This window comes from Bacillus sp. TH25, from assembly GCF_016650935.1.
Taxonomy (GTDB): domain Bacteria; phylum Bacillota; class Bacilli; order Bacillales; family Bacillaceae_G; genus Bacillus_A; species Bacillus_A mycoides.
On sequence record NZ_JAEKEU010000009.1, the window covers coordinates 173015 to 1095760 of the forward strand.

The window sequence follows — 922746 nt, forward strand, 5'->3', positions numbered from 1 at the left end:
TACCGCAAAGATTTCAACATCCTCCTTATATTTATCATACAAACGAACTAGATCAGGAGCCTCCATTTCACATGGACCACACCATGATGCCCAAAAATTAATAACATATGGTTTTCCCTTTGCATCATTTAACGAATAAAGCTTCCCATCTAATCCTTTTAATGTTATGTTCGGCGCTTTAAATCCCACTTGTGGTAATACTTCCTTCTCTTGTAACTCCGCTTGTTTCGCTTTTCTTTCTTTTTCTTCTTTCTTAGTATTATAAAAGTTAACTCCTGCCCAAATTAGTGCCCCAGCTAGTATAATAGCAATTAGTTTCTTCACTTTTCTTCCTCCTCATTTCTAAAATCCCGTAAATCCGCCGAATAGACGAATAAAGAACGCTGTAATTTTCGTCATTTGATTTGTATATAATAAAACCCCTGTTAAAATCATCATTCCACCTCCGATTTTCATCATGACATTGGCATAAGTAACAATCCATTTTACCTTTCCAATAAAAAATGCCATCACGAAAAACGGAACTGCAAAGCCAAGAGTATATGCCGTAATATAAAGAAGCGCACTTTCAGGATTGGTCGCCCCGAGCATAAGCACTGCAGAAAATATCGGACCAACACACGGTGTCCATCCTGCTGCATATGTCATGCCGACCAAAACTGAGCGAATATATCCTGTCGATTTACTTCTATACTGCACTTTTTTCTCTGCCATAAGCCACTTAGGCTGAAACAATCCAGTCATAAATAACCCCATCAAAACAATAAAAATCCCACCAATTTGCTGAATCAATCTTTGATTAGATGAAAAAGTAATCCCAATCCAACTCACCGATAAACCTAACGCATAAAATATAACCGAGAAACCGATCATAAAAAATACTGTATGTATAATCGCTGACTTTTGCATAATCCCACGATTTTCTTTTAAATCTTGAATAGACACACCTGTAATATATGATAAATAAGATGGATATAGCGGTAAAGAACATGGTGATATAAATGAAAGTATCCCAGCCCCTACTACTAGCCAAATTGTTAAATCCGCCGCATTCATTTTATCCCTCCTAAATACACTACAATGCGTAGTGTTAATTATTAAAAAAAGAGGCTATATGCACTCTCCGACAATAAGTACAATCGACATACAAAATAGCCCTAACGTTACATATACTGAATTTGTATGTAATGGCATATTCAGCTTAACAACTTTCTCATTCAACACTTGCTCAATTCGTAAATTAATTGCGGTTTTCGCAAACGACGCTGTAATACATTGATTTTCCATCGTCTTTATTTTAATTAACTTTAATAATGCACTACCTAGCTCAAATGAAGATTTCATTTTTTGCATCGCATATTTATCTGCTGATAGCTCTTGATATACATGATAACGCTGCAACATCCCTTTTAATATAGGAATATACATCATTCCCTCAGCTAACAATGTAAAGAAAAATAACTTTAATGGATCTCGATTTTTTTGATGATATTCCTCATGTAATACAACCGCATCAATTTCTTCCTCAGAAAATGCCTGAAACATTCCTTCTGAAATGACAATTTTCGGTCGAAATAATCCAATTGTAAATGCCGTAATCTGTAACGTTGATAATACGTACACTTGCTTTCCTTTTCTAGTAATAGACACGAGATTTCTTTTCAATCTTTTACTATAAAAAAATTGCTTCCAAATTCTTTTACTCATAATGATTACAGTAAATAACAGTAATCCGGCTATCGTTATACGAAGTATTGATAGTTCCCTCATATGTTTTTGTAATTCAAATAAACAAAATTGAGAAAGGAAAAATGCTTTATTTTGAAAAAGAAATGGGTATGTAACGTAGTATACTAACATGCTTAAAAAAAGCACACTAATAGTCACTGCTAACAAAACGATTTTACGCATTTGCCACTTCATTTTATCGGTCCTCTTTTTTTAGCCGACTTAATTTCTCTTCTAATTTTTTTATTAAAGATGGATCAGCTTGTTCTAACTCATCTATCATATGGTTCACAACAAGATCTCCAAATTCACCCATTAATTCCTGTGTCATTTTCTTCGTTTGATTAGATAAAAATTCTTCCTTCGTTTGTGTAGTACGATACATACCACTTCTTTTCACAATATGCTTTTCTAAATGTGCTTTCTCTACTAATCTGTTCATAACTGTCATTACAGTATTAAAATTCACCGGGGATTCTTCACTTAATCTCTGTTGCACATCTTTAATGGTAATACCCTCAGTAGCCCAAACAATTTCCATTATTTTCGCTTCAAGCGGTCCGAAAAAGTGATTTAACCCTTGCTCATTTAACTTGTAGTTTTGAGTAAACATCGTATGGCCCCTTTCACACTACAGATTGTAGTATAAAATATATAGAAGGTCAAACATAAATGATATTAACTGATACTTAAATGCATTCTAATCTCCACTAATTAGTTATCTGTACCACGTTCGATTCATTGTAAACCTAACTTCTCTCCAAATGTATCATAGAGATAATATTCTAATATTTGCACACTAAATTTCTCATTACGCCCAAGTGCAAATAATTCCCGATCTTTAGCTACGATAGTATCTAATGGAATCACCACATTATCCACTATTTTTGTAATTTCAATTATATTACTTTCTACGTTTACTTCTGTTTTAAATTCAATATTTTCTAATACTATATGTGAACGTCTTCCTGATGCAAAAAAAGTAAAGTTAGGGTTTTTAAAAATTCCAATTTCACTCTCTAACGGATATAAATATTTATAAATTATATCTCTGTGTCCATCTTTTATTATTTTTTCATCTTTTTCATCATCTAAATATTCTTTCACCTTCGCTGCGAACTCAAATCGAAAATCCACTCTTTCACGCTCCCTCTTTTTAGTCTACGCCAATAAATATATTAATATAATTTAACTATATTATAAAATAAGTTCCTATAAAAAGTAAAAAACACTTTTGTAAAACTTTTGGTATTCCCTGTACTTTTTAAATATAAATACTCTTTCAACATTCATTAGTACGTCGTTATATTCATTTAAACATATTGTTCCCATATTTTGAAACAATATTTTCCAGTATTATATATCAATAAAGTGAAACTTTAATCAATGGGGGGTGTTCATCCCCCATTGATTATTAGCCCACACCAATCGGGTGTTTACGGGCAGCAGGGCTCCCACCTAACTGCTTTGCTCCAATCGAATTTTGAGGCGGGAGTTTACTGCCCGCAAATAGCGGGATAAACTGCTTCTAATTCCTTTCTATCCACAGCTATCGACTCCTTATGCTATTTCAATATATTGTTCACTTTATTTCCCCTTATTCATTAAATCACAGAAGGAATGTAACTCCCCACTATCGAATTTTTACATAACAAATATTATTAGGTGGTGCTTTACTATGAAATTAGCTGTCATTGGTGGCGGTGATTTACAAGATCCAAATCACTTGCATATTAATGAACGACTTATAGAATTAACGAATAAACAATACCCAAAAGTATTATTCATTCCTACAGCTAGTCGTGATGATGAAGGATATATAAAGTTATTTTTAGAAACGTTTGAAAAGCAATTACATTGTGAGGTTCAAATTTTACGCATTTCAACCGAAACACCTACTAAATATGAAATAGATGAGATGATTCATTCTGCCGATTTAATTTACCTTGGCGGTGGAAATTACGTTCACATGCTTGAACAATGGAAAGAACATAAACTAGATGAAAAGTTACTATTTGCTTTAAAACGTGGAACACTTATTGCAGGATATAGTGCCGGTGCTATGTGCTGGTTCACATCTAGCATTCGTTCAGATTATGAAGGTTCCGGTTATATAGAAAGTAGTGGCTGGGGTATTGTTAACAAAAGATTTTGCCCCCATTACAATCAATTAAATAGAATGAATGCCTTCCATACGTTTTTACAAACTCACCAAGGTAATATAGAAGGTATTGCATTAGAAGATAATTGCGCTTTATATATTACAGAAGGTTCATTTGAAATTATCGGTGAGCCAGATACAGCTTGGGAGTTTTATATGAATAATGGAGAACTCATTAGACAACATTTTGACATAACTTTAAAAAGTTATTTATAAGCATTCATAAAAAAATGTCCCTAAGTATAATGACTTAGGGACATTTTCATCTTTTAACTCACTAATCGTGTAATTCGTTTCTTCTGCCATGAAAGCTTATAATATGCATACTGTAATATTAAGCTAACGATGAATGCAGCTGGATACCCAATCCATATCCCTTCTATTCCAAGGCTCGTATGGTAAGAAAGATAATACGCCACAGGTACTTCAACAAGCCAAATTGATACAACACTGATTACAGTTGGCCATAGTACAGTACCACTTGCTCGCATTGTCGCACTAATAATTTGTGCATGACCGAAAATTAAGTAGCTCCATAATGTAATCATGATTAGACTATGAGCAATGTCAATTGTATTTTGACTTGTTAAAAATAGTGCTAAAATATCTCTTGAGAACAAGTAAATAAGAGATATTAATACACCACCAATGATATAATTCATAATAATTCCGGCCTTAACAACTTTCTGCAATCGATCAAATTGGTTCGCACCAATTGATTGCGCTGCAAAAATTGATACTGTAATACCGAGGCTAACCGCTGGCATTTGTACATAACTTGCAACTTGGTTCACAACGCCATACGCCGCTGTTGCATCTGAACCGTACCGATTTACAAATGCGATTACCGCGATCTCTGATAATGAAACTAATATCATATTAATACTTGCTGGAATACCGAGGCGTAACAATAATTTTAATAACTCCCAGTCCATACGAAGATATTTTCTTACTGTCCCGTCTAATTGTAGTGGATGATTTTTCTTCTTTAAATACACTAGCATGACAATAAACGTAATAACTGTAGATATAACTGAAGCATAGGCTGCTCCGTAAACATCTAATTTCGGAGCTCCTAACCAGCCAAAAATCAGAATTGGTAATAAAATCATATTTAGCGCTGTACTTACGATTAAAAAGTAAAATGGCGTTTTAGAATCTCCTGTACCTCTCATAAATGTTGTATATGCAAAATATAAAAATAATACTGGCATAGATATAAATAAAATTCTTGCGTAATGCACACTTATTCCAATAATGTTTTCTGGCGTTCCCATAAGGCGCATAATATCCATCGCAAAAATACTACCTATTATCGCCAACACGACTCCGATAATAAAAGTAAACGTAAGCGTCGTACCAACGATAGCTTTTAAGCGCTCCTCATTTTTAGCACCAAATGCCTGACCAATTAAAATTGAACTACCAGAACCAATTCCAATTACAAATGAAACGAGTAGGAAAAATAACGGGAAAAATGCCGATATAGCTGCTAGATCATTTACGCCAAGCCATCTTCCTACTACTACCATTCCAAATAACTGTCCAACTGATTGTAATACATTACTTAAAAGTAACGGCACTAAAAACATGGACATCGATTTCCATATCGGCTTATGTTCTGTTTCTGACTTCTGTGACTCTACACCTTCTTTATTGTTATCTGTAGGTGGTTTCAAATTTCATTTCTCCTTTTATTTAAAATCTGCACGGTTAAATCCGTGCTCAAATAATTGTAATTACTCCAACCATTTCTATACTGTTTGCTCGTCAAAGTAATTGCCTCTTCCACTCACTATTTTCAAATTCATCATAGAACTTTAACATATTTTTCGTATCTGTAATCCTCTATCTCTTTGTATAGTTGTTTTTATTATGTGCATCTATTCACTTTCTTCTCTTCATTCTTATAACTTCACCCAATATTGGCTTCCATCAGCTGTTCTATCTAAAAAACCATATTCGATTAAATATCTTCTCAAAGTTACAAAATCCGGATATATATTTTCTAAAACTGTATTTACTTCTTTTTCAGTATACTTTTTATTACTATCGAATTTCTTCACTAAATGACGTAATATAATCAATTTACGCTTTTGCTTTTTCGGAAATTTAGAAAGCGGTCCATCCAAACCTTCTGTAAAATGCGCTGTTAAAACTTCAGCATTTTCTTCCTCTGTAATATTGTATCTATCATCCACCATCGTAGCTGTTCTATGAATCGGTACAAATTTAGTTTGAACTTTTGATTTTTCTTCTGACAATTCCATTAACGCTAAAAATACTTTCGCTTGCTTCATTTTCTCGCGCAATGTAAATCGATGATTGCGAATCGTCGATGTGCTCCCGCCATCCATTTCTTTTACAATCTCTTTATCGTTAAGTCCCATATGGAAAAACTGAACCATTTTCTTTTGCAAATCAGTTAAGCCTGTAAACTTTTTATCAAGATTTAATAAATATTCAAACATAGATGTATGCTCATTTTGAATATGCAACTGTACAAACTTCTCTGCTTCATACAAAACTTGATTTTCTTGATAAATAACCCCTTTAATAAACGTTTCTCCACAAGCTAAACAAATATATTCTTCTGCTACCTCGTCAAACACATACCCTTTCTTTAATTCCTCTACCGATGCATCCCAAAACTTCTCTGAAATACCATTCACACTAAACACTCCTTCAAAACGTTTATTTAAAAACTAAACAAATCACAATAACGTTTATTACCACTTCACCATCTTAACATAACACAAACAAACATTTCAACGTTCCGTTTACCCATTTTATAAACTTTCATAAAAAAATCTATTAAATAAATTAAAAAAGGACTTAAAGCAACGAAAAGCGAATGTATTTAATAAATGAATTACTATAGAATGTGAAACAAACCATGACTATTCTGCACGACCCTTGGTTTACTGTTAAACAAATCGCTCGAAATACATATGCGATTAGTGAATATGGACATTGAGAGAAAGTACATTCCTTCCTACTTATAGGCGATACTACCGCACTTCTTATTGATACTGGACTAGGTATCGATAATATGAAACGTATAACGGACCAACTAACAAGCTTACCAATTACAGTTGTCACAACACACGTTCATTGGGATTATATCGGTAGTCACTCACAATATGAAAAACTCTATGTACATGCTTTAGAAGAAGATTGGCTCATTAACGGTATAAAAGGGCTTCCTATCGCTCAAATCCGGAAAGACATCGCTCGTGATATTACTTTACCTACCCCTAAAACATTTCAACCTGAGACATTCAAGCCATTTCAAGGAACACCAACAAAATTACTAAAAGATGGAGATATTATTGATATCGGAAATAGGAAAGTTCAAATTATACATACTCCAGGTCACTCACCGGGGCATATTTGCATATACGTTTATGAAACTGCGTTTTTATTTACAGGAGATTTACTTTATGAAGGCACGATTTTTGCATTTTATCCATCGACAAATCCTGTAGACTTAGTTCAGTCTCTAAACAAAATTACAAACTTCTCTCCTATTAAACAAATTTACGGTTCACATCATACACTTGGTCTTTCTCCTACTATATTGAAAGAAGTAAAATACGATATTCAATATTTAAGTGATAACAACCTCGTTCAACATGGAACCGGCATTCACTCATTCCAAAACTTCAGTATTCAATTTTAACTACAAAAAAGGTGTTTCCACATATAGAAACACCCTTTTTACCTTTTATATATTTTATAAACAACTTCCACTAAAACTTTACTCGCTTGTACAAATACATGTTTTCGCTTTCCATCCTCAACGAATCTATTTGAGCAGCCATTCATAATCATCATACAACTAATTATGACTAGCACTACACTTCTATTCTTGTTAGTCACTTTATGCCACTCCACTATTAAAAACTTCATTTAAATTTATCCTATCAAAAAATTTTACACGAATAATAAACCGAAAGAATATGCAATTCTGCATATTCCCACGTTTTATTACGATGTTATGATTTAATTTAGTTAAAGAACACGTATAACGAGGTGACTAACTTGAAGTTTAAAGCGAAAAAAAATCCATTTCACGTCATTTTTATTACATTATTTATAATTATTTTTTTCATTTCGCTATTCTTCCAAAACGAAAATTCTATTTTTTTCACTCTTATGATGCTGTTAAATATCGTGAATCTCTCTTCATTCTATTTCTCTCACTACAACATAACGGAATCTTCTCTTATTGTAAAACACGGTTTCATATTACGTACTGAAATTCCATTTGAAAATATCCGTCACATTAAATACTCTGGCAAAACACTCCGTTCAGAAAAATGGACTAGGCAGCAATTAGAAATTGATTATAATTTATTTGACTCTGTGACAACTTTCGTACCACAAGAAGAAGAAAAATTCATTTCACTCTTAAAGGAGAACTGTCCGAATATGAAAGTAATGAATACGTCTTCTAACAAATAATATCTTTTGGAGCTTGCAGTAGTACAAGTGGCGGAAACATAAATAAATATCAAAAAAAGCCAAGATTCTAAATTAAGAATCTTGGCCTCTTCTATTATTCTTTCGGAGCAATCATTTTTTTCGGATCTACAATCTCATCAAATTGCTCTTCTGTTAGTAGTCCAGATTGCAATGCTGCTTCTTTTAAAGTTAACCCTTCTTTATGGGCATGCTTTGCAATTTTCGCGGCATTTTCATACCCGATATGTGGGTTTAGCGCTGTTACAAGCATTAATGAACGATTTACATTTTCATTAATTACTTCTTCATCTGCTTCAATACCAACTGCACATTTATCATTAAACGAAACGGTTGCATCCGCTAATAAGTGAGCAGATTGCAGGAAGTTGTAAGCAATAACTGGTTTGAATACGTTTAGCTCAAAATTACCTTGGCTCGCAGCAAATCCGATTGTTGTGTCATTCCCCATAACTTGTGCTACAACCATTGTTAATGCTTCACTTTGCGTTGGATTTACTTTACCTGGCATAATAGAGCTTCCTGGTTCATTTGCAGGGATAATAATTTCCCCAAGACCACTTCGTGGACCACTTGCAAGCCAGCGCACATCGTTAGCTATCTTCATTAAATCAGCAGCTAATGCTTTTAATGCTCCATGTGCAAATACAACTTCATCATGGCTCGTTAACGCATGGAATTTATTTGGTGCAGAAACAAATTGTTTACCTGTAAACAGACTAATTTCTTCTGCTACCATCTCACCAAATTTAGGGTGCGCATTAATTCCAGTTCCAACCGCAGTACCACCAATTGCTAATTCTTTCATATATGTATTGCTATCTGCAATCATACGCTCTGTTTTTTCAAGCATACGGTGCCATCCGCTAATTTCTTGTCCTAACGTTAAAGGTGTTGCATCTTGTAAATGCGTACGGCCGATTTTAATAATATGTTCAAATGCAGTTACTTTTTCTGCTAATGTTTCTTTTAATTTTGTAATAGCTGGCAATACATGATTTTCTACCGCAATTACACACGCTACATGAAGTGCCGTTGGGAACGTATCATTTGAACTTTGAGACATGTTCACGTCATCATTCGGATGAATATGTACGTCAGATCCCTTTTCTTTCAAAATTTGATTACCGCGGTTTGCAATTACTTCATTTACATTCATATTCGATTGTGTACCACTACCGGTTTGCCATACGACAAGTGGAAAATGTTCATTCCATTTTTCTGCGATAACTTCATCAGCAGCTTCCACAATTGCTTGTGCTTTTTCTTCTGATAACTTCCCTAATTTTTGATTGCTAATCGCTGCACTCTTCTTTAAAATCGCAAATGCTTTTACAATTTCAAGTGGCATATGCTCTGTTCCAATCGGAAAATTTTCCTTACTACGCTGCGTTTGTGCTGCCCATAATTTATCAGCTGGAACTTTCATTTCTCCTAATGTATCTCTTTCAATTCTGTACTCCATTTTTTCATCCCCTTGAAAATAAAATACCTACATTTCTCATTTTAACAGACTTCCCTTCAAATGATAAGAATTCTCACTCGTATATATAAAAAAAATACCTTCTGCCATCGCAGAAGGTATTTTTTTATGATGCTTGCTTTCCTTTTTCAGCGTCATCTACATACCAAATGAATTTTCCTGTATATCCGTAAATAACTGCCAAAATTAATGAAACAAAGCTTAACCACATAAACGGAACATATGAGAACGTTGCTACACCTAAAATACCAGCCATAAAAATACCATTATCCGACCACGGAACCATACCAGAAGTTAACGTTCCACCTACTTCTGAGTTACGCGCTAATACACGGCGGTCTATTTTTAATTTATCATAGCTATCTTCCATAATTTTCGGTGTTAAAATAAGTGATACGTACATCGCACAACCAAATATATTAGCTAAGAATGCCACAATTAACGTAGACAACGTTACATTACCTGCAGAATTTAATTTCTTCTCAAATTTTGATACGATTACTTTTAAAACTCCTAGCTTTTCAAGTAGTCCACCAAAACCTAAGCCGAAAATAATAACGGCTACTGAACTAAGCATACCGTTAATTCCACCACGGTTTAATAACTTATCGACAAACTCGACACCAGATTGAATTGAGAATCCGTTATATGCTGTTCCAATTGCCTCTCCAAAGTGCATCCCTTGGAAAAGAGTTGCCCAAATTGCACCAATTAAAGCTCCCATAGCAATTGTTGGCATAGAAGGTTTCTTCAGCGCCAATAGCACAATAACGATTACAGCAGGAACAAGCATCCATATTTTAATATCAAATTGCTTTAATAAAGCTTCTTTTAAAAACTCTACTCTATTTAAATCTACATTATCCCCGCCATACATCCATCCAGCAACAGTAAACATAATGCTGGTAATAATAAAAGCTGGAACGTCTAATACGAGCATAGCTCGAACGTGAGCAATAACATCTACTTTTGCCATAGAAGCTGCAAGAACTGTGCTATCAGAAAGTGGTGATAATTTGTCTCCGAAATAAGCTCCTGAAAGAACTGCCCCCGCAACAAGCGGAAGTGGTAATCCAAGCCCTTCACCAATTGCCATCATAGCAATACCAGCTGTTCCAACTGTTCCCCATGATGTTCCTGTCGCGATAGAAGTTATTGAACAAATAATTAAAGTTGCCAATAAGAATATGCTAGGATGAATGAATTCTAATCCATAATAAATTAATGTAGGTACAACCCCACCAGCAATCCATGTTCCAATTAAAGCTCCAACTGCAACTAAAATAAGAATTGCTTCTAATCCATTAGAAATCCCTTTCGTAATTGCATCTTGCAATTCTTGATAACGAAATCCTAATCTTAATCCAAGCGCAATAACTAAAAACCATGAAATAAATAGCGCTAATTGAATTGGGAGATCAAAAATCGTTTGGAAGGAAAAGACGACAGCAAGAAATAGGCATAAAAGAATAATAATTTCTAGCATCGATGGTAATCTTACACTTTTCATTTTTTTCTCTCCTTACAAGTCGATAACATGATGTATGTAGTCTTACGTGTATGTAGTATACAATTAGCGAAGACAAAACAAAATTTTCATATTATTTCGATTTATTTTTTCAGTATAATATATTCACAACCCTTTCTATTGTAAAAGTAGATTGCGCTTTTCGCAATGAAAAATATAAAAAATGTTGTATTTTTATTTATTTAGATAAAAACACCTAATGAAATAAAAATTTAATCAATGAGGGTTTTATCCATCCCCACTAATTATTAACCCATAATAACCTTTTTAATATTTGCCTCAACAAAACTTTTTACTACCGCTTTCACCTCATATGTAATAATATATTTCCACATAAAAAAAGAGCACACATCATTTAATCGATGCATGCCCCTCTTTTATTTATACATATTTTGTATCTCTTCTTTATTTTTAAGTATTTCCGAAAACTTATCGCTACAACCTTTCGGAAATAAAACTCCGAGTCCATATGAATGCCCAAACTGAAAATGAGGGTATTTCACCTTGACCTCATCCCAAAACTTATACACACCGAAATCACCGTTTTTAACTTCAATATCATGAAATAATACAATACCGTTTTTCGCAACTTTAGGTAACCATGTTTTATAATCATGAGAAACAGCTTCATACGTATGATAGCCATCAATATGCAAAAGATTTATCGTTTCATCTTGAAACTCATCCAGAGCATCATCAAAAGTAGACCGAATTAAATTCCCTATATTCAGGTAGTTATCCCTCACCACTTTTTCTACTATTTGAAAAACCCCTTCTCCATATGGACCTGTATGCCCATCTCCAGCCCAAGTATCTACAGCAAAACATTTTGTGGCTAACCCACCATCTTTTACCCCCTGGCAAAAACTAAAAAAGGAAGCACCTAAATGCGTACCTAACTCAACTAAAGTTGCTGGTTCTTCAAATCTTACTAAATCATATGCGAAATCTAAATGCCCACTCCATGCAGATTGTGACCGAATAATAGGACTAAAATTTTCAAATTCAAACGATGGTTTATGAGTAACCCAGTTCATCACGTATCTCCTTATACACATATTTTTAACAAACCAAATTACTCTTATCTTTATTTTTTTGGCGTCGCGATTATGATTATATTTCATAAAAAGATGAAGAATTACCCCATTCTTATTGGGGTAAAGCATCATATACATATGGATTTGCTGGCTTCTTAATCTTCTCTACTTTACTTATTTTCACAAGTGGAAATAGCATTCCTTAGAACCAGAAGCATTGAAAAACTTGGATGAACGATATGGAGATCAAATAACTGAACTTGTATTTATCGGCATCGATATGAATCGTTCTATTAACAGAAAAAGAAATGAAACAAGATTGAAATACATTTGTTGATCCTATTCCCGCTTTTACTTTCACTTCATAATAAAAAAGCTTCCGTAGCATGGAGCCTTTTTCACTTTGTAGTACTCTTATTTAACATATTTGCTTTAATAAGAAACACAATTGTACCTAAAACAATTAAGATAGCATATACGATACCAACTACATCACCTATTTTTTCTAAGCCAAACGGTAATAGTATAGTAGCAACTCCGACTATATAGGAAAACACACCTGAAAGCTTCGCTAATTTATTTTTATCTCCAACAAACGTTTCTTCCTGATAGCCTGCCAACAAAAACAATCTCTTTTTCACATGTATTTGATAGCCTAAAAAAATGATAAGTAATCCAACAAATAAACAAACCAAAAATCCTGCTAGCATATAACTCCCCCCCTACGATATTTTACTATACACAAAAAAAGATGATCGTTCTTAATAAAATGAAACTTTAATCAGTGGGGGTTTTTCCATCCTCCACTGATTATTAGCCCTCACCAATTGGACTTTTACGAGCAGCACGACTCCCACCTAACTTCCTCGCATTCGCCGAATTTCAAGGTGGGAGTCTTACTGCCCGTTAATGCGGGATAAACAATTTTATTTTTAATTAGAAATTTCAGTTTATTGATATTCCATTCTGTGATATATTGCATATTGTATCCAATATATTTTTTTAAAAAGGAGGACTTATATATTTTATGGATTCAAATCGTTTAAAAGGAATTATTATGGTTGTAATCGGTGCTTGTTTATGGGGCTTATCCGGAACAGCTGCGCAACAACTTTTTCAATATGAAAACGTTTCTACTGAATGGTTAGTTACAATCCGTTTGCTTATATCCGGTGCTATTTTGCTCATTATGTCATCATTCGGAGCGAACAAAAAAGAAATATTTGGAATTTGGAAACAAAAGTCTGATGCAAATAAGATAATTTTGTTCGGTCTTTTAGGCATGCTTGCTGTACAGTACACGTACTTCGCTTCTATTAAAGAAGGAAACGCTGCTGTTGCAACTTTGTTACAATATTTAGCCCCTATATTTATCACTGTATACTTACTTTTCAAATGGAGCGTTCGTCCATCAAAAATTGATTATATTTCAATTACCCTCTCATTAGTAGGGACTTTTCTCCTATTAACAAACGGTTCTGTTCATAACTTAGCTGTATCTACACCTGCTATCATTTGGGGCATTTTATCTGGACTATCTCTTGCATTTTATAGTTTGTATTCAAAAGAATTGTTAGAAAAGTGGTCTTCATCCATTATCGTTGGATGGGGGATGATCATTGGGGGGATTGGCGTAACGATTTTACACTTTATTTCCACAAACGAATTCATTTTATTATCAACTATGAAATATGTAAAACTAAGTACCCTCCCGCTCATTACATTTGTCGTCATTTTCGGGACACTCATCGCATTTTATTTATACTTAGATAGCATAAGATACCTTACGCCTAAAGAAACAACATTATTTGGCTGTACAGAACCACTCGCAGCTATTATTTCTTCTGTGCTTATTTTGCACGTACCGTTTCAATCTTTTCAGTTATTAGGTGCTTTTTGTGTAATTGTAATGGTGCTCATATTAAGCCAAAAACCGGATAAAGGAAAACCAAAATTAAAGCTTGTTAATACGAAAAAGAAACATATACAATGAAAGGATTGAATTCACTATGCCTGTCCCTCAAAATTATAAAAAACCAGGAAGAGTTTCAGCAAAGTCACTCGTTTTAAATCAACTGCAAGATTGGATTATAGAAGGTGTTTTACGACCTGATGAAAAAATAAATGATGGGGAATTGGCAGAAGCACTAGGAGTAAGCAGAACACCTGTTAGAGAAGCTTTACAAATTTTAGAGCTTTCTGGATTAGTTGAAATGGTACCTGGGCAAAAAACGAAAATCGCGCCTATTAAGTTAGACGACGTATCTATCATTTATGAGACGATAGCTGGTCTTCACTCAATTATAGGAAAGCAAGCACTGCAAAAAGTTATAGACGCTGATATTAAACTACTTTCCGAGATAAATGATGCTTTTCAACAATCTATACATGAAAAAGATTCAAAAAAAGCTTTAGAACTAGATATACGATTTCACAATACAATTACTTCTATTGCTAAAAACCGATATATTGAACCTTTTCTAGAAAATATGCAACTTCACATTTTACGCCTTGAATATTTATTTTTCCAAAACTTCGTGCCTGCAAGTCAATCTATTAAAGAACATCACTCTATAATTCAAGCACTACAAAAACAGGATGAAAAACGAATGGAACAAATGATGTCTCAAAACTGGCTCCGTCCAATGAAAGAAATACAAAAAATAATTTCTATGAAATAATAAAGCTGGTTACACAAAAGTGTAACCAGCTCCTTCTTTAATAATCTATGTGCTATGCCTGAATATTTGCGTAATCTTCAATATGCTCGTACTCTTTTTCCAATTCCTCTAAAGACAGCTCGTATAATTGTCGGTCGCGAATCTTAAACACCCCTGCTCCAATTAACTCATCAATTAAATGTCTCTTACGATTTTCAACAGCAAAACGGAGTTGACTACTCATCTTTTAAAAAACTCCTTTCTACGATCATTGAAAATGATAATCTTTATCAATTACCACTTTTGATTATAAAAGATGATTCTTAATAAGTAAAGTAATCTTATGAAATATTTACCTTACAAAGTATTTGTGGCCACATTATATATATGTATGCCACGCGAAAAATGTTATGACATTTTTTCATACCCTTTTTCTTTCATACTTTGCAAGTTGTCTCATTATGGTTAAATTCACCTTCTATTTCAACTTGAATGGTGACATGTTCTACATGAAATTTCCCCTTTAATACATCCGTTGCTTCTTTCAATACGCTTTGCGTTTCATTACCTTCGATAATAAGATGGCAAGTTAATACTTGAAAATCTGATGTTACAGACCATATATGTAAATCATGAACTTCTTTTACAATAGTAATATTTAATAATGTATTTTTCACCTCTTCAGCATCTATGTGCTGCGGTGCACCTTCCATTAATATATGAACTGTATCACGTGTTACACGCCATCCACTTATAATGACTAAAATAGACACAAGAATACTAGCAACCGCATCTGCAGCAGTCCATCCAAAAAATTTAATAAATAACGCAGCAATAATCGCTCCAACTGAACCTAATAAATCGCCTAGTACATGTAAGAACGCACTTCTTAAATTTAAATTACCTTTCACATCTCCGCCTCTCATTAATATCCAAGCTGATACAATATTAATAAGCAGACCAAGCACAGCAATAATGAGCATTCCATTACTAGCGATTTCAACTGGTTCCTTAAAACGACGAATTGCTTCAATAAAAATATATACTGAAATGACAATAAGAACGACACCATTACATAATGCCGCTAACATTTCGACTCGCTTATACCCATATGTTTTCGCGGCCGTTGCCGTTTTTTCCCCAAGCTTGAACGCAAGTAAACTTAAAGCTAAGGATACTGCATCACTTAACATATGCCCTGCGTCAGACAATAGTGCTAAGCTATTTGTTACAAATCCGCCAATAACTTCAGCAATCATAAAGCTTGTTGTTAATAAGAAGGCAATTAATAACGCTTTTTTATTTTTTGAATGACCGTGATCATGTGAGTGTCCCATACAAATACTCCTTTAAGTGCAATATCTGTATGTTAGTATGAAACACATTCCCTATCTTTATCCCCCATTAACGCCCGATAGTGAATGCTACTAATCCGTAGAAGATGAACAATACCCCACTGATTAAAGTTTCACTTTATCCCGCTTCCTCTGTATACAAACTTCGCTACTTTTCAAACAAGTCCTTTTTCTCAACTAAAAACAAGACTACTTCTTTTTTATTTTCATATTGTTTACTAATGAAAGAATTTTTAAGGGGGTTACAAAATTGAAACGACTATTTCTCTGCATGGAGCGTGAACTTGTTGTAGTAAAAGAACAATATGGTAACTATGAAACCACATATCCTTTACAAAATATGCAACCTACCTGTATTGCCGTGGATCCATTCCAAACGAATCGTGTATATTGCGGGACATTTGGACGAGGTTTATGGCTAAGTGACGATGGCGGAGATGCCTGGAGACCGATTGGTGATTCTTATCGTTATTTTGATTTTCCGAAAGAGGATGGTATTTTACATTCTTCAATTACTTCCATTACGATAAGCCCTAATGAACAAGTTAACGGATATGGCGTCGTTTATGTAGGTACAGAACCTAGTGCTTTATTCCGTTCAGAAAATGGTGGTGAAACGTGGACTGAACTTAAAAATATGAAATCATTATTATCTTCCTATACGTGGGCTTTTCCGCCTAGACCTTTTACCCATCACGTACGCTGGATTACAGTTGATCCAAACAATCCAAATACACTCCATGTTTCAATCGAAGCTGGTGCTGTTATTCAAAGTAATGATAAAGGGCATACATGGATTGATAAAAAATTCGGTGCTCCTATCGATGCTCATCAATTACTCATGCACCCTGAAGCCCCAAATCGCCTTTATGCATCATGTGGTGACGGATTTATGGGCGGACCTGATCGCGCATATCTTGAAAGTTATAATAGCGGAAACAGCTGGATCTCATACAGTGAAGGACTTGAACATCATTATTTATACAGCATGGCTATCGATCCGGCTGATTGCGATACAATTCTCGTTTCTGCCGCACCGAGTGCTGATTTAGCTCATCACCGTATTCCTTATGAATCTTATATTTATCGTAAAACGAAAGAGACTCCGTTCCAGCAAGTACAGCAAGGTCTACCCTCTGCAATTGGTACAGTCATTTCGATGTTTGCTACAAATCCGGCCGAACCACATACGTTTTACACTTTAAATAACAATGGCATCTTTCAATCCACTGATAGCGGTGAAACGTGGGAACAACTAAATATTCCATGGAAAGATGAATATAAAACGCAGCATCCGCATGCGTTACTCGTTACTAATTCTTAACGAAAAAGAGACTGCCTAATGTTTTTAGGCAGTCTCTCTTTTATTTCTTTAAATCAATTACGATATCATCTAGAACAATATCTTTACTCTTCGCTTCTTTTTTCGGCACTTCAATTTTCTTCTCGATTCCATTAATAAATTCCACTCCACCAAAGTTTTCTGGTGTATGCACTCGTAAGTTCACATGAGGTGTAACGATAAGCTTTGTTGCATTTTCGTTCAACTTTTGGAATGTAGCACTCCAACTACTTTTATGCGGTTCTGCTACTGTACTACTTCCGCCATTTCCTTCACCTGCATATCTATTTCCTAAATCATCTTTTATTTCTAACTCAACATCCGCACTATCCCATATACTTCTTAATGCCTTAGATTCTTCTTGATTATAAAAAACGATAAATGACATCGGGGTTACTTCCATTTTGTCTATGTTTACTTTTATTAATTCATTTTCAGTACTTCCTTTAAGTTTCATTTCTTTACTTTCCATAGCATTTAAAGACAGCGCAAAATTCCAATCCCCTTTTATTGATTGTTTTCCATCTATTGTTTCTATTTTGTCTATCTCCCACTTGATATTTGCAACATTCATTTTTTTACCATCAACATCACTTGCTGTACTCATACCCACATACTTTTTATCCCCTATTTTTGTAATTTTAGAGCTACCAGTCATACCATTAAAACTTACAACCTGTAAGGATTCAAGGATGTTTGGATTTTCTCCTAAATCTCTATCACTTTCAATAGAATACGTTATTGTTACAGTTCTCCCGTTAAAAACAGCATCATTGAGTGTAACTTTAACCCCATTACTCTCTTTCGTCATATTCAATTCAGTCGAAAACTCTTTATAATTTTCATGTACCCCTGTTCTACCATTATCTAAAAATCGGAATATGTCACCTACAATTGGCAATCCCCCGGCATATGTAGGAAACCCAATACCAAGCGTTGCAACTGATAATCCTACTAAAATAGATGCAGCAGCAACACCTTTTTTCCAACTTTTCATCTTTTTCTTCGTACGTATCGATTGTTTTACATTGCGTTTTACTTTTTCTTTTTCAATTTCAGAAGCCTCAATTTCCTCAAGTTCTTTTTCATCTATATCAATGTCATTTAATAATTCATAAATGTCTTTCATATTGCACTACCTCCAAAACTAATATTCGTAGCATTTTGTTGTAGTTTCTTTTTTCCCCGGTACACACGATTATCAATCGCTGCCCTGGTTAATCCTAATTTGTCACCGATTTCCTCTGTCTTCATACCGAGGAGATATTTCATAACGAACACCTTTTGATCTAAAGGTTCCAATTGATTAATAAGCTTCAATAACTCTTCCCTATCTTCCATAACGATTAATTCATCTTCTGCCGATTTTTCTGTACTAATATGAAACTCATCTGAAATAATTTCTACTGTTCTAGTCGCTTTCCGGTAATAATCAATCGCCTTAAACTTTGCAATCGCTGCAATCCATTTTTTAAAATCATTCGGCTCTCCATGAAATTTATTTGCATTATTCCAAATGGAAAGAAATATATCGTTAACACATTCCTCTATGAGTCCATCATTTTGAACCGGAAGAAGAACTTTGTGCGTTATCCCCTTTATGAGCGGTAAGTATGTATCGACAACAAATTCTAGCGCATCTTCCTTCTGCCGCTGTAATCTTTTTATAAAATTTTTCTCATTTGATTTCATGTAGCGATTCCCCTTATTTTTTTGTAAAAGCTTTTACACCCTATATAACGTCTAAAAAAATATTTTCTCTCATCTTTTTTATTTTTTGTATGTAATGGAATACTTTTCCTTAGCCATTGTCTCATATAAATATAAGCTTGAAGAAAATTTTCTCAAGTCTGTAATTCAATTAGTGTAGTACACTATTTATGCAGACACTCTTTAACCTGGTGTACATTTCATTTAATTAATCTACTTTTATAATTTTAAATTAGGAGATGAGATTTGTATGTGTGGAATTACAGGTTGGGTAGATTGGAAAAAGGATCTTTCAAATGAACATGTTATTTTAGAAAAGATGGCGAATAGTATTCAGCATCGCGGTCCTGATGCTGAAGGATTTTGGTTTTCACCTCATGCGGCTTTTGCACACCGACGTTTAATTGTTATTGACCCAGAAGGCGGGACGCAGCCAAAAACATTCCGTGCCGGTGATTATACGTATACTCTTACTTATAATGGAGAAATTTATAATTTTCGTGAGCTGAGAGAGCAGCTTCAAAAACGTGGGCATGCATTTGAAACTCACTCAGATACAGAAGTGTTACTACATGCTTATTTAGAATGGAAAGAAGACTGCGTACAACATTTAAACGGAATTTTCGCTTTCGCCTTATGGGATGATCAGAAGCAACAACTGTTTTTAGCACGCGATCATTTAGGTGTAAAACCACTTTTTTATTCGGAAAGAAATGACAGTATTATTTTCGGATCTGAAATAAAAGCGTTATTAGCTCATCCATCTGTTCCTGCTGAAATTGATGCGGATGGAATAAATGAAATATTTGGATTAGGCTTATTTCGAACTCCAGGATGTGGCGTCTTTAAACATATTCAAGAAGTTCGTGCTGGACATTCTATAACATTCACACGTGATAAAAAAGTAGTTAAGAAGTATTGGAATTTAGAAAGTAAGATCCATACAGACTCTACCCAAGACACATCTTCTCATATTTTATCTATTTTACAAGATACAGTAAAAAGACAATTAATTGCCGATGTTCCTCTCGTCTGTATGTTATCAGGCGGATTAGACTCTAGCGGTATTACTGCACTGGCAGGTAAAGAATTTGCAGAGGAAAACAAAACACTTCACACGTATTCAATTGATTTTGTAAACAGCGCAAAAGATTTCGAGCTGACATTTGCTCGTACTGGTTTAGATGCTCCTTGGGTAAAACGCGTTTCTGAACATGTAGGGACATCGCACCATGATATTATTGTGAATGCTGAAGAGTTAGCAAATCACTTATTCGTTCCCCTTCACGCGAAAGATTTACCGAGTGCTGGCGAAATGGAAACTTCACTTTATTTACTATTTTGCGAAATGAAAAAAGATGCAACCGTAGCTTTATCTGGAGAATCTGCTGATGAAGTATTCGGGGGATATCCTTGGTTTCATCAAGAAGAACTATTATATGTAGATAAGTTTCCGTGGTTAACAAACTGGAAAAACACATCTTCTCTATTATTAAACGACGTAACAACTCAATGTAATCCTGAGCAGTATATTAATAAACGATTCCATGAAGCTGCTCTTGAAGTACCTACTCTTGAAGGTGAAAGTAAAAAATCCGCGAAACAACGTCAAATGTTTTATTTATTTTTAACACGATTCCTTCCGTTCTTACTCGACCGTAAAGACCGTATGAGTATGGCTGTAGGATTTGAAGTTCGTGTACCGTTTTGCGATTATAGACTAGTTGAATATTTATGGAATGTTCCTTTCAATATTAAAAGTATTGATAATATCGAAAAGGGAATTTTACGTAGAGCGCTGAAACCGGCTTTACCTGATGATGTGCGAAATAGAAGAAAAAGCGCTTACCCTACTTCACAGGATCCACACTATTTACAAACAATCCGCAATTTAACGCTTGATATGTGCAGCAATAAAAACAATCCTGTTTTCTCACTCATTAACCATTCCATATTACTTGCAATTGCTGATCAAAGTAACAAAGAGATTACCAATTTTGAAGCAAGAAGTGCTATGGAGTATATGCTACAAGTAAATGAATGGTTAAAAACGTATCATATTCATATTGCTTAACAAAAAAGAGTTCAAGGACAAAAACCCTTGAACTCTCTTTCATTTATTAATTGGCACATTGTCTATTTTCAGTATCGATGGACCATCCAATAATAGTGGCACAATCTCTACCTTTCCACTGAAGTACATTTGTTAATACAGGCTCAATCTGTAAACAAGATCCGTCGTGTAATATTTCTACTAAAGATTGATCATCATCAAACTTTCGTTTATCACATTCTAAAATACCATCCGTTGCCATTACAATGTGATTCGTTCCTTTTTCTAATCCCCTTATCCCTGATGTAAAACAAGGTGTATTCGCTGCAAAAATATTTTTTCTTCCTATATACTCATAGTTCTTACGCTTATTTAGCCTACCTTTTCCATTCTTCGTTTGCTCTGAATGGAATAAATACGCGAAGCAATCACCAACTGATAGCCAATATAAGAACTCGCCTTTTCGTAAACAAATTAAACATGCAAGTTCCTCATCATCTTGGTCACATTTCTCGATAAAGAGCTCATCTGTAAATAACGCTAATAAATACATATGTGTATGATGAAAAGCTAAATGGATTGGGTATGAAAATAACTCTTTTAGTTTTTCTTCTCTTTCTGAAATCGCTTCTATTATATAATGTATATTTTTCGTTTTATGATGTGTATCAAAAATCATAACAAATTCAAATGCTAATTTCGGATCCCACCAAGCTAGCACTGCATCTCCTCTTTCATATGCATCACTCTCTTGATTTCCTCCATATACGCCGACTGAAAGAGGACCACATTTTTCAACATGTATTTGATCTACATACATCTTTTCATGACTAATCCATTTAAATGTATTCACAGCTATCATCCTCTCTCTTGCTAAATGTATACCTTTACACATAGATTACCTTATATTTCAATAAAAATAAACTTTTTCAACATTTTTAATGAAAATACAAGGATTTTACTTCTGAATCAACGAATATATCTTACTATACGATATAAAAATAGGAGGATTTATCATTATGAAAGACATTAATCAACATTGGGAAAGTATTTATTATCACTTACGATATGAATATGAAGACAACCTTTCTCACCAAGCTATTCGTATTTTACAAATCGTTTCTCGTGAGAAAGATATAACAATTGGAAAAGTTGCTACTGAGCTTAGTCTCTCTCATAACACAGCATCTGAACACGTAAAGCGCCTTATTCAAAAAGGATTTATTATAAAAGAAAGAAACAAACACGATGAAAGGGTTGTAAACCTTACTTTAACGAAAGAAGGCATTGAAGTATTAGAAAAGCATACTTTACTAGATAAAGAAAAGATAAAAATATTAGAATCACAGTTATCAAAAGAAGAGCAACAACTAATAGAAAAAGCCTTTTCGTTATTAGCGAAGGAGGCAAAATATGCATTTCCTCGTTAAAGTAATCGTTTCGGCACTTATTATCGGCGTTATTACTGAAGTCGCTAAACATTATAGTACGATAGGCGGCTTTATTGCTGCCCTTCCACTCGTTAGTTTACTAAGCCTATTTTGGATTTCTTTCGAAGGTGGGAGTAAACAAGAATTAAGTCAATTCGCTTTAGGCGTATTATATGGATTTCCTGCATCCGCACTACTATTATTTATTGTTTATATCGGTTTAAAGAACTCCTTTTCACTTAGTACATCTATACTCTTCGGCATATGTGCCTGGTGTATCGTCTTTACTTGCCAAAAAATATTTCAAGCTTAGGGGGAATTACTATTAATAGATCAGTAGAGATATTTGGACAAACTGTAGAAGTATATATAAGAGGTAACAGTAAACAAACTGTAGTCATTCAAACAGGAATGAGTTGCTCATTTTATGATTGGCTCCCTATTATAGAAGAGCTTTCACAACACTTTACAGTTGTTTCATACCATCGCCCAGGTTACGGAAAAAGTGAGCTAGGAAATACTCCACGTACAGCAAGGCAAGTTACAAAGGAACTACATATGTTACTAAACAAACTCCATATTCACAAGCCAATCATTCTAATCGGCCATTCCTATGGAGGGTTATGTGCACAACATTTTGCAATGTTACATGAAGATAGGCTGCAAGCACTTCTTTTAGTTGATTCTACTTCCATGAACTTACACCGATTAGATGAGCTTCATTTACCAGTTTCTGATGATATGTGGCTACAAAAATATCATACTTACTCCAACATGGATGCAGATGCACTTTATAATGAACTAAAATCTATGCTCGTCAATACAACAAAACAGCATATCAAATTTTCTACCTCTCCTTCATTATATAAAGCGACAGCTTCTGAACTGTCCGAGTGGAAAAATTGTGCTCGCTCAATAAAAAAACAACATAAAACATTAGAAATACCATTAATTTTTATCGGTAGAGATCCTCAATATTCTATTGCTCAATTAATTGAGGGCGGTATGCCAAAAGAAGAAGCTACACAACTTGAAGATATGTGGCAAGAACTTATTCGTGAACAATTAAATCTCTCAATAAACAGCCAATACATTTTGGCTGAACATGCTAGTCACGGGATAGAAAACGATCGTCCAGATGCTATCATTGAAGCCATTCACTTATTGTAAATAAAAAAAGGAAGCAACTAAAGCTGCTTCCTTACTTATCTATTCATAGTCTTCTTCATCATCGACTTCTTCATAATACGAACTCCCATTGCTTACATATATAGGACCGTTCGCAACATCAATACGTAGTACCCATGCCCACGGCACAGCTAAACGTTTATGTATTGCTCTCCAAAAGTTCATTGATTTTCTTTCGTACTCCTGGAACTCCTGAAGTAACTCTTTATAGGAGGAACCGTCTAACTGAATATTTGCTTCTAATAAACGAGAATGGGCATAGTACTGTAACTCTAGTTCAGCAGCAATCTCCATTTCTTCTTCCGTTGCCATACCTATAATTGCTCCATCTGCTGGTGCGATTTCATATACGTTGTGAACTTCAATAAGCCCTTCTTTCTCTTTCTCAAACATGTAAACAGCCTCCTTTAACCAATATTTTTTATGTTACAAAGTCATACTTCTACAATACCTTCTCCCTTTCCTCTTTTTTTGATAAACTTTTACAAATTATTTATCTGATAATCTGTAGACTGTATTCTTTCAGCAGAACTGAAACAATTATTATCAAAAGTTAATTTATACACATCAGGCATATGAAGGGTTTTCCAAAACTGAAAACCATATTTCGAATCAAAATAATTCATTAGTAATACCATAATATTCCCATGAGTACCTATTACAATATTCTTACCTTTATATTTTTTTAATATACTTTGCATACATATTACAGCGCGTCTTTGCGCTACATCATTTGATTCTCCGCCTTCGTATGCAAAAGTCCAGTCTTCCCATACCTTCTGAATAGCATCGTTAAAATCTGTTACTGGCTCTTTACTTAATAACCTTTCCCGTAAATCTTCTTCCAGTTGTATTGATAAATTATATGTATTCGCAATTCCTTGCACGGTTTGAATCGCCCTTTTATACGGGCTAGAAATAACAACATCAATGTTTTTGTCCTTTAACAAACTTGTTACATTACCTGCATCAATCTCTCCTTCTTCAGATAAGGGACGTTCCCTTTCTTCCTTTGTATATGTAGAGTGAGCGTGGCGAACGAAATATACTGTAGTCATTATTCAACTTCCTTTCTTAGTTTCAATCTATATTCCATGCAGTAAATAGGAAATCCTGTATCATGAATAGAAAAGAGCGCCTTTTAAAAAGCGCTCTTTTGTTTACATAATAAAATTATTCCATTATAACTTTCTTCTGAATTCTTCATCTGTTATAGCATCTTGAATAAAATAATCTATATTATTTCTCAGCTTTTGATATGCAACTTGATCTTCTATATCGTTAAACATAATTACAACTTCTACCTTATTCCCTTTCTTATCTGCAGTATACAAACTTTTTGTCAATACGAATGCGGTAGAACCACCTTTTTGACCAGCATATTCCAACTTACTATTTTCAACTGTTCCTTTAAAAACATTATCAATTTCATCTTGCATTGATTTTGGAAAATAATTTCTACTATTTATCTTTTTCATTAAACTCAAATAATCTTTAGCATTTGCACTCACTAATCGATCTGACCAAATACGCTGGAATTCCATATCTATTTTTAATGGTATATCACGTTTCTTCCATTCACTTTCATCTTTCATCCATTCATGTATTTGTAACACGTGTTTATTATATTCATCATTAGACATGTTACGTATCATTTCTAACGATTGATTTTCTGGCTCATTAAGCTCTTTTTCTACATACCCTCTCATATATAGTGAAGCAGTATACGAAGAGAACTTGTCATGACTAGTAAGTTCTAACTCTTTTAAACTATCATTTACTCTTTCTATCCCGAGTTTCTCTAATAAATATGTTGTATTTGCATTAGAACTATAATGAATCATCCGATACGATAAACTTAACTAAATCTATACAATTCAATCAAATTCACACAAGTTAGTGCTTCATCGTGTTCTCGCAACCCCGAAGGGACGAGGGGTATAACACTCCACACGAGGCAGTATCGTTACCTCCTATTATCAAGCATTTATTTTACCCATCTTGATAAATTTATCGACGCATTTACATCCCTATCGTGATGGCTATTGCATGAAACACAACGCCACTCACGTATTTTTAAACTCCACTGTCCTTCTGGTTGAACTGAATGGTCGTATTTTACTCCGCAACATGAGCAAATCTTGCTTGAGGCGAACCATTTATCAGCTTTTACATACTCAATGCCATACTTCTCGCACTTGTATGATAAACATTGAAAGAAGAAGTTTAATTTTTGAAATGAAAATGCTTTCGATAGTTTTTTGTTTTTTAACAGGTTTGAGATAGATAAGTCTTCCACAACAATCCTCATTGGTTTGGTTTTCACCAATTTAGCTGTTGCTTGATGGATATGGTTATTTCGGATATTCGTAATTTTCCTAGATAACCGCAGGTGCTCGGTTTTAGCTTTTTCATATCCGGCAGATTGAATTTTTACACCTTTTTTAAATCTCCTAGACATATCTCTTTGTGCTGACTTTTTCCTTTTCAAAAGCTTTTTAACCTTAGCATCTTTGTTTATATTTCGTTCTTTCAGACCATTAGAAGCTACAAAAAGCTCTTTTAAACCAACATCCACACCAATCGACTCATTGGTTAGTTCTTGTAATGCAAAGTCTTCTTGGAATCCTACACTAATCCACCAGTGACGACCGTCAAATGTAACTCTTGGATTGGATGTTTTTTTGTTTCTTGGTAGTTGTTGGCTTGTTTTCACTTCTCCAATGGACTGAATATGAACTACTTTCTTTCCTATAATCAGTCTTTCATAATTGGCATAAAATCCTTGGATTAAATCTTTTTTGGATTTATAAGAAGTGTGATAACCATTTTTGTACTTTTTGAACGAATTTTTTCTCGCCTTATCAAAATCTTTTGAAGCCTGTTTGGGAACTTGTGCGTTGATGTCATTTAACCACTCATATCTCTTTCGCTTCTTGATCTTTGTAAATCGTTTCTGTAAAGCTAACTGTGAAACAGATTTTCCAAATAGCTTATAATATCTATCACTCATTCTTTTACAATAGTTATAAGCGAATCTTGCAGCACCAGCATGGTTTCTAAGCACTTTTTCTTGTTCAGACGTTGGAATTAGCCTGACTTTCTTCGCCAATATCATCAGAATTTAACTCCTTTAATGAAAGATTGGTTCTTCTGAATAGTAGCGTGTTCCACCAGCATTCTCCTAAGACTACTAGGATACAAACCTGTTAATTCCGATACTTGACTGACTCGTGAAAATTTCATTATTATTCTCACCTCATTGAACCTAACATAGCACGTATGTTCGATAACTTCAATAAAGTTTGATAGATTCAATAAAATTTATCTTGTTCAACTAAGGGCGCAATTCCTTAGCCAGTTCTCTTATGAACTTCTCATGTTTTCACATGAGCGCAGACTATATGTTTATCTACTTAAAGATAGAGGATTTTTCCACCACCATAGGCTTGTGATGTACTCTCGTCAGTTATACGAGATAGTCGTTGAACGTTCATCTTATCAATTTTGACTTAGATGATTCGAGGCGGAAGCCCCATTGTTCTAGTGTTTAGGATTTAACCTTGCACGATCTGATTGATTTTTTCTGCTTTCGCGACATTCACGCTCGCTATTTCTAGCCACGTTGTAGTTCAATCAGCTTTAGGGATTGCCCGCAGTTAACCCTCACTACTAGCCAATCACTTGACTAGCAGGGCTTACTGATATATTTACTTAACTTTCGTTATAATTGGTTAAATAAATCGTAACAGTTAGTTACCCTTTTGCAACTTCTTCTAAAGCGATCTGCCCACTTTTCACTAATTCTCTCGCTTTAGCATCTTCTAACCAACCAGGATGCGCTCCACCATCAGTGTTTTTAACATAATATTTTTCTAAATCCTGCAATGAAATTTGTTCATCTCGACTTATTTTTCCTTCTGACACTTGCTTAGCAAATTCAACTGCTATTACGATTTTTGCCATACTTGCTAATGGTAATTTTTTATTTTCATTTACAGATGTTACTACTTCACCGTTTTTTCTAATAAGTAATGAACATGTTTCATCACCTTTATGTTCTTTTATGTAGTTTAATACGTAATCAGGATCTTCTTTTGACAAATAGTACTTCATAATAACAAAGAAAACTATAACAGCTACTACAATCACTCCTGCAACAATTCCTATAATCTTTAATATGTTCACAATATGCCCCCTTCTATATAATAATTATAACGAATCGAATTACAAAATTATACAAAATAGAGTAACTCTTCCTAAAACAGAAAGAGTTACTCTATTTCACATGATGTTATTTGTCCATTTAACGTAACGATTATATTTGAGTCGTCACTTTCTTTAACGCTATTTAGTCGATTTGAGTTAGGAGGACCAATTACAACTGACTCCTTAATTGGCGAAAGGTCCTTTCCTAATTTTTCTGCACTTACACCGTATGCAGCTTGAAATACTTCTGGCGGTGTTAATCTAAGTATGTCTGATCCCTCTGCTGTTTCAAACTGATCGTTATTGAAGAACAAATGTAATTGTACTTCTTCTGTTACCGCTGTAATCCAATGCCACCATCCCATTGGAATAAAGACAGTTTGCCCCGCTTTCACATGATAATTTTGCAATTGATTCGTTTCGGGATTTAAAATGGATGTAACTGCTTCTCCTGATACAACAACATCTAATTCCCACGCATTCGGATGCCAATGTGGTTCCCGCATATGCCCTTTCGTCATAAATAAATCAACAAACGCCCCTCCTATCATCGCAGGTAACTGCGTTGAGGTAACTTCATATGCAACGTTTTTCTCATCTCTTTTAAAAAAGACATTTTTTCTCGAATCAAAGAAAAGATTTGGCGTTCCTGAGCTTTTCTTTAAATTTTTATTATCTGTAACATAACCTGAATTACTCATTTTATCCCTCTTTTCCACTCCGAACATTTCCATCTGCACACTGTATCGTATGGAAAAAATGTATGTATGTGCCTAATCATTCACATAACAAAAAAAACATGCCTTCATGATGAGAGCATGTTTTGTGATTTTTTTCACATTGTTTAGTTAAAAAATAAACTTTTTACTTACCATGATGTAACATTAAATCACTGAGTTCTTCTTCAATGTGATTTAATTTCGCAACGCCTTCTTTCCATTTATGAATATAACGTGAAACCCCAACGAAAAATAAAATAATAATTGTGGAAAGAATAATACCATACACGATTGCTACAGTACTCATAGTTACACTTCCTTGTAATTAGTTATGTTTTTATTATAAACCTTTTTCTTTTAAAATACTTCGATTTCAACTTTTTGTAACAAAATTGATTTTTCTAATATTTCGTTCATAAAAATGGCATATTTTTCACAAATTATACAAAACTTCACCATATGTACTATTACCACATGAGTTATATTGTTAAATAGGAGAAAGTGAAATTTTAGTCAGTACGGGGTATCTATCCACACTGATTATTAGCCCGCACCAACCAGGATTTTACGGACCATTACTGTGGGATAAAGGGGATGAAATACTATGACGACTTGGTTTATTGTAATGTTAGTTGTATTTGGAGCATTTAAAATTATTGTTTCTAGCCTTCCTAACTCTGCTATTGAATCCATTATTAGCAGGTACGAAACACATCCACAACTTGAAGAAGAAAATGTGACTGTTACAATCAATGGAAATAACTTAGAAGGCGAAAAGAAATCCAAAATTATTCATGATTTTAACGAAGGATTATTTTTAGATCGCTATTATGCACCACCACACAATGAAGGCACTCCTTTAATTATCAATGCAAAACGTGGCAAAAAAGATTTTACATTTTATATTTATAGTCATGAAGAGCATGTTGATGTAGTAAAACAACATAAAAAGAAGGTAGTTGCTTATAGTTTACGCTCTAAAAACCTTCAAAATAATGATATGTTCGTGTCAGCTGATTTAGCTTAATACTCATATATTAGAAGAAGGAATCCACGTGCCATGGATTCCTTCTTTCCTATTTACTGAAAAATAAGCTCTGTCTTCAAACTATCTTTCGGTAACAACCATCCTTTTTGTTCTATACTCTTCATTAATAATTCTCTTTGTTTTGTTGCAATACTTTCCTCATTTGTTTTAAACGACACTTCTATTACGAAATCATCTTCTATTTTCCCTGTATTACTTAGTGGCCAAACTTCAATATTCGTTTTTATATTTTCAAACTCCCCTGTATACCGTTTCATTAATACAGGACCGTAAATACGAGAATTCTTGAGCATTTCTTCTCCCCAATTCGTATACAACCATTTGTTCATTTTCCCTGGCAACTTTTCTATTAACATGTTTTGAGCGGCTCGTTCGTTTGGTAAATCAAGTACTCCATACCCTTTAGCGCTGTAACTTTTCTTATTTGAAATACTTAACGTTTTTTTCTCAAATCCCCAATCTATTTCCGCCTCATAATTATCAGTTTTACTATCAAATCCATCCTTTTTAGCCACTTCTAGTGCTTCTTGAATTACACCATTTTGAATAGGATATCTTTTTTTATATGTTAGCTCAAAATCTTTACTAAATTCTTTCTTTCGAATTCTCGCAAACCAACCTTCATTACTTAAATTTTTATTTGCCGTATCTAAAAATTGCACCTGTATTCTTTCATAATTTGTACCAGCCTGAAAATATTCTAGTACCTCTTGATTCACCTCTTTGTTATAACCTAATACTTGTTCTGGCTTTAATAATAATTTCACTTCAAAACTAGGTTTCATCGGACTGGCGGCAAAGCCTTCCTTAACGTTATAAAGGAAACCACAAAAGAAAATGCTTACGAATACAAATACTTTTTTCATATACCTATCTCCTTTACATTTTAAATGACTTCTATACGTTCCATAGTAAGTGAATACACATTTTCATATCCTGCTATGCTAAGCTTTTCCTGCAATCGATCCGTATCCTCTTTCAAAGCATGTACTAACACCGTATGTTCTGGTAATAGTGTATTTAACATTTCCTTAACGTCACTTATACTTTGATGAACTTTATATGGAACTCGCTTCACCCTACATTCTTTACCTACACGTTCCTTCAAAAATTTTTCTGCAAAACTTCCTTTAGCAATATGTCCAGTAAAGATAATGGAATTTCGTTCTTCATGCCTAAGTTGTTCATAATACAACTGTGCTCGTTTCGTTTGCATATTCGCATCACTCATTACAACTATTCCGTAACTATTTTGCATACAAATGTCATTATCCATAACTATTATGTTTCTTTTTAAACTCTCCAGAACCCGTTCAAGTTTTTCATTATTTTTTAACCAATCTTTATATATGAACATCTCTTCAAATCCAGCAAAAATTTCTTTATCTACTATAATTGGAAGTTCTTTATATCGTTCATATAAATACAATACTATATCTTGCGCCCTACCAAGTGAGGGCAGTGGTAGTAATGCCGTTCCTTTATTTTGAGCAACTCGTTCAATTTCTGCACATAATTCGTCTACTCGTTCCTTTTGTGAAACATCATCAGTGTGATAAGCGGCATCTACAATTGCAATTTTTATATCGCTTCGCAAATCTTCAGGTAAATTAGCTCGTAGTATATTAGATTCTGCTGAATAATCACCAGAATAAAATACGTATGTATTACACATATCCACTAAAAACCAAACAGCTCCTAATACATGCCCACTATACCCCCATTGAAACCGCAACGTTGGTGTAATCTGTATCCATTCATTTGGATTACTAATCTCATCAATACATACATAATTTAGATCTTTAATATTTTGATCGTTATAAGGTAAATTCCACCCTTTTGAAAAATTGTAGTTTCCCCATTTTTCAAAATAAGCTGGAAGTTGCTCCTTCGTATAACGAGTCGTCCAAATTTTTTTCTTATATCCATACTTCGTCAATAAAGGTAAACCCATCGTATGGTCTTCATGAATATGTGATAAAAATACTGCATCCAAAAATGGAACAACTTCTCTTTCTATTTTAGGATAACTATCCTCATATGATCGATTAATACCACAATCAAATACTATTTTTGTCTCTTTATTTTTTACAAAATAGCAGGAACGACCGTATTCTCCCGCTCCTCCCCATACTTCCATCCTCATCATACTACCCCTTTTCGTTTTTGCTCCATATGTTGCAGAAGTAATAAGCACATTGTTGTAAGCCCAACAGAAACAACAGCCATTGCCATTCCTATAGATACTTCTCCTTGTTCAAATTGAGCAAAAATAAACGTGGCTGACGTTTCTACTGATGGAGGTAGTACGAGAAGCGATGCTACTAACTCTCTTATCGAAATCGTAAATGTCATCGCCCATCCAGCAAGAATTCCTGGAATAATAAGCGGCAATATTATTTTTCTGAAAATATAAATATAATTCCCAGAAAAAATACTTCCTGCCTGTACAAGAGAATCATCAATTTGTCCGAGCGATGCTTTTACATACTGCACCGTATAAGGTAAAAAGAGAACAACATACGTTACGATAACCATGACTGGTGTATTGTAAATTGACATAGGCATATAGGGTGAATTCCAAAATAAAATAAGCCCTACAACCATCACTATTCCTGGTACCATATTCGGTAACATGCCGCACATATCAAGCCATTTTTCAGAGGACTTTTTCCCCTTTCGAATCATAAGCGCCAAAAATACGCCAATAATTACAGCAACAATCGCCGTTACGAGTGAAAAAAGAAAACTGTTCCATAAAGCTTCTAATCCCGGAGAACCAATTGTAAATAATGCTTCATAATGGCTTGTTGTAAAGTTATTAAAATGTAAGCCACCGCCTCTTAACTTCGACAAAGAAGCAATAAGTATAGAAAAGTATGGGATTCCAATTGCTACTATTAGTAAGCCAATTACATAAACCCATGCTATAACGCGCGCAAATATAGACAAAGTATACCTTTTAGATTTCACACCTTTTCCACTAACCATTGCATATGTATACTTTCGATTCAATACATTTTGCATATACCAAATGAGCATACACGCACTAAGTAATAAAGAAGATAATGCTGTGGCACTGCCAAAATCAATCGGCCAACTAGAGATAAATTTATGAATCTCAGATGTTAACACATGGAATCCTATTCTACGTCCGAATGTAGCTGGTGTTCCAAATTCAGCAATCGTCTTTACGAAAATGAGTAAAGCACCCATTACATAACTTGATAACAATAACGGTAGTATTATTTTTCTTAAACGATAGAAAAAACTTCCACCATGAACTGCTGCAGCTTCTTCTTTACTACTCCCAATCTGAAGTAACGTGTTTTTCAACATGAAGTAAAGGAATGGGAATAAGTGCAGACTCATAATTAAAACCATACCGCCTAAACTAAAAAACGATGATGAAATCGGCTTTAAAGCCGGAAAAAATTGTTCAAAATAACCGTTAGGTTGCATGAACAAAATCCATCCCATCGATCCGATATAGGGTGGGGTCATAAATGGTATCATAAAAACAATATCTAACTTACTATACTTTCCTACATCTGTTTTACTCATAATGAACGCCAATGGAAACGCAAATATTGTAGCTCCTATTACAACGAGTACACCTAGAAGCATCGAATTTAGAAAAATCCCAGCTAATCCACCACTCTGCATGACTTCAAAAGGCTTTAAAAAATTCCAACTGCTATTTTCATATACACTAGAAAATAAAATGAGAAAAAGCGGAATGACGATTAACATCGCCACAAGTAACAACGCTACTGTCATTCCAACTTGTCTTACTGATACGAATCGATTTACCATGTAATCACCATCTTATTGAAATACTTTCTTAAATTGTTTTGCTATTTCATCTTGTTCTTTCTCAACTGTTTTCCAATCAATATTTAATACTGGAATCTCTTCTACATTCGGTCTATTTTCAGCTTTTATATCTTTTCTACCTGGCAACAAATACGCTTTAGAAACTTGTTTTTGCACATCATCTGATAATAAATAATCAATAAACTCTTTTGCACCTTCTACATTTTTACTATCCTTCATAATGCCTGCTGCACGTGGACTAATGACTGTTCCGCTTTTTGGATATACGATATCAACCGGTTCACCCTTTGCTTTTGCACTGTACGTCATATAGTCAACACCCGCAATTACCATATCTTTCGCACCTGTTACAACTGGGTCTAACGCTTCTTGGTTTGCCCCAGCTACTGTAACTTCATTTTTCTTAAGCTGTTCAAATAAATTCCATCCATCTTGTCCATTCTTTTTCACATATCCTGTTACAAAGTCTAAAGCTGAACCTGAAAGTGCTGGATCTGGAAGATTCACTTTCCCTTTCCATTCTCCTTTCGTTATATCGCTCCAATCTTCAGGTGCTGTCTTCACATTTTTTGTGTTATACACAATTCCTAATGCTGAAGCACTATATCCAAAATAATGTCCTTTATCATCCGACCATTCAGAACGAAGCTTATCAGCTTGTTTTGCTTCTTTATAAGCTAACGTTTGCCCATCTTTTTTTAATCCTTCCATCGCTGGTAAAGAAGCAAGTACGACAACGTCAACGACTGGATTTTTCTTTTCAGCCTCCATTCTTGCTAAAATCTTACCTGTTGTTCCTTGAAACATTTCTACTTTTATCCCTGTTTTCTTTTCAAAGTCCTTTTGAATTTTTTCTGCTAATCCTTTTGGTCCTGCACTATATACAACAATTTTCTTTTCATTAGCGTTTTTATTTTTTGCATCTACACTGCCTGTCTTTGAGCTACAACCTGTTACTACAGCAGAAAATAGTAAAGTACATACAAATAAAGACTTAAGCGAACTGAATTTCTTCATACGATTCTCCCCCTATATGATGAATACATTTTTTTGGTACATATAACGATACCGGTTTACCAACGCTTAGCTTACTATTGTGATAAGCTGTCCATACACCGAGTGTCCCCATGTTTACTTTCACTTCATAACGTTCTCCTACATATGTAACGTGCTGAACTTCACCTGTATACATTTCGCACAAGTCATTTTTTGTCCAGCTCACATGCTCTGGACGAATCATTTTTTTCCCCTCTACAAGCCAATTTGCCTTACCAACAAATTTTGCAACAAATTCATGAGACGGTTTCACATAAATGTCTTCTGGTGTTCCTTTTTGTAATACTTCACCCTGTTTCATGACAATAATTTGGTCTGACATTGACATAGCTTCTGTTTGATCATGTGTTACATACAATGCCGTTAAACCAATTGAATGAACGATGTCCATAAGTTCTAATCGCATTTCTTCTCGCAAAATTGCATCAAGCGCACTTAACGGTTCATCGAACAAAATAAAATGAGGTTTCGTTACAATTGCTCTAGCAAATGCGACACGTTGCTGCTGTCCACCTGAGAGTTCATGCGGATATCTTTTCTCCATACCTTGCAAACGAACTCGCTTTATCGCATCTTCTACCTTTTCTCTTAATTGATTCGTTTGCTTTGTAGCCCTTAAACCAAATGCAACATTTTCAAATACAGTCATATGCGGCCATAAAGCAAAATCTTGAAATACCATGCCGATATTCCGCTCATGAGGAGATGTTTTTATCTTTTTAGCAGAAGAATACATGCACTTATCTCCAAAATATATTTCACCTTTATCCGGTTCTTCAAGTCCTGCAATCATTCTAAGTAAAGTCGTTTTCCCGCATCCTGAAGGTCCTAAAAGTGTGGTGAATTCCCCTTTTTTCATTACAATCTGTAACGGCTTTAACGCCTGTGTTTTCCCAAATGCCTTTTCTAATCCATGAATTTTAATATCCATCGTTTCACCTCTCTCCCCTCATTCTTAACCTGCTTTCATTCTATCTGGAAGTTTTATACTGAATGTTAATGTACTGTAAAGATTAAATTAAAAAATCTCTAATAAACTATTTATTTCTATAGATTTTTTCTATAGTTAGAAGAAAAAGGGGCCAACTTATCATGAATCTCTTAAAATTAGAAATTGTAGTGCTTATTAAGAAATACAAAAAGCTTACTATTGTTGCAGAAAAACTTGGCGTTAAACAACCTACTATTACGTTTCATATAAAAAGCTTAGAAGAGGAACTTGGTGTGCCTTTATTTGAATTACGTTCCGGAAGGTATTTCTTAACAGAAGCTGGTGAAGCGTTGCATCATTATGCTTGTAAAATAGATGCACTTATGAAAGAAGCTAGGCGGGTCACACAAGAATTTAAAGATTTTAATAAAGGCGCTATAACAATTGGTGCTAGTTATGTACCAGCGACTTATCTTTTACCAGAAGTTGTTCACCAATTTCAATGCGAATTTCCAAATATAAAAATAACACTCATAGTAAAAACAGCTCCTGAAATTCGAACGATGCTACAAAATCATGAAATTGATCTCGGGATAATTTCTGCGGCACCTTTTGACGAACCACTTCTAAAACAAATGAATGTAATGCCTGATACACTTGTTCTTGCCTTTTCCAAAGAACATCATCTTTCTAAAAGAACAAATGTATCATTACAAGATATCGAAAAAGAACGTATATTATTGCATCGTAACCCATCTACAACGAGAGATTTACTTACACAATGGACGTTAGCACATAACATTACATTCCAATCAGAAATTGAACTAGATTCATTAGAAACGATGAAACAAATTTTAAAATATGGTAATGGGGTTGCCTTTATTTCAAAACTTGCTATTGAACAAGAAGTACAACGAAATGAGCTATGCTGTATACCGATCCCAGGATTTGAATTTCAGCGTAATATTTATACCATTCATCATGAGGACAGGTGGAATTCAAAAATAATTTCTTTTTTACTACAAAGTATCACTTCTTTTGCAGCAAAAAGTTAAAAGGCTGTCGTTATACACGACAGCCTTTTTAACTATATCTCTATTTATTTTTCTTTTCCTCAATTTTCACTTGTGCCTCTTCAGCCTTATCTAATGCTTCTGACACTTTTTTCTCTTTTTCTTTTACTTCATCTATACTATCGACAGCTTTAATTAGTTTATCGATTCCTTCTTCATTTACTTTTTTTCGTTTCGCTACTCTTTCATTTACTTTTTCTTCAACGTCTTTTGCTTTTTGAAGCATATTTTCTGCATTTGATTTCACAGCCTTTTCAAGTGCATCATCTTTTTTCTTTTGCAACACTTCATTCGCATCGTCTTTCGTTTCTAAATACTTACCATCTTTTAATGCTGTTGCACCGTGATCTAGTAACTGAGCGACTTCTTTATACGCCTTCGCTTCATTTCCTGATTTTTCTTTTTCCGCTTTTTCAAACCACATAATTGCATCACTATATTTTTCATTTTTCAATGATTGCATACCTGTTTCAATATACGTGTCATAATTACTACATCCAGTCATTACGACTAACAGAAAAAGCATAACAAAACTTAATTTTTTCATGATGTTTTCTCCTTTTCTTTGCCTGCTCACTTTACTGTAACATACATGAAAAGGAGTTTCAAAAACTAAAATACTAATTTGGTCATTTTTATATTGTTAAAATTTTCTTTTAAGCCGATACATCCACTTGTTTTTTCGCCATATGCTGCTTTACTCCAACTAATACAACTAACAATAATCCTCCACCTAATGTCATCATAACAATGCTAGTTGGCAGCATATCTAATAATAATCCATATACAATCATACCGAGCGGCGCGATTGCAGTAGCAATAGTTTCAAGTAGGCCGAATACACGCCCTAAATAGCTTGGATCTGTCGTCTTTTGTATATGTACTTGCATCGGGATATTTACGATCATCATTGACATACCAGTTAACATCATAAAAACGATATAGTAAATAAAACTTGCTACTTTCGGAATGGTAACTAACAACGGGAAGACTGTACATAAACTCAAACCCGCAAATAAAAACAGCCCAATATAAATAGAACGAAACGGATTATTCACTTCTTTACGCACTGATAAAGCAATCGCACCAATTAGCATCCCGACTGCTAGCATTCCCTCTACAACTCCGAGTTGTTTCGAGGATAAATGCAAGTTTTGAATAACAATATATGGAAGTGAAACGAAAAGTGCACTCGCAAAAAAGTTAACCCATAAAGCAATTTTCATTAGTCCATATATTTCATGCTGCTGTTTTACATATGAGAAACCCTCTTTTATACTCGTCAAGAAATGCTCCTTATTTTCAGCCACTTCTTTTTTATATAAATCAAATACGATAAATAATTGTACAATAACTGCTAAAAAGAATGTAATGCTATTTAACAGAAAGAACGACTTAATTGAAAAGAAACCAAATACAACTCCGCCAATAATCGGCGCTAAAATATTTGATAAAGAAGCTGCCGTCTGGTTCAAAGCACTCGCTTTTTGAATACGCCCTTCATCAACTAAATTAGGAATAGATGAAGTAAACGCAACAGAATAAAAACTTGCGCAAATTGATAATAATGCTGCTGATACATAAATAAAAAGGAGTGATGGTCCAAGCATTATTGTAAGAATAAACATAATAAGCATCGTTAAGCTACTTAATAAATCAGTGCCAATGACAAGCCATTTTCGATTGACGCGGTCAGCTACAGCACCTGCAATCGGTCCACAAATCATTCTTGGTATTGATCCGCAAATAAGCGTAATCGCAAATCCCATTCCTGAGCCCGTTGTCTTTAATACGTATAGCCCCATTGCAAACGTATAAATACCCGCCCCTAACAAAGACGTCATCTTTCCAATCATCATTAAAATAATATTTCTCGTTGCAATCTTCATTTTCCAATCATTTTGACCTATACTTACATCTTCCATTATGACACTCTCCCCTTAAAAGTTAAATTGTGTTAAACTTATTATATAATCAACTTTCCAATTTTCACAACAAAAAGTTAAATTATATTTAACTTTTTAATTATAAAGGAGCAATGTTATGGCAACTCTCGGCGAAAAAATTAAGGCGTTACGAAAAGAAAAAAAGCTTACGCAAACCGAGCTAGCAGGTTCGGAACTGACAAAAAGTATGCTTAGTCAAATTGAAAATGGAAAAGCTACACCTTCTATGAAAACATTACAATATATCGCTAATAAACTTGGATGTGAAACGAGTTTTTTACTAGAAGAAGATGATGCAGAAATCGTAGAACTTATTCAAAAAATGGAGCAACTTATAAAAGCTAATAAATGTGATAAGGTGTATGAAACTTTACTTCCTATCGTTCAAAAGGAACTCCCTCTCACTTTAAATACTGCCCGATTGTATAAACAATTTATTACTGGAGCAGCTATAATGAAAGATTGCAACATTGAATCTTTCGTTGAAAAAGCAACTTCTATTTTTGAAAAATATACTTTATACAGAGACAGTACTGAAACAAAATTAACATTCTCTTATACGTTATTCTCACGTGAAAAGTATGAGGAATGTTTGCAACTTATTGCTCGTATTCGAGATGATTATGAAGCGAACCATTTAGAAATGGATCTTATTATACATATCAGATTGTGCTTAAAAGAAGCCATTATTTTACTCGCATGTGGCAAATATGAGGAATGTGAAAAAATCATATTAGAAGCATTAGCATTTTCAAAAAAACATCAAGTGTATTATAAAACAGATGAATTTTATCGCATATTATCTTATCAAAAAGTCATGACGGCTGATAAAGAACAGTATTTACATTACATTAAGAAATCTGAGCAATTCGCCATTTTTACTGAAGACACTTTATCCGTTGCGATCGTAGATATATTAAAAGCGTATTACTACAACACGATTACTAAAGAATATACAATTGCATTAGAACATGTAGAACAATTTCGAGAAAAACTAAAAGACGAACCGATTTTCCAAGAGGATGGATTGTATTACCTCGAAACCGGAAAAGCTTTGTACGGATTAAAAAAATACGAGGAAGCTCTGAAAGCTTTTCAACATGCTAAAATACCAGATTATATGATGCATCCACTTGATCAAGCATGGCTTACAACGGCAGGTGCATATCGTGCCCTTTGTTATGTAAAACTTAACGATAAGCAAAGAGCTCTTGAAGAAGCAACAGAAGCAGCTCAAAAGATACAACCTTATCCGGATTCCATCTTTTCTTCTTTTATTAAAGAAACATTACAAATAATACAAAAACTTTAAGAATGTCTCGAAATGGTATATTATTCCTCCTTTTTAGCAAAGATAATAATAATGGGAGGAATATAAATGAATATACAACGCGCAAAAGAGCTTTCAGAGTCATCAGAAGAAGCCAATGTCAGTTTTCAAGGCATGCCTGTTATGATTCAACACGTTGACGAAAACAACGAAACCGCCCGCATATATGAAGTAACAAATCCAAGACGCGAATTAACAGTTCCAGTTAATAGCTTAGAGGAAATATAAAAAATGCCACTTCTTTTTTTGAAGTGGCATTTTTCTTACTTTAGATTACTTAATATAAATCCCTTCTATCCTCTGTTTTACAACACCTAAAAAAAATAAGAATCTTCTACTTCTTTTCTGTTTTTAACCTGCTAAAATACAAACTATGAATTAATTATTCGCACTATACATTAAGGGGGAAAAATAGTGAAATATGATTTAGAAAAAAACAAGCCCTATTATGCAGTTATATTCACTTCAAATCTATCAAATGATACAACAGATTATAGTACCGTTTCCGAAAAAATGGAGGAACTTGCGAAACAGCAACCTGGATTTTTAGGTGTCGAAAGCGCACGTGATAATTCGGGACTCGGCATTACAATTTCTTATTGGGAGTCACTTGAAGCAATTGAAAATTGGAAAAAGAACGCCTTACATAAAGAAGCGAAAAAAAGAGGCCGTGAGCAATGGTATGAAAACTTCCACCTGCGCATCTGCCTTGTTGAGAAAGAATATAAGTTTCATAGAGGTACATTGTAACTATGAAGAAAAAACTAGCTCTCGTTGTTGTTCATGAAATATACGGTGTGAATGATCATATGCAGCACGTTATAGACCGCTTCACTTCATCTAATATAGATGTATTTTGTCCTAACCTTCTACAATTACAAAATGCATTTCATTATAGTGATGAAGAAAAAGCATATCAGTATTTTATGAATCAAATTGGATTTGATGATGGAAAAGAGCAAATTGAAGAACTCATTACTAGCCTTTCCAGTAGTTACACACATATTGGACTTATCGGTTTTAGCGTTGGAGCGACAATTGCTTGGCTCTGTAGTAACAATCCCAGAATAGATTTTATCATTGGGTGTTACGGTTCCCGTATACGTGACTATGTTCATATTAAACCTACATGTGCTACCTTACTTATTTTCCCTGAACAAGAAGCTAGTTTTTCAGTCCCCTGCTTAATGAAAGCATTGCAGCAACAAAGCAATCCGCTATTAGAAATAAAACAACTACATGGCGAACATGGATTTTTAAATCCATACACAGAAAAATATAACAAGCAATCTACAAAAGATTCATTTCTTATGAAAACTATGTTGTAAAGGAGTTTCAAATGCCACTAACATTACTATTACTCATATTCATAATAATTCCCTTCATTTCAGCATTAGCTCTCATTTTTATGACGGTTAAAAAAGGAACTTTTCTAAACCGACCATACTTACAATCATTCATCGTATGTGCTCTATTTTTTACGAATTGGATATTATATTTAATAAATTTTTATTCATTACTACCTGAGAAAGTTAGTCGATTTATATTTCTACCTATTTGGTTTTCCCTTTGCGTTTTAGGATTTATCGTTTTCGCACGCGAATGGAAGAACAATCGTGTTTTTTCCATATCTATCGGTTTTCTTTCTTTTATTAGTTTTCTATTTGGATTATTGTTGTTAGTTCTTTCGGGAATGTGACTGTGAAATGGTAGTAAAAACCTAATCACTTTATTTCATTAACAGCTTTGACCTGAACTTGGTATAATACCAAGTTCGGGTCTATTAATTTCTCCTTAATTTTTATGTAATTATTATATCTCATCTATTTTACACTCTCTTCTTGAAATCATTCCACAGTCTTTTAAACTTAGAAATTCATAGTATCAAGGAATTGTTCAGCTGCTTCATTCTCCTCAATATACTTTTGAAGTCGTATATTCATGATCCCCATATAATCATACCAATTTTAATGAATTCATTAATCACTTTTTAACAATTGAACTATCTTATCTTAAACAAATTGAAACTATATGGCATTTTCTTAATGATTGTAAAACCATTGTAAAAATTATAAATCTTTATATCTTATTATTTACACGTACAGTTAAATAGATTATTCTCTTTATTGAGAAGGCCTCTCAATAATAAAATAACAGGGAGAAAAACATGAAAACAAAAATTTTTTCTATTATTACAGCTTTAACTTTAATGACATGTTTCGCTATACCAACATTAGCAGCATCTAGTAGTTACAGTTTTAAAATGGACTATCGAGTGGTGGATGGTAGTAAAAACAAACAGTTCCACACACTGTCTAAAGGAAGTGTATATATCAATGGGAGCGCATATATATTCTACTGATGGAGGAGCGATGGGACCTTACGATGTAAAATATACTCTGTACAGATCTGCATGGGGTCTGGACCCTAGTTATGGAACAGTTAATGGCGGCATAAATAAATCTTTCTCTGGTGCATACAATGTTGATACAAATTCAAATGAATACTACTTATTTATTTGGAAAACAAATGACGATGGACAGAATGTAAAAGGGAACGGAAAAATATCTAATTAAAATATTGCTACTAAACTATGAGGGATTTTAAACATGCTAATTGACTTTGATGGTTTTATTCTTATTGGAGCATTTATTATATGGTTATTTTTACTCCTCTTTTTTAAGTTACACCTAAAAAAGAGGAACATGTACTTACTATTTTTTTCAATATTTTATTTGTACCTTTGTGTAGTACTTAATTATACTCAATTCCCAATTATTATAGATGAAAATATGAAAAAAGAAATTGGACAAAATGTTTGGAGAGATGCTAATTTTATACCATTCAACACGGAGCATTTCGCTATAACAACATCATTACTTAATATACTACTAACAATTCCTTTTGGCTTTGGTTTTCCTTACATAAAAAAGACGAATTTCAAACAAGTTGTTTTATCAGGAATTGTCTTAGGGTTCTTGTTAGAAAATCTACAACTTTTATCAGCACTTTATGCCGGATTCACTTTTCGATATGTCGATATAAACGATGTAATTTTTAATTGTATGGGTGTCATTTTAGGGTATGGTATATCAAAAGGCTTTACCCTTGTGTATAGAACATTTATACACAAACTTGATATTAAATTGAATTCCTTTTTAAGATATATTTATGAAACGAACAATTCCTCAACATGACTTCCCTTTTACATTAGCATGTTCTATAACGTTTTATAGAACATTATAAAGCAAGAAAAATAGAAGAAAGAAAAGCCAACATTCAACTTTTCTTCCTTCTATTTTTATCTTTAGATTTCACTGTTACTGATTCACAAGGTGTGTAGTAAATTTGAGGTGTCGCCTTATCAACCACCATCATAAACGTAATAAAACCGATAATAAAGAAAATGAATACCGTTAATAAAATAGCGCCTATCGTTAAAAGTATCATAACACCACCCCTATATATTTCATGTTATTACACCTTTCGCTATTATATGAGCTGAATCCTTTTTAGAAAAATAAACGTAACAAAATAATTACAATGACTCCTGTTAATACTGTTCCTAATAAACTACGAGTATATATCGCTACGAAGAATGTCGGGATTGCCGCAATGATATAATCCCACTGCACTGTCTCATGCATAAATAATACTTGTGCTAAAAGTGCTGCTAATATCGCAATTGGTATGTAATTTAACCATTTTAAACCCCAGTCTGGAATTTGTAGTTTACTAAATACGAGAAGAGGTAAAATACGTGGTACGAGTGTGACAGCTCCGGCTGCTAGTAAAAGGAATAATACGTCCAATCTTACTTCCATTTTTCAATCACCACCCCGATTGTCGCAGCTAAAAGTGTTGCGATAATAACTGCTATACTATCTGGCATAAATAAGTGTGAAACGTATGCGATAATAATCGCTACAATTGCAACAGTAAGATGAATTGCTAGTTTCGGTTTGCTACTTATAAGCTGAAGAACAAATAGTCCGATAAACATTGCTGGTAATGCATAATCCATCCCGTACGTATGTGGATCTGGTATCCATTCACCAAAAAGCCCGCCGATAATCGTAGCGATAATCCAATTTAAATATGCTGTTACATTAAGCCCCATCATCCATTTCTCGCCTAAATAGCCTTTTTGCGCTGCTTGTTGCACTGCAACACCGAAAGTTTCATCTGTAATTTGCGAACCAATTATTAAGTTTTTAAATAGAGGAATCTTTGTGAAATAAGGTGCGAGTGCCGCACTCATTAATAAATGGCGTAAATTAACAAAGAACACGGTAAAAATAATTGCGGAAGCAGGAGCACCAGCTGCATACATACCAGCTAATATAAATTGGGCAGAACCTGCATAAATTAAAGTGGACATAAAAGCAATTTCAATGATGGAGAAACCAGCTGTTTTCGCAATTACACCAGCCGCTATACCAATGCTCAAATATCCAAATACAGTTGGTAAACAATCCTTTACACCTTGCTGAAATGAATCATCGCTCTGCAGTGTCATATGTGCTTGAGCTTTATTCACCATTATCTCCCTCCATTTCTTCTATAGTACGTTTTCCTGTTACGACATGAACTAAATCTATGTTTTCACGCCATAATGTATCTAATTTATCAGCTCCAAACTCCTTCGTAATCTCTTCCACCATAATGTCGTGCCGAACATATTCTGTAGCGACGAGAACTAAAGCTGGATCATACGTTGTAACGGCCCATGAAGTGCTATCATTTGAAAAGTTAGCAATTAATACTTCTTCCCCATCACGCGCGATAACAGTTAAATGACCACCCATTCTCTTTTCAACGACGTGAGGCGTCATATAATTATGGTGAAATGTCGCTCCTATTTTTGTTTCTGGAGCACCAAATAAAATTGAAAAAATATGTACGCCTTCCGCTTTCTTTTGATGAATCAATGGCTCAATCTCTTGCACTTGATCTTCCCATACAGAAATCCATAACTCTTCTTTTGCTCTATTAATTATATTGCATATTTCTTTCAAAACACGATCATTTGAGCGAATATGCGAAATCACATCAATTTGTCGCTCTTGTTCTAAACAATTTAATTTTCGGTCTAGAAATTCAAAGGACTTTTCAAAATCTTTTCGCATTCGATCCATTAATTCCGTAGCTGGCACTGGTACATATTTCACTGGTTCAGAAGGAACTAAATGTACTGCACCTTTATCCATCAACTTGCCAAGTACTTCATAAATCATTGAACGGGGTACTCCTGTTTGTTTACTAACTTCATAACCTGTTACTGGGGAATGTTTTAATAAACCAATATACGCTTTACATTCATACTGGGAAAAACCTAACTTTTGTAACTCCTTTATTATTTCATCCATCGGTAACCCCTCACAATTTATATAGCTCTAATTTCAAAACGACGATTTCACTTTCCATTAGTAGTTATTGTTATACCTACTAATATAAAAAAGAAGCCTCTACAAGTCAACTGACAATTCCGAATTTTCATCCGAAATAAAAAGCCTTCTTTTGAAAGGCTTTTTGTACATAATGAATTATTTCAACTGTAGAGCATTTGATATATTACCCTCCAAATGCTCACGTAAGGTTGAACCTGTATACTCTTCTCTAAATACACCTGCTCTCACGAATAAAGGAATCACTTCACTAAAGAATAAATCCAATGATTTTGGAGGACCGCCTGGAATTGCAATAAATCCATCTAGTGCCCCTGCTTCAAATCTTTCCATAATTTGCTTACAAACATCTTGTGGTGTGCCAATAGCGACCCAATGAGCAGAACCAACAACTTCTGGTCGTTCTAGTATTTGCTCAACAGTTGGTTCATTTTTTATGATGAAATTCCGTAATAATTCGGCATGTGTTTTACTACGTACAGCTTGATTTCTACTTGGTAGCATATGTTCAGTAACCTTACTTTCTAATGATATCCCTCTAACATCTAATCCGAGAACCATTTCGAGTAAAGCGTACCTCTTCTCTTTTGTAAGGTGTTGATGAGCTTGCCTGTGCATTTCTAGTGCTTCTTCATATGAATCACCAATAAAGAAATATAAACCAGGTAATACACGTATATCATCTTGCTTTCGGCCATGCTTTTCTGCTCTTCTTCTTAAATCTTGACGAAGTTCGATTCCTGATTCTACATCTGGCATTGCGGCAAAAATCGCATCCGCAACAGAAGCAGCGAAATTCCGGCCTGACTCTGAAGCACCTGCTTGAAATAAAGGCATTTCCCCAGAAATATGTTGTGGGATATTAAGTGGACCTTTCACCTCAAAATGCTCACCACGATGCTCAATTGGCTGTACCATCTCTCTAATTACATCTGCGTTGTCTTCTTTCAAAACTTCATAAGGATGACTCCTCCAAAGTTTTCTTACTAACTCTGTACATTCTGCCGCTTTCGCGTATCGTTCCTCAGATGGTGGCATCCCTGTCTCACCAAAGTTTTCAGCACCATCAATTGATGTGACAATGTTCCATCCTACTCGGCCGTTACTAATCCAATTTAAAGATTGTAGTTGCCTCGCTAGTATATATGGTGGATAAAATGATGTTGACGCGGTCGTAACCACTCCAATCTTTTCTGTTGCATACGCAATAGCAGTAAAAAGTAATGTTGGATCTAAAATTACATTCCCCTTATTACGTGCAATTAAATCTGGATGTGCCACTAAATAATCCGCTTTAAAAACAAAATCTAACTTAGCTTTCTCTGCCAGTTGTGCTAACTCTACTTGTTCATCGATTCCTGAATCAAACTTATTCTCTTGTTCTTTCTTTCTAGAAATCAAACATAACCCAATGCAAAGTTGTTTTTTTGTAGACATATATACACACCTTCCCCTTAGTTTTTAATTCACCTAGTTAAACAAGTGCCGCTAACATAACAGATTCCATTATTTTTAAACTTAATAATGATATTGATAATCATTATCATTTTATGATGTAACTGAAACAAAAGCAAGAACAAAAAAAGACTCCCGCTATCGGGAGTCCTTTATCTCAATATTTCATTTGCTTCTTTTTCATAAATTTTATCAAATGAAGTCATAATACGTTGCGATGCTTGAATCATTTTTTGACTCGACATAAGATCTGCCATCTCTTTCGTCATATCCACATTTGAATTTTCTAGCATATGATTTTTTACTATTCCTGTTCCGTTCGGTAAATCAGCGAGGTTACCTTCTGCTAGTGTAAAACTTTTATTTTCTCGTTGCACAAGGCGAGCATTCGTTTCTGCATCTACTGTTTTCGTTTGCAAGCGGCCAATATTATTTTGTGTTACTTCATCGTATAATGTACCGTCTGCTTGTACAGCTACCTTTGCTCCTTCTGGAATACGAATACGTTCATTATTCTCACCCATTACGAAAGCACCAGATGCTGTTTGTAAATAACGATCACTATTTAATGTAAAACTACCGTCTCTCGTTAAAAATGTTTCATCATTTTTAGATGTAACGAAAAATGATGATGTGCCAGCCGCACCGTCGTCTAAAAAGAAATCTGTAGCACTATTTGTCATTTGTATATTTCCTTGCACTAAGTTCACATGCGTCGCAGCTGGTACTACAGCGTAATCAACCGAACCGATATTTGTCATCGCGCCGTCACCGCGGCGATATGTGTCTTGTACATCAAATACTTTAGAAGTCATATTTTCTGCTTTAAATCCTGTGGTTTGGGCATTTGCGACGTTATTCGAATGAACATTAATATGCTGCATGTAATTCATCATACCCATAGAACCTATATAAAGACCGTTCATACTTGTTTGAATAAGGCAAGCGCCTTATTCTTCACCTCTTTTCTTACGATGTTTGTAACATTTGTTTTGCTAAATGTTCAGCTGTAGCGATATGTATATGTTGCTTCACGTCTTGTCCGTCTGTCATTAATACAATTGGAGCCGATGAAACTGCTGGAATTTTCAACAATTCACCACTACTCGCTGTTTCATCAAATTTCGTAAATACGATTCCATCAATATGAATATCTTTAAAATTCGTAATGATTTCAATCATATCTTTACTTTTCATAGAAGCAGATAACGTTAAACAAATATAATCTGGCTCTACTTGCCCCATCGTCTCAATCATTTCTTCAACCGTATCTGACGTACGATAATTCTTTCCAGCCGTATCTATTAAAATATAATCGACGCGAGCTTCTTCTTTAAAATAAGTAAGTGCCCTTGCCATTGCGGGTTCATCACGCACAGCGATAACTTCTGATCCAATTGTTTTCACGTAATCTTGCAGTTGCTGTACCGTTCCGATGCGAGAGTGGTCTGTTGTAATAAAACCAACCGTTTTTTTCTTACCGTGAAACTGCCACGCCATTTTCGCAAGTGTCGTCGTTTTTCCAACGCCAGTTGGACCGATTAATGCAATTGTTTGTACCTCTTTTTCAAATACGTTTTCAGTATTGAAATGAGATCTCATATCTTCCAATATGTATCCGATGACTTCTTCTTCTGTAATCATCGTTGCATTCTCAAACTTCACTTTTAATTTTTCAGCATATGCATGGATGAAATATTGTTCCACATCGTTTTGTTCTAACATCCGAATTACTTTTTGAATAATAAATGGTACAGATTCCTGTTTTTCTTTTTTTATAACTACTTCTTCTTTCTTTACAGGAATAGCTTGTTTCACAACAGGCTGTTTTTTGGCTACTTTCGTCTCCTCCGTACGTTTCACAACGACAATACCTTTTTCAAACAGTTGTAATAGTTTCTCTTTTTTTCTTGCCCATTCTTCACTATTCCCTGTTTGCATCGCTGCGTATGACATAGAAGTCGTTACGTTTTCTAAATTGTGCAAGACAGATTGAATTCCATTCACCTTCACGATTTCTTCTGAAGGTTCACCTACAACATCCATTAATTGTTCATGAAATTGAGTTGTTCCTTCGCTATTTTCATCCTGTTTACCTTCAGGAAAAGCGACTAACATTTCATAATTCTTTTTCCAAAAAAACGGGATATTTCGTTTTACACTTTCATCGACAACGTAGTAATAATCTGTACCATATTGGTCAAATAATTTTCGATACAATTCATTTTTCGAAGCTGCTTTTATTCGCATTAACGCTTCTTTTTTTTCTGTACTTTCCATTACTTCACCTCCTACTATTCAATATAAGCAATTTGATCTACAACAATTTCTGGTGCCAATTCACTAATACATAATACTTTAGCTTCTATTTGATAACGTTCAAGAAGTCTCACAATCGCAAATCTGAAATCTTTTCTGCGTGTTAATAATACTGGCTCTCTTCCCATTAAACGCGCTTGTTTGAAAACGCGCTGTACTTGCTCTACTACTCTCGTTTCTAAATCTAAATCCCAGTTTAATAAATAACCTTGGTATGAATTATTAACAACATCCGCATCCAACTCAAGCGAATCAGCGAAAAGCGCTGCATAAATTTTCCCGTCAGGATTTTTCGCACTCTCACAAATAACTTTTGAAATACATTCACGAACAAACGCCGTTACACCATCAACATGGTTTTGATAAATTTCTTTCCCGTCAATAATACCTTCAATAATTGTCGGTAAATCACGGATTGAAATTCCTTCTTTCAGAAGCTGCTTAATAACATTTTGAACGAGTGATAAATCGATTTCTTTCTTCTTAATTTCTTCTAATAAAACGCCATTATCATTTTCAAGCGAGTGAATCAAGTCTTTCACATGTTGACGCTGAATTAACTCATGAAGGTTACGTCTAACGACAACATCTAAATGCGTAATTAAAATGCTAAGCGGCTCTAACACTTGATAGCCCTTCATTTGTGCATCTTGTACCATATGCTCCAAAATCCAATATCCATCTTCACCAAAAATTGGATCTTTCGCTGGTTCTGCATCTAAATCAGCCATTACGTTCGGCGTTTTCAGTGCTAGTAAATAACCTGATTTTAAAACACCTTCAGCAGCTTTCGCACCTTTAATACGAATAATGTAACGTCCGCGCGGTCTAAAACTCGTATTATCTTTAAAGTTAATTCCAGGAACGTTAATACCAAGATCAGTAATAATCGACTTCCTCATAAGAACAACTTTATCACGAGCTGTTTCCCCGTTTATCTTCTGCTTTACAAGTGCCGCTAAATCTAAACCGAGCTCTACAATAATTGGATATTTATCTGTAAAGACTCCGAATGAATCTTCCACTTGTTGCAGTTGCTCTTCATCACCTTGAATCATTTCTAATTCTTTTTGAAGCTCGTCTTCTTTTTCTTTCTTTATTCGCTTTTTATTACGAACTCCTAAGAAAATAATCGTGCCTCCAACGAGAGCAAATGGTAAAAATGGTAGCGGTGTAAAAACACCCATTGCGATAAATAAACCACCGAGTGCATATACAACAACTTCATGCGCTAATAACTCTTTAAAGATTCCTTCAGTTACTGTATCAGCTGAACCGTCAAATACACGCGTTACGATAATACCTGTTGAAATCGCAAGCATTAACGAACCGATTTGGTTTACAATTCCGTCACCGACAGTTAACTGTGTATAGTGAATAGCCGCATCTGCAAAGCTCATTCCTTGCTGCATCATACCAACAATTAAACCGAAAATAATGTTTACAAATAAAATGACAATCCCGAAAATAACGTCCCCTTTAATGAACTTTCCGGCACCATCCATCGCTCCGTAAAACTCTGTTTCCATATTTAATTTTTTTCGTTTCGCCTGTGCATCTTTTTCTGTAATAAGACGCTGATTCAAGTCAGCATCGATAGACATTTGTTTCCCTGGTAAAGAATCAAGTGTAAAGCGAGCTGCTACTTCAGCTGTACGAGACGCACCGTTTGCAACGATAAACTGGAATATGATTAAAACTATAAAAATAACGATACCAATTAATAAGTTCCCGCCAATTACGAACTGACCGAACTCTTCAATAACATGACCCGCATTTCCGTCTGTTAAAATCGCTCGCGTCGTCGAAACGTTAATCGATACGCGGAAAATCCCGATTAATAACAACATCGTTGGAAATGACTTTAATTCATCCCACTCGTTAATACTTGTAGCTCGCATATAAATAAGCACTGACATACTTAGTAGAAAAACGATAACGATATCAAGTATAAATGGTGGAAGTGGAATTAAGAGCGCCACAACGAATGACGCTGCTAAAAAGATAGAAAAATAGGTTCTTGCAGAATCCATCTTAAACAAAGAGATCCCCTCCAAACGCGCTATTATACTTCAAGTTCGTTCGTTTGAATTAAATAGCGCATAACTTCAATTACAGCTACGTATAAATCTTCTGGAATCGTCTCGTCTTCCTCGACTTGATAATATAAAGAACGAGCAAGCGGACGGTTTTCCACCATTGGTATTTCTTGTTCACGGGCAAGCGTTCGTATATATAGTGCGAGCTCATCTTCCCCTTTTGCAACGACAATAGGCGCTGCATCAACTTGTTTATTGTAACGAAGCACAACTGAAATGTGCGTCGGGTTGTTCACAATAAACGTTGCACCATCCATCTTCTTCGCAATTGTCCCTTGCAAGATGGCATGCATAAAGTTTTTTCGTTTCCCCTTTACTTGTGGGTCCCCTTCATTATCTTTATGCTCCCTTTTCACTTCTTCTTTTTTCATCTTAATATCTTGTTCGTACTCCCATTTTTGATAAATGAAATCAATAATAGAAAGAACGATTAAAATAATTAAAATGGCTAAAAAGATAAATTTAATTTGGCTAATAATCTCAGTAAGTGACGCTGTCCAGTTAAATCCAATCATACTAACAATCTTCTCTAAATTCTTTTTAAAGAGAACGTACGAAACGTAACCGATTAATCCCATATAAAACAGTGATTTCAAAATATCTACTAAACTTTTACGACTAAACAATCTCGTAAAATAGTTTTTCGGATTAATACGTGATGCTTTCGGCTTAAGTACTTTAGAAGAAAATAAGAAACCAACTTGAATCATATAATTGAACAAATGAAAAGCATATACAAGTATTAATATAGGAGCCGATACTTTCAGAAGTAATATGCCCATTAAATAAAAATACTCTGTCGAATCTGTATTTTTTCCAATTTGATCAAACAGTACCGCTACGGAATGTGCAATCTCATAGCCGAGCCAATCTCCGAAAAAGTAAACGACAACTGCTAATACAAGAATGGAAAACAAATTATTTAAATCTTTACTCCGGGCGATATTCCCTTCTTCACGCGATTTTTTACGCTTCTGCGGGGTGGCCTTTTCTGTTTTATTATCCTTTGCCATGCGTGTCCCCCTACTTCGTTAAGAAAAAGTTAAATAGTTTCGTATACTCTTCCAGTAATACGTCTGTCATATTTTTAAACACATAACCGAGCATCGGTACACTCATCGCAATAAACAAAATACCACACGTTATTTTAATTACGTACGCATTCATAAAAACGTTTAATTGCGGTGCATTTTTTGCGATTAAAATAAGGACGAAATTAATAATGAATAGACTGCCCATAAGTGGCAAAGCAATTTCAACCGCTGATGTAATTGCAAATAATAACGTTGCAAGTAGACTATCTAAAAAACTAGTCGTCAACAATTTTGAAATCGCCTCTGTATATTGAAACGACTTTAAAATCGTGGCAACGAAATAGTTAATGCCGCCCAGTGAAATAAAAATAATAAGAAAAAATATATCAAAAATTGTTGATAGCAAAGTGGACTGTGACCCTGCATTTACATCAAATAAACTCGCCTGTGATAAACCGATATCAAAGTCTAAAATATGCCCTGCCATTTTCGGAATGTTCCACAGCATCTCTACAATTTTTGAAAGTGATAACCCAATTACAATTTGCGTTCCTGCATAAGCTGCTACATCCCAAACTGTCTTTATATGAGAGACATCCACTTGATCTGCCACTGTAATCGAAAGAGCGAGTCCAAATGTAACCTTTGCCATCGCCGGAATTGATCGACCTGAGAAAAACGGTAGAAAATATAAAAATGAAGTAATGCGACAAAACGCAAAAAACGTCGCCGCCCATAATTCCATATTCATTTCAGTTCACCTATCTTAGTACGAACGCAATAGCGATGGGATTTTATCAAATAAATCTAAAATAAGCATCGTTAACTCTTGAAACATCCACGGACCTAAAATGATAATAACGAGTACAATACTCGCCATTTTCGGTAAAAACGTCAGCGTTTGCTCTTGAATTTGCATCATCGCCATAATAACCGCGATAATAATAACGACAATCATACTTACAACGGCAATCGGCATTAAAATCATAACCCCTTTATAAAAAAAGGTTTGGAAAATATCTATAATTGGTGACGTATTCATTTATATGACTCCTATCACATAGCATCAAACGCTTCAGGCGACCGTCTTAAACATAATATCGACGATTTTTGTATATCCACCTAAATATACGAAAACGAGTATTTTAAATGGTAAACTTAAAATCATCGGCGGTACCATCATCATCCCAAGGTACATTAAAAGTGTACTAATAATTAAATCAATAAAGACAAACGCTAAATAAATGAACATCCCTGTAAGTAACCCTTTTTGAATTTGCGTTAACGTAAAGGATGGCACAAGCGTAAACAATGAAAGATCCTTTAAATCTTTCGGCAACTCTTCTCCACGCACTTTTAGCATCATTTTCAAATCATGCTTATACGTATGCTTCGACATATAATCTTTCATAATCGGAGCTGTCGTTTCCGCAGCTTGACTTACTGTTATTTTTTCTTTCGTCATCGGGTCCCACACATCACTCTTTAATTGACCAAGCACTGGCTGCATTGTAAACAGCGATAAAAATAATGCGAGTCCAACAAGCACTTGGTTCGGTGGTAAATTCATAACCCCAAGCCCTTGACGAGTAATCCCAAGAACAATCATAAAATAAGTAAAATGCGTAAATAAAAGAACGATAGAAGAAGATAATGATAGAAGGGTAACGAGCGCGAATAGTTGTACACTTGAATTACTCGTAAACTCTTTTCCATTTTCGAAATTAATAAAGCCGTTCGGGGCTGCATACGCTGGATTTACAAAAACAAATGAAAAAATAATAGAAAATGCGAAAATAACGGCAAATAACGATAACTGTTTCTTTATTCTCATGATGGATCCTCTACTTTTTTCGTTTCACTCTTCACCGCGTCTTCTAGCGCTTGTTGAAACTGATTTCCTGTTCCTGTTAATTGCACAGATTGTACACCATTATTACTTATAACAGTAAACACTTGCTTCCCGTCCACTTCAAATAAAAAGGCGCTCGTTTGATGATTTAAATAAACACCGTCTTTCACTTGAATATGGCCGTTTTCACCTTGCTTAAAAAACTGCTGTTTGCGCGTCTTTTTCGTCATATAATATGCACCATAGCCGAGCGCACCAAACAGTAAAACGACTTGAAATAAGGTCGTCATATACGACATATGACTCCTCCTCTACTCTTTATCCTGCATTTGATTTTGCGCCTTCATAAGCGCCGCGTGTTTCTTGTCAGCTTCAATTTCAGAAATAATAATGCCAAACTTCTCGTCCATTACTATAGCTTCACCAATACCGACCTTCATATCACTTAAATATACATCTACTTTATGACCTAAATTTTTCTCTACTTCAAGAACATCGCCAACTTTTAATTGTTTCACATCGCCAAGCTGAATCGATGACTTCCCAAGCTTTACACCAAGTTCAATCGAAATATCCGAAACGGTATCAATATGCGCTTTACCTGCTTCATTTCGCTTCCCTGCAAATTCTTCTAATCCCATTAATGACACAGGAGATACTTCATGCTTCATATGGATCCTCCTACTCTATAAAACTTTTAAATAGGAGCGCCTTACGCGTTCCATCTTTCCCGATAAAACAATTAAATTTATGCTTTCCATCTACATAACCACGTAGTTGGTCTGAAACCTTTGTATGAAGCGGAATAATATCGCCTTCTTCAATTTTCTCAATCTCACCAATCGTCATCTTTTGCTCACCAATCGCAACGTGAACAGGTTTGTACACTTGATTTACTTTCACTTCTACTTCAGACGTATACTTTTTACGCTTATCCGAAGAATGTTCGACAATATTTTCAGACGTTAACTTATCCATAATTTCTTCAACAGATAAGAACGGAATACCGATACGAACTGTCGTATTCCAAAACTCTGTTTTCATATTTACATTCAGTAATGAAATAATATCGCTTGGCGTTGTAATCTTCAGCGCATTCGGATCTGTCTCCGTCGTTACAAACTTCGGTTCAATCGCAACAACGCTTTCAAATGATTGCTCTAAATTTTTACAAAGAAGCAAGAATATATTATCAAGCGTTAAAAATTCAAACGCCGTTAGCGGTCTACGCATCGTAAAGTTACGCTTACTATCTCCGCCAAGCCAGCATTCATGAATATATATAACGAACGCTAAATCAATCTCAATAACAATTTCTCCAAGCTCTGGTAAACCGAGATCTATCACGCAATATAAATAATAATCTTTCGGCATTTTCTCCACATACTCACTCGTAAATGGAACTTGCTCAACCGTTGAAGGCTCTAGTTCAATTGGAATACGCATACGAGCTGACAACGTCTGTGACGTCTGCTTTCCAAATGTAGACGCAATCGCCTGCAAACTACGTAAATGTTCAACACCAAACTTCTCTGGTCTATTAAAATCATACTCTTGAAATTTATCTTGCTTCCCTGCTTCTTGTGCGAAAGCTGGCATTTCCTCGCCTTCATTTACCGCCTTCAGCAGGGCATCAATTTGCTCTTGGCTTAATTTTTCGCCACTCATGACAATCCCCTTCCCTACCTTTTCAATTCAACGATTTCAACGTACATTTTCCCATTCTTCGTCAAAATCTTTCCGGTTCCAATCTCTTCATTTTCAAGCATAAGACGCACCGTATTTTTCGTTGAATTTTCAAGACGATACAATGTACCTTTCGTAATATGAAGCAGATCTTCAATTTTCTTTTTCGTATTTCCGATTTCAAAATAAATTGTTAACGGAATATCATCTTGTAATTTCAAATCTAGCCAACTCCCATATCATGTTCACGAAAATTTCATGTTCTCTCTATATATGAAATTTCTTATTTTGAAACGTCGATATTTAATATTTTTTTAATATATCCTTGCGTTTCTTTAAATGGCGGTACGCCTCCGTACTTTCTCACATTACCAGGACCAGCATTATAAGAAGCAAGCGCCAATACTAAGTCACCGTTATTTTTCTTTAAATAACCACTTAACTCTTTCACGCCGCCTTCAATACTTTCAGCTGGTGAAAATGGATTTTTTATACCCATCTCTTTCACATTCGCTGGCATAAGTTGCATAAGCCCCATCGCCCCTGCATGTGACACCGTCTTCGGATTAAAATTAGACTCCACTTCAATCATTTTTTGAATTAACGTTTTCGGAATTCCATATGTACGACTAGCGCGATCAATAATATCCTCATACTTACCTTCATTGGAAGAACGTATTTTTTGAATATTATACTTCTTCGTTAATTCCCACGTATCAGCAGCCTCATTTTTCGTTTCTGGGAAACGTCGTTCAAACTCTTTTTGTGCGACTTGCACTTCATCTACTTTCTTCGTTTCAGCTTTCTCCGTCTCCTCAGGCTTACTCGCTTCCTCTACTCTATTAATAGATTCTTCCGGTTTATTAACAACCGTTTCTATTTTCGTAGATTGTACCGGCTGACTCATATCCTCTACTTTTGCCGGCTCTTTAGCAACTTTCGACTCCTTCGCAGGTTCACTCTGCAATTGATCTTGAAAACGACTACTAACGAACGCCTGCGGACTACTTAACTTTTGCTGAATTTGTCCTTTTTTATATGCAAGAACTTCTTTTACTATATTTCCAACTACCATAATATCACCTTTTCGGTAAACAAAGATAATCTAATATTAGAGTTTTTTTAAAAAGTTTGCAATAATCCTTTTAATAATATTTTAATAAAAAAATGAATAGATTGTTAAACTGTTATTTTTTTATATTCATTAATTCGAATTTTTAGTTGACACCCGTTGTAGCAAGGATTACAATAAATCTCGAAATCGATTTTTTCGCATATTACCGTTTTTCAATTTGCAGAAAAGTCAATATAAAAAAATGGGGGTTCTTAACATGAGAATTAATACAAACATTAATAGCATGCGTACTCAAGAGTACATGCGCCAAAACCAAGCAAAAATGAGCAACGCTATGGACCGTTTATCAAGCGGTAAACGTATCAACAACGCTTCTGACGATGCAGCAGGTCTTGCAATCGCAACTCGTATGCGTGCTCGTGAAAGCGGGCTAAGTGTAGCTGCTAACAACACACAGGACGGTATGGCACTAATCCGTACTGCAGATTCAGCAATGAATTCAGTATCTAACATCTTACTTCGTATGCGTGATATTGCTAACCAATCTGCAAATGAAACAAACACAGATGCGAATAAAATTGCTTTAAACAAAGAGTTTTCTCAATTAAAAGAGCAAATCACTTATATCGCAGAAAACACACAATTTAATGATAAAGATTTACTAAAAGGCGATAACGTTATTAAAATTCAAACACTTGATTCTGATAAAGCCAGCAAACAAATTGATATTAACTTAAATGCTGTTACCCTTAATAAACTAGGTCTTAATGACGTAAACATTGGTTCTGATAAACTAGAACAAAAAGATTTAGATATTGTTACAGCAGCAATGTTACGAGTTAAAACTCCAAATGCAAATGCTACAGTTAGGGATAAAGACGTTCAAGATGCTAAAGAAGCATTCGATAAGGTCAAAGGATTTATCACAGACAAAACTCAGGTTACAGAAGTTGAAAATGCATTTGCAGCTTATGCTACGGCAGATACTGCAGGTAAAGATGCTGCTGCTACACTTATTGACACTAAATTTGCTGCTGCTGCCACTTTACCTGCAGCAGGCGCAGCAACTAGTGCAGACGCACTAACTGCTGTTAAACAAATTGATGATGCGTTAACAATGGTTGCTTCTAACCGAGCAACTCTAGGTGCTACATTAAACCGTCTTGACTTTAATGTAAACAACCTTAAGAGCCAATCTTCTGCTATGGCTTCAGCTGCTTCTCAAATCGAAGACGCTGACATGGCGAAAGAAATGTCTGAAATGACTAAGTTCAAAATCTTGAACGAAGCTGGTATCAGCATGCTTTCTCAAGCAAACCAAACGCCACAAATGGTTTCTAAATTATTACAATAAGCCATTTGATTTAGTTTCCTGAATAAACCTCTCTGCTTGCGGAGAGGTTTATTTTTTCTATATAGATAGATTAAAAGATTTTTTTTAGCTTAAAGAGAAGCTCTAGCCATATTTAGTAGCGGTCAGGGCCTATTTTATCCTCGTTCCGTGTATGAAAACAAAAAGATAAAGTGAGCATAAGCCCCTTTTTCTTTTCATAACCGTTTATTAACTTTAGAACACTAACTATATCAATCTATAAGGAGTGTCTATTATGCGTATTGGTACGAATGTTTTGAGTATGAATGCTAGGCAGTCGTTGTATGAGAATGAGAAACGTATGAATGTTGCGATGGAGCGTTTAGCGACTGGTAAGAAGTTAAATGATGCATCTGATAATCCAGCTAACGTTGCGATTGTGATTCGTATGCATGCGAGAGCGAGTGGTATGCGCGTTGCGATTCGTAATAATGAAGATGCGATATCGATGCTTCGCACAGCGGAAGCTGCTCTTCAAACTGTGACGAATATTTTGCAGCGTATGCGTGATTTAGCTGTTCAATCTGCGAACGGTACAAATTCAAATAAAAACCGTGATTCACTGAATAAAGAGTTTCAATCTTTAACAGAGCAAATTGGCTATATTGGCGAGACAACTGAGTTTAATGATTTATCTGTATTCGATGGACAAAGCCGTCCTATTACGTTAGACGATATCGGTCATACAGTAGATATCACGAAACATATTCCCCCTTCCCCTAAACAACATGACATCAAGATTTCAACTGAACAAGAAGCAAGAGTGGCGATTCGTAAAATTGAAGAAGCTTTACAAAATGTATCACTTCATCGTGCTGATCTCGGTGCGATGATAAATCGTTTGCAATTTAATATGGAGAATTTAAATAGTCAAAGTACAGCGTTAACCGATGCTGCTTCTCGAATTGAAGACGCGGATATGGCGCAAGAGATGAGTGATTTTTTAAAGTTTAAATTGTTAACTGAAGTTGCGCTTAGTATGGTTTCACAAGCAAATCAAATTCCACAAATGGTTTCGAAGTTACTACAATCTTAAATATAACCTTTAAAACTATTGAAATAACTCCATAAAAAATAAAAAGTGGGATACATACGTGCTATGTATCCCACTTTTATATTAACCTATCCTTTATAAATAATATCCTCTGCTAAAGAATTAAACATTTCCCCAACGAGTGAATCTTCATCATATACACACGAGCCATTATTCTCTTCACGCTTCGCAAACGGTATTTGGGCGATTACTTCTGTTTGCAGTTGTTCTGCTAACATTTCGCCGCCACCTTTTCCGAAGAGGTAGTTTCTTGAGCCATCTTGTTCTTCGTAATATGCCATATTTTCAACGATACCTAAAATATCGTGTTTCGTATGTTTTGCCATTACTCCTACTCTAGATGCAACAAATGACGCTACGTTATGAGGCGTTGTAACGATAATTTCCTTCGCTTGTGGAATCATCGCAGCGACATCAATTGCAACATCTCCTGTTCCAGGTGGTAAATCTAGAAGGAGATAGTCTAACTCTCCCCAGTGCGTGTTCGCAAGGAAGTTTTGAATCCATTTGTTTAACATTGGGCCGCGCCACATAACGGGGTTATTACCTTCTGTGAAGAATCCCATCGACATAATTTTAACACCGTGACTTACGACCGGGATTGCGGTTTGATCGATCATTGTTGGCTTTTCATTCGTTTCCATCATAGCCGGGATGCTGAACCCGTATATATCTGCATCTAAAATCCCAATCTTTTTCCCCATACGTGCTAACGCAGTAGCAAGATTAATCGTCACAGTTGATTTTCCGACGCCTCCTTTTCCGCTTGTTATAGTAATAAAACGCACCCCTGAATCGGGTCGCAGCATACTAGGCATGCCTGTTTCTGTTCTAGCCTCTTTCTTTAAAGACGCTGTTAATGTTGCTCGTTCTTCTGATGTCATTGAACCGAATGTTACGGAAACTTTTGATGCCTCAATATTTCGAAGAGATTCTTCAATATCTTGTTGAATTTTTGCTTTCAACGGACAACCTTGAATTGTTAAAACTACTTCTAGCCCAACTTCTGCACCATCAATTTGTATATTCCTTACCATGTTTAATTCCACAATACTTTTGTGTAACTCTGGATCTTCTACATGGCTTAAAGCGTTCATAATCTGTTCGTGAGTAATCATCATTCACATTCCTTCCATTGTAATTATTTTACCTCGTGAAAAAAGTCTCCGCTTTTCCCACCCGTTTTTTGTACTAAATATGTTTCTTTTATAACCATCGTTTTATCAATAGCTTTGCACATATCGTAAAAAGTAAGGGCGGCAATCGATACGGCAGTTAATGCTTCCATTTCTACACCTGTTTTCCCACTACATTTTACTGTCGCTCGTATGATCAACTCATACCCATCGGTTTTCTTTTCATAACGGAACGTAAAGTCTGTTCCTTGGATTAATATCGGGTGACACATAGGGATTATATCCGATGTTTTTTTAGCACCAATTATGCCAGCCACTTGTGCCACTTGAAGCGGATCACCTTTTTTCAATCCACCACTTTGAATTGCTTGAAATAGTTCATTTGATAAAGAAATTGTACTTTGCGCAACAGCTGTACGTGTTGAAATATCTTTTTGAGAGATATCAACCATTTTGGCTCTGCCCTCTTCATTCCAGTGCGAAAATTCACTCATAATGATCCTCCTTAACGTATGAAAGATTTAATGCTCGAATAGAAAAAATTAACCTCCACTTACAGGCGGGATAAACGCGACGGTATCTCCAGGTTTTACAACATCTTCGTCCGTTACAAATTCTTCATTGATTGCTGCCATAACTTTATCTAGCGTCTGTAATTGATAGTGATCTTTCAGCCATTTTTTCAATTGATGAACATTCATCTCTCGTTTTTCTATTATTTCTAATCTCTCTGAGCCGACTTCTTCTCGTAAATTTGCGAACAGTAAAATTGTAATCATTCTCTCATTCTTCTTTCTTTGGTTTTCCTTCTGGATATGGAGTATTTTCAAGTTGATCTCCAATCCACTCCGTTCCATCTTCCCAAAATTCTTTTTTCCAAATGGGGACGATTCTCTTTATACGTTCAATTGCGTATTCATTCGCTTCGTACGCTACTTTACGATGTGGGGACGATACTGCAATGACAACGGCGATATCCATTATTTCTAGTCGTCCTACTCGGTGCGTAATTGCTATTTTTGCATCCGGCCACTGTTTCTTAATTTCTTCTCCAATTGCAGTAAGCTTTTTTACCGCCATCGGTTTATATGCTTCATACTCAAGATGTAACGTTCGTTTTCCTTTCGTTACTTCTCTAACCGTTCCAATAAAAGTTGTAATTGCTCCCGCTTCGCGTCTTGCTACTTTATCCGTTACTTCTTGAGCTACAATCGGATTATCTACAATTTCAAATCGTGCTTGTCCCATCAAAACCTCTCCCCACTTTACGGAATGTCCAAGGCCATTCACTACCTTCGTTATCTTCTAATAAAAGAACGTCTACAAACATCCCTTTCTTATATCCTCTCGTACCACCTAGTAATACGATAAAAATGTTTGATTCTACTAATGAAGAGACGGAACTAGATTTATCAAATCCTGATGGATAAGCGATTAGTTGTCCTTCGTTATACTTCAGCTTACCTCGTACAAATCTTGTAAATGGATTAGGTTTTAGAAAGTCTTCTCCGAGCATTGCTTTTTCTCGTTTTACATGTGGTGTTTCGCTAAACATATACGCACGAATGCTAGGTCTTACAAATAATTCAAAGCCTACGTAACAAGCAGATGGATTACCTGATAATCCGAATAATAATTTTCCTTTTAATTGTGCTACGGTCGTGACGCTACCCGGCCGCATAGCAACTTTGTTGAAAAGAACTGATGCGCCTAATTTTTCGTATATAGCTGGCAAATAGTCATAATCCCCTACTGAAACACCACCAGTTGTAATTAACATATCAACTTCGCTTAACGCTCTTTTCACTGCTTCGTAGCACGTATTCAAATCATCGCTAAACTGTCCAAAATACTTTACTCTTCCACCTGCTCTTCGAATTTGAGACGATATCATATACGTATTACTATTTCGAATTTTCCCAGGTTGTAGTTCTTCATTTACATCGAGAAGCTCACTTCCAGTCGCTAATAGTCCTATGACTGGCTTTTTCGCGACGGGCACTTCGCTATAACCGAATGTAGCAAGAAGAGCAGAAATACCTGGATTAATGTAACAACCCCTTTTTGCGAGAACGGTTCCTTTACGTGCATCTTCACCTTGAAAGGATATATTATCCCCTTCTTTAAATGAGCGCCTCACTTCCATATAGCTTTTTCCGATATTCTCATATTGACGATGACGAGTCAGTTCTAGCATGACGACCGCGTTACATCCTTTCGGAATTTGTGCCCCTGTCATAATTCGAACTGCTTGAAACGCTCCTACTTCTTTAGGAAATACGGAACCTGCTCCAATTTCACCGATGACTTCAAATACGATTGGATTCTCACGACTTGCTCGCGAAGTATCTTCTACCCTAATAGCAAATCCATCATATGGTGAGCGGTCGAAAGAAGGCACATCGTGATCAGCTACTAAATCGTCTGCTAATGTACGTCCGTATGCTAATTCCAGTGGTACTAGTTCTTTTACACCATAATTAGCAAATGCCATCACTTTATGAACAGCCTCTTCAACTGTAATTGGCACTCTTCTTTCCATCATTACCAATCCCTCTCTATTATCCTAATAACCGATAGTATAGTTGTTTCGCTTTTTGAATTTCATTCGTGCCATGAATAAATACACGACCATCATGAAAAATGACGATCCGATACTCTTCTAATTGGCAAGAGAGCAAATACGGATTTCGATCTACTTTCCCGTGTTTTTTTAATACTTTTTCTAAATCGTCAAAGTTGTAATGATTATTATGCGCCGGTCTAATTTGAACTGTATTTCTTCCGCATAAAACAGCTGTCTTCGTTTGATTTTCGTATGATAAATAAGGATAAGTTCTATTTGTTCCGCACGAAGGACAGCCTTCCGTTTTGATTTTTCCTAGTTTGATAGAATGATATTGATTACTCCATATATCAAACATTAAAAATGTTTTCCTAACTGCTTCGTAATCTTCTACTAAAATTTTGAATGCTTCTGCCACTTGGTACGCTGAGACGATTTGAACAGCTGGACTAATAATTCCAACTGTGTCACACGTTGCCCCTCCTGTGACAGGAACACTTTTCAGTACACAATGTAAGCACGGTGTTTTCTTCGGAATAATTGTATAGCTCATGCCATAACTTCCGACACAAGAACCGTAAATCCAAGGGATATTGTGTTTTTGTGATGTGTCATTGATCACAAATCGAATATCGAAATTATCTGTGGCATCAATAATGACATCGACACCACCTAGTAAAGCTTCCATATTATCTACTCTTGCATCCATGACAAGAGCTTGAATTTGTACTTCTGAATTAATTTTTTGTAAACGATTCTGTGCTGCAATTGCTTTTGGCAACTTTTCTATCGCATCTTGTTCAGCGTAAAGTTGTTGCCGCTGTAAATTGCTCCATTCTACGTAATCGCGATCAATAATCGTTAATTTTCCGATACCTGCACGTACAAATGACTCTGCACTGGCACTTCCTAATGCACCTGCCCCTACTATTAACACATGCTTATTTCTAATCTTCTCTTGCCCTTCTTTTCCAATAGGAGTGAACAACTGTTGTCGTGAATACCGCTCTATCATGAGATAACCTTCCTTTCATCTGAAAATCAACTTCATATACTGTTATTTTTTCAATACATCTTTCTCGATAACACTTTGTTTCTGATAACAAGAAAAATAAGCGAATCCAACAAATCCCGCTCCGCCAATTACATTTCCGATAAAGACTGGCACAAAGTTTTTCGCAAGATCCATCCACGTAAGGTGCCCCGCAAAAATAACTGCTGAAATGACAAACATATTTGCTACTACTTGCTGAAATCCAATGACGACAAATGCCATAATCGGAATCCATATTCCAACAATCTTCCCAATTAAATCGTTCGTTCCATATGCTAACCAAATTGCTAGGCAAACGAGCCAGTTACAACCAATTGCTAAAATTAACGTTCTCCCGAAAGATTCATGTAACTTATCTTGAGCTATCGCTATCGTTTTATTTAAATACGCACCCTCTGTAAGCCCGCCAAGATGACCGAAACAATACGCTACGAAAAGTGCACCTGCGAAGTTAGTTAAAGTGATCCACGCCCAATTGTTTAACACATGTTTCAATGAAATTTTCCGTGCATAAAGTGCCATGGCCATTGACATCATATTTCCTGTAATTAATTCTCCTCCCGCCAAAACTACGAGCATAAGTCCGATTGGAAAAACCGCTCCTCCTATAAAATTGACTAAACTTCCCCATTGCTCCGGTACATTACCTAGAACACGAATATTAAGTAAAAATCCTAACGAAATGAATGCTCCTCCTAAAAAGCCAAGAATAAGCATTGCGGATAGCGGTTGCCTTACCTTTTGAACACCGGATTCAATCACAAGCGCCGCGATTTGTTCCGGTTTGTGAAATGCCATAACCAATTCCTCCATTTTTTTCATCTAAAAAAAGCAGCACCAAAAACCCTTAACATCGTAAGGATTTTTGAATGCTGCTTAATCTCTCTGCATATCTCTTACAGAAATATCAATCATCATTTTTACTATACTTATAGAAAGTGTACAAAACTTGCACATTTCCCACTATTTACGTTAACAAAGAGAATCCATATTCATAGTAGTTTCTCAGCCACCGATATGCGACATTTCAATTTTCGGCATTGTTTTTTTATTCGTATCGCTTAATCGTTCATCTGAATAACGGTCTGAACGATTATTCCAAATGTCACGAATACCATTAGTAATCTCCTCATCCGTATATCCAGAGCGAAGTAATTCTTTAAGATCGTTTCCTTTAGAAGCAAACAAACATGTATACAATTTTCCTTCTGCGGAAATACGTGCTCTTGTACATGATGAACAGAACGAATCTGTTACAGATGAAATAATTCCTATTTCTTCATCACTACCGATATAGCGATAACGTGTCGCAACCTCACCAGGATAGTTCGCTTCAATACGTTCAAGCGGCATCACTTTATGAATCATCTCTACTATTTCTTGCTTAGAAACTACTTCGCCTAATTCCCAGCCGTTATAATTACCGACATCCATATATTCAATAAATCGTAAAATATGCTTATTTTCTTTAAAGTACTCTGCCATCTGAACGATGTCTTGCTCATTTTTCCCTTTTTGAACAACCATGTTCATTTTAATTTTCATTCCGACTTCCGCTGCAGCCTGTATTCCTGCCAGAACCGTTTTTACTTTACTTCTATTCCCATTTAAATAAGAGAAACGCTCTTCGTCCAAAGAATCCAAACTAACTGTCACACGAGATAAACCGGCCTTATATAAATCAGGAGCAAATTTTTTAAGTAATGATCCATTTGTCGTTAAACCAATATCCTCTACTCCTTCAATTTCGTTTAACCGTTGTATGAGTTCAGGTAGGCCTTTTCGGAGTAAAGGCTCTCCCCCAGTAATGCGTAACTTTCTTACACCTAAAGAAACGAAAATACGTGTAATCCTTTCAATTTCATCAAAAGATAAAATTTTATCATTAGACAAAAAAGAATAATCACGACCAAATATTTCCTCCGGCATACAATATCGACAGCGAAAATTACAACGATCAGTAACCGAAATACGCAAGTCCTTTAAAGGACGATCCAATTTGTCTAATGTAACAGATTTCATATTTATTGCCTCGTTTCTACTTATTTATATTTACAATCCGCTCTGGATGCGTATATACATTTAAAGATTTATTACGAATGAAGCCTATTGTAGTAATCCCTAACTGCCCCGCTAGCTCTAATGCTAACTCAGTTGGAGCTGATTTTGACAATATTACTTCACAGCCAATTTTCGCAACTTTCAATAGAATTTCAGAAGAGATACGTCCGCTAAAAACAATAATTTTATCACCAATCGAAATGTTATTTTTTAAACAATAACCGTAAATTTTATCTAAAGCGTTATGTCTTCCTATATCCATCCGGCTTAAAATAATTCCATTCACATCACATAAAGCTGCATTATGAACGCCGCCTGTATGTTGAAACGTAGACGCAGATTGCTGCATATCATTCATTAACCTAAAACAATCCTCGGCAGAGATTTTTACGCGAATATCATTCATTTTTTTCGCAGTCAGCGCATCGTTTGCGAAAACAAACCCTTGCCTACTCATTCCACAGCATGAAGTGATATAACGTTTGTTTTGCATGTCACGATAATAAGGATTGATTTTCGTCGTTTTCACATGTACATAACCTTCTTTTTCTTGCACCCATATTTCATCAACATCTTCATACTTCCGGATAATGCCTTCAGAGGCTAAAAAGCCGATTACCATATCTTCAATATACTCTGGAGTACTAACCATTGTAACAAATTCCTGGCCGTTAATTTTAACCGTAACAGGAAACTCTGTTACAATGCTGTCCTCTATATGTTTAAATTCCCCTTGCTCATATTTGAAGATTTCCCGTTCCACCTGAATCGATTTCACGATGAGTATCCTTCTCTCACGTTATATTTTTATCAAAGACAAACACCGAAACTGCAATATCTTCATCTACTTTCATATCAGAAAACAGATGAACTAATTTCGCCCCAACAAGTTCTTCTAAATGTTCACGAGAATTAGCAGCATACACTTCTTGAATCATTTTCGTTCGAGCCATATGAACCATTTCCGCGCCCTCCATAGTTCCCGAAATGAATTTCTCTGTAGGTGTCAAATTCCCATAAAGTGTAGCAATCGCCATATTTTCAGCAAATACAGTATGAATTCGTTCCGGCCCTTTTCCGAATAAATCCTTTCGAAGCTTTCGTATCATATCATTAAATTCATGCACCATTTTTGACATACTCTCATTCCTTCCTAGTTATTCCATCACAACTATTTTAACAAAATGATCATTTCGTCTAAACTATTTAATAATGAGACGAAATGGATCATCTTTTACAATTATCTCAAGTACGCAAACAACATATGAAATACTATTATTGTTGCTTATCTATTCTTCTTTTAACCCTTTACCCATACCTTTTAAGAAATGAAGACCAAATCCGATAGCACGATTAATATCTGGATCCTTCAGTACTTTCATAAGGTCTAATATTCCTACTTTTTTATTACTTTGCAAATGCTGATTTCCTTCATCCATACCTGTCAATACGCTACCTATAAGCTTTTTCGTAAGTTCCGGATCAAGTTCTGTTAAAGCTCCTGCAGCGCCCATCATATTATTAATTAAATTTGTAACTGGTTCACGAGTGACTTGGCCTAGAACGATTTTTGCGATTGGTTCTTTCGCTTTCAGCATAGAATTTGCTGCTTCCAGCATCCCAATGTCATTTAATTCACCTACTATATTAAACATTTGATTTAAAGCATCTTCATTATTAGCTAGCAGTTCTTTTAAAGCTTCGAGTTTTTGTTGTTTAAGTTCTTCCTCAGTTAGCTCCTGCTTCTGGATCGCTTGAATAGGTGCTGCCATATTCTTTTCTCCTCCCTAGTTATCCCGCTATTTGCGGGCAGTAAGACCCCTACCTCAAAATTCAATGAAAGCCAAGAAGTTAGATGGGGGTTGGGCTGCCCGTAAAAGCCCGATTGGTGAAGGCTAATAATCAGTGAGGGATAAAGAACCCCCCACCTGATTAAAGTTTCACTTTATCCGTTAAATGTACGTATCCTGGACGAGCCCACTTGCGATTTACCTCAATGCCGTTTTGAGGATGACGCTTTTTATTACGTGGGTTCGTTTTTGGCATCGGATTTTCACCTTCTACTTGTAACACTTCCATACGCACTTTCGTTTGTTTATATGCAGGCGTATTCGTACGTTGATCGACCGCAGGACCTGTTAAGAAATTAATCGCCGTTTCATTATCTGTCGAGTTCATCGGTAAATACAGTTCATTCGCTTTTACACGATCCGTTACAAGTGCACGTAATTTAAGTGCTCCGAATGGAGAAACAAGGCGTACTAACGAACCAGTTTTCACTCCACGTTCCCTTGCTAACTCTGGAGAAACTTCAACGAAAACACCTGGTACTTTCGATTGAATACCAGTTGATTTATTTGTCATGTTCCCTTCATGGAAATGTTCAAGCATACGACCGTTATTAATGTGAAGATCGTATTCTGCTGGAAATTCAGCAGGACGTACCCAATCAGCTATCGCAAAACGAGCTTTTTTGTCCGGGAAGTTAAATCCATCTTTAAATAGCAGCGGCGTATTCGTTCCATCAAAACTTCCCCAGTGGAAACTGTTCCACCCTTCAAGCACTTCATAGTTTGCGTGTGCGAATAGTGGTGATAAGCTTGCCATTTCAGCAAAGATTTCACTTGGATGATTATAATTCCAGTTTGCGCCTAACTTATTAGCAATTGCCTGCACGATCCACCAGTCTGGTTTCGCATCTTCTAGCGCCGGCAGTACTTGATATAACCTTTGTACACGACGCTCAGTATTTGTAAAAGTACCTTCTTTCTCAAGAGATGGCGCTGCTGGTAATACTACATCAGCGTATTGAGCTGTTTTAGAAAGGAACACATCTTGAACGACAAAGAATTCAAGACTTGATAACACTTCATGTACGTGATTTGCGTTAGAGTCTACGAGAGCCATATCCTCTCCAACAAGATACATAGCTTTCATTTTCCCTTCATCAATTGCGTGAAGCATTTCAATGTTATTTAGACCTGGTTTATTATCAATTTTTACTCCGTAAGCTATTTCAAATTTCGCACGTTCTACATCATCAGTAACGTGTTGATATCCCGGAAGCCAACCTGGGAGAGTTCCCATATCACAAGCACCTTGTACGTTATTATGACCTCGAAGTGGATATGCACCAGCACCTGGACGGCGATAATTTCCTGTTGCAAGAAGTAAGTTTGAAATCGCAGCGGAAGTATCTGAGCCACCCGTATTTTGCGTTACACCCATACCCCAAAGAATACACGTACCATTTGCATCACGAATCATCTCGGCCATTTGAACGAGAGTTTCTTTTGAAATACCTGTAATCTCTTCTGCATATTCAAGCGTATATTTTTTAAGACTATCTTTGAAATCTTCAAAGAAGTTTACATTCTCGTCGATGAACTGCTGATCGTGCCAACCTTGATCGATCATATATTTTGTAACAGCCATTAACCATACTTGATCTGTCCCTTGCTTTGGACTAATAAAGATATCTGAACGCTCTGCCATTTCAGTTTTACGAAGATCTGCGACAATTAGTTTTTGACCGTGAAGTTTATGCGCACGTTTCACACGAGTCGCTAACACAGGATGACCTTCTGTTGGATTACAACCGACGATAATAACAAGACCCGATTGCGCGATATCTTTAATCGTCCCTGCATCTCCACCCATACCAATTGTACGGAACAATCCATCCGTCGCTGGTGATTGACAATAACGTGAGCAGTTATCAATATTGTTCGTTTCAAACACTTGTCGTGCTAATTTTTGAATAACATAATTATCTTCATTCGTAATTTTAGAAGAAGAAATAAAGCCGATAGAACCTTTACCGTACTCTTCTTTAATAGAGCCCATTTTATTTGCCACTACATTAAGCGCTTCTTCCCAAGTTGATTCCACGAACACTCCATTTTTACGAATTAAAGGTTTCGTAATTCGTTTTTCGGAATTCACGAAATCCCAACCAAACTTTCCTTTTACACAAGTAGAAATCGCATTAACTGGTGCTTCAGAAGATGGTTGCACTTTTAAAATTTCACGGCCCTTCGTCCACACTTCAAATGAACAACCTACACCACAAAACGTACATACTGTTTTCGTCTTCTTCGTACGAGTATCGCGCATTGCAGCTTCTACTTCTGACACAGCGAAAATACCGCTATATCCAGGTTCAACCTCTTTAATAAGATCGACCATCGGCTCAAGAATATCCGGCTTCAGCCCAGTCATAAATCCAGCTTCACCAAGCATCGATTTCTCCATTAATGCATTACAAGGACAAATTGTTACACATTGACCGCAGCTTACACATGAAGAATCGTTAATATCTACTCCTTCATCCCAAATAACACGAGGACGCTCTGCCTCCCAATCAATAGATAACGTTTCATTTACTTGTAAGTTTTGACACACTTCTACACATTGACCACACGCGATACATTGATTCGGGTCATAGCGATAAAATGGATGAGACATATCAACTTCGCTTGCATCAACTTTTGGCTCGTAAGGATATTTTTGATGCTCAATTTCCATTAATTCTGCCGTATTATGCAGTTTACAATTCCCGTTATTGTTGTCACAAACCGTACAGTACAGTAAATGATTTTCTAATAAGCGATCCATCGCCTCATGTTGTGCTGCCTTCGCACTAATAGAGGCTAACTCAATATTCATGCCGCTCGTCACTACAGTTGAACAGGATCGCACAAGCTTTCCATTCACTTCTACAATGCAAGTATCACACGTTTGAATCGGATCCACTTCCGGCACGTAACAAATTTGTGGATGTTCAATTCCGTTCTCATTAACGATGCCTAGTACCGTTGAACCAGGCTCAGCACTATATTCTTTGCCGTCAATTGTAATATGAACCATGCTGTCGTTCATGGTTACTCCCCCTTTTTGAGAATAAAAAAAACTCCACCACGAAAATATACGCACCACATTTTTGGCACGTTATCATCATGGTGGAGTAGTTTATTAGCACATCTTGCTAAAATACCAGTCCATTTATTCATAAATAAAATGATAGATTCATAACAGGTCATATCACGATTCCATCTTTAACACTATAATTATAGCGTTAAATCGAAAAATACACAATATAATTATTATTGAAAAGGACAAAGCACATAATGCTCTGACCTTTGTATTACATTTTAGAATTATTCTGAGATGACTTACTTCCCGGTGCAAACCAACCAATTAGTGCAATAGCAACTAATACTCCGTAGAAGATTAAAGTCCAAGTTGTACTGTGCGGGAAATCATGGTCTAAGATACCAATATCCTCGTGGGCAAGTGTAATTACAGCGAGTTTTACACCGACCCAGGCAACAATTGCGTATGCTGTTGTTTCCAATGCTGGACGTTTCTCAAGTAATTGTACAAACCAAGTTGCCGCAAATTTAATTAAAATAAGCCCGGCAATCCCTCCGAGAAGTACAACTATGAACTGGCCTCCATCCATACCACCGAAATCTTCTAGCGGTGAATCTGGAAGACCAAGGGCAAGAGCAACTGCGGCTAATATTGAATCGATCGCGAAAGCAAGGTCAGCTAATGCAATCTTTCCTACTGTGAACCAGTAGCTTTTACCTGCCGCTTCCTTTTCATCGTCCTTATGAATATTTTGATTGTCTTTTCCGAATTGCACCTGAATGACATGCTTCAATCCTAAATAAAGAAGATACGCTGCTCCTATTGCTTGTATTTGCCAAACATTTGCAATAAATGAAATCGCAAATAGAGCTGCAAATCGAAAAACAAAGGCCATAATGATTCCGTAATTTATAGCTCTTTTTTTCTCTTCTTCGGGTAAGTGTTTCGCAATAACTGCTAGGACAAGGGCATTGTCAGCCGATAACAATCCTTCTAATCCAATTAGAATTAATAATGCCCAAGCGTACTCTAGCCATATTGAATCCATCTGCTTCTCTCCTTTCTAAAACTAAAATCAGATAAGGTCTTTGCTCATTAGAATTTCCTATTAAGCCAAATTAAATGCTAAAACATTTTGACAGTTACTTTGCTGTCCTCTATTTGTTATAATTTCAACAAAAAACAAATCTAGATTGTGGTTTTCTTAGAAAAGGTGACGCTACATTGTGCTTAAAAACTTGATGAATTCATCTTCACTTACAGGTTTACTGTAGTAATAGCCCTGAATTAGATAACATGCATTACGTTGTAACACTGTTAATTGTTCCTTCGTTTCTACCCCTTCTGCGATCACTTTCATGTTTAAAGTATGCGCTAGTGAAATAATGGTATGAATAATTTCATTTCCATCAGTAGAATTTCCGATCCTATTAACAAATTCTCTTGGAATTTTTAAGGTATCAATTGGATACAAAGGGAGATATGCTAATGAAGAATACCCTGTGCCAAAATCGTCAATTGATAAATGTACACCATATGATTTTAATGCTTTTAACTTCGCTAACGTTTCTTTTTCATCTACCATTGCTATCCGCTCAGTTAATTCTAAATCGATCGAACTAGCAGGTACCCCTACTTCTTCTATAGTAGATATGATTGTTTGAACAAAGTCCTTCTGTTCAAACTCTATAGCTGATAAATTTATCCCCATTTTTAGATTTGAATAGCCCGCAGAATGCCATTCTTTCAGTTGTCGACACGCTTCCTGTAACGTCCATTTCCCAATTGAAATAATCTGCGATGTTTCTTCCGCGATAGGTATAAACTCAAAAGGTGAAATCAGCCCCAGCTCTGGATGTTGCCAACGTATTAAAGCCTCTGCACCAATAACCATACCAGCCTTACTATCAACTTGTGGTTGATATAATAGAAACAACTCATTATTTTCTAATGCATTAGGTAAATCCTGTTCTAATCGTAATCGTCTTGTTATTTTTTTTGATAATGTCTCGTCATACATGCAAACAGCATTATTACCTTTTTCCTTTGCACTATACATAGCAATATCAGCATGTTGTAAAAGTGTAGTAGTATTTATTCCTCCAAATGGATACACTGCTATTCCTATACTAAGAGATAAGTAAAAGCTATGCTGATTTACTACAAATGCTTCTTCAGTTATACGAAATAGAGTTTCACACAAATCCAATAGCTGTTGCTCTGTATGGTTATGGACTATGATTGCAAACTCATCTCCCCCTATTCTCGCTAGAGGAATAGCCGGTGACAGACATGTCCTAAAACGTTTAGCAACTTCTTTTAAAACACTGTCACCAATTGAATGTCCCAGTGTATCATTAATAGTCTTAAAACGATTTAAATCTATATACAAGAGTCCAAATTCACCCTGCGTTTTTCGTGCACGCTCAATGGATTTTTCTAATTCTTTTTGGAAGAATATTCGATTTCCAATCTCCGTCACTGTATCATGGAATGCTAGATAGTTTATCTCATCTTGTTGTTTCTTCATTCTCGTAATGTCTTTTACCATTACATAACTCCCAAAAGTTTGTCCTTCTATCATAATAGGAACAATGGTGACGTACCAAAAATGAATGTCCTTCTCATTATTATTTTTCACACGTAATTGTAACGAAGCCGAACTGCATCGTTTCCCTTCCTGTAGAGCTGCTTCCAATTCAGATCTATCTTCGTCTAAAAAAATCGAGAAGCACTCTTTACCTATTAATTCATCACTGTTTTTTCCTAATAACATACTTCCAGCCTGGTTTATATTTAACACAGTACCATTTGAATTAATCGTTAAAATAGGATCTGGATGATACTCATATAATGACTTAAATCTCTCTTGATTTTTGACCAAGTCATTGGATTTGTTTATTAAATCTTCTGTTCTTTGAGATACTTTTTGTTCTAATTGATTATTAAACACTTTTAACATTTCGGTTAAATCGCTGTTTTGCATTCGTACGATAGTATGACGAATCAGCACAAATACAAATGCAATACAATTCCCAGTAATAAGTGTAGCCGAGGAAGTTTGCTCTTTAAGAGTAAAACCAATTAATACCGCAACTGCAAGATAAGGAAATATAACAAGAAGTTTCTTCCCAAATGTGGGATCGATAATGAAATAATTCCTTCTAGAAGATGCATTCTTCGGTATAGCAGCAGCAATAGCAATTAATAATAGGAAAACTCTATACAAACACCTTAATAATATAAGTGAACGATCTGACAAATCATCTTGTAAGTAAAAATACAAGTAGTCCGTAATAGCCAATCCAGTTAATACGAGAATAAAAATAAATAATTTACTTTTCGCATTAAAAATAGCTGGTCGAAAGATCAGGCTAATTCCTAGTAAAAGAAGCAATAAATCTATAATCGGAAAAATAAATGAAAGAAAAACATCTCCAATTGATAAGAATAAGATATTTGCAGAAGGTTTATTAAATAGGTACCACTCTAATGTAAAAATAGCAGTAACAACAATACATAAATCACAAAGTAAATACGCCTTTTCCCACTTGTTACATTCCATAATGATTTTATAAAAGAATGCAAAGAGAAAGAAGAATAAGAAAAACAACAAAAACACATCAGAGATATTAAAATTTTGTATCGGCAATTCTACATTAAGTACTTGAAAAGCGGATATAAAATTCCCTATCAAGAAACACCCTATTGCAATAGTAATGCAAACCCAGAATACTCCTAACTTAATTTTTCTGGATAATATAGAATACAGTAATGAGATAAATACAGTAGTTTCAACAACTAAGGATGATAGTCGGATATTAAAATCTGATACGAAATATTGATTCGGAAAAACAAATAAAAATATATAGCAAAAGCTTATATAGAATATTAGAGCTATTGTTAATAAGATAAATTGCAAATGTGAATGTTTAAGCAATATATTCACCTTCTTAAGTCTTTCATCATTTTTTAAAAATTTGTTTCTAATTATTATTCATATTATGACCATTTCAAAAGATTTCTTTCAAAATAAAGCAGCCTTACATTACACCTGCAAATATTTAATAATTCCATAACAGGAATTACAAAAAAATATGAACAGCTATGTCCTTAACACTATCAATTATTGTTATACGAACTATTTATGTAACAAGTTTATTTAATAGCTAATTAGTTCAAAGAATGTTTTCTTTGAACTAATTGTATACTGCCCATCTGAATCATATAACTTAACTATTTTTAAATTAAAATTTCACGTAAAAATAATGAATGTAGGTGTATGCCCCTATCTATTTATCTTTTTTCTTCATAACTTCTATAGTATTCATTAAGTACGCTAACTTAAACACCGATTTATTTATAATCCTTAATAACTCGGCACCAGTATACACTATAAAACTAAAACACATTACAAATAACAAAACTATACTTTAGCAATTTATAAATTTCATATTCCTAGAATTACTAAACTTTCTTTTACCTATTACAATCTATATTCAGATACATTATTTCCTTTCCATTCATAATAATCTAAAACCCCTTCATAAATGGCTTCTGCTGCAATCTGTCTGCCGTTTGCCGTAGATAGTTTACTGTAATCGATACCATTATCTATAAAAGCCAGTTCCGTTAACACAGCTGGCATGTCGTTTTCTCTTATAACATGAAGATCTCCATGTTTAACGCCTCTATCACGTGTTTGAAGAGCCTCTACTAAACGTGTTTGAATTTTTTCCGCTAACACACGACTTTCTTCCACATGAGGATTTGTTTTTTCGGATTCAGAAGATTTATAGTAGTATGTTTCTGTCCCTTTTGCATTACCATTAAAAGCATTTGCATGAATGCTTATAAAGATATCCCCCTCATTTTGCTTAGCAAATTTAACACGTTCCTGTAAAGAGCTTTTTTGGTCATGTCCAGGTCTAGTATCAGATTCACGAGTTAGTAAAACTGTAAATGGTGTATGTTTTTCGAGCAATTGTTGTAGGCGTAAGGAAGTGTCTAATACGATTTTACTTTCAGGCAATCCTTTTGTGGACTTTCCGGGATCTGCACCACCATGTCCAGGATCAATAATGATTGTTTTACTTTCTAAAGGGTTTTTCGGACTGTATTGAAGGGTATCTGTTTTGGCAGTAAGTTGTGCGGCTTCTGCACGTGTTATGAATTTATTTGGTTGCCAACCGTTATCTGTACCAACAGAAATCTTTAAATCAATTAAAATATTGGCAAATTTTTCACCCCAATGTCCTTTTAAATCATCAAATTTACTTTGCCCATTACTATTTGTTCTATCTTGTAGCTTATATGCATTTACTAACATTGTTGCCATTGCAGCACGAGTAACTTTTCCAGAAGGATTAAATATTCCATTTCCTTCACCTTTAATTATTCCTGCTTTTTCAGCAGCAGCAATATACGGCGTTCCCCAGTGGTTTTGTGAATCTGTAAAAGATGGTTTTGCATTTAAGTCAATATGTATACCAAGGGCCTTTGTCATAATTGTTGCCGCAGAAGCCCTATCTAATGTATCACTTGAACCAAAAGTTCCATCTGGATAACCACTCAATACTTTTTTATCAACTAAATAATTAACGGATTTGTCAGCCCATGCAGGAACATCTTGGAATTTATGAGTATTTGCAAATGCACTAGATGAGTAGGATAGTAGACTTCCAGCAAGAATTCCTGTAGCAATTAATTTTTTCTTCAAAATTTAGCACCTCTAAAAAATTATTACAAGTTGGTAAATATATCATTTATAGTTAATCTTTAAATAATACGACCTAGAATAAAGAATAGATTAAATCCGCGTTATCCCTATATTAAAGATATCAAATACAAATCGAACTATTATTCCGAAAAGAATCCTGAGACATACACTTATAGATAGAAACTATTAAATATATTCACCAACGTCGTGTAACCAGTATAGTTACTCATATGTACGAGTGTCAATTAAAAAAACCTTACATTTTTGTAAGATAACCATGTTAATTATGTAGTAAGTAATTATTATATAATGTGAATAATTACTCGGTATAATAAAATAGTAATCTTATATTTTAAACAAATATTAATTATCTTGGTAGGCAAATAACTTATAACAGCCACCTTTTTGGCTATGCTTTGGAATCCTACTTTACTCTTCAATTCTCCGTATTAAAAGTTTGTTGATGAAATGTAATAACAACTGTACGATTATACAACCTATTCACCTCAATTAAATCAGTTAAATATTGAGGAAGAGTCGGTTTATCTTTAAAATCATTATGTATTAAGTCCTTTCACAGTGACAATACGCATATTCCCAGTATTTTTCTGATGACAATACTACAAAGTAAGACCTAGCTCCTTCCTTTTGTAAAAATTTTTGATTTACTAAAATTAATTGTAACTTTTCCTCTGTCCGAAACAATTCCATACAAAACAAAAGGGAAATACATATACACTATGTATCTCCCTTTTATTTTGTACCCAATTTTTTTATTGTGTTACGGTCATAACTTGTCCACTACGGTCAACCATAATTTTCATTTTTCCGTCTTGAGCGTTATATAACCCTAGCTTATGTAGATCTTGTTTGCATTCTTTTACGAAGTAAGGCAATGTACGAATTTGATCGATATCCGAGCTCGTAATGAAATGAATTAAATGATGCGTCATCTCTTTAATATCATGAACGAGTTCTTCCTTCTCTCGTTTTAATCTTTCATTTTCAGCTCGTAATGAATGTAATTCACCTTCAAGACCACGTGCATTCTTTTCATCTTTTGAACGCTCTGCTGCCATACTGGAAAGCTTATAGATTCCCTCCATGAACTGATGCAATTCGTGTTCTCTCTTTTCACTACATTGACTAATTGTTTCAAAGTTATCCACGATGCCAGATATAACTGTTACGAGGCTTTTTTCATCATCTTCATTTCGAACGTCTTCAATTACTTCCTGCTTACTTTCTTGTTTTGTCTCAGCAATTGTCTCTTTTACAGGTGCATATTTACGTTTTCGCCCCGGCTTTTGTTTTTCAATATTTTCAAACGGGATTTCTTGTTTTTTTAATTTATAATACGTATTTTGCAATTGACTTTCCGTTTTTCGAAAAAGATTCAATTCATTTTTACTAACATATTTTGAAATATTTGCGATGTTTAAGCCATGACGTTGACAAAATTGATACACTTCATACAATAATTCTAGTTCAGACTTCAACCAAGTAATCGCTGATTTTTCATATTCTCGCATACCGCCATTTTTTTCTATATCTATTTGAAATAATACCATTCTATTATATAAATCGATTAGCTCTTCATACCTGATTTGGAATTGTTTCTCTATTTTTTTAAATTCCGCCTCTAATTTCATATCGTTCGTTTTATTATTTGACATGTTTTGTAAAAGACTTAATACATTGATTGCTGTGTGGTGATACATAATATGTGTCACTCCCCTCATCTTTTCACAATTCTCATCTGACTCCCATGTCTTTTAAGAAAATAGAAATTTCCACATATCCATATTATAACATTTCGAAATTATCTGTCAAATAATTAACATACAAAAAGGTATAAAAAGTATCGAAATAAAAAATGATTTTTAACAAATATTTAAAAATAAAAATAGCTAAGCAAAATATTATATCAGAAAAATTCTACTTAATTATATTATATGGTATTTCTAATATGTTTTCACCGAAAAAGCTTGCATCACCACGAAATCTTATAGATGAAATAATTGAACATCATGTAAGAAAACCCTCACCTTTATAGTAAAGGTGAGGGTTTTACACAACGCTAACTAATTAACCGAAAGAATGACCATTATTACCACGGTGGCTACAGAAAAACAAAAATATCTCAGAAACACTCAACCTTTCTGTCTTTACACACATGGCTGGCTCCTCTCTTCCAACTAAAAGAAGCTTTATAGTACTAACTTATCAACTAGCCCGATTAATTCTTGGATATCTGGCTTACTTACTTGAGCATTCGCTCCTACTGCTTCACCTTTATGGAATAATTCATTTGTAATTAATGAAGAGAAAATAATGACTGGTAATTGATTCATTACTTCACTATCCTTAATTACTTTCGTTAAATGATGTCCATCCATTTTCGGCATTTCAATATCTGTAATAAGCAGGTGAATATGTTCATACATTTTTTCACCTTGCTCTTTTGCTAATTTTTCAATTTGCGCTAACGCTTCCGCCCCATTGCTGAAGAAGTTCATTTTCGTATATCCAGCTGATGATAATGTTTCTTCTAGTATTTGACGAAGCATCGCTGAATCTTCTGCAATATAAATAACTTTTTCAGCTCGATCAGTTTTTTGTTCTAACCCTGAAAGTGATTTATTGTCATAACCAGTACCGCTAATTTCACATACAATTTTTTCATAATCTAATAATAAGATGATTTTCCCATCTAGCTTTACAATTCCAGATGTCGTTTCTTCTAGTCCCATAGATAATGAAGCTGGTTCATCAATTTGTTCCCATGAAATACGTTGAATACGATGCACTTCATCAACACGGAAAATAACTTTCATTTGGTTTAATTCTGAAATGATAAATTTCGTTTGATCAAGTGGTTTTATAGATTTTAAATTAAGAGCCGTTGCTAAGTTAATAACAGGTAAAATTTCACCACGTACTTGAACAACACCTTCAACTGCATGATGAGATTCTGGCACAGTTGTAACAGGGAATGGATTAATAATTTCACGCACTTTCATTACATTAATACTAAATAAATTTTCACCAACAGTGTACGTTACGATTTCTAATTCGTTTGTTCCGCTTTCTAATAAAATACTTTGTGCTTGTGACATAAAGGTGTCGCTCCCCTTCCATTAATTCCGTATATTTAATTATTAAGCTTTATTAAAACCGAAAAGTCAACTACCTATATGAAAAATATAGATAGTTGAATGATTCTCACAGTTTTAAAGTAGAAATACTACCGGTAAAACTTAATCTTGTATAAACGAAGCAAGTGCCTCTAGTAACACTTCTTGTGCTCCTACAATTTCTGTCGGCATCGCTTCCCATTTTTTTGAAAGCTCTGTTTCCACTCTCATTCTTAGCTCTGGACCCATTTCTCCTAGCACATATTCTTTCGTCGCTATATCAACATCAAGGAGTGCAAGTGCATATAATTCCGGATCGTTTATTTTTTTAAATAATTGTTTCAATACCGCCGGTGCTATATGTTTTAACTTTTCAATGTGAATTTCCTTATCCGAAAATAGTAACTCATATTGAATAAACGTAACATTTTCTTTAATCACTTTAAAATAGCAATTATTTTTTTTATCATTTACAAAATAACCGTTCGGATCTGCAATAATACTCTCTACTTGACGTATTAAATTAGGTAAACTACTCGCCGCCATTACAGTACGTTGCTCAACCTCACTTGGCGAAATGAATGTAACGCGATACTTATTCTGCGCCATCCTCCTCACCTCTCCTTTTATATAAACTTAGTCTAATTGTACAATATCTTAATTAATCTAAATCTATTTCAAATCAATGCTTCTAGACTCGGATAAATCCTCTCTCCCAAAAGTGAAGAGGCACCACCTAAACACTTGGCTTTCGGCCTCTTCAACTGCCTTAGAACCAATCCATACCTCTCGTCTTACAATGTACGAGCCGCTCATAGGCAACTGACCGCTACTACACTCAGCTAGGTCCTCGCCCCTCTTCAACTAACCTAGAACCACTCCATATCTCTGTTCTCACAATGCGCGAGCCACTCATAAGCACTAACCGCTACTACTCATCGCTAGGCCCTCTCTCAAAACCTTAAAAGAAAGCTTTTAAGCCCCTTTCAACAGCTCAATGTTATTGAACCAAAAAGCAAGCTGCTGATCCGTAATATCCGGCAACATAACGAAAAACTCACGGCACTTCATCTCATCTTTAAACAGTTGATACTTCCAAACACTATCGCTACCAATACTTACGAAATAAAACTCGTGTATACAGCCAATGATTGCTTGTTTTTCACCAAACGAATATGGAGGCACTTGTTTGATTTCAAATTGATCTGGTAAATATATATGCTCTTCTCGTTCTATTTTTAACACTTGCTCAGCAAGCTCACGTTTATTTTCGAAAAAAGGCAATTGTAAAATTCGCTCTTGTCTTGTCATACGAATATAAAACCCTTTCTACTACGTTACAATTTTTCTTTACGATTTATTATCGAATTAAGTTCACAACTTCATTTAATACTTCATCTGAAATTTTGATTACTTTCGCATTTCCTTGGAATCCGCGTTGGTATAACATTAAATCAACGAATTCTACAGATAAATCTACGTTTGCACCTTCTTGTGCACCACCACGTATTTTTCCTGCACCGTTTTGGCCAGATGCACCAAGTGCTAAAATACCAGTTGTATTCGTCGCCGTATAGTTACCATTACCCGTTTTCATTAGGCCGCCTTCGTTCGGGAACATCGCAACAGCTAATTGGCCAGCAGCTTTCATACTTCCATCAGAATATTTTACCATCACGTATCCACCGTCAGCAATAAAGCAATCTTTAACAGTTGCTGCTGCTCTACCATCTACACCTGTTACTGATAATGTTTTATCTGTCGGATGATTCGTTAACTGACTTAGGTCTAGTTTTATATTGCCGCCATTAAATGGAATATTAGCCGATTGCTCTTTCGGACTTGGATTTCCAACAGCATCAAATGTCATATTACCGCCTGCACCTGGAACATCTTCAAATGTTGTTGCTTTTTTCGAATCATTACGCATCTGTACTTTATATGAATAATTATGTTCGCTCGTTTGTGTAAACTCTACACGCATTGTCCATGTATTACCAGCATTATCATATACAGGTATCTCTTGTGCAATTGCTTTTGCATCAGCTGGAATATTCCCTCCAACTACACCTTTTGATGTTCGAATACCACCAATTGCCGTTCCCATTGGAATTTGCAACGGTCCTGGAATACCAGATAAATCAACTTCACCAGTCGCGGCATTTGCAGGATAAGCAAATACATATTGTCCTTCTGTATTCGTAATATAGTAATCTGAAGATATTGCAAACGTACCTTTACGCGTAAATTCCATATTTCCGCCTTTTGAATCACCTACTACGAAGAAACCATTACCTTCCATTGCTGCTTGCGTTTTACCACCCGTTAAAGTAATTGTACCATCGCTATAATCTGTAACCGTTCCGCTCAATTTTACACCGTTACCGATACTTTTTGGATTTGTTCCAGCATATTTATCGTCGGCTTTTGCACCAATTGAATTGTTATATAGTAAATCATCAAACATTGCTTTTTGTTTTTTATAACCAACTGTTTGTGCATTGGCAATATTATTTGAAGTTACACTTAATGCATTTTGTGTTGCATTCATCCCTGTAATACTTGTATATAACGCTTTAATCATAACGTATGTACACTCCTTATGAATTTGTAGTTTTTACTTCTTCAGTTACTTTTTGATCGTCTTTCTTTGCATCTTCTGGATTCGTTTCTCCAATCGGTTTATCAGACACCCTCTCAACAAAGCGAAGAGATACAATCTTATTATCAATAACGAGCTGTACATCATTATTTTCCGCAAGGCGAACTGTCTCTACTTGACCAGTTACTTTTTTACCGTCACCGTCGATCCCTCTTACGTATTTCCCTAAAAACTTCATTCCGCCATCAAGCGCTGTCGAATACATCGTCGTTCTTAAAGAATCAACTGCTTTTGTCATATTTTGCACTTGTTCCATAAGAGATAACTGCGCTGTCTGATTCATCATTTGATTCATATCCATCGCATTGAATGGATCTTGGTGCTGGAAACTTGATAAAAATAATTTTAGAAAATCATCTTTCCCCATTACACCAGGAGTCTTTTGCTCTCCTGCTGAAACTCCATTTGTTTGTTGAACTGGCGATTGTACACCGTTAACAGGTACATTACTTTTTTGCGCTCCTGCTTGTAACGGAATATGATTTGTACTCGTTGTATTTAATCCAACTGTTGGCACGCTTTATTCCTCCAATAATCCCGCAAATTCTTTTGACTGTTGTTTCTCATGTTTCGTATTTGCTAATTTTTGTTTTTGTCTTTGCTCTTGCTCTCGCTGTTCTTTACGATTTTCATCTTTTTCTGAATAACTAATTTGAATATTAATTTCTTTTTCTTTTAACTTTAGCTTCAATTCGTCAAAAATTATTTCAACACGCTTTTTCGCATCGTGTTTTTCCATTTCTACATGGACTTCAATTTGATCTCCATGCTTTTTCATAAATACAGTTAATGAACCAAGTTTCTCTGGATTTAGCTGGAATAAAACACGTTCTTGTTTCACTACAAACTTTTGCAGAGCCTCTACTTGTGCTTCCATTTTCTTGCCTAAGTCAGGTAATGTAACCTTCTCAGCTCCACTATTTTGTTTTCCTATTTGATCAGTCCCAGTTGCTTTATTTAATAACTCAGCTCCGGCCGAACTTGAGTCATTTAACTGATCGACTTTTGGTAACTCTACCTTCACATCATCGCTCTCTGCTTTCGGGAGTTCTACTTCCTTAGACTCCTCTTGTTTCTTTGCAATATTACAAGTTTCTGATTCTACGACTTTTAATACTTGCAACGTCTGCTCTGGCATCGTCACCTTGTCTAGCGCCATTTGCATTGTGTCTTCTAAACATATGGCATTTTTAATATTCATGTTAGAAAAAAGCTCTTGTAATTGCTGTAATTCAGCTGCGGGCAATTCGTTCAGTTTAATATTTCCGTATTCTTTATATAACGCCTGTATTTTTTGTATGTATTGATATAACAATTCTGGCTGCACACGCAATTGCTCAATTGCAACCATCTGCTCAGATACAGCTAACAATAACTGTTCTGTCTCTTTCTTTTCTTCTTTCTTTACAATCGGCTCTTCTTTCGTTACCGTTTTTTTTGCGAGAATATATTCTTTCTTCTCTTCTTCTGGTGCTTCTTCTCGTTTCGTTTTCTCCGTTTTCGGCTGTTTTTTATTTTCAATTCTCATTGTATTATCGAATGAAGAATTTTCATTTTTCGATTGTACTTCTAGCCCTTTTTCTTTTTGCGGAGGTAAACTTTGCTGCACCGGTAATACAAACTGTATCACTACATCCACCTCATCCGTTCATACACATTTTTAAATCAAGAAGCATTTTTTCTTCCAGCTTTTCTTTTACTTTCGCAAGCTTCTTACAATCTTCTTCATACATTTCATCAATGACACGTTCTTTTTCTTTTATTTGCTCTAAAAAGCTTTCATTTTTTTGAATAAAACCTTCTGTTTTTTTAATTTTTCGATTCCATTCTTCTATTCTTTCAGGTGAAAATGTATGTGATGAAAGCATACCAGCCATAATACGTTGTCCCGTTTGTACAACCTTATTGCGTGATTTCACAACATATAGATCATATTCTTTTTTTTGTTCTATTTTTCTTTTTTCAGCTGTTAGTTCGTACACTTCTTTCAAGATATGTTCTTTCTCTTGATTAATCTGCAATTTAATCGTGTCGTACTGCTGCTTATCCACCCGTTTTCATAGCCCCTTCCTATTATAACGTTACCTTTTTCTATTATATAGTTTTTTTACAAAAAAATCTGTGAAATATTAAAATCAAAAAAATAAGACCTCAAAGGGCGAGGTCCTATACAATATGGTGCATCGCTTGGACAACATCTTCAAACTGAAAACTATCCGTTCGACCTTGTTTTAAAAACGTATTTATAGCTTCTACTTTATTTTTACATTTAAAAATATAAGCATTTTCTTCATTCTCTTGAATTGTTCCAAGTTTAAAATACAATTCATTCTCTTTATAAATAGATAGAATTTTTCTCATTTCATTTGCAAGTTGCCAATGATTCGGCGATACGATTTCTTCCATAATCCTACTTACCGAATCTAATACCGAAATGGCAGGGTAATGACTAAGAGTTGCGAGCTCACGTTTTAATACAATATGTCCATCTAAAATACCACGAGCTAAATCTGGTACAGGACCATTTAAATCATCACCATCAACTAACACTGTATAAATACCTGTTATTGACCCTTTTTGCGTTTTTCCTGATCGTTCTAATAACTTTTTCATATAACTTTCCATTAACAGTGTTTTACCACCGATCGGTAATTCCTTTACCGCAATATCAACACTTCGGCGTGCATCAGCAAAACGAGTAACAGAATCCATCATAAGTAGTACGTTATTACCTTGGTCACGGAAATATTCAGCAATAGATGTTGCAAGCTTAGCCGCACGAAGTTGCATAAGGTGACTTTCATCTGACGTTGCTACAACAACGACACTTTTTTTCATACCTTCTTCGCCTAATTCTTTTCGAATAAAGTCTTTTACTTCTCGGCCACGTTCTCCTACTAAACTAATAACGTTAATATCAGCTTTTGCGTTTTTCGCAATCATTCCAAGCAAGGTAGATTTACCAACACCCGATCCTGCGAAAATACCAATCTTTTGACCAATCCCAATCGTTAACATGGAATCAATCGATTTAATTCCCGTTTCAAATACATCTGTAATTTCTTCACGCTCAAATGCATGAATCGGCGGTGCATCTAATTTTATTTTTTGTAGTGGAATGTTTTCAGTGTTCTCATTTAACACTTCACCATTCGCACTTAACACTTTCCCAAGTAAATGATTACCACGAGGTACAACAACATCTTCTTCAATTAATTTAACTGCATCTCCGTAACATACTTTTTCTGTCTGTCCAAATGGAAGTAGCATATTATTTTCTTTTTCAATCGCAATTACTTCACATAAGACACTATGTTCTCCAACGAGACAAACATCGCCAATCTTCGCTTTTGGACCTTTCGCTACAAAAAACTGCTCTTGTACACTATGAACTTTGCCAACTTTCGTATAAAACGGTGTTTCAATAAATGTATTCCATTTATTATGCTCATTCATTAGCTCGTTGTTCATACGTTTTGCTCCTCAAACAACTTCTCTTCTTCCCATTTATGACGAAGCTTCGCAAATATCGGTGCAAATTTAAATTCAAAAAACTCTTTCTCTTCTTCCAGAACAAATTCGCCAAACTGTAAAGAAAAATCATACTTCCATTCTACTAATTGTAGTAGCCAATACTCTTTCGTATTTTCTTTCTCTTCTTGTATACGTTCAAATGTTTCTGGATGAACCGTTATAATTAATTTTTCAAATGAAGTAGGCAATGTTTGCACGATGCCTGTTAAAATCGGCAAAACGTCTAATAAGCGCGAATCTACCGCTTGATTCACTACTTTTTCTGCTAACTGAAAAGATTGATTCCATAATAACTCTGTCCATTCGTATGCTGTTTCTTGTTGTTCTTTTTGAAACTGTATACGCGCTGCTTCCATCTGTTCCATTTGTTCATGAATATGCATTTGAAACTGTTCTTTATCTTGCAACAACTGCTGACGCTCTCGTTCTAGCATTTGCTGCTGCTGCCTTAGCTGATTCATTTCAATATGTAATGCATCTTGCTGTGCAAGAAGTTCTGCATGATCCACTTGTATCTCTTCTTCAATGTGAACTGATACTGGTTTCGGAAATTGTAATTCATACGTTTCTTCAGAAAAAGAAACAGAATTCTTCGGAATTCTGTTTTTAAATAAGGACATCATCTTCACCTCTTTGAACGATAATTCTTCCTTCTTTTTCTAACTTTTTCACCGTACCTGTAATCGTTTGTTGTGCTTTTTCAGCATCCGTCATCTTAAGCGGTCCTAAGCCATCTAACTCTTCAAGAATCATCTCTCTACGGTTTGAAGACATACATGTAAATAGTTTCTCTTTAATTTCTTCTTTTGCAATTTTAAGTGCTTTCGCGATAACACCGTTATCTGTAATTTCCTCTAATACACGGCGAAGCGCAAGATCCTCAAGACCAAGTAAGTCTTCAAAGACAAACATATTTTCTTTAATTTTCTCAGATAACGCATAATCGACTTCATCCAGCTTTTGAAAGACTGTTTTTTCAACACCTCGTGAAACATTATTTAAAATGTTCACTATTGTTTTCAATCCATCTGTTTTATTAATAGCACTAAATGCCATATTATTTAATTTTGCTTTTAATAACTCACCAATTTGATTAATTAATTCACCATCTACTTGTTCAAGCTTTGCAATACCCATTACCGTCTCTACACGTTTATGATCTGGTAATCTCTCAATTAATTGAGAAGCAAGTTGCGGCTTAATATAAGAAGCAATAATCGCTATAGTTTGTGGCGATTCATCATTAAGCACTGTAAGCAGTGGCTCTAAATCTGTAAGTGAATTTAAGAATTCAAATGGATTATCTTTGTTGTACCAAAGGTCTTCCAATAATTTTTCCAGATCTTCTTCTGGCATATTTTTAAATATACGACGAATGTATTCTTTATCTGGAGTTACTAAATTCAATTCTTTTACATTTAGTTCATACAAAAACTCCCCTAATACATTTTCTAACGTTTCTGGTTTATATACACGAAACTTCGCGATTTCACGAAGTAATACTTCTTTTTCCTCAGCCGTCATATATTCAATGACTTTTGCTGCCACCTCTTCGTTTAATGTACGAATGAGGATGGCAGCTTTCTCTTTGGAGGAGATTTCATCTAACATTGTTTTTCCTCCCTTACTGTCCGTTTAACCATTTTTTAATTACTTTTGCAGTACCTTCTACATGCTCTTTCGTAGCTTCCTGCACTTGATCATCTAATGTAGGCTCTGATGGTTCTACTGGCTCTGGTTTTGGTTCTGGTACTATTTTTTCTTCAGGAATTTCAAAAATACTTTCACTACTAGCAGCAACTTCCTCTTCTGCTAAGTATTCTTCATATTCCTCTTCTTCTCTCTTTTTCTTACGTCTTGCTAAGAAGAACCATACTAGGCCAATTAGTGCTAGCAAGCCAGCTGTAATTCCACCGAATAACCACCAGTTCATACCACTTTTTTCTGGCTCTTTCTCTTTTTCAACTTTCGGCTGGTCGAACTGAACAGTTACAACGTTAACTTGACCGTTTGTAAAGTTTCCATTCGGATCAGCTTGAAGCCCAGCTGCTGTGCCAATCGCTTCTTTAAATGTTGTCATATCAATTTTTCGTTTTACTAACGTATCGTTATCTACCCATACAACAACATTTGTTTTTGTTAATTCTGGATGTTTCTTAATCGTTTCAACTGTTTTATCTATTTCATAGTTTTCAATTTTGTTACCATTTTTATTATCGTAGACAACTTTACCGTTTTGATTATTGTTCGTACCGTAGTTCGGCACTTCACCGTTCGCTGTAATACCCGCACCTTGCTTCGTATCTGCTCCTTCTTGCGCAGTAGAGCTTTCCTCTTGCTCTTGTTTACTGCGAAGTACACCTTTATCGCCATATTTTTCTGACTGACGTGTAACTTCATCGTAGTTTACAGACACTTTCGTATTCACTTTATATTCATTTGATTTAAACATCGTCATTAACGTTGCGTCAATATCTTGCTTTAATTTACCTTCAATTTGATGCTGCATCTCTACTTCCTTTTCATAAGAAGAGGAGCTGTTAGAATGCGCTTCATCTGCTCCTTTTGAGATGATACCTTTTTTACTATCAATAACACTTACTTCTTCTGCTTTCACGCCAGGAACTGCCGCACTAATCATTTGCTGTATACCAGCAACTTGATCAGCTGTTAATAATTGTCCACGCTTCACACCAACAGTAATCGCCGCTGTTCCTTTTGCTTTTTCTTCATCAAAAATTGTTTCTTTTTCAGGTAATGTAATTTGCACATTTGCCGTTTCAATCGTCGCAAAATTTCGTACAATATCTTGCTCCAATTGCTTTTTCGTACCGACAATCTGTTTCATTTTCTTATCTTGTTCACTTGAACCGAGCGAGCTTTCTAATAAAATTTCCTCACCGCTTTTTGAATTAAACGGTAAGCCCATTCCATTCATTTCTTTTCGAACCCATGGAGCATCATTCTTTTGCACTCGAATCGAACCATCGGCTGCTAATTGGTAATCAACACCTAGCTTCGATAATTCTGCTGTAATCTCTTGCTTATCTGTATCATTTAAATTTTGATATACAACAACATATTTATCTGGCAAGGTGAAGTATAAAAGTGCTCCTGTTGCAATCGCTAAAAGCGCAGCACCAATCACTAACTTATGCCACGTTTTCAACGATTGGAAAACATTTTTTATCTTTTCCATTTAAATACACCCGTCCATTTTCCTAAATTTGCATATTAATTAGTGACTTATAATTTTCAATAAGATTATCGCGTACGAGAGCAGCTGTTTTCATTTGTGATTCAGCTTTCTTCTGCTGAATTAAAACGTCATGCGTTTCTCCTACCCCTTTTGTCAGTAAATCATATACTGCTGTTTGGGCATTATTTTGCGTTTGATTCATATCTTCCAATAAATCAATAAACTTTTTGCCTTCAACTACAGATGTTTCTGAAGTTTTCTGTGTGCCAATCGGCTGAATCGCTCCAAATGGCTGTGTATTTAACATTGGTTGAATTTTCATATTTCCCCTCTTCCCTCTTATCCTCGGCCGATTTCTAAATCTTTATCGAGCATTTTTTTGTTCGCATTTAATACACTTGTATTTGCTTCATACATTTTTTGAGCAACCATTACATTCGTCATCTCAGCTGTCACATCAATGTTCGGATAACGTACATATCCTTCTTCATTTGCATGCGGATGCGTCGGATCATACACAAGATTTTCATTTCGATCCGTTTCAATACTTTTTATTTTCACTCCGTTAGTAGGAGCTCCATCTAGCATACTTGCAAAATTATTGTTTGATTCTAACACCACACTTCGACGGTGATACGGCTCTGCACCCGGTGCTCCCGTCGTATTTGCATTTACGATATTGTTAGAAGTAACTTCCATCCATTTTCTCGCTGTAGTTAGCCCTGAACCACTTGCATTAATTGCCTGAAACATCTTTGTCTCTCCTTTTACTATTAACGTCCACGTGCTGCTTGGTTAATAGCGTATTGCGTATTAATTGCATTAATTGAAACACCGTATAATTGGTTTGTTTTCATTAAATCTAGCATTTCTGTCGTTACATCAACACTGTTTCCATCTTTATTCGTTTGCATTGATTTCGTTTGAATCTTTGCGTATGTATTTTTCGTATTTGCTGTCGGTAAGTGCATTACATTCGTTTGATATAAATCTGGATTACTCTTTAAATCCGCAGCATTTTTTTTGTATAATGCACTGCTCATATTCATTTTCTCAGCAAATGTTACATCTTGTGCTTTATAGCCAGGTGTATTCGCATTTGCAATATTACTAGAAACGGTATTTCGCTTCGTTACTAAATAGTTCATATAATGACTTACATCACTAACTAAATCTGGCATATTCCACACCCTTCCTTTTCCATCATGCTCGTTTAGCGCATGATCATCCACTGATGGAAGTTTCACTTTATTATTCATTTTCCTATATGTATTTATTTATTAAAATATTATCTATTATGTACCCTTACATATTTTATTCCATTTTTCCATTGTTGTCTTTAGAAAAATACAAAAATATAAAAAAGAATATAAAAAACTGTATACGCGTAGTAATCCATGTAACATTTTGATATATAAACAATAAAAAAGAGCTTCCATGCACTTCTCTCTATAAAATAAAGACATCTTATTTTTCATTGTTTGGATTATTACCATTCTTTTTATTACAGTCATAAAGTGAAACCTCAATCAGCGGAACGCCTTATTCAAACAATGGAATGGATCCCCTTTTAAAAGGGGTATCCATTTCCATACTTTCCTATTAAAATTTACCGTAAAACAAATTCGCTTTCATTCGTCCATCATTTGTCATAATCATTTCTTCCAAAATCTTTTGCTTATCTCGAATATGCTGTGCTGCCTTAATTATTAATGGACTCACTTCCGCTGCAACATCTGCGCGCGTCTCTTCATCCAATGTCATCATCCAGCGATTTAACATTGCACTCTTCTCAGCAAATTCCCCATCTGATACTTGCAATTCTCCGATTTCATTAAAACAGCCGACAAACGCTCGATAAATATCATTGTTCATTTTCAAGTGCTCCGCGGTAACCGTCTATTAAATCTTGTAACACTTGCACAATCGCATCCATATCGTTCGCTTCACGAGTTACTTTCATCGTCTGAATTTGAATGCTAATCCAATCGTATAAACCAAATAGACTATCGTATAAATCTTTCGTAATCTCAGGGTTTAATTGAAGCTTTAACTCTTCAAAGATACGTTCTAATTTTTCAAGAAGCGCGTCTCCTTCTTGTAATTTAAAACTATTTAAAAGTTCTTCTAAATTACGAAACTCAACGATACATCTTTCATAAATAAAAATTGTGTTTTTAATTGGATTACTCGTCATAATATCATTTTGCATATAACGTTGCCATGCTTGCATACGATCACTTCCTCAACTTTCATTAATCATCACTTTTTTGTTTTGTCATTGCTTTAATTGTTTTTAGTTGGCTATCTAGCGCAGCTAATGTACTTTCTAGCTTTTGATACTTCTTCACAATCTCATCTTGTTTTTGCAGATTTTGTGTTTCAATATCCTTAATCTTTTTATCTAGATCACTTACACGTGAATCGATATTTTTTACTCGCTCTCCGACTACACCTTTATCACCAAATAGTTTATCAAGTGGATCTTCCATCATCTTCCCTAAACCGTTAGAACCAAAGAAAAATTGTTTCGCTGCATCCGGCTTGTCTTTTAACGCTTGTGTTAATTGTTCATCATTAACTTCCATCGTCCCGTCTTGCTTTAATTGAATTCCAAATGAAAACAAATAATTACCATCTTGAGAAAATGTTACGACATTATTCATCGCTTGACGTACACTTTGCATAATGGCTTGACCTTGGAAAGCTCCACCTTTTCCAGCAAAAATATCTATTGTAGAAACAGCTTTATTATAATCCGCTACCATCTTTTTAATAACATTCGATGCATCTGTTACGTTTGAGTCACTCACTGTAAACTTCAGATCTATACCTTTTGCTTTTGGATCTGTTGTTGTACCTGCATCTGTTTTTTCATCTACTTTTGACTCCGTCACTTTTAGTAATTCAATTTTCACGCCAGGAAGAGCTTCAATTGTATTGGTAAAACTTTCAGCTCCAATACCATTAATACTATATTTGGCATTTTGCGCTTCATTAATTGTATTGACTGCTGTACCATCCGCCTTAGCTAAACCAATATCTTGAAACAGTGTAGAAGTGTTCCCCGAAAAATCAATTTTCCCATCTGTTCCTTCTTTTTTCGAGGACATAAAAATTTTATCTCCAAGTGTATAAGCCGATACGCTATAATCTCCATCATTAATTTTATTTATTAAATCTTTATATGTCATATCAGTTGTTACTTTTAGATCTTTACCGCCTAGTTTTAATGTTTCATCTTTAGGAAGTTTTGCATTTATATCAGTAATAGGATTAGAAGCTATTTGATGACGCTGTGCAAGCTGTGTAATCGTCATATTAAAAGTTCCTGCAATCGCGCCACCATCAGCTTTTACATTAATATAACCGTCTTGTGTTGTTGTAACTTTTTTCTCATTCCCTTTAAAAGCCGCTAAGTTTTTAAAAGTTTGTGTGAAAGAACTAAATTCTGATTTTAAGCTTGTATATAATAGTTTATCTTGTGAAAGTTGGTTCTTTTCATTAGTATATGGTGTTTTCCTCATATCTAACGCTTGCATTTCTAATTCTACAAAGTTAGAAGTATCGATCATATTATTTCCGAGGTTCCAAATCTGTTGTCTACCACCAATACCTGTTAACGTCCCTGCCATATTTCTCACTCCTTATTGTTTACATGTAATCTAAAATGCTCGTTTTACTCATCGTACTAACTGCTTTAAGCGTTGCTTCATAAGTTGCATTAATATACGCTAGGTCAGAAATTGCTACCGCTAAATCAACATCTTCAATTTCTTTACGATTTTCTTGAAGCGCTAAATTTTGCTCGCTTAAAATTGTTTTAAACGTCTCCATCGTGTTCATAGTTGAACCAACTTCAGTTGTACGGTTAATGACGCTATCTAAGTTTTTCTTATTTTCTCCTAATAACGGTTGCAAAGCTTTTTGATCACCTTTATTCAGCGCTTCACTCATCTGTTTTAACGTTTTTATAACTGGTGATAATAATTCTTCTCCGTTACGAAATGCTTTTAAATCATAACCATCATTTAGCTGCCAGTTCACATCATTTTTTCCGCCTTGATACGTACCATCTTCTGTGAATGGAACTTGTTCAGCACTATCCCCACCGAAAATATAACGACCTTGCTCTTTCGTATTCGCTAAATATACAACTTGTTTTAAAATTTGCTCAATCTCTGCACCGATTGCCTTCAATTCTTTTTCACTATTCGTCCCATTTAGCGCTTGTACTGTTAATTGATCCGCTCTTGTTAAAGATTTAAAAACACCTTGTAATGTATTTTCAGTTTGTGTTAATACATTTTTCGAATCCGCTAAATCTTTTTGCATTTGTTCAATATTTGCTAACGAATGCTGAATCGCAAATGATTTACTTGCCGCAAGTGGGTCTTCGCTCATAAGAAGATTTTTCTTCCCAGAAGTTACTTGATTTCGATGATATTGCTGTTGCACATTCAAATCCATCATCTGATTCTTTGCCCAGTTTGCATTTTGAAACGTAGATACTCTCATCTCTATCTTCTCCTTTATCTATATTTGAATTGGCGTAGAGAAGCAAGCAACCGCAACTATGTACGGCTCTCCGCTTCTACACTGCGATGGATACTCTCTTCCCTCATAAAAGGGAGCTTTGTCATTTTTATTTAACACGAGAGCGATACATTTACTAAACATGGCTTTCCTCTTAGCTAACTTACCCTTCAACCATCTCATATCTCTGGTCTCACATCGCTCGGTCCACTAAAAGGCTCTGTCCGCTTCTACCCTGCGCCGGACCCTCTCTTCCATCACAATAAAAGCTTTTTCGATCCTTCTACATGTTATCTAATAATCGAAAACAAACTATCAAACACTTCATTCATCGTCGTAATAGCTTTAGAGTTTGCGACAAAATATTTTTGGAAGGCCATTAAATTTACCATTTCCTCTTCCATATTTACGCCTTCAATACTCATTTTTTCTTGTTGAATACCTTCTAATAAATCTTTATGAATATTTTGATAAGCATTTACTGCACTTTTATCAGAAGCTACACCAACTATAAATTGGTCTAATGCTTGTTTATAAGAAAGACCTTCTTTATAATCTCCATCTGTAATTCCTGCTAGTTTATTTGCTGTTTCAGCGGAGATTTTCATTTTCGAAACATCTTTTGCGAATTCAGGGTTTAACTGAATATCTTTCGCATGATCTCCAACGAAGAAATCTTTTCCCATCACTGTATTCACTTGACCTTTTACAGAACTCATTAATTCTTCAAGGTTTTTCTTATAACTAGCAATCTTCGCTTTCGTATCTATTGCTGCTTGAATTGCTCCACCACTTAAAGGAATATCCGATCCATAAATTGCAACAGACATTGGTTCTTTTTCTTTATTTAATTGAAGTGGATATGTATCTTGTCCATTTACTGTTAAAGCACCATTCATTCTAACACTTGCGATATTAGGATTCATAGATTCATAAGATACTTCTATATTGGCATACTTAGACATCTCTGTAATGATGCGATCACGTTCGTCTAAAAGTTGATTCGGTACTTGCGTGCCAGCTTGTCCGATTTTTTTATTCGCTTCTGCTAAACTAGCACCAAGACGATTAAATTCATTCACGTGTGCTTCAATATCTTCTGTCGTCTGTGCTTCCGCTGTATCCAAGTTTTTCGCAAGGCGATTTATCTGACTTGTGAACTTCCCAGTTTCAGAAACTAATGTATCGTAATAGTTTGGTTGTTCTGGATTTTTTGCAACTTCACGAAAAGCATTGAAGAATCCATCCATTAAACTAGATAATGAATTTTTCCCCGTCGTCCCTACCATAGACTCTACTCGTGATAAAGTAGAATTCATATATGCGTAGTAAGAGAACTGTGACAACTGATCATTAAATTGCTTCGTTTTCACTTCATCTGTAATACGGTCAACTCCTAATGTTTGTACACCATAACCTATTCTCTGTTCAGGCGTATGACCGTTACTTGCTCCAACAGATCCGTAATTTACCATTTGACGAACATAACCTGGCGTATGAATGTTAGATAAGTTTTGTTTTGTCGTTTGTAATCCCATTTGGGCCGCTAGCATACCAGATAACGGCGTATTATAATCAGATAATCTCATAATGCTTCACTTCTCCTTTACAATAGTTCATTCATAAAGATTTGCGAATTATTGTTTTTCTCCAAATTGTATTCAGAAACGGAATCCACAATACTTTCTGTAGTTTTTAATAGTACGTTTAAGTAATATTGATTTTTCAAAAGAATCATTTTTACATTTTCTTCTAATTCATTTAAACTTTTTTGTAATTCTTCCATTTTTTCATTTTCTTCCTGTGAAAAATACGAAAATAGCGAACGCATACGCAACGGTTCAACTTGTTTTTCTTTACAAAGCTGAACAACCATTTCCTCAAAAGATCGCGATAATCCTTTAACACCTTCTATGTACTGCAATTGCTCTACTTGCAACTTTTGAACTGCATTTACATTTTTATTTTTTAAATTCTCATATATTTGTTCCCCAAGCGTTTGAATATTTTCATATGCCTTTTGAATAATAACGAGCTTTTCATATAATTGTATGTACATATAGCTTCCTTTCCTTTACAAGACTAAATTTACAATCAAACCATGAATTTCTCCAATTTGATTTAACATTTCTAAATGCCCTGTTTTCGTATTAATTAAATTCATAACATCTTCTAACTCAGTTAATCCCATTTCAGCTTGTTTTACGATCGTCATTTTCTGCGAATATCCGTAACGCGGATGACGAGACATAACATCTTTATACTGCAATACGTTATCAACGTAAAAATTCAAAAATGATTTTACAGTATTTTTGTATTCCATTACATTATCGAGCGTTAACTCTAATTCGATTTTCTCTTTAATTTCTCCAATGTTATCAACAAGTGCTTCCATTTGTTCTAACAATTTATCGTTTTTCGGATCTGCATGCAAATTATCCGAAAAAGCAAGTCCTGTCCTGACATTTGCTTCTTTCGGCATTTGAGTAGCAGGCGGTATATGCGATAAAATTGGATTATGCGAGATAGAACGCAGCATATATATCACCTATTTATTTTTTATTTCCTTCTAAACTTAATCGTAAAATCTAGTTATTTATAATTATACTCTGTACAATGATATTTTGCAGTTATTTTTTATAGAAGATATGTTACAATTTAGCATGAGGTGGCACAAATCTATGAATATTTTTCTTTGTGGTTCAAATCAATTAACAGCATTAGATCAGGAAGAAATAAAAAAATTTTTAATTGACTATGCTCACAAACATAAAATTTACATATTATGTTATAAATCTATTGAAAATGAGGTTCTTCGTTTCTTCATTGAAAACGAAAGACTTGCTCAAAATTTATGTCTTTACACACTACAACCGTTACAAGTATTAACAGACGAATTTCAAGAAGTCGTTGATTACTTAAAAAAACACGGAGCCGAGTATATTGCTTTTGATCATCCTTCCGACTCCATTTATCGATCAGATTATATGTTTTTTGTAAAGCAAATTGTCGAAGATACCGATTTAGTTCTCTGTTTTTATAACGGAGATAAACATACGTCTGTCATTCCCGTTGACGTTGCAAAAGAAGCAGGAATTGATGCTGTTATTTATGATTTACCAGGCTTACATGAAAAGCAGATGAAAAAAAGCTTTGAACAAAAAATTCGTATGATGTAAAGGGGGAGGCACAATATCGTTATTGTGCCTATTGTAAATATGAAAACTGAACAAGATTATGATTATTTTATCACGAGTTTTAAACAACAATTTAATATGGATATTGCTTCCTATAAACAAGATAGAATGCGCCGAAGAATCGATGCTTTCATTTCGAGAAAAGGTTTTGAAAATTACACAAACTTTTCAAATCATTTACGTACTGATCAAACGTTATTTTTAAGTTTTATTGACTATATTACAATTAACGTATCAGAATTTTTCAGAAATAAAGATCGCTGGCAAACGTTAGAGACGAAAGCTCTACCAAAGCTACTTGAACAAAATAACGGTAAATTAAAAATTTGGAGTGCTGCTTGCGCTGCCGGTGAAGAACCATATACACTTTCTTTAATATTATCGAAGCATCTAGCTCCGTTTCGTTATGACATTCAAGCAACGGATCTTGATTTTCATGTTTTAGAAACTGCAAAACGTGGTCAATATACAGAACGCTCTTTGAAAGAATTACCTAATGATTTAAAACAACGTCATTTCACAAAAGAAGATGATACATATATATTGCATCAAAATATTAAACAGCAAGTTACATTTAAACAACATGATTTATTAATGCAGACATTTGATACGAACTACGATTTAATCATTTGTCGAAATGTAATGATTTACTTTACAGAAGAAGCAAGAGTAAAGCTCTATGAAAAGTTTAGTCGTTCATTACGAAAGGGCGGCGTACTATTCGTTGGTAGCACTGAACAAATTTTAACACCTGAACGCTACAATCTTCAGCGCTTTGATACATTCTTTTACGAAAAAGTATAAAAGAAGGTCGTCATAATTAAAATGACGACCTTTTTTTATTATATAATACGAATCAATATGATACCTATAACCCACATGAAGAGAAATAGAGCCGTAACAGACCATTTATGCTCTTGAATCGTATGTTTCAACGCATGAGATAATTGCGTCATATTCATTTCTGCAAGTGCTCTCCACACGCTCACATCACGTTCTTTAGAAATACGATCTGTACCGCTAATTAAGATTGTTTCATTAGACAATTTCGTCATGTAAGCTGTAATAACCGTTATCATTAAATTTATATTTCCTTCTGAAGAATCACTTTCCACTCTAGAAATGAGAGCACTTACGTCAAGTAAAGGAATATGTACTTTTCGCCCGAATGAAAGCTGTACTTCAGCGAAATCATACGTCCCATCGAGTAACGGAATATCTTTTATATACGCTTGCTTAATAATCCCTTGTAAACTTCTAACAATTTGTTCATATATTTTTTCCGATTGCTTTCCTTCCTCGGACAACATATGTAACTTTGAAAACAACTGCAACACCGTATCCATTTCCTTAGAAAGCATTTCTTTTACAATCTTTCCATCACCTAAACTTGCAAGCAAAATCCCTATTTCATTGTTTTTCGAAATGATTTTGGGCTGCCCAGTAAACACAAGGTTACTCCGCTTTCGTTCTTTCTGAATTTCATGTTCTGAAATAGCTGCAGGCTGTTTTAATGGTTGTAGCGTCTTATTTTGAATTGTCGTACGTTTAATTTCCATTTAAGCGCCTCCACTACTATCAAATTATTAGCCCCATTCTTTATTACTCTTTAAAACTAAAAACAGTACAAATAATCCTGACATAACAGCAAACACATTAGAAGCCTGTACTCCCTGCTCACTTTTTTCCTCTTTCTTTTCTTGTTGTTCTTCTATTTTCTCTTTCTTTTTAGAAACGACTTGATTGTCATTTCCGCTTTTTTTCTCTTTATGAACCTTCACATTATTTACTTCCTTGTTGTCTGTTAACGACTTTTTTATAACGTAGTTGATTTCCTCTTTTTCTTTCAACGGCTCTTTTATATAAGAGTTCACTTTCTCTTCTTGCTTTGGAATTTGAACAACTGGAAGTTTTTCTTCTGGAAGCGGCATCTCTATTTTCGGATCTTCCTGCTTCTCAATTTCTTTCTTATCTTCTACTTCATTTTGATTCTCTTGCTCTTCTATCTTTTCATCATCTTTCACTTTTTGTTCGATGATAGAAACGATATATTCACTCTCTGTCACAAGTTTGTTACCTGCCCCATCTGTTACTTCCACAATAAGTTGATGCGGCCCATCAGGTAAAGCTTCTGTTATTTCAAATATTTTCTGCCAATCCATGTCGCGTTTATTATAGTCTAATAAAAAAGTAATATCGTTACCGTCTTCTTTTCCTTTTAATATAACGCGCACTTCTTTAACAACCGATTCTATATCTACCGTTTGTACTCGTATATGAACGGATTCTCCCTTTTTCCGTTCAATTAAGTTCCCTTTTGCCTCATCAATACTAACTTTCTCTAACTTTGGCAATTCTTTATCTATAGTTGGTGCTTCATTGTTTATACGAATGAGCGGGACATTTAATTCGTTCTCTATTACTTCTTCCTTCTCATCTTCTTTATAGCTTTCAACGAGCCTAAGGTTCCAATCACCTTGTAAATCATATATTCCGGCCTTATAATTAGCGATCCATCGCTTCGTTTCTTCTTCATACTCAAAAGATATTATTCTCTCTTGTCTGTACTGCTCACCATTTTTTTGTAATTGTAATATGCCTTTTACACTTTGAATGTTTTTTTCATTTGATTCTACAGCAATCCGCACTTCTTCGCCAACCTTTAGCTCCTGCTTATTAACTGTAATAACCCCTCGGTCTGTTTCTATCGTTCTTTCTTCTTTTTTTTCTTTCCCTTGCTCATTTTCTACTGCTTTTTTTTCATCTTCAACCGAGGGCATTTCCACTTGTTCCGGCTGTTCCTGAACTTCTTTATTTTTTCCCTCTTGGTCATTCATTTCGCTTATATTTTGATCTTGTACACTTTTTTCTTCTGCCCGCCCTTGTGATGGTAAAAATATACATATATGTAAGAATAGCCAACTAACTAGAAAAAACTTTACGTTTTTCATCTATTTGTTCAAACTCCTATTTTCACGCCTTATAGCGATTTCGTCACTTTTACTCCGAAAAATCCATCTACATTTACAAGTTCTCCATACGCCACTAATACATCGTTCACATAAATTTGAATCGGTTCATCAATATCTTCATCAAGTACGACCGCTTCATTTTCTTGTAGACTTAAAATATCTTGAATTGTTCTCACTGTACTTCCAAATACAAATTTAACATTCATTTCTACATTTTGTAGAATAGATGTATCCATATATACTGGCTCAACTTGCTTGACTTCTTTATATTCAATTGGCTGTACGACTGGTGCAGGAATTTCTTCCTCTTCAACAACTTCCTCAACTATTTCTTCTTGCTCTTCCACCATCGGATATAGAAGTCTTCTAACCATTTCTTTCGCTTCTGATATCGGTAGTATTTGATACATCTTTGATTGAAGGAGATCACCAATTTCAAGATTAAAAGTAATTTGAACGAGTTCGTCAACTGCCATCGACTCTCCCAAATATTCCATTTCTTCTTTTAAAGAAACAAATTTAACGTCTGGTGGTGTCATATCCATTTTTTCTTTAAACATTTCTGACATCGCTGTTGCAGCATGCCCCATCATTTGGTTCATAATTTCTTTAATGCCACTTAACTCTAATTCACTTAGCTCTTTCTCCGGATCAATTTCACCCGTTCCCATCATCATTAAATCTACCATTGTTAAAGCAACATCTTTCGTAAATACGAATACATTCTCATTCTTTAGTCCTTCAACAAAATCGACATTTAAAATAACAAACGGAACCGGTACTCCTTCATAATGACGAACATTAATCGCCTCTACATTTGGTGTACTAATAGTGACAGGCTGATTTAAAAGCGTCGATAGTACTGTTGAAGCCGAACCAATTGAAATATTCGCAATTTCACCCAGTACATCTTTCTCTTCTTGTGTTAACTGTTCTTTTTCCACATGCTCTTCTACAATCTCAGTTTCCTGCACTTCCGCCGGCTCATCTATTTCTTCTTCCACACCACCAGATAATTGTAACAATTTATTTATCATTCGCTTCGCATGTTCAACTGAAACAACCTGTACAAGCTGAGAATTCACAAGATTATCTATTTTTAATTCAAACGATACTTTAACAACCATATTATTCCCATTAATACCAGAAATCTTCTCCATCTCTTCTGTAAGTTGCACAACTTTAATTGTTGGCGGAGACATGTCTACCGTATCTTGGAAGAATTCTGACATAGATGTTGCTGCGAATCCCATCATTTGATTCATAGCTTCTTGTACTGCACTTAACTCTAATTCACCAAGCTCTTTTCCCTCTTCAACTTCACCTGTTCCCATCATCATTAAATCAGCAATAGATAAAGCAACATCTTGCTTTAAGACAAGAAGATTTTCCATATCTAATCCTTTTGTGAAATGGATATTTAATACAACATGTGGAATTTCAACATCACTTGTATCATATAAATCTACCAATTCTACTTGAGGAGCAGTAATACTTACTTGCCTATTTAAAATTGTTGATAATACAGTCGAAGCTGAACCAAATGATATATTAGCGATCTCACCAAGAATATCGCATTCTTGAGGCGTTAAATGTTCATTTTCTTTTTCTAGCACAATTGTGCCAGTATCCCCTTTTGTGTGTTGCTCAGGCATTTTTCCTGCCTCCTCATTTTTGTTTTTCTATCAAATGATTTAAACTCTCTATTACACTCGTTATATTTTACCAAACTTATCATCCGAATTGTGAACATGTATTTATTTCCACAATATGTGTAAACGACGGTTTTCATATACTTATATTATTAGTTCTACCCAAAAAGCTCCCCAATTGTATACAAGTGGGGAGCTTCCTTCATTCCTATTATAAACCTTCTGGGTTTAAAATGAGGACCACTCGTCCATCACCGAGAATTGTCGCACCAGAGAAATAGTTAGAGCTCTCTGCAAAGAAATCACCTAATGACTTTAAAACTATTTCTCTTTGACCGATAATTGTGTTTACGATAAGTCCATAGCTACGATGTGTATTACGAACAATTAACACAGGAACCATTTGACTATCATATGATGCGAACGCCTCATCTACTGTTTTTTCACCAAATACAGTACTTAAATGTTTCACTTCAATAATTTGGTTGCGATAGTTTAAAACGTCTTTCCCTTGTAACGATTGTATGTCTTCTTTCTTAATTCGAATGGCTTCAGCAATATTGCCAAGAGGCAAGGCATAACGCTTATCATTTGTTTGAACAAGCATTGATTGAATAATAGACAATGTTAAAGGAAGTTCAATTCTGAATGTACTTCCTTTTCCTTCTTCAGAATCAATAATTAAATGCCCACCTAAACTATGAATCGTATGTTTAACAACATCTAATCCAACCCCACGTCCAGAAAGGTCAGATACAACTTCCGCTGTACTAAATCCCGGTTGGAAGATAAGATCAAACACTTCACGATCCGTTAATTTATTTGCCTCTGATTCCGTTACAACACCATTTTTTATCGCTTTTTCTAATACTTTTCCTTTATGAATACCATTTCCATCATCAGTAATTTGAATTACGACATGATTTCCACTATGAAATGCCTCTAATTTAATAGTACCGGTCTCATTTTTCCCGGCATCACGTCGGTTTTCGACAGTTTCAATACCATGATCAATTGCATTACGAATTAAATGAACGAGTGGATCACCAATTTCGTCAATAACAATTTTATCAACTTCAGTATCTTCACCTTTAATTTGTAAATCGATTTTTTTACCTAAATCTTTCGCTAACATACGTACCATACGTGGAAAACGATTGAAGACCGTCTCAATCGGTACCATACGCATATTTAATAATACATTTTGGATATCTTTTGAAATATCCCCTAATCGATTTAAATGCTCGATTAACTCTTTATTTTGAATCGTTTCTGCTAATTCATCAATTCGTCCACGCTCAATTACACTTTCTTCAAACATATTCATTAATCTTTCGATTTTTTCTAACTGAACACGAATAGAACGATTCTCTACTTTAGCATTTTTCGTTTTTGTATTACTTTTAGCCGGTGTAGTACTAGCTGTTGTAGTTCGTGCCTCTAGAGATGGATCCAGCTGCGTTGCTGCAATAGATTGTACGATTCCTTCTTCAGCTATATTTCCTTGCTTCACTTCTACTTTCTCAATTTCAGAAACGTGAAGCACCACCTGTTTCAATTCTTCAACACTACGATCAGTATCCATATATACTGTAAACTCAAATCCAAAAGCATCCGCTTCGATTTCTTCAATGCTTGGAACCGTTTTTTGTATATCCCCTACATTTTGTAATGCTTCAATACACATAATGGCACGTACTGCTTTTAAAATGGCTTGTTGTTCGACGGTTATATATACTTCATGTGAAACTGTATCATCATTGTTTATACTACTTTGCTCTACTTGTTCCATAGAAGCTTCTACATTCCCATTTAATAATGCTTCTAATTTATGCTTTGTAGATACAACATCAATATTACCCATTCCACCCTGCTGCACATCTGTAACCATCTTTTCTAAATTATCAATGCACTCAAAAATAACATCAATAATATTAGCATTCACCATCATATTTCCATGACGGATTTCGTCTAAAACATTTTCCATCTTATGAGTTAAATCTGCCATTTCCGCAAATTCCATACTCGCAGACATACCTTTAAATGTATGAGCTGAGCGGAATATTTCCCCTACAACACCCATATCGGCAGGATTCTGTTCTAAATTTAGCACATTTTCATTTAGCGACTGTAAATGTTCTTCTGCTTCTTCAAAAAATATATTTAATAGATCTGTTTGCATTTTAATCCCCTACCTGTCTAACAAACATTTCATTTATGTATAACAATTTAGTGTTTTATAACGAGAAAAAAGGGGGCCACACGTCTATCCGCTATCATTGATTTGATTCTTTGTGGCACCCCTTCTATATTAGCTATTTGCTACTTTTGTTAAAGCTTCGATAACACGATCGGCTTGGAATGGCTTTACAATAAAGTCTTTTGCCCCGCCTTTAATTGCATCTAATACCATACCTTGTTGTCCCATTGCAGAACAAATAACAACCTTTGCACTCGAATCAATTTTCATAATTTCTTTTAATGCTTCAAGTCCGTCCATTTCTGGCATAGTAATATCTAGTGTTACAATATCAGGTTGAAGTTCTTTATACTTTTGAATCGCTTCTACCCCATTCTCTGCTTCACCGATAACTTCAAATTCAGAATTACTTTTTAATAAGTTTTTAATCATTGTTCGCATAAACATCGCATCGTCTACAACTAAAATTTTATGTGCCATTCTTTTCGGTTCTCTCCTTTTATTTATAAATATATCTTAATATTTCACCTTATCATTCTCACTCATTATACAAAATAAAACGAGAAAATTTAATATTTTTTTAAAAGAATTTCTGTATTTTTATTATTTTATTAATAAAATAGAAATATATTATTCTTTAATATATATTACAACGCGCCGATTTTTCTCCCAATTTTGCGGTGAATCATTTGATGCTACTGGTTTTGTGTCCGCATATCCTACCGCTGCTAATCGTTTATCATCTACATTATACACTTCAATTAAGTGGTGAATCATATTAGCTGCTCGTGCTGAAGATAATTCCCAGTTGGAAGGAAATTTTTCATTATGAATCGGTCTACTATCTGTATGTCCTTCTACAACAATTGGGTTTGGTACCGATTGAAAGAACCCTACTAATTGACTAATTACTTCTTTTGCTTCTGGTTTAACATTCGCATCACCTGTATCGAATATTAAGTTATCTACTATAACGATGCTAACACCTGTATCTTCTCGATATACATTCACTTGACTAACACCATTATTATCTACATATGCTTTTAACTTTTTATACAATTCATCCATTCGTTTTTTTGAAACTGCTTTTTCATCATTTTTTTCATGTGAAATATCTGGTATTGTACCTTCCATTACTTTCGCATCCACTTGTTCTGCATCACTAAACTTTTCAAGCATCTTCGATAATTTTACTGTATCTTGTTTTGATGTAGCAACTAATAGTACAAAAAAAGTCAATAACAACATCGTTAAATCAGTAAAAGTCGTCATCCAACGAGGCGATCCTTTTTGCGGTCGTTTTATCATCACCATACCACTCCTTGAAATATTAGGCTGCTCGTTTTTCTTTTTTTATCTTCGTTTCATATACGTATGTATCAAGTTTTAACTTTAACTTAGAAGGAATTTGTCCTCGGTAAAGCTCTGTGATTGCTTCTATTACAAACTTCTTCTCTGTATACAAATCTTCAATGCCACGATACACTTTTTCAGATAACGGTATTGCAATCATGTTTGCAATAACAGATCCATACAATGTCGTCAACATAGCAACTGCCATTCCTGTACCAATTTGCGATGTATCTTGCAAGTTTTGGAGCATAATAATAAGACCAATTAAAGTTCCTATCATACCCCATGCCGGAGCGAAATCACCAATCTTATCTAATAATGTTGCTCCTTTTCTTAACTCATATACTTCTGTTTCAACATCTCTCATTAATACTTCTTTTAATTCTGCTTCATCATATCCACTTAACATTAAACGAATCCCCTTTTGAATAAAAGGATTGTCTACTTGCTCTCCATCAACTTCTAACGAGAGTAAACCATGTTTTTTAGACTTCTTTGAAAAATCAACGAACAAATCCGTTAACTGTTCTAGATTTTCCTCTCTTTTATGTAAAACAGTAAAAATACTTTTCGTATATTTTTTTATTTCTCCAAATCTATATGCCACAATAATTGTCGCTGTTGTTCCCCCTATAACAATTAAAATAGATGGAACATCTAAGAAATTTTTAAAAGCTTTTATTCCACCACCGCCAAGCATGATCGCCGCAATTACAATGACGAAACCTATTACAATGCCAAATGGGCTAGAAATATCAAATTTTCTCTTTTTCCTTTGTGGCCTAACTAATACTTGATTTTCGTCTCCCATATTCCTACCCTTCCTTTTTGTTTTTTTTAAACATTTTTTTATTTTAATAATGCGTTTTCATATATAACAACCATTATACGACTATCATCTATTTATCGCAATATACTCATAAAATTGACACATTTCATTTCTATACTAGAATTATATAATAGCAATGTGAGGAGGATCCCCATGGAACATAATATTTTACAGGTCATTGCATTAGCAGAAAAACTAAAATACGAAATGCGACACAGCTGGCTTTCTAACGGCCGTCAAGAAAGTGTTGCAGAACATACGTGGCGTATGTCTCTAATGGCGATCTTAGTTGAGCCTTATTTGGATCAAAAGGTAAATATAGAAAAGTTACTTAAAATGGTTATTATTCACGACCTTGTTGAAGCAGAAGCTGGTGACATCCCCGCCTTCGACACGATGAATAGCCGTGAATTACAATTACAAAAACAAAAAAATGAGCAAAAGGCTATTTTAAATATTAAACGTACACTAGAAGGTTCTCTCGGCGTGGAATTATACGATTTATGGATGGAGTTCGAAGCGAAAGAAACGTATGAAGCAAAAGTTGCTAACGCACTTGATAAACTTGAAGTGAAAATTCAGCATAACGAAGCTGATATTGATACTTGGTTACCAATTGAGCATAAAATGACTTTCCAAGTTGGTAAACATACAGATTTTGACTCTTTCTTATCTAAATTACAAAAAATCATTGAACAAGACGGAGAAAAAAAATTAATCGCTGCTGGTATTGACGTTGAAGCATGCAAAAAGTAACCATTTAATTATGAAATAAGACACTCATTTTGAGTGTCTTATTTCATAATTGTTGATATTGCCTGCTTATAAATAAGTTGTTGTTTTCCATCTACTAATATTAATACTGTAAATCTATCTACCCCAACTACTTCCCCTACTATTCTTACTCCGCTCTTTAAAAATATAGTAACTGCACCTTTTTCTTCTTTTATTTGTTTATACAACTCTTCTTGTAAGTGTTCCATAACTGTTTTCCCCTTTACAAATAAATAATCCTAATATAAAAAAATAAAGATTAATCACTTATATACTTTGTCTTTTATATTCATAAACTTATTAATTAGTATATCTAAATCTCGACTAAATAACAAAACTTTATTATGATCTAATCCATGCCTAGCAACAAGTTGAATTAACTCTTTCTTTTTGTGTTCTATTTTATTGTGTAATTGTCCCATCTCCATCTCTATACTAAAACTCCCTTTTCCCATAATATTACTTGTAAAATTATAGTACATTTCCACTCATAAAAAAATAAAAAAATGGTTTTTTTTACAAATTTTATATTTATGAAAAGAAATTTTAATGTAATTGTAAGTTACATACCCCTTTCATTTGCAATACATTCACCTAGTATACACTTCCATATTGTTTTACCATTTTTAAAAAAGTGCTATGAAACAAAGTAAATATCACATTTAAATCCGATCACAGGCTCTTGTCTAATTAGAAGTAAGACTTGCTCCTTTTCTAAATAAAAACATATCTTATAAAGTAATCCATTAGTTATATAGATTAATTTCCTAAAAAGGAGGAAAAAACATGAGCTTTGGTGGTAGTTGCGCTGGTTTCGGCGGTGGATTTGCTTTACTCATCGTGCTATTCATCCTTCTAATCATTATCGGATGTAGCTGTTGGGGTGGCGGCGGAGGGTTTTAAATATAATACGTATCCTTTTCGCTAAACTCTAAATGAATGAAATATGTTAACTAAAAACTATATGAAAACAGCTCATAATTGAGCTGTTTTTTCATACTTTCGTATGAGTTTATTCTCCTTCTATTTTGCGATTTCAATAAACAAAACATCGTTTACTATTGAATAAGAAAACGTTTTTACTAAGGAGGATTATAATGATTAAAGGTCTTTATGAAGCACATTTACCTGTCTGTAATTTAGAAATTTCGATACCTTTTTATGAATCACTAGGGCTCAAATTATATAAAAGAGACAAAGATATCGCCTTCTTTTGGATTGTAGAAAATGAAAGTTGGATTGGTCTTTGGGAAGGAAAAGAATACAAAGTGAATTATCATCCAGCCTTACGACATATCGCCTTCCAAGTAAGCTTACACGATTTAGAAAACGCAATACACTGGCTCAAACAGAAAGGAATTTCAGCACGAAAAGACTTTGGAATGGAACCAATTGAACCAATCGTTTTTCCAGAATTAGCACAAGCCTCCGTATATTTTAACGATCCTGATGGAAATAGTTTAGAATTCATTACACAATTGCCTGTTGGACTACCTAAAGCAGAGAAAATGTATTTAAGTGAATGGAAAAAACAAGTACAGGCATCACTTATAGATAAGGTTTAATTTTTCATGTCAATTTCTTATTACAGGCTTCTTAAAACAAATACAAACTTCAAAAAACTATTTTTTGGTCAAACATTAAGCGTACTTGGAGATTGGTTTCATACTGTAGCTTTATTAACACTCGTCTATAGCATAACAGAATCTTCATTTATGTTAGCACTCACCTTTATGAGCAAAGGGTTACCTCAACTTCTTCTGAGCCCATTCATAGGCGGAATTGTAGACCGTTTTTCAAAAAAGAAAATTATGATTTTTACCGATATTTTACGAGGAATTATCGTCCTCACTTATTTATTAGCATTCTACAAAATTGAAATTATTTTCGTTTCTAATATATGCTTATCAGTACTCTCTTGCTTATTCGAGCCTGCTAAGCAATCAACTCTAAAAAATATCGTACATCAAAAGCATTTCGTAACCGCTAACTCTCTTTCTAGTACAATCAATGGTTTTATGTCTATTATGGGAGCTTCTTTAGGTGGGCTCATTGCACAATCTTTAAGTATCGAGATTGCCTTTTTTATTAATAGCCTATCATACTTTATTTCAGCCTATATTATTTATAAAATGAGTATTCCTGCTCGTGATACTTTAACCACGAAAAAAGCATTTTTTACTGATATAAAAGATGGTTATACATACATATTACAAAGCAAAATTATTTTAACATTAATTCTTGTCGGCATTTCATGGGGCATTATTGGAGGTGCCTATCAGTTACTTCTAACAATCTATGCCGAAAGAATCTTCCACACTAACATTGGTATTTTATATACGGTTCAAGGGGCTGGACTTATGATTGGTAGCCTTCTCGTTAATCTATATATATCTAAAAATGAAGACAAAATGAAAAGAGCATTTGGCTTGGCCTATTTACTACAAGGAATTTTCTTTCTCGGATTCATTCTATCCGATCAACTTATTATCGGTATCATTACATTACTCTGTATGCGTATAGCAGGAGGAATCATCGTTCCACTTGATACGACATTGCTACAAATGTATACAGAAGAAAACATGATTGGTAAAGTTTTTTCATTTCATTATTCCATTTATGGATCTCTTATTCAGTTATCTATGTTTATAACAGGATGGCTTTTAGAAATTCTTTCTCCGCAAGTTATTGGTAGCCTGTTAGCTATATGCTGTATTTTCGTTAGTTTTATATGGCTGTTCTTGTTTTATCATGGGGAGCTTAGTGAAGAATCTACTATCACTTAATGGCATGTATATGTACATGCCATTTTTATTTATGTCGAAATTCACAAGAAAAAGGCGATTTATTTCTCTTACAATCTAATTTTTTAGAACGTACAATAAATTTAGATTATAAGAAAGGAGCTAACAAAATGTTTGAAGATCGACTTACCATTTCAGCAGAACAACAAAAGCTAATTTCCAATGCAACTCGCATTCAAATTCTTCACCTTTTAAAAGACGAAACACTCACTGCAAAACAAGTATCTACTAAACTAAATAAATCTGCTGGTAGCGTTCACTATCACATCCAAATTTTATTTGACGGAGGCTTACTTGAATTAGTAGATACAAAGGAAAAACGGGGGATTATTGAAAAGTACTATAAAGCAAAATCTGCTCACTTCTATATTGAAGAAGCAGGCACTGAAGGAACAAATACAGGGGGCCATATTGTATCTCATTTATTTTTAACTCCAGAGGAATTACAACAACTCAATTGGGAAATCTCACAAGTTTTATTACGCTGGGAAAGCAAAACCGCTCGTCAATCAGCCTCAGAAGAAGAATACGCTATTTCCTGCCGGATAAAGTGAAACTTTAATCAGTGGGGGTTTTGTTCATCCCCCACCGATTATTAGCTTTCACCAATCGGGCTTTTACGGGCAGTTGATCTCCCCCACCTAACTCCTTTGCTTTACAGCCACATTTTGAGGTGGGAGTCTTACTGCCCGTTAATGCGGGATAAAAAAACAATGAAAGAAAGGTCCATATACCCATGAAAAATAAATTATTATTATTGTCGGGCACAGGCATTTCTCGTTTAGGTGATTTTATGTACCTCATAGCTCTAAACTTAATGGTGTTAAATAGTACAAACTCTCCCGCTGCTGTAGCAGGCCTATGGATTGTCGGTCCAATTGCCACCGTTGTTACAAAAATATGGTCTGGTAGTATTGTAGATCGATTAAATAAACGGTCAATTATGCTCATCACAGATATAATTCGAGCAGCTCTCATTGGCTGTATTCCACTATTTGATTCTATTTGGGTCATTTATATTTTTATCTTTTTAACTCGCATTGCTACATCATTTTTCGATCCAGCTTCATTTACTTATAAAACAATGCTCATACGAGCTGAAGAGCGCGCTCAATTCAACGCTTGGAATAACTTTTGTACAAGCGGGGCTTTTATTATCGGTCCAGCCCTTGCTGGAATACTTCTCACCACGTACTCAGCATCCTTTGTTATTTACTGCAACTCACTTTCATTTCTACTTTCTACCATTCTCATTTACTTCTTGCCAAACATTACATTACAAACAAAGCAAAACGAAGAGGTTTCAAATACTTTCTTACAAACATTACGAAGTGATTGGAAACAAGTTTTTTCATTCGCTCGAACGGAAACTTACATAATTCTCATATTCGTTTTATTTCAAGCTACTATGCTTGTTTCTATGGCACTCGATTCACAAGAAGTTGTTTTCACAAATCAAGTACTGTTTTTATCCAATATAGAATATAGCATGCTTGTTAGTATAACTGGTGCCGCTTACGTTTTCGGTTCATTTCTCGTCTCTCTATTTGCCAAACGATTACCAATTCAACATTGTATCGGATTAGGTATGATTTTCACAGCAATAGGGTATGTAATTTTCGCCTTTTCAAATTCATTTATAGTCGCAGCAGGCGGTTTCATTTTACTTGGCATTTCTTCATCATTTGCTGGTACTGGCTTTATAACATTTTATCAAAATAACATCCCTGTACATATGATAGGACGTATCGATAGCGTGTTTGATTCAATAAAAAATTTCATTCAAATCTTTTTCATTTTAGCAATTGGGGCATCCGCACAATTTCTTTCCATTCAAATTACTGTAATAAGTAGCTCGTTACTCATTCTTTTCCTTTCCTGTTTATTAGCACTCCGGGTAATGACTCCTTCACGAGAAAAATATTTTAAAGCTACAGGATCATCTTTGGAATATTAACCGCAACATAAAAAGCGGCTATTTTTCCGCTTTTCATCCCGCTATTTGCCGGGCAGTAAGATCCCGAGTGGTGTGGGCTAATAATCAGTGGGGGATGAACAAAACCCCCACTGATTAAAATTTCACTTTATGTTAAAATATTTATTGGATCTGATTATGTAGGGGGCTATTTTGGAGATTATATTCATTTTCATATGTATTATATTAGTAGCTTCTATTTTACAAACAAGTACAGGTTTTGGCTTTTCTATTATGGCAACACCTTTCTTACTCATGTTATTTCTACCACAAGAAGCTATACAAATAAATATCATTTTATCATTAATTATTTCCATATCACTCATTAGGAAAATAAGAATGGACATTGATTTTATTCTACTGAAAAGATTAATTTTCGGAAGTATAGTAGGTGTTCCTTTTGGTATTTTAATTTTCATTTCCATTAACATCAACACATTTAAATTAGCAATTAGCATCCTGCTCTTACTATTAACGTTGATGCTAATATGCAACTTTAAGATTAAATCAACAAAATCTAGAGATTTCTTAGTGGGTGGATTATCCGGTCTTTTAACGACAAGTATCGGTATGCCAGGACCCCCCCTGTTACTTTACTTTACAGGAACTGATACAAAAAAGAGAAGTTAAGAGCAACTACATTGGCTTTTTATCTGTTTATATATTTCATTAGTCTAGTAATTCAAATACTCTTTACTGGCACAAACAAAACAATTTGGGAATCAAGTTTTTATGCTATTCCAATCGTATTTCTAGGTTTGTATATAGGTCAAATTATTTTCAAATGGCTTAATCAACGGATTTTCAAAATATTTACGTACATCCTTTTAAGTTGTACGGGGGTTTATCTTCTTATTGAAAGTTTGAACTTGTTATAGAGGGTGCTTTAGATAGTGCACAATAATAGATAGGTTCAAACGAAATTATTGCTGCATTTTCAAGTGCAATGGGGCATTCTATATCAAAACTTAAATAACTTTAGTGGCAGTTTACAATTAGCAATAATCGTTCTTTCATAAGACAAATATTTTAAATTGAATACTAAATAAAACGATAAAAAGCGGCTATTATGCCGCTTTTTACATTAAATATTTTATAAAGCAAAGACCTGCACTTACTATCACGAATATATTAAAAAATAAGAAAAACCCTTTTTCAAAATCTGTATACTTTTCTACTTTTACTCCGCGTTTTTTTAACTCCATAACTATCATTGCAACTTCACGTGCATACTCAATACTTCCAAATTGTATATGAGTGTTATTATATTTAATTTCAAAGACATTTTTCATTTTTTTATGTTGCGAAATGGATTGTATATCCTCTATTGGCATGCTATGTTCATTTGTTTTTTTAAAATAACAATCTAATCCTTTCATAATCACTCTTTTATTTGTTAAAACGATATAATAATAAAAAGTAGCTCCTACATAATATATATTTGGTATTACTTTATTATTTGCCATATATCCTTCGTCTACTAACAGTTCCTTCTCAATTTCTTCACCAGCTTGTAATTCGTTGCGAATTGACTCTTCCAACATTTGTAAAGTTATTTTTTTTAATAACCCTCCATTTCTCACATAATACTTATCTATATTTATAGACTCATTCGCTTCTTTCTCTAAACGTGTAATTTCTTCTTCTGAATATTGGAGTTCGTTTAACATCGATAATAGTCTTTTATCCATATTACACACTCCCCTTCCACAGTTTTTGAAGTTTTTTCTTCCTTCGAGAAATTCGATTATATATATAATCCGCTGTTACTTTTAATTCTTTTGCAATATCGTCAATGGAATATCCATCAATATACCTCTTTAAAAAGATATATCGATCCTTTTTATTTAAATCTTGTACTATTTCCATAATCTCTTCTTGTTCTATTTCATAACTATCATGGATACCTTTATCTATTTCTGCGTCTTTATCCATTTTGTTCTCTCTATATACTTTTTTATATTCCAATGCCTTTAATTTAGTAATACCAATCATCCAAAATTTTAAGTTTCCCTTTGCTATATCAAATTGGTCGATATTAAACCAAATGATAGTAAATACATCGTTATAACAATCATCTACATATTGTTTCTCAATAGGGGTACTTAATGATTTATGAATAATGTATAAAACTAATTTTCCATATTGATCAATCACTTCTTTCAAAGCATCTTGATCACGTTTTTTCATAGCTATAATTAAATCCTCTTCAGAATTGAAAATCATAAACATCTTCCTTCCTCAGTTCCCCTTTAGCAGCTGCTTTTACTTACTATTGGCATTTCATTCTCATTTTCTATCACTTTTGTAAAAATTTATTAATTTTTATTTCTATGTATATGATAGCAAAAAAAATACATTTCTCCTCCAAAAAAGACAAACCCGCATTCCAGGTTTGCCTTTTTACTTATTTCTTATTTAATCCTTTTTCATTTAAAAACTCTTTCATATGCATTCTTTTCTCTTTGGACATAAATGAGCTCATTGATTCCGTCCATGTTACGTTTTTTTGATTTGACGATCTTTCTTTGTAATACGCACTCATCGTTTCATCATATTCGTTTAATAATTCATCATATTTCTTTTCATCGTATCCATTTTCATGAAGAATGGCCGCTACCGGTAAACGCGGCTTAACTCCATGCTCTTCATTTGGTACGCCCACTGTCATTCCGAATACCGGATATACTTTATCCGGTAAATAAAGCAATTCACTCACTTCTTTCGGGTTATTACGAATTCCGCCAATATAACAAATGCCGTATCCTAATGATTCAGCTGCAAGTGCTAAGTTTTGTGCAAATAATGAGGCATCTACTGTTGCTACAATAAAGTCCTCTACTCCCTCATGTTTAATTTCTGTTCCATGTTTTTCACATGCAGTTTCTAGACGTTTTAAATCCGCACAGCATACAAAGAATGCTGCGCAGTCTTTCACATGACGATTCCCGGATAATTCAGCTAGTTTAACCTTTAGTTCCTGATCTGTTACATATATAAGAGAATACGCCTGTACAAAATGTGAGGAAGCTGCATGCTGCGCAGCTTGCACCATTCTTTCTACTATCTCTTTTGAAATTGGTTCTTCTTTATATTTACGAACTGAAACGTGTTGCTCCATTTTATGTATCATCTCATTCATAAAAATCACTCCTTTTTTCTCTTCATAATAAAAAATTAACATATCTTTTTCATTATTCACAACTTATAAGCAAAAAAAGAGCACTCCTTTGTGAGTTGCTCTTTTTTAAATACATATTAATATGGTAAATGAAATTATATCGACTTTACACACATAACGACAATGTTAAGCTGCTTTCAATACTTTAATACCTTTAACAATATTCCAAATGAAGTAGTAAATTCCTACAAGAATAAACACTGCATACGTTATAACCATCCCAATTCCAACGCTCTCAGACTGATTGAAACTTAAACCGTATACTCCTGATAAAGCTAACCCTCCAAATAAAATTGCATATGGGAAAACATGTGACCAAAATGCTTTTTTCGCATGATATTTCACTTCATCTTCCGCAACGAAGTACACGATAATTGGTAGTAAAAATGGTGCAAAAAAGATACTAAAGTAACATAGCGAAGATAAAATATTATTTCCTTTCAACCGAATCACCTCTAAAGTTTTTTGTTACCTTCATTATGTCAGGAAACCTTTCCAGAAACTATCGCTTTACCTTTCATGAACATGACATTTTTGTAAGATTTTCCTCGAAATAAATCCCGCCTCAAATTTCGGGCGGGATTACTTTAACTATATTCGATTCATAAACCAATATTGCGTAATCGCTAAATATTCTCGTACATTCGATGGAATGATAATTGGCTTCGGTGTTTTGGCCGGAAGCCCTTCTAATTGCAAACCTTGTTTTGCAGCTATTTTTTTCGCTCTAAACATATGGAAATCGTTTGTTACGATCATACCTTTTTTCATATTGGCCGGAATTAACGGTTTTGAGAATTTAATATTTTCATCTGTGCTCGTCGACTTATCTTCCATTATAATGCGGTCTTCTGCAATATTTTGTTTCATTAATCCTTGTTTCATCGCTAATGCTTCTGTAATATCTTCACCTTTTCCTTGGCCTCCAGATACAATAGCAATTGTTTTATCATGTAATTTTAAATACTCAGCTGCTTTATCAATACGATATTGCAATGAATAAGAAGGTTTTGTTCCATTTACTTTCGATCCTAGTACAATTATATAATCCGCATCATCAATTGCATTCATATGCCCATGCTTATAAATGTTATATTGTAAAAACCCCGCATATACGGCGCAAATCATTATAACAACTAAAATATACTTGATTATTTTCTTCTTTCTCATATCCATATACCCCTATTTCCTTTACTTCCTTCATCATAATATCCATTTATTCGTTTGTATACAGACAAATTCCAATTAACCCTAATTTATCCTCCAAAAGGTAATATTTCTATTAATTTCGGGAATAGTAAGTACAACTTCGCACGAAGGAGTGTCCCTATTGCTTCTCTTTTTATGTAACGTATCATTCTTTTTTATCTTATTTTTACTATCACTTAAGCTACTTGGTAAATCTGCATTAGCACAACTAACTCCTCATGATTTTGGGGCTATTATCTTTTTATCTTATTTAGCTTTTCAAGCCATACCAGTCGCTGGTGCTTTACAAGCATTTCTCGGTATGGTCGTTATTACATGTTTGCATTTGCTTCTTACAAAATTAAGCCTACTCAACAAACTAAATCGTTTTATTCTCGGCCACCCCATTATTTTAATTAAACATGGTGATATTATTTTTGAGAACTTACAAAAAAGTAGATATCCGATCCCTGAATTGCTTTCTAACCTTCGCGTCGCAGGATATCCAAGTGTTCATGAAATTGAATATGCAATTTTAGAATCAAATGGATCTATAAGTATTTTGCCAAAGAGAGAACTCGTACCCTTGACTCCGAAAGATATGAATATAGAAGTTCAGTATGCAGGGTTACCAATCGCTCTTATCGTTGATTCACAAATTCAATACGATAACTTAAAGTTAATCCATAAAAACGAAAAGTGGTTACATGCAGAGTTAAAGGAGAAAGGCGTTACAAATATTAAAAACGTTGCTTTCGCTTCTGTGCAGGAGACAGATGGATCTTTTGCGATTAGTTTAAAAGAATGAAAAAATCCCCTTACTTGTTCAAGGGGATTTTCTTCACTATATTGCTTCTTTCTCTCCCGCCATGTTTAACGGAACAGGATGTTTCATACGATTCATCGTAAATACGATAATTGCTGTCAATACTTCCGCTACTGGCATAACGAGCCAAATTCCGTTTATACCAAATATTTTTGGCATAATCCATAACAATGGGATAACAAATAGTAAACCTCGGCTCATTATTATAAGTACTGATTTTTTCGTTTGTCGCACTGATTGGAAATACTCTCCATACACAATGTTATAGCCTAAAAATACATATTGAATAAAGAATAAACTAATACCTGTTAACGTTAACTCCAATAGTTCTGGCGATTGAACATTAAATAAACCTATAATATATTTCCCGAAGAATAAACCGACAACAATCGCAATGCCTCCGAGTACAAGCGCAATTTTCACAGCAAACTGTAATCCTTCACGCAATCTTTCTGATAAATTTGCACCGTAATGGAAACTAGCGATTGGTTGTAACGCTGCTCCAACACCGAAGAATAATAGCAATGTCATTGCATGAATACTATTCACCATCGCATAAGAAGCTACACCTAGTTCTCCTGCATATTGAACGAACGCAATGTTAAAACCGATCGTTACGATTGCAACTGTACTTTCTGCTGTAAAGCTTGGGAAACCGATCACCATAATTTGTTTAACCGTATCCCATTCAAAGTGGAATTTCGTCCATTTTAAAATACTACTTTTTCTAAAGAAGTGAGTTAATAATACAAGGAAACCAATTGCTGCCGAAAGAATAGTCGCTGAAGCAGCACCAGTTACACCCCATCCAAAGATAAAAATAAAAATATAGTCGAACACTATATTTAATACAGCCGTTACAACAAGACCTGCCATTGCTAAATTAGGATTTCCGTCATTTCGTATAAATGTACTTAAAATATTTTCTAAAACGTATATCATTCCAAATGTTAATAACACCTGTAAATAGTCTAATGCGTATGGTAAAATCACTTCATTCGCACCAAATAAATATGCTAAATCTTCTATTCTCCATAAGCAAATAGCCGCTAAAACGCCAACGATAACAACTGCTACTGTCATAGATTGAGTAAAGATAGACCTTGCTCTTTCCAGTTTATTTTCACCTAGTGCAATGGAATATAGCGTTGCTCCGCCCATTCCAATCCATAATGAAATAGAGAAGAAAATTGAAAATGCTGGAATAGCTACGTTTACTCCGGCTAAACCGTTCGCTCCAACTCCTCTACTAATCATGACTGCATCAATCACAATATTAACCGACATTAATACCATCCCAAGAACAGCTGGTATTAAATACGTAATAAATAAACTTTTAATTGGTTTTTCTCTTAATTTTTCTGTTGTTTCCATCATATAAATGCTCCTTTTTCAATGCTCTGTTCACAGTTTAAACCTTCAAGTTACTTGAAGGTCAATAGAGAATCGAAAAATATATAAGCCTATTTTTTAACAACAGGTATTTGAATTTCCGTTACTTGCTCCTTCGGATTTTCTGTTACGGACCAATCAATTAATGCAAGTTCCAGTGCATCTCCGCACACTTCATATCCTTCGTTATCAATGTGCTTTAATAATTCCGTATACGTTGCGTCTGTTTCTTCATATGGTCCATGGTGATAAGAACAGGCAAATATCCCTTCTTTTATTTCATCTGAAGTATGCGCTTCAAAAGGCATGTAATCCAATAAAATAAACACACTGTTATATGCTTGAAACTCATTTTGCATTAATGCTTTTTTTGAAACTGTTACACCGATATCACCTGAAAATAAACTATTATCAATTTGCTTCATATTTTTTTGCAACGAATGGATATAATATTCAAACATATCATCCGTTGTATTTGGTGCAACTGCAATTGCTGTAATTTTTCGTTTCGGTATCTTTTTATAAATAATTTGATTTGCTTCAGATTTCGTCGCTTTCTTCATTAAATGGATTTTATGTTCCATTTTTGCCAAAGCATACTCGATTTCTCTTTGTTTTTTCAGCATCATTTCTTGTTGTTTTTCAAGTAAATTCAGCGCATAAGATGGATTTCGTTCATCAATATATTTCTTTATTTCCTTTAACGGGATGTTCAATTGGCGTAAAAATTTAATCGTATCTAATAGTGAAAACTGATCAATTGTGTAATAACGATAATTGGTTTGAGGGTCAACAATTGACGGATGAAAAATCCCTTTTTCATCATAATAACGTAATTTAGATTCCGCTATATTATGCATTTTCGCCATTTCCCCAATTGTAAAACGTTGATTTAATAACATTTTTCTTTCTCCATTCATTATATGTAAACTTTATTACTTCCTATTATATATCTATATCCCCCGTTTCTAAAACGAATCCTCTCATGAAAATCTGCTATTTTTTCATTGATTTTTAATAAATTTTATTATATATTAATTACAGGTTCAAATTACAAGTTCAAAAGAACTCGTAAATAGACCCTTTGTTTAATGGATCTTTACATATTATCATTAGGCAAATTCCGAGAAATCGTATGATAAAAATAAAAAATGATGAGGAGAGGATCCAATGGAATTCGAATTTTTCTTTCAAATTGCACTTATCTTATTAAGTACAAAGCTTGCTGGTGACCTTAGTGTTAGATTAGGTCAACCTTCTGTACTCGGTAAATTAATTGTTGGTATCGTTATCGGTCCAGCTATATTCGGATGGATTGAAAATTCAGAGCTTCTAACACAATTAAGTAATGTCGGAGTTATTCTTTTAATGTTTATGGCAGGACTTGAAACAGACTTAGAAGAATTAAACGCAAATCGTAATTCTTCTTTAGCTGTTGCACTTGGAGGTATCGTTCTTCCATTCGTAGGTGGTTACGTTGCCGGTCTTGTTGTCGGTATGGAACAAGGGAATGCTGTCTTTTTAGGATTACTTCTATGTGCAACAAGTGTTAGTATTTCCGTTCAAACACTTCGTGATTTAGGTAAAATGAAAACACGTGAAAGTACGACGATGCTTGGAGCCGCTGTATTTGATGACATTCTTGTTGTTATTTTATTAGCATTTGCAATGAGCTTCTTAGGCACAGATGACGTTAACTTAACAATGATTATCTTGAAGAAAGTAGTATTCTTTGCTTCTATCATTTTAATTGGTTGGAAAGGTGTTCCAGCAATCATGCGTTGGTTATCACCGCTTCGCGTATCTGAGTCTATCGTTAGTGCTGCGCTTATCATTTGTTTCTCGTTCGCATACTTCGGCGAACTATTAGGAATTGCTGGTATTATCGGTGCTTTCGCAGCTGGTATCGCTATTTCTCAAACGAACTACAAACATGAAGTAGAAAAGAAAGTAGAACCAATTGCTTACGCTATGTTCGTTCCAGTATTCTTTGTTAGTATCGGTATGAATATTACATTTGACGGTATTGGCGATCAAATTTGGTTCATCTTAGCATTAACAGTTATCGCTGTATTCACAAAACTAATCGGTTGTGGATTCGGTGCACGAATCACTGGATTTGATGCAAAGTCTTCTGCAATTATCGGTGCTGGTATGGTTTCTCGTGGTGAAGTTGCACTTATCATCGCAGGAACAGGACTTTCTTCTGGCCTATTAGCACAAGATTACTTTACAGCAATCGTTATCGTAGTTATTTTAACAACGATGATTACACCACCAATGTTAAAATACACTTTTGGTGCAAAAGATAAAGCAATGAAAGCAAGTAAATAAGTTTACTATAATAAAAGGAGATTGCTATCTTAAAAGATAGCAATCTCCTTTTTCATTTTCTCTTTAAACAATTCCATTCGTTTTTAACCATTTTTCAAAAATGGAGCGTGCTTCTTCATCATCGATATCATCACTAAATGAATATACTTTAATACCATAATCATCTATATATTCACCTAGCTTCATTTTCTCCACCTTTTTATAAAAATTGTCTACCTCATAGTGTGTAATATAAGCATCCCAAACTGGTTTTTTTATTCTTTTGTAAGCTGTTATTTCTAAATCATATCCGTCTTCATAATAACCAATGTGATAATGTTTGTTAGGATCATATTTCTCCATTAAAAGCTCCTCCTAGTAAACAAAAGCGAGCCTTATATTACAGCTCGCTCCTCTCGTTCTATTTATTAAATACGTTCCATCGCTGTCTTCAACGTTCCGACAATAAAAGCAATTTCTTCACCTGAAATAACGAGCGGTGGCGCTAATGTTAATACGTTATTATACCCTGCTGTTGTCATACCGTTGCGTCCGATAATGAGCCCTTTTTCTTTACAAGCATTTACAACACTTGCAATTTTGTCATTATCAATTGGTTCTTTCGTCGCTTTATCATTTACTAGTTCGATTCCAACTAATAGCCCTTTCCCTCTAATATTACCAACAAGTGGATGTTCTCCGATTTCTTCTTTTAATTGATTTAATAAAAGCGAACCCATTTGTGCAGAGCGCTCAATTAAATTTTCATTTTCCATGATCTCTAAGTTTTTAAGCGCTAATGCACAAGCCGCTGGATTTCCACCAAATGTATTAATATGGCGGAAGAATTCATATTCTCCTGTTCCTTTAAATGCCTCATAAATTTCTTTTTTTACAGCTGTTGCTGATAATGGTAAATATGCGCTCGTAATACCTTTTGCCATCGTAACGATATCAGGCTTAACGTCATAGTTCATAAACCCAAATGCTTTTCCTGTACGCCCGAAACCACAAATAACTTCATCACTTATAAGTAGTGCTCCGTGTTTTTGACACGTTTCATGAACAGCTTTCATATAGTCTTGTGGCGGCATTAAAATACCTCCGCCTGTAATAATTGGCTCCATAATAAATGCTGCTATCGTTTCACTTAATTCCCATGTCATAACACGATCTACTTCTTTTACGCATTCTACATCATAAATATTTTGTGATTCCATTTCTGGCATGCGGTAACAATCTGGAGGCGTTACATGTAAAAACCCTGAAGCAAATGGCTCATATTGGTATCTACGTTGTGCTTGGCCAGTTGCCGCCATCGTTGCCATTGTGTTTCCGTGATAACCACGATAACGTGACATAAATTTGTAACGATGCGGTTCACCTTTTTGAGCATAATATTGTCTTGCTATTTTAAAAGCGGTTTCATTCGCTTCTGATCCACTATTAGAGAAGAAAATAACATACTCTCCACCAAGCCACTCGTTTAACTTTTCAGCGAGCTTAATTGCTGGTTCATGTGATTGTGACATCGGAAAATATGATAATGTTTGCAATTGCTTATAAGCTGCCTCTGCAAGCTCTTTTCTTCCATATCCGCTATTTACACACCAAAGACCACTCATACCATCTAAGTATCTTTTTCCTTGTATATCTTCAACCCAGCACCCTTCTGCTTTTGCCCCTACCATTGTACTACTTGGACTAAAGGGACGCATTCCGTGCCACACATATTGCTCATCTTTTGCTAATAATTCATCGGTTTGTTTTGTCTTCATCATTTCTTCCACCTTCCATAACAACTTATTTTTCACAAAGCTGCGCTGGTGCCATGATGAGTTAAATTTCTCCCTGCCTATTTTCATTCCACAAACACAAGACAAATCCTACCAAAATTAAAGTAATATTTATAAGAAAATGTCAAAAGAAAGAGGAGCTTTTCTTATATTTCGAAAAGCTCCTCTTTTTTAATGTGAAGAAGCATCACTAATACCATGACCAGTATTAGATTTCACAAGAATTTCATCAAATTTCGCTGCATCTTCTTTCTTACTAGAGAAAACAGTTCCTAAATATGCTGCAAGAAACCCGAGCGGGATCGAAATAATTCCAGGTGTCGTATATGGGAATATCGCTTCTCCAACAAAAATAGCTTTTCCAGCTACTGGGTTCCAAACATTTGGACTTAACGCTACAAGAACAATCGCTGATACAAGACCAACAATCATACCAGAAATTGCTCCTGTTGTATTAAAACGCTTCCAATAGATTGTAAATAATATAACCGGTAAATTTGCACTCGCTGCAACTGCAAATGCTAGTGATACTAAAAATGCTACGTTTAATGTTTGAGCAAATAAAGCAAGTATAATAGATACTATCGCCACCCCAATAGACGCATAACGCGCCATTGACACTTGCTCTTTTTCCGTTGATTTTCCTTTACGGATAATCTCATTATAAAAATCATGCGCGAATGCTGATGCTGCTGTTAACACAAGTCCTGCTACTACAGCTAAAATAGTTGCAAAAGCAATTGCTGATACGAAAGCAAATAAGAAATCTCCGCCTAATGCTTTTGCTAATAAAGGTGCTGCCATATTACCAGCAGGGTTTGCTTTAATAATCGCCTCATTTCCTACAAACGCTGCTGCTCCAAACCCTAAGAAAATTGTCATAATATAAAACGCGCCAATTAACCATGTCGCATATACAACAGATTGACGTGCTGTTTTTGCATCACGTACTGTAAAAAAGCGGACAAGAATATGTGGTAATCCCGCTGTACCAAGGACTAGTCCTAAATTTAAAGAAAGTGTATCAAGACCATCCTTATACTTTACTCCTGGATTTAAAAACGAATCTTTTAATGGAGTAGCAGTTTTCATGTGAGCGAACATTTCAGTCATACTGAAATTAAATTTGGAGAAAACGATAACAGAAATAATAAATGTCCCTGCCATAAGTAGTACAGCCTTTACAATTTGAACCCAGCTCGTAGCTGTCATTCCTCCAAAAATAACATACACAGTCATAAGTGTACCCACGATTAATACAGATGTTGTATATTCAATACCTAATAATAGTTTAATAAGTGCACCCGCACCAACTAATTGTGCAATCATATAAAAAATTGAAATCGTCATCGTATTAAGCGCTGCTATACCACGAACTTTTTTCGCATCAAAACGTGCCGCAATCATATCCGCTAACGTGTACTTCCCTAAATTTCTAAGCGGTTCTGCGACAAGATATAGAACAACTAAATAAGCAACTAAAAAGCCGATACTATAAAAGAACCCATCAAACCCAGTTAACGCTATCGCTCCGGCTATACCAAGAAATGACGCAGCAGACATGTAATCCCCAGCAATAGCCAGACCATTTTGCCAGCCAGTTAATCCCCCTCCAGCCGTATAAAATTCACTCGCATTTTTCGTTTTTTTTGATGCAAAATAGGTTATGACGAGCGTACCAAGGACAATAATTAAAAATAGTGCAAACGCAGTAGTATTCAAATTCAGCCCCTCCCTTTTTGCATATCTTGCAGAATTTTTTGCGAAATTTCATCAAAGGATTCGGCTTTCTTGCTGTAAATCATACATAATGACCATGTCATAATAAATTGCGCAAAAGCAAATACCCATGCCCATGTCACATCACCAAACGCCGGTGTATTAAGCACCTTTGAATACGATGTTAAAATAGGTAGTGCTATAAAAAAACTTAAAAAGAAAATACTCATCGGAATGATAAACTTCTTTTTCGTATTTAATAACAATTGAAACTCTTCAGACTGAACAACTTCTGTATAATTCACCTCATTTTTTAACTTACGTGCTGACGTATCATCTCGTTTCATTCTCTGGTCCCCTCTCTTAACTTAAAATACAATTCACCTCGCATACATAAAGACTAAATTTTATAAATATTCAGAAACTTATTTTCATTTTAGACAATCCGTACATTCCTGCAAAGATTTTTCGATAGACATTTTTCGTCATTTTCTCCTAAATTTTCAATATACTTTTTTAACATAAAATTTGATTGATTCGATTAAACTTTTATTCCCATTAAAATAGAAGAAAAAAGTAGTGCTTATCGCACTACTTCTTTCTTTGTCTCCTTTTCTAAATTACGAGCTGTTTCACTTAATTCAACGTCTTTTCCATCTTTAAGTGTTCCAAATATAAAATCGAATACTGGATTTGAAACTCCGAACCAAAACTTTTCATTTTTATAATGGTGTAATATGTGCTGTTTTTTTAGCCATCTTCCAAACTTAGTGAAGGGACGAATCGGTTTATGTGCAATATAATGTTTCCATTCATAAACGAGGAGCATGATAATCATTCCGATTCCGAATGAAAGTGTAACAGTAACACTTTTTGTAATACCATACGTTATAAGTAAATATATAGTGAAGCTAGGTATACTAAACCATACAGGCAAAAATAAAAGTTTTAAATCATCTGGATATACGTGATGATCATAATGTAATCTTCTTAACATTTTTAATAAAAATGCGTTTTTAGGCGGCTTTAAATGGAATAAAAAACGGTGTGTCATATATTCGTTAAACGTATAAAAAACAATCCCAAACATACACGCTAACATACCAATCCATGTGAAAAATTGCATTTTTAAAATAATAATAAAAATTAATAGAACACTATACATAATAACAATATCATGTTGTAAAAAAAACTCTTTCACCACTCTCTTCATCTTACTTCCCCCTTTTCCACAAAAACAGCCGCAACATATCGTTACGACCATTTTTTTCTATTTCATTCTTATTCTATTCACTTTACAAATTTGCCTGCTGTTCTATTGTCGAGAAAAAAGTGTTCGGACCAAATATATTTTGCTTCGGAATAATGTGTTCTACTGCAAACACTGTTACTTCTCCTCTTTGTACTTCTCCAATAATGAGACCAAATACTTCATGATTTACCGCAAACGTTGGTTGTTTCGTTTGCAGTAACCTTGCTGCATTTTTAAATACCGCTTCATATAGTGGATTCCTATCAGTAATTTCTTTTCGGATTTTTGGTGCTAAAGTGATGATAATTTCTTTTCCGTCAATAGTGGTTCGATACATAAAAATCTCCCCTTCAATCTTATATGAACAACTGTAAAGCTTTGTATGCAAAATGGATAGAATATCCTACTAAAATAATACCTGCTCCGGCTGTAATATAGCCAAGTGCTTTTTTCTTTAATAAAGTTCTTCCAAAATGTACAGAAAAAGCAATATTTAAATTCCACAAAATAATACCAACAATAATGCAAAGACTGTACAAAAAAGCTTCTTGTTTCGTTACCTTTGTAAGCAACGAGCTAAGTGTACTTCCATATATACCAAACCAAAAAACGAGGTTTAATGGGTTGGATATCGCAATTAGAAATCCTGCCATAAAAGATTGTTTAAGTCCACCTATCTCTTCTTGTTTATATTCCATATTAGAGTGAGAAATTCCTTGTTTTACACTTTGAAACCCTAAATAAAACAACAAGAAAAAACCAGCGCAATACATAAAAGCTTGTACATATGTATACATAAACACAGAAGATAAACCAAAATAAATAAGCAGCATAAACAAAATATCAGCAGTCATTCCTCCGATTCCAACAATCCACGCATGCCAAAATCCACGTTCAATTCCTCGTTTTAACATTTCAATATTAATCGGACCTACAGGTGCAGCTAATGAAATACCTAATACTATTTGTTGTATAATTGCTCCAAACATCGCTCTATCCTTTCTACTTCTTTTACTATTAAGTAATGATGCAAATAAAGAAAATAGACTAGCTTTCATAAAAATTATTCACTAATACAATACCCTTTTTTATCCAAAATATACAAAAGAGCCATCAGTTGATGGCTCTTATTTCTGTATCCTATGATGAAAAGGACATTTACCTTTAATCGGTTCTATATCATCTCCAATAAAATATTGTTTCCATTCACGATGGTCAGGATCGCCATAGTGACTAATGTTAGGATGCTTCGGCAGCTGATCCCACTTTTCAACTCGCTCACGAACCATTTGTCTCGAATATGAGCCTTTAGGACGATCTCCTTCTAAGCCCTCGAAAATAGTTCGTGGCTGGAATCCAATAACGAGAGAATTTCCTAAATGCCTAGTCTTTCGCTGTTTATAAGCCGGCGCATTTCCAAACGCAAATATCGGTTCACCACCAAATGAAAATTCCCATAAATAATGATCTGGATCTTCAGGAATTTGCTTCGGCCATGTTTGATCATCGTTTTCATGTAAATATTGTAGTACTTTCCAAAAATAATCTCGATAATATTCGATTGATTTCTCTTCACATTCCGGCTCTACAAAAAGAAAAAATCCTCTTCTTACAATTGGCCGTTCTTTCATTAACTCCAAAAAAGATAACATTGTATTGGGTAAATGCCCCCAATCATTATGAGAGAGAAATGAATAACGAAGTTCATTCTTCTTCAAAGCTGTTAAACCGAAATAACACGGAAAAGTTGGTTCTAGCACGACATTCGAAAAATCATGAAATTCTTTTGCAACCCAATTCGGTATGTCGACTCTATTTTTCATCCCTTCATTATCTAATAAATAAGACTCATCCATTCTTTCACCTCATTATGTACAGCATTCACTTAAGAATATTACATACTCGGCTTGTCCTATACCTTTTTAAAAATTCGAGAAAAAAATTAATTCAAAATACAAAATTTTAAAAACGCTTACTTGACTAAATTCTACCAATTCATGTATATTTAAATTAATCATTTGGCAGAATATTCGAGAATATAGCATTTTTTATTTATATTATTTTTTGATGAATTTCACTAAATGAAAAAAGGAATCGTTTTTAGGAGGAATTGTGACATGCAAGGAAAAGTAAAATGGTTTAACAATGAAAAAGGTTTTGGATTTATCGAAATGGAAGGCTCTGAAGATGTATTCGTACATTTCTCTGCTATTCAAAGCGACGGCTACAAAGCTTTAGAGGAAGGTCAAGAAGTATCTTTCGACATTACTGAAGGAAACCGTGGACCTCAAGCTGCTAACGTAGCAAAACTTTAATCCCACATATGACAGGAGGTTACCTTACTTGGTAACCTCCTTTGTTATTCCTTTGTATATTTCCGTTTTCCAGAGCAAAAACTATGTGAAATGCGCAAAATACAAAGGAGGCAATAACAATGGGGTCACATGTAAATGATTTTGAAGAAGTAAAATTCCGTGTAGAAACTGCACAAAAAATGGTAGGTTCTGCAACAATTTCAATGGATCCAGACACATTAGAGCATGCCACTACTGCAGTAGAATCGGCTCGTTCTCAGCTTGAAATCATGAAATCCGTTGCAACGGATTTAGATGAGCCATTTCTAATGAATGAAGAAAAAAAATTAAGTAAATGCGAGCATCAATTACACGAAGCGAAGCACTAAAAAACATCCAGAGAAAATTCTCTGGATGTTTTTTTATGACAATTGCTCCCCATACTTTTTCAACTTCTCTCCAACCGTACATTGCCGTATACAAAAAGAATGGGCATAGTATTTACTATGATTTTTTCGATTATGTTCCTGCAAGAAACACCCTCCGCAATACGTTTCTAATAAGTCATTTACCTCTGTAATGAGTTGCTTCTTCTTCACGTGTGCACCTCTCTATTCGGTTATTTCTTTATGACTATCAATTGTCGTCCCTTCTAATGCTTGCGCTGCTAATTGATGTGCCTCTTTATTTTGTTTTCTAGATATCGGTTCACAAACAAGCTTTAATTTCATTTGCTTCGCTTTTTGTTCAATTTGGTCTAAGTAATGATTTAAATGTTCATCATAGCAAGGCCATTCACCAGCTAATTGCTGCAGTACAACTTGAGAATCTCCACGAAGTGTAACTGCTTCATATTTAATTCCTAATTCCTCGAGTGTATTCATCCCGTATAATAATGCTGCATACTCCGCTTCGTTATTATCATATATGCCTTCTATGTATGCATTGCGACGAATTCGGTAATTTGTATTTCCTTTTTTATAGTATACACATATACCAACCCCAGCTTCTTTCGTCTGTACATCATAACCACCATCAAAATAAACTTGAATTTCTTGCGGATCTTCCTCCACTTGCTTACTCAGCTTTTTCATTTCCTTTAATGACCATTCTGCATCCATTTCATCATAAAATGATAGTTCTTTCACTCTTCCTGTTTTCTCAAAATCCTCTGCAAATTGCAGTACATCTTCTATGTTCATATAATCTGTCGTTAATTCCGTCTGCAAACCGCGCTTCGTTTTATACAACCAATGAATTTTATATTTCATACTAGATTCCCCTTTTATAAGACTTCTTATATGTAGCCAGCTAATGAAAGCCTCACTTTATTTTATTATATTGTATCAAGAGTCACAGCATTATATTCAATGTGATTACATACAAAAAGAGCTATCCCTATAGGAATAGCTCTTTCATCTATTGCATAAATCTTTCAAATTGCACTCGCTTATTAATCCAGTACATGACAGGCATACCAATTGCCATTACAACAAATTCACCAACTGCACAAGTTAGCCATGTCAATAAAAATGGCAGATCAAACGCAAGATGAAGTTCAATTGCAATCATAAACATTGTGACTGTAAAAATAACTGTATTAAAAATCATACGAGCCCAAACACCTTTAATGAAGCGCATAGAAATAATAGTTGCAAGTAATGCAAGAATGGATTGCCCTACTCCAAATACTAAATCATAAGCGATCATAGGTGAGAAAAAGAGATTCGTTAAAAATACACCTAATACAATCCCGTAAATTGCTTTCTTATTGAATACAACGAGATGATTAAACATCTCTGAAATACGAAACTGTACACTGGTAAAGCCAAATGGCTGAATAAGCATAGAAACAGCAATATATAATGCCGCTAAAATACCATTACCGACTAATGTCCTTATATTCATGACAAAATCTCCTTAGTTTTTTTACGTGGGATGGTTTCGAACCACGTTATTCGTTTTTAAGCAACAAGATTATATTTTACGCAATAGGCACTCTTTCGTCAATAGATTCCTATCATTTACTACCTTTTTTCTTTTGGACAACGTATAATAAAACATATGAAAGATTTAGGAGGTTTCACTTCATGACAGCAACAATTCAAAATGAAAAAGTGATCGTTTCCATTTCTGACAAAGGTGCAGAATTACAAAGCGTTCGCTTAAAAGAAGATAACACTGAATACTTATGGCAAGGCGATTCTACTTATTGGGGGCGCCGCGCACCAATTTTATTCCCAATTGTCGGCCGATTAGTAGATAATACATACTACGTAGATGGTAAACCATATTCTTTAACACAACACGGCTTTGCTCGTGATCTTACATTCTCTGTAAAAGAACAAAGTGAAACGAATATTACTTATATTGTTACTAGTAATGAAGAAACATTAAAAAAATACCCATACGAATTCGAATTACTCGTTTCTTATGAGCTAGATGGACAAATCGTTCATGTAACATATGAAGTAAATAACCCTACTTCAAAAGAGATGTTCTTCTCAATCGGAGCACATCCTGGTTTCAACTTCCCCTTATTAGAGGGCGAATCATTTACAGATTATCATTTATCATTTAATGGTTCTGAACGCTTAGAAACAAGCGTATTAGAAGGACCTTATCTTTCAAGTAAAAAGCAATTAATCGCTGAAAATACGAATGAATTACCACTTACATACGATTTATTCAAAAATGATGCACTTATTTTTGAAAATATGAATACGGATGAAATCTCTATTCGTTCTCATAAACATAATAAATTTGTAAAAGTAGAATTTGACGGATTCCCATTTGTCGGTGTATGGACACCAGGCGAGAACGCACCTTTCTTATGTATTGAACCTTGGTACGGGATTGCTGATGAAGTAAATCCGGCAAAAGATTTCAAGGAAAAAAAAGGAATTCAATCTTTACAAACGAATGAAACATTTACATGTCGTTATAGTATTACAATCGGCTAAGTTACTCTATCCCCTACTTCAAAGAAACATATAAGTAGGGGATCATCTTATAATTTGGAGGTTTCTCATTTTGATTGAAGTATATATTGATGGTGCATCAAAAGGAAATCCTGGTCCTTCTGGTGCAGGAGTGTTTATTAAAGGGGTGCAACCAGCTGTACAGTTATCATTGCCCCTTGGGACAATGTCCAATCATGAAGCAGAATACCACGCTTTACTTGCGGCATTAAAATATTGCACGGAGCATAATTATAACATTGTCTCTTTTCGTACCGATTCGCAGCTTGTCGAGCGAGCTGTCGAAAAAGAATACGCAAAAAATAAAATATTTGCACCACTATTAGAGGAAGCACTGCAGTACATAAAAAGTTTCGATCTCTTTTTTATTAAGTGGATTCCAAGTAGTCAAAATAAAGTTGCTGATGAATTAGCTAGAAAAGCTATCTTACAAAATTAACGGGGGTATGAGTGTGAAAAAAGATTGGATTGCTCCTCTTGCTTTATTATTTGTCTCTTTTATTTGGGGAGCTACGTTTGTTGTCGTCCAAAATGCTATGTCTTTCGTTGGTCCATTTACTTTTAATGGGATTCGCTTTTTATTCGCTGGAATTATTTTATTATTCGTTCAAATGATTTTCTCACAAAAAACTTCAAAACAAGATATAAAACAGAGTAGTCTCGCTGGATTGATTGTTGGATTCTTTTTATGTGTTGGCTATTTATTACAAACATTCGGCTTACTTTATACAACCTCTTCAAAAGCTGGTTTCTTAACTGGACTTAGCATCGTTATGGTTCCAATCCTATCTTTTATCTTTTTAAAACAGCGGGCTACAATTTTCATCGTACTTGGTATTGCTGTCGCAACAGCAGGTTTATACTTATTAACGGCTGGTGATTCTTTTCAATTAAACATTGGAGATATACTCGTTCTCGGTTGTGCAGTTGCTTTTGCTGCCCATATTCTTGTTAACGGTTTCTTTTCTAAGAAAATATCACCTTTATTACTAAGCACCTCTCAAGTATTAGCTGTCGGTATATTTTCTTCTATTTGCGCTTTTTTGTTTGAAGATTGGGAAAAATTATTTTCAGTTTCACTATGGACGAATCAATCCTTTTTATTCGCTCTATTTCTAACTTCCCTATTTGCGACATCAATTGCCTTTTTCATTCAAACTTCTGCACAAAAACACACTTCTCCAACGAGAGTAGCAATAATCTTCGCAATGGAGCCTGTTTTTGCAGCATTAACAGGTGTTCTAGTAGCAAATGAACAGCTTTCTATTTCTGCTATTATTGGATGTCTATGTATTTTCCTAGGTATGGTTTTTGTGGAACTACCTTCCAAAACGAAAAAAGAAGCGCGGGCTGCGTGAAGTTACGCTTGTAACTTCCGCATAAAAGCCTTAGCGCTTTTTTTATCTGTAATTTCTTCTTCTTTCAAGCGTTCTAATAACGCAACAAAATAACTGCCATCAAACTGTAATTGATGTTTAATCGTCGCTTCTATTGCTACGTTCACAATCCCATCAGATGCACCAGTATATCCTTGTCCGAACATAATAAATCCTTGTGCTTCCTCTGATAATTTAAATCCTTTCGTATGTAAGAATGAAAGATAATCTTCTACTGTTTGCATGATATTCCCACCTACTCAAAAATTCTCCACTTCTTATCATACATGTTTTTATACTCTATGAGAATGAAATTTATTTGACAACTTTGTAAATCTATCGTCTACTTCTTAGAAAAAAGAGGAGTTCCTTACAATATAAAAGAATATGTAAAGTGGAATTTATTTTATATTAAAGGGGATATCGAATGAAACAAGCACTATTAATTATCGATGCTCAGCAAGAATTAATTGATGGAAATGAACAAGAAAATGAAGTTTTTCGTAAAACCGAGCTATTATCTACACTAAATACAGCCGTACAGAAAGCAATAGATTCAAATGCCCTTATTGTTTTCGTAAGAGATATCGATGTTGCTTCTGGTAGTGGTGTAGGATTTGAAGTACATAATCAAATTAAAGTACCTCAGTCTGCAATCCTTATTAATAAAGCAGCAACAAACTCATTCTATGGCACTTCTTTACTTGAACTTTTAAAAGAAGAAAAAATTAATCATATTGTTATAGGTGGATGTAAAACAGAACATTGTATTGACACCGCAGTTAGAACAGCTACTGTACAAGGATTTGACGTTACATTAATTAAAAATGGTCATTCCACAACTGATTCTGACGTATTGTCTGCAGAGCAAATTATTGGTCATCATAATAAAACTCTACACGGTCATTATAATGTTGATCATTTTTCTATGGTGAGAGATATCGAGGAAGATCTCTTTCAGCCAACTCACGACCAATATCGTGATTAACGAAAAAGAATCCTTCATTCAGAAGGATTCTTTTTTATCCAAAAATTTGTGCCGCAATACTATATAGCTCATTATTCCTTTTTAATAATTTATCGCTATTTTTCATCATAATTGGTGGTGTATTAACCTTTTTAAAACCGATAATCTCTAATTCTTTCATGAAATCTTTCTTTCCTTCTGGTACATCAATTCTCAATTTACCATTATGTTCTCTTACTAAATAATGTACCATTCTCATTGTCATCTTATCATTTTTAGCAACAATTGGTCCTATTATTTTATTTTCTGGCGTTTGTATACTTATACCGTATCCTAATACATTTTGTTGTGCATCCTTTGTAACAATACATTGTTCACTTTGTATAATTCGATACTTTAAAAACTCTTCTCTATTTGTTCCAAATGCATCTTCATCTATTTGTATTATTCCTTCTAAATCACGTTCTTCATAATTCACAATATACCCTTCATTTCCTACACAATGGTAATTCGCATTGTACGAGTTACATATGTATTTAGAAACATAACTAACAGCCCTGAATCCTAGCTTTTCATATAAAACTTTTCCCTCATCCGTGGCAATAAGCATAATTGGGGTTTGAGTTGATACGCTTTTAACACATGAATCCGTTATTATCTTTCCAATCCCTCTTCCTTTATAATCTGGATGTACAATTACCATTCCAATTGAGGCTAATGTCTCCCCGTATAGTATAATTGCTGCGCTAGCAATTAGCTCTTCCCTCTCATTTACTACACCATATACTATACCCGTATTCAAAATCGTCTCAATTTCCTCTCTGTTGTAATCCCAGCCAATATAAGAAGATAATGCTACAATATCCTCTATTCTTCCTTTCCTAAGACGCTCCACTCTCATTTCCAATTCAATCATTCTCCATCTCCATATTTAGACGTTTGCATCATTTTTTCCGAATCAACTTGTACATGTTTCCCTTTACCAGTCACACACATATCCTATTTTGACCAAGACTATATTGTAAATGAGGTGACAACATGCCCATTACGAATCGATTTTCTACCACCACTAACGGCGCACTCGCTATTACAGGAAACACACTAGGTTTAAGTAAAATTAGTAATCAAAACCGTGCTGGTACAATCGGGGCAATTGGTGCATTCGTAACTACGAATACCGCTTTACAAGTAACGACTTTTCCTGCTGGTACAACATTAAACTATACACAAAATAGTTCTACCGCTATTTTAAATATCCCTGCTGGTAGTACTATTCTTTACGCAGAACTCGTTTGGGGTGGAAACTATTTATCTCGGGATCAAAACATTACGAGTGTATTAGGAAACCCCGTTTCTTTTACAACACCTGTGTCAACATACTCAATTACCCCCTCGGCTGTTACAGCTTCAAATCAAACATTTGTTTCTGGATCTGTCACATTTGGATTTTATACACGATCAGCGGATGTAACGTCGCTCGTTCAAGCTGCTGGATCTGGATCTTATACAACAGGTTCTGTTCCTGGACTTGTAGATCCTTTAGACGCTTCTAATGGAGCCATTAATTCTGCAGGATGGACGCTTATTGTCGCTTATCAAAACGGTTCCTTACCCGCAAGAAATTTAACAATTTACGTAGCTGGTAACCGTGTTTCTGTAGAAACCGGTAGTGCAGATGTATCTGTCTCAGGGTTTTTAACACCTGCCGGGGGACCTGTAAGCGGGAGATTATTTTTAAGTTCTACTGAAGGGGATGCTGATTTAACTGGGGATCAAGCTTTATTTGGACCAAATTTCAGTTCATTAAATGCATTATCTGGGCCAAATAATGCTGTTAATAATTTCTTCGGTTCTCAAATTAATAACGCTGCAGGGAACTTAGATACAACTGGTACATTTGGAACGCGAAACCAGAGTGCCTCTACAAGTACAAATATCTCCGCTGGAAGACAAGGATGGGACATTACTTCCATTGATATTTCTCCTTATTTAACAAATTCCCAAGTATCTGCCGCAATTCGTTTAACTACTAACGGGGATGCATATATGTTAAATACAGTCGGTTTACAAATCAATATAAACTCACCTAATATACAAGCAACTAAAAGCGTGAATAAAAGTGTCGCTACAATTGGAGATATTCTAACCTATACAGTTACTGTTCCTAACACCGGGCTTCTTCCTGCAAATAACGTTACTTTTACAGATGTTCTCCCTAACGGTACTTCCTTTATACCTGGAAGCGTAACGATAGATAACGTACCACAAACAAACGCAAATCCGGCTGCTGGTATTTCTCTTGGAACAATTAATAATGGCTCTTCTCGTACTGTAACTTTCCAAGCGACTGTCGTTTCCCTTCCGAGTCAAAACCCTATCTCTAACACTGCTAATATTACATTTCAATATACTCCAATTGCCGGAGGAACGACATTTAACGGTATTGCAACAAGCAACTCTGCAGGAACACAAATTAACCTCGCAGATATTAATGGCACAAAATCAGTTAATAAAATCTTTACCGATATTGGCGAAACGTTAACTTACAGTATTGCCTTAGCTAATATAGGGAATATTGCGGCAACTAGTGTTGTATATACAGATCCGATTCCTAGCGGGACTACTTTCATTCCAGGGAGTGTAACTGTTAACGGAGTTACTCAAGCTGGAGCAAACCCCGCTAATGGTATATCAATTGGATCTATTGCTGCTAATTCTACGACTACTGTTTCCTTTCAAGTATTCGTTCCTTCTATCCCACAAACAAATCCAATATTAAATAGTGGTACAACAACATATCAATATATTCCTGTACCAAATCAGCCTGCAGTAAGCGGGACTGATACGACGAATATCGTATCTACTCAAGTGAATAACGCTACTGTAACTATGGCAAAAGCAGTAGATAAAAACTATGCAGATATTGGCGATACACTGACTTACACGGTTGCCTTTACAGGTACAGGTAATACGAATGCGAACAATGTTATTTTTACAGATGTCATTCCTACAGGAACAACTTTTGTCCTAAACAGTTTAACAATAGATGGCTCGACACAAGTTGGCGCAAATCCCGCTAATGGTGTGAACATAGGATCCATCCCAACTGGTACGACTAAAAACGTTTCATTTCAAGTAGTAGTAAGCACAATACCCGCGTCAAATGTCGTATCTAACGGATCAAGCGCTTCTTATCAGTACACCGTCAATCCTAGCCAATCACCCGTTACGAAAAACATTTCTTCTAATCTCGCTTCCACTCAAATTAACAATGCGAATTTAACATTAACAAAATCTACAAATAAACAATTTGCCACAATTGGCGAAACGATAAGTTATACAATCCTTATTACAAACAGTGGAAATACGGCCGCCAATAACGTTCAACTAACAGATCCACTTCCAAATGGAACGATATTAACATTAGGTTCTGTAACGCTCAACGGAGTTTTGCAAAATGTAGATTCTCTCGTTGCTTTACCTATCGGCACAATTCCTGGTGGAGCTACTTTCACCTTATCCTTCCAAGTAACAGTCATTAACATTACTGCACAAAACCCTATCATTAATAACGCTTTCTCCTCTTATATTTACACTGTAAATCCAAGCCTGCCACCAACTTCAAAAACAGCAAATTCTAATTCTGTTACATCAACAATTAGACTAGCAAATCTTCATGCTAATAAATCTGTAAGTCAAACGTTTGCGGAAGTTGGAGATGTATTAACTTACACCTTTGCTCTTACAAACGATGGAAATGTTACAGCGAACAATGTATTACTATCCGATTCCATTGCGAATGGCACTTCCTTTGTGCCAAACAGTGTTATAGTTAACGGTGTTACTCAGCCGGGCGCAACACCAGCTAGCATCAATATTGGTAGCATCAATGCTAATACTACAATTACAGCTTCATTCCAAATATTAATAACTAGTATTCCAAATCCTAATCCTATTTTGAATAGCGCTTCCATCTCCTATAACTTTATCGTTGATCCAAACGCTTCTCCTGTAAGTACAAACACAACTACAAACACTACATTTATCCAAGTTAATGATGCAAATGTAATTTCGGCAAAATCAGTGGATCGAGAGTTCGCTACTGTTGGAGATATATTAACTTATACCGTTATTTTAACGAATGCAGGAAGCGTTTCTGCTGATAATCCTACTTTCATAGATATAAATCCAGATGGTACTACCTTTATTCCAAATACTTTTCTTATTAATGGCGTTTTGCAAAACAATGCAGATCCAAATATCGGTGTCCTGTTACCTTCTATTCCTGCTAGCGGATTAATTACCGTTTCTTATCAAGTAACTGTCACTGCTTTACCAGCCCAAAATCCAACAACTAATTCATCGAGTACACAGTATAGTTTCGTTCTAAATCCAGGTGATCCACCAATTATAGAAACATCTTTAAGTAATACTGTAAGTACACAAATTAATTTAGCAAATGTAGTTATTGTCAAAGAGGTAGATTTAACTATTGCCGATGTTGGGCAACCAATCACATATACAATTTCCTTAGCTAACCTTGGCAATACTACAGCAAATAATGTTGTTGTTACCGATATAATCCCTCCCGGCACCACTATCGTACCAAATAGTATTTTTATAGGTGGCGCTTTACAGCTAGGTGCAGACCCAAGTACCGGCCTTCAAGTCGGCTCCATTCCTGCAGGTGGTTTTACTACGATTGTTTTTCAAATAAGTGCAAATGGGCTACCTTCACCAAATCCAATTCAAAATAGCGCTTCACTTCAATATAGCTTTATCGCCGATCCGAGTTTACCTGCTGTTGTTAGAAACGCTGCTAGCAATATAGTAACTACACAAATTAATACTGCTAATATTGTTGCTACAAAACTAACAAGCACAAATTTCGCTGATGTTGGTGATGTCATATTATATGCAACTATTTTAACAAATAACGGGAATATCCCTGCTTCTAATGTAACGTTTACAGATATCATTCCAGCGGGTACCCTCTTCATTCCTAACACTGTAACGATTAACAATGTCCCTATAGCAAATGCAAATCCTGCTAACGGTATTTTGATCGGTACGATCGGGGCGAATTCATCACGTACCGTTTCATTCCAGGTTTTTGTACCAAATATCCCTGCGGTAAATCCGATTACAAATCAATCAAGCACTACATTCCAATACACGTACGATCCATCCAAACCAACCGTAATGCAGATGGTGGCTTCTAACACGGTACAGACAACTATTAATAACGCCTCAATTGCCGCTACAAAATCTGCAGATAAACAGTTTGCTAACGTAAATGATATTATTACGTACACGACTACTTTAACAAATAACGGGAATACACTTGCATCAAATATAGTATTTACAGATGCCATTCCAAGTGGGACTTCATTTATTCCAAATAGTGTAACAGTAAATGGTACTACACTCCCTAATATAAATCCAGCAAATGGCGTAGCAATTGATCCAATAAACCCCAATACAAATACAACAATTTCATTTCAAGTAATAGTAAATTCCATCCCTAGTCCAAATCCAATCCCGAACCAAAGTAATACAACGTACCAATATGTCGTAAATCCTAACTTACCTCCAGCATCTGCCAATGCGTTAAGTAACGTAATAACAACTCAAATTAATAACGCTACGATCGTCGCTACTAAATCAGTGAATACACCGACAGCTGCAATTGGAGATATCGTTACCTATACGATTGCAGTTACAAACACAGGTAATATCCCTGCTAGTGCAAATGTTTTAACGGATGGGCTTGGCGCAGGAGCTTCATTTATCCAAAACTCCGTAACTATCAATAATGTTCCACAACCAGGATTAAATCCATCACTTGGTATTCACTTAGCAGATATTCCACCAGGTAATACTGTATTTATTGCTTTTCAAGCACAAATTTTAGCGATACCGCCTAGTGGCACATTAACAAATAATGCCCTTGTAAATTATGAATATACAGTGAACCCAAACCAATCACCTGCTGTTGGTAGTACAATTACAAACACAACGGTTACTCCAATTATTGATGCTACTCTATCTATAAATAAAACTGTCAATTCAACATTCGCTACTATTGGAGATACACTTACTTTCACTTCTACCATTACTAATTCCGGTAACACTACCGCAAACAATGTTATTTTTACAGATTTAATTCCAGATGGTACAACGTTTATTCCAAATAGTTTTACAGTAAATGGAACAACCATTCCTAATGCAAATCCACAAAATGGTATCAATATCGGTAACATAAATTCAAATGCATCAGTTATACTCAGCTTTCAAGTAAACATTACAACGATTCCAAATCCTAATCCAATCCCTAATAAATCATCGCTTCAATATAGTTTTATTGTAGATATTAATGAACCACCTGTTTCACGAACAGTTAAATCCAATAAAACTTTTACACAAGTAAATACTGCTTCCGTTATCGCAACAAAAACTGCGAGCAGTGCATTTGCTGCTGTTGGCGATACAATTACGTATACAACTACTCTCACTAATAACGGAAATACAACTGCAAACACACCTGTTTTTATCGATATATTACCACCTGAACTTTCATTCGTTCCTGATAGCGTACAAATTAATACCACCCCACAACTCGGATTTAGGCCAGATAACGGGGTTCCTTTAGACCCAATTCCAGTTGGAGGAACGACAACCATCAGCTTCCAAGCTATTGTCGGTTCAATACCAGCTTCAAACCCTACGATGAACCAATCTAGTACAACATACTCTATCATTATTGACCCTACCGAGCCGCCTGTTACAGAAACGGCTACTAGTAATCCGGTCTTAGTTCAAATAAATGAAGCAATCATTCAAGCAACGAAAAGTGTGGATCGTATCTTTTCTGACGTAGCACCTGGAAATTCATTTTTAACGTATACTGTTTTATTAGAAAATATAGGGAACACGACTGCTACTAATATCATTTTTACAGATCCGATTCCAAATAATACAGTATTTATAGAAGATAGCGTTCGAGTAGGTGGGGTTTTATTACCTGGAGTAAATCCAGCGAATGGGATACCTATTGGAGATATTATTGCAGGAGATTTTATAAACGTCACCTTCCTCGTGCAAGTAGTTAGTATTCCAAATCCAATTTTCACAATTGGGCCTGGGGGACCAAACTCACCGGTTGTAAATGGTGCTTCTATTAATTATCAATTTATGACAGGACCTAATTTACCACTCGTTTCACGAAGTACAACATCCAATTCTGTTTCGACACAAATAAATTCTGGGGAAATTGTAGCGGTTAAATCCGCGGATAAAAATTTCGCAACGATCGGCGATACAATTTCTTATACAATTACATTAAATAACCCTGGAAATGTCACTTCACAAAATATAATTTTCACGGATATTTTGCCTGATGGAACGACATATATTTCTGGAACTCTTACAAATGATTCTGGTACGCAGCAAATTGGCAATCCGGCAAACGGGATTCAGATTGGAAATATAAATCCAGGTGGTACGGCTACTATTACGATAAATGTCCTTGTGACAAACATTCCAAGTATAAATCCAATCTCTAATTCTAGTTCTGTACAATTTCAGCATATTGTCGATCCAAGTCAACCCGCTATAACACAAACCGTTTCATCTAATACCGTGACTACGACAATAAATAGTGCGATATTAACTACAACAAAAAGTGCTGATAAATCTATAGTTTCTGTCGGAGATACAATTACGTATACAACGACTATTACGAATACTGGTAATACACCCGCAACTAATATAACATTTACAAGTGCTATTCCAGCTAGCACTACATTTACACCAAATTCAGTCACAATAAATGGAGTTCAACAGCCTGGTGCGCAACCAGCACTTGGAGTAAATATACCCAATATCGCTCCTGGCCAAACAGTAACTGTTACTTTCCAAGTAAATGTTATTTCTATTCCACCTTCAAGTTCGATTATGGGTAACGATACAATTTTATATTCTTATACTGTTGATCCAAACGGTGCTCCTGCTACTACTTCTACTTCAACGAATATTGTTACAACCCCTGTATTAGATGCTATGATAACGATGGTAAAATCGGTCGATCAAACGCTTGTAACGCTAGGTGATACCATCACCTATACGACAATTTTAACGAATAACGGTAATACAAATGCAACTAATATTACTTTCATTGACCTTATACCAGATGGCACAACGTTTATTACTGATAGTGTTACAATAAATGGCATCACACAAATTGGTCTTAACCCTAATACAGGTATAACGATTGGATCAATTGCTCCTAACAGCTCAATATCTATAGCATTTCAAGTTACCGCTACTTCCACCCCTGTTCAAAATCCCATTGCCAACTCCGCTACTGCTTCTTACACATTTATCGCTGATCCAAATGCACCGATTGTTTCAAGAAATGTTACTTCAAACACAACGTTTACTACAATTAATACAGCTACCATTCTTTCATCAAAGCAAGTTGATAAAGCTTTTAGCCACATCGGAGATACACTCACTTATACTGTCGCTCTAACAAACAATGGAAATTCATCTGCACAAAATGTTATTTTCACAGATACAGTGCCAAGCGGAACAGCATTTATTGCAAACACATTTTCTATTAATGGAATTCCTCAAAGTGGCGCGGATCCAACGAACGGTGTAAATATTGGGCCTATAACAGCTGGGTCTACAGTAAATGTTTCCTTCCAAGTAAACGTGACCTCAATACCAACTGAAAATCCAATTGTAAATTTCTCATCGACATCGTACCAATTAGTCTCACCACCAGATGCAGAAACTTCAATTAGTAATCCTGTTTCAACACAAATTAGAGAAGCTATATTATCTATGATGAAAAATGAAAGTCTATCCTTTGCAGATGTCGGGCAAACTGCTTTTTACACTACTTCTATTACCAATGTAGGCAATACGGATGCAACTAATATTGTATTCACAGATGTATTACCAAGTGGACTCACATTTATTCCTAACACATTAACTGTCGATGGCATTTTACAACCTAATGCGGATCCAAATACAGGTGTATTACTTGCAGCACTTCCACCAAATGAAATATATAGTATCGTCTTTCAAGTTACAGTGAACAGCATTCCACCTATTAATCCAGCACCGAATACAGCATCAACGACATATGAGTTTACTGTTGATCCAGGTAATCCGCCGGTATCGAATACAGCTAGCTCCAACACTACACTTCTTCAAATAAACAACGCAAATATTATTAGTACAAAAACAGCAAATCTTACTTTTGCGGATGTTGGTAATACAATAACATTTACACTTAACCTTCCTAATACAGGGAATGTGGCTGCAACTGATGTAACGATTATCGATATTCTTGATAGCAATTTAAGTTTCGTTCCAAACAGTTTCACAGTTAATGGGCAAACCATTCCAAACGCTGATTTATCTACTGGTGTAAATATTGGTTCAATTAGTGGTGGTAATACGGCAATCGTTACATTCCAAGCAACTGTTACTACACTTCCAACACTTAATCCAATTTCTAATTTTGCTTCTACCACATATCATTATGTCGCTGATCCTAGCCTGCCACCTATTACAACTTCCAATCAATCGAATACAACGACAACACAAATTAATAGCGCTATCCTTACTGCACAAAAAAATTCAAATGCGGAAACGGTAGATATCGGGCAGGATATCGTCTACTCCGTTACAATTACAAATAGCGGAAATGTTAGTGCAACGAATGTTATTTTTACCGACCTTATTCCAGCCGGAACTTCCTTTGAACCGAATAGTTTTACACTTAACGGAATTAGCATCCCAAATGCAAATATAATTACAGGTGTTCCAATTGGTGATATCGCGCCAAACCAATTGGTGATATCGCGCCAAACCAATCTGTCATCGTAGCATTTCATATTAATGCCAATGAAATTCCGCCTATAAATCCAATTTCCAACCAAGCTAGCGTTAGCTTCCAACATATCGTTAATCCAGCAAATCCTCCAGTTTCAAAAAATATTACTTCTAACAGCGTTACAACAAAAATTGAAAGTGCTATTTTAAACACTATTAAAATAGGAGATAAAGCTTTTGCAACTATCGGTGATACGATTACGTATACAACTACTATTACGAACACAGGAAATATTCCTGCTAACAACGTTATTTTTTCAGATCCTTTACCAACATGGACACAATTTGTTGCAGGATCAGTTGTTGTTGATGGCACTCCATTACCATCCGCTTCTATTATTAGCGGTGTTGGCATAAATACAATAACTCCAAATCAAATCGTAACAATCATATTCCAAGTTCAAATTGTAAGCAATCCAACAACGTTCACACCTGAACTCCAAAACTTAGGATTTGTTAACTTCCAATATAACGTAGGCAATTCATTACAAGCCCAGCCTGGCAATGTGGAAACGAACGTCTTCGTTACTTCTATTAATTCAGCAATACTTTCAGCTGTAAAAACTGCTAATACAGCCTTTGCAAATATCGGAGACACAATCACTTATACAGTTTTGATTCAAAACAGCGGCAATACAAACGCTACGAATTTAAATTTTTCAGATCTTATTCCAGCTGGAACGACCTTTGTTGAAAATAGTTTTTCTGTAAATGGAAGTATCATTCCAGGAGCAGATCCAAATAACGGGGTTAATATCGGAACCGTTAGTACGAACAGTTCCTTAACTGTTACTTTCCAAGTCATGGTTGCATCTACTCCACCTTCAAACCCAATTACAAACGTTGGATCTATTCAATTCACATTCATTGTTGACCCGGCAGCTCCTCCTGTTACAAGCACAATAAATTCTAATGGCGCTTCAACACAAATTAATAACGCTACCGTTACTACTGTTTTAGAAGCAAATCGATCAATCGTATCCATCGGAGATATAATTACGTATACAGCAATATTAACAAATACCGGAAATTTCCCTGCAAATTCTGTATTGCTCATAAACGGAGTTCCTGTAGGTGCAGTATTCGTTCCAAATAGCGTTACGTTAAATGGAATGTCACTTCCAAATGCAAGTCCAACTCTCGGTATTCCAGTTGGTATTATCGCACCAGGTGATTTTGCTACTATTACGTTCCAATTTCTTGCAAGTTCTATTCCACCGCAAGGGGCGATTATAAATCAAGCCATTACAAGTTACACGTATATTGTCGATCCAAGTCAACCTCCAGTTACAGCAACATCCTCATCTAATACGGTTAATACAGCTGTCGTTGATGCATCGTTATCCGTAATTAAAAATACAGATTCTCTCGTACAATCTACTAACGGTACAATCACTTACACAGTAGTCGTTCAAAATAACGGAAATACAACTGCAAATACAGTTAATTTAACAGATTTGGTCCCAGAAGGAACTACATTTATTCCTAATAGCGTGACCATTAATAGCGTTTCCGTTCCAGGTGCCGATCCAAACGTAGGGATACCATTAAACGCAATCGCGCCGTCAGAAATTGTCACCGTCACATTCCAAGTTATCGTTCAATCCATTCCAAGCGTGAATCCAATTTCTAATACAGCCCGTATTGACTATACTTTTATCGCCGATCCAACCTCTCCTATCATCTCTCGTACAATTACTTCTAATCCAGCATCCACACAAATTTCAGATGCGACTATCATTTCTTTAAAAGCAGTCAATGCACAACAAGCAACAACTAGCGATATTTTGACCTACACGATAACATTAGAAAATAACGGAAATATCTCAGCAACTAATCTCTCATTTTTAGATTCTACTCCAAATGGGACTACATTCGTAGAAAATAGTTTTACACTTAACGGAACAGCTATACCTGGTGCCAATCCAAACGTAGGTGTTACTTTGCCTAACCTTGCAGCAAACGCTACTCACCTTATTTCGTTTCAAATTCTTATTAATAATTCATTCTCGCAAGATTCTATTACAAATCAAGCCAATACAACATATACAATTCAACCAGATCCAAGCCAGCCGCCTATTACTGAAACATCTACAAGTAATATTGTCATTACAAATTTTGTGCAAGCACAATTGACAATTACAAAAACGTCCAATCCAATAACTGTAGATATTGGTGGAACTATACTTTATATTTCTGAAGTGAAAAATATCGGCAATGTTGACGCAATAAATATTATTTTTACAGATTCTATTCCAGCTGGGACTACATTCGTTCCCGATAGTGTCACAATTAACGGTGTCCTGCAGCCAGGTGTAAATCCAGAAAATGGAATACCAATTGGAACGATTCCAGCAAACAGTTCCAAAACAATACTATTTCAAGTGCAAACAAACAATCCACCTACTGAAACCGAAATTATAAATCAATCTTCAGCAACTTATCAATATGTAAGTATTCCTACAGCTCCACCGGTGAATCGCTCTGCAAATTCTAACATTGTTACAACATCACTTCAAAATGCAAATATTATTTCTGTTAAAAACGCGAATGTAACTTTCGTATCAATTGGGCAAATTATTACCTATACAAATACACTACAAAATATAGGAACCGTTCCAGCTAACAATACTATGTTCATTGATAACATTCCAGAAGGTACGATATTCATTGAAGATAGCTTATCAATAAATAATGTGATTCAGCCTGGCGCGAATCCTGAAAACGGAGTGACTCTCGGCACGATACAACCAAATGAAACAGTCACTATTTCATTCCAAGTACAACTTACAAGTATACCTTCCGGCAATACGGTCATTAACATTTCAGACACTTCATATGAATACCAAATTGACCCTAGTTCTCCAATTATTCAGCGTAGATCGTTATCAAATGCAGTAAACACTGAAGTGCGGACGGCAAATGTTAGTGCAATTAAATCCGCTAATAGATCCATTACACGTATCGGCCAAATTATCACATATACAGTCGCAGTTACAAACGCTGGTACAGTAGCTATTACAAATGCACTACTTATTGACGCAATTGCAGCTGGAACCACATTCGTTCCAAATAGCATCCTTGTAGATGGCATAACACGACCTAACGAAAATCCAATTACTGGAATCACCCTTGGCATTATCCTTCCAAATAATACGATTATCGTTACGTTCCAAGTAAATGTAGTCTCTATACCTTCACAAAATAATATTAATAATATCGCTGTCATTCACTATGAATATCAACCGGATCCAAGCTCACCACCAATTTCAGAAACGACCTCTTCCAATAGTACAAATATACAATTTATTGACGCTATTCTTATCGCTACAAAATCCGCTAATAAAGTATTAGCTAATATTGATGAAATCATTGAATATACAGTATTAATCCAAAATAACGGATCCACTACAACTAACTCCATCTTTTTTACAGATACTATAGAAGATGGAACAGTATTTATTCCGGGAAGTGTAATAGTTAACAATACTGTACTTCCTGCAGCAGATCCGAATATCGGCTTTTCCATTGCTAATATCGCGTCAGGTCAATCGACAACAATAACATTCCAAGTTTCCGTTACGAATTTACCTGCTGTAAATCCAACACCTAATACTGCAAACATCGTCTACGACTTTATTTTCAATCCTGACTTTGCACCAATTCAAAAATCTACTACTTCCAATACTACTTTCGTTCAAATTAATGACGCTGATATCGTTTCACCGAAAAATGTTGATTTAACTTCTGTAACGATTGGTGACATTTTAACTTATACAACAACTTTAACGAATACAGGGAATACGGATGCTACTGCTGTTGTATTTACAGACAATATTCCTGATGGAACAACCTTTATAGACGGTAGTGTTTTAGTAAATAATATTCCTCAGCTTAACGCCAATCCAAGTGCCGGTATACTTGTAGGAACGATTGCTCCTGACATTTCTATTCCAGTCACATTTTCTGTTACCGTCGTAGCTCTTCCAGCTAGCGGCCATGTTCAAAATCAATCAACTTCTCGTTATACAATAAATGGGGAAGAACAAATATCGACTAGTAATATTACCTTCACTGAAGTTATTTCTGCTAATGTAATTGCTACAAAAACAACGCCTATCCAATATGCTGACCTACAAACTATTATCCCTTACACAATTTCCATCATAAATAATGGGAATATACAAGTGGAAAACATTATTGTTACAGATATCATTCCAGCAAATACGAGTTTTATAGAGAATAGTGTTATTGTGAATGGCAACGCTCGTCCAAATGACAATCCACTTAGCGGTATACCAATTGATAACATTCCGCCTAATACGACAGCAACTATTCTATTCCAAGTCCGGGTTACTTCCATTCCGCAAACAAATCCAATCTCTAACACGAGTACAATTGAATATGAATACACGGTACCAGATAGGCCACCTATTACCGAAACTATTATTTCAGCAGCTGCCGTAACAGAAATTCATCACGCGAATTTAAATAGCAATAAAGCTGTTGACCTTGCATTTGCAACGGTCGGTGATACGTTAACGTATACGATTACACTAAATCAAACTGGTAATGTTTCAGCAGATGATGTAGTCATTCAAGATATTATTCCTCAAGGTACTACGTTTATAGAAAATAGTGTCATTGTAAACGGAGAAACTGTTCCGGGAGTTAATCCAGTAAGCGGCATACCAATTGGTACTATAATTGTAGGTGGAGATGCCATCGCTTCCTTCCAAGTAACTGTGACTTCTATTCCAACACCAAATGAACTCAGCAACAAAGCAATTACTACTTTTAACTATATAGTCAACCCAAATAACTTACCTGTTACAAATACGACTACAACAAATACTGTCACAACAACTGTCCAAAATGATAATGTCGTTGCCATAAAATCTGTTAATGCCACGAATGCATTACCTAGTCAAACTTTAACGTATACAATTACAATTACTAATAGCGGTAATGTAACGATTGAAGACCTTCTTGCCATAGACACCGTACCAGTAGATACAATTTTCATTACTGGCAGTGTTACGATTAACGGGATCAATCAGCCTAATGCGAATCCTGAAAATGGTATTCCATTAGGAAACCTTGCTCCTAATGAATCTGTTGTCATTACGTTCCAAGTAACAATATCTTCTTCGACTCTTCAAACTGCTATCAATAACGACGCTTCTGTTTCCTATACTGTTACCATTGATCCGAATGAACCACCTATTACAATTACAAAGCAAACAAATACCGTTACAACAACGATCGTTGATCCAATGGTGCGCATTGAGAAAAACGCCGACAAATCTTCTGTCGTTATAGGAGATATTATTACATTCACATTAGAGGTATTTAATTATTCCCCAATTCCTACAGTAAGTACTTCCGTTTTAGATATGATTCCAGCTGGTACAACATTTATAGAAAACAGTGTAACAATTAACGGTACTCCGGTTCCAAATATTCGACCAGACACTGGTATTAACATTGGTTCCTTATCGGCAGATGGAGTAGCAACTATAACATTTAAAGTTCTCGTAACTTCTATCCCTTCAAACAGTACAATTATCAATTCCGCAACAGTTACAGCTGCTTTCCAATTGACACCACAGGATCCAATTATTATTTTCATCGTTAATTCGAACATTGTTCGCATACCAGTTCAATTTATAACTGCAACTGTGCTTAAAAACGCTTCCGTTAGCTCAGCTTATTTAAACCAATATTTTGATTATACGGTGCATATTACGAATACTTCCGAGATTTCACTTTCAAATATTTCATTACAAGACACCATTCCAGCAGGTTTACAATTTATGAACGGTACGGTCTTCATTAATGGGGAACGCTCTCCACTAGCGAATCCGAATATCGGTTTCCTAGTCGCTACTAATTTGGAACCGAACGAAACAATTATCGTGTTATTCACAGTACAAGTGATAAGTCCACCTATTAATAATGAATTTAAAAACACGGCAAACGTTTCTTTACAACTTCAAGTCTCTCCTACCGATCCACCAATCACAGTAACCATTACAAGTAACGAAAACATCGTCACCTTCATTCCAGAAAATCCAGATGAAACACTTCCAAATTTAAATTGTTTCTTTGACGGTGAACGTTTCATACGCATTACTCCTCGAAATATACGAAATTACTTTTGGACTTGGATTTGGTGGCGTTAATCAAAAAAGAAAAAGCTTGTAGTTCGGATAATATCCAAACTACAAGCTTTTTTCATAAACAAAATTATCAATTGCTAGCAGCACTATATGCTACATGTCGTTTCTCAATCCGTTCTTCAATTTCTTTCATATTCTCTTTATTAGTTAGTAGGGATTGTTTATTTTCTATTAATAATTGTTTAAAGGATTTTCTCACTTTTTTTCGCATGTTTATTTTCCTCCTTGGGGGATGGTTTATATAAAAGATAACTTGAAACTTTAATCAATGAGAGGATTTACCCTCACTAATTATTAGCCTACATCAATCGGGCTTTTACAGGGAGTTATCCTTCCATCATCACTCTTTATTCAGCTATAATATTGAGATAGAAGTCCTATCGCCCGTTAATGCGGGATAAGGATTTATCTGTGTGTCCTTATAATAATTGATTGTTGTGAATTCCATTTGAACTTCACATGAAAATTCCGTTTATTTTCTGACAACTTTGTGAACAAAAAAAGAAAGACCGATTCATTCTAAATCGGTCTTTCTAGTATTTATAACATGTTTATTAATATTTCAGGTCTTCCCCAATTCATTTCGTTACAAACGAATCGTAGTTTTTCTTCATCCATTGTGTGTAACCCTTCTTCTAACGAACATGAAATTGGAACTTCACAATGAATTTGCGCTAATTGTAAAGAGATATTTAAATTTTCTAAATCACTTTCAATTTTTGTGCGCTGCGCTTTCGTTAATGATGCTATATTTTCTAGTACTGCCGATACTGTGCCGTATTCTTGAATAAGCTTATACGCTGTTTTTTCACCAATACCTTTTACACCTGGATAATTATCACTTGTATCTCCCATGAAAGCTTTCGCATGCACAATTTGCCAAGGTTCTACACCTTTCTCTTCCATGATTTTTTCCGGTGTGTAATACTCGTAATTTCCAATTCCTTTACGAAGAAGCATAACTGTAACATTCGTATCAACAAGTTGAAGTAAATCTGTATCACCTGTCAAAATATAAACTTCCGCTTCATTGCAATATTGTTTTGCAAGCGTACCAATACAATCATCCGCTTCATAACCTTTCATACCGATTACAGGCATAGATAATTTCGCAGTCATTTCTTGTACTAAATCAAATTGCGGAATTAATTCTTCCGGCGGTGCTGCACGATTCGCTTTATAATTCGAGAAAGATTCCGTTCTAAATGTCGTACTTCCCATATCCCAGCACGTTACAATGTGCGTTGGTTCGATTGCTTGTGTTGCTGTTAATAAATGCTTCATATAACCATGAATCCCATTCGTCGGGGTACCATCTTGTCGTTTCATAAATTGTCCATATACACTTGTTGCGTAAAAAGCACGAAATAATAGTGCCATACCATCAACTAATAATACTTTTTTCATAATTCCTCTCCTACTAACAAAAAATAATAACCTCACGTTATCACGTAAGGTTATATATAGATTACCATTCTACGTTTTTATTCAACTTTGTCTATTATACATTGTTTTTGTATATTTAGCATCATTAACACATTAAGACATTCTACCGCAACAAGTATGAAGTATTCCTGAATACGTATTTTTACCTGTCGAAACAACTACAGCCTTTGCATTTCCGTCAACAATATACGTACCTTTGAAACATACATTTTCAAGTTCAAGTGGATTATAGTCTTTCATCCGTTTTAATGGAATAAATCGTTTACGTTCAATATGATAGCAACTTTCAAATTTCTCAATACTCGCATCGTTTCCTGTCAGCACAGATTCATTTACTAATAAATCATTTGCATAAATAATACGTACATCTGCCGGTACTATATCACCTTCTTCAAGAAAGATCATATCTCCAGGTACAAGCTCTTGTACTGGCAATTTCATCATTTTTAATTCACTGTTTAACCCTGTTACGCTAGAGGCTTCTACTCTAGAAACAGTAACTGTTTCACATTGTAATTCATCACGTACATTTTGTTTAGAAAGACCTGGAATCATTCCACTTAGCTTTATCATCACTTCTGCAAGAAGCGCTCTTTTTGAAATTAATTCATTTCGGCCGTATACTTGAATACGTTTTTGTGCTTCTTTCACAGATAGTCCGTCTCTTGTTGTTTTAAAATACGCAAATACAGATTTTACATCTCTCGTTGCAATTTCAATTAATAAATCTTTATTTTTTTGGAGCATTATTTGTTCTTTTATTGATTTTTTACTTAGTTTATATGACGTGTTACCCACAGTTTTGTTTGCATATAACATATTATCGTCTCCTCCTTTATAACATAGGAAGAAACGCTTTGTTTCTCGATTTATCCACTTTACCGTGAAAATGTCTAGCGCTCAAATACTCGAATGACCGCTACATCATGATAAATATAGAGGGAGGAACAAGTCGTTTCCTGCCTACATCATATATTTTTGATTTGAAGCATATGGGTAACGGAACCGAGTCAGAATTTGACATGCTCCTCACCTCCTCGTTTATTTTTTAGTTATAATCTATACTATGAAATTACTCATAGCTTTGTAACAAAAAAGACCCTTACTCATAAGAGAGCAAAGGTCATTGCATACACAAATAAGCGATTCCTAATATAATTAGAAATCTACGGACCTCTCCCTCGCCGAGTTTTAGCACTGTATAGCATAGGTTCATTACCAGCTACGTTAAGAAAAACCTTAATTCGATCATTCCTGTTGACCCATTGGCGTCTCTCGACATTTTTGGGCAGTAGCATTTCTCTATACAGGAGCCTCACCTAACAGAGACTTATTATAATTACATAGAAAATGTTACTCTTATTTAAAATAGATGTCAACACTTTGTATGGAAACTTTTCCTTATTACAACAACTACCTCGAGTTTAGTACACTAATACGCATCCTACTCAGCGTTCGGCTACATAAATTAATTGAACACATATTGCAAAAAATTAGCAAATGAAAAATAAAACCCTTACGTTAAAATGTAAGGGTTTTAATACGTTACACAACCAGCAATTACAATTCCGATGGAAAGTGATAAAAACATAAGGAAAAGACCAACTGCTTGATTATCTTCTTCAAGACTTTTATTAATATTAAAACGTGGTGTAAGCCATTCCGCTAAATAAAAGACAATAATTTGAGCTAAGATCCCAACAGCTCCCCATGAAACCATATCAAGAATTGAAATAGAATTAGCAGCCGTTGAATATAAAACGATAGCAAGACCAAGTAGTCTTCCTCCAAGTACATAGCTTACCGCTTTATTCCCTTGAGCCATTAACTTAAATTCCTTAACTTTCGTTGTCACTTCCATAAGAAAAAGACCGATACACAAAAGTACAAGTGATACTGCTAAATATAGTAAAAAATTAATCATTTATTTTCCTCCTTCTTAATACCTACCGGTAAATAATACGATTCATTTCCCGTAATTTTTTCTCCGGCACGTATACCGATGCTGCTCGCTTTTCCAGTAATTAAAAAAGCCCCAAACACGTACGACAGCTTCTCAATTCCTTTTTCAGTTTCCAAAAATACAACTGGAAGCTCTGTATATTTCTGAAATATAGGCAGTGACGATTTATACGTTTCATGTGCATTTCGAATCATAATATTTGTATCCTTATCACGAATCGTAATCGTGTCACCTTCCCTACCGAACGAAGGTTTTTGAACGAAAGGACTTTTCCCCAAAAATAAATCTGGCTCTAAATATGTAGGAAGCATATATTCTTTAATCCACTTTTGTTCCTCACTTGTGTAAAAAGCACCTTCTTCTGCTAATCCCCAAATAAGACATTGAATTGATTTCGGCTGAAGTAAAAAGGCCGACAAAGGATTTATAATAAAAAGCTTTCCTTCTTTTACAAGTTGCAAAAGTTCTACTCCCACCAAATCCCCCGTTTCGGGATCTTGATCTTCAATTAAGTCTTCAATTGGATATGTTTGGCGATACAAAACATCAATTGGTACACCATCTCTATCTACTAAAGCATCATCTGTAATTCTAAGTTCTGTCATTGGCATCACTTTATTTTCAACATGACATAGCCCACTCAAATACATAGTCGTATTCCAATCTTCTATATGTTCAGGATGAGCTGTGAAAACAACATTTGGATCTTCCATTCCTTTTGTAAACTCCATTACGGCTTTTGTGATACCGGAAGAAAGTAAGCGCTCTTGATTTGCATTTGGATCATCATAGCCTAATTCTTCACAAACTTTTCCATTCATTTGAAAGCATTCCACAATAAAAGTTGGAGTATCACTATTAAACTCAAGCATTTTAATACGATTATCCTCTGTTAAAGCAAAATCAAATCGTGAAATAACAGATTCAGGATACATCCCTTTCAGTCTAATAAAAGGTAAGCTTGCACTTGGAAAACCGAGTTCAAGAAGCTGTTCATTAGATAAATTCCGAAGAATTCTAGCAGTCTTAAAAAATATTTTCCCCATTCGTTCAGTTGCTAATTGCAATTGTTTCATCGTTTGCTCTGTTATTGGGAAAACATGAAACAAACTATACTCACATTCATATAAATCCGACCAGAAATGGGGATAATTCGAATAAAATTCTTTTCGTTTCTTTATGTATTGCGACATATTTTAACCTCCAAATCCACCTTTTGAACCACTTCCAATTCCACCTTTAAATTCGGCCGAAGATTGATAAGTTTTAAACTCTGATGAATTTTTGAAGGTGGATTTATTTTGATAGTATTTACCACCATAAAAGTAATGTCCACGATAACCTGAACTACTATCATCACACTGCCAAACACCAAGTTCATCATCCCAATCCCAATCAGAACAACTATTATCATTCGGTTCGGGGGGAATATCTTGCGCGCAGCCAAATAAAGTGCCCGTCATTAAAGATGTCAGGACACTACCTACTAGCCATTTCGTTTTTGTCACCTTTGCACTCCCCTTTTTAAATTATATTTCTATTATATAAGATGTCATGATAAAGTAGAAAAAAAGGAAGAAGAGGGATAAAATGCGATTGGAATATCGGCTCAATGATGAAACAAACGGGTATCCAGCTTTATGGAACTACGCAAATATTTCTAATTCTGAAATTGTCGCGCGCATGACTTGTGAATATTTTATAAAAGATGGAAATACATATATCGTTACTGCAACTTCAGTAGATCCAGACGGGACAGCAGTGTTATATATACAAAAAGAAGTTTTTTCCAACGACCCTTCAGATCCTACATACTCGCACATAGGTTTTGAAATTAGAGAACTAAAGGAAACCTGCTCAATTATGATAGAAAGTAAAGATGTTTGGAATTACGAGGATATCTTACCCTCTCTCCATTCAGATATTATATATATTCAACGGGATGGAATACATTTGGAATTCACCCTCGATTCAAGAGAAATTGATGAAGACCGCAAGTGCTATATTTATTATGGGAACTTTACAGGTAAATCTAGATAACATGAGTATATTTATTCAACAAAAAAACCTTACGTATAAAACGTAAGGTTTTTTATATAGTCCCACATATGCCGTTATCTATAGATGTCCATAAACCTGCTCTCACAGGTGGATGTTCTCACAAATGTTTGTAACTTCCTTCTTAAAAAGATGGCCTGCTATCTACATTTAAATATTGAACTTCCGCATTATACTTATTGGTTTAAGACATACACAAGCTACGTACACCGTAGGAATTTTATATACTATTAGTTGAAATAAGACCCCCGCAAGTGCCGTCTCTCGTAAATGTCCAAAAACCCGCTACTCGCAGGTGGATGCCCTCACAGTTACCGTATATCTTCCTCCACAAGGAAGGCTTGATAATGGTCACTAAATATTGAGCTTCCGTAAAACTAACATCGGTTTTAGACATAAATAAGTTACGCACACCGCAGGATGTATTATTTACTTGTCGTTATATTATCACATTGTTTCCAATGTGTAAAATATAATTTTTTTGAAGCAATCTCTTGCTTGTGACCTTATTTTAATACAAATTATTTTTGCATGCAAGTGATTAATCTTCTTCTTTTGCAATTTGATTTTCTGGATAAGAAATCCAATCACTCCAGCTACCTGTATACAATTTAACATTTTGAAAACCAGCTAATTTTAATGCAACTATGTTCGGACACGCTGTAACACCAGAACCACAATATACGATTGTTTCCTTCTCTTTATCAAGATTTTGGAAACGCCCTTGCTGTTCCTCTTCGTTTTTAAAGTGTCCCGATTCTAAAATCCCATCTTTCCAAAAAAAGTTTACTGCCGTCGGAATATGCCCTGCCTTCGAATCAACGAGCTCTTCCGCACCAGCATAACGTTTTGGTTCCCTAGAATCAATTAATGTCATATTTGCACCTGCACGAATATTCTCTTTGACCGTGTCCATCGTTACAATCATATTATCTTGTATGTTTGCTTTAAATGTTTTTCGGGCAACAACAGGAATTTCTGCCGTTGTACGTAATCCATTCTCTTTCCAAGCCGGAAGTCCACCATCTAATATATACACTTTCTCATGTCCTACATAGTTTAATAACCACCATAAACGAGAAGCCATTGCACCAGCTTGACTGTCATACGCAATCACTGTCGTATGTTCATCAATCCCGGCCTGTGAAAGCTTGTCTGCAAACTCCTCAATATTTGGCAACGGATGGCGGCCACCATGTTCTGCTACAGGACTTGATAAATCTAAATTTAAATCAAAATATAACGCATGAGGAATATGTTCTTCCTCATACTTCTCTCTACCCCAATTAGGATTCGCTAAATCAAATCGACAATCGATTATACGGACATTCTCATCTTCTATATGCTCACGTAACCATTCGACTGTAACTATCATCTTTAACGCCCTTCTTTCTCTTGCAAACGACTTACATACTCCATAACCATTTCTTCTGTAACAAATTTACGCTGCAGTGTAACACCATTTTTTGCAAGATCATTAATTTGCTTTGTTACAACATTAATGATATCAACCGAAAATTCTTTCCCCTTTGACGCAAGAGATACGGCTGCTTCAATAGCTGCTTCACGCTGCGCATCTAATTGTAAACATGCTTTTACACTTTCATTTTGTTTACGAGAATGTGCTGTAATTGCTTTATGTACTTCCATCTTCTCTTCCCCCTAAATAAGTTATACGTTCTTATTCAATTCCATTGCAAGCCGAATCATATCGCGACATACAATCCCATTTTCAATAATCTCTTCTTCATAATGCTTTGAAAAGTAATCAAAATCAATAGAAAAAATACGAAATCCACATTTTTGATATAAAGCAAGTTGTGAAACACTAGAATTGCCTGTACCAACTTCAAGTTTTGACATACCATATCCTTTAGCAGTTTCTACGGCATGACTTAATAGCTGCTTTCCAATCCCTTTTCCTTGCAAATGCTCTACAACCGCAATATTCATAATTTCCATTGTCCTTGGTCTTGTTTCCAAAAGCACATATACACCGATGATTCTTTCTTCTTGTTTAGCTATATACGTATACCCTCTCTGTACATATGCATCAATTTGGCTTTCACTTGGATCAGCAAGAAGTAATAAAGATTTCGGTATAGCTTCTTTCGAAATACGCTCTATGACAACAGACATAAAAATTCCCCCTCCTCTATTGTTCTAAACCCCCCTTGTCTACCATAGATAATAGAAAGGAGGGATTCACCATGGACAACAATGAGAAAAAATGCAACGTCATCTCTATTGATGGAAAGAAAAAGAAGAGCGACACATATTCCTATCCAAAATTAGTAGTAGAAAACAAAACGTATGAGTTTTCTTCATTCGTCTTATGCGGTGAAACACCAGACGGCAGACGCTTAGTTCTTACCCATATGATTTCTACTGATGAGTTTGCAGGGTTTGTAAAATCTTTAGATACTGTACTACAAAAGAAAATTGAACGAATCTTTTTTTCATAACAGCTATTTAATATAAATTTCTTTTTCAATTTCTACTAACTGCTTTTGTAGCTCTTCTTTACTTTGTTCGTATAGTGATACATCAATTGTTTCAGCTAAAGCGAATAATATACTTTCATAATAATTCTCAACATCTTGCTGCATCACTTTTTGGAATAGGTTCCATTTTGCATCCCACTCTTGCTTATAATGATGAACGAATAAATCTTCTTCATCAACTACATAGTTTGATACGAAAGGTTCTAACACTCCTTTAGCGTCTTCTTGCATAAAAGCTTTATCATTTTTTTCAAAAAAGCTTTTCTCATTTTTAAAATGTGCTAGTGCCTTTTTAAAATCTTTTATTTCTATCGAAGGAAACGGCTCTTTATGTGTAATAATTTTATATTCATAATCCACTGTTCCACCCATAGAAATCGATTCATTTTCCACTTTGCAATTCACAACAATTTCATCCTTTGCACGCTTCATCGCTTCATCTATCCATTTTTCAAGACGTAATGATGTCGCACGCATTTCTTGTAATAAATCATGTTGAATAAATGAAACTAATTCCATTACACATTGCTGCAACTGCATTTTCACATTCCCATCTGTTCGTAACGACGCCGGATTAATAAATTCAGTAAACACATCGTTATAGCGTAAAAATAGACGTTGGTGTACATAATAAAGCAATTCTTTCACTTCATTTTGCATTGCTTGCTCTTCAGCAAGTACACTATATGATGAAATAATATGAAGTAGCTGATTACGCTCTGCTTCATATTTTTTTGTTTGCTTCTCTTTCTCATCATTTCCCTGCTTTGCGCCATTTATCATATTTACAAGAAGCTGATTCGCTCCTTGCAATGCACCATATAAAGCATGCACAGATACAAGCATTAAATCCCTCATCATAAAGGACGTAAATGATTCTTCAAACTTAGTAATCCCGGAGTTTTGTAAAATACCATACTTTTCTTTATCAATACTTTTCCCTTGCTTTTCTTCAAGCGCACATAAACTTGAAATTGCAAATAAACGTGGATTTCTAATACCGTATTGCAGGAGCTGATCCGCAATATAACCTTTTACCATTTCAAGTTCTTCTTCAGATTGTGCTAAATCGGCAGCATTTATTAAGAAGAACATTTTATCAAGTGCAAATGTATCCTTTACACGACCGAGCTGAATTAAAAATTCACGATCTGCACGAGAGAAAACATGATTATAGTATGTTACGAATAAAATAGCATCTGCGTTTTTAATATACTGGAATGCAACATCCGTATGGCGCGCGTTAATAGAATCCGCCCCTGGTGTATCTACAAGAGCTACTCCTTGCCTTGTTAAAGCACAATCATAATAAAGCTCCATATACTCAACAAAGCATGATTTTTCTTCATTAGCTACATAATCAGAGAACTCCTCTAACGTAACTTGTAATTGTTCCCCTAAATGATTAGCAACTGCCTCATATCCTTTTTGTACCGCTCGCAAAAAGCTAAATGTTGTTTTTTGCTTCCCGCTTGGTGAAGGGTATTTCATAATTTGATCAATTTTCGTTAACGCTTCTTCCAATGTAGCAATTTCATAGTGAAACATTTTATAAACAGCTTTCATATCTTCTAACAGCGCTTGCTCTGATTTAAACTGGACAATTACCGTTCCATGTTGTTTATCTTCTGTAACTGGCAAAATTTGATTTATTGTTGCTGTCGTTGGGTTTGGCGATACAGGAAGTACCTTTTCACCGAGCAATGCGTTAGCAAATGATGATTTCCCAGCACTAAAAGCTCCAAATAACGCTACTGTAAATTGCTTCGTTTCTACACGCTGTCTTTTTCCCACTACTTCTTGCTGTAGATGTTTCAGTGTAGGCAATGGATCTAATATCGTTTCAGCTTTCTTCACTTTTTCTAATATACGCTGAATATTTAAAGCTTTCGTTCCTTTAATCTCTTCTTCACTAGCCGCTACGTTATCATTTACAATTTCTTGCTCTTGTAGTGTAAACTTCTCACTAACAACTTGTTTTTTACTTTGTAATATTTCGTCTATTTGCAATCCATCTGGTATAGAAACATTTTCATTCCAAATATCTCCTAAATAGCTCTCATATTCCTCATACGTCTTAATGTATTGTAATTTTGTTTCTTTTGCTGTTTGTAACATCGTGTATTTTTCAATTTCTTCTTCAATACGAGCAATCTCTATCTTCACTTTCTTCTGCAATATACCCGTACTTTTTCCAAAGATTTGCTGAGATTTCATAAAGTATCTTTTCTTTAACTCATTTGCAACGTCAGCAGTATACAGAAGTAAGTAATCACCGGTAAATCCAGCCCCCTGTTTAATTGTTTCAGCCAACACTTCCGGTCCGAAAGCAATTTCTAACGCATATATGTCTTTCCCTATTTCCTCTGTAAATAACCCTTCTTCTTTTAAGAAGGCTACAATAAATTCTTTCACATGAAAATCAAGTTGCGTTTCAACAGTCTTTTGAAGAGCAGAATAAAAAGCATCTACACGTCTCTGTTTTTCTTGCTCCGTCTTTCCTTTCGCAAATAACAAACCAACTTTAAACTTCGTTAATTTCGTTTCTAAATATTTATTTGCCAATTCTCTCATTTCAAATGGCATTAAATACGCGTTATCTAATATGGCTTGTAAACCTTTTATAAATTCATTTCTCACATCAGATTCTTTACTAACCACCCGATTTTTATTTTCAGTTAACTCTTCCTTTTTTTCAACTATCTCTGAAAGTGACAGTGGTGATGTTAATTCTTCTTCATATTTCATGAGATGTTTTTCATTTTCAGAAAGAATAAACGAACAATGTTCTTGCAGTAAATATTCTGTTTCTCGCTCCATTCCCTTTCTTACATACTGCTCTTTTTCTTTCATGATAGAAAAGATTAATGCTTCTAAACTTTGAATTTCATTGTATGGATGATTCATCATTCGCAATGATGTATAGAAAATACCATCTACTTCAATATCCCAGTTAGAAAAAGACTGTTTTACACTATCTCTATACTCTTCAAACGATAACTCATTTGCTTTATGTTTATCTATTTGGTTTACAACGAGATAAACCGTTTTATTACGTTGTTTCAATTCTTTAACAAATTGTAAGTTAACCTCTGATTGGACATGGTTATAATCCATCATATAGAAAATAACATCTGCTAGATGCAGTGTTGATTCCGTCGCTAATTGGTGGGCATCATCCGTAGAATCAATTCCGGGCGTATCAACTAACATAACCCCATCAGGAATTGGCGCATCATTTCGATAAATATGAACACCAATTACTTCATCACCGTCTTTACATATTTGTTTTAATTCTTCTGCTGAATATGCGCCGTCATATTCATACTGTTCTCCAGACTTAATCGTTACAACAACACGATCAGATCCTCTTTCAATTTTAACAACGTTAGCACTCGTTGGAATCGGACTTGTCGGTAATAATTGCGCTTTATATAGGTGATTCATCATTGTCGATTTCCCCGCAGAAAAATGACCACAAAAAGCTAGCATAAGCTGCTCTTGTTTATATTTTTGAATCACTTCAAACAACTTCAAACTATTCTCTACATCGCCGTTTTTTTGCCACTCTTCATAAAAACAAACAAGTTTTTTCATACCGTTTGTCTGTACTATGTTTGTCATCCCCTTGTTCCCCTTTATCCAAGATGTATATACTTTATCCCGCTATTTGTGGGCAGTAAAAACCCGTTTCGTGCGGGCTAGTAATCAGTGAGGGATAGACCTCCCCGCTGATTAAAGTTTCACTTTATTATCATACTAAATTTTCAGCATATTCACATCAAAAATAAAAAATCCCTTTCATTCTTTTTACAAATGAAAGGGATTTTATGTAATATTATTCATTTTGTTGTTCCTACTCCATTTAATACATACTTTGTAACACCAACATATATAGCAATCGTTCCTGCAACAAGTGCATACACCATATTAACACACCAACCTTTTTTTGATAATGATTATCACTTTTGAATACATTTTATCATTAAAGAGAATCATTATCAACAAATTTCTAAAAAAAGAAAGCTCCTTCGGGAAAAGGAGCTTTACTGCCTGTTTTAAAGAAGTTTAAAACTTGCTGTGCACTCTTATTATATCTCATAATACACATCTTAGCAGTTTTAAAAATTGGAAATAACCTATATACCCTCCCCTTTACATTTTGTATAATAAAGTGAAACTGTAATTAGTGGGGATATTTCCCATCCCCACTAATTATTAGTTGAACCAATCGGGCTTTTACAAGCAGCCCGACTCCCACCTAACTTCCTCGTATTCACTGAATTTTGAGGTGGGAGTCTTACTGCTTGTTAATGCGGGATAAAAGGGAATTACTTAACAAGGAGGAAAATAATGACACAAAATATTTCACAAGGCGAGAGGATACATTCCATCGATATTATTAGAGGAATAGCTGTACTAGGTATTTTTCTTGTTAACTGGCCTGTTATCGCTGGGATCGACTCACGTGATCTTTCAGGAGTTTATGAGGGGCTAAATAGCTATATCCGTCTATTTTACGATATGTTTATTCAAACAAAGTTTTATACTATCTTTTCGTTTTTATTCGGCCTAGGCTTTTACATTTTTATGACTCGTGCTGAAGCGAAAACAGATCGCCCAAAAACTTTATTTGTTCGTCGCTTGCTCATTTTATTATTATTTGGTTTCTTGCATTACGTTCTTTTATGGGACGGAGACATCTTACATAGTTATGCCATCGCTGGATTTTTCTTATTGTTATTTTATAAGAGAGAGCCTCGTACTATTTTAATATGGGCATTAGTTTTACTAAGTATTTTTCAATTTTTCATGCTAATCGCTAGTATAGTGGTTGCCTTAGTACCAAGGGAAGAGTTAGGGTTTTCCTTACCGATCATGCCACTTGAAGACTGGGTGTCACAAATACAAAATCGTTTCCATGCATTTTATTCTGAAGGAATTGGACTAAATGTATTCATGCTCCCAGAAACAGTTGGACTATTTTTACTTGGTTTATACGCCGGCAAAAAAGATATTTTCCGCCGCACGAAAGAGTTGGATCCAAAGCTTAAAAAATGGCAAATCATTATGTTCATTTTGACATTACCAATGTGGTTCTTCATGGTCCGTTACTTCTTATCAAAACCATCTTATGAACCATTTTATATGCAGGCCTTTACAATGTTTAGTGGAAAAACATTATTCATATTCTACATTTTCACGCTCATGCGTTTATTACAAAAAGAAAGATGGCAAACATTATTACGTCCGTTCCAATATGTCGGACGAATGGCGTTAACAAATTACATCACGCATACGATTGTTACGTTACTTGTATTCGGCCTATTTTTCAAAAATTATTATCCCGCTCCATTATGGGTCGGACCACTATTTTGCATCGGCTTTTATACGTTACAAATCTTTATTAGCCGCTGGTGGCTTTCACGTTACCAATATGGGCCACTTGAATACATTTGGCGCCTTGGTACATACGGTAAGATGATACCACTTAAAAAGAAAAGCAAGGTCTCATAATGAGACCTTGCTTTTCTATGCTTCTCTTACTGCACTTTGCATCGGAACTGGCTCTTCTTTTACTTTCACTTTACGATGCGGCACCATATTAAATACGATATTTAAAAGTACTGCTGATGCACTTCCAAGTACAATTCCGTTATCTGTTAAAATACGGATGTTTTCCGGAAGCTGTGAAAATAACGTTGGAACAACTGTAACACCAAGTCCGATTCCGACAGAACATGCAACAATTAATAAATTTTCTTGTTTTCCAAAATCAACACTGCTTAACATTTTAATACCATATGCCATAACCATGCCGAACATTGCTAGCATTGCACCGCCAAGTACTGATTTCGGAATAATTGTTGTAATGGCTGCGATTTTAGGAATAAACCCAAGAGCAATTAACATACCACCACAAGTATAGATAATGACGCGATTTCTTACTCCAGTTAATTGAACAAGTCCTACGTTTTGAGAATATGTTGTGTATGGAAATGCGTTAAAAATACCACCTAGAACCATTGCTAATCCTTCTGCACGATAACCTTTTGTTAATTCTTTTTCACCGATCTTCTTATTACAAATATCAGATAATGCAAAATATACACCTGTTGCTTCTACAATTCCTACGCAAGCAACGAGAATCATCGTAATAATTGGCGTTAATTCAAATGTTGGTGTACCGAAGTAAAACGGCTGAATACCGTGGAACCAATCTGCCTCTCCAACCGCTTGCAAGCTTACTTTCCCCATAAATGCTGCGACGATTGTACCGAACAAAAGACCAAGTAATATAGAGATTGAACGGATAAATCCATCAAAGAAACGATACATAATAATGATAAATAATAAAACACCAAATGCTAACGCTAAATTTTCTAGACTCCCGAAATCTTTACTTCCAACTCCTCCAGCCATATCATTAATAGCTGCTGGAACAAGTGTAACCCCAATAACTGTAACGACAGATCCTGTTACAACAGGAGGAAACAGTTTTACAAGCTTCCCAAATAATTTCGCGAAAATAACAACAAATAATCCCGCAGCAATAATTGCTCCATATATAGAGGACACGCCGTATTGTTTACCAATTGCAATCATCGGTCCAACCGCTGTAAATGTACAACCAAGTACAACCGGAAGCCCAATACCGAAAAAGCGATTTGATAATGCTTGTAAAATCGTTGCTACGCCGCACATTAATAAGTCAATCGATACTAAATACGTTAATTCTTGTTGATTTAAACCAAGTCCCCCGCCGACAATAAGAGGAACAATAATTGCGCCAGCGTACATGGCAAGCATGTGCTGAATACCAAGCGATGCGATTTTAAATGGGTGCTGCTTCATCGTTAGTTCACCTCCGCAGTTTCTTGCTGTACAAATGTAACTGTGCCGTTATCAAGTGATGCAATTTCTGCTAGTGATTCAACACGAACACCCTGTTCACGCAGCTTCTTTCCTCCATCTTGAAATGCTTTTTCAATAACAATGCCAATTCCCGCAATACTTGCCCCGGCTTGCTCTACTAAACTCATTAAACCTAAAGCAGCCTGACCATTTGCTAAAAAGTCATCAATAATTAATACATGATCATTTTCATCAATATGATTTCGAGATAATGAAATCTCGTTCGTTTCTTGTTTTGTAAATGAATATACGTTTGCAACATACATATTATCTTGTAACGTTAACGATTTACGCTTTCTTGCAAAAACTACTTTTACGCCAAGCTCTAAAGCAGCCATAACCGCTGGCGCAATGCCTGAAGATTCAATCGTCACGATTTTTGTAATGTTCTCTTCTTTAAAACGCTTAGTGAATTCTTTTCCGATTTCTTGCATAAGTACTGGATCAATTTGATGATTTAAAAATGCATCTACCTTTAATACATCACCAGATAAAACCTTTCCTTCGTTCAAAATCTTTTCTTGTAATACTTTCATGTTAGTTCCTCCTCTTATGCAAATAAAAAACTCCAAAAGCCGCCACCACTCGTTACAAGTGAGAGACGTGCTTTTGGAGTTTCGCAAAAAAGAATGCTAAACAAGCAAATATATTCGTCCTCACTCATAGTCAAAGTATTTACGGTACTTCGGTAGAAACTTGCAGGCCATATCCCCGCGATTATATGAGTGTAGCTAACTTATTTATTTATAGAAGGATTATAACGCACTTTTTTCACTTTGAAAAGCATTTATCGAAAAAACACGTACGAATTTTACGAAAATACCATTTTCGTTCGAGTTTTTCAAACTTTCACATTTCATATTACAACGTCGTTAATATGATAGGACCATCCTTCGTAATCGCAATTGTATGCTCATACTGTGCAGATAATTTCCCATCCATCGTCCGTGCAGTCCATCCGTTTAAATCTACTTTAGAATATCGCATACCGGCATTTACAATAGGTTCAATTGTAATTACCATTCCTTCTTGTAATTCTGGTCCTTGCCTTGGCTTACCAAAATGAAAAATTGCTGGTTCCTCATGAATTTCTTTACCAATTCCGTGTCCCGTAAAGTCTCTTGCAACAGAAAACCCTTCAGAAGCTACATAACTTTCAATTGCGTATCCAATATCTCCAACATGGTTACCACTTATTGCTTGCTCAATCCCTTTATATAAAGCACTCTCTGCTACTAACAATAACCTTTTTGCTTCATCAGAAATATCTCCAACTATATACGTCCATGCAGAATCCGAGAGCGCACCATTTAAGTTTACTACCATGTCAATTGTCACAATATCTCCTTCCTGTAAAGGTACATCACTAGGGAAACCGTGACAAATTTCATCGTTTACAGATGCACATATCGCATATGGATACCCGTTGTAACCTTTCTGTTCAGATGTTGCACCATGCTTTTCTAAATACGCTTCAACAAACGTATCAATTTCTTGTGTCGTTATTCCTGGTTTCATCATTTTTGCAATTTCTCTATGACAAGAAGCTAGTAACTTCCCAGATTCATGCATCAAATCTATTTCATTTTTCGTTTTAATTGTAATCATACTACCTCTCCTTACTAAACTTGCTATTTGCTACTAAACTTCAATCATACACATCCTCTTCCAAAATTTCAAAACTTCTAATTACAACAAGTACAAAAACAAACATCATTTATTTCTACATCAAAATAAAAAAACAGAAGTTCTCCTCTGTTTTTTAATCATTTTTACATATATAATTCATTTTCAAAAACTCAAAACAACTACCATTTGTTTTCTGTATAAACGTTCCAACAGCTTCGAATCCTGCTCTTTTATACACTTTAATCGCTCTTTCATTAAATGTCGCTACTGATAGTGTTATATAATTGCATCCGTATTTTTCTTTACTAAAAGCTAGTCCAGCTTTTACGAACTGTAAGACCAAATCCATTCCCAGTTATATCAGGTCTCATTCCAAGACCTATATCAACCGTTTGATTATTTATGTTACTAAAACTAAAGAAACCAAAGAGAGTACCATTTTCCTTCACAGAAAATGTATGATTCCCTCTACTCTCATCCTCTAAAAACTCAGCTAAATCTTCTTCATCTGCCTCTATATCATAAAAGGAATACTCCCCTTCATAATGCCAGTTATATGCAATTTCTTCTGCTTCCGCTTGTGACATTACTGTAAACATATAGCCCATTTCTCTCACTCCCTCATAAAAAAAAGCTGCAATTAAGCAGCTCCTGTTTTATAACTCATAAATCTCTTTATATTTAGCTTCTAAATAATCAGCTAAGTAGTTTGCATTTAAACCTTCACCTGTCACATCTTTTAAAATTTCAAGTGGTTTTTTCGTTTTGCCATATTGGTGAATATTCTCTGTTAACCATTCACGAATTGGTGTCACGATTCCTTCTTCTAATAATGCATCAAAGTTTGGAATATCCTTTAGCATCCTATGTTTAAATTGCGCTGCATACATATAACCAAGCGCATAAGATGGGAAGTATCCAAATGAACCACCAGCCCAGTGAACATCTTGCAATACACCTTGTGCATCGTTTTCCGGACGAATTCCTAAATATGCTTCCATCTTATCATTCCAAGCCGCTGGCAAATCCTTCACTTGTAATGTACCATCAAATAATTCTTTCTCAAGTTCATAACGAACCATGACGTGAAGCGGATATGTAAGCTCATCTGCTTCTATACGAATAAACGATGGCTTCGATTCGTTAATCGCATCATAAAACTCATCTACTGATATATCATTGAATTGACCATCGCTATACTCTTTTAATAAATCATAATTTTTCTTCCAGAATGATTTATTACGACCGATAAAGTTCTCAAAGAATAATGATTGTGACTCATGAATACCCATAGAAGTTCCACTACATAGCGGTGTACCTTCAAATTCCTCTGCAATATTTTGTTCATATACAGCATGACCACATTCATGAATCGTGCCGAAAACAGCCATACGGAAGTCTTTCTCATCGTAACGAGTCGTAATACGAACATCCCCTCTATTTAATGTAATTTCAAAAGGATGTACCGTTTCATCAAGACGACCCGCTTCAAAGTTATAGTTCAATTGTTTTAATAACTCTAAAGTAAAATTCTTTTGTTTTTCTTTTGAAAAATGTTCAGCTAAAGCATTTGTTTTTAATTCTTTTTTAGACTCAGAAATTTCTTTCACAAGCGGAACGATACGTTCACGTAGTTGACCAAATACATGATCTAACACTTCTACTGTGATTCCCGGCTCATACATGTCTAATAGCGTGTTATACTTGTACGTTTCGTAACCCCAATATGTAATAAACTTCTTTTTGAATTCAACAATTTTTTCTAAATACGGACGGAACATTTCGAAGTCAGATTTTTCGCGAGCTTCTTCCCATACACTTTCCGCTTTCGCTTCTAATTTCACATACGCTTCATATTCCGCTTGTGGAATTTTCTTATTTCTATCATATTCTTTACGACACTCTTCAACCATTTTCTTTGTCGTTTCAGAAAGTTTATTTTCAACAATTAAAGATTCTAGTTCAGTTAAATAGTTCCCCATCTCATCTGAAGTCGACATCGCAAACACTTCGGATGAAAGCATTCCAATTACTTCTGAACGCTGGTCTACTCCTTGCTTTGGTGCACCTGTTCTTAAATCCCAAAACATTAAGCTTAATGCCTCTCCGTAATTCTCTATCTTCTTCACATATGTTAAAAATTGTTTTTCCACTTCATATATAGCAACTGTCATAGTATAAAAAAACCTCCTTTTTCTACCTCAAACTTATTTCGACACTGAAACATAAATTCCTTTTCTAATAGAAAAAAAGCTTGGCAAATGCCAAACTTTTCCCTACAACATTTTTTCGCTTAAAGTACTTTTCCTTCTACCGGAAGTACTTTCTTCACTGCTTCTATCACTTTTTCATCTTCATTATCTGATAAGAATAATGATATAGCACCTTTATCTTCACTTGTACGAATTAAACGTCCAATTCCTTGGCGAAGACGTAAAATCATATAAGGCACATCTACGTCCCAGAATGGATCATTCACATGTTTACGCTTCGCCTCAAACACAGGATCGTTTGGAGGGAATGGTAATGACCAAATAATAACATGTGATAATGATGAACCTGGAATGTCTAAACCTTCCCATAAATGAACGGCACAAAGTACAGTCTCTTCTTCATTTTGGAAACGAGAAACGAGCTGACTAATTTCTTGATCTCCTTCATATAGGAACGGAACTGACATTTGCTCTTTACTTACATATTCTTTAAACGCTGCAAGTTCTTGCGTTGTACGGAATAATACGAGTGTACGTCCATTTGTTTTTTGTATATTTTCAAGTGTATATTGACACTTTCTTTCCCATTCATTTTCTTTCGTATACGGAAGTAAATTTACTGTCATTTGCTCTTCATAATCAAACGGCGAAGCAACTGAGAATGATAAGTAATCTTTTACCCCTAGACTATTTGCAGTAAATGCGAACGAATCATTGTCAGATAATGTCGCAGAAGAGAAAATATATGGAATCTTCTTCGAGAATACTTTTTCTTGTAACACTTCTTCAACTGCACGCGGCATAATAACTAACGTGAAAGCACCATCGCCTTCTTCACCCCACGTAATTACATTTTTCTCGTGCATGAAAAGACGAAGTGAATGCTCTAACACATCTAAATGCTCATCAACAATATTTAAATCGTATGTGTTTACTGTATGCATTTCACTTTCAAATACTAATGCATCACCGACTTCACCGATTTTCGCATAAAGTCTTTTCGCTTCTGCAGTTACCTTTTCTGTCACAGTAATTTCTAAACGATCAGAACCTTCAATTTCCTTTTTATTCTCTTGTAGTACCCCAAAGAATTGTTCAGTTTGCCAAATTGTTTCTTCTACTAAATGTGCGAACTCTTCACGAATATCATTTTGTAATAATCTCGTTAAAAGTTGCTCCATCATCGTTTGTTTTAAACGGTACGTTAAAGCTTTTTGAGCTGCATATTCTACAAGATGCCCTTCATCGAATACAACGCAGCTACTTTCTGGTAATAACGGAATTTGTCCTTCACGTTTGCGAGCTTCGTACGTCCAAATATGATCCATATAGAAATCTTGAGAACAAATGATTAAATCTGCCGCTTTACGATAATGCTCGCGCGAAAGAGTTTGACCACAACGATGACGAGAATCACAAGTGAAGCAATCTTGGAAGTAATCCCAGTTTACCTTTGACCATTCCTCGTCATTTAACAGTGGAAATTCTTTTCGATCACCATAGTGAGTAAAGTTCTGCATCGTACCATGATCGAATACGAACTGAGGTAATTCGTAATATACATCTTCAATTACTTCTGGAGCTCGTCCACTCATAACATCTTCAAGTTTACGTAAACATAAATAATTATCCATTGACTTCGCAAGTCTAACATCAACAGATAGCCCTAATGCTTCAGATAACTTAGCAATGTCTCCTTCTTCTTTCACAAGCTGCTCAATTAACGTTTCATCTGCACAAGCGATAATAGCCGGCTTCCCTGTATAACGTGCATAACAAATTGCATATAGAAGATATACAATTGTTTTCCCTGTTCCTACACCTGCTTCTGCAAACATAACTTTCTTCTCTTGGAAAGCGCGCTCTAACTGAAACGCCATAAAAATCTGTTCATCACGCTCTTCAAAACCTTTTTCCGGAAGAATGTCGTAAAACACATCTCCAATCCACTCATTCAACTTATCATAAAAATTATCTTGTTTTCCTACTTCAAATGGTAACCTATTCTCAGTAAACATCCTTAGCCTCCAACCAAACAGTTTTTCTATAAAAAGATATAGCAACTGCTACTCACATGCGCGCAGCCACTTTCCCCTGTTACAATACATAGAAATACACGAAAAAAAATTTTCCTTTCGAAAAAGGAAAATTTTTTTCTATATTAATGACCTTAAATAACGTTTATCAATCGCTGTTTCATGTGAAAGAGCTGACAAATATTCTTCCTGCGCTTTTTGTATTCCATCTACAATTGCACCTTGACTATCCACTTCTTTTCCGAGCTCATCATACGTACGGTGAATAGCTTTTTGAATCATCGATAATTGGAAACTATCCATATCACTTCCTCCTTTACGCATTACATAATAGCCAGTATATGCGTGCTGGAGGAGTTTTATACTATGAATTACGCGGTGGACGCTTTCCGAAGTATTGATAGTAATCTGTACGGATAAATCCGTTAAACAGTTTACGCTTTTTCGATGCATCTTTCCCATAACATTTCTCAAATGCTTCATAACTTGTTAATAAATACATTGACCACGTATCTAATGGGCGGAATACCTCTCCCATTTCTTTATATAATTTTTCAACAAGCGCTCTTTCACTTAAACGTTCTCCGTATGGAGGATTCGTTACAACATAGCCATATTCCTCTTTTGTCGTGAAATCTTTTACTTGCATTTGTTTAAATGATATAAGATCCCCTAATCCAACTTCTTCTGCGTTATCTTGGGCAACTCTTATCATACGGTGATCGATATCTGATCCAATGATTTGCAATGGTTGATTATAATTAGCTAAATCTTCAGCTTCTTGACGAGCTTCGCGCCAATTTTGTTTACCAACCCAGCCCCATTCATCCGATGCAAAGCCTCGGTTAAATCCTGGTGCGATATTTTGTCCAATTAATGCAGCTTCAATTGGAATTGTACCAGATCCACAGAAAGGATCAACGAAAGGACGATCCGCCTTCCAGTTTGTTAACTTAATTAAAGACGCAGCTAATGTTTCTTTTAAAGGCGCTTCACCTTGCTCAAGACGGTATCCACGTTTATGAAGACCTACACCACTCGCATCGATTGTTAACGTCGCAATATCCTTGAGCATTGCAATTTCAATACGGAATAACGGTCCATCTTCTTCAAACCAAGTTGTGCGTCTATACGTTGTTTTTAATTTCTCAACAACAGCCTTTTTAACGATACGTTGGCAGTCTGAAACGCTAAATAATGTTGATTTCAAAGATTTCCCAATAACAGGAAATTCTCCGTTCTCTGGAATATAATCTCCCCAGTTTAACGCTTTTGTTTTTTCAAATAACTCATCGAATGTTGTTGCTTTAAATTCGCCGACTTTAATTTTCACACGGTCTGCAGTACGTAACCATAAATTCGTACGACAAATCGCTTTTTCATCCGCTTCAAACGTTACCTTTCCGTTTTCCACTTCACATTCATAACCAAGATCGCGAACTTCTCGGGCAACTAACGCTTCAATACCCATTGCCGCTGTTGCAATTAAAGTAACTTTTCCCATTTGCATTCACCTCTTATGTATAATCAAACAATAATTAATAACATGTTGTCCTATTAATTATCACATATTACGAAGAATATTCTCACTTACCATTTTAACTCACAACTTATAACTTCATACAAATAAAAAGCCCTCCTCTAACAAAGGAGAGCTGAGTTATTTCATAGTTGGTTCATAACGTTCTGTAAGCCATGTTCTGTTCCTTTGTACTGCAAACGGCCCACGCCTCGTACTCCGGTGGTAATCATCTATCTACAGGTTACGAAAACCTGTCCTTTTCCGTCGTTCATTTCCTTGGAAAAGATTCCCCTACCATTATTTGGGTTTCTCGCTCGTGGGGTTTACCTCGTTCCACTCCTATCATTTCTTCAAGGACTTCGTCACTGTGGCACTTTAAAGGTAGTCAAACCATATCCGAAAGGACTTAGGTTTTTTCCCTGCCGTTAAACCAGCCTTGCAGCCAGAATACCCTAGCTTATGACTTGGCTAGGCACGAACACTACAGCCATCTCAGGCCGTGCGAGCATGGACTTTCCTCTACAACGTTGGCGTTGCAGCGATTACCCAAACGTTATGACAAACATTAGTATAGTGGAAACAAAAAGATTTTGCAATGTTTTTTTCTATGTAAAATGCTTTAACCTTTTTGTTACCTTAATTTATTCGTATAACTTACTTCCAAATACAGCTTTTTCTAAATTAGATAGACGTTTTAAAATATCCGTATTCGTATTGTTATACACTGGTTGTGCAACTGGTGTTTGTACCGGTTGTTGCGGAACTTGTGTTGCCGCTACTTTTTGTTCTTCTAACTCACGTTTCAAACGAGCATTTTGTTGTTTTAATTGATCAAATTCCTTATGAAAGGCTTCATAATCTTTAATAATCATATCAAGAAACTTATCTACTTCTTCTTGTTGATAACCTCTCATACCTGTTTTAAATTCTTTTTCTAAAATATCTTTCGCTGTTAATTTAATTTTATCCGAAATCATTTTCTTCACCTCAAATTTTTGCCAAAGCTTTCATTAACTAAATTTTTTCAGAAACAACGCCTTTTGTCAATCAAATATACGAGTACTATATTACATATTACTCTGCATTATTCCACTGTTCCTCTTCCATTATATCTTGTAAATCAGAAAAAAGAATGAAATAACTGTGATAATTTTCTATTTCTCCTTTTTTCTTAGCTGCTTCTACAATATATTTAGGGCTCCCAGACTTTTCTTCATCATATACAGCTAAAAGTGCATCGCTTTTTTCAATAAAAAATTGATTCTTTAATTTAAATTGCTCTGGGCTTTCGTACTTCCGTTTCGTAATACTATCAATATGATCTGCTTGTGAAAGAATAAATTCGTAATATTCACGGTTATCTTCCTTCCAATTTTCCTCTTGTTCTAAAAAAGGAGTAAATACAGCTAATTTTAAATTTGGATATTCTACTTGAATTTCAAAAACAACTTCAGCAGCCCATAGCTCTACTCCTAACTGACCACTTATAATAACCCACTCCAAACCTTCTTCTACAAAAACAGTTAATTTACGACGCAGCGCCTTTTTTATACACTCTACTCCTGGATGATCATTTTTAAATATTCCAAGTTCAAACGGCTTATATCCTGTTACAGCAACAACCTTCATATCAACACTCCAATTACAAAAAAAGAACTAGCATTTCGCTAGTTCTAACATATCATTTACTTTTTAAACATTCCACCAACGTTTGGTCCGATATTTGGTCCAAATGGTGATACATTCGGTCCTGGTCCAAATGGTGATACGTTCGGTCCTGGTCCAAATGGTGATACATTCGGTCCTGGTCCAAATGGTGATATTTGATGCCCATGGTGATGATGGCCATGACCGCATGGTCCACATCCTCCGCCGAATCCTGGATCACCAGGATCTACAACGTTTACGTTCGAGTTTGTTTGTGGGAAGAAGCTTTGATTTTTAATTTGTTGATGATGAACATGCGTTGTATGAGTTGGAAAAATGTGTGGCACCACCGTTGTTGAAAAAGAATGTGTTACGCATTGTTTCGTTGGGTGAATGACAGGAGCTGTCGTACAAATAGGTCCTACAGGCTTATGCCCTCCAAAGCAAGGATGACAATGATGCATAGTTTTTTCTCTCCTCTCTCATTAAAAAAATCTGACTACACTTTACAATATGAGCGAGGGGGTAAAGCCGCTTGTTATATATACCCATTTATTTCATGGAAATTTGTCTAGTATCCAATTTCATACGTAATACTTATTATAGACAACCCCCTACTATTATTTACCAAAAAAGCCCCCGACTTGCTTAACAATCCCTGTTACTTGATTCATCGCGTTCATCATTTGTCCAGCCGTGTTCATCATTTTATTTACATCGTAGTTACCATCTGATGATTTAAATTGTGAAACAAAACTAGAAAACTGACTTGGTTGCTGTTGCTGTTGCTTTTGTTTATTCATCGTTGGATATGGTTGTTTTGGTGGATAAAACATAGCTTGTTGATTTACATATTGAGCTGGCGACATGTAGTTTTGTGAATTCATATACGCTTGCTGTGGTTGATTCGTATACATTTGCTGCGGCTGATTCATATGCGCTTGTTGCGACTGATTCATGTGCGGTTGTTGCGGTTGATTCATATGCGCTTGTTGCGACTGATTCATGTGCGGTTGTTGCGGTTGATTCATATGCGCTTGCTGCGGTTGATTCGTATATGCTTGTTGCGGTTGATTCATATGCACTTGCTGTGGTTGATTCGTATATGCTTGCTGCGGTTGATTCCCAAACGACACTTCAAATGGTTGATAATAATTTTGGTTTCCATAATGAGGCTCGAAAGGATACATATTATATCGTAAATATGTATCCTCATTATATTGGTACATATTTTGCTGTGCATATGGATTTGCTTGCTGATATACATTAGGTTGTTGAAACATGCATTCTCTCCTCCTTCGCATAAGTTTCTACATATAGAATATGTACCTATAAAATAAAATGTGTGACGGAGTATCTGTCTGTTTTTGTCGGAAGTTTAAATTTTTAAAAAAATTAGAAAGTAAACCCTTCCATGCTATGATAATAAGGAAGAAGATTCTCATGGGGGAGGAATCAACATGGTGTTAGGGGATTTAAAACAAGCGTTTTCTCAAAAAAAGGGGTATTACACAGAAAATTCGAATGAACTGTTAGACTTTGCAAGACATTGTTATCTTGAAGGAAAAGTATGCATATCAGATTACCGAACATTAATACGAGAGTTAGAAATAAACGGTGCAACAAAACCTACAACAGTGACAGAGGCATAAAAAAACAAGAGGGTTTTCCCTCTTGTTATTTACATTGATCTACGATATTTTGCAAAGTATACGAAATAGCTTGATGAGTTTCAAAGAAACGTTTGCCTTTTCCCTTATTAACAAAACATTGTAGCACATTAGTTTGTAAATTATCATACACTTGATCAATTTGTTGTACATGTATATACTTAGGTCGTTCTTCCTTTATCCACCTATAAGCTAATTCTTTCCACATCTCTAACTCCGCATCTACAATATCAACAAATGGCTTCATATCCTTATAAAAATCATATTCAGCCATCTCTCTTTTTTTCACATTCGCTTCATCATTATACTGCATTAACTTCTCCGAAGACTGGATTAATGCTTCATGTCCCATTTTGTTCCCACCTTATTATGCACTCACTACGACGTTTTGAAATGTCTTTACCCAGCTCCCTTTTTCTTCGTGATGCACTAATTTATTTTCCATATGTTCTATATGCATTTCTGTTATTTCTATCTTATTGCATATTTTTTCACCTTTATCCTTCAATGCATGATTCATTCTAATCCCAATCTTCATTTCCAGCAAATCGAGAGAACTTAACATTTGATCCATTTTTTTCATAACATCTTCCTTCTGAACCATCGCCATATTTAAAACGCCCCCTTCTTTGCCTTTCCTTTGTCATGTAATTTCGCCGATTGATTAATTACTCCTTCTCACATGACAAAACTAGTTGATATTCGTCAAAGAAATCATTTAGTATGCCATTATTAGAAATGGTAACAATACAAAAAGGAGGTGTATTACGATGGCAAAAAATAAAAACGAAAAAAAGAAAAAGCAAAACAAACAACAAAACCAACCTGAGACTGGTAATCCAAAGCTTGATGGTCCAAATTTCCCCGCTACATAAAGTGAAACTTTAATCAGGGGGTTTTGTTCATCTCCCACTGATTATCAACCCGCACCAATCGGGTGTTTACGGACAGCAGGGCTTCCACCTACCTTCTTTGCTCCAGCCAAATTTTGAGGTGGGAGTTTTACTGTCCGCAAATAGCGGGATAAAATGACACTTTAACCAAAGTGGCTTTTACAAACAACTATTTTCTAGTCTATCTTACCTCTTCGCTTTCGATAAATGTTGAAGTTAAAGTCGTACTGCCGACAAATAACCGATTAGAAAGTAACTTGTTGTAGAGCTTATTACTTTTAATAAAGAAGTCCCGCCTTCATTTAAGAAGGCGGGACTTCTTTATTATATCATGAACTCATCTATTCTTTTAACAAAACTACTTAATATAGAAAGAGTATGTATTTGCTCCCTCTTCTTTCTATACCATTCTGTTATATTAATTTCTCCCTTAGGTTTTTCAAGTAAAAATAATGAATCTATTTCCAACCCTTCACTAAACCAATCTTTTTCAATTAATTTTTCATGAGTGACAATAGAATACACATCCCGAAGAGCCGGCGTACATGATTTTCTAATTCCCCTTATATTACATTCATAATCCATCCTTGATCCTGTATGCCTAGTTTGCACTGCAAATTTATAAAAAGAAGCCTTATACTTTGAATGAAATAATAACCAAGCTAATTGCTTTCCCAGTTCTATACGTTTTTGCAACGTTTCAAATTGATAAACTGAAAATCCATACATTCCCCCTTCCACCATTGGAAAAATAACTGCACTAACGTGAAATATTTCTTGAAATTTGAATAGTGCAGTATCAAATACATGTTTTTGAAAGTATGCATTCTCAATTACTGGTTTTTGAATTTTATTTTGTTCATTAATAATAAGTGCCGTCATAAGCCTATTTATATCTTTTTTCTCCCAAAACGCGACCCATTCTTTTTCCATAAAAATTGATATGTTGAAAAATTGTAACAAATGAAAGAGCGGCGCACATCTCTTTTTACTTTCCTCATACAGTAATAGTTGAGGAAATGCATCTAAAAAAATGAGCCAATTGGCTTTCTCATACAAATGAAATAATCGTCTCTTAACTGTTTGAGATAAAAGATTAGAATAATATTCTCCTTCTAAATCTGTCATGTTCCATCCCCCATTCCTTGAAACCATGCTTGCTAAAAAAGACCATCTAATTTCTCTATTTCTCAAATAATACTCTTGGTAAGATTGTGTACGTGAAATATTATCTACGTTAGCTACATCCGTGCTCTCCTTAATGTTAAGAACTATAGCTTTTTCCTCTTCTGTACAAAAAATACCATTACGGGTCTGTTTAATTTTTTCGTAATCATTCCATCGAAACATGAGTAAGTCACCATACCTTTCTTGAAAAAGGTCACATCTTTTTTCATTTTTTGATATAATCACCTTTGTAAGTAAATCTTATCAAGTTGGGAGTGGACAAAATATGACCATTCGTTACCCAAATGGAAAAAGGTACGATCAAGCTTCACAACCTCATAAAACACCAATAAAAAAACATACTTACAGTAATAGAGGTATGTCCCTTGAAGAGGAATTGAATGACACCAATCAATATTACTTAACCCATAATATTGCATGCGTACATAAAAAACCTACACCTCTTCAAATTGTAAAAGTAGATTACCCCGCTCGAAGTGCTGCAGTGGTAAAAGAAGCGTATTTCAAACAACCTTCTACAACAGATTACAACGGTGTATACAAAGGGAAATACATCGATTTTGAAGCGAAAGAAACTAAAAATAAAACCAGTTTTCCACTTCAAAACTTCCACCTTCATCAAATTGAACATATGAAGCAAGTAGTCGCTCATAATGGAATTGCATTTGTTATTATTAAATTTACACTTTTTGATGAATTTTATTTATTAGATGCAAAACATATTATTGCATTTTGGAATCGTCAAAATACTGGTGGACGTAAATCGATTACAAAACAAGAAATAGAAGAGCATGGGTCTTTATTATCATGCGGTTATCACCCTCGAATTGATTATATCCGCGTACTAGACACGGTTTATTTTTCGTGATAGAGTCATCACTAAGGCTCTTTTTTCGACTTTTGGGGGAGAGAATGAAAGGTAGGAGAAAGTATAATGTCAGATAATTATCGTTCTCGTACAGAACGAAATCATGTAAAAAATCAAACGAAAGAAACAAATAATAAAGAAGAAAAACCAAAGAAAAAAGGTTCCTTTTTCAAGAGATTTCTTATAGGTTGTCTACTTCTTGGTATCGTCGGTCTCGTAGCTGGCGTTTCGGCCTTCTTTGTTATGGTAAAGGACGCTCCAAAACTAGACAAATCAAAGCTAGTCAATCCTTTATCAACAAAATTCCTTGATAAAAACGGGAATTTCTTCTATGAATACGGTGCTGAAAAACGAACCCATGTTACATACGATCAAATTCCAAAAGTAATTGAAAGTGCATTCCTTGCGACTGAGGATGCTCGTTTCTACGATCATAATGGAATTGATTTTAGACGTACTGGAATGGCAGTCATGGAAAATGTCACTGGTGGTTTTGGATCACAAGGTGGTAGTACGATTACACAGCAAGTAGTTAAAAACTATTTTCTAACGATGGACAAAACTGCAAAAAGAAAAGTGCAGGAATGGTACTTATCTTATAAGTTAGAGCAACAGTACTCAAAACATGAAATTTTAGAAATGTACTTAAATAAGATTAACCTCGGTAATCGCTCTTACGGTATTTCAACAGCAGCAAAAAAATATTACGGCAAAGATTTAAAAGACATACAACTACACGAAGCTGCAATGCTCGCCGGTTTACCCCAAGGTCCTAACATTTATGACCCAACAAAAGAAGATAACGTTGAGCGAGCAACGAAACGTCGTAATATCGTATTAACATTAATGAACCGACACGGGTATATAACGAAACAAGAAATGAATGACGCAATGCAAATCTCTGTAACACAAGGACTTCTTCCATCTTCAGAAGTGACTGAAATGAAGTATCAAGCATTTATAGATGCTGCTGTAAAGGAAGTTGAAAAAGAATACCCTGATGTAAATATCGGTTCAGATGGTTTAACAATTCATACAACACTTGATCAAGATGCTCAAGATTACGCTGAGAAAATTATGGATGGCAATCTCATTAAGTATCCAAACGATCAGTTCCAAGGATCATTTGTATTTATGGATACACAGTCTGGAGAAGTTCGAGCAATAGGTGCTGGGCGTAAAGAAAGTAAGTCTACTTTCAAAGGTCATAATATGGCTGTTGATTTAAAACGCCAAGTTGGTTCAACAATGAAACCAATTTTCGACTATGGTCCAGCAATTGAGAATCTTCAATGGTCTACTTATCATCAATTAAATGACTCTGAATATACTTACTCTGATGGCACAAAGATTAAAAATGCTACAGGTAATTTTAAAGGTGACGTTTCACTTCGTGAAGCATTGAAGAAGTCATTAAACATCCCGGCTTTAAAAACAGCTCAAGCAGTCGGTATTCCTAAGGCACAAGAGTTTGCTGAAGGTTTAGGAATGACGTTTAAAGATGGGAAAGCATATGAATCTACTGCAATCGGTAGTAATGAAGGCTCTCCGTTAGATGTCGCTGGAGCTTATGCAGCATTTGGAAATGACGGTGTATACAATAAACCTCATTTCGTTAAAGAAGTTATTTTCCCAGATGGAAAAAAGAAAAGCTTTAAACCGAAAGAACAGCGTGCAATGCACGACTATACAGCTTACATGGTTACTGACGTTCTTCGTGACGTAGTAAAACCTGGTTCTGGCGGTACAGGGCCAACAGCATATGTTTCTGGATTCGACGTTGCTGGTAAAACAGGAACACAAAACTTTGATAAATCTGTTATTAAAAAATACGGTATTCCAGCAGATGCCAACAGAGATAGTTGGTTCGCAGGATATACACCACAATATACAATGGCTGTATGGACTGGTTATGAAAAAGATAGCCCAGAAAATTACATTGGAGATCGTTCTACTAGAATTGCTCAGCAAATGTTCCAAGCAATGATGAGCAAATTTGCTACGGATAAATCTCGTTTCGAGCGCCCTTCTTCTGTACAAGAATTAAATGGAGAACTGTACATTAAAGGTGCGAAAAAAGATGCAGTTAAAGAAATTAAAGTAGATCCACCTAGTGGCCTTAATGTCGCTTTCGATGGCGCTAGCACAGTGACACTGAACTGGTCTGGACCATCATCAGATGTTGATGCATACGCAGCAAGCTATAAAGCTACTGACGGTTCTAGTGGTAGCTTGTCAGTAAGCGGTACGACAGCTACTCTTGGTGGTATTAAACCAGGTGTTACTTACAGCTTCTCTGTAGTAGCGAAAAAGGGCACTGGAACAAGTCCTGCAATTGGTGCATCCTTCACTGCGCCTGGCGGAACTCCAGATGCGAAAAAAGCTGACGAAGAAGCTAAGAAAAAAGCTGACGAAGAAGCCCTGAAAAAGACCAATGAAGATAAACTAAAACAAGAAGAAGCTAAGAAAAAAGCTGATGAAGATCAGCGTAAACAGCAAGAACAGCAACAAGAACAACAACGTAAACAACAAGAACAACAGCAGCAAGAACAACAACGTAAACAGCAAGAAGAAGCCCAAAAGAAAGCCGCTGACGAAGAGGCTAAGAAGAAAGCTGACGAAGAAGCTAAGAGAAAAGCCGACGAAGAAGCTAAGAGAAAAGCTGACGAAGAAGCTAGAAAAAAAGCTGAAGAGCAACAACAGCAACAAAATACCGGAGGAGATACACCTCACGCGGACGGAAATGTTGTTACAACAGAGTCTTAATAAACAAAAAAGAAGTCGATTTCTCTTAATGAGAAATCGACTTCTTTTTGTTATCATTTTCTTTACATATAGCTTTTCTATTTCGATATACAACTGTACTAATTGAATATACGAATGGTAATTACTCGGTTTCTTTATAATAAATGAATATCGCTCCATAAAATTAACAGGTTGTACTTCCAATTTATTCGTATTTACTTGCATCTCATTCAAACTATGAACAGGCTGCTCATTTAACCAATATATAACCGATAGAAAGTGCGCTGCAAAAAGAATCATCGGACCCTCAGCTTCTTGTTTTTTTCTGTTCCGAAATAGTATAGCAATTTCTTCATGCTTGCTTTTCCATATATTTAACACCGCTGGAATACTTGTTTCAATTTCATTCCATGGCTCATATTTTCTTTCAATATCAAATATAAAGTAAGTATTTTGTATTATCTCTTCAAAAGATTGGTCTGTGTGATACGTAATCGAATTTGCACTCTCTTTAAAAAATGGTACGCACCGAAACTCTTTCGGTATTTCTATAACTCGCTCCATCCTTTATTTCCCCTTCATTCGTTTCTTTCCTTCGCGACATATTTCTAGTAATCGACACTCTTCACATTGTGGTCGCTGCGCCTTACAGTAATAACGTCCGAAGAAAATCATACGGTGGTGTGTAACTCCCCACTCATCCATTGGAATTTTCTTCATCAATGTCTTTTCCACTTCTAACACAGAATCTTTCCATCTACAAATTGCTAACCGTTTACTCACTCTCTCTACATGCGTATCAACAGCAATCGCTGGAATCCCAAATGCTACCGAAACAACTACATTCGCTGTCTTTCTCCCTACTCCTGGTAATTTCGTCAGCTCATCACGGTCTTCTGGAACTTTCCCGTTATAATCATCTAGTAACATCCGGCACAATTTTTGAATATTTTTCGCCTTATTTCTAAACAATCCAATGGAACGTATATCTTGTTGTAATTCTTCTAAAGACACACTTAAATAATCTTCTGGTGTTTTATATTTTTGAAATAAGTTTTTCGTCACTTTATTCACAAGTGCATCTGTACATTGCGCAGATAATGCCACTGCGATTACAAGTTCAAATGGATTATCATGAATTAATTCACAATGCGCTTCTGGATACATATCCGCCATTGTATCTAAACAATAACGAATTTGCGTTTTGTTCAACATATCTTTCCTCCTACACTACTGCTCCAACCAATTATAAAAAGGCACTTTCCCAGTAAATTTCGTCTCTTGTTTTGTCGTTTGTTGTGTGCGTTGTTGATTCGCTCTAAATTTCTGGCCTTGATTTTGCGCTTGATCTACCGTTTTAATTCCGTTCTTTTTCCACTCAAACAAAATACGATCAATATACCGGAAATTAAGTTTACCACTCATAACAGCTTCACGAAGAGCCGCTTGAATTAAATTCGGATGGTGTTGATCTTGATCTTCCCACATCCCTAATGTTTCACATTCAAATGGCGAAAGTGGTCTTCCGAATTCTTTTTCAAATACTGTATATAAATTTACTTGAATTTGCTTTTGTTCTTTTTGCTCTTCCTCTATAGATTCATTCATTAAAAAGTGCAATATTTTTTCCCACAGTGGTTGTAAAGAATAACTTTCACACATCATCGCTTCAGATCTTCGTCCACCTTCTAGTGCTAAAAAACCTTTTTGGATTAAAGTCTGAATCACTTCCATGCATTTCATTTCTGTTATCGTCATCCGTTCTGAAATCTCTGAAGGAGTCGGGAACGAATTACCTGATTCTAAAAATGTGTGTACATGAAGTACTACCATAAATTCCGTCTCATTTAAACCTAGCTTTTTATAATGCATCATAAGCAATTTAGGAATCGCTATGCTTCCCTGTTCAAACCATTGTAACATCATTTTCTTTTTCATCACCAAACACCTCGTTCTCTAGTATAACACACCTTTAGCCATTTCTTTTTGCCACAATTCGTCAAAAAAACCTCCCTATATATAGGGAGGTTTTTTGCCATTTACTACAAGAAACAGACGATTAAGCCTGTACTTTACTTTTCATGAACGTATGAATTCGTTCTAATGCTTTCTCAACTTGCTCAAGAGATGTCGCATACGATAATCGAACGTTATTTGGTGCACCAAATCCTGTACCTGGAACAAGAGCCACCTTTTCTTCTTCTAATAATGCTTTTGCCCACTCATCAACTGTATCATACCCAGCTAACGCTACGGCTTCTTTTACATTTGGGAATAAGTAAAAAGCACCTTGTGGCTTAATGCAAGTGAAACCAGGAATTTGAATTAATTTATCATAAATAATGTTCAATCTTTCTTCAAACGCTTGACGCATTGTTTCTACAGGTTCTTGTGAGCCTGCATACGCAGCAATTGCACCGTATTGAGCAATTGAAGTAGGGTTTGACGTACTATGACTCGCTAAGTTCGTCATCGCTTTAATAAGCTGCTTATTTCCTGCTGCATATCCAATACGCCAACCTGTCATAGAATGTGATTTAGATACACCATTAATAATAAGTGTTTGTTCTTTTAATGCATTAGAAAGCTGGGCAATTGAAGTATATTCCGCGTCACCATAAATTAATTTTTCATAGATCTCATCTGAAACGATTAAGATATCATGCTCTAAACATACTTCTCCAAGCTGTTGTAATTCTTCTTTGCTGTAAATCATCCCTGTTGGATTGCTCGGTGAATTAATAATAACTGCTTTCGTTTTCTCTGTAATTGCCTCACGCAGCTGCTTTGCTGTAATTTTGTACTCATTGCCTTCTAGACCTTCTACATAAACTGGCTTACCACCAGCAAGCTTTACTTGCTCAGGATAACTTACCCAATAAGGAGTTGGGATGATAACTTCATCTCCTTCATCAAGTAACACTTGGAATAATGTATATAATGCATGCTTGGCACCATTACATACAATAATTTCAGATGGATCATACGCAATTCCTTGATCACGAGTAAACTTCTTCGCAATTTCTTGTTTTAACGCTTGCAATCCACCTGTTGGTGTATACTTCGTATGTCCTTCTAACATCGCTTTATGCGCAGCATCCATAATATGTTCTGGCGTATTAAAGTCAGGCTCTCCTGCTCCTAATCCAATTACATCATGACCTTCTGCTTTTAATGCTTGTGCCTTTGCTGTAATTTCTAAAGTTGCAGATGGTGTTAAAGCAGCTACTCGCTTTGCTAATTTCATTTGTAGTTCCCCCTACATCTATTTTTCAATGCTATATCGTCTTAAAAATTTTCCATCTTTAAATTCAAGATAGTAATAACTATAACGATTGTCATCATCAATATATGTAACTTCCCATAGTGGTACATCATTTTCAAAGCCTAATTTCACTTTCATAATCTCTTTCGGCTTACTTTTTGGTTCCTTACTTTCATTGCCGACTTGTTCTAGTGTTCTTTGTATAGCCTCTTTTTCAGAAATACCTTCGCTCTTTTTCCTTACTACAGTATCCCCTTTTTTCTCAGGCACCCAAACGATAAGTTGTTCTCCTTTTTCATCTGTACCTTGTACGACTGTATATGAAGATTTTCCATTATAATAATCAACAGTATTTACCTTTGTAAGCTTTGCCTTTTCTTTCGCAATTTCTACAGACTTTGACTCTTTTGGAATTTTCTTTTCCATCGCTTTATTATAAACATATGCCCCATATATTCCGCTAGCAACGATAACGATAATGATTGTAAAGATCCACTTTTTCATTGTATCACTACGTTCTGTAAATCGTAAATACAGCTGTTTCTTTATCTTTTTCGTCTAATGCTAATCCGAACATGAGGTCCTGCTCTTTTAACGTACGATTCAAACCATCAACAATTTTATACAAGTCAGACGAATATTTAATACGCGTCGTTGATAGGACTTCGATTTTCTTATCCATGAAAAAACTCCTCCGTTACACAAAAATTTCTAATTATAGAAGAACGCAATGCGGTTACAATAAGAGTACATTCTTTACAACCCCTGCTTCATCACCCATCTATTATAGCAGGACATGTACAGCAAAAAAAGGTTTCAAATCGAAAAGCAATATATTTTGTATACAAGAAGTAAGAAAAATAAAATTCCTCCTACCCACATTTTTTACGCCTGAAGTTTAAATGTACTTCAGGCGTATTTTTCTTCCAATTTTATTCATTTGACGATTCTTCTAACTGTACTAACAATTCTTCTAACGGTCCTTCATAGAGCGGTACAGTTGGGATTGATTGTAAAAATCGTTTTCCATAGGAAGAACTTGTCAAACGACGATCTAATACAAATACAGTTCCCGTATCTGTATTTGTTCTAATAAGACGACCAAACCCTTGTTTGAAACGCAAGATTGCTTGTGGGAGCGCCAACTTATCGAATACGTCTTCTCCTTGATTTTTTAACCACTCTCCTTTTGCTTCCATCATCGGCTGATGAGGAGGGGTAAAAGGCAGACGGACAATGACAAGACAACTCAGAGCATCTCCAGGTATATCTATCCCTTCCCAAAAACTACTTGTTCCTAACAAAATCGATTTGTCGAACTCCTGGAATTTGCGGATTAGACGACTTCGGCTCTTATTATTCACACTTTGCGTTAATAATAAATATCCTTCTAATGTCTCATCATTTTTCAAATTCGTATACGCTTCTTTCAACATTTCATACGAAGTGAATAAAACGAGCATTCTACCTTTTGTAGCTTTCGCTATTTTCGCAATATGTGCCGATATAGACTCAATATATTCTTCATTACTTGCTTTCTTAATAAAAGGTACATCCGTTGAAACCATTAATTTCATTTGCTCTTCAAAACGGAATGGTGATGGAACCTTTAATGTATTGGGAGCAAAATCATGTAAACCTAGCTCCTCTTTTATATAGTCGAATGAATCATTAACTGTTAACGTTGCTGATGTGAAAATAACACTCTTTTTCTGGGTTAAAAATTCATCAGCAAATCTTTCACCAATATGAACAGGCTGCGCATATAAAACTGTTGAATGAATCGTTCCCTTCGTTTCAGTCTCCATCCATGTCACGTATGAATTTTTTTCTAAAATGAGTAATTGTAAAGATTGTGCCATCTTTCTCAACAACTCAATTAAATGCATAAATTCACCTGTAACGACATGCATCTCCCATTCTAATTTACTTTGCAATATTTCAACTTGCTTCTCAAGTGTAGTCAATAACTTTCTTACATCATACACAAATCGATTTGTTAACTCGGTAATGCTATCCCATAACTTACCTTTCTCTACTTCCGTGTTATATCGATAAATGAGTGGCATATTGCTCATCCCTTGTTCCTGCTTTGTTTGTTTAAATACGAAAGTCCGTAACATTTGAAATAGTTCATCCGCATCAAATTTCAATTCCTTCAAGCTATGACTCACCATACGGAAAGTCGAACGCGATGCTTGCTCTGATTTTTTCATCATTTTATATACTTTAGAAAGTACATCATCTGTTTCTAGCGTACCAAGACGAGATAAAGCTAATTGAAAATACATGCATGAGAACTGTTCACCTAATGTTCTACTCGCCGCTTCCTCGATATGATGAGCTTCATCAAAAATAATATGTTCACATGAAGCAAACAGTGGTTCTTCACTTGAAAAATCTTGAAATAATAACGCATGATTTGTAATAACGATATCTGCAAATAATGCTTTATTCTTTGCTCTTTGATAAAAACAACGACTATACCAGTTGCTTTGCATCCCGCCTGGACTATGTACATCACTACAAATACGGTTCCAAAGTAACTTGCCGCCCTCAGGAATATTTAATTCATCACGATCGCCAGTTTCCGTTTGCAATAACCACACTAAAATTTTTGCCTTTGTGAGCGCCATATCATAATTTTTCTCTTCCTCTTGCAAAGCATATTCAAATTTATGTAGACACAGATAATGCTTTCTTCCTTTCAGAAGAGCTACTTCAAATGAAAATGGCATTATTTTCTTTAATAAAGGAATTTCTTTTTCTAGTATTTGTTGTTGCAATTGTACAGTTTGTGTACTTATAATGACAGGTTCTTCTTTTTTCTTTGCGAAATAAATACTTGGAAGTAAATATGCAAGCGTCTTCCCCGTACCTGTTCCTGCTTCAATCAGTGAAAACCTAGAATCTCTTAGCGCTGTATATATTTCCTTCATCATAATCTGTTGGCTTTCTCTTTTTTCAAACTTTGGCATATTCAATTCAAGTTTATCGATTGTCTTATGTAAGAAAGCATCAAATTTAGATGAGTATGTTTCACTGAGGATTAAAGAATAATTCCGCTTTCGAAGCGCAATATTTCGATACACCTCACACTCCTCTGCCTCTTCTTTACCATGCATCATTTTCTTTAAAATATTTTCAGAAAGTACATCAGCTATATCACTTTGGAAAACATCACTTAATTCATAAAGCGATTGTAATGTGACAAGTGGTAACTTTTCAATTTCACTTAAAAATTGTAAAAACAACTCCGCTGTTGCAAGAGCATCACTATCCGCACGATGTGGTTGATCGTGCTCTAGTTCATGCTGCTTAGCTAAATCACGTAATTTATAACTATCAGCTGTCGGCAAAAGAATTTGCGCCAATTCAACTGTATCAATTTTAGGACAATGTACTTCTGTATATCCAGCCTGCCTTAATTCTTCATTTAAAAAATTCCAATCAAAGTGAACGTTATGTGCAACAAAAGCCGCACCTTGTAATAGCTCAACAATCATCGGGGCTACATCTCGAAATAACGGGGCTTGTTTTACAAGATCTTCATCAATCCCAGTTAATTCTGTAATAAATAGGGGAATCTCTCTCTTCGGATTAATAAAAGATGAAAAAATCTCTAATATCTCTCCATCTTCCACTACAACAGCTGCAATTTGGGTGATTTTATCCTTCCCATCCTTCCAGGAGTTCCCTGTCGTCTCTAAATCAACAACGACATAACGCTTACTCATATATGTAACACCTCAATTTCTTACCTATCAAACACAAAAATTATATAATGTTACTATACCACGTTTTACCTCATCTTAATGAAAAGATGCACAAAAAAGCTATCTCCTTAATTAGAGATAGCCTTCCTACTTATAATATCGTGCCAGCTTTTTCAGCACCTAACATTTCAATAATTTGATTATCATCGTCTAATACTGCAATTTTCGGCTCTTGTTTATGAATATTTTCTTCTGCCACTAAACCATAGCAAATAATAATAACTTTATCCCCCGGTTGTACAAGCCTTGCAGCTGCACCATTTAAACACACAACACCGCTACCGCGCTCTCCTTTAATAACATATGTCTCTAAGCGAGCTCCATTGTTGTTATTTACAATTTGTACTTTTTCATTTTCTACAATATTTACCGCATCCATTAAATCTTCATCAATTGTAATACTACCTACATAATTTAAATTTGCTTCTGTTACAGTTGCACGATGTAACTTCGCTCTCATCATTGTGCGAAACATAGATGCTCCCCCTTATTTCCCCATTAATGTTATATTGTCAATTAATCGTACATTTTCAAACTTAACTGCAATCGCTAAAATGATTCTTCCTTCAATTTTATTTATTGCTTTTAATGAAGGATATGCATATAAATCAGCATAATCTACAGTGCCTTTCGTATACTTCTCAATATGCTCTTTCACAAGATTCATAATGATTTCCGGATTACGTTCGCCTGCCTCAATTCGTTCTTTCGCTATACATAGACTGCCGTATAAATGAGGAGCCTCTTCACGTTCTTCTAGTGATAAATACACATTACGAGAACTTTTCGCTAATCCATCTTCTTCCCTTACAATATCAACTGGTACGATCGTAACGGGAATATTAAAATCAGTTACGAATCCTTCAATTACAGCTACTTGCTGTGCATCTTTCATACCGAAATAAGCACGCGTTGGCAATGTAATATTAAATAGTTTCATTAGTACAGTTGCAACACCAGCGAAATGACCAGGTCTTTGTTTGCCACATAATACGTCGGTACGCTTCACAACTTCTACTGTTGTCGTTTGTTCTGCTGGATACATCTCTTCTACACTCGGATAAAATAAATAATCAACACCATTTTCTTTTGCTACATTTTCATCTCTATCAATATCACGTGGGTATCTATCTAAATCTTCATTTGGTCCAAATTGTAGTGGATTTACAAATACACTTAAAACTACAATTTCATTTTCTTCCCTTGCCTTACGTAGTAACGTAGCATGCCCTTCGTGTAAATACCCCATCGTTGGAACAAAACCGATACTTTTTCCACTTGTACGAAGTTCGTTTGTAATTTGCTGCATCTCTTGCACTGTAGTTATGATTTTCATTATTGTTTTCCTCCGTATAACGCTAAGCACTCTTCCTCTTTCATTGTGAATGAATGTTTTTCTTCAGGAAATTGCCCTGTCTTTACTTCAGTAACGTATTGCGAAATCCCTCGCACAATCTCCTCTTGAACAGACGTATATTGCTTCACAAATTTCGGAACACGATTTACGCCGTACGAGATAAGATCGTGGTATACAAGAACTTGCCCATCTACTTTTTGTCCTGCTCCAATTCCGATTGTAGGAATTGTTAACTGCTCTGAAATAAGTTCTGCTAATTGCATTGGCACACATTCTAGTACAAGTGCTATCGCACCAGCTTCCTCACATTTCTTTGCATCTTCTATTAATTTTTTTGCACTTTCAGCATCTTTCCCTTGTACTTTATACCCACCTAGCACTCCTACAGATTGAGGAGTTAAACCTAAATGCGCCACAACGGGAATTCCCGCATTCGTTAAGTAGTGAATAGTTGATATAACTTCTCCAGCACCTTCTACCTTTAATGCATGTGCCCCGCTCTCTTGAACAATGCGACGTGCATTAACCATCGTATCTTGCAATGAGACATGATAAGACATAAATGGCATATCAGTTACAATAAACGTCTCTTTCGCTCCGCGGCGTACAGCTTTCGTATGATGAATCATATCCTCTACTGTTACTGGAACTGTTGAATCATACCCAAGTACAACCATTCCTAGAGAATCACCCACTAAAATCATATCGACTTTAGCTTCTTCTGCTAATTTAGCAGATGGATAATCATACGCCGTTAGCATTGTAATCGGCTCACCTTGCTCTTTCATTTTCAAAAAATCTGTTTTTGTTTTCAAAAACTACTCCTCCTTTATGCAGGAGAGAGGAGATGGCCGAAATCATATAAAAAACCCCTCTGGCCATAAAAGGGCAGAAGGGTTGTGTGTTAGTCGGCATTATTCATCCCTCTGTCCCAGTCCATTATTGGATCAAGGCAGAATCCAAATTATTATTTTTTCATACTGCGTAAAATAATGGTGCAGTTCGCTTTGATACTGCCCATATTCGAACTAATTATAGCAAACTCTGAAAAGGAATTGCTACATTTTTTCGAAAAAATAATTTTTTATCCCTATTACGGTATGTGAAATTCATTAGTATCTAAATGACAAAAAGAAGCTCCAAAATAGGAACTTCTTTTACTTAATTTCTATATCAGCAGAATGAATGTGGTGCACTTGTCCTTGATGATCCTCAAGTAACAATACACCATCCTCCGTAATTCCTTTTGCTAGCCCATTAATAGTTTCCTTCATCGTTCGAGCTGTAATTTCTTTTCCGATACTTACTGCGTAACTTTCCCAAAGAATTTTAATAACAGAGAAGCCATTTTTTAAATACTCTTCATACAATTTCTCTAGTTGCAAGAAAATTTGTTGCATAAGTTCCGCACGAACAATCGGCTTACCCGATTCAATTGCTAATGAAGTTGCAATTTGCTGAATTTCCTCATCAAAATGTTCTTGTTTCTGATTTGCATTAATGCCAATTCCCATAATAACAGCATTAATTTTATCTGGATCAGCTTGCATCTCCGTTAATATACCGACAGCTTTTTTACCTTGAATTAAAATATCATTCGGCCATTTAATCCCTACGTTTACACCGGTACATTTTTCAATTGCTTGCGCTACGCTAACAGCTGCTAATAAAGTAAGCTGTGGTGCATGATGAACTGGAATCGAGGGACGCAAAATAATACTCATCCAAATTCCTGTTCCTTTTGGGGAATACCATTTTCTACTTAAACGTCCTCTACCTGCTGTTTGTTCTTCAGCAACGACAATTGTTCCCTCTTCTGCGCCTTCATAAGCAAGTCTCGCTGCAATATGCTGAGTAGACTCAACCGATTCTTCAAAATAAACCGTTCTACCGATACGCTCTGTTTGTAATCCTAATTGAATCTCATTCGCAGTTACTTTATCTGGTTTACTAGCAATTCGGTACCCTAAGCGGCGTACAGCTTCTAGTTCATACCCTTCATTACGAAGGTCCTCCATATGCTTCCATACAGCGGTTCTCGAACAACCAAGTTTGTCACTAAGTATTTGACCAGATACAAATGCACCATCTGCTTCAGAAAAAACTTGTAATAACTGCTTTCTTATAGTAGATTGCATCTTTGTAGCCACTCCCTTATATCCTCTTTCTTATTAACTAAATCTCCTTGTACGATTGCTTCTTCAATATTTTGAAGCATTTCGGCAACCCACGGACCTGGCTTTTTATCTGCCCAGCTTAATAAATCATTACCAGTCACATTCATTTCTTGACGATTTTTTATCGGCAATGCATGAAATAATGATTGTACTTGCTTAACAGACGCACTATTATAACTTTCTATTATCGCTTCATATACTCTTTCCGCCATCTCAGCGATGCGAATCCCAGTTTTATAAAGAAGGATTGTATCCCACTCCTTCTCCTTTCTAGAACGAATTGCTAATAAAACCGCTACGATATCTTTAATCTTTTTATTCGAGAACTTCCATTGACGCAAAAAGACAGATGGATGCTCTTCTCCGATACAATATAAGAAAAATGCCCACGCCTCAACGTCTGTTTCGAAAGAATCCCATTTATACTGCGTAGCTTTCAAGAGTCTTTCTTCTGACATTTGCAAATATGGCAGATGAGAAAATAGCTTCGTTTCTACTAACTCTTGAAGACCATTCACACAATATGTACCGGTCAACAATTTTTCAAATTCAACTGTAATTCTCTCAATCGCTATATGTTCGAGCAAATGCCCATACGTTTCAATTGCTTGTTTCGTCTTTATTTCCAAAGAGAAACCTAACGTACTTACGAACCGAATACCACGCATCATTCGCAGTGCATCTTCTTGAAAACGGTCTGCAGCATCTCCAACCGTTGTAATTTCCTTCAGACGAATCGCTTCTTTCCCAGCAAATAAATCAACCATTTCGCCTTCCTCTGTCATTGCAATTGCATTCATCGTGAAATCACGTCGTTTTAAATCCTCTTCTAATGAACGGACAAATTGAACACTACTAGGTCTTCGAAAATCTTCATATTCGCTTTCTGTTCGAAAAGTAGTTACCTCATACTGTTCACCATTTTCTACAACAATTACAGTTCCATGCTCAAGACCAACCGGAACATGTCTTGGGAAAATAGCCATTACTTCTTCTGGTAAAGCAGATGTTGCGATATCGATATCTCCAATCGGTCTATCGATAATAAGATCGCGTACACTTCCACCAACGAAGTAAGCCTCATGTCCGTGCTGTTTTAACATCTCAATAATTGAACTAGCTTTATTAAATCTTTCCATTCTTGTCATCCCTTAGTATGTCATAATAAATCGCCTCATACTGTGAAACGATTTTTTCCGAACGAAACTGCTCATATACAGATTTCATCGCTCGCTCTCCCATATTACGGTGAAGTTCTTCATTTTCTAGTAGCTGAATTGCTTGCTTAGCTATTCCGTCTGTATCTCCAACTTCACATATATATCCTGTTTCACCATGTTGAATGACCTCTGGAATGCCCCCAACCCTCGTTCCGATACTAGGCACACCACACGCCATCGCTTCTAATATAACAAGACCAAAACTTTCCTTTTCTGATAAAAGTAGCATTAAATCACTCATCGCAAGAAGCTCTGCAACATTATCTTGCTTTCCTAGGAATAAGACACGTTCCTCAATATGTAAACTTTTCACCAATTGTAAAATAGTACAGAACTCTGGTCCATCACCAACAAGAAGCAATTTCGCATCTACTTCCTTTACAATTTTGGCAAATGACTGCACAACATCCTGTACACGCTTAACCTTTCGGAAATTTGAAATATGAATCAACACTTTTTCATTTTCTCGTATACCATATTCTTTTTTTAATTGAGACATATCACGTTTGAAATAAACACGTTCATCTACAAAATTGTATACCGTCTCAATTTCTTTATCTGGTTTTACAAGTTCATTTGTTTCTTCAATTAACGAATGTGACACAGCTGTAACAACATCAGATTGTTCAATACCAAAGCGAATTAAATTATTTAACGAAGGGTCGGAACCTAACACAGTAATATCCGTTCCATGTAAGGTCGTAACAATTTTAATACGCTCCCCAATCATTTGTTTTGCTAAATATGCACAAATAGCATGAGGGATTGCATAATGCACATGTAAAATATCAAGGTTTTCTCTTTGAGCAACCTCTGCCATTTTACTCGCTAATGCTAAATCGTAAGGTGGATATTGAAAAACAGAATATTGATTTACTGTTACTTCGTGAAAATAAATGTTCGGGTACACTTTATTCAACCGAAATGGTACACCCGATGTAATAAAATGAATTTCATGCCCGCGTTCCGCCAATTGCTTTCCTAATTCTGTCCCAACAACCCCAGAACCACCTACAGAAGGATAACATGTAATACCTATTTTCAATTTCATTTACATCCCCCTATTAAATCAGCATGTAATAAAACCGGTTTCTTACTCATAAATCCTTCGGCATACAGCACTCCAACTTCTTTCCCGAACATCTTCTCCCGAGCGATTACAGTTTCAACGTATCCTTCGGTTAATGGCGTCTTAACACCATCACTCCCTGTTGAAAACTGACTTTCATACCTTTCTAACGCTTCCACCTTTTTAGAAAGGTATTCACTAATATCTATACAAAAATTTGGTTTATGAAAACCATTAATCATATAATTATAAAAAGACTCTACACGGTGCGGCGGAAGTTCAGGCATATATTTACGAATTCCCGCTGAAAAGATAGCTTCTTCCACAAGTTTCGCGCAATTAGCATGGTCTGGATGACGATCTTCGTAATATGGTGCGAAAATTAGTGTTGGTTTATATGTACGAATAATCTTTACAATTTCACGTATATATTCTTCTTTCATATACAAACCACGGTCTGGCATTGCTAAATTAATTCTCGTTTTTACTCCCATAATACGAGCTGCAGCCTTTGCTTCTTCTTTTCTTAGTTCTACCGTTCCATTTGAAGAAAGATCAGCTTCTGTTAAATCGCAAATGCCTACTTCATATCCTTGCTTCGTATACTTTGCAATGGTACCTGCCATGCCGATTTCAACATCATCGGCATGAGCACCAAACGCTAATATATGTAATCCACTCATAATTGTTCCCCTCATTTTCTTAACTTTCGGTAATCTAAATCTCCCCGCTCTAATGCATGCATTAGCATTTCAGCACTTGCCATATTTGTTGCTAATGGGATGGCGTATACATCACATAAACGAAGTAACGCATTAACATCTGGTTCATGCGGCTGGGCTGTTAGTGGATCCCGGAAAAAAATCACCATATCCATCTCATTTTTTGCAATCATTGCACCAATTTCTTGATCTCCACCAAGAGGACCGGATTGATATCTTGTTACAACTAAACCAGTTGCCTCCATAATACGAAGTCCTGTCGTTCCTGTTGCAAAAAGTTCATGTTTTTCAAAAATTGGTTTATATGCGTATGCGAACGAAACCATATCATCTTTCTTTTTGTCATGTGCGATTAAGGCAATTTTCATCCGTTGTCTCCCCTTTAGTCGATAATATTTTCTAAACCGTACACAAGATGATCAAGGTTCATTACTGTTTCAATTGATAGTTTTACACCTGACATAAATGATGCACGGTTGAATGAATCATGACGAACTGTTAACATTTGTCCATCTCCGCCGAACATTACTTCTTGGTGTGCAATAAGCCCTGGTAGACGTACGCTATGAATGTGAATACCGTCTACATTTGCACCACGTGCCCCTTCTAATTGTTCCGTTTCATTAGGGTGCCCTTGCTCTTTTGGTACACGATTTTGACGGATTAATTCTACTGTTTTTACAGCTGTACCCGATGGTGCGTCTAATTTTTGATCATGGTGTAATTCAATTACTTCAACATCTTGGAAGTACTTCGCTGCCATTTGAGAGAACTTCATCATAAGTACTGCACCAATCGCAAAGTTTGGAGCAATGATTGTTCCTACTTCTTTTTCTTTTGCATTTTCTGTTAATTGCTTTAGTTCTTCTTCAGTAAATCCAGTTGTACCAATAACTGATCGAAGTCCACGTTCAACTGCAAGTGTCACATGTTTCTTTCCAATTTCTGGTGTTGTTAAATCTAATAATACATCTGCTTCTACTTCATCTAAACAAGTATGTAAATCCGCGTAAATAGGTGCATCTAGCGCTGGCATTCCCGGTAAATCAGAAATTTTTTCTCCGCCATGCTTATAATCAATTGCTGCTACTAAATTGAAATGCGCTGTTCTTTCCATAAGAAGGACTGCTTCATATCCCATGCGTCCTCGTGGTCCAGCGATAATTACTTTAATTTCTTTCATGCGTCTTTCTCTCCCTCATCAATACGTGTCCAACGATCTTTATCACGTGTATTAAATTTATTCATTACAATGTTATGCGCTGTTTCTAAATCAATATTTAAACTATTTGCCATACAAATCATAACAAATAAAACATCTCCAAGCTCTTCCTCAACACTTCGTTCTTTCTCAGTCGTTTTCTTTGGTTTCTCACCATAATAATGATTAACCTCTCTTGCAAGCTCTCCCATTTCTTCAGTTAAACGAGCCATCATTGCAAGCGGACTAAAATAACCTTCTTTAAATTGACCGATATATGCATCTACTTCTTTCTGCATATCTTTCATCGTTTTTGCTTCCATACTAGTCACCTCTTATTCCTTCCTCTTTCATGTTAGCCAATTCATCGCGATTTGACAAATATTATTCCCTCATATCACTATTTACGACTCTTTTTAGGATAGACTATAATAAAGTGAAACTTTCTTTTGCGTGATTTTTACAAAAGATCAGCCTGAACTCATCGGGCTCTTACGGCTGATTTGCTCTGTCTTCTCTGCTTTATCTCCTACCAGCCGTTTGAGCAGGATAAAGTGAAACTTTCTTTTGCAGTTTTTCCGCACAATATCAGGCTGAACTAATTAAGCTCTTATACCATTCTCTATTTTTACTATCAACTAGAAATAACTTATTATTATGTTCTATCGTTTAAGAGGAGCAATGCAATCATTACATAATTAGGGGGATTTCTAAATGACATCAAATTTGAAGATTCGAAATATCATTTTTATTTTAATCGGTTCCGCTATTTTTTCTTTCGGTATTGTGAATATCAATATTGAAAATCATCTTGCAGAGGGTGGATTTACCGGCATTACGCTATTATTATATTTTAAATTTTCACTTGATCCTTCCTATACAAACTTAATTTTAAACGTCCCTCTATTTTTCATTGGCTGGAAATTACTCGGCCGAACAACATTTTTATACACATTAATCGGTACATTTAGCGTCTCTTTATTCCTTTGGGTGTTTCAGCGCTACGAGGTTCTCAACTTACATTTAAACTTGCAAAATGATATGACACTGGCTGCTTTATTCGCTGGGGCATTTATCGGCATAGGACTTGGAATTATATTCAAATACGGCGGGACTACTGGCGGTGTTGATATTATCGCAAGGCTAGCTCACAAATATGTTGGCTGGAGTATGGGAAAAACGATGTTTATGTTTGATGCGGTCGTTATCATTATCTCTATTCTTACATATTTATCATATCGCGAGGGCATGTATACGTTAGTTGCTGTTTTTATCGGGGCTAAGGTTATTGATTTCATGCAAGAAGGTGCTTATGCAGCAAAAGGAGCAACTATTATTTCTGATAAAAACGATGAAATTGCTTCAAAAATTTTATCAGAAATGGAGCGCGGAGCAACCTTTTTAAAAGCAGTTGGATCCTATACAAAAATAGAACGTAATGTACTATATTGTGTTGTTGCTAAAAATGAAATTGTAAAATTAAAAAATATCATTATTTCAGTAGATCCACATGCCTTTGTCGCTGTAAGTGATGTACACGATGTTGTTGGTGAAGGATTTACATTAGATGAAAATAAAAAACCGTTACATAATTAAATTCAGCTAGAAAAGCTCTGTAGCTTTTCTAGTTTTTTATTATAAATCTTTTAAGTTTCTCCAAATCCTCATAAATAAGCTCCAACAAACTCCGATTATAGAAAATAGAAGCTGGATGAAAAGTAGGAAATATATTATATTCTTTTTCTGACCAAATAAATTCTGTACTGCTGCTATCTTTCAATCGCTGCACAGGTTGCTTTAACAATTCTCCATGAACATCCGTAATTTTATTATTTTTACCAACTAAACGCTGTAATGCAATATTACCAAGTGTGACAATAACCGGCTGCTGTATAAATTCCAGTTCATAATCTAGCAAAGGTGCATGGGCAAGTATCTCACCTTGATTCGGTGTTCTATTGTACTTCTTCTGTATTATTTCGCCATTTCGTTCCCTTTTCTCTCTCCATTTATAAGGTCTACTCCGGACCGCACTCGTAATATATACTTCTTCCCTTGTAACGTGAATACGTTCTAAAAATTCCATTAAATGTTTTCCCGCTCTCCCGCTAAACGGAATCCCATTATGAATTTCTGTTTCACCGGGTGCTTCTCCAACAAGCATTAATTTCGGGTTTTTAGGGCCCTGTCCACTTAAAAAACCTTCTAATTGGTATGTAGCACTACGCTCCTTCACTTGTTTAACTAAATAATATGGATATTCTATGTCCGTCACCTTCTTTCATCATTCCATACTTATCTTTATTTTAACTAGTTCTATACCCCATATTCTCTCTATTATTTCCATTTGTAACATATTATAAGATTCAATCCACAAAACAAAAAAAGACTATCAAAATTGATAGTCTTTAATCGTCGCTACGCTGCATACCAGTATAAATTAATACGAGACGTAATAATTCAAATACTGCTACAGCAGCTGCTGCTACATATGTTAATGCTGCCGCATTTAATACTTTACGAGCTTGACCGTACTCATCTGTTGATACGATACCAAGTGCTTCAATTTGTTGCATTGCGCGTTTTGATGCATCAAACTCAACTGGTAATGTAACAAGTTGGAAAATAACACCTGCTGCCATTAAAATAATTCCTAGTAACAACAAACCAGACATTTGTGCAAATACACCAATTAGGACAAAAACCCATGACATGTTTGAACCAAAATTAGCAACTGGCACTAACGAATGGCGTACACGCATAAAGTTATAATCTTTCGCATCTTGAATTGCGTGTCCTACTTCATGTGCTGCTACAGCTGTACCAGCAACTGAATGACCATAATAGTTATCTGTTGATAATCTAACCGTCTTTACACGCGGGTCATAATGATCTGACAAATGACCTGGCGTTTCTTCTACGGCTACATTGTACAATCCATTTTCATCTAAAATTTTTCGAGCCACTTCCGCTCCTGTCATACCTGATGTTGAATAAACTTGTGAATACTTGCTATAGGCACTACGTACTTTTGACTGTGCATATAACGGTATGATCAAAATGATCGCGAAGTAAATTAAATAAAACATCATAAACCTCCATTGAAGTTTTAATTATAGTACTTCTCATTCTATTTTTTTCTTCCACCGTTGTCAATAAATAAACCTTACAATCCGTATTTTTATTTATGCGTATTATCTATCTTTAGAATGCAAGTTGCTTCTCCGCTTCTCTCTCTCCCCTTTATACTTTCTCCATCCAACATACGTTAAAGTGAACAAAATAAGTCCTCCAGTAATTGTCATAAACCAAATGAGAGAGGGAGCAATCTCATCTTTTTTTACTGTATGAAATATTTTTTGCAAATCACCTTTAATAATCCCTAGTTGCATTTGTCCACCTTTCGTTTTTAACATAACGTTACGAAATTCATCCAAATAAGATAAATGTGCATTTACACGCTGCGCTTCGTTTTCTGGCAGAGCAATCATTAAACTAGGATAAATAATATTAAATTCATTTAAAAATGTATTTAGCGTCTGTTGGAACTGTCCATCATCGTCTTTTCCCATCGCCTTTTCTACTTGAGAAAAAGCATTCATTATCTTTCTTTCTCTTTCCATCCAAAGTGGCTGATATTTAGATACTTGTGCATCAACAGCAAGTTGTAACGCTAACATATTATCCACTTTAACTTGCCTATCTGAATCTTCCGCGAGAGATTGTTTCGCCTTATCGTATGCTAAAGAAACGACTCTAATTTGTCCCGGAGTTACTTTTGAATTATTTTCATTCTCCTTTGATAGAAATTGCTCTGAGAAATGGTACAGTACTTGTATTGCCTTTTCATCTTCTTTTTTCTTCACTAACTGCAAAGAGTCATCTAGCAATCCAGTTAATTCACTCCACTCTTCAGCATATATACGTACTGGAAACATTATAATTAGAAATGCTATCAGTCCAATTAATGTTCTCTTCATCCCGGTCCCCCCTATAACTACTAGTACAAAATATGTGGAATTGGACAAGAATAGAACAGAACAAAACCAAAAAATATATTATCTCTATGAAAACAAAAAAATTCTCTTTAAACAGAGAATTTTTTCTTTGAAACCCTTTTCTTTTTCACTAAATATTTATACACACCGTAACAAAGCATGCTACCACCTAAAATCAATAATAAAATAATACATGCAGCATGCATAAAGAATTCTTCCGGTAACATTAAAATAACCGGATCTGTTTCAATATCAAACATCCAATAATCATTGCTAAATAAAAGCTTATGAAATAATACGAAACTCTTTTCAAAATTAATAGCAATTGGTAACGTAAGAGCTATTGGAAAAATAATTGTAAGAATCGCTCCGTGAAGTAAAAACTTTTCTTTTTTCTTTTTTAATAAATACGCTCCTCCTAATACAGCAATTACAATCGTTCCATACATTATATATTGAATCTTTACTAAAATATTTTTAACATCTACAAAATGAATGCGTCCATTTGTGGACATATCTAATGTCGGCAATTGTAATGCACCTTCATAAAACGGCGATAAATATGTAATAAGCACATCATAGTTTCTCTTAATTTCATCTTTCGTCATATCCGCTAAATCTGGAATATTTAAAAAATCAATTTCAAAATAATACAACCATTTTCCATATACAACTACCGTTGTCGCGAGAGCGAAAACAGAAAATGCTATGCTATAGGAAACTACTAAAGTGATCAATCGATCCAATATGTTTATACCGCTCTTATTTTTCTTCATTTTCTCCCCCTAAATGTCCTCACCATCATAAAGAAAACTGTTTTCGGTTCTCACGTAAGCAATAATAATATGTAATACACAGTACAGCAATACTTAACCAAAACGTAAAATAACCAATTTTCTCTACAAACAAATGCATAATCCCATATCTCGGCATTTGCCAAAATAAATAATCAATTGCATCATTATGTAATGTCCATATGCCAGCTACAGTGAAGTGCCATTTTTTTATCCGATAAAACGGAGCATATAACATTCCCTGCACTGCCATCGCAAAATGAGATAACATTAGCATATATCCCATAAGGCCAATAGGGCCTTTTACATAAATCATAATTGCATTTACAACAACAGCCCAAACACCATATTTTATTAGAGTAACTATCGCTAGCGCTTCTATTAACCCCCAGTTCTTCTTCATCAAAAAAGCAATTAAAACAAAGACAAAAAAGAGAGTCGCCATAGGGCTATCTGGTACAAACGGCCAAAATATAGGTGAGGTTTCTTTTAATTGATTTCCATACCATATGAATCCGTAAATTGTACCTAATATGTTAACAACCAATAAAAATAATAGTACCGAACGTTGCCTTAACATTGCATACAAGTAAGCCAAGCTGTATGTCCAACACCTTTCAAACAAAGTAATTCTTTCATCGAACTCTACTCTATTATATAGCAAACTTTCCGTCATCAAAATAAAAAGCTGACTACAGATTTTGTAGTCAGCTTTTCTATTATTTTTTATTATACTTTGCAACGAATTCCGAAAGCTTTTTCAGTTCCTCATCTGTACCTTTAAATACACCTTTAGGCATTGAACCTTTTCCATCTTTCGCAATTTTAGCGATTTCTTCTGGTTTTAAAGTTAAGTTTTGCAAAGCCGGTGCTGCCGCTCCGCCCTGTAAATTGTCACCATGACATGTTAAACAAGTATTTTTTTGCATCAACTTGTAGCCGTCATCATTTTTATCAACTGGTGCTGTTTTTACAATTGCTCCTTGTTTTTTTGCAGCTTCCCAATCGTGGTGTGCTACAGATTCCCAAGTTAAAAAAATGATCGATGCAATTGCTAAAAGCATAAACCCCGTTGCTACAGGACGCTTCAATGGTGCTCTTTCTGGGCCTCGATCTAGAAACGGGGCTAATAGTAACGCTCCAAACGCAATCCCCGGCATAATAAACGCACCAATTACAGTAAATGAGCCTGAAGCATACGAATACTTTAATAACTGATACAAGAATAAGAAATACCAATCTGGAAGTGGTATATATCCTGCATCTGTAGGATCCGCCATTCTCTCAAGCGGTGACGGATGCGCCACTGTTAAACATAAATAACCGACTAAAAAAACTGCACCAACCATCCATTCTTTTAACAAGAAATTCGGCCAAAACGCTTCTGTTTTCCCTGGATATTCAGAATAATCTTTTGGAATATTTGGTTTCCGGGCTACTGGTACCCGAGAATCTCCTACAAACTTCATCCCTTTGCCGCGATGCATAATCTCCCTCCTTTTGTTCTTTCCCCTTTAATTTAGCAATCTCTTATAGCGGACCGGAAATACCTTGTTTGCGAATCATGATGAAGTGGAAGGCCATTAAACCTAGAAGTGCTGCTGGTAAGAAGAAGACGTGAATAGCAAAGAAGCGAGTTAATGTTTGAGCGCCAACGATTTCGGAATGACCAGCGAGTAATGTTTTAATATAAGGACCAATGAGCGGCGTTTGCTCTGCAATTTGAATCCCTACTTTCGTAGCAAATAACGCTTTCATATCCCACGGTAATAAATATCCGGTAAAACCAAGACCTAACATAACAAAGAAAATAAGAACACCAACAATCCAGTTTAACTCACGAGGCTTTTTATACGCACCTTGGAAGAAAACTCTGAGTGTATGTAAAAACATCATTACAATTACGAGACTAGCACCCCAGTGATGCATACCACGAACAATTTGCCCGTAAGCTACTTCATTTTGTAAATAATAAACCGACTCCCAAGCATTTTTAATATCCGGCACATAATACATCGTCAAAAACATTCCGGACAAAATTTGAATTACTGTAACGAAAAAGGTAAGTCCTCCAAAGCAATAGACGAATGCAGAAAAGTGATGTGCCGGGTTAACATGCTCAGGTACTTCATGATCAGCGATATCACGCCATATCGGTGTAATATCTAAACGTTCGTCCACCCAATCATAAATTTTATTTAGCATCTACTTTGCACCCCCTCTTGGCTTCGCTTTTCCTAAATACAGCGTTCCATCTTTCACTTTAGACTCGTACACATCAAGCGGAGCAAGAGGCGGTGTGCCTTTAATGTTCATCCCATCTTTTGTGTAACGTCCCCCGTGACACGGGCAAAAGAATTGATTAGGATGCGCTTTGTCCGAATTCCAGTTCACTGTGCAACCTAAATGTTTACATACTGGAGAAAACGCAACAATTTCTCCACTTTCATCTTTATGCACCCAAGCAGATTTTGGCTCTTCAGACTTGTACCATCCGTCAACCTGCTTCACCTTAAAATCGAAGCGCTTCGGCTCTGTTGTAATATCCTTTACTTGTCCAACAGCAACCATATCTGTTCCCGCTTCTTTTCTTAACACCGGATCAAGCGCAAACCTCGTCATCGGCATTAAAATACCCGCCGCCATAAAGCCTCCTACCCCTGTAAGTGTGTAATTTAAAAACTGTCTTCTTGACACACGATGTTCTTTCTCGCTCACGAAAATTTCCCCCCTCTATCAGAAATTGTCCCCTCGTGAAAAAATTATATAAAAAATAAAAACTAGGACACTATCATGATATAATACCCTCTTGTATAGGTCAATATCATACTACTCATAATAATAAGAACTTTCTGTTTATTATTATTTTATCCATCTTTCTTCCAACATTTCCATAATATTTTTTATGTGTGCACGAATAACTTCCCTTTTCGCTTGATCACTAAATTGCTCTAATGATAACGATGGAAACCAAAATAAATCACCCTGCACATCTCTCATATCTTCTTTCCATGAAAAGTCACTTGTCACATAGGCAATATGCTTAAAACCTTGCCTTTGCAAATGATCTGTCCATTCTTGCAAACGGTCTTTTTCATTCTTTTGGCTCTCTACCAAATACGTAAATGCGGGCAGTAAAAGCACTCTTCCTTTATACTCCCTTTCCAACTCCATACTCAAAGCCTCAATAAATTCACCTTGCTCTACAACCATTTTCATCCCTTTTGCTGCCGAAATAGACAAAAGGGGTATAATCCCTGTATCTACATACTCCCTCGCTTGCTCAAACTGTTCTACATCTTTTACAATCCATTTCACCTTTTCTCCCCTCCTCCATTTGAAATAACAGAACTTTCACTTTATATATATTAAACCATACTAAAAGAGGTAAAAAAAGAAAAACTACCTATTATTAAGTAGTTTTTCTTAAAAAGTCTGAATTTCGTAAAGATTACATAATAAAAATGAATTCTATAAAATTTTCAACTCTGCTGTTAACCTATGAAATGCTTCCTTATCTTGCTTATCCAAAGCTTCATCAATTTGTTTCAAAAGACGTTCTCTTCTAAATGAGAATACACTTTCTTCTAAAAATCGTTCTGCAAGCAATCGATCTTTTTCATTCACTTCAATATGCTTTGGCAAATATGGGTTTTCTTCTAATACAGCTACATAGTTTGCATTTTGGAACGATGATTTAAAATTAAGCTGAATATAAATATCCTCATCTCGATTCAAACGAATATCATGAAACGATTTTTCTGCATCTGTTGTCATTACATTTTGTTTAAAAAAGTGAAACGGTGTGTCTTTCACACAATTTGCTGACATTACTAAGCCACGCGGACAATATTTTGCATGTTCTACGAAGTGGACTTTATGCATTAATTGATCGTGACTCATTAAATAATTCAAAATCCATACACATTCACGCTGTTTCAGTTGGTAATTATTCAAAAACCATTTTACAAAATCCTTCTTCTCGTTTACAGAAACAGGGGTATTCATAGCGATTAAGTCCCTCCTCTGTCTTTCTCTTTTCTTTTTAGATTCAAGAAGCGGCATTCAGTTTCCTTCCAACTTATGAAAAATCCTCTAAATTATATAACAATTCTTCAATATGAATTTGTGTCGGGTCTAGTTGTATTAACTGCGTAAATACTTCTTTCGCCTCTTTTCGCATTCCTTCTTCTAATAAGAAATAACCGTACTCTTCCAAGAAATCTGGATGATTCTTAAAAGAAGTATATGCACTTTCATAGTGTTTTAATGCATCCGAATACATTTCTAATTGTTTTTTTGCAAATGCAAGATCCCAAAGTAGTTGTGTATCTGGTTCTCCACTGTCAATTGCACGCTCTACAACTGCAATTAGCTCTTCGTATTTCTCTTGTTCTTTTAAAATATACGCATATTTTAATATCGCACCTAAATGTCCCGGATCTAGCTCCAGCGCTTTTTGAAGCACTTCTTCTGCCTCCGCTATTTTACCTAATTTCGCCGCAATATTTGCTAATTCTACATAGAAAGGAACAGACAGCTCATCTACTTTAATTCCTTCTTGAAGTGTTTCATAGCTTTCTTGAAGCATGCCTTCTTTTTCATAGCTTTTCGCTAAATACATGTATAACGATGCGTATTCAGGATCTAATTCTTTTAATTCTTGCCAAGCACCAATTGCTCTTTGATATTCTTCTCCTTGGTATAATGTGAAGGCATATCCAAATAATGAGTGAATATCTTTTTGCTCTTCTAACCCCGCTTCATAGTAAGAGATTGCCTCTTCCCAGTTTCCAATAGCACTTAAAGTTTCTGCTAGACGAAGCGCAATGACAACACCACCCATAACTTTATGTTCTGCTAGTAACGATTCATAATAAGTGATCGCCTTTTGCTCTTCACCTTTACTACTATATAATTCTGCTAACCCAAACGTAATAACAGGTTCGTCTGGCATCATTTCTTTCGCCTTTAATAGTTTTTGTTCTGCTACATCATCAAAACCTTGCATTTGGAATAAATCCGCTACAAGTAATAACGATTGAACATATAAATCATCGTTTTCTGGAATATCATGAAGCACTTCAATCGCTTCATCTTCTTTATCTAAATCAATATATAATTCTGCTAAAAATACCGTAAATTCACTTTCTTCCGGATATAGCAAGCGTAAGTCTTCAGTAATTGCTAACGCCTCATCCATAAACCCAAGTGTATGATAGTAACGAGCGATATCATACTTCTCTTCATCATTAGCAACTCGTAGTTGTTCTTTTAATAATTGTAATCCTTTTTCTGCTTCACCGTTTTCAATATAAGAAACAGCCTGTTCAAACTTTTGCATAAACGTCTCCTTTAATTCAAAAAATATTCTCTTCTGTTCATTTATCATAAGCAACTAGGTGTAAGAACGCAACCTTTTGAGTGAACTACCTCTTCCTATACTTTCTCTCATAGCGCAGCTAATTGTTCGAAAAATTCCGGATACGATACAGCGACTGCATCACTATTCTCTATTTTCACTTCTCCATCTATAATACACGATGCGATTGCAAGCATCATCCCAATACGATGATCGCCGTGACTATTAACAGTATTTCCTTTTAAACTTTGTTTACCATATATAATCATACCATCTGGTGTAGCTTCAATCTTCGCACCTAATTTGCCTAATTCATCTACAACCGTATCGATACGATTTGTTTCTTTTACTTTTAACTCCTCAGCGTTTTTAATAACAGTAATTCCTTCTGCCTGCGTTGCCAATAAAGCAATTACAGGAATTTCATCAATTAATCTTGGAATAAGAGTTCCACCAATTTCTATTCCTTTTAGTTTAGATGTTTCAATCGTAATATCCCCGCACGGTTCAAACTCTTCATTTCTAATATGATCGATAGAAATAAGTGCACCCATTTTTGTTAATACATCTAAAACCCCTGTTCTCGTCGGATTTAAACCAACGTTTTCCAATACAAGCTTACTATTTTGGACAATTGCACCAGCTACTAAGAAAAATGCCGCCGAAGAAATATCTCCTGGAACTTCTATGTCTGCACCTTTAAGTTGTTGTCCACCTTGTAACGAAACAGTCCGTCCATTAACATCTACGGTACAACCGAATGCACGCAACATTCTTTCCGTATGATCACGAGATTGCATAGGCTCTGTTACCGTAGTAATCCCTTCCCCTTGCAAACCCGCAAGTAAAACTGCTGACTTCACTTGTGCGCTTGCTACTGGTGAATGGTAATGCATACCTTTTACCTTACCACCGCGAATAGATAAAGGTGTATATTGTCCGTTTTCTCTACCATCAATTTGAGCATTCATCTTACTAAGCGGGTCTGTAACACGTTTCATAGGACGTTTTCCAATTGATGCATCACCAATTATCGTACTATGGAACGGCGTATTTGCTAAAATCCCAAGCATAAGACGAATAGTCGTCCCTGAATTCCCCACATCTAATACTTCTTTCGGTTCTTGTAAATTATGTAATCCTTTACCGTAAATCGTGACATCGTTACCAAACTGTTCAATCTGGATACCTAGTTTTTGAAAACATGCAATTGTACTTAAACAATCTTCTCCTAATAAAAAATTTGATACTTTCGTCGTCCCTTCCGCTATCGCTCCAAACATAACAGAGCGATGCGAAATAGATTTATCTCCTGGAACAACAATTTTCCCATTCAAACTATTTTTTCGTCCTACTAGTTTCAAACTGTATCCTCCTCACATTTTAAATAAGTTATATGTACAATAGTTCTTCTTATACGTCTACTTCTATTGTAACGTTTTCTTTCTTGAACGTGCAAACAACTCCCCTTATTGCAGTTCAAATGAAAAAGGCTCCTGTAACAGGAGCCTCCACCATTTCTTAAGAATACGTTTCTTCTTTCTTCACTTGTTCTTTTACAAGTTCCGTAAGTAATTCAATAATCTCATCATTTTCTTCTTTTAATCCAACAGTAATACGAATACCATCATGTATACCAAATGCTGCACCAGAACGAACGATATATCCTTTTTTCATTAATCGTTCGAAAGCTTCATTACCAGGTATACCAAGTTTCAAGAAAATGAAATTCGTTTGAGATGGATAGTAGAATACGTTATATTCCTTACAAAATGCATAATATTGATTTAATCCTCCGGCATTTTTCTTCACACACTCTTGTAAAAACTGTTGATCCTCTATTGCCGCTAATGCTACCGCTTGGGCGATAGTTGATGTGTTAAATGGTAGTCTTGCTACCTCTAGCTGCCCAATAAGCTTTGCATCACCAATCGCATATCCAATACGAAAAGCAGCTAATCCATATGCTTTTGAGAATGTGCGTAGCACCATAAGATTTTCGTACTTTTCAAGAAGAGGTAATGTTTGCGGATAATCTTCTGCCCCAGCATATTCATAATATGCTTCGTCCATAATAACGAGCGCTGACTTTGGAACTGATTCTAAAAATGAAAGTAATTTTTGTTTTTCTACATATGTACCTGTCGGATTATTCGGATTACAAATCCATACAATCTTCGTTTTCTCATCTACTTGTTGTAACATTGCATCTAAATCGTGAATGCCATCTTTAAGTGGTACTTCACGAACTTCTGCTCCTTCAATAACAGCATGGTGATGGTATTGCGAGAACGTAGGGTTCGCCATTACAACATTTGTTCCATTATGTAGCAAAGCACGACTAATCATTTGAATGACTTCATCTAGCCCACTACCAAATAAAAGTTGTTCCGCTTTTACACCTAAATGCTCTGCTACTTTTTCACGAAGTTCAAAAGCCGCCCCATCCGGATAGAGTGCATATTGATTGGCTAACGAAGTTAATGCTTCTGTCACACGCGCAGAGCAGCCGAATGGGTTTTCATTCGACGCTAACTTCACAATTTTTGACAATCCATATTCTCTTTTTACTTCTTCAATATTTTTTCCAGGTACATATGCTCTCAAAGTTAACAATTGCTCTTTTACTCTCACTTTTCTTCCCCCAGTCATTGATATGATTTATAATGTCTTACTGTCACCTTTAATCATAACCGTCACCATTACGAGAATACCTTTAAATATGCATTTCATACCTGTTCTACGACTTTTTTACACCATATCCTTTTGAAATGCTTCTAACGCAATATGAACAGTCTCATCTGAAATAGATACGACATTCACTCCCCCATATTCCTGCATAAGCACCATATGAATTGTTCCAGCATTTGCTTTTTTATCTTGTTTCATCAACTGAACGAGACGTTCTACATTCAAGTCACTTGGCATTTTTGGATAACCGTATTTCAAGAACCACTGCTTCATTTCTTCATAAGAAAGATCAACTTTGTACACTTGCTCACTTAAAAATATAGCAAATAGCATGCCAACCGCTACTCCATCACCGTGAGTAATATTCCCATATCCTAACTCTTTTTCAAGAGCATGTCCTAACGTATGCCCAAAATTCAAATGGGCACGTACACCTTTTTCTGTTTCGTCTTGTGACACAATATTCGCTTTCACAGGAATCGCCTTCGTTAATATATGAATTAACTTTTCATCACGAAGATCCGTTAACGTTTGCACTTCTTCTTTTAACCAATGATATAGCTCTACATCACCAATAAGAGCATGCTTTATCACTTCTGCATAACCTGATCGCCACTCTTTTTCAGGAAGTGAATGTAAAAATGGCGTATGATATACAACAGCTTCTGGCTGATGAAATGCTCCAATCATATTTTTTCCTAGTGGATGGTTAATTGCTACTTTCCCGCCTACTGCGCTATCGTGAGCTAATAAAGTCGTTGGAACTTGGACAAAGCGAATACCACGCATAAACGACGCAGCAACAAATCCAGCCAAATCTCCAATCATTCCGCCTCCAAGTGCGATGATTAAAGAATTTCTATCTAATTTATTTTCAAGAGCCGAAGTGTGAGCCTCATAGAAATTTTCAAAAGACTTCTCTTTTTCGCCACTCGGTACAACAAACGAAAATACTTTTTGCTCTACTTGCAATGCATCAACAACTGTCTGTAAATGCAGTGATGCAACAGCTTCATCAGAAATGATCATTATGTTAGATACTGCAGGATTCATTTTTTGAATAAGCGTTGTTAAGTGTGACAACGCCTCCCTTCCAACATGTACATCATATTCTTTTGATTTCGTTTGAATATGTATGTTCTCCATTAAAATCCCCTCGCATATTCATTATGTTTCTCAATATTTTCACGTATAAGATCGATACGATCTAATCCAAATTGTTCAATTAAAGCTGTTGCGAGCTCCCAAGCCACAACAGCTTCAGCCACAACGCTAGCTGCTGGCACTGCACAACTATCTGAACGTTCAATACTCGCTGTAAAAGGTTCTTTCGTATCAATATCAACACTTTGAAGCGGTTTATATAATGTCGGTATCGGTTTCATAACACCGCGCACAACAACCGGCATACCAGTTGTCATGCCACCTTCTAATCCACCTGCATTGTTCGTTTTTCTTCTGTACCCTTGCACTTCATCCCAAAGGATTTCATCATGCACTTCACTTCCAGGTCTATGTGCTGCTTCAAAACCAATTCCAATTTCAACACCTTTAAAAGCGTTAATACTCATAATTGCCGCTGCTAATTTTGCATCTAATTTTCTATCATAATGTACATAGCTACCTACTCCAATTGGCATTCCTTCTACAACTACTTCAACAATACCACCGATAGAATCACCATTTGCCTTCGCATCATCAATTGCTTGCATCATCTTTTTACCGGCCTCTTCATCTAAACAACGTACAGGAGATGCTTCTGTAGTACTTTGTAATTCCACAATAGAGTTATATTTAATATTTGCTGCCTGTACACCACCAATCTCGATAACATGTCCCGCTACTTGTATACCTAATTCCGCTAATATTTTTTTTGCAACTGCACCAGCTGCAACACGAACTGTCGTTTCACGTGCTGAAGAACGCTCTAATACATTCCTCATATCTCTATGACCATATTTAATCGCACCATTTAAATCTGCGTGTCCAGGTCTAGGTTTCGTAACTTGCCTTTTCATTTCTTTCTCTTCCTGCTCAGTTAACGGCTCTGCACCCATAACCTTTGTCCAATGTGTAAAATCACGATTTTCAACAACAAGTGCAATCGGGGACCCCATCGTCTTCCCATGCCTAACACCACTTACAATTTGCACTTGGTCTTTCTCAATTTGCATACGTCTACCGCGTCCATATCCTTTTTGTCTTCTAGCTAATTCTTCATTTATATCATTCGCTACTAAAGATAACCCTGCCGGAACACCTTCTAAAATTGTCGTAAGTTGCGGACCGTGGGATTCACCAGCTGTAATATATCGCATACGTTATTCCTCTTTTCGCATATGTATTTATCCCGCTACATAAAGCAGCTATATTATCTTCCATCACTCTTTAAAATACAAAGAAATTATATAGTAAATCGAATGTTTGCTTTCCCTACTTGTAATTGTTCGATTATTTTCATAATAGTAGACCTTTTACTTTACATACCAATATATCATAACAGTCCTAACTTCGTAACTAATCGAAATAAAAAAAGTGCAAGAAGAATACCCCTATTCTTCTCGCACTTTTTACTATTATCACAGTTATTAAAGCGTTTACAAATTATTTCAAAATAATTAGTAAATCCATTGATTCATTAATTTTGAGTAGTCTACTAATTCTTCTTCCTTAAAGAAAATAGCAATCTCGCGCTCTGCACTTTCTAAAGAATCCGAACCGTGGATTATGTTTTTCGCAACAGTTACACCGAAATCTCCGCGAATTGTTCCCATATCAGCTTCATGTGGTCGTGTTTTACCCATCATATTGCGTGCTGTATCTACTACATTTTCACCTTGCCATACCATTGCGAATACAGGACCAGATGTAATAAAGTCTACTAATTCACCAAAGAAAGGTCTTTCTTTATGCTCACCGTAGTGTTGTTCAGCAATTTCCGGAGTAACTTGCATTAATTTTGCACCAACTAATTGAAAGCCCTTTTTCTCAAAACGAGCTACAATTTCCCCAATGAAGGCACGTTGTACACCGTCTGGTTTTACCATTAGAAATGTTTTTTCCATAAAAAATCTCTCCACTTCTGAATTATGTATGTAATTGTATATCCCCACACACATATTAACACCCTTATCACAATTGCGCAATAGTTTTGAAATAGAGAGATTATTTTATTTTTTAGACAAAACACTAAAATTTTCGTTTTCCAATATACTTTGCGACATTTTGCAACGCATACTTCGCCTGTCCACGAGGGAGTGGTTTTATTATTTCTAATGCTTTATGTAAATAACGTTCACTAAACGAAAATGCTTTATCAATAGCTTCGCTCGCTTTAATATCATCAATAATTTCTTTCATTTCACTTGCTGTTGTATTTTCATGCACAGATGTAATTTTTTGACGAAGAACTGGATCTTCCATGGCATACAAAACAGGTAATGTAATGTTACCTTGTAATAAATCACCACCAGCAGGCTTTCCAAGCTTCTCTTCTGTCGATACGAAATCTAAAATATCATCAATAATTTGATAAGACATACCAACAAAATATCCGTACCAAAATAGACGATTTACAGTATCACGATTAGCACCAGCAGCAATCGCTCCCAACTGACAACTTGCGGCGATTAACAATGCTGTTTTTCGTTTTATCCTTCTTAAATACGTTCTTAAATTTTGATCATAGTTATACTTATCTTTAATTTGTTCGATTTCACCTTTACAAACTTCTAAAATTGTATGAGACAACGCTTGATGTGCATCTGGAATTTCTATATTTGTTATACATTCAAGAGACTTCGCAAACAAGTAGTCTCCTGTATACATTGCAATACGATCTCCCCATTTCGCATTCACTGTTGCGCTACCGCGTCGTAAAAACGCAGCATCAATGACATCATCGTGAACAAGCGAAGCCATATGAATTAGTTCTAATGCAACCGCAACATGCTTAATTGCATCTAACTTATAATCCCCAAATTTCCCTGCAAGCAAAACAAAAACAGGGCGAATCCGCTTCCCACCTGCTTCAATAAGCTGTAATGCCGCTTCTTCTACTAACGGCTGCTCAGAAGCAACTGTCTTCTTCAATTCTTTTTCTATAACATTAATATCCGATCGTAAAAAAGAGTACATAAGTTGTAACTTCATATTGTTCACCTTAACCTAAAACGTCTTTTTTCTATTTTCTATTTTGATTCTGGTTTAATACCTAAATGCATAGCTGCTACACCAAAAGTAAATGGTTTCACTTGCACATTCTTAAGCCCAGCTTCTTCAAACATACGTGCTAACTCTTTCATCCCTGGGAATGTACTAGCAGATTCCTGAAGCCATGAATATTCTTTATAACTTTTCGCAAACATCTTTCCAAATAACGGCATGATATATTTAAAGTATAAGACATATCCTTGACGAAAACCTATCATCGTTGGTTGAGATGTTTCCAGGCAAATTACTTTTCCACCAGGCTTTACTACACGCGTCATTTCTTTTAATACTTGCATGTAATCCGGAACGTTACGTAACCCAAAACCAATCGTTACATAATCAAACGTATTATCTTCATAAGGAAGTTCCATTGCATTTCCATGCATAAGTTCTACTTGCTTTAATTCTAAAGCTTCTACCTTTTGTTTACCGACAGCTAGCATATTTTCGCTAAAGTCTAAACCGTAAACCTTCCCATCTTCACCTACAGCTCCCGCTAGTGCAATTGTCCAATCTGCCGTCCCGCAGCATACATCAAGTGCCTTACTCCCGGGTTTCACATCCATAATTCGCATCGTTTCTTTGCGCCATGCCTTATGCCTTTGAAAACTAATTACAGAATTCATCACATCGTATTTATCAGAAATTTTCTCAAATACGTCATGTACTCTTTCTTCTTTTGATTGTTGCATGCTCGTACCTTCTTCCAATGTAAAGTTGCTTATGTCCTTGATTTATCTCTTAACATAGAAATTATCTCATTAACTTCTGTATGATTCTCTAAAAAATTTTCTTCCTGCTTTCTCATTTCCATAAGCCATTCATTAATAACTGTTTCCAAATTTTCATCATCATCCAATGAGATTTTTTGGACTGCTTGAAAAACAGGTGAATTTTGTTTATCAGCATACAATTGACACTCTTTTTGAAGACGATTTTTTCCTAACACATAAGTTATATATGGTTTCCAATTAGATAACTGAAAATGATCACATGTTTTTTGCAAAAGCGCAGATTCAATTATTACTACACTTTCCATTATGTCTTGAATCGTCACATGTGCTTTTTGATATAGCATAATTTTATGTTCATTAATCTCCTTAATTCCTTCAGCAAGTGCACGAATTAAGATAATATCACAATTCATTGACAATAAGTAATAGTATAGACCACTATAATAATCCCCTGCAAGAACTGTCAATTGACGACGCTTATGGAATCCACTCGTCTCTTCGTTTGCTTTATTTGATACTTTTTCATGTGTATCAAGAGCAATTTGTACAAGCATAATCGTTACGACATAATGATCAATTTGTTCTTTATGTATATTTGCACTTTTTAATGCACCGTATAACAGCGCTATTTTTTCTTCATCAATAAATGGTTCTTCAATATAGTTTATAAAATAAGGATGGCGTAATTTCTCCATCAATTTCTCTTTAATACCCGCATACCCTCCGTAGATGTCACACACAAAAAATCACCCTTGTTTTCTAATTCATAAAATTTATTATAACACATACATTCTATTTTCTATAATCAAAACTTGGCTACTTCTGCCAAACTGCCACCGAATAAAGCCTCAACTTTTATTCATACAAGTTATCTTCGTCTCTAACAACTACAAACATTCATTTCCACAAAAGGCAGAAGTAATTTCCAACCTTTATATTCTTGCTCTTTAACATTAAAACTATATCATTTTTTTGTATATAAAAAAAGAAAAGCAGTTTCCCGCTCTTCTTTAATTCGTCTTAATAAACGATAAAATTTCACTACGTGCTGCTGCATCATTTTCTAACACGCCGCGCACCGCAGTCGTTATTGTTTTCGCACCAGGCTTTTTCACACCACGCATCGTCATACACATATGCTCTGCTTCTACTACTACCATTACACCATGCGGCTCTAGTACTTCCATAATAGAGTTAGCTACTGTTGATGTAATTCGTTCCTGTAGTTGCGGACGACGCGCAATTGTGTCTACAGTACGGGCTAATTTACTTAGCCCTGTTACTTTTCCACCTCGCGGAATATATGCAACGTGAGCAACTCCATAAAACGGAACAAGATGATGCTCACACATCGAATAGAATGGTATATCTTTTACTAATACAAGCTCTTCGTGGTCTTCTCCGAATACTTTGTGTAAATGCTCTTTCGGATCCTCATGCATCCCTGAGAATACTTCTGCGTACATTTTCGCAACACGTTTCGGTGTATCAAGTACTCCCTCGCGATTTGGGTCATCTCCGATTGCCTCTAAAATAAGACGTACTGCATGTTCAATTTGTTCTAAATTAACTTTTGCCATCCGCTAGCCCTCCCGAAAAACCTAAAAGTGATACGAACACATTCTAGCATATTTATGTTTTTAAAAGCAAAAAGAAGAGTTTCCAAAAAGGAAACTCTTCTTCCCTGTTAATATGTAAGGATTATTTAACCGCATCTTTTAACGCTTTACCAGGTTTGAATGCAGGTACTTTACTTGCAGCGATTTCAATCTCCTCACCTGTTTGTGGGTTACGACCTTTACGAGCCGCACGCTCACGAACTTCGAAGTTACCGAATCCGATTAGTTGTACTTTATCACCTTGTTTTAAAGCTTCTAAGATAGAATCAAAAACAGCGTCCACTGCTTTTGTTGCGTCCTTTTTAGAAAGGGAACTTGCTTCTGCAACAGCATTGATTAAATCTGTCTTGTTCATGCCATTCACCTCCTCCCAAAGATAAGACTGTATAATGATCATAAAATGAGTCTTACTTTCATTTGTAGGCAATTTTTACAAATTCTATACTACAAAGATGTAGATAAATCATTATCAACGCCTATATTATACGATTCTCCTTTATAATTCAATATTTTTAAGGAAATTGTTACTCTAAAAATGTGAAATTCTGATGAAACTTGACAATTTACAACAAAATATTAGATAATGACTGTTTATTTTTCTATTACGTACTCAAAAAGAAAAAATCCCTCTGCAATTAGAGGGATTTTTTTCTTATAATATAATCGCAATTAATCCGCCAGATCCTTCATTAATAATTCTTTCTAGCGTTTCTTTTAATTTATAACGAGCATTTTCTGGCATTAGAGATAACTTCGCTTGAATTCCTTCTCTAACAATAGAGCTAAGAGAGCGCCCAAATATATCAGAATTCCAAATTGATAGCGGGTCATCTTCAAAATCTTGCATCAAGTAACGAACTAGTTCTTCACTTTGTTTTTCAGTACCGATAATTGGTTCAAATGTTGATTCTACATCCACTTTAATCATATGAATAGACGGCGCAACCGCTTTTAATTTAACACCGAACCTTGAGCCGTGACGAATAATTTCCGGTTCATCTAAGCTCATATCAGCTAATGCAGGCGCTGCTACTCCATATCCGGTTTGTTTTACCATCCGCAGGGCATCCGCCACTTGGTCATACTCTGTTTTCGCATGAGATAAATCGAGCATAAGCTTTAATAAATGATCTTTCCCTCGAATCTCTACTCCTACTACTTCTTTTAAAATTTGATCATACAATTCATCTGGCGCATATAAATCAATCTCTGCCACACCTTGCCCCATATCGATGCCAGCTAGACTTGCTCGATCAATAAATTCATATTGACTAAACTGCCAAACGACACGGTCCACATCACGAAGACGTTTTATATCCTTTACAGTCTCTTGAACCGCTTCCTGATAACTTTGGCGTAACCAATGCCCTTCATTTAGCACCATTACCCAGCTCGGAAGGTTTACATTCACTTCTAAAACCGGGAACTCGAATAATGCTTCTCGCAGTACGTTATACACATCTGTTTCTCTTAAACTCTCTACACTCATCGCAATTACTGGGATATCATATTCTTCTGATAAACTTTGACGTAACTGCTCCGTATCTGGATGGTATGGCTGTACAGTATTGATAATCATAATGAAAGGCTTTCCTACTTCTTTTAACTCATTTACAACGCGTTCTTCTGCCTCTATATAATCTCTTCTTGGAATTTCACCAATTGTTCCATCTGTTGTAATAACGACACCAATTGTTGAATGCTCTTGAATTACTTTACGTGTTCCGATTTCTGCAGCTTCATGGAATGGAATAGGCTCTTCATACCAAGGAGTATTAATCATGCGCGGACCATTCTCATCTTCATAGCCTTTTGCTCCTGGAACCGTATATCCAACACAATCTACTAATCGAATATTCACTTCAAGACCTTCATCTACTTCGATAGAAACCGCTTGGTTTGGAACAAACTTCGGTTCCGTCGTCATTATTGTACGACCAGCAGCACTTTGAGGCAGTTCATCCTGCGCTCTTTGACGGTCTGACTCATTTTCAATATTGGGAATAACAACAAGTTCCATAAACTTTTTAATAAATGTTGATTTCCCTGTTCGAACAGCTCCTACAACTCCAAAATAAATATCACCGCCTGTGCGTTCCGCAATATCTTTAAAAATATCTACCTTTTCCAAGTGATTCCCTCCCTCAATATTTTTGGGAATAATTCCACGTTTATAGTCAACTAATACCTTCTCTAACGTTGCCTATAATATCTGATATAATATAATGGTATTCTAGAAGTTCGGACAATATATCATATAATTTTGTCCAATTTCATATGACTATTTAAAAATACCTTTTGTTTGCATCGCAAGTTGTATAACATAAAAAACCTTTCTTCTAGAACTTATTCACTAAAAGAAAGGTTCATGACTTATGATTTCAAAAAAATTGGTTCTCCATTTTTTACTGTATACGGCAAAGAGTATGCAGGAACAAACGGGGAATCCTTCGATAATATACTCCGGATATCTTCACCTTCTTTAAATTGTCCTTCATTTTTTTTCAACGCTTCATATAAGTCGATTCTATAATCAACAAACAATTCTCCTTTTTCATTAATTACAAGAGGGAGACCCTTTCCTGAGTACGGACTTGTCACTTGTGGTACATCTTTATATCCTAGTTTTTTGAAGTCTAATTCATAAACACCATCTGTGATCACTTTTTTAAAAGGTGGATATTGATGTTCATCACGATACATCCTTAGCTTCAATGCCACTTCTTGAATTTGTTCCGCCATTCTCACATCAATTAACTTTACTGTCGGATTTTTTTCAACATCTATTAATACATATTGATATACTCCACCACTTTCATACGCATTCCCTGGTGCCTCTTGTATGTACCTTGGAGCAATTTTTTGAAAATCAATTGGATACTTCTGATAAATCGGCGTACTCATATCACGCGTCTTAATTGGTAATAAACCATCCGTTTGCTCCTTATATGTATTAATGGCTTTTTGTACAACTTGCAACTGGTCTTCATAAGGAATAGCACTTTGTTTCATATTTTCTCTTGGATACATACACCCTGTTAAAATGCTCATGCAACAAAATATTAAAATAATATGGATTTTTTTCACTGACAATCACCTTTTCATGCTAGTATGGACTGTTGCTTTTGTAACATTTACCGACTACACATCCTTTATTGCTCAATAGGGCCACTAAATACAACAAGGAAGATAACAATTCCCGATACAATCATGAGGGTGTACGCTACTAAAGCTGTAATCCCTTTCAAAAATTTATTCTTCATTTTATGCCTACTCAATAAAATAAAACTTACTGCAAGAAACATAAATCCAATTGCCCCTAAAGCAAACCACATTTTCATAAGCCCTTCCGACATATATACACCCCTTTACTTTCAATCTATTTTTATACTATTTTAACAAATTAAAATCTTTAAACAAATAAAAATCATCATTTTTCCGTGAATTGATGATTTTTATTTAAAATAATAAAACCGAAGCACGAAATGATGCGCTTCGGTTGACCAAATATGCCCTTAACAGCTCTATTCCCATTCTTTCATAACTATCATATGCATTCTCTAAACTCTTTGTTTCTCATAATTTATTTTTTAAACATTTTACTTAACGAACCAAAATCCGCCGGCATATTATTGTTAATAATCGCTTTTACAATTTGATCCTCTTGCTCTTTCGGCACTTCGCGTCCTGCCATTAGAGCAACTTGATGAATCAATTGGCGAAGCACTGTCTCATCACGTAAGTTCGCATTTTGAACAGACGACGCTAATTTAAAAATATCTTCTTTGTTCACTTTCGCTTCTTTTTCAATGTTATTAAAAATGTTGTTATCCATTCTTTTCACCCTCTCCTCAAGTTACTCTTCATCCTATGCAGAGATGAAAAATTGGTGAAAAGACCCATAAAAAATAAAAAACGGTAGAAGTACGAAATGTACTTCTACCGCTTTCTTTATAACAAATCAGGTACCGCTTCAACTTCATGTTTTCGAACACGTCCCATCAATGAGCCTACTGCATCTTTCACATTATTCCCATTGAACAGCACGTCATATAAAGCAGCTGTAATCGGCATTTCAACTTCCATTTTCTCTGCCAATTCATGAGCAGCTTTCGTTGTTCTTACACCTTCTACAACCATACCCATACTTTCTAGCACTTCTTCTAAAGAGTGCCCTTTTCCAAGCATATTTCCAGCGCGCCAATTTCGGCTATGCACACTTGTACAAGTTACAATTAAGTCTCCCATACCAGTTAGACCAGCAAACGTTAACGGATTTCCGCCCATTTTTCTTCCTAAACGAGCAATCTCTGTTAAACCACGTGTCATTAATGCCGCTTTCGCATTATCACCTAATCCAAGCCCGTCAGTTATCCCCGCAGCTAGTGCAATAATATTTTTTAAAGCACCACCAAGTTCAACTCCAACGATATCTGGGTTTGTATATACACGGAAATAGCTATTCATAAACAAATCTTGTACTCCCTCAGCCGCTTCCATACGCTTTGCTGCAGACGTAACAGTTGTCGCTTGACGCAACCCAACTTCTTCAGCGTGACTCGGCCCAGATAGTACAACAACATCCTTAATCAAGCTCTCTGGAATTTCTTCCTCAATCACTTCCGAAATACGTTTTGACGTACCTGGTTCGATTCCTTTACTTGCATGAATCCAAGTAATTGGCTCTGTAACAATTTCTTTCATCTCTTGCAATACGTCTCGGTACGCTTTCGTCGGTACTACTAGCAGTACTGTATTTACATCTACTAATGCTTCTTCTAAAGAAGAGTAGGCTACGATTGTGCTTGGCAATGTAATCCCTGGAAGATATCTACTGTTCTCACGCTTCGTATTAATTTCATTCATGAGTTCAGGACGGTTTCCCCAAATACGTACATCATGCCCATTGTCAGCTAATACCATCGCTAACGCTGTTCCCCAGCTACCTGCTCCTATTACTGTGATTTTTGTCATAAAATCACATCCTCTCCATTAGTCTCTTGCTCTAGCGATAATGTGAATCGGCGTTCCTACAAAACCGAATGCTTCACGTAAACGATTCTTTAAGAAGCGCTCATATGAAAAGTGCATTAATTCTGTATCGTTTACAAATATAACAAATGTTGGTGGTTTTACCGCAACCTGTGTCGCATAGAAGATTTTCAGACGGCTACCATTATGTGTCGGTGTTGGATTCATCGCTACCGCATCCATAATTACATCATTTAATACATTCGTTTGTACACGGATGCTATGGCTTTCATTTACCTCATTGATAACCGGTAATAACGTTTGTGTACGCTTTTTCGTTTTCGCAGATAAGAATACAATCGGTGCATACTCTAAAAATTGGAAATGAGCACGGATGTTTTCTTCAAATGCTTTCATTGTTTTTTCATCTTTTTTCACTGCATCCCATTTGTTTACAACGATAATAACAGCTCGTCCTGAATCATGAGCATATCCAGCGATTTTTTTATCTTGCTCAATAATTCCTTCTTCTCCGTCTAAAACGACTAAAACAACGTCAGAACGTTCAATCGCTCTAAGTGCACGAAGTACACTATACTTTTCTGTACTTTCGTATACTTTCCCTTTTTTACGCATACCAGCTGTATCGATGATTACATAATCTTGATCATCTTTACTATATGGTGTATCAACAGCATCACGTGTCGTTCCCGCTATATTACTTACAATTACACGTTCTTGACCAAGAAGTGCATTTACAAGTGATGATTTCCCTACGTTTGGACGTCCAATTAAAGAGAAACGGATTGTTTCATCGTCATACGCTTCTTCTTCAATCTTTGGAAAATGATTTGCAGCTTCATCTAACAAATCACCAAGTCCTAAACCGTGTGTACCTGAAATCGGGAATGGCTCGCCAAATCCTAATGCATAAAAATCATAAATATCACTACGCATGTCTGGATTATCAACCTTATTTACCGCAAGTACAATTGGTTTTTTAGAACGGTATAAAATTTTAGCAACTTCTTCATCTGCTGCAGTTACACCATCGCGACCATTCGTCATAAAAATGATAACATCCGCTTCATCAATCGCTACTTCCGCCTGTTGACGAATTTGTGTCAAAAACGGCTCGTCTCCAATATCAATTCCACCTGTATCAATAATGTTAAACTCATGATTTAACCATTCTCCCGCACTATAAATACGGTCTCGCGTTATACCTGGTATATCTTCTACGATTGAAACTCTTTCTCCAACAATTCTATTGAAAATAGTAGATTTCCCTACGTTCGGGCGGCCTACTATCGCTATTACTGGTTTCGGCATATACTTTCATCCTTTCAACTTGCTTCTGTTTATTATGTAAAAAACCCTTCTTTGTGCAAGAAGGGATTTGCATTCCAGAATATTTCTCAACGTATCAAAACACCTCACATTATACCACACGTTACTAATGTTTCACAATAATATATACATTATCTTGTAAGCGATGTGCAATACCATCTAAAATAGCCTCTAAATTATTTGCAACAAATTCCAGTTCCTCTGTCGACTCGCAAATAAATAAAGGGGCACCACCTGCAAATTTCTCTGGCGTTGTTGTAATGACTGCGAGAATAACACTTTCTAACATCATCTCTTATCTCCCCTTCCTTTCGGAGCTTCTGATGACATATGAACAGCACTCTCTAATGTTGGTACATTTCCGATTACCCCTATCGCTTTTTCTGCATCTTGATCTTGCGGCAGAACAAAAACCCCAACTCTCCCATCCTCTAAATCACGCTTCGCTAACGGTACAAGTGCCGGCGTTCCAGAATCTCTATATATTCCTAAAGCAACCGAAACATCATGTAAAATAGCTTGCCGTTGTCCTAAGTTTGAGATTGTAACCATCGCATCTATCGATTTCGGTTTTAAAATAAATCCCATTCCATATTTCATAATTTCTTCTTGCCTTGCTGGCAATCCAATATTCATAATGTAAATATTATCAATATAAAGTCCTGCTCCTTCAAAACGAAGTGGAACGTGCTCTATTTCTACAAGGTCATGAAGTCTTTTACCTGACATTAATTTTTTCGCAATGAAAAAACTTACTATACCAGTAATTACCCCGGCAATCCATGAATCGAATCCTATATACGCAAACGTTGTTACAAACGACGTTAACATCGCCAAGTAGTTACGACTTTCAAATACTAATGCAATTCCTTCAATGTATGTATTACCACGTGGTACGAGCTCATATCCATCTAATTGTTGAAGCGTATTTCTTTCCATATTGCGCACATCACGAAATTGCGTCGCTGCTAACGTAAGAAATGTAATTGCAGAGAAATCTTTTTTCAAAACAGACGGAATCGCAATTGCTCCTAAGGCAGCCGCAATTAATCCCATCGCGATATGAATAATTTTCCCGTGAAGCCTCGTCGGATATTGCCTCGTATCGGTACGAAGCATTAACAACCTAGTTATTGTACCTGCAATTACGCCACATAAAATAGCTGGTGTATATTCAGTCATGTATTACCCTCGCCTTTCTTTTACGTGTTTTCCTCTTAAATTGTTCCATATATACCGATGCCTTTGTAATCCAAAGTAAAATCGCCATAAATAAAGTGGAAACAGCAGCAACATCTAAAAAAGCTAAACTGCCGTATTCATAAGGAAAATGTAATTTACGAAAAATAAGCGTCACCAATAATTCTCCTTGTAACATCCCTATATACAAGGAGCATAATCGTAATATGCGATCCCCGTGCAATAAAACCGATGCATACACAAGTGCACCACTTAACAGCAACAACCTATCAACCACAATCCAAATTGGATCATATACTTCTAACAAATGAAAGCTTGTATATAACATTGCAATAATAAGTGCCGAAAGTAAGGTATATAATTTTTTCCAAATAGAATATAACGCGATACCTACAAAAGAAATAATACAAAGCAAAAGGGCATTTACCGATATCGTGAAAGAAGCAATCGTCACATTTAACGGAGAACAAATAATAAAAATTAATATACAAGCACTTATCTTCCAACGAATAGATTCCTTTTTCATAAAAAAGGTCACGACAATCCACCCTATCCAAGCAACAAAATAAAAAGTACTCCCATCCATCATTTCACCTCCTATGATTTCCATTATGGGAACTTTTTATGAAAGTTAATCCTCCTTTTCTTTGTGCATAGTTTTTCTCATAACAGCAAAACTTTTAATAAGGAGGTGTAACTCACAATGGGTAAAGATCGCCAAGAACGAAAGCTAAGAGAATCACGCCGCGTTGAATCTGATCGCGACCAATCGCTTCAATATCCCGGTGCAACAAGTCTTGATACACCGGAGCAAGCTCGAAAGCAAAATCAGCATTAAATAAAGTGAAACTTCAGTGGGGGTATCCATCCCCACTGATTATTAGCCCACACCAATCGAGCTGCCCTCAAATAGGCAATACAAAAAGACGGTTTCGATATTGTACGAAACCGTCTTTTTACACAATTATTTTATTTATTTCTACTCGTAATATAATTCTTTTGTTTTCGCATTATAAACCCTATCACTCAACGAGGCATCAATCGTAACTACACCTGTTGGTTTTTTAGAATATGTAATAACATAATACGTATGTAGAGAAGGATCTTTACTCTTTACCTCTACACGTACATAATCCGTCTCTCCTATCTCATTTAACTTTCGCTCAACCTCTTTTTTCACACCTACAATATCTTCTTTTTCTCCTTTAATTTCCCTACTCACAATGGTATTTCCTTGATCAGAAAGCAATACTACTTCAGCATTACTTAAACTTACTTCATTTGGTATATTAAAATAATAAATTGCATACGAATCTTCCGATGGATTTTTGTCTTCTCCTAATTCCCTTGATAAAATTAGTGCTTCTATTCCACTTCCTGCATTCACCGTTGGATTCCTATACAATTCATTCCCGACTGCGATTGCAATATTGGCCGTTTTAATTGCTGATTGTGCTGTTGTTGAACTAGAATCTCCTTCTCTTACATTTGAAGTTAATGAAATTTCAACCTTTTTATTATATCCAGAAACCGCTGTATCTTCTCTTATATTTCGTGCATGGATGTTAACATCTTCACTATTATATGTAATGCGTCCTATTGTATTTTTACTATTTGAAGATACATTATCTCCTTTTTTATTAACATCCTCATCCCCTAAATTATCGTAAATTTTCCCTTGTTTCTTTTGGCTCTTAAATAGCAATCTCTTATCTTGTTTTATCGCTAACCAGCTATATAGAGAGGAATACTTTCTTACTTTTGCCATGTTTCTCTCCACAAACATGGCAAAAGTAAGAATCCTCCAATAATTCAGCAGCACATTTTCTACATTTCTTCATTTTTATAACCCCTTTTTTCAATTTTAGCTTTTCTGCACGATATTTATATATACTTTTATTATAATTTAAATTCTCTCTTTTTTCCATTTATAGAATTATATAGAATGATAACTTCTCGCCCTCCCTCTTCATTTTACGAAAATAATACGCAAAAAAATCAACCGGATGGTTGATTTTTTATCGCCTACTATAATGTGCAGTGTCAATCCCTCGCTGCGCTAACCAATGGTACGTTTCACCTTTTACAACAAGAGGTACAGATTGTAACTCTTCTATCGTCTTCACGCCAAGAGCTGTCATAATAAATTTTAAATCTGTATGTAAAAGATCAATTTCATCCACTAAATTCTCAACACCATCTTGTATTAAAATACGTAAAAAGTATCCAGCAAACGCAGTTGTATTCGCCCCTAATGCGATTGCCTTTGCCACGTCAAGTGCTGTTTGTATACCCCCAGATGCAATAAAAGAGAGGTTATTATTTGTAGAGGTTGCTTCAATAATCGAGGTAGCTGTTTGTATGCCCCAGTTATTAAAATAAGAAAGCATTCGCTGTCTTCTTTCATTTTCAACAGCAGCAAAATTCGTACCACCTTGTCCGCCAATATCAATTGCTGTTATACCTATATTCGCTAACTGTTGTACTGTTTCCTTACTCATTCCAAAACCGACTTCTTTTACGATGACAGGTACTTTACTTTTTAAAACTATTTTCTCAATCCGCTGAAGTACACCAGTAAAATCACGGTCTCCTTCTGGCATCGTTAACTCCTGTATGACATTTAAATGAATTTGCAGTGCATTCGCTTCGATCATATCAACGGCACGCTCTGCCTGTTCGACAGTTGCCTCACTTCCTAAGTTTGCGAAAAAAATCCCATTCGGATTTACTTTCCTAACAACTTTATACGAAGCCGCTTCACTTTCATTTTTTAAAGCTGCCATTTGCGAACCTACAGCCATAGCAAGGTTATGATGTTTCGCTACATATGCTAATTGCTCATTAATATGTAATGTTTGCTCTCCTCCACCACCAGTCATCGCATTGATAAAAATCGGCGAACTTAGTGAAAGTTCGCCGATTTTTGTTTCACATGTTATAGTGTCATAACTTGAATTTGGCAAGCTTTGATGCACAAAATCAATATCATGAAAGCCATGCGTACGAGACTGACCAGTAGAAAGAGCATATTCAATATGATCTAATTTACGTTTTGCCCTTACCACTTGTACCCCTCTTTATTTCTTTAATTTTTTCAGTTGTTCACCAATAATATCACTTAACTGGAAAGTAGCCGAATCAGCATTTGGCTCATATTGGCTATAATCTTCTGTTACATTATTTTCTTCAAGCGTTTCTTTTATGCTTAAAGAAATACGTTTTTCTGCTACATGGACTTCAAGTACTTTCACTTTTACTTCTTGTCCCATTTCCAATACTTCATTTGGATTTTTCACGTGACGATTTGCAATTTGAGATACATGCACAAGCCCTTCAACACCAGGTAAAATTTCAACAAATGCACCGAATGTAACAAGGCGTTTTACTACTCCCTCACGAATATCTCCAGCCTTTATTTCGCCAGCAACATTTTCCCAAGGTCCCGGCTGAGCTGCTTTAATTGATAAAGAAATACGTTGTGTATCAGCATCAACAGATAACACTTTTACCTTTACCTTTTGACCTTGCTCTAATACCTCAGAAGGTTGCTCTACACGTTCGTGTGAAATTTGTGAAATGTGAACTAAACCGTCCACACCACCAACGTTAACGAAAGCACCAAAATCCGTTAATCGTTGTACTGTTCCTTCAACAACATCTCCTTCTTTTAACGAAGAGATTGCTTCTTTTTTCTTAGAATCTAGTTCTAGTTCTACTACGGCTTTATGCGAAAGGATTACACGATTTTTTTCACGGTCTAATTCAACAATTTTCACCGCTAATGTTTTTCCTTTATAGTCAGCAAAGTCTTCTACATAATGTACTTCTACAAGTGAAGCTGGGATAAAACCACGAACACCAAGGTCCACAACTAACCCACCATTCACGATATCTTTTACAGTAACATCAAATACATGACCAGAATTAAATTTTTCTTGTAATTCTACCCACGCTTTTTCTGCGTCAACAGCTCTCTTAGATAAAACAAGATCATCATCTTCTAATTTAATAATTTTCAATTCAAGTGTTTGATCTAATTCTACAACATCGCTTGCTTTTTCAATATGAACGTTAGCTAATTCACTAATCGGAATTACGCCATCTGTTTTGTATCCAACATTTACAAGAACTTGTTTCTCTTCAACTTTCGTTACAGAACCTGTAACAACGTCACCAACTTGTAATTCTTTTGAATTCATAACTTCTTCATTCATTTTCTCTACCATGGAAATACCTCCCTACAGAATTGACAAAGCATTTTTATGTATATACGAAATGAAAACAAATGTTTTCATTTGCATGTTTAAGAATTTATCATCACATATTCTGTTTCAATACAGTTCACAAGAAACTATATTAAATCTATATAAATAGTATACAGCAAAATCATCTTGAAGAAAGTATGATTTGAAATATAATAGCGAATATATTCTGACAGTTTTTTTCCTCTGTAACTAACTTCTTACAAATTAGCCCATTTGTCAAGAAAAGAGACTTATAATTCACTTATCCTTTACATTTCAAAAAAAATAAAGAAAGAGGATAGTCCTCTTTCTTTATTTCGCAAATACTCCTGAAACAATACCCATAATTTTTTGGACAACTTCTTCAATTGATAAAGAAGTTGTATCTAATTCCAATGCATCATCAGCTTTTTTCAAAGGAGAAACTTCGCGTTCTGAATCTAATTTATCACGCCTAGCAATTTCTTCTCTTAACTGCTCTAAATTAGAATCGAAACCTTTATTCATATTTTCTAAATGTCTTCTTTCCGCTCTTTCTTCTACAGAAGCAAGCATAAAGATTTTCACTTCAGCATCTGGTAGTACATGTGTACCAATATCACGGCCATCCATTACTACGCCGCCTTTTTTAGCTAATCCTTGTTGACGACGTACCATTTCTTCACGAACAAGACGATGCTTTGCTACAATAGATACACGATTCGTCACATCTGGCGTACGAATCACTTCAGAAACATCTTGTCCATTTAAAAATACAAGTTGTGTATTTTCCCCTTGCTGAAATTCAATATTTACATTTTTTACAACTTCCATTAACTTTTCTTCATTTTCAATATCCACTTTTTGTTCAAGGGCTGCATATGTAATAGTACGGTACATTGCGCCTGTATCAATGTAAACATATGAAAGTTTTTTTGCAACCACTTTTGCAACTGTACTTTTCCCAGCAGCCGCTGGACCATCTATAGCAATCGAAATTCGTTTATCCATTGTAACACCTCATTTTTCACTTATAAAACAAAACGAAAAGCAGGTATTTTCCCCCTGCTTCTTCTCATTTGCCTCGCGTCATTAAATCCTCAATAATTGTAGCATAATCCATCATAGAAGAAAATGAAAACTACTTATTCACCTGTAAGATTTCCGCCTTATTTTTCGTGACGACACCTTCGTAATAAACAATTTTCGATAAATATTTCACTGAAGATTTATGTATAAAAAGCAGTTGGACGACAGAAAGAAAAATAAATTGAATCAGTAATATACGAATTATAATTTTCTCCACTTTTTTCAAAAAAACTCACTCCTTCCCTCTCTACACTTACACATCTACTCTCATAAATTTCCATAAACAAAACCTAACCTAATAACCACTTACCGGAGCACACTTAAAGTAATTTATTTTATTGTCATTTTCTAAGCCTACTTTTATACATTTTCATTGTCGAATTTACTCAAAACATGTTATGTTCTAAATGTATTTTTCAACTTGAAAGGGGTATAAGCATTGAAAAGAATCCTAGTTTTACACACAGGTGGAACAATTGCAATGGAGGAAGATAAAGAAACTGGGGTCGTACAACCAGGTAAAAAAAATCCTCTTTTACAATTTATTCCTGATTTAGAAGGCGATGTTGATTTAATTGTCGAAGATGTGTTCCATCTTCCATCTCCTCACATGACTCCTAGCGAAATGCTACAATTGCAAGTCATCATTGACGAAAGAGTAAAACAAGACGATATTCACGGCGTAGTCATCACGCATGGTACCGATACATTAGAAGAGACAGCTTATTTTCTTGATTTAACAGTTCAAGCAACTATCCCAATCGTTGTGACAGGGGCAATGCGTTCTAGTAATGAATTAGGTGCCGATGGTCTATATAATTTCTTATCAGCTGTAAAAGTTGCTAGTAGTAATGAAGCTGCTGAAAAAGGCGTTCTAGTCGTATTAAATGACGAAATACATTGTGCTACAAATGTAACAAAAACGCACACAAGTAATGTCGCGACATTCCAAAGTCCACAGTACGGACCAATTGGCATGGTAACAAAACGTGGTGTTGTTTTCCATCATGCTTTAGTGCATCACGAAACATGCACAGTACGACAGATTTCTAAAAACGTTGTCGTTCTAAAAGCATACGCAGGTATGGATGATACATTATTATCAGCAATCGAAACACTACCAGTAGACGGAATTGTTATTGAAGCACTTGGACAAGGTAATTTACCTCCAAGAACACTTCCTAGTCTAGAACGATTAATAGGCAAAGGAATTCCTGTCGTATTAGTGTCTCGCTGTTTCAACGGTATCGTTCAAGATGTATATTCATATGAAGGTGGCGGCAAGCAATTAAAAGATATGGGCGTTATATTCACATACGGTTTAAATGCTCAAAAGGCGCGTATTAAATTATTAGTCGCATTAGAGAATACAAATTCTCATGAAGCAATCCAAAATATGTATATGCACGATTAAAAAAGAAGCTGTCGAAGATTTCGACAGCTTCTTTTTATTCTTCTCTTGATGCAATGGTTTGCGCAATCGCATCTCCATGGAATCTACCGTTCTCGATAAATATTTCATTTGCGTTATTCCCCGCAGCAATTACACCTGCAATAAAAATATTTTCAGCGTTTGTTTCCATACTACCCTCTATATAAATCGGGCGTCCTGTTTCTTCATCAATCCGAACTCCCATTTTTGTTAAGAAGCTGTGGTCTGGATGGTAACCCGTCATAGCAAATACAAAATCGTTTTGAATTGTATTTGCCTCACCATCTACTGTATACGTCAACGTATGCTCAGTAATTTCTTTTACATGCGCATGGAAATGCATTTGAATTGTCCCATTTCGTACTAACGCCTCAAATTCCGGCAAAATCCACGGCTTAATACTTGGCGAGTATTCCCCACCACGGTATAGAACTGTTACACGTGCACCCGATTTAACAAGCTCTAACGCTGCATCTATACTTGAATTTTTACCACCTATTACAACGACATCTCGATCAAAATAAGGGTGTCCTTCTTTGAAATAATGAGCTACTTTCTCAAGTTTCTCACCAGGTACATTCATATAATTCGGATTATCATAATATCCAGTTGCGACAACAATGTATTTCGCAACATATATTTCTTTGTTTCCGTCACGCTTCGTCGTTTCAACTTTAAAAACATCACCATCTTTTTGAACTTGTTCCACTCGTTCAAATGCATTTACACGTATAGATTTACGCTTTACTACTTCACGATAATACGCAAGCGCCTGATTACGAAATGGCTTACGATTTTCTGTAATAAAAGCAACTTCACCAATTTCTAATTTTTCACTAGAGGAGAAAAATGTTTGATGAGTTGGATAATTATAAATTGCATTTACAATGTTTCCTTTTTCGATTACTAACGGATTTAACCCCACTTTTTGCAACGAAATCGCCGCTGCTAATCCGCATGGACCGCCTCCGATAATAATAACTGTTTCTTTTTGCATACCTGTTCACTCCTAGTCTTCTACCAATACACTATTTATAAAAACAAGAAAAAACCTACTTACAGCAGTAGGCACCTATCTTTATTGTATTCATTTTTCATATATTTGTCATCTAAACGAAACGTACATCCGATAGACATCTGCTAAAAACTGCTGAAATTTAATACCTTGTTTCCCTAATACATTCTCAGGATCAATCTTTCTAGCTGGATCAAGTGTTTTATGTGATACGATATCTTTTTTCGGATTCAAACCGAAGTTTTGGCATAAATACGCATGATACCACGTAAAACGAGTATATGCTTCCCAAAAGTTAACATCACCGCCATAACAAAGTTCTACCCCAATGGCAGCCTTATTCGCATCATAACCATATAAGTCATTATCCGTCGGCACACCATATCTAACATGATACGCAACTTCATTTATAGGAATAATTTCCAATATTTTTTTGTCATCTATAAATGTATGCGCCGAAGCTTTCGGTTGTATTTCATTAAAGTAATCTCGATTCCCTATCGCATTGCTACCAGGATTCCCCGTATCATGACTTACAATAAACCTTACTTTAGAAAGAGGAATTCCCGGTCGTGAACTTCCATATCCAATATAGTTACGCTCTATAGGAAACATCGCCATTACTACCAACTCCCGCTTTAGAAGATTACTTTACTTCCTTATATATGTATTCGGTAGCAATGTCCTTATCGCACATTTCTTACGCGAAGAGAAAACTGAAAATATTTGATGTGAACACCATAAATAACAAAATACTTACAGCGACTCCATAAAAACCGTAAAACCAAATACAATCTTCTTTCGTATCTAAACCGAAAAATTTATTTACCGATTGTAATAATGTGCCACGCTTACTTTGTTTGTTTCGTAATACTTCCACTCGTTCTACAACATCTGCTGGCATCATAAATCTTTGGTCTACTGTCATTTTCATCATTTATCTCTCCTTAAAATCATTTCCGTTTTGCTTATCTAAGGAAAGTATAGCACGTTTGTTCGTGCAGAACAAGCGTTCTTTTTTATTTTTTATTCTATTTTTCACCAAACCAAGTAATAATTGTGAATATAAACGCGATAATTGGTCCAACTACAACTGCACCAAATATTAAAAACAATAATCCTTCGCCGAACAGCCGAACGACACTTGTTTTTCGGGCTCTCTTAGCTCTTGCAAGTTCACCCTCTAACACCTTAACCTTTTCTTCTAATTGGTCTACTCGTTCCATCATTTCATTCCCCATATACAACACCTCATTTAATACTTCAACAAAAAACGCGATTCCCTCGAAAGGAAATCACGTTTTCTCAAAACATTATATATTATACCCAACCTCTGAAGCGACTAGCCTCAGCCATTTTACGAACACCAATCATGTATGCAGCTAAGCGCATGTTCACTTTACGAACTTGTGATGTTTCATAAATTGAATCGAATGATTTTACCATTACTTTTTCTAAACGTTGTTCTACTTCTTCCTCAGTCCAGTAGTAACCTTGGTTATTTTGTACCCACTCAAAGTAAGATACCGTAACGCCACCAGCACTTGCTAATACGTCTGGAACAAGTAAGATACCACGATCTGTTAAGATTTTTGTTGCTTCTAATGTAGTTGGACCATTTGCAGCTTCAACCACAATTTTCGCTTTAATCTTATCAGCATTTTCTTCTGTAATTTGGTTCTCAATTGCAGCAGGAACTAAAATGTCGCAATCAAGTTCTAACAGTTCTGTATTTGAAATTGTATTATTAAATAGTTTTGTTACAGTACCGAAGCTATCGCGACGATCTAGTAAGTAGTCAATATCTAATCCATTCGGATCATGTAGTGCACCGTAAGCATCTGAAATTGCAATTACTTTCGCGCCTGCATCATGCATAAATTTAGCTAAGAAGCTACCCGCATTACCAAATCCTTGAACAACAACGCGCGCACCTTTAATATCAATGTCACGTTTTTTCGCAGCTTCACGAATACAAATTGTTACACCTTTTGCAGTCGCTGTTTCACGTCCGTGTGATCCACCTAATACAAGTGGTTTACCCGTAATAAATCCTGGTGAATTAAATTCATCGATACGGCTATACTCATCCATCATCCATGCCATAATTTGTGAGTTTGTAAATACATCTGGAGCCGGAATATCTTTTGTCGGACCAACAATTTGGCTAATTGCTCGTACATAACCGCGGCTTAATCTTTCTAATTCACGGAAAGACATCTCACGTGGGTCACAAATGATTCCACCTTTACCTCCACCATATGGTAAATCAACAATACCACATTTTAAACTCATCCAAATAGAAAGTGCTTTCACTTCATTTTCTGTTACGTTTGGATGGAAGCGAATTCCACCTTTCGTTGGACCAACAGCATCATTATGTTGTGCACGATATCCTGTAAATATTTTAACAGTCCCGTCATCCATACGAACTGGAATTTTCACTGTCATCATACGAATTGGTTCTTTCAATAATTCATATACTTCGTTTGGATAACCCAATTTTTCTAATGCTTCATTAATTACAATTTGTGTTGAATTTAACAATTCAAAATGTTGTTCCCCTTGTTGTTGTGTTTTCGTTTGAGTTCCCTTTTCGGCTACCATAGTAAGTAAACCCCCTGTAATTTCACTTGTTTAGTAAACCTTCATTGCCTAGTATACACCGTTAAATTTGGAATGCAATAGAAAACGCTAACAAATATATACAAACTATTTTGTATTGCAAGCGTTTTCACTATTATTATAGTCCTTTTATTGCTTTTAGAAAAGTAAAATACTTAAATATTTAAATATTTTTTATTTTCATCAAAATACATTCGATAAAACAATTATTTCATCAAGAAATACTGATTACATTTTAACATACAGATCGGCTAGTCTTGTTACCTACACTTCGTTTTATAGATTTTAGATTTTCAGCTGAATAAAAATAAAACCTCAAGCTACGTTACATTAGCTGAGGTTTTGTTTTTTCACAAAGTAATTGTATATTTGTTCAATCGCTTGAGAATCCATTAATTCTTTACCATATTCCATTACGCGGTAAATTGTTGCTGTTGACGGATTACCGTACTCCGCTAAAATAGCTATAAAATCCGCCTTCAATAATTGAAATTGCTCTTCTTCTTCTATCCAAAGATAAAAACGATCATCCCACGTATACAACTTCCCATCAGTTACACCAAGGTTATATAAGCGATTTGACAAATTGATTACATCATCTAATGTAGCAAACTCGTAAAGTATATGTTCACTTTCATCAAGAGTCACTTGCATTTCAATAAACTCGTCACGGAACTCATCTTCTGTGTCCACTTCGTGATTTTCTTTTGTTACAATTACAACCATACCTTGAGCTTGTAGAGAAAATACTTCAACAGCAATCGGTCCATCCGCTTCAAACCCTAATTCTGTATTTGCTTCTTGCATCATATCACGGAATAGTTGCTGTACTTTCGGTGCATTTCTCCACAAATCTTCTTTCGTTAATCCTCGTTCAGATAAATCATCAAATGTTAGGAAAATTTTAATCTTATTATAATTTAAACGTTCCAGTCTCATCTCATACCCTCCCTACGTAACCATTGCATCTAATTTTTATTATATGAAATAGAAAATAGATGGTTCTTTTCGAACGACTATTCCGACATCTTTAACCATCCATCCCATTCTTCTTTCGTGTTACCAATTAGGATATTTTGAAGATTTAATTGATCTCCAATGCCTTTTCTTCCTATAAAACCACCAGAGATGTTTCCATTTTTTTCTTGCAACAAGTCAATAAATTCTACTGCCTCTTCAAGTTCTCGTTCATCATCAAAAGATATAAACAAATATTTAGGTTGTAATTGTTCAATAGCTAGTAAAATACCTTCTTCATCTAAACTTGTCCCCATATACATTGCTTGATATCCTTTTAGTCGTAAATACGTCGCGAAAATAAATCCTTTTAATATATTATTTTCTAAAACGAAAACTTTGTTAACGGAAGAATACACCGACGCATTATGATAGATCATTCCTAAACGTGTTTGTAAGAATGATACAACATATTTGAATTGCGACATTGTAATCTCATTATTACTTTTTAAAGTTAACAACTTGTTTGCCACTTGAAGAATGATGCTTGCAACAACCTTTTCCGTTGAATATATACTAAAAACCTCGTTTAATAATGCAGAAATTGTAATTTCATCAAATTCTAACAAAGCTTGTAGTATATCGTCCACTAAAACAACTTCTGTATCAGTAATTTTTTCTTTTTGAACGTTGTTCTGCAACCGATTCCCTTCTAATAACTGAACTGCTTGTCCAATCATCATCCCCTCAGAAACTTTGTTCATTAACCATTTCAAAATATGAATATGCTCTTCTGTATATAAACGATGCCCCGCACGATTTCTCTTTGGGGCAATAATATGATAGCGTCTTTCCCATGCGCGAAGTGTACTCGGTTGAATTCCGAGTATATTTGAGACAGCTTTTATATTATATTTTCCATTTGAATTCGGCATTATTTCCCTCCGCATAACGTAATGATATGTGTTTGGGAAGGCGCCCGAAAACGAAGAGGGAACAATGTTGTTCCATACCCATTACTAACAAAGAGAGTCGTATTAGAATGCTTATATACGCCACCCTTTAAATACTTTTCAGATGGAAACAACCGAATCTGGCCTCCATGTGTATGTCCACTTAATACGAGCGAAATTTGTTCATTACCAGACATTTTCTTTATTATATCTGGGTTGTGACTAATTAAAATGCGAAAACCTTCTTCTTTACAATCAGACAACGCTAAATCTAAACGATCTCGTTCTAATCCAACATCATCGATACCGAGTAAGCAAATTTTCTCTCCTAATTCAGACTCAAATACAACTCTTGTATTATCTAATACCTTCACATTATTTTCTATTAATAAAGCATCTAATTCGTGATATTCAATTTCATAGTCATTATTTCCCCATACAAAATATACAGGGGCTATTTCTCTTAACTTTTGAATATTTAAAGAGATTTGCGATAAAGGTACTCCTTTTTCAGCTAAATCACCGCCAATAATTACGATATCTGCTTTTCCTTTCACTCGTTCAATTAGCGAGCTAGAAATGATCCTTCTATGAATATCCGAAATAAAAAAAACTTTAACTTTTTGAAAACTTTCCGGAAATTCTTCGAATACTAAAGTATGTTCCAACACTGTATTACGCATCGCTTCTTTATACATTCCAAGAAGACATACAAAACCAATGCATATGAGAGTACATAATAATATAATCCATGCCATATATTTTTTACTCTCCCTCCTCGTAAAGTATAGTCCTTAATTTTATGTGGAGCTATATATCACTCATTTAGCTAGCTCTCATACTTCGTGGACTTATCTTTTATAGGAATTTTCAATTCTTGTCCTACCTTCACTTCGTCTTCTTGTAAATCATTATACTTTTTTATTATTTCTATCCCATCTTCATCTGAGAAATATTGCTTCGCTATACTTTCTAAAGTTTCTCCATCTTTCACAACATGAGTTGCTACTTTCTCAGACTGCTTCTTTGATTCAGTCTTAGCGGAATCAAAGAAAATTACTTCAAACGCACTTTTCTCAGCATTATTACTATCACTTTTTACCTGTATATACTTATCCGTATACCATAGGATACTAATAGGTAACAATATGAACAAAAATGTTAACACTCGGACGAAAATGTGATTCATTTTAAACTTTGGTTTGTTCTCTTTATTTCTATGAATTTCACTACGCGGCGGTAAACTTTCATCTTCTTCCACTTGCTCAACTTCTAACTCCTCTTCAAAATCAGGAATTCGTTTTCTCATGTTGTTCACCACCACCTTCCATTTATTTTCTTAATTGGAGCCCCATTATAAAATCAACAAGAAAGTGTGCAAAGATTGTTATAAACAAATTTCCTGTCCACTCGAATACATAACCAAAAACAAAACTAATAAAGCAGACGAAACAAAACAAAAAAGGCTTCGTTATATACCGAATATGTAACACAGCAAAAATTAAACTCGCTATTACAATTCCGAAATGAGTCTGCACTACACCTCTAAATAAAAACTCTTCCGCAAAGCCAATAATAAACGTGATAACGAGTAAATGCATGACAGAAATCCCTTGAAACATTCTATCGTTAATGCCACCATCATCAAACCAAGATTCTGGAAACACTCGCATTGCAACATAATCTAATAACACAATACAAATCGCTAACAAGCTCCCTATTAAAAGTATAGAAACCGGTTCCCATTTCCATAAACTATAAACTTCTCTTTTATCTTGAAATAATATATATGCTAGTAAACAACCGATACCAATAATGATTAGTTGTGTTATGTAGAGATTCAGTCTTATTTCTCTCGGACTCATATCTTCAACATTATGCCTTTGAATGTTCATCATTCCTCCATCTTTCCTAGGCCGAAAAGCTTTTGTAACTCTGTTTCCCAATTATAGTCGAAAACTAACTGTTGCGCTCGTCTTTTTTTATAATCCGTTTTTGTAATACCACAGTAATCACAACAGTTTTCTATCTCTTTTTCTTTTCTATAACCGAATTGTTGTAATAAATATTCACGTCTACATCCTTGAACTTGTATCCATGACTTCATATTTTCTAGCTCACTATATTTATTACGCATTCTCACTTCCACTTCCGCTATTAATCTGTGCATTATTTCATCTGACAAGCTCTCTAGCATGAGATTTCGCTGTTGTATGATTCCAAGATGTTCGAGATGATAACGTGTAAAGCGCCAATATTGTTCATTAAATCTTGCTGCATTATAACAAATTTCTTCTACATCTTCTAATGGTAATACTTTCGTTTGAAACATTCTTTCTTGTAGTAACGAAAATAAAAATTGTATTTGCGATTTACTTGGTAATTCATCTTCAATGATTGAAATTGGCAAATCGTGATCCAATGGACTACATAATAAAATGGCTATACTCAATTCTCCATCTCTTCCCGCTCTTCCAATTTCTTGTAAATAGGAAGCTACATTTGTCGGATATTGAAAATGAATAATATATCTTGTATTCGCCTTATTTACCCCCATCCCAAAAGCACTTGTACATATTACAATTTGCAACTGGTCATTCATAAACTGTTGTTGAATTAACATACGCTCTTCATGTTCCATACCACCATGATAAAAAGCTACACCTGTAATTCCTTTTCCTCTTAAATACTCGGTTAAACGCTCTGTCCAGGCCCTACTTGAACAATAAACAATACCAGGCCCTTGCAAATACATTACATGCTCAAAAAGCGCCTCTTTTTTTTCTTCTATTGTTTCCACAAATTGCACTTCCATCGCAATATTTGGACGATCAATTGAGTACACATGCTCAGCAATATTTTTTAGATTTAAACTTTCCGCTATATCTCGCAGTACATCCTTTGTCGCAGTTGCTGTTAATGCTAGTACTGTCGGAGATCCGATACTCTCAATTACTTTATCTAATTTTTTATAATCTGGCCGAAAATCATAGCCCCATTGTGAAATACAATGCGCTTCATCTACGACAAATAATGAAATATGAATTTTTTTCAATTCTCTTATTAGAAGTTCCGACTGCAACATCTCTGGTGATACGAAAACAAATTTATAAAAAGATAGCTTTTTCATTGCTTCTCTTTTTTCAATTAACGTCCGAAAACTATTCAATGCAATAACTCGATTTTTCACGACATACTTTAATTGCGTAACTTGGTCTTCCATTAAAGATAATAATGGTGATACAACAAGCACCGTACCCTCTTGCAGAAGCCCTGGAAGTTGATAACACATTGACTTTCCCCTTCCAGTCGGAAGCATTGCTACAACATCTTTTCCTTCCAATAAGTCCGTAATAACTCCTTTTTGCCCCGGACGAAATTCAGAATATCCAAACCACTTATATAAATATTCCTCAAGCTTCATTTATACCCTCCATCCGTGCCAATACAAGACGTACTTCAAAATAAGAGATTTCCTCTCCAACCGCTTGCTTCAACACACGCAATTTACGTGTTTGTAATGCTTCAATTACTTTTGTTACTTTTTCCATTTTTTCTTTTTCCATAAACATTTCAATAGAAAATTCTTTTTCTCGTAAAGCAATTTCTACAAAATGGTCTTCTATCGTGGCAACCTTCAAATTCCGAATTGTTGCTATTTCTTCTAAAGAGCGTCCTTGTCTCCAAAGATTATATGTTTTTTTCGTTGATAAACTAAATAAATCAGCTTTCTCATTTGGATAAGATATAATTTCAGCTAATAATGGAAACTCATTTTCTTTATTGCGAACTTCTTGAATAAGGAAATGAATTGTACCCCAAAATAAAAAATACACTCGAAATATATCTTGTTTCGTAATTTCCGCTAATTGTTGTAAAGTACACCCAATACGTTTATACCCAGTTAACCGATATATTACGATTGTTGCCTCTACTGGATTATTTTTTTGTAAAAGAGTATGCATTTCCTTCCATAATCTTTTAGCCAATTCACTTCTCATATACGGTATTCCAGTGAGAAAACGTTTCACCCACATCATTATTTCTGTATCCTGTTGAATTGGAATAAATTTCGTATTCGCCTGTTGTAAATTCGAAATGGTTTGAACGATTAATGATAATCTCTTCCAAAACGTTTCACCTATTTCACCATAGTGTAAACCATTTAAATATGTCGGAAAGGCAAAGTCACCTTCCCATTTGTTTAATTGCACGTTACCAGCAGTCGTTAACACATATGTATTATCATGTATACCTTGAACTAAATCCGTTTGTAACAACTTTGCAACTTCTTGATCATAATCAGCTCTATTTAATGACTTATAAATCCCAAACAAAAAAGAAATTTGAAACATATTCCCATCTTGTAATGTTTGCGACGATCTCTTTCCTTTTAATAAATAATAAATCGAAGAAACGGTTCTTTCACCATTCAATTGTTTTAAACAATATAATAAAGTATATTGTAGCTGCATTACCGCTTCCACCTCTCAGTCTAACTTCATTCCTTTTTCAATACGATTGCACATTAACTGCTATTCATTTAACTTATCATATTCACACTACATGCTTGTATATATTCTATTGTATCAAACGAAATAACATTTAAGTATTTTGAAAATCTTATGAAATAATTCAAAAATAAGTTGACACTCTAATTGATAAGCATTATCATTATAATTTTATGTTGAAAAGTTTTAAAAACCGTTTTACAATAAGATTATAATTTTTTGGCGAACTTTTCACATACATATTATCAGGAGGGAAAAAATATGGCAAAATATACAATCGTTGACAAAGATACTTGTATTGCATGCGGTGCTTGTGGTGCTGCTGCACCAGACATTTATGACTATGATGATGAAGGCATTGCATTTGTAACATTAGACGATAACCAAGGTATCGTTGAAATTCCAGATGTATTAATTGAAGATATGATGGATGCATTCGAAGGTTGTCCAACTGACTCAATTAAAGTTGCTGACGAATCATTTGATGGCGACTCTTTAAAATTCGAATAGTCTTTTATTAACTTCAAAAAATCCCCCTCATACTTATGAGGGGGATTTTTTGCACTCTTTTTCATTCTCACTAACAAAAAAAACCATTAGCAGTTACGCTGCCAATGGTTTAATATTTTTAAGCATTTTTCATTTTTGCAAATACCCATACTTTCAAGCGTGAAAATAATGCTACAAATACAATTGTTACAACAATTCCTTTAATTACATTAAACGGTAATATCGCCGTTACAATAGTTTGTCGCATAATATCACTAGACATAGCTGGTGAATTTAAAAACCAAGTGTACGCTGGTAAAATAATAAAGTAGTTTAACACACTCATAATAACTGTCATAGTAATTGTACCTAGCATTAATCCTGTCGTTAAACTTTTTACTGTGCGATACTTTCGGAATAAGAATGCTGCTGGACCAATAAATAAACATCCCGCTATAAAGTTTGCTACTTCTCCTACTGGTACTCCCGTTAAACTTCCTTGAATTCCGTAATGCAAAATATTTTTTATCGCTTCTACAATTACACCTGCAATTGGACTAAAAATTATCGCCGCAATTAAAGCTGGCACATCACTAAAATCAATTTTTAAAAATGGCGGAAGCCCTGGGAATGGAAAATCCAACATCATTAGTAAATAGGCAATACTACTTAGCATCGCTACACTCACCATCTGCACTACACTGTTTTTTTGTTTCATCTTTCTCTCTCCTTTTCCATCGATCTTCTCATGGAAAGTGGAAAGGTTCTGCTATGCCTATTTTTTCATAGAACGAAAAAACCCTTTGTGATTTACACAAAGGGAGAATTTTAAGGCACATCAAACAGACGTTCAAATACTTATCTTTTTTGAACGCTTGAACCTCCATCTTCTCCCATCCAGACTGTACTGTCGGCTTTGGAATCACACCAAATCCTGCCTTAACGGCTCGCGGGCTTAGAACGAAATTATTAAATGTTCATCACCGCCGGTCGGGATTTTCACCCTGCCCCGAAGATAGACCGATATTCTATTTTCCACTTTATTATACAACAACATGATCGTATTGTGAACAAAAAAAGTGTAACTTACTAAAAATAAGTTATTGATTTTATATAATTAAAGAAACGATCACTATATTTTACAATACAACCCATATTTTTTATAATTCGGTATTTCTCTTATGAATCCCCCTAGTCATATGTCGTCAAAAGTGATAAGATGTTGAATTGTTAAGATAAGAACATTTTCTGAGTTATGGAGGAAATGTCATGAAGAAAGATAAAAGACACTCTATTCGAGAAGCAATGAAAAAGAACTTAAGAAAAGAATACTTTTATTTGAAAAAAGAATTACTTTTCTACTGTCCAATTGATCTAGGCACATTCTCAAGAGAGACATACTACGCTACTTTTGACCAAGATGGCATAAGTATTTATCAGTATGATAAAAAAACAGAAAGTAAATTAAAATTGTGTGAGCGTCATCCATGGAAGAGTTGGAATAAGGTAAAAGTTGATCACTATTTAACAACTTCTCAATTTATTTTCCAAGGTGAGCGAAACTGGATTTTATCCCTTTTCCAAAAAGGAAAAGAAGCTCAAAAAATAATTGAAGAACATACATCTTTACAAACGGAAGTTGTTTCCCGTCCGTTTTCCAAGAAACTTCCTGGTTTCCGTTCTGATACACCATTGAATAAATACATCGGTAGCATTTGTTACACTGCACTTATTGCATTTTTATTAAAATGGATGATTCCATTTCAAGCACCACAAATCGCCCTGTATTCTCTTTCAATTGGCTTTATGCTTCTTGGTTTACTTTGTCTTACAATTGGTCTAATCGAACCAACTATCGTACTATTTCGGACAAAAGAAAAAACAAGAACAAAAGTCTTTTACTTATATAGCTACTTAGCTATTACTGGATTTATATGTGTCTTTATTTTTTGGTAAAAGAAGCCGTCCCAAAAGATCTTTTGGGACGGTTTTTCGTTAGGAATAGGTTGCTCTTATTGTCGTATTTTATTGTTAGTCGATATTTCTTGTCGAAATGTCGATATAATAAGAGCTATGTTCGATATATTTCAATTTGCGTCGATATAATTTCATTTACTATCGCAATCTTAAATAAGAAGAAAATAAATCTATTCAAAAGTTATGCTTTGGGGACGTTTCCTTTACTTAACGTATAGTTGTTGATTCGGATAGATTTGCTCTTGTCGCAATCCATTCCTCACTTTAATTTCTTCAACTGTCATACTAAATTTCCGACCAATGCCAACTAAAGTATCACCTTTTTGTACAACATATAGCGATGATGACACAACTTGATTTTTTTGTTCATTTAAAACAAGCAACGGATTCATCGCATTCCTTTTCTCCATCGTCCATCTCCCTTGATGCACTTCTAAATGTAAATGCGCTCCTCGCGATTCTCCTGTATTCCCTACCTCTCCAATTAGCTCTCCTTTTGAAATGTTATCCCCTTGAACTACATATCTCTTATTTAAATGCGCATAAACAGCCTCATATTCTCCATGTTTAATAAACACAACATTTCCATAACTACTTGAAAAATAAGACTTTGTCACCTTACCATTTTGAATAGCTGCAACAGGCGTTCCAATAGGCGCAGCTATATCAATACCATAGTGTTTCCCATGTCTTGTCCCAAAATAATCACTTAGCTGCCCATCAACAGGCCATATCCACTGATTCTCTTCAGCGTAAACATGTAATTGAGATAAAAATAATATACTCAATATCACCACGCCACATTTTAACGCTTTCATATACATCCTCCGTTTTCTAATAACCGTCATACCTTCTCTATTGTGGGATATTACAGAAAAAAGTATACAAAAAAAAGAAAGTGAATTACTCCACTTCCTTCTCTTCTTTATTACGAAAAACAAGTACACTGCGGTTATATTCCACATCTTTCACTTGTAAACGTGCATTTATTACTCTAGCAAGCGCAAATAAATAATCAGATAACCTATTTACATACTTTAGAACAATTTCATTAGTTTCTCCTTCTTTTTGCAATGACACTATACAACGTTCTGCTCTTCTTATAACTGTACGTGCAATGTGTAGTGCAGCCGATACATCGCTACCGCCTGGTAAAATAAAACGCTCTAACGGCGGCGCTTCTTCTATATACGAATCAATTCGTCTCTCTAAATACTCGACCATCTCTATCGTTACTTTATAAGGGATTTTCTTCTCTACTATTGCTAAATCCCCTCCACAATCAAATAGTTCATGTTGAATATTTTCAAGTTCGTTATAGATGTTACGAAAACATTCCTCTTGTAATTTAGACATGGCATATCCGATATGAGAATTCGCCTCATCAATTGTGCCATAAGCTTCTACACGTATATGATCTTTATCCACTCGGCCACCTATGACACTCGTTTCCCCTTTATCACCTGTTTTTGTATAAAGTTTCATTTCATTATGGCACCTCTCTTTTTATTTTCATTCTGATTATTAAAGAAAAAAACTTTACCATTCTTTATTTAATTGCACTTACAAAAAAATAAAAAAACAGTAAAGCTTTTATTCATGATCAACTTTAAAAAACTTATACATCTAAATTATACGATTTGGTAAATATACAGAGAATATAGTTCCTTCTCCAACGACACTTGATACAAAAATCTTTCCGTCATGACCTTGAACAATATTTTTAGCAATCGCAAGCCCGAGTCCTGTTCCAACTTTTTTCCCGCGCGTTCTTGCTTTATCAGCTTTATAGAATCGATCGAACAAGAACGGAATATCTTCTTCTGGAATACCAGCACCTGAATCTTGCACTTCGAAAGTAAGGCCACTATTTTTCGTATTAATTACAAGTGTAACATGTCCACCTGCATTTGTATGACGGATTGCATTATCAATTAAATTCGTCAGTACCTGTTCCATACGGTCTGCATCAAACGGATATTGTTCAATTGGACTTTGGAAATCCACTGTTAATTGGACTTCTTTATCCTTTGCAATCCCTTGGAATTTACGGCCAATTTTTTCGACAAATGGATGAATATCTACTTCACCTATATGTAACTCTACATGCCCACTTTCCATACGGGCTAAATCTAATAACTCATTTACAAGTTTACCTAAACGAACAGATTCATCATAAATAATTTGAACAAACTCATTAATTTCTTCTTTCGTTTGCACAATATCATCTATAATTGCTTCACTATATCCTTGAAGCATTACCATCGGTGTACGGAGTTCATGTGATACATTTGCAATAAAGTCTTGACGCATTTTCTCCAGACGACGCTCCTCCGTCATATCTCGCAATACTGCTACAGCTCCACGAATTTTTGTCTGATTGTAAAGCGGTGTCATAAGAACTACGTAGTTACCTTTTTGCAAATTAATTTCAACAACTTGTTGTTGCTCACTTTCTACAACGAGATGGAATAGTTCAACAAGTTCAGAAGGCAGTTTTTTACTTAACTCCACTTCTTTTTCTTCTTGCCAAACTTGTAAGAAATGTTCTGCCGGTGGGTTGATAACAACGACTTCACCTTCTTGGTTTAACGTAATAACACCATCTGCCATACTACTCAAAATGCTAGCTAACTGCTCCTTTTCTTGCTGCAGGGCATTCATATTAAACTTCAACTGTTTCCCCATTTGATTTAAAGCAGTTGCAAGCTCACCAATTTCGTCCTGCGACACCATAGGGGCTTTCGTATCAAATTTCCCGCGCGCTACCTCAAATGCAACCTCACGCATTTTGCGAAGCGGTGCCGTAATTCGAGTAGATAAGAAAAATGCAAAGAAAGTTGTTAAAATAATCGCAATCCCAGCTGATAAGAAAATAAAATCAGTCGTTCTCTCCATACCTTGTATTGGAACTTGCAATGATTCATATACAAACACCGCACTTTGATTTTTTGACTGTACTGGTTTACCGACGATCATAATATCATTTTCAGTGTTCTTATTCTTCCTACTATTGGAAGCTTTTCTAATATTATTCTTAATATCCTTTTTATCTGTAAAAACAGCTGCTAATTCTTTATCATTTTTCAGATCATCTATTGTAAGAGTAACTAATCCTTCTTGTTTCGGCGAAGAAGAAATTTCCTTACCATCTTCTACAATGATAATCCTTGAAAGTGGATCAGAAAATTTGTAAGCAATATCCTCAATCGTTTTTACATCGGCACCTTCTTCAATTAATTCCGTGACACTTGTTGCAACTTTCTGAAGCCTAGCTTGACTCATATCAACATAATACGTTCTAAAAAACTGTGAAAGTAAAATAGCAACAAATCCAAGAACAAACGAAACGAGAAGTAATATGGTCATCCATAACTTCCCTACTACACTTCTCCAAAGCATCAGTCGTTCACAACCTCAAACTTGTAACCAACGCCCCAAACGGTAACAATCATCTTCGCTGCATCTGGTGATTGTTTACTTAACTTTTCACGTAAACGCTTTACATGCGTATCAACTGTACGTAAATCTCCGAAGAACTCATATTGCCATACTTCTTTTAACAATTGCTCACGGTCAAAAACTTTATCCGGTGCTTTCGCTAAAAATAATAGTAATTCATATTCTTTCGGTGTTAAGTTTACTTCATTACCATCCGCTGTAACGCGGTGCGCATCATTATCAATTGTTAAATGAGGGAACACAGTAACATCTTTCGTCGTTGTATCTTGTGTAAAGAATGTCGTTGGTACAGCGCGGCGTAATACCGCTTTCACACGAAGTACTACTTCACGCGGGCTAAACGGCTTTACAATATAATCATCAGTTCCAACTTCAAACCCTTGTACCCTATTTATTTCCTCACCTTTTGCTGTCAGCATAATAATTGGTGTCGCTTTCTTCTCACGAATCCCTTTACACACTTCGATACCATCTTTACCAGGCATCATAATATCCAATAGGATTAAATCATAATCATTTTGTAACGCCATTTCTAAAGCTGTATCACCATTATCCGCTTCTTCAATTGTGTATTGCTCTCTTTCTAAATACATCTTTAATAAACGACGAATACGATCCTCATCGTCTACAATTAAAATTCTTGATTCATTTTCCATTTCTACCCGCTGCGTACTTTTACCACAACGGTTTACACCTACCCTTCTACAATATAATGTTGCACCTATCCTCGCTTAATTAAGCATTTTTTAACGTTCTACTTCCCATATTATGCTTCACAAGAATAATAAAGTTTGTTCATTTTTTTTCCAAAACTATGTATTTTTTTTGAACAGTATATTTGGTCCTCGACATCATTTTACAGAATCAACCGCTACTTTGTCATGTTTTTCTCAAAAAAGAAGAAAATTTGACAAAAATAAAATAGGAAAGTGACATACACTCTCCTATTTTATTTCTCTATGCATATGAATGTAAACCCGCGATAATTAAGTTTACTACAATAAAGTTAAACATAATGATTGCAAAACCAATTACTGCAAGCCAGGCGGATTTTTCTCCATGCCATCCTTTAGATAAGCGTAAATGTAATACCGCAGCATAAAAGAGCCAAGTAATAAGCGCCCAAACTTCTTTTGGATCCCAACCCCAAAAGCGCGTCCAAGCGATTTGAGCCCAAATCATTGCAAAGATTAATGCTCCTAATGTAAACACTGGGAATCCTATCGCAATAGAACGATACCCAATTTCATCTAATAAATCACTATTCGTATTCTTTACTAACGGCTGAAGTGCCGCTGACACTCGCTTACGTAAAACAAGTCTTAATACAATATAAAGTAGTGTTCCGACTAACACTGACCAAATAACAGTATTTAATTTTTTCGCATTTACAATCGCGGGGACTTCAACTGTTGGCTCTAATTTATTTTCTGTCATTAACTTCCCTTCATGCGGTCCAACTAAAGCAGGGAGATTATACTTCATCTCAACTTGTTGTTCATTTTTATCAACCCATTGAAACTTCGCTTCGTATTTCATACTAGAAAATACCGTTGTGATTCCAATAAATCCAACTGTACAAACAAGTGTAAAAACTACTGTCTCTAACCAAAATGTACGCTTACTTCTTATTGATTGATCTACATTTTTCAGTAAATACATTACGCCTGTAATAAAACTAATTGCTAATATTGCTTGTCCCGCTGCCGCTGTCGTTACATGAATATGTAGCCAATTACTCTTTAAAGATGGGATAAGCGGCGAAATTTCTCTCGGGAACATACTTGCATAAGCGATTAATAAAAGAGCTACCGGTAAAGCAAATAAACCAATAATACTTACACGATATACAAAGTACATAATGATAAAAGCTCCCACAAGCATCATGCCGAAAAATGTACCAAATTCAAAAAAGTTACTAACTGGTGCATGTCCTGATGCAATCCATCTTGTAACAAAATATACTATTTGCGCAATAAATCCTAAAATTGCTATAGTTATACCTATATTTGCCCATTTATGACCTTTTTCTTTAATTGCTCCTCCAAAAAATAAAGTTGCAATTAAATATAAGATGAACGCGGCGAACAGAAAATTACTACTTATTTGTACCATATCGTTTCCCCACCTTAACTAGTTTTTTTATCATTTATTTTATCGTGTGGTTGTGGAATCGCTGTTCCTTCTAGTACTCTTTCAATATCTTTCTTTAAGCCGAACCAATTTTTATTCGTATGGCCTGCAACCCACCATTCATCATTAACACGTTGTATCCAAATACGGCGATGGTTCCAATACATACCTTGAATCACACCAACCATAAATATAAATCCTCCAATACCGAGAATCCAAAGCGTCAAATCTTTTCTTACTGTAAGAGCTGTTGCATTTTGCATTTCCACACCTGCAAATGACATTTTATATTTATTATTCCCGTCAGGCTCTATGTTTTGCTGAATACCGACGAAACTAACTTCACCATCTGGTGTTTCCGGGGTAAACATTTTAAAGACGAATGCAGGATTATTCGGTAATTTTGTTTTCGTATTCGGCTTTCCATTCTCATCAAAATAAAAATCAGGAAAATAACTTAATAGTTCTAGAGAATACCCATTTCCTAAATCATATTTTTCTGTAGGATTCGCTAAATCTACTTTAATCGGTCCCCACTTTTGATTATTTTCTTTGTTTTGCAAATGGAAAGACATGCTTTTAAATTCACTTTCTTTGTAATCCACTTGATAAACAGCAAATTGATCAAATTTCAGTGGCTCATTCACTCGAATTTCAGCTTCTTTTACCTTTTCTAATTTTGGTTTTTGACCCGCTATATTTTCTCCTACCGCTTTATATAATACAGCATTTGTTTGGAAGTTTTTCGCAATCATTTTATCACCAACACGATCAATTGCTTCATCAAAAACTTCTTTATCCTTACTCTTATCATAAACTTCCTTGATAAACTTTTCGTTTTTCAAATAGTATTGACCATCTGTTCCTGGTATTTCTTTCGTTTCACCGTCACGTAACCAAAGTGCTTCATCTACATACATACTCGGTAAAAAACGTAGCATTGCACCGAATAGAAAGATAATAAGACCAATATGGTTTATATATGGACCCCAACGGGAAAAACGTCCCTTTTCCGCTAAAACGTTCCCGTCTTCCACTTTCACATTATAATTACGTTTCTTTAAATTAATTTGAACTCGTTCTAAGTCACCTTCATGCGGCGTACCAGTCCCGTGCACTCTCTGTCTTTTTAAAAAACTTGGGTGTCTTTTCACCCCTTGTTTTTTTAAAGCTTTATAAAGAGGAATGACACGGTCTAAACTACATATAACAAGTGAAATACCAATGGAAGCAATTAAAATCATGTACCACCATGATCCATATAAATTATTAAATCCTAATTGATAGTATAATTGTCCTAAAAATCCATACTCGGTCTTATAATATTCAGCTGGTTCGATTCCTGGAGTTATGTACATTTCTTGGGGAAAGATAGTTCCTATTGCCGATGCAGCTAAAGTTATTACGATTAACCATACACCTACTTTTACAGAAGAGAAAAAACTCCAAATTTTATCGACTATCGTTTTTGTATGTGTGAGAGATCTCCGGGCACTCCCCTCATATCTCATATCCAATAATTTCATATTTTCATTACTTTCAAATGGTTTCCCACATGCTTCACAAAAAATGGTTCCTATCGGATTAACATGTCCACATTCACACTTAATCTCTTTCAAAGCTCTCACCGCCCTTTTATCTATATGTACTATTGTATATTCCAGCTCAGAGTTACCGCAATACTCAGAATTCTTAAAACGAAGGCGCTATACGTAAGCACCTCTTATGTAAAGGCTTTCTTAATTATGGAGTAATTTTCTTTAAGTACTCTTCCAATTGTTCCTTCGTTTGCTCACCTATAATTTGCTCTACTACTTTGCCTTCTTTATCAATTAAAAAGGTTGTTGGTAATGGGCCTACTCCATATGTACCTATGATCTTTTGCCCTTTATCAATTGCAACTGGGAATTTCAAATCATATTGTTTCACAAAGTTCTTCACTGCGATATCCGTTTCATCTGCATCTAAGGCAATAATTTCAACGCCTTTTTCTTTATATTTCGGATATAACTCATTCATATAAGGCATTTCTTTTTCACAAGGTTTACACCAAGTTCCCCAAAAATTTAAAAATACACCTTTTCCCTTTAAATCTTTTAATTCAATGTTCTTTCCTTCTAAATCAGTTACAACAAAGTTAGGTGCTTCTTTTCCAATTTGCATTTTCTCTTTATCAGTAAAAAATCCTTGATATAGCGTAAACCCTACCGCACCGCTTAAAATGAGCAAAATGATAACACGAAATAATAAGCGATTTTTTTTCATATTGTCTCCCCTCTCTTCGACGAGTGATAAATATATGTATTTTTTAATAAATCACCAGCGGAGCATTCCACTGGTGAAAGTTTCACACTATAGATTAACGAGGCTTTGTAGAAGCCAATGCACGTAATTGTTTCACCTCATGTGGTGTCAATTCTCTTGCATCACCAGGACGCAAGCTACCAACTTCTAAAAAGGCATAACGTTCACGTTTTAGTTTCATTACTTTACAATCTAACGCTTCAAACATGCGGCGTACTTGACGGTTACGTCCTTCATGAATCGTTAATTGTACAATCGCCATCTCTTTACGCTTGTCCCAAGAAATAATTTTCACTTGTGCTGGTGCTGTTTTCCCATCTTCTAATGCAACACCTCGTTCTAACATGCGAATTTTATCACCTGTTAATGGCCCTTTAATTTTCGCAACATACGTTTTTTCAACCTTATATCTCGGATGCATTAATACATTTGCAAATTCACCATCATTTGTCATCAATAATACGCCAGACGTATCATAATCTAAGCGTCCGATTGGGAATAAACGTTGTCTAATTTCAGGGAAAAAGTCTGTTACAACATTTCTTCCTTTATCATCTGATACACTTGAAATTACACCAGTTGGTTTATATAGTAAAAAATAAACAGGTTCTTCTTTTTCAAGAGGGATGTTATTTACTTCCACTTTATCTTGAGGAGTTACTTTTGTTCCTAACTCCTTCACTATTTTTCCATTAACTTTCACTTTCCCTTGCTGAATTAATTCCTCAGCCTTTCTTCTCGATGCAATACCTGCTTGCGCAATCACTTTTTGTAATCGTTCCATTTCTTTTTTTCACCTCAAATTTATCTTACCTTACATTAGAAAGACTTGGCAACCGCCTAAGCTTTATGCCATTTACTTCGCCTACCTTTAACAACATAGCAATGATAATAAACGTATAAAGGCTATACCACGTTTTCACCCTTTATTATTATTTACACTTTTTCATGTTGTCCACGATAAAAGTTCACCATTTTGTCAAAAATACCGCATAAAAAAACCACTATTAAACTACACGTTAATAGTGGTCGTATACGTATTATAAGCGAAATAGCGCAAAAAATGAATAGCATTACCGAAACAATAGGGAAACAAACACAATCGAACAAATAATTCCGATTAAATCTGCAAAAAGTCCTACCTTTAATGCATCTCCCATTTTTCTAATACCGACAGCCCCAAAGTATACTGTTAATATATAAAAAGTCGTATCTGTGCTACCTTGCATCGTTGAAGCTAACCTACCAATAAACGAGTCTGGCCCATATGTAGCGATTAAATCGGTCGTAATACTTAAACCAGCAGATCCCGAAATCGGACGTATAAGTGCAAGTGGAACAATTTCGGCTGGTACATGAATAAAGTCTAACATCGGCTTCATTACCGATATCATCGCATCTAAAGCACCTGATGCCCGGAAAATAGAAATAGATACAAGCATTCCAACCATAAACGGCAAAATGGAAACCGCAATTTGAATCCCTTCTTTTCCGCCCTCAACGAACGATTCATACGTTGGAACTTTCTTTATCGTGCCATACAAAAGGATAAAACCAATTACACAAGGAATTACCCATAATGAAATTGTATTTACAATACTCATTTTTTCCGCCCCTTTCTACTCCTTCTCCGGTAAAAATAGCGGTCAATCCAAATCGCTCCAATCATCGATAACACTTGTGCTATAAATGTTACGCCAACGATTTCAGTAGGGTTTGCTGATTCATAAGTCATTCGAATTGAAATGACAGTAGTCGGAATTAATGTAATTGCTGAAGTATTTAATGCTAGAAACGTCACCATAGAACGACTTGCTGAATCCTTTCCACCATTTAACTCTTTCAATTGTTCCATTGCTTTAATACCTAAAGGTGTTGCTGCATTACCTAACCCAAAAAAGTTCGCCATCATATTTGATAAAATGAATCCCATTGACGGGTGATCCTTCGGTATTTCTGGAAATAATCTTTTTACTATCGGCATAAAAAGTGATACTAACTTCTTTAACAATCCAGCTTCCTCAGCAATTTTCATTAAACCGAGCCAAAATACTAAAACACTAATAAGTCCAATACAAATCGTTACAGCATCTTTTGACCCTTCAAATATTGCTTTGGTCACTTCTTCCATCGTTCCATTTATCATGGCATACACAATCCCTATAACTGCCATCGCTGCCCATACGAGATTAACCATCTATCCCAACACCTATCATGTAAGAGAAGATTTCTTTTACGTTATTCCAATACATTCCCGTTGTAGCTACTAACTTTCGTTTACTGTAAAACAAATTTCGTTCTCCAACTTTCTCGTTCCCTACATAAATTTCTGTCTTCCCAATCTTTACTCCATCCGTAAGTTTTTCACTTTTATCGAGCTCAACTTTCAATAACACGCTCTTTCTTTCCTCTTCAGTTAAAGGTACAGAAAAACTATTTTTCGTATAAACATGATTGGCATATTTCTTTTCATTTATTTCAGCGATTGCTCCTTGTCCTAAAACTTTCGCTTGCTTATAGCGTTCAAAGCCTTTATCAAACAAATTCATATGATCATCCCAGTCACTAGAAGCACTCAAAGTTACGACAATTAAATCTAGTCCATCTTTTGAAGCTGTTGTGACAAGCGTCCGTCCTGCTTTCTTCGTAAAACCTGTCTTTCCCCCTGTTGCAAATTCATAATAAGATGTCACAAGCTTATGTTTATTTTTCCACGGATAATCCCAAGAATCTGATTTATACGTTTTTGTTCCAAAAATTTTCTTAAAGGTCTCGTTCCCCATTGCATATTTCGTTAATAATGCCATGTCATAAGCCGACGAATAATGCGATCCATCCCCATCCAAGCCATGCGGGTTTGAGAAATGTGTATCTTTCATTCCGATTTCTTTTGCCTTTTCATTCATTAAATATACGAACCCTTCTATACTCCCTCCCACATTTTCAGCAATTACTTGTGCTGCATCATTACCAGATCTAAGCATTAATCCGTAAACTAAATCTTCTAGCTTCACTTTTTGTCCAGGTTTTAAATAAATTGCCGATCCTTCTACTCGTACCGCTTCATTACTAACCGATACTAACTCTTTCATTTTTCCTGATTCAGCAGCTAACAATGCTGTCATAATTTTTGTTATACTAGCAATTTTTTGTGGCTCATGTTCTAATTTTCCATATAGCACACGACCGGATTGTTGCTCCATTAAGACTGCGTTACGAGCACTGACACCACCGTTCATTTTTGCATATGCAGGAATCGGTATAACGCTTGCGTACATTATAATTAGCGTAATTATTATACAAATTCGTCTCATATTTCCCCCCACGTCCTTTTGGCACTTTTTGTACAAGTGTATGCTTGGCCTTTTAAAATATGAACGAAATCTTCCTGCTGCTTCCATTAAAAAAGACGCAGGGAATTTGCGTCTAATATGGTGTCCATTCAATTTGTTTCGCAGTTTCAAATCTTTTTTCTACATCAGGCCAATTTACAACATTCCACCAGTTTTTAATATATTCATCTTTTCGATTTTGGTATTGTAAATAATACGCATGTTCCCATACATCTAGTACAAGGAGCGGTATCGTATCCCATTGTGTAAACAATTGATGAAGCGTGCTTTGCAAAATTTCTAATCTTCCGGACCGAGGCACCCATACAAGGATTGCCCATCCAGACCCCTCAACTTTCGAGGCCGCCTCTGTAAAATGTTTTTGAAAACGTAAGTAACTCCCAAAATCCTTCTCAATTTCTTGTGATAATGCCCCTCGTGGACCCCCGCCCCCATCTTTTTTCATATTATTCCAAAATATCGTGTGTAAGTAATGACCTGATCCATGAAAAGCCGCTTCTCTTTCCCAATGCTTAATTAAATCAAATTGATTTGTTTTTCTCGCTTCTTCCATCATCTTCTCTGCTTTATTTAATCCTTCCACGTAACTACGATGATGTTTATCATGGTGTAACATCATAATTTCTCGTGAAATGTACGGTTCTAGCGCGTTATATGGATAAGGTAATGGCGGAAGGGTATGCCCCCCAATCGGAACAGCTCGTTCACTATCCCCTCTTTCACATAGTTCATATTCCTCTCCTTCTTGCATAAACACTTCCTGTAAATGGTGTTGAATATGTTCTACATCCTCACTTATTTCATACATAAACTCGGCATCTGTGTCGTATTCATGCTCTTTCATACGCTCTAATAACGTTTGAATTTTATAAGCAAGCATATGGACATCATACACTTCCATTGCACGGCTATCTAATACGTGAAGAACACTTTCACACCAACTTTCTACTTCATGAAAGTAATCTGTAAATACACCTTGCTGACTCATGTTACACCTCCTTATTGCTATCCACTTAAATATATTCAATGAAAATCCCTTATATAACTGTACAAAAGGAAAAGAAGCTAAGTCTCCTTAGCTTCTTTTCCTTAATTAATATTTGTGCAACATTTTTGTTTGGTAATCTGTCTCATAATATTCTAGTTCTTCACGCATCAATTGAAATTTCCCTTCTAACTCCTTCATCACTCGTTCTATAGATCCAGGAGGGATTTGCTGAAAAACAATAGAATTTTTCCCTGTATAAGCAGAACGACTATTTTCATACCAATGATCATTCTTTGGCGAAAAAAACTCTGCAATTACTTGATGGTAAATCTTATATAAAACTTTTTCAGCTGCGGTCTTTCGAAATGGTTGGCCATTCAACAAAACAAAACATGCATCAAGTCCTTCTTCACAAAAAACAAGAAGTCTTCTTATTGATGCTAATATACCTTTATAATATTGCTCGTTTCCTGTTGGTGTCTCCTCCAATAAAGAAGGTAACGTATGATAATTCACATAATTAGTTATCAAGGAAATTACATCTTCTAAAAATATAGAAACTTGTTCTGTTTGATTTTCAACCATCAAATTAGACATGGCTTCTCTCTCCTTTGCCGTTTTACGCTATTTCTACTCTTTTATTTTTATGTAATTCAGCTAATATTTCTTGTACTTTCACCACTGTTCCCTCGTCAAAGTATCGTTGAAAGTCTGTTACTTCATTGAGATACAAGCGTTTCTGCGTCCGTAGCTCTTTATTGTTCACTAAACAAGCAATCGCTACAATATCTCGTAAATATACGTCTTGTTCTTCTACTTTATAAACTGGATTTCCTTCAAAAGGGATAATTTCTTGTAAAATTTCTTCAAAATATCGAACATATAAGACAGAAAAGGTTTTTTCTTGATTATTTAATATATATGTCACTTCAGATCTATTAAAAAAATCTTCTGATGTATTCGGTTTTGCTTTTTCTAACTCATATCCTGCATAACCTATTATAATCATCTACTTCCCCTCTCTTCCTTCTTCCATCTTATCTTAACTTAATTTTCTGATAAACGAAATATTCTTTTAAATATAACCTATATAAAAAATAGCTTCCCTATACAGGAATTTACCTTTTTATTTTTCTTGAAGTTTGTCATAATAATATTATTGTCTCAGTTTTCTTACACAAGGAGAGTTGTATTTATGTCGTTTTCATGGAAACGTTTCTTACAAATCGGGAAAATAATCTTCCCATTTGTTGTCTTAACAATTGTTTTCTTTCAAGCTAAAAAAGAATTAGCGGGCATTTCTTTTTTAGAAGCAATTGAAACAATTAAAAACATTCCAACTGGTGGGGTATTTTTAGCGATTACACTCGGTGCATTTGCCGTTTCAACAATGTTCTTTTATGACTTTGTTATGCTTCGTTACTTAAAAGCAGATATACCTGTACAAAAGATTTTCCGTATCTCATGGATTGCAAACACTTTAAATGGATTTATCGGTTTTGGTGGTCTTGTTGGTGCCGGTGTACGTACAATGCTCTATCGTCCACATATAAAAGAGAATGGGAAACTTATTAAAAGCATTGCTTGGATGACAACCGCTTTTATTAACGGATTAGCCATTCTGTCATTCCTCGGCCTTATTGGGATATTAGACACTAGCTTTATTCTGCACGAAAAACCGTGGTTATGGCCTGTTCTTATCTTCTTTGCTCTTTTCGTTCCTATATATATTGGGTTTTCTAAAATTAAAAATAGAAAAACAAAACAGACAGACGGACAAGATGATGAAGAAGAAGAAGAGAAAAATCCAACTGTTTTATATTCATTAGTTTCATTAGTCGAGTGGATATCGGCTGGTATCGTTATGTACGTCATTTTAATATTGTTTGGAATTGATATCGAATTTCAAAAGTTTTTAGGTGTTTATGTAATTGCTGCTTTAGCTGGTGTCGTAAGTCTTGTCCCTGGTGGCCTTGGTTCATTTGATCTTGTTTTCTTAACCGGACTAGGACAATACGGAGTTGATACAGGCGTATTACTACCCGCTATGTTATTATATCGACTTGTCTATTACATCTTACCATTCTGCCTTGGTCTCATTTTTGCAGCATTTGAAATGACAGGAGCGGCCATAAAAAAAATTGAAGACAAACCATTTATTGCACCTGCATTAGAAACAACTGGTGTAATTTGGACTTTACAACGTGATTTTTTAGGGAAATTAGGTTCATGGGCATCCGCCGCTTTAACCGTATTCGCTGGCTTAATGGTTATTCTATCAACAATTTTACCGACTAGTATAAATCGGGCTCACGCCTTACATATTTTAGCTCCAAAGCATCTTATTCAATTTTCTTTTAGCTTATCATTAACATTCGGTATTCTCCTCCTGATTCTTTCGCGAGGCATATATTATGGAACAAAGCGTTCTTACTATATGACGATTGTTTCTTTAATTGGAGCAGCAATCTTTAATACCCTAAAAGGAATTGATATTGAAGAAACCTTTATTTTATTAATCGTACTTGCTGTGTTGTATATGCTTCGCAAAAGATTTGCACGCGAGAAAATGGAAGTCTCTCTTTCTGACATCGTAAAAGTGTTTATCTTCTTATTACTTACGTTATATTTATATAAAAACTTAGGTATTTTATTTGCGGGTGCAAAAGAAGCGTTCCAACCTGATTTTGTCGTTCGAAATATTACACAAGTTAAACGAAGTGCATTAGCAGCAGCCTTTTTCGTTCCTACTTTTTTACTTATCGGTTCACTAATTGCCAATCGTTACCGTAGTCAATTTCCCGGGCAACCAGCTAATGATAAAAGGTTAGAAAACTTCTTAGATGAACATGGCGGGAATGTACTTAGTCATTTAGGTTTTTTAGGAGATAAACAGTTCTTCTTCAGTAGTGACGGAAAAGCACTTCTTCTCTTTTCAATTACTGGAAAACGTCTTGTTGTACTAGGTGATCCAATTGGTGATCCATCCTCCTACCGCACTGTGTTGCAAGAATTTTTAGCTGAAGCTGATCGATTTGGGTATATTTGCGTATTCTATCAAATTGAAAGCAAATGGATGAGCTTATACCACGATTTCGGCTACAACTTCTTTAAACTTGGCGAAGAGGCTGTCGTTGATTTAAATACCTTTACAATAACAGGAAAGAAACGTGCTGGTATGCGAGCTACTTTCAACCGTTTTGAACGGGAAGGTTATACATTCTCTATTCATGAGCCACCATTCTCAGACGAATTATACGAGGAATTAAAGAAAGTGTCTGATGCTTGGCTCGGCGGAAAAAAAGAGAAAGGATTTTCACTTGGGTACTTCGATCGTGAGTATATTAGTCGTGCCCCTATCGCTACATTATCTGATGCAGAAGGAAAAATCATTGCATTCACAACCTTTATGCCAGTATATCAAAGTGGCATATTATCTGTTGATTTAATGCGTTATTATCCAGATGCCCCTAGCGGAATTATGGATGCAATTTTTATCCACTTATTCCACTGGGCAAAAGAAAATGAATACCATTCCTTTAATATTGGTATGGCACCACTCTCAAATGTCGGTTTATCAACGCAATCGTTCTGGTCTGAACGAGTTGCTGCTGCAATATTTAATAACGTTCGTTACACATATAGCTTCAGCGGTTTACGACATTTTAAAGAAAAATACAAACCTGCATGGAGTGGAAAATATTTAGCATTTCGAAAGAATCATTCTTTACCAATTACAATGCTCTCTGTAACAAAATTAATAGGAAAACGAAAAAACAGCTAAGTACTTAGCTGTTTTTTCGTTTTTGCACTTGTATACTAAACTCCTTTTCATACTTCTTACCGTTTATATAGAAATTCCCCCATATTTTATATGTTCCTTCTTCTGGAAATGTAATACGATATTGTAATTGTTCATCCGTATCAACAGGAATCGCATATAAAAAATGTTCCCTCGTTTCATCAACGATATATAGAGCGTTGACTTCACCTCTCCCTGAATTTAATTTCAGCTTTTCTCCCTTTTTCGCTTGAAACTGAAATGTTAATGTCGTTGCCTCATTCGGATGTAATGCACCAAATAAAAGAGACACTTGGTGCTCTCCTATATTTTTTGTAAGTACAGTATCGACAGGTAGTTTCTTTTTATTCTTGTCCTTGTTTTTCTCCTTTTTTTCTTCACCAAAATCTTTCTTAGAAAATGATTCCACGGACTTGTTTTCATCTTCATACAAAAATATCGTGTACTCTTCACCTTTTGCTACATCTGAAGATAGCTTATACGATCCATTTCCAGCAAATATAGGCTTCGTTTGTTGTATGTTTTTCAAATTCCCATCCACTATCACTGCTCGAATTTGATCGTTCACACCACGAACTTCATTATTCATTTTATTTAGCAATTGAAACGAAATATCGACTTTTTCATTTCCCTTTTTATTCTTCACATCCCATTTCACTTCTTGAACATCTCCGGTCGTTTCTACAGTTTCTTGATATTTTTTTATGTAAAATCCTCCTGCCACAATAAGTACTAGTGCAATAAGCCCAATGACAAGATTTTTCAAAATATCACCTACCATTTTTATTGTCTTTATCCATGCAAAACCTCTTAAATATATATTCTAGATTATGATTTATGAAATCCTCCTCTTTTGCACATATTACAAATAAAAAAGATTTTAATTGAAAGGAGTCGTAGTGTATAATGCAAATGATATTGATTTCTATCAATACATTATAAGGAGGATTTTTCATGAGTGTACATATTGAAGCAAAACAAGGCGAAATTGCTGAATCTATTCTATTACCTGGTGATCCATTACGTGCAAAATATATTGCTGAAACATTTTTAGAGGATGTTACTTGTTATAACAACGTCCGTGGCATGTTAGGTTTCACTGGAACTTACAAAGGAAAGCGTGTATCTGTTCAAGGTACAGGCATGGGTGTTCCTTCTATTTCTATTTATGTAAACGAATTAATTCAAAGCTACGGAGTGAAAAATTTAATTCGTGTTGGGACATGTGGTGCAATTCAAAAAGATGTTAAGGTACGTGACGTTATTATTGCGATGACGGCTTGTACAGATTCTAATATGAATCGCTTAACATTCCCGGGTTTTGATTTTGCTCCTGCTGCAAACTTTGATCTTTTAAAGAAAGCCTACGATGCTGGAACAGAAAAAGGATTACACGTTCGTGTTGGTAACGTATTAACAGCAGATGTATTTTATCGTGAGAGCATGGACATGGTTAAAAAACTTGGAGATTACGGTGTATTAGCAGTAGAGATGGAGACGACTGCTCTTTACACATTAGCAGCTAAATATGGTGTAAATGCATTATCTGTATTAACAGTAAGCGACCATATCTTCACTGGTGAAGAAACAACATCTGAAGAGCGTCAAACTACATTTAACGAAATGATTGAAATCGCTTTAGATGCAGCAATTCAGCAATAGTACACTAAAGAACTCGTCATACGTCTGGCGAGTTCTTTTTTATGCTAAAATACTTCTATAGTCACTGTACCGTCTCTTTATGTGACTTTCTATAAAAAACTACTTTAGAGAGAGACAGATTTATCCCCTCTACTTTTTTGTAACCTTTGTTATAATTAAGAAATCATTTATATTACAGTATTTTTCATACGAGGTGAAACAGTGAAGAACAGAAGCATCGTCTTTAAACTATTTTTATTAACATCAACTTTATTTACAATCATATTTCTCCTTTTTTTCCTTGGACAATCTCTATTTTTAGAGAAGTTTTATATTAATAAAAAAATAAAAACCGTTCAAACGGCTTTTGAAAAATTCGTAGATAATTATGAAAAAAGCGACAAAAGTTTTGAGGAAATCAGAAAGCTAAAACAAGAATTTCACGATAAAACGAATGCTGAAATGCAATTTTTAGATTCTAACGGCATTATTAAAAGTGAAAACAATTACTACATTGAGGTAATTAACCCTAATAACAATAAAACCTATTCCATCCCACTTAATAATCTTTTAACACCCGAAGAATATAATAAATTCGAAAATTTAGGCTTAAAAAAAGAGGGCATGATTCACGTAGAGGGATTTTTACAAGATAATATAATAACGCCACTAGAACTGACGACTAATTATAATCGATGGCGAAATGAAAATGGCAATTCGGATTTTCAATCAATTAGTGGTAACCCCTCTAAAAATAGACTCACAAATCGATATAAAACTACGTCTCAGATCAGTTTTACCGGTGTGATATCTAAATTACATATCCCTTCCAAATCTGAGGTTCGCCTTGCAAATGATTTTGAAACATTACAAGCTGTTGAATATTTTGCAAGCACTATTAGACAAGGTACTTCTAATTCAAATCAATTAAACACTTATATTTTAGATAGTGGGGAAAATATAAAAAACAGTGTCTTTGTAAAGCCTATTATGGAAAACGGAAAAATTAAGGATTACGCTTTTGTGATAGCATCTTTACAACCTGTTAATGAAGCGATGCTCGTTTTAAAAGATTATTATGTCTATGCCTTAATTATCGTGTTTCTCGTTATTATTTTGTTATCCTTCTACTACTCAAAAATCATTGTTAAACCATTAATTAAGATAAATCGTGTTACAAAAAAAATGGCCAACTTTGATTTTAGCGAGAAGTTACCTGTTACGGCAGACGATGAAATTGGCGGGTTATCAAGTGGTATTAATACACTCTCTGTAAATTTAAAAGATCGAATCGACCGATTAAATGTTGCCAATACAAAATTACAACAAGATATTGAACGCGAACGTCAATTGGAAAAAACGAGAAAAGAATTCATTTCTGGTGTATCTCATGAATTAAAAACACCACTTAGTGTTATTCGTAGTTTCGCTGAAGGTATTCAAGATGGCGTAAGTAAAGATACGACCTATTATACAAATGTTATTTTGGAAGAGACAGATAATATGAACAGGCTCATTGTTGAAATGTTAGAATTAGCAAAACTAGAATCAGGTACGTACAAACTAGAAATGTCGACATTCTCGATCGGTGAATTAATTCAACAAGTCTATACAAAATTATTATTTAGCATGGAGGAAAAACATTTACAAGTGGACATCCATGCTGACTCTTCTCTATTTGTTAAAGCAAATCGTAGCCGTATTGAGCAAGTCGTTGTAAACTTACTTAGCAATGCAATTCGATATACTCCAGATGGTGAAAAAATACACGTCTCTGTTATAGAAACGGAAGATACAGTGAAAATCAAAATTGAAAACACAGGTAATCCTATTCCAGAAGAAAGCCTTGAAAAAATTTGGGATCGCTTCTACCGTTTAGACGCTTCTCGTAGCCGTCATACTGGAGGTACTGGCCTTGGGTTATCCATTGTGAAAAACATTTTAGATCTCCATCACGCTGAATACGGCGTGTATAATACCACTAATAGCGTTGTATTTTATTTTAATTTACAAAAAGTAAAAGAAGTCAAATAATTTGTCTTAATTTCACTAGGAGTTCACATGAAATTCACACTCTCCCTTTATAGTAAGAAACAAGTTAATCCTTTCCTTTACACATATAAAAGAGGAGAGTGCGTGAAATGAAACAAGCAGGACAACCTATTCAAAATGAAAAACAATTAGAAACTATCAAAAATATACTTTTACAATCTTCGAAACGTGATGGCTTATTATTCGTATTAGCTGTAAATTCTGGCTTAAAAGTAAGTGAAATCTTACAATTAAAAGTTAGTGATGTAATCGATGAAGACGAAAATGTTCGCCATTCCATTTTATTTTACAATGAAAAAGTAAAGAAACATAAATGGTTTGCTGTAAATGAAGACTTACAGCACGCAATCGAAGACTACATGAAAGAACGTAAAACTTGGAAACGTAATGAACCATTATTAAAGTCTCAAAAAGGAACAAAGTCTATTACGAGACAACATGCATGGTACATTTTAAACAAAGCTGCAAAAGAAGTTGGATTAGAAGGGATTAGCTCACATACACTTCGAAAAACTTGGGGCTATTGTGCATACAAATCAGGTGTTGATATTGCATTTTTACAACACTTCTTTGATCACAGTACTCCATCCAAAACTTTAAAGTATATCGGTATTGCTTAATAACTCTTATACATAAAAAGGTTACCATTTGTAAATTTGGTAACCTTTTTTATGTTTCATATTCTCTTTTCTTGTCTCTCCTATACTGTAGTGGTACTCTAATAGTAAGGGGGAGAAATTATGAACACATTAACAATTGAATTACCGAAAGAAACGGCTGAAAAACTCGATTTATTAAAACAAGCTTATGAAAAGAAAACAGGTGCTAGCATTTCTGAGAGCACTCTTGTTCAAACACTTATCTCAAAAGAATTTATCCAAGCGATAACTCCTTTTGATTTACAACAATTCGTCAATGGAAAAGAACAGCATTAATCGCTGTTCTTTTTTCTTTTCAAAAAATAAATATAAAAAATTTTTTACATATTTTCCGAAAAACCATTGACAATGATAATGATAACCATTATCATTTATTACGAAGCCAACAATTGATGAATCAACCAAACGCTCAGTAACATTGTTACCCCTCTTTTTCATATAGAAAGGTACTGTACATTCCCCCTGTTTGTACAGTGCCTTTCTTGTTTATCATCGTTCAAATAAATTTAATTGCTCAGGCTTGGGCTCACCATATGTAATGTTCATTATTTTCATAAGTTGTTTCGCATTATCCGCTGCATCCCCGCCCGAATTATTATTAAATAATACGTATATGTCCTTTGACTTCTTTTTTAATTGCTCTAGTCGTTCTGCCCATTCTTCCAATTCTTTATTATTGTAGCGATATAAACAGCGAACCGCCCTCCAATTTTCTCCTTTATCCAGCCAGCCATGAATATTTCGACCATGAAAGCGAATTAATGTTATATTTGAATCCGTCGCCTCTAATACGAGCGGAACCGAACCAAGTCCCGCTTGCGGTTCATCACAAATTGTATGAATCCATTTTTCCTTCTCTAAAAATTGTAGCGTTTTATCTCTCATTTTTGGATAAAACCATGTTTGATTTCGAAACTCTATAGCACACGGCAAACCCTCCATTTTGTCTTTCGTATATCGAAGGAAATCTACATTTTTCTTTTTGCAATCAAACCATGGTGGATATTGAAATAAAATCATTTTTAATTTGTTCGCTTCTATTAAAGGAAGAATCGATTGTTTATACACATCAAACATCTCATCAAACGTCGAAAAAGGAGTTTCTCCCTTCATATGCCCTGTCATTCCTTGATACGCTTTTACGACAAAAGAAAAGTCTTTCGGTGTTTCCATCGCCCATTTTGTATAATTTCGTGCCGGTTGCATCGCATAAAATGAACTATCTACTTCGACAATAGGAAAATGTTCACTATATGTTCGTAATTTATTTTTATTTTCATAGGGATCTATATATAAAGAATCATGATCTCCCCAACCTGTCACTCCAATGAAAAACAATCATATTCCTCCTTTTCAACTTTCATCTGATATTCATTCCACTGGCTTCCCAATCATCTTGGCTAATCAAATTCATTAAGTAGCTCTTTCTTAAGAGTATCTGTATAAAAATATGATATACTAAATGGAAGAATTTTTAAATTGAGGGGTTATTTATTTATGCTTCCAACCGATGATATTTTATCTCATGAAAAACGAATAGAAGAACTAGAAAATAAAGTACGTTTTTATGAAGAACTTGTGAATCAATTGCCGCATCATTTCACATATAAAAATCCACTTATTGGTTTGCAAATAAAGAAAACAAGAACGAACCATTTTATTCAAAGCATACGAAAAGAGAATAAAGAAGCTGATTTTCAACTTACTTGCGATTCATTATTTTTATTTGAACAACTTGAAAAACACTTTGTTCATATTTTTGATGCTTTTTCACATCATGTAACCTTTATTGATAATACAGGGAATATTACATTATGTAATCAAGCTGCTGCAGATGATTTTGGTGTAATACGAAACGAAATAATTAGAAAGCCAATTCAACAATTGCTTAACTTACCTGAAGAAAAAATTAAAGCTATTGAAACCTTAAAAACAGGAATCGAAATATATAATGAAGAGGTTTTAGACAAAAACTATGGCATTATTAATAATCGAATTATTCGCGATTATAATGGAGAAATTTTTAGAGTTATTAGCGTTTTTCATTATTTAAACACAGAACGTGATGCAGAGAAATTTTCATTAGCAGGACGAATCGCCGCCGGGATTGCACATGAAGTACGCAACCCTCTTACAACAGTACGGGGATACTTACAATTTTTACAAGAGAGCGTGTCTCCATCAAATAAAGAATTATTTAAAAACTTACTTATTCCTGAATTAGATCGTGCAAATAGTATTATTACAAAATTTTTATCTATATCGAAAACACGCGAATTTAAAAGAGAACCGTTTCCCATTAATACATTTTTACGTGAATATATTCAACAGCTACTAGCAAGTGAGGTCTTCTTGCATAACATTTCAATTGATTATAATTTTTCTAATGAATTAGATGATATTTTAGTCCATATTGATCGCCATGAACTTGTTCAAGTGTTTTTAAACCTATTTCAAAACGCTGTTGATGCTCAAGGCGAAAAACCTCTTTCTATTCAAATCACTAGTTATCGCCTAGATAACTTTGTTCGGATTACTTTCACAGATAACGGAACTGGTATTCCTCCAGCTATTCAAGAATATATCTTTGACCCATTCTTCTCAACAAAAGATTCAGGAACAGGACTGGGCCTATCAGTAACGAAGAAAATTATTCAAAATCATAACGGTACATTAAAAATGACTAGTAATCCAGCTGGTACAACTTTCACTATTTCTATTCCAACTTTATCTAAAACAAACCATGAAAGAATGAATCAATACAAATGATGGACTGTTCCACGAACTGCAAACCAATTGTTACGGAATATATAACAATTGGTTTGCAGTTTTTTATTTTAACTTAATCTTCTTGAAATGATATAAATTTTTCTCTATCTCTTAATTATTCTTGCTAAGTAGGTAAACTTCTTATTTTTTGGGAAATGGTAGATTGTCCATTACAAATTTAATTTAATTTTCATTTAATTATATAGTAATGTCTATTTACTCTATATATAGAAAGGAATGAAAAGATGAACAACAAAAATAAAGGGAAAGTATTCTATGGTAATGATTGTTGCGAAGTAAGAGCTTGCAGTTTTATTAACATCTCTAAGTTCGGACTGAAAGAGTTTGTTCGACTTCTTCAAGCCCTTGGTGAAAATATTCAAGCTGTATTCCAAAATCCTTCTCAAGCTAATATCGATAAACTTATCGATATCCTAAATAACCTACAAAAATTCCTCAATTGCTTAGATTTATCACCCGGTCAAGAAAAGATTGGAAATTCTATTATCGCTAACTTATTAACTATTTTAAAAACAAAACCTTTCTCATGCGGAGCATTATACGTTGAACTGCAAATCCTGCTTAACTATTTATTATATATCGCTAAGTTATTCAAAGTAGATTGCTGTACTATCGACAAACTAGTTAAACTCATTACAGAGATCCAAACTATCCTAGTTCAATATGGGTCTGGTTGTCTTGGCGGAGGGGCAACTGGCGCTCAAGGTGCTACTGGTGCTCAAGGCGCGACTGGCGCTCAAGGTCCTCAAGGTGCACAGGGACCAGCTGGTGTTCAAGGCGCTACTGGACCTCAAGGTCCTCAAGGTATTCAAGGATCAGCCGGCGCTCAAGGTGCTCAAGGTGCGGCGGGTGCTCAAGGTGCGGCGGGTGCTCAAGGTGCTACTGGTGCTCAAGGTGCGGCGGGTGCTCAAGGTGCGGCGGGCGCTCAAGGTGCTACTGGTGCTCAAGGTGCGGCGGGTGCTCAAGGTGCTACTGGTGCTCAAGGTCCAGCGGGCGCTCAAGGTCTAGCGGGCGCTCAAGGTGCTACTGGTGCTCAAGGTTCAGCGGGCGCTCAAGGTGCTACTGGTGCTCAAGGTCCAGCGGGCGCTCAAGGTCTAGCGGGCGCTCAAGGTGCTACTGGTGCTCAAGGTTCAGCGGGCGCTCAAGGTGCTACTGGTGCTCAAGGTCCAGCGGGCGCTCAAGGTGCTACTGGTGCTCAAGGTCCAGCGGGCGCTCAAGGTCTAGCGGGCGCTCAAGGTGCTACTGGTGCTCAAGGTTCAGCGGGTGCTCAAGGTGCTACTGGTGCTCAAGGTGCGGCGGGTGCTCAAGGTCCAGCGGGCGCTCAAGGTGCTACTGGTGCTCAAGGTGCGGCGGGTGCTCAAGGTCCAGCGGGTGCTCAAGGTGCGGCGGGTGCTCAAGGTGCTACTGGTGCTCAAGGTTCAGCGGGCGCTCAAGGTGCTACTGGTGCTCAAGGTCCAGCGGGCGCTCAAGGTCTAGCGGGCGCTCAAGGTGCTACTGGTGCTCAAGGTTCAGCGGGTGCTCAAGGTGCTACTGGTGCTCAAGGTGCGGCGGGTGCTCAAGGTCCAGCGGGTGCTCAAGGTGCTACTGGTGCTCAAGGTTCAGCGGGCGCTCAAGGTGCTACTGGTGCTCAAGGTTCAGCGGGCGCTCAAGGTGCGGCGGGTGCTCAAGGTGCTACTGGTGCTCAAGGTTCAGCGGGTGCTCAAGGTGCTACTGGTGCTCAAGGTCCAGCGGGTGCTCAAGGTGCTACTGGTGCTCAAGGCGCTACTGGACCATCGGGTACTCCAATTCCTGTAACTACAGCTGTATTAGGAAACACAAATGCACAAACAGTATCACCAGGAAGCAATATACAATTCAATGAAACATTCGAATTAACAAACATCTCCTATAATGGTTCTGATACTCTAACTGTTTTAGAAACTGGTGTATACGATATTAGTTTCTCTGCATCTACAACTTTCCCAGGTTCTTCACCATTTGGCTTCGGTCTTTCGTTTAACGGCCAACCACCTAGTCGTAATTTTTCAACTAACGTTATCGGTAGTGCGGTTTCTTTCTCAACGATTATCACTTTAACAGCAGGCACAACAATATCTGTACAACCTACAGCAAATACTATCTCTATTCCAAACACAGGTGAAACAACTGCTGTACTAACTGTCTTCCGAATTTACTAATTTTCACTAAATAAGCGTATTTATAATAATATGCATCATTTAACTGTGGATTAAATTTCTCTTTTTATATAGAAAGGAGCACTTATTTGGGAGGATAAGTGCTCCTTCTTTACGTTTCTTTACCTCAAATTTACTCTATCTTAATCCTCATTTTGTATGATAAATAGTGAAGTCAAAGATATGAAAGAGGGATGAAAATGAGAGTTATGTCACTGATACGCATTTGGATTGCTCTTATGGTATGCATTATTTTATGTGTAGGATTTTTTTTAACTCTAAAATATTCCACTATATCAAAAGCAGAGAGAAAAACAGTACCATACAAGCTTTTGTATACAAAACAAAGCAACATCCCTTATTCCAATGCAACAAATAATGAAAAAAAAGTTATAAAAGGAATGCTTATTACGAAAGCTTCTAGTTACGAAACGCTACTTCAAATTGCTGAAACGATTAAAGATCAGTATATAAATAGAGAAATTGATGAAATCACGCTTTCTATCCATAATGAAAATAATGGTAGTTATGAAGAAGAATTACCTTACGAACCTATTAGTAAAGGCAAAATCATTATCACATACGATTCTCAATCCTTTGGCAGTACGAACATTATACTAAACGAGTAATATCATTTCCCGATTAGTATGGGCTAATCATTAGTGGTGGATACCCCCCCTAATGATTGAAGTTTCACTTTATTTTTCATACGAAAAAGAGGCGAATTTCGTTATTCGCCTCTTTCTTTTACCAAAATGATGGAATCCACTCTTTCACTTTATCAAACCACTCTTGCTGCTCTTGTTTTCTTTGTTGTTCCTCTTCTTTCCTTCGCTTCTCTTCTTCTTTTCTTCGTTTTTCCTCTTCGATTGTTTGCAATTGTTTTTTGTAGTCAGCCTCAGGTATTAGTGATAACTGAAATGCCTTTTGAGTTGGATTTCCATTCGCTTTCTTCATAATATCCCGGAACATTGTCGTTGTAATTTGGCTGCCTCCTGGCACATAATGCTCACTATCCGTTTTATCATACCCTACCCAAATCGCACCTACTAAATCCGGTGTGTATCCAACAAACCACGAATCCTTCGCACCAGTGCTTGGTCCATTTACAAGCTGGGTAGTCCCTGTCTTGCCTGCGGTATCGATATTATTAACTTTCGCTTTTTCACCTGTTCCCCTTTCAATAACACCTTTTAATAAGTATGTCATCTTTTGGGCAACTTTCTCGTTCGTCACACGAGTTTCTTTCTTATACCATTTTCCAATTGTTTCCCCTTCAGCATTTTGGATTTCTCTAATGGCATGAGCTTCTACTTGGACACCATCATTTGCAAGTGCGCTATACGCTTGAGCCATTACAAATGGTGAAGTCCCTACATGCATACCTCCTAAAGCAATCGGATACGTATGGTCTTCAGGCTCTAATGGAATACCAAACCGCTCTAAAGATTTCAATCCTTTATCTAATCCAATTTTCTCTAATAGCCAAACTGCTGAAACATTATATGACTTTGCCACCGCTTCATACATCGTCACATTACCATGGAACGTATGATCACTATTTTGTGGTGCATATTCTTTAATATTAAACGGTTCATCTTTTAAGACATCGTATACTTCATATCCTTGTTCTAACGCTGGTACATACACTGCAAGAGGCTTTAACGTTGAACCTGGCTGTCTTTTTAATTGTGTTGCATGATTAAACTGTAAAAATTGATAAGGACCTCTGCCTCCAACTAAAGCCGGAACACCTCCAGTTTTTGGATTCATAAGGACCACTCCAGTTTGCATAAGCTGATCTGAGCCGCTATCTTTAAAATAACTATCATTATTCACAACATCTTCAACCGCTTGTTGTTTTTTCGAGTCAAGTTCCGTATAAATACGATAGCCACCTGCTAAAATTTCATTTTGTGTTAATTCATACTTGTCCATCGCTTCTCTAACAATATAATCTACGTATTGAGAATATTTTCCCTTATATTTATCGTCAACACCACGTCGTAATACAAGACCTGATTCTTTCTCCTGATTATATTGTTCTTCAGAAATATATCCTTGCTCCTTCATTAAACCTAATACGACATTACGTCTTTCAATTGATTTATTAAAGTTTTTATACGGCGAATACGCAGATGGCGCTTTAATTAATCCTGCAATCGTTGCGGCTTCTGAAATCGTTAAGTCTTTTACTTCTTTATCAAAATAAGATTTAGCTGCTCTTTTTATCCCCCAAGCACCTTCACCAAAATAAATTTGATTCATATACATTTCAACAATTTCATCTTTCGTATAAGTACGTTCTATTTTTTTCGTTAGAAAGTATTCCTTTATTTTACGCGAGAATGTACGGTCTTGCGTTAAAAATACATTTTTCGCAAGTTGTTGTGTAATTGTACTACCACCTGCAACAACTTCACCGGCTGTAATGTTCTTAAATACAGCACTTATAATTCCACTATAGTAAATACCATGATGACTAAAAAATTCCTTATCTTCTACTGCAACAATTGCTTGAACCATAATATCAGGAATATCTTTCCTTTTGACCCCTTCTGTTTTAGAAGAAGCTAATTTAGTCGCAACTTCATTATTTGCATCATAAATTAAAGTCGGTTGTGGAACAGCTTGTTTTAATTCAGATATATCTTGAATGGAAATTATTATATTTACAACAATAAATAGAGTAACAAGTAAACTTCCCAATATAATTAATGAATTGCGTAGTTTCTTCCTCTCATTGAACCACTCAAGCGTTTTTTTAAAGTGAGTGTTCTTCAATTTCATTCGTTCACTTCCTTCATTTGTTTACACTCTTCTTTTTAAAAGGAAGAATATACCTCCTTTTAAATTTATTATAATAACGTACTCGTTCCTATAGTGTAAAGCTTTTCTTTCACATTCATACTTTTCACAAGAAAAGGACATTCTACAAGTAAGATATTCACTATTCAGTATTAATATTATTAATACAACAATGAGAGTTATGTTAAGTTTTTGTAAACTTTTCGATAAAATGTTTTAAAAAACGACAGTTTTTTGTTAGAATTGATTAGCCAATATATTTTACATATATTACTTTTGTGGGGGTAACAATAATGGTCTTTAAATCAAAGAAAGATAAATTTTCTGAAATGCTAATGAATGTTTCCGAAAATTTAAAAGAAGGCGCGCAGTTTTTCGTGGAGTATAAAATTAAAAATGCTAGCGATTTAAAAGAGTTTTCTATGCGCATGAAAGAGTATGAGTCAAAAGGTGACTCATTCATTCACGAAATCATTATGGAGCTAAACAAAGCGTTTATTACTCCTATTGAACGTGAAGACATCCTACAGCTTGCAATGAGTATGGATGATGTATTAGACGGATTAGATCATAGTGCTGGTCTATTCGAAATGTATTCTATTACAGAAGCTGATGAATACATGATTAAATTTGTAGAAGCAATTAATCAATGTGCGATTGAAATTGCAAACTCTGTTGAATTACTATCTAAAAAGAAATTAGTCGATATTCGTACAAATGCGATTAAAATTAAGGATTACGAGTCACAATGTGATGATATTCGCCGTCATGCGATTAAGCACTTATTCTCTCGTGAGAAAGATCCGATTAAGATTATTCAATTTAAAGAGATTTACGAAGAGCTTGAAGAAGTAGCTGATAGCTGTCAAAGCGTTGCAAACGTATTAGAAACAATCATTATGAAGAACGCGTAAGGAGTTTGATCATGGATACACTCTTGATACTGACCGTTTTAGTAGTCATTTGCGCTTTAGCTTTTGACTTTATCAATGGATTTCACGATACAGCAAACGCTATTGCAACGGCTGTTTCAACGAAAGCTCTAAAGCCTAGACATGCAATTGTTATGGCAGCTATTATGAACTTTTTAGGTGCGATGACATTTACAGGTGTAGCAAAAACGATTACAAAAGATATTGTTGACCCGTTTGCCTTGCAAAATGGTTCTCTTGTAATTTTAGCTGCTTTGCTTGCGGCAATAGTCTGGAATTTGATCACTTGGTACTATGGCATTCCAAGTAGTTCTTCGCATGCAATCATTGGCGCAATCGCTGGTGCAGCAATTGCTGCTGCTGGTATTAGCGCATTAAACTATAAAGGGTTTATAAAAATTCTTGAAGCTTTAATCATTTCACCGATTATCGCTTTTGTTATTGGTTACATCGTATATAGTATTTTTAAAGTGGTATTTAAAAACTTTAACTTAACGAAAACGAACAAGAACTTCCGTATATTCCAGATTTTCACCGCTGCATTGCAAGCTTATACGCACGGTACGAATGATGCACAAAAAGCAATGGGAATCATTACGATGGCTCTTATGGCCAATAACTATCATACTTCTGGCGATATCCCTTTCTGGGTACAATTATCTTGTGCAATCGCAATGGGTCTTGGTACTTCTGTCGGTGGTTGGAAAATTATTAAAACTGTCGGTGGACAAATTATGAAAATTCGTCCTGTAAATGGTGTAGCTGCCGATTTATCATCATCACTTGTTATTTTCGGCGCAACATTTATTCACTTACCGGTTAGTACGACGCACGTTATCTCTTCTTCTATTTTAGGAGTTGGTGCTTCACATCGCGTGAAAGGTGTAAAATGGGGAACTGCAAAACGCATGTTAATTACATGGGTTATTACACTTCCTATTTCAGCTTCTTTAGCTGCATTATTTTACTACTTATTACACTTAATCTTTTAATCAAAAGTCGTCTTCCTTATTTTTCTAGGAAGACGACTTTTTTGTGAACGAGCCTATTTCTTATTAAAAAGCGTGTATAATGATTGATGGATAAGTTATATAGAGGAGTTGGCAATTTTGGAATACATCATGTTACTTTTCATCGGATTAATCGCCGGGACAGTCGGGAGCCTAGTCGGACTTGGAGGCGGAATTATTATCGTTCCGTTATTAATTGGATTACACAGTTTATCACCACAACTCGCAGTAGGAACTTCTATGGTAACAGTCGTTTTTACAGGGCTGGCTTCTACCCTTACTTATATGAAACATAAACGGGTAGATTATAAAAGTGGACTTATTTTATTTATCGGGAGTGGCCCTGGTGGTATTATCGGATCATGGGCAAACAAATTTTTAAACCAAGATACATTTTCTTTATACTTTGGGATTTTTCTTATATTCGTCTCCATTCTTCTTATACTACGAGACAAATTGAAACCTCTTTCCCTATCAAATATGACTGTAATTAAGCGATCTTTTACAGATAACGAAGGAAATACTGTAGACTATCAATTTCCACCATTTCTCGCTATCTTTATTGCCTTTATAGTTGGATTTATATCCGGATTATTTGGAATCGGTGGTGGTGCCTTACTTGTGCCAGCGATGATGCTCCTTTTTGCGTTCCCAGCACACATTGCTGTAGCAACTTCAATGTTTATCGTATTTCTCTCAGCAATTGTAAGTTCTTTAACTCACATCTCTCTAGGAAATGTCAGCTGGGCTTATGCATTAATTCTTATTCCTGGTGCATGGATTGGCGGAAAAATCGGGGCTTATATTAACACAAAATTAAGCGGTAATGCAGTAATTAATTTATTACGTATCACATTAATTATTCTTGGAACTAGATTAATCATTACTTCATTTTTATAACGCGTTCTTTCTAGGATGCGTTTTTTCTTATACACATGAATATAAAAAGGCTCCTAGGAGAACAAATAAAACTAAACAAACACTTAATAGCATAAAATTTGAAATATGTAATTTCTTCAAGTTGATCACTCCTATAGCTATGACTGTTATCTTTATGATAGCGAAAAAACAGTTATCTTACAGTTACAAAGCGCTAACAATGCAAAATCATTTATTACAAATTTTATCCTTATATTTCATTTCTTTGTATAATCTATCGATTCAATAAAAAAAGATGTCATATTGACATCTTTTTAGTGAAGAAGTGACCATCCCATAAAGTCTTCATGTACTTGGCACGCCCTCTTATCGTTTCGATCATATAATTCAGCATAACTATCTGTTTCTTCATCATAAGCCATCGTATAAATAATTTGGCCGTCTATTTCAACGGATAAAACGACTCCACCTTTCATCTCTTCTACATGAATGATAGCATTCGCCGGAATTCTCATATCCGTCATCTTCATCGCATCTAACAATATACTAAACCCCCTACAGCGTATTCATTGCTAGTACTATTACACACTAAATAGTATACTACTGTAATAGCATACATTTCGTCAATGAAATTGCTGTTTAAAAAGCATATTGTCTTTATACATATACGCTAAAATATAAGAAATAGAAATGTTTTAATGGGGGGCTAACATTGATTCTACATAAGGGAGATGTATTATTCCGTCAAGGTGAGGACGGTCCATTATATTTTATAAAAACAGGTTTATTAAAAGTTATTCGGTTAGAAGAAGACGGAACACCATTTTTATTTAATATTATCGTTCCTGGTGAAACGATACCTCACCATTCTTTAATTTCACCGAAGGAATATCACGGTACAGCTATCGCTTTAATGAAAACAGAAGTGGAGCCTATAATTAGCAATGAATGGTACGACAAACTTCAGGCAAATCCTGCATCTTATGAAAATATCGCTATGCAATTACAATCGAAATTAAGAATGATGCAACAGCGTATCGATCAATTGACAACTGTCTCTCCTAAAGAGCGCCTTCATCGTTTACAAGAGTGGTTCACCTTTTATTTAGGTGACATCCCTATTTATGAAATATTAACACAAACTGAAATTGGTCAGCTCATAGGTGTACGCCGCGAAACAGTAAATCGCTTACTTAGAGAACAAGCAAAAAACGAGGTAAAATAATACCTCGTTTTTTGCTTGGCAACGTTAACCTATTGTAAGCTTGCTGCGGGACCGAAAAATTCATAATGAATGTTCTCTTGTTTAACACCCAAATCAATTAATGCAGCATTTATATGTTTCATAAATGGTACTGGACCGCAGAAATAAAATTCTGCTTCAGTCGTTGGAATAATAGTTTGTAACCATTCACGTTCAATGAATCCTTCTTGATCAAAATTCTTCATTTCCACATCTTGCTCTGTCGGTGAAGAATAGCAAGTATATGCTTTAACTTGTTCATACTCTTTTTCTACTGTCTCAACATGCTCTTTCATCGCATGTGTATTACTATTTATCGCCGCATGAACAAAGCATACATTACGCTTTGATTCTTGTTCAATTAACGTATTTAACATACTCATCATCGGTGTAATACCTACTCCACCACTAATTAGTACAACAGGTAATGTTGACTCCATATTTAATACGAAATCTCCCGCTGGTGCACTTACTGGTAAGACATCCCCTTCCCCTACATGATCATGTAAGTAATTAGATACTTTACCATCTGGTGTATCTACACCTTTTTCTTTCTTTACACTAATACGATAATATTCTTTTCCTGGAGCATCAGACAAGCTATATTGACGATTATGTGTATATGTCTCACCTTTAATATTTATTTGAATCGTTACATATTGTCCTGGGATGAATGAAGAAACTTTCCCGCCATCTTCAGGTTTTAAATAAAATGATGTAATAACGTCGCTTTCCTTCACTTTTTTAACAATCACAAAGTTGCGGAAATCTTTCCACCCACCTTCTTTATGTTCAGCTTCTTCATACATACCCGCTTCAATGCTAATGAATGCATCAGCAATGACGCCATACGCTTCTCCCCATGCATTTAAAACTTCATCAGGTGCGCCTGCGACCTCTTTAATCGCTCGTAGTAAACATGTACCTACTATTGGATAATGCTCTGCTTTAATACCTAAACTTCTATGCTTATGACCGATTTGTTTTACAACTGGAATAATAGCTTCTAAATTATCAATGTACATTGCAGCTGCATAAACAGCATTTGCTAATGCTTGTTGTTGTCTTCCTTTTTTCTGGTTCGTATGGTTGAAAATATTCAATAACTCCGGATGTTCCGAAAATAAAATTTGATAAAATCTCGTTGTAATCTCAACGCCTTTTTCTTGTAATAACGGTACTGTTGACTTTACGATTTCAATTGTTTTTGCACTTAACATTGTATCCCACTCCTCTATTTCCTTAACTGTTTTTAGTTTAACTGAATTGTATAATACATATTGTGATTTTAATCACTATTAACATGGTGTTTTTGTGAAAAATATATGAACAATGCACATATTAAATAAATTTTAAATAGTGATGTGCTACCATCCGCTACTAATTATTAGCCCCCATTAATTGTGCTCAAAAAAAAAGCTAACTAGAAATCTAGCTAGCCTACTACTTTGTTTGTATTGCTTGTTCAATTACTTTTATATTCTGCCCGTTTCCAAACTCTGTATACCCCCATATATTCGTTTCACCTTTATATTTATTCATAAGTATATCCAAGTCATGATATACGCGATGAGCATAGATTACATACTCCATATTCTGAAGCTCCACACCTTTTTTTACAATTTCATAACTTCTATTCACATCGCGTTTTATTTTTTCATTTTTTATTTCTTTATGTATATTTTTTAAAGAGGCTTCTTGCTCTTGAAACCATTGTTTAAAATGTTTCCAATCCCCATCTGTATATTTCTCTGCCTTGCCATAATTCAAGAAATTATTATAACTTTCATGTGTCGTACGAACAAAATCGAGTGGCTTCTTCTTCTCTTGCACCTCTTCTATTTGTGCTACTGTATTTACTCCAGCAGACTTATTCGCATAATATAATAGTACTTTCATAAGACTATAGCTCGCTATTGCCATTACAGTAATAGTTACCAATACACTTAACAATTTCTTCATATACAGAACCCCTTTTCTACTATGAATATTACAATGTACTGTTACACTTGTAACATTCTCTCGTAGAAATGTAATTCCTGTTTAAATCCTCCTTTTCATTTCGACACTATTTTTCTACAAACTTCTCCTTGGTAAATGCTCTTGTAAAACAACATAACCTTCATAAGCTGTATAACCGAGTATAGCCATTAATCCGATATAACAAGCAAATACTGTCCATTTCGTTTTCGTATCGACTGTATAATAATTTTCTTGTTGTTCCTTTTCTGTTTCCCATTCATTTAATTTTCTTTCTGACATTTCAAATGCTTCTCTTATATGAATTGTATGCATTTCTTTTTCATCTTCATATGGGACATAATCAAGTGGCTCAAATTTTGGTAAAAGGTACTCTAGCACTTCAATCTTTTGAAGTTCTCCTGTTTTTAATTCTTTTTCACGTTCTCTTTGTCTTAATACATTCATTTCATGGTGAATCATATAAATCGTTCGATGCACCGCACCAGTTTCTTTTAATTCCTCTTCAAGCCTAGCAGCATATTCTTTCATTCCATCGATTTTATATCCTAATTCCTTAATCGGCTCATCTCTCTTTATTACTCTATATAGTTCCATACAGCCGATAATAAAAATAAATCCTCCTAAAATACTTTTAAAGTAAATAGAATAGCCGAGTAGTAAAACTAGCCCTGCTCCCCAAATTTTCGTGCTTACAACTGAAATTATTCGTCCACCATCTAATGGAGAAACTGGAATTAAGTTAAAGAAATTAATCATACTTCCAAGTAAAATAATAAGCGCCCAAAACGGCTCTTTCGTGATTATATACAGTGGGATCGCGGGTAAAAATGAAAGCAATCCGAAAAGAGGTCCCATATATGCAATGTAAGCTTCATCTTTTGCATTTTTCGGCATCTCTTTCATCCCAATAAGAGCTCCCATAAATGGTATGAAGATTGCTGGCGATGTTGGTATCCCTTTCTTTCTCGCTGCCCATAAATGCCCCATCTCATGTACAAACAATAAATATACGAGTGCTACCCCAAACTTCCAACCATATATGACTGCGTATGCACCAAGCGATAAAAACATACTAAATACTGTTGAAAATTTTGCTAACTTAAAAATTGCAAATACCCATTTTAACTTAGATAGTAAAAATAACCCTATTGCAACTATAACTCCCCATAATCCTTTTTTATTATTTTTCATATTCCTCTCCTTTATCTCGCTTTATTGAGCCATATACACTCATCAAAACTTATTCTTTTTCTCTATTATGACATATTTTTTTCTATTGTTAGAAATAATGTTTATTCCATCCATTTTTAGCCAAAAATAAAAATAAAAGGAGGTAAATACAAATGAAATTACAATCTCTTATGATAGGCGCTCTATCGTTTTTAGCTTCAACTCTTATTTTTTATACCGTCAGCTACGTATTATTATTAGATTGGTTGCCAAATCACTTATTTATAGCCCTTATTATTCTTTCTGCTCTTATGATTTCCTTTCTAATTACACGAAAATCAATGAATGAGCCATCTGCAAAAGCAAAATAATAGAGGGGATCTTTCCCCTCTATTATCATTTCCTAGGAAAGGCCATATAGACTTTATGATTCTTACTGCCCGCTATTTACGGGCAGTAAGAATCCCACCTCAAAATTCGGCTGGAGCAAAGAATTTAGGTAGGAGTCGTGCTAATAATCAGCGGGGGATGCCCCCACTGATTAAAATTTCACTTTATCTTTGTAAATTCATTTTTTCACCATACTCTTTAACAATTTGAATAATGTTTTGAAATGCTCCTACTTTTTCTTTCTTACTATTTAATATTTGCAAATCGTGATTATCATAATAGGTTTCTAGTGATTTTAATTGTGATTCTGAAGCATCTTTTATCGGAACAGTAACATTCAATTCATACTGTTTATACCCTTCCTTTACTTTTTCAGCTAAAATTATTTCACTCTCTTTTGCGCCAATTAATTTTTGAACCTTTTCCGGGAAAACTAATTGCAAATAATATTCTTGTTCCTTTGCTAACTTATTATATAGTGATTGTGAAATCGTATAACGTACTGTATAATTCATTTTTTGATCACCTGCTTTAATATGAAACGCAGTAATCTGCATGTCTTTTTTTGTTACTTCCGTTAAAGTACCTACCTGCATCTCATCTTCTTTTTGTTCTGGAATCTTTGGAAAGATAGCCAAAAGCTTTTCCGTATCTTTTTCGTTAAGCATATACATATCTTTCTTATATTGAATCCATCCTCGGCGATCTTCTCCTCTTAACCATGCATAATATGTTTCTTTTTTTCCATCACTACTAATTTGTATTTCATATTCCGGTTCACCAAAACTACCCGTTACTTCTTGTTTTTCCGCTTTGTTTATAATATCCACCACCAACTCCGCATCCATTTTCTTTAAATTTTTTTCTTCTTTACCTTTTTGCATAACAGTTACTTGTAATGGTTCTCTCATTTCATTCACTGTCTCCTCTACTTGTTTCGGTTCTTTCTTTTGCTCGGATTGACCACACGACGCGAGTAAAATAACACATAAAATCATTAAATATTTCCCTTTCAAATCGATTCTCCTTTTCCAATAAGAAATTCTTATAATCCTCATGCATAAAACAAAAACGTTACATTATATAGAATGAGCTATACTATAAACTGAAGGGAGGATTTTACAATGTCCATTAATTTTCATGATGCAAATAATAAGTATACGTATGCAAGTCGTAACGCACATATTTCATGGCAGGAAACAATAAACAATATTGTAGATGTGCAAAATAAACAAGTAATTGATATAGGTTGTGGTGGCGGCATTTACACGAAAGAACTTGCTCTTATGGGAGCCAAAAGTGTTATTGGGCTTGATTTTTCAAAAGAAATATTACAAGCTGCAAAAGAAAATTGTAACGGCTTCCCAAACATTTCATTCATTCACGGTGATGCACATAATATCTCATTCCCTAATGAAACATTCGACCTTGTCATTTCTCGTGCAGTCATTCATCATTTGCATGATATTCCCACATTTATACGAGAGGCTTCTCGCATATTAAAAAAAGACGGTATACTTATTTTACAAGACCGGACCATTGAAGATTGTATAATCCCAGGAAGTCCTGAACACCTTCGTGGATATTTTTTCTCTGTCTTTCCAAAACTCATTGAAACAGAAGCGAAAAGAAGACCAAAAACCACTACTATTCAGCAAGAATTACAACAATATTCTCTTCAAGCGTTCCCCATACAAACACAATGGGAAGTACGAAAAGTACATGATTCTGTAGAGGTTTTGCTACAAGATTTATCTCCTCGAACAGGCCGATCCATTCTATATGAACTAACAGATAATGAACTTTCTCAACTTCTACATCATATCCAAACGGCATTACAAAACGTCTCTCCTATCATCGAAAGAGATCGTTGGACAATTTGGAGCGCGAAAAAATTGTAAGGAAGGAAGCCTCACAAAGTAATGTGAGGCTTCCTTCTTTCATAATCTAATTTTGCAACACTCTTGATATCCTCCACTCCTGGCCTGTGCACTTCCACACTTCGGACATACTAAATATCTAGACTGATTTGTCAACAAACTACCTTTTTGAAAGAGTAAAACTTCTGCTTGTTTAAACGAACGCGAATAATATAACCACATAAAACCAATTATAGCAATAATGCCAAATAATACTCCCATCGCAAGCATTTCAGTCACCTCTTTTGGTTTGTTCTTTCCAGCAAGTGGATTGTTGTATTATTCTCTGCAAATTCAAACAATTCCTTCCTTACTCCTATAAATATCGATTTTCTCCATAAACTTTACAATTCTCTATAATGTTTTACAGCATTTTTACAAATAGTATTAACCCTTATATTCTCAGCTATATTTCTACAGGAAAGTGTATTTCCCAAAAAATATGTTGACTTTCTAAAAAAAACGTGTGAAAATACTGTCAGAATACTTGAATTAAAATTCATTGACGAGAACGAGTACGTTATAGGACTGTTCCCCAGAGAGTTGGCGATTTGCTGAAAGCCAACGTTCAGTGCTTAATCGAAAATCATCTCCGAGAAGTAGAACCGAATGCTAAAGTAAGTTCTTACCGGATGTCCCCCGTTACAAGGAACACGTATCATGTTGTACGTTGCAAAGCCGTATACATATAGATTTATTTCTACATGTATAAATTAGGGTGGTATCGCGGGTAAATATAACTCGTCCCTTTCTTTAGGGACGAGTTTTTTGTGTTCTTACAATGAATTTACAAAAAAGGAGGAAAAACAATGAACACTGTATCAAAAAAACATGTTTTTTTCACAGGCCTTATGCTATTTTCTTTATTTTTTGGGGCAGGAAATTTAATTTTCCCTCCTATGCTTGGACAAAATGCTGGTGAAAACTTTTGGCCAGCAATGATTGGTTTTTTACTAACAGGAGTCGGCTTACCACTACTTACTGTTATCGCTATTTCTCTATCAGGAAATGGAATGCAACAACTTGCAAGTCATGTTCACCCATTATTCGGAATATTCTTTACGGTAGTTGTATACATTGCAATCGGTCCATCTATGGGCATCCCACGTGTTGCTAATGTCGCTTATGAAATGGGGGTTAGTTCTTTCTTACCAGAAACTATTCGCTCTAGCAGCCTAGTGCTATTTTTATACACAGTCATCTTCTTTTCTATCGTATTTTGGCTTAGTTTAAACCCTTCTAAGCTCGTCGATCGTATCGGAAGTGTATTAACACCTATTTTATTATTCTCTATTTTTTTATTATTCGTTAAGAGTGTATTTACACCCCTCGGGCAATCTGGACCAGCCATGCAAGAGTATCAAACTTCTCCAATTTTCAAAGGTTTTATGGAAGGATACTTAACGATGGATACCATTTCAGCACTTGCATTTGGGATTATCGTTGTAAATGCAATTCGCTCAAAAGGTGTGAGTGATCGTAAATCAATTGCCATCGCTACAGCAAAAGCAGGACTTATTGCCGCTACTGGTCTCGTACTTGTATATGGTGCACTTGGCTGGCTCGGTACAACTAGTGTCTCTCTCGGATACGCAAAAAATGGAGGACAGCTACTTACCGTTATCGTACAACAATTATTCGGTCCATATGGTCTAATTCTGTTATCTCTTATCGTTACACTTGCTTGCTTAACAACATGCGTTGGACTTGTATCTGCGTGCAGTCAATACTTCTCAACATTATTGACAAAATTTTCATACAAAATGTTAGCAAGTGTCATTTGCTTGTTAGGATTATTAGTTGCCAACTTAGGTTTAACAAAAATTATCGCCATCTCTGTTCCTATTTTACTTGTTGTATATCCAGTTGCAATTGTACTCGTGTTATTATCATTACTTCATAAATATTTCGGTGGCTATCGATCTGTTTATGTATGTGCTTTAATCGGAACAGCAGTTGTTAGCGTTTTTGACGGATTAAAACAAGGGAATATTCCTGTTTCATTTATCACATCTTATTTTGAGTTTATTCCATTATATAATGAAGGAATTGGCTGGTTAGTACCAGCGTTAGTTGGGGCTATTATCGGTTTTGCTATCGCAAAATTAAGTGGTGCAAAAACAGTACCATTAACGGAGCATTCACCTGAATCGAAAGTATCATAAAAAAACTCCCATTTCGGGAGTTTTTTACATTTGATAAGAAGTATGATTAAAGCTACTTACTTTATAAGCCTTCGTATAGTAATCAATATTCGTATCCACTGTTTCTACTTTTACAACATCATAGCAATCTTCTTGCTTCACTAGAAATAAATAATATTCTTCTGTTGCCTCAATAATTGCAATACGATCTGTTTCAATATCATATTGTTCACAAAGTGCTTGCAACGCATTCACATAATTACCTAATTTTTTCGTTTCATCCATTCCAAATATCGTTTGGACTAACATACATTCTCTCCCCTTTGTATGTACTGTTAACACCTTAATGATAACGCTTACATAAATAACCGTCAATAAAAAGCTTTGACCATATATAGTCAAAGCTTCCTTCTTATTTCGTCAATTGGTGTCTAAACGCATAAATAACCGCCTGTGTCCGGTCACTTACATTTAGCTTATTTAATATATTACTCACATGTGTCTTTACTGTTTTAAGGGCAATAAACAACTCATCTGCAATCTCTTGATTACTTTTCCCCTCTGCAATTAATAACAAAATTTCAGACTCTCTTTCTGTTAACTCCTCATGCAAAGGTTGTTCTTTCTTCTGACGCATACGAGACATCATTTTGCCAGTAACTTTCGGCTCTAATACCGTTTCCCCATCATAAGTAGCTCGTACAGCATCTGCAATATCACTCGCTCTTGATGTTTTTAATAAATAACTTGTCGCCCCCGCCTCAATAACAGGATATAACTTTTCATCATCTAAAAAGCTCGTGACAACTACAATTTTCGCTTCTGGCCATTCTTGAATAATAGCACGTGTCGCTTCAACCCCATCCATCTCATCCATAACAAGGTCCATTAAAATAATATCCGGTCTTAATTGCAAAGCTAACTCTGAACCTTTTCTTCCATTTTCAGCTTCTCCAACTACTTCAATATCTGGCTGCGTTGATAAATATGCTGATACACCCATTCGAACCATTTCATGATCATCAACTAGTAATACTTTTATCATGATTCTCCCCCTCTCTCAATCATAATAGGTACTTTCACTTCTATTTGCGTACCTTTATTCGGAAAACTAAGAACTTTTAATGTACCACCAATTTCATGAACTCGCTCTTGCATTGACCTTAAACCGTATGAACCAGCCTTATTAACCCCAACTTTAAACCCAACACCGTCATCAATAATTTTCAAAATCGCATATTGATCAATTTTCCGAAGGCGTACTTCGGTTTTCTTTGCCTTCGCATGCCGTAAAGTATTAGACAGCGCCTCTTGTACAATACGGAATAAATGATCTTCTACACCTTTTTTTAATTGAATCGGTTCAATTAACCATTCAATTTTCATATGTTGCTTTCTAGACAGTTCTGTTAATAATTCTTCTATACCCTCTGTTAGTTTCTTACCTTCTAACTGCACTGGGCGTAAATGAAGGAGCAATGCTCTCATTTCTGATTGTGCATTTACAACCATATTCTCAACAAGCTGCAACTGTTTTTTCGTCGTGTCTGGAATTTCAGCTGCTTGCTCATTAATGGCTGACATCATCATCGACATTGCAAAAAGCTGCTGACTTACAGAATCATGTAGCTCTCTCGCTAATCGATGCCTTTCTTGAGAAATCGCTTCTTGTCTCATCTCTTCATTCCAATGGGCTCGTTCATTCGTTACTTTTTGAAATAGCCCAGCTTGCTCCTCTAAGCGACGAGCAAGACCAATTACTTTTCGTTCCACTTCATGAAATTCATCGTCCGCAGTAAATGAAACATCACTCGGAAAATTCCCTCGCTCTACTTCAAATAGAAAAGTATTTAATCCTTGTATACGCTGTTCTATATAATAACCGATTGCATATCCTACAATTCCTCCGATAAGAAGACTCGTACTCATAATAAACAAGCCAATTGGAACAGAAGCAATGGATTCTTTCCAGAGTAAATCATAAACTTGTTGCTCGCTTTTCCATACATATACAATTGTACAAATAAGTGCGATACTCACAGAGGACAACATAGAATAACGAATATACATCCACGAAATATTCCTTTGTTTTTTCATTATACTTTCCTCACTTCCGTATCGCCTACGACAAGCGAAGAAATAATTTTAATACGACGAGGGGCTTCTTTATACTGTTCCGTTCTAAACGTAACATTACGGTTAAATCCAGTTTCTTCGTGTCCTGGCAGGAGCACTCGCCCAACAATAACAGAATGATTTAAAGACAATTCAATATCATATGGTACATATAAGCGAATATTACCAATGACGCCCCGAATCACAATAACCGTTTCTCCCTCTGGAATCATAGCAGTTGTTAAATCAATCTCGACGTCACAAGCACCATATTGGACGTTAATATCCTCTATTTCATAAATATGATCCATCATTCGTACATTACCTACAAACATATTTTTTATATACGGTTCTGTACGATATATTTGTTTTTCTTCATTTATATATCCCTTTTCTTTAATTTCAACTTTCATTGCTTTTTGCCGATGTCCTTGTTGAATAAGTTGATAACCAATTAAAGCTAAACAAGCAAACACAACAAGTACGAATGCCGCTGATGAAAATAAGAAGAATAAGAAGACAATACCACCGACAAATAAAAATACATTCCCTCTTACATAACGGTTCTTCTTTCGATAATGCCTTCCAAACATAATCATAATAAATGCAAATATTAGACCACCTGGTTCAAAATGTCCAAGTATCATATCAAGAAAAAGACCGAATCCAAATATGATGAGGAGCATCCCCATAAATTGTGTTTTTGAAAATTGCTTCTTCATTTCAGCTCCCCCCTCCTTGTCACATATACATAGAAGAAAAGGCATTGCTTTCCAACACCTTTTCTCCTATCACTATATCATAAGCCTGTTTTATTATATACTACAATTATTTTGTTACTTCTTTCGTTAACGATACTTCATTTTTCTCTTTCATTTCACTCTCTAGTTTTGCAATTTTCATATCAAATGTATCACGCTCATGCTCTTCATTTATACGAAGCTCTATGTCACGAATGTGATCTTCAATTTCTTCGAATCGTAAGAACGGATTATTTTCATCCATTTTATGCATAGCAGTATTCATACGGCGATTTGCATGCGCCATATTTTCACGTGCCATTAATTCCATACGCTTTGCGTTCATTTCTTTTAATTTATTTTTCATTTCTGAAAGACGACGCTCTAACTCATCAATTTGCTCTACAACACCAGCATACATTTCTTCTAAGCGAGTTACTTGCCCTTCATAATACGCTACTTCTTCTAATGCACGTTCATGCAATTGTAATTCGCCTGCTTCTTGTGCGATGATAGCTTGCTTTGATCTTTTATTAACGAAATAACGTGCTTGCTCAAGCTCACGAGCGAAGTTAGATTTTAATGTTTTATGACGCTGAATTAACTTCTCAATTTTTGTTATTTCACGCTCACTATCTCGTAAATATTGGTTTAACATAGCAATTGGATTTTTTCTTTCTTTCTCATCTAACACATTATGAAAATCAGCTAAAATTGCATCACGTACACGTCCGAATAAAGATTGTTTCATTATAATCTTCCTCTCTTCTACTTTATAATTTGATTTATTTTATATTAGTTTTTCATTAACTTGTTCCACTCATCTTCAAAGTTGCTATATGGTTTAGCACTTTCTGGAGCAGAATCAACAACTACATTTTTTCCTTTTTTCCACTCACGGTATCCGTAGTATAAAACTACTAATGCTGCGATACCGATTAATGCTGGGGAATGAGAAAGTGCAATGGACAAACCGATTAAACCAACAATACCCCAAGCTAACTTTCCAAAAAATGATTTAGCTCGCACAAATGATTTATAGCTCCAGTACACAACTCCTGCTCCAATGGCGAATCCTACAATACCAGCAAGACTACCAAGAGCAATTAAAGCCAAAATACCGGCTGCGATAAACGCTAGAAATTGTTTCATCTTGTGCTTGCCTCCCTTCGATTTGATACTCTTATCTTAACTATTTTTTCATGTTTCCATAACGAGCTTAAGAACCGTTTTTAACTCAGACTTAAGACCGAGTTGAATTCAGCCTTTTGCAAAACGAACATGTATGCGATGCGTATAGATACAGAAAAATTCTTATTCAATAACGGATGAAAATCTCAACTTGCGCGTCCAAAAAATTAGCAATACATACAAACGTTTATTAAATTACATTAAATATATTATTAAGAAAATTATGCTAAAATAAATCAGAAGGCTACATTTAAATTAAAGGGGATATATCATGAATTTACACATTACGAAAGAAATCAATACCTCCGCTAAAAACTATATAAACAACCAGCTTTATGAATATAATTTAAAGCACTTTCCATCTGATTTAAGAGACAGATACTTAGAGATTCATTTATTTCTTAAAGATGAAAATGGTAAAATATGCGGGGGAATATTAGGTGAAGTCTGTTGGAATTGGTTAGAGATTCACTCTTTTATCATCGATGAAGATATACGTGCATTAGGGTATGGAACTAAACTGTTATTAGAAGTAGAAAAAATCGCTTTAGAAAGCAATTGTGATTTTATAAAAGTTGACACTTTAAGCTTTCAAGCATTAGATTTCTATAAAAAATATGGTTATAAAGAGTATGGTATCCTCGATAACGTAGGAAGAGATTATAAACACTACTATTTGAAAAAGGATTTATAAATAATAAAAAACGCTCAGAGAATGTTCTCCGAGCGTTTTCAACTGCTAATAATAAATGTCTCTTTATGTTATGCAGTTTTATGATACTCTTTTTTTTCCGCCACTTTAGAAAATCTCGGGAAACCAATTAATATAGAAATGATTCCACATACTCCCACTAAAATTGGATAAAATGCATATGGTAACAATTCGACCGGAGATAACGCAGCAAATCCTGCCGCTGTTAACATTTGAGCACCATATGGGATTAACCCCTGTACACAGCAAGAGAAAAGATCCAGTACACTCGCTGATTTACGGGGATCAATTTCATACTGATCCGCAATATTTTTCGCAAGCGGACCTGTAAAAATGATAGAGATTGTATTGTTTGCTGTACACATATTCGTCATACTCACTAAGCCAGCAATACCAAACTCTGCTCCTTTTTTCGAACGAATATTACGTGTTAAAAGATTCATTAAATATTGAATGCCACCATTATATTGGATAAGTTCAACCATACCACCGATTAATATAGCAAGTAGTACTAGCTCCATCATACCGCCCATTCCAGTCGTTACACTTTTAAAGAAACTCTCTAACGTATAACTTCCATCTATAAGACCGATAACACCAGATAGTACCGTTCCACCGGTTAATACAATAAGTACATTCCAGCCAAGTAGCGCTGTAACAAGTACACCTGCATATGGTAAAATCTTCACCCAATCAAATGTATGAGCTTTAATTTCTGTATCATTACCTAAAGTAATCATTACTAATATTACAATTGTAATGATTGCAGCTGGCAATACAATTAAAAAATTCGTTTTAAACTTATCTTTCATTTCTGTTCCTTGCGAACGAACAGCAGCAATTGTCGTATCAGAAATAAATGATAAATTATCGCCAAACATCGCTCCGCCCACAACAGTAGCCATCGTAAGTGCAATTGAGATATCTGTTTGCCCACTAATACCTACAGCAATAGGTGCTAATGCAGCAATTGTTCCCATTGAAGTTCCCATCGCTAATGAAATAAATGCCCCTATAACAAAAATTCCAGCAACGATAAATCCTTGGGGTAAAATAGATAACGCTAAGTTAACAGTGGAATCAACTCCGCCCATTCCTTTTGCTGTTTCAGAAAACGCCCCTGCAAGTACAAAAATTAATACCATAATCATAATATCAGGGTTTCCTGCACCTTTAGCAAATCGTTCTACTTTCACATTAAAGCTTTCCTTACGATTCATCACTAAAGCAATTCCTACAGCAATTGAAATTGCTACAAGTATCGGCAATTTATAGAAATCACCTGTAATAATTCCAGAACCAATAAATAGCGCCAAAAATATTCCAAGTGGTAATAACGCTAAACCATTTCCTCTCGTTTCTTTCAAAGTATCATCTCTCCCTAGTTTTCAACCTTTTCTAATGAACAACAAAAGACCTCTTCCAATGAGAAGAGGTCTTATACATCTATAAGAAACACTCTTCTCATCTTTCAAGCACATGCTTGCTGGATTTGGCACAGCACTCTGAAATCGAGTCCGCTGCCGAGGCATCGTAGGGCCAGTCCCTCCGCCTCTCTTTATAAGAAGGTTTCATATTTATTTTTTAATAATAATTTCTTTCCTAACTTTACTCGCTTACAAAACAAAAGTCAATTATTTTTTGTATAGATTTTTTTGGTAATTATACAAAAATATGAATAAACCAATCATTTTAACTTTTCGATTTCTTTATCCAATATTGAAATCCAATAAAATTTTCTATTTTTTATCGTCACGATAATCCATTTTGTTGTATTCCATGCTAACTCATATTCTTCTTTTGTAACATCACCAATTTTATAGGCATCCTCTAACTCGTCTTCATCCAGTACATAGATCTCACCGTTCGGTAACAATACTACATCTAAATATAAATCATCAAAATAAGGTAAACCACGCTCGTCTATTTTATATTCTTTCGTCACGTCGATATAATATTGTACTAATTGTTTTTGATTGTCTAACATAGCTGTAATTGCAAAGTTTTTCCCGTTTATAAAATATTGCATCCATGTATACCCATCACCTGCAATGCAAAGCTGTTTACCATTGTATTCTTTATGACTAGGTTCTCTCACTTTTTTTATGTCCAGTATTCCTAACATTCCATCCTCTACTTGCTTAACCCTATAATCCTTCTCTATTAGTCGCTTCCACGAAGAACCGTCACCATATTTACGTTTCATTACGTCCGCTCCTCTTCTATATATAGAAAAGCCCCCACATATTATGTGAGAGCTTGTTCATATTATAATTAAGCCGCTTGACCCTTTTCAGATATCTCTTTTAAATAGGCTTGTCCTTTTTCAGCGTCATATTGACCTTCCCACTTAGACATAACTACAGCCGCTAAAGAGTTACCTACAACGTTAACTGCTGTACGAGCCATATCAAGAATACGGTCAATACCTGCAATAAACGCTAAACCTTCAGCTGGAATACCTACTGTACCAAGTGTTGCTAATAATACAACGAATGATACGCCAGGTACACCCGCGATACCTTTTGATGTAACCATTAATACAAGTAATAACGTAATTTGTTGTGTAATGGATAATTCAATACCGTACATTTGCGCTAAGAAAATTGCCGCAATTGCTTGATATAAAGTTGATCCATCTAAGTTAAATGAATAACCCGTTGGAATAACGAAAGATGTAATTGCTTTCGGACAACCGAATTTCTCCATTTTCTCCATAATTTTCGGTAAAACCGTTTCTGAACTTGCTGTAGAGTACGCTAAGATCAGCTCGTCTTTTAAAATTTTAAAGAATTGGAAAATGTTAATACCGAATATTTTCGCTGTAAGTCCTAATACAACTACAACGAAGAAGATCATTGCTCCGTATACTACAATGAGTAATTTCCCTAATGGAATTAATGAAGCTAATCCGAATGTAGAAACTGTAACACCAATTAATGCGAATACACCAAATGGTGCAAACTTCATAACTTGGTTCGTTACATAAAACATTGCATCTGCTACACCTTGGAAAAATTGTAGAACTGGTTTGCCACGCTCACCAATTGCTGCTACACCTAAACCAAATAATACTGAGAAGAAGATAATAGCAAGCATATCACCTTCAGCTAATGATTTCATAATGTTCGTCGGAACAATATTTACAAACGTATCCGCGAACGAATGACTTTGTACTTGCTCTGTCGTATGTGTATATTTAGAAATATCTGTTTTTGTTAACTTATCCATATCAACGCCTTTTCCAGGTTGGAAAATATTCGCTATTAATAGACCAACAGCAATTGCAATCGTTGTAATAATTTCAAAGTAAATAATTGTTTTTCCGCCTAGTCGACCTAACTTCTTAACATCGCCAACACCAGCAACCCCAACAACAATACTCGCTACAACAATCGGTACAACAATCATCTTAATTAATCGGATGAAAATATCACCAAGTGGTTGTAAGTACTTCACCACTTCCGGATTGCCAAAGAAAATAGCCCCAACTGCAATACCGAGCGCAAGTCCTATTAAAATTTGCCATGCAAGTCCTATTCTTTTCATACTTGTGGTAACCCCCTCTTCGATGTGTCACTCTATCTCTCATTCTATCTCTATAAAACATGAAATTAAGAGTATTACATATTATTCGACAATTCACTACATTTTGTCCCTGTTAAAAATCATAAATCAAAATTTAAAATCTGACAACAAAATAAGTTTGCCCGAATACAAATAATTTTCTTGACAAAAACAAACTTCATGTCAGAAAACCTCACATGAAATCGATTCCTTACTAGTGATTGATAGGTTTTTAAAATACTGTTTCATTATGGAAAACTCCATCATTTCCCATGTTTTTTTAAAAAAATATAGAAATTGATATCTTTTTCTATACATTCAAGAATTTTAAATTTATGACAAACACTACGAAAAGATACTAAATTCCGACAAAACTTAGCAAAATTATAAAATTTTCTTTACATTATGATTACAACGATAGACACTCTTCTTCTTATGATATATAACATTCATAGGGAAAGGAGCAAGACAACCATGAAAAAGAAATTTGCAGCATTTAGTGTTTTAGCAGCTGGAACGATTTTCGTTTCCCCGTTACTTTCACCCGTATACGCTGAAACGAATGAAAATAAATTATCTAATATTCAATCCGAATTAGAAGGCAAACAAAATGACTTACAAAATAAATCAGCTGAGAAAGAACAAATAGAAAAAGAAATCCAGGAATTACAAAAGAAAATCGACGAATTAACTACTTCTATTAATAAAAACGAAGCTGAATTAAACGATACAAAAAAAGAAATTAGCAAAACGCAGCAAGCAATTGCTGAAAAAAAGAAACATATAGAGCAATTACAAACAAACATAGATACACGTCAAGAGGTTATTAAACAACGACTACAATCTATGCAAGAGAAGCCTCGTACGAGTATCATTACAGAAGTATTAACAAGTTCTGCAAATATCGCTGATCTTGTTGATAATATGTATTCTGTAAGTTTAATTTTAAATAACGATACCGATATTGTGAAAAAGCAAACAGATGATCAACATGCTGTAACGACAGAAAAAGAGGCTGTTGAGAAAAAAGAGCAACAACTGAAAGAATCTGAACAAAAATTAGAGCAAAAACAACAAGAGTTACAAAGTAATCAACAACAGCAACAAACTCTTATTAAAGATCTACATACGAAAGTATCAAAAGTAGATTCCGAGATTGAAGGATTAGAAGAGTCACAAGGTATTTTAGAAAACCAGCGTCAAGCTGTTCAAAAAGCAATTGAAGAAGAAAAACGTGCGGAAGAAGCTCGGAAAGCGGAAGAGGCACGCAAGGCTGAGGAAGCAAAAAAACAAGCCGCCGCTTCTGCTAAAGAAAGCACACAATCCGCACCAACACCGCAAGATACGAACAAAGGTGGATTTATTAAACCAGCGGCTGGATCAAAAACTTCTGGATTCGGCACACGTTCTTTAGATAACCATAAAGGAATCGATATCGCAGCTCCGGGAACAGTTCCAATTATTGCCGCTGCAGATGGCGTTGTTATCCGTTCAGAATTATCCTCTAGTTACGGAAACGTTGTTTACTTATCTCACCGTGTTAACGGAAAAACATATACGACAGTGTATGCACATATGAGTAGCCGCTCTGTATCCAATGGACAAACTGTAAAACAAGGCGACCAACTTGGTTTTATGGGAAATACCGGTCAATCTTACGGACAACATTTACACTTCGAACTTCATATTGGAGAATGGAATGTTGGTAAGACAAACGCAGTTGATCCGTCTCCTTATATCGGATTATAAAAAAACTCGGTGCATACCGAGTTTTTTTACTACCATTTCACACTTTGTAGGCATTTTACATAAACTACAACTAAATGCCTATATTTTGCGGGGTGATTAATATGAATACACAATTACAAGAAGAAATAGAAGAAGCTAGAGAAACATACATCGGCCGATTATTTACATTCGGCGGCTCAGCGTTATTTTTAATTGGATCATTTATCGCAGTTGTCACAGCTTATAAAGCATATAATCGCTTATTAAATACTTCTACAACATAATAAAAAGACGGAGAAATCTCCGTCTTTTTATTATGCAAACATTTTAAATACGCCTACCGCATTTAAAAATACGATAATTACAGTTACCGGAATAACATAACGAAGTAAGAAGAACCAAATGTTAAATAATGTTTTCCCTTTCGTTTCCGTAACTTCTAATTCTTTCATTAATAACTCTTTACTCATTTTATTTGGTACGAATAGCGAAATGGCTAGTACTCCGAGTGGCAGTAACACATTGCTTACCGAAAAATCGACGAAATCAAAGAATGTCTTACCAAATATTTTCACATCACTCATAATTCCAAACGATAACGCTGATGGAATTCCAACTGCAAAAATAAGAATACCAATTAATAACGAAGCTGACGGACGCTTCTTCTCATTATCTTTCGCAACAGATGCTACTACAATTTCAAGCATTGAAATCGCAGATGTTAAAGTCGCAAAGAAGAATAAAACTAAAAACATAATGAAGAAAAATTGTCCAAATGGAATTTTCGCAAAGACAGCAGGAAGAACGATAAACAGTAGCCCTGGTCCTTCTGTCGGTTTAACTCCTAATGCGAAAATCGCCGGAAAAATCGCTAATCCTGCAAGTACTGTAACAAATACAGTTAAACTTACAATAGATGTTGCTGATTTAGCTAAATGCTCTTCTTTCTTTAAATACGAACTATACGTTACCATTACCGAGGCACCTACCGTTAGTGAGAAGAAAGATTGTCCCATCGCATATAAAATCGTATCTGCTGTAAGCTTTGAAAAATCTGGTTTTAAGAAGAACTCTACCCCAGCCATAGCACCATCAAGTGTTAACGCACGAATAATGATAGCAATAAATAAAATGAATAATAGCGGCATCATGTACTTACTTGCCTTTTCTATGCCTTTTTCCACACCTTTACTAACAACAAAAATGGTACAAAGCATAAAAATGAATTGCGCCCCAATCGCACTTACTGGATTTGAAATTGTTTCAGCAAACAATTGTCCATAATCGACTACTCCGTTCCAGAAACTACCTGTGACACTATAGTATAAATAAAGTAAAATCCATCCACCTACAACACTATAAAAAGATAGTACGCTAAAACAAGTAACAACCCCCATACGACCAATCCAAGGATATAACTTGCTATTCGGTACTAATACTTTATAAGCTGTAACGGCCTCTTTTTGAGTACTACGACCAATAACAAATTCAGCTACAAGAAGAGGCATACCAATAAATAAAGTTAATAGTAAGAATACAAGGAAGAACGCGCCTCCCCCTCCATTACCTGCAACATATGGAAACTTCCATATTGCCCCAAGACCTACTGCGGCTCCCGCTGCTGCGAGTACAAAGCCTATTTTCGACGTCCATTGCTGTGTTTCTTTCATCATAAAATCTCCTTTTCTGAATATTATAACTTTTATCAATTATACACTTTCATTTCATACTCGCACACCTCCTTTAGAAAATAAAAAAGTCCCCTACACGCAAATATGCATGTAGAGGACGATATATGTAATAGAATACCGTGGTACCACCTCAATTGGATCAATAAATCCCACTTGTTCAGGTACAGGAAAATTCCGATACCCTATCCTTTTAACGGCGGAACCCGGGTTGCCTACTGCAATGTTCAGCATACCTCTCGCAAGCCCATTCTGTATATTTTATCGTACCGGGCTCACACCTTACCCCAGCTCTCTGAACGCATCAAATATACGTACTCTTCTTGCTCATCGATTTCATCTTTTTGAAGTTACTTGTGATTATAAATTATATTTTTATATTTGTAAAGCACAATTCACTCACTATCCTATATAAATTCCCCTCTCTAATTCTTGTAAAAAAAGCTCTCTTTTTTGTTCACTTTGAATATATATCGACTTTAATACTTCTTGTAACAATATATTTTTTTGCCTTTTCTCTACTTGTAATGCTTTCACTTTTAGTCTAACTTCATATAAAAAATCAAGATACGATTCATACTTCTCATCATATTTATTTGCGATATCATCACGAATTTTTTTTGCAAGTTTCGGACTTGCCCCTCCAGTAGAAACAGCTACATTAAGCAATCCACGATGAATTGCCGCCGGAAAATGAACATTTCCACTTTCCGGATTCGTAATAACATTTACCAATTGATTCACTGCGGCATCTTCAGCAATTTGTTCATTTAGTACCGAATCACTAGTCGCTGCAACTACTAAAAAAGCATCTTTAATATCACTTTTCTCATACTCTCTTTGATACCAACGAATTTGCTTTTCTTCTACAAGTTTCACTAAATTTGCATCTAATTCTGTACTTACTACAACAATATCCGCACCTTGTTTTAGTAAAGGAATAATTTTAAACCCCGCTACTTTCCCTCCACCAATGACAACAACACGTTTCTTATCAACTCGCACTGTAAGTGGATACATATTGATCTCCCTTCAATATTTCCTCTGTTTTCTGAATTAACATCTCTCGAAACGCTACATTCTTTCCTAAATAGGGACTTATTTTTATCTCTTCCGACTCATATTGACGCACTTCTTTCTCAACATGTTTCATGAGTAAGCCTGTAAATAATAAGTAAGGTAACACAACAATGTTCCGTTCTTTTTGTTCTACAATTTCTTTCAACCTCTCATCAAACTTCGGCTCCGCGGCTGCTAAATAACAAACTTCCACCTCTTTAATGTTCTCTTCTTTTTGAAATAAAGAAGAAATCCACTTTATGTCTTGTAAAGTTTCCGGATCACTACTCCCTCTTGCAACGAGCAAAAGTGTTACTTCTTCTTTATAGTCTTTAATACCACTTCCGTTATATACCGCTTTTACAAGCACTTCTGATACACCAAATGGATTACCATACACTATTTTGATATTCGGATATTCCTCGTTTAACTTTCGTAATTCAAGCGGAATATCTTTCTTTACATGTCCTGCCGCTAATAAAAAAACAGGAATAGCGACAATCTCTGTAGCACCACGCTTCACACATGTACGAAATCCTTCTTCAATAGAAGGATTCGCTAGCTCTAAAAAACAAATTTCTTGAATATTTGCCTCTACACGGTTCATACATGACGTAATAAATGCAACCGCTTCTTCTTTTGCTGCTTTCAAACGGCTTCCATGACATATATATATAACAGCCTTCATTTTACAATACTCCGCTTACTTGATATGCATTTTCCGTTTGTTTCTCAAACCAATGTATCTTTTCTCTAAAACGGACAACTTCTCCAATAACAATCATACTTGGATTTTGAATTCGTTCTTTTTTGGCAACATCTACAATTGTTCCTAACGTCGCTGTAACAGTACGCTGCATAGATGTCGTTCCCCACTCAATGATAGCGACAGGTGTACTTTGATTTTTTCCATGTTTTATTAGTTGTTCACATATGTAAGGTAAATTACTAACCCCCATATAGACCGCTAATGTATCTACACCTTTCGCTAAACTTTCCCACTTCACTTCCTCTTCAGCCCCTTCTTTCCGGTGCCCTGTCACAACAGCAAAACTTGCACTTGCATCGCGGTGCGTTACTGGAATTCCAGCGTAAGCAGGAGCAGCTATACCAGCTGAAATACCAGGAATAATTTCAAATGGGATACTTTGCTTCGCTAACGCTTCAGCTTCTTCTCCACCTCTTCCAAATACAAATGGATCTCCGCCCTTAAGCCTCGTTACAACTTTTCCTTTTTTCGCATATTTAATAAGAAATGTGTTAATTGTCTCTTGCTTCATCGTGTGATAATTCGGGAGTTTCCCGCAATAAATTAAATCTGCTCCAGGCTTTGCATAAGAAAGTAACTCTTTATTCACAAGGCGGTCATACAAAATAACATCCGACTTTTCGATACATTTCAACCCTTTAACAGTAATTAAATCTGGATCACCAGGACCCGCCCCAACGATATAAACCTTCCCCATCATCTCTCCTCATTTCTATTATAAAATGAAACTTCCACTCTTCATCACGAATGGAAGTTACTATTATTTCGTATTACACTACTCCTTACTCATGAATAACAAATGCCGCGCCTTTTCGAATCTTCTTTTTTTCATATAATGAGATTTCTTTCACTTCTGGTAGCGGTAAAAAGTACTTTTCAAGTTCTATCTCTGCAAGCTTAAATGCTTGCTCTTCACTTTGAGCAACAACGACTATCGGAACAACACTATTCACTAATACAGCTTCAAATCGATATAAATCCATATTGTCCCTCCTAAGACGCTATTACTTCTTCTACTACTTGGTTTAGTATAATTTGTAATTCTTCCACTCCAACACGTCCGACGAAATCATAAAACGTTTCGGCTAGTAATTTATTCTTTTGGAAATAACTTAAAAAGGACACGAGAACATCCGGCAAATCTTCTCCATCTATTTTCCCTTTTAATTTTTCGTTATATGCTCCTCCGTCTAATAGTGTTCCGCCCACATATATTTCAAACGCCTCAACGATTCCCTTTTCCTTTGTTTTCAGTTTCACTCCTTGCAAACCAATATCAGCAATTTGACGTTGACCACAGGAATTCGGGCATCCTACCATATGAATTCGAACTGGTACATCAAGTGCAATTTGTGTATCTAAGTACTCTGCTATTTTGCGTAATCTTTCTTTCGTTTCTACTAACGCAAGATTACAATACTCAATACCAGTACATGAAACCGCATGACCGATAAATGATTTCGGATTTGCAGAAATTGCTTCAAACAACGGTTCACTTAATAGCCCTTCAGTATTTTCTGGCGGAACATTCGGAATAATGAAGTTTTGAGAGTTACAAGTTCGAATTTGCCCGTTTCCATATTTCTTTGCAATTCTTGCAATCTCAAACATTTCCTCTGCGTGTAAACGCCCTACTGGTACATTAAAGCCGACATACTTTAATCCTGCTTGTTTTTGATCTTGAACGCCATAAAAGTATCCTGCATTCCAGCCTTTGAGAGCACTTTCCCCTTTACTTTGCAATGGGCCTGTGTATTCTACTAGTTTCTCTTTAAATTTCTCAGCGCCCCAGTCAGCGACAAGAAATTTCAAACGTGCTAAGTGGCGTTTTTCACGATATCCAAAATCACGGAATATAGTAGCAATTGCAATCGACACTGCCTTCACTTCTTCTGGTAAAACGAATACATCTAATTCTTCCGCTAAGTATGGACGAGCTGATAAGCCTCCGCCTACTTTTATATGAAAACCAACTTTTTTCTCACCATCTATTTCTTTCGTAGCAGGTGTAAATGCCACACAGTTAATCTCTGCATTTGCTGAATTATAAATGTTAGAACTAATAGACATTTTAAATTTACGTGGCAGATTAGAAAACTCTTCATTATGTTGGAAGTAATCGTATATTTCTTTAACAATCGATGTTGTATCAAATAGTTCATTCGCATCAATTCCAGCAAGTGGATTACCTGTAATATTACGCGTAATATCACCGCATGCCCCCGCTGAAGATAAGCCAACTCTCGCTAATCTTTTAAAAATATCCGGAATTTGCCCAATTTCTAACCAATGAAACTGAATCGCCTGTCTTGTCGTAATATCTAACACATCACGCCCATAATCTTTAGCGATAGAAGCTAGCACCTCTGCCTGCGCATTTGTAATAATCCCAGAAGGTATATTGACACGCATCATAAAATAGCCCGCTTCTTTCGGTCGTTGCAAATACAATCCTGCCCATTTAAATGCGTCCCACTCTTCTTTCGGAATAGATTCAAATCCATTCTCCGCATAATACGGAATATCATTAAAGATTTCTAATCCATCTTTTTCTAATTTCTTTTTCTCGGACGGATTCAATTTTTCATTATTTGCCCATACTTTTTCATAAGTCATTTTTAATCCCCCTATATAAAACTACGCTCTTGTAAGTACTTCACAATTTGTTCTGCACATTCTTCAATAGAATTCATGTGCGTTTCTACAATTAATTCTGCTTGTTTTGGTTCCTCATACGGTGAATCGATACCTGTAAACTCTTTAATATCACCTTTTCTCGCCTTTTTATAAAGTCCTTTCGGATCACGTTTCTCACACTCTTCAATTGGACATTTTACAAACACTTCTATAAACTCATCTGCAGCTAATAGTTCCCTAACTTGTTTTCGGTCTACTCGAAATGGTGAAATAAACGCTGTAAGGACAACAGTTCCTTGATCTACAAATAACTTCGCCACTTCACCAATACGTCTTATATTTTCCATGCGATCACTTTCAGAAAAACCTAAATCTTTATTTAAACCTTGGCGAATATTATCCCCATCTAGCACATAATTTCCGATATTCTTTTCAAACAGTTTGCGAGCAACCGCATTCGCTACTGTAGATTTACCCGAAGCTGATAAACCAGTAAACCAAACTACAAAACTGTGATGCCCATTCTTCACTCTTCTCTCATCTTTTGAAACAGAAGCTGTATGCCAAGTAATATTCGTATCCATCTCATTCTCTCCCTATTCTGTTACTACTTCTTTTTTCAAACCTTTAATTAGCGCTTCCACTACTTCTTTACGACTAAATGTACTTGGCGGAATCTCTCCATTCCTTAACATTTCTCGTACTTTCGTACCCGATAAGATGACACGGTCTTCTTTTCCATGCGGACATGTTTTCGTTGAAGCCATTGCTTCACATTTCGTGCAGTAAAAACTATGTTCAAAAAATAACGGCGTAATTCCTAACTCTTCTACTGTAAAATTCGTAAAGATTTCCTGCGCTTCATATGTTCCGTAATAGTCCCCTACCCCAGCATGATCACGCCCTATAATAAAGTGGGTACAACCAAAGTTCTTTCTTACTAATGCATGAAATATCGCTTCCCTTGGTCCTGCGTAACGCATTGCTGCAGGAAATACACCTAAAAAGACACGATCTTTCGGATAATAGTTTTGAAGTAATACTTCATAGCTTTCCATCCTTACATCAGCAGGAATATCATCTGACTTCGTTTCCCCAACAAGCGGATTTAAAAAGAGACCATCTACAATTTCAAGAGCAGATTTTTGAATATACTCATGGGCACGATGTACCGGGTTTCTCGTTTGAAATCCAACTACTGTTTTCCAACCGCGTTTTTTAAATTCTTCTCTCGTTTCAATTGGATCTAAATGATAAGAAGGAAACGGATTATTTCCAAAGCGTTTTGTAAGAATAATAGCTCCTCCAACGTAAACGTTTGGTCGTTCATATAATTTTTCCACCCCTGGATGTGCTTCATCCGTCGTTTTATATACAAGTGACGCTTCTTTTTCTTTATCTGGTACAAAAATATCTTCTATTTGAATAACACCATATACATTTCCGGCGTTGACAAGTTTTACTTCCTCTCCAGCCTGCAGTTTCTCGGCTACTTCTTCTGTTACCGGTAGTGTAATCGGTATACTCCATACGCTACCATTTGCTAAACGAAGCGTTTCTACTACTGAATCATAATCTCTCTTCCCTAAAAATCCTGTAAGAGGGCTATATCCTCCTGTCGCCAAAAGTTCTAAATCACTAAGTGCAATTTTGTCTATCTCGATTTCCTTTACAATGTTCGATATTTCATATGTTTCATCAATGCGGTTTACTAATTCATTTGTTGTACTCATTTTCTTATATCCCTTCTTAGCTTTATTTCAAAATCTATCTCATTGAAAGTGAAGGCCACATTCCGTCTTCATTTTCCCAGCCCATCTTCCATCTCTTGAATTGCCACCATCACCTACAGGTAATGTACATTTCTCACACCCAATACTCGGATAGCCAACATCATGCAATGGGTTATACGGCAAACTATGTTTATATACATATCGCCAAACTTCTTTCCAAGTCCAATGAATGAGCGGACAAACTTTAATAGATTGAAAACGACGATCTTGATTTATAAACTGTGTATGCTTACGCGTTTCTGATTGTTCCCTTCTTAAGCCTGATATCCACGCTTTTTCCGCTGCTAATGATTTTTCTAACGGTAAAATTTTTCTAATACTACAGCAAAGATTCGGATTACTTTCCCATAACTTCTCTCCATGAAGCTTCGCTTGTTCATCGAGTGTAAGTTCTGGCTGTTTTTCTATAATATTTAATGAAGGAAATCTCTCGCGTACCTTCTTAATTAATTCGTACGTTTCTTGAAAATGAACATTTGTATCCAAAAATACAACTTTAGCAGATGGATTTACTTGGTTTATAAGATGTAATAAAACCATTCCCTCCACCCCAAAGCTACATGCATATACAATTTCATCTTTATATTCGTTATAAGCCCAACTTAATACTGATAGCGCGCCTTTCGTTTCATCTTCTTCAGAAAATGAAACACTATTTTCTTTCCACGTTTCGTACGTCAACATGTTTTTTCCCCCTGTAAAAGCAAAAAGACGGCTTTAACCTATTAAAAATAGATTAAAACCGCCTCTAGTTTTTCTAGTCAGCGCTTTTTACTTTAAACGAACCTTTTCACTTTTTTCTAATTGAATCACTTTTCCATCTTGCACAACAATTGTAATGGAACCATATTTCATATCAGCAAGCATCGCTTGAATTTTCTCAGATACTTCATCAAAATGCTCCCGTACGCTCACGCAAACAGCCCCCCTTTTTATTCATAAAAAAAAATCTTTCCCATTTCGAAAAGACTGTTCGGTAATATATTTTACCTTATCTTTCAAAATGGATTCCATTTTGCTGGATTTAGCACCTTGCTTTCTATAAGCAGGTTGCCGAGCTTCGTAGGGCCAGTTCCCTCAGCTTCTCTTGATAAGCTTTGTATTTGTATTTTATCACAATTCTGATTTTTTTCAATCCTAGTTTTCCGATATATTTAATTATTTTTATTTTTTTAAAAGGAGTTGCCTTTACTAGACAACTCCTTCTTTCTCATTCACACCAGCTCTTTAATACGTATGCGATCGTTCCCAATGATATTTTCATATGTTTCACGTTCTACGACAATTTGTGACGTCCCGCCTTTTGCAAAGACGACAGCTGGTCTACGAATACGATTATAATTATTCGCCATCGAGTACCCATATGCCCCCGTACAAGAAATTGCTAGTAAATCAGAAGAAGCAACTTGCGGTAAGTTAATATCCCAAATCAGCATATCTCCACTTTCACAGCATTTCCCAGCAATCGAAACGAGTTCCTCATTCTCATCATTCCCTCGATTCGCCAACATCGCCTCATAACGGGCTCCGTATAGAGCTGGTCTTAAATTATCTGTCATTCCACCATCGACTGAAACATATTTCCGAATGCCAGGAATCTCTTTCACCGCTCCGACTGTATAAAGTGTTGTTCCAGCATCACCTACAATACTACGACCTGGTTCAATCCATATTTCTGGAAGCGGATATTCACATAATGTAAACTGCTCTCTTATCGTACTTGTTACAGCGTGCACATACGTTTCAAGTGTTAACGGTGTATCTGAATCCGTATAACGTATACCGAAACCTCCGCCCACATTTAATACTTTCATCACATAATGTGTTCGCTCTCTCACTTCTTCTAAAAATTGGCGGAGTACTTCAATTGCTCGAACAAATCCAGCCGTTTCAAATATTTGTGATCCGATGTGCGAGTGAATTCCTAGCACATTATAATTTGATTTTTGCAAGGCAAGCTCAATTGCTTGCATCGCTTGACCATTTGAAACACCAAATCCAAATTTCGAATCCTCTTGACCTGTTGTTATATATTCGTGTGTATGTGCCTCTACCCCAGGCGTTACACGGATTAATATGTTCACAAATTTCCCATGTTGCATTGCTAAATCATGTAAAATTTCTAATTCTAAGAAATTATCTACTACAAAACAACCGATATTCGCCTGAAGAGCCATAATCATTTCTTCTTCTGTTTTATTATTTCCGTGAAAATGAATACGCGATGCCGGAAAACCAGCTTGAAGCGCAGTATATAATTCTCCTCCAGAAACAACGTCTAAAGACATATTCTCTTCACGAGCTACTCGGCACATCTCCATGCACAAGAACGCCTTGCTTGCATATGCTACTTGATAAGAGAAACCACTTTCTTTAAAAGCACGATGAAACGCGCGGCACTTTCCTCGAATAGACTCTTCATCGTATACATAAAGTGGTGTTCCGTATTGTTTTGCTAGCTGCGTCGTATCGCACCCACCAATTTCTAAGTGTCCTTGCCCATTGATTCGGCTTGTGCCGTGTAAATACATTTAAATTCCTCCCTTATTTCCTCTAAAACTCATAACCCCAATCTTCTATTCATTGCAGCACGCTTTTAGATAGACAAAAAACGCGCGGAACAATGTTCACACGCGTTTCTTATTAGGAAAAATATATATTGAAAAAATAAACGAGTTGTTATCTTCTCAAAATAAGAAACCGCATCAACATCTCCAAATAGCTCTTCATAAAATAAATATTATGACAGTACTACATTTATTCAATGCAGTCCCAATATATGAATAACGTGGTCATTCTTATATTTCGGCAATAGTCCCTTTCAACCTATGATCACAGATTCCACTAAATCTCCCATAGCTTACTCTTTCCTATCGCGGCCTCTACCTTTGAGAGTAGATGAGGTAAGTCTATTTAATTTTCAAACATCTAATTGTTGCTATTAACAATACCAAAGGACCATTTTATTTGTCAAACAATTTTTTATATTGTTTTTTTACAGTTTAATTTTGTATCATTTGGTAAGCGCTTTACTGAAACCTTTGTCACTTCCCATTCGCCCTCTTCGTTATTAAATGTAATCGTTACCTTCTCAAATGGTGGAACAATTTTCCCACCAACCTGTTCATACTTCGTTACTTCAATACTCGCTTGAAATAAATATGTACCACTATACACTTTTTTTAAACTAATAATTTTAGGACATTGATAAGGCTTCAAGCTCCCATATTGTTTTTCAATTGCCTTATTTATTTTTGGAAATAAAACAGAATAAAGGGCATCTTCCATAAAGGGTGCATCATATTGTGCTACCGACACACTCGGTGAAGCAAAAAGTATAACACTACTGCATACTATAAAATATAATAATTTTCGCATTATAACCTCCGTTTTATTACTCGATTCTTTTTGCGCACGATAATTATCATACATAGAAACTCCGTTTTATTGTCTCCCACTGCCCTTTTTCTACTCAATTATTATAAAAAAGCCCACAACTCTCTTTTATTTTCGTATAATGATACTCATAGTATAATAAACATAATAACAAAGGACTGTTCGTATATATAAAGTGAGGCGCTAATCAAACCGGCTCACAAGAACCGTCATGCTTTTAGGAGAGGAGTATATTATGCTACAAAATCTGTTTCCAAAACTGCGATTTGCACTAGTTGCAGTCGTTTTATTATGGATAAAAACATATATTGTGTACAAGCTAGCATTTGATATTAGAATTGATAACTTCTTTGAAGAGTTTATGCTTTTTATTAACCCACTAGCTTCGTTACTTTTATTTTTTGGTTTCGCTTTACTTGCATCTAAGTACCGAAACCGAATTATTATTGTAATTAGTTTTATACTGTCATTTATTTTATTTGGAAATGCAATGTTTTACGGGTTCTATAACGATTTTGTTACTTTCCCTGTTTTATTCCAAACAAATAATATGGCTGACTTAGGGACGAGTATAAAAGAACTCTTTACGTATAAAACATTACTTTTATTTGCAGACGCAATTATTTTAATGTTTATTTCGCGTAAATTCCCATCATTTGGTGATAAAACACCCCTTTCTCGCTCTGAGAAGCGAACTTTCTTTAGCGGTGTAACAGTATTATTAGCACTACAAATTGTTGTTTCAGTTATATATAAACCACAAATGTTCTCACGCTCATTTGATCGTCAAACTGTCGTGAAAAATTTAGGGTTATACACATATCATCTATTTGATATTACACTTCAATCTAAGTCTTCAGCTGAGCGTGTATTTGCAAGTGGAGACGGGTTCTCTGAAATTAAAAACTATACAGACTCAAAAGATAAACAAGTTGATAAAAACTTATTTGGAGCTGCAAAGGGTAAAAATGTAATTTTAATTTCAATGGAATCTACACAAAGTTTTGTTATTAATAAAAAAATAAATGGAAAAGAGATTACTCCATTTTTAAATGAGTTTATTAAAGATAGTTTTTATTTCGATAACTTCTATCATCAAACGGGACAAGGTAAAACTTCTGATGCTGAATTTATCGTTGAAAATTCCCTTTATCCGTTAGACCGTGGTTCTGTATTCTTTACTCATGCAACAAATGAATACACTGCCACACCAGAACAATTAAAGAAATACGGATATTCTTCTGCTGTCTTCCATTCAAACGATAAAACATTTTGGAATCGTGACGTAATGTATCCTGCGCTTGGATATGATCGTTACTTTAATTTAAATGATTACGTAGGAACGGAACAAATGTCTGTCGGTTGGGGATTAAAAGATAAAGAGTTCTTTGAGCAATCTATTCCAAAGTTAAAATCTTTACCACAACCGTTCTATACAAAATTTATTACGTTAACAAACCATTTTCCATTTCTTCTAAATCCAGAAGATCAATATGTTGATGAATTTAATTCCGAAAGTGGTGTTTTAAATCGCTACTTCCCAACCGTTCGTTACACGGATGAAGCTCTTAAATTATTTATTAAACAATTGAAAGACGAAGGACTATATGATAATTCCGTTATTGTCATTTATGGTGATCATTACGGCATTTCTGAAAACCATAATGCAGCTATGGCTCAGTTCCTTGGGAAAGACGCTATTACACCGTTTGATTCTATGCAATTACAACGCGTCCCTCTCATTATTCATGTGCCTGGCCAAGAAGGAAAAGTCATCTCTAAAGTATCTGGTCAAATTGATATTAAACCAACGTTACTTCATTTACTTGGTATTAAAACAAATCAATCCGTAGAATTTGGAACAGACTTATTTACGAAAGAAAAAGACCCTCTTATGGTAATGCGGGACGGCAGTTTTGTTTCGGAAGATTATGTTTATACAAAAAATATGTGCTATAAAAGAAGCACAGGTGAAGAAGCTGATTTAACACTATGTCAGCCTTATATTGAAAAAGCAAAAACAGAATTAAAATTATCCGACAAACTCATTTATGGAGATTTATTACGATTTGATCCTAACAATCGATATAAAACCGGAACGATGACAACGAAATTTGAATAGTGTAGGAAGCAACTTTACAAAAGTTGCTTCCTTTTTTACTTATTTTTCAAATTCCTCTTCTATACAATCTTTCACAAATTGGGAATTTTTTTCGTATGAGAAAGAAATTTATGGTATGATAAAATAAGTAAACTTTCATACACTAATTAAGAATTTATAACAGAAAGCAAGGGATCAGATTTTGTATAGAGCAGCTATTCCAAACTTATTTACGCTCGGAAATTTATATAGCGGATTTTTGTCAATCGGCTATGCATCTTTAGGATATTATAAATCAGCTGCTATTTTAGTACTGATCGGGATGATGTTAGATAGTCTTGATGGTCGTGTCGCTCGTTTATTACGCGTTGATTCACAAATGGGAAAAGAGCTTGATTCACTCGCGGATGTTGTAACATTTGGCGCAGCACCTGCTGTTTTAATGTATTACACATCTTTTTCCAACTACGGAATCATTGGACTATACATAGCGGGATTATTCCCTCTGTTCGGAGCATATCGCTTAGCACGATTTAATGTAACACCATCTTCTACTTCTATGAAATATTTCACTGGAGTCCCGATTACTGCAGCAGGAGGGCTTGTTGCTTTCTTAACATTATTTTCACATACCATTCCAAAAATCGTTCTCATTACCGTATTTGTAACGTTCGCATTTTTAATGGTGAGCCGTGTTCGTATCCCAAGTTTAAAAGATGTACCAATTCCACGATATAGCATAATTATTACACTATTTTTAGTTGGAATTATTATCACAATGTACCAAACAAGTTTTGGCAACATTTCTGTTTTCTTATTCATTGCCATTCCACTATACATTTTGTATATGTTATCTCAATTTATTAGACAAAGACCTTCTAAAAAAGCGAATAAAGAAAAATAAAAAAACCTTCCGTATTTCGGAAGGTTTCTTTTTTATTTTGTAACTAATACTTTTTGATTTACAGGTGTTACAGGTTCTTCACCATTTAATACAGCTAAAATATTTCTTACTGCCATTTCAGCCATTGCATCACGTGTTTCGAATGTTGCATTTCCTACGTGAGGAGCAAGTACTACATTCTTTAATCCTTTTAGCTCTTCTGTAATTTTCGGTTCAAATTCAAATACGTCAAGAGCTGCACCTTCAATTTCATTCGTTTTTAGTGCATGAGCAAGTGCTGATTCATTCATAATTGGTCCACGTGAAGCATTTATAATATATGCTGTTTTCTTCATCATTTTAAACTGTTCTTCATCGATCATATGATGTAATTTCGGGTTATAAGCACAGTTAATTGTAATAAAGTCTGCTGTTTGTAATAATTCTTCCAATGTTACATATGTTGCTCCCAGCTCACTTTCAGCTTCAGGCTTACGATTTGGTCCTGTATATAAAACATTCATTCCAAATGCTCTCGCACGCTTTGCAACTGCCTTCCCAATTTCTCCAAGGCCAATAATTCCGATTGTCTTACCGTGTACTTCGCGGCCCAAGAAGAATAACGGTGCCCATCCGTTAAATCCAGTTGTACGACATAACGTATCACCTTCAGGAATTCTACGTGCAGCTGCTAAAAGAAGTGCAAATGTTAATTCTGCTGTCGCTTCAGTTGATACTTTCGGTGTATTCGTTACCGCAATTCCTTTTTCTCCTGCATATGTGTAATCAATATTATCGTAACCAGCACCATAATTTGCGATAATTTTCAAGTTTGGTGCTGCGTCAATAACCTCTTTCGATACCTTCGTAGAAAGTAAGCTTAAAAGTGCATCTTTATCTTTTACACGTTCTGCTAACTCTTCTACACTAATTAATTCTTCTTTATTGTACATTTCCACATCATGATTTTTCAATAATTTTAATCCAATTTCTGGAATTTTCCCTGCTACTAATATTTTCGCCACTACTAACACCTCTTCTATACAAAATATGATATCTCTTATATTTCATTGTAAGAAATCTACATATAAAAACCAAGGAATTTGATTATAGTTTTGAAAATCGACACTTTTCCATAAAAAAAGAGGAGATGCAACTCTCCCCTCTTTTTACGCTTTTTCTTGCGATTCTTTCCCAAGCTTCGCATCGATTGTTCCTTCTGCAACTGTATCGCTAATTTGTTCCTCAATAACTGAGTTAGCAGTATTATTTGTTTCAGAAGTATAGGCTTGATCTGCCGCTTGTACGTTTTGTTTATTTTGTTGTTTCGCCATTTTTTATCCTCCTTTTCATTCTTTCTTATTTTGAACAAAAAGGGTGATTTTCATCAAAAAATCGTGTTTCATTTTGAAATTATTCCTTCTTCTTCAAGCAATCTCATCGTTCTTACTCGTTTCGTAAATGTAGCTATGTGAGAAATATCATGATTGCGTAATGTCTTTATATTCTCTTCCACATACTTTCCTAAATCATTCGGATAATGGGCATCTGAGGATAGAGTAATCGGAACTCCATGCTTAGCTAATACTTGTAAATAAAGCGGACTTGGGCACATTTCGCGCACAGGATATCGATAGTACAATCCCGCATTTATTTCTGTTGCTGTATTTGTTTCCACTAACGCACGAGCAATTTCCTTATAATAAGAAAGCTGTTCATTCTCATCTAACCGGTAATTAAATACTTTTATGTTATCGAGGTGAGCTATAATATCAAAAAGCTCGGAACGAACAGCACTTTCAACTGTAGCGAAAAACGTGTGATATAAAATATGTAACTCATGCGTACCAAAATACTCTTTCGTATCTGGATTATCAAATCCCCATCCATCTATAAAATGGACCGAACCGATTACATAATCAAAGTCTCCTAATGCTAGTAAACCTTTTAACTCTTGTTCACCCCCGATAAAATAATCCGCTTCAATTCCAAGTTTGAGCGTTATCCCTCGTTTACTCCATCGCTCTTTTGCCTCTTCAATCGCCTTTGTAAAATCATAAATAGACGTTACTCTTACTTGATCTAACCATTCTTTTTGTAGATGACCAAGCTTAGAATCACTAATATCTACATACTTTTCATAATATCCTTTCGCTTCATGAAAACGATATAAATGATCGACAATACCAACTTCTTTTATACCTTTTCGCACAGCTTCTTCTAAATATAAATCAATCCATTTCGCTGTAAATGGACCTTCCTTCACACGTCTTTGCAGGCGTTCTTGTGTTTTCATAAGCCACTCCATAGAATGTTTTTCTTCTTTAAGCGGTTCAAAATATTGTAGCGCATCATTTATTTTAGCTAGCCACCCTATTGAATATGGCCCTTCTTCTAAATGAATGTGATAGTCCACTTTCATCCATATTCCTCCTTATAATGTATCTATTTCTCTTCTGTCCCCTACTCGCGAAAGCTTTCCATTTCTTTCTTTCACTTCTTGCATGACATCTTCTAATGGAATATTTTTTTCGGCTAATAGAACAAAACAGTGATAGAACACATCAACCATTTCTTTTACTATTTCTTCTTTATCATTATTTTTAGACGCAATAATTACTTCAGTGCACTCCTCACCAATTTTCTTTAAAATTTTATCTTCACCTTTTGAAAATAAATAATTCGTATATGATTCAGAGAGTGGATTTTTCTTTCGTTCTTCAATTGTTTCAAATAATAACTTAAGGATATCTTCCATATGTATCCCCCTATATAATTTTGTAGTGAAAACACGTTTTTTCTCCCGTATGGCAAGCAGGCCCTACTTGCTTTACGACAACAACGATTGCATCTTGATCACAGTCTAAATAAAGTGATTGCACATATTGGATATTTCCCGATGTACCTCCTTTATTCCATAACGATTGTCTCGAACGGGAATAAAACCATGTTCTTTTCGTTTCCAGCGTCTTGTCATACGCTTCTTCATTCATATAAGCTAACATTAAAACTTCTTTCGTATCTTCCTCGATAACAACAGCTGGTATCAATCCTTTTGCAAAATTAGGTTTCATAACCGCACCTCAACGTTTGCTTCGCTTAATTTTCTCTTTACATCTTGTACAGTCGCTTCACCATAATGAAAGATTGATGCCGCTAATGCTGCATCAACTGTTGTCTTTTGAAATACTTCTATAATGTGATCTACATGACCACATCCACCTGATGCGATTACTGGAACAGAAACGCTGTTTGAAATTGCTCCTGTTAAACGAAGATCATATCCGTTTTTCGTTCCATCTGCATCCATACTCGTCAACAAAATTTCTCCCGCCCCGAGCTTAACAACGTGCTTCGCCCATTCGATTGCATCCATTCCCGTATTAAGTCTTCCGCCATTTACGTATACATTCCATTTATCTTCTGCTACTTTTCTAGCATCGATTGCTACGACAATACATTGTGAGCCAAAATGTTCCGCACCTTCCTGGATTAACTTCGGATTTCTCACTGCCGCTGAGTTTATTGAAACTTTATCTGCTCCAGCTCTTAGTAAATTGTACATATCTTTAACACTTGAAATCCCCCCGCCAACTGTAAGAGGAATAAACACCTTTGAGGCCGTTTGTTCTACAACATCTATAATCGTTTTTCGCCCTTCATGCGTCGCAGTAATGTCTAAAAATACGATTTCATCTGCTCCCGCATCATTATATAATGCGGCTATTTCAACAGGATTACCGACGTCTTGTAACCCTATAAAATTCACACCCTTTACTACCCGCCCTTCTTTCACATCTAGACATGGAATAATTCGTTTTGCTAACATAGTTTTGTTACCTGTAACACTTTTTCTAAATCAATCGTTTTCTCGTAAAGTGCCTTCCCAATAATGACGCCATATATGTTCATATCATTTAATCTTTTCACATCTTGAATAGATGCGACACCTCCAGATGCAATCACACGAATACCCACGCTTTTTTGCATTAACTCTAATTGCTCAAAATTTGGTCCTGCAAGTGTCCCATCTTTTGAAATGTCCGTAAACACAATTGTTTGAACACCTACACTTTCCATTTGCTTCGCTAAATCGATGTGCGAAATTTCAGACACATCTAACCAGCCCCTCGTTGCTACGAAACCATTTTTCGCATCAATTCCAACTATGATTTGCTCCTTATATAGACGAACCGCTTCTTCTAAAAATGATTTATCGTAAAGGGCAGCCGTTCCTAATATCACTTTTTCTACACCTACTGACAACAACTTCTCCACTGCCGCGAGTGACCGAACTCCTCCTCCAATTTGCACCGGAATACGTACCGCCTTGCATATTTTTTCAATGATAGGTAAATTTACTGACTCCCCAACAATTGCTCCATCTAAATCAACAACGTGTAGTATTTTCGCTCCCAGTTTTTCAAATATGATTGCTTGTGCGACTGGATCTTCATTCATCACCGTTTCTTTACTAAACTCTCCTTGATAAAGCCTGACGCATCGTCCTTCTTTTAAATCGATAGCTGGGAAGATTTCCATGCTTCTACCACCCCTTTGAAATTTTTTAACATTCGCATCCCAATTTCCCCACTTTTTTCAGGATGAAACTGTGCGCCAAATATATTTCCTTTTGCTACAAAACCAGGTACTTTCACTCCATATTCACTTGCCCCATACACAATTTCATTCGGACAATCTGCATAATAAGAGTGGACATAATATACGAAAGAACCGTCCTCTACTCCATTCCAAAGCGATATTTCTCCTTCTTTTTTTAATTCATTCCACCCCATATGTGGAATTTTATAAGGAACTTTTAACTTTCGAATAACACCTGGCAATAAATTTAATCCGTTACAATTTTGTAGTTCCTCACTTTTCTCAAATAAAAGCTGCATTCCTAAACAAATACCCAGAAGCGGTTTTCCTAAGCTCCCAACTTCTTTTAGCACACATACTAAATCTTTTTCTTCTAAAACGCCCATCGCTTTCGGAAATGTGCCTACTCCTGGTAAAATAACTCCATCACTTCTCAATATTTCTTTTTTATCATCCGTTATGATGTACTCTGTTCCAATATATTTTAATGCTTGTTCCACACTACGAATATTTCCCATTCCATAATCTATAATTGCAATCAATTACAACATCCCTTTCGTTGAATTTACACCATTAATATTGGCATTTTTATCGACTGCCTCTCTAAGCGCTCGACCGAATGCTTTAAATAAAGCTTCAATTTTGTGATGTGTATTGCTTCCGTATAAAATGCGAGCATGTAACGTAATATTTGCAGCATGAGCAACTGCTCTAAAAAATTCTTCCGTTAATTCTGTGTCAAAATCCCCTAGCTTCGGATTTGTTAATTCACCTTGAAATACAATATATGAGCGCCCGCTTATATCAATCGCGACAAATCCTAAAGATTCATCCATCGGTACATACGCTGAGCCGTAACGGTTAATCCCCTCTTTATTTTGCAATGCTTCTTTCAAGCAAGTTCCGAGTACAATGCCAACATCTTCAACCGTATGATGCGCATCGACGAATACATCACCTTCAGCTTCAACTTGCAAACCAAATCTTCCGTGTCTAGCAAATAAAGTTAGCATATGATCAAAAAATCCAACTCCTGTTTGCACAGAAACATTCGTACTTTCATCAAGTTGCAAACTTAATTTAATTTTTGTTTCCGTCGTCTCACGTACTTGACTAGACTCGCGCATTATTCTTCCTCCTTAAACCTAATTTGGATTGCTCTTGCGTGTGCATGTAAACCTTCTTTATTTGCAAGTTCTACAATATGATGCTGTACACTTCTTAACGCTTCTTCCGTATACGAAACGAAGCTTGATTTTTTTACGAAATCATCGACGGATAACGGAGAGAAAAACCTTGCCGTTCCACTTGTCGGTAATACGTGATTCGGCCCCGCCAAATAATCTCCAAGCGGTTCAGGTGCATATGGACCAAGAAAAATTGATCCAGCATGCTTTACATAAGATAGAGCATTCATTGGCTCTTTTATGTGTAACTCTAAATGTTCTGGAGCGATTTCATTCGATAAATGAAACGCCTCTTCTAAAGAAGGGACAATAAAAATTGCTCCATTTCTTTTTATGGATTCACGAGCGATTTCACTTCTAGGCAACGTCTCTAGCTGCCTTTCTATTTCTCTTTCTACTTCTTTAGCAAGCTTTATATTTGTTGTAATACAAATAGCTGTTGCCCTCTCGTCATGTTCTGCCTGTGATAATAAATCAGCAGCAATATATTCGGCCTTTCCTGTTTCATCTGCGATAACTACAATTTCTGATGGTCCAGCAATCATATCGATATTGACTATCCCATATACTTCTCGCTTCGCTAGCGCGACATATAAATTCCCTGGTCCAACTATTTTATCTACTTTAGGAATCGATTCCGTTCCATATGCTAGAGCAGCAATTACTTGAGCACCACCGGCCATATATATTTCATCTACACCTGCAAGACTTGCAGCAGCTAAAATATGCGGATCAATTCCTCCTTGCTTCGGCGGTGTTACCATTACAATTTTTTTCACTCCTGCGAGTTTTGCTGGCAATACATTCATTAATACTGATGAAGGATACGAAGCAGTCCCGCCCGGCACATATACACCTACATTTTCTAACGGACGAATAAGCTGCCCTCTAATTACCCCTTCACTCATGCAATCAAACATAGATTGTCTTTTTTGCTTTTCGTGATACGAGATAATATTTTTTTTCGCCTCTTTTAACGCTTCTAAAAAAGCTTGCTCTACAAACTTACTTGCTTGTTTTATTTCTTCCTCACTTACACGAAAATCTTTTGTCTCTACACCATCAAACTTTTTTGTATAGAACAATAAAGCCTCATCTTTACTCTCCCTTACGTTTTGAACAATTTCACTTACACTTCTTTGAACAGTTTCTTCTATTATATTAGCGCTTTCTCGTAGCGATTTTATTTTCGATAAAGCCTCTTGGAAATCTTCAAAAACTATCTCCATTTAAAGTCCCCCTATTTTCCTGACAAAATTTCTTGTTCCATCATATTTATAATACAGAATATTTCGTCTTTTTTAGTTTTCAATGCAGCCTTATTCACAATCATTCGAGCTGATATAGAGCACATTTCCTCAAATACAATTAACCCGTTTTCTTGTAATGTTTTTCCTGTTTCAACAATATCAACAATTGCATCTGCCAAACCTAGAAGTGGAGCAATCTCTACAGATCCTTCTATTTTAATAATTTCTACATCCTCCCCTTTATCATGAAAATATGTAGAAGTAATGTGCGGATATTTCGTAGCAATTCGTTTTTTTCGATAACTCTTCGGATTATACGTAGGAATAGAAGCGACACAAAATTTACACACGCCCACTCCTAAATCGACCATCTCATATATATCTTTCTCAAATTCCATTAATATATCTTTTCCAACGACTCCAATATCAGCTACGCCATGTTCTACATAAGTAGCAACATCTACCGCTTTCACTAAAATAAATGAAATGTTTGTGTTTTTACTTTTAAACACAAGTTTTCTTCCTTTATCTTTGAGCTCTGAACAATCAATTCCAATTTTTTCAAACAGTGGAATAACATGCTTTTCTAATCTTCCTTTCGTTAACGCAATTTGAATGTTACGCATGAAGCCTCCCCTTCTTTCTGGATGATCCATTTCTCTCTCCATACATATTCCACTAGTGACTCACTCTTCGCCTCAACGACTGTCATTATTTTATTCTTGTTTGCAAATTGAAAAGTATCATTTAAATTAGAGAATAAAGATAACTGGGCATTCTTCCCGTCCTTTTGAAGTAAATTTCGTAACCTTTCCGCTTCTGCTAATCTATTTAACTCATAATGAATCATAATATCTATTCTCTTTCGTTTATATGGTTCTTGCTGCTCTTGAAGTGCCTTAACTATTTGATTTACTTGCACCGCGAGCCCAACCGCTGGCATCATCTCTCCAAAATTTCCAATTAACTCATCATATCTTCCGCCACTAACAATCTCTTCTCCAATTTCATATATATACCCTTTGAAAATAACACCCGTATAATAATCCAAATGTTGAACCATACCTAAATCAATTGATATGTAAGAGCCATACCCTAACTGTTCAATTGTTTCATATATTTCTTTCACTCTCGCAATGGCCATTTTCATTTCATTACTTGAGGCGAGTTTTTCTGCTTCCTCAACAACATCTAAACTCCCGAATAACCTTGGTAGTTTCTCAAGTAACCTTACTGTTTCATCACACCGATTTAATTTCTTTTCTTCTATAAAGTGTGAGAGTCCGGCATAATTTTTACTTTCAATATACGTTCTAAGTAACTTCTCTTCTTCATCATTAATGGGGAGCTTTTTTACGATACATTTATATAACTGCACTTGCCCAATCTCAATTGTGAAAGATTGCACCTTTAATTTTTGAAGTGCTTGAATTACGCTTATCACACATTCAATTTCAGCCCTTACATTTTCAATCCCGATAATTTCAATACCACTTTGCACTATTTCATTATATTTCCCAGTAAGGGACTCATTCGCCCGAAATACATTCCCGCTATAAGTTACTTTAAGAGGAATATCCCCTCTCTGTGTTCCAATTACTCTTGCTAAAGGAATTGTCATATCTGGGCGTAAAACGATAATCCGTCCTTTTTCATCGAAAAATTTATACATCTTTTCTTCATCTATCGGCCTGTTTTGAAATGCAAAAACATCATAAAATTCAATTGTAGGTGTCCTTATTTCTTCATAACCTCTCTCTAAAAAGGTACGCCTTAATTTTTGTTCTACTTCTTCAATTAACGTACATTCTTCGAATAAATAGTCCCTCGTTCCATTTGGGTTCGCCCGTTTCCATTTTGTCATCTAAATTCTCACACCTTTCCCTTTCTAATGTATGCCTATTTCATTCACCTAAACCGAAAATAAAAAGAGCCTTGTAGACAAAATACCTACAAGGCTCTTTAGTAGAGTGTAGGTACAACGGGAATAACCCTTGTACCTACACGTTTTCACGTTAGGTTCAAGGGTTTCATGTATGATGATGTAGTTGTGTAAGCATTTTAATAGATTGCATGATATTCATAATACTTACTCCCTTTCTCCTCTGATTTTTACATAGTATATAATACTTAATTCTGAATGTAAATACATTTTAAAAAATTCTGTTAACCCTTAATATAAAGCTACTTTCCTTTCATACTCTCCAATTTCTTGTTCATATTGCATTGTAATGCTGATTTCATCTAGACCATTTAATAATTTTTCTTTCCACATTTTCTCGATTGTAAAATGAAACCTGTGCGTATTCGTAATAATTACTTCATTCTCTAAATCAACTTCCATTTGATCTCTCGCATTCGTTTTGGCAAGTTGTTCACGCATCTCTTTATCCATTACAATCGGTAACATACCATTCTTCATACAATTCATATAAAAAATATCTGCAAATCCTCCGGCGATAATAACGCGGAAACCATAATCAGCAAGCGCCCACGGAGCATGTTCTCTTGAAGAACCACATCCAAAATTATCACCTGTAATTAATATACTTGCTCCTTTTCGTTCTTGTGCATTAAGGGAGAAATTAGGATTTTCATGGCGCTCATTATCGTAACGCCACTCATCAAATAAATATTTTCCAAATCCCGTCCTTTCAATTCTCTTCAAATATTGCTTCGGAATAATTTGATCTGTATCAATGTTATCATTCATAAGTACTGCGGCAGTACCTTTATGAATATGAAATGGTTCCATCGTAACTCTCCTTTCTAATATCAACAAAATGACCATATAACGCAGCTGCTGCAGCCATAGCTGGACTTACTAAATGTGTTCGTGCTCCTTTCCCTTGCCTTCCTTCAAAATTACGATTTGAAGTAGAAGCACAATGTTCTCCTTCAGGTACTTGATCTGGATTCATCCCAAGACACATTGAACATCCAGGCTCTCTCCATTCAAATCCCGCTTCTTCAAATATGCGATGTAAGCCTTTTTGCATCGCCCGCTCTCTCACACTTTTTGATCCTGGTACAACGAGTGCTCGCACACCTTCTTTTACCTTTTTCCCTTTTACAACAGATGCAGCAATTTCTAAGTCAGATAAACGTGAATTTGTACAAGAACCAATGAAGACATGCTTAACAGGAATTTCAAACGTACTTTGCCCAGGGCTCAATCCCATATATGAAAATGCTCTTTCATCATTTTCGTTATGCTTCTCTGGTAATTTTTCATCAATAGGAACACCCATACTAGGATTTGTTCCCCAAGTGACATACGGTGCTAAATCCGTAACATCTACCGAAATATGTAAATCATAAATTGCATCTGAATCTGTATAAAGCTCTGACCATTTTCCCGTAAACGTTTCATAGTCTTTCGGTGCATATTCACGCCCTTTTACATAAGAAAATGTTTTCTCATCTGGTGCAATGATGCCTGCTTTCGCTCCCCCTTCAATTGCCATATTGCAAAGTGTCATTCTCTCTTCCATACCCATATCACGAATCGTCTCTCCGTAGAATTCCATTACATGCCCCGTTCCAACCGCTACACCGTACTTTGAGAGAAGATGCAAAATAATATCCTTTGCATAAACGCCTTTCGGTAACTTTCCTTTTAATTCAATCCCCATCGCTTTCGGTTTTCGTTGCCACAACGTTTGAGTTGCTAATACATGTTCTACTTCACTCGTACCAATACCAAACGCTAAAGCACCGAAAGCACCGTGGGTTGCTGTATGGCTATCACCGCATACAATCGTTTTCCCCGGTTGTGTGAGCCCAAGTTCTGGTCCTATAACGTGAACGATTCCTTGCTCTTCATCACCAATATCGGCTAATCGCACCTTAAATTGTTTACAATTGTCACGAAGTGTATCCAATTGCTGCTTCGCAATGCGATCGGTAATATTCCAAACATCTTTCGTTGGAATATTATGATCCATCGTTGCAAACGTTAATTCCGGTCTCCGAACAGTTCGATTTGCAAGCCGCAAGCCTTCAAAGGCTTGCGGTGACGTTACTTCATGAACGAGATGAAGATCGATATATAATAAATCCAATCCATTTTCATTCGTTACAACTACATGTCTTTCCCAAAGCTTATCTAGTAACCTTTTCCCCATTATCTTCCTCTCCCTACTAGTGCCTGCTCTTCCATTTCTTGAATAACTGCCCTCGTAAATGAAGTTGTCGTCTCATTCCCCCCAATATCAGCTGTACATTTCCCAGATTGAAGAACTGCAGAAATTGCCTCTTCAATCGCATACCCTTCTCTCGTTAATCCAAATGATTGCCCAAGCATCATCGCTACTGAACGCATCATCGCAATTGGATTCGCTTTATTTTTACCTGCAATATCTGGCGCTGATCCGTGAATAGGCTCATATAAAGACGGCCCGTTTTCCGCATGGCTCGCTGATGGAAGCATTCCTAATGACCCTGCTAATACAGAAGCCTCGTCGCTCAAAATATCACCAAATAAATTTTCTGTTACGATAACGTCAAATCTCCTTGGATTTCGAATTAACTCCATAGCAGCTGCATCTACTAAAATGTGCTCTAATTCAACATTAGGATAACGAAGAGCTACTTCTTCCGTAACAGCTCTCCACAATTTACTAGATTCTAAAACATTCGCTTTATCAATAGAGGTTACTTTTTTCTCTCTCTTACTCGCTAATTGAAAAGCATACGACACGATACGTTCAATTTCATGACGATGGTACGTAAGTGTATCAGTTGCCGATTCTTCCGTTCTTTCTTTCGGATAAGAGAAATAAATACCGCCTGTTAGTTCACGAACGACAACGAAATCAATTTCATCTGCGTTTTTTAATGGCGATAAATGTGCAGTTGCGCTTTCTACTGTTACAGGGCGAACGTTCGCAAATACACCAAGTCCTTTTCTTAAAGCTAATAATCCTTTCTCTGGCCTTTCTTTCGCATCATCCCATCTTGGACCACCAACCGCTCCAAGTAAAACCGCATCACTCGCTAAACAAGCGGCAAGTGTTCGCTGTGGTAATGGTTGCCCATTTAAATCGATAGCCGCTCCGCCAAAGTACTCATCTTGTAAATGAAAGTGATGTCCATATAGCCTCTCTACCATATGCAATACTTCCTTCGCGCTTTCCATAATTTCCGGACCAACACCATCACCCGCTAAACAAACGATACGTTTTTCCAATTAAAACACTCCTTTTTATCTGAATTTTCAGAAATATATTCCGATAAGTAAGGGACGATCCCCTCACTTATCAAACAGTTACTTCACAAGAGTAATAAAAGATTTTAATTTTCCAGCCGCATGAACATACGCTCTCGCCGATGCTTCTAATACGTCTTGCGCAACACCAAAACCTGATACTTGATGAGTTCCTTCTTTTAATTCAACATGAACATGTGCAAGTGCATCTTGACCTTGCGTTATAGATTGTATGCGATAATCCGCTAAGTCACATTCTAATCCTAAAATTCTTTGAATTGCATTATAGATCGCTTCAATACTTCCAGAACCAGTTGCTGCATCTTCGTACATATTCCCTTCCTCATCTTTTAATACAACCGTTGCACACTGTGTACTATTTGATACGAAATGTACTTGCAATTGAGTAATGCTATATTGCTGGGCCGCAAATGCTGCTTCACCAAGCATAAGTGCACGTAAATCTTCTTCTGTAATTTCTTTTTTACGGTCAGCCAAGTTTTTAAATGCTTCAAACACCACATCTCGTTCTTCTTTTGTAAACTCATAACCAAGTTCTTTCATTTTTTCAGTAAACGCATGGCGTCCGGAATGCTTTCCTAATACAAATAGATTTTGTGACTCTCCAATCAGTGATGGTTCAATAATTTCATACGTCGTTACTTCTTTTAATACACCGTCTTGATGAATACCTGATTCGTGAGCAAAAGCATTTGCTCCAACAATCGCCTTATTTTTCGGTACAACCATACCCGTTAACCGACTTACTAATGTACTCGTCGCTTTAATTTCTTTTAATGTCATAGAGGATTCTGCTTCATAGAAATCTTTTCTAATATGGAGAGCAACCGCGACTTCTTCTAGCGCCGCATTCCCCGCTCTTTCTCCAATTCCATTAATCGTTCCTTCTACTTGTAACGCTCCGCCTTCAACCGCAGCTAACGAATTCGCTACTGCCATCCCAAGATCATCGTGACAATGACAAGAGAAAATTGCTTTTTCATACGACGGAACGGATTCTTGTAAGTATTTAAAAAGAGAATAATATTCTTCTGGATTCGTATATCCAACTGTATCAGGAATATTGATTACATTCGCTCCTGCGCGAATCGCGACTTCTACTGCTTCAGCTAAAAATGCTCTCGATGTTCTTGTTGCATCTTCTGCTGAAAATTGAACTGTTGGAAATAGTGATTTCCCGAGCGTAACAGAGCGATGTATGCTATCTAATACATCTTCTTTTGACATACAAAGCTTATATTTCATATGAATGTCACTCGTAGCTAAAAATACGTGTAAACGAGGAGAGACAGCGCCTTTCACAGCTTCATAGGCTCTTCGAATATCACTTTCTTTCGCTCTAGCTAAACTCATAACCGTAGCATTTTGAATGGTATTTGCGATACGTTTTACCGATTGAAAATCACCTTCAGAAGCTGCTGCGAATCCAGCTTCCATTACATTAATACCAAGTCTCTCTAGTTGCCTCGCAATCTGTAATTTCTCTTGTTCATTTAAATTAACTCCTGGTGATTGTTCGCCATCACGAAGCGTCGTATCCATGAACAAAATTTGCTTCATATTATTTAATCCCTACCTTTACTCGGGGCTGTACGAAAGGCATCATTTCACGTAATTTACGTCCAACTACTTCGATTTCATGTTCATTTTCTTTTTCATTTGTCACCTGGAAATTTGGTCTTCCTGCTTTATGCTCTGCAATCCAGCCTCTTGCAAATGTACCATCTTGAATTTCTGCTAGTACTGCACCCATCGCTTTCTTCGTATCTTCAGTAACAACGCGTGGCCCTGATACGAAGTCCCCCCACTGCGCTGTATCTGAAACTGAATATCTCATATTTTCAAGTCCACCTTCATACATAAGATCAACAATTAGTTTCAGTTCATGTAAACATTCAAAATATGCAAGTTCAGGTTGATAACCAGCTTCAACTAACGTTTCAAACCCTGCTTTTACTAGTGCAGTTACTCCGCCGCAAAGTACAGCTTGCTCTCCAAATAAATCTGTTTCTGTTTCTTCTTTAAACGTTGTTTCTAATACACCTGCTCTCGTCGCCCCAATTCCATCTGCATATGAAAGTGCCTTTTCAGTCGCAACTCCTGTTGCATCTTGATATACTGCAAATAATGCAGGAACAGCTCCCCCTTCCGCAAACGTACGACGTACTAGATGTCCTGGACCTTTCGGCGCTACTAGAAATACATCTACATTAGCTGGCGGTTTTACTTGATCAAAGTGAACATTAAATCCATGCGCGAAAACGAGAGAATTGCCGCCTTGTAAGTTTGGTGCAATTTCAGCTTCATATACTTCCGGCTGTAATTCATCAGGTAGTAGAATCATTACTACATCTGCTTTTTCTGCTGCTTCCGCTACTGTATATACAGAAAAACCGTCTTCTTTCGCCTTATCCCATGACTTCCCTTTCCTAAGTCCTACTACCACATCAAATCCGTTATCACGTAAGTTTTGCGCATGCGCATGGCCTTGCGATCCATATCCGATGATTGCTACTTTCTTTTCCTTTAATACATTTACCGTTACGTCTTTTTCATAATAAACTTTCGCCATTTTCATTTCCCCCTATTTTTTAAATAATTATTGAATTAACATAACTTGTTTATCTTGTTTTTTCATACTACGTGTAAATGCTGTTACACCTGTTCTAGCAATTTCTTTCAAACCATATGGACGAAGTAATTCAATTAACGCTTCTACTTTCTCCTGGGTACCTGTTACTTGCACCACTATGGAATCCTTCCCAACGTCTATTACAGCGGCTCGGAACGGTTCAATTAAACTATATAATTCTGCTCTTGCTACAGACGTTGCTACTTTAATAAGTGCAAGTTCTCTAGCGATCATCGCTTCTTCTGTAATATCTGATACTTTCAGTACATCGATTTGCTTATGAAGTTGTTTAATTAACTGCTCAACTTGCTGTTCATTTTCAACGTGTACAACAATCGTCATTCTCGAAATATCCGATGATTCCGTATGACCTACTGAAATACTTTCAATATTAAAATGTCTACGTGTCATAACACCTGTAATTCGATTTAACACACCGCTTTGATTTCGAACTGTCGCTGTTACAATTCTCTTCACCTTTTCTCCACTCCCTCCATTTGATGAACGCCTTTTCCTGGGGCAACCATCGGCATTACCTTTTCGGATTGAAGTACGCGGCAATCAATTACAACAGGCTCTCTTAACTCAATTGCATACTGTAATTGTTGCTTTGCAAGAAGTGGATCTTCAATACGAACACCTTTTATGCCATAAGCATTGGCAAGCGCAACAAAATCTGGTTGGCATGAAAGTAAGGAGTGCGAATATCGCCCATTATAAAATTCCTCTTGCCATTGTCTTACCATCCCTAAAGCTTCATTATTTAAAATAAAAACTTTAACTGGTAAAGAATGCTCTTTTAACACACTAAGTTCTTGCAAGGTCATTTGAAATCCAGCATCACCGACAATTGCAATAACTAGTTCTTCAGGCTTTGCGATTTGTGCACCTATTGCTGCTGGAAACCCGAAGCCCATTGTTCCCAACCCCCCAGAGGTTACCCATCTATCTGGGTTTTTCAGCGGATAATATTGAGCTGCCCACATTTGATGTTGCCCAACATCTGTTGTTACAATCGCTTCTCCTTTCGTAATTTCGTATAGCATATCAATTGCATATTGAGGTTTAATACGTTCTGCATGTTCTTTGTAAGAAAGAGGGTATTTTTCTTTTCTACTATTCAATAACGAAAGCCAATCATTGTGATGTACTTCCCCTTCTTTAAAAGTAAGTAGAGCTTCTAATGCTTGCTTTGCACTCGCAACAATAGGGATTTCAGTCGGCACATTTTTCCCAATTTCCGCTGGATCAATATCTATATGTGCGACAATCGCTTCTTTAGCAAAATAAGCTAAATTTCCAGTAAGACGATCATCAAACCTTGCACCTATATTAATAAGTAAGTCACATTCATATAACGCCATATTTGCGGTGTATGAACCGTGCATTCCTCCCATCCCTAGAAATAGTTCATCATCTGGCGGAAACCCACCAAGACCAAGTAATGTATGAACAACTGGAATATGATATTTGCGAGCAAAACTTGTTAATTCTTTCGATGCTTTCGCATGCAATACACCTGCTCCAGCTAAAATTAATGGCTTTTTTGAGACCTCAATCGCTTGTAATAATTTGTTTATTTGTAGTAGATTCGGTTCATAATTAGGCTGGTATCCTGGTAAATCCATTTGTACATCACTACATCGCTCACCTTTCTCTACTACCATATCTTTCGGAAGGTCAATTACGACTGGCCCTGGTCTTCCTGTTCTAGCGATATGAAATGCTTCTTTAATAATTCGGGGTAAATCCGATGCTTTTCGCACTTGATAATTATGTTTTGTCACCGGCATCGTAAGCCCCATAATATCAGCTTCTTGGAAAGCATCACTCCCAATTAACGTTGTTGCTACTTGCCCTGTAAATACAACAAGTGGCAATGAATCAATCATCGCGTCAGCTAGACCAGTAATAACATTTGTAGCACCCGGTCCACTTGTTGCAATTACCACTCCTGGATTTCCTGTAATTCTTGCATATCCTTCAGCAGCATGAATTGCACCTTGCTCATGCCTCGTTAAAATATGCGGAATTTCACAATCATAAAGCGCATCATATAGAGGTAAAACCGCACCACCTGGATAACCAAAAATCACCTCTACTCCTTCCTTTTCTAGCGCTTCTAACAATAGCTGTGCACCAGTTGCCAGTTTCTCTTCCGTTTTTGAAGACATTTTTCTTATAAGCCCCCTTTTTTAAAACATTTATAAAATAAAAAAATCCTACGTCCACACTCCAGCTATGTGCTGAAGGGACGAAAGATTTCGCGGTACCACCCTTCTTTGCAAGATTACTCTTGCCTCAGTGACTCGGGATATGAGTCTAGCTAATAACGGAGCTACCGTCTAAGCCTAAACAAACGTTTCAGCTTAGCACTCAAGGGTGATGTTCGTCGACGTGAACCATCGGTTTCCAGCAACCACCGACTCTCTGTGAGGCTTCACAGTCAACTACTCCTCCCTATCAACGCTTTATCATGTCATAAGAGCTATTATCCAACTTTATTTTCTTCGTAAATTTTCTCCCCATCTTCTACAACTAATTTACGGAATTCTTCTAATAAACGATTCGTATGTGGCCCTGTTCTACCTAAACCAATCGTTCTTCCATCTACTGTCGTAACAGCAATTACTTCAGCAGCTGTTCCTGTTAAAAACACTTCATCAGCTACATATACATCGTGCCTTGTAAATAATTCTTCTCTTACGTCATATCCAAGTTTTTCGCCGATTTCTAAAATCGCGTTTCGTGTAATACCTTCTAACGCTCCAGCAGAACTTGGTGGTGTAATTAATTTATTTCCCTTCACAATAAATACATTATCTCCAGAGCCTTCAGCTACATATCCTTGGTCATTTAACATAAGTGCTTCTTGTACTCCAGCTAATTTCGCCTCAATGCGAACTAAAATATTATTTAAGTAATTTAAAGATTTTACTTGAGGCGATAAAACATCCGGGCGATTGCGACGCGTTGCAACTGTTATAATCGGAATCCCTTTTTCATAATATTCTTGTGGAAATAAAGATAATTGCTCTGCAATTACTACTACATTTGGTTTCGTACAAGAATCGGGATCTAATCCCAAGTTCCCAGGTCCTCTTGATACAACGAGGCGGATATATCCATTAGATAGTTTGTTTTGTCGAATCGTTTCAACAACGATTTTCGTTGCTTCTTCTAACGTATATGGAATTTCTAACATGATGGATTTCGCTGATTCATATAACCGGACAAGATGCTCTCTCAAACGGAAAACATTACCGCTATATACCCTAATTCCTTCGAACACTCCATCGCCATATAAATAGCCATGATCATATACTGAAACCTTTGCTTCGTCTTTTGGAACAAATTCTCCATTTAAGAAAATCCACTGCTCGTTCACTTGAAAGCGCCCCCTATGTTCTATGAGTTTTTTATTGTTTCCTAGTCTACTCTCCTTTTCAAATAAATCAAGTTAATTTTTAGAAAATTTTTAATTTTTAATCGTACGTACATCTTTGTTTATATTGATTTAATAACATTGTTAACGTTTACAAAAAGTCAAAAAATTTTTTTCGTCAAATTCTACTAAAAAAAATATTTGTTTAAAAGAAGGGTTTTCGCCAATTGATACGAATCTATTGTATTCAATAAACGGACGTCCGATTTTATAAATCCGGGAATATACAACGACTTTTGGTGAAAAAGGGGGAAAATAACAAAAATAACGCTGTCTAAAAATAACATTCATATTTTTCATTTAGTAATCATAATCCTATTTTTAAAAAACAATTTGTCAAATTGAAGGAGGAAATAACAATGGCATGTGTACAAATTAAAGGAACTAGACAAGAGGTAGTAGAAATGCTACAACTATTTGATCTAATGGATACGAAAGGATTTTGTAAATTCGATAATTACGTTGAAGTAGAACCAAATAGTAGGAAACATAACAACTACACAGCTTCAATCGATATTCAGTCTAATAACAGTTCAGCACAAGATACATTAAATGATCAATTCGTTAGTCAAATGCTTACTGGTGTATATAACGACTAAACAAATATTCTCTTCCTACCATCTTTTCATAAATATATGCTATGGACTTGAGCATACTAGCAACTAGATGGTAGGAGGTGAAAATTATGGCTAGAATTGGTGTTGAGAACTCTTTAACAGATGTTCAACAAGCTCTTCAGCAACAAGGACATGAAGTCGTTTCACTTAACTCTGAAAATGATGCACATGGGTGTGATTGTTGCGTTGTAACCGGGCAAGATTCTAATATGATGGGCATTGCAGATACATCGATAAAAGGATCTGTAATTAAAGCACATGGTTTAACAACAGATGAAATTTGTCAGCAAGTTGAAAACCGCACTTAATCATTTTTATCACATTATTTGTGAGCTAACATGTAAAGGGAATGGAATGGTCCCACTGATTATAGTTTCAATTTATTTATAGAAAGAGGGCTCCTTTTCAAAAGGAGCCCTCTTTTTTATATTCACCTAACGGGAAAGTAACATATACTGGATGAAAGCCCTACCTCTCTCTCATCATTACGGTTCCACTGACCGCTCCTTGATTCACTAGTATACATATAAAGCTTACATATACAATTTATAGGGTTTGTTCACAAAAGTTGTTGGTAAGACTACCCGATCTTTCGCAAACTTTTCGTATTATATTCATAAGATTTATTTACTTTACACTAGCTTTAACCGAGACACGAATTAGAATTTTAACACCAATACAATAACTTGTCAATATTTTTCACAAATTAAAAACAGACATTAACGGTTTGTCTGTTTTAGAATGGAGCTTTTTCTTTTATTACATATACAACAAAACCGCTTACTAACATACATAAGCCAACTACTAAGTTTTTGATATTAATCATAAATTCCTCTCCCTTATTCCACACATCATATATATTTACAGTTCAATTATTCCGATCGTCCTAAAGCGCACTTTTTCTAATATATCATAATTCCTAAAAAATGCAAGTTCACTTTTGGCGACCATTCACAAATTTATCCACAGTGCTTGGCACAGTATTTAACGCTTTTTCAATTAAATGTGTACTACTATTGAGATGCAACACTTGCACACCGTTAGAACCAACTACTAAAAAAGCAACTGGGCTAATAGAAACCCCAGCCCCGCTTCCGCCTCCGAATGGATGACTTTGCCTGTTCTCTTTATGCTGCCCTTGTCCGCCGTTATGTTTTTCAGAAATAAAATCCCCTTTAAAGTCACTTCCACCAGCTCCAAAACCAAAAGCCACTTGAGATACTGTTAATACTACATTTCCGTCAGCTGTTGAAACCGGACTTCCAACAATCGTATTTACATCTACCATCTCTTTTAAATTTGTCATTGCTGTTTTCATTAAATTTTCAATTGGATGTTCCATTATGTACTACACCCTTTCCTCATTATTCTTTTTTATACTTTCCAAAATAGAGGAAGTCATACTAAGTTTTCCTATTTTGAAAAAACATTTTTCACTTTCCGATTGGATATTACTCCCTGTACAAGTTCGGATAAAGTGAAACTTTAATCAGTGGGGGTTTTGTTCATTCCCCACTGATTATTAGCCCTCACCAATCGGGCGTTTACGGGCAGCCCGACTCCCACCTAACTTCTTCGCTCCAACCAAATTTTGAGGTGGGAGTCTTACTGCTCGCAAATAGCGGGATAAAAACAGTAAAGAGAAACATACTACTATTGAACCTTGTTATGAAAGGAGTCCTTACTTTGACTGAGAAATTTGATGAATATAAAAAAAGAGATCGAATAGATAGTGATTATAGTGACTATAAAGAAGAATACGCAGCTGAAGTTGCACCACAGCGTATTGATTATGATGATAAAGATAACGATGATGTAAGATCATCTGCAGCTGGATCGACTGCTGGTTTTATCGCTCTTGCTTTAGCAATATTATCACTATTCACATTCCCAACACTATTTGGTCTTGTGTCTGTTTTACTCGGTATTTACGCTTATAATCGCGGGGCTACTGTAACTGGCGGTACCGCTGCCATTGTGGGTGGTATCGCTGCACTCATTGCGATATTATTCCGAGCGGCGATTATTGGTTTATTGTTCTCTCTTTTTTAAAAAGAAAAAGGTATCTCGCTTTATGCGGGATACCTTATCCTGTAAATACATCTTCTGATGGATATTTAATTTTTTGTTTCGCTGGTCGTGCCAAAGAGAACACAAGTGTTAACGGTCCGATTAATCCACAAAACATAACAAACATAATAATACATTTTCCAAACGCCGATAGCTTTGCAGTAATCCCCATTGTTAACCCTACTGTGCCAAACGCTGAAATTGTCTCAAATAATAACTGAATAAAACTGAAGTCTTCTGTAAGCATTAATACAAATACCGCTGTAAAAATAAGTATTTGACTAGCAACGACAATTGCTAACGCTCTCGTTACTGTCGACATTTTAATCGTACGCTGAAATAAAACAAAATCCTCTTTCTTTCTAAAGAAAGAAAGAACTGATGTAATTAAAATAACGAATGTCGTTAACTTAATTCCACCGCCTGTCGATACACTTCCCGCACCAATAAACATTAATACCATCGTAAATAGTATCGATGACTCTTCCATCCCCCCATAATCTACCGTGTTAAAACCGGCTGTACGAGGTGTAATTCCTTGGAAGAACGAAGCCCATAACTTTTCATTTAAAGATAAGTGTCCCAAAGTATTCACATTATTATATTCCAATACAAAAATCACAATCATCGCAATAACATTAAGTGCTATCGTTCCAACAATCATGATTTTGGAGTGCAGTGATAATTTTCGGAAACTACGGCTATACCATATATCAATTAATACAGTAAACCCTAACCCTCCTATTACAATTAAAGAACAAATCCCAATATTAATAATAGGATCTCCTACATATCTTGTTAAATTATCTGGCCAAAGCGCAAAGCCGGCATTATTATATGACGCAATAACGTGAAAAATACTATAGTATAAACCTTTTCCAAAACCAAACTCTGGAATAAAGCGAATCGATAAAAAGATAACCCCAATTAGCTCAATACAAATAGAAAAAATAAAAACTCGTTTCACTAATTTCACAAGACCACCAATATTTGTTTGATTAAATGCTTCTCCAATTAATAATCGGTGGCGTAAACCGATTTTTTTACCTAATACCCAAACAATTAAAATGGCAATCGTCATAAGGCCGAGACCACCCGTTTGAATTAAAAACATAATAACAATTTCACCAAACATCGTAAACGTACTTGCAGTATCTACAACACCTAAACCCGTTACAGTCGCTGCCGACGTAGCTGTAAAGAAAGCATCTATCCAACTAATATGTACTTTCGTTGCAAACGGTAACTTTAATAACAATCCTCCGACCACAATTAAACAAAAAAAGCCTAATGCTAAAATTTGTGGTGGATTTAATCGTACAAGGCGATTATACAACCCTTGTTTTTTTGCTACTTCCATATCACTAACTCCCTTTATCAAGTGAAGCTTTTATCCCCTCATAAATAAAGACTCTTTAAGAGCCTACAAGTAGCGAGATAAACCTTATATTCTTATAATATAGTTGAGCATAATCCTTTTTTTCATAGATTTCAACTTTTATTTATATTCAGATTCCTATCGTTTTACAAAAGAATATTCTCTATTATATCTCCACTTATACTATAACTCTTACAACAACTATTTTATCCCTTTTCAAATTCCTATATCTTTCACTCCAAGTTCACACGAGGGTCACATCTACCTTTTATAGTATACGTATCGGAGCTGTTCCTCCCTAATTTATAAGACATTCCCCAGTGTCTTGAACAGCTTTCCATCCCTAATTAAATTGACATAAATTGTCCCCTTCCTTGACCATCCTATATGTGATGGTCTTATTTTTTTGTTCTTTCTATCTTTTATTTGAAACTCCCTCTCTCTTTCACTCCATGTTCACACGAGGATCACATCCACCTTTTATAGTATACGTATCGGAGCTATTCCTCCCTAATTTATAAGACATTCCCCAGTGTCTTTGAATAGCTTCCATCCCTAATTAAATTGACATAAATTGTCCCCTTCCTTGACCATCCTATATGTGATGGTCTTATTTTTTTGTTCTTTCTATCTTTTATTTGAAACTCCCTCTCTCTTTCACTCCATGTTCACATCTAGGTCACATCCACCTTTTATAGTATACGTATCGGAGCTGTTCCTCCCTAATTTATAAGACATTCCCCAGTGTCTTTGAATAGCTTCCATCCCTAATTAAATTGATATAAATTGTCCCCTTCCCTAGGCCATCATGTGATGGTCTATTTTTTTTCCAAATACATAAATGTATTCTTTCCACATATTTCAGCAAAAATGGACTATATACATTGAAACAGACCATTTTATACTAAATATTCAGAAAATATTGTTAACATAGGTATTTTTTCGGTATAATTAATTTAGAAAGCAATTTTACAAAAACAAAAGGGGGGGAGTTATTGAAACAAACAAAGGCAATCTTAATTGCATTATTTCTCGGTCTAGTTGTCGGACTCACTTTAAATTTAGCTGCTCCATCTATTTTTGAGCCATTGAATCAATATGCGTTCAATCCACTTGGTCAACTGTTTATTCGACTTATTAAAATGCTAGTTGTTCCTGTTGTATTCATTTCTATCGTACTTGGGGCTGCTGGTCTTGGAGATCCGAAACAACTTGGAAGAATTGTGGTTTAAAATCAATTTCATTCTTTCTCGTAACAACAGCTGTCGCTATCTCTATTGCAGTTACATTTGCACTTATCATAAAACCAGGAGCTGGCGGTAACTTTAAAACAGACGGGCTTAAGTATGAAGGTGCAAAAACTGAAACATCTTTCGTTGATACATTGCTGAATATTGTGCCAGATAATCCAGCAAAAGCGATGGCTGATGGGAACATGCTACAAATTATTGCCTTTGCCGCATTGATCGGACTCGGTTTAGCTGTTTTAGGAAAACGAGTTCAAGGTGTCCATTCATTACTTGAACAGGGCAACGAATTAATGATGTATCTTGTTAATCTCGTCATGAAATTAGCTCCAATCGGAACATTCGGGTTGCTCGCTTCGTCCGTTGGTAAAATGGGTCTTGCAGGCGTCGCTGCGATGTTCAAGTATATGATTGTCGTTATGTTGGTACTCATTATTCACGGTGTCTTCGTATACGGCGGCTTATTAAAGGTACTAGCCAAAGAAAGTATTATTCGTTTCTTTAAACATTTCGGTCCGGTAATGGCAATTGGGTTTAGTACATCTAGTTCTAATGCGTCCCTTCCATTTGCCATGAAAACCGCCCAAGAAAAACTTGGAGTTCCAAAAGCGATAAGCTCTTTTGTACAACCACTAGGTGCAACGATTAATATGGATGGTACTGCTATTATGCAAGGGGTAGCAACTGTATTTATCGCTCAAGTATACGGCGTTGAACTTACATTACCACAATTAGCTATGGTCGTATTAACTGCTGTACTAGCTAGTATCGGTACTGCAGGTGTACCAGGTGTTGGACTAGTAATGCTTACGATGGTTTTAAATCAAGTAAATCTACCAGTAGAAGGCATTGCTTTAATTATCGGTATTGACCGCATTCTAGATATGTCTAGAACTGCTGTAAATATTTCCGGTGATGCAATTTGTGCAATGATTGTTGCAAAATCAGAAGAAAAATATAATACGGATCAATCTGCAGCATCTTAAATCAAAAAAGGAGTGAATCATTTCACTCCTTTTTTGATTTACTTCCTTTTTTCGAACGATATTCTTTTCCTTTATTATCATTTCCCGTTTCAAATTCAGTACTAAACTCCTGCTGGAATTGCCCTGATTTTGGTGAACCTTGATTTCCACTTCCTTGACTACCATTACGATTCGTCATATTTCTCCCTCCTTCCTTTATTAGTAGTATGGCGCTCTATCTTTTTTCATACACATTTTATTTTTTATCATCTATTACACACAGAAGAAGACCTTCCATATATGAGGAAGGTCTTCTTTTTAATTAGGTAAGCGTTTTCTTATTTGTAATTATTTAAATAAGTTTTTTAGAAATAGATATCATTATATCCATTTCATCTTCTGAAAGTGCGGAAAATCTTTCTTGTAAATATTTCTTTTTCTCACCTTCCATTTTCGCAACTAACTCTTTCCCTTGTTCTGTAATCTCTAAATATACAACTCGGCGATCTGATGTAGAACGTGAACGAGTTACAAAGCCTTTATTAATTAATTTTTCTGTAACAGCTGTAATATGACTATTCGACACATTTAACTCATTAGCTACACGTGAGACCATTTCTTTATTCGTACGGTTCAATATTCTAAGGACAATGAACTCATTCCACGGTATGTAACCACCAAATATTTTTCCAATATCATTACGCAACGTGCGAAACATTGCAAAAACATTTGTCGATAGTTCTTCCATTAATTGTTCTCGATTTTGAGACAACTTTGACAGCCCCTTTTATTTAATTTAGTTAAATAAAAACCTTATTAATAATTTTACACGAAATCTTACTTTTTGTCACCTTATTTCCCCATAATTCGTAGTTTTTTAATAGATATTTCATGGTACAATGAAATTGATTTTCCAGAAAAAGGAGTTGGGGCAATGAGTGAAGAAGACAAACTTTCTAATCTCAGTCTAAAAGATAAGACTATTATTATTAGTGTTGTTATTCTTATTCTCATTATATTCTTTGCATTTATATTTTTTGTATATGTGGGAATCTTTCATATTACAGGTATAGAATATTCATCAAGAACAGCTCTACTACTCTTTTTTTACTCATTCTTTTATTAGACGGTATTACATATTTTATATTGATTTTCTTTAAAGTGCTCCTACATCCAATGATGACAAGTATGCCCAATTGGCTCTCAATTGCTCTGCTCTCTATAATTGAAATTACGTTAGATTGGTTTGTCATACATACCGCCGATGACTGGATAGAGAGTGTACAAATGTCCAACATAGCTGAATTATGTGTCGCACTATTCCTTTACACACTAAATAAATTATTTAGTGATAAGAAAGAGTAAGAATACAAGCTTTTCTATATAAAAATTGGTACAATAAAAATAAATCATACTAAAGAGGTGTTACTTATGAACTTACTACAATGGGCTGATAAAGGCATGTCCTTTGATACATATGTGAATGAAATGAAAGTAAACCAATACGAGCTACTACACATTTACAATAACTTTTTAATTCCAAATGAATTACTCCCTATATTAGAAGAACGCCAAAATGATGGCTGGCGTGTTATCGTATTAACAGCTGATTGGTGCGGCGATGCTCTTTTATGTGTACCTGTTATGAAACGAATTTCTGAAGTTGCAAATATTGATATGAAATTATTAATTCGCGATGAAAACTTAGAGTTAATGGATCAATACTTAACAAACGGAACAGCACGTGCGATTCCAATCTTTATTTTCATTGATAAAGACGGAAATGAACAAGCCGTCTTTGGACCACGCGCTCCAAAAGTACAAGAATTAGTAACTTCAATGCGCGCTACATTACCTGAAAAAGAAGATCCAACATTCGAAGAGAAACAAAAAGAAATGTATGCTAATTTCCGTGCTACATTAGCTGATGATACTTCTCTTTGGGAACATGTAATGGAAAGCATGATTGAGAAAGTAGTAAAATAAAAAACCTGCCGATTTCGGCAGGTTTTTTTATTACATAACGAAGAAATAGAATACCGCAGCTAAAATGAAACGATAGTAAGCGAACGGTGTTAGTTTTACACGACCTAATAATTTTAAGAATGAAACAATTGCAAGCATCGCAACAACGAATGCTGTAATAAATCCAGTTGCAAATAACGGTATATCAGCCGCGCTTAATATATCCCAGCTTTTAATTAAATCTAAGGCACTTGCAGCTACCATCATTGGCACCGCTAGAATAAATGTATATTCCGCTGCCGCTGTATGCGAAACACGTGCTAATAAACCACCACTTATTGTTGATCCAGAACGAGAAAATCCTGGCCAAAGTGCTAAACATTGGAACATTCCGATTGTAAATGCTTGCTTATATGTGATTTCATCTAACGTTCTTGCTGTACTTGGTTTTGAAAACTTCTCAGCAACAATCATTAAAATACCACCAGCTACTAAGCTAATAACAACCGGTCCTGGACCGAATAAAACTTCTTTAATTGCGCTATGGAATAGTACGCCGAGTATGCCGGCAGGAATCATCCCGATAATAATATGTAATAAATTTAAAGATGGTCCATCAGTTACTTTCCCTATTCCAACTAATGACCATAAACGTTTCCAAAATATAACAACAACTGCTAAAATCGATCCCAACTGAATAACAACTTCGAAAACTTTCGCTCTATCGTCTTCAAATCCAATTAAGTGTCCTGTTAAAATCATATGTCCTGTTGATGATACTGGTAAAAACTCTGTTAAACCTTCAACAGCACCCATGATTAATCCAATTAACCAATCAGCCACAAGTAGTGCCTCCTTAATAACGAATATGTAATTTTTTCACACCTTATCATAATACCTTATCCCTTTTCAAAGTGCATCCTTTTTTTATTGATTTCATTTGTTGTATACGCTTATTTCTTTTCTATTTTTTGATTAAATTGTATGATAATAAGAGTTTGTTTTTTACGTTGAAAGGGGATTTTATGAAAGAAACTACTTCATTCTCACAAAAGTTAAAGCAATTTTTATTACTCTTTTTCCCGATTTTTGTAACGCAAATGTCATTATTTGCGATGAGCTTTTTTGATACGACAATGTCAGGACATGCGAGTCCTATTGATTTAGCGGGTGTTGCTATCGGAACAAGTATATGGCTTCCCGTTAGTACCGGCTTAACAGGAATTTTAATGGCTACTACTCCTATTGTTGCACAGCTCGTTGGATCAAAGAAAAAGGAGGACGTTCCCCACATTGTCATACAAGCAGTATATTTAGCAATTTGTGCTAGTTTCGTTGTTATCCTTATCGGATTCTTCGCTGTTTCACCTATTTTAAATGGCATGCAATTAGAAGAACCCGTGGAACGTATTGCAGCACAATTTTTAATTATTATCGCGATTGGAATTATCCCTTTATTTACTTACACCGTCTTACGTGGATTTATTGATGCATTAGGAAAAACTCGAACAACGATGATTATTACATTACTATCATTACCAATTAATGTAGTATTAAATTACTTATTAATTTTTGGTCACTTTGGCTTTCCAAAACTCGGTGGTGTTGGTGCGGCAATCGCTTCTGCAGCAACTTATTGGTGTATTTTAATTATTACGGTTATTATTATTCGTACGAAAGAGCCTTTTGCTTCTTTCAATATCTTTAAACAGTTATACCGCCCTTCCTTTACAATCTGGAAGGAATTCCTGAAACTTGGCGTCCCTATCGGATTTGCTATCTTTTTTGAGACGAGTATTTTCGCTGCGGTAACACTTATGATGAGTAATTTTAGTACGACAACAATAGCAGCACATCAAGCAGCTATGAACTTTGCTTCCTTGTTATATATGACTCCTTTAAGTTTAGCAATGGCAATGACGATAGCAGTCGGATTTGAAGTTGGAGCAAAACGATACAATAATGCGAAACAATATGGATTTATCGGAATTGGGTTAGCCCTTGCTTTCGCTCTTTTATATTCAATCCTTCTCTATTTCTTTGATGATGAAATTGCTTCTATTTATACGACAAATGCAAATGTCCATCATTTAGCTAAAGAATTTCTTATATTCGCGATTTTATTTCAAATTTCAGATGCGATTGCAACTCCAGTACAAGGAGCACTTCGTGGTTATAAAGACGTAAATGTTGCCTTAATTATGACATTAATAGCTTATTGGGTAATAGGTCTACCTCTTGGCTACATGTTAGCAACTTATACTGACTGGGCAGCAAAAGGTTATTGGATCGGTCTTATTATCGGTCTAGCATTTGGAGCAATCTTCCTGCTTATCCGTCTCTTTCAAGTACAAAGAAAATATACAACGCAAAGCAGCCGCTAATGATATAGCGGCTGTTTTCTTCATGCATATTTTTTCTTGTAACGTGTAACATAATGAAAAAGAAAGGTGGATACATATGGACGAAAAACAAAAGAAACAATCATTCGATGAAGAATTCGCCCCTGAAATTTCACCTGGATATCGGCAAGATGTACATAAGCCACCTAAATATAAAAACACTTCTTTTTTAATGGGTATTACCATTTTCGCAGCAGTATTACTCGTGCTCATCATTTTCGTCTATTTTTAAGGAAGGGTGGTCTATTATATGAAGAAACAAGATTCAAATCGTTCAAAAAGAACTGTTAAAACAGAAAAAGGATATGCAGGAGATTCTGTTCATACACTGAAACAAGTTGAGCAAGGAAATTTATACATTGCTCAAAAAGAACTTGGTCAACAAAATGAAAATCTTTAAAATCCCTCTGCTTCTAGAGGGTTTTTTATTGTACATATTGTTTTTGTTCTAACACCATGAATAAATTATTAACCTTTACAATTTTCATGTCATAATTTAATTTCATTTCACTTCTCTTGCCATTTTCAATACCAGTAACGTACGCTACAGCATGATAGCGAAAACTCTCATCTGTCTCTTCACGTATCTCTTCGTTTGTAAATTTATACTCTAAATCCCGAAAACGGTTTGGGTAATAATTTTCTATTAACTGTTCATACCCTCTATTTACAAATATTTCTTCACCTTTTCGTTTCACATCTTCTTTATTATTAAACTCAAACACTGCTAGTTGCGCTGTCACAAAGTGTTCTCCTACATTTTTCTTTTCTTTATGAGTTAAAGTTTCTATACTTTTGTTCTTTAATTCCTTATTTAACTCGTAGCGATCTATCGGTTTAAAGCTGGCAAAAACCTCCTCTTTATATGACCAAAACAATCCAAAAGCGATACATAGAGAAATGATTAATATTCTTTTCTTCGTAATGCACCCCACCCTCCTCCATAATGATAGTTATATTTTAACATACAGAAAGAAAATTCTGATATTATAAAGTAGAATAACCTACCTTTAACTTAGAAACGAGGAACAATTATGGACTCTTACAAACAATATATAAAAGAAGCTCTACCAGATCTTTCTATACATTCATATATGCAAAATGAAGAAGGTTGGGATAATATAACGGTTATTATAAATGACGAACTACTATTTCGTTTCCCACGAAAACTTGAATATGCAAACCGAATTCCGTTAGAAAAAGAACTGTGCACAATTCTTTCTCATTCATTACAAGAAATTGCAGTCCCTAAGTATAAACTATTGTATAAGAATAATTGTAATACGGTTCCATTTTGTAGCTATTATCCTCTCATTCACGGTGAACCGTTAACAACTGAAATAGTTACCAAGCTAGAGAAAAAAGAATTGAAAGCAATCATTACACAATTAGCCACTTTCCTTGCGGCTTTACATAGTATTCCTTTAAAACGTACTGAAACGCTAGGGTTCCCTATCGAAAAAACACTTACCTACTGGAAAGAACTACAAACAAAATTAAATCAATATCTTACTAACAGTCTTACTTCATTACAGAAATCAGCCTTAAATCGTTTATTCGAAAATTTCTTTACCTGTATAACTAAATCTACCTTTCAAAATGCAATCATTCATGCTGACTTTACACATCATCACATTTTATTTAACAACCTGCACAAAAACATTTCAGGTGTTATCGATTTTGGAGATGCTCAAATTGGCGATCCCGCTTTTGATTTTGCTGGGCTATATTATGATTTCGGTCGTGAGTTTACTACATCTGTATATGAACAATACAGTGCACTTATTTCTCACCGCGATCCATTACTCATTCACCGCATCACTACCTTTTATCAATACAGCCCTTTACTACATAACCTTATTTATAACATTGAAACAAACAACGAAATAATATTAAAGAAGAATGAAGAACAGCTTAAAGCAATACTACAGGGACGAGATTAAATTCTCTCCCTATACTCTCTCTCCTCATACATCATTAACTTTTTATCCATTTCAACAATAACTTTATACAATTGAAATGCCTGTAAAATTTGCAGTTGAATTCCAAAAGGAGCATTCTGTTCTTTTAACCATTGAAATACTGCCGTTTCATCTTTCATTGATTATTCCTCCTCTTATTAAAATCTGCTACTCATATACCGTAAATGATGAAAAGCTTTTCATGTCAATAATAAAAAGGATGCAAAATTGCATCCTTTAATGTACGATATTTTTCTTCTGCAGCGTTTTCTCTTTTGCCTCTTCCACTTGGCATTCACTACGAAAAGCACAGCTCATACACTCAGAACGAAAATTACGCTCTGTGTAGTGCTCAGGTTGTTGCAGCATTTCTTTCATTCTAAATAAATCATCCATTCCAGTTATAATATCTTCCTGTTTTGGAATGTACTCATACTTAGTTCCTTCTATTAAATTAATCACTTCGATTTTTCCTGGAAGAATGCCGAAAGCTTTATAACTGAATACTGTCATTAGCTTCTGACAAAGAGCAAGCATTTCCTCATCCGCATCGACAACATACTTTTTAATTACAAACGATTCAGCACTCCACTCACCAACTTCAAATGTCAATGACATGTGGACACCTAACTCTTCCATATATGTTTGAAACTTCTCATATAAAAATAACGGCGGTGCCTGACTATCATCCCTTTCAACAAACTGTAATAAGTGATCAGTTAGCTTCGCTAAAACAATATAGTACTCCGCCTTTGAAGCAAACATATTAATCCTTACTTTTTTCCAATACTTTTCTATTAATATTAAAAGTACAATTTTCGTTTGTTGGCCCGCAGGTAGCGTGTAATATTCATTAATAATTTGATTCACAATCATTTGCGCTATTTGTTGCCATTCAAATGAAGAAGGTTCTCTTCTTTTTATATGACGGAAATAAAATTTATGCGGACAACGCATAAAATCATACAAATGGTAATCTGTCATCGTTTTGATTGAGATTTTCTCATGCAATTGCTCTTCATCTCCCTTCTGCCATTAAGAAAGGTGTTTTACGAATTCAGCTCCAAACTGTAAACATTTTTCTACATCTTCATCTTCTGGCGTTAATTCTACTTTCAATCCTTCTAACACAACTGCTGCCCCGCGCTCCTGCAGCTTTTCTATTAAAATATCAACCGCTACCCCGTATTTCGGATAAGCCGAATCACAAGAACCGAATGCAGCTGCTTTTTTACCAGTTAAGTTAATAGAATCCATTGCATCATAAAAATCTAAAAAATCATCAGGAAGATCACCATCTCCCCAAGTATAAGCACCTAAAATAATCCCGTCATATTGCTCTAATATAGAAGCTTCTGGTGTATCCATAATATCAATTACTTCAATCTCATTTTCTGTTTCACGAATCGCACCCGCAATATGGTCAGCCATTTCCTCTGTATTTCCACTCATACTTGCAAAAATCATTACTAACTTACTCAACTGAACCTCTCCTTTTACCTTGTATCTCTTTTTCTGTTTGAAGTGTACTCTTCTCACCTACATATTCAGAACGAATTACATTTCGTTGCCATTCAATATGCTTATCAACATCTTTATTTTTTAATCCCCTTCGTAAAAGGTGAAATGTTTTTCTCATTAAGGTTCCTCATCTGTTTCATTGATAATAATTATCAATTTCAATTATACCATTAGATTAATTGAAATTGATTATCAAAGTCAATAACTATTTTTTAAAAAATAGTTAAAATGTACAAGCTTGTCCGTTAGCTATTCATATACTATAAATGAGCATAGTTCTTTCTCAGCCCTCTCTGACGGAAGAAATAAAAGCAACTGCAATAGAGTGCAGTTGCCTTTTTTTATGCTTTATCAGTTTCTAGTAGTCTTATAGTTGTCTCTAAAAATAGTTCCACTCCATTAATTAAAGCCGATTCATCCACATCAAATTTCGGATGATGATGTGGATAACAAGTATCAATATTTTCATTCCCTGTTCCTAATTTAATGAAACAACCAGGTGCTTTTCTTAAATACGCTGAAAAATCTTCTCCTCCCATAGAAGGTTCAAGATGCACAATACGCTGATTTCCGAACAATTTTATCGCACTTTTTTCTACTATTTTCGTAATGTACTCATTATTAACAACTGGATCATATCCGTAACGATACGTATATGTATAATCTCCCCCATGTGCTTCTGTAATTCCTTTTACAATTTGCTCAATTTTCTCTTTTGCTTCCTCTCTTAATGTTTGATTAAAAGATCGAACAGTTCCCATTAAAGCTGCTGTGTTTGGAATGATATTATCGGCCATCCCCCCATGAAATTGTGTAACTGACACTACTCTATGCATAAAAGCACTTGTATTTCTTGATACGATATGTTGTAAATTTGTAATAATTTGTGCTCCGATAGCAATAGGATCTATCGTTTCTTCTGGTCGTGCCGCGTGACCACCCTTTCCTAAAATTTCAATTGTAAATACGTCTGGTGCTGCCATCATAGGGCCATATACAATTCCTATCTTTCCACTTTCTAATCCAGACATAACGTGCAAACCTACTACATAATCGACGCCGTCCATAACACCGGCCTCCACCATTTCTTGTCCACCACCGGGATACACTTCCTCTGCGTGCTGAAAGAACAGACGGATTTCGCCTGCAAAATCTTCCTTCATATTTGCTATCGTCTCTGCTGTACTTAATAAAATAGCTGCGTGAGCATCATGCCCGCATGCATGCATTATTCCTTTATGCACAGACGTATAAGGTTTCCTTGTCTCCTCTTGGATTGGTAAAGCATCTATATCAGCTCGAATCGCAACTACTTTTCCTTGTTGCCTTCCTCTTTTAATTGCTAGCACACTGTACTGCGTTGGTCTCGTTACTTCAAAAGAAGAAAATGAGCATAATGTTTCATATATAAATTGCGAAGTTTCTTTTTCATGAAACGATAATTCCGGATACTTATGGAAATGCCGTCTCCATTTAATGATATTTTCCTCTGAAATAAAACTCCTCCACTCTCTTTTCATAATAATTACCTCCTTTTAAAAGGCTCTATACCTTGAAAATGTACTAAGTACCCAGTGATTATTAACCCACTCCAATTCAGGAATAACAAAACAAATATTATATTTTCCCGCCTTCTCACAATCCACTTTTATACATTCACACAATCCACTTGCTATTTACATGTCAAACCCATTACAAATTCATGCTGAATGTAATATAATTGCTAAGTTAGGGATTTTCTTTTTTAGTATTTAGTGCTAATATCAGAAAAGAGCCTTTTGACTTATTTTTACCTAAAATGTGGGATTTTGTTTTTTTCACAATAATGTAGGACATGATACCTACAAAGAGCTATTATTTCATTAAGCGAGGGAAAGACATGGAAAGATTAAAAGAGATATGGTCTCAACCACTCACACAATGGGTTGCAAAGACGGTTTATTACCTTGCAATTTTATTTGCATTACTTTGGTTGTATGGATTCCATGATACAAACACAAGTACATTTATTTACAATGAATTCTAGGGTGGGAACGTTATGAAGTTATTAGAACAAATTGAAAAGTGGGCTGTAGAAACGCCTGATCAAACCGCTTTTGTTTGGCGAGATGCGAAAATTACGTACAAACAATTAAAGGAAGATTCTGATGCGTTAGCACATTGGATTTCTTCTGAGTATCCAGATGATCGTTCACCAATTATGGTTTATGGCCATATGCAACCTGAAATGATTATTAACTTTTTAGGTTGTGTAAAAGCTGGACATGCTTACATTCCTGTAGATTTATCTATTCCAGCTGATCGTGTACAACGTATTGCTGAAAGTTCTGGTGCGAAATTACTGTTATCAGGGGCAGAAGTAACGGTAACGGACTTACCAGTTCGCATTACAAGTGAAGATAACTTAAAAGATATTTTCTTTACTCATAAAGGGAATACTCCAAATCCTGAACATGCGGTAAAAGGTGATGAGAACTTCTACATTATTTACACATCAGGAAGTACAGGTAATCCGAAAGGGGTTCAGATTACTTATAACTGTCTTGTTAGCTTTACAAAATGGGCTGTAGAAGATTTCAACTTACAAACAGGGCAAGTATTCTTAAACCAAGCACCTTTCTCATTCGATTTATCTGTAATGGATATTTACCCATCATTAGTAACAGGTGGTACACTTTGGGCAATCGATAAAGATATGATTGCACGTCCAAAAGACTTGTTTGCTTCTTTAGAGCAATCGGATATACAAGTATGGACTTCGACACCATCTTTCGCAGAAATGTGTTTAATGGAAGCCTCTTTCTCTGAAAGTATGCTACCAAACATGAAAACATTCTTATTCTGCGGTGAAGTGTTACCAAATGAAGTAGCTAGAAAATTAATTGAGCGTTTCCCGAAAGCAGCAATTATGAATACGTACGGTCCAACAGAAGCTACTGTTGCTGTAACAGGCATTCACGTTACAGAAGAAGTACTTGATCAATACAAATCACTTCCAGTTGGCTACTGTAAATCAGACTGTCGCCTTCTTATTATGAAAGAAGATGGTACAATTGCACCTGACGGTGAAAAAGGTGAAATCGTAATTGTCGGTCCAAGCGTAAGCGTTGGCTATTTAGGAAGCCCTGAATTAACAGAAAAAGTATTTACCATGATTGATGGTGAGCGCGCCTATAAAACAGGTGATGCTGGCTATGTAGAAAATGGTCTTCTATTCTATAATGGTCGTCTTGATTTCCAAATTAAGCTTCATGGTTATCGAATGGAATTAGAAGAAATCGAACATCATCTTCGCGCGTGTTCTTACGTAGAAGGTGCAGTTGTTGTTCCAATTAAAAAAGGTGAAAAATATGATTACTTATTAGCGGTTGTTGTTCCTGGAGAGCATTCGTTTGAAAAAGAATTCAAATTAACATCTGCAATCAAAAAAGAACTCAATGAGCGATTACCAAATTACATGATTCCACGTAAATTCATGTATCACTCTTCTATTCCAATGACACCAAATGGAAAGGTAGATCGCAAAAAATTATTGAGTGAGGTTACAGCATGACCGCATATGGATCATTTTATTTTTTCGCTATAGTAGGCATTTTATTAATACCTACTATCATAGCTGGATTAAAAGGTAAAATGTTGCGTAAATATAATGCCGTTTTAACATTAGTAATGCTCGTTATTATCTTCTCTGATAAACCGAAGCAAGCAATCATGTTAGCCGCATTTATTATTTGGCAATATGCCCTTATTAAAGGCTATTTAATTTTAAGAAAACAAAATAATAGTACATTCACGTTTTGTATAGCTGTTATTTTATCGATTTTACCGCTTATTTTGGCAAAAATCGCACCGTTTGTACCTGAATTGCATTTTATTGTTTTCGCAGGTATGTCTTACGTAACATTTAGAGCTGTACAGATGGTCTTTGAAGTTCGTGATAATTTAATTAAAGAACTTTCCTTCTTTAATTTCTGGGAATTCGTTTTATTCTTCCCTGCGATTTCAAGTGGACCTATCGATCGTTACCGTAGATTCCAAAAAGATATTCAAAAGCCGCCTAGTGCTGAGGAATATCAAAAGTTACTATATACAGGGATTAACCGTATTTTCCAAGGTTTTCTGTATAAATTTATAATCGCGCACTTGATAACCACATATCTTGTAAAGGCAGTATTCGCCAATCAAGATACACTTTTATCTAATGTGATTTTTATGTACGCTACTAGCATGCAGTTATTCTTTGACTTTGCAGGTTATAGTGCGTTCGTAATTGGTATCAGTTACATGATGGGAATTAAAACTCCAGAAAACTTTAATAAGCCATTCCTTAGTCGTAACATTAAAGACTTCTGGAACCGCTGGCACATGAGTTTATCATTCTGGTTCCGTGATTTTATTTACATGCGTTTCGTCTTTTTTGCAACGAAGAAAAAGTTAATTAAGAACCGTTACACAATTTCGTATATCGGTGCATTTTTAAACTTTTTCATTATGGGAATTTGGCACATCCAAGGAAGCGCTGTTGCGCAGTATGTTATTTATGGTCTATATCATGCCGCACTGTTTATTTTATTCGATATTTTCGAACGAAAAAACAAGAAGCATAAGTTTTGGCCAAACAATAAATTTACACACGTCCTTGCGATTGTAATTACGTTCCACGTTGTATGTTTCGGTTTCCTGATCTTCTCTGGACACCTTAACAGATACTTTTAATGCACCCTTCTTATACTATTAAGAAGTTGCACATATAATATATTTCGGATATAAAGGAGATTTTTAAAATGGCAGAATTCAAAGAGCAAGTATTAGATATTTTAGAAGAAGTATGTGAAAACGATATTGTGAAAGAGAACTTAGATGTTCAATTATTTGAAGAAGGTATTCTTGATTCTTTCGCTGTAGTATCTTTATTAGTAGAATTCCAAGAGCGTTTAGAGATTGAAGTTTCTATTTCTGATTTTGACCGCGATGAGTGGGCTACACCAAATATGGTTATTAAAAAGTTGGAAGAAATCCGATGAACAAAGTAAAATTTGGTCCGATGCTTTTAGCATTGGCCCTTTTTGCTGTATTCTTACTTATTCCAACGCGCTTCCTACTTCCACTTTTAAGTGATGAGAAAGTAGAACAAGCTGCGACTTCTTTAAAAGAAGAAAAGATTCAAAGTATGATTTTACAGCAAAAGATGTTAGCAGACCCGAAATATCTTCCGATGTACGGTTCATCGGAATTCGCACGTATGGATGCTTTCCATCCATCGAATTATTTCAAAGTAAAGCCTGAAGGATTCACACCATTCCTACTTGGGCGCGGTGGAACACAAGACCTTGTACATGTATTAAACTTCGCATCTACAATGGATCAATTGAAAGATAAGAAAATGATATTCGTTCTTTCTCCTCAATGGTTTGTACCACAAGGTATTGATGAGACACACTTTGCACCTAACTTTTCAAAACAACAAGGTTACCACTTCATTTTCAACGATGATTTAAAACCTGAAATGAAAAAACAAATTGCAAAACGCTTATTAAACTTTGAGATTGTTAAAAAAGAAACTTTATTAAAAATTTCGCTTGAAGGTATCGCCTACGATGATACAAAGTATAAAGTAAAAGCACTTGCTGCTAAACCTTTCGCTTATATCTATCGTAACATTCTAGATCGTAAAGATTTATTTACAGCTATGTTTAATATTAAGCCGCATAAAGAACAGCTTGATCCATCATTGAAACAAATGAACTGGGAAGAAGCTCGTAAGCATGCTGATCAAACAGGTGCAGTAGAATCAAGCTCTAACGAATATGGTATCGAAGATGATTACTTCAATAGCAAAATTAAGAAGAAATTAAAACAACGTGAAGGTTACTTAAAAAATGATGCTTATGACCAATCACCAGAGTATGAAGATTTACAAATTGTACTTGATTTATTAAAACAATCTGGCGCAAAACCGCTCTTCATTTCTGTTCCTGTAAAAGGTCCTTGGTATGATTACGCTGGCTTCCCAAAAGAAAAACGCGAATTATACTACAATAAAGTTCATGAGCAAATTAAGAAAGCTGGTTATCCAATTGCTGATTTCTCAAATCATGAATATGATAAGTACTTCTTAAAAGATCATATGCACTTAGGTTGGAAAGGCTGGGTTTACATCGACGAAGCTATCCAACAATTTTATAAAGCAAACTAACGAAAAGACCGCTTGAATTATTCAAGTGGTCTTTTTCTATATACACCTTGTAATTGTTCAATTACGTTCTCTGCTTCTTTCATGACACGCTTCACTACGTGCTGAGCTGATTCCGTTCGTGCTAATGATGATGCTTGTCCTGCCCAAAGCGACATATACTCTTCCTTATTTTGCTTCGCTGCTTCTTGACGTATTTTTGAAGTTAATACGTTTTGCACTGGATACATCGGCAAATTCGCTTCTCTTCCTTCATGTTTCTCTATAAATTCATTACGAATACCCCGTGCATATTTCCCGGAAAACGCACGAGTTACCGTTGTACTCGTATCTGTACTATGTAAAATCGCTTCTTTATACACGTCATGCGTAATACTTTCTTCACTCGTTAAAAATGCTGATCCCATTTGAACAGCTTCTGCCCCTAACGCAAATGCCGCAACAAGCCCTTGCCCATTCATTACACCACCTGCTGCAACAATCGGGATATGAGGTACTTCCGCTACTAATTGCGGGATTAATGCAAATGTACCAATCATCGCATCTTGTTCTTTCCCAATAAACGTTCCTCTATGCCCTCCTGCCTCGCTACCTTGCCCGACAATAATATCTACCCCTAACTTAGCAAGTGCTTTCGCTTCCGCTACATGGGTAGCTGTTCCGATAACTTTTATCCCTTCCTTTTTCAAATCATCTATTTCTTCTTTTTCTAACGTTTGAAATGCAAAACTAACGACTGGTACCTTTTCCTCTAATAATACTTGTAATTGTTCTTTATAGCCTTTTGGAAGTTTTAAAGTCTTTTCTTCCTCTATACCTAATTCTCTATTCACTCCACTAAGTAATACTTTCGCCTCGTTTACCTTCTCTTCTTCTATCTGTATCTCTTTCGTTAAAAGTAAATTAACACCGAAAGGCTTATTTGTTAGTTCCCTTATTTTATAAATCGCTTCACGGATTTGTTCTGGGCTCATATACCCTGCTCCAAGCGTACCTAATCCTCCGCTATTACTCACAGCTGCAACAAGTTCTGACGTTGTAATCGCTCCTGCCATACCTGCTTGAATGATCGGATACTTAATTTGTAATATATCTATTACTCGACTTATAAACATCATTTTCCCTCCTACTTTCCCTATACCTTCTTTATATGACATGCTTTCCCCTTCTTTTACAAGGATTGAACTTTCGCTCAAGCGAATATATTGAAAGAGAAGGAGGCTGAGAACAATGATTTATCCAAATGCGTTGCAAAAAGGTGATACAGTAATGGTTATTGCACCGTCTGGCCCACCAACACTTGAGAATATATTAAAAGGTGTGAACGTATTACAAGAGATGGGATTATCCGTAATAATTGGAAAGAGTGTTTATGAAAAATATGGATATTTAGCTGGAAGTGATCAAGTTCGTCTTGATGATATACATGAAGCATTTACAAATACTGAGGTCAAAGCAGTCTTTTGTGCACGAGGTGGTTACGGCAGCGCTCGTCTCCTCCCTTACATTCAATATGAAATCATTCAACGGAATCCAAAGATTTTTTGGGGATATAGCGATATTACGGCTTTACATACTGCCTTTTCACGTTATGCGGAGCTGGTTACTTTTCATGGTCCAATGATTGAAGAATTAGGAAAAGGTATAGATTCTCTCTCCTTATCTTCTTTCAATCAACTATTCCATCCGTATTCATCTATCTTATATGCATCAGAATGTATCGTACCTACCTCTCCATGTACAGTTACAGGCACATTAGTTGGAGGGAATTTAACTGTGTTAACAAGTATAATTGGCTCGCCCTATGAGATAAATACGTCAAATAAACTTTTATTGCTTGAAGATATTGGTGAAGAACCGTACCGCATTGACCGGATGTTAAATCAACTACTTTTATCTGGACAGTTTAATGAATGCAGCGGCGTTATTTTTACAAGTTGTCACGACTGCAACCCTTCTAAGCCATCTCAATCATTGCAAACAATATTATATGAATATTTCACGCCATATAATATACCTGTGTTATTCGGTTTACCGATTGGACATATAAGTCCAAATATCGGTATTCCCCTCGGAGCTACAGCAACAATAAATACAACTAACAAAACTGTTTCTATTTCTTCTGGTATAGCCACTCCATGTTCAAATTAAAAAGGAAAAGCTGCTAAGCTTTTCCTTTTACTTATAATAATTAAATATTCGTCCTGATGCTATCTCTGCAATTTCTTCTGGAATAAATGTTTTACTCATATCTGTTCCAACATTTAATACAGCTGTCGCATCTTTCTCGATGCTACCCAATAATTCTTTTCCACGTATCGTAATAAGGGGTGTACCTTCTGGCAACACATCTTTTACAAATTTCAATTGTGTAAAGAACGGAACGATCCATCTACCCTCTCCTTGGAAATGACGCAAACGAAGTGTTCCTTCCGTTGCTCCGTCTTCTGCTTCAAGTGAACCAGCAACATAAAACTCCGTTGTTAAGAGCAATTCATAAAATTCCTTTTGCTTTTGTTTATCATCTCCTGCTAAAACGAGTACTTCTTCTATTTTCTTTACTGGAATTTGCTCCATATGATGACACCCCTATTTTCAAAATGATTATACTTAGATTATACGAAATATTCTTATTTTTTTCTACATAATTCCACAATTATTTTCTTAAAATAATTTTAAAACACCTTCAGTCGTAACGATTTTGGCAAATTCATCATGTAAGTTTACAAGTGTCATATTGTGAATGTCCTCTGCACTATACTCTGTCCCGTCCAGACCTTTACGATTGAATGTAGCCGTCGCATCGCTCACTAAATACGTTGTAAGCCCTAAATTACCTGCCATCCGTGTTGTAGTCTCCACACAATGATTTGTTGTTAATCCTACAATCACTACCGTATTACATTTTTGTTCTCTTAATTGTTCTTCCAAATTTGTCCCAATGAACGCGCTATTAACGGATTTCTGGATAATTATTTCATCTGGCATTGGTTGCACTTCTTCTTTAAAGTTTACCGTTTCCGCATGTTGATAAAACATCGATTGAACATTTTCTTTATTTACATGTTGAATATGAAAAACTGGTAGTTTTCTTTTTCTCCATTCTTCTAACAAACTTTTCATATTTTCTTCCGCCAAAAGGTTATTCCTCACGCCCCAGTATGGTAAGTTGAATGCTTCCTGTACATCAATGATTATAAGTACTGCTTGATTAAGCATAATATCCTCCTAATTAATTGGGCTGTAATTGAAACAGAAAACCAAGTTGCTGCGAAGCAGTAATAAAACAAATATAGGCACAAAGCTCTACAATTTCTTTTTCAGTCCAATATTGTTTTAATATATGAAACATATTATCATCTATCGCCTTTTGGTCATGAACAAATGCATGTGCAAAAGTAACGGCTACGCTAATTTCTTCTATTTTTTGTATATCATCCGGCTTTCCCTTTGCCATACAGTACGGACATTCATTCCCAAACGCTAATGTTCTTCTTACTTGCTCCTTTAACTCTACGGAAAGGGCCCCTGTACTATACAGTGTATTCTCTAACGTACTCCACGAATTTAATATATCTGGATTATGACCTAATAATTTTTGAAACTTTGTATCTCCTACATTTGATAATGTAATTCTCTCCATCATTTCCCCTCCTATTTCCTTCTTTTTTATTGTAAAATAAATAAAGTTCACTTTACATTTCATATGAATCTTAATTTTAAATTTTTCTTTACAAAAATTATCATTTTACTGGAGGTATATTTACAAATGCAATTAGACCGTGTTGATCGAAAAATTTTAAATGAATTATATAATGATAGCCGCCTTTCGATGCGTGAATTAGCAAAACGAGTAAACTTATCGGCTCCGTCTACTACAGAACGTGTACGTAAACTTGAAAGTGAAGGGATTATTCAAAAATACACAATCGATATCAATTATAAAAAAGCAGGACTTGTTTTAGATTGTATTTTAGAAATCACTTTAAAAAATGGTGATACAACACGTATGCAACAGTTTATTCAGTCTTATCCATCTGCAAGTTTTTGTTACCGAGTAACAGGAAGCTTATGCTACATTGTAAAAATCTCTGTTCCTTCACTCGTTGAACTTGAAGAATTTATCAATGATGTTTCTTCATATGCAACGACAGTTTCTCATATCGTATTATCAGAAGTAGCTCTTACTCCGGACATTGAACATATATTCCCAGAAGATTAATTCATCTTTATTCACAAAAAGAGTAAAAACCCCTTACATTAAGAATAAAAATGATATATCATGTATTAAAATACATAAAGTTCGAGAAAGGGGCTTTACATTGAAAATCTGGTTTTATGAAAAAACGGCACAATTAGATGACTTGCTTGGTATTTGGGACAATGTTCCGACCATCCCTCGAATTGGTGAAAAAGTTGAACTTCTAAAAACCGTTCGGATCGTTACAGATATTAAATATGTAAAGAACGGTAATAATTTTCGTGTAGAGATTATTACAAATTAAAAAGTAGCTCTTTAGGAGCTACTTTTTAATTATCTATTATGCGCTTTCTTTATAACAATTTTATCTTCTTCTACAGAAACTGTTACATAATCATTTTCTTCTAACCGAAGCTTATTTACAGCTTCATCAGGTAGTTCTACAGCCATCAATCTATCTGTTACTATCACTTGGCTATATATTTCATTTTCTTCTGATGTATTCACTACTTTTTCTTCATTTATGAAACGAATCGGTGGCACACCAACTTCTTTTACTGTACGCCATTGGTTCCAAGTAAAAGGAATGAACCATAATAAACCGATAATCACAAGACCAATGCCGATCCATAAATTACTTTGTGCTTGTAATTCAGTAATCGAGATTGCGTCACTTCCATCTCCACCTACAAATTGCATACTCGTTGCAATCAAATTATTTAGAGCATGCACAGCAATATTCGTCCATATATTTTTTGTCTTTATGTATAGAAGGCACATAATAACACCGAACATGAAAGCACCGATAACATCAAAATGTCCTAGTCCAAAAATAAGAGAGGATATAATAACCGCTCGTTTAATCCCCCATTTGTAAGCCATTCGCTGCAAGAAAAAACCTCTAAAAATAACCTCTTCCATTATTGGGGCTAATACACATGCTGAAATGAAAGTAAATACCGTCATGTATATGTTACTCGTATTAATTACATTTCCATCTTCTAACATGGTAACTAAGAAATTAGGTAAAGTATGTGCTAAAATATAAAATTGAATTTGGGATATACCGACTGCAAAAATCATTCCCATGATCGTTGCTAATACAATTAACCCCCAATGTAAACGTCCAGGCTTATCAAAAAAGCTTTTAAAAACAACATTATTTTTACTTGTTTTTAAATATAGCCACAATAGTGGAAATGCAAAAAATATTGATATTTGTGACAGCAACTCTATCGTATTGTCAGAAGCACCTGATAACCTTAATGGAATCATCGTCAGGAACATCCCTATAATCATCCATCCAAAAAAACTACGTAGCCTTATACGTGAAAATGCATGTTGCATATTGAACACCTCCAGAGATGATATAAAGTGAAACTTTAATCAGTGTTTTATGGATAGCCCTTCTCCACAAATAGCCGAATAACTAAATTATAATATGAATATAGTTGAAAATTTTCCTATTTTTCTCAGATTCTTTCAAACAACATATCTATTAAAACGACTTCATTGATAAACGTATTGCTATAATTGACATGTTATTTTTAAGTTCAGTTACTACAATTCAAGTAGTATAGAATTTAGCTGATCTATTTATGGGTGTTATAGCAGTCTTCAGCTTAGTGACAGCTATACCCTTTAATAAATATGTATTCGCTGCATTTTATAAACCAAAAGAAGCTGAAAAAGACCCGATATTTTACGCTGGCAGCATCTCTAGCTTAAAAATACAGAATGCAACGTGAAACGATTGAAGAAAGAACTAGTTAATAAAAATCCCCGTGTTAACGGGGATTTTTTCTATTATAATACGTCACGTTTTTGGAATAATACACTTGATGCTACAAGTAATACAGCAAAGTATGCAACTACAAGTAATAATGAAGTTGTAAACGTAAATTCTGTAAATGGTGGTTCTACTCCGCCACTTACTAATTTATTGCTGTCGTACACACTTAAATTTAAATGCGAGAATACAACAAACTTTGCAACACCTTTAGCAAACATCATAAGCACCATTGTAATTGCACTTTGTAAGAAGAATAAGAACAACGAAATAATTAATGGTAATACAGAATTTCTAAATACATTAGCTAAGCAAAATGAAAGAGTTGCAAAGAAGAACGGTGAAAGTACTTGATATAAAATGGACTTCATTACGATTCCTAACGTTACTCCTGTTTTACTACCATCCATTACAATCCCGCCAATAATCATTGAGATTAACGTGCTAGCAAATATGATAAATAATATAGTAAGTAACACTGTAATATATTTAGAGAACAAAACTGTAATTCGTTTTCTCGGACGGATTAATAACTGCTTAATTGTACCTTTTTGGAACTCATCAGTAATTGTACGAGACGCAATCGTAATTCCAAAAATTGTTGCAAATAAGGTAATTAAACCAATCTCTGAACTTACAAAATCTAAATATGATCCTTTAAACTCATTTCCTCCTCCCCATTTTAGCATCGCTAAAACTCCCAAAATCTCCAATGCTGCAATTACACCTATTAAAATGTACATACCTTTTTTCGCATGTAACTTTAAAAATTCATTTTGAATTAATTTAAACATTACGCTTTCACTCCCCCTGTAATCGCTAAGAACTCATCCTCTAACGTTTTATTTTGAACAGTAACACCGTATACGAGTACATCAGCATTCACTAACTGTTTTACAATTTGCGGAATCTCTTCTTTCATTACAGATGCCACAGCTACATTTCCTTGTACTTTACCTTTAATAATTTCGTTCGCTTTTTGAACTTGATCTACTTCAAATGCAACTACAACTGTTTCATCATGCTTCGCTTGTTCATGTAAGTTATACTCTTGTACAAACTCACCTTGCTTTATAATAACTACGCGATCACACATTAATTCAATTTCACTTAATAAATGACTTGATACAATGACTGCAATATTTTCTTCTTTCGCTAATCGTTGTAAATAATCACGAATTTGGCGAATACCAGCTGGATCTAATCCATTTGTCGGTTCATCTAAAATTAAGATTTTCGGCTGATGAAGTAACGCCTGCGCAATTCCTAAACGCTGTTTCATACCAAGTGAGTATGTTTTCACCTTTTTATGAATCGCATGCTCTAATTCAACAAGCTTTACAATTTCAGCGATGCGCTCTTTACTAATTGGGGTAATCGCCATGTTCGCAAAATGCTTTAAATTTTGCATTCCAGTCATATAATCATATAGCTCGGGATTTTCTACAATCGCTCCAATTTGCTCTAGCGCCTTTTCACGCTCTGTGCGAATACTATGGCCACAAATTGTAATATCGCCTTCTGTCATAGAAATAAGACCTGTCATCATACGAATTGTCGTCGTCTTACCGCTACCGTTCGGTCCAAGGAATCCGTATACTTCTCCTTCTTGAACCTCAAATGATAAGCCCCGAATAATTTCTGTCTTACCAATCTTTTTTCGAACATTTTCTAATTTCACTACTACGTTTCCCAATGCTGACTCCTCCTTTAGACTTCTAGTTTTTTGTCGATGATACGACCTGTTATATAAACAAGTAAAATAAATATACCTATGGAAAAACTAAGACTATATAAATTCATAAGTTTTTCTGGATATAACATCACATCTACATCTGATGATTCATCTATATATACTAACTTTGTTATTAAAGGCACTATAGGAGCCAGTCCACCCAACATCCCATATATAATGCTCATCACTTTTGTTACTAGTAAAAATAAGAAAAATACAATCGTATACTCTAGCTTCTTCTTTTTCAAAGAAAACATTTTAACACTAGCTACTGCAAAAAGTAATACAAGCAATATGCTAGATAATTTAAATACATATAACATAGTACTAAAGAGGTGCTTTAATGGATTTAATACACTTTGGGTAAATAACACTTCATAGAGCTCTGTACCTTTTATTATTTTCATAGAAATACCATATAAAAAAATAGAACCTATTACTTCAAAAACAAGGAAACTAATTGCAGTATAGGAAACTACTGCTAAAACAATCTTTTTACCTGATGTCGGCGTTAACCGAAATAATGTACTTTCAGTCATTTTTCCAAATGCAGACATCGCCTGAATAAATATCAATGCTATAAAAATTATATATACTAAGATGACTAAGGAAACTATAATTATTTGCCTTATCTCTCCTGATTCTTGCTTAATATAATTTCCCAAGCTTACGAAAGCGACAGCTACAACGAATATAAATGATAATAATGAAATAATAATTTGCTTTTTATTCACATTGTACATATATATTAAGCTCGACTTCACCTACTAAACACCTCCTTAAACACATCCGTAACAGCTTTTCCTCGTTGGAAACGTAACTCCTCTACATTTTCGTGAAGTACAATTTCTCCATCTTTTAAAAAGATTACTTCATCAAAAATATTTTCAACTTCATTTATTAAATGAGTTGAGATTAGTATCGTACAATCTTCTCTATAAAATTGTAGAATGAGATCCAATACGTGCTCTCTAGAAACGAGATCAATCCCGCCAAGTGGTTCATCCAGTACGTATAACTTCGCTTTTCGAGAAAATGTTAAAATGATTTGCAGCTTCTCAATCATCCCTTTTGACAATGCTTTAATTTTTTCTTCTAACGGTATTTTGAATTCCACAATCGTATCTACTGCTTTTTGAATATCGAAGTCTTTATAAAAATCTCTATAGAAAAATAAAGCATCTTTTACAGTCATCCAATCATCAAAGACTGGCTTATCGGACATAAATGAAACGATTTTTTTCGTCTCTAATCCTACCTTTTTACCATCTATTGTAATACTACCTTCAGAAGGGTGCTGCAAGCCTGCAATCATTTTCAATAACGTCGTTTTCCCGCTCCCGTTATCTCCAACAAGCCCAACGATTTTCCCTTCTGTAATCTCTATGTTTAATTCCCGGATTACTGCTTTCAATCCGTATCGCTTCCATAGATTTTCTATTTTTAATAGCTCTGTCATTCGTTCTCCTCCCGTTTCTTATTTAATGAAGAACTAAGAATTGAAAGAATTTCTTCTTCTGAAAAACCTAAATTGTCCATTCCATTTATAAAAGAATGAAGTAATTCTTTCGCCATATCTTTTCGCAGCTCCATAATTTTCTCCCCTTCATTCGTCACATATCGCCCCATTCCTCTACGTGTTACAACAACTCCATCCCGTTCTAGTTCTTGAAATGTGCGTTGAATCGTATTTGGATTTACTTGTAATTCACTCGCTAATTCACGTACGGAGGGAATTTTATCGCCAGGCAATAAATGACCCGTTACAATTTCTTTCTTTGTGTATTCCATTACCTGAATGTAAATTGGTGTATTTGGAGAAAACTCGATTTTCATTTCTCCCCTCCTGTCTTAGTGTGTTAGTTAAATAGTACACTAAGACAAATTATATGTAAATACTCAACAACAAAAAATGTAATAAAAAGGCAGTGTAACTTTTCGTTACACTGCCTTCCTGTAATAAAATACAGGTAAATCTATTCTAATTATAGTTTCAATCGTTTGAATTCACATATAACCTTATGCGAAATTTATTTTACTTTTACTTGAGTTAGCACAGATTTAAACGTATTAATAACTGTATCTACTTCTTCATAACTAATTGTAAGGGATGGTTCAATACGAATTGTTTTTGAGTTAATTAATGTTCCCGCAACAAGAATACCTTGATCAAACATCGCCTTTGACACTTCATAACCAATCTCGTCTTTATGGAATTCAATCCCAATCATTAAACCTTGACCACGAATTTCAAAGATTTTATCTTCGTGCCCTTCTGCAGCTTGTTTCAATCCATTTAAGAAATACTCCCCAACTTCCATAGCTCGTTCCGGTAATTTCTCTTCCAATAATACATGGATTGTTGCAATTGCAGCAGCACATGCAAGAGGATTTCCTCCAAATGTCGTTGTATGCATAAATGGATTTTCAAACCAACTTTTGAATACTGTTTCTTTCGCAACAATAGCTCCCGCTGGCATTACACCTCCACCAAACGCCTTCGCAAGACAAATAATATCCGGCACTACATCATATAATTCTGCAGCAAACATTTTTCCTGTACGTCCCATTCCAGTTTGTACTTCATCAAAAATAAGGAGTGATCCAAACTCATCACAAAGCTCTCGTACTTGTTTCAAATAATTTTCTGGAGGTAAAATAATACCGCCCTCTCCTTGAATTGGTTCTAAAATAACTGCTGCAACATCTTCTCCTACTAATGCACATGTCTCAAATGTTTTTCTCATCATCTCAATATCGCCAAATGGAACGTGGCGAAAACCTGGAATCAATGGTAAGAATGGCTTACGGAACATTCCTTTTGCCGTTCCGGATAAGGAACCAAGACTCTTACCATGGAAGGCACGAGTTGTAGCAATGAACGTTGTTCGTTCACTATACATTTTTGCTAGTTTTAGTGCTGCCTCCACACTTTCTGTACCACTGTTTGTAAAGAAGGCATATTTCAAATCACCAGGTGTAATATCCGCTAAAATCTTTGCAAGCATTGCTCGAAGTGGATCCAGTAAATCCTGACTGTGCAATGCTTGACGTTTTAATTGATCTGTCACAGCTTTTACCACTTTCGGATTACGGTGACCAACATTATAAATTCCGAATCCACCTAAACAATCAATATATCTTTTACCGTTAATATCCATGAAACAAGATCCTTCATCTGACCATTCTACTGCTGCAAATTGTCCATCTTTTGTTACTGTTTTTCTATAAGCAAGAAAACCAGGATTCACATGCTCTCTAAATCCGTCTACTGTTTCTTTTTGAATCCAATTTGCCTCTTCTTCAGATACTTTTTCTTTTTCAATTAACTGTAGTACTTTCGTAATATACTCATTTATATTTGAACCTTTTACATCTTTCTCATTCAATTTATTTTCTACGTTCGTTCCCATCTAATTCACTCCTACATTTTTTTTATTTGCAAACCAGCCTATTGGTTCTACTTCTAGATTTATATTAATCTGCTTAATTTCTTGAAATTCTTCTAAACCAAACGTTCCTAGACTACGACCTATACCACTTTGCTTATATCCGCCCCAAGGTGCCTCATTATATGTTGGATGATAACTATTAATCCACGTAATTCCTGCGCGAAGTTTGCGAATCACACGCATTGCTTTTGCACCATCGACTGTAAATACTCCTCCAGCCAAACCATAGTCTGTACCGTTTGCCAACTCAATTGCTTCCTGTTCGTCTTTAAACTTTTGAATTACTACAACAGGACCGAAGATTTCTTCCTGGACAATACGCATATCAGGTTTTACATTGACAAAGACTGTTGGTTCAATAAAGAAACCATCACCTTTTCCATCCTCCATTATTCGTCTACCTCCGCAAGCAACGTTTGCACCTTCGTCTTTCCCAATTTCAATATAACGTAATACTTTTTCCATATGTTCTTGACTTACAAGTGGCCCCATTTCTGATTCTGGATTATCACCAGGCCCAACATTAATTTGCTGTGCTCGCTCTACAAAACTATTAACAAATTTATCATAAATATTTTCTTCGACAAGGATTCTTGATCCAGCTGAACATACTTGTCCGCTACCTGCATAAATACCGAATAGAGCATAATCAATAGCGGTCTCAAAATCTGCATCTGCAAAAATAATATTTGGAGATTTCCCTCCGAGTTCTAACGAAATCTTTTTCATATTATCAGCCGCTGTTCTCATAATGTGCTTACCTGTTTTTGTTCCACCTGTGAAGGAAATCATATCCACTTTATTACTCGCTGCAATTTCATTTCCTACTATTGGACCAGCCCCCATTACCATATTGGCAACACCTTTTGGTAGCCCTACTTTTTCAAGGATTTCGAATAGCTTTGTTGCAGTGATTGGTGTCACTTCAGAAGGTTTAAACACAATTGTATTTCCAGCTGCTAAAGCAGGTGCAATTTTCCATACACTCATCAATAGCGGATAATTCCATGGAACAATTAATCCACAAACACCAACTGGCTCTCTTACAACCATCGCTTGCATCGGATCGGCTACATGATATGTTTGACCATCTGGCTTTGTAATCAATCCGGCATAATAGCGAAAACAAGCCGCTGCATCTCCAATATCTCCTTCTGCCTCACGATACGTTTTTCCATTATCCATTGTTTCAAGGTATACTAATTCTTCCATATTTTTATCAATTTCATCTGCTATTTTAAATAAATATGATGCCCTTTCAGCAGTGGATGTTGCTGACCAAATTCCGCTATCGAAAGCCGTTCTTGCCACTTCTATCGCGTATTTTGCATCCTCAATCGTTCCCTCAGGTGCATATGCTATACCCTTGCCATTCGCAGGGTTAATAATCGTTCTTTTCTCTTGATTACTAGACTCTCTCCATTCACCGTTTACATACATTTTTAAATCTAGCACTATATTGAATCCCCCTTCATCGATCGTTTATATATTTATAAGCAATTTTCATGCCAATATTTAAAATCCAAAGGAATCATACATAAACTGACTATTTTCTTAAAAACAATAAACAATTTATGCACTCTCGCATACACTATTCCATTTTGCATAAAACGGAATGTTAATCATTTCCGCTACCGCCTTCACCACGCGGGACTTGACTCCTAGAGAATATGCACATGCTGAGCGCACACAAAAAGGAGAAGTCTATGTGACCTTCTCCTTTTTTAGGAATAAGAGATGATATCAGCCGCTATCCCTTTTTCACTAACAATTTTTTGATATTTACGACTCACTGAAGATTGGCTGATTCCAAGAGCTTTTGCAGCCTTAGTCGTTGTTTTATACTGCTTCATTGCAAGTAAAATCAATTGTTCTTCTACAGAATGTAGTGCTTCTTGTAATGGTAATACTCTTGTAATAACTGGTTTTGATTTTTTAAAGTCATAACCAGTTGTTAAAAACTTACTAACAAACTCCGCTTCAATTACTGGATCGTCTGCTGATACTACTAAACGTTCAATCATATTTTGTAATTCACGTACATTTCCTGGCCATGAGTAAAACTCTAGTAAGCTAAGCGCATCTGGAGTTAAATGATAATTTTTATTATATTTTTCATTTAACTGTTGCAAGAAATGAAAGGCAAGTACCGGAACATCTTCCATTCGCTCTCGTAGAGGAGGCACTCGCAACGGAATTACATTTAGCCGATAAAACAAATCTTCACGGAATGTTCCAGATTCCACCATCTTTTCAAGACTCTTATTTGTAGCGGCAATAATTTGTACATTTATTTTCGTAGGAATTGTACTTCCAATAGGAATTACTTCTTGTTCTTGCAAGACTCTAAGCAATTTCACTTGCAAATGTAAAGGCATTTCTCCAATTTCATCTAAAAATAAAATACCTTGATCCGCCCGCTTAAAATATCCTTCTTTTCCATTTTTATCGGCTCCTGTAAAAGCACCTTTCGTATAACCAAATAGTTCACTTTCTAGCAAAGTTTCTGGAATTGCACCACAATTTAATTTTAAAAATGGCTTTGAAGATCGGTTTCCAAGTTGATGAATTGCCTGAGCAATTACTTCTTTTCCGACGCCAGATTCTCCAGAAATAAGAACATTGGAAGAAAAATCTGCTATTTTTTTAGCTTGGTTAATAATTTGCTCCATTTTCGGACTACAGTAAATAAGCTTCTTAAGAAAACGATCTTTATTTTTAAAATCATCTAACTCCTTCTTATATTGCTCTGATATCTTCTTTATTTCATGTAATTCCGTCTTCAACCTTGTTGCTTCGGTAATATCCCTTGAGGCAATAATAATACGATGAAGCTCTCCGTTTTCATTAAATACAGGGTTTCCAACTGCTAATATTTTTCTTCCGCTTTTTGTTTCTTGTACAACTGATACCTTTTTTTGTTTTTCCAACACTAATCGCGTAACAGACGGACTGAATAATCCTTTATTTTCTAATTCTAAAAGATTTTTTCCTAAAAGGTCTTTCAAACTCCCCCCCCAAAAATCATTGATAACAGTTTCACTATAACGAATTAATTCCCCTTTATGATTAACAACTAATATTTCATCATAAATACTAGACAAGATTGCATGTAAATCTTCATTTAAATCCTTTATATATTCAATTTCCATCGCCATGTCCTCGACCATCGGCAAATCTTGCACAATAATAACCATTCCTTCAATACTTTGATCAAAGTTTGGAATTGGACTATAGTCAACTAATACACCCATCTCATTTGTGATTTGTAATTGATTCAAGATCGTTTTTCCCGTTGTAAATACGTTATTAATGTGCTCTTCGTTAAAAATCAGTTTTGCTGGTACATTCATAACTTTTTCAGGAGTCGATTTAATCATCTTCAAACCAGACTCATTGCAATTTACAATTTTCTTTTCACGATCTACTACAAAAATCCCCATTGGAATAGACGTTAAAATAATTTTTAATATATCAACACTCTGATTTTCTTGTTTAAATAGTTCCGCAAAAACATCCTCTCTTCTTATATATCCTGTTAGCTCATCCATTTCATTTTTTACTATCGCAATCGGCGCTCCAATAATTTGAAAAAGAGCTGTTAAAGAAATATCTTTACTAAGATGACATATTGTATCTAGTGAAACAGCATTTGAAAGCAATACCTTAGCAGTTAATCCCTTACTATTTGATAGCAGATCCTTCACATGAACGTATGCAAATAATTTCTCTTCTCTTTTTAAAAATAGAAAAGATTCTTTTATATTTTCAACATCTATATTCCATTCCTTTTCAGATTGATCGATAGATAGAGAAACAATAGGTCTAATTTTTTTATGAGCAATGGAAAACATTCTGCTATTCCTCCTTTGAACTATGTAATTTGTATTGTATCATTAAATACAGATTTTTTTAATTAATCTGAAAATAAAACGTTTTTTCCTTTACTTACTAAAAAAAGGAAGATGAATGCCTCCATCTTCCTCATTGTTCTATCATTAATCACTACCACTAACGAAAAGATCTTCTTGAATGTAAGCTAATACCATACCTGGAATTACTTTATCTCCTGCCTCTACTTCTAAAGATTGAACTTCTCCACTACATCCCATCTTAATTACTTCCAGTTTACCATTCATATCTTTAATAGAGAATAATGGCTCCCATTCATAAATTCGCGAATCCTTATTAATAGACACTTTTTCAATTATTCCATAACACGGACTCGTAATAATATCATAATACACAATCAATCATCCCTTTCTTTTATTCTATTAATATTGTTCTTCTAACCTTTGTGACTGAAGAATCATATAGAAAAAGCTTTGAAGCTCTTCTATATCTTCTACCTCAATTCCTAGCCTTGGTGCCCAATATTGTTCCTCTCCAATATCTTCTTGACTTAATAAAACCATTCTCCCATTTTGAATTGAGGTAACCATCGCTTTTCCAAGAAACTGTTGCGAATACGTAACAGCTATATCGTAACGATGACTATTCGACAAAATGCAATAATAGCCGATTTGTTGTCTCTCCACTTCTTCTAATAAAATATCCAGTTTCATTTGGTCCCTCCTTTAGGTTAAAAATGCAACTAGCATATTAGACGTGCTATTCCTACAACTTTGCAACCACCTTCAATGAAATGATTTTCAAGTTCAACTGTATTTGTTTTCTGCTTGGATTACGACAATAACACCCCGCTTTTATATTTTTACTAATTGTACAAAGCAATAATTGTGCCAAATGAAAATACTATATTGATCATCATTTATCAGCCATACTCCCTAGACTTGCCCCTCTTCCTTATGAATCGTTGAATGAATTATGCAATACTGCATTGGTTACATGATCTTCAAAGCAAAAGACATCGGATCCATTCCCGATGTCTTTTGCTTTTTTATCCCGCTATTTGTGGGCAGTAAAACTCCCACCTCAAAATTCGGCTGGAGCAAAGAAGTTAGGTGGGAGCCCCGCTGCCCGTAAACGCCCGATTGATGAGGGCTAATAATCGGCGGGGGATGAACACCCCCCCCACTGATTATAGTTTCACTTTATATTTCCTGTACTTCTTCAAAATGCATTTGCGGAGGAGCTGAACGGAACATATTTGTAACATATAGAAGGTACCCAATTCCAATAGCAGCCCAGCAAAGTCCCAAAATAAGTGAATGGATATTGAGATTAAACCATAGTACGGCTACAGTAGCAGCACCCAAAATAGGCATAACTAGGTAATTTAAGAAATCTTTTATCGTTTTATATCTTTTTTTCTTGATTATATAGTAAGAAATCACAGACAAATTAACAAATGTAAATGCAATAAGCGCTCCAAAGTTAATAAGAGATGCTGCTGTTTCTAAATCAATGAATATAGCGAAGAGCGAAATAATTCCTACAAAAATAATATTATATACTGGAGTTCGCCAGCGAGGATGAATGTATCCGAATATTTTCTTCGGAATTACATTATCTCGCCCCATTACGTATAGTAACCTGGATACACTTGTATGAGAAGCTAAACCGGACGCAAGTGTCCCCATAAGGGTTCCTACTAAAAAGAAAGCTTGAAATAATTTCCCACCAACATATAGTGCAATTTCTGGAGATGCTGATTCTTGATTTTTAAATACAGATGTATCTGGAAACATAGATTGTGTAAAATACGTAGTAGTAATGAATAAAACTCCGCCGATTAAAGCAGTAAGAAAAATAGCTCGAGGAATTGTTTTTTTGGCGTTTGGTGTCTCTTCTGAAAATGTAGTTACTGCATCAAAACCTAAAAATGAGAAACAAAGAATTGTTGCACCTGCAACTAACGGTGATATTTGTATATCTGATTGAAAAAACGGCTGAATGGAAAAAACTTCTCCTGTTCCCTCTCCCGCTAATAAGCCTTTTATAACTAGAAAAACAAATACGGCCATTACTAACACCTGAAATATTACTAAGAACGTATTGAAATTAGCAGTAACATTTACGCTAATCATATTTATTAATGTAACCAGGAGAACAAAGCCAATGACCCATACCCAACTAGGAACACTTGGGAAAAATGCTGACATATAAATTCTCGTTAATAGTGCGTTCACCATTGGTAGAAACAAATAATCCAATAACGCGGACCATCCAACAAGAAACCCAAGCCTTGCACTAATTGTCTTCTGTGTATACGTATAAGCAGATCCAGCGGTAGGAAAAACCTTTACCATTTTGCCGTAGCTTGCAGCGGTAAACAACATCCCTGCTAATGCAATAAGATAAGCTCCTGGAACATGACCACCCGTTTTTTCAGAAACGATTCCAAATGTATCAAACCCAACCATCGGTGTCATATACCCGACCCCTAGCATAACAATTGACCAAAGCCCTAATGAACGTTTTAAACCAACTACTTTTCCCACCTATCATTCCCCCTACTTTCTCTATCTAATTTCCATTTAAAAATCGACAGTTAAAAGGAAGCGTTTTCAAATAACTGTATATCACACTGGATATTACCTCCCTTTTCTTTACTTTTTAAATATTCATGCAATTTTTAAGCCAAAATTTCTAGCATTTAAAAATTCAATAGTAAAAAGAACATATAGGTGGAGTTTGGTCTCATTTCTTCTCATTTTTTATTCATTTTGGCATAAGTTATTCAATCTCTCATACGACTAAATATGAAAAATAAAACTTTAATCCTTGTTTTTTTATTCCCACTTCCTCAAAAATTGGGCTTTTACAAGATTAAAATATTTCCATGAAATAATAACATTATGTAAACTATTCATAGCAAAAAAGCTGTCTTTTCTATAAAGACAGCTTTTTCTACAACACTATATTAAAAATTGAATACGAAGTCATCGTCTGCTAACTTTTCAACATTCGTTGCTTTTACGTAACCATTTCCTTTTACAGAGAAGAAGTCATGGTTTTTCGTATCTGTACGTAAACCATTTAAAACGATTGGGTTAATTTCTTCTTCCTCAAACTTCGGCTCAAGTCCTAAGTTCATAAGTCCTTTATTCGCATTGTAACGAACGAAACGATTTACATCCTCTACAAGACCGATAGAAGTATAAATTTCTTCTGTATATGCCAATTCAATTTCATACAGTTCCATTAATAACTCTTGCGTTTCCGTTTGTACTTCTTGTTGCTCTTTTGCAGAAAGTTCTGTGAAGATTTGTTGTGCTAAAATACCAACGAATACGCCGTGAATTGACTCGTCACGAATTATTAAGTTAATAATCTCACCACTTGCCGTCAATTTGCCTTGACCTGCTAAGTAAAGTGGATAGAAGAACCCACTATAGAATAAGTAACTTTCTAAGAACACACTTGCTACCATTGCCATGTATAACTCTTTTTTCGTTACTTCAGGCTTTAATAAACGACGATAGTAACTAGTAACAATACCAGCTTTTTTCTCAAGTAATGGATGGTTATCTACCCATTCAAAAATATCATCAATTTCTTCTTCAGTAGCTAACGTTGTGAAAATATGGCTGTAACTCTTCGCATGTACTTCTTCCATAGCGCCCATGAAAGCTAATACACTTTTCGCTTGTAAATTTTCAAGATGAACAAGTACAAGAGGCATCCCTTCGCCGCCTTGTTTCGTATCTAAAAGTGTTAAACCACCTAATACACGCTTATAAGCAATTTGCTCTTCTTTTGATAATTGTGCCCAAGTATTTTTGTCAGAAGACACTGCGATTTCTTCTTCTGTCCAAAACTGAGCGATGTTTTGCTTCCAAAACATTAAACTAAAATCATCTTCTTTTTTGTTCCAGTTTACCGCACGCATTAAATCGCCCCTTCTCTAAATAAACATAAAAAATTGATAACTAAGCATGAGCAGGGTTCAGAAAAACCCTGCTCATAATGTCTCACTTTTTATATTAAACGGTACAAGCCACGCACTCTTCCACGCTTAATTTACGTGTTCTCGTATAATAAAGACTCTTCAAGCCTTTTTTATGTGCATAAATGTAGTAACGTGCTAACTCACGTGTTGAAATATCACTATTAACATAAAGAATGGTACTAATTCCTTGGTCAATATGTTCTTGAACCTCTGCAATTAAATCAATTAATTTAAACTGATTCATATCGTAAGAAGATTTATAGTACCAGAACGTATCTTTTGATAAATACGGCATTGGATAATATGTTGTCGCATTCGCATACGTTCTTGATTCAATTTGACTTACGATTGGCATTACGCTTGAAGTTGCATTTTGAACGTAACTGATCGATTGTGTCGGAGCGATTGCAAGACGATATGAGTTGTATAAACCATTCTTCTGTACTTGCTCTTTTAAACTTGTCCAATCTTCTTTTGTTGGAATATGAATTCCTTCAAATAATTGCTGAACTTTTTCAGTTACTGGGCTGTAATCTGTCGTTTCATACTTTTCAAAGTATGTGCCGTTTGCATAATCAGACTTATCGAAGTCTTTAAATGTCTCGCCTTTTTCTTTAGCGATTTCCATACTTTTCTCAATCGAGTAGTAATTTAACATCATAAAGAATGTACGAGCGAATTCTTTCGCTTCTGCACTTTCATAAGCGATTTTATTTTTTGCTAAATATCCGTGTAAGTTCATTGCTCCAAGTCCAACTGAATGAAGCTCATCATTTGCTTTTTTCACAGTTGGGGCATTCGGAATGATCGTCATATCAGAAACAGCTGTTAAAGCTTCCATTCCCGCATGAACTGCTTCACGAATTTCTTTATTTTCCATTACGTTTACGATATTTAACGATCCTAAGTTACAGTTAATATCACGACGGATAATGTCTTCTGTACCGTAATCATTTATTTCAGAAGTTTCTTGTAGCTGGAAGATTTCTGTCTCGAATGTTCAACCGAGTTCGCTACTCCTCAGTCCGTTGCTCATGCAACTGCTGTATGTCACCATACAGGACAGACTATATCATCACCTACAGCATTACCTGGTTAGGTGCTCCGCTTTTCGAGCGCCAATCGCTTGCGCTCTACTCCCAAATGGGATAGTCGTTAGGCTTTTACTTATCTTAATCTTTCAGAAAGTCTCTTATTACTTTATGTTGTTCAATAACTCTGCTATACAAAATAATAAGATACATTCTGAACTTTTATATTTTCATTCTAAGATAAGATTTAGCACGGTAGGTTACCTCAAACTTGAGGCTTTCCCCGTTTAACGGAGTTTTCGACTAGCATTTCTGCTAGAAGGTGCTACATATTTAACACAAGTTCGACATCTTCACAGTTCCAATATCCTTCAGTGGATGCTGGTTATTTGCATTTGATTTAAACATTAAGTATGGGTAACCAGACTCAAGCTGAATCATAGCAATTTTAATAAGCATATCACGCGCACTAATATCTAGTGGCTTCTTCTTCACTTTCGGATTGCTCATTAATTCATCGTACATTTCGTCGATATCTATATCATCTAAATGTTTTCCGTACTCTTTAAATACTGTATAAGGCGCGAAAACATGGAAAGGTTCGTTTTTCTCAGCAAGCTCAAAGAACTTACTTGGAATGATAATTCCGATTGATAGAGACTGAATACGGCTCTTCTCATCGGCATTTATTTTTTTTGTATCAAGGAATTCTATAATATCCCAATGGAAAATGTTTAAGTATACAGCGCCGGCACCTTTTCGTTGGCCAAGTTGATTCGCATATGAAAACGAATCTTCAAGCAATTTCATAACAGGCACTACACCACTTGCGGCGTTATCAATACCTTTAATTTGCTCACCACGTGCGCGTAGCTTAGATAAGTTTAAAGCTACTCCACCACCGATTTTCGATAATTGCATCGCAGTATTAATGTTAAAACCGATTGAATTTAAGCTATCGTCCATCTCTAACAAGAAACAAGACACCATTTCTCCTCTTCTGCTTCTTCCCGCATTTAAAAAGGTTGGTGTCGCTGGTTGGTAGTTTTGTTTTACAATCATGCTTGCGAATTGTTTTGCCTTCGCAACATCACCGCGTCCTAAGTATAATGACACAATTGCTACACGATCTTCATAGCTTTCTAAGTATTGTTTTTGATCATTCGTTTTTAACGCATAATCTTTATAGAACTTAGATGCTGCCATATAAGATTGGAACTCGAAGTTTTCACCATAAGCGATGTTATAAACTCCTTCTACTTCCTCCAAGCTATACTCGTCCAGAACGTTGTAATAGTAATCATGTTCTTTCATATACTCCATTCGCTCTGCCACGCTATTAAAATGAACGGTATTCTCTCTAGCTTCTTCCATAAAGACTTCTAACGCCTCTTTATCTTTATGAAGCTGATAAAAACCGTCCTGCATTTGCGTGATTTCATTATTCAGTTCAATGTGTCGCAATCTCCCGCACCCTTTCTTTAAAATATTCTACATCATTATTTGTTCCAGATAACTCAAATTTTGATACAATAGGCACTTCATATTTAGTAGAAATTTTGTCAGCACTTGCACCAAACATGTCTCCCCAATTACGATTGCCACTTGCAGATACGCCTTTTAATTTTTCATTATTGCGTTCTAAAAAGTCTAAAACACGTTCCGGTACATTTCCAAAACCTGTTGTATACGTAATAAGAATAAAGTCTTCATCTAATACTAGAGCTTCATCAATTTGAACGGCCGGCATATTTAATTTGTGAATGAAACGCTTCACGTTTCCTGTCATAGAATCATATGCAACTAACATTTCCGACCCTCCCTCTCCAATCTATATTCTCTGTATGTCGTTTCTTGATTTCTCTATATATTGTATTACGTTTCAAAATAAGACACAAGATATATGTATAAATTCTTTCTTTTTTTAACTTTTACTTTTCGACATGACCGTCGATTTTTTTCAATACAAAGACTATGAAACAACATTCTAAAACTCATGTCAATAAAGTGCTTTTCAAAAAAGTTGTCAACGAATTTAACCTTATTTTTAAAAAAGTTACCGATATTTTTTGTCATAAAACAGTAAATGCTGGAGTAATATATTTCTCCAGCATCACGCAAAAAGAACAGATATTAAACGATAATCTGTTCTAACAAACGATTACATTTATCAATTTTACTTTATTAAATATTATACATATTCTTTCGTTCCTCGTTACATACTAAAAGATAACTATTATAGAAAAAGATTATTATTATGGAACTTCAATTTATTTATGAAAAAAATTATTCAGGGTGCTCAATACGCAAAATATCTTTTACAAATATATGATGTGGATTCTCATCTTTATCGAGCATTGTACATACAGGAGCTTCTTCATCAAAGTATACGATCATTCCTTCTACGTACTGATATGTATGTTGAACTTGTACCGTTACTTTAATTTCTACTGCTTGTTCATACGCCCTTTTTATTTTCCGAAGCATTTTTGCTGAACATTTTCGTTTCTCTGGATACATAACCATTCCCATAAACCTATTCCCAGCTCTATCTTTCCACATATAATCCCAATGTGGCAATATGCCTTGTTTAAAATCTCCCATAATTCTCCTCTCCTTTATCTTCTATTTATGAACGTGGTGTTTCTGAATATGTATAAATTACCTGTCCACCGCGCTGTGCGTTCCCGATAATATGTTTAAAATCTTCTCGATTTACAACAACTTCTCTGAACGTATAAAATACATCTTTCGTCGCAACATACTCCTTTATTTCATCATTTTTCAGCTGATCCAAAATTGTATTTGCTAATTGTTTATCCATGTATTTCACCTCTCTGCAATATTTTATTCTATCGCATCTTCTATAGGTCCACAACGGTAAAATTATCCCGTTACTATTATGTAATTCACTTTCATTATTTTTATATCTATATCACTTTATTATATTCGCACTAAATATCATATACTAACATAGCTACTTCTCTATATCAAACTTTTTGATGCCCTGTATAACAAAGTTCCAAATCACTGTTTGATATTTTATTTTATGCTACAATATATATTTAGAACTAGGAGGGATACTATGATTCGGAAAGCAAAAAAGACAGATGCGGTAGAAGTAGCACCTTTATTGTATAACGCTCTGCACGAAATTGCTGAAAAAATCACAGGTAGCACAATTGAAGCAAAAGTAATACTAGGACTTGAAACATGGTTCATAAAAGAAAATAATCGATTGAGCTATGAAAACTGTTTAGTGGCTGAACAAGATGGAAAAGTAGTTGGGGTTATTGTCGTTTATCACGGTAGTGATACTGAACAACTTGATGCACCAATCATACACTATTTAAGAGAACTACATGAAGACGAATCCATTACGTTAGAAAAAGAAGCTGAGCTTGATGAGTATTATATTGACACGTTGTCAGTTTCAAATATGTACAGTGGACGTGGCATTGGCTCTAAATTAATCGATGCAGCTGAACTTCATGCAACTGAAAAAGGGCATGAAAAAATCGCCTTACTTGTTAATTTAGAAAACAAACGCGCTTTTTCACTATATGAAAAACTTGGTTACAAAGAAGATAAAACCGTTATGCTCGTCGGTGAACCGTATGCCCATCTAATAAAACCATTACGGTCATTGGTTTCTATATCTTAAAAGGACAATTCTTTTTTACTTGTTATGTAGAGAAAGAGGCTGCCAAAGGGACAGCCTCTTTTAAATTAATTTTGTATTTAATACATTTCCATCCATCGCCTCATGAAATGTATACGTTGTACATCCCCATGGCTTCCTATGGAAAATAGGCGAACCAGACCACCCCATTGCCCTCAGTTCAGTCCCAATCATCGCATTAAAATAACTATGACCTACAAGGGCAATATGTCCATGTACGAGCGCATAGCGGTGCAACATATTAGCGGCTTGCCTTGCTCTTTCTCGTACTTCCTTATAAGACTCAACCTCTTTACTATAACTAACTATCCATCGTGTACGTCCAATAAACATCCATACATTCGGTTTACATTTCAACCATTTTGGAGCATAAAAACTCGTTGGAACTTCAGCTTCCCTAAAAAGAGGATTTTGCACAAAAGATAGGGAATCCAATAACTCAGCCGCTGACTGTACAGCGCGCCTTTGATCACTCGTTACAACCAGTTTCGCTGATTCAATCGCCTCAATTGTTTCAATTGGTATAGGAGCTTCTTTTACTGTAGTCCCTAAATCATATTGATTCACCCATTCACGAAATGAAATAATTGTCATCGGCTCTATAGTACTGTCCAAACGACCATGACGAATAAAAGAAATTCGCATTCTTTCCACTCCCCATTCATCACTTACGAACTATATTACGTACTATTTCTTATTGCCATCATACCATGCATAAAAAGAAAGTTATATATCCCCACCACTATCATGTGTTATCGATGTGTGCACACCATCCAGTCCATCAAAATATGTAGTTGTTTCATGATGACGCACTTTCTTCAACTGTATATAAGAAAATAAAAATAATAAAATCGCTATAAAGCTTCCCACAACTTCAAACATCATTTTACCACCCCTAATTTCTCCCACTTTAGTAAGTCATTGCATCTTTCGTCATTCCTCTCCTAAACAATATGTAAAAAGACAATAAAGTTATTTACTTTCAAACCCAAAACAAGCATAACCCCGTTCTAAATTTAGGACGGGGTTAAAATATAGTTGTATAATTTTCGATATAAGATACTTCACTGTACTTAAAAATATAACAATAAAGTCGTTTGAAAATCTAAGTTTTATTCAACAATAGCGCCTATTGTTGAATAATGTTTAATTTCAAACGAATAAAGCCATTAATATTAAATCTTGATAGCCGTCATCCAATTTTACACCCTTTGCTTTTCTACCCTCTTCAAAAAAGCCTAGATTCTTATATAACTGGATTGCACCTAAATTATCTTCCATTACCTCAAGACAAACTTTTTCAATCTTACTGTTATTTTTAGCCCAATTGATTAACGTTTCTAGAAGAGCTCTTCCAATACCATAATTTCGATATTCAGGTAGTATGGTCATCGCAAAAGCCCCTTGATGACTAATTTTTTCTTTGTTTCCGTTCTTAAAATCTATTGCACCGACTAACTTACCATCAACTTCAGCAATAAACTGTACATAATTTGGATTTTCATGATAAGCTTTTAACGTTTTTTGAATAGCATCAAAACTCATCTTTTTTACATCCTCAACCGTACTTAGCATGTATGGAGCGTTTATTAAAGCTTTTGAAGCAGAATTTAGCATTCTTTCTGCATCCTGTTCTTTAGCTTCTCTAATTATTACTGTTTTTCCATCCTTAGATTTATAAGTAAAAACATTAGTTGATAATATATTACACACACCCTTTCGGAATATAATTAATCGGATTTTTTAACTATTCCACAATTCTTAAGTAAGAGAAAGTCGTATCACCTTTTTCTGCAATCGCCCTCCTTTAACTTACTAACAATTATTTCAAATATTTTTAATTTTGACAAGGATTCGTTCCGTTATATAGCCCGATTGTTGAATAACATGACTGGCGTTTTTTAAACAACTTTATTATGTTTTAAACGACTTTATTATAAATTAAACAACTTTATTATCTCTGTACACAATATTTTTTAAATATTCCCTTACAAAAAGTGAATATTTTTCGAATTTTTACTTTGGAAACATTTACAAAGTAGTAAATATAGTTCAAAATAAGAAGAAATAAAAAAGCCCAAATTATTCTTTTTTGGGAAAACTGGAACAAGGAGAGTTGCTTATGCAGATCGCAGAAACTGGAGATATCATTGAATTTAAAGGTGGAATGCAAGGCCGTGTTCAAAAGGTAAATCAAAACTCCGTTATTGTTGATATAACAATTATGGAGAATTTTAGAGAACTAGATATGGAACCTCTTACAGTTGTAAGCCATAAAAACTATACTGTCATTAATCAACATGCATAATATAATAGAAAGAAAGGATCTGTATATCATACAGATCCTTTCTTTCTATATTAACGATTATCGATCTTTTCTGGATATAAATCGTGATTCATCATGCGGTAGTCTGCCATTTTCTCATACTTAGTTCCTGGGCGGCCGTAGTTACAGTAAGGATCGATTGAAATACCACCACGTGGTGTAAATTTCCCCCATATCTCAATATAGCGTGGATCCATTAATTTAATTAAATCATTCATAATAACGTTCATGCAATCTTCGTGAAAGTCACCATGATTTCGAAAGCTAAATAAATATAGCTTTAAAGATTTACTCTCTACCATTCTTTGTTCTGGAATGTAGCTAATATAAATTGTTGCAAAATCTGGTTGTCCTGTTTTCGGACATAAACTTGTAAATTCAGGACAATTGAATTTTACAAAGTAATCACGGTTTGGATGGTTATTATCAAATACCTCTAAAATTTCCGGGCTATATTCAAATAAATATTTTGTATTTTGATTTCCTAATAATGTTACATCTTTTAAATCTTCATCTAATCTTCCTGCCATTTTAAACATCCCTTCTCATTATACCCCTCGTTTATTTCCCCATACTAACGCATGAAGCTGAGGCAGTACTTTCGCATCATTCATTTCTTTACAATTCACAGCTTTTTCAATAAGCCACTCATATTTTTCTAATAGTTTTTTTATAAGCACCGCATCATCCACTGTTTTCGTATCATCATTCCCTACTTGTAAGAAAAATGGTACATTCGGATAACGCTCGTGCATCTTAACTGCATATTCAAAATCTTGATCATCGAATACTACTACTTTTAAACTAAAATCTTTCCCTGCTAGTTTATGAATAACAGAATCTAACATCTGAAAATCTGTTTTCATAGTTGAACTTGGTGGTTTTGGAGAAATCGTTACCTCATCAATTTGAAGCAACCAATCTTGCCATTTACTCCCTTGCGTTTCTACCGCTGTTCGCATTCCATTCTCCTTTAATATAGAAAGAAGAAATTGCATATTTTTCAGCAAAACAGGATTTCCACCCGAAATCGTAACATGAGAAAAATTTTCTCCGCCAATTTCTACAAGCTCATTCCAAATGTCTTCCGGTGTCATTTGTTTAATTTGATCTTTGGCCGATCCATCCCATGTAAAAGCAGAATCACACCAAGCACAGCTATAATCACAGCCCGCTGTACGGATAAACATTGTCTTTTGTCCTACAACCATCCCTTCTCCTTGAATGGTTGGACCAAATATTTCTAAGACGGGGATTTTACTCATCGAGCATCCACTCCCGTCTTACTTCCGCATAACTAGTCGGCGTCTCAAAAAGACGAACAAATTCAACACGAGCTCCCTTATATTCGTTCGCACGATTATCTTTCGTTAATGCTTCTGCCATCTTTTCATAAATCCAAACGACCATATTTTCAGCAGTCGTATTCATTTCTGGCAATGTTTCGTTTAAATAACGATGATCTAAATAAATTTCTATTTCATTTTTCCAAATCTCTTTTATATCTCCAAAGTCAATTGCAAGGCCTATTTCATTTACATATCCGCTAATTCCAAATACGACTTTATATGTGTGTCCATGTAAATTTTTACATTTCCCTTCATAGCAGTGTAAATGGTGCGCTGCGTCAAATGTAAATTCCTTGCTGACCATTACTCTTTTATTATGATATTTGAGTTGTTCACGCTGAATATCCTTGTCCATTTTTTGTAAATTTTCTACGATGCGAAATCCAAAAAAGTTATCCATTAGTTGCTCGCTCCTTCGCGTTCTTGTAGATACGTATCTAATCCCGCTTTACGAAGTTGACATGCTGGACATTCACCGCAACCATCACCAATGATTCCGTTATAACATGTTAATGTTTTTTCTCTAACAAACTCAAATGCTCCCAGTTCATCAGATAATTTCCATGTCTCTGCTTTATCAATCCACATAAGTGGTGTATGAATAACAAACGGATAATCCATAGATAAATTTAATGTAACGTTTAATGATTTCACAAACACGTCACGACAATCTGGATAACCACTGAAATCAGTTTCACATACACCCGTTACAATATGACGTGCTCCAACTTGTTTTGCTAATACAGCCGCAAATGATAAAAATAGTAAATTTCGCCCATCTACAAATGTTGATGGCAATTCGCCTTCTTCATGTGTAATCTCCATATCCGTTCTCGTTAACGCATTTGGGGCAAGTTGATTTAATAAGCTCATATCTAGTATCGTATGTTTAATTCCTAGCTCTTTCGCAATTTCCGCTGCACAATCAATTTCTAATTTATGACGTTGATTGTAGTTAAATGTTACAGCTTCCACTTCTTCAAACTGCTGTATCGCCCAAAATAAACATGTTGTACTATCTTGTCCACCACTAAAAACAACAACTGCTTTTTCTTTTTTCATTTCACTCATTCTCCTTCTCTACTACGAATAAGAAGAAAGAACGTTCTTGAACTGTCACAATAAAAAAACAAAACAATACCTAATGATATTGTTGTTTCCATAGTTTTTTATAGAGGGAGTTCGCGAACCTCTCCCATGCAGTGCACGGAATTTCTTCTTTCATTGACAAAGATTATTGTAACATATTGTATACTACCAGAAAAAATTTCTGATTTTTTCCGCTATTTCACATTTCATTTCTTTCATTTTATAGTATGATTAATTTAATGTTAGAAGAGAGGAGGCATCCCACTGGAACTCTTTATTATTTACCTCTTTTTAAATATATTATCTATTCTCGTTACAATGCTCGTATATCATTTATTTTGGAATCAGAAAGGGAAACGCTCTCCTAAATTAAATTCAGCCATATTTATTGTATTGTGTTGCCTCGCTACCATACTATGTATCACTTTCGCAGCAAAAACAAATAATGGTTTTCAGTTCGACATGCGACATATCGTATTAATTGTCGGCACGTTAACGGGAGGGCCTATTGCTGGTGGTTCTATTTTAGCTGTATTAAACATTTATCGCTTTTTATTGGGAGGAATAGGTGCGTTTCCATCCTTTATCGCTTCTATTCTCCTATTTATTGTTCTACTATTAACATACAAATTTTTTAATCGAAGTTCTAATCATATAAAAATAACACTTGCTATTTTTTACAGTCTTACTTATGGATTTGGTTGGATACCATTTTTCCTTGCAAGTGTTACAAATGAGGCAGATTATATACCACATATCATTGTGTACGAACTATGTACGATGATTGGCACGATCCTTATTTTATATTTACTACACATATTACAAATGCAAGTTCGTCTCCAAAATGAACTTATGAACGCTGAGAAATTTCATTTAATCGGCGAAATGGCAGCTTCTATCTCTCATGAAATTCGTAATCCTTTAACTGCAACGAAAGGTTTTTTACAACTTTTACAGTCAGATACATGTTCTGAGAAAGAACGAAAATTATATATCGACATAGCCATTAATGGTATCGAACAAGCAAATCACGTTCTTACAGACTACTTAACTTTTGCAAAACCGAGTATTGAAAAAGAACAACAATTACAAGTAGAGGAAGAATTACTTCATGCGTTGTCTTTGATCACACCTCTCGCCAATTTAGCAAATGTTCGTATAAATTATATAAAACAAAGTACATCTTTCTTTATCGCTGGCGAAAAGCAAAAACTGAACCAATGTTTATTAAATATTTTTAAAAATTGTATTGAGGCTATGCCTACAGGTGGCGACCTTATTCTTACATTAGTTCCAGACCATAAACATATACAACTATATATAAAAGATACAGGAGTTGGTATGGATCAAGAACAAATAAAACGCCTTGGATCACCTTTCTACTCAACGAAAGAAAAAGGGACCGGACTCGGAATGATGGTCGTCTTCAGCGTCATTCAAGCAATGGATGGAAAGATTGATATTATAAGCGAAAAAGGTACAGGTACAACTTTCTTATTAACTTTCCCACTCATACAAAAAACGTGATGAAGTTCATCACGTTTTTTCTGTTCCTTCAACTAATTCTGCAAAAGCTTTCACTTTCCCATGTGGTTTTTGATTTTCTTTCCGAGCTTTCCAGGCGCGCTCTTCTTCTCTCTTTTTCTTTGACATGCTTTTCAACTCCTTCTTTTCTTTTCTCCATGTAGTATTCCAGAATGAGAAAGAAAATTATGCATGAGTAAAAAAGAAAAGAAGCGGTTCCCCACTTCTTTCATTTTAACGCTGTAAAATTGCATGTTTCGCTTCTTTTAGCTGTGTAAGATGTCTTTGTTCGTGTAAATCTAGAAATTGAACCCATTGATATAAATTCAAATCATTAAAAATAGGATGTTTTAATCCATTTTCAAATAATTCTTTTTCATCTATTACACTATGAAGGGCATGTAATAATTCTTGTCGTGAATGTTCTAGTAATTGAATTCCTTGCAGTTTTTTCATTAATGTTTCTGTTGGTTTCATTTGTTGAGGAGCTTCCCTTTTATGTGTGCGATCAAGCGTAAGTTGGAGGTCTTTAAATGGAGCAAGTTTTCTTTCTTTTTTTTGCAAAGCATATACAAGGGCAGATGTGACAGACTGTTCAACTAAATGCAAATGATGCAAAATTTGAATAATACTCCATTTATCACGGCGTGGCTTTACATTCACCTCCGTATCATTTAACATTTCAATTTCTGATAACAGCGTGCTTCGTGTAGACTGTAATGAGTGGACTAAAGTTTCTAAACTAACATCCATATTAGATTGAAGCATAGTGCTTTCCCCCCTTTTGTTGGTGAAAAGGGGCGCTCCCCATTAGAAACACCCCTAAGATAATTCTGAATTTTCTTTTATTATCTCATCATTTTTCTATTATGTCGATGTTAAACATAGGAAAAAAGTGCATGTTTTTTACAATTTTGTGTCGTCAACAGCACGTAACCACGCTTCAATTTCTGTAATTACACTTTTTACACACCCTTCAGCGAATGGTGATGTTAAATTTGCAACTTCTACTAATTCTAAGAATGATTTACTTCCACCTTGTTGACAAAGATTCACATAATCTTCCCAAGCCTCTTGTCTATTATCTCTTGCACGTTTCCAAAATTGCAGTGCACAAATTTGAGCTAACGTGTAGTCAATATAATAGAAAGGTGAGCTATAAATATGACCTTGACGTTGCCAGAAACCACCACGCTCTAAATAATCATTATCTTCATAATCACGATGTGGTAAATACTTCTTCTCTATGTTACGCCATGCTGACTTACGTTCTGCTGGCGATGCTTCTGGATTTTCATATACATAATGTTGATATTCATCTACAGATACACCGTACGGTAAAAATAGAAGTGCTGAACTTAAGTGTGAGAAATAATATTTATCCGCATCTTCTTCAAAGAATAACTTCATCCATGGCCATGTAAAGAATTCCATACTCATTGAATGGATTTCACATGCTTCATATGTTGGCCAATTATATTCTGGAATTTCATACTTACGACTTTCATATACTTGGAAAGCATGACCAGCTTCATGTGTTAATACATCAATGTCCCCAGACGTTCCATTAAAGTTTGAGAAGATGAATGGCGCTTTATAATTCTCGATATATGTACAATATCCACCACCAGCTTTTCCTTTTTTCGCAACTAAATCTAATAAATCATTATCGAGCATGAAATTAAAAAACTCATCTGTTTCAGCTGATAATTCTTTATACATCGTTTTCCCGTGATTAATAATCCAATCGGCATCGCCTTTTGGAGTTGGATTACCTGTAGCAAACTCAAAGTTTTCATCATAATAAGCGAGCTTTTCTACACCAATGCGTGCTTTTTGTCTATTTCTTAACTCGGTTGCAACTGGAACGATATAATCTAATACTTGCTGACGATAGTTCGCTACCATTTCAGCATTATAATCTGTACGATACATTCTTGCATATCCTAATTCAACAAAGTTTTTAAAACCAAGTGTTTTTGCGATTTTCGTTCTCACTTTAACAAGCTCATCATAAATACGATCTAACTCTTCCTCGTTCTCAGCTAAAAATCCGTAGTATGCTTCACTTGCTGCTTTACGTTCACTTCTTTCTTTTCCTTGCATAAACGGAATAAGTTGCGATAACGTTCTTTCTTCTCCTGCAAAGTCAATTTTTGCAGATGCTAATAACTGTGTATATTGTGAAGACAATTTATTCTCTAATTGTAAATCTTTCACTACTTCATCTGAATATGTTTTTAAATCACATTCAGCTAGAGCAAATAATTGCTTTCCATAATACGCCTCTAATTCTTCGCGGAATGGAGAATGAATTAACGCATTATAATACTTTGTACCATACCCTTGTACAACTGGAGAGAATTCATCAAAGAAATCCTGCTCATCCTTATAAAAAGCATCTGTCGTATCAACAGAATGACGAATGTAACAAAGGTTACCCATTGTACCAAAGTCATTACGAATTTCGTTAATTGAATTGATAACTTGTTTTTGTTCTTCTACAGTTTTTGCGTTATCAAACTTCTCTAAAGCAACAGTAAATTTCCCTTTTAATTCTTCAATATTTGGCCGTTTATATTCATAGTCTTTAAATGACATGAACGAGCCCCCTCTCCATTATATGCATCATTATTATAATTCAATTCTTACTTATAAATCTCCTCTTATTCTTCAGCAAAATGCGGTAGATGATGTCATAAATACATGCACACAAAAAAGCCTTGGATTTCTTTATCCAAAGCTCCTTTGGAACATATCATTATTTTTCATACTTTCCAATCTTTTTTAATAGATCAAGTAATTCATCCTTTTCATCTTTCGTTAACATTTCAAAAGACTGATATATAACTTGCTCATGACCTGGAAAAATAGAAGCAATAAAGCTCTCTCCAGACTCCGTTAATTGTGCATAAATAACACGCCTGTCATTTGGACATGGAATTCGTTTTACAAGCCCTTTTTTCTCTAGCTTATCTACAACGTATGTAATGCTGCCACTAGCTATTAAAATACGCTCACCGATTTGCTGAAGTGGTTGGCCTCCTTTATGATATAGTAATTCTAATACAGCAAACTCAGTTGGATTTAATCCGTTACTTTGTATGGATTTATTTGTAGTATCCATAACAGAACGATGTACACGGGATAATGCAATAAATACTTTTAAAGATTGAGAAATGTCTTCTCGCTCATTATTTGATGTCATACCATTTCAACCCTTCACTTAAATTCTCCGCAACAAAAAGAAAAGCAACGTAGCACTTCATTACAACTTCCGAATGAATATTCACTCATTCCTTTTCCTTTCCCTAATGTACTGCAAATGATTCTTGAATAAAAACATGACAATTTTAACATAGTTTATATATAATGATAATAAAAAAGAAGGAGTACCAAATTTGAAAGTCAAATTACAAAGCATAGTTTTTTACATACTGCTTGTTATACTGCCAACGATAGGGATTGGTGCCACATTTTTTTCATATCACACTTATCAAATGAAGCAGGCAAACAAACTATCTGCTCACACTGTTCTCTTTTTATATAGAGACTATTTAGACCATCACCTTGGTGAAGCTATATCTGCCTTAGAAATGCTCGCAAAAGTCGTAGGGACCGAAACTGGAAACATCAATGGGATTAAACAGATTGTACATGATACCGATGGAAATGATGAACGTTTTTCCGGTCTATATTACGCTACGACAGATGGGATGATTACACTCGCATCCCAAGGCGATTCGCCGCCTATTGACGTTTCTGACCGCCAATACATCCAAGATGCATTGCAATCTAAGAAAACAACTGTATCATCAGTTATTACAGATCGCGTTCTTGGACATCAAGCTATTATGATTGCGTCTCCAATATTTAATAGACAAAAGGAACTCTCAGGATTATTATTAGCAAGTTTACGCTTTGACTACATTTCAGCCTCTTTAAATGCTATTAAACCACAATATCATTTCGAAGTGACTGATAAACATGATGTAGTTTTTCTAACCGATGATAATAACGAAACAAGCGATGGGCATTCTAACATGCTTACTACCCCACTCCAAAGATTAAATTGGAAAGTCTCTGTTTCTCCGTTACCTATTCATCAACAAACTTTATACCAGTTAGTTGCAATAGAGTGTATAGCTACTTTATTTTTAATGTCTATTTTATTTTTACTTGCTCAATATATGTTATTAAAACGTCAAACAAAACTAGAAAGACAACAAAATGAACTACAAAAAATTGAATTGGTTGGAACTTTTGCAGCTAGTACAGCTCATGAAATCCGTAACCCTCTTACTGGAATTAAAGGACTCGTTGCTCTGTTAAAAGAGAAATATAAAGATGAACAGGATCAGTTCTACTTTTCCGTAATCGAACAAGAAATAGAACGGATTAATGAAATTGTAAGCGAATTTCTTATTCTTGGAAAACCAACTGCCATCATTGAACAAACATATGATGTAAGAACGATTCTTAATGAGGTAGCATTAATTATCCAATCTGAAGCGAATCTACATAACATTGTATTTCATTTACATTTGCCAGACCACCCTGTTCATATACGTTGCTCAAAAGACCATATGAAACAAGTGGTTTTAAACATTACAAAAAATGCAATTGAAGCTATGGCTTCTGGTGATACATTAACCATTGTAGTAACAAACAACGAAAAACACGCACACTTGCAAATTATTGATACTGGAAAAGGGATTCCTAAACATATTCAAAAACACCTCTTTCATCCGTTCTTTACTAATAAAGATACTGGAACAGGTCTTGGGCTTGTTATATGTAAACGAATTGTAGAGATGTACAATGGGCATATATTTATTGACAGTAAAGAAAACAAAGGAACGACAGTTCATATAGAGATTCCATTACACATAGTATAATTATCCTTATCCTAAAAGGGTAATTATACTTATTTCATAAAACCAGCTACAAACATTCTCCAAAAATTGTTTGATTTCCCTTCATACCCAATTTGAAATATAGGAACCTTTATAATTGAAAACCATTTCGGTGTTTGTTTTTCTTTGTAACGCTGATACTGTACGATAAGCTTGTCCAATTCTTGACTAACTTGAATTGTCTCCATACTATTTAACCCACTTGTTAATCCTAAATGAATCATTTCTTCACGTTTCATATGAATATCATGCGAAAGCTTTTCTAATGTGTACTTCCTTTTTACAGTAAACATCCATATCCCCCTTATTTTTCTTCCATACTCTCAACGCCTCTTCTACTTTAGCCCTTTAAACACTTAATTCTATTTAAAATTGAAGAATCAGAAAATTTAACATTTTTCCCCTGTAAATTACAAATCTTTACCCTCACTTTGAGAATTATTACAAATTATTCTATCTTTGTAAATACATTCGCAATAATAGACATTTTTTTCATCTTCTTTTTTGTAAATACTCAGTAAACAGTGGATTCTCTATTTTCAATGTACTTTTCTTCGACATTTTTTGTTTAATTTATGTAAAAACGCAAAACATAATGATGATTGATAAAGTGAACTTTAATTAGTGGGGGTTTTGTCCATCCCCCACTAATTATTAGCCTTCACCAATCGGGCGTTTACGGGCAGTGGATTTTCCACCTAACTTCTTTACTCCAGCCAAATTTTGAGGTGGGAGTCTTACTGCCCGCAAATAGCGGGATAAAATAGAAAGGAAATATTTATATGCGCAAATATACTATTACAGTTCTCATCTTCACCCTGTTCATACCATTCTTCCTCTTTCCTATTCAAGCTAACGCTCATACGAATAAAGTTGCTATTGTCATCGATGATTTCGGCAATAATATGAAAGGCACAGATAAGATGTTATCACTTCCTATTCCACTCACTGTTGCTGTTATGCCATTTCTTCCTTCTACTAAACAAGATGCAATAGCTGCCCATAAAAAAGGGCATGAAGTTATTATACATATGCCAATGGAACCAATTAGAGGAAAAAAAGAGTGGCTTGGACCAAAAGCGATTACAACAGATTTAAGCGATGAAGAAATAAACAACCGACTCGAACAAGCAATTCAAGAAATACCTCATGCAATAGGAATGAACAATCATATGGGATCAAAAGTAACCGCTGATGAAAGGATTGTACGTCTTATACTTTCTGCCTGTAAAAAGCACGGTTTATTTTATTTAGATAGTAAAACAAACCCTAATAGTGTTGTCCCAAAAATCGGTAAAGAATTAGGCGTTCCTATTATTGAAAACCAATTATTTTTTGATGATGTATATACGGTAAGTCACATTTCAAAACAAGCACAAATACTCATAAAAAAAATCCAAGACAAACCCATTATGGTAGCTATCGGACACGTTGGGGCTCCAGGTGAAATTACATCACGTATTATCGAAACTTCTATTCCTAAAATTCGTGAGCATGCAGACTTTATTTTTTTATCTGATTTAGCATTATCTCCACCTTCTGTTTCAAAATAAAATTCATTTCTCGCACTAAAAAAGATACCTATCTACACATAGCAGATAGGTACCTTTCCTTTTCAACTTAAATATAATCTACATGACTCACCCTAAATCCCTTTTTCTCTATCTTTTCAATCAATTGCTTTAATTTTTTTTCATTTAACTCATCCGATATATTTACGATAACACGGCGAATATATTGATCACCGTTATCAAGCGTAAACAGTCCACCGATATTATATGCTTTTAATAATGTCCCAAGCTCTTTAATTGTTCCCTTACAATCTTGTGTTGCAATTGTTAATATATAACCACCCGTCCGCATACCGAACGAATCCTCAATGACATCAAATACATTAGAATGTGTTAAAATGCCGACAAATTCATTATACTCATTTAAAACCGCTAAAAACGGGAGACGACGAATAACGTAAAAAGCTCTAAAAAAAGAATCCTTTTCAAAAATAAACGAACTTGGATTTTCCAGTACATCTTCTGTACTTACATCCTCTAATCTGCTATTACACTTCTTTTCTAAAAGATCTACTTTATAAATAATCCCCGTGAATTCCTTCTCATTTTCTGCTAATACAGGGATTGCGCGAAATCCCGTTTCATTCATAATTTGTAACGCCTTTTCACCAGAATCATTCGTTTTGCAAAATGTCACCTGCTGTTTTGGCAGAAAATGATATTTAACTCGCAAAATATGTTCCTCCTTACATGTCAACATGTAATCTATATATAATAAGGAGACCTATATTTTATGAGTGAAATTTCTTTTTAAAACGCTTTCATTTTTATGGAATGGTAATCTCTGTGAATACATCTTTATATAACAGAACTTTTTGCCCCTTTTATCATTAAAAGCTTTACGTGATAGTTCATTAAATACTCTATACCTTCCAACCATTTTTTCGCTTCTTCTGGAGTTTTCCCCCACACGATCATTCCGTAATTATGAACAAGGACTACTCCTCCACCTTCAATAAAATTCGGAACATTATTTTCTAATAAATTAGCGAATTTCTTTTCATCTTCTACAATTGGAATTGTCATTTCTGTAATACCATCTTTTCCAAAAACACGTTCCACACTACGTTTTTCGAATGTTACTTCTCCTTCTTTCCCATATAGCTCTGACATTAAATGACTATCTACAGTCTGTACTTGTAAAATGCATTCTGCACTACTTTTTTTATAAATATCTGCATGCATAAATGACTCTATAGCTGGTTTTTCTTCGTTTTCAAATACTGGCTCACACATGCAATTTACGACAATAAAATCTTCTTCAGAAAATACCCCTTTATCTCTTCCCTCTACATTCACTAAAAATGTTAATGGCTCTTTTGACGTACACATCGATAAACTAATTTTCGTACCATAAAACCAATCGCGAAGTGCCAATTCTGCTTTCACATCTTTTAATTCGTTCCATTTTTTCAGAAAAAATAACATTTCGTCACCCCCGGCGTAATATTAATATAATATTCAAATCCTTTCTATATAAAAGGAATATTTTTTGATTATTCTAAAAATTTAATTGAATTATCACACGAGAATGCCTTTTTGTCAATATGGTTTCAGCACCTATCGGAAAAATAGGCCTATCACATGTAAATACTCCTGTCTATTTAGCACTTGATTTTGTACATATAAAAAATACGTTATTCTTCTTATTAAAGAATAACGTATTTTTCTCATTTATTATTTTTTTATTGCCTTATACAGAAATTGCGCATATTGCTCACGTGTTACGAAATCATCCCCTAAAAAGTTCCCATTCCCGTCACCTTTTGATATATTGTTATCCACTAATGCTTTCACATATCCTTCTGCCCAATGACCTATTGGTACGTCTGTAAAGTTCTCCGAATTATTTTTATTTTCATTTAACTGAAATACTTTTTGTAATACTACTGACATCTCGTACCTAGTTAATACTCCTTCTGGACGAAACTTACCTGTACCATCTCCTTGCATAATTCCAGCTTGTGCAACTGTAGCAATATCTTGCTCAAACATATGCCCTTTCGTATCAGTAAACATCTCTTTCTGCTCTACTTTACTTTCTAATTTCAAGTACCTTTGTACTAAAGATGCAACTTGTCCACGAGTAATATTATCCCCAAATCCAAATTTACCATTTCCATATCCTTTAAAAATATCTTCTTTCGCTAAATAGTTAATTGCTGTCTCTGACCAATGTCCTTTCGGCACATCATTAAATTCTATTACCGCTTCTATTTTCTCGTCTTCTTTAGAAGTATTGTCCTCTTTACTTTCTACTACATTTTGAATAACAGATCCTGTGAAGAAGATTCCTGTATCTGCAAATGGGTCTTTCACACCAAATTCATATACTTTCTCACCTGGTGTACTCCACTTAACTACATCGTTACTATACGTACCATCTTCACCCTTCAAACGAATTTTTGTAGAGATTTTACCGTCTTTTTCATATATAGGTACTTTCACTTCTTTATTTACTTCTGTGTCCGCTAAAAAGACTTTTTGATTTTGAACATTAATGTAAGCTGTCTTACTTAGTTCCACAACTGGTCTCACATCGCGGATTTCATTTGCCACAAAACTTAGAAATACTAACTTTTTCAAATTGCTAACTGGTGTTAAGTCTGAAATATAATTTGCCTCTAAATCAAGCTTTTGTAAGTTTACTAGACTTGATAATGGAGTAATATCCTTTAACTCATTATTAGGTAAATCTAATTCTGTAAGCTGAGTCATTTTAGCAAGTGGTGTCACATCTTCAATTTGATTTTTCCCGATAAATAATTTATTTAATTGATTCATTTGATCAATACCCGATAAATCTTTAACCTTATTACGCGTTAATACTAAGTCCTTTAAAGGTAATGAATATAACGGTTTAATATCTTCAATTTGATTACCTGCTAAAGTTAAGTATGTTACATTTTTCAACGCGCTTAATGGAGCAACATTCGTAATTTTATTATTTGCTAAATTCAAGTAATCTAGTTGTTCCATTTTCGCTAATGCTGTTACATCTTCTATTTGGTTGCCTGATAGATATAAACTTTTTACATTTTTCATTTCAATTAGTGGTGCAACGTTTGTAATTTTATTATTACTCAAATCAAGAGATTCTAAATTATCCATCTTAACAAGTGGTGTTACATCTGAAAATTCATTACCACGCAAAGCTAAATGATTTAATTGCTTTAAATTCGCAAAGAACGACGGATCTGTTATCTTCGCATTCGCAACTGTTAAAGATTTTAAATTTGGCATATATTTTAATGCACTATAATCCAGAATCTCATTCGTGTTTAAAAACAAGTCCTTTACTTGTAATAACTCTTCTTTCGTAATTGGTGTATTTAAATCTTTTCTATTAAATACTTTTTTATTAACAAGTTCTCTTAATTTGTTATCTGTTATCATATTTTGATTATCAACTGGATTATCTGTTTCCGTATTGCCTGAATTAGAGTTATCATCTGGTTTCTCTGTATCTTTTTCGCCTACAGTTGTATCTTTAATTTCAAATTGAACTTGATATTTGTGATCATATCCAATAGCCGGAATAAATATATGCATTTGCATATTGTGCTTCTGCTCAAATTCCCCAATTTCAAATTGGACTACTTTCGTTCCATTTTTTCTTTTGTCTTCTGACAGAACTTTCACATCATGAAATACACCAGGTTGATTTCTATCTTCTATTCTAAGATATTGAAAATAATCGCTATCTTGTACGGTTACAGTAACAATTTTTTTCCCGTCTTCAATTGCTACTTTAGGATTTTTTATGTACTGAGAAACCATAGATGGCTCATCTTTTTGATCCTTATATATTTTAATCTCAGTATCATACGTGCGATCACTGGCTGCTGCTACCGACTGGTTTGCTTCAATTTTTATTGCTGCTAACGCTGGAGTAGAATACGCAGCAAATGGAATAGCTAATGTTGTTGCTACTACTAGAGCTTTAATATAACTTTTTTTCAAAATAATATCCCCTTATCTTATATATATTTTAATTGATAGGTATTATCAATTACTAACATAATAAATGATAATGAATCTCATTATCATTGTCAATAAGAATATTACATTAAGTTTATATTTCCATAGATAAAAAATAAAAAACCCTTTACTCAAAGGGCTTTTTTGCCTATCGTATGAAGGATTTCACTTTTTTCTTTTTCATTAATAACACCAATTTTTTGCAAAATGTTTGCATACAATACAAGTTTATTATATATCCGTTCCGACATACTTTCCCTTCTTTCCTTCGACCAACTTTTTTTGTATTGGTAAATTATATGAACGAGATAAGAAAATGTGTCCACTTTTTGCATAAATACAAATCTTTTTTTTACTTGCTGATAGTAAAACTCCCACCTAAAAATTAGGTGGGAGTCTAAATGTATTCAATTCATTTAGCAAACTGTCCATTGAATATTATTCTTTTTAACTTCTTCTTCAAAACTATATGGCATTTTCTTATCACAAATAACATGTTGAATACGAGAAAATCCTGCTATTCGGTAGTTCCCTTTTACGCCTATCTTTGTATGATCACATAAAATATACGTTTTCTCCGATAATTTAATCATCGCTTCTGACAGTTTCGCTTTTTCTAATTCAAAGCTGGAAACCCCAAAGCTAGGTAACAATCCATCAATCGAAACGAACGCTTTATGAAAATGAAATTGATGAATTACTTGCTGCGAAATAGACCCCGACACACGTGAATGTTTTGGAGATACTTTTCCACCAATAAATAAAACCTCACCGTGAAACATCTTTTTATTAATAGAAGATATTAATTGTGTCGCTACTGGAAAAGAGCTCGTAACAATCGTTAAATTTTTACGATGAACAAGATATGGCACCATTTGAAGTGGTGTACTTCCATCATCAATCGCAATAACATCTCCATCTTCCACAAACGTTGCTGCTTTATACCCAATTCTTTTCTTCTCTTCTATATGCAGCATCTCTCGTTCTAACATCGGTGCCTCTATCCCAGCTCCCGGAAGTTGAACGGCTCCACCGTACACTTTCTTCAATTTTTTTTCACGATCTAATTCTTCTAAATACCGACGAATCGTCTCTGTTGATACTGCGAACTCTCTCGCTAATTCTGAAACTTTTACTTTCCCTTTAAACTCTACCTTCTCAAGAATTGTCCTCTTTCTCTCTTCACCTACTACAGACATAGCCTCACCCCATTTATATCTACCTCATAAACTGTCTTACTTATACAAAGTTATAATTTTCTTTTTCAGTGAAAATCTCTTCATGAATATAAATACCTCGCTTTTCTAGTTCGTCAAAAATAATTTGTGGATTTTCGAAAGCTTCTTCAGGAGTAATAACACCGGCCTTATTAACTACTCCTTTTGCAATTAACTCTGTAGCGATTCCAAATGGGATACCAACATTTCTTGTATAGGCCCTTAATTTCTCCCAACCTACTACAGAACCGTCAGATAGCGGATGTGTATGGTATAACACATGCCTTTGTTTTTGATTATTTTTCATACCTACTACTTCTACATGAAGTGCATAACCATAAAGCTCTGTTGCTTGTCCTTCTTTCGATTTTAATAGATACTTCGAAATACAATCCATAATACCAATTTCTTTACCGTTTATTTCAATTTGATCATTACGTAATATACCATAATCATATAAAGCACGAACGAGCTGCATATTTTGCTCTGGCCAAGTTCCTCTTGTTTCAATAAGCTGTACACCTTTATCTTCCAGTGCCTTCGCTAACGTAATCGTTTCTGAATGCGGGATTATATACTGCATTGTTTTTCCGTAAGGTGCTGGTAATTCAATTTCTCTCGGGCGCGCAAACGGAGGTACTTGCTTAAATTCACCTTCCTCATACACTGTGCGCGTCGGCAAATGTGGATCATATTCATATGTCGTTGTCTCTGTAATTGATGCAGAAAAAGCAATTGGACGATACGAGCCATGACTTACTCGAACTGACTCTACAGTATCTAACTGATTTGCTGCATACATGGCCATCATTTGCGTTACACCTGGTGTCATACCAAATCCAGGTAAACATGTTGTTCCATGTTGGACAAATTTAGAGTGGGACTCATTTTCTTCACCAAATCCATTTAAGTTCACACCGTGACAGCCGGCATCTGCGATACAACGAGTAGACAATCCATTTAACTTTATCGTCGTACCATCCATTACAATGTCATAGCCTTTCATTTTTGCGACCGTATCCTCATGATTCGTCACATCGACTTTCACAAAATCAACACGAGGATCATTTAACCACTCTACTACTTTTCGGCCCTCTTCTTCGTTAAAATCGGCTACCGTAATCGTCTCAAAAGATGAAAATTGAACTAAATCTAAAATTGCTTCACGACAAATTTTACCTGCTCCACCTAAACAAAATACTTTCATCCTATAACAACTCCTTTAGCAATACTATCAACTAAACGTTTTATATCTTCTTCATGTACATCACCGATATTTCCAATGCGGAACGTATCTACTTTCGAAATTTTGCCTGGATAAATAACAAATCCATATCGCTTCAATTCGTTATACAGCTGCAAAAATTCAAATCCTGCTTCTGGATAAATGAAAGATGTAATAATAGGAGATTGATATTTTTCATCTACCAATGGCTTAAAGCCTATTTCTTTCATTTTGTTCACTAATAATTTTTGATTATTATAATATCTATTATAACGGGCTCTTACCCCGCCTTCTTCTTCTAATTCAAGCAATGCTTGATAGAAGGCGCGTACAATATGGGTTGGTGAAGTAAAGCGCCATTTCCCATTTTGCTCTTCCATCGTTTCCCACTGATCATATAAATCTAATGATAAAGAACGAGCTTGCCCTTTACATTTCAATAGTTCATCACGATTTGCGATGACAAAACCGAATCCGGGAACACCTTGAATACATTTATTCGCACTACTAATTAGAAAGTCAATTTGCAACTCAGCGATATCTATTTCAATACCACCGAAACTACTCATTGCGTCAACCAGTGTAACTTTTCCATATTGTTTTCCCAATTTACATACGTCTACAATTGGATTAATAATACCTGTAGTTGTTTCACAATGAACAACTACAATATGCGTAATCTCTTTATCTTGTTGCAATAACTTTTCTACTTCTGCAATATTAGTAGGCTCCCACTCTTCTGTTTGACTGACCATCACATCTATATGTAACATCTCTGCCATTTGTACAATCCGCTTACCGTACGCACCATTTGTACAAACTAGCAGCTTTCCGTTTCTAGGAATAACAGAACCAATTACTGCTTCAACCGCAAACGTACCGCTTCCTTGCATTAAAACTGTTGTGTACTTTTCTTCTTCCTTTGTCGCTAACGATACAAGCCTATTTCTTACATCTTGCACCATCGTGTTATATTCAACATCCCACGTACACCAATCGTATAACATAACTTCTTTTACAGTTTTTGTTGTCGTTAATGGTCCTGGTGTTAATAATAAATAGTGATTTTCATTCATGATCGTGTGCCCCCCTTTATGAAATAATAAGTTCTTGTTTCTCGATATGTTCAATTACGTTTTCGAGCTCCTGCATCGTTTCAATTGTAAAATGAGCCCCATTTTCAATGAAACGATTACGAACTACTTCTATTTTTTCACGAAGCTCTAACGGATCCATATTCTCAACTTCCTCTTCCGTTAAACCGAGCTCACTACTACCGAGGATTACACCAACTGTCCACATTCCAGCATTTCTGCCCTCTTTCATATCTGACACGGTGTCTCCAACTTTTATCATATGATTCATTGGGTATACACGGAGTTCCATCGCATTTTTATAACACATCCACGGATATGGACGACCTGCTGGAACATCATTTGGCGTCACAAGAAAATCAGGTTTATACCCTTGTATTTCTGCTTCTTTTGCAACAATGTCCATCATTTCTCTCGTATAACCAGTTGTTGACCCAACTTTAATACCTCTTTCACGTAATGAAGCAACCACTTCTTTTACCCCATCAATTGGCGTGGCATAGCTTGGCAAAATAGCGAAGAGAATTTCTTCAAATTCTTCATACATCTCATGAATGTCTGCTTCTGTTGGTAATTGTCCGAAGACACGCTTCCACTCATTCGCAATACGAGGCATTTCTGTTAGTGCCCTTACATGATCTATTTTTAATAATCCCATTGGCTTACGTGCTTCTTCTACTGTAATTTCAACACCGCGTTTATGAAAAATCTTCATGAATACTTCTAATGGTGCAAAACATCCGTAATCAACTGTCGTACCTGCCCAATCAAAAATAACTGCTTCAATTTTCATTCTATCCATCACCCTTCTTACTTATCTTTTTTGCCATTGTGAAGTTCGGTTACGAAGTGCTTTCGTTCCCCATTCGTATAAAACTCTTACTACAATATTGGTAACAACAATAAGTACACTCATCGCAGCTGCTGGTGCTACATTTCCTGCATCATCCATATTTACAATTGATACAGCAGCTAGTTTAAAATCAGCCGCATATAAGAACACTACTGCCGATACAGTCACCATTGAATTTACGAAATAGTACATAACCATTTCTAAAATAGCTGGTAAACACATCGGTACTGTTACTCGAAAGAAAGTTTTATAAAACGGTACGCTCATCGACTGTGAAACAAGTTCAAACTCTCGGTCCAGTTTCTTTAAAGCAGTCGTTGCGGTAACAAACGTTACCGAGTAAAAATGAATGATATTTACTAATACTAAAACAGCAATTGTGCCATATAAGGAATGAAACGGATTTGTTACTGAAAGTCCTAGAATTTGAATTGTTGGTTGACTGAAGAAAAAGACATATCCTAATCCAAGTACTAATCCAGGAATCGCTAACGGTACAATAGAGAAAAAGTAGCCTACTTTTCTAAAAAACTGTAGCTGTTCTATTTTTTCAATCGCATAAGCGAACACAAATGTTAAAATCGCCCCGATAACTGCCGTAATAGCTGAGACAATTACACTATTTTTAAATGCTTCAATTCCGTCTCCTGTCAAACTTGAAAAATTAAAATGCTCAAGTGTAAAACTCATATTATATGGCCATACTTTCACACTTGCAGCAATACCAACTGCCACAAATAAAAGAATGATCATAAACGTGACTACGCTACAATATACGAATGAAATAACATCTCTTTTCTTATTATTTATTATTCTGTAAGGTACTGCTTTTGAAGATAAGAGATTCGCCTGTTTTCTTTGCGTAATACGATCAACTGCAAATGCGAAAATAGCTGGGATCAATAAAATCATTCCGACAGTTGCGCCCATGGACATATTTTGCTGTCCAATTACTTGCTTATATACGTCAGTAGCAAGTACGTTATATTGTCCTCCAACAATTTTAGGTGCCCCAAAATCAGTGAAACTAAGTGTAAATACAACGAACATCGCACTAATTAATCCGTATTTCACACTAGGTAAAGTAACCGTAAGAAACTGTTTCACTTTACTTGCACCCAACATATTAGAAGCTTCATATAAACGATAATCAGAACCTTGGAGAGCAATTAATAAAATAAGGAATGCTTGCGGAAATGTATACATAACTTCAGCCATTACAATTCCTACTGGTCCGTATAACGGTATTTGTATTCCTTCAAATAAACCAAACATCCCTTTTGTTATTAACCCTTGATTACCAAATAAATATGTAAGCGCAATACCGTGCATCATCGTTGGTGCAAATAATGGTAATAATGCTATGTATTGAAATACGCGCTTTCCAAAAACATTTGCACGAGCGATCGCATATGCGTAAGCGAAAGCGAGTGTAACCGAAATAATTGTTGTAGCGCCCGAAATCCATATCGTATTTTGTAGTGATTGAACTAGCGTTGGTGTTGTGAAATATTTACTGAAATTCGCAACACCAACAAAAGCTCCATCTTTATCATAAAAGGCTTGTGTAAACAGTTGTAATAAAGGCAATACAAGCATGATAAAAAATGAAAGAAGCATACCAATAATTAATAGTCTTTGTATCCACTCTTCTTTACCGATACGTCTCTTAATCTTTTTTTTTGTACTTTCTGCCTTAAAGTTTTCTAACATCTCCATCTATACAATGACCTTCTTTCCATATGACAACATATGATTTTCTGAGAAAGAGATTTGAATTGGCTTTCCTTTTCTAATAGCAGTTTCCTCTACTTCTGATGCCAATATATCCACTACAATTTTCTCATTATAAAGGTGTGTTTTCTCTTCTATGACCCGCACTTCCGTCCGGTATACAGAACCGCGAAATTCCATGCTTTCTACAACTGTTTTAATACCATTATTTTGTACAACTGTTACATGTTCAGGACGAATCGCATGTTCTTCGTTATTTTTCGAAAAGAAATTAATAGAACCAATAAAATCTGCCACAAACGGATTGGCTGGTCTTTGATAAATCTCCTCTGGTGTTCCAATCTGCATAATTTCCGCATGATTCATTACAACAATTTTATCAGCCATCGTTAATGCCTCTTCTTGATCATGCGTTACCATAATAGTTGTTACTCCCACTTTTTCTTGCAAATCACGCATTTCTCTGCGCAACTTTTCACGCACTTTTGCATCTAAAGCAGATAACGGCTCATCAAGTAACAAAATATCGGGAGACAGAGCGAGCGCACGTGCAAGTGCTACTCGCTGCTGTTGTCCACCAGACATTTGAGCAGGATATTTATCTTTTACATTCAGCAAATCAACAAGTTCTAACGCCGATAGCGCTTTTTCTTTTACTTCTGCTTTTCCATATTTTTTTGTTTTTAAGCCGTATTCAATGTTTTCAAGTGCAGTTAAATTCGGAAATAGTGCATACGATTGAAAAACCATTCCGAAGTTCCTCTTTCCAGGTGGTAATGCTGTAATATCTTTTCCATTCACAGCAATACTACCTGTTGTTGCCTCTTCTAGCCCCGCTAAAATTCGGAGCAATGTCGTTTTCCCACAACCACTTGGGCCTAATAAACAAACAAACTCATTTTTTTTCACAGTAAAAGAAATATCCTTTAACGCTGTAAATGCATCAAACTGTTTTTGGATGTGTTGAATTGATAAATATTCGCTCATTTTTCTCTCTCCCACTCACTTACTTTTTCGGTTCTGCTTTTTGGCCAAACTCTTTTTCCCATTTTTCTAAAATTTTGTCACGATTTTCTGCTGCCCATTTAAAGTCATTCTTTTTATATAACTTTTCTGTCACATCTTTAGGGAATCCATCTGGAAGTTTATAATCATTTTTAATTGTCGCAAATCCATTTTTCTCGAAGTATAACTTCATTACATCATCTGTAATTGCCCAATCTAAAAATGCTTGCGCTAATTTATCATTTTTAGCATTATCTTTCTTAATAAGTGCGTTCGCTTCTACTTCCCAGCCTAATCCTTCTTTCGGCAGTACAACTTCAACTGGTGCACCTTTTTGTTTCTCTTTCAAAGCACTATAAACCATTGATACACCAACTGGATATTCACCTGCGCCTGCTAATTTCGCTGGTTTTGAACCTGAATGAGTATAAGTTGCCATATTATCATGAAGTTTCTTCATGTAATCCCAGCCCTTATCTTCTCCCATAATTTGTAGCCATGCAGAAACTGTTAAAAATCCTGTTCCAGAAGAAGCCGGATGCGGCATAACTAGCGTTCCTTTATATTCTGGTTTCGTTAAATCTTCATATGATTCTGGCATCGGTAAATTTTTTTTCTTCAATTCTTCTTTATTTACAGCAATCCCCGTCATAAATGCAGTATTTCCTACCCATTTTTCTGGTTTCTTATCGTCTTTAAATTGCGGAAGGACACGATCTGCTCCTTTTGGAGAGTATCCTTTTAACATATCTTTTTTATCTAAAGCTAATAGACTAGACGCTGCAGTTCCCCATACAACATCTGCTTGTGTATTTTTTCCTTCAGCTAGTAATTTCGCTGTAATAACTCCTGTTGAATCACGAACAATGTTCAACTTCACGTCTGGGTACTTCTGTTTAAAAGAATCAAGATAAATCGGTACAAGCTCTTCTTCAATCGCTGTGTAAACAGTTAATGATCCAGATAATTTATCATCTTTTACTTTTGCTCCAGCACTTTCTTCTTTCTTTGCACCACACCCCATTAATAACGAAAATACCATTCCAGTTGCTACAGCTTTAAAGATTGTTTTTTTCACTGTCTCTCTCTCCTTTTACAAATCTTATGTACAACTCTAATATAAACAACTAGTGTAAAAGCAGTATTAAACCAACATTAATCTTTTGTTTGTTGTTTGTTTTTGTGTAATACGTTGCTACTTCTATGTTTTTTCGCATTTTTCTGCTAATATCAAACGTGAAATTTACAAATAATTTAAAAAACCTTTATAATCCCACAAAAAAATGAGGCGTTTGTAAAAAACGCCTCATTTTTGTTTACCTTTTTTTGAATTACGATTTGCATACTTCGCACTATTTTCTCCTTCATACTCTAATGCAAATTCTGCATCTGGTAAGCTTTCTTTCGGAGTTTTATTATTATTAATTGCTGCATTTTGTTTTACTTTTCTTTTTACCAACATATTCACCTGCTCTCACGAAATAACTTTCTATTCTAGTTTGAAACAACTTACAGTAATTATTACTGGGAAGTGTTAACAAGTACATAAGAGCTTATAGATGGAAATACTACATACGAACAAGCCATTACAAAAAGGAGCGATTACTTTGAAAGAAAAAGAAACGATACAATCGCCAATTTTAGACGAGACGCTCCCTCATCAAATGAACTTTCCTTCTTTTAAAGGCACAGGCAAAAAGATGCAACAACCTTTTATAAATCAATATGATGTTGTAATTGGAGACAGTAAATACGATTCCACTAACAGTCCTCTTAATAATTGGAGTGATGAGGTAGATCCTGCCATTATGGCTGGGGAAGAATGGATCCATCCTACAAATGATATCGGATGGATTGCAGAAGAGAATCAAGAATTACTTAAAAACGAAGTTGATAATAAAAATGATGCTTTTATGCATCCCCAATTCGGAATTAACGACTAAAAAAACCATTCTACCTAACTCAGGTAGAATGGTTTCATACTATCCAATAATAATCCGCTCTTTCGGGTACTTATAGCGAGCTGGTTGCTCTCTTCCACCACTAGCTAAAATAAATGTCAAAATACCGACACGTCCGATAAACATAAGTACAATAAGTACAAGTTTACCAACAGTTGTTAAATCAGGAGTAACACCTGTTGATAGTCCCGTCGTTCCGAAAGCAGAACAAACTTCAACGATTAAGCTCATAAGCGGTACATTTTCCGTAATAGATAAAATGAATAGCGCTGAGGCACATAATAAAATCCCCATCGTCATAACGACAGATGCTTTCAACACGTCCTCTTCATGTAGCTGACGTTTGAAAACTCGGACTGTTCTCCCGCCTCTTGCAAATGTATATAACGATAATATACTAACTGCAAATGTTGTTGTACGTATTCCGCCCCCAACTGAACTTGGAGATGCCCCAATGAACATTAATATACTCATAAATAAAAGCGTTGGTTGTGATAATTCACGTATGTCCATTGTAGCGAGTCCTCCACTTCGCGTCGTCACAGATTGGAATAATGTATAAAATACAGTTTCATGCCATGACTTTCCTACTAAAAAATGATTTCGTTCTAATAGAAAAATCATAATTGTTCCAACAATAACGAGTACAAAAAATGTCGTTGTCGTCAATTTTGTAAATAACGAAAAGCGAAATAGTTGTTGTCGCCTTTTACTAAGGAATTGTTTTACTTCCATTAACACTGGGAAACCGATAGCTCCTAAAATAATAAGCAACATATGAATCATTTGAACAATATAATCTTTTTTGTACGGAATAAGTGATTGTCCTGTTAAATCAAATCCTCCGTTCGTTGTTGCGCTCACAGCGGCAAAGAAACCGTGAAAATAAGCTTCTTGCCAAGTCGGGAAATATAGTAAGAACCTTGTACCTAACAGTATTGCTCCAATGAGTTCTATCGAAATAATTACAATTAAAATAGAACGCATCAATTCTACAAGGCCCGATAAATTCCCTTGGTTATGGTCTGCCATAATTAATCTTCTTCTTTGCAAACCAATCTTTTTCCCCGTTATAATCCAGACGAATGTACCAAGCGCCATAATTCCTAATCCGCCTAATTGTAAAATAAGGGCTAAAACAATAATTCCTGCCGTTGTAAACGTATCTGAAATCGTAACAACAGACAGTCCTGTAACACTTACCGCACTAACAGATGTAAATAGTGCATCGATAAATGTCCATTTCACTTCAGGCTTCGTAACAAATGGTAAACTAAGCAAAATTACCGATACGACTACTGCTAGTAAATAAAATACAACGATAAGTTGTACGGGACGTAACTTTTGTAAAAACTTTTTTATATCTCTCATTCCATCACTTCGCTACCTTTTTTCTATCGATTAAATAAAGAAAAATCATCACTTTCTTCATTTGTAAATAACTGCTGAAATAGTTTCGCAAATACCATTCCGTATACAGTTCCATTTCCCCCATACGGCAGTGCGTAATATAAATTAGGTATTTTTTTATCTTCTTTTAAAATAGGAAGACCGTCATGACTGCCACCAAATGCTGCTGCCCAATAGTACTCTGCCCGTATATTTTTATACTGCGGGAACATTTCTTTTACAATGTTAATAAGAAGATCACGCTTATGCAATAATTTCGTATCGCCGATTTTTTGAATTTTCAGCGCCTCATCTAATCCGCCTATAACAATGCGGTTTTGATACGTTCGACTATACAAATACGGACGTGCTGTTTCCCAAATTAACGATTGCTCATGCCAGCCTTCAAAATAATCTATCTTATTTGTCACAACGGCATAAGACGTTTCTACTGTTGTATTTTTTTCTTTCTTTCCAAAAATTGCTTCATAACCTGTCGCCATAATAATATTCTTTGCTACTATTTTATTTCCTGTATTCGTGTAACAAATTAAATCATTTTGGATTTGTTTAATATGTAATGCCTCTGTATGTTCGTATATAGTAGCGCCCATTTGTTTCGCTTTATGCAAAAGACTATGCGCTAATAAATACGGATTCACTTCTGCATCACCGCTTGTATATAACGCTGCTTGTTTTGCAAATGAATAACGTTTCTTAATATCAGACTCTGTAAAATATTCAACCGGAAATCCATAATGGCGTAACGTATTATATTCTTCTTGTAAAAATGAAACATCCTCATCTCTACTTGCATAATACAAACTATTTCGCGGAATAAAATGGGGATCAATATCGAGAGTTGGCACAACCTTCTCCATTGTTTGCAGCGCTTCATAACAAAGTCTATATGCTCGTACCCCTTTCTCTTCACCAAATGTATGAATAAGAGAGGTTAACGATTTATCATGAACAAATTGTAATAATCCTGTATTTGCAGCTGTGCTACCACATGCAATTGCTCTTTTTTCAATGAGCATAACACGCATTCCAATTTTAGCTAACGAATACGCTATATGAGCACCCGCTTCTCCACTTCCAATTACGAGCACATCACATATCATATCATTTTCTAACGTTGGATAACAAGGTACAGAAACTCCAGAATTCCAAAACACCTTACCAGTCATAAGCTTCATAATTATACTCCTACCATGTAATTTTCTCCTTTCTATGTTTCGTCATTTTCCATAAAAAAATCCAACTAACATACGCTAGTTGGATTTCTTCTCTTTAATTAGAACGCTCTTCAAGCCAATTTCCAACCGTCGGATATGTTTGCTTTACAGCCGTTCCACCATACACAATAGACATATGTCCTGTCGGTAAACATACATACTCTTTATCTGTGCTAGAAATATGATCAAGTAAAGCTTCTACTTGACATGGCAGAGCGATATGATCACGCTTCGCAGAAATATTTAAGACATTCGCCTTAATATTTGCAAGGTCTACCTTTTGTCCGCGAATAACGAGTTCACCCTTCACTAATTTATTATTTTGATAAAAATCACGAATCCATTGTCTATACGATTCACCTGGGAACGGAATACCATCGCCTACCCACTTTTGAACTAATTTCCAACTTTCGACGAAGCGCTCATTTTCTGAACGATCGACTAAAGCAACATATGGACCGACAAAGTTTGTAATTGGTTTTAACATCTTATTTCCGAAATCAATCATTTCTGGTGGGATATTTCCAAATGTATCAACCGCTTTATCTAAATTGAAATATTTCTCATCTAATAAAGGACCGTATAACCCTGTTTCAGAGAAATCAAAAGGACTTGTCATAAAAATCAAGTTTCGAATTGGCATGTCCGGATGAAGCGCTGCATAAATAGATGTTAACGTTCCACCCATGCAATAACCAAGTAAAGAAATCTCGTCCGATTTTGCAGTTCTCATTACTTTTTTCACTGCTTTTGCAATATAATCGAACACGAAATCATCAAATTTCAAATGACTATCTTCTAAACCAAATGTGCCCCAATCAAGCATATACACATCAAAACCACGATCTACTAAATATTCCACTAAACTATTACCTGGAGTTAAATCCATAATATACGGTTTATTAATAAGAGCGTATATTAATAAGATTGGAACTCTCTGTGTTTTTTCTTGTTTTGGAATGTAACGATAAAGCTTCGTTTTATTCTTCGTCCAAATAACCTCTTTCGGTGTTAAACCAACTTGTGGTTCTGGTTCGCGTAATAAAACTTCGCTCGCTCTTTTCACACGGCGATATGCTTTACGATATTCTTCTGGGTACAACTCCAATTGCTTTTCCCATTCCGTTACGAATGTAGTCATTTTTTCTATCTCCTTTTTGGTCAATTTCTTTCTAAAAAAAGAAGTGCATTCCTGCTATGGATATGCACTTTTTTCTTACTTCATTACATGTATAATCCGCCGTTAATGTTTAATTGCTGACCTGTGATATACGCACCGTCACGGCATAGATATACTACACCTTTTGCAATTTCATCAGCTTGACCAAAACGTTTTTTCGGGATTTTCGCAACGATTTTTTGACGCACTTCTTCTGGTACTTCTGCTACCATTTCAGTATCAATAAATCCTGGGCAAATTGCGTTTACAGTTACATTTGTTCTTGCAAGTTCTAACGCTAATGATTTTGTAAATCCTAACATACCTGCTTTTGCTGCTGAGTAGTTTGTTTGTCCAAATCCACCAGCTTGGCCAATAATAGAAGAAATACTAATGATTCTTCCTTCTTCTGCTTCCGATATGTATGGAAGTACCGCACTTGTCGTATTAAATACACTGCTTAAGTTCACGTCAATTACGCGCTCCCAATCTTCACGATTTAATTTTTTGAATGTACGATCTCTTGTAATACCAGCATTATTAACAAGAATATCAACTTTACCAAAATGATTCACAGCTTCTTCTACAAGTCTGTTTGCATCTTCTACTTTAGAAACATCCGCTTGAACTGCATAAACGTCATGTCCTTCTTTTCCTAATTCATTTACTAAGTTTTCAGCTGCTTCTTTACTGCTGTTATAGTTAATAACTACTTTTGCTCCCTCTTCTGCTAATGCTACTGTAATTGCTTTTCCAATTCCTTTTGCCCCACCTGTTACGATTGCTACTTTGCCATTTAATTGAACCATTTCTTTTCCCCCTTAAATGAATTTGTGAACGATTGTTATGAATCATTTTGGTACTCATACTAATTGAGTCCATATATTAATTATGTTTCGTTGTTTATACATGAAAAGAGATTCTCCCTCTCTCTTTTACACGTTATAAACAAACGCGATTATCATTTTTTATTTTCCGGCTTATTTTCTGGCTTATTTACAGGCTTTACTTCTTCTTTTACAGGTACTTGTAGTTTAGCTAGTACTGCATTTTGCTTTTCTAGCAATTCTAAAATTTGATCAACTTTCGTTTCTAACGTGCGCATATCTTGTTTTACTTTCGTAACATCACGCTTTAATGTAGGAGCTTGTCCTAATGAATCCACTTTCTCTTCTAGAATTTCCTCGATGTTATCAACTTTATTTTCTAAGTTAATAACAAGCGTAGCTACTCTAGCGATATCCTCTCTCGTCGGCACATTCACCTGTTCTAAATAATTTTTTGTCGTATCATTTAATGCTTTTTGATAAAACAAATTCAAATCTAGAACGCTGCCCATCCAAGCAGAATATTCTTCTGTTTTAATTGTTTCATTGAGCGCTTTTCCCCAAAATGTTTCGGTTTGTTCATAAGCATTTTTCCATGCTTGCAATGGATCGAATTTTTGATCAATCACTTCGACTACACTCCCTTTTTCGTTTTTGAAACAATTCAACCTATTCACTATTTTCTAATATTCCGAATAAAACTTCAAGTATATATTTTATTTTTCTTTATTTTCTAACAAATGTATTGACATTAAAAACAGATAGGTGTAAATTGCACTTATAAGCAAAAAATTCCATCTAACTGATTCATGAGGTGATGCACAATCATGCTACATAATGAACCAGAACACCCAGAAAGTTTGGAAAAAAACCAAGCGAAACAACCAAACTCCATGCCAAAAAACTTCTTAGTTCCTTTCTTACTTCTCTGTCTAAAAGACTGGAGTCTTCATGGTTACAAACTTATTCAAATGCTAATGGACATCGGCTTTTCTTCTGTTGACCAAGGTAATGTGTATAGGACACTACGCAAATTAGAAAAAGAAAATCTTATTTCTTCTACTTGGGATACAAGCGAAGGCGGGCCAGCGAAACGAATTTATTCTTTAACAGAATATGGAGAGCAATATTTAACAACATGTGCGACTTCTTTTGAACATTATCAAAATATGTTGCGGACGTTTTTCACGTTATACACCAATGCATTCTTTCCATTTTCTACTTCTCCAGAAAAGGATGAAAAGGATTCTTCATCTTCACCTGGTGGTACAGCAGAGTAATCTGCGTTCACAATATGCAAAAAAACATTTGGAGGTCAAACAATGGAAACTAAGCCATACGAATTAGTCGATGCATTTTGGAAAAACTGGTCTCAATCTCTTTCCCTCTTCTCTTCAGCTGGGAAACAATTAGAGCAACTTACTTTAGAAACGTTAAAACAACAACAAGACGCTTTGCATAAATTAACATCAGGAGTAGATGAACTAGAAAAAGAACTACACCAATTCACTGCTCAGTTCAATAACCAATATACAGACTATGTGAAGCAATTAACTGGAAACTCCTTAAATGATCAAATTAACGAGTGGCAAGAAAAGTGGAATGAGCTTTCTAATCAAATGCACCAACTTACTGTTTCGCCTACGAAAACATCTTTGTCTATTCTTACTCAAACTAGCGGCCAATTTGAAGAAACAACAAAACACTTTATCGAACAACAACAGTCGCAACGTGAAGAGGTTCAAAAACAGTTAGAAGTTTTTTTGGGAGAGTTCAAGTCCAAACAACTAGAACTCGCAAAGCAGTTCGAGGAAAACTCAAAAAATCTATTTACTTCCATCAAGTAAGAAAAATGTGGCAACTAACTGCAGCACAAACAAAACTCTTTCTTCCTCCTACTACATCAAGATGGCTTACATTTTTCGATATGGAAAAGAAGGAGGACAAAATGAATCCATTTCAAGAAGCACAAACTGTTCCGGAGCTTCGTTACGATGAGATTCAAGTCGGTGATCAAGCATCACTTACAAAAAAAATTACGGATGAGGACGTTATCAATTTTGCAAAATTGACTGGAGATGTAAATCCTATTCACATTCTAGACTCTTTTGCAAAAACGACAATGTTCAAAGAACGTATTGCCCATGGCATGCTCGTTTCAAGTTTTATTTCTACCATTCTTGGAACGAAACTTCCTGGCAAAAATACGATTTATTTATCACAAAACGTTTCATTCCGTGCTCCTGTCAAAATCGGTGATACACTTCGCGTTGTGGCAGAAGTTATTAAAAAACGGGACGATAAAAAAATTATCACATTGCAAACAAACATATATAATCAATCTGATGATATTGTCGTAGAAGGTACAGCGACAATACTGAAAAAAGAGTAGCAAATTTGCTACTCTTTTTTCTATCCAAGAACTTCTAATCACACCGTTTACTTCCGTGTATGAGTACGTCGTTTACACATAAAATAACATTACCAGATAGCACTTAGCTAAACTGGATTACTCTTTAAGGATGTGTATCAACATGGTGAAAACAAACAAATTACTAGTTCCGGGTGCAGAGCAAGCACTTGAACAATTCAAATATGAAATCGCACAAGAATTCGGTGTAAGCTTAGGATCTAATACAGCATCTCGTTCTAACGGATCAGTTGGCGGTGAAGTAACGAAACGTCTTGTTGCTTTAGCTCAACAACAATTACGCGGATAACTATATAACCTATGGCTTAGAGGCAGATATTCTCTGCCTCTTTCTTTTTTAACATACATAATAGTGCTTCTTCACATACTAGTAAGAGCAAATCGAAAGGAACGATATGTGAAATGAAACGGATTAACATTAGCATGAGTCCTCCCCGTGTTCTTACTGTATCTTTTATTATGCTATCGATTATCGGTACATGCCTATTGAAATTGCCAATTGCTACAACAACGTCCATTTCATGGCTCGATGCCTTATTTACAACGGTTTCTGCTTGTACGGTTACAGGGCTTGGTGTTGTGGACACTGGTAAAGTATTTACCTTATTTGGCCAATGTGTCATTTTAACACTTATACAAGTTGGTGGGCTTGGCATTATGAGCTTTGCTGTTTTAATCGCAATTATGCTCGGCAGAAAAATCGGCCTTCAAAACCGGATTTTATTACAACAAGCATTAAACCAAACAAATGTCGGCGGAATCATTCGTCTTGCAAAAGCATTATTTTTATTCTCTTTTACTGTAGAATGTATCGCTACTTTACTTCTCTCTTTTGAATGGGTACCAAAATATGGGGTTGCCAAAGGTATATATTATAGCTTTTTTCATTCTATCTCAGCCTTTAATAATGCTGGGTTTTCTGTGTGGAGCGATAATTTAATGCCGCACTCCCATAGCATTCTCGTCAATCTCGTTATTTCTTCCCTCATTATTTTAGGTGGGATTGGTTTTACGGTTATCGTAGATATAAAAAGAAAGAAAAACTTTAGAAACCTTACTTTACACTCAAAGCTTATGCTCTCTTCTACTCTAATCATCAATATTATTGCTACAGCTTTTATTTTTATATTCGAGTTCCATAATTCTCTTTCTATGAGAGGATTTACACCATTTGAAGAAGGCATGGCTGCTTATTTTCAAGCAATCTCGACTCGTACAGCTGGGTTTAATACAGTGGATATTGCCGCTCTATCTAAACCATCACTTTTATTAATGATGCTTCTTATGTTTATTGGTGCTGGCAGTGCTTCTACTGGTGGTGGGATTAAATTAACAACTTTTTTAATTATGTTTTTCGGCGTATTTAAATTTTTGCAAGAACAAGATGATATTGTCGTGTTTAAAAAATCCATTAAAGATACGCTCATTGTCAAATCATTAACGATTACTATTATTTCAATTTCGTTTATTTTTCTTTCCATTTTAATTTTAAGCATCACTGAGAAGGTTCCTTTATTAATGAGTGCTTTTGAAGTATTTTCAGCATTTGGAACTGTCGGCCTTAGCATGAATTTGACGCCACACTTAACAATCATCGGCAAAATAATTATTATCTTTATGATGTTTTTTGGAAAGATGGGGCCTTTAACATTAGCCTTTTCATTTGCACGTAAAAAACAAAGAAAAATAAAATATCCAAACGAAGATATTTTAACAGGTTGACAACCGTATAAATTATCCATATAATGAGAGTACAATAGCATATCTCCAAAGGGGAGTAGCGTCCAAGAACTATTTCTTGGAAACAAAGTCGTCATTACGTAGAACTTAGTTCTTCCGGCTTTGTTGGCATTTTCATTACATATGTCTAGCAAGACCTTTGCCTATCAACGGCAGAGGTCTTTTTTGTTTTCAAATTTCCTCCACCGTTGATGCGCAGGAGTATGGGGAAACTAAACAGTGGGGAACTTCTTCACTTGTTTAGACTTTATAGAAATGAGAGGAGAATGTACATGGATGTATCATTATTATTGGAGTATGGTTGGGTATTACTCATCCTAATTGCACTAGAGGGGATTTTAGCGGCTGATAACGCTCTCGTTCTCGCAATCATGGTAAAACATTTACCAGAAGAAAAACGAAAGAAAGCACTATTTTATGGATTAGCAGGAGCGTTCGTTTTCCGATTCGGATCACTATTTATGATTTCGTTCCTAGTAGATGTATGGCAAGTGCAAGCAATTGGTGCGATTTATCTTATGTTTATCGCGGGGAATCACTTATTTAAAACGTATGTTAAAAAGAATACACATGAAGAAACAGAAGAAAAAGAAGCAAAGAAAAAACAAGAGAACTTTTGGTGGACTGTATTTAAAGTCGAAGTTGCTGATATCGCCTTCGCAGTTGATTCAATTTTAGCTGCTGTTGCATTAGCAGTGACTTTACCGAAAACAGGATTAGGTACGGTTGGTAGTCTTGATACAGGTCAATTTATCGTTATCTTTACAGGTGGACTTATCGGATTAGTTATAATGCGATTTGCAGCAACTGCTTTCGTACAAATATTAAAACGTAAACCAGGACTTGAAACTGCAGCATTTTTAATTGTAGGTTGGGTTGGTGTGAAATTAACAGTTTATACGCTAGCACACCCTGCTTTAAATGTCCTTCCGCATTCATTCCCAGAATCCACTCCGTGGAAGCTTACATTCTGGATTGTATTAATTGGAATCGCAGTTTGCGGTTGGTTCTTCTCGAAAGAAGTAGAAGTAAAAGTAGAAAAGAATTTAGACGAAAAAGCGCTGTAATTACAGCGCTTTTTCTTTTTTCTCGTTTCAATTCCCCTCTCTATTTTCAGGAAAAATTCCATTATACTACCTTTTGTAAACGCTTCCTTTCTAGATGTATGTCCTTTTTGTGAAATATTGCACAAACTTATTGAAACTATGAACAAATCCATGTACCTTATTCATATAAGGAGTATTTATAGACGATGTATTAAAGGAGCGTATTACTCATGCTAGAACAAGGATTAGATTACGTTGTAAAACTGGCTAAGAGCAAAAAACAAATGCTAGATATAAATCCAATGCAATATTTCGTTCGTGCTGCACTTGCGGGCATTTATATCGGTTTTATTATTGTACTATGTTTTAAATTAGGTAACTTTTTTCATATTGCAGATTCACCAGCAACATATTTAGCTTCCTCCATGTTTTTCGGAATTGCTCTCGTACTTATTATATATGGCGGCGCTGAATTATTTACTGGCAATACGATGTACTTCACAGTGGCAACTTTAAGAAAAGAAACAACGATTTCTGATACACTTCGCAACTGGGTTGCTTGTTATGCAGGTAACTTAGCTGGCGCTTTATTCTTTGCCTTACTATTTTACGCAACTGGAATTTTCGAAGCAATTGATCACAGTCATTTAATGAATAAAGTTGTTGAAGGAAAGATGAATACACCTACAATGCAATTATTCTTTAAAGCCATTTTATGTAACTGGCTCGTATGTCTTGCCTGCTTCTTACCTTCTCAAGTGAAAGGTGACACAGCAAAAATATTAATGATGATGATGCTCGTTTTCACTTTCTTTTTATCTGGTTATGAGCATAGCATTGCAAACTTATCACTGTTTGCTTTATCTTTAGTATCACCACATCCTGAGACAATTTCTTTTGCGGGCGCTATTCATAACTTAATTCCAGTTACAATCGGTAACATTATTGGCGGATCCGTATTTGTCGGTATGGTATATCATTACTTAACAAAGAAAGCACCTGTTGTTGAACAAGAGAAAACTCAATTAGTTGGAGCTCAAACGGAGGAAATTATTCCTTTACAAGCACATATGAAACATTAAAAACTCCAAAGTTTTACTTTGGAGTTTTTAGCTCCCTACATATTTCAAGGCAATATAAGGATTAATTTCCCCGTTTTCCTTCCCTCTCTCTATGCTCTTTTTCATCTGATGCATACCGATGACATCATTTGTATGAAGGTGAATTTCATTAACATATAAACCTTCGTTGCAGAAAGCTTCTACGAAATCTAACCCACTTTTTTGTCGCCATCCCATATTATAATCGAGGGAAATAATATTCACCTCATTATCCCTAACAATTTGCAAGGCAGATTCTACTGTAGTTGCCAAAACATATCCGTATGGGCAACTTCTTTGATCATCCATATATACATTCATTTTCTATCTCCTCTCTATTTTGCATATGTGACCAACACATAACATATTGCTCCAAGGCTAATAAAAGGTCCGAACGGAATTGGAGTTCTTATGTTTATACGTTTTAGCGCTATACCTATCCCGAAAAAACAAAGACTAAAGCAAGATGCTAAAAATAAAGTTATAAAACCCCCTTTCACTCCGACTATACATCCGAGTAACGAAAGTAATTTTACATCACCTCCGCCAAGACCATCTGGATAAATCTTTTGCATGCAATATAACAAAATGAATATAGTTCCACTACCAGCTAAACTATCTATCCAAGTAACTAACGGTACAAAAATACATTCTAAAATAAGCAAAAGCGCAAACCAAATTAAAATACGATTAGGTATTAGCATATATACTAAATCTGTAACTGAAATAATTAGAAGTAACGAAAAAAGCGATAAAATGATGATGAGCTCTCTTTCCATTCCAATTACATATACAGTAAGAAAAAATAAACTGCCTGTAACAAATTCAAATACTATGTACAAACTTGAGATTTTCCTTTTACAATTCGTACAACGCCCTTTTTGTATACAAAATGAAATGATTGGAATAAGTTCTTTCGGCTGTAACGTATACTTGCAGTAATGACAGTACGAACGTGGTGTAATAATAGATTCCCCTACTGGAACTCTCATCGCAATCACCATAAAAAAAGAACCAAACACCATACCTATTAACAATGCATATAAATAAGTGAACATCCCTTCCTCTCCTTTCCAAAAGAACATAACAAAAAAAGGAGAGAACTTCTACTTCATATTATCTTTATTCTATTAAAAAAGCAGGCCGTTTCCCGGCCTGCTTTCCCCTATTTTATACGATGAAATATACTGCTTTTAATGGTCCGTGAACTCCGACAACAAGGTTCATTTCAATATCTGCAGAGTTACTTGGTCCTGTTATAAAGTTAATACAAGATGCAACTGCTTCGCCATTTTCTACACGTGAGTTCATATCCTGAACTGCTTGCGTAATACGAGGTACAAGTGTTTCACGTGGAATAATAGCAAAGTATACAGTCGGTAAAAAGTGTAAAGAACGCCCTTGTCCTTTATGACTTTGTACAACAATCGTACCAGATTCAGCTAAAGTATAATCACTAAATGCAATACCGATATTCGCTTTTTCCGCTATACGCATATTCTCTTCTTTTTTCTCAGGATCCCATACATTTACCTCAACATTTTGCTTTGGAAGCTCTTCTTTAAATAAAGAAGTCAATCCATAGGAATCAAAACGTTCATCTGCTGATAATATAATAGGTCCCCCGCCGTTTTCCATGATTACTTTTTGAATATCTTCACGTAAACGGTCGTTTGTCGTTTCCACAACAGTTGTATGAATGTTTGTACATTGCTTTTTAAATACTTCTAACAATTCTTCTTGTGAATAATCTTTTAACGTTTCTACATTCACATTACTTTTCCATGCTGGACGTTCTACGCCTTCTGTTTTACGCGCGCGCCCAAGTTCTTTTGCGATATTATCTAGAAAGGACTCACGGTTTTGAATTAATCCTGTCATTATTTGTCCCCGCCTTTCTTATGATCTTTATACCAATCACGGAATCGTTCTTTACTTGGAGCCGGGAATTCACGAATATCCGTCCAGTTTTTAAGTGGTCCAACACCTTTTGATACACGGTTACCAGATGTAAATGGACTCATTGCTGCCGGTGCCATTTTCGATCCCATTTTATATAAAGCTGCTGAAGAAGCACCCATACTAAACATTTTCATTGCTAATTTTTCTGCAAGTGGGGCACGACCTTCTTGCTCAACGATGACTTGACGATGTTTTAATAATAAATCATGTAATGGAATTTTCACTGGACAAGCTTCTGTACATGCTCCGCATAAACTAGATGCATAAGGAAGCTCTTTGTAATCGTCATACCCACCTAAAAGTGGTGTTAATACCGCACCGATTGGTCCTGAATAAATAGATCCATACGAATGTCCACCAACGTGACGATATACGGGACATACGTTAACACAAGCGGCACAACGAATACATTGCAATATTGAACGGAATTCCGATCCAAGAATTTGAGAGCGTCCATTATCAACAACGACTAAATGAAACTCTTCTGGTCCATCTACCTCTTCCTCTTGAATTGGTCCTGCTACTGTTACATAACTTGTTAATTTTTGACCTACCGCACTACGACATAGTAAACCAACTAAAACATCTAATTCTTCCATTGTCGGAACCATACGTTCCATACCCATTACTGCAATTTGTGTTTTCGGAATCGACATGACAAGATCGGCATTACCTTCGTTCGTCACTAAACAAAGAGAGCCAGTATTTGCAACAGCGAAGTTACAACCTGTCACACCAATTTCTGCATCCATAAATTTCTCACGAAGTTGTTTACGAACAAACTTTGTCATTTCGTATGGATCATCAGAATTTTCATATCCAAGTTTTTCTTTAAATACATCACGAATTTGCGTTCTGTTTTTGTGAAGTGCAGGCGCAATAATATGTGATGGTGGATCGTTATCTACTTGCAAGATATACTCTCCTAAGTCACTCTCTAACACTTCACAACCAATCTCTTCAAGGGCATGATTCATACTAATTTCTTCAGTTACCATTGATTTTGATTTTACAACTTTCTTCGCTTGTTTCTTTTTTGCAACGTCTTGAATATACTTTGCTGCATCCTCTTTCGTTTTCGCAAAGTAAACGTGACCGCCTCTTTTTGATACATTTTCACTTAACTGCATTAAATAATAATCAAGATTTTCTAACGTATGTTGACGAATTTGTTCACCTAGTTCACGCCATTCTTCCCAGTTTCCCAACTCGTCAGCTGCTTTTAATCGATTTGTATATAAACGCGTTTGTGCAGAAGATACTGCTCCGCGCATAAACGAATCTTGAATTCCATCGCCAACACGATCATTAAATTTTTTCTCACTGATTTTCATAGACATAGCTTATGTTCCCCCTTCATGAGCGACTATTCAAGACCTCAGCAATATGCATTACTTTTACTTCTTTTCCTAAACGCTCAATACGTCCGCCAATGTTTAACAAACACCCACAATCTGCACCGATTAAATAATCAGCACCTGTTTCCATTACACTATCTACTTTTTCATCTACCATTTGCTCAGAAATTGGAGTCATCTTAACTGAAAACGTTCCCCCAAACCCACAACAATTTTGCACGTTCGGCAGTTCTCTCACAATTAATCCTTTTACGCTTGATAATAAAATTCCTGGTGCCTCTTTTACTCCAAGCAGGCGTGTCATATGACAAGATTTATGAATAGTAGCTATCCCTGGTAAACTTGCACCAACATCTGTAACTTTTAAAACATCTACAATAAATTGTGTAAATTCATATGTTTTATCAGCAACCTTTTGTGCACGTTTAGCCCACTTCGGATCATCTTTAAAAACATGCGGATACTCATGAAACATTGTCGCACAAGATCCAGATGGCGTAACGATATATTCTGCATCTTCAAAAGTTTCAATCATATGTTTCATCGCTTCTTTTGCTGCTTCTACATGGCCGCTATTATAAGCAGGCTGACCACAACAAACTTGTGCTTCTGGAAATTCAATTTCACAACCTAAACGCTCCAATACTTCAACTGTTGCTTTACCGACGTTTGTTTCAAACATATCGACTAAACAAGTAACAAATAAAGTAACTTTCATAACTATAATTCCCCCTCATTACAACTCCGCCAAAAATCATATGGTCATCAGATGACTAAGATTAGAAGAAGTAGGCTCAACCATGGCCTATCCTCTCCCCCTTCTAAAGAAAACGCTTACTTAATCTCTCTCTATTTTATCAGAAAATTAGATTTTTAAAAGATTAAATTACGAATTTATATCGCTTTTACCTGTGACAATATGTTCTACATTTGTTAAATGATTTAGCATCGCTTGCTGCGCTAATTCCACATCTTGCTTTAACACCGCATCATATATAGATTGATGCTCTTCTAAAAGTCGTTCTGATGTTGTTTGTTCACCATATAAAATAATGCGTCTTGATTCACCAATCGTTTCAGCAATCATCTCTGAAACATGATTCATGAGCTCAAGCAAGATGTTATTATGCGAAGATTCTGCAATTCCCATATGAAAATGAAAGTCTGCTTTTTCGCCAGCCTTCTCATCTCCAATGCTCTTTGCCATTTCATCTAACCACTGCTTCATATTTTGCAAATTAGCTTCCGTACGTTTTGCCGCTGCCGCTCGAACTGCCCCCACTTCGAGCACCTTCCGTACTTCTAATAAATTCAAAATATCCTCTTTCTTCATTAATAACTTGTTATTTAGTGATTTTGTTAATGAAGAAGGATCGAAATTTCTTACATATGTACCTTCTCCTTGTTTCATTTCAATTAAGCCCATTGCTCTTAGCGCACTTAGCGCTTCACGAACAGCAGATCTGCCAACTTGAAACTGCTCAGCTAATTGATGAACAGGAAGTAGTTTGTCACCAGGTTTTAACGTACCATTTTTAATCATTGTTAAAATAGCTTCAGATACTTCTTCGTAAATTTTTTTCGGTTTAATAGATTTGTACTCCAGTTAAATCACCTCAGTATCTTCCAAACAACAATTGTAACGTTTTATAAGAACTTAGCATCCATAACTATTTTAGAACGAATTAGTAAGAAGTACAAATGTTTTGTTCATAAAATAGTCAAATTTTTGATATTTGTTTGATATTAATTAATACATTTACGCGTAACTATTTACCTTCAATATGAAGAGCATATTCCAAAAGTTAGAATATGCCCTCCTCATCTTGTGCTTTTAATTTAATACTAACTGTCGTGCCCTTACCTTTTTCACTTTCTATTCTCCACTCACCGTCATGTATATGAACAATTTGCCTTACAATTGCAAGACCTAAACCTGTTCCACCGTGTTGACGACTTCTCGCTTTATCTACTCGGTAAAAGCGTTCCCCCAGATTTTCTAAATGCTCTCTATCAATACCTATTCCTGTATCTTTTATGTGCAATTCACAATAATCATCGATTTGCTTTAATGTTATTATGATATCCCCGTTTTGATTTGTATAACGTATCGCATTATCTAATACATTATGAAGTACTTGTTGCATACGATCCTCATCAATCATTACGATAATTTCAGGATTTAAATTCGTTGAAATACGAAGGTTTTTTTCTACAAACTGTAACTCGTACGTATTTAGTACATCTTCAATAAGCTGTGAAAAAACGATAGGTTGTTTCTTTAAGGGAAAGTGTTCACCTTCTAGCTGCGCTAGATCTAATAAATCATGAACGAGGCGCTGCATGCGACCTGCTTCTTTATGAATAAGTTGCGTTACTTTTTCCTGCTGCGGCCCCTTCGCTACACCGTCTAAAATAGCTTCACTATATCCTTTAATATAACTAAGCGGTGTTCTAAGTTCATGCGAAACATTAGCTAAAAATTCCTTACGCTTTACATCTTCTGTTTCTAAGGAATTTGCCATTTTATTAAAGGCTTTTCCCAATCGTCCAATTTCATCTTCTGAAGAAATTGTAATCCGCTCTGAGAAATCTCCAGTAGCCAAATGATTTGCAACTCGTTCCATTTGCGAAAGCGGTCTCGTAATAGCGATAATAATTTTTCTACCAATCCATATTGTAATTAAAATCATTGCAAGTGCTAACGGCGCTAAAATAAGACCCATATCAAATATTAAGTCTTTTATACTTTTTAAAGGAATATAAGAGTATACAATACCAACTAATTTTTTATTATCTAAAACAGGGATGACAACACCCATAATATTACGATCAAAATGTTCTTCATACCCTATCTTTGTCACAGTTTTCCCATCTAATAGCGCCTGTCTATCCCCTTCACTTATAAGAGAATGATGGTGAACATCAAAAGGCAAACATGCGCTTAAATCACGCGGATTGTATACGAAAAGGACATCTGAACTAGATATTTGATCATATGCCCTTACTTTCTCTTCAAAAGTGGATACTCCTTCACGTTTATCATATTGCGTGGCAAGACGTTTCCCTTCCATTACTAATGAATCTTTTAAATTATCAACGTATAACTTTTCATATGAGTATAAAGATACAAAATAAAGAAAGGAAACTGTTACACATACTGCACATACTACTGTAAGCCAAAGCTTTTGTACCATCGTAAACATACGTTACACCTCAAATTTATAACCTACACCCCAAACGGTTTGAATGTAGTTTCCACTTTCTCCTAGCTTTAGACGCATCGTTTTCACATGCGTATCTACCGTTCTTGTACTTCCTGCATAATCATATCCCCACACCTTTTCAAGCAGCTGTTCCCGGCTAAATACTTGTCCATTATGTTGGCAAAGAAAATATAGTAAATCGAACTCTTTTACCGTAAGAGGAATCGTCTCACCATTCGTCTCGACCCTCCTACTTTTTTCATTAATAAGAATCGGTCCAAATTGAATCTCTTCTTGCTGTTCTTGCTTTGTATATCGTCTTAAAACAGCTTCCATACGAGCAATTAGTTCCCCGGGACTAAATGGCTTTACAATATAATCATCTGCTCCCATACGTAAGCCGTTCACCCTATTCCACTCTTCACCTTTTGCTGTTAAAAATATAATAGGTACATCCGACGTTTTTCGAATCTCTTTACAAACTGAAAGCCCATCCATCTCAGGCATCATAATATCTAGTACAACGAAATCGTAATGATCCGTCTCTAATTTTCGAAGTGCCTCTTTTCCATTTTCAGCTTCTCCCCACTCGTATCCGAAGTTATCTAAGTACATTCCGACAAGTTGCCTCATATCACTTTCGTCATCTACGACTAGCACGTTATATTTACTCATTGTCCTTCCCCTTCTCTCTCTATGAGTTGAAACGGTCCTTTTCCGACTTTAATTGTTTGTTTTATTTTCATATTCTTCATATCCATTACGCATACTTCATCGCTATCATAACTAGCTACATATCCTTCTGCACCGCTTTTCAAAAATGCAAATGGATTAGATCCTACTTCTGCAAATCCTACCTCTTGATACGTACTTGCATCAAACTTTCTAAGCGTATTTGAACCGTGACTTAGCGCATATACATACTTATCATCCTTTGTTATATTCACAGGCATAAACGGAGCATGTAAAGAACGCATCATCTCCCCGCTTTGTAAAGAATACACTAATACTTTCTCATTCACTTGACTTCCATCACCATGTCCACCAATCCATATTTCTTTCCCATCAGCGCTAACCGTTGCTCCTGTTGATGCTGGTGGGATCATAAAGGACTGTATCACTTCTTTTTTCTTTGTATCAATGGTCGTTAGTTTCGTATCATAAAAGTTGAGTACAGATAACTGGTTATGATGCTCTACCATCGTTATCGGCCCTTTTCCTGTTGAAACACTCCCTGTCTCTTTTCCTTTTATCGTAAAGAACCTTACCTTTTGTTCATTTTGATCGGCAGCAAATAATTGTGTTCCATCATCTGATGCGATAACATTAGCAATTCCTTTTCCAATCTTATATTTGTCCACTTGTCTTCCTTCTGCTAGTGAATATACATACATATATTCTAATTGCTTACCATAAACAAGTATTTCCTCGCCATTTGGAAGTAGCGTAACCCCCGCAATCGGCTCATTTAATTCCCATGTTGTTAATAGCTTCTTTGTTTTTTTATCAATAAAACTAATACTACCTTCCTTTATATTCGTTGTTATAATAACACTTTTATCTTTAGCAATCGGTGTATACGAACTTCCTTGACACCCTACTAATAGAAATAAAAAACAGAGAAGAAAAACATACTTTCTCAAAAGATTCCCTCCATCTTCGGATGATTTCGTTATAATTGTAAAATAACAAATAAATGTGTGGAAAATGTGAAATCTTCCTTTATTAATAAACTTACATATATAATGTACAACAAATAGAATTTGAGGTGTGTAAATTATGCTTTTTCCTGATTTAGCGAATAAAATTGTACGTGAAGTACGCAGATTAATTACTGAAAACATTATTATTATTAATATACAAGGCGTTATTATCGCAAGTACAGATGCGAAAAGAATCGGTCAATTTCATGAAGGTGCACTCCGCTGTGCGAAACAAAAGAAAACTGTCATTATTACAAAAGACGATGAACGACGACTGCAAGGTGTAAAAGCTGGGATGAACCTTCCTTTACTATTCCATGACGAAGTAATCGGCGTGATTGGAATTACAGGAGAACCTGAAAATATTTCACAATACGGAGAAATATTACGTAAGATGACCGAATTATTAATTCATGAAAACTACTTTTTAGAACAACTAGAACTTGAGCACCGGTCTTATGAAGCATTTGTCTTTGATTGGCTTCAAAATACAGACTGGTCTCCAAGTTTTCTCGATCGTGCAAAAACGCTTGGTATTGATTTATATAAGAAGAAACAACTTATTTTATTATCAATCGCCCAAGATAATCCGATGCTCCAGCGTAAAATTTGGCAACACATGCGCAACATTTTAGCAAAAGAAAATTTATTTGTTCGCTGGGGAAATGATCGGTTTATTTTGTTTACAACAATCCAATCCAAAGAGCAAACCTTTCAATTTTTAAAACGGTTAAAACAAGACTGTGAAACTTTATTTTCTATTACTTTATATATCGGGATTGGACAAACAGTTACGCCAAGCAATATGAACTTATCGTACGAACAAGCATTACGCGCCCTTTCAGTATCACTTGAAACGAAAAAAATTGTATTTAATGAAGATTTACGTTTAGAAATGTGCTTACAAGATATTTCTACTGAAACCCGGGAACAGTTTCTAGAGCGTACCATTGAAAATTTAGTATCATCTCCTGAGCTTATGCACACTTTACGTTTATTTATCGATTATAACCAATCTTATAAGCAGACAGCTGAGCAATTACATATACACATTAACACATTGCATTACAGGCTAAAAAAGATTGAAGAACATACAGGACTTGACCCGAAACAATTCAAAGATTTAAATGTTTTATACTTCGCACTCCTCTTATTAGATAATCATACAAAAAATAACGATAAAATAGATTAATCTTTAGATGATTGTACATAGAAAGAATCCTCCAACTTTTTTATCATTATAATGAAAGCACTGTTACAACGTTTTTTATTATGACGAAATACGTTAACAGTTTGAGGGGGATTTCCAATGTTAGAAAAGCAAATTATTGATTCATTCGTATCTATTGTTGGCGAAGATAATGTAGATACATCCAATATGGGGCGTTTAACTTATAGTTATGATGCCACTCCAAACTTCCAAGCGATGCCTGATGCAGTCATTGCTCCTCGTAATACAAATGAAATAGCAGACGTGTTAAAAGTGTGTAACACTCATAAAATCCCCGTATACGTTCGCGGGTCTGGAACAAATCTTTGCGCTGGAACGTGTCCACTTGAAGGTGGTATCGTCCTTATTTTCCGCCATATGAACAATATTTTAGAAATTGACGAAGAGAATTTAACAATTACTGTACAAGCTGGTGTTATTACACTTGATATTATTAAAGCAGTAGAAGAAAAAGGTTTATTTTATCCACCAGATCCAAGCTCTATGAAAATTTCTACAATCGGCGGTAACATTAATGAAAACTCCGGCGGATTACGTGGTTTAAAATATGGCGTAACACGTGATTATGTAATGGGGCTTGAAATTGTTTTACCGAACGGCGATATCATTCGCACTGGCGGTAAATTAGCAAAAGATGTAGCTGGTTATGATTTAACTCGTTTATTTATTGGTTCTGAAGGAACACTTGGTGTTGTTACGGAAGCTATATTAAAACTTGTCCCTATGCCTGAAACGAAGAAAACGATGCTTGCGCTATATGAAGATATTAACGAAGCTGCTCGAGCTGTTTCTGCTATTATTGCAAATAAAATTATTCCGGCGACACTTGAGTTTTTAGATCAACCAACAATTGAAGTTGTAGAAGAGTTTGCACAAATCGGTTTACCAACTGACGTCAAAGCAATTTTATTAATTGAACAAGATGGCCCGCCCGAGGTTGTCAATCGCGATATCGAAAAAATGGCTAACGTTTGCCGTGCTATGAATGCGGTCGATGTTCGCGTTGCAAAAGATGAAGCCGAAGCAGATGCGCTTCGTACAGCACGCCGTAGTGCACTATCAGCACTTGCAAGACTAAAACCGACAACAATATTAGAAGATGCAACTGTACCACGTTCACAAATCGCTCCAATGGTTGAAGCAATTAATGCAATTGCAAAGAAATATAATATTCCTATTTGTACTTTTGGTCATGCTGGTGATGGCAATTTGCACCCAACTTGTATGACAGATGCCCGTAATGAAGACGAAATGCACCGTGCTGAACAGGCTTTTGCTGAAATATTTGCGAAAGCGATTGAGCTTGGTGGTACGATTACCGGTGAACATGGTGTTGGCGCGATGAAAGCTCCGTATTTAGAAATGAAATTAGGTAAAGAAGGTATCGCTGCTATGCAAGGGATTAAACAAGCCTTCGACCCAAACAACATTATGAATCCTGGAAAGATGTTCGCGAAAGACTCTCGTAAAAGAGTGGTGGTTGAGCGATGACCACATTAAATAAAGAAAACATTCAAAAGGAATTTAAAGAACGATTAAGTGAAGATGAACTACTAAACTGTATGCGATGCGGCTTTTGTTTACCAACTTGCCCTACTTACATTCAATCTGGGTATAAAGAATCACATTCCCCACGCGGACGTATCGCCTTAATGAAAGCCGTCGTTGATGGTTTAATTGAGCCGGATGAAGATGTTGAAGATACATTAAATGTTTGCCTTGGCTGCCGCGCTTGTGAACCTGTTTGTCCATCTGGTGTGAATTATGGACATTTATTAGAAGAAGCTCGTGATATTATTAATCAAAATAAAAAGTTCTCCATGCCCGTGAGAGCTGTTCGTAAAGTTGTTTTTGAAGGACTATTCCCGCATCAAAACCGAATGCGAACATTAACAGGACTAATCGGATTTTACCAACGTTCTGGTTTACAAACGCTAACACATAAAACAGGTATTATGAAGTTATTCCCTGAAACACTTGCAACGATGGACCTCGTTTTGCCAAAAGTCCCTAAAATGAAAGCAATGAAAGATCGTCCTGAATTTTTACCTGCTGAGGTGGCAAAGAAGAAACAAGTTGCATTCTTCACAGGCTGTTTAATGGATACGATGTTTTTAGAAACAAATAACGCAACGATGAAACTTCTTCAGTTAGCTGGTTGTGATATCGTTATTCCGAAAACACAAAGTTGCTGCGGGGCATTACATGGGCATGCTGGTGAAAAGAGTGGAGCAAAAGAATTAGCAAAACGAAATATAGAAGCATTCGAAGATTTAAACATCGACTATATTATTACGAATGCAGGTGGTTGCGGAGCTTACCTCGTAGACTATGATTATCTGTTAAAAGATGATCCCAAATGGGCTGAACGCGCAAAGCAATTTGTTTCTAAAATTAAAGATATTACTGCTATACTAGTAGAACTAGATTTCCATAAACGTAATGACTTACGACTCACGCCGCAAATCATTACGTATCAAGACTCTTGTCATTTACGCAATGTTATGCGAACATCTTCGGAACCTCGTATGTTACTAGAGGCCATTCAAGGCGCAACATACCGCGAAATGAAAGATGCGGACCGTTGCTGTGGTTCTGCTGGTATTTATAATATTGTCCATTCGGAGTTATCAATGGAATTTCTAGATTACAAAATGGACCGTGTACATGAAACAGATGCAGCGACAATTGTTACTGCAAACCCTGGATGTCTATTACAAATGAAACTAGGTATTGAACGTGAAGGTCTTTCTCATAAAATGAGAGGAATTCACATTGTTGATCTATTATTAGAAGCAATTGAAACCAACTCGTAATAACTCGTAACATACGTAATAATAGGAAAACGGCTATCTCCTTCGTCTATGTAAAGAGATAGCCGCTTTTTTGTCCGCTACAACATTAAAAATATGTTACTTTATTATAAAAAAGAACAACAGAAACATTACAGTTTTGTAAAAATACATCCAGTATATTCCTCAAAAAAAAGCTAAAATCATTGATACAATAGGATTCTTCATTTTTAATATAGGTACATTTATCCAAAAACCCCCTCTTAAAACCAAGTATAAAAATGCTAAAAATTCCTTTTATACTCTATGTTTCTCTTATTTCATCCCTTTCCTCCTCTTAGGATAAATTAGGAAAATTTTAAGTCTATGAATTTTTTTCCATCTTTTTTCTCGCAAATTGTATGCTACGATGAATTGGTCAGTCAGACAGGCTGTCAAAAACAAATCGTGTGAAAACAAATTAAAACTTTATATAGGGGGACACACATCATGAAAAAGCGTGTTTTATTATCTGTAGCTGCTGCAACAGCTCTTACTTTAGGAGTATCTTCTTTAGATGCACAAGCTGCAACAGTACAACCATCTAACATAAAGGTTCAAAATATTCAGCATTCAAAAATGATGATGAAGCAAATGAACCAACAAGAATTACAAGCATTCTTACAATCTATGGGAGTTGAATCATTAGCACAATGGAACCAAGGACAATTCCAACAAGATTGCTTCATTCCTGGTCAACAGCCTACTGAAAATGTTGTTACTGAACAACCAACAGCTAAGCCAGAAGCTCAAAAGCCTGCTGAGGAAACTCAAAAACCAGCTGAACAAAAGCCTGCTGAAGAGGTTGCTAAACCAGAAGCTCAAAAACCAGCTGAAAACAACAATACTCAAAACGAAACACAAAAACCTGCTGAGCAAAAGCCTGCTGAAGAAGCAAAATCTTTAAGCGAATTCGAACAACGCGTTGTTGAATTAACAAACGCAGAGCGTACAAAACAAGGCTTATCAGCATTACAAATCGATACTGAATTAAGCAAAGTAGCACGCATTAAGTCTGAAGATATGCAAAAAAACAACTACTTTGATCATAACAGCCCTACATACGGGTCTCCGTTTGACATGATGAAGAAATTTGGTATTTCTTATAAATCTGCAGGTGAAAACATCGCCCAAGGACAACGTACTCCAGAAGAAGTTGTACAAGCTTGGATGAACAGTGCCGGACACCGTGCAAACATCTTAAATAGTGGCTTCACTCATATCGGTGTTGGCTATGTAGAAAGCGGCAACTACTGGACACAACAATTTATTACGAAGTAAATAAAAAAAGAGTCTTCTAGGAGAAGACTCTTTTTTTATGTTTCATAGCTTTCTAATATGTATGCGTATAAAATGTAGAACATAAACAAAATAGACCCGCAGCTTATTACACTAATTAACAAGTAAAATCCCCACTTCAGGCTCAAAAGCAACGAAAATAATATGCTGCATGCCATCACTTGAAAGATTCGCCTACTAACTAAACGGATTTTTTGTAATTTGATCGGTTCTTTCTCTCTATCCTTCACCTTTTTAAACACTTTACTAAACATAAAAAGAAACATACTAATTCCAATCGTTAGTCCTGTCTGAAAGGATATAATACTTCCCAAATTAATAAAGAGAATTAGTATATGGACAAACATCATAAATAAAGTAATACTCTTTATAAATCCATTTATAATGAAATACTCCCCTTCATTAAACTTATATATATTATGTAAAATAACATATACTAATCCATGTAAAGTAATAATAAGGACAGGGATAAATAATACGACAACTTGTTTACTCATAAACTCGTTCGCTCCACCATTCTCGTTCCAATGCACTGCCATACGAGTTGGTAAATATGGATAAATACATAGAGTAAGTAAAAGACAAGCGAAAAATATCCCTAGCATATATTTATATTTGATCAAGTAATTCTCACCTCTCTTTTCTCTTAACGGCTTCGCCTCTTTCAGAGAAATCCCTGCAAAAATCTACCTTTTTCAACTTTAAACTTACACTTTACCTATTTTCTCTTTCAAATTTTTTCATTGTATCGTTTAAATTTGTAGGGAAAGGTACGTCAACAACGATCTCTTCTTTCGTAATCGGATGCAAAAAATTAATCTTCATCGCATGTAACGCTTGCCCGGACATATATGTTGTTTGCCCACCATATAATACATCCCCAACTAATGGATTTCCATTATAGCTCATATGAACGCGAATTTGATGCGTTCTACCGGTTTCTAACTGTAACGTTACGAGCGTCGCATTTTGTTTTTTAAAATATTTCTCTACTTTATAATACGTTATAGCTTGGTCTCCCTTTGGAGAAACACGACGCCTTGTAGCATGATGTCGATCTCTTCCGATAGCTGCATCAATTGTCCCCTGCTTCTTTTTTACTTTTGCTTCAACAAGTGCCATATACGTTCTTTTGATTTTCCGTTCCATTAATAAACGATCCATAATTGCACCCGCAATTCTATGTTTTGCGAATACAACACCACCTGTCGTATCTTTATCTAATCTATGGATATGCCGAACCTTCGTCTCTAAACCTTGCATTTGAAAATGAAAAGCAACAAGATTGGCAAGTGTTCCCGTCCCATTTTTTTCAGAAGGATGTGTATCCATTTGCCCCTGCTTATTTACAATGAGTACGTGATCGTCTTCAAACACTACATTTAATTCACCATATTCCGGCTCTACGCCGTACTCCTCCTCCATAAACATATGAACTTGTAACTTATCTCCTTCTTTTAAAAGTTCATTCCATCTCCTTTGTTCTCCGTTAACCGTAACACCTTTTTCCATACGAAGCTGATGTAATAACTTTTTTGGTAATTCCCATTCTACTTTTAACAACGACTCAATACTTATACCATTCCACGTCGCTGGAACCGTAATTTCGCACCATTCGCCCTTTTTCTTTGTTTCCATACTATAATCACCTTATTTCTATTGATTCTCTCATTGTAACGGAAAACATACTTTGATGCACCGTCAAAAATAGAGGACAGCCTTATAATCGACTGTCCCCTCACGCTCTAAGCCTTTTCATTTCCTGCAACACTTCTTCAGCTTTTTGTTCATACAATAAATCTTTAAAGAAATCCGCCAATCGTTTATAGTCGTTGTACGTATCTAATAAGTCGTCTATTTTCTCTCCTTTCATAATTTGTTGCTTTTGCTTCATTTTTACTGGATAGCGATACCCCGATACTTCTTGTATTTTGTAATACTCATCCTCTACTTGAATGACTTTTACAAGTTCCTCTTCTTCCGCATCCATCGTATACCCGTCAAAGTCTCTAAGCAGTTCATAAATAATATGAGTCCATTCATCTTTTGGGTAAAACCCTTTTTCCAACCGATAACCGACAATGCGATACATATGCCCATCGTTTTCAGCAAACTGTACTGTATCATTTAGCTTAAACTTAAAATAACGAAACATTGCCTTCACCTACTTGTATGTAATGTTCTTATCACATACTATGCGCAAAATATGGGCCCTGCTATTCATAAAAAATACTCATCTTATAGATGAGTATTTTTTATGATGATTTTTCTCTTTTCTTTCGAAATGGTAGCCACCAGTTCCAATCCCCAAACAATTTCATTAAACTTGGTACGAGCATAAGACGGATAATTGTTGCATCAAGAAATATTGCTAATGCAACCCCAAGCCCCATCTGCTTTACTGGTAAAATATCAGTAAAGGCGAACGCACCGGTAACAACAATCATAATTAAAGCGGCGGACGTAATAATTCTACTTGTCGAAACAAGTCCTTCTAACGTTGCTTGATCGTTATCTCCTGTTTCTTCATAAAGCTCATGAATACGTGAAATAAGAAATACTTCATAATCCATGCTAAGCCCAAATACGAGGCCGAAAATAAAGATTGGTAATACAAATAAAACTGAACTCTCTTCTAATCCGAAATGACCACCTTCAAATAACCAAATAACAATTCCAATTGTTGCACTTAAACTAAGTACGTTCATAATAATAGCTTTAATTGGAATGAGTATAGAGCGGAATGCGAATAATAAAATGACAAAGGTTGATCCAAATATAACAGACATACCAATTGCAACTTTATCTTTAATTTCATCTTCTAACTCTTGCTGGAACGTCGTCATACCGCCCAAATAATAAGTAACATCATTTTCTTTATAATTCTTTTTGAAATCACGAACCCATTGTTTTGCGGTTTCTGTACTTGGCTTCGTATCCAAAAAGACTTCCATTGTTGTTTTATTCCCTTTCGTATACGCTTCAAATACAGGAGCTATTTTCGCAGCTTCTGGCGACTGTAACATTCCAGCAACTTGATCTGCTTTCATTCCATTTAGCCCGTCATATACACTTTTCACCTTATATACTTGCTTATCGTCTTTTAACTTTTGAACAACAGCTTCTATCTTTTGTAAACTTTCTTTTTCTGTTATATCTTTCTTCGTCTCTACTACTAATGTAACATCAGCGTGTGTTTGGACAGTTTTATTAAAGGCTTCTTCATACTTCTCAAATGCAACTCTCGTATCACTCTTTTCAGGTAACGCTTCAACACCAGGAAACTGCAAGTTAGCTGTACGTAGCGGTAATAAACAAATAACAATAAATGTTGTAACAACAATAATCATGACGATTGGATGTTTCATTACAAACTGTGCAAATTTACGCCATACATTTGATGGCGTAGGCGCCGCCTGATTCTTTTTTAATATCCTTTTACCAATTAAAGATAATAGCGCCGGAAGAAGTGTTAGCGAAAACAAAATGCTCATAATAACGACAATCATCCCGCTAATAGCAACAGACTGAATATAATCTATCTTAAAGAAAAATAAGCCTGATAAACCGACGAATACACATAACCCTGAAAATACGATAGCACGCCCTGCCGTTTGATACGTAATCGCTATCGCTTCTTTCACTGTTCTCTTCGCAACTTCCTCTCGGAAACGATTTACAAATAACAGTGCGAAATCAATTGATAATGCGAGCCCAATCATCGGCGCAACATTTAACACGAAAATAGATAGCTCTTTATCACTACCTATAAAATATAAAATCCCCATCGTACTAATTACACTAAGCGCGCCATTTACAATCGGTAAAATAGACGCAATCAGACTACCAAATGAGAATAATAGTACGAGAAAAGCAATAGGTAATCCAATCATCTCTGCTACTTTTAAATCATTTTGCGTTCTTTCATTAATCTCTTGATTAATTTTCGGATATCCTGTCGGTGTTACTTTTAATACGCTATTACTTTCCTTCTCGATTTTTCCGGCAAACTGTAATGTCTTTTCCATTCGTTCTTTATTTGTTTTCCCGGAAAATAAAATCGTCGCATAACCGATATCATCTTGTAGCATCACTTTATTTTCTATCGGATGATGGAAAGACTCATACGTTTCTTTCTCTTGAATATGTTTTATAATTCCCTCTATACCTTTTTGAAACTCCTCATGTGAAGCATTCTTGTTCTTCTCAAAAATGAGTAAAAGTGTATCCTGAGACTGTTTAAAATCTTTATCTAAAATTTCCTTCGTCTTTTGATAATCCCCTTCTGTTTGGAAACCATCACCGCCCAATACTCCTGGAAGTTTTGGAGCAAAAATACCGAGCACTATCGCAAGTAGTAGTAATGCTACAATTACTGTATAACGAAATTGATACAAAAAAGTTCCTAACTTCCCCCACTTATCAATTTTATGTACATTTGTCTTCACACATTTTCACCTACTTTATATAATTCACTTGTCATTTATACTGTATCACATCTCCCCGTAAACAAAAAACGTCTAGAAAAACTATAATACTAGTTTTTCTAGACGTTTTGCTATCTCTCGTTATTAAGTCCCAATCTCTCGGTAAGTAAACGATGACAATAAATTGCGATGATTAACAAAATGCCACCTACGCAGTAACCTGCTAAAATATCAGTTGGATAATGAACATTTAAAATGACTCTACTTAATCCAATCAATATAATTAATATGCCCATTGAAATCGTAATACCACATTTTCCAGCTACACTCTTCAAATTCGCAGCAATGATATAGACAAGAAAACCAAATGTCATAATAGATAGCATTGCATGTCCACTTGGGAAGCTATATCCAAGTGCATCAAGTGCCTCGTTTAATGATGGACGGTCTCTTTTTACAATTTCTTTTATCCCTTTATTAACAAGATGTGTCGTTAATATAGCCATTGGATACACGATCATAGCAGCATAATAACGTTTTTTCCAAAAAACGAGCAAACTTATAATTAGTGTCGTTATAACTCCAATTGCAGATCCTAACTTTGTAAAATATGTGAAGAATGTAATTGAGCTTTCTGTTTGTAATCCTTTTACCATATCACGTACGTATGTATCCATCATTGTAACACCACCTACATGTACCCTCCAAGCGATGATGCTAAATAGAACAAACAATAAAATGATACACATTAACTCATACTGATGTAACTTTTTCTTCAATCGATTTCCTCCTACTATGAAAAAATGCGATTTCTACTTTAGAAACCGCATTTTCTTACTTATTTACCTTTTGTTTTCAGCTCTGTCCAGTAGCGATCGTAGTCTTTTAACTTATCGTCTACATCAACAAGCCATTCTGTACGATCTAATTCTTCTTTTGTTAAGAAGATCATGTGATTATCACGATATTCTTTACTATGAAGAGGATGAGCTTTTTCATTTGGATTACTGTAACCAATTGACTCGTAATTTTTCACACTTACTTTTTCATCTAATAAGTAGTTCATAAACTTCTCTGCAAGCTCTTTGTTTTTTGCACCTTTTGGAATTGCTAACGTGTCAGCCCAAATTGTGCCGCCTTCTTTTGGTACAACGTATCCTACATCTTTATTGTCTTTCGCGATGAATGCTGCGTCTCCAGACCATACAGTCCCGATCCAAGCATCTTCTGTAATGAATTTTTGTTTAATGTTATCTGTATCGAATGCTAATAAGTTTGGAAGTAGCTTCTGTAAATCAGCAGACGCTGTCTTTAACTGTGCATCCTCTTTCGTGCTATTAGAGAAACCGTTTTTCTTAAGTCCCATTCCTAATACTTCACGAGAATCGTTTAATAAAGTAACATGTCCTTTATATTTCTCGTTCCATAAATCATTCCAGCTTGTAGGTGCTTCTTTCACATACTTTTTATTGTATGCAATTCCTGTTACACCCCAAGTATATACTAGAGAATACTTATTCTCTGGATCAAACGCAGGTGTTTTAAAGTTAGAAACAAGGTTCTCGATGTTCGGGATATTCTTCTTATCTAAAGGCGCTAATAAGTCCATCTTCGCCATCGTTTTCACCATGTAATCAGATGGCTGAATTAAATCATATGTCGCGCCACCAGCTTGTAATTTCGCAAGCATTTCTTCATTACTTGCATATTTATCGTAGTTAATTTTCACGTTATATTTCTTTTCAAAATCTTTTAAAACTTGCTCATCAAAATTGTCAGCCCAGCTATAAATGTTTAATTCTTCTTTTTTCTCACCACAACCAGCAAGTACACCTGCAGCAAGACTGAAGCTAATTGCTATACCAGCTAATCTCTTCACTAATTTCATCGGTTTATTACCTCCTCGTTCTTTCTATATCATTCGTATTATAAAGGAAGGTGTCCTCCAGAGTTCTCTTCACCGTCTGCACCTTTATTACGGAAAATTTCCGATAGCACCATTAATCCTACAATTACAACAATTAATATTGTAGAAAGAGCATTAATTTCAGGTGATACTCCACGCTTAACCATACTATAAATGTATAATGGCAATGTTGTTGATCCTGGTCCTGATACGAAGAAACTAATTACAAAATCATCAATCGATAATGTGAATGTTAATAATGCGGCTGAAATAACTCCTGGTGCAATTGCTGGAAACGTTACATAACGAAACGTTTGCCACGGCGTTGCTCCTAAATCGTTTGCAGCCTCTTCTAAATCACGTCCCATACCAGAAAGACGTGCCGCTAAAATAACAACAACAAATGAAATACTGAATGTAATGTGTGCAATAATAATTGTTGTTTTTCCAAGTTCCATACCTAATTGACTAAATAGGATAAGTAAAGATAATCCCATTAAAATATCTGGAATTAAAATTGGTAAATATACAAGACCGTTAATGGCCCCTTCAAAACGATATTTGTAACGGTGTAATGCAATAGCAAAAATCACACCAAGAACTGTCGTCACAATTGTCGTTATAACAGCAATCGTCATACTATTTACAAACGCATCAATAACATCTTGTTTTTGAAATAAATCTGTATACCAATGGAGTGTAAAGCCCTCCCATTCCGCATTAATGCGAGAATCGTTGAAGGAATATACCATTAAAACCATCATTGGAAAATACAAAAACAATAAGATTAACCAAGAATAAGAAACTAAAAACTTCTTCATTTTTGCCTATTCCCCTCCGTTTCCATCATATTTATATACTTTCGTTGCACGATAATATAAGTAAATTAACAGAACAGAGAATAGAACAACAATCATAGATAACGCAGAACCAAACGGCCAGTCACGTGAACCTAAGAATTGGTTTTGAATTACGTTTCCGATTAATGCTACTTTCGATCCACCCATAACGTCTGATACAACAAACATTCCGATAGAAGAAACGAATACTAAAATAGAACCAGTTGTAATCCCTGACATCGTCATCGGTACTGTTACATTCCAAAATGCCTTTACTGGTGTTGCTCCTAAATCATAAGCTGCCTCTAGCTTACGCTTATCAAGCTGCTCAATTGCTGCATACACTGGTAAAATCATAAATGGTAATAAAGAATATACCATTCCGAGTATTACAGAAGGCGTATTATATAGAAGATTTAAAGGTTCACTAATAATACCTAATTTCAATAGCAATGTGTTTACAAGTCCTTGTGAACGTAAAATAACAATCCATGCGTATGAACGAACAAGAAAGTTAATCCAGAACGGAATCGTTGCCAATAATAGAAGGATAGAACGATATTTACGATCAACAATTGTAATTGTATATGCGAATGGATAACCGATTAATAAACATAGTACTGTCGTAATAACAGCTATCTTCACTGTTTCCCATAACGTCCCCATATATAATGGGTCAAACACACGTGCTATGTTATCTAATGTAAATTTCATTTCCACTGTCCCGTATGCTCCGCGCTGCATGAAGGCAAATGCTAATACGAACAGAAGTGGAATTAGGAAGAAGAGTAACAGCCATACGACTGTAGGTAATGCGAGTAATTTCCCTTTCTTCAATTTAAGGTCACCTCGTCCTCTTGCTCCCAGCCTACATATACATTATCTCCAATGCTCCACTGCGTTGCTTCTTCAGCAGTTTGGTATGCCATTAGTAATTCCGCTGTTTTCTCCTCACGTACATATAGCTTTTCCATATTTCCAACAAATTCAATATCTTCAATATGTCCAAGATGGTATTCTTTTAAAATTGGCTCTTCAACCGAGCGAACTTTTACATTTTCAGGGCGAACTGCTACGTAGTTTTCCCCATTTTTTACGATATTATTTTCACCGATGAACGTCGCAACAAACAATGTTTTCGGCTTATTGTAAATTTCTTTAGGCGTGCCTACTTGTTCGATATGCCCTTTATTCATAACGACAATGCGATCACTCATACTCATCGCTTCTTCTTGATCGTGCGTTACATATATGAACGTAATTCCTAAATTACGTTGTAAGTTTTTCAATTCACGTTGCAAATCTTTTCTTAACTTAAAGTCAAGCGCTCCAAGTGGCTCATCTAATAGTAATACACGTGGGTTGTTTACAATTGCCCTGGCAATCGCTACACGCTGTTGCTGTCCACCAGAAAGCTTCGTAGGTTTACGATTACGGAACTCCAGTAACTGCGTTAAACGCATTGCCTCTTCCGCACGTTCTTTCTGTTCTGCTGCTGATACTTTTTGCATTTTCATACCGAAACAAATATTTTTTTCAACATTCATATGTGGGAATAGTGCGTAATGTTGGAACACTAAATTCATATGACGCTTGTATGGCGGCAAATCGTTAATCTTTTCATCATCTAATAAAAGATTCCCTTTAGTTGGCGTTTCAAATCCTGCGATCATACGAAGTAAAGTCGTTTTCCCGCAACCACTCGGTCCTAAAATTGTTAAAAATTCTCCTTCTTTAATATCTAAAGAAAGAGGGGGGATAATCACTTGATTTCCAAAATGTTTTTCTACTGCTTCAACTTTAATAATCTTTTTCATTTTCCCGTCCTATCTACCTTAAATTTTAATTTTTATATTCATGAATAAATATTTATGTTCTATAGACTATTTTTTTGTTTCGATCCAAACAAAAATGGTTGTTTAGCAGCGTTCTATTCTATTCTTTATGTAGTATGTTTGATTCATTTTCGCATGATACATATGTCGAACAGAAAAACCCCTTCAGTTGCGAAGGGGTTTTTATCATACGGCTACGCCTACTGATAAACACCATCATCATTTTAACAACTTTCGTATGAATTTTAAAGCACTTTTTGTAGAAGAGTAACGAATTTTCATGTCGAATGCTGTAGATTGGGACAAAATGCTTTTATAATGGGAAAAAGTCCGAAAACTTTGTTCACCATGATAGCTGCCTAATCCACTACTTCCAACGCCCCCAAAAGGTAAATATGGCGTTGCAAGATGATATACGACATCATTTATACATCCTCCGCCATATGAAATATTACTCGTCACTTTCTCTTGCACTTTTCTATCTTCAGAAAATACATATAGTGCTAACGGCTTTGGATGGTGCTGAATCGTTTCAATTACCTCTTCTATTTTGTCATATTCTATAATTGGTAAAATCGGTCCAAAAATTTCATCTTCCATAACAGCACTTTGCCATGTAACATTCGTTAACACTGTCGGCTCGATGTGTAATGTTTCTTTCGTATAATTCCCGCCAATCACAGGTTTACCGTCTTGCAAAAATGTACATAAGCGTTCAAAATGACGCTCACTCACAATCCGCACATAATTGTCATTTTGCAAAGCATCTTTTCCATATTGCTCTGCGATTTCATGTCTTAATGCCTCGATTAACTGCTCTTTCACTGAAGAATGAACGTACATATAATCAGGCGCTACACACGTCTGCCCAGCATTCAAAAACTTGCCCCAAACGATACGTCTTGCGGTTACATCTAGCTTTGCATCTTTATGTACAATACATGGACTCTTCCCGCCAAGTTCTAACGTAAGAGGCGTTAATTTTTTCGCCGCTGCTTCCATCACAACTTTTCCAACACCAACACTACCTGTAAAGAAAATATAGTCAAACGGTTCCTTTAAAAGTGCAGTGCTTTCCTCAGCACCGCCTTCTACTACCGATACAAGCTCTTCTGGGAATAATTCACCTAACATTCTCGTAAGCACTTTTGAAACGTTTGGCGTTAACTCTGACGGCTTTAAAACGACTGTATTTCCGGCTACCAATGCTCCTACGAGTGGTGCAATTGCTAATTGAAACGGATAGTTCCACGGTGCGATAATAAGCGTCACACCATACGGTTCTGGCACTACTTTCCCCTTCGATCCAAAATGAGTAAGAGCTGTGCGAACACGCTTTGGTTTACTCCAAGATGAAATATGCTTCATTTGAAAAGAAATCTCTTTTAGTACATATCCAATTTCTGTTGTAAATGATTCGTGAACTGATTTATTCAAATCTAATTTCAACGCTTGAAAAATCTCATCCTCAAAACGCTGAATCCCTTCATAAAGCTTCTTCAAATTATTCTTTCTCGTCTCTACACTTCTCGTATGTCCTTTATAAAAATATTCCTTTTGTTTATTTACAATAGAGGAATTACTCATTCACTCACCTTCTTCCACTATTTTTATCCAATTCTTTCATTATTTATATAGACTTTATATGTAACAAATTTCTATTCGTAAAGTTACATTATATATGACTTTTTACTTTATATAAAATTCATTGCTCACAAAAAAACTACCGAAAGAAAATCTCTCGGTAGTTTTACTGTATTAACGATATAAACGAACAGCACCTGCAGAATTATCATCAGCTTGTCCTACTACTTCAAACTTCAGACCAAGCTTCGGTAAAATACGTCCTGCATCTGGAATCTGCTGATTAATATACGTTTTAGAATCATCAAACTTCGGTACACCCGCTAAGCCATCATACGTAAACGTTCCACGCGTTGGAGATACAACTTTCCAAGCTGGCGTTTTATCGAATGAGAACGCCGCATCAGCGATTTGGAATCGTGTACTACTCTTAACTGTTGGTTTGCCATTTAAAGTTCCTACAATTGCTTCTGGATGAGAATCAACTACACCAAGGAAACCATGTCCTGGATGTATACCAACCCAGTTATCTGTGTAAGCTGAATCCGCGTACCATACAACCATACCTGTGTTATATTGTGGACCGCGAGCAAATTTCAATGCGTTATCTGAACCCGCATAGTTTCTCCATTCTACATAGTAGTTATGTTTTTTCTTCTCTGTTCCGTTAGATACAACAAAACCATTTAATTTAAATTGTGGTGTACCTTCTGCATCATCAGAGAATGCAACTTTACCATCTACTGTTAATGATGCATTATCAAGAGCGAATCCGTTTAACGCTAAACCACCATCAGTAATGTAATCAAATGTTAATTTCACTTTCTTACCTTTGAACTGACTTAAATCATATGATTTATCAATCCATTTCCCATTTGTCGTAGCTGCATTTCCACTATTTGCTTTCTCACCAATTCTTTCAATTAACGTTTGTTGACCATCCTCTGTTACAGCGTGTACTTCAAGGAAATCGTACTCTGCTTCGATTTCATACAATGATTTGAAATCAAATTTCGCAGTCGTTGCTTTTGTTAAATCGAACAGAGGTGTTTCCATCTTTGTATGAAGATCGTCACCTTTTGTGCTGTAGTAATACTGTTTACCAAATGCAGGCTGAATTCCTTTTACATCTTTATCTGGTAAGTTAACACGAATCAGACCTGGACGATCTGACTTCGTAACACTTTGGTCTAAGTATGTTGCAAGACCGATACCTTTATTTAATTTCTCGTAATCTACTTCTACGATGTTCGCCCAGTTACCACCGATTGTTTTTTGGAAAAACTCTTTATTTTGTGGTGATAAACTCGTTGGCGTTGTTCCTGCGATTTTACCAGCCCAGCTTCCGCCACTCATAATAGACCAAGCTTCAACCGGTTCACCCTCACCGCTATATTGTGTATCATACTCATCCGGAAGACCTAAATCATGGCCATATTCATGTGCGAATACACCAACCGCGCCATCTTCTGGTTCAATTGTGTAGTCGAATGCTGCCATATTTCCGCCCCAATATGGCACTTTCGCTTGTGTACCTTCAATCGGGAATGGTTTTGGTCCAACTGTCCAGCGATGTGACCAAATTGCATCATCACCTAATTTACCACCGCCAGCTTCTTGTCCAACACCCGCATGAATAATCATTAAGTGATCGATTAAACCGTCCGGTTGATTTTGGTTTCCATCACCATTTACATCGTATTGATCGAACTGATCAAACTGTGATAAATCAAGGCCGCTATCTACAGCTGCTTTTAATGCATCTTTTACTAAATCACGTGGTCCTTTTGGTCCTTTATTATCATGACCTGTTGCTGCATCAGCGCCGTAATCAGCTGCTTTCCCTGGAACTGTTAACCATTTTGTAACTGTTCCATCTACAGTGTAACTACCACCAGATTGCTCTTCATAATATTGTTTAAACGTTTCAATTTTACTTCCATCATCTAACGTAAACGGCTCGTTACCGAATAACATTTTTTCATAATGCTCTTTATTAAAATCGTTCGAATACATATAGCCAGGCTCTTTATCAATATTGTTATGTTTGAAATCAGCATACTCTACAAGTAAAACGAGTACTTTGTCTTTACGAACTTCACCGTTATATCCTTTTTGTTTTGCTGGTGAAGTTGGTACTTTACCATTTAAGCCCCCTTTAACTGGACCTGTTCCTGCTGCAGTCCCGTTTGCTGGTTGCTCTGATTTTTCTTTCGTTTCTGCTTTCGCATCTTTCACTTTCTTTAAAAAGTCAGATGCATCTTTCGTAAGTTGGTCCCCATTTGTCGCTTCTTTTCCAGGATTTTCACCCTTTTTCTTCTCTACATACTTTTCGACAGCTTTCTTTGTTTCTGTCTCTGAAGCCGACGAATCAATTACCCCACGTTCTTTTAGCGCATTTGCTAATCTCTCTTCTGGGATTAAGTGATCATCAACTGGGCTTGTAGCTGTCTTGTTCTCCGGCGTTTCAGCATATACAGACTGGCTTCCAGCACCAAACGACAAGCCTAGAACAGCTGTCAAAGCAATTGATGATAACACTTTAAATGGTTTCTTGTTCATCCCTTATTGCCTCCCCTAATATAAAATATGTATTACATACTCTATATTATTAAAAATTCAATATATTTTCAATATTTAGTTATATTATGTAATTTTTTTAATATATTTGTAAAAATTTCATAGTTAGTATACGAATATATCACAATTCAACAATGTTTTCAGAAAATATTGAAAATTTTTGGCAGAAACCTTATAATTTCCATAGAGAGAATTTAATGGGGATTTTATCTTTGTTTCATCTACACAATATTCGATAATTTGATACATAAAATTCGATTAATTATCGTCTACTATGTAGCAGCAATTATGACCAATAATTAGGGAGGAATTACATTTGTACAAAGATAAGACTGACTCACTAGATCAAGAATGGATTGATTTAATACTTGAAGCTCTAGATGCTGGCATTGCCCTGCAAGATATTGAACACTTTTTCCAACGTATGAAGCATACGAGCCAGGCTCAATAGCCTCGTTCTTTTTAACGAAGTTTATGTTATAATAATCACATCATAAGACGACTACATATTGATAGAAAGGTGCGCAAATATGATAGGAGAACGTATAAAACGCCTTCGTTTACAAAAGGGCATTTCACTAACAGAACTCGCCGAAAAAGCTGGTGTAGCTAAATCTTACATTAGTTCTATAGAACGAAATTTACAAAAAAACCCTTCCATTCAGTTTCTCGAAAAAATTTCAGCTGTTCTACAAATTCCAGTTGATACGTTACTTCACGATGAAACAACAACAGAAAGTCATCTAGACTCCGAATGGACACAACTCGTTAAAGATGCGATGAGCTCCGGTGTCTCAAAAGAACAGTTTCGTGAATTTCTTGAATTTACACAATGGAAGAAAAATCAACAATAATATATATGAAAGAGTGCTTAAAACGGGCACTTCTTTTTTTCTTTATAAAAAAAAGCGGGGGAATCCCCGCTTTTTTGATTTATTATTTTTCTTCTCCAGCTGTTTGGTTAGCATTGAATGTCCACTCTAAATTCAATGAATCGCCTTGGAAGATATTTTGATCTTTTTCATTATCTACGAATTCAAACTGTACCCATAGGTAATCCTCTGTGCCAGCCTCTAATCCGCCCTTTTCTCCCCACTCAGGAGCAAAGATGTCTTTAGCTAAAAGATCTGGATCTTTTGTTTGTAGCTCTGCTAAAGTTGTCTCATATACAGGCTCACTTTGCTTATCCCAGTTCCAAAGGAATTTCACTTTAATATGCTTACCGAAGTCTTCACCAGCATTATCGCCTTTTGCATCTTTAACAGTATACTTTGTCGCTAATTTAACGTCTTTAATTGCTAACGTACCACTGTTCTTTAATAAGAACTCTTTCTTAACAGAATCCCCTGGTTTTAAATCTTTAATATCTACAAGCGTTTTAGGGTTTAATGTAAGATCTAACGTCCCAGCTGCAAATGTATTGTTCGATACTTCTTTATCACTAAAGAATGCAAATGTTCCTCCACCAATTAAAGATAACCCCAATGCTGCTGATGCAACTCCCATACCTAATTTCTTTTTCAGACTCACAATCAATTCCCCCTAGCTGTTTTTTGTATTTTTATCTCTTATTTCAAAATAAGAGGTGTAACTAAAACTATATTAGCTTAGCTAATATTTGTTCTTTTTTTAAAACCTTAAGTTCATTATAACGAACAAACCTATATAAATACAACAATATTTTTTTAGTATTTTCAATTATTTTTATTTCTCAATATTGTTTTGATTTTTCAGTTTTTTCAGCTCGTTCCAACACATTTTCTATTAGAAGCACACGAGAGCAAGACAATAAGTGCGAGGATAAATACTCCCTCACACCTATATACATTATTCTCTTTCATGACGATCTCTAAGTCGTGCTAGCCACAATATTATTGGTTAGTTGAAGTAGCATTCTCATTAAATCACTTGCTCAGGCTACTTAGCTGTTTCTGTTTGTTTCTGTTCTTCTACCTTCTTTTTCTCTTCTGCTTTCTTTTGTTCTTCTATCTTCTTTTGTTCTTCTATCTTCTTTTGTTCTTCTATCTTCTTCTGTTCTTCTACTTTCTTCTGTTCTTCTATCTTCTTCTGTTCTTCTGCTTTCTTCTGTTCTTCTATCTTCTTCTGTTCTTCTACTTTCTTTTGTTCTTCTGCTTTCTGTTCTTCTGCTTTCTTCTGTTCTTCTGCTTTCTTCTGTTCTTCTACTTTCTTCTGTTCTTCCGCTTCAATTGCAACATTTAATTGTTGCTGGAGAGCCTGGATCTGTTCATCAATAGCTTGCAAGCTAACTTCTTTCTCAATATAATCGCGCTTCTCTTTTATACTGCGAAAGCCTTCATTCACATATAAAGCTACTTGCTGAATCGACTCATCTTTATTTCCCTTTAATTCTTCTTGTATTTGATTATAAGGAGTTTCTATTGCAGTATATACATTTTGTAAAGCTTCCTTCTCAGAAGTAATTTTCTCACGTCCTTGCTGCCATACAACAATTGCTTGTTCTATTTCTTCAATAGAAGTAACTTTCAATTTCGCTTTCATTTCTCCATACTCATGTCCAATAAGCTGTTTATGTTGCTCAGCTTGCTCTTTTAACGTATCAACTGTTTTCGGAAATATAATCGCTGTAGAAAGAGTGGCTTCTACTTTCGTTTCGTGAATAAATGAAGCTTCTGTATACGTCATCACTTGAGAGCCTAAATAAAACGTAATAGAGCACATACACGGCAATATAAGCATCCTTTTTAATTTGCGAGGTGTTTTCAGCATCTTAATCTCTCCCATCGAACAATGTGTTCTTTATACAGAACGTTACTTTCATTATAATAAAGACCTGTACAAAATGATAGCCATATCCTAGAAAATACATTCCAATCCACGCTATTTAACTGTAAAAGGGGCTATCAAGGTGATAGCCCCTTTTACATTATATTATCTTTCTGTACCATCTGTTTGTTGTGCATCAAACGTCCAAGTTAAATTTAGTTTATCGCCTTGGAATTCATTTTGGTCTTTTTTATTATCAACAAACTCGAATTTCACTGTAAATTTATCTGACTTACCTGCAGAAATACCTTTTTCATCCCAGAACCAAGCAGATAAATCATTGTCTACCGCTGTAAGTGTGTCACCCTTCAATTTATCTAGCGTTGTTTCTTTTACAATTGTTTCATGCTTATCTACATTCTTTAAGAATGTTACTTTAATATGTTTACCAAAATCATCTTTATTGTCGCCCTTCGCATCGCTTACTTTGTAATCTGTTTTTAGTAAAACTTTTTTAATGTCTAAAGAGCCTTTATTTTCTAGTTTAAAATCTCTTTTAATTGTATCGCCAGGCTTTAAATTCGATACATCAACAACTGTCGATGGGTTTGCCGCTAAATCCAGTGTACCAGCCGCAAATGTATTGTTTGACACTTCTTTATCGCTAAAGAATGCAAATGTTCCTCCACCAACTAATGCTGCTCCTAGTACTGCTGATGCGATACCCATTCCTAATTTTTTCTTTAAAGTCATGTCCAAATCCCCCATAATATATATTTGTCAACTTCCTAATAGGAAGATATAACCAAACTAACTATACGGATTGTTCTACTTTTTTATCTTTCTTTTCTCCGTCGATGCTACGAATAGCGCCAAAAATAGAAATCGCGGAATAACCAAGTAAAAAGACTCCTGGAATAATAAGAAGTAATGCTGCTCCCGCTTTTGAACTCGCATAATTCAGTCCATAACCAACGTATGGAACTGTAATATCTGCATACTTTCCAATTACATTCTCTGCAAGTACTGGTGCTAAATCTGGTCCGTTGTTGTTATCCCCTTTTGTTTCATACATTACTTTTCCATTTGTATCTTTCACACCGATAATACGGTGAGTGATAATTTTGTCATCTTTCTCTTTAAACGTAATAACATCACCTTTTTTATATTTAGAACCATCTTTCGTTGGCTCTATCGCAATGATTGATCCTGTTAAAAATGTTGGTTCCATCGATCCTGAAAGAACGCTCTTAAATTGATATCCCATCACTGTTGGATCACCACCACTCGCTTTTGAAGAAATAACTACAAAAGCTAAACAAACCATTACCGCAAATAAAACAAATGAGATAACGTTGCTAATCACCTTCCAAATTAATTTCATCGTCTCTCTCCCTCTCCGTTGTTTTATATTATTTGAAGTATGCAATATTCATTTCCGTTCTTTAACAAGAACACAAGTAAATAATATAACGAACGATACGGAAATGCAATAAGAAAATTTACAATTATTAGTTAAATTACTTTTGAAATGCATGCAAAAAAGACCGTGACAAAATCTCATCACGGTCTACTAGCAATTTATTTTTCTTCTGATTTCATCCCTTGGTTATTTCGGCGCAGCACTACATATAAAATCGCTCCAAATAATACAATCGCACCTATTCCAACACTTATCACTTTCACATTCGATTCCTTTACTTCAGGTGCAACTGTATCTTTTTTATGCATCGCAAAAGTAACATCTTCTTTCGAAAGAACATTTATAGTCGCAATCGTTTGATTGTTTTTTATAATATCTACCGCACCAACTACTTCACCGCGATGAATTCCTTTTTGGTACAAAGCTTCTTTATCCACTGAATTAACCCGAAAAGCCGTTTTTACATTTTTCCCTTCATCCTTCTTTAACATAAGCTCAGCACTGTTTTCGAGCTCAGAATCAACATCTTTATTTAAATACGTTGTCTTTTGATGCCAACTATGTTTATCTAGTACAGTTTGCTTCGTAAATTGCCCGAAAGAATATTCCGTCATCTGCTTCAAATCTTCATAAATTTCAGGTCTTTGAGAAGCCATTACTACATTTATAATACGATTTCCATCCTTCTCATTTAATAAAACGAGCGTATTGCGCGCTTCATTCGTAAATCCTGTCTTACCACCAATGCTATATGGATTTTCAAAATAAGTAGACTTATTAAAAATAGAAACTGTTTGCGTAGATGTCGTAACCGTCGTTCTTTTCGTATTCATCGCTTGTAAAATTTCAGGATACTTTTGCACACCTCTCGTAATCATCGCCATATCATATGGCGTCGTATAATGATTTGGATCATGCAATCCATTTGGCGTTACAAAATGACTATCTTTAGCCCCTAATTGCTTCGCCCTTTCATTCATCATATTGGCGAAATTTTCAACACTTCCTCCAATATGCTCCGCAATCGCATAGGATACATCATTCGCACTCAGCACCATTAAAATCATAAGTGCAGTATTTCTATTAATAGTCTCACCAGGTTGAAACTCAATTTGATAATTACTCTTCTCTTGATCTAATGCTAATTGTGAAAACGTAAATTGATCCTCTGGCTTCGTATGCTCCATCAATAAAATCGCCGTTAACACTTTCGTCATACTAGCAGGGAACGCACGATGTTGTGCATTTTTGTCGTACAACATATCCCCTGTTTTCGCATCAATCGTAGTCGCAAACTGACTAAAAACATTCGGCCCTTCCGCAGGTGGAGGTGCCACTTGCTCCGGATTTACTCCAATATTCGTCTCAGCATATAACGTCATAGGTGTCAAAAAAAATAAACAAATAACCATAACAAAAACCGAAATTTTCTTAAAATTTACCATATGACTCTCCCTTTTCACTTTACTTTCACATTCTATAAAATAACTCTACCAATCCATATGTAATTTGTATTAAATTGGAAGAATATTCACTATTTTTTACTATATCACACTTTTACGATGAGGAACATAAATATACAACAAAAAATAAGAAGGAATTACTCTTTCTTATCCTTCTCATCAATCAACGAATCTATTAACTTTTGCCCAGCTTCCTCAGCTGTAATCTCATCCGTCATACCCATAAACGACCAACCTTTAGAATCGACCCACTCAACGAACTCTTGTAAAAACTCATCATGCGTCACATCCACATCAAGAATCGAACCATCAATCGAAATCGTTCTATTTCTAGACACACGCATCTTAAACGTTTTTCTTACCATTACAATAATTCTCCCTCTACTCCTGAATATTTATAAATATCTTGTACTTCTTTTATACATGATTTCTTAAAAATTGTAAAAAGGATATATTGGTCAATTTGCATATTAAAAATGAAAATCTCTTATTATATAACCCTCACACTACATTCATTTAGTCATAAATTACGGAATACATCCATATAAAAAAACAAACCAACTTATATTCTATCACACAACTACACTTGACTTTAGTACGATCAAATAGAATATATTAGAAAACACCTTAAAATGAGGAGGAACTCCATGGCGCGTTGTACATATTGTAAAACGAAGTGGAAAGTAAAAGATGTATGGTCGATACTCGTGACATTTGAAAAAGATTGTCCGTATTGTTTCGGAAGACAATATCTATCAAAGAAAACATTGAACGCTATGCCAGAACTTATAAGCTTACCTTTACACTTCTTATTCCCTTTTCTAGTTGATTTAAGCGATAAAGGTCCTTTGGATTGGTATCGGAAATCATAATATAACCGGTTTATTCGAACTCACTTTTCATTAAATTCTCTACTTATATATTCCTTAATACACTACTAGCGTGATTCCAACTATTTTCCCATCAAAACATTAATATAAAATATTGTAAAATTTCAGTTAATTATATATAATTACTTTAGCATAAAGATTAAAAATGCTGTTACATACGCATTTTTGAAGATCCCGTAGCTCAGCAGGGAGAGCGCCACCTTGACAGGGTGGAGGTCGCTGGTTCGAGACCAGTCGGGATCATATGAAAAACCCCTTGATAGTCAAGGGGTTTTCTTTATGTAGCAAATCAATATACTTTTTTAAGAATAAATTTTTTATATACTGTTCAAGATTTGATCAATAGCTCTCTTTTGGTTAACGATTAATTTTTCATATGAAAATAAACTTATGATTTTAAATCTCTTATTAGATTTGAGTCAATATTGTAGACAAAAAAATTCAATCTAAGCTAGCTTTATTTTATTTGATTTACTGCTATTTGTAATATCGTTCACCGTGATATAGCAAAGTGCGATTCTAAACTTGTAATATTATACATATCTTAAAAACCAGTAAATATATCCTTTTCTTTCAACTTATATTCATCTCGATTGAAACATTGCGTAAGATTCTGTGAGACTTCCGGTTCATCAATCGCTAATATTATATTTCTACCATTTTCCCCTACTTCTTTTCCTCAATTCTTGAGAAAGACATAAATTATATCAATCATCACTCTGCGTTGTTCGCCAGAACTCAATTCTTCACTCTCTTCTTGGGAGCTTTTTAAAGTTTTCTTTGAAAAATAGCCTAATACAATAATTTTTATATTTATTTATATATATTTTGTAACAACAAAGAACTACATAGATTAACTATGTAGTCTTTTTAAATATGAATAGGCCAATCTTATTTTTTCCCTAACTTGATTGCCTTTTTTATATTACTGAATGCACCCTTACCATATAATAATACGCCACCGCGGTAAACACGACTCGTTAAACCAATCATCATACATATTGTCGCTAATAGAATCGCTAATGCAAGCGCAATCTCCCATACTGGGATATTGAGGAATCCAATTCGTACGAGCATAACAATAGGAGTAAAGAAAGGTATATAGCTAGTAATGGTAACAACCGTGCTGCTTGGATTTGACATTCCATAAAGTGCGATATACAAAGCAGCAATTAACATAAATGTCAGCGGCATAACAGCTTGAGAAGATTCCTCTATACGACTAATAACAGAGCCGAGTAGACAAGATAATGAGCCATATAATAAGAATCCTAATGTGAAGAATAGAATCCCATAAAACACTAGAGTAGGAGCAACAGAATTTAAATCAATACTATTTAAAATATCATTTTTCGATTCATTAATTGCTGTTTTATACCCTACAGTTGCGACCAAGCCCCAAATTATTATTTGTGTAATACCTGCCAACAATGTTGAGAAGAGCTTCGCATATAAATGTTTTGTAGGCGAAATACTTGAAACAACTAACTCCATTACACGAGAAGATTTTTCTGTTGCAACATCTGTAGCTAATTGTGCAGCATACATTAATATCATTACATAATTTAGCATGATAAAGGTATTAATTAAAATTCCTACACCCTCTGTATGTTCTCCATCTTTAACCTTATCTGAAACAGTTTTGGTTTGTATTTCTACTGGCGTTGTTAACACCTTTAATTCATCTTGCGATAGATTCAATTGCTGAGCGAAATTAGAAGATTGTATTTGAGATAAAATAGTTTGAACCTTGCTAACATCTTGCTGATTTACATCTGTCTCAGTTATATACGTAGCCTTTAGTTGTTTATTATCCAATTCCTCTACAACGATTGCATATGTATAATCACCATTTTTAACACCTGATTCTGCTTTTGGTTTATCCGTACTACGCTTAACATGTATCTTACTATCGACATTTTTAAACACTTGATTAATAGTTGTATATAATTCTTCTTTTTCTGTAACAACAACAACTTGATCGTCCTCGTTACCTGCAAAATAGTTATAAATCTTGTCAAAATTTATCAATCCTATAATTAACATAGAAATTATTATTGTAATAGCAAAATATGATTTTGATTTCACCTTAGATCTATAGTTTTGTAAAAAAATTGTCCAGAAACTACTCATGTTGCGCACCTACTTTCGCGATAAAGATATCATTTAATGTAGGCTCTTCTACTGCAAACTTTTTAACATACCCTAACTTCGTTATTTCTTTAAATAAAACATGCGAAACTTCTTCATATGAAATTTTAAGAGTAACTGCATTCTTACGTTTCTTCATACTTTCTACACCTTTTATTTCTTTCAAATGGTCAAAGTCATGATCGCCAACGATTACAACATTCTTTTTACCAAAATCACTTTTAATTTTTGCAATGTCTCCCTGAACAACAGGTACTCCTTTGTGCATGATACAAATGTGTTGACATAACTCTTCCACATGTTCCATACGATGTGAACTAAAAAGAATGGACGACCCTTGTTTTTGCATATCAAGAACGGCTTCTTTTAACATTTCAACATTTACTGGGTCTAAACCACTAAATGGTTCATCTAAAATTAAGAGTTCAGGCTTATGTATAATCGCTGTTATCAGCTGAATTTTTTGCTGATTCCCTTTTGAAAGTTCTCCTACTTTTTTGTTCAGATTCTCAGTTATATTAAAACGCTCCAGCCAATAGTGAAGTTCTCTTTCTGCATCTTTACTTTTCATGTTCTTTAGTTTTGCAAAAAAGTTAACTTGTTCTTTGACAGTCATTTTCGCATAAAGCCCACGTTCTTCTGGTAAATACCCAATCTTATCCGTAACATCATAATTTATAGGTTTACCATTCCATGAAATAGTTCCGCTTGTTTTTGATAAAAGCCCAAGTATCATTCGAAATGTAGTCGTTTTACCTGCCCCATTTCCGCCCAAGAATCCAAATATTTCACCTTTTGGTATCTCGATATTCAAATTATTCACTGCAACATGTTCGTCAAATTTCTTTATTAAATCTTTAATTAGTAAACTCATTATCCACACCCTTAATTCCCAAGATGATTTATTTATACAATTGTATATCCATAGTCAACAACAATATTTTGGCCCCTAATGGCATCGCTTTTATCAGACATTGAAAATAAGATGACGTTTGTAACATCTGAACTTCTAACAATCTCCCTATATGGTATTTTTTTCAACAACTTATTTCCTTCAAAAATCATTCATTACCAACAAATGTTATATTTTTCATTATAAGGTTAGCATAAGATTTAGAATAACCAATATGCAATTTTGCATATTTTAATATTTTTATAAGGTATTTCTTTGAAAAAATTTTCGTTATGTACTTTAAAACAACCTATAGGCACATTTAAGCTGCTCAATAGATAAATCATTCGTTTCTATTTTTTCAAAAGTTCCTGCTTTCCATCTCATAACGCTCACTACTCTCTATTAAAAATTTGTTTCTTCATTATTATAGTACTTACTTTAACATCGGCCTTACTACTCTACATTCTTCACTCTTAGGTTCTTTTACGAGTATAGGCGGCCTTTCATCCGCTTCTTCTAAAATCATTTCAAATACTTCTGTTTTTTCTTGTAATATGTTGGATTCGCTATCTTTAGTAGGCTCTTTGATTGTTTCAATTTTCTTCGTCACTTCTCCAAGTTTTTGCCCGGCTTCTTCTGCTTTGGCAGGTTCATTCGTAACGTAGTATTCATGCCCCTCCTATACTAATATAGGTGGAACGTGTTCTCATTTTTTACATATTATATAAGTAATACTAGCTATAAGTAGTAGACATGTTAATAAAAAGAAGATAGCTTTTTTGTTCATATACTATTCTCCTTACCTATCATTTCATTGGATTATATAATAGGAAATATAGTCACTAAATAGTTTTTATGGTATTTTTTAGTATTAATTTCAAATAGAAAAACCTTACTATAAAGTAAGGTTCCGTTTTTAAGTTCTATAATGTTTTATTAATTAAAACGATCATTACGATAATCGCTATAAACATAACAACTAAACAGCCAATCATTTTATAAAATCCTCTTTTCGTTAACGTTCCGCCTTGAACGTCTTTACGAATAAATAAGAATACCGCTAAAAATAATACAAGCCCCATGCCAAAAGCATACATCATTTGCATATGTTAATCTTCCTTTCTCTTTTACATCTTAATATCTTTTCGATAAAACAACAAACGATATAAAAACTGTACTCATCGTGAGTGCCATTAGTATGTTCAATAGTTCAGTAGCAGATAGTGTAAGTATTTTTAAGTTTAAGCCGATAGAGAAAAGAAGGTAATACGCTGTTAATGCAAAAAAGGTCACGAACATTCCTTTATAACGAATGAGTTTCATCCGCTCGTCTTTTTCTTTAAATTGTGGGTGTAAATAACTTAAGCAGAAACTCATAATCATCATTGCAAGCAATGGATAAGTTATAGCCGGCGGTGCGGAATGTGTCATTACGCCCGTTAGTACCATAAATCCACTCATAAACAGAAAAATAATTCCCATAATTACAAAGTACTTTTGTGAATAATTCATCCTTTCTCCCCCTCTTCTTTTCCTTCATGAATAAATACATGTTCTATCGTTGTCTGAAATGTTTTCGCTATTTCAAATGCTAACGGAAGTGATGGATCATATTTCCCCTTTTCAATCGAGATAATGGTTTGTCTGGAAACTCCAAGTTTCTCAGCCAATTTTTCTTGAGATAGTCCAAGTTTTTTTCGGTATTCGACCATTTTATTTTCCAAGGAAATTTCTCCCTCCTCCCTTATATCGAGTATATATGTAAAGGGAACTTTACGTCAAGGTTCCTTTACATTCTTTTGAATTATTTTGCATTCTATTTATATAGAAGAAATTTTTTCAAATTCAGCACGTCTATTTTGAAATGAAACATGGAACAATGTATATAGCCGTTACTATATTTCCTCCCCGCTTTTGTGAAAATTTAATATCTCCATATTTGTTTTATCCTTTTAAAATATTTCATTCTTCTCTTTATTGGGTGATGTGCGCTATTATTTTTACGTTGTTTTTCGCCATATTTATAGAAACTAACGGTTTATGAAGCATTTTTTATGTATAGCCACTTTTTTTGTAGAAATCCTTCATTTTCCTTTCGATATTTAACACTATCGAGATAAAGTTTATGGTAAATTCATAATTTTTTATTTTTTATACTATATTCCGTTATATTGTTGTATAATATCAATGAAAGCGCTTATTATTCCAATATACATAATTCGAACTAAGTTTTATCGAAACATTCTGATAGTTATACTTATATTTAAATGCAACAATTATAGTTATTAATGTAGGTATACCAAATATATCCACCCCATTTTCCCGTGAAATTACTTTATAACATGAAAGATTAACTTGGGTGATAAGTTATTGTGAATGTTTTTTTACAAAACAGATAAGTAATAGTGTTTGGTATTATGTAAATTATTGTAATAACATAAGAGTAAAGAAAAACATTTACATTGATTATTGGTTCATCAATTATTGAAAAGAGCAAAATGCACCTTTTTGTATGGAAAAAGGATTATATGCATTGGGAGGTTTAAACAAATGACGAGGAAGAATACAACGACAAACCCTTGGGCCAAGTTCCATGGTCCGAACCTTGGTTATGTTATTGAACAGTATGATCTTTACGTAACTGGAGCAGGTTCTGTTGATCCGGAATTACAAGAGCTTTTTGAAATTTTTGGAGCTCCTTCGTTTCAAGAGGATGTCGTAACAGGGGACAACACAGCAACACATTTTTCTCCTCAAAACACAGGGAACATTGAAAAGATTCTTAAAGTCGTTCAACTTGTTGAACAGATTCGTTCTTTCGGGCATACATTGGCTCACATTAATCCGATGGAAGATGTTGCAAACGGACAATCTCTTATCGAGAAAACAATGAACGAACTGAGCGATGCTGACTTGAAAGCGATTCCAGCAAAAACAGTATGGCAAGATGCACCAGAGGGTATTCACACTGCACTTGATGTAATTCATAGATTAAAAGACGTTTATACAAAATCTTTAGCTTATGAATTCTCACATATACAAGATAGTGAAGAACGCGCGTGGTTGCATCAAATGGTGGAATCAAATTCATTGCGTCAACCATTATCAAATAAAAAACGAACTGCTCTTTTAAAACGTTTAACTGCTGTTGAAGGTTTCGAGCAATTCTTGCATAAAACATTCGTTGGTCAAAAACGTTTCTCAATAGAGGGCGTTGATATGCTTGTACCTGTACTAGATGAAATTGTTTCTGAAGGTGCTAAAGGCGGCGTAGAAGATGTCATGATTGGTATGGCTCACCGTGGTCGTCTAAGCGTACTCGCTCACGTATTAGAAAAGCCATATAATCACATGTTTGCAGAATTCAAACATGCAAAAATAGAAGGTGCAGTGGCAAATGCTGGCTGGACTGGCGATGTGAAATACCATTTAGGTAGAGAACAAGTCGTTGGTAATGAAGAGGTTAGCACTCGTGTTACATTAGCAAATAATCCGAGTCATCTTGAGTTCGTTAACCCTGTTGTTGAAGGTTTCGCACGCGCAGCTCAAGAGAATCGTAAAAAATCTGGTCTTCCAGAACAAGATACTACAAAATCATTCGTAATTTTAGTTCATGGTGATGCTGCATTCCCTGGTCAAGGTGTTGTGTCTGAGACACTCAACTTAAGTAGATTGAATGCATACCAAACTGGCGGAACTATTCATGTTATCGCAAATAATGCAGTCGGCTTTACGACTGATAGCTATGATTCTCGTTCTACTAAATATTCAAGCGACCTTGCAAAAGGTTTCGATATTCCGATTGTTCACGTGAATGCTGATGATCCGGAAGCTTGTCTTGCTGCTGCAAACCTTGCGATCCAATATCGTACGCTGTTCAAAAAGGACTTCTTAATCGATTTAATCGGTTACCGCCGATATGGTCATAACGAAATGGATGATCCAGCAGTTACGCAACCACAAGTGTACAAAAAAATTAAAAATCACCCAACTGTAAGAGCAATTTATGCAGATCAATTACAATCTGCTGGCGTTCTGAATGCAGATGAGGTTGAAACAATTACTCAGTTTATACAAGAAGAATTAAAGGCTGAATACGCACAAGTGCCACCAGCTGATACGAGTGCTGCAACAATTCACGTTAAAGTTCCAGAAGTTGTTGCAAAAGGAATCCAGCCGATTGACACTGGTGTTTCAATTGAATCACTTCGTGCAATTAACGAAGGACTATTATCTTGGCCTGAAGGCTTTAACGTATATCCAAAAGTGAAGAAAATTCTTGAGCGCCGTAAAGATGCTCTTGAAGAGAACGGTAAAATTGAATGGGCACTTGCTGAATCGTTAGCATTCGCTTCTATTTTGCAAGAAGGTACGCCAATTCGTTTAACTGGTCAAGATTCACAGCGTGGTACATTCGCGCACCGTCATATCGTATTACACGATACTGATACAAACGAAACATATTCACCATTACACCGTTTACCGAACATTAACGCATCATTCTCTGTTCATAACAGTCCGTTATCAGAAGCTGCTGTTGTTGGTTACGAATATGGTTACAACGTATTTGCTCCAGAAACTCTTGTTATGTGGGAAGCTCAATACGGTGACTTCTCAAATACTGCGCAAGCATTATTTGATCAATATGTTTCAGCAGGAAGAGCAAAATGGGGTCAAAAATCTGGTTTAGTTCTTCTATTACCACACGGTTATGAAGGTCAAGGGCCAGAGCACTCTAGTGCACGTCCAGAGCGTTTCTTACAATTAGCTGCTGAGAACAACTGGACAGTTGCAAACTTAACGAGCGCAGCACAATACTTCCATATCTTGCGCCGTCAAGCATCTATCTTAGGAACAGAAGCGGTTCGACCATTAGTAATTATGACGCCGAAAAGCTTATTACGTCACCCACTTACACTTTCTACAGGTAGTGAGTTAAGTGAAGGGCGTTTCCAACCTGCTTTAGAACAAGGAAACCTTGGTGCGAAACCAAACAAAGTAAAACGTCTTGTTTTAAGTACAGGTAAAATGGCAATTGACTTAGCAGCAGAAATCGAAAGTGGTAAGCATGAGTACAGCCTAGATGAAGTTCATATGGTTCGTATCGAGCAGTTGTACCCATTCCCTGCTGAAAAAGTTCAATCTATTATTAAACGCTTTAAAAACTTAGAAGAAATCATTTGGGTTCAAGAAGAACCTCGTAATATGGGCGCATGGCATTACATGGCTCCAATTCTGTTCGAACTAGCTGGGGATAACGTGAAAACAGGTTACATTGGACGCCCGGATCGTTCTAGCCCATCTGGTGGCGATCCATTCGCTCACAAAGCTGAGCAAGAATTAATCGTTGCACACGCTTTAGATGTGAAGTACAACTTCCGTCAAGATAAACAAGAAATTGAAGTTTTCAGCAACTGAAAGTAACAATGAGTTTTTCAGGCTTGGCTGTGGCAGATAGTCTGCCACAGCCAGGCTAACAAATGGAGATTACCAAAGATTAAAGAAGATAAAACACACCGTTAGGCAAATAAGGGGAGGACATTTAAAATGATCGAAATTAAAGTACCTGAGCTTGCAGAATCTATTTCAGAAGGAACTATTTCACAATGGCTTATCAACGTAGGCGACAAAGTTGAGAAAGGTGGCAGCGTTGTTGAGCTTGAGACTGACAAAGTCAATGTAGAAATCATTGCAGAGGATTCAGGTATTGTATCGAAGTTACTAGGCGAACCTGGAGATACAGTTGAAGTTGGCGCTACTATCGCAATTTTAGATGCAAACGGCGCAGCAGTTGCAGTAAGTACACCAGCTCCATTGGCTGAGCAACCAAAACAAGAAACTACTGAAGCACCGAAAGCAGCAGCTCCAAGTGCTGAACAAAATAAAGCGTTGCAAGGTTTACCAAATACAAATCGTCCTATCGCATCACCAGCTGCTCGCAAAATGGCTCGTGAATTAGGAATCGATTTAAACGAAGTACGTAGCACAGATCCACTTGGACGTGTGAGACCACATGACGTACAAGCTCACGCTGCAGCGCCAAAAGAAGCACCAGCTGCTCCAAAACAAAGTCCGGCTCCAGTTGCAAAAACTGAATTCGAAAAACCAGTTGAGCGTGTGAAAATGTCCCGCCGCCGTCAAACAATTGCAAAACGTCTTGTAGAAGTTCAACAAACATCTGCAATGTTAACTACATTTAACGAAGTTGATATGAGTGCAATCATGGAATTACGTAAAGAACGCAAAGATGCTTTCGAGAAAAAACATGATGTACGTCTTGGCTTTATGTCATTCTTCACAAAAGCAGTTGTTGCAGCATTAAAACAGTTCCCATTATTAAATGCTGAAATTCAAGGCGACGAGCTTATCATTAAAAAATTCTATGATATCGGTATTGCAGTAGCAGCTCCAGATGGATTAGTTGTTCCAGTTGTACGCGATGCTAACCAATTGAACTTCGCTGAAATTGAAAGCGAGATTCGTAATTTAGGTCTGAAAGCACGCGATAATAAACTTTCATTAAAAGAGCTACAAGGTGGTACATTTACGATTACAAACGGTGGCGTGTTCGGTTCTCTAATGTCGACACCAATCCTAAATAGTCCACAAGTAGGTATTCTAGGGATGCATAAAATCCAAGTACGTCCAGTTGCGATCGATAACGAGCGTATGGAAAACCGTCCAATGATGTACCTTGCACTATCTTACGATCACCGTATTGTTGATGGTAAAGAAGCAGTTAGCTTCCTTGTTGCTGTTAAAGATATGCTTGAAGATCCAAAATCATTATTATTAGAAGGTTGATAGATTATTAATCTATTAAAGGCTGTAGAATGAATCATTCTACAGCCTTTTTTCATTATGTTCATACGGGACAAATCACACTACATAGACTAATAATGTATGCCTAAAACGTAAGGGGGATAAACATGAATAACCTTCCAGTTCATGCAAAACTTAAAGCAAATAAGGATACTTTCTTCCTCCCCGATTCAAACGGGGGTGTTTACTTTCGAAATAACTCCAGTTCATTCCGTATGGATGGTGATGGAATTTATGACTGGATTGAGAAATTAATGCCTATGTTTAACGGTAATCATTCTTTGACAGAAATAACCGATGGTCTCCCTCTCCCCTATCAAAATCGTGTATTTGAAATTGGAGAGATTTTATATGAAAATGGTTTCGTTCGTGATGTAAGCCAAGATGCTCCCCACGAATTAAACAGTGCATTACTCGACAGGTATGCTTCGCAAATTGAGTTTTTAGAAGCTGATTCCCATTCAGGCGCGTTAAAATTCGAAACGTACCGCGCAGCAAATGTGCTTATAATTGGTTCTGGCGATATGCTTACTTCACTAGTTTCGTCTTTATTAGAATCTGGTTTACCTACATTTCATTATCTTGTTACAGATCGTGCTGAAACAAACTACGATCGAATTCATGAACTAAGCGAACGTGCATATGCAAATGATAACAATGTACTTATTCAAGAAATAGATATTACAATTGATCTTCCTTTACATGAAGTATTCGAGCCTTTCGACTGGATTTTATACGTTTCCCAAAATGGAGATATTGAAAGTTTAAGAGCAATCCATACTATTTGTAGAGAGTTTAAGAAAAATTTCATACCAGCTATTTGCTTATCAAGAATTGGTTTAGCTGGACCTGTCGTAACTGCAGACCGTGAAGAATGCTGGGAATCAGCTTGGCATCGTCTACACGAAACTACTTTACAAAGTGAAAATCCATCTGAACCTTTCTCACCAATTACATCTGCAATGTTAGCAAATATTATCGTTTTTGAGTTATTTAAACATGTCGCTGAAGATTCACACAGGCAGCATAATCCTCAATTCTTTTTATTAAACTTGGAAACACTTGAAGGAAAGTGGCACCCTTTCATAAAACATCTTCTCGCAACCGATGAAATCTTTACAATTGATACGGTGCAAAATCTTCAAGAAAACCTTGCCCATCGTTCCGGACAATATACTTCAACTGAACTTTTTCGTTTTTTTGATACGTTAACTTCTAAAGAAGCTGGCATATTCCACATGTGGGATGAACAAGATTTACACCAATTACCTTTATCACAGTGCTATATTCAAGTTGCAAATCCATTATCAGACGGACCTACCTCTCCTCTTCCTACTATAGCTTGCGGTGGATTAACTCATAATGAAGCACGCCGTGAAGCTGGTTTAACAGGCGTTGAAATATATGTAGCTGAAATGATTCATCGTCTTATCCCCGAACATACTGATATCGGTATTGGTGCTGGGGAAACGATGACAGAAGGTGTATACCGAGCACTACAAAAACATTTAAATAATAAGTTATATGAACGCCAATCACATATGCTAGAGGAGATTACAGAGCTTGATTTAACCGAAATTTATGATAAACATTGCAGGTTTTACTACGATGCTCTCTCTACAATTCATGAAATACCTAAAGTAGGAATGAGTGAGGAGTTACTTGGTTTTCCTGTCGTTTGGATCGGTATAAATGATAGATGGTATGGTGCGGCAAATATTAATATAACACTCGCGTTAAGAAATGCTCTGCAACAAGCACTCCTTCATATTCAAAATGAAGAGATTCCTTATAAAGCTAATATGTTACCAGAATCATCCATCGTTTTATATAGTACGGATTCTGTTAGAGTAGCAATACAAGAAGAGGAAGAAATTCCAGGCGTACAGTCTTTACAAGTTGCTTTGCAAAATTTAGCGGAAAACAATTTTTATCCATTCGTTTTTGATTTAGCTATTGAGTCATTTTTAAGAGACAACTTAGACGGTGTATATGGGGTATTAATTGCAAAGGAGGATGGCCAATGACTCAAAACATATTACTTATAGGAGATGGCCTACTCACAGAATATGTACATGAGCAATTGTGTAAGCAATATTCCCTCATCCGCCAGCATACAATTACAGAAGCTCTCCCTGAAAACATTCATCTTGCTCTCGTCTTACATGACGGGTCTCCTTCTTCCGTACATCATGATGCTGAGCTTATCTTTCGCTCAAATAATATTCCGTGGCTTCGCGCGTTTACTTCGTTTGGTGAAGGTGTTATCGGTCCTTTCGTGAAGCCTTTTACAACTGGATGTTCCCACTGCGCTGATGGACGCCGGTTTATAGCTGGCTTTGATCAAAAAGAAATGTGGGAACTACAACGAAAATATGCATTAAAAGCAGAGAACGTGACGAGGCGCGATGTACGCGCCACCCAAAATGGAATGTTACAAATGTGCCAGCTCATTCATGCTGAAACAGAGAAGATATTAACTAACAAACATTCTTCTATAGACAATGAACTCATTTTACTGGACTTACAAACGTTACAATGTACCCGGCATTCGTTTCTTCCAGACCCTCTCTGTCCGGTATGCAGCAATTTGTCTGACGATACAGCAGATGCAGCACAAATTTCTTTACAACCAAGTTTGAAAACGAGTACTGAAACGTATCGCTGTCGTTCCATTCATGAGCTAAACACATTTTTAACGAGAGACTATTTAGATTACCGGACTGGTATTTTAAACGGCCAAATGCAACATTCTTTATTACCGTTTGCTGATGTCATTATAAACATGCCATTACTGTTCGGAAATGAAGGTGTCGCGGGCCGAACTCATTCATTCGCACTTAGTGAAGCAACCGCTATTTTAGAAGGATTAGAACGATATTGCGGTATGTCGCCTCGTGGGAAAAAGCCAAATGTGCATGGTAGTTTTCATGAGCTAGAGCATATTGCACTGAACCCCCTCACACTCGGTGTGCATACAAATGAACATTACAATCGTGATAGTTTTCCATTTAAGCCGTTTGATCCTGATTATGAGCAAAACTGGGTATGGGGATACTCTTTATCACAAAGCAAGCCACTTTTAGTTCCAGAATCAATCGCTTATTATAGCCTTGGTCAACGAGATGCTTTCGTATATGAAACATCAAATGGATGTGCGATTGGTGGTAGTTTAGAAGAGGCAATTTTTCACGGCATTTTAGAAATTGTAGAGCGTGACGCCTTTTTGCTCACTTGGTATGCCGAATTACCTCTTCCCCGCCTTGATCTTAGTTCAGCAAATGATACGGAATTACAACTAATGATCCAGCGGTTACGCACGATTACCGGGTATGAATTACATGCTTTTAATGCGACGATGGAACATGGTATCCCGGGCCTATGGGTCATTGCAAAAAATACGCGTGAAAATGGAATGAACGTTGTTTGTGCAGGAGGCTCTCATTTAGACCCAATCCGAGCTCTAAAGAGTGCAATTCACGAAATAGCAGGCATGTTACTTATAACAGACGATGAGCTCACGCAAAAAAGAGAGCATTATGAAAACTGCTTACAAGATCCTTATCTCGTTAATAACATGGAAGATCATAGTATGCTGTACGGATTGAAAGAAGCGGAAGAACGTCTTCACTTCCTTTTACGTGAAGATGCTCCGGTGCAAACGTTCCAAGAAATGAATGCATTACAATCATTTGATATGGATTTAACATCTGATCTTCATCAACTTTTAAACAGGTTACATCAATCTGGACTTGAAGTAATTGTTGTAGATCAAACGGTCCCCCTTATAGAAAAGAACGGCTTACATTGTGTAAAAGTCATTATTCCAGGCATGTTACCGATGACGTTTGGCCACCATCTCACTCGGGTTACAGGACTGGATAGAGTGTATACCGTACCGATGACACTTGGATATAGGGCTGAGCCTTTAACGAATGAATGTTTAAATCCACACCCGCATCCGTTTCCATAATTCATAGCGAGGGGGAATTTTGATGCAACTGGATACTTTTTTACATCATCTCCATTTTTCTATTAATGAAATTATGTCGTCCGATAAAGAGACTGATTGGGAAGACGCACCACTTCCTTATAAATTATATCGAAATTTACCAGTCATCCCTCTCTCTTTAGAAATCCCATTAACTTTGCGAAATTCTTCTACTAAACCTAACTTAGAGGAAATCGGTCATTATCTTTGGTACTCATTTGGTTTAACACAATTATGTCAGCCTACTACTAACCTAGAAAATAATAAAACAACGACTCTATTTCGAAGATTCATCCCTTCTGGGGGTGCTTTATATCCAAATGAATTATATATGTATTTAAAAATTGATCATTATCCAGACGGCATTTACCATTACGACGCCGCGCATCACCGTCTTATCTTACTTCGCGAAGGAAATTTTGATTCTTATCTTACAGAAGCACTCGGCAATCGTTGCAACATACATTCTTGTTTTGGTGCTGCATTTGTATCCACTATGTTTTGGAAAAACTTCTTTAAATACAATAACTTTTCGTATCGTCTGCAAGGATTAGATAGTGGTGTTCTAATCGGGCAATTGCTTGAATGCGCAAAACAATTCGGTTATACAAATGGTGTGTATTTTCAGTTTCTAGACCGGGCAATTAATCATTTACTTGGACTGTCAGAAGGTGAAGAAAGTGTGTATGCTGTTCTTCCTTTAAGTACAGAACCAAGTGCAGATTGGTTTCACAACAATCATCGTGAAAATAAAACAGTTACTTCTCATGACTTGTTGCAACAAATCCCGCCGTTAACACATGAGCATTTCGTTCGTTCAAAACATGTAGATGACTATCCGATGATAAAAAAAATAAACACGGCATCTATGATTGAATCCACCGAATACTTTCAAACATTAACACATGCAGAAAATTATCAATATAGTTCACATACTGTGCAGCTACCGCAAGCAGAGCGTTTATCGTATGATTTCTTACATCTTTGTAAAAAACGATATTCACCTGATTCTGACTTCATTTTAACGAAATGGGATGCAGCCGAGCTCGCTACTCTACTACAAGAAGCGAGCCTCTCTTTCCCTTATTACAACGATCTTGATGGCAAGTATGTAAATGAAAACGCACGGGTCTCATTATATGGATGTTTTTATAACGTAAAAGACATAGAAAACGGTGCTTACGCTTATAACAGTAGGACACATTCCATACAGCCAATACAGCATGGAGACCTTCGTTATTCTCTTCAGTCCAGTATGACGGTGGATAACGTAAATCTTTTTCAAGCACCACTTTGTCTACATGTAATCGGAAATAAAGATTACTATAAAAACAAATTAGGTTATAGAGGATATCGAATTCATCAAATGGAAGCTGGCATGCTCGTTCATAAACTCGTTTTTGCAGCGACTGCGATGGGAATGGGTGGGCATCCGTTACTAAGTTTTGATACAAATTCATGTGATCAATTGTACGGGATTGATGCTGGAAAAGAAACGTCACTTATTCAAATTCCTGTTGGGGCGTATCGAGCGCGTAATTGGCTAAAAGGGTCCTTGCATAATTAGAAGCACGCCGATTAATGGCGTGCTTTTTTTGAAGGAGTTAGATTATTAAAAGCGAAATAAATACATATTCTTATATAAAAGGAGAGTTTGAATTGAGTATTTTAAAAAGATTAATCGAGCAAGCGAAAAATCCTCGCGGGACAATTGGTTCCTCTATGCTTTGCATTATGAATGCTGCGCATACGAGACTAACAAATTGGGCTTTACAAAAAATACATATACGTGAAAATGCAGTTATTTTAGATATTGGTTGTGGGGGTGGTAAAACCATACAGACTCTTTCAAAACGAACTCCGCTTGGGAAAACATACGGGATCGACTACTCCAATCAAGCTGTTGAAAACTCAAAGAAAGCAAATATGAAGGATGTCAATGCAGCGAAAGTAATTATTCATCAAGCAAGCGTCTCCTCTATTCCATATCATCCGGACTTCTTTGATCTCATTACCGCTTTTCAAACCCACTACTTTTGGCCTGATGTTGCGAATGATATGAAAGAAGTATTTCGCGTCTTAAAACCGAATGGATCCTTTTTACTAGTCGCTGAAACTTTCAAAATCCAATATCATATGGATAAATTTAAGACGACCGAAGAATTAGTAAACCTTTTTTATAAGACGGGATTTACAAGTGTGAAATGTTACGAAGAAAGAGGGTGCCTTTGTTTAATAGGAAATAAGTAAAAAAGCAGACCATTAGGGGTCTGCTTTTTACTAGATTACTTTAAAAACACTCTTAATTTGTCTTGCAAATAACCAGTTTTTCGTACCGTAGTTATCATTTAGACTATCTAAATTAATAGCTTTCCCGTTAGAAAACTTAAGTTCTAACGTTGTATTTTTGTCATTTGTTTTTAAGTTACTATTTGTAATGGCTTCATACTTCAATTTTTCAATTTCAATATATTCTTCTTTTTCTTGTCCGATCACGACATGGTCTTGGAAGAAGAACAATACTTCTACTTTCTTACCGAAACAAAATACATTTTTCGTATAAATTAATGTCGCGTTATCAAGTCCGACACATACTTCTTTCATCTCTTCAACAACGTTTCCTAAGTCTTCTTCGTTTCTTGCATTTGATTCAGCAATCCATTCTTCGATTGTGTTCATGTTAATTGCCATACTGTGCCCCCTGATTCGTTCATTGCTTTATTAAAAAATAAATACTATATGACAATATAAGCGAAACGTACTATGTTTTCAAGGGTGAACGGTATATTCGAAATAAAGTGAAACTTTATTTATTCCCCTTTTACAAAAAAATAGCACTTAAAAAGTGCTATTCCGCTCGCCTTGCTGCTTGTTGAATTGGATCCCAAACGCTGTTATATGGTGGTGCGTAACTTAAGTCGACATCTTCTAAATCGTGAATACTCATTTTATTGAAAAGTGCCATTGCGATAACATCAATACGTTTATCTACACCTTCTTCTCCAATTACTTGTCCGCCTAATAATTGTTTCGTATCGGCGTGATATAGTAATTTCAAGTGAAGTGGCGAAGCACTCGGGTAATAGCCTGCCATATTGGTTGAATCTACTTTGACCGTCTTATACGGGATGTTTAGCCCTTTCGCTTCTTTTTCATTTAAGCCTGTTCTTGCAAGCGTCAGATTCATAAATTTAATAATGCCTGTGCCTAACGTACCTTTAAATGCTCTTCGTTTATCAACCATATTGAGTCCGGCAAGTCGCCCTTGTTTATTCGCAGTCGTTCCGAGCGGGATGTGATCATGAATTTCCTTTATAACATGGTAATGTGTTGCACAGTCTCCGGCCGCGTATACGTCTTTCACATTTGTTTGCATATAAGCATTTACTTCAATTGCACCTTTATGAGTTTTACGTATATTTGTTCCTTCAAGAAAATCAGTATTTGGCTGTACACCGACAGATACTAAAACGAGATCTGTTTTATACGTCCCTTTATCTGTTTCAATTTGTTCCACTCTTTCTTTTCCTTTAAACGCTTTTACATTCTCATTTGTTAAAATTTCAATATTATGTTTGTCTGCTTCTTTATGTATATATTCCGCCATATCGGCATCATAAATTGTGCCAATATGATCGTTTCGCTCAATCATTCTTACTTTCTTTCCTAGTTCTACAAATGTTTCTGCCATCTCTAGACCAATTGCACCGCCGCCAATAATCGTTACGTGCTCAACGCTATTTGTTTGTAGCGTGTCTACTATACGCTCAGCATCCGGAATTGTTTTTAAAAGATGAACACCTTGTAACTCTTTACCTTCCCAATCCGGCATAACAGGGCGTACACCAGTCGCAATTAATAAACGGTCATATGAAAATTCAAATACATCTTTTGTCTTCGTATGCTCTGCATACACAATTTTCTTTTCCGTATCTACTTTCGTTACTTCATGACGCACTTTTGCATCAATCCCATATTTATCACGAAACGTTTTTACATCGCGTGCAATTAACTTTTCAGTAGAGGCGATAACACCACTAATCACATACGGTAATCCGCACTGAGCGTATGAATAGATTTCACCTTTTTCTAACGTTACAACATTTGCAGTTTCATCGTTTCTAACAATTTGCATTGCTGCACTCATACCAGCGGCATCCCCGCCAATAATGACATAGTTCACTTTACCACTCCTTCTTTTTTACATACTCTTTACGATTTCCATATTTTATAAAAATAACACCTACTTCCATTGTAAAGAAAGAGAATTTCATCTACAAATTTGGTGCACAAGACTATGCGTTAATAGGTAATCGTCGTGTCTTATAAACAAGATATTTAATATGCTATAACAGTAACTATTGAAAGTAGGTGAAACATACATGTGCGCCGGCCTTCTCGTCCAGCTTCCAGAGGAACCGATAGAACCGAGACCCGCCCTCCCGCTTGAACAAGAGTTTACCGTTAGTGTAACTTTATACAGTGCACGTGCTTGGTTATCTGATAATGACACTTTCTCACAAACTATTTGGAAATCGACTCGCTTTGCTTCTGCCTCACACGCTCGCAAATCCATCTTCCCAGTTGGTACTGTTAAAATTGTGAACTTTTCTGAGGATACAATAACGGTTACTATATCATCAGAATCAGATGATGCACTCAAAATAGTCGTTCCCCCTCGTTCTGAAGCTGCTTTAACGTCTAGTTCTTTATCTGATGTGCAAGCAAGTACATCAGGAGGAGCAAGTAAAGTCACATTCCTCTTTCACATCTTTTTCTCAAGGGATCCTGGTCCAGTTAAATAATCATAGAAAAGGTACAGTTATGTACTGTACCTTTTTCACGCACTCTATTCTCTTGATTTGATCAGTTCAACATTATAAGCTTCAATATCCGTTAACGTTCCTGTAAAATACGGATTTTCTCTGTACCAAGACTGTTTTGAAAAATACGCTTGCATATCTTTCGTTTGAAAAATATGTCCATGTCTTGCGTATATTTCATTTCGAGCAATTTTCAATTGTTCTTTCGTTAAATATGTTAAGTCCGCACCCGTTAATTTTCGAATATCACTATCAGGGAAGATGAAACCATTATATACATACCCAGTCGTAGGCGGCGGAGTAACATTGTAAACAACTGTTTTTTCTACACTTTGCTTTTGAAACGGAAGATTATAAGCCGACAGTCCCGTTACCGTTTCTATCTTTGTCGTTTCCCTTCCACTTTCTCCATTTCGTTCTAAATAAATCGCCGCACTTCCATCAGTAGCGATCGGTCCCCACGTAATTTCTTCTCCGGTCAACGCTGTAACTGGCTTTTGATTCACGTATAATGTTGCACCAGACGCATTCGTTTGAACTGTAATATATTGCCCTTGCAACGTTAAATCTATCGTTACATTATTTTGACTATGTTTCATAAGTACAACCTTTTCCTCACGTGATAGTTTTACATAGTCATTTTTATATTCTGCTTGAAATACTTGATTTCCTGGGAGAAACGGTCCATATTGCTTCTCAAACTTTTTATCATTTGTTTTATCAATTTCTTTTCCATTCATTTTTAAAAATGTACCTTTTTCATTTGTAAGCAAAGTCGTATAATACGTCTTCGCTTTCAATTTATACCGATCAAATAAAAAGAAATGTTTCCCGTCTTTCGTTAAAGAAAAATCTGCTCTTTCTATTCCATCCCCTTGTTTTTCACTTTGCCTCAAATATTCTTTCAATTCATTCACGTAAGATGGATTTTCTTTTATATATGAAAATAGAGGCGTTAAACTCTCTCTCGTTACAATAACTGCTGGGTCATCTGCCGTTATGATCTCAGCTAATTTCTCCCCGTCCCTCTCTTGTAAAACAGTAATAATTCTCTCTACTTGCGATGAATGTGAGTAATATGAAGATCCATACGCATATAATCCGCCCAATACTATAATAAAAAATGTTAAAATTGTAATTCCAATTATTGTCCCTTTGCTTATTTTCTGCTTCTTTACTACAGGATTCCCCCTCTTCGTCCCGCAGCTTTGACAAAATTGCACTCCATCTTCATACTGTGCTCCGCACTTTGTGCATACATTCATCCATTCAACCACCTTTTCATTAGAAGCCTGTGAATCCTCCAGTAAAGGTTTGAATTATCGTGTTAATGTAAGACCAAAATACAATCCATGTTGCGACTCCGATGAAAACATTTGCGATAAGAAGAGTGTAAACAAGATTTAATCCACCATTATCTAATTTTACTATAGCTACAATTACACTAATTCCCATATAAGTTACCGCCACCGATAGTAATATCGGTAAGAAAAAGATTAATAAAAAACTAAAAAGAAAAGAAAGAACTAATATAGCAATAGCTGGCGTCGCTATCGTCCCCCATATACCGAATGCTTCAAGAAAAGAAAAAGATGATTTCATCATCTTACCACTTACAAAAATAATAAATCCGACAAATAAAGTTAAAATTAATAAAAAGAAAAAGACCATTACAGATTCTCCAAAAAAAGTAGGAGTAGTTATATCTGGTACTAATGTCCTCGTAACAGTCGCCGCTGCGCTCATCATTCTATAAAAAATACATGCTCCTAAAAAACAAATAAGTACAAGACTTGCAATTCCATTTCGCACTTCAATATTTCCACTTTTCATAATGGCCGTTGGTGATTTAAAAGCATTTTTGAAGAACTGAAAATAGCCACTTGCAAATTGTTTTGCTTGCTCTACCGTTTCATTTGGTCGAGTTTCTTTCACTTGTACTACGCGCGCTTGTTGCTCGCCTTCTTCCTGTGCACCACTTGCCACTACTTCTTCCGTTAACGAATATCCACAATTCCCGCAAAACTTTGCTTCTACTGCATTTTCTGTATGACACGCCGGACATTTCATTCTCTCATCCCTCCTTAAACATATACCTTATAGGATGTTACAAATTCAATATATGACTTTGTACATAAAACATGACTACAAGAAAAAGAATATGAAATCCTTCTTTTAAACGAAACTATGTGTGCTAGTAATATAGAAAAATAATGTTATTATGAAACAGAGCAAATAAAGTTAAACTTTAAACAGATTGGATGAAGGCAGTGGAATTTGTAAACTCGATTTTTCAAACACTCCTTACAAGTGTAATCCAATTATTTTCTTTAATTGGAATCATCATTGTAATTGGATTTCTATTAGGATATTTAGAATCTCTCACACGAATGTATTGGTCGAGAGCTTTTGGTAGGAAAGGCTTTCTTTTGACTGCATGGATCGGTGTTCCCGTTCATGAACTTGGACATGCAATTATGTGTCTATTATTCCGCCATAAAATTGTAGCGACGCAGTTCTTCCCGACAGATACAAGTCAAGGTGCTTTAGGTTACGTACAACATCAATACAATCAAAAAAGCGTATATCAACGAATCGGTAATTTCTTTATCGGCATCGGTCCTATTATTTCTGGTATTACTGCCTTAATCCTTTTAATGCGCTATTTCGTACCAGAGTCATATTCTTTATTTAATACGACTCTCGAAACAACGATTGCATCGACTTCTATTAACTTAGACATGATCCAAAACATGTTTTTATCAACATTCTTTTTATTAAAAAGCTTGTTTACAATGAGCAATTTATTGACCCCTTCTTTTTGGTTATTTTTATTTATCGCTATTTGTATTTCCGCACATATCGCTTTAAGTAAACCAGACATTAAAGGATCAATAGATGGCGTTATCGTAATGTTTATCGTATTATTTTTATTCAATATAATAGCGGGACTGTTTCAGTACGATAGTAACCAACTAATCGGCAAAATGATGAAATATAATATGTATCTCATTGCATTTTCTAGTGTAGCGCTTCTTTTCTCTTGTATTTCTACACTTGTTAGTTTTGTGTTTTATAAAATAAGAGGAGGGCGTTCGTTGTGAACGCCCTCTTCTTATTAATTATTCCTCTTATAATCACAATGCTCAACCGGAACACGAGCATGCCCTTCTTCATCCGTACACCATGATTGCGACTGAAAAGCAAGGAAAATACCTACCCACTCTTCTTCCTTCTCAAAGTGAATGAGTATTCCACCATCTTGCCATATACCATTATCCCCTTGCCATTTCTCTACATTCCCTTGATTCATGTGAATATCGTGTATACCGTTTCCAGGCGTAAAGTGGAAATACGAATCCGGAACCTTTTCTTCTGGTCCCCACCTTTCACCAAACGCATAAATAATTGCTTTCTCATCTATTGCTCGCTTTATATAACGCTCTATTTTTTCATTTAAATCATTATCCACTCCTGCTTTTTCAGCAGGTAAAGGAATCATTTGCTTCAAATCAAATAAATTACCTCTTACATAATCTAAAGCAACTTTTGGCTCATTATTTTCCACTTCCGTAAAACCAAACGGTAATGTCGGTAAAATATGAATCGCCTCTGACCGAATATTGTCGCTCGCAAAATATAAAACTTCTGATGGATAACTTTGCGACTTCACGTTAATTGCAATACGATAATTAACTCCTGCTTCACCTTGTAAATGAACTTCATAATGAGGTGTTTTCCCTTTTCCAATCTTAGATTGTACAACTGTACCTTTTAACACACCGTAGTTTTTTAAGGGCATCTCTTTCATCTCCTATTCATTTAGTAGAAGCTTTTCATACTTAAGGCATTATCCACATAAAAAGAAAATCCTCCTTTGCCAGGAGGTTTTTTTATTTTTTCAACACATACCAAAAAATAACCTCTACAACTACAAGTAACACCGCACCAAAAATCATTAACGTCGTCTTCTTTAATAGTTCATTTTCACGATACGGGATATTGCATAAATACGCGCCTAGTGTAATCCGTGATGGACAAGCGATTGTCGCTACTGATGATGCGGTGTTTTGGAGCGTTGTGACGTATTGCCACGGGAGTGCTACGTTTTGGGCTGTTTGCATTTGTAGCTTTATAAACATCGCATTTGATCCTGCGTTACTACCAGTTAAAAAGCCGCCTATTCCTCCAATGAAAGGAGCAACGAAAACGAAAAAGGTACCAAATGTTTCACCAGCTGTCTTTGCGAGTAATGAATGCATACCAGATGCCCCCATTAACTCTGAAATCGCAATGAACATTGTCGTTGTAATTGCGAATGGAATCCATTGTTTTATCGTTTGCGAGAGTGATTTTTTAATAATATTAGATGGAATGCGGAAGAAAATAATTGTAAATAAACAAGTCATGGCGAGCCAAAACCCTGGCGAATATAGTAGCTCTAGTTTGTAAGAATATGATTTTAAATCGAGAACTGCATATGACCTGAGCAGATCATGTAATGCTGGAACGAGGCGAGAAAGTAAAATACAAACTGTTAAAAAGATATAAGGGCTAATAATTTTTATAATCGATACTTCTCTCTCAGTAGCCGCCGCATGTTCTGTTAAAAGGTTTTGCTCATCTTTTCCTTTTAATTTAATGATTAAAAAACCAAATGTAATGGTAACGATAGAACTTAATATCCCCGCTAGTTCAACACTTACGTATGCGTTAGAAAGATAGATTCCAAGAGAAAATAATAGAAAGAACCCTATCCCTTCCTTCCACTTTTCTATAACTGCCTGAAAGCCACCGACAACGTATAAAGAAAGGATGATAAAGTATGCAAAAATCGGGATGCTTAATAATGCTGTATTTGTACCAAGAGTTGTAAGCGGCATGTTAATAAGCTGAGAACCGATAATCGTCCCCGTTGCCATTGCGCCCCATGAACTTGCAAGTAGACCGATAAACGAAAGTAGCACAGCTTGAAACGGTTTATAACCGAGAGAAAGAAAAATAGGTGCTGCGACCATAAAACCAATTCCGAACCCACTCACTGATTCAATAAGTGGACAAATACCAAAACACATAAGAAGCATTTGCAATAATCGATCGCGCGTGACTTGTTCTAGAAATCTCGCTACTTGATCGATGTATCCCATTTTGTTCATGAGGTGAAATAAAAAAATACCGAAAAACAAAACGTATCCGACAATAAAACAAATTAACCAACCTTTAATCGTTGCATGTACAGTTTCACTTATCCCTAACCGAAATGTTGGCGAGAGTAAAACAATTCCAACAGAAACGGCATAAGAAATTAATGAGGATCTTAATGACGTTTGTTTAAATAAAAATAAACAAATGAAAATCATCATAATTGGGATAAGTGCCAACAATATGGCCATGTTATCATCTCATTTCGTTAAAAATACAATTTTTAACTATTATATAACAGATAACACGATTTTCAATTATTTTTAAAACAGATTAAAAAAAGAGCCAAACAGCTCTTTTTTTGAATCACTCCCATTTTCTTTTATCCTGAAAAACCGTCTGCTGTCCAATCATTTTTTCTAGTACAACAAACACAATATAAGCACATATTACTTGCAATACAATATTCCCAAGTTTTATTAATTCAAATGAATGGATCCATTGGAATAATTCACTTAATAATACAATCGAAACGATACTAAATAGTTCTATACTAACCGAAAATATACATACTTCTAAAATAGATTGCTCTTGTATTCGATTTAATTGGGAAAAGATGAATACATATCCTAAAAACAGAGCCATCAACTCTATTTTCGTCATGCTAATGAGCCAAGCGTATAATGGTACAGTTAAAAGAAGATATAATAGTTTACGTCTTAGCATGCCTTCTCACCCTCTAAGTTATAAGTATTTTCTGTATATTTTAACATTTATTACACAAAAGAAACAGAAGAGACTTAAGCCTCTTCTGTTTCTTTTACTGCATGTATTAACTCACAAATTTCTTCTCGCTTTTCATTTTCTAACAGCTCAATGACTTTACTTCCAACGACAACACCGTCACATATTGTAATCATTTCTTCAATTTGCTCTCGTGTTGAAATACCGAATCCTGCGACTACTGGTAAGTGGACATGTGCTTTTACTTTTTCTAAGTAACTATGAATCTCATCTTTAAAGTTTTGACGTACTCCCGTTACGCCCGCTACTGTAACGGCGTAGACGAATCCTTGTGATTCACTCGTAATTTTTTCGATTCGTTCAATAGGGCTCGTTACGGTAACGAGTGGAATTAAAGCGATATTCGCCACGCGAAGGAGCGGTGCAATAATGTCTTGTTCTTCATACGGTAAGTCTGGAACGATAATACCGTCCACCCCTGCTTCAAGACAGCTCTCAATGAAACGTTCTTTTCCGAATGCGAGTACTGGATTTAAATATGTCATAAGTACAAATGGAATTTGAACTTCTTGCCTCACCTCTATTAATGCTTGAAAAATACCTTTCAATGTTACACCGCTATCTAATGCTCTTTTTCCTGCCCTTTGAATAGTTGGACCGTCTGCGACTGGATCTGAGAACGGAATACCGATTTCAACGATGCTTGCTCCTGCTTCATCAAGAAAACGAATTCTTTCTTTTAACTTTTCAAGCCCACCATCTCCGCCCATTACATACGGAATAAATGCTTTCTTGCCATTTTCAAACGCTGCTATAATTTTTTCTACTCCCATTTTTTACACCTCTTCCATATAACGTTTTATACTCTCTACATCTTTATCACCGCGGCCGGATAAACAAATGACAAGTCCTTCGTCTTTCTTCATTTGCGGCGCTAGTTTTAAAGCGTATGCAACAGCATGTGAACTTTCTAATGCCGGGATAATCCCTTCTTTTTTCGTTAATAATTGAAATGCTTCTAACGCTTCTTCATCTGTAATGGAATGATAAGAAACGCGACCAATATCTTTTAGCAAGCTATGTTCTGGCCCAACACCTGGGTAATCCAGCCCTGCCGAAATAGAGTGTGCTTCTTGAATTTGCCCTTCTTCATTTTGCAGAAGGTACATCATCGATCCGTGTAAAACACCGACACTGCCTTTCGTTAAAGTGGCTGCGTGCTTTTCTGTGTGAACACCTTTTCCAGCTGCTTCAACACCGTAAAGAGCAACTTCTTCATCGTGTACGAACGGATAAAACATTCCCATTGCATTACTACCACCGCCAATACAAGCAACGACTGCTTCTGGTAATTTTCCTTCTAGCGCTTCGTATTGTTTTTTCGTTTCTTTCCCAATTACACTTTGGAAATCACGAACAATTTGCGGGAATGGATGTGGCCCGAGAACTGATCCCATAATGTAGTGCGTATCGTGTACATGTGAAACCCAGTAACGAAGCGCCTCGTTTACCGCATCTTTCAACGTGCCGCTACCTGCCGCTACGCTTTCTACTTTTGCTCCGAGTAATTCCATTCGAAACACGTTTAATTTTTGTCGTCTCACATCTTCTTCTCCCATGAAGATGACGCATTCTAAACCGAAAAGTGCACATACAGTAGCTGTTGCAACTCCGTGTTGTCCTGCTCCTGTTTCAGCGACAACTTTCTTCTTACCCATTCTTACCGCAAGAAGTGCTTGACCGATTGTATTGTTAATTTTATGAGCTCCCGTATGGTTCAAATCTTCACGTTTCAAATAAATCTTTGCTCCGCCGCAATACTTCGTCATATTTCCAGCGAAATAAAGCGGTGTTTCTCTTCCAACATACGTTTGTAAATAATGATTTAATTCCTTTTGAAACGCTTCATCTTGCATCGCTTCTTTATATGCTTCTTCTAGTTCTAATACGGATTGCATTAACGTTTCTGGAACGTATCGTCCTCCGTATATACCGTAATGACCTTTTTCATCTGGATATGCATAGTTCATTTGGAACACTCCTTCGCTTTTTTAATAAATTGTTTTATTTTCTCCAAATCTTTCTTTCCTTCTGTCTCTACCCCGCTACTCACATCGACCATATATGGCTGAACGGTTTGAATGGCTTCTTCTATATTAATGACGTTTAATCCGCCAGCTAATATCGTTTTCTCTCGCAACTCGTTTGGCATATGTGCGAGTAACTCCCATGAAAATGTCTTTCCGTTTCCTCCGTGGAACTTTTCTTTCGGGCTATCAAATAACAAATAATCTGTTTCGTATTTTTTCGCATGTTCAATATCTTGTTCTAAAGCTACTCCTAACGCTTTTATAGACGGAATATTCAATCTTATAATTTGATGATTGTCTTCATCCCCATGTAGTTGCACATGCGTTAACCCGCACTCCTCTGCAATTTTCTGGATCACTTCTACTGATTCATTTACGAAAACACCGACCTTGAAAACGTGGGCTGGAATTTCCCCAATAATTTCTTTCGCTTGCCCTGGAGTGATTTGGCGTTTACTTTCTGCAAAAACGAATCCGATTGCATCTGCGCCATATTCACACGCACTTTTCGCTGTTTCCATATCAGTGATGCCGCAAATCTTCACTTTCATATGCTCACCTTACAGTCTTCAAAAAAGGTACTGATAGAAGATGATGTCATAAGCGCTTCTCCGACTAATACACCTTTTGCACCAGCTCGTTTGACGCGAATGATATCTTCTTTTGAATGAATGCCGCTTTCACTAATCCAAAGTAGGTTTTCTTCATTCAGTCGTTTTCCGAGCTTTTCAGTTTGGCTTAAATCTACTTCAAATGTTTTTAAATTACGGTTGTTAATACCGATAACGTGCGGATTTAATCGGATTGCAATTTCTAATTCCTGTTCATCATGAACTTCAACAATCGCTTCTAATCCTTTTTCTAGCACGTAGTTATAAAGCTCGTTTAATTTCTCTTTTGACAATGCTGCAACAATTAATAAAATAAGATCTGCTCCTGCTTCATACGCTCTATCAATTTGGATTTTATCGATTATAAAATCTTTACATAAAAGCGGAATGTTACTTTCTGCTCTTGCCGTTTGTAAGTCGTGAAACGACCCTTTAAAAAATTGACCGTCTGTTAAAACCGAAACTGCTCCAGCACCGCATTCTTCATATGTTTTCACTTGTTTTGGCACATCAACGTGTAAATTAATATCGCCTTTTGATGGAGACGCTCGCTTTACCTCTGCTATTACAGTAAACTGCTCTAAAGCTTTTACAAGTGAGTGTGTTTTCCTTTTTTCTTTCACTGGTGAATATGTTTCATATAACTCCGCAACTTCTACTTTCTTTTGCTCTACAATTTTGTCTAAAATCGTCCCCATTTTAATTCACCCTTTCTAATTTTTCATGGCTTGCTGCAATTAATAAGTTTAGCTTGGCTAATGCTTTTCCAGAGTCAATGCTGTGCGTTGCTAGTGTAATTCCTTCTTCAATCGTTTCTGCTCTTCCATTTGCGAAAAGGGCTAGACCTGCATTTAATAAAACAGTATCGCGATAGACACTCTTTTCTCCGCTTAATACGCCGAGCGTAATCTTTGCATTTTCTTTTGAATTCCCACCTCTAATTTCTTCATTTTTCACTCTTGAAAAACCATACTTTTCTGGATCAATACTCATTTCTACTATTTCATTATCTTTTAAAACGACGACATGATTTTCTCCCTGTAATGATGCTTCATCTAAAAAGCCACTTCCGTTTACGACGAGTGCTTGTTTTCTGCCAAGTTTCTGCAATACTTCCGCTACCGGCAATAACATATCTCGCTTATAAATACCGACAAATTGTGTTTCTAAATTAACCGGATTCGTCAACGGTCCAATTAAGTTAAAGATCGTCGGAACGTTTAATTCTTTTCTTATTTTCATAATGCGTCTTAATGCTGGATGCATCGCTGGTGCGAATAAGAAGGCAATCCCTACAATTTCTAATAAGTAGTCAATTTCACCTGGCGTACAACTAATGTTTACACCGAGTTCTTCTAATAAATCAGCACTTCCTGTTTTACTAGAAACAGCGCGGTTTCCATGTTTCGCAACCTTTACACCAGCTCCGGCAAGTACAAATGCCGATGTTGTACTAATATTGAATGTTTGCGCACCGTCACCACCCGTTCCACAATTGTCCATCGCGCCTTTTATATGAGTTGAAAACGGTAATGCCTTTTCGCGAAGAGCACGAACGAGACCGTATATTTCTTCTGCTGTTTCGCCTTTCGCTTTCAGCAATACTAAGAAAGCTGCAACTTCACTTTCCAATATGTTGTCACTTAATAAAAGAAGTCCCGCTTCATACATTTCTTCTTCTGTTAAATGTTGTCCCTCTACTAATTTTCGAAGATAACTGTTCATACTCTCTCCTCCTCTTTCACTTCTGCTAAAAAGGCACGTATTAACTTTCCGCCTTCTTCTGTTGCAATTGATTCTGGGTGAAACTGTAATCCGAAGAGCGGATAATAGTTGTGACGAACTGCCATGATTTCTCCGTCATCCATCGCTGTCGCTAGTATGTCAAAACACTGCGGCAAACTATTTTGCACTGCGACGAGTGAATGGTAACGCATCGCTGTTAGCGGCTGCGTAACGTACGAAAAGATTGACGTTCCGTTATGTTTCACACGCGATGTTTTTCCGTGTTTAATGCGCTCTGCTCTAACAATTTCTCCTCCAAATGCGGATATGATTGCTTGATGGCCAAGGCAAATTCCTAAGATGGGAACGTTCTTATAAAAGTGACGAATAACATCGATACAAATTCCAGCATCTTCTGGTTTCCCAGGTCCTGGTGAGAGCACAATTCCTTTCGGCTTCATCTCCTCTAATTGTTCAATTGTTATTTGATCATTTCTTACGACGACGATGTTTTCTTCGTACTCGCCTAATAGTTGATACAAGTTATATGTGAAGGAATCATAGTTATCAATCAGTACAATCATTTCATAACCTCCAAAAGCGCTCTCGCTTTATTTAATGTTTCTTCATATTCAGCAACCGGGTCTGAATCGTAGACGATACCCGCTCCTGCCTGAACGTACGCTTTCTCGTCTTTTACAACCATCGTTCGAATTGCTAGCGCCATATCAAGGTTTCCTGAGAATGAAATATATCCAACCGCTCCGGCATATACATTTCTTTTTTCATGCTCTAACGTATTAATAATTTCCATCGCCCTTATTTTCGGAGCACCTGATACTGTACCAGCTGGTAAACAATACGCTAATGCATCAAATCCACTCGTTTGTTTTCGCAATGTTCCGTAAACTTCAGATACAATGTGCATAACGTGAGAGTATTTTTCTACTTTCATATATTTATCTATCGTCACAGAGCCAATTTCACTTACTCTGCCAATATCATTTCGTCCTAGGTCCACAAGCATCATATGCTCTGCTCGCTCTTTCTCATTTCCTAACAGTTCTTTTTCGATTTCCTCATCTTCCTGCTTCGTTTTCCCTCTCGGCCTCGTACCAGCAATTGGGTTTGTCATCACTTTATCCTCTCTTACTGATAACAAACTTTCCGGCGAAGAGCCAAGTACAACATAATCTTGAAAATCGATATAGAACATATATGGTGATGGATTTGCAATTCGAAGTTTCCGGTATAATGCAAATGGATCTCCTTTACATTCACTTTGCAAACGCTGGGATAATACAACTTGGAAAATATCTCCGGCCCGAATATATTCTTTCGCTGTTTCTACCATTTCACAAAATTCTTTTTCCGTTACTGAAGAAGTAAATGATAAAGATGATATTACTTCACTAACCTTCTCTTCTTCTCCGTTTAGCACTTCCTCTTTGTATCGTTGCAATCTCTCGTATACTTCTTCATAAGAAGCTGATTCATCTTCCTTGCATACATATACAAACGATAGTTTTTGGCGTAAATGATCGTAAACGATAAACTCACGATACAGTAAAAGGTGTACTTCTGGAATATTTAATGGATCATGCAAGTCTACTCCTATATTTTCATACTGCCGAATTACGTCATAGCCGATATATCCAACTGCTCCCCCGCAAAACGGGAATGGACTGTCTACTTGCGCTGGTGCGATTACATCTTCTAATACTTGCAGTACGTTGCCTTGCAGCTTTTCTGTTTGTCCATACATCGTTCGCTCTACTTCTATACCAACACTTTTCACTTCTCCATAAGGATTACACCCTAAGTAAGAATAGCGTCCTTTATCTTGATGAAGCTGTGAGCTTTCTAATAAAAATTTCTTCTTCCCTTTCATACGTCTATATAAAGAAATTGGCGTAATGCTATCTCCTTCTTCTTCAGCGATTACTAAAAATGTTTTTCCTTGTTCTTTTTGCTTCATAAATTCTTCTTTCGTCATCATGCCTTTCACCTCACTCTGAAAAATAAAAAAGTCCTCTACATATCGAAATATGTAGAGGACGATAAATTTACCGTGGTACCACCTCAGGTTGGACGCAAAAGCATCCCGCTTTATTCAGGTACAAAATATATACCTTATCCTTGTAACGGCGGAACCCGGGTTGCCTACTGAAAATAATTGTTCAGCATACCTCTCGTAAGCCCATTCCGTATATGGCACCGCACCGGGCTCCCACCTGTCCCCGGCTCTCTGAAACGTCTCCAATATACGTACTCTTCTTACTTAAACGATTTAACATATTTAATTTTTTGTACACAAAAAGGGAGTACTCATCCTATAGAAAGGACGGGTACTCCCGTGGTGCCACCTTAATTCGTTACGAATGTAACGCACTTTGCCGTATCAAAAAATAATACGTGTCTCTTGTATCGATGAGATCATGTCGCCAAAGCCTACTTCTTTCGTTTCGGTTTGGAAGCTCCGAAGCCCATTCCACATCAATCCCATACTGATTCGCACCAACCATCAGCTCTCTGACATGTTCATCATGTGTACTCTTCTTCATCAACGCTTGCATTTTTTTAAGTTGCACTCATTATAGACCTAACTTTTTTCACAAGTCAATACTTTTTTAAAAAATTTTTTCTCCCTTCTTTCAATATTATATTGACAAAACAACGTGTTTTTATGTAAATATAATAAATACTCTATTAAAATTAAGGTTTTTTCGTCTGAAATTTATATATTAAAAAAGTAAAACGATGTCAAAAAACGCTTACATTTCTGAAAATTCATATTTGTATATGGATTTTTCAGAATAATCATGATAGATTATAAATATGCATAATGCATCAAAAGACATGACAAAAGGAAGGGGAACTACATGAATACGCAGATGTTAACTTTAACTTCTATCTCTATTTACATGCTCGGGATGTTAGTAATCGGCTATTTCGCCTACAAACGAACGTCCAACTTAACAGATTATATGCTTGGCGGGCGTACACTAGGCCCCGCAGTAACAGCATTAAGTGCTGGAGCATCAGATATGAGCGGTTGGCTTTTAATGGGCTTACCCGGTGCAATGTTTAGCGTTGGATTAAGTAGTAGTTGGATTGCATTCGGCCTAACACTAGGCGCATACGCAAACTGGCTTTATGTCGCTCCTCGCTTACGTACCTACTCTGAAATTGCAAACAACTCTATTACTATCCCAGAATTTTTGGAACACCGTTTCCACGACAAATCTCATATGCTACGCTTAGTATCCGGACTTGTTATTATGATTTTCTTTACTTTCTATGTAGCTTCAGGATTAGTTTCAGGCGCTGTATTATTTGAAAATTCATTTGGTATGAACTATCATGTTGGATTACTCATTGTAGCAGGCGTCGTTGTAGCTTACACATTATTTGGTGGTTTCTTAGCAGTAAGTTGGACAGACTTCGTGCAAGGAATCATTATGGTAGTTGCCCTTATTCTTGTTCCTATCGTAACAATTATGAATACAAACGGACTTGGACCTGCATTTGATACAATTCGATCTGTAGATCCAACACGTCTAGATATTTTTAAAGGTGCCTCTACTTTAGGAATGATTTCTTTATTCGCATGGGGCCTTGGTTATGTTGGACAACCTCATATCATCGTACGCTTTATGGCAATTTCGTCTGTAAAAGAAATTAAAAGCGCGCGAAGAATTGGTATGAGCTGGATGATTTTCTCTGTTGTCGGAGCTATGTTTACTGGTCTTATCGGTATTGCTTACTATTCACAACAAGGTTTGACATTATCTAACCCAGAGACAATTTTCCTTGAACTTGGAAAAATTTTATTCCATCCACTTATTACTGGATTTTTATTAGCAGCTATTTTAGCAGCTATTATGAGCACAATCTCTTCTCAGTTGCTCGTTACTTCAAGTGCAGTAACAGAAGACTTATATCGTACATTCTTTAAGCGTTCTGCTTCTGATAAAGAACTTGTATTTGTCGGTCGTATGGCTGTTCTTGGTATCGCTTTAATTGGATGTGCATTAGCGCTTAAACAAAATGACACGATTTTAGCTCTTGTTGGATATGCTTGGGCTGGATTTGGTTCTTCATTTGGACCAGCCATTTTATTAAGCTTATATTGGAAACGTATGACGAAGTGGGGCGCGCTTGCTGGTATGATTTCAGGTGCAGCCACAGTAATTATTTGGACACAGTTTAAATTCCTAAAAGATTTCTTATATGAAATGATTCCTGGTTTCGCTATTAGTTTAATAGTGATCATAATTGTTAGTTTACTAACTAAGCCTTCAAAAGAAGTTGAAGAGCAATTTGAGAATTTTGAAAAACAACATAGTCATAATCTATAAAAAGAAAGCTCTGCTGTTACTATAACAGCAGAGCTTTCTTTTAACCGCATTTCGACAATATTCTTCTCAAATTTAACAATTTCTTTATGTTTCGTTAAATTTACTATAACATTCTTCCTTTATATTATTAGTATCGACACCTATACAGAAAGGGGACTCCACAATGCTAGCATCTTTACAGCAACAACATATAAGAAAATTTTCACCTATCACAAACACTTCTACTTCTCGTTTAAACATACAACCTAATCCATCCAAAATTTCAATTGCTCCTTCTGTTATATCTGTAATTGGTATTCATATACAGAAAAATAAGCTTAAAATAAAAACCGGACAAAGTGCCGATTTATCAGCTTCCGTTTTGCCAATGCAGGCAAAGAATCAAGAGCTTATTTGGACAAATATGAACTCCGACGTCATCACCATCTATCCGAAAGGTGAGACAGTAACGATTACTGGAAAAAGTGCAGGGAGAGCAGTCGTAATTGTCACAACTGCTGAAGGAAAATTCCGCGACTTATGTGTCGTTCACGTGCAACCTTATATGACAAATCCAAAGTGACATAAAGAGAGTAGATATGAATCCACTCTCTTACTTTATTTCAATCCCAGGATTTTTTCTTTTTAACAACAAAATAAATTCTTCTTTATTTCTTGGAGAAATAAGTTCTGTTTCATATGATCCGTAAACAATTTCTAATCGATCGAATGATAGTGCATAGGCGGCTAACGGATTTTTCGTGCTCGAAATTTGTTTTATATCTCGTATAAATATACGTTTTTTAACGGGACCTGATGTAATTATAATTATTTCTTCCTTAACGATATATTTTGTTGAAAACCAACTCCAACTAAACAGTATAGCCAACGGAATTGTAAAAAATAAGAGAAAATATTCTCTCCCTGCAAATATGGGAGCAAAACACGCTCCAATGACAACGAAAAAAATCGGATATAACCATACATCTTTTTTTGATGGAAATTCCACTAAACTTCCTCTCCCTTGATTTAAGTCAATGAATCTCCTCCTCTTCCCTATTACAATGAAAACAACATTAGAATAGGAGGACGTATTATGACTGAGCGAAATTTCGCCTTATTTTTAGGCACTTCTCTTCTTATCATGGCATTCACTGCATTTTTTTCTTACGGTTTTGTTCACGGAAATCTCGTTGTACAAGGAGATGCGAGCACGACACTTCATAATATTCAAACTTCAAGTTCACTTTTCAAAGCAGAAATTTTCGGATGGATTATCATTTTCATTACGGATATTATCGCCTCGTGGGCTCTTTATTTCTTTCTAAAACCTATCCATACTAGCCTCTCATTACTAGCTGCCTGTTTTCGTCTTATGTATACAGCTATACTTGGTATTGCTATATTCAATTTAACATTTGTATTACTTCTTTCAAAAAGCACAGTTGCTAATTCAGAAGCATATACAATGTTATTTCTAGAAGCTTTTGAATACATTTGGTCTGTAGGATTAATCATTTTCGGCTTACATCTTCTCACCTTAGGATACGTAACCTTTCAATCTAAAAACATACCGAAAACTATTAGTATATTACTGTTCATTGCTGCAATCGGCTATATCATTATTAACGTAATGAATACGATGTTTTCACAATATGATGCGATTATTTCCATTCTTAACGTTGTCTTTCAACTACCGATGATTACAGGTGAACTAGGATTTAGTATATGGCTATTGCTTAGAGGTGGAAAAAACTCTACTGTTTGAGTCGTTTCTTAATTCTGCTTAATGATTCTGGCGTAATACCTAGATAACTTGCCAATTGATATTGAGGAACACGATCGATTAAATGCGGTCGTTTTTGTAATAATGATTTGTAGCGCTCTTCTGGTGTCGATGTAATAAATAATGTAAGTTCTTCTTGTACTTCACCAAAATTGTATTCAATCATTTGGCGCGTCATTTCTTCTAACTGTGAATATTTCTTATACATGTCCTTTTCACTATACAGATCGCCAACTACAACTAGACAATCTTCTAGGCACGTTAACGTATGTGGGGATAATTTATCTTGTTTATGATGATTGAAATTTGCGATTGCTTGTTCTTCTGTATAAAAATTTGATGTAACTTCTTTTCCAGATTCATCTATACAATGTTGCCTCACGCATCCTTTTAATACAAAATAACATTTAGACGGAACATCTCCTTGCCCTAGGAGCACTGTTCCTTTTTTATACTCTTCAATTTGTAATTCTTCTACGATCATGCGCTGCTGCTCTTCACTTAATGTTGTAAGATTTGTCATGTATTTCATTAAAATCTCTTTCATTTGGTCTCTCCTTCCCCCTCTATATTTGTATGAGAAACGTATGATGTAACTCCACTATATATTATCTTTTTTCATGCTACATGGCGGGAATTCCCCCTATTAATCTGTTTTATTTTCTGCATGGAACAAAAAAAAGAGAAGTTACCAATAACTTCTCTTTTCGTATATTAGAATAAACTCGTTATAATTCCTGTGTATAAGCCGGTTCGTTCACCACATTTTTTGCTGTTCGCTTTTGTTGCTGTAGTAAGAAAACAGATACACCAAACAATACGAGCATGCTACCGATAATTTGCATTGCATTTAATTTTTCTCCAAGTAAGAAGAACGCTAGTATAGATGCCCCAACTGGTTCTCCTAAAATGCTCATTGAAATCGTTGTTGCATTTACGTAATTTAATAACCAATTATTAATGACGTGTGACACTGTCGGTACAATCGCAAGTAAAAGAAAAATACTCCAATCCCACTTCGTATAGCCTGTAAATGGCACTTGAAGTATAACGTTATAAATCGCTATAAATATACCAGCGAAGGCAAATACAGTGAAACTATAAATCCAATGAGATACTTTCTTTACTGTCGTTTGTCCGATAAATAAATAACCGACAACTGCTATTACACTTAAAAAGGATAATATATCCCCATAAATTGCTTGCTCACTTAGCCCTAAATCTCCCCAGCCAATACACATTACGCCTAGTATCGCAATTCCCATCGTCGCAATTGCTGAATAGGTTGTTCTTTCTTTAAATAAGAAAAAACCTCCCACTAAAGATACGATCGGTTGAAGTGCTAAAATAATCGTCGAACTAGCAACTGTCGTATGCTTTAAGGATTCAAACCATAGAAGAAAATGAAGAGCTAAAAAGAAACCAGATCCAATTAAAAATCCCCAATCTTTTATTTGAATCCTACTAAACTCTTCCCGTTTTTTCCAAACGATCGGCAGCATAATAAGTACGATAATCCATAATCGATACATACTTAAAACGGAAGATGGTGCTGAGGACATCTTTGCAAAAACAGCTGCGAATGAAATTGCTATAATGGAAATTGCTAGTGGTAGTGCGATTGATTTTTCTTGTTTCAAATCCTGTCTCCCCTCTCACCTGTAAAAAATCCCACTTCATTATATCCGTTTTCTTTCACAACTTAAATACTAATTTTTTAGATTCTTCGTACCATTATGGTAAAATAGAAATTAAGGCACCTATTAGTGATTATTTCTTTCCTTTTCACTACAAGCGTTGCTCTTACAATCATTACAGTAAATTTTTATTTAGGGGGATATACATGAATCAAACAATAGGGAGAATTGAAGAAATTTCATTTTTTAGTACATCACTTCAAGAGGAGCTTACACTTCTTGTTTATTTACCAGTAAATTACACACCTCTCCATAAGCATACGGTTGTTATTGCACAAGATGGTAGAGATTATTTTCAGCTTGGTAAAGCGCACCGTGTAATTGAGCGTCTTCGTGAAACTGAAGAAATCGACCGCACAATTATTGTCGGTATTCCATATAAAAATGTACACGATCGTAAGGAAAAATATTTCCCAAATGATGTAAAGAATGCTGCTTACATTCGTTTCCTTGCTCATGAGCTTGCTCCATATATTGATGCAAATTATCCAACGTATCAAATGGGTAAAGGACGCGTTTTAATTGGAGATTCTCTCGGCGGTACAGTTTCCTTCATGACCGCACTTATGTATCCGCATACATTTGGTAAGGTCGTTATGCAATCACCATTTGTTGATGAAACAGTCATGAACTTAGCAAAAGATTTCAAAAATCCGGGGGCGCTAGATCTTTATCACGTAATTGGGACCGAAGAAACAGCTGTCAAGCGTACAGACGGACAAGTATCTGATTTCGTAGAACCAAATCGCGAGTTAAATAAACTACTTACAGATAGAAATTTCATCACGCATTATGAAGAGTTTGAAGGGAATCACACATGGAAATATTGGCAAGCAGATTTACCAAAAGCATTTTCTCATATTCTATCAATGAAATAATAGAGAGCGGTATTCAGAATAATTTGATATAATAGATAAAGAGATTTATTCTCAAAATCTAACTAGACTTGCAAAGGGAGGAATTGGAACATGAAATTAGGAATTGTAATTTTCCCATCAAAAATGATTCAAGATAAAGCGAACGGATTACGTAAACGTTATGATCCGCATTACGCATTAGTTCCGCCACATATTACATTGAAAACACCCTTTGAGACGCAAGATGAACAATTAGAATCGATTGTGAATGAGTTACATACAATCGCAAATAAAACGAACCCTTTCACCCTTCATGTTGGGAAAGTCGGTTCATTCGCACCTGTTAATAATGTTCTTTATTTTAAAGTAGAAAAAACACCTGAACTTACTTTCTTAAATGAAGAAATGCATAATGGTTTCTTTACACAAGAGCGCGAGTACTCTTTCGTACCTCATTTAACAATCGGTCAAGACTTATCAGACGCAGAGCACGCTGATGTATTAGGTCGATTACGTATGAAAGATTTCTATTATGAGCAACCAATCGATCGTTTCCACCTTCTATACCAATTAGAAAATGGAACGTGGACTGTACATGAAACATTCCACCTCGGAAAGGAGAACAACTAATTTGCACGCACAAATCGTACAAACGGACGAACAACTAAGAGATGCATTCTCTGTACGTAAGCAAGTATTTGTGAATGAGCAACGTGTTTCTGCAGAAGAAGAGTATGATGAGTTTGAAGAGATTTCAACACACGTTGTTATATATGATAATGATGTTCCAGTTGGTGCTGGTCGCTTCCGCATCGTTGATGGAATAGGAAAAATGGAGCGCATTTGCGTACTAGCTTCACATCGTAAAAAAGGCATTGGTAAAATCATTATGGATGCACTTGAAGCGTATGCGAAGGAAGAGTCTCTACCGAAATTGAAACTCCATGCCCAAACACATGCTGAATTTTTCTATAAAAAGCTAGGATACGTGACGGCTTCTGATGTGTTTATGGAAGCAAATATCCCGCACGTCGTAATGATAAAAGAGTTATAAAGTGAAACTTTAATCAGTGGGGGGTTTGTTCATCCCCCACTGATTATTAGCCTTCACCAATCGGGCGTTTACGGGCACCTGAATTTTGAGGTGAGAGTTTTACTGCCCGCAAATAGCGGGGTAATTTTGTAGCAGGAGGTAGCCCCTCCTGTTTTTTACATTGCTATTTTCTTTTTCTTCCGCTAAAGTTAAATGTTGATGCTATAGTTTTGAAGGTGAATATATGACACAAGAAAAATTTTCACAAAAATCGTTAACACACGCTGGTATTCCGCAAGCGACGTATCATATTCCGAAAACATCTACCCATTTAATTATGGAAGAAGATGCAGATGCGGCGTATTTCCGCGCTTTAGAACAGCAAGGTGTTTATTTAAATGAAAAACAGTTAGAAGCAGTGCAAACGACAGAAGGACCTGTCCTTACACTAGCTGGTGCTGGAAGTGGTAAAACATCTGTTTTAACAACTCGCGTTGGTTATTTAGTTAATGTAAAACATGTCCATCCGCGAAATATTTTGCTGCTGACGTTTACACAAAAAGCAGCTGAAGAAATTCGAAGCCGTGTAGCGAATTTACCTGGTATGAATCATGCCGCAAGTAGCTATGTCGTTGCTGGTACATTCCACTCTGTCTTTTTAAAATTGCTTCGTAGTCAAGGATATAATCAGCAAATTTTAGCAAATGAAAAACATAAACAAATTATGATAAAGAAAATTTTGAAAGAATTGCGCTTAAAAGACGATTATGATGCCGAAACGATACTCGCTATGATTTCACTTGAGAAAAACAAATTGAATCGTCCGAAAGATGTAAAAGCGAAAACACCGGTTGAACAAGAGTTCAAAGAAGTATACGAACGTTTCGAAGAGGTAAAACAACGACACAATTATATCGATTTTGACGACATCTTATTAGAAATGTATTATATGTTAGAAAATAACGCTCCCCTGCTTACTCAATTACAAGAGCGTTTTCATTACATTGAAGTAGATGAGTTTCAAGATACGTCGTATGCACAATATGAAATTGTAAAATTGTTAGCCACGCCGAGAAATAATTTATTTATCGCAGGTGATGACGATCAAGCGATTTACGGCTGGCGAGGGGCAAGTCACCAAATTATTTTATCTTTTCCAAAGGAATTTGATAATACTACGATTATCGCACTTAATACGAATTATCGATCTAATCCATTTATCGTAGGACTTGGAAATGAAGTTATTAAGCTCAATCAAGAACGTTTTGATAAAGAGCTATATTCTGTTCGTAACGATGGCATACAGCCGTTTTATGCACGACCTGCGACAACTCTTGATGAAGCAAATCAAATTTTGCAACTCATTCAGGAAAAAGTAGATAGTGGTGAACGAAATTATAAAGATTTTTGTTTATTATATCGTACACATTCTGTAAGCCGTTCTTTACTTGATCAGCTTACAATTCATAAGATTCCATTTATTAAACATGGAGCAAGCCAATCGTTCTACGAACATTCTTTAATTAGGCCCGTATTAGATCACTTACGACTCGTGCTTGAACCGTTCCGCCTGGAATCACTTTCAAATATATTACCAACAATGTATATTGGCCGTGATGAGTGCATTTCATTTATTGAACGTGAGCAATGGAAATATGGTGAGGGCCGTTTCCCTTCTCTTCTTCATTTTCTATTACTAAACCCAAGCTTGAAACCTTTTCAAGTTAAAAAAGTAAATGAGCGAATCGATTTTATTAAGTTTATAAAAGAACTTGAACCGAAAAAAGCATTGAAAGAAATTATTCATGGTAAAGGAAAGTATTTAGAGTACTTACAAAGTAATGATCGTTCTTCCTTTACGATGCATAAGGACATACAAGAAGAAATGTTAGAAGAATTAATGGAATCAGCAACTCGCTTTACGGATATTCCAGCTTACTTACAATTTATTAACGAGGCCATTCAAGGTCAAAAAGAAATGGAAGCATTAAAAACAATGCCGCAAAAAGATGCTGTATCGCTTATGTCAATTCATAACGCGAAAGGCCTTGAGTTTCCATGCGTCTTTTTACTCGGAGCAAGCGATGGTATATTGCCGCATACTTCTTCTTTAAAAGATGCAAATGACCGTGTGACGGAGACTTCTGAAGCATTAGAAGAAGAACGACGATTACTCTATGTCGCCATTACACGCGCAAAAGAAGAACTTTACATTTCCTCCCCGCAATTTTTCAGAGGAAAGAAACTAGATATATCTCGTTTTCTATATACTACGCAAAAAGATTTACCTGAAAAGACATCCATTAAATAATGGGTGTCTTTTTTCCATATCACGATATGTACATCCCCTCTATATAAATTCCCTGTTTCTATCCTGAGAATTAACGTAATATCAACCATATCCCGTTCATATTGTAATAGTGTATGTCAGAACTCACGATAAGGAGTGAACATAATGAGCTGCAATTGTAATGAAGATCATCAACACCATGATTGTGATTTCAACTGTGTATCTAATGTCGTTCGTTTTATACATGAACTACAAGAATGTGCAACCACAACATGTGGATCTGGTTGCGAAGTTCCATTTTTAGGAGCACATAACACTGCATCAGTAGCGAATACACGTCCTTTTATTTTATACACAAAGTCTGGAGAACCTTTTGAAGCATTTGCACCATCTTCAAGCCTTACTAGCTGTCGATCTCCAATTTTCCGTGTAGAGAGTATAGATGATGATGATTGTGCTGTATTGCGTGTATTAACTGTAGTATTAGGTGATGGTTCTCCTGTACCACCTGCTGACGATCCAATTTGTACGTTTTTAGCTGTACCAAATGCAAGACTGGTATCAACCTCCACTTGTCTTACTGTTGATTTAAGCTGCTTCTGCGCTATTCAATGCTTACGCGATGTTTCTATATAAAACTGAATACTAATTTTAAGCATGGATTGGGTGGCAGATGATTCTGCCACCCAATCCATGCTTAAAAGGTATTATTATGTATTTTTTATAAAATTGGGAACTTGTCTAGAACATAGAACCTGTCCTTTTCATTAACTGAAAGTAGAAACAGATAAAGGAGTGAAAAACATGTTCTCTTCTGATTGCGAATTTAATAACATTGATTGTGAGGCGAAACCAGCTAGTACACTACCTGCCTTCGGCTTTGCTTTCAACGCTTCTGCACCTCAGTTCGCTTCACTATTCACACCACTACTATTACCTAGCGTAAGTCCAAACCCAAATATTACTGTTCCTGTAATAAATAATACAGTAAGTGTCGGAGACGGTATTCGAATTCAAGTAGCTGGTATTTATCAAATCAGTTATACATTAACGATTAGTCTTGATAACGTTCCTACTGCACCAGAAGCTGGTCGTTTCTTCTTATCATTAGGTACACCAGCTAACATTATTCCTGGATCAGGTACAGCGGTTCGCTCTAACGTTATTGGTACTGGTGAAGTAGACGTATCCAGTGGTGTTATTCTTATTAACTTAAACCCTGGTGACTTAATTCAAATTGTACCAGTTGAACTGCTTGGAACTGTAGACATCCGTGCTGCAGCATTAACAGTTGCACAAATTAGCTAGTAAAAAGCGGTATTTCTTAATTGAAATACTGCTTTTTATTTTTACAATAAAAAACACTCACCGTAACATGAGTGTTTCATTCTTCATATTGTTTTATTTTATTTTTCTTTTTCCCACAGTTGCATCCCTTTTTTTTCACAAACCCTTGTTGCTGTAACTGTTCTTGATATGCCTGTTGGTGTGCTTGTTGCTGTTGCTGTATGTTATACCACTGCTGTAGATCATATGAATTTTGCCTTGGATTATTGCTCACAGCAAACATCTCCTCTACTGTCAATTCTGTCTATTTACTATATGAACAACTCCTTATTTCCGTTCCCGCATCCTCTTAAACTCCGCTTTTTCTAACATCATGAAGATTTATCCCGATTGGTGAGGGCTGATAATTAGCGGGCAATGCCCCACTGATTAAATTTTCACTTTATTATTCTCCCATAAAATATCCTGTAATTGTTTCAATGATCGCTGCTGCACCTGCAATGGCTAATAATGCTAGTACAGGCTCTGCAACAATAGGAATCCATTTATATAAAACTAATAAAAAAGCACTAACCCACACACCTGTACACCAATAGCAGCTTAATAATTCTCCAATCCACTTTCTTAATCCTTTCCCTTTCACCTTTGTAAAAGTCGATACACTTCCATCAGGCTCTGTAATCTCTAACTCATCAATAAACGGTCTTCGCAAAAAAGCTGTAATTTTATCATAAACAATAAGACGAGTTAACCTAAAAGCAGCTAGCGCAAAAATAAAAAATAAAAGCCAGCTTGTAAATAACATAATTCCACCTTCCCTATCCTCTTTAGCCTATTTAAAAAAAAAGGTCTTAAGATTGTGACCAAATCTCCCCCACTCCAATATCTTATTAATGTAAATACAAACAAGAAGATAAGGAGTGACATTAATGAGTTGTAACGAAAATAAACACCATAGCTCTTCTCACTGCGTAGTTGACGTCGTAAAATTCATCAATGAACTACAAGATTGCTCTAGTTCAACATGTGGTTCTGGTTGTGAAATTCCATTTTTAGGAGCACACAATACTGCAGCAGTAGCGAATACACGCCCTTTTATTTTATACACAAAAACTGGTGAACCTTTTGAAGCATTTGCACCATCTTCAAGCCTTACTAGCTGCCGATCTCCAATTTTCCGTGTGGAAAGCGTAGATGATGATAGCTGTGCTGTCTTACGTGTGTTAACTGTAGTATTAGGTGACGGTTCTCCTGTACCACCTGCTGACGATCCAATTTGTACGTTTTTAGCTGTACCAAATACAAGATTAATCTCGACATCTACTTGCATTACTGTTGATTTAAGCTGCTTCTGTGCGATTCAATGCTTACGCGACGTTTCTATAGTTAAGTAAACTAAAAAACTATTGGGGTGGTAGAAGCTTTCTACCACCTTTACATATTTAAAAGCCGGCCATATCAATCGATTTGATGTCTTCTATAGATAACCGAACATCTCTCATACTATTTGGTGGCATAATGGATACAATGCCATTACGGTAAGATATAATCGATCCTATATATGAGACGGTCGTCGTTCTTATTCTACATCTTATTTTCGGAATGTAATGAGGACGATTTAATAAAAAATGAATTTTTTCTTCATTATTCATATCCTTAAAGGATTTATTGTAAGGGACCGTTCTCACTTGCTCTTCCTCTACTTTTTCTTCCACCTCCACTTGAGGCTCCTCTCGTGGTTCTTGTTTCTCTTGTTCTACCACTTCTTCCACAGCACTACTTACAATACTTTCATTTCTATTACTTTGCTCTTTTTGATCCTCATCTTCAAAATTCGTTAAAATAATTCTTTTTATTTTCGGTGCAGCGAGTTCTAAATTTACTTGTGCAATATATAACAACGGTTTTCCAACTGTTGAACTTTTATTTTTATTCTTCACACTCGTCCCTCCCACTTCCATACGTAGCTGGATAAATCGTGTACTATTATAGTTATATTCATAACGTGGCTAGAACTTTCGTTAAAAATCGTTCTTTCTGAGAACAATTAAAAAGGACAGTCTCAACGTTTAGAGACTGTCCTTTTTAAACTTTAATTCCTATTATATTTATCCTAAAATATGATATCCTGAATCAACATGAATGTTTTCACCTGTTACTCCGCGTGCTAAATCACTGAATAAGAATACTGCTGTATCTCCAACTTCTTCTGGAGTCGTCGCACGACGAAGTGGTGCGCGCTCCTCAATTTCTTTTAAGATTGAGTTAAAGTCGCCTACACCTTTCGCAGATAACGTACGAATTGGTCCTGCAGAAATAGCGTTAACGCGAATGCCATGTTGTCCTAAATCGTTCGCTAAATATTTCACGCTAGCTTCTAATGAAGCTTTCGCAACACCCATAACGTTATAGTTTTTCACAACGCGCTCGCCGCCAAGGTATGTTAAAGTTAAAATATTTCCGCCTTCTGTCATCACTTTCTTCGCTTCTCTTGCTACAGCTGTTAAAGAGAATGCACTAATATTTTGTGCAAGTAAAAATCCATCGCGAGAAGTATCTACAAATTCGCCTTTTAAATCATCACGATTTGCAAAAGCAATACAGTGTGCAACACCGTGAATTGTACCAACTTCTTGCTTAATAGTTTCAAAGCAAGCTGTAAGTTCCTCATCATTCGTTACATCACAAGGTAATACAAGTGATTCTTGTCCTTCTAATGTTTCCGCTAGTTCACGAACGTTTCTTTCTAAACGCTCTCCTGCATATGTGAATATTAATTTTGCACCTGCATTATGCAAAGAGCGAGCAATTCCCCATGCAATACTTCTTTGGTTCGCAACGCCCATAACAACAAATGTTTTCCCTTGTAATAGTTCCATGATATATCCTCCCAGAAATACTTATACTTGTTATTAGTACCTGATACTATGATTATAGTACCATAAAACCTCTTAAAGGCAAACAAAAAAGTCACTAACATAAATTTGTTAATGACTTTTTGTTTCTATAAAAAACCTTTCTAATCCTTCTTCCCAAGTAGGCATTTGTAAAAAACCATTTAATTGTAGCATTTTATGCTGAAAGATCGAATATTTCGGTCTCGCTGCCGCCGATCCAAATTCCTCAGTCGACACAGGTAATACATTCACTCTTATTTTTGTATGCGAAAATATTTTTTGAGCAAATTCAAACCAAGAACATGAACCGCGATTTGATACGTGATACGTACCGTATAAGGATGTATGAATGAGCTTATTAATCACAGTAATTAAATCCGCCACGTACGTAGGAGAACCAACTTGATCAGCTACAACAGATATGTTTTCTCTCTCTTTTCCTAATCGTAGCATCGTTTTCACAAAATTATTTCCATACTTACCATACAACCAGGATGTACGAACTATAAAATATTTATTATGTAACTCTTTTACGAACTGCTCTCCTGCAAATTTAGAAGCTCCATATATATTTATCGGTGCTGGATTATGAAATTCATGATAGCCATCCGGTTTGTCACCTGGAAATACATAATCAGTACTGACATACACTAACTTAGCCCCTATTAATTGTGAAGCAACCGCTACATTTCGAGCTCCAATCGCATTTATTAAGTAAGCAAGATCCTGTTCTTTCTCAGCACCATCTACCTTCGTATACGCTGCACAATGAACAATTGTATGTGGCTTTATTTCTTGTACCACTTGCTTAATTCGAGATATATTTGTTACATCTAATAGCTTTTTATCAAATGGATATATGTCATATTCCTCAGAATTCAACTCTTCTTGTAGTTGCTTCCCTAGCTGACCGTTCGCTCCCGTTATGATAATCCGTTCTTTCATCTACATGCCCCTTACTTTTCTTTTAGTGGTTTCCACCAGTCCACATTGTTTTTATACCATTCCACCGTTTCTTTTAATCCTTGTTCGAACGTATACCTCGGTTCCCATTCAAACTCATTCTTCATTTTTTGCGCATCAATCGCATAACGACGGTCGTGACCTAAACGGTCTGTTACAAATTCAATATCTTTTTTCGTTTTTCCTAAAAGTTTTATAATTTGTTCCACAACATCTACATTTGTTTTTTCGTTATTTCCGCCGATATTATATACCTCTCCTACACGTCCCTTATGTAAAACGGTGTCAATTGCACTACAATGATCCGTTACATGCAACCAATCCCTTACATTCAATCCATCACCATATAATGGTAGTTTCTTTTCTTCAAGCGCATTCGTAACCATTAACGGAATTAATTTCTCAGGATATTGGTACGGTCCGTAGTTATTAGAACAACGCGTTATAATAACTGGTAATTGATACGTTTCATAATAAGATAAGGCTATCATGTCGCTACTCGCTTTACTTGAAGAATATGGACTATTAGGAGCTAGCGGGGTTTCCTCTATAAATTTCCCGGTTTTCCCTAAAGAACCGTATACTTCATCTGTTGATACTTGCACGAGTTTAATATATGAATATTTTTTCACTAACTCCAACAGCGTGACTGTACCTATTACATTCGTATCATAAAAAGGAATTGGGTTTTCAATACTACGATCCACATGTGATTCAGCTGCGAAATTTACAATTACTTGCACGTCACGTTCCTTAACAACATGTTCCAGCAGCTCTCCATTTTGGATTTTCCCTTTTACAAATGAGTAGTTAGGATTTTCTTGAATAGACTTTACATTATTTAAATTCCCGCTATATGTTAATGCATCGTAATTAATGATTTTATATGTTTCATAGTTTTTTAACATATAGTGAATGAAATTACTTCCAATAAATCCAGCTCCACCTGTAACTAATATATTCATAAACAACTCTCCTACTTAAAAACTATCTTCATATTCCTGAAGTAATGGTAATATTCGATCCTTATCGGACAAGATAGGATTTGTTACCGGCCATGGAATTGATAATTCTTTATCTTCCCAAAGCAAACCGGAATCGTGATCAGCACTATAATACTCATCTACTTTATACATAACAATTGTATGAGGTACAATTGTACAAAAACCATGAGCAAATCCTTTCGGCACTAATAATTGCCTATGATTATCTGCGCTTAAAATATAACCTCTCCACTTTTTAAATGTAGGTGAATCTTTTCGCAAATCAACGATAACATCATATATTGCACCTTGCATAACTTGAATGAGTTTCGTTTGTGCTTTCGGATTTTTTTGAAAGTGTAGCCCTCGAATCGTCCCCGAATGCGCTGAATAAGATACGTTATCTTGCACAAATGAATGCGTAATCCCTAACGATTCTAGCATCTTCTTATTATAACTTTCAGTAAAAAAACCTCGCTCGTCTTCAAACAATCTCGGTTCTAACAATTTCGCATCGGTAAAATTTGTTTCTACAACTTTCATATTTTCACCTATTCTCCATTAAACTGTTTCCCAAAGTTTATATCCCGCGCTAACGTATTCGCTCTTTGAAGAGAAGCATGCGTTCCCGCATCAGTCCACCAGCCGCTCATTTCATTATAAGTAAGTACTCCTCGTTTTAAATACCAATTATTTATATCTGTAATTTCAAGTTCCCCTCTTGCGGAAGGTTTTAATTCTTTTATATAAGAAAAGACTTTCGAATCATACAAATAAATTCCCGTAACAGCATAAGAACTTTTCGGCTCATTCGGCTTTTCTTCAATTCCAATTATTTTTCGGCCTTGAATATGCGCTACACCAAATCGCTCGGGATCTTCTACAGATTGAAGCAGCACTTTAGCCCCTTCTTTTTGACTTGCAAACTCTTCAACATACGGGCGAATATCATCTGAAAAGATATTATCTCCTAATATAACTACCATCCGATCATTTCCTACGAAATCTTCACAAAGTCCTAGCGCCTGCGCAATCCCGCCCGCCTTATCTTGCACACGATACGTAAAGGATACACCAAACTCTTGACCACTTCCTAGAAAGCTCACAACATCTCCCATATGCTCTTTACCGGTAATAATCATAATATCTGTAATTTCACATCGCTTCAGCTTATATACCGCATGATAAATCATCGGATACCGCCCAACGGGAAGTAAATGTTTATTCGTTACTTTCGTTATTGGATATAATCTCGACCCTGTCCCGCCTGCTAAAATAATCCCTTTCATCCTTCATCTCTCCCTTATGATGGAGATAGCACATCTTTATAATGTTCCACAAAAATTTCCCGGTATTTCTCATATGTATCCGCATCAAACTCATCTCCGTTGTAATGAATACACCATGGATTTGCTTGATTAGGGATACCAATTAAATATCCAGCCTTTTGAAATTCTAAAGACTGTGACACATCATAGAAATGGAATCCTTGAAACAAATCCTCTCGCCACGGAATATCATACTGCGTTGCCATGAGTAAACCATCGATTGCTTGCACTGACATAAAAGATTGATTTCCATAAAACCCCTGATCCAAATTTAATAATTGATAATTCTGTCTTCTGTACTCAATCACTTTCCCTACTAAATTTTTCCCTTCCCACCATATCCCGTTACTCGGTAAAAACTGAGCACCAGCTACTCCAATTAAACCAAGCTTTTCATTTTCTTTAAAAAGAGAAATGAGGGTACAAAACATATCACGATTAATAAGGTAAGTATCTTGATGTATATATACTTTATATTTTGCCGGATATGAAAGTGCTCGATTGTACGCACTTGCCATACTTTTCGCATCTCGTATCGGAAAAATTTGCACTACATAGCCAGGGGGAACAAAAATGTTTCTTATTTGCCTTTCGCATTGCTCGAAAAGCTCTTCATTATTTACACAAACAACGACTAATATTGTATGATCTTTCATTTTGTAGCCCTCTATTCTTCCTTATTCACATCTGACATATAGTTCTCTACAAATACTTTTCTATACTTTTCATAGTTCGTCATATTTACATCGAAATGATAATGAATACACCAAGCATCACGCTGCACAGGGACACCGACTGTATACCCAGCTTTTTTAAATTCAAAAGATTGGGATACATCATAAAAATCAAACCCATCAAATAAGTCCTCTCGCCACGGAATATCATATTGTGTCGCCATCAATAAACCGTCAATACATTCCACAGGAATAAACGTTTTTGATTCATGAAATGGTTGCTCTAAACTAGCCATATAAAATAACTCGTTCATGTAACCAATTACTTTCCCAACTATCCCTCTTCCTTCGTTCCATACACCGTGCGGGGGAACATACTGGGCTCCAACCATCCCAATCATCCCAAGATGCTCGTGTTCCGTAAATAATTGAATTAATCCAAATAAAAAAGCCCCATTTACAATAAAAACATCTTGGTGTAAATACACTTTATATTTCGCTGGATTCGAAAGTGCTTGATTGTATCCGCTCGTCATACTTTTTGCACCGCGAATCGGCATGAATTGTACACTATATCCTGGAGGTACTGCCAATTTCAATATATGTCTCACGCATTGTGCATACAATTTCGAATCATTTACACATGTCACCATCAAAATCGTTTTATCAGGATTATTCATATTTGTGATTTTTCTGCTTCAATAATATATTGAAATACAACTGTCTCAGCCATGAAGCCACTTCCAAGACGATACTTTTTACAAATTCCATATAACTCTTCAATAAGTGGCTCATATATTTTATGATCAACATATACACGATCTACTTTACTAATAGAATATCCTGCTTTTAAAAACATTCTTAGCATTTCATTAAAAGTAAAGAAACGAATATGCGTTTTATCTAATAAGCCATATTCTGTATACGTCCAATTTCCAGCGAGTAAGGGAGCTAATACTGAAATGTGCGCAACGTTTGGTATGCTAGCTAAAATCACACCATTTTCTTTTATATATGGCTTTACTTTCTTTATGACAGCCCACGGATCAAATAAATGCTCTAATACATCCCCGAATATGACACAATCAAATTGTTCCTTCTCATAAGGAAGATCCATTGTTTCTATATCACCTAAAATAACATGATCTAGTTTTTCTTTCGCTTTTTCGGCAGCCTCTGGGAATGCCTCAATTCCTGATACACGTGCTCCATTTTCTTTTATAGCCGCTCCTAATGCACCGCTCGAGCAACCAATATCAAGAACTTCTTGCCATTCCTTTTTTATATGCTTGAATAAATTAGGGTTTATCGCATTATAATAATGTTCAGATTTTTCTTCGTATAAAGAACTTTTCTCCCGATTCATTTCACACACTCCTTATGCAAATTGAATTTGAAATATAAACAAAAGATATTCTACAAAGGATGCCATCTCTATTGGTTGCATTACCAATACTCTAATATATAGCCATTCTACTATCATTAGAATAGCGACAAGTCATTTCCTAAAAATAGAACAAATTACATTTTATATTGTTTATCATAGACGCCTCTAAAATATTTACGGTTATATTCAATCGCAGCATTATTCGGAACATAAGAAGCTGCCAATTCATTATAATAATAAGCTTTATCTTGATCTCCTAATCTGCTATAACAAATACACATTTGTAAATATGGAATCCACGTATAACTAGCCGGACTGTGAAAAGGACTATCCTCTGCTAGCGGCACTTCAGTTGCTAGCTTAAACCAAAATATCGCTTCATTATACTTTTGTTGTTCCATATATATATATCCTATTCTTGTACAATTCTCTCCTCTAGGAATACCATAACGAAACGACTTCGTACAAGTTTCAACTGCCTTCTCCCAGTCTCCTAACTTCGCATAACAATCTCCTAACTTACCACATGCATAAATTTTCTCTTCATGCCATCCTTCCTCTTGATTAAGAAATGTTTCATACAGAAGAACCGCATCGTCGTATTTTTGATTATCCATAGATTCATTACCGTAATAAAATAAATCTCTCGGGCTTAATTCTTCTCCAGCTGCTACAGCATTTTGAAAAATTTTCAAATTACGATTCGTTATTTCTTTTTCTTTCTTATGTGTAATGGCGACATTACTATTGTAAATCTCACCAGAAACAGCTAAATACTCATGCACCTTTCCAAACCATTGAAATTGTTTTTCACGCTTTACAAGTCGGTATCTTCTTGTGCAATATAAAGGTTTCCCATTAGAATCCATTACAAGATAATAAGGCATAGAAACAGCGTCAACTTTACCATCTAACTCTCGTTTTAATGTTTTCAGTGATTCTTGAGCTTCCTCTAATAACACATCATCAGCATCTAACCATAATATATATTCTTGCGTTGCTTTTGAAAACGCAAAATTTCTAGCTGCCGCAAAATCATCAACCCACGGAAAATCGTGTATGTTAGAAGTGTATTTTGCTACAATTTCCTTCGTTCGATCAGTGGATCCTGTATCAACTACAATAATTTCATCAACAATTTTTTCTACCGCGTCCAAACATCGATCTATTGTATTTTCCTCATCGCGAACAATCATACATAGACTAATTGTAATTCCTTGCTTGTTCAACATAATCACCCTCTTCCAACTCAATCATATGTTATACATACAATAAACTTTCCATTTTTTTAACTTGTTCAAGCTATTTAAGATTTCTTTTTAATAATTCAAATGTCTGTGTCATTTTCTTGCGATTTTGCATCTACTATATAATGAAAGCTTTATGGAGGTGAATTTATGTCAAATAATAATTATTCAGATGGCTTAAATCCTGATGAATTCTTATCAGCTAGTGCATTTGATCCTAATCTTGTAGGTCCAACTTTACCACCAATACCACCGTTTACACTTCCAACCGGGCCTACTGGGCCTACTGGGCCGACTGGACCTACTGGACCTACCGTACCGACTGGGCCTACTGGACCGACTGGGCCTACTGGACCGACTGGGCCTACTGGACCGACTGGACCGACTGGACCGACTGGGCCTACTGGGCCTACTGGGCCTACTGGGCCTACTGGGCCTACTGGAGACACTGGTACAACTGGCGCGACTGGACCGACTGGACCGACTGGGCCTACTGGAGACACTGGCGCAACTGGACCGACTGGGCCTACTGGAGACACTGGCGCAACTGGACCGACTGGGCCTACTGGTGCCACTGGTGCCACTGGTGCCACTGGACCGACTGGACCGACTGGACCGACTGGACCGACTGGGCCATCTGGATTAGGACTTCCAGCAGGATTGTATGCATTTAACTCTGCTGCAATTAGCATATCTCTTGGATTTAATGACCCAGTACCATTTAACACTGTTGGATCTCAGTTTGGTACAGCAATTTCTCAATTAGATGCTGATACTTTTATCATAAGTGAAACTGGATTCTATAAGATTACTGTTATCGCATATACTGCATTAGTAAGTGTATTAGGTGGCCTTTCAATTCAAGTGAATGGTGTTAATATTCCTGGCTCTGGAACAAGTTTAATCTCACTTGGAGCACCTATCGTTATCCAAGCAATTACACAAATTACAATAACTCCATCAATGGTTGAAGCGGTTGTTACAGGGCTTGGATTATCGTTAGCTCTTGGTACGAGTGCATCAATTATTATTGAAAAAATTGCTTAATTTTTTACTTAGCAGTAAAACTGATATCAGTTTTACTGCTTTTTCAATTATGAATTCAATCATGAAACCTTCACTACCTACATAATCATATTGTTGTATGACATTTCGCAGGAGGCATCTATATGGAAAATAAATCTGCTGTCCAGCTTTATCTCGAGTTGTTAAAGAAAACAATTCTGTTTGAAATATGGCTAGAGTATGAGCCATATTTACCTGCTTCGTTACATATATCTAAGGAACTTCCATACGAACCCGTTACAGTTCCACTCCCTTTATTTATTAAACAATATGCAGAAAATCATAATTTAAAAATTATTAAACCTAACGTTTTAAAAAGCGAACGTCAAGACGGAATGGATTGGCCAAGAGCAGCACACAGTATGATCGGCCGGGAACGCATGAATCAATTACATGAAGCATTAGAAACAGTTGTCCGTGAAAATATAGAAGGTGATTTTATTGAAACAGGTGTGTGGCGCGGGGGATCGTGCATTTTTATGAATGGTTTTTTACAAGCAAACAACATTACTGATCGCAATGTATGGGTTGCCGATTCATTTGAGGGCCTCCCAACACCAAATATAGAACAATACCCGAGAGATTTCGGCGATTACTTACACAGCTTTGATTATTTACGTGTTTCTTTAGAACAAGTACAAGAAAACTTTAGAAAATACGATTTATTAAATGACCAGGTAAAGTTTTTAAAAGGTTGGTTTAAAGATACTTTACCCTCAGCACCGATAGAAAAAATTGCGATTGCTCGCCTTGACGGTGATATGTATGAATCAACGATGGATGGTCTCGTAAACTTATACGATAAAGTTTCTAAGGGCGGCTATATAATTATCGATGATTACGGACTACCACCATGCGCTGAGGCTGTGACAGACTTTAGAAATCAAAGAAACTTAAAAGCTCCTATTACTAAAATTGATGTATTCGGGGTTTATTGGCGAAAAGAATAGGGCGAAACTTTATTCAGTTAAGGTTTCTCCATCTCACACTAATTATTGGCCTTCGCCAATAGCATGATAAATAAAAACAAAGGCTCCCATTACTATTTCCAGTTGTTCTAGGGAGCTTTTTACATATCGCAACAGTTCTAATATCTTTTCCCCTCCCACTATAAAATGGTAGCTGCATATTAAAAATGTTGGTTCCCTGTTTACTACAAGGAAGGAGTGAAATTATGAGCGAGCTTGAAAAAAAAATCGCATTAATCCCACCTCCCGAACTCGTCCAATATGTAGGGGGCGACTTTCAAAAGGTTGGAAAAGAATTCATAAAGTATTTTATTCAAATTGGTAGTTTAAAATCCAATGAAACAGTGTTAGATGTAGGTTGTGGTGTCGGCCGAATGGCGGTCCCATTAATGAATTACTTAAGCGATGATGGAGCTTATTATGGATTTGACTTATTTAAAGATGGCATTACATGGTGCAAAAATAATATTTCAGCTACCCGTAGCATTTTCCATTTTGAACACGTTGATATATATAATCAATTCTACAACCCAGAAGGAAAAGAAGATGCTTCTCAATACAAATTTCCATATGAAGACGATTCATTCGATTTTATTTTTTTAACTTCTGTATTTACCCATCTCCTTCCGAAAGAATTAGAACATTACGTATCTGAGATTGTACGTGTTCTAAAAAAAGATGGGAGATGTTTTATTACCTTCTTTCTCATTAACCCTGAATCATCCTATTACTTAAATTCTGGGCTAAGTACATTAGGTTTTTATCATCAAATTGAAAATTGTTATGTTGTGAATAAAGATATTCCTAATTTCGCAGTTGCCTATCCTGAAGAAGATATCCGCACCTTATTAAATAAACATGGCTTAGAGGTAATTAATAAACCGCATTATGGTTTATGGTGCGGCAGAAATGAGTATACAAGTTATCAAGATATCGTTCTTACAAAAAAAGCTTCTGAAAGGTAGTTTCGTATGAATAATAAAAAAAAGTCACCTCTCGTTTCCATCCTTATTCCCACTTATAATCGACCACATTATTTCAAAATTGCTCTAGAAAGTGCATTAGCACAAACTTATCCAAACATTGAAATTATTATAGGAGACGATAGTACAAATGATGAAACAGAAATCTTAATAAATGAACAGTATTTACCTAATTATAAAAACATAACATACATTCGAAATACCACTACTTTAGGACAATTTCATAACGATCTTATGCTCTTAGAGAAATCTAATGGGGAGTATATAAATTTTTTAATGGACGATGATGTGTTTTATAATCATAAAATACAAAAAATGATGGCTTATTTTGAGCAAGACACAAATAAAAATCTCGCTCTTATAACTTCTTATCGAGTACGTATTGATGATCACGGGAATTTAATTGGAGATGCTCATCCAACACAAAGATTATATAGCGAAGACATTCAATTAAACGGAATATTTTTAGGCGACTGGATGTTAAAAGGTGGACATAACATTATCGGTGAGCCTACAACTATTCTGTTTAGAAAACAGTTACTCACTGAACCTTTCGGCACGCTAAAAGGAAGGCACTATTCTTGTAGTGTCGATATGGCATCATGGATTTCCTTACTTTCTAAAGGAGACGCAGTATACATATCCGAACCTTTAAGCCAATTTCGCTACCATACTGGGCAACAAATACACAGCAAGCTCCTTGAAGGATCTGAGGATTTTACGCAACTCGTTATAACTTCAAAAGAATACGGATTTTTACAAGATAATACAGATTATAGACTAGGTCTAATTAGCGCTTATAAATGGTGTAAAAATTCCTTAGAATATTATAGTCAGCTACCAAACCTCATTCCAGATGCACATGTACGTCTTTCCCATTGTTTGGACATAATTATAAAAGAGCTACATCATTAGTCTATTCTGCGAAAATAAAATGTGTGAGCTTTACGTGAATAATGCGTATAGTTCATACATTCTTTTTAAACTATGTGATGCACCAACTAAAACCCACTAATATAGAGAGCAGTAGAAAGGAATTCATACAGTGAAAGATCCGAACACTCAATATCAAATAGACTACATATTAATATTCATTTTATTTGCCATTGGGATTGTTAGCTGCTTTGCTATCGCAAGTGCACAAGCTTCTTTACCACCATTTTTACAAAACGTAAATTTTGTATTAAAACAAATCCAATGGTATGCCATTGGATTTATCGCCATTGGTGTTATTATGGTTATTGATTTCGATCGCTATAAACAAATTGCTTGGTATTTATATAGCTTTGCACTCATACTTCTAATTGGCCTAGAACTTCAAGTTCCTGGCGCCGTTACAATTAAAGGGGCTACCGCGTGGTACAGACTTCCAGGCATCGGAAACTTTCAGCCTTCTGAAATTATGAAATTATTTTTGATTATCGTCGTTGGACGAATTATAGCGAATCATAATGAAAAATACCTTTTTCGGACAACTCGTGAAGATTTCATTTTACTTTTAAAAATATTTGCAGCTAGTTTACCTCCACTACTTCTAATCGCAAAAGAACCTGATTTAGGAAACACAATGGTCATTTCAGCGATGCTTGCAACAATGGTTTTAGTTTCTGGTATACGTTGGCGCTTTATCCTCGGATTAACCTCCGGTATTTTCGCCATAGGCTCTACCTTAACATATATTTATTTCACGCATACAGAGTTCTTTAAAGAGCACATTCTAAAAGAATATCAATTAAATCGCTTCTATGGTTGGCTTGCACCTTATGAATATGACGCACAAGGATACCAATTAAGACAAGCATTTTTAGCTACTGGATCAGGAGAGATGCAAGGAAAAGGATGGGAAAATAGACAAGTATATTTTCCAGAGCCACATACAGATTTTATTTTTACAAATATCGCTGAACAATTCGGTTTTTTAGGAGCAAGTGTTATTATTTCATTTTTTTTCTTACTCATTTACCGAATGATCCATATCGCTTTAGAAAGCAATGAACCTTTCGGTAGTTATATTTGCGCTGGTACAATTGGAATGTTTACGTTCCAAGTATTCCAAAATATTGGGATGACAATTGGTTTACTCCCTATTACAGGAATAACGTTACCGCTTATGAGCTACGGCGGGAGTTCACTGCTCACATATATGGTTGCTATTGGATTTATTTTAAACGTACGCTCAAGAACTAAAATCTTTATGTTTAAATGAACCATATCGAAAAACGGTATGGTTTTTTTCTATGTCCATTTTAGATATACTAATGAAAAAATAAGCTGGAGGTTTAAATATGAAATATGACATTATAGGTGATATTCACGGATGCTTCCAAGAGTTTCAAGATTTAACAACGAAACTAGGGTATAGCTGGGATAGTGGTATCCCAATTCATAACGCAAAACGAAGGCTTGCATTCGTTGGTGATATTACAGACCGAGGTCCTCATTCATTACGGATGATTGAAATTGTATGGGAGCTCGTAATAAATAGAAAAGATGCTTATTATGCTCCAGGGAATCACTGTAATAAACTGTATCGTTTCTTCCTTGGACGTAATGTTACAATCGCTCATGGGCTCGAAACAACTGTTGCAGAATATGAAGCATTGCCTTCTAATAAGCAACAAATAATAAAAGAAAAATTCATTACTCTTTACGAACAATCACCGCTATATCACATACTGGATGAAAAAAAATTAACCGTCTGTCACGCTGGTATTCGGCAAGATTACATAGGAAGACAAGATAAAAAAGTACAAACCTTTGTATTATATGGTGATATTACAGGCGAAAAACACCCTGACGGCTCACCTGTCCGCCGAGATTGGGCGAAAGAGTATAAGGGTGAAACATGGATTGTTTATGGACATACACCTGTCAATGAACCTCGCTTTGTGAATCATACAGTCAATATTGATACTGGTGCTGTATTTGGTGGTAAACTAACTGGACTACGTTACCCTGAGTTGGAGACCGTTTCTGTCCCTTCTTCCCTACCTTTTGTCCCTGAAAAGTTCCGCCCAATTTCATAAAGTGAAACTTTAATCAGTGGGGGTTTTGTTCATCCCCCACTGATTATTAGCCCGCACCAATCGGGATAAATACCTCTACTTAATACAATTCACGATTTGCAGAGGATCATGGTGTTTCCTAGACATATTCCACACTAAAACTAGATAAAGCAATTAAAAAAAGATGCAATAAAGTGCATCTTTTTTTAATTGCACGGCATATACTGTCGCAGGAGGTGACGGAATGAAGAAAAAATCTTCTAAACAAAAAAGAAAATTCCACCCTTTATACCATCCCATGTATGGAATTAACAACTGGTGCAGTATTCGAGCTGCAGCTATAGAAGAAATAGAAGAACAAGAGTCATCAAAAAAAAGCAAACCGAGAGAAAAATATATCTCTTTAGAAAATGCTGTTATGAGGCGAATTATAGATAGCAGGAAAATAAAAGCAAAACAAAAAAAGAAGCTCGCTTCTAATAATGATGAACCTGTGCTTAATTCGGAAAAGATACAAGAAAATATAGAAGAAAACATTCCTGCAGCAATCAAGGAAAAAGTACAACCAGAAATTCCAGCTACTATTATAAATCAAGTAAAAAAAATAAAAGAAGCATTAATCTCGGGCAACGATGTACAAATAGAAAGATCCGCCCCTATTCAGGCTCCTGTACCTACACCTATAAAAAAAGAAAATAACAAAGGAGCTCGTCACGCATATAAAGAAGGGCTTCACTCTAAAGCTGATGGAATCGCTTCACATGCAGAAGGGCTTCTTACACATGCAACGGGTCCCTTTTCTCATGCAGAAGGGACAAAAACAAAGGCAACTGGACATAGTTCGCATAGCGAAGGAAGTGAAACGACAGCAGGCGGCTCTTATTCTCATGCAGAAGGAAAACATGCAATTGCTTTGGGCGAAGCAGCACATGCAGAAGGAACCGCAACTATCGCTAACGGATTCTCATCTCATGCGGAAGGAAATCATACATCAACAGCTAATTTTGCAGGCAGCCATATTATGGGGAAATTTGGTACAGCAGAAGAAGCTTATTCCTGGTTTATCGCAAATGGGACAAATGACACTGATTATAATATAGGTGCCAAATGGCTTGCCCATAACGGAGAAATGTATATCGATGGTGCTTCTTACAATGCAGGTGGTACTGATTTTGCACAAATGTTTGAGGCAGCAGATCATAGCCCTATTGATATCGGCTATTTCATTACATTTAGTAGCGAAGAAAAAATTCGAAAAGCTACTTCCAATGATACATTCATATTAGGCATATCCAGCGCTACTCCTGCTCTCATAGGAAATAGCGGTGCTTTAAGTTGGCAAAAACGCTATGAAACAGACAGCTTCGGAAAACGTCAATATACGCGTACGGATACGCAAGAAATACGACCTCTTTTAAATACAGAATGGGATCCAGCTTGTAAGTATATATCAAGAAGAGACCGTACTGAGTGGCTTCCTGTCGGATTAATTGGACAAATGTTAGTACGTGATGACGGCACTTGCGAAACACACGGATATTGTCGTCCAAATGATGACGGCATTGCCACAAAAGCTGAAAGTGGCTTTTTCGTTATAAAACGTACTGGTGAAAATCAAATTTTAATATTATTTCGCTAAAAAAAGGGAACAAAATTCTTTTTATGATAAGAATTTTGTTCCCTTTTAATTGTTATGTAAAGCGTATTGCATATCCTCTGGGATACTTACGGTAAAAGTCATTCCCTTTTCTAAAATAGGATGATAAAACGTCAAAGATGTACTATGCAGCGCTTGACGTTTTATCACATCTCTTCGGCCACCGTATAGATCATCCCCAAGTAGCGGATGTCCTATATATGCCATATGTACACGAATTTGATGTGTTCTTCCCGTCTCGAGCTCAAGCGCTACATGCGTCTTATCGGAAGAACTCTCCATCACTCTAAAATGAGTAACAGCTCTTTGACCATCTTCACAGACAGTTCGCTCGATAATACTATCCGCTTTTCGTCCGATTGGCGCGTCAATCGTTCCTACTTCTTCTAAAATAGTCCCATGAACGATTGCCTCATACGTTCGTTTCACCCCTTTTTGTTGATGCTGCTTCGATAAAAGGTGGTGAACGAATCTATTTTTCGCAATTAACATAAGCCCTGAAGTATCACGGTCTAACCTCGTCACAATGTGCACCGTACTTGCAAGGTTTTGTTTATCATAATGATATAAAAGAGCGTTTGCAATACTTCCTGACGGGTGCTCCCTAGACGGAATCGTCGACATATTTGCTTCTTTATTTATAACAAGAACCGCATCATCTTCATATACGATACATAAAGGGATCTCTTCCACTTCCATCCCTTCACTTCTTTCCTCCACTGGAAAAAAGATTTGTAACTCTTCACCAGCTTGTAACTTGTGACGAACACTTGTGTGTTGACCGTTTACTTCAATTGCTCCCCCGCGGAACTTTATATCCGTTAAAGCAGCTTTCGAAATCCCTTTTGTTTTCAAAAATTCTCTAACTAAAGTTCCCTCTTCAGCCAGCCCTATATCCCATTTCAATGTAAATCTGTTCAAATATATAAACCCTCTCTATTTATCTGCAACAAACGAGTCACGAACACGTTTCCAGAATGGGAACGGACGGAAACGAACAAATCGTACTTTCTCGTTTGCAACGCGATACTGAATTGATTTCACATCTTGATGAACCATCGTCAAATGATCCACGGTAATTTGCATGTTCATTCCTGCAGCCGGCTTTAAAACGCATGTATGATGCTTCGGCAGTACGAGCGGCGAACCTACCGTACGAAATACACGATTGTTGATAGATGCCATTTCTGCAATTTGAATCGCTTCAATAGAAGGGTGAATAATTGCTCCGCCAAGCGCCTTATTATACGCGGTACTTCCTGAAGGAGTAGAAATACAAAGACCATCTCCGCGAAACGTTTCGAAATACTCTCCGCGTATTTCCACTTCTGTTACTAATGTACCTTCTGCACTTTTTACAGTCGCTTCATTCATCGCCAAATACTGCGACTCTTTACTACCATTCACATAGCGAATAATCACTTCTAAAAGTGGATATTCAACCACTTGGAACGGTGTTTTAGCGATTGCAATCACCAACTTCTCTACTTCCGTCGGTAACCAATCTGCATAGAAACCTAAATGCCCTGTATGTACACCAACAAATGCGGTTTCATCTAATCGATTATAGTAACGATGGAATGCATATAAAAGCGTTCCATCTCCCCCAACAGAAATTACAATATCAGGTTCCTTTTCATCCATTGTAAACCCAAAATCTAACAAGTATTCTTTCATCGTACTTGCTAGTGTATCTGATGATTGATCTCCCTTTGACATAATTGTAAATTTCATCGCCCAACACCCTTTAGTTTATGATTCAGAATCTTTCGTTTCCTGCTTTCGTGAAAAGACCTTTTGCGCTTCTTGAATTTCAAGACGAATGGAAGACATTTCTTCATCTAATAAAAACGCCGCTTCCGCTGCACGTTGTAAGCGTATTTTAATATCTTCAGGAAAACGTCCACTATATTTGTAATTTAAAGAATGCTCAATCGTTGCCCAAAAATTCATTGCTAACGTGCGAATTTGAATTTCAACTAACACTTTTTTCTCCCCCTGTATCGTTTGAACAGGATAACTAATGACAACGTGGTAAGAGCGATAGCCGCTATCTTTCTTTTGCGTTACATAATCACGTTCTTCTACAATGTCAAAATCATTTCGTTTTCGAAGATATTCTACAACAGGCTTAATCTCATCTACGAATTGACACATCATTCGAAGGCCCGCGATGTCCTGCATATCTTCTCTAATTCGGTCTAGCGGTACATTTCTCTTCTCCGCTTTATCAATAATACTTGCAACCGACTTTACCCTTCCTGTTACAAACTCAATTGGAGAATGCTCCGTTAACATTGCAAATTGAGTACGCATTCCTTTTAGTTTCACTTTCAGCTCCGCCACCGCTTGGTGATACGGTGCTAAAAATTCTTCCCAATTACGATTCATTTCAACCACCACCAAAATCAATCCATTTGCTTATAGAAACACTTTTTCTACAGCAGTTACTAGTTCTTCTCCGTAATTTGCATTACCTTCAATATTTTCAACTAAATATTCTACTTCTTCTTTTAATCCTTCTAATTCTATTTCAACATCATTCACGCGAATAAACATCGCTGTATCTTTATTCATCGCTTCATGCATTGCTTCCCAGCATGTATGCGGAATACTTACATAAATGAAAGATGATTCATTTTCTAAGATATATAAAAATGATAAATTGTCTGAGTCTACAAGTACGTGATTACGCGCACTTAACTCCTTTACCTCTATTTCAGTATTTTCCGCACAAAAAATAAGCGCATTCTCTCTCGTTTCTACGCTCTTAACTTGAATTTTATTTTGCATACTCGAACTCCTCCATCTCAACTTCCTGTCTTACTTAACAGTATTATTGTATCATAACATGGACGCAAACAAATAAAACATTGAACCAAATTTGCGAAAAAGCGATAATGTGGAAAGAATTATTTTTCAAAAGGAGCGCATACAATGACACAAGAAATTGAAATTGAATTTAAAAATATGGTTACAGAGGAAGAATTCCAAACATTATGCAAATCTTTTTCTATTGAAGCATTTACAAAACAAGTAAATCACTACTTTGAAACGCCTCACTTCTCTTTAAAAGATACGGGCTCTGCACTTCGTATTCGTCATAAAGATGGAACTTATACATTAACATTAAAACAACCTGCTGAAATTGGTTTATTAGAAACTCATCAGTCTGTAACAGAAAAAGAAGCACAACTTATGATGGAAACAAACACAATCATTCAAGGAACTGTAATGGATCAGCTACACAAATTACAAATTCCCGTTTCCTCTTTAACTTATATGGGTAGTTTAACAACAGAAAGAGCTGAAATATTATTTGAAGGCGGAACGCTTGTCTTTGATCATAGTTTCTATTACAATCACGATGATTATGAAATTGAATACGAAGTGCAAGATGAAAAGACCGGTAAAGCAGCATTTATAAGGTTATTAAAGCAACATAACGTACCAGTTCGTCATACAAACAACAAAGTAAAACGCTTTTTCCTTGCCAAACAAAACGAAGAGCGCTAAAGTAAAATTTCCATCAGTGAAGAAGAGCTGTACTTACGGCTACATTTCACCTTTTTGAAAAGCAAAAGATTTATTAGCAACATATAGAATAAGCAAAGAATGTTATGAAGGCTGTTTAGTTGCTCTTCATAACATTCCATTGCTACAATAGATATACATTTCATGGAAAAAGGGGTTTATAAAGGATGAGCAAGCAACCGATGACACCATTTGAAGCAATCGGCGGTGAACAATGCATTGCAACATTAGTGGATACATTTTATTCCTATGTCAGTGAACACCCTGACTTATCTCCGATCTTCCCGGATGATTTAACAGAAACTGCTAGGAAGCAGAAACAATTTTTAACACAATATTTAGGTGGTCCTAATTTATACACTGAAGAACATGGGCATCCTATGCTAAGAGCACGCCATCTTCCGTTTGAGATTACTCCAAAACGCGCAGAAGCTTGGCTGTCATGTATGGAGCAAGCAATGGATGATACAGGAGTGCACGGTCATATAAGAGAGTTTGTTTTTGAACGTTTAGCATTAACTGCTCAACATATGGTCAATACTCCAAATGAAACAGGTGAAGTGTAATGGATAAGCAGGAAGCAAAGCATATAAATATGCCTTCTCCTTCCACATGCGAGCATAAATCTGTAGAAGCATATTTATTTATTGATCCACTTTGTAAAGATTGCTGGGATATCGAGCCATTTATTATTAAACTATGGCTTGAGTATGGGAAATACTTCTCTATTCGTCATATAGTAACAGGAAAAGTGGACGGGGCAAACGCTTCCTCACACAAATGGAATAAACCTGCTAATATTCGATTTGTGTGGGAAAAGACAACAAGTTTACAAGGTTTTTCATGTGATGGAAAAGTACATATGCAAGAGGCGTCGTCAACACCGTATTTAGTTTCGATGGCAATTAAGGCGGCGGAGTTGCAAGGCCGAAAAGCAGGTTCGAAGTTTTTGCGAAAACTTCAAGAATACATTCTTCTTGAAAATGTATCAAACCCTGACTGTGAATTATTGCTTACATGCGCTAAAGATAGTGGCATTGATGTAGAGGAATTTAAAAAAGACCTACACTCAGTTAGCGCAAAAAAAGCTTTCCAATGCGACCTAAAATTCACAAATGAGATGCATATTACAGAAATACCTTCCCTCCTATTTTTTCATGCAAATTCAGATGAGGAAGGTATTAAAATCGCGGGAATTTATTCCTATGATGTATACGTACAGCTATTAAAAGAACTTGTAAAATGCGAGATTGAGCCAGAGCCATTACCTCCTTTAGAAGTATTACTAGAAGCAACACAATTTATTTCTTCAAAGGAAATCTCATTTATATATGACTGCCCTCAGCAAGAAATAGAACGTGAGCTAAAGAAATTACAACTAAAACGAAAAGTACAAATGATTGAAGTGAAGTGCGAGCGTTATTGGAAATGGATAGCAAAAGAAAAAGACTTGGTGTAAACACCAAGTCTTTTTCTTTACGGCTTATAAAAATATTAAAGGGGATGGGAGAAATTTTCACGTTCAAACAAAGGGGTATATGTTTGTATGTGAATTCGTTCACGCTTATTATATTACAAGATTCGACCTCAAATGACAACCCCTTTTGTCGAATTTCACATTTTTGTCACATTCTAAACGTTTTCATTCTTGAATAAGCTATAAAAAAAGCAATTTAGGAGGTTTCCTTATGAAAAAGTCTCATATTTTTCTTATCTTTCTATGTGTTATGGTTTCTTTTTTCTTGTATATCCTCTCTCTATTACAAGCTTTTCCTAAAATTATTGCCTTCCCTCTTTTATTCGGAGTTATCGTCATCGCTGTCTCTTATTTCAACTATAGAAAACGATTTAAAGGATTTTGATTACAAAAATCAACTGTAAAACTGCCTTCTAATTTAGAAAAAGTAAGGAAATCCTCCTTATTTTATCGACAAATATCGACAAAATACATTTTCAAACAAAAAAGACGAGGATAAAACCCCTCGTCTTTTCTCATTACTTTTCTTCAAATAATAACGCTTCTAATTCATTTAATTTCTCTTCAAATACTTGAAGTGCCTCTTTCACTGGTTCAGGAGATGCCATATCAACTCCTGCTTTTTTCAACACTTCAATTGGATAATCGGAGCTTCCCGCTTTTAAGAATTCGTTAATGTAACGTTCTACTGCTGGTTGCCCTTCTTCTAAAATTTGTTTAGATAACGCTGTCGCTGCACTAAATCCTGTTGCGTATTGATATACGTAATAGTTGTAATAGAAGTGCGGAATACGAGACCATTCTAAACCGATTTCTTTATCGATTACTAAAGCATCCCCGAAATATTTTTTATTTAAATCGTAGTAGATCTCCGTTAACATATCTGGCGTAACCGCATGTCCTTCTTGTACTTTTTTATGAATGATATGCTCGAACTCTGCAAACATTGTTTGACGGAATACAGTACCACGGAATCCTTCTAAATAATGATTTAATAAATATAGACGCTCTTTTTTATCTTCTGTCGTTTTTAATAAATAATCATTTAGAAGCGCTTCATTACAAGTTGATGCTACCTCTGCAACGAAGATTGAATAATCACCGTATACGTGTGGCTGTGTCTTTCTTGTGTAATAACTATGCACCGAATGACCAAACTCATGAGCAAGTGTATATAAATTATTTACATTATCATGCCAGTTCATTAAAATATACGGATTTGTTCCGTATGCACCAGATGAATATGCTCCGCTTCGTTTGCCTTTATTCTCGTACACATCTACCCAGCGATTTTCATATGCTTCTTTTAAAATTTCAACATATTCATCACCAAGTACATTTAAAGACTTCAATAACATTTCTTGCGCTTCTTCATACTTCACATTCATTTTCACTTCTTGTACAAGTGGTGTATATAAATCGTACATATGAAGCTCATCAAGTCCTAGTGCACGCTTACGAATATCAATGTAACGGTGTAATAAATGTAAGTTGTCATTTACCGTTTCAACGAGTTGATCGTATACTGCTTCAGGAATATTATTATTGCTTAATGCTGCTTGGCGAGCAGAGTCATATTTACGAATACGTGCATTGAAATTATTACGTTTCACTGCCCCGCTTAACGTACTTGCAAATGTGTTCTTAAATTTCCCATACGTTTCAAATACAGCTTTGAATGCATCTTCGCGAACACGACGATCATCACTTTCTAAAAACTGAATGTAACGGCCATGTGTTATTTCTACCTCTTCTCCATCCTCACCTTTAATAGATGGGAATTTCAAATCCGCATTATTCAACATACCGAATGTATTACTTGATGCACTCATCACTTCAGATGCTTCTGCTAATAACGCTTCCTCTGCCTCAGATAATACGTGCGGGCGTTGACGTGTAATTTCTTCTAATGCATGCTCATATACACTTAGTTCTCGATTTTCTTGTAAGAATGTTTGCAATGTATCTTCTGAAATAGATAAAATTTCAGGTACGATATACGCTGTGCTACTAGATACTTGTGAGTATAAATTTGTTGCGCGATCATTCAGTGCTTGATACACAGAGTTTGTTGTATCTTGATCGTAACGCATGTGTGCATATGTATATAGCTTACCTAATCGCATTGAAATTTCATCTTCATATTGCAATGCCTCAAGCAAATTGTCTGCAGAGTCGCCAAGCTTCCCTTTAAATTCAGTTAACTTTGGCAATAGCTCCTTAATAGCTTGGAATTCTTTTTCCCATTCTGCATCTGTTTGAAAAATATCTTCTAATCGCCATGTGCTTGCTTCTTCAATCTCATTGCGATCTGGTAATGTTTTTGCTTTATTTTGTTCAGACATTCTGTAAGCCCTCCTTTAAATATCTCTACTTAAGTACAATTCTGTTTTTCTTATGTAATTCCTTCACGTTCATTCTTTATTATATCCCCTTTTTCTTCTCTCATGTTGAACTTTGTCTCAAATAGAGATAGCGCATGCGCTAAGCAAATTTCATCATATTTCATAATTTCTCCCTCTGTTTTTACCAACACAACATCTCTTATTTTTCGATACTTATTAATACCTATTTTTATTAATACACCTGCATAACATAAAAATGTCATATACTCCGCAACTGCTACCTTCCATATATGTTGTGCAAAATACGGAAGTAGACGCTTCTTCGTATATTTTGCTACATAGTTACATACGTATTGCAGAGAAATATACTCCCCTACCTTAAGCATACCTATACACTTCAAATAAAGAGACGCTTGCCATATAAATGGATTTGTTTGAAAAGCAAACGCGGATGGGAGCGGAACACCGATTTCAGAAGGAAAACCCGCTGGGGTACATTTATATTGATATAAGAGGCGGAGTAGTGACTTATGATTATAATTCCAGACAGATAGAGCGTTTTGCCGAAAATGGTTCTTTTTTCTCTTCCATTCTTGTCCTAATACCTCTTTTTGGAAAGGAACGGGGGAAAAGAGCATGTCAACAGTAGTCGTATCAGTTGGTAAATAAATAGTATGTGAGAAAGAGACATTTGTAGAAAACGGAGTGATAAATGCGCATTTCATAAACGATTTTTGTTTCGGACAAAAGAAAATAAGAAATGGCTGAGGATAAGGTTGTAAGGAGAAAGCCATAAGGGAGGAGAATGTCATCCAATAGGCGGATTGCTTTTTCAACTGATTTCCACCGATTATCCAGATGACTTGTATACTAGCTTGCCAATACGAATATGTTCGCTTATAAAGCTGCTCTACGGAGAGATTTGCACATTGATATTCAATCGCAATTTTTCTATCCGCTCTCTCTACGTAAATATCTGGCCGTTGCTTGATTACTGGCAGATAATGCTCTATATCGACATGAAAATCTTGATGTTTTAACCATCTATATAACAATTCTTTACCTTGCATATGATACATAGATTCTGCTTCATAAAAGGTAAGACATGAATCCACTTTCTTATGAGCAAAATGCCAGCTCTTTTGTGTTCCTAATTTCATTTGCACTTCTTTTCCGCAGGCTGTACAAAAGAATTTTTCTCGTTTACGCATTTCGCGTAAACGTTCTTCATCCCGGTTATATAATAGATGAATTTTCTCTCCGTTTTCTCTCCTTGCAATAAACATCCACCATCACACCCTTTCAACTTCTTGTATTCTACAATTTACTACAAATTCCTCTCAAAAAAAGAGATGTCCTAAATTAGGACATCTCTTTCTATAATAAAGGTGATAATAACCGATACGTCGATTCAACAATCCGCCTATGAAGACGTCTCTTATGAAATCGGTCAACATGAATTTCACTGGATTCTTCTAAATCGTCTTTAAAATCTTGAACGAGCTTTCGAATGCTACCTGTATCATATAAAAAGGCATTTACTTCAAAGTTTAAATGAAAACTTCTCATATCCATATTAGCTGTCCCAATTGATGCGAGATCAGAATCCACGATGACAACTTTACTATGAAGAAAACCTTTTTCATATTCATATATTTTTACTCCTGCATCTAATAACTCCGGAAAGTACGATCTTGATGCATAAAAGACAGTCCGCTTATCTGGCTTACTTGGCATTAACAAACGAACATCAATACCAGCAAGTGCAGCTACTTTTAATGCAGATAAAATATCATCATCTGGGATAAAGTATGGTGTTGCAATCCAAATTGATTTCCTAGCTGAAGCAATCATTGCAAAATATAAATGTTTAATTGTTTCCCATTTATTATCCGGTCCCCCTCCAACAAGTTGGACTCCGCCCCAATGATCACCCTCAACTGCTTCCGCTTGTAAATATTCAGGTGCTAATACCGCCTCACCAGTCATATAAAACCAGTCTTGAAGGAAAATTAGCTGTAAACTTTGAACTGCTTCACCGCGTAAATATAAATGCGTGTCTCGCCAAAAACCGAAATATTTATCCTTCCCTAAATACTCATCACCAATATTTAATCCACCTACAAACCCTTCATTTCCATCTATAATAACGATTTTTCGGTGGTTTCGATAATTAATTTTATCGTTTAAAATTGGAAAGCGCACAGGGAAAAATGGAATCATTTCTACTCCTGCATCATTCAATTCTTCAATATACGAATTTGATAATTTAAAGCTTCCAACCGCGTCGTATAAAAAACGAACGACAACGCCTTCTTTTGATTTTTTTATTAAAATATCTTTAATTTCTGTACCGAGCTTGTCATCACGTACAATGTAATACTCCATATGAATGTGGTGTTTCGCTCGATTTAACCCATCTAAAATTGCCTGAAACGTTTCGTCTCCATTTGTTAATGTCCTCGTTTCAGTTTGAAATGAAATATTTAAAGCACCTAGTCGATCTGCTAAACGAAATAACAATTCTTGATGCTTATGATTTCGTAAAATCCGTTCTTCGTAATCTTCGTGTCCCTTATATTGTAAAAACGCCTGTTCATCGAGTAATGCCTTCTTTTGGAACATTCTTTTTCTACGAAAATTTTGTCCAAATAAAAGATAAGCAAAGAAACCGAACACCGGAAAAATACCTAGTACGATTAACCACGTAAGTGTTTTAGACGGATGACGGTTTTCTAAGAAAATAACACATCCAATTAAAAATGCGGAAACCGTAAATAAAATACTAATAATACCTAAAATAGAAACATCCTTTATCCCGATGACATCCGAATAAAATGCTACATCAATAAACATGCGTAATGAAACAAATAATGCGAACAATAGTAGAAAAAAGAAAAGTAGTTTTAACGTGTTTTTCATCTCTTACCTCCTTACTAAGAAAGCCTTCCTATTCTTCATAAAAAAAGCCGATTTCATACTATAGAAATCGGCCTACATTTTAGGAGGGAAATTGTTGCGAATTGTCTCAAGCGCACGCTCTTTCACAACCTGTTTCCCATACTCACTTACACGGTGAATCGTTAAAGTAGATTCTTCTCCATATTCTAAAACAATACTTAAAATACGATCAATTTCTTCTTCATCATGTAGCACTTCATCGAATTCCACATATACATAATATCGGTCCTCAAATGAATGTAATTCATCTTTTATATCTTCAAAGATAAGACGATGACTTAATGAAATAACATCTTCAAAATCATTAAACTTAATTAAAAAGCCAAACGTACCATCTTCATTAAAGTTTGTTCCTACTTGTTCTTCTACCTCTTCCACTAATTCTTGCTGGAATAATGATTCGATGCCTTCATCTAGAGGAATGTCTATAATTTTGTCTACACCTATTGGTAGTTCCAGCTTTTGCCCATCCTTTGAAAGCTCCGCTTTCGTTACAAGTACTTCAATCCCTTTATCGACTGCTTGCACTTGGATCCATAACGGCCCATCGATAAAGAAATCATCATGATCACGAGCTTCGTCCATCATCTCCCAAAAGAGCTCTTCACTTCGTTCGCGATCATACCAAATTTCTTCACGATTAAACCCTCTGTCCTCTATATCAATGTACGTAATAAAAAATTTCATCGTATGGTCATTAATTCTTTCAATATCCAAAATACAACGCTCCCTTCCTGCTTAGAATTGTTATGAAGGGATTCCCCACTCATATGACAAAACAATAGATTCTTGTACTCTCATTTTATGATAAGATTCTCCAGAAGGGAAATAAAATCGATTTATTTTACAAAAATAGTTATATACCTATCTGTATTCGACTTTTTACATAAAGTGAAACAATAATCAGTATTTTTTTCATCCTCCACTGATTATTAGCTCGCACCAATCGGAATAAATATATCATTATACCAATTTACTGCTCGCAAAAAATTTGGACATACATTTCCATATTCCCTCGTACACTGTAATAAAGTGAAACTTCTATTAGAGGTGATTATTTTGTCCCTGGGAGCGCGGGATCAAAACTAGACAAACTTTCTTCACCACATACATATATTTCGCTTATTAAAACATCATAAATGGAGGCAGACGAATGGACTTAGAGTTTTTAACATCTGTACTAATGATTGTCGGTATCGATGTTGTACTAGGTGGCGATAACGCAATTGTCATCGCACTAGCTAGCCGAAATTTACCTGAAGCAAAACGAAATAAAGCCATTTTGATTGGTACTATGTTAGCAATTGTGCTACGAATTCTCCTCACGATACTAGCTGTCTATTTACTTGATATCCCATTTTTACAACTCACCGGCGGAATTTTACTCACATTAATTGCAGTCAATTTACTCACTGATAATAACAACGATCTTTCTTCTATCAAAGGAAAAACGACTTTATTCCAAGCTGTGCGTACAATTGTATTCGCGGATCTCGTTATGGGGTTTGACAATGTTATTGCCATTGCAGGAGCAGCTCACGGAAGACTTTCACTCGTAATTATCGGTTTATTCATTTCTATCCCGATTATCATTTGGGGAAGCAAACTTATTTTAATACTCATGGAACGCTTTCCATTTCTCATTTATTGCGGAGCAGCAGTTCTCGCCTATACAGCAGGAAAAATGATTACACATGAAGACAGACTTGCAACGTTTTTTCATCATAATCCTAGTTTTGCCACAAGTATCCCTTATTTGTTCATTTTCACCATTTTATGCATAGGCTTTATCGTTCAACAAGTGCGATTACGTAATGTTAAACAGTAAAAAAAAACCTTCTACTCTATAATAGGTAGAAGGTTTTCATATTATTATAATTAATTTACAAGACGCTGTGCTTCACGTAATTGGAACGTTCTTACTGTACGTGGTAAGAAACGACGGATTTCATCTTCGTTGTAACCTACTTGAAGGCGTTTTTCGTCAATCATAATTGGACGACGTAAAATACCTGGATAGTCACGAATCATCTTATATAAATCTTGAAGTGGTAAAGACTCTAAGTTCACATTCAATTCTTGGAAAACTTTTGAACGAGTAGAAATAATCTCATCCGTTCCGCTTTCTGTCATACGTAAAATCTCTTTAATCTCATCAATCGTTAATGGATCTGAGAAAATATTACGTTCTGTATAAGGAATATGATTTTCCTCTAGCCATAATTTCGCCTTTCTACAAGACGTACAGCTTGGAGAACTATATAATGTTACCATACAAAGCTCACTCTCCTTAAAGAGTACAAATTCTGTACTAATTACAGTTTAAATTTCTAACTTCCGCAATTTTTCGCGATAACTTGTCTTATAGCAAAGTAAAAAATCGCAATTCATGTAAGCAACAATAATTACTTTTAATAAGTAACTTCTATAATCATTATACAATAGTTTTTGCAAGAAATATACAGTGAATTTACTGCTAGTTGAGAAAATTTCTCCGTGTACTCCACTGCTATGCAACATGATTATACTCAGTAAAACTGTCCTTTAACAACGGTCTTCAACCCTTTTGATACTTACTTTCTACAGTAATCTTCACTTGATATACAATTACAGTTTCATAATCTTCCTCATTAAAAAGAGAGCGTTTTCTTACCTTTTCCCGACAAAACACTTGAGAAATGTAAGACTCTAAAGGTTAGAAATAAAAAGGAACATTTGTTCTTATTTTAACAAATCTCTCCGCTCATGTCTATATGCTTTCTAAAGTAAATCGAATATTTTTCTGACATTTCTTTCTTTTTTACCATTTATCTCATACAATAAAAATACAGACAGACAAAGGGGGAATTTGCATATGATCGCTTTTTTTACTGATTTTATCATTGTTGCTACCCTCATCATCGGAATAACAGCATTGATTGGTGTCATTACAAATAGCATCGGTGAAAAACTCTTTGGTGGGAAAGAAAAAATGAAGTTTGTTAACAAAAGTTTAGATGTACAATCTGGCTGGAACCAAGTTGGCGGAAAAGGCATTTATAAAAAACGTACGTACTAAAAAAAGCAGGTAATCACCTGCTTTTTTTTGTTATTTTCCTACTGATGCCCATTTGAAGCTTACTTCGCCACCATACTTATGGTTGTACATATCTTTAATTGTTTCTCTTTGTAAATATGCTCTACCACGTTGATATACTGGAACAATCGCAGCGTCATCAAGTAACATTTTTTCTGCTTCAAGTAAGTTTTTCCAACGAGCATTTACGTCGCTTCCATCTTTCTTCGCTTTCATAATAATCTCATCGTACTTCGGATTAGAATACTTCATTTTATTTTGTGCCCCATCAGTTACGAACATATCAAGATATGTAACTGGATCTGGGAAGTCTGCACTCCATCCAGAGAATGACATTACAAAGTCGCCCGCATCTTCTAATTTTAGTTTTTGCGCGAATGGTTGTTGTTTAATTTTCACTGTTAAACCTGGTAAATTCTTTTCTAACTCACCTTTTAAATATTCACCAGTTTTCTTCGATAATTCAACGTCTTCATTTAATAGCTCTAATTCAATTTCGTTTTTACCAAGCTCTTTTTTACCAGCTTCCCAATACTTTTTCGCTTCTTTTACATTTGGTTTTACAATATCTCCATTTTCAACACGGAAATCTTTTTTATCCGGTCCTTTAATGAAATTGTCAGGAATTAATCCCGTCGCTGGCTTAGAACCGTTATTTAATAATGTATCAACGAATGGTTTACGGTCAAAACCAAGAGAAATTGCTTTACGAATATTTTTATTTGCTAAAGCTGGGTCTTTTTGATTTAAGCGAAGGAAGAATACAGATGTATCTTCTACCGTTTTGAAATCTGGTTTCCCTTTATATTTATCGATGAACTCTGCTAATAACGTCGCTCGATCGACTGCGTTTGTTTCATATAAATTAATTGGCGTAGACGTATCTTTTACAATATTAAAGTTTACTTCCTCAAGCTTCACTTCTTTATTGTCCCAATATGATGAGCTCTTTGTCATTTTGAAGCTACGTTCATGTTGCCAATCACTTAATGTAAATGGTCCGTTATAAAGTGTTGTATTTGCTTCTAAACCAAACTTCGCCCCTTGCTCTTTCACATACTTTTCATTAACAGGATAGAAGATCGGATAGACCATTAAATCAACAAGATATGGAATAGAATTATCTAATTCTACTTCTAGTGTATGATCATCAATCGCTTTTACACCTAATTGGTCTGGACTCATCTCTTTTTTATTAATTTTCTCAGCATTTTTTATATCGTACATAATGTACGCCGATTTCGCAGCTGTATCTGGATTAATTGCTCTTTGCCATGCATACACGAAATCTTTCGCCGTTACAGGTTCACCATTTGACCATTTTGCATCTTCACGTAATTTAAATGTATACTTTTTACCGTCTTCTGACTTTTGGAATTCCTTCGCTACACCTGGAACTAATTTATCGTCTTTCCCAAGGCGGTATAGGCCTTCCATCGTATTGTTCATTACTTTTGAAGAAACTGCATCAGCTGATAACGCTGGGTCCATCGTTGGAATTTCTTGTGTTTCAATTAAGTTAATAACTTGCTTCGCACCGCTTTTCCCGCTATCCCCTTTTGCGTTCGCTTGCGGTTCATCTTTTTGGTAGCCACATGCCCCTAAAATCATGCTCATTGCTACTGTTGATGCTACAAAAACTGGTATCTTTTTTTTCATACTTCCACCCTCCCAAAAAAATGTTAGCCCTTTCATTTTCAAACAGAAAGAAATATATATATATGTTCTAATAATTCGTATTATACACACAAATATATTCTTTGTATATTTATATTTCTATTTTGTTAAAATTTTCTGTTAACACTTTGTGTATTTGTAAACGTTTCATACTGCGTTTTTATTGAACTAAAGTGTTAAAAAAGGCATTTTTATACTTTTCTAAATTATCAGAGAAAAACAAATTTTATATTCCATAATATCTTACGCATAATTATTCCTCCTTTTTTGTCATAAAATGAAGGTTTATTCATATTGAAAATATGTAGGCTAAAATAAGTGCAAAGGATATGAAAGTGTGTTACGATACACTTTGCTAAAAATAGATATCGGTAAAGAGGGGACGGACATGACAGCAATTCGCTCAAAAAACGGGCCAACAGAGAAATTAAGTTTATTCTTATTAACATGGCCTATTTTTCTAGAAGTTTTTCTTTTTATGCTGATGGGGATCGCTGATACTTTCATGTTAAGTGCATTATCAGACGATGCTGTATCTGGGGTTGGTGCAGCGAATCAATACCTTCATATCGCGATTTTAGTACTAGAAGTCATCGGGAATGGTGCAGCTATCGTTGTATCCCAATACCTCGGTTCTAAACGCTTTATGGAAGCATCAAAAATATCAGCATTAGCCGTCACATTAAATTTAGTGGTCGGACTCATTATAAGCGCTGGTTTTCTTTTATTTTCAAAACATATGATGATGGCAATGAATTTACAAGGCGATGTACTAACGTATGCACAAAGCTATCTATCCATCGTCGGAGGAGCTATTTTCCTTCAAGCTATTATTAACTCATTAGCCGCAATTATCCGCGTTCACGGCTTTACAAAGCAAGCAATGTTTGTTTCGCTTGGAATGAATATTATTCATATCGCCGGAAACTACGTACTTATTTTCGGGAAATTCGGTTTCCCTGAACTTGGTGTGCAAGGAGCCGCGATTTCTTCCGCTGTCAGCCGGTTAATCGCACTTATCGTTTTCTTCTGGTTACTGTACCGCGTTATGGAATACCGTGTGAAATTACAATATTACTTCACTTTATCAAAAGAATACGTTGGCAAAATTTTAAAGATCGGCATTCCATCTGCATTCGAACAAGTCATGTATCAAGCTTGTCAAATTGTCTTCTTATATTACGCAACATACTTAGGTACGGAATCGTTAGCTGCAAGACAATACGCTACTAACATTTCCATGTTCACTTATTTATTCGCCATTGCTATCGGTATGGGAACAGCTATTATCGTCGGACGCCTAGTTGGCGGAAATGAAAAGGATGAAGCTTACACACGCGTATGGAAAAGTGTACAATGGGCGATTGGTGTAACTTTATTTATGGTCATGCTCGTTGTTACATTCCGCACACAATTAATGGGACTATTTACGGATAATCCTCATATTATCGCTCTAGGGGCAAGCGTTCTTTTACTAAGTGTACTACTTGAAACAGGACGGACGATGAACATCGTCATCATTAATTCACTTCGTGCAGCTGGCGATGCAAAATATCCTGTTTTAATCGGCGCATTCTCCATGGTGTTAATGAGCTTACCACTCGGTTACTTTTTCGCCTTCCATTTAGACATGGGGCTCGTTGGTATTTGGCTAGCGATTGCTATCGACGAATGGACACGAGCAATTATTATGTTCTTCCGCTGGAGAAGTAGATCGTGGGAAAATTATGCACTTGTTAAACCAAATGAGCAAGATGAGAGTGTTTCTGTTCAAGCGCAGTAAAATAAGTGTTTCTAAATGAAGAAAAAGGCGGCTGGATTTCAGTCGCCTTTTCTTCATTCTTGGAAACTCTTAATTTGCTGTCTTTAAACAGAAAAAGAACTTGGATAAAATCGCTTTATACTAACTTAAGTTTAACTAGTATAAAAAAATAGAGCCATCCTTCTGTAATAGAAGAATGGCTCTACTTTTTTATTGATAGATTTCTTTATATTTCTTATACTCTGCTTCAGAACATAATACAAAATGTCCTGGGCGAATTTCACGCATTGTTGGTGCTTCCTCACCATATTGATGTTGAGATGGATCGTATACGATACGTTTACGATTGCGCTCATAATCTGGATCTGGAAGCGGAATTGCAGATAGTAGTGATTTTGTATATGGATGCATTGGATTCGCATATAACTCTTCACTTGTTGTCAACTCAACGATTTGACCACGGTACATTACACCAATGCGATCACTAATGTATTTTACCATTGATAAATCATGGGCGATGAATAAGTATGTTAAACCTTTTTCTCTTTGTAACTGTTTCAGTAAGTTTACAACTTGCGCCTGAATCGATACGTCAAGTGCTGAGATTGGTTCATCAGCAATGATAAATTCAGGTTCTACAGCTAGCGCACGAGCGATACCGATACGTTGACGTTGTCCGCCTGAGAATTCATGCGGGAAACGGTTTGCGTGCTCTTTATTTAAACCAACTGTATTTAATAATTCATGAACACGGTCCATACGCTCTTTTTTGCCTTTTGCTAGTCCGTGAATATCAATACCTTCTGCAATAATATCCCCTACTGTCATACGAGGATTTAATGATGCATATGGATCTTGGAAAATCATTTGCATTTTACGGTTGAACTTCTTCAGCTCGGCACGTGATTTTTTACCATGTACATTTTCACCATCGAACAACACTTCACCAGCAGTTGCATCATATAAACGAATAATCGTTCTTCCAGTTGTCGATTTACCACAACCTGATTCTCCTACAAGACCAAATGTTTCTCCGCGGTAAATATCAAATGAAATATCATTAACCGCTTTGACAACACCACCACTCACGTCGAAGTGCTGCTTTACATTTTTTACTTCAATTAATTTCTCACGTTGTTTAGTCATGTTGTTCACCTGCTTTCATTTGAAGAATGCGTTTTTCAACGACTGCCGGTGGTTTTACTTCTGGAGCTTGCTCGTGAAGTAACCAAGTTGCCGCATAGTGTGTATCACTTACTTTAAATAAAGGTGGGTCCATTTCAAAATCAATTTTCAATGCCTGCGGGTTACGTGGTGCAAAAGCATCACCCTTTGGCGGTTTTAATAAGTCTGGAGGCGTTCCTGGAATCGCATATAGCTCGTCCTCTGCACCATCTAAGCTTGGCATAGATGCGATTAAGCCCCATGTGTATGGATGTTTTGGATTGTAGAAAATTTCATCAACAGTTCCAATTTCAACAACTTTACCAGCGTACATAACCGCAACTCGGTCTGCAACGTTTGCCACTACACCTAAGTCATGCGTAATGAAAATGATTGCTGCTTCTGTTTTTTGCTGAATGTCCTTCATAAGTTCTAAAATTTGCGCCTGAATTGTAACGTCTAGCGCTGTTGTCGGCTCATCGGCAATTAATAATTTCGGGTTACAAGCTAACGCCATTGCAATAACTACACGCTGTCTCATACCACCTGAGAATTGGTGAGGATATTGTTTTAAGCGCGCTTCTGGATTCGGAATACCTACAAGGTCGATTAATTCTAACGCAACTTTACGTGCATCTGCTTTACTCATCCCTTGGTGTTTAATAAGGCCTTCCATAATTTGATTTCCAATTGTCATCGTTGGGTTTAATGATGTCATTGGATCTTGGAAAATCATCGCAATATCTTTACCGCGTACTTGTTGCATTTCTTTTTCCGTTAGTTTCGTTAAGTCACGACCTTCAAATACGATTTCACCGTTTTTAATACGCCCTGGAGGATTCGGAATTAATCCCATTAACGCTTTAGAAGTAACTGATTTACCAGAACCAGATTCTCCTACAATCGCTAATGTTTCTCCTTTTTTCAAATCAAAAGTAACACCGCGTACAGCTTGTACTTCACCTGCATGTGTATCAAAGGAGACTTGCAAATCTTTTACCTCTAGCAATGTTTTCATTTTTACTTCTCCCCTCTTTTACTTACGCATTTTTGGATCTAACGCGTCGCGTAATCCGTCTGCAATTAAGTTGAATGCTAAGATTAACATACTGATGACAACCGCTGGGATGAACATCATATGTGGATACGTTTGAATTGATTTATAACCATCATTTACAAGAGAACCAAGTGATGCGAATGGTGGCTGAATACCTAGTCCGATGAAGCTTAAGAATGCTTCACCAAATACCGCTGTTGGAATTGTAAACATTGTCATTACGATAATTGGTCCCATTACGTTCGGAATTAAGTGCTTCACAATTAACTGTGTATTCGTTGCCCCTAATGTACGAGATGCTAATACATATTCTTGGTTTTTTAATTTTAGGATCTGTCCACGAACAATCCGCGACATCCCTATCCAACCTGTAATTGCCATCGCAAGTGTAATTGACCAAATACCTGATCCCATAATGATTACCATTAAAATAACGATGATTAAGTATGGAATACCGTTAATAATCTCCATAATACGTTGCATAATATTATCTACTCTGCCGCCATAGAAGGCTGAAATACCTCCATATGCAACCCCAATTACTAAGTCAATCGCTGCTGCTAAAAGAGCGATATATAATGATACTCGTGTACCTTCCCATGTTCTTGTCCATAAATCACGGCCAAGATCATCTGTACCAAACCAGAAGTACTCTTTAATATCACGTTTTTCATATTGGTCAACACCATATTGATCTGTACCGTCAAATGGTAGCCAATGAACATTTTCAATCACTGGAATTTTCGGTGGCATTTTCGCACGACCTAAATCCTGCTCTTTATAAGAATGCTTACTTACCATCGGTCCTAAAATTGCTAGTAGTACAATAAGCATTAATAATACGAAACCAAACATTGCACCTTTATGTTGGAACAAACGTCTTCTTACATCTTGCCAAAACGTTAAGCTTGGACGGGCAATGACTTCATTATCAACATTACTCTGATTGGCTGGTTGAAATAAATCTGGAGATAATTTTTGTACATCTTTCATCATTTTTTCCCTCCCGCTAAACGAATACGAGGATCAATAATTCCGTATAAAATATCGACAATGAAAATAACTAAGATGAAGATCGCACTATAGAAAATTGTAGTTCCCATAATAACTGTATAGTCATTCACTGTAATCGATTTAACGAATTGTTCCCCAAGTCCAGGTACAGCGTAAATTTGCTCAATAACTAGTGTCCCTGTAATTAATCCTGCAACCATTGGTCCTAAAATTGTTACAACTGGAATTAATGCGTTACGCAGTGCGTGCTTGATAATGATAACGCCTTGGCTAATTCCTTTCGCTTTCGCTGTTAAAATGTAGTCTGCTTGCATAACCTCAATTAACTCTGCACGAGCGAAACGTGCGATTGTTGCGATAACTGCCATCGATAAGGCAATTGTAGGCATTACTGTAAACTCCGGTCCTTTCCAGAATGCTACTGGGAACCAACCAAGTTTTACCCCTACAAAATATTGTAGTAATGCGGCGAATACGAATGAGGGTACCGACATCCCGAGTACGGAAATAATTGTCGCCCCATAATCGACCCACGTATTGTTACGAAGCGCCGCAACGATTCCTAAAATTAAACCGATAAATGTTCCTAATATAATCGCTTGTAAACCAAGTTGTGCTGATGGTCCAATACGATCCACAATCATATCTGTTACTGGGCGGTTATCATATTGGAATGATACCCCTAAATCACCTTTTGCTAAGTTACCTAAGTAACGTGCATATTGAACTGGTACTGGATCATTTAATCCATATTTTTCAAGAATGATTTCTTTTTGTGCCGGTGATAGCTTCTCCTGGTTTTTAAGCGGAGAACCCGGTAGTAATTTCATCAAAAAGAAAGTCAGTGTAGTAATTAAAAATAATGTCAAAGCCATGTACACGAAACGTTTTAATACATAACGTCCCATAGTCAAGCACCTCCCCGTTTTTCTCAAAAGCAATAAGATAGTTTGAAATATTCTTACTTTTATTTTTTTAAAATAAGAGCACATGCCCATCATAGGCATATACCCTTATTCATGATGGAAACCATTTTTAGTTTTTGAGTTCAACCCACTTATAGCTAAATTCTCCGCCATATTTATGTTCTAATAGGCCTGTAATTGAACTACGTTGTAAATATGCCTTTCCAGGTTGATATACTGGAGCAATCGCTGCATCTTCAAGCAGTTGTTGTTCTGCTTTTAATAGAGCATCCCAACGAGCTTGTACATCTACTTCTGTTTTGGCTTTCTTAATTAGTTCATCATAAGCTGGATTTGCGTAATTCACTTTATTTTGTGAATTACCTGTTGTATACATTTCAAGGAATGACATTGGGTCCATATAATCTGGACTCCATCCCGCATATGACATCGCATAATCTCCACTTGCTTCAAGTTTTAATTTTTGTGCAAATGGCTGCATTTTTGTTGAAACTGTTAAACCTGGTAAGTTCTTTTCGAATTGTCCTTTTAAATACTCTCCGATTTTTTTTGCATCATCAGTATCAAAGTTTAATAACTCTAACTCTACTTTGTCTACACCAAGTTCTTTTTTACCAGCTTCCCAATATTTTTGAGCTTCTTTAACATCCTCTTTTATAAGCTTTCCGTTCTCTTCACGGAAGTCTTTTCCGTTAGGTCCTTTTGCCAAACCCTTCGGAACAAAACCATACATTCCTTCTGAACCATCGTTTAAGATAACTTTTCCGATGTTTTCACGTTCAAAGGACATCGCAATTGCTTTTCGGATATTTTTATTCGCTAAAAATTTATTTTTTTCATTTAAACGAATGAATTGTGTAGATGGTCTCTTAATTGTTTTAAAATCAGCATCTGATTTGTATTTATCTACAAACTCTGATGTTAATACTACACGATCAATTGCTTTTGTTTCATATAAATTTATAGCCGTTGAACGATCCTTAACAATATTGAAGTTTATTTCCTCAAGTTTTACTTCTTTATTTTCCCAATACGTCGGGTTCTTCGTCAATTTGAAACTTTGTTCATGCTTCCATTCATTTAAAACGAATGGACCATTGTAAAGTGTCGTATTGGATTCTAATCCGAATTTATCTCCTTGTTCTTTTACAAACTTCTCATTCAAAGGATAAAATGTTGGATAGACTGTTAAACTTACAAAATAAGGAACAGGGTTGTCTAATTCCACTTCAAATGTGTGATCATCAATGGCCTTTACACCAAGTTCTTCAACTGGTAACTCTTTTTTGTTAATTTTCTCCGCATTTTTAACATCAAATAGTATGTAAGCAAACTTGGCACCCGTATTTGAATCTATAGCTCTTCTCCAAGAATAAACAAAGTCTTTAGCTGTTACAGGTTCACCATTCGACCATTTCGCATCTTCACGTAATTTAAATACATACTTTTTACCATCTTCTGATTTCTCATAAGATTTAGCGACTCCCGGAACAAGTTTATCGTCTTTCCCCAGACGATACAATCCTTCCATTGTGTTATTCATGATGTTAGAAGATGCTGCATCCGTTGATAACGTCGTATCCATTGTTGGTATCTCAGCAGTTTCTGTTAGATTCAATACTTGCTTATTTGAAGTACTGGATCCTTTCGCGCTTGCCTTATTATCATCTTTTTGATAACTACAGGCTCCTAGCACACTTACTGTCAACGTCGATGCAAGCAATAGCGGTATCTTTTTCTTCATGTTGTATTGCCTCCCCTAATTGCACTTCCTGTACCCTCACTTGTAGAAAAACAGAATTGAAAGAATAATCTCCAAGTTTCTACAATTTTCATTATACATATAATATGACGATTGTGAATATAGTTTTTTGTTTTTTTGTTAAAATTTTTAATAAAATGTTTATATTTTTAATTTTTTGTAAAGGGATACGGTAACATTGCTACCATCATCTTGAAATTAGAACCTCAATTGCGTATAATTTTCAAAAAATTATTTATATTACTTATTATAACTTTTATAGTATAATAATTCTAGTAATATTTTGACGGAGGGGAATATTTTGAATAAAGTTTTTTTTCATACTTGTATACTATTTTTGGTTGCGATAATCGCTTCTAGTGTGGGCGCATTCCTCGTTTCATCTCATTTTTTGTTGAATTTTGTCAACATCTCATTCTATATTGCATTGTTTTTTATTCTTATAGGTGGTTTTTTATTCATATTTCAAAACGGATTTTTTAACGTAACAATTTACGCATTCCAAAGAGTATTTGGTACGAATAAAAAAATTGACTCTTTAATTGAAGAAGCAGAGGAACCTATCGATAAGAAAGAACGTATTTATAAAACATATTCATTCAAATGGACGTATCCGATTTGTATTACCGGTATCGTACTTGGGTTGTTCTCGGTCCTCATTAGCTTTACTATTTTGATGTAGTTTGCAAACACTATTCCATATGTTATAATAATCAGCAAAACATTTTGTTATAAAACTTTAGTCCTTTCATATAAAAGGGCTCAGTTAACAATAAATAAATTTATATGTATGCGATGATAAAGAAGAGTACATATTGGGGCAATTTCAGAGAGCTTGTGGCTGGTGTGAACAAGTAATTGTACAGTATGGAATGGGCTTTTGAGCACCAAACCGAACCGAAAGTAGTAGGCTTTGGCGTTATATCCAGACGTTATTATGGATCTTGAGAGATTTCACAGCTGTGAAATAATTAGGGTGGTACCGCGGTCCATTCGTCCCTATGTAATTTGGGATGAATGGGCTTTTTTGTATGCCTTCTCTTCCCCATCGCACATTCAATTTTAGGAGGAATTACTTATGTCAGTTATCTTTTCTGGTATTCAGCCAAGCGGAACAATTACACTTGGAAACTATTTAGGAGCTATGAAGCAATTTACAGAGCTTCAAAATGAACACGACTGTTATTTCTGTATTGTAAACCAACATGCGATTACAGTACCTCAAGATCCCGTACAACTTCGTAAAAACATTCGCAGTCTTGCTGCACTTTATGTAGCATGTGGCATCGATCCTGAAAAAGCTACTTTATTTGTACAATCAGAAGTACCAGCACACGCTCAACTAGGATGGATTATGCAATCAGTTGCTTACGTTGGAGAATTAGAGCGTATGACGCAATATAAAGATAAATCTTCTGGTAGAGATTCAGTTCCAGCTGGATTACTAACGTATCCACCATTAATGGCTGCTGATATTTTACTTTATAACACTGAAATCGTACCTGTTGGTGATGATCAAAAACAACATATGGAATTAACACGCGACCTAGCAGAGCGTTTCAACAAACGCTTCCGTGAAGTGTTCACTGTTCCTGAAATTCGTATTCCAAAAGTAGGAGCTCGCGTTATGTCATTAACAGAACCTACGAAAAAAATGAGTAAATCTGATCCGAATCCAAAAGCAATGATCAGTATGCTTGATGAACCAAAAACAATTGAAAAGAAAATTAAAAGTGCTGTAACTGATTCTGAAGGTATCGTGAAATTTGATAAAGAAAACAAACCTGGAATCTCTAACTTATTAACAATCTACTCTTCATTCTCTGGAAAAACAGTTGAAGAAATAGAAGCAATGTACGAAGGAAAAGGATACGGAGACTTCAAAGGCGACCTAGCACAAGTAGTCGTAGAAGCAATTCGTCCAATCCAAGACAAATATAACGAACTAATCAACTCACCAGAACTAGACGAAATTCTAGACAAAGGTGCCGAAAAAGCGAACCGCGTTGCATTCAAACAACTACGCAAAGTAGAAAACGCAATGGGATTAAGTAGAAAGCGTAGGTAACACATAAAGCGGAAGCGGCTCGTTCAGCTCTGACTGGCTAAGGTTCTTTCGCATAAAAGGCGCTTTTTTCCTTCTTATGCGGAAGGTTCTTAGACACGAAGAGCTTGCCGCTGGAGCTGGATTTCATAAAAGGCGGAAGCGGCTCGCTTAGAATGTGAGGGGGATGGAGCTCCTGACGTAGAGGCGGGTTTTGCCTCGCAGGAAGGCGCGAAGCCACCGAACATTCTTGTCACCTCCATAAAAAAAACCGCCAATTGGCGGTTTTTTTAATTTACCTTCTGCTCATTTTCCATTTCCCATAACTTTTCAAAAAACGGCTGTCCTTTTACAAGGCGCTCACATAATTGCTCGTGCTTCTCAGACCATCCAGTTTTCGCTTCATCATAAAGTTTAGCCCAAACATCTTCAAACTCCATATGTTGGACCATTCCGTACGCTGATGGATCCCACTCTGTGAACCAATAGCGAATTTCAGCTGGATTTTTCGTTGTATGTAATTGATCTAATGCCATAAATAATAATTGTTTTAACTGTCTTTCTTTACGAGTTAGGCCGTTCATAATGAAAGGCGACGGCGATAAAATATGATGTTCTTTTTCAATCTCTTCCACTTGGAACTCATACTTTTCTGCTTGCACATTCTCTACCATCTCATATACCATCTGTTCTTGACGCGGTATAAGCCTACTTTTTCTAATTGGCACATTATAGCCGATTGAATCAATCGCAATAATTCCTTTTCCATCTGTAACTACAAAACAATATTCTTGTTGCAAGCGTTCGTGATTTTTACGAATATAAGCCTTATGATATACGTCTTCCAATAATTTTTGCGGAAGCTCTAATAATTCGTTCTCGATGTAATGATATAATGTGGCATCTACTTTTAATAATGGCACTTGATCTAATAGCTCAATCGTATCATCTTTCCGCCATTCGTAAAAATGACAAACGTTATACCCATTCTCTTCACCTTCAAACCAATTTACCCATACATCATGTAGATATAACATTCACTACCCCTCACTTCACTACTGTTTGTACCAATCATTATGTTCATTTTTGCTTAACTTTATTCCACTTGAGGAAATATATTCTAATTATTATTTTTTCTTCTATAATATAAAAAAACAGGAGATAGCTCCCCTGTTTTTCATGAAACATGAAATGTATTTGCTTTATTCAATATTTCTTTCGCATCTATAGATAATAAAGAAAGTGTATTTTCTCCTTCAAATGCTACACAATCTTTCACAATATGAAATCCAAGTGCATAGCCAAGCATTTTCGGATACGAGTGCAGTCCATTTAATAAAACATCATGCTCCCTCGTACCTCTCTTTACGCCTATTCGTTCTTGTATTGAATTCCTCCAATAATAAATAGCATCTTCTTTTGAAATGTAAGTAGTCCACGGTGCACATCTTTTTTCTGTATACCTTTCATACACAGCTTGCTCAGCTAACCCTTCCATAATCATCGTATCAAGTAATGTATACTCTGTTTCTTTCGTCTCAATTTGATGTAACCTACATATATGATGGTATTCATGCGTTAATAAAGCTTTTAGTTCCTCTACTGAATTACGTCCACATACGAATAAGAAAATAACGTGACGCATAGATAAACCAGCCTTCCCGTTATATTCCTCTTGTACCGTTCGATTATATGAATCTGATAATAAAATAAAGATAGGGACATCTGGACCTTTTAGCCAACTTTTCAATTTTTCATACTCCATGCTAAGTTCTTTCCAAATTTCTTTCTTCTCTAACTCTTTAATTTCCTGCTCCCCCCGCATTACTGGGCGATACATACCTTTAGAGATTAAAAAACGATACAGCCTCTCTTTTGGCAATGGAATATACTTTGTAAATTTCTCACAAAGCTTTTCTGGGCGTCCATAATACAGATGTAACCATTCTGCCGTTTCAACAACCCCCACCCTTCATCCCTCCTTTTCTTATGTATATGCAAAAAAAGAAAGGAACGTAAAGGTGATAAAAAATAAATAAGGTGTCTTTTCGTAGTACTTTACGAAAAGACACCTTATTGTACATATTACTTATATGCTTTAAATACTAATACTGCGTTATGACCACCGAATCCTAATGAATTACTTAATACAGCCCGCACTTCTTGATGTCTCGCTGTATTTGGTACGTAATCTAAATCACATTCTGGATCTGGTGTTTCATAGTTAATCGTCGGAGGAATTACTCCGTCTGTAATTGATTTAATAGAGAAGATCGCTTCAACAGCACCAGCTGCTCCTAATAAATGACCTGTCATTGATTTCGTTGAACTAATCGCTACTTTATATGCATGCTCACCGAAAGTTTCTTTAATTGCCATCGTTTCATACTTTTCATTTGCATCTGTACTTGTACCATGTGCATTAATGTAATCAATATCTTCTGGCTCTAGACCTGCATCAGCTAAAGCTTGACGCATCGCACGAACTCCGCCTTCACCGCCAGGAGCAGGCATTGTAATATGGAACGCATCACCAGTTGCACCATAACCAGCAATTTCCGCATAAATGTGAGCACCACGTGCTAATGCGTGCTCTAATTCTTCAAGAATAAGAATTCCTGATCCTTCACCCATTACGAAACCGCTACGATTTTTATCAAATGGGCGGCAAGCCGTTGCTGGATCTTCATTGAATGTTAATGCTTTCGCTGAACTAAACCCAGCGAATGCCATGCTTGTTAACGGCGCTTCTGCTCCGCCTGTTATCATCGCATCAGCATCACCGCGCTGAATTACTTTAAACGCATCACCAATTGAGTTTGCTCCAGATGCACAAGCTGTTACAGAGCAAGTATTAATCCCTTTCGCTCCTGTAGCAATCGATACTTGACCTGCTGCCATATCTGGAATCATCATTGGTACGAAGAATGGGCTCACGCGGCGCGGACCTTTTTCAGTAAAAATCTTAAATTGTTCTTCGTATGTTTCCATACCACCAATACCAGAACCAACCCACACACCAATGCGTGGTGCATTTTCTTCTGTAATTTCAAGCTTCGCATCTGCAACTGCCATTTTCGCTGCTGCTACTGCATATTGCGTAAAGCGGTCCATACGGCGCGCTTCTTTTTTATCTATATATTTTTCGACTTCAAAGTCGTTAATTTCTGCTGCTACTTTTGCAGGAATTTGTTCTGAATCTATTCTTGTAAGTCGTCCGATTCCGGATACACCGTTTTTAATGTTTTCCCAAGCTGTTTCAACATCTGTGCCGATCGGTGTAACAGCTCCTAGCCCTGTAATTACGACCCTCTTTTTTTCCATACAAAATACACTCCTTTTTTTCTCTCAGTCCTTATTTACCCCAACGAAGAGCTACTGCTCCCCATGTTAACCCGCCGCCAAAACCGACTAGTATAATTAAATCACCATCTTGAATACGTCCATTTTGCAATTCCTCTACCATTGCAATTGGAATTGAAGAAGCCGATGTATTACCGAACTTTTCAATTGTCATACTCATTTTTTCTTTCGGTAAATTTAATCTTTCTCTTGCAGATTCCATAATACGAATATTCGCTTGATGTGGTACTAAGAAGTCCACATCTTCTTTCGTAAGTCCCGCTTTTTCTAACACGCGAAGACAGGAATCACCAAGTTGGCGAACAGCAAATTTAAAGACTTCTCTGCCGTTCATCATAACATACTCGTCTTGATAAAGATGCTTACCGCCACTTCCGTCCGCTCCTAATTCAAAGGAAAGTACACCTTTTCCTTCCGAAACAGCTCCCATTACGATAGCACCTGCTCCGTCCCCAAATAGTACGGCTGTATTTCGATCGTTCCAGTCTACAATTTTAGATAGTTTGTCACTACCAACTACTAATACATTTTTATAAGTTCCCGTTTGAATAAATTGCTGCGCTGTAATCATTCCGTACATAAAGCCAGCACATGCTGCACTTAAATCCATTGCGGCTGCGTGTTTTGCGCCAATTGCTTCTTGGATTACACAAGCTACTGCTGGGAATGCGCGATCTGGCGTTACTGTTGCCACTAAAATAAGATCGATATCCTCTCCGCTAATCCCGGCATCTTCAAGTGCTTTTTTAGAAGCCTCTACCGCCATATATGAAGTATCTATTGTATCATCGGCAATGCGTCTTTCTGCAATTCCCGTTCTCGTACGAATCCATTCATCAGATGTATCTACGATTTTCTCTAAATCGTGATTTGTGACTACTTTTTCTGGCACATATCTTCCGATCCCTAAAATGCCCACGTTCACATCGCAGCCCTCCGTTTTATATCAATTATTATGACTTGGTACTAATTTTAAAACATAAATGTACTTTTGTCTAGAATATATTTCAGCTAAAAAAATAAGACAGCGTATTACTAACTTTATTTTTCATTAAAAGAAACAGAAAAATCCCTATCCTTTCAAAAGATAAACTTCCCAATACTTTTGACCTTACTCCGCTCGAAACAAAAAAAAGCCCTTACCGCTTCTATCCACAGCTCGAGCCTCTCTCCCATCAAAAAAGAAGGGGTTGGTTTTATTCTTTATCTGCTTTCCCTTCAAAATTAGAGCATTCTCCTCACAACCTCCTCCCTTAACTACCTCATCCCTCTGGTTTCACTCCGCTCGAAACAAAAAAAGGCCCCAACCGCTTCTATCCACGGCTCGAGCCTCTCTCCCATCAAAAAAGAAGGGTTTGGTTTCATTCTTTATCTGCTTTCCCAAGCTCATATGCTTCGCCCATTACTTTCATCAATAGCTCTAACACCGGCTGTGCTTTCTCCATATCAAGTGCAATTCCATTAGAATCTAAAATTGCCTTTGCTTCTGGTAAATGCTTCATTGCGATTTGTAAAAATTGCATACTTTTTTCGTTCATGTAATCTCTTCCTCTCCATTAAAGCTTTTCAATCAATTATCCATACAATAGTGTAACACGCGCGCTACCCTTCGTATAACTCTTTATATTTTTTCATATGTGCCAATTGTTTATTTAAACCGAATTCTACTGGTGTATTTTTTTGAATAGAAATAACCTCTACAGCTTCATCTCTTACTTCCACATTTTTGTTATTTACTTTATCATCTGCATGTAAAAGACTCATACCTTTTTCCCATAACTCTTCTTTTCCACTAAGTAAATTATATATACCGAGGTGTTTTACATTCATTCCATTTTCCCATAAATATTCACATACATCTTCAACGTAAAGTAAATCACTTCCTTTTTCTCCATTTATACAACGGCACTCTTTTTCATCAAGTTCTGATAAAATAAGCTGGTGATACATCATAAACGACGGTTGCCACGGCCCATATAATGTAGGAACTCGATATACACTATATTGTAATTCGCCTTTTTTCAACCCTTCTTCCACTTTCGAAAATAGATGTTTGTTTTCGGATTCTTCAGTGCTTCCTATTTCAATAGAAGAAATTAGATTTAACTTTACTTTATTTTTTTCACACATCCTTACGATTCGTTTTAAATATTGTAATATGACCCTTTCATTCCGAAATCCACTTTGCTGATTCGGCTCATACAAGCAAAAATAAACTGTATCGAAACTCTCTTCCTCTACCGATCGCCATCCGTCTTCATCCCTTATAGAATAGTACGTAAATAACGCATTCCGCCCAATCAACAATAATTTCTCTTCATTAATTTTTGTCATACTATCAAATTCATCAAAATCAAGACCATATACTTCTACTTCTTCTGCAATCATTTTATTCACAAGGTGATAACCTACAAACGTAAGTGCACCTATAATCAGCACGCGTTTCATACCACCAACCCTTTCCCCTTGAAACAAATAGCTCCTCATTTATGTATATGGGAGCTTCACAATTCTTCTTCATATTTTTTAAAGAAATCAGTCGTTTGTCTAACCATTTTATATTTCACATCTTGCAGATGGAATAAAACAGAAGTATCGCATTGATTGAATTGCCTCATTTTCTCGTATTTACGTAACAATTGTTTTCTTCCTCTTTTTTCCTGTGTTGAAACAAAAACTTTAACAGGTACACAAGATGGCAGAAGCGCAAATGATTTCTTATTTATTTTTGATTCTAATTCTTCTTCTTTGGAATCATACGCCAAACTTAATTCCTTCACTAATCTTTTGTAAAAAAACTTATGCTCTTTCTCAAAATCCACATATTCTGGTAAATCTAAACACGGATTTAACATAACGACAGAACGTATACATTCAGGGTATTTGTTCATCATCTCCAGTGCTACAAGCGCTCCCATACCATCTGCCATAATGTGCATTTTCGCATTCAATGTCTCTTTTCTTAGAACGACATCATACAAACGTTTTGCAAGACGAACAGCTCGATCGTTCCCCCAATGCCTTCCGTATAAGTTAGATGAAAAGACCGTATAGCCTTTTTCAATAAGGCCCTGTAAAAAATAAGCTCTCCCTGCATGCTGTGTCCATAAACTTGTACCATTCTCAATAAAATAGTTATAATCTCCTAGGAGCATAACAGAAAATCCATTTGGCTTTTCCGGTAAATAAATTACACATGGTTCTTTTTCTAAGTAAAAAAAACGTTCCGTAATACTCATTTTTCCCCCGCCTTATTTTCTAAACGTATAAAAGTACTCTTTTATAATGTATGAACAGAATGCAAATTTGCGTTGAAAAATCTACAAATATTTTTCTATATTCTTTTTTCAATTGTGTTACAATAAGGACAGATTGAACGAATAGAGGTGTAAAATATGCGTTTCATTTGGGCATTAATTTGGTCGTTCGCGCTTGTACATATGATGAGCTACGTAATCGGCTCTATGACTGGCGGTACATACGATTTTAACCAAGCGTCTATTTTCTCAGTTGTTCTTGCGGTATTAGTATTAGCGATTGCAGCTGCGATTCCAAACGAGCCAGTAGAACAACACTAAAAAGAGTCCGGATTTTATCCGAACTCTTTTTTTACTTTACATGAACGACTAATTCGTTATTTTCTACATCAACCACTACATGACTATTGTCCGTAATCGTTCCTGCAATTAATTCTCTCGCTAATTTCGTTTCAACTTGACGCTGTACGTATCGTTTTAACGGACGAGCTCCGTACATCGGATCGAATCCAGCTTCTACAACAAATTCTTTTGCAGATTCCGTCAATTCTAATGATATGTGGCGATCTGCTAAACGCCCTTGTAATTCTTGTACAATCTTATCAACAATACCTTTAATTTCATTCCTTGTAAGAGGTTTGAATAAAATAATTTCATCGACACGGTTTAAGAATTCTGGTCGGAAATGTCCTCTTAATTGTCCCATTACAAGTTCTCTTGACTCTTCTTTAATAGAACCGTCTTCTTCTAGCCCTTCTAATAAGTGAGCAGATCCAATATTTGAAGTCATAATAATAACCGTATTTTTAAAGTCTACTGTACGTCCTTGTGAATCTGTAATGCGGCCATCGTCTAACATTTGTAATAAAATGTTGAATACTTCTGGATGTGCTTTTTCGATTTCATCTAACAAAATAACAGAATATGGTTTACGTCTTACTGCTTCTGTTAATTGTCCACCTTCTTCATATCCAACATATCCAGGAGGCGCTCCAATTAAGCGTGACACTGCGTGTTTCTCCATATACTCAGACATATCGATACGAATCATTTGCTCTTCACTGTCAAATAACGTTTGTGCTAGCGTTTTTGCAAGCTCAGTTTTACCAACACCTGTAGGGCCTAAGAAAATGAATGAACCAATTGGACGATTCGGATCTTTAATGCCAGCGCGAGCACGAAGAACTGCGTCTGATACAAGGCTTACCGCTTCCTCTTGACCGATAACACGCTCTGATAAAATTTGTTCAAGACGTAATAATTTCTCACGTTCACCTTCAACGAGTTTTGCGACAGGAATACCAGTCCACCTTGAAACAATGTCTGCAATTTCTTCTTCACTTACTTCCTCGCGTAATAAACGATTCTCTTGTTTATTATGTGCACCCATCTCTTCCGCTTCTTTTAACTCTTTTTCGATAGCTGGAATTTTCCCGTGTCGAAGCTCAGCTGCTTTATTTAAATCGTAATTTCCTTCTGCTTCTTCTAATGCACGGCGCAAACGCTCTAAATGTTCGCGTAAGTCACGCACTTTATGAATGTCTTCTTTTTCTTTCTCCCATTTCGCTCTCATACTACTTGCAACTTCTTTTAAATCCGATAATTCACGTTGCAATGTTTTTAGGCGCTCTTGACTACCTAAGTCCTTTTCTTTCCCAAGAGCTGCTTCTTCAATTTCCAGCTGCATAATGCGGCGCGTTACTTCATCTAATTCTGTTGGCATAGAATCAATTTCTGTTCGAATTGTTGCACAAGCTTCATCAACAAGATCAATTGCTTTATCGGGCAAAAAACGATCTGAAATATATCGATCTGATAAAACAGATGCTGCTACAATCGCGCGGTCATGAATATTTACACCGTGATAAATTTCAAAACGCTCTTTTAAACCACGTAAAATGGAAATTGTATCCTCAACAGTTGGCTCTTCTGCTAATACTTGTTGGAAACGTCTTTCTAATGCTGGATCTTTCTCAATATATTTACGGTATTCATCTAATGTCGTTGCCCCGATACAATGCAGTTCACCACGCGCTAGCATCGGTTTTAACATATTTCCTGCATCCATCGCTCCTTCTGTTTTACCAGCGCCGACGATTGTATGAAGTTCATCAATGAATAATAAAATGCGACCTTCACTCTTTTTAATTTCATTTAATACAGCTTGCAGACGCTCTTCAAACTCACCGCGGAATTTTGCTCCGGCCACAAGTGCACTCATATCTAAAGCGAAAATTGTTCTATCTTTTAATCCTTCTGGGACATCTTTTTTTACAATACGCTGTGCTAATCCTTCAACGATTGCTGTTTTACCAACACCTGGTTCCCCGATTAAAACAGGGTTATTTTTCGTTTTACGTGAAAGAATACGGATCACACGGCGAATTTCACTATCTCGGCCGATTACAGGATCAATTTTCCCTGCTCTTACTTCCGCCACTAAATCACGGCCATATTTTTCTAACGCTTCATAAGTTGCTTCTGGATTTTGACTAGTCACTCTCTGATTCCCCCGAACTGTCATTAAAGACTGTAATAAGTTATCTTTCGTAATATGAAATTTTGTAAATAATTGATTTATAGCGCCTTTTTCTTCAGAAAAAGCAAGTAATACATGTTCGACTGAAATGTAGTCATCTTGCAATTTCTCCGCTTCTTTTCCTGCTCTTACAAGCAGTTGTTGCAAAGCACCTGTTACATATAATTTCCCTGCCTCTGCCCCACTTCCCGTTACAGAAGGCTTTTTCTTAATTAAACTTTCTACACCTTGCTTTAACGCTTCTATATCGACATTCATTTTTTGAAAAATACGTACCGTTAATCCGTCTTGTTGCTCTAATAACGTAAGCAATAGATGAACAGTATCTACTTCTTGATGATGATGAGATACCGCTAAAGATTGAGCACTCATAATCGCTTCCTGTGTTTTCGTTGTCATTTGATTTAAGTCCATCTTTACAGCCCTCCAAATGTTTGACTTTCTTTGACCTTTGATTTGATTATACGCCAACTGACTTTTTTATACAATAATTTTGCTTATGTAGTTCAAACTTATTATTGGAAAAAGAAAAAAGTAACATTCATTTTCCTAATCAAAAAAGCCGCAATAACGATTGCGGCTTCTGTTACGGTTTTCTTTTATATGTCCACTGACGGTTATGATTTGCGTTCTCTGGAAACTTTTCACCGGCAGTTAATTGTACCATTTGCGGATTTTTCACCATACTTCCCGTTTCACCAATTTCTACGTAAATGCCATCATTTGGCGCTTTTTGCCCTGAACGAAACCTGCGATTTTGTCCCATTTCCATTCTCCTTCCATGACGTCTTGCCTCATTAGTATATCCATTTTAAAAGAAAGCCTTTCTGTCATGTTTAGGAAACAAGTACTACCGTTTACCCATGTACATATATATAATTACACAAGCTTAAGCAGGAATTATTGGCATATTTGTTGAAAAAAAAGAAACCAACCTACTTTAGGCCAGTTTCAAAGGAGAGTCAAACATATACGAGAAGATTACATGTTCATTATAAGTCGCATCATTCAAACAATGTAACCCTTTTCACAAATTGTACATAATGAAAGAAACATTGTTTGAACTTTCTAAAAAGATATTGACTTTTCCTAATTTCCAACGAGAAATAGTAGACACCACAGCGCTTCGCGACGTAAGATGGATATATAGTGAAACTTTCATCTACAGTAGTTTCACCCAGTCTAACCTCTTATTTCTGCATATTAAAAACGGAAATACAGATAGAATCAAAAAATTTATTATAAGAGGTGAAATTATGAACAAACAACATTTAATCGCATTAGACTTAGACGGAACTTTATTAACAGACAACAAAATAATTTCTCCAAGAACGAAAAACACAATTGCAAAAGCAAAAGAACAAGGACATATTGTCGTTATTTCAACAGGACGTCCATTCCGCGCTAGTTACGATTATTATAAAGAACTTAGCCTTAACACACCAATCGTAAACTTTAATGGAGCTTACGTGCATCACCCTCTTGATTCAAGTTGGGGAACACATCACTCTCCTCTTGAACTTTCAACAGCGCAAGAAATCGTCCGAGCTTGCTTTGATTTCGGCGTGAAAAATGTCTATGCTGAAGTCATCGATGATGTGTATGTCCGTGAAATTGATGAAGATAAAAAACATATTTTTGAATTCGGTTCTCCAAGGATTTTCACAGGAGATTTATTAAATATTTTAAACGACCATCCAACTTGCTTATTAATCGATGCACATGACGAGCATTCTGCTGCAATTCGCCAACATTTAACAGATATGCATGCTGAAGTCATCGACCATAGAAAATGGGGTGCACCTTGGCCAATTATTGAAATTGTAAAAAGCGGATTAAATAAAGCTGTCGGATTACAAAAAATTTCAGGCCATTATAACATTCCTAAAGAGCGAATTATCGCTTTTGGTGATGAGGATAACGACTTTGAAATGATCGAATTTGCTGGTCATGGAATCGCAATGGGTAATGCGATTCCTGAATTAAAATCACTTGCAAATCATACGACATTAACGAATGAAGAAGATGGTATCGCTCTATATTTAGAAGAGGTTCTTGGATTGTAATCTAAAAATTCCCTGCTTATAGTTTCTCGCCAAACGCTCATACTATTATTAGACGCAAAAGTCAGCGCGTCAATTGTTTTCAGCTAAATAAAGGGGGTTTTTCGAATGGGTAAAAAGAACAAATCAAAACGTTTTATCCAGCAAGGAGCCGATGCTGTTATGAAGCATGATGCAAGATTCCCGTACAGAGGTACATTAGCTGAGGCAGAAAAAGCGAGAAGTAACTCTTCATTTGGAGGGGTTTAAATGGGGAACTTACTATTCCAACAAGCTAGAGACGCTGTTTCAAGTGCCGTTTCTTGTTCAAGTGGCGCTGAACAACAGGAACTCGTTTATAGAGCAAAAAACTCTTTGCACTCTGCTTATGCAAACTCTTCAACTGCTGAAAAAGTTCAGCTACGTGAAATGCAGGAGCAATTGCAAAACATTACGAATTCGCATTAAAAAAGGAGGACCAGCTTTGGTCCTCCTTAATCTTTTCTAAACAATCCAAACACACCGACCGTTTGCAGTATATTTGTAAATGCATCTGGGTCCACTTGTTTAATAACCCTCTCTAATTCGTACAACTCGTAACGAGTAATAACAATCATTAACATTTCTTTATTTTCATTTGTATAAGCACCTGTTGCTGGTATAGTTGTAATCCCCCTCACTAAGCGAGAGTGAATCGCTTTTCGCACATCTGCCCCATTCTTTGTAACAATTAATGCCGTAATCTTCACATGACGGGTATGAATCGCATCAATAATTCTCGTTGATACATACAAAGTGACTAAAGTATATAATGCCTTTTCCCATCCATATACGTAGCCAGCAGCGATAATGATAAGTGCATTAAAGAAGAAAAAATACGTGCCGACAGGCTTATCTTTTATTTTTGATAAAATCATAGCAATAATATCTAGACCACCTGTAGAAGCCCCCCACTTTAAAGCAATCCCTACCCCAATCGCTGAAATAATACCACCAAAAATCGCATTCAATATAATATCGTGCGAAACCGCTCTAACTGGGATAATTTCTAAAAACAAAGTCATAAATACAACACAAAGAAAACTAAAAAATGTAAAGGCCTTCCCAACCTTTTTCCACGCTAAAATAACGACAGGAATATTAAACAAACTAAACAATACCCCCGTAGATATATGAATAGATAAAAAGTCACCTAATATTTGTGACAATAATTGAGACAATCCAGCAAAACCACTCGCATACACTTTCGCTGGTGTTAAAAATAAATTCATCCCAATCGCATTTAATAAACCCGCAATAATTACAACGACTAACTTCTTAATAAGTTCAGTATAATTCAGCTTCAAATCCATTTCTAATCCACCTTTAGTATTCATGAATGCACCGCTATACATAGTCTTTACGAAAAAGGAAATGATAAACATACAACGTTTAGAAATGGAGTTGATACATATGCCACATACTAGCGATAACGACAAAAAAGCACGCGACAATAATGCAAAGCGCACTCAAAAAAATGAACAAGAGCAAAAAAATATTCAGCAAGGAAAACGTGCATATTCTAAGAAAACCGATCACCTTTGATTACATCGTACATCAACTTTAATGTTGATGTACTTTTTTTACATTTTACAGGGAAAAAACATTAAAAATTCACTTCATGTTCACTTCTATATTCTACAATAGCGATAACATATTCGGATGAGGTGTTAGCATGAAAGGAAAAAGTACATTCATTATCACTGCACTAATAAGTATATTAATACTATCTGCTTGCGGACAAAAAAATGATTCGGCCACAATCGCTACAACAACAAACTCAACCATTACGAAGAGCGATTTCGAAAAACAATTGAAAGATCGATACGGAAAAGACACGCTATACGAAATGGTAGCACAAGATGTTATTACTAAAAAATATAAAGTATCTGATGATGCAGTAGATAAAGAAGTAGAAAAAGCAAAAGATCAATATGGAGAACAATTCAAAGCAACACTAGAAAATAATCGTTTAAAAGATGAAGAAGATTTCAAAAATCAAATTAAATTCAAACTTGCATTGAATGAAGCGATTAAACAAAGCGTTACAGAAAAAGATGTGAAAGACCACTATAAACCAGAAATTAAAGCTAGTCACATTTTAGTAAGTAACGAAAATGAAGCGAAAGAGATAAAGAAGAAATTAGATACCGGCACTTCATTTGAAGAATTAGCAAAACAAGAATCTCAAGATTTAGCATCAAAAGATAATGGCGGAGACCTCGGATACTTCGGGGCAGGCAAAATGACACCTGAATTTGAAAAAGCTGCCTACAAATTAAAGCCCGGCCAAATTAGCAATCCCGTAAAATCACCAAACGGCTATCACATTATTAAACTAACTGATAAAAAAGATTTACAACCTTACGATAAAGTGAAAGACTCTATACGTAAAGACTTAGAAGAAGAACGTCTTGCCGACCCTTCCTTCGGTCAAAAATTATTACAAGATGAATTAAAAAAGGCGGATATTAAAATAAATGATAGTGACTTAAAAGATACATTTTCTCATCTTTTTGGGAAAGAGAAATAAAAAACGAGGGTGCAAACTTTTTGAACAGTATGCATGATGGTAAATGAGATTGTATCGGCGGTTTTTCGAATATATCGATTTACCGACAAAAATTAACTATAAAAAAGAGGGGGCTGTTTGAAATAGCCTCCTCTTTTTCCATTCATTTTATTTCTTAAAGTAAGTCCAACCTTCTTCTTGGTAAATCTTTTCTTCTTTCATCAGTTTACCAAGTGCACGCTTAAATGCAGCCTTACTCATGTTAAAACGTTCTTTAATGTCTTCTGGGTTACTCTTATCCCAAAACGGCATTGCTCCGCCTCGTTCTTCCATATATGCATAAAGTACTGCTGCATCATCTTCCATTCCTTCTTCTTTACGAGGAAGAAGTGAAATGTTAATTGTACCGTCATCTTTTACGTCAATAATACGACCTGTTACGCGCTCACCGATGCGGACTTGTTCTTTTCTTTCTGTATGGTGTAAGAAAGCACGGAAATGCTCGTCAGTTAGTATGAATGAACCAACTTGAAGTGAGCGATACACACGTCCATTTACGTTTTTATTACGCATAGATGGCGTTGCATCTACGATAATTTCTTGCATATCACTGTCTCTTGCCGGAAGAGCAATTAAACGATCACGATTCGTTAATTTTAACGTACAATATAATTCGTCGCCTTCCTGAGGCCATACTGGCATATAAATTGGAAACTCATCAAGTGGAATTAGTATATCTTTCGATACACCAATATCAACAAATACACCTAAACTAGGAATAACTTCTACAACCTTTACCCAATTCCAATCATGCGTTGTAATAATTGGTTCCTTCATTGTTGCTGAAATACGATTTTGGTGATCAAGGTATAAGAATACATCAATCGTATCGCCTTCTGCAATTTCTCCAGCTAATTCGTTTTTATGTAGGAAGATTTCTTCCTCTTCGTTTCCAACCATATATCCGATTTCCGTTTCGCGTAAAACAGTTACCTGTTCAATCGATCCTAATTGCAAATACATATTTTTTAATTCCCTTCTATATATATAAAATTATCTTTTTTATCATTCCAAACAAAAGTTAATTATAACACGATTTTTCCTTTATTTGTCCAACTGCCCAAAATTCACTATAATTAAATAAAGACTGTATCTATAGGACTATATTCCCCTACGGATGATCCGTCAAAACACTTAAGTTGCAACACTCTATCTAATCGATGTATTTTCCGCTATACTTTAATATGTATATTACATAGCCTATTTAGGTGCATGAAAAGATAGAAATTTATTTGGAGGTGCTAACTATGGCAAAAGAGAGTTCTTTTGACATCGTTTCGAAAGTAGAATTACCTGAAGTAACAAACGCAATTAACATCGCATTAAAGGAAATCCAAAACCGATATGACTTTAAAGGTAGTAAAAGTGATATTAAATTAGAAAAAGAAGTACTTGTTTTAACTTCTGATGACGAGTTCAAATTAGACCAAGTAAAAGACGTTCTAATTTCTAAACTTGTAAAACGTAACGTTCCAATTAAAAACTTGGACTACGGAAAAGTTGAAACTGCATCTGGTAATACTGTTCGCCAACGTGCAACTCTGCAACAAGGTATCGATAAAGATAACGCGAAAAAAATTAACAACATCATTAAAGAAATGAAATTAAAAGTAAAAACGCAAGTACAAGATGACCAAGTACGCGTAACAGCGAAAAGCCGTGATGACTTACAAGCAGTAATCGCAGCCGTTCGCAGCGTTGACTTACCAATCGACGTACAGTTCATTAACTATCGCTAAGAAAAAAAGATCCTCTATCTATACAGAGGATCTTTTCTTTTTAACCGCAATTAAAAAAGCAATAAATAATACGTTCACACCGACTATTAAGGAGATAAACAACCAATTCACACCTGTTTCTTCGCTAACTTTATACACATTCGACTCTTCGCGCTTTAAAACAAGATAAAACTTTCCGTTTTCTTCTCTTATAATTTCGTCTTCTAACAATCCTCTTAACTCTTGTTTTTCACCAATTGCACTTACAGGTAAGGAGACCTTTTGCGTTTCTTTTGTATTATTAATCGCTACTAGTGTTACTTCATCTTTATACTTTCTTTTTAGTATACTCATTCCATCCTTATCATATAGAAGTTCAAACGTACCACGTCGTAAAGATGGTCTCGTTTGTCTAAGTTCACCTAGCTTCATTATGTGCTGCATAAACTTTTCATCAGATTTGAAATCCATTAATCGTCTATTATCTGGAGCATCCCCTCCATCTAATGCGATTTCAGTTCCGTAATAAAAATTCGGTATCCCCGGGGATGTTAATAAGTAAGTGATCGCTAGTTTTAAACGAGACGGCGGGTAATACATATTTTCTTTTGCAATACGTGCAAATCGCTTTGTTTCTTGATTATCTAAAAACGTAGCGAATTCCTCTTCTTTTCCACTCACATCATATAAAGGTTTCACAGACATATCTGCTTTTGAAAATGACTCTACTATTTTTTTATAGTACTCATTATCTTCCTTTGTCATAATGTGAAAATCTTTCTTTACCTTCTGCAAATCCTTTTGCACTTCATCCCAAAAAGCACGCGGCTTTTTTTCACTATGTATCACATAACTTCCGTCTAAATCGACTTCTTTTATCCACCATTTCATCGAGTCTATTAATTGTTGTTCATTTTCTTCATACGGAAATTGAAAGACAACTTTCATTCCTTTTTTGTGAGCCTCATTTACAAGTTCTTTCACATCATTTTCTGTTCCGAAATGTTCATTTACTTTTTGAAAATTTCGAACGCTTAACCCGTCATACTTTTCACTTTCAAAAAGTGGCGAAAGCATAATAGTAGTAAATCCCATTTCTTTTATGTAGTCCAATCTTTTTATAATCCCACGTATATCTCCGCCCTGATACCCTTCTAAATTACCAACGTCTAACTGTTTGTCATTTTTCGATTCTCCGTTATTAAAGCGATCAATCATAATGGAATATATAACTTCATCTCGCCATTCCCTTTTTTCTTCCGCAAAAGTATGTACTGGTACAAACAAAATAACAGCTAAACAAAAACAAATGAATAGTTCCTTAGTCCATATTTTTTTCACACGCATCCCCCAAACTTCCAATTGTAAGAATATTATACCAATTTTCAGAGCAAATCGCATACGTTGATTTTATTCCTCCAAAATACATCATGTTAGGTTTTCTAACATCCCTTAAAAGTTTTCTGAATTTTTAGTTGATTTTTCTTTTTATTTCGGATATGATATGAAACATAACATATAGATGTTATTTTTTCTAACATCATAGGAGGAGAGAGAATGAATACGGGAGATACAGTTTTTATTTTTGTAACGACAGTAATGGTCATGTTGATGACACCAGGATTGGCACTTTTTTATGGGGGTATGGTTCGCAGTAAAAACGTACTCAGCACGACAATGCACAGTTATAGCGCAATGGCTATCGTTTCGATTCAATGGATTGTTATCGGTTATTCTTTATCATTCGGGCCAGATTGGCACGGACTTATCGGCAATCTCGATTGGTTCGGTCTAAACGGAGTTACCTACGCACCAAACCCAGACTACTCATCTACTATTCCTCACAATTTATTTATGATGTTCCAACTCATGTTCGCTATTTTAACTCCCGCTTTAATTTCAGGGGCATTCGCCGAAAGAATGCGATTTTCTGCCTTTCTTATTTTTATCCTTCTTTGGACAACAATCGTTTACAATCCTGTCGCTCATTGGGTATGGGGCGTTGGCGGATGGCTGAGAGAACTCGGTGCGTTAGACTTCGCTGGTGGTAATGTCGTTCATATCACATCTGGCGTTGCTGGTCTTGTATTAGCTATTTTCCTTGGAAAACGAAAAAACATAAGCGGTACCTCCCCTCATCATTTACCATTTACAATGTTAGGCGCAGGCTTACTCTGGTTCGGCTGGTTCGGTTTCAACGTCGGTAGTGCATTATCTTTAAATGACGTAGCTTTAACCGCATTTATTAATACAAATATAGCCGCCGCTGCCTCAGCTCTAACTTGGATGCTTTCTGAATGGTTCTTCCAATCAAAACCGACTGCGATGGGAGCTGCTTCCGGGGTTGTTTCTGGTTTAGTCGCAATTACGCCGGCTTGTGGATTCGTTACACCTTTCTCCGCTCTTCTTATCGGAGCAATCGGCGGTATATTATGCTTCGGAGCTGTCTTCTTCTTAAAAAACAAGTTCGGATACGACGATACACTCGATGCATTTGGATGCCACGGCATCGGAGGAACTTGGGGCGGTATTGCGACAGGACTATTTGCAACTACTACTGTAAACAGTGATGGTGCTAACGGTTTATTTTACGGAAATGCCGCGTTACTACTTAAACAACTTGTAGCAATCGGGGCAACATATGCATTCACGATCATAATGACGTACGCCATTATTAAAGCCATTAACTTTTTCCTCCCTGTTCGGGTAGATGAGCATGAGGAACATATGGGACTTGATATTTCGATGCACGGCGAGAAAGCTTATGAGTATGTAGAAAAATCCGCAAATTAAAACGAAAAAGGTGTACTCCGTTCTAACACGGGGTACACCTTTTTCGTATATTCATAACGATACAATTATCCCAAACTATTGGCATATAAATATCCTTATCTATCTATTCATATAAGCATCTTACCTTTTCATTAGTGCATTTAAAACGAGTTGTACCGCAACCGCATCATCTAAATAACCGATTGGAAATATATAATCCGGAATTACATCGACCGATAATATAAAGTAAATCAGCGCACTTCCCATTAAAGCAAGTTCTGCAGTCGTTCCCTTCTTCTTCATAAATCTCTCGTACAATTCTTTTAAATCATTAATAAACGGGCCAATACTGCTTACCTTTTGAATCTTTTCAAGAAACCCCTTTTCAATCGTTTCTTTCCCTTCTTCCGTTTGCGAATATTGTTCATAATTCGCCAATTGCTGCTCTACATTCGATATACTAAACTTTTGATCATAGAGCTGGGCGGATTCAAGTAAATGCTCAATGTTATTAATGGAAACATGAATATCAGATTGTTCCTCCTGTTTTGTATCAATAGAATAACCTGCCGCCACAAACAAATCACCAACCGGAACATCAAGGCTCTCTGCGAACTTTTGCAAATGCTTTGGATTCGCCTTTCGCTTGCCATTCACAATCATTGAAATGGTAGCAGTATCAATTTCAGTAAGCGAACTAAGTTTTCGCATCGATAAAGACTTTTCCTTAAGTAACTTTTTCAACAACAATCCAAGATTACTTTTTTCATTATCTTGAGACATATCTCATTCCCCTTTATTCACGAGAATAACCATAGTTATTATAAGAAAAATAACTACAACCTCTATACAATTCATATTAACAAATTTTTTTGACTATTTACAAGATAGAAGTCTTTTATATGTTTACATTTTGTAAACAAAAAAGCTATCTTAAAAATTTAAGATAGCTTTTTAACTCATTTTAACCATTTCCGCAATAATAAAAATACACTACCGCAAATTACGTAAGAACTCACGAATGTAACAATTGCTATAAAAAATGAATGATGTAGCGAAAAGGTTAGTACCGTTAATGAGAAAGATACAAAGATTAAATCCAATAAAATAAAATAGCCTGAACTTAAAACACTTTCTACTAATTGTAATTCCGACTCTAACTCCGAGTACTTTAGCCTTTTATACAGTAATCTCAATTTCACTCACCTTCTATGAATTAATCAAAAAATGCAGCAAACGCAATAACTAATAATAATGTTCCACTAATCAATGTACCAAACTGACCTAAAGTGAATTTACCGATGCGAACGTGAGCTATCTTTCTACCTAATGCAACTCCGCCCCATACTGTAATAAAACTACCCACTGCAGCTGCAATACAAATAGCAATTGGATTCAAACCGAATAAACCCGCTCCTAATCCATTTGTGAGCGCATTAGCAGACAAACCAATTCCAAGAAAAATAGATTCTGTAAAACCGATTTCCCCAGATTTACCGATATTTTTCGTCAAGCCATTTATTTCTGCGTCCGCCGCTTCGCCTTCAGTCTCTTGCACCGAAACCTTCCGAGGCATTGCTAGTAAAATGATTCGGAGGCCGATTATAACTAATAAGAACGAACCGATTACAACTGGCATAATCCCAGGTAAAATTTTTGACAGCCATAAGCCAAAATATATTCCTACTACACTAAATAAAAAGCAAATTACCGAAATAATAAAATTTGATAGATGACTAATTTTTATATTTCGAATGCCGTAAGAAATCCCTACCCCTAAGTTGTCAATACTTGATGAAAATGTTAGTGCTAATACCATCATCCATGCTGCCATTTCGTTCACCCCTTCGTATTGTTGAACGTTCCGGAAACTAACGTGACATACATAGCATGGAATATGAATAAGGGAGAAAATAACTCCCTATATTCCTTCCACTTAACAGCTCTTTTTAAAAACGAGGCAGAGTGAACCACTTCATTATATTCATGCGATTTACTTTCCCTTTTTCACGAACGGATTGAAAAATATCTCCCGTAAAAGATCCCATTTTACTAGAAATCTCTTTTTGCATCGCTTTATTTTCTGATGCCGCTTTTACACTTAAATCTAATGCCTGCTCAAAATGCTCTAACGCTTTTTCCAAATGATAATCTACATCTTTTTCTACAGCTTTATGCATCATGCTTAATCTCCTCCTCTTCATCTTGCGCTTGTTCAGCTGCCGCTTCTATAATTTCTTGTTCATCAGTAGTGTCATCTTCCACATAAGAAAGTTCTTTCTCAAATTGCTTTTGCATTCTATCCATTTTCGCTTCCACAATAATATCTTCCACTTCTTCTTTAATTGTTTCAAAAGTAGACTTCACACCTCTTGCTCCTGATTCAACAAGCGGACGAAGTGTATTTCTTACGACAGGTAATAAAGCCGCACTTGCTAACGCTAAAGTAGATCCAATAACAACTTTTCGTATCATTTTCATTGCTCCTTTACACTGTTTTTAATAATGCAGATTCAGAGACTACCGGTTTTACTAGATTATTATTCTTATATGAAACTAAATTAATAATAGGTTTCGAGATTTGAGATACTGTACCCGCTACGAGAAGAACAGGTATCCATTGCGTCAGTGTTAACGGAACGGTATGGAATATACGAGCTAACGGCGGTACATATATAGCTGATAACAATACGAGCCAAGACGTTCCTAACGCTGCAATAAAGAAACGATCTTTTGACCAATCACGCATCGTTTCTTCCGATCCCTCTTGTCTCCAAGAGAAAGTTTGAATGAGCTGTCCAGCAACTAAAGCCGCAAATGCTGATGTTTGTGCTACTGGAAGTGGCACTCCAACTGCTAAACTAATACCAAATACAGCGAGCGAGCCTACCCCAAGCAATACTCCTCTTGTCACAACTTTTTTGTACAAATCTTTATCAACAATATCTTGGCGTTTCGTTTGCTTCGTTTTGTTTCCAGGGTTTACAGCTAAAATCATCGCTGGTAAAGCATCGGTAATAAGATTCATTAATAAAATTTGAATTGGCACTAACGGAATTGGCATTCCTGCAATAACAGCAGCACTAGTCACTAACACTTCCGCTAAATTCCCCGTTAATAAACAACCAACTGCTTTACGAATATTTCCGATGATCGTTCTACCTTCTTTTACCCCTTCAACAATTGAACCGAAATGATCCTTCTTCAAAATCAAATCAGCGGCTTCTTTCGTAACTTCTGTTCCGGTTTGCCCCATCGCAATACCGATATTCGCCTTTTTTATAGCCGGTGTATCATTTACACCATCTCCAGTCATCGCGACGATTTGACCATCAGCTTGGAAGGCAGTTACAATTCGTAATTTATGAGCCGGAGTCACACGAGCAAAAACAGATGTACTTTTCACAACTTCTTTTAATTCCTCATCTGCCATGTTATCAATTTCTAATCCCGTTAAAACACGATCTTCACGGTTCCAAATTCCAGTTTGTTTCGCAATCGAAATCGCCGTAGTCGGATGATCTCCCGTAATCATTACTGGCTTCACACCTAACTCAATCGCTTCACGAATACTCTCTTCCACTTCAGGTTTTGGCGGATCAATCATACCGACTAATCCAACAAAAGTAAGATCATCACTTTCGCCATTGCTGTATGCGAAACCTAATACTCTTAATGCCTGTTTTGCAAACTCTTCATTTTGTTGTAAAATAACTTCTTTTTGCTTATCACATAACGGATATATTTGACCGTTATCTTGATACCATTTACAACGAGTAAGAATTGCCTCTACAGAACCTTTCGAGAACTTATATAACTCTTCAGCATTACTCTCTTTACAAACAACACTCATAATTTTCGTCTCTGAATCAAAGGGTTCTTCATGATGACGTTCAAATGACGCCATATCTTCATGTAATGCACCCGCTTTAGAAGCCAAACTTAATAAAGCTCCCTCAGTCGGATCACCTTTCACAATCCATAGGTCATCTTCCTGCTCTAATTTACTATTGTTACAAAGGACACCAATTTGAAGAATACGAGATAAATCCGGATTTTCTAGTGGCATGCTTTCCGTTTCATAATAAGTAGCCTCTTCTATATCCGTATCTACAGCAGCAGCAACTTTAGATGAAGTTACATCAGCAATCGCCCCTACTGGTTCATACCCATCACCCGTTACACTCCATAAACGATTCGGCGTAGCAATTACTTTAACCGTCATTTCATTTTTCGTAAGAGTTCCCGTTTTATCAGAACAAATTACCGTCGTTCTACCGAGCGTTTCTAAACTCGAAAGCTTCCGAACGAGTGCATTTTGCTTTTGCATACGGAATATACCCGCACTTAAAGCAATTGTGATCATAATTGGCAACCCTTCTGGAACAGCAGAGGCAGTAAGAGCAACCGACGTCGTGATCATTTGCGTAATTGGCAGTCCCCTTAGTAGCCCCGCCATAAGTACAAGACCACCAGCTACAAATGCTCCTTTAATAAATGTTTTACTAATAGATGTCACCTTTTTCTGCAATGGCGTAGGCTCTGTTTCCTCCCCTTTCATTAAGGAAATCATATAGCCCATCTCTGTACACATACCTGTTTCTACTACAATTGCTACCGCTTTACCACGTGTTACAGACGTCCCCATAAAGAGCATATTGTTTCGCTCTGCTAACGAGCATTCTTCTGGCATAGCGTCCGCTTTCTTTTCAACTGGAAGTGACTCTCCCGTTAACATCGCTTCATTAATTTCTAAGTTCCAAGAGTTAACAACGCGAAGATCAGCAGGTACACGGTCTCCCGCTTCCAGGCAGACAATATCTCCTGGAACGAGTTCGCTACTTGATATTTCTATTTCTGCTTCTTCTCGTATTACTTTACAAACAGGAGCTCGGAATTGATTTAAAGCCTCAACTACCTTTTCCGCCTTCCGCTCTTGAAGCGTCCCAATTATTGCATTTACAACGAGAATTGTCCCCATCGCTAATCCATCAAACCAACCACCAGATATAACAGATAATCCGGCTGCTCCGAGTAGAATAAGCGATGTAAATTCTTTAAATTGCCCCATAAACGATACAATCCAATGAACTGACGGTTTCGGTTCAATTTGGTTCATTCCGTATTCTTCTTTTCGCATATTTACTTGTGCATCACTTAATCCATATTGCTTCTCAACTTGTAATCTATTCATCACTTTTTCTTGATTAAATGTATACCACGGAATTTGATCTTGTTTAGCAGGAATCACTTTTTGCTGAGAAGAAACCATTTTCGACAATTCTCCATAGGAAAATATCTTCTCACTCATTCTTTTCGCCCTAGATAAGAACGTTAACGATAAAGCATTTGCAAATAAGGCGATTACAGGTGCTGTGAATATAGACCAAACTGCTAACATCTCTCCCACCACATTCCACACTTTCGCTGCGCGGAAATGCTCATTCACCAACTTATTGATTCGGTTTGCATACGCTGTAGATTGTGGGATATTTTTTATTTCTTCAAACGGTATAGACGGAAAATCATTATTATGATCCGATGCAAATAATACCTCTTCTCCATTTGAACGAAGCAATTCCACCCGTTTGGTAGCATCACCCTGCTGCCAGCTATCATCCACACCATATTGAGAAAGAATGTTACGATTTACATGTAAACTATTTTGCAAAACGCCTATACTCCACTTATTTTTACGTAACCCATTGACTATTTCTTTGAGTTCAGGAATAATGGTAACCTTCGATCCAACTAATAGACCGCAGCATTTTTTATTTTTAGCGACGAACTGAACTTGAAAACCTTCTTTTTCAAGTCTCTTCGCTTCCAGCTCATACGCACTTATATCTACACCATTTCGCTCGGCAAAATCTTTACTTCCGAAAAAGGAAGTTATCCCTTGAATTTCACCTTTTATCCCTTCATTCTCTACTTGAACTTCAAACGCCTTTCTTAACGTTCTTCCAGTTTTCGCCGCCTCTTGCACGACTTCTTCTTTCCAAACATGCTCACTTTTTTCAATAAGAGAAGCGGCTGTGCACCAAACTTGCCCGTCATTTTCATCTTGTGAAATACAACTCATTCCCTCTGCTGAGACCTGGAATATACGAGATGTATCATCCAATACTATCGTTTTTGTCCGAGACAATTGCGATAACGACCCACCACTCGGAATGACATATCCTCTTTCTCTTGCAACAAGATCACCTTGTCGCCACGCATATTCTGCCGATGAGACAGCTGGTTTCGGATTAGCAGCTAATAAAACTGCCATTCCGCGCAAAGGGTTTCTAGTGAAAGCCCAAGTTGCTCCACCAAAAATCATTCCCCATTTTGATTGCTTTTCACTATAGGCTTTAATCTCCGGAGAAAGGAGATTTTCTTTATACGCCTCATTTTCTTCGTTTATGTTTGCTTGACTACGCTTCCAGTTTAAGTAGTTTAATAGACTAAGACCGGCAAGCACGACAATATTCTCCCGTGCCAGCGCAAGTGCAAGTGTTCCTACACCAAGCACAAGATCAGAATTCACCTTTTTGCTAGCAACCATTTTTTTGAATCCTCGCTTCAAGAACGGATAACCCGTCACAACAGATAAAGCTCCAGATACATAAAAAAGACCAGGACTTCTAGCTAAGGCAGATCTACCCATAAATAATTGTTTTATGCCGAAAGCACCTAACCCAACAACTGAAAGTGCTAACGGTAACGGCACACCTTCATCCTTTTTGCTATGAACAGTGTCATTATTACGAGGAACTACACTAGATGAATAATCTATTAATTCCTTCTTTTCTTCACTGCTATTTGTACTAGTTTTCTTTCGCTTGGTCACTTGTTCTTCTATAAGTTGAATTATTTTGCAAATGTTATGTAGAGAGGTCTTGTTGATATCGTAAGTAATAAGGGCTCTTCCTGTAGAAATAGAGGGACTTACTTGATAAATACCTTCCGCTTGACTAAATCGGTCTAATATCAAGTTCGCCATGTTCTTGTTGTGTTTTAACTTATAAATTTCAATTCGAATTCTTCCAGGTAACGATCGTATAAATCTCGTTTTTAATGATTTACTTTGCATCCCCATCCTCCTTATCGTCTTGAAGGAAGTAAAAAGCTGTATTACTCATGGAATGATTAAGGAGTGACAGGCAGGTTTTCATAATCTATATTTTGCTCAGAATGATACGCATTTACACGAGAAAACCATTTTTCCTGGAATTTAGAAATTGTATTCGGAACAGCTTCGACCGCTCCTATAATTGGTGATACTGTTTTCACAGCTACTTTACGTGCCGCTTCTTTCACTTTTGGCAAAGCTTCTTCCATTTCTGAACCAGCACTTTGAATTTGTTCCTTCGCACCAAGAAAAGCTGATACTGTTTTTACTGCAAGTTTTCGTAATCCCTTTCTCGCTTTTGGTGATGCCAATATAACCGCTGCTACCCCAATCGCTATACCAATTGGAGATTTCATAAATCGAAACATATTCATTTCTCCTCACTTAAAGTTATTTTGAATCTTTAAAACAAACAACTCATATACAATTAAGTAACCTTGTAAACCATTTCATCACATCCCTTATTTTGTAAAAAGTATATAAAGAGTATATATTTTCGTTTGTATTATTTCAACAATTTATTAGTTTTTTGTAAATTTTATGTTAATTCTGAAAATTATTTTGTAAATACTTCTATTTCTACGTAATGGGATAAGTAATATATTCCATAAACTTTTCTTACTCAATTGTTGAGATTTTGTTGAGAATTCATTTTGTATTTTTACAAATTATAAACAAGGACATGCACTTTTACGAAACAACTTTTATATACTATAAAAAAAACACTATAAGGAGTGATTTTCATGAGCTTCTCCTACTGGAAATACGCTATCCTCAATCACATCACTGTAAATTTCCGCACCTTCTTATTCAATATTACTGTCGCTATTTTAGGTGAAATCGCACTCTTTCTTGTCCTAAGTTTTATTCCAAAAAGACTTCATAAATTTTTCGCATAAAAAAGCCTGAGTTCCTATTGATGCAGAACTCAGGCCACTTAGTTTTATTAAATAAAAGGTAATTATTACATTTATCGTTTTTGCTATATATCGAAATTGATACATATAATTTATTTGCACTTACACTCGTGTATACCCCATCTAGTATTATAGAAAATATATCAACGATTTTTTAATATATCGATCGTTTCCTTCTATTATATCGACTTTTCGACACAACATATCGATTTATCTGCACAATTCGACGTAACTCAAACGAGAAATACATCTGCATAACTTATGAATCACCGTACTTACTTTTATTCAGGCTTAATATAATAAGAAACGCAATCGCTATTACAGCTAAAAAGCGAACTGGATTAAACGGCGTCCCTACCGTTTCATTAAACCGATGATAAATGAAAGGGATCATCTCAAGTACCATTAACCCCATCGCAAATTTGATACGTCTCAGCCATCGCTTTATTTTTTATAAACGTGGCGCGCTCATCACCTTGTTTCCCGATTGCTATAAACATTTTTATAATAGCAAACACTACAAATAAAAAGACGACCGAAACCCGGTCGTCTTTTCCTATTTACTTCGGAACATTACCTACATACTGCGTAATATCAACATTTAACGCCCCTGCTAAACGCATTCCGTACTCTTGATCTGCACGGAAGAAGTTACAAACAGCTAATAATTTCGTACGTTCATTTACGTCTTTTAAATCATTTGCTAAGTTCGCAATTAAGTTGTCTTGCTCTTCTTTAGAGAATGAACGGTAACGCTCACCCGCTTGTTTGAAGTCATTTGGTTTCTCGATTTTTTCACGAGATACATAGCCTTCTACTTTCATAGTTGAATCGCGGTAAGTTGGGTCTTCAACTGGGTTTTCAGTATGGCGACTCGGTTCGTAGTTTATTGTAGATGGGTTTTGATCGATTTGCATCGCACCATCACGTTGTTGGTTACGAACAGCTGCGTATGGGCAGTTTACAGGAATTTGTAAGTAGTTTGCACCAAGACGATAACGCTGTGTATCTGGGTAAGAGAATAAACGACCTTGTAATAATTTATCTTCAGATGGTTCAATACCATTTACAGTTGCACTTGGAGAAAACGCCACTTGTTCTACTTCTGCAAAGAAGTTTTTCGGGTTTCGATTTAACGTCATTGTCCCTACTTCGATTAATGGGAAGCGATCTTCCGGCCATACTTTCGTTGGATCTAGTGGATCGAAGTCTAAAGAGTCCGTTTCATCTAGTTCCATTACTTGTACGTGTAAATCCCATTTCGGATAGTTCTCTTTTTCAATTGCATCGAATAAGTCACGAGTTGCATGGTTGAAGTCTTTCCCTTGTACCTCTTGCACTTCTTTCGCACTTAAGTTACGTACGTCTTGCTGTGGCTTCCAGTGGTATTTAATATAAACGATTTTGCCCTCTGCATTAATCCATTTAAATGAATGGACGCCGAAACCTTCCATTTCACGATAACTTGCTGGTGTACCGTAATCAGAAAATACCCATGTCATCATATGTGTTGATTCTGGAGTTAACGTCATGAAATCCCAGTAACGATCTGGCGTTTGAACATTTGTATCAGGTGCTGGTTTTAAAGAATGCACCATGTCAGGGAATTTAATTGCATCACGAATGAAGAAAACAGGTAAATGGTTACCTACGATATCGTAGTTTCCTTCTTCTGTATAAAATTTAACAGCGAACCCGCGTGGATCACGAGCTGTCTCTGGAGAACCTTGACCATGAATAACCGTTGAAAAACGAACGAATACAGGTGTTTCATTTCCTTCATTTTGTAAAAACGCTGCTTTCGTATATTGCTTCATGCTGTTTTTCGTTACGAATACACCGTGAGCACCTGCACCACGTGCATGCACAACACGCTCCGGAATACGTTCACGATCAAAGTGAGCAAGTTTTTCTACTAAATGATAGTCTTCTAACAATACCGGTCCACGGCGACCAGCTGTACGAGAGTTTTGGTTATCTCCAACTGGAGCACCTTGGTTTGTTGTTAAGCGATTATTTGGATTCATCAGGGGGGATCCTCCTCTTTCTTTTGTAGTAATTATTATTTATTTAAAATTATTATAAACTAATTATTATTCAAAATTAAATCCTTGTCAACTATTTCCTTCATTTTTTTGGAAACAATTTCAGCTAAGCAATCAATAAATACAGATTGTAAATTGGGCATATTTAGTCTAGAATATGCGGTATTTAATTCATCAGTTACAACTTTACATTCATAATCGGTTTCATATAAAACTTCTAAATCGAGCAATGTGTTTTAAACCTAAGTAACAAACAAATTCATACTCTGTAAACATTTTATTCATTGAATCTGTTAATTTATGCGCCTGCTCTTTCGTTATTTTCACAATTGGTGAAATTCCACCAATTGCTTTATACCGTCCGATTAAATTTTGGAGCGCTTCTTCCGACGGCTTACGCCCGTGACGAATGTGAGTGTACATCATCTAATGACTCCGGCGTTCCATACGCCATCACAAGCAAACCTAGTTTCTTCTTCGTCATCTATATAACACCTCAATTTTGGAAATGAGAATCTTTTTCAAGAACATTTGTTTCCAAGTATAACAAGTAATAATAAATACGTCAAAATAATAATTCTAAACAAATATTATCTCTAATATGATTTTGAATTTTATATGACAATTCATTTAATAAAAAAGCGACTTACATATATTTTGTAAGCCGCCCTTTCCCCTATTCTTTAATATTTACCCCATACTCTTTAAACCAAACATGAATTTGCGCTAAATGAGCTAAAAGTTGCGGCCCAGTCATTAATTGCCCAAACCACGGTTTTTGAAATGCACTGCCGCCAGACTGGATCAATCCGCTCAATTGCTCCTTATCGAACAATTCATGCAAAATTGAGCCTTTATCCGTTAATAAATCTTGGAGCCATACTGTTACTGCTTTCGTATAGTGCGGATTATGCGTTTTCGGATACGGACTTTTCTTTCTATATAATATATCATTTGGAAGTAATCCTTCTAACGCCTTACGCAATAGACCTTTTTCGCGGTTTTTATACATTTTCATTTCCCAAGGAATATTCCACGCATATTCGACAAGTCGGTGGTCCGCAAATGGAACGCGTACTTCTAAGCTTGCCCCCATACTCATACGGTCTTTTCTGTCTAATAATGTTGTCATAAACCATACCATGTTTAAATAAAATAATTGTCGTCTCTTCGCTTCTAATGGGCTTTCTCCCTCTAAAATAGGAACTTCTTGAATGGATTCTTCATAGCGCCTTTGCACATATTGTTGTAAATTTAATTTATTTCTCCATTCTTTCTTCAGAAGTTGTTCACGCGCTTCTGTAGAACGCATCCACGGAAATGCACTTGATTGTAAATCATCTTCTCTATAAAACCACGGATAACCGCCGAATATTTCATCTGCACATTCTCCAGATAAACCGACGACAAAATCTTGTTTTATTTCACGGCAAAACCATAATAATGAAGAATCAATATCTGCCATACCAGGCAAATCGCGAACGAGTACTGCTTCTGTTAAATACTGTGCTAGTTGTTCATTAGAAATGACGCAGCGATGATGAATTGTTTGAAATGTCTCTGTCATTAAATTAATAAATGGTGCATCTGAATTCGGCTGAAACGCATTCGCTTTAAAATATTTGTCGTTATCTTCATAGTCAACAGAATACGTGTGCAATTGACCTTTCCCTGATCTTTCATACTCTTTCGCGGCAATTGCTGTTATAGCACTTGAATCTACACCGCCTGATAAAAAAGTGCATAGTGGTACGTCAGAAACTAATTGTCTCGTAATCGCATCTTGTAATAAAAAACGAGTTTTCTCTACTGTTTCTTCAAATGAATCTTCATGTTTTTTACTTTCCACATTCCAATATTTCCATATGCATAAACCGTCTTTTGAGAACGTCATTGCATGACCCGGACGCAGTTCTTGAATACCAGCATATATACCGTGACCAGGCGTTCTAGATGGTCCGAGGCCAAATATTTCTGACAACCCTTCTAACGTTACTTCCGCCTTCACATCTGGATGCGCTAGTATCGCTTTTAACTCTGAACCAAATAATAATCGTCCGCTATCATATTTATAAAAAAGCGGTTTTACACCTAATCGATCTCTGGCAATAAAGACTCGTTCATTTTTCTCATCCCATACTGCAAACGCATATATACCGTTTAAATGATCGACACATTCTTCTTTCCATTCAATATAAGATGCCAATAGTACTTCTGTATCGGAATGCCCTTTAAATGTATAACCTCTTCTTAATAACTCTTTGCGAATATCTTCTGTATTGTAGAGCTCTCCGTTATAGCAAATCGCATAACTAGTTTCATCTTTCAAACAAGTCATCGGCTGTTTACCACCTTCAGGATCTACAACAATTAACCGTTTATGCCCAAATGCAACGTTTCCTTTAATCCAAACTTTATTATCATCTGGACCGCGTTTCGCTAGCGTTTCCGCCATCTTCGTCACGATGTCCCTTTCCCCTTCTAATGAGCGTTTATAATCCACCCATCCTGTAATCCCGCACATAAGAATCATCCTTCCTAATCTAATATCTGTTTCTGAACGTGCAGTAATCCCCACCCTATGAGTGCGGATACATAAAAACAACAAACTTGACGATAACTAACTATCCATATATGGAATAGCAGTTTCACAGTGTAAAGCGTGTTTTATTGTATGCCCATCTATCTTTAGGTGTGTCTAGTTATAAAGAACGTACGAACTGTCCATAACAAGAATAACTATTTCTATAAAAGGAGAAATGAACTATGATACAACGCAAACATATTTTGTATAACCAACCGCGCGCTCATACAGTCGGTAATGTAGAATATATAAACAAAGAATGGGTATTCTTTGATGATGAAAATGATGAGGCTTTTCTATTAGAAGATATTGCTGAAGATGGTTTTGAAATTTTATATAACAACAATTGGCTACCAGCTCGTTTTTATGAACAAGACATATTACAAATTGCAAATGAACAACATTCTCTCCAAAACGGGGAAATGATACGAATTCGAAAAAAATTACTTCTTAGCTATAATGAATGGCTTGAGGAATTACCTGATTCTGTCTTTACATTATTAACCGAATCATTGCAATCACTTAATTACTCTTTATATGATTGCATGTATTGTCATAATTATTTATCATTCTTGCCGAAAGATGAAGCAGGCGAAGGAGTAAATATTCTTTTATTCGATAACGACGAAATGATTTGTACATTGCAACATCATTTTGTACGCCACTCTTCCTCTAATAAAAATATTTTGCGATTTACGAAAGTAAACGGAGAAGAGTTGCATATTGATGCGACATAAAATAAAAACCACCTTATCTCCCAAATATTTGAGATTATAAGGTGGTTTTATTTTTTATTAGAATACTTGCCAACCAATCGGTAATTTCAGTCCAAGGTAAAATACCGCTACTAGTGCAACAATAAATAATCCCCAAAATGCCCCTGTTGCTTTGTTCTTGCTCATTTTCACAAGAACCATTTCCATTCCAGCGATTACTAATATACCAGCTAGCATTTTCATGCCGTACCACATGTGCATGCTACCTGTTGCCGTCTTCACAATACTCATGTACAACATGAAACCTGTCACAATAATGATAATGTACATAAGGCGAAGCCCCATATGTACACCTTTACCTTTTCTTCCTGCTGAATAAAGTGAATACGCAACGAAGAATAAAATTAATCCTAACGCCCATGCTGTAATATGCATATGTACCATCGTATCCCTGCCTCCTCTTTTTCACACTTTTTCACTCTATATGATAACATGTTCATATATTTTCAGGAAATGTTTCGCTTTTTTATATTTAAATGCTATAATATTTAGAGTATTTACAAACTTCTTGTAATAACAAAAGGGGGAACAATCATGATTCAAACTAAGGATATTATCGAACTTACAGACACATACGGGGCAAATAACTACCATCCACTTCCAATCGTTATTTCTAAAGCAGAAGGCGTTTGGGTAGAAGATCCTGAAGGAAACCGCTATATGGACTTATTAAGTGCATATTCTGCAGTAAACCAAGGTCATCGTCATCCAAAAATCATTAACGCTTTAATTGACCAAGCTAATCGAGTGACGTTAACTTCTCGTGCTTTCCATAGCGATCAATTAGGTCCTTGGTACGAAAAAGTTGCGAAACTAACAAATAAAAATATGGTACTTCCTATGAATACAGGCGCAGAGGCTGTTGAAACTGCAATTAAAACAGCTCGTCGCTGGGCTTATGATGTGAAAAAGGTAGAAGCAAACCGTGCAGAAATCATCGTTTGTGAAGATAACTTCCACGGACGTACAATGGGTGCTGTTTCTATGTCATCAAACGAAGAGTACAAGCGCGGCTTCGGTCCAATGCTTCCTGGCATTATTGTAATTCCTTATGGTGATTTAGAAGCGTTAAAAGCTGCGATTACACCAAATACAGCTGCATTCATTTTAGAGCCAATCCAAGGTGAAGCAGGAATTAACATTCCACCAGCTGGTTTCTTACAAGAAGCTTTTGAAGTATGTAAAAAAGAAAACGTTTTATTCGTAGCAGATGAAATCCAAACAGGCTTAGGCCGTACAGGTAAAGTATTTGCTTGCGACTGGGACAATGTAACTCCTGACATGTACATACTTGGTAAAGCACTTGGCGGCGGCGTATTCCCAATCTCTTGTGTTGCAGCAAACAGCGACATTTTAGGTGTATTCGAGCCAGGTTCTCACGGTTCTACATTCGGTGGTAACCCACTTGCATGTGCTGTTTCTATTGCAGCTCTTGAAGTATTAGAAGAAGAAAAATTAACAGAGCGTTCTCTTCAATTAGGAGAAAAACTAGTTGGGCAATTAAAAGAAATTGATAACCCAATGATTACTGACATTCGCGGTAAAGGTTTATTCATCGGTATCGAATTAAACGAGCCAGCTCGTCCTTACTGTGAACAACTAAAAGCAGCTGGTCTATTATGTAAAGAAACACACGAAAACGTAATTCGTATTGCACCACCTCTAGTAATCTCTGAAGAAGATTTAGAGTGGGCGTTCCAAAAAATTAAAGCTGTACTATCTTAATCATAGTGAGGTTGTCCTAAATATAGGACAACCTCTTTCTTTTTTTAGTAGTTTATCGTAAAATAAAAATTGAATATTCTGTTTTTGTTAGAAGGGGGGTAACTGTATGCTATTGAAATACGGTAAACACATTAATAATTTAGCTACAATTTTTATTTCTATGACATTCATCGGCTTCATATTATCTACAACTTTACTCAGCCATTATTCAACTCCTAATACATTCACACTACTCAAAACATCATTTTGGGCTGCTGTTTTCCTTACAATTATCGGTTTTGGCCGTGAGAGAAGCGCACTTGCAGTTATGCTAATTGGAATTTGTACTTTAGCATTAATCGGATTGTATATTTTCGCCATCATAGATTACTCCGTTAATCCACGCCCATAGAAAAGAGCTATCTTTTCACAAGATAGCTCTTTTTTCATTTCACTATATTTCTTAACGTACCAATTCCCTCTACTGTAATAACAACTTCATCACCAGCATGTAAAAACTTCGGTGGTGTAAAACCTTTACCAACACCAGCTGGTGTCCCTGTTGCAATGATATCTCCTGGCTCTAATGTCATGCCTTTACTTATAGTTGAAATAATTTCTTCTACTGAAAAAATCATTTCTCTCGTATTTGAAGTTTGCCTTACTTCTCCATTTACCACTGTTTCAACGTGTAATGCATTCGGCGTTCTAACCATCGATTTATGAATTAAATACGGTCCCATCGGACAAAATGTATCGAAACTTTTCCCTAGGAAAAATTGTTTATGTTTCCTTTGAATATCCCGAGCAGTTACATCATTTATAACTGTATATCCAAAAACATGATCAAGAGCTTTTTCTATTTTTATTTGTTTCCCTCGCTTACCGATAACGATTGCTAGTTCACCTTCGTAATCAAGTTCATTCGTCGCGTGAGGGTGACCATTAATTTGCTCATCAATTCCAATCACTGTTGTTGGCGCCTTTGTAAAAATCATTATATTTTCAGGGATAGACTCTACTCCGCCCATTTCTACCGCATGCTCACGATAGTTCTTTCCAACACAAAGAATATTTTTTCTCGGCCTTGGAATCGGTGCTAAAATTTTCACCTCTGCTAACGGATAATACGCCGATCCCGCATTTTCCTTCGCCCAATTTACAATATCGTACACTTTCTCAAGACATTCGCTTCCTCTTTCAATACACTCTAACATGGTAATTGGGATAGTAACCTTTTCCCCTTTTTGTCTTTGCGCTTCTCTTAAATGTAATACCTTCTCTTCCTCTTCATCCACAATACCTACAAATACTTTTTCTTCTTTCTTCGCCGTTACAAAACGCAACATTTCCACTCTCCATCCTAAAACTCATACCCTATAATTGTATTCGCATCCTTAAGAAAAAAACCTTCTTATACACGCTAATTTTTACAATATTCAACCATTCTTATATTTGTTCCTCATCCGTTATTTGACATAAAATGTAGAAATTATACTTTTTTTAGCGAAGATGTTTCTTTTTTATGGGATTTTTGTATAATATGTACTACATATATACATAAAATTTATTGAGAGATGGAGCCGATTTCAATGTTTGAGCAAGCTATCGAAAAAAAACGTGAAAAAATGATCTATTTTGCTGAACGCTACGGAATGACTTCTCAAAAAACAGTAGATTGTAGCCAGGAATTGGACAGGCTCTTAAATGTTGTTTGGCCTATACATACAGATTGCACACATACTCAAATGTTCGAAACACATACGCAATAACGTATGTGTTTCTTTTATTTCGAAAAAATACACATTTTATTGAAAACGCCCATACAATAGTAGAAAAGAAAATTTTAAAAACGAAAGGTGTTTTGTATGCCAGCTATGGTCGGACATATTCGTATCGTTAACATTGGATCAAGTGGTATTTTTCATATTGGAGATGTATTTGCGATTAGGCCTATTAGTTATTCACGCGCTTTTGCCGGAGCCGGTTCATTTAATGTTGGGGATAACGTCTCTGTCTACAATTATCAAAGCTCAACGACCGTCAATGATTCAGATATAATTGATCAAGCAATAATTGGTTCGAACTAAAGGGGGCGATTGCATTGAATTTTTATGTGAACCAAAGTATCATCATTAACAGCATTAGAATCGATAGCATTACGACCTCTTCCGTTTTTCAAATTGGAACTGCAGGTAGTATTAAAGCTCTTTCTAAATTCTCAAATTCCGGCGGATTTACAGAACCTCTTCGTCCATTACAGGCGAAAGGACAAATTATTTCCATCAAACCATCAACTAGTTCTTCTTAAGGTATCCTTGTCATAAATATATAGCAGGAATATATTTCCCCTCCCTATTGAAAAGGAGGTTTCACAAATGAATCAAGATATATATACTTACCTACACCAACTTCAACAAGCTCTCCAAATACAGCAGCAAACTATTCTAAACCTTGAAGAGCAAGTTCGCCTACTACAAGAAGAGCTTAATGAGTTAAAAAGTCGTCCCTCCTCTTCTATAGGAAAAGTGGAATATAAATTTGATCAATTAAAAGTAGAAAATTTAAACGGCACTTTAAATATTGGCTTGAATCCATTTTCATCAAAGGGGCAACAAATTGAAGATTTTCAAGTGGATACAGAAACATTAAAAGTAAATCCTGAAACAGAAACAAATCCAGACTTTTATCAAGGTATCCTTCAAGAAATGCATCGCTATTTAGATGAAGAAGCATATAGTCGAATTCTCCATTTTGAACAAGAAGAGAGAACGCCGCTTGATGAGATGTATCGACAAATGATGGTGGATGACATAAAAAAACAGATGGAACATAGACTTCCGTATTATTTATCACAAGTTCAATCATATGAGGGTATTTCCTCAGATCCCGATTATTTACGAGACGTCATTATTCAAGCAATGAAACAAGATATTGACAAAGCCTTTCTTTCCTTTATTCAACACATACCAGGCAATTTCCGAAAGGAGTAAGTATGTATGAATTTAAATGTTGTGAACCGCGAGTTAAAAGTAGGGCAGATTAAAATGAACGGGGTTTCTTCTTCCGCATTATTTTTAATTGGAGATGCTAACCTTCTCATCCTTTCTTCTATTCTTGATACGCCTTTCGAATCCGTTACAGAGGGACCATTTGTACCATTAGTAACAGATGTCCCTCCGACTCCAGGTTGAGGAGAGGAAAAATTATGCTCCGTCATACTTCAGTTGTACAAAATGTTTCAATCATTTCTATGGGGGTTGCAGCCGTCTTCCAGGCCGGGGATGCTAATCAAATAGAATTAAAAAATAGAGCGATTATCGTTCACCGAGAAATCCCTTGTTATATAAAAGGGGAAGGTCGTTTTGATGCGTTTGAAATCTTTACAGATGAACACATTACAATTCCAAAGCGAACAACAGATGTAAGAATGAATATTGTAAATGAGTGCCCTTTTATTGAAGTAGATGATGTTCACTTGCGAACACTTTTAAATTCCGCATGCTTCCAAATCGGTAATGTTGACTATGTTTTTAATAATTCTCGTACGCTACAAATCCGCCAATTTATTACTGATGAACCTTCCTCTAAATAATTCATATAGTAATTAAAAAGTTTAGTAAAGTAGGTGGATGGTATGCCTTCGGTTGTAGGAAATCTCGTCGTTCAAAACAGTAACGGCTCTTTCAACTTAGGAGATTTTTATAACGTGTCTCCGAAAGAAAATACGAAAGCTTATAACGGGTCTGGGGCTTCCAATGTCGGATTTGTCGTCAATACTTTTAGCGGCGTTAGTGCAACCAATACATTTGATTCGGACGTTGCAGACCAAGATCAAATTGGAACAGCGTAAAAAAAGCATTAGCTCTTTTTGTATAGAGCTAATGCTTTTCCTTCTGTTTTTTAACATCTTACATATTTACGTTTGAATCCCAGTCTTCCTCTATCAAGTTCTTTATGAATACTTTCGTAAGCATTTAGAAAACTGCTTTTCTTGTTGCCCCGTTTTAGTTCTACTATGCCTACTTCCTTTGCGGTTTCAACTGCCTTTTCATGTAGCGGCACATATGAAATCCCCACGGTGTTTAGAAAATTATTCATAGCGGATTTCGTTCGTTCTGGCGCATCGTGAATTGTATTTTTCACAACTTCTAGCATATTGGCAATCTTACTTTCGGAAAATTCATTGTCTTTTCGATTCCCTAAAAGCCAGCAATAGCAACTCCAGCCCGCGGACATTCTTAGTTCGTCACCACTTGCAATCCATTTATCAGCAACGTCTTGTGCAAAATCTGATTCAGATAAAGTTACTGCCACCACATAATCGGACAACATATAAAAGTACGCCCCATCCATCCAACGATCAAAATCCGATTCATTCATAGTTTTTGGGTCTGCAATAATGCCTGCAAAGTACATTGCATCGTAGTTACCTGTGGCATACAGCTCTTCAGCTAAACTTTGATTTATTTTTATTTTCTTTGCGATTGGTTTCATAGCACCTGTAGCTACGCCAAAAAGTGGATCCTTTGCACCATTAGATATGTATATTTTTTTAGTTCGTTCCTTACCGAGAGTTTCAAGCTCTTGCATTACTGTTTCGAAATCCATAGTATTGCACTTCCTTTCTTAATATTATAATCAATTCGATTATATAAACTAATCATTAGTGAAGATACTACTCCCCACTAATGATTAGTTTTTCTTTATTTAAATGATAATCCCTTATCTTCTAAAGCCGTTCTCAATTTAGGTAAAGATGCTGGCCCTATACCGTGCAGTTTCAAAATTTCTTTTTCACTATACTTTGAAAGTTCTTCTAGAGTATGAATTCCATGGTGCTCTAACGCTCGCCTTGCTGGTGCTGAAAGAAGAGAAAGAAAGCCTTCTTTTGGCTTTCTCTCTTTCTCACAGGTTGGGCAAGTTGGACAATCGCTACTTTTGTAGTACTCATGTCCTTGATCACAAGTTCTTAACGTCGCCATAATCCATAACCTCTTTCTAAGCTCTATTCGTCAATATTTACAACATGATTTCCATCAAAGAAATATAAACATTTCTCTTTCACAGGATATTTTAAGCTTTTCTCGAGTGCTTTTGCATATAGTGAAAGCTGTACTTTGTATCGGTCTTCTAAAATTGGTTTCGCTTGATCAAATCCGCCTGGGAACTTTCCTTCAATCGTATCTGTTTTAAAGTCGATTAAAGTAATTCCGTCTTCCTCTTCGATCATGCAGTCGATAACCCCTTGGACAAGTATTGTTTCGCCTTTCTTCCCTTGCCAATCTTGATACGCTTCTTCTGCTGAAAGCATCATCGTAAATGGTACTTCACGTTCAACACTTTTTGCTGCTAATACCCTTTTACCTAAGTCACTGTCAAAGAATGAAATTACCTTTTCAATCGCTATTTCTTCAGCTTGTTCAAATGTTAATAGTTCTTTATTTACCATTCTTGCAATTTGTTCTTGAAGAACTTCAATCGTAATTGGTTTCTTCAAATCTACATGCTGCATAACGGCATGGACTGCTGTCCCTCGCTCTGCGTATGTTAGCCCTTTTTTCTCCATAAAGCGCGGGCGTGTTTTAATTGGTGCACGAAGTTTTTTAATAAAGGCGTTATCGCTACCTTCTTCAGATTGATAATTTCTCTTTATTTCTGTAACAGACTGTTTCGCACGGTGAGATGTCGCGTCCGCATACCCGTATTCCCACATCAATCTGTCGTACACTTCTTCTTTCCGTTCACTTTCTAACGGAACAGCTTTTTTATCACGAAGCGCTTCTAATAACTCTTGTTTCTCTTCTTGAACTGGTTCTGGTGCAAGTAAATCTTTTCCGTCAACAACTTCTACTTTCCAGCTAGCACTATATTCATAAATTTCGCCTGGAATATTTCCTTGTCCTAATTCAAGAAGCATTTCACTATCACGGTGTCTATATAAGGAAGGTGCAATCCAGTCTAAGTAGCAAGACGCTCCGGCACGAATATGGTCTGGTAATAACCATTCACTATGCTCTCTTGCATCGAGCCATTTTTCCATTTCTTTATTTGCATCTTTAACTGTTCCAATTAAAATTAACTTCTCTTTTGCACGTGTTAACGCTACGTATAGTACGCGCATTTCTTCCGCAATTAATTCCATCTTCATTTTACGCTTAATCGCTAGTTGCGATAATGTCGTATATTTAATTCGTTTACGAGGATCGATAAATTGTGAACCGAAACCGAAATCTTTATGAAGTAAGAAACGCTTCATTAAATCTTGTGTATTAAAACGGCGACCAAGTCCAGCTACAAATACGACTGGGAACTCTAGCCCTTTACTTTTATGAATCGTCATAATGCGAACAACATCTTCTTGTTCTCCGAGGGCTCTCGCCGTTCCCATATCATCTCCGCGTTCTAAAATACGCTCAATAAAGCGCAAGAAGCGGAATAATCCTCTAAACGATGTTGCTTCATATTGTCTTGCGCGGTCATATAGTACACGTAAGTTTGCCTGCCTTTGCTTTCCGGCTGGTAAACCGCCGACAAAGTCGTAATAGCCTGTCTCACCGTACACTTTCCAAATTAAATCAGAAAGAGATTGTTGACGCGCAAATTCACGCCACCCTTGCAGTAAGTTATAAAACCACTCTAATTTATCATGCAGTTCTTGTTCTTCTTCAAGCGGCGCTCCTTTTAAGAATAAGCTCATCACTTCATAAAACGAGCCTTTCTTTCCATGAGCACGAAGCGTCGCAAGTTCTTCGTCATTTAGTCCAACGATCGGCGAACGAAGTACAGCTGCAAGCGGGATATCTTGCATCGGATTATCAATGACGCGGAATACGTTCATCATAATATTTACTTCTGTCGCTTCAAAGTAACCAGTCGCAAGGTCAGCATATACCGGAATTCCTTGTAGTTTTAACTCTTCCATAATTTGCGGCGCCCATGGCATGGAACGAAGTAAAATAACGAAATCACGATATTGCACTGGGCGCATACTATCGGTTTTACGATCATACACTTCATAGCCTGAATCGACCATTGCTTTAATACGCTGCGCCATAAGACGAGCTTCAAGCTGCGCTTTTTCTACTTCGGCACCTTCTTCACCGTCTTGCACTTCTTCCTCAGTTTGCTGAATACATAATAGCTCTGCCGCTACATCTTCACCTTCTGGATAGCTAGCACCTAGCTTTAATTCAGCGTCAGCATCATAATCAATTTCTCCGACTTCTTCACCCATAATTTGTTTGAAAATAAAGTTCGTACCTGCTAGCACTTCATGACGGCTACGGAAGTTTTTCGCTAAGTCAATCTTCATTCCGCCGTCCAATCCTTCTTGTGTGAAACGTTTATATTTTCCTAAGAATAAACCAGGCTCTGCTAGTCGGAAACGATAGATTGACTGTTTTACGTCACCAACCATGAACAAGTTTCCTTCACTCTCAGAATCTTTCGTTACGAATTTAATAATTGATTCCTGTACGAAGTTCGTATCTTGATATTCATCAACTAGTACTTCAGCAAATTTATTACGATATTGAAGTGCTACTGCTGACGGCTTCATTTCACCGTCTTCACTTTGCTCGCTTAAAATTTGCAAACAGAAATGCTCTAAATCTGTGAAATCGACCATCCCTTTATCTCGCTTAATCGCTTGAAAACGATTTGTAAATACTTTTACAAGCTTCACGAGTTTTTCTAATACAGGATGCATATCTTGAAAATCTCGTAAGAAACTTTCGGGTCTGCGGCTAAATAACTCTTCTTGTAATTTCTTTACTTCATCTTTCGCTTTATTACGAAGAGAATCTACTTGTTTTACAACATCTTCGTTATAATCACTTTTTTTAATACGCTTTAACGTTTGCCACGATACATTTTGCATCGCTTCATAAACGCTTGTCCACGATCCACGCGCTGCTGAGGATAACGTTCCAAGTAAAGCTAAATCCGCTTGTAAAGTTTCAACGCGAGGCGCTGGACCATCAGGAAGCATTGCGAGTTCAGTCGCCTTACAAATATGCTTTTCCGCTGTTTCAAGCTGGAATTTTATATCTTCTAATAAGTAAGAAGCGTACACTAAATCTTCAATCGTCTTTCCTTCAACGTCGTATGCTTCTACTAATTTATCAAGCCACTTCTCCGGGTTTGGATGCGCTCTTGATTCTGTATGAAGCGCTAAAATCATTCGTTGTAAGTCATCGTCACTACGATCGCTCGTATAACGATCAACTAGTTCAAAGAAAATACTATTATCTTCGATTCCATATTCTTCTTCTAATATGTCATCTAGCACTTCTTCTTTTAATAACTCATTTTCTGTTTGGTTCGCAATACGAAAACGAGGATCGACATCAAGCATGTAATAATATCCTCTAATAACTTGTAAACAAAATGAATGAATTGTAGAAATGGAAGCTTTATTTAATAAGCTAAGCTGCTTTCTTATATGCTGTGAACCTGGCCCATCAATTAATACTTTTTCTAACGCTTCCCCAATTCGATTTTTCATTTCTTGCGCTGCTGCATTCGTAAATGTTACAACGAGCAGGCGGTCGACATCGACTGGATTTTCCTCACTTATAATCTTTTTAATAATACGTTCAACTAATACCGCTGTTTTCCCTGATCCAGCTGCCGCTGCGACTAAAATATCACGTCCGTTCGCTACAACCGCTTTCCACTGGTCATCTGTCCATTGACTACCTTCTGGTTTCTGAGGCCAATTTTCTATCATTCTCCGCCAACCTCCTCTCTAATTTTCTCCATCGCTTCGCTATCTTTCATATCTTTTAACGTACGGAATTGGTTATCTTCAAGTGATTCATCAAATTGACAAACAGATTTGAAGTTACAGAACGTACATGCCGCTTTATTCCCCTTTTTGTAAGGAGCAATATCGATAACACCTTCTGTTATGTCTTTTCCGATATTTTCAAACGAGTGGTGTACATATTTTTGAAGTACGTTAAACTCTTGTTCACTTGCAATGCTAGAACGCGCACTAAAACTACCATCTTTTTTCAGACCAGCAGAAATAATATCAGAGCTTCCTGTTGAAAGTTTATTATCCATTAAACGCACAACGTCAGCATCTCCTAGCACGAGACCTTTCATTTTAAATTTCTTTAAAATTTCTTTCTCAATTTCTTCTTCAGATGCATCGCCTTTCATCTCAACAATCGGGTTATGAATATGGAAATACAATACACCCGCCGGTGATGCAGTACTGCCCTTTTTCATCCACGTATGTGCATTTGAAGTAACAACATCTAAATACGTTAACATTTGAAGTGCGAGTCCGTAATACACTTCTGTTAAATCTAACGCTTTCGAACTTGATTTATAATCAATAATACGAAGGAACGTACCACTCTCATCTTCCGCCTTATCAACACGGTCAATACGGCCAACTACTTCCATCTTCACACCATTTGGCAACGCAAATTCCATTGGCGGAAGCGATCCAGTCCCGCCCATACCGAACGGTACTTCTAAATCAACTGGTACAAATCCACTCGACTTCGCATGTTCACGAAGAATAAGTGACGTACGGAAAATGATTTGTTGTAGTTTTTGCTTTAAATAGAAATGACGGTTCGAACTTAATAAAATTTGTCTTTGTAATAACGGTGCAATTTCTTCTATTACTAAAGCAGAAAGGTGTTCACACTCTTTTATTGATAAATCCGCCCAAGTCCGATTTTCACGTAATAGCTTGTCTGCAATTCTCTTCAGCGCTGCATGGAATAACTCACCGATATCTGGCGCATCAAGTTTGAAAATATCACGCTCTCTTAGCGATAAACCGTGCTGGGCAAAATGAGCGTACGCACAGCGATTAAATAGTTCCATACGAGAAACGCTTCCCTTAATTGTATCTCCATATAAATCCCTACTTACATCTGCACTTAGTTTCTGTGCACGATTTCGGTAGAATAAACTTGATAACACACGGCTACTTTTTTGCTTCCATTCATCTGAAGTAACGTAGAAGTTATATACATCCCACCAAAAGTCTAAATTGCCTTCAAATCCGTATCGCTTCCATGTTTGCAGCTGCTGCATAACATAAGACAAGGTCACTTCTGGCGTTGCTACATATGAGATTTGTTCCGAACGCGATAAGTCATTTACGTCATTCGTAATAAACGATTCTTTCACATCAGGGAACATTCTTTTTATTTTTTTAATAAAACTAGAAGCAAGTAACGTCTTTCCTTCTTCATCCGCAAGCGGACAAGAAATGTATAACTTCTCAGATGCTCTCGTCACCATTTGATACATAACGAACTGTTCTTCTAATAAAGTTTGTCTCGTCGTTGGTGCTAATTCGATACCTGCAGCGGTGAGAACATTTCTTTCCTCATCAGAAAGCATACCTTCATCCATAGGCGCTGCTGGAATCACACCTTCGTTTACTCCAATAACGAACGTCGCTTTAATATCTGATAATCTAGAATGATCAATATTAGCAACTAACACTTGATCTAGTGACGGCGGAATGTTCGCAAATTGAAGTGCCTCAAGACCTGTCGACATAACCTCCGTAAACATTGAAAGGGACATCTTCTCTTCGCCAAGCATCTCAACGAACGTATCAAGAAGATTCATCACTTCTTCCCATACTTGCTCATGGTCTGTCGCAAATAAGAAATCTCCATTTTCTTCTGCACGAACACGTAATTCTTCTAGTTTTTTCGGAACGTCAAGCTCCTCTAAAAATAAATATACCGCTTCGCACATTTGCATAACTGTTCCAGCACGCTTCAGTCTTTTTTGCATACGAATAACTGGCGTTCTTACAACGTCGCGAAGTCGATTTATTTTCTCTTCCATTTCACGCTCACTGTCTGTTATCATTTCGCTCGCATCATCAAGAGAACGATAACGACGATACATCCACGGATCTTCAGAAGTCCATCTCTTCCCTTGTACACCGTACGCTAAACAGTAGTTTTCGAACTCATCCATCTCTTCGCGCATCGCTTCTTTTCTTACGTCTAGTGGATATAAAAGTTCTGTTTTCACACAGCGGAACACTGCATCATAACGCCAATTCCCGCTAATAATCTCGAGTGCCGAACGAATACATTCTACTAGCGGATGATGTGACATTGGGCGTTTTTCATCGATGAAATGCGGGATATTATAATCCGTAAATAACGTTCGCATTACGTCGTAATAACTTTCTCCGTTACGAAGAAGGACTGCGATATCTCGGTAACGATAGTCTTCATCCGCCACAAGTCTTCTAATTTCACGAGCTACACCTTCTACTTCAGCTCGTAAATTAGCTGCTGTACTAATTGTTACACTCGCTTCACCATGATACTTTTCATTCGGACGCGCTTCATAATGCGTTTCTAAATGAGCTAATGCTGGAGAATGAAAACGCGGTTGTTCCATAAGTGGAATTGTTTTTTCAATTTCTATTTTCTCTTCACGCGCTACTTGTTTTATTTTTTCATACGTTAACGTCGTTTCATAAAATAAATCTAGTTCATTCACTGGCTGCGCTAACGTTTTTTCATCTATCGTTAATGTTATTGTTACTCTTGTTCCTAATTTCATTAGCCCTCTAACGATTTCTAGCTCTTGAGGAGAAAATGAATGGAATCCATCTATATAAATTTCCGCGCCTTTTACATACTCAGAGTCTGAAAGCTTCTCAATTAATAATTGTAAGTAGTCTTCTGAATCTAAATACTTTCCGATTAAAGCACGTTCAAAATCATCATATAGTAACTGTAAATCATACACTTTATTCGCTAGTAGCTTTTGCTCTGCACTACTGCTATGCGTGTCTAATTGTTGCCACATTTCATATACGTTAGACGGCGTCACATTGTAACGTTTAAACTCAGCAATCATACTACCAAGATGTTCAAAGAAACCGTTTTGCTCCGCTGCTTTTTGAAACACAGATAGTCCATCTTTACGAGATTCTACAATTTTACGAAGCAACATATGTACACCAGCTTCATCAATATGAAGACGACTCGCTCCGCCAACTTCTTGCAGCACCTTCCACGCTAATCGCGAAAAACTAAAAACTTGTGCCCGAATAGAACCTCTTACATCTTCGCTCCCAATTAACGCCTGCTGCGTTTGGAATGTCATCTGTTCTGGCACAAGATATAATATTGTTTTCCCTCTTGGGCGCTGTTTTAACTCTTCTTGCACTTCGTGTAAACAAAGTGTACTTTTTCCACTTCCAGCTCTACCAATCACAAATCGAAGTGACATGAAACCCCACCTTTCACTTACATAACGAACGTTAGTTTGCTATCACAATTGTATTATAGGACGATAAAAAAGACAAACATACTCGTTTGTCTTTTCCTTATACTTCATTTTATTATATCAGCCTTTTGAAAAATTCGTTTGTACCTCTTGAATCGGCCAATATCGTAAATCAACTTTACCGACAACTGTATCAGCTTTCACAAAGCCGAAGTGCCTACTATCCCAGCTACCAAGGCGGTTGTCACCAACTACAAAAATAGAACCGGGTGGTACAAACTTTTCTTTCGTTAACTCTTCTAGTTTAAAATCGCCTGTTAATTGCCGTCCATTTGTCTCTTTCTTATACGTCTCTAAATAAGGTTCATCCACGAATTGTCCGTTTATATATAATTTATCATGCTTATATTCGATATGATCCCCAGGTAAACCGATAATTCGCTTTACATAGTCCTCTTTTTTATTCGCATGAAAAACGACGACATCAAATCGATTCAAGTCCCCTACTTGATAACTCACCTTATTCACAACGAGCATATTTCCATCTTGCAATGTCGGCATCATTGACTTCCCCTCTACAACGTACGTTGAAAAGAAAAACGTTCGAAAAAATACAGCTAATAGTACACCAATTAAAATTGTTCTTACCCACTCTAGCCCTTCTTTTTTCAAAGTTTTCTTCATTCGCTTCTCCCCTCGCCCTTTAATGATGAAGCTTATCTTTGCAAAGAAGACTTTTCCTAATGTAGTTCTAACTTTACCTCAATTTTTTTACCGACATACCATAAAATAAAAATAAGAACGCCCACAATAACCGATTTCACCGGCTTATGAATAAATGACACTAAATCATGACCGATATACGTTAAAATAAAGATCATAACAAGCTTTCCAAATGCTAATGCTAGTCCAAACTGTTTTACGCTAATGCGAGACAAACCAGCTACAACATTTATAAGCGCAGATGGTGTGAACGGAAAACAAAATATAACAAAGATTGGCGCGAACCCTTTTCTTTCAATCCATCCCATCGCTTTTCGCACTCTCTCATGCTTATTTACAAAAGAAAAGAAACGACTTCTTCCAAAGCTACGAATAATGAAAAATACAAGCATTGCACCAATTACTGACCCAATCCATGAATAAAGAAAACCGAACCAAAAACCAAATGCAACAGCATTCGCCAACACAAACACAATGAGTGGCAATGCGGGAATAAGCGCCTCTATCATCGGTAAGCCAATACCGAGAAGCGGTCCGAACGCACGATAACTTTCAACAATATGATCCATATTTTCTGGTGAAAAATACTCTTTGATCGTTTGAAAATCCATTCTACACTTTACCCCTTTACTCTAATTACTACCTCTACTGTATCATTGCTTAAATGAAAGAGGAAATGGTAGATACGACATATGGAGATGTATTTATTAAAGTTTCCATATCATTCGCTAGAATTCCTTCATTATTATGCTATGATAATCTTTCAATATTCGACAAGACATGAGAATAATTTAGACACCACGCACAGATTATAACTTAACGGTTACATATTATAAAAAAGAAGAAACTACAGAAAGTGTCAATCTGTAGTTTCAAAAAAACCCTTACTACGCGTAAGGTTATTTCTACCTATATGGAAATGAGTAATGACAAATAATTGTTATACCTTCAAACAATTCTCCTTTTCTAATGACTAGTTCTTACAAGAAACTTTTTTAGTAAGCGTATACTATCAATCACGATAAGTATTAATAAATATAAGAAAGATAGTATTAATACTGTACTTGGAATAGGTAGCATTCGAAATTTGTATAAAAACTTATCAATCGTATATATCCCTTGCTCATTCGTTATAGTAGTAGGAGTGAATATAAGGTGCTCTTGCCAATTATCTATCCAAGTTAAATCAACTGCGGAAAATTGCATCGTCCCTAACCACACGTAAAGAAAAATTGGTATGAGAATCATATATTGCAAGCTATGTAATATCTTTCTTTGCTTCTTACATTCAATCATTTGAAAGATAATAAGTGTCAGTACGTACACGATCGATAGAAGAAATACTATGGTGACAACTGGTTGAATTGAAAAAGCAAATAGCAATTTATCAATTTCACTAATTTGACTATATTCTGTTGCATTTTGAGGCGTAAAAATAAAATGTTGTTTATCAGCACCTATCATTAACTGACTCCCAACGAAACCAGTAAACATAAAGGTAAGAAATAATATAGGCAACACAAGAATATATTGCGCCCAAAATAACATGGTCCTTTTCAACATAACAGCCCCCTTTTTTATATAATAAGGAAAGAACTATCCTGTATACCGCGAATATAAAATGAGATATAATCACACTACATTAAGTATATTTAGGAAAATAACCCTTATATTGTATATTACCTTAAGTTATTAGAGAACAAAAATTCAGGAAATTAACCTTGTTTTATTTATGAATCTTACCGTGTAAATAGTATATATAACGAAATCAAAAAGGATGAGTCTCCCCATCCTTTCCCTCTTACACTTCGCCTTCCTTCACGAAATACACGTTCTCATATGCTGGTGTTAATTTAGATTCTTCATTTTTATCAATCTCTTTAAAGCAAGGATTCCCTTGTTTTTTCTTACGGTCTTCATATTCTGTCCGCAATTTCGCTGTACGATTTTGCTGATTTTCAAAGCTACTTTTTGACATTTCTAGTTTCACAGCGAAGCCATTTATAAATCTAATAATAAGATTTCCATCTTTTAATTCTTTATTACCTTCAATATGAAAATGAGATAACCACGCACACTCTTTTCGAGAATAAGAATACGTAGGGAAAAAATAAAGTTGATCTGTCGGACTAATTGCGATAGGAGCTTTATGTGTAATACGAGTTAACTCCTTCGTTCCTTCTTTTCTTCCAAAGAAACTAGAACCATGTTTCCGGCAACTTCTCTCTATAATATCAAGAGGCTTTTGAAATACGAAAAAAGAATCTTCCATTTCAACAATTCGCGTAACAACTTTCTTTTCTCCTAGAACAACAGGAAGTAAGGCCATTGTATTTTTGCTTACAACATAGTTTTCGACATAACGTTCTACTTTACTTTCCATAGTCTACTATCTCCTTTTTTCCATTTATATTAGCAGCTGCATATATAATTTTAGCACCTATGAAAAGGAAATGGTTTACAGATTACGCTTTTTTACAATCTTTTATCATTTATCAAACATTTTATAAATCTCAAAATAATAATATGAAAATAAACACGTTAATGACTATATAAAAATTATTTATAATCGCCCCCTCTTTTCACATCATTACAACAATCAACTTTGCTATAATTAAAATATAAATCAAATATACGGAGGTCTCTCATGGAAGAAAAGCAAGATCATCCAACAATTCAAATGAAAAATAGTAGCATTGTTATCGTAAAAAATTCAGCGAGTATTATATTCGGTTTATTTTTTATTTTACTGTTCTTCTCGAAGCCTTTTCGTAAATCTAAATGTCCAGAATGTAAGAAACGCGAAAAGAAAAAAGCTGTGAAGGAACACTAAAAGGCTTTCCTTTGCGGAAAGCCTTTTTACATATCGATTATCAGTTCATTGTTCTTCATATTCAACAAAAAAAAGGATGGCATAAGCCATCCTTTTTTCTATAATAAACTATAAAATTATAGTTTGATTACGTTTTTAGCTTGAGGTCCACGGTTGCCATCTTCGATTTCGAAGCTAACTTTTTGGCCTTCTTCTAAAGATTTGAAACCGTCAGTTTCGATTGCAGAGAAATGTACGAATACATCGTTTTCGCCTGGAACTTCGATGAAACCGAAGCCTTTTTCGTTGTTAAACCATTTTACTTGTCCTGTAACTGTCATAATTATTTCCTCCTAAGAAAATACATTTTATTATTTAGTCTTCATGTATAAAAAAAGAATCCACACATTATCAAATACGAAACATAAACTAGTTCTCACATACTTTTCCCCGTTTGTTTTCGGCATTTGATAATATATGGATTGCTTAATTTAATTATTCAACTGGTATTATCATAGCATACTTAAAATAGAATGTACAATCCTTTTTAAAAATAAAATTTCTAAATTTTAGTATTTCTTATAAAATATAACCACACCTATTCTAATAAGGAGGCGTGTATGACAGAAATAATCCCTAAAAAAACATTAAAGAGAATTGAAAAAGATATTGAAAATAACAACCTTGGAAAAGCAAGAGATAGATTACACGGATTAATCACTACTTATCCGAATGAATTAGCACTTAGGAAAAAACTCGGTGACATTTACTTTACATTACAATACCCAGAAATGGCTGGACGGTATTGGTATCTTGAAAAAGAGAAAACAGATGTTATGCACGCGGCATGTCTACAATTTGAAAAATCGATGGGAAACGACTCTTATCATATTGTACGTGCTTTAAAATTCAAAGGAGATCGTAACATTATTACAGGACTACACACCGAACGACCCTTACAGCCATTGCAGAAAAAAGTGATAGAGGAACTAATTGATGATTATGAAGAAACATGGAAAGACAAACTATTTACATGGGGCTGTCTATCATTATTCGCATTTCTTCTTTTTACTGCTATCGTTGGTATATTCACTATATTGGATTGGATATTTTAAATAGAAGTGAACGTCCCACAATACGACGACAAATAAAATTACATCAACTTTCCGACAAAGTTTAACAATGTCAGCGACGTAATAATAAATAAGAAAGGTGCCCCAAAAATATTTTTTGGGGCACCTACTTATACCTTTATTTCGTAAACTGTTCTTCTTCTGTGGATCCTTTTAGAGCAGTCGTTGATGAAGTACCGCCTGTAATCACTTGTGCTACTTCATCAAAGTATCCTGTTCCTACTTCGCGTTGATGGCGCGTTGCAGAGTAACCGTATTTCTCTGCTGCGAACTCTGCTTGTTGTAATTCAGAGTACGCTGCCATGCCGCGCTCTTTATAACCACGCGCTAATTCAAACATGCCGTAATTTAATGAATGGAATCCAGCAAGCGTTACGAACTGGAATTTATAACCGTACGATGCAATTTCTTTTTGGAAGCTTGCAATCGTTTTTTCATCTAATTTTTGTTTCCAGTTAAAAGAAGGGGAACAGTTGTAAGCAAGTAGCTTCCCTGGATATTTCTTATGAATTGCGTCCGCAAAGCGTTTTGCATCTTCTAAATTTGGCTCCGACGTTTCACACCAAACGAGATCTGCATACGGCGCATACGCTAAACCACGTGCAATTGCTTGATCAAGACCTGCTTTCGTATGATAAAACCCTTCTGGCGTTCTTTCACCTGTAATAAACTCTTGATCAACTGGATCGATATCGCTCGTAATTAAATCTGCCGCATCTGCATCTGTTCTTGCGACGATAATTGTTGGTACACCCATTACATCCGCAGCAAGACGTGCCGAAATTAAATTACGCACCGCTGTTTGCGTCGGTAATAATACTTTTCCGCCTAAATGCCCGCATTTTTTCTCTGAAGATAATTGGTCTTCAAAGTGCACGCCAGATGCACCCGCTTCAATCATCCCTTTCATTAATTCAAATACGTTTAACTGTCCACCAAACCCAGCTTCAGCATCCGCCACAATTGGGACGAAATAATCCGTATCACCCCTACCTTCCATATGCTGAATTTGATCAGCACGTTGAAGTGTTTGGTTAATTCGTTTTACAACAGCTGGCACACTGTTCGCCGGGTATAAGCTTTGGTCAGGATACATATGTCCAGAAAGGTTCGCATCTGCCGCTACTTGCCAACCGCTTAAATAAATTGCTTTTAATCCAGCCTTCACTTGTTGCATCGCTTGGTTTCCTGTTAATGCCCCAAGTGCATTAATATAATCTTCTGTATGAAGTGATTTCCAAAGCTTCTCTGCACCGCAGCGCGCTAACGTATGTTCAATATCAATCGATCCGCGCAGACGAATTACATCTTCAGCTGTATATGGACGTGTTACCCCTTTCCAGCGCGTATCTAGTTCCCAGCTTTCCTGCAATTTATCAATTCTTTCGTTTTTCATATGTTCCATCCCCTTTTCTTGTTTCTTATAAAATTTCATAACCCGGTAATGTTAAAAACGGCATGAACTCGTTATTACGAACAAGGTTTGTAAACAGTTTTGTAGCTTCTTCAAATCTCCCCTTATTAAATGCTTCCTGACCAATCTCTCTTTCTATTTTTGCTAGTTCTTCTTCTTTCAATTCTTCCATCAATTTAAAAGTGATATTACGGCCATCACTTAGCTTCCCGCCCTCATGACGAATCCACTGCCATACTTGTGCTCTTGATATTTCCGCTGTTGCCGCATCTTCCATTAAGTTATAAATTGGAGCTGCTCCTCTCCCGCTTAACCAAGATGCAATATATTGAATACCGACGTTAATATTCGTGCGAAGACCACCTTCTGTAATCGTTCCCATCGGTACTTCTAATAAATCATTTTCTGTTACACGTATTTCTTCACGCTTTCTAAAAATTTGATTTGGCGTTTTCATTATGTGATTAAATACTTCCATTGCAACCGGTACAAGTCCCGGGTGGGCAACCCAAGTCCCATCATGACCGTCTAAAGCTTCGCGCTCCTTATCAGCACGCACTTTCTCGAAAGCAGCCTCATTTGCTTCTGGATCATTTTTAATTGGGATTTGCGCCGCCATCCCTCCGATTGCTGGCGCGTTACGACGATGACACGTTTGAATAACTTTCAAAGAATACGCGCGCATAAACGGCGCTGTCATCGTGACTTGCGCTCTATCCGGAAGTAAAAATTCATTATGATTACGGAAGCTCTTTAAGAAACTAAATATATAATCCCATCGTCCGCAGTTTAAACCAGCAGAATGATCTCTTAGTTCATACAAAATTTCATCCATTTCAAATGAAGCGTGAATCGTTTCTATTAACACAGTCGCTTTAATCGTTCCGTTCGGAATGCCGATATACTTTTGAGCGAATATGAAAACGTCATTCCATAATCTTGCCTCTAAGTAACTTTCCATTTTCGGTAAGTAAAAGTACGGGCCACTTCCTTTTGCTAAAAGCACCTTTGCATTATGGAAAAAGTACAAGCCAAAATCTACTAAACTGCCAGACATGTTCTTGCCGTCAACTTGCATATGTTTTTCTTCTAAATGCCACCCTCTCGGACGCACAATTAATACAGCTGTTTTACTATTTAAACGATATTCTTTTCCGTTTTCATTTTTATGTGAGATCGTTCCCTTACTCGCATCTCGTAAGTTAATTTGACCTTCGACAGCATTTCTCCAAGTTGGTGCATTCGAATCTTCAAAGTCTGCCATAAAAAGATGTGCTCCTGAATTTAAAGCGTTAATGACCATCTTTCTATCCACCGGCCCAGTAATCTCCACGCGGCGATCCCCTAAATCTTTCGGAAGCTGGGCGATTGTCCAATCCCCTTCACGTATATGCTTTGTTTCTTCTAAAAACTTAGGAAACTCCCCTGCATCAATTCTTTTTTGTTTCTCCACACGCTTTTTTAAAAGTTCCGTGCGGCGTTCATTGAAATTTTCATGCAGTTCCTTTAAAAAACTAAGCGCCTCAGGTGTCAATATTTCGTTGTACGCTGGTAACATTTCTCCGGCCAGTGTAACCCGTGAAGTTTGCGTCGACATATTAGCATCCCCTTCTTAAACTGTCTTATAACAGATTTGATTTTATGTTTTATATTATATAACAAATCTTCAGAAAAGGAAGTTTTTTTGGAAATTTAATGGTTTTTTTACAAAACTGTATTCTTCCACCGGCATTACACATAAAAAGGAGCCGGTGTTATACAACACCGGCTCCTTTTTTATTATTTATTTAAACATTGAATTAAATAAGAACTGCGCATATTGTTCACGTGTTACTTTCATGTTCGGAGCGAAGTTACCCTTTCCATCTCCTACTGAAATACCATTTGAACCTACTGCATTAATCGCATTTTCTGCCCAATGTCCCTTTGGTACATCTTTAAATCCTGCTGGTCCTTGTACCTTTAACCCAAATGCTCTTGTAAGAACTTGTGCCATTTCTGCACGTGTTAATGTAGCTTTTGGTCTGAAGTTTCCATTCTCGTCACCTGTAAAGATACCTAATTCTGTTACCGCTAAAACTTCAAAAGGAAACATCGTTGAGTTATCATCAACAATATCATTATACGGGCTTTCTAATACCTCATCTTCACCAAATTCTTCATCAAGGTCCAGTGCACGATAAATTAAAGCAGCTACTTGTTCACGAGTTACATTATGCCCAAAACCAAACACGCCATTTCCGTAACCAAGCATAATTTCTTGTTCTGCTAAAGTTTGAATTGCTTCATAAGACCAATGTCCTGCTGGTACATCTTTAAATGTAACAGGAGCAGCTTGTTGTTGTTTCACAGCTACTTCAGCATTTGCTGTAGTACCTTGTCCGCTTAACCCAATTCCACCCATAATTGTTAAAGCTGTTGCTACTTTTAAAATCTTTTTCTTCACTGTATTCTCTCCCTAAAAAAACATATTTTTTTCTAATATAAAGAATTTATGGAAAAGTAACAATACACTTATCCATATAATGTTTGTCTAATTTGTGAACTGTATTTCATATACTTATCTTTATACTTAATTAACAATAAAGTTACTAAATCGTGCTTTTTTCCCATAAAAAGTAACTATAATTAACCTTTTTTTTCCATAAATACTAACCACCGAACTATGAACAGCAGAATAAATATACAGATAAACAATTTAAAATAAGAAAAAAGCGCGTAATTTCCGCGCTTTTTTTTAAAGAAATATGATATATTAATATAATTTTATTTTTCTTGTACTATATTTTTAAAAACTTCCGTTTCATGTTATTCATCTTTCAAATGAAAATTAATAATAGCTTTATATAAAAATGTTGCATATTGCTCACGTGTTACAATTTTATGCGGTTCAAACTTTCCATTTCCTGTTCCTACTATGACATTATTAGATTGCAAGGCACTAATTGCATTTTTCGCCCAGTAATTATTTGGTACATCTTTAAATGTATGCTGTTTCTTCACTTCAAAGGAATATGTCTGTGTAAGAACTTGCGCTACTTCTGCACGTGTTATTGTTTCTCTAGGTCTAAAGTTCCCCTTCTCATCACCTTTAAAAATACCGCGTTCTGTTAATGCTAAAATTTCATTTGGAAACATTGTTGATCTTTCAGAAATATCATTATACGGATTTTTTAACGGTCCTTCATGTTTTATATTAAGTGCGCGATACAGTATTGCCGCCACTTGTTCACGTGTTACGTTATCACCTACACCAAACTTTCCATTTCCATAACCTAGCATAATTTTATTATATGCCGCATCTAGAATATAATCATATGCCCAATGGTTTACTGGGACATCGTCAAATACAATCATTTCAGGATATTCTTCTGCTTTTATGTTAGGAAAATTTGCACTTACCAATAATCCACCCATAATAGTCGCTGCCGCCATTATACGGAACATTTTTTTCTTCATAGTCCTCGCTCCTTCATTTCCACTTTATTAAAAGTGGAACATAATAGACTAAATTCTTTCCCCATATTACATATGCTGTATTTGCAAGCCCTATGTAATATATTGCATTTTTAACATCTATTATTTTGAAGATTACTAGGAGAGCCAATTCGCTCTCAATTCCAATTGGTATTCTGAATTGCATGCAAATCATTTGAAGATATATTCTCATCTTTGCGCTCTAGTTTCTCTGTTTGATTTTCAAAAAGGATAAACAAAAGCTTTTGCAAAGATGTTATATATACAATATTCTACTATCTACTAATCAAGTCCTTCACTTATAAAAATTTCACTTTATAGACAAAAAAAGCGCAAATATCATATTTGCGCTTTTTTCGATCTTCATAGATTAATCGTTTGCGTAGAATCTATGAATTGCATTATTTAAGAACTTCGCATGCTGTTCACGGGTTACAAGTTTTTCTCGTTCAAATAAAGTGAAACTTTAATCAGTGGGGGTTTTGTTCATCCCCCACTGATTATTGGCTCTCACCAATCGGGCGTTTACGGGCAGCAGGGCTCCCACCTAACTTCTTTGCTCCACCTGAATTTTGAGGCAGGAGTTTTACTACCCACAAATAGCGGGATAAACCATTACCAGTTCCAACTATAGCTTTATTAGATTGTAAGGTGCTTATCGCATCTTTAGCCCAATCGTTTTCTGGTATGTCAGTAAATGTATGTTTTTCTTTCACTTAGAAAACCTTTATTTCTAAAAACTTCATCTTTCAGACAAAAAAGTACAGATTAATCTACTTGTACTTTTTTTATACTCTTATTTATTCCCATTTCCCTGGTGAATTATAAATTGCTTGTTGTAAAAACTTAGCGAATTGCCCACGTGTAACGAGCATTTCAGGCTCGAACTTACCATCTCCGGTTCCTACCACGACTTTATTAGACTGCAATGCACTAATTGCATCTCTTGCCCAGTAGTTTTCTAGTATATCTGTAAATGTATGCGGATGCTTTGCTTTTAACGTATATGCTTTCGTTAAAATTTGTGCTAATTCTGCACGAGTCAATGTTGCTTTCGGACGGAAATTCCCATTTTCGTCTCCTTTAAAAATACCAAGGCTTGTTAAATGTAAAATTTCGTAAGGGAACATTGTTGATTTCCCACTAATATCTCCATATGGATTCTCTTCAAATGGACTTCTTTTTAAATTGAGTGCGCGATGTAGTACTGCTGCTGCTTGTTCACGTGTTATATTATCTTCTACCCCAAACTTACCGTTTCCATATCCATACATAATACGGTGATATACTAAATTCATAATTTCATTATAAGCCCAATGATCATTTGCTAAATCATCAAATTCTAGCATAATATCAGGTGGAGGTGGAGATTGTTGAATTCCATCTGTATTTGCTGAAACAATATTACCGCTAACAAATATCCCCCCTATTAAAGTTAATGATGTCGCTATCTTTAATAACTTTTTCATCTCTCTCATCCGCCTCTTCCTTTATTTTCCTACTTTTATATTGTACAAAAAATAAGAAAATTCTCAATACGATAGGAGGTAATTTTTCACACTTCATAATACGTATTTTCTTTTACCACCACTTTTTCATCCTTCGTTTTTCGAAAAGTAAACGCCATTCCTACAAATATAAGAATAATCCCTACAATTTGCATACTAGTCGGTCTAAAACCGGTAAAGATCGTATCTAACAAAATTGCAACAGCAGGATCTAAAAACACTAATACAGAAATAAGTCTCGTCGGTAAATCTCTTAAACTGTCAAAAAATAAGTAATATACAAACCCAGTATGTATAAGACCTGTCGCTGTGATCATCATCCAGTTCATCTCTGTTAATCCTTGAAAATGTCCGAAATCTACGAATGGTAGCAATAAAAATATGCCTAAAAACGTTTGTAAAAAGGTCATCGCATATGCACTCGTATGCTGAATCCCCTTTCCTAGTAACGTGGTAAAAGCATAAAATAAAGCCGCAAGAAGTGCCCATACCATTCCAGATGACATTAATTTCTCAAGCGACATACTACCGTCCACTCCAGCTACTAACACTGTGCCGATAAAACAAATAACAATGGACATAACAGCAAATACTGTTAGCCTCTCTTTAAATACGATACTACCGATCATTAATACGATAATTGGAGCGAGATGATACACTGAAATCGCAATTGTAATCGACATGAGTTCAAACGCTTTAAATAAAAACACCCAGTTAAAAACGAGAAATACGCCACACGCTAATATTTGCACAATTTCTTTTTTATTCCATTTCTCATTTTTATATTGTCCTGTTGCAAACCAACATAGCGTTAAAAATAAAGTCGCACAAATACAACGAATAAATACTAATTCAAAAGATGGTAAACCCGTTTGGACAGAAAAAAATCCAATCGATCCGAAAATAGACATCGAAAGAATCATTTTTATAGCCGGCATTGATTTTGAATGAAACAATTTTCTCCTCCCCCTACAATCATCTCTTTATAAACTAAAAATTCTAAAAACATTATATATCATTATATATCACAATTGAAAAACTGTAAAAAAATAGAATGTAAAAAGTAGAATTCACACCAAATCTTCATAATAAAAAAATCATCCTTTATTTCTTATAAAGGATGATTTTTTTGCTATTTATTCAGAGGAATTTCACTATATATAAACTTAAATATACTATTTTTGAAGAGTAAATTGTGAAACAATCTGCTTTAATCCTCCTGCTACGCTATGCAGATGCTCAATTGAAACTGAGATTTCTTGAACTGATTTTTCTTGCTGTTGAATAGACTCTTTTACCCTATCAGTTCGATCAGATGACCTTTGAGAAATTTGCGCCATATCTTCTGTAGAAGCAGAAATCTCCTCACTACTCGCTGCAATTTCATCTGTAGACATAGATACCGTTTGAATTTGCTCAGATACTTGCTGCACTTTTTCTGTAATTGTTCCAAATACTTTTTCTGTATGCATTACTACTTGAGTACCTGCCTGCACCTCAGTATCTACTTTCCCCATCATATGTACCGTATGGTTCGTTGTTCCCATAACTTGAATAATAAGTTTCTCAATTTGTTTTGCAGAATCACTAGATTGTTCTGCTAATTTTCTTACTTCATCTGCCACAATTGCAAATCCTCTACCACTTTCTCCAGCACGTGCAGCCTCAATTGCGGCATTTAATGCTAATAAGTTAATCTGAGAGGTAATACCTTGCATAACATCAATGATTTTAACAATTTCTTCTGATTGTTCTTTCATAGTCTCTACTTGTTTCACACCGCTATGTACTGAATTTTGGATTGTATCCATCTGTTGAATCATTTGTTTCATTAATTTGTTACCACTCTCTGCATCTAATGCTGATTGAGCAGACAATTCATTTACAGAGGATGATGTATTCACTATGCTCTGCATTCCTTGTGTCAACTCTTCCATCGCACCCGCAGTTTGTTCCATTGCTTGCATTTGGCTCTCTGCGCCATTGGCAACTTCTTCAATATCCATAGTGATTTTCTTTGCTGCACCGCTAGATACTTCTGATGCAGATACTACTCCGTCTGCATGTTGGAATAAAAGCTGAATATTATTCTCTACTTCTTGCATATTTGTTCTTAGCCCTGCAATCATCTCGTTAAAATCACTTACTAATATACCTAATTCATCTTTAGCATTATAATCACCATGTACAGTTAAATCTCCCTCTTTTGCTCTTTCCATCATACGACTAACCGTTTGTAAAGGAGCAACTATAAGTTTGCTAATAATATAACTTACTATACATATAATGATTGTAGTAACTACTGCAAGAATGATAAAGGTAATAACGGACCGATCTATCATTTTTTGAGAATCTTTAAATACTTGGTCAGCTAAATTTGAAACATACTCTTCTAAATCTACAGCATAACCAGCTAACTCTACTCCCTTCGGTTTTAAGTCCTTTTGAAATTCGTTTACCATTTGAGATTCATTTGTTCCCTTTGCTTTGTCAAACAACTTCTTATATGTCTCCATATAACTTGGCAAAGATTTCTTCATCTTCTGAAACAGCTCATCCTCTTGCTTACTTAAATTAACGCCATCATCATATTCTTTTAATAAAGAATCATATTTTTTAAGATCCTTTTCAACATTACCAATAATCCCTTCTTTATTTGTCCCCTCATTTTGTGACGTTGTAATTAATTCTAGTAAGTTATATTCTAGTGAATTTTGTGTACGAAGCATTCCTTCTAATAAAACTGCAGAATTTTGATAATCATCTACTACAACCTCTGTATCGTGCTTAATCTTATTAATAGAATTAATTGCTACACAACTCATAATTGCCATGCCCAAAACTGCTAATGAGATAAGTAAGAATAATTTATGTTTCACTTTTAAATTTTGTAAAAAATACATATTTCCACCTTTATTCCTTTATATATAGATTTTTAGAATTTTATAGCTTATTATTTACAAAATCACAATAAAAAGCAATGATAAATATTCCCAATACTAAACTTATATTTCTATAAAAAAGAAGTAGCATAATCGCTACTTCTTGTTTTTTTGTTTTTCATATTGTTCAAACGTATGAATTCTTTCGAAAATTGGTGGATGTGTATATAAGAAAAATTTCACTAACGCAGGCGGATTCACTTGGCTTAAGCTTGTTTTTGATAAATATTGAAAAGTTTTCACACCAGACTTCCCATCTTTCGTCATATTTAAAGCATATTGATCTGCCGCTCGTTCTTCTATACGTGAAACGTAGTTTGTTGCTGGTTGTGATGCAAAAGATAATACAGAGGAAATTAAGAAAAATAAAGGTAAAATCGAGAAACATGCCATTTTTGAAATTTTCAGCGTATCTCCCCATTTTCGAATACACAAATTTAAAATTCGACTAATTACATACATACCTATAAACGATAGTAAAATATAACTCCCAACGCCCCAATATATATGTTTCATAACATAATGTCCCATTTCATGAGCCATTATAAATAAAATCTCTTTATCTTTTAATTGCTTAAGCGTCGTATCCCACATTACAATGCGAGAGTTAAGGCCAATTCCCGTTACATATGCATTTAACGAATTCGTTTTTTCCGACATATTTACTTCATATACGTGTTTAGCTGGAATATCAGCTTTATCTGCCATTGTCAAAATTTTCGTTTCTAATTCTTTATTTTTTAGCGTCGAGAAATCATTGTAAAGTGGATCAATAATAACAGGTTGCACGAACGTTAAAAAGATTGTAAATGGTACAGAGAGCGCCCATCCTGCTAACCACCATCTCTTCGGGAATTTACGGATAAGCCATAAAAGAACTGTAACAATGAGTAACATAGTCGCATAATTCACCCAAAAATCGATAACATGATCTTTTATCCAGCTTTGTGTACTTTGCGTGGAAATGCCGTAATCAACGGACACTTTACGCCCGATCCATTGCATCGGTAATGCAAGAACTGTTGTTAGTAGTGATAAATAAAAGAAATAAATCGCAACTTGTAAGACATTTATTTTGGTCGTTTCCTTCGACCATTTCTCAAACTTTTTTGAAATACCGAGCACGAGTACAAATAATAAAATAATCCATTCAAGAGGCGTCGCTAAAAAGAACAGTAAATTTTTCACACGCGAATAATCTTGACTTAGCGTAAGCTCCCTCGCATTCATAAAAGTTTCTGGATCTGCACTCGTTCCTTTATACATGTCCGGAATGAGTTCATGATTCCATCCAAATAAATACCAATATATAAGTAATGCAAACCCAGCGTACAAAAAAAGCGACCACCCAATAACTTTCCTCACGCTATTCCCTCCTCTATGCTGCCTGTCTATTCTTATTGTAAGTTCGTACATGCTAAATTAGAACAAGCTTATTACGCGAATTGCTCGAGATCCTTTTATTTACATAAAAAAACTCTTCTACAAAAAGAAGAGTTTTACCTACCTTTAGACACTTTCTTCGGTTCATAATCTGGAATAAGAAACGTACTTACAACCCCACATATTAAACCAGCGCCTTTTATATAGCGTATATATTCATAGTCTTGAAATATGACGCGCCCCCTTAAGGAAGTACATCCACTAATAAACTAAAATCTTGCAGAGAAAAAGAACTATATTTCATAATACCTTGCACAGCTAAAAGTAAAATAAGACCGGTCACACACATGTAATTAACGCTTTCTTCACTCTTTTTTTCAGCAACCATTCCGCCGCTTATACATAATATTCCCAACAAATGGAGTGCTAAATACATAAAGAAATACGCTTCCTCCCAGCGAAGAATAACATTGACTGTCGTTATCAGCACTATACTAAGCACAATCAAATAAAAAAACTTATTTGATGATATTGTTTCATTCATATAATTTTATACATCCCTTTCAAATTTCGAATTAATGATGTTTCAAAGCTATAAAGTAAATGATTGTTTTCATGCCATAAAACAAAAGGAAAGCCACTATTACTTTCTCGAATACTTTATGAACCCACATATACTTCTCTTCATCTTTTCTGAAGATACGCTTCATCATTTCTTCTACAACTAGACCAAATATTAGTAAAACCCCTAACACAATAAGAAGAGAAATAATATTTTCTTTTAAATGAGTACTAGAAAATAAGTAATACTCTGGAAACACAATCGTATCTACTACAGGTTGAAGCCAATGGCAAACGTTTCTATCACATATATCTGTAATAGACGTAGAATCTATAATGTCTTTCAATATTTTTTCAATCGTCTTCTTCATCTCATTTACTCCCCACTACGTCTGAAAAGTTTTTTTCCTGCTCTGCATATATAACTGGCACTTCTTTACTCCAGTATTTACGGTTAACAAATAAAAAGATGAGTACTAAATTTAATCCTGTTATAAAAATAATAAGTCCTGGAATGAACGTCGTATAGTTTGAGAAATCTGCAAAACTCATGATTTTTTCTCTACTTACTAGGAAAGATGCACAGAGTACAAATGTATTGTTTAACATATGTATCGCAATTGGCATGAGTAAGCTTTTCGTACGAATATATACGATTGATAATACGATACTAAATACGGCGGCACCGAGAAAATCGACATGTAATATCGCAAATAAAAGTGCCACTGCAATCATCGCTATACTCGTTCCCCATTTTGCAGCAAAGCGCTGAAGTAAAAATCCACGAAAAACAAACTCTCCGACAATAGGCGCGATAAATACAACCCTAATAAATTGAAATACATATCCCCCGGTACTATCTATAATCGGTTCATGCAAGGCATTCATAATAAAATCTGGTGTAATCCATGCAAAGCTGTACATATATAAAATAAGATAGCCGTAACTAAACATACAAAGCATAATCGCGATGTACAAAACTTGCACTAGGTTAAATGTTTCGTTTCTATTAATAAATAATGAAAATGAAACACGATGCTTTCTATATCCGTAAAAAATCCATATTATTGGAAGGATATAAAATATAAGCATATTTATAAAAGATGAATTTTGTATATGAAATGTACTTTCTAGCAATTCATTACTGCTTCGTGCTATTAAAATTAATAGTGCAAATACAATTAAAAAATATCTAGCTCGCATCGTTTGAAACGGATTCACATTCATCTCCTCCCCATGTTACTTTTATCATATCATTTGAATCTTAATTTTTTGTGAAAGAAAACCTTAAAATTTCCTTAAAAATTCCATAAGTTACAAAAAGATGATATGATATTCGAGGAAATTAGGAGGGATTCATATGTATCACGCAAATATTCTACTCATTGATGATGAAACAGCAATTTTACAATTACTAACTACCATTCTTGAAAAAGAAGGTTTTTCTCATATTACAACTGCAACATCTGCGGAAATAGCCTTATCTCTCACCGAGCAAAACAATTATGATTTAATTATTTTAGATGTAATGCTTCCTGGACAATCCGGTTTTGACATTTGTCCAATCATTCGCCAAAAAACGGATTGCCCTATCTTCTTCCTAACAGCAAAAACATCTGATGTAGATAAAATTTCCGGATTTTCATACGGTGCGGATGATTACATTACGAAACCATTTAATCCACTAGAAGTAGTCGCTCGTATGAAAGCTCAACTCCGAAGACATATGAAACAAAACATACAAGAACAAAGAATATACTCCTTTTCTTTTGGGAGATTTGAAATTGATCAACATTCTGCGGAACTAACAGTAGATGGAAACGTTGTCGAATGTTCCGCTCAACTCTTTCAACTACTACTATTCTTTTGTGAGAATCCGAACTACGTATTTTCGAAGGAAGAATTATATGAAAAAGTTTGGGGAGCACCCGCCTATAATGGAGATGATAATACTGTTATGGTTCACATTCGAAAACTACGTGAAAAAATTGAACAAGATCCAAGTAAACCAGAATACATAAAAACAGTTCGTGGACTTGGCTATAAGTTCATTACAAAGTAGGTTAAAGATATGAATTTTAATAAACGACTTATAATCCAGTTTATTTTACAACACGTTTTTGTCTTAGTTACGTTACTTATCGCAGTAATTGCTTCTTTTTCTTATTTAATTTTTCTTCTTAATAGTACTTTATATGAACCTAATATTTCTGATTATGATACCTTTACAATCTCCGAATATATTTCTTCTGAAGACAATAACATTACTTTAAAATCTGAGGTAAAAGATTTAATAACAGAAAAGAGTGATTGGCTTCAAATTGTAGATGAAGATGGAAAGGTCCTTTACAACTTTAATACGCCTAACGATGTTCCGACCTCATACACAAAGACATCCTTACTTACGTATTTACAGAATAGTAACAACAATATTTATAAATTTAACTATTGGGAAATTAAATTAGAAAAGAAACCAGTGATCGTTATTTACGGTGCCAAACTAAAAAGTAATGCATTACTAAAAACGATACAACAAGGACACCCTTCTTTATCATTAAATGAATTTGCATTAACTGAACAAGAAAAACAATTACTTTCTAAAGAAAAAGCAACACTGCAAATATTTAATAACAATGGCGAAGAAGTTTTTTCCTATCCAACTGGGAAGAAAAAAACATTTTCGGCTATAAAAACGGCTCTTAATGAAAAAGAACCGTGGAATTATAAAGAAAATACATCTAGTTTTTACGATTCAAATAGCGGTCATCTCGTCGTTGTATCCGCCCCAAACGCTCATTATTATCCAGATGATGAATTAGATGATATATTTACCAAGAAACTTCTAATCGGATGCAGCTTAATCCTCCTTATTGTGTTTGCTTATTTAGTCATTCTTTCAATTTGGTATGGAAATAAGTTTGGAAAGCCTTTATTACACACGATGCGCTGGCTTAAAAACATAGCCGGAGGAAAATATGAAGAACCTGTTAGTAAAAAAGGCAAACCTGTTCGGTTTCGGCGCTCCGGTAAAGAAAAATGGTCGTTCCGCATATTTAAAGATGTTACAAACTCACTAGAGCACCTTTCTATTACTTTGAAAAAGAACGATGCAATGAGAAAAGTACTGCAACAAACACGTGAAGAGTGGATTACTGGCCTGACGCATGATCTAAAAACACCGCTTAGCTCTATATACGGCTATGCATTATTACTAGAATCGAAGCAATATAATTGGACGGATCAAGACATTCAACAATTTGGCCATGTAATGAAAGAAAAATCTCAATATATGACTACATTAATTGACGACTTAAGCTTAACATATCAATTAAAAAATGATACTCTTCCTGCGCAACACGTAAATGTTGAAATTAATCAGTTCGTCCGAAAAGTACTATTACAATTTATTAATAACCCGACACTACAAAATCAAAACATTGAATTCGTGCCAAGTTCAAGCAAAATCCAATATTTTATTGAAGAAAAATGGTTCCAACGTATTATCGAAAACCTACTCGCAAACGCTGTAAAACATAATAATGAAACGACAAACGTAATCGTAAAACTTTCGCAAAATGCAAATTCATTTACACTATCTATTTCAGATAATGGAAAAGGTATGGATGATAAAACGAAAGAACTTCTATTCGAGCGATATTACAGAGGAACGAATACAGAAGAAAGCAACATCGGAACTGGACTTGGTCTCGCCATTACAAAACAGCTCGTTCATGCCCATAACGGAACGATTTTCATTGATAGTGAACTTGGAAAAGGAACGACGATTATACTTGTGTTTCCGTTTAGTTCGTAGAAAAAGGTGCTTTTATAAAGCACCTTTCTCTTTTCGGAGCAGCGCACTAGTAAATGAAATTATATCGACTTAACTATAAAATACAACAATAGTAGCAACCTATTAATAAAAGAAGACCGTCCAAAAATACCTTTTGAACGGTCTTTCTTTCTATTATTTCTTCTTCACTGGTATCCAAAGCTCAACTTGAGCAAACTCACTCTTATCTGCATGGCAACGCTCATCGTACTGTTCAAACTCTGTAACTCCGCAATGTTCATATCCTGAATGCGGGAACCATTCTGAGAATACTGCATTCCACGTTTGGTGAATAGACGATACCATTTCTTCATGAGGAACTTTCGGCGTTGTAAATACTGCATACGTTGCGGATGGGAATGTACGTTTTGCAACTGCATTTGGTACATTTTCAAAGTCTGTAACTTCCATTCCAATAATATAAGTGAAGTCCCCTGTTTCTAAATTAAAATCAGTACATAATCCTAGCTCTACCCATTGGCTCGTATCTTTACGATTCGGAATCGTCGTTCCAAGATCTTTTTGTAAATATTCTTGCCAAAATGCTGGAATGTCTTGATGGTTTTTTCCTTCTTTACTTGTCGTCTTCAGCTCATAACCCGCCATTAAAAATTCTGGTTTATTTACAATACGATATTCCATTTGTATGCCCCCTAAATATGGATTTAATTTTCTTTGTTTTACATTCACTCTATAATACATTGGTGTTTCAATTTCTTGTTTTCGATATTCACTTGGTGTCATTTGAAATAATTTTTTAAAGGCTCTCGTGAACGTTTCGTGAGATTGAAAGCCATGCTCAAATGCGATATCAATAACTTTTTCATCCGTATGAGAAAGTTGATAAGCTGCCCGGGCTAACCTCCTCTTTCGAACATACTCCATTACTGTATCGCCTACTAACGCCTGGAATACACGATGAAAATGCGACTCAGAAAAACCTGCAACACGTGCTAAATTACGCAGCGTTTGTTTTTCCATTACATCTTCCTCAATATAATCAATTGACCTTTGAATTTGTGTTTCATAGCTTTCCATCTCTGTTCACCCGCCTTATATGTATTATGATAAAAGAGAATCCTATCCAATTCTTGACGTTTTTTACTATAATTCTGTAAAAATTGTAACTTTTTTATATGTATTTCGTTGTTATGTATGAAGGGAGGGAAATGTAGTGAAACAAAGTCAATCATTAGAAGAAATTTACTCCGAGCATATGCAAGATTTATTTCGCTATCTTCTCTCCCTAACCGGAGATTCTCATAGTGCTGAAGATCTCATGCAAGAAACATTTTACCGGATGCTCGTCCATATTGACTATTATAAAGGAGAAGAAATTAGGCCGTGGTTATTTACAATCGCCTACAACGCCTTTATCGATTGGTACCGAAAAGAAAAGAAGTATAAAACAACGCAAATTAAAGAATTCCACTTACCAAACGTGCCAAGTACAGAACACTCTTATTTCGTAAAACATGAGATTGCTAGTTGGTTACAAAGTATATCCTCTCTTCCGCTCGAAAAACGAAATGTGTTGCTACTACGAGATTACTACGGATTCTCTTATAAGGAAATAGCAGAAATGACTGGTCTCTCGTTAGCAAAAGTAAAAATTGAATTACACCGAGGACGAAAAGAAACGAAAAGCATAAAGGAGTGATACAGATGGGTTGTGCAGAGTTTAAAAAACTGTGGACGAAATACGAAAAAGGAACGCTCACACATGATGAACAAGAGCAGCTAGAGAGTCATATTGAGACTTGCGAAGAGTGTGAAGTGCATTTGGATGAGTTGCTTGCGAAGACCGAAGCCGTTAAGAAAAGGTTACCGCCAAAAGATCTTAAAGTTCCTTTTTGGAGGATTAAGTGGAAACATCGGTTACAAACGGTTGGTTTTATACTAGCAATTTGTATCGTTATATATATAATCGGCGGGGTATTATCTGCCTTTTACTTTCAAGCTGATAATGATAAAAGGCTAAAAGAAATAAGAGATGTTCCTTCTCTTGCACTTGAAGCAACTATCCCAAATAGCCGCGTCATGGGGGGCGGAACAAGTGTAGAAGCTTTCTTTCGAACTAACAGCCAATTTGATTTAGTCAAAACGATTGGTAAAAAAGAAATGCCTCTCGGTACAATAGAAACGAGCAGCTTCTTATCTTCTTTAAATATCACACATAAATCTTGGGTGAACATGCACTATCAACCGAACATCCACTTTGTTCATCCAAAAATAAAACAAGGTGATTATTTGAAAGAAGCATCTAAAAAGGTTTGGGATACACTTGCAAAGGTACATGAGGGAACCGTTGCAGAAGTAGCAATATCTTTTGACAAACCTTACACTTTACAGGAATTAGAACCACTTTTATATGGCGTATTTGAAGCACAAGAACTCCCTCCAACTCCTGTATGGTACGCCTTAGATACGGGACAAGAAAGAATAAACGAAGAAGATTTCATCCTATCTGGGGACGAATTTATAGGATTTCCAGAACATATAGGATTCCTTGATGATGAAACAGAAAATCTGAAAACACAAGAGGCTAAAGTTATTGAAATGATGCGTATTCTTTCTGCGCATGAAAAAACTGTAAGTAAAGTTGCTATGCTACCTGAGGGTCAGCTGAACTTAGATAAACGTTATAAATATGTAAAAGATAACGGCGTAAAAGTATACGGCATTGTCATTACTGGGCCGTCGAAAGAATTATTAAAATTACAAAGCTCCCCGCATGTACGTTATGCGACTCTTGGAGATATTGAGGTTTGGAATTGGTTTGATTAGTGAAAATGAAAAGGTTGTGTAGAAAATAGTAGCTATTTTCTACACAACCTTTTTAATAATTTAAAACCTATATTTCACTAACAGAATCCGTGAATAAAGCGTGGAATACGTTAACTTCCCCCATACGTAAACATTCCGTTTCTATATCAGGAATTGCAGTTCTAGCAACCTCTCTTTCTACTCTTACAAATCCTTTTGTATTCATTAGTTTTTCAAATTCACAAATGGTATCCATTTCTACATCGATTGTTTCAAAAGTCCATTCCCTTACATCTTCATCATATGTTGTTTTTAATACGTAGTAATAATAATATTTATCAAGTAAGCTAACAAAAACCCCTAAATCAAGGCGCTCGCCTCTTGATTTTCTTATCCAATCAATATCATCATTTAACATCGGTTCTTTTCCATTTAGTAACACATTATATTCTAGACAATTATATAGGTTTAAATCTGTATAGTCTGACACGTGATAATCACAAAATGTTGACTCGATTAAAGACAAAACTTCCTTTTGAGAGCTTTCGTTTTTTATAAAGCTCTCTTTTAAGGCTACAAACCTTTTATGTTCTTTGGACTCCTCGTACAATCCTTCTTCTTTCACAATATTTTTCGGAAAGAATTTGTAAACCGCTTCTTTTAATTCATCCATCATTTCAGGTTTTGCCGTTTTAACCATTCTGTAAATCCCCCTATGTTAAAAAGAATTCTCGCCGCAATAAAGAATCATACCCTAAATATGTTATTAATTAACAAATAAATTATATTAAAATAAGCGATACGATTCAATTCTGGTTTTTAAAAATTTTTCTGTTATAATGGCTGATTCCGAACATTATATTTATCATAATATAAAAATAACAACAAAAAACGACAAAAAACTTTAAATTACCTTAAAAAATATAACAATCCATATATAAAGAACGAAAGATTCTAAAGAGATTATTGAAAAATATATTATTTTTGTCACATTAAAAATTAGTACTTTTTTCACAAATTATTTTTGTTGGAAAACTTTACAAGTTTTGTTTTTTACCATAAAAGGCATTTGTCTGGTAAAATAAAGTAGTATCGTAAAAATGTAACACATTTCCATACGAACAACCCTTTAAAGCGAAAAGGTGTCATCATAATTGATGACACCTTTTCCTATTACAAATAAACTAATTAGAAATCACTTTCACATACATCCCTCTTATCGCCTTTTCATAAGCGATATCGCTCATCTGTCTTATTTTTTCCGATACAACAGACGATCGAATAACTTCACCTTCACGAAGTAATGGAGGATCAATAAGACGCACTTTATTTTTCTGATGTAGATCATACTCATTTCTATCTTCTTTTACTTCTATACTTGGATGAACTTTTCTTAATAAAGCATCTACTTCTTGATCTTTACATAGCTGCAATTTCGTAATAAGCTCATGATCTTCAAGAAGAAAATCATCTGGATGGATTATCTTTTTATGAAGGGCTAATTTTAACGTTTTAGCTAACATATCGTTTCCATAAATATTACTTGGTTTCATAAAGAAATCGATTACTTCTTTGTAATACGTCTTCGTAAACCATTCAGCAATCTCGATATTTTGAAGAACCATTTTTCCATTCACTGCAATCAAATCTTCTAAAAAATTTTGAGCTTCTTCTAAAGAAACATATCCATATGTATACATATCTCTCAATGTGTAATCCACTCGGTCTGCACATAATTCTGGTGCGGATCTTTCCAGTAACGTCCACTTCGAATCATCTAACAAAATATCTTCATAGTTATAACCATGTTTTGAAAGAATCGCCGGAATTTCCGAGTTTTTAACGACAGCACTAAATATTTCTTCATGATAACTTTCATTTTCGTTATCAAAAACATAATCAATCACATGAGAAAAAGCAGTATGCGATACGTCATGCAGTAAACCAGCAATCTGTTCTTCTACTGAACCACCAAGCTTTTTAATTAACAACATAGCACCAACTGAATGATCAAAACGTGTTACATTCCATTTCTCGTTCATTAAGTAACTTGCTCCGGCCTGATGAACCCCTTTCAGCCTTTGCACATGTTTACTTAAAATTAATTCTTCTAACACTTTATCTACTTTAAACTCACCGTATATAACATCTGATATGATCACTTATAATCCCCCTTTTCAAGCAGAGTCTTCTTATAGTATCTCTTTTTTCAGAGAGTAAATAAAGAACTTCACTCGAATATTTTGTGCCTTTAAATTAAAAAATAGAGAGCACTCAGCTCTCTATTTCACATACCTATTCAAACGTAACTTCCACCTGCACAATCTCAGATCTACTTCCAAGTCTAAGCGGTGGTCCCCAAAATCCGAATCCAGAAGAAACAATCGCGTGAAATGCACCTTTTTGTGCGTATCCCCAGTCTAATTCGTACATTCTTCTCGTCACAATATGATTCGGCGCCATTTGTCCGCGGTGCGTGTGACCGGATAATAGTAAATCAACGCCGGCATCCGCTGCTTGTTTTAATTCAAATGGTTGGTGATCCATTGCGATAACAGGAAGCGATTTATCTACCGTACTCATTAGATTTTCAAAACTTTGACGATCACGCTCTGTTTTATCTCTTCTTCCAACGAGATAAAAATCATCTTCAATTGTAATGACTTCATCTAAAAGAATACGAATATCAATCTTATCCATCTCTTGTAAAAACTCCGGAACAGCTCGGCCGTAATATTCATGGTTTCCTAACACACCATATACGCCTAATGGAGCTTTCATCTGTTTCATGATTGGACCCATATTTTTTTGAATGAACACACCTGGATGATCATCTATAATATCACCAGGCAGTAAAATAATATCTGGTTTCATTTCATTTACATGGTGGACAAGTCTCTTTAAATGAGCAACTCCAGACAGTTTACCGAAATGCATATCAGAAGCCATCGCAATACGTAAACTTTTACGTCCTTCTACCTTTTTCGGTATATGTACATCATACTTTCTTACAACCGGGCTATACGCATTAAATACCCCGTATGCGAAGATAAAGAAAAATACGAGTAAAGTGACTGCCCCTGTCCAAATAATTGCCGTGTCTTTCTCTATAGAAAACTGTAAAAAGAAGACTGCAATATCGGCTAATGGCAATAACATGAGCGCATATTGTATAACCGCAAACCAAATTGAACCGACAGTTCGCAGGAAAGGAAGGAATTTAAACACTTGCACGAGAATATACGCATATGAAATGAAGCCAACTACGAAAGCGTAATATCCCCAAGATTCCCAGCCCAATACCGCATGAAGCCAAACCCAGCCGTTCCAGCCAATGTAAAACATAAGTAGTGTGTATACAATTAAAATAGTGAATATATTGAGATAACGAAAATTTTTCACTGCTAGCCTCCTTATTGATTTCTTCTATTATATCTTGTTATGCACTTATAACGTAAATATTAAGCACAGCAATCTTCACAATAAAAACATTGATAAGCACATCGTTTTAAAATTTTTAGGAACTGCTGTAATGGGGATTTTGGAATCTTACGTGTTAGACGAAATTGATAATGATATCGAATATGTTGCGACGCAGGTTGGGGAATTGATGAGGCGGAATATATAAAGGTTATGAAAAAATGCACTCAATAATTTGGATGCATTTTCATTCTCAACGCGGAAACTCCATGTTTTGCGGATTTTTATTTTAACCGATAATACGTTCTTCCGCATAACAAGCAAATACTTGTTTTTTCCGAACGTAAAGATACTATATAATATTCATCGGTAAAATGCCCTACTATGAACAGAGAAAAAATAAAAAAACAAACCGCCACTTAGATGGCGGTTCGTTTTTCTTTAAATCACAAAATCCTCCGGAATAAACACCTTCACTTCTTTCGGCTGTACGTATACAAAATCACCATCTTGAATGTTAAGCTGTCTAAACTGTTCTTTACTAATTTCCGCTTCTAAATACTCATCTGTTCCGTCGCGCTTCAATTCTACATATACGACAGGGCCAACTGCGTGAGAGTATGATACTTTCGCTGGAATTGCATCTACACTTTGTTTCGTACGAGAGATTGATAGATGATGTGGTCTTACGTATCCCACTCCGTCTACGTTTGAAACGTGCTTATGCTCTGGTGCTTCTAGTTCCACCGATCCTACATTTAGCTTACCTTTATGAACGCGGCCGTGGAATAAATTCACGTTTCCTAAAAAGTCGTATACGAACGGACTTGCCGGTTTTTCATACACTTCTTCCGGCGTTCCCATTTGTTCAATGCGCCCTTCATTCATTACAACGATGCGGTCCGCAACGTCTAACGCTTCTTCTTGGTCATGCGTTACGAATACGCTCGTAATTTGAAATTCGTCATGTAGTTTCCGGAGCCATCTTCGTAATTCTTTCCGCACTTTCGCATCAAGTGCACCAAATGGTTCGTCTAGCAATAAAATTTTCGGCTCGACTGCAAGTGCCCGTGCTAGTGCGATACGCTGTCGTTGTCCGCCAGATAATTGCGCTGGATATCGTTTTGCAAAACCATCCATTTTTACTAGTTTCAATAGTTCTGTTACTTTTTCTTTTATTACTTCAGCTGACGGTCTTACATTTTTCTTTCTTACTTTTAAACCGAAAGCGACATTTTCAAATACATTCATATGTTTAAAAAGTGCATAGTGCTGGAAGACGAAACCGACTTGCCGGTTTTTCACGTGAATATCAGTTAAATCTTCCCCATCAAATGAAATGGAGCCTCCATCCGCTTCTTCTAGCCCTGCAATAATTCGTAATAACGTCGTTTTTCCAGAACCTGACGGGCCTAATAGGGCAACAAGTTCTCCTTTTGGAATATCCAACTGAATGTCTGTCAGCGCTTGAAATGTACCATATTGTTTTGATACATTTTGAATTTGAATACTCACCGCATTCACCCCTTATTGTCGTTTTTCCATTCTCCATTCAATCCAGTTTTTTATAACGAGCGTAAAAACTGCGATGAGTGACATTAAAGTCGCCACAGCAAACGCTGCTGAAAATTGATATTCATTGTACAAAATTTCAATATGAAGCGGCATTGTATTTGTCATGCCGCGCACGTGACCAGATACAACGGAAACGGCGCCGAATTCACCAATGGCCCGGGCATTACATAAAATCATGCCGTATAATAGACCCCATTTTATATTTGGCAATGTGACGTGCCAAAACATTTTCCAGCCGCTTGCGCCAAGTGATAGAGCTGCTTCTTCTTCACTTTTCCCTTGCGCTTGCATAACTGGGATTAATTCACGCGCAACGAACGGAAACGTAACAAATATCGTCGCAATGATAATACCTGGAACAGAGAAAATGAGTTTTATCCCGTGTTCCAGTAACCAACCGCCAAGAGCTGCCCTCGGTGTAAAAAGTAAAACAAATACCAATCCTGCAATGACTGGCGATACAGCAAACGGCAGTTCAATAAGAGATAATAATACTTGCTTTCCTTTAAACTGAAACTTCGTAATAAGCCAAGCTGCTGCTATTCCGAATATCGTATTCAGCGGTACAACAATTAATGCAACGAGAAGTGTTAACCTGATTGCTGAAAATGCTTCTTGATCTGTCACGGCGGCAATATATACATCAATTCCTCGTTCGAATGCTTTCATAAAAATTGTCACGAGCGGCAGTAATAGAAAGAGAGATAAAAATAAAATTGTTATCGTAATGAATAGAATGGGTACAAACTTAGATTCTTTTTTAGCTGATACGCTTTTTACTATTTTCTTTTCTAATAATGTTGGTTCCATTTTCTCCCCTCCTATTCACTTTTCAGTTCATGCCTTCTGCTCCAAGTTTGAATCATATTAATAAATAGTAGGAAAAGGAGAGAAATAATAAGCATCACAGCCGCTACCGCTGTTGCGCCTGCATAATCATATTGTTCTAGTTTCGTCATAATCATAAGCGGTGCGATTTCTGTTTTCATCGGCATATTACCAGCAATGAACACGACAGATCCATATTCCCCTAATGCCCGCGCAAAGGCGAGTGAAAAACCAGCAAGTAGAGCTGGAAATATTTCGGGCAAAATGATTTTCACAAATATTTGGAAACGTGACGCCCCTAAACTAGAAGCTGCTTCTTCTACTTCTTTATCAATACTTTGCAGCACTGGTTGCACCATTCGAACGACAAAGGGTAAGCCAATAAACGTAAGCGCCACAATAATTCCGAGCTGGGTAAAAGCTACTTTTATATGAAACACACTAAATATTTTTCCAACCCAGCCATTTTCCGCATAAAGCGTCGTAAGTGTAATACCAGCTACAGCAGTCGGAAGAGCGAATGGTAAATCGATTAGTCCGTCTAATAACCGTTTCCCTGGAAATGTGTAGCGAACGAGTACCCAAGCAATTAATAAACCAAAAATGGCATTTACGATTGCCGCTGCAAGTGAAGTTGTAAAACTTACTTGATAGGAATGCAACACACGCTCACTCGTTATAACCCCAGCAAACTTCTTCCAGCCTAGCTGCGAAGTTTGAATAAATACGATAGAAAGTGGTATAAGTACGAATAAGCTCATATACAGCATTGTAAATCCAAGAGATAATCCAAACCCTGGTAAGACACGCTTCTTCCTCATATAACGTCACCTCATCCCCCCTTATTTTTTATACATTTGATCGAATACGCCGCCATCATTAAAATGCTTTTCTTGTGCTTTTTTCCATCCTCCAAATAGTTCATCAACTGTAAATAATTGAACTTTCGGAAATTGTGATGCGTACTTTTCTGCTACTTTTTCATTACGAGGGCGATAAAAGTTTTTCGCTGCAATTTCTTGCCCTTTTTCTGAATACAAATATTCAAGATACCCTTCTGCTACTTTTCTCGTTCCTTTTTTATCAACTACTTTATCTACAACAGCTACTGGTGGTTCTGCTAGTATACTAATTGAAGGCGTTACAATTTCGAATTTATCTTTTCCAAGTTCTTTTTGGGATAATAACGCTTCATTTTCCCAAGCGATTAACACATCACCAATTCCTTTTTCAACGAAAGTCGTCGTTGCCCCGCGTGCACCAGAATCAAGCACTTCTACGTTTTTATAAATTTGGCCGACAAACTCTTTCGCTTTATCTTCACTATTGTTATATTTCTTCAGTGCGTATCCCCATGCACCTAAATAGTTCCAACGTGCTCCTCCAGATGTTTTCGGATTTGGTGTAATAACAGACACACCTTTTTTCGTTAAATCATCCCAATCTTTAATTCCTTTCGGATTTCCTTTTCGCACAAGAAATACAATTGTCGATGTGTAAGGAGTTGAATTATCCGCAAGTCGCTTCTGCCAATCTTCTGCTAATTGTTTCTTCTTACTAATTGCGTCAATATCATATGCGAGCGCTAGTGTTACAACATCAGCCTCTAAACCATCGATAACAGAACGAGCCTGACTTCCCGATCCCCCATGTGACTGTTTTACATTTACTGTCTGACCATGTTTCTCTTTCCAATACTTCGCAAAATCTTTATTGAAATCTTGATATAACTCACGCGTTGGATCATATGAAACATTTAAAATTTCGACTGTCTTCTTATCTGCACTTCCTTCAGAATTGTTAGTGGATGTTGCCGAACCACACCCTGACAAAAGGGCAAATGCTGATAATAAAACACCTGTACTTTTCATTAATGCTGTCTTACTCCACTGTTTCATATATAAAGCCCCCTTAGTTTGTACAATAGAAAAAGGCACACAATCTACTCACAAAAGTGAACGTTGTGCGCCTTCAGTTTCTCTGATGAGCTTCTATTGTATTCTGTTTGATTTCTTTCCATTTTAATTCCGTAATTCACATGTGTCAACTTGGAATTTGGAATTATTATATAAGAAACTTCATACAAGCTAAAAATCAGCGGGAATGGAATCCCACTGATTTTAGTTTCGATTTATTTCTTTAACTTATCTGTCTTCGCAATAAATTGAGCTGCTTCGGCGCGGCTTACCGCTTTATCTGGAGCCCAACCATTATCTGTTCCAACTGAAATATTTTCTTGGATTAAAATATTGGCATACTTCGCGCCCCAATGATTTTTTAAGTCCGCAAATTCTTTTGGTAATTTAATATTTTCATTTCTTTCTAATTTATATGCATTTACTAGCATAGTAGCCATTGATGCACGGTTAATTAGTCCACTCGGATTGAAGTTACCCTGCTCATCACCTTTTACAATACCAGTTTTTTCAACTGCTGCGATGTAAGGTGTAGCCCAATGATTTTGAGCATCGCGGAATGATGGCTTCGCATCTTTATTAATTTCTAACCCTAAAACAGTAGCTAATATTTTTGCTGCTGAACCACGATCGATATTTTCAGCTGGTGCAAATGTACCATCTGGCTTACCGTGTACTGCCTCTTTGTCTACTAAATATTGAACTGACTCTTGTGCCCAAGTCGGTACATCTGAGAACTTAGATTTCTTTTCAATTGCACTCGCATCGATTTCAAACTGCACTTGATATTTATGATCATATTTAATTGCTGGAATTAATATATGCATTTGCATATTATATTTTTTCGAGAACTCATCGATTTCAAATTGAACAACTTTCGTACCATTATTTGTTTTATCTTCAGAGATCACTTTCACATCATGGAATGTCCCTAATTTATTAGTATCTTCTACTTTAAGATACTGGAAATAGCTACTATCTTGAACTGTTAACGTAACAATTTTTTTGTCACCTTGAATTGTTACTTTTGCATTTTTTAAATACGTAGAAGCAACAGATGTTTCATTCGTTTGATCTTTATAAGTTTTTAAAATAACGTCATATGTACCATCTGCAAGTTTACTAGCTGCCTTCATTTCAATCACATCTGCTTTTGCAATTGGCGCATTGAAACCACTTAGTGGAACTGCTAAAGTTGCGGCTATAACGAATGCATTAATATATTTTTCTTAATCATTATCAATATGACATCTCCCTTTATATGAATATACCTAACATAACTATCATATTGATAATGATTATCAATGTCAAATAAAAAATTAAACGAATACTACCTATTTATTACATAAATATGCTTTCCGATCATTTTTAAACAATAAATAATGAGCAGTATGCACTTTTCTCTCTAAATAGTCTAATGAATACGTACCCGATGGATCCACTAAATCCCCAATTGCCCCTGAAAGGTGATCAATTACCTTTTGCAATGTTTCTAAGGTCTTCTTTTCATTCTCCATATTCATTTCATCCATAATGTCACAAATAAGATATTGTACTTTCCGTAAGCGTAATTCCTTCTGCTCCATACATATCTCCTCCTTATTAGTCATATTACGGTTTAAATATATGGGCTTATAGCTTAACCAATTCTAAAAAATAAAGTGAAACTTTAATGAGTAGGGATTTTGTCCATCCAGACCAATCGAGCTTTTGCAGGACAAAAAAATATCCATCTCTAAACATGTAATCATAGAGATGGATATCTTTATTTTTATACTTGTAATGCCTTCTCTCTCAAAGCTCTTCGTAACAATTTACCCGTTGTATTCTTCGGCAATTCTGTTAAAAACTCAATGCTCATTGGCACTTTATATTTCGCTAAATGTAACGTGCAGTAATGCATAAGCTCTTCTTCTGTTACGCTTGTTTGCTTCAGAACGACGTAAGCTCGCACTGCTTCTCCTAAGTTTTCATCAGGAACACCGATTACGACAACTTCAGCTACCGAATCGTGAGTGTATAATACTTCCTCCACTTCACGAGGATATACGTTATAACCGCCAACTAAAACAATATCTTTTTTGCGATCGACGATATAGAAGTAACCTTCTTCATCCATTTTCGCTAAGTCTCCTGTATATAGCCAGCCATCTTTAATTGTCGCCGCAGTATCTTCTGGCGCATTATAGTAACCCTTCATAACGTTAGGTCCGCGAACAATTAACTCCCCAACTGCACCAACAGGTACTTCTTCCCCAAGTTCGTTCACAATTTTATTTTCTACGTGCCAAATATTCGTGCCAATAGATCCTGGTTTACGAGGACGGTCTAACGGGTTAAAACAAGTAACTGGTGATGCTTCTGATAAACCGTATCCTTCTGAAACGATAACGTCAAAACGTTGTTCAAAGTTTTTCAGAAGCGCAACAGGCATCGATGCACCGCCTGAAATACAAAGGCGAAGTGTCTTCACATCTTCTGCGCTCGCTTCTTCAAATAAATATAAGTAATTATACATGGTCGGTACACCCGCAAAAATCGTTGGTTCATACGTACGACAAATACGGAATACTTCTTTCGGACTAAACTTCGGTAACATTAAAATTGTTGCCCCGTTCACAATCGGCGCATTTACCGCAACAGTTAAACAGAACACATGGAACATCGGCAGTGCCGCAACGACGCGATCGTCCGCAGTATATTGTAAATACGACGCCACATCGCTAGCATTACTATATAAATTTTTATGTGTTAACATAGCGCCTTTTGGCTTTCCAGTTGTACCTGAAGTGTATAAAATAACAGCTACATCTTCTTCATCTAGTTCAGGACCTTCGTAAGTTACATCTCCAGTTCCTATAAAACTAGTAAACGTTTTCATTTTTTCAGTTTCTGTATGGTTAAAATCTGATGAGGTTTCGCATATGATGATATTTTCAAGTGAAGGAAGTCTTGTTGTAAGAGATTGTATAACAGGTAGAAGGACGTCGAGTACGATGATTGTTTTTACATCTCCATTTTGTAATATGTAATGTATTTCGTCTGCTGTATAAATTGGATTAATCGGAATGACAGTTGCTCCAGCTTTCATCGTTCCGTATAAACCGACTAAAAAATGTGGTGAATTGCCTACAGCTAATGCGACATTGTCCCCTTTTCCAATGCCCATTTTTGCTAAATTGCTAGAAAACCTAGTGACCATTTTGTTTAATTGGTCATACGAGACCGACTGATCCATAAATATGTATGCCGGTTTATCCCCCTTATTTTTTGCCGTTTCAGCCAAAGATTGAACGAGATTCACACAAATCCCACCTTTATAAAATTTAGAATATTTAAAAATTCTAAATTAATTATATTAAAAGAAAATTAAAGTAGCAAGTGATATTCTATTAATCGAATATACATAAACCACTTTCTTCCAGAATACTTTAGTAAGATACGAGAATTATATGTGAAAAAACAGGTACAAACATATAGTTAAACTATAGCTAAAATCATTTTAGGATAATATGCACTCATCTTCTCTCTAAGTTTTTCAACTTCCTCTTTATTTAAAGCCGTATACTCTCCATACAAATTGAGAGCGTCCGCTCCATTTTCATGCAAGTAGACTGTAACATATAGTGTCGGTAATCCCTTATTGTCTTCATCTATCGACAAGACAACATCTGGCGTTTTATTAACGCTACTAAACGTTTCATTTCTTTTCCATTTCTTATTTTGAAACATAGTTTGTATATCATTTATTTTTTGTTTGTTATTTGTATGCTTATAATATATGACATTATCCTTCGCTGGCTTTCCCATAGACAAAGTCGTACGGTTTGAAGAAGTTTCATCGTTACAAGCTGTCATCCCTATAACGAAGCTGATCAATAATATAAAGTGTATTATCCTTTTCATTTCGATCACCCTCCTTTAATTATATATACTTCCTTTATAATAAAAGAATGTCCTGCTAGTAGATGTTTTTAGGGACGCTTTTAACGGTAAATGAATTCATAATAAAAAAAGCCATCCCAAAAGATATTTTGGGATGGCTTCTTCTTTTAGAAGAATAAATGCAAGAAATCTTCTGTTGTAATATTACCGAAGTAGCGCGCGATATCTACACCTTCTAAAGCTACAGTGAATGTATCTTTATCAAATTGTACGCCTGTTAGACGCTCTTCAATGTCATGAACATCTAGTGAACCGAAGAAGTCACCATAAATTTTACATTCTGTTACTGTTCCTTTTTTCACTTCAAGACGAACGTCAACTTGTCCAACTGGGAAACGGTGTGAATGTTGTAAGTTGAACTTCGGAGATTTCCCGTAGTTCCAGTCCCAATTACGGTAGCGCTCTTCAGAAAGTTTATGGATTTCTTTCCAATCATCTTCTGTTAATTCGTACGTTGGAATTTCTGTTTCACCTTCGAAAATTGTTTCTAGAAGAAGTTGTCTAAACTCTTCTGTCGTCATTTTTTCGTTTAGGAACTCTGTAATATTCGCAACGCGGCTACGGATTGATTTAATTCCTTTTGATTGAATCTTATCCATTTTTACTTTTAGTGCTGATACAACGTGATCGATTTCAGAGTCAAATAGTAACGTACCGTGACTAAACATACGACCTTTCGTTGAGAACTGCGCGTTACCTGAAATTTTTCTACCTTCAGCTAAAATGTCGTTACGACCACTTAGTTCTGCATTTACACCTAGTTTACCAAGCGCTTTCGTTACAGGTTCTGTGAATTTTTTAAAGTTGCTGAAACTATCTCCATCATCTTTCGTAATAAAGCTGAAGTTTAAGTTTCCTAAATCATGATATACTGCGCCTCCGCCTGATAGACGACGAACGACATGAATACCTTGTTCTTTTACGTAATCTGCATTAATTTCTTCTACTGTGTTTTGGTTTTTACCAATAATAATCGAAGGTTCATTAATGTAGAACAGTAAATATGTTTCGTTAATATCTAAATTCTTCACACAATATTCTTCAATCGCTAAGTTTATCGTAGGATCTGTAATCCCTTTATTATCAATAAATAACATCGTATCACCTCATGAGTTCCATACGTAGCCACTATGCGCTAGCGTAATATGGCCGCTGAAAATTTGTTTTGCTTCTGTTACTAAATCAGATGGATTGCCTGTATGCGGTAAGTGAGTTAATAAAAGCTCTTTTACATTCGCAGTTTTCGCAATACTTGCTACTTCTGTACTATTCATATGCCCTGCTTTCGCAGCCTCTTGATGTGCATACATATTACATTCACAAATGAAAAGATTAGCATCTTTTGTGAACGGAATAAATTCAGGAATATAGCTTGAATCTGCACTGTATACAACAACATCATCGCCAGCTGTAATACGCATCGCAAAGCATGTAACAGGATGAACAGTTTTTAAGAATGAAATGGAGAATGGTCCAATTTGAAGTGTTTCTTCTGGATTGTACGCGATTCCTTTCGTATGCGGTGCATGCGTTAAAGAATTAAATCCATTCTCATCAAACGAATGACTATATATTGGTAACTCCGGTAGTTGTCCCTTAGTCGCACTCGTAATTAATCTCGCATATTGCAATACCCCAATGTCTGCAACATGATCGTGATGATAGTGCGACAATACAACTGCATCTATATGAGATGGTGTTATATATTTTTGAAGCTGTGCTAGTACACCACTACCACAGTCTACAAGTAAACGAAAACCATCGTGTTCAAACAAATACCCCGACGTTGCTTCTCCCGCTTCTGGAAAGCCGCCCCAAAAGCCGACAACAGTCATTTTCATATGTATCCATCCTTTCTAAAACCGAGTAGGAATGCCGTTTTTCTCCGTACTTGAGAAAGTTTTTTACTTACATCCTACATTGTTAACTATAATCCATTTCCTAAACTTTTTCATTAATTTTCAATTTTGTTATAAAACAGTTGTTGACTTTTGTTTTTTGTACTAATACAATGATAGTAAGAAATGGAAATGGAGGGATTGACATGATTGATCAACCAATGGAGTTTTTCAGAAATTTACCGACGAAAACTTGTGCACACTGCGGGAAAGAAATTGATGAGCAGCACGAAGCATACCATAACAAATGTGACGATTGCGTTCACGAAGAATAGTAGTTTGTGAACATAAAAAAACCTAGCAGACATAGTCTACTAGGCTAATAACATCTTATCCTTCATCGTTGAACCTTTCACCAAGAGCTCCAGTTCAAACTCATACAATTCTTTTTGTCGATAATTTTTCGTATGGATTTTATCCATCATTAAGTCGACAACTTTTCGGGCCATTTCATCAATTGGTTGTTCAATTGTCGTAATACCTGGCTCTGTAATCTGTGATAAAATTTGATTATCAAAACCGATAACAGCGAGATCATCTGGAATACTCCAATTATGGCGTTTCGCCTCTGAAATAATTCCAGCTGCAACCTCGTCGCCTCCTGCCAAAATCGCGGTAGGATTTTTTTTGTCCTTTAATACTTCATGGAATATTCGTTTTCCATCATCCCACGAGAAAGCGTTTTCAAGAAAATCTATCGCTTCCACTTCTCTACTCTTTTCAGTAATAGCGCGTAAAAAGCCCATTTTTCGCTGTTGGCTAACAACTTTGGTTTCGTTACCACGGCAAAAAATAAGATTACGATATCCTTGTTCTAATACATGATTGGCAGCTATGTATGCACCTTGCGCATGATCGAACTTCACTGTTGGAACATTTGCTTCCTCAATATATTCATTACATAACACGATTGGACCGTGTTGCAAGTATGGCTCCACATTCTCCCATGGATTTTCTAGTGAACATAGAATAATCCCATCTACTTGTTTCGTAGATAATAATTGTAAATACTCCATCTCTTTTTCCGGTAAATATCTTGTTTGACAAATAATCAGTTTATATTTATGTTCAGAAGCAGCAATCTCGATTGCTTCAATAAATCTACTAAAAAAAGGATTTGTAATCCTTGGAACAAGCACCGCAATTGTTTCTGTTTTTTGTTTACGAAGCCTTCTCGCCGCAGAATTAGGAACGAAGCCTAAATGCTTCATTGCTAATTGAACCCTTTTTTTCTTCTCATCTGAAACATATGGATGATTATTGATCACCCTAGAAACCGTTGTCCTTGATAACCCCGCTAATTTCGCCACGTCCTCGATAGTCGACACGAAATTTTCCCCCTTTGCATGAAAACGTTTTCTTATCCTGATTATATAGTATATTATTGGAAACTGCAATATAGGTTCTTATGATTTTACTATATTAATATTATACATAGGAAAAAGTCTGTTAATGGCAGGGAGATACATACTACTTTTAGAAGTTTACAGTAAGCATATGAAAAAGATGTACATACCATTACGTATATACATCTTCTTATTAACATCGCTTTTATTCAATATAAAAACCCATCAATACATCGTCTCCATATGATCCATCTTCATATTTAATTTGCTTTCTTTGTCTTCCTTCTTCTACAAAGCCAATACGTTTGTACACTTGAATTGCCCTATCATTAATAGAAACTACACCTAAGCAAATTTTCTCTAAACCTTTCTGCCCTTTAGCCCAACTAATAAGAAATTCAATTAGTTTCGTACCAATGCCTTGATTACAATACGCCTCCCTAATCCCCATTCCCATTGTGCCTGCATGTCGTAACCGTTCTAGTTCATATCGTTTGAAAACCAGAAAGCCAACCACCTTACTATCCACCTCGTAAACTATATAAAGGTTGCCTGTTTCACTACTTGTCTGTATCTTTTCTCTTTCTGAATCAATATCATTTGGTAATTTATTTGGAGATGATATAAAAAACTTTGTAGTAGTTTCTGATAATATAATTTCTTTTCTAATATCCATAATTGATTCCGCATCAATCTCTTTTGCTAATCGTATCACCGAATCACCTCTTACCTTTTTCTTAAAAGACTAATACTGAATCTATCAAACTAAGAACCTCTAAAACTCTCAATATGCAACATTACATATTGAGAATCTTTTCACCTTTGATACAATATCCTTACATCTATATAAAAGGAATGTATAAAATGAATCCAATTTTAACAGCTGCAAAACAACTATTACATAAAGACGAAGTTATTATATCTACTTTAAAATGTTCACTTACTGACTATATAAATACGCATAAAGTCCCATATCCAGGCATGCTACTTGCTACTAATAGAAGACTTCTCTTTTTTAGCCAATATAAAAATACATTAATTGCCGAATTTGAGTATGAAAAAATTGTATCTATAGAAACGAAGAGAAGAATTTTTGACAAAAAAATAATATTTTATTATGAAGATGAATATATAACGGTGGGATACATTACAAGTTCAAATATTGAAGAGTTCATAGACTTACTACAAAGAAAAATGCAAGACTAGCGCGGGCTACTAATCGGGCATTTACGGGCTGTTGATCTCCCACCTAGCCTCTTTGCTCCAGCCGCATTTTGAGGTGGGAGTTTTACTGCCCGGCAAATAGCGGGATAAAAGGTGGTTTGTCCATATCCAAACCACCTTTTTCATACAAGCTTATAATTATACTTCCCACCTATCCTTACGCTTTAGATATTTCCTGCATAAACCCAGCCATGCTCGCTAATAAACTAGTGAAAACGAAAAGTACAATAATAAGAGGAATGAGTTTGTCTTTATTTAAATTCGTAATCGTTTTTAAACCTATTCCTAATAAAACGTAATACCAAATATTAAATATATCTATTCTTTGGGCGATTGTATGCAAGATCATATTATCTGTTGCTATTGCACCTAAACCTGTATAAGATATCTCATACCCACTTAGAGAAAATGCAATTAATCCGTTTAAAATCATCCCTAATCTTAATACAAACGAAGCATAAATGATTATCGGGAATGTTTCTTTATAGTTAATATCAACTCCAAAGAAAATCATAATGTTCTTATAGAATATAGGTGCAAAAAGTATAGCTACGATTCCACTGACTGCTGAAAATCCAAATGTAGTAAAGAAAGTTATGTATTTCGGAACAGTAAATCCCGTTTTATCATGAAACATACTGAGTGCAGGATTATTTAAAGAATTCCAAGACATTAAGGCACTTGAAATTATAATAAGTAAAATTAAAAGGGCTAGTGGAAAGAATATATTTCTTTGATTCTTCATCCTTTTGAATTGTAGTGTTGGCGAAGTGAATATCCCAAAAATCGATGGTTTTCCAGAAATCTCTTCATGCATAAGACTACTCGCTTGCAAGAAAATCCCCCTTCCTCATTACATTTATAACTCTTCCCACTTCGTCCACACTTCTCTCCCGTTCATATGGTACATATTATCCTCACGATCCATAAATCCATGCACTATGAATTCTCGTCTAATCGTACAAAAATCATCATGATATTGTTTTATGAATGTATTCATTTCTTTTTCTGTATACTGATTTTCAGCATTTAATTTGCTAATCAAATGTTCCAATAACACTAACTTTTTCTTCTTTTGACCTGGAATCGATTTTAAGCGGTCCTCTTTATCAAAAAAGTTACGAATGGTTGTATCACGAAATTTCATTTCACTTTCGGTCATTTTGTTTTCCTCCATCAGTTTTTATATTATTAAACTTTACCGTTTTTCTTTATTCTTTTACTTAAAAAATCAATAAAGTAATATCCACCAATTAAAATATAATAGGTTACAATCATTCCCACTATGTCTTTCATACTCGTATATTCTTTTTTATGAAACAAAATCGGAGATAGTGTATAAACTAAGAAGCAGACTAGCAGATATATGATGAAATAGAAGCGAGATTTTTGTCTCATACTATCAACTCCCCTGTAATATGATTCTATTCAAATTGTTGTGATTCCTTTCTTTCGTTTAGGCTAAACATAAAATATAGTAAAATTAAGGAAAAGATGCTCTTTGGAAAGTAAGAACCCTTCTGAATAATATTCGAAAGACCATACACCAAATATGCAATGTTACATATTTGGTGTATAGTCTTTCTTGCTATAATAATATCCATATAGATTGTATTTTAAATAAAAAAGGATTATATGCAATGAATCAAATTTTAGAGGATGCAAAACAACTATTACATCATGAAGAAAATATTTTATCCACTTTAAGATGTTCACTTACTGGCTATATTATTACACATAATGTCCCTCGTTCCGGAGTGTTACTTGCCACTAATAGGAGGGTTATTTTTTATGGACAATCATTCAAATGTTGTAAAAATGCATTGATTGTGGAATTTGAATATAAAAAAATTCTATCCATAGAGACGAAAAGAACATTCTTTGATAAAAAACTAATATTTTACTATGAAGACGAATATATAACGGTGGGACAAATTTCAAGCTCGAATATTGAGGGGTTTTTAAATGTAATACAGCGAAAAAGAATTCAATAAAGTGAAACTTTAATCCGTGGGGGATTTTGTTCATCCCCCACGGATTATTAGCCCACACCAATTGGGATTTTACGGAATAAAATACTTTTCATCTAAAAGAGAAGTACAGTTCACCTTTCTTACAACTGTATTTCTCTTTCATTTTTACTTCTCTCATCCACACTTCTCTTAATTTACTTATCACTCTCATTCCTGTAACCTATTATTCAAATTGAAAAATTTTATATGGAAAATTATGTTACAATTAACTTATACATATTTTGGAGGGAAAATAGTGAAAAAAGCTATTATAGTATTAAGCATCCTATATCTTATTTTAACCGTACATACGGGAGCTGTTCTTTTAGGAAAAGAAGATTATAGAGGTGCTATCAATACATTAAAAGAAACGAAGGAGGTCTCTTCATTTCAATCTGCAAAAGACGGTGTGATTTTATTAAAAGGAACATTAACTACCGCGCAACCTATTACAGAGGAAAAACTTCAAAATAAAGAATTTGCACTTCTTGAAATTAATACATATAAACGGCGAAAGGCAAATTGGAAAAACATTGATACCGAGCAGCATATCTCAAAGCAGCTCTTACTAAACAATGAAGCTCTTCCTGCATTAAAAGAAATCCGCTTCTCAATGGAACCAATTACACTGTCAGGAAAAGATATTTCCGCCGAAGATTACTCACTAAAAAAGGATGATACTCAATTAACAATTAAAGGTAAAGGATACCGATACACCGGAATAGAAAACAAATCAGACGTTCTTATTTTTGGCATAAAAAAAGGTGATACGTTTGAAGGTTATAGCGGCTCTGAAATTCTAATAGGAAAAACAAAAGAGGACATTGCCAGCAACATGAAACTATATACTTTTGCTGAAAGATATGGTCCATTTGTTTGGATTGTAGCTACAATTATTCTTATAAGTATTGTTATATACTTGTTCCGTAAAAATAGAAAAACAAATGAACTTTCTCAGCCAATAAAACAAAACCATTAAAAAAGGCACCATTTCGGTGCCTTTTTTATATTTCTTATTTATGCTTCAACCGATTGATTTTCAGCAATATTTTTAAATTGTCGTTTGTGCATCCAAGTTAATGAAGCGATTGTTCCAAGTGATAATACAACGATAAAGATCATTAATATCCCTACGTTTTGCCACATAAAGTTAAAGTCTCCACTTGATACGACTGCTTTCAATCCTGATACAGAGTATGTCATCGGTAACCAAGCATTGAATGGTTGTAAAAACTTCGGAATCAATTCTAGTGGGAATGTCCCAGCACTTGTTGTAAGCTGAATAATTAATGTGATGATGGCGATGAAACGCCCTGCATCACCGAATGCTGTTACTAAACATTGAATTAATGAAATAAACGCTAAACTCGTAACAATACTAAAGAGTATGAAGTATGGAATACTTTGTACTTCTACACCTAACCAGAATAGTAATATGACATCTGCTACTATTGCTTGAATAATACCGACTGATAGTAAAACACCAAACTTACTAATAAACCAACTAAATCCTGATTTTGGAACGCCAACTGTATCACGTAATGGATATACGATTGATAATAGTAATGCCCCAACAAATAAACCGAGTGATAAGAAATACGGTGTAAATCCAGTTCCGTAGTTTGGAACTTCCGCCATTTTCTCCGTCTTCACTTTTACAGGACTTGCAAACATATCATACGTTTTATCCGTTCCTTTTACTTCTCCTGTTTTTTCTGCACCTTCACCAAGTTTCTCAGCCAGTGTACCTGAACCATCATTTACTTTCACAAGTCCATCTGTCACTTTTCCGGATCCGTCTGTTAGTTTATTTACTCCGTCGATTAGCTGGGTTGAGCCAGTGGACATTTTATTTAGGCCACCATTTAGAGTACCTAAGCCAGTTGTTACTTGACTTGAGCCATCTGCTAATTTTGTTACTCCTACAGATAATGTGCCTAAACCGCCGGTTACTTGGCTTGAGCCGTCCGCTAATTGATTTATTCCACCTGCCATTTGGTTTGCTCCTACAGATAATGTACCTAACCCTTCTGTTACCTTTCCAGATCCATCTAATAATTGATTTATCCCATCAATTAATTGCCCTGATCCGTTTTTTAATTTATCTGCACCTACTTTAGCATTACCTAATCCTTCACCTAATCCATGAAACTTACTTACAAATTCGTTTTGCGCATTCGTTAATTTCTTAATACCACTCGTTAAATTTTCCACCTCTTCTGGATTCGGTATTTTGCTTTGCATTCCACTTGTCTTTTCACTGATTTCACCTTTTAATTGTTTTACTTCTTCATTTAATTTGCTCGTTCCGCCTGCTACTCCGGCAGCTTTCTGTTGAACTGTCGCCGTACTTTTTACCGCATTTGTTATAAATGGCTGTAACTGCTCTTGGTATTCTTTCGGTAAACTTTCAATTTGCTTTTGTAAATTCGCTACCTCTTGCGCTGCATTTTTTGCATCTCCTGCTGTTGATTGCGTAAGTTCATTTAACTGATTTACATTCTCTCCAGCTCCATCTATTTTCTCATTTACTGTATTTAATATAGAAGGAACTTTCGACTGCATTTCCCCTAATCCTGCAACAGAGTTTTGTACTTTATTATTTAACTCCTGCAAACCCTTTTGAATCTCTTGAGAACCTTTTTCTAATTGACTTTGTCCCTCAACAAGTTTTTCCATACCATTTGATAGTTCAGTTGTTCCTTTTTTTAATTCACCTGTTTTACTTTCCAATGTATTCAAACCGTTAGTTACTTTCTCAGATCCACTTCGTAATTCGCCAATTCCTTTTTGCATTTCATCCGTTTTTCCATTTAACGTATTTAAACCATCTGTTACTTTTCCAGATCCATCTTGTAATTTCCCTATACCCGTTTTGCTATTTAACGTATTTAAACCTGTTGTTACTTTTCCGGATCCATCTACTAATGTATTAGATCCATCTGCTAATTTCTGAACTCCATCTTTCATCTCCCCAGATTTCCCTTGAAGTGTATACAGTCCATCCGTCACTTTACTTGATCCATCATGCAACTCACTAGCTCCGTCATGTAACTTATTTGCTCCGTCCGCTCCATCTGCTAATCCTTTTGAGACGTCTTTAATGGAATCAAACATTTTCTCTGCATATGTTTTCGTTAATGTGCTTGATACTTCACCTTTAATTTTTTCAATTGCTGTTCCGCCAATTTGTGAAGATAAGAAGTTTAAACTTTCATTTGGAATATATTCTAAGTTTAATGGTTTCGGATCGTCTTTTAATAACGTTGTAGCGTTACTTGAGAAGTCATCTGGAATACGTACTAACATGTAATACTTTCTGCCTTCCATTCCTTTTTTCGCTTCTTTTTCACTTACAAACTCCCATTTAAAACTTTTATTATCTTTTAAATTATCAACGAGCCCTTTCCCGACTTCAATCGGTTTCCCATCAAATACGGCACCTTTATCTAAATTGACTACCGCAACTGGTAAGTCATCTAGCTGTTCATACGGATCCCAAAAGGCCCATAAAAACATACCAGCATATAAAATTGGTACGAATAAAACCGCAATAATTGGAATTAATATCTTTTTATTTTTTATAATTTCAATGAACTCTTTACGAAGTAGCTGATTTCTTTTCATAATTTCTCCCCCTTTTCGAATGACCAAAACGTTCATTTAGTCATTTTTACCCAAATAAAAAGGCTATACCTGTTCATACATATGCCTTATCCCCGAATTTATACTATGCAACTGTTCCTTAATATGAAATTAATATTTCTATTATCCCTCCTAAATTAAACATATGACCATTTTGTTCATATGGTCATTTTTTATAATAATAAAAGGATTATCTTAATTTGACAATCCTTTTAGTAAATAAAGTTCGAATAATTCCGATATTTTTTCTTTTTCTAACGGTTCATGATTTTTTTCCCAATCAAAAATAAGCGATACGTATAGGCGAAGCATAATAAACGCTGTAATTTCTGGATCACATTTGCTAATTTCACCCTTTTCAATCGCAATTTCTAAATACGATTGAATAACAGAAACGATTTCCACATCTACTTGTTGCATCACTTCTTGTACTTCTTTCGTTCCCATATCGCGCTCTTCTTGAATTAATTTAATCATGAGCTGATGTTCTTTTCTAAATTCTAATATGCTATATAATGCTCTATGTACATTTTCAAAAAATGAAATATCTGAACGAATTGCATTTGCTGCAACTTGCTTCATTTCTGTAATTAAATTAGAGATAATTTCACCAAATAGTTCTTCTTTATTTTTGAAAAAAGTATAAATTGTTCCTTTTCCTACATTCGCTAACTTCGCAACTTGATCCATCGTTGTTGCTTTATAACCGAACGCTGAAAAAGACTTTGTTGCAGCTTCAATAATAGAACGTTTTCGATCTATCGCCACATCGTCACCTCCAAAAATGACCAATTGGATAATATAGTCAATCAGTACATCTTTGATATTACCACACGCTTACATTCTATACAAGTTCTCTTTTTAGTTATTCCCAGTATAAAAACATTCCAGTCAAGTTATATCATACTGTCCATAGTGTATCAAAAATTATACTTGTATGGAAAGCTAGAATATATTCATAATAATTGCTGGCTAGATTACACTAGGAATCTAATTAAATAGACAGTGTTCTTAAAACCAAAAGTTTAAGAACACTGTCTTTTATTTTGACATAGAAAGTAATATTTTCTCCATCTCTTTCTTAGTTAGCTCATCATCGATTATCTCTTCGTATATCTTTGTACCTCTTGTAAAAATATCATTCACTATAACAATTTGATACTCACTATTCTTACCTTGTGCTGGTACAAACATTTTGACACCTTTTAACTTACCCTCTCCATGAGAAGATTTATTATAGACCATTCCTTTCCCGTCTAAACTATAACTTTCTAAATTATCTTCTCCAGGCATCATGTAGTGTAGTGGATCCTTATTACCACCTACATACATCCTTGACTGATAAATTGTAAAACCATATTTCCCTTTTGTATATTCTGATTTAATAACTAATTCTACATCTCTTCCAAAATATGAGTCAGCCCATTCTCTTTTTAACTCATAACCTTCAGTTAGATAAGTCGGCTGCTTAATTTGAAATGGTACATGATCTTTCGCTTCTTCCACAGTATATGTTAAAGACTTCTCCACCTTATCTCCAAGCGGTTTTAATTTCTTCTGAATAGTAGCTAGTCTTTCTTGATCAGCTTTCTTCAAGCGTTCAGGTTTATATTCCTTTGTATCTCCATCATAATTCTCAGGCACATTTTTCTTAACCATTGCTTTTTTACGAATTTCTTGCGATTCCTTAAATAATTGAACATACTGCTCAAATTCTTCTTTTGTAAAATTCTTTTCTGCCAAATACAAAAAATCTGTATTCCTTTTATATGACTTTATTGACATACCCCATTCTCTACTTGCATTCTCCGGTGTACCTAATACTGTTTCTATCGCTTTTTCAAAAGCCGCTTTAGATTGCTTTTTTTCTACAACCTTTTCTTTCTGTCTTTCATCCCCCTCAGTTATCCTTGCATTTAATAAAAATCCGCCTGCTATAGCTGCTATAGCAATGATTCCAAGTAAAGAAAGACGATACGATTTCTTTTGGAACTTTTTAATCATAACGATTCTCCTTTTCAGTGTTCGTTTATTTCTACTTAAATTTGCTAGGCTTGGTGCTTGATAGGAATAATGTTCTAAAAGAGTAATAATTGTATGACCGTATGCAATTTGCTCCTCTTTATCTATAAAAGTAAGCGCATATGCATCACAGGCTAATTCTTGATCTTCTCGCATACAGAAATAGGCGTACCAAAGAATCGGATTGAACCAATTTAATAGGAGCAAACTGTACATAATCCAATTTACAGCTACGTCGTTTCTCTTAATATGAGCTAACTCATGGTAAAAGACATATTGTAATTGTTGCTCATTTAATACTTTCATATGTTTTTTTGATAGTAATACTTTCGGACGAAAGAAACTGAAAACAGTTGGGCTCGCAATCTTTCCTGCTAGACGTAATGAAACTGCCTTCTTCATTTTCATAGACTGCTTACAGCGATTAAACACTGTAATGACCTGTTCATCCGTAATATCCGCTTGTTTCTTTATGTAAGAATATAAACGTCTATTTGTAATAAACGTTATGACTGCTAATACGATTACCCCAGCTAGCCAAACATATAGAGCAAGTTTGTATAAAGAAAATGTAGTCTGTTTTTCCGCACTCGCGTTTACTTCAGGTTCACCATTTTTTGTCACAGTTTCAGAATTTGATTCCAATTCCACTGTATGATTGGTTTCTATGTTCACTATACTCTCAGTAGACGGCATATTTTTTGGAATAACTTCCGATACACTAGAACTATAGGAAAGTAGCGAATAAATACTATACGAACTATCCGGTGACCATGGCAGAAGAAGTCTTATCATTAGTACGATCCACAGCATATATTGCCATCTCGGCGTTAACTTATTTCTAAATAGAACTTTTATACATAAAATAAATCCGACTAATATACTAGCCATAAGTGACGTTTCTATAAGCCAATCAAAAAAATGAGGAAGGTATAGATTTATAATCATGTCTATCATTTTTATCTATCCTTCCTCTTATTCTCCTCGGTCTTTTCATCTAAAATGCGTTTCAGTTCGTTAATATCTTCTGAAGACAATTTTTCTTCTTTTAAGAAATTGACAAGTAACGGTTTAAATGCAGCACCGCAAAAACGCTGTAGCAAAGATTTCGTTTCTACTTGTAAATAATTATCTTGTGATACTAGCGGAAAATAAGCATACATGCGCCCTTTATCTTGATGGTAAGAAACGGCTTCCTTTTGTACTAAGCGGTTAATTAATGTACGGATGGTTTTCGGTTTCCAGTCCATTGTATCTTCCAGTTCTTCTATAATTTCATTCGCTGTTTGTGGAGAATTCGACCACAACACTTTCATAATTTCTAATTCTGCTTCAGATATTTTAGGTAATTTATTTGTCATATTGTTTTCCATCCCTCGTATTACATTTGTAATCTACTTTTAAGATTACAAATGTAATACTTAATTGTCAACCATATTTTAGAAAAAATAACTTTTGTAAGTCTTGTATTGAAACCTTACCTGACAACACTTAAATTTCTCTTTTTCTAATAAACAAATAAAAAAACAAGAAAATCCTTACATTTAATAGTAATATAGAAAGTAGACAGATTTATAAAAATAGTGGAGGCTTTTTCAGTCATGATGCGTGCGCTTCGTTTAAATATAAGGCAAGCTTTTTGTAATCGTGTTTCTTTAATTATTATGTTTAGTGGATTAGCTCTTATTTCTATTTATCATTATTATTATGTAATTCGTTATTTAGGAGACGCTGCGAATGGACCTATATCAACGGATATTAAATGGATTGGATTTCGTGGCAATGAAATGGATGTTTATTTGTTATTAATGCCAGTTATTGCGAGCCTTCCCTTTAGTACAAGTTACAACTCGGATAAATCAGATGGTTTTAAACCGTTTGTCAGTAAAGAAATTTCTATATTTCCTTATTCAGTAATGAAATATATCGTTACATTTTTTTGCGGAGGAACTCTTTATACGTTTCCATTCATCTTATCATTATTATTTTGCAAATTAACCATTCCAGACGGAGAACCGACGGCTGGTTCAGGCATTATAAATGATAACGGGATGTTCGCAAACTTATATTACGATACTCCCATCACTTACATTACTGTATATATCGGAATTAATTTTTTATTTGCAGGTTTAATGGCTCTTTTAGGACTTGCTGCATCTGCATGGTCACAAAAAGATTATATGGCGCTTCTATTTCCATTTGCAACTACCGCCATTCCTTACATCCTGCTAAATACGATATTCCCTACAATAGGCGGGGCACCTATTCATTTATATGATCCAAAGCAACCGTTACATGGCATGTCACCGTACATATTAACGATGCAATGTACCTTCTTCTTCTTCGTTAGCCTATGTATGTATATAAAAGGCGTACAGCGTGATAGAAAAAGGTACAAAAGAAGACTACAAAGAAGAGATCGATGTAGAAAAGCGTTTCAAGCATAAAAACCTAATTTCCTCATGTCTTCTTGGAAATTAGGTTTTTTTATTCATTTACGGCGTACCAGCCAATCCCCACAAAATAACAACAGCCGCAAAATAAATGGCTTTAATAGCTACCACTAAACATAATGTAATAATTGCATATTTACTTAATTCTCTTCTTGCACCGATTAAAGTAAAAATAACCGCCAAACTAAACGTTATATAGGAAGTTGCGGTATTTATTAAGTAATACATACTATCTAGATTCTGTGTAAGCCCTGTTATATCAGCTACAAACTGAAGCATGACGATCGTACTAAAAAAATTGCAAGCTGATTCATTGATTTTCCGTTTATTCGGGCTACCATATGTCTACACCTCCCCTGCACTAAAGAATGAATATTCAATCTATTTTATCGTAAGAATTCCTAATAATGTAAAAGAACGCTTAATATATTTCTAAGCGTTCTTTCTCGACTATTTAAGAAGCTTTCTTCAAATCAATTTGAACAAGTACTGGATCGTGGTCACTTACACGTCCATGTTCTTTCATAATGTTTGAGTTTAAGTGTACTGGGTCTACAATTGTGTGCGGTGCGATGTTATTTGTTACTAAAATATGATCTAGCACTTGTGCGTTACCTTCATGAATGTACGTATAGCGGTTCTCTTTCGGCACTGTGTTTAACATGTCTTTTAATATCGTTCCCTCTAGTGCTTCTAAAGGTTTAGAGAATTCAAAGTCATTCATATCACCTAATACAACAACTGGTGCATTTGTATTCTTTTCTTGAATACCTTGTACGAAATGATTCACTTCTTGTGCTAGTTGAACTCGTTTTTCTTCACTCTTTAATACTAGCGGCTGCACTTTTCCAAATGGCGTTGCATCTCCTAGTTTTGAGTTTAAGTGATTTGAAATGACAACAACGTTTTGTCCTTGGAATGTAAATTCTGCAGCTAACGGTTTACGTGTACTTTCAAATAAAGGATTTTCGTCTCCAATACGAACTACATTTTTATCTAGTAACTTCGGTACTGTCGCTAATTTCACACGAGATGGGTTATAGAAGAAACCGACGCGAATATTCGCTCCAGGTGCCCCGCCGTCTTGATTGTTGTTCGGCGCAATTTCTACATACTCATACTTCGGTCCACGAATTTCTAATACAGCATCAATGATACGTTTTGCGCTTAAAGATGCATCAGTCGTACCGTCATTGATTGCTCCATTATTATCTTGCATCTCTTGTACACCGATAATATCAGGCATTTTTAAATTATATTTAATAGAATAAGCTAACGCTTTCACTTTTTCATCTGTTGTTTCTTTTTTGTTCGCTGAGAAGTTTTCAATGTTATATGTAGCAACTGTTAACTTATCAAGACGCGGCTGAATATTTGCCCCTACTTGCTTAAATCCGCCGTCCACTACAGATGGTAATTCCGTTACTGGCGAAATGCGGAACGAACCGTAGTCATATCCTACTACGCCTGTTATATCTCCAGTGAACGTATCGCCTACTTTCGCGACATAATCACGAGGTACTTTTACAGAAAGGCGCTCTGGATTTAATTGCTCTTTATCTAATAAAGGTGTACCATACTTCGTTACTACTTTATCTCCGCCATTTTTTACTGTTACATATAAATTACCGTTTTTCTGCGGAGCGATAATTTTTGGTGTTGGCATCGTAACGCGCATACCTTCTACACTTTCATAAAAGTCGATTGCATCTTCATTTGGATCAAATAGACCAAATGCATCATTATCGATAATTTGATCAGGGATTTTCACACCGTTTTCTCCTAATACAATCGGCGCTGGTAAAGGTTGATCTTTTGCGATTACAGCAACGCGACTCGCCTTAATTTCCGTCGTCGTTAAGTCTGTTTCAAATCGCTCTGCATATCCAGGTCCAACATATTCTTCTACTTCTCCATCAACTTGGACAAGATCTCCCACTGCTACATTCGCATCTTTTTTGTATACGTAAATACCTTCAGAAGTAGCTGGATCATTATCCGGCTGATTATCTTCTATATAAAAACCATTTTTATCAAGCGCTGTGACAACGCCTTCCACATTGTTTACTTTCTTCCCATTGTAAGGAGAAATATGTGATTTCCCTTGAATATCATGAATACGAACTGGTTCATTTGTTACGATTATAAATGAAAATGTCGAAACTGCTGAAGAAGTAAGCCCTTCTTTTTCAGCGATTGCTTTCACTACACTATTTTCATTCACTACAATTTGTCCGTTATAACGAACATTTTTATTTGTAGGATTAGAGCCATCTAACGTATAGTAGATTGTTGCTCCTTCTGTATTCGTTGTTAATGTTACTGCTGTTCCTTTTGCAACTTCCCCACCATTTGGTGATGCCACTACATCGCTAACGCGGTTTTGTTCTTCTCCTTGAAACTTATGAGCTGTTACTGATTTTAAACCTGGGCTACCGAAATATAACTCAAGCGTCCCTGTCAACCTAACTTTCTTCCCGATATTTTCAGGATGGTCTTTCACATTTACTGCCGATCTCACATCGCCTTTTGGCAATTGAACAGGCATGATTTTGTCTGGATTCGTTTCGTTTGGCGAATCGGCAATTGCCACGTTTGTGTCGTCAAACTTAGCCGGATCTTTCGTGTATTTAGAAGGACTTTGCGTATACCCAACGATATATCCTTCCACTATCCCCTTCGTTTTCCCTTGCTGCTTAAATACTTGAATTGCTTTTTCTACTGACATAGAAGTAGTTTCTTCCGCCTGCGCTAAAGTTCCAGTAAATGAAAGCAATAACATCAATGATAAAAAGACACTTAATAATTTCTTCACAGCCATTTCCCTCTCCCTATTTCATATTTTCTCAACATTTCTATCATATCAAATGATTCGTTATATAGAACTATATTTCGACAAGTTTTACACAAAATTTATTTAATTTACAAGTTTTCAAACTATAATACAAAATAACTTATATAGCTTTATTGACTAAAGGTATTTTATCCAATAAACAAAACGCCTTCAATATAATTGAAGGCGTTTTGTTTGAAATATTTTAATGTGCGACTAATTTAGTCTCCATTACTTTCTCTAAATGAAATAACACACGTTTCGCCGCTAACTCACCTTGCTCAATACAAGCCGGAAGACCAGAACCAGCATAAGAACTACCTGCCAAATACACACCTGGCAATTCTTCCTCCATAAATGTTGTGAGCTTCTTCATTCGCTCTTTATGGCCTACTGTATATTGAGGCATTGCTTCTTTCCAGCGGCTTACAATTGTAAACTCTGGATCCTCTGTAATATCCATTGTCTTTTGTAAGTCCTCTAATACGAGCTGTACAATTTCTTCGTCAGTTTGTTCAACAATCGCTTCATCACCTGGGCGTCCGACGTAACAGCGAAGAAGCGTTTTTCCTTCTGGCGTTGTATGTGGCCATTTTTTATGTGTCCACGTACACGCTGTAATTGTATAATCACTATTTCTTGATACGACAAATCCGGTACCATCAATATCACGCTGAATTGCAGACTTTGGGAAAGCAAGTGCCACGTTTGCAACTGATGTAGACGGAATGTTACGGAAGAAACGAAACTGCTTATACTGCGCAAACATAGATGGCAATACTTTATGCGGCGTCGCAACTACAATCGCGTCTGCTTCCATTTCTTTTCCGTTACTAAGCGTAATCGTATAACTATCACCAAGTTTTGCAACCTTTTCGATACGAGTTCCCTTCATTACCATATCATTAGGAATCTTCGTTTCAAGAGATTCTACTATAGATTCTAAACCGGTTTTCACAGTTTTAAAGATTCCTTTTTTCAATTCAGCCTTCTCTTGCTTTGGAGCGAGCGTACGCATACCGAGTGAAATACTACGGTGCTCCTGTTCAATTTGATAAATTTGAGGGAATGTTGACATTAAACTCATTTCATCAATATCCCCTGCATAAATACCAGATAATAATGGCTCAATTAAATTTTCAACGACTTCATTTCCAAGGCGATGCCTGAAAAACTGCCCGAGTGATTGATCAGAAACTGGTTTTGATCTAGGCATTAATAAGTCAAAACCAGCTCTTAGTTTACCAATTGGGGAGAACAATCCGGAAAATAGAAACGGCGTAATTTGCGTTGGAATTCCCATCATTGAACCGCTCGGCATTTTATGTAACCGATTGTTTACGAGAACGAACGATTGACCGGCCTTATTATTTACAAGTTCAGCATCAAGTCCTAATTCTTTCACTAATTTAGCTGCGCTCTCTTTTCTTGCTAAGAAAGAATCAGGACCGCGTTCAATTGTAAATCCATCTTTTTGAACGGTTTGAATTTTCCCGCCAAGTTTACCAGACGCTTCTATAAGCAATGCATCTATCGGCAAGTTTTTTTCACGAATTTCTTTTTGTAAGTTATACATTGTTGTTAATCCTGTGATGCCACCGCCGATGATCACAACTTTTTTCCTCAAGTAAGCTCCCCCTTTCTACTTACATTACAGATTCTTTTTTCTTTAATACTACATCTGCTAAACAGTCGATAAATGCGTCCGACGCGTTAGGCATTTCGGGACGATAATATTTCGCGCCAATTTCATCTGTTACAACTTTACACTCAAAGTCATTGTCATATAAAACTTCTAAATGTTCCGCAACAAATCCAACTGGTGCATATACGAATGAATTGTAGCCGTATTTTTCATTTAGTTCTCTCGTTAAATCTTGTACATCTGGACCAATCCAAGGATCTGGTGTATTTCCGGCACTTTGCCAGCCAACTGCATAATTTGCTACTTCAGCACCACGTGCAATATAGTCAGCTGTTTCGTTTAATTGATCCGGGTATGGATCGCCGAGTGCGATAATTTTTTCTGGTAAGCTATGTGCAGATACGATTAACACTGCTTTTTCACGTTCTGCTTCTGACATACCGTTATATATACCTTTCACTGCATCGACCCAATACTGAATAAATTTCGGTTCTTTATACCAGCTATCGATGCCGTGAATTGTTAAGTTTCCAAGTTTTTCTGCTTCTTCTTGCGCTCGTCCTACATAAGACTTCACGCTAAAAGTAGAATAGTGAGGGGCAAGAACGAGTGCAATTGCATCTTCTATTCCATCTTCATGCATAGCTTGTACTGCATCTTCAATGAACGGTTCAATATGTTTTAAACCAAGATACATGTGGTACTCTACTTCATCTTGTATTTCATTTAAACGCGTTTCTAACTTTTTAGCTTGCTCTAATGTAATAGTAGCTAAAGGAGAAATACCACCAATTGCACGGTAACGCCCTGTTAAATCTTCTAGCATTTCAGGACTTGGCTTTCTTCCTCTGCGAATATGTGTATAGTAACGTTCAATATCTTCTTCTTTATATGGCGTTCCGTATGCCATTACAAGCAAACCAATTTTCTTTTTCATACAGACAATCTCCTTTACTTCGCTAACTGTTCTTTAGAGTACTCATGAATAAATGTAGTTAAGCGTTTTAATGTATCTGGATTTACTTCTGGGAATACGCCGTGACCTAAGTTAAAGATATAACCTGGCTGCTTCATCCCTTGATCTAAAATACCTTTTACATGTTCTTCAATAACAGGCCAAGGTGCTAATAAGAATGAAGGATCCATATTTCCTTGTACCGCCTTGTGAACACCACGTGCGCGTGCTTCTTCAATCGGTAAGCGCCAATCTAAACCTACTACATCAAGCGGTAAGTCGTGCCATTCATTCACTAAATGTGCAGCACCTACGCCGTGCATAATCATTGGAACACCCACCTTACGAACTTCTGCAAAAATACGCTCCATCGCTGGTTTAATAAATATACGGTAATCCGCTACATTTACTGCTCCAACCCAAGAATCGAAAATTTGAACCGCTTTTACTCCTGCGTTAATTTGCGCTTTTAAATATGTAATAACCATATCTGCTAGCTTATCCATTAATGCGAACCAAGCTTTCGGCTCTGCATACATAAACGCTTTCGTATTATGATAGTTACGAGAAGGACCGCCTTCAATCATATAGCTCGCTAACGTAAATGGAGCTCCTGAAAAACCGATTAACGGTACATCTAACATTTCTGTCGTTAATAAACGAATTGTATCTAGTATGTAAGGTACGTCATCTTCTGGATTGATTTTCCCTAATTTTTCTACGTCTTGTAAAGAACGGATTGGATTATCGATAACTGGACCAATGCCAGATTTAATTTCCACATCAACACCAATTGCAGGTAGTGGTGACATAATATCTTTATAAAGAATTGCTGCGTCTACGTTATATTGATCAACTGGCAACTTTGTAACGTAAGCGCACAACTCTGGATTATGTGTAATTTCAAATAAAGAATATTTCTCTTTTATCTTTCTATATTCCGGCTGTGAACGACCTGCTTGACGCATATACCATGCTGGTACATACTCTGTACGTTCCCCCCTACATGCTTTTAAAAATGTCTCATTTATAGTTCTTACCAAGACCCTAGCTCCCTTCCTTACCAATGCTTTTTCTTTAAATATGCTCTATTCCGATATTTATCTTTTTTTACTATACAGCTTGTAAAAACAAAATGCATAACATTATGTACGTTGTTCATTAAATTGACACAAACGTTCGTAAAAACGTTTACTATTTTCACAACATTCTTATTATAGCACAGAGAAAAACTACGGTTTAGCTACTTTTGACTTTTCTCCTTCACGGTTCGTTTGTGTGTTATATGGCACAACGTAAAAACTTGGTTTTGAGAATATATTAATAAACTTTTCCTCATATTTCCCTGTTCCTTTTGCCGTTCCAACGTGAGTATGAATTCCTTTTTCAACTTTATAAATCCGGTACATAATTCGCTCATCAGGAAGCGGCGTCCAGCTTAGTTTCATTGCAAATAAACCGAAAGGACTAAATGCTAGTTTTGCTTCCACGTTTTGAATCTTATCTAAACGAATTGGCAGTCCAATTGTTTCAACACCTTTTGGCCTATGAAAACTCGCTTTATCTTGTATATTTGCTTTCGTTAAAATCTTTTTAAATAACATCGTTGCAGATGCATTTCCATCTTGTAATTGATGCTCTTTATCGGTGCGGTCATAGCCAATCCAAACTGCACCTACTAAATTCGGTGTATATCCAACGAACCACATATCACGCGCACCATTGTCATCATTCGGCAGTGAAGTTGTGCCTGTTTTTCCAGCTAAAGCTCCATTATATACGCCAGCTTTCGCCGTACCTTCTTTCACAACTCCTTCAAGCATCTTTGTCATATACCATGCCGTTTGCTTCGAAAAGACTTTCGTTTCAGCTTTTGATGATTCTCCAATGACTGCTCCGTGTCTATTTAATACTTTATCGATAACGTGCGGTTCGATAATATTCCCGTTTGCTAAAAAAGATCGGTACATTTTGACAAGATCAAATGGAGACACACCATTTTTTAGCCCGCCAAGTGCTGTGCTTAAACCTGAGTCCGCAATATGAACATTCCCTTTCTCTAAATATTGCTTTCCCTCATCTACCCCTAATTCATTTAATAAAGATACAGCTGGCACATTTGCTGATTCTAATACCGCATCGTACATCGTCATCTCTTTCGTATACTCATGATTATAATTTCGAGGTTCATAACCTTCAAACGAACTCTTTTCATTCGTTAATAAAGAATATGGATTATATTTCTTCGTCTCAAGTGCAGGTCCATATACGATAAGCGGCTTTAAAACAGAACCAGGCTGCCGCTTTGCAAAAACGCGATTAAGCCCTCTCGGAACATACTCTCTTCCGCCAATCGCGGCTTTAATTCCGCCAGTCTGATTATCCATTAATAAAAATGCACCTTGCGCCCCGTTTTCTTTACCAGGGAAATTTCTCGCATCTTGAAACTGGTTATATGCTACCTTTTGAACTTTTTCATCCATCGGTACGACAAACGTATATCCTCCGCGCAGTACTTCTTGATGCGATAAACCATATAAACGCGCCGCTTCATCTATAACCATATCGATATACGGCATATATGCGAGTTCACGTTCATCTGAATTTTTATAAAGAGCGATTGTTTTCCCTTGGTAACGAACACTATCTTCCGCTGTTAAATAGCCTTGTTTATGCATAAGTGACAAAACAAGATCACGGCGCCCTTTACTCTTTTCTAGGGATAAGTACGGTGAATAGCCATTTGGTGCTTTCGGAAGCCCTGCAAGCATAGCTCCCTCTTCCACTGTTAAATCTTCTACATTTTTATTAAAATACAACTTTGCTGCCGCTTGAATACCATATGCCCCATGACCGAAATAAATATGGTTCATATACATTTCAAGAATTTGCTGCTTCGTATATTTTTGCTCTAATTGAAGAGAAATTGCGACCTCTTTCAATTTACGCGTAAATGTTTTTTCGCGAGTTAAAAAGACATTTTTAGCTAGTTGCTGCGTAATCGTACTACCGCCTTCTACCTTCTCTCCAGCTAACGCGTCTTTATAAAGCGCCCGAAATATAGAAGGGTAATCAATTCCTTGATGCTCATAAAAACGAGAATCTTCCACAGCAATAAATGCTTGCTGCACGTACTTTGGAATTTCTTCAATCGGCACGAGCTCTCTATTTTCTACATATAACTTCGTAATTTCTTTTCCTTTCTGGTCAACGATACGTGATGAAGAGTGGAAAACAAGCTGCTTTTCATCCATCATATAGCCACCAGTTAACACAATAAGTTTATAGAGTACAATCGCTACTACGAACGTTGCTACTCCGCCTAATAAAGTCCACTTTGCTTTCTTCATACATCGGCCTTCTTTCCAAATGATGGTACATTTATTATTTGAAAAAGAAGTATCTTTATGTATATAATCTTCGAAGTTTTTTAAGAGAATTGATATAATAGAGACAAACCATAAAGGGGGCATTAAAATGAAGGCTATTATTTCATACGAAACACCTCTAGAACAAGCACATTTCACTGCAAAAAATAACGAAAAAGATATGTTTTATAAAGAAAATACTGAAGAATCTGTAGAAGGCTCGCTTCAGTATGACGTATTAGACGCTGTTGGAGAATTTAAAGGACAACCTGGCTACATCGTTTGTAACAACATTTCTGTAACAGACGAAGGTCGCCCTGTATTTGAAAACCGTTTTAAAAACCGTGCTGGTCTAATCGAAAATGAGCCTGGCTTCCAAGCAATCCGTGTTCTTCGCCCATTAAGTAATGATACATATGTCATCTTAACGATGTGGGAAACTGAGCAAAACTTTAAAGACTGGACAGAATCACGTTCATTCGAAAACGCTCATAAAAAACGCCCTGCACAAGCAGAAGGACAAGCTCCGGCTCCGGCGCATCCACATGCAGAACAGCAAAAAAGTATTTTCTCTCGCCCGTCGTTCGTGACTACTTTTGATGTGTTAGTTTAATTTTCGGAGTTCGGAGTCGGCGGTATGCGAAATTATATCGGCGCAACTCGAAATATATCGACTTATCGACAAATGACGACACACAAAAAGGAAACACCATTACACACTGGTGTTTCCTTTTTCTTTGTACCAATTATATATGCGAAGCGCGTCTTCTTTTCGCATATGCTTCACTTCATAACCATGTCCCGCCACCGCTACAGCAGCTGTACATAACTCGTCTTTCTTTTGAAAATAAGATTGATTGTATCCGACCACTTGAATATGCCTTCTTCGCATGATCCCTGTATATTTCGCGAGACCTCGGTGCACCATTACTAACTGATTGTCTCGTATCATATATCCACCACTTTTATATCTAGCGTATGCAAGTATTGTAAATACAATACATAGCGGTATAAGAACGAACAACGCAGTATGTTGTTTAAAATATATACTCGCACCAGCGATTGGCACAGCGAGCACAGCACTTGTAATCCAGCCCATTACGACGTAACGGCGTAATGCAGCCTTCGGTAAATGAACGATTTCCTCTTCTATTTCATATGGCAACTGTAAATAGGCAAGTAGCTGCTGTACATCTTTTTTCTTCATGAAAGGATGTAACATCACTTCATTCCCTGCCGCTTCTATACTTTGAATGACTTCCACTTCGACAGAGCAATAACCGAAAGGCTGGCGGAGAATTCCTTCTTTCACAGTAATTGCTTGAATGCGGTGGAGCTTTAAGACAAACTCTTTCTTATCAAATAACCCTTGCACAATACGAATTTCATTTCCGTTTCGCTCTATTTTAAAGTTCGCATATTTTAGCGCATAACCAGCTGTCGAAACGACCCACGAAACCGCCATTAAAATCGCGGCCATAACGATTAATTCATATACACCGTTATCCATCACATACGCTTCCACTTTATTTATGAGCCATTCTGGAAGAAATTGATTAAACTCTGTGTAAATAAGAAGTAATCCAGAAAACACTAATCCGAATCTACCAGACGTAATGGAAGCTACTAAAATCTCTTTCATCGTTAACTGATAAATCGTCTTACTTTCTTCTGCCATGGGTACTTCTTCACTCGCAGCGCTTCTTTTTTTATTTAATAAGGCAATCAGTTCCTTCGCTTCATCTTCTTTAATACCAGCTAACATCACTTCCGGCTCACTGCCGCCGCCCGCTACTTCTATATTTAATTTCGTAAGCCCAAGCATTTGATAAATGACATTAGAAGATGTACTAATGTTTTGCACACGGTCTTTATTTAAATAACTTTCCTTCTTCACAAAAACACCGTGTTTAATATGTACAATATTATTTTCAACCCAGTACACTTTGAAATACCATTTTATAGCTGAGAAAATTGCCATAATAAATAATATAGCCAAAAGAACAAGATGAAAGAAATACCAAGGTTTTACTTCACCATCTGAACGAAATAAAACAAGAAAAATAAAAGGCAACAAAGTCGCAATTCGAATACCTAACAATATCGTGATTGGATGTTGCCTCTTATACATCCTCATCACTCACTTTCGCAAGCTCTCCAATTTGTCTTTTCAACTGCTCTGCTTCTTCTTTCGTTAAGCCTGGAATACTATGCGAAGTTGCCGCTGTTGAAATATGTAATTCTGCTAAATTATACTTTCTCATAATCGGCCCTTGCTCAATCGTTACGTGCTGCACACGAATCATCGGAATAAGCACGCGTTTTACAACGAACATTCCCTTTTGAATCTCAATCTCTTCTTCATTTAATCTATAACTATAATAACGTTGACGTAAATTTGGAAATACCAAATAATCAAGTGGTATGTATATAACTGCTCCTGTCACTAACAAACCAAACAACCAGCCCCACCAATTAAAATTAATCATAAAAAAGAAATACGCAATTACGACTGCTAGTATAACTGCCGCCCCAATTAAAGCGTGAATTCGCCACACTTTCAGCATATTAGAATGAATCTCCCTTTCTAACGGCTGCATCTCATCACTCCAATTATATGAATTTATTAATTATATATTAGTTGGTATATACAATTTTGTAAAATTATAGTTTTCTACATCGTATCCATTACTTCTTTAAAATTCCCTTCATTAATCGAATACACTTGAAACTGAATGTAATCTATTTCATTCGTATTAGGACGAGCAAATGGCAAAATAGTAAATTTAGAAGCAGATTTTCCTAACATATCTGTAACCATAAGAGTAACATCTATATACTCAAAATCTATACGGAATGCTACCGATTCGCCTGTAAATTCATAATCTTTAATCGCATCATAAGATTTATTCGCACTAATTAACGTCACTTTTAATAGTTGGTTTAAATTTTCTGGCTTGAAATTAATCATGGACACAACTCCTTTTCTTAATAAAACACTATGAAAATAGTGTAATCTTTTACTTTCATAGCCTCACACATTCATTATATTAAAAATAAAGCTAGTTTTTTATAATTTTTTTGATATAATTACTTACGGGAAACGGGAAGACATTTATCTTCCCTTGTGTTTTTATTTGCATCTAGTACTTTTGCTAGATGCTTTTTTTTATGCTAAACAAACTTAAAAAGGTATCCTCAAATACTTTGAGGATACCTTTTTATCGATTTAGTGTATTTCAATAATTGTACCATCTTCAAATACTTTGAATACGCCAGTAAATCCTGGTCCAGCTGCGCCTTCTATTTTATATGTCGTACGCACTCTAATTTGATAATATTTCTTTCCATTTTCTACTTGCGTATTCTCTAGTGTGTAATCATATTCTTCTTTATATTCATTTTTGATATATTCTTTAGCTTTCTCAAAAGTAAATGCATCTTGCTTCTTCTCTGTCTCTACCTTTTGATTCTTTTCCGTATCCACTTTTTGGTTCTTCTCTGTCGCTACCTTTTGATTCTTTTCTGTCTCTGCTTTTTGGTTCTTTTCTGTTACTGCCTTTTGATTCTTTTCTGCCTCTGCTTTTTGGTTCTTTTCTGTCGCTACCTTCTGATTCTTTTCTGCCTCTACCTTTTGACTCGTTACTGCATCAGTTTTTTGTGCCTTCGCTGCTGCCGTTACATTCTTTGCAGTTTTTTCCTCTTCACCAATTTTAGTGATTAATCCTACAGCTTTTTTATTATATTCTTCAAGGTTCTTGTTATCTTTTGTTTCTGAAACTAGCTTATTTAGTAACTCTTTCGCTTCTGCATAATTTTTCTTACTTATTAACTCTTCACCTTTCACCAGTTGTTCACTATACTTCTTTTTTTGTTCTAAGATAGCTAGTAATGCTGTTCGTTCTTCCTTTGCTTGTTTTATAAGCGCATTACTTCCATCCTTCACGCTCTCTACTTTTTTAAATGACTTGATCGATTCTTCTAACTTTGCTTCGTCTTTTAGCTTCACTGCTTCAATCATTACTTTCGTTTGTTCTACAAGCACTGTTGCATCTGAATCATCTTTTTTCTCATCTAATGCTCGTTCAAATGATGATAAAGCATTTTTATATTCTTTATTCGTTAACGCGGTCTTCCCTTCATCCATTGCTTTGTCAAAATCCCCATTACTACATCCAGCTAGCATTAAAAACGTAAGTCCAATTACCGTTAATAACTTTCTCATTTTCTCTCCCCCTATATATACCTAAAACAATAACATCATATGTATAAAAGTCTGTGTAGTAATTAGACTGAAAGTAAATATGTACTGTACATTTCATTTACTATCATTACTTAAAACTCCTAAATAGTTGGTAGTTGGTTTTCTTCTTCTTTTAAGACAGAAAGGAATTTTAAATAAAGCCCTTACTCAGAATCTTTACTACACACACTCTTATACACATAGAAAAATCATTTTTCGTTTATAGTTTGCTATTTCTTCAGCTTTAAATATTCTCAGCTAATTGGAATACAAACTATAATCTGTAACATACCGAAAAGCAACAGAAAACAAAACGTAACAAAAGTCACGATTCGTAACTATCTTGTAACACAAATGTAACATAAAGGTTTTAAACATACAATAGTTTTTTTTACATTATTTTCCCCCTCTACATTTTAAGATCCAATAAGATTCCAACCCTAATTTCATCTCCCACCTACTATTGGACTATCGCTCTTCAAACGCTTTAAGAACGGGACTTATTTCCTAAATCGTTAAAATTAATTACATAGATTGCTCTTTTTCAACAAAACACTACGAAAACGTATAACCTTTTCCTTCCATACCTTTACACATCAAATATATATAATAAAGCTAGTTTTTATACTTTTTTTGAAATAAGCACATTCGTGAAGCGGGAAGACATTTATCTTCCCTTTTGTTTTTTATTTGCAGCTAATTCTTTTGCTAGATGCTTTTTTATGCCAAATAAAGATAAAAAGGTATCCTCAAATACTTTGAGGATACCTTTTCACTTTTATTATCTTTGCTGTTTTCTACCTAATACGAGTAATCCAAAACTCATCATTACAAGAAGTGCTCCCATATATGGTTCCACAGGCATTTTCTGCCCTGTCTTCGGTAATTCTTTTTCAGGTTTCTCTGGATTCGTTGTTCCAGGCTTCTCTGGGTTCATTGCTCCAGGTTTTTCTGGATCTGTTATTCCAGGCTTCCCTGGATCTGTTGTTCCAGGCTTCTCTGGATCTGTTGTTTCCGGTTTTTCTGGATCTGTTGTTCCAGGCTTCTCTGGATCTGGTTTTTCCGGTTTCTCTGGATCTGGTTTTTCTGGACCTGGTGGTGCTAAATGACTCAATTCGTTTAATACTTCTAATTGAACTGAATTTATCATTCCTTTTGTGATTTCAAATGGAATTGGATTAGTTAATTTTTCATATCCTTTTGGTGCTTCTACTTCTACAAGTGTGTAGTTACCTACAGATAGATCTGAGACTTTTGCTTTTCCTTCTTTATCTGTTGTTACTCTCGCTACTACTTTACCTTTTTCATCATGAACTTCAAACACAGCTCCTGATAATATATTCTTGCTTTCAGCAGCCATTTTTGTAATTTCCACTGAACCTTTATCTAACTGTTCATTCTCTACTTTCAATGATAAAACTTTCGTCATACCTTTTGTAATTTCAAATGATACTGGTTCTGTTAACTTCTTGTAACCTGGTAAGCCTGCTTTTTCTACTAATTTGTACTTTCCTACAGATAAGTCTGAGAATTTTGCTTTTCCACTTTTATCTGTTGTTAATTCCTTTACTACTGTTCCAGCTTCATCTTGTACTTCGAAGACTACACCTTCTAATGCTTTTTGGCTCTCTTTATCTACTTTTGTAATTTCTACTGAACCTTTGTCTAATAGTTCATTCTCTACTTTCAATGATAAAACTTTCGTCATACCTTTTGTAATTTCGAATGATACTGGTTCTGTTAGTTCTTTGTAACCTGGTAAGCTTTCTTTCTCTACTAATTTGTACTTTCCTACAGATAAATCTGAAATTGTTGCTTTTCCTTCTTTATCTGTCGTTACTTCAGTTACTACTTTGCCTTGCTCATCTTGCACTTCGAAGACTACGCCTGCCAATGCTTTTTGGCTCTCTTTATCTACTTTTGTAATTTCTACATTTCCCTTGTCTAACATTTCGTTTTCTACTGTTAAAGTAAGAGATTTTGTCATGCCTTTTTCAATTTGGAAAGTAATAGGATCGACTAATTGCTTATATCCTTTTGGTGCTTTTACTTCTACCAACTTGTATGTTCCAACTGATAAATTAGTAACTTGTGCGTGTCCTTTTTTATCTGTCGTTATTTTAGCGACTACTTGTCCTGCTTCGTCTTGAATCTCAAATACTGCATCAGCTAAAGCATCTTTCGTTTCTTTGTCTACTTTTGTAATTTCTACATTTCCTGTATCCACTAATTCATTTTCTACAGTTAATTGTAATGCTGTTACTCTACCTTTTTCAATTTCGAATGAAATTGGTTTTTCTAGTGGTTTGTATCCGGCTGGTGTTTCTACCTCCACCAAATCATACTTTCCAATAGATAAATCTGAAACGTTTGCCTTTCCCTCTTTATCCGTTTTTACTTTTGTTACTACTTTCCCTTTTGAATCACGTACTTCAAATACAATACCTTCTAATGGTGCTTTACTATCTTTGTCTATTTTTGTAATTTCAACATTCCCCGTATCCACCATTTCGTTTTCTACAGTAAACGCTAGAGATTTTGTCATACCTTTTTTAATTTCAAATGGTACCGGCTTTTCTAATTTTTTGTATCCTGGTAAGCTCTCTACTTCTACCAGCTTGTACTTTCCTACAGATAAGTCTGAAACGTTTGCTTTTCCTTCCTTATCTGTTGTTACTTTTGTTACTACTTTGCCAGTTTCGTCTTGAACTTCGAAGACTACACCTGCTAACGATACCTTATTATCTTTATCTATCTTCGTTATCTCTACATTTCCCGTATCTACCATTTCATTTTCTATTTTTAATGATAGGACTGTCGTCATACCTTTTTTAATTTCGAATGATACTGGTTCTGTTAATTTTTTGTATCCTGGTAAGCCTGCTTTTTCTACTAATTTGTACTTTCCTACAGATAAGTCTGAGATTTTTGCTTTTCCCTCTTTATCTGTTTTTACTTCTGTTACTACTTTGCCTTGCTCATCTTGCACTTCAAAGACTACGCCCTCTAATGCTTTTTGGCTGTCTTTATCTACTTTTTTAATTTCTACTGAACCTTTGTCTAATAATTCATTCTCTACTTTTATTGATAAAACTTCTGTCATACCTTTTTTAATTTCGAATGATACTGGTTCTGTTAATTTTTTGTATCCTGGTAAGCTTTCTACCTCTACTAACTTATATTTTCCTACGGATAAATCTGGAATCGTTACCTTTCCTTCTTCTCCCGTAGTTACTTTTGTTACTACTTTTCCTTTTGAATCACGTACTTCAAATACAATACCTTCTAATGGTGCTTTACTATCTTTGTCTATTTTTGTAATTTCAACATTCCCCGTATCCACCATTTCGTTTTCTACAGTAAACGCTAGAGATTTTGTCATACCTTTTTTAATTTCAAATGGTACCGGCTTTTCTAATTTTTTGTATCCTGGTAAGCTCTCTACTTCTACCAGCTTGTACTTTCCTACAGATAAGTCTGAAACGTTTGCTTTTCCTTCCTTATCTGTTGTTACTTTTGTTACTACTTTGCCAGTTTCGTCTTGAACTTCGAAGACTACACCTGCTAACGATACCTTATTATCTTTATCTATCTTCGTTATCTCTACATTTCCCGTATCTACCATTTCATTTTCTATTTTTAATGATAGGACTGTCGTCATACCTTTTTTAATTTCGAATGATACTGGTTCTGTTAATTTTTTGTATCCTGGTAAGCCTGCTTTTTCTACTAATTTGTACTTTCCTACAGATAAGTCTGAGATTTTTGCTTTTCCCTCTTTATCTGTTTTTACTTCTGTTACTACTTTGCCTTGCTCATCTTGCACTTCAAAGACTACGCCCTCTAATGCTTTTTGGCTGTCTTTATCTACTTTTTTAATTTCTACTGAACCTTTGTCTAATAATTCATTCTCTACTTTTATTGATAAAACTTCTGTCATACCTTTTTTAATTTCGAATGATACTGGTTCTGTTAATTTTTTGTATCCTGGTAAGCTTTCTACCTCTACTAACTTATATTTTCCTACGGATAAATCTAGAATCGTTACCTTTCCTTCTTCTCCCGTAGTTACTTTTGTTACTACTTTTCCTTTTTCATCTTGCACTTCAAAGGTTACGCCCGCTAATGCCGCGCCACTTTCTTTGTCCACTTTTGTAATTTCTACTAAACCTTTATCTAATAGTTCATTCTCCACTTTCATTGATAAGACTTTCGTCATACCTTTTTTGATTTCGAATGATACTGGTTCTGTTAATTTTTTGTAGCCTGGTAAGCTTTCTTTCTCTACTAATTTATACTTTCCTACTGATAAATCAGTAACATTTGCTTTACCTTCTTTATCTGTTTTTACTTCTGTTACTACTTTGCCTGCTTCATCTTTTACTTCAAAGACTACGCCTGCTAATGCTTTTTGGCTGTCTTTATCTACTTTTGTAATTTCTACATTTCCCTTGTCTAACATTTCGTTTTCTACTGTTAAAGCAAGAGATTTTGTCATGCCTTTTTCAATTTTGAAAGTAATAGGATCTACTAATTGCTTATATCCTTTTGGTGCTTGTACCTCTACCAACTTGTATGTTCCAACTGATAAATTAGTAACTTGTGCGTGTCCTTTTTTATCTGTCGCCATTTTAGCAACTACTTGTCCTGCTTCATCTTGAATCTCAAATACCGCATCAGCTAAAGCATCTTTATTTTCTTTGTCTACTTTTTTAATTTCTACATTTCCTGTATCCACTAATTCGTTTTCGACAGTTAATTGTAATGCTATTACTCTACCTTTTTCAATTTCAAATGAAATTGGTTTTTCTAGCGGTTTGTATCCTGCTGGTGTTTCTACTTCTACCAACTCATACTCTCCAATAGATAAATCTGGAACATTTGCTTTTCCATCTTTATTCGTTGTTACTTTAGTAACTACTTTCCCTTTTGAATCACGTACTTCAAACACAACACCTTCTAATGGTGCTTTACTATCTTTGTCTATCTTTGTGATTTCTACATCCCCTGTATCTACCATTTCATTTTCTACAGTAAATGTTAAAGACTTCGTCATACCTTTTGTAATTTCAAATGGTACTGATTTTTCTAGTTTTTTATAACCAGGTAAACTTTCTACCTCTACTAATTCATACTTTCCTACAGGTAAATCTAAAACATTTGCTTTTCCATCTTTATCTGTCGTTACTTTTTTAACCTCATTGCCCTTCTCATCTTGGACAACAAACGTTACTCCCGCTAACGGTGCCTTATTATCTTTATCTATCTTTGTGATCTCTACATTTCCCGTATCTACCATTTCATTTTCTACTTTTAATGATAGTACCTCGGTCATGCCTTTTTTGATTTCAAATGATACTGGCTCTGTTAATTTTTTGTAGCCTGGTAAGCTTTCTTTCTCTACTAATTTGTACTTTCCTACTGATAAATCTGAGATTTTTGCTTTACCATCTTTATCTGTTTTTACTTCTCTTACTACTTTGTCTGCTTCATCTTGTACTTCGAAGACTACACCTTTTAATGCTTTTTGGCTGTCTTTATCTACTTTTGTAATTTCTACTGAACCTTTGTCTAACTGCTCATTTTCTACTTTCAATGATAGGACTGTCGTCATACCTTTTTTGATTTCGAACGATACTGGTTCTGTTAATTTTTTGTAGCCTGGTAAGCTTTCTTTCTCTACTAATTTGTACTTTCCTACTGATAAATCAGCAACATTTGCTTTACCGTCTTTATCTGTTTTTACTTCTTTTACTACTTTATCTTTTTCATCCTGCACTTCGAAGACTACGCCTTCTAATACTTTTTGGCTGTCTTTATCTACTTTTGTAATTTCCACTGAACCTTTGTCTAACTGCTCATTTTCTACTTTCAATGATAAAACTTTTGTCATGCCTTTTTTAATTTCAAATGATACTGGCTCTATTAGTTTTTTGTAACCTGGTAAGCTTTTCGTCTCTACTAATTTGTACTTTCCTACTGATAGATCTGAAACGTTTGCTTTTCCATCTTTATCCGTTGTTACTTTTCTTACTACTTCACTTTTCTCATTTTGGACTTCAAATTCGACACCCGCTAATACTGCACCGTTTTCTTTGTCCACTTTTGTAATTTCTACATTACCCTTGTCTACCATTGCATTTTCTACTTTTATTGGGAATATGCCGTCCCCTGTTACATTTACTTCGAACTCTTTTTCTTTTAATTGGTATCCTTCAGGCGCTTTCGTTTCTTTTAAAATATATTTTCCTGGTGCTAACGGTTTAGAGATTGCCTTACCATCTTTATCTGTAACAATATGTTCAACTACTACACCGTCTTTTACTATATCAAACTCTGCATTTGCTAATGGCTTTTCACCATTTTCCGAATCAATTTTCTTTAATTCAATTTGACCCTTTTGCATGGTATTTTTAATTTCAATTGTTTTTGTTTCTCCAGCTTGAAGCGTAACCTCTACCGGACTTGTTAATTTTTGATATCCCTCAGGTGCTACTTTTTCATAAACTTTATACGTCCCAGGAGCTAAAGTTTGAGGTGCTGAAAAACCTTTTTCGCCTGTTTTCAGTACTGCAACAACCTTATCCTCACTATCTCGAACTTCAAATTCGGCACCTGTTAACTCTTTAGTCGGATCCTCAGCATCTATTTTATGAATAGCTACTGTACCGTCTTTTGGAGGTTCAGGCGGCGTAACCGTTACTTCATTTGATGTTAATTTCTTATCATCAAAATGTAATTCTGCTTTATTAGGAATCTTCTTATCTACGTAAGAAGATAAGTCTGCATCAGCTTTAATTTTCGCCTTAATATTCAAGTTAATTATCTGGTCCTCATATGACTTATAGTCAAAACTCTCACCGAACGTAAATATTACTTCACTTTTTTGTTTATCTATCTTTAGTGTTCCTTTAGAAGTAATATCTTGGCCATTTTGATCATACACTTTTGCCTCTAATACTTCTAATACATCTTCTAAATCATCACTAATTACCATAGATGTGTATTTAGGAGGATCGTTTGGTATATGTGTACCAACTTGATATTGAATAGGTTGATCCATTTGCGCTAACTGCTGATTCTCTACAAGCTTACCATTCTCATCAACTATATTCTTTTCAATACTAGGTGGATTATCGTCGCCTGAACCGGTTCCTCCCCCACCACTTACGAATACTTCTCCTACTTTTTCTTCAGTTTTAATATTTTTGCCTTCTAATTTCACTGTATTTTTATGAGGCTTTGCAGCGGGATTGGTAATCTTTGTTTTATATCTTAAAATATAACCTTTTGAACTGTCTGGAAATTCAATTGTAAATCCAGTCTTCGTTGCATTGATTTTAATTTTAGATAAATCTGCTGGCTTAATATTTGTTGGTGCATAACCATCTTCAAATACAGCCTCTTCTAATACTACACTGTCTGTAATTAACTCATGCCCAGGTCCTAATGTATCTGTTAATTTAAGATCTTGCATTTCTGTTCCAGTTGCATTTACATATACAAGCCAATCAGCAATGGACGGATCTTCTTGATTATAAGAACCCCATTTCAATAGGTTATCTGTATTGGGCTGCGGCTTCGGTCTCTCTGTCGTATTACTTACACTTACTTCTTTATTTACGATTTGACCATCAACGTTAAATTCTAATGGGATTTTTTGGACACCATCATATGCTTCTAGACCAAAGTAAAATTCTACGAATAAAGAACCTTTAACGTTATTCTTTCCTTCTACATAATCACCCATAGTACACGTTAATAGACCCTTTTTCATCTCACATGTACCAACTGTTTTGCCTTCAGCATCTTTTAAAGGAAAACTCATATTCATAAGATCTTTTCTAAATTCTTTTGGCATATCAATTGTGAATTGATCTCCACTTTTTATTTGCTCTTTAGCTGACCACTTCACTTCTACTTTCATACCATCTGAAGCCTGATATGGTTCAGATGTTGTGCCATCAGTACGAGAAATATTAATCTCGTCCACTGGATTTTTTATCACAGCGGCTTGAATAACTGGAGCCCATACATTCAGCACTGAAAATAATACTAGAAAAACTAATGAAACCATTGAAATGTGCCTTTTAGTACTTTTCGTTTGCATAATTTCCTCCTAATTTTTTATATTTATATAACAAAAAAAGACCGTCCGGTTGCATCAAAAATGTGCAACCAGACGATCTTAGTAACCAATATATTACCGTAGACTCTAAGCTTTGCGGCCTATCCTTTCGAATAGTGTGCTAAAAATATTTTTTTATTCTTTTTTTGTTTCATTTTCCTCTTAAACCAAATATTACTATACCGTCTGGACGGTTATAATTCAACACCCTATAAAATTGTTATATTATTCTAATAAAAAAAATAATTCACCATCGGATTAAATAGCCAACGGTGAATTATTTTATATTATATAGTTTGTATATTCTATTTATAAGAATATTTAACAAGAGCTCGAATCACTTTTTCTCTTAATTCGGGGCTTAGTCTTCCACCCCCTAAACATTCCGAATACCATAACCCATCTGCTGCTAATCTAATAATTGTTGCACAAACTGAATCCATTTCATCATTTTCTATATTATTTTGCAGTTGCTGAAATGATTGTTGTAACGGTTCAAGTAGTTCAGGTTTTAGCATTAATGCTGCCATCATACTACTAGACAACTCTTCTGTTCTTCTCTCATTACTTAATCTTTCCTCTACAAAAGAGCGCACCCATCTGCCTTTCCTCTCTGGGTCTTCCTCTACTTTATTGTGAATAGCCCCCTCATAATCCGCTACGCCTTTAAGTATCATACCTTCTATTAAAGCTTCTTTATTTGAAAAATGATACAACAGTCCACCTTTACTTACACCCGCTTCTTTTGCTACTGCTTCTAAAGTTAACTTAGCTACGCCTTTAAATTGAACAATTTGAGAAGCGGCGGCTAAAATTTTTTGCCGTGTTATGCTTGTACTCATTCCTTTTTAAAACCCCATTTCTACTAAAATTATATAAATGCGTATCTTATTTTTAATATTGTTGAGGACTACTAAGTATTTTCTTTATACAACAAAGGCTTCACTACCTTTAAATTGTTAGTTGCTTCTTCTATTAAAAATTTCCATATCACAATATGATAACATCAAATACACAACGTTGACTATACATCTATACTTTTATATTCATTCCTAATATATCCATGAATAGGATTTACTAGTTTAGCTTTTCCTATTATTTTATCATCTTTATTGATTTTCCTTATTAGACAACTGTAATTCTTTCAGTACTAAATAAACTGCTTAACAAATTTGCTTCCAACTAACATCCTTCACATCTTCACTAGTCGGCTTTCTAACTAATCCCACACAACATTCCTCGCAAGCGCCAAACGCAATAAAATTTTTCTGCGCTTGTCTTAACAAAACTTCATTTGCTCCGCCTTCAAAGTCAGGATCGTTAAATTGAACCTCATCATCTTCCCAATAACATATGTTACAAATTTCATATGTACCTGGTGGTTCTTCTTCTAATGTTTTATCCCGCATTAACGGGCAGTAAAACTCCCACCTCAAAATTCAGCTAGAACAAAGGAGTTAGGCGGAAGATCAACTGCCCATAAATGCCCGATTGGTTCAACTAATAATCAGTGGGGAATGAACAAAATCCCCACTGATTAAAGTTTCACTTTATATCCGCAACATGGACATGTATATTTCATTTTGTCACTCCATTATTCATTTGTTTTCCCCATATATTCCGACTCACAAAGAATGTTACAGCGCAAATCATAGTTATCCCCATGAAATACATCATTTGAAGAGTACGAACTTCTTCATATGCAGCTGGAACTCCTACCATTACAGACAAAAAGATAAAAACAATACTAAAAGATAAAAGTAGATATAATAATAAAGATATAATATAGCTTAGTTTAAATCGTAAAATGATGCCTCTAAACAATAACTCTCCAAGAAGACATCCACCTAAAATAATAGGTGCTCCGAAATACAATGTAAGGACTCCCATTTGCGCGGTAGATTGAATTACCTTTCCAAGTATGGTCGGCGAAGTCATCTCATTCATTTTTCCCATCCTATCATATAAATCAAGTACCGTTACTGAAATAAAGAAACTTAATATAGAAAATGAATACGGAATTAAAAATTTGCTCAATCTCATTCACCTCACTTTTCCCTTCACATATATTATTCATTATTTTCTATCATTTTAAAATAAAAAAATAACCCTCTATGATAAAACATAGAGGGAATAATTTCTATATAAAAACCTATACCTTATCCTGAAGTGAACCCCGAAAACAGAACACATATCAAAACACCTAAACCATCTGTTCCCTATATTCTTTAGGGGATACGTGGTTTAGGTGTTTTGTTAGAAGGTAGTACCTTCTTTTTTATAATATTCTTTTGAAATCTCTTCATAAAATGCTGCCGATGTCGCGTAGAAATAAGGTGCTAACCATAAGAAACCGATTCCTATAGTAAGAATACTTAAAATGAACCAGCCAAGGAAACTTAAGCATAGTAAAAAGTAATCCATTTTATGTCCATTCATCATACGGCGACTTTCGGTAATTGCTTGATTCGCTGTGTATTCTGGACGATCATTCAAAATAAAATACGTCATAGAATAAGAAAATGATTTAATAATACCCGGAATAATAAGAAGTAATGTCCATAGCATCAAGTATACATACATTAGTAAATATGTTAAAAACGACTTCATAAGCTTACTTCCATCGCTAAACCATCTAAATAAATCACCAATGCGAGCACTAGTCTCACGGATTACATTTAAAACAAGATAGTAGGCGCCTATTGTTAACGGACCAATAACAAGCATTGCAATAATACTTACTGTAAGCGAATCACTTGCTTCTTCCCAACCCCAAAGCATCGAGAAAACACCTGTAATTAGAAGTTCAACAGCTCCAATAAGGATTCCAAGTAATAAGGTTGCCCCTACCGCTAATCCCCATTTGCCTTTTAATGCATCAAGTGCTTCTCTTTTCAACTGACTTATCATATATAACCTCCTAATATTATTTCTATATTAGTATACCATTTATATCAAAAATTTCACAAATTTCCCTTAAATAGAAAGGTACTACCTTTTTTTCTGATACGTATTGAGAAATGTGAGCTGTATTTGCACCCATATATGAATCAAACTACTCATTTCTCCATAACAAAAAAGCCTGCCTTTCATACTAGGCAAGCCTTTTCAAATTAATTCTCACTTATTCTCTTCTTATACCAATCCTGCATTCTCTCCGTATCTTCTACTCTCGTATGCTCTAGTTTATAATTCGATGATGCACTAGAAAACGTATACGTACATAAATCCGCCCGGCGCTGGAAATATGATTGTGCTTTTTCAATTGATTGGACGTGTCTTCTTCTTACAAGTCCTGTATGTTTCCCAATACTGCGGTAAACAAGTGTAATTTGTTCTCCGTTTACACCGTAACCATTTGTTTTAAATGTTGCATATCCAAGTGTAAAGATGAGGATAGCAAGCGGTAATACAGCCCACATGATGAAATACTTTTCAAAGTATATACTTATTCCTGTAAGCGGGATTGCTAGCATAGCAAAGAAAATAAAACTATCTATTAAGTAGCGGCGTAGTGCCGCTTTTGGTAATGATGTAATGTTCGTATTCAGTTCATATGGTAATTGTAAATGTACAAGTAAATCTTGCACACGATCCTTTCGAATAATCGGATGCAGTGTAACTTTGTCCTTCTCTTCTCCCAATCCCTTACTTTGAATGACTTCGACTTGCACAGCACAATAACCGAACATCTGACGGAAAATACCTTCTTTTATCGTAATCCCTTGAATGCGGTGTAACTTTAGTACAAGTTCTTTCCTTTCAAGTAATCCTTGAGAAATACGCACTTCATCGTTTTTTCGATTTACTGTGAAATTACCATGTTTTAACGCGTAACCAATTGTAGATATAATCCACGAAAGGACGAGTAAAATAGCTACCATGTAAATCCAGCCGTATATATCATGATCCATTACATACGACTCTACGCTATTTTTTATCCATTTCGGAATGTACTCATCTACTTGGTGATACACGAAAAAGATTAATGAGAATAATAATCCAAATTGACCGGATGTAACAGATGCTAATAAAATTTCTTTCAAAGTTAATTTGTACTCTGTCGCTTGCTTTTCCTCTGTCATAACTTCTTTTTCTACTACTTCTTCTGATGTTTTTTCTGCTTTCACTTCTGGAGTTGGCTCATTTAGTAAGGAAATAAGCTCCTTCGCCTCGTCTTCCGTAATACCAGCTAAGCTAACTTCTGCATCATCGCCTCCGCCAGCTGTTTCGATTTGAATTTTCTTTAAACCGAGCATTTGATATAACACGTTTGAACTTGTATTAATCGTTTGAACACGTTCTTTATTTAAGTAGCTCTCCTTCTTCACAAAGAGCCCTTGTTTCACATGTAATACGTTATTTTCAACCCAGTATGTTGTGTAATACCATTTCTCAAACGCTGAAAAAATAGTAAGTAAACCGAATCCAGCGGGAATTAAATACCAAAATGGAAACTTTCCATTTAAACTAAACATGAAAATAAGTAATGGTATAAAGTCTGTTATTTTTAATTCTAATAACATCGTAATGGGATGCTGCCTCTTATACATCCTCATCACTCACTTTCGCTAATTCTGCGATTCTCGTTTTCAGCATTTCTGCTTCATACATCGTTAAGCCTGGAATACTATGAGAAGTTGCTGCTGTTGAAATATGTAATTCTGCTAATCCATGTTTTCTCATAATTGGCCCTTGTTCAATTGTCACGTGCTGTACACGAATCATCGGTACTAATACGCGCTTTACTACGAAAAGACCGTGCTGAATTTCAAGCTCTTCTTCATTTAATTGATAGCTATAATAACGCTGACGTAGTTTCGGGAATACAAAGTACGAAAATGGTGCTAGCGCAACTGTTAGCCCAACCATCACATACAAAATCCACGCCCACCAATCAAACTTTATCATGAGGAAAAGGTATACTAAGATGACGAGAATACCTATCCCTTCTTCAATTACAGCACGAACTTTCCACACCTTGACCATGTCAGGATGAATTTCATTTTTCAATGGATCCATGTAACCACTCCAAATCTATTAATCTAATATATGAATTGTCTCAATCTATATTTTACATAACTTTACATAAAATTGAAAATTTATTATTTATCCGTTTTTTTCTCAGGAATAAAATATCCGAACCAAAGGAGCCAAATTAAGCTAATTAATGCGAGCCAACCTTTATCCGCTTGGAAAGCTTCAATCATACCTGGAATTTTATACACTCCCACAAATCCAAGGAAACCGAGCCACCAGTTTTTCTGCATTTTCATTTTTATTCCCCCTCCTTCATTACGTTTTTCACATTTTGAATCCAAATTTCTTTATACTTTAACTGGAATCCTATTAATATGTAATTACTCATATTATCAATAACGAGCGCTAATGTATGCGCGTTTTCTTCAGTTGCATGTTGTGACACAACACCAAGTTCCGCGCCTTGCCTTAATAAATCGTGGAATCCATTTAAAAACTCTTCTTGTATTTCAAATAAGCGTTTCTGGTACTTTTCATTTCGCGTTGCCGTTACGATGAATTCATTTATAACGCGTAATATGCCTTCTTGACCTCTATACTCCGACAACATATGTAAACCATCTGCGATTAACTTTTCTGCAAAGTTTTCTTTCGTATATTGGTCTTTATCGAAGTAATTCACGAAATGATATCCAGAAAAAATCTCTTCAAATAAAAAATCAACTAGCGCTTCTTTAGACGGAAAATGATAATAAATAGCTGGCTTTGATATGCCTACTTCTTTCGCAATCATTGAAAGACTCATCTTCTCAATGCCATGCTCTGCCATTAGTTTAAATGATGCATCTACAATGTGCTGCGATGTTTGTAAATTTTTTGTCATACTGTACCTCTTCTATTTTTACTTACCGGTCGGTAAATAAATTGTAAAATGAAAATGAATGATTTGCAAGTTAATTAGAGTTTTAAAAGGAACTTCTTGATGAACCTAGAAAAATATAAAGTAAAAATAATGTATAACGATAAGGAGGATTTTCATATGGGATCTGGCGGTAAAGGTGGTAGCGGCGGTGAAGATGGCAAAGATGGTAAGAGCGGTAGTAGTGGGCTTTTATTACTCATTCTGCTCTTTATCGTATTCATTATAATTGGAGCTAGTTATAGTGTGTTTAGCTTCTAAGAAAAGACACAATTCAGTTAGTTATAGTAGCGTAGAAAACTGAAACAGAGATTTAAATTTTCCTTCTTAAGGTTTCTTCACCAGTAAGGGCACACAAAATAGAAAGCCCCGGTTATATTTAACAACCCGCGCTTTCTATTTTCAGTACTCTTATAATGTTTCAGCTATATTTCACGCTCTGTCACAAACATAAATCATTATTGATCATCCACAATAATATATGCTGTTCTAATTGGCCCATGTACACCTACGACAAGGTTCATTTCAATATCTGCGCTATTTGATGGACCAGAAACGAAGTTCACACAAGCCGGCAAGTTTTCTCCCTCTTTACTTTGATTATGAATCAGTTTTGTAGCTTGGGTTAACCTTGGTACGATCGTACTTTTAGGAACGATTGCAATGTATGACTCCGGAAGAAGACTAACATGCCTTCCTTTTAACCCATCATTAAATAGCACAACAGTTCCTGATTCTGCCAGAGTCATATCACTGAACGTAATACCAAGGTCAGCAGCTTTCGCAAATTTTATGTCCTCTTCTTTATGATCTAATCCCCATGTACGAAAATATGTTGTTCCTTCATTGCTGAAACATGGTGTAAGACCATACTCATTAAAGCGCTCATCATTCGAACATATAACAGATTTGATATTCCAACCTTTTATAAAAGACCCCAATGTTTCAACAAGATTTTCCTTTGTTGTTCGCTTTACTTCTGTATGAATAACTTCGCAGTGCTCCATTAACTTTAATACAAGTTCATCTTGCGCCAGTCCGTCAAAAACATCCCACTGCGGGGAAAAAGACCAGTTCGGTTTTTTCACTGCTTCTGGACGTTTCCTACCAAGCTTTTCTGATAACTGGAGTAAAAATTCCTCACGATTTTGGATGGCCATCATTGTTCTCCTTTTCGTGTTTTTCAAACCACTCTCGAAACGGTTGTTTTTTCGGAACTGGAAAATCTCTCGCATCCGTCCAAGCTTTTAACGGCCCAATGCCGCGCTCGATCTTATCCCCTTTTGCAAGAGGTTTTAATGCATACGGAGCGCTCTTCGCTGCAAAAGAAAATAGTCTAGGACTCTTCACCGCTTTTTCAAAACCTTTCATAGCCACGTTCCAAGCTACAGGTGATCGTTTTTCTTCTACAATGCGGCTGCGATGTTTAATTAATAAGTCATGTAACGGGATTTTCACTGGACACGCTTCTGTACAAGCACCACAAAGGCTAGATGCGTAAGGTAAATCCTTATATTCATCATATCCCCCTAAAAGCGGTGTCAACACAGCTCCAATTGGTCCTGGATAAATAGAGCCATATGCATGTCCACCAATATGCCTGTATACAGGACACACATTAATACATGCCGCGCAACGAATGCACTGAAGGACACTTTGGAATTCTGTTCCTACAATATCGGAACGGCCATTATCAACAATGACTAAATGAAATTCCTCAGGTCCATCTGTTCCGCCAGGCTCAGTTAATCCTGTAATATAACTTGTTAACTTTTGTCCTACAGAACTTCGGCATAGAAGTGTTACTAAAACATCAAGCTCTTCCCATGTTGGAACAATACGTTCCATCCCCATAACTGTAATCAACGTTTTCGGAAGTGTCGTAGTAAGTCTTGCATTTCCTTCGTTTGCTACGATAGAAATTGATCCCGACTCTGCAACAGCAAAGTTACATCCAGTCACTCCTATATCCGCTGCAAAAAAATCATCCCGTAAATATGATCTTACAAACCTCGCCATTTCCGTAGGATCAGATGTTCCAGCGTAATTTAATTTTGTTTTAAATATTTCACAAATGTGTTCTTTATCTTTGTGAAGGCATGGAACAACAATATGCGAGGGAGGATCGTGGTCATTTACTTGTAGAATAAATTCAGCAAGATCTGTTTCTAATACTTCTGCTCCAGCTTCTTCAATCGCTTCATTTAAACTAATCTCTTCTGTTACCATCGATTTTGATTTCACAATTTTTTTCGCATTTTTCTTTTTTACAATCTCTTTTACATATTCCCTTGCATCTTCTGCAGTCTTTGCAAAATAAACAAAACCACCGTTTTTTTCAATATTTTCACTCAGCTCATATAAATAATAATCAAGGTTTTCTAATGTATGTTTTCGAATTTCTTCTCCTAAAGCTCGCCATTCCTCCCAATTCCCAAGACTCTCAGTAGCTTTTAATTTCTTGATTCTAAGACCATCTTGCGCTTTCCTGACAGCCTGTCGCATAAATTGATCCCCAATGCCTGTTTTAGTACGCTTATGAAAGGGATCGTTCCCAATTTTCATTCCCATCTCTATATCCCCCCTTGTTTTCGATCTTCATTTAATACTTGAGCAATATGTTTTACATCAATTGGATAACCATTGCGTGTTAAACGTCCTTTTATATTCATTAAGCAGCTACAATCCATCCCAATTAACACTTCCGCACCGGTTTCCATAATATGCTTTACTTTTTCCTCAACCATTTGCTCAGAAATTTCTGGCATTTTCACTGAGAATGTACCTCCAAATCCGCAGCAATCATAATTATGCGGTAGTGAAACAACTTCCAGTCCCTTTACACATTTTAATAATTTTTGCGGCGGTTCCTTAATCCCCATTAATCGGCTCATATGACAAGATGTATGAACCGTTGCTCTTTTATGAAGCTCTGCACCTAAATTTTCTTTTCCTAATACTTCAACAAGAAATTGTGTGAATTCATATGTTTTATTTCCAAGTTCAGTAGCTTTTTTCTTCCACTCCGCTTCACTTTCAGAAAATAAGCTAGAAAACTCGTGAACCATCATAGCGCAAGAGCCCGATGGTGCCACAACATATTCTGAACTAGCAAAGGCTTCAATCATATGTTTTGCAGCTGTTTTTGTTTCTTTAACATACCCGCTATTATAAGCAGGTTGTCCGCAGCAAGTTTGATTTTTAGGAAAATCAACTTCACACCCTAAATCTTCAAGAATTTCCACAACATCTTTCCCTACTTCTGGATAAAAAACATCTGCAACACAAGTAATAAATATTGATACTTTCATATTTTGCACCCCTAAATACAGTAAAGTAAGCTCAAGTAACTTTATCTGTATATTATTGGTAAAAAAATTAAAAATATGAATAAAAATAAAAAAAGCATCCTAAATATGTAATTTAGGATGCTTTTTTTAAAACAAATTAATTTCTATTAAGCAAGCGCATACGATAACAATTCATCGTTACTTCCCCAAGCCTTTGCAACAATTGATAATTCGCATATGCGCCAACCGGGGCACCGATGATTGGGACGAGCTGGAGCATTTTTGCTAAATCGATATAGTCTCGGTATTCTGTTTGGAACTTTTCCCAGTCCATATGATTTTCTTCTTCTGTATCCCACGTTTCAATCGCTTTCCATACTTCTTTTCGGTAATCGTCACTTGAAAAAGCAAGCTGGAAAACGTGAAGAATAAAAAGACGTTCTTCTTTTTTACTCGTATCAAATCCGTACAATGTTGCTGCATCAAATAAAAATTTTATTTTAATAGTAAGTAATAACGGGAAATCGGCAAGGCCAAGGAGAATACCACCTGCTCCTGTTCCTGCCCCTTCTGCCGCTGCAACTTTTTTGTACTCATCCATTTTTTTACGTACTTCATCATCTCTTCTTTGCAGTGACCAGTTCGTTTCTTTTAGCTTCGGTTTTATGAAGTTTGATCCAGCGCTAATTGTTTGCACCATCATCCGAATCGTTTCTGTTAGTACCTTTTGCACTTTCGCGGGCACTAGTTGTTGCACTTTCACCTGCACTTTTTTAGAGAACCGTGTCATCATAGAAGAATCTTTCATGAATGTAGCTTTCCACTGCTCCAATTCTTTTATAACCTTCTCTTCATATGTAATCATAGGTTCATTCCTTTCAGTTTAAACGCTCAATTCGTTTCGCCCCGTACTGGTAAACGAAACCGATACTAAATATTATACTTACGACAAATAAAATGCCGGTCATTATGAAATCTTTCGTCGCAAGTGCAAATATAATTGTAAATACAACGCTACCAATGATAAGAATCGCATTTAATAAAGTAAGAAAATCTCTCTTCTTCTCGTCTCCCCCTACCGGATATAAATCAAGCCAAACTTTCATACGGTGATGTTTCCAAAGGGTTAAGAGCTGGTAGCCGATTAAGTATAAGAAAACAAGGCTTACGATAAAACGTCCATATAAAAATGGGATAAAGTAAAGAATAATTCCCCCAAGAACGAGTAAACGCATATATAATCCGAAATAGTTACCCGATCTTAAAAATGTTCTCGTATATAAGTATAAATATGTACGTTTCTCACCGATCATCGAAAGAATGAAATCAAGCCATTTCCTACGTGATACTCTCTCTTTTAACGCTGGTACATCAACGAACATATTCGCAATCCGGTACAGCAGCATCATTTTTTTACCTTCTTCAGAAATTAAATACTCCCAGTTTAGCGGCTTTCCCTTCACCTTTTGATGCATAACAGCAAGGTATAGCGCCATTAAAAAGACAATCACACCGGTAAAAATGACTGAAGTACGTTCTACAAGGACGTACACAAATAAGCCGTTTAAAATAAAACGAATAAACCAATCCGCTCTTTGTACATTTTGATCTGTTAAAAATGATTTTTCCCACGCTACGAATAAATTCCACGCTTTTACAATGACAAACGCGATTACAATCCATATGTAATTGGCACCTGTTTGTTTCATTTGCTGGAAGTATAACGGGGCAAGCGCAGCGGCTACCATTGCGATTATGTATAACTGAATCATAAACGTAAAGAGAAATGCCTTCGTAAAGTAAGGCTTTAACTTTTCTTCAACTGGCAGCAAATACACGAGGTCTGCTTCTTTTAATAACGTTTGGACTGACCCAGCTGTTAATACGAGGCCAAGTAAGACTGCCATAACAATCGCTGTCGGAAACGAAGGTGTTAACGTTTGTAACCATTGCTGGTAATAATACGCTCCTGCACCGATGATAAATACGAAAATAAATTTCAAATGATCATTAAATACGTATTTACTATATGTACGAACTTCTTTTAGAAAGTGCCGAAATCGTTCTTTCCATAACGCTGTGCTATTCATAATCTTCTTCCTTCGTTAACGCAATATAAATATCATCAAGCGTTGCACCAGGCATATTAAACCCGGATTGAAGTTCTGATAATGTTCCCATCGCTCTCACTTCACCTTGATGCAAAATGATGAATGAATCACAATAGCGCTCTGCTGTCGCTAAAATATGTGTACTCATTAAAATGCCCGCACCACTCTTTTTCATTTGATCCATCATTTGAAGAAGTGATTGAATCGCTAACGGATCAAGCCCCACGAAAGGTTCGTCCACAATGTAAAGTGATGGTTCAACTAAAAATGCACTCATAATCATCACTTTTTGTTTCATCCCTTTTGAGAAATGAGACGGAAACCATTTTAAGCGATTTTTCATGCGAAACTCTTGTAATAGTTGTCCTACGCGTTCTTCATATTGTTTTTCATCTACACCGTACGCCATCGCTGTTAATTTCAAATGCTCTTCTAACGTTAACTCATCATATAATACTGGCGTTTCTGGAATGAAGGAGAAACTAGAACGGTACGCTGTCATATCATCACGAATTGTTTTCCCATTAATTGTGACAGTTCCTTTTTTCGGCTCCATTAAACCGATGATATGTTTAATTGTCGTACTTTTCCCGGCTCCATTTAAACCGATTAAGCCGACAAGTTCGCCTTTATTAACAGAGAACGAAACATTTTGCAGTACAGGTCGTTTCGTATATCCTCCTGTAACATTTTCTACACGCAATAACTCGCTCATACGACACCACTTTCTTCATTTATATTCATTCACTTTTGTAAGAAATGTATATACTCATCTTACCAAAAATCATGGTGCACTACATAGTATCGATGCCTTCAAAAAAAAATTTTAATTTCTTGGCATATATTTTTACGAAAGCGGACATCATAATTAGTGAAGAAGGAACACATTGAAAAAGCAACCACCAATTGATGAGTACAACAACATAGTGAAGTCATCATGAAATGGGGTGTCCAAATTGGACAATGAAATTTACACATAACCAGATAATTTGTTTCATTTTCGAAACGGGGTGTCTCCGAAAGAGCATATACTGTTTTATAAAATAAACAATTTCATTTTTAAAAAAGATTGCAATTCATTTCACTTGAAAATGGGGTGTCTACGGCAGAAACTTTAGCCGATTTACCGTGCATTTCTTATATAAATGAGGTGTCTGCGAACCGTAAATTATAAAAAATGCTTTTTCAATCCCTCTTCAGAAAACAGGAAGCTGAGTCAGCTTCCTGTTTTTCGTGTTTGTTCTCCTATGTAATTATGGTAAAATACGGCTAAGACTATTTGAAAGGATGAGATCGATGAATCATACAGCGGACAATTGTATTTTTTGTAAAATCATTGACGGGCAAATCCCTTGCTCAAAAGTATACGAAGATGAGCATGTACTTGCATTTTTAGATATTAGTCAAGTAACAAAAGGACATACTCTTGTTATTCCGAAAGTACACAAACAAGACATTTTTGCGTTAACGCCAGAAATCGCATCACATATTTTTGCTGTCGTTCCAAAAATCGCAAATGCAATGAAAGCAGAATTTAATCCAGTTGGTTTCAACCTACTTAACAATAACGGCGAGAAAGCTGGACAAACTGTATTCCACTTCCACCTTCATTTAATTCCACGCTACGGTGAAAACGATGGTTTCGGTGCTGTTTGGAAATCACACCAAAATGAATACACAATGGAAAATTTACAAAACATCGCAAGTACAATTGCAAATAGTGTGAAATAGTGCCACTATAATAAGAAGTAATACATAACAAGCCGATTCCTCTGGCATTTATTGTATGGCTTCTTTCTTCACAAAGAATGCCGGGGGTATGATTTTTTGTGCATAGCATGTACAAGAGAGAAAAGCTCACTTTTCTTCCCCTTGTCTTAAAGATATGCACACTTTTATACATCATGAATACGAACGAAAAATAAGGAGGTTTCCTTTTATGTCAAAAGCTAAATCCTTTATTACAGGTGTACTTTGCGGCGGAGCAGTTGCTGGACTAGCCGTTCTTTTCTCAACTCCTTCTTCTGGTAAAGCTATGCGCGGTAAGCTGAAAGAAAAAGGAACTGATATTAAAAAGACATTGGCTGATATTACAGCTGATACAAAGTTATTAAAGCGTCAAATCGTTGAAACTGCTTCAGAAGGTAAAGAAGTATTCCAAGAACTAAAAGACGATATGCATGACACGCTTTCTAACTGGAAACAAGATATTTCTCAAAACAAACGACATATTGAAAAAGAAATTTTAGACATTCAAAAGTCAATTGAGAAACTACAAGAAGCCGTTCCAGAAAAAGCGTAAACATATTCCTGCTTAGTTTTTTGCATATAACAAATATTTTTCATACGAATTGACCTTAACACGGCATATCACATAGATATGCCGTGTTTTTATGCATTTACAATATATGTTATCCCTTAACATGTAAAGACAACACATGTATTCTCGACTCATAAAACGCTTCCATAGTTATGCATGATTTGTATAGAATGTTATTTTTCCGAAAAATTTTCACAATTCTCACAAAAAGACTTTATTAATTTTTATTTTACTGGCATAATAGATAATAATGAAAAAAGAATGTTAAAGTGGGTGAGTAAATGAAAAGTGGAGAAAAAAATTACTCGGTAAAAGAAGCGATGATTTTCAGCCAACGTATTGCTCAATTATCGAAAGCGTTATGGAAATGCGTAGAGAAAGATTGGCAACAATGGATTAAACCTTACGATTTAAACATTAACGAGCATCATATTTTATCAATCGCTTATCATTTAAAAGGGGCTTCTATTTCTGAGATTGCTAAGTTTGGAGTTATGCACGTATCAACGGCGTTTAACTTCTCTAAAAAGCTAGAAGAACGCGGCTATCTTGTATTCTCTAAAAAAGAAGATGATAAACGAAATACGTACATTGAAATTACAGACAAAGGGGAAGAATTACTACTTCGCTTAATGGAGGAGTATGACCCTGAAAATAATTCTGTTTTTAATGGGGCACTTGAACTTCGTAATTTTTACGGTAAGTTCCCAGAAAATATCGAACTTATTGCGATCCTTCGCAATATTTACGGACAGGACTTCATCGATATTTTTGAGAAATCATTAGAGAATATTGAGGAGAACTTTACGGAGACCGATCAAAAATTAGTTAAGAAATAATCTATTTATCCTTTCGCAATCATGCGTAAGAATTCATTCATAAGTGGCACAAATAAGCCCTGTTTTGCTAGCGCTTCCGCAGTTTCGTGTACTTCGAGCTGATGTGGAAGCGCTTTTTCAAATTGATCTAATAGCGCATCAAACAATAGAAGGCCTTCTGCTTTCTCCACTACATATTGTTCGTTCAGCTTTTCACAAAGTTTTAGTATACGTTCAATGTCTTTTTTACGAGCTTTTTTCTTTATGATTAAAGAATAAAATGGACACTTTTCTTCATCAATCATTTTAAATAGTAGGTCTACGTAGTATTCAGCTTGTTCTAGTCTTCTTACAACGTCCATTTTCTCCCTCGCTTCCTAACACAAAGTCTTCTATTTCTGAATTTTGTAACACGAACAAAATATCGTATGATACAATATATAAAGTATATGTATTTTAGCCAAAAGGAGGTCTCGCCTCATGACTCTTATAACCGTTGTTTTTGTTGCCTTCGCACTTCTTGTTATATTTTACACGAATTTCATGACACATACACTGTGTGAGCGAAAACAAATATCTGCGAGCCGCCAGCCCGGTGTCTTTCGAGTTATTAATGTATGTATTACCATTCTATTAATTTCTAGTTATGTAGAAATTATATTTCATGGAAAGTGAGGAAGGAAGCCCCTTCCTCATTTTTTTCCTCTATAAGCAAATTATACCTACTATAACTAATAAAATAAACAGTACAAGTAATAAAATAAGTTTTGAATTCATCCCCCATCCCCTCCTCTTTTCTGTATATGCGACATGCGCCCAATATGGTACCCTTTCAAAATCTGACACAAACTGGTTAAAATTTCTTTATCAATAGGAAAACCCGTCGAAATATGATATATTAAATTTTGTACATATTGCTTATACTATGAAATAAACGACACGCATCTAAACTTTATCCTAAAGCCTCGGTAAGCCCTGTTAAGCGTGCTTTTACATATAAAAAAAGCAAAGACATCAGTGAGACTTAATCAGGTTCTTATGAACGAAAACAACCTATCATAAGGCGTTTCTTCATTCGTATGGGATAAATTAAAAATACATAATAGTAGGAGTGTTTATTGAATGAAGAAAGCTATGCTTGCCTTAGCCGCAACAAGTGTAATCGCATTATCAGCATGTGGAACATCATCATCATCAGACAAAATTGTTACATCTAAAGCTGGTGACATCACTAAAGAAGAGTTCTACAATCAAATGAAGACACAAGCTGGTAAACAAGTACTAAATAACATGGTTATGGAAAAAGTACTTATTAAAAACTACAAAGTCGATGACAAAGAAGTAGACAAAAAGTTCGATGAAATGAAAAAGCAAGTCGGTGACCAATTCGATACACTAATGAAACAACAAGGCCTTAAAGAAGAAACAGTTAAAAATGGCGTTCGCGCTTCATTAGCTCAAGAACAAGCTATCGAGAAAACAATCACTGATAAAGAATTAAAAGATAACTACAAGCCTCAAGTTAAGGCAAGCCACATTCTTGTAAAAGATGAAGCGACTGCTAAAAAGGTTAAAGAAGAACTTGGACAAGGTAAATCTTTCGAAGAGTTAGCGAAACAATACTCTGAAGATACTGCTTCAAAAGAAAAAGGTGGCGACTTAGGATTCTTCGAACATGGTAAAATGGTTAAAGAATTCGAAGATGCTGCTTCTAAACTTAAAAAAGATGAAGTAAGCGAGCCTGTAAAAACACAATTTGGTTACCATATCATTAAAGTAACAGACATTAAAGAACCAGAAAAATCATTTGAGCAATCAAAAGCTGACCTGAAAAAAGAGTTAGTTGCGAAGAAAGCACAAGACGGCGAATTCATGAACGATCTTATGATGAAAGAAATCAAAAAAGCTGACGTAAAAGTTGACGATAAAGATTTGAAAGATCTTTTCGAAGAGAAAAAAGCTGACGCTAAGAAAGACGAAAAGAAATAATGAATTGAAAAAAGCTTGGGCTTAGGCCCGGGCTTTTTTTATTTTGTAGTAGTTTTATCCCGCTATTTGTGGATATGTGTTTATTTAAATGTTATGTACAAAAAAACGTAGGCATATTTAATTCCTACGTTTTTTATAAGTTAATCAGTTCCTTTACTATTACAATTCATCAAATTCATCAATTTCAGCTTTACGCTTTAAAAATATTTCCATATCTTTATTCTCTCTTCCCATTAAACCAAGAGCATGTCTATCATTTAAAGCTAATTCTTTATAACCCCATATATATTCTATTGTTGTCGCTTTACTATTTTTATGATCCGCAAAATACCATTCTAAAGGTTGTAAAGGATTAGATACTTCAAACAATTCGGCTGGGTACCATGAAGGCAAGTTTTCATTTTCACCTAAGATTAAATAGTCTAATTCTCCATTCAATGAACTAATACCATAAACCACATATTCCTTATGGATTTCTAAATTTATAATCGAGTCTCGATTATATCCTTGTTTTAATAAACCCTCTGAAAATGTATCTCCTGAATTTTTTATACACAGTACCTTCATATACAAGCTCCTATCAACAAAAAATTAATTTTTAAATTTAAAATCATCAAATTCATCTGTTCTAGTATTTTTAACATAATGAATTTCTACACCATTTTAAATCCCCTAGTGGCCCCTCATACCCAGAATCATTTCCGTACCCCTCTTACTCCATTCAACATAAAAAACCTCGATTCCATCACATGCGGAACCAAGGTTTATCTTATTATCATTGATTAAATTAAAAAACTATGTTAAATTAGTACAGAAACGCATTCTTAAAAAATAATAGAATGTATTTATCCGTATCTTAATTGTACAACAAAACACATCTTCAGTCAACCTCTATTTTTCACTTTTAAAGGAGTGCTTACGTATGAACAAAAAACTTGATCAAGAGCAAAAACGATTGGATACCGTAATAGAAACGATTACGGAGCAAATTGATAAACTGGAAAGCGACACTGGCAGACGTCGGGCAGAAGTAATCAACATTCGTAAACACTTCTGGGATGATGTAAAAGTTAACACTGATACTTTTGACGATTATCTTGAAACAGTTATCAACTTAAGACAACAAGCTCAGTCACTAGCCGTAACACAAATTACCCATAAGCATACCTTTAATCGACTTGCCGCACTACGCCGTATGCATAAAGCACCTTACTTCGGACGAATTGATTTCAAAGAAGAAGGAGAATCTGGCGCAGAACAAATTTATATCGGGGTGGCTACACTTACCGATGCAAGCGGAGAAAACTTTCTTATATACGATTGGCGCGCACCAATTTCAAGTGTTTACTACGATTATCCACCAGGACCAGCTGAGTACAGTACACCAGGAGGCGTAATCCACGGCAATGTGGAGAAGAAATTACAATATATTATTCAGAATGGCGAGATTGATTCAATGTTCGATACGAGCCTCACAATTGGAGATGAAATTCTGCAACAAGCGCTCGGAAAAGGAACAAACAAACATATGCAAAGTATCGTTGCTACTATCCAGCGCGAGCAAAATGAAATTATCCGTCACGATGAAGGGCGACTACTTATCGTTCAAGGAGCTGCTGGTAGCGGTAAAACGTCAGCTGCATTGCAGCGAATCGCCTACTTACTATATAAATATCGCGAATGGCTAAAAGCAGATCAAATCATTCTCTTCTCCCCTAACTCCATGTTCAACAGCTACGTATCTAACGTACTGCCAGAACTCGGCGAAGAAAATATGCAGCAAGTTACATTCCAAGAATATTTAAACCATAGACTAAGTAAGTCATTTGATGTTGAGGATCCTTACGAGCAATTAGAATATATGCTAACTGAAACGAATAGCCCTGCCTATAAAACTAGAAATGCGAGCATTCGATTTAAAGCCTCTACTCAATTTTTCGATATGATTAGAACGTACAGACAATCGCTTGAATCTTCAGGCATGTTATTTAGAGGAATGAAGTTTAGAGGAAAACTGATTGCCTCTGCTAAAGAAATTACAGAGCAATTTTATAATACTGATTCCTCCCTCCGCTTCCATAATCGAATTGAGAAGTTAACGGATTGGCTAAACAAACAAATAGACACAATTGAAAAAACAGAACTGAAAAAGCCTTGGGTAGAAGAAGAAATTGAACTACTTAGTAAAGATGAGTATCAAAAAGCTTATAAATATTTACAGAAAAAGGGCGAGTTTGACGACAACTCCTTTAATGATTATGAAAAAGAAACGAAAGTACTCGGTCGTATGATTGTCCGTAAAAAATTAAAACCGTTACGTAAAGGCGTTCAAACATTGCGTTTTATCAATTTTACAGGCATATATAAACAACTCTTCACAGATGAATCATGGGTTACTGGCGAAAAGCCTAAAGAATGGGATGACATTTGTTCACTAACTTTGAACATGCTTGATGAAGGAAAACTATATTACGAGGATGCGACTCCATTTTTACTCTTAAAAGAATTAATCGAAGGCTTCCAAACGAACAGATCGATTAAACACGTACTCGTCGACGAAGCGCAAGATTACTCTCCGTTTCAATTCGAGTTTTTAAAACGTCTCTTCCCTGCCGCAAAAATGACAGTGCTCGGAGACTTTAACCAAGCGATATTTGCCCATGCGAGTGAAGCAGTGAATTTCAATACACTTACTAGCTTATACGGACCAGATGAAACGAACGGCATTAACTTAACTCGTAGCTATCGTTCAACAAAACCGATTATTGAATTCACACGCTATCTCGTACCGGAAGGAAAGAATATTAACGCCTTTGAACGTGACGGCGAGAAACCTACAGTGACTAAAGTTTCTGATTACAGCGAACTGCATGATCGTATCACTTCTAAAGTTGCTGAACTACAAAAACAACAGCACAATACGATCGCAATTATATGTAAATCCGCGGCTGAAAGTGCTGCTGCCTTCGAAGCACTCAGTCATATCGAGAATATTAAACTTGTGAAAAGTAACTCAGCCGAGTATGAGCAAGGCATTGTCGTTATCCCTGCTTATTTAGCGAAGGGTATCGAATTTGATGCTGTCATTATTTACAATGCCTCTAAAGATGTGTACAGTGATGCAAGCCTTCGTAGATTGTTCTACACTGCTTGTACGCGCGCGATGCATGAATTGCAGCTTTATAGCGTTGGTGAGGTTAGTCCTTTTGTGATGGGGGCTGATACGGAGAGTTTTGAGCTTGTGACGAACACACCTTGATTTTTATCAAGGTGTTTCTTTTTTATGCAGGACTTACAACTAAAAAATAGAATATATCATTTTAGAAAAAAATAAGGAGTGAAAAGATGAATCATTATTTCATTGCTATTTATGACGGCGTGTTCCCTACCGAAAAATTACATACCATTTTACAATCTAATCCTACTTTTACCGACCTAAACATCCGCCATCTCGAAATCTCATCACCAAAACCTTTCACATTATTAGTTAGCGCAGAACACGATGCACTCACAACTGGCCTTACAGATACATACCACTTATTAACGAAAGAGTTACAAACACTTGAGCAGCAAGAGAAATACTATTACGTATACGATTATAAAATTAGAAAAACCATCGAAAATCCCACCCAAAAATGCTTTCCATTAGCAAAAATCAATATAAATGTTACGAAATTTCATCAGATGATTCAAAAAGTAAAAGACTTAAAACGACCTGTATTTGCAGGTTATAACATCATTTCTCATGATGCAGACATACTTACGATTGATGTACTTCTTTCTTCACCTTTATTGGATCCTAACACTTCTGAAAAAGATGCGGAAGAATACTTATATTTACAACAATTAGCCGAAATACTTTCTCGTTCTGAATTATGTACTTCTATTGAAGCGAGTTCACTTATTCCAACACAAAAAGAGGGTTATTCTTTACAACCCTCTACATACTAGTGAATTCTTTTACAAGCATCTTATATAATCATCAAGGTGTTTCTTTCCTTCTAAACGAAAGATCTTTACGTCGGTAAACACTTAGTACGACTCCTATTAATAGTGCATGAAATACAGTTGGTGTTAATCCATAACTAATAAAAGGTAAGGATATAGCAGTAATCGGTAATAAGCCTAATATCATTCCAACGTTATAAATGAACTGGACTACAAAAAGAGTCATTCCGCCAACGAGAAGCAATTTACCATACCGGTCATTTATTTTATAAGATATGACCACTAACCTTGCTACAAAAAGAGAAAGAACTAAAACAAGGACCAGTGCAAGCACATATCCATAATAATAAGTCAAACTTGCAAATACAAAATCAGTATTTGGATTAGGGATGAGCTTTACATCTCCATATGTACCAAACCAGCCTGCTGACGACATTACCTCTTTTAAACGTATATATATAAATCCTGCGCCATGTGCATCACGCTCTGGACTCAAATACCCTAAAAATCTATCCAAATGATATCCTTTTACTGAGGGCCAGGAAAAAGACGCCCTTATAACCAATAAACAAATTGGTACAATTGTAATAATTAATGCCGTTTTCTTTCCTAACTTACTCCACCAAAGCATAACGAATACCATCGTGATATAAATAAAAATCACTGAAAAAGCTGCGCCAATTAAGAATAAATACAAAGAAAATAAATACAACACTACAAGATACCTAACTTTCAATCTATTGTTATTGAAAAAAGAAGCCCAAGCTAGAAAAAAGAACGGTACTGCCATTAAACGATCAATTGCAATAGGACCAATTTTTATTATTGGTTCCCCATTTATCCCAGCGTTCGGAAAACAATATAGCATTAACAAGATCAGTACCCCAATTGTATAAAACAACCATCCAAATCTCTCTAACTTCCGATAATCGATTAGCATCATCCCTACAGCTGTTGCAACACCGAGAATAACAAAAATCACCTTATTCATTAGCAAATAATTTGTATGTCCAAAAGCTATAACCGGCAAGAATCCTAATCCCATAGCAGCCACTAATAAAATAATTAAGAACCAATCAACCTTTGGCTTATGAAGTTTGTTAAGCTCCTGCCCTAGTTTAATCGGACTTCCCATTTGTTCCACAGCTTTATTTTCAGCAATTTCCTCACTTAACCCTTTCTCTATCCACGTGTTCTTCGCCTGTTTTAAGTGAAAATCTAGTTCGGTTGCTACAAAGCTCTTTGCTTCTTTTGATTTAATATGATTCGTAACTTCGCTTAAAAAACGCTCCCCTTTTTTGTTCAATTTTATCTCACTCCTGTACTAATCCTTTTAATATAAACCGTGCCTTCGTAGAATCTTTTTCTGCCTTTCGCAGCATCTTGTTTCCTTTGTCATTTAATTGATAATATTTAGCTCCCGCATGATCCCAGCTAGATTGGATAAAGCGATTCTGTTCTAGACGATGTAATAAGGTATATAAAAAACCTTCATTTCCTTCGAATTTTTGAATCCCTCTCCCCCGCAGTAACTGCATCAATTCATAACCTGTTTTTTCATTCATAAGAAGTTGCAACACTGCTAAAAGGATATCTTCTTCCTTTTCGGACGATTGATTGATTTTTTCACGTACCCGCTTTCGATGCTGATCAGAAAAACTCAAATGTTTAAACGCTGTATTCTCCATTGATTTTCGCAAGCCTTTTAATCGATCTTCCATTTGATTATTCCTCCAATCCTTTCTTCAAAAGCTCCTTAGCTTTTTTCAGTCTCGTTTTTATCGTGTTTTCCTTCACTTCTATTACAGTAGCAATCTCTTTAATTAATAATTCTTCATAATAAAAAAGATAAATGACTTCTCGATATTTTATTGGTAAACTCATTACTGCAGAAGCCAACCTACTATCCTCTGCATTTTGAATAACCGTTTGCTCGACACTATCATGTTGAACCTCAATATAAGCAGATTCATCCTCTGTCACGATTACCTTTTTGTTATACCAACTTTTTATATAGTCCTTACAATGATTAATCGCAATTCTCCACAACCACGTTTTCACATTCGACTTCCCTTTGTATGTATGAAGAGATTTATAACATTTCACAAATATATCTTGCGTTAAATCCTCCGCAATCTCTTTATTATTCACATATGAATACACAAGCTGTAAGACTTCTTGTCCATACTTGTTCATTATTTCATCGATAAGGAGTTCCTTATCTTCTATTTCAAACACTTCTACCGTTAATTCATCCACATCATTTCCTCCTTCCCATATATTAGACGACGCACTGTATGGAAAAGTTTTATAAATCTATAAAAAAATACGGTTGGTAGTGTCCATACCGTTTTTTGAAACCTTAATTTTTCTTTACTAAGAGTAAACCTTTTATTATGATACAACACTTTATATTCACTTATAGTCAAAATTTTAGTGCATTCATAATAAAACAAAAACCACCTAAAGGCTCCCCTTCAGGTGGTTTTCTATTTTACGCTAACGCAGCTGCCTGTTCTTGTTGATCTATAGGAATTACAGCGTCTGTTAATGCTTTTTCTAGTTCAGCTGTGTATTTCATTTCGACGCTATCATCATTTATGGCGCCAATAAAGACAGATTATGCAACAATTTCATAACAGTATGGATAAACAACTACCAACACCTATTACGAGTATAAAAAATCGACTCACTACATAATACCTATGTTTTCAGTGATACTCTATTACCACCGAACTAAATTTATATAATTTTAACTACATGATAGCAAGTTAATTTTCAAATATCTTCTTGCGCATAACCCTAAATTTATTATCCATTTGTATCATGCTTATAAATAAAAGATATCCTATCGATGCACCAATCATATTTATAGCAATCCGCCACACATCAAAAACATCAGATAAAGTTAGTAAATGTAATAACTCCCAAGCAAGAAAGGCCATAACATACCACTTACAAGCTTTCTTATAGTTAGTCACTTTATTAATCAACACTGGAACGAAAAATCCAAATGGAACTAACAATATTATATGTTGTAAAACGATTAACCAATAAGTTGAGTTTCCCCACAGACCCGGATGCGCAATAAAATCTTTAATTTGCCAAAGTGTTATTCCAAAAAGTTGTAACAGCGTTTCTAAATCAGATATATGTAAAAATTGCTGCCAAAATTCAATAGGATGATAGACAGTTCCACTTGTCAAACTACGAACAGAGTCAAATGTAGAATTTGAAATAAACGCTCCTAAAAAGACAATAAAACAAATGATTATATAAGGAATACATAAAATTTTTGATACTACCTTTAATGGCCTAGGAACTTCGTATACCGATTGATTAATCTCTAAACCAATAACTTTTGATTCGCCAAAACTTTGAAGCGCTTTATAAATCGCTTCTTTTTCGTTCATACCTTGTTCCATATATTCTTCTTTCAAGCTGTTCAAGTGATCATATATTTCTAGAAATAGCTCATCCTGTTCAATATTACTAAGTTCTGAATAAGCTAAAATGGACTTAATATACTCATCAAATTCAATCATAAATAACTCCTTTCTGACAAGCTTGAATTAATGATGTTACACGCTCCCAAGAGTTCACTTTCTTCTGCAATTCTTTTTTCCCTTTACTTGTAATAGTATAAAATTTCCTTTTCATCCCATTCTCAGATTGATTCCAATAAGATTCAAGAAATTCCTTTTTTTCTAATCGCTTTAAAGCTGGATACAAAGTTCCCTGCCCCATACTATACAAATCTTCACTTGCATCCTTTAAACTTTGAGCTATTTCATATCCATATGTATCACGTTTTGCAATGATAGAAAGTAATAAAATATCTATACTTCCCTTCAAGATTTCTTTGTCCAACAATACCACCTCCTTATATACATCGTATAACAACATATGTCGTTATGCAACATAGTTAGAAAAATAACCCATAAAAAAACCACCTAAAGGCTCCCCTTCAGGTGGTTCTCTATTTTACGCTAACGCAGCTGCCTGCTCTTGTTGATCTACAGGAATGACAGCGTCGCTTAATGCTTTTTCTAATTCAGCTGTGTATTTCATTTGCTCTTCTTTGCTCCAGCCTAGTTTCGCAGCCATGTAGTTGATTACTGCTTCTTTCCACTCGTATACCCAGTGGATGTTGAAGAATACAGCGCCTCTGCGGCGTACGAAGAAGTCAACTGGTTTCGCTGTCATTTCGTAATCCATTGCGTATACAAGTGGGATTAGAACGTCTAGCGGCATGTTGTATTCTTTCGCTTCGTCTTTATGTTTTTTCGCTAAATCAAACAGTACGTCAACGTTAGAGCCGTAGAATTTCGCGAATTTTTCCGCTTGTGCTGTCGTTAAACCATATTTCGTACCTTCGCCTGCTTTTTTCGCAACAAATGCCGGGAATCCGTGTGAACCACTTACATGACCACCAGAGATTGGCATATGTTTCGTATCGCTCTTCTTATATTCGCTATGGCCTTCTTTTTGTAATAGATTCGTTACGTAGTCTACTACCATTTCAGCCATTTTGCGGTATCCTGTTAATTTACCGCCCGCGATTGTAATTAAACCAGATTCAGAAGTCCAAATTTCATCTTTACGAGAAATTTCAGATGCATTCTTACCTTCTTCATAAATTAGCGGACGTACACCAGCCCAGCTTGATTCCACATCTTTTTCTGTAATTTTCACGCTTGGGAACATGTAGTTAATCGCATTAATGATATATGTGCGATCTTCTGTTGTCATGTGCGGTACAGCTGCGTCTTTATCATAGAACGTATCTGTTGTACCTACGTACGTTTTTCCTTCGCGAGGAATCGCAAACACCATACGTTTATCCGGTGTATCAAAGTAAATTGCTTGCCCTAATGGGAAACGTTTTTGGTCAATTACTAAATGCACACCTTTTGATAACTGAAGTACTTTCCCTTTTTTAGAGTTATCTTTTTCACGAAGTGTATCTACCCAAGGACCAGCTGCGTTTACAATTTTCTTACCGTAAACTTCGTATACTTCTCCGTCTAGTAAATCGATTACACGTACACCGCATACTTTTCCATCTTTATATAAAAAACTGTCTACTTTTGCGTAGTTAACAGCTTTCGCACCGTGTTCAATCGCTTCTTTCATTACTTCAATTGTAAGACGCGCATCGTCTGTACGATATTCTACGTAGTAACCGCCGCCTTTTAATCCTTCTTGTTTTACAAGAGGTTCTTTATTTAGCGTTTCTTCACGGTTAAACATCTTTCTGCGCTCGCTTCGTTTTACACCTGCTAAGAAGTCGTATACACGAAGACCAATTGATGTACTGAATGATCCGAACGTGCCGCCTGTATGGAACGGAAGTAACATCCACTCTGGTGTTGTTACATGGGGACCGTTCTCATATACGATCGCACGCTCTTTCCCCACCTCTGCTACCATTTTCACTTCAAGTTGTTTTAAATAACGTAAACCGCCGTGTACAAGTTTCGTTGAACGACTTGATGTACCTGCTGCAAAGTCCTGCATTTCAAACACAATCGTTGATAAACCGCGTGTTGCCCCATCTAATGCAATACCAGAACCAGTAATACCTCCACCAATTACGATCACATCTAACTCTTGTTTATTTACTCCATTTAATACGTCTTTACGTTGTTTACTTGAAAATTTCATGGTAATTCCTCCCTTTGATAACGAAAAAAGAGACCACAAGCTCCGCTATAGATTTCGCCTCTATAGCGTGTTGTGGTCTCTCCAAATCTCCTACCGAATTATTAACTTGTCATCATTATAACACTGTTTATGATTATTTGAAAGCTTTAGTTGCTTCAATTGCTTTTTTCCATCCAGCATATAGCTCTTCGCTTGTTTCCGCTTCCATCGTTGGTTCAAAGCGTTTGTCCATATGCCACTGTGCTTTAATTTCATCTTGGTTTTTCCAGTATCCAACCGCAAGACCAGCTAAGTATGCTGCACCTAAAGCTGTCGTTTCATTGATCACTGGACGCTCTACAGGAACGTCTAAAATATCACTTTGGAACTTCATTAAGAAGTTATTCTTAACTGCCCCGCCATCAACGCGTAATGTGTTCAGTTCAATACCTGAATCTGCTTCCATTGCGCATAGTACATCTTTCGTTTGGTATGCTAAAGATTCTAGCGTTGCACGAATGAAATGCTCTTTCGTCGTACCGCGTGTTACACCAAACATAGCGCCGCGTACTTCACTATCCCAATACGGTGTACCTAGTCCTACGAATGCCGGTACTATGTATACACCTTCAGTTGATTCAACACGGCTAGCGTACACTTCGCTCTCGCTCGCATCTTTAAACATACGCAGTCCGTCACGTAACCACTGAATTGCAGAACCTGCTACGAAAATACTTCCTTCTAATGCGTAATTCACTTTACCATCTAAACCCCATGCAATTGTTGTTAATAGGCCATGCTCAGAAGCTACTGCTTTTTCGCCTGTGTTCATTAACATGAAACAACCAGTTCCGTAAGTGTTCTTCGCCATACCTTCACCGAAACAAGCTTGTCCAAATAATGCTGCTTGCTGGTCACCAGCTACACCTGCGATCGGTATATTTTGACCGAAGAAGTGATAATCAATTGTTTCTCCATATATTTCAGATGATTGACGTACTTCTGGAAGCATGCTCTTTGGTACTGTTAACATGTCTAGAAGCTCATCATCCCACTGTAAGTCGTGAATGTTAAACATTAATGTACGTGATGCATTTGAGTAATCTGTTATGTGCGCTTTACCGCCAGACAATTTCCATACAAGCCATGTATCAATTGTTCCGAATAATAACTCGCCATTTTCCGCTTTCTCTCTTGCACCTTCAACGTTATCTAAAATCCATTTTACTTTCGTACCAGAGAAGTATGCATCAATTAAAAGACCTGTTTTTTCGCGAACCATCTCGCTATAACCTTTTTCTTTTAACTCATCACAAATTTCAACTGTTTGACGAGATTGCCATACGATTGCGTTATAAATTGGTTTTCCAGTCGTTTTATCCCATACAACCGCTGTTTCACGTTGGTTCGTAATACCGATACCAGCGATTTGTTCTGGCTTCACATCTGCTTCACTTAAGCAAGTTGCGATAACTGCTAAAATAGATCCCCAAATTTCTTGTGCATTATGCTCAACCCAGCCTGGCTTTGGAAAATGTTGTGTAAACTCTTTTTGAGCTGAATGAACGATTTTTCCTTCTTTATTGAAAAGAATTGCGCGTGAGCTTGTTGTTCCTTGGTCTAATGAAAGAATATATTTTTTCATATCAGTTTCCCCCTATGCTACTTTTCTACTATTTGTAGTAGCTTCACTTTTTTTACTTGTCATATAAGAGATTGTTAGTACAATCACAGTTGTAATAATCACATAAATAAGTGCTGAATTTTGTTTTCCTTCAAATACAACTTGATGGAATAATCCTGCAAGTGATCCACCTAGAATTGGACCAACTACTGGGATCCATGCATACTTCCAGTTTGAACCGCCCTTTCCTGCAATCGGAAGGAAGAAGTGTGCAATACGCGGACCTAAATCACGAGCCGGGTTGATTGCGTATCCTGTTGTTCCACCTAATGATAAACCAATACTTACAATTAAGAAACCTACGATAAATGGATTTAAACCATCTGCAAATTTATTTGCTCCAATTGCTAATATACCAAATACTAAAACGAATGTTCCAATCATTTCACTTAAAAGGTTTGTAAATGTGTTCGGAATTGCCGGACCTGTTGCAAATACACCTAACTTTGTTCCTGGATCTTCTGTTTCTTTCCAGTGTGGTAAGTAATGTAAATATACAAGAACTGCCCCGATAATTGCCCCAATCATTTGTGCTGCGATATACATAGGTACATCACTCCATGGGAACGCTCCCTTAAAAGCAAGTCCTATCGTTAAAGCCGGATTCAAATGTGCCCCACTAATTGATCCAACTGCATACGCTGCCATAGCAACCGCTAGACCCCAACCCATTGTAATTACAATCCAACCAGAATCTTTCGCAAACGATTTCTTTAAACTTACACCAGCGCAAACGCCGCCACCAAGTAAGATTAACAATGCAGTCCCTATTAATTCCCCTAAAAATGCTGACATAAAATCCCTCCACAATCAATTTAAATGCTTTCGAAAAGTGATAGAGGTAAAATGAATGGCCATTCGTTTTTTTTCAAAAGAAAAAGATCCACAGCTTACATGCTTCTATATAATATATATAGAAACAATAAAATGTGGATCTCTTCTTTTCTCCGTCACGTTTATTAACTTGTCTATAATGTTAACCCTTAATGAAAGCGGTGTCAACAGAATTTTTTCACATTTTCGTCACTTTTTTTGGTAATGTTTCCATAATTCTTTTTTCGATGTCGTAATTGCTGTCGCACCAGCATTTAACGCTCTTTCAACGTCTTCTACCGTTCGAATAAAACCACCTGCTAAAATTGGTACACCTGTACGCTCTTTCACTTCAGCGATCACACCTGTTAACGCACCAGGAAGCACCTCTATATAATCCGGCTTCGTCTTTTCTAGCAAATTACAGCTCTTTTCCATCGCGCTAGAATCAATTAAAAAGATGCGTTGAATGGAGACGACACCCTTTTGCTTCGCCTTCATAATTACACTCGCCTTTGTCGATAATAACCCGTACGGTTTATATTCTTGGCATAAAAATTCCGTCGCATGCCCATCACTTTGTAATCCATGGATCAAATCAACATGTAAAAACACTTTTTTCCCATGCTGCTTCGCAAGCGACACAACACTCTTCAATTGACCGACATGAATGTCTAAAATAACAATATACTCATACGAACTATGTAATAGCTTTTCCAAATCTTTAATTTGCCTCACTGCCGGCAAAATCTTCTGCTCATGAAATTCCATTCTAAACGTCCCCTTCTTTATATCATCCTATCCTTTATAGTACACAATTTGAGTGGAAAGAACAGCTAGTGTCGGGAATTTCTTTCAAATCTTTCTTTTACCTATATATCTTCTTCAACTTATCAGAAACCGTACCACCTATAACCATTAATATGAGCGGTAAAAAATTCATTACATATGGTGCATCTGCTACAATTGTAATGCTTGCTCCTGCAAACTTATTTAACATCCATACAACGATTTTTGTAACAAATAAAAATACCCCGAGCATGAATAGACTATCAAAAAACACCTTCCATTTTGGATACGCCAATTGTTTACTATCTTCGATTACTTTCTGCGTCAACTCTTCATCGCTCCTCAATAACTCATCAATTGTAATACCGAACAGATCACTTAAATGAATAATAATTTCAATGCTCGGATAGTTCTTTCCCGTCTCCCATTTCGAAACAGACTGCCTACTCACATGAATTTTTTCAGCCAAATCATTTTGCGACCAATTTCTTTTTTCCCTTTCTTCTTTTAAACGTTCGCTAAAAATCATACTGTGTTTATCACCTCTCTACGTCTAGTATGGTCAAATAAATGATGAAGAGTAAAGCTAGTTATCGTTGCGTAGTCTGTGCAACTTGTGCGTTACACTTTAAAATGGCGCTATGTAGTATGTATATTTCATATACTTTTCTTCTATAATAATTTCCCGAACAATAATACAATGAACGGATGACTAGATTAAGCATAAAAAAATACGCCATCCCTTCTTATCATTCTCCAGAAAGAATAACGTAAAGTTTCATTTTTAAACATTTTCATCAAAAAGAAAAGAGGCTAACAATAAATTGTTAACTTCTCAGCTGAAAGTAAAATATTATCTTTCCTTATCTTCTAATATCTAGGTTGTGATTGAATATTTGTAAGATGAACATCAAACATATCAATGATTTCAAGAAATCTATCAGCTTCACGGAAAACATGGTCTGCTAATAACGGATGAATGATACTCTTTATTTTACATTGCTCAATTAAATCACGTGCTGTTTTCTTAAAATCCCGAAGAGATGTAACGGACACACGATTTTGATCTAAAAATTGATCTAAAAGAGGGACTGTTTGGGATTGTGGCTTCATAGATTCTAAGTCAATTGCTTGATACATCAATTCATCAAAATCATTACTAAAATTCCGTGCTGTATCTACAAGCTTTCTTTCCGATGGATCAAGAAGATGACCAATAAATTTAGCATGGTCTGCCATAATCCTTAAAAAGAAAACATTTTCTTTAATAATAGCATCAGGAAGGGCATCTAATTTCCCTTCATTTAATTGTATTAAACGTTTTCTAAAATAGTCAGCTTCCCTACTTGTATGGTCAACTAACAGTGGAAAGTTATTTTGTCCTGGCAATTTACATGTGAGAATTAATCCTAAAATTTTTCTTTTAAATCCCCAAATATTAGTTGCGGCTTGTTGTACTTCTGAATTAAATCTTTTTATTTGCTCAGGATCTGTTTCATTTGTATAGGAATGCGCTATTTGTTCGATATGTTCAAACAATCGATAAAATTGATTAGCCTCTTCGATTAGTTGAGTATCCTCGCATCTAAACCCTAAGCGAAGAAAAAAAGAATGCTCCTTCATGATTCTAGACCAAAAACGAATTTCATTTAATGAACGCTCAACAAACATTACAGATGTAACACCTGTATCAGGATGTAATGATGTTTCATCCCTATGCATTGTTAATCCCCCCTGTAGATACTGCGCTAGTTCCATTCTTATGAGGAAACATATATATAAATACCATTAATAAAAGTTCATGATGAATCTCGTATACATGTAAAGTTAAACTTATATAACCTGCTCCCCCAGAAGAAAAAGGCTACCACCTAGATATAAAGTTCTCCTAGTTGGTAGCCTTTCAAAATGTCTATTAAAGCAATACCGAATCTTTATCACTATCCTGATTCCGCTTCTCACGCTCTTCTTCTAAGCGCTTCATATATACCTCGCCTTCTTTTTCGATAAAATCATTATCCATCTCTTGCTCTTTTTTCGAAGTATATAAAACCATGTAGCCACTCAATACAATCCCAATGATTACAAGATAAATCCACCATGGTAAAATTTCCACTTTCGTTCATCCCTTTCCTTAGACAAGCCTTATTAGTTTCACTTTATGAGGAAAGAAGTGGATTTATGCTTGAAATTTTATTGTGGATTCTTCGCGAAGAACGCTTGTACATATTCCATAAACTCTATTGGTTCCTGGCGAAACGGTGCGTGGTATCCTTTTTCAATGATATGGAACGTACTATTTGCAAATAGCTCATGATACAGTTCACCATTTTTCCAAGAAACACTCTTATCGTGTCGTCCCCATATAATTAAAGTCGGTACCTTAATTTTATCTGCCTCCATCGCAATGCGGCGCTCTCTCATTTTCGTAAGCTGATCATAATGCTCTTTATCATCGCGACTATTTTTCACTTCATTTTTATTATAATCCGTAATCTCTGTTACAGTTTGTAAGTCTGTCGATAGTGGCGGCACTTCATAACTTTCTTTTTGCTGGAAAGACTCTATTCCTGTAGAATCCGCTAAAACGAGATGCGTTACTGCATCCGGATATAAATACGCTAAATTTAGAGACATCTCTCCGCCCATCGAATGACCAAGTACTGCGAATTGATCGTATCCGAGTTTCTTCATTAACTTATAATATAAATTCACTTGCGTGGGAAACGAATACTGAAAATCAATCGGCTTAGAAGAACGCCCAAACCCTAAAATATCAACCGCAATAATCGTATGATCCTTTACAAGTTCCGGATAAATATCATTAAACCCATCTGAAGAACCACCGAATCCGTGAAGCATAAGTAAAGGCGGTTTCCCCTCACCAATTTGCTTAAAATAAATCGTCTGCCCATCAATCTGCGCCATACTCTCTTTCGTATTCAGCCTCATCATCACAGTATCTTTCACTTCTTCAACCTTCGCAATCGGCTTATCAACGAAGTTACATACTATTAATAAAACAAGAACAATACCGCTAATCATATAAAACTTAAACCGTTTCAAAATTCCCGTCTCCTTTCTCATGTTGCTATTTAAAGTTTTTACATTTTTTGGTTGTTTTATGATTAATTTTAATTGTAACCATTATAGTTACAATTGTACTAAAAAAATATTACTCACTGCCATTATCGATGGTTACTTTGTAACTATTATAGTTACACATTTAAAGTAAGTCAATTCTTTTCTCTACATGGCCTAATAACAAAGAAAAGGACTTCATGTTGAAGTCCCTTTCTTTGTTATTATAGTTGGCTTACTCCGCCGTCTCCTCTATTATCTGCTGGTGCTCCGCCTGTATCTCCTATATTAATGTAGTCTGGTCTTGCTGGTGCTCCTCCCGTGTCCCCTATATTAACGTAGTCTGGTCTTGCTGGTGCCCCTCCCGTGTCACCTATATTTACAGCTTGATTTGTAAAAGAACTATTGAATCCAATTGATAATACCCCTACTAATGCAGCCCCAACAATAGCTAAACGAAATTTCTTCATTAGTTTAACGCTCCCTTTTCCAATATATTTTTTTGAGCCTTATTATTCATATAAAAATATTTACTTGCCTTAACATGATCATCAACCTCATAAAATTTCATTGCTAAAATTTCAGTGTATTCTTGAATACAATCCCATAATCTTTCTCTCTCAAAATAAGAAAGGCCTTTTAAAATTACATATTCAATAATTGATATAGAAGAATTTCCATTGAGTTCTTTCAAAATTTTAAACCGATGTTGAAATTCTTTTTCACCTAAATCAATACAAATATTTAAACCTTTTTCAACAATTGGATTCGCTAAATTATATTCTCCTAATTTATAATGTTCACGTGCTTCTACAAACAAGGCTTTAAAATGTTCTGGGTAATTTTTTGTCACCTCAGATATATGGCGAATCGCTAATTCTGAAAGGTTTTGACTGGCATAAAGCCAAGCTAAATTATGTCGAACCATTAGCATATATTTTTTTTGATTTGCTTTTTGCAATACTTCCATAGCAGCATTAAAGTTCTCTTCCGCTAATTCATAGTGATCTATGTCTACGCAACATAGTCCAAAAGCATTTTCACATAATCCTACTTTTATTTCATAGCCTGGATATTTCAAAAATGCCGCTTTGGCTCTATTCAAGTAATCTATTGCATGAACTTGGTCATATTTTTGATAATAGAAATTCCCCATCCGATAATTAAACTCCGCATGCTCTATCGGATCTGCAATATATTTCAATAGCTTCTCAGCTTGTTCATACTGTTCTTTCGCTTCATTATAATTTGAAATTAATGTGCAATGAAACCCTTTAAAAAAGTGATAGTAATACGTTAGAAAGCCTTCTGTCGGAATTTCAAAAGATTCCACTTTATCAAAACTATCTTCTCTAACTGAAATCCAATTAACTAATGCATCATATCTAAAGTTCAATAACGCATGATAAAGCAATACATCCTGATCCACTTCCAAGCCACTAATCTTACTATCAATCTCCTCTTTCATTTCCGTAGCTTTCTCTATATGTTGCTGCAACATTACACGATACCAATTATCTAAAGAATGTTTCATTTGCTCCTTCGTTACTATATTCGTTCCCATACCTTCGCCTCTCCCTTGCCAAATTATAAATTTGGGATATTTATACAATTATCCAAATTGTATATTATCACCTCTTTTCTATGTATTGAAAAATAATTATCAGAAAATTTATAATTTAAAATTATTATACCAAATATTTCTATTTCGAAAACTTGAGAAACATTTATCAGAAAATTTTATAGACCAAATAAAAAAGCAAGCAATTCCAGCGATTCGCTAAAACTACTTGCTCTTCTACTTATTATCTCTAAACAAAATCGTACATTTTTACTCTTTAATAAATTCCTTCGTACTTCTCACTGTATCAATTGGACGAACTAATTTTTCGATTTCTTCACGTTTTGGCTCTAGGAACGGAGGTAACGATAATTTTTCTCCAAGTGTTTCATATGGCTCATCTCCCATAAACCCTGGGCCATCTGTAGCAAATTCAAATAAAATTTGTGGTGCAACTCTTGCGTATAATGACTCGAAGAAGTGGCGATTTACATATCCAGATGACGGAAGTCCAACGCTACCTATTCTCTCAATCCACTCTTCTAATACCGCACGATCTTCTACGCGGAATGCAGCATGATGCACTGTGCCAAATCCTTGTTGTGCTTCAGGAAGAACCGTATTATGTTCTACAATAACAGAAGCACCGTTTCCGCCTTCGTTTACTTCAAATAAATAGAATTCTCCTTCTTGAGCAATCTCTTTAAATAATAGAACTTTTTCTAGCACCTCTTTGAAATAACTAAAGTTTGCGATACGGATAAATACAGGTCCTAAGCCAGTAATTGCATATTCTAATGGAACTGGACCGTTTTGCCACGGTGTACCTGATTCTATCCCGTTATCTAATTCATCTGAGATTAATTGATAGTGTTGATCATCAAAGTCAACGAAAGAAAGAGTTTTCTTACCAAATTGCTCTTTAATTCCTGTATGTTCTACTTCAAGACGATCAAAACGTTTCACCCAATACTCTAGTGCTACGTCAGTTGGAACGCGGAATGAAGTTTTTGAAATTTCATTTGTACCGTGTACTCCTTTTGGAACACCTGGGAAGTCAAAGAATGTCATATCTGTTCCTGCACTACCTTTATCATCTGCAAAGAATAAATGATACGTTTGAATATCATCTTGGTTTACTGTTTTTTTAACTAAACGCATTCCTAAAACGTGAGTGAAAAACTCATAGTTCTTTTCTGCACTACTTGTAATTGCTGTAACGTGGTGAATTCCTTTTAATTGGTTCATTTTATATTCCTCCAATGGTTTTAAATTTTATATTTTCTCTTCTATTATTTCTCTTCAATAGGTGCTAATTTCGCTTCAATTTCTGCTCGCTGTTCTTCTAAGAACGGCGGTAAATCAAGTTTTTCTCCTAAATGCTCTACATCTCCATCAACTGTAAATCCTGGTCCATCTGTCGCAATTTCAAATAGGATTCCGTTTGATTCACGGAAGTATAAGCTTTTAAAGTAGAAACGGTCGATAATGCCTGAAGAATGGAAACCTTTTTGTATCACCTGTTCTTCCCAATAAGCTAGCTCTTCACTGTTTTTCACGCGAATCGCTAAATGGTGAATGCTACCGCGGCCTGGCTTTTCAGTAGGACCATCTAAATATTTCACAACGATTTCTCCGAAGGCTTCTCCTTTAATAGACTGGAAAATCGCTTCTTCGTCGCTTCGGCTAACTTCTTTATAACCAAATATATCTGTTAATGTATTCGCTAGTTTATCAAGTCTACGCACTGTCATTTCCACTGAACCCATTCCTTGAATTTGATGTTCAGCTGGAACTTCGGATTTCTCCCACGTTTCCCAGTGCTCCACTTTTTCTCCGTTTGAAACGAGTAGCACGAGACGAAGACCTTCCGCATCCTCAAATTGCAAAGCAGGACGATTTGCATATGTTGTCATTTCACTATGTTTCACATCAAATTTCTCAAATCGTTCTTTCCAGTAATGTAAGCTTTCCTCTGAAGGAACGAGTAATCCGATTCGCGTAATTGCATTCGTACCACGGTACGTTTTTCCTACTAAAGGCATTTCAAAAAATGATAGTTCAGTACCTGGACTTCCTGTTTTATCTCCGTAAAATAAATGATACATGGATGGATCATCTTGGTTTACCGTCATTTTCACACGGCGTAAACCAAGCACGTTTTTATAAAAATGGTTATTCTCACTTCCGTTTTTTGTAACCATTGAAATGTGATGATGCCCTTTAATTTCATACATTGATAATTCCTCTGTTTCATTTTACTAGTCAAGTGATAACTAAAAAAATAACATTTCCCACCACTAATATGGTTTTTAGCTTTTCAATTTATTCTCATTATATTTTTGTAAATTCATCTTAGTTTTTACTGAATAAGTTACTTTGTTTTGTAAATCGAAAGCAAGTGAGTGTATGTTTTTCATATGACTCAATCGCTTTCGTTACTATCACTTTACACTTCAAGTGATTAAAAAGCAAGTAATTTATCTCAAATTCGAGATATTTTTTTATTGCATAAAATTTCGGACTAAAAACACAAGAAATTCTCGGTTTGGAGACATTATAAAATTCATAAGTTGATGGATGTAGGATATCGCCAGCATTAAAAAAACACGCTAAGAAGTATGCAAGGCTTTATACAGTTTTTTAGCTAATTCAGTAACAAACAGAAATCTTAAAATCCCCTTCAGGATAGGAATGTATAAAAAAATGTATAGATCCATAGAACGTAAAAAGGAGGTTCCCTTGTGAGAGCAGGGTTCCTCCTTGTCCTTGCTACCGATAATGTTACGTTATATTAACTGAATGCGAATACCATATACATCCAAAAATCATAACAAATCGATTCTCCGAAATGGTACAATTAGGAAAAGGGGGAAAGGATATGTACGATTACAAATTCGTGAAAGTCGAAGTTAATAACTGGAAAGGGGAACCTAAAGAAGATTATAAGCGTATTATTGCCGAACATGCTGAAGACGGTTGGAAATTTGTTCAAATCTTTGCACCATCAATCGCAGGATACGCGCAATATTTTGAGATTATCTTCGAACGAATCAAATAACCCCTTTCGAGAACGAGAGGGATTTGCTTTGAATAACATACAAAAAGAACTGAAATATTTGGGAATCTAATTGTTCTCAATTTAACTTATAAGACAAATAAGCTAATATTAATCAACTTCCAATAACGAGAATTATGTAAATAAGCTGCCCATATGGACAGCTTATTGTATTTTTTCTGAAATGCTGGCGTTACTCAACTAAAAAGTTGATATGCTCCCATTCTAGTGGCAAGATATGTTTTATTAGTTCTTCGTTACACCCATGCGTACTTCTTAACTATTTTATTTCATTTTCAATATAAAAACAGCCTCACTAAGCTCTTAACACTTAATGAGGCCATTCTATTCACAATCTTAATTATGGAAAGTTGGCTTATAGAACGAACGGTTATCAAGAGCAAATACACGCTCTGTGTATTCACCTGGTTTTGTGCGTCCTAATGCGCGGTCCATCATGTTCATTTTTGCATCTAAGTTATCGATGTAGTGCAGAATTTCTGCTTCTTTTACTAATGGTGGTTTTGGACTACCCCATTCTGCTTTTCCGTGATGGGAAAGGACGATGTGCTGAAGGATTAATACTTCTTCTGCATCGATTTGTAGTTCATCTGCTGCTTTACCAATTTCGTTCACCATGATAGAAATATGGCCTAGTAAATTTCCTTCTAACGTATACGTTGTAGAAATTGGGCCAGATAGTTCGAATACTTTACCAAGGTCGTGTAAAATAACGCCCGCATATAGTAAGTCTTTATCTAACGATGGGTATAGAGCTGATATAGCTTTCGCTAAATCTAACATTGATACAACATGGTAAGCTAGTCCAGATACGAACTCGTGATGGTTCTTTGTCGCTGCTGGATATTCTAAAAATTCATTTTGATGCTTATTTAACAAATGTCTTGTTAGACGCTGAATGTTCGGGTTTCTCATTTCAAATATGTATTGCGTAATTTTCTCAACCATATCTTCTTTTTTTATTGGAGCTTTTTCTACAAAGTCCGAGATGTCCGTTACTTCATTCTCATTCGCAACACGAATTTGTTTCACACGTAATTGAATACGTCCTTTATAGTTTAGAATATCTCCAGCTACTTTAACGATTGTTTCCGCTACATATTGTTTCTCAACTTCTGGTGATACATCCCATAGCTTCGCTTCAATATCTCCACTTGGGTCTTGTAAGATCACTGTTAAAAACGGCTTGCCATTGCTTGCGAGACCTTTTGTCGCTGTTTTAATTAACAAGAAAACATCGACTTGTTCACCAACTTCATATTCTACAATTTTCTTTTTCATTCGAATTCCTCCACCAAATCAGTTACTTTTAGTATAGCATACTACAACTCATTTTCTTTACGCTTACGTGTTAATTTTATAATCTCATTTTCTGTAAAATACGTGAGTAGATGCGCATGGCATGTAAAGAAGATAACTTGTCTATCTTTCGCAATTTCCTTTATAAGTTCAATCGTTCGATTCGTCCTTACCGCGTCAAAATGTACGAAGCTATCATCAATAATAAATGGATAGTCATGCTCAAACGTTTTCGCTAGCGCAAATCGCAATGATAAATATAACTGCTCCGCTGTCGCTTGGCTTAGTTCATGACTGTAAAAACGCATACCATCGTTACGTTCGACAATGAAAGGTTCCGCTTCTGACGGTGAGAATATTTTACTATATCTCCCGCCCGTTAAATACACGAAATACTCTTCGGATTTTTGTAAAATACGCGGCAAATGCACTTCATGATAATATTGCTTCGTTTTCGTTAATACTGTCTTTGCGGCCGCATATGCAGCCCACTTCTTCACTTGTTCACGCACTTGCGCTTTTTTCATTTCCCACTCATGTAGTAAATCACCATACGTACTGCCTTCTTCTAAATTCGCAATTTCTATTCGATGCTTCGCAATACGCTCTGTCAGTTCTTTCTCCCCTGCCAGACAGTTTTGCGCGGCTGTAATTTCTTGCTTTAATTTTTCATCATAACCGTCAGCCTCATAATGCTCAGCTAATGACAAACTCGTTAAGCGCTGTTCTAACAAATCAATTTGAGGTAATAAACGCCCCACTTGCTTATCCGCGTCTTCACGTTTCTCTGCCAATTTTCCTGCTTCTAAAAACATCTCTTCATCTGTAGATTCTGCGATATGCCATAACCCATCTCGATCTACTAGTAGTTGTTTTAATTGCTCTTGCATGAACTCATATTCTTCTTGCCATTCCGCCAGCTTCTCTTTCAGCTGCTTACAAGTTTGGCGCTTCTCTTTTTCATTTTGCATACGACTTTGCGCCTCATGCAAATTACTATACTCTTTACTACCGATAACAGTTTCTAGTTTATGCTCAAAGTGCGAAATCATTTCATATAATGAAGATTTCCGCTTACTTTGCTTCTCTAAATCACGATATAGTTGCTGCATTTTTTCAATACGCTCAAACGCTGGCAACATGTGCGCATATGTAAAAAATTCAGGGAACATATAACGCGTTTTATACGCATCTACTTGTTCTCCTATTTGGAAAGTTTCTCTCTCCCATTCTTCATAAGATGAAACGACTTTATCATAAGCACGTTCCATTTGTTGTAATTTATAAGACTCTCGCTCAAATAACTTTCGAATCTCTTCATCCTTTTCTAACTGATAACGAACGGACATCGCCTCTTCACTTTGACGCCCGCCAGCACTTTGCTGAAGAGTAAGAAGCTCTTCTTGTAATCCACCCGAAGGATCTTTATATAAAACGAGTGCTAAAACAATCCCTACAAAAACAATCACACTAATAAATAACAGCAAGCGGTTATCTATAAATAAACTCGTGAATAAAACAAGCGTATTAATAAGAAGTAACAGAAGACAAATTCTTTGCCACTGTTTTTTCTTTTGCATAGCCGCTCCTGCTTTTTCCTCATACTTGCGCTTCATTCTCTCTGCGCCCATACCTAAAAACGCCGCATCTTGAAATGATTTTTCTTTCTCAACTAACGTATTTCGTTCTTCATCAGCTAACATTTGTTTCTTGATCTGTCTTATATTTTCTTCTTGCTCTTCTAATTGCTCTTGAGCTGTTTTAAAACGATCATCAAGTTGTGCTTTTTGCGTTTCTAACTCTCTCGCTTTTTGCACCGTTTGCGTAATTAATTCTTTCGTCGCTAAACTTATATCAAATGAAAGAACCGTCTCTTGTTCAAAAGTGGCTCCAATTTGTTGCTGTAGTTCTGCGATTTCTTCTTTTATATTCGCAATACTTCCCGTCATATCACGCATTTCTTGGCGTGCATTTTCATAAGACATGTGCTGCATACGAAGTTCTTCTACGTAACTTTCTTTTTGTAAAAATGCTTCATCTATTTCTGTGGAATCAATTTCTGATTGCACTGTTTCTATCTTTTTTTGAAGTGAATCTACTTGTACTTGGAGCGGTTCTATCTTTGCCTTTACCGCCTCATAGCGCGCCATTCCGTTTACAGGAAACTGCCCGTTCTCGCTTTTCAACACTTTCTCGTGCGCACTCTTTTCAATAACGAGAGGCTCAAGCGCTGCTAATATTTCATAATCTTGCTTTCGTCTTTCGGCTGACTCTTTTTCCGCACGAACAGAAGCAAGTTTCTCTTCACTTTCTTTTAACTGCTCGACTTGTTTTTCATACGTGCCAATTTTCCCTTGCCACTCTTTCATCTTTTCCTCAATTTTCTTCATCTCTTGCAGTGACACATTAATTTCAGGATTACGACCACTCGGCTTAAAGCGCTGATTCATTTCTTTTTCTAATTTTTTATCTAACTGCAATAACGCATCACTTCCGACTGCGCTGGCCGAAAATAAATAATTGCCGATATCCGCTTCGCCGAGCTGATGAATATTTTGAAGACCATGCATATCAAATGAAAAAACAGAATCAAATAAGCTTTCATTCACACCGCTTAATATATCGTTTAAAATATCTTCGCCGCCAATTTTCCCGTCTTCAAAATAAACGGTCACCGCGCCTACTGCCGTCTTTGGCAATCGTTCAATTTTCAAACGGCCGTACTTCTCTGTTTGAACAGTCATCGCTCCGCCGTACTTCCCGCCTTCTTTCGGCTCATAACGGCGTTGTCCTCTCGTTGGAAAACCGAATAAGATACTTTTCATAAACGAGCGAATTGTCGATTTCCCCGCTTCATTTTCACCGTACAGTACCGTCAGCATTGACAGATCCATTTCCACATTTTCTAGTTTTCCATAGCCATAAATATGGAGTTTTTCAATTCTCATTTTTTATCCCTCTCTTGCTGGAATAATTGCTCTAAAATAATATTTTCCGCTTCCTTTTGAATCTCTTTCTTCTCTTCTTCCGTAAAAGCTTCAATACTATTACGTGCTACAGGAGATGTCCAAATGGTGCGCAATACTCCATCCATATTTGTGAAAGCTTCTAACTCTTTCAGCACACTACCGACGAAATGATTTTCTTCTTTCAAACGTTCAATTTCCGCAAAAGAAACCGTCTCATTTTTCCACTTCATCGCATACACAAAGTCTTTTCGCTCTTCGCCAGCTGCTAAAATATGAAAAATCTCTTCCACGCGCTTGTCTTCACGCAAATAAGGAGAAAGTGGCCCCTGCCCTGTAAATACGACAGTTAAAAGCGTGCCTTCCTCTTCTCTTCTGCATTCATTCATCGCACTTGACGCGCTCGTCATAAGATCATCAACGGTTTCAAGTCCATCGATACTAACTTCAATCTCATCCCACACTACATCCGCCGTATGGAAAAATGAACACTGCGATCCTTGTTTCGTGAGTTCAATAAGGTATGCACCCTTCTCGCCCGTCTCCTTACGATGACGCCCTTGTATATTACCTGGATAAATAATGCATGGCTCTTCTGATAAAATTTCACGTTTATGTATATGGCCAAGAGCCCAATAATCAAACTGCTTTTCCTTCAGCTCACGAATTTGAAACGGTGCATAGCGATTATGCTCTGCATCCCCTTCCACACTTCCGTGAAGCATTCCAATATGAAAAGGCGCATCACTCATTTTCGTATACTGCGCTGTCATATTATCCGTTACCGCTTGCTGCAAATAACTAAACCCGTAAATAGAAGCTACAAGCTCACCATTTTTATAAAATGATTTCTCTTCTACATAAGGCTCCGTAAACACATGAACATTTTCCGGAAACTCAATTGCCGCCCAGCTTCCCCCTAAATGATCGTGGTTACCGTGAATAATAAAAACAGGGATATCGTACTGCGACAGTCTCTTCATTTGCTCACGCACAAACACTTGCGCCCTCAAACTTCTCGTCTCCGCATCATACAAATCCCCAGCTAGTAATACGAAATCAACGCGCTCTTGAATCGCTTTATCAACAATACGCTCGAACGATTCAAACGTACTCTGCTTCATTCTCTCCCAAACAGACTGCGCAACATTCATCTCCATCCCTTTAAACGGACTATCCAAATGCAAATCAGCCGCATGTATAAACTTCACTTGTTTCACAAATAACGATCCTTTCTATAGTTCAAAAGTTTCATCTTATCCGCATGAACACAAACAATAAATGCTCAATTGTTGAAAACTAGTAATAAGCAGGAAATAAAAAATCCCCCACTGATTAAAGTTTCACCTTACCCCGTATTAACGGGCAGTAGGCAAAGAAGCCAATCTGAAAGTAAACTGCCCATAAATACCCGATTAGTTCAACTAATAACTAGTGGGGATGAAAAGACTCCCCATTAGTTAAAGTTTCACTTTATTGTAACACGCAATGTCATATATTTCTTTGCATATTCTATTGATTTATGCCAAAATAGTTATAAGATTCTGATTTTAATTATTGGAGGGAATTTTCATGGGAGTATACGTTCTAACAGTCTTTGAAAAAGATGGTTCAAAAGCATTAGACGAATCATTCGAGGCGGCAACTGAAAAAGAAGCGAAAGCAAAAGGTGAATCTATTTTACAAGAAAAAGGATTGTACGAAAAAACACATCGCTGCACATCTTCTGCAGGTAAGCTCGTTTTATTCCAGCGCTAAAAAAAGAAGCGTCATCCGCTTCTTTTTCACTCTACTATATCTTCGTCACACCACGTAAACACCACATCTAGAATGCGATTACCGATACGTACGCGTTTATTCCATTTACCTGTTTGGATCTGATGTTGCAATTCCGCTTTCATCTTTTCCGTCCAGTCGTGAATCGTGTCACTACGGTCGTACGGATATACGCCCGGAAACTCTTCCTGCAGAAGATGCAAGCTCTCTGCATCAAAATGAAAATGGAAGAAGTAGTTTGCTGTAAGCGATGGTTCTTGCAATCGTAAAAAATGATCATCAACTTGCTTTCTATTTCTATAGAAAGTAAAGATATTCACTTTACCGCTCGTAATTTGGTCAATTTGAATTTCGTGCTTCTCTATAATCACGTCTTGCCCACCTCGTTATATACTACCCTTAGTATATATGTCTTTTGCAACAAAGTTAACCATTTTCGCGCGAAATTCATTTCCTTCATTATATTACCCGTACCTCCAAGTACAATCAGGACAAATAAACAAAGTTGAAGGGGAGCGATCACATGTATTTCGGAAGCAAAGGTTGGTATGTAAAAGAACTTAAAAAATTAGGGATTCGTACTTACGAAGGTAAAAAACTAGAATCTTATCGTACACATATTTTATCTAGTTTACTTGAGAGAATGAAGAAAGCTTCGGCTTAATAGATGTAGGAAGCGACTACGGTTGCTTCCTTTTTATTTACTAAATAAAAAGGAAATCATCATACCTTAACTTTTTAACTTTACCGTTATACTTCCTTGATAGAAACCGCCCATTATCAACTGAATCTCTATTACCGAATACTCTTCCAGATAATCATTTGTATATATTTTAAATTCTCCATACTTATTAACCGGTCCGCTTCCAACATACATATCGCCACTCGTTATGACAATTGTTGAATGAGGTTCTGCACGGCCCAATACACAATTATCACCATATTCCACAGAATCTATCGTTATTTTTTGATGCATATTATTAACTGAACCTATACAGTTCTTATTACACAAATTAACATCTCTTTCTTCAGCCCTCGATAGCGCTCGATTCCTACTAGTCTTTTCTGAAGAGAAAGCAACATTCCCCAGCCAACTAAACCTATCAAATGTAGTAATAGGTAGAAACATCTACGTTAACTCCCCCATTCTTCCAATACTTCCAATACTTCCAATACTTCCATCTCATTTTTTATCAACTACGGTCTTTTAATGAACTTACAGCAATACGTTTTATGTCGGGATAAAAGAAAACAGCTTTGGTTTTCCATTCAATTTCGCACTGTTAATTTGTACAGAACACATAGAATACTGGTTTTCACCCCAGATGTAATGACAACACTACACAAAAGAAACCACGGTCCATTAAATGTAAATCCACCTTCAAATATATTAATAATAATTATGTTGCCAATTATTAAGAGAATCCATGAAATGGAATACTGTTTTCCATTTGTAATATATAAAATTTCATCCTCATAACAGACTGTAATTCCCCCACCTTGCCAAACACCAATAGCGAAAGAAATAAGCGTAACTGCCAGTAACTCTGCTTGTAAATCCCTAGTCATTGGTTGCGGCGCCGTATAAGTAATAATCCCTATCATCATGAGAAAAGTTATAATATCTATCCAGTTTAATTTTCTTTGTTTGCTTTGCAGCCAAATAAAGAAAATTAATACAGGAATTAAAAGCAAAGTTTCCATTTAATTATTCTTCTTCCTTTCCTACATTAGAAACGTCTATAATTGTAATGCAATTAGATTGTTCTTAAATCTCTCATACTTTCTGAAGCATAACATGAGAAAGAAATAAAAAAATCGTACAAAAGGGCAAGCCTATAATGTACGATTGGGCATATATAATGTTTTAAAAATGAATTAACTTCCTTTCAATAGATACAGCTACTGCTTCTGACCGTGAATTAACACCTAATTTATTGTATATATTTGTTAAATATGCTTTTACCGTTCGCTCAGCTATTCCCATATCAAATGCAATTTCTTTATTCTTATATCCGCGCGCAATAGCTTTCAGCACAAACAATTCTTTAACCGTTAAGTTATTTTCTGCAACCTTATCAGCATGTACTTCTTTCCTTTTATACTTCACTATCTTTTCCATAATATTTGGTTGTAGTAAAATCTCACCTCGAATAGCCGCTTCCAATGTTCGAAACAAATTCTCACGATCCGTATCTTTTAGCAAATATCCTTTTGCCCCTAACTCAATTCCCTTTAACATTAATTCATCTTCGTTATAAGTAGTTAATATAATAATCGGCGTATGGTTTTGTTTTTCATTCAAAGCCTCAATTGTTTCTAAACCACTCATTTTAGGCATATTCAAATCCATTAAAATGACATCAGGTTTCTTCTTTTCTATGAAAGAAAGGGCTTCTTCTCCGTTTGCGGCCTCACCTATAATTTGAAATGAATCACTCGTTTCTATTATTAATTTCAGACCTTCTCTTACAACGAAATGATCATCTACAATTAATACGTTATGCTTCATGGCTATCTCCTTCTTTATTTATAGGCACTTGAATATACACTTTCGTACCTTTCATCTTTTCACTCAATATATGTATTTCTCCCTTAATCAATCGAACACGCTCATTTAGACCAATTAAACCATAATGTCCAGGATTCTTACCAATATATCTAGTGTCAAAACCAATTCCATTATCTTCAACTTCAATAGTAAGTTTTTCAAGATCATCGATATATTCAACATTTAAATTTACATCTGCTGCCTGTGAATGTTTTGCGATATTCGTTAAACATTCACTAATTACATATAAACAGTGCTCTTTTACTACGCTTGAAATATACGGTGGACTTTGAATAGTAAGTCTCACATGTATAGACGTAGCTTCAGAAAAACGTTGAACCTCTTCTTTTACTGCTCCATTAAATGAATTAGTAGTATGACGCAAATCATCAATAACCAACCTTGCATCATGTAAAGTTTGTCTCGCTCTTATCATAGTTTGTTTCATAATCTCTTGAGATCGTCCTGTATTCCCTTTTTGCATATGGGCATCTATCGCTTCCAATTGCATAATTAAGCTTGCTAAACCTTGCGCTAACGTATCATGTAAATCTCTTGCCATACGCTGCCTTTCATTAGCTAATGTCAATTCTTCCACTCTCATATATGCAGACTCTAACTCTTGAATATAGCTCTGTATACGATTACGTGCATCAAATTGCTGCTTATTAATATAAGAAAAAGGAATAATAATTGCTAACACTAAAAGAAACATAGAGATAAGAATAGCTAATTTATTCACACCATAATTGATACTAATTGCAGCACAAAATATTGCATACATAAGAGTAAAAACTGCCATTACTTTAAATATATTGTTATAAACATATAAACTTTGGGCGATTAAAATAGGAGTTAATCCAACAAAAATCGCTATCGAAGCATTTGTTGCAATAAACGCAGCCAAAAACACAATGAAAAGTTGTACAAAAAAGAAGTACAACAATTGCCTATTTTTTAATGAACTCGCATACCAATGAAAAATAGTATGAATAACAATGACTATTGTAAAGAAAAAACTATCCATAGAGAAAATATTATTACGAAATTCTAAAAGTATTGAAGCTATATATACGAGTGTAATCCATAAAATAATAAACCTTCTTGGAATAAATACCACTTCCAATACATTTGTATCCAAATCTATATTTAAACTTATTTTTTTCATATCTGACCTCCACCATTACATTATACAAGATGCAACTTACATTTTGATAAAGTGAAGGCTTTTACATACAGCCCGACTCCCACAAATAGCGGGATAAGTCACTTATTCCTCCTCATCCTCATTACCAAATATAAATATGAAATATTGCATATCGAAATGCATTGATGTTTATGTAAGCGCTTACTATAATGATGGTATAAAGATTTATTACAACTTACTATTTAAAAAAGGAGGCAATCACATGGAAATCGCAATGGCAGTTTTAAAATTTGTAGGTGGAGTAATTCCATTGGTTCAAGAACTTTTAAAAGCATTTATGTAAGATTATGATTCAGCAATTATCTATAAGAATTATCATACAAATGATCTGTATATCAAAAACAAATTGATACACAGATCATTTGTGTGAGAAAACTTCAAACGAGAATTATGTACCCTAGCAGAACAATAATGATACATCTATCTCAAGTTGGAAAAAGACGCTCACAAGGGCGCCTTTTTTTATATTACTATATATCTAATAACTTGTTCGGAAAATCGATTCTACAATTCATACAATGCTACATAATTAATGTATCTTTTTAACATTTGCACAATAAAAATCCCCTCAAAGCATAAAGCGAGCCTATTTTTCATTAATTTTTTTATATACAGCAATACCATTTTCTACGATTTTATTAAATGAATAAACGACGACTGTCTGCTCTTCTTTATTTAGTGATACTGAAATAATCAATTAAGCTAAAAATGCTATAATTAACCCAATCACACTAAGGGGGAACAATTATTTTGCGCGGAACATGTATTCAATTTCATAAGTTTGGCAATCCGAAAGATGTATTACAGGTTGAATATAAAAATATAGAACCGCTTAAAGATAATGAAGTTTTAGTTCGTATGCTAGTTAGACCGATTAATCCATCTGACTTAATTCCAGTAAGTGGAGCATACTCACATAGAATCCCTTTACCTAACATACCGGGTTATGAAGGTGTTGGTATTGTAGAAGATGTAGGTGCGAGTGTTTCTAGAGATCTTATCGGCAAACGCGTTTTACCTTTACGCGGGGAAGGTACTTGGCAAGAGTTTGTGACAACATCAGCTGACTTTGTAGTCCCTATTCCTGATTCAATTGATGATTTTACAGCGGCACAAATGTATATTAATCCCCTTACAGCGTGGGTTACGTGTACAGAAACTCTAAAATTAAAACGGAATGACGTTTTATTAGTAAATGCTTGTGGATCAGCCATTGGTCTTATATTTGCACAGTTATCACAAACTTTAAACTTCAGACTCATTGCAGTTACTAGAAATAGTAAGCATACAGAAGAATTACTGCGCCTCGGTGCCGAATATGTAATTGATACTTCCACTGCCCCGCTTTATGAAACAGTGATGGAATTAACAAACGGGCTTGGTGCAGATGCCGCGATTGATTCTATTGGAGGACCTGACGGAAATGAATTAGCATTTTGCTTACGCCCAAATGGAAACTTTTTAACTATTGGCCTTCTATCAGGAATACAAGTAAACTGGGCAGAGATTGTCACGAAAGCAAAAGTGCACGCGAACATATTTCATTTACGACATTGGAATAAAGAAGTATCACCATATAAATGGCAAGAAACGTTTCGTCACTTAATTCGCTTAGTAGAAAATAAACAATTACGTTTCATGACAGTCCATTCTACGCATGACTTAGCAGATGTGAAAACGGCGGTTGATGTCGTTCAATCTGCTGAGAAAACAAAAGGAAAAGTGTTTTTGACGAGTTATTAAGTACAATTGGAGAAGTCCTTTTGATTGACCTTTTAAATAGACTAGATTGTATGTTTAGCATTATAAAATTGTAAGTATCTGGTATAATTCTATTAAAAGGTGAAAGGAGATTCTAACATGTGGTTAATCATAGCACTTGCGCCTGTTGTAATAGTCGGAGGAATTGTATTATATGTAATTGAAAGAATGAAACATAAATATAACGAAGGAACCCTAGGCAAGAAACAATCAAAAGGCGCTCAACATTTATTAGATAGTTTAATACCAATAGGAATGCTTGTCGGCTGTGCTATCGGTGTGATTATCGGCATATTTTTCCCGGTTTCTTTACTGTTTACAGTTAGTTTAGGAGCTGTAATAGGCTATTTATTTGGATTTTTTGCTTATGAAATTTATAGCAAGACAGGAAACAATTTTTCATAATCCAAAAACAGACACAATTGTGGAATAAGCGAGGACAGTACATATTAGTCATATAAAATATGTACTGTCCTTTCATTTATTCATCAACATTATTAACCCCACTTCGCCCCCTAAAAAATAACATTGTAAACAGAACTTAAATTGGTTATCATAAAAACTAATATAACAGGAGATGAGCAGATGAATATAAACGAAAAGAAATCTTTTTCAAAAGTTTCTCGCCGAAAATTAGTCGATGAAGTATTGGAACGTTTACAAGAAAAAATCTTTTCTGGTGAGTATGAAGTTGGTGATCGCCTCCCTACAGAGCCGCAATTAATGGAAGAGTTAGGTGTAGGGCGTTCGACGCTGCGAGAAAGCATAAAGATATTAGTACATGCTGGCATATTAGAGGTTCGACAAGGACAAGGTACTCGTATTGTCTCACTAAATACAGCACAAGATTCATTTGAAAAACGATTGCAAGAAGCTAATATTAATCATGTGTATGAAGCAAGAAATATGTTAGATAAAGAAGTAGCTATGTTGGCAGCACAGCGCCGAAATGAAGAGGATCTTTTATACTTAAAAGGACATTTGATTAAAAGAAAAAATGCCCTTCAAGAAGGAAATTATGTAGCATACATAGATGCAGATATTCAGTTTCATCTAGCAATTGCAAAGGCAAGTAAAAATGAAGTTCTACTTGATTTGTATCAATCTTTCGTACCTGCCCTTCGCCATATTTTAAGCCAATTAATATTAAATACAACTGACTATGAAGATAACTCTGAAATTCATGAAAAGTTGTTCCAAGCTATTTTAAAACAAAATGCCGAAGAGGCTCGAACATACGCTGTTCAAAATTTGGAGCTGAAATAAGCTCCTTATATATTGCACTTAAACATCAGATGATATTATTAATCAAGAAAGGAGAATGGAGAAATGTCACAAACGACCTTTCAAATAAAATCCATCAACATTGGAAAAATAGAACAACTACCTTATGGAAAAAAACTTATTTCAACAGCAATAAGAAAACACCCTATCAAAGGTAACATCTTTTTAACGAAAAATGCTTTACGTGGGGATGAATAGGCTTATAAAGATCATGGTGGAATTGATAAAGCATTATGTGTTTACTCTTATGACCATTACGCCTATTGGAGCAAAATAATCTCTTCTATGATAGATGATTCACTCTTTGGAGAAAATATTACCGTATACGGATTGACTGAAGAAGCTGTTCATGTTGGCGATATCTTTTCGTTTGGAGAAGCAATTATACAAGTATCAGAGCCAAGAAATCCATGTTATAAACTTGCTAAAAAATATAACGTCCCTACCCTACCGCTGGAAATGCAACAAACTGGATTTACAGGTTTCCTCTGTCGTGTGTTACAAGAAGGAAAAGTTTCTACAAATGATTGTTTACAGCTTATTAAATCACATCCTAAACGGGTATCTATTGCACAAATTAACCGTGTTAAATTCCATGATAAAAATGATAGAAGAGCATTAGAAAATATCATTGAATTGGATCCATTATCAAATAGCTTACGTGAGTTAATATTAAAACGTTTAAGCAAATAATCACGCCATTAAACATCAGATGATATACTCAATATCATCTGATGTTTAAGAGAGGAGAAAATCAAATTGAAACATCAAGGACGAACTTATTTGTATATACTAGCACTATTTTTTGTTTCCATTAATTTACGTATCGGAATTACATCTGTTTCACCTTTATTAGAAACAATCAGACAAGACTTAAATATAAGCAATTTTTCCGTTAGTTTTTTAACAGCTATTCCTGTTTTTTGTATGGGGACATTCGCCTTACTGACTGGGAAGGTAATTAAAAAATTCGGAGCAGAAAAAGCAATTATGGCTTGTCTTATTTTAATTGGCTTTGCTACATGTATGAGGGCTTTTACCTCTTCCATTTCCACATTATTCGCGAGCTCTTTATTTATCGGCATTGGAATTGCACTTGCAGGTCCGTTACTATCAGGTTTTATTAAAGAAAAATTCCCTACGAAAATTGGCTTAATGATTGGAATATATTCAGTAGGTATGGGGACTGGCGCTTCTTTAAGTGCAGGATTAACGATTCCTTTACAACATGTATTAAAAGACGATTGGAATATGGCACTCGCTTTTTGGGGTGTACTTACTATTATCGCTATTATATTTTGGTATCCGGTTATGAAACGAAAAAAGAATACGAGTATACAAGATAAAAAGAATAATAGTTTACCTTTAAGAAATAAAAAAGCATGGTTGTTCACAATCTTTTTCGGACTACAATCAGGAATCTTTTATTCCATTACTACTTGGCTTGCGCCAGCAAATCAAAGTATGGGCGTAAGTGGCGAACAAGCCGGTACTCTCATAACTGTATTTACAGTTATTCAAATGATATGTAGCTTTTTAATTCCAACATTAGCGGATATTTATAAAAACCGAGCACTTTGGTTATTAGGGAGTATATGCTTCGTACTCGTAGGTTTATCGCTTATGATTTACCCACTAACTACACCATGGATCCCTTCTATTTTGCTAGGTATCGGGCTCGGCGGCGTATTTCCACTCGCTCTCATGCTACCGCTATATGAAACAAAAACTTCAGAAGATGCGAGTGCATGGACTGCTATGATGCAGTCAGGAGGATATATTATGGGCGGATTCATTCCTGTCCTAGCAGGAATCGCTCGTGACTATTTTGATGGTTATACGCAAGTTTTTATTATAATGGCACTTTTAAGCTTAATTTTGTTCATTTTAACTTTAGTCATGAACAAAAAGAAAGTAGAAGCAAAAGATCTTATAGCTTAAATAAAAAGAATGAGCTTTTTCCTAAAGGATCAAGCTCATTCTTTTTACTTCTACTACTTGAAAACAAAAAAAGCCCCTCAAAGCATACGCTTCAAGGGGTGAGCCTGTTCTTTATTTAATTATATACGTACAGCTGTACCACTTACAGCAACCATTAACATTCCATCGCGAACAACTTCATAATCTACGTCAATACCAACGATAGCGTTCGCACCTTTTTGTTTTGCAAGTTCTTTCATTTCGTCCATTGCGATATCACGAGCTTCTTTTAGCTTACTTTCATAAGAACCAGCACGGCCACCGACAACATCACGAACTGAAGCAAATAAATCACGAACAATATTTGCACCCATAATAGCTTCACCATTTACAATATCAATATACTCAATAATTTCTTTACCTTGGATTCCAGACGTTGTTGTTACAATCATGACTGACACTCTCCTAATAAGTTGTAGTTTTTAATGTGCTTTCTTATGTCTTTATTATGACATGGAAAAAGTATCTAATCTATTGAATTACCTTACATGAATGTGACAATTTTGTAAGGGTGAAATATTATTCTACCTTTTCCTTACAATAACTACCTAAGTTAACAGAATATTGTTATAATTGAATTGGAGGAGGAGATAAAATGAAAAAAATCACTTACATATGTGCTCTAAGTGTTCTATCTTTAACTTTAATAGGCTGTACAAGCACTTCTACTACAAACAATACTCCAAAAACTAAGCAAGAAAACACAAAAAATGCCATTCAATTAAACTCTGCAGACATTACCAACATTGAGATGCTTAGAACAACAAGTAATACTAGTTCCAAATCTCAAACAGATAACGAGGAAATGATACAATCAATCGCTTCAGCAGTCCAAAACGGAACACCGAAAACAATCACACTAGATCAAAAAAAGAGGGCATCTGCGCATTCTACTATAACCGTTACATATAAAGATGACTCAAAAGAAGAGTTTCTTGTGTGGGTTGATAATAAGGAACAAATTACGATTGCTAAAGATGAGAAGAAAGATAAAGTAGAAGCTGTGACGGTGAATATTAAAGGCGCTAAGATAATGAAGGATTTTTTTAAAAATGATAAAACGTAAAAGGATCCCCATCAACTTAAGGATTCAAAATCAGCACAAAATTTTGTTCAGAAACACTATAAAATTTCAGCCTAATAGGTCAGTGGCGAGACCGTATATTATTAAACTTAAAATGTTTCAAATCGAAGGAAGACACCTTATAAGGTGTCTTTTCTTTATTTTCAAAAGGACCTGCTCCATTCATAAATGCATAAAGTAAATTGAATCCGTTAAAACACATGAGTGAACCTTTGTCTTCCCCCTCCTATCTAAAGGAGGAACTGTTATGGGCTTTGGTGGTAGTTGTGGCGGCTGTGGCTTCGCTGGAGGATTTGCTTTATTAGTTGTATTGTTTATTTTATTAATCATAGTTGGAGCTGCTTGCTTCTGCTAAAAAACTATCGGAAAAGATCCCCTTGCTAAACAAAAAATAAAATAAGCTGTCCATATGGACAGCTTATTTACATAATTATCGTTATCGGTAGTTAGGTTTTTTAGTTGAATGGGAATGTTTTGATCCAGTAGAAGAATGCAAAACCTCCAGCTACAAATAAAGCAGCTAAAATGAATGTTATTAGAGGTATTTTATTTTTCATACTTTTTCCTCCAATGATTTAATCTTAAGCTAATTTAGTTAATATAACATGCGTTAGTGAAAGTGAAATATTCACTTAACTATATATTCGTTTTAAATGACTATGTACCCTTTTGAAAGAAATGTTTTGTTATGTCTTTCTGTCTGTATACCGTATACGTGTGAAGTTAACATAACGTCTCATTATCCGTAGCAAGAATAAGGAGGAACCCTAATCTCACAAGTAAATCTACTTTTTTTGTTCTATGGATCTATGCATTTTTTATACATTCCTATCCTGGCGCGGTTTTAGGGTTCTCGTTTGTTATTGGATTAGCCGAAAAACTGTATAAAATCTTGCATGCTCTTAGCGGGGTGCCGCCACATGCCCATCAAGCTAAGCTTATATTAGTTTAATTTCACGCGAGATTTCTTCTTTTTTCTAAAGATCCCGTGTAAGTTTTTTAAAGAATTGCATATCAAATAAACCCTATTGGGTTTCGATTTTTTGAATTACGCTACATGATTATGAGACATGGAAAAGTTGTAGACGACGTCTAAGATATCAAAGACTGTTTTCTTCTCATACCTATGGGATTTTTGTCCGTTTTTCTGCAAAAGATTGAACAGCCGAAACAATATCTTTGTTAATTCTTGGGTGTCTTTTTGCAAAGATTGATAAATAAGTAAGAAATAATCTTTTATGATATAAGTTGCTTTATATTCGCTTAATTCTCGTTTCTTCTTGATGAGGAGTAGTTGGCGCATTTGAAACATGGTGGAGGAACAAAGAAGGATACTTATTAATTGTCCGTATAAGTGACATTCTAGTCTATCTAATTTTACAGAACTACATTTATGAATACGAAAAAATGTTTTCCATGTTTTAAAGATAAGTTCAATTTGCCATCGTAAGGAGTAAAAATCGTATACTTGCTCTTTTGGCAGATATTCCAATGGAATATTTGTAACGTAAAAGTTAATTGCACTAAGTCGTTTACTGCGTTCTTTATAGGTAATTTGCTTCTTATGTTCTTTAGAAGCTAAATCCTTTTGTCTACGCTTCATTTGCGTTTCAGTTAATTTATACATAATTAGTCTTGCCGGAAGCTTTTGATACATTCCAATATAGATTTCAGGAATTTCATATGTTTCACCTGACTGTAATTGGTCAATAAATTGCTCCATATCTAATTGGATGTACTCAGATTGCTTTTTTATGGTTCCATTTTGAAAGTATTCAGGTTCTTTATTATTCTGATATATACGTGTATTAAGCTTTAATCGCGAAATAAAATAAGCATCACACTCGCTTATAGTATGTAAATCTTTTAAGTCGAAATATCCTAAATCACGTATACATACATCGTTCGGTTGAAGGGATGTTAAACAAGTAGAAGTATACGTTTTATCATTGTGTTTTCCGGATCCTACATGAACATGAAGAAATTGACCACTTAGTAAATCATACTCTAGTTGAATTTTTACTCCAGCACTTTGACCGCTACCACCTGAACCTTGATATGTAGAAGTGAATTTATCTGGAATTTGAAAATGGGTAGAATCCAAGATGCGGATACGTCGAAAATATTTTGTATACAAAGTTGGAATCTTGCTAGAAGCACAAAATTGTTGGTGAAGTAAATGTGCTAAGAGTTGTTGTAAAAACTGTACAGCTCGAGAATTAAAGCGTTGATTGAGTCCTTCTGGACTCATAGAAATACCTGTGTTAGCTTCTAATCGACTACATAGTTGTGTCAATGAAGTATTTGCTATGTTTTCGCCTAACCAAACACAAAGAGCTACTAAATCTTGCGCACGATATTTACTTTTTCTTTGAACAAATCCTATTTCTCTAGCTAATTGTTCTAAAGCACCAGGTGACATATATCGTTGTAACTCTTTAGAAAACAACTCTAATTTATCAAAAGTCGATAAGTTCATACCAAAAACGCCATCCTTTCCTATGTTTTTACAAAAAGAATAGCGTGTTTTTTCATTTTAAGGAAATTTAGTTTTGTTAGCTTGATAGCGATGAGACGGTACCACAAGTTAAAGAATATGTTATTAAAAGTAAGAATTTCTTATTCATTTGAATATATCGGTAAAATATGGTAATATATCAATCTAGTTTAAAAGATGTAAGGGGGAAAAGGTATGCAAATACTATTAATTAGGCACGGGGAATCGGAAGCGGATATTTTAAACGTACATGAAGGAAGAGCAGATTTTGAATTAACGGAAATGGGTAGAAAACAAGTGAAAGGTTTAGTACATAAAGTGAAAAATGACTTTCCACCAGATTTTATATGGGCAAGTACATTAAAGAGGGCGCGAGAAACTGCTGAAACATTAGCGAAAGCAATTGGTTGTCCAGTGAAATTTGAAGAAGAATTAATGGAATTTAATAATGGTATACAGGCTGGCATGTCTTTCGAAGAAGCGAAAAAGTATCCAGAGCCAAAATTTCTTCATGATCGTTTTGAAAATGGGGAATCATTCATTGAGTTTCGAATGAGAATTGAAACGATATTTTCTAAAATTGTGACAGAAAATAAATATGAACGGATTGCAATTGTAGCTCATGGCGGGGTAATTACTAGTATATTACGTGCCTTTTTCCAAATGCCAATTAACATGGATTACTATTTTAAAGTAGGAGATACAGGGATTAGTATGATTGAACTTACGGATAAAGAAAAAGTAATTCATTTTATCAACGATACGAATCACTTAGAATGTATATAGTCGAAGATTCCATTATATAAAGTAAACGTCAAGTAACCCTAAAATATAGTACATCGTAAGTGTATTATATTTTAGGGTTACTTGACATTTGTTTCATTCATCATTTGAAGAAGATATAGTTGAAAAATCAAAAACACATTGGAAAATGGAATAACGTAGCAAATCTTTGTTAGAACTGGTAACGTAACAAAAACAACTCATTTTTTCGTTTTGGGGAAGAATGTATTTCTTAACTTGATGGCGATGGGGTGCCGCCAACAAAACGCAATTTCGTACGCTAAGAAAAAAGCCTTGCTACATAAGCAATGTAGCAAAGCTTTTTTAAGTTGTTTAATACTCGCTCCACTATCGGCTTTGTTAACTAACACTTTAATTATTTTAACAGCCTTTTGTTTAATTCCCACAAAGCCGTTTTGTTACTATCCCATTTTAAAAGCGTTACGGCTTCCTCAAAGCACAACCATTTATAATTGAAGTGTTCTTTAGATAATTTAATATTTTTTGTAGGAACTTTAACTCCAAAAGAAAATTCTTTTATTACATAAACATCTTCGCCCCAAAGAAATTCACCAACTACATCCTCTACTGGTAGTGAAGACACAGAATCTAGTTTTATATATGGACTTTCTCTTGTAATACCAGCCTCTTCAAACGCTTCTCGTTTTGCTGATTCAATAGGAGTCTCACCATCTTCTCCACCACCAGCTATTCCTTGCCAATAACCATAATCACTTCGATTAAAAATGGCATATTGAATGGAATCGTCAGTTTTTATATAAGGAAATATCAATACTTGATACGGCGCTCTCATTGCTTAACCTCCTCTCGAAAAAATATGAACAATTTATTCACTAACTTGCTATTTTAGTAAATAAATTATTTGCATTTAAACTTTATAAAACTCAAATGTATTTTTTTCTAAACATATTGCTTCATTGGAATTTTTGATAATAATATCAAAACGTTGACTATACTGATGCATAAACACTTCATACTGAATCCGACGTTCTTCATGAGACTTCCTTAAGTAATTAATATCGGCTCCTCTTTCAATAATATCACGGCTAGACCTTCTCATTAATTCTGTTTCTCCATCTGTATAGAAGTAAATTTTCAAATCAAATAAATTTGGATTAATAAATGCGACACTCATTCCTTCTACAATCGTCACCTTATTTTTCGAAGAAATTAACTCACTTTTTATATAATGTGTACCCATTGTATAAAAATCTAAACCAGCTCTTACCATTTGAACGTCTCTTTCTAACGCAGACAAATGATGGGCTGATGGATGACAAGCTGTCATTTTATCATAATGATTTTCATTCTGATATGTATAGTGGATATTTGTATACTTTCGTACATTTGAACTAACAATGTATGGATCTGTATTAATATAACTCACTTTATTTTGATTTAATTGGTTTATGAGCTTATTGGCGAACGTTGTTTTTCCGGCAGCACCGTGTCCTGAAATACCAATAACAATCTGTTCATCGGTCATACTGATCCAATTTATAATTTCTTGTAATAACTTTTTCATTATTCTCCCCCTGTTACTAATATACCCCCTTATTTATATCATCTTAATATAGAGGTATTCTACTGTAAAATCATACGCGAAGTAAAAAATGGTATGATTATCCATCATATCATCTCTATTTTTAAAAAACTATATTAATTTCCGAAGGATTTTATTGTTATTTAGGGTAGTACCACATCCGCCATCAAGCTAAAATTTTATAGTACCCCCAGAACGAAATTTTTATCTCTCTACAGTTATTTATGTGAATTCAGCTCGTTTTTTTTCGTTTTGGGGGATAATTAATTTTTTTAACTTGATGGCGATGAGGTGGTACCCCTACTAAACGAGCAATTATCTGGTGTCAATTTACATTTAAGGTTGCCCCAGCCATATTTGCATAAGATGGGCCTGCTGCTTGCATAACTATTGCGGTCATTACTGGAACCGTGACACCTACTCCTAAATTGATTATTGAGAAAATAATTGCTAATAACAAATATGGCGCATATGGATAAATTAACCATAACTTCCTTTTTTGTTGTATGATTAATTAGGTGGTATTATTTCTAAAATTAATCACGGAATTTCTTTAGCAAATCCTGAACTGTTTAATAGCTTAGTCGAAAACTGGATTGAGCATGATGCCCTGCCGAAAGAAGTAAAAGAAGTTAATTAAGTTCTCTTTTAACCCTAGATACACAGAAATATATGTTCTAGCTCCCTTAAATGTTGCAAGGAGGTGGTGAAATTATGAATAAAAAAACTCGGTTTATATTTACTTTTTCAGCTATTTTAGTAGCTGGTTATGCTGTGTTCCAATATTTTATTATGGATGGATTTCAAGCAGGGTTTGTTCAAATGAAGCTTATGTTTCTATCTAAAATGAGTGCGTTTTGGTACATTATGTTATTTCTACATATTGCAACTAGTGTAGTAGCATTAGTAATTGGTCCTTTTACATTATCCACAAAATTTAGAGAAAAGAATATCAGTCGCCATCGAATGATTGGAAAAATCTATATGATTGGTGTATTACTTGGCGGCGTTTCAGGACTTTATTTATCCTTTTACGCTACGGGAGGATTAGTAGGAAAGCTTGGTTTCGGTTTGTTATCCGTATTTTGGCTAACATCGGCATATCAAGCATTAAACAGAGTTAAGAATAAAAAAATTCAAGACCATCGGAATTGGATGATCAGAAATTATTCCTTAACCTTTGCGGCAGTTACATTAAGAATTTGGCTACCTTTATTTGTATTTCTATTTGGACTGAAGCATTTCGAACTTAGTTATGCTGTTATTGCTTGGTTAGCGTGGGTGCCAAATTTAATCATTGCAGAATTATTTATAAGACAAAGTCGTAATAAAGGACAACAACAGAAAAATGCTGATTTACATTTTTGATGCAATTTATACGTAACTCGGCTGAATCCCTTGATGGCAACCCGATGTCTTCCCACCCTACATAAGAAAATCACCTTAGGGTGTCTTTTTTTATTTTCAAAAGGACCTGCTCAATTCATGCTTAAAAACATAAAGTAAAGTGAACCCGTTAAAATACATGAGTGACCCCTTGTTTTATCCTCTTATCTAAAGGAGGAACTATTATGGGATTTGGTGGTAGTTGTGGTAGTTGCGGCGGCGGCGGCTTCGCTGGAGGATTTGCTTTATTAGTTGTATTATTTATTTTATTAATCATAGTTGGAGCTAGCTGCTTCTGCTAAACAAACTATTAGAAAAGACACTCATATATGGGTGTCTTTTCTTTATGGGATAGCGTCAGAAAAATGCTGATTTACAACGTTAAGGAAATTTCAATATTAAAAAGCCTAATTTCTCAATTAAATATGAAGAAATTAGGCTTTTTTCATTTAGTGATGAAACCCATTATCACATTTCGTATCATGTGGCATAGGCCCGTCCAGGGAATCCAGAAAGGCAACGGTCTGTTTGAGGTTCCTCAAAAATAAATGCGCGAGATCCATGGAAAATCCATTTCGAACCACAACGCGCATGATCGTCACCGCTTCCATATCTGGAGGCAATGGATAGGCGGGTACTTGCCAGCCGAACACACGCAATTGTCGAGATAAATCATAAAGATTCCAGTTTAATGTGTAACCATCTTTCAGTCGCCAAGCGAAAACCGGAATATCCGAACCATCGGACAAAAGTTCGAACGGTTCCATCTTCTGAATCTCCTTGCTAAGAAAAAGAGCGACTTTCTGAGAAGCCCTTTGGACATCATAGTACCCACTTTTTCCCAAACGCAGATAATTGTAATATTGCAGGAGCACTTGTGCGCCAGGACGAGAGAAATTCAGGGCAAAAGTCGGCATGTTCCCGCCCAAATAGGAGACGCGGAAGATTAGATCCTCAGGGAGATCTTCAGCTTCCCGCCAAATTATCCAACCCAACCCAGGATAGACTAATCCATATTTATGTCCGGATACATTGATGGACTTCACCCTCGGTAATTGAAAATCCCAGACTAAATCTGGTTGAAGAAACGGTGCTATAAATCCCCCCGAAGCCGCATCCACATGCATGGGAATGTCGAGGCCCGTCCTCTCCTGTAAATCGTCCAACGCCTTCGCAATGGCGGACACCGGTTCGTAAAGCCCGGTATAAGTCTCACCGAGAATCGGTACTACACCAATCGTATTTTCATCCACGACAGCGAGGACCCCCTGAGGATCCAATCGGGGATGCTCTGGGCTAACCTTCACATAGCGTGGTTCAACCTCCCAATAGTTCGCGAATTTTTCCCACACGACTTGAACAGCAGAACTAAACACAATATTGGGCCGATCCACCGGCTTCCCTTCGCTTTTGCGTGCATTTTGCCAGCGTCTCTTTAACGCAAGCCCCCCGAGCATACATGCTTCCGACGATCCAGTTGTTGAAACGCCCATAGTCGTAAGGGGGCTGGGCGAATGCCAGAGGTTTGCTAAAATGCGAACACACCGCTCCTCAATTTCGGCTGTCTGTGGATATTCATCCTTGTCAATCATGTTCTTGTCGAATGATTTGGCATATAAGTGCTCTGCGGCAGGCTCCATCCATGTGCTAACGAATGTTGCAAGATTCAAGCGGGCATTGCCATCAAGAGCAATTTCATCATGGACGATTTGATACGCTGTTTCTGGTAACATGCCTTCATCAGGCATGTGAAAGCGCGGAACGACTGATTCTCCTTCGCGGGCAAACAGGGGATTTATAGAAAATTCGTGAGGCAGCTCCATTTGCACGTGACGCGGTAGATATTGTGGATTATCTGGCATGATCTCTTTTCCTTCGTATGCATCGTTTTGAACTTTTGCTTTTCGATCCTTTGGCATACAAGTCCCCCTTAATTAATTTTTTAACAAACATATTATTTACAAAAAAGCAGTTGTTAAACCAAGGGGACAATTCTAATAAAAGGTGCTGCCACCATTCGAATTAAAGGAGAATCCATGAATGGACTTGCAAGAGCTATTTTCTTCGGTAAACAAGGTGAGCTTAGGGAACGAACCATACAGCATCAATTGCAAAGGGCCAGTGCCTTAAACATAATTATCAATGCCATCAGTATCTGGAATACTTTACATCTAACAAAAGTAGTTAAATATCAAAAACGGATAGATAGTTTTAATGAGAATTTATTGCATCATATGTCACCTTTAGGTGGGGAACATATCAATTTACTAGGAGAATACCATTTTAATTCAGAGAAAGTGGTCTCATTAGATTCTCTAAGACCATTGAAACTTTCTTAGTGTTGTAAATCCGCATTTTCCTGACTCTACCCCATGCCCATCAAGCTAACCAAGTACACCATTTACAAATTCAAAAGAATCCCCCTCAAAGCATCAGCTTTAAGGGGGTCCTCCTAGTATCTTCTCTCTTCATACAATCGATTTGCTTTATATGAGAAAAAGAAAAACATACCAATCGCAGCTGGGATAAACAACCATGAAATGCCCCTCATTAATGCAAATGGTGTTTCAAATAAGAATGATCCTAAAAATGCTGCGCCGTGCATATCCCATAATCCTGGTGTATAGTATAGGTCTTTCGGATTTAAAATCGCTCCTAGATCAATTGTTTTATTAAACATAAATAGGATTAATATCGGCAAATAACATATTGCTAATTCTAGAAATGTCTTAGATAGACGCTTGTACTTCCCTGCTCGTGACATTTGATCTGAAAAAATGTCATCTTCACTTTCCTCATCTACCTTTTTAAAATATTGCGTACCAGACCACCATTTACCGGCTATATGCTTCCAGCCACTATCTTCAAATAACGTACAGTAATTAATAAAATCTTTTCTTCTATTAAATATTCTATGATCTATTTTAATTGTCGCATCTTCCGGTTCTGCGATTCTAAATTTATAACCGAATGTATTACTTTTTAGTTGATAGCCTTTCCAAGCCATCTCTTCTAACCATTTTTCCTCTTTCTCAAAGTCCAAAAAGAATTTCAATCTCCACATCTTCGCTTCCCCCTAACTATACATTTAATAAGCTTTTTGTAACCCCAATAATGTGCTGCATTCTCATAAAGTCTAAGTGCAATACTTCCTTCCCGCGTTCCGTAATGACATACACTTTTCTTCGTTTATCTTCACTTTTTACCGATTCTATTAACCCTTGTTTTAATAAATTTTCAACCGCACCATACAATGTACCCGCTGCAATTTTCACTTGATGATTACTCAGTTCCTCCACCTTTTGCATAATTAAATATCCATGAGCTGGCTCTAATAAAGCTAAAAGAACGTAATACGTTGTTTCCGTTAATGGTAAATTTTTATCTCTATTCATAAAGACCTCCAGTGTAACGATGAATATATAGCCAAACTATATAGTTTAACTGTATAGTTTCATTTTATACAGTCCGACTGTATATGTCAAATTAAGGTATAAAAAAACAACCTAGATCCTTCATGGATCTAGGTTGTTTTTAATACATAAACGTAATCGTCACCAAAGAATACCCTTCTTTTGCATTAAACGGCTCCGCTTTATAAGAAACACGGTTCGCTCCTTGCGGATAACCGATTTCTCCAATTACTTTTTTCACATCTTGCAATGCGCCATCCATTGATTGTTTATAAAGGATTTCAATCTTTGCTGACTTTGTGCTATAACGTTGCTGCATTTTATTTTTGAATTCATTATAGTTATTTGCGATATATTCATTTCCTAAATAATTTAACTTTGTATCTTTTAATATTTGCTGATATGCAGGTGTTTTCGTACCACCTGTCGCAATTTTATTTGTTAATGTACTATAATAGTTTGTTGTAGCTTGCGGATAGTCCCCTCGGTTCCACTCATGATTTCTTGCGATTTGCTCATCTGATAAATTGAAATAGGAATACGTAACGCGGCCTTGTTCATCTGGTACAGGATCATCAAATGTTGTATCAAGATGGTACCATTTGTTATCGATTTTCACTAAATTCCAAGCATGAGGCTGACCCTCTCCAGTTCCTACTACAAAATGATTCTCAATTCCAGCTTCTTTTAATAATTGATAGGTTAATAGTGTGTAACCTTGGCAAACGGCAGAACGATTCGCGAGTGCCTCATATGCTGTATACGCTTTATAAGACGTATCGTAAGAAACATGTTTTACAACATAATCATGAATCGCCTTCACTTTTTCATGATCATCCATTCCCGCTTGAATAATAGAAGAAACGATCGCTTTCGCTTGTTTCATCACATATTCTGTTTGTTCTTTCGTTTCACGATATGTAATATTTAGCGTAAACGTATAATTCCCTGGCGATCCAGATAGTGAGTATGAAACATTCGATCTATTATAATTTGTATACTCATTTTTACTTGCGACTTCTTTATACGCGTTAAAAAGTGTATTCATCACTTCTTCTGTATTACTATTTTTCGTTTTATATGGAAGTGTAATATTCGTTTCGTACATATTAATACGTGTTTGCACTTCATTTTTGAATGCTGTTAATAATGCCGCATCTCCTGTATCTTGTACCGCAACCTCAGGCTTTTTATATTTCAATGCATTATATAAAAACTGTGCATACTGTTCACGCGTTACCGTTTTAGCTGGTTCAAATTTCCCGTCTCCTGTACCAGATGCAATCCCGTTTGACTGCACCGCACTAATCGCATTTTCTGCCCAAAATCCATTTGGAACATCATTAAATGTATGTTTTTGTTTAGCTGAAACTTGAAACGCATTTTTAATAATTTGCGCCATTTCTGCGCGGCTAACAGAATCTTTCGGTCTAAAACCGCCATTTCCATCACCCTTAAAAATCCCCAATTTCGTTAACGTTAAAACCTCTTCCGGAAACATTGTAGAACCTGAGCGAATATCTCCATACGGATTATTTAAAGTAGACCCATCTTGTAATACATAACGAGCGCCATCATTACTGAACGTACCACCTTGCTTACTCGGCACTAGCACTCGATAAATTAAAGCCGCAACTTGCTCCCTCGTCGCAACATCACCAAAGCCAAACATCCCATTTCCATAACCTGAAATAATATTTTTACCCGCTAAGTCTTTAATCGCAGGATAGGACCAGTGCGATGTAGGTACATCGGAAAAAGTACCCGCTTCAGCAGCTTTCATCTCACCAACATTTGTATATAATAAAGCGCTACCAATAAGTGATAATGATGTAATTGATTTTAATAGTTTTATGTACATAATGCATTCTCCCAATACGTCTTCTATTCTTATTATTTTTTGTCGAAAAATCTAAAAGACTATGACAAGAAACATTATACATTTAAAACTTTTCGGAGGATATATTAAATTTCAAAATATGCAAAAACTCATATTTTCATTATGGTTTCCACAATAAAAATAGAGCTGTCCATAAGTCAGTTTCACCAACTTATGGACAGCTCTCATAGTTTCACCTTATTCTATCGATGAATCCAAACTGCACCTGCAGATTTGTCTTCAGCTTGACCTACTACTTCAAACTTCAATCCTAGTTTCGGCAACTTACGTCCTGCATCTGGAATTGCACTGTTGATGTACTGCTTAGAATCATCAAATTTTGCAACTCCTGGTAATCCTTTATAGTCAAAGATACCGCGAGTTGGCGAATCTACTCTCCATGCTGGCGTTTGATCAAATGAGAATGCCGCATCGGCAATTTGATAACGCGTACTGCTCTTCACAGTCGGTTGCCCGTTTAATGTACCTACGATTGCCTCTGGATGAGAATCTACTACTCCTAAGAATCCTTCACCTGGATGAACGCCTACCCAGTTATCTGTAAAGCTTTGATCCGCATACCATACAACCATTCCTGTATTAAATACTGGACCACGCGCATGTTGTAACGCCGTGTCAGAACCAGCGTAATTTCTCCACTCTACATAGTAGTTATTTTTTTTCTGTTCCAATCCGTTAGATACAGTAAATCCTTTTAATGTCATTGCTGGTTGGCCTTCTGCATCATCCGAGAAAACAACTTTGCCATCTACAGTTAATGCTGCATTATCTAACGCAAATCCTTTATAAGCTACTGCAATATCTGTTAAATATTCAAATTGCAGTTTTACTTTTTTTCCTTTAAATTGGCTTAAATCGTATGATTTATCAACCCACTTACCATCAGTTGTATCCACGCCGCCTTTTACATCTTTTTCGCCCATTCTATCAATACGTGTCTTCGTTCCATCTTCTGCAATCGCATATACGTCAAGGAAATCATACTTCGCTTCAAGTTCGTAGAATGCCTTATAATCGAACTTAGCATCCTTTGCATTTGTTAAGTCAAATACTGGTGTCTCAAGTGTTGTATGAATGTCATTTCCTTTTGTACTGTAATAAAACTTCTTACCAAATGCTGACTCGATATTTTTAATATCTTTGTCTGGTAAGTTAACACGAACGATTCCTGGTCGTTTTGATTTTGTAACACTTTGATCTAAATATGTTGCAACACCGACTCCCGTGCGAAGTTTATCATAATCTACCTCAACGATATTCGCCCAGTTGCCATTCATATTCTTTTGGAAAAACTCTTTATTTTGTGGTGAGAAACTTGTTGGCTCTGTTCCTGCAATTTTTCCAGCCCAGCTGCCGCCGCTCATAATAGACCATGACTCAACAGGTTCACCTTGTCCTGAATACTTTGTATCGTACTCATCTGGTAATCCTAAATCATGACCATACTCATGCGCAAACACACCAACTGCTCCGTCCTCAGGCTCGATTGTATAATCGTATGCAGCCATCTTTCCGCCCCAATTCGAAACAGAAGATTTTGTGCCATCAATCGCATATGGTTTTGATCCAAGTTTTGAACGATGAGACCAAATCGCATCATCTTTCAATTTACCGCCGCCAGCTTCTTGACCAACGCCAGCATGTACAACCATTAAATGATCAATAATGCCATCTGGCTCGTTTTTATTTCCATCACCATTTTGATCGTATTGATCAAATTGGTCATAATCAGCTAAGTTAATTCCTTTTGCTACCGCTGCTTTTAATGCTTCTTTCACAAGATCACGCGGTCCTAAAGGACCTTTGTTATCATGGCCAGTACCTGCATCCGCACCATAATCTGAAGCTTTTCCTGGAACAGTAAGCCATTCCGTTACAGTTCCATCAACTGTGTAGCTCCCGCCAGATTGTTCTTCATAATATTGTTTAAATGTGTTAATCTTCGATCCATCAAATAACGTAAATGGTTCATTACCAAATAACATTTTTTGATAATGTTCACGATTGAAGTCCTTAGAATACATGTATCCTGGCTCTTGATCAATATTGTTATGCTTAAAATCGCTAAATTCTACAAGTAAAACAAGTACTTTATCTTTTCGAACAGCACCGTTGTACTCTTCTTGCTTCGCTGGTGCAGTAGGTACTTTTCCATTTAATTTACTAGAATTCAATCCTGCACCTTGTCCAGCTACTGGCCCTACTGTTGGCTGCTGCGCCTGTTCATTTTCCTTCATTTTTGCATCTTTTACTTTTTTCATAAAATCAGAAGCTTCTTGCGTAAGACTATCTCCTGTCAAGATTTCTTTACCAGGGTTTTCCCCTTTCTTTTTCTCAACATATTTCTCGACAGCCTTTGACGTCTCAGCTTGTGATGCAGATTGATCAATTACGCCCCGTTGTTTTAGCGCTTCTGCCAAACGCTCCTCCGGTATTAAATGCTCATCTATTGGTAGAGATGATGGCGAATCAGCATACGCCGCATGACTTCCAAAAGCAAAACTACTACTTAGTACTGCCGCTGTTGCTAAAACTGATAATGGTTTTAACTTCTTATTCTTTTTCAATGCATTTCCTCCCCAGTGTCTGCAAATTATCGTTTTTTTTGCCGATAGAAACATAATATTCTCTTTATAGAGAATATTCAATGTTTTTCAACAATTAAATGTTGAGAAATATTTTTTTATGCAGGGTGGGATACATAAGATAAAAAATACAAACCTTCTACTAGTTTATGTTTTGCACATAACCATAAAGTGGAATCACTCGTTCTTTTGTTTTGATGGCGATAGAGTAGTGCTAGGAAAGGAAATAACAAACAAGAATAAGGTGTCTAAAGGACCCCTATTTTGATCCAATAATGAGACATTATGTTAATCTTAATAGAATCTCTTTATAATATGTATAGTTGCACAAAATTGAGAAACTTAAGGAGACAGATAAATTTTATGAGGAAATTATTCATATTACTTACTTTAATTCTAGTATTAGCCAGTGTTACGGCTGCTTGCACACAAGATAAAAAAGATAGTGCCGTTGAAAATGGTCCAATAGAAGAACCAACCGCAAAAAATGAAAATGAAGAATTAATAAATTTTGAAGAAAAAGAAGATATGAGCCGCTTGGAACAAGGTATTTTATTAGTTGGTGAGAGTGTTAAGGGAGGCTATTACTTGGCCACCGTTCAAAGTGCATATTTAAATGCTAACAACGATTCCGTCGTTGTTAATGTCTCTGTAAAAAATGTACGAGGTCAAACGATTGGACTATCAGAATTAAAATATAACTTAAAAGATGAAAAAGACGGAAAGGCCTATGAAGGAAAGGTGCTTGATCAAAACCCTTCTGATATACAAGTTAAACCAAATGAAACGGTAGAATTAAAAATAGCTTTTGAAGTACCAAGTACCGCAGATGAATATATGTTTTATATTGAAAGCTCTTTAGATCCTCTAGGAGCACACTGGAAAATCGATAAGCTGCAATCACAAAAAAACTAAATCTAAAATACAATATAAAAGTCCCTCTACCTAAGGCAGAGGGACTTTCTAATTTCTATCTCAAACTACCCGCAATCTCCGTAAAGATAACTCCAAGCGCATGTGCACCTGCATCAGGATAGCCTAAACTTCTTTCACCAACTGTACCGGCGCGGCCCATGCGAGCGACGATTTCTTTCGTATACTCTGCTCCTTTAACCGCTGCTTCTGCTCCTTTTTCAAAGGCAGTTTTCATATCTTCTTCGTTTGAAGCGCTATTTAACCAAGAGTCTACACATGGAGCAAGTGCATCAACAAGTGTTTTATCACCAACTACCGCTCCTCTACCGAACGATCTTTCACCGATAGATTGTATGCCGTGAAGTGCCGCTTGCAATATTTCAGCGAACTCGTTGGCTGTTAATTCACGTTTCTCGCCTGCTGCTTTACTAGCTGCGCGGAATGCTCCGCCCCAAATTGGACCAGAAGCCCCGCCGCAATGTTCCATAATAATCATTGAACAACCGTCAAGGAACGATCCAATCGTTACATTATCTTGTCCTAAAATAGAATGCCACTCACGCTTTAATTGCTTAAATCCTTTTGCAACACTCATTCCGAAATCACCGTCACCAGCATGTGTATCTAACTCACAGAACGGTACTTCATTTTTAATAATAATGTCACTCATTTTATCAACGAGATAAATCATGTTGTTTAATGTAATGACATTATCTTTAATAACAGCGTGCTCTTCCGCTGTTTCTAGTTCAAATGAAACTTCCTTCTCTTCTACATCTTCAAGCACATTAACATACTCTACACTCTCAACTGGTCCATCTACTTTAAATGCAGGTGTATTACATTCTTTAGATAGTAATGTTTTTAGCTCATCATCTAACTTCATCACTGTTAAAGACATACCTGCCATATCAATACTCGTCATATAATTACCGACGAATACTCTATTAATTTTAATGTTTCTAGCAGCTAATTCTCTCGTAACTGCGTTGTTAAATAAGTATAGTTCTTGCAGTGGTGTTCCGCCAAAACCATTTACTAGAAGTGCGATTTCCTCACCATCTTTTACTCCTAAATCTTTTATTACATCATTTGTCATACGGTTAGCTAATTCATCTGCTGACAGCGTTTTTTCACGTTTAATACCTGGTTCACCGTGAATACCTACGCCGTATTCCATTTCATCTTCCGCAAGTGTAAAAGTAGGTGATCCGCTCGCTGGAACTGTACAAGACGTTAACGCTAAACCGATTGTACGCACGTTAGCCGCTGCTTTTTCTGCGACAGCTTTCACCGCTCCTAAATCCATACCTGCTTCCGCAGCTGCACCGGCAATTTTATGCACTAAAATAACTCCCGCAACACCGCGGCGTCCTACTGTATACAGGCTATCTTCTACCGCAATATCATCGTCTACTTTTACGTAGTCGACTTCAATTCCATCTTCAGTCGCTAAATGTGCACCGTTTTTGAAATTCATAATATCGCCGCTATAATTTTTAATAATTAATAACGTACCTTTTTTACTAGCTGTCTCTTTAATCGCCTGATATACCTGAATTTGTGAAGGAGAAGCAAACACATCTCCGCACACTGCTGCATCCAGCATTCCTTTTCCGACTAGACCTGCATGCGCTGGCTCATGACCGCTACCGCCGCCGCTAATTAACGTTACTTTATTTTCATTCATTTCTTTCTTCTTAATAACTTTATATTTTTTCAAAAACTCAAGTTCTGGGTGAGCCATAACCATTCCGTTGCACATTTCCATTACTAATGTTTCTGGTTTGTTTATAATCTTTTTCATTGTGATTCTCCCTCAATTCCTTTAATATATTGTGATATATTTGAAATCTTCTTCTTACTACTCATGTTAAAATGAAAGCGTTTTATAGTAAACGGACAAAATGGACAATCTGTCTAAAGACACCGCTCTCATTTATAGATAGGATTTTCATATTACTACATTCTAGGGATGATTCAGATGACCTCTTCTATAATTTCTAAAAAGATAATCGCGAACTCATTGAAATATTTAATGGAAACAGAGTCATTTCATAAAATATCAGTGAGCGATATTATGTTACACTGTCAAATGCGTAGGCAAACTTTTTACTATCATTTTAAAGATAAATTTGAACTATTAAGCTGGATTTATAGAGAAGAAACGAAAGAAAATATTATAGACTTTCTCGACTATGAAACATGGGAAAATATTTTTGATTTATTATTTGATTACTTTTATGAAAATCAAAAATTTTACCGAAATGCTTTTAAAGTCATTGAGCAAAACTCGTTTAATCACTATTTATTTGAGCATACGAAAAACTTATATATGAAGATTATTGATGAACTATCTATGAGCTGTAGATTAACTCTTTCTATTGAAACAAAAAATACGATTGCCTCCTTTTATAGTCACGGCTTCGTTGGAACGATAAAAGATTGGATTGAAAGCAAGTGCGAAGTAAATCCGTCCATCATGTCTTCTCTCATGAAAAATATGATAAATAATCAATTACTACTTTTACTCGAACAATCAGCAAAGTAATCATAAGGTGGCCAAAGCAATGAAAAAGATTATGAATGATGTAGAAAATATTGTTCAAGATATGCTGCATGGCTTTTATTTTGAACATAACGACAAAGTAAATTACGACGAAACACATAACATCATTTATGTAAAAGATATCGAAAAACTGAAACAAAACGTTGTCATTATAAGCGGCAGTGGGAGTGGACATGAACCTGCCGATATTGGTTATGTAGGAAAAGGAATGCTTACGGCAGCAGTAAACGGAAATATTTTCACCCCACCTACAGTGGAGCAAATTGTGGCGGCAACTCGCTTAATGCCAAAAGATAAAAGTATTTTATTCATCATTAAAAACTTTAAAGATGACGTAGAAAACTTTCTAGCTGCAGAACAAGTCGCAAGAGAAGAAGGAAGACAAATTGACCACATCATCGTAAATGACGACGTTTCAATTGAAGATGATGCTTCTTTTAATAAAAGAAGACGCGGCGTTGCTGGCACTGTTTTCATTCAAAAAATAGTAGGCGCGGCCGCTGAGAGCGGTCATTCTTTAGAAGAACTAACAGCACTTGGACAAGCTGTCATCCAAAACTTACACACATTAGGAGTCGCCCTTTCACCTGCAAATGATCCAGTACAAGGAAAAGCTGCATTCACATTAAACGACGATGAAGTGTTTTATGGAGTCGGCATCCACGGTGAACAAGGTTACCGTAAAGAAGCGCTATCCTCTTCTGAAATATTAGCAATCGAACTAATGAATAAACTAAAAAGCATTTATCGCTGGAGAAAAGGCGACAACTTCGCCATCCTCATTAATGGACTCGGTGCGACACCATTAATGGAACAATACATTTTCGCAAACGACATTCGCCGTTTATGTGAGCTGGAAGGCTTACATGTGAAGTTCGTAAAGGTTGGTACCCTTCTCACTTCTTTAGATATGAAAGGTGTTTCGCTGAGTTTGCTTAAGGTCGAGGATTCTGATTGGGTGAAGTGGTTGAAGGCGGATGTTGGTGTGGGTAGTTGGTAAGATTAAATAAAATTAATCAGAGAATATAGGGGTTTATACTATCCAATATAAATATCCATCGCCCTTCTTCTCTTTCATTGGCTTATTCTATAGTAATTATAAATCAGTTAGTAAAATGAAGCCTGAAATTTTCAAATAGAAATTAGGCGATGCATTAAGTAAATAATTTATATAAGTAATATCTTTTTTAAAAGATATTACTTTTCCGATAGTTTTTTAGCAGAAGCAAGAGGCTCCAACTATGATTAATAAAATAAATAGTACAACTAATAACGCAAATCCTCCAGCAAAACCGCAGCCTTCGCCGCAACTACCACCAATCTCTCCTTTGAGTAGGAGGGGAAATGCAAGGTCACACATGTATTTTAACGGATTGAGTTTACTTTATATTTTTAAGCATTAATTGAGCAGGTCCTTTAAGAAAAAAAGAACAGAAACCCTAAGGTGCCTTCCTCCGACTTGATAACCACATTTTATGTATTAAACTGCTATCCAATATTATTGTATTTCGAATTATTTTTTCTGAAAATTCACAACCATACACTTCATTAAGTTTACATTTATTTACAAGGTAATTATATCAAAAAAATACATAAACAACTAGACTAGTAATGAAATCCTATTAAGTTTAATATTTGGTTGTATAGTAAAAAATTACAAGAGGATGAATTAATTGAAAAGATTTATTAAACCACTTCTAATCGCTTCAGCATTTGCTTTAGGGATTACAACAATTGCACCTGAGAAGGGATTTGCAGAAGTATCTAATTATGAAAATAAAATTGAAAGCACTTACGAATTAGAGTACAATAACGATGTTTCATTTGAAAATAATTTTGAAGTGAATGATTACAGTGAGTTAGAGCAATCTAATCTACAAGGTACTGAGGGTCTTCCTGAACATGGCGTACAGTATGCACTACCTTTAATTCCAGTTGCTATTGCTGCGATTATGCGCCTTGTTCCAGTGGCATTAAAAGCTGGATCTAGACATATTAATATGTCTAAGTTTACTCAAAGGGTATCAGGTCAACTATTTAAAGATCCTAAATCAGGATGGTCTATTTCTAAAGAAAGGTCTGGTAACCCTCATGGAGGAAGTGCATGGAAGTTGATAAGTCCAAAAGGAAAAAAGGAAGCTACTTTAGATAGTAAAGGAAAGGTTCTTAGATAAAAAATGTGTGAAATCAAAGATTTGTTTCAAAAGTTAATTGAAGAATATTATGAGAAAGAAGATACCGATTTTTACGTTGTAGATACTTTTCCAAAAATAGTAAAGAGTGAAAAGTATTTTGATTTTGAAGAGAATATATTGCTACAGAATAAATATAACATTTTAAACAAAAGTGTTTTAGCTTTAAGTAAGTTATATTTATATGATGAGAATATTTACATTTTGGATAATGTAGAATCCCTAAATTATAGCAAATACACAAAATCTATAACTGAATTTAATGATGATGTGTTGAAATTTTTACCGTGTACAGAAGTAGATAAGCTCATATTAGTATTTTCTGATTTAAAAATAGGCGTAATAATTGGTGATGGTTGTTTTGCCTATGTAAGTTTTGAATCGAAAGATTTAAAACTAGTTGAGCAACTTTGTATATCTGAAGGCTTATTTGTAGCACACACTAAAGATCCTGACAGAAATTAAAAAAGGAATGCTGGTATTAATATCAGCATTCTTTTTTAATTTGAATATTTTATGTATATTCGAAAATATTAGATGAATTTAAATTCCTGCGAATGGCAGCCAATTTAATATTATTGTCCTGCTACTTCTTGCCGTTGACAAACATACTATATAACAGCAAACGAAGAAAAAACAAGCCCTATTACTAGAGCATCTCATTCATATTTAAAAGAATCTACATATACCTTCTCCCCTTAAAATCACCAAAACCCATTTACAAATCTATAAAAGTAGATATAATATCCTTATGGAACCTTTATTAATTTATAAAGCATTGTCAAATGAAACAAGATGTCAAATTTTATCATGGTTGAAAAATCCAGAAAACCATTTCGATGAAAAACCTTATCTAGAGCAAGGCCTTAGCTTTCAAGTTGGAGTATGTGTAGGAGATATCCAGCTTAAAACTGGCTTAGCCCAATCGGTTATTTCTAGTTATTTATTAACTATGAAAAAAGCAGGCTTACTACAATCTGACCGAATTGGAAAATGGACCTACTATCGCCGAAATGAAAAAACAATACGAGAGTTTTCTGAATACGTTCAAAACGAATTATAAAATGAAAGCTAATAATCAATCTGCATATCAATTGATTATTAGCTTTCACACATTCTGCTTTTTTACAGGCATCCAATTATTTTTTTATAAAATTGCACTACCTATAAAAGCAAGAAACATAGAAAGGAGAAATTTTTTTAATATATCATATCTAGTTATTTAGATATCTGTTATTGTATTTCGAATTACATAATCCTAATAATATTGACATCCAATAATGCTTCTTTGTTAATGAGTTTACTTTCAAAATACTGATACGAATGGAGAGTTTTATAAATGAAAAAAGTAAATCCTTTACTTATTCTGACACTTGCAATAGGTGTGTTCGGAATTATTACTACCGAGATGGGTATTGTCGGCGTATTACCACAAATCACTCAAAAATTCGGAATTTCGACTACAAAAGCTGGATTTTTAGTAAGTATATTTGCACTAGTTGTTGCTATTTCTGGTCCGTTTTTAATTCTGCTCGTCTCTAGTATTAATCGCAAAATAATTTTATTATCAGCAATTTTTTTATTTGTTATTTCAAATATAATCTACGCTTATACAACACAATTTGAAATCATGCTTATTTTTCGTATTTTACCGGCAGCGCTTCATCCACTCTTCTTTTCAATCGCTCTTGTAACAGCTGCTAAACTTGTCCCCCCAGAAAAGAGCGGTCAAGCGGTTACAAAAGTTTTTATGGGAATTACTGTTGGCTTTGCTTTAGGTGTACCACTAACCTCTTACCTTGCAGACCAATTTTCACTCGAAATTGCTTTCTTATTCGGAGCGCTTGTTAACACTCTTGCATTCATTGGAATACTAATCCTACTTCCTTCTATGCCTGTTAAAGAAAAAATGTCTTTCGGCAAACAAATTCGTATACTCGGCAAACCAGGATTATGGTTGAATATTTTAACCGTCACATTCCTTTTTGCAGCCATGTTTTCCGTATACAGCTACTTCGCCGAGTACCTTGCAAAAGTAACTTCCATGAATGGATCTCTCATCAGTATCATGCTGTTCATATTTGGTATCGTTATGATTTTAGGCAATCATTTATTTGGTAGTCTCCTGCAAAAAAGCATAGTAAATACAGTAATATTATTCCCTATCCTATATTCTATTGTTTACATATTGGTTTATTATTTAGGTCCCTACCTTGTTCCAATGATTTTTATCGTATTCATTTGGGGAATCGTACATGCTGGCGGATTAATTGTTAGTCAAACATGGTTAATAAGCGAAGCAAAAGAAGCGCCTGAATTTGGTAATAGCCTATTCGTTTCATTCTCAAATCTCGGAATTACTTTAGGAACAACTATTGGAGGCTGGTTCATTTCAAACTTAGGTATTCACCAACTTATTTGGAGCGGATTCATTTTCACACTACTCTCATTTCTGTTAATTATAATAAAACTAAAATTTTTCAATTCTAATAGCCAAGCTTCATTATCAAGCTAGTACATTTTCAGTTCCAAATTTTATAAACTAAACAGTATAATGATCAAAGCCTTTAGCCATAATTACGACTAAAGGCTTTTTTGTATATAAAGTGAAACTTTACTCAGTGGGGGTTTTGTTCATCCCCCCACTGAGTATTAGCCTTCATCAATCGGGCGTTTACGGGCAGCAGGGCTCCCACCTAACTTCTTTGCTCCAGCTGAATTTTGAGGTGGGAGTTTTACTGCCCACAAATAGCAGGATAAAAATAAATCTAAAAGGAGCTAATTTTATGGAACATAATCAAAATGGAGTACTTGCTTTAATTGTTTTGTTTTTAGGATTAGTGTTTTTTGTTGGTGGAATGGTTTATCATTTATGGGGTTCTTATTAATTTCAACTTTTAAACAAATAAATAATTCAAAAAACTAAAACGTGTATTGTAATTATCGATATGGAATATTTCCCAAAACAACAAAACATAGATTTAAATTTTATTTTTCAATGGACAAAACAACTTAACATGGTAAAATAATATTTGGACGGGAGTCCAATATTATTAAAATTAAGATGGTTCAAGTCGGAGGAAGGCACCTTAGGGTGTCTTTTCTTTTTTGTTAATTAATAGATTGTTCTCTTCTAGGTAACTCTTTAAAATATAAATTTTAATAAAAAAGACGCATTTAGATTGATGCGTCTTTTGGCGATGTCTCTTTTGTGAAATCATATAAAGCTATTGCACCTAAAATAACAAGTATGCTTTCAGGAGCATCTATCAAAATAGTTTTCCAAATTTCTGGTATTACCCATTTAATATCTGCTGCTGTTTCAAGATATGTTTGAAAATAACTGATTGTAAAATTAATTACAGATAAACATACAAATAATGTTAGACAAAATCGAATTAATTTCTTATTTTTAAACATGTAACACCTCTCAAAATTCATTGGATATTCCTACTTTTGGTTTGTTATATATTTACATCCTTATATTTGATTTTAACATACAAAAAACCCAAATAAATACAATATGCATATTTACATATCATATTGACAGTATTCAATTAAATAAGAATTCGCTTTTCCATTCATGATCCTTTCTATCCTCTTCATTATAATCAAGAAGACACTCTTTCATTATTTTTGTATCTCTCGGTAACCTTTTTTCAAACTTTGACCATCCGTCGAAGATCATTTTGTTTGGCAAAGGACATACAAATCCTGTAATACAATCCCAAAAAGCATCCCAGTTTTCCACGTACAAATCAGGAAACTCAAGCTTCTCTTTAAGAAGTAAATGCATAGGAAAGTGGAATAAATTCTTCCCGCGTCATAGGTATAAGGGGTGGAATCTCTCGTTTTCTATCTTCTTTGCGCAACTGATCTACTCGTTTCGCTAATGCTTCCACTGTATCGTGCTTGAAAAGTTCACGTAATGGGATTTTGATTTGGAACAATTCTTGCAATCGAGAGACGATTTGAGTAGCAAGTAGTGAGTGCCCACCACGTTCAAAGAAGGAATCCTGAATACCAATATTTTCTGTCCCTAACACTTGACCCCAAACCGAGGCAATAAGCTCTTCCGATGGCGTCCGAGGTAGAACATTTAAATCTCCTATAGGCTGCTCATCAGGTACTGGCAAGGCCTTTCGGTCGATTTTCCCATTTGGAGTAAGCGGGAACTGCTCTAACTCTACAAGGTGCGCTGGAATCATATGATTCGGCAATTGGTTTTGTAAATACTCTCTCCACTCTTGGGTATTTCCATCGCTTATTACATATGCAACCAATCGTTGATCGCCTGGACGATCTTCTCTAACTAATACGACAGCCTCTTTAATAAACGAACATTTTTCTAAAGTCGCTTCAATTTCTCCTAGTTCAATCCGAAAACCACGCATTTTTACTTGATGGTCCATTCTACCTATAAATTCTAAATTTCCATCAGTTAGATATCTTACTGAATCTCCTGTTCGATATAGTCGTTCCCCCAATTGAAATGGATGCGAAACGAACTTTTCGGCAGTAAGATTCGGGCGATTTAAATATCCACGCGCTAAACCGGCACCACCAATATATAACTCACCCTCTATTCCTATTGATTGCAAGCGTTGATTTTGGTCTAATACATATAATTGCGTGTTCTGTATCGGCTGCCCAATACAAACAATTTCTTGATTAGGTTGTAAGTCAAATGCATTTACATAAATAGTGGCTTCAGTTGGTCCATAAAAGTTAGTTAATTTTACTTGTCTATGATTCCATTGCTGTTGAAAACGTCTAACCAACCCTGAACTTAGTTCTTCCCCACCAGAAAATACATGGCGCACGGACGAACAATTCATGTCCAATTCAATATGATTGAAGTGATCTAAGAAAACAGATAACATCGAAGGTACAAATTGAACAATAGTAACCTGATGTTTTTCAATCACTTCAGCTATAATGGAAGGATCTTTTTCTCCACCTGGAGGCAGGAAAGATACACATGCTCCCACGTGAATACCCCAAAATAACTCCCAAACAGATACATCAAATGAGAATGGTGTTTTCTGCAAGACCACATCCTTTTCAGAAAGTGGATATTGATGTTGCATCCATTCTAGATAATTAATTACTGAATGATGCTCAATCATCACTCCCTTTGGATTCCCTGTAGATCCTGAGGTATACATAACATACGCTAAACTTCTTCCTGTTACACCACTTATACATGGGGTTGATTCTTCTTTTTCAATTGCAATATAATCTTGATTCATACAAATCGTTTCAACATCTTCAGATATATATAAATTTTCTGAATTTTCTTCTGTCACTAGTACTTCAATTCCAGCATCCTCTAATATATAACGAAGCCGACTCTCTGGATAAGTAGGATCAAGTGGAACATATGCCCCTCCTGATTTTAGAATACCTAATAACGCTATTATCATTTGTAATGAACGTTCCATATATACTCCGACAAGAGAATCTGGACCTACACTACGCTTTTGTAAATAATGTGCTAGCTGATTCGCACGCTTATCCAACTCTCTATAGGTAATTTGTTCATTTTCGTAAATAGCTACGATTGCTCCTGGCGTTTTCTTAACTTGCTCCTCAAATGCCGTATGAATCATGCCTTCAGCTGAATATTTCACTTGAGTATTATTCCATTCCTCTAGTAACTGTGTCTGCTCTTCCATTGTTAAATGAGTAATTTCGGAGAGCTTTGAATCTAGGCTCTTTGTCATCTGAATTAATGTTTGCAATAAGTGACCCTGGATTCGATTTATTGTTTCTTCATTAAAATAGCTCCGGTCATACATCAACTTTATAGTAATTTCCTTACCAGGCATTACAATGAGTGTTAAAGGATAATTTGTTTGTTCCGCGCTTTTAACATCTAGTAATCTTAAATCATCATTTCTCTCACCTTGAATTGGATAATTTTCAAACACATACAAGGTATGAAATAAGGAGCTATTCCGCGGAACTTCACTCCACCCTTGAATATCAACCAACGAATTATATTCATATTGTCTTCGTTCCATTTCTTTCATCTGTATTTTGCGAAGCCAATCTACCACTGATGTATCATTCGTTAATCGAATTCTAGTAGGTAATGTGTTAATAAATAGACCTACCATATTCTCTGCTCCTATCAAATCAGTAGGACGTCCAGAGCTAGTTACGCCAAATACGATGTCACTTTCACCGCTATACCTACTCATCAAATAGGCCCATGCGCCTTGTACTAACGTATTCAATGTTAATCGACTATTTCGTACCCACTCTTGTAAATTTTCAGTGAGTTCCTCAGATACCTGATAAACACGCTCTCCATAGCCCTTCTCCTGTTCTTGATCCTTTCTTTCCATCGCTAATGGCGTAGGTGCATAAAACCCCTTTAATTCTTCTGTCCAAAATTCCTCTGCTTGACTTTGATCTTGTTTATTTATCCACTGGATATATTTTTTATAAGGAAGAGATTTAGGAAAATTCAACAATTCTCCCTTTATCATCTTGAGATAAACTTCCATCACTTCACTAAAGACCAATGACACACTCCACCCATCTAGCAAAATATGATGATGTGTCCAAATGATTCTCGTTTCCTCTTCTGCTTCTTTAATCGCAGTGACTCTCATCAATGGTGCTTCATCCAATAAAAATCCTTTTCTACGATCCGCAGTCAAAAACTGGTGTAATTTCTTCTCCCTCTCTTCATATGAATGGACACTCCAATCCTCTTGATGAATAGTAAAAGGAAGACGTTGGTAAACTGCTTGCAGAGGTTTTTCAACTTCCTCCCACACAAATACTGAACGTAGAACCTCATGTCGATGAATAACATATTCCCAAGCCTTTTCAAAAGTAGCAACATCCAATTGCCCCCCGAGCAAGAAGCCTACTTGTACAATGTAGGAAAAAGAATGTTCATCATCTCGATCGTATAAAGTATGAAACAATATTCCTTTTTGCAAAGGTGATAATCCATATATATCTATAACGTCTCCCATCTTTACACCCTCTTCTTTGTTAATTTAAGTAATACTTTGCTCAAGCTTTCTTCCGTAAGATCCTCAGCATCAGCAAAATCTGATACTGTAAAAGCTGACTCTGTTGTTGGTTTATTTATAAGTTGACGAAGATGCCTCAACATACCATCTGCTATCGCTTGAATTTTTAATCTAGAAAACTGTTCTCTACTATATATCCAAACAAAATGTAACTTCTCATCTTTTACCATACCGATAACCTCAATTAGATGAGATGGCTTGGAATCTGGAGCATGATCTAAAAATGTAAACCCTGTCTCTTGCATAAACAAAGATTCTTTTGAAAACACTTGATCAAATTGACCCAAATAGTTAAAGCTTATTGAAGGCTTTTGCTGATAAAACGGAAGTAATTCTTTTTTCAAGTAACGTAAAATACCATAATCAACTCCGCGATTCGGAATTTGACGCAATTGATCTTTTACAGCCTTTAATCCTTCAATAGGTGTTTTAGTTCCTTGAAAATTCAGATGAACAGGATAAATACTCGTGAACCAGCCCACTGTCCGTGATAGATCAATACCTTCAACCATCTCTTCTCTCCCGTGTCCTTCTAGATGAATAGAAACCGTTTGCTGATTTGTAAAATCGACGATAGCTTGTCCTAATGCCGCCAATAGTACCTCATTAATCCTTGTCTTATGAGTCACTGGAACTTCTTGTAACAATGCATGTGTTTCTTCTACTCCTAAAGTCCTCGTCACTTGATCAATCGATTCTTCTGTTGTTTCTTGCATTGGATAGTCCATTGGAATTTTCATCGTTTCTTTTTCTACCCGTTCATTCCAATAATCTTGTACTTCTTTTGAAATACCCGAATCACTGTATGCCTGCAGGCGTTCCGACCACTCTTTAAAAGATGTACTTTTCGCAGGTAGGCGAACTCCTTGACCTTGTTTCATCTGGTTATATACCGCCTGTAAATCTTCCAATAGAATTCTCCACGATACTCCATCTACTACTAAATGATGAATCACCCAGAATATTCGATCATTTCCAGACAAGGTGTCCTCAAAGTAAACTACTCTCATTAACGGACCTGTAACTAAATTGAAACTAGTTTGAGTAATGTTCATCTCTTCTTGTATTACTTTATTCCACGCTTGTTCATTAGCTTTGTTCCGTTTTACCACATGAAGTACAGAATGCTCATCAGTCCCTTCATTTCTCTGCCTCCACGTTCCATTTGGTAACTGTTCGTACCGGAAACGTAAAGCATCATGATGTTTTAGTAAGTTTAAGATCGCTCCTTCTAGTAACTTCACGTCCAATCTCTCTTTTACTCTTAAAAGCATCGATTGATTCCAATGCTCCGGACGTGAATGTTCTTGCTCGAAGAACCAGTACTGAATTGGAGTAAGGGGCACTTCTCCTGTCACAATTCCCTGCTCCGCTTGTACTCCCTGAGTTTCTATAGCCACTTGTGCCAACTCGGCAATGGTTGGGCATTCAAACATTTGCTTTGGAGTAAGTTTTAATCCCTCTTGACTTGCTTGAGATATGATTTGAATACTGAGAATCGAGTCGCCACCAATTTCAAAGAAATTATCATGGATTCCTACCTTTTTAACACCTAATACTTGCTTCCAGATGGTAGCCAGTATCTTTTCGTTACTATTCCGAGGGGCAACAGCTTCACTGTTAGTCTGCTCTTCCTCCGGCATAGGTAAGACCTCACGATCAACTTTACCGTTAGCTGTTAGTGGAATGGCTTCCATCGTCACAAATCTCGAAGGGACCATATAGCTCGGTAGTTTCGCTTTAAGATACTCTCGCCACGCACCTACATTTCCATCTCCTACAACATATGATACTAATCGTTTGTCACCCGGTTGATCTTCTCTAACAATTACAACAGCCTCTTTTATAGATGCATATGCATTTAAAGTAGACTCAATCTCCCCAATCTCAATTCGGAAACCACGTATTTTGACCTGATGATCAATTCTTCCACGATAATCCAGATTCCCATCTGGCAAATACCTTGCTAAGTCTCCTGTCCGATATAATCTTGCTTTCGGATCATTACTAAATGGATGAGGTATAAAGCGCTCTGCAGTTAATTCAGGTCGATTTAAATACCCACGTGCAAGCCCTGCCCCGCCAATATAAAGCTCACCATCTACACCTATAGGTACAGGTTGTTGATAAGCGTCTAGTATATACACTTCTAAATCTGGAATCCGCTTTCCGATATTACTTCTTGAAGCATGCTGCACATCATCTTGAGTAATTGGATAATATGTAACATGAACGGTAGTTTCTGTAATTCCATACATATTAATTAGCTGCGGTTTTTTCTCCCCATACCTTTGAAACCACGGTAACAAGCTAATAGGTTCTAACGCTTCTCCACCAAATATCACATAACGCAGTTGCAAGTTTTTATTCTCATCTTCTTGTTCACACACCTGTATTAACTGTCGAAATGCGGAAGGTGTTTGATTTAGAACTGTGACTTCTTCCTTTACTAACAGTTGATAGAAATCTTTGGGCGATCGACTAATCCAGTACGGAACAACAACTAATTTCCCACCATATAATAATGCTCCCCAAATTTCCCATACTGAGAAATCAAATGCATAAGAATGAAAAAGCGTCCAAGTGTCTTTTTCATTAAACTGATACCAACAGTCCGTCGATTTAAATAAACGAATGACATTGTGATGCTCTATCATAACGCCCTTTGGATTCCCTGTTGATCCCGAAGTATAGATTACGTAAGCTAGGTTTTGAGAACTTACATCAGAAAACGGTAAGGTCTTACTTTCTTGCCCAATCTCATCTCTATCACGATCCAGGCAAATCGATTTAATATTTTCTGGTAACCATTTCAATTCTTTTAAACTTTCTTGCGTTACGAATAACTGAATGCCAGCATCCTCTAAAATATATTGAAGTCGCTGCTCTGGATATGTTGGATCAAGTGGAACATAGGCTCCACCAGCCTTCAAAATCCCTAAAATACCTACAATCATTTCTAGAGAACGTTCAACACACAGCCCAACTAAAGTATCAGGTCCTACTCCTTTTTTCTGCAGATAATGAGCTAACTGATTTGCACGTTCATTTAGCTCCCTATAAGTAACTTTTCCTTTTTCATACGTAACTGCAATAGAATTTGGATAAATCATCGCTTGCTGTTCGAACAATTCATGAATAGTTACTTGAGGTGGAAAATCAAGCTTAGGATTGTTGAACTCTACTAAACTTTTTCTTTTATCTTCTTCTGAAATAATTTCAATCTCAGAAACCTTTTGCTTTGGGTTTTTAAATGTATTTTCTATTATTGCTAACATGGTTTTAAAAAAGCGGTTTATCTCTTCTTTAGAAAATAGCTCTTTACGATAGTCAATATGTACTTGTAAAGAGTCTATATCAGTCAAATTCTCAATATGTACTGCAAAATCTTGCATTTCTTCACCATTTGGAATCCAAAGTGAGTCACCACTTTCATCACGATCTCTATAATCAATCGTAGTTCCGAAAAGTCTAACATTGCTGTTATTCTCTTTATTAATCTGCTTTAATAACAAATCAAATGGGTATTTCTGATGTCGTAATGATTTACTTTGTTTTCTGGACACCCTACCAATAAATGAAAGTACTTCTTCTTCTGGATCCATATCCATTCTTAGAGGAACCGTACTCACCATCATTCCAATTAATTCCCGTTCCATTTTAGTCATACGATTGCCATAAGCCATTCCTAATGCAATATCAAGCGATGAGGTCCACCGATACATAGACAATGAGAAAGCAGCAACAAAAAGAGAATATACACTTAATTTATAATCTTCAGAAAATAACTCTATCTTTTTCTTCATATGCTCCGATAATATAAACGTTTCACGTGATGCTTTGGTACTAACTTGGTACGTATTATAAGGCTTCAATCCCGTCACAGATGGAATTGTTTTAAATTCCTCTAACCAGAATTTTTGATCTTTTTGAAAGCGAATACTATTCAAGTATGTTTGTTCATTGGCCAGAAATTGAACATATGAATTTCTAATTTCGCCTTCCTCAGTCTCGTTATGCATCTCATAATAATATTTTGCAATCTGACTGGTAAATATTTGGATTGATAAACCATCCATGATAATATGATGAACATTCCCAAAGACTGCACATTCATTATCGTTTAATTTTATTAAAGCGAAATAGTATAAATCTGAATTAAATAATGTAAACGTTTCTTTTGTTTTCTGCTCAATCCATTTCTCAAGCAAATCTGAATCCTCCACGGAACTGAAATCGAAAAACTCAAATTCTTGTTCTTCATGTTTAATAAAATATTGTTCAGGTTCCTGATGCCCATTTTCTTTTAATCTGATGCAAAGACCATCATTTTCACTAATAACACGATTCACAACTCGATTTAATTTTGAATAATCCATTTTTCTATGAAGTTTAAACAAAAACCTTAAATTACATATCCCTTTACCGGAATGAATAACTTCTGTATACCATATTCTCCTCTGTGGATGACTTAACGGATAACATTCCTCATTGGCCATAAAAAATCTTCCCTTCAAAAATTATTTACTCTTACAGGTTCTTGTTTATGTGTAACCCATAAATATTTCTGTAGTGCAACCCCAATTACTGCAATGATGATGAGCCCAATACCCACATAAAAATAGAGTTCAATTACTCCGAAAAAGTGAACCAGTGGACCGCTCATAGCAGGAGAAATAATGAGGGCTGCATTTGCTAAACTGCTTTGAATCCCAAATACTCTTCCGACCTGTTCTTGATGAGATTCTATTTGTAGAATGACTTGATTGGATACAAACATAAGTCCACTTCCAATACCAGCTATAAAACTGATCAGATAGGCAAAAATGAGGGATGCATCAGGACTTATCAGAGTTATCAGACTGATTCCTCCAAAGCCAATTCCCATTAAAGCAATACCTCCACATATTACCCAACCATATTGAAAATGTTTTAATTTCTGAGTTAAGAATGCGCCAATTATTCCCCCAAGACCAATAATAGAAATGATGTATCCCATTTTACTCTTATCATTTGGGAACAAGCTCTTAAATAAAGTAGGGAACTGTGAGTCTACTAATTGTAATACTGCCATAGCTATTGTAAAGAAAATCATGGTTGATAATATCATCCGATTGGATAATACATAACCCCAGCCTTGTAACCAAGCAGTCCAAGTACTTTGCTGTTTCTTTTCTATATGTTCTCTTGACAGAGATTCCTGTAACCTTATTGTGGGCAACAGAACCAAAGCAGCTAGTAAACAGCATATTGCCCTTATAATCAGACAAAACTCTGGCTGAAACCAGCTCAGCAACATTCCTCCTATAAGTGGGCCCAGTATCTTGGTTCCTTGCTCAACTATCCCATTGATACTTACTGCTTTGGTAAGCAGATCAGGAGAAACAATCTGTCGTGTTAGTGTTTGCTGTGCAGGATAGTAAAAAACGGTGAAAATGGAACGAACCATTAATGTTAACAAAAGCCAATGAATATTTTGGACAAATAAAAGAACAATTGTTAATAAACCAACCATTAGATTACAAAACATCATAATTGGAATTTTTCTAAAGCGATCAGCAATCACGCCTGCCCATGAACTAAATATAATCCCAGGAAGTGCATACGCAACAGGAATTAATCCAATCATGATGGGGTCTACTTCCCATTCAAAACTAACAATGGTCATAATGGCTAACATGTCAATAAATACTCCGAGCATAAGCAGTGAATATGCAGAGAAAACTTGTAAATAAATTGTATTTCCCCATAGACTTTTTGATTCGGTAGTTTTCATAAAAACGAGCTCCTTAAGTTTACTAAATAGGGACGATAGAAACTAATTGGGTGGAATAAGAGACTTCTCCCGCCTCTTCAACCCTATTCTTTTTTTGCAGTTCGTTTGTGATGGTAATGAAATCAATAGCTTGCTTAGACTTTCTCAAAGACACTAACGCTCTAAAAGTGAGATATTGACTAACAATTAAATCATAACACTCCTATTAATGGGATTATTTTCTAAAAATAATATAGAAAACAATGAATATTCCGATTATTATTTTCTGAAAACCAGAAATATTTCTATAAAACAACTAAATTAAGATTAAATCGTATCACAGATTTTAAATAATATTAATAAATAGAATCTATTTTGAACGTAAGAAATTTGTAAGGAATGGGTAAGGAAAAAGAGAGTTTCATTGTATAGGATAAAAATATTACGAGACGTGAAAGGCGGAACAGATATGACTTATATATGAAAAACAAACTAGTAACAAAAGTGTTTCAAGGAAAAGAAGTAATTTCTGTGGTTTACAAACATGTGGAAAAAGAGAGATTTACCGTTTGTTAGGGCAGAATGGCGTTGGTAAAATAATACTTATGAAGATGAATACAAATTCAATGTTGACCTTTTGTAATCGGTGAAGATGATAGCTGTGTGGTTAGTATGAAACAGCAAGCAACCACCTATACAATATGAATAGAGGAGAGGAATGCCTTATGAAAACACGTAGTCAAATTACATGTGCAAGTCTTGCCATTTTAATAGCTGGGAGTTCCCTGTTATACACAACACCAACATCAATTGTAACAGCAGAGTCCACTGAAAATGTATCTAGTTCGTCACACACAAGCACTCAACGAGATCGTAATTCCGTCAAACAAGCAATGCGAGATACATTGCATCTTGGATTCCCGGGGATACTTGTTAAAACCTATGAGGGTGGAAAAACGTGGGGTTATGCCGCTGGGGTAGCGAATCTGAGCACCAAGAAACCAATGAAAACAGATTTTCGCTTTCGTATTGCCAGCGTAACGAAGACGTTCACCGCAACGGTTGTACTTCAATTAGCTGGAGAGAATCGCCTGAATCTAGACGATTCCATCGAAAAATGGTTGCCTGGTGTTATTCAAGGAAACGGATATGATGCTAAACAGATTACTATCCGGCAGATATTGAACCATACAAGTGGTATCGCTGAATACTCAAGGACAAAAGAAGCTGATTTTTTTAAGAATAGAAATAAATCGTTTACTGCTGAAGATCTAGTGAAGTTGGGACTTTCGCTGCCCCCAGACTTTGCCCCAGGAAAGGGCTGGTCTTATTCAAACACAGGATACGTATTACTGGGTATCCTTATCGAAAAAGTAACTGGAAACAGCTATGCGGAAGAGATTGAAAATCGAATTATTGAACCACTTGAATTGTCAAATACATTTCTACCTGGCAATTCAAGCGTTATTCCAGGCACCAACCATGCCCGTGGATATTTCCAACCAGACGGAGCAAGTGAGCTAAAAGACATTACGTATTATAATCCAAGTATAGGTAGCTCGGCTGGAGATATGATTTCTACTGCTGACGACTTAAACAAATTCTTCTCTTACTTACTCAGTGGTAAATTACTGAAGGAACAGCAACTAAAACAAATGCTTACTACAGTTCCTACAGGAAGTGCTGAAATCGTCGGATATGGTCTTGGAATCTATGAAACTAGGCTTCCAAACGGTGTCTCGATATGGGGGCACTCAGGTGGCATTCCAGGGTTTAGTACTTTTGCTGGAGGTACACTTGGAGGTAAGCATACGTTAGCTGTCAATTTTAACAGTTTAGGAAAAGCTGACAATCCTGATCCTTTTAAAAATATTTTACTTGCTGAATTTAGCAAGTAGGAAAAAAGGAAAAATTTATCGTAGTTTTCATAGTTAAAAATATACTTTTCTGGTTCAAGAGCCCTAATTTATTTTCAAGAAAAATTTGGGGCTTTTTTTTGTTTTGGTGGCGTTTATTCTTCTTAAGTTGATGGATGTGCGGTGCTACCCCATGCCCATCAACTTAAGAAGTTGGTTGTTCCCCAAAATGAAAAAATGAATTGAACTTTCATAAATAACTGTAGGGATATAAAATTTTCGTTTTGGGGGTTATTTCAAAATCTTAGGTTGATGGGTATGTGGTAGGGCCCTGTATTTGACTCTTTTTCTACACCTAGATATTCTAGTGTTCGTTCTAACACAAGTGCAGCCTGTTGATGTGTGAGTGTGCCATGTTGGTTAAACTTAGTAGCCGAAACACCTCGGATAATTCCTGCATCGTATAGGGCTTGTACATCATAATGCCGGCTGCGAACGTATTTACACCGAGAAGATGAGTGGGGCAAAAGATGATTGCCCAGAACTGGTATGCTAGCTGTTCTTGCAGAGTTTGAGCGTGATATTATTCGTGGAAAGCCTCTTCGTAAAGATCATACGTAAATACAAACAAAACCAGCAAAACACCTCTTCTGTGTCGTACTGTTTTTGTTGAAGTCCATCTAGAATTGTAGCTAGTTCAACGTGATTGCAAATTCCGAGTTCGGCGCGCCAGCAAATACAACCGTTCCGTTCTTCGGCAGTTTTAACTTTGTTATTGCCGCTCACAACGGTAAAATTGACACATACTCCCTTCTCATGATTCTGGTGCAAAAATAAAATATAGGAGAATAAAGCACATATATTCCTAACGGAATCGTATCTTATGCTGCAAGCCCAAACAATTGATGGATGAATTCTTTCTGATTTTGGACAGACTGGTCCCGTAAATCAAGCTGCTCTTTTTTAATCATATGCATGGCTTCTACTCCAGAAAGAATGGATGTAGCTGTGTCAAACATAGAACGGATTCGCTTCTTTATAAAGCGATGATCTTGTTCTACTATGTTATTCAAGTACTTTTGTTGTCTAAGTTGCATACCATCAGGTATTCTTTTTTCAACTGTTCAATTGCTATAGGATAAGCCGGGTTCTTATCGACTGTTATAACACGTGGCTTTGAAACATGAAAAGACCGCAAAGCTTTCTTGAAAAAGCGCTTTGCAGCCTTCTGGTCTCTTGTTTTGTTTAGGAAAAAATCAATTGTGTTTCCTTTCGAATCAACAGCACGATACAGATACATCCATTGACCTTTTACTTTGATATATGTTTCATCGACTCTCCAAGAGTCATTTGTTTGTTTGAGGTGACGGCGGATTCGTTTGTCCAATTCAGGACCATACTGATGAACCCAACGCATAATCGTTGTATGAGAAATGGATAAACCCCGTTCTTCTAGCATTTCCACCAAATCACGAAAACTGAGGTTGTACCGTAGGTACCATCTTACCGTTAACAAAATAATATCAGGCTGATAATGCTTCCATTTGAATACATTTTCCTTTTCCATACCAATCACGCACCCTTTTTAAAGTCATAGTAACAGTATGTCCAAGATTTATAGATTCATTGCAATTGTCCTTAAGTTTTTGCACCAGAATCAACGAACGCGTTTTGAGAGAGTATCTCCATGTTTTAAATACCTTCGTTGCTTTAAAGAAGCTGTTCTTTATTCAAGAATAGCTTCTGGTTGTTTAATAATTTTTATCCAAGAACAAAAGTAGATAACTACCTGCACAAAGAAAAAATGCAACTCGGGTTATGATATAAATTGAAAATTCAAATGAAGTTAGTGTTCTTTCTCTCTTAATCTTTTTAAAATGCCTGTAATAATAAAATGAACATAAGAGTAGTATTATTGCTGATAATTGGAATGTATTTTCCAATAGATTAACCAAAAAATCAACTCCTCACAATGACGGTAGAATATGTCCTATTACAATAATCCACTCGTAAAATCCTGCTTATTTCTAATCTAGTCCTAAAATAAGCACAATATAATAAAACAAATGAAATTACAAATATTGTTCGTTTAGACCAGATCTTAAGTATTAGGGCGATTATCCCTAAAATTAAACTGCTAATGCTTAAGGCTAATTCGATGTATGCAACCGCATATATACTAAACTGCTGCGAAAATAAACTTTTGAATAGAAGTTTACTTTCCAATAATCATTAAAACGGACGTATACGTCATATGTATCAAGCCTTTCTTTTTTGGTGTAAAAATTGTTTTATCACATTAAGAGCATCCTACACAAGGATTCTCTTAATGTGATAAGGAGTTAGATATGAGTGAATAAGGAACAACGTAGGGTTGTCCCTATACTTGTCCTTATCAAAAGGTGACATAATAACAGCACTCGTTTCCGCTAGTACTTTGGTAAAAAAGGGATTAGATGAAATATAACTTGTTTTATACTATATGCTTGTCTCCTTTAAAGTGTGAAAATGAAAAAGAGCACTCTCCTTAAGTGCTCTCTCGCAAAGAATATCGGTAATTATATTTGCAACCGTTCTATATAAGTGTATGCCTCTGAATTATCTTTATGTCTGAAATTGTTATTATATAATCCATTACGGCAGGTGATATTTCGTATAAAAAAGAGCAACCATACATCACTTGCTCTCATACTGTTTACTTTTAATATATATTATTATATTTTAGTAAGCAAAACTACTAAAGGAGGAAATCTATGATTAACGCAATAGGTATAGCTTTCATTATTTCCTACGATTTGGCTAATATAGATAGTTTTCAAATCGAACAAAGTAATGCGCTTATTGAATCCATCAGTTCTCGAAAAATGATAAATAATGAAGGAAAGCCTGTATTAGAAATAGCATGTAAATATAACATTCTAATGAATGAAGATACTGAATGCATAACTATTAATGATTACACAGGAAAGATATCACCTTTTCTTCGTTCAATAGTAGGACCAGGTCTTGTCATAACTGAAAATTATTATTTAAACCATGTTGATAAGCCCACTAAGCATATAAAAGAAATTATAAAGGAACTTTTAGAATAATAAGGGCAACCATGCATTCGGTGCCCTTTCGTCAAATGTCTATGTTATTACTATAAATCATTTTTTCAATAGGTAACATTCACGGAACCCAACATTGGAAAACCACTTTATTTTATTGGCTGTAATTTCCGTTTTGGAGGCACTTCAAAATGTTAGCTTCATGGGAATGAGGGAAACCCCATAATTACCCTCAACATTTGGGCGTAGTTTCAATATATATTAGACCCCTATGTTAGTGGCTTCCATAATGCCAAAGCGAATATCCAATTTGAGTCACCATTTCCTTGATGATTTTGAACAGCTTCATACACTTTCCCTTGATGTTCTACTTTGTCGCCCTTTGTATATGCCTTCCTCGGATCCCATTTTTCATAAGATACATTTTGATCTTTTGTTTTTATCAGAAGAATGTTACTTTGATTTGATGTATTTCCAGCTGTATCTACAGCCTTCACTGCATATTTATATTCCTTATTAACTTTTAGGTTTTGATCAGTAAACGTCGTTCCTTGTACCGTTTGAATCAATTGTCCATCACGTAATACCTGATATTCTTTTACACCTACATTATCTGAAGAAGGATTCCATTTTAGCTCTACACTGTTAGAAGTAACATTGCTTGCATATAATCCTTGTGGCTGTGTTGGAGCCTCTGTATCTGGCTTAGGATTAACAATTTGATTTACTTTCTTCAGGCCATCCTTTGTAACCTCATACATTACCTTTTTATCAAAGCTTTCGTGCTTATTATTATCTAAATTTATTAACGTTGCTCTCTCTTCACCTTCTAGGTGTGTAAGTTCAATAAAATCGCCCACTTTTACTGGGACTGTTTTTGATTCAGCATTTTGCTGTTTATTCCCATAAACCTCTTTGTTATAGACCAATTTACCTGATGTGTTTTGCACTTTAATACTTGCATATGTGCCATCAAAGTAATGGTGTGGTACACCTGCTTTTAGGTCAATTTGCATTTCTTCTGTTGATTTATTTAAATTTACTTTTGCGAATTCAAAATCTCCAATCCCTTTCAGTGACCATGAAAACTGTTTTCCTTCCAAAATATCATCTGTATTTGGTACATGGCTTTTTATTTGAGTAAGAAGATCCATCATCGGTCGCGGTTCATTCTCAAAAACAGAAATGATACTGTTATTTAATTCTTTCCACTCAGCATCTGTTACATTTGGATTTTGTAACATAAGAGAAACGTAATCTTTCCATACTAAAAAATTGATTGGTAAAATATTGGTGGATATTTTATAAATTGCAATTTTATTATCTGCTGAAGTGATCGCTTTCGCTAACCAGCCTAATCGCTCTGATTGATCTAGTTTTACTGGGTCACGTTCAGCATTTTCAAATAGTAGCATATACGGTACTTGATTTGTCGGGCTATTATCTGACCAAGGAATAACAGTTGCATCATGACGGCTCGATTCACCCCATCCGGATATATCATTTCCTAAATTCCAAGAAGATGGTTTGTTATTCCATATGAGTGCACAATGTCCAGGTTGTCCAACAGGCATAGCTGCCACTCCAAAGGCTTGGCTTACTTGCGTACCAAACTTCGAAATATTACCGCATACCCCGCCAAATCTGTAAATGGAAGAAAGATTCCAACCTAAACCGTAGAATGCATCATTTCCAGCGTGAATGCTAACTCCATCTTTGTTATGGGTTGTATATTTAATCAAATATGCACTTTCCCCTACCTTATCTTGACTTTTAAGTTCTGGATGTTCCGTATTAATCATATTTCTTGCCCAAGTTAAATCTTCTTCTGGTGACCAAGTATTCACTACTAATCTTAAATGCCAAACATCATATGTTCTAAAGCAAGGAAGTAACTCGTTATTTTGATCTGCTGATTTATAATGTTGGTATCTTGTTAATGGATTAATAGGTTTATTGTTTGTCCAATATTTTATAGGTTCAGCATGAGCTAAAGATGTGGATATCGCTAATTTCAAATACAATCCTTCGTGAGAATCTGCATCCGCATTCCAGATTGTATGCCATATCTCAAGTGCATTTACAGGATTTTTTCCAGTTGGACTACCACCTTCAAGATAGGTATTCATCACATCTGTATTTTTCATAGCCCAGCTAAGAAATCTTTGATGGTCAGCATCTTTTTTAGCAAATGCATCCATTGTTGCAGCACCTGTTTGTGATATGAATTGCCACTGAGCCAAAGCTGCCGCAAATACTTGATCTGCAAGCTTCTTTTTTAAATTCTCTTCAGTAATACCCCCAATATTTCCATTCAGATATGCTGTGAGATTATTCAAATGAGCTTCAAAATTACCATTTGCAATTGCTTGATCCGTTTGTTGGCCCAATGTTTCTAAAGTGAATGTCTCTTGATTGAATGACATTGTTTCAGCTGAAACCTTTGTATGCGGAATCGTAGCAATACTTCCTAAAATAATCGGCATTGTTAATAATAAAGATGAAATCCTTTTCAAAATAATTCCCCCTTTTTTGTTTTTGACCTTTGACTGCTGCATGATTCTCGTTTATATAAAATAATTTCCATACTTAAAGGCATGAGGAATTAAACAGCCAACATGAATATAATTTGATAGTTTCCTAACCTTTCGCAACTGGCTGACATAGTGGAATGCACCTTAGTCCCTATAACTTTCACTAATTTTACCTTTATCGAATTTCATTCTCAGATGAAATCATAACAAATTTCATTTTATAACGTGGTATTCCCACGCCCATCAACTTAAAAATTCAAAGTAAGTGGTTTCCATAACGATAAGGCAAATATCCAATTCGGATCACCATTTCCTTGATGATTTTGAACAGCTTCATACACTTTCCCTTGATGTTCTACTTTGTCGCCCTTTGTATATGCCTTCCTCGGATCCCATTTTTCATAAGATACACTTTGATCTTTTGTTTTTATCAGAAGAATGTTACTTTGATTTGATGTATTCCCAGCTGCATCTACAGCCTTTACTGCGTATTTATATTCCTTATTAGCTGTTAGATTTTGATCAATAAACGTCGTACCTTGTATTGTTTGAATTAGTTGTCCATCACGTAATACCTGATATTCTTTTACACCTACATTACCTGTAGAAGGATTCCATTTTAGTTCTACACTGTTAGAAGTAACGTTGCTTGCATATAATCCTTGTGGCTGCGTGGGAGCTTCTGTATCTGGTTTCGGATTAACAATGCTATCTACTTTCTTCAATCCCTCTTTTGTAATCTCATAGACTGCTTTATTACCAAAACTTTCCTGCATGTTCTTTTCCATATTTGTAATAGTAGCTCGGTTCGCTCCTTCTAAATGTGTGAATTCGATAAAATCGCCTACTTTTACCGGAACTTTTGCTTGCTCAGCATTTTGTTGCTTATTTCCATAAATCTCTTTGTTATATACTACTTTACCTGATGTGTTTTGCACTTTAATACTTGCATATGTACTATCAAAGTAGTTATGTGGTACACCTGCTTTTAAATCAATTTGCATTTCTTCTGTTGATTTATTTAAATTTACTTTCGCAAATTCAAAATCTCCAATCCCTTTTAGCGACCATGCAAATTCGTTACCTTCTAAAATGTTTGGAGATTCATTTTTGATTTGTACCTTTTTCTCAACAGTTTGATCAAATAAATCTGTTAATATAATTTTTGCATAAGCATTTGTAGATAATAGTATAGATTGACTAATCTCACTTTGATAAGATTTAATATTATCAATTATCCCGATTGGTTGTCCTGTCATATTTTCATCATTATAAATTTCAATTTTACCTTTAAATTGTGGTGTGCTATTTTCTTTTAGTTTCCAGGATACATTTAATTTTTCATTTTCATAATATATAGATTGTATATCAAAATCTAGTTTTCCTATTTCAGGTTGAGTAGGTTGATTTAGTGTGAATATTTTTCCTGTTCCAATGGTAGATTGAGTATTACCTCCTGCTTTGACCCATACATATTCTGAAGTCGCTCCTCCATCATATTGATAAGAAGTATCATGCTGTCCAGAAATACTTTGATTATTCCAAGAATTCCATTGTTTATCTAATAACTTTCGACTATAACCATTTTTTAGGCGTGCTTCTCGAACATCCTGTCCATTACCAGCCCAGTCTTCTTGAAACATTCCTAATCCATGATTAAATGCAACATTAGCAATTGGAAAGTCCATAATTGCAATTAGATGCCATTTATTCTTTGTTACATCTTTCATCCATTGTCCAAATTTAGTATGACCATTTTCTTGCCATGAACGCATTGTCATTCTGTACCAATTGTGGTCTTTCCAACCATAAGTTGTTTGAACCTTCAGTCCTGTTCCTTCTCCTCCAAAGAGTCCAGCTTGTGAATTCGGAGATAAGTATTCGGCCTTTATTGCTTCTTTAGAGGCAATTGGATCCCATAAGGCAAAATGTAAAGTACGCTTTCCTTTTTCATCAGACCCACTTTGTTGTTGAAAACCAGCATATCCTCCAGCTTCACCCCCTGCATTCCAGTTGTGTACAGCCCAATACGTATAAGGTGCAGTCTGAACTGGTGACCAGTCTATACTAATAATATCTGAGGAAGCTGTATTTTGTGGACTCACATAAACTGAAGGAGCAGCTGAACGTGTTACTGCTTTAGTGTGCGAAATAGACGTTCCAAACATAGAAAACATGCTACATGCTGCGGTAATTATAATAACTTTATTAAATCTTTTTTTCGTTTTCTGACTAATCACTAATCTACTTCCTTTTCTAATTTTTATTTTTAAATAATAACTTAGTAGAGAAATCTATCAAAATTCAAGTAACATCCAGTAATTCTTTAAAATACTGACCCAATCTATGATGTTCTATATTCACATCTGATTCTTACATATTAATTGATTGTAAGTGGTTTCCATAAAGATAACGCAAATATCCAATTCGGGTCACCATTTCCTTGATGATTTTGAACAGCCTCATACACCTTCCCTTGATGTTCTACTTTGTCTCCCTTTGTATATGCCTTCTTCGGATTCCATTTTTCATAAGATACATTTTGATCTTTTGTTTTTATCGGAAGAATGTTACTTTGAATTGATGTATTTCCAGCTGCATCTACAGCCTTCACTGCATATTTATATTCCTTGTTAGCTGTTAAGTTTTGATCAGTAAACGTCGTTCCTTGTACCGTTTGAATTAGTTGTCCATCACGTAATACCTGATATTCTTTTACACCTACATTATCTGTAGAAGAATTCCATTTTAGCTCTACACTGTTAGAAGTAACGTTACTTGCATATAATCCTTGTGGCTGTGTGGGAGCTTCTGTATCTGGTTTCGGATTAACAATGTTATCTACTTTCTTCAATCCCTCTTTTGTAATCTCATAGACCACTTTATTCCCAAAACTTTCCTGAATGTTTTTTTCCATATTTGTAATAGTAGCTCGGTTCGCTCCTTCTAAATGTGTGAATTCGATAAAATCGCCTACTTTTACCGGAACTTTGGCTTGCTCAGCATTTTGTTGCTTATTTCCATAAATCTCTTTGTTATATACTACTTTACCTGATGTGTTTTGCACTTTAATACTTGCATATGTACTATCAAAGTAGTTATGTGGTACACCTGCTTTTAGATTAATTTGCATTTCTTCTGTTGATTTATTTAAATTTACTTTCACAAATTCAAAATCACCAATCCCTTTCATCGACCATGCAAACTGGTTTCCTTCTAAAATATTCGAAAAATTCGGTGTATCCGGTTTAACCGGATTAGAATCTGTACTTTTCCAAATTTCAGCCGTTAAATTTGGATACCCTAGTGCCGCTACTTTTTGGATTGTATCATTATTTGGGCGTAATCCCCATTTCTCAAAAAACGGAATTAAATTTTGTTTTGCTGCCTTTGATGCTGAAATCATAAATAATTGTTTTTTCGTTTCATCAGTTTGTGGAATCTCATTTGAAGGCATGTCTCTATACAGCTGATGCAACTTAGGATAGAAGTCTTCTCCGTACGCTAGTTGTAATTGCCAAAGCATTACAACTTTAACAAAAAGGTCACTAATGTCATCATAATTTTTATTAGGTTGTTCTAAGTATTGAAATGCCTTAGTATAAGCGCCCTCTTGTTGCAATCTAAAAGGTTGATTAGATGTAAATGCTTTTTCTACAGCAAGGCTGTAAAGATTGACTTGTACCTCTGTCATATTTTTAAAGTTCCAAGGCGTTTGTTGTCTCATATGTCCTGCCTCATGCCAAGGTCCCCATCCATCATTTGTAAATTTATTAATGTCTAATACATGTTGGATTGCATCTCCTACATATGCAGTTCTGTGAGGATATGCATACATATAATAATCCAGAGAATGGTTATCCTCCACATAATGCAGATAATGTTTATCTACTTGTTCTTCAGATAATCCAGATATTTTATCTTGAATTCTAGTAGCCTCATCCATTTTTTTTAAGAGTTGTACAGGATCTGTGTTAGAGTCTATCAAATATTTTTTAACACGAACTGGGCTAGCAGTAATCAATACGCGCTCCCCTTTTAATTCCACCGCATGTGCATTTGGATATTGATTGAGCATATTTATTAAATCTTGTTTCGTATGCTTTCCAAGTTCAAAGAGAGGAGTAGCCGTTCCGCCTGTTATTACTGTTGTTTGAATGGTACCACCTTGTTGTTTATTATAAAAATAAATCATTCCTCCATTTGGAGATTGAATTGTGTTTGTACCTGGATTTAAAGTAAATGATTTAATTTTGGAATCTTCCCTCCAAGAAGCATCGAACGAGAAAGTTCCAATATATGCTTGTATACTTTGATTTCCTTGTACCTGAATTGTTATTTGTTCATTTGGCTTAGCATATAACCCTGTTGGCTCGTATGCACTAAAATTTCTTTCCCTTCTTTCAATATTTTGAAGTTGGGAGACATCTCCTTTTCCTGGAACTGCAAATACTCGATTTTCCACATTAACAGAATTTTCATTCTGTAACGTTGTAGATACTTTCTTTTGCTGTGCTTGTTCTTCCGCAAAGACTTCTAATGAAGGCGTTATTCCAGTAGCAAACATAGATAATGTGGCAGTTATCATCACTAAATTTTTTGTTTTTTGTTGCTGTCCCCTTTTCATAATATCCCTCCGCTATATTTCCAAATACTTATATATTCATATTATCTATTGACACATATTTACACAATTTAACATAAATATACTCATTTATATAAGATAATGAACATATTTCAATTCACTTGATAAGAAGAATAATCAAATGAATGTATGAGAAAAAGAAGGATTTTAATACGTTTATTATTAAAAACGTATTAAAATCTTTAAAAATGTCAAAATATTAATACATTATGTTTTGGTACAAAAACTTCCAAGCAGTTGTAACTAATCACCTAAACCCGGATATACCAGTACTTTTAACGAATTCCTCGAAAGAATTCTCCTTCCTCAAGCGCGTGAAGGGCGTAGCCCAGCGGTAGATGGGTGATGAATTTCGGTTTGGCGTAGCCAAAAGGCTTTGCTTTTTATTTTGCCTCTGATATAATCAGTCTTATAAAGTATAAGGGTTGGTATATCAATGAAATTAGATAGCAATAATCATTCAGTGTTCTTATTGTATTATCATCTGGTGTTGGTCGTAAAATACAGAAGAAATGTGTTTGATGATGATATGTCAGATTATGCAAAAGACATGTTTATCAGGTTATCCGAGAATTACAACATAACACTGGTAGAGTGGCATTATGATGTTGACCATGTACATATCTTGTTCAAGGCACATCCGAATACAGAAATGACAAAATTCATTAATGCTTATAAAAGTGCAAGTTCTCGACTAATCAAGAGAGACTTTCCACAAGTGAAAAAGAAACTCTGGAAAGAAATGTTTTGGTCAAGAAGTTTTTGTTTACTAACTACTGGTGGTTCGCCAATAGACGTAGTAAAGGAATATATTGAAAATCAAGGTGAAAAGTGAGGTGAAATGATATGACAAAGCATAATAAAGCATATAAATTCCGTTTGTATCCAACAGAAGAACAAGCATATCTTATGCGTAAAACCTTCGGTTGTGTACGTTTCGTGTATAACAGAATGTTAGCTGAACGGAAAGAAGCGTACGAAAAATACAAAGATGATAAGGAACAACTAAAGAAACAAAAGCTTCCAACTCCTGCGAAATATAAAACAGAATTTGAGTGGTTAAAAGAAGTTGATTCATTAGCTTTGGCAAATGCTCAATTAAACTTGCAAACTGCCTATAAGAATTTTTTTAGTGGTCAAAATGACTTCCCAACATTCAAAAGTAAAAAAGACAGAAAGTCTTATACAACGAATGTAGTAAACGGAAATATTATGTTGCTTAATGGTCATATCAAATTGCCAAAACTGAAAATGGTACGTTTCAAACAGCATAGAGAAATACCACAAGACTATATGATCAAGTCATGTACGATTTCTATGACACCTACTGGTAAATACTATGTGTCCATCTTGACTGAATACGAAAAAGAGATTGTACAAAAAGAAGTAGAAACAGTTGTTGGATTAGACTTTGCGATGGATGGATTATATGTTAGTTCTGAGGGTGAGAAAGCCAATTATCCTAAGTTCTATCGTAAAATGTTAGACCGATTAGCAAAGGCACAACGAGTATTAGCAAGACGCAATAAAGGTTCTGAGCATTGGAATAAACAACGTATTCGTGTAGCTAAGTTACATGAGAAGGTAGCTAACCAACGTAAGAATTTCCTTCATCATGAGTCTAAAGATTTGGCTACTAATTTTGATGTTGTAGCTATTGAAGACCTAAACATGAAAGGAATGTCGCAAGCACTTCATTTTGGAAAAAGTGTCGCTGACAATAGTTGGGGAATGTTCACTTCTTTTTTAGCTTATAAACTATACGAACAAGGAAAACAACTTGTGAAAATAGACAGATGGTTTCCTTCCACAAAAGCATGTAGTAGTTGTGGAAATGTGAAAAATATGACATTGTCTGAACGAGTATATTCTTGCATATGCGGTGTAAATCTCGATAGAGATTATAACGCAGCTATCAATATCAAAAATGAAGCAATACGCCTATTAGCGTTAGCATAAATAGCAATAAAATAACCTTTGGAACAAGGGAGTTAGCTCGGCTGTCTTAAGACGAATTCGTTAGCTATCAAAAGTAACGACTAACCGAGAAGCCCCCACTTCAAACAGTCCGTTAGGACGTTAAGTGGCGGGTAGTTCACAAGAACGTAATCCTAATTGGGGTCACCATATCATTTCGATAAATTTGTACGCTAAGAAATTTATAAAGGTTGTAGATGTTTAATAAACGTTTAAAAATATTTTATAACACATCTTTAAACATGATAATCCTTGACTATATAAGTAATGTCTTTAAAGGTATACTTCTATAAAAATTTTTGAGGGAAATGAATAAGTTTTGATAAACCTAATTAAATAAATGATTTGAAAGTAAACTAAACGGCTAAAAGTTTACTTTCATTTTTATTAAAAAAAGAACATGTAGAAATTACTACATGTTCTTTTTGAGTTGATGGCAATATTACAACTTGTTTATATTAGTTTGCTACTTTCATACTTTTGTAAAACTCGTTTTCACTATATGGTGCCCCTAATATCCTGTTTACATTTGTACATATTAACAGATTGGTATTGCATAGATCGTAAAATTTGCCTAGGTAGAGCTAAATACTTTATGGTATTACTTAATGATTGTAGAGATGGCTTGTTTGTATACCAGTTGTTGTTTACCATGAACCATCATTAAGACAGTAAATTTATCTGTTGCAAGGATCTGCCCACGTACTGGAACGCCATTCTTTAAAAATACAGTAACTTCCCCTTTTTTCTCTTTCAATTGTTCATACATATCTTCTTGTAAATTAAACATGAAATGCGCCCCCTGGTTTGTTTGTATTTACTTTTCTTCTCATACCTGCTGCTTTTCACTGTTGGATATAAGTGATTCCCATTCACTTTCTATTTTTCTAAACCATTTTCCTATTTTGCTTAGATAATATCTTTTTACTTCACCATAAAGAATCCAAATTTCACGTTCCTGCGTTTGAATCATCACTTCATGAAGAATCTCATCATGTTCATACTTTCTAGGTTTTCTATGATGTGTTTTTAAAAACTGTGTATATTCTCTACGTAACCAATTAGAAATATGTTCTTTTTGTTTTCGCTTGAGATGTGACCATTTTTTATTTGTTTGAAGGATTTTTCCATTTACTTTTTTGTGGTTTTTCATCGAAACTCATCTCCTTTTACTAGCAAAACGAATATATAACTATCGTATCACATTTAAATTGAAATACTGCTTTAGGGACATATTTCGCAAGAAATCTATGCAAAATAAACAATACATGATCCATTTAGCGGATTAATTCAACATAAAAGTAAATGTAGACTATTTGTGTGGTGTTTTATCTTTTATTAATTATTACGGTACGTGAAATTATAATGTTAAACCTAAAAAAGCCCCTTGAAAGGAGCTTCTTATTTTACAAGGTATTGTTCTATTTCTTTTATTAATAATTCTGCACCTTCTGGACTTAATGCTATCTTACCATTTGCTAATGATATGTTACGATTTGACACTTCTTCTGTTAACGCACAAACACCACCAGGCTGATACCTCTGTAAAATAATGTCTTCACCTTCTACAAAGATCTCTAATGGTGATTTTTCTTTCATACCTAGCGTATTTCTAAGTTCCTTTGGAATTACCACACGCCCTAATTCATCTATTTTTCTAGTTACTCCGGTTGCTTTCATCTAATATCTTTCCCCATTTCATTATCAATTGTACCCAAGTTATTCTTTACTATTGTAACAAGCTTTTCCCATACATGAAAATTTATTTGCATTTACAAAAGAACAAGTAAAATAAATAGAGGATTTTTGGCACGATAACAAGATAAGTAATTGAAATGAAGCAATTCGTCAGCTCGTAGAGAAAGCGTTACGTCTTAAATAATGACTATCCTTTTTATTACCCCTGATTTCTCCCTGTTAATCAAAACTTCCACTGCAGCATCTGCAATATCCCGACAGTCAATAAAAGATGAATGTTGAAAAAAGAAAAAGACATTTTATACTCTTTTAAATTACTTATAGTATGGTAATCCAGACTTCCCCCATGCAAGGAATCCTCCTTTTAAATTGACTACACCCTTTAAACCAGCTCTTTGCAAAATACTAGCAGCTATAGCAGAACGTAAACCCGTCCGGCATTGTAAAACTATAGGACAACCTGTAGGAACTTGATCTAGCTGCTCAAATAAATTACCTAAAGCAATATGTATTGCATCATGAAGGTGTCCTTCATCCCATTCTTTTTTACTACGCACATCGATAACCTTAACACTTCCATCCTTTATTAACGGATATAATTCATCTGATGTTTTTTCCTTATAACTCTCTAAACTATGGAATCTTTGAATTACTTTTGAAGGTGCAAAAGCAATAATATTATCTAAGCCAATAGACTCAAAGTCTCTAATAACTTCCTCCACATTAACTTTTTCCATATCTAAAATGATTAATGTTTCTTTTTTATAGTCTAATAACCACCCACACCAAGTTGAAAAAGAATTGTTATACGGAATATTAATGGATTTTTCAATGTGACCCGCAGCAAAACACTCTACATCCCTTATATCAACAATTTGCTGAACTTTTTTAGTGATTTCTTGGAACTCTTCAAATGTATTAATGCTAATAATATCTCTCTTCTTACGAATTGGTGGACCCAATTTATTTAAATACTTCATTAATGAAAAATACTTCGGAGGATCTGGCTGTCCCGTCAATAGAGTAGATATAAAATTACTTTCTTCATTACACTGAAATGCCCAATTGAGCATCTTTTCATAACCTAATGTAGAAGTTGGAATTGCCCCTAATGCTTTTCCACATGCACTTCCTGCACCATGCGATGGCCAGATTTGTAAATAATCAGGTAGTTTTTTTATTTTTTGTATAGAATCAAATAGTTGCTTTGCTCCTTTTTTAGCAGTGTCTTTAATACCAACAGCTGTTTCTAATAAGTCTGGTCTTCCTACATCGCCTACAAATACAAAATCACCCGTGAATATTCCAATAGGTTGTTCATTTGTATAATTATTCTGGCTCGTGTCAGTTACTAAAAAAGAAATGCTTTCAGGTGTGTGGCCTGGAGTATGAATTACTTTAAATTTTATATGACCAATTTTAAATTCAGTTCCCTCTCTGACAAGATGGTATTGAATCTCATTAAGATACTGATATTTCCAATCACAATCATCTTCATCAGATACATATAAATTTGCTTTATAAAGATGAGAAAGTTCTCTAGCCCCAGAAAGAAAATCAGCATGAATATGTGTCTCAGCCGCAGCAATTATTTCCATTCCCTCTTTCCTAGCATATTCTATATATTGTTCTATACAACGGCTTGGATCAATTACAATTGCTACTCCTTCCTTCTGACAACCAACTAAATAGGAAGCATGTGCTAATTTTTCATCATAAAAATATTTTAAGAGCATGGCTATTCCCTCCTATTTCTTATTTCCTATTACTTTTCAGATTTTAACGAATTCTCCGAAATAATTCTCCTTCCTCAAACGTGTGAAGGGCGTAGCCCAACGGTAGGTGGGAGATGAATTTCGGTTTGGCATAGCCAAAAGCTTTTGACAAACTAGCTATATGAAGTTCTTTGATAACTTGATATATGAGGTTGCAGGAAGAAAATTGAGTGCGAAAACCAAGCCATTCGGTTCCTGCGTAAAATATCAACCGTACCAAAAGGGCGTCCAAGCGTTGGACATCTAGGGATCGAACACCCCGAAGTAACGCTCAGGGAGACGAAAGGTTGCTTTCATCGTGGAACTGAGAAGCTCCCACTTCAAGCTTTGCTAAGTGGCGAGTAGTTCACAACAACTTTTTATCTTTCCCCTATAAAATTCCTTTCAACATAAAATTCCAATACATATATGGCAACATATATCTTTTTAGCAAAAACATGCTATACCGTTCTTCCGCTTGATTAAACGGAAACGTTTCTTGAGGCTCATGTTCATAGTTAAATTCAGCTAGTATAAGACTTTTATACCCTGTAACAATTGGACAAGATGTATACCCATCATATTTAGCCTGCATATCTCTTCCATTCAGTACGTCCATAATATTTTGTTTTAAGACAGGTACTTGTTTTCGAATTGCCGCGCCAGTTTTAGATGTGGGTAAATTTGTACAATCCCCTAGTCCAAAAATATTTTTATAACGTACATGCTGCAAAGTATAAGGGTCTATATCAACCCAACCTTGATGATCGCTTATTTCACTATCTTTTATAAAACTAGGCGGTCCCATTGGTGGAACAACATGTAACATGCTATATGACACACTTTCTTTTTTTAGTGTTTGCGTATCCTCAAAAATAGCTTCTCTCTTTTCGGCAATAATTTCTACTAAATTTTTATTATAATTCGTTATAATTTGCTTTCTTTTTAACACCTTATCTAGTGTATCTGCATAACGTGGAACCTGAAATATGTTAGGGTTTGCAGAATAAAACATAACTTCGCTATTCTTTCTTACTTCACTATTACAAAAATGCTCCTCGGCTAGGTACATAATTTTTTGTGGGGCACCACCGCATTTAATAGGGGTGTTTGGGTGGGTAAAAACAGCATTTCCTCCTTTAAATCTTTCAATTTCTCTCCAAGTAGAATCAACATATTTATAGGAATAGTTACTACAAACACCATTAGTCCCAATAGATTCTTTCAACCCTTTAATACCACCCCAATTTATTTGTATACCGGCTGCTACAATAAGAATTTCATACTCAAGCATAGTTTCATCATCTAAAAGAATCTTATTTTCAGATGGGAACAACTTAACAACACGTTTAGGAATCCAGATCGCACCATTAGGAACAAGTGATTCTTGATCACGCATCGTAGACTCCTTTGAAACAATTCCACCACCCACTAAACTCCACAGAGGTTGAAAATAATGTTTTTTAGATGGATCAATAATCGCTATACTTTCTTTAAATAGGGATACATTACGTAATAAATGTGCAGTAAAGGACAGTCCCGCAGTCCCGGCACCAATTACAATGATTTTATAACTATCTTTAGTCTTCATTATCCTCTTCCTATCTAAACTTAACTGTTATGAAAAATAGTTATTAGCCTTTTTTAATCGCATTAACATAATTGTAAGTTAAAATCTTGTCATTTTTATCTGATTAAAATGAATTTTTTGTTAATTTTAGCCATTAACATTATTATATGCATGAAATCCTTACATTACTTCTATATTTCGTTTAAAACACAAAAAACTTATGTGTTTCAATGTCGCACTGTATCCAACCTCTCTTACATTGTATTTCTAAAGACGATGGGGGTTTCTTGTTCGAAAAGAGCGATAGGGTTACTCAATCCGCATCCATATATGTTTTATTCTTTTTCTTTACTAAATTTGAACTACTTAATTATCTATGAATACCGTATAAACAGAAAATTAGTCACCAAAAACAAGGGCATCAAGCCGTACATGCGAGAACCATTCTATAAAAATCATATATGTAAAAGGAATTTGGACAATTTTATCGAATGGATTTATCTATGAAAACAACACTTTCACATCCAAATCAACCCACAATTGAATCACTTCAAGCTCAAATAGAGGAGCTCACGGCAAAAGTGAGTTGGTATGAAGAACAATTTCGTCTCAGTCAACAAAAACAGTTTGGTACGTCTAACTAAAAAAACTAATATACCTTATAATATAATTAGTATATATTGGTGATATGATGATTGAACAAGTTAGAAAAATCCTCTAAAGTCTTTGTAATTTTTTTTATTTTGCATGTGATATTACTTATATTTTCTCCAAATAGAATAGTAGGTAGGTCAGCTATCCAAAAAGATGACATAAAATTACACGTATACGCACAAGCCACTACGGGAGCACCTCAAAAAATAAGTAAAAGTGATTTAGCTATATTAAAAGAAAAAATTAAAGATACATATCCTAATATAAAATCTACGGACATTGAGCTTGAAGGTGACACACCGTTCCGTCATGTTGATGATCCAGCTTATATCGGAGAATTTACTGTATACAGAAAAGTTATAGGTACAACACTAAATGAAACATCGAGAGAAAATACAGTTGCAGTTTTAAAAGTTTCATATTGGGACATGCCGATGATTCAATACCTGTTTTATGAAGAGGCTATCGCTTATAATTTTGTTACCTATATTTTTTGTTGCACTTTGCATCCTTTGTTTATGTCCTAAGAAAAGCGACCGCCCGTAATAGGCGGTCTTTTTACGTTTACCTGTAACGCCTGCCTTTCGAGTTCGTCTAACTTTTTTAGGAATGTCAATTCCGCTTCTAAAAACGCAATACGTGCTTCCTTTCCCACGGCGTTCTGTATAAAAGCCTTCCTCACCAATCACAGCTAAGTTAAACCCATTCTCTAAAAAGATTTGGATAGGACCTTTTCCTTGTTGATTTTCTTTTACCGCTCTTACTTTGAAATCTGAACAATAGCTAATCTAACATTCCGACATTTTTAATGCATTTTTATTTTTTTCTAGCTGTTTCATTTGAATTTCGTTAAAAATAATCTTACTCATTCTCCGTACCTCATTTCTATCGTTGGTTCCGGTTTTTTGATAAAAATACAAAAAAAACCGAATCATGGGGCTTTTTTTAAGTGTCCATGATTCGGGGTACAGTTCATATAATTATTAGTCTTGGATTAGTATTAGGTGTATTTTTATAGAAAATCATTGAATTACCTAAGAGTCCTGGTCTCAATATCACATCAGATTTGCATCAAAAATGTAAATCAGTATTTTTCTGTTGTTGCTCTTTATTAAGACTTTGTCTTATAAATAATTCAGCAATAATTAAATTTGGCACCCACGCTAACCAAGCAAACAGGTCACCACAAAAATAATGATAAAATGAAATTTTTTGTTTCAAGAAGGCTTTAAAATTTCGTTCTGGGGGTGCCACAAAATTTCAAGTTGATAGCGATGTGTTGCTATCCCAATGAATAAAATTTGATTATATAAAAATAATAAAAACACGACCGTTATACGTAAAGAGGTGTAAATCATGTCTTTAAATGAAAAGAACTTAGAAACCATGGAAAATACCATTGTTGAAACTATCCAGACAAATAATTTACAAGAAATTAAGAATACATTAGAACAGATCTTTGATATTTGTGCCGATTTAGTTGAACATCCATTACAATTAAAAACAAAAACGAATATTTTACTATATTATTTTGAAGGTCTGACAGATGGTTTTGCACTAAAAGGAAATGTCGTTACACCATTATTACAAGAAGTAAATGAAGACAGGCAGGTATTTAATTCTAATATTATTGCTACTTATACAAAAACAGTATATACATGGAATGAAATTAAAAAAGGGCTGCTCGAGGGACAATGTGTACTGTTTATGGAAGGGGAAAAGAAAGCCCTTCTCATAAATACAAAGGGATGGGCAGAAAGATCGATTCAGGAACCTATTTCAGAAGTTACCATTAAAGGTTCTCATGATGGGTTTATTGAGAATGCCACTAAAAACATAGGTCTCATTCGTAGATATATTCCTTCTACTGAGTTAAAAATCAAAAAATTGACAATCGGAGAACGGGCCACTACTTTTGTATATTTACTTTACTTAGGCGATGTAGCTAACGAAGATGTGGTACAGGAAGTGGAGACAAGAATCTGTAAAATTAAAACTGATACAGTATTGAGCATAGGAGAATTGTCCAACTTTACAAAAGATCAAAATTGGACTCCCTTTCCACAGGCTTATTTAAGTGAACGCCCAGATGCTATTTCTAATCATATTCTTGATGGTAAAGTAGCAGTGTTAATTGATAGATCTCCTGGTGCAATGATCGTTCCAATGAATTTAATTGGATTTTTTCAGACTCCCGATGATTATAATGTACATTGGCTGATTGCATCATCTTTTCGCTTATTACGATTTTTAGGATTTATTATAGCTATATTTTTACCCGCAATATATATTGCAATGGTTTCATTCCACTTTGAAATCATTCCTTTAGATCTATATACTTCTATTGCAACGTCAAGAATTAAAGTCCCTTTCTCGCCTTTACTAGAAGCATTTATTATGGAAATCACATTAGAAATGCTTCGTGAAGCTGGTATTCGTCTACCACAACCAATTGGACAAACAATTGGAATTGTTGGAGGTATTGTAATTGGACAAGCAGCTGTTCAAGCAGGACTTGTGAGTAACGTTATGGTTATTATCGTATCTATTACTGCCATTGCATCATTTGTTGTTTCTAATTATGATTTATCAAGTTGTATTCGGCTTATTCGTTTTCCAATGATGTTATTTGCCTACTTTTTTGGAATTGTAGGTATTGTTAGTGGATTAATGCTCTTATTTGCTCATTTTGTTTCACTAACTTCCTATGGTTCACCATATGGATTGCCAATTGCACCATTTCGTCTCCAAGAGTTAAAAGATTCTTTTGTAAGATTTCCCATTTCTATGATCACCACCCGCTCGAGCACGGGACAGCCGAAACAAAGAAAGAAAAAAGAAGGTGGCTCGCATGGGGAATCTTAAATTCCAAAGCATAACCTTATTCGAATATATTGTTTTCATTCATTCACTGCAACTTGCATCAGGTATGTTAATTATGCCAAGCCCTCTTGCCACTACCGCTGGTACAGACGGCTGGATTTCTATCATTCTGGGATGGATAATTACTTCTATAATTGGCGTAATTATTATATTAATGTTACAAAAAAATCCTAACAAAAATTTCTCTCAGATCTTAAATGCATACTTTGGTAAATGGCTAGGGACAATTTTTCTTCTTTTATATGCCTTTTATCTATTTTTTGCTGGTTTTAATACTTTATTAAAGGCAACTGATATTGTAAAAGTGTGGATATTCCCTTCCACTCCTGCTTATCAGATTGCCATATTATTACTATTACCTTTTATTATTTTATCACTGAGTGGGATAAGGGCTCTTACTAGTTACTCTATGCTTGTTTTCTTCTTCACCACTTGGATGCCAATCTTTCTCCTTTTCTCATTACAGAGTATTTACAATCCTTTACACCTACTACCTATTTTTAAAGATGGCTTATATCCTATTGTAAAGGCAACAAAAGAAACCATTACTCCTTATGCGGGCTTAGAAATTGCATATTTTATTTATCCGTTCTTACAAAAAAAACAAAAAGCCATAAAAGGAATACTAATAGCGAATACTGGAACCATGTTTTTCTATCTATATGTGACTATTCTTTCTTATATATACTTTAGTCCGGAGGGGATAAAAGACGTAATTTGGCCAGTATTTCATCTGTTAAAAGGAGTTCGTTTTTCTTTCATAGAACGATTAGAAATTTTATATATCGCTTACTATTTGATTGTATTTTCCACTACAATATATCCGTATTTATTTTTCAGTTTCGAATCTGTGACCATTTTATTTCAAAAAACCGTTCGCAATTGGGTGCTGGTTGGTTTTATGGTATTAATAGTCGGCTTATTCGTTTTTCTAAATCCCGATGTGGATCAATATTTGTTTATATATTCTCTTATGGATATCTTAAATATCATTTTCTTTATTCTATTACCAATCTTCTTTTTCGCTTACAGCATTGTTTTTACTTGGTTTACTAGGAGGAAACAGCTTTGATTCGAAAATGGATATGGATTGTAATCTGTTGTGTATGTTTAATTGGTTGTGGTCAGAGAATTCCTCTTGAAAAAGTTTCTTTAATCCTTTTAATCGGCTTAGATAGTACTTCTAATGGAAACATAAAAGTGGGCACAAGCATACCACTCTTTCATCATAAACAGCAAAGCAGTACTGTAGAGCATTGGGTTCAGGCGTCAACCATATATGATGGATTTAGCAAAATGGATACGAAATTAACAGGGTATGTGACATCATCCAAAGCTGAAGTTATTTTAATTGGGGCTAAATTAGCACAAGAAGAAAATTGGATACAGGCGCTCGATTCCTCTTACCGTGATCCTTACGCTACCATCAATGCTAAAGTGGTGCTTGTTGATGGACCGGCAGAAGATGTGTTTAAAGTTAATAGGCCTGATAAGCCACCACTTCCATCTTATATAAAGGGTGTAATCGAATCGTCTATTCAAAATAATCAATCCGTCTCTTCCACGATTCAACAATTAATGAGAGAAAAAAATGAACAGGGAATGACGCAAACTGTTCCCATTATCAAGAAAACAAATAATGAAATTGATACGGTAGGAATTGCATTTTTAAATCATCAAGGAAAGTACTTAACGAAGATTCCAAAAACCGATGTGAAGTTTTTCAACCTTATTAATAAGTCAAAAAATACAGGTCGGATGATACTACACCTTGTTCTTTCTCCAAAAAAATCTGATAAAAAGCCAAATACGTCTGTTCTCGTACAAAATACAAAGAGAAAAATTAGTGTTGATTTCCAAAAAGGTAAATTTATTTTTAATATAGATGTAAGTATGAATGTATCCTTAATTGAAAAAACCAACGGAAACTTAACTAAAACTCGTTTACATGGTAATAAGAATATAGGTAGATTGGAACATGAAATCCAGGAAGAGTTCAATAAAAAATTACAAGGCATGTTACAGGATATGCAGAGAAATAAAATTGATCCAATTGGTTTATCATTACACGCTAGAGCTTTTCAATATAAAGAATGGAAAAAGGTAAAAAAAGATTGGTTGCACGCTTTTTCAAAAGCTAAAATACGTGTGAATACACACGTTAAAATAAAAGATACAGGAACAATTAGAAATTAAACTATCTAGATTATTTTCAGCCAAGAAAACTTCCCCCTCAATTTGTGTGAAGGTGCATAGCACCAATAAGTTAGGTGAAAGATGAATTCACCTTTCCTGTAGGGAAACATGTGTTTCTAGGGTATATATGGTTCTGGTGCAAAGTTTCTCAAGAGATAAACAGAGGCATGAATATATGAGGAAATATTATGAGGCTACTAGTAATTCCTGTAATTCATGATATACCGAAAAGGCGAGGTCTCCAAAGAGACTCCGCCTTTTCAACGTAAAATGAACTTCAACAAAATGTTTTAGTTTTAAAGCCATCGATTAAACTTCCTGATGTATATTCTCTTTATAATTTCAGTAACTAGAGCATATATTGTTAAAATTCCAAATAACCACGGGAAATAATACAGCGGAAGTGGAGTTAAGCCAATTTGGGTACTTAACCTGGTAAATGGAAGGGAAATTATGTCCGTTATTTGAATTCGAATATTTATTTATAGTAATTATATATTCAAAATAAAATTAACTTATTCAAAACAATATGTAAAATTATTCAAAAATATCATAACCACATTTTTTAGTCAATACGCGTGAGAATTGCTCAATGTTTAGAATTAATAATTGAAGTACATATTATCTATGAGGTGCCTGTTCACTCTATTTAGTATGTTTTTTAATTTTCATTATTTAGAGACCTCATAAGCAAGTGGTGATAACGATCACTTGCTTTTAACATTATTATATTCTTAATATGTGATTTATCACATTTATGATACTGCTCACCAAATGTTCACAAAAATACTTACACAGTATTTTCCTTTCAACTGGGCTTACAAATAAATATATAAATAATATCAATTTTCCATCCCAATATATTATGTCATTTTTACTTAATCACTTAAAGAAAGCGAAATTACAGCCAACAGCCAATCCATTGAATTTTCCTCTTTTTGCTCGAAAATTGTTCTACAACTATTACTCAAAATAACGTCTATCAAAACATTTCATTATCGAGCAGTTACATTCTACATGAAATTCCTTTCTAATATTCCTCGGTATTGTTTTGTATTCTTCTGCTATAATTCCCTCACTTATGAATGTAATTATCCGTTCTAATTTTAGGGTTTTTTGTAAAAAAACAAAAATAAGAGCGTATATTGCAAAATAATTCAACATACGCTCTTATAAAACCTTATGTGTTTTAATAATTTAAGGGTATACCAAAATTTTATATTTTAAATCCACCTATTAACTCCTGTAATTCTTCGGCCATTTGTGCTAATTGAATTGCTGAAGAATTTATCTCTTCCATGGATGCATGTTGTTCTTCGGATGAACCAGCTATAGTTTGCATACTTGTGCTATTCTCTTTTACAGATACTGCTATTTGATTAATAGATGTATCGACTTGCATTGCATCAGATGTCATCTTATTTGATAGGTCCACCATTCCATGTACTTTGGAAACGATATCATTCGCTGAATTTGAAATCTCATAAAAACTTTGTTTTGTATCATTCGCTACCTTAATTCCCGACTGTACTTCTATTCCTACTTCATTCATAGCTTTTACAGTCTCATGTACATCTAATTGTATTTCTTTAATTATTTTTCCAATTTCCATTGAAGATTGTCCTGATTGTTCCGCTAATTTCCCAACTTCATCCGCAACAATTGCAAATCCACGTCCCTGTTCTCCTGCCCTAGCCGCCTCAATCGCCGCATTTAGTGCTAGTAGATTTGTTTGTTCAGCAATATTTTGAATCGCTTCTAATATAGTGCCTATTTGCTGCGATTTCTTATCTAATAATTTAATTACATTATCGGATTGGGAAACAGAATTATGTATAGACTGCATTTGTGTTACAGTTTGTTCTACTAATTGTTCCCCCTCATTTGCTTTTTGTTTTGTGTATAAAGATGAGGTCGATACTTCAGAAGCATTATCAGCTACACATTGAATATTTCGTGTTACCTCACCTATTAATTTAGCTCCAGACTCAACTTCATTATTTTGAACCTCTGCACTATGTGAGATTTCTTCCATTTCTTTTGTAATTTGTTCTGTTGCAACACTTGCTTGCTCTACACTAGCAGTTAGTTCCTCAGAAGAAGCTGCTACATGTCCTGCAGATGTGTTAATTTGTGAAATAATATTGCGTAAAGACTCTGCCATTGCATTGAAACTATCACCCAATTGACCAAGTTCATCCTTTGAACGAATATCAATTTTCTCCTTTAAATCTCCTCGACTAATTCTTTGAGCTGAAATAACTAATTGTCTTAGTGGATTAATAATAGATCTAAGAATGAAGAAAATTATAATTCCACCTAATAATAAAGAAGCTCCTATTATAGCAAATGTTTTATAAAAAATAGGATTGGTAGCTTCTTCAATTTCTTTCGTAGGCATTACACCAGCTATTTTCCAACCTGTTTTTTTATTTGTCTTAAAGCTTATGTTTCGGTCCTCACCATTGAGGCTATACGTAATCTCTCCATCTTCTTTCTTATAAAGTTCATCTGCTAAAGATTTATCTAATTTTTCACCAGGTTTTAATGTTGGATGAACAACTATAGTTTTATCTTGACCCACTATAGCTACAAAACCTTGCTTTCCTATCTTTATCATTTTAGATGTTTTTACGATATCATCAATATTTAAGTCCATACCAATGACACCACTTTTATCTGCATTTTGTTTGGCAATCGCTATTACCATATTTCCTGTAGCTTTTGATTTATACGGAGATGAAACAATAATTTCTCCATTCGCTTTTTCTGCATCCTTATACCAACTACTTTCTAACGGATTAAATCCTTCTGGTATTTCTCCAACAGGCGCATGAATAAATTGATTGTTACTGGATGCGGAATAAATTGTTTCTATCTCTGGATGTAACTGTATATATTGTTCAAATTTACTCTGCACATTTTGTAATTGATCAGGATTATAATTGCCTTGTGTGAGTAATTTTGCAAAATAAGTTACATCTATATATTTGTTTTCTAATTCATCATCAACAATCTTATCTAAAATACTTACATTATCTTTTGCTGTTTGTAGAATTGTTTCATTAAGATCTGTTTTCGCCTCATCATAAGATGTTATTCCTACAATAAGACTAGGTATAATTAATATTGCAATAAATGCCATAGACAACTTCGTTTTTAGCTTTATTTGTTCCAATCTTTTTTTATATTAAACACGATTTTCTTCTCCTTTTCATTCTTACAACTCATATTATTTATTTAAATGTTTACTCCTTTATCTTTTTCTACAATTATTTATGGTATCATTTGAAATGAAATTACTACTATATCCTTTTACATACATCTTCAGAGATAGCAATTTAGCTTTCACAAGCGGAGTTTTATTTATCCCCCTTTCAAGTATGTTATTTTTCTATTTTAAGCAAATATAAAAATAAGAATTATTCCAAATAAACCGTATTAAATATATACTTTACTCTATTAAAATGGTTTTTAGTTTTGATTGGATAAAAGGTTTAATTTAGGCCTAATTAAATTGTATGAAATCCTTACCATAAGAAATTCTCTAAAACTTAACTAAGTGAATATATCCCCTGGATAATTCTACTTAATGGCTTTTTAAACCACTCTAACTGCTTCACTTCATTCATACATCTATTTACTACAGCCGCTTGTTGTTTTGTTGGATTACTGAACCATAAATTCTAAATAGAAGAATACAATAAATTGGAGGACTATATTGTAACATGTATACATAAGTTTTAAATATTAAAATCAAAAAATATATAAATTTTTCATTATACGTATCTTCATATATTACAATTATTTAGTATTAATTTTAATTTGCTACCATCTATATAGAAAAATACTAGCATTAGAATATATAACCGCAGGAACCAATATGTATTTTGGAGAATGGAACACATCGCTATCAAGCTAAGGTTTTGAAGTACCCCCTAAACGAAAATTTTCTTTCTCTACAGGTAGCTACTTTGAGAAGTCAGTTCATTTTTTTCGTTTTTGGGGCGTTTATTTTTCTTAAGTTGATGGGCATGGCCTCACCATATCCAAAAAAGAAAATTGTACGTTAATACACAAAATTAACACGTTTCGATTAGTTCCCTGTACGTTAAAGAATTAGTTTGTATAATCGAGGAGATGTATAAGACAGGTGTAAATGTAGGGGGATCCAATATTTTCCATTCAAATATGATAGAATAGAAAGAAATCTAAAACGGAGGAAAAACAACTGAACTCAAACACAAAACAGTTTATTTATGATATCAAGCAAAGAAAGAACAATTATATGGAAGATCTATTAAAAGCAATACAACACCCTAAAAAAGAGCAAGCTGAACAGGTCATTCAAAATATAGTGGAGAAGATGGATATGATGATTAGGTTAGTTACTACTTACATGACTATTGAATCAGAATCTATGAAAGAATTAAAAGAACTTCAGGAAGACATTATTCATGCTAAAGCATATATTCAAGAACGAAAATTTGAAGAAACACAGAGATAAAACCCTGTGTTTTTATTTGGTGGTCTATGACACCCATCTGTTATGAATCAAATTAGATGTAAAAGGTGTTGAAAAGAGCTTAAACTTATATACGCTTAGCTTAATAGCAATGTGGCGTGATCCCTATTATCTTGCTTTTATTTTTGCTTATTGCCTTTATTCGGATCATATAATACCATTTGAACTCAAAAAATATCACTGTCCGTGAAACCTAAAACATTCATTTCTTCTTTCAATGAACGCCATGGTTCTATTTTAATGAATTTCGTAATTTTTTCCCTTAGCACGCATGTAGATAATATGCTTATTCTTTCTTTTTCAAAATCCCCCCCTACTGCAAGATAATAAACCATATAGCTATATAAAAATTATATAATTACTAAGTGCATTATGAAGTAATATGTGTTAGTTAGGTGGTTCATACTTTACTTTATTTCTTCTCTTTATACTCTTTAATTATAGATTCCAACGAAATAAACAAAGACGAAGTCTTCAATCAGACCTCGTCTTTTCGTCGTATAACGTATTACAAAAATTATTAGCGGCTTCATAAAATTCAATTGTAATTTCCTCACCGTTTTATGTGTTAAGAAACTTTACAACAGAACCGTTTCTAGTTTATCAGAAATCTTTTGGCTGCACCAAACCGAAAGATTTCTCCCACCTATCGTTGGGATATCCCCCTGTACACGCTTGAGGAAAGAGAATTTTTTCGGATAATGTGTTAAAATTTAATTTCAAAATGAATCCAAATTATCACCATTAGAGGCAATAACATTTTTATACCATGCAAAACTTTTTTTTCTATAACGTTTTAGGGTTCCATTTCCATCATTATCCTTATCTACATAGATGAATCCATAACGCTTTTTCATTTCTGCTGTTGATGCACTTACTAAATCAATTGGTCCCCATGTAGTATAACCTAATAAATCGACTCCATCAGTGATGGCCTCTTTCATTTCTGTAATATGAGATTTCAAATAATTAATTCGATAATCATCATGTACTGTACCTTCTGTATTTAGTACATCTATTGCTCCAAAACCATTTTCAACAATGAATAGAGGTATTTGGTATCGATCATATAACAAATTCAAGGCTATGCGTAAACCTTTTGGATCAATTTCCCATCCCCAATTTGAGACCTTTAGGTATGGGTTTTTAACACCACCAACCTGTAAGTTACCGGCAGAAGTTTCATATTTATCAGGAGATGCAGATGCCGTACCGCTATTATAGTAGCTAAAACCTAGGTAATCTACTTTATGGGATGAGAGAATTTCCTCATCACCAGGTTCCATCGTGATTTGTATTTGATTTTCAGCGAAATATTTTTCAGTATATGACGGATAATATCCTCGAACTTGAACATCAGTAAAGAATACTGTTTCACGATCTAACATCATAGCTTTCCATACATCTTCAGGATTACAAGTATGTGGATAAGTTGGCGCATAGGCAAGCATGCAACCTATCTTACTATTCTTTATCGTTTCATGACCTGATTTTACAGCTAAAGCGCTTGCGATAAATTGATGATGAGCCGATTGATACTGTATATTTTGCTTATGATCCCCTTCTTTAAACTCGAGTCCCCCACCAGTAAAAGGAGCATGAATTACAAAATTAATTTCATTAAACGTCAACCAATATTTCACGTGTTTATAGCGTTCAAATAAAGTAGTGGCAAAATTTAAATAAAAATCAATAAGTTTACGATTTCGCCATCCTCCATATTTTCTCACTAAATTGAGAGGCATTTCATAATGAGATATTGTTACGATAGGCTCAATGTGGTATTTTTTCAATTCGGCAAATACTTGATCATAGAAAGCTAATCCTTCTATACTTGGTTGAGACTCATCACCATTTGGAAAAATTCGAGTCCATGCTATACTCATACGGAAGCATTTAAATCCCATTTCTGCAAAGAGAGCAATATCTTGTTTATAGTTATGATAATAGTCAATTGCAGTATGATAAGGGCAATCTCCATTTAATAAGAAATTTGGTGGGCTAAAGACACCATTTGGTAGTACATCTGCTGTAGAAAGACCCTTTCCACCTTCTTTATAAGCCCCTTCAATTTGATTCGCTGCTGTTGCTCCACCCCATAAAAAATTTTCAGGAAACGGTTTAGTGAATGGTTTCATATTTAATACCCCCTATTTAACTATTGTTAATAAATTAGCATTAGTTGAGACGGATTGATTCGTCGTTTGAATAATATCTAGAAATTGATTGCTATTTGTCACAATAATAGGTGTCGTTGTTTCATATCCAGCTTCTTTAATTTTATCGATTTCAAATTGAATTAAAGATTGCCCCATCGACACTGAATCTCCTGTTTCTACAAGCTTAGTGTAATACTTTCCATCTAATTGAACTGTATCAATTCCTACATGAATTAAAATCTCGATTCCATCATCTGAGGTAATTCCCACTGCATGTCCAGTTGGAAACATAGTAGTCACAGTCCCGTTTACTGGGGAAATCACCTCACCCTTATTAGGATCAATAGCTATACCTTTACCCATTGCTTCGGATGAAAATACTTGATCGTTTACTTGTGATAATGGGATGACTTGTCCAGATAATGGGCTGTTAATTATTTGTTTGTTTAATACTTTTTTCGTGTTATTAGGATTCCTCAGCTGCTTAGGTTCCCCTTCCCTCTTTCCCTTCTGTTTTGAAGGTTTATCTTCATATCCAAAGAAATAAGTAAGCAGTGTAGCTCCACCAACTGTAAGTAAGATCATGAAAAAGTAAGGTAACCATGGAGTGGTAGAACCACCTAGTGTAAAAATACTATGCAGCATAAACGCTTTCGCTTCGGCTTTAAATGACCCAATAAATGCGCCTCCGATAGCACCAACAATAATGACGTAAGCTAGGGTACGTTTATGAGTTAAAATTAAGCCATAAATAATTGGTTCTGTTACACCAGAAAGTAAACCTGTAATTGTAGTAGATCCTGCTAGAGATTTTAGTTTTTTGTCTTTCGTTTTCAGAAAAATTCCTAAAGCGATTCCCATTTGTGCAAATGTACTTGCTGCCCACATTGGATCTATTGGATCTCCACCATTCGTTAAGTTTTCGATACTCATTGGAATGAGTGCCCAATGAAGTCCAAAGACAACTAAAATAATCATTGTACCTCCAATCACTGCACCAGTCAGTAATCCACTGTGTTCGCTTAAAAAGTTAATACTAGAGGTAATCATTTTCCCTACATAAATTCCGAATGGCCCAAACACTAGTACTGTTAATGGAACTATAATAATCAATGAAATCATTGGAGAAAGAAATAATTGTAAATCTTTATGGATAACTTTTTTTAGGAACTTCTCCAATTGTGCATAAATAAGTACAGCAATAAAGGATGGAACGATACTTGAAGAATAATCCATTAATAGGACAGGAATTCCCAAGAATGAAGTTGTATCTCCATTACTCATTAGACTAGTAAAATTCGGTTCTAATAATGAAGCTCCAATAATTCCACCCATATATCCATTAGCACCAAGTTTAATAGCAAGAGTAATACCAATCATAACAGGTAAAAAGTATAAAATAGCATTTCCTGCTGCTGCTAGGATTCCATACGTACCACTTTTTTCAGAAAGAACACCAAACATAACTAATACTGCTAATATCGCCTTTAACATCCCAGCTCCAGCAAGTGGTGCTAAGAGTGGTGTAAACGTACCAGAGATTAATTCGAAAATCATTGCTGTGAGCTTTACCTTTTCTTTTGGTTGATTATTTGATTGAACAGATCCATTATTAAAGTTTCCTACTTGAACTAAATCATTGTACACATCTGCAACATTTGAACCAATTACAATTTGAATTTGTCCTGTACTCTCAACAACACTAAGTACCCCTTCTAAATGTTCTAACTTTTCTTTGTTTAAAAGCGTTTTATTATTTAGTTGGAAGCGAAGACGCGTAGCGCAATGGACAACGCTTTTGACATTCTCCTTTCCTCCGATTCCTTGTATAATCTTTTTTGATAATTTTTCATATTTCATTCTACACACTCCTTTATTATTAAAAATTATTATATATATCAAGATAGCCTGAATTTCCTTAGAGATTTGTACTCAAAATCTTAATCCCTTGGACACAAAAAAGGAAATTGGAGAAACAAAAGGTTTCTTCTAAGAGAATTTCTTAATTTTTTGATTAGATAAGGATCAATTCTATAAAATGTAGCATCAGAAATATAAAAAACCTGAGTTGAAACTATGTATATACATAAGCTTCAACTCAGGTTTTGCCTGCCAAACAGTCACAATCCTGTAAATTAATCATTTTGATTTAATTTTCTTTGAGTAACACGATTTATATGAATAACAAAATAAGTAATCTCATTTTTTGTAAGTTTTTGATTGTAGTTAGATTTTAAAAGTGCCATTATCTTCTTTGCACAACCGTAAGCTTCCGGATAACTTTCCTTAACTTGTTGATATAATAAGCTATCTTCTTCTACTATTTGTTCATTACGAGAGAGACGATAAGCAAAATACCTTAAATGTGTAACAAAACGATTATAGTTCATAGATTTTTCATCTAATTTGATTCCAAAATGGTAGTTTACAATTTTTAAAATTTCTCCTACTATTTTTGTTACCATAATGGTTTCTTCCATTACAATATTATCTTGTTGTGCATTAATTACATGTAAGGCAATAGAACCTGCTTCTTCTTCTGGTAGTTCAAATCCAGTATGTTCTTTAATTATTGTAAGAGCTGTTAAACTAACATTATACTCTTCTGGATAAAACTTTTTTATTTCCCAAAATAAAGGATTTCTAATAATTTGACCTTGTTGAAATCGATTAATTGCGAAGTTAATATGATCAGTTAAGGTAAGATAAATATTATCACTAATTAAGTTAGAAATTTGTTTCTTTATATATTCCACAATTTGGGTAGTAAGCTCGAAGTGTTCCGTAGGAATCTCATTAATTAATTGTAATAATTTATTCGATACTTGACTTTCCTTCTCTAGCACAAATACTTTATCCACTATGGATTCATCAATATATTCACCTACTTTTTTTGAAAAGAAATTCCTTTACCCATGACAATCATTTCTGTTCCAGTTCGGTTTACCAAAGCAACATTATTATTAAAAACTTTTTTTATGAGCATATATCATCACCTTATTAGGTTTTTAGATATTGATTGCTCAGCAGCAGCTACATACTTTAGAGTATAAAAAAACCTAAATTAATTAGAATCCAGTATTTCAAAATCTGGTTTCACCATAATTTAGGTTTTGCCTGCCGAACAGTCACAATCCATTTGAAGTTTTATACCCTGATTATAGCCAACTATGTTAGCGTTTTCAATAAGTTTTTATAATTACATATTATTTCCTGTTTTTTTAACTAGTTTGACAGTACATGTTGACCATAAGGTTCGTAGCATAAATTGAATACGAATCATAGCTAGCAATACTTCACTATGCTTTGATTTGAACTACTCACCACCTCAAACAGTCCGCGAGGATGTTAAGTGGTGAGTAGTTCAAAGAACCTTACCCTTATTAAAAAACTTTACAATAAAACCTTAATTTGTAATAGCGTATATTTTCACTGTAAATTTGCTAGTTGCGCCACTTGGGTTTGCAATATAGTATTTAGAATTTGTATATGCTTCAGTCTTAGATCCATTCGAAATGTTTCCCCAACGAACAGAATCCGTCCCCAGAGAAACATCGATCATAACATTGAAGGAAATAGTAGATGCATTATCTTTTTCTGTAGGCTCGATAACCCATTTTAACCCCTTTGTTCCTGTAGGTAAATTATTAATGCTAAAGTTTTGACTTGATCGATTTTTTTGTCCAGATAATGGCTTCGATTCAGAAGAAATTTGGGAAATTAATATTTCTTTTTCACTTGAGTCTATCCCATTTAATCTGATAATACTATCTATTAAACCTGGTCCAGGAAAATCAGCAGCAATAATACCAGAATGCTTAATACCACCTTGTTGTATGAAATCAGTTCCAAGTGTATTCATTCCCCCATAAAATACTTGTCCATTTATGTCTCGAGGGAAATCTCTCCATTCATTTGTTACATTTTTTTGAATCAGTTTTGGATTACTATTAGTATTTCTGCTCTCTTTTCCGCTTGCAACAAACCAAGGGTAACAATTATTCAATAATGCTGCTGCACCACCCGTGCCACTAAAATGGTTGAGATAGATCTTACCATTGTTAAAGTTATTATTTGCATTTAGAAGATGGGTTTTCACCGCATTCCATTTTTCATACATTCCGTCTGGTCCAGTGCCAACTTCAAACTTATCTTGGGTATTCAAAGATTCATAATTAATACCATATTCTTGAGATGCCGAGAAATTTTGTAATATTACAATTTTCCCTCGAACATCTCCTAACTTAGGATTATTTTTTTCTGAGGATGGTACAGAATTCGGATCCCAAAAATAGGAAGCATTACGGTCTTTATAATTTTTAAATATTTCCTCGAATGATAGCGAGCCACTTTCAGGATCAGTATCTTCCTTTAAACGCATTAAAATAGTTTCTTTAGGATTATCTCTTAGAAATTGAATTGTCTCTTTTAATACATCTTCAAACATTTCTTTTTGATTTACAATTCCATGATGCATCGCAAAAGAATCTTTTACACGTTTAACACGCATGTCTACATAACGAATTCCTGCATTGAATTGTTGAGATAGGGTCATTGTTTGATTTCTTGTCAAATTTTCATCAATAAAACTTGCCCCATGTAAAGCCATTGAACCATGAGTCCCCGGGATAGATACTTCGCTTATTCTTTTTGTATCTTCTAGTTTTGACATCCATGTTGGATTTTGATAGCCTATATTGGATTCATAGGAATAACCTGGATGACTATCAGCAAATACTGTAGAAGTCGTACATAAACTTGCAAGTGTAAAACAAGTAAGGATTCCAATTTTTAAGGTGTTTTTCATTTTTATTTTCTTCATTATATCTCTCCTAATTTTTAATAGATTCGTCTCATAAAATAAAGTACGTTTTTTTACAATATACATTGCTTCTTTTCCCAGAATAATGAGATTTTCTGCTTAAAAATATTTTTTGATAGCGGTCTGTTACTTGAAATTTTGAAGGGCCATAGCGGTTCATCCAACAACCATCAGATTCATGCATATACAAATTTCATAGAGCCGAACCATAGACATGTAAAGACACCATTCTTCATCATACTTCACGGATCTTAAAAAGAATCGAAGCCACTCATTTTTTATACAAACAAAACAGAAGTCTTAAACAAGACTCCTATTTTGTGACATATAATGATAGACAAGATGGTTAACAAATTAAGAAAATATAACAGGTGTGTTAATACATGGTTTATATTTATTTAAAAGCTTTTTATAACAAGGATGCTTACGAAAAATGGGCTTCTGCAAAACTAAACAATAACTTATTTCCCCTTCAATTTCTACTCATTAAAAGTTAAACTAACTACAGTGGCAATAGATTGTGCTGCTTGTTCCCAGCTTCCATCTATAACTTTTCCAAGCTGTTGACCAAGTGAGTTTAAATCGTTTGGATTAACTGGGATTCCATTATACGCAGCAAGAATTGATAAAAGCGGAGCCACAAATGGTGTAAAACCACCCCTATCAATATTAAATACAGGCTTATCTATCACCTTTCCATCTTGTACTGTAAACTCATAATAAAATTGATCATCTGGGCGAAAACTTAAATGATGAGAAATTTGTCCCTTAACATATTTCTTCCCTCCACCTAGATTTACTACTTCTATTTCTTTTACATTAAATTCATGCTCAAATACTTTTATTTTTTTGACTTCGGGACCATATAAAGCAGCATTAACAGCTGTTTCCAAATTATTCTGTGCAAACGGTTGAATACTAATTTGTGACTCTTTTTGTTGGATAGGAGCTTCTTTTTCTGCAGCAAACACCGATGTAGTAGGTAATGCACCTGTAGCTAAAGTAGCTGCAAGCGCTGTTGTCATGATCATCTTACTCTTCATTTTCATAGTTTTCTTCCCCCTTTAAGTTATGATATATAACCTTTTAAATACTGACACCGTACATTGTATTTATCACAATATACGCCAAAGATTATTATAAGAATACCGATAATTAATGTCAGAAAATTAAAATGAATTATATATGTATTTACAATAATATCTATCTACACATCCTTTCGCAATTTTCAGACAAATGATTAGATAATAGCCTTTTATAAGATAGTTTATCATCTTAAATCTTTATATATACTCTATAAACATAGTAAAATCATATTGCTAATACTATAATTGAAGCGAAAAATCATATTAAAGTTAATAAATTAACACAAATTTTCATATTTATTTTTAGGTTCTGTTACAAACTTTCTTAACAGATAAAAGATGAGAGGGTTTACAAGGTGAGTATCTTAAATTCATAAGTTATTATCTAACTGCTGGTGTTCACCATCCAATGAAACCAGTAACTACATCAAAAAAAGTGCTCCTAGATTTATCTAGGAGCACTTTTTTAGGGAATACTCTTCTCTCCATGCTTACTAATCCTTTCATAACAGCCATGTTTGACAACTTGACGAATTTCTATTAATTCATTTTCTTGAATTTGGAGTATTTCTGAAACATCTACAACAATTGTATTTGTTAGAACATTTACCACATATCCAGTTAATTTTAAGGAAGGATTGTCACGATAAGGAAATTGGACATAATCCCCTGTTTTTACTGTAATTATTTTTTCCATATAAAAACCTCCCGAGTGTATTTTATATTTATAGTTCATTAGATCTGTTCCATATTCCTTCTCAATATATCCAGGTTACAATAAATGTATTAGTCTAAAGACTACCCACATCCTCAATCGTATTCAAAGGAGAAAAAGACGTGTTAAATAGGATTACATTACAAGAACAAGTAGAGAAAAGAAAGCAAAGGTTCCTAATATTAGTAGAACAATACAGCTATACCCATTCTATTTTCCTAGCCCCTAGCTACGAATTGGTTAAATGAGTTTATAAACTCATTTGTTCCCATCATACCTAATAGATATATGCTTCATATGGTTCTCACATCTATCAAGCATACTCAACTATTACTTTTCTCTAGTAAAGTAATAGGAACATCTATGTCCCCATTGACTTCAAACTGAGTTCCCCTCCTTTTCAAATACTATTTCAATAATTGGGATTACAGTAATTTTATATAATTTTTTCATCTACTTTTTGTAGCAATGCTCCTATAAGAAATGCTACTTTGCTTCTTCATATTATTTTATAAAAAGTATTTTTCAGGCCAATTATTTTCATAAATTGAACCCCAATGATTTCACTATTTTGGATAAGTTTCTTCTATAGAAAAATTAAATTTGATATGAAAGATTGGAATACCTTCGCATTATATTTATTTTTTCATTATAATATTCAAGGGAAGTAGGCAAAATGCAACATAATAATTTATCAGACGGAGAGAGAATAATATATGTACCCAAAATTCATTGACAAAATAGCGCTTTCGAAAGCTCATAAAGATTTATTAATTAAACTGTATAATAAAGAAATTTCAAGAGGTGAGTATAATCGGTTGGTAGATACGTTTTATCGGCCACAACAGAAAGAAACTATGAAGTAAGTGTTTATGTAAAAATAAGGAATCGTATATAAAGTAAAACTACATCAAGAACACTTCAAAACCTATATTCCAAGTAACCATTAAAAAATAAAACTTTCAGGTACCATGGCGGATCGACAGAATCAAAGCGTTGCCAGATGTACAAAAAACAATTATGAGCGGTGAAGAAATTCAAAATAATATCAACTTTTGCTGTTTTACCGCCTATATGATGTTATTAATTTTAAAAAAGAAGAAAATGATTACAAAATTTTAACTATTTCATTAAAATATAACGATAGTTTTAGTGCCCTATCACAAGCTGGCAAAATCAAATCCCACCTGAAATGAAAAAATACGCTATTCTTTCTGTAGAATCATAGGAAAGGATGGCGTATTTTTGAGTGAATTTATTTCAAATAGCATTTCAAGTAAAATAAGGATTTTTTTATTTTTATTTTTCTGTATTTTCTAATTCTATATGTTATAATGAAAAAAACTTAAATTTCGACATTTTTCGTCAAAAAAGGAGAGTGCTCTATGAAACAATCGTTAACTTTTAAAGAAACAATCCCTATTGGACTTATGCTGTTTGCAATATTTTTCGGTGCAGGTAATATGATATTTCCTCCATTATTAGGATATTCATCTGGAACGAATATTTGGATATCAATTTCAGGATTTGTTGTGAGTAGTATTGGACTTCCATTATTAGCCATCGCTGCTATTTCCCTTTTTGGTGGAAATGTTAGTACCCTTGCTAGTAGGATTCACCCCGCCTGTGGTGTTATTATCCCTCTTATCATTTATTTAGCAATCGGCCCTTTTTTCGCCATTCCTCGTACAGGCACTGTTTCATATGAAATGGCAGTTGCCCCCTTTTTAAGTACCACCATGCAAAATCAATGGTATATATTACCCCTATATACTTTTATATATTTCGGTATAACGTTTTTACTATCTTTAAATCCCTCTAAATTGGTAGATAGAATTGGAAAATATTTAACCCCGCTGTTACTAATCATGATTAGTATTATTATTGTTAAAGCAATTTCTTCACCAGTTGGATCTATTTCAACACCCTCTGATTCATATCAGGAATCTCCTTTTTTCAAAGGATTTATTGAAGGGTTTTTAACAATGGATGCCCTTGCTGCTCTCGTATTTGGAATTATCGTAATTAACGCTATAAAAGAAAAAGGTGTTACAAATAAAAAATCCATTGCTAAATCTACTATAGTAGCAGGTCTAATAGCCGCACTTGGATTATCTATCATATATATATCACTTGCTTATATTGGAGCTACTTCTCAAACATTTGGCACATTTGAAAACGGAAGTGTGTTATTAACAAATGTAGTACAACATTTATTTGGTCAATATGGTCTTTCCTTATTAGGAATTACAATGTTATTTGCATGTTTAACTACATCTGTAGGACTCGTTTCAGCATGTGGGAGATTTTTCACAACACTATTTCCAAAGATTTCTTATAACAAAATCATTTTAATTATTTGCTTATTTAGCTTTGGGGTATCAAACCTTGGTTTGTCTATGCTAATTAAACTTTCCCTACCTATCCTAATTGTTATCTATCCTGTAGCAATTGTGCTAATTATCCTCGCTTTTTTTGATCGGTTTATAAAAGATAAGCAGGCTGTCTATGTTGGATCAGTTTTAGGAGCATTACTGATTAGTATAGTACAAGGATTAGAAACAGCAGAACTTGCTAGTGACTCGTTGCTTACTTTCATGCAATACGTTCCTCTATACAATGAAGGAATGGGATGGATTTTAATAGCCTTACTTGGTAGTTTGATTGGTTTGATGATTTCAGGAAGAACTAAACAATGTTCTACTACCTAAAATCATTAAGGCAATTGTAATCATTGGAACAATGTAACTCTAAAGGGGCGTCTGATTCGTGTACAAAAAGAAAATATATAAACGAAAATAGTATCGGGATTGAATTTTTCCTGGTAATAACATTATGGTAGCTTCTTTGAACTCCCCCCACTTAACACTCTTACGAGATGTTTGAAGTGGGGGATTCCTGCGAACATCGATATATCCACCAGTTATCTTAGCAGGCTCTTCCCGTAGTTCCTACGGGAAGAACTGAAGTGTCTTGTACGTTGACTCATCACGCTTCCTACTTTAGCTTGGTTTTCGCAACTTCGGCAAGCGTGGGACGATGGAACGTTGAAGATTTTACGATTGCAACGATTTTTCTGCAACCAACCTCATATCTTCAGTTTTCAACGAGCAATCTGTACAAGTATATGGTAGCAAACGTTTTGACTTACGCCATCCGACATTTATTTCCCACCTACCTGCTGGTGCTATCACACCTTCACACAAATTGAGGAGGAAGTGTTCTGTCGGAAAAAGATAAAATAATCTTTGCACATCATGTTTCCGCTTATTTTCTTTGTCATACTGAATCCACGTCTTTTTAGATAAATATATTCATTAGAATAAGGAGGAGTAAGCATATGGATTTTATTAAAGATGTAATCACTCCCATCCACAAATTCATTGGAATTACAAATGAATTTTTATGGGGTTACATCCTAATTGCTCTTTTAATTGGGGTTGGATGCTATTTTACAATTCAAACAAGGTTTGTACAATTTCGCTATGTTGGTGAAATGATTCGCTTACTTAGTGATGGTGCAAGTTCCTCAACTCGTAAAGCACAAAAAGAAAAAAATGGAGTTTCTTCTTTTCAAGCATTTTGCATGAGTACAGCTTCTCGCGTTGGTACAGGAAATCTAGCTGGTGTCGCCATTGCGATTTCCACCGGCGGACCCGGTGCAATATTTTGGATGTGGCTTATCGCAATAATTGGAGGAGCTTCTGCATTTGTTGAAAGTACACTTGCTCAAATATACAAAGTAAAAGATGGAAATAAATTTCGAGGCGGTCCAGCTTACTATATGGAAAAAGGATTAAATAAACGCTGGATGGGAGTTATTTTCTCAATTTTAATTACAGTTTGCTTTGGTCTTGTGTTTAATGCTGTTCAAGCGAATACGGTTACGCTAGCATTTGAAAACGCATTCAACCTAGAGCCTACAATTGTCGGCTGTATACTAGTAGGTTTGATAGCACTAATCATTTTTGGAGGCGTAAAACGGATTGCTCGTGTCGCAGAAATGATTGTACCATTTATGGCGATTCTTTATGTTGGTGTTGCACTATTTGTGGTTATTACAAATATTACGCAAGTTCCTATTTTATTCAAAGAAATTTTGCTGCATGCTTTTGGTATTAAGGAAGTTGTAGGCGGAGGGCTTGGTGCTGCGATTCTTCTAGGAGTAAAGCGTGGTTTATTTTCAAATGAAGCTGGCATGGGAAGTGCGCCAAACGCAGCTGCGACTGCCAATGTTACACATCCTGTTAAACAAGGATTTATTCAAACGCTTGGTGTTTTTACGGATACACTAATAATTTGTAGTTGTACTGCATTTATGATCCTTCTATCCGATATGCACAATGCTACAGACCTGAATGGGATTCAATTAACACAAGAAGCATTAAAAACTCATATTGGACCATGGGCACCTACCTTTGTAGCAATAGCTATTTTTCTATTTGCCTTTAGTTCTCTCGTTGGGAACTATTATTATGGGGAAACAAACATTGAGTTCTTAAGTGGTAGTAAGACATTATTACTGATATATCGTATTTCGGTAATTGGTATGGTAATGCTAGGTTCTATAGCAACGGTTAAAATTGTGTGGGATATTGCAGATTTATTCATGGGGATTATGGCCATTTTCAACCTAATTGCAATCATCCTCCTTGGAAAATATGCTTTCTCCGCCCTCAAAGATTATATAAGGCAAAAGAAAGCCGGAAAAGATCCGATTTTCTATGCAACTAATATTCCTAATTTAAATAATACTGAATGCTGGAACAGCGAAAGCACCCAAGAAAAGATTGGATAACAAAAATCTTTTCTTAAATACAGAGGAGTCAATTTTTAGAATACCGAAGATGCACCTTTATTCAGGTCGTTTATTAAATACAGATTATATGAACACAACTAAAAAGTTGTGGAAATAGGAGATTATGAACTTGCACGTTTATAATATTTCAGACAATATCTATCCATTTCACCAAAAATTTTATTAACCTTCAGATGAATTAGAGAGAATACATTTAATAAAAAGGAAAAGGACGTATTAGTTATGCACTGTATTCAAACAAATAACCTAGAACAATTACTAGAGCAAGTACAATCATATACAAAAAAAGGGAAACTGGCTACTTATATCCCAGAACTAAGAAATGCAAATCCAGATGATTTAGGGATTGCAATTTATCATAAAGAAACAGATTATATCCATGCTGGGAACTCCCAAACGCTTTTTACCCTTCAAAGTATTTCAAAAGTAATTACGCTTGCACTTGCACTTTTAGAGCGTGGCGAAGAGTCTGTATTTTCTAAAGTTGGAATGGAGCCAACTGGTGACCCTTTTAATTCTATTATAAAACTAGAAACAGCTAACCCTTCTAAACCACTCAATCCAATGATTAACGCAGGAGCACTAGCGATTACAAGTATACTAACAGGGGATAGTAATGATGAGAAGATGGAACGGATTCTTTCCTTTGTGCGTGATATTACGGACAATCCTACGATTAATTACTCTTCAAAAGTAGCCGGCTCTGAATTAGAAACAGCTTACTTGAATCGTTCTCTTTGCTACTATATGAAACAAAATAACATTATCAATGGCGATGTAGAGGCGTTAATGGACTTATACACACGTCAATGCGCAATTGAGGTAAACTGCATTGATTTAGCACGGATTGGTTTGATTTTTGCAATGGATGGATATGATCCATATAGAAAAAAACAAATCGTTCCGGAACATATAACAAAAATTTGTAAAACATTTATGGTCACATGCGGCATGTACAACGAATCTGGTGAATTTGCAATTCGCGTCGGAATACCCGCCAAGAGTGGGGTTGCCGGTGGGATATTCGGATGCGTAAAAGGAGAAATGGGAATTGGTATTTTTGGACCCGCTCTAGATGCTAATGGAAATAGTATAGCTGGTTTTAAAATACTAGAACTACTTTCCGCACAAGAAGGCTGGAGTATGTTTTAACGAATTCCCCGAAAGAATTCTCCTTCCTCAAGCGTTGGACATCTAGGGGTGGAACACCCCGAAGTAAAGCTCAGGGAGACGAAAGGTTACTTTCGTCGTGGAACTAAGAAGCTCCCTCTTCAAACTTTGCTAAGTGGTGAGTAGTTCACATTCATAAGTTATTATCTAACTGCTGGTGTTCACCATCCAATAAAACCAGTAACTACATCCAAAAAAGTGCTCCTAGATTTATCTAGGAGCACTTTTTTAGGAAATACTCTTCTCTCCATGCTTTGCCTCACACCCAAAAATAAGGGAGCAGATTCTACTCTATAGGTTGACTGTGAATTTGTCGATTCATGGTAACCCAAGTGATTGTAAACAATATCATTAATAGCATTACAATGATATATAATCCGGTTTGAGGTATCATGGTACCAATCATTACGCCCATCAATAAGAGGGTTGGAATTTGAATAGTCTTAAGTTTTTATTTTCATACATCTAAAGAATCCACGATACCTCTATAAAAGTGAATTCATTACTCAAAAACCTCCCTAAACAACTCATGTACTGCTTTACCTTGATGAAAACGAATTTCCTCTACGTTTTCATGTAATACAATATTTCCGTCTTTTTAAAAAGATTACCTCATCAAATGTATTTTCGATTTCTTCTATTAAATAATTTTTTACACCATAACACAAAAAAGACATGAGTCTATACTTTGGTCTTATCCCCGTCAAGTAGACAGCTTTAAAAAAGACTAAGCAGCCATTGAGATTCGATATTCAATCGGAGCTCGATGATTGAGTCGTTTTTGGAATCGTTTGTAGTTATAATGATAGATGTATGTTTCAATTGCTTGAATCAATTCTTCTTTTGTTTGATAATAATTGAGATAAAACATTTCAGATTTAAAATGAGAAAAGAATGATTCAATACAAGCATTGTCATGGCAGTTTCCTTTGCGAGAGTGGCTGCCGATGGCACCTAGCTGTTGAAGCGTACGATGATAAGCATGAGATGTGTATTGGAATCCTTGATCCGAGTGGATGATGGTTCCATACACATCTCTTTTTTTTGTTGCTAAATCAAGTGTATCGAGAACAAGTTGTAGATCATTGCGATGTGAGAGTTTCCAGGCAACAATTTCATTATTGTAAATGTCTTGGACGACCGATAAATAGAGAAAATTATCTTTGAATGGCAAGTAAGTGATGTCTGTAACAAATACCTCATTTTGTTTGCGATTTTGGAATTGGCGTTCTACTACATTTGGGAAAATCTTTGAGGATTTCCCTTTAAAAAAGCGACGCTTTTTACGGATGATCGATTGAATTTGAAGCTCTTGCATAAGTCTACATACTTTTTTGTGATTCACTAAAAAGCCCTCTTCTTGTAAGGCAATTGTCATACGAGGATAGCCATATTCCTTGTGTTTTATGTGAATCGCTTGAATTTGTTCACGCAGTGTATCATCCTTTGAAAAACGTAATTTTCTTTGCGTACGTGTTGAACGCCATTTATAGTAGCTAGAACGATTTAACTGAGCAATGACGACAAGCCAGATTACTTTGTATCGAGAACGTAGTTCTTCAATAATCTCGTACTTCGTCGTTTGAGCAAGGACACCTCCTACAGATTTGGATACTGCTTTTTTAAGTACGCCACCTGTGCCTTGTAGTATTCCAACTCTTCTTCCATACTATCGAATTTCGTACGAGGACGACCTTTCAAGGGATTTTTGAGGCCCTTATTACCACTACTTTTTCCCCGTGAGTCTGAAATACCGCCTGTTTCTTGATATTTCCTAACCCACTCTATTAATTGTGTTCTACTTTTAAGTCCATATTTCTTCGCTATAGCTGATTGACTACCCTCACCGTTTAAAAAACTTTCTACAGCTTGTATCTTTAATTCATTTGAATAAGTTTGAAATGTAGACCCTTTTTTAGCCATAATAAAATCCCCTCCAAGTAGAAGTGTAACATCCATGTTTGTTCATGGTCTTTTTACACTGTCTACCTTAAGGGGATAATATCAACTTCTCAATGACTCATGTCTTTTCTTTTTAAAGTTTATTCTACCGTTTTTATTAAAAGCAAATACTTCTACTTTGTGCTACTATATCGAAACACATACTTTATTTTATAAAAAGTATTATTTTAATTTTGTCAATTCCCAACATTGAGCATCTGTACCATTGTCTGGCCATTGTTGAATATTAGCACCATTGTTTTGTATACTACTCTTCAGATCAAGTAATTGGCCGCTATGCTTAGCTATCAATTTAAGCGTTCCATCCGAATTTTTTTCGATTTTCCATTTTTGATTATCTCCACCAATGTCTTCCCATTGTTCTACATTCGCACCATCACTGTTTGAAGCTCCGGACACAGTAAGCAATTTCCCACTATGAACTGCTTTGATTTTATAATACCCATCTGCCATCTTCTCTAGTTCCCATTTTTGATGATCTCCGTCGTTATAATCCCATTGTTGGACGTTTACACCATTATCCATTGAGGCGCTACATATATCTAATACTTTTTGACTTCCTTTATTTTTGATGATATAGACACCACTGTAGTCAATCCCTTCAATACCATCGCAACAAAGTATTTTTGCTTTTTGCAATGTATCTTGTTGCAATTTTTCGTCTAAAATTATTTTTGTTAGTTTGTGGGTCAACTGTTCATTCTCATTGAGTAATTCTTCTGCACTCTGCTTCCCTTCGTTGAAGGCCCGAATTGCATCTTGTATTTTTAATTTTTCTGCTACGATTACTCCTGCAGCCGCTAACTCAGCTTCTCCAATACCTGTCACGATTTTCTTCTGTGCTTCTTTACAATTGCTTTCGTGAATAGCTGTCACTTCATTCGTCATTTCTACTTTACGATAAATTTGTCCATCAGGAATAAGCTTATATTTATAATCAACTTTTGCTTTGTTTGTCACTTTCTTAGGCACTGGGTTATCAATCAACACTTGGAAGGTGACTCTTGTCGTCGTCCCGGGCTCTACCGTACCAATATTCACGCCACTTTCTATATTGCCTGAGAGAGGGCGCCCATCTATCTGTAAACTGCCTGGAACCAACTTCGTTCCATTTGGAACTTGATCCTCAATTACGACATCGGTCAGTTGTGTATCACCTGTATTAGCAACTTCAATGGTATAGGTTACAATGTTACCTGCCTTGACATAAACTGACATGTCTTGCCGTTTCACTACCTCTACCTCTACTTTTCGAATGACCGTAATGGCTTCATTACTATCTGCTGTACCTGAAGAGACCGGTAAGCCTGGGGCACTTTGGAAATCATACACGACAGTAGCTTTATTCACCGCTCTATTGTCTGGTGGCACTTTTAATACTAAGGCTTGAAAGGTAACTTCCGTCGGGCCTTCGATAGATATGGAACCAATGTCTACTCCTTTTGTCGGATCTCCACCAGGTATAGGAACGCCATCGATCTGTAAGCTGCCTTCAACAAACTTTAATTCTGGTGGAAGAGTGTCTTTTAAAATAGTTTTTTGTGCTTCGGTCATTCCACTGTTTTCAATTAATAGAGTGTAAGTAAGGATTTCACCCACGATAGCTGCTTCTTTATCTACTTCTTTATTAATTTTGATTTCTGGACTATTCACATCAATTTGGACACCCAGACCTGTCACTATATAACCATCTGATTTCGAAGTCAGTTGAACTAATGCCTCCGTTTGTGAATTCTCCATAGCTGTAGAAGCGTCCACATTGGTAATATCCCAATTATAACGAACTGCTGGTCCGGCACTTCCTGGTATGACATTTACATTCCCATAGGTACCACTCGTATCTAGATTCCCTGCATCATCATTAATTTGTGAAGCAAAGAAGTTGTCAATCGGATTATTGGGACCTGAAATGGGCTTTAAAGAAGAGGCATCTTTTCCAAAAAGTAACTGATCTCCTGGAATCTTTGAATCTCCTTCCATTGCGGTTAGCAACAATCTTGCTTTGACATCACCAAGTTCAGGCGTAGAGAAGCCAGAAATTTTCTGGCTTACTGATCCCGTTTTCTCAATCGATGCAGTTCCGACATGAATGTTCATATTTCGAAGAGGCAATGTAGGATCTTTATAAACCACAGATAAAGTCCATCCCCCCACGTTGTTCCCTTTATATCTTTGTACTGTCGCTGGTACACCACTGACAGTATAATTACCAGCCCCACCTGCATCTATAAAACTAGTAACATTGGCAGAGCGAACATAAAATATTTGGTTCGCCTGAGCTACTTGCTGACTCGTAGTCGGATCTGGCGTAATGAGGGTGCTCCCTTTTGGTGAGATTAACGTTATGGTCCGATCTATTTCACTCGTCACATCCTCGGTACTCGTTTTTGTTGATCCACCCCAAATTAGCTCTGCATATAATACTATGCTTCCCGTTGGTAAGCGAAGCTGTGCAGCAGAAGCATTTTCTTTCCAATCCAGTGTGGTACCTGTAGGATATCCTGGTACCTGCTTAGACAAATCTAATGTGATAAATGCACCAATATCTGTATAACTGATATTGGTATTACTTAGACCCAGTGTGTTGCCAGTAAAAGTAACCGCTCCGTTAGTCGTGGTTGAATATCGCTGAATAAACGCCATGATTCTCACCCTTTCTCTATTTATCTATTCCTATCCCTACTTACAACCACAACATAGGTCTTTAACTTGATCTAACTTTTTCTTCAACTCTTTTTCCAGATTAGCAATTTGCTGAACTGCTTCCTTTGCACTCTTGTTAATTGCTAGCAAATCCGTCACTTTAATCCGGCCACCTCGGAATGAATTAATTGCTGCTTGAATCTTTTCGCCTTCCATGTAAAGAATCATGGCTAGACCTTTTTCCTCTTGTGCGATGGAATGAATGATTAAGTCACGTGACCATTCACAGGTTGTTCGTCCTGCTGGCACATTGGTTTGTACTTCGTTACTGACCGCATCTACATAACCACCTGAATACTGAGAGCCCATGTAAGCTTTATTCCTAATCACTCCACTAGAATGAGGTTTAATCACTTCAACTTTAAATGTAATGATGATAGGCCCTTCAATGGATAGTCTATCAAGTACAATCGTTTTCGTTGGATCTTCACCAGGTTTTGATTCACCGTCAATTTCCACACTATTCGGGACAAACTGCACCTCTTCTGATAGAAAATCCTTAAAATTACAATTAGTAACATCAATTAGACTATCATTGGAAATGGTAAAAGTATATGTTAGAATATCTCCTACCACCGCATCAATTTTGTCTACTTCCTTTTCTATACTCACTTTCGGAAAATTAGACATGTGCCTCTCCCTTTCTTTTCTGTAATTCATACCTTATTAGTGATGAATCAGATTCCCTATTTTTCAAAAGCATCTGAGGAAAAGTAAGACATCCTCTTCTTCTCTACTTACAACCACTACATAAATCCTGAATCGTATTTCTCTTGTTCTGTAGTTCTTGTTTCAATGTAGATAATGTTTGAGAAACACTATTTTCACTCTGAATAATCAAATTCTGTTCATTTTTTGTAATCCTGCCACTATTAAAGGCTTGATTTGCCGTCTTTATTTTTTCTGCCTCTGCATCCAGTAACTCCTGAATGGCCTTCTCTTCCTGTTTAATTGAAAATTCAATGGTACTTTGATTGTTCTCACAGTTAGTAGGAGGACGCACAATCAATTTTGTCTCTGTTATATTACTGGCTGCTTCTCCTTTTTTGATAGGCGATCCAGAAGCACTTTCAAATTCATAATTTAAGGTGGCTTTATTTTTCACTAGCTCATCTGGAGGAATATTGATTACTTTCGCTTGAAATGTCACTTCAATCAGTTCTCCTGTTCCTACCATTCCTAGCTTAATCCCATTATTTACATTCACACTAGGTTGAGGCACACCATCCACAAAGACACTACCTGGAACAAACTTCAACTCTTTTGGAAGGATATCTTTCAAGATAGCGTTTTGTGCGTCAACCGGATCCATATTTGTTACAAGAACGGTATAAGTCAAAATATCTTTTACTTTTGCCTCATTTTTGTTTACTTTTTTATTTATTTCCATCTTCAGACTATCCTCCATTAATCTATTCGCTTCAGTTTTCATATTTACATACCCCCGACTTTGAGACATATTTCATCACCCTTTCCATCATCGAATCAAATTATATATGGATGTTATGAGCAAAAATCACAAATTTCTTGGGTAACAGCGAGTTTATCTTTAAGCACTGATTCTAGTACGATTAGGCTGTCTAACATATCCTCCACACTTTCATTGACAGCGATGAGATCTTGGACTCCTATTTTCTTATCTCCAAACGCACGAGCAGCTACTTCAATTTTTTCTGCTTCTGCCCGCATAATCCTAGCAATGCTTTGTTCCGCCTCAGCAATCGTTTGGATAATCTGATTTTTCCCTTCTTCACAGGTAGGTGGCTCAATCACTTCAATCCCAGGTTTGTTACTAATACTCGTCGCTGTCGATATAGGTAAATCTGGTCTACTCTGAAAATCAAAGATCATCGATGCTTGATTATGCACCACTTTATCATCAGGCTCTTTCATGATTTTCGCTTGATACGTGATGAGGACTGTTTCTCCTACAGCCAAAGTACCAATGTTCACACCCTTAGCAATATCTTGTCCTGGCCATGCCGCACCTCTGATTCGTAAACTATCTGGTAAATATTCAAGTTCTGGATCTAAGTAGTCCTGAAGAATCACATTAGTCGCATCTACATAGCCATCATTTTTTACTTCCAAAGTGTAAGTTACTATTTCACCTACTACAGCTTGTTTTTTATCCCCCGACTTATTCATTTTTACGATTGGGCTATTGGCGTCAATCTGTACTCCATATCCACTCACCAAATAGGTATCTTGCGCCGTCGCAATACGGGCGATTGCCTCGGTTTGACTATGATGCAACGTGTGAGAAATATCTACATTCGTGATATCCCAACCCGATCGTACGCCAAATCCGTCTGATCCAAGAGGCTTATTGAGCGTTCCAGCAGTTCCACTAGTATCTAAATTTCCTAGATCATCGTTAATCTGCGACGCAAAAAAATTATTTCCAGGATTATTCGGACCAGATATCACCGAAAGCGACGAACGATTGGGACCAAATTCAAAGCGATCGCCAGGAAGATTAGAGTTTCCTTCCAGTGCCGTAAGCATGACACGTCCCTGGATATCCCCACCTTCTGGGGTTTTAAAATTATAAATCAACTCATCCACTGGAGGATTAGACATAGAAATCACTTGAGACCCAACATAAATATTCATATTTCGAATTTTAAGTAATGGATGTTTATAAGCGACAGCCAACGTCCATCCCACTGTATTGGTAGAAGCTAGAAAAAAAGTACAATCTCTTACCGTTCCGGGAATACCACCTACTATATAAGTTCCAGCTCCACCTTTTTGTACAAATTCAGTTACATTCGCAGAGCGAACATAGAAAACTTGACCGCCAAAGACGGACTCTTCTCGTGCAGTGAAGGCATCTGGTGCGATGGATACAGTAGCAGCTGGGGTAGTAAAAGTAATCGAAGTATTGATAGCTGAACGAACATCAGTATATTGATCTTTAGTCGATCCACCCCAGATCAACTCGGCATACAATATTTCACTGTCTGCAGGGATTCTCAGCATAGCCAAAGAGGAATTTTCTTGCCAGTTCATTGTACTTCCAGCTGGATAGCCTGACACTTGTTTAGAACTATCTGTTGTCAAAAAAGCCCCGATATCTGTACTTCCATCTGCATAACCTAATGTATTTCCTGTAAATGTAATCGCACCATTGGTTGTTTGGGTGAAACGATGAATAAATGGCATATTCTTCCCCCTTTTCAATCTAAATAAAGCTATAAATTCTTGTGCTTCTTTCTCATTAATCTACTAACAACAAATCTGCTTAGCAATTTCTAATTTATCTTTTAATAATTTCTCCAACTGTGTAGCTTTTTGGACTACTTTTTCGACACTCTGATTAATCCTAGCAAGTTCTTGGGCAGAGATTCGTTCTTCTTCAAATGCCTTTACCGCTTCTTGTACCTTTACACTTTCTGCTTGAAGGATTTTCATCAAACCGAGCTCTTGTTGTGCTACTGATTCAAAAATCTGATTTTGTGCTTTTTGACAATCGGTCTCCAACCACGCCGTAATTAGGTTACTTGTTACTATTTCCTCACGCACATCGCTACCTGGTTTCAGCTGAAATTGATAAATTGCCTCTGCTTGGTTATCTACTTTCACTGGCAACGGACTCTGTAACGCTACTTGAAATGTAATCACAGCTGTTTGGCCAGGAATTAATGTACCAAGAGGAATTCCTGTTGTTAAATCATCAAGCACCGGTGCACCATTTACTTTTAAACTCCCTGGAACGAGTACCGTTCCTGTAGGTATGACATCTTTAATAGAAATTGCATTTACTGAAGTATCTCCATTATTGGTAATATCGAGCGTGTAGGTGATAATATCTCCCTTTTTATCGTAAACCGAACGATCTTCACTTTTCACGAGATCGACTTGTACATGCTTAATGATAGTATTTACTTCATTTGAGCTACTAGATCCTGATGTGAGAGGTAAACCCGCTGCACTTTGGAACTCGTAATCCAGCTTACCCGTATTAGTCACCTTTCCATCTGTAGGGACTGCAATCACTTTCACTTTAAATATGATCTCGACTGGCCCTTCTATGCTTACAAATCCGATATTGACTCCTTTAGCTGGATTTTCTCCGGGTTTGGCTTGCCCATCGATAGTTAAGCTGTTCTGCACAAATTCTAACTCATCTGGAAGAATATCTTTAAAAATGGAATTCTGAGCTTCTACTAGTCCACTATTTTCTACTAAAATTGTGTAAGTTAACTCATCTCCGACTATTGCTATATCTTTATCCACTTGTTTGTCTATCTTGAGCTCCGGACTATTCACATCAATTTGAATCCCTAATCCAGAAAGGATGAATCCGTCCATATCTGTTTTGAACCGAGCAATCGCTTCAGTTTGTGAGATTTCCATGGCGTTTGAAATATCCACATTCGTAATATCCCAGCCATAGCGCTGTGTAGACTGTTTTTGCCCTGGGGTTACATTACTATTTCCCGCTGTCCCACTAGTATCTAAATTTCCACCATCATCATTAATCTGTGAAGCGAAAAAGTTATCCACTAAGTTATTCGGTCCAAAAATGGCTTGTAATTGGCCTGGGGATGGACCAAATAAAAATTGGTCCTTAGAAATGAAACTATCGCCTTCGATAGCAGTCAATAAAGCTCTTGCCTGAAACGGCTTGGATTCAGGTGTCCCAAAACCTTTAATTTTTTGATCCACTACATTCCCTCTTTCAACAGATGCCACACCAACATATAAGTTCATATTTCGTGAAGGTAAAGAAGGATTTTTATATATAACAGCAAGTGTCCATCCTGCTGCATTACTTTTACTTGGCCGTTGGATTGTGGCTGGTACCCCACTTACAGTATAAGAACCTGCCCCACTCGCCTTTATTAGTTTAGTAACATCAGCTGTACGAATATAAAATGTGTGATTTTCATGCACTACTACTTGGGCCGTTGTCGCATCAGGAGATATTGTTTGTATTGAACCTTGTGGGTTAGTTAAGGAAATGGGAACGTTAATATCTCCTGTAACATCCACTGCATTAAATTTTGAGGTACCTCCCCAAATCAACTCTGCATACAGCACTTCACTAGCTACAGGAAATTTCAGAACTGCTTGAGAAGCATTCAATTTCCAATTCAATGTACTACCTATTGGATAACTTGGGACTTGTTGGGTAAGATCCAACGTAATGAATGCTCCAATGTCATTATAGCTAGGATTATTCGAACCAAATCCTAGCGTATTACCTGTAAACGTCATCGCACCATTTGTAGTCGTTGTATAACGCTGAACTATTGACATTCTCTTCGTCCTTTCTATAACAACTAGAATAATAACTATTATTTTATTTTTTAATAAAACTTAAGCGGGGATTTTAATTCATATAATTGCCTCCTATGTAAATATTTGATAACACAAATTATATTTCACTCACTGAAAAACTATATCTATTATTAAATGTTCTTTCTATTTATCATTATTTATCTGATTTTTCAGGTAAATATATTTCAAATCCAGTTCTGCTGTTAAAATCATTTAATAGGCATACCACCACATCTCTATTAAGCTAATAATAAAAAAATGATATCATTCAAATTTTTCAGTTAACAATTATAAAGGTTTTGATATTTGGACAGATTGTAACTCCAAGTATTTATCGTTTGAAGGTTGAAACAAAACATACTGATGATAAAATAGGAATATTTTACACTGATTCAATCGAATTGAAGAATAGGGATTGGTGGAACAATACAGACAAAAAAGCAACTAATTGAAATTGGTCGCTTTTTTGTCTTCTATTTACTTGGCCTCTTATAGTGAACAGCCGAGATATGTGTAAAAATAGGTCATAGACTTACTTTTATGGTTCTGGTGCAAAAACTATATGACTTATGTAACTAATCTCTGAAACTTGGACATACTGATACTAGTATTCTAAAAAAGGACGTGATTAGTATGGAAAAGCAAAACCTATTCAAACGGAAACAGATTATTCAGTATTTTATTTAGGGGATTGAACAGGCATGCACGATTGCCCAAACTGTTCAATTGGACAAAACATTGGAGGAATGGCCTGGTGAAACCCCGGGCGGTGTGCTACGCAATATTGCATCTCACAACTCCTACCATTTAGGAGAAATTGTGCTGATTCGCAGATTATTTAGCGCTTGGCCACCGCCAACAGGCGGATATCCGGCCTAAACAAGGAAAGGGTTCCCCCCATCCCCATCAACTTAAGAAAAATAAACGCCCCCAAAACGAAAAAAATGAGCTGACTTCTCAAAGTAACTACCTGTAGAGAAAGTGAATTTTGGTTTTGGGGGTACTTCAAAACCTTAGCTTGATGGCGATGGGGTACCGCCAGCATTTCGGAAAAAAACCATGCTAAGAGCATGCAAGGTTTTATACAGTTTTTCGGCTAATCCAGTAACAAACAAGAACCCTAAAACCGCGCCAGGATAGGAATGTATAAAAAAATGCATAGATCCGTAGAACAAAAAAAGGAGGTTCCCTTGTGAGAGTAGGGATCCGCCTTTTTCTTTCTACCCATAATAGGACTTTATGTTAACTTCTATGAATACAATATACATCCATCTCATAAGAAAAACCGCTAGGAAAACATCTTGACGGTCCTTTTGTGTATAAATCCCATGAGGAGTGATAGATATGATCCGGCACTCGTAACCATGTATAGATCGGTATGTTTTCGTTTTCTAAGCAGGTCAAACATATATAATTCACTGTCTGTTTAGACTTGCGTAATGGCTAAATTCCTTATTGATTATTTTATCGTGAGCTGGCGCTACTTGTGGACCTACCGAGTTGATGCACGTTACCAGAATATGCTTCCCGTCTAGAGATCCGACGGCTCTCGATTCATATCCGAAAGTACCTCCGGCATGCCCCCAGTAAGATTGCCCGTCCGCTGTTTTAAATTCATAAATCCCTAGTCCGACTTTACCAAAAGGTCCATCTACTGTTGTGTGCATCTGGTCCATCATCTCTTGAGTCAGAAGCTTCCCGCCCAACAACGCACTGAAGAAGGTAGTCAAATCATTAACTGTTGAGACTATATCTCCCGCCGCATTTGCCCATGATTGATTCATTTCTGTTAAATCATACAAATGACCCGATCTATCCATATTATATCCTGTGGCATGCTTACCCGGAATTTCGTGACTATTTCCCATCACAAATGTCCCTTTCATTCCAAGCGGTATGATAAACCGTTTCCTGATCTGCTCCGCATACGTTTCTCCTGTTACCTTTTGAATAATTTGACCGGCTAGTACAGTATTCATATTGGAATAATTCCAGCCCTTCCCTGGTGCAAATACAGGTGGCTTTGAAAGTCCAAGGTCGATAAGCTCATCGACGGAATAGTAACGGTATGGATTTTGGGGCAAAGTAATATCTCGGAAATCCAAATCTGTATAGCTAGCAAGCCCGCTTGTATGATTCAATAACTGACGGATCGTAATTTTGTTGCCATCATACCCTTCACCTTTTATGACACCTGGCAGCCATTTTTCAACCGAATCATCCAGATTCAATTTTTTCTCGTCAGCCAACTGTAATACAACGGACGCTGTGAAAGTCTTTGAAATACTTCCAATACGGAATGAAAAATTGGACTCTACCGGGTGTGGTACTTCATAACTGGCTGTACCTGTAGCGTAAGACCAGCGTTTCCCGTTCTGTAACCCGCCAGCTATGACACTTGGGACTCCTTTGATGGTTACCACCTCATCAATGACGCGTTTGACTTCATCCCGATGCTTGCTTTTCTTTTCCTTCTCTGTCTCCACTTGTACCGCGCCTTCAGTCTGTACCGGGTTTACAGACCCATAAGCAGAAAATACCAGTGTACTCGCCGATATAGCTGTTAATGCAAGTACAGCTCCTTTTTGAATCTTGAGTAATTTCATAACGTATCGCTCCTATTATTTTGGAATGTTGTGTTGCTTTACATCCTCACCTTATCCCCAAAATTGTTAAATCGGATAGTGATGAAACCGCCAAACTTTTGTTGACACTCGGAATTGGACTTGTCACATATACCATATGACAAACTGTCAAATATCTCATGTGACGTGCTTGTTACAGTAAATTCTAACTGTTTACCCTCTCTTTCGCTTGACGGATCAGAAGTTTATGGTGCATGATAGGTTTGATTTATTCAGAATTTATTTTAAAAAATACAAGTAGGTGTGCATAATCCGTGTTCTCTATAATAAAAAAATGGTTCTGGTATGATTGGATATTTGTGGCCATACGAACGCTTTGGATGGTCATTATCATAAGCGCTAGTTTTATCAAACCGTCATTAATCGATGCGTCTTTTTGGGTCTTATTTTCTTTTGCTTTCGTCGTTTATCTCGTTCCATTAATCGCCTGGTGTAGAAATGCAGATTGGTATCTTGCAGTTGACGTCATGGCAGCGGGGGTATTTCATCTTTATTTAGCCTATACAGTACCGGAGTTACTTTGGTCTTTCGTTTTACTTGTGATGAATATCGGCTTGGCGAGCAATCGAAGAACCTATGTATGGACAGGTCTCCTCTGTGGAATCATATTGCCGGCATTGAACGGTTGGATCGCTGGTCGTCTCCCGTATGAATTTATCGTTAGCAACGGTTTTGGATTCGCCATTGGCTTCACGTTTAATATATTTATTCAGTCCCATAAGCAAGCCCTAATTATTCTTGAGCAAAAGCTATTGCTGGAGCAGCATATTGAGCGGATTGAGGAACTTACGCTGATGGAGGAGCGCAGCCGGCTGTCACATGAGCTGCATGACACGATTGGCCATACGCTTACCTCACTCATCGTCGGCGTCGAATCGCTGCGATCGTCCGTACCGAATTCACAGATAGAGAGGATCGATTCGCTTGTCGGAATCGCCCAACACGGTCTGGTTGATATCCGAAAACATCTGCATCAGCTCTCTCATACTCCATTAAACTATTCGTTAAGTGAATCTCTACGGCAATTTACCGAAGATTTTATGAAGTCAACAGGTATAATGGTCAAATTCCGTGTGATCGGCAGCGAGACTCTCGTAATGCAAAAAATAAACTTTTGTCTATATCGTTGCCTTCAAGAGTCTCTGAACAACGCGGTTCGGCAGGGTTCGGCGAGCTTGATATCCGTTCAGTTGTATTTCGAGAGTCACCAGCTCAGGTTACAGATCGAAGATAACGGCATCGGAATGGAAGAAATCCAATTTGGATTTGAACTTAATGGGATGAAGGAACGACTTAAGCTATTTCACGGCACGGTGTCCGTGCATTCCGAGCCAGAACAAGGAACTTTCGTCATATGTAATATTCCGTTGCAGACAGAGCCTGCACATGATACAATCCGCCTGCTGCTCGTTAACGACCAGGTGATCATTACCGACAGTTTGAAGCAAATTTTGGATCAGCATACTGATTTTAACGTAGTTGGTACAGCCAGGGACGGTGGCGAAGCATTAGAACATTGTGAGCGGTCCCAACCGGATATCGTGCTAATGGATATTAGTATGCAGGAAATGAGCGGGATTGAAACTTTACTTGAGATGAAACAACGATGGCCTGATATGAAGGTTGTGTTCATGACAACGTTTGAGGATTCCTTGCAGGCAGCAACTGCATTGGAGCACGGGGCGGAGGGCTACATGCTGAAGTCGATTCATCCGCGAGAGATGAAGGAAGCCTTGAAACTAATTTATAACGGAGGAATCTGGATCGATCAATCGGTCGCTACGCGAATTTTCGAAGAGATGAAAAGTCAACGCGAGCAATTGGAGAAGATCGGTTCAAGTCAGGAAAACTTCCCGTACGGACTTACGAAACGTGAAATGGAGATTCTGGAGCATCTGTCAGGTGGACTGCGTTATAAGTCGATCGCCGCCAAATTATTTTTATCGGAGGGAACGATCCGCAATTATTGCTCGACTCTCTACTCGAAGCTCAGCGTCAACAACCGCGAAGAAGCAATAAAAAGGGCCCGAAAGGAAAATATTGTGTAGATGGTACTCAATATATAATCATTTTTCCGTATTCGGGCACGGCAACGATTACTATTTTTTGGGCCACTCATTATTTTAAGTAACAGAATTAGAGTTCCGTTAACTTTTGGAATGAATTTAACAAAATTTGTTTACAAAACACCTGTAAATATTGCTGGAAAATAAGTGGACGTAATACATATAAAGAAAATCTTCTTGAAAACTTCAAATTTAATTACCTTAAAGTCATTGTTTTATCATACATTTCAAAGTTTTTTACAAGTGGTCCGAAAAAGAACGAATCGTTGTTATCCCCCATGCCCATCACCCCCCCAAAAAACAAATACTCTAAAACGAGAAAATTGGCATCTTTAGGTGAAAATGTACAATTTTTTTGTTTTTGGGGCGTTATAAAATTCTTAAGTTGATGGGCATGGGGCTAATTAGTTTTTTAACTTGATACGTTATGGTGGAACCCAATATATAATTATAGTTATAGATAATTGTAATTCTTAAATAAAGTTATCATGCTGATATTCTTCACAAATATTTAGATGTTGATAGTAGAATACTAAGGTATGTTATTTTGAAAGTATAAGATACGGATATTGTCTTATGATTTCTACTAATTTTTATCCAATTTCCTTCTGTTTTCCCAACTCTATTAATATTTATGTTTATAGTTAAAGAAATAGGGGATTTCCCTTCTAGAAACGCTTCAAAAACTACTGTTCCTTCTGGCTTATCATGATTAGCCAGAGCGGTTTCAAAGGCCTTTTCTGTTGCATCAGTTAAGTAAAACATACCTTTATCCTTTACACCTGGATTGCCAATACAATCCTTTTGATAGCTGTCTAGATTATTGTTACTAAGAAATATGAATTTCGTACATTATCAAGAATTTTTTTCTAAAAAATCCTTAAGAGAAAAAACATTTACAAGTTAAAATATAACTAATATGAAAATGCCTTTATTTAATTCCTTGTTTATAAATAATCCTTCATAATTTCACGTAAAATATCTTCATCTTCCACAATTAAAATTGTTCTTTCCATATTCTATCTTCCCCACGATTTATTTTCACGAAAAAATACTTTCTTTTCTAGTTTAACCAATTAAAAGTCTTTCACTATTTCCATTATTAATAAATGTAAGATACTTACATGAGGAGAATAACATGCTGATGTAAAGATAAAATGCAGAGATATGAAAATGCAAAATCTATTGTGAATTTGTAGTTGATGGAGGTACATAAAACCAAACCGTAATTTTATAACTAATTGTTTTAGTGGTTTAGTAGCAGCTAAAACAACAGAACCTGGTCTTGCCGTATCAATAACTACTGCTAACTTTGTTTGTAGTGGATCATAACCTAATTTCAAGCAAGAAACGGATACGAAAAATGACACAGGATCTAGGCAAAATACTGTATTGTTTGGGCAAAGTTAATAGTCATACACTGCATTATCCACATTACAGAATATTCACTCTTAATATATTCCTACTTAACCCAAATATTCAACCTATTTTTCGAAAATACGTTCGCTATTTTGATGGATTTTAATATAAATAGTTACGAATCATATTTCTCAATAATCCCCATAGATAAATATGGTAAAATAAATGTGATATGAAAGATAGCTGATATATTTGTAATTGTAAGAAGAAATGGATGTTATTAAAATTAAGATGGTTCAAGTAGGAGAAAAGACACTCTATGAAGAGTGTCTTTTCTTTGTATACTTTATTAGATTTGAAATTTTTCAACTATTCCATCTTGATGAATAATAACTCCTTTATTTACTACGTCGCTTCAATTCGTTAAATAATAGATACATAACAAAACGGACCTGACACTTACTGCAGAACCTTTTTTTGAATCGGAGTAAATCTATTAATTTTTACAAGCATTTAATGTTTTACATTTTTTACTTGCTTTAATTTCAGCTGGCTCAGCACCAAGCCAATAGGTTGGAAATGCAGTCCCCTCAGTGACATCGCCATCACGGTGCATGTAATAGCGTTCATCATAGTGAGTTTTAACGTTACCTTCAAGCGCAAGTTCTACCCATTCTGCACCAAAACGGAAAATTTCTGCAGCTACTCCACCAAGCGGATGGAATTCATTCTCGTAGACGCGCAGCTCTTTTGGTGCTTCTACAAGCTCATAAAGACTTAATGCTTCTTCCAAACGGGTTAGTTCATCAAATTCTCCTATTCCCATGAAGACTGGACAAGTAATCTTTGGAGCCAATTTCCATAGGTTCATCTGGCTACTCAGCTCGTTTTCAAAAGCAACCTCATCAGTGTAGCCCGACATGTACATAAAGTTTGCTTTGAAACTCGGCTGTGCTCGGTTGAAGATGGTATCAAATTCGCCATATACACCTTCAAAAGTTGCTAAAGCGTTTATACGATTATCACTTGCAGCAGCCCGCATCCCCCAATACCCACTCATACTGATGCCAAAAAATCCAATCCGATTTGAATCAACCTCAGGTCGCTTTGAAAGAAAATCGATATAACAACTAACTGCACGTTCGTAATTAGTCAAATCAACTTTTAGACCTCCTGACACAGATTCTCCTTGACCAGGACCTTCAATTGATAGAGCTACGATACCACGAGACGTATAATAACGTTGCGCAATCTGTATATAGTCTTCCTTAATCATGTCCATACCTGGACCTAATATTACCGCTGGTGCATTACGAATTTCGCCTAAAGGTAAATGAAGCAATGCATATATCTTTTTGCCTTCAAAGTCTAATACTATACGTTGTACCCTTCCACCTCCAAGTGACGAAATAGCTGCCACACATTCGTTACAACGCTCTCGAAATGCCAATTTTCGTGGATCATCATTAAAATATGAGTATTGCGCACGTCCCCACATAACAGCAGCTCGCTGATACAGGTCACGAGCAGTCACAGCGAATCCTTTTTGTTCATAGTGCTTTGCTCGTTCTTGAGCCTGAGCAGCAACCGTGGCCCATGCTTTTGGTATCATTGCCCCACTCTTTACTTGGGAAAAAACCTTATCAAAATCAGTATGATCGTGTCCTAACTGTTCCATAGTTGCCTTTGCTTCAGGGTGCAAAGCATCAAATCCACCAAGCGCAAGAGCTATGTCTAATGCCCATCCTTGAGATATTGAACGTTGAGTCATAATAATCATCCTTTACTATGTTTTTTAATTAAGTACTTAATGATTAAGTGCTTAATTAATAACAATGAAGTATACTATAGGTTTTTGTCAAGTCTATATTTTAACGAATTTAACGAAAGAATTCTCCTTTCTTAAGCGTGTGAAGGGCAATAGCCCAACGGTAGGTGGGAGATGAATTTCGATTTTGCATAGCCAAAAACTTTTGATAAATTAGCTATATGAAGTTCTTTGATAACCTGATATATGAGGTTGCAGGAAGAAAATAGAGTACGAAAACCAAGCCATTCGGTTCCTGCGTAAAATATCAACTGTACCAAGAGAGCGTCCAAGGGTTGGACATCTAGGGGTGGAACACCCCGAAGTAACGCTCAGGGAGACGAAAGGTTACTTTCATCGTGGAACTGAGAAGCTCTCGCTTCAAGCTTTGCTAAGTGGCGAGTAGTTCACGTATTCTATCTTTTCATAAGATGACTCCAGATAATGAGATATACTATCGCTTGGAAAAAGAACAGTAAATTCCGACTTAATTTGACTCTATTCTTCTCTATATGTTAATGTTATTTTTATATAATTAAGTACTTAACTAATGAGGGAGTGGTGATTTTATGACAAATTCTGCAAATAAATTAACTACAATAGATGTACTTAGTCAAGCTATATATAGCCTGACTGCAGCCGATGGACGTTTAAGAGGGCGAGCTACTCGTACATTAGGAGCTGTTTCAATGGTCCATGCCCGAACCCTTAAAGTATTAGCTGAGGAAGGTGAATTATCAGTCAAAGATTTAGCTGATCGAGCAGAAACTACCGCCGCTGGTGTTACCCAATTAATCAATGGATTGCAGCAGGCTGGCTACGTTGAGCGTGTTCGTTCAAATAACGACCGAAGAATTGTCAACATCCGACTTACACCTAGTGGTTTAAATTGTCATTTAGAAAGAGAGAAAAAACTAAATCATATTCTTAATGCGACCCTTTCAGATTTTGATGCGGAACAACTCAAACAGTCTGCGGAAATAATAAGACGTCTAGTTCATGTACTTGACCAACTTTGACACTCCCACCCCTAAAGGGGCAGGCTGACAAACGTCAGTGGGATTCTTGCTACCAAAGGCGAAGTCCATTTCTGGTATCGCTGACGTGCAAAATTGCGGTGTGCCATTACCACTCTCACGACAGACCGTATAGGTTTGTGAGCTACGGTACTATAACCATACCGTACAGATCGTTGCGTGTTCATATGTATTAGCGTCTTGTTCTTGACGACACATACCATTTTACCGATAGCGTGAATTCGGCTATCGAACTCCATATGATATCTTGTTTTCAAGGAACACATAGGCGTTTTAAAGACTTGTGCTTGTCTATCGTTCAAGTATAATCAAAACACAACTTTTTTTCTATGAAAAAGCGCTACTTTCATCTCAAGCCTAAAAGCGGACTAAAGTCCGATATAGGCTTTCCCATATCGCGAAATCTGTAATGTTTTTATAAATCTTTCTTGATTTCTCCCATCACCATCAAATTAATTAATTTATTGCTCCATAAAATTTTCTTTATGGAGTTACTTTGAAATCCTAGGTCGATGGGCATTTGTTTTTCTTAGCTTGATAGCTGTGTGGTAGGATCCCTTGTTAATCAGCCTGATTACAATCAGTATCTAATGTCTGAACAACACCTTTCCCTCCTCTTCCCCTTCTAGTTTTACTCCCTGGAACAGAATAATTAACACTATCCCCCACTTCAGCTACTGCATATCCTTTTTTTTGTAGCTTCTTTAAAACCATAGTTAACTCTGCCTTCTTGTTATAATCTACTTTTGCGAATTCTCGATCACTATATCCTTTTAAAGACCAAGCAAATTGATTTCCGTCTAATAGTTCATTAATAGGTTCTGTTTAATTGGAATCCCCTTGAACTTTTTTAATTAATAAATCTATGCATCTATAAGTCAATGGAGCCTTATCTTTTAGCTCTTGCTTGGATGATTCGCTAAAATAATAATATGTAAAACATTCCGCAAAATATTCTTCCTTATTTTCGTAATATTTATTCGGGAAAAATTTCTGTCTCTCTTGACTAAAAGGAATATCAAACAAATCAGTATGACTTATATTTAAAAAAACCACTCGATCAATTGCATGCGCTATTTCATGAAGTTCTAAATTAATAGAACCATGCCCCTTTCCTCTTTCACTAAAACCTATTCTAGCCATTACAGGTTTTCCACCAATATCAGATCCCACACCTGGTACATCATCCCAGGTCAATTGTTTTCCTTCGGCATTGGTTTGCCCCTCCCATCCTCGTGGAATTAATCCTTTTAGGTCCCTGTACTCGTCAGACTCAGTGATAGGATAATTAACAAGTTTTACATATGTTCCGTCTGCCACTAATTTATCAAGTATGCCGCTTTTTATTTTTTTTATTCTATCAACCATATGTTGTGCCTCTTGATATTCTTCCACATTATTTCCTCTTATATCAATATGAATAAGATTTTCATTTTTAGTCTGTTGTTCTTTTATAAGCTCAAGTTTGTTTACAGTTTCGGCTGCAATGGGATGGTTTGTAAGGGAAATAGAAAAAATAAATATCAATAATATCAAAATTGTATTCTTTTTCATATAAATCCTCCTGTTATATGATTTTTAATAACCCTTTGATTAAATAGGGATATTAAAAAAACAAAATTGATAGTGATTGAAGAAATAAGCATTCCTTTTAAAAGCCTCATTTCATGATTCCAATAATTCTGAGTTAATTTTATTTTCCATACTTGTTTGCCTTTTTATATTGTATGCATTGAAGGTCTTTTAAATGAAAACAACCTAAATCTCGGATACATAAATCATTTGCTGTTACAGTTGGGACACACAGAGAGCCGTAAGTGCGATCATGTTGTTTACCTGGGCCTGTATGAATATGTAGGAGCTCTCCACCTGGATAAACCGATGAAAATACACCCGGGAGTTGAAATGCAGTTGAATCTAAAATACGAGTATGCTTGAAAACAGAAGTGTATGGAGAAGAAATCGGCATAGATGCGGCCAATTTTTTGCTTAGTAGTTCGGCTAGTAGGTGTTGTAAAGGTACTTATTAAACCGTTGATTCAGTCCCTCAGGACTTGATGAGCGCTTCGGTTGATGCGACTTACTTTAAAAATGGACTCAAGTTCATTTAGTGAATAATTACCATCCTCCCATTCTTTCAATATATTAAATTTATCCTTCGCAGAGTAAACTTTTTTAGACATTAACAAAACTCTCCTTCAAGCAAACAGATTTTTATTTTTTATCTGTCTACCTAAAGGAGAGCATATCAGTTTAGAAAGAATAACGTTTTCTTGGTACTTAGAGGTATTGTTGATGGGCATGTATGGCGCTCCTATCAGTATATCCAAGTTTGATAAACCATTTTTATATGTTTCAAAGTTTTTACATCAGAACCCATATTAGTTTAGCTTTTTTTTGCACCTATAACTTGGACATCATCAAATAATACATTAGATGTTCCATTTGACGTTAGAATCCCAACATGAGTGTTTGCTAAATCCCTACTTGTAATAAATTCTAGTTGCATTTCTTGATAGCCTGCTTTCCCCTTAAGCTCGACTGTTTTTGTTATTCGCTCATGTTTCAAATTATCTGTGAATATCGTTACCTTTTGTCTCTCATTTCCATCACTGGAATCCAATTTCACTTTTATACTCAAGGTATATTTAGAGAATGGTAATACTTGATCCTGAATATAAGTCCAAGTATCTCCATTTGTACCAATCATACCAGCTTTCCCTGTGATACCTCCATTTACAATACCACCTAGGTTAATCCAATTTAACCGTTGATCGTCAAAATTATCCCGCGCTATCACTTGATCCCGTTCCACCGGTTCTAATTCAATTTGATCTAAGGAGAATTTACCTTGTGAATTTTCCAATTTCAAATCATGTGCACCTTTTGTTAACTTAACAATAGGGCCTTCTACAATCTTGTAAGAACCATATTCTCCTTTAACAGTATCCGCTGCATTTCCAGTAATAGGAATAGTAGTGTCATCTATTTTTGCATAGTTACCACCAGGTTTTCTATGTGAAAGACTGATTTTAGAATTCTCGTTAGCTGCAACCTTATATCTAATTTTATATTCCTGTTCTTTAGAAATTTCGACACCATATGCTAAATAAGAATTGGTAGTATCAGTTTTCATCGCCTTTTGCTTAGCATGTATAGATTCCACTTGTGGTTGAAAATTGCTCATTCCACGGTTATACTTTGCAGCTGGGATTGTTGTTATCATATTTGTCATTAGATAAGTGGACGACTGTGTAAGATTCTTGTCGACAAACCCAAATACTACTGCATCAATACCTTCAAATCCTGGATAGGTACTTCTGTTAAATGCGTGAATTTGAGAAAGTTTTTGATTCGGATATTCAAAAATATCTTCTTTGTATGATCCGCCTGAAAAATATCTACCAAAGTAAGGGTTATCTCCCCCAGTATCAAATTTAAAGTCAATATAATTAGGAGTACGGCTTGATTGCGCCTTAACTCTAGTAATCGGATTATCAGAAGGATTTATAAGATTCTTTAAAGCCCCCCCACTTGCATTTCCAGTCCATCCAGGAGTAGTCCAATTGGAACCACCATTCTGCTTATCAGAAAACCATGGTTGAATAGCATCAATACGATCAAAAGATCGTATATCAAGCTTGTGCAGATCCCCTTTATATTCTTGAGAATCTAGGATCTTTTGTATGTTTTCCCATGTTGTTCCTTCCCCTGTTCCTCCTTGTGGTATGACTGCGCCTTTAATAGAAGAATAAATTTGCCTAGAATTTTCTTGCATTACGCCTTTAGAATATGTTTCAGGATTTGTTGCTGGAAACAAATCTACAAAATCTAAAACACTTAATGTATATTCCCTTACATAATCATTAATATGATTCCATCTGTCAGTATTTCTATTTGGTTGTTGCGTATTAATCTCTTCAGCTTCTTTTTTCCTTTTTTCCAATCCATCATTATATACTTTCATAGCATAATTCGTATATTCTTGAATAAGTTTTTTCTGATTATCCTTATATCCTTGCCATTGATCTTTATCCATTCCCCATTCTTCACCATATAAAATCATATCTCTCTGCAATAAGAGATGAGCATTTGCAGCTTGCACAAAGATTGGAGCTGTTATTTGTTGATATACAGAATCATTTGATTTTTCAGGCGTTTGAATAACAGCAATAAATTCTTTCAACTTCCTATCTGCTGCTCGGACAGCTTCAATCACTGGTGTGCCAGGCTCTTCTACTCTTTTTAAGCTATTTTTACTGTCATTATATATTTGGAGAACCCGTTGATACTCTTTTATCGCTGACATAGCCCCATTAAATTCAGCACCCATAAGATATTTATGATAATCATTTATTTTACTATCTATTTTTTCATCGATGTATGTTTCTAATTGCCTCCACATATCCGTTCCGTTAGCATCATTAGTAGGAATAAACACACTCCAAATACTTGCTAAAAGACTAGCTGGTGGTGGTAATAATGATAATCCTGTTGTCATCATGCCTTTTAGAAAAGAAATAGTACCCGAACCAGCATCCCCTTTGTTCTTAATATTGACTAATAAAGGTTGCCACTGATTGTTATTAAATGCATCTATAAATTGTGAAAAAGTTACTCCCTTATAAGGGTTCTCAAACCAACCATATGAATCTATCGGAAGGCTATTTTGATTAATATTTTTTGTTTGATTTTCTTGTAAATCTTCTTTTTGTTCATTTTCTGCAAATGCCGTATAAGCAGTTGGAATGTAGGTTCCAGCAAATACACCTGTAGCTAATGCGATAGATAATATTTTCTTTTGTTTCTTTGTCATAAAATCCCCCGTTCCCATAAGTAAATCCCCTTATGCTTTGTTCTTTGGGTGCTTCTGATACAAAAATTCAGAAATATTTTCTTGTCAAATTCATGCCTATAGTCTTGAAAATAGAAGAAGTATACTCTAATTTCATTGGGATATAGTCTTAATAGTAATGATTGACACAACATTTAGCAATTCTATGAAAATCCCCGCCTTTGATAGCTATTATGTTTATTTAAAAGTATATTTTTAAATATTCCTCTTAATAAACGTAGTAAAAAAAGAAAATTTAATGTGAAAATCATACACTAAAGGTTAACTATCATTTAAAAAAGACATAATATTATAACTTTTCTTACATTTATTGAGTTTTAATAAAAGGGCTAGCGACTCGTTGACTAATCCAGATATAAATGGTGGCTAAATCTGAGCCAGAAAACTTACGTTTCTGCTTTACAAACCCAAGTTCTCTTGCAAGTTCTTCTAAAAATACAGGTGTCACATATCGTTGTAATTCCTCTGCAAATGGTTGTAGTTCATCTTGAATCGAGAGATTCATTAAAAAAGTCATCCTTTCTAAATAAGCTAGATTAGAAAGGATGACTTTTTTTGGTACTTGAGGGTATTAAAATCTCTTAAGTTGATGGGTAAAGGGTAGCACCACATGGTCATCAAGTTAAAATTTTAATGTACCAGCAATTAGGGGGATTTTATTTTGTTAGCTTGATAGTGATAGGATACAGTCAACATTTCGGAAGTTTTGTATGCTAGACGAATTTCAACCTAATAAAGTCGAATTCCGGTACGTTAAATGCAGTGATATTTCATTCACATAATCCGTATTATCTGAAGTTAATAAAGTCTGTTACACTCTCTTCTTTAGGAATGTTTCCATAATATCCTTCTTGAATCTTTCATAATCAAACTGAAAAACTACATTATGTGTTTTATAGCCTGGATTAGTAACAAAACGAAAGTCTGCAATGCTTTGACCAAATCCCTCCCCTTGATCAGGAATGACTTTAATGGGTACCCTTGAAAGGCTAACAGCCTCTTGATTCAGCAAATACCACACTGTTACAAAATCATGCATAGGACTTCCACTTATACCAGGATTAGACTTAGAATAGAAATTATAATAATAATCTAACATAGGTTTGATGATGAGTCCTGCAAGATCCTGTGTATTCCGATGAAACTCATCTATTTTCTGAACCATTTCGGGTGTAACAATCGCATGTTGAGTCACATTTAAAGGAATAATTGTCAACTTCTTCGCATGCTGCAGAATTAAGTTTGCTGCATAAGGGTCTGCGTAAAAGTTAGCTTCAGCCACGGCAGTTACATTACCTGGATAGAAAAAAGCCCCCCCCATGCAAATACATTCTTTAACATTTCGCATTGTTTCTAAATTCAATACAAAAGTCGTAGCTAGCGAAGAAAGTCTTCCTAAATTGATAATTGTAAGATCTTCTAAATTTGATTCTATAATTTGATAAATATCATTTAAAGGATAAACTGGATATGAAATTTCAGGGGGAATGATAGGTCCTAATCCGACTTTTCCATGTACCTCAGGGAAATACTGAATCAATATACCTGTCAACGGTACAGAAGCACCAAGGAATACAGGTATCTCTTCTCTTCCCGCAATGTACTTCAAATAGTTAATATTTCTTATTGCATTTTCTCTTGATACATTTCCATAATCGGCTACAATTCCTACAAGATGAATGTCTTTACGAAAAAAGGTATACAGTATAGCAAACGCATCATCAATCCCCAAATCTGTAAACAGGAGAACCTTTTTTTGCATATCTCTTCCTCCCAAATCTATAGAATCCTACTTTCACTAATGATGTAGTGATCAGACTAAGCTTGTATGTATATATTTTATGTATTCTTAAAGAGTGGATTCTATTCACTTGAAATAGCTTTGCTCATCTAAATTTGATATTATGTCAAGGGTTCTGTTGCAAAGTTTCTTAACGGAGAAAAAGTTGGTATGATTGCAGATGGGTTTTATTCAATCGTTAGTAATTGTTGTAATTCATTATACGTCGAAAAAACGAAGTTTGGTTGTTGCAAACTTCGTTTTCGTTTATATAAAGCATGAACGGTTTCAATACCTTTCAAGGTACGTGAAGCATGACGAAGGCTTTGAAATCCTGTGGATTTGGCAAAACGCCTTTTTACATGTCTATGGTCTTGTTCAATGAGATTGTTCAAATGTTTGACTGTACAATGAGTTGTACGTCTATAAAAACCTTGTTCTTTTAATTTGTTAAACGCGCAAAGTAGCGCTGGGGCTTTGTCCGTTGTAAGAACCGTTGGTTCTCCAAAAGCCTTCACCAATCTTTTCATAAAGGCATATGCTGCCTGATGATCTCTTGTTTTTCGAAGTTGAATATCCAATGTATATCCATCCTTATCGATCGCACGATATAAATAACGCCATTTTCCTTTCACTTTTATATAAGTTTCATCTAATTTCCACGATGATTGTACCTTTTTGTTTTTCTTTTTCCAGATTTGATAGATCAAATTTCCATATTCATGGACCCAACGCATAATAGTTATTGGATGAACCGATATGCCACGCTCTCTCAAAAGTTCAGATACATCGCGATAGCTTAAAGAAAAACGACAATAGTAGCTGTTTCTTTTAAATAAAGTTTGATTCAAAACATATTAAAAAGTTGTTTGTATTAAAAGAGAACCCTTCATACTTTGAAAAAAGATTGATTAAAAATAGAATTACTCTTGTGAACTAATACACAATTTTTATAAAAAAGTTTGATTGAAATTCATCATAAATCCTGCTACAACAACATTTCTTTTAAAATGTATTCTTTAAAACGGTTAAACTTTTTTCAAAACGGTACGACTTTATTTCAAATCCACACTTAGAAATTGTTTTTTAATTTTCAACACCTTATATACCGTCTTAGTGCTTGTATTTTAAAAATAGACTATAAAAAATGCACCTCTAATTGTCAATTATGTGACTAACAATTAGGGTGCATTTTTTGATCAAATTAGTTAGTTTTTTCAAAACCTATAACTTTGATTAGAGAAAAGATGAATTGTGTTGATATAAACTTTTTTACACTCAAAATGATGAGTCAATTTCAAAACAAACTGGTACGAAGCCTATATAGGCTTCGTATTAAAAACATCTTATAATAAGATTAAATAGGCTTTGGTACAAAATTTAGATTTAAGTTGATTGCTCTATATAAAAATACAGCCATTTCTGCTCTTGAAACATTCGTTCCTGGATTGAAATTTTTATTTCCTGTACCACTTGCAATCCCATTGCTATATAAAGCTTTTACATATTCATTCGCCCAATGATCTTTCATATCATTAAATTCATAATTAGCTTTGATTTTCAAGTTAAATGCTTTTGTTAACACTACTGCAATTTCAGCCCTTGTCGCAGCGTTTTTTGGATTAAATGTCTTTTCCCCATTTACTGAAAAAATACCGCTCTTCGTTAAGGACAAAATTTCTTTTTTAAATGGGCTATCATTTATATCTGTAAAAGGATTATCACTTGTATCCGGCAGTGATAAAGATTTATATAAGACGGCTGCTAATTGTTCACGTGTAAGATTATCATTTGCACCAAAGTAACCATTCCCATATCCATTTATAATTTTATTTCCTGCCATATATGATATTTGTTCATATCCCCAATGACTTTCTGGAACATCTAAAAATACATTAGGAACTTTAATGCCATTTTCAGTGAACTACCCGCCACTTAACGTCCTAACGGACTGTTTGAAGTTGGGGCTTCTCGGTTAGTCGTTACTTTTGATAGCTAACGAATTCGTCTTAAGACAGCCGAGCTAACTCCCTTGTTCCAAAGGTTATTTTATTGCTATTTATGCTAACGCTAATAGGCGTATTGCTTCATTTTTGATATTGATAGCTGCGTTATAATCTCTATCGAGATTTACACCGCATATGCAAGAATATACTCGTTCAGACAATGTCATATTTTTTACATTCCCACAACTGCTACATGTTTTTGTGGAAGGAAACCATTTGTCTATTTTCATAAATTGTTTTCCTTGTTCGTATAGTTTATAAGCTAAAAAAGAAGTGAACATTCCCCAACTATTGTCAGCGACACTTTTTCCAAAATGAAGTGCTTGCGACATTCCTTTCATGTTTAGGTCTTCAATAGCTACAACATCAAAATGAGTAGCCAACTCTTTAGACTCATGATGAAGGAAATTCTTACGTTGGTTAGCTACTTTCTCATGTAACTTAGCTACACGAATACGTTGTTTATTCCAACGCTCAGAACCTTTATTGCGTCTTGCTAATACTCGTTGTGCCTTTGCTTAATCGGTCTAACATTTTACGATAGAACTTAGGATAATTGGCTTTCTCACCCTCAGAACTAACATATAATCCATCCATCGCAAAGTCTAATCCAACAACTGTTTCTACTTCTTTTTGTACAATCTCTTTTTCGTATTCAGTCAAGATGGACACATAGTATTTACCAGTAGGTGTCATAGAAATCGTACATGACTTGATCATATAATCTTGTGGTATCTCTCTATGCTGTTTGATACGTACCATTTTCAGTTTTGGCAATTTGATATGACTATTAAGCAACATAATATTTCCGTTTACTACATTCGTTGTATAAGACTTTCTGTCTTTTTTACTTTTGAATGTTGGGAAGTCATTTTGACCACTAAAGAAATTCTTATAGGCAGTTTGCAAGTGTAGTTGAGCATTTGCCAGAGCTAATGAGTCAACTTCTTTTAACCACTCAAATTCTGCTTTATATTTCGCGGGAGTTGGAGGCTTTTGTTTCCTTAGTTGTTCCTTATCATCTTTGTATTTTTCGTACGCTTCTTTCCGTTCTGCTAACATTCTATTATACACGAAACGTACACAACCGAAGGTTTTACGCATAAGATATGCTTGTTCTTCTGTTGGATACAAACGGAATTTATATGCTTTATTATGCTTTGTCATATCATTTCACCTCACTTTTCACCTTGATTTTCAATATATTTCTTTACTACATCTATTGGAGAACCACCAGTAGTTAGTAAGCAAAAACTTCTTGACCAAAACATCTCTTTCCAAAGTTTCTTTTTCACTTGTGGAAAGTCTCTCTTGATTAGTCGAGAACTTGCACTCTTATAAGCATTGATGAATTTTGTCATTTCTGTATTCGGATGTGCCTTGAACAAAATATGAACATGGTCTACATCATGATTCCACTCTACCAGTGTTATGTTGTAATTCTCGGATAACCTGATAAACATGTCTTTTGCATAATCTGACATATCATCATCAAACACATTTCTTCTGTATTTCACGACCAACACAAGATGATAATACAACAAGAACACTGAATGATTATTGCTGTCTAATTTCATTAATATACCAACCTTTGTACTTTATAAGACTGATTATATCAGAGGCAAAATAAAAAGCAAAGCCTTTTGGCTACGCCAAACCGAAATTCATCTCCCACCTACCGCTGGGCTACGCCCTTCACGCGCTTGAGGAAGGAGAATTCTTTCGAGGAATTCGTTAAAATAATATAACTTGTCCCTTAATAGTTTGTAAGCCTGTTTGCATAACACCATCTTCATTAAAGTAGTATTTGTATCCATTTATAGATTGTAGGCCTTTAACCAGAGGGCCCTCTTTATCACGATAATACCAGTTTCCATCTTTTTGAAACCATTTAACCCAAGGATATTTCTCACTAACTTCTTTTATATTAAAATATTATATTTTTAAAAACAAATAACATCCAGGCTAACTAAAAAAGATAGATGTAAGTTAATATACTACTTTTACGTTTTTATATAATTCTAGTTTTTTATTAGTCCAAACATTTCATATTGTTACCACATACAATATGAAATGTTTGAATTGAATTGTATTATATTAATCAAAACTTAAAGTTAGGAGGGCTTAATATGGCAGAATGTACAGGTTTGGCTTGCTTTTTATTCTCTTCGTGGCCAACAGGAACGGTTGTTACAATTACCACTAAATCAGGACAAATTATTGGACCTGCTACTTTTTCATTGTTCTTTCCGACTATTTGTGCGGTTGTATTAGTTGAAGAAGATGTGATAACCCCCTCTTCTACCAATACCATATTCATAAGTTGTGAAGATATAGAAAGTGTTACTTTAACCACCCCTTAAGATGCTTCAAGTGGTTAAAGTTCAATCCATAGTTAAGACATTCTAATGAATGTCTTAACTATGGATAATCTAATCAAAATGCTCCAAAATGTATTATTCCATTGTATCTATCATTTCAATAAGTTGCTTTAAACTGAATTTTTTCCCTTCTAAAGGTTACTTGTCTACACATCCCTCTACATACTTTCATATGATATAGTATATTGTTTAAAGGAGGGATAAATTTGTTCTTATGTAATTTATTTCGTTGTTCAGGTGGAGTCTGTAGTATTTTTAAAAATTTACAACCAGGCGAAGTCGTTACTGTGACTGGTAAATCTGGAAATATTATTGGACCTGCTATTTTTACAAATTTTAACCCTAATACTTGTATCGTCACATTAGAAGAGGAAAATTCAGTTACTCCTCCTACTACAAGTATTACTAAGATCAGTTGTAAAGAAATAGAAAGTGTTACATTTATCTCATAATATATTTTAAACCTAAAGCAGGGATTGAAATATGAAACTCTTATACATTACTTCTGGTTACTCAAAAATCTATCAATATCTAGATCAAAGCATACAGAGAACACTTATCGATCAAAATTTCGAATGGTTAGCAGTACAGCCGAGTGAATTAATAGAGCAATTGGATTTCATTATAACAACGTTTCATCCTGATATTGTTTTCACCTTATTAGGTAATCATCTACCACAAAAAGCAATTCAATATTTTAAAAAAAGGAACATTAAATTAGCTGTCTGGTTAACAGAGGACCCATTTTATATAGATACCTCTCTTCTTCTATTAAATAACTTTGATTTTATATTTACTATTGATAGTGAAGCACTTAAATATTATTCAGGTTTAGGATATACCAATGTATACCACTTACCATTAGCAACTAATATAGATGTATTTAAGCCTGGTCTAAGAAATTCGAAATATAAAAGTGAAATATTGTTCATTGGATATCCTTATCCAACTCGAGTAAAATTGATGCAGTTTCTTTTGGAAAAAACCCCTTATCACTATACTGTTATTGGTCAACACTGGAGAAATAAGTTAATTAAAAAATGGAAAAATCACCGAAGAATTAAAATTATAGAAGAATGGATTCCACCTCAAGAAGTTGCACTCTATTATAATAACGCTAGTCTTATATTAAACCCTCATCGTAGTCATCTATTTTCACAGAATAAAAATAAAAATAAAGTAAAAAATAATACCATTAATAATCGTACGTTTGATATTGCAGCTTGCCAAGGCTTTCAAATTATTGAAGAAAAATCTGACCTTTCATCTTTCTTCAATAAAGATGAAATTATATCCTATAATAGCTTTGAGGACTGTTTAAATAAAGTATCTTTTCATTTGAATGATACGATTTCGAAAAGATTAATGGTCGAAAAAATTCATACAAAAGTTATTACACAGCATACTTTTCATGAGAGAATCCATTTTATTACGACTATTTTACAATCACAACTTCATTAGGTTATTAAATTAAAAATATCTTTTCTTCTATAATCATTCTGAATAAATTAAAATGCCTTTTCATTAAATTGAAAAGGCATTTTAATTTATTCAACGAATTCCTAGTAGTATCTAATTGTACCCTATCAAATAAGATCCCACGAAACAGGTGTTCCTTTTTCAATGTCCTTATTCGCTTTCTTTCCGATAATTTTGGATAGGTGTTTTGGTAATAAGCCATTACCTGGTCTAATAGCTTTAATATTTTCTATCGTGAAAGCCTCTCCCGCTTTTATGTTTTCTACAACATATAATGACCTTCTAAATTTTAAAGAATCTTTTTCTAAATCAGTAGGGCCATAATATACTTTCCCCAAAGATTCCCATGCTTTTTCAGTTTCGCTTACTAATAATTTAAATTCAGCAGGTTCCATTGAAAAATCAGCGTCAACTCCTCCATCCGATCTCGAAAGCGTTAAATGTTTCTCAATTACTGTGGCTCCCAAGGCGACACTCGCTACAGATACTCCTACCCCAAGTGTATGATCAGACAAACCTACTTCACATTTAAATAACTCCTTCATATGAGGTATCGTAGCTATATTTGTAGATTTCGGAGATGCAGGATACGTACTTGTACATTTTAATAGAATTAATTCTTTACATCCCTCTTCTCTCGCAGCTCTTACTGTTTCATCTAATTCAGCAATAGAAGCCATACCTGTCGAAATGATTATTGGTTTTCCTGTCGTTGCTACTTTACGTATGAGGGGAATATCAGTATTTTCAAAAGATGCGATTTTATAACAAGAAACATTCAATGATTCTAGAAAATCTACAGCAGTTTCATCAAATGGAGTACTAAATGGTATCATTCCTAATTCTATACAGCGATCAAAAATGGGTTTATGCCACTCCCATGGTGTATATGCTTCTTTATATAAATGATAAAGTGTTTTACCTTTCCATAAGCTTTTCGTATCCTGAATTAAAAAATCACTATTTTCTATATTTAAAGTCATTGTATCTGGTGTATATGTTTGAATTTTAAATCCTTGTGCTCCAGCCTCTGCTGCTGCCTCTACAATTTGCAAGGCTCTATCTAATGATTGATTATGATTCCCTGACATTTCTGCAATAATAAATGGTGGCGAGCTATTGCCAATCTCTCTACCCCCGATATATAAATTACTCATATTTTTCACCTTCAATTTCTGTTTTTATAGCTTCTTTCCTTTCCATCCATTGTTCATAAAAAAGGGTCATTGTAATAACGTCGATAAATTCATTATCCCTGAAAATATGGTTCACATATCTTCCATCTTCCTGGAAGCCGAGTTTCTGATGAAAGTTTAAACTAATACGATTTGATTCTAATATTTCTGCACATACTTTTTGTATGCCATTTGTTTCAAAAATATAGTCTAATGCTACTATACCTAATACAGTTCCAGCACGCCTTACACTCTGTTTATCTCCTATATAAAATCCCCAATTACAAGTTCGATCTATTTTATTTATTTTTGTAAAATTAACAAATCCAATTGGCTTTTCTTTATATATTAGTAATCTTGCAATCATTGTTTCATCATATTTTAGTTTTTCAAACCATTTATAGTGTTCGTCTATTGTTATTTTATGATCTTCGTACATAACAGAACGAATTTCTTCTGTATTCCTCCACTTTAAAATAAGATTTAAATCTTTCTTTTCTATACATTTCAAATGGAATTTTTCAATGTTTAACATACTATCCTCCTAAAATAATTTTTGTTATTTCATCCGAATTACTGGCACACTTTATGGCAAGAGCTTTATTAGACATTTCTCTCACTTTATCTGAATCTGTTAAAAGTTTGTTTAGACATTTCGTAATGGTTTCATCTGAAACACTTTCAGCTGTACCGATATTCCATGTAGCTCCGGCCTCCGCCACAGCTTTGGTTACTTCTATTTGATTTTGTGCAGTTGTAATTGTTATAGAAGGTAATCCAAGAAAACAGCGCTCCCATGTTGTTGTGCCCCCAGCTCCTATCCCTAAATCCGCTCGTATCATAAACTCTTCAATATTCTCTATTTGACAATAAAATGAAGCGTTTGAAATGCTCTTGCAATAATTTTGAATATCTTTCTTATGAGGATTTTGGCTTCCTACCACTACATCTATTTTTAAAGTATCACTATTAATATTTTGTATAGCTCTTAACGTTTTTAATGTCTCATTCGTTACATCGTGCCCACCAAAAAATATAAAAATATGTTCAACCGCACCCGTTCTTTTTCGTAAAAATTTCTTAGCAGAATGGAACTCTGGCCGTAATATGGCATATTTAGGTCCTAATTTTATTAAAGAGTGCTCTGGTATTAATTCTTTATAGCGTTCATTAAAACTTTCGTATAGATTTTGATCTAATAACAATTCACAATCATGTACTCGATCTGCAAGATCATCGATTACCATAATCTTTTTTACAGTTTTTCTTAAAGCAGTTTCCCACTTTTCATCTAATCCATAATGATCAACAATTAACCAATCAAAATTGGGAAGTTGCGACAAAATATCATTGGTCTGTCGTGCATCAACAAACCAATGACATTTTAGCCAATCCAAATAACTCCCGTGTACTGTACTTAAGAAATTCGTATTTTCACCATCTGCATCTAACAAAAACACATGAAATCCCTTATTTAAAATATATTGCTGCAAATCACCTTGCAGCTTACGACAAATGAAATAAACTTGAGCACCTTTATTCCGTAACTCATGGGCCAGTGTTAAGCAACGCATAATATGACCGGTACCTATTTCAATAGATGCGTCGGCGCGAAAGGCAATTTTTTTCTCAAGCAAGTTACTCCCTCCTCACTAAAAGCACTACAATTTATTAATTTATAATTTCGTTTCTCTATTTAACTCATCCACTAATGATTGTTGATTTGCCCATTTCAATTTCACATGACTATTGATTTGAATAAGTTCAGGATTTCGAAGGATATAATCTTTTATTTGATGAAAAAATAAAGGTTTAGATTTTACATTCAGACTTTTATAAAGTTCATTGAACATATCTAAATCTGGTTGTTCATCTAATGTTAACCTCCAAGTAGGGTAACAAAATGGCGGAGGGAGTTTTACTATATTGACCCGGAATAAATGTGGATTATTAATAAAATAAAACGGAAGGTATTCTGCATAGGTTAAAGTTTTTGGGGTTTGTAGCAATCGTTCGATTGCCTCTAAAGTAAAAATATCGCCTGCTGTTCCGACAGGTAACGTACTTAACTCTGCCTGTGTATAGTCTGCACCGCTTTTCAAATGTTGATCTAGTAAAAAAGTATTAATTTCTGGTGATACAACTGGGCAATCTCCGGTAATCCGTATTACAATATTTGCCTTTTCTTGTTTTGCAGCTTGGAATATGCGATCAGCGGTATTTTCTGGATCACCCCTGAAAATCTTAACTTTCCCATCTAAATCAAATTTTTCCAAAGGATCATCTTGTGCAATATCTGAAGTAGCAAGTATGACCTGGTGTTTCCCTGGAATAGCTAATGTATTTATAAGACATCGTCCAATGGAAGGAACTCCATGTATTGGCAATATTGCCTTTAAAGGTAACCTAGTAGATTTTAACCTACAAAGTACAATAATTACTACTTTAGGAGGTTCAATAACCTCTTTCGTTAATGGAGTTCCTGCTTGCAAATTATATAAAGCTACTTGAGGTAATAATTCCTCAAACTGAAGCTGGTTCAGTGCATTTTCAACGATACCTAGTTCCATATCAACTTTATTAGCTGTAATGATTTCTCCTTTTTTTATATCAACTTTTGTTACTGCTCTTAACAACTTTTTGTTTCGCAATTCTAATAACACCCCTTTCATTTAATGTTTAGCAACTCTATAAAACGAAAGAACTTTTCTTACTGCTTTTATTACATCCCCTACATCACCTTTTGTCATTTTAGGAAATAGAGGAAGTGTAATAATTTCCTCATATAAATTTTCGGCTTGTGGACAAAGGCCTTTTCTATAACCCAAATTTTGATAAAACGGTTGTAAATGTACGGGTATATAGTGCACATTCACACCAATATTTTCTTTTTGTAATGCCTCATAAATTTCTTTTCGATTACCCTTTAATAATTTAGTATTTAACCGAATGATATAAAGGTGCCAACTTGAGTGGGTTTGGGGCAATTGCTTTGGTATGATGATTTCAGGTAAACTATTAAATTCTTTATTATAAATGTCTACATATTTCTTTCTAATCTTAATAAAAGAATCTAATTTACTTAACTGTGATAAGCCAAGAGCAGCCTGTATATCAGTCATCCTGTAGTTGTAACCCAAAAATTGCATTTCATAATACCAAGGCCCATGATTATCAAGAAGTTTTTGAGGATTCCTTTCAATTCCATGTGTACGAAATTGAACAAGCTTTTCATAAAGCAAAGTATTATTTGTAGTAATTACTCCACCCTCTCCTGTTGTAATATGTTTCACAGGATGAAAGCTAAACATTGTCATATCACCAATTGAACCAATCTTTTGGTTTTTATAAGTGGCTCCTAATGCATGTGCTGCATCTTCAATGATAATCAAGTTATTCTCATTTGCTATTTTTTTTATTTTATCTAATTCTACAGGCTGCCCAGTAAAGTGTACGGGAATAATAGCCTTTGTTTTGTTTGTAATCTTTTCCTCTATAGACTTAGTACTGATATTGTATGTTTCATAGTCTATATCAGCGAAAACTGGCTTTCCACCCTGGTATAAAATACAATTTGCACTTGCTACAAATGTCATTGAGGTTGTAATTACTTCGTCTCCCTCTGTGATTCCAGCTGCATAGCAGGCAGCATGCAAAGCAGCTGTACCACTTGAAAAAGAAACAGCGTATTTTGCCCCAACGTATTTTGCTATAGCCTCCTCAAACTGTTGAATCGTTGGTCCTGTCGTTAAAAAGTCTCCTTTTAATATATCTATAACTGCCTGAATATCATGGTCATCAATTTGTTGTTGACCATAAGGCAAATATGTTCCTCTAACAGGATTTCCCCCATGTATACCGAGAATTTCCCTGGCCATTATTCTTTCTCCTTAGGGTTAATTTTTAAAGATTTAATCCACTCTTCTGTTTTAATAACTCCATCTTCTAAAGAAACTTTCGGTTCCCAATTTAATATTATTTTTGCTTTTTCATAGTTACATAATAATTTTTGAATTTCACTTTGTGGATGGATATGAGTTACATGTTGAATACTTACTTTATTTCCCGAAATCAATTCTGCTAATTTATTAATTGATATATCTTGTCCTGTTCCTGCGTTGATAATATGACCATTTGCTTTAGAAGAATAGCCTGCTTTCACAACGAAATCTGCACAATCTTCAACGTATAAAAGGTCTCTCGTTTGTTTCCCATCTCCATAAATATTTACTGGCATTTTATCTAATTTATTATTTATAAAAATGGCAACAACCCCACCTTCACCTCCAGTTTTCTGGAATGGTCCGTACGTATTAAATGGACGAATTACCACAACTGGAAGCTTATAAGCATAATAGTAAGATAGAACCATATTTTCAGCAGCTATTTTTGATCCAGCATATGGAGAAGCTGGTTTAATGGGGTCTATTTCTGATATTCCTTGTGTATTAGTAGCTTTATCATATACCATACAAGTACTCATAAAGACCATTTTGACATTATGCTTATGACATTGTTCTAACAAATTAAAAGTACCTATTGTATCATTTTCAAAAGTCGTTCTAGCATCATCTATACTATCTTGAACATTAATACTTGCTGCTAAATGATAACAAAGGTCAAATGAATGATCTTTAAATAATTGGTCCACCAATTTTTCATCTTTAATATCTCCTTGTATACATTGCTTCAAGTTTAAATCATGAACGAACTCGATAATATTTGCTGTAGTTGAATTCGCTAAATTGTCTAATATCCATACTTCATGCTTATCTTGCAATAATCGATTTACAACCCACCTACCAATAAATCCTGCACCACCAGTTACTAATATTTTCATAGTTTCTCCCCTCCTGTTAGTAATTGCTGGTTTATAATCAAATTTCTAAGTTCTTCTTTTGAAATCGCATCTTGATGATCTGAGCGATAAAATCCTGGCTTCGCTCTATTGGCATTTTCATATTGAGCACCTTTTTTTAGTGGACTTGGTAGGATAAACATATCCGGTAATTCAAAAGCCTGTAAAGATTCATCATGTGTCATAAGTTCTTCATACATTTTTTCACCAGGTTTTAATCCAATTTCTTCAATCTTAATACTGTCTTTGGACAAACTATACAACTTTGTAACTTCTTCTATCATCACTTCACTTAAATCTTTTAATGAAATAACTGGCATTTTCAATATGAAAGTTTCACCGCCCTTTGCTATTTTCATTGCTTCAATGGTTAACATCGTTGCTTGTTTCAGTGTCATCATAAATCTGCTCATACTAAGATCAGTTACAGTTATTTTGTGATTTTCTTTAATTTGATTTTCAAATAAGGGAATTACAGAACCTCTCGATCCCATAACATTTCCGAAACGTACACTTGCAAATATTGTTTCACTAGATCCTTTTGAATATTCCGCTGATGTTATCAATCTTTCAGCTGTTAGTTTTGTTGCACCGTAATTATTTGTTGGTGAAATTGCTTTATCAGAGCTTGTGAAAATCACCTTTTTTACTTTCTGGGCAATTGCTGCTTTTATTACATTTTGTGTTCCAAAAATGTTGGTCAATACCGCTTCAAACGGATTATATTCACAAAATGAAACATGCTTCATCGCCGCAACATGGAACACATAATCAATATTTTCCATTGCGCTATATAGGCGATCATAATTTCGAATATCCCCAATTAAATAGCGAATATTATGATTTTCACCCCTAAACTCTTCTTGTAATAAAAATTGATTATATTCACTTCTACTAAAAATTCTTATAACTTTTGGCTTTCCCTCTAAAACATTAGAAAGAATGCTTTTTCCAATTGTTCCTGTTCCACCAATAATTAAAACGTTTTTATTTTTAAAAAACATAGATATGAATACCTCCTCTTTTTAAAATAATGTTTATCCTTGTGCGCTTTGAATTAAGCCTTGCAACTTTTTGGTGCTTACTTCTTGTGGATAATTTTCACTAATAAATTGTTGTCTTAATTCTTTTGCTAGACTTGACTGCAAAGAATCGTTTAGGACCTTTTCAATCGTGCTCACCATATCTTCAATAGAGTGATTTACAAGCCAATCTAATTTATCATAATACTTATAATCTCTATCCTCTAATAACGATTTATAAACAACTACAGGTATATCTAATAACATTGCCTCTAACCCAACTGTTGAATTAGAAATAACCACAAGATTCGCATGTAAAATAACATCATACATGTTCACTTCATTTGTTATATATTTAACATTAGGATATACGTTACTTAACCGAACATATTCTCCCACTAGGTTACGCCCTTTTTCCCAAGGATGAGGCTTTATAATAACTGTGATATTTTTGTCTTTAACTAATTCTTCTGTCAATTCGATATAAAATGAAGTTTTAAATGGCTGGGTTGCAATAAAAACTACTTTTGTAGAGGGGTCTATTTTTAATTGTTTAAAAAGATTCTTTTTATCCATATATACCCTATCGAAGATATCATCATATCTGGGATGCCCTATAACCTCAATTTGAGATTCACTGACCCCTTTTTGAAGGTACCAATCTCGTTCATATCTTCCGTATACAACCTGTTTTGTAGCGAAAACTGGAAAGTATGCTTCTTCACCCATTATCGCACCATGCTGAAGACAATAACTCGGTATCCCTTCACTTTTAGATAGAAAAGTAAGAGCTCTGCTTGCTATATCCTCCGTTGTGCCAACAATCACACCAGAAATAACTTGTTCTTTAAATATGAAATATGCCATATTAAGTTTCTCAATCATAATAGGGAGGTCGCTGAGTAATTTTTTTTGAAAAAACATGTTTGAAAATAGTGGATGTTTATTAAACTTTGAATAGATTTTTTTAGCCTTTTCGATGAAAACATGTGCAGTATTAGGGGCTTTATTTATATAATCTGGTGCACAAATTGTAGGAAGACCATAAAGTTCTGTCTTTTTTGATCTAGTTAATATCTTTGTATGATTTGGATTAAAGTGAGTAAAATTACTTACTGAAAAACGGAGATAATCTGAATTCAGGAGAATCACTCCATTTTGATTTATTCTTTTTATCTTTGATTGAAATGAAGACATTCTTTTTTCAAACTCTAACTGCAACTGTGTTTCCTCTATAGGTTCAATTGACAGTTGTTTATAAAAATCTTTTTCTTTCATTTTATTTTTTACATCTTCGTCCAAATATTGATAGAAATTACTCAATAATGGTAAAGGAACATTATAATGCTTTAATTCAGAAAAAACATTTATATATTCTAGATTTAATAACCAGTAATTTTTCAAATAGATGTCACTCAATATTTCACCCTCTTTTTTTTCTTAAGTCTTCTCTTAATTCTTTACATGTTCTTTGTGATGGTAATAATTGTACAAATTCATTTTTTTCTTCCGCAAATAACTGCGCATGTATTGAATGTGAAGTAATATAATTGATATCTAAAATTTCATCTAAAGGATAAAAATCCCAATAATGATTTAATCTCCAAAAAAAGCGTGCATCTCCTATACGATAAAACTGAGGATCTTCATCCCAGTAAGTACTCCACCTTTTTTCAAGAATCGGCAAAACAGATGCTCTATGCATTATAGAACAATGATCAATTGCGCATGGCGCATTATTAGTGACTTTTTTTGCAGGCCTTTCAACAGTTTTGATAGGTAAATCTGATTCATCTAGATGGATCGTTTTTGATGCAGAATATACAATTTGAACATCTTTATTCTCATCAAGATAACTAGACATCATTTTAAGTCGCTCTTTTTCGTATTGATTATCATCTGTAATATAAGTAATATACTCCCCTTTTGCATGTTTAAGTGCCTCGTTAATTAAAGCAGCATATCTGACTTTTTTTGTTCGTTCAGAAATATGGGCTACATTACTTTTATAAAAGTGTACATTTTTCTTGTTTATGAATGGTTGAATCACTTTCTGAGTCAGTTCGTTAGAATCATCATCCATAATAAAAAGTTCAAAATCTTGGAAAGTTTGGTTTAATACACTTAATATCGATTTTTCTACAAATGTGGGCTTATTATAACTCGTCATAATAACTGTAATTTTAGGCAAATATTACTCTCCTCCTTATCATTAAATAAAAAATAGTTACGTTATTATATAAAGAGAAAGGACGAACCGTTCCGATAATTTTAAAAAAGATTTATATATGTAATAAAATGATAAAGTAGCTATTTTATTTGCCCATGCATCTTTTTTATAATCCGCTATAGTCTATACCATATCTATGAACAAGTAATAAACTATTTAAGTACAAAAAGAAAATATCAATAGTTAGAAACAACTAACTCCAAAGATTCAATTAATATTCACCTGAAAATATTAAGCTATCCAAAATTCTCACAAGAGGTGACAACTTTGAAACCCCTAATTTCAATTATCCTCACTAGCTATAATAAACCTTCTTTAATTAATCAAGTTATTGAAAGTGTTCAGATGCAAACTTTTAAAGAATGGGAACTTTTTATTATGGATGATAACTCTTATCCAGATACTATAAATATCATAAAAAAGTATTTAGATGACCCTCGAATTTATTATAAGAATAGTTTTATACAAGGTAATGAAAGATATAAAACCACAAGATATGCAACGCTCATTAATGAGGCGCTTCCATTAACATGCGGAGATTATATTTGCTATTTAACCGATGATACTATGTACGTTCCAAATAGATTAGCTGAAATGTTATCTTTCTTACAAAAAAATCCTGAAATAGATGTGGTGTATTCTTCTCAGCACGTAAAATGTGTTGATTATAATCTACAACCTACTCATGAATATGTAAGAAAAGCCTCGGAAATTTTATATACAGCTGCAAATGTTGTGGATCACTGTTCAGTTATGCATACAAGAAGAATTTTATTAATGGTTTATCAAAAATACAGTAATTATTGGGAGACCGATCCTCTATATTGGTTTAACGGAGATGCAATGTTTTGGAAACGTCTAAATACATTCCAACCTTTCTATCCTATTAACAAAGTGCTCGATATTACTTTCAAAACACCTTTTTCCTTCCAAAATCTATATGCCAACCTCCCATCTAAAGATTTAAATGGTATATTGCTTAGAAATTCACAAGGTGACGTATTTTTAGTTGATAATTATAAACGTAGGCCCATATCAAAAGAAATGCTTTCTTACTTCAAATATAATCAAAATCAAATTGTCCCAATACCTGAACCATTTATTTACAAATACACAGAAGGACCACCTATATCTCTTACAGAACCCATTCCAAATTTACGTGTTGTAAAAAATGAAAAAGGAGAATTATTTTATATAGAAAATAATCAAAAACGTCCATTTATTAACACTACAGCATTTCGCAAGTTTAAATTTTCAGCTCAAGAAATTATTAAAGTTTCGCAACGTAGTTTAGATGAAATTTCAGATGGACCACCTATTTACCCGAAATTATCTAATTACACGATTCTACCTGAAGGGAAAGTATTTATCTATCATCACAATTATTTCATTATGACAGATCGCATGCTTCACCCAATAGATAAAGACATGTTACAAAAACTGTATCTATTAAAGAACTGTATACCGATTTCAAAAACTAGCTTATCCTACTTTAAAATTGGTCCTCCTATTTCATCATATCCATCTCACTTAGCTGAAGAGTACCAAGAAGACTGACAAACGAGATTGTGCCAAGAAGGACTATCCCCATGCCCATCAACTTAAGAAAAGTAAGCACCCCAAAACAAAAAAATGAGCTGTTTTCTCAAAATATCTACCTGTAGAGAAAGAAAGTTTTCATTTAGGGGGTACTTCAAAACCTTAGCTTGCTAGTAGGGGTCACCATCTATCAATATTAGTAATGCAGATAACATCATCCTATCGAATAATAAGAAATATATATAATGCCATACTTCATCATTATTGCATGCTTGTTTCTTTCATCTTTCACAACAAATTCTATATGATAATAGGTGCACTTCTTCTCTTCATGAAGTTTTGATGTACCATTATGACTCTCTCAATTCTGTCAAAACAGTCACTTCTTTTTTTTATTTTTTCTTTCTCAAATAGTTCTGATTTTCCCATTGATTCTTTTAGGTTCTGGTGCAAAAATAAAGTAAAAGAGAATAAAGCATATATATTCCTAACGGAATCGTATCTTATGCTACAAGTCCAAACAATTGATGGACGAATTCTTTCTGATTTTGGATAGACTGGTTCCGTAAATTAATCTGTTCTTTTTTAATCATTTGCATGGCTTCTACTCCAGAAAGAATGGATATAGCTGTGTCAAAAGATTTGAGCCCTAGCATAGAACGGATACGCTTCTTTATAAAGCGATGATCTTGTTCTACTATATTATTCAAGTACTTTTGTTGTCTAAGTTGCATACCATCAGGTATGCTTTTTTCTTTTTTCAACAGTTCAATTTCTATTGGATAAGCCGGATTCTTATCGACTGTTATCACACGTGGCTTTGATACATGAAAAGACCGCAAAGCTTTCTTGAAAAAGCGCTTTGCAGCCTTTCGGTCTCTTGTTTTGCTTAGACAAAAATCGATTGTGTTTCCTTTCGAATCAACAGCACGGTACAGGTACATCCATTGCCCTTTAACTTTTATATATGTTTCATCAACTCTCCAAGAGTCATTGGTTTGCTTAAGGTGACGACGAATTCGTTGGTCCAATTCCGGGCCATACTGATGAACCCAACGCATAATCGTGGTATGAGAAATAGATAAGCCCCGTTCCTTCATCATTTCCACCAAATCACGAAAACTGAGGTTATACCGTAGGTACCATCTTACCGTTAACAAAATTATATCAGGCTGATAATGCTTCCATTTGAACAAATTTTCCTTTTTCATACTGATCACACACCTTTTCTAGAGTAGTAATATCAGTATGTCCAAGTTTTATAGATTTTTTGCACCAGAACCAGTCAACCCGTTCCTAATCCAAGTGAAAATACTGGAATCCCTATAGGAAGTAGTGCTTTGAAAAACTCCCACTTGTAGTACCAAATAATCTCTAAAACATCCTTAAAACTTGTTGGACCCCACATTCCCCTCACCCCTTATCATCCCCTTAACAACAAACAAGACGGCAGCGCCTACGATAATTGCTATTGGTTTAATCACTACTTCACCAACAATCCTAATTCACGTAGGATTCCTGAGAACTAATAACCATACGCAAAACCTACAATACAAATTCCTGGAGTGTATCTATGTTCTAAATCTTCATTGTACGTTTTCTTATAATAAGCTAGTTTAGAATCAATGTTATGTTTGTCGTTAATAATTACTTCCTCGCTAGGAAATCCATCCATTTCAATCTGAACAGCTACATACTCTGCTTCTTCATTTACAACTTCATTAAAACACTTTTCTAATTCCTCTAATTTTACACCCACCATTAACCTTCTATTTAAATGTACATTTTGCTCAATAAAAAAGAGCACCCACGTCAGTAGATGCTAAAATATGTGAATGGACTTCTCGATGAGCATTGAATAGGATATAAGCGGTTAACTTGTCCTACACTATACTATATGATTTCTTTATCAAAATAGTTCATCAAAAAGGCACCTTATCCAGGTGCCCTTTCGTGAACATAGAGGTAACACTAAAACGCAGCAATAAACTTGATATCGTGGTGTGTCAATATCATTCTATGCTCGATATTCCCTAATATGCTTAATGGTTAATGTGTAATTTCTATATAACAAAGAAAAAAGCACCCTTTTTGGATGCTTTTTTTGTATTTAATCCTTCTTCTCTTTTACCACTAAAGAGAATACATTGTCCAAATTAACCATACGATCTCCAAATCTGAAGAATCTAGCTTCTCTTGCTTGTATAGAATTTTCTATAGCAGCAACTGTTACTGTCTTTTTATACTCAATTTCAAATTCGTGTTGTTTACCATCGACTGCTTCTATGCTTATTATAAATTTTTTCATTTACTTATTCCCCACCTCTCCCAATCTATCTATTCGACAGAAAAGAAGAATATCCTACAAAACAAAAAGCCATCACCGAAGTGACAGCTCCTGAAGGGGAAGAGAGAGAACAAATGGCAATAAGTATCTCTTCAAGCCTCTGCTATTCTAGATACTCTCAGTCTTCTCGTTTATACTCCGTAGAGTCGGCTACTTAATGTCATTTTCGCCAATGTCGAATTATAAAAGATTTATATCCAGACGCATATGTTTCTTCCTACGCCTTGTTTGAACCAACACATAAAACTGAGGGGAATGTTCAGCTGTATTGGCTCAAACAAAGAGCGGAAGCTCTCTGCTCGGTTAATCGTTTAAGAAGAACAGCCTGACTTATATCGGTGATTGTCGGTAGCAATTACTAATATAATTTAGACTTTCCTTCTTTTATGACATGCAGTTCATTCAATCAAACCATCATATCCAATTGGTGCCGATCTAGTTTTAAGTACATGTAATACTCCAACTCAGTTTTAGAATCAAACTATATACCATCAATCATGATCGGCTTGCTCTTAATCTTCGGTTTCCTCTTTTTCTGTACTTTCACTTTTTGTTTATTTTTAAGAGGTTTAGTCTTTTTCTTTTTAATCAACTGCTAATCTCACTTTCTAATAGTTGCGATAGGTAAGACTTTGAAGTTATCTCCATCTTTTCCCCCGCTTAGCACTGTACGTGCGACTTTCATCGCATACAGCGCCCCATCTTATCCTTTTATACTAAAGTAACTAGATTACAAGCTTTACGGAGTTTGTTTATTTTCTTCAATTGTTTATCGTTCAATTGAAGAATTCTCATATATGTTCTAATCGTCTCGTCATTTGTAGCGTGAATCAATCTGTGGACAAATTCATGTACAATAATCAGGTTATTAAACTCGTCAGTTCCTCCCATACCTTTCGGTATTTTATGGTGACAGTGCACATCTTCAGCTATTAAGAAGATTCCGATGACAGCGCATTTACCATTTTGCATGGAATACCTGGATATTCTGTTATCTGTATACTCCATGCTTTGTCCTTTATTGGAGGATAGCAACATCTTTTGCATTTCATTGGCAATGTTACCTTTTAGGCTTTTGATGAGTTTTTGTCTTCCTTGCTTAGTGTAATTGCATATGTCTTGACTAAAACTTTGAGGGAATCGTGTTTGTATGTCCGCTAGTGGATATACATGATTGCCTGCTATTTCAAAGGTTCTATAATTGTTCCTATGAGTTTTTTTGTATAATGCATTCGCATTGGTAGGAATCTTATATTTCCCTATTGATTTTAGACGATTAAACAAAATTTTCGAGAGACGAAAGGCTATTTCAGCAAAGTCTATAGTTACATGTGTTGCAATTTTGTAATAATTTTTTATACCAAGCACATAAGAGTTATAGTCCTGTACTGTTTTCCCTGATGGGCTTTTTTGAATTGCTTTAATCCTTGTCTTTGCTTTTTCAAGGATATCCTTTTTCTTTTTCTCGCTTACATGTGTGTTTGCCACATATCTTTCGCGCTTTTTAACAGATTTGATAGAGAACCCCAGAAAATCGGAAGATTTTCTTTTTAGGTTAGTTATAGTCGATTTTTCATTAGATATATTAAGGTTTAATTGATTTTTAAGATAACCTTCTACTGCATGGAATATTTTGATTGCAGATTGATGATTGTTAGTAAATATTTTAAAATCATCTGCGTATCTAACGATATGCATTTTCTTCAATTTTGTTTTTATCAGCAATGGATTTTTGGTTGCTGTTGTGTATGGTCTTCTTGTTTTAATATTCTCCCATTGCCTAGATATCCACCAATCCAAATCGTTTAATACAACATTACTAAGTAATGGGCTTAGGATTCCTCCTTGCGGAGTTCCTTTTGTAGGAATACCTTTTCCTTTGATTGGTGCTTTTAACATTTTAGAGATAATTGTCAGCACCCTTTTATCAGTTATGCCTATGTTGTATAGTTGTTTTAATAACTTGGAATGGTTCACGTTGTCAAAGAAACCTTGTATATCAATGTCTACTACGTGACTAAATCTTCCTCTGTTTATCAAATATTGACACCTAGCCATTGCATGGTGTGTTGACCTGTTAGGTCTGAATCCATATGAATGCTTGTGGAATTTTGCCTCGCATATTGGTTCTAGAACCTGTTTGAACATTTGTTGAATCAATCTATCTCTCATTGTAGGGATTCCTAATGGGCGTTTCTTCCCATTAGGTTTAGGTATTTCTATCCTACGTACCGTATTTGGTTTGTAATTTGTGAGAGTTTTTCTAATATCGTCAACGAAGGAATTTACATCTTCCATTTTATAATGGTCGATTGTGATACCATCTGTTCCTTCAGTTTTAGAACCACTGTTAGCCTTTATACTTCTATATGCCAATAGAATATTTTCTTTTGATATGATGTATTTATATAGATTTACACCTTTAGTAGCGTTATTTTCACTACGTTGGTATAAATCATCGAACACTTTTTGCATATCGTAATATTCTGTATGTCGTAATGTTGTACTCACCGATGTATTATTTCCCCTTTCTTACGAAAAGTCCCATCATCTTACTCGATCCTGTGAGTTACATCTAGTTAATTTAGTTTTCAAAGAACAAAACTAGGGACTATCCCTCCACATTCGTTACATGCTTCGTCGGTACTTTGTCCCCACCTTCACAAGAATGAAGCAATTTCGGTTCGTTAGAACCTTATATGCATCTGTCCGCTAGTAGGCGTTGGTGACAGTTTCTTGCTTACCACGTTCCGATTGACTTAGCTATACATATATCCTTAGGTGCTTGCTTTAAGCCTGTTATCTTTACACCCTCATCGTTAGATGTTCCGAATTTCGTATCCTTTACTCTTACTTTTCGGTAGATAACGTCTTCATTGACGACATACAAATTTCTATTGTATTAATAATTTAGACCCGTACATTCGCAAGTTCGCCAGTCCGTTATTTTAGACATTCTCACCATAGATATTTTGTAGCATCCCGACCTATCCATTACCATATGATTTCTCACTTAGGTTTTGTTCAGCCGACTTCACCTAGCTTCATACAATTTGTGACTACTATCACGCCTTGCATGTAGGAGTATTAGATAAGTAGTTTCAGCTCAACCTGACGGCTTTCATTCCTACTTTCAGTCAAACAGTTGTTGTTATCAAATTGATAACCCTCCTACTTCGTGTTTGCACACTTATGAGGAAACGTGTCGCACAAAGGATTATTTTATTAAGTTCTCTATGAATTATTTTCTTCTATCTCTTGGCTTTCTTCTCTTATTTGACCAATTAATGAAACTACTGAACCGACTGCTTGGACCCAACTCCCCGTAATCACTATAAGTTGTCCATCCTCCTCATCACCTTCCGAAATTTCCTCCACTTTATCCCGACTAGCTTTCAATTCCTATATCCCACCTATTGATGTAACACCACCTAATGCTTGTATCCAATTCCCTGCAATTACTAATTTTTTTTGTGTTTCATCTTCAAAGTCTATAATGAGTCCTGTTAGAACCGTTATATTACCAATTGATTGGATTTCGTTCCCAATCAATTCAAGGGATATTTCTCATTGTCCATCAGCTTCCAGACCGTTCCCCGTTGCCTGTAATACATTCCCCCATATGTTCAAGTCTTTGCTTAATTCGCTGTTCAATCTTTTTAAAGGTGTACTCCCAATCGCAGCAATAATTGTCCCTACTGCAACAAACCAAGCGCTAGCTATCTCCTTAATCGGATCATCCATTCTCAATCTACCCCGTCATTAATTTATTACTTACAGGATATGAATTTGCGCATATCCATGTTAATATCCTACTTCTCTCCCCTTGAATAAAACTAAATATTACGTCAATAATATAGATGACATTAGATTTTTCTCCTTGTTCCCCCTTGGAGATGAGCAGTTAGTTTTTGCTAACTGCTCTTATATTTATAACAAATATAAGATTCTTTAGAATGATTCTTCTTTATTTCTCAATATAAGGAGCCTTGGATTTTCATTAAAACTCCTGTAGTATATGAACAAAGAGTAAGGTAAGAGTTACTCTTTGCCATTTTAGGAGAGGTTCTGTTGGAGACAACAGGACCTTTTTTCGTAAAGAGATGGTTTTGTTTAATTTTTCACCACTAACCACAAAAATATCTTATAATCTTTATATACTGAATTAAATTAAAAGATTAGGAGTAGATCAAATGCCAGTTACACTAGAACTTATTCTTTTCATTCTTATAGCAATTAGTGCTGTTGGCTATTTAATAAAAGAATTTCAAAAAACTAGGAAAAGAAGACTTGGAATTTCAATAGAATTTTTGGTTCTTTTCTGGTCAATATGGAGAATATCGACTATCATAATCTAATTTGTAAAATATAATCTCCCCTGAATAAAACTTAATATTCCGTCAATAATACGGATAGGCTGTTAAACAGCCGGAAATCTCTTTTGTGTAACCTTACTAATCGAGACTTCCTTCAAGACTGAGCAGTTAGCTTTTGCTAGCTGTTTTTCATTTGAAATCAAATAGTGTTTTTGTTTAAAATAATGCCCCATTCATTTGGACACATTTACCACTATTTTTACCAAAAAATTCATGATATGGTTAATTAGTCGAGTACGTCATTACTTGACGATTACCCTTAGAATCCCCGCAGACAAACGGGGGTTCTTTTATTTAAATAGCTTTTTGGTTAAAAGCCTTTCACACTTAAACTAGACAAGCATATGTTATTGTATGGAGACCTTCCAAGCATAGCAATCTACCTTTCAAGGAGCATACTTATTAGTGTGCTCTTTTCATTTGCTACTAAATAACGATTTTGTTAAATTTTTTCGCCTTTTAACTGGACAAGCATATGTTATTGTATGGAGACTTTCCACTCATAGAAATCTACCTTTCTTGTCAAAGAGCATACTTATATGTGTGCTCTTTTTCGCTTGTTATGAAATAAAGATTTTGTTCATTTTTTTGATACATTTATGAAACATTCATGTGTTATCTTCAGTAAGTCCTTTTAAAAACAGAAAGATTTATTATGTAAAAGACCCTAGTCCCCTCTAGGGCTTTTTACGTTCAAATAAGGATTTTATTAAAAAACTGCACATACATTAATCATGATAGGCTTTTCGATATGAGTCTTGGTCATAGGGCGCCTTAAAAAGCGCTCTTTATTTTTATAGTGACAGGCTCAATAACTCCAAGTAACAAATACAATATAAAAAATTCACTCATGAAAATCTGATTACGATTTTTTGAATTTTTTATATCTCATGAGACATTCACCTATCTTACTAAGAGTGCATATAAAAATGTGCTCTTTTTATTTGTTGTTAAATAAGAATTTTGTTTAATTTCCATTAACCGTTTTATCCACTTTACATATAGTAATATCACATGGAATTTCATAGGTTTCTCTGGACCAGTTACCTTGTATTCCTTGTGAATCTTGTGGAAAGAATCCGTTTATGACTAACGGGTTCTTTTATTTATTTTTCATACAACGATTATGCGTTGGGTTCATCAGTATGGTCCTGAATTGGACAAACGAATCCGTCGTCACCTCAAACAAATGACTCTTGGAGAGTCGATGAAACCTATATAAAAGTAAAAGGTCAATGGATAACTTATTCCTTACAATGGTAAAAGTGCTATAGGAATCTCGCAAATCCAAAAGTTATATGAATCATATTTTGAAGTTTTACGATATGAAATAAATGTCCTTGGATGGAAAGCAACCGAATTAAGACATCTTATAGGTCGTCTAGGTGAATTCTTTTGTGTTCTTTATACGAATGACGAGCTATCCAAAGTGACTAATCAGCATGGATATGATGTCATCAAAGATGGGAGAAGAATAAGTGTTAAAACAACTGCCCAAGGAAAAGGTTTTATCACGATCAATCAAAATACATTCTACCAATTCGATGATTTCTTCGTAGTTCAGTACAAAGATGATGATTTGAAACTATTATTTTACGGGCCAAAGGAAGAAATTCCATCGCTTAGACCATATGGGAATAATTATGAGGTCAATATAAGTTCTTTAAAGAGAATAGAAAAGACACTCCTTTAAGAGTGTCTTTTCCTATATTTTTTTAGCAGAAGCAACTGCATCCGATAATGATTAATAGTATAAAGAGTACAACGAGTAAAGCAAATCCGCCACCAAAACCGCAGCCTTCGCCGCAACTACCACCATAGCCCATAACAATAGTTCCTCCTTTAGATAAGAGGGTGAAACTAGGGTTCATTCCATGTATTTTAACGGGTTCACTTTACCTTATGTTTTTATGCCTGAATTGAGCAGGTCCTAAAAAAAAGACGCCATAAGGCGTCCCCCACAATTGGGTAGATAAGGTTTAGTTTTCTAATTTAAAGAAATTATGTATCACACCTTGAGAGTATATCATAATATCTATTAAATTTAATATTCTATGCATTATTACATAAAAGAAAAGAGACCCTAATGTGCCTTTCTACTCTGTAACAAATTTAAATACATAGTACATAAAAAATAAACAAGATAGATATGCTAGTCTGCCAGCAATCAATTCTTTCATAAATTTCATAAGTATCACTTTGACAAGCAATGCTAAGAATAACGGTATAAACAGTACCATAGCAAGTTTGATCGCTATGGCATTTATAGTTGGGTTAAACGGTTCAAAATTAATTATGATATTCACTTACTTTTCTCTTTATGCTTTTATTTTTATAATACAATTTATATTGTTTTGTCTACTAAAAAATGACACTTTAAGGTGCCTTCCTCTCACTTAAACCACCCAAACTTGAAATTTTTACATTTTAATAGGAAATATCAGGAGGTGAATTTTCATTTTTATGTTAAAATATTCAATATTCGTATTGATATTAGGGAGATGAATAGTATGTCTGGTGATTTCAACATGGATTCTAATTATTATGTAAGTGGTGCTGAAATCTTAGAGTTATTAGGTAGTTTAAGTCGTTTATTAATTGTACGTGAATTGGTTTTAAGTGGGACTTTAACAGTTTCTCAGTTGAGTGCTGCGACGCATATTTCGGAACCTATGATTTTACAACACTTACGCAAACTAACTATAGGTAATATTGTAATTAGCGAGCGCAAGGGTACAAGGCTTTATTGTAGAATAGAAGATAAGAAAGTTATTGATATTATCAATTTATTAGGATTATTATATTAAGTTTTATTTGATGTCTTTTTTTGAATTTAAGCACTTTATAATTGAAACAATAACAAATAAAAAAGACACCCTAAGGTGCCTTCCTGCGACTTGAACCATCGTATTGTAATATGGTATCGGATGCCAATCCAATTATTATTTTACCACGTTAAATAATTTCGGTTATTGAGAAATAATAAAAGCCCTCTTTTGAGTGCCTGTTTCTAATTTATTACATCCTTAATTGATTGTAAATTGATTTGAATACGTGAATTCACCACGATATTTAATTGCAGCTACATAAGTACCACTTGTATAGCTATCTGTGATAGGAGTTTGCCAAATTTCTGTTCCAGGAAGAAATTCTGGTTCTATTGTTTGGAATCGTTCTAGGGTACCATTTGTGTGGACTTTAAAAATTTTCATTTGCGCACCAAAATGTTCTCTACCAAAGTGCTGTGTTAAGTAAAATGTATCACCAGTTATTAAATCCCCAATTTTCCAATCAGGTTGATATGTACTTTCCACGGAACTTTCCAGATCCACAATGGTTTTAAATCCCCAATCATCATTAAATGGATCTGAGTAAGCTGCAGTAACTTGTGAGGTAGGCTTAATCATTTCTATTGCAGTAAACCCACTAAATGTTAACGCCCCAATTAATACTAATTTTCCTAATTTCATTATTGTTTCCCCCTATTAATTTTCAGAAATATTAAAAATCAGAAGTCATACACACATAATAATATAATTTATTGTATTATATTTCAAATATTTTCTAAAAAATCCATAAACATAAAAAAGACACCCTAAGGTGCCTTCCTCCGACTTGAACCATCTGAATTTTAATAATATGTATTGGACTCCTATCCGAATATTATCTTATTATTTCTCATGAAAAGACACTCTCAGATTTCATCTGATGACCATATTTTGTGTGATTTTGTAAAAAAATGTAGAAATTTAAGTTGAAATATTACATTATTGTTAGGACTTATTTTTTATATATTAGGGGTTCTACCACATCGCTATCAAGCTAAGATTATGCAAAGTCAATTTTAGGCGAGATTGTTTCTTTTTTCTAAAGGGCAAGTGTAGGTGATTGAAAGATTTGCATACGAAATAAACCCTAACGGGTTTCACTTTTTTGAATTAAGCGGCTTGATTATCAGACATGGTACAATTGTAAACGACACCTAATATATCAAAGACTGTTTTCTTCTCATATCGATGAGATTTTCTCCCGTTTTGCTGTAAGAGGTTGAACAGGCGAATTAAAATCTTTGATAGCTCTTGAGCGTCTTTCTGTATAGCTTGGAAAAGAAGAAGAAAATAATCTTTAATCATATATATGGCCTTATATTCACTCAGTTCTCGTTTCTTCTTCATAAGAAGTAATTGCCGCATTTGAAACATGGTAGAAGAACAGAGTAGAATGGCAATCAGTTGTCCATACAAATGGCATTCCAATCGTTCGCGTTTTATCTTTTTACAATGATGAATATGAAAGAATGATTTCCATGTTTTAAATAAAATCTCGATTTGCCAACGTAAAGAATACCAATTATGTACTTGTCCCATCGGGACAATATCTGTAGGGGTGTTTGTCATATATACATTGATACCACTGAGTCGTTTACTACGAGAAGAATACTTCATTCCTTTCTTTTTCTCTCGAATAGCTTGATCTTGTAGACGTTTTTTTTGTTGTTCCTCTGTAAGTCGATGAACAATCACACGAGTTGGTACTTTTATCAGTCATTCCTACATAAGCGTTGGATATTTCACATGTTTGTCCTGGTTGAAGAGAGTTCATTAAGATCTCCATATCTATCTGTATATACTCTGTACCTTTCTTGATTCTTCCATCTTGAAAATAATCGGGATTGGGATTTTTTTGATAAATACGTGTATTCGACTTGATACGAGAGATATAGTAAGCCTTTTTATCTTGTATATGTTGAAGATCTTTCAAATGAAAATAACCTAAATCTCGGATACATAAATCATTCGCTGTTACAGTTGGGGCACACAGAGAACCGTAGGTTCGATCATGTTGTTTACCTGGACCTGTATGAATATGTAGGAACTGTCCACTTAATAGATCATACTCAAGTTGGATCTTTATCCCCGCCGTATGGCTGCATCCTCCTGCACCCGGATAAATGAATGCAAAGGGATCTGGAAGTTGAAATGCAGTTGAATCTAAAATACGAATACGCTTGAAAACAGAAGTATATGGAGAAGAAATCGGCATAGACGAGACCAATTTTTGGTTTAGTAGTTCAGCTAATATGTGTTGTAAAAATTGGACGGCCGCTTTATTAAATCGTTGATTCAGTCCCTCAGGACTGATGAGCACTTCCGTTGATGCTTCCAAACAGCTAGATAACTGAGTTAAAGAAGTCGTAGCGACATTTTGGCTCACCCATACACATAAAGCGACTAAATCCTTTGCTTGATACTTACTGGTTCGTTGTACAAAACCAATATCTCTAGCAAGATCTCGTAAGATATTTGGAGATAAAAAGCTTTGAATCTCTTGAGCAAATAGTTGTAATTCATCAGATACAGAAATAGACATACAAAAACGCCATCCTTTCCTATGATTCTACAGAAAGAATAGCGCATTTTTTCATTTTAGAGGGTATTTGTATTGTTTATTTTGATTGACCCTTAAGAACACATTGTTAGTTAGTATTTTAAAAGCTGGTTTCTAAGAGACCAGTCTTCACTATTATTTCACTCCAATTCTGCAGCCATTTCATCCATTACAAGTTTCATTAGGTATAAAAATGTTGCTTCCTATGTAAATTTCTCCCTATACTATTCTTTCGATTTTCGTAACTAATATTTTTTTCGATAATAAATATGTAAAAGGTATCGCAGTCAGTGATGCTAGGAAAGGTGAAATTATTTCATTTAAACCTACTAAGTCAACTAAAATATAAATGCCGATAGTTGTAACTGCAATATTAACAGCATATGTTAATGGGAATTGTAAAAATTTCTTTAAAGTCGGTTTTGTTTTGTAAGTAAAGTACGTATTGAGAAAAAAAGAACCTATTATGCCTATTACAGTAGCAATAATATGTGCTGATAAATAATTTAACCCTATTAATTGGCTTAATAAAAGATAGAATATGTAATAATTCAGGGTATTCGTGCATCCCACTATAATAAAACGAATTACTTGTTTATTAAATACTTTCAATTTAATCTTCTCCCTATCTACAATTTAATTAGTCCTTTATAAACTCAATATACTAATACACACTGAGAAATATCCAGGGCTATAATTAAAAACAAACCTTTTAATTTTCCTTTATTTTCCTAATACTATTATATACTAAATGGTTAAGTTAGGTACATTCCAAATTGAATTTTCCAATATATAGGGCACATTCTATAATAGGAGGCGGTTTCGTAAGATGGTTTTATAAATCATTGAGGAGTTACACACAGACAGCCAACATTTTTTTATTACAAGACAGCCTAAAAATTTCGTTCAGGGGGTTGCAATAAATCTTTAGCTTGATAGCGATGTGGTAGAACCCCATGCCCATCAAGCTAAGAATTTAGGACTACCCCCAAACGATAAATCTGTACAAATTGCTCAATTTTATCATTTTGGGGTAGTTTATTTGTGTTAAGTTGATGGCGATGTGGTGCTACCCCGTGTAGGAAATTTAAAGATTTGCATGCGAAATAACCCCTATCTGTTTCTTTTTTTATGGTTTACTAAATCCTAATAACCCAAAAATAATTACTAAACTTTCATCCATTGGGCATTTCTTCCTTTTGAGATTAACTTAATATAACCAAATAATTGTAAGGAGCTTAAAGTTTTACTGATTGTACTTTCGGCTATATCTGGATGGATGCTACGGATACATTCTTTAGTAAAAGGATGTTTTTGTTTAAGTATAAAATTTTGAATGCGTTCAACCTTAGTATTGTTACATATAGAATCTCGGATTGTAGAATGCAAGTCTTGGTAGGCCTCTAATATAATATTTAAAAACATTTTTATCCAAAAACTAATATTGTGCTCACCACAGTACCAATTAACTGAAGATTTATATATTGAATCGTAATATTCTGATTCGTTCTTCTTGATATATTTATCTAAACAAACATATTTTACAAATGTGTGTCCGTTTTTTACTAATAGTAATTGCATTAGCATAAGCGCTAGTCTACCATTTCCTTGACTAAAAGGGATTATGCAATAAAAATTTAATATAAAACGAGCGATTAATAAAAGGGAATGTAGTTCCTTTTTATTGTTTACTGAATTGTATTGATTACATAATTGTTCCATAGCCTGTGGAATAAGCTCGTGTGGGAAAGGACGATAACTACTTGTATACATCCCACTTTCCGGAATTCCTGGGATGTAAAATGGTTTTTTGCGCCATTTTGCACTATCAGAGGTACTATAATGTATTAATTGAAAATGCAATTCTTGTATAGTTTCTGGGCTAATTGATAAAGTACAAGATCTTTTATGTACAAGTGACAAAGTTTTAAAATAACAAAAAACGGCATCTTCTTCGATGTTTTGAGGCACTATATCATCTAAAATAAGTTCTTTTAATCTTTTATTTGGAACTTTTATATCTTTATATACAGTAGTAAAGTTTTTTATGTAGTGCAAAGGTATATTCTTCTCTAAATTAATGAATATATCAGGCTTTTGTTCTTGATAGGCAGCTAATCTTCCCTTGTATTCACTAATTTCACTTACTAAGTTTATTAATTTTCTTTTAAGCCCAATATTTTTATAATTGTCTTCAAAAAAGTTTCTCATTTTTCCCCCTGGTACTACCCCTAACTTGTTGCTACATAAAATCATTCATTCCAAAGATATATTACAATAATAACATTGAGTAATGCTATAGTTTTTTATTTTTTAATTTATTTTATTGTTTTTTAATTATGAACCCCCATAAAAAACTATAAAAATTACGTTTGTAGGAAAGTTGATTGGGTGTACATAAAAATGAATAATGAAAAATCAGTTAAATTTTATCGTATAATGAGAAAGATAAGATATTAGAATGGATATTTTCCCCACTCACTCGAGAAGGAGGACTAAGAAAACGTATTGTGAAAAGTCCTTATTTATAAGGATTTCAAAATATATACAAATTGATAATATATCTCCAATATTATCAATTTGTATTTTTGAAATAAAAAAGGCTAGGTTTTCATCTGTGTCATAAAGTGCATTTTTTTGACATGATGTATAAATTTCTAATGAATTAACTTAATTCCCCCGTTTCGGAGATTTGGGCAAAAACACCCAAGAAAAAGATAATGTACTTGATACATTCCGCATCTAATTTAAATTAGATGTTTTTTTGTTTTGTCGCAAATATATGAGGTACCATCAACAAACATTAAAATGTTTGTTGATGGTACCTCATATATGGCGGATTAGCATTTTTCTTAGTCCTCTTTATAGGGTGTTTTTTATAAACTGGACTGTGACTTAAGACTCTTTTTCATACCTCTTTCGGACGGAAACACCAATTGACCATTTGTAATCAATAAAAAACGCTCCATTTGTGGAATTAGTACATGTATGATTTTTATACCATTGGAAAACTCTTTGACTGGAGAATAATAGATAGAAAAATGTTGTTGGTGTAATCGCTCTTGCAGTTCTTCGATGTAAAGTATTAAATTACGTTCTGAAAATCTCGGTAAATCCTCAAATGAAACATAAGTGGCTGGAAATTGATTAAATACGGAACACATATTCATTTCTGCACAAGCATAGTGACGAGGATACGGCTGTAATTGATTCAAAAAATGCTCTCGATGTGCTAGCTCATCACCAATATTTGCAGAGGCAATATGATTCACCTGAACCAATTCTGTAATACTTCGCAAGATAGCATATTCAGGGTATAAAGATGTGCCTAGCCCGAATATACCAGTATGCTTTTTATTTTTTGTAACAGCTAATATAGTTGGAATTGCAACTTCCGTTGTAATATCCAATAGTATAATTTCCTCTTGTAATTCCCCTTCTGCTTGTACAATTGTTTCTTTTAGTGATGATGGAAGCGTATTTGGATGAATTATCTTTAATGTATGATCTGGTATATCATAGTAGAAATGTCGAAGTAGGAATAAAGAAAAAGCATCCCGTTCAATGACTTCATTCGTTGCATGAATAATCGCTTCATGTAAAGTGGAACCAATGGCTGTGCCACTATTAGAACTGTATCGTTGTACTTTCTGATACTGATAAGTATCCGTTTCGATTGGATGTTGCATATAATGTGGATTGGCAATGAAAAATGGATACCAAATATGTTGTTGTGTATCATTCAAAGCATAGTATTTTTTACAAAGTAATTGTTGATCGGGTTCTTCTACTATCAATTGCATAACACGTTCTCCGTCAAGTATTGGGTTCTTCGCAATATGATGAGACGAGAAAAAATCACAATCTTTCATTGTTATATTCTCCAGAGTATAATGCTCTAAGGCCTCAAACAATGCTCCTAATTCATTGTACTTCCCTTTTCCTACGCCGAATGATTCAATCTGCTGATTTGAATTAAATAATTCCACGTATGTGGTTTGTATTTTATCTCCAAAAACTTTTTTTTCCACTGAAAAACTTAATTCTTTGAACGTATCCATAATACGTTGACGCGCAATTTCTTCTATGGTTTCTCTTTCCCAAGAATATAGCATTCTAATAACCTCCAGTTAAATAAAATAAAGTAAATGAATACAATCTTTCATGGATTTATGTATAGATAAAGAGGACATCATAAGACTGTCCTCTTTATCTTCTTTATTTTTTTTCTTGTAGTTTCTGTAATTCTTTTGCTTCAGACACTGTTAATTTAGGTTCATGACTTTCACTTGTTACTATAATCCAACGTCCCATTATGAACTCCTCCTTCATTATATAATCATGTGGTACATCCAAATTATAGAGAGAAAATATTGAAGAAACAACCCATTATTATGAAAATTCAAATTTCTCAATAAATTACGGTTCTATAATTACACTTTTGAGTGTAATTATAATTTTTATGTATTTAGTGATACAGAGAACTCTCAATTTGGGAACATCCCTAAAAACAGACACCTTTAGACACACATTCGCGCGTTCCAAAAAACATCTGTTTATAAAGGTATACCTTTAAGGACATAACTTTAATCCTTATAAAATCAAGGTTTATCACGTTTATAAAAATGTTACAAAACTTTTATAAACGTTTATTAAGTATCCATGACCTTTATAAATTCCTTAGCGTACAATTTTCTTAAAATGATATGGTGACCCCATATAGTTTAAACTCATCTAAATTAGGCTTTTCTGAGCTGTATAGCATATCTAAAGGAAGTTTAAATTTAGAAAATAAATGATCATTTTGGGCAAAAATCGAAACTTCTTCTCTAGTTAATCGATCATGAAATGCAATTAAAATTTTCCTTAAAGCATTTACTTGTTCTTCTTCAAATTCATAATCTATAACAAATCTATAAAATGGGAATGCGTCTGACTGAATCATACTTTGCATAAGTCTAAATTGATATCTTAATAAAGTCACTTCTTTGATTAAATCCATGTTCCTCCTCCTTTATTTTCCTAAATTAACCAGTTTATCATAACAATTTATAACTTGAAATACAAATAATTATGATATATCATCCATACAATTTTTATACAGTCCTATCATAGTGTGGGTTTTCGAGTTTTCGTTTGTTGTCAGATCAGTAAAAAACTGTATAAAATCTTGTATGCTCTTAGCGTAGGTTATGCTGGTGCTGGCCCATTTGTAATACAAACGATTCAGTAGCCATTTAGCGAATATATTAGGGGGTTATATAAATGATTTTAGATATAATCGTGTCATTATTTTCACTAGTCGCACATTCTATTATTTATCTCTTTTCAACAGGAGAAGACAAGAAAAAAGCAAAAGCAGATTTAAAAGAAATTGTTACTGGTACTGATGGGCAAATATTGTTAGGATTTTTTGGAGCTGCGGCAGTTACAGGAATATTTGTAGTCATTTGGATTCTATCAGAGTAAACCTTTCAGTTATTTTAGCTTATATAACTTATAAGTCAATTATTGAATAATTAGTATTAAACATATATTAGGGAGGTACATAAGTAATGGTATTTATAATTGCGCTATTTTTCATATTTATAATCTCTATTATTATTTCATTATTTTCAAGAGGTAAAGCTCAGCGAGAAGCAAAAGAAGTTGTAAACGACATTGTTACCGGCCCAAATGGGAAAATACTATTAATCGCTGCTGTAGTATTTGTAATTGGAGGGGGATTTATTGTTGGTAATATTGTAAATTATGACTATGAACCACCTACAGATCCAAGTGTGCGAAACGATTGTACACCTTTGAATTGTGCTCATTATGGTGGAGAATGGGACACTGGTGGTCTTTTTGGAGAAGCAAAATGTGTCTATAATAAAACTGATGAATCGGATAATAAATAATATACATAAAGAAAAGGCGCCCAGATAAGGGTGCCTTTTCTAATAGTTTTTTTAGCAGAAGCAAGAAGCTCCAACAATGATTAATAAAATAAACAATACAACTAATAATGCAAATCCTCCTGCAAAGCCGCCACCGCCACAACTACCACCAAAGCCCATTTTAATCTCTCCTTTGAGTAGGAGGGGAAATTCAAGGTCACTCATGTATTTTAATGGATTCAAATTACTTTATGTTTTTATGGATTAAATGAGCAGGTCCTTTTAAAAATAAAGAAAAGACGATCTAGGGTGATTTCTCCTAGATATCAACAAATTACATATTTTCTAAAAACAAACTATTTTATTATATTAATAATAAGATTATTTAATATTATGTATTAATCCTAACAGAAGGGAGGAATAACCATGCAATTAGTTTGTTTCCAAGTAGTAAGTGGACAATACTTCTTAGTTGTAGAAGGTATCCAGATTCCTGTACCAATTCCAGCGTTTGCTGCCGCTCTATTAATTGGTTTAGGAGTAATCCCACTTTGTTCTTAATTTAAGGGATTCCAAACAGTTCTACCTTTCAATCGATAAACCCCTAAGTATATGAATGCTTGGGGGTTTTCTTATAAAAAAAGACACCCTAAGGTGCCTTCCTCCGACTTGAACCACGTTTATTTAATATAAATTTATCCGTATTATCCCTTTGTTATACATGTAAACACATCCTATAAAACAGAATCGTCTATATACATCAGATTGTTAGTACACAAAATACAAGAGATTTGAGATCAATATTTGAGTGACGCCACATCTTATGTAATGATCGATATGTTACGCCTTTCAAAAGATTCTGCTTTATAGAACGCATCCACAATTTATATTTTACTACATGTAATATTTATTTGGTGTAATTTTTACGGATATGTATAATTGCATAAAGTTTACAAGAAAAAGAGAGTATACTTTGGTATTGTGTAATAAAGATATAGCCTACCTACGGAAATAGGTGGGCTATTTTATAATGGTGAGCTTGTTTATGTAATCTGGAATAGATTCACTGTATACTGTGAGGGTGCCAGTAGGGTATTAATCATAGCGCCAAACTTTGTTCATATTTCTTTACATCTTCCATAGTTTTAAATATTAACACATCAAAAACTCCTTTTTCATTCCCACATACGACAACAAAACCATCTGTTGCTTCCAGAACTCTACCAACGCCATCATCTGTAAGCGTAATGCTGGTGAGATGTTTTACGTTCAGTTTTTCTTCTTTTCGAATATAAGTAGTTATGGGTGTCCCTACAGGAAATGCGCTTGTGATATCTTCTGTTGTATATGTGCCATCTATTGATTGAGTTTGAGCTGCGATGGAATCAGTTTGAGTGGCACATCCTGTTGACCATATTAAAACAATTCCAGTAATAATACTTACACAAGCTTTTTTTACCATTCACAAAATCCTCCTATAACTGTTCGTATTGTTAACCCATTTAGGATAACAAATTATATATACGAAGTTTGTTGGTTTATGTGAGTCGTAAATCAACAAAGATACAAGTATTTTGGCAGAATGTGTTTCAAACAAAAGAAAAGACACCCTAAGGTGCCTTCCTCCGACTTGATAACCACTTTAATTTTAATAATATGTATAGGACGCGAATCCATATATTATTTTACCACATTAAGTAATATTGGTCATTGAGAAATACGATTCAAATCTATATTTTAGAGAGTTATCCTCGTTAAATACTTGGTGGTGCATCGATTGAAACGTTGATATCAGTAGGACTTCCGAAAATGGAGATTCTTACCCCGTCAACAACCATGTTCTCACTATCTTTATTAGATTCTTTTCCTTCAACTATTTTGTTTAGCTTATCTGACCATTTTAATCCTGTAGCTTTTATCATAGCTTTAATAGTGTTAAGATCTGGCGCTCCATTATATAGCATACTGTCAATTGTTTTACCATCTCTTCGTAGCTTCACACTAACCCACTTAGTTTCTGTTGTTGTACCATAGTCTTCTTCTTTTGTGTAATAAAATCGATGAGTTTTAGTGCTTTCTTCAAGTTCAAGATTAAAAGGTAGTATTTGAATACCTTGACCAGCTAACTCATCTTTAATTTTATTGTAGTTTTTTAGGTATTGATCTGTAGTCATATCTTGAAAGGCTAATTTTTCTTTAGATTTTGTCTCTTCTTTTTTAAAATTAGGCTCAGATGACTTTGTTTCAGTAGCAGTCTTTTCATTTGAACTACAAGCGGCCATCCCCATAAGTAATGCACTGCATGTTAATGCTGTAAGTAATTTGCGTTTCATTGTGTTACCCCCAGTATGTATTAGTTATATAGGGGTACGGAAACGATTCAGGGAATGAGGGGTCACTCTAGGATTAAATTACAATTTCAAAATTTAAACAAAATTCGAAAGTAAACTTTTTTAATGTTCATTTAGTGAAAACGAGTTTTACAAAAGTACGAAAATAGCAAACTAATAAAAACAAGTTGTTATATTGCAATCAATTCAAAAGGAACATGTAGTAATTTCTACATGTTCTTTTTTTAATAAAACTGAAAGTAAACTTTTGAACTTTGAAACATTTACAACTAAATTTTTAATATATTTCTCAATATAAATATACTTGTTAAGTATGGTATTAATATTCAAAATTAACAAAAATTAAATTATAATAAAAATATGATGCTTATCACTTATGTTTACTCCTTGTGTTAAAGATAAGATCGAATTCTCCGATCTTATCTTTTTTGTTTGTAGAAATTCAATGCAAAAAAATAGAATCCTTATACTAAGGATTCTGCAACAGGAAAGAACAAATATATAACAATAAAAAGAATTACTTATATTATAATTTAAAAATACAACAAACACATTGAGAAAATTTTAAATAAATTGAATATTATGGTATGTTTTATTATAATTAATTAGGAGTTGGAGTAGTAATCTGTCATTAGTACCCTTATCTAAAAGAAGATTGAAATCAATCAATCTTCTTTTTTATTGTATTTAAACAGGCTATTATTTGGAGAATTAAGGATCTGCCCACGTATTGGAACCCCACTGAATCGGTTTCATACTCCTAGAAGGGGTACCGTCAGGAAAATGCGGATTTACAACGTTAAGGAAATTTCAATATTAAAAAGCCTAATTTCTCAGCATAAAAATGAAAAAATAGGCTTTTCATTGCTCCATTAAAGCGCCCTATTGTGGTATTAGTGCTCTTACAATGTAGTAATAATCGGTCCTTGCTTGGTAAGGATAATCGTATGTTCGTATTGAGCCACAAAGCTTTCATCGGTTAGGAAGGTCCATCCATCTTCGGATTGGAAAACTTCTTCTTCAAATGTAGAGATCATAGGCTCAAAGGCAATTACCATACCATCTTTTAAAATTTCGTCATCCCATGGGGCAAAGTAATTGAAAATATGTTTTGGTTCTTCATGAATCGAGCGCCCAACACCATGTCCAGTAAGATTTTTTATGACTGTTAGGCCATGCTGTTTCGCTACATTGTGTGCAGCTTTTCCGAGCGCGCTTTTTTTTGAACCTGGCTTTGCCTTCTTAAGTCCAGCATAGAATGCTTCTTTAGCTACGTCACATATTTTCTGTAAAGTTGGCTCTCCTTCCCCTACTACAAAGGAAATTCCGGTATCTGCGAAATACCCGTTTTTTGAACCTGAAACATCAATATTTACTAGGTCCCCTTCTTGAATGGTCCGTGTCCTCTTCGGAATCCCGTGCGCTACTTCTTTATTTATGCTAATGCACGTATATCCAGGAAAATTGTATTCTCCTTTTGGGGCAGATTGAGCTCCTGCTTTTTCAAACATCTCTCTCGCAATTTCATCGAGTTCTTTTGTGGTTATTCCAGGTTTCGTACTATGGACTAATTCATCTCGAATCGCCCCACAGATTCCACCAATTACTTTTAAGCCATTAAAATCCTCTTTATTCTTTACAACCATTGATATCCCCACTTTTTAAAGTATTTTATGATTAGTATTCCATGTAGTTTATAGCATAAACGGGTTTTCTTCAACAATCTGGCCCGTTTGTGAAACAAGAAGAAATCCTGCATATTAACACAGAATTTTTAATCGATCTTTATTTTAAATAATCAAACTTTGTTTTATATGATCAATCTTTTTTATTTAACTACAGAGGGAAAAGAAACAGAAGGACACAACTATACACTAAGAAAAGTCTAGAAGATACGGAATATTTAAAAATTAATCATCTCAAAAAGAACATGTAGTAAATTCTACATGTTCTTTTTTTCTTATTAACCGACCAAGATTATATTGTAAATGTTCATAGCATTGTATGTTGAAATTTCAATTGTAAGTTCTAATGTAAACTTTTTATCATTAGTTTACATTCAAAATATGAAAAATAAAGAGATTAGAACATCTAAAAAAACTAGATCTATGCTAGCTTTTTTTACATAGTTTTCTTTAGAAGAAATCACTATATCTAAAAACCTATAAAAATTCCCTCAAAAGATTTAAAGGGACTTTTATAACATTTCCCTTAACTTCATAGTTATAGCCTACAACCTATGCAATTCTATTTTTCGCTTTTATCTAAGTCGCGTAATAACAAGATGTGCTGAAACAGACTCTGTTCCTCCAGCCAGAGGAGTAATGGTTAGTGCTGTGGATTCGCTAGCAGGATTTCGTACAGTAAGTATTGAATTGATGACTGATGTTTGCACAAGAGCCATTCCTACTATCTGAGAAGTACCCGTTGCTCGACCAACTACCGTATAAGCTAATTCAACAGCTCCTGCTCCCGAATTAAGAGTTAAAACTAGTTGACCCGCTTCGGTCACACTCACCTGAAACAAGACCTGATAACTACCGATTGCAGACAAATTAAATGTATCAGCACCAGTACGTGCAATCCCCGCCCCACTAAAAGGTCCGTCTCTTGGAAAATCTACGTCTCCACCGACTGCAACTGTTGCAGCATTATCAGGGGGCATCAAAGCATAAAAATCCGCAAAATCTAATACTCCTCCTGTCGGGCCTGTTGCTCCCGTTTGACCTATGTCTCCTGTCGGACCTGTTGCTCCCGTTTGACCTATGTCTCCTGTCGGACCTGTTGCTCCCGTTTGACCTATGTCTCCTGTCGGACCTGTTGCTCCCGTTTGACCTATGTCTCCTGTCAGACCTGTTGCTCCCGTTTGACCTATGTCTCCTGTCGGACCTGTTGCTCCCGTTTGACCTATGTCTCCTGTCGGACCTGTTGCTCCCGTTGAACCTGTTACTCCCGTTGAACCTGTTGCTCCCGTTTGACCTATGTCTCCTGTCGGACCTATGTCTCCTGTCGGACCTGTTGCTCCCATTGGACCTATGTCTCCTGTCGGACCTGTTGCTCCCGTTGAACCTGTTACTCCCGTTGAACCGGTTGCTCCTGTCGGGCCTAACTGAGCCAAGGGCAAAATAATCTTTTGTATTAATTGTATTTGTGCCTGTCTTGTAGTGTTATCAATAACAAATAAATTAATAAGGGATAATAAATTATTTACTAATGTTTGTAATTCAGTTGTTAAAACAATAAAATTTAGTTGAGATATATTTAAAATAGTAATTAAGTTCTTAGTAATAGATATAAGATCTGCTTGTTGTTGTTGATTTAAAAATCCTGCTTGTGCAAATGCTAATAATTGATTTAGAATAACAACTAATTTCCCTATATTTTGCGGTGTGGGTACTGTAAGTACTGCTGGTATTGATACAATGAGCTCATTAAGAATATTGGTCCAATTAGTCAATGCTGTTAATGTCAAAGGAATTATATCTTGTCTTTGAATTGGAGGACAATTACAAAAGTTAGGTTGGCAACCCCTCCTGCAATTTACCATATTTATCACGTCCTTAAATTTATACTTACATATACAATATATTTAATGAATCAATAATTTCTTTTGAACCTATCAAACATCTATAAATTACAAAAAAGGCTCACTCCTTATCTATTTTTATATAGGAGTGAACCTTTTTTATTATTAAGTATTTAATGTAACACTTTCTATATCTTCACAACTTATGAAGATAAAACTAGAAGATGCCGGTGTTATTATACCTTCCTCCTCTAATATAACTATACAAAGTGTTGAAATGAATTGTTGTAATATAGCAGGTCCAATAATTTGACCGGATCTAGTTGTAATTGTAACCACAGTTCCCAATGACCACTAAGTAAATCATATTCAAATTGGATTTTCACGCCTGCCTTATTACTACTCCCACCTGAACCTTGATAGTCAGTGGCGAATTGATCAGGTAGTTGAAACACTGTTGCATCTAGAATACGGATACGATTGAAAGTAGAGATTATATGTGCAGAAAGTGAGTGATTTGAACAGAGTTTTTGTGTGAGAAGAGAAGTAAAGACTTCTCGAAGAAATGCGACAGCTGCTGGAATAAAGCGTTGATTCAGTCCTTCTGGACTCATGAGTGTAGCTGTATTTGCATAAAGCTGACTACGTAAGAGAATCACTTGCTACATGTTGACTAATCCAAATACATAAAGCGGCCAAATCTCGTGCACCAAACTTACTTTTACGTTTTACGAAACCCGTTTCCTGTGCGAGCTGTTGAAGGATACTTGGAGATAGATATCGCTGTAGTCTTCAGCGAATAAATGAAACTCAACTTGAATCGATAGAGTCATACAAAACGCCATCCTTTCTGTATTTTTCTACAAAAAGAATAGCGTTTTTTTGATTATATGGATACAAATTTATCTTAGATTGATAGCGATGTATGGTGACCTCTATTAGAATATTTAGGAAATTGTTATTTAAGCTTTTTTCGGAGGAAGTTACAATATATTTTTCTTTACGTATTGGTATATGGATAGTTTTAAATTATTTTTAGAAATTTATTTTATGTGTGGAATATAAAGTAGGAGCTGGTGTATAACAGTACAAATACAAAAAGCGTGAACAGTTTAGCATTTTCACGCTTTTTGTATGGAATAAATCATAAAAAATGTAGGGAAATGTCGAAAGGATTAAATTGATTTTAAAAATTGAAGGTGATACCATAAAGTTAAACAACGTTTAAAACGTTGTTTAATTGATAAATTCTAGAGGGAGAGATACGTTGAGGGAAAATGAAAAAATATCAACGAAAGAAAAGATTTTAAATACAACATTGGAGTTAATTAAAGACGAAGGTTTCGAAAGTGTAACAATAAGAAAAATTGCGGCATTGTCAGATACAAATATCGCGCTTGTAAATTACCATTTTGGTTCAAAAGAAAAGTTGATTAGTGAGACGATTAAAGTCTTATTAATTAGCTTTCAAGGCACTTTTTCTATTTTAGATGATATTAAAGTGCCAGCGAAAGAAAGATTAAAAATATTTTTATTGGATTATGTACTAGTAATTCAGCAATACCCTGAGTTAGTTAGGAAAATTATTGCAATGGGAACTACGGTATTTACATCTCAATACGAATATGGAGATTTTTTGAAGAGGCTCGGTTTTAGTAAAGTGAAGAATATTTTGAGTGAAATAACAAAGGAAACGGATCAGGAAATTTTAATGATGATGACAGTGCAAATATTCGGATCCATTTTTCTTCCAGCATTAATGATGCCAATTCTTGAATCAGGGGCAGATATAAGAGTACTGCCTGTAGAAAAACAGATTGATTTCCTATTTGAACGCTATTTTTATAAAAATTGAGACAGTGGGTGATAGAGATGGTTAGTTTCTTTAGAAAGCATTGGTGTGATATAGGGTTAGTTGTGGCTATTGTTGTCGCTGTTTGTTTAGTCGTGAATTTGGGAGAAATTAGTGAAATAAAAGTACTGTTAGCGTTAAGTTTTGTGGCCATTATAGTGCATCAATTTGAAGAGTATCGTTGGCCAGGTTATTTTGCCGGTCTGTTTAATGTAGTTATATTTAAAAGTGATATACCAGATCGCTATCCATTAAATACGCAATCTGCTATGGTAATAAATATTTTGATTGCGTATGTTTTTTATTTACTTCCGGTTTTCTTTCCAAATATAATATGGCTTGGGTTGGCACCTATTTTAATGGGATTTTTTCAATTCATATGGCATGGTATTTTTGCGAATATAAAAGCTAAAACAATATACAACCCAGGATTAGGTGCGGTTATATTACTACATGTTCCGATTGGTTATGCATATATGAGATATGTTCTTTTACACAATCTAGCTACAAATTTGGATTGGATATTAGGGCTAATCTATTTTCTAGTAGCTACCTATTTTTTAATTATAAAAGGAAATATGTTACTGAAAAGTAAGGAGACAAATCATTACTTTTCTAAAAAGCAATTAGGTCCGTACAATGATGCATTAAAGTGATTCAGAAGGAATTTTGGATGCTGAAGAGAGTACAAGTGAATTACAAAAGAAAGGTGCGTAGGCGCCTTTCTTTTTTTTGAAGGAGATTTTTGTATTTTTGGGTAGCACCACATCGCTATCAACTTAAGAAAAGTAAACATCCCCAAAACGAAAAAAACAGCCGACTTCTCAAAGTAATTAACTGTAGAAGAAGAAAATTTTCATTTTGGGGGTACTTCAAAATTTTAGCTTGATGGGCATGGGGTCACCATATCAAAAAAAGAAAATTGTACGTTTAGACACAATTTTAAATAATCCTCTGTACGTTAAGTGGTGGCAACCGAGATATGATAAAATGGTTAATCAAAAAAGTAAAGGATTGCAATATGGGAAGTTTGCCGTTAAAGGAGAGTGTATACGATGAATAGCGTCAATGTAAAATTGAATCCTCAACTGATGAGAAAATGATAGTTTTGATCTTCAGTTCATGCCTCTTTCCACTTTTTAATTTCGTATTAAATAATTTGATAATAACTCCATAAACTAAACTTACTTTTATCTCATAGGAGTGTATTATTCGTGAAAAAAACTAAGATAGTCCTCATTCTTTTAATTATTTTTTTTTGTTCCATACAAATGCCCATATCTGCTTTTACAGATAGTCGTAAGGCGTATGAGAAAACAGGGAAGGTAATTTGGGAAGTAAATACAAAGGAAAAAATAGTTGCAATAACATTTGATGATGGACCTCATCCTGTTTTTACCCCTCAAATACTTGATATTTTAGCTAAATACAATGCGAAAGCAACCTTTTTCGTAGCAGGTAATAAAGTTAAGAGATTTCCTGCGATTTTAAAAAGGCAAGTAAAAGAAGGACACGAAATTGCTAATCATACTTATAATCATATTTATGATAAAAATATTACCGCCGCTAAATTAACTACTGAGTTAGATCAAACGGATGAAATTATCAAGCAAATTACTGGCTATAAACCAAATCTCTATCGTCCAGTCGGAGGCCTTCACAATGATTTAATTATTAATACAGCTATAAAAAATGGGAAGCTTATTATTCTATGGTCAAGGCATCAGGATCCTCAAGATTGGAGAAATCCAGCAGCTAGAAAAATTTCTAGGCATATAACAAAAGGTGTTAAACCTGGTAATATTATTCTACTTCATGATTGGAATGGTAGCGAATTTTCTCAAACATCTCAGACAGTTAAAGCATTAGAAAGTATTATGAGCTATTTATACAGAAACGATTACGAATGTGTAACAGTATCTGAAATGCTCTATCGTTCCCAAAAAATAATCCCCTCCCCTTTCGATCCTTTTTATCAGTGAATCTAGGCTGATTTACTATCTGTTTTTTTAAAGTCTATCTTACTTACGGAAATTTATGAGAGTTATCTAGAGGATAATATTTTTTAGTAACTCTATATACTAAAGATCATAATGTAAAAAGGGGCTTGCTCTTATAGATAAAAACTGAATGAAGAATTTAAAAGTAATTTATCCCTTAATAAATTACAATTTTTAAAAAGGAGAGACGACGTGTCTCTCCTTTTTTATTCATGTGTTATCTAAGGTTAACGATTAACTCCACCGCCAAGTTGTTGTTCAGCCATGGCTACTAGACGTTTTGTCATTTCACCACCAACAGATCCGTTTGCACGAGCTGTTGCGTCTGCACCAAGTTGCACTCCAAATTCTTGAGCGATTTCATATTTCATTTGATCAAGAGCTTGTTCAGCACCATGTACTAATAATTGGTTTCTGCTTCCACTGTTATTGTTGGACATGTTATGTCACCTCCTTCACTTTTTAATATGTTAAAAAGCAATGCAAAATAAATAATCCTTTTTTTGGTATCCATTTTTTAACTTTTCGTAGTATAAATCATACTTATATTTCACAAAATAGTATTGTGTAGGAGAATGAAATAAAAAGCGTTTGCCATATGAGTATCATGTAATAAACAGACCTCCAGAACATAATGAAACAGGCTGTGCTTTATAAAGGCACAGCCCGTTTTTATTAAGGCTTTTTCTCTTACATATCCATTAAAGAATTGGAGGAATACAGATGAAACATATTGTTTCCTTATTAATTAAATATACCGCTATTAGCGCTGTATTATTGATGATACTAGGCATTTTCAGGGTATTTCGATTCCAAGAATATTGTTTATTTCATTAATAATTACTGGAGCGGCCTATTTAATAGGAGATTTATTTATTTTACCTAAGTATGGAAACATGGTGGCTACCATTGCTGATTTGGGCTTGTGCTTTGTAGGTATTTGGGCATTAACGTATCTTTTAGCAGATATAGACTTGACCCGTAATATTGGAGCATTTGCTTTTTTTGCAGCTTTGCTTATTAGTGTGGCAGAAATATTCTTTCATATCTATATGGAGAAAGTTGTTTTACATAAGGATGAAGATTCACGATAATCCACTAATATTGGTCATGATAAATATGCTATGGAGATCTCTGACGAGTATGTAGATTATTCTAGAATAAAAAGGGAACATCTATCTAGAAAAGTAGAAGATAGAACTGATAAATTGAAATAAAAAAGTGGCTCTCGACCACTTTTTTATTTTTATCGTTAAGCTTGTTCAGAATTTCGAACATGTAATGGTGGAGGAACTATCCACCCCTTCTTCTTGCTTAAACGTAGTAATGTTACTCCTGCTTGTGCTTTCTTCATGTGAATTTGTCCAAAAAGCATGCCTACATCTTCTCGAAGGCATTTTCCCATAACTTGACTACAAGTTACTAATCCTGCTGCAAGACCTGCTGCAACGGCTGCTGCAATTTCAGCATCGTTGATACGTGCACCAGGAGGAATGTCTTCAATAGAAGCAACCGGTCTTTCTGGAGGTGCTGGTGGTAAAGCCACTCCATTTACCTTTAAAAGGGCTTTTAGCTCTTCTATTTCAGGAGTCATATCATTCTCAATTAAGTTTTGTAAAAACTTCTTTAAATCTTCATCACCTGTATGATTCATAAATACTTGATGTCCGGCAACAGCTCCTTGTGTGGAAAGAAGATAACTCCAAATATCAAATACCTCTCCATAATGTAAAGGTTCATTTTGAGGATTTCCACTTAATACACCCATTTTAAAAAGCCTCCCTTTCGAAAATATCATCATAAGTATATTTTTCAATATTGAAAAGAAATTTTTAAGTATGTTTTTTCCCACAAAATATTTTTTATCATGCATGGGAAACACCTTCCCAACAATGTACGTTTGTAGTCTAGTAAAGAAATTTGCAAATTAAATACTCAAAGATTATTAAGTAAGATTATCAATAATCTTTGAGTGAGAAATCGTTTACTATAAGGGTTTATCTTTTAATGAATGAACAAAAGAAATTGATTTTAATATCTGCTATATTTTACACTGATTCACTCAATTATTAATTGAACTTAGCGATTGATTCCACCACCAAGTTGTTGTTCAGCCATTGCAACTAAACGTTTTGTAATTTCGCCACCAACAGAACCGTTTGCACGAGCTGTTGTGTCTGCACCAAGTTGTACACCAAACTCTTGTGCAATCTCATACTTCATTTGATCAATTGCATTTTCAGCACCTTGAACTAATAATTCATTACGACTTCCGTTATTTGTGTTTGCCATATTGTATCACCTCCTATGTTTTTAATATGCTACGAATCATGGAAAAATAATTATTCCTTTTTATGGAAAGATACTTAATTATGTATAAATGATTATTTTCATCTCAAAATAGGGCTAGAAGATATAAGGAAGAAAAGGTACTATATAATACTTTCATAATAATGTTATGTATAATTCCTAACTCTCTTTTGGCCTCTTTTTGATCACTAAAAAGAAGAATTTTCAAATGCACACTGTATGGAAAGGCTCCCTTTCACTTGGATTATTAAACATTGGCATTAGTCTATATAGTGCTGTAGGGGTATCGCCCCATCACAATCAAGCTAAGAAAAGCAAATACCCCCAAACGAGAAAATTGGCATCTTCAAGTGAAAATGTACAATTGTTTGTTTTGGGGGTGCTATAAAATTCTTAACTTGATGGGCACACGGCTGAACCCCATATATATTTATCTAACTATGATAAGACCTCTGCAAAAAATCTGAAGATTACTGCGTTTTATTGATTATACTGGGGCTCATCTTCTTGAACCTCTTGAACACGTGGTTCTAAAGAATCAATAATTGTCTGAGCTTGCTGAGCTGCATTTTGATACAGTTGTTTTGCTTGCTGATTGTCAGTATCAAGAACAAATCCTTCTAAACATGCTTGAGCACTTTTTAATCCAGAAATAGTTTGTTTAAGCTTAGTAATTACTGTCATAATTAAATTCCTCCTTATAATTATAAATGCACTATTTAGAATAGCTATTTTCCACTAAAAACATGCTTCCTAAATTTTGGTTATCTTTATAGAAGGGATAGTGCCGCACAGCCATCAATTTAAGAATTTTATAAAGCCCCAAAACAAAAAAATGTATATTTTTTTGTTTTGGGGTATTTGTTTTTCTTAGCTTGATTGTGATGTGGTAGTAACCCTTAAAAGAGGGTTACACTTTGGCATCTCTAATCCAGATGATTGTGCTAATTTTAATAAATAGTAGCATTCTTCTCTTGCCATATGGTCTGCCATCCTCGCAGATAATGAACTTAATATTTGCTCAGATAATTCTAATTCTTCTATTTCATGAAGAAAATGAGAAAATAAATTAAGTTCTAATGAAACATCTTGCGTAAATTTCTTCAAAGCTGGAAAATGCTTAAGTTCTGTACGTAAATACCCCGTCATTTCAACTGCTTTTAAATAAAACTGTTCAAAATGTTTGGCGTACATTTCACTCTTTTCTTTTAATCGTTTCTCTACAAGGTCTAACTCACCTGAAATCGAACCAGCATGACCAGCGGCATCCGTTAACCAAACAAGATGGTAATGTAGTTCATGAAAAATAGGTGGTACTTCTCCTTTTATTAAATACTTTAATACTGTTAAATACTCCTCTACTTCATTTACCATATGATTAATAAAAGTTGGAGTAAAGTGGATAACTATTTTCCCCTCCAATTGCTTTTGTATAATACTCAACTTAAATTGCCTAATCTCTTCTGCCAATTGTTTAACATCTTTCGCAAATTCAATTAAACTAACCGTATTAATGCGACTTAAATATTCATCAAATTTCTCTACAAAATATATAGCTCTTTGAATATCTGCAGTTTCTTTTGGAGCTAATGCATCTAAAAGGAACTGTGCATGATCCCCAAGAACTCTAAGCCAAAATTTATGCTCAAACAATGCACTTTCTTCATAAGTTTGATTCATCCTGCGTTTCCTCCTTACTACTTGTCCTTCATACTAATTAATACTAATGAAAGATGTAAAATATGAATTTGAGCTAGTTTTTATTTATTCACGATGAAAAATAACTTAATTGCTCTATTAGTTCTGATATGGTGACCCCTCTTAGGCTTTTTTTGTTTTTTTTGGTAAGAATAAAATTGGAGGTGTCTTTTAGATGAGTAAAGACTGGATTAAAGTATTTATTGCTGCTTTCTTTGAAATTTTTTGGGTTATTGGTTTAAAACATGCTGATGACTTTTGGACTTGGACGGGGACTATCATTGCTATATTTTTCAGCTTTTATTTAATGATCATGGCAGGAAGAAAACTTCCCGTGGGAACTGTTTATGCTGTTTTTGTTGGGTTAGGTACAGCTGGAACTGTCTTTTCTGAATTCCTGTTCTTTGGTGAACCATTTAAAGTGGAAAAAGTACTCTTGATTTTATTTTTATTAGCTGGAGTAATTGGCTTGAAATTAGTTACAGATGACAAAGTTCAGAAAGGTGATGAATCCTAATGGCATGGATTTCTTTAATCTTAGCAGGTCTGTTTGAAATGTTTGGTGTTGCTATGATAAATAAATTGCATAAAGATCGAAATTGGCAATCATTAGTTTTGTTAATTCTCGGATTTGGATTAAGTTTTATATTTCTTGCTTATGCAATGGAAACACTACCTATGGGAACAGCTTATGCAATTTGGACTGGAATTGGTGCGTCTGGAGGTGCAATTTTAGGCATGGTTTTTTATGGCGAATCAAAAGACTGGAGAAGACTTATCTTTATAGGTATGGTTTTAGGTGCTGCAATAGGTCTAAAACTCGTTTCATAAATATTTTTTTAGATTGTACTATGAAGAAGATAATTTGTTTATATTAAGCAAATTATCTTCTTCATTTTTTTATTGTTATTCAAAAAAATGGCCCAATTGTTGAATAGAATGACTTGCATTTTTTTAACAACTTTATAAATCTAATAAAATCGTTTTTTGAATGTATACTTTTGTTGGTGTTTTCTTAGAAATATGAAGAAATAGAAGAGACTCAGTGTTTGCGATGAAATGAAAGTAAACTTTTGGCTAAAAGTTTACATTCGTTTTTCGAGTCATTTATAACTGATTTTGTAATAAATTTCTCAATATACATATACTTATCAATTATGGTTTTAATATCCAAAATAAATAAAAATTGAAGTATAATAAAAATATGATGGTTATCCCTATTGTTTACTCCTTGTGCTAAAGATGAGATCGTGTTCGCCGATCTTATCTTTTTTCTTTGTAGATTTTTTGATACAAAAAAAGAATCCTTTAAACAAAAAGGATTCTTCAACTAGTAGTTATAATAAATTGATATTAATTAACAGTTTTTGATTCATCTAAAGTAACTGGTAAAGGTGGAGTATCTAATGGATAGTAACTTTCTCTTTCATCGTTTTTATTAATGACTACCCATGGTGAATCACCTATAACTGTTCCATCTGCCCTTGCTAAATAATACTCGTTGACAAGTGCAAATTTTGTCCAAGAAACTTCATAGCCATTTGGATTTTCAATAGTTTCAGAGTTTTCTTGTGTTGTCATTAATGTATCTGTAGTACTTGTACTTACCTGTAATTCATTCGTTACAGTTTTAGATATACTACTCGAAATATGATTAAAAGAAAAACCAGCATCTACCGTGACTGAAATGTTAGTTGTATCCGTCATAGAAGTCTGGTCTGTAGTGGTCATTCCATATGTAGTATCTGAAGTATATGAAGTATTAGGTGCGAATGTGTGGGAATCTATGTTTTTCCAATACTGTTTTTTATAAAGTATATAATACGGTGTATTCTTTACCTTATCTGACACACTCCATGTATCATTTATCATAATACATGGTATTAATGTCGATGATGTAATAACCGGTGTAGTGTCAGATAAGTTGTCATTTGAATTTTCATATTGAGGAACTTCCGGTAAAGATTCTATTTGTACAGATGGTAAAGTAAATTCAGCGCCTTCTACCTCATTAACCTGCCATTGTTGAGATGAATGTCCGTTATCGTGATATTGTGTAAGTTCTGCATTATCATCTAAGGAGGTAGATGATACACTCTGTACTTTACCACTATTTGAATTTATTATTGAAAAAACATTATTATCAATAACATTAAAATGCCATTGTTGAGATGTATTTCCATTCCAATGATATTGTGTAAGTTCTGCATTATCATCTAAGGAGTTAGATGCTACACTTTGAACTCTACCACTATTTCTATTAATTAGCACATGGTCATTATTATCTAAAAGATACAATATAAAATGTTGAGATGTGTTTCCTGATTCGTGAAATTGTGTAAGTTCTGCATTATCATCTAAGGAATTAGATGCTACACTTTCTAACAGTCCGCTATTCTGATTTACAAGCTTATAAAACGTATTCTTTTTAAATGACATTTTTCATCACTCCTCTATTTTTGATCGTTCTAAATAATAATGCACTTCTTCATAATTATATCTATAAAATTACTGAAAAAGTTAATTATATTTATTTATCAATAGTCAGGAAATGAGGAATAGGGTCAATATTTTTGGTCAAGTGAGTGTAAACTAATGGATAAAAGTTTACTTTCGATTTTTTGATCATATATAGTTAATTTTGTAATAAATTTCTCAATATAGATATATCTGTTATATATGGTTTTTTATATAGAAAATTAACAAAAAATATAATATTATAAAAATTAAGATAGTTTCTGTCATTTGTTTTTCCCTTACGCTAAAGATAAGATCATACTCTCCGATCTTATCTTTTTTATTTGTGGATTTGTAATACAAATAAAGAATCCTTATAGGGGGGACGGAAACGATTCAGGGAATGAGGGGTCACTCTGGAAGTTTATTCCTTTAATTGTTTCCGTACCCAGCCAACCTAAAAAGTAAAACTAAGTTCATGTTTTTTTATAATTAGTAAAATAGACAGTTAAATATTCATATAAAAAACCCGTTGTATCAGTACATAGACATGATACAACGGGTTTTTATAAGTTTAACATTTTCTTAGTTTTCTAAAACTCATTTTATCGTCTTCATATATATGACTTTCTAAAAATCCTAAAATAAAAACAGGACTAAAACGAATACCCAAATAATTTATTTCAGCCAATTTTTAAACATTCACAATTTTTGTTATCCCGATGCACTTTCTAATTGTCATTCTGTAAAATTTTGTTCGAAGTCACCATTCATAATTAAATTCTAATTATCCATTTGTACAATATTGATCATTACGTATCCCCCTTTAGAAATATTTAACAGCATATTTAAAATGCCATTTTATATAACTGGTAAGAAGCAAAATCTTGTCAAATACGTTGAGAAATATAATTGCTAAAATTATTAGTAGTAAACAAGAAAATATAACCATTATAAATAGAAGGCGAAAGCCTTGTTTTCGATGAATTTAAAGATGAGTAGATGTCACAGATAAATTACAAAGAATGCAATCAATAGATGAAAAGGAAACATATATTTTGGAGTGATTACAAAATAATGAAGCGTATTATCTACTTGTACAAACTAAAATTAGTTCAGAGACGCTTAGTGAAGATGGGCTCCACATTGCCTTATGGCGAAGTGCTTTTGAAAGTTATTTAAATAATAGAGATATGTAAATGATGAAAAAGTTATGATATTAAAGATAAATATTTTTAAATAGAAAAACAGGAAATCATTATGGATTCCTGTTTTTCTGCAAATGCGGGAAGTCTACCTGAAATCACCCTCTTATTTCAATAACTTTTATTTCAACACCGTTTTTATTGATTGCATATATTTGAAGTAGTTTACCCGAACGTAATGTACTTCCTCCGAAGCTAATCAACAGCCTACCATCTGCTTGTGGTGCAGGTTTTGGAATGGTATTTGTAGGACCGTCTTCTAATTTGTATTTATAGTGGGTAATTTTATTTAAAATATTTGAAGTTATTGTCTGAAAGTACAAACCATTTTTACTCCAAGAGCCAATATAATTCCAATCACTAAACTTATGAGCGACTTGTGTTTCTTTATAACCCTCATAAAGACCTTTAAGCGTAGCAACTGTACGGCCCTTTATCTTTAGCTCAAATGTATTAGTCTGCTCTTTTACCTCGTCTGCATGAATACCATAATTACTTACAGGACCACTCCAAGTTGTTGCACCTTTCTCTAGTTTCTGTTCTCCTTTCTTCGCTCCATTCATAAACATTACCAACGTTGATCCTTCAAATAAACCACTTGGAATTTTAATATTAAAATTTGTTTGATTACTATCAGTTTCAATTGTTACATTCACTTTTTCGGTCATTTCAAAATGCATTCTAGCTTTTAATTTTACATTAAATATAGAAGTTACTCCTTGTTTCTTCATCTCTGCTTCAGTTGCTTGATCTACAATCAAGCTAACATTATCTTTTGTAATTTCTCGATCATTAATACAGAGTTTTCCATTTTTTTCGATTGCGCTATAACTAAGTTTTAATGCTTCTTTGAATGTCATTTCTGGTACTGTTTGTTCAACAGGTGTAGTTCCACGTGCTGCAACATTACGTTTCGTAACAGGACCTCCTACTGTAGTAAACACAATTTCTGCTGTATTCGCTTTGATTTTAGATATAACATTTGTCCATTCTAGGCTACTTTCGTAATCTTGTCCTTGTGTATCAATCAATACTACATTTGATTCTATTCCATTGGTTTCTAATTTTAATATATCATTCTTTTGGAGACGACTTACATTACCCTGATCTAGCATTAAAGACTCACCAAAATGGGTTGGCTTATCAAATGCCAACGGTGGTTTTGATTTGTCTGGATAGGTGTTCCCTGGTAATACCTCTAATCCCTTATGAGTTTCTCCAATTAACGAACTAATTAAAGAAATTGCATCCCCGTTTGTAGTTTTCGGAAAATGTAAAGTGAATTGAGGCTTCACTTTAAATACAGGTGCTGTTCCTGTGTTCACATATCGTACATTTGGTAGGATTTTCCCTGCTTCAGCAGTGTTGATACCTAATACTTCGTTCCAATCTTTTGTTGTTGAATCGCTAACAGATTCATCTTTTGTGGTAGATGTTGTCGTAGAAGATTCATAACTTGCACTAACAGATCCCCCAAAATCTAAGAGACTAGCATTGGCTGTTACAGTAACTCCCCATGACTCAGTATTGGACACAGTATTAGATGTACCACGAGTTACTTGTTTACTGGATGATCCACCCTCTCCTGCTTGGAAATTGGTGTTAGGGATTAACAGGTATTTTTCCATGTTAATATGCACATCCGGATAAGCTGCTACTAAAGGATGATGTGCTTCTTTTGTAACCCGGGTATCCATTTGTAATCCCGTTACTTTTTCATAATCACTGTAAGGATCGTCACTTGTACTCCACTTCATAGGTGAAGATGTATATTTTACAAGACCTTGATGTATTTTATCATCCCATTTAACCAAATCTTTTACACCAAACTCTCCATCTACTACTGTATACCCTTCATATTCCCAACTATCTGGAATATTATCACCATCTGTGTCTTTTTCTTCTCTAATAAAATTATTTACAGCATATTTTAATTGGTGTAAGCTTCCTATTACGGTTGGTTGGTCTTTCTGTGCTAAACTTGGAGCATATAATACCTCATGAGGAACGACTTCTTTCTTTTCTTCTGTACCCCATAGGAGAGTGAATGCATCTTCTACATCTGGATTCACTTGATACTCCACTATAATTTTGTATAGCTTATCTTTTTGAAGTTTAATTTCTGTTTCTCTTCCTATGTTATCAACCACTATACAGTTATCTACTTGAATCATGACTTGATCATGCTTTCCTGTTGAAAAAGTATATACCCCATCTTCTTTGGGTTGAATGAAACCTTGCCAACGCACAGATTGAATTTTTTGACTGCTTTTCAAGCGAAGATCTCTTATTTCGTTTGAAGTGACCTGTTCATTAACACAACTATTACCTCGTATTAATAACAAATTCTTGAAATCTTTATCTCCATAGAAATTACCCATTAATCCATTTTGTTTTCTAACACTATTTTTATCCTCCGTCATAATAGCATCTGCTTGAACATAACTATCCACTGATCCTGCTTGAACTTTCTTCTCATTTGCCATTCCTTATATCCCCCTTTGTAAATATCAAATACAATCATTTTACTCATGACATCCATTATTTTTCATACTTTGGATAAGCTGTAATAACCTCCCCGGTTACCGGCTGACATTTCATGACTATCATGGAACCAGTAATAGGATCTCTGCCTTCCCATGTCTCTGTCCCATTCGATGAACCAACTTTTTTGGCAACATCATAACTTCTGCTTATTACATCAACCACTTGTTCTTGTGACCAATCTGTTGGAAACATGGTACTTTCTTTTTGTTTCCAATTATTATATTTCGTTTCTCTTAACCATATTTTTGCTTTGTATACACCATTTTTACCCGGAGGTGCATAATTATCATCTTGTTCAGTCAATGGTCGTACAGCACGTGTTTTGTCTGATTTATAATCAGGTTCTTTATCCGCTTCAACTTGCTCTAAATCAGATCCTGGTGTAATAGTATGCATACCTACAGGCTGTTCTTTTGTATATCCTGCCTTGGATATGCCACCTAAGAAAATATGAGCAACTGAACTCGTTGTGACATCCCTATCGTATAAGGATTGTGTACTCACTTGACCATTAATTTTTTTTAATTTGAATTTATTTTTGACTTTATCCAACAATCTTACTGGAATAACCGGATTCGCCTGTATCATGTCTTCTTCGATAAATTGTGTAACCTTATTTTTTTCATCTTTCATAGAACCTTCCTTTCTAATGATTCATAAAAGATACTATATACTCTCAAATATCGGATAGGCTGTAATAATCTCACCACTGATTGGAGAACGCTCTGTCACAATTAAAGATCTAGTAATTGGATCTCTTCCTTCCCATACTTCAATACCATTAGATGTTGCTATCTTTTTGCCTACGTCATAACTTCTACTAATCACATCAATAATTTTCTCTGCTGACCAATCTTTCGGAAACATAGTACTCACTTTTTCTTTCCATTGATTCCATCTTGTTTCGCGTAACCATACTATGGTTTTATATACGCCATTTTTGCCTTGGTAAGCATTGTTGTCCCCTCTAGCCGCAAGACAATATTCTCCATAATTTTCATCATTTGCCGCACAATATGCTCGAGTCTTATCAGAGTTAAAGTCAGGTGCGTGGTTAGGCGCCACTTGTTCTAAATCAGATTCTGGTGTAATTGTGTACATCCCCACTGGATCTCCCTTTGTATTTCCAGATTTTGATATTCCACCGAGAAAGATATTCGCTATTGAGCTTGTTGTAGCATCCCTATCGTATAGGGATTGTGTGGTAACTTGACCATTATATTTCTTTAATTTAAATTTATTTTTGACTTTATCCAATAATCTTGGAGGGATTATTGGTTTGTTTTTTGGCACTTTTGACATTATAGTTCTCCTTTGTTCCTATAAATCATTGGTATAAAATGATGCCATATATGCTGTTCCCCTCCACTAATATTATTTATAAAACACTTATAATTTGTATTTTACCGTTTTTATCCATTCCGGTTATTGAGAAAGAATGTTTACAGTATTTAGGTATCTCTTTGTGAGGAATTACACCGAAAAAAGATAAGAGGATCATCAAAATTCAACCTGAGCAATTCTAATAAAGTAAAACCTATAGTGATTATTTATAAAACCTTATTTGAATACATATATTGTGATAGGTTCAATACTTCTTTTTCTTGAGTGTTTTGAATGTATATTTTTCTTGCTACTTTCAAGAGGATTTGGAGAATTGAGATACTAATAATGTTTTAGGGGATTTGAAAGAGTAACAAAAAGAACTTGTAGAAATTACTACAAGTTCTTTTTGACATAATGGTAATAATACAATTAGTTTTTATTAGTTTGCTATTTTCATACTTTTGTAAAACTCGTTTTCACTATATGGTGCCCCTAACAGCTTGTTTACATTTGTACATATTAACAGATTGGTATTGCATAGATCGTAAAATTTGCCTAGGTAGAGCTAAATACGTTATGGTATTACTTAATGATTGTAGAGATGGCTTGTTTGTATACCAGTTGTTGTTTACCATGAACCATCATTAAGACGGTAAATTTATCTGTTGCAAGGATCTGCCCACGTATTGGAACGCCATTCTGTAAAAATACAGTAACTTCCCCTTTTTTCTCTTTCAATTGTTCATACATATCTTCTTGTAAGTTATACATGAAATACGCCCCCTATTTGTATCTACTTTTCTTTTAATACTTCCAGCCGTTCATTGTTGTCTATTTGTCTTTCCCATTCACCTTCTATTTTTCTAAACCATTTTCCTATTTTACTTACATAGTATTTTTTCACTTCACCATACGGAATCCAAATTTCACGTTCCTGTATTTGATTCATCACTTCATGAAGAATCTCATCATGCTCGTATTTTTTAGGCTTTCGATGATGCGTTCTTACAAATTGTATGTATTCCCTACGTAACCAATTAGAAATATGATCTTTTTGTTTTTGCCGGAGATGTGACCACTTTTTATTTGTCTGAAGGAGTTTTCCATTTACTTTTATATGGTTTTTCAACAACACTCATCCCCTTTTACCATCTAAATGCATATATACAACTATCGTATCACATTTAAATTGAAATACGGCTCTAGGTACATATTTCGCAAGAAATCTATCCAAAATAAAAATAATATCTCCATTTCACACAAAATAGTATCCAAAACAGACAAGACCGAATCCATTAAGGGGGTTCGACCGAGATACGTGTAAAAATAGGTCATAGGCTTACTTTTATTTCCAGGTGGAATTTATGGAGCTTATAAATATAGTTTCGTCTATTTTTATTAAGTAATTTGTCTATTAGGGGTCCCTCCAACATAACGCGAATCTTGTACGCTAAAGAATTATTCAGTGTCTTTTTTTAACATATCGATTAATAAAATAAATTATACAAATAATTTGTTATACCTCCATGTACCCTAGCTGATATAATGTATAAGGTAATTATTGTTTAATTAAAGGTACATATATTAGGAGGTACATAAGCCATGATAGAGTTAATTACGGCATTTTTCTTACTAATTCTCCATTCCATTGTTTATCTCTTTTCAAGTGGAGAAACTAAGCAAATAGCAAAAAAACATATAAAAGAAATTCTTAATAGTCCGGATGGAGTAATAATATTAATCGTTGCTGCGGCACTTTTAATCGGGGGGATATATTTATCTTTTTATGGTTTCAGTTTATGACTATAAACTAAAATTATATCCAAGTATACGAGACAATGGTTCACCTAGGAAGCATGCGTATTATGGTGGAGAATGGGACACAGATGGTCTTTTTGGAGAAGCCAAATATGTTTATAATAAAACTGATGAATCGGTTAATAAGTAGTATATAAAAGCCTAATATATTTCTATAACAGTAGGCCTTTGAGTTGATAGCGAAGTGATTTCTTAAAGCCTTAAATATTAAGGATTTTTTCATTATGGGATAGCACCAATCGCAAATTCTGTACGCTAAGGCTACAACCACTGATGTTACAAGGATTGTATAATAAGAACTGAAAACACCTCATCCCGATTGTATGATTAGGATGTATGATAATAAGTTCAAAAATAATAGAGAAAACCCCGATTTTAAGTCTGTTTGGAAATTAAAGTAAGCCTATGACTCAAAATTACATGTATCTCGGCTGTACCCCATTAAGCGGATTAATTAGGTACAAAAATTAAATGTAGACTATTGATTATGTAGTTTGTTTTCTTATTAAACATTACGGTACGTGAAATTTTATATCCCCTTGTTAAAAAAGCCCCCATAGATCGTACACCTATGAGAGCTACCTAAGGGTATTTAGACTTTCGACTCCATTCTATTGTAACAGGCTTTCACCATACATGAGAAACATAATAAACCAAAAACAGACAATCATAATAAGAAATTCTTTAAACCCTTGCTGAAAGGAAATACGACCTTCTCCCATTCTACACGCCCCTTTTCTCTACAACTCTTTATATGTTAAAATATAGAGGAAAGAAATCTGCTAATTTCTTTCCTCGACAGTCACTCAGACTTTTGCTCTTTGTTTGCTTTTGCAAATGAAGAGCTTTTATTTTGCATACTTATACTTACTTTCTAACATCGCATAGCGCAATAGCTTTAACTTTGTCTCTTTTTTCAATGCTTTCCACTCAGATACAACAATTTTCATTTTTCATTCCTCCAATAATTAAATTTGTTATTTATATAGCTTATAAGTTCCAGTTGTAAATCTTTCTAATTTGTTTATCGCTAAATCCTTCATGGACAGCGAAGATTTCTGGAAAATCAGAGAGACACAAATCAATAATTGTATTATCAGTTGTTCTTATATAGTAATATTGAACAGCCCCTTCATAATTCGAATATAAATAGTACTTTTGAATCTTATAATTTAATTCATTTTTCTCTAATACCTCATAAAGCTTATTTTTAGTTTCATCCATTACGTCAAAAATAGTTAACTGCTCCATCATTAACAGCTCCTCATTGCGTAAATTTACTAAACTAGCTCTAAGAACAAGGTTGTTTCATTATGTTCATTGGTATGCACATTGAACTGTTTTCCCGTAGCTTCTAATGCACTAAAAAGCATTCTTTTATATCCTAGATCCATAAAATCTACACTTATTTGACCATGATTCATAATAAATTGAAGATCAGCCATCATCTTTTTAACTTTCCGTTCCATGTAATAACCTCCTCAATAAAGTTATATAACTTATATAACTATTCTATTACTCATTTTTCTGGTTGTCAATATAAGTTATATAACTTATAATATTTTTTATAGAGGAGGTTGTTATATGGCTGTTAATAAAGACAAGTACACTCAAATTTTAGTTACTTTTACAAAAGAACAAGTAGAACAAATAGAAAATTATTGGCATGAAAATAAGCTGAAGAATCGAAACGAAGCAATTCGTCAGATCATAGACAAAGGGTTAAGTCGTAAATAATGGCTACCCTTTTTATTTTTCCTAAAAAACCTAAAAACACATATAAATCCCCTTTATCCCTTTACATGCGTTTTTATAACAAATATGACTTATTATATTAATAACCGCATCAAAACCCCATACAACTAAATCTGAAAGGTCATTTTTTAGTTGAACTGATTTTTTTCATGTATTCTTTAAACAAATGAAAAAAGAGCCGGATTTTCATCACAGCTCATGTATGAATTGGTTCTGTATGTGTACATGTGGGATATTGAGAACAGCCAAATTAACCTGGATATAAGAACAAATATAGTTACTTGTATAAAAAGCTAAATAGGTCATAGCTTGGAAAAATTCCAAACTATGACCTATTCTTATTGCTAACCCCTTTAATCAAGTTCTTTTTTGCTAATTATTTTAGTTATTTTTTCAGTTTTCTCTTAATCCACTTTCACTTCGAAATAGTTTTAATTCTTTTTCCCAGTCACCTTAATAATTTGATATCCATAAGGAGACTTTACTGGTTCACTTACTTCTCCTACTTTTAATTTATAAGCTGTATCTTCAATCTCTATTACAAATTTTCCTGGTTCAAGTAACCCAAGATCTCCACCTTTGTCTTTAGAGGCGATATCTTCTGAATACTGTTTTGCTAACGCAGCAAAATCTTCGTTGTTTTTAAGTTTTTTTTCTATTCCCTTTGCTGTTTTTTCATCTTTGACTAAAATATGACTCACTTTTAGTCCCATTTTATTCTCTTCTTTTAGATTTTTTTTCGCGATTTTTTCTTCAGTTTTTTGCTTTTCTGTAGTTGTAAGTATTCCATCTTTTATTACCACAGAATCTTCTTTAGACTCTTCGTTTTTTTGCTTTTCTGTAGTTGTAAGTGTCCCATCTTTTATTACCACAGAATCTTCTTTAGGCTCTTTATTTTTTTGCTTTTCTGTAGTTGTAAGTGTCCCATCTTTTATTACCACAGAATCTTCTTTAGGCTCTTTATTTTTTTGCTTTTCTGAAAGTTTAAGAGTTCCCTTACTTAATATCTGAGGATTATTTTCTTCTGCCTTTGCATTCACTAAAGAAAAAGTGGATACACCCAATACAGTAACTAAACCTAATACAGATAAACGGTACGACTTTTTATTAAATTTTTTGATCATCATAATTCTCCTTTTTAATGTGCGTTTATTTCTACTTAAATTTGCTAAACTCGGCATCTGATAATAATTTGAGTAGTGTTCTAATAGTGTAATAATGGTATGACCATATTCAATTTGTTCTTCCGGACCGATAAAGGTAAGAGCCAGCGCATCGCATGCCATTTCTTGATCTTCACGCATGGCGTAATACGCATACCAAAGGATGGGATTAAACCAATTCAAGATGAGTAAGCTGTGCATGAGCCAATTGATTCCTACATCTTTTCGTTTGAAGTGTGCTAACTCATGACTGAAAATATACCGTAACTGATTATCATCTAATTTTTGGATATGTTTCTCACATAGCAAAATCCTAGGTTTCCTAAATCCAAGAAGTGTTGGGCTTGAAATTTTACCAGCTAGAAATAAAGGAATATCTCGTTTAATAGACATTGTCTTTTTACAGTTTTCAAAAATGGTTAAAATTCTTTCATCCGTCACAATAGGTTGTTTTTTTATGTACGCATACACCCGATTATTTACAACCAACGTGATCATTCCGAGACAAAAGACACCTAACAGCCAAACATATAAACAAATCTGATACATTGATATATGATGAGTATCTTGGTTTTCACTTTGGTTACTACTCATTCCTTTTGTTGTCTCATTTGATGCTTTTAAACTAATTGTATTAATATCTGCTTTATTTAAATCCTCCTCCTGTACTTCCGCCTGATTAACAGTGTAAGGTGCATCATACTTAGGAGAAAGTAGCGAATAGATACTGTATGAACTATCTGGTGACCAGGGCAAGAGTAATCTTACAACTAAAATTAACCATAATGCATAGTGCCACCTTGGTGTTAATTTGTTTCTTAATACTACTTTTACACATAAGATAAGCCCGACAGCTATGCTAGCCATTATAGTTGTCTGGAGTAACCAATCAAAAATACGAGGGAGATAGACATTTAGTACTGAATATACCATAATTATTTTCCCTCTTTAGGATCTTTCTGCGTTTTATTGTCCAAAATACGTTTGAGTTCATCAATCTCGCCTGGGGACAATTTTTCTTCCTGTAAAAAGTTAACAAGTAACGGTTTTAATGCCGCACCATAAAATCGTTTGAGAAATGACTTTGTTTCTACTTGTAAGTATTCATTTTCAGATACCAACGGAGAATACGTATACATTTTCCCTGTCTCTTGATGAGAAGATAGGGCTTCTTTTTTTACGAGTCTGTTAAGTAATGTTCGAATCGTCTTAGGACTCCAGTCTGTTTGTCCTTCTAGCACTTGAATGACTTCATTTGCTGTTTGAGGTGATTTCGACCAAAGAACCTTCATTACTTCTAACTCGGCCTCTGATATCTTCGGTAGATTTTTCATAATTTTGTCTCCTCCTTCCTAAGATTACAAATGTAATCTACAACACAAGACTACACTTGTAATCTTGTGTTGTCAACTTCTTTTTGAATAAGTTTATTTCTCTGTCACAAATTGATATAGGCAAAAAGATTGTTATTCCTACTACTTCGGTCTTTGAAAGTGCGAAAGTTATCTTAATATCATACTACACATGTAATCTCCGAGCGTCAATCGTATTCAATTAAATGGAATTATTTACTACAATTGAACTGATTTTTGCGTAATCTGATAGATTCTCTATAAATAATCTACAAAAATAGAGTGAATAACACATCATTTTCAAGACAAAAATCCCAAATACGGGGTACAGCCGAGATACATGTAATTTTGAGTCATAGGCTTACTTTAATTTCCAAACAGACTTAAAATCGGGGTTTTCTCTATTATTTTTGAACTTATTATCATACATCCTAATCATACAATCGGGATGAGGTGTTTTCAGTAGCTAACTAATGGATGATTAGGGTTAACCCATAATAGGGGTCTCGCCACATCGCTATCAAGCTAACAAAACAAAATTCCCCCTAAAATGAAAAAATACGCTATTCTTTCTGTAGAATCATAGGAAAGGATGGCGTTTTTTTAATTTTATAGATACTTTGTGGTAACCTCAAGTAGGAGGATTTAGCACAGTCAAATAATAATATATTTTGTCTAGAAAGGAGAATGTATTTTGAAATACACATTAAGAAAAAAATTAAGGGTGTTTTTTATAGGATTATTAGTACTAGTAATAATCGTTTCTATTTTCGTTTATTATAAGTTTTTAACACCTTCAGCAGATATTCAACAATACAAGGCGTATTATGCTCCAAAAACAACACAAAAAGTATTGAATCAAGGCGAGGTAAAGGTCACATTTTTAGGAACATCATCTTTACTATTTGATGATGGAAATACACAATTAATGATTGATGGTTTTATTTCTAGGCCATCCTTACCAAAAATGTTGTTCAGCAATATAAAAACAGATGAAGATAATGTGGATAAAGTTTTTAATCAAATAGGGGCTGATAATAATAAACTTAAGGGATTATTTATTGCACATACACATTATGATCATGCGTTTGATTTAGCTTATATAGCTAAACGAACTGGAACACATGTATATGGTTCAGAATCAGCAATTAACATAGGTATTGGTGGTGATATAAATAAGAACCAGATGTCTGTATATGAAGTAAATAAGGCTATGAAGTTTGGTGATTTTACTGTTACTGTCCTTCCATCGAAACATTCCCCAACCTTTGATGAAGGAGAAAAAATAAAAAAGCCACTTAAACAACCAGCTAAAGCCCTAGATTATCATGAAGACTCTTCATATGATTACTTGATTACGTATAATAATAAAACTTTCCTTGTTAAACCAAGTGCTAACTATATAGAAGGGGTATTAGATGATATTCGAGCTGATGTCTTATTTTTAGGAATAGGGGTATTAGGAAAGCAGGAAAGTACTTTCCAAAATACGTATTACGAGCAAACTGTACGAAAAGTACAACCGAAGCTTGTTATTCCAATACATTGGGACGATTTCACCAAACCGTTGACAGATACTCTTGAAGCAATGCCTAAATATGCGGACAATACCAAAAATGGATTAGATTTTATAATTCAAAGGACAAAAGCAGATAAAATTGATTTTCAAATACTTCAAGGTTTTAGAAGTATTTACTTCTAAAAAAGGGATTCACCACACCTCTATCAAGTTAAGAAACATAAAAAACGATAATAATGAACTTCCGCGCTAAAAAATCCACAAAATTTTCGTTCTGGGGACACTTCAAAATATTAGCTTGATGGGCATGGGGTAGTACCACATATAGTGTGAAATGGAAAAGCCGATCCCTTTAAAGATTCGGCTTTTTTATTAGAGATATTTTATTTCACATCCAATATATTAGAAAATTGTAGTGTCATCTTATTATAAAAAGCATCAGTACATATGACAGCACTATGTTGCTGGTCAATACCAACAACAGTCATGTAGCTAGAGAGTAAATAACCATCCTCATAATATGTAATTAGTATTTCTTCTTCAGATAATAAGGAGCATAGCAACATGTTCTCGATCAATTCTTTTTCTTCATCTGTTAAGATCGGCCGAGTTACTTTGTTTTTCTCCTTAATGATTTCACGTATGCCGTCAAATTGTGCTGTTAATGCTGCGAACGGAGTGAATTTCACCATTCCTCTTCCTTTTGGCATATTAGCGTTGTTCATGATTTATGGCCCCCTATTAGTGTGTTTCGGTATCTAGCTGTAGCGCTATGCGTGTAGGAAATCCCTCGTAAAATACTGTTCTTCCCAAACTTAGTGCGTATTTCATCCATTACTTTTGTTAACTTCATTTCTTGTTCTCGTTTCGTGACATTATCAAAAAGAGAAATTTGTTCTTCCCCTTCTTGAATTAGGTTTGTTAAGGATATGTTTATGCTGCGAATGGGTTCGCCAGTATATTGTTGATGTAAGAAGTATGTACAGATATGATAAATATCCATCGTTAGATTTGTTGGGCGGTTTAAAGTATGTGTTTTTCTAATACCACCTGTATAACTCTTGCTATAACCGACAGAAAAATGAACGGTTTGAGCAAGTTTGTTTTGTCTTCTAAGCCGATAGCAAACTTCTTCAATATGTTCCAGTAGAATAATCGGAAATTCTTCTATTGTGTAGTCACGCATTAGAATTTGGCTTTTCCCAATAGAAGTTGTGGCAGGAACATATTTTTCTGAAATGCGACTAAAGTCAATTCCATGGCTATGTAAGTGTAATTCTTCTCCAATCTTGCCGAAGCTCTGTTTTAAGTATTTAAGGGGATAATTGGCTAAATCTCCAATAGAGTGTATTCCCTTTCGATTTAACTTTTCTTCTGTTTTATAGGATATGCCCCAAAATTTATTAAGCGGTCGTATGCTCCATAGTTTTGCAGGTACATCCTCGTACTTCCAAAATGCAATCCCGTCTTTGTTCTTCTTAGCATCAATGTCTAAAGCAATCTTACTCATGAGTGGGTTAGGAGCAATTCCGATGGTACATTCAACTCGTGTATGATTGTATATTTCTCGTTTAAATTTCATAGCGAATTCGTATGGATCTGGGGCGAATAAATGGATGCTATCCGTAATGTCCATAAAAAATTCATCTATGCTGTATTGGTGAAAATCCTCAATAGGAACGTATTGCAAAGCTAATTTTGTTATGTAATTGGAGCATTTTATATAAGTGCTCATAATTGGATTTACCACAAGAATGTCTTTTCTACGAGGAATCTCGTATAATCTTGCCATCTTCTTTACACCCAATGCTTTTAATGGAGGGGTTGCAGCTAGCACGATTGAACCATTTCTATTCACATCACCTACTACAGCCAATTTTGTATGCATTGGGTCTAATCCCATTTTGATGCAGCTTACTGAAGCGTAAAAACTTCGTAAATCAACACATAAGATGATCCTATTCGGTAGGATTGAATAGTCATACACTGTGATTCCTCCCTAAAATATAAGAACATTTGTTCTTATTATATTCCTACTCAACCCAAATATTCAACCTATTTTACGAAAATACGTTCGTTTTTTGCTAGATTTTAATTTAAAATAGTTATATATCATATTTCTCAAAAATTTTTATAGAGAAATATGGTAAAATGAATGTGATTTGAAAGATTGCTGATATATTTGTAATTGTAAGAAGAAGTGGATGTTATTAGAATTAAGATGGTTCAAGTTGGAGAAAAGACACTCAAAGGTGGTCTTATCCCCGTCAAGTAGACAGCTTTAAAAAAAGACTAAGCAGCCATTGAGATTCGATATTCAATCGGAGCTCGATGATTGAGTCGTTTTTGGAATCGTTTGTAGTTATAATGATAGATGTATGTTTCAATTGCTTGAATCAATTCTTCTTTTGTTTGATAATAATTGAGATAAAACATTTCAGATTTAAAATGAGAAAAGAATGATTCAATACAAGCATTGTCATGGCAGTTTCCTTTGCGAGAGTGGCTGCCGATGGCACCTAGCTGTTGAAGCGTACGATGATAAGCATGAGATGTGTATTGGAATCCTTGATCCGAGTGGATGATGGTTCCATACACATCTCTTTTTTTTGTTGCTAAATCAAGTGTATCGAGAACAAGTTGTAGATCATTGCGATGTGAGAGTTTCCAGGCAACAATTTCATTATTGTAAATGTCTTGGACGACCGATAAATAGAGAAAATTATCTTTGAATGGCAAGTAAGTGATGTCTGTAACAAATACCTCATTTTGTTTGCGATTTTGGAATTGGCGTTCTACTACATTTGGGAAAATCTTTGAGGATTTCCCTTTAAAAAAGCGACGCTTTTTACGGATGATCGATTGAATTTGAAGCTCTTGCATAAGTCTACATACTTTTTTGTGATTCACTAAAAAGCCCTCTTCTTGTAAGGCAATTGTCATACGAGGATAGCCATATTCCTTGTGTTTTATGTGAATCGCTTGAATTTGTTCACGCAGTGTATCATCCTTTGAAAAACGTAATTTTCTTTGCGTACGTGTTGAACGCCATTTATAGTAGCTAGAACGATTTAACTGAGCAATGACGACAAGCCAGATTACTTTGTATCGAGAACGTAGTTCTTCAATAATCTCGTACTTCGTCGTTTGAGCAAGGACACCTCCTACAGATTTGGATACTGCTTTTTTAAGTACGCCACCTGTGCCTTGTAGTATTCCAACTCTTCTTCCATACTATCGAATTTCGTACGAGGACGACCTTTCAAGGGATTTTTGAGGCCCTTATTACCACTACTTTTTCCCCGTGAGTCTGAAATACCGCCTGTTTCTTGATATTTCCTAACCCACTCTATTAATTGTGTTCTACTTTTAAGTCCATATTTCTTCGCTATAGCTGATTGACTACCCTCACCGTTTAAAAAACTTTCTACAGCTTGTATCTTTAATTCATTTGAATAAGTTTGAAATGTAGACCCTTTTTTAGCCATAATAAAATCCCCTCCAAGTAGAAGTGTAACATCCATGTTTGTTCATGGTCTTTTTACACTGTCTACCTTAAGGGGATAATATCAAAGGAGAGTGTCTTTTCTTTGTGACATCAATACTTGTTTTTTGTATTAAGGTCGATATGGTAAAATGCTAACTATATAAACTCTTTTGAACGAATATATGAAGGGGTGCTTGGCTTTGAAAATGACAAAAGGAGACGCTATATTGCGTTTGTTGACGGAAATTAAATTAGAGCTGAAAGAAACAAAAGAAGCAATAGAAAAAGTAGAAGAGCGATTGGATAAGATAGAGAAACAAACCCTTCCTCAAAAAACGTCTAATTCTACTCCAAAAGCAGGAACAGAAAAAGATTGGAAATATCCTTCTAAAATGAAATGAGTTTGGAAGGATATTATTAAATTTAGAATATGCAGCAACAAACATATAGGGGTACGGAAACGATTCAGGGAATGAGGGGCCACTCTGGAACTTTATTCCTCTAATTGTTTCCGTACTCAGCCGACCTAAAAAGTAAAACTAAGTTCATGTTTTTTAATAATTAGTAAAATAGACAGTTATATATTCATATAAAAAACCCGTTGTATCAGTACATACACATGATACAACGGGTTTTTATGGATTTAACATTTTCTTAGTTTTGTAAAACTCATTTTATCGTCTTCATATGTAATACTTTCTAAAAACCCTAAAATAAAAAGAAGAACCCATTTTGGATTCTTCTTTTTGTGAAATTATAGGAGAAAATAAACTTCACTAGTAATCAATCAGATTCTATTGTAGTCGGTTCGAAAACAGTATTATCTTCTTGGTCTCCTATACTCTTTGTCCAAGATAGAGATTTAGTTGGTGGATAAGAAATAGATCTTGTGACTTTTTTATCAACAGCCTCCCATGAACCTGCTGTAGTACCGTCCTTACGCATTAAAATAAACTCAGTTGCAAGTGCATATTTAGCCCATGATAATTTAAAGCTATTTTGATTTGTATAACCTTGTTTATCTGTATACTGAGACATTACTGTATCCGTTGTACTTCTACTTATTTCTATTGATCTAGAAATGCTTACTCCTAAGCCTAGTGTTAGGGCTTTATATGCAAATCCAAAATCAGCTTGCAAAGATATATTTGTAGTTTGTGTCATACCTTCTTGCTGTGTTTTTGACATACCAGTTGTTTCTTGAAACTCACGATATTCACCTGGAATAAAAGTATCATGCCATAAACGTTTCCAAAATTGTTTTTTGACCAATCTATAATAGGGACTATCTTTTATTCTTTGAGATACAGGAATATAATCCGATACCATAATACAAGGTACTAGTGAAGAACCAGTGATAGCTCTTGCGGTTTCATGAGGGGCTGGATCATTTAGATTCGATAAAATTGGAAGTGCTGGTAATGGCTGCTTTGACGGTAAAGCTGGTACTACATTATTTTGAGCAATTGCTCTACGTTTAAATAGAAGAGCATTATCAGGACGATTAGGTATAAAGCTCATTTTTGCCTGTGCGCTAGTATTACCACCACATACTTCTAATGCATCCGCTTCATTTACTAATCTAAAATTAGTAGCTGATGTGCTTTCTTTCCTCCAAAGCTGGGCATAATTACTTTCCCATGGTAAACTAACTATTTCCTTTATTTGATTAGTAAATTGATATTTTTGTAACACAAGCCCATTTTGTTTATTTGCAATTGCAAATCGACCATCATCAAGTTGAAACCAAACAAATTGTTGATTTAGTCCACCGTGGTAAGGATAATTGTACATAGCGTTACCGAGCGCAGCACGTTCACAGCCAAAAAAACCCCCACCGCCACCTTCGGATGCATCCCATACTTTATTATTTGTAGACACCGGTTGATAATATGCAAACATACGACTCTCTTCTGGTAAACTTTCATTTCTTTCGTCATTTGCTAAAGAATCTTCATTAAAATTATCGGTCATAGCTTTTAAACACTCCCCTTTACCTAAATTATTTAAGATTCGTAATACATACCTACCAGTCATTTTTATTACTCTTAAATCACCGATAGCACAAATTTCACAATATTTATCCATATCGTTTATTGAGAAAAATATTCTAAAGGATTCATATATCTGAAATGGACTGCTAATATTTAAAAGTTTACTTTCAGATTTATAATTAAAAACAAAAAGAACTTGTAGAAATTACTACAAGTTCTTTTTGTGATAATGGAAATAATACAGCTAATTCGTATTAATTTGCTATTTTCATACTTTTGTAAAACTCGTTTTCACTAAATGAACATTAACAAAATTCACTTTCGAATTTTGTTTAAATCTTGAAATTGTAATTTAATCCCAGAGTGGCCCCTCATTCCCTGAATCGTTTCCGTACCCCATATACTCTGAAACACCGCTTTATATTTCTTAATATAAACATCTAAATGTTAACTGTATGCTGAGATTAGTTTCCTTGGTACTACTATCACACAGAATCGTACCTAGCTCTTGCTAGGGATTTTTCTATATATCTTATTTACATCAGAAACGTAGGTACGTTATAATAATTTCTTATTACATTCAAAGAGGTGCAAAAAATGAATAAAACCGAATTAACAAAAATGGTAGCAGAAAAAGCAGAACTTACACAAAAAGATGCAGCTGCAGCAACACAAGCTGTATTAGATGTTATAACAAATGCTCTTGAAAATGAAGAGAAAGTACAGATTATTGGTTTTGGTACATTCGAAGTGCGTGAAAGATCTGCACGTACAGGACGTAATCCACAAACAGGTGAAGAAATGCAAATCGCTGCATCTAAAGTACCTGCATTTAAAGCCGGAAAAGAATTAAAAGAAGCAGTGAAATAATTATACATAGTGAAAAAGGATCTGATATTCATATCAGGTCCTTTTTCTTTAGTGACATATTATACTTGCTTATCGTGTCTGTTTAACCAGGCTTTAGAAACTTTTCGTTCTCCAGATACTTCAATCTTAACCTCGCCATCTTCTTTGTATATCCGTTCAATGATTGGTATCGTCACCACTTGTTTTTCTTTTTGTTTTCGAAAATCATCCAAGTTGATAATAGTCATGTTGCACTCTCCTTTAATGATTTCTAAAGAAAAAGGCACCCGTATGAGTGCCCTTCCCCTAACTTGAACCACCATTTACTTTTAAGAAACATCGCTTAACATAAATTATATCATATTTGTTAAATTTTGAAAATAATAATTATTAGTGCACTATATATTTGAAATAAAGTTGCGATGCTTTGTATTTTTTTCAGTGGGATCTAGTCTCCTCTATAATTCCTCTACTTGTGACCAATCACATTTTAGGCCATTTTCTTTAGCCCAGTTCTCTATCTGTTCTTGTGTCCATCCTTTTCTTGTTCCTAGCTCCACATACTCCAGCTAAATTTGATTTTTGCTGAAAAGGAAAAATACACGCTGTAGACATCAAACAGCGTATCGGTTAGGACTAGATTTTTTTAACTTGAAGGGAATTAACTGTATATGAGGTAGCACCAACAAAACGCGAATTTCGTACGATAAGATAAGGAAATGCCAATATAAAAAGCCTTCTATTATTGGATATATAATTTATTTTGGGATAACAGGGACCCAGAGTTCGTGTCTTGGTTTATGCTTCGGACCGTAATAACATTCTATACATGGTAAATTTGCAAGTTCATACTCAGAGGTTGGGACCCACTCAGAATATAAACGCTTCCATGTATCTACTATGTTCGGAAAAACTGCCCATGTACTTGCAGGAATAATAAGCGTCTCCATATCTACTGGGGATTCCCCCTCGTATCTTACGCCCATAAAATAGGAAAACTCTTCATCTGTTATGGCGGCTTCTTTTCCGCAAACCCCCAAAAGGCTTTCAAGCGTGCATTTTGGATTTTCCCAAGACATATCTATTAGTTCTTGCATAAATCCATCTTTTTTCGCAGTGTTCCAAAGTGTAGGGATTGTTTTAAAAGCCCTACTTGTTTTTACTGGTTTACTTTTTCCTACAATTCTTAATTCAAAATCAAGGTTTTCAATTCTGTAATCCATCTCGGTATCTCCTTTAATAGAAATTTGAAAGGAAATTCTAGGAAAGGCTTTTAACTGTACCCCTCTATTACGAGCATTGGAAGGGGTTACTCCATGAATTTTTTGAAAAGCACGTGAGAAAGTATCAGAAGAAACATAACCGTATTTAATTGCCACATCGATGATCCGAATATCACTTTTTTGAATTTCAAATGCTGCGAGTGTTAATCGTCTTCGTCTAATATATTCTGATAGCGATACACCTGAAATTGAAGAGAACATTCTTGAAAAATGAAACTCAGAGCAATTAGCTGCTTTTGCAATCTCTGTGTAGTCTATTTCTTCATCCAAACTATTTTCAATGTAGTCCAACGCATTGTTCATTCTTTCTAGCCAATCCATAAGTTTACTCCCTTTCAATATTTACTTTAAAACATAATAGATAATAATTGCCGACATTTCATGCCTAAAAATGTTGGTACAAAAATACAACTTTTGATAGAATCAGGATAAACTATTTGTTCCCTTCTGATAGCTTTCTATATAACGAAGCAATAAATGGATTTAATCCACTAATTGGTCTTAAAAACCTTATAATTATTACTATTAAGGTCTACTAACCAGCACCAAATAGACCAGGTAGTTCTTAAAACGGTCGTTTATGGAACTTTATTTATTTCTACTAAATTAGAATAAAATATCGTTAAAAATCATTCCCAAAACACATTATCAAAAACAAAGTGCCATAACAAACATGAAATATTGTTTATGGCACTTCCTTAAGGGGTTCAGCCGAGATACGTGTAAAAATAGGTAAAGGCTTTGGAAGCTCTATTATTACTTCTTTAATAAATGACTTTAACGTTACAACTGTTGATGTTAATAAAGATAATGAGCAGGCTGTTAAATTTTATATGAAGAACGGTTTTTACGTTGCAAATCAATCAGGATTTGACGCTAGTGGTCGTCCATATCCTATTTTAAACCTAAGGCTTAAATAAACTCTATACTAAAAACCTCACTATTTATGATATGTGAGGTTTTTCTTACTGTTTCTGAGGTTATTTTAGATGTTTATTAAACTCATTGTTAAGCTGCAGTAAATATCTTAGATTAACAGATGGTTTAGTTGATCATAAATCTAATAACTTTCTAAACCCTTCTGCATCTAGGGACCTATATAATTGATCTAGAAATACTCTAGTTGTAAACCCACTCCCACTTCCCCTATATCAGCAACTGAGGATAGAGCTATCTTAGAATGTAAATCTGTACAATGAGAAGCGTGAAGCTTATTGGGTCTAATTTCTTTTATATACTTTACAGTGTTCTCTAATTGAAAATTTGATGGATTCAATAAGTGAAATCCTCCTATGATATCTACTATTCTTTCTTCCTCACATACTTCTTTAGCATATTCAATAATGTTACATATTCCCGAATGAGCACATCCTACCATAATAACTAGCCCTTCAGATGATTTATATACTAATGCAGTATCATCAGAAACATAATCGTCAAATTCTTCTTTTGTAGTGGTAACTTTCCCCATAACTTCTTTACCTTCAAAATCAAATTTTCTTTTAACTTCACCTAAAAACACTAATTTATCAGTCAGCCAAAATGGTTGTTTAGATAAGCGAATAGGGAAATGTCTGCTTAATTTATTGTAAGATAAGATACTTCCTATCTCACCTACTGGATCCAGTAATTTGCTTTCAAAAACTAAAGGATGACCAATGATTGTAGGCGTATTATGTATTATGTGCTCACCTTTTGCTTCCATATGCAACCTAATTAAATGCGTGAGTCCCCATGTATGATCGACATGTCCGTGTGATAAAGCAACCCAATCTAAGTCCCTTAGATCAATTCTCATCTTCTCTGCATTTTTTATAAAAGCATCAGAGTATCCAGTATCAAATAAAATCCGTTTATTATCATCTTCAATAAAAAAAGAAAGTGCGGGTTCTCCAAAGAAGTAGCGATCAATGAATGTATTATTATCTACAAGTATTGTTAATTTCATAAAATATCCCCTTTTTTTCTATTTTCATCTATTCACCGCTTATTATACCACAAATTTTTTCTTACTAGTCTTGGGATTGGCCTGCTTGTTATGTCGTAGGTAAAGGAATTTATTTGACCAAGCGGAGGAACTCACTTCGCCTGCCACCGCCGAATCCACGTTAGATGTTCAGTTTAAAAAATGTTTTAGACTTTATTTAGTTGGTATAACTAGATTTCCCTATTCTTGTTTTCTAAATGTAATACAGAAAAGATTTAGCCTTGTCATTAGAGGGTACGAAGATACACGACAATTGATTAAAATAAAGTATTAGACTGGATCATGAACTATGAAATAAATTTTTAGATAAACCAAAATAACAAGCAAAAAGTCCCTTCAAATTTTGAAGGGACTTTTTAGTATATAGAGATTAGCTTAAACCCAAGATAACATCTCTTGAAAGGGGGCATTTTTATATTATTCAGGTTTATTGAGGAGCTTTCGTTTGAAGCAACTTTAACCCCATACCAATAAAGATCATTCCTGTTACCTTATTTAGAATCATTCCTACCTTTTGGTTTCCTCTTAATTTTTTTGTGACATATGAAGAGAAATAAGCAACAAATAAACACCACAATAGTCCAGTTACTGTAAAAGTAAGTCCTAAAATGATAAAAGGCATAGGACCTGAAGCCTTTGTATCTATAAATTGCGGAAGAAATGCAATAAAGAATAAAGAGACTTTTGGATTCGTAAGACTTGTTAAAAGTCCTTGTAAATAGATCTTTTTAATGTTCAATTTATTGGATGAGGCTTGGAAAGCTACATTTGTCTTATCAAGTATCATTTTAATCCCTAAATATACAAGATAGATAACACCTATAACCTTAATGATGTTAAATAACACAATGGATTTTGTAAGTATAATAGATAAACCAAAAGCAACCAATAACGTATGAACTAAAGAACCAGTAATAATACCAAAAACAGAATACACACCTGCTTTTCTACCTTGTGAAATACTTCTCCCCACAATATACATGGTGTCTGCGCCAGGAATTAGATTTAATAAAATCCCTGTTAGTAAAAACACTTCATAATTAATAATACCGTACATTCTAGCACCTCTATCTATTTTTTTGGTGCCCTTATTGATATTAAAGTAAATAAAAGAAGAAGAAAAGTATTTTCTTTTTCTTCAAGAAAATCAGTGGCTTTTTGATTTACAACTAATAACACTGATTATGTGAATAGAAAATTCCTTCAGTACTTCTGAAGGGACTTTTAAATGTTTTGCGAGACTTTTTATGTTAGCGAAAAGTACTTTCATGTACAGAAAACACCTTTTCAGTCTACAACTATTTTTTAACAGTCTAATACTTTTTTCTATAGTCTAAAACATTTTTTTAATAAGACATTTGATCAAACTTTATTCATTCTCTACAATTGTAGAGAATGAATCCGAATATTTATTGGATTCATTTTTATTTTTTGGATATGACCAGATAATGGAAATACAAAACGTAACAAAAACGACCGTTTTTGTTACGTTTTGTATTTAAAAATATGAAGTATCCTAACCATTGAACTATCTGTAACAAAATACTGTATCAAAAATAATTTGTAGCATTACTAGTAAAACACCTTTTTGTTACACCGAAATCTAATAATGGAAATAAAATACAGCTCATGACCCATTTTTACACGTATCTCGGCTGAACCCCCTTAACGTACGAAATTCGCGTTTTGATGGCGAGACCCCATGCCCATCAAGCTAAGGTTGAGTATTCCATGAACTTCCGTTCTTGATGCCCACATGCTTGATATTTTGTTTATTTGTTTTTAAAAATACGCATTCCAAATAAACCTTGATTAGGTGTATTTTTAAAGATTATGCAGTTTTCCGCTTTAGATTGGATACAGTGCACTGATAAACAATGCCTAAAATATCAAAGACTGTCTTTTTCTCATATCGATGGGATTTCCGTCCGTTTTTCTGTAAGAGGTCAAACAAACGAAGGAAAACTTTTGATACTTCTTGGGTGTCTTGTTGGATGGCTTCATATACTAAGTACAGATGATCTTGAATCATATAAATTGCTTTATATTCACTTAATTCTTTTTGTTTTTTTTGTAGTAACAACTGTCTCATTTTGAACATAGTAGAAGAACAAAGAAAAATAGCGATTAACTGTCCATAAAGATGACATTCTAGACACTCTCGCTTAATATTGTGACAATGATTGATACCAAAAAGAGACTTCCATGTTTTAAATACAATTTCTATTTGCCAACGTAGTGAGTAGATATCATGGACCTGTTCCATCGGAACAATTTCCCATGGTATGTTGGTAATATAAACGTTGATTTCTGTTAATCGTTTACTTTTTCAGAGTATGTAACTCCTTTTTTCTTTTCAACATAAGATTGCTGTTTCCTACGTTTATGAGTTTGAGTTGATGTAAGTCTGTATATTACAACTCGTGAGGGTAATTTTTGTTGTCCAACATAGGCATTCCGAATTTCATAAGTATCTCCTGGTTTTATCTGATGCATGATATCTTCAAGGTCAAGTAAAACATATAAAGATTGCTTTTTAACTGTCCCATCCCGAAAGAATTCTGGCGATTCATTTTTTACATATACTCTATTATTTAATTTCAACCGTGAAACATAGAATACCCCTCGTTGATCCATCTGGTCTAAATCTTTTAGAGAAAAGTATCCTAAATCTCCAATACATAAATCTCCTGGGCATAAGGTATCTAAACACTCTGTACCAAAGGTTTTATCATTATTTTTGCCTGGTTCCATTTGAAAATTGAGGAATTTCCCACTATGTAAATCATACTCTAGTTGAATCTTAATACCGGCTGTTTGTGCACATCCTCCTGAACCAGGATAAATAGGAGCTAAATGATTGGGTACTTGAAAAATAGTAGCATCTAAAATACGTATACGTTGAAAATAAGAAGTATATTGGTTTTGGATTTGAGACGAATCATTTAGTTGGCTTTTGACTAAAAGAGAGAATATACGCTGTAGAAATAAAACAGCGCATCGGTTAAAACGTTGATTAAGTCCTTCCGGACTCATTAGTGTAGCTGTATTTACATAAAGCTGACTACATAATCGAGTGAGAGAATCGCTTGCTACATGTCAACTGATCCAAATACATAAAGCAGCCATATCTCGTGCGCCATACTTACTTTTACGTTTTACAAAACCTGTCTCCTGTGCGAGTTGTTGGAGAATATGTGGAGATAGATATCGCTGTAGTTCTTCAGCGAATAAATGGAACTCATCTTGAATCGATAGATTCATACAAAAACGCCATCCTTTCTGTATATTTCTACAAAAAGAATAGCGTTTTTCTTATTATTTAGATACAAGTTTATCTCAATTTGATAGCGATGAGATGATACCCTTATTAGTATTTAATGTATCTAGAAAACATAATTCTTTTTACCATTCAGTAAGCTTTTTCATAAATAAAGCTGTCCACAGTCCAGAAACACCAAATACTTTATTCGATTGTTTTATCTCTTTCATTCTACGTATTTCTACTTCAGAAAAATCTCTAAAGATGACTCTAAGTTTTGCATCTGTAAAACCTAATCCACCTTTAAGACTTTGTAGTTTGTATACTTCCCAATCCGTTATATCTGCCCCACCCAATTCTCCGCCTTGAACAAAACAAGTGATTGCAAAATAACCACCTGGTTTTAAAGCCTTTTTTACCAAATTTATATAATTCATTCTTCTGTGTGGAGCAATATGATGAAAGCATCCTGAATCATACACAATATCGTATGTACCTTCTTCAATTTGTAAGTCAAAGATATTGTTATAAATAAAATTCACATGTACATTTTTTTCTTTTGCCCGTTCGGTTGCCCATTGAATTGATTCCTGCGATAAGTCTACCGCATCAACTAAGCATCCTTTTTCAGCAAAGTAAATTGCATTTCTGCCTGGACCGCATCCAAGTTCAAGAACTTTCCCTGGATTAAGTAATTTTTTATCGAAATAATTAACTAGGTTCTCATCTGGTTTATTAGTAAAAAAGGGAACTCCTTTTTCACGATTTGAATAAAAATTATCCCAAAATTGAGTTGGTTCACGCAATAATGAATCTAACATATCCAATAAATCTTCATAACTACTAATTGTTTCTTTCACAATAACCCCTTCTTTCCAATTAAATCTTACATTCTAATTGTACTAACAATTAGAATGATTCGTGTTTCATAGGGGTTAACAACACTTTAAATTCAAATAAGTTTGAATCCTCTACATATGCCTATTTATGTTAATTTAACGCGCATAAAGATACCTAATTTTCCTTTTATATTACTTTAAAAGTATTTACCTTACTCTTTCTGAAAACCCAACTAAACAATTGGAAATACCCTTAGAATTAGAATTCTATTTCGATTTTACAGAATTATCTTTACAATTGTTGCAATAATATTACAAATGGAGTAGCTATACATTCTCATTAAATAAAGATGTTTCTTTGGTAATTTACATAAATTTCATTATCAGTAGTAAGAAAATGAGCACATCCCTTATTGAAATATCACCAATTTGTACCAAGCTAATACTTTGAAGTCTTCAAAAATAAAATTTAGCTTATTACATTTAGCTCATTTTTTCGTTTTGGGGGTAACTTGTTTTCTTAGCTTGATGGGCATGTGGCGAGACCCCACATCCATCAACTTAAGGTATATTTTTATACAAAATACGGTCTTTCCACGTAGTTTTTTATTATCTTTTATAGATGTTATAAAAGTAGGCACATCAAATAAACCCTGACGGGTTTCAAATTTTTCGCTATGCTACCTGATGGGTAGAAGTGGTATACTCATACACAACACCTAAAATATCAAAGACTGTTTTTTTCTCATATCTGTGAGATTTTCGTCCGTTTCGCTGTAGGAGGTTAAACAGACGAAGGAGAATCTTTGATAATTCTTGGGTGTTTTTATGTAGTGCTTGATGAAAAAGTAAGAAATAATCTTTAATTATGTACATCGCTTTATATTCACTTAGTTCTTTCTGTTTTTTACGTAACAGGAGTTCTCTCATTTTAAACATAGTAGAAGAACATAATAGGATACTAATGAGTTGTCCATAAAGGTGGCATTCTAATCGCTCTTGTTTAATAGATTTACAACGATGAATTCGAAACCAAGATTTCCATATTTTAAATAACAGCTCAATTTGCCAACGCAGTGAATATAAATCATAGATTTTCTCTTTCGGTACCCATTCCGTAGGAATGTTTGTCATATATACCGTAATTCCTTGTAAAAGTTTCGTACGCTCTGTATATGTAATCCCTTTTTTCTTTTCGCGAATAGCTCGATCATGTAGACGTTTCTGTTTTTGCTCCTCTGTACATCTATAAACCACAATGCGAGTGGGTAGTTTGTCTTTGCTCCCTACATATACATCATGTAATTCATACACTTGGCCAGGTTGTAATTGGTTCATGATGTCTTCCAAATGAATTTGTATATATACCGGTCTCAATTGAGCAGGTTTTGTTTTAAATACCACTGTTTCGAATTCTTTTCTATATATTTTAGTTGGTAATTTAAGACGAGATAAATAATACCCTTCCTTATCTTGGATCGATTTAAAGTCTTGTAAACGAAAATACCCTAAGTCACGAATATATAGTTCATTCTTTTGTGTCATGTCCATTCGAGTCGCCCCATATGCCTGATCACTTCGTTTTCCTGGTTCAATTTTCACATCAGAAAACTCTCCACTCAACAAGTCATACTCTAATTGAATTTTCACACCAGCTGTATGACTACAGCCTCCGGCACCAGGATAAGTAGCTGCGAATCGATCTGGAACTTGAAAGGTTGTAGAATCAAGGATGCGAATCCGCTCAAAGTAAGCAGAAAGAGAATGAGAAATTGTAGATGATCCTCCAATTTTAGCTTGTAGAAGTGTAGTAAATACATTTCGAAAGAAGGCTACAGAAGCCGAGTTAAATCGTCGATTAAGTCCCTCAGGACTTAATAAAACTCCTGTTGAAGTTTCTAATTGACTACAAAGTTGAGTAAGAGAGGTTGTAGCGATTTGTTGATTTAACCATACACACAAAGATAAAAAATGGTGCCCATGGCACTTACGTTTTCGTTTCATTCCACCTGCTTCTATAGCTAATTGATTAAGTGTAGCGGGAGACATATATCGATATAACTCTTCGGCAAATAAAGACAGCTCTTGTTTTTGATGCATATTCATAAAAAGCACGTCACCCTTTCTCATTAACATAAGAAAATAGTAACGTGCTTTTAAGTTTAAGAATAGTCTAAATCCTTAAGTTGATGGATGTGTGGCGAGACCCCTATATCGTGTATAATTAGACAGTACCCCCTATCTTAATTTTACTATCTTATTTCAAAAGGGTATCTACACAGAAAAAAGCTATTTTATTATAAAGGGGACGGAATGCAGATTTTCACTAAAGAATGGGTGAATTAAGATGAGTCAAATGGAAAGAGATTTACAAAAGAAGAGGAAACAAGAAAAGCTGGATATGATTTATAATCATGCAGTGCAGGGAGAAGGCTATTTCCAGAGCCCGTCTTATTACTGGAAAGGCATTGTGGTACAGCATTTCAATCGGATACAACGCAAAGAGATGACTGTTGAACAACTTGTCAATTTTCTTGAAAAAGAGGGAATCAAGTTCTCACAACCTAAAGCGTTGATTCAGTATCCAGTTGTAGAATGTTTGAAATATATTGCAAAAGTAAGCAAAGAAAATTTAGAGCTATGAAAAATATCTAATACCATTACTTTAATAAGGAGTAGAGTCACATACCCATCAACTTAAAAATATTAACTACCCTCAAGAGTAAAAAATACACTATTCTTTCCTATGATTCTACAGAAAGAATAGCGTATTTTTTTATTTTAGGGGGCATTTCTATTTATTAGCTTTAAGCGATGTGGTGCTTTCCCTATGTAAACTGTAACTTCATTCACCTTTATTAATATAATTATATATACATTCATTAATTAATATATCGATGTCTTGACTTAAATACAAAACTTGCTTATGGGTAAACCCATACTTCTCTACAAGTTTAATTAGTTCTTGTTTCTTTGATTCAATTAGTTTTTGTAAATCTCTCATCTCCATATCTTTAAAAGCTCCTTTAATACTATTTAGCAGTTAAATTATAGTATATATATAAAAATAAGGGAACTGTTAATTTTTGTAATAGAGATTTAAGGCGGAATTATATATAAGAATCTATATATGCAGAATTGCATTTTAAATCTTCTATATTGATGTTATACTAAGATTAATCGAGAAGCATCTGATTAATTATGATTAATCACTACATTTTCTTAAATAGCATGTCAACGTATAAAAAGACACTTTAAGTAGTGTCTTTTTATACGTTTTGGCCCCTAATACTAGGGTAGAACTAACACATAGTTATAAACTGTATAGAATCCCCTATTGTATGTTGTTTGCTTTTTTTATTATTATTCTGGTACGTGAAATTATAATGATTTTGTTTGTTTTTTTGTCACTTGTAAAAATTAATATAGCATTCTATATAGATTATATGGTAATATATAAGTAGAAAATTTGTTACCATTGTTTATACTCTATTGTACGTAGCGTGAAGGACAAACCTTACGCCCAGTTAACTCGGGCGAGGTTTGTCCTTTTTTTTATTTTAAGGAGGAATTTACTATGAAAAAAATGTATAAAATCGGAGCAGTTGTAACCACCCTATTCGTTGTTTGTATCACGATCTTCACTTTAACAAAAAATGAATCCGTCAAAACAGAAACTGTAACACCAGAAAAAGCAATTGTATCTGCTGCAGATGCAGAAAGAGCACCAAAAAATATAAAAGATATTTCAAAAAAAGAATTAAAGCAAAAAATAGAATCCCATGAAGAGTTTATTGCCTATTACTATCAACCAACCTGTCATTATTGCAAAAAAGCTGCACCGGATATCAATAGTATGTCAAAAAATCATGATAGAACCATCTATCGTATTGATATTTCTACACCAGAAAATCAAAGTGCATTTCAAGAGTTCGACATTCCTGGTACTCCAGTTGTTATAGCCTATAACAGAGGAGAAGAGGTTGAACGCCTTGAAGGAGCAGTGTCAGCTGCTACATATGATGGATTCTTTGCGAGACGTAATTCGAGCGCTAGTTAATATAGTGCTCGTTTTTCTTTGTAAGAAAGGAGAATTTACATGCAACAAAACGCCCGTATTTATTCTTTAGACATAATAAGGGGTATGGCCATACTATGTATCCTATTTGCTAATCTACCTACTATGACGGGACTAGATTCCTTTAATCAAGCAGGTTACTCCGGTATAGATAAAGTAGTTCGTTTTCTAGTAGATTTACTAATATCATCAAAGTTTTATACCATTTTTGCATTCTTATTCGGCGTGGGATTTTATATCTTTATGAGGAATACAGAAAAAAAAGGGTATCCCATATATAAACTATTTAGTCGTAGGTTATGTATTCTATTACTATTTGGTGTAATTCACTTTATCTTTCTGTGGTATGGAGATATTTTACATGCATATGCTATAGCAGGTTTTGTTCTATTGTTCTTTTATAAGCGGTCTACTAAGCTTATTTTTATAACAGGTTTTAGTTTTTTACTAGTTAGTTATACTCTACATGTTATTTTATTTTTACATGCAAGCCCTTCTATTCCTGAAGAGATACCAAAATACTATCAATATATGTTTACAGGCAACACTACTAATCACACAGCGAATCTATTTTTAAATTATTTACATCAAGTAAAAGCTCGTTTGTTCTTTCTTATGACACAGGAATTTCAGCAACTTCTAATAGGGATCCCGGAATATATTGGGTTATTTTTAATAGGTTTATGGGCTGGAAAGAAGAATATTTTTAGACGCGTATCGGAACTCAGAGGGAAAATTCAAATTTTACAGTGGAGTTCGCTATTCCTATCATGTCTGCTCTCCCTCCCTATCATCTATTATTTTATAGAAACAGATATCTATTACTCTAGCCATATCCAGTTATGGATTCTATTCGGAGGAAAATCCCTCGCTATATTCTACATATGTTTTCTTCTTTTAATATGCGAGAATGAAAAATATGTAGGGTGGCTACAACCTTTTATGTCTGTTGGTAACTTTGCCTTAACTAACTATATTAGCCAAAGTATACTCACGCTAGTGATTCTCTCAGCGTGCTTCCAGGACATTTCACAAGTAACATATTGGCAACTATGTATCTTTGGGATTCTTATTTGTATCGTACAATGTATATGCAGTACACTATGGAGTAAGTATTTCCGATATGGACCTATCGAATGGCTATGGAGAAAATGGATTTATAAATAAAAAGACATGCTGTTTTATCCAGCATGTCTTTTTATTTACTCACATTTAGATTATTTGTAACAACAGTACAATGAAGTTCATCACTGCATGGACAATATAAGAAACTAATAATTGATTTGAACGCTTATATACGAAGGCTAATACAACCCCAATACAGAAATACCCAAAGATAAATGGAAAATCAAAATGCATAATTGCAAAGAACAATGCACTGATTACGATACTCCCTGTTTCTTTAAACTTCTTCATTAAAATATTCATGGTTGCATATCGAAATACCAGTTCCTCTACTAATGGGGCAAGAATTACAATGGATACAATCGCAATTGGTGATATCACTGCAGCTGCGACTGTACTAGATGTATTTTCTGATTGCGTAGATAACTGGAATAAACTTTTATCTAAAAAGCTACCAATCATCTGTGCAAGAAAAACGAATACGATTCCAGCAAGAATCCACCCCCATGTGGCTTTCGATAATTTGATTGATAGCCTAGGTTCTTTAATCCGTTCTTTCTTATATACAAGAAATATGATTCCTAGTGTAAGCAGAAACCCTATTAACTCCCAATGTACAAGGATCTCTTGAATCGCTTGTTGCTGATTCCCCTGAATATCATACCAACCTGTCTTAGCCAGTAATTGTACTCCTATAATTCCGACAAATTGAGTCATAACAAAATAAATAAGAATGACATAACCTGATTTGTATATATTACTATTATTCATATTCTTGGATTCATCCTTTACCTTTTTCTCTAGTTGCGATAGGTAAGACTTTGAAGTTATCTCCATCTTTTCCCACGCTTAGCACTGTACGTGCGACTTTCATCGCATACAGCGCCCCATCTTATCCTTTTATATTAAAGCAACTAGATTACAAACAATGTTGTACTCACCAATGTATTCATTCCCTTTTCTTACGAAAAGTCACATCATCTTACTCGATCCTGTGAGTTACATCCAGTTGATTTAGTTTTCAAAGAACAAGACTAGGGACTATCCCTCCACATTCGTTACATGCTTCGTCGGTAATGTGTCCCCACCTTCACAAGAATAAAGCAATTTCGGTTCGTTAGAACCTTATATGCACCTGTCTGCTAGTAGGCGTTTATGACAGTTTCTTGCTTACCACGTTCCGATTGACTTAGCTATACATATATCCTTAGGTGCTTACTTTAAGCCTGTTATCTTTACATCCTCATCGTTAGATGTTCCGAATTTCATACTATTTACTCTTACTTTTCGGTAGATAACGTCGTCATTAACGACATACACATTTCTAATGTATTAAACGTTTAGACCCGTACATTCGCAAGTTCGCCAGTCTATTTAGACATTCTCACCATAGATATTTTGTAGCATCCCGACCTATCCATCACCATATGATTTCTCACTTAGGTTTTGTTCAGCCGACTTCACCTAGCTTCATACAATTTGCGTCTACTATCACGCCTTGCATGTAGGAGTATCAGATAAGTAGTTTCAGCTCAACCTGACGGCTTTCATTCCTACTTTCAGTCAATCCGTTGTTGTCATCAAATTGATAACCCTCCTATTTCGTGTTTGCACACTTATAAGGAAACGTGTCGCACAAATAGCGTTTTTGTTAAAACTATTTTCACTTTTTTACTGAACAAGCATATGTTATTGTATGGGATGCCACTCATAAGCTTAATTATCTAAGAGCATGCTTATATGTGTGCTCTTTTTTATTTACTATGAAATAACGTGTTTTTAAAAATTATCACCTTTGTTTGGTGATATTTATATATATAATGCATATACTTTTACTAACCAGTTACCTCTTTAATATATACTTAGTGCCATTCCTTTTTATCAAGACAGCAAACCCCTCCGTTTGTTGTCTTTTCATTCAAATAACGATTTTATTAAAAACTTGTCACCTTTTAACTGGACAAGCATATGTTATTGTATGGAGACTCTCCGCTCATAGAAATCTACCTTTCTTGTCGAAGAGCATACTTATATGTGTGCTCTTTTTCGCTTGTTATGAAATAAAGATTTCGTTCATTTTTTGATACATTTATGAAACATTCATGTGTTATCTTCAGTAGGTCCTTTTAAAAACAGAAAGATTTATTATGTAAAAGACCCTAGTCCCCTCTAGGGTTTTTTACGTTCAAATAAGGATTTTATTAAAAAACTGCACATACATTAAAATCATACATACATTAATCATGGTAAGCTTTTCGATAGGAGTCTTGGTCATAGAGCGCCTTAAAAAGCGCTCTTTATTTTTATAGTGACAGGCTCAATAACTCCAAGTAACGAATACAATATAAAAAATTCACTCATGAAAATCTGATTACGATTTTTTGAATTTTTTATATCTCATGAGACATTCACCTATCTTACTAAGAGTGCATATAAAAATGCGCTCTTTTTATTTGTTGTTAAATAAGAATTTTGTTATAAATTACAAACGACCATGTTTTGTTAAAAATTTTGCTAATTCATCCAAATATTCATTAGCAAAATCTGATGGTTCTTCATTAATATGACTAAGGATTGAAGCCAAGTTGTGATATGCAGTTTCCGCTTCATCCAACTGCCCTTCTAAATAACCTTTTTTGTACTCATTACTTTCCATCCTTCATTCCACCTTTACTGTTATTACAGTGTTTTGGATCTAATAAATTTTGGCCAACTTTTTTCTCCCAAATAACTATTTTGTTAAAGTTCGATAGGTTCATTTAATTTAACTGGACCCGTATGACATATAACTTCTAAACATTCTCCTAACGAATTAATAACGGCGTTTATTACGTATTTGATTTCCGATTCACAATTAGTGCATTCCGTTTCGCCTGAGTTACTTGAAAACTCATGTGTATCTTGATCAGCAAAACCGCAATATGGACATTCAACACCACCTTCATTTCTAACATCCGCATTAGGACTGTAGTTGATTTTAATTTCATCAACTGCTATATATTCACCGTACGCGCTGCAAGGCTTGTACAATTTACCCTCTATTTTTAAGATATTCTCGAAAAAATCGTTCTCCGTTGGTTTCATTTCTTTTAAAACTTCCATACTGCTATACTCTTTATCCCAAGCTCCAATTCCGTTTCTTTCGTATTTAACTATTTTTGTATACATATAAATTCCCCTTTTCGATTAATTTTTGTAAGGTTTCCAATCCCAACTGTCCAAATTGCATGTTTCCTTACCGTATACCTTACGACCACGACCTTGCTCGACTTCAGTTATTTCGTACCATTTGCCAGTATCATCATCTTTAACAACACCTTTACTTGGCTTGTAAGAGAATGAAAACACCCTTTTGCCATCTACATAAAATGGATACATCATAGTCCCCCTTTCCGACCAAATAACGCTTTTATATGAAAATCGTACACAGTTTTGACACATCAGCCACCGCAATTACTTGAAAATTCGTGATAATATTAATTCGTCGAATCCGCCATATTTCGACATTGTACGACAACAATATCTCTCCTAAAAAGTCCCTGTCCCCGCAGGGATTTTCTCTTTTATTCATTACTTTTTGTTATACTGAATCCCCATCCTGAATGAAATTCAAATTATATATTATTAAAACCTACCAAAATATAATCTGCATATAAAAATTTTATGATTTATAAACCGAAATATTCTTTTCCTACTAATCTCACGCTGCCTGCAGGTGTTTTAAACCTATTTCTAACGCACCCGTTCCACCAAACCCTTGATTAAATAGAAGCGGGACATCATACTTCTTTGCGTATTCCTTTGCTACATCAATAGATACATGGCCACATGCACCTTTCTGCACAACAATGACATCACATTTTTTAATGACACTACGAAAAGTCTTCTTTACGCCACCATGATTCTTTCCGTCATGAAAAATCACCTGACAATCTCTTTTTTTCGCTAGTTTTTCTAACGTCCTACCATTTGATCCACCTAATACTAGAATTGTATTCATTCCCACTCACTCTCCTTATTTTTCTTTTTTGTGTATGTACTTGGCGATGTTAGCAGTACAAGGGTACAAACTACAATATTCATTAACACTACGGCTACTACAATTAATATGGCAAAGACCGGCAACAACAGCATAAAAATAAAAGCACTTACGACCAAGCATACAAAGATGAACCCATTACTCATGTCTTCATAACCGTCTAATCCTCGCACTATATTTAAACTATGCATCCAAGCCGTGATACTGTCCCAATGTTCTACTAATAGATATCCTCCACCCAAAAACAAAGCCCATCCGAATAATGTCCCTAAAAATCCTGATCCCCTTCCAGAAGAATATCCCGCAAAAAAGTTTGCTGCTGTTCCAAATAACATTCTCATTTTTTCTTTCCTCCATATCTATTTCAAATCAGTTATATATATAGATTTCATTTAGCTATGGTTTTATTATATCAGAAAATTATGAATATTCAATAAATAATTTTAGGGTACTCTTTATTTTTTTAGAAAGGGTTGTGTTTTTTCTTCCACAACCCTCATTTTCCACTTAATCCACTGGTACTTCTTCTTGCCCGTGCGGAATTTGTTCAATTGGTGTTACAATTTGTGCATATTGATTGACTTGCACTTTAAATTGACGTGGTTCAAGGAAATTCACTTGTTGAATTTGAACTTCAATGTGGTACGTATCTACTTTTTTTCCGCGTTCTATTTTTGTAATACGAGCATTATAGAATTTATCTCCATGCAGGAAATATCGTTGTACAGCTTCTGTAGCAAGCATGCGCTCATTACTTGTCATTTTCATTGGCTCAATACCAAATCCAGCCTTTGTAAACAAATATGGCACATCATAACTGCTGGAAGATATTTTTCGTAGTAAGTCTTCTACTGTTTTTGTTTTCGCGATATATTCCTCTTCTTTTGTATCAAATCCCTTTGGCTTATCTCCAAGCATCTCTATTTCATCTTGATTTACTTGTTCTTCCTCTTGTACTTGTGATTTCATCATGTAACGATGAATGGTATTATAGGTAGCTACACCTAGTACTAAAATTATGACCCCCAATACCACCAAGTACTTACGAGGCATATTGGACAAAATATTGATTACTTTCTTCATCTTCTCTCATCCCTTATCAGTCTATAACATTACGAATTTGAGTCATATGTTGTCCTCTTGCCGTATAGTTTAGACCTGTAATTTGTACACCCTTATCATCACCAATATGAATCATTTTCTGGTTCCCCATATAAATTGCAACGTGTCCTGGGTTTTCATAGAAGATGAGGTCTCCTGGTTGTGCATGATTAATGTCTGGTACTTGTTTACCTTGTCCAACTTGAGCACCTGTCCACTCTCCAAGTTGCACACCTATACTTGTTCTAAAGACATACTGCGTAAATCCTGAGCAATCTGAAGTGCCGCCTGGTGGATTACGATTCCCTAATACATATCTAACTTTTCCTTGCCCAAGCCATTTTTTCGCTTCTGCTAGTACCTTTTGTCTTTTGTCATTCGTCATAACAGGAGAACCGCCTGATGATAATCCTGGATCATCATTTTTCTTAAAGAATTTCATCGGATCTGTTGGTTGGTCATTAATACGAATTTGGAAGTCTAAATGGACAGCGTATCCATTCATATTAAGTAAACCAGTATCTTTATTATAGTTAGAACCGCCCATCTCCCCAATGATTTGTCCTTTTGTTACCATGGTTCCTGGTGCAACTGATATTTTACTCAAGTGTAAGTAGCGAGATACAATGCCATTGCCATGGTCTACATAAACACCTAAACCACCACCATTTACATTTCCTGTTTGGTTCGTTACAATACCAACTTCCATCGACCACACAGGGTCTCCAGCTTTTCCGGCGGTCATGGCCCCAATATCTACAGCGTTATGTTGTTTTCCACCACGAACCGCATCAAACGTATCTGTAATACGACCTGATTTCGTTGGCCATTTCCAACCTTTATCAGAAATCCATTCGCCTGATACATCCGCCACACAACCTAAATCTTTGTAATATTTCAAAACTTTGGAAACATATGTGAAATCCCCGTAGCACGCATTAACCTTTGTCCTGAAGTTATTCGGATCCTTACAACCATCTGGATTTAAATGATTTTTACTTCTTGAGAACTCAATAGCTGTTTCTTCTGAATAGCCACCCTTTGCTAAAGCGTAACTAATAAAACCTTCGCCAAATAGTGATAGGTAAGGTTTTGACATCATCTCCACCTTTTCCCCCACTTCACACCGTACGTGAGACTTTCACCTCATACGGCGCTCCATCTAATTCAATTGACCAACTTTTGTATTGAAGAAAAGATAGGATGTCGACGCGCTGATATTCTCAGCTTGTCAAACATCACTTTCTTATCTTCAATAATGTCGTACTTATTTAAGATTGATTTTGCCTTATCTGAATCATCGCTATGAATTGCTAAGTGTATGTCTTCTAGTACAATTACCAGATTCTCATAATTGTCCTGTCCCCCAAATTCCAACGGAATTTTATGATGACAGTGCCAACCTACTAATCCAACTTCTTGTTTCGTAATGGCACATTTTCCATACTGTGCAATAAACTTTGCAATTCTGTTATCGTTGTATTCTACTGTTCGATGCTTCATATAAAAACGCTGTACATGTCGGAGTGTCTCCCTATCTACGGCTTTTAGCGTATCATGTATTTTCTCTCTACCTTCTTTTGTATAATTTGAGATAGACTGAGTAAAATTTCTAGCCGGTTTGTGCTTCTGCGCATGGATAGGTAGTAATACGATGTCTTTGATTTTATACAATTTAGGATTGTATCGTTTATATCTTTTCCTTAATACAGTCGACATGTCACTCTTAGTGGCTTTTTTCCAATCTCGCCTCAGTCGATTATAGAGTGTTCTTATGAGATGGCAACTCATGTGATCTAGATCGTGATTTATATGTGTGGCGGCTGAATAATAATTTTGTATTCCCATTACAGTCGTGTTAAATCGCCATACTGATTCCGGTGTTTGTTCTCTGCTTATATCTTTAACAGCCTTTTTCAGCTTGCTATACGCATGTTTTCTGGATTTCACACACATTCTGCTATGAGCCACATGTTTGTTTCCTTTCTTATTTGCCTTAACTGTAAAGCCTAAAAAGTGACTCGCTTTTTTCCTCAAATTTATAATCTTTGATTTTTCAAGGCTAATATCCAGATGTAGGCGTGTTCTAAGAAAGTCTTTTGTTGCTTCAAACATTTTTAAAGCCGTTACATAATCACGACATAATATTTTTGCATCGTCTGCATATCGAATTAAGAAACATTCCTTTAATTTGCTTTTCTTTAGCGCTCGATATTTTTCACTATTTCCCTTATATGGATGTGAGGTCTTTATCGTTTCCCATTGGTTACTTACCCACCAATCTAATTCGTTGAGTACGATATTAGATAGAAGCGGACTTAGTATTCCTCCTTGCGGAGTACCTTTTTGAGGAACACCCTCATTTACAATTTCTGCTTTCAGTAGTCTTGAAATGATAGAAAGTAATTTCTTATCTCGTATACCTATCGTCCACAATTGCTTTAGAAGTTTTCCATGATGCACATTGTCAAAGAAACCTTTAATGTCTATATCCACACAGTAGTGAAATCCGTTTCCTTTTCTATTCACTAAAGATTTCATTCTCGCTAGTGCATGATGTGTACTTCGGTTAGGGCGAAAACCGTAACTATGGTTATGAAATTTCGCTTCACATATTGGTTCCAATATTTGCAATACACATTGCTGAAATAATCTGTCCCATATGGTTGGTATCCCTAAAGGTCTACGGTCTCCATTTGGTTTTGGTATAAATACGCGTCTTACAGATTGTGGTTCATACCAACCAAACATCGTTCTTACTTTTTCTATCACTTCATCCGTTGAAAGCATTTTAATATCATTAATTGTCATTCCATCTGTTCCAGCTGTCAGACTTCCCATATTTCTTTTTATATTTCGATATGCTAAACGTATGTTTTCATCCATCTTCATAAGCCCTATTAATTTATAAAAGTTGTTACCGTTTTGACTTTGCTGATACAAGTCATCTAGTGTAGACTGCATATCATAATATTCAGCGTGTCTAAACTTTTCAGTTTTCTTTATAAGTCGGATCTCCTTTCAGAGTTTACCTTTTTTAGTCTCACAAGAACCTTATAATTCGACTGCGTAGCTTTTTGAAACGGTTGGTCAATCTTTCATCAGACTAATGGCTATCCCTCTGCAATGTTTCCATTGCTTCACCGGTACTATGCCATCACTCTCACCACCATAAATGAAGGTTATACGTTTGCTAATCTCACAAACACCTTCCCTTCAAACACTTCCTCGAAGATAAGTTCTCCATGTTGGTGGCTTTCCACGTTCCATTATTTCTATCTATGCATAACACTTTTAGGGTTCTCCTTTAAGCCTACTGACTTGATGTCGCCTATAACGACATATGGACTTTCATAACAACTATTTTTACTTATCCACATCAGCACCACGCTCGTGGCACACACATTTCTATGTGTCATCGTTCTAGACCCGTACATTCGAAGATTCGTCAGATTCTGCCTACCCGTTGGTTTTGTTGAATCCATTCTACCCATGAGTGCTTTTTAGACTCCCGGCCTATAGGCTACACCATCCACCGCTGGACAGTTTTCGTAGTATCGAGATACTTTAACGGTAGCTCTCAGCCGACTTCACCGAGCTTCACACAACTACAGGCTTATCTTTTGTATGCTGCATGTCGGAGTATCAGAGGAAGCCCTTCAAGGCGTTACCCTATCATTTGACTTCTCGAAATAATAGTTCTGCTGAATATTGAATCAGCGCCTAACCTTTTCAGTTAGGAACGTGTCGCACAGTTGTAAGACTGCAAAGCGAGAGCAATGTCACCATTCGCCTTTCCTAGTACATCTTTAAATTCCCGTACACCTGCTTCTATAGAAATATTGGGATCTTTAATACACCCTACACGAGCATTTCCCTTTACACCTATACAAGATGAGCTCATGTCCCCATATTGCCCCTCTGAAGCCTGCATCGGGTCATTTCCTGCTCCAGCTGATTCCTGCATCATTTGAGCTGCCAGAATACCAACATATTGAGCAACACCATGTTTTTCTGCCATCTCTTTAATTTTTGGAAGATAACCTGTTACTTTTTCATTGATATTAACAGGCTCTCCGCCAGGACTAACAGCACCTACGCACATGCCCCCGATAAATCCACCAGTTGGGGCTAGATGTCCATACATTCCCTCTAACATCCCTGCAGCTAATATCTCACGTGCACGATCTTTTTGACTCTCACTAAATTTTGCAAGTTCCATCGCTTTCTCTAGCCCATGAGAAGAGGTTGTCACCTTTTTACTACCACTAGCATTAATCTCATCTATTTTTTTCTTAAAATCTGTATCTCCTAAAATCTTTTTTACATCTGGTCCGGAGTAACTCTCAGATTTTGTTTTTTGCATCTCCTTTTTCTTTTTTTCACAAGGACCGTTTGGTCCTGCCTCACATACCTCTTTTTCCGTATATTCTTCATATTGGATATCCAAAAAATATGAAATCGCATCATGTGGATCTTTACCGGTGAGGTCATTATCATAACGCGCCATGTCAAAAGCGACAACCTCTTTCCAATCCACATTTAAAGCCATCGCTACTTCCATATACTTTTTCACTTGTTCTTCTGTTTTACTTTCATCTTTTGTAAACGGTACAAGAGATGCTAAAATGACACACACCACAATAATCAGCGACATAATGATAGCTGCAGGTAATCCAACCGCGGCTAATATTGACCCTACAATTTTAAGCGTTGCCTTTTTTAGCAGTTTGGCAGCAGCTTTCGCTGCCGCCCTTCCTGCTTTTCCTGCCAATTTTGCCATTTTCCCGCCAGCTTGCATCCCTTTTTTCTTGATAAAGTGAGACGCTACATCTTTTAAGGGATTGCTTTTTTTCTGTTCATTTGGATCGTTTGGGTTCTGACTCATAGACTTGTCACACCATACTTTCCATACTCATCATTTCGTCTTTTTCGCTGTGCTAAACGCGGGTTTGGTGCAAATGGAATCAGATTTTGCGGGTCATGTTCTGATAAATTCAGTTGTGTCTCTGCACGTACTACTTCGTCCTGTGTATGTGTAACCAAAATTTCTTCTTTTGGTTTAATACTGCTATCTGTTACTTCACAGATTCTTTCAATTCTTTGGTTTGTTTGTAAACGTGTATCTCCTTTTCCGAATGGTGAGATACGTGAAACTGTACCTTCTGTTGTGGTAGCCACCATATAACTACGGTCTCTTTCTACGACCATTTGTACATTCTTATATCCACCTTGATCTAAGTCAGACATATAGAAGTGGCCATTGTCTACCTTATGACTCACAGTAAGTGGTGGTTCACTTATCACTGGTTTCTGTTGTATTGGTCTTGGATTTTGATTTCCTACCAATTGATTTGGATTAGTATTAATCGAGCGATTTATACTAATTTTCCCACCACTTGAATCTTGTATATATGCTGGGGAGGCTTTCATACCATTTCGATACTGCGTCAGCTGTCCATCTGCAATATTTAAATCTTGATATACCATTTGTCCAGAACGAATACTACTATCTCCACTACCATAACGAGATACAACTTGTGTCATTCCACTGGAATCTTTTGCTTCAATCCATGACTTGTTATTCGTCGTAACTAAACGTACAGCCCCTTTGGCAACAGATTGCGTTCCTGTATGGTCTGTTGTTGTTGGTACCATTCTCTGAATCTCTTGAATTTCTTTTGCTTCAGTTTGAACTGCTTTATTGTACGGGTTATATTTACTTACCGTACGTGCAGCTGCTTGGTAAGCACCTGCGCCACCAATCACACCAGCAGCATAGCTTAATCCTTTTGTGACATTGTAATGGCGTTCCGCTGCGTTACCTCCTAATGAAGTATGAACAGCGGCTGCACTTCCACTTATCGCTTTTTGTACTGCATTTCCACCAGCTTGCTGAACAGTATCTGACGCATTAAAGTATGCTTTTGATACGTTTTCTAATCCCTGTATATGCGCAAGGTGTTTGGCACCTTCCATCATACTTATACCTACCATCTTACTTTGCTGTGTCATACGTCCCACAGCTGAAGTGGGGATAGACATTTTGCCAGCACTTTGTGCAATACTTGCTACACCTGCAGACGCATCTGCATACGAACGTTGAATTTCAGAAACGGAAAGATTTCCTGCACTCGCCATACTCGCTTGCGTTTGTGTAGCTGCATACACAGCTTTATTGATTGCACCACCTGCAGCAACACCGTGTGATCTAACTCCTTGAATAAAACTTGTAATCCCAGAGCTTACTTGTTGGCTCACTGTCCCAAGGGTTGCATGACTCTGTAAACCTTTCGTTAATTGCGAAGCAAAAGCATCCTTATTGATATACGACTGGGCATGTAGACTCTTACCACTCGTATCTTTTGCTTGTACTGGCATCGCTCCAGTTTGTACTGCTGCTTGCTGAGCGACTGTTTTAAATTCATTTCCTTTTTCATTCAAGTGTGCCTGCCACGTTTCTATTTTTTGCTTTGGAGACATAGTTGGAGACAAGTTTTTCATAAAGTTTGCCTTGTTCTCCGCTGCATATCCTTGTTTAAAGGATTCCGTAGAAGCTTGTACCAGGTTCCCAACATTACTTACTTGTTTGGCATTCTGGCTTCCATATCCACTTGTCAAACCATGTGTTTTCACGCCATTGACTGCCTTTTGAATGCCCGCAGTACTGGATACACCCATTGCATTTAAGTTTGGATTTTTTTGTAACTGTTGTGATAAATGAGAAGCGAATGCTTCCTTATTCGCAAATTTCGTTCCATCTTTTTGCTGAACAATACCTGCTTGCTCCGCAGCTTTTTGGGCATGATTTTCGAACCCTTGTACTTTGTGGCCTACATGTTTGTTCCATGCCGCTTCTTTTTCTTGTTGTGGTAAATCCGCAGGCAATTGCTTCATAAATCCAGCCTTATGATCTGCACTATATGCTTTCTTAAACGCAGCGGTTGAAGCACCTACAAGAGCACCAACCTGTCCCATGTTTTGATGGCCACTCTCTAACGTTTCTCCTTTTACACCCTCAACTGCTTTTCCGACTTTTCCTAATGCAAGTTGAGAAGCAAAAGCATCTTTATTCACATAGGACTTATCAAACAAGTTATTTCCTTGCTTATCTTTTGCATCAACTGGCATTGCTCCAGCTTTTGTTGCCGCCTGTTCTGCATGATTTCTAAATCCTTGTACTTTTGAGTTCAGATGGTCATTCCATTTTTTCTCTTTCTCTTCAACTGGCATACCTTCTGGCAGTTGACTCATAAACGTATCTTTATGGTCTGCCTCATATCCTTTTTGGAATGCATTTGTTGCTGCATTTACTAGATCTCTAGCGTTTCCATATGGTGTAGCGTTTTTCTTCATACTTTGTAAATCTTGGTTACGCTGATTTTTGAAATGAGACATTTGATCACTATTGGTTTTCGCTAATTTCTTAGCAATTTCTGCATCGGAAGCACCAGGAAATGCTTGTTTTAATCGACTCGTAACTGCTGAATCAGGATTATCCGCTTTCCAAGATTCAAAATCTTTTGTAGCTAAATCCTGTGCAATATCTTCATCGGTTAATTCTGGATAGGATTCTCCATTTAAATTTGAATACGTGTCCGCACCCTTCTTCACACTTGAACCAATATGTTTCCCTAACGCTACAGCTCCTTCGCCGACTGTAGCAGCAGTTCTACCAACCACTGCACCAGTAATTCCACCCGCTTTACTACCAACCATTGTCCCTATTGCCATTCCTTCTGGTCCAAGCCCAGCTCCTGCGGCCATACCCGCAAGTCCCGTTGCCGCTTTACCAATTGAACTTCCAATTTGCCCTGCTTTTAACATACGAGCTGCACGAGATGTTGTACCAATATCTGTTCCTAAATTCGCTCCCAATGCATTTTTGGGATTGTCAGCATCTTCTTTTGTCTCTTCTTTATTCCCTTTATCATTAGGTTTCGCTTTCGAATTACGGTAGTCGTCACGAACACCTTTAACCAGCCCAGCCACACTTGCTAAGGCACCCATCCCCATCATCGTACCCGCTTTATGAATACCACCTGATGCATTGGTGCTAAGACCAATAAAACTTTTCACAATCTCACCTATTGGGATAAACATAGCAAGTAACATTAATTTGAGTAACGGACTATTTGCTGCTCCAATTAAAGAAATAATGAGCCATAAGGTAATCGCATGAATCGCTTGTATGAACACTGCCCCCATAAATTCACGTATCCAATATAATGTCTGTTGTTTCTTTTGTGGGAATAGCCACATACCTACCATTAAAGGACCCATTAACATTAAGACATATAGTGACACCGCACGCATTAAATAGTAAAAGTTTGCCCAGACGATGAGACCAGCTTCTATAAACAAACCAAATATAATAAACATATAGTCCTTTTCATGACCCTTCAGACTCAGCTCAGTAATTGTAAGTCCAGCCCCACCAAATCCAGGCTGTAGAAATTCAGTACCCTTATCCGGGTCAAAATTCCCACCACTTACTCCATTGATAGCGTCTCTGAACTCTACTATTACCCACGAATTGATATCAAATATAAGAGTATAGAAGTAATCCAAATGCCAAAGACAAATCGAGATAATCATTAAATCTTTCGCATACTCTATTAATGCCGTTCGATTATTCGGATTAATAGCTGTCGCTGAATATTTTGCAGCCGTAATCACTACACTGATGAGGACACAAAAAGCAACAAACTTAAACATGACAGGCATACCTGTGTCTAATACTTTGGTTAGAGAATCTCCCGAAAATAAGAAATCTAAATTTGTCCCTTTTCCTTCTGTCCCATTTCCCCCAAACACTAAGACTGGAAGAGGATCCAAAGTCGCATAAACCGGACCAAGAAAAGCCTTCACTAAAACAATAATTAGGCCTCCGACCCACTCTACTATTTTCTCTAGCATAATTTCACCTTCCTTTTCAAAGGTACGCTATTACCCTGCGTACCCTTGTACTTTCTTCATGTTATTTAAAAGCTCTTGTAGTACTGCTTCATTCGATTCAATGAACATCATTTCTTTGTCTGATGGATCTGTTTGAATCCAAACCGAGCTATCCCCTACACGGAAGATTCCTTCTCCTTTTCCTGGGTTGTTGAGAATAATATCAAGCTCCCCAGCAGTTAAGTTAAAGTTCTCTTGGATCTTTTTCTTATCAATCTTATTTTGTTCTAAGAAGAAATAAGAGAAAGTGGATTGCAAGATACCGCGCGCTTTTACATTTTCTAAAATACGAACAAAGTCCTGACTTGCCCAACACATGCCGGCATTTCTTTTACGTGAACGACGTGCTACTTTTTCTAAGAAGTTAACCGTCTGTTCATAATCGATAAACTGCCACATTTCATCCACATATAATACTTTTCTCTTAATAGCGTGTTCAGGACTCTTAATCCAATGCTCCCAGATATAGTTCAGGATAACGTGGAAGGCGATTGGTTTTAAGAATCCTTCTTCTAAATGACTAATATTAAAGTTGACAACACGTGATTCATTTAACTGTGTTTCCACACCACGACCAAAATGACTTTGTCCATCAAATAATGGTTTTGAACCATCACGTAAGAACGGACGAATCGCGGCAATTAACTCTTCTGCTTTCACATCGTCCCCATGATGTTCTACTATTACATCGTAGATTTCTTTTAACTCTGGCTCAGGCTTTCTCACTTGAGACTGAATTAATTGTCCATCCACCTTTTTCACTTCATCTGCATATAAAGATGAAGGGTGGGAAGTAATGCCATGTTTATCAAACACTTCACGAATCGCATCTTCCAGCATCGTACGCTGGAATACATTTAATCCTGGTTGATCAAAATCTTGTCCACGAATAATAATGTCAAAGAATCCTAGTATTTCATTAATTTTCTCTAAAATTGGTACGAATCTTACATACTTCACGCCATCACGTTCTATGAGTTCTTTCTTATCATATTGTTCAAGTGCTTCTAGTTCTTCATCTTTATCTGTAATCTGAAGTTCTGTTACCGCGATTGCACAAGGGTTAATAATGATATTACTTTCTGGTGAAATATTTAAGTTAATACCGCCTAGACGTTTTGTAATTTTTACGAATTCTCCCTCTGGATCGATAATCATTGCATGTGTATCTGCAAGTGACGTTTCACGAGCTAATTTCATTTTTAAAAGTAAACTTTTTCCCGAACCCGAAATCCCGGTCACACCAATGTTATAGTTTGGCGGACGATAATCTGCATTCCCGAACGAATTCAAAAATTCTACTTGCCCAGTAATTTTATTCTTTCCTATTGGTATACCACCATTAAATCTCCCGGATCCTGATACAAACGGTGCAAACGTACATAACGCACGTCTATCGATATTTCGATATGTATCTTGCAGCGTATTCGGTGCCCCTAGTGGCATAACCGCTTTTAAACCACTCTTCACACGATTCCAAGTACTTGCTATCTTAAAGTGTGATGCTTGCATTTCATCCTCAAGATACTCACATAAAACGTCTAATTCTTTCTTTGATTCTGCATATGCAACAGCCATCGTGCTCACCATATAGGAGTCATTCTCATTAAATTGAATTTCATCCATTAAATTGTTTGTATCTTGAATTTTTGCATCTAAGTCTTTTTCTTGGTCAATGTTTCCTCTTGTGCGTTGGAAAGAAAGGTTCGAACGTAACATCGTTAGCTGCATATCTAACGATCGCATCGCTTTCGCTTTTGGCTCTTTATGAATATCAATCATGACATCGACTTCCCCAGCTGAAGTTAACATGTTCAACCAATTGGTTTGCATCATACGAGGGTATCCATCACGTGGAATATAAAACGGACGGAAGAAGGTATTACTTCCTAAAGACTGTTTAATCACCCCATAGTCTTCTGCATCAATTTTCATGCCTTCTGGGGCAATGACATCAAACACGGTTGTTTGATTATCTAATTGAGTGGGTACCTCTTCTTGCTCCTGCTCTTCCTCCTCTAGTTCCAATTCATCCTTCTCTTCTGCTTCTAATTTCTTTTTTTCTTTTTTCTTCTTTCCAAACAACTTCATATTTACGCCACCCCATTATTTGATTTTTCAGCTTTTTCTTCTGCTAGAACTTTCTTTATTAACTCTAGTTTTCTCTCATTTGTTTCACCTGTTGAATACAGAGAGAAGTTTTCATTTTCAATTAAATCTTGGAAACGCGCTTTCACAGCTTTACGGCGATTAAACGCTACGTATAAGAGTTCTATCAATTTATCTTTCGTTAACATTTCTACATTAATTTTTGCTTTTGATAATAAATTTCGCGAAGCATTATAACGACGATATAATTCGTTAAACGCTTTATCTACAATCTTTTCTTCCAATTCTTCCTCTGTATCAGCTGTAATCGTACTAATATCCACCTTGTATGGGTAAATTAAATAACGTTTTTGCTCATATCGGGGCTGCGAACGTTGCCAGTACTCTAAGTTATCGATAACTTCTTGACCATATAGTATTGTCTCTGGTGTAAGGTCCTTCGCACCTTTCATCGTTTCTGTCATTTTTCGTACAGGATCTGTTAAATCTACAAATTTACTTTGTATATATACTTTTGTATTAAACTCTAATGTTGTTAACCATGATTCAATTTTGATATCAATTGCTTCTTGTTCCATGTTGGAAAGTAAGTAATAGTTTACTGGATGTGCTTCCGCGATTAGGACAAATGTGTCATCATGATATCGAATCATATGATTGTCAATTTCCTTAATGTCTTCTACAAAAGCGCTAAAGAAATCAACATTATCCTCATCAACTTCTGATTTAGGAGGCATATTCTTTTTATTTTTCTTTCCGCCGTTTTCAGCAATGTGTTTCTCTATCCCACTCTGGTTTTTCCCCTTTTTTTTAGACCCAAACAGCGGTTTCCCGTTCATTTTCCGATAAAAGAAAAATCCTACAATGGCTATCGCCGCAAAATATATCATTTCTAACATCTATAACGTCTCCTTTACCCATGTAGTTGGCTCGTACCCTTTTCTCCACTTGCCTTTTTCAGAACGGCTACGCATTTTGATAAGGAAAAACTTATCTAGATACATGTGTTGTTTCTCTTTATAAATAAAAGCAAAAGCTATTACACCTACTACCGTTGGTATTGCTAAAATTAAGCAAATAAAAAATGCTACTACCGAATTAAAAGGTGCAAATAGCCGCCATAAGAATGGTACATATAAATAAAGGGATGCTCCGCCACCTAATAGATAAATCAATTGGCGTTTGCTCAGCACACCTAATAGTGTTTTTTGTTCCGAAGTCATATCAACAGGAACGGTTACTTTTCTCATTCTGCTTCCTCCCTTGTATAAGAGAAGCTCTCCCCAAATAGAGGAGAGCTTTTACAAACTCTTATGTTAGATTTTTGTAACCCAAGCAGCGATGTCGTATGCTTTGATCATGACAAAGCCTCCAATTGCCGCACAAGCTAAACCAACCATGGCTTGTGTACGGTTTTCAGGGTTCTTCCCTTGTGCACCAGAAAGTTTAATACTTGCGAATACAACACAAGCAACTACCCAAATACCACCAAAACCAATTAGTGTTGTTACAAGGGTATTCATGCTTTTTTGTACAGTTTCAGCACTCGTACCACTGGTGTGCCCAGTAAGACCCTTCTCAAAACTACTTTTTGCCAGTAGAAAATCTCCTACCGATGTTGTCATAAGTTTTGCAGACAAATAATTCAACATAATTCCTGCACCTCCGGGTGTTTTTGTTCGCAAAACGCAAAAAGACCCCAATACACGCACACGTCCCCTAAGGACATGGCGCATATTGAGGTCTTCTCTTATATGCGAACTGATTAATTTTTTATTTTATTGTTAAATCCTATTACGTTTATATTATAGCAATGCGATTTTTAAAACACAAGACTTTCTTTACATATTTAACAAAAATAAAAGCAAGATAGACATTTCTTCTAAGCAGAGATAATAAAGTTGTTTAATTTATTATCAAGACCTAAATTTTAAAAAGTCATAAAAAATAAAGGGCGATACATATTAGTCATGACTAATATGTATCGCCCTTTGACTTCATGTTCAACAATCGCGCCCGATTCTGGAAGATTTCAAAAACGTTTATTTTTCTTTTAACATTGAATACTTTCGATAAACTTTATAGAAAATGCTAGCCAAAAAAACAAACAGAAGTGTGGGAGACAACTTCACAAGGACAAATGGAGTTTCAAATAAAAATGCCTTCCAAAATAATGAATCTTTCATACTCCAAAGACCTTCATGATATAATCCCGAATCCTTGTAAAACATATAAGAATAAGCTAAACACAGCGTACCAAACCAAAATGAATAACCCATTAATCTTTTATAATAATTATCCTTTGATTGGCGATCCGAGAAGATTTCATTTTGATCATCATTTTCTTTTTGCCAATATCGTATTCCACTAAGCCGGGGCCCCTTTATATAGTTCCAACCGAAATCCTTATATATCCCTTTGTATTCAACCAACTTTTTCTTAGGTAAATAATCTTGATAATCAAGTCGCATAACATATCTCTTGTCAGTTTTTTCGAAAGTGTATATTCCTAATCCACTAATATTTGTACAACGATAGCCCTTTTGTAATTGCTCGTTCAGCCATTGCTCCTCTTTTTCAATATCAAAAAACATCTTAAATTTTTTCATTGGATTCACTTCTTTCGTACAGAGATAAAATATGTAATAACCTGTTTTGTTCCATTTTCAAAATGGCGCTTCCTTCTGCAGTTATCATATAAACTTTTCTTCGACCTAACTCTCCAACAGGTTCAATCCAACCATGCTTATTCAAGTTTTCAATTGCACCGTATAATGTACCAGCTGCTAAAATAACAGTACCTTTACTTATCTTTTCTATCTTCTGCATTACGGCATAGCCATGGAGTGGCTCACGCATAGCTAATAAAATATAATGCATTGTTTCAGACAACGGTAATAATTTATGTTTCATATCCTCACCCTTTATTCAGTTCGACTATATAGTTCAACTTAATAACAACTTAATACAGTTCAACTTAATAGTCAACAACATTTCCGAAATTTGTCAAAGGAACTTAAAGTAAATAGCTTGATAACAAGGGGGAAATCTATCTAAAAAGACACTTTCCTTACGTAAGGGAAAGCGACTTTTTGTGTAGTCTTATTCAATTAAATGGCCCGTTTGTGGAACAAATAGGAAACGGAGTGCTCTTAGTGTCTCATTAAAAAAATGTTTTAGACTATAGAAAAAAGTATTAGACTGTAAAAAAATAGTTGTAGACTGAAAAGGTGTTTTCTGTACATGAAAGCACTTTTCACTAACATAAAACCAAAGTATCGAAAAACATTTAAAAGTCCCTTCATTTTCTTCTGAAGGGACTTTCCATTCACATAATCAGTGTTATCAGTAGTTAAGTATCTGAACTTTAAGGAATTCAACTGATTAATTAGACTTTTGTTTCAAACATCGCTGGAATATTAATTTCTTTTACACAAGAAGCCTTAGAAAGATTAATTACACATCTAACCAATAAAACAATATCTTGGAGTGGAATTTGTGTGCCATTATAAGTCGATATAACTTTTTCTATACCGTCTTCATAAGGAATTTGTGTAGCTATTTCACCTGGATTGATACATGTTACACCTATGCCGTACTTCTTTAGATGCTCCCGTAAAGAATTGCCGATACCGCGCAATCCAAACTTTGAAGCCACAAATGAAACTTGCGTAAAATCAGTATTTTCTAGACCAGCTGTTGAACCTATCAGCAAAATTTTCCCATTTTCTGATTTTTTTAGATTAGGCAACAATCTTTGTATACAAGTAATTGTGGAGATTACATTAACATTGATAATTTCTGCAATTTCCTGGGGATCATCTTTCTCAAAATTATAATCATCTCTAAATTAAAAAATAATATAATTGTTTAAAAATCCTTCTTCCACTAACGGAGTAGATTAGCTCAATAAGGAATCACAATAAGAATTTGTAGCTTCTGAAGAAATGGAAAAAAGAAAGGTTTTAAATACAAAGTAGACTCTGTTATACAGGGGTAGAGAGATATTATAATTCATTTGTGATAAATTAGGAATAGTTTGATTTGTTTAAAACTGAGTAGAGGATTATAAAGTGTGTGCGGTTTTTTACCAAGTCCTATATGTCTTATCCTTTGGAGGAAATATGCTTAAAGAAAATTTTAAAATTAGTAATATTCCCACGATTTTACGGGGAGATAAGAGTGAAAAAATTTTTATTGCAGTACATGGAAGTATGTCAAATAAGGAAGATGCAGTTATTGAAATATTAGCTGAAGAAGCCAATCAAAAAGGTTATCAAGTATTAAGCTTTGATTTACCTGAACATGGAGAAAGAAAAAATGATAATACTCCTTGCAAAGTACAGTTTTGTGTTAGTGAATTATCTATAGTTATGAATTACGCAAAAGAACATTGGAAAGAAGTAAGCGTGTTTGCATGTAGTATGGGCGCTTATTTTAGCCTTTTAGCCTATCAAAATGATGTGTTAGAAAAGGCATTATTTTTATCACCAGTAGTTAATATGGAACGAATTATCGAAAATATGATGAAATGGTTTAATGTAACACCAGAGCTTTTGCAAAAAGAAATGACTATAGAAACACCTGTTGGTCAAAAGTTATATTGGGATTATTTATGCTATGTAAAAGAACATCCTATTAATACATGGAATACAGATACATATATTATGTATGGAGCCAAGGATGACCTGTGCGAATTTGAAACTATTAACTATTTTACAAAAAAACATCGTTGTGAATTAGAAGTCATAGAAACAGGTGAACATTACTTTCATACTGAAGAACAGTTAAAGATATTTGAACAGTGGTTACACAAACATATCGATTAACAAATTACAATTTATCTTGGGTGAATATATAAACTGATATTATATTTGAGAGACATTATAAATGTGATTCACTTAAACAAACAGGTGCTTTAGTTCAATAAGAATTAAACAACTTTATTAATGATTTTTGAGTACAAATACCTTTAAATATATAGAAATTAAACAACTTTAAAGAGCCTTACCACACACTAGATTGTAGCAATGCTCTTATATTTTCATAACAAAATTAAACAACTATATTATCGATTTACATCTTCTGCCATCTTGCTTTTATTTTTGCTTATTGTCTTTGTTTGGATCGTATACAAGAAATATACTTTTGATTTATGAGAAAAGAACATAAAAAAACAGGTAATTGTGTGTATGTCACAATCACCTGTTTTTTTACTTATATCTACTCTTTATTTTTGTAAAATCTCATTAACCTCTTCTATACTAATTCCAGCAGCTTCCGCAGCATTTTCTGTAGATATTCCTACTTTAATCATGTTTTTGACTAGTTGTTTTTTAACTCTTTCCTTTGCTTTTTCTTCTGCTGTTTCTATTTCAGATATTCTATCTTTAATCGCCTTTTCTTTTGCCTCATAGTAACGCAGAAAACCCTTATTATTTCTTAAACGTTCCCAATCTTCTATTTCTTGTTTGAAAATAGATTCTTTTTCCATTACAATCTCCCTGAAATTTTTGTTACCTTCTCATGTTCCTCACAATACTACTTACTTTTTAAAATTTCATTAACCTCTTCCACACTTAAATCAGCAGCTTTCGCAATTTGTTCTATAGGCAACCCCATTTTAATCAAATTGTGAATTATCTCTATCTTAGTTGCAATTCTAGTCTCTTCTTCGGCTTTTTTTGCAGCTTTTTCTTCTGCCGTTTCTATTTCAGATACTCTGTCTTTTATCGCCTTTTCTCTAGCCTCATATAAGCGTAAAAAATCCTTATCTCTACTTAGACGCTCCCAATCCTCTATTGCTTTTTTCAAAACTGGATCTTTTTCCATTGCGATTCCCTCCAGGATTGTTGTTAATTTCTCATTTTCATATGCAGGAAATAATAATAACCAACGTGCTAGTATATCCTCCCATGGATCCACTCGTTCTTCTTTCCATTCTTGCATTACTTTCGGAATTTCAAGAAAGTGCAACTGCATATTTTCAGTAATGATACGCTTGGATTTTCTGTTCATCACCGTATTAATATTATGAAAGTCTTTCTCTTCTGGAAACAGAATGAAATCTACTATATTAATACAGATTGTTGGTCTTAATTCCGTGTACTTCATTCCTTGAGTCATTTGAGAATAATACATACCTGACCAATAAAATAAAGAACGTTCTATCATGTCTTTCTTGTCTCGAACTTGAATCTCTATATTAATTTTTATACCATTATTTAGCGTAGCTCGCAAATCTAAAATAGACAATTTATCGTCCTTTTGCTCTCTTGGAAGATGCGGATCATCAAAATGTAAAGAAGTGATTTCTTCATCTATAGATGATTGTAATACCGCATTTAGAAAACCAATTAATATGTCTTCGTTTCCTTCTACTCCAAACAAACGCTTAAAAGCAAAGTCAATTCGTAAATTCACTAAATTCTTTTTTACATATACACTCATATTTTCCCTCTACCTTTCTACTTTTAAACATTTTATTTAAAGGCATAAAAAAAGATAGAATTACAATTCTATCTTTTTCCCCTTCTATTCACCTCACCAAATATGGCTACTAGTTGTTTAATATATATGAAATATCCTCTTCACACATATTTGTCGCATTTGCAATTGTCGTAATAGAAACTCCTTCACTATAAAATCTATGAATTAGTTCCCTTCTTTCTTGTTCTCTAGCTTTTTTGTCTACGTCCATTAATTGTTGCATAAGATTCATCTACTTAATACACACCTTTCTTTTATAAAATCCCCTAGCTGAAATTTTACGATTTATTATATCGTGCGGAAAACTGGCTTGAAAGATGCTTGCATAGCATCATCCAGTCCTTTCCCTTGCGTTGGGTTCCATGCAGCAATAATTACGTTATAGCCCTCTTTCTTTAACTCTGTCGCAAAAGCAATTAAGGCAGCTCTTACTTTCTCATTCTCAACCAAGTCGGCATCAAATGCTAAATACACATTCTCTACACCCATATCTTTTAATACTGGCATAGCAATCCTCCAAGCATTTACACCAGGAATCGCAAGAACTGTTGTCCCTACTTCAGAAAGTTCCTCTTGATTAAATCTCTTTGGAATCAAATCAGCAATCAAATCAGCTTTCATGGGGCCCTCTGTGATCATTACTGATTTCGTTTGATGTAAGGCACCAGAATTCCAGTGTTTTAAATGAGAGCTTGGTACCGCTACATGTACAGGAAGTGGATGTTCACTACCACCTGCACCAGTTCCTTGAATTTTGTTTGCTGATGAGAGCCATAAATATTTTTGCCCTTTATGAATCTTTACAACAATTCGTTCCTCATGAAATGGAATCTCTACCTTTTTGCTCACTTCTAGTTCGCCTTCAAAGATACAATCACCATTTTTAGTTATCTTTACAACATTAGGCTGTTCGATTAATTCCGCTTGAACTCCAGTAGGTGCCGATTTTACATGAACGGAGTTTTTCACTTCATCCACACGAACTTGCCATCCAACAATTTGATTGTACTGGTTTCGAAAAGGAATCATTATACCAGGAGAACCTGACATCAAACGAAGAGAAAGTTGACCTTTCTTCATCTCATAAAATCCCGGAATTCCCTGCCAGCAATTTTTATTCCCAATCTGTTTAAATAGCTTTTCCCAAACTGTCGTATATGTATTATCCTCTTCTAACTCAATTTGTTGTTTTAAGAAAGAACGATATTGACGTACTTGTATTTGTTCTTCAGTCATTTTTCTATCTCGTAATAAATGTATATAATGATGCTCTTGTAATGGTATGAAATCCATTAACTTACGATTAAACACATTTAATTCCTCATTGCTTTTCTTATCATGAACCTGAACTTCCTCCACTTCAGGCAATTGATACTTATCTTTTCCATTTATGTAATGAATGTAGCTTGGATTGCTCGTATTTTTCCCATAGACCCATTTGCTTTCTACACGGGTACATGCTACTTTCTCTTGCGAAACATGCAGCATACAATTGCCTGTATCATGACAAATTGGACAAGGAACACGATAAAACTCCCACCAGCTACCTCTTGGATACGCACTTGTTAAACGAAATTGACCTCTTTGAATGTTATAATTCACGTCTCCCAACTCCTTGTATACTGTTTATTATATATGTAACTATCACTTCCACTAAACTCTTTATACTTCTATTTAGATATTACCCTTGTACTTCTAACGTTTATACAAAAGAATATGTATCGCAAACTAAATAATCGCTTCTATGTTCTTGATCTAACAAAGTCGATTTCACACATCTCAAATCTTAAACTCTCCCCAATAAAATAAAAGGACAGAAATTCATAGTCATTTTTCACTACGGATTTCTGTCATTCCCTCTGTCTGTACACTTTCATATGGTTCTGTAAATCACTCATTACGATACACTAACACCCGTTAAAGAGAATAAGTCCTCTTTTGTCGGATTAAGTGCTTGCAACTAACTATCTACCTGTAGGAAGTTTACTTTTCTTAATTGTTCTCCCTTCTCCGCACGCTTTGCCACTTCTAATCCTCCATGATGATGAACAAGAATTGTAAGATCATCTTTCTTGAAAATACAATCTTCATCTGAAAACTTTACATGATGGCTTCGTAAAATCGGCTTCCACTTCTTAAGTGAATACCCTTCTACATCTAAAAAACCACGGATTGCAGTAAAGCGAAAACTTGTCCCTCTAAAACATCTTTCCAACAAAAAAAGGAACTCTCGTACACATCCATTAAAATGAACATGATACAAATAGATTTCCCCTGCTTGTTTTGCTACTTGCTGTGACAAGTTTGATGGTTTAATTGAAAACTGATAACAATCCCGTTCCCAAAAAGCTCCTCCTTTTGTAACTCTCAATCGCAGTGCTCGTAAACTCGGAATAAAATCATCCAGATGTGCAGAACAAAATATAGATACTTCAAAACTCGTATTCATTATAAATCCCCCTAAATAATAATTTTGCCCACTGTGATAATGGGTTTTACCAATCAAACAGACTTGAAAACAACACAAAAAGGGCTTCTTCAAGTCGATTAATAATGTGCATAGCAAAATAAGCTATATATACACTAATCGGCTCAAAGAAGCCCTTTCAAAATTGAAACAAGACGCAACTTGCTTCTACAACTCAACCACAACACATAAGGTGTGGGAATAAACGGAATCAATTAAACAATAAATATAGTTTTATAATAATAAATTCATACCAGTATTTCAACAATTTTATGCCTCTTTAAATATTCTGATTATTACTTTTATTTTTATTGAAAATAATGTATAATAAAAGTATCCTACGCGAGATATTGAGTCGTATCTCATTCGTCATTCAAAAAAGGCCTGTATATAAAAATAAGGCCTTTTTTATTTATGTAAAAAATATAAATAACAAGAGCTCAATGTAGCTTTGAAATAAAGTCTTACCGCAGTCAACGAAAGTACGGTCTAGATGCAGAGTACTGATAAAAAGTGAAATAATCAAAAAATTACTAACAGAATTTGTTGTAATTTGACTTGAGTTTCATTTATGCTAAGCTTTCATATTTTTTATAAATTAATTAGGATATAGTTCACTTAACATAGCATGTGGGTTCTTATTCCAAAATCTATCTAATGGGGTTCTTAATCCTTGATTAATTATCCATCTTCTACTATAGACCTTTATAAACTCTTCATTTGTTAACTTTTCTTTTTCCTCTATCGTCCATTTCAATGCTTCTAATGCCTTCTCCCTTGTCCAAAATCCACGAGGGGCCCTATTTAATTCCCATTCTTTAAACTTCCCTGGGTACAACTCGTGTAGCATGGCATATGGACTATTTTTCCAAAATCTATCTAATGGGGTTCTTAACCCTTGATTAATTATCCATCTTCTACTATAGACTTTTATAAGCTCTTCATTTGTTAACTTTTCTTTTTCCTCTATCGTCCATTTTAATGCCCCCAGTGCCTTTTTCTTTGTCCAGTAGTTTTTAGGTGTCTTCTGGAATTCCCACTCTTTGAAACATCCAGGATATAACTCATCTATCATACTAAATGGACTATCATTCCAATATCTCGCCAATGGGGTCCTTAAGCCTATTTCTGACAACCAAATTACACTAATTTTTTTTCTTATCTCCTCATTATTCATTTGTTTTCTTTCCTCTATCGTCCATTTCAATGCTTCCAACGCTTTTTTTCTTGTCCATAAACGACTAGGAGTTTTTTTAAAATCCCATTCCTTAAAATGGTCTGGATATAATTCATTTATCATTATGTAAGGACTATTTCCCCAAAAAATTTGGCAAGGTGAACTCAAATTATGCTTAGTTAACCACTGAATATTATAAACCTCCAATAATTTATTATCTGTTAACCTTTCTTTTTCTTCTATCGTCCATTTTAATGCTTCCAATGCCTTTTCCTTTGTCCAATAGTTTCTAGGTGTCATTTGAAATTCCCATTCTTTAAAACAATTCGGATAAACATCATTTATCATGGCATATGGGCTATCATGATATTTAACGCTAAGTACACCACCTAATTTATATTTAATAATTAATTGGGATTTCCAACTCTTAAGAATTGTTTTTTTATCCCTCTTTAAAACTTTTTCTATAAAATACTTAATTACACGTTTTGCTAGATTATTATCATAATCATCACTCCATGTACTTTTAGGAAATTGCTTTCTTTTACCTTCTAAAATTTCTTGATATATTTGTTCAATGCTATACATATTATTTACTCCTTTTGTTGTGCAAACAAAAAATCCATAAAATCATATACATTGTTATTAGATTCTTTAATCAGTTTCTATGATGATTTCCAAAAAGTACAAATAGAACCTATCATCCTTATTCCTGAGGAATAAATTTATATTATGGCGGATTCATCAGCTGTTAAACGTATAATTGAAAATTTAATTACCAATGCAATCAAGCATTCAAGTGAAGAGGTTACCATTCAACCTAATATAATGAATCCTGCTAAACAATTAAAAGAAGAAGAATTTCCTTTTCTTTTTGATCGCTTCTATAAAGTCGATCAAGCATGGAGAAAAAAGGTACAGATTTAGGTTTGCTTATTGCGAAAAGTCTAATGACAAAGATGGATGGTAATTTATCAGCAGAATTAATTGGTGATCAATTAAAGATGAAGTATGAATGGAAAAAAGGAACAATAATTACAAAAATCCCATCTATATAGATGTGTTTTCTCCTGGTGCATTTTTTGTAAATTCGTATAAGGCACATGCACCTAAAATAACGAGTATACCTTCAGGAGCATCTATTAGTATAGTTTTCCATGTGCCTGAGATTACTAGTTCATTACCTGTATAAGATGTAAAATATGCCTTAATATAACCTATAGTAAATTGCACAACACATAAACAAACATATAACCATAAGCCAAATCGAATCATTTTCTTATTTTTAAACATAAAACACCCCTTCTAATTAGATAAAAATATAAACCTTATTATCCTCATTCGAATTTAAAACCTTATATTATTATATTCGATTTTATTATAATAAGAATCTAGGTAAAGGGAATATGCAAAAATGCATATTCCCTTTACCTAGATTCTACCTTTGCTTATCTACATTATTTTAATGCAATCCATTCATAGCTTTTAAATTCTTTAGGCATCTTATCATACTTCAAACGTCCAGTTGTACAAAAAGAAGCAATCATCCATTGAATTAGGTTCATCTTTGCGTAAGGATCGATACAATCCTCAAACTTTTTTAACTGATAACCTGTACTATTTTTCTGCCAAATCACATACAGACGAAAATGTGTAGTAGTAACGAGTCTAGCCTTTGTTGTAACCTGCCACTTTGCAATTTTCGTTAAATCTTCTTTTACCTTTCTTTCGTACTCTTGTTTTACTACTTTATAACTCTTCTCTTTATTGATTAATCCATTAGAGAATTCAAAAGGCATTTGATGCACCTCATACACTGTTCCTTCTTCATCTCCTAAAATATTCGATTCTACTAGAAATATATTTTTTAGTTTTAACTGTTCCGTTAATTCTTTTCCGCTTTGATAAAATGGCTTTTTCATCTTCTGCAACAAAACAACCTGTACAATTAATCCGATAAGTAACGGATACGCTAGTACAAACACCATATTAATAAACATGTTTACAAGAAGTACTCCTACTATTGCAAATATTGTAAAGTAAATATACGTTTCTCTTTGATGAATGATTCTACTGTTCAAGCCAAGATACCTCCGTTTTGATATATAGTGAAAGCAGCATAAACAAGTGCTCCTAATAAAATAGAACAAGCCCCTGGAAAGCTCTGAATGAGCTGTATTTCTTTCTTTGGTAGTCTCGCACCAAATATAGAGGCAGCATGCTCTAATTGGTCTTTAATAGCTCCTGTAAACCCTAAAATCTTAATTAATCGATACAAACTGGCAATCCAAAAGAATAGTAAATGGAAAGCTGTTAATGTAATAGCGGTAAGCATAGCCGATTCTTCTACTACATTGCTAACATATAAAGCTACCACCACAAGCATTTTCGTATCACCAGGTGATGAAAATTTAAACGTCTCTAACAATAAACCACATGATAGAGCCATGACAAGTACAATCACAATCTCTTTCCCTGTTCGTATTCCAGCAAAATACGTTAATCCCAGACCAACTATTAAGAATAGTAAATGCCACATATTTTTTGTTTTTCTATATTTCAAGTCAGTAAATACATTCAGGATCATATACCCTATCAGTATTCCCATTATATATATGCCCATATTTTTCTCTCCTTGTTTCATTCATGTTTAGATGGATTATTAAGGTCCACTTATTAAAGACCAAGTGACCGTAGAAGTATAAGCAGCTTGCCTATTCTTCCCTACATAGGTTGTCCCTGGATCTAGCTGCAGTTCGAATGCATGCTGGCCAAAATCGATTTGATATTCTCCAATCGCTACTTCTTTTGGAGCCTGGATAATGGTGTGTGCCGCACCAGTATCAATAGGAGCATTTGGAACCTGTACAATAGGTTTTCCTGTCTCTGGCCCCTTTACCTTTGTTACACTCACTTGATTTTTCAAGTATAGAGAACCCTTTGGCAATTGTTTTGATATGTTCGACTCTCTAAAAGGTGATATAGTAACATTCAATCTCCATCCATCCGCTTGATTTCGACTATCATGAATCATGATTTTTCCTAAGGTACCAAATGAATTTTGTTTTTCTCCATTTAATTGGATCGGACTGAATTCCACACTTTTTGGTACAGTGAGCATGTCTACATGTCCTTTTTGTGTGGTAGAAACATGCTTTGTCGCACTTTTATTCCCAGCTTTATCTACTGTTCGGATATGTACATATTGCGGTTTCGCATAATCAGTCGGAAACTGAATACTAGTCTGATTTGTAAACTGAACGCCTTTTGCTTTATCGAGTGATATGTCCGGTTTGTCATTTACTACATATTCATACCCTTTCACACCACTTGTTACAGTAGCAGGAACCTCCTTAGAAAAGTCTGAAGCGCCATTCCTACCAACTCCACGAATTTTATAATGATAGATACTCCCTTCATCTTTCGCGGAATCATATGTTACTTTTGTTTCCTTTAGCTCTCTATTTTCTATTTGAAAACCTTCAGGTGTTGTTGGTGCTGCCTGATCCCTTGCTTCTTTATCTACATAGTCAGAAAGTCTACCTTTATATATTTGCTGATTCGCTCGGTATACTTCTGCTTCTGATGCATATCCCACTTTTAATTCATCCACATATGTAATCCCTTCTGAATACGCAAGCATATAAAACGTTACGCCTCGTTGCTCGGTAATATAAAAAGGATTATTTGCAACTTGGGTATTCATACTAAATGTAGACCATCCATTTATGTCTTTATTAGAATCATCCTTTGTGACCGTACGATTATTTGGTAATTGGATAGGTGCTGCCCATTTTCTTGTTTTTAAGCGGTCACCTTGTTTCATTGGAGTCATAATAGGACTATTTAATATTAACTTCCCCTGTCCAGAACCATCCTGATAAGGAATTACTTTATCTACCATCGGAGAATCTTGATACACATCTTTATTTATGTCCGAAGTTATATGTTTTCTATCCTTTGGTATGTTGGTGCCTGATTCTCTTTCCGGAAATAAAGCGATATTACTAATCTCTAATTCTTTCGAACCGGATGGCACATCTTTTAAAATAATAGCGTTGTAGTAATCAAACTCTCTCCCCGTTTCCCAACTTCCATCACCATAAAAGCTAATCTTTCCTAATCCTTGTGACTTTGCTTTAAAGGTAGCGGAAATATAAGCATTATTAGGGACGTTTAACCTCTTAAAAACAGCGATAGAATCTGTTTTAACCGTATAGGGATATAAGACTCGATTCCCTCCTAATTTTGTATCAAATACTTTGTATCCGCTGGTATCTGCACCATTTGGATAAAAGACTTCTGATTGTAAACTTTGATTCCCATTCCCATAAAATTCTCCCCAACCATTCATTAAATTGACATCTTTAGGGTTATTAAAATCAATTCTCCATAGTACATCTTGATCTAAGATATCAATTGCCCATTCCAATTTGACCTCATTCTCTTTTCCACTTGCAGTGAGTGTTGGAATACCATTCTGCTGGCTTACTGTGTGATCAGCTAATATAGTGTTATCTTTTATACCTATAAATAAGCATGCGGCGGTTAAAAGCATGACCGAAGTGAAAATCTTCCCCCGTTTCACCCTATCCTCTCCTTTCACTTCTTTCGTATTTATGAGGCTTTTTGTTCTTCTCTCTGTTTAGAATGCTTCTTTCTCCACCATACAAATACAAATATTGAAATGATTACGATTACAATACCAGCCACTATCATATATGTTTGATTAGAATACGTCGGTAACACCTTTACTGCACCTGTTTGTTCCGCGTACTCTGTCACATTAGAAGCAGTTATCTGGAATTCTTCTGTATATATTTTTGGTACACCATTCTCTTTTATTGTGACTTTTAGCATATACTTTCCATCTTTGTACTCTTTCGCTTTCCATGGAATAGCCAATCCTACCTTGGATTTCGGTGCAACATTAAATGCTGGTATATTCCCACGAAATAGGACATTATCCTTAGATAAAACTTCATAAGAAACAGTCACATCCCTCACGATATTTGCATTTGTATTTTGAATAAGTGCATGCACTTGTGGTTGTATTGGATACGATTCAACGGCTGTGCCATTTAGCTTTAGAGATGAGTTATTAGCTGAATTTTCAGTCTTATATACATTCAATTGTATCGCTACCGCATATTCGATACGGTTATGTACAGAGAAGTTCAGTCCATCTTTTTCAAAATCCTGTGATTTTGTATCTTGTACTAATTCAAACAATAATCCGCCCAAAAATACTCCATCTTGATTAGGTGTCGTTAGTTGTACCTCTATAGTCTTCGCTTGATTACCTTCTAAAGTAACAGCGGAAGGAGTTTGCACATACTGATCCATATAAAAATTTGTATCCATTAACGTACTTTGTGAAACCTCACGGTTTGGCACATACATAATACCTCCGTTTGTAGAGGTGAGAGCATTGGCCACTTTTACATTCACTTTGATCGGAGTATTAGCTTTATTGTGTACATCCATTTTCACTGTTTGGTTCTGTTTCTTATTCACCTGTAAAGTAAAATAGTTTTTGATATCGCCTATCTGATTATCTGGAACATGAATTTTTACATCAAATGGTAGACTATCTTGTTTTTCTTCTGCATAAACAAGCTGAAAAGGTTTTAGGCTTAGACTTAAAATGAATATAATAGCCACCAATATACTAATAAAAATTTTATATGCATAGTCTTTCATTTTGCCCCTTCTTTCTATGTACAGAAGAGAACCATATCTATAATATGAATCTCTTCTGCATGATCATTACTAATTAAGGTCCTGTTACAATGGAATAGGTAAGTTTCGACTCATACGATGTAGCACCAGCCTTATTCTCTACATATGTACTATGAGGGTTTAATGTTAAAGCCATTGACTTATCATTAAATGCTACATTATATTTCCCCATACCTTCATCTTTTTTCGCACTTAAAATCGTAACTTGATTATCTGTATCTATAATAAAGTTAGCCGTTTTAAACTCCGGATTTGGTGAACTCGTCCCTCCTACTTTCGTAATAGCAGCACCGCCACTATTTAAGACTAGAGATCCTTTTGGAAGTGTTCGATTTGATTTCGCATCACCATTTACCTTAAATTGGTCTGCTTTTACATTAATTCTCCAGCCATTTCCTGAACCCGTCGCATCTGTTACTGTAAGCACACCAGGATTGGCATTTGTCACTTGTGTTTCTCCACTTAGTGTTACAGCGTTAAAGTTACTCACTGGTGTAACGGCAATGTTATGTTCGCCACCCGTAATACTTTGTGTTAATTTCGTCTCAGCTGTTGCTTCTGCACTTGCAGGTGTTCCCATTACTGACATACCAAGAGCAATTGTTGCTAAAGTAGGAATCATTACTTTACTAAATTTCATCATAATACCTCCTAATTTTTATTTTATAGAAGGAGCCACATGATACGTGACTCCCCCTATATACAACCTTAAAGCTTATTTTTTATTCCATGAATCTACATCTGCATTGCTTGATGCTTTTGTGAATCGAGCTAGAATTGTGTCATATCCACCTTGGATTGCTTTCCATACAAACGGTCCAATGACTAGTACAATAATTACCGCTAACGCGATTAACATACCGTTTTCTGATGATAGCTGTGAATCCTCATTTTTTAACCAACTTTTCATTTTCGTTAACATTTCATTTTGCTCCTTTATATATCAATTTTAGGAATCTACTAAGATAAGAGTTTATCTAATTAAAATTTTATTTCTTGTTCCAAGAATCTACATCTGCATTGCTTGATGCTTTTGTGAATCGTGCCAGAATCGTATCATAACCACCTTGGATTGCTTTCCATACAAATGGTCCAATGACTAGTACAATAATTACCGCTAACGCGATTAACATACCGTTTTCTGATGACAACTGTGAATCTTCGTTTTTTAACCAATTTTTCGTTTTTACTAACATTTTATTTTTGCCCCTTTATATATCGATTTTAGGAAACTACTAGGATAAGAATTTACCTAATTAAAATTTTATTACTTGTTCCAAGAATCCACATTTGCATTGCTTGATGCTTTTGTGAATCGAGATAGAATTGTTTCATAACCACCTTGGATTGCTTTCCATACAAACGGTCCAATGACTAGTACAATAATTACCGCTAAAGCGATTAGCATACCGTTTTCTGATGATAATTGTGAGTCTTCATTTTTTAACCAATTCTTCATTTTCGCTAACATGTGTTTTGCTCCTTTACCTATTCCATTTGGGATAATATCTTTTTATAAACTTGCAAATCCTTGTGATAAGGATTGAATAACAATGACCATCGGATACATAACGATACAACCAATAACCGCAACGTTAAATTTATTCATTTCCATTGGTTTATCTTGAATCAGACGGTTGTAGTTCTCATGTTTTAATTCACGCATCATTTTGATTTGCGAATCCATAATACGAAGACTTTGTACCTTGTCCGTTTTTTGCGCTTGTTGCAACGCAATCGTAAAGGCATTTACTTCTGGACTATTTAAAGCTGCTGCGAAGTTCCTAAACGGTTGATCCGAGCCCGCATACATTTCTAATTCTGCTGTAAGAGTAGATACATACGGACTAAGATGTCTCCCTGCATATATCTGTGCCTTTTTTACTGCTTCTAATGTTGTATGTGTCTTTAACAACTGCAGCAACGGAATTAAATACTCCGGTAATTCAAACTTCCTTGCTTCTATCGCCTGCTTCATTTTTCTCTTTAATAAGTAGTCTGGATAGAAGTAAAGGAATGGCGAAATTAAAACACCTACTTTAAATAAGTAGTAATCATGAAATACACTACAAATTAGGAAAACAGAGGTGAAAATGATGGGATACGCAACCTTCATTTTCAAATATTCTTCTGGTTTCGTATCCAAGCCAGCTTCCTCTAATTTTTTCTGAATCTGCTCTTTCTTTTCTTCTGTTAGATACTTATGTGATAACGATTGAAAAGGAGCAAGCATCATTTGATTCAAATTCTTCTTTTCAATACGCTTCGCATTTTCTACATAATGAGTAAGTACACTCTCACTGTCTTTTTTACTTTGTAGAAAGGTGGAGAATACCCAGTACATGACAACAAATATGACTAAACCTAAAAACACAGCCATCTTATTCCCCCCTTTCTGTCGGGTTATAATTTGCAATTTTTTCTACACGTGTTGCTAGGAAAAATACAATAAACATATTGACTGTTAATGCAATTTTCCCCATCATAGAACCTGCCAAAAATCCATATGCCTCTTTTGACATCAACATAATGACAATCGGCATTGCGATGACTATTAAGCAGTTCTGTACAAAAGCACGTTGCGCTTGGGACAAACTAGAACGCAATCTTGCCAGGTATAGCTTTTGTTTTTCGAAATCTTCTGCAATATCTAGTAAGACTTGCACTGAATTTGCTCCACCTTCTCGGCTACATACTTCCAACATTTCGTGGAAGAAAACCAATTCTCTAAAGTTAAAGGTTTCATTAAACCCTCTAAATGCACGATGCATCGTGGTTCCACCTTCTAATAAAAGAGAAACTTTTTCTATTTCTTCTTGAATACTTTCATGCATCATCGGTTTCACCTGAAGTAACACGCGTTTTGCGTTATTACTAATTTGAAGTTCATTTGCTACAGCCTTCATATAGATAGAAAGACGATCTATGACAACTAAGTAATAACGTTTTTTTCTACGATAGAGAAGAAACCTCGGAACTAAAAATCCACATAAAGCGGAAATCAGTGTAAAAGGATCTCTTCCAAAAGAGAAGTAGAATACAGCTGCAATACTCATGCCTGAAAGTACCGTATATACCCAGTACATACTTTTCGTCAGTTTCCACTCGTACTTTTGGGCTTCCTGGATAACGGATTGTGGAAGATACATCCGTATTCCTTTGATATTCCGCAATTCTAAGCGTCTTTCTTCTTTCTCATTTTCTTGTACAAATTGGGAAAGGGCAGAACCCTTAGATTTTGTGAAAAGTAAAACTAACAATAGTACACTCATGAATATGAGGAAGATACATCCATAAGCTAACAAACTATGCATACTGCACCTCCTGTTGTGAAAGGAATGGTGCATAAAGAGCTGGATTTACAGTAGAAGAACGGAACTTCCTTTCCATATCAGCCGACATAGTCGCTGTAGTGATATGATCTCCATGAATCTTTCCTACTCTCTCATTCATTTCATCGTGTTCCTCATATGTCGGGATAAACAGAGAAAGCTGATTGAACTGTATATCATCTTGATAATCCAACAGTTCAATCATCTCTGTAATATAACGATTTCCATCATCTTTCTTCTCTAAAAAGACAATCACATCAAATGTCTGCGAAATTAATTCATATAAATACTGGGCGTCAATATTTGCACCACTTTGCAGACACATGAGCATTAAACGTCTAACTGCTTCTTTTGCACTTCTTGCATGGACAGAAGTAAAACCAGGGTGTCCTGTTTGGAAGAAGTTCAGCATTTTTAATGCTTCTTTCCCCCTTGATTCCCCTACTATTAATCGCTTTGGTCCTTGTCGTAACGCATTTGTTAGCAATCTATCAAAGTCAATTGCATTCTCTTCTACTTCCGATGCCCTACACTGCATCGGAACAAAATGATGTTCTGGAAAAATACGATGCAAATATAATTCAGGGTTATCTTCTACTACGAGAGTACGTTCTTTCTTTTTCCCTTTCGGAATATGAGAAGCAAGATATTTCATAAACTCTGACTTCCCTGTACCTGTTGCTCCCGCCACTAAAATATTCATTTTGGCTTTCACGGCTGCGGCCAAAAAATCCAACATCTCTCTCGATGCTTGATTTGTAGATAACATACGCTCTTCAGAGGCACGAAGATGATCCGCATTCTTACGAATCGTTATCGTTGTTCCTAGTCCCCCAAGTTCATCTAACGCAATATTTATACGTATATACGGAAATACACAATCTACATATGGCTTTGCTGTATTTAATGATTCTGACGTACTGTTTACCATCTTGTAGGCTAAAGCTTTGACTTCTTCTTCCGTTTCAAATCGGTAAGGAAATGTACATTCTCCCTCCCCAATTTTTTCGTAAATAATCTCTTTTGTGCCATTTATATAAATATCGGTTACGTCCTTATCCTCTTTCAAAGACTCTATAATCCCGAATCCCACAATGTCATCACATACCATGTTTAATAACTGATCCGAAGGAACATCTGCGATAACAACTTGATTACTTAACAAAAAGTTTTTAATGATCGTTTCTACAGCAGCTCTCTTCTCCTTATTCATAAAGGACTCACTTAAAATATCACGATGTTCTTTTACTAAAAACGCACGAATTTCATCCGTTATATCTTTAATTTGTTGAGCTGTAGTCGTCCCTAATTTCCGAGCCGATTTGGAACGAATCATATAACCAAAATGGTATAAATCTACTCGATTTCGTTTTAAGGCCACTTGTTTTGCCTGTAAATAACCCCACATACTACTAACCTCCCCTTTTAATTTCGAAAACCAAAGATACCCTTTTTCATAGAGGATGTATGCTGGGATGCAATATCAAGACCAGCTGCTTCCATAATGTGATGGACCTTTGTATTAATTTGTGGGGAACCAATCTGCATTCCCCATTCGTAACTTGTACGATCTCTATCATATGGAATGGTCACCGCAATTTTTTGAGAAGAAAGCTTTTCAATATCTTCTACATAATTCTCATCCCCCATGTTCAAAACATGAATCATACGAGGTAATGTCAGCTTCGTTTCTTCTATCAACTGCAATTCTTGCTTAATTGCTAAAGCACCACGAGGATTACTATTTAGCACATGAACCACAATATCTGATTGATATAAGATTGGGTAACTCAGTACCTCTGATAATTCAGTTGGTACAGATAGAATGATGTAATCGTATTCTGTGGCTACAAGCGATTCGATGAATGTTGTTACAAATAATTCTTTGTTTTGAATCTCAGGGAAGTGAGCCATGTTATATCCTGATGGAAATACCAGAAAATCCATCTTATCGTGCAATTTTTGTATCAACCTTGGATTCAATTTTTTCTCTACCAAATCTTGTTTTGTACAAATATACTGCAAGAGATTGTACTCATTTTCTTTTTTAACAAGCTCTAATATATTTTTGCTGTCATGGGTAAGACCTGTTCCAACTGCAAAACTCGGCCTTACTTGGTCTGCTTCTACATACAGCACCTTTTTCCCTAAATGAGCTAACTCATTTGCCATCGCAATACTTAACGTGCTTTTCCCTACATTTTCGTTTGTCGCATAAAAAGCAACCATTCTGACTTGCCGCTCCATCTTAATACCCCCTTTCTTATTTGGATTCGTTCAGATACTGTGCAACATATTCTTTTACATTTTTAGAAATTGGATTGGTTGAATGTTTCTCTACATAATCTAAAATGTTCTTCTGATCAGATATTTGCGAGAACCCTTCTGCTGGTTGTAATTCTTTCCCTGTTTGTTCTACCTTTTGTCCGACTGCAACAGGAATCACATCTCCAAGCATTTTCGCACGATTTAAGTATTGGAGTTGTTCTGGTGAAACAGCTAATGTATATAAACGAGTTACCTTCGGTTTTTGTTTCCCCTCTTGTTCCTCTTTTGATTCTTTCTTTTCTAACACGAATGCATCTTCTGTATTACTATCTTTTGCAGCCGTAACACGTACACGTTGGAAAAGACCACCGAATACAACCTTCTCATTGTCTCCTTCTTTCACAACCTGTTTGAAATACAAGTCCACGTATGTGTTAGGAATAATACTATTCCCGGAACTTGTTTCAAGATCAACGAGTAATGGGAAAGCAACTTCTTCATTTTTTAGGTTTAATATTGCAGAGTCTGGTAACTCTTCTTTCTTTACCACTTTATTTTTGAAGAGATAGCTATTTTCTGTAATGGGTTGCCCATCATTTGTCCATTTTCCTACGACCTCTTTCTTACTCACGCGTAATGCATTGGGTGGAATGGAATCACCAGGTAATGTGCGTTCAACTAGCATATCCTCTTTAATCTCTGTATGAGCGGGTATATCCTTTGCGGCTACGACAATCTTTGTTGGTTTTACTGCATTCTCCACTGCAAAATGATTGTATCCATAGATACCAGCGACTGTTGCAGCGGCAAGACCAACCGCAGCAATCTGCTTCTTTTGAAACTTAGATGGCTTCAATGTTTGTGTTCCTCCTTATGTAGCCTTTAAACGCAAAAAAAGGACACACCTATGGCATAATGCGCCTTAGGTGTGTCCTTTTAGCTAATCTAAAGTCTATATGAAAATGTTGGATTTGCTTTCTTTAATATTACAATTTCAATATTATGATATATATGGTTTTATGTCAATCATTTCTAAAAAAATATCTGTTTTTTCTATATAAAAGTACATATTATATAAATCAAAAAACCCAAAAAAACGTTGTCATATCAAGGTTTTTAAGCTATTGAACATCTCGTAAATATGATATAATATATGTAACGTAACTGAATATTTTAGGGTGGTCGGTTGCTATCCTTTCTCTTTCATTTTATGGAGAAAGGAGGTGACCGTATGGATATACTTTTCACTATAGCAATTGAAATTGTAAAAGTTATTGCTAGAGAAGTCGCTGTATTTTTTGCAAAACGGGTAGGTAAATTCCTATCAAAGTCTTGGAAACAAATACTAAAAAAGCGACGAAAAACGAAAAGAACCACCCACAATGCCTGCAAGCGTGTGAAGGGCGGTTCTAAGAAAAAATAAACTTTTTTAGCAACCATCCACCTTGCGGTAGCAGTTACATAAGGCGAGATGTTGAAGCATCTCGTCTTTATTAGTTTATGCAAAAACTATCTTTGTAATACTTCTACACATATTATAACATCAACTATGGTCCATGTCATGTCTCTGCATCCACTATAGTGGATGAAATAAATAAAATTACTTCTAAAACGAAATCAATTTTGTTCCTGTTTCAAAATACTTTGCAGGAGCATAGCTTTTCCCATCACGATCCTGAAATTCACTGCCAATGCACAGAGATACAATCATTGCGACAACCCCGATGAAAATTGCACGTCTCACACGTTGTTTTTTCTTTTTGTCCATTCCAAATTCCCCTTTCTACGAAAAAAAGGCACATCCCATTAAGGGATGTGCCTTTGGTTTGTCCATTCAGCTACTAGTTTAAGATGGATATATTATTGTGTTAATTCAACTTATTATACAATACTACTTAACTACTTAACTAATTTCTATTCTTCATATAGTACCAGTCTGACAGGTCAGTAATAATATGTTCCTTTCCTGCCCAGTTCCATCCTGGTGTTTGTACAGGGAATGGAAGATCTGCAAGCACATCTCTATCTACAAAATCATCGTATGCTGCGCCTTTGATTTCTACTTGATTTGTCATACATAAACTCATTTCATTAATTCCCGCAGGGGGTGTTTCAACTGTAAAATTATATTTACCATCTTTCTTTTTCAATGGTGCGTACCATTTGCGTCCCCCATCAATCATCTTTTCCTGTCCATCCCAATATAGAGACTTAGTCGGTCTTTTACTATCAAATACAAGACCTGTTATTTCAGACAAATACATATTTTTAAGTAGGAATTTCGATGTCAATCCATTATTAGAAACACGCTCCAAATCTTGTGTAGTTTTTAATCCTTCATCGGCGAAAGGATATTGCGCCGTTGCTTCTGTAAACACACCAGGGTAATTTGCATTCCAATCATTTTTGTATTTTCCGTTTACTTCATAAGTGAATCCATATCCACTATGAAGCTTAGAAGGTACTAGATTATCAATACTTCCACTTAATGTTTCATAATACATTTCTCCAACTGTATCATCTTTAGAAACACGCTCACTGACTGTCTCTACCACACTTTTTACGCTAGTTACACCACACATCCCTTTTTCATGTGATGGTGCATAGATAGCTGTTTTAATAGGATTATTTTTGTATGTGGTTTCTTCTATATCTATACGATTACCAGCAGGGTTAATTTCCGCCTGAATTGTTCCTTTCCCTTTATGCTGCCAATCAAAATTCAATGTTTTCTTTTCTCCCTCTGTTAGTCTTATCTTTTGTGAAGCCACTTGTTGCCCATTATGTTTTAACACCACAACTGTTTCAGGATTCACATATTTTTCTTCTAATCCATCTAACTTCTTAATTTTTTTCTTCTCTTTATCTAGCTTCTCTCTTGCCTTATCTAACCTACCCGCAGCGTTGTCTAGTCTATTCTCTTCCCATGAGCAGTCCCTATCATAATAGTGGTGATTTCCTTCCGCATCTATTTCATGAATAGGATCACGACGGCAATAACTTAGACTTGATTGAGCGCTATCACTATCTGATTCAGTGCTATTTACTTCCTGCTGAGACTTATTAATGTTGTTATTTACCTTCGTTCTATATTCGTCACGTTCTTGTTTAAAGTTATCACGTGATACATCTACCCTTGTTTTAATATTCTTTCCTTCTCTTGCTGTTTCACCTTCAATTCGGTCAGCCGAGAAATCAATTTTAAATTTGTAATCATCTTCATTGCCTGGATCTGGGTTAGGTGTAACCTCTGTACCACAGTTACCATCCACATTAAAGTTGACTGTTTTCTCAATTGAATCCCTTTGAACAGCGTCAGTAACTTTGATTTTTGCAGTATAACGCCCGCACATTTGCGGCTGCCAGCTTACATCTGCTTTAGTAAAATTCCCTGCATCGCCTTCATTTGGTTTATCATTATTTTTTTGTGGATTCGAACGTAGATAATTTTCTTGGTGATGCACTGTTTCACCATCTTTTGTAATGTCTAGCATCCATTTCACACGATTTCGTTCACCAGCAGCTTTTTGATAAGGATTTACAGTTGTTCCATTTAGATCTCGGTCATTATAACCCTTATTTTTACTTACATACTCAAAACCGTTAAATGTAAATTTTACTGGGACATTCTTTGCACCACTAGAAGCTTTAAAATCTTCAATTTCAGGAATACTTGTACGTACATACCATAAGTTATATTTATTAACATCATCTACAGCACCAGACCCTGCATATCCGCCAGAAAGATAAGCTAAGTCACGAATCCAATAAAACTTTCCTAAAGATTCATTGGAACTTTTAAACCTTATAATGTTATGTTTCCCCATATTTATTAAAACAAAGTCTGGATTCCCCCAATATTTATCTTTAATAACAGACTTACTCACGTGTTCAACTTCTGTTACCATACGATCACCAGCTGGAACTGGACCGTTAATGTATCCATCATTTGCAATACGAATGTAAGGTTCTGACCTATCTTCACTTTGGACCAGATTTTCCCACGGATTATCCCAATTAAACGAACCGTTATACACTGCTGGAAAATGTAAATCTGCTCTATATAATAATTGTTCAGATTTATATCCACTTCCAGGTCTAAGTAATTTCCCTTTCAATTGTAATTCGTCTGATATTAAAGACGTAGTTTCATTTCCATCATAAAATGGTACATCACTATTCCCCGCACTTGCTACTGATGGCAATGCCAACATTAAAGAGGTACAAGTTAACAATAACCTTTTTCGCATTCTCATAAAATTTTCCTCCTTAAACGCAAAAAAAGGACAAACCTGTACCTTGGGAAGGTACGTAAGGTTTGTCCTTTACGTATTTATTAATAATTATTATATTAATTTTATACAATTATACGATATTAAATTTCAAATGTAAACACTAAAAAATTATTTAGGCTCTACTTCCACATACATTGTATGCTCTGCTGTTGAATGTCCCACACGAACCTTATAATTACCTTTTTCATAATTGTTAATTGCCTGTGCATCAACTGTTTCTTGAATTTCCTTGTCTAAATTCAAACCGCTCATAAAAGTTACCCATTTCTTTGTTAATTCTACAGTCGCCTCGTTATTATCAAGGAATAGAATTTTAAAGTCATTTCCACCGCCTACCACAACAAATTGCGCTCCAATTGTACCTTCTGGTAAGTACATATTTTTATCTACTATGTAGACACCACCTAAAAGACTATCATATTTTAGATTAGTATTATACTTACTGTTAATACCTTTTAAGATATTTTGCGCATCAGAAGATAGCTGTTTTTTGACCGTAGGATTTTCTAACGCTTCAGGGAAATATTTGAAATCTTCAGATGCAATATTCACATCTAAGCCCTCCGGTAATTTAGGTGTCTCAGGCTTCACTTCTGGTTTTTCCTCTGGTTTCGTTTCAGGTTTTGGTTTTGGGTCTGGCTTCACTTCTGGCTTTTCCTCTGGTTTTGTTTCAGGTTTCGGGTCTGGCTTCACTTCTGGCTTTTCCTCTGGTTTTGTTTCAGGTTTCGGGTCTGGCTTCACCTCTGGTTTTTCTTCTGGTTTTGTTTCTTTTTCGATTACATTAATAGAGTTATATAGGAACTGACTGTATTGCTCACGAGTTACATGCATTTGTGGTGAATACATATTTCCTCCTGTACCAGAAGTAACACCATTCTCTTCTAAAGCATTAATTGCGTTATACGCCCAAGAGTTTTTATCAACATCTTTAAATGAAGTTGTAGTTGTCGCCTTAAATTTAAAAGCATTAGTAAGTACCTGTGCCATTTGTTCACGAGTTAAAATGTCATCTGGACCATATTTCCCTTCACCGTAACCACTTACCAGACCAGCTTTCGCAAGTGCTAAGATTTCTTTTTCAAACATGTGTCCTTTAATATCAGTAAATGGATTTTTGAAACTAGCATCTGCATCTGCTGGTTTTACGTATGCGTAAATCATACGAGCAACCTGTCCACGAGTTACATTGTCACCAAAACCAAACTGTCCATTTCCGTATCCTGCTACTACTTTACGGTTTGCTAAATCATAGATTGCTTTAGTAGACCAGTGATTAGCTGGAACATCATTGAATTTTAAAGAATCTGTGTTATCAGCCTTAGCAGTAAATGCTCCTGCTCCTAATAGTGATGTACCCATAATTGTTAGTGCTGTTGCTGTTTTTAAAAATTTGTTAGCCATTGTTTGTTCCTCCGAATATATTAGTTTTTTTATAGATTCTCTTATTGTACCTAAATTAAACATAAAATCTAGATGTTTTAACATATTAATTATTTGATTAGCGTTTTTTTATAACCGCTGTTCTATATGGAAAATATCACCATATAAAAATAGGCTTGTAAAGTATTTTTATATATTTATTTTTAAATATATTTTTCTAGCAAAAAAACTACACTTTTCTCAGCATAGTTTTCTTACCAGATTCATATTATGTCTGCTCTATTCACGAAAGAATACTTTTCCTACTCCTTCACGATTGCTCCAAATTGGCGCTTTTACTCCGTCAACACCAATCAATTTAAATATATAAAACTGATGCTCCGATTTAATCTTAAAATAAAGAGGTTGGTTACGATCTACTCGTCCTTTTGTAAATTCATATTTCCATCCATCCATATTATCTGCCTTCATCTTTTTCTCAATATCAGGGATTAAATCTACATTTTCCCCATTATAACTATATTGAAATCCGCCTGTTCTTTCAGCTAACTCTATCGTATTAGAAGCAAAATTATGCGCTTTGACCAATTGAATACCATATAGTACGCCTTCCGGGATTAAAGAGATAAAGAATAGAAAAAGAGTTAATAATAGAGCTGTTGTTACGGTATTTTGCATACTGGTTCACTCCTTACAGTTCTTGGCCCTATTATTTTATGTTTCCTCCAGGTTGTTTTTTATCAGAGGTAGACTCAAAAATATAGATGTTTCGTGCTTTACTTTTAATTGTTCCTTTGTTTTCATCAAATTGTTTTAGATAGCTCTTTGCATCCACATTTCCCTCAACTGCAATCATTGCTGGCTTGTCCTGGATAACATGAACAGAAAAATCACGCTTTGACGCAGGGTCTTTGAATGCCGCATTCTGCTTGTACGCTTGCTCGAACTCTTTCTTTGCTAGTTCTGGATCAATGGCTATTTCTTCCTCAGCACGTAAAGTACCGACTTTTACTGATTTATATAAGGCAGTATTGTTCCCTTTCTTTAATGCAGCCTTATTGTCAGTATGTGTTGTATCCCCAATCACCATATCTGTTACAAAGAAAAGACAGCCTATGAATAAAAGTAGCGCACCTGCAGCTATTATAAATTTTTGCATTTTTTATCATCCCTTCTTAATTTTCGGTCTTTCGGAAACGAAATCCACTTAATATAGAACTTTTCTTCTGGTTCAGCAATTCGTTTGGTAGTAATAACTCTGCTATCTTCTTCATTATTCCTTCTAACTCTCTATAATAGTTTCGACTTGACAGTAACGTACTACTATTCAACTGTGCTTCAAATACATCCTCAATTCCATAAGGTGGTATGGCTGCTAATAACTTCTGCCCTAAACACTCTTCCACTACCTCGTGTTTCAACAATGATGATGAAAACTTATTCCCAATTACTTTTGTTTTCTCTAATGCTAAGTAGGAAACTAACTTTCTTTCTTTTTGCGTAAGAGGGTGTGCTATCTTTAACATTTGATGAAGATCTGGCTCCGCTACAAAGAATATGTAATCAGCCATTTCGCATATCTCATGGTATAAATCTTTGTCCCAATCATTCCCTGCATCAATAATAGAAATAGGTGCTTCTTGGTTCCCCAATAAGACCTTAATAAAATGGTCAAAGTCCTGCTCTGTTTCATTTTTTAATTCTTGGTCTACAATAGGATTCTTTACGATAAAGTTTATTTTTCCTTGCTTCCACTTTGGAATCGATAATATATCGGATTCCTTCTGTAACATCTCTTTATAGCGCTGTAACATGAACTCGCTGCGATAATTTTCTGGTGCTTCTGTGTAGCCCTTTAATAGTGGATACGTATATCCCTCATCGTATAGATTCTCTATATAGTTCACATCAATCTGTAGTTCATTCAAATAGGCAGCTAGGAGATGTGAAACAAAAGTAGCTCCACTTCTCCTATTCATACTGGCCACAACAATTGTTTTCCTTGGAATTGCTATACCAATCTGCTTCTCATATACAGGTTCAAACGATAATTTATATTGCTTTTTAATGATGGGTGCTTTTACCGTTTCCTCTTGTACAGACTTACGTTTTTGTTTGTTTTTAAATATTTTTGACTTAGAGGCAGGTTCATCATTGCTTCCTTCCTCCTCATCACTTCGCACTTCCTCTTCTTCCTCAGCAGGAATGTCCGGTAATTTCGTTTGTTGCGGTGCCTGACTTGCTCCAACAATCTCGGCTACATTCTTAATATCCGACTCCTGTAGCAACTGCGGGATGACTTTATTATCAATATCAATTCTACGAGAGTTGAAAATGTCATAGATACCTAGATAAATCAGTTTCGCTAAAAACTCATCATCATTTTCACGTTCTGTAAAAACTACAATACGAATATCTCGATTAAAACGTATATCCCTTAACTTCTGTAAGATAATCAATTCACGTTTATCTTCCTGTCCCGCATCAATATTTAATCGTTTGTCATTAATACATAGAATCTCGGGTTGTTCCGTATCTAGAATTTCATCTAGATATTTAATATGCATCACATCACTATCAGCCACTTCAAATCCCGCGCCAACAAAATCTTCTCGTAAATATGCCGTATATACAGTATCACTGATGGCTAATACAATTTTTTTGACCATGGTAGACCTCCTTTAACTTTTAGCGTTGGATTAAAATCATGTTTTCAATTGGAATTTGCGCCTGTTGATGAATCTTCCCAAAAATCTCATTCAGAATATACTCCACTTCAACTTGTTCCAATGGTCGTGGTGCCTCAAAATCAGAATTAAGTTTTATTCGTATTTCCAGTCGATCTTGAATTTCATTTAATGGTGTATCGAGATAAAGAATTCTGTAGTATAAAACACCATCTTCAATGCTTTTTTGAATCATATCTCTTGTTTGATGAATAAATGTAACCTCTGCAAGCTCAATGAAAGGATTGTCTATCGTTACTCCGCTATTCCAAGTTAGATTCCAAATCTCACAATGTTCTTCCGCATGCACAACAACTCCATTTACTGAAGGCGTAATTGCAAAAAGACGATCTACAGGAACTTTAGTTAAAGTAGTGGTATCCCCATTTACTAGTTCCAATCCTTTTTCCAATCGTTCGTGTTCAAACGCACATTCAGCGCCAGCAAATGCAATTTCGCAAAATACTTGTTCTAGTAATGGACGAATCCCCTCAAATGTTCGTATTGCAAATACACTAAATTCCTGTGTTTCATCTGTTCGAATGATTTCATATAATTCAAACTCAGAAGCATTTACTAAAGCAAAAGGAATATCTTTAATAAGATTCGAATCAGTATAAAGCTCCTCTGGAATGTGGGTTTCAGGATGATGTACAAACTCAAGGCATAGTTGATATCCTTTTAAAAATGCATTCTTGGCTGCTGCTGGGAATAGAGTTTCAAAGCGCTTTACATTGTTCTTAAATTTCTTTTCTTCAACTTCGTTATTAAACTCCCTTTCTTGTAGGATATTAGCTTTGTTACCTAACAATAAAAAGTAATGACTAATGATACGACTAATACTTTCTTCAAACG

The 922746-nt window shown here is 35.3% G+C and carries 894 protein-coding genes, 1 tRNA gene, 3 other RNA genes, 51 pseudogenes, 10 riboswitches and 6 other annotated features (2 of these 965 only partly in view); of the genes and pseudogenes, 250 read left to right on the forward strand and 699 right to left on the reverse strand.

Going from position 1 to position 922746, the window contains the following annotated elements:
• From JFT89_RS05360 to JFT89_RS05380, 5 genes are all read right to left on the reverse strand, one after another.
• Window positions 1-324: the 5' portion of a TlpA family protein disulfide reductase gene (locus JFT89_RS05360; protein WP_002031090.1), read on the reverse strand. 231 nt of this gene lie to the left of the window's left edge; only the first 324 of its 555 coding nucleotides appear in the window; it begins with the start codon at window positions 322-324; the stop codon falls past the left edge of the window.
• Between the two features lie 18 nt (window positions 325-342).
• Window positions 343-1056 (reverse strand): cytochrome c-type biogenesis protein CcdA, encoded by a 714-nt coding sequence (ccdA, locus tag JFT89_RS05365; RefSeq protein WP_002064714.1) that lies wholly within the window; start codon window positions 1054-1056, stop codon window positions 343-345.
• A gap of 54 nt (window positions 1057-1110) precedes the next feature.
• Window positions 1111-1923 (reverse strand): M56 family metallopeptidase, encoded by an 813-nt coding sequence (locus JFT89_RS05370; RefSeq protein WP_033706634.1) that lies wholly within the window; start codon window positions 1921-1923, stop codon window positions 1111-1113.
• Between the two features lies 1 nt (window position 1924).
• Window positions 1925-2341, reverse strand: a complete 417-nt coding sequence (locus JFT89_RS05375; protein ID WP_002031086.1) for a BlaI/MecI/CopY family transcriptional regulator — start codon at window positions 2339-2341, stop codon at window positions 1925-1927.
• 125 nt (window positions 2342-2466) lie between these two features.
• On the reverse strand, window positions 2467-2865 hold the full coding sequence (locus JFT89_RS05380) for a DUF3942 family protein (RefSeq protein WP_002031084.1): 399 nt from the start codon (window positions 2863-2865) through the stop codon (window positions 2467-2469).
• A gap of 541 nt (window positions 2866-3406) precedes the next feature.
• On the opposite strand from JFT89_RS05380, the gene JFT89_RS05385 reads away from it, so the two are divergent.
• Window positions 3407-4105 carry a peptidase E gene (locus JFT89_RS05385; protein WP_002064712.1) on the forward strand — a complete coding sequence of 233 codons (699 nt, stop codon included), beginning with the start codon at window positions 3407-3409 and terminating at the stop codon, window positions 4103-4105.
• A gap of 53 nt (window positions 4106-4158) precedes the next feature.
• On the opposite strand, the gene JFT89_RS05390 is transcribed toward JFT89_RS05385, so the two are convergent.
• A complete protein-coding gene (locus JFT89_RS05390; RefSeq protein ID WP_199660697.1) occupies window positions 4159-5568 on the reverse strand; it encodes an MATE family efflux transporter in 1410 nt (469 codons plus the stop codon).
• Window positions 5569-5796: 228 nt separating this feature from the next.
• The gene (locus JFT89_RS05395) at window positions 5797-6561 is read right to left on the reverse strand and encodes a DUF2087 domain-containing protein (protein WP_002064709.1); all 765 of its coding nucleotides are present in this window, start codon (window positions 6559-6561) and stop codon (window positions 5797-5799) included.
• Between the two features lie 284 nt (window positions 6562-6845).
• On the opposite strand from JFT89_RS05395, the pseudogene JFT89_RS05400 reads away from it, so the two are divergent.
• Window positions 6846-7571: pseudogene (locus tag JFT89_RS05400) on the forward strand (MBL fold metallo-hydrolase).
• 38 nt (window positions 7572-7609) lie between these two features.
• On the opposite strand, the gene JFT89_RS30120 reads toward JFT89_RS05400, so the two are convergent.
• On the reverse strand, window positions 7610-7801 hold the full coding sequence (locus JFT89_RS30120; RefSeq protein WP_016094350.1) for a hypothetical protein: 192 nt from the start codon (window positions 7799-7801) through the stop codon (window positions 7610-7612).
• Window positions 7802-7933: 132 nt separating this feature from the next.
• Here JFT89_RS30120 and JFT89_RS05405 point away from each other — a divergent pair, with 132 nt between their 5' ends.
• On the forward strand, window positions 7934-8356 hold the full coding sequence (locus JFT89_RS05405; protein WP_016094351.1) for a PH domain-containing protein: 423 nt from the start codon (window positions 7934-7936) through the stop codon (window positions 8354-8356).
• A 94-nt stretch (window positions 8357-8450) separates the two neighbouring features.
• On the opposite strand, the gene fumC is transcribed toward JFT89_RS05405, so the two are convergent.
• The 4 genes and pseudogenes from fumC to JFT89_RS30595 all read right to left on the reverse strand — a co-directional run.
• Complete coding sequence (fumC, locus tag JFT89_RS05410) at window positions 8451-9839, reverse strand: class II fumarate hydratase (RefSeq protein ID WP_002064705.1); 1389 nt, start codon at window positions 9837-9839, stop codon at window positions 8451-8453.
• A gap of 124 nt (window positions 9840-9963) precedes the next feature.
• Entirely contained in the window at window positions 9964-11367 is a 1404-nt protein-coding gene (nhaC, locus tag JFT89_RS05415) for a Na+/H+ antiporter NhaC (protein ID WP_016094352.1), read from the reverse strand.
• 395 nt (window positions 11368-11762) lie between these two features.
• Window positions 11763-12422, reverse strand: coding sequence for a class I SAM-dependent methyltransferase (locus JFT89_RS05420; RefSeq protein WP_002030981.1), 660 nt, complete (start codon window positions 12420-12422; stop codon window positions 11763-11765).
• A 112-nt stretch (window positions 12423-12534) separates the two neighbouring features.
• A pseudogene (locus JFT89_RS30595) lies at window positions 12535-12624 on the reverse strand (TIGR03943 family putative permease subunit); the annotation flags it as partial.
• A 3-nt stretch (window positions 12625-12627) separates the two neighbouring features.
• On the opposite strand from JFT89_RS30595, the pseudogene JFT89_RS30125 reads away from it, so the two are divergent.
• A pseudogene (locus JFT89_RS30125) lies at window positions 12628-12745 on the forward strand (cobalamin biosynthesis protein); the annotation flags it as partial.
• A 75-nt stretch (window positions 12746-12820) separates the two neighbouring features.
• On the opposite strand, the gene JFT89_RS05425 reads toward JFT89_RS30125, so the two are convergent.
• Window positions 12821-13132 (reverse strand): DUF3784 domain-containing protein, encoded by a 312-nt coding sequence (locus JFT89_RS05425; protein WP_002064702.1) that lies wholly within the window; start codon window positions 13130-13132, stop codon window positions 12821-12823.
• A 317-nt stretch (window positions 13133-13449) separates the two neighbouring features.
• Between JFT89_RS05425 and JFT89_RS05430 the strand changes: the two genes are divergently transcribed.
• Window positions 13450-14415 (forward strand): DMT family transporter, encoded by a 966-nt coding sequence (locus tag JFT89_RS05430; protein WP_016094353.1) that lies wholly within the window; start codon window positions 13450-13452, stop codon window positions 14413-14415.
• A 16-nt stretch (window positions 14416-14431) separates the two neighbouring features.
• A complete protein-coding gene (locus JFT89_RS05435; protein ID WP_016094354.1) occupies window positions 14432-15103 on the forward strand; it encodes a GntR family transcriptional regulator in 672 nt (223 codons plus the stop codon).
• A gap of 52 nt (window positions 15104-15155) precedes the next feature.
• On the opposite strand, the gene fbpA is transcribed toward JFT89_RS05435, so the two are convergent.
• Entirely contained in the window at window positions 15156-15326 is a 171-nt protein-coding gene (gene fbpA / locus JFT89_RS05440) for a Fur-regulated basic protein FbpA (RefSeq protein WP_002012091.1), read from the reverse strand.
• 193 nt (window positions 15327-15519) lie between these two features.
• Complete coding sequence (locus JFT89_RS05445) at window positions 15520-16419, reverse strand: cation diffusion facilitator family transporter (RefSeq protein ID WP_016094355.1); 900 nt, start codon at window positions 16417-16419, stop codon at window positions 15520-15522.
• A gap of 268 nt (window positions 16420-16687) precedes the next feature.
• Here JFT89_RS05445 and JFT89_RS05450 point away from each other — a divergent pair, with 268 nt between their 5' ends.
• Entirely contained in the window at window positions 16688-17761 is a 1074-nt protein-coding gene (locus JFT89_RS05450) for a WD40/YVTN/BNR-like repeat-containing protein (RefSeq protein WP_201039601.1), read from the forward strand.
• A 40-nt stretch (window positions 17762-17801) separates the two neighbouring features.
• Here the strand turns inward: JFT89_RS05450 and JFT89_RS05455 are convergent, their stop codons facing one another.
• Both JFT89_RS05455 and JFT89_RS05460 read right to left on the reverse strand, forming a co-directional pair.
• Complete coding sequence (locus JFT89_RS05455) at window positions 17802-18908, reverse strand: DUF4179 domain-containing protein (RefSeq protein WP_002166010.1); 1107 nt, start codon at window positions 18906-18908, stop codon at window positions 17802-17804.
• Complete coding sequence (locus tag JFT89_RS05460; RefSeq protein WP_149190329.1) at window positions 18905-19471, reverse strand: sigma-70 family RNA polymerase sigma factor; 567 nt, start codon at window positions 19469-19471, stop codon at window positions 18905-18907. The genes JFT89_RS05455 and JFT89_RS05460 overlap by 4 nt, the downstream gene beginning before the upstream one ends.
• Before the next feature lie 268 nt (window positions 19472-19739).
• Here JFT89_RS05460 and asnB (JFT89_RS05465) point away from each other — a divergent pair, with 268 nt between their 5' ends.
• The gene (gene asnB / locus JFT89_RS05465) at window positions 19740-21563 is read left to right on the forward strand and encodes an asparagine synthase (glutamine-hydrolyzing) (protein ID WP_201039603.1); all 1824 of its coding nucleotides are present in this window, start codon (window positions 19740-19742) and stop codon (window positions 21561-21563) included.
• Between the two features lie 46 nt (window positions 21564-21609).
• Here asnB (JFT89_RS05465) and JFT89_RS05470 read toward each other — a convergent pair whose 3' ends face one another.
• Window positions 21610-22437 (reverse strand): PP2C family serine/threonine-protein phosphatase, encoded by an 828-nt coding sequence (locus tag JFT89_RS05470; protein WP_201039605.1) that lies wholly within the window; start codon window positions 22435-22437, stop codon window positions 21610-21612.
• A gap of 124 nt (window positions 22438-22561) precedes the next feature.
• On the opposite strand from JFT89_RS05470, the gene JFT89_RS05475 reads away from it, so the two are divergent.
• The 3 genes from JFT89_RS05475 to JFT89_RS05485 are packed head-to-tail and all read left to right on the forward strand — an operon-like array spanning window position 22562 to window position 24142.
• Window positions 22562-22972, forward strand: coding sequence for a MarR family winged helix-turn-helix transcriptional regulator (locus JFT89_RS05475; protein ID WP_002030991.1), 411 nt, complete (start codon window positions 22562-22564; stop codon window positions 22970-22972).
• Window positions 22956-23285 carry a DUF3147 family protein gene (locus tag JFT89_RS05480; RefSeq protein WP_193663019.1) on the forward strand — a complete coding sequence of 110 codons (330 nt, stop codon included), beginning with the start codon at window positions 22956-22958 and terminating at the stop codon, window positions 23283-23285. The genes JFT89_RS05475 and JFT89_RS05480 overlap by 17 nt, the downstream gene beginning before the upstream one ends.
• Window positions 23237-24142 (forward strand): alpha/beta fold hydrolase, encoded by a 906-nt coding sequence (locus JFT89_RS05485; protein ID WP_201039607.1) that lies wholly within the window; start codon window positions 23237-23239, stop codon window positions 24140-24142. Before JFT89_RS05480 ends, JFT89_RS05485 begins: the two co-directional genes overlap by 49 nt.
• A 39-nt stretch (window positions 24143-24181) precedes the next feature.
• Here the strand turns inward: JFT89_RS05485 and JFT89_RS05490 are convergent, their stop codons facing one another.
• The 8 genes and pseudogenes from JFT89_RS05490 to JFT89_RS05525 form a co-directional block, all read right to left on the reverse strand.
• The gene (locus tag JFT89_RS05490; RefSeq protein WP_000461762.1) at window positions 24182-24553 is read right to left on the reverse strand and encodes a hypothetical protein; all 372 of its coding nucleotides are present in this window, start codon (window positions 24551-24553) and stop codon (window positions 24182-24184) included.
• Window positions 24554-24642: 89 nt separating this feature from the next.
• Window positions 24643-25218, reverse strand: a complete 576-nt coding sequence (locus JFT89_RS05495; protein ID WP_002030998.1) for a histidine phosphatase family protein — start codon at window positions 25216-25218, stop codon at window positions 24643-24645.
• Window positions 25219-25341: 123 nt separating this feature from the next.
• Window positions 25342-26004: pseudogene (locus JFT89_RS05500) on the reverse strand (serine hydrolase); the annotation flags it as partial.
• A 143-nt stretch (window positions 26005-26147) separates the two neighbouring features.
• Window positions 26148-27278, reverse strand: coding sequence for an RNA-guided endonuclease InsQ/TnpB family protein (locus JFT89_RS05505; protein WP_201039609.1), 1131 nt, complete (start codon window positions 27276-27278; stop codon window positions 26148-26150).
• A 641-nt stretch (window positions 27279-27919) separates the two neighbouring features.
• Window positions 27920-28348, reverse strand: a pseudogene (locus JFT89_RS05510) (serine hydrolase); the annotation flags it as partial.
• An 86-nt stretch (window positions 28349-28434) separates the two neighbouring features.
• Entirely contained in the window at window positions 28435-29070 is a 636-nt protein-coding gene (locus JFT89_RS05515; RefSeq protein WP_002064689.1) for a cupin domain-containing protein, read from the reverse strand.
• A 163-nt stretch (window positions 29071-29233) separates the two neighbouring features.
• Window positions 29234-29395 (reverse strand): hypothetical protein, encoded by a 162-nt coding sequence (locus JFT89_RS05520; RefSeq protein ID WP_002158451.1) that lies wholly within the window; start codon window positions 29393-29395, stop codon window positions 29234-29236.
• 50 nt (window positions 29396-29445) lie between these two features.
• On the reverse strand, window positions 29446-29562 hold the full coding sequence (locus JFT89_RS05525) for a hypothetical protein (RefSeq protein ID WP_002018064.1): 117 nt from the start codon (window positions 29560-29562) through the stop codon (window positions 29446-29448).
• Between the two features lie 130 nt (window positions 29563-29692).
• On the opposite strand from JFT89_RS05525, the gene JFT89_RS05530 reads away from it, so the two are divergent.
• Window positions 29693-30115, forward strand: a complete 423-nt coding sequence (locus tag JFT89_RS05530) for a YfmQ family protein (protein WP_201039611.1) — start codon at window positions 29693-29695, stop codon at window positions 30113-30115.
• 53 nt (window positions 30116-30168) lie between these two features.
• On the opposite strand, the gene JFT89_RS05535 is transcribed toward JFT89_RS05530, so the two are convergent.
• The 5 genes from JFT89_RS05535 to JFT89_RS05555 are packed head-to-tail and all read right to left on the reverse strand — an operon-like array spanning window position 30169 to window position 35960.
• Window positions 30169-31002 (reverse strand): hypothetical protein, encoded by an 834-nt coding sequence (locus JFT89_RS05535; protein ID WP_016094365.1) that lies wholly within the window; start codon window positions 31000-31002, stop codon window positions 30169-30171.
• Between the two features lie 20 nt (window positions 31003-31022).
• The gene (locus tag JFT89_RS05540; RefSeq protein WP_201039614.1) at window positions 31023-32285 is read right to left on the reverse strand and encodes an MBL fold metallo-hydrolase; all 1263 of its coding nucleotides are present in this window, start codon (window positions 32283-32285) and stop codon (window positions 31023-31025) included.
• Window positions 32282-33952: an ABC transporter permease gene (locus JFT89_RS05545; RefSeq protein ID WP_201039616.1), complete on the reverse strand. Its 1671-nt coding sequence runs from the start codon at window positions 33950-33952 to the stop codon at window positions 32282-32284. The genes JFT89_RS05540 and JFT89_RS05545 overlap by 4 nt, the downstream gene beginning before the upstream one ends.
• A 12-nt stretch (window positions 33953-33964) precedes the next feature.
• Window positions 33965-34990 (reverse strand): ABC transporter substrate-binding protein, encoded by a 1026-nt coding sequence (locus JFT89_RS05550; RefSeq protein ID WP_002086426.1) that lies wholly within the window; start codon window positions 34988-34990, stop codon window positions 33965-33967.
• Window positions 34968-35960, reverse strand: a complete 993-nt coding sequence (locus tag JFT89_RS05555) for an ABC transporter ATP-binding protein (protein ID WP_002011954.1) — start codon at window positions 35958-35960, stop codon at window positions 34968-34970. The genes JFT89_RS05550 and JFT89_RS05555 overlap by 23 nt, the downstream gene beginning before the upstream one ends.
• A gap of 161 nt (window positions 35961-36121) precedes the next feature.
• Here JFT89_RS05555 and JFT89_RS05560 point away from each other — a divergent pair, with 161 nt between their 5' ends.
• A complete protein-coding gene (locus JFT89_RS05560; protein WP_016094367.1) occupies window positions 36122-37015 on the forward strand; it encodes a LysR family transcriptional regulator in 894 nt (297 codons plus the stop codon).
• Between the two features lie 40 nt (window positions 37016-37055).
• Here the strand turns inward: JFT89_RS05560 and JFT89_RS05565 are convergent, their stop codons facing one another.
• Window positions 37056-37580, reverse strand: a complete 525-nt coding sequence (locus JFT89_RS05565) for a COG3014 family protein (RefSeq protein ID WP_016094368.1) — start codon at window positions 37578-37580, stop codon at window positions 37056-37058.
• A 109-nt stretch (window positions 37581-37689) separates the two neighbouring features.
• On the reverse strand, window positions 37690-38958 hold the full coding sequence (locus tag JFT89_RS05570; protein WP_002064680.1) for an MFS transporter: 1269 nt from the start codon (window positions 38956-38958) through the stop codon (window positions 37690-37692).
• A gap of 118 nt (window positions 38959-39076) precedes the next feature.
• Between JFT89_RS05570 and JFT89_RS05575 the strand changes: the two genes are divergently transcribed.
• The 7 genes and pseudogenes from JFT89_RS05575 to JFT89_RS05605 all read left to right on the forward strand — a co-directional run bounded on the left by JFT89_RS05575 (window position 39077) and on the right by JFT89_RS05605 (window position 43506).
• Window positions 39077-40291, forward strand: a complete 1215-nt coding sequence (locus JFT89_RS05575; protein ID WP_016094369.1) for a transcriptional regulator — start codon at window positions 39077-39079, stop codon at window positions 40289-40291.
• A 66-nt stretch (window positions 40292-40357) separates the two neighbouring features.
• Window positions 40358-40537: an H-type small acid-soluble spore protein gene (locus tag JFT89_RS05580; protein ID WP_002064678.1), complete on the forward strand. Its 180-nt coding sequence runs from the start codon at window positions 40358-40360 to the stop codon at window positions 40535-40537.
• Between the two features lie 186 nt (window positions 40538-40723).
• Window positions 40724-41059, forward strand: a complete 336-nt coding sequence (locus JFT89_RS05585; RefSeq protein ID WP_002064676.1) for an antibiotic biosynthesis monooxygenase family protein — start codon at window positions 40724-40726, stop codon at window positions 41057-41059.
• 2 nt (window positions 41060-41061) lie between these two features.
• Entirely contained in the window at window positions 41062-41637 is a 576-nt protein-coding gene (locus JFT89_RS05590; RefSeq protein WP_201039618.1) for a dienelactone hydrolase family protein, read from the forward strand.
• 11 nt (window positions 41638-41648) lie between these two features.
• A complete protein-coding gene (locus JFT89_RS05595; protein WP_016094371.1) occupies window positions 41649-42008 on the forward strand; it encodes a hypothetical protein in 360 nt (119 codons plus the stop codon).
• Window positions 42009-42476: 468 nt separating this feature from the next.
• Window positions 42477-42885 (forward strand): annotated as a pseudogene (locus JFT89_RS30600) (hypothetical protein).
• Between the two features lie 33 nt (window positions 42886-42918).
• A complete protein-coding gene (locus JFT89_RS05605) occupies window positions 42919-43506 on the forward strand; it encodes a VanZ family protein (RefSeq protein ID WP_002011980.1) in 588 nt (195 codons plus the stop codon).
• An 82-nt stretch (window positions 43507-43588) separates the two neighbouring features.
• On the opposite strand, the gene JFT89_RS05610 is transcribed toward JFT89_RS05605, so the two are convergent.
• The 17 genes from JFT89_RS05610 to JFT89_RS05690 form a co-directional block, all read right to left on the reverse strand.
• Window positions 43589-43759 carry a DUF3951 domain-containing protein gene (locus tag JFT89_RS05610; RefSeq protein WP_002064673.1) on the reverse strand — a complete coding sequence of 57 codons (171 nt, stop codon included), beginning with the start codon at window positions 43757-43759 and terminating at the stop codon, window positions 43589-43591.
• 62 nt (window positions 43760-43821) lie between these two features.
• Window positions 43822-44133 (reverse strand): AzlD domain-containing protein, encoded by a 312-nt coding sequence (locus JFT89_RS05615; RefSeq protein ID WP_002086437.1) that lies wholly within the window; start codon window positions 44131-44133, stop codon window positions 43822-43824.
• On the reverse strand, window positions 44124-44852 hold the full coding sequence (locus tag JFT89_RS05620; protein ID WP_201039620.1) for an AzlC family ABC transporter permease: 729 nt from the start codon (window positions 44850-44852) through the stop codon (window positions 44124-44126). The genes JFT89_RS05615 and JFT89_RS05620 overlap by 10 nt, the downstream gene beginning before the upstream one ends.
• Complete coding sequence (locus tag JFT89_RS05625; protein ID WP_201039622.1) at window positions 44842-45678, reverse strand: TrmB family transcriptional regulator; 837 nt, start codon at window positions 45676-45678, stop codon at window positions 44842-44844. The genes JFT89_RS05620 and JFT89_RS05625 overlap by 11 nt, the downstream gene beginning before the upstream one ends.
• Before the next feature lie 177 nt (window positions 45679-45855).
• Window positions 45856-47154, reverse strand: coding sequence for an NtaA/DmoA family FMN-dependent monooxygenase (locus JFT89_RS05630; protein WP_201039629.1), 1299 nt, complete (start codon window positions 47152-47154; stop codon window positions 45856-45858).
• A 170-nt stretch (window positions 47155-47324) separates the two neighbouring features.
• Window positions 47325-48098, reverse strand: a complete 774-nt coding sequence (locus JFT89_RS05635) for a flagellar basal-body rod protein FlgG (protein WP_002064667.1) — start codon at window positions 48096-48098, stop codon at window positions 47325-47327.
• Window positions 48099-48141: 43 nt separating this feature from the next.
• Window positions 48142-49452 carry a flagellar biosynthesis GTPase FlhF gene (gene flhF / locus JFT89_RS05640; protein ID WP_002064666.1) on the reverse strand — a complete coding sequence of 437 codons (1311 nt, stop codon included), beginning with the start codon at window positions 49450-49452 and terminating at the stop codon, window positions 48142-48144.
• 14 nt (window positions 49453-49466) lie between these two features.
• The gene (gene flhA / locus JFT89_RS05645; protein ID WP_016094377.1) at window positions 49467-51533 is read right to left on the reverse strand and encodes a flagellar biosynthesis protein FlhA; all 2067 of its coding nucleotides are present in this window, start codon (window positions 51531-51533) and stop codon (window positions 49467-49469) included.
• Window positions 51534-51556: 23 nt separating this feature from the next.
• On the reverse strand, window positions 51557-52603 hold the full coding sequence (flhB, locus tag JFT89_RS05650; protein WP_088292866.1) for a flagellar type III secretion system protein FlhB: 1047 nt from the start codon (window positions 52601-52603) through the stop codon (window positions 51557-51559).
• A gap of 10 nt (window positions 52604-52613) precedes the next feature.
• Window positions 52614-53375 carry a flagellar biosynthetic protein FliR gene (locus tag JFT89_RS05655; protein WP_001055697.1) on the reverse strand — a complete coding sequence of 254 codons (762 nt, stop codon included), beginning with the start codon at window positions 53373-53375 and terminating at the stop codon, window positions 52614-52616.
• Between the two features lie 15 nt (window positions 53376-53390).
• Window positions 53391-53666, reverse strand: coding sequence for a flagellar biosynthetic protein FliQ (locus JFT89_RS05660; protein ID WP_002011993.1), 276 nt, complete (start codon window positions 53664-53666; stop codon window positions 53391-53393).
• Between the two features lie 33 nt (window positions 53667-53699).
• The gene (locus JFT89_RS05665) at window positions 53700-54458 is read right to left on the reverse strand and encodes a flagellar type III secretion system pore protein FliP (RefSeq protein WP_002126633.1); all 759 of its coding nucleotides are present in this window, start codon (window positions 54456-54458) and stop codon (window positions 53700-53702) included.
• Window positions 54455-54775, reverse strand: coding sequence for a hypothetical protein (locus JFT89_RS05670; RefSeq protein ID WP_000121176.1), 321 nt, complete (start codon window positions 54773-54775; stop codon window positions 54455-54457). Before JFT89_RS05670 ends, JFT89_RS05665 begins: the two co-directional genes overlap by 4 nt.
• Before the next feature lie 12 nt (window positions 54776-54787).
• Window positions 54788-55147 (reverse strand): flagellar motor switch protein FliN, encoded by a 360-nt coding sequence (fliN, locus tag JFT89_RS05675; RefSeq protein WP_002064660.1) that lies wholly within the window; start codon window positions 55145-55147, stop codon window positions 54788-54790.
• A gap of 10 nt (window positions 55148-55157) precedes the next feature.
• Window positions 55158-56144: a flagellar motor switch protein FliM gene (gene fliM / locus JFT89_RS05680; RefSeq protein WP_002086450.1), complete on the reverse strand. Its 987-nt coding sequence runs from the start codon at window positions 56142-56144 to the stop codon at window positions 55158-55160.
• Between the two features lie 14 nt (window positions 56145-56158).
• A complete protein-coding gene (locus tag JFT89_RS05685) occupies window positions 56159-56383 on the reverse strand; it encodes a flagellar motor switch protein FliN (RefSeq protein WP_000775712.1) in 225 nt (74 codons plus the stop codon).
• A gap of 62 nt (window positions 56384-56445) precedes the next feature.
• A complete protein-coding gene (locus JFT89_RS05690; RefSeq protein ID WP_002064657.1) occupies window positions 56446-57237 on the reverse strand; it encodes a lytic transglycosylase domain-containing protein in 792 nt (263 codons plus the stop codon).
• 256 nt (window positions 57238-57493) lie between these two features.
• Between JFT89_RS05690 and JFT89_RS05695 the strand changes: the two genes are divergently transcribed.
• Together JFT89_RS05695 and JFT89_RS05700 are read left to right on the forward strand one after the other, a co-directional pair.
• The gene (locus JFT89_RS05695; RefSeq protein WP_033706619.1) at window positions 57494-58591 is read left to right on the forward strand and encodes a flagellin N-terminal helical domain-containing protein; all 1098 of its coding nucleotides are present in this window, start codon (window positions 57494-57496) and stop codon (window positions 58589-58591) included.
• Between the two features lie 253 nt (window positions 58592-58844).
• Complete coding sequence (locus JFT89_RS05700; RefSeq protein WP_201039630.1) at window positions 58845-59645, forward strand: flagellin N-terminal helical domain-containing protein; 801 nt, start codon at window positions 58845-58847, stop codon at window positions 59643-59645.
• Window positions 59646-59731: 86 nt separating this feature from the next.
• Here JFT89_RS05700 and JFT89_RS05705 read toward each other — a convergent pair whose 3' ends face one another.
• From JFT89_RS05705 to JFT89_RS05895, 40 genes and pseudogenes are all read right to left on the reverse strand, one after another.
• Complete coding sequence (locus JFT89_RS05705) at window positions 59732-60784, reverse strand: P-loop NTPase (protein WP_201039632.1); 1053 nt, start codon at window positions 60782-60784, stop codon at window positions 59732-59734.
• A 20-nt stretch (window positions 60785-60804) separates the two neighbouring features.
• Window positions 60805-61293: a cyclic pyranopterin monophosphate synthase MoaC gene (moaC, locus tag JFT89_RS05710; RefSeq protein ID WP_201039634.1), complete on the reverse strand. Its 489-nt coding sequence runs from the start codon at window positions 61291-61293 to the stop codon at window positions 60805-60807.
• 48 nt (window positions 61294-61341) lie between these two features.
• The gene (gene moaD, locus JFT89_RS05715; RefSeq protein ID WP_201039635.1) at window positions 61342-61578 is read right to left on the reverse strand and encodes a molybdopterin converting factor subunit 1; all 237 of its coding nucleotides are present in this window, start codon (window positions 61576-61578) and stop codon (window positions 61342-61344) included.
• Between the two features lie 4 nt (window positions 61579-61582).
• Window positions 61583-62047, reverse strand: coding sequence for a molybdenum cofactor biosynthesis protein MoaE (locus tag JFT89_RS05720; protein ID WP_201039636.1), 465 nt, complete (start codon window positions 62045-62047; stop codon window positions 61583-61585).
• Window positions 62028-63341 (reverse strand): molybdopterin molybdotransferase MoeA, encoded by a 1314-nt coding sequence (locus JFT89_RS05725; RefSeq protein WP_201040011.1) that lies wholly within the window; start codon window positions 63339-63341, stop codon window positions 62028-62030. The genes JFT89_RS05720 and JFT89_RS05725 overlap by 20 nt, the downstream gene beginning before the upstream one ends.
• Window positions 63342-63360: 19 nt before the next feature.
• The gene (locus tag JFT89_RS05730; RefSeq protein ID WP_201039637.1) at window positions 63361-64380 is read right to left on the reverse strand and encodes a molybdopterin-synthase adenylyltransferase MoeB; all 1020 of its coding nucleotides are present in this window, start codon (window positions 64378-64380) and stop codon (window positions 63361-63363) included.
• A 42-nt stretch (window positions 64381-64422) separates the two neighbouring features.
• A complete protein-coding gene (locus JFT89_RS05735; RefSeq protein WP_201039638.1) occupies window positions 64423-65217 on the reverse strand; it encodes a formate channel in 795 nt (264 codons plus the stop codon).
• Window positions 65218-65424: 207 nt separating this feature from the next.
• A complete protein-coding gene (moaA, locus tag JFT89_RS05740) occupies window positions 65425-66441 on the reverse strand; it encodes a GTP 3',8-cyclase MoaA (RefSeq protein WP_201039639.1) in 1017 nt (338 codons plus the stop codon).
• Between the two features lie 16 nt (window positions 66442-66457).
• Complete coding sequence (gene fdhD, locus JFT89_RS05745; RefSeq protein WP_201039649.1) at window positions 66458-67258, reverse strand: formate dehydrogenase accessory sulfurtransferase FdhD; 801 nt, start codon at window positions 67256-67258, stop codon at window positions 66458-66460.
• 16 nt (window positions 67259-67274) lie between these two features.
• The gene (locus tag JFT89_RS05750) at window positions 67275-67619 is read right to left on the reverse strand and encodes a Na-translocating system protein MpsC family protein (RefSeq protein ID WP_002064644.1); all 345 of its coding nucleotides are present in this window, start codon (window positions 67617-67619) and stop codon (window positions 67275-67277) included.
• A 150-nt stretch (window positions 67620-67769) separates the two neighbouring features.
• Window positions 67770-68252, reverse strand: a complete 483-nt coding sequence (locus tag JFT89_RS05755; RefSeq protein WP_002012016.1) for a helical membrane plugin domain-containing protein — start codon at window positions 68250-68252, stop codon at window positions 67770-67772.
• 160 nt (window positions 68253-68412) lie between these two features.
• Entirely contained in the window at window positions 68413-71361 is a 2949-nt protein-coding gene (gene fdhF / locus JFT89_RS05760; RefSeq protein ID WP_201039651.1) for a formate dehydrogenase subunit alpha, read from the reverse strand.
• Window positions 71330-71522: pseudogene (locus JFT89_RS05765) on the reverse strand (hypothetical protein). The gene fdhF and the pseudogene JFT89_RS05765 overlap by 32 nt, the downstream one beginning before the upstream one ends.
• A 104-nt stretch (window positions 71523-71626) precedes the next feature.
• The gene (locus JFT89_RS05770; protein ID WP_201039653.1) at window positions 71627-72403 is read right to left on the reverse strand and encodes a TerC family protein; all 777 of its coding nucleotides are present in this window, start codon (window positions 72401-72403) and stop codon (window positions 71627-71629) included.
• 171 nt (window positions 72404-72574) lie between these two features.
• Window positions 72575-75295: a sensor domain-containing protein gene (locus JFT89_RS05775; protein ID WP_201039655.1), complete on the reverse strand. Its 2721-nt coding sequence runs from the start codon at window positions 75293-75295 to the stop codon at window positions 72575-72577.
• Window positions 75296-75841: 546 nt separating this feature from the next.
• Window positions 75842-77074 carry an N-acetylmuramoyl-L-alanine amidase gene (locus JFT89_RS05780; protein ID WP_002064640.1) on the reverse strand — a complete coding sequence of 411 codons (1233 nt, stop codon included), beginning with the start codon at window positions 77072-77074 and terminating at the stop codon, window positions 75842-75844.
• A 448-nt stretch (window positions 77075-77522) separates the two neighbouring features.
• Window positions 77523-77764 (reverse strand): annotated as a pseudogene (locus tag JFT89_RS30135) (Ger(x)C family spore germination protein); the annotation flags it as partial.
• A gap of 83 nt (window positions 77765-77847) precedes the next feature.
• The gene (locus JFT89_RS05785) at window positions 77848-78795 is read right to left on the reverse strand and encodes a DNA-binding domain-containing protein (protein ID WP_016094393.1); all 948 of its coding nucleotides are present in this window, start codon (window positions 78793-78795) and stop codon (window positions 77848-77850) included.
• Between the two features lie 489 nt (window positions 78796-79284).
• Window positions 79285-80193 (reverse strand): chemotaxis protein, encoded by a 909-nt coding sequence (locus JFT89_RS05790; RefSeq protein WP_002064638.1) that lies wholly within the window; start codon window positions 80191-80193, stop codon window positions 79285-79287.
• A 141-nt stretch (window positions 80194-80334) separates the two neighbouring features.
• Complete coding sequence (locus tag JFT89_RS05795; protein ID WP_002086477.1) at window positions 80335-80820, reverse strand: hypothetical protein; 486 nt, start codon at window positions 80818-80820, stop codon at window positions 80335-80337.
• Between the two features lie 366 nt (window positions 80821-81186).
• Complete coding sequence (locus JFT89_RS05800; protein WP_002064636.1) at window positions 81187-81522, reverse strand: DUF3964 family protein; 336 nt, start codon at window positions 81520-81522, stop codon at window positions 81187-81189.
• Between the two features lie 49 nt (window positions 81523-81571).
• Window positions 81572-82795, reverse strand: coding sequence for a flagellar hook protein FlgE (locus tag JFT89_RS05805; RefSeq protein WP_002064635.1), 1224 nt, complete (start codon window positions 82793-82795; stop codon window positions 81572-81574).
• 16 nt (window positions 82796-82811) lie between these two features.
• On the reverse strand, window positions 82812-83390 hold the full coding sequence (locus tag JFT89_RS05810; RefSeq protein ID WP_002012033.1) for a flagellar hook assembly protein FlgD: 579 nt from the start codon (window positions 83388-83390) through the stop codon (window positions 82812-82814).
• Window positions 83391-83393: 3 nt separating this feature from the next.
• Window positions 83394-84503, reverse strand: a complete 1110-nt coding sequence (locus JFT89_RS05815; protein WP_151304700.1) for a flagellar hook-length control protein FliK — start codon at window positions 84501-84503, stop codon at window positions 83394-83396.
• A gap of 10 nt (window positions 84504-84513) precedes the next feature.
• On the reverse strand, window positions 84514-84924 hold the full coding sequence (locus tag JFT89_RS05820) for a hypothetical protein (protein WP_002012036.1): 411 nt from the start codon (window positions 84922-84924) through the stop codon (window positions 84514-84516).
• 115 nt (window positions 84925-85039) lie between these two features.
• The gene (gene fliI, locus JFT89_RS05825) at window positions 85040-86344 is read right to left on the reverse strand and encodes a flagellar protein export ATPase FliI (protein WP_201039657.1); all 1305 of its coding nucleotides are present in this window, start codon (window positions 86342-86344) and stop codon (window positions 85040-85042) included.
• On the reverse strand, window positions 86341-87027 hold the full coding sequence (locus JFT89_RS05830; protein ID WP_033706611.1) for a FliH/SctL family protein: 687 nt from the start codon (window positions 87025-87027) through the stop codon (window positions 86341-86343). The genes fliI and JFT89_RS05830 overlap by 4 nt, the downstream gene beginning before the upstream one ends.
• Window positions 87014-88018 (reverse strand): flagellar motor switch protein FliG, encoded by a 1005-nt coding sequence (locus JFT89_RS05835; RefSeq protein ID WP_002012042.1) that lies wholly within the window; start codon window positions 88016-88018, stop codon window positions 87014-87016. The genes JFT89_RS05830 and JFT89_RS05835 overlap by 14 nt, the downstream gene beginning before the upstream one ends.
• Window positions 88019-88031: 13 nt before the next feature.
• On the reverse strand, window positions 88032-89606 hold the full coding sequence (gene fliF / locus JFT89_RS05840; protein WP_012260667.1) for a flagellar basal-body MS-ring/collar protein FliF: 1575 nt from the start codon (window positions 89604-89606) through the stop codon (window positions 88032-88034).
• A gap of 22 nt (window positions 89607-89628) precedes the next feature.
• Complete coding sequence (gene fliE, locus JFT89_RS05845; protein WP_002064631.1) at window positions 89629-89928, reverse strand: flagellar hook-basal body complex protein FliE; 300 nt, start codon at window positions 89926-89928, stop codon at window positions 89629-89631.
• Between the two features lie 17 nt (window positions 89929-89945).
• On the reverse strand, window positions 89946-90359 hold the full coding sequence (gene flgC, locus JFT89_RS05850; protein ID WP_016094399.1) for a flagellar basal body rod protein FlgC: 414 nt from the start codon (window positions 90357-90359) through the stop codon (window positions 89946-89948).
• A gap of 20 nt (window positions 90360-90379) precedes the next feature.
• Window positions 90380-90865 carry a flagellar basal body rod protein FlgB gene (gene flgB / locus JFT89_RS05855; RefSeq protein WP_002064629.1) on the reverse strand — a complete coding sequence of 162 codons (486 nt, stop codon included), beginning with the start codon at window positions 90863-90865 and terminating at the stop codon, window positions 90380-90382.
• Between the two features lie 343 nt (window positions 90866-91208).
• On the reverse strand, window positions 91209-91481 hold the full coding sequence (locus JFT89_RS05860) for a flagellar biosynthesis protein FlgG (RefSeq protein ID WP_201039659.1): 273 nt from the start codon (window positions 91479-91481) through the stop codon (window positions 91209-91211).
• Window positions 91471-91839 carry a flagellar export chaperone FliS gene (locus JFT89_RS05865; RefSeq protein ID WP_002064624.1) on the reverse strand — a complete coding sequence of 123 codons (369 nt, stop codon included), beginning with the start codon at window positions 91837-91839 and terminating at the stop codon, window positions 91471-91473. Before JFT89_RS05865 ends, JFT89_RS05860 begins: the two co-directional genes overlap by 11 nt.
• Before the next feature lie 22 nt (window positions 91840-91861).
• On the reverse strand, window positions 91862-93241 hold the full coding sequence (locus tag JFT89_RS05870) for a flagellar hook-associated protein 2 (RefSeq protein WP_002064623.1): 1380 nt from the start codon (window positions 93239-93241) through the stop codon (window positions 91862-91864).
• Between the two features lie 19 nt (window positions 93242-93260).
• Window positions 93261-94124, reverse strand: coding sequence for a flagellar hook-associated protein 3 (locus JFT89_RS05875; protein ID WP_002064622.1), 864 nt, complete (start codon window positions 94122-94124; stop codon window positions 93261-93263).
• An 18-nt stretch (window positions 94125-94142) separates the two neighbouring features.
• Entirely contained in the window at window positions 94143-94286 is a 144-nt protein-coding gene (locus tag JFT89_RS05880; protein WP_002064621.1) for a hypothetical protein, read from the reverse strand.
• A 146-nt stretch (window positions 94287-94432) separates the two neighbouring features.
• Window positions 94433-95731 (reverse strand): flagellar hook-associated protein FlgK, encoded by a 1299-nt coding sequence (flgK, locus tag JFT89_RS05885; protein WP_002064620.1) that lies wholly within the window; start codon window positions 95729-95731, stop codon window positions 94433-94435.
• A gap of 17 nt (window positions 95732-95748) precedes the next feature.
• Complete coding sequence (locus JFT89_RS05890; RefSeq protein WP_002064619.1) at window positions 95749-96201, reverse strand: flagellar export chaperone FlgN; 453 nt, start codon at window positions 96199-96201, stop codon at window positions 95749-95751.
• 15 nt (window positions 96202-96216) lie between these two features.
• Window positions 96217-96681: a YaaR family protein gene (locus JFT89_RS05895; RefSeq protein WP_002141107.1), complete on the reverse strand. Its 465-nt coding sequence runs from the start codon at window positions 96679-96681 to the stop codon at window positions 96217-96219.
• A 142-nt stretch (window positions 96682-96823) separates the two neighbouring features.
• Between JFT89_RS05895 and JFT89_RS05900 the strand changes: the two genes are divergently transcribed.
• Window positions 96824-97321 (forward strand): flagellar motor switch protein FliG, encoded by a 498-nt coding sequence (locus JFT89_RS05900; protein WP_002030924.1) that lies wholly within the window; start codon window positions 96824-96826, stop codon window positions 97319-97321.
• Window positions 97322-97360: 39 nt separating this feature from the next.
• The gene (locus tag JFT89_RS05905; RefSeq protein WP_033706610.1) at window positions 97361-98143 is read left to right on the forward strand and encodes a CheR family methyltransferase; all 783 of its coding nucleotides are present in this window, start codon (window positions 97361-97363) and stop codon (window positions 98141-98143) included.
• A 38-nt stretch (window positions 98144-98181) separates the two neighbouring features.
• On the opposite strand, the gene JFT89_RS05910 is transcribed toward JFT89_RS05905, so the two are convergent.
• The 7 genes from JFT89_RS05910 to JFT89_RS05940 all read right to left on the reverse strand — a co-directional run bounded on the left by JFT89_RS05910 (window position 98182) and on the right by JFT89_RS05940 (window position 106327).
• The gene (locus tag JFT89_RS05910) at window positions 98182-98898 is read right to left on the reverse strand and encodes a hypothetical protein (RefSeq protein ID WP_002064615.1); all 717 of its coding nucleotides are present in this window, start codon (window positions 98896-98898) and stop codon (window positions 98182-98184) included.
• A gap of 27 nt (window positions 98899-98925) precedes the next feature.
• Window positions 98926-100290: an Ig-like domain-containing protein gene (locus JFT89_RS05915; RefSeq protein WP_201039661.1), complete on the reverse strand. Its 1365-nt coding sequence runs from the start codon at window positions 100288-100290 to the stop codon at window positions 98926-98928.
• A 29-nt stretch (window positions 100291-100319) separates the two neighbouring features.
• Window positions 100320-101966, reverse strand: a complete 1647-nt coding sequence (locus JFT89_RS05920; RefSeq protein WP_201039662.1) for a flagellar motor switch protein — start codon at window positions 101964-101966, stop codon at window positions 100320-100322.
• 208 nt (window positions 101967-102174) lie between these two features.
• The gene (locus tag JFT89_RS05925; RefSeq protein WP_016094408.1) at window positions 102175-104145 is read right to left on the reverse strand and encodes a chemotaxis protein CheA; all 1971 of its coding nucleotides are present in this window, start codon (window positions 104143-104145) and stop codon (window positions 102175-102177) included.
• Window positions 104146-104274: 129 nt separating this feature from the next.
• Complete coding sequence (locus JFT89_RS05930) at window positions 104275-104643, reverse strand: response regulator (RefSeq protein ID WP_000940577.1); 369 nt, start codon at window positions 104641-104643, stop codon at window positions 104275-104277.
• Between the two features lie 150 nt (window positions 104644-104793).
• On the reverse strand, window positions 104794-105471 hold the full coding sequence (locus tag JFT89_RS05935) for an OmpA family protein (protein WP_002012067.1): 678 nt from the start codon (window positions 105469-105471) through the stop codon (window positions 104794-104796).
• A gap of 22 nt (window positions 105472-105493) precedes the next feature.
• Entirely contained in the window at window positions 105494-106327 is an 834-nt protein-coding gene (locus tag JFT89_RS05940; RefSeq protein ID WP_016094409.1) for a flagellar motor protein MotP, read from the reverse strand.
• Between the two features lie 171 nt (window positions 106328-106498).
• On the opposite strand from JFT89_RS05940, the gene JFT89_RS05945 reads away from it, so the two are divergent.
• Window positions 106499-107101 carry an HD domain-containing protein gene (locus JFT89_RS05945; protein ID WP_002064609.1) on the forward strand — a complete coding sequence of 201 codons (603 nt, stop codon included), beginning with the start codon at window positions 106499-106501 and terminating at the stop codon, window positions 107099-107101.
• 38 nt (window positions 107102-107139) lie between these two features.
• On the opposite strand, the gene hfq (JFT89_RS05950) is transcribed toward JFT89_RS05945, so the two are convergent.
• On the reverse strand, window positions 107140-107328 hold the full coding sequence (gene hfq / locus JFT89_RS05950; RefSeq protein ID WP_002012071.1) for an RNA chaperone Hfq: 189 nt from the start codon (window positions 107326-107328) through the stop codon (window positions 107140-107142).
• A gap of 54 nt (window positions 107329-107382) precedes the next feature.
• Entirely contained in the window at window positions 107383-107601 is a 219-nt protein-coding gene (locus JFT89_RS05955) for an aspartyl-phosphate phosphatase Spo0E family protein (protein WP_002086516.1), read from the reverse strand.
• A gap of 304 nt (window positions 107602-107905) precedes the next feature.
• On the opposite strand from JFT89_RS05955, the gene JFT89_RS05960 reads away from it, so the two are divergent.
• The 6 genes and pseudogenes from JFT89_RS05960 to JFT89_RS05985 all read left to right on the forward strand — a co-directional run bounded on the left by JFT89_RS05960 (window position 107906) and on the right by JFT89_RS05985 (window position 112776).
• Complete coding sequence (locus JFT89_RS05960; protein ID WP_000007805.1) at window positions 107906-108022, forward strand: YjcZ family sporulation protein; 117 nt, start codon at window positions 107906-107908, stop codon at window positions 108020-108022.
• A gap of 194 nt (window positions 108023-108216) precedes the next feature.
• Window positions 108217-108684 carry a VOC family protein gene (locus JFT89_RS05965; RefSeq protein ID WP_201039666.1) on the forward strand — a complete coding sequence of 156 codons (468 nt, stop codon included), beginning with the start codon at window positions 108217-108219 and terminating at the stop codon, window positions 108682-108684.
• Window positions 108685-108690: 6 nt separating this feature from the next.
• Window positions 108691-109905 carry an MFS transporter gene (locus tag JFT89_RS05970; protein WP_201039668.1) on the forward strand — a complete coding sequence of 405 codons (1215 nt, stop codon included), beginning with the start codon at window positions 108691-108693 and terminating at the stop codon, window positions 109903-109905.
• A 128-nt stretch (window positions 109906-110033) separates the two neighbouring features.
• Window positions 110034-110477, forward strand: coding sequence for an ArsR/SmtB family transcription factor (locus JFT89_RS05975; RefSeq protein ID WP_201039669.1), 444 nt, complete (start codon window positions 110034-110036; stop codon window positions 110475-110477).
• 182 nt (window positions 110478-110659) lie between these two features.
• Complete coding sequence (locus tag JFT89_RS05980; protein WP_201039671.1) at window positions 110660-111880, forward strand: MFS transporter; 1221 nt, start codon at window positions 110660-110662, stop codon at window positions 111878-111880.
• A 171-nt stretch (window positions 111881-112051) separates the two neighbouring features.
• A pseudogene (locus JFT89_RS05985) lies at window positions 112052-112776 on the forward strand (sulfite exporter TauE/SafE family protein).
• A gap of 201 nt (window positions 112777-112977) precedes the next feature.
• On the opposite strand, the gene JFT89_RS05990 reads toward JFT89_RS05985, so the two are convergent.
• The 5 genes from JFT89_RS05990 to JFT89_RS06010 form a co-directional block, all read right to left on the reverse strand.
• Entirely contained in the window at window positions 112978-113589 is a 612-nt protein-coding gene (locus tag JFT89_RS05990) for a PH domain-containing protein (RefSeq protein ID WP_002186251.1), read from the reverse strand.
• A gap of 1 nt (window position 113590) precedes the next feature.
• Window positions 113591-114130, reverse strand: a complete 540-nt coding sequence (locus JFT89_RS05995; protein ID WP_201039672.1) for a sigma-70 family RNA polymerase sigma factor — start codon at window positions 114128-114130, stop codon at window positions 113591-113593.
• 175 nt (window positions 114131-114305) lie between these two features.
• Window positions 114306-115040: an oxygen-insensitive NADPH nitroreductase gene (nfsA, locus tag JFT89_RS06000; RefSeq protein ID WP_002126543.1), complete on the reverse strand. Its 735-nt coding sequence runs from the start codon at window positions 115038-115040 to the stop codon at window positions 114306-114308.
• Between the two features lie 165 nt (window positions 115041-115205).
• Window positions 115206-115523 carry a magnetosome magnetite crystal formation protein family gene (locus tag JFT89_RS06005; RefSeq protein ID WP_002011879.1) on the reverse strand — a complete coding sequence of 106 codons (318 nt, stop codon included), beginning with the start codon at window positions 115521-115523 and terminating at the stop codon, window positions 115206-115208.
• A 147-nt stretch (window positions 115524-115670) separates the two neighbouring features.
• Window positions 115671-116207, reverse strand: a complete 537-nt coding sequence (locus JFT89_RS06010) for a YdcF family protein (protein ID WP_306475273.1) — start codon at window positions 116205-116207, stop codon at window positions 115671-115673.
• Between the two features lie 202 nt (window positions 116208-116409).
• Between JFT89_RS06010 and JFT89_RS06015 the strand changes: the two genes are divergently transcribed.
• Window positions 116410-117075, forward strand: coding sequence for a DUF421 domain-containing protein (locus JFT89_RS06015; protein ID WP_016094419.1), 666 nt, complete (start codon window positions 116410-116412; stop codon window positions 117073-117075).
• Window positions 117076-117111: 36 nt separating this feature from the next.
• Here JFT89_RS06015 and JFT89_RS06020 read toward each other — a convergent pair whose 3' ends face one another.
• Window positions 117112-118467: an MATE family efflux transporter gene (locus tag JFT89_RS06020; RefSeq protein ID WP_033707605.1), complete on the reverse strand. Its 1356-nt coding sequence runs from the start codon at window positions 118465-118467 to the stop codon at window positions 117112-117114.
• Between the two features lie 89 nt (window positions 118468-118556).
• Entirely contained in the window at window positions 118557-119387 is an 831-nt protein-coding gene (locus JFT89_RS06025; protein ID WP_016094420.1) for a MerR family transcriptional regulator, read from the reverse strand.
• Window positions 119388-119655: 268 nt separating this feature from the next.
• Between JFT89_RS06025 and JFT89_RS06030 the strand changes: the two genes are divergently transcribed.
• Entirely contained in the window at window positions 119656-120819 is a 1164-nt protein-coding gene (locus JFT89_RS06030; protein WP_002011888.1) for a cation:proton antiporter, read from the forward strand.
• A 63-nt stretch (window positions 120820-120882) separates the two neighbouring features.
• Here the strand turns inward: JFT89_RS06030 and JFT89_RS06035 are convergent, their stop codons facing one another.
• From JFT89_RS06035 to JFT89_RS06070, 8 genes are all read right to left on the reverse strand, one after another.
• Complete coding sequence (locus tag JFT89_RS06035; protein ID WP_201039673.1) at window positions 120883-121161, reverse strand: DUF3986 family protein; 279 nt, start codon at window positions 121159-121161, stop codon at window positions 120883-120885.
• A 65-nt stretch (window positions 121162-121226) separates the two neighbouring features.
• The gene (locus JFT89_RS06040) at window positions 121227-122576 is read right to left on the reverse strand and encodes an aspartate aminotransferase family protein (protein ID WP_033706606.1); all 1350 of its coding nucleotides are present in this window, start codon (window positions 122574-122576) and stop codon (window positions 121227-121229) included.
• Window positions 122577-122765: 189 nt separating this feature from the next.
• Window positions 122766-124316 carry a solute symporter family protein gene (locus JFT89_RS06045; RefSeq protein WP_207197188.1) on the reverse strand — a complete coding sequence of 517 codons (1551 nt, stop codon included), beginning with the start codon at window positions 124314-124316 and terminating at the stop codon, window positions 122766-122768.
• A gap of 2 nt (window positions 124317-124318) precedes the next feature.
• Window positions 124319-124660, reverse strand: a complete 342-nt coding sequence (locus tag JFT89_RS06050) for a DUF485 domain-containing protein (protein WP_002011894.1) — start codon at window positions 124658-124660, stop codon at window positions 124319-124321.
• A 236-nt stretch (window positions 124661-124896) separates the two neighbouring features.
• Window positions 124897-125526 (reverse strand): sterol desaturase family protein, encoded by a 630-nt coding sequence (locus JFT89_RS06055; protein WP_098636196.1) that lies wholly within the window; start codon window positions 125524-125526, stop codon window positions 124897-124899.
• Between the two features lie 82 nt (window positions 125527-125608).
• A complete protein-coding gene (locus JFT89_RS06060) occupies window positions 125609-125902 on the reverse strand; it encodes a hypothetical protein (protein ID WP_002011898.1) in 294 nt (97 codons plus the stop codon).
• Between the two features lie 19 nt (window positions 125903-125921).
• On the reverse strand, window positions 125922-126554 hold the full coding sequence (locus JFT89_RS06065; protein WP_002030886.1) for a LysE family transporter: 633 nt from the start codon (window positions 126552-126554) through the stop codon (window positions 125922-125924).
• Between the two features lie 138 nt (window positions 126555-126692).
• Window positions 126693-127421 (reverse strand): YqcI/YcgG family protein, encoded by a 729-nt coding sequence (locus JFT89_RS06070; protein WP_002135349.1) that lies wholly within the window; start codon window positions 127419-127421, stop codon window positions 126693-126695.
• A 261-nt stretch (window positions 127422-127682) separates the two neighbouring features.
• On the opposite strand from JFT89_RS06070, the gene cspB reads away from it, so the two are divergent.
• Both cspB and JFT89_RS06080 read left to right on the forward strand, forming a co-directional pair.
• The gene (cspB, locus tag JFT89_RS06075) at window positions 127683-127880 is read left to right on the forward strand and encodes a cold shock-like protein CspB (RefSeq protein WP_002011904.1); all 198 of its coding nucleotides are present in this window, start codon (window positions 127683-127685) and stop codon (window positions 127878-127880) included.
• 119 nt (window positions 127881-127999) lie between these two features.
• Window positions 128000-128248, forward strand: a complete 249-nt coding sequence (locus JFT89_RS06080; RefSeq protein ID WP_002011905.1) for a DUF2564 family protein — start codon at window positions 128000-128002, stop codon at window positions 128246-128248.
• Between the two features lie 33 nt (window positions 128249-128281).
• On the opposite strand, the gene JFT89_RS06085 is transcribed toward JFT89_RS06080, so the two are convergent.
• The 3 genes from JFT89_RS06085 to JFT89_RS06095 all read right to left on the reverse strand — a co-directional run bounded on the left by JFT89_RS06085 (window position 128282) and on the right by JFT89_RS06095 (window position 129767).
• Window positions 128282-128458, reverse strand: a complete 177-nt coding sequence (locus JFT89_RS06085) for a zinc-finger domain-containing protein (RefSeq protein ID WP_002011906.1) — start codon at window positions 128456-128458, stop codon at window positions 128282-128284.
• A 12-nt stretch (window positions 128459-128470) separates the two neighbouring features.
• On the reverse strand, window positions 128471-129130 hold the full coding sequence (locus JFT89_RS06090) for a ribonuclease H family protein (RefSeq protein WP_002011908.1): 660 nt from the start codon (window positions 129128-129130) through the stop codon (window positions 128471-128473).
• 148 nt (window positions 129131-129278) lie between these two features.
• The gene (locus JFT89_RS06095; protein WP_002011909.1) at window positions 129279-129767 is read right to left on the reverse strand and encodes a QueT transporter family protein; all 489 of its coding nucleotides are present in this window, start codon (window positions 129765-129767) and stop codon (window positions 129279-129281) included.
• Between the two features lie 6 nt (window positions 129768-129773).
• Window positions 129774-129818: riboswitch (PreQ1 riboswitch) on the reverse strand.
• A gap of 131 nt (window positions 129819-129949) precedes the next feature.
• Between JFT89_RS06095 and JFT89_RS06100 the strand changes: the two genes are divergently transcribed.
• From JFT89_RS06100 to JFT89_RS06110, 3 genes are all read left to right on the forward strand, one after another.
• Complete coding sequence (locus JFT89_RS06100) at window positions 129950-130822, forward strand: aldose 1-epimerase family protein (RefSeq protein WP_002086548.1); 873 nt, start codon at window positions 129950-129952, stop codon at window positions 130820-130822.
• A 70-nt stretch (window positions 130823-130892) separates the two neighbouring features.
• Entirely contained in the window at window positions 130893-131279 is a 387-nt protein-coding gene (locus tag JFT89_RS06105) for a reverse transcriptase-like protein (RefSeq protein ID WP_002011911.1), read from the forward strand.
• A gap of 13 nt (window positions 131280-131292) precedes the next feature.
• Window positions 131293-132198 (forward strand): DMT family transporter, encoded by a 906-nt coding sequence (locus tag JFT89_RS06110; RefSeq protein WP_002135344.1) that lies wholly within the window; start codon window positions 131293-131295, stop codon window positions 132196-132198.
• A 2-nt stretch (window positions 132199-132200) separates the two neighbouring features.
• Here JFT89_RS06110 and JFT89_RS06115 read toward each other — a convergent pair whose 3' ends face one another.
• Entirely contained in the window at window positions 132201-132461 is a 261-nt protein-coding gene (locus JFT89_RS06115; protein ID WP_001195213.1) for a DUF6123 family protein, read from the reverse strand.
• A gap of 182 nt (window positions 132462-132643) precedes the next feature.
• Here JFT89_RS06115 and JFT89_RS06120 point away from each other — a divergent pair, with 182 nt between their 5' ends.
• A complete protein-coding gene (locus tag JFT89_RS06120; RefSeq protein ID WP_002064579.1) occupies window positions 132644-133204 on the forward strand; it encodes a cysteine hydrolase family protein in 561 nt (186 codons plus the stop codon).
• 34 nt (window positions 133205-133238) lie between these two features.
• Here the strand turns inward: JFT89_RS06120 and JFT89_RS06125 are convergent, their stop codons facing one another.
• Window positions 133239-134099 (reverse strand): GNAT family N-acetyltransferase, encoded by an 861-nt coding sequence (locus JFT89_RS06125; protein WP_201039674.1) that lies wholly within the window; start codon window positions 134097-134099, stop codon window positions 133239-133241.
• 122 nt (window positions 134100-134221) lie between these two features.
• On the opposite strand from JFT89_RS06125, the pseudogene JFT89_RS06130 reads away from it, so the two are divergent.
• Window positions 134222-149277, forward strand: a pseudogene (locus tag JFT89_RS06130) (DUF7507 domain-containing protein).
• A gap of 67 nt (window positions 149278-149344) precedes the next feature.
• Here JFT89_RS06130 and JFT89_RS06135 read toward each other — a convergent pair.
• The 6 genes from JFT89_RS06135 to JFT89_RS06160 form a co-directional block, all read right to left on the reverse strand.
• Entirely contained in the window at window positions 149345-149485 is a 141-nt protein-coding gene (locus JFT89_RS06135) for an FbpB family small basic protein (RefSeq protein ID WP_001228051.1), read from the reverse strand.
• Between the two features lie 329 nt (window positions 149486-149814).
• Window positions 149815-150681, reverse strand: coding sequence for a 5'-3' exonuclease (locus tag JFT89_RS06140; protein WP_002064575.1), 867 nt, complete (start codon window positions 150679-150681; stop codon window positions 149815-149817).
• A gap of 132 nt (window positions 150682-150813) precedes the next feature.
• Window positions 150814-151539 carry a P-type ATPase actuator domain-containing protein gene (locus tag JFT89_RS06145; RefSeq protein WP_016094439.1) on the reverse strand — a complete coding sequence of 242 codons (726 nt, stop codon included), beginning with the start codon at window positions 151537-151539 and terminating at the stop codon, window positions 150814-150816.
• 349 nt (window positions 151540-151888) lie between these two features.
• Window positions 151889-152054: riboswitch (M-box (ykoK) riboswitch) on the reverse strand.
• Between the two features lie 203 nt (window positions 152055-152257).
• A complete protein-coding gene (locus tag JFT89_RS06150) occupies window positions 152258-152644 on the reverse strand; it encodes a DUF350 domain-containing protein (RefSeq protein WP_002086561.1) in 387 nt (128 codons plus the stop codon).
• Window positions 152641-153876: a glutathionylspermidine synthase family protein gene (locus tag JFT89_RS06155; RefSeq protein WP_201039678.1), complete on the reverse strand. Its 1236-nt coding sequence runs from the start codon at window positions 153874-153876 to the stop codon at window positions 152641-152643. Before JFT89_RS06155 ends, JFT89_RS06150 begins: the two co-directional genes overlap by 4 nt.
• A 3-nt stretch (window positions 153877-153879) precedes the next feature.
• Entirely contained in the window at window positions 153880-154191 is a 312-nt protein-coding gene (locus JFT89_RS06160; RefSeq protein ID WP_002086563.1) for a hypothetical protein, read from the reverse strand.
• 82 nt (window positions 154192-154273) lie between these two features.
• On the opposite strand from JFT89_RS06160, the gene JFT89_RS06165 reads away from it, so the two are divergent.
• A complete protein-coding gene (locus JFT89_RS06165; protein WP_002064572.1) occupies window positions 154274-154723 on the forward strand; it encodes a hypothetical protein in 450 nt (149 codons plus the stop codon).
• A gap of 55 nt (window positions 154724-154778) precedes the next feature.
• Here JFT89_RS06165 and ssrS (JFT89_RS06170) read toward each other — a convergent pair.
• The 5 genes from ssrS (JFT89_RS06170) to JFT89_RS06190 form a co-directional block, all read right to left on the reverse strand.
• Window positions 154779-154962, reverse strand: a non-coding RNA gene (gene ssrS / locus JFT89_RS06170) — 6S RNA.
• A gap of 21 nt (window positions 154963-154983) precedes the next feature.
• Window positions 154984-155166, reverse strand: a non-coding RNA gene (ssrS, locus tag JFT89_RS06175) — 6S RNA.
• Window positions 155167-155282: 116 nt separating this feature from the next.
• Entirely contained in the window at window positions 155283-156116 is an 834-nt protein-coding gene (locus JFT89_RS06180) for a sulfurtransferase (RefSeq protein WP_016094441.1), read from the reverse strand.
• 2 nt (window positions 156117-156118) lie between these two features.
• Entirely contained in the window at window positions 156119-156391 is a 273-nt protein-coding gene (locus JFT89_RS06185) for a YpbS family protein (protein WP_000451806.1), read from the reverse strand.
• A 21-nt stretch (window positions 156392-156412) separates the two neighbouring features.
• Complete coding sequence (locus tag JFT89_RS06190) at window positions 156413-156880, reverse strand: GNAT family N-acetyltransferase (RefSeq protein ID WP_002011932.1); 468 nt, start codon at window positions 156878-156880, stop codon at window positions 156413-156415.
• A 71-nt stretch (window positions 156881-156951) separates the two neighbouring features.
• On the opposite strand from JFT89_RS06190, the gene JFT89_RS06195 reads away from it, so the two are divergent.
• Window positions 156952-157206: a DUF3931 domain-containing protein gene (locus JFT89_RS06195; RefSeq protein WP_000369740.1), complete on the forward strand. Its 255-nt coding sequence runs from the start codon at window positions 156952-156954 to the stop codon at window positions 157204-157206.
• A gap of 3 nt (window positions 157207-157209) precedes the next feature.
• On the opposite strand, the gene JFT89_RS06200 is transcribed toward JFT89_RS06195, so the two are convergent.
• Entirely contained in the window at window positions 157210-160869 is a 3660-nt protein-coding gene (locus tag JFT89_RS06200; protein ID WP_033706605.1) for a dynamin family protein, read from the reverse strand.
• 729 nt (window positions 160870-161598) lie between these two features.
• Here JFT89_RS06200 and JFT89_RS06205 point away from each other — a divergent pair.
• The gene (locus JFT89_RS06205; protein ID WP_201039680.1) at window positions 161599-162762 is read left to right on the forward strand and encodes a DUF418 domain-containing protein; all 1164 of its coding nucleotides are present in this window, start codon (window positions 161599-161601) and stop codon (window positions 162760-162762) included.
• A gap of 15 nt (window positions 162763-162777) precedes the next feature.
• Here JFT89_RS06205 and pbuX read toward each other — a convergent pair whose 3' ends face one another.
• From pbuX to JFT89_RS06270, 13 genes and pseudogenes are all read right to left on the reverse strand, one after another.
• Window positions 162778-164100 (reverse strand): xanthine permease PbuX, encoded by a 1323-nt coding sequence (gene pbuX / locus JFT89_RS06210; RefSeq protein ID WP_002064560.1) that lies wholly within the window; start codon window positions 164098-164100, stop codon window positions 162778-162780.
• 2 nt (window positions 164101-164102) lie between these two features.
• On the reverse strand, window positions 164103-164696 hold the full coding sequence (locus JFT89_RS06215) for a xanthine phosphoribosyltransferase (RefSeq protein ID WP_002064558.1): 594 nt from the start codon (window positions 164694-164696) through the stop codon (window positions 164103-164105).
• 107 nt (window positions 164697-164803) lie between these two features.
• Window positions 164804-164905, reverse strand: a riboswitch (purine riboswitch).
• 116 nt (window positions 164906-165021) lie between these two features.
• On the reverse strand, window positions 165022-165768 hold the full coding sequence (locus tag JFT89_RS06220) for a type I methionyl aminopeptidase (RefSeq protein WP_002064555.1): 747 nt from the start codon (window positions 165766-165768) through the stop codon (window positions 165022-165024).
• Window positions 165769-165922: 154 nt separating this feature from the next.
• Window positions 165923-166397, reverse strand: a pseudogene (locus JFT89_RS06225) (GNAT family N-acetyltransferase).
• A 48-nt stretch (window positions 166398-166445) separates the two neighbouring features.
• Window positions 166446-167963, reverse strand: coding sequence for a carboxypeptidase (gene ypwA / locus JFT89_RS06230; RefSeq protein ID WP_002064552.1), 1518 nt, complete (start codon window positions 167961-167963; stop codon window positions 166446-166448).
• A gap of 119 nt (window positions 167964-168082) precedes the next feature.
• Window positions 168083-170020 carry an ATP-dependent DNA helicase gene (locus tag JFT89_RS06235; protein ID WP_002011942.1) on the reverse strand — a complete coding sequence of 646 codons (1938 nt, stop codon included), beginning with the start codon at window positions 170018-170020 and terminating at the stop codon, window positions 168083-168085.
• A gap of 138 nt (window positions 170021-170158) precedes the next feature.
• Window positions 170159-170341: a DUF3921 domain-containing protein gene (locus JFT89_RS06240; RefSeq protein ID WP_002126488.1), complete on the reverse strand. Its 183-nt coding sequence runs from the start codon at window positions 170339-170341 to the stop codon at window positions 170159-170161.
• 61 nt (window positions 170342-170402) lie between these two features.
• Window positions 170403-171542, reverse strand: a complete 1140-nt coding sequence (locus tag JFT89_RS06245; RefSeq protein ID WP_002011868.1) for a THUMP domain-containing class I SAM-dependent RNA methyltransferase — start codon at window positions 171540-171542, stop codon at window positions 170403-170405.
• 180 nt (window positions 171543-171722) lie between these two features.
• Window positions 171723-172114, reverse strand: an RNA gene (rnpB, locus tag JFT89_RS06250) — RNase P RNA component class B.
• Between the two features lie 87 nt (window positions 172115-172201).
• Window positions 172202-172537 (reverse strand): cell division regulator GpsB, encoded by a 336-nt coding sequence (gene gpsB, locus JFT89_RS06255; RefSeq protein WP_000622426.1) that lies wholly within the window; start codon window positions 172535-172537, stop codon window positions 172202-172204.
• A 97-nt stretch (window positions 172538-172634) separates the two neighbouring features.
• The gene (locus tag JFT89_RS06260) at window positions 172635-173189 is read right to left on the reverse strand and encodes an SLOG family protein (protein WP_002030808.1); all 555 of its coding nucleotides are present in this window, start codon (window positions 173187-173189) and stop codon (window positions 172635-172637) included.
• Window positions 173190-173245: 56 nt separating this feature from the next.
• On the reverse strand, window positions 173246-173671 hold the full coding sequence (locus JFT89_RS06265) for a CotD family spore coat protein (RefSeq protein WP_002011871.1): 426 nt from the start codon (window positions 173669-173671) through the stop codon (window positions 173246-173248).
• 156 nt (window positions 173672-173827) lie between these two features.
• Complete coding sequence (locus tag JFT89_RS06270) at window positions 173828-174490, reverse strand: YppG family protein (protein ID WP_201039682.1); 663 nt, start codon at window positions 174488-174490, stop codon at window positions 173828-173830.
• A gap of 177 nt (window positions 174491-174667) precedes the next feature.
• Between JFT89_RS06270 and JFT89_RS06275 the strand changes: the two genes are divergently transcribed.
• The gene (locus tag JFT89_RS06275) at window positions 174668-174859 is read left to right on the forward strand and encodes a YppF family protein (RefSeq protein ID WP_002030817.1); all 192 of its coding nucleotides are present in this window, start codon (window positions 174668-174670) and stop codon (window positions 174857-174859) included.
• Window positions 174860-174884: 25 nt separating this feature from the next.
• On the opposite strand, the gene JFT89_RS06280 is transcribed toward JFT89_RS06275, so the two are convergent.
• Window positions 174885-175229: a YppE family protein gene (locus JFT89_RS06280; protein ID WP_002011864.1), complete on the reverse strand. Its 345-nt coding sequence runs from the start codon at window positions 175227-175229 to the stop codon at window positions 174885-174887.
• 15 nt (window positions 175230-175244) lie between these two features.
• On the reverse strand, window positions 175245-175487 hold the full coding sequence (locus JFT89_RS06285; RefSeq protein WP_002011865.1) for a hypothetical protein: 243 nt from the start codon (window positions 175485-175487) through the stop codon (window positions 175245-175247).
• 118 nt (window positions 175488-175605) lie between these two features.
• Between JFT89_RS06285 and JFT89_RS30605 the strand changes: the two genes are divergently transcribed.
• A complete protein-coding gene (locus tag JFT89_RS30605) occupies window positions 175606-175752 on the forward strand; it encodes a phage portal protein (RefSeq protein ID WP_307838604.1) in 147 nt (48 codons plus the stop codon).
• A 342-nt stretch (window positions 175753-176094) separates the two neighbouring features.
• On the opposite strand, the gene JFT89_RS06290 is transcribed toward JFT89_RS30605, so the two are convergent.
• Window positions 176095-177120, reverse strand: coding sequence for a DUF2515 domain-containing protein (locus JFT89_RS06290; RefSeq protein WP_002064546.1), 1026 nt, complete (start codon window positions 177118-177120; stop codon window positions 176095-176097).
• A 103-nt stretch (window positions 177121-177223) separates the two neighbouring features.
• Here JFT89_RS06290 and recU point away from each other — a divergent pair, with 103 nt between their 5' ends.
• Together recU and JFT89_RS06300 are read left to right on the forward strand one after the other, a co-directional pair.
• A complete protein-coding gene (gene recU / locus JFT89_RS06295) occupies window positions 177224-177826 on the forward strand; it encodes a Holliday junction resolvase RecU (RefSeq protein WP_002030800.1) in 603 nt (200 codons plus the stop codon).
• A gap of 66 nt (window positions 177827-177892) precedes the next feature.
• Window positions 177893-180592, forward strand: coding sequence for a penicillin-binding protein 1A (locus JFT89_RS06300; protein ID WP_016094448.1), 2700 nt, complete (start codon window positions 177893-177895; stop codon window positions 180590-180592).
• Between the two features lie 42 nt (window positions 180593-180634).
• Here JFT89_RS06300 and JFT89_RS06305 read toward each other — a convergent pair.
• The 17 genes and pseudogenes from JFT89_RS06305 to JFT89_RS06385 form a co-directional block, all read right to left on the reverse strand.
• Window positions 180635-181135, reverse strand: a pseudogene (locus JFT89_RS06305) (YpoC family protein); the annotation flags it as partial.
• A 3-nt stretch (window positions 181136-181138) separates the two neighbouring features.
• Window positions 181139-181786: an endonuclease III gene (nth, locus tag JFT89_RS06310; RefSeq protein WP_000933020.1), complete on the reverse strand. Its 648-nt coding sequence runs from the start codon at window positions 181784-181786 to the stop codon at window positions 181139-181141.
• A gap of 15 nt (window positions 181787-181801) precedes the next feature.
• A complete protein-coding gene (dnaD, locus tag JFT89_RS06315) occupies window positions 181802-182509 on the reverse strand; it encodes a DNA replication protein DnaD (protein WP_000728546.1) in 708 nt (235 codons plus the stop codon).
• Between the two features lie 121 nt (window positions 182510-182630).
• Window positions 182631-183818 (reverse strand): aspartate transaminase AspB, encoded by a 1188-nt coding sequence (gene aspB, locus JFT89_RS06320; RefSeq protein ID WP_002064544.1) that lies wholly within the window; start codon window positions 183816-183818, stop codon window positions 182631-182633.
• An 18-nt stretch (window positions 183819-183836) separates the two neighbouring features.
• Window positions 183837-184340, reverse strand: a complete 504-nt coding sequence (locus JFT89_RS06325; RefSeq protein WP_016094449.1) for a cell wall elongation regulator TseB-like domain-containing protein — start codon at window positions 184338-184340, stop codon at window positions 183837-183839.
• Between the two features lie 7 nt (window positions 184341-184347).
• Window positions 184348-184518 carry a YpmA family protein gene (locus JFT89_RS06330; protein WP_002086589.1) on the reverse strand — a complete coding sequence of 57 codons (171 nt, stop codon included), beginning with the start codon at window positions 184516-184518 and terminating at the stop codon, window positions 184348-184350.
• Window positions 184519-184768: 250 nt separating this feature from the next.
• On the reverse strand, window positions 184769-187573 hold the full coding sequence (gene dinG / locus JFT89_RS06335) for an ATP-dependent DNA helicase DinG (RefSeq protein WP_201039683.1): 2805 nt from the start codon (window positions 187571-187573) through the stop codon (window positions 184769-184771).
• Between the two features lie 130 nt (window positions 187574-187703).
• A complete protein-coding gene (panD, locus tag JFT89_RS06340) occupies window positions 187704-188087 on the reverse strand; it encodes an aspartate 1-decarboxylase (RefSeq protein WP_000490176.1) in 384 nt (127 codons plus the stop codon).
• Between the two features lie 12 nt (window positions 188088-188099).
• Window positions 188100-188948, reverse strand: a complete 849-nt coding sequence (gene panC / locus JFT89_RS06345) for a pantoate--beta-alanine ligase (RefSeq protein ID WP_002126472.1) — start codon at window positions 188946-188948, stop codon at window positions 188100-188102.
• The gene (gene panB / locus JFT89_RS06350) at window positions 188948-189784 is read right to left on the reverse strand and encodes a 3-methyl-2-oxobutanoate hydroxymethyltransferase (RefSeq protein WP_002064539.1); all 837 of its coding nucleotides are present in this window, start codon (window positions 189782-189784) and stop codon (window positions 188948-188950) included. The genes panC and panB overlap by 1 nt, the downstream gene beginning before the upstream one ends.
• Before the next feature lie 342 nt (window positions 189785-190126).
• A complete protein-coding gene (locus JFT89_RS06355) occupies window positions 190127-191107 on the reverse strand; it encodes a biotin--[acetyl-CoA-carboxylase] ligase (RefSeq protein ID WP_002086594.1) in 981 nt (326 codons plus the stop codon).
• Window positions 191092-192285 carry a CCA tRNA nucleotidyltransferase gene (locus JFT89_RS06360; RefSeq protein WP_201039684.1) on the reverse strand — a complete coding sequence of 398 codons (1194 nt, stop codon included), beginning with the start codon at window positions 192283-192285 and terminating at the stop codon, window positions 191092-191094. The genes JFT89_RS06355 and JFT89_RS06360 overlap by 16 nt, the downstream gene beginning before the upstream one ends.
• Window positions 192272-193417: an N-acetyl-alpha-D-glucosaminyl L-malate synthase BshA gene (gene bshA, locus JFT89_RS06365; protein WP_002086596.1), complete on the reverse strand. Its 1146-nt coding sequence runs from the start codon at window positions 193415-193417 to the stop codon at window positions 192272-192274. Before bshA ends, JFT89_RS06360 begins: the two co-directional genes overlap by 14 nt.
• Window positions 193414-194118 (reverse strand): bacillithiol biosynthesis deacetylase BshB1, encoded by a 705-nt coding sequence (gene bshB1, locus JFT89_RS06370; RefSeq protein WP_002064536.1) that lies wholly within the window; start codon window positions 194116-194118, stop codon window positions 193414-193416. Before bshB1 ends, bshA begins: the two co-directional genes overlap by 4 nt.
• A gap of 11 nt (window positions 194119-194129) precedes the next feature.
• On the reverse strand, window positions 194130-194525 hold the full coding sequence (gene mgsA, locus JFT89_RS06375) for a methylglyoxal synthase (protein WP_000684753.1): 396 nt from the start codon (window positions 194523-194525) through the stop codon (window positions 194130-194132).
• 14 nt (window positions 194526-194539) lie between these two features.
• Complete coding sequence (gene dapB, locus JFT89_RS06380; protein WP_002126457.1) at window positions 194540-195340, reverse strand: dihydrodipicolinate reductase; 801 nt, start codon at window positions 195338-195340, stop codon at window positions 194540-194542.
• Window positions 195337-195681 carry a nucleotide pyrophosphohydrolase gene (locus JFT89_RS06385; RefSeq protein WP_002011846.1) on the reverse strand — a complete coding sequence of 115 codons (345 nt, stop codon included), beginning with the start codon at window positions 195679-195681 and terminating at the stop codon, window positions 195337-195339. The genes dapB and JFT89_RS06385 overlap by 4 nt, the downstream gene beginning before the upstream one ends.
• A 391-nt stretch (window positions 195682-196072) precedes the next feature.
• On the opposite strand from JFT89_RS06385, the gene JFT89_RS06390 reads away from it, so the two are divergent.
• Window positions 196073-196954 (forward strand): YitT family protein, encoded by an 882-nt coding sequence (locus JFT89_RS06390; protein WP_002011845.1) that lies wholly within the window; start codon window positions 196073-196075, stop codon window positions 196952-196954.
• A gap of 28 nt (window positions 196955-196982) precedes the next feature.
• Here the strand turns inward: JFT89_RS06390 and JFT89_RS06395 are convergent, their stop codons facing one another.
• The 30 genes from JFT89_RS06395 to JFT89_RS06540 form a co-directional block, all read right to left on the reverse strand.
• Window positions 196983-197633 carry a uracil-DNA glycosylase gene (locus tag JFT89_RS06395; RefSeq protein WP_002086604.1) on the reverse strand — a complete coding sequence of 217 codons (651 nt, stop codon included), beginning with the start codon at window positions 197631-197633 and terminating at the stop codon, window positions 196983-196985.
• Window positions 197634-197766: 133 nt separating this feature from the next.
• Window positions 197767-198447 (reverse strand): zinc metallopeptidase, encoded by a 681-nt coding sequence (locus JFT89_RS06400; RefSeq protein WP_002086606.1) that lies wholly within the window; start codon window positions 198445-198447, stop codon window positions 197767-197769.
• Between the two features lie 105 nt (window positions 198448-198552).
• A complete protein-coding gene (gene ypjB / locus JFT89_RS06405; RefSeq protein WP_016092968.1) occupies window positions 198553-199338 on the reverse strand; it encodes a sporulation protein YpjB in 786 nt (261 codons plus the stop codon).
• A 107-nt stretch (window positions 199339-199445) separates the two neighbouring features.
• A complete protein-coding gene (gene lit, locus JFT89_RS06410) occupies window positions 199446-200132 on the reverse strand; it encodes a lipoprotein intramolecular transacylase Lit (RefSeq protein ID WP_002064533.1) in 687 nt (228 codons plus the stop codon).
• Between the two features lie 25 nt (window positions 200133-200157).
• Window positions 200158-200748, reverse strand: coding sequence for a lipoprotein heptaprenylglyceryl N-acetyltransferase LhaT (gene lhaT, locus JFT89_RS06415; protein ID WP_002086612.1), 591 nt, complete (start codon window positions 200746-200748; stop codon window positions 200158-200160).
• A gap of 121 nt (window positions 200749-200869) precedes the next feature.
• On the reverse strand, window positions 200870-201637 hold the full coding sequence (gene qcrC / locus JFT89_RS06420) for a menaquinol-cytochrome c reductase cytochrome b/c subunit (RefSeq protein WP_002011836.1): 768 nt from the start codon (window positions 201635-201637) through the stop codon (window positions 200870-200872).
• 43 nt (window positions 201638-201680) lie between these two features.
• A complete protein-coding gene (gene qcrB, locus JFT89_RS06425) occupies window positions 201681-202355 on the reverse strand; it encodes a menaquinol-cytochrome c reductase cytochrome b subunit (RefSeq protein ID WP_000932700.1) in 675 nt (224 codons plus the stop codon).
• Window positions 202356-202868 carry a menaquinol-cytochrome c reductase iron-sulfur subunit gene (qcrA, locus tag JFT89_RS06430; RefSeq protein ID WP_002011835.1) on the reverse strand — a complete coding sequence of 171 codons (513 nt, stop codon included), beginning with the start codon at window positions 202866-202868 and terminating at the stop codon, window positions 202356-202358. It lies immediately after the preceding gene.
• A 144-nt stretch (window positions 202869-203012) separates the two neighbouring features.
• Window positions 203013-203468: a YpiF family protein gene (locus tag JFT89_RS06435; RefSeq protein ID WP_002064531.1), complete on the reverse strand. Its 456-nt coding sequence runs from the start codon at window positions 203466-203468 to the stop codon at window positions 203013-203015.
• Window positions 203469-203621: 153 nt separating this feature from the next.
• The gene (locus JFT89_RS06440) at window positions 203622-204158 is read right to left on the reverse strand and encodes a ReoY family proteolytic degradation factor (protein WP_002086615.1); all 537 of its coding nucleotides are present in this window, start codon (window positions 204156-204158) and stop codon (window positions 203622-203624) included.
• A gap of 73 nt (window positions 204159-204231) precedes the next feature.
• Complete coding sequence (locus JFT89_RS06445) at window positions 204232-205494, reverse strand: tetratricopeptide repeat protein (RefSeq protein WP_002086616.1); 1263 nt, start codon at window positions 205492-205494, stop codon at window positions 204232-204234.
• 107 nt (window positions 205495-205601) lie between these two features.
• Window positions 205602-206876: a 3-phosphoshikimate 1-carboxyvinyltransferase gene (aroA, locus tag JFT89_RS06450; RefSeq protein ID WP_002064530.1), complete on the reverse strand. Its 1275-nt coding sequence runs from the start codon at window positions 206874-206876 to the stop codon at window positions 205602-205604.
• 157 nt (window positions 206877-207033) lie between these two features.
• A complete protein-coding gene (hisC, locus tag JFT89_RS06455) occupies window positions 207034-208146 on the reverse strand; it encodes a histidinol-phosphate transaminase (RefSeq protein ID WP_201039685.1) in 1113 nt (370 codons plus the stop codon).
• Between the two features lie 117 nt (window positions 208147-208263).
• Entirely contained in the window at window positions 208264-209349 is a 1086-nt protein-coding gene (gene aroB, locus JFT89_RS06460) for a 3-dehydroquinate synthase (protein ID WP_002064528.1), read from the reverse strand.
• Entirely contained in the window at window positions 209349-210521 is a 1173-nt protein-coding gene (aroC, locus tag JFT89_RS06465; protein ID WP_002030766.1) for a chorismate synthase, read from the reverse strand. Before aroC ends, aroB begins: the two co-directional genes overlap by 1 nt.
• Before the next feature lie 300 nt (window positions 210522-210821).
• Window positions 210822-211268, reverse strand: a complete 447-nt coding sequence (gene ndk / locus JFT89_RS06470; RefSeq protein WP_002064527.1) for a nucleoside-diphosphate kinase — start codon at window positions 211266-211268, stop codon at window positions 210822-210824.
• Window positions 211269-211392: 124 nt separating this feature from the next.
• A complete protein-coding gene (hepT, locus tag JFT89_RS06475; protein WP_002011823.1) occupies window positions 211393-212355 on the reverse strand; it encodes a heptaprenyl diphosphate synthase component II in 963 nt (320 codons plus the stop codon).
• Window positions 212356-212393: 38 nt separating this feature from the next.
• On the reverse strand, window positions 212394-213107 hold the full coding sequence (menG, locus tag JFT89_RS06480; RefSeq protein WP_002086620.1) for a 2-heptaprenyl-1,4-naphthoquinone methyltransferase: 714 nt from the start codon (window positions 213105-213107) through the stop codon (window positions 212394-212396).
• Window positions 213108-213136: 29 nt separating this feature from the next.
• Complete coding sequence (locus tag JFT89_RS06485) at window positions 213137-213889, reverse strand: heptaprenyl diphosphate synthase component 1 (RefSeq protein ID WP_201039686.1); 753 nt, start codon at window positions 213887-213889, stop codon at window positions 213137-213139.
• A 270-nt stretch (window positions 213890-214159) separates the two neighbouring features.
• Window positions 214160-214729 (reverse strand): GTP cyclohydrolase I FolE, encoded by a 570-nt coding sequence (gene folE / locus JFT89_RS06490; protein ID WP_002064524.1) that lies wholly within the window; start codon window positions 214727-214729, stop codon window positions 214160-214162.
• 121 nt (window positions 214730-214850) lie between these two features.
• On the reverse strand, window positions 214851-215123 hold the full coding sequence (locus JFT89_RS06495; RefSeq protein WP_001043860.1) for an HU family DNA-binding protein: 273 nt from the start codon (window positions 215121-215123) through the stop codon (window positions 214851-214853).
• 297 nt (window positions 215124-215420) lie between these two features.
• Window positions 215421-216899: a stage IV sporulation protein A gene (spoIVA, locus tag JFT89_RS06500; RefSeq protein ID WP_000416521.1), complete on the reverse strand. Its 1479-nt coding sequence runs from the start codon at window positions 216897-216899 to the stop codon at window positions 215421-215423.
• A 242-nt stretch (window positions 216900-217141) separates the two neighbouring features.
• Window positions 217142-217855: a hypothetical protein gene (locus JFT89_RS06505; protein ID WP_002126422.1), complete on the reverse strand. Its 714-nt coding sequence runs from the start codon at window positions 217853-217855 to the stop codon at window positions 217142-217144.
• Between the two features lie 65 nt (window positions 217856-217920).
• Window positions 217921-218124, reverse strand: coding sequence for a DUF2768 domain-containing protein (locus tag JFT89_RS06510; protein ID WP_002011815.1), 204 nt, complete (start codon window positions 218122-218124; stop codon window positions 217921-217923).
• A gap of 227 nt (window positions 218125-218351) precedes the next feature.
• Window positions 218352-218603 carry a stage VI sporulation protein F gene (locus tag JFT89_RS06515; protein ID WP_000369753.1) on the reverse strand — a complete coding sequence of 84 codons (252 nt, stop codon included), beginning with the start codon at window positions 218601-218603 and terminating at the stop codon, window positions 218352-218354.
• Between the two features lie 116 nt (window positions 218604-218719).
• Window positions 218720-219742 (reverse strand): NAD(P)H-dependent glycerol-3-phosphate dehydrogenase, encoded by a 1023-nt coding sequence (locus JFT89_RS06520; RefSeq protein ID WP_016094452.1) that lies wholly within the window; start codon window positions 219740-219742, stop codon window positions 218720-218722.
• Between the two features lie 18 nt (window positions 219743-219760).
• Window positions 219761-221071: a ribosome biogenesis GTPase Der gene (gene der, locus JFT89_RS06525; protein WP_002011811.1), complete on the reverse strand. Its 1311-nt coding sequence runs from the start codon at window positions 221069-221071 to the stop codon at window positions 219761-219763.
• A 124-nt stretch (window positions 221072-221195) separates the two neighbouring features.
• A complete protein-coding gene (locus tag JFT89_RS06530; protein ID WP_002086624.1) occupies window positions 221196-221381 on the reverse strand; it encodes a capping complex subunit for YIEGIA in 186 nt (61 codons plus the stop codon).
• Complete coding sequence (locus JFT89_RS06535) at window positions 221378-222271, reverse strand: YIEGIA family protein (RefSeq protein ID WP_002135269.1); 894 nt, start codon at window positions 222269-222271, stop codon at window positions 221378-221380. The genes JFT89_RS06530 and JFT89_RS06535 overlap by 4 nt, the downstream gene beginning before the upstream one ends.
• Window positions 222264-222875 (reverse strand): YphA family membrane protein, encoded by a 612-nt coding sequence (locus tag JFT89_RS06540; protein WP_002086626.1) that lies wholly within the window; start codon window positions 222873-222875, stop codon window positions 222264-222266. Before JFT89_RS06540 ends, JFT89_RS06535 begins: the two co-directional genes overlap by 8 nt.
• A 117-nt stretch (window positions 222876-222992) precedes the next feature.
• On the opposite strand from JFT89_RS06540, the gene JFT89_RS06545 reads away from it, so the two are divergent.
• Entirely contained in the window at window positions 222993-223127 is a 135-nt protein-coding gene (locus tag JFT89_RS06545; protein ID WP_000513901.1) for a YpzI family protein, read from the forward strand.
• Window positions 223128-223268: 141 nt separating this feature from the next.
• Here the strand turns inward: JFT89_RS06545 and JFT89_RS06550 are convergent, their stop codons facing one another.
• From JFT89_RS06550 to JFT89_RS06570, 5 genes are all read right to left on the reverse strand, one after another.
• Window positions 223269-224057, reverse strand: a complete 789-nt coding sequence (locus tag JFT89_RS06550; protein ID WP_033706598.1) for a hypothetical protein — start codon at window positions 224055-224057, stop codon at window positions 223269-223271.
• A gap of 250 nt (window positions 224058-224307) precedes the next feature.
• The gene (gene fni / locus JFT89_RS06555) at window positions 224308-225357 is read right to left on the reverse strand and encodes a type 2 isopentenyl-diphosphate Delta-isomerase (RefSeq protein WP_016094454.1); all 1050 of its coding nucleotides are present in this window, start codon (window positions 225355-225357) and stop codon (window positions 224308-224310) included.
• Window positions 225358-225369: 12 nt separating this feature from the next.
• The gene (rpsA, locus tag JFT89_RS06560; RefSeq protein WP_002064519.1) at window positions 225370-226518 is read right to left on the reverse strand and encodes a 30S ribosomal protein S1; all 1149 of its coding nucleotides are present in this window, start codon (window positions 226516-226518) and stop codon (window positions 225370-225372) included.
• Between the two features lie 330 nt (window positions 226519-226848).
• Window positions 226849-227526: a (d)CMP kinase gene (gene cmk, locus JFT89_RS06565; RefSeq protein WP_002011798.1), complete on the reverse strand. Its 678-nt coding sequence runs from the start codon at window positions 227524-227526 to the stop codon at window positions 226849-226851.
• Window positions 227527-227656: 130 nt separating this feature from the next.
• Window positions 227657-227830, reverse strand: coding sequence for a DUF5359 family protein (locus tag JFT89_RS06570; RefSeq protein WP_002135263.1), 174 nt, complete (start codon window positions 227828-227830; stop codon window positions 227657-227659).
• 213 nt (window positions 227831-228043) lie between these two features.
• Between JFT89_RS06570 and ansA the strand changes: the two genes are divergently transcribed.
• Window positions 228044-229018 carry an asparaginase gene (ansA, locus tag JFT89_RS06575; protein ID WP_080001742.1) on the forward strand — a complete coding sequence of 325 codons (975 nt, stop codon included), beginning with the start codon at window positions 228044-228046 and terminating at the stop codon, window positions 229016-229018.
• A gap of 34 nt (window positions 229019-229052) precedes the next feature.
• Here the strand turns inward: ansA and JFT89_RS06580 are convergent, their stop codons facing one another.
• The 12 genes from JFT89_RS06580 to JFT89_RS06635 all read right to left on the reverse strand — a co-directional run bounded on the left by JFT89_RS06580 (window position 229053) and on the right by JFT89_RS06635 (window position 239061).
• Entirely contained in the window at window positions 229053-230033 is a 981-nt protein-coding gene (locus JFT89_RS06580; protein WP_002030753.1) for a YpdA family putative bacillithiol disulfide reductase, read from the reverse strand.
• Window positions 230034-230141: 108 nt separating this feature from the next.
• Complete coding sequence (locus tag JFT89_RS06585) at window positions 230142-230672, reverse strand: peptidoglycan recognition protein family protein (protein WP_002064514.1); 531 nt, start codon at window positions 230670-230672, stop codon at window positions 230142-230144.
• 79 nt (window positions 230673-230751) lie between these two features.
• Window positions 230752-230988 (reverse strand): DUF3961 domain-containing protein, encoded by a 237-nt coding sequence (locus JFT89_RS06590; RefSeq protein ID WP_002064512.1) that lies wholly within the window; start codon window positions 230986-230988, stop codon window positions 230752-230754.
• Window positions 230989-231082: 94 nt separating this feature from the next.
• Window positions 231083-231292 carry a hypothetical protein gene (locus JFT89_RS06595; RefSeq protein ID WP_002064510.1) on the reverse strand — a complete coding sequence of 70 codons (210 nt, stop codon included), beginning with the start codon at window positions 231290-231292 and terminating at the stop codon, window positions 231083-231085.
• A 79-nt stretch (window positions 231293-231371) separates the two neighbouring features.
• A complete protein-coding gene (gene gudB, locus JFT89_RS06600) occupies window positions 231372-232658 on the reverse strand; it encodes an NAD-specific glutamate dehydrogenase (RefSeq protein ID WP_000225168.1) in 1287 nt (428 codons plus the stop codon).
• A 348-nt stretch (window positions 232659-233006) separates the two neighbouring features.
• Window positions 233007-233615, reverse strand: coding sequence for a genetic competence negative regulator (locus JFT89_RS06605; protein ID WP_002011786.1), 609 nt, complete (start codon window positions 233613-233615; stop codon window positions 233007-233009).
• 77 nt (window positions 233616-233692) lie between these two features.
• A complete protein-coding gene (locus JFT89_RS06610; RefSeq protein ID WP_002064509.1) occupies window positions 233693-234568 on the reverse strand; it encodes a MerR family transcriptional regulator in 876 nt (291 codons plus the stop codon).
• Window positions 234568-235344, reverse strand: a complete 777-nt coding sequence (locus JFT89_RS06615) for a metallophosphoesterase (protein ID WP_002086641.1) — start codon at window positions 235342-235344, stop codon at window positions 234568-234570. The genes JFT89_RS06610 and JFT89_RS06615 overlap by 1 nt, the downstream gene beginning before the upstream one ends.
• A gap of 71 nt (window positions 235345-235415) precedes the next feature.
• Window positions 235416-235895, reverse strand: a complete 480-nt coding sequence (locus JFT89_RS06620; RefSeq protein ID WP_002030746.1) for a LysM peptidoglycan-binding domain-containing protein — start codon at window positions 235893-235895, stop codon at window positions 235416-235418.
• A gap of 22 nt (window positions 235896-235917) precedes the next feature.
• Window positions 235918-236481, reverse strand: a complete 564-nt coding sequence (locus tag JFT89_RS06625) for a CPBP family intramembrane glutamic endopeptidase (protein WP_002064506.1) — start codon at window positions 236479-236481, stop codon at window positions 235918-235920.
• Window positions 236481-238010 carry a RecQ family ATP-dependent DNA helicase gene (locus JFT89_RS06630; RefSeq protein ID WP_002086642.1) on the reverse strand — a complete coding sequence of 510 codons (1530 nt, stop codon included), beginning with the start codon at window positions 238008-238010 and terminating at the stop codon, window positions 236481-236483. Before JFT89_RS06630 ends, JFT89_RS06625 begins: the two co-directional genes overlap by 1 nt.
• On the reverse strand, window positions 238000-239061 hold the full coding sequence (locus JFT89_RS06635; protein ID WP_002086645.1) for a YpbB family protein: 1062 nt from the start codon (window positions 239059-239061) through the stop codon (window positions 238000-238002). The genes JFT89_RS06630 and JFT89_RS06635 overlap by 11 nt, the downstream gene beginning before the upstream one ends.
• A gap of 297 nt (window positions 239062-239358) precedes the next feature.
• On the opposite strand from JFT89_RS06635, the gene JFT89_RS06640 reads away from it, so the two are divergent.
• Window positions 239359-239607, forward strand: coding sequence for a ferredoxin (locus JFT89_RS06640; protein WP_001151994.1), 249 nt, complete (start codon window positions 239359-239361; stop codon window positions 239605-239607).
• Between the two features lie 118 nt (window positions 239608-239725).
• On the opposite strand, the gene JFT89_RS06645 is transcribed toward JFT89_RS06640, so the two are convergent.
• On the reverse strand, window positions 239726-240304 hold the full coding sequence (locus JFT89_RS06645; protein ID WP_002011769.1) for an ECF transporter S component: 579 nt from the start codon (window positions 240302-240304) through the stop codon (window positions 239726-239728).
• 163 nt (window positions 240305-240467) lie between these two features.
• Window positions 240468-240607: riboswitch (FMN riboswitch) on the reverse strand.
• 248 nt (window positions 240608-240855) lie between these two features.
• Here JFT89_RS06645 and JFT89_RS06650 point away from each other — a divergent pair.
• On the forward strand, window positions 240856-241542 hold the full coding sequence (locus JFT89_RS06650; protein ID WP_002011767.1) for a hypothetical protein: 687 nt from the start codon (window positions 240856-240858) through the stop codon (window positions 241540-241542).
• Window positions 241543-241766: 224 nt separating this feature from the next.
• Here JFT89_RS06650 and JFT89_RS06655 read toward each other — a convergent pair whose 3' ends face one another.
• The 14 genes from JFT89_RS06655 to JFT89_RS06720 all read right to left on the reverse strand — a co-directional run bounded on the left by JFT89_RS06655 (window position 241767) and on the right by JFT89_RS06720 (window position 254812).
• The gene (locus JFT89_RS06655; protein ID WP_002149411.1) at window positions 241767-242381 is read right to left on the reverse strand and encodes a peptidoglycan DD-metalloendopeptidase family protein; all 615 of its coding nucleotides are present in this window, start codon (window positions 242379-242381) and stop codon (window positions 241767-241769) included.
• Between the two features lie 85 nt (window positions 242382-242466).
• A complete protein-coding gene (locus tag JFT89_RS06660) occupies window positions 242467-243048 on the reverse strand; it encodes a cob(I)yrinic acid a,c-diamide adenosyltransferase (protein ID WP_201039687.1) in 582 nt (193 codons plus the stop codon).
• Between the two features lie 141 nt (window positions 243049-243189).
• Window positions 243190-244965 carry a sensor histidine kinase ResE gene (resE, locus tag JFT89_RS06665; protein ID WP_201039688.1) on the reverse strand — a complete coding sequence of 592 codons (1776 nt, stop codon included), beginning with the start codon at window positions 244963-244965 and terminating at the stop codon, window positions 243190-243192.
• Entirely contained in the window at window positions 244965-245681 is a 717-nt protein-coding gene (resD, locus tag JFT89_RS06670; RefSeq protein WP_002064500.1) for a DNA-binding response regulator ResD, read from the reverse strand. The genes resE and resD overlap by 1 nt, the downstream gene beginning before the upstream one ends.
• Before the next feature lie 301 nt (window positions 245682-245982).
• Window positions 245983-247140 (reverse strand): cytochrome c biogenesis protein ResC, encoded by a 1158-nt coding sequence (resC, locus tag JFT89_RS06675; RefSeq protein ID WP_002064499.1) that lies wholly within the window; start codon window positions 247138-247140, stop codon window positions 245983-245985.
• A gap of 14 nt (window positions 247141-247154) precedes the next feature.
• Window positions 247155-248777, reverse strand: a complete 1623-nt coding sequence (gene resB / locus JFT89_RS06680; protein WP_201039689.1) for a cytochrome c biogenesis protein ResB — start codon at window positions 248775-248777, stop codon at window positions 247155-247157.
• A gap of 124 nt (window positions 248778-248901) precedes the next feature.
• Window positions 248902-249423: a thiol-disulfide oxidoreductase ResA gene (gene resA, locus JFT89_RS06685; protein ID WP_002064495.1), complete on the reverse strand. Its 522-nt coding sequence runs from the start codon at window positions 249421-249423 to the stop codon at window positions 248902-248904.
• Window positions 249424-249517: 94 nt separating this feature from the next.
• Window positions 249518-250246, reverse strand: a complete 729-nt coding sequence (rluB, locus tag JFT89_RS06690) for a 23S rRNA pseudouridine(2605) synthase RluB (protein ID WP_002064494.1) — start codon at window positions 250244-250246, stop codon at window positions 249518-249520.
• A gap of 289 nt (window positions 250247-250535) precedes the next feature.
• Entirely contained in the window at window positions 250536-251066 is a 531-nt protein-coding gene (gene spmB / locus JFT89_RS06695; RefSeq protein WP_002086660.1) for a spore maturation protein SpmB, read from the reverse strand.
• Complete coding sequence (spmA, locus tag JFT89_RS06700; protein WP_016094459.1) at window positions 251063-251659, reverse strand: spore maturation protein SpmA; 597 nt, start codon at window positions 251657-251659, stop codon at window positions 251063-251065. The genes spmB and spmA overlap by 4 nt, the downstream gene beginning before the upstream one ends.
• On the reverse strand, window positions 251652-252776 hold the full coding sequence (locus JFT89_RS06705) for a D-alanyl-D-alanine carboxypeptidase family protein (protein ID WP_016094460.1): 1125 nt from the start codon (window positions 252774-252776) through the stop codon (window positions 251652-251654). The genes spmA and JFT89_RS06705 overlap by 8 nt, the downstream gene beginning before the upstream one ends.
• Before the next feature lie 112 nt (window positions 252777-252888).
• Entirely contained in the window at window positions 252889-253803 is a 915-nt protein-coding gene (locus JFT89_RS06710) for a superoxide dismutase (RefSeq protein ID WP_002064491.1), read from the reverse strand.
• 105 nt (window positions 253804-253908) lie between these two features.
• A complete protein-coding gene (locus tag JFT89_RS06715) occupies window positions 253909-254400 on the reverse strand; it encodes a YpuI family protein (protein WP_002158618.1) in 492 nt (163 codons plus the stop codon).
• Window positions 254401-254422: 22 nt separating this feature from the next.
• The gene (locus JFT89_RS06720) at window positions 254423-254812 is read right to left on the reverse strand and encodes a hypothetical protein (protein ID WP_002064489.1); all 390 of its coding nucleotides are present in this window, start codon (window positions 254810-254812) and stop codon (window positions 254423-254425) included.
• A 186-nt stretch (window positions 254813-254998) separates the two neighbouring features.
• Between JFT89_RS06720 and mprF the strand changes: the two genes are divergently transcribed.
• On the forward strand, window positions 254999-257587 hold the full coding sequence (mprF, locus tag JFT89_RS06725; RefSeq protein WP_016094461.1) for a bifunctional lysylphosphatidylglycerol flippase/synthetase MprF: 2589 nt from the start codon (window positions 254999-255001) through the stop codon (window positions 257585-257587).
• Between the two features lie 4 nt (window positions 257588-257591).
• On the opposite strand, the gene JFT89_RS06730 is transcribed toward mprF, so the two are convergent.
• Window positions 257592-258386: a hypothetical protein gene (locus JFT89_RS06730; RefSeq protein WP_016094462.1), complete on the reverse strand. Its 795-nt coding sequence runs from the start codon at window positions 258384-258386 to the stop codon at window positions 257592-257594.
• A gap of 173 nt (window positions 258387-258559) precedes the next feature.
• On the opposite strand from JFT89_RS06730, the gene deoD reads away from it, so the two are divergent.
• From deoD to JFT89_RS06750, 4 genes are all read left to right on the forward strand, one after another.
• Window positions 258560-259267, forward strand: a complete 708-nt coding sequence (deoD, locus tag JFT89_RS06735) for a purine-nucleoside phosphorylase (protein WP_000110707.1) — start codon at window positions 258560-258562, stop codon at window positions 259265-259267.
• Window positions 259268-259468: 201 nt separating this feature from the next.
• Window positions 259469-261280 carry a sensor histidine kinase gene (locus tag JFT89_RS06740; protein WP_002030723.1) on the forward strand — a complete coding sequence of 604 codons (1812 nt, stop codon included), beginning with the start codon at window positions 259469-259471 and terminating at the stop codon, window positions 261278-261280.
• Window positions 261281-261387: 107 nt separating this feature from the next.
• Window positions 261388-261918, forward strand: a complete 531-nt coding sequence (locus tag JFT89_RS06745; protein ID WP_000806230.1) for a tyrosine-type recombinase/integrase — start codon at window positions 261388-261390, stop codon at window positions 261916-261918.
• 120 nt (window positions 261919-262038) lie between these two features.
• Window positions 262039-262233, forward strand: coding sequence for a DUF3924 domain-containing protein (locus tag JFT89_RS06750; protein WP_001094860.1), 195 nt, complete (start codon window positions 262039-262041; stop codon window positions 262231-262233).
• Between the two features lie 213 nt (window positions 262234-262446).
• On the opposite strand, the gene JFT89_RS06755 is transcribed toward JFT89_RS06750, so the two are convergent.
• The gene (locus JFT89_RS06755) at window positions 262447-263295 is read right to left on the reverse strand and encodes a DUF72 domain-containing protein (RefSeq protein WP_016094464.1); all 849 of its coding nucleotides are present in this window, start codon (window positions 263293-263295) and stop codon (window positions 262447-262449) included.
• Window positions 263296-263454: 159 nt separating this feature from the next.
• Between JFT89_RS06755 and JFT89_RS06760 the strand changes: the two genes are divergently transcribed.
• The 3 genes from JFT89_RS06760 to JFT89_RS06770 all read left to right on the forward strand — a co-directional run bounded on the left by JFT89_RS06760 (window position 263455) and on the right by JFT89_RS06770 (window position 267550).
• The gene (locus JFT89_RS06760) at window positions 263455-264726 is read left to right on the forward strand and encodes an ATP-binding protein (protein WP_002064486.1); all 1272 of its coding nucleotides are present in this window, start codon (window positions 263455-263457) and stop codon (window positions 264724-264726) included.
• Between the two features lie 245 nt (window positions 264727-264971).
• A complete protein-coding gene (locus tag JFT89_RS06765) occupies window positions 264972-266924 on the forward strand; it encodes a Gly-Xaa-Xaa repeat protein (RefSeq protein ID WP_201039690.1) in 1953 nt (650 codons plus the stop codon).
• A gap of 197 nt (window positions 266925-267121) precedes the next feature.
• Window positions 267122-267550, forward strand: coding sequence for a hypothetical protein (locus tag JFT89_RS06770; protein WP_016094467.1), 429 nt, complete (start codon window positions 267122-267124; stop codon window positions 267548-267550).
• A gap of 118 nt (window positions 267551-267668) precedes the next feature.
• On the opposite strand, the gene JFT89_RS06775 is transcribed toward JFT89_RS06770, so the two are convergent.
• Window positions 267669-269711, reverse strand: coding sequence for a transglycosylase domain-containing protein (locus JFT89_RS06775; RefSeq protein WP_201039691.1), 2043 nt, complete (start codon window positions 269709-269711; stop codon window positions 267669-267671).
• A gap of 311 nt (window positions 269712-270022) precedes the next feature.
• Between JFT89_RS06775 and JFT89_RS06780 the strand changes: the two genes are divergently transcribed.
• From JFT89_RS06780 to JFT89_RS06790, 3 genes are all read left to right on the forward strand, one after another.
• Window positions 270023-270643 carry a DUF47 domain-containing protein gene (locus JFT89_RS06780; RefSeq protein ID WP_000231445.1) on the forward strand — a complete coding sequence of 207 codons (621 nt, stop codon included), beginning with the start codon at window positions 270023-270025 and terminating at the stop codon, window positions 270641-270643.
• An 11-nt stretch (window positions 270644-270654) separates the two neighbouring features.
• Complete coding sequence (locus tag JFT89_RS06785; protein WP_002030715.1) at window positions 270655-271653, forward strand: inorganic phosphate transporter; 999 nt, start codon at window positions 270655-270657, stop codon at window positions 271651-271653.
• A gap of 117 nt (window positions 271654-271770) precedes the next feature.
• Window positions 271771-272571: a sulfite exporter TauE/SafE family protein gene (locus tag JFT89_RS06790; protein ID WP_002086690.1), complete on the forward strand. Its 801-nt coding sequence runs from the start codon at window positions 271771-271773 to the stop codon at window positions 272569-272571.
• A gap of 293 nt (window positions 272572-272864) precedes the next feature.
• Here the strand turns inward: JFT89_RS06790 and JFT89_RS06795 are convergent, their stop codons facing one another.
• Window positions 272865-273092 carry a hypothetical protein gene (locus JFT89_RS06795; protein ID WP_000883004.1) on the reverse strand — a complete coding sequence of 76 codons (228 nt, stop codon included), beginning with the start codon at window positions 273090-273092 and terminating at the stop codon, window positions 272865-272867.
• Window positions 273093-273262: 170 nt separating this feature from the next.
• On the opposite strand from JFT89_RS06795, the gene JFT89_RS06800 reads away from it, so the two are divergent.
• Window positions 273263-273775, forward strand: coding sequence for a Crp/Fnr family transcriptional regulator (locus tag JFT89_RS06800; RefSeq protein WP_002064482.1), 513 nt, complete (start codon window positions 273263-273265; stop codon window positions 273773-273775).
• Window positions 273776-273804: 29 nt separating this feature from the next.
• Here the strand turns inward: JFT89_RS06800 and hmpA are convergent, their stop codons facing one another.
• From hmpA to JFT89_RS06815, 3 genes are all read right to left on the reverse strand, one after another.
• Window positions 273805-275013, reverse strand: coding sequence for an NO-inducible flavohemoprotein (hmpA, locus tag JFT89_RS06805; RefSeq protein ID WP_002064481.1), 1209 nt, complete (start codon window positions 275011-275013; stop codon window positions 273805-273807).
• A gap of 223 nt (window positions 275014-275236) precedes the next feature.
• Window positions 275237-275755, reverse strand: coding sequence for a hypothetical protein (locus JFT89_RS06810; protein WP_002064480.1), 519 nt, complete (start codon window positions 275753-275755; stop codon window positions 275237-275239).
• Between the two features lie 114 nt (window positions 275756-275869).
• Entirely contained in the window at window positions 275870-276967 is a 1098-nt protein-coding gene (locus tag JFT89_RS06815; protein ID WP_002064479.1) for a site-2 protease family protein, read from the reverse strand.
• Between the two features lie 152 nt (window positions 276968-277119).
• Here JFT89_RS06815 and JFT89_RS06820 point away from each other — a divergent pair, with 152 nt between their 5' ends.
• Window positions 277120-277317 (forward strand): hypothetical protein, encoded by a 198-nt coding sequence (locus JFT89_RS06820; protein WP_000776287.1) that lies wholly within the window; start codon window positions 277120-277122, stop codon window positions 277315-277317.
• 183 nt (window positions 277318-277500) lie between these two features.
• On the opposite strand, the gene JFT89_RS06825 is transcribed toward JFT89_RS06820, so the two are convergent.
• Complete coding sequence (locus JFT89_RS06825; protein ID WP_002064477.1) at window positions 277501-278352, reverse strand: YhfM domain-containing protein; 852 nt, start codon at window positions 278350-278352, stop codon at window positions 277501-277503.
• A 108-nt stretch (window positions 278353-278460) separates the two neighbouring features.
• On the opposite strand from JFT89_RS06825, the gene JFT89_RS06830 reads away from it, so the two are divergent.
• Window positions 278461-279237 (forward strand): class I SAM-dependent methyltransferase, encoded by a 777-nt coding sequence (locus JFT89_RS06830; protein WP_201039692.1) that lies wholly within the window; start codon window positions 278461-278463, stop codon window positions 279235-279237.
• 39 nt (window positions 279238-279276) lie between these two features.
• Here the strand turns inward: JFT89_RS06830 and JFT89_RS06835 are convergent, their stop codons facing one another.
• Window positions 279277-279486 (reverse strand): hypothetical protein, encoded by a 210-nt coding sequence (locus JFT89_RS06835; RefSeq protein WP_000880630.1) that lies wholly within the window; start codon window positions 279484-279486, stop codon window positions 279277-279279.
• A 262-nt stretch (window positions 279487-279748) separates the two neighbouring features.
• Window positions 279749-280007 (forward strand) — a binding site (T-box leader).
• A 57-nt stretch (window positions 280008-280064) separates the two neighbouring features.
• On the opposite strand from JFT89_RS06835, the gene brnQ3 reads away from it, so the two are divergent.
• Window positions 280065-281420: a branched-chain amino acid transport system II carrier protein BrnQ3 gene (gene brnQ3 / locus JFT89_RS06840; RefSeq protein ID WP_201039693.1), complete on the forward strand. Its 1356-nt coding sequence runs from the start codon at window positions 280065-280067 to the stop codon at window positions 281418-281420.
• 24 nt (window positions 281421-281444) lie between these two features.
• On the opposite strand, the gene JFT89_RS06845 is transcribed toward brnQ3, so the two are convergent.
• From JFT89_RS06845 to JFT89_RS06870, 6 genes are all read right to left on the reverse strand, one after another.
• Window positions 281445-281801 carry a DUF3992 domain-containing protein gene (locus JFT89_RS06845; RefSeq protein ID WP_002126339.1) on the reverse strand — a complete coding sequence of 119 codons (357 nt, stop codon included), beginning with the start codon at window positions 281799-281801 and terminating at the stop codon, window positions 281445-281447.
• Between the two features lie 10 nt (window positions 281802-281811).
• Entirely contained in the window at window positions 281812-282444 is a 633-nt protein-coding gene (locus JFT89_RS06850; protein ID WP_000598709.1) for a response regulator, read from the reverse strand.
• Entirely contained in the window at window positions 282441-283496 is a 1056-nt protein-coding gene (locus JFT89_RS06855; protein ID WP_002011673.1) for a sensor histidine kinase, read from the reverse strand. Before JFT89_RS06855 ends, JFT89_RS06850 begins: the two co-directional genes overlap by 4 nt.
• On the reverse strand, window positions 283496-284236 hold the full coding sequence (gene liaF, locus JFT89_RS06860; RefSeq protein ID WP_002126337.1) for a cell wall-active antibiotics response protein LiaF: 741 nt from the start codon (window positions 284234-284236) through the stop codon (window positions 283496-283498). The genes JFT89_RS06855 and liaF overlap by 1 nt, the downstream gene beginning before the upstream one ends.
• A gap of 106 nt (window positions 284237-284342) precedes the next feature.
• Window positions 284343-285005, reverse strand: a complete 663-nt coding sequence (locus tag JFT89_RS06865; protein ID WP_002011675.1) for a PspA/IM30 family protein — start codon at window positions 285003-285005, stop codon at window positions 284343-284345.
• A gap of 44 nt (window positions 285006-285049) precedes the next feature.
• Window positions 285050-285406, reverse strand: coding sequence for a lmo0954 family membrane protein (locus tag JFT89_RS06870; RefSeq protein ID WP_002011676.1), 357 nt, complete (start codon window positions 285404-285406; stop codon window positions 285050-285052).
• 310 nt (window positions 285407-285716) lie between these two features.
• On the opposite strand from JFT89_RS06870, the gene JFT89_RS06875 reads away from it, so the two are divergent.
• Window positions 285717-286139 carry a GNAT family N-acetyltransferase gene (locus JFT89_RS06875; protein WP_002064474.1) on the forward strand — a complete coding sequence of 141 codons (423 nt, stop codon included), beginning with the start codon at window positions 285717-285719 and terminating at the stop codon, window positions 286137-286139.
• 68 nt (window positions 286140-286207) lie between these two features.
• On the opposite strand, the gene JFT89_RS06880 is transcribed toward JFT89_RS06875, so the two are convergent.
• From JFT89_RS06880 to gltP, 3 genes are all read right to left on the reverse strand, one after another.
• On the reverse strand, window positions 286208-287524 hold the full coding sequence (locus JFT89_RS06880) for a Na+/H+ antiporter NhaC family protein (RefSeq protein ID WP_016094473.1): 1317 nt from the start codon (window positions 287522-287524) through the stop codon (window positions 286208-286210).
• Window positions 287525-287618: 94 nt separating this feature from the next.
• Window positions 287619-287724: riboswitch (SAM riboswitch) on the reverse strand.
• A 120-nt stretch (window positions 287725-287844) separates the two neighbouring features.
• Complete coding sequence (locus JFT89_RS06885; RefSeq protein ID WP_002064470.1) at window positions 287845-288363, reverse strand: ribonuclease FAU-1 family protein; 519 nt, start codon at window positions 288361-288363, stop codon at window positions 287845-287847.
• Between the two features lie 68 nt (window positions 288364-288431).
• Window positions 288432-289706, reverse strand: a complete 1275-nt coding sequence (gene gltP / locus JFT89_RS06890) for a glutamate/aspartate:proton symporter GltP (protein WP_201039694.1) — start codon at window positions 289704-289706, stop codon at window positions 288432-288434.
• 492 nt (window positions 289707-290198) lie between these two features.
• Between gltP and JFT89_RS06895 the strand changes: the two genes are divergently transcribed.
• Both JFT89_RS06895 and JFT89_RS06900 read left to right on the forward strand, forming a co-directional pair.
• The gene (locus tag JFT89_RS06895; RefSeq protein WP_063219055.1) at window positions 290199-291473 is read left to right on the forward strand and encodes a murein hydrolase activator EnvC family protein; all 1275 of its coding nucleotides are present in this window, start codon (window positions 290199-290201) and stop codon (window positions 291471-291473) included.
• Between the two features lie 101 nt (window positions 291474-291574).
• Window positions 291575-291736: a hypothetical protein gene (locus JFT89_RS06900; protein ID WP_002158647.1), complete on the forward strand. Its 162-nt coding sequence runs from the start codon at window positions 291575-291577 to the stop codon at window positions 291734-291736.
• A gap of 30 nt (window positions 291737-291766) precedes the next feature.
• On the opposite strand, the gene JFT89_RS06905 is transcribed toward JFT89_RS06900, so the two are convergent.
• The 12 genes from JFT89_RS06905 to JFT89_RS06960 form a co-directional block, all read right to left on the reverse strand.
• Entirely contained in the window at window positions 291767-293122 is a 1356-nt protein-coding gene (locus JFT89_RS06905; RefSeq protein ID WP_201040013.1) for a sodium-dependent transporter, read from the reverse strand.
• 111 nt (window positions 293123-293233) lie between these two features.
• Window positions 293234-293480: a binding site (T-box leader), on the reverse strand.
• A gap of 62 nt (window positions 293481-293542) precedes the next feature.
• Complete coding sequence (locus JFT89_RS06910; protein ID WP_201039695.1) at window positions 293543-294160, reverse strand: NAD(P)-binding protein; 618 nt, start codon at window positions 294158-294160, stop codon at window positions 293543-293545.
• Window positions 294135-294887 carry a sirohydrochlorin chelatase gene (locus tag JFT89_RS06915; RefSeq protein WP_002064462.1) on the reverse strand — a complete coding sequence of 251 codons (753 nt, stop codon included), beginning with the start codon at window positions 294885-294887 and terminating at the stop codon, window positions 294135-294137. Before JFT89_RS06915 ends, JFT89_RS06910 begins: the two co-directional genes overlap by 26 nt.
• A 1-nt stretch (window position 294888) precedes the next feature.
• Window positions 294889-295665, reverse strand: a complete 777-nt coding sequence (gene cobA / locus JFT89_RS06920; protein WP_033706585.1) for a uroporphyrinogen-III C-methyltransferase — start codon at window positions 295663-295665, stop codon at window positions 294889-294891.
• 85 nt (window positions 295666-295750) lie between these two features.
• Window positions 295751-295951, reverse strand: a complete 201-nt coding sequence (locus JFT89_RS06925; protein WP_002064460.1) for a DUF3906 family protein — start codon at window positions 295949-295951, stop codon at window positions 295751-295753.
• Between the two features lie 10 nt (window positions 295952-295961).
• Window positions 295962-297584: a nitrite/sulfite reductase gene (locus tag JFT89_RS06930; protein ID WP_002064458.1), complete on the reverse strand. Its 1623-nt coding sequence runs from the start codon at window positions 297582-297584 to the stop codon at window positions 295962-295964.
• 11 nt (window positions 297585-297595) lie between these two features.
• Entirely contained in the window at window positions 297596-298189 is a 594-nt protein-coding gene (gene cysC / locus JFT89_RS06935; RefSeq protein ID WP_002135189.1) for an adenylyl-sulfate kinase, read from the reverse strand.
• 12 nt (window positions 298190-298201) lie between these two features.
• Window positions 298202-299338 carry a sulfate adenylyltransferase gene (sat, locus tag JFT89_RS06940; RefSeq protein WP_002064455.1) on the reverse strand — a complete coding sequence of 379 codons (1137 nt, stop codon included), beginning with the start codon at window positions 299336-299338 and terminating at the stop codon, window positions 298202-298204.
• A 39-nt stretch (window positions 299339-299377) separates the two neighbouring features.
• Window positions 299378-300082, reverse strand: coding sequence for a phosphoadenylyl-sulfate reductase (locus JFT89_RS06945; protein WP_002011694.1), 705 nt, complete (start codon window positions 300080-300082; stop codon window positions 299378-299380).
• Window positions 300083-300169: 87 nt separating this feature from the next.
• Complete coding sequence (locus tag JFT89_RS06950; RefSeq protein ID WP_000116159.1) at window positions 300170-300313, reverse strand: YezD family protein; 144 nt, start codon at window positions 300311-300313, stop codon at window positions 300170-300172.
• A gap of 73 nt (window positions 300314-300386) precedes the next feature.
• Window positions 300387-300495, reverse strand: a riboswitch (SAM riboswitch).
• A gap of 117 nt (window positions 300496-300612) precedes the next feature.
• Window positions 300613-301929, reverse strand: a complete 1317-nt coding sequence (gene lysA, locus JFT89_RS06955; RefSeq protein WP_002126306.1) for a diaminopimelate decarboxylase — start codon at window positions 301927-301929, stop codon at window positions 300613-300615.
• Between the two features lie 180 nt (window positions 301930-302109).
• A riboswitch (Lysine riboswitch) is annotated at window positions 302110-302291 on the reverse strand.
• Between the two features lie 89 nt (window positions 302292-302380).
• Complete coding sequence (locus JFT89_RS06960; protein ID WP_195743282.1) at window positions 302381-302776, reverse strand: DUF3888 domain-containing protein; 396 nt, start codon at window positions 302774-302776, stop codon at window positions 302381-302383.
• Window positions 302777-303029: 253 nt separating this feature from the next.
• On the opposite strand from JFT89_RS06960, the gene JFT89_RS06965 reads away from it, so the two are divergent.
• Together JFT89_RS06965 and pssA are read left to right on the forward strand one after the other, a co-directional pair.
• Entirely contained in the window at window positions 303030-304916 is a 1887-nt protein-coding gene (locus JFT89_RS06965; protein ID WP_002086724.1) for an LTA synthase family protein, read from the forward strand.
• A gap of 181 nt (window positions 304917-305097) precedes the next feature.
• Complete coding sequence (gene pssA, locus JFT89_RS06970; RefSeq protein ID WP_002011698.1) at window positions 305098-305799, forward strand: CDP-diacylglycerol--serine O-phosphatidyltransferase; 702 nt, start codon at window positions 305098-305100, stop codon at window positions 305797-305799.
• Between the two features lie 32 nt (window positions 305800-305831).
• Here pssA and JFT89_RS06975 read toward each other — a convergent pair whose 3' ends face one another.
• The 21 genes from JFT89_RS06975 to JFT89_RS30610 all read right to left on the reverse strand — a co-directional run bounded on the left by JFT89_RS06975 (window position 305832) and on the right by JFT89_RS30610 (window position 324424).
• Window positions 305832-306812, reverse strand: coding sequence for a 2-hydroxyacid dehydrogenase family protein (locus JFT89_RS06975; RefSeq protein ID WP_201039696.1), 981 nt, complete (start codon window positions 306810-306812; stop codon window positions 305832-305834).
• A gap of 135 nt (window positions 306813-306947) precedes the next feature.
• Window positions 306948-307112: a YozQ family protein gene (locus JFT89_RS06980; RefSeq protein ID WP_002030670.1), complete on the reverse strand. Its 165-nt coding sequence runs from the start codon at window positions 307110-307112 to the stop codon at window positions 306948-306950.
• Window positions 307113-307180: 68 nt separating this feature from the next.
• The gene (locus JFT89_RS06985; protein WP_016094480.1) at window positions 307181-308200 is read right to left on the reverse strand and encodes a histidinol phosphate phosphatase domain-containing protein; all 1020 of its coding nucleotides are present in this window, start codon (window positions 308198-308200) and stop codon (window positions 307181-307183) included.
• Window positions 308201-308212: 12 nt separating this feature from the next.
• On the reverse strand, window positions 308213-308536 hold the full coding sequence (hisE, locus tag JFT89_RS06990) for a phosphoribosyl-ATP diphosphatase (RefSeq protein WP_002011702.1): 324 nt from the start codon (window positions 308534-308536) through the stop codon (window positions 308213-308215).
• Between the two features lie 10 nt (window positions 308537-308546).
• The gene (gene hisI, locus JFT89_RS06995; RefSeq protein ID WP_016092996.1) at window positions 308547-308852 is read right to left on the reverse strand and encodes a phosphoribosyl-AMP cyclohydrolase; all 306 of its coding nucleotides are present in this window, start codon (window positions 308850-308852) and stop codon (window positions 308547-308549) included.
• Entirely contained in the window at window positions 308849-309607 is a 759-nt protein-coding gene (gene hisF, locus JFT89_RS07000; protein ID WP_201039697.1) for an imidazole glycerol phosphate synthase subunit HisF, read from the reverse strand. The genes hisI and hisF overlap by 4 nt, the downstream gene beginning before the upstream one ends.
• Window positions 309601-310320 carry a 1-(5-phosphoribosyl)-5-[(5-phosphoribosylamino)methylideneamino]imidazole-4-carboxamide isomerase gene (gene hisA, locus JFT89_RS07005; protein ID WP_016094482.1) on the reverse strand — a complete coding sequence of 240 codons (720 nt, stop codon included), beginning with the start codon at window positions 310318-310320 and terminating at the stop codon, window positions 309601-309603. Before hisA ends, hisF begins: the two co-directional genes overlap by 7 nt.
• A complete protein-coding gene (gene hisH / locus JFT89_RS07010; protein ID WP_002011707.1) occupies window positions 310293-310922 on the reverse strand; it encodes an imidazole glycerol phosphate synthase subunit HisH in 630 nt (209 codons plus the stop codon). The genes hisA and hisH overlap by 28 nt, the downstream gene beginning before the upstream one ends.
• The gene (gene hisB / locus JFT89_RS07015) at window positions 310923-311507 is read right to left on the reverse strand and encodes an imidazoleglycerol-phosphate dehydratase HisB (protein WP_002064444.1); all 585 of its coding nucleotides are present in this window, start codon (window positions 311505-311507) and stop codon (window positions 310923-310925) included.
• Complete coding sequence (gene hisD, locus JFT89_RS07020) at window positions 311507-312796, reverse strand: histidinol dehydrogenase (protein ID WP_002064443.1); 1290 nt, start codon at window positions 312794-312796, stop codon at window positions 311507-311509. Before hisD ends, hisB begins: the two co-directional genes overlap by 1 nt.
• An 11-nt stretch (window positions 312797-312807) precedes the next feature.
• Window positions 312808-313443, reverse strand: a complete 636-nt coding sequence (gene hisG, locus JFT89_RS07025; RefSeq protein WP_033708301.1) for an ATP phosphoribosyltransferase — start codon at window positions 313441-313443, stop codon at window positions 312808-312810.
• Entirely contained in the window at window positions 313419-314681 is a 1263-nt protein-coding gene (locus JFT89_RS07030; protein WP_002064441.1) for an ATP phosphoribosyltransferase regulatory subunit, read from the reverse strand. The genes hisG and JFT89_RS07030 overlap by 25 nt, the downstream gene beginning before the upstream one ends.
• A 309-nt stretch (window positions 314682-314990) precedes the next feature.
• Window positions 314991-315572, reverse strand: coding sequence for a 3-isopropylmalate dehydratase small subunit (gene leuD, locus JFT89_RS07035; RefSeq protein ID WP_002135167.1), 582 nt, complete (start codon window positions 315570-315572; stop codon window positions 314991-314993).
• Window positions 315550-316944, reverse strand: a complete 1395-nt coding sequence (gene leuC / locus JFT89_RS07040; protein WP_002011716.1) for a 3-isopropylmalate dehydratase large subunit — start codon at window positions 316942-316944, stop codon at window positions 315550-315552. The genes leuD and leuC overlap by 23 nt, the downstream gene beginning before the upstream one ends.
• The gene (leuB, locus tag JFT89_RS07045; RefSeq protein ID WP_002011718.1) at window positions 316944-318008 is read right to left on the reverse strand and encodes a 3-isopropylmalate dehydrogenase; all 1065 of its coding nucleotides are present in this window, start codon (window positions 318006-318008) and stop codon (window positions 316944-316946) included. The genes leuC and leuB overlap by 1 nt, the downstream gene beginning before the upstream one ends.
• Window positions 318009-318086: 78 nt before the next feature.
• Entirely contained in the window at window positions 318087-319607 is a 1521-nt protein-coding gene (gene leuA, locus JFT89_RS07050) for a 2-isopropylmalate synthase (RefSeq protein ID WP_002064438.1), read from the reverse strand.
• Window position 319608: 1 nt separating this feature from the next.
• Window positions 319609-320619: a ketol-acid reductoisomerase gene (gene ilvC / locus JFT89_RS07055; protein WP_201039698.1), complete on the reverse strand. Its 1011-nt coding sequence runs from the start codon at window positions 320617-320619 to the stop codon at window positions 319609-319611.
• A gap of 27 nt (window positions 320620-320646) precedes the next feature.
• Window positions 320647-321156 carry an acetolactate synthase small subunit gene (ilvN, locus tag JFT89_RS07060; protein WP_000822948.1) on the reverse strand — a complete coding sequence of 170 codons (510 nt, stop codon included), beginning with the start codon at window positions 321154-321156 and terminating at the stop codon, window positions 320647-320649.
• A complete protein-coding gene (gene ilvB, locus JFT89_RS07065; RefSeq protein ID WP_002064436.1) occupies window positions 321153-322853 on the reverse strand; it encodes an acetolactate synthase large subunit in 1701 nt (566 codons plus the stop codon). The genes ilvN and ilvB overlap by 4 nt, the downstream gene beginning before the upstream one ends.
• Window positions 322854-322926: 73 nt before the next feature.
• Window positions 322927-323155, reverse strand: a binding site (T-box leader).
• Window positions 323156-323170: 15 nt separating this feature from the next.
• On the reverse strand, window positions 323171-324067 hold the full coding sequence (ilvE, locus tag JFT89_RS07070) for a branched-chain-amino-acid transaminase (RefSeq protein WP_002011723.1): 897 nt from the start codon (window positions 324065-324067) through the stop codon (window positions 323171-323173).
• A 141-nt stretch (window positions 324068-324208) separates the two neighbouring features.
• Window positions 324209-324424 (reverse strand): hypothetical protein, encoded by a 216-nt coding sequence (locus JFT89_RS30610; RefSeq protein WP_078184166.1) that lies wholly within the window; start codon window positions 324422-324424, stop codon window positions 324209-324211.
• A 59-nt stretch (window positions 324425-324483) separates the two neighbouring features.
• Here JFT89_RS30610 and JFT89_RS07075 point away from each other — a divergent pair, with 59 nt between their 5' ends.
• Together JFT89_RS07075 and JFT89_RS07080 are read left to right on the forward strand one after the other, a co-directional pair.
• Entirely contained in the window at window positions 324484-324723 is a 240-nt protein-coding gene (locus JFT89_RS07075) for a DUF3911 family protein (RefSeq protein ID WP_002011724.1), read from the forward strand.
• Window positions 324724-324809: 86 nt separating this feature from the next.
• Window positions 324810-325049 carry a YkuS family protein gene (locus JFT89_RS07080; protein WP_002011725.1) on the forward strand — a complete coding sequence of 80 codons (240 nt, stop codon included), beginning with the start codon at window positions 324810-324812 and terminating at the stop codon, window positions 325047-325049.
• Between the two features lie 428 nt (window positions 325050-325477).
• Here JFT89_RS07080 and JFT89_RS07085 read toward each other — a convergent pair whose 3' ends face one another.
• Together JFT89_RS07085 and ytfJ are read right to left on the reverse strand one after the other, a co-directional pair.
• Window positions 325478-325567, reverse strand: a complete 90-nt coding sequence (locus tag JFT89_RS07085; protein ID WP_000608225.1) for a hypothetical protein — start codon at window positions 325565-325567, stop codon at window positions 325478-325480.
• Between the two features lie 108 nt (window positions 325568-325675).
• Entirely contained in the window at window positions 325676-326083 is a 408-nt protein-coding gene (gene ytfJ, locus JFT89_RS07090) for a GerW family sporulation protein (RefSeq protein ID WP_002064435.1), read from the reverse strand.
• A 344-nt stretch (window positions 326084-326427) separates the two neighbouring features.
• Between ytfJ and JFT89_RS07095 the strand changes: the two genes are divergently transcribed.
• A complete protein-coding gene (locus JFT89_RS07095) occupies window positions 326428-326793 on the forward strand; it encodes a hypothetical protein (protein ID WP_002149534.1) in 366 nt (121 codons plus the stop codon).
• Window positions 326794-326827: 34 nt separating this feature from the next.
• Here the strand turns inward: JFT89_RS07095 and JFT89_RS07100 are convergent, their stop codons facing one another.
• Window positions 326828-328171 (reverse strand): TrkH family potassium uptake protein, encoded by a 1344-nt coding sequence (locus JFT89_RS07100; protein ID WP_201039699.1) that lies wholly within the window; start codon window positions 328169-328171, stop codon window positions 326828-326830.
• Between the two features lie 1013 nt (window positions 328172-329184).
• Between JFT89_RS07100 and JFT89_RS07105 the strand changes: the two are divergent.
• Window positions 329185-330422, forward strand: a pseudogene (locus JFT89_RS07105) (dicarboxylate/amino acid:cation symporter).
• 22 nt (window positions 330423-330444) lie between these two features.
• Here the strand turns inward: JFT89_RS07105 and JFT89_RS07110 are convergent.
• Window positions 330445-330600, reverse strand: coding sequence for a hypothetical protein (locus JFT89_RS07110; RefSeq protein WP_002011733.1), 156 nt, complete (start codon window positions 330598-330600; stop codon window positions 330445-330447).
• Between the two features lie 153 nt (window positions 330601-330753).
• Window positions 330754-331173 (reverse strand): MarR family winged helix-turn-helix transcriptional regulator, encoded by a 420-nt coding sequence (locus tag JFT89_RS07115; RefSeq protein WP_002064429.1) that lies wholly within the window; start codon window positions 331171-331173, stop codon window positions 330754-330756.
• Between the two features lie 162 nt (window positions 331174-331335).
• Here JFT89_RS07115 and JFT89_RS07120 point away from each other — a divergent pair.
• Both JFT89_RS07120 and JFT89_RS07125 read left to right on the forward strand, forming a co-directional pair.
• Window positions 331336-331766 (forward strand): annotated as a pseudogene (locus tag JFT89_RS07120) (regulatory YrvL family protein).
• 33 nt (window positions 331767-331799) lie between these two features.
• Window positions 331800-332387: a thioredoxin family protein gene (locus tag JFT89_RS07125; RefSeq protein ID WP_080001740.1), complete on the forward strand. Its 588-nt coding sequence runs from the start codon at window positions 331800-331802 to the stop codon at window positions 332385-332387.
• 30 nt (window positions 332388-332417) lie between these two features.
• On the opposite strand, the gene uppP is transcribed toward JFT89_RS07125, so the two are convergent.
• Window positions 332418-333209 carry a bacitracin resistance undecaprenyl-diphosphatase gene (gene uppP / locus JFT89_RS07130; protein ID WP_002064425.1) on the reverse strand — a complete coding sequence of 264 codons (792 nt, stop codon included), beginning with the start codon at window positions 333207-333209 and terminating at the stop codon, window positions 332418-332420.
• 182 nt (window positions 333210-333391) lie between these two features.
• Between uppP and JFT89_RS07135 the strand changes: the two genes are divergently transcribed.
• From JFT89_RS07135 to JFT89_RS07145, 3 genes are all read left to right on the forward strand, one after another.
• Complete coding sequence (locus tag JFT89_RS07135) at window positions 333392-334750, forward strand: MATE family efflux transporter (RefSeq protein ID WP_002140955.1); 1359 nt, start codon at window positions 333392-333394, stop codon at window positions 334748-334750.
• Window positions 334751-334826: 76 nt separating this feature from the next.
• A complete protein-coding gene (locus JFT89_RS07140; protein ID WP_000343684.1) occupies window positions 334827-335000 on the forward strand; it encodes a hypothetical protein in 174 nt (57 codons plus the stop codon).
• 18 nt (window positions 335001-335018) lie between these two features.
• Window positions 335019-335168 carry a hypothetical protein gene (locus tag JFT89_RS07145; protein ID WP_000743737.1) on the forward strand — a complete coding sequence of 50 codons (150 nt, stop codon included), beginning with the start codon at window positions 335019-335021 and terminating at the stop codon, window positions 335166-335168.
• A 25-nt stretch (window positions 335169-335193) separates the two neighbouring features.
• Here JFT89_RS07145 and JFT89_RS07150 read toward each other — a convergent pair whose 3' ends face one another.
• Window positions 335194-335703, reverse strand: coding sequence for a hypothetical protein (locus tag JFT89_RS07150; RefSeq protein ID WP_002064424.1), 510 nt, complete (start codon window positions 335701-335703; stop codon window positions 335194-335196).
• A gap of 99 nt (window positions 335704-335802) precedes the next feature.
• On the opposite strand from JFT89_RS07150, the gene JFT89_RS07155 reads away from it, so the two are divergent.
• Complete coding sequence (locus JFT89_RS07155) at window positions 335803-336711, forward strand: aminoglycoside phosphotransferase family protein (RefSeq protein WP_002064423.1); 909 nt, start codon at window positions 335803-335805, stop codon at window positions 336709-336711.
• On the opposite strand, the gene JFT89_RS07160 is transcribed toward JFT89_RS07155, so the two are convergent.
• From JFT89_RS07160 to JFT89_RS07180, 5 genes are all read right to left on the reverse strand, one after another.
• A complete protein-coding gene (locus JFT89_RS07160) occupies window positions 336708-336869 on the reverse strand; it encodes a hypothetical protein (protein ID WP_002126244.1) in 162 nt (53 codons plus the stop codon). The two genes, JFT89_RS07155 and JFT89_RS07160, sit on opposite strands and share 4 nt — an antisense overlap.
• Window positions 336870-336966: 97 nt before the next feature.
• Window positions 336967-337740, reverse strand: coding sequence for a hypothetical protein (locus JFT89_RS07165; RefSeq protein ID WP_016094492.1), 774 nt, complete (start codon window positions 337738-337740; stop codon window positions 336967-336969).
• 24 nt (window positions 337741-337764) lie between these two features.
• Complete coding sequence (locus tag JFT89_RS07170; protein WP_002086759.1) at window positions 337765-338211, reverse strand: flavodoxin; 447 nt, start codon at window positions 338209-338211, stop codon at window positions 337765-337767.
• Window positions 338204-338368: a hypothetical protein gene (locus tag JFT89_RS07175; RefSeq protein ID WP_002064420.1), complete on the reverse strand. Its 165-nt coding sequence runs from the start codon at window positions 338366-338368 to the stop codon at window positions 338204-338206. The genes JFT89_RS07170 and JFT89_RS07175 overlap by 8 nt, the downstream gene beginning before the upstream one ends.
• A gap of 223 nt (window positions 338369-338591) precedes the next feature.
• Entirely contained in the window at window positions 338592-339770 is a 1179-nt protein-coding gene (locus tag JFT89_RS07180) for an amidohydrolase (protein WP_016094493.1), read from the reverse strand.
• A gap of 359 nt (window positions 339771-340129) precedes the next feature.
• Between JFT89_RS07180 and JFT89_RS07185 the strand changes: the two genes are divergently transcribed.
• The 5 genes from JFT89_RS07185 to dltD all read left to right on the forward strand — a co-directional run bounded on the left by JFT89_RS07185 (window position 340130) and on the right by dltD (window position 344446).
• Window positions 340130-340276: a teichoic acid D-Ala incorporation-associated protein DltX gene (locus JFT89_RS07185; protein ID WP_002011626.1), complete on the forward strand. Its 147-nt coding sequence runs from the start codon at window positions 340130-340132 to the stop codon at window positions 340274-340276.
• A gap of 12 nt (window positions 340277-340288) precedes the next feature.
• A complete protein-coding gene (dltA, locus tag JFT89_RS07190; protein ID WP_002064418.1) occupies window positions 340289-341803 on the forward strand; it encodes a D-alanine--poly(phosphoribitol) ligase subunit DltA in 1515 nt (504 codons plus the stop codon).
• Window positions 341800-342966: a D-alanyl-lipoteichoic acid biosynthesis protein DltB gene (gene dltB / locus JFT89_RS07195; RefSeq protein WP_002126234.1), complete on the forward strand. Its 1167-nt coding sequence runs from the start codon at window positions 341800-341802 to the stop codon at window positions 342964-342966. The genes dltA and dltB overlap by 4 nt, the downstream gene beginning before the upstream one ends.
• 68 nt (window positions 342967-343034) lie before the next feature.
• Window positions 343035-343274, forward strand: a complete 240-nt coding sequence (gene dltC, locus JFT89_RS07200; RefSeq protein WP_002011622.1) for a D-alanine--poly(phosphoribitol) ligase subunit DltC — start codon at window positions 343035-343037, stop codon at window positions 343272-343274.
• A complete protein-coding gene (gene dltD, locus JFT89_RS07205) occupies window positions 343271-344446 on the forward strand; it encodes a D-alanyl-lipoteichoic acid biosynthesis protein DltD (protein ID WP_016094494.1) in 1176 nt (391 codons plus the stop codon). Before dltC ends, dltD begins: the two co-directional genes overlap by 4 nt.
• 17 nt (window positions 344447-344463) lie before the next feature.
• On the opposite strand, the gene JFT89_RS07210 is transcribed toward dltD, so the two are convergent.
• Window positions 344464-345600: an NAD(P)H-dependent flavin oxidoreductase gene (locus tag JFT89_RS07210; protein WP_016094495.1), complete on the reverse strand. Its 1137-nt coding sequence runs from the start codon at window positions 345598-345600 to the stop codon at window positions 344464-344466.
• Window positions 345601-345673: 73 nt separating this feature from the next.
• On the opposite strand from JFT89_RS07210, the gene JFT89_RS07215 reads away from it, so the two are divergent.
• A complete protein-coding gene (locus JFT89_RS07215; protein ID WP_002011617.1) occupies window positions 345674-346594 on the forward strand; it encodes a S66 peptidase family protein in 921 nt (306 codons plus the stop codon).
• Between the two features lie 27 nt (window positions 346595-346621).
• On the opposite strand, the gene JFT89_RS07220 is transcribed toward JFT89_RS07215, so the two are convergent.
• The 3 genes from JFT89_RS07220 to JFT89_RS07230 all read right to left on the reverse strand — a co-directional run bounded on the left by JFT89_RS07220 (window position 346622) and on the right by JFT89_RS07230 (window position 348089).
• Window positions 346622-347020, reverse strand: a complete 399-nt coding sequence (locus tag JFT89_RS07220) for an SseB family protein (protein WP_002011614.1) — start codon at window positions 347018-347020, stop codon at window positions 346622-346624.
• 87 nt (window positions 347021-347107) lie between these two features.
• The gene (locus JFT89_RS07225) at window positions 347108-347662 is read right to left on the reverse strand and encodes a cysteine hydrolase family protein (RefSeq protein WP_201039700.1); all 555 of its coding nucleotides are present in this window, start codon (window positions 347660-347662) and stop codon (window positions 347108-347110) included.
• A 13-nt stretch (window positions 347663-347675) separates the two neighbouring features.
• Window positions 347676-348089: a carboxymuconolactone decarboxylase family protein gene (locus tag JFT89_RS07230; RefSeq protein ID WP_170935223.1), complete on the reverse strand. Its 414-nt coding sequence runs from the start codon at window positions 348087-348089 to the stop codon at window positions 347676-347678.
• Between the two features lie 123 nt (window positions 348090-348212).
• Here JFT89_RS07230 and JFT89_RS07235 point away from each other — a divergent pair, with 123 nt between their 5' ends.
• Window positions 348213-348665, forward strand: coding sequence for an Lrp/AsnC family transcriptional regulator (locus JFT89_RS07235; RefSeq protein WP_002011610.1), 453 nt, complete (start codon window positions 348213-348215; stop codon window positions 348663-348665).
• Window positions 348666-348765: 100 nt separating this feature from the next.
• On the forward strand, window positions 348766-348948 hold the full coding sequence (locus JFT89_RS07240) for a DUF3913 family protein (protein ID WP_000707108.1): 183 nt from the start codon (window positions 348766-348768) through the stop codon (window positions 348946-348948).
• 29 nt (window positions 348949-348977) lie between these two features.
• Here the strand turns inward: JFT89_RS07240 and JFT89_RS07245 are convergent, their stop codons facing one another.
• The 18 genes and pseudogenes from JFT89_RS07245 to JFT89_RS07330 form a co-directional block, all read right to left on the reverse strand.
• Window positions 348978-349991 carry a CPBP family intramembrane glutamic endopeptidase gene (locus JFT89_RS07245; RefSeq protein WP_088292755.1) on the reverse strand — a complete coding sequence of 338 codons (1014 nt, stop codon included), beginning with the start codon at window positions 349989-349991 and terminating at the stop codon, window positions 348978-348980.
• A gap of 459 nt (window positions 349992-350450) precedes the next feature.
• Window positions 350451-351227, reverse strand: a complete 777-nt coding sequence (locus JFT89_RS07250; RefSeq protein WP_002064410.1) for an ABC transporter permease — start codon at window positions 351225-351227, stop codon at window positions 350451-350453.
• The gene (locus tag JFT89_RS07255) at window positions 351227-352129 is read right to left on the reverse strand and encodes an ABC transporter ATP-binding protein (protein WP_201039701.1); all 903 of its coding nucleotides are present in this window, start codon (window positions 352127-352129) and stop codon (window positions 351227-351229) included. The genes JFT89_RS07250 and JFT89_RS07255 overlap by 1 nt, the downstream gene beginning before the upstream one ends.
• Before the next feature lie 14 nt (window positions 352130-352143).
• Window positions 352144-352932, reverse strand: a complete 789-nt coding sequence (locus JFT89_RS07260) for an ABC transporter permease (protein ID WP_201039702.1) — start codon at window positions 352930-352932, stop codon at window positions 352144-352146.
• Entirely contained in the window at window positions 352929-353627 is a 699-nt protein-coding gene (locus JFT89_RS07265) for an ABC transporter ATP-binding protein (RefSeq protein WP_201039703.1), read from the reverse strand. The genes JFT89_RS07260 and JFT89_RS07265 overlap by 4 nt, the downstream gene beginning before the upstream one ends.
• Window positions 353624-354004, reverse strand: coding sequence for a GntR family transcriptional regulator (locus tag JFT89_RS07270; protein WP_002064403.1), 381 nt, complete (start codon window positions 354002-354004; stop codon window positions 353624-353626). Before JFT89_RS07270 ends, JFT89_RS07265 begins: the two co-directional genes overlap by 4 nt.
• Before the next feature lie 194 nt (window positions 354005-354198).
• Complete coding sequence (locus tag JFT89_RS07275) at window positions 354199-355581, reverse strand: putrescine aminotransferase (protein WP_002064402.1); 1383 nt, start codon at window positions 355579-355581, stop codon at window positions 354199-354201.
• The gene (locus JFT89_RS07280; RefSeq protein ID WP_002064401.1) at window positions 355582-357075 is read right to left on the reverse strand and encodes an aldehyde dehydrogenase family protein; all 1494 of its coding nucleotides are present in this window, start codon (window positions 357073-357075) and stop codon (window positions 355582-355584) included.
• Window positions 357076-357344: 269 nt separating this feature from the next.
• Window positions 357345-359474, reverse strand: coding sequence for a sigma 54-interacting transcriptional regulator (locus JFT89_RS07285; protein ID WP_002064399.1), 2130 nt, complete (start codon window positions 359472-359474; stop codon window positions 357345-357347).
• Window positions 359475-359618: 144 nt separating this feature from the next.
• Entirely contained in the window at window positions 359619-359867 is a 249-nt protein-coding gene (locus tag JFT89_RS07290; protein ID WP_002149602.1) for a biotin/lipoyl attachment domain-containing protein, read from the reverse strand.
• Window positions 359868-359894: 27 nt separating this feature from the next.
• Window positions 359895-360185 carry an SAV0927 family protein gene (locus JFT89_RS07295; protein WP_002149603.1) on the reverse strand — a complete coding sequence of 97 codons (291 nt, stop codon included), beginning with the start codon at window positions 360183-360185 and terminating at the stop codon, window positions 359895-359897.
• A 489-nt stretch (window positions 360186-360674) separates the two neighbouring features.
• Window positions 360675-362024, reverse strand: a complete 1350-nt coding sequence (locus JFT89_RS07300; RefSeq protein WP_201039704.1) for an APC family permease — start codon at window positions 362022-362024, stop codon at window positions 360675-360677.
• A gap of 422 nt (window positions 362025-362446) precedes the next feature.
• The gene (gene nrdF, locus JFT89_RS07305) at window positions 362447-363415 is read right to left on the reverse strand and encodes a class 1b ribonucleoside-diphosphate reductase subunit beta (protein WP_002064394.1); all 969 of its coding nucleotides are present in this window, start codon (window positions 363413-363415) and stop codon (window positions 362447-362449) included.
• Window positions 363416-363509: 94 nt separating this feature from the next.
• Window positions 363510-364460 (reverse strand): ribonucleotide reductase large subunit, encoded by a 951-nt coding sequence (locus tag JFT89_RS07310; protein WP_307838605.1) that lies wholly within the window; start codon window positions 364458-364460, stop codon window positions 363510-363512.
• Window positions 364461-364842: 382 nt separating this feature from the next.
• Window positions 364843-365970: pseudogene (locus JFT89_RS07315) on the reverse strand (ribonucleotide reductase N-terminal alpha domain-containing protein); the annotation flags it as partial.
• Window positions 365957-366316 (reverse strand): class Ib ribonucleoside-diphosphate reductase assembly flavoprotein NrdI, encoded by a 360-nt coding sequence (gene nrdI, locus JFT89_RS07320; RefSeq protein ID WP_000959445.1) that lies wholly within the window; start codon window positions 366314-366316, stop codon window positions 365957-365959. The pseudogene JFT89_RS07315 and the gene nrdI, both read right to left, overlap by 14 nt.
• Before the next feature lie 476 nt (window positions 366317-366792).
• Window positions 366793-367110, reverse strand: a complete 318-nt coding sequence (locus JFT89_RS07325) for a hypothetical protein (RefSeq protein WP_002064389.1) — start codon at window positions 367108-367110, stop codon at window positions 366793-366795.
• Between the two features lie 25 nt (window positions 367111-367135).
• Window positions 367136-367330, reverse strand: coding sequence for a hypothetical protein (locus JFT89_RS07330; protein WP_002011514.1), 195 nt, complete (start codon window positions 367328-367330; stop codon window positions 367136-367138).
• Between the two features lie 261 nt (window positions 367331-367591).
• Between JFT89_RS07330 and JFT89_RS07335 the strand changes: the two genes are divergently transcribed.
• A complete protein-coding gene (locus JFT89_RS07335) occupies window positions 367592-368170 on the forward strand; it encodes a GNAT family N-acetyltransferase (RefSeq protein WP_002064388.1) in 579 nt (192 codons plus the stop codon).
• Window positions 368171-368230: 60 nt separating this feature from the next.
• Here JFT89_RS07335 and JFT89_RS07340 read toward each other — a convergent pair whose 3' ends face one another.
• The 3 genes from JFT89_RS07340 to JFT89_RS07350 form a co-directional block, all read right to left on the reverse strand.
• A complete protein-coding gene (locus JFT89_RS07340) occupies window positions 368231-368833 on the reverse strand; it encodes a histidine phosphatase family protein (RefSeq protein WP_201039705.1) in 603 nt (200 codons plus the stop codon).
• 81 nt (window positions 368834-368914) lie between these two features.
• On the reverse strand, window positions 368915-369073 hold the full coding sequence (locus JFT89_RS07345) for a hypothetical protein (protein ID WP_033706566.1): 159 nt from the start codon (window positions 369071-369073) through the stop codon (window positions 368915-368917).
• Between the two features lie 267 nt (window positions 369074-369340).
• On the reverse strand, window positions 369341-369901 hold the full coding sequence (locus JFT89_RS07350) for a GNAT family N-acetyltransferase (RefSeq protein ID WP_080116882.1): 561 nt from the start codon (window positions 369899-369901) through the stop codon (window positions 369341-369343).
• 409 nt (window positions 369902-370310) lie between these two features.
• On the opposite strand from JFT89_RS07350, the gene JFT89_RS07355 reads away from it, so the two are divergent.
• Window positions 370311-370496: a YkvS family protein gene (locus JFT89_RS07355; protein ID WP_002064385.1), complete on the forward strand. Its 186-nt coding sequence runs from the start codon at window positions 370311-370313 to the stop codon at window positions 370494-370496.
• Between the two features lie 50 nt (window positions 370497-370546).
• Here the strand turns inward: JFT89_RS07355 and queF are convergent, their stop codons facing one another.
• The 4 genes from queF to queC are packed head-to-tail and all read right to left on the reverse strand — an operon-like array spanning window position 370547 to window position 372925.
• Entirely contained in the window at window positions 370547-371044 is a 498-nt protein-coding gene (queF, locus tag JFT89_RS07360; protein WP_201039706.1) for a preQ(1) synthase, read from the reverse strand.
• An 18-nt stretch (window positions 371045-371062) separates the two neighbouring features.
• A complete protein-coding gene (gene queE, locus JFT89_RS07365) occupies window positions 371063-371779 on the reverse strand; it encodes a 7-carboxy-7-deazaguanine synthase QueE (protein ID WP_002086811.1) in 717 nt (238 codons plus the stop codon).
• Window positions 371772-372263 (reverse strand): 6-carboxytetrahydropterin synthase QueD, encoded by a 492-nt coding sequence (gene queD / locus JFT89_RS07370; RefSeq protein ID WP_002011526.1) that lies wholly within the window; start codon window positions 372261-372263, stop codon window positions 371772-371774. The genes queE and queD overlap by 8 nt, the downstream gene beginning before the upstream one ends.
• Window positions 372263-372925, reverse strand: coding sequence for a 7-cyano-7-deazaguanine synthase QueC (gene queC, locus JFT89_RS07375; RefSeq protein WP_002086813.1), 663 nt, complete (start codon window positions 372923-372925; stop codon window positions 372263-372265). The genes queD and queC overlap by 1 nt, the downstream gene beginning before the upstream one ends.
• A 93-nt stretch (window positions 372926-373018) precedes the next feature.
• A riboswitch (PreQ1 riboswitch) is annotated at window positions 373019-373062 on the reverse strand.
• Window positions 373063-373270: 208 nt separating this feature from the next.
• Between queC and JFT89_RS07380 the strand changes: the two genes are divergently transcribed.
• Window positions 373271-374479 (forward strand): ATP-binding protein, encoded by a 1209-nt coding sequence (locus JFT89_RS07380; RefSeq protein ID WP_002126178.1) that lies wholly within the window; start codon window positions 373271-373273, stop codon window positions 374477-374479.
• A 9-nt stretch (window positions 374480-374488) separates the two neighbouring features.
• On the opposite strand, the gene JFT89_RS30140 is transcribed toward JFT89_RS07380, so the two are convergent.
• The 4 genes from JFT89_RS30140 to JFT89_RS07395 form a co-directional block, all read right to left on the reverse strand.
• Window positions 374489-374605, reverse strand: coding sequence for a DUF6254 family protein (locus JFT89_RS30140; RefSeq protein ID WP_000038354.1), 117 nt, complete (start codon window positions 374603-374605; stop codon window positions 374489-374491).
• Window positions 374606-374710: 105 nt separating this feature from the next.
• Window positions 374711-375244: a DinB family protein gene (locus tag JFT89_RS07385; RefSeq protein ID WP_002030551.1), complete on the reverse strand. Its 534-nt coding sequence runs from the start codon at window positions 375242-375244 to the stop codon at window positions 374711-374713.
• Between the two features lie 138 nt (window positions 375245-375382).
• The gene (locus JFT89_RS07390; RefSeq protein WP_002011536.1) at window positions 375383-377077 is read right to left on the reverse strand and encodes a M3 family oligoendopeptidase; all 1695 of its coding nucleotides are present in this window, start codon (window positions 377075-377077) and stop codon (window positions 375383-375385) included.
• Window positions 377078-377237: 160 nt separating this feature from the next.
• Window positions 377238-377684 carry a MarR family winged helix-turn-helix transcriptional regulator gene (locus JFT89_RS07395; RefSeq protein WP_002064378.1) on the reverse strand — a complete coding sequence of 149 codons (447 nt, stop codon included), beginning with the start codon at window positions 377682-377684 and terminating at the stop codon, window positions 377238-377240.
• Between the two features lie 193 nt (window positions 377685-377877).
• Here JFT89_RS07395 and JFT89_RS07400 point away from each other — a divergent pair, with 193 nt between their 5' ends.
• Window positions 377878-379374: a DUF3149 domain-containing protein gene (locus JFT89_RS07400; RefSeq protein WP_016094501.1), complete on the forward strand. Its 1497-nt coding sequence runs from the start codon at window positions 377878-377880 to the stop codon at window positions 379372-379374.
• 29 nt (window positions 379375-379403) lie between these two features.
• Here JFT89_RS07400 and JFT89_RS07405 read toward each other — a convergent pair whose 3' ends face one another.
• A complete protein-coding gene (locus tag JFT89_RS07405) occupies window positions 379404-379685 on the reverse strand; it encodes an aspartyl-phosphate phosphatase Spo0E family protein (RefSeq protein WP_002011543.1) in 282 nt (93 codons plus the stop codon).
• A 489-nt stretch (window positions 379686-380174) separates the two neighbouring features.
• Between JFT89_RS07405 and JFT89_RS07410 the strand changes: the two genes are divergently transcribed.
• The gene (locus tag JFT89_RS07410) at window positions 380175-380945 is read left to right on the forward strand and encodes a divergent polysaccharide deacetylase family protein (RefSeq protein WP_201039707.1); all 771 of its coding nucleotides are present in this window, start codon (window positions 380175-380177) and stop codon (window positions 380943-380945) included.
• 67 nt (window positions 380946-381012) lie between these two features.
• On the opposite strand, the gene cbpA is transcribed toward JFT89_RS07410, so the two are convergent.
• The 11 genes from cbpA to JFT89_RS07465 all read right to left on the reverse strand — a co-directional run bounded on the left by cbpA (window position 381013) and on the right by JFT89_RS07465 (window position 393534).
• Window positions 381013-381636: a cyclic di-AMP binding protein CbpA gene (gene cbpA, locus JFT89_RS07415; protein ID WP_002135099.1), complete on the reverse strand. Its 624-nt coding sequence runs from the start codon at window positions 381634-381636 to the stop codon at window positions 381013-381015.
• A 125-nt stretch (window positions 381637-381761) separates the two neighbouring features.
• Entirely contained in the window at window positions 381762-382391 is a 630-nt protein-coding gene (locus JFT89_RS07420; RefSeq protein WP_002011549.1) for a class II aldolase/adducin family protein, read from the reverse strand.
• Between the two features lie 249 nt (window positions 382392-382640).
• Window positions 382641-384926: an NEAT domain-containing leucine-rich repeat protein gene (locus JFT89_RS07425; protein WP_201039708.1), complete on the reverse strand. Its 2286-nt coding sequence runs from the start codon at window positions 384924-384926 to the stop codon at window positions 382641-382643.
• Between the two features lie 434 nt (window positions 384927-385360).
• On the reverse strand, window positions 385361-386143 hold the full coding sequence (locus JFT89_RS07430; protein ID WP_002064374.1) for a DeoR/GlpR family DNA-binding transcription regulator: 783 nt from the start codon (window positions 386141-386143) through the stop codon (window positions 385361-385363).
• 40 nt (window positions 386144-386183) lie between these two features.
• On the reverse strand, window positions 386184-387368 hold the full coding sequence (locus JFT89_RS07435; protein ID WP_016094504.1) for a saccharopine dehydrogenase family protein: 1185 nt from the start codon (window positions 387366-387368) through the stop codon (window positions 386184-386186).
• Complete coding sequence (gene phnW / locus JFT89_RS07440; protein ID WP_002064372.1) at window positions 387365-388462, reverse strand: 2-aminoethylphosphonate--pyruvate transaminase; 1098 nt, start codon at window positions 388460-388462, stop codon at window positions 387365-387367. Before phnW ends, JFT89_RS07435 begins: the two co-directional genes overlap by 4 nt.
• 16 nt (window positions 388463-388478) lie before the next feature.
• Window positions 388479-389273 (reverse strand): phosphonoacetaldehyde hydrolase, encoded by a 795-nt coding sequence (gene phnX, locus JFT89_RS07445; protein WP_002166111.1) that lies wholly within the window; start codon window positions 389271-389273, stop codon window positions 388479-388481.
• Window positions 389274-389294: 21 nt separating this feature from the next.
• Window positions 389295-391052: a putative 2-aminoethylphosphonate ABC transporter permease subunit gene (locus tag JFT89_RS07450; protein WP_201039709.1), complete on the reverse strand. Its 1758-nt coding sequence runs from the start codon at window positions 391050-391052 to the stop codon at window positions 389295-389297.
• Window positions 391053-392054: a putative 2-aminoethylphosphonate ABC transporter ATP-binding protein gene (locus JFT89_RS07455; protein ID WP_002086828.1), complete on the reverse strand. Its 1002-nt coding sequence runs from the start codon at window positions 392052-392054 to the stop codon at window positions 391053-391055. It lies immediately after the preceding gene.
• Window positions 392055-392073: 19 nt separating this feature from the next.
• Window positions 392074-393150, reverse strand: coding sequence for a putative 2-aminoethylphosphonate ABC transporter substrate-binding protein (locus JFT89_RS07460; RefSeq protein ID WP_002011564.1), 1077 nt, complete (start codon window positions 393148-393150; stop codon window positions 392074-392076).
• A gap of 228 nt (window positions 393151-393378) precedes the next feature.
• A complete protein-coding gene (locus JFT89_RS07465; protein ID WP_002011566.1) occupies window positions 393379-393534 on the reverse strand; it encodes a hypothetical protein in 156 nt (51 codons plus the stop codon).
• A 97-nt stretch (window positions 393535-393631) separates the two neighbouring features.
• Between JFT89_RS07465 and JFT89_RS07470 the strand changes: the two genes are divergently transcribed.
• Window positions 393632-394015 carry a DUF3905 domain-containing protein gene (locus JFT89_RS07470; RefSeq protein ID WP_002011568.1) on the forward strand — a complete coding sequence of 128 codons (384 nt, stop codon included), beginning with the start codon at window positions 393632-393634 and terminating at the stop codon, window positions 394013-394015.
• A 39-nt stretch (window positions 394016-394054) separates the two neighbouring features.
• On the opposite strand, the gene JFT89_RS07475 is transcribed toward JFT89_RS07470, so the two are convergent.
• The 5 genes from JFT89_RS07475 to phaR form a co-directional block, all read right to left on the reverse strand.
• Complete coding sequence (locus tag JFT89_RS07475; protein ID WP_002011570.1) at window positions 394055-395404, reverse strand: TrkH family potassium uptake protein; 1350 nt, start codon at window positions 395402-395404, stop codon at window positions 394055-394057.
• Window positions 395405-395427: 23 nt separating this feature from the next.
• Entirely contained in the window at window positions 395428-396621 is a 1194-nt protein-coding gene (locus JFT89_RS07480) for an NAD(P)/FAD-dependent oxidoreductase (protein WP_016094506.1), read from the reverse strand.
• 94 nt (window positions 396622-396715) lie between these two features.
• Window positions 396716-397801, reverse strand: a complete 1086-nt coding sequence (phaC, locus tag JFT89_RS07485; protein WP_002011573.1) for a class III poly(R)-hydroxyalkanoic acid synthase subunit PhaC — start codon at window positions 397799-397801, stop codon at window positions 396716-396718.
• A gap of 83 nt (window positions 397802-397884) precedes the next feature.
• Window positions 397885-398628, reverse strand: a complete 744-nt coding sequence (locus JFT89_RS07490; RefSeq protein WP_000250406.1) for an acetoacetyl-CoA reductase — start codon at window positions 398626-398628, stop codon at window positions 397885-397887.
• 152 nt (window positions 398629-398780) lie between these two features.
• Complete coding sequence (gene phaR / locus JFT89_RS07495) at window positions 398781-399275, reverse strand: polyhydroxyalkanoic acid synthase subunit PhaR (RefSeq protein WP_201039710.1); 495 nt, start codon at window positions 399273-399275, stop codon at window positions 398781-398783.
• Window positions 399276-399473: 198 nt separating this feature from the next.
• On the opposite strand from phaR, the gene phaQ reads away from it, so the two are divergent.
• From phaQ to JFT89_RS07530, 7 genes are all read left to right on the forward strand, one after another.
• The gene (phaQ, locus tag JFT89_RS07500) at window positions 399474-399926 is read left to right on the forward strand and encodes a poly-beta-hydroxybutyrate-responsive repressor (protein WP_000903018.1); all 453 of its coding nucleotides are present in this window, start codon (window positions 399474-399476) and stop codon (window positions 399924-399926) included.
• Window positions 399927-399968: 42 nt separating this feature from the next.
• Window positions 399969-400493: a polyhydroxyalkanoic acid inclusion protein PhaP gene (gene phaP, locus JFT89_RS07505; protein ID WP_002011575.1), complete on the forward strand. Its 525-nt coding sequence runs from the start codon at window positions 399969-399971 to the stop codon at window positions 400491-400493.
• 101 nt (window positions 400494-400594) lie between these two features.
• Complete coding sequence (locus tag JFT89_RS07510; protein WP_001067911.1) at window positions 400595-401038, forward strand: MaoC family dehydratase; 444 nt, start codon at window positions 400595-400597, stop codon at window positions 401036-401038.
• Between the two features lie 142 nt (window positions 401039-401180).
• A complete protein-coding gene (locus JFT89_RS07515) occupies window positions 401181-401366 on the forward strand; it encodes an alpha/beta-type small acid-soluble spore protein (RefSeq protein WP_000241212.1) in 186 nt (61 codons plus the stop codon).
• 113 nt (window positions 401367-401479) lie between these two features.
• Window positions 401480-402799: a TrkH family potassium uptake protein gene (locus tag JFT89_RS07520; protein ID WP_016094507.1), complete on the forward strand. Its 1320-nt coding sequence runs from the start codon at window positions 401480-401482 to the stop codon at window positions 402797-402799.
• Window positions 402800-402837: 38 nt separating this feature from the next.
• A riboswitch (yybP-ykoY riboswitch) is annotated at window positions 402838-403012 on the forward strand.
• 77 nt (window positions 403013-403089) lie between these two features.
• Window positions 403090-403884 carry a TerC family protein gene (locus tag JFT89_RS07525; protein WP_002064365.1) on the forward strand — a complete coding sequence of 265 codons (795 nt, stop codon included), beginning with the start codon at window positions 403090-403092 and terminating at the stop codon, window positions 403882-403884.
• A 209-nt stretch (window positions 403885-404093) separates the two neighbouring features.
• Entirely contained in the window at window positions 404094-404945 is an 852-nt protein-coding gene (locus JFT89_RS07530) for a formate/nitrite transporter family protein (RefSeq protein ID WP_002064364.1), read from the forward strand.
• 27 nt (window positions 404946-404972) lie between these two features.
• On the opposite strand, the gene JFT89_RS07535 is transcribed toward JFT89_RS07530, so the two are convergent.
• The 9 genes from JFT89_RS07535 to JFT89_RS07575 form a co-directional block, all read right to left on the reverse strand.
• Window positions 404973-405284, reverse strand: coding sequence for a cyclic-phosphate processing receiver domain-containing protein (locus JFT89_RS07535; RefSeq protein ID WP_002064363.1), 312 nt, complete (start codon window positions 405282-405284; stop codon window positions 404973-404975).
• 14 nt (window positions 405285-405298) lie between these two features.
• Window positions 405299-406021, reverse strand: a complete 723-nt coding sequence (locus JFT89_RS07540; protein ID WP_016094508.1) for a prepilin peptidase — start codon at window positions 406019-406021, stop codon at window positions 405299-405301.
• A 112-nt stretch (window positions 406022-406133) separates the two neighbouring features.
• Window positions 406134-406844 carry a LutC/YkgG family protein gene (locus tag JFT89_RS07545; protein ID WP_002064361.1) on the reverse strand — a complete coding sequence of 237 codons (711 nt, stop codon included), beginning with the start codon at window positions 406842-406844 and terminating at the stop codon, window positions 406134-406136.
• Window positions 406844-408265, reverse strand: a complete 1422-nt coding sequence (locus tag JFT89_RS07550; protein ID WP_002011586.1) for a LutB/LldF family L-lactate oxidation iron-sulfur protein — start codon at window positions 408263-408265, stop codon at window positions 406844-406846. Before JFT89_RS07550 ends, JFT89_RS07545 begins: the two co-directional genes overlap by 1 nt.
• Before the next feature lie 16 nt (window positions 408266-408281).
• Window positions 408282-409001, reverse strand: a complete 720-nt coding sequence (locus JFT89_RS07555) for a (Fe-S)-binding protein (RefSeq protein ID WP_002011587.1) — start codon at window positions 408999-409001, stop codon at window positions 408282-408284.
• A gap of 168 nt (window positions 409002-409169) precedes the next feature.
• Window positions 409170-409859 carry a FadR/GntR family transcriptional regulator gene (locus JFT89_RS07560; RefSeq protein ID WP_265182769.1) on the reverse strand — a complete coding sequence of 230 codons (690 nt, stop codon included), beginning with the start codon at window positions 409857-409859 and terminating at the stop codon, window positions 409170-409172.
• 229 nt (window positions 409860-410088) lie between these two features.
• The gene (locus JFT89_RS07565) at window positions 410089-411489 is read right to left on the reverse strand and encodes a sensor histidine kinase (RefSeq protein WP_002064355.1); all 1401 of its coding nucleotides are present in this window, start codon (window positions 411487-411489) and stop codon (window positions 410089-410091) included.
• A gap of 3 nt (window positions 411490-411492) precedes the next feature.
• A complete protein-coding gene (locus JFT89_RS07570) occupies window positions 411493-412164 on the reverse strand; it encodes a response regulator transcription factor (RefSeq protein WP_002126137.1) in 672 nt (223 codons plus the stop codon).
• Window positions 412161-413132 carry a YncE family protein gene (locus JFT89_RS07575; protein WP_002011594.1) on the reverse strand — a complete coding sequence of 324 codons (972 nt, stop codon included), beginning with the start codon at window positions 413130-413132 and terminating at the stop codon, window positions 412161-412163. The genes JFT89_RS07570 and JFT89_RS07575 overlap by 4 nt, the downstream gene beginning before the upstream one ends.
• A gap of 136 nt (window positions 413133-413268) precedes the next feature.
• Between JFT89_RS07575 and JFT89_RS07580 the strand changes: the two genes are divergently transcribed.
• From JFT89_RS07580 to JFT89_RS07595, 4 genes are all read left to right on the forward strand, one after another.
• On the forward strand, window positions 413269-414384 hold the full coding sequence (locus JFT89_RS07580; RefSeq protein WP_201039711.1) for a CdaR family transcriptional regulator: 1116 nt from the start codon (window positions 413269-413271) through the stop codon (window positions 414382-414384).
• A 117-nt stretch (window positions 414385-414501) separates the two neighbouring features.
• A complete protein-coding gene (gene glcD / locus JFT89_RS07585) occupies window positions 414502-415914 on the forward strand; it encodes a glycolate oxidase subunit GlcD (protein WP_016094509.1) in 1413 nt (470 codons plus the stop codon).
• Window positions 415911-417239 carry a (Fe-S)-binding protein gene (locus JFT89_RS07590; protein WP_002086860.1) on the forward strand — a complete coding sequence of 443 codons (1329 nt, stop codon included), beginning with the start codon at window positions 415911-415913 and terminating at the stop codon, window positions 417237-417239. Before glcD ends, JFT89_RS07590 begins: the two co-directional genes overlap by 4 nt.
• 465 nt (window positions 417240-417704) lie before the next feature.
• Entirely contained in the window at window positions 417705-418535 is an 831-nt protein-coding gene (locus JFT89_RS07595) for a CAP domain-containing protein (protein ID WP_002064349.1), read from the forward strand.
• Window positions 418536-418570: 35 nt separating this feature from the next.
• On the opposite strand, the gene JFT89_RS07600 is transcribed toward JFT89_RS07595, so the two are convergent.
• From JFT89_RS07600 to inhA1, 11 genes are all read right to left on the reverse strand, one after another.
• The gene (locus JFT89_RS07600; protein ID WP_016094510.1) at window positions 418571-419176 is read right to left on the reverse strand and encodes a DUF1648 domain-containing protein; all 606 of its coding nucleotides are present in this window, start codon (window positions 419174-419176) and stop codon (window positions 418571-418573) included.
• A gap of 91 nt (window positions 419177-419267) precedes the next feature.
• Complete coding sequence (locus tag JFT89_RS07605; protein WP_002064347.1) at window positions 419268-420191, reverse strand: RluA family pseudouridine synthase; 924 nt, start codon at window positions 420189-420191, stop codon at window positions 419268-419270.
• Between the two features lie 100 nt (window positions 420192-420291).
• Entirely contained in the window at window positions 420292-420708 is a 417-nt protein-coding gene (locus JFT89_RS07610) for a histidinol dehydrogenase (protein WP_201039712.1), read from the reverse strand.
• A 100-nt stretch (window positions 420709-420808) separates the two neighbouring features.
• Window positions 420809-423001 (reverse strand): MMPL family transporter, encoded by a 2193-nt coding sequence (locus JFT89_RS07615; RefSeq protein ID WP_201039713.1) that lies wholly within the window; start codon window positions 422999-423001, stop codon window positions 420809-420811.
• Between the two features lie 110 nt (window positions 423002-423111).
• Entirely contained in the window at window positions 423112-423759 is a 648-nt protein-coding gene (locus JFT89_RS07620) for a phosphatase PAP2 family protein (protein ID WP_201039714.1), read from the reverse strand.
• A 59-nt stretch (window positions 423760-423818) separates the two neighbouring features.
• Entirely contained in the window at window positions 423819-424868 is a 1050-nt protein-coding gene (gene potD, locus JFT89_RS07625; RefSeq protein ID WP_113733595.1) for a spermidine/putrescine ABC transporter substrate-binding protein PotD, read from the reverse strand.
• Window positions 424869-424906: 38 nt separating this feature from the next.
• Window positions 424907-425707 carry a spermidine/putrescine ABC transporter permease PotC gene (gene potC / locus JFT89_RS07630; RefSeq protein WP_002011483.1) on the reverse strand — a complete coding sequence of 267 codons (801 nt, stop codon included), beginning with the start codon at window positions 425705-425707 and terminating at the stop codon, window positions 424907-424909.
• A gap of 6 nt (window positions 425708-425713) precedes the next feature.
• On the reverse strand, window positions 425714-426562 hold the full coding sequence (potB, locus tag JFT89_RS07635; protein WP_002126118.1) for a spermidine/putrescine ABC transporter permease PotB: 849 nt from the start codon (window positions 426560-426562) through the stop codon (window positions 425714-425716).
• Entirely contained in the window at window positions 426559-427542 is a 984-nt protein-coding gene (gene potA / locus JFT89_RS07640; RefSeq protein ID WP_002064343.1) for a spermidine/putrescine ABC transporter ATP-binding protein PotA, read from the reverse strand. The genes potB and potA overlap by 4 nt, the downstream gene beginning before the upstream one ends.
• Before the next feature lie 237 nt (window positions 427543-427779).
• Window positions 427780-429147, reverse strand: coding sequence for an aldehyde dehydrogenase (locus JFT89_RS07645; RefSeq protein ID WP_201039715.1), 1368 nt, complete (start codon window positions 429145-429147; stop codon window positions 427780-427782).
• A 171-nt stretch (window positions 429148-429318) separates the two neighbouring features.
• Window positions 429319-431706, reverse strand: coding sequence for a M6 family metalloprotease immune inhibitor InhA1 (gene inhA1, locus JFT89_RS07650; RefSeq protein ID WP_201039716.1), 2388 nt, complete (start codon window positions 431704-431706; stop codon window positions 429319-429321).
• 334 nt (window positions 431707-432040) lie between these two features.
• Between inhA1 and JFT89_RS07655 the strand changes: the two genes are divergently transcribed.
• Both JFT89_RS07655 and JFT89_RS07660 read left to right on the forward strand, forming a co-directional pair.
• Window positions 432041-432175 carry an anti-repressor SinI family protein gene (locus JFT89_RS07655; protein WP_000276220.1) on the forward strand — a complete coding sequence of 45 codons (135 nt, stop codon included), beginning with the start codon at window positions 432041-432043 and terminating at the stop codon, window positions 432173-432175.
• Window positions 432176-432254: 79 nt separating this feature from the next.
• The gene (locus JFT89_RS07660) at window positions 432255-432578 is read left to right on the forward strand and encodes a helix-turn-helix domain-containing protein (RefSeq protein ID WP_002064339.1); all 324 of its coding nucleotides are present in this window, start codon (window positions 432255-432257) and stop codon (window positions 432576-432578) included.
• Window positions 432579-432660: 82 nt separating this feature from the next.
• Here JFT89_RS07660 and calY read toward each other — a convergent pair whose 3' ends face one another.
• The 6 genes from calY to JFT89_RS07690 all read right to left on the reverse strand — a co-directional run bounded on the left by calY (window position 432661) and on the right by JFT89_RS07690 (window position 437720).
• Window positions 432661-433254, reverse strand: coding sequence for a biofilm matrix protein CalY (gene calY / locus JFT89_RS07665; RefSeq protein WP_201039717.1), 594 nt, complete (start codon window positions 433252-433254; stop codon window positions 432661-432663).
• A gap of 387 nt (window positions 433255-433641) precedes the next feature.
• Window positions 433642-434487, reverse strand: a complete 846-nt coding sequence (locus JFT89_RS07670) for a DUF4047 domain-containing protein (protein WP_201039718.1) — start codon at window positions 434485-434487, stop codon at window positions 433642-433644.
• Window positions 434488-434634: 147 nt separating this feature from the next.
• Complete coding sequence (locus JFT89_RS07675; RefSeq protein WP_002064335.1) at window positions 434635-435222, reverse strand: CalY family protein; 588 nt, start codon at window positions 435220-435222, stop codon at window positions 434635-434637.
• Window positions 435223-435283: 61 nt separating this feature from the next.
• Window positions 435284-435853 carry a signal peptidase I SipW gene (gene sipW, locus JFT89_RS07680; protein WP_002064334.1) on the reverse strand — a complete coding sequence of 190 codons (570 nt, stop codon included), beginning with the start codon at window positions 435851-435853 and terminating at the stop codon, window positions 435284-435286.
• Between the two features lie 197 nt (window positions 435854-436050).
• Window positions 436051-437337 (reverse strand): D-alanyl-D-alanine carboxypeptidase family protein, encoded by a 1287-nt coding sequence (locus JFT89_RS07685; RefSeq protein WP_201039719.1) that lies wholly within the window; start codon window positions 437335-437337, stop codon window positions 436051-436053.
• 155 nt (window positions 437338-437492) lie between these two features.
• On the reverse strand, window positions 437493-437720 hold the full coding sequence (locus JFT89_RS07690) for a hypothetical protein (RefSeq protein WP_002064332.1): 228 nt from the start codon (window positions 437718-437720) through the stop codon (window positions 437493-437495).
• 282 nt (window positions 437721-438002) lie between these two features.
• Here JFT89_RS07690 and JFT89_RS07695 point away from each other — a divergent pair, with 282 nt between their 5' ends.
• Together JFT89_RS07695 and JFT89_RS07700 are read left to right on the forward strand one after the other, a co-directional pair.
• Window positions 438003-438227, forward strand: coding sequence for a hypothetical protein (locus tag JFT89_RS07695; RefSeq protein WP_201039720.1), 225 nt, complete (start codon window positions 438003-438005; stop codon window positions 438225-438227).
• A 188-nt stretch (window positions 438228-438415) separates the two neighbouring features.
• Window positions 438416-438488, forward strand: a tRNA-Val gene (locus JFT89_RS07700).
• A gap of 648 nt (window positions 438489-439136) precedes the next feature.
• On the opposite strand, the gene JFT89_RS07705 is transcribed toward JFT89_RS07700, so the two are convergent.
• The 7 genes and pseudogenes from JFT89_RS07705 to JFT89_RS07735 all read right to left on the reverse strand — a co-directional run bounded on the left by JFT89_RS07705 (window position 439137) and on the right by JFT89_RS07735 (window position 443015).
• Window positions 439137-440378, reverse strand: a complete 1242-nt coding sequence (locus JFT89_RS07705; RefSeq protein WP_201039721.1) for an ABC transporter permease — start codon at window positions 440376-440378, stop codon at window positions 439137-439139.
• A complete protein-coding gene (locus JFT89_RS07710; protein ID WP_201039722.1) occupies window positions 440371-441270 on the reverse strand; it encodes an ABC transporter ATP-binding protein in 900 nt (299 codons plus the stop codon). Before JFT89_RS07710 ends, JFT89_RS07705 begins: the two co-directional genes overlap by 8 nt.
• 32 nt (window positions 441271-441302) lie before the next feature.
• A complete protein-coding gene (locus JFT89_RS07715) occupies window positions 441303-441461 on the reverse strand; it encodes an SDR family oxidoreductase (protein ID WP_043313409.1) in 159 nt (52 codons plus the stop codon).
• A 263-nt stretch (window positions 441462-441724) separates the two neighbouring features.
• A pseudogene (locus tag JFT89_RS07720) lies at window positions 441725-442078 on the reverse strand (hypothetical protein).
• A gap of 136 nt (window positions 442079-442214) precedes the next feature.
• The gene (locus JFT89_RS07725; protein ID WP_002011459.1) at window positions 442215-442397 is read right to left on the reverse strand and encodes a DUF3976 domain-containing protein; all 183 of its coding nucleotides are present in this window, start codon (window positions 442395-442397) and stop codon (window positions 442215-442217) included.
• Between the two features lie 28 nt (window positions 442398-442425).
• A complete protein-coding gene (locus tag JFT89_RS07730) occupies window positions 442426-442803 on the reverse strand; it encodes a permease (RefSeq protein ID WP_201039723.1) in 378 nt (125 codons plus the stop codon).
• Entirely contained in the window at window positions 442800-443015 is a 216-nt protein-coding gene (locus JFT89_RS07735; RefSeq protein WP_201039724.1) for a helix-turn-helix transcriptional regulator, read from the reverse strand. The genes JFT89_RS07730 and JFT89_RS07735 overlap by 4 nt, the downstream gene beginning before the upstream one ends.
• 826 nt (window positions 443016-443841) lie before the next feature.
• Here JFT89_RS07735 and odhA point away from each other — a divergent pair.
• From odhA to JFT89_RS07765, 6 genes are all read left to right on the forward strand, one after another.
• The gene (gene odhA / locus JFT89_RS07740) at window positions 443842-446709 is read left to right on the forward strand and encodes a 2-oxoglutarate dehydrogenase E1 component (protein ID WP_201039725.1); all 2868 of its coding nucleotides are present in this window, start codon (window positions 443842-443844) and stop codon (window positions 446707-446709) included.
• Window positions 446710-446838: 129 nt separating this feature from the next.
• Window positions 446839-448095, forward strand: coding sequence for a 2-oxoglutarate dehydrogenase complex dihydrolipoyllysine-residue succinyltransferase (odhB, locus tag JFT89_RS07745; protein ID WP_002064320.1), 1257 nt, complete (start codon window positions 446839-446841; stop codon window positions 448093-448095).
• 125 nt (window positions 448096-448220) lie between these two features.
• The gene (locus JFT89_RS07750) at window positions 448221-450140 is read left to right on the forward strand and encodes a putative thiazole-containing bacteriocin maturation protein (RefSeq protein WP_033706551.1); all 1920 of its coding nucleotides are present in this window, start codon (window positions 448221-448223) and stop codon (window positions 450138-450140) included.
• The gene (locus JFT89_RS07755; protein WP_201039726.1) at window positions 450137-452086 is read left to right on the forward strand and encodes a TOMM precursor leader peptide-binding protein; all 1950 of its coding nucleotides are present in this window, start codon (window positions 450137-450139) and stop codon (window positions 452084-452086) included. Before JFT89_RS07750 ends, JFT89_RS07755 begins: the two co-directional genes overlap by 4 nt.
• A 22-nt stretch (window positions 452087-452108) precedes the next feature.
• Window positions 452109-453671 (forward strand): SagB family peptide dehydrogenase, encoded by a 1563-nt coding sequence (locus tag JFT89_RS07760; protein WP_201039727.1) that lies wholly within the window; start codon window positions 452109-452111, stop codon window positions 453669-453671.
• Between the two features lie 92 nt (window positions 453672-453763).
• Window positions 453764-454354, forward strand: coding sequence for a class I SAM-dependent methyltransferase (locus tag JFT89_RS07765; protein WP_201039728.1), 591 nt, complete (start codon window positions 453764-453766; stop codon window positions 454352-454354).
• 30 nt (window positions 454355-454384) lie between these two features.
• Here the strand turns inward: JFT89_RS07765 and JFT89_RS07770 are convergent, their stop codons facing one another.
• Window positions 454385-454795 carry a DUF3908 family protein gene (locus tag JFT89_RS07770; protein ID WP_002064315.1) on the reverse strand — a complete coding sequence of 137 codons (411 nt, stop codon included), beginning with the start codon at window positions 454793-454795 and terminating at the stop codon, window positions 454385-454387.
• Window positions 454796-454952: 157 nt separating this feature from the next.
• Window positions 454953-456287, reverse strand: a complete 1335-nt coding sequence (locus JFT89_RS07775; RefSeq protein ID WP_201039729.1) for a CoA-disulfide reductase — start codon at window positions 456285-456287, stop codon at window positions 454953-454955.
• A gap of 199 nt (window positions 456288-456486) precedes the next feature.
• Between JFT89_RS07775 and JFT89_RS07780 the strand changes: the two genes are divergently transcribed.
• Window positions 456487-456909 carry a hypothetical protein gene (locus JFT89_RS07780; RefSeq protein WP_002064313.1) on the forward strand — a complete coding sequence of 141 codons (423 nt, stop codon included), beginning with the start codon at window positions 456487-456489 and terminating at the stop codon, window positions 456907-456909.
• 44 nt (window positions 456910-456953) lie between these two features.
• Here JFT89_RS07780 and JFT89_RS07785 read toward each other — a convergent pair whose 3' ends face one another.
• Both JFT89_RS07785 and JFT89_RS07790 read right to left on the reverse strand, forming a co-directional pair.
• Window positions 456954-458192, reverse strand: coding sequence for a TcaA 3rd/4th domain-containing protein (locus JFT89_RS07785; RefSeq protein ID WP_201039730.1), 1239 nt, complete (start codon window positions 458190-458192; stop codon window positions 456954-456956).
• 19 nt (window positions 458193-458211) lie between these two features.
• On the reverse strand, window positions 458212-458997 hold the full coding sequence (locus JFT89_RS07790) for a zinc ribbon domain-containing protein (RefSeq protein ID WP_016094528.1): 786 nt from the start codon (window positions 458995-458997) through the stop codon (window positions 458212-458214).
• A 200-nt stretch (window positions 458998-459197) separates the two neighbouring features.
• On the opposite strand from JFT89_RS07790, the gene JFT89_RS07795 reads away from it, so the two are divergent.
• Window positions 459198-460031 (forward strand): hypothetical protein, encoded by an 834-nt coding sequence (locus JFT89_RS07795; RefSeq protein WP_201039731.1) that lies wholly within the window; start codon window positions 459198-459200, stop codon window positions 460029-460031.
• Between the two features lie 14 nt (window positions 460032-460045).
• Here JFT89_RS07795 and JFT89_RS07800 read toward each other — a convergent pair whose 3' ends face one another.
• The 10 genes from JFT89_RS07800 to trpE all read right to left on the reverse strand — a co-directional run bounded on the left by JFT89_RS07800 (window position 460046) and on the right by trpE (window position 469238).
• On the reverse strand, window positions 460046-460729 hold the full coding sequence (locus JFT89_RS07800; protein WP_201039732.1) for a DUF2278 family protein: 684 nt from the start codon (window positions 460727-460729) through the stop codon (window positions 460046-460048).
• A 91-nt stretch (window positions 460730-460820) separates the two neighbouring features.
• Window positions 460821-462320, reverse strand: a complete 1500-nt coding sequence (locus JFT89_RS07805; RefSeq protein ID WP_016094531.1) for an L-lactate permease — start codon at window positions 462318-462320, stop codon at window positions 460821-460823.
• A gap of 115 nt (window positions 462321-462435) precedes the next feature.
• The gene (locus JFT89_RS07810) at window positions 462436-462795 is read right to left on the reverse strand and encodes a DUF4029 domain-containing protein (protein ID WP_016094532.1); all 360 of its coding nucleotides are present in this window, start codon (window positions 462793-462795) and stop codon (window positions 462436-462438) included.
• A 74-nt stretch (window positions 462796-462869) separates the two neighbouring features.
• Window positions 462870-463646 (reverse strand): tryptophan synthase subunit alpha, encoded by a 777-nt coding sequence (gene trpA, locus JFT89_RS07815; RefSeq protein ID WP_016094533.1) that lies wholly within the window; start codon window positions 463644-463646, stop codon window positions 462870-462872.
• A gap of 3 nt (window positions 463647-463649) precedes the next feature.
• Window positions 463650-464843 (reverse strand): tryptophan synthase subunit beta, encoded by a 1194-nt coding sequence (trpB, locus tag JFT89_RS07820; protein WP_201039733.1) that lies wholly within the window; start codon window positions 464841-464843, stop codon window positions 463650-463652.
• Window positions 464840-465454 (reverse strand): phosphoribosylanthranilate isomerase, encoded by a 615-nt coding sequence (locus JFT89_RS07825; protein WP_016094534.1) that lies wholly within the window; start codon window positions 465452-465454, stop codon window positions 464840-464842. The genes trpB and JFT89_RS07825 overlap by 4 nt, the downstream gene beginning before the upstream one ends.
• Window positions 465451-466212 (reverse strand): indole-3-glycerol phosphate synthase TrpC, encoded by a 762-nt coding sequence (trpC, locus tag JFT89_RS07830; RefSeq protein WP_002064299.1) that lies wholly within the window; start codon window positions 466210-466212, stop codon window positions 465451-465453. Before trpC ends, JFT89_RS07825 begins: the two co-directional genes overlap by 4 nt.
• A gap of 1 nt (window position 466213) precedes the next feature.
• A complete protein-coding gene (gene trpD / locus JFT89_RS07835; protein ID WP_201039734.1) occupies window positions 466214-467239 on the reverse strand; it encodes an anthranilate phosphoribosyltransferase in 1026 nt (341 codons plus the stop codon).
• Window positions 467236-467823, reverse strand: coding sequence for an anthranilate synthase component II (locus tag JFT89_RS07840; protein WP_113733628.1), 588 nt, complete (start codon window positions 467821-467823; stop codon window positions 467236-467238). Before JFT89_RS07840 ends, trpD begins: the two co-directional genes overlap by 4 nt.
• Window positions 467820-469238: an anthranilate synthase component I gene (trpE, locus tag JFT89_RS07845; protein ID WP_201039735.1), complete on the reverse strand. Its 1419-nt coding sequence runs from the start codon at window positions 469236-469238 to the stop codon at window positions 467820-467822. The genes JFT89_RS07840 and trpE overlap by 4 nt, the downstream gene beginning before the upstream one ends.
• 51 nt (window positions 469239-469289) lie before the next feature.
• Window positions 469290-469534 (reverse strand) — a binding site (T-box leader).
• 42 nt (window positions 469535-469576) lie between these two features.
• Window positions 469577-469815 (reverse strand) — a binding site (T-box leader).
• A gap of 306 nt (window positions 469816-470121) precedes the next feature.
• On the opposite strand from trpE, the gene putP reads away from it, so the two are divergent.
• The gene (gene putP / locus JFT89_RS07850) at window positions 470122-471600 is read left to right on the forward strand and encodes a sodium/proline symporter PutP (protein WP_201039736.1); all 1479 of its coding nucleotides are present in this window, start codon (window positions 470122-470124) and stop codon (window positions 471598-471600) included.
• 163 nt (window positions 471601-471763) lie between these two features.
• Complete coding sequence (locus JFT89_RS07855; RefSeq protein ID WP_002064293.1) at window positions 471764-472162, forward strand: Ig-like domain-containing protein; 399 nt, start codon at window positions 471764-471766, stop codon at window positions 472160-472162.
• A 30-nt stretch (window positions 472163-472192) separates the two neighbouring features.
• Here JFT89_RS07855 and JFT89_RS07860 read toward each other — a convergent pair whose 3' ends face one another.
• A complete protein-coding gene (locus tag JFT89_RS07860) occupies window positions 472193-472588 on the reverse strand; it encodes a PH domain-containing protein (RefSeq protein WP_002064292.1) in 396 nt (131 codons plus the stop codon).
• An 87-nt stretch (window positions 472589-472675) separates the two neighbouring features.
• Between JFT89_RS07860 and JFT89_RS07865 the strand changes: the two genes are divergently transcribed.
• Window positions 472676-473347 carry a DUF4386 domain-containing protein gene (locus JFT89_RS07865; RefSeq protein ID WP_016094539.1) on the forward strand — a complete coding sequence of 224 codons (672 nt, stop codon included), beginning with the start codon at window positions 472676-472678 and terminating at the stop codon, window positions 473345-473347.
• Here the strand turns inward: JFT89_RS07865 and JFT89_RS07870 are convergent.
• Both JFT89_RS07870 and JFT89_RS07875 read right to left on the reverse strand, forming a co-directional pair.
• On the reverse strand, window positions 473337-473912 hold the full coding sequence (locus JFT89_RS07870) for a Crp/Fnr family transcriptional regulator (protein ID WP_016101544.1): 576 nt from the start codon (window positions 473910-473912) through the stop codon (window positions 473337-473339). The two genes, JFT89_RS07865 and JFT89_RS07870, sit on opposite strands and share 11 nt — an antisense overlap.
• Before the next feature lie 181 nt (window positions 473913-474093).
• A complete protein-coding gene (locus tag JFT89_RS07875) occupies window positions 474094-475005 on the reverse strand; it encodes a DMT family transporter (RefSeq protein ID WP_201039737.1) in 912 nt (303 codons plus the stop codon).
• Between the two features lie 203 nt (window positions 475006-475208).
• Between JFT89_RS07875 and JFT89_RS07880 the strand changes: the two genes are divergently transcribed.
• From JFT89_RS07880 to exsF, 6 genes are all read left to right on the forward strand, one after another.
• Window positions 475209-475940, forward strand: coding sequence for an alpha/beta hydrolase (locus JFT89_RS07880; RefSeq protein ID WP_002030493.1), 732 nt, complete (start codon window positions 475209-475211; stop codon window positions 475938-475940).
• Between the two features lie 90 nt (window positions 475941-476030).
• Window positions 476031-476549 carry a YjcG family protein gene (locus JFT89_RS07885; protein ID WP_002011397.1) on the forward strand — a complete coding sequence of 173 codons (519 nt, stop codon included), beginning with the start codon at window positions 476031-476033 and terminating at the stop codon, window positions 476547-476549.
• 1 nt (window position 476550) lies between these two features.
• Window positions 476551-476973: a GNAT family N-acetyltransferase gene (locus tag JFT89_RS07890; protein WP_002064289.1), complete on the forward strand. Its 423-nt coding sequence runs from the start codon at window positions 476551-476553 to the stop codon at window positions 476971-476973.
• 223 nt (window positions 476974-477196) lie between these two features.
• Window positions 477197-479263, forward strand: coding sequence for an ATP-dependent helicase (locus tag JFT89_RS07895; RefSeq protein WP_016094540.1), 2067 nt, complete (start codon window positions 477197-477199; stop codon window positions 479261-479263).
• A gap of 144 nt (window positions 479264-479407) precedes the next feature.
• Window positions 479408-479878 carry a spore coat protein CotY gene (gene cotY, locus JFT89_RS07900; RefSeq protein ID WP_002064287.1) on the forward strand — a complete coding sequence of 157 codons (471 nt, stop codon included), beginning with the start codon at window positions 479408-479410 and terminating at the stop codon, window positions 479876-479878.
• A gap of 168 nt (window positions 479879-480046) precedes the next feature.
• The gene (gene exsF / locus JFT89_RS07905) at window positions 480047-480550 is read left to right on the forward strand and encodes an exosporium protein ExsF (protein WP_002011391.1); all 504 of its coding nucleotides are present in this window, start codon (window positions 480047-480049) and stop codon (window positions 480548-480550) included.
• 76 nt (window positions 480551-480626) lie between these two features.
• Here exsF and JFT89_RS07910 read toward each other — a convergent pair whose 3' ends face one another.
• Together JFT89_RS07910 and JFT89_RS07915 are read right to left on the reverse strand one after the other, a co-directional pair.
• Window positions 480627-480812 carry a hypothetical protein gene (locus tag JFT89_RS07910; RefSeq protein ID WP_002064286.1) on the reverse strand — a complete coding sequence of 62 codons (186 nt, stop codon included), beginning with the start codon at window positions 480810-480812 and terminating at the stop codon, window positions 480627-480629.
• 162 nt (window positions 480813-480974) lie between these two features.
• Window positions 480975-481334 (reverse strand): DUF1360 domain-containing protein, encoded by a 360-nt coding sequence (locus JFT89_RS07915; RefSeq protein ID WP_000899658.1) that lies wholly within the window; start codon window positions 481332-481334, stop codon window positions 480975-480977.
• Between the two features lie 124 nt (window positions 481335-481458).
• On the opposite strand from JFT89_RS07915, the gene exsY reads away from it, so the two are divergent.
• Window positions 481459-481923 carry an exosporium assembly protein ExsY gene (gene exsY, locus JFT89_RS07920; RefSeq protein WP_016094541.1) on the forward strand — a complete coding sequence of 155 codons (465 nt, stop codon included), beginning with the start codon at window positions 481459-481461 and terminating at the stop codon, window positions 481921-481923.
• A 48-nt stretch (window positions 481924-481971) separates the two neighbouring features.
• Here exsY and JFT89_RS07925 read toward each other — a convergent pair whose 3' ends face one another.
• The 10 genes from JFT89_RS07925 to JFT89_RS07970 form a co-directional block, all read right to left on the reverse strand.
• A complete protein-coding gene (locus JFT89_RS07925; RefSeq protein WP_002064284.1) occupies window positions 481972-482490 on the reverse strand; it encodes a CotO family spore coat protein in 519 nt (172 codons plus the stop codon).
• Between the two features lie 147 nt (window positions 482491-482637).
• Window positions 482638-483408 carry an enoyl-ACP reductase FabI gene (gene fabI / locus JFT89_RS07930; protein ID WP_002011384.1) on the reverse strand — a complete coding sequence of 257 codons (771 nt, stop codon included), beginning with the start codon at window positions 483406-483408 and terminating at the stop codon, window positions 482638-482640.
• A 108-nt stretch (window positions 483409-483516) separates the two neighbouring features.
• Complete coding sequence (gene rfbD, locus JFT89_RS07935; protein ID WP_002064283.1) at window positions 483517-484371, reverse strand: dTDP-4-dehydrorhamnose reductase; 855 nt, start codon at window positions 484369-484371, stop codon at window positions 483517-483519.
• An 11-nt stretch (window positions 484372-484382) separates the two neighbouring features.
• Entirely contained in the window at window positions 484383-485354 is a 972-nt protein-coding gene (rfbB, locus tag JFT89_RS07940) for a dTDP-glucose 4,6-dehydratase (RefSeq protein WP_016094543.1), read from the reverse strand.
• 15 nt (window positions 485355-485369) lie between these two features.
• On the reverse strand, window positions 485370-485915 hold the full coding sequence (gene rfbC, locus JFT89_RS07945) for a dTDP-4-dehydrorhamnose 3,5-epimerase (RefSeq protein WP_002134993.1): 546 nt from the start codon (window positions 485913-485915) through the stop codon (window positions 485370-485372).
• 8 nt (window positions 485916-485923) lie between these two features.
• Window positions 485924-486661: a sugar phosphate nucleotidyltransferase gene (locus JFT89_RS07950; RefSeq protein ID WP_002064280.1), complete on the reverse strand. Its 738-nt coding sequence runs from the start codon at window positions 486659-486661 to the stop codon at window positions 485924-485926.
• A 14-nt stretch (window positions 486662-486675) separates the two neighbouring features.
• On the reverse strand, window positions 486676-487356 hold the full coding sequence (locus JFT89_RS07955; RefSeq protein WP_016094544.1) for a glycosyltransferase family protein: 681 nt from the start codon (window positions 487354-487356) through the stop codon (window positions 486676-486678).
• A gap of 11 nt (window positions 487357-487367) precedes the next feature.
• Entirely contained in the window at window positions 487368-488054 is a 687-nt protein-coding gene (locus tag JFT89_RS07960) for a glycosyltransferase family protein (protein WP_002134988.1), read from the reverse strand.
• On the reverse strand, window positions 488051-488740 hold the full coding sequence (locus JFT89_RS07965; protein ID WP_016094545.1) for a class I SAM-dependent methyltransferase: 690 nt from the start codon (window positions 488738-488740) through the stop codon (window positions 488051-488053). Before JFT89_RS07965 ends, JFT89_RS07960 begins: the two co-directional genes overlap by 4 nt.
• A gap of 155 nt (window positions 488741-488895) precedes the next feature.
• Entirely contained in the window at window positions 488896-489993 is a 1098-nt protein-coding gene (locus tag JFT89_RS07970) for a tetratricopeptide repeat-containing glycosyltransferase family 2 protein (RefSeq protein ID WP_002064275.1), read from the reverse strand.
• A 165-nt stretch (window positions 489994-490158) separates the two neighbouring features.
• On the opposite strand from JFT89_RS07970, the gene JFT89_RS07975 reads away from it, so the two are divergent.
• From JFT89_RS07975 to JFT89_RS08005, 7 genes are all read left to right on the forward strand, one after another.
• Complete coding sequence (locus JFT89_RS07975; protein WP_201039738.1) at window positions 490159-491055, forward strand: BclA C-terminal domain-containing protein; 897 nt, start codon at window positions 490159-490161, stop codon at window positions 491053-491055.
• Between the two features lie 122 nt (window positions 491056-491177).
• A complete protein-coding gene (locus JFT89_RS07980; RefSeq protein ID WP_002064272.1) occupies window positions 491178-492023 on the forward strand; it encodes a TylF/MycF family methyltransferase in 846 nt (281 codons plus the stop codon).
• Between the two features lie 224 nt (window positions 492024-492247).
• Window positions 492248-493006, forward strand: coding sequence for a class I SAM-dependent methyltransferase (locus JFT89_RS07985; protein WP_201039739.1), 759 nt, complete (start codon window positions 492248-492250; stop codon window positions 493004-493006).
• A 6-nt stretch (window positions 493007-493012) separates the two neighbouring features.
• Window positions 493013-493939 (forward strand): glycosyltransferase family 2 protein, encoded by a 927-nt coding sequence (locus JFT89_RS07990; RefSeq protein ID WP_002064268.1) that lies wholly within the window; start codon window positions 493013-493015, stop codon window positions 493937-493939.
• Between the two features lie 130 nt (window positions 493940-494069).
• Window positions 494070-495230: an FtsW/RodA/SpoVE family cell cycle protein gene (locus tag JFT89_RS07995; protein WP_002030401.1), complete on the forward strand. Its 1161-nt coding sequence runs from the start codon at window positions 494070-494072 to the stop codon at window positions 495228-495230.
• 79 nt (window positions 495231-495309) lie between these two features.
• Complete coding sequence (gene prpE / locus JFT89_RS08000) at window positions 495310-496050, forward strand: bis(5'-nucleosyl)-tetraphosphatase PrpE (RefSeq protein WP_016093071.1); 741 nt, start codon at window positions 495310-495312, stop codon at window positions 496048-496050.
• Window positions 496051-496273: 223 nt separating this feature from the next.
• Window positions 496274-497668, forward strand: coding sequence for a peptidase G2 autoproteolytic cleavage domain-containing protein (locus tag JFT89_RS08005; protein WP_016093072.1), 1395 nt, complete (start codon window positions 496274-496276; stop codon window positions 497666-497668).
• Window positions 497669-497713: 45 nt separating this feature from the next.
• On the opposite strand, the gene JFT89_RS08010 is transcribed toward JFT89_RS08005, so the two are convergent.
• Genes JFT89_RS08010 through JFT89_RS08025 form a run of 4 tightly spaced genes read right to left on the reverse strand, consistent with a single transcriptional unit; the run spans window position 497714 to window position 500479 of the window.
• Complete coding sequence (locus tag JFT89_RS08010) at window positions 497714-498607, reverse strand: RluA family pseudouridine synthase (RefSeq protein WP_002134973.1); 894 nt, start codon at window positions 498605-498607, stop codon at window positions 497714-497716.
• Window positions 498608-498622: 15 nt separating this feature from the next.
• Complete coding sequence (locus JFT89_RS08015) at window positions 498623-499420, reverse strand: NAD kinase (RefSeq protein WP_002011365.1); 798 nt, start codon at window positions 499418-499420, stop codon at window positions 498623-498625.
• Between the two features lie 18 nt (window positions 499421-499438).
• A complete protein-coding gene (gene yjbM, locus JFT89_RS08020) occupies window positions 499439-500077 on the reverse strand; it encodes a GTP diphosphokinase (protein WP_002125951.1) in 639 nt (212 codons plus the stop codon).
• A 30-nt stretch (window positions 500078-500107) separates the two neighbouring features.
• Window positions 500108-500479, reverse strand: coding sequence for a UPF0738 family protein (locus JFT89_RS08025; protein ID WP_002011362.1), 372 nt, complete (start codon window positions 500477-500479; stop codon window positions 500108-500110).
• Between the two features lie 144 nt (window positions 500480-500623).
• Here JFT89_RS08025 and JFT89_RS08030 point away from each other — a divergent pair, with 144 nt between their 5' ends.
• From JFT89_RS08030 to JFT89_RS08045, 4 genes are all read left to right on the forward strand, one after another.
• Entirely contained in the window at window positions 500624-501202 is a 579-nt protein-coding gene (locus tag JFT89_RS08030; RefSeq protein WP_002064261.1) for a CYTH domain-containing protein, read from the forward strand.
• A 185-nt stretch (window positions 501203-501387) separates the two neighbouring features.
• The gene (locus JFT89_RS08035) at window positions 501388-501786 is read left to right on the forward strand and encodes a globin domain-containing protein (RefSeq protein WP_000043388.1); all 399 of its coding nucleotides are present in this window, start codon (window positions 501388-501390) and stop codon (window positions 501784-501786) included.
• On the forward strand, window positions 501786-502679 hold the full coding sequence (locus JFT89_RS08040) for a ClpXP adapter SpxH family protein (RefSeq protein ID WP_002158882.1): 894 nt from the start codon (window positions 501786-501788) through the stop codon (window positions 502677-502679). The genes JFT89_RS08035 and JFT89_RS08040 overlap by 1 nt, the downstream gene beginning before the upstream one ends.
• A 229-nt stretch (window positions 502680-502908) precedes the next feature.
• Window positions 502909-503082, forward strand: a complete 174-nt coding sequence (locus tag JFT89_RS08045) for a hypothetical protein (protein ID WP_016094547.1) — start codon at window positions 502909-502911, stop codon at window positions 503080-503082.
• 133 nt (window positions 503083-503215) lie between these two features.
• Here the strand turns inward: JFT89_RS08045 and pepF are convergent, their stop codons facing one another.
• From pepF to mecA, 4 genes are all read right to left on the reverse strand, one after another.
• Window positions 503216-505042 carry an oligoendopeptidase F gene (gene pepF, locus JFT89_RS08050; RefSeq protein WP_002064257.1) on the reverse strand — a complete coding sequence of 609 codons (1827 nt, stop codon included), beginning with the start codon at window positions 505040-505042 and terminating at the stop codon, window positions 503216-503218.
• A gap of 50 nt (window positions 505043-505092) precedes the next feature.
• Entirely contained in the window at window positions 505093-506328 is a 1236-nt protein-coding gene (locus tag JFT89_RS08055; protein ID WP_201039740.1) for a competence protein CoiA, read from the reverse strand.
• A gap of 91 nt (window positions 506329-506419) precedes the next feature.
• Window positions 506420-507964, reverse strand: coding sequence for a cardiolipin synthase (locus tag JFT89_RS08060; protein ID WP_002064255.1), 1545 nt, complete (start codon window positions 507962-507964; stop codon window positions 506420-506422).
• A 72-nt stretch (window positions 507965-508036) separates the two neighbouring features.
• Window positions 508037-508720: an adaptor protein MecA gene (gene mecA, locus JFT89_RS08065; protein ID WP_002011351.1), complete on the reverse strand. Its 684-nt coding sequence runs from the start codon at window positions 508718-508720 to the stop codon at window positions 508037-508039.
• Window positions 508721-509156: 436 nt separating this feature from the next.
• Here mecA and JFT89_RS08070 point away from each other — a divergent pair, with 436 nt between their 5' ends.
• A complete protein-coding gene (locus JFT89_RS08070; protein ID WP_002011349.1) occupies window positions 509157-509831 on the forward strand; it encodes a TerC family protein in 675 nt (224 codons plus the stop codon).
• Between the two features lie 50 nt (window positions 509832-509881).
• Here JFT89_RS08070 and spx read toward each other — a convergent pair whose 3' ends face one another.
• Window positions 509882-510277 (reverse strand): transcriptional regulator Spx, encoded by a 396-nt coding sequence (spx, locus tag JFT89_RS08075; protein WP_002011348.1) that lies wholly within the window; start codon window positions 510275-510277, stop codon window positions 509882-509884.
• Between the two features lie 580 nt (window positions 510278-510857).
• Between spx and JFT89_RS08080 the strand changes: the two genes are divergently transcribed.
• The gene (locus JFT89_RS08080) at window positions 510858-511061 is read left to right on the forward strand and encodes a hypothetical protein (RefSeq protein ID WP_000559981.1); all 204 of its coding nucleotides are present in this window, start codon (window positions 510858-510860) and stop codon (window positions 511059-511061) included.
• Between the two features lie 30 nt (window positions 511062-511091).
• On the opposite strand, the gene JFT89_RS08085 is transcribed toward JFT89_RS08080, so the two are convergent.
• On the reverse strand, window positions 511092-512738 hold the full coding sequence (locus JFT89_RS08085) for a peptide ABC transporter substrate-binding protein (RefSeq protein WP_002125935.1): 1647 nt from the start codon (window positions 512736-512738) through the stop codon (window positions 511092-511094).
• A 355-nt stretch (window positions 512739-513093) separates the two neighbouring features.
• On the opposite strand from JFT89_RS08085, the gene JFT89_RS08090 reads away from it, so the two are divergent.
• Entirely contained in the window at window positions 513094-514539 is a 1446-nt protein-coding gene (locus JFT89_RS08090; protein WP_002166144.1) for an MATE family efflux transporter, read from the forward strand.
• A gap of 189 nt (window positions 514540-514728) precedes the next feature.
• Here JFT89_RS08090 and JFT89_RS08095 read toward each other — a convergent pair whose 3' ends face one another.
• The 5 genes from JFT89_RS08095 to JFT89_RS08115 form a co-directional block, all read right to left on the reverse strand.
• Window positions 514729-515664, reverse strand: a complete 936-nt coding sequence (locus tag JFT89_RS08095) for an ABC transporter ATP-binding protein (RefSeq protein ID WP_002086978.1) — start codon at window positions 515662-515664, stop codon at window positions 514729-514731.
• Entirely contained in the window at window positions 515657-516700 is a 1044-nt protein-coding gene (locus JFT89_RS08100) for an ABC transporter ATP-binding protein (RefSeq protein ID WP_002011337.1), read from the reverse strand. The genes JFT89_RS08095 and JFT89_RS08100 overlap by 8 nt, the downstream gene beginning before the upstream one ends.
• 18 nt (window positions 516701-516718) lie before the next feature.
• Window positions 516719-517735 carry an oligopeptide ABC transporter permease gene (gene opp3C / locus JFT89_RS08105; protein WP_002086981.1) on the reverse strand — a complete coding sequence of 339 codons (1017 nt, stop codon included), beginning with the start codon at window positions 517733-517735 and terminating at the stop codon, window positions 516719-516721.
• Entirely contained in the window at window positions 517732-518661 is a 930-nt protein-coding gene (gene opp3b / locus JFT89_RS08110; protein ID WP_000534165.1) for an oligopeptide ABC transporter permease, read from the reverse strand. The genes opp3C and opp3b overlap by 4 nt, the downstream gene beginning before the upstream one ends.
• Window positions 518662-518788: 127 nt before the next feature.
• Window positions 518789-520423, reverse strand: a complete 1635-nt coding sequence (locus JFT89_RS08115; protein WP_201039741.1) for a peptide ABC transporter substrate-binding protein — start codon at window positions 520421-520423, stop codon at window positions 518789-518791.
• A gap of 319 nt (window positions 520424-520742) precedes the next feature.
• On the opposite strand from JFT89_RS08115, the gene JFT89_RS08120 reads away from it, so the two are divergent.
• Window positions 520743-521123: a DUF3899 domain-containing protein gene (locus JFT89_RS08120; protein WP_201039742.1), complete on the forward strand. Its 381-nt coding sequence runs from the start codon at window positions 520743-520745 to the stop codon at window positions 521121-521123.
• Window positions 521124-521227: 104 nt separating this feature from the next.
• Window positions 521228-521445, forward strand: a binding site (T-box leader).
• Window positions 521446-521519: 74 nt separating this feature from the next.
• Window positions 521520-522509, forward strand: coding sequence for a tryptophan--tRNA ligase (gene trpS, locus JFT89_RS08125; RefSeq protein ID WP_000110999.1), 990 nt, complete (start codon window positions 521520-521522; stop codon window positions 522507-522509).
• Window positions 522510-522775: 266 nt separating this feature from the next.
• Here the strand turns inward: trpS and JFT89_RS08130 are convergent, their stop codons facing one another.
• The 7 genes from JFT89_RS08130 to JFT89_RS08160 all read right to left on the reverse strand — a co-directional run bounded on the left by JFT89_RS08130 (window position 522776) and on the right by JFT89_RS08160 (window position 529087).
• On the reverse strand, window positions 522776-523522 hold the full coding sequence (locus JFT89_RS08130; protein ID WP_002030367.1) for a YjbA family protein: 747 nt from the start codon (window positions 523520-523522) through the stop codon (window positions 522776-522778).
• Window positions 523523-523662: 140 nt separating this feature from the next.
• Entirely contained in the window at window positions 523663-524454 is a 792-nt protein-coding gene (locus JFT89_RS08135) for a DUF2268 domain-containing putative Zn-dependent protease (RefSeq protein WP_002064238.1), read from the reverse strand.
• A gap of 116 nt (window positions 524455-524570) precedes the next feature.
• Entirely contained in the window at window positions 524571-525809 is a 1239-nt protein-coding gene (gene fabF / locus JFT89_RS08140; RefSeq protein ID WP_002011323.1) for a beta-ketoacyl-ACP synthase II, read from the reverse strand.
• Window positions 525810-525840: 31 nt separating this feature from the next.
• A complete protein-coding gene (fabH, locus tag JFT89_RS08145; protein ID WP_001100550.1) occupies window positions 525841-526773 on the reverse strand; it encodes a beta-ketoacyl-ACP synthase III in 933 nt (310 codons plus the stop codon).
• Window positions 526774-527209: 436 nt separating this feature from the next.
• The gene (locus JFT89_RS08150; protein ID WP_002011319.1) at window positions 527210-527386 is read right to left on the reverse strand and encodes a ComZ family protein; all 177 of its coding nucleotides are present in this window, start codon (window positions 527384-527386) and stop codon (window positions 527210-527212) included.
• 64 nt (window positions 527387-527450) lie between these two features.
• Window positions 527451-528323 (reverse strand): NAD-dependent epimerase/dehydratase family protein, encoded by an 873-nt coding sequence (locus JFT89_RS08155; protein WP_016094551.1) that lies wholly within the window; start codon window positions 528321-528323, stop codon window positions 527451-527453.
• Window positions 528324-528352: 29 nt separating this feature from the next.
• Entirely contained in the window at window positions 528353-529087 is a 735-nt protein-coding gene (locus JFT89_RS08160; protein ID WP_002030268.1) for a lipase family protein, read from the reverse strand.
• A gap of 156 nt (window positions 529088-529243) precedes the next feature.
• Here JFT89_RS08160 and JFT89_RS08165 point away from each other — a divergent pair, with 156 nt between their 5' ends.
• Window positions 529244-529426, forward strand: coding sequence for a YjzD family protein (locus tag JFT89_RS08165; RefSeq protein WP_001211111.1), 183 nt, complete (start codon window positions 529244-529246; stop codon window positions 529424-529426).
• A 31-nt stretch (window positions 529427-529457) separates the two neighbouring features.
• Here JFT89_RS08165 and clpB read toward each other — a convergent pair whose 3' ends face one another.
• Both clpB and JFT89_RS08175 read right to left on the reverse strand, forming a co-directional pair.
• Window positions 529458-532058 (reverse strand): ATP-dependent chaperone ClpB, encoded by a 2601-nt coding sequence (gene clpB, locus JFT89_RS08170; protein ID WP_002064234.1) that lies wholly within the window; start codon window positions 532056-532058, stop codon window positions 529458-529460.
• 172 nt (window positions 532059-532230) lie between these two features.
• Window positions 532231-532410, reverse strand: coding sequence for a YjzC family protein (locus JFT89_RS08175; protein ID WP_002086997.1), 180 nt, complete (start codon window positions 532408-532410; stop codon window positions 532231-532233).
• Window positions 532411-532900: 490 nt separating this feature from the next.
• Here JFT89_RS08175 and JFT89_RS08180 point away from each other — a divergent pair, with 490 nt between their 5' ends.
• The 3 genes from JFT89_RS08180 to JFT89_RS08190 all read left to right on the forward strand — a co-directional run bounded on the left by JFT89_RS08180 (window position 532901) and on the right by JFT89_RS08190 (window position 534154).
• The gene (locus JFT89_RS08180) at window positions 532901-533710 is read left to right on the forward strand and encodes a Cof-type HAD-IIB family hydrolase (RefSeq protein WP_002011310.1); all 810 of its coding nucleotides are present in this window, start codon (window positions 532901-532903) and stop codon (window positions 533708-533710) included.
• A gap of 105 nt (window positions 533711-533815) precedes the next feature.
• Window positions 533816-533956 (forward strand): hypothetical protein, encoded by a 141-nt coding sequence (locus JFT89_RS08185; RefSeq protein ID WP_000516816.1) that lies wholly within the window; start codon window positions 533816-533818, stop codon window positions 533954-533956.
• Window positions 533957-534154, forward strand: a complete 198-nt coding sequence (locus tag JFT89_RS08190) for a DUF3813 domain-containing protein (RefSeq protein ID WP_002011309.1) — start codon at window positions 533957-533959, stop codon at window positions 534152-534154.
• A gap of 26 nt (window positions 534155-534180) precedes the next feature.
• Here JFT89_RS08190 and JFT89_RS08195 read toward each other — a convergent pair whose 3' ends face one another.
• Window positions 534181-535038 carry a YitT family protein gene (locus JFT89_RS08195; protein ID WP_033706531.1) on the reverse strand — a complete coding sequence of 286 codons (858 nt, stop codon included), beginning with the start codon at window positions 535036-535038 and terminating at the stop codon, window positions 534181-534183.
• A gap of 100 nt (window positions 535039-535138) precedes the next feature.
• Here JFT89_RS08195 and JFT89_RS08200 point away from each other — a divergent pair, with 100 nt between their 5' ends.
• Both JFT89_RS08200 and prsA (JFT89_RS08205) read left to right on the forward strand, forming a co-directional pair.
• Complete coding sequence (locus tag JFT89_RS08200) at window positions 535139-535270, forward strand: DUF3941 domain-containing protein (protein ID WP_001120851.1); 132 nt, start codon at window positions 535139-535141, stop codon at window positions 535268-535270.
• Window positions 535271-535400: 130 nt separating this feature from the next.
• Window positions 535401-536258 carry a peptidylprolyl isomerase PrsA gene (prsA, locus tag JFT89_RS08205; protein ID WP_002064228.1) on the forward strand — a complete coding sequence of 286 codons (858 nt, stop codon included), beginning with the start codon at window positions 535401-535403 and terminating at the stop codon, window positions 536256-536258.
• A 147-nt stretch (window positions 536259-536405) separates the two neighbouring features.
• Here the strand turns inward: prsA (JFT89_RS08205) and JFT89_RS08210 are convergent, their stop codons facing one another.
• Window positions 536406-537260: a CvfB family protein gene (locus JFT89_RS08210; RefSeq protein WP_002011240.1), complete on the reverse strand. Its 855-nt coding sequence runs from the start codon at window positions 537258-537260 to the stop codon at window positions 536406-536408.
• 284 nt (window positions 537261-537544) lie between these two features.
• Between JFT89_RS08210 and JFT89_RS08215 the strand changes: the two genes are divergently transcribed.
• A complete protein-coding gene (locus JFT89_RS08215; protein ID WP_002030284.1) occupies window positions 537545-538036 on the forward strand; it encodes a YajQ family cyclic di-GMP-binding protein in 492 nt (163 codons plus the stop codon).
• Window positions 538037-538054: 18 nt separating this feature from the next.
• On the opposite strand, the gene JFT89_RS08220 is transcribed toward JFT89_RS08215, so the two are convergent.
• Window positions 538055-539416: an alpha-amylase family glycosyl hydrolase gene (locus JFT89_RS08220; protein ID WP_016094554.1), complete on the reverse strand. Its 1362-nt coding sequence runs from the start codon at window positions 539414-539416 to the stop codon at window positions 538055-538057.
• 156 nt (window positions 539417-539572) lie between these two features.
• Here JFT89_RS08220 and JFT89_RS08225 point away from each other — a divergent pair, with 156 nt between their 5' ends.
• Window positions 539573-540808: an ammonium transporter gene (locus JFT89_RS08225; RefSeq protein ID WP_016094555.1), complete on the forward strand. Its 1236-nt coding sequence runs from the start codon at window positions 539573-539575 to the stop codon at window positions 540806-540808.
• 120 nt (window positions 540809-540928) lie between these two features.
• Here the strand turns inward: JFT89_RS08225 and JFT89_RS08230 are convergent, their stop codons facing one another.
• The 11 genes and pseudogenes from JFT89_RS08230 to asnB (JFT89_RS08275) form a co-directional block, all read right to left on the reverse strand.
• Window positions 540929-541570 carry a DUF1232 domain-containing protein gene (locus JFT89_RS08230; RefSeq protein WP_002064224.1) on the reverse strand — a complete coding sequence of 214 codons (642 nt, stop codon included), beginning with the start codon at window positions 541568-541570 and terminating at the stop codon, window positions 540929-540931.
• A 176-nt stretch (window positions 541571-541746) separates the two neighbouring features.
• A complete protein-coding gene (locus JFT89_RS30615; RefSeq protein ID WP_002149873.1) occupies window positions 541747-541983 on the reverse strand; it encodes a hypothetical protein in 237 nt (78 codons plus the stop codon).
• Between the two features lie 20 nt (window positions 541984-542003).
• Window positions 542004-542684, reverse strand: coding sequence for a sporulation membrane protein YtaF (ytaF, locus tag JFT89_RS08235; protein WP_080001738.1), 681 nt, complete (start codon window positions 542682-542684; stop codon window positions 542004-542006).
• 52 nt (window positions 542685-542736) lie between these two features.
• Complete coding sequence (locus JFT89_RS08240) at window positions 542737-542970, reverse strand: hypothetical protein (RefSeq protein WP_016094557.1); 234 nt, start codon at window positions 542968-542970, stop codon at window positions 542737-542739.
• Window positions 542960-543262 (reverse strand): hypothetical protein, encoded by a 303-nt coding sequence (locus JFT89_RS08245; RefSeq protein WP_002087012.1) that lies wholly within the window; start codon window positions 543260-543262, stop codon window positions 542960-542962. The genes JFT89_RS08240 and JFT89_RS08245 overlap by 11 nt, the downstream gene beginning before the upstream one ends.
• A gap of 13 nt (window positions 543263-543275) precedes the next feature.
• On the reverse strand, window positions 543276-547865 hold the full coding sequence (locus JFT89_RS08250) for a cation-translocating P-type ATPase (RefSeq protein WP_016094558.1): 4590 nt from the start codon (window positions 547863-547865) through the stop codon (window positions 543276-543278).
• A gap of 56 nt (window positions 547866-547921) precedes the next feature.
• Complete coding sequence (locus tag JFT89_RS08255) at window positions 547922-548272, reverse strand: YtxH domain-containing protein (protein ID WP_016094559.1); 351 nt, start codon at window positions 548270-548272, stop codon at window positions 547922-547924.
• A gap of 808 nt (window positions 548273-549080) precedes the next feature.
• Window positions 549081-549321, reverse strand: a pseudogene (locus JFT89_RS08260) (hypothetical protein).
• Window positions 549322-549381: 60 nt separating this feature from the next.
• Window positions 549382-550848, reverse strand: coding sequence for a catalase KatB (gene katB / locus JFT89_RS08265; RefSeq protein ID WP_002064215.1), 1467 nt, complete (start codon window positions 550846-550848; stop codon window positions 549382-549384).
• 59 nt (window positions 550849-550907) lie between these two features.
• Window positions 550908-551350, reverse strand: a pseudogene (locus tag JFT89_RS08270) (ferrochelatase).
• Window positions 551351-551542: 192 nt separating this feature from the next.
• Window positions 551543-553390, reverse strand: a complete 1848-nt coding sequence (gene asnB / locus JFT89_RS08275) for an asparagine synthase (glutamine-hydrolyzing) (protein WP_201039743.1) — start codon at window positions 553388-553390, stop codon at window positions 551543-551545.
• Window positions 553391-553632: 242 nt separating this feature from the next.
• On the opposite strand from asnB (JFT89_RS08275), the gene JFT89_RS08280 reads away from it, so the two are divergent.
• Window positions 553633-554187, forward strand: coding sequence for a DUF2777 domain-containing protein (locus tag JFT89_RS08280; RefSeq protein WP_002064212.1), 555 nt, complete (start codon window positions 553633-553635; stop codon window positions 554185-554187).
• Between the two features lie 57 nt (window positions 554188-554244).
• On the opposite strand, the gene JFT89_RS08285 is transcribed toward JFT89_RS08280, so the two are convergent.
• Window positions 554245-554610: a YisL family protein gene (locus JFT89_RS08285; protein WP_000233497.1), complete on the reverse strand. Its 366-nt coding sequence runs from the start codon at window positions 554608-554610 to the stop codon at window positions 554245-554247.
• 150 nt (window positions 554611-554760) lie between these two features.
• On the opposite strand from JFT89_RS08285, the gene rocD reads away from it, so the two are divergent.
• Entirely contained in the window at window positions 554761-555951 is a 1191-nt protein-coding gene (gene rocD / locus JFT89_RS08290; RefSeq protein ID WP_000616665.1) for an ornithine aminotransferase, read from the forward strand.
• Window positions 555952-556057: 106 nt separating this feature from the next.
• On the forward strand, window positions 556058-556342 hold the full coding sequence (locus tag JFT89_RS08295; protein WP_000925332.1) for a hypothetical protein: 285 nt from the start codon (window positions 556058-556060) through the stop codon (window positions 556340-556342).
• Window positions 556343-556376: 34 nt separating this feature from the next.
• Here JFT89_RS08295 and JFT89_RS08300 read toward each other — a convergent pair whose 3' ends face one another.
• Window positions 556377-557279: a fumarylacetoacetate hydrolase family protein gene (locus JFT89_RS08300; protein ID WP_002140809.1), complete on the reverse strand. Its 903-nt coding sequence runs from the start codon at window positions 557277-557279 to the stop codon at window positions 556377-556379.
• 243 nt (window positions 557280-557522) lie between these two features.
• On the opposite strand from JFT89_RS08300, the gene JFT89_RS08305 reads away from it, so the two are divergent.
• The 7 genes from JFT89_RS08305 to gerPF all read left to right on the forward strand — a co-directional run bounded on the left by JFT89_RS08305 (window position 557523) and on the right by gerPF (window position 559783).
• The gene (locus JFT89_RS08305) at window positions 557523-557702 is read left to right on the forward strand and encodes an aspartyl-phosphate phosphatase Spo0E family protein (RefSeq protein ID WP_002087032.1); all 180 of its coding nucleotides are present in this window, start codon (window positions 557523-557525) and stop codon (window positions 557700-557702) included.
• 96 nt (window positions 557703-557798) lie between these two features.
• On the forward strand, window positions 557799-558020 hold the full coding sequence (gene gerPA / locus JFT89_RS08310; protein ID WP_016094561.1) for a spore germination protein GerPA: 222 nt from the start codon (window positions 557799-557801) through the stop codon (window positions 558018-558020).
• A gap of 14 nt (window positions 558021-558034) precedes the next feature.
• A complete protein-coding gene (gerPB, locus tag JFT89_RS08315) occupies window positions 558035-558241 on the forward strand; it encodes a spore germination protein GerPB (RefSeq protein ID WP_001012513.1) in 207 nt (68 codons plus the stop codon).
• Window positions 558242-558308: 67 nt separating this feature from the next.
• A complete protein-coding gene (gerPC, locus tag JFT89_RS08320) occupies window positions 558309-558923 on the forward strand; it encodes a spore germination protein GerPC (RefSeq protein WP_002064204.1) in 615 nt (204 codons plus the stop codon).
• A gap of 6 nt (window positions 558924-558929) precedes the next feature.
• The gene (gene gerPD, locus JFT89_RS08325) at window positions 558930-559124 is read left to right on the forward strand and encodes a spore germination protein GerPD (RefSeq protein ID WP_001052805.1); all 195 of its coding nucleotides are present in this window, start codon (window positions 558930-558932) and stop codon (window positions 559122-559124) included.
• Window positions 559125-559138: 14 nt separating this feature from the next.
• The gene (locus JFT89_RS08330; RefSeq protein ID WP_002064203.1) at window positions 559139-559525 is read left to right on the forward strand and encodes a spore germination protein GerPE; all 387 of its coding nucleotides are present in this window, start codon (window positions 559139-559141) and stop codon (window positions 559523-559525) included.
• Window positions 559526-559567: 42 nt separating this feature from the next.
• A complete protein-coding gene (gene gerPF, locus JFT89_RS08335; protein ID WP_001141570.1) occupies window positions 559568-559783 on the forward strand; it encodes a spore germination protein GerPF in 216 nt (71 codons plus the stop codon).
• Window positions 559784-559833: 50 nt separating this feature from the next.
• On the opposite strand, the gene JFT89_RS08340 is transcribed toward gerPF, so the two are convergent.
• From JFT89_RS08340 to JFT89_RS08375, 8 genes are all read right to left on the reverse strand, one after another.
• On the reverse strand, window positions 559834-560541 hold the full coding sequence (locus JFT89_RS08340) for a DNA alkylation repair protein (protein ID WP_016093090.1): 708 nt from the start codon (window positions 560539-560541) through the stop codon (window positions 559834-559836).
• A gap of 95 nt (window positions 560542-560636) precedes the next feature.
• Complete coding sequence (locus JFT89_RS08345; protein WP_002064201.1) at window positions 560637-560915, reverse strand: RNA polymerase alpha subunit C-terminal domain-containing protein; 279 nt, start codon at window positions 560913-560915, stop codon at window positions 560637-560639.
• 23 nt (window positions 560916-560938) lie between these two features.
• Window positions 560939-564664, reverse strand: coding sequence for a helicase-exonuclease AddAB subunit AddA (addA, locus tag JFT89_RS08350; RefSeq protein ID WP_016094562.1), 3726 nt, complete (start codon window positions 564662-564664; stop codon window positions 560939-560941).
• Complete coding sequence (gene addB / locus JFT89_RS08355; protein ID WP_201039744.1) at window positions 564661-568176, reverse strand: helicase-exonuclease AddAB subunit AddB; 3516 nt, start codon at window positions 568174-568176, stop codon at window positions 564661-564663. The genes addA and addB overlap by 4 nt, the downstream gene beginning before the upstream one ends.
• 117 nt (window positions 568177-568293) lie before the next feature.
• The gene (gene lepB, locus JFT89_RS08360) at window positions 568294-568857 is read right to left on the reverse strand and encodes a signal peptidase I (RefSeq protein ID WP_002011277.1); all 564 of its coding nucleotides are present in this window, start codon (window positions 568855-568857) and stop codon (window positions 568294-568296) included.
• Between the two features lie 56 nt (window positions 568858-568913).
• Window positions 568914-569507, reverse strand: coding sequence for a TVP38/TMEM64 family protein (locus tag JFT89_RS08365; protein ID WP_016094564.1), 594 nt, complete (start codon window positions 569505-569507; stop codon window positions 568914-568916).
• Window positions 569508-569862: 355 nt separating this feature from the next.
• Window positions 569863-570459: a DUF4306 domain-containing protein gene (locus tag JFT89_RS08370; protein ID WP_016094565.1), complete on the reverse strand. Its 597-nt coding sequence runs from the start codon at window positions 570457-570459 to the stop codon at window positions 569863-569865.
• 238 nt (window positions 570460-570697) lie between these two features.
• A complete protein-coding gene (locus JFT89_RS08375) occupies window positions 570698-571279 on the reverse strand; it encodes a competence protein ComK (protein WP_002064195.1) in 582 nt (193 codons plus the stop codon).
• A 264-nt stretch (window positions 571280-571543) separates the two neighbouring features.
• Between JFT89_RS08375 and JFT89_RS08380 the strand changes: the two genes are divergently transcribed.
• Complete coding sequence (locus JFT89_RS08380) at window positions 571544-571729, forward strand: hypothetical protein (protein WP_002064194.1); 186 nt, start codon at window positions 571544-571546, stop codon at window positions 571727-571729.
• Window positions 571730-571845: 116 nt separating this feature from the next.
• On the opposite strand, the gene cspA is transcribed toward JFT89_RS08380, so the two are convergent.
• A complete protein-coding gene (cspA, locus tag JFT89_RS08385; protein ID WP_002011282.1) occupies window positions 571846-572049 on the reverse strand; it encodes an RNA chaperone/antiterminator CspA in 204 nt (67 codons plus the stop codon).
• 279 nt (window positions 572050-572328) lie between these two features.
• Here cspA and JFT89_RS08390 point away from each other — a divergent pair, with 279 nt between their 5' ends.
• Window positions 572329-572823 carry a DUF6584 family protein gene (locus tag JFT89_RS08390; RefSeq protein WP_002011284.1) on the forward strand — a complete coding sequence of 165 codons (495 nt, stop codon included), beginning with the start codon at window positions 572329-572331 and terminating at the stop codon, window positions 572821-572823.
• A 136-nt stretch (window positions 572824-572959) separates the two neighbouring features.
• On the opposite strand, the gene aceA is transcribed toward JFT89_RS08390, so the two are convergent.
• The 13 genes and pseudogenes from aceA to JFT89_RS08450 all read right to left on the reverse strand — a co-directional run bounded on the left by aceA (window position 572960) and on the right by JFT89_RS08450 (window position 585347).
• The gene (aceA, locus tag JFT89_RS08395) at window positions 572960-574237 is read right to left on the reverse strand and encodes an isocitrate lyase (RefSeq protein WP_002134911.1); all 1278 of its coding nucleotides are present in this window, start codon (window positions 574235-574237) and stop codon (window positions 572960-572962) included.
• Between the two features lie 25 nt (window positions 574238-574262).
• Entirely contained in the window at window positions 574263-575852 is a 1590-nt protein-coding gene (aceB, locus tag JFT89_RS08400; RefSeq protein WP_033706522.1) for a malate synthase A, read from the reverse strand.
• Between the two features lie 186 nt (window positions 575853-576038).
• Window positions 576039-576701, reverse strand: coding sequence for an S-layer homology domain-containing protein (locus JFT89_RS08405; protein WP_201039745.1), 663 nt, complete (start codon window positions 576699-576701; stop codon window positions 576039-576041).
• A gap of 362 nt (window positions 576702-577063) precedes the next feature.
• Complete coding sequence (locus JFT89_RS08410; protein WP_201039746.1) at window positions 577064-577714, reverse strand: S-layer homology domain-containing protein; 651 nt, start codon at window positions 577712-577714, stop codon at window positions 577064-577066.
• Window positions 577715-578232: 518 nt separating this feature from the next.
• Window positions 578233-578448 (reverse strand): S-layer homology domain-containing protein, encoded by a 216-nt coding sequence (locus JFT89_RS30715; protein WP_016094567.1) that lies wholly within the window; start codon window positions 578446-578448, stop codon window positions 578233-578235.
• 84 nt (window positions 578449-578532) lie between these two features.
• On the reverse strand, window positions 578533-579210 hold the full coding sequence (locus JFT89_RS08420; RefSeq protein WP_002011235.1) for an S-layer homology domain-containing protein: 678 nt from the start codon (window positions 579208-579210) through the stop codon (window positions 578533-578535).
• Window positions 579211-579287: 77 nt separating this feature from the next.
• Entirely contained in the window at window positions 579288-580196 is a 909-nt protein-coding gene (locus JFT89_RS08425) for a DMT family transporter (protein WP_002166166.1), read from the reverse strand.
• A gap of 219 nt (window positions 580197-580415) precedes the next feature.
• Window positions 580416-581369 (reverse strand): methyl-accepting chemotaxis protein, encoded by a 954-nt coding sequence (locus JFT89_RS30880; RefSeq protein ID WP_420042247.1) that lies wholly within the window; start codon window positions 581367-581369, stop codon window positions 580416-580418.
• Window positions 581364-582143 (reverse strand): annotated as a pseudogene (locus JFT89_RS30885) (MCP four helix bundle domain-containing protein); the annotation flags it as partial. The pseudogene JFT89_RS30885 and the gene JFT89_RS30880, both read right to left, overlap by 6 nt.
• A gap of 135 nt (window positions 582144-582278) precedes the next feature.
• Window positions 582279-583547: a M48 family metallopeptidase gene (locus JFT89_RS08435; protein WP_033706521.1), complete on the reverse strand. Its 1269-nt coding sequence runs from the start codon at window positions 583545-583547 to the stop codon at window positions 582279-582281.
• 262 nt (window positions 583548-583809) lie between these two features.
• Window positions 583810-584109 (reverse strand): hypothetical protein, encoded by a 300-nt coding sequence (locus JFT89_RS08440; protein ID WP_033706520.1) that lies wholly within the window; start codon window positions 584107-584109, stop codon window positions 583810-583812.
• Window positions 584110-584140: 31 nt separating this feature from the next.
• The gene (locus JFT89_RS08445) at window positions 584141-584497 is read right to left on the reverse strand and encodes a hypothetical protein (RefSeq protein ID WP_201039747.1); all 357 of its coding nucleotides are present in this window, start codon (window positions 584495-584497) and stop codon (window positions 584141-584143) included.
• A 1-nt stretch (window position 584498) separates the two neighbouring features.
• Window positions 584499-585347 carry a CPBP family intramembrane glutamic endopeptidase gene (locus JFT89_RS08450; RefSeq protein ID WP_201039748.1) on the reverse strand — a complete coding sequence of 283 codons (849 nt, stop codon included), beginning with the start codon at window positions 585345-585347 and terminating at the stop codon, window positions 584499-584501.
• Between the two features lie 139 nt (window positions 585348-585486).
• Here JFT89_RS08450 and JFT89_RS08455 point away from each other — a divergent pair, with 139 nt between their 5' ends.
• Both JFT89_RS08455 and JFT89_RS08460 read left to right on the forward strand, forming a co-directional pair.
• Entirely contained in the window at window positions 585487-586188 is a 702-nt protein-coding gene (locus JFT89_RS08455; RefSeq protein WP_002064182.1) for a response regulator transcription factor, read from the forward strand.
• Between the two features lie 9 nt (window positions 586189-586197).
• Window positions 586198-587940 (forward strand): ATP-binding response regulator, encoded by a 1743-nt coding sequence (locus JFT89_RS08460; protein ID WP_002064181.1) that lies wholly within the window; start codon window positions 586198-586200, stop codon window positions 587938-587940.
• A 153-nt stretch (window positions 587941-588093) separates the two neighbouring features.
• Here JFT89_RS08460 and JFT89_RS08465 read toward each other — a convergent pair whose 3' ends face one another.
• Window positions 588094-588996: an AraC family transcriptional regulator gene (locus JFT89_RS08465; protein WP_002064180.1), complete on the reverse strand. Its 903-nt coding sequence runs from the start codon at window positions 588994-588996 to the stop codon at window positions 588094-588096.
• 136 nt (window positions 588997-589132) lie between these two features.
• Here JFT89_RS08465 and JFT89_RS08470 point away from each other — a divergent pair, with 136 nt between their 5' ends.
• Together JFT89_RS08470 and JFT89_RS08475 are read left to right on the forward strand one after the other, a co-directional pair.
• On the forward strand, window positions 589133-589618 hold the full coding sequence (locus JFT89_RS08470) for an RNA polymerase sigma factor (protein ID WP_002011219.1): 486 nt from the start codon (window positions 589133-589135) through the stop codon (window positions 589616-589618).
• A gap of 5 nt (window positions 589619-589623) precedes the next feature.
• Window positions 589624-590745 (forward strand): anti-sigma factor, encoded by a 1122-nt coding sequence (locus JFT89_RS08475; RefSeq protein ID WP_201039749.1) that lies wholly within the window; start codon window positions 589624-589626, stop codon window positions 590743-590745.
• Window positions 590746-590812: 67 nt separating this feature from the next.
• On the opposite strand, the gene JFT89_RS08480 is transcribed toward JFT89_RS08475, so the two are convergent.
• From JFT89_RS08480 to JFT89_RS08490, 3 genes are all read right to left on the reverse strand, one after another.
• Window positions 590813-591424, reverse strand: coding sequence for a hypothetical protein (locus JFT89_RS08480; protein ID WP_002064178.1), 612 nt, complete (start codon window positions 591422-591424; stop codon window positions 590813-590815).
• Window positions 591425-591908: 484 nt separating this feature from the next.
• Window positions 591909-592886 carry an HD domain-containing protein gene (locus tag JFT89_RS08485; RefSeq protein ID WP_002064177.1) on the reverse strand — a complete coding sequence of 326 codons (978 nt, stop codon included), beginning with the start codon at window positions 592884-592886 and terminating at the stop codon, window positions 591909-591911.
• Between the two features lie 133 nt (window positions 592887-593019).
• Complete coding sequence (locus JFT89_RS08490) at window positions 593020-594126, reverse strand: metallophosphoesterase (protein WP_201039750.1); 1107 nt, start codon at window positions 594124-594126, stop codon at window positions 593020-593022.
• 34 nt (window positions 594127-594160) lie between these two features.
• Between JFT89_RS08490 and JFT89_RS08495 the strand changes: the two genes are divergently transcribed.
• Window positions 594161-594352 carry a TetR family transcriptional regulator gene (locus JFT89_RS08495; RefSeq protein WP_201039751.1) on the forward strand — a complete coding sequence of 64 codons (192 nt, stop codon included), beginning with the start codon at window positions 594161-594163 and terminating at the stop codon, window positions 594350-594352.
• A 233-nt stretch (window positions 594353-594585) separates the two neighbouring features.
• Here JFT89_RS08495 and JFT89_RS08500 read toward each other — a convergent pair whose 3' ends face one another.
• The 10 genes from JFT89_RS08500 to JFT89_RS08545 form a co-directional block, all read right to left on the reverse strand.
• Window positions 594586-595659 carry a sulfate/molybdate ABC transporter ATP-binding protein gene (locus tag JFT89_RS08500; RefSeq protein ID WP_016094576.1) on the reverse strand — a complete coding sequence of 358 codons (1074 nt, stop codon included), beginning with the start codon at window positions 595657-595659 and terminating at the stop codon, window positions 594586-594588.
• Between the two features lie 12 nt (window positions 595660-595671).
• A complete protein-coding gene (gene cysW, locus JFT89_RS08505; RefSeq protein WP_002064165.1) occupies window positions 595672-596529 on the reverse strand; it encodes a sulfate ABC transporter permease subunit CysW in 858 nt (285 codons plus the stop codon).
• 11 nt (window positions 596530-596540) lie between these two features.
• Window positions 596541-597368: a sulfate ABC transporter permease subunit CysT gene (gene cysT, locus JFT89_RS08510; RefSeq protein ID WP_016094577.1), complete on the reverse strand. Its 828-nt coding sequence runs from the start codon at window positions 597366-597368 to the stop codon at window positions 596541-596543.
• A 21-nt stretch (window positions 597369-597389) separates the two neighbouring features.
• Window positions 597390-598445 carry a sulfate ABC transporter substrate-binding protein gene (locus JFT89_RS08515; RefSeq protein WP_016094578.1) on the reverse strand — a complete coding sequence of 352 codons (1056 nt, stop codon included), beginning with the start codon at window positions 598443-598445 and terminating at the stop codon, window positions 597390-597392.
• 233 nt (window positions 598446-598678) lie between these two features.
• The gene (locus JFT89_RS08520; protein WP_201040014.1) at window positions 598679-599683 is read right to left on the reverse strand and encodes an S-layer homology domain-containing protein; all 1005 of its coding nucleotides are present in this window, start codon (window positions 599681-599683) and stop codon (window positions 598679-598681) included.
• 114 nt (window positions 599684-599797) lie between these two features.
• Complete coding sequence (locus tag JFT89_RS08525; protein ID WP_201039752.1) at window positions 599798-600049, reverse strand: hypothetical protein; 252 nt, start codon at window positions 600047-600049, stop codon at window positions 599798-599800.
• Window positions 600050-600234: 185 nt separating this feature from the next.
• The gene (locus tag JFT89_RS08530) at window positions 600235-601767 is read right to left on the reverse strand and encodes a fatty acid--CoA ligase family protein (protein WP_002064160.1); all 1533 of its coding nucleotides are present in this window, start codon (window positions 601765-601767) and stop codon (window positions 600235-600237) included.
• 176 nt (window positions 601768-601943) lie between these two features.
• Window positions 601944-602369, reverse strand: a complete 426-nt coding sequence (locus JFT89_RS08535) for a hypothetical protein (RefSeq protein ID WP_033706513.1) — start codon at window positions 602367-602369, stop codon at window positions 601944-601946.
• Between the two features lie 146 nt (window positions 602370-602515).
• Window positions 602516-603505: a lipoate--protein ligase gene (gene lplA, locus JFT89_RS08540; RefSeq protein ID WP_002150002.1), complete on the reverse strand. Its 990-nt coding sequence runs from the start codon at window positions 603503-603505 to the stop codon at window positions 602516-602518.
• Window positions 603506-603514: 9 nt separating this feature from the next.
• Window positions 603515-604249 carry an MBL fold metallo-hydrolase gene (locus JFT89_RS08545; RefSeq protein ID WP_201039753.1) on the reverse strand — a complete coding sequence of 245 codons (735 nt, stop codon included), beginning with the start codon at window positions 604247-604249 and terminating at the stop codon, window positions 603515-603517.
• Between the two features lie 203 nt (window positions 604250-604452).
• Between JFT89_RS08545 and yhfH the strand changes: the two genes are divergently transcribed.
• Entirely contained in the window at window positions 604453-604581 is a 129-nt protein-coding gene (yhfH, locus tag JFT89_RS08550; RefSeq protein ID WP_000567010.1) for a protein YhfH, read from the forward strand.
• Between the two features lie 39 nt (window positions 604582-604620).
• On the opposite strand, the gene JFT89_RS08555 is transcribed toward yhfH, so the two are convergent.
• The gene (locus JFT89_RS08555) at window positions 604621-605634 is read right to left on the reverse strand and encodes a LacI family DNA-binding transcriptional regulator (RefSeq protein WP_002150004.1); all 1014 of its coding nucleotides are present in this window, start codon (window positions 605632-605634) and stop codon (window positions 604621-604623) included.
• Between the two features lie 223 nt (window positions 605635-605857).
• Window positions 605858-606367: a GNAT family N-acetyltransferase gene (locus JFT89_RS08560; protein WP_002064153.1), complete on the reverse strand. Its 510-nt coding sequence runs from the start codon at window positions 606365-606367 to the stop codon at window positions 605858-605860.
• A gap of 149 nt (window positions 606368-606516) precedes the next feature.
• Between JFT89_RS08560 and JFT89_RS08565 the strand changes: the two genes are divergently transcribed.
• Window positions 606517-606858, forward strand: a complete 342-nt coding sequence (locus JFT89_RS08565; protein WP_033706512.1) for a PH domain-containing protein — start codon at window positions 606517-606519, stop codon at window positions 606856-606858.
• Between the two features lie 175 nt (window positions 606859-607033).
• On the opposite strand, the gene yknW is transcribed toward JFT89_RS08565, so the two are convergent.
• The 3 genes from yknW to JFT89_RS08580 are packed head-to-tail and all read right to left on the reverse strand — an operon-like array spanning window position 607034 to window position 608274.
• A complete protein-coding gene (yknW, locus tag JFT89_RS08570) occupies window positions 607034-607711 on the reverse strand; it encodes a YknW family membrane protein (protein WP_201039754.1) in 678 nt (225 codons plus the stop codon).
• A 24-nt stretch (window positions 607712-607735) separates the two neighbouring features.
• On the reverse strand, window positions 607736-608038 hold the full coding sequence (locus tag JFT89_RS08575) for a DUF2087 domain-containing protein (protein WP_016094583.1): 303 nt from the start codon (window positions 608036-608038) through the stop codon (window positions 607736-607738).
• 29 nt (window positions 608039-608067) lie between these two features.
• On the reverse strand, window positions 608068-608274 hold the full coding sequence (locus JFT89_RS08580) for a hypothetical protein (RefSeq protein ID WP_016094584.1): 207 nt from the start codon (window positions 608272-608274) through the stop codon (window positions 608068-608070).
• A 242-nt stretch (window positions 608275-608516) separates the two neighbouring features.
• On the opposite strand from JFT89_RS08580, the gene JFT89_RS08585 reads away from it, so the two are divergent.
• Window positions 608517-608870 carry a PH domain-containing protein gene (locus JFT89_RS08585; protein ID WP_033715691.1) on the forward strand — a complete coding sequence of 118 codons (354 nt, stop codon included), beginning with the start codon at window positions 608517-608519 and terminating at the stop codon, window positions 608868-608870.
• 235 nt (window positions 608871-609105) lie between these two features.
• A complete protein-coding gene (locus JFT89_RS08590) occupies window positions 609106-609867 on the forward strand; it encodes a hypothetical protein (protein WP_201039755.1) in 762 nt (253 codons plus the stop codon).
• A gap of 38 nt (window positions 609868-609905) precedes the next feature.
• Here JFT89_RS08590 and JFT89_RS08595 read toward each other — a convergent pair whose 3' ends face one another.
• From JFT89_RS08595 to JFT89_RS08610, 4 genes are all read right to left on the reverse strand, one after another.
• Entirely contained in the window at window positions 609906-612515 is a 2610-nt protein-coding gene (locus JFT89_RS08595; RefSeq protein ID WP_201039756.1) for a YhgE/Pip domain-containing protein, read from the reverse strand.
• Between the two features lie 213 nt (window positions 612516-612728).
• Window positions 612729-613301, reverse strand: coding sequence for a TetR/AcrR family transcriptional regulator (locus JFT89_RS08600; protein ID WP_002064145.1), 573 nt, complete (start codon window positions 613299-613301; stop codon window positions 612729-612731).
• Window positions 613302-613574: 273 nt separating this feature from the next.
• A complete protein-coding gene (locus JFT89_RS08605; protein ID WP_201039757.1) occupies window positions 613575-615512 on the reverse strand; it encodes a M56 family metallopeptidase in 1938 nt (645 codons plus the stop codon).
• 2 nt (window positions 615513-615514) lie between these two features.
• Window positions 615515-615916, reverse strand: coding sequence for a BlaI/MecI/CopY family transcriptional regulator (locus tag JFT89_RS08610; RefSeq protein ID WP_002011165.1), 402 nt, complete (start codon window positions 615914-615916; stop codon window positions 615515-615517).
• 240 nt (window positions 615917-616156) lie between these two features.
• Between JFT89_RS08610 and JFT89_RS08615 the strand changes: the two genes are divergently transcribed.
• Window positions 616157-617002, forward strand: a complete 846-nt coding sequence (locus JFT89_RS08615; protein ID WP_016094587.1) for a hypothetical protein — start codon at window positions 616157-616159, stop codon at window positions 617000-617002.
• A gap of 48 nt (window positions 617003-617050) precedes the next feature.
• Here JFT89_RS08615 and JFT89_RS08620 read toward each other — a convergent pair.
• The 6 genes and pseudogenes from JFT89_RS08620 to JFT89_RS08645 form a co-directional block, all read right to left on the reverse strand.
• Window positions 617051-617349, reverse strand: a pseudogene (locus tag JFT89_RS08620) (hypothetical protein).
• Between the two features lie 113 nt (window positions 617350-617462).
• A complete protein-coding gene (locus JFT89_RS08625; RefSeq protein WP_201039759.1) occupies window positions 617463-619829 on the reverse strand; it encodes a DUF6359 domain-containing protein in 2367 nt (788 codons plus the stop codon).
• Window positions 619830-620046: 217 nt separating this feature from the next.
• Entirely contained in the window at window positions 620047-621468 is a 1422-nt protein-coding gene (gene hemY / locus JFT89_RS08630) for a protoporphyrinogen oxidase (RefSeq protein ID WP_033706504.1), read from the reverse strand.
• A 19-nt stretch (window positions 621469-621487) separates the two neighbouring features.
• Window positions 621488-622423, reverse strand: a complete 936-nt coding sequence (gene hemH / locus JFT89_RS08635) for a ferrochelatase (protein WP_002064141.1) — start codon at window positions 622421-622423, stop codon at window positions 621488-621490.
• A gap of 14 nt (window positions 622424-622437) precedes the next feature.
• Window positions 622438-623484, reverse strand: coding sequence for a uroporphyrinogen decarboxylase (gene hemE, locus JFT89_RS08640; RefSeq protein ID WP_201039760.1), 1047 nt, complete (start codon window positions 623482-623484; stop codon window positions 622438-622440).
• A 189-nt stretch (window positions 623485-623673) separates the two neighbouring features.
• Window positions 623674-625791: a transglycosylase domain-containing protein gene (locus JFT89_RS08645; protein ID WP_002011154.1), complete on the reverse strand. Its 2118-nt coding sequence runs from the start codon at window positions 625789-625791 to the stop codon at window positions 623674-623676.
• Window positions 625792-625918: 127 nt separating this feature from the next.
• Here JFT89_RS08645 and hmoB point away from each other — a divergent pair, with 127 nt between their 5' ends.
• The gene (gene hmoB, locus JFT89_RS08650) at window positions 625919-626422 is read left to right on the forward strand and encodes a heme-degrading monooxygenase HmoB (RefSeq protein WP_201039761.1); all 504 of its coding nucleotides are present in this window, start codon (window positions 625919-625921) and stop codon (window positions 626420-626422) included.
• A gap of 99 nt (window positions 626423-626521) precedes the next feature.
• Here hmoB and JFT89_RS08655 read toward each other — a convergent pair whose 3' ends face one another.
• The 13 genes from JFT89_RS08655 to JFT89_RS08715 all read right to left on the reverse strand — a co-directional run bounded on the left by JFT89_RS08655 (window position 626522) and on the right by JFT89_RS08715 (window position 644043).
• Entirely contained in the window at window positions 626522-627940 is a 1419-nt protein-coding gene (locus tag JFT89_RS08655) for a PH domain-containing protein (RefSeq protein ID WP_201039762.1), read from the reverse strand.
• On the reverse strand, window positions 627933-628409 hold the full coding sequence (locus JFT89_RS08660; RefSeq protein ID WP_002064136.1) for a PH domain-containing protein: 477 nt from the start codon (window positions 628407-628409) through the stop codon (window positions 627933-627935). Before JFT89_RS08660 ends, JFT89_RS08655 begins: the two co-directional genes overlap by 8 nt.
• 74 nt (window positions 628410-628483) lie before the next feature.
• A complete protein-coding gene (locus tag JFT89_RS08665; protein WP_201039763.1) occupies window positions 628484-628780 on the reverse strand; it encodes a protoporphyrinogen oxidase in 297 nt (98 codons plus the stop codon).
• Window positions 628781-629038: 258 nt separating this feature from the next.
• Window positions 629039-630034, reverse strand: a complete 996-nt coding sequence (locus JFT89_RS08670) for a hypothetical protein (RefSeq protein ID WP_201039764.1) — start codon at window positions 630032-630034, stop codon at window positions 629039-629041.
• Between the two features lie 799 nt (window positions 630035-630833).
• Window positions 630834-638162 carry a SpaA isopeptide-forming pilin-related protein gene (locus tag JFT89_RS08675; protein ID WP_201039765.1) on the reverse strand — a complete coding sequence of 2443 codons (7329 nt, stop codon included), beginning with the start codon at window positions 638160-638162 and terminating at the stop codon, window positions 630834-630836.
• A gap of 60 nt (window positions 638163-638222) precedes the next feature.
• Window positions 638223-638313: riboswitch (cyclic di-GMP riboswitch) on the reverse strand.
• Between the two features lie 172 nt (window positions 638314-638485).
• Window positions 638486-639022: a TetR/AcrR family transcriptional regulator gene (locus tag JFT89_RS08680; protein WP_002064129.1), complete on the reverse strand. Its 537-nt coding sequence runs from the start codon at window positions 639020-639022 to the stop codon at window positions 638486-638488.
• 321 nt (window positions 639023-639343) lie between these two features.
• On the reverse strand, window positions 639344-639589 hold the full coding sequence (locus tag JFT89_RS08685) for a CPCC family cysteine-rich protein (protein WP_087944598.1): 246 nt from the start codon (window positions 639587-639589) through the stop codon (window positions 639344-639346).
• Window positions 639590-639758: 169 nt separating this feature from the next.
• On the reverse strand, window positions 639759-640217 hold the full coding sequence (locus JFT89_RS08690; RefSeq protein ID WP_201039766.1) for a hypothetical protein: 459 nt from the start codon (window positions 640215-640217) through the stop codon (window positions 639759-639761).
• A gap of 219 nt (window positions 640218-640436) precedes the next feature.
• On the reverse strand, window positions 640437-641090 hold the full coding sequence (locus tag JFT89_RS08695) for a DUF975 family protein (protein WP_002064126.1): 654 nt from the start codon (window positions 641088-641090) through the stop codon (window positions 640437-640439).
• A gap of 203 nt (window positions 641091-641293) precedes the next feature.
• The gene (locus JFT89_RS08700) at window positions 641294-642733 is read right to left on the reverse strand and encodes a PH domain-containing protein (protein ID WP_201039767.1); all 1440 of its coding nucleotides are present in this window, start codon (window positions 642731-642733) and stop codon (window positions 641294-641296) included.
• The gene (locus JFT89_RS08705; protein ID WP_002064124.1) at window positions 642726-643202 is read right to left on the reverse strand and encodes a PH domain-containing protein; all 477 of its coding nucleotides are present in this window, start codon (window positions 643200-643202) and stop codon (window positions 642726-642728) included. Before JFT89_RS08705 ends, JFT89_RS08700 begins: the two co-directional genes overlap by 8 nt.
• Window positions 643203-643285: 83 nt before the next feature.
• Complete coding sequence (locus tag JFT89_RS08710) at window positions 643286-643456, reverse strand: hypothetical protein (protein WP_176126968.1); 171 nt, start codon at window positions 643454-643456, stop codon at window positions 643286-643288.
• A gap of 2 nt (window positions 643457-643458) precedes the next feature.
• A complete protein-coding gene (locus JFT89_RS08715) occupies window positions 643459-644043 on the reverse strand; it encodes a TetR/AcrR family transcriptional regulator (RefSeq protein ID WP_201039768.1) in 585 nt (194 codons plus the stop codon).
• A 156-nt stretch (window positions 644044-644199) separates the two neighbouring features.
• On the opposite strand from JFT89_RS08715, the gene JFT89_RS08720 reads away from it, so the two are divergent.
• On the forward strand, window positions 644200-644340 hold the full coding sequence (locus JFT89_RS08720) for a sporulation protein YjcZ (protein WP_111917599.1): 141 nt from the start codon (window positions 644200-644202) through the stop codon (window positions 644338-644340).
• A gap of 197 nt (window positions 644341-644537) precedes the next feature.
• On the opposite strand, the gene JFT89_RS08725 is transcribed toward JFT89_RS08720, so the two are convergent.
• The 6 genes from JFT89_RS08725 to ecsA all read right to left on the reverse strand — a co-directional run bounded on the left by JFT89_RS08725 (window position 644538) and on the right by ecsA (window position 650195).
• Window positions 644538-645239 (reverse strand): LutC/YkgG family protein, encoded by a 702-nt coding sequence (locus JFT89_RS08725; RefSeq protein WP_016094600.1) that lies wholly within the window; start codon window positions 645237-645239, stop codon window positions 644538-644540.
• The gene (locus JFT89_RS08730) at window positions 645220-646650 is read right to left on the reverse strand and encodes a LutB/LldF family L-lactate oxidation iron-sulfur protein (protein ID WP_002064119.1); all 1431 of its coding nucleotides are present in this window, start codon (window positions 646648-646650) and stop codon (window positions 645220-645222) included. Before JFT89_RS08730 ends, JFT89_RS08725 begins: the two co-directional genes overlap by 20 nt.
• 2 nt (window positions 646651-646652) lie before the next feature.
• Window positions 646653-647390 carry a (Fe-S)-binding protein gene (locus JFT89_RS08735; protein ID WP_016094601.1) on the reverse strand — a complete coding sequence of 246 codons (738 nt, stop codon included), beginning with the start codon at window positions 647388-647390 and terminating at the stop codon, window positions 646653-646655.
• Between the two features lie 136 nt (window positions 647391-647526).
• On the reverse strand, window positions 647527-648234 hold the full coding sequence (gene ecsC, locus JFT89_RS08740; RefSeq protein WP_002011122.1) for an ecs operon protein EcsC: 708 nt from the start codon (window positions 648232-648234) through the stop codon (window positions 647527-647529).
• 13 nt (window positions 648235-648247) lie between these two features.
• The gene (locus JFT89_RS08745) at window positions 648248-649459 is read right to left on the reverse strand and encodes an ABC transporter permease (RefSeq protein ID WP_201039769.1); all 1212 of its coding nucleotides are present in this window, start codon (window positions 649457-649459) and stop codon (window positions 648248-648250) included.
• Entirely contained in the window at window positions 649452-650195 is a 744-nt protein-coding gene (ecsA, locus tag JFT89_RS08750; RefSeq protein WP_001292616.1) for an ABC transporter ATP-binding protein EcsA, read from the reverse strand. Before ecsA ends, JFT89_RS08745 begins: the two co-directional genes overlap by 8 nt.
• A gap of 581 nt (window positions 650196-650776) precedes the next feature.
• Here ecsA and JFT89_RS08755 point away from each other — a divergent pair.
• The 3 genes from JFT89_RS08755 (at window position 650777) to JFT89_RS08765 (ending at window position 652639) form a co-directional block, all read left to right on the forward strand.
• The gene (locus tag JFT89_RS08755) at window positions 650777-651211 is read left to right on the forward strand and encodes an HIT family protein (RefSeq protein ID WP_001016832.1); all 435 of its coding nucleotides are present in this window, start codon (window positions 650777-650779) and stop codon (window positions 651209-651211) included.
• Window positions 651212-651419: 208 nt separating this feature from the next.
• Window positions 651420-651782: a YtxH domain-containing protein gene (locus JFT89_RS08760; protein ID WP_002011120.1), complete on the forward strand. Its 363-nt coding sequence runs from the start codon at window positions 651420-651422 to the stop codon at window positions 651780-651782.
• Window positions 651783-652081: 299 nt separating this feature from the next.
• Window positions 652082-652639, forward strand: coding sequence for an HTH-type transcriptional regulator Hpr (locus tag JFT89_RS08765; RefSeq protein ID WP_002011118.1), 558 nt, complete (start codon window positions 652082-652084; stop codon window positions 652637-652639).
• Window positions 652640-652644: 5 nt separating this feature from the next.
• Here the strand turns inward: JFT89_RS08765 and JFT89_RS08770 are convergent, their stop codons facing one another.
• A complete protein-coding gene (locus JFT89_RS08770) occupies window positions 652645-652980 on the reverse strand; it encodes a YhaI family protein (RefSeq protein ID WP_002030209.1) in 336 nt (111 codons plus the stop codon).
• 118 nt (window positions 652981-653098) lie between these two features.
• Here JFT89_RS08770 and JFT89_RS08775 point away from each other — a divergent pair, with 118 nt between their 5' ends.
• Both JFT89_RS08775 and prsA (JFT89_RS08780) read left to right on the forward strand, forming a co-directional pair.
• Window positions 653099-653293 (forward strand): hypothetical protein, encoded by a 195-nt coding sequence (locus JFT89_RS08775; protein ID WP_000172693.1) that lies wholly within the window; start codon window positions 653099-653101, stop codon window positions 653291-653293.
• A 447-nt stretch (window positions 653294-653740) separates the two neighbouring features.
• Entirely contained in the window at window positions 653741-654607 is an 867-nt protein-coding gene (prsA, locus tag JFT89_RS08780; RefSeq protein ID WP_016094603.1) for a peptidylprolyl isomerase PrsA, read from the forward strand.
• A 159-nt stretch (window positions 654608-654766) separates the two neighbouring features.
• Here prsA (JFT89_RS08780) and JFT89_RS08785 read toward each other — a convergent pair whose 3' ends face one another.
• Complete coding sequence (locus JFT89_RS08785) at window positions 654767-655174, reverse strand: hypothetical protein (RefSeq protein WP_016094604.1); 408 nt, start codon at window positions 655172-655174, stop codon at window positions 654767-654769.
• 355 nt (window positions 655175-655529) lie between these two features.
• Between JFT89_RS08785 and helD the strand changes: the two genes are divergently transcribed.
• Both helD and JFT89_RS08795 read left to right on the forward strand, forming a co-directional pair.
• Window positions 655530-657866 (forward strand): RNA polymerase recycling motor HelD, encoded by a 2337-nt coding sequence (gene helD, locus JFT89_RS08790; RefSeq protein ID WP_201039770.1) that lies wholly within the window; start codon window positions 655530-655532, stop codon window positions 657864-657866.
• Window positions 657867-657952: 86 nt separating this feature from the next.
• Window positions 657953-658558: a hypothetical protein gene (locus JFT89_RS08795; RefSeq protein ID WP_201039771.1), complete on the forward strand. Its 606-nt coding sequence runs from the start codon at window positions 657953-657955 to the stop codon at window positions 658556-658558.
• Window positions 658559-658589: 31 nt separating this feature from the next.
• Here JFT89_RS08795 and JFT89_RS08800 read toward each other — a convergent pair whose 3' ends face one another.
• The 17 genes from JFT89_RS08800 to JFT89_RS08880 all read right to left on the reverse strand — a co-directional run bounded on the left by JFT89_RS08800 (window position 658590) and on the right by JFT89_RS08880 (window position 674366).
• Window positions 658590-659861 carry an FtsW/RodA/SpoVE family cell cycle protein gene (locus JFT89_RS08800; protein WP_201039772.1) on the reverse strand — a complete coding sequence of 424 codons (1272 nt, stop codon included), beginning with the start codon at window positions 659859-659861 and terminating at the stop codon, window positions 658590-658592.
• Between the two features lie 7 nt (window positions 659862-659868).
• Window positions 659869-660276 carry a PadR family transcriptional regulator gene (locus JFT89_RS08805; protein WP_016094607.1) on the reverse strand — a complete coding sequence of 136 codons (408 nt, stop codon included), beginning with the start codon at window positions 660274-660276 and terminating at the stop codon, window positions 659869-659871.
• A gap of 4 nt (window positions 660277-660280) precedes the next feature.
• Complete coding sequence (locus tag JFT89_RS08810; protein WP_002064109.1) at window positions 660281-660814, reverse strand: sigma-70 family RNA polymerase sigma factor; 534 nt, start codon at window positions 660812-660814, stop codon at window positions 660281-660283.
• Between the two features lie 512 nt (window positions 660815-661326).
• Window positions 661327-662100, reverse strand: coding sequence for a VanZ family protein (locus tag JFT89_RS08815; RefSeq protein WP_201039773.1), 774 nt, complete (start codon window positions 662098-662100; stop codon window positions 661327-661329).
• Window positions 662093-662425 (reverse strand): PadR family transcriptional regulator, encoded by a 333-nt coding sequence (locus tag JFT89_RS08820; protein ID WP_201039774.1) that lies wholly within the window; start codon window positions 662423-662425, stop codon window positions 662093-662095. The genes JFT89_RS08815 and JFT89_RS08820 overlap by 8 nt, the downstream gene beginning before the upstream one ends.
• 114 nt (window positions 662426-662539) lie before the next feature.
• On the reverse strand, window positions 662540-664222 hold the full coding sequence (glpD, locus tag JFT89_RS08825) for an aerobic glycerol-3-phosphate dehydrogenase (RefSeq protein WP_016094610.1): 1683 nt from the start codon (window positions 664220-664222) through the stop codon (window positions 662540-662542).
• A gap of 133 nt (window positions 664223-664355) precedes the next feature.
• A complete protein-coding gene (glpK, locus tag JFT89_RS08830) occupies window positions 664356-665846 on the reverse strand; it encodes a glycerol kinase GlpK (protein ID WP_016094611.1) in 1491 nt (496 codons plus the stop codon).
• A gap of 12 nt (window positions 665847-665858) precedes the next feature.
• The gene (gene glpF, locus JFT89_RS08835; protein WP_002188616.1) at window positions 665859-666680 is read right to left on the reverse strand and encodes a glycerol uptake facilitator protein GlpF; all 822 of its coding nucleotides are present in this window, start codon (window positions 666678-666680) and stop codon (window positions 665859-665861) included.
• Between the two features lie 228 nt (window positions 666681-666908).
• Window positions 666909-667469, reverse strand: coding sequence for a glycerol uptake operon antiterminator GlpP (gene glpP / locus JFT89_RS08840; protein WP_002064104.1), 561 nt, complete (start codon window positions 667467-667469; stop codon window positions 666909-666911).
• 97 nt (window positions 667470-667566) lie between these two features.
• Window positions 667567-668016, reverse strand: a complete 450-nt coding sequence (locus tag JFT89_RS08845; protein WP_002064103.1) for a helix-turn-helix domain-containing protein — start codon at window positions 668014-668016, stop codon at window positions 667567-667569.
• Window positions 668017-668357: 341 nt separating this feature from the next.
• Window positions 668358-669209: a DUF2935 domain-containing protein gene (locus tag JFT89_RS08850; RefSeq protein ID WP_000554485.1), complete on the reverse strand. Its 852-nt coding sequence runs from the start codon at window positions 669207-669209 to the stop codon at window positions 668358-668360.
• Between the two features lie 193 nt (window positions 669210-669402).
• Window positions 669403-669603 (reverse strand): sporulation YhaL family protein, encoded by a 201-nt coding sequence (locus JFT89_RS08855; RefSeq protein ID WP_002064098.1) that lies wholly within the window; start codon window positions 669601-669603, stop codon window positions 669403-669405.
• A 77-nt stretch (window positions 669604-669680) separates the two neighbouring features.
• A complete protein-coding gene (locus JFT89_RS08860) occupies window positions 669681-670553 on the reverse strand; it encodes an alpha/beta fold hydrolase (protein ID WP_002186501.1) in 873 nt (290 codons plus the stop codon).
• Window positions 670554-670792: 239 nt separating this feature from the next.
• The gene (locus JFT89_RS08865; RefSeq protein ID WP_201039775.1) at window positions 670793-671038 is read right to left on the reverse strand and encodes a Phr family secreted Rap phosphatase inhibitor; all 246 of its coding nucleotides are present in this window, start codon (window positions 671036-671038) and stop codon (window positions 670793-670795) included.
• Complete coding sequence (locus JFT89_RS08870; protein ID WP_201039776.1) at window positions 671038-672132, reverse strand: response regulator aspartate phosphatase; 1095 nt, start codon at window positions 672130-672132, stop codon at window positions 671038-671040. Before JFT89_RS08870 ends, JFT89_RS08865 begins: the two co-directional genes overlap by 1 nt.
• A 267-nt stretch (window positions 672133-672399) precedes the next feature.
• Complete coding sequence (locus tag JFT89_RS08875) at window positions 672400-673377, reverse strand: ring-cleaving dioxygenase (protein ID WP_201039777.1); 978 nt, start codon at window positions 673375-673377, stop codon at window positions 672400-672402.
• A 44-nt stretch (window positions 673378-673421) separates the two neighbouring features.
• The gene (locus JFT89_RS08880) at window positions 673422-674366 is read right to left on the reverse strand and encodes a ring-cleaving dioxygenase (RefSeq protein WP_002064094.1); all 945 of its coding nucleotides are present in this window, start codon (window positions 674364-674366) and stop codon (window positions 673422-673424) included.
• Between the two features lie 644 nt (window positions 674367-675010).
• On the opposite strand from JFT89_RS08880, the gene JFT89_RS08885 reads away from it, so the two are divergent.
• Window positions 675011-675190 (forward strand): DUF4177 domain-containing protein, encoded by a 180-nt coding sequence (locus JFT89_RS08885; RefSeq protein ID WP_000272495.1) that lies wholly within the window; start codon window positions 675011-675013, stop codon window positions 675188-675190.
• A gap of 354 nt (window positions 675191-675544) precedes the next feature.
• On the opposite strand, the gene yhaM is transcribed toward JFT89_RS08885, so the two are convergent.
• From yhaM to JFT89_RS08900, 3 genes are read right to left on the reverse strand one after another with little or no spacing between them, the layout of a single operon-like run.
• Window positions 675545-676489, reverse strand: coding sequence for a 3'-5' exoribonuclease YhaM (gene yhaM, locus JFT89_RS08890; RefSeq protein WP_002011096.1), 945 nt, complete (start codon window positions 676487-676489; stop codon window positions 675545-675547).
• A gap of 41 nt (window positions 676490-676530) precedes the next feature.
• Window positions 676531-679455, reverse strand: a complete 2925-nt coding sequence (locus JFT89_RS08895; RefSeq protein ID WP_201039778.1) for an ATP-binding protein — start codon at window positions 679453-679455, stop codon at window positions 676531-676533.
• Window positions 679452-680693, reverse strand: coding sequence for a metallophosphoesterase family protein (locus JFT89_RS08900; RefSeq protein WP_201039779.1), 1242 nt, complete (start codon window positions 680691-680693; stop codon window positions 679452-679454). Before JFT89_RS08900 ends, JFT89_RS08895 begins: the two co-directional genes overlap by 4 nt.
• A gap of 352 nt (window positions 680694-681045) precedes the next feature.
• Between JFT89_RS08900 and JFT89_RS08905 the strand changes: the two genes are divergently transcribed.
• Window positions 681046-681231: a YhzD family protein gene (locus JFT89_RS08905; protein WP_000539551.1), complete on the forward strand. Its 186-nt coding sequence runs from the start codon at window positions 681046-681048 to the stop codon at window positions 681229-681231.
• A gap of 26 nt (window positions 681232-681257) precedes the next feature.
• On the opposite strand, the gene JFT89_RS08910 is transcribed toward JFT89_RS08905, so the two are convergent.
• The gene (locus tag JFT89_RS08910; RefSeq protein WP_002064091.1) at window positions 681258-681620 is read right to left on the reverse strand and encodes a hypothetical protein; all 363 of its coding nucleotides are present in this window, start codon (window positions 681618-681620) and stop codon (window positions 681258-681260) included.
• 152 nt (window positions 681621-681772) lie between these two features.
• Between JFT89_RS08910 and JFT89_RS08915 the strand changes: the two genes are divergently transcribed.
• Window positions 681773-681913 (forward strand): YflJ family protein, encoded by a 141-nt coding sequence (locus tag JFT89_RS08915; protein WP_000273535.1) that lies wholly within the window; start codon window positions 681773-681775, stop codon window positions 681911-681913.
• A 66-nt stretch (window positions 681914-681979) separates the two neighbouring features.
• Here the strand turns inward: JFT89_RS08915 and JFT89_RS08920 are convergent, their stop codons facing one another.
• The 4 genes from JFT89_RS08920 to JFT89_RS08935 form a co-directional block, all read right to left on the reverse strand.
• Window positions 681980-682378, reverse strand: coding sequence for a hypothetical protein (locus JFT89_RS08920; protein WP_033706485.1), 399 nt, complete (start codon window positions 682376-682378; stop codon window positions 681980-681982).
• 140 nt (window positions 682379-682518) lie between these two features.
• Window positions 682519-682953 (reverse strand): hypothetical protein, encoded by a 435-nt coding sequence (locus JFT89_RS08925; RefSeq protein ID WP_002064089.1) that lies wholly within the window; start codon window positions 682951-682953, stop codon window positions 682519-682521.
• Window positions 682954-683116: 163 nt separating this feature from the next.
• Entirely contained in the window at window positions 683117-683761 is a 645-nt protein-coding gene (locus JFT89_RS08930) for a response regulator (RefSeq protein WP_002087211.1), read from the reverse strand.
• Window positions 683751-684968: a sensor histidine kinase gene (locus tag JFT89_RS08935; RefSeq protein WP_016094619.1), complete on the reverse strand. Its 1218-nt coding sequence runs from the start codon at window positions 684966-684968 to the stop codon at window positions 683751-683753. Before JFT89_RS08935 ends, JFT89_RS08930 begins: the two co-directional genes overlap by 11 nt.
• Before the next feature lie 136 nt (window positions 684969-685104).
• Here JFT89_RS08935 and JFT89_RS30620 point away from each other — a divergent pair, with 136 nt between their 5' ends.
• The 6 genes and pseudogenes from JFT89_RS30620 to JFT89_RS08960 all read left to right on the forward strand — a co-directional run bounded on the left by JFT89_RS30620 (window position 685105) and on the right by JFT89_RS08960 (window position 689993).
• Window positions 685105-685290: a hypothetical protein gene (locus JFT89_RS30620; RefSeq protein WP_042889399.1), complete on the forward strand. Its 186-nt coding sequence runs from the start codon at window positions 685105-685107 to the stop codon at window positions 685288-685290.
• 467 nt (window positions 685291-685757) lie between these two features.
• Window positions 685758-686750 carry a zinc-dependent alcohol dehydrogenase family protein gene (locus tag JFT89_RS08940; protein ID WP_201039780.1) on the forward strand — a complete coding sequence of 331 codons (993 nt, stop codon included), beginning with the start codon at window positions 685758-685760 and terminating at the stop codon, window positions 686748-686750.
• Window positions 686751-686867: 117 nt separating this feature from the next.
• Window positions 686868-687173, forward strand: coding sequence for a hypothetical protein (locus JFT89_RS08945; RefSeq protein ID WP_201039781.1), 306 nt, complete (start codon window positions 686868-686870; stop codon window positions 687171-687173).
• A 180-nt stretch (window positions 687174-687353) separates the two neighbouring features.
• On the forward strand, window positions 687354-688034 hold the full coding sequence (locus tag JFT89_RS08950) for a FadR/GntR family transcriptional regulator (protein ID WP_201039782.1): 681 nt from the start codon (window positions 687354-687356) through the stop codon (window positions 688032-688034).
• A 63-nt stretch (window positions 688035-688097) separates the two neighbouring features.
• A pseudogene (locus JFT89_RS08955) lies at window positions 688098-688745 on the forward strand (MOSC domain-containing protein).
• A gap of 60 nt (window positions 688746-688805) precedes the next feature.
• A complete protein-coding gene (locus JFT89_RS08960; RefSeq protein ID WP_201040015.1) occupies window positions 688806-689993 on the forward strand; it encodes an MFS transporter in 1188 nt (395 codons plus the stop codon).
• 119 nt (window positions 689994-690112) lie between these two features.
• Here the strand turns inward: JFT89_RS08960 and JFT89_RS08965 are convergent, their stop codons facing one another.
• Entirely contained in the window at window positions 690113-690424 is a 312-nt protein-coding gene (locus tag JFT89_RS08965; protein ID WP_000637510.1) for a YbjQ family protein, read from the reverse strand.
• A 203-nt stretch (window positions 690425-690627) separates the two neighbouring features.
• Here JFT89_RS08965 and JFT89_RS08970 point away from each other — a divergent pair, with 203 nt between their 5' ends.
• Together JFT89_RS08970 and JFT89_RS08975 are read left to right on the forward strand one after the other, a co-directional pair.
• A complete protein-coding gene (locus JFT89_RS08970; protein WP_016094625.1) occupies window positions 690628-691098 on the forward strand; it encodes a hypothetical protein in 471 nt (156 codons plus the stop codon).
• A 265-nt stretch (window positions 691099-691363) separates the two neighbouring features.
• Window positions 691364-691471 carry a YjcZ family sporulation protein gene (locus tag JFT89_RS08975; RefSeq protein ID WP_000505670.1) on the forward strand — a complete coding sequence of 36 codons (108 nt, stop codon included), beginning with the start codon at window positions 691364-691366 and terminating at the stop codon, window positions 691469-691471.
• Window positions 691472-692164: 693 nt separating this feature from the next.
• Here the strand turns inward: JFT89_RS08975 and JFT89_RS08980 are convergent.
• Window positions 692165-693595: an IS4 family transposase gene (locus JFT89_RS08980; protein WP_201039783.1), complete on the reverse strand. Its 1431-nt coding sequence runs from the start codon at window positions 693593-693595 to the stop codon at window positions 692165-692167.
• 213 nt (window positions 693596-693808) lie between these two features.
• Between JFT89_RS08980 and JFT89_RS08985 the strand changes: the two genes are divergently transcribed.
• Window positions 693809-694399, forward strand: a complete 591-nt coding sequence (locus JFT89_RS08985; RefSeq protein WP_048543746.1) for a histidine phosphatase family protein — start codon at window positions 693809-693811, stop codon at window positions 694397-694399.
• Between the two features lie 373 nt (window positions 694400-694772).
• On the opposite strand, the gene JFT89_RS08990 is transcribed toward JFT89_RS08985, so the two are convergent.
• Both JFT89_RS08990 and JFT89_RS08995 read right to left on the reverse strand, forming a co-directional pair.
• Window positions 694773-695210: an NUDIX hydrolase gene (locus JFT89_RS08990; protein ID WP_001202613.1), complete on the reverse strand. Its 438-nt coding sequence runs from the start codon at window positions 695208-695210 to the stop codon at window positions 694773-694775.
• A gap of 75 nt (window positions 695211-695285) precedes the next feature.
• A complete protein-coding gene (locus tag JFT89_RS08995; protein WP_201039784.1) occupies window positions 695286-695942 on the reverse strand; it encodes a uridine kinase family protein in 657 nt (218 codons plus the stop codon).
• Between the two features lie 535 nt (window positions 695943-696477).
• Here JFT89_RS08995 and JFT89_RS30150 point away from each other — a divergent pair.
• From JFT89_RS30150 to JFT89_RS09005, 3 genes and pseudogenes are all read left to right on the forward strand, one after another.
• Window positions 696478-696600, forward strand: a pseudogene (locus JFT89_RS30150) (alpha/beta hydrolase); the annotation flags it as partial.
• 74 nt (window positions 696601-696674) lie between these two features.
• The gene (locus JFT89_RS09000; RefSeq protein WP_201039785.1) at window positions 696675-697328 is read left to right on the forward strand and encodes a DUF2306 domain-containing protein; all 654 of its coding nucleotides are present in this window, start codon (window positions 696675-696677) and stop codon (window positions 697326-697328) included.
• A gap of 203 nt (window positions 697329-697531) precedes the next feature.
• Window positions 697532-697648 carry a YjcZ family sporulation protein gene (locus JFT89_RS09005; RefSeq protein ID WP_002069235.1) on the forward strand — a complete coding sequence of 39 codons (117 nt, stop codon included), beginning with the start codon at window positions 697532-697534 and terminating at the stop codon, window positions 697646-697648.
• Between the two features lie 147 nt (window positions 697649-697795).
• On the opposite strand, the gene gad is transcribed toward JFT89_RS09005, so the two are convergent.
• Complete coding sequence (gene gad / locus JFT89_RS09010; RefSeq protein WP_201039786.1) at window positions 697796-699265, reverse strand: glutamate decarboxylase; 1470 nt, start codon at window positions 699263-699265, stop codon at window positions 697796-697798.
• Window positions 699266-699370: 105 nt separating this feature from the next.
• Here gad and JFT89_RS09015 point away from each other — a divergent pair.
• Window positions 699371-699685 (forward strand): annotated as a pseudogene (locus tag JFT89_RS09015) (Tn3 family transposase); the annotation flags it as partial.
• Window positions 699686-699798: 113 nt separating this feature from the next.
• Here the strand turns inward: JFT89_RS09015 and JFT89_RS09020 are convergent.
• The 4 genes from JFT89_RS09020 to JFT89_RS09035 form a co-directional block, all read right to left on the reverse strand.
• On the reverse strand, window positions 699799-700410 hold the full coding sequence (locus JFT89_RS09020) for a DUF2812 domain-containing protein (RefSeq protein ID WP_201039787.1): 612 nt from the start codon (window positions 700408-700410) through the stop codon (window positions 699799-699801).
• A gap of 16 nt (window positions 700411-700426) precedes the next feature.
• A complete protein-coding gene (locus tag JFT89_RS09025; protein WP_001078068.1) occupies window positions 700427-700741 on the reverse strand; it encodes a PadR family transcriptional regulator in 315 nt (104 codons plus the stop codon).
• 139 nt (window positions 700742-700880) lie between these two features.
• Window positions 700881-702620 carry an S-layer homology domain-containing protein gene (locus JFT89_RS09030; protein ID WP_016094631.1) on the reverse strand — a complete coding sequence of 580 codons (1740 nt, stop codon included), beginning with the start codon at window positions 702618-702620 and terminating at the stop codon, window positions 700881-700883.
• Window positions 702621-702841: 221 nt separating this feature from the next.
• Entirely contained in the window at window positions 702842-705226 is a 2385-nt protein-coding gene (locus tag JFT89_RS09035; protein WP_201039788.1) for an immune inhibitor A domain-containing protein, read from the reverse strand.
• 381 nt (window positions 705227-705607) lie between these two features.
• Here JFT89_RS09035 and JFT89_RS09040 point away from each other — a divergent pair, with 381 nt between their 5' ends.
• Window positions 705608-706159: a DUF4352 domain-containing protein gene (locus JFT89_RS09040; protein WP_016094633.1), complete on the forward strand. Its 552-nt coding sequence runs from the start codon at window positions 705608-705610 to the stop codon at window positions 706157-706159.
• A gap of 55 nt (window positions 706160-706214) precedes the next feature.
• On the opposite strand, the gene dhaK is transcribed toward JFT89_RS09040, so the two are convergent.
• Window positions 706215-707966, reverse strand: a complete 1752-nt coding sequence (gene dhaK / locus JFT89_RS09045) for a dihydroxyacetone kinase subunit DhaK (protein ID WP_002069225.1) — start codon at window positions 707964-707966, stop codon at window positions 706215-706217.
• Between the two features lie 177 nt (window positions 707967-708143).
• Here dhaK and dhaS point away from each other — a divergent pair, with 177 nt between their 5' ends.
• Both dhaS and dhaQ read left to right on the forward strand, forming a co-directional pair.
• On the forward strand, window positions 708144-708710 hold the full coding sequence (dhaS, locus tag JFT89_RS09050) for a dihydroxyacetone kinase transcriptional activator DhaS (RefSeq protein WP_016094634.1): 567 nt from the start codon (window positions 708144-708146) through the stop codon (window positions 708708-708710).
• Between the two features lie 19 nt (window positions 708711-708729).
• On the forward strand, window positions 708730-709728 hold the full coding sequence (dhaQ, locus tag JFT89_RS09055) for a DhaKLM operon coactivator DhaQ (RefSeq protein ID WP_201039789.1): 999 nt from the start codon (window positions 708730-708732) through the stop codon (window positions 709726-709728).
• Window positions 709729-709944: 216 nt separating this feature from the next.
• On the opposite strand, the gene JFT89_RS30445 is transcribed toward dhaQ, so the two are convergent.
• Window positions 709945-710088, reverse strand: coding sequence for a YjcZ family sporulation protein (locus tag JFT89_RS30445; RefSeq protein ID WP_080001803.1), 144 nt, complete (start codon window positions 710086-710088; stop codon window positions 709945-709947).
• A gap of 313 nt (window positions 710089-710401) precedes the next feature.
• On the opposite strand from JFT89_RS30445, the gene JFT89_RS09065 reads away from it, so the two are divergent.
• From JFT89_RS09065 to JFT89_RS09080, 4 genes are all read left to right on the forward strand, one after another.
• Entirely contained in the window at window positions 710402-710902 is a 501-nt protein-coding gene (locus JFT89_RS09065; protein ID WP_002064077.1) for a hypothetical protein, read from the forward strand.
• Between the two features lie 3 nt (window positions 710903-710905).
• Window positions 710906-711385: a hypothetical protein gene (locus JFT89_RS09070; protein ID WP_002064076.1), complete on the forward strand. Its 480-nt coding sequence runs from the start codon at window positions 710906-710908 to the stop codon at window positions 711383-711385.
• Window positions 711386-711671: 286 nt separating this feature from the next.
• The gene (locus tag JFT89_RS09075; RefSeq protein WP_000433541.1) at window positions 711672-711983 is read left to right on the forward strand and encodes an ArsR/SmtB family transcription factor; all 312 of its coding nucleotides are present in this window, start codon (window positions 711672-711674) and stop codon (window positions 711981-711983) included.
• Between the two features lie 276 nt (window positions 711984-712259).
• The gene (locus tag JFT89_RS09080) at window positions 712260-713435 is read left to right on the forward strand and encodes an MFS transporter (RefSeq protein WP_201039790.1); all 1176 of its coding nucleotides are present in this window, start codon (window positions 712260-712262) and stop codon (window positions 713433-713435) included.
• Window positions 713436-714097: 662 nt separating this feature from the next.
• Here the strand turns inward: JFT89_RS09080 and JFT89_RS09085 are convergent.
• The 6 genes and pseudogenes from JFT89_RS09085 to JFT89_RS30720 all read right to left on the reverse strand — a co-directional run bounded on the left by JFT89_RS09085 (window position 714098) and on the right by JFT89_RS30720 (window position 723905).
• Entirely contained in the window at window positions 714098-714361 is a 264-nt protein-coding gene (locus tag JFT89_RS09085; protein ID WP_002169007.1) for a DUF3937 family protein, read from the reverse strand.
• Window positions 714362-714473: 112 nt separating this feature from the next.
• A complete protein-coding gene (locus JFT89_RS09090) occupies window positions 714474-714716 on the reverse strand; it encodes a barstar family protein (protein WP_242488374.1) in 243 nt (80 codons plus the stop codon).
• A pseudogene (locus JFT89_RS09095) lies at window positions 714712-717915 on the reverse strand (non-ribosomal peptide synthetase); the annotation flags it as partial. The pseudogene JFT89_RS09095 and the gene JFT89_RS09090, both read right to left, overlap by 5 nt.
• Before the next feature lie 2 nt (window positions 717916-717917).
• Window positions 717918-722474 (reverse strand): non-ribosomal peptide synthetase, encoded by a 4557-nt coding sequence (locus JFT89_RS09100; RefSeq protein ID WP_201039792.1) that lies wholly within the window; start codon window positions 722472-722474, stop codon window positions 717918-717920.
• A 14-nt stretch (window positions 722475-722488) separates the two neighbouring features.
• Window positions 722489-723751 (reverse strand): MFS transporter, encoded by a 1263-nt coding sequence (locus JFT89_RS09105; protein WP_201039793.1) that lies wholly within the window; start codon window positions 723749-723751, stop codon window positions 722489-722491.
• A 22-nt stretch (window positions 723752-723773) separates the two neighbouring features.
• Window positions 723774-723905, reverse strand: a complete 132-nt coding sequence (locus JFT89_RS30720; protein WP_003192741.1) for a DnaB-like helicase N-terminal domain-containing protein — start codon at window positions 723903-723905, stop codon at window positions 723774-723776.
• Between the two features lie 550 nt (window positions 723906-724455).
• On the opposite strand from JFT89_RS30720, the gene JFT89_RS09115 reads away from it, so the two are divergent.
• Window positions 724456-725628 (forward strand): serine hydrolase domain-containing protein, encoded by a 1173-nt coding sequence (locus JFT89_RS09115; RefSeq protein WP_061675370.1) that lies wholly within the window; start codon window positions 724456-724458, stop codon window positions 725626-725628.
• 839 nt (window positions 725629-726467) lie between these two features.
• Here the strand turns inward: JFT89_RS09115 and JFT89_RS09120 are convergent.
• Together JFT89_RS09120 and JFT89_RS30160 are read right to left on the reverse strand one after the other, a co-directional pair.
• Window positions 726468-727153 (reverse strand): annotated as a pseudogene (locus tag JFT89_RS09120) (IS6 family transposase).
• Window positions 727154-727337: 184 nt separating this feature from the next.
• Window positions 727338-727541: a hypothetical protein gene (locus JFT89_RS30160; RefSeq protein WP_235712618.1), complete on the reverse strand. Its 204-nt coding sequence runs from the start codon at window positions 727539-727541 to the stop codon at window positions 727338-727340.
• 798 nt (window positions 727542-728339) lie between these two features.
• Here JFT89_RS30160 and JFT89_RS09125 point away from each other — a divergent pair.
• A complete protein-coding gene (locus JFT89_RS09125) occupies window positions 728340-728678 on the forward strand; it encodes a hypothetical protein (RefSeq protein WP_201039794.1) in 339 nt (112 codons plus the stop codon).
• Window positions 728679-728905: 227 nt separating this feature from the next.
• On the opposite strand, the gene JFT89_RS09130 is transcribed toward JFT89_RS09125, so the two are convergent.
• The 3 genes from JFT89_RS09130 to JFT89_RS09140 form a co-directional block, all read right to left on the reverse strand.
• Complete coding sequence (locus JFT89_RS09130; protein WP_201039795.1) at window positions 728906-731152, reverse strand: putative mucin/carbohydrate-binding domain-containing protein; 2247 nt, start codon at window positions 731150-731152, stop codon at window positions 728906-728908.
• A gap of 266 nt (window positions 731153-731418) precedes the next feature.
• The gene (locus JFT89_RS09135) at window positions 731419-733410 is read right to left on the reverse strand and encodes a DUF3472 domain-containing protein (RefSeq protein ID WP_201039796.1); all 1992 of its coding nucleotides are present in this window, start codon (window positions 733408-733410) and stop codon (window positions 731419-731421) included.
• A gap of 140 nt (window positions 733411-733550) precedes the next feature.
• On the reverse strand, window positions 733551-735797 hold the full coding sequence (locus JFT89_RS09140) for a M60 family metallopeptidase (RefSeq protein ID WP_201039797.1): 2247 nt from the start codon (window positions 735795-735797) through the stop codon (window positions 733551-733553).
• A gap of 454 nt (window positions 735798-736251) precedes the next feature.
• On the opposite strand from JFT89_RS09140, the gene tnpA (JFT89_RS09145) reads away from it, so the two are divergent.
• Together tnpA (JFT89_RS09145) and JFT89_RS09150 are read left to right on the forward strand one after the other, a co-directional pair.
• Entirely contained in the window at window positions 736252-736650 is a 399-nt protein-coding gene (tnpA, locus tag JFT89_RS09145; protein ID WP_016093708.1) for an IS200/IS605 family transposase, read from the forward strand.
• Window positions 736651-736661: 11 nt separating this feature from the next.
• The gene (locus JFT89_RS09150; protein ID WP_201039798.1) at window positions 736662-737774 is read left to right on the forward strand and encodes an RNA-guided endonuclease TnpB family protein; all 1113 of its coding nucleotides are present in this window, start codon (window positions 736662-736664) and stop codon (window positions 737772-737774) included.
• Window positions 737775-738393: 619 nt separating this feature from the next.
• Here the strand turns inward: JFT89_RS09150 and hfq (JFT89_RS09155) are convergent.
• The 5 genes from hfq (JFT89_RS09155) to JFT89_RS09175 all read right to left on the reverse strand — a co-directional run bounded on the left by hfq (JFT89_RS09155) (window position 738394) and on the right by JFT89_RS09175 (window position 742835).
• Window positions 738394-738582 carry an RNA chaperone Hfq gene (hfq, locus tag JFT89_RS09155; protein WP_002203963.1) on the reverse strand — a complete coding sequence of 63 codons (189 nt, stop codon included), beginning with the start codon at window positions 738580-738582 and terminating at the stop codon, window positions 738394-738396.
• 39 nt (window positions 738583-738621) lie between these two features.
• Entirely contained in the window at window positions 738622-738945 is a 324-nt protein-coding gene (locus tag JFT89_RS09160; RefSeq protein ID WP_201039799.1) for a transposase, read from the reverse strand.
• Between the two features lie 248 nt (window positions 738946-739193).
• Window positions 739194-739472, reverse strand: coding sequence for an AbrB/MazE/SpoVT family DNA-binding domain-containing protein (locus tag JFT89_RS09165; protein ID WP_002069660.1), 279 nt, complete (start codon window positions 739470-739472; stop codon window positions 739194-739196).
• Between the two features lie 332 nt (window positions 739473-739804).
• A complete protein-coding gene (locus JFT89_RS09170; protein WP_016097110.1) occupies window positions 739805-741226 on the reverse strand; it encodes an MBL fold metallo-hydrolase in 1422 nt (473 codons plus the stop codon).
• Window positions 741227-741635: 409 nt separating this feature from the next.
• The gene (locus JFT89_RS09175) at window positions 741636-742835 is read right to left on the reverse strand and encodes an FAD/NAD(P)-binding oxidoreductase (protein ID WP_000849944.1); all 1200 of its coding nucleotides are present in this window, start codon (window positions 742833-742835) and stop codon (window positions 741636-741638) included.
• Between the two features lie 674 nt (window positions 742836-743509).
• Here JFT89_RS09175 and JFT89_RS09180 point away from each other — a divergent pair.
• Entirely contained in the window at window positions 743510-743995 is a 486-nt protein-coding gene (locus JFT89_RS09180) for a transposase (protein ID WP_142247197.1), read from the forward strand.
• Between the two features lie 544 nt (window positions 743996-744539).
• On the opposite strand, the pseudogene JFT89_RS30890 reads toward JFT89_RS09180, so the two are convergent.
• Window positions 744540-744647: pseudogene (locus tag JFT89_RS30890) on the reverse strand (DUF2306 domain-containing protein); the annotation flags it as partial.
• 177 nt (window positions 744648-744824) lie between these two features.
• On the opposite strand from JFT89_RS30890, the gene JFT89_RS09185 reads away from it, so the two are divergent.
• The 3 genes from JFT89_RS09185 to JFT89_RS09195 are packed head-to-tail and all read left to right on the forward strand — an operon-like array spanning window position 744825 to window position 748547.
• Window positions 744825-746333, forward strand: coding sequence for a spore germination protein (locus JFT89_RS09185; RefSeq protein WP_151304218.1), 1509 nt, complete (start codon window positions 744825-744827; stop codon window positions 746331-746333).
• Complete coding sequence (locus JFT89_RS09190) at window positions 746320-747423, forward strand: GerAB/ArcD/ProY family transporter (protein WP_201039800.1); 1104 nt, start codon at window positions 746320-746322, stop codon at window positions 747421-747423. Before JFT89_RS09185 ends, JFT89_RS09190 begins: the two co-directional genes overlap by 14 nt.
• Window positions 747420-748547: a Ger(x)C family spore germination protein gene (locus JFT89_RS09195; protein ID WP_201039801.1), complete on the forward strand. Its 1128-nt coding sequence runs from the start codon at window positions 747420-747422 to the stop codon at window positions 748545-748547. The genes JFT89_RS09190 and JFT89_RS09195 overlap by 4 nt, the downstream gene beginning before the upstream one ends.
• A 1216-nt stretch (window positions 748548-749763) precedes the next feature.
• On the opposite strand, the gene JFT89_RS09200 is transcribed toward JFT89_RS09195, so the two are convergent.
• Window positions 749764-751692 (reverse strand): methyl-accepting chemotaxis protein, encoded by a 1929-nt coding sequence (locus tag JFT89_RS09200; protein WP_201039802.1) that lies wholly within the window; start codon window positions 751690-751692, stop codon window positions 749764-749766.
• Between the two features lie 1086 nt (window positions 751693-752778).
• On the opposite strand from JFT89_RS09200, the gene JFT89_RS09205 reads away from it, so the two are divergent.
• Window positions 752779-753054, forward strand: a complete 276-nt coding sequence (locus JFT89_RS09205; RefSeq protein WP_042889952.1) for a hypothetical protein — start codon at window positions 752779-752781, stop codon at window positions 753052-753054.
• A gap of 737 nt (window positions 753055-753791) precedes the next feature.
• Here the strand turns inward: JFT89_RS09205 and JFT89_RS09210 are convergent.
• The 6 genes and pseudogenes from JFT89_RS09210 to JFT89_RS09235 all read right to left on the reverse strand — a co-directional run bounded on the left by JFT89_RS09210 (window position 753792) and on the right by JFT89_RS09235 (window position 761835).
• Window positions 753792-755210, reverse strand: a complete 1419-nt coding sequence (locus JFT89_RS09210; protein ID WP_016097114.1) for a 6-phospho-beta-glucosidase — start codon at window positions 755208-755210, stop codon at window positions 753792-753794.
• A gap of 12 nt (window positions 755211-755222) precedes the next feature.
• Window positions 755223-757091 (reverse strand): beta-glucoside-specific PTS transporter subunit IIABC, encoded by a 1869-nt coding sequence (locus JFT89_RS09215; protein WP_201039803.1) that lies wholly within the window; start codon window positions 757089-757091, stop codon window positions 755223-755225.
• Between the two features lie 275 nt (window positions 757092-757366).
• Window positions 757367-758217 (reverse strand): annotated as a pseudogene (licT, locus tag JFT89_RS09220) (BglG family transcription antiterminator LicT).
• 420 nt (window positions 758218-758637) lie between these two features.
• Entirely contained in the window at window positions 758638-760053 is a 1416-nt protein-coding gene (locus JFT89_RS09225; protein ID WP_201039804.1) for a phosphatidylinositol-specific phospholipase C, read from the reverse strand.
• Window positions 760054-760532: 479 nt separating this feature from the next.
• Entirely contained in the window at window positions 760533-761102 is a 570-nt protein-coding gene (locus JFT89_RS09230; RefSeq protein WP_201039805.1) for a methyltransferase, read from the reverse strand.
• Between the two features lie 502 nt (window positions 761103-761604).
• Window positions 761605-761835, reverse strand: a complete 231-nt coding sequence (locus tag JFT89_RS09235; protein WP_201039806.1) for a DUF2187 domain-containing protein — start codon at window positions 761833-761835, stop codon at window positions 761605-761607.
• 1403 nt (window positions 761836-763238) lie between these two features.
• Here JFT89_RS09235 and brnQ point away from each other — a divergent pair.
• The 3 genes from brnQ to glsA all read left to right on the forward strand — a co-directional run bounded on the left by brnQ (window position 763239) and on the right by glsA (window position 767824).
• Window positions 763239-764564, forward strand: coding sequence for a branched-chain amino acid transport system II carrier protein (gene brnQ / locus JFT89_RS09240; protein WP_201039807.1), 1326 nt, complete (start codon window positions 763239-763241; stop codon window positions 764562-764564).
• A 629-nt stretch (window positions 764565-765193) separates the two neighbouring features.
• Entirely contained in the window at window positions 765194-766651 is a 1458-nt protein-coding gene (locus JFT89_RS09245) for an alanine/glycine:cation symporter family protein (RefSeq protein WP_002166563.1), read from the forward strand.
• A 243-nt stretch (window positions 766652-766894) separates the two neighbouring features.
• Entirely contained in the window at window positions 766895-767824 is a 930-nt protein-coding gene (gene glsA, locus JFT89_RS09250; protein ID WP_002016963.1) for a glutaminase A, read from the forward strand.
• A gap of 520 nt (window positions 767825-768344) precedes the next feature.
• On the opposite strand, the pseudogene JFT89_RS09255 reads toward glsA, so the two are convergent.
• The 7 genes and pseudogenes from JFT89_RS09255 to JFT89_RS09285 all read right to left on the reverse strand — a co-directional run.
• A pseudogene (locus JFT89_RS09255) lies at window positions 768345-768486 on the reverse strand (ABC transporter ATP-binding protein); the annotation flags it as partial.
• Between the two features lie 83 nt (window positions 768487-768569).
• Window positions 768570-769765, reverse strand: a protein-coding gene (locus JFT89_RS09260) for an IS3 family transposase (protein WP_374191829.1) whose coding sequence is annotated in 2 segments (ribosomal slippage) — window positions 768570-769468 and window positions 769468-769765 — 1197 coding nt in all. Because the reading frame shifts where the segments join, the coding sequence is not laid out codon by codon here.
• A 201-nt stretch (window positions 769766-769966) separates the two neighbouring features.
• Complete coding sequence (locus JFT89_RS09265; RefSeq protein WP_201039808.1) at window positions 769967-772447, reverse strand: RICIN domain-containing protein; 2481 nt, start codon at window positions 772445-772447, stop codon at window positions 769967-769969.
• Window positions 772448-772483: 36 nt separating this feature from the next.
• Window positions 772484-773137 carry a DUF11 domain-containing protein gene (locus JFT89_RS09270; protein WP_201039809.1) on the reverse strand — a complete coding sequence of 218 codons (654 nt, stop codon included), beginning with the start codon at window positions 773135-773137 and terminating at the stop codon, window positions 772484-772486.
• A 103-nt stretch (window positions 773138-773240) separates the two neighbouring features.
• Window positions 773241-773966, reverse strand: a complete 726-nt coding sequence (locus tag JFT89_RS09275; protein ID WP_201039810.1) for a DUF11 domain-containing protein — start codon at window positions 773964-773966, stop codon at window positions 773241-773243.
• Between the two features lie 44 nt (window positions 773967-774010).
• A complete protein-coding gene (locus JFT89_RS09280; RefSeq protein ID WP_002193452.1) occupies window positions 774011-775675 on the reverse strand; it encodes an alpha-helical endospore appendage domain-containing protein in 1665 nt (554 codons plus the stop codon).
• 63 nt (window positions 775676-775738) lie between these two features.
• A complete protein-coding gene (locus JFT89_RS09285; protein WP_201039811.1) occupies window positions 775739-777775 on the reverse strand; it encodes a DUF11 domain-containing protein in 2037 nt (678 codons plus the stop codon).
• A 681-nt stretch (window positions 777776-778456) separates the two neighbouring features.
• On the opposite strand from JFT89_RS09285, the pseudogene JFT89_RS09290 reads away from it, so the two are divergent.
• Window positions 778457-778675: pseudogene (locus JFT89_RS09290) on the forward strand (DinB family protein); the annotation flags it as partial.
• A gap of 536 nt (window positions 778676-779211) precedes the next feature.
• On the opposite strand, the pseudogene JFT89_RS09295 reads toward JFT89_RS09290, so the two are convergent.
• Window positions 779212-780273: pseudogene (locus JFT89_RS09295) on the reverse strand (serine hydrolase domain-containing protein); the annotation flags it as partial.
• 422 nt (window positions 780274-780695) lie between these two features.
• On the opposite strand from JFT89_RS09295, the gene JFT89_RS09300 reads away from it, so the two are divergent.
• Complete coding sequence (locus tag JFT89_RS09300; RefSeq protein ID WP_201039812.1) at window positions 780696-782489, forward strand: helix-turn-helix transcriptional regulator; 1794 nt, start codon at window positions 780696-780698, stop codon at window positions 782487-782489.
• 519 nt (window positions 782490-783008) lie between these two features.
• On the opposite strand, the gene JFT89_RS30170 is transcribed toward JFT89_RS09300, so the two are convergent.
• The 4 genes and pseudogenes from JFT89_RS30170 to JFT89_RS09315 form a co-directional block, all read right to left on the reverse strand.
• Entirely contained in the window at window positions 783009-783272 is a 264-nt protein-coding gene (locus JFT89_RS30170; RefSeq protein ID WP_242488377.1) for a hypothetical protein, read from the reverse strand.
• 185 nt (window positions 783273-783457) lie between these two features.
• Window positions 783458-783523 (reverse strand): annotated as a pseudogene (locus JFT89_RS09310) (response regulator); the annotation flags it as partial.
• Window positions 783524-783736: 213 nt separating this feature from the next.
• Window positions 783737-783877: pseudogene (locus JFT89_RS30175) on the reverse strand (Y-family DNA polymerase); the annotation flags it as partial.
• 485 nt (window positions 783878-784362) lie between these two features.
• Entirely contained in the window at window positions 784363-785637 is a 1275-nt protein-coding gene (locus tag JFT89_RS09315) for an alpha/beta hydrolase (RefSeq protein ID WP_201039813.1), read from the reverse strand.
• A gap of 605 nt (window positions 785638-786242) precedes the next feature.
• Here JFT89_RS09315 and JFT89_RS09320 point away from each other — a divergent pair.
• The gene (locus JFT89_RS09320; protein WP_002016629.1) at window positions 786243-786692 is read left to right on the forward strand and encodes a MarR family winged helix-turn-helix transcriptional regulator; all 450 of its coding nucleotides are present in this window, start codon (window positions 786243-786245) and stop codon (window positions 786690-786692) included.
• A gap of 585 nt (window positions 786693-787277) precedes the next feature.
• Here JFT89_RS09320 and JFT89_RS09325 read toward each other — a convergent pair.
• From JFT89_RS09325 to JFT89_RS30725, 11 genes and pseudogenes are all read right to left on the reverse strand, one after another.
• Window positions 787278-787424: pseudogene (locus JFT89_RS09325) on the reverse strand (DNA cytosine methyltransferase); the annotation flags it as partial.
• A 6-nt stretch (window positions 787425-787430) separates the two neighbouring features.
• Window positions 787431-788264, reverse strand: a pseudogene (locus JFT89_RS09330) (anthrax toxin lethal factor-related metalloendopeptidase); the annotation flags it as partial.
• Window positions 788265-788421: 157 nt separating this feature from the next.
• Window positions 788422-788787 (reverse strand): annotated as a pseudogene (locus JFT89_RS09335) (IS4 family transposase); the annotation flags it as partial.
• Window positions 788788-789096: 309 nt separating this feature from the next.
• The gene (locus tag JFT89_RS09340; RefSeq protein ID WP_201039815.1) at window positions 789097-791526 is read right to left on the reverse strand and encodes an insecticidal delta-endotoxin Cry8Ea1 family protein; all 2430 of its coding nucleotides are present in this window, start codon (window positions 791524-791526) and stop codon (window positions 789097-789099) included.
• Between the two features lie 367 nt (window positions 791527-791893).
• A pseudogene (locus JFT89_RS09345) lies at window positions 791894-792070 on the reverse strand (IS4 family transposase); the annotation flags it as partial.
• A gap of 306 nt (window positions 792071-792376) precedes the next feature.
• A complete protein-coding gene (locus JFT89_RS09350; RefSeq protein WP_061675856.1) occupies window positions 792377-793327 on the reverse strand; it encodes a nucleoside hydrolase in 951 nt (316 codons plus the stop codon).
• Between the two features lie 206 nt (window positions 793328-793533).
• The gene (locus tag JFT89_RS09355; RefSeq protein ID WP_201039816.1) at window positions 793534-794196 is read right to left on the reverse strand and encodes an IS6 family transposase; all 663 of its coding nucleotides are present in this window, start codon (window positions 794194-794196) and stop codon (window positions 793534-793536) included.
• 506 nt (window positions 794197-794702) lie between these two features.
• A pseudogene (locus JFT89_RS09360) lies at window positions 794703-795245 on the reverse strand (S-layer homology domain-containing protein); the annotation flags it as partial.
• A 159-nt stretch (window positions 795246-795404) separates the two neighbouring features.
• Window positions 795405-796518: pseudogene (locus tag JFT89_RS09365) on the reverse strand (RNA-guided endonuclease TnpB family protein).
• Window positions 796519-796529: 11 nt separating this feature from the next.
• Window positions 796530-796928 (reverse strand): IS200/IS605 family transposase, encoded by a 399-nt coding sequence (gene tnpA, locus JFT89_RS09370; protein WP_085313153.1) that lies wholly within the window; start codon window positions 796926-796928, stop codon window positions 796530-796532.
• Between the two features lie 157 nt (window positions 796929-797085).
• Window positions 797086-797277, reverse strand: a complete 192-nt coding sequence (locus tag JFT89_RS30725; RefSeq protein ID WP_201040016.1) for a choline-binding protein A — start codon at window positions 797275-797277, stop codon at window positions 797086-797088.
• A 203-nt stretch (window positions 797278-797480) separates the two neighbouring features.
• Here JFT89_RS30725 and JFT89_RS09380 point away from each other — a divergent pair, with 203 nt between their 5' ends.
• The 3 genes from JFT89_RS09380 to JFT89_RS09390 all read left to right on the forward strand — a co-directional run bounded on the left by JFT89_RS09380 (window position 797481) and on the right by JFT89_RS09390 (window position 799193).
• Window positions 797481-797714: a hypothetical protein gene (locus JFT89_RS09380; protein ID WP_002016601.1), complete on the forward strand. Its 234-nt coding sequence runs from the start codon at window positions 797481-797483 to the stop codon at window positions 797712-797714.
• Window positions 797715-797938: 224 nt separating this feature from the next.
• Complete coding sequence (locus JFT89_RS09385; protein ID WP_002169373.1) at window positions 797939-798184, forward strand: hypothetical protein; 246 nt, start codon at window positions 797939-797941, stop codon at window positions 798182-798184.
• A gap of 31 nt (window positions 798185-798215) precedes the next feature.
• Window positions 798216-799193 carry a CgeB family protein gene (locus tag JFT89_RS09390; protein WP_201039817.1) on the forward strand — a complete coding sequence of 326 codons (978 nt, stop codon included), beginning with the start codon at window positions 798216-798218 and terminating at the stop codon, window positions 799191-799193.
• A 125-nt stretch (window positions 799194-799318) separates the two neighbouring features.
• Here the strand turns inward: JFT89_RS09390 and pseI are convergent, their stop codons facing one another.
• From pseI to JFT89_RS09435, 9 genes are read right to left on the reverse strand one after another with little or no spacing between them, the layout of a single operon-like run.
• The gene (gene pseI / locus JFT89_RS09395; RefSeq protein WP_201039818.1) at window positions 799319-800368 is read right to left on the reverse strand and encodes a pseudaminic acid synthase; all 1050 of its coding nucleotides are present in this window, start codon (window positions 800366-800368) and stop codon (window positions 799319-799321) included.
• Window positions 800361-800921, reverse strand: coding sequence for a UDP-4-amino-4,6-dideoxy-N-acetyl-beta-L-altrosamine N-acetyltransferase (gene pseH / locus JFT89_RS09400; protein ID WP_002069616.1), 561 nt, complete (start codon window positions 800919-800921; stop codon window positions 800361-800363). The genes pseI and pseH overlap by 8 nt, the downstream gene beginning before the upstream one ends.
• Before the next feature lies 1 nt (window position 800922).
• A complete protein-coding gene (gene pseG, locus JFT89_RS09405) occupies window positions 800923-802023 on the reverse strand; it encodes a UDP-2,4-diacetamido-2,4,6-trideoxy-beta-L-altropyranose hydrolase (protein WP_201039819.1) in 1101 nt (366 codons plus the stop codon).
• A gap of 39 nt (window positions 802024-802062) precedes the next feature.
• Window positions 802063-803058, reverse strand: a complete 996-nt coding sequence (locus tag JFT89_RS09410) for a cytidylyltransferase domain-containing protein (RefSeq protein WP_201039820.1) — start codon at window positions 803056-803058, stop codon at window positions 802063-802065.
• Window positions 803059-804264, reverse strand: coding sequence for a UDP-4-amino-4,6-dideoxy-N-acetyl-beta-L-altrosamine transaminase (pseC, locus tag JFT89_RS09415; RefSeq protein WP_201039821.1), 1206 nt, complete (start codon window positions 804262-804264; stop codon window positions 803059-803061).
• Window positions 804264-805226: a dTDP-glucose 4,6-dehydratase gene (locus JFT89_RS09420; protein ID WP_201039822.1), complete on the reverse strand. Its 963-nt coding sequence runs from the start codon at window positions 805224-805226 to the stop codon at window positions 804264-804266. Before JFT89_RS09420 ends, pseC begins: the two co-directional genes overlap by 1 nt.
• A complete protein-coding gene (locus tag JFT89_RS09425) occupies window positions 805223-806248 on the reverse strand; it encodes an SDR family NAD(P)-dependent oxidoreductase (protein ID WP_201039823.1) in 1026 nt (341 codons plus the stop codon). The genes JFT89_RS09420 and JFT89_RS09425 overlap by 4 nt, the downstream gene beginning before the upstream one ends.
• A 33-nt stretch (window positions 806249-806281) precedes the next feature.
• Window positions 806282-807685, reverse strand: coding sequence for a CDP-glycerol glycerophosphotransferase family protein (locus tag JFT89_RS09430; protein WP_033728997.1), 1404 nt, complete (start codon window positions 807683-807685; stop codon window positions 806282-806284).
• A gap of 4 nt (window positions 807686-807689) precedes the next feature.
• Complete coding sequence (locus JFT89_RS09435; protein ID WP_016093944.1) at window positions 807690-808457, reverse strand: glycosyltransferase family 2 protein; 768 nt, start codon at window positions 808455-808457, stop codon at window positions 807690-807692.
• A gap of 306 nt (window positions 808458-808763) precedes the next feature.
• Here JFT89_RS09435 and JFT89_RS09440 point away from each other — a divergent pair, with 306 nt between their 5' ends.
• On the forward strand, window positions 808764-810053 hold the full coding sequence (locus tag JFT89_RS09440) for a glycosyltransferase family A protein (RefSeq protein ID WP_201039824.1): 1290 nt from the start codon (window positions 808764-808766) through the stop codon (window positions 810051-810053).
• Between the two features lie 485 nt (window positions 810054-810538).
• Here the strand turns inward: JFT89_RS09440 and JFT89_RS09445 are convergent, their stop codons facing one another.
• The 6 genes and pseudogenes from JFT89_RS09445 to JFT89_RS30180 form a co-directional block, all read right to left on the reverse strand.
• Window positions 810539-811246, reverse strand: a complete 708-nt coding sequence (locus JFT89_RS09445) for an IS6 family transposase (RefSeq protein WP_201039825.1) — start codon at window positions 811244-811246, stop codon at window positions 810539-810541.
• 74 nt (window positions 811247-811320) lie between these two features.
• A complete protein-coding gene (locus JFT89_RS30450; RefSeq protein ID WP_258550643.1) occupies window positions 811321-811443 on the reverse strand; it encodes a hypothetical protein in 123 nt (40 codons plus the stop codon).
• Window positions 811444-811560: 117 nt separating this feature from the next.
• Complete coding sequence (locus JFT89_RS09450) at window positions 811561-811794, reverse strand: hypothetical protein (RefSeq protein ID WP_201039826.1); 234 nt, start codon at window positions 811792-811794, stop codon at window positions 811561-811563.
• A gap of 351 nt (window positions 811795-812145) precedes the next feature.
• Window positions 812146-812343: a hypothetical protein gene (locus tag JFT89_RS09455; RefSeq protein WP_002069589.1), complete on the reverse strand. Its 198-nt coding sequence runs from the start codon at window positions 812341-812343 to the stop codon at window positions 812146-812148.
• A gap of 750 nt (window positions 812344-813093) precedes the next feature.
• The gene (gene ltrA, locus JFT89_RS09460) at window positions 813094-814893 is read right to left on the reverse strand and encodes a group II intron reverse transcriptase/maturase (RefSeq protein WP_002066087.1); all 1800 of its coding nucleotides are present in this window, start codon (window positions 814891-814893) and stop codon (window positions 813094-813096) included.
• Window positions 814894-815616: 723 nt separating this feature from the next.
• Window positions 815617-816126: pseudogene (locus JFT89_RS30180) on the reverse strand (DUF6944 family repetitive protein).
• Between the two features lie 1734 nt (window positions 816127-817860).
• Here JFT89_RS30180 and JFT89_RS09475 point away from each other — a divergent pair.
• Window positions 817861-818000, forward strand: a pseudogene (locus JFT89_RS09475) (IS6 family transposase); the annotation flags it as partial.
• A gap of 19 nt (window positions 818001-818019) precedes the next feature.
• Window positions 818020-818451: pseudogene (locus JFT89_RS09480) on the forward strand (DUF6998 domain-containing protein); the annotation flags it as partial.
• Between the two features lie 22 nt (window positions 818452-818473).
• On the opposite strand, the gene JFT89_RS09485 reads toward JFT89_RS09480, so the two are convergent.
• Together JFT89_RS09485 and JFT89_RS30625 are read right to left on the reverse strand one after the other, a co-directional pair.
• A complete protein-coding gene (locus JFT89_RS09485) occupies window positions 818474-818584 on the reverse strand; it encodes a YjcZ family sporulation protein (protein WP_078401698.1) in 111 nt (36 codons plus the stop codon).
• Window positions 818585-818854: 270 nt separating this feature from the next.
• The gene (locus JFT89_RS30625) at window positions 818855-819064 is read right to left on the reverse strand and encodes a hypothetical protein (protein ID WP_235702244.1); all 210 of its coding nucleotides are present in this window, start codon (window positions 819062-819064) and stop codon (window positions 818855-818857) included.
• Window positions 819065-819268: 204 nt separating this feature from the next.
• Between JFT89_RS30625 and JFT89_RS09490 the strand changes: the two genes are divergently transcribed.
• Window positions 819269-819565: a metalloregulator ArsR/SmtB family transcription factor gene (locus JFT89_RS09490; protein WP_201039827.1), complete on the forward strand. Its 297-nt coding sequence runs from the start codon at window positions 819269-819271 to the stop codon at window positions 819563-819565.
• A gap of 219 nt (window positions 819566-819784) precedes the next feature.
• Here JFT89_RS09490 and JFT89_RS09495 read toward each other — a convergent pair whose 3' ends face one another.
• The 6 genes and pseudogenes from JFT89_RS09495 to JFT89_RS09520 all read right to left on the reverse strand — a co-directional run.
• Window positions 819785-820228, reverse strand: coding sequence for a DUF5065 family protein (locus JFT89_RS09495; RefSeq protein ID WP_151304161.1), 444 nt, complete (start codon window positions 820226-820228; stop codon window positions 819785-819787).
• A 468-nt stretch (window positions 820229-820696) separates the two neighbouring features.
• Window positions 820697-822128, reverse strand: a pseudogene (locus JFT89_RS09500) (IS4 family transposase).
• Window positions 822129-822365: 237 nt separating this feature from the next.
• Window positions 822366-822758, reverse strand: coding sequence for a GtrA family protein (locus tag JFT89_RS09505; RefSeq protein WP_016127759.1), 393 nt, complete (start codon window positions 822756-822758; stop codon window positions 822366-822368).
• A 555-nt stretch (window positions 822759-823313) separates the two neighbouring features.
• Window positions 823314-824357, reverse strand: coding sequence for a Fic family protein (locus tag JFT89_RS09510; RefSeq protein ID WP_085313186.1), 1044 nt, complete (start codon window positions 824355-824357; stop codon window positions 823314-823316).
• 665 nt (window positions 824358-825022) lie between these two features.
• Window positions 825023-826261 (reverse strand): YcaO-like family protein, encoded by a 1239-nt coding sequence (locus tag JFT89_RS09515; RefSeq protein ID WP_201039828.1) that lies wholly within the window; start codon window positions 826259-826261, stop codon window positions 825023-825025.
• 602 nt (window positions 826262-826863) lie between these two features.
• Window positions 826864-827148, reverse strand: a pseudogene (locus JFT89_RS09520) (DUF1878 family protein); the annotation flags it as partial.
• A 263-nt stretch (window positions 827149-827411) separates the two neighbouring features.
• Here JFT89_RS09520 and JFT89_RS09525 point away from each other — a divergent pair.
• Window positions 827412-827615, forward strand: coding sequence for a hypothetical protein (locus tag JFT89_RS09525; protein WP_207197205.1), 204 nt, complete (start codon window positions 827412-827414; stop codon window positions 827613-827615).
• Between the two features lie 86 nt (window positions 827616-827701).
• Window positions 827702-828046, forward strand: a complete 345-nt coding sequence (locus JFT89_RS09530; RefSeq protein ID WP_201039829.1) for a hypothetical protein — start codon at window positions 827702-827704, stop codon at window positions 828044-828046.
• A gap of 51 nt (window positions 828047-828097) precedes the next feature.
• Here JFT89_RS09530 and JFT89_RS09535 read toward each other — a convergent pair whose 3' ends face one another.
• On the reverse strand, window positions 828098-828205 hold the full coding sequence (locus tag JFT89_RS09535; protein ID WP_078178596.1) for a YjcZ family sporulation protein: 108 nt from the start codon (window positions 828203-828205) through the stop codon (window positions 828098-828100).
• Between the two features lie 246 nt (window positions 828206-828451).
• Between JFT89_RS09535 and JFT89_RS30455 the strand changes: the two genes are divergently transcribed.
• Window positions 828452-828586, forward strand: coding sequence for a hypothetical protein (locus tag JFT89_RS30455; protein ID WP_002016520.1), 135 nt, complete (start codon window positions 828452-828454; stop codon window positions 828584-828586).
• Window positions 828587-829124: 538 nt separating this feature from the next.
• Here JFT89_RS30455 and JFT89_RS09540 read toward each other — a convergent pair.
• The 6 genes and pseudogenes from JFT89_RS09540 to JFT89_RS09560 form a co-directional block, all read right to left on the reverse strand.
• A complete protein-coding gene (locus tag JFT89_RS09540; protein ID WP_201039830.1) occupies window positions 829125-829487 on the reverse strand; it encodes a hypothetical protein in 363 nt (120 codons plus the stop codon).
• Window positions 829488-829779: 292 nt separating this feature from the next.
• Window positions 829780-830358, reverse strand: a complete 579-nt coding sequence (locus tag JFT89_RS09545; RefSeq protein WP_201039831.1) for a hypothetical protein — start codon at window positions 830356-830358, stop codon at window positions 829780-829782.
• A gap of 920 nt (window positions 830359-831278) precedes the next feature.
• Window positions 831279-832022 (reverse strand): type I methionyl aminopeptidase, encoded by a 744-nt coding sequence (gene map / locus JFT89_RS09550; protein WP_201039832.1) that lies wholly within the window; start codon window positions 832020-832022, stop codon window positions 831279-831281.
• A gap of 614 nt (window positions 832023-832636) precedes the next feature.
• Window positions 832637-833848 (reverse strand): collagen-like repeat preface domain-containing protein, encoded by a 1212-nt coding sequence (locus JFT89_RS30460; protein ID WP_201039833.1) that lies wholly within the window; start codon window positions 833846-833848, stop codon window positions 832637-832639.
• Window positions 833849-834067: 219 nt separating this feature from the next.
• On the reverse strand, window positions 834068-834250 hold the full coding sequence (locus JFT89_RS30630; RefSeq protein WP_151304230.1) for a CGEA protein: 183 nt from the start codon (window positions 834248-834250) through the stop codon (window positions 834068-834070).
• Window positions 834193-834735 (reverse strand): annotated as a pseudogene (locus tag JFT89_RS09560) (transposase); the annotation flags it as partial. The gene JFT89_RS30630 and the pseudogene JFT89_RS09560, both read right to left, overlap by 58 nt.
• A 434-nt stretch (window positions 834736-835169) precedes the next feature.
• Between JFT89_RS09560 and JFT89_RS09565 the strand changes: the two are divergent.
• The 3 genes from JFT89_RS09565 (at window position 835170) to JFT89_RS09575 (ending at window position 837736) form a co-directional block, all read left to right on the forward strand.
• The gene (locus JFT89_RS09565) at window positions 835170-835757 is read left to right on the forward strand and encodes a TetR/AcrR family transcriptional regulator (RefSeq protein WP_201039834.1); all 588 of its coding nucleotides are present in this window, start codon (window positions 835170-835172) and stop codon (window positions 835755-835757) included.
• Window positions 835758-835774: 17 nt separating this feature from the next.
• Window positions 835775-836410, forward strand: coding sequence for an HXXEE domain-containing protein (locus JFT89_RS09570; protein ID WP_201039835.1), 636 nt, complete (start codon window positions 835775-835777; stop codon window positions 836408-836410).
• 558 nt (window positions 836411-836968) lie between these two features.
• Window positions 836969-837736 carry a polysaccharide deacetylase family protein gene (locus JFT89_RS09575; RefSeq protein WP_201039836.1) on the forward strand — a complete coding sequence of 256 codons (768 nt, stop codon included), beginning with the start codon at window positions 836969-836971 and terminating at the stop codon, window positions 837734-837736.
• A 245-nt stretch (window positions 837737-837981) separates the two neighbouring features.
• On the opposite strand, the gene JFT89_RS09580 is transcribed toward JFT89_RS09575, so the two are convergent.
• Window positions 837982-838194: an alpha/beta-type small acid-soluble spore protein gene (locus JFT89_RS09580; protein WP_113769874.1), complete on the reverse strand. Its 213-nt coding sequence runs from the start codon at window positions 838192-838194 to the stop codon at window positions 837982-837984.
• Window positions 838195-838477: 283 nt separating this feature from the next.
• Here JFT89_RS09580 and JFT89_RS09585 point away from each other — a divergent pair.
• A pseudogene (locus JFT89_RS09585) lies at window positions 838478-838971 on the forward strand (YndM family protein).
• Window positions 838972-839006: 35 nt separating this feature from the next.
• Here the strand turns inward: JFT89_RS09585 and JFT89_RS09590 are convergent.
• The 4 genes from JFT89_RS09590 to JFT89_RS09605 all read right to left on the reverse strand — a co-directional run bounded on the left by JFT89_RS09590 (window position 839007) and on the right by JFT89_RS09605 (window position 841744).
• Complete coding sequence (locus JFT89_RS09590) at window positions 839007-839522, reverse strand: DUF3231 family protein (RefSeq protein WP_201039837.1); 516 nt, start codon at window positions 839520-839522, stop codon at window positions 839007-839009.
• A 311-nt stretch (window positions 839523-839833) separates the two neighbouring features.
• Entirely contained in the window at window positions 839834-840046 is a 213-nt protein-coding gene (locus JFT89_RS09595; RefSeq protein ID WP_201039838.1) for an alpha/beta-type small acid-soluble spore protein, read from the reverse strand.
• 498 nt (window positions 840047-840544) lie between these two features.
• Entirely contained in the window at window positions 840545-840748 is a 204-nt protein-coding gene (locus JFT89_RS09600) for a DUF1657 domain-containing protein (protein WP_201039839.1), read from the reverse strand.
• Between the two features lie 186 nt (window positions 840749-840934).
• Window positions 840935-841744 (reverse strand): DUF2935 domain-containing protein, encoded by an 810-nt coding sequence (locus JFT89_RS09605; RefSeq protein ID WP_201039840.1) that lies wholly within the window; start codon window positions 841742-841744, stop codon window positions 840935-840937.
• 193 nt (window positions 841745-841937) lie between these two features.
• Here JFT89_RS09605 and JFT89_RS09610 point away from each other — a divergent pair, with 193 nt between their 5' ends.
• Window positions 841938-842279: a DMT family transporter gene (locus JFT89_RS09610; RefSeq protein WP_201039841.1), complete on the forward strand. Its 342-nt coding sequence runs from the start codon at window positions 841938-841940 to the stop codon at window positions 842277-842279.
• Entirely contained in the window at window positions 842279-842593 is a 315-nt protein-coding gene (locus JFT89_RS09615) for a DMT family transporter (protein WP_201039842.1), read from the forward strand. Before JFT89_RS09610 ends, JFT89_RS09615 begins: the two co-directional genes overlap by 1 nt.
• A gap of 522 nt (window positions 842594-843115) precedes the next feature.
• On the opposite strand, the gene JFT89_RS09620 is transcribed toward JFT89_RS09615, so the two are convergent.
• From JFT89_RS09620 to JFT89_RS09645, 6 genes are all read right to left on the reverse strand, one after another.
• Window positions 843116-844201, reverse strand: a complete 1086-nt coding sequence (locus JFT89_RS09620; protein WP_201039843.1) for an RICIN domain-containing protein — start codon at window positions 844199-844201, stop codon at window positions 843116-843118.
• A 1321-nt stretch (window positions 844202-845522) separates the two neighbouring features.
• On the reverse strand, window positions 845523-847910 hold the full coding sequence (locus JFT89_RS09625) for a binary toxin-like calcium binding domain-containing protein (RefSeq protein ID WP_201039844.1): 2388 nt from the start codon (window positions 847908-847910) through the stop codon (window positions 845523-845525).
• A 55-nt stretch (window positions 847911-847965) separates the two neighbouring features.
• Window positions 847966-848604 carry an EndoU domain-containing protein gene (locus JFT89_RS09630; RefSeq protein WP_201039845.1) on the reverse strand — a complete coding sequence of 213 codons (639 nt, stop codon included), beginning with the start codon at window positions 848602-848604 and terminating at the stop codon, window positions 847966-847968.
• Between the two features lie 33 nt (window positions 848605-848637).
• Window positions 848638-849273: an EndoU domain-containing protein gene (locus tag JFT89_RS09635; protein WP_002016882.1), complete on the reverse strand. Its 636-nt coding sequence runs from the start codon at window positions 849271-849273 to the stop codon at window positions 848638-848640.
• A gap of 606 nt (window positions 849274-849879) precedes the next feature.
• Window positions 849880-850068 carry an RNA chaperone Hfq gene (hfq, locus tag JFT89_RS09640; protein WP_070144224.1) on the reverse strand — a complete coding sequence of 63 codons (189 nt, stop codon included), beginning with the start codon at window positions 850066-850068 and terminating at the stop codon, window positions 849880-849882.
• A gap of 22 nt (window positions 850069-850090) precedes the next feature.
• Window positions 850091-850426, reverse strand: a complete 336-nt coding sequence (locus tag JFT89_RS09645) for a transposase (protein ID WP_201039846.1) — start codon at window positions 850424-850426, stop codon at window positions 850091-850093.
• A 473-nt stretch (window positions 850427-850899) separates the two neighbouring features.
• Between JFT89_RS09645 and JFT89_RS09650 the strand changes: the two genes are divergently transcribed.
• The gene (locus JFT89_RS09650; RefSeq protein WP_002016954.1) at window positions 850900-851100 is read left to right on the forward strand and encodes a hypothetical protein; all 201 of its coding nucleotides are present in this window, start codon (window positions 850900-850902) and stop codon (window positions 851098-851100) included.
• A 1005-nt stretch (window positions 851101-852105) separates the two neighbouring features.
• On the opposite strand, the gene JFT89_RS09655 is transcribed toward JFT89_RS09650, so the two are convergent.
• Both JFT89_RS09655 and JFT89_RS09660 read right to left on the reverse strand, forming a co-directional pair.
• Complete coding sequence (locus JFT89_RS09655; RefSeq protein ID WP_201039847.1) at window positions 852106-852369, reverse strand: hypothetical protein; 264 nt, start codon at window positions 852367-852369, stop codon at window positions 852106-852108.
• Between the two features lie 26 nt (window positions 852370-852395).
• The gene (locus JFT89_RS09660; RefSeq protein ID WP_002090003.1) at window positions 852396-852584 is read right to left on the reverse strand and encodes a hypothetical protein; all 189 of its coding nucleotides are present in this window, start codon (window positions 852582-852584) and stop codon (window positions 852396-852398) included.
• 115 nt (window positions 852585-852699) lie between these two features.
• On the opposite strand from JFT89_RS09660, the gene JFT89_RS09665 reads away from it, so the two are divergent.
• Window positions 852700-852852, forward strand: coding sequence for a ribbon-helix-helix domain-containing protein (locus JFT89_RS09665; RefSeq protein WP_016090832.1), 153 nt, complete (start codon window positions 852700-852702; stop codon window positions 852850-852852).
• 449 nt (window positions 852853-853301) lie between these two features.
• Here JFT89_RS09665 and JFT89_RS09670 read toward each other — a convergent pair whose 3' ends face one another.
• Window positions 853302-854966, reverse strand: coding sequence for a M56 family metallopeptidase (locus JFT89_RS09670; protein ID WP_201039848.1), 1665 nt, complete (start codon window positions 854964-854966; stop codon window positions 853302-853304).
• A 2-nt stretch (window positions 854967-854968) separates the two neighbouring features.
• On the reverse strand, window positions 854969-855370 hold the full coding sequence (locus JFT89_RS09675; protein WP_374191842.1) for a BlaI/MecI/CopY family transcriptional regulator: 402 nt from the start codon (window positions 855368-855370) through the stop codon (window positions 854969-854971).
• Window positions 855371-856079: 709 nt separating this feature from the next.
• Between JFT89_RS09675 and JFT89_RS09680 the strand changes: the two genes are divergently transcribed.
• Window positions 856080-857087 carry an MBL fold metallo-hydrolase gene (locus JFT89_RS09680; protein WP_201039850.1) on the forward strand — a complete coding sequence of 336 codons (1008 nt, stop codon included), beginning with the start codon at window positions 856080-856082 and terminating at the stop codon, window positions 857085-857087.
• Between the two features lie 200 nt (window positions 857088-857287).
• Here the strand turns inward: JFT89_RS09680 and JFT89_RS09685 are convergent, their stop codons facing one another.
• From JFT89_RS09685 to JFT89_RS09695, 3 genes are all read right to left on the reverse strand, one after another.
• Complete coding sequence (locus JFT89_RS09685) at window positions 857288-857629, reverse strand: YolD-like family protein (RefSeq protein ID WP_201039851.1); 342 nt, start codon at window positions 857627-857629, stop codon at window positions 857288-857290.
• On the reverse strand, window positions 857626-858891 hold the full coding sequence (locus JFT89_RS09690; protein ID WP_201039852.1) for a Y-family DNA polymerase: 1266 nt from the start codon (window positions 858889-858891) through the stop codon (window positions 857626-857628). The genes JFT89_RS09685 and JFT89_RS09690 overlap by 4 nt, the downstream gene beginning before the upstream one ends.
• A 305-nt stretch (window positions 858892-859196) precedes the next feature.
• Window positions 859197-860392 (reverse strand): IS3 family transposase gene (locus JFT89_RS09695; protein ID WP_374191829.1). Its coding sequence is split into 2 segments (ribosomal slippage): window positions 859197-860095 and window positions 860095-860392, totalling 1197 coding nucleotides; the frame shifts between segments, so codons are not numbered across the junction.
• A gap of 205 nt (window positions 860393-860597) precedes the next feature.
• On the opposite strand from JFT89_RS09695, the gene JFT89_RS09700 reads away from it, so the two are divergent.
• A complete protein-coding gene (locus JFT89_RS09700; protein ID WP_033710306.1) occupies window positions 860598-860792 on the forward strand; it encodes a hypothetical protein in 195 nt (64 codons plus the stop codon).
• A gap of 382 nt (window positions 860793-861174) precedes the next feature.
• Here JFT89_RS09700 and JFT89_RS09705 read toward each other — a convergent pair whose 3' ends face one another.
• On the reverse strand, window positions 861175-862428 hold the full coding sequence (locus JFT89_RS09705) for an RICIN domain-containing protein (RefSeq protein ID WP_201039853.1): 1254 nt from the start codon (window positions 862426-862428) through the stop codon (window positions 861175-861177).
• A gap of 554 nt (window positions 862429-862982) precedes the next feature.
• Here JFT89_RS09705 and JFT89_RS09710 point away from each other — a divergent pair.
• Window positions 862983-863255 carry an HU family DNA-binding protein gene (locus tag JFT89_RS09710; RefSeq protein WP_201039854.1) on the forward strand — a complete coding sequence of 91 codons (273 nt, stop codon included), beginning with the start codon at window positions 862983-862985 and terminating at the stop codon, window positions 863253-863255.
• Window positions 863256-863314: 59 nt separating this feature from the next.
• Here JFT89_RS09710 and JFT89_RS09715 read toward each other — a convergent pair whose 3' ends face one another.
• The 7 genes and pseudogenes from JFT89_RS09715 to JFT89_RS09745 form a co-directional block, all read right to left on the reverse strand.
• Window positions 863315-863482 carry a hypothetical protein gene (locus JFT89_RS09715; RefSeq protein WP_002139645.1) on the reverse strand — a complete coding sequence of 56 codons (168 nt, stop codon included), beginning with the start codon at window positions 863480-863482 and terminating at the stop codon, window positions 863315-863317.
• Between the two features lie 510 nt (window positions 863483-863992).
• Window positions 863993-864838, reverse strand: a complete 846-nt coding sequence (locus JFT89_RS09720) for an AraC family transcriptional regulator (protein ID WP_201039855.1) — start codon at window positions 864836-864838, stop codon at window positions 863993-863995.
• A 787-nt stretch (window positions 864839-865625) separates the two neighbouring features.
• Complete coding sequence (locus tag JFT89_RS09725) at window positions 865626-866465, reverse strand: MBL fold metallo-hydrolase (RefSeq protein ID WP_201039856.1); 840 nt, start codon at window positions 866463-866465, stop codon at window positions 865626-865628.
• 466 nt (window positions 866466-866931) lie between these two features.
• Window positions 866932-867561: a LysE family translocator gene (locus tag JFT89_RS09730; RefSeq protein WP_193646225.1), complete on the reverse strand. Its 630-nt coding sequence runs from the start codon at window positions 867559-867561 to the stop codon at window positions 866932-866934.
• A 774-nt stretch (window positions 867562-868335) separates the two neighbouring features.
• A pseudogene (locus JFT89_RS09735) lies at window positions 868336-869768 on the reverse strand (IS4 family transposase).
• Window positions 869769-869909: 141 nt separating this feature from the next.
• On the reverse strand, window positions 869910-870626 hold the full coding sequence (locus JFT89_RS09740; RefSeq protein ID WP_201039857.1) for a class I SAM-dependent methyltransferase: 717 nt from the start codon (window positions 870624-870626) through the stop codon (window positions 869910-869912).
• A 654-nt stretch (window positions 870627-871280) separates the two neighbouring features.
• Window positions 871281-872711: an IS4-like element ISBce2 family transposase gene (locus tag JFT89_RS09745; protein ID WP_201039858.1), complete on the reverse strand. Its 1431-nt coding sequence runs from the start codon at window positions 872709-872711 to the stop codon at window positions 871281-871283.
• Window positions 872712-872961: 250 nt separating this feature from the next.
• Between JFT89_RS09745 and JFT89_RS09750 the strand changes: the two genes are divergently transcribed.
• On the forward strand, window positions 872962-873249 hold the full coding sequence (locus JFT89_RS09750; RefSeq protein ID WP_002139651.1) for a hypothetical protein: 288 nt from the start codon (window positions 872962-872964) through the stop codon (window positions 873247-873249).
• Between the two features lie 201 nt (window positions 873250-873450).
• Here JFT89_RS09750 and JFT89_RS09755 read toward each other — a convergent pair whose 3' ends face one another.
• A complete protein-coding gene (locus JFT89_RS09755; protein WP_201039859.1) occupies window positions 873451-873615 on the reverse strand; it encodes an aspartyl-phosphate phosphatase Spo0E family protein in 165 nt (54 codons plus the stop codon).
• Between the two features lie 567 nt (window positions 873616-874182).
• Between JFT89_RS09755 and JFT89_RS09760 the strand changes: the two genes are divergently transcribed.
• The gene (locus JFT89_RS09760) at window positions 874183-874665 is read left to right on the forward strand and encodes a thioredoxin family protein (RefSeq protein ID WP_201039860.1); all 483 of its coding nucleotides are present in this window, start codon (window positions 874183-874185) and stop codon (window positions 874663-874665) included.
• Between the two features lie 39 nt (window positions 874666-874704).
• Window positions 874705-875850 carry a DUF418 domain-containing protein gene (locus JFT89_RS09765; protein ID WP_201039861.1) on the forward strand — a complete coding sequence of 382 codons (1146 nt, stop codon included), beginning with the start codon at window positions 874705-874707 and terminating at the stop codon, window positions 875848-875850.
• A 45-nt stretch (window positions 875851-875895) separates the two neighbouring features.
• Here JFT89_RS09765 and JFT89_RS09770 read toward each other — a convergent pair whose 3' ends face one another.
• From JFT89_RS09770 to JFT89_RS09860, 18 genes and pseudogenes are all read right to left on the reverse strand, one after another.
• Entirely contained in the window at window positions 875896-876579 is a 684-nt protein-coding gene (locus tag JFT89_RS09770) for a CPBP family intramembrane glutamic endopeptidase (RefSeq protein ID WP_201039862.1), read from the reverse strand.
• Between the two features lie 1711 nt (window positions 876580-878290).
• Window positions 878291-878464, reverse strand: coding sequence for a hypothetical protein (locus JFT89_RS09780; RefSeq protein ID WP_201039863.1), 174 nt, complete (start codon window positions 878462-878464; stop codon window positions 878291-878293).
• An 83-nt stretch (window positions 878465-878547) separates the two neighbouring features.
• Entirely contained in the window at window positions 878548-878976 is a 429-nt protein-coding gene (locus tag JFT89_RS09785; protein ID WP_201039864.1) for a hypothetical protein, read from the reverse strand.
• An 18-nt stretch (window positions 878977-878994) separates the two neighbouring features.
• Window positions 878995-879189: a hypothetical protein gene (locus JFT89_RS09790; RefSeq protein WP_242488380.1), complete on the reverse strand. Its 195-nt coding sequence runs from the start codon at window positions 879187-879189 to the stop codon at window positions 878995-878997.
• Window positions 879190-879508: 319 nt separating this feature from the next.
• Window positions 879509-879808, reverse strand: a complete 300-nt coding sequence (locus JFT89_RS09795; RefSeq protein WP_002169762.1) for a DUF2325 domain-containing protein — start codon at window positions 879806-879808, stop codon at window positions 879509-879511.
• Complete coding sequence (locus JFT89_RS09800; RefSeq protein WP_201039865.1) at window positions 879805-880188, reverse strand: hypothetical protein; 384 nt, start codon at window positions 880186-880188, stop codon at window positions 879805-879807. The genes JFT89_RS09795 and JFT89_RS09800 overlap by 4 nt, the downstream gene beginning before the upstream one ends.
• A gap of 166 nt (window positions 880189-880354) precedes the next feature.
• Window positions 880355-880930 carry a hypothetical protein gene (locus tag JFT89_RS09805; protein ID WP_201039866.1) on the reverse strand — a complete coding sequence of 192 codons (576 nt, stop codon included), beginning with the start codon at window positions 880928-880930 and terminating at the stop codon, window positions 880355-880357.
• Window positions 880931-880946: 16 nt separating this feature from the next.
• Window positions 880947-882023, reverse strand: a pseudogene (locus JFT89_RS09810) (NlpC/P60 family protein); the annotation flags it as partial.
• A 92-nt stretch (window positions 882024-882115) separates the two neighbouring features.
• Complete coding sequence (gene ltrA / locus JFT89_RS09815; RefSeq protein ID WP_201039868.1) at window positions 882116-883912, reverse strand: group II intron reverse transcriptase/maturase; 1797 nt, start codon at window positions 883910-883912, stop codon at window positions 882116-882118.
• A gap of 790 nt (window positions 883913-884702) precedes the next feature.
• Window positions 884703-885836, reverse strand: a pseudogene (locus JFT89_RS09820) (lysozyme family protein); the annotation flags it as partial.
• Window positions 885833-889867, reverse strand: a complete 4035-nt coding sequence (locus JFT89_RS09825) for a TrbL/VirB6 family protein (protein WP_201039869.1) — start codon at window positions 889865-889867, stop codon at window positions 885833-885835. The pseudogene JFT89_RS09820 and the gene JFT89_RS09825, both read right to left, overlap by 4 nt.
• A gap of 30 nt (window positions 889868-889897) precedes the next feature.
• Window positions 889898-891997: a VirB4 family type IV secretion system protein gene (locus JFT89_RS09830; protein WP_201039870.1), complete on the reverse strand. Its 2100-nt coding sequence runs from the start codon at window positions 891995-891997 to the stop codon at window positions 889898-889900.
• Window positions 891998-891999: 2 nt separating this feature from the next.
• Window positions 892000-892914 carry a hypothetical protein gene (locus tag JFT89_RS09835; protein ID WP_201039871.1) on the reverse strand — a complete coding sequence of 305 codons (915 nt, stop codon included), beginning with the start codon at window positions 892912-892914 and terminating at the stop codon, window positions 892000-892002.
• A complete protein-coding gene (locus tag JFT89_RS09840) occupies window positions 892915-893265 on the reverse strand; it encodes a PrgI family protein (protein ID WP_002139686.1) in 351 nt (116 codons plus the stop codon).
• A 66-nt stretch (window positions 893266-893331) separates the two neighbouring features.
• On the reverse strand, window positions 893332-893751 hold the full coding sequence (locus JFT89_RS09845) for a hypothetical protein (protein WP_201039872.1): 420 nt from the start codon (window positions 893749-893751) through the stop codon (window positions 893332-893334).
• A 306-nt stretch (window positions 893752-894057) separates the two neighbouring features.
• Window positions 894058-894624, reverse strand: coding sequence for a DUF2812 domain-containing protein (locus JFT89_RS09850; RefSeq protein WP_016094988.1), 567 nt, complete (start codon window positions 894622-894624; stop codon window positions 894058-894060).
• Entirely contained in the window at window positions 894611-894928 is a 318-nt protein-coding gene (locus JFT89_RS09855; RefSeq protein ID WP_002069545.1) for a PadR family transcriptional regulator, read from the reverse strand. The genes JFT89_RS09850 and JFT89_RS09855 overlap by 14 nt, the downstream gene beginning before the upstream one ends.
• 475 nt (window positions 894929-895403) lie before the next feature.
• Window positions 895404-895865 (reverse strand): annotated as a pseudogene (locus JFT89_RS09860) (SDR family oxidoreductase); the annotation flags it as partial.
• A 274-nt stretch (window positions 895866-896139) separates the two neighbouring features.
• On the opposite strand from JFT89_RS09860, the gene JFT89_RS09865 reads away from it, so the two are divergent.
• Window positions 896140-896844 carry an alpha/beta hydrolase gene (locus tag JFT89_RS09865; RefSeq protein ID WP_201039873.1) on the forward strand — a complete coding sequence of 235 codons (705 nt, stop codon included), beginning with the start codon at window positions 896140-896142 and terminating at the stop codon, window positions 896842-896844.
• 401 nt (window positions 896845-897245) lie between these two features.
• On the opposite strand, the gene JFT89_RS09870 is transcribed toward JFT89_RS09865, so the two are convergent.
• The 7 genes and pseudogenes from JFT89_RS09870 to JFT89_RS09895 form a co-directional block, all read right to left on the reverse strand.
• Entirely contained in the window at window positions 897246-897509 is a 264-nt protein-coding gene (locus tag JFT89_RS09870) for a hypothetical protein (RefSeq protein WP_002069539.1), read from the reverse strand.
• A gap of 47 nt (window positions 897510-897556) precedes the next feature.
• Entirely contained in the window at window positions 897557-898465 is a 909-nt protein-coding gene (locus JFT89_RS09875) for an Rpn family recombination-promoting nuclease/putative transposase (protein ID WP_201039874.1), read from the reverse strand.
• A 109-nt stretch (window positions 898466-898574) separates the two neighbouring features.
• Entirely contained in the window at window positions 898575-898736 is a 162-nt protein-coding gene (locus JFT89_RS09880) for a hypothetical protein (RefSeq protein WP_016094985.1), read from the reverse strand.
• 56 nt (window positions 898737-898792) lie between these two features.
• The gene (locus JFT89_RS09885) at window positions 898793-900106 is read right to left on the reverse strand and encodes a DUF3854 domain-containing protein (protein WP_033707490.1); all 1314 of its coding nucleotides are present in this window, start codon (window positions 900104-900106) and stop codon (window positions 898793-898795) included.
• A pseudogene (locus tag JFT89_RS30200) lies at window positions 900096-900278 on the reverse strand (LPD1 domain-containing protein); the annotation flags it as partial. The gene JFT89_RS09885 and the pseudogene JFT89_RS30200, both read right to left, overlap by 11 nt.
• Before the next feature lie 123 nt (window positions 900279-900401).
• A pseudogene (locus JFT89_RS09890) lies at window positions 900402-900953 on the reverse strand (hypothetical protein).
• 616 nt (window positions 900954-901569) lie between these two features.
• Window positions 901570-902736: a DUF4046 domain-containing protein gene (locus JFT89_RS09895; RefSeq protein WP_201039876.1), complete on the reverse strand. Its 1167-nt coding sequence runs from the start codon at window positions 902734-902736 to the stop codon at window positions 901570-901572.
• A 144-nt stretch (window positions 902737-902880) separates the two neighbouring features.
• Between JFT89_RS09895 and JFT89_RS09900 the strand changes: the two genes are divergently transcribed.
• Both JFT89_RS09900 and JFT89_RS09905 read left to right on the forward strand, forming a co-directional pair.
• Window positions 902881-903075 carry a sensor histidine kinase gene (locus tag JFT89_RS09900; RefSeq protein ID WP_201039877.1) on the forward strand — a complete coding sequence of 65 codons (195 nt, stop codon included), beginning with the start codon at window positions 902881-902883 and terminating at the stop codon, window positions 903073-903075.
• Window positions 903051-903206 carry a hypothetical protein gene (locus tag JFT89_RS09905; protein ID WP_162617075.1) on the forward strand — a complete coding sequence of 52 codons (156 nt, stop codon included), beginning with the start codon at window positions 903051-903053 and terminating at the stop codon, window positions 903204-903206. Before JFT89_RS09900 ends, JFT89_RS09905 begins: the two co-directional genes overlap by 25 nt.
• Here JFT89_RS09905 and JFT89_RS09910 read toward each other — a convergent pair.
• The 14 genes from JFT89_RS09910 to cpaB form a co-directional block, all read right to left on the reverse strand.
• Window positions 903199-903441, reverse strand: coding sequence for a DUF3937 family protein (locus JFT89_RS09910; RefSeq protein ID WP_033707488.1), 243 nt, complete (start codon window positions 903439-903441; stop codon window positions 903199-903201). The genes JFT89_RS09905 and JFT89_RS09910 overlap by 8 nt on opposite strands.
• A 164-nt stretch (window positions 903442-903605) precedes the next feature.
• Window positions 903606-904229, reverse strand: coding sequence for a hypothetical protein (locus tag JFT89_RS09915; protein ID WP_033707487.1), 624 nt, complete (start codon window positions 904227-904229; stop codon window positions 903606-903608).
• The gene (locus tag JFT89_RS09920; protein WP_201039878.1) at window positions 904226-904771 is read right to left on the reverse strand and encodes a hypothetical protein; all 546 of its coding nucleotides are present in this window, start codon (window positions 904769-904771) and stop codon (window positions 904226-904228) included. The genes JFT89_RS09915 and JFT89_RS09920 overlap by 4 nt, the downstream gene beginning before the upstream one ends.
• A gap of 39 nt (window positions 904772-904810) precedes the next feature.
• The gene (locus JFT89_RS09925) at window positions 904811-906736 is read right to left on the reverse strand and encodes a WxL domain-containing protein (RefSeq protein WP_033707485.1); all 1926 of its coding nucleotides are present in this window, start codon (window positions 906734-906736) and stop codon (window positions 904811-904813) included.
• A 29-nt stretch (window positions 906737-906765) separates the two neighbouring features.
• A complete protein-coding gene (locus tag JFT89_RS09930) occupies window positions 906766-907851 on the reverse strand; it encodes a DUF916 domain-containing protein (protein WP_201039879.1) in 1086 nt (361 codons plus the stop codon).
• Between the two features lie 73 nt (window positions 907852-907924).
• Window positions 907925-908530 (reverse strand): WxL domain-containing protein, encoded by a 606-nt coding sequence (locus tag JFT89_RS09935; RefSeq protein WP_201039880.1) that lies wholly within the window; start codon window positions 908528-908530, stop codon window positions 907925-907927.
• Window positions 908531-908605: 75 nt separating this feature from the next.
• Complete coding sequence (locus JFT89_RS09940; protein WP_002069495.1) at window positions 908606-908812, reverse strand: hypothetical protein; 207 nt, start codon at window positions 908810-908812, stop codon at window positions 908606-908608.
• 67 nt (window positions 908813-908879) lie between these two features.
• On the reverse strand, window positions 908880-909086 hold the full coding sequence (locus tag JFT89_RS09945) for a hypothetical protein (protein WP_002069494.1): 207 nt from the start codon (window positions 909084-909086) through the stop codon (window positions 908880-908882).
• A gap of 71 nt (window positions 909087-909157) precedes the next feature.
• Window positions 909158-909361: a hypothetical protein gene (locus JFT89_RS09950; protein ID WP_002069492.1), complete on the reverse strand. Its 204-nt coding sequence runs from the start codon at window positions 909359-909361 to the stop codon at window positions 909158-909160.
• A gap of 42 nt (window positions 909362-909403) precedes the next feature.
• Window positions 909404-910270 (reverse strand): hypothetical protein, encoded by an 867-nt coding sequence (locus tag JFT89_RS09955; RefSeq protein WP_201039881.1) that lies wholly within the window; start codon window positions 910268-910270, stop codon window positions 909404-909406.
• A gap of 1 nt (window position 910271) precedes the next feature.
• Window positions 910272-911204 carry a type II secretion system F family protein gene (locus JFT89_RS09960; RefSeq protein WP_201039882.1) on the reverse strand — a complete coding sequence of 311 codons (933 nt, stop codon included), beginning with the start codon at window positions 911202-911204 and terminating at the stop codon, window positions 910272-910274.
• A complete protein-coding gene (locus tag JFT89_RS09965) occupies window positions 911197-912630 on the reverse strand; it encodes a TadA family conjugal transfer-associated ATPase (RefSeq protein ID WP_201039883.1) in 1434 nt (477 codons plus the stop codon). The genes JFT89_RS09960 and JFT89_RS09965 overlap by 8 nt, the downstream gene beginning before the upstream one ends.
• Window positions 912631-912647: 17 nt before the next feature.
• Window positions 912648-913469: an AAA family ATPase gene (locus tag JFT89_RS09970; protein ID WP_016102695.1), complete on the reverse strand. Its 822-nt coding sequence runs from the start codon at window positions 913467-913469 to the stop codon at window positions 912648-912650.
• A gap of 16 nt (window positions 913470-913485) precedes the next feature.
• On the reverse strand, window positions 913486-914346 hold the full coding sequence (cpaB, locus tag JFT89_RS09975; RefSeq protein ID WP_002139727.1) for a Flp pilus assembly protein CpaB: 861 nt from the start codon (window positions 914344-914346) through the stop codon (window positions 913486-913488).
• Between the two features lie 375 nt (window positions 914347-914721).
• Between cpaB and JFT89_RS09980 the strand changes: the two genes are divergently transcribed.
• Window positions 914722-914913 carry a hypothetical protein gene (locus JFT89_RS09980; protein ID WP_002166812.1) on the forward strand — a complete coding sequence of 64 codons (192 nt, stop codon included), beginning with the start codon at window positions 914722-914724 and terminating at the stop codon, window positions 914911-914913.
• Between the two features lie 183 nt (window positions 914914-915096).
• On the opposite strand, the gene JFT89_RS09985 is transcribed toward JFT89_RS09980, so the two are convergent.
• The 7 genes from JFT89_RS09985 to JFT89_RS10015 form a co-directional block, all read right to left on the reverse strand.
• Window positions 915097-915258 carry a hypothetical protein gene (locus tag JFT89_RS09985; protein WP_002166813.1) on the reverse strand — a complete coding sequence of 54 codons (162 nt, stop codon included), beginning with the start codon at window positions 915256-915258 and terminating at the stop codon, window positions 915097-915099.
• Between the two features lie 139 nt (window positions 915259-915397).
• Window positions 915398-917746 (reverse strand): hypothetical protein, encoded by a 2349-nt coding sequence (locus tag JFT89_RS09990; RefSeq protein ID WP_201039884.1) that lies wholly within the window; start codon window positions 917744-917746, stop codon window positions 915398-915400.
• A 147-nt stretch (window positions 917747-917893) separates the two neighbouring features.
• Window positions 917894-919249: an S-layer homology domain-containing protein gene (locus JFT89_RS09995; protein ID WP_201040019.1), complete on the reverse strand. Its 1356-nt coding sequence runs from the start codon at window positions 919247-919249 to the stop codon at window positions 917894-917896.
• Between the two features lie 195 nt (window positions 919250-919444).
• The gene (locus JFT89_RS10000; protein WP_002166817.1) at window positions 919445-919843 is read right to left on the reverse strand and encodes a DUF4320 family protein; all 399 of its coding nucleotides are present in this window, start codon (window positions 919841-919843) and stop codon (window positions 919445-919447) included.
• Window positions 919844-919874: 31 nt separating this feature from the next.
• A complete protein-coding gene (locus tag JFT89_RS10005; protein WP_016102700.1) occupies window positions 919875-920324 on the reverse strand; it encodes a hypothetical protein in 450 nt (149 codons plus the stop codon).
• Between the two features lie 16 nt (window positions 920325-920340).
• Window positions 920341-921834: a CpaE/TadZ family protein gene (locus tag JFT89_RS10010; protein ID WP_201039885.1), complete on the reverse strand. Its 1494-nt coding sequence runs from the start codon at window positions 921832-921834 to the stop codon at window positions 920341-920343.
• A gap of 19 nt (window positions 921835-921853) precedes the next feature.
• Window positions 921854-922746: the 3' portion of a hypothetical protein gene (locus tag JFT89_RS10015; protein ID WP_201039886.1), read on the reverse strand. Its footprint extends 61 nt past the window's final position; 893 of the gene's 954 nt are visible here — the last part of the coding sequence; the start codon falls outside the window, past its right edge — the gene reads right to left on this strand; the stop codon is at window positions 921854-921856.

Excerpts from the sequence above, each read along its gene's own strand:
- ccdA (WP_002064714.1), bottom strand. The coding sequence starts at position 1,056 with ATGAATGCGGCGGATTTAACAATTTGGCTAGTAGTAGGGGCTGGGATA.
- JFT89_RS05370 (WP_033706634.1), bottom strand. The coding sequence starts at position 1,923 with ATGAAGTGGCAAATGCGTAAAATCGTTTTGTTAGCAGTGACTATTAGT.
- JFT89_RS05375 (WP_002031086.1), bottom strand. The coding sequence starts at position 2,341 with ATGTTTACTCAAAACTACAAGTTAAATGAGCAAGGGTTAAATCACTTT.
- JFT89_RS05385 (WP_002064712.1), top strand. The coding sequence starts at position 3,407 with ATGAAATTAGCTGTCATTGGTGGCGGTGATTTACAAGATCCAAATCAC.
- JFT89_RS30120 (WP_016094350.1), bottom strand. The coding sequence starts at position 7,801 with ATGAAGTTTTTAATAGTGGAGTGGCATAAAGTGACTAACAAGAATAGA.
- fumC (WP_002064705.1), bottom strand. The coding sequence starts at position 9,839 with ATGGAGTACAGAATTGAAAGAGATACATTAGGAGAAATGAAAGTTCCA.
- nhaC (WP_016094352.1), bottom strand. The coding sequence starts at position 11,367 with ATGAAAAGTGTAAGATTACCATCGATGCTAGAAATTATTATTCTTTTA.
- JFT89_RS05420 (WP_002030981.1), bottom strand. The coding sequence starts at position 12,422 with ATGAACTGGGTTACTCATAAACCATCGTTTGAATTTGAAAATTTTAGT.
- JFT89_RS05425 (WP_002064702.1), bottom strand. The coding sequence starts at position 13,132 with ATGCTAGCAGGATTTTTGGTTTGTTTATTTGTTGGATTACTTATCATT.
- JFT89_RS05430 (WP_016094353.1), top strand. The coding sequence starts at position 13,450 with ATGGATTCAAATCGTTTAAAAGGAATTATTATGGTTGTAATCGGTGCT.
- JFT89_RS05435 (WP_016094354.1), top strand. The coding sequence starts at position 14,432 with ATGCCTGTCCCTCAAAATTATAAAAAACCAGGAAGAGTTTCAGCAAAG.
- fbpA (WP_002012091.1), bottom strand. The coding sequence starts at position 15,326 with ATGAGTAGTCAACTCCGTTTTGCTGTTGAAAATCGTAAGAGACATTTA.
- JFT89_RS05445 (WP_016094355.1), bottom strand. The coding sequence starts at position 16,419 with ATGGGACACTCACATGATCACGGTCATTCAAAAAATAAAAAAGCGTTA.
- JFT89_RS05455 (WP_002166010.1), bottom strand. The coding sequence starts at position 18,908 with ATGAAAGACATTTATGAATTATTAAATGACATTGATATAGATGAAAAA.
- JFT89_RS05460 (WP_149190329.1), bottom strand. The coding sequence starts at position 19,471 with ATGAAATCAAATGAGAAAAATTTTATAAAAAGATTACAGCGGCAGAAG.
- asnB (WP_201039603.1), top strand. The coding sequence starts at position 19,740 with ATGTGTGGAATTACAGGTTGGGTAGATTGGAAAAAGGATCTTTCAAAT.
- JFT89_RS05470 (WP_201039605.1), bottom strand. The coding sequence starts at position 22,437 with ATGTGTAAAGGTATACATTTAGCAAGAGAGAGGATGATAGCTGTGAAT.
- JFT89_RS05475 (WP_002030991.1), top strand. The coding sequence starts at position 22,562 with ATGAAAGACATTAATCAACATTGGGAAAGTATTTATTATCACTTACGA.
- JFT89_RS05480 (WP_193663019.1), top strand. The coding sequence starts at position 22,956 with ATGCATTTCCTCGTTAAAGTAATCGTTTCGGCACTTATTATCGGCGTT.
- JFT89_RS05485 (WP_201039607.1), top strand. The coding sequence starts at position 23,237 with ATGTGCCTGGTGTATCGTCTTTACTTGCCAAAAAATATTTCAAGCTTA.
- JFT89_RS05490 (WP_000461762.1), bottom strand. The coding sequence starts at position 24,553 with ATGTTTGAGAAAGAGAAAGAAGGGCTTATTGAAGTTCACAACGTATAT.
- JFT89_RS05495 (WP_002030998.1), bottom strand. The coding sequence starts at position 25,218 with ATGACTACAGTATATTTCGTTCGCCACGCTCACTCTACATATACAAAG.
- JFT89_RS05505 (WP_201039609.1), bottom strand. The coding sequence starts at position 27,278 with ATGATATTGGCGAAGAAAGTCAGGCTAATTCCAACGTCTGAACAAGAA.
- JFT89_RS05515 (WP_002064689.1), bottom strand. The coding sequence starts at position 29,070 with ATGAGTAATTCAGGTTATGTTACAGATAATAAAAATTTAAAGAAAAGC.
- JFT89_RS05520 (WP_002158451.1), bottom strand. The coding sequence starts at position 29,395 with ATGAGTACTGTAGCAATCGTGTATGGTATTATTCTTTCCACAATTATT.
- JFT89_RS05530 (WP_201039611.1), top strand. The coding sequence starts at position 29,693 with ATGACGACTTGGTTTATTGTAATGTTAGTTGTATTTGGAGCATTTAAA.
- JFT89_RS05535 (WP_016094365.1), bottom strand. The coding sequence starts at position 31,002 with ATGAAAAAAGTATTTGTATTCGTAAGCATTTTCTTTTGTGGTTTCCTT.
- JFT89_RS05540 (WP_201039614.1), bottom strand. The coding sequence starts at position 32,285 with ATGATGAGGATGGAAGTATGGGGAGGAGCGGGAGAATACGGTCGTTCC.
- JFT89_RS05545 (WP_201039616.1), bottom strand. The coding sequence starts at position 33,952 with ATGGTAAATCGATTCGTATCAGTAAGACAAGTTGGAATGACAGTAGCG.
- JFT89_RS05550 (WP_002086426.1), bottom strand. The coding sequence starts at position 34,990 with ATGAAGAAATTCAGTTCGCTTAAGTCTTTATTTGTATGTACTTTACTA.
- JFT89_RS05555 (WP_002011954.1), bottom strand. The coding sequence starts at position 35,960 with ATGGATATTAAAATTCATGGATTAGAAAAGGCATTTGGGAAAACACAG.
- JFT89_RS05560 (WP_016094367.1), top strand. The coding sequence starts at position 36,122 with ATGAATCTCTTAAAATTAGAAATTGTAGTGCTTATTAAGAAATACAAA.
- JFT89_RS05565 (WP_016094368.1), bottom strand. The coding sequence starts at position 37,580 with ATGAAAAAATTAAGTTTTGTTATGCTTTTTCTGTTAGTCGTAATGACT.
- JFT89_RS05570 (WP_002064680.1), bottom strand. The coding sequence starts at position 38,958 with ATGGAAGATGTAAGTATAGGTCAAAATGATTGGAAAATGAAGATTGCA.
- JFT89_RS05575 (WP_016094369.1), top strand. The coding sequence starts at position 39,077 with ATGGCAACTCTCGGCGAAAAAATTAAGGCGTTACGAAAAGAAAAAAAG.
- JFT89_RS05580 (WP_002064678.1), top strand. The coding sequence starts at position 40,358 with ATGAATATACAACGCGCAAAAGAGCTTTCAGAGTCATCAGAAGAAGCC.
- JFT89_RS05590 (WP_201039618.1), top strand. The coding sequence starts at position 41,062 with ATGAAGAAAAAACTAGCTCTCGTTGTTGTTCATGAAATATACGGTGTG.
- JFT89_RS05595 (WP_016094371.1), top strand. The coding sequence starts at position 41,649 with ATGCCACTAACATTACTATTACTCATATTCATAATAATTCCCTTCATT.
- JFT89_RS05605 (WP_002011980.1), top strand. The coding sequence starts at position 42,919 with ATGCTAATTGACTTTGATGGTTTTATTCTTATTGGAGCATTTATTATA.
- JFT89_RS05610 (WP_002064673.1), bottom strand. The coding sequence starts at position 43,759 with ATGATACTTTTAACGATAGGCGCTATTTTATTAACGGTATTCATTTTC.
- JFT89_RS05615 (WP_002086437.1), bottom strand. The coding sequence starts at position 44,133 with ATGGAAGTAAGATTGGACGTATTATTCCTTTTACTAGCAGCCGGAGCT.
- JFT89_RS05620 (WP_201039620.1), bottom strand. The coding sequence starts at position 44,852 with ATGGTGAATAAAGCTCAAGCACATATGACACTGCAGAGCGATGATTCA.
- JFT89_RS05625 (WP_201039622.1), bottom strand. The coding sequence starts at position 45,678 with ATGGATGAAATAATAAAGGAGTTACAAAAGTTAGGTTTTTCCCAGTAT.
- JFT89_RS05630 (WP_201039629.1), bottom strand. The coding sequence starts at position 47,154 with ATGTCTACAAAAAAACAACTTTGCATTGGGTTATGTTTGATTTCTAGA.
- JFT89_RS05635 (WP_002064667.1), bottom strand. The coding sequence starts at position 48,098 with ATGAACGGTCTTTATATAGGTTCTATGGGTATGATGAATTACATGCAG.
- flhF (WP_002064666.1), bottom strand. The coding sequence starts at position 49,452 with ATGGAAAGTACAGAAAAAAAAGAAGCGTTAATGCGAATAAAAGCAGCT.
- flhB (WP_088292866.1), bottom strand. The coding sequence starts at position 52,603 with ATGGCAAAGGATAATAAAACAGAAAAGGCCACCCCGCAGAAGCGTAAA.
- JFT89_RS05655 (WP_001055697.1), bottom strand. The coding sequence starts at position 53,375 with ATGAATATGGAATTATGGGCGGCGACGTTTTTTGCGTTTTGTCGCATT.
- JFT89_RS05660 (WP_002011993.1), bottom strand. The coding sequence starts at position 53,666 with ATGAATACGTCACCAATTATAGATATTTTCCAAACCTTTTTTTATAAA.
- JFT89_RS05665 (WP_002126633.1), bottom strand. The coding sequence starts at position 54,458 with ATGAGAATAAAGAAACAGTTATCGTTATTTGCCGTTATTTTCGCATTT.
- JFT89_RS05670 (WP_000121176.1), bottom strand. The coding sequence starts at position 54,775 with ATGTCGTATATGACGACCTTATTTCAAGTCGTTTTACTGTTTGGTGCG.
- fliN (WP_002064660.1), bottom strand. The coding sequence starts at position 55,147 with ATGAAGCATGAAGTATCTCCTGTGTCATTAATGGGATTAGAAGAATTT.
- fliM (WP_002086450.1), bottom strand. The coding sequence starts at position 56,144 with ATGAGTGGCGAAAAATTAAGCCAAGAGCAAATTGATGCCCTGCTGAAG.
- JFT89_RS05690 (WP_002064657.1), bottom strand. The coding sequence starts at position 57,237 with ATGGTAGTTGGAAATATAGTAAAAGAAGTTCTTGCATATAAAAAAGGA.
- JFT89_RS05695 (WP_033706619.1), top strand. The coding sequence starts at position 57,494 with ATGAGAATTAATACAAACATTAATAGCATGCGTACTCAAGAGTACATG.
- JFT89_RS05700 (WP_201039630.1), top strand. The coding sequence starts at position 58,845 with ATGCGTATTGGTACGAATGTTTTGAGTATGAATGCTAGGCAGTCGTTG.
- JFT89_RS05705 (WP_201039632.1), bottom strand. The coding sequence starts at position 60,784 with ATGATGATTACTCACGAACAGATTATGAACGCTTTAAGCCATGTAGAA.
- moaC (WP_201039634.1), bottom strand. The coding sequence starts at position 61,293 with ATGAGTGAATTTTCGCACTGGAATGAAGAGGGCAGAGCCAAAATGGTT.
- moaD (WP_201039635.1), bottom strand. The coding sequence starts at position 61,578 with ATGATTACAATTTTACTGTTCGCAAATTTACGAGAAGAAGTCGGCTCA.
- JFT89_RS05720 (WP_201039636.1), bottom strand. The coding sequence starts at position 62,047 with ATGGGACAAGCACGATTTGAAATTGTAGATAATCCGATTGTAGCTCAA.
- JFT89_RS05725 (WP_201040011.1), bottom strand. The coding sequence starts at position 63,341 with ATGGAAAGAAGAGTGCCAATTACAGTTGAAGAGGCTGTTCATAAAGTG.
- JFT89_RS05730 (WP_201039637.1), bottom strand. The coding sequence starts at position 64,380 with ATGATAGAGCGGTATTCACGACAACAGTTGTTCACTCCTATTGGAAAA.
- JFT89_RS05735 (WP_201039638.1), bottom strand. The coding sequence starts at position 65,217 with ATGGCATTTCACAAACCGGAACAAATCGCGGCGCTTGTGATTGAATCC.
- moaA (WP_201039639.1), bottom strand. The coding sequence starts at position 66,441 with ATGAAATCTGTTACATTAGACAAATTGGATCGTCCTTTAAAGGACTTG.
- JFT89_RS05750 (WP_002064644.1), bottom strand. The coding sequence starts at position 67,619 with ATGTCAAAAATGGTGCATGAATTTAATGATATGATACGAAAGCTTCGA.
- JFT89_RS05755 (WP_002012016.1), bottom strand. The coding sequence starts at position 68,252 with ATGGCAGCACCTATTCAAGCGATCCAGAAGCAGGAGCTAACTGAGGAA.
- fdhF (WP_201039651.1), bottom strand. The coding sequence starts at position 71,361 with ATGAACGACAGCATGGTTCATATTACAATTGACGGCAAAGAATATAGT.
- JFT89_RS05770 (WP_201039653.1), bottom strand. The coding sequence starts at position 72,403 with ATGGATTCAATATGGCTAGAGTACGCTTGGGCATTATTAATTCTAATT.
- JFT89_RS05785 (WP_016094393.1), bottom strand. The coding sequence starts at position 78,795 with ATGTATCACCACACAGCAATCAATGTATTAAGTCTTTTACAAAACATG.
- JFT89_RS05790 (WP_002064638.1), bottom strand. The coding sequence starts at position 80,193 with ATGTCACAAGCACAAAGTATTTTATTAGAAAGCGGAACAAACGAATTA.
- JFT89_RS05795 (WP_002086477.1), bottom strand. The coding sequence starts at position 80,820 with ATGGCGCAGAATAAGTATCGCGTTACATTCATTTCGCCAAGTGAGGTT.
- JFT89_RS05800 (WP_002064636.1), bottom strand. The coding sequence starts at position 81,522 with ATGACAAGACAAGAGCGAATTTTACAATTGCCTTTTTTCGAAAATAAA.
- JFT89_RS05805 (WP_002064635.1), bottom strand. The coding sequence starts at position 82,795 with ATGATTAAAGCGTTATATACAAGTATTACAGGGATGAATGCAACACAA.
- fliI (WP_201039657.1), bottom strand. The coding sequence starts at position 86,344 with ATGAACAACGAGCTAATGAATGAGCATAATAAATGGAATACATTTATT.
- JFT89_RS05830 (WP_033706611.1), bottom strand. The coding sequence starts at position 87,027 with ATGTCCTTATTTAAAAACAGAATTCCGAAGAATTCTGTTTCTTTTTCT.
- JFT89_RS05835 (WP_002012042.1), bottom strand. The coding sequence starts at position 88,018 with ATGTTAGATGAAATCTCCTCCAAAGAGAAAGCTGCCATCCTCATTCGT.
- fliF (WP_012260667.1), bottom strand. The coding sequence starts at position 89,606 with ATGGAAAAGATAAAAAATGTTTTCCAATCGTTGAAAACGTGGCATAAG.
- fliE (WP_002064631.1), bottom strand. The coding sequence starts at position 89,928 with ATGAAAATTCAACCAATGTTAAATACACAGCCATTTGGAGCGATTCAG.
- flgC (WP_016094399.1), bottom strand. The coding sequence starts at position 90,359 with ATGTTTCAGGCAATTAATGCAAGTGGTTCAGGGCTAACTACAGCGAGA.
- flgB (WP_002064629.1), bottom strand. The coding sequence starts at position 90,865 with ATGAATAATAAAGTGAAACTTCCATCAGTGGATGATCATGCGCTAAAC.
- JFT89_RS05860 (WP_201039659.1), bottom strand. The coding sequence starts at position 91,481 with ATGAACAATGATATTTATCGAGCGTTTGTCGGCTGTTTTAATGAAATC.
- JFT89_RS05865 (WP_002064624.1), bottom strand. The coding sequence starts at position 91,839 with ATGCAAGCATGGCAACGTTATATGCAAAATGATATTATGACGAGTAAT.
- JFT89_RS05870 (WP_002064623.1), bottom strand. The coding sequence starts at position 93,241 with ATGGCAGGGACGTTAACAGGTATTGGTGGTAGACAACAGATTTGGAAC.
- JFT89_RS05875 (WP_002064622.1), bottom strand. The coding sequence starts at position 94,124 with ATGAGAGTATCTACGTTTCAAAATGCAAACTGGGCAAAGAATCAGATG.
- JFT89_RS05880 (WP_002064621.1), bottom strand. The coding sequence starts at position 94,286 with ATGTTTAGTAAATGTATCGCTCTCGTGTTAAATAAAAATGACAAAGCT.
- flgK (WP_002064620.1), bottom strand. The coding sequence starts at position 95,731 with ATGAGATTATCTGATTATAATACGCCGTTATCTGGTATGCTAGCGGCC.
- JFT89_RS05890 (WP_002064619.1), bottom strand. The coding sequence starts at position 96,201 with ATGTACATACAATTATATGAAAAGCTCGTTATTATTCAAAAGGCATAT.
- JFT89_RS05895 (WP_002141107.1), bottom strand. The coding sequence starts at position 96,681 with ATGCTGCGTTCTATCTCGCATAATCCAATTTTATCGCATATACCGCCT.
- JFT89_RS05900 (WP_002030924.1), top strand. The coding sequence starts at position 96,824 with ATGAATATTTTTCTTTGTGGTTCAAATCAATTAACAGCATTAGATCAG.
- JFT89_RS05905 (WP_033706610.1), top strand. The coding sequence starts at position 97,361 with ATGAAAACTGAACAAGATTATGATTATTTTATCACGAGTTTTAAACAA.
- JFT89_RS05910 (WP_002064615.1), bottom strand. The coding sequence starts at position 98,898 with ATGGAAATTAAACGTACGACAATTCAAAATAAGACGCTACAACCATTA.
- JFT89_RS05915 (WP_201039661.1), bottom strand. The coding sequence starts at position 100,290 with ATGAAAAACGTAAAGTTTTTTCTAGTTAGTTGGCTATTCTTACATATA.
- JFT89_RS05920 (WP_201039662.1), bottom strand. The coding sequence starts at position 101,966 with ATGCCTGAGCAACACACAAAAGGGGATACTGGCACAATTGTGCTAGAA.
- JFT89_RS05925 (WP_016094408.1), bottom strand. The coding sequence starts at position 104,145 with ATGCAAACAGATCTATTAAATATATTTTTTGAAGAAGCAGAAGAACAT.
- JFT89_RS05930 (WP_000940577.1), bottom strand. The coding sequence starts at position 104,643 with ATGGCACATAAAATTTTAGTTGTAGACGATGCGATGTTTATGCGAACA.
- JFT89_RS05935 (WP_002012067.1), bottom strand. The coding sequence starts at position 105,471 with ATGATAAAACGACCGCAAAAAGGATCGCCTCGTTGGATGACGACTTTT.
- JFT89_RS05940 (WP_016094409.1), bottom strand. The coding sequence starts at position 106,327 with ATGGGAGACGAAAATCAAGTATTAGTTAGGCCACAAAGGAAAAAGAGA.
- JFT89_RS05945 (WP_002064609.1), top strand. The coding sequence starts at position 106,499 with ATGGAACATAATATTTTACAGGTCATTGCATTAGCAGAAAAACTAAAA.
- hfq (WP_002012071.1), bottom strand. The coding sequence starts at position 107,328 with ATGGAACACTTACAAGAAGAGTTGTATAAACAAATAAAAGAAGAAAAA.
- JFT89_RS05955 (WP_002086516.1), bottom strand. The coding sequence starts at position 107,601 with ATGTACTATAATTTTACAAGTAATATTATGGGAAAAGGGAGTTTTAGT.
- JFT89_RS05960 (WP_000007805.1), top strand. The coding sequence starts at position 107,906 with ATGAGCTTTGGTGGTAGTTGCGCTGGTTTCGGCGGTGGATTTGCTTTA.
- JFT89_RS05965 (WP_201039666.1), top strand. The coding sequence starts at position 108,217 with ATGATTAAAGGTCTTTATGAAGCACATTTACCTGTCTGTAATTTAGAA.
- JFT89_RS05970 (WP_201039668.1), top strand. The coding sequence starts at position 108,691 with ATGTCAATTTCTTATTACAGGCTTCTTAAAACAAATACAAACTTCAAA.
- JFT89_RS05975 (WP_201039669.1), top strand. The coding sequence starts at position 110,034 with ATGTTTGAAGATCGACTTACCATTTCAGCAGAACAACAAAAGCTAATT.
- JFT89_RS05980 (WP_201039671.1), top strand. The coding sequence starts at position 110,660 with ATGAAAAATAAATTATTATTATTGTCGGGCACAGGCATTTCTCGTTTA.
- JFT89_RS05990 (WP_002186251.1), bottom strand. The coding sequence starts at position 113,589 with ATGGATAAAAGACTATTATCGATGTTAAACGAACTCCAATATTCAGAA.
- JFT89_RS05995 (WP_201039672.1), bottom strand. The coding sequence starts at position 114,130 with ATGTTTATGATTTTCAATTCTGAAGAGGATTTAATTATAGCTATGAAA.
- nfsA (WP_002126543.1), bottom strand. The coding sequence starts at position 115,040 with ATGAATGAGATGATACATAAAATGGAGCAACACGTTTCAGTTCGTAAA.
- JFT89_RS06010 (WP_306475273.1), bottom strand. The coding sequence starts at position 116,207 with ATGATTTGCGCCGTATATGCGGGGTTTTTACAATATAACATTTATAAG.
- JFT89_RS06020 (WP_033707605.1), bottom strand. The coding sequence starts at position 118,467 with ATGGAAACAACAGAAAAATTAAGAGAAAAACCAATTAAAAGTTTATTT.
- JFT89_RS06025 (WP_016094420.1), bottom strand. The coding sequence starts at position 119,387 with ATGTTATTAAATCAACGTTTTACAATTGGGGAAATGGCGAAAATGCAT.
- JFT89_RS06030 (WP_002011888.1), top strand. The coding sequence starts at position 119,656 with ATGGAATTCGAATTTTTCTTTCAAATTGCACTTATCTTATTAAGTACA.
- JFT89_RS06035 (WP_201039673.1), bottom strand. The coding sequence starts at position 121,161 with ATGGAGAAATATGATCCTAACAAACATTATCACATTGGTTATTATGAA.
- JFT89_RS06040 (WP_033706606.1), bottom strand. The coding sequence starts at position 122,576 with ATGAAGACAAAACAAACCGATGAATTATTAGCAAAAGATGAGCAATAT.
- JFT89_RS06050 (WP_002011894.1), bottom strand. The coding sequence starts at position 124,660 with ATGAAACGAGATGATACGTCAGCACGTAAGTTAAAAAATGAGGTGAAT.
- JFT89_RS06055 (WP_098636196.1), bottom strand. The coding sequence starts at position 125,526 with ATGAAGAGAGTGGTGAAAGAGTTTTTTTTACAACATGATATTGTTATT.
- JFT89_RS06060 (WP_002011898.1), bottom strand. The coding sequence starts at position 125,902 with ATGTATCGAACCACTATTGACGGAAAAGAAATTATCATCACTTTAGCA.
- JFT89_RS06065 (WP_002030886.1), bottom strand. The coding sequence starts at position 126,554 with ATGTTTGGAGCAATTATACAACAAATAGTATTAGGTATTTCATTAGCT.
- JFT89_RS06070 (WP_002135349.1), bottom strand. The coding sequence starts at position 127,421 with ATGGATGAGTCTTATTTATTAGATAATGAAGGGATGAAAAATAGAGTC.
- cspB (WP_002011904.1), top strand. The coding sequence starts at position 127,683 with ATGCAAGGAAAAGTAAAATGGTTTAACAATGAAAAAGGTTTTGGATTT.
- JFT89_RS06080 (WP_002011905.1), top strand. The coding sequence starts at position 128,000 with ATGGGGTCACATGTAAATGATTTTGAAGAAGTAAAATTCCGTGTAGAA.
- JFT89_RS06090 (WP_002011908.1), bottom strand. The coding sequence starts at position 129,130 with ATGAAATATAAAATTCATTGGTTGTATAAAACGAAGCGCGGTTTGCAG.
- JFT89_RS06095 (WP_002011909.1), bottom strand. The coding sequence starts at position 129,767 with ATGAATATAAGGACATTAGTCGGTAATGGTATTTTAGCGGCATTATAT.
- JFT89_RS06100 (WP_002086548.1), top strand. The coding sequence starts at position 129,950 with ATGACAGCAACAATTCAAAATGAAAAAGTGATCGTTTCCATTTCTGAC.
- JFT89_RS06115 (WP_001195213.1), bottom strand. The coding sequence starts at position 132,461 with ATGCAAACAGTAGAAGATTATCTTTCATTCTTACATACGAAAGGATTT.
- JFT89_RS06120 (WP_002064579.1), top strand. The coding sequence starts at position 132,644 with ATGAAACAAGCACTATTAATTATCGATGCTCAGCAAGAATTAATTGAT.
- JFT89_RS06125 (WP_201039674.1), bottom strand. The coding sequence starts at position 134,099 with ATGATTGAATTGGAAATGAGAGTGGAGCGTCTTAGGAAAGGAAGAATA.
- JFT89_RS06135 (WP_001228051.1), bottom strand. The coding sequence starts at position 149,485 with ATGCGAAAAAAAGTGAGAAAATCCTTTAAACAATTATTAATAGAAAAT.
- JFT89_RS06140 (WP_002064575.1), bottom strand. The coding sequence starts at position 150,681 with ATGAAAAAAGTATTATTAGTTGATGGTATGGCACTATTATTTCGTGCT.
- JFT89_RS06145 (WP_016094439.1), bottom strand. The coding sequence starts at position 151,539 with ATGTTATATGCAAACAAAACTGTGGGTAACACGTCATATAAACTAAGT.
- JFT89_RS06150 (WP_002086561.1), bottom strand. The coding sequence starts at position 152,644 with ATGATTAATTTTTTACTATATTTAGCAGTATCACTTGTACTTTTGTGT.
- JFT89_RS06155 (WP_201039678.1), bottom strand. The coding sequence starts at position 153,876 with ATGTCGCAATACATAAAGAAACGAAAAGAATTTTATTCGAATTATCCC.
- JFT89_RS06165 (WP_002064572.1), top strand. The coding sequence starts at position 154,274 with ATGCGATTGGAATATCGGCTCAATGATGAAACAAACGGGTATCCAGCT.
- JFT89_RS06180 (WP_016094441.1), bottom strand. The coding sequence starts at position 156,116 with ATGATAGTTACAGTCGAATGGTTACGTGAGCATATAGAAGATGAGAAT.
- JFT89_RS06185 (WP_000451806.1), bottom strand. The coding sequence starts at position 156,391 with ATGGAAGTACATAAAGCAATTACAGCACATTCTCGTAAACAAAATGAA.
- JFT89_RS06190 (WP_002011932.1), bottom strand. The coding sequence starts at position 156,880 with ATGTCTGTTGTCATAGAGCGTATTTCGAAAGAAGCTATACCGAAATCT.
- JFT89_RS06195 (WP_000369740.1), top strand. The coding sequence starts at position 156,952 with ATGGACAACAATGAGAAAAAATGCAACGTCATCTCTATTGATGGAAAG.
- JFT89_RS06200 (WP_033706605.1), bottom strand. The coding sequence starts at position 160,869 with ATGACAAACATAGTACAGACAAACGGTATGAAAAAACTTGTTTGTTTT.
- JFT89_RS06205 (WP_201039680.1), top strand. The coding sequence starts at position 161,599 with ATGACACAAAATATTTCACAAGGCGAGAGGATACATTCCATCGATATT.
- pbuX (WP_002064560.1), bottom strand. The coding sequence starts at position 164,100 with ATGAAGCAGCACCCATTTAAAATCGCATCGCTTGGTATTCAGCACATG.
- JFT89_RS06215 (WP_002064558.1), bottom strand. The coding sequence starts at position 164,696 with ATGAAAGTATTACAAGAAAAGATTTTGAACGAAGGAAAGGTTTTATCT.
- JFT89_RS06220 (WP_002064555.1), bottom strand. The coding sequence starts at position 165,768 with ATGATTACAATTAAAACGAAAAATGAAATAGATTTGATGCATGAATCT.
- ypwA (WP_002064552.1), bottom strand. The coding sequence starts at position 167,963 with ATGACAGTTGCTATATATGAAGTGGAAAAACAATTTTTAACATATGTG.
- JFT89_RS06235 (WP_002011942.1), bottom strand. The coding sequence starts at position 170,020 with ATGTTTACTGAGAATAGGTTACCATTTGAAGTAGGAAAACAAGATAAT.
- JFT89_RS06240 (WP_002126488.1), bottom strand. The coding sequence starts at position 170,341 with ATGGATAGTTTCCAATTATCGATGATTCAAAAAGCTATTCACCGTACG.
- JFT89_RS06245 (WP_002011868.1), bottom strand. The coding sequence starts at position 171,542 with ATGGGAAAAGTTACTTTAATTGCAACAGCGGCAATGGGTATTGAAGCG.
- gpsB (WP_000622426.1), bottom strand. The coding sequence starts at position 172,537 with ATGATTTCGGATAAAATTAAATTAACAGCGAAAGATATTTTAGAAAAA.
- JFT89_RS06260 (WP_002030808.1), bottom strand. The coding sequence starts at position 173,189 with ATGAAGGTTGTTGCTGTAACAGGATATAAGCCGTTTGAACTTGGAATA.
- JFT89_RS06265 (WP_002011871.1), bottom strand. The coding sequence starts at position 173,671 with ATGCATCATTGTCATCCTTGCTTTGGAGGGCATAAGCCTGTAGGACCT.
- JFT89_RS06270 (WP_201039682.1), bottom strand. The coding sequence starts at position 174,490 with ATGTTTCAACAACCTAATGTATATCAGCAAGCAAATCCATATGCACAG.
- JFT89_RS06275 (WP_002030817.1), top strand. The coding sequence starts at position 174,668 with ATGGTGTTAGGGGATTTAAAACAAGCGTTTTCTCAAAAAAAGGGGTAT.
- JFT89_RS06280 (WP_002011864.1), bottom strand. The coding sequence starts at position 175,229 with ATGGGACATGAAGCATTAATCCAGTCTTCGGAGAAGTTAATGCAGTAT.
- JFT89_RS06285 (WP_002011865.1), bottom strand. The coding sequence starts at position 175,487 with ATGGCGATGGTTCAGAAGGAAGATGTTATGAAAAAAATGGATCAAATG.
- JFT89_RS06290 (WP_002064546.1), bottom strand. The coding sequence starts at position 177,120 with ATGTTTCGATGGAATGATTACGAAAAAATTAAACAGACCCGTAATGGT.
- recU (WP_002030800.1), top strand. The coding sequence starts at position 177,224 with ATGACCATTCGTTACCCAAATGGAAAAAGGTACGATCAAGCTTCACAA.
- JFT89_RS06300 (WP_016094448.1), top strand. The coding sequence starts at position 177,893 with ATGTCAGATAATTATCGTTCTCGTACAGAACGAAATCATGTAAAAAAT.
- nth (WP_000933020.1), bottom strand. The coding sequence starts at position 181,786 with ATGTTGAACAAAACGCAAATTCGTTATTGTTTAGATACAATGGCGGAT.
- dnaD (WP_000728546.1), bottom strand. The coding sequence starts at position 182,509 with ATGAAAAAGAAAATGATGTTACAATGGTTTGAACAGGGAAGCATAGCG.
- aspB (WP_002064544.1), bottom strand. The coding sequence starts at position 183,818 with ATGAAATTAGCAAAGCGAGTAGCTGCTTTAACACCATCTGCAACTTTA.
- JFT89_RS06325 (WP_016094449.1), bottom strand. The coding sequence starts at position 184,340 with ATGAAAAAGTGGATCTTTACAATCATTATCGTTATCGTTGCTAGCGGA.
- JFT89_RS06330 (WP_002086589.1), bottom strand. The coding sequence starts at position 184,518 with ATGGATAAGAAAATCGAAGTCCTATCAACGACGCGTATTAAATATTCG.
- dinG (WP_201039683.1), bottom strand. The coding sequence starts at position 187,573 with ATGAGTAAGCGTTATGTCGTTGTTGATTTAGAGACGACAGGGAACTCC.
- panD (WP_000490176.1), bottom strand. The coding sequence starts at position 188,087 with ATGTTTCGCACAATGATGAGAGCGAAGTTACATCGTGCAACTGTAACA.
- panC (WP_002126472.1), bottom strand. The coding sequence starts at position 188,948 with ATGAAAATCATAACTACAGTGCAAGAGATGCAGCAAATTACAAACGAA.
- JFT89_RS06355 (WP_002086594.1), bottom strand. The coding sequence starts at position 191,107 with ATGCAATCTACTATAAGAAAGCAGTTATTACAAGTTTTTTCTGAAGCA.
- JFT89_RS06360 (WP_201039684.1), bottom strand. The coding sequence starts at position 192,285 with ATGGAAAGATTTAATAAAGCTAGTTCAATTATTGAGATGTTAAAACAG.
- bshA (WP_002086596.1), bottom strand. The coding sequence starts at position 193,417 with ATGAAATTGAAAATAGGTATTACATGTTATCCTTCTGTAGGTGGTTCT.
- bshB1 (WP_002064536.1), bottom strand. The coding sequence starts at position 194,118 with ATGAGTGGATTACATATATTAGCGTTTGGTGCTCATGCCGATGATGTT.
- mgsA (WP_000684753.1), bottom strand. The coding sequence starts at position 194,525 with ATGAAAATTGCCTTAATCGCACATGACAAAAAGAAAGATGATATGGTT.
- dapB (WP_002126457.1), bottom strand. The coding sequence starts at position 195,340 with ATGAAAGAAATTAAAGTAATTATCGCTGGACCACGAGGACGCATGGGA.
- JFT89_RS06385 (WP_002011846.1), bottom strand. The coding sequence starts at position 195,681 with ATGGAAGCAAAAACGATGAAAGATATGCAGAAAGAAGTAGATGCATAT.
- JFT89_RS06390 (WP_002011845.1), top strand. The coding sequence starts at position 196,073 with ATGACATCAAATTTGAAGATTCGAAATATCATTTTTATTTTAATCGGT.
- JFT89_RS06400 (WP_002086606.1), bottom strand. The coding sequence starts at position 198,447 with ATGTTTTATTTAATTTACTTCGCGATCATTTTGATCATACCGTTATAT.
- ypjB (WP_016092968.1), bottom strand. The coding sequence starts at position 199,338 with ATGAAGAGAACATTAATTGGACTGATAGCATTTCTAATTATAATGTTT.
- lit (WP_002064533.1), bottom strand. The coding sequence starts at position 200,132 with ATGAAGAAAAATAAGAGCGGTATAAACATATTGGATCGATTGATCACT.
- qcrC (WP_002011836.1), bottom strand. The coding sequence starts at position 201,637 with ATGCATCGCGGCAAAGGGATGAAGTTTGTAGGAGATTCTCGGGTACCA.
- qcrB (WP_000932700.1), bottom strand. The coding sequence starts at position 202,355 with ATGCTAAATAAAATTTATGATTGGGTGGACGAACGTTTAGATATTACA.
- JFT89_RS06440 (WP_002086615.1), bottom strand. The coding sequence starts at position 204,158 with ATGAATACCCCTGTTTCTGTAAACGAGAAGAAGGATTTTGTAAAATGG.
- JFT89_RS06445 (WP_002086616.1), bottom strand. The coding sequence starts at position 205,494 with ATGCAAAAGTTTGAACAGGCTGTTTCTTATATTGAAAACGGTGAAGCA.
- aroB (WP_002064528.1), bottom strand. The coding sequence starts at position 209,349 with ATGGAGAACATACATATTCAAACGAAATCAAAAGAATATGATGTACAT.
- aroC (WP_002030766.1), bottom strand. The coding sequence starts at position 210,521 with ATGCGATATATTACAGCTGGTGAATCCCACGGTCCGCAACTTACGACA.
- ndk (WP_002064527.1), bottom strand. The coding sequence starts at position 211,268 with ATGGAAAAAACATTTCTAATGGTAAAACCAGACGGTGTACAACGTGCC.
- hepT (WP_002011823.1), bottom strand. The coding sequence starts at position 212,355 with ATGAAGTTACAACTTATGTACTCTTTTTTACGATCGGATATTAATGTT.
- menG (WP_002086620.1), bottom strand. The coding sequence starts at position 213,107 with ATGCAACAATCAAAAGAAGAAAGAGTACATGACGTATTTGAGAAAATT.
- folE (WP_002064524.1), bottom strand. The coding sequence starts at position 214,729 with ATGGCAAAAGTTAATTTAGAACAAATTGAACATGCAGTACGTCTTATT.
- JFT89_RS06495 (WP_001043860.1), bottom strand. The coding sequence starts at position 215,123 with ATGAACAAGACAGATTTAATCAATGCTGTTGCAGAAGCAAGTTCCCTT.
- JFT89_RS06510 (WP_002011815.1), bottom strand. The coding sequence starts at position 218,124 with ATGTCGGAAGGGCTTATGAAAATGTGGTTTGCTTTAGGGGCAATTGGA.
- JFT89_RS06515 (WP_000369753.1), bottom strand. The coding sequence starts at position 218,603 with ATGGATAACAACATTTTTAATAACATTGAAAAAGAAGCGAAAGTGAAC.
- JFT89_RS06520 (WP_016094452.1), bottom strand. The coding sequence starts at position 219,742 with ATGACAAAAATCACAGTAATAGGAGCAGGTAGCTGGGGAACAGCGTTA.
- der (WP_002011811.1), bottom strand. The coding sequence starts at position 221,071 with ATGCCGAAACCAGTAATAGCGATAGTAGGCCGCCCGAACGTAGGGAAA.
- JFT89_RS06530 (WP_002086624.1), bottom strand. The coding sequence starts at position 221,381 with ATGATGTTAGAAAGTGTTATTCTCGCAGTCATTACAACAACGCCAGAG.
- JFT89_RS06535 (WP_002135269.1), bottom strand. The coding sequence starts at position 222,271 with ATGACTGAATATACACCAGCTATTTTATGTGGCGTAATTGCAGGTACA.
- JFT89_RS06540 (WP_002086626.1), bottom strand. The coding sequence starts at position 222,875 with ATGGATGGGAGTACTTTTTATTTTGTTGCTTGGATAGGGTGGATTGTC.
- JFT89_RS06545 (WP_000513901.1), top strand. The coding sequence starts at position 222,993 with ATGGGTAAAGATCGCCAAGAACGAAAGCTAAGAGAATCACGCCGCGTT.
- JFT89_RS06550 (WP_033706598.1), bottom strand. The coding sequence starts at position 224,057 with ATGGCAAAAGTAAGAAAGTATTCCTCTCTATATAGCTGGTTAGCGATA.
- rpsA (WP_002064519.1), bottom strand. The coding sequence starts at position 226,518 with ATGGTAGAGAAAATGAATGAAGAAGTTATGAATTCAAAAGAATTACAA.
- cmk (WP_002011798.1), bottom strand. The coding sequence starts at position 227,526 with ATGGATAAACGAATTTCGATTGCTATAGATGGTCCAGCGGCTGCTGGG.
- JFT89_RS06580 (WP_002030753.1), bottom strand. The coding sequence starts at position 230,033 with ATGCAAAAAGAAACAGTTATTATTATCGGAGGCGGTCCATGCGGATTA.
- JFT89_RS06585 (WP_002064514.1), bottom strand. The coding sequence starts at position 230,672 with ATGGCGATGTTTCCTATAGAGCGTAACTATATTGGATATGGAAGTTCA.
- JFT89_RS06590 (WP_002064512.1), bottom strand. The coding sequence starts at position 230,988 with ATGATGAAAATGACAGTAGACCAAAGATTTATGATGCCAGCAGATGTT.
- JFT89_RS06595 (WP_002064510.1), bottom strand. The coding sequence starts at position 231,292 with ATGGGGAATGAAATGATGGAACGAGTAGACCAATTAGAAGAAAAGGTT.
- gudB (WP_000225168.1), bottom strand. The coding sequence starts at position 232,658 with ATGGTAGCCGAAAAGGGAACTCAAACGAAAACACAACAACAAGGGGAA.
- JFT89_RS06605 (WP_002011786.1), bottom strand. The coding sequence starts at position 233,615 with ATGAGACTGGAACGTTTAAATTATAATAAGATTAAAATTTTCCTAACA.
- JFT89_RS06610 (WP_002064509.1), bottom strand. The coding sequence starts at position 234,568 with ATGCCGAATTCAAATGGAAAATATAATATAAAAGCTGTCTCAAATATA.
- JFT89_RS06615 (WP_002086641.1), bottom strand. The coding sequence starts at position 235,344 with ATGGCATGGATTATATTATTATGTACTCTCATATGCATTGGTTTTGTA.
- JFT89_RS06620 (WP_002030746.1), bottom strand. The coding sequence starts at position 235,895 with ATGAGAAAACGAATTCCTGATTTTGAAGAGGAGTTAGAAGTTGAGCAA.
- JFT89_RS06625 (WP_002064506.1), bottom strand. The coding sequence starts at position 236,481 with ATGAACATTCAAAGGCATAATGTTGAAGATATGAGTCCGAGAGAAATA.
- JFT89_RS06630 (WP_002086642.1), bottom strand. The coding sequence starts at position 238,010 with ATGAAGCTTGAGGAATATTTATATAAGTGGTTTGGATATTCTGAATTT.
- JFT89_RS06635 (WP_002086645.1), bottom strand. The coding sequence starts at position 239,061 with ATGCAGCTACAATATACTTTATTATATTGTTTAAAACAATTGAATGGT.
- JFT89_RS06640 (WP_001151994.1), top strand. The coding sequence starts at position 239,359 with ATGGCAAAATATACAATCGTTGACAAAGATACTTGTATTGCATGCGGT.
- JFT89_RS06645 (WP_002011769.1), bottom strand. The coding sequence starts at position 240,304 with ATGAAACAAAAAAACAGTGTAGTGCAGATGGTGAGTGTAGCGATGCTA.
- JFT89_RS06650 (WP_002011767.1), top strand. The coding sequence starts at position 240,856 with ATGAAGAAAGATAAAAGACACTCTATTCGAGAAGCAATGAAAAAGAAC.
- JFT89_RS06655 (WP_002149411.1), bottom strand. The coding sequence starts at position 242,381 with ATGAAAGCGTTAAAATGTGGCGTGGTGATATTGAGTATATTATTTTTA.
- JFT89_RS06660 (WP_201039687.1), bottom strand. The coding sequence starts at position 243,048 with ATGAAACTTTATACAAAAACAGGTGATAAAGGGGAAACGAGTGTCATA.
- resE (WP_201039688.1), bottom strand. The coding sequence starts at position 244,965 with ATGCTTTGGAGAAGTGTAGTAGGGAAGTTATGGATGACCATATTACTT.
- resD (WP_002064500.1), bottom strand. The coding sequence starts at position 245,681 with ATGGAAAATGAATCAAGAATTTTAATTGTAGACGATGAGGATCGTATT.
- resC (WP_002064499.1), bottom strand. The coding sequence starts at position 247,140 with ATGGTACAAATAAGTAGTAATTTTCTGTTCGCCGCGTTCATCTTATAT.
- resA (WP_002064495.1), bottom strand. The coding sequence starts at position 249,423 with ATGAAAAAAAATCGCTTATTATTTCGTGTTATCATTTTGCTCATTTTA.
- rluB (WP_002064494.1), bottom strand. The coding sequence starts at position 250,246 with ATGGAACGATTACAAAAAGTGATTGCGCAAGCAGGTATTGCATCGAGA.
- spmB (WP_002086660.1), bottom strand. The coding sequence starts at position 251,066 with ATGAGTATTGTAAATACAATTTCATTATGGGTAATTCCTTGTGTAATT.
- spmA (WP_016094459.1), bottom strand. The coding sequence starts at position 251,659 with ATGGTTAATCTCGTATGGGCAGCGATGGCAGTTATAGGGATTGTGTAT.
- JFT89_RS06705 (WP_016094460.1), bottom strand. The coding sequence starts at position 252,776 with ATGAGACGAATTTGTATAATAATTACGCTAATTATAATGTACGCAAGC.
- JFT89_RS06710 (WP_002064491.1), bottom strand. The coding sequence starts at position 253,803 with ATGAGTCAGCAAGGTGTATTTACAGATTACTTTCATGAAGTAGAAAGT.
- JFT89_RS06715 (WP_002158618.1), bottom strand. The coding sequence starts at position 254,400 with ATGTCTAATTTGATGGTTGAAAATCAAACAGAACAAGTTTCTATATTT.
- JFT89_RS06720 (WP_002064489.1), bottom strand. The coding sequence starts at position 254,812 with ATGATTATAATAGGTTATGCAGGATATGAGTTAGAAAAAGCAAAACCG.
- mprF (WP_016094461.1), top strand. The coding sequence starts at position 254,999 with ATGTCGTTTTCATGGAAACGTTTCTTACAAATCGGGAAAATAATCTTC.
- JFT89_RS06730 (WP_016094462.1), bottom strand. The coding sequence starts at position 258,386 with ATGGTAGGTGATATTTTGAAAAATCTTGTCATTGGGCTTATTGCACTA.
- deoD (WP_000110707.1), top strand. The coding sequence starts at position 258,560 with ATGAGTGTACATATTGAAGCAAAACAAGGCGAAATTGCTGAATCTATT.
- JFT89_RS06745 (WP_000806230.1), top strand. The coding sequence starts at position 261,388 with ATGAAACAAGCAGGACAACCTATTCAAAATGAAAAACAATTAGAAACT.
- JFT89_RS06750 (WP_001094860.1), top strand. The coding sequence starts at position 262,039 with ATGAACACATTAACAATTGAATTACCGAAAGAAACGGCTGAAAAACTC.
- JFT89_RS06760 (WP_002064486.1), top strand. The coding sequence starts at position 263,455 with ATGCTTCCAACCGATGATATTTTATCTCATGAAAAACGAATAGAAGAA.
- JFT89_RS06765 (WP_201039690.1), top strand. The coding sequence starts at position 264,972 with ATGAACAACAAAAATAAAGGGAAAGTATTCTATGGTAATGATTGTTGC.
- JFT89_RS06770 (WP_016094467.1), top strand. The coding sequence starts at position 267,122 with ATGAGAGTTATGTCACTGATACGCATTTGGATTGCTCTTATGGTATGC.
- JFT89_RS06775 (WP_201039691.1), bottom strand. The coding sequence starts at position 269,711 with ATGAAATTGAAGAACACTCACTTTAAAAAAACGCTTGAGTGGTTCAAT.
- JFT89_RS06780 (WP_000231445.1), top strand. The coding sequence starts at position 270,023 with ATGGTCTTTAAATCAAAGAAAGATAAATTTTCTGAAATGCTAATGAAT.
- JFT89_RS06785 (WP_002030715.1), top strand. The coding sequence starts at position 270,655 with ATGGATACACTCTTGATACTGACCGTTTTAGTAGTCATTTGCGCTTTA.
- hmpA (WP_002064481.1), bottom strand. The coding sequence starts at position 275,013 with ATGTTAAGTGCAAAAACAATTGAAATCGTAAAGTCAACAGTACCGTTA.
- JFT89_RS06810 (WP_002064480.1), bottom strand. The coding sequence starts at position 275,755 with ATGAAGAAATTGTTAAGTGTATTGGTAACTATTACTGTAATGGCAATA.
- JFT89_RS06815 (WP_002064479.1), bottom strand. The coding sequence starts at position 276,967 with ATGAAAAATAATAAAAAAGGATTATGGGGAGTTATAGTTGCAATAGGG.
- JFT89_RS06820 (WP_000776287.1), top strand. The coding sequence starts at position 277,120 with ATGAAATTACAATCTCTTATGATAGGCGCTCTATCGTTTTTAGCTTCA.
- JFT89_RS06830 (WP_201039692.1), top strand. The coding sequence starts at position 278,461 with ATGTCCATTAATTTTCATGATGCAAATAATAAGTATACGTATGCAAGT.
- JFT89_RS06835 (WP_000880630.1), bottom strand. The coding sequence starts at position 279,486 with ATGCTTGCGATGGGAGTATTATTTGGCATTATTGCTATAATTGGTTTT.
- brnQ3 (WP_201039693.1), top strand. The coding sequence starts at position 280,065 with ATGAACACTGTATCAAAAAAACATGTTTTTTTCACAGGCCTTATGCTA.
- JFT89_RS06850 (WP_000598709.1), bottom strand. The coding sequence starts at position 282,444 with ATGATAAAAGTATTACTAGTTGATGATCATGAAATGGTTCGAATGGGT.
- JFT89_RS06855 (WP_002011673.1), bottom strand. The coding sequence starts at position 283,496 with ATGAAAAAACAAAGGAATATTTCGTGGATGTATATTCGTTATTCTATG.
- liaF (WP_002126337.1), bottom strand. The coding sequence starts at position 284,236 with ATGAAGAAGCAATTTTCAAAAACACAATTTATGGGGATGCTCCTCATC.
- JFT89_RS06865 (WP_002011675.1), bottom strand. The coding sequence starts at position 285,005 with ATGAAACAATCTTTATTCGGACGTGTACGTGATGCAATTTTAGCTGAT.
- JFT89_RS06870 (WP_002011676.1), bottom strand. The coding sequence starts at position 285,406 with ATGAAACAATTTCTAGCGTTTATCGCAGCCGGTATTTTGGCTTTAATT.
- JFT89_RS06875 (WP_002064474.1), top strand. The coding sequence starts at position 285,717 with ATGAATTTACACATTACGAAAGAAATCAATACCTCCGCTAAAAACTAT.
- JFT89_RS06885 (WP_002064470.1), bottom strand. The coding sequence starts at position 288,363 with ATGAAACGTAAATATGGTGACGGTTCTTCGTGGAAGCGACTAATAGAG.
- gltP (WP_201039694.1), bottom strand. The coding sequence starts at position 289,706 with ATGAAAAGAATAGGACTTGCATGGCAAATTTTAATAGGACTTGCGCTC.
- JFT89_RS06895 (WP_063219055.1), top strand. The coding sequence starts at position 290,199 with ATGAAAAAGAAATTTGCAGCATTTAGTGTTTTAGCAGCTGGAACGATT.
- JFT89_RS06900 (WP_002158647.1), top strand. The coding sequence starts at position 291,575 with ATGAATACACAATTACAAGAAGAAATAGAAGAAGCTAGAGAAACATAC.
- JFT89_RS06905 (WP_201040013.1), bottom strand. The coding sequence starts at position 293,122 with ATGAAAGAAACACAGCAATGGACGTCGAAAATAGGCTTTGTACTCGCA.
- JFT89_RS06910 (WP_201039695.1), bottom strand. The coding sequence starts at position 294,160 with ATGTATCCACTTACAGTGCGAGTTGATAAGAAACGTGTTGTTGTCATT.
- JFT89_RS06915 (WP_002064462.1), bottom strand. The coding sequence starts at position 294,887 with ATGAAGGCTGTTATATATATATGTCATGGAAGCCGTTTGAAAGCAGCA.
- cobA (WP_033706585.1), bottom strand. The coding sequence starts at position 295,665 with ATGGGGAAGGTTTATATCGTTGGGGCGGGTCCTGGTGATCCAGATTTA.
- JFT89_RS06925 (WP_002064460.1), bottom strand. The coding sequence starts at position 295,951 with ATGGATTTATATCGATTTGAAGCTGTATTAGTGAATAGTGTTGTTCCG.
- JFT89_RS06930 (WP_002064458.1), bottom strand. The coding sequence starts at position 297,584 with ATGACTTATGAAAAAGTATGGGCAAATAATGAAAAATTGAATCCGTCC.
- cysC (WP_002135189.1), bottom strand. The coding sequence starts at position 298,189 with ATGGATACGAATATTACTTGGCATACAGCTTCTGTTTCAAAAGATGAG.
- sat (WP_002064455.1), bottom strand. The coding sequence starts at position 299,338 with ATGAGTACAACAAATGAATTAGTAAACCGCATTGATGAAACATATGAA.
- JFT89_RS06945 (WP_002011694.1), bottom strand. The coding sequence starts at position 300,082 with ATGTTGACGTACGAAACGTGGAAAGAAAATAGTGTTTCATTTTCTGAA.
- lysA (WP_002126306.1), bottom strand. The coding sequence starts at position 301,929 with ATGTATTTACACGGCACAAGCCGAATCAATGGGCAAGGACACTTAGAA.
- JFT89_RS06960 (WP_195743282.1), bottom strand. The coding sequence starts at position 302,776 with ATGCGAAAATTATTATATTTTATAGTATGCAGTAGTGTTATACTTTTT.
- JFT89_RS06965 (WP_002086724.1), top strand. The coding sequence starts at position 303,030 with ATGCTACAAAATCTGTTTCCAAAACTGCGATTTGCACTAGTTGCAGTC.
- JFT89_RS06980 (WP_002030670.1), bottom strand. The coding sequence starts at position 307,112 with ATGGCGAAACAACAAAATAAACAAAACGTACAAGCGGCAGATCAAGCC.
- JFT89_RS06985 (WP_016094480.1), bottom strand. The coding sequence starts at position 308,200 with ATGAAAGTGGACTATCACATTCATTTAGAAGAAGGGCCATATTCAATA.
- hisE (WP_002011702.1), bottom strand. The coding sequence starts at position 308,536 with ATGGAAGATATCCTTAAGTTATTATTTGAAACAATTGAAGAACGAAAG.
- hisI (WP_016092996.1), bottom strand. The coding sequence starts at position 308,852 with ATGAAACCTAATTTTGCAAAAGGATTGATACCAGCTGTTGTTATCGAG.
- hisF (WP_201039697.1), bottom strand. The coding sequence starts at position 309,607 with ATGTTAGCAAAACGAATTATTCCATGTCTAGATGTGAAAGAAGGGCGG.
- hisA (WP_016094482.1), bottom strand. The coding sequence starts at position 310,320 with ATGGAAATCTTCCCAGCTATCGATTTAAAAGAAGGACGATGCGTCAGG.
- hisB (WP_002064444.1), bottom strand. The coding sequence starts at position 311,507 with ATGCGCGAGTCTAGTCAAGTACGTGAGACGACGGAAACAAAAATTAAA.
- hisD (WP_002064443.1), bottom strand. The coding sequence starts at position 312,796 with ATGGAGATAGTTTTTGAAGATTTCCAAGAGGCTTTATCGAAAATAAAA.
- hisG (WP_033708301.1), bottom strand. The coding sequence starts at position 313,443 with ATGCGTAACATTCAAATTGCGTTAACGAAAGGAAGATTAGAAAAGCAT.
- JFT89_RS07030 (WP_002064441.1), bottom strand. The coding sequence starts at position 314,681 with ATGACAAAATGGAAACGGGCGAACCCAAATGGAACGAGGGACTATTTA.
- leuD (WP_002135167.1), bottom strand. The coding sequence starts at position 315,572 with ATGGAACCATTTCATATTCATAAAGGTACTGCCGCAGTACTTATGAAT.
- leuC (WP_002011716.1), bottom strand. The coding sequence starts at position 316,944 with ATGGGGAAAAGGTTACTAGATAAGCTTTGGGAAAGACATGTAGTTGTA.
- leuA (WP_002064438.1), bottom strand. The coding sequence starts at position 319,607 with ATGAAGCAAATTTTGTTCATGGATACGACGCTTCGTGATGGCGAACAA.
- ilvC (WP_201039698.1), bottom strand. The coding sequence starts at position 320,619 with ATGGCGAAAGTTTATTATGAAAAAGACGTAACGGTAAATGTATTAAAG.
- ilvB (WP_002064436.1), bottom strand. The coding sequence starts at position 322,853 with ATGTCTTCAAAAACGGAAGAGAAACTGGCAACTGGTGCACAGCTATTG.
- JFT89_RS30610 (WP_078184166.1), bottom strand. The coding sequence starts at position 324,424 with ATGAAAAATATGAATGTTATTTTTAGACAGCGTTATTTTTGTTATTTT.
- JFT89_RS07075 (WP_002011724.1), top strand. The coding sequence starts at position 324,484 with ATGGCATGTGTACAAATTAAAGGAACTAGACAAGAGGTAGTAGAAATG.
- JFT89_RS07080 (WP_002011725.1), top strand. The coding sequence starts at position 324,810 with ATGGCTAGAATTGGTGTTGAGAACTCTTTAACAGATGTTCAACAAGCT.
- JFT89_RS07085 (WP_000608225.1), bottom strand. The coding sequence starts at position 325,567 with ATGATTAATATCAAAAACTTAGTAGTTGGCTTATGTATGTTAGTAAGC.
- ytfJ (WP_002064435.1), bottom strand. The coding sequence starts at position 326,083 with ATGGAACATCCAATTGAAAATTTAATGAAAACAGCAATGACAAATTTA.
- JFT89_RS07100 (WP_201039699.1), bottom strand. The coding sequence starts at position 328,171 with ATGGAAGTAGCAAAAAAACAAGGGTTGTATAATCGCCTTGTACGATTA.
- JFT89_RS07110 (WP_002011733.1), bottom strand. The coding sequence starts at position 330,600 with ATGACGAATCGTAATGGTAGTCAAGGAAGTGGAAATCAAGGTTCACCA.
- JFT89_RS07135 (WP_002140955.1), top strand. The coding sequence starts at position 333,392 with ATGAAAGAAACTACTTCATTCTCACAAAAGTTAAAGCAATTTTTATTA.
- JFT89_RS07140 (WP_000343684.1), top strand. The coding sequence starts at position 334,827 with ATGGACGAAAAACAAAAGAAACAATCATTCGATGAAGAATTCGCCCCT.
- JFT89_RS07145 (WP_000743737.1), top strand. The coding sequence starts at position 335,019 with ATGAAGAAACAAGATTCAAATCGTTCAAAAAGAACTGTTAAAACAGAA.
- JFT89_RS07155 (WP_002064423.1), top strand. The coding sequence starts at position 335,803 with ATGGACTCTTACAAACAATATATAAAAGAAGCTCTACCAGATCTTTCT.
- JFT89_RS07160 (WP_002126244.1), bottom strand. The coding sequence starts at position 336,869 with ATGAAAGATGAAACGGCAGTATTTCAATGGTTAAAAGAACAGAATGCT.
- JFT89_RS07175 (WP_002064420.1), bottom strand. The coding sequence starts at position 338,368 with ATGAGAAAAACATTTCACCTTTTACGAAGGGGATTAAAAAATAAAGAT.
- JFT89_RS07180 (WP_016094493.1), bottom strand. The coding sequence starts at position 339,770 with ATGAAAAGAGAGTGGAGGAGTTTTATTTCAGAGGAAAATATCATTAAA.
- JFT89_RS07185 (WP_002011626.1), top strand. The coding sequence starts at position 340,130 with ATGGAAAGATTAAAAGAGATATGGTCTCAACCACTCACACAATGGGTT.
- dltA (WP_002064418.1), top strand. The coding sequence starts at position 340,289 with ATGAAGTTATTAGAACAAATTGAAAAGTGGGCTGTAGAAACGCCTGAT.
- dltB (WP_002126234.1), top strand. The coding sequence starts at position 341,800 with ATGACCGCATATGGATCATTTTATTTTTTCGCTATAGTAGGCATTTTA.
- dltC (WP_002011622.1), top strand. The coding sequence starts at position 343,035 with ATGGCAGAATTCAAAGAGCAAGTATTAGATATTTTAGAAGAAGTATGT.
- dltD (WP_016094494.1), top strand. The coding sequence starts at position 343,271 with ATGAACAAAGTAAAATTTGGTCCGATGCTTTTAGCATTGGCCCTTTTT.
- JFT89_RS07210 (WP_016094495.1), bottom strand. The coding sequence starts at position 345,600 with ATGTCATATAAAGAAGGTATAGGGAAAGTAGGAGGGAAAATGATGTTT.
- JFT89_RS07215 (WP_002011617.1), top strand. The coding sequence starts at position 345,674 with ATGATTTATCCAAATGCGTTGCAAAAAGGTGATACAGTAATGGTTATT.
- JFT89_RS07220 (WP_002011614.1), bottom strand. The coding sequence starts at position 347,020 with ATGGAGCAAATTCCAGTAAAGAAAATAGAAGAAGTACTCGTTTTAGCA.
- JFT89_RS07225 (WP_201039700.1), bottom strand. The coding sequence starts at position 347,662 with ATGCTTAATCAAGCAGTACTTATAATCATTGATGTACAGGAAGCATTC.
- JFT89_RS07230 (WP_170935223.1), bottom strand. The coding sequence starts at position 348,089 with ATGATGGAGAGAATTACATTATCAAATGTAGGAGATACAAAGTTTCAA.
- JFT89_RS07235 (WP_002011610.1), top strand. The coding sequence starts at position 348,213 with ATGCAATTAGACCGTGTTGATCGAAAAATTTTAAATGAATTATATAAT.
- JFT89_RS07245 (WP_088292755.1), bottom strand. The coding sequence starts at position 349,991 with ATGCAACATGCATTTTCACGTATAAGGCTACGTAGTTTTTTTGGATGG.
- JFT89_RS07250 (WP_002064410.1), bottom strand. The coding sequence starts at position 351,227 with ATGTTTAAATTAATTCAAAATGAATTTTTAAAGTTACATGCGAAAAAA.
- JFT89_RS07265 (WP_201039703.1), bottom strand. The coding sequence starts at position 353,627 with ATGACAGAGCTATTAAAAATAGAAAATCTATGGAAGCGATACGGATTG.
- JFT89_RS07270 (WP_002064403.1), bottom strand. The coding sequence starts at position 354,004 with ATGAAAATCGAGTTTTCTCCAAATACACCAATTTACATTCAGGTAATG.
- JFT89_RS07275 (WP_002064402.1), bottom strand. The coding sequence starts at position 355,581 with ATGGGAACGAACGTAGAAAATAAATTGAATGAGAAAGATGTAAAAGGT.
- JFT89_RS07285 (WP_002064399.1), bottom strand. The coding sequence starts at position 359,474 with ATGTTTTCCATTGCTCATAAAAAAATTAGACCTATTGTTTCTCTATCT.
- JFT89_RS07295 (WP_002149603.1), bottom strand. The coding sequence starts at position 360,185 with ATGAAACTGGATATTTTATTAGAAGAAGTGGAGAGACAACAAATCGGC.
- nrdF (WP_002064394.1), bottom strand. The coding sequence starts at position 363,415 with ATGCGTGCGGTAAACTGGAACAAAAAAGAAGATGATTTTAGTTTAATG.
- nrdI (WP_000959445.1), bottom strand. The coding sequence starts at position 366,316 with ATGTTAGTTGCATATGATTCTATGACAGGAAACGTGAAGCGTTTCATT.
- JFT89_RS07325 (WP_002064389.1), bottom strand. The coding sequence starts at position 367,110 with ATGGGAGATTTTAAACAAGGCATATTGCCACATTGGGATTATATGTGG.
- JFT89_RS07330 (WP_002011514.1), bottom strand. The coding sequence starts at position 367,330 with ATGGATAAACAATTAGCAAATACAATTTTGGATCAGCTGAAAAATGAT.
- JFT89_RS07335 (WP_002064388.1), top strand. The coding sequence starts at position 367,592 with ATGATTCGGAAAGCAAAAAAGACAGATGCGGTAGAAGTAGCACCTTTA.
- JFT89_RS07340 (WP_201039705.1), bottom strand. The coding sequence starts at position 368,833 with ATGCGAATTTCTTTTATTCGTCATGGTCGTTTGGACAGTACTATAGAG.
- JFT89_RS07345 (WP_033706566.1), bottom strand. The coding sequence starts at position 369,073 with ATGATGTTTGAAGTTGTGGGAAGCTTTATAGCGATTTTATTATTTTTA.
- JFT89_RS07355 (WP_002064385.1), top strand. The coding sequence starts at position 370,311 with ATGCAGATCGCAGAAACTGGAGATATCATTGAATTTAAAGGTGGAATG.
- queF (WP_201039706.1), bottom strand. The coding sequence starts at position 371,044 with ATGGCAGGAAGATTAGATGAAGATTTAAAAGATGTAACATTATTAGGA.
- queE (WP_002086811.1), bottom strand. The coding sequence starts at position 371,779 with ATGAGTAAAATCCCCGTCTTAGAAATATTTGGTCCAACCATTCAAGGA.
- queD (WP_002011526.1), bottom strand. The coding sequence starts at position 372,263 with ATGGATAACTTTTTTGGATTTCGCATCGTAGAAAATTTACAAAAAATG.
- queC (WP_002086813.1), bottom strand. The coding sequence starts at position 372,925 with ATGAAAAAAGAAAAAGCAGTTGTTGTTTTTAGTGGTGGACAAGATAGT.
- JFT89_RS07380 (WP_002126178.1), top strand. The coding sequence starts at position 373,271 with ATGCTCGTATATCATTTATTTTGGAATCAGAAAGGGAAACGCTCTCCT.
- JFT89_RS30140 (WP_000038354.1), bottom strand. The coding sequence starts at position 374,605 with ATGTCAAAGAAAAAGAGAGAAGAAGAGCGCGCCTGGAAAGCTCGGAAA.
- JFT89_RS07385 (WP_002030551.1), bottom strand. The coding sequence starts at position 375,244 with ATGCTTCAATCTAATATGGATGTTAGTTTAGAAACTTTAGTCCACTCA.
- JFT89_RS07390 (WP_002011536.1), bottom strand. The coding sequence starts at position 377,077 with ATGTCATTTAAAGACTATGAATATAAACGGCCAAATATTGAAGAATTA.
- JFT89_RS07395 (WP_002064378.1), bottom strand. The coding sequence starts at position 377,684 with ATGACATCAAATAATGAGCGAGAAGACATTTCTCAATCTTTAAAAGTA.
- JFT89_RS07405 (WP_002011543.1), bottom strand. The coding sequence starts at position 379,685 with ATGTTTACTGTAAAAAGGAAGTACACATTAGAAAAGCTTTCGCATGAT.
- JFT89_RS07410 (WP_201039707.1), top strand. The coding sequence starts at position 380,175 with ATGCGCAAATATACTATTACAGTTCTCATCTTCACCCTGTTCATACCA.
- JFT89_RS07420 (WP_002011549.1), bottom strand. The coding sequence starts at position 382,391 with ATGTTATTTTTTCTGAAAAAATGGAACGAATTAAAAGATGTGAAAGCA.
- JFT89_RS07430 (WP_002064374.1), bottom strand. The coding sequence starts at position 386,143 with ATGTCTGTAGTAGGTGAAGAGAGAAAGAGGACAATTCTTGAGAAGGTA.
- JFT89_RS07435 (WP_016094504.1), bottom strand. The coding sequence starts at position 387,368 with ATGAAAGTATTTTGTTTAGGTGGAGCAGGTAAAATTTGTCGTGAAGCA.
- phnW (WP_002064372.1), bottom strand. The coding sequence starts at position 388,462 with ATGAATGAAAATCACTATTTATTATTAACACCAGGACCATTAACGACA.
- phnX (WP_002166111.1), bottom strand. The coding sequence starts at position 389,273 with ATGAAAATTGAAGCAGTTATTTTTGATTGGGCAGGTACGACAGTTGAT.
- JFT89_RS07450 (WP_201039709.1), bottom strand. The coding sequence starts at position 391,052 with ATGGAGATGTTAGAAAACTTTAAGGCAGAAAGTACAAAAAAAAAGATT.
- JFT89_RS07455 (WP_002086828.1), bottom strand. The coding sequence starts at position 392,054 with ATGAGCGAATATTTATCAATTCAACACATCCAAAAACAGTTTGATGCA.
- JFT89_RS07465 (WP_002011566.1), bottom strand. The coding sequence starts at position 393,534 with ATGTTGGTAAAAAGAAAAGTAAAACAAAATGCAGCAATTAATAATAAT.
- JFT89_RS07470 (WP_002011568.1), top strand. The coding sequence starts at position 393,632 with ATGGAAATACTACATACGAACAAGCCATTACAAAAAGGAGCGATTACT.
- JFT89_RS07475 (WP_002011570.1), bottom strand. The coding sequence starts at position 395,404 with ATGAGAGATATAAAAAAGTTTTTACAAAAGTTACGTCCCGTACAACTT.
- JFT89_RS07480 (WP_016094506.1), bottom strand. The coding sequence starts at position 396,621 with ATGAAGCTTATGACTGGTAAGGTGTTTTGGAATTCTGGAGTTTCTGTA.
- phaC (WP_002011573.1), bottom strand. The coding sequence starts at position 397,801 with ATGACTACATTCGTAACGGAATGGGAAAAGCAATTGGAGTTGTACCCA.
- JFT89_RS07490 (WP_000250406.1), bottom strand. The coding sequence starts at position 398,628 with ATGGTTCAATTAAATGGCAAAGTAGCAATCGTAACAGGTGGGGCAAAA.
- phaQ (WP_000903018.1), top strand. The coding sequence starts at position 399,474 with ATGCTACATAATGAACCAGAACACCCAGAAAGTTTGGAAAAAAACCAA.
- phaP (WP_002011575.1), top strand. The coding sequence starts at position 399,969 with ATGGAAACTAAGCCATACGAATTAGTCGATGCATTTTGGAAAAACTGG.
- JFT89_RS07510 (WP_001067911.1), top strand. The coding sequence starts at position 400,595 with ATGAATCCATTTCAAGAAGCACAAACTGTTCCGGAGCTTCGTTACGAT.
- JFT89_RS07515 (WP_000241212.1), top strand. The coding sequence starts at position 401,181 with ATGGTGAAAACAAACAAATTACTAGTTCCGGGTGCAGAGCAAGCACTT.
- JFT89_RS07520 (WP_016094507.1), top strand. The coding sequence starts at position 401,480 with ATGAAACGGATTAACATTAGCATGAGTCCTCCCCGTGTTCTTACTGTA.
- JFT89_RS07525 (WP_002064365.1), top strand. The coding sequence starts at position 403,090 with ATGGATGTATCATTATTATTGGAGTATGGTTGGGTATTACTCATCCTA.
- JFT89_RS07530 (WP_002064364.1), top strand. The coding sequence starts at position 404,094 with ATGCTAGAACAAGGATTAGATTACGTTGTAAAACTGGCTAAGAGCAAA.
- JFT89_RS07535 (WP_002064363.1), bottom strand. The coding sequence starts at position 405,284 with ATGAATGTATATATGGATGATCAAAGAAGTTGCCCATACGGATATGTT.
- JFT89_RS07540 (WP_016094508.1), bottom strand. The coding sequence starts at position 406,021 with ATGTTCACTTATTTATATGCATTGTTAATAGGTATGGTGTTTGGTTCT.
- JFT89_RS07545 (WP_002064361.1), bottom strand. The coding sequence starts at position 406,844 with ATGACAGGATTAATTCAAAACCGTGAGTCCTTTCTAGATAATATCGCA.
- JFT89_RS07550 (WP_002011586.1), bottom strand. The coding sequence starts at position 408,265 with ATGTCTATGAAAATCAGTGAGAAAAAATTTAATGATCGTGTTGGCGAT.
- JFT89_RS07555 (WP_002011587.1), bottom strand. The coding sequence starts at position 409,001 with ATGAAAGTTACTTTATTTGTTACTTGTTTAGTCGATATGTTTGAAACA.
- JFT89_RS07565 (WP_002064355.1), bottom strand. The coding sequence starts at position 411,489 with ATGTTTACGATGGTACAAAAGCTTTGGCTTACAGTAGTATGTGCAGTA.
- JFT89_RS07570 (WP_002126137.1), bottom strand. The coding sequence starts at position 412,164 with ATGAGTAAATATAACGTGCTAGTCGTAGATGACGAAAGTGATATGAGG.
- JFT89_RS07580 (WP_201039711.1), top strand. The coding sequence starts at position 413,269 with ATGCTTTTTCCTGATTTAGCGAATAAAATTGTACGTGAAGTACGCAGA.
- glcD (WP_016094509.1), top strand. The coding sequence starts at position 414,502 with ATGTTAGAAAAGCAAATTATTGATTCATTCGTATCTATTGTTGGCGAA.
- JFT89_RS07590 (WP_002086860.1), top strand. The coding sequence starts at position 415,911 with ATGACCACATTAAATAAAGAAAACATTCAAAAGGAATTTAAAGAACGA.
- JFT89_RS07595 (WP_002064349.1), top strand. The coding sequence starts at position 417,705 with ATGAAAAAGCGTGTTTTATTATCTGTAGCTGCTGCAACAGCTCTTACT.
- JFT89_RS07605 (WP_002064347.1), bottom strand. The coding sequence starts at position 420,191 with ATGGAAACAAAGAAAAAGGGCGAATGGTGCGAAATTACGGTTCCAGCG.
- JFT89_RS07610 (WP_201039712.1), bottom strand. The coding sequence starts at position 420,708 with ATGTTTCGTTATTTTAAGTTTAAGCTAAATGATACAGTACAGTTTGCT.
- potD (WP_113733595.1), bottom strand. The coding sequence starts at position 424,868 with ATGAAATTAGTGAAGAGATTAGCTGGTATAGCAATTAGCTTCAGTCTT.
- potC (WP_002011483.1), bottom strand. The coding sequence starts at position 425,707 with ATGAAGAAGTTTTTAGTTTCTTATTCTTGGTTAATCTTATTGTTTTTG.
- potA (WP_002064343.1), bottom strand. The coding sequence starts at position 427,542 with ATGAAAAAGATTATTAAAGTTGAAGCAGTAGAAAAACATTTTGGAAAT.
- JFT89_RS07645 (WP_201039715.1), bottom strand. The coding sequence starts at position 429,147 with ATGAGTAATTCCTCTATTGTAAATAAACAAAAGGAATATTTTTATAAA.
- inhA1 (WP_201039716.1), bottom strand. The coding sequence starts at position 431,706 with ATGAACAAGAAACCATTTAAAGTGTTATCATCAATTGCTTTGACAGCT.
- JFT89_RS07660 (WP_002064339.1), top strand. The coding sequence starts at position 432,255 with ATGATAGGAGAACGTATAAAACGCCTTCGTTTACAAAAGGGCATTTCA.
- JFT89_RS07670 (WP_201039718.1), bottom strand. The coding sequence starts at position 434,487 with ATGGGAGAGATTAAGATGCTGAAAACACCTCGCAAATTAAAAAGGATG.
- JFT89_RS07675 (WP_002064335.1), bottom strand. The coding sequence starts at position 435,222 with ATGACTTTAAAGAAAAAATTAGGAATGGGTATCGCATCAGCAGTACTA.
- sipW (WP_002064334.1), bottom strand. The coding sequence starts at position 435,853 with ATGAAATTAATTTGGAAGGTGATTAGCAACGTTATCTCATTTGTTTTA.
- JFT89_RS07685 (WP_201039719.1), bottom strand. The coding sequence starts at position 437,337 with ATGGTAAATTTTAAGAAAATTTCGGTTTTTGTTATGGTTATTTGTTTA.
- JFT89_RS07690 (WP_002064332.1), bottom strand. The coding sequence starts at position 437,720 with ATGGTAAGAAAAACGTTTAAGATGCGTGTGTCTAGAAATAGAACGATT.
- JFT89_RS07695 (WP_201039720.1), top strand. The coding sequence starts at position 438,003 with ATGGCGCGTTGTACATATTGTAAAACGAAGTGGAAAGTAAAAGATGTA.
- JFT89_RS07705 (WP_201039721.1), bottom strand. The coding sequence starts at position 440,378 with ATGAGTAGTTTCTGGACAATTTTTTTACAAAACTATAGATCTAAGGTG.
- JFT89_RS07710 (WP_201039722.1), bottom strand. The coding sequence starts at position 441,270 with ATGAGTTTACTAATTAAAGATTTAATAAAGAAATTTGACGAACATGTT.
- JFT89_RS07715 (WP_043313409.1), bottom strand. The coding sequence starts at position 441,461 with ATGATTTTTGAAGGAAATAAGTTGTTGAAAAAAATACCATATAGGGAG.
- JFT89_RS07725 (WP_002011459.1), bottom strand. The coding sequence starts at position 442,397 with ATGCAAATGATGTATGCTTTTGGCATGGGGCTTGTATTATTTTTAGCG.
- JFT89_RS07730 (WP_201039723.1), bottom strand. The coding sequence starts at position 442,803 with ATGAATTATTCACAAAAGTACTTTGTAATTATGGGAATTATTTTTCTG.
- odhA (WP_201039725.1), top strand. The coding sequence starts at position 443,842 with ATGACGAGGAAGAATACAACGACAAACCCTTGGGCCAAGTTCCATGGT.
- odhB (WP_002064320.1), top strand. The coding sequence starts at position 446,839 with ATGATCGAAATTAAAGTACCTGAGCTTGCAGAATCTATTTCAGAAGGA.
- JFT89_RS07750 (WP_033706551.1), top strand. The coding sequence starts at position 448,221 with ATGAATAACCTTCCAGTTCATGCAAAACTTAAAGCAAATAAGGATACT.
- JFT89_RS07755 (WP_201039726.1), top strand. The coding sequence starts at position 450,137 with ATGACTCAAAACATATTACTTATAGGAGATGGCCTACTCACAGAATAT.
- JFT89_RS07760 (WP_201039727.1), top strand. The coding sequence starts at position 452,109 with ATGCAACTGGATACTTTTTTACATCATCTCCATTTTTCTATTAATGAA.
- JFT89_RS07770 (WP_002064315.1), bottom strand. The coding sequence starts at position 454,795 with ATGGCAATTAACATGAACACAATCGAAGAATGGATTGCTGAATCAAAT.
- JFT89_RS07780 (WP_002064313.1), top strand. The coding sequence starts at position 456,487 with ATGTGCGCCGGCCTTCTCGTCCAGCTTCCAGAGGAACCGATAGAACCG.
- JFT89_RS07785 (WP_201039730.1), bottom strand. The coding sequence starts at position 458,192 with ATGAATGTATGCACAAAGTGCGGAGCACAGTATGAAGATGGAGTGCAA.
- JFT89_RS07790 (WP_016094528.1), bottom strand. The coding sequence starts at position 458,997 with ATGAAATGTCCGGCGTGTCATACAGAAAATGCAGTAGAAGCAAAGTTT.
- JFT89_RS07800 (WP_201039732.1), bottom strand. The coding sequence starts at position 460,729 with ATGCCCTTAAAAAACTACGGTGTGTTAAAAGGTACAGTTGTACAATCT.
- JFT89_RS07805 (WP_016094531.1), bottom strand. The coding sequence starts at position 462,320 with ATGGCCATATTGTTGGCACTTATCCCAATTATGATGATTTTCATTTGT.
- JFT89_RS07810 (WP_016094532.1), bottom strand. The coding sequence starts at position 462,795 with ATGCTAAGACGTAAACTATTATATCTTCTTTTAACTGTACCATTATAC.
- trpA (WP_016094533.1), bottom strand. The coding sequence starts at position 463,646 with ATGGGAGTAGAAAAAATTATAGCAGCGTTTGAAAATGGCAAGAAAGCA.
- trpB (WP_201039733.1), bottom strand. The coding sequence starts at position 464,843 with ATGAACTATGCATATCCAGATGAAAAAGGTCATTACGGTATATACGGA.
- JFT89_RS07825 (WP_016094534.1), bottom strand. The coding sequence starts at position 465,454 with ATGAAAGTGAAGATTTGCGGCATCACTGATATGGAAACAGCGAAAAGT.
- trpC (WP_002064299.1), bottom strand. The coding sequence starts at position 466,212 with ATGGGGACGATTTTAGACAAAATTGTAGAGCAAAAGAAAGTAGAAGTT.
- trpD (WP_201039734.1), bottom strand. The coding sequence starts at position 467,239 with ATGAACAGTTATCTTCGAAAATTAGTAGAGGGACAACATTTAACAGAA.
- JFT89_RS07840 (WP_113733628.1), bottom strand. The coding sequence starts at position 467,823 with ATGATTGTACTGATTGATAACTATGATTCCTTCACATATAACTTGTAT.
- trpE (WP_201039735.1), bottom strand. The coding sequence starts at position 469,238 with ATGATGACGAAAGAAGAATTTATGAAGCAAAAAGAACAAGGAAAAACA.
- putP (WP_201039736.1), top strand. The coding sequence starts at position 470,122 with ATGAATACGCAGATGTTAACTTTAACTTCTATCTCTATTTACATGCTC.
- JFT89_RS07855 (WP_002064293.1), top strand. The coding sequence starts at position 471,764 with ATGCTAGCATCTTTACAGCAACAACATATAAGAAAATTTTCACCTATC.
- JFT89_RS07865 (WP_016094539.1), top strand. The coding sequence starts at position 472,676 with ATGACTGAGCGAAATTTCGCCTTATTTTTAGGCACTTCTCTTCTTATC.
- JFT89_RS07870 (WP_016101544.1), bottom strand. The coding sequence starts at position 473,912 with ATGAAAGAGATTTTAATGAAATACATGACAAATCTTACAACATTAAGT.
- JFT89_RS07880 (WP_002030493.1), top strand. The coding sequence starts at position 475,209 with ATGAATCAAACAATAGGGAGAATTGAAGAAATTTCATTTTTTAGTACA.
- JFT89_RS07885 (WP_002011397.1), top strand. The coding sequence starts at position 476,031 with ATGAAATTAGGAATTGTAATTTTCCCATCAAAAATGATTCAAGATAAA.
- JFT89_RS07895 (WP_016094540.1), top strand. The coding sequence starts at position 477,197 with ATGACACAAGAAAAATTTTCACAAAAATCGTTAACACACGCTGGTATT.
- cotY (WP_002064287.1), top strand. The coding sequence starts at position 479,408 with ATGAGCTGCAATTGTAATGAAGATCATCAACACCATGATTGTGATTTC.
- exsF (WP_002011391.1), top strand. The coding sequence starts at position 480,047 with ATGTTCTCTTCTGATTGCGAATTTAATAACATTGATTGTGAGGCGAAA.
- JFT89_RS07910 (WP_002064286.1), bottom strand. The coding sequence starts at position 480,812 with ATGTTTGCTGTGAGCAATAATCCAAGGCAAAATTCATATGATCTACAG.
- JFT89_RS07915 (WP_000899658.1), bottom strand. The coding sequence starts at position 481,334 with ATGTTATTTACAAGCTGGCTTTTATTTTTTATTTTTGCGCTAGCTGCT.
- exsY (WP_016094541.1), top strand. The coding sequence starts at position 481,459 with ATGAGTTGTAACGAAAATAAACACCATAGCTCTTCTCACTGCGTAGTT.
- JFT89_RS07925 (WP_002064284.1), bottom strand. The coding sequence starts at position 482,490 with ATGGAAGTGGGAGGGACGAGTGTGAAGAATAAAAATAAAAGTTCAACA.
- fabI (WP_002011384.1), bottom strand. The coding sequence starts at position 483,408 with ATGGAACTATTACAAGGGAAAACATTTGTTGTTATGGGCGTTGCGAAC.
- rfbD (WP_002064283.1), bottom strand. The coding sequence starts at position 484,371 with ATGAAAGAACGGATTATCATAACGGGAGCGAACGGTCAGCTAGGGAAG.
- rfbB (WP_016094543.1), bottom strand. The coding sequence starts at position 485,354 with ATGAATATATTAGTTACAGGTGGAGCTGGATTTATTGGAAGTAATTTC.
- rfbC (WP_002134993.1), bottom strand. The coding sequence starts at position 485,915 with ATGAAAGTTGTAGAAACAAATTTTACCGATGCGAAATTGTTAGAACCG.
- JFT89_RS07950 (WP_002064280.1), bottom strand. The coding sequence starts at position 486,661 with ATGAAAGGGATTATTTTAGCAGGCGGGACAGGGTCGAGATTATATCCA.
- JFT89_RS07955 (WP_016094544.1), bottom strand. The coding sequence starts at position 487,356 with ATGAAAGATCATACAATATTAGTCGTTGTTTGTGTAAATAATGAAGAG.
- JFT89_RS07960 (WP_002134988.1), bottom strand. The coding sequence starts at position 488,054 with ATGAATAATCCTGATAAAACGATTTTGATGGTGACATGTGTAAATGAT.
- JFT89_RS07965 (WP_016094545.1), bottom strand. The coding sequence starts at position 488,740 with ATGAATCGGGAGAAAAGTTCTTTATACGAAGAAAAATCTGAACATTAT.
- JFT89_RS07970 (WP_002064275.1), bottom strand. The coding sequence starts at position 489,993 with ATGTTGAACAAGCAAGGAATTACAATTAGTCTATGTATGATTGTTCGC.
- JFT89_RS07975 (WP_201039738.1), top strand. The coding sequence starts at position 490,159 with ATGTCAAATAATAATTATTCAGATGGCTTAAATCCTGATGAATTCTTA.
- JFT89_RS07980 (WP_002064272.1), top strand. The coding sequence starts at position 491,178 with ATGGAAAATAAATCTGCTGTCCAGCTTTATCTCGAGTTGTTAAAGAAA.
- JFT89_RS07985 (WP_201039739.1), top strand. The coding sequence starts at position 492,248 with ATGAGCGAGCTTGAAAAAAAAATCGCATTAATCCCACCTCCCGAACTC.
- JFT89_RS07990 (WP_002064268.1), top strand. The coding sequence starts at position 493,013 with ATGAATAATAAAAAAAAGTCACCTCTCGTTTCCATCCTTATTCCCACT.
- prpE (WP_016093071.1), top strand. The coding sequence starts at position 495,310 with ATGAAATATGACATTATAGGTGATATTCACGGATGCTTCCAAGAGTTT.
- JFT89_RS08005 (WP_016093072.1), top strand. The coding sequence starts at position 496,274 with ATGAAGAAAAAATCTTCTAAACAAAAAAGAAAATTCCACCCTTTATAC.
- JFT89_RS08015 (WP_002011365.1), bottom strand. The coding sequence starts at position 499,420 with ATGAAATTTACAATTATGTCAAAGGGAGATCAATCATCAGATACACTA.
- yjbM (WP_002125951.1), bottom strand. The coding sequence starts at position 500,077 with ATGAATCGTAATTGGGAAGAATTTTTAGCACCGTATCACCAAGCGGTG.
- JFT89_RS08025 (WP_002011362.1), bottom strand. The coding sequence starts at position 500,479 with ATGCAAAATAAAATTCAAGTTAAGAGCGTAGAAACGAGAGAGAATGCG.
- JFT89_RS08030 (WP_002064261.1), top strand. The coding sequence starts at position 500,624 with ATGACACAAGAAATTGAAATTGAATTTAAAAATATGGTTACAGAGGAA.
- JFT89_RS08035 (WP_000043388.1), top strand. The coding sequence starts at position 501,388 with ATGAGCAAGCAACCGATGACACCATTTGAAGCAATCGGCGGTGAACAA.
- JFT89_RS08040 (WP_002158882.1), top strand. The coding sequence starts at position 501,786 with ATGGATAAGCAGGAAGCAAAGCATATAAATATGCCTTCTCCTTCCACA.
- JFT89_RS08045 (WP_016094547.1), top strand. The coding sequence starts at position 502,909 with ATGAAAAAGTCTCATATTTTTCTTATCTTTCTATGTGTTATGGTTTCT.
- pepF (WP_002064257.1), bottom strand. The coding sequence starts at position 505,042 with ATGTCTGAACAAAATAAAGCAAAAACATTACCAGATCGCAATGAGATT.
- JFT89_RS08055 (WP_201039740.1), bottom strand. The coding sequence starts at position 506,328 with ATGTTTATTGCAAGGAGAGAAAACGGAGAGAAAATTCATCTATTATAT.
- JFT89_RS08060 (WP_002064255.1), bottom strand. The coding sequence starts at position 507,964 with ATGAAAAACACGTTAAAACTACTTTTCTTTTTTCTACTATTGTTCGCA.
- JFT89_RS08070 (WP_002011349.1), top strand. The coding sequence starts at position 509,157 with ATGGACTTAGAGTTTTTAACATCTGTACTAATGATTGTCGGTATCGAT.
- spx (WP_002011348.1), bottom strand. The coding sequence starts at position 510,277 with ATGGTAACATTATATAGTTCTCCAAGCTGTACGTCTTGTAGAAAGGCG.
- JFT89_RS08080 (WP_000559981.1), top strand. The coding sequence starts at position 510,858 with ATGATCGCTTTTTTTACTGATTTTATCATTGTTGCTACCCTCATCATC.
- JFT89_RS08085 (WP_002125935.1), bottom strand. The coding sequence starts at position 512,738 with ATGAAAAAAAAGATACCAGTTTTTGTAGCATCAACAGTAGCAATGAGC.
- JFT89_RS08095 (WP_002086978.1), bottom strand. The coding sequence starts at position 515,664 with ATGACTAAACAACGTGAGAAATTAATTGAAGTAAAAAATGTAAAGCAG.
- JFT89_RS08100 (WP_002011337.1), bottom strand. The coding sequence starts at position 516,700 with ATGAAAACATTGCTAGAGGTAAAAGATTTGCAAGTCTCCTTTGATACA.
- opp3C (WP_002086981.1), bottom strand. The coding sequence starts at position 517,735 with ATGATGAAAGATGTACAAAAATTATCTCCAGATTTATTTCAACCAGCC.
- opp3b (WP_000534165.1), bottom strand. The coding sequence starts at position 518,661 with ATGGGACGTTATGTATTAAAACGTTTCGTGTACATGGCTTTGACATTA.
- JFT89_RS08115 (WP_201039741.1), bottom strand. The coding sequence starts at position 520,423 with ATGAAGAAAAAGATACCGCTATTGCTTGCATCGACGTTGACAGTAAGT.
- trpS (WP_000110999.1), top strand. The coding sequence starts at position 521,520 with ATGTCAGTTATCTTTTCTGGTATTCAGCCAAGCGGAACAATTACACTT.
- JFT89_RS08130 (WP_002030367.1), bottom strand. The coding sequence starts at position 523,522 with ATGTTATATCTACATGATGTATGGGTAAATTGGTTTGAAGGTGAAGAG.
- fabF (WP_002011323.1), bottom strand. The coding sequence starts at position 525,809 with ATGGAAAAAAAGAGGGTCGTAATTACAGGGCTAGGAGCTGTTACACCG.
- JFT89_RS08150 (WP_002011319.1), bottom strand. The coding sequence starts at position 527,386 with ATGAACGAAAAAAGTATGCAATTTTTACAAATCGCAATGAAGCATTTA.
- JFT89_RS08160 (WP_002030268.1), bottom strand. The coding sequence starts at position 529,087 with ATGAGTATTACGGAACGTTTTTTTTACTTAGAAAAAGAACCATGTGTA.
- JFT89_RS08165 (WP_001211111.1), top strand. The coding sequence starts at position 529,244 with ATGCGTTTCATTTGGGCATTAATTTGGTCGTTCGCGCTTGTACATATG.
- clpB (WP_002064234.1), bottom strand. The coding sequence starts at position 532,058 with ATGGACTTAAATCAAATGACAACGAAAACACAGGAAGCGATTATGAGT.
- JFT89_RS08175 (WP_002086997.1), bottom strand. The coding sequence starts at position 532,410 with ATGGGACAAAATCGCAGGTTTCGTTCAGGGCAAAAAGCGCCAAATGAT.
- JFT89_RS08180 (WP_002011310.1), top strand. The coding sequence starts at position 532,901 with ATGAACAAACAACATTTAATCGCATTAGACTTAGACGGAACTTTATTA.
- JFT89_RS08185 (WP_000516816.1), top strand. The coding sequence starts at position 533,816 with ATGGGTAAAAAGAACAAATCAAAACGTTTTATCCAGCAAGGAGCCGAT.
- JFT89_RS08190 (WP_002011309.1), top strand. The coding sequence starts at position 533,957 with ATGGGGAACTTACTATTCCAACAAGCTAGAGACGCTGTTTCAAGTGCC.
- JFT89_RS08195 (WP_033706531.1), bottom strand. The coding sequence starts at position 535,038 with ATGGATTTGAAGCTGAATTATACTGAACTTATTAAGAAGTTAGTCGTT.
- JFT89_RS08200 (WP_001120851.1), top strand. The coding sequence starts at position 535,139 with ATGCCACATACTAGCGATAACGACAAAAAAGCACGCGACAATAATGCA.
- prsA (WP_002064228.1), top strand. The coding sequence starts at position 535,401 with ATGAAAGGAAAAAGTACATTCATTATCACTGCACTAATAAGTATATTA.
- JFT89_RS08210 (WP_002011240.1), bottom strand. The coding sequence starts at position 537,260 with ATGTATTTGCAATTAGGATCGATTGAACAGGTAACTGTTTTACGCGAA.
- JFT89_RS08215 (WP_002030284.1), top strand. The coding sequence starts at position 537,545 with ATGGCAAAAGAGAGTTCTTTTGACATCGTTTCGAAAGTAGAATTACCT.
- JFT89_RS08220 (WP_016094554.1), bottom strand. The coding sequence starts at position 539,416 with ATGCGATTTGCTCTGAAAATTGGTATAATATTCTTACAATTGGAAGTT.
- JFT89_RS08225 (WP_016094555.1), top strand. The coding sequence starts at position 539,573 with ATGAATACGGGAGATACAGTTTTTATTTTTGTAACGACAGTAATGGTC.
- JFT89_RS08230 (WP_002064224.1), bottom strand. The coding sequence starts at position 541,570 with ATGTCTCAAGATAATGAAAAAAGTAATCTTGGATTGTTGTTGAAAAAG.
- JFT89_RS08240 (WP_016094557.1), bottom strand. The coding sequence starts at position 542,970 with ATGATGCATAAAGCTGTAGAAAAAGATGTAGATTATCATTTGGAAAAA.
- JFT89_RS08245 (WP_002087012.1), bottom strand. The coding sequence starts at position 543,262 with ATGATACGAAAAGTTGTTATTGGATCTACTTTAGCGTTAGCAAGTGCG.
- JFT89_RS08250 (WP_016094558.1), bottom strand. The coding sequence starts at position 547,865 with ATGCAAAGTAAATCATTAAAAACGAGATTTATACGATCGTTACCTGGA.
- JFT89_RS08255 (WP_016094559.1), bottom strand. The coding sequence starts at position 548,272 with ATGTTTCGATTTATGAAATCTCCAATTGGTATAGCGATTGGGGTAGCA.
- katB (WP_002064215.1), bottom strand. The coding sequence starts at position 550,848 with ATGAATCCAAATAATCGCTTAACAACAAACCAAGGTGCTCCAGTTGGA.
- asnB (WP_201039743.1), bottom strand. The coding sequence starts at position 553,390 with ATGTGCGGGATTACAGGATGGGTGGATTATAAACGCTCATTAGAAGGG.
- JFT89_RS08280 (WP_002064212.1), top strand. The coding sequence starts at position 553,633 with ATGATACAACGCAAACATATTTTGTATAACCAACCGCGCGCTCATACA.
- JFT89_RS08285 (WP_000233497.1), bottom strand. The coding sequence starts at position 554,610 with ATGGTACATATGCATATTACAGCATGGGCGTTAGGATTAATTTTATTC.
- rocD (WP_000616665.1), top strand. The coding sequence starts at position 554,761 with ATGATTCAAACTAAGGATATTATCGAACTTACAGACACATACGGGGCA.
- JFT89_RS08295 (WP_000925332.1), top strand. The coding sequence starts at position 556,058 with ATGCTATTGAAATACGGTAAACACATTAATAATTTAGCTACAATTTTT.
- JFT89_RS08300 (WP_002140809.1), bottom strand. The coding sequence starts at position 557,279 with ATGTTGCGTTTTGTAACGGCGAAGAAAGAAGAAAAAGTATTTGTAGGT.
- JFT89_RS08305 (WP_002087032.1), top strand. The coding sequence starts at position 557,523 with ATGTTTGAGCAAGCTATCGAAAAAAAACGTGAAAAAATGATCTATTTT.
- gerPA (WP_016094561.1), top strand. The coding sequence starts at position 557,799 with ATGCCAGCTATGGTCGGACATATTCGTATCGTTAACATTGGATCAAGT.
- gerPC (WP_002064204.1), top strand. The coding sequence starts at position 558,309 with ATGAATCAAGATATATATACTTACCTACACCAACTTCAACAAGCTCTC.
- gerPD (WP_001052805.1), top strand. The coding sequence starts at position 558,930 with ATGAATTTAAATGTTGTGAACCGCGAGTTAAAAGTAGGGCAGATTAAA.
- JFT89_RS08330 (WP_002064203.1), top strand. The coding sequence starts at position 559,139 with ATGCTCCGTCATACTTCAGTTGTACAAAATGTTTCAATCATTTCTATG.
- gerPF (WP_001141570.1), top strand. The coding sequence starts at position 559,568 with ATGCCTTCGGTTGTAGGAAATCTCGTCGTTCAAAACAGTAACGGCTCT.
- JFT89_RS08340 (WP_016093090.1), bottom strand. The coding sequence starts at position 560,541 with ATGGATTTCGAAACAGTAATGCAAGAGCTTGAAACTCTCGGTAAGGAA.
- JFT89_RS08345 (WP_002064201.1), bottom strand. The coding sequence starts at position 560,915 with ATGGCGACGTTAAGAACTTGTGATCAAGGACATGAGTACTACAAAAGT.
- addA (WP_016094562.1), bottom strand. The coding sequence starts at position 564,664 with ATGATAGAAAATTGGCCTCAGAAACCAGAAGGTAGTCAATGGACAGAT.
- addB (WP_201039744.1), bottom strand. The coding sequence starts at position 568,176 with ATGTCACTTCGATTTGTGATTGGTAGAGCTGGAAGTGGAAAAAGTACA.
- lepB (WP_002011277.1), bottom strand. The coding sequence starts at position 568,857 with ATGAAGAAAACTTTGAAAAAAGAAGGGCTAGAGTGGGTAAGAACAATT.
- JFT89_RS08365 (WP_016094564.1), bottom strand. The coding sequence starts at position 569,507 with ATGGATTTTCAAACGATCAAAGAGTATTTTTCACCAGAAAATATGGAT.
- JFT89_RS08370 (WP_016094565.1), bottom strand. The coding sequence starts at position 570,459 with ATGTTGAAAAGGACCATGTTATTTTGGGCGCAATATATTCTTGTGTTG.
- JFT89_RS08375 (WP_002064195.1), bottom strand. The coding sequence starts at position 571,279 with ATGGAAAGTAAAGTAGAACGTTATGTCGAAAACTATGTTGTAAGCAAA.
- JFT89_RS08380 (WP_002064194.1), top strand. The coding sequence starts at position 571,544 with ATGGAAGAAAAGCAAGATCATCCAACAATTCAAATGAAAAATAGTAGC.
- cspA (WP_002011282.1), bottom strand. The coding sequence starts at position 572,049 with ATGACAGTTACAGGACAAGTAAAATGGTTTAACAACGAAAAAGGCTTC.
- JFT89_RS08390 (WP_002011284.1), top strand. The coding sequence starts at position 572,329 with ATGACAGAAATAATCCCTAAAAAAACATTAAAGAGAATTGAAAAAGAT.
- aceA (WP_002134911.1), bottom strand. The coding sequence starts at position 574,237 with ATGAAAAACGAAAGAATTGATAAATTGCAGGAAAGCTGGGAACTAGAT.
- aceB (WP_033706522.1), bottom strand. The coding sequence starts at position 575,852 with ATGTCGACGCAAACTTCACGGGTTACACTGGCCGGAGAAATGTTACCA.
- JFT89_RS08410 (WP_201039746.1), bottom strand. The coding sequence starts at position 577,714 with ATGAAGAAAAAAATGTTCCGTATAATGGCGGCAGCGACTATTATGGGT.
- JFT89_RS08420 (WP_002011235.1), bottom strand. The coding sequence starts at position 579,210 with ATGAGAGAGATGAAAAAGTTATTAAAGATAGCGACATCATTAACTTTA.
- JFT89_RS30880 (WP_420042247.1), bottom strand. The coding sequence starts at position 581,369 with ATGATTGCAGGGCTAAGAACAAATATGCAAGAAGTAGAGAATAATATT.
- JFT89_RS08440 (WP_033706520.1), bottom strand. The coding sequence starts at position 584,109 with ATGAATGAAACAATATCATCAAATAAGTTTTTTTATTTGATTGTGCTT.
- JFT89_RS08445 (WP_201039747.1), bottom strand. The coding sequence starts at position 584,497 with ATGAAGAAGACGATTGAAAAAATATTGAAAGACATTATAGATTCTACG.
- JFT89_RS08455 (WP_002064182.1), top strand. The coding sequence starts at position 585,487 with ATGTATCACGCAAATATTCTACTCATTGATGATGAAACAGCAATTTTA.
- JFT89_RS08460 (WP_002064181.1), top strand. The coding sequence starts at position 586,198 with ATGAATTTTAATAAACGACTTATAATCCAGTTTATTTTACAACACGTT.
- JFT89_RS08465 (WP_002064180.1), bottom strand. The coding sequence starts at position 588,996 with ATGGAAAGCTATGAAACACAAATTCAAAGGTCAATTGATTATATTGAG.
- JFT89_RS08475 (WP_201039749.1), top strand. The coding sequence starts at position 589,624 with ATGGGTTGTGCAGAGTTTAAAAAACTGTGGACGAAATACGAAAAAGGA.
- JFT89_RS08480 (WP_002064178.1), bottom strand. The coding sequence starts at position 591,424 with ATGGTTAAAACGGCAAAACCTGAAATGATGGATGAATTAAAAGAAGCG.
- cysW (WP_002064165.1), bottom strand. The coding sequence starts at position 596,529 with ATGGAACCAACATTATTAGAAAAGAAAATAGTAAAAAGCGTATCAGCT.
- cysT (WP_016094577.1), bottom strand. The coding sequence starts at position 597,368 with ATGAGGAAGAAGCGTGTCTTACCAGGGTTTGGATTATCTCTTGGATTT.
- JFT89_RS08515 (WP_016094578.1), bottom strand. The coding sequence starts at position 598,445 with ATGAAACAGTGGAGTAAGACAGCATTAATGAAAAGTACAGGTGTTTTA.
- JFT89_RS08525 (WP_201039752.1), bottom strand. The coding sequence starts at position 600,049 with ATGGAGCAGAAGGAATTACGCTTACGGAAAGTACAATATCTTATTTGT.
- JFT89_RS08535 (WP_033706513.1), bottom strand. The coding sequence starts at position 602,369 with ATGAAAAGGATAATACACTTTATATTATTGATCAGCTTCGTTATAGGG.
- lplA (WP_002150002.1), bottom strand. The coding sequence starts at position 603,505 with ATGTTATTTATTGATAATAAAGGGATTACAGATCCTACGATAAACTTA.
- JFT89_RS08545 (WP_201039753.1), bottom strand. The coding sequence starts at position 604,249 with ATGAAAATGACTGTTGTCGGCTTTTGGGGCGGCTTTCCAGAAGCGGGA.
- yhfH (WP_000567010.1), top strand. The coding sequence starts at position 604,453 with ATGATTGATCAACCAATGGAGTTTTTCAGAAATTTACCGACGAAAACT.
- JFT89_RS08565 (WP_033706512.1), top strand. The coding sequence starts at position 606,517 with ATGAATCCAATTTTAACAGCTGCAAAACAACTATTACATAAAGACGAA.
- JFT89_RS08575 (WP_016094583.1), bottom strand. The coding sequence starts at position 608,038 with ATGACCGAAAGTGAAATGAAATTTCGTGATACAACCATTCGTAACTTT.
- JFT89_RS08580 (WP_016094584.1), bottom strand. The coding sequence starts at position 608,274 with ATGAGACAAAAATCTCGCTTCTATTTCATCATATATCTGCTAGTCTGC.
- JFT89_RS08585 (WP_033715691.1), top strand. The coding sequence starts at position 608,517 with ATGAATCAAATTTTAGAGGATGCAAAACAACTATTACATCATGAAGAA.
- JFT89_RS08590 (WP_201039755.1), top strand. The coding sequence starts at position 609,106 with ATGTTACAATTAACTTATACATATTTTGGAGGGAAAATAGTGAAAAAA.
- JFT89_RS08595 (WP_201039756.1), bottom strand. The coding sequence starts at position 612,515 with ATGAAAAGAAATCAGCTACTTCGTAAAGAGTTCATTGAAATTATAAAA.
- JFT89_RS08605 (WP_201039757.1), bottom strand. The coding sequence starts at position 615,512 with ATGATAGACATGATTATAAATCTATACCTTCCTCATTTTTTTGATTGG.
- JFT89_RS08610 (WP_002011165.1), bottom strand. The coding sequence starts at position 615,916 with ATGACAAATAAATTACCTAAAATATCTGAAGCAGAATTAGAAATTATG.
- JFT89_RS08615 (WP_016094587.1), top strand. The coding sequence starts at position 616,157 with ATGATGCGTGCGCTTCGTTTAAATATAAGGCAAGCTTTTTGTAATCGT.
- JFT89_RS08625 (WP_201039759.1), bottom strand. The coding sequence starts at position 619,829 with ATGGCTGTGAAGAAATTATTAAGTGTCTTTTTATCATTGATGTTATTG.
- hemH (WP_002064141.1), bottom strand. The coding sequence starts at position 622,423 with ATGAAAAAGAAAATTGGTTTGCTTGTAATGGCATACGGAACGCCATAT.
- JFT89_RS08645 (WP_002011154.1), bottom strand. The coding sequence starts at position 625,791 with ATGAAGAAAGCAAAGTGGACTTTATTAGGCGGAGTAGCAACGTTCGTA.
- hmoB (WP_201039761.1), top strand. The coding sequence starts at position 625,919 with ATGAAGGCTATTATTTCATACGAAACACCTCTAGAACAAGCACATTTC.
- JFT89_RS08655 (WP_201039762.1), bottom strand. The coding sequence starts at position 627,940 with ATGTATAAGAGGCAACATCCAATCACGATATTGTTAGGTATTCGAATT.
- JFT89_RS08660 (WP_002064136.1), bottom strand. The coding sequence starts at position 628,409 with ATGCAGCCGTTAGAAAGGGAGATTCATTCTAATATGCTGAAAGTGTGG.
- JFT89_RS08665 (WP_201039763.1), bottom strand. The coding sequence starts at position 628,780 with ATGATTAATTTCAAGCCAGAAAATTTAAACCAACTATTAAAAGTGACG.
- JFT89_RS08670 (WP_201039764.1), bottom strand. The coding sequence starts at position 630,034 with ATGAGAAAGTTATTAACGGTAATTGGACTTACGTTTTTAATGCTAGCT.
- JFT89_RS08675 (WP_201039765.1), bottom strand. The coding sequence starts at position 638,162 with ATGCAAACGAAAAGTACTAAAAGGCACATTTCAATGGTTTCATTAGTT.
- JFT89_RS08680 (WP_002064129.1), bottom strand. The coding sequence starts at position 639,022 with ATGAGTACAAGCATAACACGGCAAAAAATTTTAGCCGCCGCTTCTCAA.
- JFT89_RS08685 (WP_087944598.1), bottom strand. The coding sequence starts at position 639,589 with ATGCGGGATAAAACATTAGAAGAAGAACCACCAGGTACATATGAAATT.
- JFT89_RS08695 (WP_002064126.1), bottom strand. The coding sequence starts at position 641,090 with ATGATAAGTCAGTTGAAAAGAGAAGCACTTGATGCATTAAAAGGCAAA.
- JFT89_RS08700 (WP_201039767.1), bottom strand. The coding sequence starts at position 642,733 with ATGTATAAGAGGCAGCATCCCATTACGATGTTATTAGAATTAAAAATA.
- JFT89_RS08705 (WP_002064124.1), bottom strand. The coding sequence starts at position 643,202 with ATGGATCCATTGAAAAATGAAATTCATCCTGACATGGTCAAGGTGTGG.
- JFT89_RS08710 (WP_176126968.1), bottom strand. The coding sequence starts at position 643,456 with ATGAAAATGCAGAAAAACTGGTGGCTCGGTTTCCTTGGATTTGTGGGA.
- JFT89_RS08715 (WP_201039768.1), bottom strand. The coding sequence starts at position 644,043 with ATGACAAAAAATTTACAAACATCGCAGCACATTGTAGATGCATCATTT.
- JFT89_RS08720 (WP_111917599.1), top strand. The coding sequence starts at position 644,200 with ATGGGATCTGGCGGTAAAGGTGGTAGCGGCGGTGAAGATGGCAAAGAT.
- JFT89_RS08725 (WP_016094600.1), bottom strand. The coding sequence starts at position 645,239 with ATGGCCATCCAAAATCGTGAGGAATTTTTACTCCAGTTATCAGAAAAG.
- JFT89_RS08730 (WP_002064119.1), bottom strand. The coding sequence starts at position 646,650 with ATGGGAATGAAAATTGGGAACGATCCCTTTCATAAGCGTACTAAAACA.
- JFT89_RS08735 (WP_016094601.1), bottom strand. The coding sequence starts at position 647,390 with ATGAAAGTATCAATATTTATTACTTGTGTTGCAGATGTTTTTTATCCA.
- ecsC (WP_002011122.1), bottom strand. The coding sequence starts at position 648,234 with ATGATTACATATGAAGAGAAGGTTATAAAAGAATTGGAGCAGTGGAAA.
- JFT89_RS08745 (WP_201039769.1), bottom strand. The coding sequence starts at position 649,459 with ATGAATAGCACAGCGTTATGGAAAGAACGATTTCGGCACTTTCTAAAA.
- ecsA (WP_001292616.1), bottom strand. The coding sequence starts at position 650,195 with ATGAGCGAGTTATTGCGTGTAGAAAATGTTACAGGAGGATATACGAAA.
- JFT89_RS08755 (WP_001016832.1), top strand. The coding sequence starts at position 650,777 with ATGAATCATACAGCGGACAATTGTATTTTTTGTAAAATCATTGACGGG.
- JFT89_RS08760 (WP_002011120.1), top strand. The coding sequence starts at position 651,420 with ATGTCAAAAGCTAAATCCTTTATTACAGGTGTACTTTGCGGCGGAGCA.
- JFT89_RS08765 (WP_002011118.1), top strand. The coding sequence starts at position 652,082 with ATGAAAAGTGGAGAAAAAAATTACTCGGTAAAAGAAGCGATGATTTTC.
- JFT89_RS08770 (WP_002030209.1), bottom strand. The coding sequence starts at position 652,980 with ATGGACGTTGTAAGAAGACTAGAACAAGCTGAATACTACGTAGACCTA.
- JFT89_RS08775 (WP_000172693.1), top strand. The coding sequence starts at position 653,099 with ATGACTCTTATAACCGTTGTTTTTGTTGCCTTCGCACTTCTTGTTATA.
- prsA (WP_016094603.1), top strand. The coding sequence starts at position 653,741 with ATGAAGAAAGCTATGCTTGCCTTAGCCGCAACAAGTGTAATCGCATTA.
- JFT89_RS08785 (WP_016094604.1), bottom strand. The coding sequence starts at position 655,174 with ATGAAGGTACTGTGTATAAAAAATTCAGGAGATACATTTTCAGAGGGT.
- helD (WP_201039770.1), top strand. The coding sequence starts at position 655,530 with ATGAACAAAAAACTTGATCAAGAGCAAAAACGATTGGATACCGTAATA.
- JFT89_RS08795 (WP_201039771.1), top strand. The coding sequence starts at position 657,953 with ATGAATCATTATTTCATTGCTATTTATGACGGCGTGTTCCCTACCGAA.
- JFT89_RS08805 (WP_016094607.1), bottom strand. The coding sequence starts at position 660,276 with ATGGAAGATCGATTAAAAGGCTTGCGAAAATCAATGGAGAATACAGCG.
- JFT89_RS08815 (WP_201039773.1), bottom strand. The coding sequence starts at position 662,100 with ATGATTGAATTTGATGAGTATATTAAGTCCATTTTAGCTTATTCAGAA.
- glpD (WP_016094610.1), bottom strand. The coding sequence starts at position 664,222 with ATGAAATTTTCAAGTAAACAACGTAAAGACGTATTAAATGGAGTAAAT.
- glpK (WP_016094611.1), bottom strand. The coding sequence starts at position 665,846 with ATGAAAAAATATATTCTTTCATTAGACCAAGGAACAACAAGCTCACGC.
- glpF (WP_002188616.1), bottom strand. The coding sequence starts at position 666,680 with ATGTCAGCATTTTTAGGGGAATTAATAGGGACTGCATTGTTAATCTTA.
- glpP (WP_002064104.1), bottom strand. The coding sequence starts at position 667,469 with ATGGAATTTCATGAGCAGAAGATTTTGCCGGCAGTGAGGCAAATTAAA.
- JFT89_RS08845 (WP_002064103.1), bottom strand. The coding sequence starts at position 668,016 with ATGATTTTTAGCGAACGTTTAAAAGAAGAAAGGGAAAAAAGAAATTGG.
- JFT89_RS08850 (WP_000554485.1), bottom strand. The coding sequence starts at position 669,209 with ATGCATAGGGATGAAACATCATTACATCCTGATACAGGTGTTACATCT.
- JFT89_RS08865 (WP_201039775.1), bottom strand. The coding sequence starts at position 671,038 with ATGAAGAAATTTCGTTTAGCTATTGTTGGGGCTGCATTAGTAGGGGTA.
- JFT89_RS08870 (WP_201039776.1), bottom strand. The coding sequence starts at position 672,132 with ATGGGAACGAATATAGTAACGAAGGAGCAAATGAAACATTCTTTAGAT.
- JFT89_RS08875 (WP_201039777.1), bottom strand. The coding sequence starts at position 673,377 with ATGAACCAATTAAAAGGAATTCACCACGTTACAGCAATTACAAGTAGT.
- JFT89_RS08880 (WP_002064094.1), bottom strand. The coding sequence starts at position 674,366 with ATGTATGAAATTAAAGGGCATCATCACATTTCAATGGTTACAAAAAAC.
- JFT89_RS08885 (WP_000272495.1), top strand. The coding sequence starts at position 675,011 with ATGTACGATTACAAATTCGTGAAAGTCGAAGTTAATAACTGGAAAGGG.
- yhaM (WP_002011096.1), bottom strand. The coding sequence starts at position 676,489 with ATGAAAAAGAAAATTGTAGAATATGAAGTTGGTGAACAAGTCGATGTT.
- JFT89_RS08895 (WP_201039778.1), bottom strand. The coding sequence starts at position 679,455 with ATGAGAATTGAAAAACTCCATATTTATGGCTATGGAAAACTAGAAAAT.
- JFT89_RS08905 (WP_000539551.1), top strand. The coding sequence starts at position 681,046 with ATGGGAGTATACGTTCTAACAGTCTTTGAAAAAGATGGTTCAAAAGCA.
- JFT89_RS08915 (WP_000273535.1), top strand. The coding sequence starts at position 681,773 with ATGTATTTCGGAAGCAAAGGTTGGTATGTAAAAGAACTTAAAAAATTA.
- JFT89_RS08920 (WP_033706485.1), bottom strand. The coding sequence starts at position 682,378 with ATGTTTCTACCTATTACTACATTTGATAGGTTTAGTTGGCTGGGGAAT.
- JFT89_RS08925 (WP_002064089.1), bottom strand. The coding sequence starts at position 682,953 with ATGGAAACTTTGCTTTTAATTCCTGTATTAATTTTCTTTATTTGGCTG.
- JFT89_RS08930 (WP_002087211.1), bottom strand. The coding sequence starts at position 683,761 with ATGAAGCATAACGTATTAATTGTAGATGATCATTTCGTTGTAAGAGAA.
- JFT89_RS08935 (WP_016094619.1), bottom strand. The coding sequence starts at position 684,968 with ATGAAAAAAATAAGTTTAAATATAGATTTGGATACAAATGTATTGGAA.
- JFT89_RS30620 (WP_042889399.1), top strand. The coding sequence starts at position 685,105 with ATGAAATATTGCATATCGAAATGCATTGATGTTTATGTAAGCGCTTAC.
- JFT89_RS08945 (WP_201039781.1), top strand. The coding sequence starts at position 686,868 with ATGTGGTTAATCATAGCACTTGCGCCTGTTGTAATAGTCGGAGGAATT.
- JFT89_RS08950 (WP_201039782.1), top strand. The coding sequence starts at position 687,354 with ATGAATATAAACGAAAAGAAATCTTTTTCAAAAGTTTCTCGCCGAAAA.
- JFT89_RS08965 (WP_000637510.1), bottom strand. The coding sequence starts at position 690,424 with ATGATTGTAACAACAACGTCTGGAATCCAAGGTAAAGAAATTATTGAG.
- JFT89_RS08970 (WP_016094625.1), top strand. The coding sequence starts at position 690,628 with ATGAAAAAAATCACTTACATATGTGCTCTAAGTGTTCTATCTTTAACT.
- JFT89_RS08975 (WP_000505670.1), top strand. The coding sequence starts at position 691,364 with ATGGGCTTTGGTGGTAGTTGTGGCGGCTGTGGCTTCGCTGGAGGATTT.
- JFT89_RS08980 (WP_201039783.1), bottom strand. The coding sequence starts at position 693,595 with ATGAACTTATCGACTTTTGATAAATTAGAGTTGTTTTCTAAAGAGTTA.
- JFT89_RS08985 (WP_048543746.1), top strand. The coding sequence starts at position 693,809 with ATGCAAATACTATTAATTAGGCACGGGGAATCGGAAGCGGATATTTTA.
- JFT89_RS08990 (WP_001202613.1), bottom strand. The coding sequence starts at position 695,210 with ATGAGAGCGCCGTATCAAGTATTGATATTTCCTTATATAAAAACTGAC.
- JFT89_RS08995 (WP_201039784.1), bottom strand. The coding sequence starts at position 695,942 with ATGAAAAAGTTATTACAAGAAATTATAAATTGGATCAGTATGACCGAT.
- JFT89_RS09000 (WP_201039785.1), top strand. The coding sequence starts at position 696,675 with ATGAATAAAAAAACTCGGTTTATATTTACTTTTTCAGCTATTTTAGTA.
- JFT89_RS09005 (WP_002069235.1), top strand. The coding sequence starts at position 697,532 with ATGGGATTTGGTGGTAGTTGTGGTAGTTGCGGCGGCGGCGGCTTCGCT.
- gad (WP_201039786.1), bottom strand. The coding sequence starts at position 699,265 with ATGCCAAAGGATCGAAAAGCAAAAGTTCAAAACGATGCATACGAAGGA.
- JFT89_RS09020 (WP_201039787.1), bottom strand. The coding sequence starts at position 700,410 with ATGTGGAGATTGAAATTCTTTTTGGACTTTGAGAAAGAGGAAAAATGG.
- JFT89_RS09025 (WP_001078068.1), bottom strand. The coding sequence starts at position 700,741 with ATGAATAGAGATAAAAATTTACCATTAACGGAAACAACGTATTACGTT.
- JFT89_RS09030 (WP_016094631.1), bottom strand. The coding sequence starts at position 702,620 with ATGTACATAAAACTATTAAAATCAATTACATCATTATCACTTATTGGT.
- JFT89_RS09040 (WP_016094633.1), top strand. The coding sequence starts at position 705,608 with ATGAGGAAATTATTCATATTACTTACTTTAATTCTAGTATTAGCCAGT.
- dhaK (WP_002069225.1), bottom strand. The coding sequence starts at position 707,966 with ATGAAAAAGATTATAAACAAACCAGAAACATTAGTAATGGAAATGTGC.
- dhaS (WP_016094634.1), top strand. The coding sequence starts at position 708,144 with ATGACCTCTTCTATAATTTCTAAAAAGATAATCGCGAACTCATTGAAA.
- dhaQ (WP_201039789.1), top strand. The coding sequence starts at position 708,730 with ATGAAAAAGATTATGAATGATGTAGAAAATATTGTTCAAGATATGCTG.
- JFT89_RS30445 (WP_080001803.1), bottom strand. The coding sequence starts at position 710,088 with ATGTGTGACCTTGCATTTCCCCTCCTACTCAAAGGAGAGATTGGTGGT.
- JFT89_RS09070 (WP_002064076.1), top strand. The coding sequence starts at position 710,906 with ATGTGTGAAATCAAAGATTTGTTTCAAAAGTTAATTGAAGAATATTAT.
- JFT89_RS09075 (WP_000433541.1), top strand. The coding sequence starts at position 711,672 with ATGGAACCTTTATTAATTTATAAAGCATTGTCAAATGAAACAAGATGT.
- JFT89_RS09080 (WP_201039790.1), top strand. The coding sequence starts at position 712,260 with ATGAAAAAAGTAAATCCTTTACTTATTCTGACACTTGCAATAGGTGTG.
- JFT89_RS09085 (WP_002169007.1), bottom strand. The coding sequence starts at position 714,361 with ATGAATTTTGAGAGGTGTTACATGTTTAAAAATAAGAAATTAATTCGA.
- JFT89_RS09090 (WP_242488374.1), bottom strand. The coding sequence starts at position 714,716 with ATGCATTTACTTCTTAAAGAGAAGCTTGAGTTTCCTGATTTGTACGTG.
- JFT89_RS09100 (WP_201039792.1), bottom strand. The coding sequence starts at position 722,474 with ATGGCCAATGAGGAATGTTATCCGTTAAGTCATCCACAGAGGAGAATA.
- JFT89_RS09105 (WP_201039793.1), bottom strand. The coding sequence starts at position 723,751 with ATGAAAACTACCGAATCAAAAAGTCTATGGGGAAATACAATTTATTTA.
- JFT89_RS09115 (WP_061675370.1), top strand. The coding sequence starts at position 724,456 with ATGAAAACACGTAGTCAAATTACATGTGCAAGTCTTGCCATTTTAATA.
- JFT89_RS09125 (WP_201039794.1), top strand. The coding sequence starts at position 728,340 with ATGATTAACGCAATAGGTATAGCTTTCATTATTTCCTACGATTTGGCT.
- JFT89_RS09140 (WP_201039797.1), bottom strand. The coding sequence starts at position 735,797 with ATGAAAAGGGGACAGCAACAAAAAACAAAAAATTTAGTGATGATAACT.
- tnpA (WP_016093708.1), top strand. The coding sequence starts at position 736,252 with ATGAAATTAGATAGCAATAATCATTCAGTGTTCTTATTGTATTATCAT.
- JFT89_RS09150 (WP_201039798.1), top strand. The coding sequence starts at position 736,662 with ATGACAAAGCATAATAAAGCATATAAATTCCGTTTGTATCCAACAGAA.
- hfq (WP_002203963.1), bottom strand. The coding sequence starts at position 738,582 with ATGTTTAATTTACAAGAAGATATGTATGAACAATTGAAAGAGAAAAAA.
- JFT89_RS09160 (WP_201039799.1), bottom strand. The coding sequence starts at position 738,945 with ATGAAAAACCACAAAAAAGTAAATGGAAAAATCCTTCAAACAAATAAA.
- JFT89_RS09165 (WP_002069660.1), bottom strand. The coding sequence starts at position 739,472 with ATGAAAGCAACCGGAGTAACTAGAAAAATAGATGAATTAGGGCGTGTG.
- JFT89_RS09170 (WP_016097110.1), bottom strand. The coding sequence starts at position 741,226 with ATGCTCTTAAAATATTTTTATGATGAAAAATTAGCACATGCTTCCTAT.
- JFT89_RS09175 (WP_000849944.1), bottom strand. The coding sequence starts at position 742,835 with ATGAAGACTAAAGATAGTTATAAAATCATTGTAATTGGTGCCGGGACT.
- JFT89_RS09185 (WP_151304218.1), top strand. The coding sequence starts at position 744,825 with ATGTCTTTAAATGAAAAGAACTTAGAAACCATGGAAAATACCATTGTT.
- JFT89_RS09190 (WP_201039800.1), top strand. The coding sequence starts at position 746,320 with ATGGGGAATCTTAAATTCCAAAGCATAACCTTATTCGAATATATTGTT.
- JFT89_RS09200 (WP_201039802.1), bottom strand. The coding sequence starts at position 751,692 with ATGGCATTTATTGCAATATTAATTATACCTAGTCTTATTGTAGGAATA.
- JFT89_RS09210 (WP_016097114.1), bottom strand. The coding sequence starts at position 755,210 with ATGAAACCATTCACTAAACCGTTTCCTGAAAATTTTTTATGGGGTGGA.
- JFT89_RS09215 (WP_201039803.1), bottom strand. The coding sequence starts at position 757,091 with ATGAAATATGAAAAATTATCAAAAAAGATTATACAAGGAATCGGAGGA.
- JFT89_RS09225 (WP_201039804.1), bottom strand. The coding sequence starts at position 760,053 with ATGAAGAAAATAAAAATGAAAAACACCTTAAAAATTGGAATCCTTACT.
- JFT89_RS09230 (WP_201039805.1), bottom strand. The coding sequence starts at position 761,102 with ATGAAAATGAAGAGTAAGATGATCATGACAACAGCGCTTGCAGCTACT.
- JFT89_RS09235 (WP_201039806.1), bottom strand. The coding sequence starts at position 761,835 with ATGGAAAAAATAATTACAGTAAAAACAGGGGATTATGTCCAATTTCCT.
- brnQ (WP_201039807.1), top strand. The coding sequence starts at position 763,239 with ATGAAACAATCGTTAACTTTTAAAGAAACAATCCCTATTGGACTTATG.
- JFT89_RS09245 (WP_002166563.1), top strand. The coding sequence starts at position 765,194 with ATGGATTTTATTAAAGATGTAATCACTCCCATCCACAAATTCATTGGA.
- glsA (WP_002016963.1), top strand. The coding sequence starts at position 766,895 with ATGCACTGTATTCAAACAAATAACCTAGAACAATTACTAGAGCAAGTA.
- JFT89_RS09265 (WP_201039808.1), bottom strand. The coding sequence starts at position 772,447 with ATGGCGTTTATTCAGCGATATTCAACCACGACTAACGGAGCGGTTACT.
- JFT89_RS09270 (WP_201039809.1), bottom strand. The coding sequence starts at position 773,137 with ATGTCTAATTTTCCGAAAGTGAGTATAGAAAAGGAAGTAGACAAAATT.
- JFT89_RS09275 (WP_201039810.1), bottom strand. The coding sequence starts at position 773,966 with ATGTCTCAAAGTCGGGGGTATGTAAATATGAAAACTGAAGCGAATAGA.
- JFT89_RS09280 (WP_002193452.1), bottom strand. The coding sequence starts at position 775,675 with ATGCCATTTATTCATCGTTTCACCCAAACAACCAATGGTGCGATTACA.
- JFT89_RS09285 (WP_201039811.1), bottom strand. The coding sequence starts at position 777,775 with ATGTCAATAGTTCAGCGTTATACAACGACTACAAATGGTGCGATGACG.
- JFT89_RS30170 (WP_242488377.1), bottom strand. The coding sequence starts at position 783,272 with ATGTTTTACTTAACTGATGCAACAGAAAAGGCCTTTGAAACCGCTCTG.
- JFT89_RS09315 (WP_201039813.1), bottom strand. The coding sequence starts at position 785,637 with ATGACTCAACGTTCAATATCTCAAGGATGGGCATTAGACATAGCTCTT.
- JFT89_RS09320 (WP_002016629.1), top strand. The coding sequence starts at position 786,243 with ATGACAAATTCTGCAAATAAATTAACTACAATAGATGTACTTAGTCAA.
- JFT89_RS09340 (WP_201039815.1), bottom strand. The coding sequence starts at position 791,526 with ATGACAAAGAAACAAAAGAAAATATTATCTATCGCATTAGCTACAGGT.
- JFT89_RS09350 (WP_061675856.1), bottom strand. The coding sequence starts at position 793,327 with ATGCAAAAAAAGGTTCTCCTGTTTACAGATTTGGGGATTGATGATGCG.
- tnpA (WP_085313153.1), bottom strand. The coding sequence starts at position 796,928 with ATGAAATTAGACAGCAATAATCATTCAGTGTTCTTGTTGTATTATCAT.
- JFT89_RS09380 (WP_002016601.1), top strand. The coding sequence starts at position 797,481 with ATGGCAGAATGTACAGGTTTGGCTTGCTTTTTATTCTCTTCGTGGCCA.
- JFT89_RS09390 (WP_201039817.1), top strand. The coding sequence starts at position 798,216 with ATGAAACTCTTATACATTACTTCTGGTTACTCAAAAATCTATCAATAT.
- pseI (WP_201039818.1), bottom strand. The coding sequence starts at position 800,368 with ATGAGTAATTTATATATCGGGGGTAGAGAGATTGGCAATAGCTCGCCA.
- pseH (WP_002069616.1), bottom strand. The coding sequence starts at position 800,921 with ATGTTAAACATTGAAAAATTCCATTTGAAATGTATAGAAAAGAAAGAT.
- JFT89_RS09410 (WP_201039820.1), bottom strand. The coding sequence starts at position 803,058 with ATGAAAGGGGTGTTATTAGAATTGCGAAACAAAAAGTTGTTAAGAGCA.
- pseC (WP_201039821.1), bottom strand. The coding sequence starts at position 804,264 with ATGGCCAGGGAAATTCTCGGTATACATGGGGGAAATCCTGTTAGAGGA.
- JFT89_RS09420 (WP_201039822.1), bottom strand. The coding sequence starts at position 805,226 with ATGAAAATATTAGTAACTGGTGGTGCAGGATTTATTGGTAGGTGGGTT.
- JFT89_RS09425 (WP_201039823.1), bottom strand. The coding sequence starts at position 806,248 with ATGTTTTTTAAAAATAAAAACGTTTTAATTATTGGTGGAACAGGAACA.
- JFT89_RS09445 (WP_201039825.1), bottom strand. The coding sequence starts at position 811,246 with ATGAAAAAGGAAAATTTGTTCAAATGGAAGCATTATCAGCCTGATATA.
- JFT89_RS30450 (WP_258550643.1), bottom strand. The coding sequence starts at position 811,443 with ATGTGGGGTCCAACAAGTTTTAAGGATGTTTTAGAGATTATTTGGTAC.
- JFT89_RS09455 (WP_002069589.1), bottom strand. The coding sequence starts at position 812,343 with ATGAAAAAATTTATAATAAGCATAGAAGCAGTCGATGGTAAACAACAC.
- JFT89_RS09485 (WP_078401698.1), bottom strand. The coding sequence starts at position 818,584 with ATGGGCTATGGTGGTAGTTGCGGCGAAGGCTGCGGTTTTGGTGGCGGA.
- JFT89_RS09490 (WP_201039827.1), top strand. The coding sequence starts at position 819,269 with ATGTCTGGTGATTTCAACATGGATTCTAATTATTATGTAAGTGGTGCT.
- JFT89_RS09495 (WP_151304161.1), bottom strand. The coding sequence starts at position 820,228 with ATGAAATTAGGAAAATTAGTATTAATTGGGGCGTTAACATTTAGTGGG.
- JFT89_RS09510 (WP_085313186.1), bottom strand. The coding sequence starts at position 824,357 with ATGAGAAACTTTTTTGAAGACAATTATAAAAATATTGGGCTTAAAAGA.
- JFT89_RS09515 (WP_201039828.1), bottom strand. The coding sequence starts at position 826,261 with ATGCTATATTCTTGGGAAAGAGAAACCATAGAAGAAATTGCGCGTCAA.
- JFT89_RS09525 (WP_207197205.1), top strand. The coding sequence starts at position 827,412 with ATGATTTTAGATATAATCGTGTCATTATTTTCACTAGTCGCACATTCT.
- JFT89_RS09530 (WP_201039829.1), top strand. The coding sequence starts at position 827,702 with ATGGTATTTATAATTGCGCTATTTTTCATATTTATAATCTCTATTATT.
- JFT89_RS09535 (WP_078178596.1), bottom strand. The coding sequence starts at position 828,205 with ATGGGCTTTGGTGGTAGTTGTGGCGGTGGCGGCTTTGCAGGAGGATTT.
- JFT89_RS30455 (WP_002016520.1), top strand. The coding sequence starts at position 828,452 with ATGCAATTAGTTTGTTTCCAAGTAGTAAGTGGACAATACTTCTTAGTT.
- JFT89_RS09540 (WP_201039830.1), bottom strand. The coding sequence starts at position 829,487 with ATGGTAAAAAAAGCTTGTGTAAGTATTATTACTGGAATTGTTTTAATA.
- JFT89_RS09545 (WP_201039831.1), bottom strand. The coding sequence starts at position 830,358 with ATGAAACGCAAATTACTTACAGCATTAACATGCAGTGCATTACTTATG.
- map (WP_201039832.1), bottom strand. The coding sequence starts at position 832,022 with ATGGTTGTAAAGAATAAAGAGGATTTTAATGGCTTAAAAGTAATTGGT.
- JFT89_RS09570 (WP_201039835.1), top strand. The coding sequence starts at position 835,775 with ATGGTTAGTTTCTTTAGAAAGCATTGGTGTGATATAGGGTTAGTTGTG.
- JFT89_RS09580 (WP_113769874.1), bottom strand. The coding sequence starts at position 838,194 with ATGTCCAACAATAACAGTGGAAGCAGAAACCAATTATTAGTACATGGT.
- JFT89_RS09590 (WP_201039837.1), bottom strand. The coding sequence starts at position 839,522 with ATGGGTGTATTAAGTGGAAATCCTCAAAATGAACCTTTACATTATGGA.
- JFT89_RS09595 (WP_201039838.1), bottom strand. The coding sequence starts at position 840,046 with ATGGCAAACACAAATAACGGAAGTCGTAATGAATTATTAGTTCAAGGT.
- JFT89_RS09600 (WP_201039839.1), bottom strand. The coding sequence starts at position 840,748 with ATGACAGTAATTACTAAGCTTAAACAAACTATTTCTGGATTAAAAAGT.
- JFT89_RS09605 (WP_201039840.1), bottom strand. The coding sequence starts at position 841,744 with ATGAATCAAACTTATGAAGAAAGTGCATTGTTTGAGCATAAATTTTGG.
- JFT89_RS09610 (WP_201039841.1), top strand. The coding sequence starts at position 841,938 with ATGAGTAAAGACTGGATTAAAGTATTTATTGCTGCTTTCTTTGAAATT.
- JFT89_RS09615 (WP_201039842.1), top strand. The coding sequence starts at position 842,279 with ATGGCATGGATTTCTTTAATCTTAGCAGGTCTGTTTGAAATGTTTGGT.
- JFT89_RS09620 (WP_201039843.1), bottom strand. The coding sequence starts at position 844,201 with ATGTCATTTAAAAAGAATACGTTTTATAAGCTTGTAAATCAGAATAGC.
- JFT89_RS09625 (WP_201039844.1), bottom strand. The coding sequence starts at position 847,910 with ATGGCAAATGAGAAGAAAGTTCAAGCAGGATCAGTGGATAGTTATGTT.
- JFT89_RS09630 (WP_201039845.1), bottom strand. The coding sequence starts at position 848,604 with ATGAAAGATGAAAAAAATAAGGTTACACAATTTATCGAAGAAGACATG.
- JFT89_RS09635 (WP_002016882.1), bottom strand. The coding sequence starts at position 849,273 with ATGTCAAAAGTGCCAAAAAACAAACCAATAATCCCTCCAAGATTATTG.
- hfq (WP_070144224.1), bottom strand. The coding sequence starts at position 850,068 with ATGTATAACTTACAAGAAGATATGTATGAACAATTGAAAGAGAAAAAA.
- JFT89_RS09650 (WP_002016954.1), top strand. The coding sequence starts at position 850,900 with ATGATAGAGTTAATTACGGCATTTTTCTTACTAATTCTCCATTCCATT.
- JFT89_RS09655 (WP_201039847.1), bottom strand. The coding sequence starts at position 852,369 with ATGATGGAGCAGTTAACTATTTTTGACGTAATGGATGAAACTAAAAAT.
- JFT89_RS09660 (WP_002090003.1), bottom strand. The coding sequence starts at position 852,584 with ATGGAACGGAAAGTTAAAAAGATGATGGCTGATCTTCAATTTATTATG.
- JFT89_RS09665 (WP_016090832.1), top strand. The coding sequence starts at position 852,700 with ATGGCTGTTAATAAAGACAAGTACACTCAAATTTTAGTTACTTTTACA.
- JFT89_RS09670 (WP_201039848.1), bottom strand. The coding sequence starts at position 854,966 with ATGGTATATTCAGTACTAAATGTCTATCTCCCTCGTATTTTTGATTGG.
- JFT89_RS09685 (WP_201039851.1), bottom strand. The coding sequence starts at position 857,629 with ATGAACAACGCTAATATGCCAAAAGGAAGAGGAATGGTGAAATTCACT.
- JFT89_RS09700 (WP_033710306.1), top strand. The coding sequence starts at position 860,598 with ATGACAAAAGGAGACGCTATATTGCGTTTGTTGACGGAAATTAAATTA.
- JFT89_RS09705 (WP_201039853.1), bottom strand. The coding sequence starts at position 862,428 with ATGACTGGTAGGTATGTATTACGAATCTTAAATAATTTAGGTAAAGGG.
- JFT89_RS09710 (WP_201039854.1), top strand. The coding sequence starts at position 862,983 with ATGAATAAAACCGAATTAACAAAAATGGTAGCAGAAAAAGCAGAACTT.
- JFT89_RS09715 (WP_002139645.1), bottom strand. The coding sequence starts at position 863,482 with ATGACTATTATCAACTTGGATGATTTTCGAAAACAAAAAGAAAAACAA.
- JFT89_RS09720 (WP_201039855.1), bottom strand. The coding sequence starts at position 864,838 with ATGGATTGGCTAGAAAGAATGAACAATGCGTTGGACTACATTGAAAAT.
- JFT89_RS09725 (WP_201039856.1), bottom strand. The coding sequence starts at position 866,465 with ATGAAATTAACAATACTTGTAGATAATAATACATTCATTGATCGCTAC.
- JFT89_RS09730 (WP_193646225.1), bottom strand. The coding sequence starts at position 867,561 with ATGTACGGTATTATTAATTATGAAGTGTTTTTACTAACAGGGATTTTA.
- JFT89_RS09745 (WP_201039858.1), bottom strand. The coding sequence starts at position 872,711 with ATGAATATGCATCAAAAACAAGAGCTGTCTTTATTTGCCGAAGAGTTA.
- JFT89_RS09750 (WP_002139651.1), top strand. The coding sequence starts at position 872,962 with ATGGAAAGAGATTTACAAAAGAAGAGGAAACAAGAAAAGCTGGATATG.
- JFT89_RS09755 (WP_201039859.1), bottom strand. The coding sequence starts at position 873,615 with ATGGAGATGAGAGATTTACAAAAACTAATTGAATCAAAGAAACAAGAA.
- JFT89_RS09760 (WP_201039860.1), top strand. The coding sequence starts at position 874,183 with ATGAAAAAAATGTATAAAATCGGAGCAGTTGTAACCACCCTATTCGTT.
- JFT89_RS09765 (WP_201039861.1), top strand. The coding sequence starts at position 874,705 with ATGCAACAAAACGCCCGTATTTATTCTTTAGACATAATAAGGGGTATG.
- JFT89_RS09770 (WP_201039862.1), bottom strand. The coding sequence starts at position 876,579 with ATGAATAATAGTAATATATACAAATCAGGTTATGTCATTCTTATTTAT.
- JFT89_RS09780 (WP_201039863.1), bottom strand. The coding sequence starts at position 878,464 with ATGGAAAGTAATGAGTACAAAAAAGGTTATTTAGAAGGGCAGTTGGAT.
- JFT89_RS09785 (WP_201039864.1), bottom strand. The coding sequence starts at position 878,976 with ATGTATACAAAAATAGTTAAATACGAAAGAAACGGAATTGGAGCTTGG.
- JFT89_RS09790 (WP_242488380.1), bottom strand. The coding sequence starts at position 879,189 with ATGATGTATCCATTTTATGTAGATGGCAAAAGGGTGTTTTCATTCTCT.
- JFT89_RS09795 (WP_002169762.1), bottom strand. The coding sequence starts at position 879,808 with ATGAATACAATTCTAGTATTAGGTGGATCAAATGGTAGGACGTTAGAA.
- JFT89_RS09800 (WP_201039865.1), bottom strand. The coding sequence starts at position 880,188 with ATGAGAATGTTATTTGGAACAGCAGCAAACTTTTTTGCGGGATATTCT.
- JFT89_RS09805 (WP_201039866.1), bottom strand. The coding sequence starts at position 880,930 with ATGAAGAAAGTAATCAATATTTTGTCCAATATGCCTCGTAAGTACTTG.
- ltrA (WP_201039868.1), bottom strand. The coding sequence starts at position 883,912 with ATGCAGTCTACACTAGATGACTTGTATCAGCAAAGTCAAAACGGTAAC.
- JFT89_RS09825 (WP_201039869.1), bottom strand. The coding sequence starts at position 889,867 with ATGCTAGAGAAAATAGTAGAGTGGGTCGGAGGCCTAATTATTGTTTTA.
- JFT89_RS09830 (WP_201039870.1), bottom strand. The coding sequence starts at position 891,997 with ATGAAGTTGTTTGGAAAGAAGAAAAAAGAAAAAAAGAAATTAGAAGCA.
- JFT89_RS09835 (WP_201039871.1), bottom strand. The coding sequence starts at position 892,914 with ATGTTAGAAATGATATATTTTGCGGCGATAGCCATTGTAGGATTTTTC.
- JFT89_RS09840 (WP_002139686.1), bottom strand. The coding sequence starts at position 893,265 with ATGAGAAAAGTAACCGTTCCTGTTGATATGACTTCGGAACAAAAAACA.
- JFT89_RS09845 (WP_201039872.1), bottom strand. The coding sequence starts at position 893,751 with ATGCGCCATGTCCTTAGGGGACGTGTGCGTGTATTGGGGTCTTTTTGC.
- JFT89_RS09850 (WP_016094988.1), bottom strand. The coding sequence starts at position 894,624 with ATGAAAAAATTTAAGATGTTTTTTGATATTGAAAAAGAGGAGCAATGG.
- JFT89_RS09855 (WP_002069545.1), bottom strand. The coding sequence starts at position 894,928 with ATGAAACATAAATTATTACCGTTGTCTGAAACAATGCATTATATTTTA.
- JFT89_RS09865 (WP_201039873.1), top strand. The coding sequence starts at position 896,140 with ATGCTTAAAGAAAATTTTAAAATTAGTAATATTCCCACGATTTTACGG.
- JFT89_RS09870 (WP_002069539.1), bottom strand. The coding sequence starts at position 897,509 with ATGGAAAAAGAATCTATTTTCAAACAAGAAATAGAAGATTGGGAACGT.
- JFT89_RS09875 (WP_201039874.1), bottom strand. The coding sequence starts at position 898,465 with ATGAGTGTATATGTAAAAAAGAATTTAGTGAATTTACGAATTGACTTT.
- JFT89_RS09880 (WP_016094985.1), bottom strand. The coding sequence starts at position 898,736 with ATGAATCTTATGCAACAATTAATGGACGTAGACAAAAAAGCTAGAGAA.
- JFT89_RS09895 (WP_201039876.1), bottom strand. The coding sequence starts at position 902,736 with ATGTATAGCATTGAACAAATATATCAAGAAATTTTAGAAGGTAAAAGA.
- JFT89_RS09900 (WP_201039877.1), top strand. The coding sequence starts at position 902,881 with ATGGCGGATTCATCAGCTGTTAAACGTATAATTGAAAATTTAATTACC.
- JFT89_RS09905 (WP_162617075.1), top strand. The coding sequence starts at position 903,051 with ATGGAGAAAAAAGGTACAGATTTAGGTTTGCTTATTGCGAAAAGTCTA.
- JFT89_RS09910 (WP_033707488.1), bottom strand. The coding sequence starts at position 903,441 with ATGTTTAAAAATAAGAAAATGATTCGATTTGGCTTATGGTTATATGTT.
- JFT89_RS09920 (WP_201039878.1), bottom strand. The coding sequence starts at position 904,771 with ATGGGCATATATATAATGGGAATACTGATAGGGTATATGATCCTGAAT.
- JFT89_RS09930 (WP_201039879.1), bottom strand. The coding sequence starts at position 907,851 with ATGAAAGACTATGCATATAAAATTTTTATTAGTATATTGGTGGCTATT.
- JFT89_RS09935 (WP_201039880.1), bottom strand. The coding sequence starts at position 908,530 with ATGAAATTTAGTAAAGTAATGATTCCTACTTTAGCAACAATTGCTCTT.
- JFT89_RS09940 (WP_002069495.1), bottom strand. The coding sequence starts at position 908,812 with ATGTTAACGAAAATGAAAAGTTGGTTAAAAAATGAGGATTCACAGCTA.
- JFT89_RS09945 (WP_002069494.1), bottom strand. The coding sequence starts at position 909,086 with ATGTTAGTAAAAACGAAAAATTGGTTAAAAAACGAAGATTCACAGTTG.
- JFT89_RS09950 (WP_002069492.1), bottom strand. The coding sequence starts at position 909,361 with ATGTTAGCGAAAATGAAGAATTGGTTAAAAAATGAAGACTCACAATTA.
- JFT89_RS09955 (WP_201039881.1), bottom strand. The coding sequence starts at position 910,270 with ATGGCTGTGTTTTTAGGTTTAGTCATATTTGTTGTCATGTACTGGGTA.
- JFT89_RS09960 (WP_201039882.1), bottom strand. The coding sequence starts at position 911,204 with ATGCATAGTTTGTTAGCTTATGGATGTATCTTCCTCATATTCATGAGT.
- JFT89_RS09965 (WP_201039883.1), bottom strand. The coding sequence starts at position 912,630 with ATGTGGGGTTATTTACAGGCAAAACAAGTGGCCTTAAAACGAAATCGA.
- JFT89_RS09970 (WP_016102695.1), bottom strand. The coding sequence starts at position 913,469 with ATGGAGCGGCAAGTCAGAATGGTTGCTTTTTATGCGACAAACGAAAAT.
- JFT89_RS09980 (WP_002166812.1), top strand. The coding sequence starts at position 914,722 with ATGGATATACTTTTCACTATAGCAATTGAAATTGTAAAAGTTATTGCT.
- JFT89_RS09985 (WP_002166813.1), bottom strand. The coding sequence starts at position 915,258 with ATGGACAAAAAGAAAAAACAACGTGTGAGACGTGCAATTTTCATCGGG.
- JFT89_RS09990 (WP_201039884.1), bottom strand. The coding sequence starts at position 917,746 with ATGAGAATGCGAAAAAGGTTATTGTTAACTTGTACCTCTTTAATGTTG.
- JFT89_RS09995 (WP_201040019.1), bottom strand. The coding sequence starts at position 919,249 with ATGTTTAATTTAGGTACAATAAGAGAATCTATAAAAAAACTAATATAT.
- JFT89_RS10000 (WP_002166817.1), bottom strand. The coding sequence starts at position 919,843 with ATGCAAAATACCGTAACAACAGCTCTATTATTAACTCTTTTTCTATTC.
- JFT89_RS10005 (WP_016102700.1), bottom strand. The coding sequence starts at position 920,324 with ATGCAAAAATTTATAATAGCTGCAGGTGCGCTACTTTTATTCATAGGC.
- JFT89_RS10010 (WP_201039885.1), bottom strand. The coding sequence starts at position 921,834 with ATGGTCAAAAAAATTGTATTAGCCATCAGTGATACTGTATATACGGCA.